We start from the raw sequence: 909506 nt of genomic DNA, 5'->3' as shown, positions 1-909506 counted from the left end.
GTGCCAGCGACTTGAACCGTCGGTCGGTCGGTCGCATTCGGCAGAACGCCTCTCGGCAATCCGTCCTCACTTTCAGGCAGCACGGTAGGACTTTCGCTTCCCGCGCCTGCGGCTTCACCTGCACGGGAGTTGCACCCGGTCGCCGCTCGTGGAGACGTTTTCGCTCCACAGCACCTTGCAAGTCAAGAAAAATGTAGCGCCTTTCGCTACAATCATGTTGACCGATGTAGCGATAAGCGCTACACACGTTCTCATCAAGCCAACACGAAGAAGCCCGCCGGGCCGATCTGCTGGCAGAGGGAACCGAGATGAACAGCCTTCTCCCCAAGACCAAGCCGACGCTCCTCAAGGATGCACTCCGCATGAAGCGTGAGCGCGGCGACGTTGACGCCGACGGTTTCAAGACAATCGCGATCAACGATTTCGCCTACGGCCTGAACGCCACCATTGAAGGCGCTGAATGGGCAATGGCCCAGTGGGTCGCCAAGCGCACCAACAATCCGAGCGAAGCCTATCAGGCCCGCCGCGTGGCATTCCTCGCTGATCTGCGCGCGATCCTCGCCGGCACCTTCGGCCAGAGGGAGGCGGCGTAATGGCCTACCGCGAACCACTGACGGAAGACCTGGACCGCAAGGCTGGCGCCCGCGCGTACGCTGGCATGAGCCACAGCCCGGAACGTCGGGCCGACAGCGACATCGCCTCCTATGTGCAGGCCGTGAATTCCCTCTGGGCACTTCTGGCACAGAAGGCTGACAGCCCCGAGAAAGTAACGTTCGCCGAGGAGCGCACAGAGCAATACCGCCTCGGCTACGTCCGGTGGCAGAACATCGTCTGGGCCGCGTACTCGCGTTGCATGTCGCCGATGATCGTCGGCCCTGCTCGCTTCCCGGTCGATCGCAACCGCAAGCGCATGGACACCTACGATCGCCGCACCAATGAAATGTGGGCATGGTCGACGAAGTTCGCCGCTCAGGCTCTCAAGGCCATCCAGAAGATCGGAGAACCGGAGCCGGTGCGCGACCCAAACGCGCCGGCAGGCTGCGAGACAGTCGAGCTCAACGGAGTTCAGATCGTCAAGAACTACGACCTCGACCGCGTGCAAATCCTGTTCGGCGGCAAACCTGACCCTGACACCATCAAAGCCCTAATGGGCTCTGCCTGGAACTGGTCGCCGCGGAACTCGGCGTGGCAGCGCAAGCTTACGCCTGCCGCCTTCAACTCGGCTCGCCTGATCGTAGAGGCAGCGTGATGGCCGCTCAAGCGAACACCGACGCCCGCATCATCCGCGAGAACCTGAACGACCTCGGCGCCTGGATCGGTATTTGGAAGGACGACGCGGCTCATGGGCTGCCCTGCACCCAATCCAGCCTGATCCTCGCCCAGTCCCACGTCGACAACGCCCTAGCGGTTCTTGACCGCATGCAGGCCGATCAGAGGGCGGCGGCGTGACCAAGCTCATCAACAACCTTCACCCATCGGACCTCGTCTGGCTCGCTTTGGCCTTCGCGATCCTCATGGGTCACGTCGCAGAGGTTTTGCCATGAACAGCCGTACTCCGACTATCGAAACCGATATCGACGGTGTTGTCACCGCCGGCCAGGCCGCGCTGAACGTGATGGGCAACTTGCGCCGCGACATCCGTTGGGATGGCGGCAAGATCACCAAGTCCGGCATCTACTCCGGCTTGCCGATCGAGGTCTACCACAGCGATTGCTGCGACGGCCCGTCCATCTCGTCGAGCGGCCTGCGTGAGATCGCGCCTCCCGATGGTTGCCCGCTCAAGTACTGGGACAACAGCTATCTCAACCCAGACCGTGCCGACAAAGAGCCGAAGGACCATTTCAGCCTTGGCCATGCCGTGCATACCCTGCTGCTCGGCGAGAGCGGCTTCTGGGAGAAGTTCGCGATCCTCCCTGACGAGTTCCCCGACTTCAAGACGAAGGCGGCCCGCGAGTGGCGAGACGAGACCGTCAAGGCCGGCAAGATGGTTCTGCGCCGCGATGCGGTTGAACAGATCGAAGGCATGGCCAACCGCGTCGCCAATGACCGGACGTTCCGTGACCATCTGGACGGTCGTGTCGAGCGCAGCATCATCTACCGCGACCGCACTGGCGTCTGGGTAAAGGCGCGGCCCGATTGCATCCCGACGGATACCGTCGTCGCCGACCTCAAGACCACGGCGGACGCCAGCGAGCGCGGCTGCCTGACGGCGATCAAGAAGTACGGCTACCACATGCAGATGGGGCTGATCAGCTCGGCCCTGGAAGAGATCACGAAGGTACGGGTCACGGACCACGTGCTGCTCTTCATCGAGCCGAAGCGCCCCTATGCCTACAACATCAAGCCGCTGGACAATCAGTACGTCTGGCTCGGCCAGCGGCAGAACCGCGCCGCCCTGAACATCTTCGCCGAGTGCATGCAGCGCGGCGAGTGGCCGACCTATTACGGCTCCGGGCTCACGGCCTCGCCGTCCGACTTCCTCGAAAAGCAGATCGACAACGAGCCGTCCATTCCGGCCGAGGCAGCATAATCATGAAAATCGAACGCGCAGTCCGCGAGAAGACCTTCACCTTGACGTCGATCGCCGGCCCGTCCGGCTCGGGCAAGACCTACAGTGCCCTGCTCTATGCTCGTGGCCTGGTCGGCCCGGAAGGCAAGATCGGGTTCATCGACACCGAGAACAAACGGTCCCGCTTCTATGCGGACGTGGCTGGCGGCTTCGACGTCATCGACTTGGATCCGCCTTTCAGCTCGCAGCGCTACGTCGAGGCGATCCGGGCGTTCGAGGACGCTGGTTACACGGCGATCATCGTCGACAGCATTTCTCATGAGTGGGAAGGCACCGGCGGCGTGCTGGAGCAGGCCGAGGCCATTGAGCAGTCAACCAAGCGAGCCGGCCTGCACTGCTGGCAGAAGCCAAAGGCCGGCCACAAGAAGCTGATGAACGGCCTTCTGCAGACCAGGGCGCACCTCATCTTCTGCTGCCGCGTCAAAGAGAAGGTCGTGCAGGTCAAGGGCCAGAACGGCAAGACCGAGATCGTCAACGAGGGCTTCGTCGTCGTTCAGGAGAAGTCGTTCATCTACGAGATGACCGTCTCGATGATGCTGGCCGAAGGCACCCACGTCCCACTGATCCAGAAATGCCCGGGAGATTTGCTGTTCGCATTCGCCGAGGGACGGCGGATCACGACCGATGCCGGCGGTTCCGTTCGTCAGTGGAGCGACCAAGGCGTGGTGCTTGACGAGGCGCTTGAAGGCGCCAAGCGCGAAGGGCTGCTCGCCGCCAACAACGGCATGGCCTCGCTGATGAATTGGTGGAAGGGCCTGGGCCCGCGCCAGGCATCGCTTGAAGGCATGAAGGAAACCTTCAAGTCGATCGCCCGCGCCACCGACCAACTGAAGACCGACATCAACGATGCCGGCGGTGGCGATCCGTCCGACAGGCTGGCCGCTGCAAAGGCGGCGAATGGCGACCGCGCCGCGGACAGCCAAGAAGGTTTCAGCATGGGGCATGTCACCGACACGCTCGGTCGCAAGCCTTCGACCAATCAAGAACCGTCCGACGCTTCCCCCCCGTCGTCGGACGCTGGCAGCGGAGCCGCTATCCCCCTCGACGGCTCCGCTGCCGACCAGACCGCCGGAGACGGCGAAGCGGAGGCCGGCGACAGTGAAGCGCAGGATCGGCCTGACGCGTCGCCGGCCTCCGATCTCACTCAGGAGGATCGCGACTGGCTGAAGCAGACCGCCAAGATGCTGTGGGCGGCAACCGGGCCAGGCGAAGCCGAGGTGCTGAAGAACCCGTTCAGCGGCATCCGTGACAACCCCACCCCGCCGACGGTTACGAAGGCTGCTCGAGACAAGGGCATGTCGATCCTGCGGAACTGCTCGGCAGTCTGCGACGGCACCCAGGACATGGCCGACACCCTCGAACTGATCGCCGGCATTGCCGGTGTCGAGCCGCGGGAGATCGTCTAATGCGCGGCTTCTATCTCGTTGGTACTGGCTGTGGGTCTGGCGTTGGGTCCGGCCCTGGCGGTGTCGGTGGTAACGGATCTGGATCGGGGAACGGCTTCGGCGGTGTTGCTGCATGCAAAGGCGGCATTGGGTTTTCGTCGGGGTTTGGAAGCGGTTCCTCGTCCGGCAGGCGATCCGGGTCCGGCTCGTCGATCGGCGGCGGGTCGCGTCCCGGCTGCTGGTTAGGCGGCTCTTCGCCGGGCATGGGTCTTCTTGGTCCAGGCATCGCGCGTGCTCCTCGTTGGTCCATAACCAAACTGGGCACAGCCGGCATCGTTCCCTGCGAACTGGTCGAGGTGGCGTAATGTTCCAGATCGCCCGCCCCGCAACGGCCTTCTCGCTGGACAAATCGTCCAAGGCCACCAAGCGCATGGAAGACCCTGCGCATCTGGCTTTCATCCGGAAGCTGCCGAGCGTGCTGTCAGGTCAGTTCGGATGTGAAGCCTGCCACATCAGGATCGGCAGCGCCGTGCATCGCAAGAAGCACACCGGCATGCAGCAGAAGCCCGACGACAGTTGGACGCTTCCCCTGACGACGGCAGAGCACAAGCAACAGCATTCGGAAAACGAACTGCTGTTCTGGCGCTCCTACGGGATCGACCCGTTCGAATTGGCAATCAAGCTCTATGAAATCAGCGGAGACATTGAGGCTGGCAAGCGCATCGTTCTCGCCTCGCGCCGCTCCCCGGCTGTGGGGGAGAGCGACCGATGAGCACTCTTGCCAATCGATTGGACGAGGCACGTGCAGTGGTCGCCCGCTTAGAGCGAGAAGCCGCACGTGCAACCTGCCGGGAGCTCGGTCGGCATACATGGGTTTCGATAGGTGGTTGCAACGCCGGCTGCAGTCCCGATTGCGGCTGTTCCGTCCCCGTCCTCCAATGCCACGTTTGCGGAGACTGCGACTACGGCGACAACAAGGAGGCCGATGAAACCAGACGCCGCTGTGCCGCCCTCGCCGCCCCTAGTGCCAGCGCGCAAGGGGGAAACGCAGAATGAGCGGGCTTCGTGTTCTCGACGTGTTCAGCGCGGCAGCCGGTGGCTGGTCGCTCGGTCTTCACCGTGCCGGTTTCAAGACCGTTGCCGCCTGCGAGAGCGTGGCCTGGCGCCGCGTGCTCTACGCCCAGAACAACCCCGGAGTGCTGATCTACGATGACGTTTGCACCCTCACGGCAGATCGACTTGTTCGAGACATCGGATATCTTCCAGACGTTGTCGTCGGAAGCCCCCCTTGCCAGGACATCAGCAGCGCCAACACCAAGGGCAAAGGCGTCGAAGGTGAGCGAAGCGGCCTCTACTTCGAAGCCATCCGCATCATCGGAGAAGTCCGACCTCGTTGGTTCGCTCTTGAGAACAGCTCTAATCTCCGAACTCGGGGCGCTGACGCAGTCCTCGCTGCGCTGGAAGCGATCGGCTACGCCTGCTGGTCGTATGTGGTCCGTGCTGGTCATGGACGAGGCGGCGCCGGCATCGGAGCAAACCACGAGCGACCACGCTCTTGGCTCATCGGATGCGACCTTTCCCAAGTTGCCAACGCCAGTAGCTGGGAACAGCGGCAGCAACCGCGGCGGGGGAATGGGCAGGACTGGTCCGGTTCGACACTCGACGGCGACCATGATCCGGCAATCGATGCTGCCGACGCCAATGGCCACGGACGGGATGCAGGGCGGCAAAGGTGGCGGCGCGGGTTCGACCTATCCGTTTCGAATGATCCTATCGGCCCCGGCCACGTCTGCAAACACGGGATCCGCTGGCCTTGGGCTTGTGACGAATGCGACGCGGCTGCCGACGCCCTTGGCGATCGACGCTACCCGTGGCCCGGACTACCGGGACAGGACGAACGGAACCAACCTACGCACGATGCTGGCCACGCCGCGGAAGACGGATGCGGACAGGGGCGGCAGGGGCGACGTGTTGAGCCAATTGAGAGGCTATCCGTCGAAGCATGCCGGGATGATGCCAACACCGCTCAAGAGCGATCGGAAGGGCAGTCTGGGAGTGCATGGCGGGGGCGGGAAGGTGAAAAGCCCGAACATTCCGTCGATGATGTCGCTGACGCCGACGGCCACGGGCAACCTGACAGCGCCGTCTATGCTGAAGTGGGCGGGTGCGCGGGCACTGGCTTCGTTGCTCCAGAGCCATGGGCTGAGTGGAACAGCGGCCTTGCCGGTCACCTACGGGTGGATGATGGGCTTTCCGCCTGGGTGGCTGGCACGCGCATTGCAGTCGGCGGTCCACTCGGGACTTCTGCCGCAAGCCTCATCGTCGAAGCGTTCGGCGACGCGGTCGTCCCGCAAATCCCAGAAGCCATAGGACGAGCAATCCTGCGCACTGAGCAGGCGCTGGCGGCCGTTTACGCGAGGTCCGCAGCATGACCAGTGACCAGCCCGTGCGCGTCCAACTTTCCCGTCGCAAGGGCTGGAAGCTGCCCGAGAACACCGTGAAGGTGGATCGTTCTACCCGGTGGGGAAACCCGTTCAAGGCGGAGGCATTCTGGGATGCGGGCTATAAAGGCTCGGTCGAAGTCGCCAACCGCAATTGCGTGGGCGCTTTCAAGGCTTGGATGTTAGGCGAGCGCCACTGGGCACATGGCAGCGCGCTGCCACCGCTCCCGGACATTAGCGTCCTTCGCGGCAAGAGCGTGGCTTGTTGGTGCAAGCTCGATCAGCCATGCCATGCTGACGTTCTGCTCCAACTCGCCAACGCACCCCTCCCCACACGCAAGGAACAGGCGGAATGACGCGGGCGCTGGCACTCAAGCAGAAGCAGGTCACGGCCATCTGTAAGGGGGCCGCGAAGGCTGGGCACATCGCCGTTGTCCACATCGGTGACGTGGTGGTGCAGCTTGTCCCCGAAGATCACGATATCCTCAAAGGCGCAGCCAAGGACAAAATTGACGAGGACGAGGATTTTCGGCTTTGATCGACAATATGCCGAAAAAGCTCCCGCAATACGTCTTCCGCGAAATCAACCGCCACAAGAAGGCGGTTTACTATTTTCGGATTGGCAAGGGTAAGCGCTCCCGCCTCCCCGACTTTGGCGCTCCGAATTTCAACGAAGAGTATCAGACGCTGCTCGCCGGCCTGGAGCCAACGAAGAAGCGGCTCCTCGGCGTTGGAAGCCTTGAGTGGCTGATCAAGCGCTATCGCGATTCCTCCGCCTATTTAGGCCTGTCGGACGCCACCCGCAGGCAGCGTGACAACATCTTCAAGGGCGTGATCGATAAGGCTGGACACGTCTCCTACAAGGCTGTCAGCCGCAAGAAAATCCTACAAGGGCGGGAAGATCGCGCCGCTACCCCTGCCCAGGCGCGCAATTTCCTTGACGCCATGCGGGGACTATTCCGGTGGGCTCTCGAGGCGGAGCACGTCGCAGTCGATCCGACCGCGGGCGTTAAGAACCCGTCCCGCCCCAAGGGTGGCGATGGCTTCGCCGCTTGGACGGATGATGATGTCGTTGCGTATGAGGCGCGTTGGGCTGCAGGCACCAAGGAACGTGTATGGTTTCACGTCCTGCTTTACACCGGCCTGAGGCGTGGTGATGCGGTGACGATCGGCCGGCAGCATGTGCGCGACGGCGTAGCGACACTGAAAACCGAAAAGACCGGTATGGAGGTCAACATCCCCATTCTCCCGGCACTTGCGGACACGCTGGCAATCGGTCCTACAGGCGATCTGGCTTTCATCGTCGGGGATAATGGCCAGCCGCTGACGAAGGAAACGTTCGGCAACTATTTCCGATCGGCCTGCAACGCAGCTGGCGTCAAGAAATCAGCGCATGGAGTTCGAAAGATTGGAGCGACCCGCGCTGCCAATGCCGGGGCGACTGTCGCGGAACTCGAAGCTCTATTCGGATGGACCGGGGGAACGATGGCCAGCCACTACACAAAGACGGCTGACAGGAAGCGCTTGGCTAAGCAGGCTTCGGAAAAGATCGTGAACGCCCAACGCCCGCACCTACCGAAGGAAACTCCCCGCACCTCGAAAAAGAGCTAGGGAAATCAAGGCATTGGTAAGCCCTGATATTGTGATGGTGCGGTCGAGAAGACTCGAACTTCCACGGGTTGCCCCACAGCGACCTCAACGCTGCGCGTCTACCAATTCCGCCACGACCGCACTGTCACGAAGGGCCGGTCCGAACCGGCTCGCGGCATGTAGCAAATCGTTTCCGGGGAAACAAGCGCCCTGTGCGATATTCGTCCATCATTCTTGCATGCCCCAGGGGAAGTCGCTTGCTGCGGGCACCAATAGCCGGCTTTCCGGACCTGACCACTGGACGTTTTATGCTCAAGCCGCCATATCAGGTCGACGAACGGACCCCAAGAATGACCGAACGCAGCCTGATCGCCACGTCGTTTCTCGCCCTTCCCGGTTCAGCGCCGGTCGAATGGCGAATCGAACCCGGTCTCACGCCCTATGATCAGGCGCTCGCCTACATGGAACAGCGCGCCGACGCGATTCGCCAGGGCACATCAGGTGAAATGGTCTGGCTGGTCGAGCACCCGCCAATATACACCGCCGGCACCAGCGCCCAGGAACAGGACCTGGTCGAGCCCGACCGGTTTCCCGTCTTCAAGACCGGGCGTGGTGGCGAATACACCTATCACGGGCCCGGCCAGCGCGTGGCCTATGTCATGCTCGACCTCAAGCGTCGGCGCGAGGACGTCCGCGCCTTCGTCGCCGCACTCGAAGCCTGGATCATTTCGGCACTTGCCGCCTTCAATGTGAAGGGTGAACGCCGTGAAGACCGCGTCGGCGTCTGGGTGGTGCGTCCGGACCGCCCGGCCCTGCCCGACGGTTCGCCCGCGGAAGACAAGATCGCCGCCATCGGCATTCGCTTGCGCCGCTGGGTAAGCTTCCATGGCATCGCCATCAACGTCGAACCGGAGCTCGGTCATTTCTCCGGCATCGTGCCCTGCGGCGTCACCGACCACGGCGTCACCAGCCTAGTCGACCTCGGCCTGCCGGTGACGATCGACGATCTCGATGTCGCGCTGAAGACTGCCTTCGAAGAAATATTCGGGCCGGCCGAAACCGCCGCGCCCCCCGTCCGGAAGACGGCCTGAGGCCGCCTTCCCGCGCGGCAGCTGAGCTCCGCGCCTGCTTCCATTCATTTGCGCCAAGCGGCGCTCGCTCAGCCTTTTCCGTCGTGGCGATTGCAGCCCGCACGGTGTCGGCATCGGGTCAACCCGGTGCCATGTTTCAGGTTGGGATCCAGCGAGCGCTGCCCAACAGGCACTCAAATCAGAGTGCGCCGATCCACACCGCCATTGTGACGAGGAAGGTGCTCATGCAGACCATCGAAATGACATCCTGTACCAGCTCGGTCATCTGTTTGCTCCTGTTTTTAATATGTTCTCAATTTGTTCTATTTTTGTTCAAATGTCAACGCGAGCCATTGCATCCGGATACCAACCAGTTGCCGCAAGCGATTCGACAGTAAATGAAGGGTTTATGCAGGCGAACGGGGGCCTTCGCCCATTAACGATTGGGTCGCGGCACCGTCAGTGTCAGCAATGGTGACAGCGATTCGCCCGGTACAAGGCAGGCGCATCCGCAGCGACCGGACTAGCGCAGCGGGACGATCTTGCCTTCGGCGAGCGTGACGCGGCGATCCATACGCCCGGCCAGCTCGTGGTTGTGGGTGGCGATCAGCGCTGCCAGGCCCGATTGCCGCACCAGCGCCGACAGCGCGTCGAATACATAGCTTGCCGTCACCGGATCGAGATTGCCGGTCGGCTCGTCGGCCAGCAGAACCAGCGGCGCATTGGCCACGGCGCGCGCGATCGCCACGCGCTGCTGTTCGCCGCCAGAGAGCTCGGACGGCCGGTGCTGGGCGCGCTTGCCGATCTTCATGTAGTCGAGCAGCTGTGCCGCCCGCTCGCTTGCCTGCTTGGGGCTCAGGCCCTTCACCAGCTGCGGCATCATCACATTCTCCAGCGCGGAGAACTCGGGCAGCAGGTGATGGAACTGATAGACGAAACCGACGTCGTTGCGACGGATCGCGGTGCGCTCGTCGTCGGACAGCCGCCCGCAGGCGCGGCCGTTCAGGATGACGTCGCCGGCATCGGGGCGCTCGAGCAGCCCAGCCGTATGCAGCAGCGTCGACTTGCCGGCACCCGAGGGCGCCACCAGCGCCACCATCTCGCCCGGCTTCAGCGAGAAGTTGGCGTTGTTGAGGATCGTCAGCTTGCGCGAACCCTGCTCATAGTGGCGCTCGACGCCCTTGAGCTCGATGACATGCTCGATGCCCATCATTCATACCTCAGGGCTTCGACCGGATCGAGCGCGGCCGCCCGCCATGCCGGAAACAACGTCGCCAGGAACGACAGCACCAGCGCCATCAGCACCACCGAGACAGTTTCGCTGACATCCATCTTGGCCGGCAGCTGGGACAGGAAATAGAGCTCGGGATTGAACAGCACGGTCCCCGACAGCCACGAGAAGAACTGCCTGATGCGCTCGACATTGAGGCAGATGACGACGCCGAGCAGCACGCCGGCGAGCGTCCCGGTCATGCCGATGGCCGCCCCGGTCATCAGGAAGATGCGCATGATGGCCCCGCGCGTCGCGCCCATCGTACGCAGGATGGCGATGTCGTGGCCCTTGTCCTTCACCAGCATGATCAGGCCGGAGATGATGTTCAGCGCCGCCACCAGCACGATCAGCGTCAGGATCATGAACATGACGTTGCGCTGGACCTGCAGCGCCGAGAAGAAGGTCTGGTTGCGCTGGCGCCAGTCGGTCAGGAAGATCGGCCGCTGCGCCGCCTCCTCGACCTTGGGCTTCAGCGCGTCGACATCGTCGGGGTTGTCGACATAGATCTCGAGGCTCTGCGCCTTGCCTTCCGAATTGAAATACGTCTGCGCTTCAGAGAACGGCATGAAGACGATCGATGCGTCATATTCCGACATGCCGACCTCGAAGATCGCCGTCACCGGATAACCTTTCTGGCGTGCTGTCGTGCCAAGCGAGCTGACATCGCCGTCAGGCGAGGTCAGCGCGATGGTGTCACCCGGCGCCAGGCCGAGATTTGCCGCCATGCGGCTGCCGATTGCGACGCCGCCGGCCGTATCGAAACCGGCGGTGGACCCCTGTTTGATGTTGCTGGCAAGCAGGGTGAGCTTGCCAAGATCCTCGCCCCTAATGCCGCGCACCAGCGCGCCGGAGCCGGCGCCGACATTGCCCTGGGCCAGCACCTGGCCCTCGACAAGCGGGATCGCGTATTTGACGCCCGCCACACCATTGATCCGCTTGGCAAGCTCGGCATAATCCTCCAGCGGCAGATCGACCCGCGTGACGATGAGATGGCCGTTGATGCCAAGGATCCGAGACAGCAGCTCCGCTCGGAAACCGTTCAACACCGCCATCACCACGATCAGCGTGGCAACGCCCAGCATGATGCCGAGAAAAGAGATCGACGCGATGACGGAAATCATCGTTTCGTTGCGGCGCGAGCGCAGATAGCGCCACGCCACCATGCGTTCGAACACCGAGAAGGGCCTGGCTCCCACCGGCTTCGCCGTCACCACCTGGTTCATGCGGCAACGCTCCGGCGCTGGAGGGCACAGGGCAGCGCCATGGTTTCACCTCCGCCGCACTTGCGATTCTTGATCTCGACATCGCCGGCGGCGGCGCCGCGCGGTCCGACGATCACCTGGCAAGGCAGGAAACAGCGCAACAAACCCATCGACTGGTCCAAGAATGAGGAAGGCCGCGCCTGACACGGCGAACAGGGGCTTCAATGCAAAGGCTTCATTGCCATTTCATGGCGGATTGAAAATCCGCGCGCAAGCACGCGTTGCATCCGGTTATGCCGGCGATCCACAGCATGTGTTCCTTTGCCTGCGAGAAGGGCCGCGAACCGCGGCCTGCAATCGGCTCAGCAGATGATGTGGCGAACGGCAGCGGGCCTCTAAAAAACCGTTGAGGGAAGAAAGGCAGCCCTACAGCGGGACGATCTTGCCTTCGGCGAGCGTGACGCGGCGATCCATACGCCCGGCCAGCTCGTGGTTGTGGGTGGCGATCAGCGCTGCCAGGCCCGATTGCCGCACCAGCGCCGACAGCGCGTCGAATACATAGCTTGCCGTCACCGGATCGAGATTGCCGGTCGGCTCGTCGGCCAGCAGAACCAGCGGCGCATTGGCCACGGCGCGCGCGATCGCCACGCGCTGCTGTTCGCCGCCGGAGAGCTCGGACGGCCGGTGCTGGGCGCGCTTGCCGATCTTCATGTAGTCGAGCAGCTGTGCCGCCCGCTCGCTTGCCTGCTTGGGGCTCAGGCCCTTCACCAGCTGCGGCATCATCACATTCTCCAGCGCGGAGAACTCGGGCAGCAGGTGATGGAACTGATAGACGAAACCGACGTCGTTGCGACGGATCGCGGTGCGCTCGTCGTCGGACAGCCGCCCGCAGGCGCGGCCGTTCAGGATGACGTCGCCGGCATCGGGGCGCTCGAGCAGCCCAGCCGTATGCAGCAGCGTCGACTTGCCGGCACCCGAGGGCGCCACCAGCGCCACCATCTCGCCCGGCTTCAGCGAGAAGTTGGCGTTGTTGAGGATCGTCAGCTTGCGCGAACCCTGCTCATAGTGGCGCTCGACGCCCTTGAGCTCGATGACATGCTCGATGCCCATCATTCATACCTCAGGGCTTCGACCGGATCGAGCGCGGCCGCCCGCCATGCCGGAAACAACGTCGCCAGGAACGACAGCACCAGCGCCATCAGCACCACCGAGACAGTTTCGCTGACATCCATCTTGGCCGGCAGCTGGGACAGGAAATAGAGCTCGGGATTGAACAGCACGGTCCCCGACAGCCACGAGAAGAACTGCCTGATGCGCTCGACATTGAGGCAGATGACGACGCCGAGCAGCACGCCGGCGAGCGTCCCGGTCATGCCGATGGCCGCCCCGGTCATCAGGAAGATGCGCATGATGGCCCCGCGCGTCGCGCCCATCGTGCGCAGGATGGCGATGTCGTGGCCCTTGTCCTTCACCAGCATGATCAGGCCGGAGATGATGTTCAGCGCCGCCACCAGCACGATCAGCGTCAGGATCATGAACATGACGTTACGCTCGACCTGCAGCGCCGAGAAGAAGGTCTGGTTGCGCTGGCGCCAGTCGGTCAGGAAGATCGGCCGCTGCGCCGCCTCCTCGACCTTGGGCTTCAGCGCGTCGACATCGTCGGGGTTGTCGACATAGACCTCGATGGAGCCGACCTTGCCTTCCGAATTGAAATAGAGCTGGGCCTCGTTGAGCGGCATGAAGATGATCGAAGAATCGTACTCCGACATACCGACTTCGAAGATGCCCGTGATCGGATAGGCTTTTGCGCGTGGCGTGGTTCCCATCGGCGTCACGTCACCGTCGGGCGAAATCAGCCGGATGGAATCGCCGAGCACAAGCCCCATGTTTTCGGCCATGCGCTTGCCGATCACCACGCCCTCGCCCTCGTCGAAACCGACGATCGAGCCCTGCCTGATGTTGTTGGCAACCAAGGTCACCTTGCCGAGATCGCTGCCCCTGATGCCGCGCACCAGCGCGCCGGAACCGGCGCCGACATTGCCCTGGGCCAGCACCTGGCCCTCGACAAGCGGGATCGCGTATTTGACGCCCGCCACACCGTTGATGCGGTCGGCAACGGCACCGTAGTCCTCGAGCGGCGTGTCGGTCGCGGTCACGACCAGATGACCGTTGACGCCGAGGATGCGGGTCAGAAGCTCGGCGCGAAAGCCGTTCATCACCGCCATCACCACGATCAGCGTGGCGACACCCAGCATGATGCCGAGAAAAGAGATCGACGCGATGACGGAAATCACCGTCTCCTTGCGCTTCGAACGCAGGTAGCGCCACGCCACCATGCGCTCGAACACCGAGAAAGGCCCAGCGCCCGCCGGTTTCGCCGTCACCGCCTGGTTCATGCGTTGGCGCCCAGCTTGGCCAGGGCCTCGGCCACCGGCAGCGTCAGGCGCTCACCGGATTTGCGGTTCTTGATCTCGACCTCGCCGGCAGCGGCGCCGCGCGGGCCGACGATCACCTGCCAGGGCAGGCCGATCAGGTCGGCAGTGGCGAACTTGCCGCCCGCGCGCTGGTCGGTGTCGTCATAGAGCACGTCCTTGCCGGCTGCTTCGAAGGCCTTGTAGAGCTCGTCGCAGACGCGGTCGCACTCGGCGTCGCCGACCTTCATGTTGATCAGGCCGATGTCGAACGGTGCCACGGCCTCCGGCCAGATGATGCCGTTCTCGTCGTGGCTTGCCTCGATGATCGCGGCGATCAGGCGGCTCGGGCCGATGCCGTATGAGCCCATCGACACGAAATGCTCCTTGCCGTCGGGGCCCATGACCTTGGCGCCCATCGGCTTGGAGTATTTCTCGCCGAAGTGGAAGATGTGGCCGACCTCGATACCGCGTGCCGACACCTTGTCGGCTTCGGGAACCGCGGCCCAGGCCGCCTCGTCATGCATCTCTTCGGTCGCCGCATAGGGCGTCGTCCACTGCTTGACGATTCCGTCCATCTCGCCGTCATTGGAGAAGTCGGTCGCAGCACCCGGCACCGGCAAAGCGAGGTAATCGCGGTGGCAGAACACCTGGCTTTCTCCCGTCTCGGCCAGGATGATGAATTCGTGGCTCAGGTCGCCGCCGATCGGGCCGGTGTCTGCGCGCATCGGGATCGCCTGCAGGCCCATCCGGGTGAAGGTGCGCAGATAGGAGACGAACATCCTGTTGTAGGCAGCCTTTGCGCCCGCGAAGTCGAGGTCAAAGGAGTAGGCGTCCTTCATCAGGAACTCGCGCGAACGCATCACACCGAAGCGCGGACGCACCTCGTCGCGGAACTTCCACTGGATGTGGTAGAGGTTGAGCGGCAGGTCCTTGTAGGACTTGACGTAGGAGCGGAAGATTTCCGTCACCATCTCTTCATTGGTCGGACCGAACAGCATGTCGCGCTCGTGCCGGTCCTTGATGCGCAGCATCTCCTTGCCGTAGTCGTCGTAGCGGCCGCTTTCGCGCCACAGGTCAGCCGACTGGATGGTCGGCATCAGGATTTCCAGCGCCCCTGCCCGGTCCTGTTCCTCGCGCACGATGCGGCAGATCTTGTCGAGCACGCGCTTGCCCAGCGGCAGCCATGAGAAGCTGCCGGCCGCCTGCTGCCTGATCATGCCCGCACGCAGCATCAGCCGGTGGGAAATGATGTCCGCCTCGCGGGGATTCTCTTTCAGGATAGGAAGGAAATAGCGCGACAGACGCATCGAATGTTCCATGAAAACGGTGATGCCGGAATCGGCATGACATGAGGCTTGCTTGAACGGGCTTCATAGCCATTTCAAGGCGGAATGAAAACCCGCGCACGCCGTTCGACGCAGCGTCACAATGCGCGTTGTGGTGATCAACGGCATCTGCCAATCAATTGTGCAATGCAGCACAGGATTGCCCGCCTGGAAGCAAAATTCCGCGTGACATTTCATTTCGGCTTGGTCTAATGTGCCCCGATAACCGAGAGGGCGGAGAAAAATTCGCTCTCCTACGCGGTCAAAGTCTTGGGAGGATGCGATCTAGGCGCGATAACTCGCTGCCGCCGGCAACGGAAAGCAGATCGGACGCGTTTAAATTGCAAGGCTTCGTGCCTTGCATTTTTTTTGAGCAATCATCAGCTTATGACGCTTCGCTAAGAAGCGACACTAACCTTGTTCTAACCCTTGGCCCCGGCTCTTGGAATGCGTCAATTGATCTCGGGGATGAACTGCGGGAAGTCGTCGAAGCTGTAGCCCAGCCCCTTGGTGACGAAATAGAACGCCCCGATCACCACAGCAGTGACCACCGTCGTCCACAACATGGCTCGCAGCATATGCGGTCCGCGCGGCGCGCTCGCCTCGGTGCCGAGCGTCACGTCACGGTCTTCGTCCTGGGTCTTCAGGCCAAAAGGCAGGATGGCGAACAAGGTCAGCCACCAGAAGACGAAATACATCGCAGCGAGTGATACCCAGGTCATACCTGCTCCAGTTCTACAAGCGTGCCCTGGAAATCCTTGGGGTGGAGAAACAGCACCGGCTTGCCGTGCGCCCCGATCTTCGGGTTGCCGTCGCCGAGCACCCTGGCGCCGGTCGCCTTGAGATGGTCGCGCGCCGCCAGGATGTCGTCAACTTCGTAGCAGACGTGATGCATGCCGCCCGACGGGCTCTTCGCCAGGAACGCCGCGATCGGCGAGCCCTCGCCCAGCGGCTCGAGCAGCTCGATCTTGGTGTTGCCGACGTCGATGAAGACCACGGTCACGCCGTGCTCCGGCAGCGGCTGTGGCGCGCCGACATTGGCGCCGAGCGTATCGCGATAGATCGCACTTGCCGCTGCCAGGTCGGGCACGGCGATCGCGACGTGGTTGAGACGTCCAAGCATGGTTCCAAATCCCAGCGAATGGCGAACAGTGAGCATGGAACAGGACGAGACCGCTGCAACAGCAGTCCAGTCGCTGTTCACCACTCCCTGACCGCTCACCTCGTGACGAACACCGTCACCAGCGGTTTCTTGCCCCAGGCTTCGTTGGCAGCACCTCGCACGGCGCGACGCACGGCTTCCTGCACCAGGTCGAGGTCTTTTCGGCGCACACGCGGTATCGAGTCCACAGCGCCTATTGCCGCATCGAGCATCAGCTCCTCGAGATCCTCGCCGCGGGCGTCGGCTTCGGCGACGCCGATCGCCACCAGATCCGGGTCTCCGGCGAGTTCGTACTTGTCGTCGAGCACGACATTGACGGCGACATGGCCGGCAAACGACAGCTTGCGCCGGTCGCGGATGCCCATCGCCTCGTCGGAGCCGATCAGCTTGCCATCCTTGTAGACGCGGCCGAACGGCACCTGGTCGATGATTTCGGCGGCTCCCGGCCACAGCCTGAGCATGTCGCCATCGCGAATCTGCGCCACCTCGGGAATGCCCGACAGCGACATCAGCGAACCCTGGCCGACAAGGTGAGCCGCCTCGCCATGCACCGGCACGCCGATGCGTGGGCGAACCCACTCATACATGCGCTTCAGTTCGGAGCGGCGCGGATGGCCGGAAACGTGGACGAGCGCGTCACCGTCCTCGATGATCTTGATGCCCTGGTCGATGAGCAGGTTCTTGATCTCAAGGATCGCCTTCTCGTTGCCGGGAATGGTGCGCGAGGAAAACACCACGGTGTCGCCAGGCGACAGCGCCACCGACTTCATCTCGTCACGCGCAAGCTTGGCGAGCGCTGCGCGCGGCTCGCCCTGGCTGCCGGTGCAGATGACGACGAGGTTTTCGCGCGGGATGTAGCCATAGTCCTCTTCTGACACGAACTCAGGCAGCCCGTCCATGTAGCCGAGTTCGCTCGACACATCGATGACACGCTTGAGCGAGCGGCCCATGACCAGAACCTGGCGGCCGGCGTCGCGCGCCGCTTCGGCGATCGAGCGGATACGGCCGACATTGGACGAGAAGGTGGTGACCGCGACGCGGCCCTTGGCTTCCTCGATGACCTTGCGCAGCCCCTGCCCGACCTGCTGCTCGGACGGCGAGTCGCCCTCGCGCAGCGCATTGGTCGAATCGCAGACGAGTGCCAGCACGCCCTTGTCGCCATAGGCGCGGAAGCGGGCCTCGTCGGTCATCGGGCCGATTTCGGGTGCGGGATCGATCTTCCAGTCGCCGGTATGGATCACGGTGCCGGCGGGCGATGTGATCGCCAGCGACACAGGCTCCGGGATCGAATGGCTGACAGCGATCGCCTCGATCTCGAACGGACCGACGGTGAACTTTTCGCCGGCGCGATAGACGGTCACCGGGATCTTCGGCGCCCCCTGCTCCGACTGACGCTTGGCTTCCAGCAGGCCGGCAGCGAACGGCGTCATCCATACCGGCGCCTTGAGCTTCGGCCATGTGTCGTGCAGCGCGCCGTAGTGGTCTTCATGCGCATGCGTGATGATGATGCCACGGAGGTTTTCCAGCTGCTCCTCGATGAAGCGCGTGTCGGGCAGCACGAGGTCGACGCCGGGCAGCGTCGCATCGGGGAACGTCACGCCGACGTCGATGATGATCCACTCGCGCTTGTTCGCCGGGCCGAAGCCGTAGAGAGCGAAGTTCATGCCGATCTCGCCGACGCCGCCCAGCGGCACGAATACGAGCTCGGCTTTTTCCGCTTTAGCCATACCAGAAATCCTTTCAGGCCTGTCAGGCCGCGCCGGCCGAAGCGACCGCGCCGAAATGCACGTCGCCGGCGGCGATCTTTACCGTCTCACCTTTAGTGTCACGGATCACGAAGCGGCAATCCTCGTCGATGGTCTCGAAGACGCCGCGCACCACATTTCCCTCGATCCGCACGGCGACTTCGCTGCCGAGGCCGGCTGCGCGCGCAAGCCAGCGCTTGCGGATCGCCGCCAGTCCCCTGCCGCCGGCCCAGACACGTTCGTTCTCGCTCCAGGCATCGGAGAGTGCAAGGAACAGGATCTCGGCATCGACGCCGGCCCCCAGGCTGGCAAGCGACGTCGCGGGATAAGGCACGTCGGTGGGATGGGCCACGACATTGACGCCGATGCCTATGGCGATCGCCAGCCGACCTTGCCCGAGCAATGTCGATTCAAGCAGGATGCCGGCAAGCTTGGCACCGGAGGCCAGAACGTCATTCGGCCATTTCAGCTCGAAACGCTTGACGCCCTGCCCGCTGCCGCCATCGACGCCGACCGAAAAGCGCGCGTTGGGCGCGACCGCATCGAGCGCATCGGCAAGCGCCAGCCCGGCAACGAAGCCGAGCGTCGCCGCATATTGCAGGTCGTGGTCGAGGACCTTGAGCAGGGTCGCTGCGAGATTGCCTTCCGGCGTTGCCCAGGCGCGGCCGCGTCGGCCACGCCCGCTTTCCTGCTTCTTCGAAACGACCCATAGTTTTCCCGGGTCGCCGGCCATCGCCCGTTCCAGCGCCAGCGCGTTGGTCGAACCCACGGCGTCATGGGCTTCGAGGCGGAAACCGTCGGCAGTTGCTGTCGGTGCGAGTTGGAACCCCATACCGTCAGAAGAAGGTCTTGGCAGCAGCTTCCGCCATCTGCCCGATCGGGCCGCCAATCAGCACGTAGAACAGCACGAACGCACCCGACAGGCCAAGCACGAGCCGAAGCTCGCCCGCCATCGGCTGGAAGCCGCCGGCCGGCTCATCGAACCACATGATCTTGATGACGCGCAGGTAGTAGAACGCGCCGACCACCGAAGCCAGGACACCGATGATCGCCAGCGCATAGAGGTTGGCGTTGATCGCGGCGAGGAAGACGTACCACTTCCCCCAGAAGCCCGCGAGCGGCGGAATGCCGGCCAGCGAAAACATCAGGATGGTCAGGATGGTCGCCATGACGGGATTGGTCGAGGACAGGCCGGCGAGATCGGAAATCTGCTCGACATTGCCGTCCTTGCGCCGCATGGCGAGGATGAAGGCGAAGGTGCCGAGCGTCATCACCAGGTAGATCAGCATGTAGATGACCACGCCGCGCACGCCGGCTTCGCTGTTGGCGGCGAGGCCGACAAGCGCGTAGCCCATGTGGCCGATCGACGAATAGGCCATCAGGCGCTTGATGTTCTTCTGGCCGATTGCGGCAAAGGCGCCGAGCGCCATCGAGGCGATCGAGACGAAGACGATAATCTGCTGCCAGTCGGTCCCGATCGGCTCGAACGCGCCCATGGTGACACGCACGATCAGCGCCATCGCCGCCATCTTCGGCGCAGCGGCGAAAAACGCCGTCACCGGTGTCGGCGCGCCTTCATAGACGTCGGGTGTCCACATGTGGAACGGCACTGCCGAGATCTTGAAGCACAGGCCGGCGAGCACGAAGACCAGGCCGAACACCAGGCCGAGCTGGCGCTCGCCGCCGGCCAGTGCAGCGGCAATCGCTTCGAACGAGGTGTGGCCGGTGTAGCCGTAGACGAGGCTGATACCGTAGAGCAGCATGCCCGACGACAGCGCGCCAAGGACGAAATACTTGAGGCCGGCTTCCGTCGAACGCACATTGTCACGGTTGATGGCGGCAATGACGTAGAGCGCCAGCGACTGCAGTTCGAGCCCGAGATAGAGCGCCAGCATGTCGTTGGCTGAAATCATCAGCAGCATGCCGAGCGTCGCCAGCAGCACCAGCACCGGGAACTCGAACTTGTCGAACTTCTCGGCCTTGGCAAAGCCGACCGACATGATCAGCGTCACCGCCGCGCCCAGCAGCGTCAGGAACTTCATGAAACGCGCAAAGGGATCGGAAATGAAGGCCGTGCCGTAGCCCGCGCCATCATGGCCGAACACCAGCATCCAGGCGCCGGCTGCTACCAGCAGCGCCACGGCAAGGCCGGTCACGGTCGAATTGGCGCGCTCGCCGGAAAACACGCCGATCATCAGAAGCGCAAGCGCGCCCAGGGCGATGATCAGCTCCGGCGTGGAGAGCGAGAGGCTCGAAAGGAGTTCGGGCGTCATGTTTCGCAAAACCCCTGTCAGTTCGCCGCCGCGGTCTGCGCGGCGTCGATCGATACGGTTACGTTGTTGATCAGCGCCTTGACCGAAGCGGTCGTGGCGTCGAACACCGGCGCCGGATAGACGCCGTAGAAGATGACCAGGATGACCAGCGGATAGAGCACCACCTTCTCGCGGGCCGACAGGTCGAACAGACCCTTCAGGCTTTCCTTGGTCAGCGCGCCGAACACAACGCGGCGGTAGAGCCACAGCGCGTAGGCCGCCGACAGGATCACACCGGTTGCAGCGATCAGCGCCACCCAGGTGTTGACCTGGAAGATACCGAACAGCGTCAGGAACTCGCCGACGAAACCGGAGGTGCCGGGCAGGCCGACATTGGCCATGGTGAAGATCAGGAAGGCCACCGCATATTTCGGCATGTTGTTGACCAGGCCGCCATAGGCCGCGATCTCGCGGGTATGCATGCGGTCGTAGACGACGCCGACGCAGAGGAACAGCGCGCCCGAGACGAGGCCGTGGCTGAGCATCTGGAAGATCGCGCCCTGCACGCCTGCCTCGTTCATCGCGAAGATGCCCATGGTCACGTAGCCCATGTGGGCGACCGACGAATAGGCGATCAGCTTCTTGATGTCTTCCTGCATCAGCGCCACCAGCGAGGTGTAGACGATGGCGATAGCCGACATCGCAAACACCAGCGGGGCAAAGTCTTCGGAAGCCAGCGGGAACATCGGCAGCGAGAAGCGCAGGAAGCCGTAACCGCCCATCTTCAGCAGAATGCCCGCCAGGATGACCGAACCGGCCGTCGGCGCCTCGACGTGCGCATCAGGCAGCCAGGTATGCACTGGCCACATCGGCATCTTCACCGCGAACGAGGCAAAGAACGCCAGCCATAGCCATGTCTGCATGTTGGCCGGGAAGTCATGCGCCAGCAATGTCGGGATATCGGTCGTGCCCGCCTGCCAGAACATCGCCATGATGGCGAGCAGCATCAGTACCGAGCCGAGCAGCGTGAAGAGGAAGAACTTGAAGCTGGCATAAACACGACGCTTGCCGCCCCAGACGCCGATGATGATGAACATCGGGATCAGGCCGGCTTCGAAGAAGACGTAGAACAGCACGATATCCAGCGCGCAGAACACGCCGATCATCAGCGTTTCCAGGATCAGGAACGCGATCATGTATTCCTTGACGCGCTTCTCCACCGACTCCCAGCTTGCCAGGATGCACAGCGGCATCAGGAAGGTCGTCAGGATGACGAACAGCATCGAAATGCCGTCCACGCCCATGTGGTAGGAGATGCCGGAGTCGAGCCAGGCCGACTTCTCGACGAACTGGAAGCCAGCTTCCGCATTGTCGAAATAGATCCAGATCAGCAGCGACACCGCGAAGGTGAACACCGTCGTCAAAAGCGCGACGTTGCGAATATTGCGGCGCGCAGCGTCACCATCGTCCCTGATCAGCAGGATCAGGAGCGCACCGACCAGCGGCAGAAAGGTGACCAGCGATAGAATGGGAACGCCAGACATCAGAAGGAGCTCCCGAGCATCATCCAGGTAACGAGGGCCGCCACGCCGATCAGCATGGCGAATGCGTAATGGTAGAGGTAACCGGTCTGCAGCTTGACGACGCGGTTGGTGACGTCAACGACGCGCGCCGAGATGCCGTCGGCACCGAAGCCGTCGATCAGCCAGCCGTCGCCCTTCTTCCACAGGAAGCTGCCGAGCCACTTGGCCGGACGCACGAACAGGAAGTCGTACAGCTCGTCGAAGTACCACTTGTTGAGCAGGAAGGCGTAGAGCCCGCGATGGCGTTCGGCCAGGACCTTCGGCATCTCCGGCGAGCGGATGTAGAACAGGTAGGCCATGGCGAACCCGCCGATCATCGCCGCAAACGGTGCCAGCTTCACCCACATCGGCACGCTGTGGAAGTCGTGCAGGATGTGGTTGGTGTCGAGCGTGAACAGCGCACCTTTCCAGAACTCTGCATAGGCTTCGCCAATGAACTGGTCGTGGAAGATGACGCCGGCAAACAGCGCGCCGGCAGCCAGGATGAACAACGGCACCAGCATCACCGGCGGCGATTCATGCACATGGTGCATGACGTCGGCGGTAGCGCGCGGCTTGCCGTGGAAGGTCATGAAAATCAGGCGCCACGAATAGAAGCTGGTGAAGCAGGCCGCGATGACCAGCATGGCGAAGGCAAAGCCGGCGACCGCATTGTGGCCGACAAATGCGCCTTCGATGATGGCGTCCTTGGAGAAGAAGCCGGCCGTGCCGATGATCGTCGCCGGGATACCGACGCCGGTCAGCGCCAGCGTGCCGATGACCATCATCCAGTAGGTGGTCGGGATCAGCTTCCTGAGGCCGCCCATCTTGCGCATGTCCTGCTCGTCGGAGACGGCATGGATCACCGAGCCTGAGCCCAGGAACAGCAGCGCCTTGAAGAAGGCATGCGTGAACAGGTGGAAGATCGCGGCCGAGTAGAAGCCCATGCCGAGCGCCACGAACATGTAGCCGAGCTGCGAACAGGTCGAATAGGCGATCACGCGCTTGATGTCGTTCTGCACCAGTCCGACGGTCGCAGCGAAGAAGGCCGTGATCGCGCCGATGAAGGTGACGACGGTCAGTGCCGTGTGCGACAGCTCGAACACCGGCGACAGGCGCGCCAGCATGAACACGCCGGCGGTGACCATGGTCGCCGCGTGGATCAGCGCCGACACCGGCGTCGGGCCTTCCATGGCGTCCGGCAGCCAGGTGTGCAGCGGCACCTGGGCCGACTTGCCCATGGCACCCATGAACAGCAGCAGGCAGACGACCGTCAGCGCATTGTGCTTGTCGAGCGCGTAGCCGAGGAAGGTCAGTACGGTGTCGCCATGTTCAGCCGCACCTTCAGCCGGCAGGTAGGACGCAGCACCGGCGAAGATGGTGCTGAATTCGACCGAGCCGAACAGGACGAACAGGCCGAAAATGCCAAGCAGGAAACCGAAGTCGCCGACACGGTTGACGACGAAGGCCTTGATCGCTGCAGCGTTCGCCGAGGGCTTCTTGTACCAGAAACCGATCAACAGATACGACGCGAGGCCCACCCCTTCCCAGCCGAAGAACATCTGGACGAGGTTGTCGGACGTCACCAGCATCAGCATGGCGAAGGTGAACAGCGACAGGTAGCCAAAGAAGCGCGGCCGATGCGGGTCGTGGTGCATGTAGCCGATCGAGTAGATGTGGACCAGCGCCGACACCGTGTTGACCACCACCAGCATGACGGTCGTCAGCGTGTCGATGCGCAGCGCCCAGTCGGCCTGGATGCCGCCGACGTCGAGGAAGCGCAGCACCGGCACGGTGAAGGTTTCGACATCGCCGAGCGCCACGGTGAAGAACGCCACCCACGACAGGACGGCCGAAACCACGAGCAGGCCCGAGGTGATGTATTCGGACGCTTTCGCGCCGATCGAGCGGCCCAACAGGCCGGCGATCAGGAAGCCGATAAGCGGAAGGAAGACGATGAAGTGGTACGTCATTGGCCGATCAGCCCTTCATCATGTTCACGTCTTCGACCGCGATCGAGCCGCGGTTGCGGAAGAAGACGACGAGGATTGCAAGTCCGATCGCCGCTTCGGCGGCGGCGACCGTGAGTACGAACAGCGCAAACACCTGGCCAACGAGATCGCCGAGCTGGGCCGAGAACGCCACGAAGTTGATATTGACCGCGAGCAGGATGAGCTCGACCGACATCAGGATGACGATGACGTTCTTGCGGTTCAGGAAGATGCCGAACACGCCGAGCGTGAACAGGACCGCCGAAAGCGTCAGATAATGAGCGATGCCGACAACCATGGTCAGATTCCCTTGCCTGTCTCGACCTTCTTGACCTCGATCGCGGTCGCCGGAGTGCGGGCGACCTGGGCCGAGATGTCCTGGCGCTTGACGTTCGGCTTGTGGCGCAGCGTCAGGACGATGGCACCGATCATGGCGACCAGCAGCACGAGGCCGGCGATCTGGAAGAAGTAGATGTAATCCGTGTAGAGGATGTCGCCGAGCGCTGCCGTGTTGTGGCGCGTCGCGATATCGGGCGTCGGCTGCGCGACCGCGGTCGCGAGCTTCGGCGCGAAGGCGTAGCCGCCGGTCACCACGATCAGCTCCGCCGCGAGGATCAGGCCGACAAGCGCGCCGATCGGCGCATATTGCAGCGCGCCCGACTTGAGTTCGGCGAAGTCGACGTCGAGCATCATGACGACGAACAGGAACAGCACCGCCACCGCGCCGACATAAACGACGAGCAGGATCATCGCCAGGAACTCGGCGCCGGTCAAAAGGAACAGGCCCGCCGCGTTGAAGAACGTCAGGATCAGGTAGAGCACCGAGTGAACCGGGTTGCGCGCCGAAATGACCATGAAGGCCGACGCCACCGCGATGAAGGCGAAGAGGTAGAAAAATACCGCTTCAAGTCCGTTGAGCATGGGTTCCCCCGGGTTTCCTTTCGGGCAGCGCGCCTGTGCGCCCTGCCCTGTTCACGTCCTCGCTCCGCCTCCGAAGCAGGCCGCGCGTTCCTTAGACGAGCCGATTGGGCCCGTCCATTGTTCAGGCATCAGCGATACGGCGAATCCATAGCGATGTTGCGCGCGATCTCGCGCTCCCACCGGTCGCCATTCGCAAGCAGCTTGTCCTTGTCGTAGTACAGCTCCTCGCGCGTTTCCGTCGCGAATTCGAAGTTCGGCCCCTCGACGATGGCGTCGACCGGGCAGGCTTCCTGGCAGAAGCCGCAATAGATGCACTTCACCATGTCGATGTCGTAACGCACCGTGCGGCGGGTGCCGTCGTTGCGGCGCGGGCCGGCCTCGATGGTGATGGCCTGCGCCGGGCAGATCGCCTCGCACAGCTTGCAGGCAATGCAGCGCTCTTCGCCGTTGGGATAGCGGCGCAGCGCATGCTCGCCACGGAAGCGCGGGCTGACCGGGCCCTTTTCATGCGGGTAGTTGAGCGTCGCCTTGGGCGCGAAGAACTGGCGCATCGACAGGAAGAAGGCGCCGACGAAGTCCTGCAGCAGCAGCGATTTGGCGGCTTGTGCGAGAGCGGACATCATGCGGCTCCGGTAAGCTTGAGGACGGCGGCGGTGATGACGACCATCGCCAGCGAGATCGGCAGGAACACCTTCCAGCCCAGGCGCATCAGTTGGTCGTAGCGGTAGCGCGGCACGAAGGACTTCACCATGGCAAACATGAAGAACACCATGCAGACCTTGAGCACGAACCAGATCACGCCGGGAACCCAGGTGAAGGGTGCGAAGTCGAATGGCGGTAGCCATCCGCCGAGGAACAGGATCGTCGTCAGTGCGCACATCAGGACGATGGCGACGTACTCGCCGAGGAAGAACAGCAGGAACGGCGTCGACGAATATTCGATCATGTGACCGGCGACGAGCTCCGACTCGGCTTCGACCAGATCGAAGGGCGGACGGTTGGTCTCGGCCAGCGCCGAGATGAAGAAGATCACGAACATCGGGAACAGGACAAGCCAGTTCCAGTCGAGGAAGGTGTTCGGCAGGCCAAGGCGCGTGCCGATGCCATCGCCCTGCGAAAGCACGATGTCGGTGAGGTTCAGCGAACCGACTGTGAGCAGCACGCAGACGATGACGAAGCCGATCGAGACTTCATAAGACACCATCTGGGCCGCCGAACGCAGCGCGCCGAGGAACGGATATTTCGAGTTCGAGGCCCAGCCGCCCATGATCACGCCATAGACCTCGAGCGAGGAAATGGCGAAGACATAGAGAATGCCGACATTGACGTTGGCAATCGCCCAGCCTTCGCTGACCGGGATCACCGCCCAGGCCGAGATCGCCAGCACCGCCGAGACGACGGGAGCGAGCAGGAAAACGCCCTTGTTGGAGCCCGACGGAATGATCGGCTCCTTGAACACGAACTTCAAAAGATCTGCGAAGGCCTGCAGCAGACCCCAGGGGCCCACGACGTTCGGGCCGCGGCGCAGCTGCACCGCCGCCCAAATCTTGCGGTCGGCGTAGAGGATATAGGCGACGAAGATCAGCAGGACGACGATCAGGACGACCGACTTCAAGAGGATGATCAACGCCGGCAGGACGTAGAAGGAGAAAAAGGTATCCATGACAGCCTTTACTCCGCCGCCTGCTTGAAGCCGTTCTTGGCCAGTGCCGAACATTCAGCCATCACCGCCGACGCGCGTGCGATCGGGTTGGTGAGATAGAAGTCCTTCACCGCAGAGGTGAAGGCGCCCTTGTTCAGCCGGCCGCCGAGCTTGGCGACCTTGGCAATGTCGTCGTTGTCGCCGGCGTCGATCTCGTCGATGCGGCGCAGATGCGGGAAGTCCTGATAGAGCCTGGCGCGCAACTGCTGCAGCGAATCGAAGGGCAGCTTTTGGCCCAGCACGTCGGAAAGCGCACGCAGGATCGCCCAGTCTTCCTTGGCCTCGCCCGGCGCGAAGCCGGCGCGGCTGGTCTGCTGCACCCGGCCTTCGGTATTGACGTAGGTGCCGGACTTTTCAGTGTAGGCGGCAGCCGGCAGGATGACGTCGGCGCGGTGCGCGCCGGTATCGCCATGGGTGCCGATGTAGACGACGAATGCGTTCGCAGCCTTGGCCAGATCGAGTTCGTCGGCGCCGAGCAGGAACAGCACGTCGCTGTCGCCGAGCATGCCGGCAACGTTCTTGCCGCCCTCGCCCGGCACGAAGCCGACGTCGAGGCCGCCAACGCGGGCAGCTGCGGTGTGCAGCACTGCAAAGCCGTTCCAGTCCGGGCGGCTCGCCTTGATTGCTGTCGCGAGCTTCGCGGCCTGGCCGAGCACGGCAGCACCGTCGGCACGCGCGATGGCGCCCTGGCCGACGATGATCAGCGGGTGCGAGGCCTTCTTGAGCACCGAGAAGAACTTGCCGTTGCCTTCGGCCAGATCCTTGAGCGTATCCGGGCCCGAGCCGAGCTGTTCGTAATCGTAGCGCGTGTCGCCGACCTCGCCGATGACGGCAACCGGCACATTGGCCGCACGCCAGTGCTTGCGGATGCGTGCATTGAGCACCGAAGCCTCGAAGCGCGGGTTGGCGCCGATGATCAGGATGGCGTCGGCCTGCTCGATGCCTTCGATGGTCGGGTTGAAGATGTAGCTGGCGCGGCCGAGCGAGGGATCGAGTGCGGCGCCATCCTGGCGGCAGTCGATGTTCTTCGAGCCAAGCGAGGCGATCAGTTGCTTGAGCGCGTACATCTCCTCGACGGTCGCCAGATCGCCGGCAATAGCGCCGATGCGCTCGGCCGAGGTCTTGGCGACGGCATCCTTGATCGCAGCGAACGCCTCCGGCCAGCTCGCCGGAGCGAGCTTTCCGTCCTTGCGGACGTAAGGCCGGTCGAGGCGCTGCGTGCGCAGGCCGTCCCAGATGAAGCGGGTCTTGTCGGAGATCCACTCCTCGTTCACCTGCTCGTTGATGCGCGGCATGATGCGCATCACTTCGCGGCCACGCGTATCGACGCGGATGGCCGAGCCGACGGCGTCCATCACGTCGATGGATTCGGTCTTGGTCAGCTCCCATGGACGGGCCTGGAAGGCGTAGGGCTTGGAGGTCAGCGCGCCGACCGGGCATAGGTCGATGACGTTGCCCTGCAACTCGGAGGTCATCGCCTGCTCGAGATAGGTGGTGATCTCGGCGTCCTCGCCACGGCCAATCAGGCCGAGCTCGGAGATGCCGGCAACTTCGGTGGTGAAGCGGACGCAGCGCGTGCAGTGGATGCAACGCGTCATGATCGTCTTGACCAGCGGGCCAATGTACTTGTCTTCGACCGCGCGCTTGTTCTCATTGTAGCGCGAACCGTCGAGGCCGAAGGCCATCGCCTGGTCCTGCAGGTCGCACTCGCCGCCCTGGTCGCAGATCGGGCAATCCAGCGGATGGTTGATCAGCAGGAATTCCATCACGCCTTCGCGGGCCTTCTTGACCATCGGCGTGTTGGTGAAGATTTCGGGCGTCTCGCCATTCGGGCCGGGACGCAGGTCGCGCACGCCCATGGCGCAGGAAGCCGCCGGCTTGGGCGGTCCGCCCTTCACCTCGACAAGGCACATGCGGCAGTTGCCGGCGATCGACAGCCGCTCGTGGAAGCAGAAGCGCGGCACTTCCGCGCCCGCCTCTTCCGCCGCCTGCAGCAGCGTATAGTGGTCGGGTACCGAAATCTCTTTCCCGTCGACCTTAAGCTTTGCCATAGCGCCTCAAATCCCGCGGATGATCCGCATTCGTCCTGCAAGGGGCGCGGCCTGCGCTGCGCCCCGAAATCCACAATTCAAGCGGCTCAGTTGCCGCCGGCAAGCATTGCCGCCTGCCCTATCCAGTCATCACGACCGATCCGGCCCTTGAAGCCGAGATAGTCGTCGGCCCAGGCCACCTCTTCCGCCGTCCAGCCGGCGATCTGGCCATAGGTCCAGATGCCAAGATCGTTCAGCACCTGCTCCAGCTTCGGACCGATGCGCGAAATAGCCTTGAGATCGTCAGGCGTTTCAGGCCTTTCGATCGATGCGGGCTGCCTGAAATCTTCAGGCTGCAGCCCGACCGGCGCCTCAACCACCGCCTCGAGGACGACCGGCTCGACCGCAACGGCAGCAACCGGCTTCGCTTCGGCCTTCTCCAGCTTGCGCGCCAGGGTCTTGACCTCGGCGATCAGCGACGCCGTCTCTTCGTCCCCCGCCTCGCAGGCTTGGCAGCCGCCGGCGCGAAGCTCGCCGTATCGCCGGCGTAATCAGCAAACGGCGACAGCAGCCGCTGCGCAGCTTCCGATGCCCCTGACACCGCGCCCATCCACACGCCCATGGCGTGACTGGCCAGACCGACGCCGAGAGCCGAAGCAGCTGCGAAACCTGCGGCAGGATGCACCATGAAATTCGCCGTACCGGCAAACTCCTTGGGCAGCATCGCCACGAAGTCCCTGTTCATCTGCTCCAAACGTTCCATTTCAGGCACTGCACTTTTGGGAATGGGAAATGTCGACATTGATAGCTCCTTGTCGCCTTCGCCGTTCGCCTCTGCCTCGTCGTTTCCTATTTCGGACCTTCGGCCCGCACTTTCTGACTTAACCCTTACTCAGCTGCCACCAGCACCGGCTCGCTGCGGTGCGCATTACGCGAGAACTCGTCGATGCGGCGCTCGATCTCCGGGCGGAAGTTGCGGATCAGGCCCTGGATCGGCCATGCCGCCGCATCGCCCAGCGCGCAGATCGTGTGGCCTTCCACCTGCTTGGTGACATCGAGCAGCATGTCGATCTCGCGCTTGTGCGCTTCACCACGCACCAGGCGTTCCATGACGCGCCACATCCAGCCGGTGCCTTCGCGGCACGGCGTGCACTGGCCGCAGCTCTCGTGCTTGAAGAAGTAGCTGAGCCGCGCGATCGCCTTCACGATGTCGGTCGACTTGTCCATGACGATCACGGCAGCCGTGCCGAAGGACGACTTGCGCTCGCGCAGGCCGTCGAAATCCATCGGGCAATCGATGATGTCCTCGGCCTTGACCACCGGACAGGACGCACCGCCGGGAATGACGGCAAGCAGGTTGTCCCAGCCGCCGCGGATACCGCCGCCATGCTTTTCGACCAGCTCGCGGAAGCTGATGCCCATGGCCTCTTCGACCGTGCAGGGCGTGTTGACGTGGCCAACCAGCATGAACAGCTTGGTGCCAACATTGTTCGGACGGCCGATGCCGGAGAACCAGGCCGCACCGCGGCGCAGGATGGTCGGCGCAACGGCGATCGACTCGACGTTGTTGACCGTCGTCGGGCAGCCATAGAGGCCGACATTGGCCGGGAACGGCGGCTTCAGGCGCGGCTGGCCCTTCTTGCCCTCGAGGCTTTCCAGCAGCGCAGTTTCTTCGCCGCAGATATAGGCGCCGGCGCCGTGATGGACGTAGATCTCGAAGTCGTAGCCGTTCTTGTTGTTCTTGCCGATCAGCTTGGCGTCATAGGCCTCGTCGATGGCGCGCTGCAGCGCTTCGCGTTCGCGGATGAACTCGCCGCGCACATAGATGTAGGCGGCCACGGCACCCATGGCGAAACCGGCGAGCAGGCAGCCTTCGACCAGCGTATGCGGGTCATGGCGCAGGATGTCGCGGTCCTTGCAGGTGCCGGGTTCGGATTCGTCGGCGTTGACGACGAGATAGGACGGACGGCCATCCGGGTTGCTCTTGGGCATGAACGACCACTTGAGACCGGTCGGGAAGCCGGCGCCGCCGCGGCCGCGCAGGCCCGACGCCTTCATCTCGTTGATGATCCACTCGCGGCCCTTCTCGATGATGCCGGCAGTGCCGTCCCAGGCGCCACGCGCCATCGCACCGGCCAGCGACTGGTCGAAGCGGCCGTAGATGTTGGTGAAGATGCGATCCTTGTCTTCAAGCATGTTCTTGCTCCTCAGACCGGCTTCTTGCCGAAGACGCGGACGTATTCAGCCACGCCGCCCTTGGCGAGCGCCTTGGCCTGCTTGACCCAGTCGTCGCGCTCGATGCGGCCCTTGAAATTCAGGTAACCGTCGACCCACTCGCGCTCAGCCTTCTTCCAGGAAGCGACCTGGCCGAAGGTGAAGATGCCGAGTTCGTGCAGCGTGCCCTCGATCTTCGGGCCGACGCCCGAGATCAGCTTGAGGTCGTCGACGGCAGCCGGCTTGGCGATGCCGGCCGGACGGTTCTTGTCTTCGAGCGACGGCTTGGCCGCAACTGCTGCCTTGGGCGCTGCAACACTTGCTGCCTTCTCGGCTGCGGGTGCTGCCTTGACCTTCGACGGCGACTTCACAGCCGGGCTGGTCTCGATCGCGTCGGTCTTCGGCTTGGCGGCGTTCGACGGCGGAACGGCCGTTTCTACGGCAGCCGCCTTGGCAGCCTTTGTCGCGGCCTTGGCTTCCTTGTCGCGTGTCGTCTTGAGCACGCCCTTCTCTTCCTTGAGCGAAGTGAAGCCGGTCAGCGGCGCAGCGAACACGCGGCCAGTCTGCGGGCCAGTCTTGACCTTGTCGCCCTTGCCGGCATCGAACTGATCGATGATCTCGGCCAAACGCTCCGGCGTCAGGTCCTCGTAGGTGTCCTTGAAGATCATGACCATCGGTGCGTTGACGCAGGCGCCAAGGCACTCGACCTCTTCCCACGACAAGGTTCCCGCCTCGTTGGTGTGGAACTGGTCGTGATGGATCTTCGAGCGGCACACATCTATCAGCTCTTCCGAGCCGCGCAGCATGCAGGGCGTGGTGCCACACACCTGGATGTGGGCGCGCGTGCCGACCGGCTTGAGCTGGAACTGGGTGTAGAAGGTCGCGACTTCGAGCGCGCGGATGTAGGGCATCGCGAGCATGTCGGCGACATGCTCGATGGCCGCCTTGGTCACCCAGCCGTCCTGTTCCTGCGCCAGCATCAGCAGCGGGATAACGGCCGACTGTTCGCGGCCCTTGGGGTACTTCTTGATCCAGGTCTTGGCCTGCGCCGTAAACGCCTTGTTGAAGGCGAATGACGCTGGCTGGACGCTGGCTTCTGCGAGACGGCGGACTGACATTTAGCGGTCGACCTCACCAAACACGATGTCGAGGGAGCCGAGAACGGCCGAGATATCCGCCAGCATGTGGCCGCGGCACAGGAAATCCATCGCCTGGAGATGGGCGAAACCCGGTGCGCGCAGCTTGCAGCGGTAAGGCTTGTTGGTGCCGTCGGAGACCAGGAAGACGCCGAATTCGCCCTTGGGCGCCTCGACGGCTGCATAAACCTCGCCAGCCGGCACGCGATAGCCTTCGGTGTAGAGCTTGAAGTGATGGATCAGCGATTCCATCGAGCGCTTCATCGCCTGGCGCTTCGGCGGAACCACCTTGCCGTCCATGTTGGACACAGGACCGGTGCTTTCCTTGCCGAGCAGCAGATCGACGCACTGGCGCATGATCTTCGCCGACTGCCGCATCTCTTCCATGCGGATCAGATAGCGGTCGTAGCAATCGCCGTTCTTGCCGATCGGAATGTCGAAATCCATTTCCGAATAGCATTCGTAGGGCTGGCTCTTGCGCAGATCCCAGGCGGCACCCGAACCGCGCACCATGACGCCCGAGAAACCCCAGGCCCATGCGTCGTCGAGCGAGACCACGCCGATGTCGACATTGCGCTGCTTGAAGATGCGGTTCGGCGTCAAAAGGTCGTCGAGATTCTGGACGGTCTGCAGGAACGGATCGATCCACTTGCCGATGTCTTCGACCAGCTTCTGCGGCAGGTCCTGGTGGACGCCGCCCGGCCGGAAATAGGCTGCGTGCATGCGCGCGCCGCAGGCACGCTCATAAAACACCATCAGCTTTTCGCGCTCTTCGAAGCCCCACAGCGGCGGGGTCAGCGCGCCGACGTCCATAGCCTGCGTGGTGACATTGAGCAGGTGCGACAGGATGCGGCCGATCTCGGAATAGAGCACGCGGATGATCTGGCCGCGCTTCGGCACTTCGAGGCCGAGCAGGCGCTCGACCGCGAGCGCAAAGGCATGCTCCTGATTCATCGGCGCGACATAGTCGAGGCGATCGAAATAGGGAACGGCCTGCAGATAGGTCTTCTGCTCGATCAGCTTTTCGGTGCCGCGGTGCAAAAGGCCGATATGCGGATCGACGCGGTCGACGACTTCGCCGTCCAGCTCGAGCACCAGGCGCAAAACGCCGTGCGCCGCCGGATGCTGCGGGCCGAAATTGATGTTGAAGTTGCGGACGGAGGTTTCAGCCATTTCGGCGCCTCAATTCGTCTTGGCTTTTTCGTCACCCGGCAGCACGTATTCGGTGCCTTCCCAGGGAGACAAAAAGTCGAAATTGCGGAATTCCTGCTTCAGCTCGACCGGCTCGTAGACGACGCGCTTCTGCTCGTCGTCGTAGCGAACCTCGACGAAGCCGGTGAGCGGAAAGTCCTTGCGCAGCGGGTGACCTTCGAAACCGTAGTCGGTCAAAAGCCGGCGCAGGTCGGGATGACCCGAAAACAGGATGCCATACATGTCATAGGCTTCGCGCTCGAACCAGTCGGCGCCCGGATAGACCGAGGTGATCGACGGGACCGGCGTGTCCTCGTCAGTGCTGACCTTGACGCGGATGCGCAGGTTCTGGCGCGGCGACATCAGATGGTAGACGACGTCGAAGCGCTTGCGGCGCTGCGGGTAGTCGACGCCGGCGGCATCGATGAACGACACGAACTGGCACTGCACGTCGCTGCGCAGAAAGGTCATCACATCGACGATGTCGGCGGCTTTCACCGTCAGCGTCAGCTCGCCATAGGCGACGACGCTTTCTTCGATGTCCGCATCGAGCTTTTCCGCAATGTACGCGGCAAGGTCGTTCAGGGCTTCACTCATCTGGGATCACCGCTCGATCGTGCCGGTGCGGCGGATCTTCTTCTGGAGAAGAAGGATGCCGTAGAGAAGTGCTTCGGCGGTCGGAGGACAGCCGGGCACGTAGATGTCGACGGGCACGACGCGATCGCAGCCGCGCACCACCGAATAGGAATAGTGATAGTAGCCACCGCCATTGGCGCATGAGCCCATCGAGATGACGTAGCGCGGTTCCGGCATCTGGTCGTAGACCTTGCGCAGTGCCGGCGCCATCTTGTTGGTCAGCGTGCCGGCGACGATCATCACGTCCGACTGGCGCGGTGAGGCGCGCGGCGCGATACCGAAGCGTTCGGCGTCATAGCGCGGCATCGAGATGTGCATCATCTCGACGGCGCAGCAGGCCAGGCCAAAGGTCATCCACATCAACGAACCGGTACGCGCCCAGGTAATCAGCGCCTCGGACGAGGTGACGAGGAACCCCTTGTCGGACAACTCGTTGTTCAGTTCGCCGAAGAAGGCGTCGTCTGAACCGATGGGCTTGCCGGTGTTCGGATCGATGATGCCTTTCGGCTTCGGCGCGATCAGGGTGCCGGAGGCGTCGTTCAATCCCATTCCAGCGCTCCCTTTTTCCACTCATAGACAAAGCCGATGGTCAGCACGGCCAGGAAGATCATCATCGACCAGAAGCCGAGCATGCCGATCTCGCCGAAGGACACCGCCCACGGGAATAGGAACGCCACTTCGAGATCGAAGATGATGAACAGGATGGAGACCAGATAGAAGCGGATGTCGAACTTCATGCGGGCGTCGTCAAACGAGTTGAAGCCGCACTCATAGGCTGAAAGCTTTTCCGGGTCCGGATTGCGGTAGGCGACGAGGAAAGGCGCCACGATAAGCGCAATGCCGACAATAAGCGCCACACCGATAAAAATGACGATGGGCAGATACGAACTCAGGAGAGCGTTCATGCTGCGAATTCCGTTGGTGGCCTATCCACCCAGATTTACAGCACGGGGTCCGTTTCCGGAAGCGCGACAGATTCTCGCCGAGCCGGACGAAACGGTCGTGCTGCAATGCGGCGACGGTTAGCGCAGCCGGTCGGTCGAAGCAAGTCCAACCTTGGCCAAAACGTGGCAAAGCCCACTGCTGGACCAAAATCCTGCGCGTGTGGCTCGTCTTTGATTTCCTTCGCCTTTTACTCAAGTTTACGCTCCTGACAAGACCGGAGCCCCAGTTCTGCTAGCATTTGCAGCAAAGGGCCGATTCTCGTGCCCTTGCGTCACCCCTCAAGAGACTGCGATAGCTTGCCGCAATGAAGGAAAAACTCTCACTCGCCACGGCCCGCCGCATCGCATTGGCGGCCCAGGGATTTGCCGACCCGCGCCCCACTGGCGCGATCACGCGGCGTCACCTGCAGCGCGTGCTCGACCGCACCGGCCTGCTGCAGATCGACTCGGTCAGCGCCGTCGTGCGCGCCCACTACATGCCGCTCTACTCGCGACTCGGCCCCTACCCCATGGCCCTGCTCGACGACGCCATGGCTCCGAAGAAGCGCATGCTGTTCGAGTACTGGGCGCATGAAGCGTCGCTGCTGCCGCTGGAGACCTTTCCGCTGTTGCGCTGGCGCATGGCGCGGGCCGAGGACGGGATGTATGGCGGGCTTGCCAAGTTCGGCCGTGCAAACAGGCCCTATATAGAAGAGATCTTTCGCCAGGTGGTCGACCGCGGTCCGATCGCCGCTTCCGACATCGAGGGCGCCAAGGGTTCCGGCGGCTGGTGGGGCTGGAGCCAGGAAAAGCATGCCTTCGAATGGCTGTTCTGGGCCGGCCGCATCACCACCCATTCGCGGCGTGGCTTCGAACGCCTCTATGATCTGCCCGAGCGCGTGCTGCCGGCCGACATTTATGACCGTCCTGCTCCCCAGGCCGAGGATGCGCATCGCGATCTCTTGCGAATCTCCGCCCGCGCCCATGGCGTCGCAACCGGCATCTGCCTGCGCGACTATTTCCGCCTGTCGCCAGCCGACGTGAAAGGCCGGCTCGAAGAGCTGGTCGAAACCGGCGAACTGATTCCCGTCCGCGTCGAGGGCTGGGACCGGCAGGCCTATCTCCACGCCGATGCGCGCATTCCGCGCAAGATCCAGGCACGCGCCCTGCTTGCGCCCTTCGATCCGCTCGTCTTCGAGCGCACCCGTGCCGAGCAATTGTTCGGCTTCCGCTACCGCATCGAAATCTACACCCCGGCCGAGAAGCGCCAATACGGCTACTACGTCCTGCCCTTCCTTCTGGGCGAGCGCATCGTCGCCCGCATCGACCTGAAGGCCGACCGTCCGGCGGGTATCCTGCGCGTCCACGCCGCCTATGCAGAGCCCTGTGCGCCACCGGAAACCGCAGCCGAACTTTACGAAGAACTCCAGCAGATGTGCGACTGGCTCGGCCTCGAACGCATCGAGGTGACGCCCGCGGGCGATCTTGGATCCGGCCTGATGGATATGGCTACGCGACGCTTTGCGAGTGACAAGAACTCAACCGCGTAGCTCCTCACGCACCTGCATCAGCGCGAAGCCGAGGAGATTGTCGCCACGCCACTGAAGTGGATTGCTGGCGCGGTTGTCGTCTGCGGCAAGACCTATTCCCCAGACATTGTCGACGGGGCTTGCCTCGACCAGAACGGCACTTCCTGTATTGAGCAGAAATTCTCGCAAGGCCGGGTTCTGTCCGAATTTGTGACCGTTGCCTTCTGCGACGACGCCAAACTTCTCATCATCCCATCGGGCTGCATCAAAGCCGCGCACCTCTCTGCCCCACTGCTTTGCCTGCTTCGGGCTCTCGGTCTCCAGGATTCTGGACGCGATTTCATGATCTCCAAACAAGCGAGCCTTCTCGGCCATCATCCAATGCTCGACGGTTGGATAGGAGACAGCATCGACCGCGAAGGGAGCTGGCCACCATTGGCTGAGGCACGACGAGGTGATCTTCCCGTCCCTTGACGGCTGATGACCCCAAAAAAACAGGAACTCTATCTTCGCCTGGGCGAGATACCCTTCCTCAAGCTGCGCGCGATTTCGATACATGCGCGTATTTGAGAACGCCGGCTGCGCTTGTCAATCGACGTCCCATGTGCCGCCAAAAAAGACCGCTGCGACGGCGGCTGTCGCTCCATCACGTTGACTCCACCCCTCACCAAAGCCTAAATCGCCCACAGACGGTCCTTTGCCCGCAACGGCGAAGGCTAAGAGGGAATGCGGTGCGCGCCGGTGGCGTCAAATCCGCGGCTGTCCCCGCAACTGTGAGCGAAGAGCCAAGCTCGAAGACCACTGGGATTTTCCCGGGAAGGCGAGCGAAGGTGACGATCCGCAAGCCAGGAGACCTGCCGTCGTTGACATTGATCCGATCGCCTGGCGGGTGCCCCGGGCAAGGAGCCTGGATTTGGACTTCGACGACAACCTTCCGGTCGCATCAGCCGACGCATCCTGCGATGCAGCCGACGCGCGCTCATGCGACGTCACCATCCTCGTCTGCTCATCCTGCCGCGACGAAACCGGCTCGGACGCCCATCCGCGCGCCGGCGCCCAGCTTGCCGAGCACGCCCGCCTCGCCGCCAATGGCGAGATCGCCGTGCGCAGCGTCGAGTGCCTGGGCAACTGCAAGCGCCGCCTCAGCGCCGCCCTGATACGCGACGGCGCGTGGAGCTACGTCTTCGGCGATCTCAACACCATGTCGGGCGACGATCTCGTCGCCGGCGCAAGACTCTTCGCCACCTCGACCGACGGCCTGATCCCCTGGCGCGGCCGTCCAGATAGCCTCAAGCGCGGCCTCGTCGCGCGCATACCACCACTTGCTCTCATCAAGGAAGACCCATGACCGCCTCCGTCGAACGCGTTCCCTGCACCGTCGTCACCGGCTTTCTCGGCGCCGGCAAGACCACGCTGCTGCGCAACATCCTCGAGAACTCCAAGGGCAAGCGCCTCGCCATCATCGTCAACGAGTTCGGCGATGTCGGCATCGACGGCGAGATTCTCAAGGGCTGCGGCGTCGATGCCTGCCCGGAGGAAAACATCGTCGAACTGGCCAATGGCTGCATCTGCTGCACCGTCGCCGACGACTTTGTCCCTGCCCTCGACCAGATTCTGTCGCTTACTCCGAGAGTTGACCACATCCTGATCGAGACCTCGGGCCTGGCGCTGCCCAAGCCGCTGGTCCAGGCCTTCCAGTGGCCAACGGTCAAGAGCCGCGTGACGGTCGACGGCGTCATCGCCGTGGTCGATGGCCCCGCGCTGGCCGCAGGTAAAGTTGCCTCCGATATGGAAGCGCTCGCCGCCCAGCGCAGTGCGGACGATTCGCTCGACCACGACGACCCGGTCGAGGAAGTGTTCGAGGATCAGGTCGCCTGCGCCGACCTCATCATCCTGTCCAAGAGCGACCTGCTCGACGAAGCCGGTCACGCCCGCGCCACCGCCATCGTGCGCGAGCACCTGGCACGCGCCGTCAAGATCGTGCCGTCGGCGCATGGCAAGGTCGATCCGTCGGTGCTGCTCGGCCTCGGCCTCGCCGTCGAGGACGACATCGAAAACCGCAAGACCCATCACGACGGGGCGTTCGACCACGAGCATGACGACTTCGATACCTTCGTCATCGAGATCCCGTCGATCGCCAACCCCGACGAACTGGCGAAACGCGTCGCCACCGCCGCCGAAGAAGAGAATGTGTTGCGTGTAAAGGGCTTCGTCGACGTCGGCGGCAAGCCGATGCGCCTGCTCGTCCAGGCCGTCGGACCGCGCGTCAACCACTATTATGACCGCGCCTGGACCGCAGAGGACGACCGCCGCTCGCGCCTGGTCGTGATCGGCCTCAAGGGCCTCGACCGCCCGGCCATAGAGCGTATCCTGGTCGGCTGAACCGGACAGCCGGGATGCACATCCTCACCACCACCTCCGCCTCGCTCGATGACCTGATCGAGCCTGTCGACCTCAGGCAGAAGCCTGCGGATGTGGTGGCGCTGTCCTTCACCGACAGCGATCTGGCCGGCCTCGCCGGCGCCTGGAAGGCGGACGCGGAAAACCTGCCATCGATGCGGCTCGCAAGCCTGCGCGACCTCCGCCATCCGATGTCGGTCGATCTCTGGATCGACAGCGTCGCCAGCCACGCCAAGGTCATCCTTGTCCGCATTCTCGGCGGCCACGACTGGTGGCGCTACGGCTGCGACCAGCTTGCCGCGATGGCGCGCGCAAAAGGCATCGCGCTGGCGCTCTTGCCGGGCGAAAGCCACGACGAGGATCTCAGGCTGATCGAGGCCTCGACCCTGCCGCGCACCGAACTCGACGCCCTACTCGGCTATTTCCGCGAGGGCGGCCCGGAGAACATGAAGGCGCTGGTGGCGCGGCTGGCCGGCCTGGCGGATGGCAAGAATGCTATGGCGGCACCCGTCGCAGTGCCGAAGGCGGGTTTTTATGATCCGGCGCGGGGCATCGTCTGTGATTTAGAAGCCTCTTTTGCCGGATGGACCAGCGCCTCTGCGCAGATGTCCGGCAGGACAGAGGGGGGTGCGCAGGATCACGCCATCTCCAGCTCTGCTGCCATCCCCATCCTCTTCTACCGTTCGATGCTGCTCGCCGCCGACGTCGCCCCTATCGACGCGTTGGTCGAGGCACTGAGAACACAGGGCCTCCGCCCCGTCCCGATTTTCGTCTCAAGCCTCAAGGATAAGGCCTCCCTCGCATTCGTCGAAGCAGCCCTGGACCAGCTCGCGCCCACGGCAATCATCACCGCAACCGCCTTCGCCGCCGGCGCCGAACCGGGCACGGAAACGCTGTTCGACCGCGCCGGCGTGCCGGTGTTCCAGGTCATCGTCGCCACCACCCGCCGCGAAGCCTGGGAAGGCAGCCCGCGCGGCCTCGCGCCCGCCGATCTTGCCATGCATGTGGTGATGCCCGAGCTCGACGGTCGTATCCTCGCCGGCGCCATCTCGTTCAAGGCGGAGAGCGAAGTCGACCCAGCCCTCGGTTTCCGCGCCTTCGCCAACCGGCCCGAACCAGACCGTGTCGAACAGGTCTCCCGCCGGATCGCGGCGCATCTCAGCCTGCGCCAGACACCGCCCGAAAAGCGCAAGCTGGCGATTCTCATCCCCGACTATCCCAGCGCGCCCGGTCGCACCGGCTATGCCGTCGGTCTCGACGTGCCATCAAGCGTGCTCGCCATGCTGCACGACCTCAAGGAGGCCGGCTACACGGTTGAATCGATTCCGCAATCGCCGCGCGCATTGCTCGCCCTGATCGAGGCTGACGGGCAAGGGCTGGCGCTCGAAGACTATCTCACGCTTGCCGAAGAACTGCCTGAGGAGGCGAGGAAAGCTGTCGAAGCGGCGTGGGGCTATCCCGAAGCGGAGGCTAAAGGCGGAAGTGCGCGCTCTACGTTGCCCCACTTCGTCTTCCGCGCCGCCACCTTCGGCAACATCACCGTCGCCCTCGCACCTGACCGCGGCCGTTCGGCCGATCGCCGCGCCGACTATCACGACCCGACGCTACCGCCGCGCCACGCGCTGCTCGCCTTCGGCCTCTGGCTGCAGAAGTCGCTCGGCATCCACGCAATCGTCCATGTCGGCGCCCATGGCACGCTCGAATGGCTGCCGGGAAAGGCGGTGGCACTGAGCCGGAACTGCTTTCCTGAAATCGTCACCGGCTCGCTGCCGGTGGTCTATCCCTTCATCGTCTCCAATCCCGGCGAGGCGGCCCAGGCCAAACGTCGCATCGCAGCGATCACGCTTGGCCACCTGCCGCCGCCGCTCGCCGCTGCCGGCCTGGACGAACACCAGCGGAAGCTCGAGCGCCTGGTTGACGAATACGCCCAGGCCGACGGCCTCGACCGTCGGCGCCGCGACCGCCTGGCCAAGCTCATCGTCGAAACGGCGTCGCAGACCGGCCTTGCTGCCGAGGCCGGCGTCGCCGGGACCGACGCGCCCGACGAAGCGCTGCGCCGCATCGACGCCTGGCTCTGCGACCTCAAGGATTTCGCCATCAAGGACGGCCTGCATGTCTATGGCCGCGCCGAAGAGAATGAGCCTGACCCAACGCGCCTTGCCAGCGCAGAAGCCGAGCGGAAAAACCTGATCGCCGCGCTCGACGGCCGCCATATCAAAGCCGGCCCAGCGGGCGCTCCGGCACGTGGCCGTACCGACGTCCTGCCGACCGGGCGCAACCTGTTCACCTCAGACCCGCGCACGATGCCGACGCCGACGGCCTTCGACCTCGGCAAGGCAGCCAGCGACGAGGTCATGCGCAGCTACCTGCAGAGCCATGGCGAATGGCCGCGTGCGCTCGTCATCGACCTGTGGGGCAGCGCTTCCTTGCGCACCGGCGGTGAGGAGATCGCCCAGGGCTTGGCGCTGATGGGCTGTCGGCCGCAATGGGACGCCGCCACCGGTCGCGTCACCGGCATCGAAGTGCTGCCGCCGGCAGCGATCGGCCGCCCGCGCGTCGATGTCACCTGGCGGATTTCTGGCCTGTTTCGCGATATGTTCCCGACCCAGATCGCGCTCATCGACGCCGCCGCCCGCGCCGTTGCCACCCGCGACGAGGACGACCACGACAACCCGCTCGCCGCCAGCACGCGCGCAGCGGGCAAGGTCGAGCCACGCATCTTCGGTTCCTCCCCCGGCACCTATGGTGCCGGCCTCGAGGACCTGCTTTCCAGCGGTGACTGGCAGGCGCGCGAGGACCTCGGCCGGGCTTATCTCGATGCTGCCTCACACGCCTACGGGGGCAGCGACGGCGAAGGCATTTCCGCGCCGGGCGCTTTTGCCGACCGCATTGCCGAGGCCGACCTGCTTGTGCACACCGGCGACGACCCCGGCCGCGACATTCTCGAAGGCTCCGCCGACGTCGCCTTCATCGGCGGCTTCGCAGCAGCGGTCGCAGCCCTCGGCAGGCACGCCGACGTCATCGTGCTCGACACCTCGGATCCGCAGAAGCCGAGGCCGCGCTCGGTCACGGAGGCTGTCGGCCGCGTCGTCAGGGCACGCGCCACCAATGCCCGCTTCATTGCCGGCCAGATGCGCCATGGCCCGCGCGGCGCCTCCGAATTCGCCGAGACGGTCGACAGGCTGATCGGTTTTGCCGAGACCACCAACGCCATCCCGGCAGCGCTGATCGAGGCCGTCCACGACGCCTATGTCGGCAACGAGGACGTGCGCGACTTCATGCTGCGCGAAAACCCTGCGGCAGCAAAATTCATCGCCGAGCGTTTTGCCACCGCCCGTCGGCGCGGCCTGTGGCACCCGCTGCGCAACTCCGTCGACGACGATCTGGCTGCCCTCATCGCCGAGGCTGAAGCGCGCGAGGTTGCGGCATGACCGGCTTTTCCCGCCGCGGCGCCTGTCCGGCCCTTTCGGCACCGATGTCGACCGGCGACGGCCTGTTGGTGAGGCTCAACCCGCTTGCCGGAGAAATCGCGCCCAACGTCTTGATCGGACTCTGTGAATCCGCCGCGCGGCATGGCAACGGCATCGTCGAGGTGACTGCGCGCGGCAGCATCCAGATCAGGGGCCTGACGTCGGAGAGTGCTTGCTTGCTGGCGGAAGAAGTCGAGGCGCTCGGCATTGCTGTGCGCACCGGGGTGCCGGTCGACATCGGCCCACTCGCCGGGATGGATCCGGCGGAAGTTGCCGATCCGAAACCGGTGGCGGCAGCGATCCGGACAGCCATAGCCGAGGTTGACCTTGGGACGCGGCTCGGCCCCAAGGTGTCCGTCGTCGTCGATGGGCGGGGCCAGATCGGGCTCGGCAACATCATCGGCGATGTCAGACTGGTGGCAAAGGATGCCGAACTTTGGCGCTTGTCGGTGGCTGGCGATGAGAGTTCGGCGCGTTTGGTCGGTGAATTCGATCCAGACGCCGCATGCGCGGCCACGCTCGACATTCTCCGGGCAATTGCGGCACTTGGCCGGCAAGGCCGCGCACGTGACCTCAGCTCGGAGGTCGTGCGTGCTGCCATTGCAGGATTTCAAGCCTCTCATTCCTTCGCACCCCCCTCTGTCCTGCCGGACATCTCCCCCGCAAGGGGGGAGATCGGCAACTTCGCTGGCGGCGCTCGTCACGCAGCGTTGCCGATGGACGGAGACGGCGGTGACAGCCAGATCTCCCCCCTTGCGGGGGAGATGTCCGGCAGGACAGAGGGGGGTGGGAAGGATCGCGACGCCGCGAAGGCTGCCGCTCTCGAACCTGAATCGATCCCTGAGCACTCTGCCGCAACCGATTCATCCGCCATCGGAATCCTCTCTCTCAGCGGCAACCAAATCGCCCTTGGCATCGCCCTGCCTTTCGGCAGCATCGAGGCCTCGGCCCTGATCGCTTTCTGCCGGGCAGCAGCAGCCGCCGGCGCCACCTGCATCCGCCCAGCACCAGGCCGCACCCTGCTCGTAATGGGCCTCGATGGCGCCTCCGCCGCCAACCTCACAGCCGCCGCCAGTTCCCTTGGCTTCGTCATGTTCCCCAACGATCCCCGCATCCGAATCGCCGCATGCCCCGGCGCGCCGGCCTGCGCTTCGGGCATGATCGCCGCGCGCGACGTCGCCGCCGAAATTGCCCACGAGATCGGCGAAAGCCTCGACCCGACGCTGTCGCTGCACGTCTCCGGCTGCGCCAAGGGCTGCGCCCATCCGGGACCGGCCACGCTCACCATCGTTGGTGACGAAAAGGGTGCTGTATTTGTCGTCGGCGGAACGGCGAAGGGCCTTCCGGCCGCCTACACCGCAGGATATGAAGCCGCGCGCGGCATGGGCCGCCTCACGAAATTGCTCGCCCAAGAGCGCAAGCCGGACGAAAATGCCGCCGCCTGCCTCGCACGGTTGGGCGCAAAGCGCCTCGCGCAAGCTCTGGCACAGGAATGAACATGGCCGCCTACGACTATATCCATGATGGCACGGCCATCTACGAACGCTCTTTCGCCATCATCCGCTCGGAGGCGGACCTTTCGCGCTTCTCCGAAGACGAGGCCGACGTTGCTGTGCGCATGATCCATGCCTGCGGCCTGGTCGAAGCGGCCGAACATTTCGTCTTCTCCGAAAGCTTCGTCGCTGCTGCGCGCGGTGCGCTGAAGGCCGGCGCGCCGATCTTCTGCGACGCCGAAATGGTGGCGCGCGGCGTCACCCGCGCCCGTTTGCCCGCCGACAACGAAGTGATCTGCACACTGCGCGACCCGCGCACATCAGATATCGCCAGGGAGATCGGCAACACCCGATCGGCCGCCGCAATCGACCTCTGGGTCGACAGGCTCGCAGGCTCGGTCGTCGCCATCGGCAACGCGCCGACAGCACTGTTCTACCTGCTTGAGAGACTGCGCGACGGCGCGCCCAAGCCTGCCGCCATCATCGGCATGCCGGTCGGCTTCGTCGGCGCGGCCGAATCCAAGGACGCCCTGGCAGAGAATTCCTATGGCGTGCCCTACGCCATCGTCCGCGGCCGCCTCGGCGGCAGCGCCATGACGGCCGCTGCCCTCAACTCGCTGGCGAGGCCCGGCGTATGAGCGCCCCCGCTGCAAAGGGCCGCCTCATCGGCGTCGGCACCGGGCCCGGCGATCCCGAACTTTTGACGCTCAAGGCCGTGCGCGCGCTGGCCGAGGCTGACGTGATCGCGCATTTCGCCAAGCGCGGCGCCAATGGCAACGCCCGCACCATCACCGATGCGCACTTCCGCGACGACGTGATCGAGCTGCCGCTGATTTATCCGGTCACCATCGAGATCGACAAGGATCACGACGACTACCGCGCTGCCATTGCGGGCTTCTACGAGGCGTCGGCGCAATCCGTGGCCGCCCATCTCGATCAGGGCCGTACGGTTGCGATCCTGTCGGAGGGCGACCCACTGTTCTACGGCTCCTACATGCACCTGCATGTGCGCCTGTCGCATCTCTACCCGACCGAGGTCATCCCCGGCGTCACCGCCATGTCCGGCTGCTGGTCCCAGACCGGCGTGCCGATCGTTCAGGGCGACGACGTGCTGTCGGTGCTGCCGGGCACTATGAGCGAGTTCGAGCTCACCCGACGCCTCGGCGATACCGACGCCGCTGTCATCATGAAGGTCGGCCGCAACCTGCCGAAGATCCGCAAGGCGCTGGACGCGACCGGCAAGCTCGGCCGCGCGCTTTATGTCGAGCGCGGCACCATGCCTAACACCCAGCACATGAAGCTTATCGACAAGACGGACGACAAGGCGCCCTATTTCGCTATCGTGCTGGTGCCCGGCTGGGCCGGCAAGCCCGGAGCGGACAATTGAGCGGCCGCCTCGTCGTCATCGGCCTCGGCCCCGGCAATCCGGACCAGGTCACGCCGGAAGCCAGCCGCGCGGTCGCGGAAGCCAGCCATTTCTTCGGCTACAAGCCCTATCTCGACCGGCTTGAGCTGCGCCCTGACCAGACCCGCGTCGCCTCCGACAACCGCGAGGAGATCTCGCGCTCCAACGCCGCCCTCGATATGGCGGCAAGCGGTCACCACGTTGCTGTTGTCTCGGGGGGCGACCCCGGCGTCTTTGCTATGGCAGCCGCCGTCTGCGAGGCCATCGAGGCCGGCCCGAGGGCATGGCGCGACATCGAGTTGTCGGTCGTTCCAGGCGTCACCGCCATGCTGGCCGTGGCAGCCCGCGTCGGCGCACCGCTCGGCCACGATTTCTGCGCCATCAATCTGTCGGACAATCTCAAGCCGTGGGATTTGATCGAGCGCCGGCTTGTCGCCGTCGCGCAGGCAGGCTTCGTCATCTCGCTCTACAACCCCATCAGCAAGGCCCGTCCCTGGCAGCTCGGCAGCGCGTTGGAAACCCTGCGCAAGCATCTGCCTGCCACGACGCCCGTCATCTTCGGCCGCGCCGCCGGCCGGCCCGACGAGCGTATCGAGATCTTCACGCTTGGCGAAGCCGATGCGGCGAAGGCCGATATGGCGACCTGCGTCGTCATCGGCTCGCCCGAGACGCGCCTGATCGAACGCGACGGCAAGCCCCCGCTGGTCTACACGCCGCGTTTTTCCGCCGGAGCAGCGAAATGATCGACAAGATCGGCCATGGCAGCGACATCAGGTGCGGACGGCACCTCAGGAAGCTGCGGCCGGCGGAAGAGGATCACCTCGATGCCGAGTTTCCGCGCTGCCGCGATCTTGCCGTAGGTCGCCTGCCCGCCGCTGTTCTTGGCGACGATGACGTCGATCCTGTGTGCCTCGAGCAACGCCCGCTCATCCGCTTCGCGAAACGGCCCGCGCGCCAGAATGTAGGTCGCGGCGGCCACGCCGAGCGGCGGCTCTATCGGATCGACGCTGCGAATGACATAGCCGTGCTGGGGGGCTGTCTCGAAGGCCGCCACCTCCTGCCGACCGAGCGCCAGGAACACGCGGCGCGAGCTTTGGCCCAGCGCGGCGACAGCCTGTTCGGCGTCTTCCACCAGCGTCCAGCTGTCACCTGCGACCGGCTCCCAGCCGGGACGGCGCAGGGCGAAGATCGGCACACCCGATATCCGAGCCGCCTCCGCCGCATTGGCCGAGATGCGCGCCGCATAAGGATGCGTGGCGTCGATCAGGAGATCGGTCTTGTGCCCGGCCAGCCAATCGGCCAGCCCCTGCGCGCCGCCGAAGCCACCGGTTCGTACCGGCACCGGCTGCTCGACCGGGTTTTCGGTCCGGCCCGCCAGCGAAAGCAAGATGTCGAGATCGCCACGGGTGGCGAGCCTGGCCGCCAACTGCCGCGCTTCGGTGGTTCCGCCCAGGATCAGAATACGGTGGGTCATCATGCCTGCTGAATTCGACGCCCCGATGCAAGAATGGCTGACCGTCGTCGGCATCGGCGAGGACGGTGTAGCGGGTCTCGGCGACGAGGCCAAGCGCGCGATATCAGGCGCTGCCTACGTATTCGGCGGCAAGCGTCATCTGGCGCTGGCAGCAACGCTCATCGCCGGCGCGGCTCGCCCATGGCCGACGCCCTTCGACAGCGAAATGCGTGACGTGGTCGCCCTGCGCGGCGAAAACGTCTGCGTGCTGGCTTCGGGCGACCCGTTCCTGCACGGCGTCGGCACAACACTTTCCCGCGTCGTGCCGTCAGCGGAAATGCGGGTCCTTCCGGCCCCATCTGCCTTCTCGTTGGCCGCCTCGCGGCTGGGCTGGGCGCTGCAGGACATCGAAACGGTTTCGCTCCACGGCCACGCCATCGACCTGATCCGCCCGTTGCTGCAGCCGGGCGCGCGCATCATTGCACTCACCTCAGATGGCGAAGCGCCGGCCCAGATCGCAGCCCTTGTCGCCGGCAACGGTTTCGGCGCCTCGCGTTTGACGGTGCTCGAAGCGCTCGGCGCTGAAAGCGAGCGCATCCGCGTCACGACAGCCAGAGGCTTCGACGTCGAAAACATCAATCCGCTCAACGTCCTGGCACTCGAGCTTGAATCCGGATCGCAGGCACGGATCCTGCCGCTTGCCTCAGGTCTAGCCGACGACTTGTTCGAGCATGACGGCCAGATCACCAAGCGCGAGATCCGCGCGGTCACGCTTTCCACGCTCGCGCCCCGCCGCGGGGAGTTGCTCTGGGATATCGGCGCTGGCTCCGGCTCGATATCCGTCGAATGGATGCTGTGTCACACCTCGCTGCGCGCCATCGCCGTCGAGCACAAGGCCGAGCGCGCCGAGCGCATCGAGCGCAATGCCGGCGCCTGCGGCGTGCCCGGCCTCACGGTTGTCAGGGGCGCAGCGCCTGACGCGCTGATCGGCCTGCCGACGCCAGACGTCATCTTCATCGGCGGCGGCGGTTCGGACGCCGGCGTCTTCGATGCGGCAATCGCAGCACTTCGATCAGGCGGTCGCCTCGTCGCCAACGCCGTCACGCTCGAAATGGAAACATTGCTGCTGTCGCACTATGCCGCGCATGGCGGCGATCTTCTGCGCTTTCAAGTCTCCCGCGCCGCCCCTGTTGGCTCGATGACCGGCTGGCGGCCGGCAATGCCGGTCACACAGTGGAGCTGGGTGAAGCCATGATGGTTGCAGGCATTGGCTGCCGCAAAGGCGCAGCACGCGAAGACATCCTCTCTGCAATCGAAACCGCGCTCGAGGCGCACGGTCTGGCGATCACCGCATTGACCGCGCTCGCCACGGCACCGTTCAAACGCGACGAACCGGGCATTCTCGCCGCCGCGCGCCGGCTCGACCTGCCCTTGCTCGTCGTCGACGACGAGGCGCTGGCCGCTGCTGCATCGCGCACGCTCAGTCATTCTCAGGCCTCGCAGGACGCTGCGGCTACACCGTCTGTCTCCGAGGCATCAGCGCTCGCCGCCGCCGGTGGCGATGCCACCCTGCTTGGCCCGCGCACGATCGTCGGCCCCGCCACTTGTGCCATCGCCACCTCTGGAGCCACAGCTTGACCGTTCACTTCATCGGCGCCGGCCCGGGCGCGGCAGACCTCATCACGGTGCGCGGCAGCCGCCTGCTCGGCTCCTGCCCGGTCTGCCTCTATGCCGGTTCCATCGTTGCGCCGGAGCTTCTGACCTATTGCCCCGCCGACGCCCGGCTGGTCGACACGGCACCGATGTCGCTCGACGAGATCGAGGCGGAATATGTCGACGCCCACAAGGCCGGGCATGACGTCGCGCGGCTGCATTCGGGCGACCTGTCGGTGTGGAGTGCGGTCGCCGAACAGATCCGGCGGCTGGAAAAGCACGGCATTCCATACACGCTGACCCCTGGCGTACCGTCCTTCGCGGCGGCAGCGGCGGCGCTGAAGCGCGAGCTGACGATCCCCGAAGTCGCCCAGAGCCTGGTGCTGACCCGCACCTCCGGCCGTGCCTCGAAGATGCCACCGGGCGAAACGCTTGCCGGCTTCGGCCGCACCGGCGCCACGCTTGCCGTCCACCTGTCGATCCACGCCATCGACCACGTCGTGACTGAGCTGACACCGCATTACGGTCCGGATTGCCCCGTGGTGGTCGTCTTCCGCGCCTCCTGGCCGGACGAGCGCATCGTTAGGGCCACGCTGTCGACGATAGCAGCCGAGTTGGCAAAGGACCCTATCGAGCGCACCGCCATCATCTTCATCGGCCAGTCGCTGGCAGCGCAAGATTTCCGCGAAAGCTCGCTCTACGACGCTTATTATCAGCGCCGCTTCAGGGGCCGCGACGGGCTATGACAGGCCGCGAAGGGCGCATGCCCCATCAGCTCTCCCTCGCGGTTGAAGACCAGGATTTCGACCGCGATATCGAGCTTGTCGAACACGCTTGCCGCCGTGCGCCAAGCCGCAGCAGCGACCGCGTCACCTATGCCGATGCCCGCCTTGTTGGCCTCGATGAAGGCCTCGGCGACGGTGTTCGCGCCCTTGATGCGGGCTTCGAGTCCGGTGTCTGCACCGGCCCCGACGGCGATGGCTGCCAGGCCGTCGAGATCGGCCGAACCGCGGCTCGAATGCAGGTCGAGCAGGCCTTGCGCCAGCTTGGTCATCTTGGCGACGCCGCCGGCAATGGTGACCTTCGCCACCGGGTGGGCGCGAATATATTTCAGCATGCCGCCGACGAAGTCGCCCATGTCGATCAACTGCACCTCGTGAAGACCATGGAATTTCTGCACCGCTATCTCGGAAGCACTGCCGGTCGAACCCGCGACATGGTCGAAGCCCATGGCGCGGGCCACGTCGACGCCGCGATGGATGGAGTGGATCCAGGCCGAGCAGGAATAGGGAATGACGATGCCCGTCGTCCCCAGGATCGAGATTCCGCCCAAGATGCCAAGGCGCGGATTGAGCGTCTTGAGCGCAATTTCCTCGCCGCCGGCGACGGAAATCTCGACCTCGACATCGGCGCCTTCGCCCAGCACCTCGGCCACGACACCGGCAATCATCTTGCGCGGCACCGGGTTGATCGAGGCTTCGCCGGGCGGAATCGGCAGGCCCGGCCGCGTCACCGTGCCGACGCCCTTGCCCGCCTTGTAGACAAGACCGCTGCCAGCAGCGCCCGGCCGCACCGTGCTCATGACCAGCGCACCATGCGTGACGTCAGGGTCGTCGCCGGCGTCCTTGACAATACCGGCCATGGCCAGGCCGTCGCCGCGTTCGTTTCTCGCCAGCGCAAAGGCCACGTTCTGCCCGCCCGGCAGCACGATCTCCACCGGATCGGGAAACGCACCCGCCTTCAATGCCACGCACGCCGCCTTGGTGGCGGCAGTGGCGCAGGCGCCGGTGGTCCAGCCGCGCTTGAGCGGACGATCTTCTTCATTCATGACGCGATCTATAGGCTGGCACAGCCTGTGCGTCATCGACGAAAGCGACACGCATGACACTCGAAAGCGCTATCGCGCGTTTGAACTACAAGCAGCACGTGCTCGAGCCGGGGCATGTATGGCTGGCCGGCGCCGGCCCCGGCGATCCCGGCCTGCTGACGCTCGACGTCCTGTCGGCGCTGGCCCAGGCCGATGCGCTGGTGCATGACGCGCTGGTCCCGCCAGAGATCGTTGCGGTTGCCGAACAGGCGGAAAAATTCTTCGTCGGCAAGCGCGGCGGCCGGCTGTCGATCCCGCAGGGCGACATCAATGCGCTGCTGGTCAGGCTGGCGCGCGAAGGTCGCAAGGTCGTGCGGCTCAAGGGCGGCCATCCCTTCGTCTTTGGGCGAGGTGCCGAAGAAGCGCTGGTGCTGACCCGAGAGAACATTCCCTGGCGCGTGCTTTCGGGCATCACCTCGGCCTTCGGCGGCCTCTCCTCCGCCGGCATTCCGGCCACCATGCGCGGCGTCAACGGCGCGATCATTCTCGCCACCGGCTTTGCCGCCGTCAGCGACGACCGGCCAGACTGGGCAGCGCTTGCCCGCACCGGCCAGCCCATCGTCATCTATATGGGCCTGACCCACATGGCCGAGACGGTGACGGAGCTTCTGCGCGGCGGACTGTCGACCGACACGCCTGCAGCCTTTGTCGAGAACGCCTCGACGCCGGAGGAACGCACGGTCACCGCCACGCTCGGCACACTGGTTGCCACCGCCGAGCGCGAAAAGGTCGTCTCGCCGGCCCTCATCGTCGTCGGCGGCATTGTCTCGCTGCGCGCCGAGCTGATTGGACGGAAATGACGGCGCGTGGGCTCATCATCGGCGCCCCACGCTCGGGCTCGGGCAAGACCAGCGTAACGATTGGCCTGCTGCGCGCGCTCGCGCGCCGCGGCATCAAGGTGCGTGGCGCGAAATCGGGACCGGACTACATCGATCCCGGCTTCCACGCTGCCGCAACCGGCCGGCCCGGCGTCAATCTCGACAGCTGGGCCATGGCGCCGTCGCTGCTCAACGCATTGGCCGCCGATGCTTCGGCCGAAGCCGAGATGGTGATCCTCGAAAGCGCCATGGGCCTGTTCGACGGCATCCCCGCGGAGACAGGCCGCTCGGGTGCGGCTGCCGATCTCGCCCGTCTCTACGGCCTGCCGGTGCTTCTGGTGCTCGACGTCTCCGGCCAGTCGCAGACAGCGGCGGCCATCGCCAAGGGTTTTGCCACCTACGACCCCGGCGTCCGGATCGCGGGCGTGGTGCTCAACAGGCTCGGCAGCGACCGTCACCGCAAGCTTGCCGGCGACGCCATCGAGGCGCTCGGTCTGCCCGTCGTCGGCGCCATCCTGCGCGACCCGACCTTGTCCATTCCAGAACGCCATCTCGGCCTCGTCCAGGCCGAAGAGCATGCCGACCTCTTCGCCCACATCGAAAAGCTCGCCGACATGGTGGAGCGCTCGCTCGACCTCGACGCCATCGTCGAACTGGCGACGCCGCTGGCGCCAATGTCTGGCGACCAATCCTTCGCCCTGCCGCCGCCCGGACAGCGCATCGCGCTCGCCCAGGATGCCGCCTTCACCTTCCTTTACCCGCATCTCGCCGCCCACTGGCGCGCCATGGGCGCGGAGCTGGTTCCGTTCTCGCCGCTCGCCGACCAGGCGCCCGACGCCACCTGCGACATCTGCTGGCTGCCGGGCGGCTATCCCGAACTCCATGCCGGCCGCCTCGCCGCAGCCGACACCTTCCTCTCGGGCACCCGCCGTTTTGCCGACACCAAGCCAGTCCATGGCGAGTGCGGTGGCTTCATGGTGCTCGGCCGTTCCATCGAGGACGCCGATGGCGCCACCCACGCGATGCTCGGCCTGCTCGGCCATGCCACCAGCTTCGCCAAGCGCAAGATGAACCTCGGCTACCGCCAGGCCAGACTTTCGGCACCTTGCCCGCTTGGCTCGGAGGGCAGCGTCGTCAGGGGGCACGAGTTCCATTACGCCCAGACGGTTGTTGCAGGCGACGATACGCCGCTCGGGCAACTGGCCGATGGCCTGGGCAAGCCGCTCGGCAGCTTCGGCGGCAGGCGCGGCCATGTTACCGGCACCTTCTTCCACGCGATCGCGCGAGGCTGAGACGATGACGCCGGCGACGATCTTCGACGACATCCGCCTCGGCCTCGTCTTCTTCACGCGCCTGCCGCTGCCGCATTTCGAGGTCAGGGATCGTTCGCTCGCCGACGCCATCTGGACTGCGCCGCTCGTCGGCTTCGTCGTGGCGGTCCTGGCCTGGCTCGTCTTCGCTGCCGGACATGCCCTCGGCCTCGCCGAAGGCCCGGCTGCTGTACTGGCCATCGCCGCCGCCATGCTGGTCACCGGTTGCCTGCATGAGGACGGCCTGTCCGACACATCAGACGGTTTCGGCGGTGGACGTACACGCGAGCGCAAGCTCGAGATCATGCGCGACAGCCGCATCGGCAGCTATGGCGCGGCAGCGCTGGTGCTGTCGATCCTGGCGCGCTGGAGCGCCATCGTCGAAATCGAAGACCCCACCCCTGTTTTCGCCGCCCTCGTCGCCGCTCATGTCGGCTCGCGCGCATTGATCCCCGCCTTCATGCGGAACCTGCCCCAGGCGCGCGTCGACGGTCTTGCCGCCGGCGTCGGCACAGTCGCCGACGGGGCAGTGATCGCCGCTTTCGCCATCGGCGCTACAGGCCTCCTGTTCCTCGGGCTCAGCGGCGCGGTCGTCGCCGCGTTGTGCCTCGCACTCCTCTTTTTCGCCTTCAGCAAGCTCTGCCTCGCCCAGATCGGCGGCCAGAGCGGCGACACCATCGGCGCTCTGCAGCAACTGGCCGAAATCGCCCTGCTGTTTGTCGCATCCGCCATCCTTGCTTGATTCTGTTTTGGAGTATTCACTGCCATGGCCTTCAAATCGCTCAATGAATTGCGCCAAGCTTGCCTCGACCTGCCGGCCGGCAGCAACGCCGCAGCGGATGCCGTCGCCCGCCGCCAGGACACGCTGACCAAGCCGCGCGGCAGCCTCGGCAAGCTTGAACAGATCGCCGCCTGGCTCGGCCACTGGCAGGGCCGCGAGATGCCGAAGCTCGACAAGGTCAAGGTCATCGTCTTCGCCGGCAACCATGGCGTCACCGCCCAGGGCGTGTCGGCCTATCCGTCGGAGGTGACGGTGCAGATGGTCGCCAATTTCGCTGCCGGCGGTGCTGCCATCAACCAGCTCGCCCGCCTTGCCGGCGCCGAACTCGCGGTCATCCCGCTCGAGCTCGATCGCCCCACGGGCGATTTCACCCAGACGGCGGCCATGGACGAAGCCGATTTCCTCGCCGCCGTCTCGACCGGCTATGATGCGGTGACACCGGATCTCGACCTCGTCTGCTTCGGCGAGATGGGGATCGGCAACACCACGCCCGCCGCAGCGATCGCCGCAGGCCTGTTCGGCGGCACCGGCCGGCAGTGGGCCGGTCGTGGCACCGGCGTCGACGACCAGGGCCTGTCCCGCAAGTTCGCCGCCATCGATGCCGGCCTTGCCCGTCATGCCGCCACGCTCGCCGATCCGCTGGCTGTCGCCGCCAACCTCGGCGGCCGCGAACTCGCCGCCATCCTCGGCGCCACGCTGGCCGCGCGCCACCGCAACGTGCCCGTCCTGCTCGACGGCTTCGTCGTCACGGCAGCGGCAGCCCCCTTGGCAAAACTCCACCCGGAAGGCCTTGCCCACACGCTGTCGGCCCATGTCTCCGCCGAAGCAGGCCATCGTCAGCTGCTCGAATCCCTGAAGCTCGCGCCGCTGCTCGACATGGGGATGCGGCTCGGCGAAGGTTCGGGCGCCTGCCTCGCCGTCAATATCGTCCGTTCGGCGCTGGAATGCCACGCCAGAATGGCAAGCTTCGCCGAGGCCGGTGTCACCGACAAATAGTTAGGCATTCCGCAGGAAGCCGGTGCAAATCTCAATCCTAGAAATCGATTCCTTCGTTTGACAAATAGATGGAAGAAAATTCTTCATACAAGCGCAGAGGCAATCCGCCTCTGCCTCTACCTGAAGCAGGCCCGCAGCTATGTTGCGGCAAAGTTTAGCCATTTGCCGCTTGTCTCAGGAGAATGCCCCCATGAAACGTTTCCTTCTCGTCGGCGTGGCACTTGCCGCCATGCTCGCCGGCCCGCTGCAGGCGTCTGCCGCCGACAAGCTGCTCAACGCGTCCTACGACGTCGCCCGCGAACTGTTCGCTGCCGAGAATGCCGCCTTCATCGCCAAGAACCCGGGTGTCACAGTCGACCAGTCGCATGCCGGCACCTCCAAGCAGGCACGCGCCATCGTCGAAGGGCTTGAAGCCGACGTCGTCACCTTCAACCAGGTCACCGACATCGAATTCCTGGTCAAGAACGGCTTTGTATCAGATGACTGGAAGAAGGATTTCGCCAACCAGGCCTCGCCCTTCTATTCGCTGCCGTCCTTCCTCGTCCGCGCCGGCAACCCCAAGAACATCAAGGACTGGTCTGACCTGGTTCGCGACGACGTGAAGGTCGTCTTCCCCAATCCGAAGACCTCGGGCAATGCGCGCTACACCTATCTGGCGGCGACCGCCTACGCCAAGGAAGCGTTCAAGGGCGACGAGGCCAAGGTCAAGGAGTTCGTGACCAAGCTGTTCGACAACGTGCCGGTGTTCGACACCGGCGGCCGCGCCGCCACCACCACCTTCGTCGAGCGCAACATCGGCGACGTGCTGATCACCTTCGAGGCCGAGACCCGCTCGATCGCCAAGGAATACGGTTCCGACAAGGTCGAGAGCGTCATCCCCTCGGTCAGCCTGCTCGCCGAATTCCCGGTCGCCATCGTCGACAAGGTCGTCGACAAGCGCGGCTCGCGCGATCTGGCAAAGTCCTATCTCGATTTCCTCTACACGCCGGAAGGCCAGCGCATCGCCGCCCAGCACGGCAACCGTGTCCACGAGCCTTCGGTCGCCGCCGAATTCAAGGACCAGTTCCCCGATGTTCGCCTGGTCACCGTGGAAGACGTCTTCGGCGGCTGGGACAAGGTCCAGAAGGAACATTTCGGTTCCGGCGGCCTGCTTGAAGAGATTTACGGCGAGCGTTGACCTCAGTGCATGACCCCGAAAATCAATATCGATTTTCGGAAAAGGATCATGCACAACTCAGACTGCTACGGGGTCCGTTGCGCGTCCAACAAGGACGCGCGGCGCCGTCGTCGTTATTGTTGAGAATTGGAGAGCCGGCCATGCCGGCTTTCCGCATTGTTGTATCCGGGAAGGCATTTCAGTGGCGCGCCGCATTCTGCCGGGGTTTCCCCTGGCACTGGGGATAACCCTCGTCTACGTCTCGATCATCGTGGTGCTGCCGCTCGGCGCGCTGGTGTTCAAGGCGGCCAGCCTCGGCTTCGAGGACTACTGGCGCATCGTCTCGTCGCCGCGCGCGGTCGCCAGCTACCGTGTCACGGCACTTTCGGCGCTCGCTGCCACTGCCTTCAACCTCGTCTTCGGCATGGCGCTGGCCTGGGTGCTGGTGCGCTACCGCTTTCCCGGCCGCCGCTTCATAGACGCGCTCGTCGACCTGCCCTTTGCGCTGCCGACGGCGGTAGCCGGCATCGCCTTGACGACATTGTTCGCTGAAAACGGCTGGTTTGGACAGGCGCTTGCCCAGGCCGGCATCAAGGTCGCATACACCCCGCTCGGCATCATGGTCGCCATGGCCTTCACCAGCCTGCCCTTCATCGTGCGCACTGTGCAGCCGGTGCTGGAAGACCTCGACCCAGCACTTGAGGAAGCCGCCCAGACGCTCGGTGGCAGCGACCGCTCGATCTTCCTGCGCGTGATCCTGCCGCTGCTGGCGCCCGCGCTGCTGGCCGGCCTGTCCTTGTCCTTTGCCCGCAGCCTCGGCGAATTCGGCGCCATTATCTTCATCGCCGGCAACCAGCCGATGTCGACCGAGATCACGGCGCTGCTCGCCTTCATCCGGCTCGAGGAATACGACTACCAGGCCGCCGCGGCGATCGCCTCGGTGCTGCTCATCACGGCCTTCCTGATGCTCGCCATCACCAACATCCTGCAGGCGCGTGCCCTGCGCTACACGGCGAGGGGTTGAGATGAGCAATCCCGTCAAGGGCCGCCCGCCCCGCGTCGGCGACGCGCCGGCCTTCCGCCGCGCGCTCATCGGCATCGTGCTGACGCTGGTCGCCATCGTCATCGTCGCGCCGCTGGTCGTCATCGGCTACCAGGCCTTCTCGCAAGGGGTTACGGTCTATGCCGCCGCGATCGCCCATCCCGACACGCTGCACGCCATCGGCCTGACCGTGGTCACCGCGCTCATCGCCGTGCCCATCAACACCGCCTTCGGCGTGGCCGCCGCCTGGGCGATTACAAAGTTCGATTTCCGGGGCCGCCGCTTCCTGCTGGTGGTGATCGAAATCCCGTTCTCCATCTCTCCCATCGTCGCCGGCGTCGCCTATCTCTTCGTCTACGGCCTGCAGGGCCTGTTCGGCCCGGCGCTGGAGCAGGCCGACGTCAAGATCCTGTTCGCCCTGCCCGGTATCGTGCTCGCCTCGATGTTCGTCACCGCTCCCTTCGTCGCCCGCGAGCTGATCCCGCTGATGCAGGCGCAAGGGCGCGATCTGGAAGAAGCCGCGACATCGCTCGGCGCGTCGGGCTGGCGCACCTTCTTCTCGGTCACCCTGCCCAACATCCGCTGGGCGCTGCTCTATGGCGTGGTGCTGTGCAATGCGCGCGTCATGGGCGAGTTCGGCGCCGTGTCGGTGGTGTCAGGCAATATCCGCGGCCAGACCAACACGCTGCCTCTGCATATCGAACTGCTCTACCACGACTACCAGACAGCGGGCGCCTTCGCCGCGGCCTCCATCCTGGCCCTGCTCGCCGTCGTCACCCTCGTTGCCAAGGTGCTGCTCGAGCGCCAGGGTGCCGGCCGCGCCCGTCGTCGCCCCGCACTTGCAGGCCCCATAGCCGCATCCAAGACCGCTTCCGCTGAGGTTTCGTCATGAAAATCCGCCTCGACAACGTCGTGAAGACCTTCGAGACCTTCCGCGCCGTCCATGGCGTCTCGCTCGAAATCGAGAGCGGCGAACTGGTAGCCCTGCTCGGGCCTTCCGGCTCGGGCAAGACCACCATCTTGCGCATGGTCGCCGGCCTCGAATATGCCGATGCCGGCCACATCCATTTCGGCGCCGAGGATGCCACCGACATTCCGGTACGCGACCGTGGCGTCGGTTTCGTCTTCCAGCACTATGCGCTGTTCCCGCATATGACGGTCGCAGAAAATATCGCCTTCGGCATGAAGGTCTCGAAGCAGCGCCGCGACAAGGCTGCCATCAATGCTCGCGTCGCCGATCTGCTGCGCCTCGTCCAGCTCGAAGGCCTGGCCGCACGTTTCCCCGGCCAGATTTCAGGCGGACAGCGCCAGCGCGTCGCCCTTGCCCGGGCGCTCGCCGTCGATCCCAAGGTACTTTTGCTCGACGAACCTTTCGGTGCGCTTGACGCCAATGTCCGCCGCGACCTGCGCCGCTGGCTGCGCGAGATCCATCAGGAGCTCGGCATCACCACGCTGTTCGTCACCCACGACCAGGAGGAAGCGCTCGACCTCGCCGACCGCGTCGTCATCCTCGACAAGGGCCAGATCGTCCAGCAGGGCACGCCCGAAGAGGTCTGCCGCAACCCCGCATCCGCCTTCGTCATGAATTTCCTCGGCGACACCAACCGCATTTCCGCAGCCGTGGCCGGCGGCATAGCCCGCCTTGGCGAGGCACAGATCCCCGCCCCCGGCTTCGCTGACGGCCCGGTCGAAATCTTCCTGCGCCCGAGCGATCTCGGCTGGAGCAGCAGCGGCGCCGGCATCCCCGCGACCGTCGCCCGCGTCATCGACCGGCCTGCCGGACGGCGCATTCTGGCGCTGACGGCAACTGGCGAAGCCGTCGAACTCGACGTCGCGCCTGAAACCCAGGTCAGTGCCCGCGAGCAGGGCATCATCACCATCGAACGGGCCAGGGTCTACGCGGCAGGCTGATTCTGCCGCGAATGAGGGCAAAACCCGCAAAACTTACGGAAAATCAACGCGTTTCGGCTTGTATATCAAGTCTGTGGAATTTATCTCTGGTGAAGGCCGGAATGCGATGGGGACGAATCGTTATCCTCGGCAAGCAACCTCACGCTGCGACAGGCAGCAGGAAGCCGATGACACGCGTTCGCCATGCTGACTAAAAAAGGCAAATACGGCCTCAAGGCCCTCGTTCACCTATCCCAACTGCCCGCCGGCCAGCTCGCTTTCGTCGGCGACATCGCGACCGCCAACAAGATTCCGAAAAAATTCCTCGACGCGATCCTTGGCGAACTCCGCAATGCCGGTTTCGTCCAGAGCCGCAAGGGCAAGGACGGCGGCTACCGCCTCGCCAAACCTGCCGCCGAGATCAAGATCGGCCATGTCGTGCGTGTGCTCGACGGCCCGCTGGCACCGATCCCTTGTGCCAGCCGGACCCAGTACCAGCCCTGCGACGACTGCGACGAGGCGACCTGCCAGATCAGGCACATGATGCTCGAAGTTCGCCAGGCGATTGCCGGCGTGCTCGACAATCGCAGCCTCGCGCAGGTGCGCGACGCCGCCAATGACGACATTCTGAGCGACGCCCTGAATCACGCCTGACCGGGCCGGTCAGACAATGCGGCGCAGCACCACCGGCCGCTTGCGCAAATGGGTCGGCGCGGGATCGTGGCGGCGAAATGCCTTGCGCAACGCCGGTATGACCTGACGCCCGAAGGCCTCGACCGCTTCGGCATCGTCGAGCCCGTGAACGATGAAATCGCTCACCCCGAGTTCGACAAAGCCAGCCAGCACAGAAACGACGTGCTCCGGCTCGCCAGTCAGCTGCCAATCCTGCTGCCCGCCCTCGCCAGCCTGCACCTGCCCGACAAGCACCGGCAACGAGAAGCGGATGCGCTGGGCCCGGCCAAAGGGCTCGGCTGCAACCCTCACGCGCTCGATCAGCCGCAACGTGTCGTCGAAGCCGCCTACCGGCAGCTCGAACCTGTCGGCGTGCCGGCCTGCGATCTTGAGCGCCATGCCGGAAAGTCCGCCGAGCTGCAGCGGGATTGCGGCTCCGTCGGCTGCCTTCATCGGCACGAAGCCGCCATGGATGCGGTAGAACAGACCCTCATGGTCGAAGGGCTGCGCATTGCTCCACAGACGCTTGAGCAGCATCAGATATTCGTCGGTGCGCCCCAACGTGGCGACGAGGCCGCTGTCGTCGTTGGTTTCGCGCAGGTCGCGGCTCGGCGGCACCCGCAATGCCAGCCGGCCTGAGCCGATCTGGTCGAAGGCCGCAAACTGCCGGGCGGCCACCACGGGCGCCACGATTCCGGGCCAATGCGAAACAAGCACACCGATCGACTGCGTGCTGCGCAGCGCAAGCGACGCCAAGTCCATATTGGCAAGCAGGCCGCCCATGTCGTCGATGAGAACGCGGTCGAAACCCGCCCTTTCGAGCTGGCGCAGCCTCTGCACGGCAACCGCCGTGTCGGAAAAGAAGGAAGAGTGAAGTTCGTCCTTGTCGGCAACGCCGCCCGGGCAATGGGTGAAGTCGATCTGCATCGCAAACTCCTTCATCTTGTCAGGAACAGTTATTGGCGCCGCCCGCGCCGGTTCACGCGCTACTCTGGAAAACCTTCTTTGGGTTGAGATGATACTGGCGCGCCCGCCTCCGGGCACGGGAGGTCCTAGTGGACCAGACCGACGACGACGGCCGCGGTAAAACCGAACGACACGGTGAAGAACAGATACGACGCGATCTGCGCAATGCTGGCAGGCCTGCCGGCTGCAGCTGCCGTCTCGCCGACGCGGCTGTTCGAGAGATACTGGGTCTGTGCCATCGCAATCTCCATCATGCCATTAGTCTATAAAATTAATAGACTTTGTCGATTGCTAATTTTGGCGAGATTGTGGAACGGCTTTGCCCTGCCGCGACTAGCTGGAGCAATTTTTCTCTTGTGAGAATGATCTGCCGACGACCGGTTGAGCACTGAGCGCCGCTAAGGCAGGGCGCAAGAACTAAAGAAGATCGTTACAAAACAGATGGATAGTGGAATTCCAGTCGCCAAAAGATTTCGATTTTGGGCCGGTATTGATGACAGGTGGGAGGCGAAAGAATGTCCCGAAGGCACTGTTGGCACCTTCGGGACCGGATGAAATGCGGCTAGCCGGCTCAGTAATAGCCGCGCGGGCATTCTGCCAGATAGGTGCGTCCATAGCGGTCGCGATAGCGGCAGCGGTTCGGCTCGTTTGCCCGGCCGATCAGGGCGCCGGCAACGGCACCGACGGCGCCGCCGACGAGCGCACCTTCGGCCCGGTTTCCGGGTGCGGCAACGGCACTGCCGATCGCCGCGCCGCCAAGACCGCCAATGGCTGCACCCTGTTCGGTCTGCGAGCAGGCTGCCAGCGGCACCAGAAGTGCAAGACTCAATACGAGTTTCATCATCACCAATAACTCCCGAAAATGTGTCCCCACCTCGCCTACAATGCGCGGCGGCGAAAAACGATCCATCGCGCCTCTCCAGCGCGTGGACCACAGAGTCCCTTCAACCATGGAATGCCAAGGCAATCGGGCAGCATTCGGGCAGGCGTTTGCGCATTGGTAACGCCAGATTTGGCAGGCTGGGCCCAAGACTGTCCGATTCGCTTCTTTCAGGGTCCGCCATGAACAAGGCCGCCGCCTCATTTGCCCTCGTTTCCGTACTGGCCGCCGCACTTATGGCGCTCAGCCTTGCTGTCGCGCGCCATGGCTATCCCTTCGGCGTCATCGGCGTCAAGCGCCTTGACGGCATCGCCAGCGCCGACACCTTCATGCCCCTGGCTGCGATCTACTTCTTCGCCGCCATGCTGATGATGATCCTGCCGCTCAAGGCGGCCAGCGTCGTCCTGCTCAGTGCCGCCGATACGATCCATTGGGTCGTCATCGCCCTGTTCGCCACCATAGTCGGCTGCTTGGCTGCCCGCTGGGTCTTCGGTCAGTCAAGCGCCCCCTGGGCCCTGCTCGACTGGCGCTTCCTGTTCGTCGCCGCCATCATCGGCTGCCACCTTGCGATGAACGAACTCCGCCGCAACGTGCTCCTGCGCAGCCTGTTCTTCGCCCTCTTCGGCCTGGCCACGCTTGCCTGCCTGTTCTGGTCGTTCCGGATCTGAGGCAGTGCAGGGCCGACCGGAAATCGGACTCCAAGCAGCTTCAACCGGTTGAAGCAATAGTCACAGAGGTCTGAAATCTTTGGAGAAGAGTGGTGGGTGCGACAGGGATCGAACCTGTGACCCGCTGATTAAGAGTCAGCTGCTCTACCAACTGAGCTACGCACCCACTCGCGACCGGTGAACCGACCGTGGCCGCATATAGCCACACCATCCGTTGCTGTCCACCCATGATCGCCAAGAAAGATGCGGCAATCGGCAGTGGCACGCGATTGCCTGTGCAAAGCCTGGCGGCGTTGATCCGGACAAGGAGATCGACCACCCGCCCGCGCAACGATATGCGCAGCGTTCAGTATCGGCGGGTAAGGGAAAGAAGTGGTGGGTGCGACAGGGATCGAACCTGTGACCCGCTGATTAAGAGTCAGCTGCTCTACCAACTGAGCTACGCACCCACTCGCGACCGGCAAACCGACCGTGGCCGGCATATAGCCAAGGCATTTTCGCCTGTCCACCCCACCGGCCGCTTTTTCTTTCAGTCGGCAAAAATAGCCGGGTCAAACCCGCAGAACGCCCTCGGCCACCCGCACGGCGTGTCCGCCGATACGCGCCGAAGCCAGCTTGCCGCCCGATATCTCGAGCTCCAGCCTGATCCTGGAGGGTCGACCCATCTCGATGCCCTGTTCGATCCAGAATCGCTGCGCCCCGTCGGTCGGCCTGTCGAACTCCATGATCGCCCCCGCAAAGGCGGCGGCCGCCGAACCTGTCGCCGGATCTTCGTAGGACGGGCTACCGGGAACGATCATCCTGGCGTGGAAGGCATTTTCGTGCCCCACCGTCTCGCGGCAATAGACATAGGCGCTGGCCACCGCCGAGTCGTTCTTACGCGGCGAAAAGGTGAACCAGGCCTCGTTGTCGAATCGAATTCTTGCCGCAACCTTGGTGTCCGCCACCGGCACGGTGATGTAGGGCACGCCCGCAGACCACAGCGACACACGATGATTTTCAAAGCCGATCTCGTGTGGCGCAAGTCCAAGCGCTGCGGCAACCGCATCGGTGCTGGCGGCCAGCGGCATCGGTTCGGGGAGTTTCGGCAGGTCGAATTCGGCAAACAGGCTGTCGCCGACCTTGTTCACGGCACAGCGCACCAAGCCGATGTTCTCTTCGAGGACAAAAATGCCGGCAAGATCATCACCTTGCGCCATCTCGGTCAGCGCGATCGCCGTGCCGACGGTCGGGTGACCGGCAAACGGCATCTCGTAGTCAGGTGTGAATATGCGCACCCGTGCCTTATGCTTCGCGCTTTCCGGCGGCAGCACGAAGGAGGTCTCCGACAGGTTGAACTCCCTGGCGATGGCCTGCATCTGCGCCGTGCTCAACCCCTTGGCATCGACGACCACGGCAAGGGGGTTGCCGGCAAGCCTGTTTTCGGTGAAGACGTCATAGACAAAATACTTGCGTCCGCCCGTCATGTTTGCTCCTTCTGCGCCGGCAACATGAGCGAAATTTAATTTGAATTTCGGGACCACTCAGCCGATCTGTGATTCTAAAGCATGATCGTCAAACTGGCATCCCCGGTTTCAGACAAGATCATGCTCGATCAAACCAGCTTAGAGCAGGGTCTAGGCGGATTTTCTGGGACCATCGAAAGGGTCTGGCTTGGACCAGCTTACAAATCGCCCGCAACCGGCGAGCACGCCATCGATAGAGGCAGCCCTTGGCCTCGACAGCAACGGCCGCGCCACGCGCCGCCGCCGGAGCTGGCTGTGGCTGCTGGTGGCGCTGGTCGCTGCGGCCTGCGCCTATGCCGGCTATTCCTGGTTCGCAACGCCTTCCGAGAAGCTGGTCTACACCACCCAGGCCGCCGAGATCGGCGATCTGACCGTCGAGGTGTCGGCGACGGGCAACCTGCAGCCCCTCACCCAGGTCGACATTTCGAGCGAACTGTCGGGTGTCGTCCGCTCGGTCGCGGTGGTCGAAAACCAGCAGGTCAAGAAAGGCGACGTGCTCGCCTCCCTCGACACGACGCGGCTTTCCGCCCAGATCGAGCGTGCCCAGGCGTCCGCCAAGGCTGCCGCCGCCAAGGTCGAAGACACACGCACCACCTTGTCGCAGAATGCCCAGGCGCTCACCCGGGCCCAGGAACTGGCAAAGCGCGGCATGGCCACCACCCAGGCGCTGGAAGCCGCCACCGCCGAACGCGACCGCGCCCAGAGCGCGCTCGACATGGCCGAAGCCAACCTCGCCATCTCGGAAGCCGACCTCAAGCTGCAGCAGGCCGACCTTGCCAAGAGCACGATCTATGCCCCCATCGATGGCGTGTTGCTGACGCGCTCGGTCAATCCGGGCCAGACGGTGGCGTCCTCCATGCAGGCGCCGGTGCTGTTCGTGCTCGCCGCTGACCTGTCCCAGATGGAGCTCAAGGCGGCGGTCGACGAAGCCGACATCGGTTCGGTGGCGAAGGGCCAGAACGCCCGCTTCACCGTCGACGCCTTTCCCGACCGCAGCTTCAAGGCGACGATCCGCGACATCGCCTATGCCGCTGTCACCACAGACGGCGTGGTCACCTACAATGCCTGGCTCGAAGTCGCCAATGACGAGCTCCTGCTGCGTCCGGGCATGACGGCGACGGTGTCGATCGTCACCCGCGAGGCCAAGGCTGTGCTAACAGTGCCGGCCACGGCCTTCCGCTACCGCCCCGTGCCTGTCGCCCGCAGCAGTGGCTTCAGCCTGCAGAACCTTTTCCTAGGCCGCCCCAACCGCGGCCCGACCGACCGCAGCCGACCGGCCTCGACGCCGACCGACGGCTTGCGAACACTCTATGTGCTCAAGAACGGCGCGCCGGTCGCAGTCAGGGTCAAGACCGGCTCCACCGACGGCGACCGTACGGAGATCGTCTCCGGGCTTGCGGCCGGCGATGCGGTCATCACCGCCTCGTCATCCGCCAGGGCCAATTGAGCCGGTCGTGGAAACCCCGGTCATGACCACCGCGCCACTCATCGTCTTCGACAAGGTCTGGAAGACCTACGGCCAGGGCGAAGCCGAGGTTCGCGCGCTCGCCGGCATCGATCTGGCGATCGACCAAGGCGAATTCGTCGCCATCATGGGCCCATCGGGCTCCGGTAAGTCGACGGCGATGAACATTGTCGGCTGCCTCGATACGCCAAGCTCCGGACGCTACGGCTTCATGGGCACCGACGCCGGCCGGCTCGACCGCAACCGCCGCGCCATGCTGCGCAATCTATACATCGGCTTCGTCTTCCAGGGCTACAACCTGCTGCCGCGCACCACCGCTGTGGAGAATGTCGAGCTGCCGTTGATCTATCGCGGCGCAGCCGCGCATGAGCGCCGCGCGCTGGCCATGCAGGCCCTCGCCGAGGTTGGCCTCGAGGGCCGTGAGCACCACACGCCCGCCGAACTGTCCGGCGGTCAGCAGCAGCGCGTGGCGATCGCGCGCGCCATCGTCACCCGGCCCACCCTTCTTGTCGCCGACGAGCCGACCGGCAATCTCGACACCGCCCGCAGTCACGAGATCATGGAGTTGCTGACCCGCCTCAACGAGGATGCCGGCCTCACCATCGTCATGGTCACCCACGAGGCCGATATCGCCGCCTATGCCGGCCGCACCATCGCCTTCCGCGACGGTCACGTCGCATCCGACACCACAAAGCTGGAGGCGGTGTAAGTCATGATCTGGGAGACCGTCCGCCTCGCCCTGCGTTCCGTCCGCCGCAACGCGCTGCGCTCGTTCCTGACGCTGCTCGGCATCGTCATCGGCGTTGCCGCCGTCATTGCCATGCTGACGATCGGCAGTGGCACCACCGAGAAGGTCAAGGCCGACATCTCGCAGCTCGGCAGCAATCTTTTGATCGTCCGTGCCGGCCGCCCGGCCGCTCCCGGCTCGGGCCCGCAGCAGACCATCCGCCAGCTCGGCGACAAGGAGGTCGCAGCCCTCACCGCCGATCTCGAAGGTGTGCGTGCCGTCTCGCCGGCATCGCAGAAGCAGGTGCGCGTCGTCTTCGGCACCGAAAGCCTGACCTCGTCCATCACCGGCACCGACAACGCCTATCTCGATGCCCGCGACTGGAAAGTCGCCTCAGGTCGGCCGTTCAGCGAGTCCGAGGTGCGCGGCGGCGTTAATGTCTGCCTGATCGGCGAGACCGTACGCCAGCAGTTCTTTGGCGCCGGCGATCCCGACGGTGCCGCCATCCGCGTCGGCCGCGTCAGCTGCAAGGTCATCGGCCTGCTCGAGCCGAAGGGTTATTCCGGCTTCGGCCAGGACCAGGACAATGTCGTGCTGATGCCGCTGCAGGCGTTCCAGCGCCGCATCGCCGGCAACCGCGACATCGACAACATCTATGTCGCCGCCGATGACGTGACGCCGACCTCGGTCGTCCAGACGCGGATCGAGGACATCATGCGCGACGTCAGGCGCGTCACCGCCGACCGCGAGGACGATTTTGCGGTCCGCGACATGACCCAGATCGCCGATGCGATGGCCAGCGCCACCGCCACGATGACCGGCATGCTCGGCGCCGTCGCCGGCGTCAGCCTGCTCGTCGGCGGCATCGGTATCATGAACATCATGCTGGTGTCGGTCACCGAACGCACCCGCGAGATCGGCATACGCCTCGCCATCGGCGCGCATGAGAAGCACATCCTGATCCAGTTCCTGGTCGAGGCAACGGTGCTGTCGCTGCTCGGCGGGCTGATCGGCATCGCCATCGGCCTGGCGCTGGCTGGTGCCGCCTCACTGGCGCTGTCGATCCCGTTTGCGCCAAGCCTTGCGGTGGTGCTGCTTGCCGTCGGCTTCTCGGCGCTGATCGGCATGGTGTTCGGCTTCTTCCCGGCGCTGCGCGGCGCGCGCCTCGACCCGATCGAGGCGCTCAGGCACGAATAGTCGGGGCTACTTCTTCAGCAGCGTGTTTGCCGTGCCTTCCTCGACCTGATCGATGACAAGCAGCTTGACCGGCTCGGCACCGACATTTGCGCCCTGATGCCACGCGCCGATCATCTCGACGATGAAATCGCCCTTCTTGTAGCTGGTACTCTTACCGGTCTCGGCATTGGTAACCTGCAGTTCGCCCTCAAGCACATAGGCGTAGCGGGCCGACGGGTGCATGTGCACCGGCAGCGAGGCTCCGGGTGGAATCTCGAAGGAGGACACCAGCACCTGCACGTTCTTCTGCGGCAGCAGGATTGGCTGTCCGTTCGCGGTCACCGTCGTGGACGCCAGCGGCGTCACGACAACCTTGGCGGCAGGCGTGCTGTCGAGAGCATTGGCGCTGCCGCTCTGGAACAGAACCAGCGCAAGGGCGCCCGACAGAATACCCGCACGTGCAAGAAACATGGCCATCGAATCCCCCCGAGACGCCGCAAGAAACTACGGCAACTTGTGACGCAGCGGCATCGGGCAAGCAAGGACTTCCAGCACTGGTTCTGAGGCGCCAGAAGGCGACCTCAGCCCTTGGAAAAATGCCATTCCACCAGCGGGCGCATATGCGGCATCAGCCTGTCTGGCAGATCGTGCATGCCACGGATGATCACCGGCCCTTCGATCTCCGGCTCAGGATCGGTCGCCACGAAGCGCTCGATGCGCGCGGCCACCTCGTCGGCCGTCTCGGCCAGATGGTAGCAGCGCACGATCGCCGTGCCGGTGTCCCCGGACAGCGCATAACAGCGTTCTTCGCCACGGGCCTTGCCAAGCTCGAGCCCGGTCTCCTCGCGCACCTCGCGCGCCATGTTGTAGTCGAGGTCGACGAGCCCATTGTGAAAGTCTTCCGGCTCGAACGAGCCGGCGGCGAAATAGACCTTGCCGGCATTGACCGTATGCGCGCCCATGCGGATCGCCACCAAGGCATTGTCGCTGGAGATCAGCATGGCATGGGCGAAGGAATGTTCGGCGCTGGTGATCGGCTTCAGCTTGCGCCACAGCATGAAGGTCGAGAAGCGGACGGCATGGCAGCGCCCCGTCAGGCGGCTTTCCGCATAGGCAAGCTCGGACAGCAGTACCACCGTACCGTCGAACATCGCCGGCGTCACCGCCTTCTCGGCCGCCCAGTTGGCGGCGATCGCCTCGGCATTGTCGCGCTCGAACGGATGGGGCTCCGGGTCGAGGCGCACGGCGACGAAGTCGACCGGCAGGATCTGGTTGCGCGGAATGTCGAATGCCAAGGAAATCTCTCAGGAGATGCCAAGCGTCACGGCCACCGGGCAGTGATCGGACGCCTTCGGCCGATCCCAGCCGGCGCGCGGATAACGCTCGACCTCCTGCCCGGGCGGGAAGATGGTCCGCCAGGGCTGGCCACGGCGCACGATATCGGGCACCGCCTGCTCGTTTGTCCGCGCCAGCGATGGCGACAGCAGGATGTAGTCGAGCTGACACAGATGCCGCTCGAGCGGTCCGCGCGTGTGATAGAGCGTCCAGCGGTCCATTTCGGGCCGCCGCTCGACGACGTTTTCGGCAAAGCCGTCGGCAAGGAACACATCGAGACAGGATGCCGTCTCCTTCACCGGAGTGAAGCTGTGGCCCTGGTAGGCATCGCCTGAGATCACCAGCCGCTCGCGGTAATCGTTCATGTCGCCGCAGATCACCCAGCGCTTGTCGGCGGAATGATCCTTGCCGAAGCGGTCTTCGATGATCCGTCTCACCGCCTTGGCCTCGGCGATACGCACCGGCATCGTCGCATCGCGGCCGTTCAGCCCGTTGCGCGGCGAACCCATCGACTTGAAGTGCACCGAATAGATGGTCAGCGGCTTGCCGCCGATCTTGACGTCGATCTCCAGGCAGTCACGCCGAAAGATGCGCTCGAACGGCTCCTGGCCAAGCCCCGCAAGCTCGGGCGTGTGCAGCCCGAACTGCTCGAAGGTGACATGGGCATGGCTGGTCATGCGCACGAACTCGATCGGTTCGCCATGCGCGGTTTCCGCCCGCATCATCACCGCGACGTCGATGCCGCGCGAATCATTGCCCGAGGTGGTATATTTGTGCTGGTAACCCTGCCCCACCATCTTGAACAGATAGCCGTACTCGAACGCCTTCAGCGCCTCGATATTGTCGACTTCCTGCAGGCAGATGATGTCGGCACGGGTCTCGGCGATCGCCAGTGCCGTCAGTTGGCGCATGTCGTCGGCATGCGCGATCGCGCGCGCCTGTTCGAGCAGCCGGTATTCCGCCTCGCTGTGGATCTCGAACAGCGCGAGCGTCCGGTCCTCGTTGAGCTGATTGCGATAGCCGGAATAATCGAACCTGTTCATCAGGTTCTCGACATTGAAGGTGGCAAGGCGCAGCGACATGTCGCGAGCATTGCCTTCATGTCGGGGCAAACACAAGAGCCCAGGCGCAAGTCCGCAGGCAACTCAGGCGTTCATTTCCCGTTCAGGCTGAAGGGCGGAATATGCGCCGATCTCCATCGAAATTTGGGGGCATGGAGCCTTTGGGATTCGGACACCAGGAGACGATCATGAACCTCTCATCCCTTGCACGTTCCGGGCTTGTCGCGCTCGGTCTTGTCACCGGCCTGCCGCTGGCAGCATCTGCATCGCCGGCCGGCATCGGCCAGATGCCGTCGGTTGTTCCGCAGGCAACACACAACATCGTTCCGGCCCAGAGCCACTTCTGCCCGCCAGGAAGCGGATGCTACGGTCGGCGCGATGGATCGCGCAGCGACGGCTGGCGCCGGGAAAACTGGCGCCACAACAACTGGCGTGGCGAGCGCTGGCGCGACGACTGGCGCTGGCGGCACCGCCCGCATCGGCGCCATTTCGGCACCGGCATCTACCTGAACTTCGGCATACCGGCCTATCGCAATTACGAGCCGCGCTATGTCCAGCCACGCCGCATCTATCGTGGTGGCGGTTCGGCGCACGTCCAGTGGTGCTATGACCGCTATCGCTCGTATCGGGCCTGGGACAACACGTTCCAGCCCTATAACGGTCCGCGCCGGCAATGCTGGTCGCCCTATAGCTGAGGCGGAAGCGAAATAAAGGAGACGGCGTAGCGCCTGCGGCGCCGTTTTTCTTCAAATATGACTTCAAGCTAATAGAAACGGCAACAAGCTGTTGTTTACGTATCAAGTGTAGAACGAAGGTTACCGGGAGTATTTTCTATTCTGGGTTGAGAATTCATGACGGCCGACAATGCCGAGATTGCCGAAAACGAACTGCGCCGCGAGCGCCGCAACCGCGTCCTCAAGGGCGCCGCGATTCTGACCGGGATCACCAACTCGGAAACCCGCTGTACGATCCGCAACATGCATTCGAACGGCGCCGAGATCAAAATCTCGGCGGAAAGCCGCGTCCCCGACCAGTTCCTGCTTTATGTCCCCGTCGACGGCATTGCCTATCGCTGCGTCGTGCGCTGGCGCAAGGCCGACCGCATCGGCGTCCAGTTCGAAGGCACCGAACCCAAGCCGCACTGGCATTACGGCTGAACCTTCCCTTTCCAGTCGATGAAAAAGGCCGGCGGATTGCTCCACCGGCCTTTTCTTCGTGCCCTGAGGCTAGTCACCGAACTCCGATGGCAATCCGTCCTGCCATGCTGAATGGTGCGGCTATCCCCGCGCCCCCGCAGGCGTAGCCCGAGAACGCGCAAGGAAGAGGCGTGGCTTAGTTCTTGGTCTTGTCGACCAGCTTGTTCTTGGCGATCCACGGCATCATGCCGCGCAGCTTGGCGCCGACTTCCTCGATCTGGTGGCTGTCGTTCATGCGGCGGATGCCCTTGAAGCGGGCGGCGCCGGAACGATACTCCTGCATCCAGTCGGAAGTGAACTTGCCGGTCTGGATGTCCTTGAGGACGCGCTTCATCTCGGCCTTGGTCTCTTCGGTGATGATGCGCGGACCGGTCACATACTCGCCCCACTCGGCAGTGTTCGAGATCGAGTAGTTCATGTTGGCGATGCCGCCTTCATAGATCAGGTCGACGATCAGCTTCACTTCGTGCAGGCACTCGAAATAAGCCATCTCGGGCGCATAGCCGCCCTCGACCAGCGTCTCGAAGCCAGCGCGGATCAGCTCGACCAGACCGCCGCAGAGGACGACCTGTTCACCGAACAGATCGGTTTCGCACTCTTCCTTGAAGTTGGTCTCGATGATGCCCGAACGGCCGCCGCCGACGCCGCATGCATAGGACAGGCCGAGGTCGAGCGCATTGCCCGAAGCGTCCTGGTGAACGGCAACCAGGCACGGTACGCCGCCACCCTTCTGGTATTCGCCGCGCACGGTGTGGCCCGGGCCCTTCGGCGCGACCATCAGCACGTCGACGGTCGCCTTCGGCTCGATCAGGCCGAAATGCACGTTGAGGCCGTGTGCGAAGGCAATCGCAGCACCGTCACGGATATTCGGAGCGATCTCGTCGCGATAGATGTCGGCCTGCAGTTCGTCAGGCGTCGCCATCATCATCAGGTCGGCCCACTTGGCGGCCTCGGCAACGGTCATCACCTTGAGACCGTCGGCCTCGACCTTCTTGGCGGTCGCCGAGCCGGCCTTGAGGCCGATCACCAGTTCCTTGGCGCCCGAATCCTTGAGGTTCAGCGCATGCGCGCGGCCCTGGCTGCCGTAGCCGATGATGGCGACCTTCTTGCCCTTGATCAGGTTGAGATCGGCATCGCGATCGTAATAGACACGCATTGGTGGGTTCCTTCCCGGTTTGTAAGTCAGAGGGCCTTGGGCCCGGTTTTCGCTCGATGAAGAGCAAGAAACTGCTGCGTTGCCCGCACGGCGTCGCCGTCGATCCCCGCCTCAGTCAATTCCAGCCGGTCGCCGAGCAGCAGACGTATCTGCACGTCGCGGGCGACCAGCCCGAAGAATGTCCGGAATGCCGTCTCGGCATCGTCGAATTCGAGCAGACCGGCCTCGCGGCCCGCTTCCAGAACGGGCTTCAACCTGCGGCCGAGCGCAAAGCGGCCACGCTCGAGCACGATGGCGCCGAGATCGCGCTTGTCCGATCCGGCATGCACCACGCCGACCCGATTGAGCGCGATCGACGTGTCGCTCGAGATCACCCGCAGCCAATCGGAAGCAAAGCGTTCGAGGCTGGAGGTCAGCGACGCAAGGTCCAGGCCCTTGCGGTCGACCGGCGGCACGCGCACCTTCGAAGCCTGCCACTGAACCGTCGCGGTCAGAAGGCCGTCGCGGTCGCCGAACCATTTGTAAAGCGTTTCCTTGGAGCAACTGGCGCGGCGCGCAACGGCCGTCATCGTCAGCCTGTCGCCCTCCTCGACGAGCAGGCGCAGCACCGCGTCGAGCACGTCCTGCTGACGTGCTGTCGGTCCCTCGCCTTCCATCATCTCGGTTGTCGTCTGCAACATGTTCCAAGCCTGCCACGTCACGCCAGCTCGCTTCGAACAAGCCGTACCGTACGTTACGGTTCGGTAGATAGCTCATTCAGCACGCGCCCTGCAATCGGATTCTTTTGCCTTGCTGCAATTATCTGCCGACAGTCACGCCTGAGGCCTCCCGCCCAGCGGGACCTTGCCGTCCAGCAACTCAGGAACCACCGAGATCGACGGTTTCGGCCAGGAAATCGAGCAGCGCCCGCACCCGCGCCGGTACTGGGCCGCCGCTGCCCAGAAACACCGCATGTACATCCTCGAGATCGCCGGGATTGGCGTGTTCGAGCACGCTGGCCAATCTGCCTGCCGCCAGATCGTCGCGCACCTGGAACGCGGCAATGCGAGCCAGCCCCAGCCCTGCGAGCGCCAGTTCGCGCAACGCCTCGCCGTCACTGGCCTGCACGTTGCCGGTCGGCACCACGTCCACGACAGCGCCGTCCTGCAACACCGGCCAGGCCGGCATCGTGCGAACGTAAGACGGGCCAAGCAGATTGTGCCGCTTCAGTTCGTCGGCGCTGCGCGGCATCGGCCGTGTCGCGAAATAGGCTGGCGCACCGACGATCATCATCCGGGTCGCGCCGAGCTTGCGTGCGACAAGGCTGGAATTTTTCATCGGTCCGGCCCTGATCGCCACGTCGGCGCGTGCTTCCAGAAGATCGACGACCATATCGGACAGGGCGACATCGACGGAGATCTCGGGATATCGTTCCAGGAAGCGCGGCAACAGCGGCAGCAGGAAATGCTTGCCGAACGGCACGTTGGCGTTGACGCGCAGGCGCCCGCGCGGCGCCTCGCCGGCTGCCGCGCATTGTTCCGCCTCCTTGAGGTCGGCAAGGATGACGACACTGCGTTCGTAGAAGGCGCAGCCTTCCGGCGTCAGCTGCAGGCGGCGCGTCGAGCGGTTGACCAGCCGCGTACCGAGCCGGTTTTCCAGCCGCGAAACCAGCTTGCTGACGGCCGAAGGCGACATCGCCAATGCGCGGGCCCCGGCCGAGAACCCGCCGCTCTCCACAGCCCGGACGAACACTTCCATTTCTCCGAAGCGGTTGACGTCCACGCGCATCATTGTGAATTCACGTCATAGATCCTTCGCTTGATCGACGCCTACTTCATCCTGCTTTCCACGTCCATATCAACGGTCTCACGGAGATCTGAATGATGAAACAGAACACTGCACTGATCGTCGGCGCCCATGGCGTCATCGGCAGCAATCTCGCCAGCCATCTGGCAGCACTCGGCAACTGGAACATTGTCGGTCTGTCCAGGCGCGGCGGCCCGGACCAGGGACAGATCCGCCACATCGCGGTCGATCTGCTCGATATCAAGGACACCAGGGAAAAGCTCGGCGGCCTGCGCGACGTCACCCACATCTTCTACGCCGCCTATCAGGACCGGCCAAGCTGGGCCCAGCTCGTCGAGCCCAATGTCGCCATTCTCCGCAATGTCGTTGACACGGTCGAACCGGTCGCCAGGGATTTGCGCCACATCAGCCTGATGCAGGGCTACAAGGTCTATGGCGCCCATCTCGGGCCGTTCAAGACGCCGGCACGCGAGACCGACGCCAACCACATGCCGCCGGAGTTCAACATCGACCAGCAGGATCTTCTAGAAGACAGGCAGGTGGGCAAGAGCTGGGGCTGGTCGGCGCTGCGCCCCTCGGTGGTCATCGGCCAGGCGCTGGGCAACCCAATGAATCTCGCCATCGCAATTGCCGTCTATGCCTCGATGTCGAGGGAGCTTGGCCTGCCGCTGCGCTTCCCCGGCAAGGCAGGCGCCTATGACAAGATCATCGAGATGACCGACGCCGGATTGCTGGCGCGGGCGAGCATCTGGGCCGCGACGGACGAACGCTGCGCCAACCAGGCGTTCAACATCACCAATGGCGACCTGTTCCGCTGGAACGAGATGTGGCCGAAGATCGCCTCGAGTTTCGGCCTCGACACGGCCCCGCCTTTGCCGATGTCGCTCGACACCATCATGGCCGACAAGCAGCCGCTGTGGGACAAGATGAAAGCCCGGCACGGCCTCGTCGACACGCCCTATGCCGATGTGTCGTCCTGGCGTTTCGCCGACTTCGTCTTCGGCTGGGACTACGACTTCTTCGCCGACGGCACCAAGGCGCGGCGCTCAGGCTTTCACGACTTCATCGACACCGAGGAGATGTTCATGCGCACCTTCGGCGAGCTGCGCCAGCGCCGGATCATTCCCTGATCCGGCCTGACGGCGGCTACTGACCATAGGTTGCGAGATAGGGCGAAGGAATTGTGACCGGAAACAAGCTGCCGGACAGCGCCATGACGATCAGCGCCGCAAAAAGCGCGCCCACTCCTGCAACTCCTCCAAGCAATGCCGCCCCCAGCGCAGGGCGGCTTGCCGGAAAGCCCCAATAGGCCGCGCAACCGACATGAACGAAAAGCGCCAGAACGCCCAGAAAATAGTATGGCGCGAAGAACCAGTGCCAGGGCGGTGCGAAGAAGCCCGCAGCGGCAAATCGAAAGTCGGTGTCGAGGCCAAAGACCGTTCGTCCGGCGATGACAGCTGCGACATGATTGACCAGGAAGAAAGCGAGATAGCCGCCTGATCCTGCCTGCAGCCAGGCAACGGCGCCATTCCGCCTCGCCCAGCCCCGTACAAGCATCACCAGCCCGCTGCCGACCTGCCACAGAAGGAGGCAGACCAGCGCCACTTCGACAAATGGCTGCCGGTAAAACTGCCGCGCCTCGGCCATGAAGGCGATATGATCAGCCTGCCCGCCGCGATGAAAAGCGCCGACGCGCGATGCATGCTGCGCAGCAGTGGTCGCGCCGGTCGATCTTCCATTCATCCCCCTCGCTCGGCCACCCGCATATGGCCGCGGCACCATCGCTTGTCTGATCAGTTCAGCTTGACCAGTGCCACGCGCCGGTTCTTGGCCCGGCCCTCGTCATTGTCGTTGCTGGCGACCGGCGCCATCATGCCGGCACCAGCTGCAGTCAGCCGCCCGCCGTCGATGCCGAATTGCGAGACCAGTGCTGCTTTCACCGCCGCCGCCCGGCGGTTGGACAGGTCGATATTGTAGTCGAACTTGCCCTGATTGTCGGTGTGCCCGACCACGGCGACGGCCAGTGCCGGGTTGTCGCCCAGGAGCTTGGCGATCTCCTTCAGCGTCGGCTCCGACTCCGGCTTGATGTCGGCCTTGTCGGTATCGAAAAAGATGCCGTAGAGCGAAATGCCGCCGCTGGTCGACAGTGTATCAGCCATCTTGGCGGCCTCCACCAGCACCATCTTCTTGTCGCGCGCCTTGGGCTCCAGCACATGAACGATGGCGATGGTGCGGGCATTCAGCGCCTTGCAGTAAAGGTCGTCGAGCAACTGGAAGGTCTGCACCGTGACAAAGGCGTCGCCGCCGTCGCGCGGCACCCTGGCCGTGAAGTAGCGCTGGTCGGCAACCCCTGACGAGGCCACGCAGGCAGCATTGGAAAACGCCTCGACGCCGAGGTCGCTGTCATAGAAGAAGTTCATCATCAGGCTCATGTCGCCGCCGCCGCTCGAGGCCGAGCGCGAGGCGTCGCCACCGCATTCCTCCTTCTTGCATTCGAAGACGACCTCGCCGCCGGCCGCCTGCACCACGTCCTGGTAGTTGCGCAGCACCTCGAGCGGCGAGCGCCCGTCGGGCAGCACGTAGAACAGGCGGGTGAGCGAACCCTCGACCTCTTCCGCCTTCTCCGGCTTGAACACCCGGTTGTTGTTCTTGTCGCGCTTGTCCGGATCGGGATCGGCCTTCAGCGGCGAAAGCGGGACGCTGAAATCGGTGTAGTCGAGCTTCTGGTGGTAGACGATGAACGAGCCTTCGTAGCGCTTGGCAAGCTCGTTGTCGGCGGAACCTTCGATGTCGGCGGTCGGAACCGTCGCATCGGCAAGCGCCGGCATGCTGCAGAGGGCCAGCAGGGCCAGCCCTGACATGGCCTTTCGAATTCCACGCACCATAAGTCCCCGCATCGCACGCTCCTCGGTTGAATGTGACGCAAGGTAGCCACAACCGCCGCATGGCTCAAGCTGGGATCCGGGCTGGCCTTTCTCAGCCCTGCGCCGTCCAGTCCGCCTCCGTGAGACCGGCCGAGGCGAACGGATCGATCAGCGTGCCGGCAACGATCGAGGCCAGCAACTGCGGTGCCGGCGGCAGCTTGGCCACCGTCGCCACCAACCGGTCACGCAAGACCGGCAGCAGCACCGAATCCGACTGGTAGAACGGCGTGAAGGCCAGCGACAGCATCTGGAACAGCCTGACGTGCCAGCGCCGGGCGCGGACATAAGCCGCAAGTGCTGCATCGACGTCGCTTGCCCGCCGCAATGCATGGGCAAGCGCGGCAGCATCCAGCAGGGCCATGTTGGCGCCCTGCCCCAGTTGCGGGCTGGTCGAATGGGCAGCGTCGCCGATGACGGCAAAGCCCCGCGCCGCCGGCAGCGGTAGCGTGTGGTGACCATAGCGCGCGAGCGTCAGCTGGTCGAAATCCTCGATCTGGTCGAGATAGGTCTGGCACTCCGGCCAAAGCCTTGCCACCTCGGCCTTCCAGGCAGTCAGCCCTTGGCTTTGCACGTGCTCGGCATCGTCCGGCTTCAGGCTCCAGAAGAACGCCGCCATCTGGCGCCCATCCGGCTCGGCGCGGCCGATCGGTAGCACCCCGATCATCACGCTGGCGCGGCGATAGCGCTGGGTCAGCGAAACTTCGTCGAAGCCTGTCCCACGCCAGTCCAGCGAGGCCCAGAACGCGCCATAAGCCAAAGGCTTCGACTCGCCCGCGAGGCCTGCGCTGCGGCGCAACCGGGAGCGCGCGCCGGTCGCATCGACGACGAGGTCGAACGCCCCAAGGGCACGCCCCTGAGCATCGACAAGCCACGTCCTTTCGCCTGGCACCACAGCATCCAGCTCGGCGGCGGTGACGATTTCGATGCCTTCACCCAGCACAGCCCGATAGAGCACGCCGAACAGGGCCGCGCGATGGACCGCCAGGCCGTATCGCCCGCCCGGCCGCGCGTCGTAACGCACGTCGAGCACGGTTCGCCCGCTCTCGGCATCGGTCCCGTGCAGCCGGTCGATCCGGTTTCCAGATTTTGAGATTTCGCCCGACAGGCCGAGATCGGCAAGCACCGAAAGGCCTGTCGGCTGCAGGATCAGCCCCGAGCCCAGCGGCTTCGGTTCGGCGAAGCGATCATAGACGGTGACCCGGTGTCCATCGCGTCTGAGATACAGCGCCGTTGCCAGCCCTGCGGGCCCGGCACCGGCGACTGCGATGTGAAGTTTTCGAACGCTCATCTGCCCTTCCGACCACGACGCAGGTTCATGGACGGAACATGCATTGGCAATGCTACTTTTTGCCCCGCGCGCCGGTCAGATCGACACCTGTGTGCCGACCTCGACGACGCGGCCCGTGGGAATCTGGAAATATTCGGTCGCATCAGCCGCGGTGCGCGCCAGGCCGATGAACAGCCTGTCCTGCCACACCGGCATGCCGGAATTGGGCGAGGCCTTCAACGAGCGCCGAGACAGGAAGAACGAGGTCGTCATGATGTCGAACTTCCAGCCCTGCTTGCGGCAGATGGCCAGCGCCTTGGGGATATTGGGCTGCTCCATGTAGCCGAACTTCAGCTTGACCCGCATGAACAGTTCGTTGACCTGCTCCATCTTGACCCGTTCGCTGTCAGGCACGATCGGCTGCTGCGCCGTTACCACCGAGAGGATGACGTTCTGCTCGTGCAGCACCTTGTAGTGCTTGAGGCTGTGCATCAGCGCAGTTGGTGCGCTGTCGGGGTCGCTGGTCAGGAACACGGCCGTGCCGGACACCAGCTGCGGCTTCTTCTTGATCAGGTTCTCGGCCAGGAAGTTGAGCGGAATCTCATTCTTGCGCGTCTTGTCGAACAGGTAGCGGCTGCCGCGCACCCAGGTCCACATGATGGTGACTATAGTGAAGGCAACCGCCAGCGACGCCCAGCCACCCTCAAATACCTTGACGATGTTGGAAGCGAAGAAGCCGATGTCGATCAGGCCGAAAATCATCGTGGCGACGACAACCGCCGCAACCCGCCAGCGCCATATGCGCAGCATGACCACCGATAGCAGCAGGGTCGTCACCAGCATGTTGCCGGTCACCGAAATGCCGTATGCGGCGGCGAGGCTGCTCGATTCGCCGAAGCCGACGACCAACAGCATCACCACCAGCGCGAGCAGCATGTTGACGCGCGGCATGTAGATCTGGCCCAGCGTCGTCTCCGAGGTGTGCTGGATGACAAGGCGCGGCAGCATGTTGAGCTGCACGGCCTGGCGCGTCAGCGAATAGGCGCCCGTTATGACAGCCTGGCTGGCGATGACGGTAGCGGCCGTTGCCAGAACCACCATCGGGATCAGCATCCAGCCCTCGTTCATCTCGAAGAACGGATGGCCGACGGTGCCGTTGTGGCTGAGCACGAAGGCGCCCTGGCCGACATAGTTGACCAGCAGGCATGGAAAGACGATGCACAGCCAGGCCAGCACGATCGGCCGGCGGCCGAAATGGCCGAGGTCGGCATAAAGCGCTTCGGCGCCCGTCACGGCCAGGAAAATGGCGCCAATAGTGACGAACGACACTTCCGGCTGGTTGACCAGGAATTGGACGATGTAGATCGGATTCACCGCCAGCAGAATCTCGGGGTCATCGGCAATGTGGACGATGCCCGAATAACCAATGGCCAGGAACCAGACCAAAGTGATCGGCCCGAACACGATCGCCACGCCGCCGGTGCCGAAGCGCTGCACCGAAAACAGCGCCGCCAGGATCACCAGCGTCAGCGGCACGACGTAAGGCTCGAATGCCGGTGTCACGACCTTCATGCCTTCGACCGCCGACAGCACCGAGATCGCCGGCGTGATCACCGCGTCGCCATAGAACAACGCGGCGCCGACCATGCCGAGCGCCAGGATGATGCCGGAGCGTTTGGGCAGACTGCGCCGCGCCAGCGCCATCAGCGACAGCGTCCCGCCCTCGCCTCTGTTGTGCGCCCGAAGCACGAACATGACGTATTTGACGGTGACGATGATAGTCAGCGCCCAGATGATAAGCGACAGCACGCCGAGTATGTCCTCGCGCGATGCCACCTGGCCGCCCGCCGATGCCACCAGCGCCTCGCGGAATGCGTAGATCGGGCTCGTGCCGATATCGCCGAAGACGACACCCAGCGCGCCCAGCACGAGAATCCTGATGTCATGGGAATGGCCGTCCGTCTGGACCGCCTGCCCACTTGTTCCCGCCTTGTCAGCGTCGGCATCGGTCATGAACGACTCTCCGTGAAGCCGCGGGGCTCTACGCTTGCGGTGTCGCAAAAGCAACAGCTGTTTTGCGACAGCTAATGTGCAGCCCAGGCAGGTTACGCATGGGTAGCACGGATATTACCACCCGCAAGCCTTGAGATAGCGCCTGATTGTGCCGGCCATGCCATGCTCCAGAGCATCGGCAGTCAGTCCGTGGCCGATCGACACCTCGGCTAGCTTCGGAATGCTCTTCATCAAAGGCGGCAGGTTGTCGACGACGAGGTCGTGCCCGGCATTGACGGCGAGGCCCGCAGCGAGTGCTGCCTCTGCGGATTTTGCCAGCTTTTCCAATTCCTTGGCAGCCTTTGCCGAATCATCGAAGCAAGCGCCGTAGGGTCCGGTGAAGAGTTCGATCCGGTCCGCGCCGGTATCGCGCGCCGCACTCATGCCTGACGGGTCGGCATCCGCAAACAGCGAAACGCGGAATCCACCCTTCTTCAGGCGCGCCACCACCGGCTTGAGCAGGCTCGCCTGTCCGGCGAAGTCCCAGCCATGGTCGGAGGTTGCCTGCGACGGATCGTCCGGCACCAGTGTCACCTGCTCCGGCTGGTGCTTTTCGACCAGTTCGAGGAAATCCTCACTCGGATACCCCTCGATGTTGAATTCGGCCTTGGGAAACTCGTCGTCGATCAGTGCCCTGATTTCAGGCACGTCGGAAAAGCGGATATGGCGCTGGTCCGGACGCGGATGCACGGTCAGTCCGTGCGCTCCGGCGGCAAGTGCGATGCGTCCCAGCCCGGTGACACTCGGCCACGGCAGATCGCGGCGGTTGCGCAGCATGGCGATGGCATTGACGTTCACGGACAGCTTGGCAGGCATCGGCAACTCTCGGCAAAAGCGACACATGCCCCTATCACGGCTTGGCCGGGAACAGAGAGCGCTTTTATGTGTTCCAGTGTCGACGCCGAGTGCATGACCCCGACAATCAGCTTGGGTTGCCGGACATGTCGCAGCCAACAAGGACACACCAATGAAATCCATGGATGCCCCACCGCCCTTCCGGCGCATCGACACCGACAACCCGGAAGTGTTTGCATTCGAGATCGTCGGCCACTTCACCCAGGCCGATATTGAAAACGCCTACGGCCTGCTCGACGCGGCCTATGAGGGTCATGACAAGATCGACGTGCTTTTGCGCGCGACGGGCTACGACGGCTTCGACTGGTCGGCCCTGTTCGATCCGCTCACCTTCAAGGGCAAGTGGGAGGCGTTGCATCATATCCGCCGCTACGCGCTTGTCGGCGGCCCGGCATGGATGGGGCCTGTCGTCGGCCTGTTTGCGCCGCTCACCTCGATCGAAACGAAACACTTCTCCGATGCCGACGAAGCCGAGGCGTGGCAATGGCTCGGCGCGAAGCCGGCCGACCAAGGCTAGGCCATCATCGAGGGTGGTTTCAGGTAGCGTATGTTCTTGCGCAGACGACGCATCTGCTCGGCCATGACGGCCGAAAGCGGTGTCCTGATCCGGAATGCGGTGAGATGCGTCTTCCAGATCTCGTGGTCGCCGGTCCAGTGGTCGTCGTGATCGCCGCGTGGTGCTGCAAGCAGCAGAAACTGCCGCCGGCCTCCTGTCTGTTCGATGAGGCCGGAAATCTCCGCCATCTCGGTCGCAGATGCCGGCCGGCTCAACACGAACAAGGTCGACAGATCGCTTTTCAGCGCCCTCCTGGTGACCGCGCACCATCCGTCATGGCCTTCACGGGCCTTGCCATAGAGCGCGTCGAGCGAGCGTTCGTTTATGTCTTTGGGGAACTCATGCATGTGATTGGTGCCGAAGCGCTTGTTGAAGACGACGCCGTCCACGACGTGGAGATCTTCCCGCTCGAACATGCCGGCAAAATCGCGGCGGATGTACTCGGCGATGGCGGCAACCGGCGTCACCTGCCAGTCGAACACACCCCGCCTCGATATGCGCTCGCCGAAAACCCTCCGGATATGGAATTTCGCGCGGCAATTGGGACCGAGACTGACGACCTGTTGAAAGACTGTCATGGACCAACAAAGGTTCGGTTGCCTGACCTGACAATCTGACACGGACTGTGCAAACTGCAACCATCACACATCTAGCCGCGGTCACACTCCGGTCATCGGCCCGCGCCACATAGCGATCATCATGCCAAACATCCGCATCACCGATTCGATCACCGATCCGGGCTCACCGTCGCGCCCGAACGAAGACAGTGCCGGCGGCAACGCCAGCTGCGCCTTTGTCGTTGACGGCGCCACTGGCCTCGGCGGCACATCTATCGTCGGCCTGCACGGCTCCGATGCCGCCTGGCTGGCCCGTTTTGCCCAGAGCACCTTCGAGGAACTGGTCCGCAACGGCCGCCCGGTCACAGAGGCCGTGCGCGAACTCAACCAGCGCGCCGGAAATGTCGTACACGAGGCTGCCCACGCCTTGCCGATCGAGGCATGGAACCTGCCCATCGCGAGCTTCCAGATGGTGCATGTCGAGGGCGACCGTCTGGTCACGCATGGCCTGGGAGACTGCCGCCTGTTCCTGGTCGACGCGGAGGGCAAGGTGCTGGAAACCAGCGCCATCAAGGCAGCCTACGCCAAGGAGCGCGACGGTGCCCGTCGGGCGATTGCCCAGTCGGGCGGCTTCTCCACCCATCAGGCGCTTGCCGACGAGCCGGTCGTGCGCGACGAGCTGCGCCGCCGCCGCGCCGCCTACAACCAGCCGGGCGGTTCCGTCTGGACGCTCGGCATCGAGCCCGCCGCCGCCGATCATCTCGTTTCCGAGCAGCTCGACATTTCCCTGCCCGCCAGGGGCCTGTTGTGTTCCGATGGTTTTGCCGCCCTTGCCGACCAGTATGGCCGCTATGGCGTGTCGGACCTCGTCCGCGCCGCGGCAGGCACGGGTCTCGCTCCCCTCCTGCAGGAGCTTCGCCACATCGAACGGGTCGAGGACCCCGATGGCCAGCAGTTCCCACGCTTCAAGGTCTCGGACGATGCGACCGCAGTGCTTTTCGAGATCGTGGCCTGAAGGCGGGCAGAGCGGTCCGGCTTCAGGTCAGGCCGCCCCGAAACGGCAGATTTTCCAGAACCGACGGGAACGGATCTCCGCGCGGGGCCAACGACTGAAGCGCAGCCATCGGCCGTTGCCGGCCTGGCCCTAACCCTTAGCGCACGATTGTCAGCCGCTCGGCCGCGCGGGTGATCGCCGTATAGAGCCAGCGCTGGCGCGTGTCCTTGAAGGCCCAGCTCTCGTCGAACAGCACGACATTGTTCCACTGCGAGCCTTGCGCCTTGTGTACCGTCAGCGCGTAGCCGTAGTCGAAATCGTCGTAGCGCTTCTTGGTGCCCCACGGGATCTCTTCGTCGGGGTTCTCGAAGGTCTGCTTCAACAGCTTGATCTTGGCGACGCCGCGGTCGGGATCGTCTTCTTCGGGTGCTACCAGCAGGTTGATGCCCGGCTTCACCGTCTCGCGCGACGACGTCATCACCTTCCACAACGAACCGTTGAGCAGGCCCTTGGCCGGATCGTTGCGCAGGCAGACAAGCTTGTCGCCGGCCTGCGGATAGCCTGCCGTGAAACCCTTGAGCTCGCGCAGCCGCTGGTTGTAGCGCTTGCGCGTCCGGTTGGTGCCGACAAGCACCTGGTCGGCATCGAGCACCAGGTCCTGGGTGACGTCTTCCTTGCCGATCACCTGTGCTGTGCCATAGTCGCCGCGCATGAACTCGCGGCCCTCGCGCACATCGAGCGCCAGCCTCAGGATCGGGTTGTCACGTGCCTGGCGGTGAATCTCGGTCAGCAGGAAATCCGGCTCGTGCTCGGTGAAGAAACCGCCGCCCGAGATCGGCGGCAACTGCGCCGGATCACCCAGCACCAGCACTGGCGTACCGAATGTCAACAGGTCACGCCCGAGCTGCTCGTCGACCATCGAGCATTCGTCGATGACGACGAGCTTGGCCTTGGCGATCGGGCTCTGGCGGTTGAGCGAGAATGTCGGCGACATCGAGGTCTTGCCGGTCGCCTCGTCGGCAACCGCCTCCTCGCCCTTCGGCCGGTAGATCAGCGAGTGGATGGTGCGCGCATTGGTGGCGCCCTTCGAGCGCAGCACCTGCGCTGCCTTGCCGGTGAAGGCGGCGAACTGCACCTGGCCGTCGACATGCTCGGCGAAATAGCGCGCAAGCGTCGTCTTGCCGGTGCCGGCATAACCGAACAACCGGAATATCTGTGGCCTTCCGGTCTTGAGCCACCGCGCCACGGCCTGCAGCGCATCATCTTGCTGAGGTGAAAAATCCATCGTTTTGACTGACAGGATTCGCGCTGCAAGGGCAAGGGATTGCGTCTCGAAGCGCCACATAAGCTGACAAGCTGGCCCAATCGGGTGCCGGCTTGCTCGCAAAGTAAGCCCCTTGTTCATCAGCCGACTGCAAGGAGCCAGGCAAATCGTGGTATCCTGGCGAAAGCATATCCGGGAAGGCGACTGCAGTGACCAGAAGCATGCAAAACGATGAGCCCAGGAGTTGGCCCGCCCTGCTGGCGGCGGCAGAGAGCGGCGACATGGACGTGGTCGAAGCCGAGCTTGCCGCTGGCGCCGACGTCAACCAGTCGGACAATGACGGCTGGTCAGCACTTCACCTTTCGGCCCTCAATGCCCATGCCTCGATGGTCCAAGCCCTGGTCGGGCACCCGGGTATCGATGTGAATTGCAGAAACAAATGGAAGAGCACACCGCTGAGTCTGGCCTCTGCCAAGGGCCACCATGCGTGTATTCTCGCCATCGTCGGACACCCGCAGGCGGACATCGATGCAAGGGCTGAATATTACGGCAGGACAGCCCTCATCGAAGCCGCAAAGAACGGCCATACTGATGTCGTCAAGTTGCTCGTAGACCGCGGCGCCGATGTCAACGCCACCGACAGGAGCGGGCGAAACAACGCCCTCATCGATGCGATCAAGGGCCGTCACTACGCGATCGCGGAGTATCTGCTGGCCACAGGCAAACTGAACTTCCTCAACAAGGACGTCAGGTTGAACGCCCTGATCTGGGCGGGCAGCACTCAAAACCACCAGTTCATAGACAAACTGGAAGCGGCAATTCGCCGGTTCTTTGACGGCAACTAGCCACAGGTTGATCGGTTTCTCACGCCCTCTCGCGCCGGGAAGCCTGTGACTTAACTTTGTCAGCTTGCGTAGCCTTGCCATTGAGTTTCCTTCTGGCTGCCGGTACGCCGTTCAGGATCGAAGAAAGCACATGCCTTGACGCCAAATCCTGACACCCTTCCAGTCCGGTCGCTGATGCCAGCCGACACTTCAGCCGTGCGCGACCTTTACGATCGCGCCGCAGATTTCGTCATGCTGGAATCCGGCATGGCGCCTTCCGACGCGACCGTGGCGGAGTTCTTTTCCGACTGCCCGCCGGGCAGCGACCTCGCGGCATCGTGCAAGCTTGGCATGTTCATGCCTGACGGAACGCTTGTTGCGATCGCGGACATGGCCTTCGGCTATCCTGAAACCGGCGATGCTTATGTCGGGCTTTTGCTGGCCGACCAGAACTGCCGCGGCATGGGCCTCGGCCGCATCTTTCTCGAACAGCTGTCAGGCATCGCCCGCGCCCGCGGCGCGAGTCGGCAGCTCATCGCCGTGCTCGACGAGAATACGCGTGGCCGCGCCTTCTGGGAGCGGGAAGGCTTTCGCCTGCTCCAGAGCATCCCGGACTTCAAGGCGGGGCTAAAAACCCACATCGTGCACCGCATGTGGCGGCCACTCTAGGGCGTCAATGCAGCCAGCTTCGACGCGTGCAAGGCAACGAGGACAGCACTATTTCGCGACCTCGATGGTGATGTTGCTGATCCCAAAACCGCCTTCGATCAGCTTGGTGCGCAGCTTGACCTTGTCCTTGCCGACGAATCCCGGATTTGGCGTGTAGAAGGCCTTAACGCCCGGGACTTGCACCCAGTAACATTTGCTCTTCCGGGTAACGTTCGGAAGTATCTTCATCTTCCGGAATGTGACCTTGCCGTTTGAAGGCCCTGAAACCACCGTGACATCCGGAACACCCTGGGGCGCGCAATTGGCGTCAATCGACGTGGTCTGAAAAATGATCACTGGCTGGGACGGCGCCGTCTTCTCGGTCCAGGCCAGGGTGAAGCCATTCGGCTTTGGCCCATCCATTCCGGGAGTGGACGATCCTGCAGGCGTGTTGGCGACACATCCTGAAATCAAGAGGACCGCAAGTAGAACCGACGACGCAACCGCGCATCTATCCATGAATACATGCCCCATTTGCCCTGAGGGAGCATAATTCGGCAAGCAAGAGATATATAAGGGCTCTAATTCTTGAGCTGACGGCGCAAGCAACTAGCCTGCCTGGACAGCGGCGGCTTCCGGATCGTTCTCCAGCACGATCGGCTGGCCGTGCGGCGTGGCATGCGCGGCCCGCGCCCATGCGGCGGCGACCGCGTCGACCTCGTCATGGCCGGCAAGCCCCTTTTCCGCCAATAGCTTCTCAAGCGCCGCCAGCCAGCGCTCGTAATAGTCGCTGCCGTCGGCTGCTGCCTCCGGCCGCCTCACCTCCGCCGACAGTCGCTCGGCCCATTCCGCCCAGCTGAACAGGCCGCGCTCGTGCAGTGCGACCACCATGGCAAAGGCCTCGGCCTGCCAGGGCTCGACGAAAACAGGCGCATCGGGCGCCCCTGTTCCTAACGGAATCCCTGCCTCATGCCGGCTCAAGGTAGCTCTCCCAGGCGTCGATGCTGACTTCGAGGGTCGGGTCCGCGCCCTCTCCCCATAATTCGCCACCGGAAAAAACCACGGTGTAGACCCGTTGCGGATTTTCGCCATGGCCGGGCGCGTTGCTGTCGGGGAAGACAAACCCGTCATGTACCGCGTCGATCACGCCCTCCTTGCCCCTGGCATAACGCGGCAGCCGGGTATGCCCGGTCGGGTGAAAATTCCTCGTCCGCACGCGCTCGCCGACCGCAAACCGCGCCGGCCCCTCCACCGGCCGATCGCAGGGACCGCCCTTGGCGAGCACAGCAGGCACGTTCTCGGCCTTCAGCACCCGCTTGGGCGTCGCTGCCGGATCTACGGCATCGCCGGCCGCCAGATCATTCGCCGTGACGAAGCCATGCCGCTTGAGCAGCGTCTCCAGCGCCTTGATCCAGATCTCGTAATAGCTCGACGCATAATAATCGGCCGGATGCAGGCATTCACGCGCATGCCTGCTCTCGTCGATGTTCCAGGCGCCCATGGCACCCGCCGTCAGCGTCACGCCAAGGGCGCGCTTTTCCCATTCGGCATGGAAGTGGGGCTCATCCTTTTCGGGCGCCACCGGCCCGAAACCCATCTGCCCGCCGAGATCGTGCGGCCCGTTCATGCGGCCTCCCGCGCGAGCGCCGTGCCGATCATCGAATCGCGCGTCACCAGCTCGGCAAGCTGCTCCTCGCTCCAGCCGTCGGTGCCTGATGGCCGCTGCGGCACGACGAGATAGCGCAGCTCGGCGGTCGAATCCCAGACCCTGATCTTGCTGTCGCCGGCCAGCGTTACCCCGAACTCTTCCAGCACGCCGCGCGGGTCGATTACCGCCCTGCTGCGATAGGGCGGCGCCTTGTACCAGACAGGCGGCAACCCCAGCACCGACCACGGATAACAGGAGCACAAAGTGCAGACGACGAGGTTGTGCGTCTCGTCGCTGTTGAACACCGCCTGCATGTGCTCGCCCTGCCGCCCGGTGTAGCCGAGCGAGGCGATCGCGGCGGTGGCATCACGCTTCAGCCACCCGGCGAATTCGGGATCGGACCACGCCTTAGCCACGACGCGCGCACCGTTTCGCGGACCAACCTTGGTTTCGTAGGTATCGACGATGACGTCGATCGCCGTCGGATCGATCAGGCCCTTCCTGGTCAGGATGGTCTCCAGCGCGCGCACGCGCGCGGCCATCGGATCGAGCTCGTTGTCGTGATGGTGGTCGTGGTCATGATCGTGTGACATTTCAGGAGGCTATGCGCGCGCACCCTGCCACGCAAGCATCCTCGCCTTGGGCCAGCGGAGGTTTGCCGTGCCGCCCCGAAGCTCGCTATCGTCGCGCCATGCGGGTTCTGATTCTCGGCGGCAACGGCTTCATAGGGACGGCGGTGGCAAGGTCGCTTGCCGCGCGTGGGCACTTGGTCGTGGCGCTGGCGCGAAACACCGAAATTGCCGCCCGTCGCCATCCCGATATCGACTGGGTCAAGGCCGACCTTGCGCGACTTTCGCGGCGCGAGGACTGGCTTCCGCTGCTTGAAGGCGTCGATGCCGTCGTCAATTGCGCCGGCGCGCTGCAGGATGGTCCGCGCGACGATGTCACTGCCGTGCAGTTCAGCGCCATGAGCGCGCTTTACCAGACCGCCTCGCCGCGCCTTATCGTCCAGATTTCGGCGCGTACCGACGACGTCGCGGCAAACAGCCCCTTCTTCGCCACCAAGCGACAGGCAGATGCGGCCCTTCGCGACTCGGGACTTGCCTTCGTCATCCTGCGCCCGGCCATTGTCATCGGCCGCGCAGCCCATGGCGGCTCGGCATTGCTGCGGGCGCTCGCGGCATTTCCGCTGATAACGCCGCTGGTCTTTGGCGACAGCCGGATGCAGTTCGTTTCGCTTGAAGACGTCGCCTCTGCCGTGGCCGACGCCTTGTCAGGCGACATCGCCGCCGGCAGCGACCTCGACCTGGCAGCACCTCAGTCAATGACGCTGGCGCAGGCCATCGCCCGCCACCGCCAATGGCTCGGCCTGCCGCCGGCGCGCCCGCTCGCCTTGCCCGGCATCATCGCCAAGATCGTCTCCGGCGCCGCCGATCTGCTTGGCCGGTTCGGCTGGCGTTCGCCCTTGCGCTCGACGGCGCTCGAGATTGCCGCTGGCGGTGTCGGCGGCCATGCGACAGACGCTGGCCGAAACCTCCGTTCCCTCGACCAGACTTTGGCAACAAATCCTGCCGGCGTCCAGGAGCTGTGGTTCGCCCGGCTTTATCTGCTCAAGCCGCTGGTGCTCGGCACGCTTTGCCTGTTCTGGCTGCTTTCAGGACTCGTCGCTCTGCTGCGGTTCGATGCTTCATCGGCGCATCTTGCCGCCGCCGGCGCGCCTGTTGCCCTCGCCCAGGCCATCACTCTGGCGACCAGCCTCGCCGACATCGCGCTCGGCATAGGCCTGGCGATCCGCCGTTGCGCCAAACCGGCACTGAACGGCATGATCGCGCTGTCGCTCGCCTATCTTGCTTCGGCCACTATGCTTGCGCCCGACCTCTGGGCCGATCCGCTTGGCCCATTGGTCAAGGTGCTGCCGTCGATCGTGCTGGCCCTGGTGGCGCTGGCCACACTGGACGAGCGCTGAACGATGGAAGAGCTTCTCCGCCTCGCACACGTCCTTGGCGCCGCCGTGCTGTTCGGGACCGGCGCCGGCATTGCTTTCTTCATGGCCATGGCCCACCGCACCCGCGACCCCGCGACGATCGCCCATGTCGCCGGAACGGTGGTCATCGCCGACACGGTCTTCACCGCCACTGCGGTGATTCTGCAGCCCGTCACCGGCGCCTGGCTGGCGCACGAGGTCGGCTGGCCGCTCACCGAACGCTGGATCGTCCTGTCGCTCGCGCTCTATGTGCTGACCGGGCTGTTCTGGCTGCCGGTCGTCTTCATCCAGATCGAGCTGCGCAATCTCGCCCGCTCCGCCGCCGCCACCGGCAAGGCATTGCCGGGGCGTTACTTCAGGCTCTACCGCATCTGGTTCATCTGCGGTTTCCCGGCCTTCTTCAGCGTCATTGCCATCTTCTGGCTGATGCTGACCCGGCCGGCGATCGAACTGTTCTGACTATCTCAGCATCGGCCACAACGTCGCCGCCAAAAGCACACCCATGCCGATGTTGAACCATTTCAGCCGCACCGGGTCGGCAAGGAAGCCGCGCAGCGCCATGCCGAAGCCGGCCCAGCATGACACGCTCGGCACGTTCACCACGGCGAAGGCGCCTGAAATGATCAGTACCGACAGGAACGGCGCTTCGGTGCTGGTGTAAAGCGCCATTGCGGTGACTGCCATCACCCAGGCCTTCGGATTGATCCATTGGAAGGCGGAGGCTTCGAGAAAGGTCATCGGCTGGCCCTTAATCTCGCCGTCCTTGCCGAGCGAGCGCGACATGGCGATGCGCCAGGCGAGATAGAGCAGATAGGCCCCGCCGGCGATCTTGAGCACTAGGTGCAGCGCCGGAAACGCCGTCAGCACCGCACCCAACCCGAAGCCGACACCGAGCAGCAACGACAGGAAGCCGAAGCCGATGCCAAGCATATGCGGGATCGTGCGCACGAAGCCAAAATTCACGCCCGAGGCCAGCAGCATTAAATTGTTCGGTCCCGGCGTGATCGAGGTCACGAACGCATAGACCAGCAGTGCAAGGAATGCGTCATAGCTCACTTTCCACCTCCGAGGCCTTTATGTCAGTAACACTGACCTTATGTCGCCCTCTCGGCAACTTCCACTTTACCCAGGCTGCTGGGCCAGCAAAGGCATGGAATTCTCCGTTCGGCCGCCTGCGCGGGAAGCCGTGTGTCCTTCAATCGCCGCCGCCACAGCCGCCACCGTCTCCGCCGTCGCTGCTGCTGCCACCGCCGCAGCCGGCGTTGTCGCTGGCCCCCGAGCTGCGCCGGCGTCGGCACCTGATCGGAAGAAGCGAAATCGCGGCGATGAAGCCCGCCACGCACAGGCCGACGGCCGGTGCATCGCCGATCACCCTGTTGCTCCAGAGCAATGAAGCCGTAATCACGATCAGCGCCAAGGCGATCCCGAAGGCGATCTCCGCCGCTGGCAAGACTGCAGAACCAGGTCCAAGCGCTCCGGTCAACAGCGGCCGCTCCCTGACGTCTACACCGGGCCACACGGCCGCAACCGGGTCCTCGCCAAACTCCGCGGACAGCAGTTCAAGGGTCCTGGCATAGGCATCGCGCAAGACGCCCTGGCCCTCGCTTGCCCCACGGCTCGGATAGTGGTGGACCTCCTGAGCCAACGTCTCGTCGCAGAAGCGCTTCCAGTAGTCCTTGGTGTAGGTCAGGTGCAGGTGCCAGACCTTGTCGACGTCCGGCGACGGGCTGAGCATGTCATCCGAAATACAGACCAGGTAGATGAAGCGCCTGTATTGATCGATCGCCGCCTTCGCCCGCCCCGGCGTCCAGCCATTTTCCCGGGCCAGCCGCACCGAGAACGGAGCTTCGGCCTGCGGATCGTCGAAGTCGTAACCGGCGATCTTGTTCCAGAGTTCCGGGTCGGTCAGATCATTCATCTCGGGCCGGGGAGTTGAGCTTGAACGCCCGGAAACTACACAAGCCGGACGTTCCTGCAATCATCTCAAGGCAACCTCAGACTGCCGACGACAGCCCGCACACTGCCCTCACATCCCCTGCGGGCCGCGGTTCATTGCTGCCACGCCGGTGCGGCAGACCTCGACCAGGCCGAGCGGCTTCATGATGGCGATGAACTGCTCGATCTTCGACACCTTGCCGGTCAGCTCGAAAATGAAGTGTTCGGTGTTGGCGTCGATCACCTTGGCGCGGAAGGCGTCGGCCAGGCGCAGCGCCTCGACGCGGGCGTCGCCGGTGCCCGAAACCTTGACCAGCGCCAGCTCACGCTCCAACGCGCCGCCGGTGCCAAGCTCCTGCGCCGTGACCGTCAGGTCGACGACGCGATGCACCGGCACAATGCGCTCGAGCTGGTGCTTGATCTGTTCGAGCACATGCGGCGTGCCGCGCGTCACGATGGTGATGCGCGACAGGTGCTTCTCATGTTCCGTCTCCGAGACGGTCAGGCTTTCGATGTTGTAGCCACGGCCGGAAAACAGGCCGATGACGCGCGCAAGCACGCCCGGTTCGTTGTCGACCAGCACCGATAGCGTGTGGTTTTCCGGTTTCTCGGTTTCCTTGGCGATGAAATAGGCCGAACCGGTGGGCTGTAGCTGTGCGTTCATAAGATGAATCTCGATCTCAGGCGTTTGCGCCAACTCGTTGATTGTGCGGCCTTCCCCGAAGGCCGCACGCGGTCCGTCAGTCCGTCACACCAGTTCGCGGCCCTTGGCGTCGATGGCGTTGGCCACAGCCTCGTCGGTCGCCTCGTCGGGCAGCAGCATCTCGTTATGCGCCTTGCCCGACGGGATCATCGGGAAGCAATTGGCGAGCGTTGCCACGCGGCAATCGAAGATCACCGCCTTCTTCACCGAGATCATCTCCTTGATCGCGTCGTCCAGCTCATCCGGCTTGTCGCAGCGGATGCCGTGGCCGCCATAGGCTTCCGCCAGCTTGACGAAGTCGGGCATCGCCTCGGTGTAGGAATGCGACAGGCGGTTGCCGTGCAGCAGCTGCTGCCACTGGCGCACCATGCCCATATAGGAGTTGTTGAGGATGAACACCTTGATCGGCGCATTGTACTGAAGTGCAGCGCTCATTTCCTGGATGCACATCTGCACCGATGCGTCGCCGGCGATGTCGATGACAAGCGATTCAGGATGCGCGATCTGCACACCCAGTGCCGCCGGCAGGCCGTAGCCCATCGTGCCCAGGCCGCCCGACGTCATCCAGCGGTTCGGCTTCTCGAAGCCGTAATGCTGTGCCGCCCACATCTGGTGCTGGCCGACTTCGGTGGTGATGTAGGTGTCGAGATGCTTGGTCAGTTCGTACAGCCGCTGGATCGCATATTGCGGCATGATCACTTCGTTGTTGTGCTTGTAGGCGTAGCTGTCGCGGGCACGCCATTTGGCGATCTGCTCCCACCACGGATACAGCGTCTTCTTGTCCGCCTTGGCGGTCGCCCGCCACAGCCGCACCATGTCTTCCAGCACGCGGCCGACATCGCCCAGGATCGGCACGTCGGCGCGCACGTTCTTGTTGATCGACGACGGGTCGATGTCGATGTGGATCTTCTTCGAGTTCGGCGAGAAGGCGTTGAGGCGGCCGGTGATGCGGTCGTCGAAGCGCGCGCCGATGCAGATCATGACGTCGCAGTCATGCATCGCCATGTTGGCTTCGTAGCTGCCATGCATACCCAGCATGCCGAGCCAGTTTTTGCCCGACGCCGGATAGGCGCCCAGGCCCATCAGCGTCGAAGTGATCGGGAAGCCGGTCAGGTCGACCAACTCGCGCAGCAGGTGGCTGGCCTCGGGGCCGGAATTGACCACGCCGCCGCCGGAATAGATGATCGGCCGCTTGGCGGTGGCCATCAGCGCAACCGCTTCCTTGACCTTCTCCAGGTCGCCCTGGACCTTGGGCTGGTAGGAGGTGCGCGGCGCGGTCTGCGGCGGCGTGTAGATGCCCTTGGCAAACTGCACGTCCTTGGGGATGTCGACGACCACGGGGCCAGGGCGACCGGTGGTGGCGACATGGAACGCCTCGTGCAGGATGCGGGCCAGTTCGTTGACGTCCTTCACCAACCAGTTGTGCTTGGTGCACGGCCGGGTAATGCCGACAGTGTCGCATTCCTGGAAGGCGTCGGAGCCGATCAGCGACGTCGGCACCTGGCCGGTGATGCACACCAGCGGGATCGAATCCATCAGCGCGTCCTGCAGCGGTGTCACCGCATTGGTGGCGCCCGGGCCGGAGGTGACCAGCATCACGCCGGCCTTGCCGGTCGAACGGGCATAGCCCTCTGCGGCATGGCCCGCGCCCTGCTCATGGCGCACCAATATGTGCTGGACGTCGTCCTGCTGGAACAGCTCGTCATAGATCGGAAGGACGGCGCCGCCGGGATAGCCGAAGAGGTGCTTGACGCCATTGTCTTTCAGCGCCTGCACCACCATTTCGGCGCCGGTCATTTCGCGTCGTCCGCTGTCACTATGTCCGCTCATCGGTCCGTCCCGTCTTTCCTTCGCCGTTCTCGGCGGTTGCTGCTCGTTTAGTCCTGTTTCGGGCAATAAAAAAGGCCCCCGAGGGAGCCTTCACATTTGCGCATGGGGGATTTCGCCCGGCGGTTACACCGCCTTGCCCATGCGCAATCCTACTACGAGAATGAGTGTCTTGTTCATGGGCGCGGACGTTAGTGCCCGAGACGGCGCGCTGTCAACCGGGCCGGAGCAATTTTTCCGCAATGTCACCCGTCCCCCGCGAAAACGCGCATTCGACCGTTTCGCTTAACGATCGCTACACCATCAACCATCACCCGACCTTAACTGCAGAGCGCTATACTCTTGGTCAGATTTGGGGGATTTACTGCGATGTACTTCGAACGTCAGGCCGAGGGCGGAGAAAACACCTCGCAGGAGCGGCGCGATCCGAAACAGGACGACGCCCGCATCCTTGGCCATGTCGTGCAGTGCGACGGCGCCCGTGCCGTAATCAGCGCCTATGCCGAAGGCGGCGCGTCGGGGGCAGTCGGCCTGTGGACCGTCGGCCGCATGATCTGCATCAATCTCGGCGAAACCCGCACCATCGGCCTCGTCTATTCCATCGCCAAGTCCGACCGCTCGTGGAGCAGCGAAGGCGACAACCCCATCGAGGTCAATGTCGAGCTGATCGGCGAGGTTCGTGACGTCGGCACCGACAAGCACCCGGTGTTCGACCGCGGCATCACCGTCTATCCCTATATCGGCGCCATCGCCCACCGCATTCGCAGCCGCGACCTGCAGGCCGTATATGACCTTGCCGGCCGCCGCACCGTCACCATCGGCCAGTTGTCGCAAGACGACAGCATCGACGCCTGCATCGCCATCGACGAGACCCTCGCCCGCCACTTCGCCGTTGTCGGCACGACCGGCGTCGGCAAGTCGACCGCCGTCTCGCTTCTGCTGCGCAAGGCGATCTCGGCGCGGCCAGACCTGCGCGTATTGATCATGGATCCGCACAACGAGTTCGCGGCATCGCTGCCCGAGCATTGCGTCAAGGTCGACACCAATTCGCTCGACCTGCCATTCTGGCTGTTCCGCCTCGAGGAATTCTCCGAAGTGCTGTTTCGCGGCCGCGAAACCGATGCCGACGAGATCGATGTGCTGCGCGACCTCATTCCGGTCGCCAAGAACCTCTACCGCAGCCCGCAAGGCGGCACCTTCCTGCGCCGCGGCGTCGACGCGTTGACCGCCGACACCCCGGTCCCCTATCGCATCGCCGACCTGATCAAGCAGATCGACGAACGCATGGGCCTGCTCGAATCGAAGAACGAACGGCCGATCCTGAAATCGCTGCGCACCCGCATCGAATCTGCTCTCGCCGATCCGCGATACCGCTTCATGTTCCATTCCAGGCTTATCGAGGACACCATCCACGAGACGATCGGCAACATCTTCCGCGTGCCGACGCATGGCCGCCCGGTCACCTGCTTCGAAATGGCCGGCATGCCGTCCGAGGTCGTCAATTCGGTCTGTTCGGTGCTCGCCCGCCTCGCCTTCGACCTGGCGCTATGGAGCGAAGGCCGCCTCAAGCTGCTTCTCTTGTGCGAAGAAGCCCACCGCTACATGCCCGCCGACCATCGCCTCGGCTTTGCGCCGACCCGCCACGCCCTGTCGCGCATCGCCAAGGAAGGCCGCAAATATGGCTGCTACCTCGGCGTCGTCACCCAGCGCCCCGGCGAGCTCGACCCCACCATCCTGTCGCAATGCTCGACGGTTTTCGCCATGCGTCTCGCCAACGAGCAGGACCAGGCGATCATCCGCTCGGCCATCGCCGATTCCTCGGCCTCGACGCTGTCCTTCCTGTCCTCGATGGGCCAGCGCGAAGCCATCGCCTTTGGTGAAGGTGTTGCCACCACCATGCGGCTGAAATTCGAAAAGCTGGCGGACGAACTCATCCCCGGCACCGGCAAGCGGGCTGCCGAGGCGCCGACGGGTAGCGGCGACGATGTCGATCTGGCGGCCGTCGTCGAGCGCCTGCGCAACGTGCCCAAGCCGCAGGCGGCAGCCCTAGGCTTCGCCGAGGTCGTCGATGTCCAGCGCCAGGCCGGCGACAGCGACTACCGCAAGCCTGCGGTCCCCAGGCCGCAGCCGGACGACGATTTCGACACCCGCTTCGGGCTGCGCCCATCGACCTTCGGCGGCCGCCCGCCGCAGGGCTGAACGGGCCCACGCCAGCACACATGACGACACGGCGGACGCATGCGCGTGAACACCAGTCCTCGTCGCGCCGGCAGCAGGCTCATCCTTCAGATGCCGGATCCGTCCAGCTGTTCCTCGTCTTCGCCCTCCCACGGCGTCGGCATCTCGGGCGAATTCTTGCTCAGATTGGCTGTCGGCAGCGGCATCCAGCATTTCAGCTCCGGATCGGCATAGCCGATGATGCAACCCGGATAGGAATCGCCGGCGCGCCAGCCTTCGATGCCAAATGCGTCGGGCCGGGCCCAGTAGGCCACGTCGACCTCCGCCGGCCCCTGCTCGGAAGGCCGCACGGTGACCAGGATCCGGCTGCCGTCCTTTGGCGCGCTCGCCATGTTTCGCCACCGGTCTGAATCGTCCATTCCTCGTCCTCCTCTACCCTGATCCGGCCGCAGCCATTCAGACGACGGCGAGATCAGTGTTGCGTCGTTCGGCTATGACGTCCAGCGGCAAGTTCGAGCCAAGCCCAATGGCATGTGAAATCCGTCGCAGTCTGGCGCAGTTGCCATCCGGCGCTGAGCCATGACATCTGCCGCCGCTGCGGCAACCATGAGAACTTGGCGCATCGCGGAGAACAGCGCATGGGCGATTGGACGCTCTCCGAAACGGTCTCGACGAGCGCCGGCAGCGTCAGCGCCGGCCACGCCGGCGATGGCCCCGACCTCGTGCTCGCGCATGGCTGGCCTTGGTCGTCCTTCTCCTGGCACCGGATCATCCCTTTTCTGGCACAGCGATACCGGGTGTACTGGTACGACATGCCAGGCTACGGGCAATCGGACAAAGCCGCAGCACAAAGAACTTCGCTCGATGTCCAGGGCGAGATTTTCGCCGAGATGCTCGCCCACTGGCGGCTCGTGCGTCCGTCGGTCATCGCCCACGACTTCGGTGGCGCCACCACCTTGCGAGCGCATCTTCTGCTTGGCTGCGACTACGAGCGCTACGTGCTGATGAACGTCGTGGCGATGCGTCCCTGGGGCTCGGCATTCTTCGATCACATGGGCAGGCATGTCGAGGCCTTCCAGGGTCTGCCCGCCCACATCCACCGGGCGCTGGTGGAGGCCTACATCAGAGGCGCACTGGTCGGCGCCGTCGCTGACGACGACATCTACGGCCTGGTCGAGCCATGGTTGACGGACGACGGAGCCGCCAGCTTTTACAGGCAGTTTGCCCAAGCCGACGAGCGTTACACGGCGGAGATAGAACCCCTGTTCGGAAAGCTGCGCTGCCCGGTGAGGATCATCTGGGGAGAAGACGATCCCTGGATTCCGCTTGAGCGGGCGAAGGCCCTTCACGCGCTCATGCCGCAGGCAGGTTTCGAAACGATCCCCGCTGTCGGCCACATGCCACAGCTGGAAGCGCCGAAACGTCTACTGGCGAGCCTGGAAAGCTTTCTCTAACGTCTCCGCCGTGCCTATTCCTGTACGGGAATTAGTCAGGCGGCCGGCATCACGTTTCCAGCGACAGGAATTCACGCGCAGACGCGGTTGCGGCCCTGCCGCTTGGCTTCGTAGAGCTGCTTGTCGGCGCGGCGATAGAACTCTTCGGCGGTTTCCTCGCGGTCCCATAGGGCAAGGCCGAAACTCGAGGTCACGTTGAGCTGGGCGCCACCGGCCTCGATCGCCATGCCGGCGATCGCCTTGCGCATGCGCTCGGCAAAGCGCTGCAGAAGCTCGATATCCATGTTGGGGGCAACGATGGCGAATTCCTCGCCGCCCAGCCGCGCCACCACGTCGTGGTACCGGGTCATGCTCTTGAGGCACTTGGCGACCGAGCGCAGGACCTCGTCACCGGCGTCGTGACCATAGGTGTCGTTGACCTGCTTGAAGTGATCGAGGTCGAGGATCATCAGTCCGACTGGCCTGTCGATACGACGGAACTCGCCGAGATATTCTCTCAGTGCATCGTCGAAATAGCGCCGGTTCTGCATGCCGGTCAGGCCGTCGGTGAGTGCAGCCTGTTCGAGGGTACGCGACCGCTCGCTCAGCGACGCCGTCATCTGGCGCAGCTCGCCGCCTTCCTTCACCTGAGTACGAATCTGCGGGAAGATGAAGAACACGCCATAGACCAGCGTACCACTGAGCAGCAGCGCGATCATGAACAGCAGCCGCTCCACCACCTCGACGCTCTGGACCCAGCCCGGCGTGTAAAGCGCTTCAGCCGATCCCTGAATCTGGCCCCAGGCATAGAAGATCCCCAGCGCCGCCGACAAAATCAGCGCACTGAAGATGAAAAACGCGGTTTCAGCCCGGTGAAAGCGCATGATGATCCTAGTGGAACCCCAGCTGGCGTTATGTCATGTCGCGCCTTACGGACGGTTAATCCAGGCCGGCACTTCCTATGCATCAGACCCCTCGGAAGTCCGACCGGCCTCGCCGCCGATACGTTGCCATTCCGGTCCGAACTGGTTGCGGAACCACGTCGATTGCCGCTTCGAATATTGCCGCGTGGCAATCTTGGCGCGATCGATCGCCTCCTCGAAGCTCATCTCGCCGGCCATGGCCGCCGCCAGCTCGCGCACGCCGATCGCCTTCATCGCCGGCAGCTCCGGCGCAAGCCGCATCGCGGTGATCGCCTTGACCTCGTCCAGCGCGCCGGCCTCGATCATCCGGTCGAAGCGCTGGTCGATGCGCTTGATCAGAAGTTCGCGCTCCGGTTCGATGACGATGAAACGCGCCGTGGCAAGGTCGATCAGCGGATGCCCCTTGTCAGCCTGCCATTTCAGGATCGAGCGTCCCGATGCCTCCAACACCTCCAGCGCCCGCACGATGCGCTGGCCGTCGCTGGCCTTCAACCGCATCGCCACCGCGCTGTCGACGTGCATCAGGACGCGGTGCAGCCGCGGCGCGCCTTCCTCGTTGAGACGCCAGCGCCAGCGATCGCGAATTTCGGTGGGAATGTCGGGCATGTCGGAAATGCCCTCGGCCAGTGCCCGGAAATAGAGCCCGGTGCCGCCGACAAAGATCGGCGGCTTTTCGGCAAACAGCCCGCTGTCGGCGACCACGGCGACGTCGCGCAGCCAACTGCCGGTCGAATAGGCGGTCGCCGGCGAAACATGGCCGTAGAGGAAGTGGCGCACACGCGTCAGATCGTCGGCGCTCGGCCGCGCCGTCAGCACGTCGAGCACGCTATAGACCTGCATCGAATCGGCATTGACGATGACGCCACCGTCGCGCTCGGCGAGCTTGAGCGCCAACGCCGACTTGCCGCTGGCAGTCGGCCCGGCTATCAGGGTCGCGTTCTTGATGCGCCCCTCGCTTGTCCCGGAATTTTCGATGCCGCTGATCGCCACGCTCATTTCCCATCCGGACCGCGCTCTGCTGGCTCCGTCCCTTGCCGATAAGGCCTGTCGCGCCCTCGGCGCAAGCGCCATTGTGTGGCTGGCCGAGGCCGTGGCCTGCGACATCGCGCTGCCACAGGGGCTTTCGGCCGAAGACGCGCATGTTGCGCTCGCCGCAGCCGTCGCCGGCGAAGCCCTCGATTTCGCCATCCAGGACAACACCACACGTAGGAAAAAGATCCTCATCGCCGACATGGATTCGACGATGATCGAGCAGGAATGCATCGACGAGCTCGCCGACGAAATCGGCGTCAAGGATCGCGTCGCCGACATCACCGCGCGCTCGATGAACGGCGAGATCGCCTTCGAACCGGCGCTGCGCGAACGCGTCGCCTTGCTCGCCGGCCTCGACGCCTCGGTCATCGACCGCATCATCGACGCCAGGCTGACGCTCACTTCCGGCGGCAAGACGCTGGTCGCCACCATGAAGGCGCATGGGGCCTACACCGCACTTGTCTCCGGCGGCTTCGACGTCTTCACCTCGCGCATCGCCGCCAGGCTCGGCTTCGACGAAAACCGCGCCAACCACCTGATCGAAGCCGACGGCCGCCTCACCGGCAAGGTCTCGGAGCCGATCCTCGGCCGCGCTGCAAAGGCCGATGCGCTGAATGAGATTGCTGCGCGCCTCGGCCTGACGCCAGCCGATGCGATCGCCGTCGGCGACGGCGCCAACGATCTCGACATGATCCGCCTCGCCGGCTCGGGCGTTGCCCTTCACGCCAAGCCGTCGGTGGCCGCCCAGGCAAGAATCCGCATCGACAATTCCGACCTCACCGCCCTGCTCTACCTCCAGGGCTATCGTTCAACCGATTTCGCCGGATGAGACATTCGCAGAATTCGCTCCGGCCCAGAATTCGCTGCTCCGACGCATATGATGCGGTTGTCGAGAACCGGAGCGCAGCGCACGTTCAGCTCTGTGAGCACCGGAAGCGGAGAGAACCACGCCAGATGACAGCGGGAGTGGAATTATAGGAAGGTCTCGATGAAGCAAATCCGCACCCAACGCCTGATCCTGCGCAACTGGGAAGAGCGCGACCGCGCTCTCTTCCACCGCATCAATTCGGACGATCAGGTGATGGCGTTCTTTGGCATGCGTCGCAGCCGCGCAGAGAGCGACGCGCTCTTCGACAAGCTCCGCGGCAACGCCGAGCGCGACGGCTTCGGCTTCGCCGCCGCCGAGATTGCCGACACAGGCGAGTGCATCGGCTTCGTCGGCCTCCTGCGCACGGACCTCGAGCCCTGCATCCCAAGAGGCACTTTGGAAATCGGCTGGCGGCTGGCACCCGAATTCTGGGGCAAGGGCTATGTCACCGAGGCGGCGGAAGCCTGGCTCACCTTTGCCTTCGACACGATCGGCGACGACGAAGTCGTGTCATTCGCCGTGTGGAACAACCACCGCTCGACGGCTGTCATGCGGCGCCTCGGCATGCAGCCCGATCCGTCGCGTGACTTCGATCACCCGCGCGTCCCCGACACCCATCCCGAACTCAGGCGCCACGTCTTCTACAGCCTCAACCGAAACCAGTGGCACGAACGAAAAAAGGCGGCCAACTAGCCGCCTTTTTCTTGTCCTTCAGGCACTTGCCTGAATTTCCTGAATCAGTCCATCCGGATCGTCACGAAGCGCAACTCGCCGGACTTGGACGCCAGCATCAGAAGCGCATTCTTGCGGCCCTGCTCCTTGAGCGCGGCGATGCGGTCCGTCACCTCTTTCGGCGTCGACACCGATTCCTGGGCGATCTCGGTGATCACCTCGCCGGCGACGATGCCGCGTTCGGCAGCCGCCGAATCCTTGGCAACGGCGGTGACGACCGCACCAGACACCTCAGCGGCGATGCCGAACTTGGCGCGCGCGTCGCTGTCGAGTTCGCCGATGGTCATGCCGAGCACGCTTGCGGTGGCCACCTCAGCGCCCTTGTCGGCACCTTCTTCCGGCTTGGCGGCTTCGCCTTCGGCCAGCTTCTCGCCGTCCTCAAGCCGGCCGAGCGTCACCTTGACAGTCTGCTCGACGCCCTTGCGCACGATCACCACGTCGACGGCCTTGCCAACGGGGCTCTCGGCCACGACACGCGGCAGGTCGCGCATCTCGACCACGTCCCTGCCGTCGAACTTGATCACCACGTCGCCGGGCAGGATCTGACCGTTGTCGACCGGGCCGCCCTTGATGATGCCGGCGATCAGCGCGCCCTTTGCGGTGGCCATGCCGAGGCTCTCGGCAATGTCGTCGGTAACAGGCTGGATGCGCACGCCCAGCCAGCCGCGGCGGGTTTCGCCGAACTCGGACAACTGGTTGACCACGCCGACAGCGATCTCCGCCGGGATCGAGAAGCCGATGCCGATCGAGCCACCCGACGGCGAGATGATCGCCGTGTTGATGCCGATGACCTCGCCCTCCATGTTGAACAGCGGTCCGCCCGAATTGCCGCGGTTGATCGCGGCGTCGGTCTGGATGAAGTCGTCATAGGGGCCGGAATTGATGTCGCGATTGCGCGCCGAGATGATGCCGACCGTCACCGTGCCGCCAAGGCCGAACGGGTTGCCGATCGCCATCACCCAGTCGCCGATGCGCATCTTGTCGGAATCGCCGAACTTCACCGCCGTCAGCTTCTTGGCCTTGGGATCGACCTTCAGCACCGCAATGTCGGTCTTGGTGTCGGTGCCGACCAGCTCGGCCTTCAGCTTGGAGCCGTCGGAGAAATTGACCTCGATCTCGTCGGCATCGGCGATGACGTGGTTGTTGGTGACCACGATGCCCTTCTCGGCATCGATGACGAAGCCGGAGCCAAGCGACTGCACCTTCTGCGAGCCGCCATTGTTCTGGCCTTCGCGGTTCTTGAAGAACTCGTCGAAGAAATCCTGGAACGGCGATCCCTCAGGAAGCTGCGGCATCGGAACCGCGTTCTCGTCTTCTCCGCCTTCGCTGCCCTTGACGGTCTGCGACGTCGAGATGTTGACGACGGCGCCCAGCAGGCCCTCGGCGAGATTGGCAACAGACTCAGGACCCTGCGCCAGCGCGGGCGTAACGAAGGACGGCGCGACCGCGGCACCGATCATCAGCGCCGTGGTGGCGGCCAGAGAGGCCTTTCGCATGGCGCGCAAAAGGGGCGTGGAAATCATAAGGGAAGCCTCCCGGGGCTGTCATGGCATTGATCGCGCCGGGCCGTCCGAACGCGAAGCGTCATGATGGAAACAAATAAGGCCTGTTTGCGACCATTGCTACGGGCACAGGATAAATCGTCCGTTATCCCCTGACGAGCCAGACGATGCCGACACCGATGACGATGGCGGCAAGACCGACTGCCCGGAGCACCGTCTCGGGCATTTCGGCCGCCTGCGCGGCCATCTTCTTGGCCGCGGCAGGAAAGCCGCCATAGACCAGGCCCTCGATGACGAGGACCAGGCCCATGGCGACGATAAAGTCCCGCACTGCTTAGTTGCTGGCTGCGGGAGCGGCCGTACCGGCGGCAGGCGCCGGCGTTGCCTTGTTGCTGTCGGGGTTGCGGAAGTAGCGGAAGAATTCCGATTCCGGCGACAGCACCATTGTCGTGCCGTCGGCATTCAGCGCGGTGCCGTAGGCGCTCATCGAACGGTAGAAGTCGAAGAACTCGGGATCCCGGTTGAACGCATCGGCGAACACGGCGGAGCGCTGGGCTTCGCCTTCACCGCGCAGGATTTCCGATTCCTTCTGCGCTTCGGCGACGATCTCGACCACTTCGCGGTCGGCGCGGGCGCGGATGCGCTGTGCCGCTTCGCGGCCGCGTGCCCTCAGCCTTTCGGCCTCGGCCAGACGTTCGGCCTTCATACGGTCGAAGGTCTGCTGCGACACTTCCTGAGTAAGATCCGTACGACGGATGCGAACGTCCTGGATTTCGAGGCCGAGCGAAGTTGCATCAGGCTGCAGCTGGTCGCGAACCTCGCGCATCATTGCCGCGCGCTCTTCCGAGAGTGCGGATTCGAAGCCGCGCACGCCGTAGACCCGGCGCAAGGCCGCATCGAAGCGGGTGCGCAGGCGCTGTTCGGCCAGTTCCACGCTACCCGACACCGTCGAGCGGAACTTGCGGGCATCGTTGATGCGATAGGCGATGAAGGCATCGACGTCATAGAACTTGCCGCCCGAGACCTGAACGCGGATGTCGTCGAGGTCGAGGCGCATGACGCGATCCTCGATGATCTGGACGTTGTCGGCTTCGAACATCGAGAACGGCGCCTTGAAGTAGATGCCGGGGTCTGTCTTGACGTCGACGATCTCGCCGAAACGCAGCACGATTGCCTGCTGGCGCTCGTTGACCACGAAAATCGACGACCAGATCAGGAACAGGATGATAGCGGCGAGAACGCCGATGAGGGGAAGACGATTGGACATCAGTTGCCTCCCGCCGCCGGAGCGCGCTTCTGCAATTCAGGCAGCGGCAGATAGGGCACGACACCCTGACCGTTGCCTTGCTCGACGATCACCTTGCCGGAGCCCTGAAGCACCTTTTCCATCGTTTCGAGATAGAGGCGCTTGCGGGTCACGTCGGGCGCCTTGGCATATTCATTGTAGACCGAGATGAAGCGCTGGGCTTCACCTTCAGCTTCCTGGACGACACGGTTCTTGTAGGCTGCCGCGTCTTCGCGGACCTGAGCCGCTTCACCGCGCGCCTGACCGAGCTTCTGGTTCGAATACTGGTTGGATTCCTCGACGAAGCGGTCTTCGTCCTGCTCGGCGCGCTGCACCTCGTCGAACGCGTCTGCCACCTCGCGCGGCGGTGCCGCGTCCTCGATCGAAATCGCATTGACCGAAAGGCCCGCGCCGTAGTCGTCGAGCGTCGCCTGGATGATGTCGCGCACGCCGGCTGCAATGCCCTGACGGTCATCGCGGAAGATGTCTTGCGCCGGACGGCGGCCAACCACTTCGCGCATCGCGCTTTCGGCGATCTGACGAACCATGATGTCGGGTTCGGAGACGTTGAACAGATAGGCTTGCGGGTTCGAGACCTGGTAGGCGACGGAGAATTTTACGTCGACGATGTTCTGGTCGCCGGAAAGCATCAAGCCCGACGACGTATTGCCGCGGACTTCGCCGATATCGACCAGCTTTTCAGCCGTATTGACCTTTTCGACCGTCTCGATCGGCCACCAGTGGAAGTGCAGGCCGGGCTGCGACAGTTCCTGCTTCGGCTTGCCGAAACGCAACTCGACCGCCAGCTCGTCGGGCTGCACCGTATAGATCGACTGGAACGCCCAGAAGGCGATCAGGCCGGCCCCGATGAGGCCGAACAACACGCCTGTCGAACCGCCGCCACCGGGCAGCGCCCGCTTCAGCTTGTCCTGGCCCCGGCGAATGATGTCCTCGAGATCGGGAGGCGAACCTTGCGGTCCGCTTGGACGTGGTCCCTGCCCCCAGGGGCCACCGCCGCCATTATTGCCGCCGCCGCCACCCCAAGGGCCACCGCCGCCGCCTCCACTTTGATTGTTCCAGGGCATGAATGTCCTTTCGACTACGAAACCATGACAGCCGCGCCTGAGACGGCCGCGCAATTACTGACACCATCTATAGGGATGCGGGCAAGCGCTTTCAACGCGATGGCCCTGAAGTGCCTAGGATTCCACTACATATGTATGAAACCACTCCCTCAATGCACGTCGTGGCGCTTTTCGTAAACGGTATAGCGTGTCGCATGGCTGTCTTTTTCGCCGGCAGGGAAATCTTCGAAGCGAGTCACGGCCCAGATGTCCGGATCGATCGCGGGAAAGCGCGTGTCGCCGTCGGGCGATGCCATCACATGGGTGACATGCAGCCGGTCGGCCAGCGGCAACGCCTGGCGGTAGATCTCGCCACCGCCGATCACACAGATTTCTGTGACGCCAGGCATACAGCGGCCCTTGGCGGTGCCAAGCGTGATGGCGTCTTCCAGCGAATGCACAACCTCGGCACCTTCGGCGCGAAAGCCCCTGTCGCGGGTAACGATGATGTTCAGCCGCCCCGGCAACGGACGTTTGGGAAAACTCTCATAGGTCTTGCGTCCCATAATGATCGGCTTGCCCATGGTGTCGGCCTTGAAGCGTTTGAGATCGCTCGACAGCTTCCACGGCAGGCCGTTTTCACGGCCGATGACACTGTTTTCGGCTATCGCCACGTAGATCGCCAGATCCATCTGCCGCCGCTTCCTTTCCCTCGACCTTCGACGGAGCGCTCAATCCTCGCGCCCCAAAGGCATCTCAATCTTGTCCGCGAAGAGCAGGCAGGTGGACGCCCGGCCTCACACCGCGATCGGCGCGCGGATCGTGGCGTCGGCGACGTAGTTCTCAAGTCTGAAATCCTCGAAGCGGAAGGCAAACAGGTCCTTCACTTCGGGATTGATCCACATCGTCGGCAGCGTCTTGGGCGTGCGCGTCAGTTGCTCGCGCGCCTGGTCGAAATGGTTGTGATAGATATGCGCGTCGCCAAGCGTGTGGACGAAGTCGCCCGGCTTGAGCCCGGTCACCTGCGCCACCATCATCGTCAGGAGCGCATAGGAGGCGATGTTGAACGGCACGCCGAGAAAGATGTCGGCAGAGCGCTGGTAGAGCTGGCACGACAGCTTGCCGTCGGAGACATAAAACTGGAACAGGCAGTGGCATGGCGGCAGCGCCATTGCATCGACCTCTTCCGGGTTCCATGCCGATACGATCAGCCGGCGCGAATTGGGGTTCTTGCGGATCTGGTTGAGCAGCAGCGCGATCTGGTCGATCTCGCCGCCGTCGCGCGTCGGCCACGAACGCCATTGCTTGCCGTAGACCGGGCCGAGATCGCCATTCTCGTCGGCCCATTCGTCCCAGATCGAAACCCCGTTGTCGTTGAGGTATTTGATGTTGGTGTCGCCGGCGAGGAACCACAACAGCTCGTGGATGATCGACTTCAGATGCAGCTTCTTGGTGGTGACGACAGGAAAGCCGTGCGCCAGGTCGAAGCGCAGCTGATGACCGAAGACCGAGCGCGTACCGGTGCCGGTACGGTCGCCGCGGTCGCTGCCGTTTTCAAGAACATGGCTGAGAAGGTCGAGATACTGGCGCATCGGTGGGGCTCGATTCGGAGGGCCTTCGATCATAGCGGACCAAGGCCATCAGAGCCAACGAAAGCACAGCGTGCCTGCCCGCACCGCACAGCTAATGCCTGAAATACCAACGCCGGGCCTCAGCCCGGCGCGGGGATGATCGAGCTCTACTGGTGTCTAGAGCGCGCCGAGTTTGCCCAGCTCCTTGGCCACCAGGTAATAGAAGGTAACGCGATTCTTGGTGTTGTCGGCCGACATCGCCTTGCAGACCTTCTCCAGCGCCCCGTCCGCCTTCTTCGCGTCCTCGACGCCGAGCTTCTTGGCAATCCAGCCGGCTTTGACGCGATCGAGTTCCTTGGTGTCGGTGCACGAGACCAGCGAAGAATCGCGGTTGCGGAGCGCGATGCCCAGATGCTTGACGATCTTGGTCACCACCTCTTCCTTGGCGCCCGCGTCGTACTTCTTCACGTCTGCAAGATAGTCGGCCATGTGAATTCCCCTCGTCGACGAATTGATCTCATCTCCCGCGGGGGCCCGGCTTAGACCGGTTCAGGTACAATCACGGCATCCCCAGCGGGGCGAAGCTTCGGTTCGCGCATCGCGCGAGTCAACCCTGCCTATTCGCGTGGCCTCATAAATCTGTTGCGAATGGCTGTTAGGACTTGCGGTTCCCGCCTTCCATTTCTCTGCAGGCCTCCCTATATTGGGTTTGTCAGCTTGACTGACTATGGCGATAAACTGCCGATGAAATAAGCCATTCGGACCCGGGGGCGGTACCCGGCGCCTCCACCAAAAGTCGTCGCACGGTCGAAAGACGGTTTTTGCTGGGGGCGAAATAGGATCGACGAGGGTGTAAAGATCGGACTTTTGCCCGGCATTGTACCACCGTTATCGGGCTAGACTTGTAGTTGCAAACGACAACTATGCGGAAGCACGTCTCGCAGCGTAAGCTGTGCGATAGCTTCAAATTAAGCCCTAGAGGTTCGCACTTCTAGGCGGGGTTCGGAGGTACCTGGCAACAGAAACCTCCACTTCTCCCCCTTCCAATATCCCCAAGATATTCCGCCGGCCGCCGCCGGTTTGCCGTTGCCTGGCTTTATGCCCGGAGCGCGTTCATCCGAATGGATGCTTCAACGACGCTCTGGCCAATCCCAGGCATCGTCGACTCGCCGTAGCCGGTCCCGCTTTATCCGGAGACCTCCCATGTCCCACAAATCCAACCGCTTCTTCGTGCTCACCGGCGGCCCCGGTTCAGGCAAGACGACCTTGATTGAATGCCTCTCGGCCGCCGGCTACGCCACCTCGGTCGAGGCCGGGCGCGGCATCATCCGCGATCAGCTGGCGATTTCGGGCACCGCCCTGCCCTGGCACGACCGCGCGCTGTTCGCCGAGCTCATGCTGTCATGGGAAATGCGCTCGCATGCCATTGCTGAAGCCACGCCCGGCTCCGTTTTCTTCGACCGCGGCGTTCCCGATGTCATCGGTTATCTCAGGCTTGCAGGCCTTGAAGTGCCGGCGCATGTCGAACAGGCCGCCCGCGAATTCCGCTACAATCGCAGGGTGTTCATCCTGCCGCATTGGCCCGAGATCTTCGCGCAGGACAGCGAGCGAAGGCAGGACGAAAATGAGGCGCGGCGCACCCATGCCAGCATGGTCGCGACCTACACCGCCTGCGGCTACGATCTCGTCGAGATCCCCAAGGCCTCGGTCAAGGACCGGCTGGCCTTCATTCAAGACAACGCCCGTCAGGCCTGACGAATCACGCCGCATTCGAAAGTTGCAGTCCTTCGGCGAAGGTACGGTTGCGGCCGGCGCGCTTGGCGGCATAAAGGACCTTGTCGGCGCGGCCGATGGCGTCCCAGAGGCTCTCCCCGGCATGCAGCTTGGCGATACCGAAGCTGCACGTCACCGCAAAATCATCGGGCATGCCGGCAAAACGCACGCTCGCGATCTCGCGGCGCAGCGTTTCGACCAGGCCAAAGGCATCGTCGACCGGTGCGTCCTTCAGCACGATGACGAATTCTTCGCCCCCGGTGCGCGCCGCAATGTCGGCCGCCCGCAGCTTCGACCTGATGACCCCGGCAACGCCCGACAGCACGATGTCGCCGGCGGCATGGCCGAAGCTGTCATTGATCGCCTTGAACCGGTCGATGTCGCAGGCAACGATGCTCAAGGGCTTGCCCACGCCCTTTACGAACAGGCGCTGGGTCTTGCCCTGCAAGCCGCGACGATTAAGCAGGCCGGTCAGCGGGTCGCTGTCGCGCTCGGCCTTCAGCGCCAGGATGACATCGGCACAGGCAACGACCACCAAGGCAAGCCCCATCGCCACGCCCAGCACCGACATGGCGAACTGTGCCCAGACCCAGAAAGCCGACTGGAAGAAGGCGTCGACATCGTCGGTCGGAACCGAACCGCCGGTCAGCAAGGTGCGACCGACGAAGGTCGCCCCCAGGCCCAGCAGCAGCCACAACATGACCCGGTCGACGATATTGCCACGTACGAGATGCCTAAGCTTCCATGCGCCGCTCAGCAGAATTCCGCCCATGCCGAAATTGAGGACATAGACGCGAACCGTGAGATCGTTCTGAATGTAGTAGAAGCACGCCAGGATGACGACGATGCCGCCAAACCACGCCGCTTGCTCGGCCCGCGCCATCGATTGCCCCGAGCGTAGCAACACGCCCTGAACAAGCAGCAGCGGTGCCGCCGAATAGAGCGCGGCGCACACGATGGTGTTGTAGCCGATATCAGCCGGCCACAAGGCGAACTGCACCACGGTTGCGGCACTGATCGTCAGGAATGCCAGCGCAAACAACAGCAAGTGCCGGCGACGGCGCTCAAGCAGCCAGATGCAGAGGAATGTCGCCGCAAACAACAGCAGCAAGGCAGATGGAATGAATTGCAAGATTTTCTACAGCCTCGAGCGTTTCGGCTCTACTTCCGGTGATCTTCGCAACGACTTACCGGCCGAGGGTAAACAAACGATATCGAGGCTGTGCGAAGCGACGGCAACCGCCGCCAGGCTTGCGTCGCGATGGCGTGAAACGAGGCCGGACGCATGCCCGGCCTCGGCAAGAACTCATTCAGCCGGCGCTTCGACGGCCACTTCACGCCTGCGGCCAAGCGTCACCTGCGCCAGCACGAAGGCGATGACGGCGGAGATGGTGATGCCGAACACCATCGGCAGCGGCGTGCCGTCGAAGAACAGACCGGCCACGGCCATGGCGACAGCGCCGGTGGCAAAGTGCAGCGTGCCCATCAGTGCCGAGGCGGTTCCCGCGATTTCACCATGCTCTTCCATCGCCAGCACCGAGGTCGTCGGGATGACGAGGCCAAGAAAGCCGTAGCCGATGAAGAGCAGCACGGCCAGCACGTCGAGACGGTCGACGCCGGTGGCGAACACCGCCAGCAGGATGACCATCATCGTGGCATAGCCGACTACCGCCACCCGCACCACCCGCTGCAGCCCGAAGCGCTCGGTCAGCAGTCCGGTCAGCTGCGACATGCCGATGAAGGCCACCGCGTTGATCGAGAAGAACACGCTGTAGACCGACGGCGACAGGCCATAATGGTCGATCAGGATGAACGACGAGTTGGCGAGGTAGACGAAGAAGCTGGCAATGCCGAAGCCGCCGATGAAGGTCAGGCCAAGGAAGTTCCGGTCGCCAAGCAGGAAGCGATAGCCGCTGAGCGCGCTGCCGACCGAGCTTTCGGCGCGATGCTCGGCAGGGCGCGTTTCCTTGAGCGACGTCGACAGCAGCACCAGCGCAAGCACCGCTGCGGCAGTCACCACCCAGAACACGGCGCGCCAGCCGAAGCCTTCGATGACAAGCGAACCGGTCAGCGGCGCAAGAATAGGCGACACCGAAAACACCAGCATCAGGAGCGACATCAGCCGGGCGGCTTCAGTACCGGTATGCAGGTCTCGCACGATGGCGCGCGGTACCACCATGCCGGCCGAGGCACCCAGGCCCTGGACGACGCGGAAGAAGATGAGCCATTCGATGTTGGGCGCGAGTGCCGCCCCCACGCCGCCAATGGCAAACAGCACAAGGCCGATATAGAGCGGCGCCTTGCGGCCGATCATGTCGGAGATCGGGCCGACGACGATCTGCGCCAGACCCATGGCCAGGAAGAAGACGAGCAGGCTCATCTGCACGGCGGCAGTACCGGCATTGAGATCGGCGCCGATCGTCGGCAAAGCGGGAAGATACATGTCGATGGCGAACGGGCCAATGGCCGACAAAAGGCCGAGCACGACCGCTACGCGGAGAAATTGGGGTGTCATGATGTGATTCTTTCGGATCGGGTTTCCGCCGTGCAACCACGGCGACGTGTAATCCAAGGACGTTTGGCAACACGAGATCTCGACTCCTCCCGAACCGAAATCTGTATTGCGTCCACTTTTTTAGACAGGCTTGTCCAAATCGTCAATCACCTGTATATAAAAATTCCATGACACCTGCCATCGCTCCTGACATTGCGGTCGCCCGCAGCCACACCGCCAAGCGCCTCTCGGTCCTCGATGCCGCGGCGCGCGTCTTCTGCCGCGAGGGCTTTGCCGGCGCCAATATCGACCTGATCGCTGCCGAAGCCGGCGTGTCGCGCCAGACCGTATACAATCACCATGGCGATAAGGAGAACCTGCTGGTCGCGGTAGTCCGGGAAATCACCGAACGCATCAACGCGGGCGTGTTCGAAACGCTGGCCACCTTCCCCGACAAGCCGGTCGACCTCGAGGCCGAACTCGTCGAGTTCGCCGTGCGGCTCAACCAGAACTGCATGTGCAACCGCGACGGCAAGTTCCTGCGCAAGCTTTTGCAGACCGAGGGCGAACGCTACCCGGATCTGTTTGCCGGCTGGCGCGAGCATGGCCCGGCCAAGACCTGGGCGGCACTTGCCGCGCGATTCGCCCGCCTCGCCCTCTCCGGCTGGCTCGATCTTGACGATCCCGACGTCGCCGCACGCCAGTTCCTGGCCCTCGTCAATGCCGACCTGCAGATGGCGTTGATCTTCGGCGACACCGTTTCGGAAGCGCAGTTGCGCACCGCCGCAACCAACGCGGTGCGCTGTTTCCTGCGCGCTTATGGCAAGCCTCGCCCGGCATAATTCGGACTGGACGGGCGTCCATTTCAGCCACCGGCTTTCGGCTGTGTGCCGGTTGGAATTCCAATCCTCAAATACGGCGCTATATCCGGTTTACGCCGGCCTCAAGCTTGATTACAGGTAGGGAGACGATTCAATCGGACCCGCATCTACATATGGCCGAAGACCAGATCCGCTACGACATTCTCGCTCAGGAGGCACTGCGTGGCGTCATGCGCAAGGTCCTGGCGGAAGTCGCGCGCACAGGCCTGCCGGGCAACCACCATTTTTTCATCACCTTCATGACCGGCGCGCCGGGCGTGCGCATTTCGTCGCGCCTGCATGAGCGTTATCCCGAGCAGATGACGATCGTGATCCAGTTCCAGTATTGGGACCTCAAGGTCACCGACACCGGCTTCGAGGTTGGCCTTTCCTTTTCCGACGTGCCGGAAAAGCTCGAGATCCCCTTCTCAGCGGTGCGTGGCTTCTACGATCCTTCGGTCAACTTCGAACTCGAATTCGAGGTCAAGGCCGAGGCAGCCGCTGCCCCGGAAGAGGTTGCCGCCAAGCCCGAGCCGATCGCCGTGGTCAAGCCTGCCGAGCGCAAGCCCGCGCCCAAGAAGAAGACCGCCGAGAAGGAAGTCGCGGAAGAACCTGCTCACGGCAAGGGTGCCGACGTCGTCTCGCTCGACGCTTTCCGCAAGAAGTAACCAAGGCGAGGTCGCATGGCCGACATCGTCAATCTTCGCCAGTTCAAGAAGCAGAAGGCGCGGACCGAGCGCGAAGCGCTTGCCGATCGCAACCGTGCCCTGCACGGCCGCAGCAAGGCCGAGAAGCAGCGCGACCAGCTGACGTCGGAACGCGCCGACAAATTCGTCGACGACCATCGCCGTGAGCGCGATCCCGAGAAATCCGACCGGTGAGCCTTGTCGAAAAACGCTCGGTGACGATCCGTGGCCACCGCACCAGCTATTCGCTCGAAAAACCCTTCTACGACGACCTGCTGGCCATATCGGCGGCGCGCGACATGACGCTTGCAGCACTGGTCGCCGAAGTCGATGCGCAGCGACCGCGCGACGCAAATCTCTCTTCGGCACTCAGGCTGTTTGTGCTCGAGCAAGCCAAGCGCACCGCCAACCCTCTCTGAAGCGCGCCTGCTCCATCCGGCTCGACCCCAATGTCCGCGCCAAGCGACTACTGGCTACTGGCTCTGCAGCGACTTGAAGAAATCGTCGAGGCTGAGCGGCTCGAGTTTTTTCTTCACCGGCACCTCGGCGGGTGCGGGTGATACCGGGGTGGCGTCAACGGGCGCTTCCATCGGCCGGACTTCCGGCAACGGCGCCCGCTCAACCTCCGCGGCGGGCTTTGGCTTCGCAGCTTCAGCCTCCAGCCTGGCCTTCTGCTCGGCCTCGAGCCGAACCTTCTCTTCCGCCGCCTGGCGTGCCTTCTCAGCTTCCTGGCGTGCTTTTTCCCGTTCCGCCTCGGATTGGGCCTTCGCAGCGGCTTCGCCGGCGCGTTTTTCTTCCTCGGCGCGCAAGCGTTCCGCTTCGGCCCTTGCCTTGGCTTCCTCTTCGGCTTTCAGCCTTTCGGCCTCGGCTTTCGCCTTGGCCTCCTCCTCGGCCCTGACCCGCGCTTCCTCGGCCAGCCGCGCCTCTTCGGCGATGCGCTCGCGCTCGGCCTGGAGCGCTGCGAAATAACGCGTCTCGCGCCGCAGCCGCTGCTTTTCCAGCAGGACCGCCTGCATCGCCTCGACGCGAGCCTGCTCCTTTTCCAGCGCGCGCTGCGTCAGGAACTGCGCCATCGGCGCGCTGTCGAGCAGCTTGACGGTTGCTCCCGGCTCGCCGTCGATCTGGAAGTTCATCGCCGGCTCCGAGCCGACCAGCTCTTCCTTGCCAGGCGCGTAGGCGATCGAGCCACTGGCAGCGACGACACCGTCATTGAGGTCGGCACGAAGGTCGGCATTCAGCGTCGCCGCAGGGTTCTTCAGTGTCAGCGGCGGCGCCCGCAGGATGCCGCTGGCAATGGTGAAGGCGATGTCCGCCTTCCCTGCGGTGAAGCTGCCCTGGCTGGTCAGGTCGGGCGCGAATTCGGCGACACGCGCCGCATTGATGTCGCGGCCCAGCGCGTCGGCCTTGGCGATCAGCGACGCGAAGGCGTCGGGATTGAGGCCGGGCAAGACAAGCCCGTCGATGTCTGCCGTGCCCGAACCGGACAGCGAGGCGACAAGGCCCTCGACCGATTTACCGCTGCCCGAAAGCGTCGCCGAGAAATTGCCCTTGCCGCCGATCTCGCCGGCCACGGGGATAGCTGTGACATCGGCGCCGTCGAGCTTCAGCTGGCCTGAAATGAAGGCCGTGCCATCGTTGTTCTTGAGCTCGACGAGGCCACCAAGGTCGCCACCGAACAGCTTGGCCTTGATGTTGGAAAGCCTGAGCGCCTGGCTGTCGACCTGCAATGCAAGCACAGCGTCATTGGCGGTCGCCAGCGGTTCGGCCAAAAGCGTGCCGGCAATGATTTCGAGGTCGGCGCTGAAGGGCGCAATCGGTTTTGGCGCAAATGCCGCCGTCGGCCACGCGCCGTTGCCGCCTTCCAGCGCCGCGACGCCCAGGGTCATTTCGGCGAACGGCCTGAGATCGAGCTCGTCGAGCGTCAGCGAACCACTGAGATGCGGCGCGCCCTCACCCATCTCGGCCTTGAGATTACCGACCACAGCCCCTTGATTGACGGTGCCGTCCAGCCTGTCGAGAACAAGAACGCCATCGGCAAGGCTGGCATCGGCGGCAAGTTCCACCTCAGTGCCGGTCCCCATGCCAGGCAGGCTCACGCCCGAGGTCATCAGCCACGGCTCCAGGTCGGCCGCCTGCAGTGTCGCCCGGCCCTTCAGGCTGGCCAAGCCGTCGCGCAAGGCCGCGGTGCCGGTGAAGCCGGCCGACGCCTCCTCGCCCTTCAGCCTCGCTATCACATCGAGGCCGTTCTGCACGGCGCCTTTCGCGGTCAGCGCCAATTCACCCGGACCGGTCATGCCGAGCGGTAGCACCGGCAGGCCGGCCAGCGCCAGCAGGCTGGTGGCATCCTCGTTGCGGGCAGAGAATTCGAGTTTGAGCTGCGAGCTGGCAAGAGCGCCTGATATCGCCTGCGCCGAAAGCGTCGCCAGAAGATCGGAACCGCCGGCCTCGCCCTGCCCGCTGAGAGCAATGCCCGTCGTCTTGTCGCCATTGTCGACGGCACTGGCGACGAAATCGATGCGCGCGTCTGCAAGCAGGCCGGGATAGGCCGCAGCACGGGTTGCCAACCCGTTCAGCAGCTTGTTCTCGGGCGCCTGCTGCGCGGCCAGCGCAATCAGTGGCGCGAGGTCGACTGCGACCACCGAGGCGTCGAGATTTCCCGTCGGCGCCTTGGGAAAATCCTTGATCCGCCCGGTGGCGCTGAGCGAGGCGCCAGCCAGGCCCCCGACCGACAGTTTGTCGATCTCCAGCACGCCCTCGCGCAGCCTGAGCGCGGTGTCGACAGTTTCGGCGTCCAGGCCGGCGAAATTCACCGGCCCGGCCTTCACCGCGAGGTCGAGGTCGGCATCATTGAAGCGGTTGGCGCCCTGGTCGGTGACGAACAGCGAAGCAAAGGCGCGCAAACCATCGAGGTCGAGCTCGCCGCCATCGAGCTTCATCGTGACCGACGCCCGCGCGTCGTCGGGCAGCATGCTGTCCAGTTCGCCGGTGAACTTGGCCTTGCCGAGGATCAGCTCGACAGCGTCGAATGTCTGCTGTTCGCGTGTCAGCCTGACCTTGGCCTTGAAGCCCGCCGCCGGCAGCTTGCGCACCGCCTCGTCGACATCCTTGGCCACCCAGGCGGCGAAGCCCGAAGGCTGGCCCACCGCCAGCAGCATCTGACCATCGAAGCCGAGCGTGTTTTCTGTGCGCAGGAAGCCGTCAGCCTCGAGCCGCGTGCGGCCGGGAAGCGTCGCGGCCATCGACTTCAGCTTCCACCCACCCTCGCCCGGTTCCGCCGAAAGCTTGACGTCGCGAACCGTGGTGTCGCCGGCAACCACCGCCGGCAGGTCGACATCGACGGTGCCCGGGATCGAAGGCCGCGGCAGCTCGACCAGCACTTTTTCGAGTGCGGTCAGGCGCTGCGCGATCGAGAAGCCCGGACCACCCGCCTTTTCGCCGCCCACCGCCTCGTCGAAGCGCACCTGGGCGCCGTTCGCGGTGATCATGAAATGGGGTGCCGTGCCCAGGTCGATCTCGGCGGTGCCGTCAGCTGTATAGGGGTCGTCCAGCGGCCCGCTTTCGAAACGGAACTCCTCGACGCCGAGCTTGGCATGGTTGAGGGCGAATTTGCCCTTCAGGCGAAAGCCCGGCTCGACAGGCTTCGCTGGCGGCTTGGGCTGCTGGCCATCCTTGGCTGTCGGCGCTTCGGTCGCCTCGACGACACTGAAGCCGCCGGAATAGAGCGCCCTACCCTTGTCCATCGAGGCATTGCCGTCGCTTTCCAGCACGAAGCCGTAGCGTTCCGGCGCGGCGCGCACCCTGAGCCGCATCTGGCCGCTAGGATCGACAGAGCCGGTCGAGGCCGACAGCTGCGTCTTCATGCCGTCGATGCGCAGCGAGCCGTCGACCCGCCACGGACCGGACAGCGACCTCGCCGACACCGAGGTATTGATCTCCGACAGCAGGTGGTCGCGTCCGCTCGCCGCATGGCGCAGCCGCACCTGTCCCTCGGTGATGGTCAGCTTTTCGATCGAGATCTGCTTGGCATCGAATGGCGCCGACGGGCGGATGGCCCAGTCGACGACGCCGTCGGCGGCGACGTCGATGATCGCCTTAGGCCGCACCAGCCGCATGTCGTAGATCAGGAACTCGCCGCTCAACAGCGGCGCAAGCTCCGCATCCATCGAGAATGTCTCGACGGTCATCGCATTGTTGCCGCCGGCGCCGCCGCCGACGATCACATCGGAGAAGGTCACCGAGGGAAACGGCAGGATGCGCGCCGTAACCTCGCCCTGCACCGAAACCTTGCGGCCGAGTATGGCGCTGGCTTCGCGCTCGAAGTCGGCCTTATAGCCCGACCAGTCGATAAAATACGGCCCCACCAGCGCCGCACACAGCGCCAGCACGAACAGTCCACCGAATATGACAAACAGGCGAGCGAGCATTGCCTCTGGGCAAATCTTTCATGCGTCCCAGGCGACTAAGCGCAGGAGCGTGGTCATTTGGTGGCATGTTGGGCTGTGCGCTGCAGCACGTCAACGCCACGCGCGCCCTGTCCCGTGAAAAACGGTCACGCCCGTCAGCCCGGTTTTCCTCACCGGTCGCTGCAAGCAACCAGATGAAGGCGCCAAGATTCAGGTCAGGCCGCGCCGAACATGATGGAGAACGAGAACCGGCGCGCAGCGTATGTTCGGCCACGTGCGTTCCGGGAAGCGCAGCTATCCGCCATTGCAGTCGGCCGCACCTGAGCCTGTCTACCTGGCGTCGCGCTTGGCCTGGGCCACAGCCGCCGCCTTGCGCAGGCGCCCCCGCTCCATCGGCCTGGCTAAGCTCTTGACCTTGGCGTTCTCCACAGCGCGCATGCCGAGATGCGCCTGCCGCGTGTTGAAATCGGCGCCGCGTGCCGGCTTCTTTTCCTTGGCGAGCGCCAAGGCATGGCGCGCATTCTCGACAAGATCGATGCGCGCCGCCAGCTGCCGCCTACGCTCATGCTCGCCATTGAGCCTGCGCATGCTCATCGCCAGCACGCCGAGCTTTGCCTTGGTGCCATGATCCTTGGTCGCCGGCTGCACGCCCTTGGCTGCTGCCTTGCCGCGCATCTCGCGGCGCTGGCGATTGGCCTCGCCCTGCGCCCGGTCACGCCGTTCGCGCACCGCCTTCAACAGGTCGCGCAGTTCGGCATCTGAGAGATCCTGCACCGCCGGATGGTGCGAATTCTGCACCAGCTTCCACTCGTCTTCGCTGAGAGCTCGCTCTTCCTGCTTCCTGGAAACCGCCATGTTCTGGTCCTCGCCTGTCACAGTCCGGTTGCCCAAATGCTCGCCAACAAGTCATGGGCGACCGGACTGTCCGCCCGAACCAGGGCGGGGTCAAGCCGGCTATGCCGGACGGCGCATCCGGATCACCTCCTGAGGTCGCCCGTCGTCATCGGCGTCGCGCCTGGACGTCTCGACGAATCCAAGTTTGCGGTAGAAGCCGACAGCCATCTCGTTCTCGGCGTAGACTTCCAGCTCGAGCGTGCCCTTCAGCGCCAAGGCGTGCAGCACCAGCGCCTTGCCTAGCCCGTGGCCATGTGCTGCGGGGGCGACGAACAGGCCACCGATGAAGTCTTCGATCAGGCCGATGAAACCGGCTGGCTCGCCGTCGAGCTCGACCACCCAATTCTCGGCCTGCGGCAGGTAGATCTCGCGGACCCTGCCTTGCTGCTCCAGCAGCTCGGCCTCGGACATGAACGGATGGCCGATGCGCGAAGCCTCGAGCCAGATGTGAGCCAGTCGATCGCAGTCGGCGGCGGAATAGGCGCGGATCGTCGCGCCGTGAGCGTGTGTCATGGGATTGTCCCTGGAATTTTTGCGTATGGAGAAAGGCGCACATGCGCCCACACAGAGCGCCGCGCCTCCGAACGGAGAGGACGCTCTGCAACCAAAAATGTTGACCTTTCGGCCCCGTCAGCACCTTGGCCGACGCTTCAGCGATGGAAGTCTCTACGCATAAAATTCCTGGTTGGACGGCGCCGCAGTAGCAGCGCCGGCCACGCCTCGTCAATGCCTCGACGCCTACTCTGCCGCCGGCAACACCTTGCCAGGATTGAGAATATTCAGCGGGTCGAGTGCGGCCTTGATCGCCCGCATCACCTGGACGCCATGGCCGTGCTCGCGCTCCATCAGCCCCATCTTGCCCTGGCCTATGCCATGCTCGCCGGTCGAGGTGCCATCCATCGCGATCGCCCGTTCGGCCAGCCGCTTGACGAATTCCTCCGCCCTGCCGATGTCGGCGGGGTCGTTCGGGTCCATCAGCACCAGCGTATGGAAATTGCCGTCGCCGACATGGCCGACGATCGGCGCAATCAGCCCCAGCCGCGCGATGTCGGCCTCGGTCTGGGCGATGCATTCGGCCAGACGGGAGATCGGCACGCAGGCATCGGTCGACAGCGCCCGTGCGCCCGGCTTCAGTGTCTGCGACGCCCAATAGGCATCATGGCGCGCCTTCCACAACTTCGCTCGCTCTTCCGCTACCTTGGTCCACAGGAACGGCCCGCCGCCATATTCGGCCGCGATCTCGCCAAAGCTCTCCGCCTGCTCGGCAACACTGGCGTCGGAACCGTGGAACTCGAGAAACAGGCACGGACTCTCGGGATAATCGAGTTTGGAATAGATCTTCATCGCCCGCATCTGCAGCGCGTTGACCAGTTCGATCCGCGCCACCGGAATGCCCATCTGGATGGTGGTGATGACGGCCTGACACGCTGCCTCGACCGTCGGAAACGGGCAGACGCCGCCCGAAATCGCCTGCGGAATGCCCTGCAGCCTCAGCGTCACCTCGGTGATGATGCCGAGCGTGCCTTCCGAACCGACCAGAAGCCGCGTCAGATCATAGCCGGCCGAACTTTTCCTGGCACGGTGCGAGGTCACGACCTCGCTGCCGTCGGCCATGACGGCACGCAACGACAGCACGTTCTCGCGCATCGTGCCGTAGCGCACCGCATTGGTGCCCGAGGCGCGCGTCGCCGCCATCCCGCCAAGGCTGGCGTTGGCCCCGGGATCGATCGGGAAGAACAGGCCGGTGTCGCGCAGATAATTGTTCAGCGCCTCGCGCGTCACACCCGCCTCAACGGTGCAGTCGAGATCGTCGGCATTGACCGACACCACCTTGTCCATGCGCGAGGTATCGAGCGAAATGCCGCCCGCCGGCGCATTCACATGGCCCTCGAGCGAGGTGCCGGTGCCGAAGGCGATGACCGGCACGCGATGCGCGGCACAGACCCGCACCACATCCTGCACATCAGCGGTGCTTTCGGCGAACACCACGCCATCGGGCGCCTGATTGGGTAGATAAGTGGTGGTGTGGCCATGCTGCTCGCGGATCGACTGACCGGTCTGGAAGCGCTCGCCGAACTGCTGTTTGAGGATGCCGAGCGCAGCAGCGATTCCCGCCTCGTTCCGGGCCATCGCCTTCAGGTCGCTCAGAGCCATGTTTTCCTCCGCGTTTGGAACAGCCTGGCGCCTTGCCGGCACCTTATGCTCCGGTAATCTGCCAGCCCTGTCAGTTTGTCCAGCGCCACCGTGCATGACCCCGAAAATCGGGATTTTCGGAAAGGATCATGCACTAACCTAGGTTTAACAGCGTCCTTTGCGCGTCCTGACGGACCCGCGGCGCTTTAAGGTCGAAGAGGATCGTCCATGTCTGCACCGTTCGTCTCGAGCGTCATGGAGGTCGAGAAAGCCTGGCTCGACTATAACGGCCACATGAACATGGCCTATTACAATGTGCTGTTCGACCGCGGTGGTGAAGAAGCGCTCGACCTGCTTGGGCTGGGCGCGGCTTACGCCCGCGACCGCAAGCTCACCACCTACACCGCAGAGATCCATGTCTGTTACGTCAGGGAGCTGCATCTGGGCGACAAGGTCACCGCCACCTTCCACCTGCTCGACCACGACGAAAAGCGTTTCCGCGTCTTCCAGGAACTGCATCATGTCGAAGGCTGGCTGTCGGCAACGTCGGAGACGCTGTCGCTCCATGTCGACATGAACGGCCCGAAGGTCGCTCCCTTCCCCGCAGACATCATGGCAGGCCTCGATGCCATGCGCGCGGCGCACGCCGCATTGCCCATGCCCGAGCGCGCCGGCCGCTCGATCGGCATCAAGCGCAAGCCCACATAGTGGCTTCTGGGCGGGCGCGAGCCCACATAGTGGCTTCCCCCGCGGGCGCAAGCCCGCATAGTGGCATCAGAGCCACAGGCGGTTAACCTTACCTGTTTATAACCTTCGCCTCAGCCTGAGGTTCGTTGATCGCCTCTCTCTGCCCTCCGACAATCCCACCAAGCGAAGTTGAGTCGCGGCGGCGGGCACCGGACGGCTTGAGGCAAGGCATGCACACTGACATCGAAGCAACGGCCAACAAGCTCGCCTGCGACCCTCGCATCAGCGACTATGATTTCTGGCGTTCGCTTCGCAACATCAACAACGAGCTTTTCGAGATCGCCAACAACAACCGGCCGATCCCGATCGAGATGCTGCGCTGGCGCGTCATCCTGCGCCAGGCCCGCTCCAAGCGCGGCGTGGCCTGAAGCCCTACGCCGACCTTTCCCAAATCTTAAATTTTCGTCAGGTGCCGCGGCCTCGATAGTGCCGCCACAATCGGGGCCAAGCTAACCCTCGCTGGCCTCGCCATGCTTGCAGCGTCTTCGCCGAACCGATCGGCGATCCACTGGCGCATTCCGATGCCTCCCATGAGCACGCATCAAGCCGGAACGAGTGGTTCGTTTCGGGAGGGCGTAGCTGTGTCCCAAAAGGAGGACGAGACGATGATCCTGCCCAGACCTGTTCTTGCCCAGGCATTCGGCCTGACCGGGGCCGCCTTGCTGGCGCTGGCCACGCCCGGCTTCGCTGCTAACGCGACAGCGACGCAATCGACGACCAAGGCCTGCAGCCAGCAGTATCAGGCCGCCAAGACGGCCAACACCCTGAACGGCGAGAAGTGGCCGCAATTCCTGTCCAAATGCAGCACAGCGATGAACAACACCGCGACACCGGCAACGGTGCCTGCCGCCAAGGCCAAGCAGGCGTCTGCGCTGGCGCCCGCCAACACCAACTCCAATACGACCAAAAGCACCAGGACCGCGGCCGTCTCAGGCACAACAGTCGGCCACCAGACCACACAGCAGATCTGCAGTTCGCAATATCAGGCGGCAAAGGCAGCCGGCACGCTCAACGGCCAGAAATGGCCGGCCTTCCTTTCGAGCTGCAGCGCCAGCATCAAGAACGACAATGAAGACGCGAGCGCCGCTCCGCCCGAACCGAGCCTCGCCTCGGCCAAACCGGCGATGACGGCGACATCGGCCGATGGCAAGCCGCTGACGGCGGGCGAGGTCGCCTTCCGCCAGCGCATTCATGAGTGCTCGACCGAATGGCAGAGCGAAAAGCAGGCCGGCACCATGCCGTCAGGCGCCAAGTGGCCGCAGTTCTGGAGCCAGTGCAACACCAAGCTGAAGGCCCAGGGTTGAGGAGCGCCGAGCGATGAATGTACAAGACATCGTCAACACCGTCTCGTCGCGGCTGAAGCTCGATCCGGCGGTCGCCGAAAAGGCCGTCGGCACCATCTTCTCGGTGCTCGAGCATGAGTCCGGCGGCGTCGCCAGCGCCGGCATCTTCACCAGGATCGCCGGCGCCGGCGAACTCGCCCACAGCTACGACGTGATGGCCGGCTCGGACGACAGCGGCGGCCTCGTCGGTTCGCTGACCTCGCTGCTCGGCGCCTCGTTCGGCGAAAAGGCCGGCGCCATGGTCAACGGAATCGCGCAACTGCGTTCGCTCGGCCTCGACATGACCCAGATCGAGCAGGCCGGCGAAACGCTGCTGCTCGAAGCCAGGGGTGCAGCCGGCCCCCAAGCCGTCAGCGGACTTGTCGACGCAGTGCCGGCGCTGAAGGGGCATTTCGGGCTTTAGGGGTTGATCCCGAACGGAGCCAGTCGGATCAATGTTCCGGCACCAGGCCGCTCAGCAGAAAAGCCCGCGCCGTCAGGCGCGGGCTTTTCGTAGATCAGATTGCAAGCGTCGTTGTCGCCGCCCTCGGTTCAGGCGAGCTTTTCCTTGAAGAAGCCGACGGTCCGCCCCCAGGCGAGTTCCGCCGCCGCCTTGTCGTAGCGGGCTTCCGAGGTGTCATTGTTGAAGGCGTGCTGGGCGCCGTCATAGATGAACAGCTGGAACTCCTTGCCGGCCTTCTCCAGTGCCGCCTTGTAGGCGTCGATGCCGGCATTGATGCGGTCGTCCTTGCCGGCATAATGCAGCATCAAGGCTGCCTTGATCTTGGCGATATCGGCCTCGTCCTTTGGCTGGGAGCCATAATAGGCAACGCCGGCGGCCAGATCGGGCGCGTTGACGGCAAGTGCGTTGACGGTTCCGCCGCCCCAGCAGAAGCCCATGGCGCCGACCTTGCCATTGCCGCTCTCATTCCCCTTCAGGAACGCCACCGTGGCGACGCCATTTGCGACCGTCTGCGCCACATCGAGTTGGCCGAACATCTCGCGCGCCTTTTCCTCGTCCGCTGGCGTGCCGCCAAGCGGCGACAGATAGTCGGGCGCCAGCGCCACGAAGCCTTCCAGTGCGACCCGCCGCGCCACGTCGCGGATATGCGGGTTGAGGCCGCGGTTCTCATGAATGACGATGACCGTCGGCAGCTTGCCTGTGGCGTCGGCCGGACGGACGAGATAGCCCTTCATGTCTCCCCCGCCGCCGGGATAGGTGATGTCCTCGGTCTTCAGCCGCTTGTCGTCGTCGGCGACGATCGCCGCCCGCGCCTGGTTGGCCGTAAGCAACGGCACGATCGCCGCCGCGGCAGCGCCTGAGCCGGCAAGCCTGGTCAGCTTCTCCATGAAGCCGCGCCGGTCGAGTGTAATGTGGGTGTATTCGTCATAGGCGTCGATCATCGCCTGGGTAATGGCAGGTCGTGTCATCTCTCGCTCCCTGTCTGGTTCCGAGGCCGGGAGTTTAACGTATGCAAATGTAGTTGGTTTCACTGTTGCGTGATCGCCGCGGCCACGAAAAAGCGCCCGCGCGTGGTCGGCGCGGGCGCTTCGACAAGCGCTCAATCCTGGCTTTCCATGAAGCGGATGCGGTTGCCGAACGGGTCGATCACCTGGCACTCCAGCCCCCAGTCCTGCTGCTCCAGGCCCGGGCGGTTGTACTTGTAGTTCTTGGCAATCAGCCCCTTCTGGAAGGCCTCGACGCCCTTCATGTAGCAGACAGCCGTCGCACCCGGGCTGGCGTCGCCCGAATGCTCGGACAGATGCAGCTTCAGCCCACCGCGCGACACCTGGCAATAGAGCGGTGCGCCGGGGTGGAAGCGATGCTCCCAGTCGAAAGTGCAGTCGAGGAACCCCTCGTAAAAGCCCCTCGCCTTGTCCTCGTCGAAGATGCGGAAGATCGGCACCGGCTGGGTGAAACTCACCGCACCGGCTGTCGGATCCTCTGACTTGTCGAGCTTGCTCGACAGGATGTTCCAGGTCTCCAAGCCGAATTGCCTGGCGACGATCTCGAGCGCCTCGCTGTGGCTGAGCTCAAGGTTTTTCTGGGCAAGCGCCTCGCGCATGGCTTTCGCCATCGCCTTTGCGTCACGATAGGTTCGCATGATCTTCCGATCCTCTGGTTGTGGCGAGAAATCCCATCAGTGCCCGCATTGCCGATGCTCTCACCATCCCATGGGATCAGGTGACGGAAGCGTCCGATGTGTTCGCCATACCCCCAGAGGGCGCGGACTGCCGGCCACATCAAGCCGTCAGCCACGCTAGCAAAGCGTCTGTGGCAGGGTCAACACCGATCGCTTTTCCCGCCAAAACCAGAACAAAACAGAGACGCTTCTGGCCTTTCCGCCCCGAATCACTACATTCGGGGCAAATGTCAGACTTTCCGGACGACATGCCCTTTTTCGACGAGCCCGGCGGGATGCCGCCCAGGGCCGCCAGCACGCCTGCGCCCAGCGGTATCGCTGCGCGCGCCATGGCCGCGCGCCAGGCGCCGTCAGCGCCCGATTACCTCAACGGCCTGAACCCCGAGCAGCGCCAGGCTGTAGAGACCACCGAAGGCCCGGTTCTGGTGCTCGCCGGCGCCGGCACCGGCAAGACGCGTGTGCTCACCACCCGCATCGCCCATATCCTCAGCCAGGGCCGCGCCTACCCCAGCCAGATCCTCGCCGTCACTTTTACCAACAAGGCGGCGCGCGAAATGAAGCAGCGCATCGGCCACCTTGTCGGCGAAGCGGTCGAGGGCATGCCGTGGCTCGGCACCTTCCACTCGATCGGCGTCAAGATGCTGCGCCGCCATGCCGAACTGGCAGGGCTGCGCTCCGACTTCACCATCCTCGACACCGACGACGTCATCCGCCTGATCAAGCAGTTGATCCAGGCCGAGGGCCTTGACGACAAGCGCTGGCCGGCGCGCCAGTTCGCCATGATGATCGACGGCTGGAAGAACAAGGGCCTCGGCCCTGCCGAGATCCCCGAGGGCGACGCCCGATCCTTTGCCAACGGCAAGGGCCGTGAGCTCTACAAGGCCTATCAGGACCGGCTGCAGACGCTGAACGCCTGCGACTTCGGCGACCTGTTGTGTCATCCGATCCGCATCTTCCGCGCCTACCCGGATGTGCTCAAGGAATACCACAAGCGCTTCAAATACATCCTGGTCGACGAGTACCAGGATACCAACACCGCGCAATATATGTGGCTGCGGCTCCTGGCCCAGGAAACCGGTGGCCCGGGGCAGAAGAATGTCTGCTGCGTCGGCGACGACGACCAGTCGATCTATGGCTGGCGCGGCGCCGAGGTCGACAACATCCTGCGCTTCGACAAGGATTTCCCCGGTGCCGTCGTCATCCGGCTCGAGCGCAACTACCGCTCTACCGCGCACATACTGGGTGCCGCCGCCCACCTCATCGCCCACAATGAGGGCCGTTTCGGCAAGACGCTGTTCACCGAACGCAACGATCCCGAAGACGGCAAGGTCAATGTCCATGCCGCCTGGGATTCCGAGGAGGAAGCCCGCGCCGTCGGCGAGACCATTGAACAGCTGCAGCGCCAGAAACACAATCTCAACGACATGGCGATCCTGGTGCGCGCCTCGTTCCAGATGCGCGAGTTCGAAGACCGCTTCGTCACGCTTGGCCTCAACTACCGCGTCATCGGCGGCCCGCGCTTCTACGAGCGCCAGGAAATCCGCGACGCCATGGCCTATTTCCGCGTCGTCGCCCAGGGTGCCGACGATCTCGCCTTCGAACGCATCGTCAACGTGCCCAAGCGCGGCCTCGGCGAAGCCGCCATCCGCCAGCTCCACGACACGGCGCGCGCCCTTGGCGTGCCGATGCTGCAGGCAGCCGCCCAGCTCGCCGAGAGCGACGAACTAAAGCCCAAGCCTCGGGCAGCGCTGCGCGAGGTCGCAGCCAATTTCGAGCGCTGGCAGAAGGCACTCGACAACACCCCGCATACCGAACTCGCCGAGATCATTCTCGAAGAGAGCGGCTATACCGATATGTGGAAGAACGACCGCTCGGCCGAAGCGCCGGGCCGGCTCGAAAACCTCAAGGAGCTGATCCGCTCCATGGAGGAATACGAGTCGCTGCGTTCCTTCCTCGAACACGTCGCCCTCGTCATGGACGCCGAGCAGGACGAACAGCTCGATGCCGTCTCGATCATGACGCTGCATTCGGCCAAGGGCCTCGAATTCGAGACCGTCTTCCTGCCCGGCTGGGAGGAAGGCCTGTTCCCGCACCAGCGCGCCCTCGACGAAGGCGGCCGCTCGGGTCTCGAGGAGGAACGCCGCCTCGCCTATGTCGGCCTGACCCGCGCCAAGAAGAACCTGCATCTGTGGTTCGTCTCCAACCGCCGCATCCATGGCCTATGGCAGTCGACCATCCCCTCGCGCTTCCTCGACGAGTTGCCCGAGGCGCATGTCGAGGTGGCCGACGCCGGCAACTCCTATGGCGGTTACGGCGGCGGTCGCCAGAACCCCTATGGCGCTTCGCGTTTCGACAGTGTCGGTGAAAAATCCTTCTCCAACACCTATGCCACGCCGGGCTGGCAGCGCGCGCAGCAGAACCGCACCGAGGCCACCGACCGCAACTGGGGCTCGCGCTCCGGTCACTCGGTCGAACGCATCGGCTATGGCGAAACCGATTCCGGCTTCGGTGCCGGCCGCGGTTCGGTCAAGGGCCGCACCATCGACGGAGAACTTGTCGCCAAGTCGGTCTCCACGGAACCCTCGCGCTTCAATGTCGGCGACCGGGTGTTCCACCAGAAATTCGGCAACGGCAACATCTCAGTCATCGACGGCAACAAGCTGACCATCGACTTCGACAAGGCAGGCCAGAAGAAGGTGCTGGACGGGTTCGTGAACCCTGTCTGATCGGGCCATTCCTGGCGCTGGCTAGATCCGGCGCTGCTCTCTGCACGAAATCTGCACGAAACTCCTGAACATCTCCTCGTTCCGGCCACCATGCGTGCCCGATGCCGGGCCACACATGTCGCATGCAAACGACATCGAGCCGCACGCACCGCACACCCCGCCAGCTGCCCAAACGGCTGCTCACTGAAGCGTGGTGGCTGGTTGATCCAGCGCCACCTCAGGCGATCGCGCCCTTCCCTGGCACATATCGCAGCCCGGCAGGTCTCCCCCGCAAGCCGGAGCGCAGGGCATGAACTTCCGCCATGCCCCGTCCACCATCTCCGCCAAGGTCGGCGCCGCATTGCTGCTGACCCTTGCAGCCGATTTTCTGCTGTTCCGGCAGCCGCTGGACATTTCGCTTTTCATCTTCGCTGCGCTGGCTGCTGGTGCAATGATTGCCTTTCATGCTCGGGGACCCCGTCCCCGCCCGCTCGCGCTCAAAATTGTTCTCGCCGCGCTTGCTCTTGCCCCGCTCGCCGAAAATGTCAGCCCGCTTTCGGTGACGGTCGCGACCCTTTGCCTGGCGGCCTTCGTTCTGTCGGTCTCGGCCCGCCTGCGATCCGGCCCGGTAAACTGCCTCAAGCGCATCGCCGGCTTTCTCTTGACAATCCCCGGCCGGCTGCCATTCGACATCGCGCGGCTACGGAAACTGGCCGGACACCGCAAGATCTGGCGCCTTGGCAGCCTTACCGCTTGGACGCTAGCTGTCGCTCTGGGCATGGTGTTCGTCGCGTTGTTCGGCATCGCCAATCCCGTCATCGGCTACTGGATGTCGCTGATCGACATCCGGGCCATATTCAACCTTCTTGACGTCTGGCGGATTGCCTTCTGGCTCGTCTTGGCCGGCATCGTCTGGAGCTTCCTCAGGCCGAGATTACCGCGTTGGCTACCCAAATGGCGCCTCTTCACACCACGGCCGATCGCCGAAGCACAGGCAAACTTGGAACCGCCCGCCGGCCTGCACCAGTCGATCTTCGGCAAGGCGGCGATCCTGCGCGCGCTTGTCGTGTTCAACGTCATCTTCGCGCTGCAGACCGTTCTCGACGGCGCTTATCTGTGGGGTGGGGTCGATCTGCCCGCAGGGCTCACCTACGCCGCCTATGCCCATCGCGGCGCCTACGCACTCATCGTCACGGCACTGCTTGCCGCGATCTTCGTGTTGCTGGCGCTGCGGCCAGGCAGCGCGACTTCGGCCGACCGACGGGTCCGCGGACTCGTCTATCTCTGGTCGGCACAGAATTTCGTCCTGGTGATTTCCTCCATCCTGCGACTCGACCTCTATGTCGACGCATATTCGCTGACCTACTGGCGCGTTGCCGCCTTCGTCTGGATGGGACTGGTCGCCACCGGCATCGTCCTGATCATGTCCCGCATTGCTCTCGACAAGTCGAACGAATGGCTTTTCGGTGCCAACATGCTGACGCTTTCTGCAGTTCTCTACGTCAGTTGCTTCGTCAACTTCGCCGCAATCATCGCCCACTACAATGTCAGCCACAGCCGCGCGATGGATGGAGGATCGGAATTGGACTGGTATTATCTGCGCTCGCTTGGACCCCAGGCCATCCCGGCAATCGACGTGGTGCTGAACCGCATGGGTGACACCGGCGCGGTCGCGCGCACAAGCCTCGTCTCGCGCCACTATGAGGCGGATCGGTTTCGCGAGCGGCTGCAGAACTGGCGTGCCTGGAGTTTTCGGAACTTCCGGCTGGCAGCGTATCTCGACCAGCCTTCGCCTTTGCTTTCCGGCACAGAGCCGCAGTGACGACGATGCCGCGCCATATCCTCGTCGTCGATGACGACCCTCATATCCGCGACGTGATCTGCTTTGCCCTCGACAAGGCAGGCATGGAGACCGAGCCGGTCGGCGACGGTATGGCAGCGCTGGCGCGCATCGAGCGCCGCATGCCCGACCTGGTCGTGCTCGATGTCGGCATGCCCGAGATGGACGGGCTGGAGCTGTGCCGCAGGCTTCGGCGAACCTCCGACGTGCCCGTGTTGTTCCTGTCTGCCCGCGACGAGGAAATCGACCGCATCCTCGGCCTTGAGATGGGCGGCGACGACTATGTCACCAAGCCGTTCAGCCCGCGAGAGCTGGTGGCGCGCGTCAACGTCATCCTTCGCCGTGCACGGCCGGCTCCGGCGGAACTCGTCCCGGCAAGCCTCAGTCACGGCCTGATTGTGCTCGATCCTTTGCGGCGCGCGGTGAATTACGATGACCAAGACATCGACTTCACCGCGACCGAATTTACCATCGTCAAGGCGCTGATGACGAAACCGATGCATGTGCTCAATCGCAGTCAGCTGATCGATGCCAGCCATGCCGCCAACATTCACGTCTCGGAGCGAACGGTCGACAGCCACATCCGCAACATCCGCGCGAAGTTCGCAACAGTGGGTTGCTCCAACGCGATCGAGACCGTCCATGGCATGGGCTTCCGCCTCGGGCGGTGCGGCGCATGACTGAAAAATGGCGCCCGCCCCTCGGCCTCGTCGTGCTGGCCATCCTTGCCACCGTCATGACGCTGCCGCTACTGGGGCTGTTCTGCTTCCAGCTCTACCAGCAGCGCTTCGAGCCGGCCGCCGAGCCCGCCCTTCTATCGCATGGCGCGGTCGCGGCAGCGGCCCTTGTAACAGGCGTCACGCTGCTGATCGGCTTCGTCTTCATCCGCACCATCACCCGTCCCATGCACGATCTGATGGAAAGAACCGCGCGCATCGCCGAGGGGCAAGCGGACGCCCTCCAGCCACTTGCCCATCACGGCACGCGCGAGATGGCGGAGTTGTCCAAAGCCTTCCTCGAGATGGCGCGCAAGCTGCAGATCCGCAACGAAACGATCCGCACCTTTGCCACCCATGTCTCGCATGAGTTGAAATCGCCGCTGACCGCGATCCAGGGTGCAGCCGAACTGCTGCGCGACGCCAGCGACGACATGGATCCGGCCACACGAACGCGCTTCCTCGACAACATCGTCGCCGACACCGACAGGCTGAACCGCCTGGTGCGCCGCCTGATCGAACTGGCGCGTGCCGACAAGGCAGCGCTGCCGGGCCAGAGCACGTCGCTCACTGAGATTCTCGGCCATCTCGCCCCGGTCGAAGGTGTCGACGTATCGATCTTTTCAGGCGCCGACATCCGCTTCGCCATGTCGCCCGAGAACGGGGCGGCCATCCTGTCCAATCTCGTCGACAACGCGTTGCGCCACGGCGCCGGCCGTTTCGTACTGGAGGCCAGCGGCCTGGACGGCATCGTCATCATCGCTGCCACCGACGATGGCTGCGGCATCTCGCCCAACAACCGCGCCCGCATCTTCGAGCCCTTCTTCACCACACGCCGCGAAACCGGCGGTACCGGCCTTGGCCTCGGCATCGTCTCGACCTTGCTCAATGCCCATGATGGAACGATCCAGCTTGCCGGCGCCGACAAGGGCACGCGCTTCGAGATCAGGCTGCCGGCGGTATAGGTGCCCGGCACGGTCGGTGCCTTATCCGCGCTCTACCTGGCCCCTGCCGACCCAGTAGCGCGGCCCGGTGCCACTTACCGGTTGCCGTCTGGCAGGCGCAGGAATAACATTAGGTTGCGCTAATTTGCTTGTCGCAGGGAGGCGAGGACGATGCGCAGATATATCGACTGCCGAGAGTTCCCAAGCGAAATGAAATGCACCGTGGCGATTGCCGCCGACAATGAGGATGAACTGGTCAACGCCGCCGTCCAGCATGCGGTCGCCGTCCATGGCGAGCACGACACGCCGGATTTCCGGGCCGAGATCAGGAAAGCCATCCATATCGGCTCGCCGCCGGCCTGATTTGCGCTGGTGATTGCAGGGCTCTGTGGCGCAGTGGTGATGCCGCACCGGCTCTATTGCCGGCGTGCAGGCTCTGTGGCGCTGCGCATTGCCTTAAGCCGTTCGGCGGCCGACGCCGCCAACTCGGCGTAACGGTCCTCCAGCGCCTCGGCGGCGACCAGCACCTCCGGCTCGAAGTCATTGGCCTCGAGCACTTGCCTCAGCTTCTCGACAAATTCGGCCTGCTGTTCGAGTGCGGCGAACAGCTTCTTGACCTGGTCACGGCTGATGTCGGGATTGGCGAGCGTCGCCGGAACCTCGCGCGCCATCTCGGCACCGGTCTCGGCCTGCTCTCTGAGAATATCCAGCCAATCGGTCACGCCACGCCATACCCTACCCGTTACAATCTTGTTCCGGACCGGAGCAATCGTCAACCGCCCGGAATCAGCGAACACAATCGCCGGCGTGGACGACACTTCCACGCCCGCTGCAGGAATTGTGCGGGGTGGTTTTTGCTCCAAAATCCTGTGCACCTGCCTGGCGACGCTACAGGATATGCCCCGCCAAGCATCCGACACGCATGGACGTCTCCCGACTGCGAGGAGACGTGGCGCTCACGCCTTCGCTTTCGCCCGGCCATCATGCCGCTTGGCCGCTTCCTCGCATTTCTTGCGGATCTCCTCGACCTCGGTTTCAGTCAGATGCTCGATGCCGATGAAGTGGTTCTGTGCCTTGCCGACGCGGATCAACTCGTCGAGCTTGGCCTGAATCGCAGCGCCATCGCGGTTCTGGGTGTTCTGGATCAGGAACACCATCAGAAAGGTGATGATGGTCGTGCCGGTGTTGATCACCAGCTGCCAGGTATCGGAAAAGCCGAAGACCGGGCCCGAGGCTGCCCAGACCAGAACGATCAGACAGCAGCCGAGAAAGGTCAGCGGCAGGCCGGCGGCATAAGCCACCTTGTTGGCAATCCTGGTGAAAACCCTCTCGAACATCGGAAATTCCCTTCGGCTGGCGAAAGGAAACAATCGGCGCCCGCTTGGGGTTCCGCAGGGTGTGTAAGCAAGGCTAGCCCTCCCGCGTCTCCCAACGGTCGAGAAACGCTTCGATCGGCAGGCTCTGCATGTCGGGGACGGCCTCGAAAAGCCTTTCGCGTGGCCAGTCCCACCAGGCCAGCGCCTCGATACGGGCGGCGATCTCAGGGGCAAACCGCATCCTCAGCTTCCTGGCCGGCACGCCGGCAAAAACCTCGAAGGGCGCGACGTCCCTGGTCACAACCGAGTTCGCCCCGATCACGGCACCATTGCCGACGGTCACGCCGGGCATGATGACCGCGCCGTGGCCGATCCAGACGTCATGCCCGATCGCCACCAGCTTGGCCCTGCGGCGCTCGCGGAAATCGCCGTCGACGCCGAGATAGCGGAAATATTCGTTGGGCCGGTAGCTCACCTTGTGCGTGGTCAGCCGCTCCATCGGATGGTCGAGCGCATTGATGCGCGTGTTGGCGGCGATCGAGCAGAACTTGCCGATGGTGGTGTAGATCGCCTCTGCATGGCGCTCGAAATAGGAATAGTCGCCGACGACGACCTCGCGCAGCACGACGCGCTCGCCAACTGTCACGTGGCGGCCAAGCCGGCAGCCTTTCAGCTCGGAAGTCGGGTGGATGCGCGGCTCGTCATCCTTGAAGCGAAGGTCGGCGGGAGTGTCCATCTGCGGGATTTACGCCCGCGCCATCGACCTCGCAAGCTATTGCGGCTTGCCCTTGGTCCAGATCACGTTCTGGCCGTAGAGCGGCACCGTCGTCATCGACATCTTGGCCGATCCGTCCTGCACCTGGCGCGAATGGGCGAGATAGATCAGCGTCTCGTTCTTCTGGTCGTAGATGCGGTTCACCACCTGCTCCTTCCAGATCAGGCTGATGCCCTGCTTGAACACCTCCTCGCCTTCCTGGCCAAGATCGATCTCGCCTATGCTTATCGGTCCGGTCTGCTGGCAGGAAATGGCGGAATCAGAAGGGTTCTCGAACCAGTTGCCCTTCTGCAGCCGGTCGATCACGCCGCGGTCGAAATAGGAGACGTGGCAGGTTACGCCCTCCACCTTCGGGTCCTTGATCGCCTCGACGATGATGTCGTTGCCAAGCCAGTCGACGCCAACCTCGCCGACCTGCTGGGCCATGGCGGGTGTAACGACACCAAGCGCGACCGTGGTGGCAAGAATGGAAAGGGCACGCCGCATGAAAGCCTCCTGGAATTGTGCAGTCGCCAACACTTGGGTCAGCCGATCGCATGATGCAAGGTAACAACAAGGTATGGCGCTCGCGAAATGGTGTTTCGTGGACGAATGAGAGCGTCAACATGTCCCTTTTGGCAAATCACGCGCCGCGCTATGTAAGGTTGATGAAACAGGCCCTGCCCATATCGCTTTCGGCGACCGCGTGGATCGCGCTCGGCCTGATGGTGTTTGCGGCGGCTTCGGGGCTCGCCTTCGCCTCCTGGCTGGACAAGGACGCCGGCATCTTCATGTCGCTGGTCGAGGCTGGCATGTCCTGGTGCTTCTGAACCGGTCATCAATCACACCATGGAATCACAATCGATGATGCGCACGATCCTTGCCGGCATTCTGATCCTGATGGCCGCCGGCGTCGGCTGGCTGACCTTCGACTGGTACAGCAGCAAGAACAGCGCCCAGGCCTTTGGCGCGCCCTTCGTGCTCGTCGACCAGAAGGGCGCCGAGATCACCGAGGCGGCGTTCCGCGGCCAGCCGAGTGCTGTCTTCTTCGGCTTCACCCATTGCCCCGAGGTCTGCCCGACCACGCTGTTCGAGCTCGACGGCCTGCTCAAGCAGATGGGAGACGAAGGCAAGAACCTCCGCGCCTATTTCGTCTCGGTCGATCCCGAGCGCGACACGCCCGAAGTGATGAACAGCTACGTCAGCAACGTCTCCGACCGCATCACCGGCATCACCGGCTCGGCCGACAAGATCGCCGCCATGGCCAAGGCCTTCGGCATCTATTCGAAGAAGGTTCCGACCGAGGGCGGCGACTACACCATGGATCACACCGCCTCGGTGCTGCTGCTCAAGAGCAATGGTGATTTCTTCGGCACGATCGCCTATGAGGAGAACCCAGAGACCGCACTTGCCAAGCTCAAGCGGCTTGCCAAGGAAGGCTGATCCTCCTCTACCGGACCCGACATGACCCAGACACGGCTGCACATCACCACCGGCCGCGAAGCTGCCAATCGCATCTTCGCTGCCCTCGAAACCGCTTTCGAGGAAGATGGCTGGCCGATCGCGGTGATCGAGATCGACGAGGACCGCGACATTCATGAGGTCTCGCTCTACACAGATGGCGATGTCGACGACATTGCCCGGCGTATGGCCGAAGTTGCATCTGAAGCCGGCCACACGGGCGAGCTTGGCCGCGAAGTGCTGCCTGACGTCGACTGGGTGGCGAAGTCGCTCGAAGGCCTGAAGCCGGTGCAGGCCGGGCGCTTCATCGTCCACGGCAGCCACGACCGCGAGGACGTGCGCCCTGGACAGATCGCCATCGAAATCGAGGCGGGCCTCGCCTTCGGCACCGGTCACCACGGCACCACGGCAGGCTGCCTCGAGATGATCGAAAAGGTGATGGCTGCGGAAAAGCCGGCCAACGCGCTCGATCTCGGCACCGGCAGCGCCGTGCTTGCCATAGCGGTCGCCAAACTGGCGCCGATTCCAGTACTGGCAACCGACATCGACCCGGTCGCGACCGAAGTCGCCGCCGCCAATGTCCGCCTCAATGGCGCGGCCGACCATGTCGAGACGGCAACGGCAGAAGGTTTCGACGATCCCATCTTCGCCGCCCGCGGTCCATTCGACCTGATCGTCGCCAACATCCTGGCGCAGCCGCTGATGCAACTGGCGCCCGAGATGGCGGGACATCTGGCTGCCAACGGCTCCCTGGTGCTGTCCGGCATCCTCGACCGCCAGCACGATGCCGTGGTCGAAGCCTATGTCGCGGCAGGCTTCCGCCACGTCGAGACCTTCCACCGGGAAGGCTGGGTGACCATCCACCTCAAGAACTGAGCCCGCTGGCACAAGCCGGTGGCGTTGCCAGCAACGGCCGGCACGGATAGGTTCGCCCGACATCCAGCTTTCGGGAAACCACCATGTTCCAGTCCTTCGATTCAGCCGGCGATCCCACCGTCGGCAAGCCGCGCACAGCACTCCTCAGGCAATGGCTCAAGGACAACGGGCTCGACGGTTTCGTCGTGCCGCGCGCCGACGAGCACCAGGGCGAATATGTCCCGCCACGTTCGAATCGTTTGAGGTGGCTGACCGGCTTCAGCGGCTCGGCCGGCGTGGCCATCGTGCTCTCCCACAGCGCCTACATCTTCGTCGACGGACGCTACACGCTGCAGGTGCGAGACGAGGTCGATCTCGACATCTTCACCGTCGAAAGCCTGATCGACAACCCGCCCTCGATATGGATCAAGGAAAGCCTGCCCAAGGGGGCAAGGCTCGGCATCGACCCGTGGCTGCACACCATGGGCGAGGTCAAGGCGCTGACAGCGGCGGCCGAGAAGGTCGGCGCCGTGCTGGTCCCCCTCGCCCGCAACCCCATCGATGCTATCTGGGAAGACCAGCCCGACGCGCCGCTGGCCCCGGTCGAGATCCACCCCGAGGCCTTCGCCGGCGAACTGGCCAAAGACAAGCTCAAGCGGCTTGCTTCGGCGATCGAGAATGACGGCGCCACCCATGCGATCCTGACCGACCCGTCGTCGCTCGCCTGGGCGTTCAATATCCGTGGCGGCGATGTACCCCACACCCCCCTCGCCCTTGGCTTCGCCATTCTCGCCGCCGATGGCAGCCACGCCGTGTTCATGGACAAGCGCAAGCTTGGTCGCACCGAAGAGGCCTATCTCACCCAGCTCGCCGACATCAAGGCACCAGGCAAGCTCGATGATGCGGTCGCAGCCCTTGCCAGGTCGGGGGCCAGGATCGCGCTCGACCCGGTGCTTGCCGCCGACAGGCTGCGCGCACTGATCGAGGACAATGGCGGCACGGTGGTGCAAGTGCCGGACCCGGCACGGTTGCCGCGCGCGACCAAGAACGCGGCAGAGATCGCCGGCTCGCGGGCAGCGCACCGCCGCGACGGAGCCGCTGTCGCCAAGCTCTTGTGCTGGCTCGACCGGCAGAAGCCGGGCAGCCTCGACGAGATCGCGGTGGTGAAAAGGCTGGAAGAATGCCGCCGCCAGACCGGCGAGGAAACTCAGATGCCGCTTCGCGACGTCTCGTTCGACACCATCTCAGGTGCCGGCTCGAATGGCGCGATCATGCATTACCGCGTGTCGAAGGCGACCAGCCGCGTGCTTGCCGACGGCGAGCTGTTCCTGCTCGATTCGGGAGCGCAGTATCAGGACGGCACCACCGACATCACCCGCACGATGCCGGTCGGCAGGCCGAGCGAGGAAATGCGCGAACGCTTCACTCTGGTGCTCAAAGGCATGATCGCGATTTCGCTGTCGCGCTTCCCGGCCGGCACGCGCGGCGCCGACATCGATGCGCTTGCCCGCATCGCTCTGTGGAAGCATGGGCTCGACTACGCCCATGGCACAGGTCACGGCGTTGGCTCCTATCTGGCCGTCCACGAAGGCCCGCAGCGCATCGCCAAGACAGGCATGGAAAAGCTGCTCGCCGGCATGATCCTGTCCAACGAACCCGGCTACTACAAGGAAGGCCACTACGGCATCCGGCTGGAAAACCTGATCCTCGTCACGCCAACCGCTGAGCTTCCGGGCGGCGACATCGCCATGCACGGCTTCGAGACGTTGACGCTGGCGCCTTTCGACCAGCGCCTGCTGCGTGCAGACCTGCTGACCCGCGAAGAGCTGGATTGGCTCAATGCCTACCATGCCCGCGTGCTGGCCGAGATCGGACCGATGCTCGACGGCGAAACGCTGGCGTGGCTGGAAAAGGCGACGGCGCAGATAGCCTGATCGGCGTGTCATGAAAACGACAGGCCGCCTTATGCGGCCGGTTTGCGCTCAGCCGATGAAATGCCTAAGCGCGATCAGGACGGCAGCGCCAGCCAGAAACATCGTCATCAGTCCGCCGCGCAGCGAAACAACCGCGGCAACGGCAAGTGCTGCCAGCTCAGCCGGACCGGCCGAGAGTGCAGCGGGCGCCACAAGCGTGGTCAGCACTGCCGCCGGCACGGCGTTCAGCCCGGCCTCGACGCGCGGGTGGATGCGATCGAAGCGCGAAATGACGAGATGCCCGCCGATACGGGTCAGATAGGTGGCAACCGCGCCGGCGATGATGATCCAAAGGGTCGTGCTCACGACACCACCTCCGCCGTTTCTTCGCCGGCAATGCTCTCGTCAGGCCGCACAGGCATCGCCGCGGCAAACAGCACGCCGGCCAGTGCGCCAATGGAAACGTGCCAGGGCGAACCGACGGTCTTGTAGGCGATCATCGAGGCAACGGCACTGGCGACGACGATCGGCAGCCAGCGCGGCCGCTTGCGGAAGCTCATCACCAGCCCGAGAAAGTAAATCGGCAGCAGGAAATCGAGCCCGATTGCATGGGGGTTGGGAATCAGCCGCCCGAACAGCGCGCCGAGCGCGCTTTCGGCAACCCAGAAGACATAGATCGGCAGCGCCATGCCCATGTACCAGGCGAAGGTCACTTCCTCTCCATTCTCACCCTTGCGCTCGGCCTCGGCATATTGCGGATCGACGAGGAAGAAATATCCGATGGCCTGCTTCAGGAATGGCCAATGGTCGATGCGCTTGCCCACGGCGGCCGAATAGAGCACGTGGCGGAAGTTGACGGCGAAGATCGACAGCACGATCAGCCATGGCGCGACATGCTGACCGAACAGCTCGATGCCGACCAGCTGGCTGGCGCCGCCATAAATGCTGGCGCTCATCAGTGTCGCCTCGGCGACGGAAAAACCGTTGTCGACGGCAAGAGCCCCGAACAGGATGGCAAAGGGCGCCGAAGCGACCACCACCGGCACGCTCAGGCGCACGCCTTGCCAGAATTCACCTCGACGATCAGACATTTGGCCTCCGTGGCGCATCGGCCGCAGATCGAACTTTGCCAGATCGATCTTGATTGTTTGAATGCACGATGCAGGTCGACATCGAAACGCAGGGCAGCTCGACCAGGGCTCCATAGCCTGCGCGGAGGTCTGAATAAGTCAGCCGGCTTGTCGTGTCACATCAATTCGGTTGAGCCAATGATCAGCGTTTGCCAACTTTCGGCTGCCGCTTTACCGAGCATGGCGAATTGCCGCCCGCATGCAGCCGGCCCATCGTCATGTCGAGCTTCATCGGCAGGTCACGCAGCGCCGACACATTCAGCTTGCGCGCGACCGCCAACGCCACTTCGCCGCAGGCATGCGCGTCCTCGGCCGCGTTGTGGTGCTTGAACGAGAAGTCGATATGGCGCGACACCTCGTTGAGCCGATGCGAGGCAAGCTCCTGCCACACCTTCTTCGCCATCTTGAGCGTGCAGATGTAGTCGATATCGGGACAGGCGGTGCGATACAGCTGATAGCTCGCCCTGAGCACGCTCATGTCGAAGGACGCGTTGTGGGCGATCACCAGGGTGTCGCCGAGATCCTCTTCGAACTCCTCCATCACCTCGGGAAACGCGGCCGCGTCCTCGACATGTTCGGGCCGGATGCCGTGCACGGCGATGTTGAAGCGCGAAAAGCGCATGTCCCTGGGGCGGATCAGCCGTTCCTCGACGCGGATGACCGCGCCGTCCTCGATCCAGGCAAGGCCTATGGAGCACGGACTGCTGCGCTGCTCATTGGCAGTCTCGAAGTCGATGGCAAGTGCACGCATAAAGTCTGTCAGCCCGCCTGCCCGACACGCTCGAACCACTGGTCCTCTGTGATGACCTCGATGCCAAGGTCAGTCGCGGCCTTGAGCTTCGAGCCCGCACCCGGCCCGGCCACCACCAGGTCGGTCTTCTTGGACACCGATCCAGCCACCTTCGCGCCGAGCTTCTCGGCCATAGCCTTGGCTTCGTCGCGCGACATCTTTTCGAGCGAGCCGGTGAAGACGACAGTCTTTCCCGAGACCGGCGACGACACGTCGCCGATGCGTTCCTCTTCGAGAGGCGTCACCTCGGCGAGCAGCGCGTCGAGCACCTGCCTGTTGTGCTCCTCGGCGAAGAACTCGACCACCGCTTCGGCGACGATGGCGCCGATGCCGTTGACGCCGGTCAGCTCCTGCCAGGCGCCATTGCCCTTGTCGCCCTTGCCTTCCGGCATCACGGCGGCAAGGCCGGCGGCGCGGAACGCCTCGAAATTAATGTAGTGGCGCGCCAGCCGCTTGGCATTGGTCTCGCCGATGTGGCGGATGCCGAGCGCAAACAGGAAGCGCGAGAACTCGACCTGGCGACGGTCGTCGATCGCCGCAAACAGCTTGCGCGTCGATGTCGCACCGAAGCCGTCGATGTTCTCGAGCTTGGTGAGCGACCCCTCCTGCCGCCGCTTCAGCGTGAAGATGTCGGCGGGCGAGCCCACATGCAATGCCGGGTCCTGCGACTGGAAAAAGAACTCGATCTGCTTTTCGCCCAGGCCCTCGATGTCGAAGGCGTTGCGCGAAACGAAATGGCGGAGCCGCTCCACCGCCTGCGCCGGGCAGATCAGGCCGCCGGTGCAGCGGCGCACCACCTCGCCCTCTTCGCGCACGGCATGGCTGTCGCAAGCCGGGCAGCGAGCCGGAAATAGATAGGGCTGCGCGTCCGACGGACGCTTCTCCATGACCACGTCGAGGATCTGCGGGATGACGTCGCCCGCGCGCTGGACGATGACGGTGTCGCCGACGCGGATGTCGTGGCCGTCGTCGCGGATGGCCTGGCCGCTGTTGCCGATGCCCTTGATGTAATCCTCGTTATGCAGCGTGGCGTTGGTCACCACCACACCGCCCACCGTCACCGGTTGCAGCCGCGCCACCGGCGTCAGCGAGCCGGTGCGGCCGACCTGAATGTCGATGCCGAGAAGCGTCGTCGTCGCCTTCTCGGCAGGGAATTTGTGCGCAATGGCCCAGCGCGGCGAACGCGAGACGAAGCCGAGCCGCTGCTGCAGGTCGAGCCGGTCGACCTTGTAGACGACGCCGTCAATGTCGTAGCCGAGCGTGGCGCGATTTGCCTCGATCATCCGGTACTGCGACAGAAGGCCCTCGACGCTGTCGAACACCTTCATCAACGGATTGGTCTTGAAGCCATAGCGGCCGAAGGCGGCGACCATGCCCATCTGCGTGTCGGCAGGCATGTCGCTGACCTCGCCCCAGGCATAGGCGAAAAAGCGCAACGGCCGGCTGGCGGTGATCGAGGTGTCGAGCTGGCGCAGCGAACCGGCGGCCGCATTGCGTGGATTGGCGAATATCTGCTTTCCCGCGTCCGCATTGCGCCGGTTGAGCTCGGCAAAATCGAGGTGGCTCATATAGACCTCGCCACGCACCTCCAGCACTTCAGGGAAGTCGCCCGACAGTACATTCGGAATATCAGCGATGGTGCGGGCGTTCGCCGTGACGTTTTCGCCGACCTGGCCGTCGCCGCGCGTCGCAGCCGTCACCAACCGCCCGTTCTCGTAGCGAATCGACAGCGATAGGCCATCGATCTTGGGCTCGGCCGATATCGCCACCGGCTCGTCCGCCCCAAGGCGGAGGAAGCGCCTGATGCGGCCGACGAATTCGCTGACGTCCTCGTCGGCAAAGGCGTTGTCGAGCGACAGCATCGGCACGGCATGCGTGACCTTGCCGAATTTTTCCGAAACGGCAGCGCCGACAGACTTGGACGGCGAATCCTCGCGCACCAGTTGCGGAAAGCGCTGTTCGATTGCGAGATTGCGGCGGCGCAGCGCGTCATAGTCGGCGTCCGAGATCGTCGGCGCATCGTCGGCGTGATAGCGCAAATCATGGCCGGCGATCTCTCCGGCCAGCCGCGCAAGCTCCGCCGCGGCTTCAGTCTCGCTGAGCGAATCGACTGGCTTGTCGGACATGGTGCGGCTCCGGCTGAAAACGCGGCCACCATAAATCAGGACGCTGCGAAGCGGGAGCCGCCCAGACCGAATTCCACGTCAAATCAGCAGGATCGCGAAGGCTCCTGACAGTCGAGCCGTAGTCGGCGGGTCAGGAGGCGACGGCCGTGTTCTCGCGCAGCAGGCGCTCGGCGGCGGCGCGCGCCTCCTCGGTGATCGAAGCACCGGAAAGCATGCGTGCGATCTCCTCCTGGCGCGCCATGCGGTCCATCTCGTGAATGCCGGTTGCCACCTTGTCGGTGTTGCCCTTCTTGGAGATCAGGAAATGCGTGGCGGCACGTGCCGCGACCTGCGGCGCATGCGTCACCGACAGCACCTGCACCCGCCTGGAAAGCCGCGCCAGACGCTGGCCGATGGCATCGGCAACGGCGCCGCCGACACCGGTATCAATTTCGTCGAACACCAGTGTAGGTGCCGAACCACGGTCGGCAAGCGCCACCTTCAGCGCCAGGAGGAAGCGCGACAGCTCGCCACCCGAGGCAACTTTCATCATCGGGCCGGGCCGGGTGCCAGGATTGGTACGCACCCAGAACTCGACCTGGTCGATGCCTTCCTGCATGCGATTGTCGGTTTCACTCGACATCTCGACCAGGAATTCGGCACGTTCGAGCTTGAGTTCCGGCAGTTCGGCCATGACGGTCTTGCGCAGGCTCTCGGCCGCCGTCTTGCGCAGTTCCGACAGGTTTGCGGCGATGCGGTCATAAGCCTCGCGGCTGGTCCTTGCCTGCGTTTCCAACACCTGCAGGCGCCCTTCGCCGGCATCGAGATCGGCGAGGTCGGCGACCATGGTGTCGCGCAGCCTGGCAAGATCGTCGACGGCGACATTGTGCTTGCGCGCTGCCGCGCGCAGGGCAAACAGCCGCTCCTCGGCCCTCTCCAGCCGCTGTGGATCGTATTCGGTGGCGCGCAGGGCCGCATCGACGCCCGATTGCGCCGCATCGAGCGAGATCATCGCCTCGTCGAGCGACTTGACCACGTCGTCGAGCAGGCCCGGCACTTCGGCGGCCTTGCGCTGCAGCCGGCGCAACAGGCTGGCAAGCTGCGGCAGCGGCGACGACGAGCCGGACAGAACGTCCTGCGCATCCTGGATTTCGGAGGCAATCTTTTCGACACGCATCATCGCGGCGCGCAGTTCGGCCAGTTCGCTCTCCTCCCCCGGCTGGGGGTCGAGCTTGGTCAGTTCGGTCACTGCGGAACGCAGATATTCGGCTTCGCGCGCCGCGGCATCGACGCGGGCGCGATGGCGCGACAGCTCCTGCTCGGCACCTCGCCACAACTTCCACGCGTCGGCGGTGGCCTTGGCTTCGCCGACATGACCGCCAAACGAATCGAGCACGTCGCGATGCGCCCCGGCATCGACGAGCGCGCGATCGTCGTGCTGACCGTGGATTTCGACAAGCGCGCGGCCGATGTCGCGCATCAGCGTGACGCTGGACGGCTGGTCGTTGACGAAGACGCGCGTGCGCCCGTCGGCGGTCTGGACGCGTTTCAGGATGATATCGCCATCGTCGTCGATGGCATTGTCGGCGAGCAGCGTACGCGCAGGATGGTTGCGCGGCACGTCGAAGACAGCGCTTACCTGGCCCTGTGTCGCACCATGGCGGACGAGCGAAGCATCGCCTCGTGCGCCAAGCGCGAGCGACAATGCGTCGAGAAGGATGGATTTGCCCGCGCCGGTTTCACCGGTCAACACGGAAAGGCCAGGCGTGAAATCAATGTCCAGCCGTTCGATCAGGACGATATCGCGGATCGACAGGCGCGAGAGCATCTATTTCTGTTCAGGCGCCGGAGAACATCTTTCCGGCCTTGGAAATCCAGGAGCCGGCATTTTCGCGAGGCTCAAGGCCGCCGGACTGCAGCAGCTTGTACGAATCCTTGTACCACTGGCTGTCAGGATAGTTCTGGCCAAGCACAGCTGCCGCCGTCTGGGCTTCCGAAGTCAGGCCCATCGCGTAGTAGGTCTCGGTCAGGCGAGCCAGCGCTTCTTCGATGTGGCGCGTGTTCGAGTAGTTCTCGACCACGTTGCGGAAGCGCTTTGCCGAGGCGATGAATTCGCGGCGCTCGAGATAGTAGCGGCCAATCTGCATTTCCTTGCCTGCGAGCTGATCGCGAGCGAAACGAATCTTGGCGTTGGCGTCATCGACATATTCCGACGCGGGCCAGCGCTGGACCACTTCGGTCATCGCTTCAATGGTGCGGCGGGCTTCCTTCTGATCCTGCGTCACGTCGCGAATCTGTCGGAAATAGCTGAGGCCGATAATGTACTGAGCGTAAGCCGCGTCATCGGTCGAAGGATAGAGCGCGAGATAGCGCTTGGCCGAATTGATGGCCTCTTCATAGGAGCCCTGACGGTAGCTGGCGAAAGCGCCCATCACCATCGACTTGCGGGCGAACTCCGAATACGGGTGCTGGCGGTCGACAGCCTCGAACTTGCGGCTGGCCTCCTTGAGGCGGCCGGCATTGAGATTGGCGAGGCCCTGATTGTAGAGCACGTCGGCAGGCTCGGTCTGCTCGACATAGGTCGCGAGATCGACGTCGGTTTCGCCGGACATGCAACCGGACAGTGCAAGCGTCGGAGCGATGAGCGAAAGCGCCACAACCAGAGGCTTCACGCGCAATTTCGATCGATCGGCTCGTATCAATGACATCACAGAGTTCCGCCCCTTTGGCGCTGTTTCGCTTTTAGGCAATGGCCATAGATCACAACTGGCTTTGCCGGGCAACGCTATCAGCCGCCAATCGCGCAATTTTGTGGCACGCAATGACGCATGCCATTTCGCCGGCCAAGTGGTGCAACAAGGTCACACCACCTCTAGGCGAATGCCGGCCGTCAGAGCGTCCAGGGCGCGTGGACTGCAGCGCTGACAGCGATGAGTTCGGCCGAACGACCGCGCTCGCGGCGCGACGTCTCGACGACCTCGAAGGCCGAGCGGTCGGAAAGCAGGCGGCGCAGCGCCGCCGCGTTGAGCCGGTGGCCGCCGCGATAGGAGCGGAAGCAGCCGATGAAGCGCGCGCCGGCGAGTGCCAGGTCGCCCATCGCATCCAGCGTCTTGTGGCGCACGAATTCGTTGGAGAAGCGCAGGCCTTCCATGTTGATGATGTGGTTGTCGTCGCCGATGACCACCGAATTCTCAAGCGAAGAGCCCAGCGCGTAGCCGGCAGCCCACAGGCGCTCGACGTCCTTCATGAAGCCGAAAGTGCGAGCACGCGAGATCTCGCGGCGGAAAATATCGTCGTTGATGTCGGAAGCGAAGGACTGGCGCCCGATCGCCGGGCTTTCGAAATCGATCTCGACCTCGAATCGCGTGCCGCCGTAGGGGCGGAACTCGGCCCACGAGGCGCCGCTTTCGATTCGTACCGGCTTGAGAACGCGGATGTAGCGGCGCTTGACGCCCTGCACTTCGATGCCGGCCAGGTCGATGGCCTCGACGAACTGCGCGGCACTGCCGTCCATGATCGGGATTTCGGCGCCTTCGACTTCGATCAGCAGATTGTCGATACCGAGGCCGAACAGAGCGGCCATCAGGTGTTCGATGGTGGCAACGTGCTGGCCGGCGGGATCGCCAAGCAAGGTGCAAAGATCGGTCGCACCCACTTCTGACACAATTGCGCGGAACTCTCGGTCAGCAACCTGAAACACCACGCCCGTATCCGCGTCTGCCGGCGCGAAATGGATGGCTACCGGCTTGCCGCTATGAACGCCAACGCCCGACAGGGTGACACGTGATTTGAGTGTTGTCTGATAGTCCTGCAAGTCGATCCCCATATGCCCGTACTCACTGCGTCCGCTTCGCCACACCACGGCGCACGGCTCTTATGCTCGCCAGACGGGACCTCATCCCCACAATACCCGTCAGCGACCTTAGTCGGCGCGAAGATAGTCTTCCGGGTGAGAGACTCCAAATCACGGTTTCTTACTCTGTGTAACTGCGGGGACGCTTCGACTCACCCCGTCAAGTCAATGATTTGACTTACCTTTTCAGATCAAAAGGCGAGCGTCGAGACGCCCGCCTTTCAAAGAGTGTTACCGGCCGTTCACAGATCAGTTGGCTTGCCGGCGAAGGAACGCCGGAATCTCCAGCTGGTCGTCTTCCTGAGTCCGTGCCTGCGGTGCCAAGCGACCATGCTCGTCGAGCTGTCCGCGGCGCGGTGCGTAGAGCTGCGATTCCTGGCTGGTCATGCGGCGCTGCTCGGGCGCCGGCTGGCGCAGCTTGGGCTCGCGCGGCTGCGCCGGCTGCAGGCGTGCAGGTTCTTCCTCCCGACGGGTCAGACCGCTGGTCAGACGCTTGAGCAGGCCCATCGGACCGCGGTCCTCATGATGCTCGGCCGGCTGTGCCTTGGCTTCCACCTCGGCCTTCACCATCGGCGGGAAGTCCTCGACGCGCGGCATGCGCGGCTGAACCTGGGCTGGCTGCATCATTTCCCGCTGGGGAGCCACCTGTGGCTGGGCCACCGGCTGCGGCGCGGGCTGCTGGAACTGCTGCGGCTGGTACTGCTGTGCCTGCGGCTGAGCGGGCGGAGCTGCAAACAGCTTGCTCTGCGGGCGGAAGTCGTCGCCCTGCGGAGCGGCGGGACGCGGCTGCATCGCTGCTGCATTGGCTTCGGCAAGGCGGATGGCCTCGGCGACCGGGTCGTTGGTGCGCACTTCCATCCGCGGCTGTTCGACAGGAGCAGCTTGCACCACAGGACGCGGTGCCTCGACCTGACGCTGGGCCGGCTTCGGCGCCTGGCGGATGGTCAGCGGCGCAGCAGCCATGTCGGCGGCCGACTTGTCGATGCCGGTGGCGACGACCGACACGCGGATGACACCTTCGAGGTCTTCGTCGAAGGTGGCGCCCAGGATGATGTTGGCGTCCTGATCGACTTCCTCACGGATGCGGGTCGCAGCTTCGTCGACTTCGAACAGGGTCAGGTCGCGGCCGCCGGTGATCGAGATCAGCAGGCCCTTGGCGCCCTTCATCGAGGTCTCGTCGAGCAGCGGGTTGGCGATCGCTGCTTCGGCAGCGGCCATTGCACGGCCCTCGCCCGAAGCTTCGCCGGTACCCATCATGGCCTTGCCCATTTCGCGCATCACCGAACGGACGTCGGCGAAGTCGAGGTTGATTAGGCCTTCCTTCACCATCAGGTCGGTGATGCAGGCGACGCCGGAATACAGCACCTGGTCGGCCATGGCGAAGGCGTCCGCGAAGGTCGTCTTGTCATTGGCCAGACGGAACAGGTTCTGGTTCGGGATGACGATCAGCGTGTCGACGCACTTCTGCAGCTCCTCGATGCCGTAGTCGGCCGTCTTCATGCGGCGCTGGCCTTCGAAGTGGAACGGCTTGGTGACGACGCCGACGGTCAGGATGCCCTTCTCGCGAGCGGCGCGGGCGACGACCGGAGCAGCACCGGTGCCGGTGCCGCCGCCCATGCCGGCGGTGACGAAGCACATGTGCGTGTTCGACAAGTGGTCGATGATCTCGTCGATGCACTCTTCAGCGGCGGCGCGACCGACTTCCGGCTGCGAACCCGCGCCCAGGCCCTCGGTGACATGCGCGCCGAGCTGGATGAGGCGCTCGGCCTTCGACATGGTGAGTGCCTGCGCATCGGTGTTGGCTACGACGAACTCGACGCCGCGCAGACCAGCAGTGATCATGTTGTTGACGGCATTGCCGCCGCCGCCGCCGACACCGAACACGGTGATGCGGGGCTTGAGCTCGGTGATGTCCGGCTTCTGCAGATTGATCGTCATAGTCCTCGTCCTTTTTGCCTTTCGAACCGCTTCGCCGTGCGGCCGTTTATGGGGCTGCCCCCGTCAATTCCTAAAAACTGTCTCTCAACCACTGACTCATGCGATGCAGTTTTCCGCCAGTTCCCGTTGCCCTGTAACGGGAAATCCCTTTCGCAGACTGGCTCTCGATGCCGGCCATCTGCGGGTAGATGAGAAGCCCGACGGCGGTCGCGAAAGCCGGCCCCTTGGCCGCCTCCGGAAGACCTGCCACGCCAAGCGGGCGGCCGATGCGCACATTGCGGCCGAGAATGCGACGAGCGGCCTCGGGCAGGCCGACGAGTTGGCTGGCGCCACCGGTCAGAACGACGCGCTTGCCGACAGCATTGCCGTAGCCCGACTTGTTGAGCCGGTCGCGCAGGAGTTCCAGCGTCTCGTCGATGCGGGCGCGGATGATGCGCGCCATTACCGAACGGGGGATCTGCAGCGGAACTTCGTTGTCATCGACGCCGATTGGCTGGATGCTGATCAGGTCGCGGTCGTCGGTGGTGCCGGGCAGCGCAGAACCGTGCATGACCTTGAGCCGCTCGGCATCGTCGAGACGCGTCGACAGCCCCTTGGCCATGTCCATGGTGACATGATTGCCGCCGACCGGGATGGCGTCGGCATGGACGAAACGGCCCTCGGAGAAGACCGAAAGCGTGGTCGTGCCGCCACCCATGTCGATGCAGGCAGCGCCCATTTCGAGCTCGTCGTCGACGAGTGCTGCAAGGCCGCTAGCATAAGGCGTGGCAACCATGTACTCGACCGAGAGGTGCGAGCGGTTGATACAGAGCTCGAGATTTCGCATCGGCGCCGAATCGCCTGTCAGCACGTGCATGTCGACGCCGAGCGTGTCGCCAACCATGCGGCGCGGATCGCGCACGCCACGCTCGGCATCGAGCGAAAAGGCGACAGGCAGCGAATGTATGACATCGCGCTCGGCCCGGAGCGCCTGCTTGGCGCCGGCGGCAAGCACGCGCTGGACGTCGGATTCGTCGACCTCATGGCCACCAAGATTGATCGTCGCCGAGAACGACTCGCTCTTGATACGGCCGGCGGACAGGTTGACGATCAACGAGTCGGCGGTGAGCCCGGCCATGCGCTCGGCAGCATCGACAGCGAGACGGATGGCGTGCTCGGCGCGGTCGAGATCGACGACCACGCCCGACTTCACACCCTGCGATTTCTGATGACCGATGCCGATGACCTGGGCCTGATGGGTGCGACCCTTGAGCAACTGACTGCCTTCGGCCGGCTTCAGCTTTGCGACCACGCAGCAGACCTTGTTCGAACCGACATCGAGCACCGTGAGGATGCCCGAGCGACGCGAAACCGGATCTTTTTGACCGCCGAGCCAGCTCATATTCTCTTCTCCACCTTCGCCTTGACGGCCTTGGGCTTGGCATTCAGCGCAGTAGCACGACGCTCGGCAGCCTCCGGCGTGAGCTGCACCACCAGCCGGTCGCCAAAGCGCATGTCGACGGCGGAGATGTCGCGCGTCAAAAGCGCATTCTCGCGGTCGAGGTCGGCAAGATCCGCAAGTGCTGCATCGACCTGATTCTCGGGCAGCTTGACGGTGATTCCGTTGTCGAGGCGCAGATCCCAGCGGCGCTCGCCGACGCGGATGTAGCCCTTCACACGGGCGGCCAGCTCGGGGAATGCCTGAACCCTGGCGACGAAGTCGGCAGCCCGGTCGGCGGCGCCAAAGCCGATGACCAGAGGCAGCGTGGCCTGGCGCCCGCCAGCGTAGGGGGCGATGATCTTGCCGTCCTTTTCGACGACGCTGAGCTGGCTGCCATGCTGCCAGATCGCAAAGGCATCGCGCTCGTCGATGCGAACCTCGATGGTGTCGGGATAGACCTTGCGCACGGCAGCATCGCGAACCCAGGGCAGACTGACGATGCGCTCGCGCGCCTCTTCCGGATTGAAACCGACGAGCGAGGTCCAGCCGTCGAGCTCGAGCTTGTCGAGAATATCGATTTCGGAGGTTTCGCGATTGCCCGAAACCTTGATCTGGTCGACGGCGAAACCGCTGCGGGCGGTCACGCCCTGAACCATCGCCGGGAAGTGGCCACCGAGATAGGCACCATAGAGCGAGCTTGCGGCAAGGAACGCAGCCGTCAGCATCGACGCAGCATAGGGCGGAGGAGTGAACTCCCCACGCCCAAAGCGCGACAACATCCGAACCGGCTTGCGCAGCAGCCGCGGCAGCACGAAATGCTCCGCGGACAAGGACAGCCCGAAGACGCGCGGCGCAGCGCCACCCATCCTTCTGTTCTGTCCCGATCTCAACGCAAACACGAAGCGTCCTCCACCATCCAACTCAACAACTCACCAAACGAATGCCCGGCTTGGGCGGCAATCTCAGGCACCAAAGACGTCGGCGTCATGCCGGGTTGCGTGTTAACCTCCAGCCAGACGACCTCTCCATTTTCGGAATGGCGGTCGTCGTACCGGAAGTCCGACCGGGAGACGCCCCGGCACCCGATCGCTTGGTGAGCCTTAAGCGCCAGTGTTTGTATTTTTTGGTAAATATTCGGTGAAACTTTCGCGGGGCATTCGTGCTTTGATCCCCCGGCGACATATTTTGAATCATAATCGTAGAAGGCGTGACCTGTCGGGACGATCTCGCAGACGCCGAGCGCGACGTCACCCATGACCGCGCAGGTCAACTCACGGCCATGGACGTAGCGCTCGACCATCACGGTATCGCCGTAGCGCCATTCCGGCGACGAGATGACCTGCGGCGGATGCGACTGGTCTTCCTTGACGATGACCACGCCGAAGCTCGACCCTTCCGACACCGGCTTGACCACGTAAGGCGGCTTCATCGGATGCTGGTTGCCGATGGCGAAACGGTCGAGAACCCGCGATTCAGCAATCGGAATGCCGGCAGCCTTGGCCACCTTCTTCGACTGCTCCTTGTTCATCGCCAGGGCTGAGGCCAGCACGCCGGAATGGGTATAGTGAATGCCGAGATATTCGAGGATGCCCTGAATGGTGCCGTCTTCGCCAAAAGGGCCATGCAGGGCATTGAACGCGACATCCGGCTCGAGCGCCGAAAGCACCGCGCCGACATCGCGGTCGACATCCACTCGCGTGACCTGATAGCCCACCTGCTCGAGCGCTTCGGCGCAGGCATTGCCAGACGACAGGGACACAGGCCGCTCGGACGAAAACCCGCCCATCAGGACAGCGACGTGCTTTGACTTCATCCCCTGAGATCCCCTCTCGACTCAGACACAACGCCTTGTTTCCAAAGGCTAAATAAGAGCACCCGGAAGTTGGTACCTCCGGCTGGAAACGCGGGCTACGCGTCACGCGACTCAAATCAGGAAACGCTTTAGGTCAGAGAATCAGAGACTTGATTCCGTGGCAAGAGCCGATTGAAATTCGTTGCAATTTCATGACCAATGCGGCCTCCGATGACCTGCAGGATGACCACTGGAAAAGGCGGAATTCAGGTCGCAAAAAGGCCCCGGCGAGGATGCGCCGAGGCCTTTTGACAATCGTCGTTTCAGGTGGTTTTGATGCGCCCGACAGGCCTGCCGGATTGGTCGCCGTTAGAGCAATTGCCCCAAGAATTCCTGCACTTCGTGGCCAGGCTTGAAGTGGCCGAGGCGTTTGATTTCCCACTGCAGGCGTATGCCTGAATTCTCGAGCACGCGGCTGCGCACGGTCTCGCCGAGATACTCCAGATCGTAGCCGGTGGCGTTACCGGTGTTGATCATGAAATTGCAATGCAGCGGCGACATCTGAGCGCCGCCGATCATCAGTCCGCGGCAGCCGGCGTTGTCGATTTCCTTCCAGGCCGAGGTCCCCTCGGGATTCTTGAAGGTCGAGCCGCCCGTTTTTTCACGGATCGGCTGCACCGTTTCGCGATGATGCTGGACCGCATCCATCGCTGCCTTGATTGCGTCCTTGTCCTCGGCATACCCCTCGAAGGTCGCCGAGGTGAAGATCAGCTCGGCAGCCGCCGCCGAATGACGGTAGCTGTAACCCATGTCGCCATTGGACAGCAGGTGCAGATCGCCCTTGCGATCGAGCGCGCGGACCTCGACGACGCGTTCGCGCGTCTCGACGCCATTGGCACCCGCATTCATCCGCAAGGCGCCACCGATGGCACCGGGAATGCCATGGTAGAAATGGAAGCCGCCGATGCCGCTGTCATGCGCAAGGGCAGCCACGCGCTTGTCGGGTGTCGCAGCGCCGGCCTTGATACCGGTCGCCGAAATCGCCTCGGCCTCGCCAAAACCCTTGGCAGACAGGCGAACGACGAAACCCGGAATGCCCCCCTCGCGCACCAGAAGGTTGGAGCCGATGCCGACGACCATCACTGGGATTTCTTCAGGTACCGCCTTCAGAAAGGCAGCGAGATCCTCTTCGTCGGCAGGCTGGAACAGCGCCTGGGCCAAGCCACCGGCGCGAAACCAGGTGATCTTTTCCATCTCCGCGCTGGGCGTGATACGTCCGCGCAGGCCGGCAAGCCGGTCGCCCAGCTTGGCAATGAGCGCCTCGCCTCCGATCACGATCCGCCCCCCGCGAGCTCGCCCGGCAGGGCGTAGGCCCATTGCGTGATGTTGCCAGCGCCGAGATAGACGACGAAGTCGCCCGGCCTAGCCAGTTCGCGCACGATCGGCGCAACAGCGGCAGGGCCATCGATATGGCGGGCGTCACGATGGCCGCCGGCACGAATGCGCGCGACGAGCGTCTCGGAATTGATGCCATCGATCGGATCTTCGCCGGCGGCATAGACAGGCGCCACCATGACGGTGTCGGCGTCATTGAAGCAGGCCGAGAAATCGTCGAACAGGTCACGCAGACGGGTGAAGCGATGCGGCTGGGCAATGGCGATGACGCGGCCGGCGGTGGCCTCGCGCGCGGCGCGCAGCACCGCCTTGATCTCGACCGGGTGGTGGCCGTAGTCGTCGAATACATCGACGCCGTTGCAGGCGCCGGTGTGGGTGAAGCGGCGCTTGACGCCGCCGAACGACAGCAGCCCGCGCTTCACGGCATCGGGCGTGATGCCAAGTTCGGTGGCGACCGCGATGGCAGCGGTGGCATTGGAAACGTTATGGCGGCCCGGCATCGGCAGGCGCAGACCCTCGATGGTGGTCGCGGAAGCCGACTTGCGGTTGCGGATGACCACGTCGAAGACCGAGACGGCGCCTTCCATGCGGTGATTGGTGAAACGCACATCGGCCTGGGCGTTCTCGCCATAGGTGATGACGCGCCGGTCCTCGATATGGCTGACCAGCGCCTGTACCTCGGGGTGGTCGGTGCACATCACGCCAAAGCCATAGAACGGCACGTTCTCGACGAATTGGCGGAACGCCTCGCGCACCTTGTCGAAGGTGCCGTAGTGGTCGAGGTGCTCGGGATCGATGTTGGTGACGACGGCAACGTCGGCCGGCAGTTTCAGGAAGGTGCCGTCGCTCTCGTCAGCCTCGACCACCATCCACTCGCCCTCGCCCATGCGGGCGTTGGTGCCGTAGGCATTGATGATGCCGCCATTGATGACGGTCGGGTCGAGCCCGCCGGCATCAAGCAGCGTCGCCACCATCGAGGTGGTCGTGGTCTTGCCGTGGGTGCCGCCGATGGCGACCGCGTTGCGGAAGCGCATCAGTTCGGCCAGCATCTCGGCACGGCGCACGACCGGCAGCAACTTCTCGCGCGCGGCCATGAGTTCCGGATTGGTTTTCTTGATCGCGGTCGAGACAACGATCACCTCGGCGTCGCCAAGGTTCTCGGCCTTGTGGCCGACGAAACACTCGATGCCCTTTTCGCGCAGGCGCTGGACGTTGGCGCTTTCGGACTGGTCGGAGCCCTGCACCTTGTAGCCGAGATTGTGCAGCACCTCGGCGATGCCGCTCATGCCGATGCCGCCAATGCCTATGAAATGCACGAGGCCGATCGTCTGCGGCATCTTCATGGCCGCACTCCCTTCCTGAATTCCGCAACGGGTATTTTGGACGCAATAGCCTCTGCGAGGTCGGCGAGCAACCGTGTGGCATCCGCTTTGCCGACTGACTTAGCGGCAGCCGCCATGGTGGCCATGCGCGCCGGATCGTCCATCGCGCCGCCGATCAGGTCGGCAATACGCTCCGCCGAAAGTGTTGCCTGCGGGTGCACCTCGCCGCCGCCGGCCGCGGCCAACCGCGCTGCATTGGCTGCCTGGTCGTGGTCGAGCGCGTAGGGATAGGGCACCAGAAATGCCGGACGGCCGATGACCGCGATCTCGGAGACCGTCGAGGCGCCCGAACGCGAAATCACCAGCTGTGCCGCCGCCATGCGCTGCGCCATGTCGCCGAAGAACGGCGACACGTCGGCAGCGATGCCGAGCTTGGCGTAAGCCGCCTTGACCTTGTCGGCGTCCTCGACACGTGCCTGCTGAGTGACGCGAAGGCGCTTGCGCTGCGCTTCGCTCAGCAGTGCTATGGCACCGGGAACCGCATCGGAGAAGAACTGCGCGCCCTGGCTGCCGCCGAAGACGAGAAGGTTGAAGGCATCCGAGCCCGTCGACACCGCATAAGGCGTCTGTGCTGCCTCGATCACCGCCGGCCGCACCGGATTGCCTGTCACGACGACCTTGGCGCTGTTGGCACCCGCATTCTCAGGCAGAAACCCGCCGGCAACCGCATCGACCTTGCTGGCGAGCGCCTTGTTGGCACGGCCCATCACGGCGTTCTGTTCATGGACCATAGACGGCACGCTGCGGCGGGTTGCAGCATAGAGCGGCGGCAGCGTCGGATAGCCGCCGAAGCCTATGACGACCGAAGGCTTGATGGCGGCGATGACCTTCGAGGCCTGGCGTACGCCGCGCCAGATGCTCCAGAAGGCGCGCAGCAGCGCAATCGGGTTCTTAGAGCCGATGGTGGACGACGAAATCGGATGAATGGCCGCAGCGGGGAACTTGCCGGCGAAGCGCTCGGCACGGTCGTCGGTGGCGAGATGCACCTGCCAGCCGCGCGCGGTCAGTTCATGCGCCAGCGCCTCGGCCGGAAAGAGATGGCCGCCGGTCCCTCCGGCGGCAAGCATGATAGTTCCCTTGGCCATGTTATTCGGCCGGAACCGCGTGGCGCGGCATGGCGGAGAACCCGCCCGGCCTGAGCTTCTCGGGCTTCTTGCGGGTCAAGGACAGCACCATGCCCATCGAAATGGCGATGGCGATGAGCGACGAGCCGCCATAGGAAATGAAGGGCAGCGTCATGCCCTTGGCGGGCATCAGCTGCAGGTTCACACCCATATTGATGACCGACTGGAAGCCGAAGACGACGACGAGGCCAGCCACCGCATAACGGGTAAAGTCGTCATGCTCCCTGAGCGCGGTGCGCAGGCCGCGCAGCACGATGAAGGCGAAGATCGCCATGATGATCAAGCACAGGATAATGCCGAACTCCTCGCCGGCGACAGAGAAGACGAAGTCGGCGTGGCTGTCAGGGATGACGCGCTTGACGGTGCCCTCGCCCGGTCCGACGCCGAACCAGCCGCCATTGATGATGGCGTCGCGCCCCATATCGACCTGGAAGGTGTCGCCTTCGCCGGTCAGGAAGCGATCGATACGACCGGCGACGTGGGGAAAGATGGTGTAGGCGGCGAACAGGCCGGTGGCGCCGACCACGCCCAGCGCGATGATCCAGAACCACGACATGCCGGCCATGAAGAACATCACGCCCCAGGTGCCGAGAACCAGCATGGTCTGGCCAAGGTCGGGCTGCGCGACCAGCAAGGCGACGACCAGGCCGAGCAGGATCATGGCAAACAGGTTGCCGGGGATGTCGGGCTGGCGGTCATGCTCGGCAAACAGCCAGGCGCAGATGACAACGAAGGCCGGCTTCAGGAACTCGGAGGGCTGGATCGAGACCCCGGCCAGCGACAGCCAGCGCCGCGCGCCCTTGACCTCGACGCCGATAAACAGCACGGCGACCATCATCACCAGCATGATGCACAGCATCACCAGCGCCATGCGCCTGATCTGCCTGGTTTCGAGGAACGACACGGCGATCATCACCGCCAATGCCGGGATGGTGAAGATGATCTGGCGGGTCGCGAAATGGAACCCGTCGAGGCCGATGCGCTCGGCGACCGCCGGGCTCGCGGCGAATGAAAGCACGATGCCCAGTCCCATCAGCGACAGGAATGCCGCGAGGAACCATCGGTCGACCGTCCACCACCACAAGGCGACGGGACTTCTGTCGAGACGGCTGGCCATTATCTTGCCCCTCCGATAGCGCTGACGCCATCAATAGCATTCACAGCTTGCCTGAAGGCTTCGCCGCGAATTTCGAAATTCTTGAACTGGTCAAAGCTGGCGCATGCTGGCGACAGCAGCACCACCGCCTCGCTCGTATCGTCCTTGGCGGCATCCTCGGCCGCATGCTCGACGGCGGCAGCCAGCGTGCCCGAGATTTCGTAAGGCACCGCTTCGCCAAGCGTCGCGGAAAACGCCGGAGCGGCCTCGCCGATCAGATAGGCCTTGGCGATGCGCGGGAACAGGCTGCGCAGTGGCTCGATGCCGCCTTCCTTGGGCAGGCCGCCCGCTATCCAGTAGATGCGTGGAAAGCTCGACAGTGCGGGTGCCGCGGCGTCGGCGTTTGTCGCCTTGGAATCGTTGATGAACAGGACATGTCCCTTGCGCCCGACCTGCTCCATGCGGTGGGCAAGACCAGGGAAACTTTCAAGACCGGCCTGGATCTCACCGAGGTCGAGCCCGACCTTGAGGCAGGCAGCAACAGCCGCGAGCGCGTTCTGGGCGTTGTGCTGGCCACGCAGCGAGCCGATGCCTTCGAGGAAGGCGATGCGGCTGTAGCGGCCGTCGATTGCTTCCATCAGGTCGCTGCCGTCGGCGAAGTAGCCGTCGGTCAAAGGAAGACGCTTCGAAATGCGCACGACCTCCTTGCCGACGCGTTCGAGCCTGTCGGCGATCTGGGCGCAGTAGATGTCGTCCACCCCGATGATGGCGGTTTCGCTGCCGGCAACCAGGCGCTCCTTGATCGAAGCGTAGTGCTGCATCGTGCCGTGACGGTCGAGATGGTCGGGCGTCAGGTTGAGCAGCACGCCGGCGGTCGGATTGATCGAGGGTGCGAGGTCGATCTGATAGGAAGAGCACTCGACGACATAGTGGCGATCCGGCTGCGGCGCATCGAGCGTCATCACGGCGCGGCCGATATTGCCGCCCATCTGCGTGTCGCGGCCCGCCGAATTCAGGATATGGGCGGTCAGCGCCGTCGTCGTCGACTTGCCGTTGGTGCCGGTGATGGCGATGAACGGTGATGTCCGCGCGGTGGCGATGCGCTCGCGCGCGAACAGCTCGATGTCACCGATGACCTCGACGCCGGCGCCACGCGCCAGTTCGACCGTCCAATGCGGCTTGGGGTGCGTCAAGGGCACACCCGGCGACAGCACGAAGGACGCGATGCCGGCCCAGTCGGCGCCGCGCAGGTCGCCGGTCGCAATGCCCTCCGCGGCAGCTTTCGCCACGCTTTCGGGATTGTCGTCCCAGGCAAGCACGTCCGCCCCGCCTTCCGCGAGCGCACGCGCAGTCGCGATCCCCGAGCCGCCGAGGCCGAAGAGCGCCACTCGCTTTCCCTGAAATGACGTCGCGGGGATCATGGGAGCCTCAGCGCAGCTTGAGGGTGGAAAGACCGATCAGCGCCAGGATAACAGCAATGATCCAGAAGCGGATGACGACCTGGCTCTCGGTCCAGCCGAGTTTTTCGAAATGGTGGTGGATCGGCGCCATGAGGAACACCCGCTTGCCGGTCATCTTGAAGAAGCCGACCTGGATGATGACCGAAAGCGCTTCCATCACGAACAAGCCGCCGACGATGGCCATGACGATCTCGTGCTTGGTGGCAACTGCAACTGTGCCGATCAGGCCGCCAAGCGCCAGCGAGCCGGTGTCGCCCATGAAGATGGCGGCGGGCGGCGCGTTGAACCAGAGAAAGCCGAGGCCGGCGCCGATGACGGCGCCAAGGATGACGGCGAGTTCGCCGGTTCCGGGCACGAAGTGGATCTGCAGGTATTCGGCGAAGACCGCGTTACCCGAGAGATAGGCGATGACGCCGAACGATGCCGCCGCGATCATGATCGGAACGATGGCAAGGCCGTCGAGCCCGTCGGTCAGGTTCACCGCATTGCCGGCGCCGACGACGACGAAGCAGGCGAAGGGAATGAAGAACCAGCCGAGATTGAGCAGGAAATCCTTGATGAAGGGGAAGGTCAGCGACGACGAGAAAGGCGCCTGGCCGTTGCGCATGATGACCCAGGCGGCAATGCCGGCGATAACGAACTCGATGCCGAGGCGCGCCTTGCCGGAGAGGCCGAGATGCGACTGTTTGGTGACCTTGAGATAGTCGTCATAAAAGCCGATGGCGCCAAAGCCGAGCGTGACGAACAGCACCACCCAGACATAGACCGACGTAATGTTGGCCCACAAAAGCGTCGAACCGACGATGCCGCAAAGGATCATCAGGCCGCCCATGGTCGGTGTACCGGCCTTCTTGAAGTGCGTCTGCGGACCGTCGGCGCGGATCGGCTGGCCCTTGCCTTGCCTGAGGCGAAGGGCGTTGATGATCGCCGGCCCGAAGATGAAGACGATCAGCGCCGAGGTGATCAACGCGCCGCCGGTGCGGAAGGTGATGTAGCGGAAGACGTTGAAGAACGACACCTTGTCCGCAAAGTCGACAAGCAAAGTTAGCATGCGTATCGGTCCCCCGAGACCTCGTCAGGTCGGTGTTGTGTTGCCGGCCTCAGCCGGGAATGTCTTGATGAGCGCTTCAACCAGGCGATTGAAGCCGATGCCTTTCGACGACTTGATCATGACCGCGTCGCCGGGCTGCAGTGTCGTCAGCAGCACGGATTTCAGCTCTTCGACACCGCTGCGATACTCAGCCCTGAACCCCGCGGGCAGCGTATCGGCAAGCGCTTTCATTTCCGGCCCCGCCATCAGTACTATGTCGGTCCTGGTCGAACCGATCAGTTCGGCAAGTGCCTGATGCAGCTTGGCCGAATGGCTGCCGAGCTCCAGCATGTCGCCGAGCACGGCGATACGCCGGCCCGCGCCGTGGATCGGCGTCGCGTCGAGCAACTCGATCGCTGCCTTCATCGACGCCGGATTGGCGTTGTAGCTCTCGTCGATCAGTATGATCGGCCCGTTCGGCAGTTGCAGGATGTGGCGCTGGCCACGCCCGCTCTCCGCCGTCATCGAGGCGAGTGCCGTGGCAACCGTTGGAACGTCGGCGCTGCAGAGATGGGCGGCCCCCAGAACGGCGAGCGCGTTCTGGACGATGTGACGTCCGGGCGCGCCGATACGGGCGGGCACGTCGCGGCCGCCGATACGCGCCACGATCATCGAATGATCGGCTTCCAGCGTGCATTTCAACAGCCGGAAGTTGGCGCGGGCGTTTTCGCCATAGCTCATGACATTGTCGATGCCGGCGGCGCGAGCGAACTTTTCCAGCAGCTTGAAGCGGCCGTCGTCGCGGTTGAGCAGGACCGCCCCGCCCGGCTCGACGCCTTCGAAGATCTCGGCCTTGGCCTTGGCGATCTCGTCGAGATTGCGGAAGAAGCCGAGATGGGCAGCAGCGATCAGGGTGACGATGGCGATATGGGGACGAACCATACGGACCAACGGGCTGATCTCGCCTGGGTGGTTCATGCCGATCTCGAAGACCGCGTAGTCGCAATCCTCGGGCATGCGCGCCAAGGTCAGCGGCACGCCCCAGTGGTTGTTGAAGGATGCGGCCGACGCATGCACCTTGCCGACCGACGACAGCGCATGGCGCAGGGCTTCCTTGGTCGAGGTCTTGCCGACCGATCCGGTCACCGCGATGATCCGTGCCCGCGAACGGGCACGCGCCGCGATGCCGAGTTTCTCAAGTGCCACCAGCACGTCTGGCACGACGATCATCGGCGCGGTCAGCCGGCCCAAGGCGGGCAGCTTGCCTTCGGCAACGACAAGCAGGCCGGCACCCGCCTTGATGGCAGCGGTGGCGAAGTCGTGGCCGTCCATCGCGTCGCCCTTGATGGCGAAAAAGGCCTCTCCCGGCTTCAGGCTGCGGCTGTCGATGGAAATTCCCGAGATGCCTTCCGGCATCTGGCCGAGCGGGCGGCCACCTGTCGCCTCAACGAGCGCGTCGGAGGTCCACAACAGGCTCATGCCGCAACTCCGGCAAGCGCGTTGCGGACTTCTTCGTGATCGGAGAAATGCAGCGTTTCGGCGCCGATCGTCTGGCCTTCCTCGTGGCCCTTGCCGGCAACGATCAGCGTGTCGCCGGCATGCAGCATGCCGACGGCTTCGTGGATCGCCTGGCGGCGGTCGGCGATCTCAATGGCACCAGGTGCTGCCGCCATGATCGCCGCGCGAATGGCGGCAGGCACCTCAGAACGCGGATTGTCGTCGGTAACGATGGTGACGTCGGCGAGCCGCGTTGCGATCTCGCCCATGATCGGGCGCTTGCCGCGGTCGCGATCGCCGCCGCAGCCGAACACGACGATGACGCGGCCGGTGGTGAACGGCCGCACCGCCGCCAGCACGTTTTCGAGCGCATCGGGCTTGTGAGCGTAGTCGACATAGATCGGCGCACCTTGCGCCGTGGTGCCGACGAGGTCGAGACGGCCCGGCGCGCCCTCGAGATGTTCGAGCGCAGCCAGTGCCTTGGCGACGTCGGTGCCGGTGGCGATCGCCAGGCCTGCGGCAACGAGCGAGTTGGACACCTGGAAGTCGCCGGCCAGCGGCAGGTCGATTTCGTAGATAGTGCCGCCGCATTCGATTTCGGCGCGCTGACGGTGGCGTTCGTGCTCGACCCGCTTGAGGGCCAGGAACTGGCCGTTGCGGCCGACGGTCAAAACGTCGAGGCCGGCGGCGCGTGCCGCAGCGATTGTCGGCTCGGACCAGGGATCGTCGGCAAAGACGATAGCCGGCGCGCCCTTGGGCAGCAGCGTGTCGAACAGGCGCAGCTTGGCGCGATGATAGTCCTCGACCGTCGGATGGTAATCCATGTGGTCGCGGCCGAGATTGGTGAAGCCGGCGGCGCCAAGGCGCACTCCGTCGAGACGGCGCTGGTCGAGACCGTGGCTGGACGCCTCCATCGAGGCATGGGTCACGCCTGAGGTGGCGAGTTCGGCGAGCAGTTTGTGCAGCGCGACAGGATCGGGCGTTGTCAACTGCCCGTACTCGACGCGTCCGGGCGCAACGACACCTGTCGTGCCGATGCTGGCGGCGGCAAAACCGGCATGCTTCCAGATCTGGCGGGTGAAGGCGGCAACAGACGTCTTGCCGCTGGTGCCGGTAACGGCAACCATTGTTTCTGGCTGGCTGCCGTAGAAACTGGCAGCGGCGAGCGCCAATGCCCGGCGCGGATCGTCCACTGCGATGACAGGCAAGCCGGCGGAGAAGAGGTCGGCGCCCTTGGCCGCAACCACTGCCACAGCGCCGCGCCTGGCCGCATCGCCGGCATAGGTGGCGCCGTCCGCCTTGCTGCCGGAAACGGCAAAGAAAAGGATCCCCGGCGTCACCTGCCGCGAATCCGACGAAACCCCGCTCACCTCGACATCTCTGGGCAGAACTCCGTCGACGGGCAGGATACCAGCAAGGTCTTCTATTTTCATCGAGTTCCGTTCGTCACTAAACAATCGGGGCGCTGCTGCGCGCCCCAGAATCAAGGGTAGGAAGCCACCGTTGCCCCACCTTCTTGGCCGAATTCTGGCTTCACGCCAAGCAGAGGCGCCGAGCGCCGGATAATGTTAGCCACCATTGGCGCGGCATTGAGGCCTGCGGTCGCCGACATGCCCGGCTTTTCCGGCTTGGGTTCATCGACGATGGTCAACACCACATATTGTGGATTGTCCATCGGAAAGGCCGCGAGGAATGCATTGAAGCGTACGTCGGACGAATAGCGACCGTTGATGACCTTCTCGGCGGTGCCGGTCTTGCCGCCGACGCGATAGCCTTCGACCTGCGCGCGCGAGCCCGAACCGCCCGAGCCCTTGGTGGCATTGAGCTTGTAGAGATACCGCATGTCTTCGCTGGTCTTCGGATTGATGACCTGCGTCGAGGCTGCCTCGGCTTCCGCCTCTGTGCGCATCAGGAAAGTCGGCTCGATAAGCTTGCCGCCGTTCATCAAGGCGGCGGCGCCCACGGCCGTTTGCAGCGGCGTCGTCGACATGCCGTGGCCGAAGGAGATCGTGATCGAGTGCACTTTCTTCCAGACCTTGGGCTCGGTCGGGCGGGCAACCTCGGGCAGCTCCGTCTTCATGCGATCGAGAAGCCCCAGGCGCTTCAGGAACTCGCGATGGCCTTCGATGCCGACAACATCGGCTTCGCGTGCCGAGCCGATGTTCGATGAGTAGATGAACACCTCGGGCACGGTCAGCACCCTGCCCTTGCCGTGGAAATCGCGGATGGTCTGGCGCCCGATAGTGATCGGCCGCCGCGCATCGAAGGTGCTGTCGAGCGTCACCTTGCCCGAATCCAGCGCCATGGCGGTGGTAAAGCTCTTGATCGTCGAGCCCATCTCGAACAGGCCGGCCGACATGCGGTTCAGCCGATCCTTGTCCTGGGCGTTGTATGGATTGTTGGGGTCGAAATCGGGCACCGAACCCATGGCCAGAACCTCGCCGGTCCTGACGTCGAGCACGACGGCCCCGGCGGCAACTGCCTTGTACTTCTCCAGCGCGGTGACGAGTTCGTCGCGAACGATGTGCTGGACGCGCAGGTCGATGGAAAGTTTGACCGGCTTGAGGTCCTTGGCGATCGCGAGGCCGGATGCCTGGAGATCAGCGAGCCCCTGGTCGTCGATGTACTTCTCGAGGCCCGATATGCCCTTGTTGTCGATATTGGTCAGGCCGATGATATGCGAGGCCGTCTCGCCGCCAGGATAGAAGCGGCGCTTTTCGGTGCGGAAGCCGATGCCCGGAATGCCGAGCTGCATGATCTCGGCCTGCTGCTTGGGCGTCAGCTGGCGCTTGAGCCAGACAAAGCCGGTGCCGCTCTTGAGCTTGAGATAGGTCTGCTCGACCTCGAGGTCAGGCAGCACCGTCGAAAGCTTCTCGATCGCCTCGTCGGCGTCGACGATGCGGCGCGGCTCGGCGAACAGCGACGCCGTCTTGATGTCGGTGGCAAGCACTTCGCCGTTGCGGTCGACGATGTCGGGACGCGATGCGGTGACGCGCGATTCCGGACCCGTCGACGTCTCGGGGTCCTGCATGCCGAGATAGACAAGGCGTCCGGCGATCGTCGCATAGATGCCGAAGAACACCGCCATGGTCATGACGACGCGGTTGCGCGTGCGTCCACCGGTCGCCTTGCGCGCGCTGTCGACGACGATCGAGGCCTTGCCTTCGCCGTTGCCGCGCTTCCTGCCAAGCACGCCGATCATCGGGCAATCCCTCCGGTCAAGGTCTGGTCGGGCGCTGCTTCGGCAACGCCGCCGAAACGCTCCGCCGTGATGTCTTCGATGGTCAGCTGACGCACCGGCAGGTCGTTGAGGCCAACGATCTGGCGTGCATCCACCGGCTGGAGCTTGAGCTCCGTCTCGTAGACCTGCGACAGCTTCTGCAGGCGCGAGGGCTGGGTGAGCAGGCTCCAGTCGGCCTTCAAGAGGTCTATCGTGTCTTCCTCGAAGCGGATTTGTGCCTCGATCTTGTTGACCGCCTTGAGCTGGTTCTCGGCCTCGTCCTTGGTTTTGTAGGTGAACGCCGCGGCGCCAACCATGACGGCGATCAGCACGATGTCACTGGTGCGGAACATGGTTCACCTTTCTCCCGACTGGCTGACGTCGGGAAGCTTCGGAAGCCCGAAAATGGAAAAGTCTTCCGCGCGTGGCGCAGCCGTGGTGCGAATGGCTGCCCTGAGCTTGGCCGAACGCGAACGCGGATTGATTGCCGTCTCGGCATCGCTCGGCCCGACAGCGCCGCCGGCCTTGTCGAAGGTCGTGGCGATGGTCTCGAGTTCCGGCATGTAGCGCGAGCGCGACGGGCTCGACGAGCGGTCGGTGATGAAGCGCTTGACGATGCGGTCTTCGAGCGAGTGGAACGTGACGACGACCAGCCGCCCGCTCGGCTTGAGCGCGCGCTCAGCGGCAAACAGCGCGCGTGCCAGTTCGCCAAGCTCGTCGTTGACATAGATGCGCAGCGCCTGGAACACGCGTGTCGCCGGATGGATCTTGTCTTTCGGCGCCCGCCCGATATGCGTCTCAATGGCGTCGGCCAGGTCGAGCGTGCGCTCGAACGGGCGGCGCTCGCGGCGGCTTTCGATCATGCGGGCGATACGCCCGGCATGCCGCTCTTCGCCAAGGAAGCCAAAGATACGGGCGAGATCGCCAGCCTTGAAGCGATTGACCACATCGGCGGCACTGGCGCCAGCCTGGGCCATGCGCATGTCGAGCGGACCATCGGCGCGGAAGGAAAAGCCGCGCTGCGCTTGGTCGAGCTGCATCGAGGACACGCCGATGTCGAGCACGACACCGTCGACAAGTTCGACATGCTCGTCGAGGCTGGAGAACGGCGCCTGGACGAGGCGGAGCTTGCCGTTCGACTGCACTTCGAGCTCGCGCCCGGCAGCAATGGCGTCTGGATCGCGGTCGATTGCCACAACCGAAGCGCCGGCCGCGAGAATGGCCTTGGTATAGCCGCCTGCCCCGAAGGTACCGTCGACGACCACGTCGCCCGGCTGCGGATGAAGCGCCTTCAGAACTTCGGCGAGGAGGACCGGAATGTGGCGGGCCGGTCCGCCGACAGCAAGATGGTCATCGCCGTGGCCAGCCGTCATTCCGGTCGCTCCCCAGGCTTCGTCCCCTGCCGAAGCTTCAGCAGCCGGGCACGCACGTCCGCGCCATGGCTGCGCAGCCGCTCCGGCTCCCACATCTGAAAAAACTGTCCGCGCCCGACAAAGGCCACGTCGGTCGTGATCCCCGTATGCTCGCGCAGGAAATCCGAAACGGAAATGCGCCCATCCTGGTCGAGCTTCAGGAAGGTGCTGTCGCCATGAATGAAAAAGGACATGTCGTCCGCCGTCTGCAGGAACGGATCTTCTTGGGCAATGCGCTGCTCGTATCGGTCGAGCAGATCGAGCCCGCCGACATCCAGCGCCGGCACGTCGAGTGCCCTCAGCGCATAGAGCTCGGCATAGCCGCGCTTCTGCAATACGGCACGGAAATGCGCCGGAACGGAGACCCGCCCCTTCGCATCGATCCTGTTCACCGCATTTGACAGAAATCGATCCATCGACTGATCCGGCCACTTCCGTGGCCGTGCCCCCCTTAGTCATGCCGTCCGAACCCCGATGGCCCGGATCAATCCCAAAATGCCTCCGTCGCAGGGCCAGTGCGCTCCGACCTGCAGCCGCCGCTGCTGCCGGATCGGCGAACGCCTTACCCTTTACTGGAACGAAATCATGGTTACCGATTTGGGATAACATGGGGTGATATGGGCGTCAACGGGAACTGGGTACACTTGGCCGTCGCCAGCGCCCTTTCGGACCCTTTCGCGGCTTCCCGATTTTTATGATCCCTTAAGGCTAACGAAGTCTTACGTGGCCCAACGCCCTGGCCCGGTTTCCGTCTTGCCGCGCAAGGACCTAGCCCCTAGCGTTGAGGTGTCGTCTGCATTGCCAGGGAGAGACCTGAGATCATGTCCGAGACCATGAAGGCCCGCGCCGCCACCCTCGCCCATCTGCGCCGCTCCAAGCTTGGCGTCGGCGACCCGATCCCGGTGCCGCTGACCATGGCCTCGATCTATCACGCACCTGGCGACGCCACGGGCTTCAACCAGTATGGCCGCTTCAGCAACGCCAACTGGACGGCCACCGAAGACATGCTCGGCCACCTCGAAGGCGCACCTTGCGTGGCATTTCCCTCAGGCATGGGCGCCATTTCGTCCGCCTTCTTCGCCCTGCTCAAGACCGGCGACCGCATCCTCGTGGCCTCGGACGGCTATCATACGACGCGCATCCTTGCCGATCGCTTCCTCGGCGCCTTCGGCGTCAAGACCGACGTGCGGCCGACGGCAAGTTTCCTCGATGGCGGCTTCCAGAGCTATCGCCTCGTCTTCGTCGAAAGCCCGTCCAACCCGACGCTCGACATCTGCGACATCGCAGCGGTAGCGGAAGCCGTGCACAAGGCCGGCGGACTGCTCATCGTCGACAACACGACGATGACGCCCTTCGGCCAGCGCCCGCTCGACCTCGGCGCCGACATCGTCGTCGCCGCCGACACCAAGGCGCCCAACGGCCATTCCGACGTGCTGTTCGGCCATGTCGCAAGCCGCAACCCTGACATCATCGCCGCCGTCACGGAATGGCGGCAAAATGCCGGCGGCATCCCCGGTCCATTCGAGGCGTGGCTGGTGCATCGCGGTCTGGAAACGCTGGAACTGCGCTTCGACCGCATGTGTTCGTCGGCGGAAATCATCGCTCCGCGCCTGAAAGCCCATCCTGCAATCAGCGGCCTGCGCTATCCCGGCCTTGAAGGCGACCCGTCGCACAATCTCGCCCGCGTCCAGATGGACCGCTTCGGCTTCCTGATCAGCTTCGACCTCGGCTCCGAGGAACGGGCGGAAAACTTCATCAATGGCTGCGAACTTATGCATTCTGCCACCTCATTCGGCGGCGTGCACACAGTTGCCGAACGCCGGCTCCGCCGCGGCGACGCGGTCACGCCCGGCTTCGTTAGGCTGTCGGTCGGTTGCGAGCCGGTGGAGGAGCTGTGGGCCGCGATGAAGGTCTCGCTGGATCGGATTGGAGGTTAGGCGTTTTTCGTCGGAAAACGTCGCCAAGCGTGCAATGGGGCGCATTTCTGGATCGAAATGCGCGCAACGCGTCCGAACGCCTTGATCTGTCAGCAAAGAGGCAAGCGCCAGCTGGCCTGTAAGCCGGGTTCTGTATGGCCCCCGCGCCTTGCGGCACGGGAACGTGGCGACCATTCTTCTTGGACGCATGTTGCCATGCGCCTCACGCAACCTACCCGGGCGGTGAGCCGGAAACAGCCCTGAGGGTTTCCCCTCGCACCACCCCTATTCGGTTTTGCTCCCGGTGGGGTTTACCGTGCCGCTTCTGTTGCCAGTCGCGCGGTGGGCTCTTACCCCACCCTTTCACCCTTACCGCGGAAACCGCGGCGGTTTGCTTTCTGTGGCACTTTCCCTGGGGTCGCCCCCGCCGGCCATTAACCGGCACCGTGTATCCATGGAGCCCGGACTTTCCTCACCCGCTGCCTTTCGACAATTGCGGGTGCGGCCGCCCGGCCAGCTGGCAAGGCGTATAGAATGGTTCACACGGCAAAAGGCAAATGAAAACATTCGCCTCCAGAGCGCCGTGAATCCGAATGAACGCACAAAGAACGCTCCGATTGCTGAAACTGCGCCTCGTGCTTTACGAAAATCGCTTGCGATTTCCGTGCCGATCCACCGGGAACCATTCCTTCGTTGAGCGGTTAGCCGCCGATGCGGGCCTGGACTTTCTTGCAATAGGCGGCGGAAATCGGGTTCATGCGCTTGGCGCCGTGACCGGCATTGTACCTGAGGATCGTGCCGCAGGTGGTGCCGCCCGAAAGCTCATGCGCCTTGGCGAGGTACTTGAGACCGAATTTGATGTTGGTTTCCGGATTGAACAGGCCCTTGGCCGAACCCGAGTAGCCCATCATGCGTGCCGTAGCCGGCTTGATCTGCATCAGGCCGATTTCCCCGGCGCTGCCACGGGCGTTCGGGCGATAATTGCTCTCGACGCTGATCACGGCATGGGCAAGCGACACCGGAACGCCATAAGTCGAGGCATAGCGGGCGACAATTTCACCGTAGGGCGCATTGGCCTTGGCCGCCTTCGCCGTCTTGCCTGCCTGTTCCTTCACGGTCTTGGCACCCTTGGCACCGATCGAAGCAGTCTTGAAGTTGTCGATCGCAGCTTCCTTCTTGGCGCTGCAGCCGAAAAGATAGGGGCAGTCGTCGATCTTGTTCGCCTTGGCCGCGCTGGCTTTCTTGCTGGTTTCGATGATCGCCTTCGAGGCTCTGACGGCGCCGTCCTGGGCGTGAGCGGCAAAAGAGGTCAGGCCGGCGGCAAATGCCACCGTTAAAACGGTCAAATTCTTCATGTTGTCCTTGTTCTCGAAACAGGCCGAACGACAGCCGTAAGCCATCGCGCAGCATCCCTTCCTAAACGCCGGAGGGCCCTCTTACGGGGCATGCAGACTTAGCCGGCGCCTTGCACGGGAATGCATGTGACGGGGGAACTGGCGCGAAAAATGGCCGGACAAGTCACAATAGGTGACAGGTTGTAATCTGGCGAATCACCAACCCTGGGCTAGTCAAGCCCGTCCGGAAGCGCGGCAAGCAGCCGCCGCAGCGTCGAAAGCGTCGATGAATCGACGATGCCATCGACGCATCTGGTGCGGAAATGTCGTTGAAATGCTTGAACAGTTACCGCTGTCTGGGCGTCGAAGCGCCCGGTGATCTCGACACCGTAGCCGTAGAGCGCAAGCATCGATTGCAGCTCTTCGACCGCAGCGCCGGCGTCGCCCGGTTGCAGCAGCGCATGCCCGTTGCGCGGCGAAGGTGCGACCCAATGACCTATGCCAGCCTGTGCCAGCATCCGCCATGAAAACTTCTCGCCGGGGTCGACCTTGCGTCCCAGGGCGACATCGGAATGCGCCAAAACGCGCTCCGGCGCCACATTGTGGCGGTAAACAATGCCGAGGCAGAGCTCGATTACCGCGCGCATCTGGCGCTTGGGAAACGAGCTGTAGCCAAGCGCATGGCCCGGATTGACGATCTCGATTCCGACCGAGCAGGAATTGATGTCGGTCTCGCCGAGCCAGGAGCTCTTGCCGGCATGCCAGGCCCGGTCGCTCTCGCGCACCATCTGAACGATGCGCCCGTCCTCGTGCACCAGATAGTGCGACGACACTTCGCTTGCCGGATTGCACAGCCAGGACTCGGCGCCGTCACCGGTTTCCATGCCGGTGTAGTGCAACACGATCATGTCGGGTTTCATTCCGTCGCGCCGCTGCCCGAAATTGGGCGAAAGCCGTACCTCGGCATGCGGTTGGTCGGGTTGAAAACCGCTCATGCGTGCCGGAGTCCCCTTTCGATCATCTCGTAGGCCGCATTGATCGCGGCGATGCGCGTGGTGGCGATCCTGATGAACTCTTCCGGCAGGCCGCGCGCAATCAGCTTATCGGGATGGTTGCTGGCCACAAGCTTGCGGTAGTGTTTGCGCACATCTTCGAACGGCTTGCCGCGCTCGATGCCGAGCACACGATAGGGATCGGTATCGCCGAGATCGAGGTGCCGCGCCACGATGGTCTGATAGTGCACCTCGTCGATGCGAAAGATCTCGGAGACTCGGTGCAGGAAGCTGCCTTCGCACTGATGCATCATCCCGTCGGCCTTGGCGATGTGGAACAGGCCGTCGAGAATGTCTTCCAGCATGCCGCAATTGCTGTGCCCCGAACCGCACAGCTTGGCCATGCGCTCGGCATAGAACTCGAAGCCGGCGACGTCCTGCTGGGCGATGTCGTAGAGTCGCGCCACATCGCGCGCGTGCTCTGGCGGCACGGCGAATATCTCGTAGAAGGCGCGAACCTCGGCCTGGGAGACGACACCGTCGGCCTTGGCCATCTTGGCCGACAGCGCAATCATCGCCACCGAAAACGCCACCCGACGGCGGGTTTCCGCATCTCCGGAAAAGACGGTGCGCACGGCTTCCACGACGTCCGCGACGCCATTTGCCGCCGACGCAGAGATACGTGCGATGAAGTCGCCGAGACGGTCCCAAATCGACATGGCCGCTTCTTAGGATGAAACATTCGCAAATGCGAGATGCCATTGCGCGCGCGGCATAACTTTGTCGGCAACAATCCGGCATCTGGACCAAGATTCTGGACCAATGGAATTTTCACGACGCAAAAGCCAAGTGTCGGTATCGATCTGCGCCATGGACGCGCGCAACACCACCCAACCGGCACACACAGCTTCCCGCGAAACGATCGGGCTTGCCCTGGGCACGCTCGGCGTCGTCATCTTCGGCGGCACCTTGCCGGCGACGCGCGTTGCGCTGGCAACCTTTTCGCCATGGTTCGTCACCCATGGCCGTGCCGCCATGGCCTCGCTGGCCGCGGCCTTGCTGCTGCTGGTCCTGCGCAAGCGGTTTCCGAAGGACGATGCGCCGGCATTGTTCCTCGCCGGCCTGCTCCTGGTCTTCGGCTTCCCGATCTTCTCCTCCATCGCCATGCAGACGGTGCCGGCCTCGCATGGCGGCGTGGTGCTCGGCGTGCTGCCGCTGACCACCAGCATCTTTGCCGCCGTCATCGGCGGCGAGCGGCCATCGGCCTTCTTCTGGATTTGCGGCGTCGCGGGTGCCGTGCTCGTCGTCACCTTCGCCATCAGCGACAGCGGCATGCAACTTTCATCAGGTGATCTGTTCCTGTTCCTCGCGGCGCTCTCGGCGAGCCTTGGCTACGTCGTGTCCGGCAAGCTGTCTCGCCGCATGCCGGGTTGGGAGGTCATCTGCTGGTCGCTGATCCTGACCGCGCCGATCTCGATTCCCGGAGCATTGTTGAGCTGGCATCCCGAGTTCGCCGCCGCCTCGTCAGCGCAGACATTTGCCTTTTTCTACCTGTGTTTCGGCTCGATGTTCCTCGGCTTCTTCGCCTGGAACGTCGGTCTCGGCATGGGCGGCATTGCCCGCGTCAGCCAGGTTCAGTTGTTGCAGTCCTTCGTCACCCTCGCCATCTCCGCCTTCCTGCTTGGCGAACATGTCGGCGCGAGAACGCTCATATTCGCTCTCGCCGTCATCGCGATCGTGGCGCTTGGCCGCCGCGCCCGGGTGACGCGCTAAGCTCGACACAAAAGAAAAGCCCGGAGCGACTGCTCCGGGCTTGCCTCCTCCCGCAACTTTACTGGGCGGGCGCAGCCGGCTCGACAGGCTTGGGCTGCATCGGTTCGGTGTTCTGCATCTCGCCACTCGTGCCGCTGTCCGGCGTCGGCGTGATGCTCTTGGTCGTGGTGTCATCTGTCGCCGGCGGCGATGCCTCGGGCGTCGCGGGTGTCGGCGTCACAGGTGCCGGCTGCTCGGTCACAGGTGGCTTCACGCTTTCGGTAGTCGTGCTGTCGGTGTTGCTGTCGCTACAGGCGGCAACGCCAAACAGCGCAATGGCGGAAACCGACGCGAGAATGAGCTTCTTCATAATGATCTCCTTTCGAGAACGGCCCGCCGAGCGGGCGTCGGAGATAAAATGCGCAGGTCCCCGCACGGTTTCGTAACGTTCGGAGTCGGTCTGTCACACAAGCACCTGTCGTGCCGCCGTCATCGCCCCGTCACCGCGGTGTCACGCCGGTACGTTACCCGCTGCGCCCAACAACGAAGCGGGGAATCGCATTTCCATGACTGACGTTTCCGGAGAACTTGTCTTTCGTCGCGGCAAGAAAGTTGGAAAGGCGGTCTACCAGAACCGCGCCCTCTCAAAGGAAGGGCTGTCCGAGCGGCTCTTTGCGCTGCTGTTTTCGGGCCTCGTCTATCCACAGATCTGGGAAGACCCCGACGTCGACATGGAAGCGATGCAGCTTGGCGAGGGCCACAAGGTCGTCACCATCGCCTCAGGCGGCTGCAATATCCTTGCCTATCTCACCCGGTCGCCAGCCAGGATCGACGCCGTCGATCTCAACGGCGCCCATATCGCACTGAACCGGATGAAATTGGCTGCCGTACGCCACCTGCCGACGCAGAGCGATCTCTTCCGCTTCTTCGGTGAAGCCGATGTCAAGCACAACTCGCATGCCTATGATCGCTTCATCGCGCCGCATCTCGATGCCTCGAGCCGCGCCTATTGGGAACGCCGCAGCTGGCGCGGCAAGCGCCGCATCGCCACCTTCGACGGCAATTTCTACAAGACCGGCCTGCTCGGCCTGTTCATCGCCGCCGGCCACCGCGTCGCCAAGCTTTACGGCGTCGACCCCGCCGCCATCATGGCGACCGGCAGCCAGCAGGAGCAGCGCCGCTTCTTCGACGAAAAGATCGCGCCGGTGTTCGAACGCCGCATGCTGCGCTTCATCACCGCGCGCAAATCCTCGCTGTTTGGTCTCGGCATTCCGCCGGCGCAATACGACTCGCTGCTGACTTCCGGCGACGGCTCGATGGCCGGCGTGCTCAAGGCCAGGCTCGAGAAACTTGCCTGCGACTTCCCGCTCGAAAACAACTATTTCGCCTGGCAGGCCTTCGCCCGCCGCTACCCGAAACCGGGCGAAGCCGCCCTGCCCGCCTATCTCGAGCAGGACAATTACGCCACGATCCGGGCCAACATCGATCGCGTCGCCGTCCACCATGCCAACTTTACCGAGCTGCTGGCCGGCAAGGATGCCGGCTCGGTCGACCGCTACATCCTGCTCGATGCCCAGGACTGGATGAGCGACGACCAGCTCAACGCGCTGTGGACCGAGATCACACGGACCGCCGCATCCGGCGCCCGGGTCATATTCCGCACTGCGGCCGAACCCAGCCTGCTGCCCGGTCGACTGTCGCCGGCATTGCTCGACCAGTGGAGTTACGAGGAGCTGGCATCGCGCGACTACACCGCCCGCGACCGCTCGGCGATCTATGGCGGCTTCCACCTTTATGTGAAGAAATCCCGATGAGCGCGCCCGAGCTTTCGGCCGGCCATTCCGGGCTGATGGACAGCGTCTACCGGCATCAGCGCCACATCTACGACCTGACGCGCAAATATTACCTGCCCGGCCGCGACCGCATGATCTCCGAGCTCGCTCCGCCCAAGGGCGGCACAGCGCTCGAACTCGGCTGCGGCACCGGGCGCAACCTGATCCTCGCTGCAAGGCGTTTTCCCGACGCCCATTTCTATGGCCTCGACATATCAGCCGAGATGCTGGCGACGGCGAGGGCATCGATCACCCGGGCAGGCCTGTCGGATCGCATATCTCTGGCGCAGGCCGACGCGACCTCGTTCGACGCCGCAGCCCTGTTCGGCCGTGCCGGCTTCGACCGGGTGTTCGTCTCTTATGCCTTGTCAATGATCCCAGGCTGGGAGCGATCGGTGTCGGCGGCGCTGTCGGCTTCAGCTGGATCGGTCCACATCGTCGATTTCGGCCAGCAGGAAGGCTTGCCCGGCTGGTTCGGCAACCTGCTGCGTGGCTGGCTGGCGCGTTTCCACGTCACGCCGCGCGAGACCATGGCAGCCGAAATCGCCGCCCAGGCCCGCGCCGCCGGCAAGAGCTGCCGCTTCATCTCGCTCTACCGTGGTTATGCCTGGCTCATCGTCGTCGGCGGCACCAAGGCATAGCTTGCGTCGCCGCTGATCAGCGTTTTGGCGCGACTGCTTCGAAGCTCAAGCCGAACCGCAGGAGATACTTGCGTAGCCTGTCGGCATCGTTGCCACTGGTCTTCAGCTTGCGTGACTGTGCGAACAATGCGCGGCCAGCGGCGCTGAGTGAACTGCTTTCACGACAGACCTTCAGGACCGCCGCCAGCTGTGCGCGATCGAACAGGTCGAGACCGTCCGCATCATCCGCACCAAGCACCTCCCGCAGCATATCGTCTGATGCATCGATGCCGGAACCGGCACGCCACAAGCCGCTGAGGCCGGCGATCTCGTCGCGGACGGTCTCTTCATTGATCCGACCCTGCGGCGCCAGCGTGGCCATCCGGGTGACGGAAGCCGACAGGTCACGGAAATTCGCCCTCCAAGAAGCTTCTGGCGCCATGGCGAAGGCCAGATACAGCGCGCGGGCCTCCTTGTTGAAAGTCACGTTCTGCCCCTCGCGCTGGCCGAACCGCCGCAGTTCGAAGTCCAGATTGGGTTCGATGTCCTCCTTGCGATCGGCAAGCCCAGGCAACTGGAACGTCCAGAGATTGAGACGGGCGAAGAGATCCTCGCGAAAGCGCCCTTCGCGGACGCCAATCGAAAGATCCCGGTTGGTTCCGGCCAGCAACTGGAAATCGGATGTGGTGTCCCTGTCGGCACCGACCGCCAGGAAGCGCTTTTCCTCGATGGCACGCAGGCACATCGCCTGCTCATCCAGCCCAAGTTCGCCGATCTCGTCGAGAAACAGGACGCCCTTGTCGGCGGACTTCATCAGCCCGGCCCGCTCGTTGTGCGCGCCCGTAAACGCGCCTTTGACATGGCCGAAAAGAGTGGACATAGCCTGATCGCCGCGCAGCGTGGCGCAATTGACCTCGATGAAGGCACCGGAAACTTGCCGTTGCGCCTGCTTCAGCTCGTAGATCCGCCTTGCCAGCTGCGACTTGCCCGCTCCGGTCGGCCCTGTCAGCAAAACCGGCGCGCGCGAACGGATCGTCACCTTCTCGATCCGTTCGATCATCTGGTTGAAGGCGGCATTGCGGGTGGCGATGCCGGATTTCAGAAAGGACGTCGCCTCGTTTCGTTCCGCTTGGAAACGCGTCGCGATCGCATCGTAGCGCGACAGGTCGAGATCGATGATCGAATGGTTGCCGGAGAGATCCGCCTTCGGCTCTCCCCGCCTCGGCGGCGACAATTGCAGCAGCCGCCCCGGAATAAACCGCGCCTCGGTCAAGAGGAACCAGCATATCTGCGCCACATGCGTGCCGGTGGTGATGTTGACGAGATAGTCCTCTCGCTCCGGATCGAACGGATAGGCATGGGCGAATTCACGCAGGCCGGTATAGACCTCGCTGAAATCCCAGGGGTCCTTCATCGCAATCACGTGCTGCCGGACTCCCGTTGCTGGCGACACCTGTCCGATATCGGCAATCACCTGCTTGGCCAGCCCTGCCGAATGGGCATCGTGGACCAGTTCCAGCCGATCGATGAACAGCCCCTGCTGCTGGCACAGCGCCACGGTGGGGCGCCACCGCTGCCAGCGATCCTCGCGGCCGCCGACATCAAGCGTAGTTCCGAGGATTCCGATCGCTACACGACGGCGCATCTCTTATCCATTTGTCTAATCTCTTATCCAAATGCATATCATCATGTCACTGCCTGCAACAACCAATTCTCCTGGCATTCGCCGCGCCAGAAGTTTGTTTTGTTTATTTTCAATTAGTTAGAGAAAATCTTCAGCTAATCCCGCCCCTCTTTTGCAAACTGGCACGCGACTTGAAATGTAGTTTGCGTGAACAGAAGGATGAAAGAGATGGCAAACAAATCCGTGTTTGCGACGATTGCGGGAAAGCTGCTCCCGCGCGCCGACGCCAGGAATCATGAGGGTGCCCAGGCCTATGGTCTGACCCCGCACCAGGCGCTGGCACAGCTGGCATCGACGGGAACGTTCAACGCGACCTTCTATGCCGATGCGCGGGAGCAGCTGGATGAGGTTCTCAAGCTTGCCTGGCAGGTCGAGCCGGACTTTCTGGCCAAGACCGCCGTACATGCTTTCGAACGCGGCTACATGAAAGACATGCCCGTCCTTCTTCTCGCCGTCCTGTCACAGATGCAGGGCAGCGAGTTCGAGCGTGCCTTCGGTCGAGTCGTCAGGAACGGCAAGATGCTGCGCAACTTCGTGCAGGTCATGAGGTCCGGAGCGACGGGGCGCAAATCCTTGGGCACGCGTCCCAAGCGGCTGGTGCAGAAATGGCTGGAGCAGGCCGGCGACGTCGAAATTATGCGTGCGGCCGTCGGCAACGACCCTTCATTGGCAGACGTCATCAAGATGGTTCACCCGAAGCCGGTCTCGGCCTCGCGTGAGGCTCTTTATGGCTACCTCATCGGCAAGCCGTACGATGTCGACGCGTTGCCAGACGTGGCGAAGGCTTTCGAGGCGTTCAAGCGTGATCCGTCGCGCCCCCTGCCGGCTGTGCCGTTCCAGATGCTGACGTCCGTGCGGCTGACCAGGGAGCATTGGGTACAGATCGCCGAAACGGCCGGCTGGCAGATGCTGCGGCAGAACCTCAACACCTTTGCGCGCAACGGCGTGTTCGAGGTGGAAGGGTTCGCGGAAAAGCTGGCCAGGCGCCTGAGCAACGAGGGTGAGGTACGTCGGTCGCGGGTGTTCCCCTACCAGTTGATGGTGGCGTTCAACAATCTCGTCGAAGGCGTGCCGCCGGTGATCAGGGACGCGTTGCAGGATGCGATGGAACTGGCGATTGCCAATGTTCCGAGCTTCGAGGGGAATGTCGTCATCTGCCCGGACGTCTCCGGTTCGATGGGTTCTCCCGTGACTGGATACCGCAGAGGTTCGACGACGGCGGTACGCTGCATCGATGTGGCTGCCCTGGTGGCCGCCTCACTGCTGCGACGCAACCCGAACGCCAGGGTCCTGCCCTTCGAAGGTGATGTGGTGGACATCCACCTCAACGCTCGCGATACGGTGATGACCAACGCACAGAAGCTCGCCGCAATCGGCGGTGGCGCAACAAACTGTTCGGCGCCGCTTGCCAGGCTGGTGAAGCAGCGTGCCAGGGTCGATCTGGTGGTGTTCGTGTCGGACAACGAGTCCTGGCTGGACAATCGGTCACGAACGCGTCACGGCACGGCAACGATGCAGAACTGGCGCAAGCTGAAGCAGGATAATCCGCAGGCCAAGCTGGTCTGCATCGATATCCAGCCGAACACCACGACCCAGGCCTGGGGAGGACCAGACGTGCTCAACATCGGGGGCTTCTCCGACCAGGTCTTTGCGGTGATCGGCACCATGCTGGCATCGAATGGCGATCCGGACCACTGGGTTCGGACGATCGACGCCACCGAACTTTGATCAGGCTCCCGGCGGCAACAGCAGCCGGGAGCAAGCAGGACGAGCATGACGAATGCCGATGGAACTACAGGTCAGCAACCTCCGGGTCGCGGGTTCGAATCCCGTCGGGTCCTCCAACATGGACCCGTAGCTCAGTGGATAGAGCAGGTGTCACCGTAAGGTAATGTTTCATCACTCTTGTCGTCATGCCCAGCGCATCGAGTCGCGAACGGCAACGGGAAAGGAAGAAGACAGACTGTGACGAATGCCTTTGGAACTACATCAGACGCTTCGTGTCGCGGGTTCGATCCCCGCCGGTCCCGACACCATGGGGCCGTAGCTCAGCGGTAGAGCAGAAGCAGGGTTTCAAAATCCGTTGTCGTCACATCTTGAAAACACGGACGCGGCGAATGCCGGATGGAACTACAGCACCAGATCGGGAAATCCGTGAGGTTCGACTCCTCACCAACTGCATGCGCTCTCTGGCACGAGCGGGACCCCGGGGTTTCATCACACTTTGTCGCCGCGTCCGAAACGAATTGGCGAATGCAGGCAGGACTACAGGGATAGAGCGCCCACGTCGAAAGACGTCGGGAGGTCGGGTGTTCAAACCACCCCTTCGATCGCCAGGCAGGTTGACGCCCTGGGAAACGAAAGTAGCTCAGTTTCGTCCTGCCGCTCTTGTCGCCGGTCGAGACACAGCAAGTCGAATGCCTGCCGGACTACATCTGGCGCTGGGTGGTTCGATCCCACCCCGTCTGTCCTTCCCGGACAGGCGGAAGTCCGGCAAATGATTGTCGTCTGCTGTGTTGGCAAATGAGCGAATGAAAGTGAGACCACAAGTAGATGTTGCCCGCCGAGCGGGTGATGGAAGGCTGAATTTTCAAAGCCTTGCTTTCCTGAGCATCCGCGTGTCGTCTTGATGCAATTCGGCCGCGGTCGCGGCCAGTTTGAAAGCAACTGACATGAAAGAAGTATTGAGCGGACAGGATTTGATCGACGCGGGCATGCGCCAGGGAAAGTGGTTCGCGCCCGCGCTCGCCGCAGCCAACGAACTCCTGGATAACGGGGGATCGCATGCCGAAGCCCTCGAGACCGCGCTCGGTTTCGCGCCGCCGCCGACAGTGCCGCTGCACGCGTCCGGCGCGATCCCGTTCCACCTCAACATCGAGGCTGAAACGCCGGATGAGCAAGCAAACATCGACGCTGTCGCCGCCAGCATGCGGGCGCTGATGCGCACCCCTGTGGTTCGCGCCGGCGCGATCATGCCCGATGCTTGTCCGGCAGGTCCGTCTGGTACGATCCCGGTCGGCGGCATTGCCGTATCTGAAGCCATACATCCCGGCATGCACTCGGCCGACATCTGCTGCTCCATGGCCATCTCGGTGTTTCCCGGCGTGGCGCCAGCGGCATTGCTCGACGCGGTGCATGGGGTCACCCATTTCGGACCGGGCGGACGGCCGCGCGGCCAGCAACTGCGTCCAGATGCAGCGCTCCTTGAGCGCTTTGCAGCAAACAGGCTGTTGAGCGACACCACGAGCGCGGCGATCGAACATTTCGGGACGCAGGGTGACGGCAACCATTTCGCCTATGTCGGCACGATCAAGTCGACCGGCGAGACCGCACTGGTGACGCATCACGGTTCGCGTTCGCCGGGCGCCCGTCTCTACACCAAGGGTATGAAGATCGCCGAAGCGGTTCGCAAGGAAAAATCGCCGGAAACCCTGCCGCAGAACGCCTGGATTCCGGCCGACACAGCAGAAGGCGATCTCTACTGGGAAGCTTTGCAGGCCATTCGCGAATGGACCAAGGGCAACCATTTGATCATCCACGACATGGCGGCCGAGAAATTGTCGGCAAGTGTGTCCGACCGGTTCTGGAACGAACACAACTTTGTCTTCCGCCGCTCGGATGGCCTGTTCTACCACGGCAAGGGCGCGACACCGGCCTTTGACGGATGGGCGCGCGATGCCACCGACCTGACGCTGATCCCGCTCAACATGGCGGAGCCAGTGCTGATCGTGCGCGGCAAGAACGCCGAGAACGGGCTCGGCTTCTCGCCTCACGGGGCGGGACGCAACTACTCGCGCACCCAGCACAAGCGACAGCAGGCCGGGCGAAGCGACGCCGAAATCTTTGCTGCGGAGACGAAGGGAATCGACGCCCGTTTCTTCTCCGGAAGAACCGATATTTCGGAGTTGCCAAGCGCCTACAAGAACGCCGCCGCCGTACGGCGCCAGATCGAGCGCTACGGCCTGGCCGAAGTCGTCGACGAGGTGCTGCCGTATGGTTGCATCATGGCCGGCGACTGGCAGTCCGACGCGCCCTGGCGCAAGAAGCGTCAGGCGCGCCAGGAATAGTCCAGCTGCCTTGGATACGACGTCGAATGCGGAATTCGCCAATCCGCATTTGACGATCACCTGATTGCGACTTTGGCCGTAACCTCAGCGCACCGCGTTGACCAAAGCCGACAGCATCGCCTGCGGCTTGTAGCGCAGTTTGGACGGCGTCAGGCCGAGCCGAACAACGACCAGATTGGCCGACGGCACCATTGCCACCGTCTGGCCGTCATGGCCCTGCATCCAGAAACAGTCGTCGGGGAGGCCGAAGCCGACGTCGGGATTTTCGCCTTCCGGCGTGCCGCCCTCCGGCCCCTGCAGCCACAGCTGGCCACGGCCGTACTCGCCACGCACGGCAGCCAGCGCGCTTTCGCGCATCCATGCGACATAGCCTTCGGGCAGGATGCGGGCGCCGTTCCAGACACCGTCCTGCAGCAGGAACTGGCCGAAACGCGCCCAATCATGCGCCGTGGCGTAGAGATAGGACGATCCGGCGAAGGTGCCGCGCGCATCGGCCTCCAGCACCGCACTGGTCATGCCAAGCGGCCCGAACAGTCTTTCGCGCGGCCAGGCCAAGGCCTTGGCCGGGTCGCCGACAGCGTCCTGCCAAAGCCGCGACAGAAGCAGCGTCGTGCCGCTGGAATAGGAGAACGTCTTGCCAACCTCGGCCGCCAGCGGCTTGGCCGCAGCGAAGCTTGCCATGTCGGGTTCGAGATAGAGCATACGGGTGACGTCGGTGACGTCGCCGTAGTCCTCGTTGAATTCCAGCCCGCTCGACATCGCCATCAGGTCGGCCAGGCTGATCGCGGCGCGGCCGTCGGCCTTCCAGGGCTCGAACAGCCCCGTCTTGTCGACCGACATCTTGCCGTCGCCGACGAGCGTGCCGATGATCGCGGCGGTCACCGTCTTTGTCATCGACCAGCCGAGCAGCGGGGTCGAAGCAGCAAACCCGGCGCCATAGCGTTCACCGACGATCCGGCCGTTCTGCACGACGACGATGGCGCGCATGCCGGGACCGGCCAGCGCCGCATCGTCGAGAACGGCTGTGATCGCCGGGTTCTGCGACGCATCGACCTTCTCGCCCTCCGGCCAAAGCGCCTCGGCATTGGCTGCGGGTGCCGCCGGAACGGCGCCGAGTGCGGCGGCAGCGACATCTCCATCCGGAACGTTGCTGCAACCGGCGCCGTCATGGGCAACGGCAAGTCCTCTGCCGAAGACGCCGAACAGGCCGGCGCGCACCGTCCCGGCACTCTGGTCGACGCGCACCGACATCAGCCTGAGCAGCGGATGGCCCGGCGCCTGGACATCGTCGGCCAGCACCTGATTGGCGTCGCGGCCGGCGAGGAAGACATTGGAGCAGACGATCTTGGCGGCATAACCGGAGCCGACGCGGATCAGCGCCGGCGGCGCAAAGTAGAGCCAGGCCGACAAGCCGACGACCGCCAAGACAATGAGGGCGACCAGCCATTTCAGGATCTTGCCGATGATGCGCATTGCTTTCCCCGCCCCCGACGTCATGCGTCCGCCATGGAATTGCCGTCATTCCTCCGCCAAATCTTTGAGGCTGTCGAGCGCGATCAACGGTTTATCAACCATGATCGGCGATCACAGAGGGGGATGTACGGTGTCTCGGGGAAACCGCTGATCCATCGGAATAGTATCCGGGCCGCAGGGCCTGCCCCATAAACGATATACTCTGGCCGGTTCCTGCCGGCCGCAAGGAGAATTAATGCGCCGCGCTTCGGCTCTTGTGCTGCTCGCCTTCCTCGGCGCTTGCTCGACCTCCGACACCATGTCGCTTGGACCTGTCGGCAATGCCGGCAGCATGGCCTCCGTTTCGGTCAAGAACCCGCGCTTCAGCGACAGCGATCCGCACCAGTGGGAAAGCGGCGCGCCCTGGACCTATGCCGTGCACGGCACCGACGTTTCGAAGTACCAGACCTCGATCGACTGGCAGCAGGCCAAGGGCAGCGGCATTTCCTTCGCCTTCATCAAGGCGACCGAGGGCGGCGACCGCGTCGACGACTATTTCGCCGAGCACTGGCGCGAAACCAAGTCCGCCGGCGTGCCGCGCGGCGCCTACCATTTCTACTATTTCTGCCGGCCTGCCGCCGAGCAGGCGCGCTGGTACATCCAGAACGTACCGAATGAGCGCTCGTCGCTGCCGCCGATCCTCGACATGGAATGGAACCCGCAATCACCGAGCTGCAAGCTTCGTCCGCCCGCCGCCACCGTGCGCAGCGAGATGAAGATCTTCCTCGAAATGGTCGAGAGCCACTACGGCAAGAAGCCGATCATCTACACCTCGATCGATTTCTTCGACGACAACAACCTGTCGACGTTCCGCGGTTACCCCTACTGGCTGCGCTCTGTCGCCGGCCACCCGACGTCGCGTTATGGCAGCCACCCCTTCACCTTCTGGCAGTACACCGGCACCGGTGTCGTGCCTGGTATCAGGGGCGACGCCGACATCAACGTCTTCAACGGCAGCGAAGCCCACTGGAAGAAGTGGCTCGCCGCCAACACCAGATAGTCCGGACTGCACCTCCGGGCTGCGCATTTCGCATGGCAGATGCGACAAGAAGAGGGGGTGCGGCCCTCGCCCGGGTTCTGTAGAAGGCACGGCAAGACATTGAGCTGGCCGTCTGCCTGCTTTCGCCGTTACGCGAAGGCCTGACCGGTCAAGCAGGAGAGCTGCCCATGAAGTTGCTGAGCAAGGCGCTGGTCGCCGCCCTTTTCGTCACCGCCGCAATGCCGGCAAACGCGCAGAATACTGCCGCCGTCACTCCGGCCGTGCCGCCCGTGGCGACATCCGAATGCGGCGACGACTTCGCTACTTGGAAGCAGAACCTCGCCAACGAGGCCCGCGCCGCGGGAGTCGGCGAGAAGGGTCTGTCGGCGCTGGCAAACGCTGCCCTTGATCCCAAGGTGCTTGAGCGCGACCGCGCCCAGGGCGTATTCGCCCAGACCTTCACGCAGTTCTCGGAACGCATGATCAGCGACTATCGACTGAAGCACGGTGTCGCCAATCTGCAGAAATACGGCCAGTACTTCACCATGGCCGAGCAGGAATTCGGCGTGCCGGGCCCGGTCATCGCCGCCTTCTGGGCACTGGAAACCGACTTCGGTGCGGTGCAGGGCAACTTCAACTCGCTCAACGCACTGGTCACGCTGGCGCATGACTGCCGCCGCCCCGACCTGTTTCGCCCGCAGGTGCTGCCGCTTCTGACCCTGATCGACCGCAACGTGCTGCCCGCCGACGTCCAGGGTGCCTGGGCCGGCGAGATCGGCCAGACCCAGATCCTGCCCTCCGACTATCTGGCGCGCGGCGTCGATGGCGACGGCGACGGCATCGTCGACCTGCGCAACACCCCTGCCGACGTCATCCTGACCACCGGCAAGAAAATCCAGTCGCGTGGCTGGAAGCGCGGCGAGCCGTGGATCGAAGAGGTCCGAGTGCCTCAGGAAATGGCGTGGGAAGAAACCGGCCGCACCAACAAGCAGCCGCTCTCCCGCTGGGCTGCGATGGGCGTCACCATGCGCGACGGCACGCCGCTCAAGGATATCGGCCTGAAAGCCGGTATCGTCCTGCCCATGGGCCGCAAGGGTCCGGCCTTCCTGACCTACGACAATTACGACGTCTATCTCGAATGGAACCAGTCGGCGACCTATACGCTGACGGCAGCGCACCTCGCCGCCCGTCTCGCCGGCCAGCCGGCCTTCGACCGAGGCAACCCCGACGCCGGTTTGACCGGCGAAGCGATGAAGCAGTTGCAGCAGAAGCTTCACGACAAGGGCTACGACGTCGGTGGCATCGACGGCATCCTCGGCACCAACACCCGCGAGGCCATCCGCCAGGAACAGATGCGCCTCAAGCTGCCTGTCGACGGCTGGCCGACGGACGAGCTGCTGGCCAACCTCTGAGCGAACAGGAAGTGGGGAAGCGCTTTGCCTTTCCCGCTACATCTGCACTATTCGCCACTCGCTATCGTTCAAAACAACGCCGCGGCGCTCGCGTGCCGCGGCTGCCAGCCGAGTTCGGCACGCGCCTTGTCTCCACTCAGCCGCTGGCTGATCGCATAGCCGCGCGCCCACGCACCGAGCCGCTCCGCAGCCTCATCGACGCTGACGACACGCAATTCGGGGCGCTCGACGCCCAGATGATCCGCCACGCCTGAGACGATCGCGCCGACGGCAATGCCTGAAATGGCCGAGCCGTTGTACACGGAGCCGGGCCGCGCCCATTCCATTGTCCTGAGATAAAGGTCCGCCAGATCATCGGCGTGGACCAGCGGCCAGACGATCTCGGGCGAGCCTATGACGTCAACCGCATGGCCTGCGCGCAGAGCGTCGATGAACGACGAAAACACGCCGCCTTCGCCGGAATAGACCATCGCAGGATGGATGACGGCGCCTTCTACTTCCGGCGCCTCCAGCACGCGCCGCATATTGTCGATCATCCAGTCGAAGGCCGGCAGCGGATCAAACGTGCTTCCTTCCGTGGCCACTTGCTCGCCGGTCGCCCCGAACAGCCAGCAGCCGCCGGTGTAGACGAAGCGCGGCCGCTTGGGCATCGCACCGAGCACCGGCAGCAGTGCATCAAGCATCGCCGTCTCGACCTCGCCCATGTCGTCGCCGAAATCAGCGGCAGCGTGGATCACCGCGTCCACCGGCGGAACCCTGGCCGCCCATTCGCCTGGCGCACGCAAGTCGCCGAGCAAAGGCGCAGCGCCTGCTGTCCTCAAGCGTTCGGCCGATGCCTCGGAACGGGCAAGGCCAACCACCTCATGGCCGCCCTCGACCAGGCACTGCAGAATGTGGCGACCGATGAAGCCGGTACCGCCGAGAAGGAAAACATGCATGAAAATGGTCACTTGGCGAAAGTTGAGAAGATCTTGAGTAGCGTAGATCGGAGCAGTTGCGCGGCAATTCAAGCCGCGCCGCTATCCTCTGCCGGCTACGTCCTATCCGCTCGTCCCTCACTCCGCCGCCATCGTCTCCAGACTGGCAAAACCTTGCGGCGCATCGCCCTCGTCGAACGGCGTCGTCACCTCGACGAAAGTGTCGGGATAGAAGCCGTTGAACCGGGTGCGCAGCGACAAGGAGTAGGCCCCGATATGGCCGATCTCGATCCAGTCGCCGGTGTCGATCGTCTCCGGCAGCCAGAACGGCCGGGACAGGATGTCGACGGAATCGCAGGTCGCTCCGCAGACCTTGAACGGCACGATCTTGTCGGCGTCGCCATTGCGGGTGCGGATCGCCGGATCCGGGATGAAGCGCGCCGGCAACGTGATCTTGCCTGTCCAGGAATCCGACAGTGACGCCCAGATGCCGTCATTGATGTAGAGCCGCCTGCCCTTGCGCAAAAGCACCCGCACGATCAGCGACAGACAGCGCGCCACGATCACGCGGCCCGGCTCGGCGACGAGCGGCATCTCGTCGAAATTGTACTCCTTCAGGTCGGCGCGGAAGCGCGACATGATCTGGCCGATCGAGGGCATGACCGGCTTCTTCGAGTTCGGATCATGGCCATACTCGGCCGGGAAGCCGCCGCCGACGTCGAGCCCGGCAAGGTCGAAGCTGATGCGGTTGCGCACCCAGTCGACGGAAGCGAGCGCCCGCTCATAGGTATCGGGGTCCTCGATCTGGCTGCCGACATGGAAGCACAGACCGACCTTGTAGCCATTGCGGTTGAGCCGTTCGCAAAGTTCGACCGCATTGGCCGGCCCGGCACCAAATTTCTTCGACAGCTCGTAAGCGGCCGATCCCTTGGTCTGCACCCGCACAAAGACGGTGATCGCACCTGGATCGATGTCGAGCGCCCTGACCACGCGGTTCAGCTTGTTGATCTCGTCCTCGTGGTCGACCGCGATCACCCTGATGCCATAGGTCTCCAGCGCCAGCCTGATATCGGACTGCGCCTTGACCGGATGCATGTAGATCATCTCGGCTTCGGCAGAGACCTCCCTCACCGCCGCGAACTCGCCGGGCGAAGCCACGTCGAACATCGTCACGCCGGCCTCGACCAACGCCTTGAGCACGATCAGTTCGCCATTGGTCTTGACCGCATAGGCGGTCCGGCCGGGGAACATCTCCATGAAGGCGCGGGCGTCTGTCTTCAAAACCTCCGGCCGGAAGCAATAAACCGGAGCATCGGGGCGAAGAGCGAGGGCTGCCTCGCGTGCATTCTCGAATCGCTGCATGGAAGCTCCTCGTTTGCCGGTCGAAATCTAAACCAAGCGGTCCGCGATGCAACCCGACAGGACTTGGCAGGAGTGTTGCGTCAGCCAATGGAATCGGGTGGCCCTACCCGAGGATCGCGCGTAGCTGTCGAATGTGACGAAGCGAAGAAGGAAGCGGACATGAATGCACGCGACTGGGCCAGGCTGTTGCTTCTGGGCGTTATCTGGGGCGGGTCGTTCTTCTGCGTGCATATTGCGGTCGCCGAGATCGCGCCGCTCAAGCTGGTGCTGTTCCGCGTGCTGATCGCCGGCGCGGCGCTGCACCTCTTCCTGCTTTTGCGCGGCCCTTCCTTCCGCCTCGCTTTACCCCATGCCGGCATCCTGTTCGGCCTCGCCGTGCTGAACAACGTCATCCCGTTTTCGCTGATCTGCCTCGGCCAGACCGAGATAGGCGCCGGCCTCGCCTCGGTGCTCAACGCCACCACGCCGTTCTGGACGCTGGTGATCGCAAATGCCTTCACCAGCGACGAGAAGCTGAACTGGAACAAGCTGGCAGGCATAGGACTGGGCATTGCAGGCACTGCCATCATGGTTGGTCCGGGTATTGTGGCAGGACTGGGCGGCCCGGTCTGGGCCAAATTCGCCCTTGTTGGCGCTTCGCTCTCCTACGCACTGGCCCTGATGGTCGCTCGCCGCCTCCGTGGCGTGCCGCCGACGATCATCGCAACCGGCCAACTGACCGCATCCAGCATCATCATGGTGCCGATCGTGCTGGCCCTCTACGGAACATCTGGCCTGTTTGAAGCCAGCGCCAACGCCTGGCTGGCCACGTTCGGGCTGGCCCTGGTGGCCACCGCCTTCGCCTACATCCTGTTCTTCAAGCTGGTCGCATCGGCCGGTGCCACCAACACCTCGCTGGTCACGTTGATCGTGCCGGCAAGCGCCATGCTTTTGTCTGTGAGTTTCCTCGGCGAACGCCTGGAGCCATTCGAACTGGGCGGCATGGCGCTGATCGCGCTTGGGCTCATCACCATCGACGGACGGTTGTTCAGGCGGCGCCAGCCGGCAGGCGCATGAGCGCAAGATCGCATCGGCGTTCGTGAAGGCGACGCCTGGATAGGGATTGCTGCAGTGCCGAGTTGCGCGGCAGACCGGGCGCGCGTGGCACTGTTGTGGCTAATCGATTAGCCACAATTTCTCCACAACCCTTGCCGGTGTGTTTACCAAGCAAATCCAACGGCTAAGCGCGAAAAACGCGTCGTATTTCCCACAATCTTGTCGCAATGCAGCACATTTTTCGCTTGTGTGTGACCGAAATGACCCTAGATTCCGGCCTGTGGCTTGCAAACAGGAGGCTATGCATGGGACTGACTAGGTCAATCAATGCAGTCATGATTTGCGCTGCCTTTGCCTTCATCGGCGCGCTTATTGTCGGAGTTCTTCCATAGGCCGCTCACGGCGGAAGACGAAAGCACCTCCAAGGTGAAAGCTTCGAAAAGGCCGGGATCACCCTCCCGGCCTTTTTGATTCCGCCTTGTTTGATTCCGCCTTGCCAATTCCGACTTGCCTCAGGCTGCGGCCGAACCCTGCACCACTGGCTGCGGCCGGATGCCGATCATATGGCACACCGCCACCACCAGGTCGGCGCGGTTCATCGTGTAGAAATGGAAGTCGTTGACGCCGCGTTCGACGAGGTCGAGCACCTGCTCCACCGCCACGGCCGACGCCACCAGCGCATGCGTCTGCGGGTCCCTGTCCAATCCCTCGAAGCGTTCGGCCAGCCAGCCCGGCACATGCGCGCCGCAGCGCGAAGCAAAATTGGCAACCTGTGTGAAGCTGTGGATCGGCAGCACACCCGGCACGATCGGGATGTAGATGCCGGCCTTGCGGGCACGCTCGACGTAACGCTCGTAAAGATCGTTGTCGAAGAAGAACTGGGTCACCGCACGCGTCGCGCCATTGTCGACCTTGCGCTTCAGCATGTCGAAATCGGTAGCGAAATCAGGGCTTTCCGGGTGCTTCTCCGGGTAGGCCGAGACCGAGATGTCGAAATCGCCCTGCGCCTTCAGTGCACCGACGAGCTCGGCGCCATTGGCATAGCCGCCAGGATGCGGCTGGTAGGCAGCGCCCACGCCCTCCTTGGGATCGCCGCGCAACGCGACGAAGCGTTTGACACCCATGGCGGCGAACTCTGCGATCACCTGGTCGACCTCCTCGCGGGTCGCGTCGACGCAGGTCATGTGCGCGGCGGGCGTCAGCGTCGATTCCTCAAGGATGCGCTTGACCGTGCGGGCGGTGCGCTCGCGGGTCGAACCGCCGGCGCCATAGGTCACCGAGACGAACTGCGGGCGAAGCGGCTCGAGCCGGGTCACCGTCTCCCAAAGGCGCGCCTCCATGTCATCGTTCTTCGGCGGGAAGAACTCGAAGGAAACGCGAATCTTGTTGCCGATGTCGGAACGCCTGGAGAGCGGAAATTGGTTCATCAGGCGGTTTCCCTTTGGGCTTGCAGTTCAGGATTGGGATCGGCGACCAGCACGCGCTTGTCGCGCGCCAGCCAAAGCTTGACGGTGAGGCTCGCCTTGGTTGACGAGCGTGGTTCGAATTCCTGGGTCTCTTCCAGCTCCAGCCCGGTTTCGGACAACCAATCCTCGATCTGCCGGTCGGAGAAGCCGAGGCGCGCATGCGCATGCTCGGAGCGCAGGAAATCCAGCCCGTGCGGCGCAAAGTCGACGATCACCAGCCGGCCCGAGGGGCGCAACAGCCGCGCCGCCTCCTGGATGGCGCGGGCCGGATCGTCGAGATAGTGCAGCACTTGGTGAATGGTGACGAGGTCGAAGGCGTCGCGCTCGACCGGCGGCGAAAAGATGTCGCCTTGGCGCACCTGCGCGTTGGCCACGCCCGCCTTGTCGAGATTGGCGCGGGCAACGGCCAGCATCTCGCGCGACTGGTCGATGCCGACGCCGCGGCGATAGAGCGAGGCAAATATCTCAAGCAGCCGACCGGTGCCGGTGCCAAGGTCGAGCATTGACTGGAACGGCCGCTTGCCGACCAGCTTGACGAGTGCGGCTTCCACCGCGCGATCAGGTGCATGCAGCGAGCGCAATTCGTCCCAGCTCGCGGCATTGGCGCTGAAATAGCGGGCGGCGCGCTCCTGGCGCTTGTGCTTGACGTCGTCGAGGCGTTCGAAATCGCGCATCACCTGGCTGTCGGTGGTGTCGATGCTTGACACCAGCCCCTGCACGAAACCGCGCGCCTGGTCGGAGTCCGAAAGACGGAAGAAGGCCCAGGAACCTTCCTGGTAGCGGTCGATCAGCCCTGCCTCGAGCAACAGCTTGAGGTGGCGCGAAACGCGCGGCTGCGACTGGCCGAGGATCTCGGTCAGGTCGGAGACCGTCAGGTCGCCACGTGAAAGCAGCGTCAGGATGCGAAGTCGGCTGGATTCGGCTGCCGCCTTCAAGGTATCTACCATGGTGTCGAGCGTCACATGCATCGGCTTTGGTTCTCGCCAAAAGACATAAACATATCTTTATGTGACGCAGTTAGCGATTGCAACGCCCAATGTCGCATGCGGGCAAGAAAATGGCGCGACCGTGGGAGGCGACATGAAGATGTTCGAACAACGCGATGGCGAAATTCCGCTGGCCGGCGATCCGGCGGCGGACGCCGACGACGCCCGCCTCGCCTATATCGGTCGCATCGCTTCGCCCTGGAAGCTGCGCGAGGACTGCCCCAAGAACATGAACGCCGCGCGCGAACGCGGCGATGGCGCGACAATCATCATGGACGCTCCCTACTGCGCGGGACTGGCTGGGCTCGCCGGCTTCAGCCATGTCATCGTGCTCAGTTGGTTCGAACAGGCGCCGCGGAATCTGATTGTCCAGAAACCGCGCCATGCCTCTGACGCCAAAGGCGTTTTCGCCTTGCGCTCGCCTTCTCGACCGAACCCTATCGGCCTTCACGTCGCAGCGATCGTCTCGCTCGACGTCGAAAACGGGGTGATCGAGCTCGACGCCATCGATGCGCTCGACGGAACGCCCGTAATCGACCTGAAACCCTATTTCGCTTCGGTCGACGCCATCCCGGGCGCCACGCGTCCGAGCAAGGACGCCTGAGCATGCCAGCTTCCACCGCCCGTCAACGCGCCATGGCTAAGGCGCTGACCGCGCTGCTGCCGCTCGCGCCTTATGCCGACACGGAAGCGATCCGCGCCGACGCGCTCGCCGTGCATCTGAAGACGCTGCCCCCGTCGATCGCCGTCTGGCTGGCGACAGTCGCCCATGTCCGCCATGCCCACACCGACTACGAGAAGCTGCTGTCGGAGGGCTACGACCGCGATTCCGCCCGTTTCTTCGTCATCGACCACGTCAACGCCACCCTCACCCGCTGGCGCGCCACCCGCCTGCTCGACGCCGACGAGGACATGGAATGACCGAAACGCCGCGCAACGGGCGCAACGCCGTGCCGCTCGACGAGCTCGACCGCAGGATCCTGGCAGTGCTGCAGCAGGACAACCGGCTGTCCTTCGCCGAACTGGCCGAGCGCGTCGCCTCTTCGGCTGCCTCCTGCGTGCGCCGGGTCAGACGCTTGCGCGAGGAAGGCGTAATCTTGGCCGACATCGCGCTCGTCGACCCCGGACGCGCCGGCAAGTCACTGACGGCGGTGGTTAATATAGAGCTTGAAGCCGAGCGCCTCGACCTTGTCGACGCGTTCAAACGCGAAATGCGGGCCGCCCCTGAGGTGAACCAGTGCTACATGGTGACCGGCGACGCCGATTTTGTCGTGATGGTGACCGTCGAGGACATTGCCGCCTTCGAGGCCTTCACGAGGGACAGGCTCTACGCCAATCCCAACATCCGCAAGTTCCGCTCCATGATCATGCTTGACCGCGTCAAGTTCGAGCCACGCGTCGCCATCTAACGGCGTAGGCTGTCGGATAGGCCATCTGTTGCAATTTGGCGCTGATTTTGACCTGCCTGCCTCGTCTGGCCCGGCATTTTGACTGAAATGGCGTATCGCGGGACGGCATAGTCCGACCGATCATCCCTTTAGTGGAGCGCGCGCCTGATGGACCTTAAGCCAAAGCAATTGCCTGCACTCGAAAGCCGTCATCTCGATCCGCATGCCTATCCCTCGGGCGTTGCCTTCCTCGACGGCCAGTATGTGCCGATGTCGGAAGCAAAGATCTCGGTGCTCGACTGGGGGTTCCTGCATTCGGACGCGACCTACGACACCGTCCATGTCTGGAACGGCGCCTTCTTCCGGCTCGACCTGCATATCGAGCGCTTCTTCGGTGGCCTGGAGCGGTTGCGCATGTCGATCCCCTTCGACAGGGCTGGCGTCACCGAAATACTGCACAATTGTGTGGCGCTGTCGGGCCATCGCTCAGCCTATGTCGAGATGCTATGCACCCGCGGCGCCTCGCCAACCTTCAGCCGCGACCCGCGCGACGCCATCAACCGCTTCATGGCCTTCGCCGTGCCATTCGGCTCGGTCGCCAATTCCGAACAGCTCGCCCGCGGCCTGCATGTCTCGATCAGCCAGCGCGTGCGCATCCCGCCGGCCTCGATCGATCCCGCTGTCAAAAACTACCACTGGCTCGATCTCGTGCGTGGCCTCTACGACGCCTATGACAACAACGCCGAGACGGCACTCCTGCTCGACTTCAACGGCAATGTCGCCGAGGGTCCGGGCTTCAACGTCTTTGCCGTGAAAGACGGGCGCCTGGCGACGCCCGCAACCGGCGTCCTGCCCGGCATCACGCGGCGCAGCGTCTTTGACATCTGTACCGAAGCTGGCCTTGTCGCCGAAGCCCTTGACGTCAGCGTCGACGCATTGCTTCGCGCCGACGAGGTGTTCATCACCTCGACCGCCGGCGGCATCATGCCGGTAACCAAGATCGACGGGACTGACATTGCCAACGGCAAGGTTGGCCCGATCACCCTAAGGCTGAAAGATGCCTACTGGGCGAAACACGACGACCCCGACTGGTCGATGCCCGTCGTCTATCCCTGACCGGCAGGGGCTGTGCTCACGCCCTGTAGATCCACTGCTCGGGCACCCGCACCGAGACCTCTTCGCCGGCCGATATTGTGCCGGGCTTCTCGACCCAGCCGACAAGCCCGCGCAGGCGGCGCGACACTTTGGGAAACAGCAGCGAGCCGGCGTCGTGGTCGGCCATTCCGGCATGCTCGGCGATCGAGCGGCCGGCGACGCGGCATGGCGCGTTCTGGCCGTCGATCTTGATCGTCACGCCACCCTTGAAGAACAGCATGGTGCCCGAAGGCAACATCGACAGCATCGGCACGCCGTCGAGCAGGAGATTGGCGCCGATCCATTCCGGTTTGATCTCGGCAAGCCCCATGCGCTCGGCAACGATCGCCATCTCGTCGGCTGCGACGATCGACAATTGCCGCTCGTTGCGCATCTCGGTGCCGCGCGGATACCACGGTTCGCGCCCACCCGAGCGCCTGGTGTGGCCGGCATGGACGTCACCGATGATGCCCTCGAAGGTCAGCGGCAGCGCCTCCACCGCCCGGGTGACGAAATGGTCCGCCGGCGCAAGGTAGACGCCGGCAATGCGCGCGGCGAGCTTGCGGCCCGGCAGGATTTCAGGTTCGCCGTCGCGGTGCATGGTCGGATCGAGCATCTTTGGCCTCTCGGTTTCGGACTGCTGCTTTGAACGGCCTGCCACGCAAAATCCAGACAAAAAGCCTGATCCCAGCGATCATCCGGCCTGATCGATCCCCGGGCGATCGCTTCACATCATGCGGACCAGAGCGCCGCCGATCGAGTAGCCGGCGCCGAAGGCGCAGATCAGCCCGTGGTCACCCGCCTTCATGTCCTCGTGATTTTCCTTAAGCGCGATGACAGCACCTGCCGCCGCCGTGTTGCCCAGCCGCTCCAGCACCATCGGCGCCTTGTCGTGGTCGGCGTCATGGCCGAGCGCCAGCTTCAGGATCATCGCGTTCATGCGCGCATTTGCCTGGTGCAGCCAGTAGCGCCTGATGTCGGACGGTGTCATGCCATGGTCGGCGAGGAAGGCGGTGATAAAGCGATGCGCCGCATGCGTCACTTCCTTGAACACCTTGTTGCCGACCTGCTTGATCATGTTGCCCTCCATCTCGACGACGGAGGTGTTTTCCTGGCCGGCACGCAGCAGGAAGCCGAAATTGGTGCGGATGTTGTTGGAGAACTGCGTCCAGTTGCGCGTGTCGAGCATCTCGAAGCGCCCCGGCCGGGTCTCCTTGGCTCCAATAGCCTCGACGACCATCGCCACCGAGGCGTCGCCGAATATGAAATGCGTCTGGCGGTCGCGGAAATTGAGGTGTCCGGTTATGATCTCGGGCGTCACGATCAGCACGCGCTTCTGCCCGCCCGAGCGGACGAGATTGAAAGCGACATGCAGGGCTGCCGCAGCCGACGAGCAGCCGAGGCTCATGTCGAAGGCGCCGCCCTCGATGCCGAGCTCCTTCTGGATTTCGATCGATATTGCCGGATAGGGCCTCTGCTGGTGCGAGGCAGCACAGATCACCATGTCGATGTCGGCGCCGGAGAGCCCGGCATGGGTCAGCGCCTTGCGCGCGGAGGCGACACCAAACTCCGCTTCGACAGACAGTTCGTCGTCGATCCGCGCAGCGATGCGCGGGGTCATCCGTCCAGGATCGAGGATGCCGTCGAGCGTGTGGACGTGCCGGTTCTTCACCCCGGAGGCATAGACGATGAATTCACTGTCCGATTTCTTGATCGGCTCCTGCCCTGCCGCTTCGCGCCTGATATTCTCGATATCGGCCCAGGCGTTGAAGCTTTCGACGAGTTCGTCGTTGCTGATGGAGGCCTCGGGGATTTCAACGCCGATTCCGCTGATGATGACGCGATGCATAAGACCGTCCATGCCTGAATTTCCGCAGCATGCCCGATAGCAGTTACCGCTTCGGAAAAACCCATGCTCCAGCGACGAAAATGGAGCCATCAGGCCCGGCGCATCCAGCCCCCGTCTCACCGGACTCGCCACCGGGCAGCTTACGTCACATGGAGGCGTTCGAATACGCCCCGCGCGCAACACTTGCGCCGATATCCCGTCCTATCCTCGGCCTAGGCGCGCTGGGCCACCATGAACAGCCGGGGGAAGCGCAGCAGCACCTTGCCGTCGGCGGCGGGCGGATAGGCAGCGGCGATGCGCGCCGTGTAGGCGGCGAGATAGGCTTCGCGCTCGGCCGGGTCGAGCGGATCGACGAAAGGCTTCAGCCCCGTGCCCTTGACCCACTCGACGATCGCGGCGGCATCGGCCAGCGGGTGGTTGTAGACCGTGTGCCAGATGTCGACCCGCGCCGACAGCGGCACGAGCAGGTCATAATATGAAGCGACCGATGGCAATTGCGCGCGGGCGGCGCCTGCGATCCTGGCGGCGAACGGCACTGCGGCTGCGGTCTCGCGCATCGCCATATGCGACGGCTCGCCGATATTGTCGGGCATCTGCACTGCGAGGTACCCGCCCGGGGCGAGCAGCGTCATCAGGCGGGCCAGAACGGCCTGATGGTCCGGCAGCCACTGGAACACGGCATTGGCGAAGATCACGTCGATGGGCTCGTCGGGTGTCCAGTCGCGCGTATTGGCGAGCTTGAACTCGACGCCGGGGAGCCGCTGCCTGGCCTGCTCGATCATGTCCGGCGACGTGTCGAAGCCGGAAACCTCCGAATCCGGCCAACGCTCGACCAGAAGCTCGGTCGAATTGCCGGGCCCACAGCCGATGTCGACCACTCGCCTCGGCCGCTCCAGCGGGATCTGCGCCAGAAGGTCCCGGGACGGCCGCGTCCGCTCGTCCTCGAATTTGAGATACTGCGCGGCGGACCAGTCCTTCATGTCGGAGACTCCAAAAAGCAATTCCAGGAAGTGCGAAGGCGTTTTACGTCCAGCTACGCAAGGCAGCGGGCAGAAAACAAAAACGCCCCGCTTTGGGCGGGGCGTTTTCTTGGTCTGTCAGCGCGTCAGGCGCTTGTGGCTCATCCGGTGCGGGGTGGCCGCATCGGCGCCGAGACGACGGATCTTGTCCTTCTCGTACTCTTCGAAGTTGCCTTCGAACCACTCGACATGCGCGTCGCCTTCATATGCCAGCATGTGGGTGGCCATGCGGTCGAGGAACATACGATCGTGGGAGATGATGACAGCGCAGCCGGCATAAGCTTCCAGCGCGTCTTCGAGCGCGCCCAGCGTCTCGGTGTCGAGATCGTTGGTCGGTTCGTCAAGCAGCAGGACGTTGCCGCCGTTCTTCAGCATCTTGGCGAGATGGACGCGGTTGCGCTGACCACCCGACAGGTTGCCGACCTTCTGCTGCTGGTCGCCGCCACGGAAGTTGAACGACGAGCAATAGGCGCGGCTGTTCACTTCATGCTTGCCGAGCTTGATGACTTCGGCGCCGCCGGAGATCTCTTCCCAGACCGTCTTGGTCGGGTCGAGCGCGTCGCGGCTCTGGTCGACATAACCGAGCTTGACGGTTTCGCCGACGCGGATCGTGCCGCTATCGGGCGTTTCCTGGCCGGTGATCATCCTGAACAGCGTGGTCTTGCCGGCGCCGTTGGGGCCAATGACGCCGACGATGCCGCCGGGCGGCAGCTTGAAGTTCAGGTTTTCGATCAAAAGCTCGTCGCCATAGCCCTTGTTCACGCTATCGACCTCGATCACCACGTTGCCGAGGCGTTCGCCGGCCGGAATGACGATCTGCGTGTCGGTCGGCTTGCGGTTCTGCGACTGCTCGACCAGTTCCTCATAGGCCTTGATACGCGCCTTCGACTTGGTCTGGCGTGCCTTGGGCGAGGATGCGATCCACTCGCGCTCACGCCAGATCGCCTTCTGACGCGAATCGTCTTCGCGGCCTTCCTGGATCAGGCGCTTGGCCTTGGCGTCGAGATACTTGGTGTAGTTGCCTTCATAAGGGATGCCGCGACCACGATCGAGTTCGAGGATCCAGCCGGTGACGTTGTCGAGGAAGTAGCGATCGTGGGTGATGATCAGCACCGAGCCCGGATAGTCGCGCAGGTGCTTTTCCAGCCACGCCGTGGTCTCGGCGTCGAGATGGTTGGTCGGTTCGTCGAGCAGCAGAAGGTCAGGCTGTTCGAGCAGCAAGCGGCACAGCGCGATGCGGCGTCGTTCGCCACCCGACAGCTGGGTCACTTCGGAATCGCCGGGCGGGCACTGCAGTGCGTCCATCGCCATCTCGACCTGCTGTTCCAGGTCCCACAGGTTGAGACGATCCATCTCGTCCTGCAGCTTGGCGCCCTCGTCGGCGGTCTCGTCGGAGTAGTTCATCATCAGCTCGTTGTAGCGCTCGATGATGGCGGTCTTCTTGGCGACACCGTCCATGACGTTCTCGAACACTGTCTTGGCCGGGTCGAGATGCGGCTCCTGCGCCAAGTAGCCAACGGTCGCGCCGTCAGCCAGCCAGGCTTCGCCCGACCATTCCTTGTCGAGGCCGGCCATGATCTTGAGCACTGTCGACTTGCCGGCCCCGTTGGGGCCCAGGATACCGATCTTGGCATCCGGGTAGAACGACAGGTTGAGGTTTTCCAGCACCTTCTTGGTGCCGTAGGACTTGGTCAGTCCCGACATGTGATAGATGAACTGGCGTGCCACGCGCGCGTATCCTGCTTCAGGTGAACGGAGATTTGCGCGCTATGTAGGCCATCCCACCCCAAACGGCAAATGCTTTCGGGGCACATATGGCTGCGATGCGCCGCAAAGGCGGACAGCTTACCGCCGCACCCCGCCCCTGTCCGATGGCGGGCGGGGGAAAGCCTTTACGACAATCCCGCCGACCCAACATCGCTGGTTGCCAATAGCTGCCATGGGTCTAAATTGCCGTGGCTAGAAAGTGCTTTTGGGGGGATGCAATGCTCCGCTTGGGGAATACCTACCAGCACCTTGTCCATGGAACAGCCTGCGGCTGCTTCAGCCCAGAGATCCAGCAAGCATCGCAACGCCTTGAGGTCCTTACGCGACGCGGCTTCATGGCGGGCATGGGAGCATCCTTTACCGCTCTTGCTTCGCCTTCCCTGGCTCAGACATCCAGCCTGTCACCCAAAACCCTCTTCCGCCGGCTCAGGCTGTTCGACGGCACGTCCGATACACTCAAGGCAGGCGTTCAGGTGCTGGTCGAAGGCAACCGTGTCGCAGCCGTAGACACGACTAACAGCGCAGCTCCTTCCGACGCAACTGTCATCGACTGCGGCGATCGCGTGCTCATGCCGGGCCTGATCGACGCCCACTGGCATACGGTCTTTGCGGCGGTGCCGTTGAACGTATTGCTGGCTGGCGATCCGGGTATCATCTTTGCTGCCACTACGGCCGAGGCAGAGCGCACCTTGCTCCGCGGCTTCACCACGGTCCGAGATCTGGGTGGGCCGGTTTTCTCGTTCAAACAGGCCGTCGACAGCGGCATTGTTCCGGGCCCGCGCATCTTTCCCTGCGGAGCGATGATCACCACGACCGGAGGCCATGGCGATTTGCGCATGCCGACGGAGATCCCGCGAAATGGCAACCAGCTCAGCATCGGCGAACTGATGGGAGCCAACGCGATCGTCGACGGCATCCCCGACCTGAAGATGCGCATCCGCGAGCAGTTGATCCAGGGGGCATCGCAGATCAAGCTGGTTGGCGGTGGCGGGGTTTCGTCGCCGCGCAGCCCGCTCGACATGTCGACCTTTGCCGAAGACGAGATACGCGCTGCCGTCTCGGTGGCAAAAGACTGGAATACATACGTCACCGTCCACGCTTATGCCCCGAACACCGTTCAGAGGGCGATCAACGCCGGGGCGGCCTGCGTCGAGCATGCGCACCTGATGGATGAGGAGACGGCAAAGCTCTTTGCCGAAAAAGACGTATGGCTCAGCATGCAGCCATTCCTCACCGTCGAGGATGCGGAGCCCCAGACCGGTCCAAGCGCGGAACGCATCCAGCAGCTGTTCGCCGGCACTCCCAAAGTCTACGAGTTTGTTCGCAAGCATGGCATCAGAACCGCGTGGGGTTCGGATGTGCTGTTTTCACCTGCAATGACCGCGCGCCAGAGCGTCATGTTTACCCATCTCAGCAATTTCTACACCAATGCCGAGGCACTCCGCATGGCAACATCGGGGAATGCGCAGCTGCTGGCGCTGTCCAGTCTGCGCAATCCCTATCCCGGCAAGCTCGGCGTGATCGAACAAGGCGCCCTCGCCGACATGCTCCTTCTGGACGGCAATCCGCTCGAAAATATCGACCTGATCAACGAGCCAGGCAAGAACATGGTCGTGATCATGAAGGACGGCATCATCCATAAGAACACGCTTGGCTGACCTCGATATTCTCTTGCCCAGTTCTCATCTGGACTGACGCCTATACTGGCGTTGGACATGCAGCGCCGTACCGGCGGAGGCCGTTGACGCAGGGTCCGCGGGGCCCGAATGCCGGGCCTGCGATGTTTGGCTCAAACGCAAAGCAAAAATTAACCACATTTGTCCATCCTTTCTCCATCGTTCTGTCGAGTTGGGGACATTCCGGAAATCACGCACTGCGGTCGCTTCGCCGGCCGCACGACGTTGCGGGACAACTGGTCTGCTACGCGTTTGAGTAAAATCGTTCGTCCACGATCCTTGCGCCGTCTGTTGCGCCCATTTGTCATCGCCTGTGCCGGCACGGCTTTCGCCGGTATGGCCGCATGGTCGATGGCTGGCATGGCCGCCATGGGCAATGTCAACGCTTTCGATCCGGCCCACTTCACGCCCAAGCCCTATGCGCAGCCGGCGACCATCAGACAGGCACGGCTCACCGCATATGTCAGCACCGACAAGGCATCGCGGCTGGTCGCCTCAGCCAAGCCCCTGATTTCCGTCAACAATGCCAGACCCGCGGTCACGGCCAGCCTGACCGGCGGCTTGGGCAAGTCCGCCCGTCATACTGCTGTCGCGGCTGCTGTGCCCGCAAACGGCCACGCCGCCCGCTTCGACACCATAGCCAGCCAAGCCGACCTCAGCTCGAAGAAGCTCGCCAGCCTGTTTTCGGCCAGCTCGGTCGAACTGCAGCAGCTTGCCGCCGCCACAACGGACGCCGACCAGCCGGTATTGCCCGCTTCGGTCGCAGAGCGCCCGACCATCCTCGCTTATGCAGATCCGTCACCTGGCGGCACCGCCGACACCGCGCTGTCGACCTTGCTGACCGGCCCTTCCGAGGAAGGCCTCGCCGCGGCACAGGCCGAAGCGGAAGCGGCTGCCCTGCCTGATTATGCCGAAACGCCGACCGCTGGTCCCCGTCCGGAACTTCGCCCCGAAGCGACCGCGCCTAGGCCTGCCGACGCCGGCAAGGCGGATGCCGGCACGCCGGAATCCGAAGCGCCAAGGGTCGCCGAAAAGCCCGAAGCGCAAAAACCTGCGAAGCTCGCCTATGCGCGCCCGGAAATTCCCGAGGACAAGCCGGGCAGCACCCTCGGCCAGTCGCTGCGCAGCCTGTTCGGCGGCAAGACGAGAGCCGGCAACGGCGTCGCCGTCTATGACATCAGCGCCGCCAAGGTCTACATGCCCGACGGCAGCGTGCTCGAAGCACATTCCGGCATCGGCAACATGGCCGACAACCCGCGCTACGTCCACGTCAAGATGAACGGACCGACCCCGCCCCACACCTACAATCTCAAGATGCGCGAGAGCCGCTTCCACGGCGTCGAGGCGATCCGTATGCTGCCGGTCGACGGCAAGAACAAATATGGCCGCGACGGCTTCCTGACGCACAGCTATTTGCTGCGCGGCGGTCGCGAGGAGTCGCATGGATGCGTCGCCTTTGCCGACTACAAGCGCTTCCTCACCGCTTTCAAGCAGGGCAAGGTCAAGCAGATGATCGTGGTGCCGAGCGGCGGCCGCGAAAGCTTCCGCCTGGCGTCGAACGGCAAGAGTATCTGAGACAAAACGACCTCGATCCCGCCGACGGTGGACATCGGCAGGCGGCTATTTCATAGCTGAGGCATGAAAACCGAAACCAATCTGCTTCGGATGTCGATCGCCGTGACGTTTGTCGTCGCGCTGTTCGGCATCGTTTTCGGCGTCCTCAGCGGCTCCTTTTCGATTGCCTTCGACGGCGCCTATTCGCTCGCCGATGCGACGATGACCATTTTGGCGCTGATCGTCGCCCGCCTCATCACCAGCAATGCCACCCACAACCGCCGCCTGCACAAGCGCTTCTCGTTTGGCTTCTGGCATCTCGAGCCCATCGTGCTTGGCCTCAACGGCATCGTCCTGATCAGCGTGTCCTGCTATGCGCTGATCAACGCCGTCGCCAACCTTTTGGCCGGCGGACACCATCTAGAATTCGACTACGCCATCATTTATGCGGCGGTCACGCTTGCCGCCTGCCTGACCATGGCCTTCATCGGCAGCCGTGCCAACCGGACGATCCAGTCCGACTTCGTGCGCCTCGACGTCACCGCCTGGATGATGTCTGGCGGCATCACCGCAGCGTTGCTGATCGCCTTCATCGGCGGTTGGCTGGTCGAAGGCACCGAATTTGCCTGGACAGCGCCCTATGTCGATCCGGCGGTGCTGGCGCTTGTCTGCCTGGTCATCATCCCTATGCCCGTCGGCACCATCCGCCAGGCGTTCTCCGATATTCTGCTGATCACGCCGGAGGCACTCAAGGCGCATGTCGACGAGGTCGCCCGCTCAACGGTGAAGAAGCACGGCTTCGTTTCTTATCGCGCCTATGTCGCCAAGGTCGGCCGCCTGATGCAGGTCGAGCTCTATTTCATCGTCCCGCCCGGCTGGCCTGCCAAGACCATCGAGCAATGGGACGCCCTGCGCAACGAGATCGGCGACGCCCTGGGCGATGAAGGTCCCGACCGCTGGCTGACGATCGCCTTCACCGCCGACAAGGAGTGGGCGGAGTAGAAGGAGTGGGCGGAGCAGCTAGAGCATGATCCCGAAAGGCGGAAACCGGTTTCGGGATCATGCTCCAACAACAAGTCGCCCGCCTACACCTTGATGCGCCAGCCGGTCCTGAAGATCCACCAGACGGCGGCAAGGCAGGCCGCCAGGAACACCAGCGTCATGCCGAGGCTGATGCCGACATTGACGTCGGATACGCCGAAGAAGCTCCAGCGGAAGCCGCTGACCAGATAGACCACCGGATTGAACAGCGACACCGTGCGCCAGAACGGCGGCAGCATGTCGATGGAGTAGAAGCTGCCACCCAGGAAGGTCAGCGGGGTGATGATCAGCAGCGGCACCAGCTGCAGCTGCTCGAAACTGCGCGCCCAGATGCCGATAATGAAGCCGAACAGGCTGAAGGTCACTGCCGTCAGCACCAAAAACAGCAGCATCCAGACCGGATGCTGGACCTGCAGCGGCACGAACAGCGCCGCGGTCGCCAGGATGATCAGGCCGAGGATGATCGACTTCGACGCCGCCGCCCCGACATAGGCAATGACGATCTCCAGATAGGACACCGGCGCCGACAAAAGCTCGTAGATGGTGCCGACGAATTTCGGGAAGTAAATGCCGAACGATGCATTGGAAATGCTCTGGGTCAACAGCGACAGCATGACCAGGCCGGGCACGATGAAAGCGCCGTAGCTGATGCCGTTGATCTCGCTGATGCGCGAGCCGATGGCCGCACCGAAGACGACGAAATAGAGCGAAGTCGAGATGACGGGCGAAACGATGCTCTGCAGCAGCGTGCGCCATGTACGCGCCATTTCGAACAGATAGATTGCGCGGATCGCGTAAAAATTCATCGCCGTTCACTCACCAGATTGACGAAAATCTCTTCCAGCGAACTCTGCTTGGTCTGCAGGTCGCGGAAGCGGATTCCGGCGTCGTTGAGGTCCTTGAGCAGGGCCGTGATGCCCGTCCGCTCGCCTTGCGTGTCGTAGGTGTAGACGAGCTCGTTGCCGTCTTCGGACAATTCGAGCCCGTGGCTCGAAAGCGCCGGCGGCACCTGCTCCAGCGGCTGCTGCAGTTGCAGCGTCAGTTGCTTGCGGCCAAGCTTGCGCATCAGCTCGGCCTTTTCCTCGACCAGGATGATCTCGCCATGGCTTATCACGCCGACACGGTCGGCCATCTGCTCGGCTTCCTCGATGTAGTGCGTGGTCAGGATGATGGTGACGCCGGTTTCGCGCAGCAGGCGCACCACCTCCCACATGTCGCGCCGCAGCTCGACATCGACGCCCGCGGTGGGTTCGTCGAGGAACAGGATCTGCGGCTCGTGCGACAGCGCCTTGGCGATCATCACCCGGCGCTTCATGCCGCCCGACAACGTGATGATCTTGTTGTCCTTCTTGTCCCACAGGGACAAATCCCTGAGGATCTTCTCGATGTGGGCCGGGTTGGCCGGCTTGCCGAACAGGCCGCGGCTGAAGCTTACCGTCGCCCACACCGTCTCGAAGGCATCGGTCGTCAGTTCCTGCGGCACCAGGCCAATCAGTGTGCGCGCCGCGCGATAGTCGCGAACGATGTCGTGGCCATCAGCCAGCACGGTGCCCGAGGTCGGATTGACGATGCCGCATATGACGCTGATCAGCGTCGTCTTGCCGGCGCCGTTGGGTCCGAGCAACGCAAAGATCTCGCCGCGGCGAATGTCCAGATTGATGCCCTTCAGCGCCGAAAAGCCCGACGCATAGGTCTTTGAAAGATTGGAAACGGAAATAATCGGCTGCATGACGATCATCACTTCAGCTGGGAATGGTAAGGAAAGTCGCGAAAAATGCCGGCGGAGCGGCCGGTTCTGGGGTTAGCGCAATATATGGGCTGGCTTCCGCCGAACAAGGCTAGTCGTGACAGCTCCTGACATTGTCCCTGTGCACCGCGGTCAGCCGGCCTTGACGGGCGCACCGCACTTCCCCGACAGTCCGCACAGGGGGAGACAGCGATGCCGTTCGACACCACCACCACGCTTGCCTCTCCGACCGGGGCAAAACTCAATCTTCATGTCAGGCACGCCGACACCTCTGCCCGTGCCGTTGTCCAGATCAACCACGGCCTCGCCGAACACGGCGCACGCTACGCACGTTTTGCCGATTTCCTCGCCGCGCAGGGCTGCCATGTCTACGCGCACGACCATCGCGGCCATGGCGCGACCATGGCCGCTGACGCGCCCAAGGGCCGTTTCGCCGGCAAGAACGGGCTGGACGTCGTTGTCGCCGACATAGTTGCGATCCATGACCGCATCGCCGAACAGCATCCCAGCCTGCCGGTGGTCATCTTCGGCCATTCCATGGGTGGGTTGATCGCGCTCAATTTCGTCCTGCGCCACTCCGAACGCGTTGCTGCAGCCGCGATATGGAACGCCAATTTCTCCGCCGGTATCCTTGGCCGCCTGGCGCAGGCGATCCTCGCCTTGGAGCGCTTCCGGCTGGGCTCGGACGTGCCCTCCCGCATGCTGCCCAAACTTACCTTCGGCGACTGGGCGAAGAAGATCCCCAACCGACGCACCGAATTCGACTGGCTGTCGCGCGACGAAGCCGAGGTCGACGCCTACGTCGCCGATCCGCTCTGCGGTTGGGATGCGTCGGTGTCGATGTGGATCGACGTCTTCGACCTCGTCTTCGCCGGTGCCGACGACAGCAACTTCGCCGGCGTGCGCAGGGATTTGCCGTTCAATCTGGTCGGCGGTCAGCGTGATCCCGCCACCGATGGCGGCAAGGCTGTCGAGGCGCTCGCCGGGCGGTTGCGCCGGATGGGTTTTTCGAATCTCGTTTCAAAGGTTTATCCCGAGACCCGCCACGAAAGCCTGAACGAGATCAACCGCGAACCGATCATGGCCGATTTCGCCGGTTGGCTCGACCGGACGCTTCCCCGGTGAACGGCAGGGCTGGCCCAGTGCAACGCTGTGGCGGCCAATCGGGACTCCTGTTAGAGCCAATTGTGTACAATCTGTTGAAATGACATCTGGTGCCTCATGAGCAATCCGCCTCTTCACGGAATCCGCGTCATCGAACTTGCCCGCATCCTTGCCGGCCCTTGGGCGGGGCAATTGCTGGCGGACCTCGGCGCTGATGTCATCAAGGTTGAAAATCCCGACGGCGGCGACGACACCCGCAAATGGGGCCCGCCTTTCGTCACCTCGCATGACGGCGAAAACCTGTCGGCGGCCTATTATCATTCGTGCAACCGCGGCAAGCGCTCGATCGCACTCGACTTCTCGACACCGGAAGGGGCCGAGATCGTGCGCAAGCTGGTCGCAGATGCCGACGTGCTGATCGAGAACTTCAAGCTCGGCGGCCTGAAGAAATACGACCTCGACTATGACAGCCTGAAGAAGATCAATCCGAAGCTGGTCTATTGCTCGATCACCGGTTTCGGCCAGGACGGACCCTACGCCGCCCGCGCCGGCTACGACTTCATCGTCCAGGGCATGTCCGGCCTGATGTCGATTACCGGCCCCGCCGGCGGCGAGCCGCAGAAGGTCGGCGTCGCCGTCACCGACATCTTCACCGGGCTCTACTCCGTCATCGCCATCCAGGCGGCACTGCGTCACGCCGAGGCCACCGGCCAGGGCCAGCATGTCGACATGGCGCTGTTCGACGCTCAGATGTCGGTGCTCGCCAACCAGAACCTGAACTACCTCGTTTCGGGCACTTCGCCGGTCCAGATGGGCAATGCCCACCCCAACATTTCGCCTTACGAGGTGTTGCCGGTGCGCGACGGGCACTTCATCCTTGCTGTCGGGAATGACGGCCAGTTCCAGAAATTCTGCGCCATCGTCGGGCTCGAAGCCATCGCCACCGACCCGCTCTTCGCCACCAACTCGGCCCGCGTCGGCAACCGCGTCGCGCTGCGCGAAAAGATCGTCGCCGCCCTGGCCAGCTTCGGCCGCGAGGAATTGCTGGCAAAGCTCGAAGCGTCGGGCGTGCCGGCAAGCCCGATCAACACCATCGGCCAGGCTTTCGCCGACCCGCAGGCGATCGCCCGCGGCATGCGCATGGACCTCGACGACGGCCTCGGCAACAGGCTGCCGTCGGTGCGCGCGCCGATGGTCATGTCGGAAACGCCACTTGCCTATGACCGCCCGTCGCCGCGCCTCGGGCAACACACCGCTGAGATCCTTGCCGAACTGGAGAAGACTGCGAAATGAAGACCGGCGGAAAACTGATCGTCGAGGCGCTCGAGGCCAATGGCGTCGACCGCATCTATTGCGTGCCGGGCGAATCCTATCTGGCCGTGCTCGATGCGCTGCATGATTCCAGGATCCAGAGCGTCGTCTGCCGCCAGGAAGGCGGTGCCGCGATGATGGCCGACTGCCATGGCCGCCTCACCGGCAAGCCGGGCATCTGCTTCGTCACCCGCGGTCCCGGCGCCACCAACGCGTCAGCCGGCGTCCACATCGCCATGCAGGATTCGATCCCGATGATCCTTTTCATCGGCCAGGTGGCGAGCCACGCCAAGGAACGCGAGGCCTTCCAGGAGGTCAACTACCGCCGCTTCTTCGGCGACATCGCCAAATGGGTTGTCGAGATCGACGACGCCGCGCGCATTCCCGAGCTGCTCACCCGTGCCTTTTCGGTGGCGACGTCGGGCCGTCCTGGCCCGGTGGTCATCTCGTTGCCAGAGGACATGCTGACCAGCGAAGTCGAGGCACCTGTCGCCTTGCCCGCAATACAAGTCGAAACCCATCCTGGCGAGGCCGAGCTGGACCGGGTCGAGGCTCTGCTCAACGCAGCCAAGCGGCCTTTCGTCATTCTCGGCGGCACGCGCTGGGACCAGCGCCTGGCCTTCGACGACATTCAGGCGATATCAGAGAAATGGTCGCTGCCGGTCGGCGTCTCGTTCCGGCGCCAGATGCTGTTCGACCACCTGCACGCCAACTATGCCGGCGATGTCGGCATCGGCATCAATCCAAAACTTGCGGCACGCATCAAGGAAGCCGACCTTGTACTGCTGATCGGCGGCCGCTTCGGCGAAATGCCGTCATCCGACTATACGCTGCTCAAAAGCCCCTATCCGGACCAGCAGCTCGTCCACGTCCACGCCGACCCGGACGAGCTCGGCCGCGTCTACCGGCCTACGATCGCCATCAACGCGTCACCGGCCGCTTTCGTGCGAGCTTTCGCCAGGCGCAAGGGCCCGGCTGCACCAGGCTGGGCCGAAGAGACGAAGAAGGCGCATGCCGACTACCTCGCCTGGTCGACCCCACCGCTTACCGGCCCGGGGCCAGTCCAGATGGGTCCGATCATGAACTGGCTGGAAAAGACCCTGCCCGAGGATGCGATCCTCACCAATGGCGCCGGCAACTACGCCACCTGGGTGCACCGCTTCCACCGTTTCCGCCGCTACGGCACGCAGGCAGCGCCGACCTCCGGCTCGATGGGCTATGGCACGCCGGCCGCGGTTGCCGCCAAGGGCCTGTTCCCGGAGCGAGAGGTCATCGCCTTCGCCGGCGACGGCTGCTTCATGATGAACGGCCAGGAATTCGCCACCGCCGTGCAGTACGGCTTGCCGATCATCGTGATCGTCGTCAACAACGGCATCTACGGCACCATCCGCATGCATCAGGAGCGCGAATATCCCGGCCGCGTCGAGGCAACCGACCTCAAGAACCCTGACTTCGCCGCCCTTGCCCGTGCCTATGGCGGCCATGGTGAAACGGTGCGCGAGACCGACGAGTTCGCACCCGCTTTTGAGCGCGCACGCGCCAGCGGCAAGCCATCGATCATCGAGATCAAGCTCGATCCCGAGGCGATCACACCGACACGCACGCTGAGCGACATCAGGGACAAGCGCTGAGTCTTGCACCGGACACGGAAAGACCGTGCCCCGGTGAGCATCTCGGAAAAGTGAGACTGCCCCGGCAAGCAACTGGGAACTTGCCCCCCAGGGGACAAGTGCGACTTGCCCCAGGGAAAGGCGCGACCGTCGTGGCAAAGACGTGGCTTTGGTGCTATTGAAGCCGCGAATTTCGCCATCCTGTTGTAACCTTCCCCAGGCAAACTGATGATTTCAATCGTCATTCCGTGCAAGAACGAGGCTGAGAACCTGCCCATCCTGTTAGGCGAGGTTCACGCCGCGATGGCCGGCCGCGACTACGAGATCATCGTCGTCGACGATGGATCGACAGACCGCACATCAGACGTTCTTGCCGAGCTCGCTCGCAGCGCCGGCCGCCTGCGCCACATCAGGCATGACCGTTCCGCCGGCCAGAGTGCTGCCGTTCGTTCAGGCGTTTTCGCCGCCAAAGGCGATATCGTCGTCACCATGGACGGCGATGGCCAGAACGATCCGGCCTATCTGCCCAAGCTCGCCGAAGCACTTGTTGCTGCAGGCCCTTCCGTTGGCATTGCGGCCGGCCAGCGCCTCAAACGCACCGACACCAAGCTCAAGCAGCTGTCCTCACGCTTCGCCAACGGCCTGCGTGAGATGATTCTGCACGACGGCACCCGCGACTCGGGCTGTGGCCTCAAGGCGCTGCATACCGATCTCTTCCGCCAGCTGCCGTTCTTCGACGGCTGGCATCGCTACCTGCCGGCGCTTGCCTTGCGTGAAGGCCGCGGCGTGATCCATGTCGATGTCGTCGACCGCTCGCGCATCCACGGCAAGTCCAATTACGGAATCCTCGATCGCGGCCTGCGCGGCATTCTCGATCTCTTCGGCGTTTGGTGGCTGCGCCGCCGCCGCAAGGTCGTGCCATCAGTCACGGAGCTTGGCCAATGAACCTGATCTCGGAACTCGGCACCTGGCTGCACGACGTCTTCATCGCCCAGTTCGACGGCTGGATCCTGCTCGGCTTCGTTGCCCAGGGCTTCTTCACCATGCGCTTCGTGGTGCAGTGGCTCGCCTCCGAACGCGCCAAGCGCTCGGTCGTGCCGATCGCCTTCTGGTTCTTCTCGCTTGGCGGCGGCGCGCTGCTTCTGATCTACGCCATCAAGCGCCAGGATCCGGTCTTCATCGCCGGCCAAGGGCTTGGCCTGTTCATCTACATCCGCAATCTCTGGCTGATCGCCAATGAGCGGCGCCTGGCCATGTCCAAGACGGACTGACCGCGGCATGTCGACGACCGGAATCAAAACCTCCGCAACGTCCCGCAAGGCGTTGTCGCCACTGACTTATCTTCTCCTGGCACTGCTTGCCCTGTTTGCCTTCGCGCCGGGCACCTCGACCCTGCCGCCGACCGACCGCGACGAGTCGCGCTTCGTCCAGGCGACCAAGCAGATGGTCGAAAGCGGCGACTATGTCGACATCCGTTTCCAGGACGTACCGCGCTACAAGAAGCCCGCCGGCATCTACTGGCTGCAGTCGACGGCCGTGCTGCTGAGCGGCCAGGGCAGCGACGCCCCGATCTGGGTCTACCGGCTGATCTCGGTGCTCGCCGGCACCTTCTCGGTGCTGGCGCTTGCCTTTATCGGTGACCGCATGTTCGGCCGGACCGCGGGCGTCATATCAGGCCTTGGCCTGATGGGCATCCTGATGCTGGGCGTCGAAGCGCGCATCGCCAAGACCGACGCCACGCTTCTGGCCAGCGCACTGCTCGCCCAGGGCGCGCTTGCAACCATCTATCTCGGCCACAAGGCCGGCAGGCCGCAAGGTAACGCCAACTGGCTTTTCTGGGCCGCCCAGGGCCTGGCGCTGCTGATCAAGGGACCTGTGATCCCCTTCCTCAGCCTGCTCACAATCACCGCCCTCGTCATCTTCGACAAGGACCGCGCCTGGTTGCGCAAGCTGAGGCCATTCACCGGCCTGCTGCTGACCCTTGTGGTCGCGGCCCCCTGGCTGGTTCTCATTACGCTCAAGACCGGCGCCGAATTCTGGCAGGAATCGGTCGGCAAGGACCTGCTGAGCAAGGTCGGCTCCGGCCAGGAATCGCATGGTTTCCCGCCCGGCTACTACTTCCTGACCTATTCGCTGTTCATGTGGCCCTTCGCGCTGGTGGCACTCGAAGGCGGCCTCAAGGCGCTCAACAACTTCCGGCAGGACCCGCGCCTGCTGTTCTGCCTCGCCTGGTACTTGCTCTACTGGGTGGCGATCGAGCTGATCCCGACCAAGCTGCCGCACTACGCCCTGCCGGCCTACCCGGCGATGATCCTGCTGATGGCCTGGCTGTTGACCTCCAAGTCGGCGGCCGGCATCGAACTGTCGCGCTGGCAGCTCTGGCTGCGCCGCGCTTGCGCCTTCGGCATGTTCGGCATCAGCATCGGCCTAGCGGCAATCGCCTTCGGGATCACGCCCTTCTTCCTAGGCTATGTCTCCTGGTGGGGGCTGCTGGCCGCAGTGCTGGTCCTGATCGCCGCCCGCTACGGCATGGGCGCGCCGGACGGCATGGATCCGGTCAAGCGCATTGCCTTCGCCGCGGCGGCCGCTGCTGCGGTCTTCGGCGTGCTCACGCTGAAGATCCTGCCGCCGCTCAAGCCCCTCTGGCTCAGCCCTGAGATTGCCGAGCGCTTCGACAAGCTGAAACCCTGCCCGACTTCCGTGCTGGCATCAGCCGGCTATGGCGAGCCGAGCCTCGTCTTCCTCGCCGGCACCAATACCCAGCTGACCGATGGCAAGGGGGCTGCGGCGGCACTCATCGCCGATCCCGCCTGCGCTATCGCCGTCGTCGCAGAAGCCGAGAGCAAGGCCTTCCTCGCCGCCATTCCCGGCGGCGTCGACGCGCTCCGGCAGCGCGGCCTCATCGAAGGCATGAACTATTCCAAGGGCGAGCCGCGCACGCTGACCTTCTACACGCTGGCGAAGTAGCCCCCTGGCGTAGATCCCGAAGTTCAGGCCCTTCTCGACGCGATGCGCAAGTTGGAAAGCCTGCCCGTGGCGAATGGCGGGAAGTTCTGGTCGAGTCGGATTGGACAAGCAGCCGATGCTGTCGCCCGTTCGGACGCCCATGGCCTGTGGCCGTTTCTCGGCTTCTTTGGCGGCATGGGATTGCTGACCGATCTTTTGCTTCAGCGCAACGGCATCCTCCTCCGCAATGAGAACGACAGCCTCGATAGATTGCGGTCGATTGCATGGGCCTTGGCAGACCGGCTCAAGCACGGCACTAGCTGACAACCATATTCGGCCTGCCTTCGTCCTTCGAGGCTCGCTGCGCTCGCACCTCGAGCGCCAGCCTCAAACAAAAAAAGGGGCGGTCGCCCGCCCCTTTCCGATTGCCGATCCCCCAGGAACTTACTTGATCGCCTTGTCCGTGATGACAGAGGTCCAGGCGCCCGAGGGCTCTTTGGTGATGATTTTCTGTGCCAGCAGCGCGTCGGCGGTGCGCTTGTAGGCCGCTTCGATCAGCTTGCCGTCGGCATTGTCGATCAGCTTGGCCACTTCGCCCATCATGCGCTTCTGGTGGTTTTCGTCCTGGCCGCCATTGTCAACGACGATGCCGGCAGCTTCGTCAGGATTGTCGACAGCATATTTCCAGCCCTTCATAGAGGCGCGCACGAAGCGGACCATCTTGTCCTCGAAAGCCGGATCCTTGAGCTTGTCTTCCATCGCATAGAGGCCATCCTCAAGCAGGTCGTTGCCCATGGCGGTGTAGTTGAAGACGGTCAGCTCTTCCGGCTTGAAGCCGGCGTCGATCAACTGCCAGTACTCGTTGTAGGTCATGACCGAGATGCAGTCGGCCTGTTTCTGGATCAGCGGCTGCACGTCGAAGCTCTGCTTCAGCACCGTCACGCCATCGGCGCCGCCATCGGTCTTGAGGCCGAGCTTGTTCATCCAGGCGAAGAACGGATATTCGTTGCCGAAGAACCAGACGCCCAGCGTCTTGCCCTTGAAGTCGGCTTCGGTCTTGACCGGGCCGTCCTTCGGACAGACCAGCTCCATGCCGGCCTTCTTGTAGGGCTGGGCGATGTTGACCAGGCCGACGCCCTTCTCGCGGGCCGCAAGTGCGCCGCCCATCCAGTCGACGATGACGTCGGCGCCACCGCCGGCGATCACCTGCTCGGGCGCAATGTCAGGGCCACCCGGCTTGATGTCGACGTCGAGGTTTTCCTCGCCATAGAAGCCCTTCTCCTTGGCGACGTAGTAACCGGCAAACTGCGACTGCGTCACCCATTTGAGCTGCAGCGTTACCTTGTCGGCGGCCAGTGCCGCTTGTGCTGCGGCCAGCGACATCGCCCCCGCCATCAACGATACCATCAGTCTTTTCATCTTCTTTTTCCCTCTGAAGTTGGACCGCGGCCCCGCCCAAGGAGCTCAGGTCACGCCCGCCCACCACGGACAGACGGATGCCAGAAAGTGGTGGCCCTCTCGATCAGGGCGACCACGCCATAGAAGACGGAACCGGCCAGAGCCGCAACAGCGATCTCCGCCCAGACCATGTCGACATTCATGCGCCCGATCTCGGTCGAGATGCGGAAGCCCATGCCGACGATCGGCGTGCCGAAGAATTCGGCGACGATGGCGCCGATCAGCGCCAGCGTGGAGTTGATCTTCAACGCATTGAAGATGAAGGGCGCGGCTGCAGGCAGGCGCAACTTGAACAGCGTCTGCCAGTAGTTGGACGCATAGGTGCGCATCAGGTCGCGCTCCATGTGGCCCGATGCGGCGAGCCCGGCGACGGTGTTCACCAGCATCGGGAAAAAGGTCATGATGATGACCACGGCGGCCTTCGACTGCCATTCGAAGCCGAACCAGATCACCATGATCGGCGCCACGCCGATGATCGGCAGCGCCGACACCATGTTGCCGATGGGCAGGAGCCCGCGGCGCAGGAACGGCACGCGGTCGGCCAGGATCGCGACGACGAAGCCCGAGGCGCAGCCGACGACGTAGCCGAACAGCACCGCCTTGAAGATCGTCTGGCGCACATCGGCGGCAAGCGTCGGCAGCGATGTGCCGATGCGCGCGGCAATTGCGCTCGGCGGCGGCAACAGGATGAAGGGGATGCCCGCTCCGCGGGTCACCGCCTCCCATATGATCAAAATCCACGCCCCGAAGATTGCCGGGATCAGCAGCCTGAGCAGCGTGCTTGCCTGTTTCGACACCGGGCGGACCGCCGACAGGACGTCAACGCAACGCCAGGCCAGCAGCCAGGCCGCGGCCAGCAGCAGGAAGTATGGCAGGCGCGCCATGCCTTCATTGCCGGCAATGCCCGCGATCAGCAACCAGGCAGCGCCATGCGCGCCGACGAACAGCACGGCGGCACTGGCGATGCCGGAAAACATGGCGAAGGAGGCAACGCCGCTCAACGCGATGAGCCCGATGACAAGTGACGTCGTGCCTCTCGACATCGGTGCGGTAGCCTCGGTGGCGAGCATCGGCATCGTCGCCATTGCCACGGCGCAAAGCAGCACCGCCAGCCCGACCTGCCAGGACGGCTTGGAGTTCATCATGCCGGCCTCCCGCCCATCGAGCGTTCGACAATCTTGCCGACGATCCCCACCAGCACCACCAGCATTGCCGCCACCACCGATCCGGCGACAAGCGCTGCCCACATGTCGATGGTCTGGCTGTAATAGGAGCCCGCGAGCAGTTTTGCGCCGATGCCAGCAACGGCACCCGTCGGCAACTCGCCGACGATGGCGCCGACCAGGCTTGCCGCCACCGCCACCTTCATCGAGGCAAACAGGAACGGCACCGAAGCCGGCACGCGCAGCTTCCAGAAGGTCTGTGACGCACTCGCATTGTAGGTATGCATCAGGTCGAGGTGCATGAGATCGGGCGAACGCAGCCCCTTCACCATGCCCACGGCGACAGGGAAGAACGACAGATAGGTCGAAATCAGAGCCTTGGGGATCAGCCCGGTGATGCCGATTGCCGCCAGAACGACGATGATCATCGGCGCCACCGCAAGGATCGGGATCGTCTGCGAAGCGATGATCCACGGCATCAGGCTGCGGTCAAGCGCGATCACATGCACGATGCCGACGGCGATCAGGATGCCGAGTGCCGTGCCGAAGGTGAAGCCGAGCAGCGTCGAAGACAGCGTCACCCACGAGTGGTAGACGAGACTGCGCGCGCTGGTGACCTTCCTGAGGAACGTGTTTTCAAAGAAGTTCTGCGCCACCTGGTGCGGTGCGGGCATCGTCGGCTTGGGCTGCGACAGCGTCTTGCCGATGAATTCCACCGTGGTCGGCGTCTCGCCCGCCCGTCGGTCGAGATCGCGCTGGAACGGTGCATTCATGAAGACGGCGAAGGCATACCACGCGACGACGATGACCGCGAGGATGGTGATGACGGGCACGACCCGGTCTCCGAGGCGATCCATCAGCAGGCCTCCCACGACTTGAGGCTGCACATGACAGGTTCCTTGACGTTCATGGGCGCGCCCTCTCAAGGCCAAGTCTCTGCCGAAGGGTGTTTACGATGTATTCCCCCTCCCCAGAGTCCACGCCTTTGGCCATTTGGATTGTCTTTGCGCCGTAATCGAAGGCCACTGAAGACGGATCCCCGTGGCGGTTCCATTGCGATCCGTTACCCTCTTTCCAGCGCAGCTTCCTGATGGAGGCAGGATTGAACCTGCGTGTACGCGACCAGAAGAACAGCCGGTAAGAATGAGTCAGCGCAACGCTGGTCGCCCCGATAAGCTCGGCACCGAAAACCTGCCACACGAGTGTGCCGGCGGCACCGATCCAACCCAAAGCCCACGCACATAGCCAGAAGAGCAGAAAACCCTGGGCTCCACCTTGCGCTACGCCGAGCTGATTGAACGCCATCACGCCGCCGGCAGTCCAGCCTCCAAGCCAAACAAACAGAAAAGCCAAGGCGAACGCGTTGCGGCTCGGCGGGACGCGCAGGACAGTTTCCCCATTGACGTTCGAAGCCGTAATCCGCGATGTACGAGGATCCTCGAACCCCATCTCAGTCGTCATAGCTGTGCCCTGCCCTGAGCCCATCGCGGACACGCGCGGCGATCGCCAGGAATTCCGGGCTCTCGCGGATGTCGAGCGGCCGCTCGGTGGGCAGCGTCGACTCGATCACGTCGGTGACCCGGCCGGGGCGCGGCGACATGACGACGATGCGCGTGGAGAGGTAGACGGCCTCGGGGATCGAGTGCGTGACGAAGCAGATCGTCTTGTTGGTCTGCCGCCACAACCGGAGCAGCTGTTCGTTGAGATGGTCACGCACGATCTCGTCGAGCGCGCCGAACGGCTCATCCATCAGCAGAAGGTCGGCATCGAAGGCCAGCGCGCGCGCGATCGAGGCGCGCTGCTGCATGCCGCCGGAAAGCTGCCAGGGATATTTCTTCTCGAAACCAGTGAGATTTACCAGATCCATAGTGCGCTTGATGCGCGCCTGCTGCTCGGCCTTGGACAGGCCGATGATCTCGAGCGGAAGCCCGACATTGTTTTCGATGGTCCGCCACGGAAATAGCGCGGCCGCCTGGAAGACATAGCCATAGGCCCGCGCCTGGCGCGCCTGTTCCGGCGTCATGCCGTTGATCGAGATGGTGCCTTCCGTCGGCTGCTCAAGATCGGCGATGACACGAAGGAAGGTCGTCTTGCCGCAGCCCGAAGGCCCGATGAAGGAGACGAACTCGCCCTTGTTGATGGTCAGATTGACGTCCGAAAGCGCCCGCACCGGGCCGTCATTGGTCTGGAAGGTCAGCCCCAGTTGTCTGGCTTCGACGACTGCGTTTCGCTCGACGCTCGTCGCCGTGGCTTGATTGACTGTCATGAGCATTGCCCGACTTTACCCCACATCATGCCATCCTCTCCGAAGATGAGGAAAGCGTCCACTTGATCGGGATGTTTTTCCTGGCACGCGAGACCGCTCGTCTTCTGCCGCCGTCCTTGCGACCGCAAGGCGCGGCCGCCATCCCTGTTCGCTACATTAGGAATTCGCCCGCGCGTACTCGCGTGGTTGTTGCGGCCACCGCCAAGGACGGCTGCGACCCGCCAGCAAGAGTTGACAGCCACGACGGCTGGCCGCCGCAATCCGTCTACACTCCCGTCGCCGGGATACCTGTGCGTTCGACCTTGCGCGGTGCTGTGATCTCCTTCCACTGCGACAGCGCCCGGTTGACCGCTGCATGCGGCTCGCGGGCGACGAATTCGCCATGGCCGGGCTGCACCTTGATCTCGTGCTCCTGGATCGCCAGTTCGCCGCGGGTGAAGACGAAGCGTGGTAGGCCGGTCAGCTCGATGCCCTCGAAGACATTGTAGTCGATGACCGACTGCTGGCTCTTGGCGGCGATGGTCTTCTTGCGCTTCGGATCCCAGACGATGACGTCGGCGTCCGCTCCTTCGACGATGGCGCCTTTCTTCGGGTACATGTTGAGGATCTTGGCGATGTTGGTCGAGGTCACCGCGACGAACTCGTTCATCGTCAGCCGGCCGGTGTTGACGCCCTTGGTCCACAGGACCGGCATGCGGTCCTCGAGGCCGCCGGTGCCGTTGGGTATCTTGGTGAAATTGCCGACACCGGTGCGCTTCTGCGCCGTGGTGAACGAACAATGGTCCGTCGCCACCACCTGCAGCGAGCCCGCCTGCAGGCCGGCCCACAAGGAATCCTGGTGCAGCTTGTTGCGGAAGGGCGGGCTCATCACCCGGCGCGCCGCATGGTCCCAGTCCTTGTTAAAATATTCGGTCTCGTCGAGCACCAGATGCTGGATCAGCGGCTCGCCATAGACGCGCATGCCCTTCTGCCTGGCACGACGGATCGCCTCATGCGCCTGCTCGCAGGAAGTGTGCACGACATAGAGGGGGCTGCCCACCATGTCGGCGATCATGATGGCGCGGTTGGTCGCCTCGCCCTCGACCTCGGGCGGCCGCGAATAGGCATGCGCCTCGGGGCCGTTATTGCCTTCGGCCAGCAGCTTGGCCGACAGCTGGGCGACGACGTCGCCGTTTTCGGCATGGACCAGCGGCAGCGCGCCGAGCTCGGCGCAACGCTTGAACGACGAGTACATTTCGTCGTCGTCGACCATCAGCGCGCCCTTGTAGGCCATGAAGTGCTTGAACGAGGTGATGCCCTTGTCGACGACCTGAGCCATCTCGTTGAACACCTGCTCGCCCCACCAGGTGATCGCCATGTGGAACGAATAGTCGGAACAGGCCTTGGAGGTCTTGTTGTCCCACATCTGCAGCGCTTCGAGCAGCGACTGGCCGGGCGACGGCAGGCAGAAATCGACGACCATCGTCGTGCCGCCGGAAAGTGCTGCGCGCGTGCCGCTCTCGAAATCGTCGGCCGAATAGGTGCCCATGAACGGCATTTCGAGATGGGTGTGCGGGTCGATGCCACCGGGCATGATGTAGCAGCCGGTGGCATCGAACTCATGGTCGGCATGCAGATTCTCGCCGATGGCGACGATCTTGCCATGCTGGATCAGCACGTCGGCCTTCCACGTCCGGTCGGCCGTGACGATGGTGCCGTTTCGGATGACTTTGGTCATTCTTCAGTTCCCCTATTGTTGCCGCGCTTCTTTGCGAGCGCTTCAGCAAAGTTTCACATCATCTAAGGGCAGACACTCCACGCAAGCCAAGCGCAAGCCGCCCTTCCCCGTGATGGGAAAGGACTGCCCGCGCGGCAATGTCGGCCCAAAAACTCACTCAACGATCTCCGCGGTCTCGACCACGGCGTGGAACAGCACGTCGCAGCCGGCGGCGGCCCATTCCGGATAGATCTCTTCGTCTTCGTTGTGGCTCAGCCCGTCGACACATGGGCAGAACACCATTGCCGTCGGCGCAACGCGGTTGATCCAGCAGGCGTCGTGGCCGGCACCCGAAACGATGTCGCGGTGGCTGTAGCCAAGCCTGTCGGCGGCGTCGCGCACGGCCTTGACGCAATCCTTGTCGAAGGCGACCGGGTCGAAATGGCCGACCTGATCGATCTCGTAGGAGATATCAAGCGCCTCGCAGATCGTGGCGATGCCCTCGCGGATGCGCCCGTCCATGGCGTCGAGCACGTCCTTCTCCGGTGAGCGGATGTCGATGGTGAAGACGGTACGGCCGGCGATGATGTTGCGCGAGTTGGGATAGACCTCCATGTGACCGACGGCGCCGACGGCGTCGGGCTGGTAGTCCATGGCGATCTCGTGCACCAGTTCGGTCACCCGCGCCATACCGAGCCCGGCATTGCGGCGCTTGTACATCGGCGTCGAGCCGGTATGGGCCTCGCGACCCGTCAACGTAACCTGCAGCCACTTCAGGCCCTGGCCGTGGGTGACGACGCCGATTTCGATGTCCTCGTCCTCGAGGATCGGCCCCTGCTCGATATGCAGTTCGAAGAACGCCTTCATCTTGCGGGCGCCGACCTTCTCGGTGCCCTTCCAGCCGATCCGCTCCAGCTCTTCGCCGAAGCTCTTGCCGTGCGCATCCTTGCGGCCGTAAGCCCAGTCCTGCTCCAGGACGCCGGCGAACACACCGGACGCCAGCATCGCCGGCGCAAAACGTGTGCCTTCCTCGTTGGTCCAGTTGGCAACGACGATCGGATGCCTGGTCTTGATGCCGAGATCGTTGAGCGTGCGCATCACTTCCAGGCCGCCGAGCACGCCCAGCACGCCATCGAATTTGCCGCCCGTAGGCTGGGTGTCGAGGTGGCTGCCGACATAGACCGGCAGCGCCTCGGGGTCTGTGCCCTCGCGACGGGCAAACATCGTGCCCATCTCGTCAACGCCCATCTCGAGCCCGGCCGCGTCACACCATTTCTTGAACAGATGGCGGCCCTCGCCGTCCTCGTCGGTCAGGGTCTGGCGATTGTTGCCGCCGGCAACGCCGGGGCCGATCTTCGCCATTTCCATCAGCGAATCCCACAAACGCTCTGAATTGATTCGGAGATTTTCGCCTGGTGCGGACATGGTTCGGACCCTTATGCTTTCAACTCGACTTCAACGAACGACATAGGCTTGTCGCCGGCATTGACCACATTGTGCTCGACGCCCTCGTTGCGCCTATAGGCGACGCCGGCAGCCATGTCGACGCGTCGCGTGCCGCCGCCGGGCTCTTCCAGCAGGAAAGCGCAAGGCGTGATCGTCGTCACGACATAGTCCATGCCATGCCGGTGCCAACGCGTTTCCGCGCCGGGATCGAAATCCCAGCGCGTGACGCGGACCTTGTCGTCGTCGACGAGCACTTCGCTCGTCGCCTGTTGCCGCGCCTGGTAGGTCAATCCACCATCCTCAGCACTTCCCGGACATGATCGATCAGCTCGTTGATCTGGCCCTTGGTGATGATCAGCGGCGGCGACAGGGCGATGATGTCGCCCGTGGTGCGGATCAGCGCGCCGCGCTCGAACGCCTTGACGAAGGCTGAGAAGGCACGCTTGGTCGGCGCGCCTGCCATCGGCTGAAGCTCGATCGCGCCGATCAGGCCAATATTGCGGATGTCGATGACATGCGGCTCGCCCTTGAGCGAATGCAGCGCTTCCTCCCAATAGGAAGCAAGTTCGGCGCCACGGGTCAGCAAGCCCTCTTCCTTGTAGGTGTCGAGCGTGGCGAGTGCCGCGGCCGAGGCGATCGGGTTGCCCGAATAGGTGTAGCCGTGGAAGAACTCGATCATGTGCTCGGGGCCGGTCATGAAGGCGTCATGGATCTCCTTCTTCACGAACACCGCGCCCATCGGGATGACGCCGTTGGAGACGCCCTTGGCGGTGGTGATGATGTCGGGGATGACGCCGAAATAGTCGGCCGCGAACGGCGTGCCGAGACGGCCGAACCCGGTGATGACCTCGTCGAAGATCAACAGGATGCCGTGCTTGGTACAGATGTCGCGCAGCTTCTGCAGATAGCCCTTCGGCGGGATGAGCACGCCGGTGGAGCCGGCGACCGGCTCGACGATGACGGCGGCGATGGTCGAGGCGTCATGCAACGTGACGATGCGCTCGAGTTCGTCGGCGAGCTCTGCGCCATATTCCGGCTCGCCCTTGGTGAAGGCGTTCTTGCCCGGCAAGTGGGTATGCGGCATGTGGTCGACACCGGCCAGAAGCGTGCCGAACATCTTGCGGTTGGTGACGATGCCGCCGACCGAGATGCCGCCGAAATTGACGCCGTGATAGCCGCGCTCGCGGCCGATGAGGCGGGTGCGCGCGCCGTCGCCCTTCACGCGGTGATAGGCCAGCGCCATCTTGAGCGCGGTCTCTACCGATTCCGAACCGGAATTGGTGAAGAAGACGTGGTCCATGCCCTCGGGCGCGATGTCGACGAGGCGGTTCGCCAGTTCGAAGACGATCGGGTGGCCCATCTGGAACGCCGGCGCATAGTCGAGCTCTGCGGCCTGCTTCTGGATCGCCTCGGTGATCTTGGGCCGGCAGTGGCCGGCATTCACGCACCAGAGACCTGCGGTGCCGTCGAGAATCTTGCGGCCGTCGCTCGACGTGTAATGCATGTCCTTGGCCGCAACCATCATGCGCGGCGCCTGCTTGAACTGCCGGTTCGAGGTGAACGGCATCCAGAATGCGCTGAGATCGTTGGGCGTAACTTTGAGCCTGTCCGACATGACCAAGCTTTCCTTTCTTCCCCTGTTTAGGTACGGCCAACGCTTGGTCTTCGGTGCGTTTTCATGCTACGCAATTTTTTGACCGAATGGACAAACGTTAGCACCGCCGCTTTGGCGGTCAAGGGATTACTACCGGAAATGCGGCTTGGGAGGCGCGCTCCACAGGTCAGCAAGAACTGGTCCAGCCGATTGGTCCAGAGACTGCAGCCACCTACTCTCGATTTCGGGACGTCATGACCATGGAAGGCTCGACACCGCGCGGCCGCACCCGCATCCAGAAGGAGAAGCACGAGGTCATCCTCGAAGCCGCCCTAGACGTGTTTTCCACCAACGGCTTCCGTGGCTCGACCATCGACCAGATTGCCGAGGCGGCAGGCATGTCGAAGCCCAATTTGCTCTATTATTTCCGGCGCAAGGAAGACATCCACGAGACGCTGATGCACCGGCTGCTCGACACCTGGCTCGCGCCGCTGAAGGAACTCGACAACGTCGGCGACCCGATGACCGAGCTGCGCAGCTACATCAGGCGCAAGCTCGAAATGGCGCGCGACTATCCGCGCGAGAGCCGGCTCTTCGCCAATGAAATCCTGCAGGGAGCGCCGCGCATAATGCCGATGCTTGAGGGCGAGCTGAAGGAACTGGTCGACGAGAAGGCCGAGGTCATCAAGGGCTGGATGAGGGCGGGCAAGATCGCCAGGACCGATCCCTGGCACCTGATCTTCTCGATCTGGGCGACGACCCAGCATTATGCCGATTTCGACGTCCAGGTCCGCGCGGTGCTCGGCCCGGACCGTGGCGGCGACGGCCGCTTCGAGGATGCCGCCCGGTTTCTCGAACAGCTGTTCCTCGAAGGGCTCAAGCCGAAGGACTGACCGCCGTTTGCGCGTCCATCCGGACGCACGGCGTCACTCGCAGCGGCTGGATTCTCTGGCCTACTCCCTGGGTGCCATGAACTCCTGGCGCGACAGGCTGCCGTCAGCGTCGCGATCGAAGGCAGCGATCGCAGAGGGACGATCGCCATCACCGCCGATCTCGCCAGGCGACAGGAAGCCGTCCTTGTCGGCATCGACGGCGGCAAACGCGCGGTCGACCAGGGCTCGGTGATGCGCCTCGAACTCCTCGAAGCTCAATCTGCCGTCGCCGCCCGCACGGTCCCTTCCGCCCTCGTCAGGCGCGCGTACCGACAGTGACACCGGCTTGTCGCCCGCCTCGGGTGCGGCGCGCATTACGAACATCAGCCCGGGTTGGGCCTTGTCAGGCTTCGGCAGTGCGGTCGCGTCGGCCGCGCCCGCCGGGCCGATCTTGACGGTTCTGGCCAAGGTTCCGCCGAACTCGTCGGGGCTAAGCGCGCCATTGCCGTCGGCATCCGCTTCCTTGAAGGCAGCCTGCAGGTCCGGCAGTGCGGTTGCCGGCGACACGGCGAGCCCGACGACGCCCACGGCGACGAGGGTAGCAAGAAGGGCCATGGATGGCCGTGCGTAGAGGCGAAGTCTGGTTATGTTTCTTTCCCGTGCTGTCGGGCCGAATGTGGGCTGGGTTGAACATGCCGTCTTAGTCAGATAGGCGTCGATGAAACCGCGCACGACCTCGCTGGCCGGTTTCCCCTCGGCCCGACTGCGAGCCATCAGGGCCTGCTTGGTCTCGTGCGGAATCCGGATTTCCAGCGTTTCGCTTTTCTTGGGAGTTCGAGTCATGGCGTGTCTCGTCTTCGCCGTCGGCTTTGCGGCACGCCAATCTGGACAGGCCGCAGCATTCATTGAAACACGAGAGCCGTCCAGATGCAGGCGTTTTCGTGTCCGGACAGCCCGAAATCACCACGATTGAAGACAAAAGCGCCGCCAACCGCAGACCAGCCACCAATCGGGAAAGCACCTGCGCTGGCGTGACTTGGCAACGAAAGTCGATCTTTTCCTTCGCTGCCAGGCGACCTAGCTGCCGGCTGCGATCACCAGCAGAAAACTGCCGGCCAGCGCCACGTTGCTGACGACGCCATTGATTCGCGAGGCGCGGTCCGGGCCCTGATGATCCCAAAAATTGTTGAACATCAGCGTTCCAGCGATCAGGAACACGATCAACACCGCGGCCGCATAGGCGGTGTGAAAGCCGACCACCAGCATCAGGCCGGCGGTGATCTGTAGAATGATCCCGGCCCATAGGACGAGATGCGCCTGCGGTACGCCGCGCGCCGACATCATGCCCGACAAAAGCTTGGTGTTGGCGATGTTGCGCAGGCCGGCAAAGAGGAAGGCGCCGCCGAGCAAAAGACGGCCGACTGCGGTGAGCGCCGAAATATCCGTTTCGAACATGAACAGCTCCTTGCGCGGCCGCCATCGGCGGCCGCTGAAATGCCTTTGATTTTGGGAGAGTTGCTAGGGTCAAGCGGCCTTGGCGGCTTCAACCGGATGGATGGCGTGGAACGTCACGCAGAGCCGGTTCCAGGTGTTGATCATGCCTACCGCCATGGTGAGCTTGACCAGCTCTTCGCCGGAAAAGTGCTTCTGGCCTTCGGCATAAAGCTCGGCCGGAACGCCCGCATCGGCGATTTTGGTGACCGCTTCGGTCCAGGCAAAGGCCATGCGCTCACGCTCGCTGAAAAGCGGCGACTCCTTCCATGCCGCGACGAGCCAGAGGCGCTGCTCGGTCTCTCCATCGTGCTTGGCTTCGCGGCTGTGCATATCGACGCAATAGGAGCAGCCGTTGATCTGCGACGCACGCAGCTTGATCAGGTGCAGCAGGCTATGCTCGAGCCCACATTCATTGATCGCGGTGTTGAGCGAGACCAGAAGCTTGGTCAGTTCCGGTGCAGCGGTGTAGAAATTCATTCTTGGTTTCACGGCATCTTCCTTTCGTTGATGGTTCTTGTCTTTTGCGGCCGCTGGTTCAGCGCCACGAAGGCGCAGCTGGCGGCGACGATGCGTCGATCGGTGTTCTCGGTGAAATCGGTGACGATGTCGGAGAGCCGCGTGCCGGCCAGCGCCATCCGATAGGCACGCTCGGCCTTGAGCATGGCGACATTGATTCCGCAGGGTTTTACATAGGCCGAGGGGTCGAGCGCATAGCTGCCCTTCTGCCTTATCTCGCCGCAGCGGAACGCCGGCTCCCTGCCCTCGATCGCCAGCACGATGTCGAGCAGCGTAATCTGCTCGGCCGGCTTCGCCAGCCTGTAGCCGCCGCTCGGACCAGGCACCGATTCCAGCACCTTAGCCGCCGTCAGCGCCTTCAAGTGCTTGAGCAAATAGCTCGGTGACAGGCCGAAGGCTTCGGCCATGGCATTGCCGGGCAGCGTGCCGTCGCCATCGACGCCGGCCAGCATCGCCGCACAATGGATCGCCGCCTCCACGCCATCACCATGCTTCATCGTGGTCTCCTTATCGTGGATATCTAATATCGTGGATAAATCTTATCCGCAATAGGCGCATGCGAACAATTTGGGAAAAACCGTCTACGGCTCACTTCTTCGGCAGCTGCTCGATGGTGAAGATGCCATCGATCTCCGGTGCCGCGATGTAGGTCACGTCGGGTGTGTAGAAACGCAGGCGCATCTGCCTGACGGCGTCGACGAGGTCGATGGCCCAGCCTTCCTTGAGACGCCAGGAGGCAATCTCGTCCATAACAGGAAAGGCTTTGGCGCAGGCCGGGTCGACATCGATCTGCATGCCGCCGATGGTCATCTCGCGCTCGAGCACGACATCGCAGCTCCTGTCGCCGGCCTCGTTGCGGATCCGCCATTTGCCGAGAAAGCCGTCAACCTCGGCCTTGTCGAGCGCATCGAGGTCGAGCGACTGAAGATCGTCGGCCCACGCCCCACGCGAAAGCAGGCTCGCCGCGACCATCACCCCAGCACCGATCAGACGCATCGCTTGTTCCCTCTCGCTCGCCGCGACGATATCGACACAAGCGCGCCTCTGTCGAGCAGGGCACTCAACCGAGTTGGCCGGAGCGAGAGTCAGTCGATGTCGGCCGGGCCTTGCGCTGCCGGCGTCACTTGGCTGAGCACGCATTTCCAGCCGGTTCCGTCGCGAACGAAGACATCGCTTGTCCATTCGTCGGCAGCAAAACGCTGTCCGCGAATATGACCGTTGTTGATCACCCGGGAGGTGTAGACCGCAGTCGCACTGTAAAACGCGACCCTGGCATCGCCGACCGTACGCATCATGTCGTGGGTGAGATCGCCCGAGGCGACAAGGCCAAGAAAATCCGCCTTGGCGGTCGCGCCGTCGGGGCCGATGATCACCCAGTCGTCGGCCATGAAGGCGCCAATGGCGGCGGCATCGTTGGACACGATCGCCTCCGCCCAGGCAAGGGCGAGTTCAATGATCTCGCCCTTGTTGTCCATGGCTTGCCGCCCTTACTCCGCCGCCACCTTGGCCATCGGGTTGTTGGGATGCGTCGTCCAGTTGGCATAGTGCGGCGACACCGGCTTGCCGGTGCGCTTGTCCATGGAACCGACGGCCAGAGGCTCCATGGTGATGCAGCCGTCGACCGGACAGACATTGACGCAGAGATTGCAGCCGACGCACTCTTCCTCGATCACCTCGAAATGGCGCGCGCCGTCCAGCATGCTGGTGATTGCCTGGTGCGAGGTGTCCTCGCAGGCGATGTGGCAGCGGCCGCACTTGATGCAGGCGTCCTGGTCGATACGCGCCTTGGCGACGTAGTTGAGGTTGAGATATTGCCAGTCGGTGACATTGGGCGTGGCGCGGCCGACGATGTCGTCGAGCGACTTGTGGCCCTTCTCGTCCATCCAGTTTTCGAGACCGGCAATCATCTCCTGCACGATCTTGAAGCCGTAGGTCATGGCAGCGGTGCAGACCTGCACGTTTCCGGCGCCCAGCGCCATGAATTCGGCCGCATCGCGCCATGTGGTGATGCCGCCGATGCCGGAGATCGGCAGCCCGGCGGTCTCAGGGTCACGCGCGATCTCGGCCACCATGTTCATGGCGATCGGCTTGACCGCCGGGCCGCAATAGCCGCCATGCGACCCCTTGCCGTCGATTGTCGGCTCCGGCGCGAAACTGTCGAGGTTGACGCCGGTGATCGAGTTGATGGTGTTGATCAGCGACACCGCGTCGGTACCGCCGGCGAGTGCCGCCCGCGCCGGCTTGCGCACGTCGGTGATGTTCGGCGTCAGCTTGGTGATGACAGGCATGCGGGTGTTTGCCTTGCACCAGCGCACCACCATCTCGATGTATTCGGGCACCTGGCCGACAGCGGCACCCATGCCTCGCTCCGACATGCCGTGCGGACAGCCGAAATTGAGCTCGATGCCATCAGCGCCGGTTTCCTCGACCACCGGCAGGATCGCCTTCCAGGCTTCTTCGACGCAGGGCACCATCAGCGACACGACGATCGCCCGGTCGGGCCACTCCATCTTGGTCTGCTTGATCTCGCGCAGGTTGGTCTGCAGGTCGCGGTCGGTGATCAGCTCGATATTGTTGAGGCCAAGCAGGCGGCGGTCAGCGCCCCAGATCGCGCCATAGCGCGGGCCGTTGACGTTGACGACCGGCGGGCCTTCCTCGCCGAGCGTCTTCCAGACGACGCCGCCCCAGCCCGCCTTGAAGGCGCGCACGACGTTGTAGGCCTTGTCGGTCGGCGGCGCGGAGGCCAACCAGAACGGGTTGGGCGACTTGATGCCGACGAAATTGTTGCGGATATCTGCCATCTTGTCCTCCCTCAGCCAATCAGGGCGCGGTTGATGGATTCAGCCGCGTCACGCCCTTGCGCCACAGCCGAGACGGTCAGGTCGTCGCCTCCCGCAATGCAGTCGCCACCGGCCCAGACCTTGGCGAGCGAGGTGCGCCCCTCGCCATCGACCTTGATGCGGCCGCCTTCCATAGCAACTGATGGGCCGCTGCCGTTGAGTGCTGCCGGCTCGAAACTCTGGCCGATCGCCTTGAACACCTGGTCGGCGGCGAGCCTGACGATCTCGCCGGTGCCGCTAAGCTTGTCGCCCTTCATGGCGGTGTATTCGAGCTCGATGGCAACGACCTTGCCGCCTTCCGCAATGACCTTCTTCGGCTGCAGCCAGTGGCGGATGACGACACCGTTGGCGGCCGCCAGATCCTGCTCGAATTCGGATGCGTTCATGTGCTCCTGGCCGCGGCGATAGCAGATCGTCACCTCCTCGGCGCCGAGCAGCTTGGACTGCACCGCAGCATCGACCGCCGTCATGCCGCCGCCGATGACGACGACACGGCGCCCGACCGGCAGGCCGGCGAGGTCGCTCGACTGGCGCAGGGTGGAGATGAAGTCGACCGCATTGGAGACGCCTGAAGCGTCTTCGCCTTCGGCGCGCAGCGTGTTGACGCCGGCAAGCCCGAGGCCGAGGAACACAGCGTCGTAAGAAGCAGTCAGATCGGCGAGATGGTAGTCGCGCCCGAGCGCCTTGCCGTTTTCGGTCGCAATGCCACCGATCGCGGTGACGTATTCGACTTCGGCCTGGGCGAAATCGTCGGTGCTCTTGTAGGCGGCGATGCCGTATTCGTTGAGGCCGCCGGACTTAGGTCGCGCCTCGAGAATGGTCACGTCATGGCCGTAGCGCGCGAGACGGTGCGCGGCGGCGAGGCCTGCGGGGCCAGCGCCAACAACGGCGATCTTCTTGCCGGTCGGCTCGGCTCGGCTATAGAACTGCTTGCCCTGCTCCATCGCCACATCGGTGGCATAACGCTGCAGTCGGCCAATCTGCACCGGCTTGCCCTCGGCCACCTCACGAACGCAGACCTCCTCGCACAGAGTCTCGGTCGGGCAGACGCGGGCGCACATGCCGCCAAGGATGTTCTGGTCGAAGATCGTCTTGGCCGAGCCGATCGGATTGCCGGTCGAAATCTGGCGGATGAACATCGGGATGTCGATCGATGTCGGGCAAGCCTGCATGCAGGGCGCGTCGTAGCAGAAATAGCACCGATCGGACTCCACCAGCGCCTCGTGATGGTCGAGCGCGGGGTGCAGATCGGAGAAATTATCGGCGTATTGTGCTGGCGCAAGGCGGCCGCCGACGATGCCTTCCTTGAAAAGACCTTCTGCCATTCCAGTTCCCCAATTTATTCTCGTTTTGAGGAAGCCTAGCACGTTCTATTTTTTTATCAATTGGTCAATTTTTGGCGCAAGTATTTGATTTTACATGAAAATAAGATGATTTTTTTGGTCAGGATTTAGCGATTCTGGGGAGTTCGCTTCCGTAGGGATAGGTGGGGCGTTGGCGAGGCCCTCTCCCCTTGCGGGAGAACGCAGGTTGCGCGCGTCAAAGTTGCTGACAAGTGCGTAGCGTGTCCAACGAAGCCAACGTTTGGCGTCGCGATCCTTCGCCCCCCCTCTGGCCTGCCGGCCATCTCCCCCACAAGGAGGGAGATCGCGCCTACGTCGCCACCTTGGCCAATCGCCAACGTGACAGGGCTTATCCTCTCTGACGTCGCAGGACGCGTGCCGGTGGGGACGCGACTAATCTCCCCCCTTGTGGGGGAGATGCCCGGCAAGGCAGAGGGGGGTGTGAAGGATCGCGACCGAGGTTATCTGCAGGAGTTGCGCTTAGCGATTGTTGTTCAAGAAGAATTTCAACGCACAGAGCTTCGCCACGCTCTCACCTGTTCAAGCCAACGCTGTCACCGGCCCTCAAGCCCCCTGCCAAACACCGCTCAAGCCTCCTACACCGCGCTCTCCCCTCACGCCTCCGGCGTGATGTCATGTGCACCTGCCGCCGCACCCTTGCCCAGGCTTATGACCGGTTCCATGGCGTCGAAGGCGCTGGGCGGCAGGTGGCACTTGATCTGGTGGCCATTGCCCATCTCGCGCACCGGCGGCACCTGGGTTTCACACAGATTGCCCGGCACCTGGCTCTTGTAGCGACAGCGGGTCTGGAACGGGCAGCCCGGCGGCGGGTTCATCGCCGAAGGGATGTCGCCGTCGAGCACGATGTGCTTCTTGACCACTGACGTGTCGGCGATCGGGATCGCCGAGAGCAGTGCTTCCGTATAGGGGTGATAGGGAGGGGAAAAAATCTGGTCGGTGGTGCCCTGCTCGACGATGTGGCCGAGATACATGACCACCACGCGGTCGGCGATGTAGCGCACCACTGACAGGTCGTGGCTGATGAACAGCATCGTCGTCTTCGACTTGCGCTGGATGTCCATCAGAAGCTCTGTCACCGCCGCCTGGACGGAGACGTCGAGCGCCGACACCGGCTCGTCGGCGACGACGACCCTGGCTTGGCCGGCAAAAGCGCGGGCGACGCCGATACGCTGCTTCTGCCCGCCCGACAGTTGGCGCGGCATGCGCTCGGCGAAGGCTCTCGGCAGCTTTACCAGGTCGAGCAGTTCCAGCATGCGCTGCTTGCGGTCGCTTGCCGTCTTGCCGACCTTGAATTTTTCCAGCGTGCGGACGATCTGCGAGCCCACCGAATGACTGGGATTGAGCGTGTCGAACGGGTTCTGGAACACCATCTGGATCGACGCGACGGTGGCGACGTCGCGGTCCTCGATGCCGGTCGACTGGATCTCCTTGTTGCCAAGCAATACCTTGCCCGAACTGGCCGTTTCCAACCCGAGCAACACCTTGGCAAGCGTCGACTTCCCGCAGCCGCTTTCGCCGACAATGGCAACGGTTTCGGATTCGCGTGCCTCGAAGCTGATCGTCTCGTTGGCCTTGACGACCCTGCCCTCGCTGGAGCCGAAGACCTCGCTGCCGCCGACGCGATAATATTTCCTGAGGTCGTCGACCTTGAGAACCGTCGCACCAGGCTTGGTCGGCTCGTGTTTCTTTTCAGCGCCCGGCGGCATGGCCGCCCAGTCGATTTCGTTGAAGCGCACGCAACGGCTGAAATGGCCGTCATGGCCGGCCACCGGGATCATCGGGATCTCGTCGGCGTTGCAGACGCCCTCGACGAAATGGTGGCAGCGCGGGCCGAAGTTGCACCCCTTGGGACGCTGGTGCGGCAAAGGCAATTGACCGGGAATGGCAACCAGCGGGCGCGAGTTCTTGTCGGCGCCGGGCAGCGGAATCGAGCGGAACAGACCCTGCGTGTAGGGGTGGCGCATCCGGTCGAAGACGTCCTTGATCGAGCCGGTTTCCACCGCCTCGCCCGAATACATCACCGTGATACGGTCGCAGGTCTCGAGGATCAGGCCGAGATTGTGCGACACGAAGATCATCGAGGTGCCGAACTGCTTGCCGAGCCCCTTGACCAGTTGGACGATGCCGGCCTCGACCGTGACGTCGAGCGCGGTCGTCGGCTCATCGAGCAGAAGCAGCGCCGGATTGGACAGCAGCGCCATGGCAATGACGATGCGCTGCTGCTGGCCGCCGGAGAGCTGGTGCGGGAACGAGCGCATCATGCGCTCGGGGTCGGGCAGCTTGACGGATCGCACCATTTCGAGCGCGCGTTTATAGGCCTCCTCCTTCGACACCTTGTCGTGGATCATAGGCACTTCCATCAGCTGCTGGCCGACCTTCATCGCCGGGTTCAGGCTGGCCATCGGCTCCTGGTAGATCATGGCGATCTTGTTGCCACGGATGGATCGCAGCTCCTCGTCGGACATGTCGCCCATGTCCTTGCCCTGGAACTTGATGCGGCCGCCGACGATCTTTCCGATGTTGGAGAGGTCGCGCATGATGCCGAGCGACACCGTCGACTTGCCGCAGCCGCTCTCGCCGACGATGCCCATCGCCTCGCCCGGCATGACGGTGCAGGAAAAGTCCATCACGGCGGGAATCTCGCCGCGGCGGGTGAAAAAGGAGATGGAGAGGTTTTCGATCTCGATGATCGGTTCCTGGGCGGTGGCGTTTCTGACGGCTTCGTTCATCGACGTCTCTCCTGGTGGAGGTGCCTTGTCGCAGGACGGTCGCCCCCAGCTCCGCCTCGCTGCGCGAGGCACCTCTCCACCTTTCGACGGGAGAGAGGAAAGGGATTTCGTCCTGCACGGTTTGAATTGGTGTCTGAGGCAAGGCGTTGCGGCCGGCCCTTCCTCTCCCCCGTCGAGCGGGGGAGAGGTTGCCCGAAGGGCAGGAGTGGGGGGCGACCTGATATCAAGCGCTCAATCCTTCATCGATTGTTCGCGCAGCGCGTCGGCAAGAAGATTGAGGCCGAGCACGAATGACATCAGCGCGATCGTCGGCGGCAATGCCGGGTGGATGAAGGAGCGCAGCAGGCGGCTGGCGTCCTTGATCGCGGTGCCCCAGTCCGGGCTTTCGGGTGCCAGGCCGAGGCCGAAATAGCCGAGCGTGCCGAGCAGGATGGTGGTGTAGCCGATGCGCAGGCAGGCATCGACGATCAGCGGGCCCCGCGCATTGGGCAGGATCTCCCACAGCATGATGTACCACGGGCTCTCGCCGCGGGTCTGGGCGGCGGAGACGTAGTCCCGCGTCTTGATGTCCATGGTCAGGCCACGCACGATGCGGAACACGCCAGGGCTGGACGCGAAGACGACGGCGACGAAGATGTTGAGCTGGTTGGGATCGATCGAGATGATGCCGAGCGGATCGGCGTTGAAGACCAGGCCGACATAAACCCAGCCGCCGAGCAGCAAGGTGAGCCCGAGCAGCAGGTAGATGCGCTCAGGCCGGCTCTTGAAGCGGGTGTAGAACAGCACCGAAAAGAAGATGATCGGAAACAGGAAGAACACACCCGCCATGGCATAGGGGATCGGCGTGTCCATGATGCCGGGGGTGACCAGCAGGTAGAACAGCAGGATCACCGGGAAGGCGAGCACGAGGTTGGCGAGGAAGGACAGGAACGAGTCGATCCGCCCGCCATAATAGCCGGCCGGCAGGCCGAGCGTGATGCCGACCATCAGCGCGAAGGCGGTGGCCGCCGGTGCGATGATCAGCACGATCTGGCTGCCATAGACCATGCGCGAGAAGACATCGCGGGCGAGCTTGTCGCCGCCGAACAGGTAGACCTGCTTCGACGCCGGCTCGATGGCGCCGGGCAGCGCGTCCTTCATGATCGGAATCTGGGCGAGCGGGTCGAAGGGCGCGACCTTTGCCGCGAAGATCGCCGTGAACAGCCAGAAGAAGCAGATGCCGACGCCAGCGATGCCGACCCCCGAGTCGAAGAGCTGGCCGTAGAGGCCGAGATGCTTGCGGAAATTGAAACTGGCGACCAGCACGATGGCCATGGCCAGCCACACCGGCCAGAAGCGGGCGAGCACGCCGAGGAACGTCTGGAAGGCGCCGATAAATTCGATCTGCATGCGGCCGTCTCCCTACTGAACGCGGATGCGTGGATTGAGGTAGGCGTAGCCGACATCAGAAATCAGCTGGGTGATAAGGACGATGAAGACCGAGACCAGCGAGCAGCCGAGCAACAGGTCGATATCGTTATTCCCTGCGGCTTCGACCAGCGTGTAGCCAAAGCCCTGGTAGCGGAACATCACCTCGACGATGACGACGCCGGTGAGCAGCCAGGGAAACTGCAGCATGATGACGGTGAACGGCGCGATCAGCGCGTTGCGCAGCGCGTGCTTGACCACGACATTGCCGAAGGACAGGCCCTTGAGGCGAGCGGTGCGGATATATTGCTGGGTCATCACCTCGACCATCGAGGCGCGCGTCATGCGGGCGATGTAGCCGATACCGTAGATGGCGAGCGTCATCACCGGCAGAGTGAAGTTGTAGAAGGTGATGCCCTGGCTGGCGGAAGCCGCCGAGCCGTTGAGCCAGCCCAGCCACGAGGCGAAGATGACGGTGAAGATGACGCCCGAGACATATTCAGGCGTCGCAGTCGTTGCGATCGAGGCGACAGACAGCGTCCTGTCGGTGCGCGAGCCCTCGCGCATGCCGGCGAGAATGCCGATCAACAGCGATATCGGCACCATGGTGACCAGCACCCAGAACATCAGGATGCCGGTGGCGCCGAGTGCGGGGAACAGCTTGGTGGCGACGGGTGTCTTGAACTTGGTCGAGCAGCCGAAATCGCCTTGCAGGATGCCGGAATAGGTAGGCTCCGCCGCCTCGTTGCAGAAGCGGAAGCGCGGCACCGCCTGGCCGTTGGCCGGGTCGATGTTGGGCTGCTTCTGGACGACGCCGAGCCACTGGCCGTAGCGGATGAAGAAGTTCTGGCGGTAGCCGTTGCGCTGCAGCCAGCTTTCGAGCTGGTCCGACGTCGTGCGCATTTCGGTCTGGCTGATCGCCAGCTTCTTCAGGTTGGGCTCGAGATTGATGAGAAAGAACACCACAAGGGTCAGGCACAGCATGGTCAATGCCATGGTGCCGAGGCGGCGCGTGATGAAAGATAGCATTGGCGTCCCCTGCCTTTGTGGGTTTGGGGTCCGTGGCGATCAACCCGGTTGCGGAAGGCGGGAGGGGTGCTGGACACCCCTCCCATAACATCGGCTCAGGCTCAGGCCTGGTCGAGCCACACCTTGCCGTAGTCGTGCTCGAAGGTCGGATGCATGCCGCCGCCCTTCACCGCGGCGACCGAGTGGTTGTAGAGCTTGCGCCAGAACGGCTGGATGATGATGCCGGAATCCTGGAGCGTCTGCTCGATGTCCTTCATCATTTCCTTGCGCTTGGCGACGTCGGCGACGGCGAGCGCTGCGTTCAGCTTCTTGTCCCATTCCGGGTTCGACCAGGCGCTTTCGTTCCAGGCCTCACCGGTGCGATAGGCCAGCGCCAGAACCTGCACGCCGAGCGGGCGCATGTTCCAGTTGGTCATCGAGAACGGGTACTTGGTCCAGTCGTTCCAGAAGGTCGAGCCGGGCAGAACGGTACGCTTGACCTTGATTCCGGCCTCGCGCAGCTGGGCGGCGATGGCATCGCCGGTGTTCTTGTGCCAGTCCTCGTCGACGGTGATCAGCTCATGCTCGAAGTCGGCCTGGCCGGCCTCGGCCATCAGCGCCTTGGCCGCTGCCGGATCGCGGGTCTGCTTGGGCAGCTCGAAATATTCCGGATGGATCGGCGCGACGTGATGGTTTTCGGCTGCCGTACCGGCATTGCCGTAGCCGAGCTGCAGCACCACCGCATTGTCGACGGCCTTGTGCAGCGCCTGACGTACCTTCTGGTCGTCGTAAGGCTTGTTGGCAACGTTGGTGCGGGCAACGATCGTGGCCGCGGTGACGACTTCCGACTTGACCAGGCCGAGGCCGTCAAGGATCGAAACATAGTCGGCCGAGGTTTCGAAGTTGGTGTGGACTTCGTTGGCCTCGAAGGCGCTGACCATGGCGGCCGGATCGGTGCCGTAGTCGATCAGCTCGACGCCGTCGAGATAGACCTCGCCGTTCCACCACTTGTTGTCTTCGCGGCGCTTGTAGACCACCTTCTGGCCGACATCGTAGGAGACGAGTTCGAACGGGCCGGTGCCGATCGGGCAAGCCTTGAAGTCGCCGCCCTTCTCGTCGAAGGTCTTATGCACGATGAGGCCGGGATAGTCGGTCAGGTTCGGGATGATGGCGATGTCGGAGGTGGTCAGCTTGAGCTTGACCGTCATGTCGTCGACCTTCTCGACCGAGCCTTCGCGCAGCTTGCCGGTCTTCTCGTCGACCAGCGAGCCGAGGCGGCCGGGCATCGAATTGCCTTCGGCACTCTTGTCGGCCCAGCGTGTGAAGTTGAAGATGACGTCGTCGGCGTTGAACGCATCGCCATTCGACCAGGTCACGCCGGGACGAACGTGCAGCACATATTCGGTGGCGTCGTCGTTCACTTCCCAGCTGGCCAGCAGATAGGGTTCGAAGGTGTATTTGTCGGTGTACTTGACCAGCGGCTCGATGGCCTGGCGCTCGGCATTGGCGATCTCGGACCAATCCGCCTTGCGCGGATCTTTCGGGTCCTTGATCCACTGCGCGACCTTTAGGATGCCGCCCTTCTTGGCTTCCTGTGCCTGGGCCTCAACGGGCATGGCGAGACCGATCATGCCATAGGCCATGGCCGCCGATGCGCCGAAGGTCGTTGCCATCGCGAGGAACTCGCGACGGTCCATCTTGCCGTCGACGACAGCACTGGCCATCTCACGGATGTGGCCGGGAACAAGATCAGAGTTGCTCTTGTAGAATGTCATTTCCGTCTCCCATTGAAGCTGTAACGTTACCATTTCGCATCCGATTGCCGTTGTCAAAACGGTCGGACGTCGTCGTTCCCGTAGGTAAGTCTGCAATTTTGAACGGGGAGCAGTTCGCGTGATAGCGACAGAGTTGGCGCAAAAATGGTAGTGCGCAGCGGATTCGTCGGAATCTTCGCCCCAAGCTAATATGCCTGAGTTCAGACAACCGGCGGCAGTGCCACGACACTTCGCCTGATATGTCAGTGCAGAGGTTGCCGCAGCGGCAGTCCGCTCAGTATTCCTTCTCGTAGAAGATGCCGCCCTTGGCCTCGCCGCTGTCGGTTGCCTGGCCGCGCAGCTTGACGCCACGCCCGACATTGAGGTCGATCGTCGCCTTGCCCGAGCCTGGCTGGTCGCCGGCCTCGATCGACAGATAGGTGCGATCGTTCAGATACTTGCCGACGGCAACCGACGTGTCGCCCTGCTCGTTGGTCTTGATATCGAGATCGTCGACGCCGAGCGTCGCGCGCAGGCTTGAAAGCAGTGAAGTCGAGCCGCCGATGCCGGCCATCTGGGCGGCGGCGTCCGCCAACTGGGCGATCTGCAGCGGCGACAGGTTGGACATCGAACGGCCGAAAATCAGCCGCGCCAGCACTTCGTCCTCAGGCAGCGCCGGCACTGACGAGAAGGCGAATTTCGGATTGTTGGCTTCGCCCGTAATGCCGATCGTCACCGTGGCGTCGCCTGCGGTCGTCTCTGCCGCGAAATTGATCGTCGGCACCAATGAGCCGGAAAAGCCGACCGAACCCGAGGTGAAGTTGAGCCGCTTGCCGAGAATTGAGAGGCGGCCACGGCGCAGCGTGAACTCGCCGACGGCCTGCGGTGAGGCCGACGAGCCCGACAGGCGCAGCGAGCCGCCGAGCTCGGCATCGAGGCCACGCCCCTGGACGAAGATCTGGTTGGGCGCATTGACGGTGACGTCAAGCATCAGCGCGCCGCTGCCGCCGCTCGCCTTCGCCGGCGGGCGCATCGCCTCCTGCTGGGCGACGACCGCCTTGGGCGCGTTCTTGTGCTTGACGTCGACGGCGGTCAGGGCACCGGGGAACTTTTCAGGGATGCTGATGACGGTGCGCGCAAGGTTGATCGTTCCCGAAAGCACCGGTGCTGAAACCAATGGGCCCTTGATGGCGATATCGCCGCCGAGATTGGCAGTGACGACGCGGCCGTCGGTGTAGCGACCGTCGGTCAGCTTGATGGAGATGTCGGCCGGGAACCCCTGGGCAGCATTCGTGCCGACAGTGCCGCTGGCAGTGAGCTGGCCGCCCGTCGACAGCGCGCCGGTCAGGCGGTTGATGCGGGCAACACCGGCGGCGATGCCGACATCGAGATTGATGTCGTTGATGGCGATGCCCGACTGGGCGATCAGAAGCCGCGCACCCGAAGCACGGATGCTGCCGCCAATGACCGGCGACGTCGCGGGGCCGCGGACCTGGACGTTGACGTCGGCAGTGCCGGTCAGGGCCATGCCCTGGGCGGCAAGCGTGCGGCCCAGGAAGGAAAACGGCACCGGCCCGGAAAAACTGAGGTCGAGCGCCACCGGCTTGGCCGTAGTGACAACACTGCCGCCGCCCTTCAGCGCCAGGCCCGACCCTTCGCTGACCGTCGACTGGAAGGTGAGTTTGCCGCCGGCGAAGGTGCCGGTCGAGCCGATGTTCATCGCACCGAAGCCGGCGCCGGTGGTCTGAGAGGTTGCGGCCCCGGCGACCTTGAGGTCGTAGCCGACTGTCGGACTGGCGGCAGCCCCCGAAACCTTGACCGTGCCCGAGATCGAACCAGCGGCACCAAGGCCCGGCGCGAACGCGTTGGCAAGCGAGGCCGGCACGTTGGCCAGCGTAGCGTTGAGATTGAGCGCGGCGCCGGCAGTGCCGGAGATCGTCGCCGTGCCGCCGCCGAGATTGAGCGCGAGCTTGTCGAGGGTCGTCGTGCCGCCTGCAATCGAAATCGTCGTCGGACGCGCAACGGCAGCCTTGATGCCGCGCATGACCGCGTCACCCGAGGCCAGTTCGATGGTCGTGGTACCGCCTGCCAGCTTCACGCGGCCTGTGGCCCTTGCCGGGATGTCGGCGACGGTGGCGCCGCCGGAGAAGCCGGTCCATTCGCCGTCGCGCTTGAGATCGACCGATATGCCCGAGATGACCGTCTTGCCCGAGCTTACCGATGTGGCCTTGATCGTACCCGAGATCGCCGGCGCCTTGAGGTAGTTGAGGATTTCTGCATTGATCGAGACGTTGCTGGCGGCGAGATCGCCGCGCTTTAGCGAAGCCGTGCCCAACTCGAGGCGCGCCTGCGGGACATCGCCGGAACGCGTGAAGTCGATCTTGCCGCGCAAGTCGCCTTCGGCCTTTTCGAGCGCAAGTGCCGCGAGCGGGCCGATGTCGGGCATGTCGATGGTGACGGTGCCGAGCGGCGCAAAGTCCTGGTCGAGCACAAGGTCGCCGGAAAGCTTGTTTTCGCCCAGCGACAGCGACAGGCCCTTGATCTCGCGCTTGCCGTCAGCGGTGGCGAGCACGGCACTGCCCTGAAGCGGCTGGCCGGCGACGATGCCCGACAGCGCGACATTGGCGGCCGGGTTGGCCGGATCGATCTTGCCTGATGCCTTCAGGCTGAGCCCGGTGATTTCGCGCGCCGCCGCCTCGATGCGGTCACTGGTGACGGTCAGCGAAATGTCAGGCGCGGTGCGCGCGCCCTTGGCGGTCAGTGCGAAGTCGACGGAACCCTTGGCGTCCTTGGACAACAACGAGATATCGGCGAAGGAACCCTTGAGATCGGCGTCGACGTCAGTGCCCTTGACCCGAGCCGTGCCACTGGCGGTCAGCGCGCCGGAGGTGAACTCGATGGCATTGGCGGCGAAGCTGCCTTCGGCGTCGCGGCTGGCGGTGGCGGAAAACTGGGTGCGCTCGGCGAGCGCGATGCGGACACCTGATGGCAGCGCGCTGGAAGCGACGTCAGCCTTGACACCAAGTTCGAGCGACAGGTCGACCAGATTAAGCTTGGCGTTCAGCGAGCCGTTAAGCGCGTCGCTGCGGATCGTGCCTTCGTCGACGACGACCTGATCCTTGCCGATGGAGCCTGCCATGTCGACAGCGACGCGGCCGGCGACCAGCGGTGCCAGCGTGGCGACGTCGGTCTTGAGTTCAGCGACGCCGAGCTTGATCGACAGCGGGCCGCTGCGGTTGGCGATGTTGAAGCCATCGGAATGGGCGGAGGCGGCAATGTCGCGCAATTCGGTGTTGCCGGCGATGACCGAAAGCAGCGAGGCGCTGAAATCGACCCCCGGCGCCTTGCCGTCGCCAAGGGCGCGCAGGCTTGCAGCATTGATGGCAACGGTGACAGGCTGGGCATCGCTGCCGAGGCTGAGCACGATAGGCCCTTCATTGGCCTTGACGTCGAGCGAGAGATCAGCGGCACCTTCCGGATCGAGCGAACCGGCGGCGGTGGCGGTCAGCGCGCTACTGGCAACGGTGGCGCGCTCGATGTCGAGACCGCCGGTCGTCGTCCGCGTGCCGGCGACGTCGAAGGTGGTGTTGCCGGCGAGCAGCGGCTTGAGCGCGGCGGGCAGAAAATCCTCGAAGGCGCCATCACCCTTTGCCGAAATGACATTGCCGTTGTCGGTCAACTGGTGGGTGCCGGAAATCCGGGTAACGACATTGCCGTCGACGGCGAAGGTGCCATTGCCGCTCCAGTTGGCGGCAGGCCCCTCGCCTGCAACAACGAGTTCGACCGCCGGTTGATTGGGCAGCTTGAGGATGTTGGCGATGATGCCGCCGGCGGGCTCTGCGGCGCGGATGTTGAGCGCGATGCGGTTGTCGGCTGGCGCAAAGGCGATGTCGGCATCGATTACACCTTCCTTGCCGTCGTTGCGCGAGACGTGGAGCTTTGTCTCGATGCCGAGCGGCGAACGGTCGGCGCGCAGCATGCCCCTGGCGGCAAGCTCTGCGATGCCGGTGCCGGAAAGCGCTTCGCCAAGTGCGATCTCAGGCAGCTCGATCGCCTTGATGTCGACGGAAACCGGCAGCGACAGGCCGCCGCCGCTGCTCTCCTCCTTCGTGCCGGCCTGCGGCAGGCGGGCAAGTTCGATGCGGTCGGCGGCAATCCTGTCGGCGCGAAAGGTGCGCGAGAGTAGCGCCAGCGGCGACCAGTCGACTGAGACGCCGCGCAGGGCGAGCCATGCACCCGTGTTGTCTTCGATCACCACATTGTCGAGCCTGAGATTGCCCGACCAGATACCGCTCAGCCCGCTAAGCCTGATCTTCTGGTCGGGCGTCGAGGCGACGCTGGAGATCAGCCCGGCGAGGTTTTCGCGCCCCTTCGAGGTCAGCGTGAACACAGCCGTGGCGCCGATGACGAAGGCCAGCACGACGAGAACCGCGATGCGGAGGATGCGCAGGATTTTCTTCAGCATAACCATCGCGGTCAGAACGCCTGGCCGACGCCGGCGTAGAAGCCATAGCTGGGATCGCCCGGCCCCGGATTGAGCGGCACGGCGACATCGACGCGCAGCGGGCCGAACGGGGTGAGATAGCGGACGCCGATACCGGCACCGACCTTTACGGTGCCGAAATCGGGGAATTGCTTGGCCGAGACGGTGCCGGCATCGATGAACGGCACGATGCCGATCTTGTCGTTGACGGCATAGCGGATCTCGACCGAGGTTTCGGCATAGGACAGGCCGCCGGTCGGCTTGCCGTTGAGCTCCGGGCCGATGCCCTGATAGGCGTAGCCGCGTACCGAGCCGCCGCCACCGGAATAGAAGCGCCGATCGGCCGGCACGTCGTCGAGGCCGGCGCCGAGGATCGAGCCCATGGCAACGCGGCCGGCGAGAACGAACCGGTTCTGATCGCCGAGCCCGTAATAAGCCGAGCCCTCGCCCTTGAGCTTGACGAAGGTATTGCCGTTCAGCGCGTCATAGGTCGGCTCGATATAAGCGAGCGCACGGAAGCCGCGCGTCGGGTTGAGCTTGTCGTCGCGGTTGTCGAAGGCATATTGCAGCGGCGTCGACACCAGCAGGTAGCGCTTGCCGTCTGGATTGAGAGCGTCCTCGATGTCGGAATAGTCGACCGCGAGCGAGGCCGAGACGGTCTGTTGCCTGGTCAGCTCGTAGGAGACGCCGGCATTTCCCTTGACCGAGAAGATGTCATAGGCGTCGGGGTGCTCATAGGACGCCTTGAGGTTGGCAAAGAACTTCGAAGCAGGCCCGATGACACCTGGCTTCTCGAACATGATGCCGGCATTGTAGTTGAGCTTGCCGAGTTCGGTGGTGTCGCTGATGCGGCCGATCGAACCACTGATGCGCAGCTTTTCGGCACGGCCGAACAGGTTGCGGTGGCCCCAGTAGCCTTCGAGCCCCGCACCTTCGGTGTTGGAATAGGTGGCGCCGGCACCGAAGTAACGCATCTTGCGCTCGCTGACGCGGACATCCATCGGGATGTTGCCGGTCGGATCGAGCGCGAGGGCTTCGTTGATCGACACCGAGCTGAACACTTCGAGCGCCAGAAGGCGGTTGCGCGCCTCCTCGATCTCCTTGGGCGAATATTTCCGGCCGGGCTCGAGCCCGGTCATATAGACGGTGAAGTCGCGGTCGACCGCCTCGGTGCCCTCGACCGTCGTTTCGCCATAACCGGCGATCGGACCGGCTGCGACGTCGAGGGTGACGTCCAGCGTGGTGGTGGCGTGGTCGGCAACGATGGTGCGGCTGGTTACCTTGGCGAGCGGCCTGCCCTCTTCCTTGAGCGCGCGTACGATGCCGGCCTCAGCCTTCAGGATGGCGTCGGAGGCCGCATTGCCGCCAGCGATCAGGCCAAAATCGGCGCCCCTGATGTTGGCGGCATCGCCCTTGAGCACCACATCGCCGAGTGTGAACATCGAACCGGGCTGGACCGTGACGCTGACAGGAACCGGCTGTGGCCCGTCGAAGACTGCGTCGGGAGCGAGATCGTCGAGGTTCTTGCCGGCGATGGAAATTTTGACGACACCGTCATAGCGCGCCTTGGAAAACAGCGCGGCGACGAGGCGTTCGCGGTCGTTGCGCGCCTTGGCGAGCAGGCCGAGCGACCCGGACACCGGCCGATCCTCCTCGCCTTTGAGCAGCGAGGCATTTTCGATCGCCTCCTTGAGGTCGTCGTCCGAGGTGTCGACCTCGAAGGTTACGGCATAGTCGAGTGGGTCGACGACGTCGGCGTCATCCTCCTTCGACGAGCCCCACAGCTTGATTCCGAAGATTTCGAAGGCGGCGGCGCGCTGGGTTTCCACAGCCAGGATGCTGGACGACAACAGCATTGCAACCGCCGCGCGCGGAAGCGCACGGGCGAACGTCGGTCTGTCGAATCCACGCAAACGCCGCACAAACATCAAGCCAAGGTAACTCCCAATCCTAAAATTGGAATGAAGTTTCTGGCATTTCGTAAAGCAGCCACATTCGATATGTCAGAATTCATTGGGCAAATGAACGACAGCCGGGCCAGGGATTCGGGTGTTGTCATCGGAGCGATCCGCATGGGCGGGCAATATCATGCACAGCGTCCAAGACAAGTATTAACGTAGCAGGACAGGCCTGCATGGCTGCAGTATTGACTGGACTGTGGCAAGCTTAACATGTCGTCTCGAGCGACAATCAGGGTGGTGGAGGGATTTGACGATGCGTGCGGTGCGGGCTTTTCCGGTATTCGTTCTTCTCGTTCTGGCGGCGGCATTCGGGCTGGGCAACACATTCGAGGCTGCGGCAGTCGAAGCCCGGCGCGTCGTGACGACCGAAAACTCGGATTATTTCGGTTTCGACCTGCGTTCGGAGCAGAATGTCAGCCTCGACCAGTGCCAGACCTCATGCATGGGTGACCAGTCCTGCCGCGCCTTCACCTACAACACCAAGGCGAAATGGTGCTTCCTGAAATCCGACTTCGCCGTCATCAAGCCTTTCACCGGCGCTGTTGCCGGTAAGGTCGTGCCGGTCAGCGGTGAAGCAGACATCGGCGCACCCGCCGAACTCTCCTTCTTCCCGGCCTCGATGGTCGACGAGGCACGCCAGTACCGCAGCGGGCTGACCAGCAATCCGGTCGTCGATCCCGCGCTCGGCCTCGCCGCGCTGATCGATGCCGGCGAACAGGCGCTGCTGAGCGGCGACGGCCGCACCGCGATGCAGAAATTCCGTGCCGCCGCGATCATCCTGCCCGACGACGCCGCGATCTGGACCCGTCTCGCCCGCGCCACGCCGACCGTGTCGCCGATCAATGGCGAAGAAACGGCATCCCTGCAGCGCGACACGACGTCGACCGCCTACACTGCCTATCTCTTGTCGCGCTCGGCCAGCAATCGCGCCGAGACGCTGGCGCTTCTGGCGCGCGGTCTCGACAAGCGCGATATGTTCCGCCCCTCGCTGCAGGCCTATGAGGCGAGCCTCGCACTCGACAATTCGGCCGCGGTCCGCGCCGAATACGAAGACCTCAAGGCACGAAAAGGCTTCCGCGTCGTCGAGCACACCATCGACGCAGATACCACCTCACCACGCGTCTGCGCCCAATTCTCCGAGGCGCTGGTCAAATCGGGAGTCGACTATGCCCCCTTCGTCACCATCGACGATGCGGCGCCGAAGAGCGTCGAGGCCAAGGACCAGCAAATCTGCGTCGAAGGCCTCCAGCATGGCCAGCACTACCGCGTGACCTTCCGCTCCGGCCTGCCGGCAGCCCTCGGCGAGGTGCTGGAAGCGCCCGTCGTGCTGTCGGTCTATGTCCAGGATCGCGGCCAGTCGGCCCGCTTCACCGGCGACAGCTTCGTTTTGCCGTCGACCGCCCGCCGCGGCATCCCTGTTGTCACAGTCAACATGGAAGCCGCCGACATGAAGCTCTACCGCATCGGCGACCGCTCGCTGGCGCAACTTCTGTCCGGCTACCAGTTCCTGCGCCAGCTCGACGGCTATGACCTTTCTTCCATTGCCGACCAGATGGGCGAGCCGGTGTGGGAAGGCCAGTTGGCGATCACCAACGAGCTCAACAAGGATGTAACGACCTCCTTCCCGGTCGACGAGGCGCTGCCCAACCGCAAGCCAGGCGTCTATGTCCTGACCGCCCAGCCTGTCGACGACAAGAGCGACACCTGGGCGACCAAGGCGACGCAGTGGTTCGTCGTCTCCGATATCGGGCTTTCGACCTATACCGGCCAGGACGGGCTCAACGTGTTCGCCCGATCGCTCGCCTCGGCCAGGCCGATCGCTGATGCGGAGCTGACGCTGCTTGCCCGCAACAATGAGATCCTTGGTACCGGCAAGACCGACGCCGAGGGTCGCGCCACCTTCAACCCGGGCCTGACCCGCGGCAATGGCGGCCTGGCGCCGGCAGTGCTGATGGCCAAGCAGGGCGACGCCGACTTCGTCTTCCTCGACATGACCCGCGCCGGCTTCGACCTGTCCGACCGAGGCGTCACCGGCCGCGCTGCTCCCGGTGCACTGGACGTCTACGCCTGGACCGAGCGCGGAATCTACCGCGTCGGCGAAACCGTGCATGCGGCAGCCCTTGCACGCGACGATGCCGCCAAGGGCGTCGACAATCTGCCGCTGACCTTCATCTTCACCCGTCCCGACGGCGTCGAGGACCGGCGCGTCGTCAGCCAGGACGGCAATGCAGGCGGCCACAGCGTCGACCTGCCGCTCTCCACCGCCGCCATGCGCGGCACCTGGACGCTTGCCATCCACACCGATCCGAAGCAGCCGGCGGTATCGAGCCAGATGTTCCTGGTCGAGGATTTCGTGCCCGACCGCATCGAGTTCACACTGACTTCCGACCGTAGCGAGATCGCCGCTGGCGAAACCGCAGAAGCCACCGTCGACGGCCGCTTCCTCTATGGCGCACCCGCTGCGGGCCTGGCACTCGAAGGCGAGCTGACACTGTCGACCAAGCGCCAGTGGGACAGCTTCAAGGGCTATTATTTCGGCCTCGCCGACGAGCAGGAAGGCGAAGCTACGCGCATTCCGCTGACCGACCTGCCTGTCGTCGGCGATGACGGCAAAGCGACTTTCCCCGTCTCCGTCGACCAGCTGCCGTCGACGACGCGCCTGATCAATGCAGCCCTCAGCGTGCGCATGCGCGAGACGGGCGGACGCGCCGTCGAGGAAAAGCTCGACATCGGCATCCGTCCGCAGGCGACGATGATCGGCATCCGTCCCGACTTTTCGGGCGAGGAAGTGCCGCAGGGCGGCACCGCCAAGTTCAGCCTGATCGCCGCCGAACCCGGCGGCAAGCGTGCAGACCAGAAAGGCGCGCAGTGGTCGCTGGTCAAGGTTGAGCGGAACTATCAGTGGTACCGCTCCGGCAACTCGTGGAACTACGAGCCGGTGACCTTCACCAAGTCTGTGGCCACCGGCCAGGTCGACCTCAGCGCCGGGGCGGAGGCAACGGTTGCGCTGCCCGTCGACTGGGGCCGCTACCGCCTCGAGGTTGAAACAGCCGATCCCGCCGGCCCGGCAACGAGCTATGAATTCGACGCCGGCTGGTATGTCTCGGCGACCTCGACCGAGACGCCCGACGGCCTCGAAGTCGCGCTCGACAAGGAAAGCTATGCCCCCGGCGAGGTCGCAAAACTCCAGGTCTCGCCGCGTTTTGCCGGCGAGCTTTTGGTGACCATCGGCGCCGAAAAGCTGCTCAAGACCGTGACGGCCAGCATTCCCGAAGGCGGCGCCACCGTCGACATCCCCGTCGGTGACGACTGGGGCGCAGGCGCCTATGTGACCGCAACGCTCTACCGCCCCGGCGACGCGCAGGAATCGCGCATGCCGGCCCGCGCCATCGGCCTGAAATGGCTGGCGGTCGATCCCGCCGACAAGAAGCTCAGCGTTACACTTGCGCTGCCCGAGAAGACCGAACCGCGCAAGGCGCTGTCGATCCCGGTTTCGGTGACCGGGGCCGCGGCAGGCGAAAAGGCCTATGTCACGGTCGCGGCCGTCGATGTCGGCATCCTCAACCTGACCAACTACAAGGTGCCGGACCCGGAAGGCTGGTACTTCGGCCAGCGCATGCTGGGGCTTGAACTGCGCGACCTCTATGGCCGCCTGATCGACGGCTCGCTGGGTGCCATGGGCAAGCTGCGCACCGGCGGCGACGGTGCCGCACTGACCTCGCAAGGCAGCCCACCCAAGGAAAAGCTCGTCGCCTTCTTCTCCGGCATCGTCGAGCTCGACGCCGACGGCGAGACGACAGTCGATTTCGACATCCCGCAATTCAACGGCACGGTGCGCGTGATGAGCGTCGCCTGGACCAAGACTGCCGTCGGCCACGCCACCGGCGACGTCATCGTGCGCGATCCGATCGTGCTGACCGCGGGCATGCCACGCTTCATGGCACCGGGCGACTTCGCCGAGATGACCCTCGACATCGCCAACACCGACGCACCGGCGGGCGACTACAGCCTTTCGGTGGCAACGACAGGCGACCTGTCGACCGGCGATGCCGCCTTGCCCGAGAAGCTGACTCTCGAGCCGGGCAAGCGACAAACGATCAGGATCCCGCTGATGCCTGTCACCGCAGGCACCGCCGGGCTGACCATCAAGCTCGCCAATGCCGATGGCCTGGAGGTCGAGCAGGAGCTGTCGCTGCCGGTGCGCCCCGGCCAGTTGCCGGTGACGACCCGTATGGTCGTCGACCTCAAGCCCGCCACCTCGCTGCGCGTCGACAAGGAACTGTTGGCGGCGAGCCTGCTCGACGATGCCCATGTCAGCGTCGGTGTGTCGCTGGCTTCGGCCTTCGACGTACCGTCGCTGCTGATGACGCTCGATCGCTACCCCTATGGTTGCGCCGAGCAGACGACCAGCCGGGCGCTGCCGCTGCTCTATGTCAGCGAACTCAGCGCCGAGAACGGCATGGCCGAAGATCCCGAGTTGCGCGAGCGTATCCAGGGTGCCATCTACCGCGTGCTCAACTACCAGGCCTCGTCGGGCAGCTTCGGCCTGTGGGGGCCGGGCTCGGGCGATCTGTGGCTCGACGCCTATGTCACCGACTTCCTGACCCGGGCGCGCGAAAAGAACTTCGAAGTGCCACAGCAGGCGATGATGCAGGCGCTTAACAACCTGCAGAATTCGGTCGGCTATGACGTCGACGTCGAGGATCGCGGTTCCGAGATTGCCTATGCGCTCTATGTGCTGGCGCGCAACAAGAAGGCTTCGGTCGGCGACCTGCGCTACTTCGCCGACACCAAGCTGGAGGCCTTCTCCAGCGCGATGGCAGTGGCCCAGCTCGGCGCGAGCCTGGCGCTCTATGGCGATGCCCAGCGCTCGGAAAGCCTGTTCGGCACTGCCCTGCAGATCGCCAAGACGACGACCGAGCATAATTGGTACCGCTCCGATTATGGCTCGCGCCTGCGCGATGGCGCCGCCATGCTGGCGCTCGCCGCCGAAAGCAAGCCATTGCCTTCGGTGGTGCCGGCGCTGGTAAAGATGGTGGCGGCCGATCGTGCCGCGGCCCGCTGGACCAGCACCCAGGACGACGCCTGGATGTTGCTTGCGGCGCGCGCGTTGAAAGCCGGCAACGAGGCGATCTCGCTCGACGTCAACGGCACGGCCCACAACGGCGCCTATTCCGAACGCGTCGACGGTGCTGCGCTTCTGACCAACCCGATCGTCATCGCCAACACCGGCAAGGACGCACTGCAGGCCGTGGTGACCACAGTCGCAGCACCTGCCCAGCCGCTGCCCGCCGGCGGCGACGGCTTCACCATCGAGCGCACCTACTACCGGCTCGACGGCAGCGAGGCCAACGTCACTGAGGTCAAGCAGAACGAGCGCTTCGTTGTCGTGCTCAAGATAAACGAGCTGAACGACTGGCCCTCGCGCGTGGTGGTGGCCGACATGCTGCCGGCCGGCTTCGAGATCGACAACCCGGGACTGGTCAACAGCGCCAACCTGTCGAACTTCTCCTGGCTGGAGCAGACGGAAGCCGCCCATCTCGAATTCCGCAACGACCGCTTCGTCGCCGCGATGAACAGCAGCGGAGGCTCGGACCAGGAATTCACGCTGGCCTATGTCGTGCGCGCGGTGACACCCGGCACCTACGCGCATCCGGCTGCAAACGTAGAAGACATGTACCGTCCGCAATATTCGGCACGGACGGCCACTGGCATGATGGAGGTGAAAGCGGAATAGGATGTCTGCTTTCAGCCTGGCAACGACTTCGGCGGCATGCTTCGCGCTGCCCCTCAACCGACTGCCGGCACCTTCTCCCCGTGAGCGGGGAGAAGGGACTAGCGTCGATGCCCCCCTCGCCCCATGCACAGTAAGAGGCCAAGGGTGAGGGACAGAGCAAAGACCACGCGCAGGATCGCCCTCTGGGCAATGGGCGCTGTCAGCCTTGCCGCCCTTGCCTTTGGCGGCCTGGTCGCGCTCGACCAAACCTTTCCGCCGCCTTTGCCGGAAAAACTGACTGTCTCAGCCGAAGTGCTTGACCGCGACGGTCAGCTGTTGCGCGCCTATGCGACGCCATCCGGCCACTGGCGGCTTGGCGTCGGCCTCGACCAGGTCGACCCTCAGCTGGTGAAGATGCTGGTCGCCTATGAGGACAAGCGTTTCTGGGACCATGAGGGCGTCGACATGCTGGCGCTGGGCCGCGCGGCATGGCAGTTCCTCAGCAACGGCCGCATCGTCTCGGGTGGTTCGACGCTGTCGATGCAGCTGGCCCGCCTGATCGAGCCGCGCGAAAGCCGCAGCCTCAGTTCCAAGTTCAAGCAATTGGCCCGCGCCATCCAGATAGAACGGCGGCTGTCAAAGGAAGAAATCCTCGAGCGCTACCTGACGCTCGCGCCCTATGGCGGCAACCTTGAAGGCGTGCGCGCGGCAGCCCTTGCCTATTTCGGCAAGGAGCCGAGGCGGCTGACGGTTTCCGAGGCGGCCCTGCTCGTCGCCCTGCCGCAATTGCCCGAGCGGCGCCGGCCCGACCGCAACCCGGCAAATGCCCAGGCCGCGCGCGACCGCGTGCTCGAGCGTATGGTGACGGCGGGCCTGCTCGGCGAGAACGAGGCGGCACGAGCCTCGCTGGAAATGGTGGCGGCCACCCGGCTCGCCTTGCCGCAGCTTGCGCCGCACGTGTCAGACGCCGCACTTCGCAACCTGCCCGGGCCCGTCCGCCGCCAGTTGACCTTGCGCAGAAACGTGCAGGAAGGACTGGAGGTCGTGGCCCGCGAGGCAGCCATCCGGCTCGGCCCGAAAATCTCGGTTGCCATGGTTCTGGCCGACGCGATGACGGGCGAAATCCTCGGCGAAGTCGGCTCAGCCAACTTCTTCGATGCCTCGCGCTCCGGCTGGATCGACATGACCCGCACCGTGCGTTCGCCCGGCTCGACGCTGAAGCCGTTTATCTACGGCCTCGCCTTTGAACAGGGGCTGGTGGCGCAGGAGACGATGATCGAGGACCGGCCGGCCGATTTCGGCGGCTACCGACCCAAGAATTTCGACATGAGCTACCAGGGTGACGTGTCGGTGCGCCAGGCGCTGCAACTGTCGCTCAACGTGCCGGCGATCCGGCTGCTCGACGCGGTCGGGCCGCAGCGGCTGACGGCGCGTTTCCGCCAAGCCGGTGTCACCCCGCAACTGCCGCCGAATGAGGTGCCGGGCCTCGCCATCGGCCTAGGCGGCGTAGGCGTGAGCCTGCGCGACCTCGTCCAGCTCTACACCGGGCTCGCCAATGGCGGCCGCGCCAAGGTCTTGCGCGACGGAGCGGAGGCGCAGGTCCCTGCCCCGCTTGCCAATGGCACCATTCTTGAAGAGCAGGCCACCTGGCAGATCGCCGACATCCTTGCAGGTGTCAAGCCGCCCGAGGGCGCGGCCAAGCGCGCCATCGCCTACAAGACCGGCACCTCCTACGGCTACCGTGACGCCTGGTCGATCGGCTACGACGGTCGCTACGTTCTCGGCGTTTGGGCCGGCCGCCCCGACGCTGGTGCGGTGCCCGGACTGTCGGGTTATGTCTCGGCTGCCCCCATCCTGTTCGAGGGCTTTGCCCGTTCCGGCCTGCCGTCAATGCCGCTGTCGCGCCCGCCGGCCGGCACGCTGCGCACCGCCCGCGCCGACCTGCCGGTGACGCTGGAGCGCTTTTCGACCGCGACCGAACTGCCGATCGTCGCCGCCGCCATCACCGAACCTGCGCCGCAAATCGTCTTCCCACCCGACGGCGCCCGCGTCGAGCTGGGTGCCGCGACCTCAGCCGCCGCGCCGCTGGTGCTCAAGCTGCAGGGTGGCCGCGCCCCGTTCCGCTGGCTTGCCAACGGCAAGCCGCTTGCCACCCTCGCCCGCCGACGCGAGGCGACCTGGCAGCCCGACGGCGCAGGTTTTTCCACACTGACCGTCATCGATGCGGCAGGACGCGCAGCGAGTGTCAGGGTGTTCGTGGAGTAGATGATTTGATCTCGCGGCTGAACATGTTCGACGTACTTCTGGAAGTCGACCCGACATTCCAGCCGGTCTGGGACGCGTTTCTGGACAAATGGCGTGACCAGATCGAGCTGCCGCTTTACCTGGCCCTGGGGGATCTGGCTCGCCACGCGGTCGGCAAGCTGGAGAGCGGCCGGACCGATGAGCTTCAGCAAATCTTCACGGTCGTCGAGCGTTGGCTCGCCGACGGCGATGAGCTGGTACAGGAAGCGGCGACCATCGGGCTGCTGGAAGACCTCCAGAACCTGAACCTTCACAAATCCACGTCGCCGGATCAGCTGAAACAGTGGCTGGGCCCGCTCGCCGCGCGGCGTTGGATCGAGGCCGAACGATTCTGGTCGGGACAGATCGCCAAGGCCTGACGGCCCCTTGCCGCCCGCTTCGCCTCCCCTAACTCTCATCGTTCGTGTCGAACGTTTCGATCGCGCAGGCGGTGTGGGACTTTTTCAGCGAGCAAAAAAATTTCCGGCGCCCCGGCAGTTCGCACGAAATTTGCCGGTGCGGCGCGAAATTCGGAACATTCGCCGCATCTAATTTCTACCAGTTCGATAGAGTAGAACCATATTCGAACGGAGGCGGAAATGACGACTTCACGCAGAACCATCCTGCTCTCGGCCGTGCTGGCCGGCGCAGTGCAACTCGGTGGCCTGGGCCTTGCCTATGCCGATACGACGCTCCTCAACGTCTCCTATGACCCGACGCGCGAGTTGTACAAGGAGTACAACGAGGCCTTCGCCAAGCACTGGAAGGCGGAGAGCGGCGAGACGGTGACGATCCAGCAGTCGCATGGCGGCTCTGGCAAGCAGGCGCGTGCGGTGATCGACGGTCTCGACGCCGACGTGGTCACGCTGGCACTCGAAAGCGACATCACCGCGATCGTCGAAAAGTCGAAAAAGATCAATCACGACTGGCGCTCGAAGCTGCCCAACAATGCCTCGCCCTACACTTCGACGATCATCTTCCTGGTGCGCAAGGGCAACCCCAAAGGCATCAATGACTGGGGCGACCTGATCAAGGACGGCGTCCAGGTGATCACGCCGAACCCGAAGACTTCGGGCGGCGCACGCTGGAACTACCTCGCGGCCTGGGCCTGGGCCAATGGCCAGTTCGCAGGCGAAGAGACCAAGATCAAGGAATTCGTCGGCAATCTCTACGCCCATGTGCCGATCCTCGACACCGGCGCCCGCGGCTCGACGGTGACCTTCGCCGAGCGTGAACAGGGCGACGTATTGCTCGCCTGGGAGAACGAGGCCTATCTGGCGCTCGACGAGTTCGGTGCGGACAAGTTCGACATCGTCTTCCCGCCGCAGTCGATCCTGGCCGAGCCGCCGGTCGCCGTGGTCGACGCCAATGTCGACGCCAAGGGCACCCGCAAGGTGGCCGAAGCCTACCTCAACTACCTCTACTCGGCGGAAGGCCAGACCATCGCTGCCAAGCATCACTACCGGCCGTCCAAGCCGGAGCTGGTGCCGGCCGGTGACCTGCAGAAGCAGCACGAACTGAAACTGGTTTCTATCGACGACCCGATTTTCGGCGGATGGAAGAAAGCACAGCCCTATCACTTCGGAGATGGTGGTATATTCGACCAGATCTACAAGCCGGCCCAGTAAGCCAAGGTAAGACCAGGACGATATGACCACAGCACCCGCCAAGGCGGGGTGGCGGTTCAGACAGCCGAGCGTCATTCCGGGTTTCGGATTGACGCTCGGCTTCTCGCTTGCCTACCTCACGCTCATCATCCTCATCCCGCTCTCCGGGCTCGTCTGGCGTTCGGCATCGCTTGGCTGGACCGATTTCTGGGCCATCGCCACCGACCGCCGCACCGTCAAGGCGCTGGAAATCAGCTTCGGCACGGCCTTCATTGCAGCAAGCATCAACGTGGTGTTCGGCACCATCGTCGCCTGGGTACTGGTGCGCTACCGCTTTCCCGGCCGCCGCGTCATCGATGCGATGGTCGACCTGCCTTTCGCCCTGCCGACGGCAGTGGCGGGCATCGCGCTGACCACGCTGTACTCGCCGAAAGGCTGGATGGGCGCGCTGTTGGCGCCGCTTGGCATCAAGGTCGCCTACACCCCGCTCGGCATCGTCATCGCGCTGGTCTTCATTGGCCTGCCCTTCGTCGTGCGCACGGTGCAGCCGATCATCGAGGAGATCGACAAGGAGGTCGAGGAAGCCGCCGCGACACTCGGCGCCAACCGCTTCCAGACCATCTTCCTGGTGCTGTTTCCGGGGCTGGCGCCCGCCGTTGTAACCGGCTTCGCGCTCGCCTTCGCGCGTGGCGTCGGCGAATATGGCTCTGTCATCTTCATCGCCGGCAACCTGCCATACATCTCTGAAATCGCACCGCTGCTGATCGTCATCCGGCTCGAGGAATACGACTACGCCGCGGCAACCGCGATCGCCACGATCATGCTGGCGCTGTCGTTTGCGATGCTGCTCGTCATCAACCTCATCCAGTCGTGGACCCGCAAGCGCTATGGCTGATCCAGAGCTTTACCCCGCAGACGTCCATCACGAGCACGCCTCGCTTGCGGTGACTGAACGGCCTTGGGCCCGCGCAGCCTTGATGCTTGTCGCCTTCGGCTTCCTCGCCGTCTTCCTGCTTCTGCCGCTGGTGGTGGTGTTCGAGCAGGCATTTTCACGCGGCATCGGCGCCTTTCTCGAAGCCATCAACGAGCACGACACGATTGCTGCGATCAGGCTTACACTTCTGGTCGCCGTCATCTCGGTGCCGCTCAACCTGGTGTTCGGCGTCGCCGCCGCCTGGGCCGTCGCCAAGTTCGAGTTCAATCGCAAGGCCTTCCTGATCACGTTGATCGACCTGCCCTTCTCGGTCTCGCCGGTCATTTCAGGCCTCGTCTACGTGCTGTTGTTCGGCGCCCAGAGCCTGCTTGGGCCGTGGCTCAAGATGCACGGCATCGTCATCCTGTTTGCCGTCCCCGGCATCGTTCTGGCGACTGTCTTCGTCACCTTCCCCTTCGTTGCCCGCGAACTGATCCCGCTGATGCAGGAACAGGGCACCGGCGACGAGGAAGCAGCCCTTTCGCTCGGCGCCAATGGCTGGCAGACCTTCTGGCATGTCACCTTGCCCAACATCAAATGGGGCCTGCTCTATGGCGTTCTGCTGTGCAACGCGCGTGCCATGGGCGAGTTCGGCGCCGTCTCGGTCGTCTCGGGCCACATCAGGGGCATGACCAACACCATGCCGCTGCATGTCGAGATCCTCTACAACGAATACAATGCCGTCGGCGCCTTTGCCGTGGCGTCCGTGCTCGCCGGCCTCGCGCTTGTGACGCTTGTGCTCAAAACCCTTCTCGAGCTCCGCTATGGCGCCGAGATCGCCGCCACGCGCGGACACTGACAGAGGTCGACTGATGGAAGTTCGCGTTTCAAATGTGCGCAAGGAATTCGACCGGTTTCCGGCGCTGCGCGACGTCTCGCTCGACATCAGGTCGGGCGAGCTGATCGCGCTGCTCGGCCCCTCTGGCTCGGGCAAGACCACGCTTCTTCGCCTCATCGCAGGTCTCGAAAGGCCGACGCGCGGCACGATCTTCTTCGGCGACGAGGATGCCTCGAACCGGACGATCCAGGAGCGCAATGTAGGCTTCGTCTTCCAGCATTACGCCCTGTTCCGCCACATGACGGTGGCCGACAATATCGGCTTCGGCCTGAAGGTCAGGCCCTCGGCCAAACGCCCGACCAGAGCCGAGATCCGCCGCCGCGCCTCGGAACTGCTCGACCTGGTGCAGCTCAGTGGTCTGGAAAAGCGTTACCCGGCACAACTTTCGGGCGGCCAGCGCCAGCGCGTGGCTCTTGCCCGCGCCATGGCGATCGAGCCCAAGGTGCTGCTGCTCGACGAGCCGTTCGGCGCGCTTGACGCCCAGGTCAGGCGCGAGCTCAGGCGCTGGCTGCGCGAGATTCACGACGCCACCGGCCACACCACGATCTTCGTTACCCACGACCAGGAAGAGGCGCTGGAACTCGCCGACCGGGTGGTGGTGATGAGCCAGGGCCGCATCGAGCAGATCGGCACCGCAGACGAGGTCTACGACACGCCCAATTCGCCCTTCGTCTACGGCTTCATCGGCGAATCGAGCTCGCTGCCGGTCAAGATCGAGGATGGCCAAGTCTGGATATCGGACCGCCCGATCGGGCTGGCGACGCCAGAACTGGCCGATGGCGAGGCGACCCTCTATTTCCGCCCGCACGACATCGAGCTGCTTGAAGAGTGCAATGGCTGCATTGCCGGCACGGTGGCGGCGAGCCGGCGCGTTGCCGGCACCCGTCGGGTCGAACTGGAGATCGGTGGCGGCCGCGAACGTATCGAAATCGAGCTGCCAGTAGGCCACCCCGCCATCCAGAAAAGCCGGGTGGCATTCAGGCCGAAGCGCTGGAAGGTGTTTCCCAAACCTGTCGAGGCCTAAACCTGTCGAGGGATGAATATCGGGGCGCTGCCGGTTGCGCGGGTTCGCCCGAACCCTGGAACCGCCCGCCCGTTGAAACGAAGTGCGAGGTGCCACCGCCCGGCGACACCTCGCTAACCTTTGTGCTGGGGCTGCAACTGAACCCCCATCAGGGTCTCTCCATCAGTCCATGATGTAGACGACCTTACGGGTCTGCGGGTCGATGAGAACAGTACGGCCGTCCATCACGACATACTGATACTTGTTGTCGGCAAGGGCGCCTGGCTTGAGAATGTCGGGAATGATGGCTCCAAGGACCAGCTCGAAGTTGGATGGCCGTTCAACGACCACCGGATTGGCCTTGACATATTCCCGGACGACCACTTGTTCTTCAGGTGTCACGACCACAGTCTGAGCGGCCGCAAATGCGGTGCTCGCAAGAACGATAGTTACGGCAAGTGTAGTTCGGAAAGTCATATCACTCTCCTCCTCGGTTGATGGGTTAACAACCGGCAAGGAGCAAAACGGTTCCGTGATTTTTGGGCCGACCGCCGCTGCTGGCGCTGAGCAAGTGGGCGCCAGCCGTGATTGGGGTGTTTGAAAAGCCGGCTTCAAGTCTGGATGATCAGCGCCGAGATGCAGAGGATGGCACCCGGTAGTCGTCAACCATCATTCGGGTAGAATGGGCTATGTCTCGGTGGTCGAAGTCAACCCTGTGGTGGTGGAAGTGCGCGCTAGCAATAGTCGCCTTTGCTGGCATTTGGTGGATTTGGTTGGAAGCGGGCCGAACAAACGACTACATCGACCGATGTTTGGACGACTCTTCGCCTGCATACATCAAAGACGCTGTTGAGCGACATGCAGCATGCCGGGTCGAGCTGGAAGACGGTCAAGGCTATAGCCCGTGAGGTAATGCGAGCCCGTCAGACGAAACGCGTAATCGCAGGCTTTTACCGATACGAAGTATTGAAATGCCGCTCAAGGAACCGGCTGTAGGCGCCCATCAGCGCGCTGAACAGGAAGTAGACCGCAGCGGCAAAGACATACCCCTCAAGCACGGCGATGCCTTGCCAGTCGGGATCTCGCAGGGCGGTACGCACGGTGTCGAGAAAATCCAGCAGGCCGATGATAGTGACCAGCGTGGTGTCCTGGAAGAAGGCGATGAACAGCCCGACCAGCGCCGGGATGACCTTCTTCAGCGCCTGCGGCAAAACGATCTTGAACATGACCTGCCAGTAATGCAGCCCGAGCGCCCGGCCGGCCTCTAACTGGCCCGAAGGCACGTCCTGCAAGCCGCCACGCACGATCTCGGCGATGTAGGCGGCGGCAAACAGGATAATCGCGACCTGGGCGCGCAACAGCTTGTCGATGGTGACGCCATCCGGCATGAACAGCGGCAGCATGACGGCAGCCATGAACAGGATGCTGATCAGCGGCACGCCGCGCACCAGTTCGATGAAGCCGACACCAAGCACGCGGATCGCCAGCAGATGCGAGGCGCGCGCCAGCGCCAGCCCGATGCCGAGCGGAAGCGCGAAAGCCAGGCCGACGAAGGACAGCATGAACGATAGCGGCAGGCCGCCCCATTTCGACGTTGGAACCGCGGTCAGGCCGAAAATGCCGCCCGCCATCAGCACATAGAGCATGGGCAGGATGACGATCGCCCAGGCCAGCAGCAGGCCCCTGCCCCAGACGCGCGGGAGCATCGACACGCCGCAGGCACCGAGGAACAGCAGAAGCGCCACCAGCGGGCGCCATTGCTCCTCGAACGGATAGAAGCCGAACAGCATGTAGCGCAGCTTGTCGGCGAGGAACGGCCAGCAGGCGCCGGAGCTTTGCTTGCAGGCATCGGCGCCGCCGTCGAAGACGGCGTTCATGAACAGCCAGCCGAAGGCGAGCTTGGCAAGGAGCAGGATCAGCGCGCCGCAGACCAGCGTGGTCAGCGCATTGCCGGGGGTGCCGAAATAGGCTGCGCGCCACTCGGAGCGCCGCGCCGGGCGGGCAACGGGATCGATGGATGCGGGAAGGACTTGGGTCTCGCTCATCTCAACGCGCCTTCAGCGCGACACGCGCATTGTACCAGTTCATGAACAGCGAGATCGCCACCGACAGGCCGAGATAGATGCCCATGAATATTGCGATGGTCTCCATCGCCTGGCCGGTCTGGTTCATGATTGTGTTGGACACCATCACGAGGTCGGGATAGCCGATGGCGATGGCCAGCGAGCTATTCTTGAACACGGTGAGATAGGTGTTGGTCAAAGGCGGGATGATGACCCTGAGCGCCTGCGGCAGCACGACGAGCCTGAGCGTGCGCGAGCGCGGCAGGCCAAGCGCCTGAGCGGCTTCCCACTGGCCCCGGCTTACCGCCTGGATGCCGGCGCGGACGATTTCGGCGACGCTGGCCGACAGGTTGAGCATCAGGCCGACGAGCAGTGCCACGAACTCCGGGCGGATCTGCAGCCCGCCGGTGAGGCGGAAACGCCCGGCCTCCGGTGCGCTCCACGACAGCGAAACCGCGCCACTGGCCCAGACGGCGAGCACCGGCAGCACGAGCAGGACGAGCGCAAAAATCAAGCCGGCATTGGCCTTGCCGCTTTGGATGCGCCGGCGCTGGCTGACAGCGCGCACGACGAGTGCCGCGACTATGCCGAACGCCAGCGCTGCGAAGGTCAGCCCGAAACCGCTCTGCCATTCGACCGCAGGCATGGCGAGGCCGCTGTTGGACAGGAAGAAGCCGGGAAACAGCTGGATCGCCTGGCGTACCGGCGGGAACACCAGGATTATCAGGAAATACCACAGGAACAGATAGAGCAGCAGCGGCACGTTGCGCAGCAGCTCGACATAGGCAAGCATCAGCCGGCTGAGCAGCGGGTTTGTCGACATGCGTCCGATGCCGACGAGCACGCCGATGATGGTGCCGAACAATGCAGCGAGGAATGATACCTTGATGGTGTTGATCAGCCCGACGAGAATGGCGCGGGCCACCGTGTCGGTCGGCCCGTAGGCGATCGAGCTTTCGCTGATGGCGATGCCGGCCTGTCTGGAGAGGAAGTCGAAGCCGGTGGCGATGTCCTGCTTGGCCAGGTTCGCGCTCGCGGTCGCGTACATCGCCCAGGCGGCGAGCAGCACCAGCGAAATGGCCAGAAATTGGTAGAAGACCGCGCGAAACCGCGCGTCGTTCAAAAACAGCATGGGCGCGCCGATGTCCGAAAGCCGATGACAGATAGCCGGAGCCAGGAGGACAAGAACAAGGTCCGCGCCAGGTTACGGCGCGGACCTTGCAGTTCTTAGCGGACCGGCGGTGCGTAGAGCAGGCCCCCGGCGTTCCACTGCGTGTTGGGACCACGCGTCATTCCGAGCTTGGTCTTTTCGCCGAGATTGCGGTCGAACACCTCGGCGTAGTTGCCGACGCCCTTGATGATGTTGTAGCCCCACTTGTTGTCGAGGCTGAGCATCTTGCCGAGCTCGTCGGCGCCGCCCAGCATGCGCTGGATCTCGGGATCCTCGCTTTTCGCCATCTCGTCGACATTGGCCTGGGTGATGCCCTTCTCCTCGGCGGCCATCAGCATGTAGACCGACCACGAAACGATGTCGCGCCAGTTGGAATCGTTCTGGCGCACGGCGGGCGCCAGCGGCTCCTTGGAGATGGTTTCGGGCAGCAGCACGTAGTCATCGGGATTGTTGGCGACCGCGCGGATCGAGGCCAAGTCGGAACGGTCGGACGAGATTGCCTCGCAGCGGCCGGAATAGAAGGCGGCACGGTTCTCGTCGGGGCTCTCGAAGACGACCAGCTCGAACTTGCCGCCGACGGTGCGGAAGAAGTCGGTCAGGTTCTGCGAGGTGGTGGTTCCGGGCAAGGTGCAGATCGCGGCATCGGTCAGTTCCTTGGCGGAAGCGACGCCGAGCGACTTGGGCACGAGAAGGCCCTGACCGTCATAGAACACGGTCGGACCGAAATCGATGCCAAGCGAGGCTTCGCGCGAGAAGGTCGCCGTCGTCTGTCGCGACAAGACGTCGATCTCACCGGACTGCAGCGCCTGGAAGCGCGTGTTGATGTTGGTCAGCACGAAGTCGACCTTGTTGGGGTCGCCGAACACCGCAGCCGCGATCGAGCGGCAGATGTCGGCGTCAAAGCCCTGCATGCGGCCCTTGTCGTCGGCCGCGGCAAAGCCAGGCGTGCTGAGCGAGACGCCGCAGATCAACTTGCCGCGCGCCTTGACCGTCTCGAGCGTGGTCGCGGACTGAGCCGCGGTCGCGCCCACCATCAGCGCAGCCGTTGCGGCGCAGAGCGCCAGGAATTTACGTTTCATGCTTTCCCTCCCTTGATGTGACCGCAGGCCGCCATGCCATGTCTCCCCCGGCACGGCGTCACCTCGATCTGTCGCGGGACTATGTATGCATATATTGTGTACGATTTGGAAGATTAATGTTGGCCAATATGTATACAATTATCCGCGGGTCTGGATTGCACTTGGCCTGACCGGCGCAATGAAAGCCGCCTAGCGAACGACAAGGACCGGCGTATCGGCGTATTGGACAACTTTGGCCGTCTGGCTACCCAGGAGCAGACGGCCGACCCCACGACGGCCATGAGAGGCCATCACGATCAGGTCGCATCCAAGCTTCTGAGCCTTCTCCACGATGGCTTCCGCGGCAGAATCGGCCGTAACCTGAACAAGGTCAGGGGCGATGCCGATTTCGTCGGCGACTTGTTTGGCCGACCCCAGGATCGTCTCGGCAAACTCCTTCTGGCTGGCGTCATAGCGGCGAATGTCGTTGTCCCCTGCGACCCAGCCCGTCACCGTCGTGCCCAGCAGCGGGAACGGCTTTGTCACGATGACAATAGTGGTCTTGCTTCCGACGCTCTTGGCCAGCTTGAGGCCGTGCTCGACACCCTTTTGTGAGATGATCGATCCATCGGTCGCAACAAGAATGTGGCTGTACATGCAATTACCCTTTCTCGATGACATCGAGGCAAGGTGTAGCACTCACCGCCGTTTCGATTTTGACATAGGTCAAATAGCAGTGCAGGTCACATGACCAAAGTCTGCTCCGGGCCGCGCTCTTTCCGAGGCGAGCGCGTGCAGCCTTCGACGAAGGCCTCCTTACGGCGTGTTTCCAGTGACGATGGTGTCGCCTGCCGTTGTCAGAACACCGCTGTTGCCTCGCCCGACGAGGCGATTGTCGCGTACGGCCACGCCGGAGGACCAGACATAAACGCCATGCGGACCAGCTGAAGTCACGGTGTTGTTTTCCACCAACCCGTTGTGGCTGTTGAAGCCTATGGACACACCATGCGAATTGTTCGGGTTCGTGGTCGTCAGGGTGTTGCCGCTGACAGTGTTGGAGGCTGACCCCACCACGGCGACGGCCGTTGCGTTCTCGCCGTTAGTCGTCACTGTGTTTCCTGATATGGTGCTGTTGGCGCCGTAGCGCAGAAGGATGCCGGTAGCGCCGCGCGCGCGCGTCGTCACAGAATTGCCGCTCACCGTCAGGTTGTCGCTTCCTTCGGTCATGATGCCGAAGGCCGCCGTGTAGAGCGACAGGTAGGTATCGTTCGTTGTGTTGGTGGCCACGGTGTTGCCGGCAATGGTGGCGCCGCCGCTGTCGACAAGGCGTATCCCGCGGCTCATGTAATTGTTGGTGGTCACCCTGTTGCCGGAAATTGCGATACCGGCGCTACCGGTGACGTTGATGCCGTTGGCCAGTTCGCCATTGATGGTGATGACGTTGTTGGCGATCGTCAGGCCGCCGCTGTTGCTGACCGACAGGCCATGGGCCGGACGCGCCAACGAATGGGCGTCGTTGTAGCCGCTGCCATTGCCATTGGTGGTGATGGTGTTGCCCTCGATACGGCCTGCGACATTATCGGCGACGATGCCGATGCCGCTGGCGCCATTCTGGACGATAGTGGCGCCGCCGATGCTGACCCCGGTGCTGTGGGTGATGGCGATGGCGCTGCCTGTGGCGGCAGTGATGCTGCCGCCCTGAAGGGTGAAGTTCGCTGTGCCGTCGACCCTCACCCCGTTGGCAGCCGAAACGACGGCAACGTCGCGCAGGCTGGCGCCGCTGGCACCTGATATGGCCCAGGAGTTGGCATTCGACGAGGTGTTCTCGACGGAGATCCCGCGCATGGCGCTGTCCGTGGCCATCCTGACCAGGGTGTCGGTGGCCGCACCGGAAATGCGGCCCGCACTGCCCGCTGCAGCATAGTCGACAGCAACACCGCTTGTCGCGCCCTTGAGCTTGAGGACGGTGCCGCCGCCGACGAGCAACTGCTTGTCGTTGAGGGAAACTCCGCCTGTCGCAGCAAGGTTGCCGTTCAACAGAACGATGCCGTCGGCACCGACGCTGTCGAGCGCGGCCTGGAGGGCGGTCTGATCCTGGGTCGTGCCGTCGATCCGCACGACCGAGGTGATGGTCTTGCCGTTCCACGCGTTGACCGCATCTTCGGACGAGGTGAGCGTATCGTTCCTCGACCTGGTTCCGTTGCGGGTGGTCGAGACGATATCGACGTCGCGCACCACCGTGTCGGTCATGCGCCGTTCCATGTAGGACAGCGGCTCGCGCCCGGCGGATGAAGCAGCTTGCAGGGGAATACGCAGCCGCGCCTGGGTGATCCATTGATCGCCGCGGACGTCGTCATACTGGAAGGTCAGCCCGGCGGTCAGCTTCACGCCGGGAAGATCGACGAAGTCTGCGGCGGTGAATTCGAGCCGCGCGCGTGGGCCGGCAATCGCCTCCACGTCGGAGCCGCCGAAATAATAGCCGCCGACAAAGGCGCGCATGTCGAAGCCCGAATCCGGCTCGAACACCGGCAGCCTGATGCCGATCTCGGCGTCGGCGCCCGCCAGCGCCTTCTCGACCCTGTAGCTGGTGGTTGTCGTCTGCACCGCCTGGTGTTGGATCGCCAGCGACGTGCCGGTCAGGACCGCCTGGCTGCTCCAGGGACCAACTGTCGCGGTCGCGCCGAGGTCCATTCGCCGCTCGGTCTCGCCGACCGGCAGGTAGGCGTTGGCGCGCAGGTCGAAGACCTCGCTCAGAGCTTCAGCGCCGAGCGTCACTTGATGGAAAATGTTGCCATAGGCCGAACGGCGGACGTCATAGTAGCCATAGGCACCGAGGTTCCAGCCGGACGGCAGCATGTGCCTGATGCCAAGCCCGAAATTGCCTTCAACGGAATCGTTGTTGTCGAACTTGCCGCGCAGATCGGTGAAGACGAGCGTGTCGCTGTTCTGGAGCACCGGAACGAACAGGTTCATCTCACCGAGTGAACGGCCCTTGCTGAACTGCCCGCCGGTTTCGACCCATGGGCCCCAGCGCTTGGCCAGGATGTCTTCCGCGTGGGCTGATGACGCGGAACAGATCGCCAAAAGCGACGCCGAAAGGGCCCATCTCGAATGCATGAATGGATGTCCAGCAGATGCAAGGAACTGCTGGTTGCCACGCGCCGCAGAGCGCGGCTAGCCGGTTGGAAAGATGGTACCAAAGTTGGTTCGGGAGCGTCGCGTCAGTTGGCAGCGCGAGCAGCGGCCTTGGTGGCATCAGCGCAGCCACGTCGAAGTCGGGAGAATGGAACCGCCCGTTCGAAGCGACGGCTCGCGGCGTTCAAATGACGATAGTGGCCTTGCTTCCGACGCTCTTGGCCAGCTTGAGGGCGTGCTCGACACCCTTTTGTGAGAGGATCGATCCATCGGTCGCAACAAGAGTGTGGCTGTACATGCAATTCCCCTTTCTCGATGCCTTCGAGGCAAGGTGTAGCACTCACAGCCGTTTCGGTTTTGACCAGGTCAAATAGGTGCAGGTCGCATGACCGGTCCCGGCCTTGCGTCGACGGGCCGGCAGCCGTAGGCGAAGGTACCCTACGGCGTGTTTCCGGTGATGACAGTGTCGAATTCCGTTGTGAAAACACCGCTGTTGCCTCGCCCGACGAGGCGATTGTCGCGTACCACCACGCCGGAAGAGGTGTTGACCAGAACTCCGGTTCCACTCGCTGCGGTGACTACATTGTTCTCCACAACCCCGTTGTGGCTCAGGATGCCAAGGTAGACGCCGTATGAACTGCCAACATTGGTGGCTGTCAGGACGTTGCCGCTGACGATGTTGGAGCTTGAGCGCACAGAAGAGATGGCGTGGGCGCTCGTTCCGTGGGTCGTTACCGCGTTGCCGGAAACGACATTGTCGCCACCGTAACGCAGATAAACGCCATTTCCGCCACGCATGCGGGTCGAGATCACGTTGTCGCTGATAGTCAGGTTGCTGCTTCTGTCGGTGATGAGGCCAAACGCGATCGTCAGATACGACCAGTTCCTGTCATCGGTCGTGTTGGTTGCGATGGTGTTGGCGGAAATGAGTGCCCCATTGCTCTCGCGCAAGTGGATGCCACGGCTCATGTAGTTGTTGTGGTGATGGTGTTGCCGGAAATTGCAATACCGGCGCTACCGGCTACGTCGATGCCGTTGGCCTGCTCACCATTGGTGGTGATGGAGTTGTTGGCGATGGTCAGGCCGCCGCTGTTGCTGACCGACAGGCCATGGGCCGGGCGCGCCAACGAATGGGCATCGTCATAGCCGTTGCCATTGCCATTGGTGGTGATGGTGTTGCCCTCGATACGGCCTGCGACATTGTCGACGACGATACCGATGCCGCTGGCGCCATTCTGGACGATGGTGGCGCCGCCGATGCTGACCCCGGTGCTGTTGGTGATGGCGATGGCGCTGCCTGTGGCGGCAGTGATGCTGCCGCCCTGAAGGGTGAAGTTCGCTGTGCCGTCGACCCTAACCCCGTTGGTAGCCGAAACGACGGCAACGTCGCGCAGGCTGGCGCCGCTGGCACCTGATATGGCCCAGGAGTTGGCATTCGACGAGGTGTTCTCGACGGAGATCCCGCGCATCGCGCTGTCCGTGGCCATCCTGACCAGGGTGTCGGTGGCCGCACCGGAAATGCGGCCCGCACTGCCCGCTGCAGCATAGTCGACATCAACACCGCTTGTCGCGCCCTTGAGCTTGAGGACGGTGCCGCCGCCGACGAGCAACTGCTTGTCGTTGAGGGAAATGGCGCCCGTCGCAGCGAGGTTGCCGTTCAAGAGCACGATGCCTTGGGCCCCGACGCTGTCGAGCGCGGCCTGGAGGGCGGCCTGGTCCTGCGTCGTCCCGTCGATCCGCACGACCGATGTGATGGTCTTGCCGTTCCACGTGTTCACAGCGTCTTCGGTGGAGGTGAGCGTATCGTTCCTCGACCTGGCCCCGTTGCGGGTGTTCGACACGATGTCGACATCTCGCACCACGGTATCCGTCATGCGCCGCTCCATGTAGGACAGCGGCTCGCGTTCGGCGGATGAAGCAGCTTGCAGGGGAATACGCAGCCGCGCCTGGGTGATCCATTGATCGCCGCGGACGTCGTCATACTGGAAGGTCAGCCCGGCGGTCAGCTTCACGCCGGGAAGATCGACGAAGTCTGCGGCGGTGAATTCGAGCCGCGCGCGTGGGCCGGCAATCGCCTCCACGTCGGAGCCGCCGAAATAATAGCCGCCGACAAAGGCGCGCATGTCGAAGCCCGAATCCGGCTCGAACACCGGCAGCCTGATGCCGATCTCGGCGTCGGCGCCCGCCAGCGCCTTCTCGACCCTGTAGCTGGTGGTTGTCGTCTGCACCGCCTGGTGTTGGATCGCCAGCGACGTGCCGGTCAGGACCGCCTGGCTGCTCCAGGGACCAACTGTCGCGGTCGCGCCGAGGTCCATTCGCCGCTCGGTCTCGCCGACCGGCAGGTAGGCGTTGGCGCGCAGGTCGAAGACCTCGCCCAGGGCCTCAGCGCCGAGCGTCAGCTGGTGAAACGTGTTGCCATAGGGCGAGCGGCGGATGTCGTAATAGCCATAGGCTCCCAGGTTCCAGCCGGACGGCAGCATGTGCCTGATGCCAAGCCCGAAATTGCCTTCAACGGAATCGTTGTTGTCGAACTTGCCGCGCAGATCGGTGAAGACAAGCGTGTCGCTGTTCTGGAGCAGCGGAACGAACAGGTTCATCTCACCGAGTGAACGGCCCTTGCCGAACTGCCCGCCAGTTTCGACCCATGGCCCCCAGCGCTTGGCCAGGAGGTCTTCCGCGTGAGCTGATGAAACGGCGCAGATCGCCAACAAGGACGCGGAAAGAGCCCATCTCGAATGCATGAATGGATGTCCAGCAGATGCAAGGAACCGCTGGTTGCCACGACCTGCCGAGCGCGGCTAGCTGACCAGAACGATGGTACCAAAGTTGGTTCGGGAGCGTCGCCAGTGGCCAATGTCACCTCACAGGCGTTTGCCAAAGCCCGCCCCCTAAAGCTTCGTCCACGTCGCGTTTTTCTTCGACGACCGCACGCAGGCTTCGACAAAGGCGACGCCTTCGACGCCATCCAGCACTGTCGGGTAGACAACGTCTCTGCCCGGCCTGCCGCCCTTCCTGCGTGCCGCGCGGATGGCTCTGGCGGCTTCCTGGTAGATGTTGGCGAAACCCTCGAGATAGCCTTCCGGGTGGCCGGACGGCACGCGGGTGACGCGGGCCGCAGCTTGGCCAGCGCCGACGCCACCACGGGTGATCAGTTGTTTGGGTTGGCCGAAGGGCGTGTACCAGAGATAGTTCGGATCGGCCTGCACCCATTCGATGCCCCCCTTGGAGCCATAGACGCGCAGCTTGAGCCCGTTCTCATGACCAGGTGCCACCTGGCTTGCCCAGATCATGCCCTTGGCCCCACCCTTGAAGCGCAACATGACGTTGACGTTGTCGTCGAGCAGCCGGCCCGGCACGAAGGCGTCGAGATCCGCCGACAGGCTGTCGAGTTCGAGGCCGGTGACGAAGCGGGCGAGATTGTAGGCATGGGTGCCGATGTCGCCGGTGGCGCCGCCGACTCCCGACTGTTTCGGATCGGCGCGCCAGGAGGCCTGCTTCTGGCCGGTGGCGGCGAGGTCCTCGGTCAGCCAATCCTGCGGGTATTCGGCCTGGACGACCCTGATGTCACCGAGTTGTCCCTTGGCGACCATCTCGCGTGCCTGCCGGATCATCGGATAGCCGGTATAGTTGTGGGTGAGCACGAAGACCTTGCCGGTCTTCTCGACCAGTGCGGCGAGCTTTTTCGCCTCGGCAAGCGTCGCCGTCAGCGGCTTGTCGCAGATGACGTGGATGCCAGCCTCGAGGAAGGCCTTGGCGGCGGGGAAATGGACGTTGTTGGGCGTGACGATGGCCACCGCCTCGATGCCGTCGGGGCGTTTTGCTTCGGCCTTGGCCATCTCGGCATAGGAGGTGTAGCTACGCTCGGGATCGAGGCCGATCTCGGCTGCGGAGGCCTTGGCACGCTCCGGATTAGACGACAGCGCGCCGGCGACGAGCTGGAAATCGCCGTCCATGCGGGCGGCGATGCGGTGTACACCGCCGATGAAGGCGCCTGCCCGCCGCCGACCATGCCGTAGCGGATCGGGCCGCTGCCGTTTCCCGATTTCGATGCACCGACCATGCTTGTGTCCTCCCTTAATACGTTGGCGCTGCGTTCAAATCCCCATCATCTCCCTCAGCATCGCCCGATCCGTCGTGCCGACGGCAAAGTCGTCGAAGGCCTTGTGGTGACACGGATGATGTGGCTTTCGATGAACGGCGCGCCTTCCGCAGCTCCGTCCTCCGGATGCTTGAGGCAGCATTCCCATTCCAGCACCGCCCAGCTGTCATGACGATGCCGTCGTCGGTGATCAGCGCGGTCATGGCCTATCCTTTGAGCAGCGCCTCGGCCGCAAGGCCAGCGGAAAGCAGGCGGCGATCGTGGCCATGGCGCGCCATAAGCATCAGGCCGGAGGGCAGCACAGCGCCGGGCATTGGCAGCGACAGGGCGCAGAGGTCGAACTGGTTGGCGACCTGGGTGTTGCGCAGCAACAGCCCCTCGATACGGTTGGCATGCGCCCCGTCGGCCAAAAGTTCTGATATCGGCTGAGCTGGCACGGGCGTCGTCGGCAAGACGACCAGATCATGCGCCGACATTCGCGCATCCATGGCGGCGACAAGTTCGGCACGGCGGTTCATCGTCCTGATGTAGCTGACCGCCGACACCTGCATGGCCCGGCCAAGCGCGCCGCTGACATTGGGGTCGATGGGCACCGACGCGCCATTGGCCAGCCAGTCGGCGTGGATCGACGCCCCTTCTATCGCCGCAATCGTGCCGGTCCTCGTTGCGGCGCGGAATTCGGCCAAAAGATCGTCGATTTGGCAGTCGCCGATTACGGCGCCAGCTGCCGCGAGCTTGTTCAGCGCGCGCTCGAAGCTGGCAGCCATGCCGGACGCCATCTCGTCGAGCAGGCGGCCACGCGGCACGGCGATGCGCAGTCCGGCAAGTGGCAAGGGCTGCAAGGAAAAATGCTCCTTGCCTGATATGACCGCGTCGGTGGCGATACATTGCGCCACTGTTTTGGCGAGCGGGCCGATCGAATCGAGCGACGGCGACAAGGGAAACGCGCCGTCGAGCGGAATGCGCCGCGCCGTCGGCTTGAAGCCCACGACGCCGTTGAGGGCGGCGGGCACCCTGACCGAACCGCCAGTGTCGGAACCGATCGAAATGCCGGAGCTGCCCTCGGCGGCAGAGACACCGGCGCCCGATGACGAGCCGCCGGGGATAAGCGCCGGATCGGCCGCATTGCCCGGCGTGCCATAATGAGGATTGATGCCGAGCGCGGTGAAGGCGAACTCGGTCATGTGGGTCTTGCCGATGATGACGGCACCGGCGCGGCGCAGGCGCTTGACCACCAGCGCGTCATCGCGCGCCGGTTCGGCGTCGCGCCGCAGCAGCGAGCCGGCCAGCGTCGGCTCACCGGCGACGTCGAACAGGTCCTTGATCGAGACGATTGCGCCATCCAGTGGCCCGAGCGACAGCCCCGCCCGGCGGCGCGCATCAGTGGCATCAGCCGCGGCCCGGGCAGCCTCGACATAGAGCTTGGCAAACACTCGCTCTGCGCCGACGCGCGCTCCAAGCCGCGAAAGGATCGCCTCGAGCCTGTCTCTTGTCGGGGTCATACACGCTCCCAAATCCGCCACGCCGGAAAACACGACGCCGGTTGCGCCGACTGTTAACACGGCGTGGCCCGATGCAACACGGTTGCTGGCAGCTGCAAACATCTTACAGTCGCTTTCCCAGCCCGAGGAGCCGCCCATGACCGTCCATCTGTTTTCGCCGATTACTCTCGGCAAGCTCGACTTCCCCAACCGTATCGCGGTTGCCCCGATGTGCCAGTATTCCGCCGACGACGGCTCGGCGACCGACTGGCACCTGCAGCACTGGATGAACCTGGCAATGTCAGGCGCCGGCATGGTCACAATCGAGATGACTGACGTCGAACGGCGCGGCCGCATCAGCCATGGCTGCATGGGGCTTTATTCCGACGCCAACGAAGCGGCGGCAAGACGCGCCCTCGACGCGGCGCGGCGGGTGGCGACGCCGGGCGCGAAATTCGGCGTGCAACTCGCTCATGCCGGCCGCAAGGCCTCCAACCATCGGCCATGGGAGGGCTCGGGTCCGCTCAAGCCGGAAGAGGATGCCTGGCCGGTGGTTTCATGCTCGGCACTCGCCTATGCCGATGGCTGGCAGGTGCCGCACGCGCTGAGCGAGGACGAGATCGAGCAGACGATCGGCCATTTCGTCGAGGCGGCCCAGCGGGCCGAGCGCGCCGGCTTCGACTTCATCGAACTGCATTCGGCACATGGCTATCTGCTGCACCAGTTCCTGTCGCCACTGTCCAATCACCGTACAGACCGCTGGGGCGGCTCGCTGGAAAACCGCATGCGCTTTGCCATGACGATTGCGCGCCGCGTCACTGATGCGGTGCCAAACCTGATGCTCGGCGCCCGCATGTCGCTGACCGACTGGGTCGACGGCGGCTTCACGCTCGAGGAGGCCATCGAAGTTGCGAAGTCTTATCGCGAGGCTGGCGTCGCCTATATCTGCTGCTCGAGCGGCGGTAACTCTCCGCACCAGAGCCTGCGCACTGGCCCCGGCTATCAGGTCCACCTCGCCGAGGCGGTGAAGAAGGCGACCGGCATTCCCGTCCGCGCCGTCGGCATGATCGATCAACCTGAGCAGGCCGACGCCATTATCCGTGAGGGTCAAGCCGACATGGTGGCGCTCGGCCGCGCTTTGCTCGCCGATCCGCGCTGGCCGTGGCGTGCCGCAGCCAGGCTCGGCCGCGAGTTCCACGCCACGCCTCAGCTTGCCCGATCGGCGGCGCTGATGAAGCAATGGGGCTCAGCCGTCTGAGTATCTTTGGGGCCGGCGCGCTGGCTTGATCGCGCTGGATCGCGACACTTTGCTGCCGCTCTGGTGAATCACCTGCCGAGCAGCTAGGTCTGTCGCCGGAAGCATAAGGGGACATCGGATGAAGAAGTCGGTTGAGACGATCAGGGGCGACAGCGAAGGCATCGCCTACGAGTTTGCACTCTACCGCATCGCGGGCACCACGCCCGACGCCCCTTCGGCCTATATCCAGGCGGCACTGCATGGCGACGAACTGCCCGGCGTCGTCGCCATCGACGCGCTGATGCCGAAGCTGCGCAAGGCCGAAAGCGAAGGCCGCGTGCGCGGCAACCTGACCATCGTTCCGCGCGCCAACCCGATCGGCGCCAACCAGCTGCTGTTCGGGGCGTCGCAAGGCCGCTTCGACCTCGGCACGCGCGTCAACTACAATCGCGATTTCCCGTTGCTCGACAGGCCCGACACCGCGCTGTTGCCGGGTGACGAGGTGCCGATGTCGTCGGACCGGCGGCTGAAGGCGCGCCTGCTCAAGCTGTCGCTTGGCCACGACATCGTGCTCGACCTGCATTGCGATGACGAGGGTGTGGCCTATCTCTACGTGCCCGACGAACTGTGGCCGGCGATGGCCGACTGCGCCGCGAACATGGGCGTCGACGCCGTCATCCTGTGGAGCGGTCAGTCGGGCTCATCCTTCGATGAAGCCTCGCTGCATCCCTATCTCAAGATGCCGCGCAAGGAAGCACGACTCGAAAGCCGCGTCGTCACTACCGTCGAGTATCGCGGCGTCTCGGATGTCTATGCCACCGTTGCCGAAGCCGACGCCCAGGGCCTTTATCGCCTGCTTGTGGCGCGCGGCGTGATCGAGGACACCTGGATCGAAACCCAAAAGACGTTCGCCGGCGTAGTGGCGCCGATCGACCATATCGAGATGGTGCCCGCCCCTTGCGCCGGCGCCATCCTCTATCACGTCAATCCGGGCGACACCGTCAAGGCCGGCGCCCATATCGCCACGATCGTGCGCGCGGCCGGAGAAGACGGCGGCAGGGTCGAAGTGCTGGCACCGCAGGACGGCTACATCCTGACCCGCCGCTCGCACCGCGCCACGCGCGCCGGCGACGACCTCGTCAAGCTGGTCGGTGTGGCTCCCAGCAGCGATGCCAGGTCAGGCGCGCTGGAGGCTTAGGCTGAGCCAAGCCGAAGAACAGAATGCCATCGCAGCTGACCAATCAGGAAATCGCATGCGTATGCGTCCGTCGGCGCGGGTGCTTTTGCTGGATCAGTCGGGAAGCGTTCTGCTTTTCAAATTCGTCCATGCCTCCGACGCGCTGACCGGAAGCAGCTACTGGGCCACGCCAGGTGGTGCCGTTGAAGACGGCGAGACGTTCGAGCAGGCCGCCTTGCGCGAACTGCAAGAGGAAACTGGCCTGTCCGTGAACCAGTTGAGCGGCGAAGTCGGGCGCCGATCTTTCGAGATGCAGTTGGCGAGTGGCGAAAGGGTGTGGGCCGACGAACGGTTCTTCGCCGACGGTTCGGAGTGCGATCTCGTATACAGGCTGGAGCGCCAACGAACGAAGGGTCGTAGCCGATCATCGCTGGTGGTCCATCGAAGACCTCGCGCGAACATCCGACCTGATATTTCCGGAGCGCCTGTTGGACCTGTTGGCAGTCGTCTCGTCGCCAGCTGCGAAGCCTGGCGACGAGATCGGCGACATTACACGCGAATGATGCCTTCAACCGGCCGGCGCGCCAGCGTAGGTCTTGGCTCAGCCGCTCTTTGTCTTCTTCGGCGCACGGGCGGCCTTGGCCGACAAGTTGAGCGCCACCGCGGCTTGAACCAGCGCTTTCAGCGCCTTTTCGTCGAGCGTGTCGCCTTCGCGAATGTCGATGGCGCGCCTGGTGTTGCCGTCGAGGCTGGAGTTGAACAGACCTGACGGGTCCTTGAGCGACGCGCCCTTGGCGAAGGTCAGCTTGACCACGCTCTTGTAGGTCTCGCCGGTGCAGATGATGCCGGCGTGCTCCCAGACGGGAACGCCGCGCCACTTCCACTCTTCGACCACCTCTGACACAGCCTGCTTGATCAGGGCGCGGACGCGAGCGAGTGTCTCGCCGCGCCAGTCACCCAGTTCCTTGATCCGCGCATCGATCAGTTGCGAGGGCGTCGCGCCCGAGCCACTATTGCTGTCCATGGTCATCTCCTCATTGCCATGATCGCTTCAGGTGAGCCGGGTGTCCGCCAACGCCCGGGTCGCGCAGGCCTTAATCGCCTGCCGGCAGGTCCTTGGTCTTTGCCTGGGCCACTGTCATGCCTCCGCTCCATAGACCAGCCTGTCTTGCCTTGCGCGCAGCTCTGCGATCTTCGAACCTGGCGCAACGGCGGCATTGGCTGATGTGATGAGTTCGCCCTTCCTGATCGGGGCCGTCACCGTGCCGCCCTGAAGCAGGCCGCAGGGGATGGCTTTTGCCGCACGCGCTTCACCGGCCGTCATGATCCAGGCGCGGTAGGTGTATTCGCCGATGGCATCGAGCGCGTCGCCGGGCGCAAGGTCCTTCTTGGCAACGGCACAGACATCGGCCACCGGCTTGGCCAGCGGCACCATGTCGGCCTTGCCGTAGAGCACCACGCGCGCGCAGGTCAGCGGCACCTCGAGCGAGGTCAGGTGATAGGGCCGGTGGAAGGTGAAATACGGGCCATGGCCCATCTTCAGGTCTTCCATGCGCTCGCGGATGCGCGGATGCGACATGTCGGCGATGACGAAGACGCCGGGAGCCACACCCTTGCCGATCGAATAGTCGACGACGCCGACCTTCGACAAAACGCCGCCGTCCTTCTCGGGGACCAGCACCTTGTTGAGCTCCGGCAAGGTCGCCGCCGGTCCGTGCATGCCGGCCTTGTCGGGAACAAGCCCCGTCGCATTGGCAATCGCCGCCATCTCGACCATGGTCTTGGAGCCGTCGACGAACTCGACAAGCATGCGCACGTTCATATTGCGGCGGGCCGCTTCCTCGGCATAGTCGTGCGGCACCGCATCGATGTTGAGCGGATTGTTCTTGCCCTTGCCGGCGGCAACGATGGTGTGGCCCATCGCCGAGACGAACTCGATCAGTTCCATGCAGGACGACGGCTCGTCGCCGGCGCCGAGCGAATAGGTGACGCCGAGCCGGTCGGCCTCGCTCTTGAGATAGGCGCCGATGGTGACGTCGGCCTCGACATTCATCATCACCAGATGCTTGCCATGCTCCATGGCGCGCAGGCCGATCTCGGCGCCGACAGCGGGAACACCGGTCGCATCGATGACGACGTCGATCAGGCCGCTGTTGAGGATCAGATCAGCATCGTTGGTGACGGCGACCTTGCCGGCCTCGATCGCCTCGTTCAGCGCCGAGCCGGAGGCGACTTCGCGGGCATGGCCCTTCTCCTGATAGGCAATGTCGACGGCGCGATGCGCATTGGGCAGGTTGAGCTCGGAAATCGCACCGACCTCGATGCCGGGCATGTGCGCCACCCGCGCCACAATGTCGGTGCCCATCTCGCCCGAGCCGATCAGGCCGATGCGGATCGGCTTGCCAGACTTGCCTCGCTCGGCAAGATCCCGCGCCAAGCCGACTGGTGCGACGTTGATGGTCATCCGATGGTTCCTCCCGAGCACGCCGATATGTCTAACCTAAAGCGCGACGGGTATTGAATTATGGCGCCCTGTCAACTCGAATGTCGCCCGCACAGTCTGGGCTGCCGTTTGTCAGGAGCATGGCAGCTCAATCTGGCCCGCATGCCGCTTTGCCGTTATGGTCGGCAGGCTTTGTCAGCATCTGGACCAGTATCTGGATAGTCCGCGGGAGGAGCCGGGATTCCGGGCCGGTATTGCCGAGAAAAGCCAGCGTTTGAAATGCGATAGCAGCCAATCCGGATTCGATTTCTCAAGATCGACGTTGCGGGAGGAGAACATGGCAGAAAAAGTGCTTGTCCTGCTCGGCACCAAGAAAGGTGCCTTTATCGCCGAAAGCAATGCGGCACGGCAGAGCTGGAAACTGCGCGGACCGTTCTGCGAGACCTGGCCGATGAACCATGTCGTCGCTGACCAGGCGACCGGCACCATCTGGGGCGCCGGCGGCAATGAGTGGTTCGGCCCGGCGGTGTGGAAATCGACCGATCTCGGCGAGACCTGGACGCATTCATCGGAGGGGCTCGCATATGCCGAGGGCGATGAGCCGATCAAGGCGGTGTGGAGCCTCGCAAAGGGCAATGGCAGCCTTTATGCCGGCGTGCAGCCGGCCGGCCTGTTCCGCAGCGACGATTCCGGCCAGAGCTGGCAGCACATGGACGGCCTGCAGCAACATCCGTCCCGGCCGCATTGGAACCCCGGCGGCGCCGGCCTCATCCTGCATTCGCTGGTGCTCGATCCCGACGACCACGACCGCATCTGGATCGGCATTTCGGCGGCCGGCGTGTTCTACAGTGGCGATGGCGGCGCGACCTGGGAGCCGCGCAATTTCGGAACCCGCGCCGATTTCATGCCCGAGGGCGAGAATTATCCCGAATTCGGCCAATGCGTGCACAATCTGGTGATGGCGCCCGGCATGCCCGACCGGCTCTACCAGCAGAACCATTGCGGCATGTATCGATCAGACGATGGCGGCAAGCGCTGGGTGAGCATCGAAAAAGGCCTGCCCTCGACCTTCGGCTTTCCGGCCGCGGCGCACCCGCGCGACCCTGAGACCCTCTATCTCGTGCCGCTCAACGGCGACAGCGCCGGCCGCTACGTGCCCGACGCCAAGGCCGCCGTCTGGCGGACGCGAAACGGCGGCCGCGAGTGGCAGGCGATGCGCAACGGCCTGCCGCAGGAAAACGCCTATATCGGCGTGCTGCGCCAGGCGATGGCAACCGACCGGCTCGACCCCGCCGGCGTCTATTTCGGCACCAGTTCGGGCGCGCTGTTTGCCAGTGCCGACGAAGGCGAGAGTTGGGTCAACGTCACCCAGCACCTGCCGGCAATCCTGTCGGTGGAAACGCTCGTCGTCGACTAAGGGGCGCCTCGAGCGATGGACAACAACCCTGCCTCCGAAACCCCACCCACAACGCTTGCCACCGTCGTCGTTCGCCTGCCCGCAGTCCTTGTCGACCTGTTTCCCGGTGCAGTCAGGCGCGTCGACGTGCCCGCTACCACTGTCCGCGACATGGTCGATCAACTCGACAAGCGCTGGCCAGGTATGCGCGACCGCATCTGCGACAGCCGCCCGTCGATCCGCAAACACCTGAACGTCTTCGTCGAAGGCGAACGTGCAACGCTGAAGACGAAGCTCAGGCCCGGCGTCGAAGTCTTCGTATTGACCGCGATCAGCGGCGGTTAGGGCCTCCGTCGAAATTGGATTCCTCTGCGCCGGCACATCGGCTAACATCCCGAAGCTATTGATCAAGCGGGGATACCAGATGCGGAAACTCGGTCTTCTTCTTGCAATGATGCTGGCCTTCGCGCCTGCCGTGCCACACGTCGTGGCAGCCCAGGAGCGCATGGAAACGCTGCGCATGCGCCCGGGTGCCACGCAGACGACGGTGCGCGGCATCGTCTTTGGCCCGATCAGCGCGTCCTATCGGCTCGAAGCGCGCGCCGGCCAGCGTATGAGCCTCGACCTCAACTCACGCAACACCTTCCTCTATTTCAACGTGCTCGACCCGCGCGGCCGCACCATTGCTCGGGAGCAGACGCAATGGGATGGCCGCCTGCCCGCCTCAGGCCTCTACACAATACAGATTTACCTCGTTCGCGCCGAAGCGCGGCGCAATCGGCCGGCACCCTTCTCGCTTAGCGTCTCGATCTCCGGCCGCGGCGGCGAGCCCGGCCCGAACCCGGGTCCTGGCCCCGGGCCCGATCCGCGCTCCTGGCGCGTCGTCGGCGTGACCCCCAACGACGTGCTCAACATGCGCTCGACGCCGTCGCCGCGCGGTTTCCTGGTCGCGGAGATCCCCTTCGATGCCAGCGGCCTGCGTAATCTCGGCTGCCAGGACCGCCAGAGCTGGTGCAAGGTGCGCTATCGCGGCCAGGAAGGCTGGGTCAACGGCCGCTTCCTGCGGCCGGAATAGGATCTGGAACTGCACGGGCCACCGGCGAAACGGTGGCCTTTGCCGGCGTCAGATTTCCGGCACGGGATCGACGAGCAGCGGGCCGCTGTGGAGGTAGCGCGTCGTCTTGCACTTGGAGGCGATATCGGTCCACACGCGGCCGACCTGTTCGGCGGTCAGCCCGGCGGCGCGGCCGACATCCTCGGCGGATATGCCGTTGTTGAGCCCGTAGAGACACAGATCCATGCGGTCATAGGGCAAGGAGAAGTAAAACTCCTCCTGCGTCTGCTGCAACGAATAGGTGTCGGTGGTCGGCGGGCGTCGGCGGATTTCCTCGGGCACACCAAGATGGGCGGCGAGCTGATAGACCTGTGACTTGTAGAGATGGGCGATCGGCTTGACGTCGGCAGCACCGTCACCGTTCTTGACGAAGAAGCCCTGGTCATATTCCAGCCGGTTCGGCGTGCCGATGACGGCATAGTTGAGCCGGTCGGCGTGGAAATATTCGACCTGCTTGCGTGTCCGCTGCTTCATGTTGGTCGATGCGACGATGCCGAGATAGACATGCGGCGGCATGCGCAGCTTGGTCTGTTTGCCCTCGGGGTCCTGCACCACCAGCGACGAGATGTTGTAGCCTTCATTGGTCAGTGCGTTGGCGATCACGATCTTGCACGCCCATCCGGCGCCATATTCGGGCACCAACTCGCGGATGAACGCGTCGCGGCGCTCGTAGCAGCCCATTGCCTTGAGCGTCGGACCGATGTTCTCGACCACCGCCCCTATGCCGAAGGTTTCAGCGACGAGCCGTCCGAGACGCAGGCTTTCGGGGTCGGAGTCATCCTCCGGCATGAACAGCGCAAAGACGTTCTTGGCGCCGACGGCACGCACAGCAAGGGCAGCACTCACGCTCGAATCGACGCCGCCGGACAGGCCGAGCACCAGCCCGCGCCGGCGCAGCGTGCCGGTCAGCTGGCCACGGAGGGCGGCGGCTATTCTCGCAGCTTCGGCTTCAGGATCGATCGTCAGCGTCGCCGCGCCGAAACTACCGGTTTGCGCCAGTGGCATGTTCATTGCGTCGGCTCCATGGATTCGGCGGCGAGACGCCGGCTGACCTTGCCGGTATCGGTCCTGGGCAATTCGGACCGGAACTCGATGATCTTCGGCACCATGAAATCCTCGAGATTGGCCTGGCAGTGGCGGAGGATTTCACGCTGGGTCAGATTGGGATCGGACAGCACGATCAGCGCGCCGATGGCATGGCCGAGAATCGGGTCGGGCACGCCGATCACCACTGCCTCGGCGACGCCAGGACAGGCATGCAGGACGGCCTCGACCTCCTTGGGTGCAACCTTTTCGCCGCGCGTCTTGATGATGTCGTCCTTGCGCCCGACAAAATAGAGGAAACCCTCGGCATCGCGGCGGAAAAGGTCGCCTGTGTAGAGCAGCTTCTCCCACGAGTTGAAGCCTGGGCGGAGCATGCGGTTGGTGGCTTCCGAGTTCTCCCAGTAGCCTTGCATGACATGCGGTCCGCGGATGACCAGTTCGCCTGGCGTGTCGGGCGGCACCGGCTGGCCAAGATCGTCGACGACGAAGGCTTCGGTGTTGGGAATGGCTATGCCGACAGAGCCGGGACGCCTGTCGAGCTCCGCCGGCGGCAGGTAGGTGCAGCGCTTGCACTCGGTCAAGCCATACATGGAATAGAGCCGCACGCCGGTAAACAGCTCGCGTAGCCTGGCGATATGCGCCGGCGGCAGTGCCGCCGCCGTGTTGGTGACGTAACGCAGGCTGGGCATGAAGCCCGGCTTGATGTCGCGCATCTGCAGGATCAGCGCGGCCATGGTCGGCACCAGCGGGAAGCCGGTGACGTTCTCGGCGCGGATGACGTCGAAGATCGCCTGCGGGAACGAGAACGACTTCTCCAGCACCAGCGTCGCGCCCATCTTGACCGACATGATCAGCTGGTAGAGCCCGTAGTCGAAGGCCAGCGGCAGGACGTTGAGAATGATATCGTCCGATGTGTTCTCGAGATAGGTGGTGATCGAGCCGACCGCTGCCTCGATGTTGCGATGGGTCATCATCACGCCCTTGGGGCGGCCGGTCGAACCGGAAGTGTAGATGAGCATGGCAAGGTCGACATCGATGCCGCCATGACGGGGCAGCGCGGACCTGCTTTGCAGACTTTGCTCGAACGAGACGGCACCTTCAGGCGCCTTGCCGCCGGCAGCGGTCGACACGACGATCAGTTCGCCGCCGTCTTTGGCCTCGGCGACCACGGGCAGCAGCCGGGCCTGGGTCAGCACGGCGCGCGCGCGGCAGTTGCCGATGATGAAGTCGAGCTTGTCGGCCTTGGTCGACGGATTGATCGGGCTGAAGACGGCACCGGCCTTGGCGATGGCGAACACCGACACCGCGGCTTCCCAGCAGTTGTCCATGAAGACCAGCACGCGATCGCCGCGGCCGACCCCGAGATCGCCAAGCGCTGCGGCCAGCCGGTCCGACATGCTGTCGAGCTCGGCATAGGTCAGGCGCACGTCGCGGGCAATCAGAGCGGTCTTGTCGCCCCGCAACCCTGCACTGTCGCGTAAGAATTGCTCCAGTCGCATTGCCCCCTCCCGGACGCCTTCAGGCGGCGCCAGCTGCCTGCTTGATCGGCTGCGCCGCCCGCTTAGCCTCGATGAAGGCCGCGATCCGCACCAACGAGTCGAGATTGGCCGGAACGATGTCGGAATCCGCCATTTCGAGCCCGAACTGGTCCTCGATGTAGGTCACCAGTTCCAGCACGCCGGTGGAGTCGATCACGCCGCTTTCGATCAGCGAAACGTCATCGGCGAGCGCGTAGGACGTATCCCCGAACAGGAAGTTGTCGATGATGAAGGCTTTGACTGTGTCTTTGACCTGCTGCGTCATGCTCTCTCCTTTTGCTCCATCGTCAGGCAGCCTCGGTGACATCGGACCTGGATCCGGCAAATGACCGGTTCCACAGCTGCGTCGACAGGATGCCGACGAAGGCAGCGTTGTCCCGGAAGCCCAATACCGCTTGCTGCCGGCACTTTTCGGTCAGCTTCCTTACCGTCGAAACGTCGAAGAATCCTGAATCGGCGATCGCTTCGCTGCTCATCGCCTCGCGCGTCCACGGTTGTTCGCCAGCGCCGACGAAGGATTGCGAATCCGGTGCCCGGTAGGGCTGCTTTGTGCGTTGGCCGATCGACGGGGGCAACAGATCCTTGGTCGCCTCGCGCAATATGTGTTTTTCGACCAGCCCCTTGAGCTTCATGCCAGCCGGCAGCCGGCTGGCGAACTCGACAAGTCGGTGATCAAGGAACGGGAAGCGGCCTTCGATGCCATGCGCCATCGACATGCGATCACCCTGGCTCGAGAGGATGTAGCCCGGCAGCAGGTAACGGCTTTCGAGATACTGCGCCTGGTGCAGCGGGTGCCAGCGGGCGAAACGCTCCGGCAACTGGGAGGCAAGTTCCGCTGCCGCGTCGTAGGCGGCGAGCCTGGCGCGCAGGTCGCCTGAGAAGAACAGCTTGGCTGCGCCGGTGTTGCGCATGCGCGGGCGGTGCGAATAGAGCGGGTCGTCGAGGCTGTCCTTGCCGGCACCGAAGAAGGCGGCGAGATAGGCGGCCGACTGTTTCTGCAGCCCCGGCAGGTAGGGATAGAGCTTGCGGAACAGATGCGGCCGGCTCGCCGAACCCGGTTGGCGGTCGCAGAAGCGCCGAACCAGCGTCTCCTTGAAGATGTCGTAGCCGGCGAAGACCTCGTCGGCGCCTTCGCCCGTCAGCACGACTTTGATGCCCTTGGCGCGCACCAGCCCCGAGAGCTGGTATAGCGGCGCCGGGGCTGTGCGGATGACCGGCCGCTCGGTGGCGTTGATCACCTCAGGGAAGATCGAGGCGATGTCGCCGGGGCCGACATTGACCGCGCTGTGGTGCGAGCCGATGGCCAGCGCCATCTCTTCCTGGAACTCGCTTTCGTCGTGCTCGGCACTGTCGAAGGTCACCGAGAAGGTGCGCAGCCCGCCAGCGGCCATCGGCGCCGCCAGCGCCGAGACGATGGAGGAATCGAGGCCGCCCGAGAGATAGGAGCCGACGGTCACGTCGGCGCGCATGCGGATGCGGGTCGCGTCTGTCAGTAGTTCCCTGAGTTCGTCTGCCGCCTGCCTTTCGTTGCGCGGCGCGCGGCCGGCTTCGGCATCGGGGAAATCGAGCTGCCAATAGGGACGCGTGACCAGTCCGCTTTTGTCGGCGATCATGATGTGACCGGGTTCGAGCTCGTAGACGTTCTTGAACGCGGTCCGCGGCGCGATCGGCGCCCACAGCGTGAATATCTGGTCCAGTGCGATTTCGTCGAGTTCGGCGATGAAGCCCGGCACCCTGGCAAACGCCTTGGCCTCGGAGGCAAAATACAAGGTGCCACTTACTTCGGTGTAGAAGAGCGGCCGCACGCCCATCCGGTCGCGGGCGAAAAACATGCGCTGCCTTGTCGCGTCCCAGATGGCAAAGGCAAAGTCGCCATTCATCAGGTCGACGCAGTCGGGGCCCATGTCCTCGTAGAGATGCAGTATCACCTCGGTATCGCTGCCGGTGCGGAAGCGGCGGCCCCGCGCCTTCAGTTCGTCGCGCAGCTCGACATAGTTGAAAATCTCGCCGTTGAAGGCGATGTGGAGGTCGCCCGAGGCGCTGGCCATCGGCTGCTGGCCGTCGCCAAGCCCGACGACCGACAGGCGTGCATGGCCAAGGCCGGCCGACGGACAGACGAATACGCCCTGCTCGTCGGGCCCCCTGTGGGCGATTTTTCCGGTCATGCGCCGCAGCAGCTGTTCAGCAGCCGCTGGCTCGACATCCCCGAGATACCCGACAAAACCACACATACGCTCAGCTCTGTTCCGCTAGTGCGACAAGCGCACGTGTCTAGCGCAGGTTAACCAATGGTAGGAAAGCACACTTTCGATATCAAAACACATCACAAAGCCGATAGTCTCGGTTTCGCGCTCGGAGATACGATAGTAGATATTGATAGAAGGTTTTTTGTGTAATGAATTGTATGAACAAGTCATGTTGATGACAATCGCGCGCGGCAGAAGCATTGATCGGTTGACGATCCCGGGCACAACGGTTGTCATGGGCAGGGCTAAGGACTTGGCGAGGGCAACAATGCATATTGTTGAGAACAATGGCGGCAAGCCGGGAATTGCGCTGCACAAATTCATGGACATCGAGCTCGAACTAGGGCCCGACGTGCTCGTCCCGCGCGAGGAAACCGAAATTCTCGGCCGTGCCGCCATCCGCATCCTCGGCGACCGCGGCCCGGACGTCCGTGTAGTCGACATGTGCTGCGGCTCCGGAAATCTCGGCCTGGCGATCGCCAGCAAGCTGCCGGGCGCGCGGGTGTGGAGCGCCGACCTGACCGACAGCACCGTCGCCACCGCCCGCCGCAATGCCGACCGCCTCGGTTTGGCCGACAGGGTGACGATCGCCCAAGGCGACCTCTTCGGCGCCTTCGACGGGCTGGGCCTCAGCGGCTCCATTGACCTCATCGTCTGCAATCCGCCCTACATCTCCTCGGCGCGGCTTGAAGGCGACCGCAGCGAATTGTTGACGTCGGAACCGCGGGAAGCCTTCGACGGCGGTCCTTACGGGCTTTCGATCCATCAGCGGCTGATCCGTGATGCGGCAGCTTTCCTCAAGCCGGGCGGCTGGCTCGCTTTCGAATTCGGCGTCGGCCAGGACCGCCAGGTGGCGGCACTGCTTGCCCGGGCACGTCCCTACGCGCCGGTGGAATTCGTGGCCGATGCCGCCAAGACGCCGCGCGTGGCCATTGTCCGCAAACTCGATCCTGCGTGACCGGGAGTCCGACCTTCACCCTTCCTAGATGTTTCCCGCCTAAGCCATTGCTGCCGTGACTTGACCGAGGCTTCGCCCGATGCCCGAAATTCGTCCATTGCAGGCCGCCGATCTCGCGGTCGTCGCAGACATGTTCCAGCGCGTGCTGCGCAAGCGGCGCACGCCGACGCCGGCCTCGCTGCCCGGTTATCTCCACCGCCTATATCTCGACTCCACCGACGGTACGGTTGGATCGCCATCGCTGGTCCATATCGCTGACGATGGCAGGATTTCGGGCTTCATCGGCGTGACGTCAATGCCCATGCGCTTTGGCGACAGGAAGCTGAACGCCTCGATCTGCGGCTCGCTCATGGTCGACGAGGACCAGCGCAACGACCTTTCCGGCGCCAGGCTGCTCAAGGCATTTCTCGCCGGCCCGCAGGACCTCTCGTTCAGCGAGACCGCGAGCGACGTCACCGCCAGCATGTGGACGACTTTGCGCGGCTCCATCCTGCCTGATCATAGCCTCGACTGGATCAAGGTGTTCAGGCCGGCTGCCTTCGCGGTTGCCGGCGCCAGGCAGCGGGTTCCCATGGCACGCCTTGGCGCGCCGCTGGCACGCGCCGTCGATGCCTGCCTCGGCCTTCGCCGCAGCGGCGAGTTTTCGCGTTGGTTCGGTGCCGGCGACGCGATGGCATCGCAAGGCCGCTACACAGTTGCAAACATCGACGCCGACAGCTTCGCCGCACTGCTCGGCAAGTTCACCTCACGCTTCGCCATTCATCCGGACTGGAACGAAAAGGTGCTGTCCCGCATCATGTCGGACGCCTCGACCAAGAAGGATTTTGGCGACGTCATCCGCTGCACCGTGGCGGCGCGCACCGGTGCGGTCATCGGCGCCTTCATCTATTTTGGCCGGCGCGGCGACATCGGCCACATCCTGCAGGTTCTGGCACTTCCCGGCCAGGCAGGTGCCGTGATCGACTGCCTGATCAACCAGGCCGCCACAGCGGGTCTCGCCGGCATCAGGGGCAGGACCCAACCTGCACTGTTGGAGGCGATGCTCGGCCGCCGCATCATCTTCATCAATGTCAACTCGACCGTCGTGCATTCGCGCGATCCCGAACTCGTCCGGCTGTTCCAGACAGGCAACGGCTTCTTCAACGGGTTGGTCGGCGAGCACTGGAGCCGCATCTTCGGCGACCACTTCGACTGACGCCTGACCGGGCCCGGACTAGAACGCGTAGGACAGGACGTCGCCCGCCTGGCTGCTCATCGGTCCGAAACGGCAGGCGTTGGGCACCGACTTAGCCGCGCAGTAACGGCTGACGGCACGCGTGGTCGTGCCACTGAGGACGCCCGTGACAGGTCCGTTGTAATAGCCGGCCTGCTTGAGTTGCTGCTGCGCCAGATAGATGTAGCCGTTGGGGTGCGTGGTCCGCATCATGCGGACCAGCGCCTGGCGCTGCTCGGCGGAAAGTTCGTGCATCCGCGCCACTATCGACTGGTAACCCTTCGTGTCATTGGCCGCAGCCGCAAACAGCATCTCCTCCACGAGGCGGTCACCGCGCGACAGCCATGGCGACACCCCCGCGATCAGTTGCTCGGCACGTTTCGGATCGGCCTTGATGAAGGTCGTACGGCCATAGCGGCGGCCGTCGCGATAATAGCTGATCAGGTGGCGGGCTGCCGCCACGTTGCCGCTGGCCGCGGCCTGTTCGAGCAGTGCTACGGCGGCCTTGGCGTCACGCTTGGTACCCATGCCATAAAGCATGGCATCGGCCAGCGCGATGGTGGCGTCGTCCAGACCCGTCGCTTCGGCCTGGCGCAAGGCGGCGACCCCGTCGGCCGGTTTGCCGGCATTGCGCAACAGGCTCTCCGACAGCGCAGAGCCGAGGATGAGCAGCCCATAGGCGTCACCTGCCGCCGCCGCCTGGCGATAGTAGCCGGCTGCTTTCTTGCCGTTGCTCTGCAGCAGCTTGCCTTCGCGATAGAGATCGCCGAGCCGGATCAGCCCTTGCGTCCGCCCAAGCGCCGCCGCTTCGCCATATTCACGCATTGCCGCCTGGACGTCGGGCGGGCCGGCGTCGCCCCTGGTCAGCAGGTCGCCCATCACGACATGCGCCTCGGCCTCGCCGCTCGCCGTCGCAGCCTTGACCATGGCCCGGCCAGCCGCGACATCCTGTGCCGTGCCTTGCCCGCGCGCCAGCATGGCACCGGCACGGACGGATCCGATGACGTCGCCGAGCCCGGCAGCCCGGCGGTAGTAGTCGAGCGCCTTGGGCAGATCGACCGCGACGCTCATTCCGTCGCTGTAGAAGTCGCCCAGGCGCACCAGCGCCTCCGGTTCGTTCAGGTTTGCGGCGCGTTCATAGGCAGCGACTGCGCCGTCTCCGTCGACCGCACCCGACTCCGGTTCGCGCAGCAGGTCGCCGAGGCTGATCAAAGCAGACGGGTTACCCGCGTCGGCGATGCGGCGAACCATGTCGCGCCCACCTGAGACGTCACGCGCCGTGCCCAGCCCATGCGCCGTCATCTCACCGACCCTCAGGGCCGCCGGGATGTTGCCGGTCTCGGCAGCCCGCCGATAGTAGGCAAATGCAATGGCGAGGTCCCTTGCGACAGGTGACGGGCTGGTTCCGCTGTAGACATCGCCAAGGAAGGTCAGCGCTTCGACGTCGCCGGCGTCGGCCAGCCCCTTGATCGACGACAGCCCGCCCTCGACGTCCTGACGCGTACCCTGGCCACGGAATGTCAGCTCAGCCACACGTAGCTTGCCGAGCTGTTGTCCCGCCTCCGCAGCCTTTTCATAGAAGCCGAATGCCTTGGCATAATCGGGCTTGCCGGCGCGGCCGCTGCCATAGAGATCGCCGAGGCGCAGCAGCGCGTCGGGATGTCCGCGCGCGGCTGCCTTGGCATAGGCCGCCTCCGCCCCAGACACGTCGGGCACGCCGGCATCCGCGTCACTCATCAGGTCGCCCTGCGAAACCAGCGCGTAGATGTTGCCGCGATCGGCAAGCGACCGCACCAGCGCCAGCCCGGCTGCGCTGTCCTTGGCGATGCCTTGGCCGCGCGCCAGCATCTCGCCGCTACGCAGGATGCCTGTTTCATTGCCGGTCGCCGCAGCGCGGCGGTAATAGTCATAGGCGCGCGGCAGGTCGAGCGGGATCGCCCGGCTGTCGGCGTGGCTGTAGAGCCCGCCAAGCGAGGCGAGTGCAGCACCATCGCCGGCCGATGCCACCTCCTCGATGGCCGACAGACCGGCGCTGATATCCCGTTCAGTGCCTTCGCCGAGCACACGCATCTCGCCGACCCGCAGCCGTGCCGCGGCGCTGCCGGCCTCCGCCGCCTGGCGATAATAATCGAACGCCTTCGCCGGATCGCGGTTGGCGTTGTCGGCGTTGCTGTAGAGATCGCCGAGCCGCAGCAATGCGTCGGCATTGACGGCGCGCTCCTGGGCTGCGGCGCCTGACGTGGCCGGCGCGCCGGCATCGGCGACGGTTTCCGCCGACAACGCGATGCCCGCCGAAAGTGCGGCGAACACCGTCATCAGCACCACATGGCAGATACGCGACAATGCCAACTCCATAACCACCGTCGGACAAGCGACGCCGCTCAGTTTTCTCCCACCGAAGCTGCCGGATTCTCCGCGTCGACCGCCTTCAGATAATATTCGGCCGCCTTGCCGCCGTCGGCCGGAACCCCCTTGCCGTCGCGATAGAGATCGCCGAGCCTGAGCAAGGCATCGGCACGTCCCTGCCGGGCAGCATTCTCGTAGGCCGCGACCGCCGCATGACCGTCTATCGGCCCGACCGCGCCGGACAGATGGAGATCGCCGAGCACGACATAGGCATAAGGATCACCTGAAATTCCGACCTGCCTGACGAGTTCGAGACCTGCAGCAATGTCCTGGCGCGTGCCTTCGCCCCTGGCGGTCATCTCGCCCTGGCGCAACCTGCCGGTTTCGTCGCCGGCCATGCCGGCGCGGCGATAATAGTCGAACGCCTTCGCCAGGTCGGCCGGTATCGTCCCGCCAAGCCGGTAGATGTCGCCGATGCGCACCAGCGCATCCGGACGCCCCAGCGCCGCGGCTTTCTCATAGGCCTGCACCGCCTGCGTCGCGTCAACCTTGCCGGTCGAGCCATCTGCCATAAGGGCTGCAAGCGACATCAGGGCATCGCTGTTGCCGGCGTCGGCTGCGGCCTTGACCATCTGGAGGCCACCAGCGACGTCCTTGGCCGTGCCTTGGCCGCGCACCTTCATTTCGCCGGCATGCACGGCGCCCATCACGCTGCCGGCTTCGGCGGACTTGCTGAAATAACCGAATGCCGTTGCCGGATTGGGCGGCAGCAGGCCGCCAATGCCGCGTTGGTAGAGCCCACCGAGCAGGTTCATCGCGTCGGCATCGCCGTCATCGGCGAGCGAATTCATCTGTGCCAGGCCGGCGGCGACGTTGCGATCGGTGCCTTGGCCGAGCACCGTCATTTCGCCGACCCGCAGCTTGCCGGCCAGATTACCGGCCTGCGACGCCCTGACATAATAGGCGAAGGCCTTGGGCGGATCGGACGTTATCGCACCGTTGCGGCTGTAGAGGTCACCGAGTCTGACCAGCGCATCGCTATGACCGAGCGACGCCGCCTTTTCATAGGATGTGACGGCAGCGGCTAGGTCGACGGGGGCGACGGCCGCGTCGCTGAGCAGGTCGCCGAGCGCGATCAGCGCAAAGGTGTCGCCATGATCGGCAAGGCCGGCCAGCATCGCCCGCCCGGCCTGGTAGGACTGGCTCGTGCCGCGCCCCCGCGCCAGCATCTCGCCAGCGCGCAGGATGCCGGTCTCGTCGCCGCTTTCGGCGGCACGGCGGAAATAGCTGAATGCCTTGCCGAGATCGATGGCGATGACGCCGCCATCGGCGCGACTGTAAAGCGAACCGAGCAGAACGAGCCCGGCGGGATTGCGCGTGCGCGCCACCACCTCTTCGATCATTGCCAGCCCTGCCTCGACGTCCTGTGTTGTGCCCTGGCCGGTGGCGGTCATCTCGCCGACGCGCAGCTTGCCGACGTCATAGCCGAGGCTTGCGGCCTTGCGGTAATAGCCCAGCGCCCTTTCCGGCTCCATCGCCACCATGCCCTGACCGCCTGGACGATACAGATCACCAAGCAGCACCAGCGCTTCGGGATTGCCGGCATCGGCGAGCGCGCCGATCATCGCCAGGCCTTTGCCGGTGTCACGCCCAACGCCTTGCCCGCGCGCCAGCATTTCGCCGACACGCAGTTTGCCGTCAGCGTTGCCAGCCTTGGCGGCCTGGTCGTAGAACAGGTAGGCGCGCTTGGCGTCGGCGGCGACGACCCTGCCCTCGCGGTACAGGTCGCCGAGCCGCATCAGGGCTTCGGAACTGCCCATGCTCGCCGCCTGCAGGTAAAGCTCGGATGCTGCGAACGGGTCGGCCGGCGCGTCCTTGAGGACGCCGATCAGGTCGGACGGCGAGATGACCGCGTAGATGGCGGCGGGCCGGCCCGGATTGTCCAGGCCGCGATAATAGGCGAGTGCCGCTTGCGCCGCGGCCGCAGTCGTCTTGCCGTCGCGATAGAGGTCGCCGAGGGCGATGTACGACGCCGCCAGCGCCTGCACGAAGCCGTCCTGGCTGTCTTCATCGGGTTTGGTGGCCTGGATTGCGCGGGGCTTGGCAGGAGACGCCAAGCCTAGCGCCGGCGACATTGGAGCCTGTCCGGCGGGACTGGCTTCAGCTATTCCCGACACAACAACGCTGGCAACCAACAACCAGCCGATACGCATGGGCCCAAGCTCCCAACAGCGGGGCGCATCCAGGATGCGCCGCAGCTAATATGAAACAGTCATTGCATTTTTCCGGCAAGAGCATTCTTGAACGGAGCCGTTCACGAAGCCGTATTCTCCGGTAAGTCCGTCCGCTTCTTCATCCCTATGCTTCGGCGCGACTACTTGATCCATTCCCCCATCCCGATCCCCTGGTCGTTTGGCGCGAAGACGCTGGCATCGGCCGTGGCACGCACCAGCCGGAACCGCGCCGAACTGCGCAGGGCCTTCTCGATCGCGTCGAGCGAGCCTTTCGGCATGACCCCGAGATCGTCGATATAGGCCTTTTGGCTGCGCGTGATGATAATGAAGGCAGAACCTGCCGGCACCGCTCGCAGCCAGTCCCCGAGCTCGGCTGCCGGATCGGCGAGAACCGCCGAAATGGACTGCTTGCTCTCGTTGGAGATCGGCACGTAGGTGAAGTTCTCGTAGTTCATGAACTGCTCGGGATAGTTGGGAGCGCCTTCGACAAGCACCGAACCGGCCGGCGCGTTGCGGTAGAGCCATTCGGAGGCCTGCACTTCGGCTTGCGAGAAGGTGTACTGGCGATCCTTGCCGTTGTTGGCGAGAACGAAGGCGACCGAAAGCACCGCGCTAAACGCGCCGATCGCAAAGCGCGCGATGGCGTCGCGCTGGGTGCCGGACCACGGGAAAAACAGTGCCGCGGCGAAGAATGCGAGGAACGGCAGCGCGAAGAGATACACCCGGAACACGATCTCGCCCCCATAGGAGGTCGCGACAACCATGAATGCGGGGGCCAGCGTCAGCACAATGGCCGGGCCATCGCGAAATCCCGCCACGAGCCGCCGCAGGCCGCCCAAAACGGCTGCCAGCGCAACAGCACCGGTCAGCGCCCGCGACGCCCAGGACACCAACACCTGTCCTTCGCTGACGATCGAGGTATCCACCAGACGCTCACTGATTTCGTTCGAGGTGTCGCCGAAGCGCTGGACCAGTTCGGGCAGGACCGAGGCCATGTAACCGTCGGCGTAGAACAGGAGCCACGCGACTTCGACGAGGCCGGCAAAGACAAGGTAGCCGAGGCTCAACTGACCGATGACCCAAAGGCCGCCAAGCGCCATCAACACGACGATCGGCGTCAGCGGATGGGTTGCGGTAATCATCACGATCAGCGCCATTGCCGCCAGCGAGGCAGCGACACGCAGATATGGCTGGACCGCCAGCGTGACCGGTGGCTGGCCGTGGGAGACGAAAGCGAAGTAGCGGTCACAAAGCCTGGACAGGCCACGCCCTTTGGGGTCTGCCCAGGCTGGCGAGATACGCAGCGGACCGACGCAAAGCGCGATCAGCATGAGATAGAACAGGAAGGCGACGCCCTGCGGTGAGAAATAATCCTGGCCGATCCAGTTGCCGATGACGAACAGCCAGACCCCGCCCCAGACCAGCCGAGGGTCGGCGGTGAAGCGGCGATAAATCTGCGGCAGCACCAGCACATAGAGCAGGTTGAGCACCGGCGGCGAAAAGCGTGTGATATCGGCAAGCTGGATCGGCTTGATGTCGAACAGGTTGGCAATTGCAGCACTGACGACGAACAGGCCAGGCCAATTGGCATAGGCGGCGAGGAACGGCGCCTTGGGGTCGATCTGGCCGTGTCGCTGGACGTAATCGACGACACCGACATGCTTCCAGGCCCAGGCGTAACGCAACTCGTGGTAGACGATGGCCGGCGTGCCATGAAGCAACAAAACCAGCATGACGATCATCAACAACGGCATGCGGGTGTCGCAGACGCCCCGCTTGAGGCTGAAGGCGAAGCCGAGGCCGACGGCGGCGTAGGCCGCCCAGATCATGCCTGGCAGGACCGAGATCAGGCCGTAGTCGTCGACACCGGCGGGATCGGTGATGAACAGGACAACCAGCCACAGGGCAAAGGCGAGGCAAAGACAGATCGACGCGAGGCCCAGCGACAATGTCGAGACGCGGCCGACATCGGCCACAGGCGGCGAGTTCAGCGCCGGCGACAACGAAAGACTGGATTCCCGCGTCATCACATTCATACCGCGCCTCCATCGGTGGAGACGATCCTGAGAACGCGATCGACGTTGGACGCAATCCAGAGCCGGCCGACGCCGGCCTGCCCAGGGCGCCGCGCCCGCTCGCTGACCTGATGAAGCCAGACGAGGCCGACCATGGCACGGATAGCCGTGCCATCGTCACTCCAATCGTCCTCGCCGTCCGAGCCGTTTCCCAGCCACTGCCGTTCGTCGTCACCCCATTGCGATGCCCACAACAGATCGGCAATGACCGCGCCGAGCGGCTCGGTGCTTGTCATCATGCGCATGGCAACCGCCAACACGCAGCCATCGAAGCCGCGCGGCGCGTTGGATCGGGCATTGCCCCATTCCAGCAGGCAGGCCAGCCGGGCGGCATGACCCTCCCCCGTGGCGAAGTTGAGGTTTTGCGGCCAGAGGTCGCCATGGCACCAACCGAGGCGCACCTGCCGGCCAAGCCAGTAGCGGCGCTGCTGGGCAACGAAACGCTCGATCGCCCGCCGCCGTGCCCCAGCCGACATCGTCGATCCGCCGAGATGCGCGAGCTTTGCGGCCGGGCGCTCGACCCATTCGTGGAACCAGACGTCGTCGATGGTGCGCATCACCGCCGTCTGGCCATGCAAGGTGGCTATGGCCTTCGCGGCAACTTCGAGGCCCGCTTGCCGCTCGGAAGCGCCACGCAGAAGCACGCGCCCGTCTATCCCTGATACCACGGTCTCGATGCAATCGACGGCGCCCTCGATGCGAGTCAGGTTCAGCCTCGTCGGCAGCATCGGCCACAGTTCCTGAAGACGCGCATCCGCGTGTAGCAGATCCAGGTTGTCGATCAGGCGTTCGAGATAGGCTGCGGCGATCGGATCGCGCGCGCTGCGGAGAACGGCATATGTGCCTTGCGACCGTACCGGCTCGTGCCACGTCGCATCATCCAGCGCCGGGTCGCCGAGATAGACGATCTCGGTTCCCTCGGGTCCGTGCTCGGATCTCAGCGCATGCCAGCCTGAGGAGACGGAGCTTCCCGTCTTCGCAAGCAGCGGCCGAAGCTCTGCGTCATCAGGAACGAGGAGCCCCTTGTTGCGGCCGAAGGGCAGGAACTGGGCCGAGAGCGTTTTCAGCGAGGCGGCAACCGCAAGCCCCCAGTCATGGATGCTATGACGGCGGTTGGTGACAAGGGCGAGTGCACCGACGCCTAAGGTGACCACCAGCATTGCCAGCAGCCAGGCATGCGCCATCCCGATCGGGCCTTCACTGCGCACCAGAATCGCACCCGCACCGAGTGCGATGACCAATGTGGCAAATTCGGCGGCCGCCACCGAACGCATCCAGCCCTTGGTGCGGGCGATCGACAGGTAGATGGAGAGCACGGCGGAAACGACGCTGGCAAGGGTGAACACCCGGAGGATCGATGCACCTTCGGTGGCATAGGCCGCACCGAACACCGACATGATCGGATGGGCAAACACCAGCATCAGCACGACGAGACCGAGCAGCGGCAGCACCGACATGACCGCCGCATCCGCCGCCAGCGAGCGCAGCCGGCCCGCGTCGCTCGCGCCCTCGGCCAGCAGCGACAGCCCCATCGAGCCGCCCACATAATAGAGCGAGGTGAAGATCGTCCAGGCGACGAAGAAGCTGGCGCTTTCAGCCGCGCCGACGAAGTTGAGCACGACCAGCGGCGTCGCCGTCCAGGCTACCATCATCGACACCGAGCCGATGTAGTCCCAGCCAAAGAAGCGCGCCATGGCGCGGCGGTCGATCAGATGGGCGTGGCCGGTTCCAGCCTGCGCGCTCGGCACGAGACGCTTGAAAATCAACAGGTTGACGGCAATTACGAAGACCAGCACAGGTGCTGTCCATGACAGCGCGATGGCTTCCCAGCCGAGCCCGGCAAGCGCCAGCGGAATGAGCATGGCGATCTTGACGATCTGGTAGATGGTCTTCGAGACCGGCACCCAGATCGACTGGCGCAGGCCCGAAAGCGCGCTGTCTTGCAGCGCAAACACCGACCAGACGGCGACGGTTGCCACGAACCACAATATGACGCCCGCACTCTCGGTCAGCACGTCGAGCTTGGGCATGAAGGCGCCGACTACCAGCAGGAAGACGACGGCGACGATGACCGAGGCGATGAAGGATGTGGCGTAGGCGAACAGGATCAGCCGGGCAGCGCGTCCGCCGACCGTCGGCACGAAGCGGACCAGCAGGTTACCGAAATTGAGTTGGGCAGCATTGGACAGGTTGACGATGGTGGCGGTGATCGCGCCGCCGAGACCGATCGCCTCCTGCGAACAGTAGCGTGCCGCGAGGAACCAGAACGCCAGTCCCAGCACTGCACTCAGGCCGCTGTTGGCGATCAGCGCATAGCCGTTGCGCATCAACGACGAACCCATCAGCGCCGACGGGATGAACGACCTCCAGCCACGTCCGCGCCTTGTCCCCGCCTGTGCCGCCGCGGGCTCTCGGTGCCGCAGGGTGGGCGGGTGCGCGGTCATGGTCCGGAACGCCGCCAGACACGAACATAGTCGATCAGGAAATCGGCCGGAAACTTGGTCTTGGCATCAGGCGAACCGGGCCAGTTGCCACCGACGGCCAGATTGATGAGCAGATACATCGGCTCCTGCGAGATACCCGCGGGCTTGGTGTAGCGCCACATCTCCTTGCCATCGAGATACCAGACGACGGCATCTTTGCTCCATTCCAGACCATAGGCATGCCAATCGGCGGAAAGGTCGACGGTCTTGGCGTTCTTGCCCTCGCTCTTCCAGTCCTTCTTCTTGTCGAGATAGTGAAGGTGCATTTCGTAAGTGTCGGGTGCGTGGCCCAGGACTTCGAGGATGTCGATCTCCGGGCGCGGCTCCTGTGTCGACGGCAACAGCCAGATCGCCGGCCAAAGCCCCTTGCCCTTGGGTATCTTGGCACGGATTTCGAAATAGCCGTATTTGGTCGCGAACCGGTCTGGCTTGGCACGCTCGAGGTAATCGCGGCCCGTCGTCACCATGCCCGAGGTGTAGTCGAAGGTTCGCCCTTCATGGCCGGTCACCGTCTCCGGCCTGGCTGTCAGCCGTAGCACGCCATCGGCGACGCTGACATTGTCAGGCATGTACCACTGCAGTTCCTTGTTGGCGAGATTGGTACAGCCGTCCTTGTCCCACCAATAACAGCGGGTCCACTTGCTGCGGTCGAGCCTGGGCTGGTCGAACTCCTCGGTGAAGATCCGTTCCCATTGCCCTTTTATCAGTGGCGGCTCGACGCCTTGCGCCAAGGCGCCCGTATGCCCGAACCACCAGACGCCCGCCAGCGCCACGCCCCACAACCCCTTACCCATGCACCAACCCGATAGGCCTGATTACTCTGGCTCGTCGCTTCAGAAGGTAGCCGGCCGTTGCCTGCGTGGTTCCGCAAAGTGGCGGTTCGCGCGCATTTGCCGGTTTGCCCGGAAATCTGTCGCTTACGATCTGTTAACTAGGACGGTTGCCCGATGCCGCGTCAAGCTGTTTTGCCTGCTTGGGTAAATGACACGGCCCATTCCGGCTCTAATCCAAGGTCATGTCTTAGGATTTGCAACGCATCGACTTAGTTGTCGAAATAGCGGCTATCTGCCAGAAATGCTTTATTTAAATGAGTTAGACTTTGACTGGCTTTTCGGAGATAATTTTCCATCACGAAGCAATAACAAAATTGTGATGCACAATATCTTTACGGCAGTGCGGTAACCATTTCTGAACAAACGCAAAATTGAAAAGCAACTCCACCACTCCAAAGGTAGTGATATCTCAAAAAATCTGCGACATTAGGTGGAAAGTGGGAGGCTTCGGACGGATACCGATCCGACAGATTTCGGGAACGTACGGGACGTGAACGCCATGGCGCGCACGCTGGCGGCGTTCGACGTGCAAAGCCCGGCGCCGCGCGACCTCTGGCATCGCCTCATGCTCGCCGATCCCGAAGCTCTGCCCTACCAATCTCCAGCCTGGCTCGACAGCCTTTGCGCGCTGGGCAAGTACCAGGACGCGAGCCGAGCCTATCGCTTCGCCGACGGGCACCACTACGTGCTGCCGATGGTGCGCAACAGGCATCTGCCAGCCAGATTTTCGGTCGCCGAGTCGATGCCCTATGCCTGGGGCCGTGGCGGCGTGCTCTCGTCGCTCATGCCGAAGGTCGAGCATCTCAGCGCGATTTTCGAAGACCTGGCCGACCTGCCCTATCTCAGGATCTCGGTCAGACCCAATCCGCGGCACGCCCATTTGTGGGCCGCCGCGGCACCTCCCCACGTTACCTCAGTGCCCGGCCTTGCCCACATTCTCGACCTCGACGGAGGCTTCGACGCGGTGTGGGCGACACGCTTCAAGAAGACGACGCGGACACGGGTGCGCAAGGCCGAACGCAGCGGCATCGTCGTCGAACGCGACACCACCGGCAAGCTGGTGCCGGTGTTCCATCAGCTTTTGCGCACATCCTTCGACCGCTGGGCCGACAAGCAACACGAGCCACGCATGCTCGCGCATTTACGTGGCAGGCGGCGCGATCCGATGGCGAAATTCAGTTCCATCGCCAGGCATTTCGGCGACGCCTGCCGCATCTGGGTCGCCTGGGTCGACGGCAAGCCGGCGGCTGCCGCCTTCGTGCTGCAATATGGCAATGTCAACGACGCACGCGGGGCGATCGACCGCCAGGCGCTGGGAAGCTCGGGCGCCAACGACCTGATCCAGAAACTCGCCATAGAAGAGGCCTGCCACAGCGGCTGCCGCTACTACCACTTCGGCGAAACCGGCGCCTCGGCTTCGCTCGCGCACTACAAGCAGCGATTTGGCGCGACCCCGCACGCCCATGCCGAATACTTCCTGGAGAAGCTGCCCATCACTGCAGTCGATGCCCGCGTGCGGCACGCAGCGAAATGGACCATAGGGTTCAAGGATACTTAGAGGGTATCTGCTGTCCGGCCCTCAGCCGGGGAACGCCAGAAGCAGCATTCTTTGCGCGATCAGGTAGAATGCGGCGGCAAGCAGCAGCACCGGTACCACCTCGAGCCAGAGCGGCCAGCGTGAACGGCCCGGACGCAGGCTGGCGACCGAAACCTGCCTGATCGCCAGTGCTGCGATCGCAGAAACAGCGGCGACGAGGCCGGTCCGATAGGAGCCGGCCGCGCCATCGGCGCGGAGCTGTTCTTCCTCAAGTTCGGCGCGTAGCTGCAGTTGGCCGTTGGCGTCCACCGCATCAGGCAACCGCAGCCTGACATTCTTGACCGACGGATGCGCAAGCAATGCCACGCGAAAACTGTCGAGCGCCTCGGGATCGTAGGGATCACCCTGCTTGAAAGGCTGCAGGCGGTTCAGCTCTTCTTCCTTGAGGCCGACAAGGCCGCTATAGGAGACGGCGCCAAACCGTGCCGACGCTCCTGGCTCGACGACGATGCGGACAGTCGCCAGCGCCTGCCCCGGCATCGGCAACAACACGCGATCGGCGACGCGGACAAACGGATGGGATGCAGTGCGCAGCCGCCACAGCACCTCGTCCTCAAGGGTTGCCAGGAGATCGCCACGCGCCGGCTTGCCGACTGCCTCCATCATCTGTCGTGAAACATCATCGCGAACCGCATCGGTGGCAACGCTGTCGAGACCATCGACCTCGACCATGCCAACCCGGAAAAGCGGCCCGATCACAGGCTTGAGCTGCACTTTGGCAGGAGCGCCTGCGCCGGGGCCAGCATCAGGCATTTCGACCCGCGCCTCAAGATAGCCCTGGCCGCGCATCAGCGCTTCCAGCCGGTGGCGTTCGGCTTCGACGGCAGCCTGCCAGTCTTTCGCGGCACCTCCCTCGGCAGCGCGCTCGAGCTCGGGAACGTTCAATGCGGCGCGCAACACGCCGTCAAGAGTGGCGTTGGACGTCGTCTCGATTTCGATTGCGGGAAAGTCTGCGGCAACAGCCGGACCAGCGAACAGCAACAGCACCGCCGCGCAAGCCAGTGTCGCCACAATGGCCGGCAAGAAACTTGCGCTTCGCTGGGCGTCTCGCGTTCTCACCCGTTTTTCATACACCGCAACCGCGTGGGCTGGAAATAGCCCGTGCCAAGCCAGCGCCGGTGGAGGCTGGGCACATGATCACAATGACCCGGGAGCGGATCACCTGGTGGCAGTGCGGGTCGCAGCTACTTCTTGTCGGGATCGTCGTCCGACCTGTGCGGGGTTTCGGCATCACCATACTCGATCGTACCGACGACGATGGAGCCGCCAAGCGGTCGGCGCCGTTGCCGCGTCTCGGCCACCACCTTGTCCATCTCTGCCTTGATCTCGACCAAGGTGACCAGCGCCTCGTCCTCGCTTCGTTTCAACCCAGGGTCGGGTGCTCCGGACGCCGCTTCGGCAGCGGTCCGCGCATCTCGTGCCGCCAGATAGTCCCTGTAGGCCGCATCCCACCTGTTCGTCAGGACAACCCAATCGTCGAAAGCATCGGGAGCGGCAGGAGTTACGGGGCGCTGTGGGCTAGGCAAATTAAATCCTCGAACAATCGGGCGCACGGAACATATCACAGGCGCTGTGCCGAACGCCGCTGATGGTGCTGGTGGCCCCCGCCTCCTGATTTCATGCCAACCTAGCATGAACGCCATCAGCCGTCATTCGAACAGAGGCCTTATCTGCACACTTGCTAACAAACATCTGCGTGCATGTTGCGCTTGCGCCGCACTGCCTGAAATGGCGGATTGACGCCGAAAACACCGCATTTTGGGCCGATCACAATGTTGCGACCGGCCGGTGTTGTGCGTTTCAGGCTGCAACCATCACGGGTTTTGATCAGCATCGCTGCTTCACGAGCCAGGGTTCGCCTAGGTTTCGAGCCAAAAGAATTAACACTAAAGCGCGACCTAATATGCTGGACATGAATTGATGTATGCCCCTCGTCGAGCGCGGACCGTTGCCGTTGGCATAGTTAAATTTAGATAAACATCTATTTATCTAGTAGAAATCATAAATCCAACAGGTTCATACAAATCCACATCTATGAATCAGCACTAATGGTAAGCTAACTACATGCGGATGCTACATATGGTTTACAACAAGTAAATGCATGGTATAGTTCTGATCGGCGAGTGGGGCTAACAAGACACTTGCGTCCAGATTTTATTCGGAAACAAACTTCCTGCGAAGTTGTGTTCGGCAGGCTGCTGTTTTGCATCCGGTGTGTTTGGTTCGCGTAGTCATTGGGTGCCGCCACCTTTGGGTTGGAGTAACCATAATGACGGCGGCAGCATTCCCGCATCGGCCTGCTATGGAAATTTTCAAACTGGCAGGAATGCCCGTTGGCGGCACACCTCGCATATCAGTCGTGGTTCCCGCTAAGAACGAGGCCAAGAACCTTCCACATGTCCTGCCCCATATCCCTGCATGGGTGGACGAAATCATCCTCGTCGACGGAAATTCGACCGATGACACCATCGCGGTCGCAAAGTCGCTGTTGCCCGACATCGTCGTGCTGCAACAGGACAGGCGCGGCAAGGGCGCAGCATTGCGCACCGGATTCAACGCCGCCAAGGGCGACATCATCGTCACCCTAGACGCCGACGGCTCAGCCGATCCCGGCGAGATTCCGGCTTTTGTCGGTGCGCTTCTGGCAGGTGCCGATTTCGTCAAGGGCTCGCGCTTCATGCAGGGCGGCAACACCACCGACATGGAATGGTATCGCCGGCTCGGCAACTGGGGCCTGCTGACGCTGGTGCGCATTCGCTTCGGAGGCAAGTTCACCGACCTTTGCTACGGCTACAACGCCTTCTGGCGGGACGTGCTGCCCTATCTCAACATCGAGGACGCGACAGGTTTCGAAATCGAGACCGAAATGAACGTCCAGGCGCTGCGCGCGAACCTCAACGTGTTCGAGGTGGCGAGCAAGGAGTTCCCGCGGATCCATGGCGTCAGCAATCTGCGCACCATCCCCGATGGCTGGCGGGTGCTGAAGACGATCGTCCGCCTCGGCGTCTCCCGTCCGGCAAGACCGGCGGTCCCGCCCCGCAGCGCAACCGGACAACACCAACCCAGCGTCTAAGCGAGCGATCATGACGGCGTCGGCGACTTCGGTATCAGTCATCATCTGCGCCTACGCCGACAACCGTCGCGAGCAGCTGCAGCGCGCCATCGCCTCGGTGCTCGCCCAGCGCAGCAAGGCGACCGAGATCATCTTGGTGATCGACCACAACATGCCGCTGTGGGCATATTTCTTCGCAACTTATCCGGCCGTCACGGTCATTGTGAACGAGGGCGCACGAGGCCTGTCGGGTGCCCGCAACACCGGCGTCAGGCGAGCAAGCAGCGAAATACTGGCCTTCCTCGACGACGACGCGGTCGCCGCCTCCGACTGGCTGGAGAAGATGCTGCCGCACTATCGCAATCCCTCGGTCATCGGCCTGGGCGGCCGCGTGCAGCCGATGTGGCAAGTCGATCGTCCGCGCTGGTTTCCCGAGGAGTTTCAGTGGGTTGTCGGCTGCAGCTATCGCGGTCAGCCCGAAAAGGTCGAGCCGGTACGCAATCCCATCGGCTGCAACATGTCGTTCCGCCGCAGCATCTTCGATCTGACCGGGGGGTTCCGCGAGGGCATCGGCCGCACGGCGGCCGATGCTGCCGGTTGCGAGGAGACGGAGCTTTGCATCCGTGCACTGCAGGCCATTCCCGGATCGCTCATCCTCTACGATCCGGCGATGAGCGTGCATCACCAGGTTACCGCCGAGCGTGCTGGCTGGCGCTATTTCCGCAAGCGCTGCCTCGCGGAGGGCCGCTCCAAGACGCAGGTCGTCAACGCCGTGGGCGCGCTGGACGGGCTGTCCAGCGAACAACGCTATGTCATGCGTGTCCTGCCGGCGGGCGTGCTGCGCGGCGTTGGCGATGCCGTGCTGAAACTCGACATGTGGGGGCTGGCTCGCGCCGCCGGCATCTTCTTCGGGCTCGGCTTTACGACGATGGGCTATGTAAGCGCCCGGCTGAGCCGCGCACGGAGGCATGCATGAGCGCGGCCGAGTTCCTCCCGATCAAGATCCTCGACGTCGACGTCTGCCGGCCGATGAACGACGTGCCTATGCTCGACGCGGCAACCGGCCAGCGCTACGGCGGCGTCTTTTGCCTCGTCCGCCGCCAGGGCCGTCCGGTGACGATCATGGAGTTCGACTTCGACGAAGACGTGCTGACGACATTCGAACTTCGCCGCCGTATCGCCGAAAACCAGGCTGTCCAGGACAGTACGTTCCAGCACGACGCGCCCTTGCCGAAAAAGGACGGTCCGTTCGCCAGCGTCGTCATCGCCACGCGCGACCGCGCCGAAAGTCTGGCGCGATGCCTCGATTCATTGCTGCTCCAGACCTACCAGCCATTCGACATCGTTGTCGTCGACAACGCGCCGTCCTCGTCGCAGACCGCTGACCTCATCGCCCGCCGCTACGGCGGCGCGCGCGCGGTCCGTTATGTCAGGGAAAACGTGCCGGGCCTCGGCCGCGCCCACAATGCCGGGCTCGCCAACCTGTCGTCCGAGCTGGTGCTGTTCACCGACGACGACGTCGTGGTCGACCCCAACTGGGTGGCGGCAATGGCCGCAAATTTCGACCGTGACGGCAGGGTCGGCTGCGTCACCGGCCTGATCCTGCCGGCAGAGCTCGACACGCGCGCGCAGTTCTGGACCGAACGTCATGGCGGCTTCGGCAAGGGTTTTGCGCGCAAGGTCTTCGATCTCGCCGGCAACAGGCCGGCGGGGTCGCTTTTTCCCTTCACAGCCGGACAGTTCGGCTCGGGCGCCAACATGGCGTTCAGGACTGAGGCGCTGCGCCAGATCGGCGGCTTTGATTCAGCGCTGGGTGCTGGCACGCTGGCACGCGGCGGCGACGACCTCGCCTCGTTCTATGCCGTGGTCCAGGCTGGCTTCCAACTCGTCTACGAGCCGCGCGCCTTGCTCTGGCACCATCACCGCCGCGGCGAAGACGGCATGCGCCGCCAGGCCTTCGGTTACGGCATGGGCCTAGGCGCCTATCTCACCAAGGTCGTGATCGACGAACCGGCAGCAGCCTTGCGCCTTGCCCGCGCCATGCCGGCCGGCATCGCCCACATGGCCGGGCCGACATCGCCCAAGAGCCAGCGCCTGCCGGGCGACTATCCCAGCAACCTGATCTGGCGCGAGAGGCTGGGCATCGCCGCTGGCGTTCCGGGCTACCTGCGCAGCCGCTATGCCGCAGCACGCAGCCCGTCATCCGGCATCGCCCCATCGGCTAACGGGCACGAGGTCGCCTTCAAGGGAGGATCGACAGCCATGCGCCCATCCGTGCCTATCCTTGTTTACCACAGCATCGACACCAGCTGTGCTGCGCCCTACCGGCGCTGGATGATGCTGCCCGACGAGTTCGAACGCCACATGCAGGTGCTGGCCGAAGGCGGCTTCCGCCCGGTGACGATCTCTGCGCTGGCAACTATCTTCCGCGAAAAGCGGCCCCTGCCCCCACGCACGGTTTGCATCACCTTCGATGACGGGCTGCAGGACTTCCTCATCGGCGCCATGCCCGTGTTGGAACGCCACGGCTTTGTCGCGACCCTCTACGTCGTCTCGGGCCTCGTCGGCAAAACCAGCCAGTGGCTCGCCACTTCAGGCGAAGGCGACCGCCCGATGCTCGGCTGGGGCGACCTGCGGGCGCTGGCCTGCGAAGGCATCGAAATCGGGGCCCATACCGTCAGCCACCCGCAGTTGGATATCTTGTCGGCAAGCGACGCGGCGCGCGAGATCCATGACAGCAAGCTTGCCCTCGAACACGGCTTGAAGCGGCCGGTGCACAGCTTCGCTTACCCGCATGGCTACTCGAGCCGCACCACGCGCGCGCTGGTTCGCGGCGCCGGCTTCACCTCGGCGTGCCGCGTCAGGCATGCCATGACCTCGACGACGGAGGATCCGTACACCTTGTCGCGTATCGTCATGACCAGCGAGGTCGGGCCAGCCGAATTGCGCCGCATTCTGACCCAGCCGGTGCTGCCGGTGGCACCGCCTGCCGACAGGCTGGTCGCTTCGGGATGGCGCATGGTTCGCCGCTTCCAGCATCTGGCTCATGCCGGCGGCTAGGTCCGGGTGCAGAACAGACCGAAAGGTCTGCTCAGGCAGCAGCCAGCTTGCCGTCGGTATTGACGATGCGGTCGCGGCCGTTGGCCTTGGCGAGGTAGAGGTTCCGGTCGGCAGCCAGCAGCAGCGCATCGAGGCTCTGGCGGGGCTGATGTTTCGACACGCCGATGCTGACTGTGACCTCGCGGCCGCTCATGCCGACGACGGCAGCAATTCCCTTCACCTTCCGCCGCAGACGTTCGCACACCAGCGTCGCCTTGTCAGGGTTGGCACCGCGCAATAGGACGACGAACTCCTCGCCACCCAGCCGCCCGGCAATGTCCTGTTCGCCAATGCTCGATGTGAGCGCAGCACCGATTTCCTGCAACACCGCATCGCCCATGGCATGGCCGTGGCGGTCGTTGATCGCCTTGAAATGATCCGCATCTATGAAGAGCAGCATTCCGGCGCCGTCGTCGCCGTCGTGGGCGCTGAGAACCTGTCGGGATTGAAGCAGGAAGGTTTTTCTGTTCAGCAGCGCAGTCAGGTCGTCGAGACGATTGGCCCGGTCGAGCTCGGCCGCAAGCTCGACAAGCTTGGCGCTGCGGCTCATGAAGAAATACGATAGCGGAAACGCCACCGCGACGACGATCAGGCTTGTCAGCACGAGGTCGAGCAGCAGCCGGTCCGAAAAGAAGATGGCGTAGAAGATCAGCGTCAGAAGGTCGGCACCGACAGTCGCGGCTGCCACGATCGCGCAGGACTGCCCCAGCACCGACAGGCCGTTGAACCGTTCAGCGATGCGACTTGCCACAACCATTCCTGGCCGCCCTCCCGAATTTCGGCTTGGGATAGCAGCAAATGGTAAAGGCCAGGCTGACCGGCTTTATTATTTGTTTGTTTCAACGGGCCTCGCCTCAAGACACCGATTTTGCGCTGATTGTCAGCCAAAGCGCTCCAGTGCGTAAGGGGTCGGATCGGTGAATGCCGGCTCGCCCGTCATCATTTCTGCCAGCAGGCGTCCGGTGATCGGGCCGAGCGTCAGGCCATGATGGTTGTGGCCAAAGGCAAACCACAGCCCCTTGTGTCGGTAACCCCGGCCAATCACCGGCCGCATGTCGGGCAGGCACGGCCGAGACCCCATCCAGGGTTTTGGTTCGATACGCTGCCTGAGCGGGAAGATCTGGCGCGCCAGCGGCTCCGTCCTGTCGAGCTGGACCGGATTTGGCCGGCTGCCCCGCGACGCGAATTCCACGCCGGTGGTCAGCCTGATGCCCTTGGCCATCGACGCCAGCACGAAGCCGCCGTCGACATCGACGACGGGATGGATGAGCTGAACGTCTCCATCGGTTTCGAAATGGACATGGTAGCCGCGCTTCATCGCCAACGGGATCTTGTAGCCGAGCGAACGCGAGATCGTGTCCGTCCACGGACCCAGTGCGACCACAGCCTCCGGCGCCTCGACGCGCCCGCTGTCGGTGGCGATGCTCCAGCCCGTTTCCTCCTGCCGCAGTTGCTGGGCATCGCCTTGCAGAAACAGCCCGCCGCGATCGACAAAATGTGTGGCATAGGCCTTTACCAGCGCACCCGGATCGGCGACGGTGGCTGGATCGAGCCAATGCACGGCGCCGACCAGCGCGTCGGAGAGATGCGGTTCGCGCTGTTGCAGCGCCTTTCGGTCGAGCACTTCGTAATTCAGTCCGAATTGGTGCAGGGCCGTGGCGGCACCCCGCGCGTGTTCGAACGTCTTTTCGCTTCGGTAAGCCTCGAGCCAGCCGGCACGACGCAGCTGCGGCAAGACGCCTGCCTCAGACATCAGCGCCTCATGCTCACTTACCGAACGTTCGATCAGCGGTTGCATGTCGGCTGCGGCGCGCGCCAGTGGCTTGGGCGCCGACTCGCGCCAGAACCGCCACAGCCACGGCGCGATGCGCGGCATCTGCAGCCAGTCGAAACGCACGTCCGCCGACCGGTTGAACGCATAGCGCAGCAGCTTCGCAAGCTCGCGCGGCGCACCATAAGGCACGACGCTGGAGCGTTCGATCAGGCCGGCATTGCCGTAGCTCGTTTCCTCACCGGCGCCACGACGGTCGACGAGGACAACGGAGCGGCCGCGCCGCTGCAGTTGCAGTGCGACCGAAACGCCGATGATCCCGGCACCGAGTACGACGACGTCGGCCTGCTGGATATGTGGCTGCGCCATCGATTTTCTTATTGTCATGGCCATGCGCTTAAAGTGTCATGTCGCGGTCAAGCGGGAAGATCGGCCGCGCGACGTTGCGATAGGGCATCCTGGAATAGTCCATGGTGCACAGCGCGCCGCTGTCGCAAACGATGACCTTGCCGGCGATGGGTTCGAAGGCAGCACGGAAATGCTGCATCGACTTGAGCCCGACCACGCGATGCCGCGCCGGATCGATGCCAAAGGCGCGGAATTGCTGGAGATCGCGCATCTGCGACGGCTCGGTGACGACGAGCACGGCGATGCCGTCGATCTGCACCACGGCCGTTGGACCGAACGAGAACTCCAGTCCGCCCAGTTGCTCGCCGTCGCCGATCAGCTTGCCGTCGCTGATGACCAGCAGCTTGCCCGTCACCTCGAGCGGATCGCCGCCGAAACGTGGATCGGTCTTGCCGCCGAGCCTGAGCTGGACGGTATCGCCTACGCTGGCGCGATGAAGCTGGTTGGCCGTCTCCGGATCGACGATCGGACCAAAACAGGCATCGCTGATGCCCACTTCGAGCATGGCACCAAGCAACGCCGTTGCGTCGCCATAACCGCCGGCACCGGGATTGTCGGCATAGTCGGCAATGATCAACGGGCGGTCGCCGCGATAGTCGTGCGCGATCTCGGCAGCCTGCATCACCGTGTAGAAAGTGTTCAGCACGTTGAAGCGGTTGTCCCAGATCTCGTCGGCGATGCTTTCGGCGAAGCTCTGGTGTCGTGTTTGATCGCCGTCATAGGTGACGAGCACCGTCGGCCCGACTTCGGGGATATCGGCGTTGGGAAAGGCGCCGTTGATGCTGACCGCGAGCGCGCCTGGGGTCTCTTCATAGGCGCGAGCCCTGGCGATCCATTCGACCATCGGCCCGATGTCGGTGCGGCCGGCATTGGCCTCCTCCAGCATCGGCCGTCGCGCCAGAAGCGTTTTTGGGCGGATCTCACCGGCCATCGTCTTCTGCAGCAGCTCGCCGGCGTGATGGGCGATCTCGCGCATGTCGATATGCGGATAGGTCTTGAACGAGATCAGGATGTCGGCGAGTTCGCACATCTTCGCCGTGACGTTGGCATGCGGGTCGAGCGTCACGGCAATCGGCAGGTCCGGCCCGACCACGGCGCGCAGTCGCTCCAGCAGTTCGCCTTCGCCATCGGGCGAAAAGTCAGTGACCATAGCGCCGTGCAGGCCGAGCAGGATGCCGTCGAGCTCGCCCTTACGTGCCGCCGCTGCCTTGACGATGGCGCCGCCGATCCGGTCGAAGGCATCGCGCGTCACCGGCCCCGCCGGCTCGGCCCCGGTGCTCAGCACATGCTCGATGGCCCAGCCATATTTGCGCCCGACGTCGAGGAAACCGGCGATTTCGGTGTTGGCCTCGCCGCGGGCGCGAATGGCGTCGTTGCCAAAAAGCACGCCTTCGACGGTGAAGGCGTCATAATCGGTCTTGCGGACGCTGAAGGTGTTGGTCTCATGCGAGAATTCAGCGGTCAGAACACGAAAGCTCATTGTCGGTCTCCAGATGTTCGTTAGGCGTTTCAGATCGATCAGGCGCGCCTTGCCGTTGCGTCCCTCGTCGAGGGAAGCGCGCACCTGATCGGGCAAGTTGTTTTGGCCAGTTTGGAATGGTGGTCGCGCCTACGGGGCAGCGGCCTCCCCAAATCAGGTGCGGTTATTCCATGTGGAAGCGCATTTCGCTCACCCGGTCTTCAGCGTCGCGGCTGATCGTCCAATGCAGGTGGTAGCCGCCCATCTCCAGTCGGTAGCGCCTGGCGGCGCCGTCTCCTTCTTGATGGGTAAGCTCGAGCGGCACGCCAGCCACCGCAACGCCGCTGGCAGCGATCTGTTCGAACCAGCCATTGCTCCACAAGCGCCAGGCCTCTTCGGCAAAGCCCTCGCGCGGCGCGCGACGATCGACGATTGCCTGAAGCAGCTCATGGTCGCGTCCGGTCTGAGCGGTGTTGCCATCGGCGATCGGCTCGTACGGCGCCAGCGCCGGATCAACGATGCCGGCGATCTTCTGGCCAATCCGGGCGACCTGGGCCTCGTCCATATTGGCGAGCACGCAGACCGACAGCTTGCGCGTGGGAAACCGGGCGATCTCGGCACGGAAGCCATCCCAGGTGCCGCCATGCCGGATCTTGCGATGGCCGCGGGTCACGGAATTCTGCCAGCCCAAGGCATAATTGTTGAACGACGGCTGACCGTTCTTCATCAATACCGGCTCGGACATCAGCGCGATGGTATCCGGACGCAGCACCGTCGGATTGTCCAGTTCGAGCAGCCAACGGGCGATGTCGCGCGGCGAGAAATAGAGCCCGCCATCACCGGTGCGCTGCAGCGTCGGCGCCGCCCAGTAGCGGTTCTCCAGCTTGCCGTCGCGAATGCAGTGGCCGGCGGCGCGGTTCGGCACGATGTCGAACCATGAGGCCTCGCGCGCCGTGGCCATACCGATCGGCTCGAACAGCCGCTCGCGCAGCAGCTCGTAATAAGGCTTGCCCGAGACGCAGGCTACGACCAACCCGGCCAGGATGTAGCCGGTATTGCTGTATTGATAGCCCGCGCCGGGCTGGTACATGAACGGCGAACGGCGGGCCAGATCGATCAATTGCTCGTCGCTGTGATCCTGCCACAGATTGAGCGGAACGGCACCGCCCTCCCCGCCTTCTGTCCCCGCGAAGACGATGTCGAAATTGCCGAAGCCAGCCATCATCGACAGCAGGTTGCGTATGGTGATTCCGCCCCAGCTCTCAGGGCCCTCCGGGATGTAGCGGTTCAACGGGTCGTCGAGCTTGATGAGGCCGTCCTGCATCAGGAACATCACCGACGCCGAGGTGAACATCTTGCCGGTCGAACCGGAATGGAAAACCGTATCCGGCGTAACCGGTGTCAGGTTTTCGAGATTGGCAAGCCCATAACCCGCGAGATGAACGACATCGCCATCCTGGACAATAGCGACGCCAAGGCCGGGAACCTGGCTGTTGTCTACTTCCGCCTGTAGATAGCGGTCGAGTTTTTCAGTGAAGGTCATGCTGATTTCCTGGTCTTCAAAGCCGTGGCGAGGCTGCAAGGCACGTGCGCTAGTGTCTGTGGATGAATTCATGCGACCGACCTCTGGTCGACTGCCACCTCGGGCACGGTGGCGAGCGGATGATGGCAGGCCGCCTGATGCCCGCTGCCTTGCGACGCCAGCGTCGGCAGCACACGGCGGCAGAGATCTGTAACGCGCGGGCAGCGATTGGCGAAGGCGCAACCGGCGGGTAGGTCGTAGCCGCTCGGAATTTCGCCGGCGAGCCGCGTCACCAGGCGGCGGCGCTTCGGATCGGGCTCGAAAGTGCTGTCGAGCAGCGCCTGCGTGTAGGGATGCGCAGGCGCAGCATCACTCGGCAACACCTCCACGATGCGGCCGAGATACATGACCAGGATCTGGTCGCAGAAATAGCGCACCAGCCCGAGGTCGTGCGAGATGAACAGATATGTCAGCCCGAGTTCCTGGCGCAGCCGCTCCAAGAGCGCAACGATCTGCGCCTGCACCGAGACGTCGAGCGAGGCAGTCGGCTCGTCGAGCACCACCAAGGACGGATTGAGCGCAAGCGCCCGCGCGATGCCGACACGCTGCTTCTGGCCGCCCGACAGCTGATGCGGATAGCTTGCCGCCAGCGCACTGTTCAGACCGACCATGTCGAGCAGCGATGCGACTGTCTCATCTGTGGATTTCGGCTTCACGCCTTGCACGCGGTAAGGTTCGAGCAACGCGTCCCTGATCGAATAGCGCGGATCAATCGCCGAATAGGGGTCCTGGAAGACCAGCTGCATGCGCTGGCGCAGGCGGCGCATGTCTGTGCGCGACAACGACGCCATGTCGACGCCGTCGAACTGCACCTTCCCATGGGTCGGATTGATCAGGCGCAGCACCAGCCGCGCCAGCGTGGACTTGCCGCATCCGGATTCGCCGACGACGCCGAGGATCTGGCCCCGCTTCAAGGCGAAGGAAACATCGCTGACGGCGTGGAACACCTTCCGCTTGCGAAACAGCCCGCCATCGCTGAAACGGCGGCTGAGCCCATTGACGGTAAGAATGTCGCTCATGCTGCCTCCGCCACGTGGCAGGCCACGCCATTGCCGCTGGCGCCAACGCGCAGCTCTGGGATTTCGATACGGCAGCGGTCCGCGACGCGGGCGCAGCGCGGATTGAACCTGCAGCCCGCCGGCTGCGCTGCGGCACTCGGGACCACGCCGGGGATGGCACTCATCGTCCCGCGCACCATGTCGTGGCGGGGAATGCAGCGGATCAGCGCCTGCGTGTAGGGATGACGCGGCTGCGCGAACAGCGCGTCGACCTCGGCGAGTTCGACCACTCGACCGCAATACATCACTGCCACGCGGTCGCAGGCCTGGGCAACGACGCCCATGTCGTGGGTGATCAGGATCAGACCGAGCCCGCGCTGCCGCACGAGGTCGACGAGAATCTGTACGATCTGGGCCTGCACCGTGACGTCGAGAGCCGTGGTCGGTTCGTCGGCGATCAACAGTTCAGGGTCACCGGCAAGCGCCATGGCAATGACGATGCGCTGTTTCATGCCGCCTGAGAGCTGGTGCGGGAACAGGTCGTAGACCGAGGCGGGATCGGGGATGCGCAGATCGGCCATCAGCTCCAGGCTTCTTGCCCGCGCGGCACTTCGGCTAAGACCGAGATGCAGGCGTGCGGCCTGGTCGATCTGCGGCCCGATCCGCATCATGGAATCGAGCGAGGTCATCGGATTCTGCGTGATCAGTGCGATGCGCCCGCCGCGCAGCCGACGCATGTGCCGCTCCGGCAGCCCGACGAGGTCGGTGCCGTCAAAGCGGATGGTGCCGCCGGAGACCTGGCCGCCGATACGCGGCAAAAGCCCCATGATCGCGGTTGCGGTCAACGACTTGCCTGAACCGGATTCACCGACGATGCCGAGGATTTGGCCGCGATCGACGCTTAGCGTGACCTGGTCGACCGGCGAGAAGGCGCCGAACCTGATGCGCAGCATTTCCAAATCCAGCAGCATCTTACGCCTCCCTGAACTTGGCGCGGACATCGAGCGCAGCGATCACCGCGTCGCCGAACAGGTTGATGAAGACGACCGTCAGCGCCACAGCGAGACCGGGGAGCAGGATCACCCATGGCGCGATGAACAGCTGGGCCGTGCCGGAGCTCATCATCGCCCCCCAGCTTGGCGTCGGTGGCTGCGCGCCCAGCCCGAAAAAGCCGAGCGTCGCCTCGAGGATGATGGCGTCACCCGTCGCCAGCATCGCCGCGACCAGCACCGGTGCCAGGGCGTTGGGCAGCAGGTGCGAAAACAGGACATGGCCGTGCCCGGCGCCAAGGCTGATCGTCGCCTCGACATAGGTCTCGCTCTTCAGCGACATGATCTGGGTTCGCGTCAGCCGGGTGAACTGCGCCAGGTAAGCGATGGCAATGGCGATCACCACGCCTTCCAGCCCCGGCCCGATGATGGCGACCAGCATCAATGCGATCAGGATCTCGGGAAACGACCATGTCAGGTCGATCACCGTCATGACGACACGGTCGAACGTGCCGCCGAAATAGCCGCAAGTGGCGCCCAGGACCAGGCCGAGAGCCACGGAGATGCCAATCGCCGTGACGCTGACCGACAGCGATGTGCGCGCGCCAGTGATCATCCGCGACAGCACATCGCGTCCGAACTCGTCGGTGCCGAACAGATGCGTCAGCGACGGCGCCTGGTTCATGATGCCCAGGTCCTGCTGGTCATACGGGTACGGCGAGAGCCACGGCGCAAACAGCGCGCCGATCACCAGAAGCAGCAGAAACGCCCCAGATATGCCGCCCTTGAAGGTCGAGACAGCCTTGAGCAGTGCCAATGCGCGATGCTTGATCATGGACGTGCCTCGCGCTGGCGTGGATCCATCGCCGCCTGGACGATGTCGCCGATCAGGGCGCCGATGATGACGGCCATGGCCAGCATGAGAAGGCAGCCCTGTACCAGCGGATAGTCGCGCTGGTTGAGCGCACGGATGAGCAGTGAGCCCAGGCCGGGACGGGCGAAGACATATTCGATCGTCACGGCACCACCGAGCACCCAGCCGATGCGCAGGCTGAGGATGGTGACGACCGGAACCATGGCGTGGCGCAACACATGGCGCAGATGGATGACAAGAGGCGGCAGGCCCTTGGCGTGCAGCAGCGTCACGAAATCCTGCCTGGAGGTCTCGATCATGGCGATCCGCGTGACGCGGGCCACAAGTGCTATGCCACCGAGACCGGCAGCGATCACTGGCAGGATGAGCGAACTCCAGCCACGCGCGCCCGACACCGGCACCCAGCCGAGCCACACCGCGAAGACCAGGATCAGCAGCAGGCCGAGCCAGAAGCTTGGCACCGTGGAGCCAAGCAGGATGAAGCCGGTGATCGTGTCGTCGACGCGGGTGCCCTGGTAGCTCGCCGCAATCACGCCGGCGGTAATGCCCGTCAGCGTCGAAAATAGCAGTGCTGCGATGCCCAGTTCGAGGCTGAAGGGCAGATTCCGGGCGATCAATGCGCTGACCGGGCGCCCCTGGATGATCGAGGTGCCAAGATCGCCGCTCAGCAGCCGCCCCATCCAGGTGAAGTACTGTTCGACCAGGCTGCGGTCGAGACCATACTTCGCCGCAATCAGCAGTCGCTGCTCCGGCGTCGAGCCGGCGCGCATGAGATTGTCGATGGGGTCGCCCGGCACGAGGTGGATGATGAAGAACACCACCAGCGAGACGACGAAGAAGACGGGCAGCAGCAAGACGAGCCGCCTCAATGTGAAGCCGATCATGACGTTCTGTCGACCCGCTTAACCAACGACCTTGATGTCGACGGTCGTTGCCTGCACCAGCTGGGTGCCGCGCAGCTTTTCCGGCACTTCGAGCATTGTCTTGTTGAAGGCGTAGTTCTGCACCGGCTCGTGGATCGGCACGAACAGGAAGTTGCCGATCAGGTTCTCCTGATACTTCTTGAAATTGGCCACCCGCTCGTCCTGGGTCTTCGACTGCTGCATGGCGACGTTGCGAAGCTCCTGCGATTTCTCGTCCTGCCAGCCGGAGGAGTTCGGATAAGGAATGTTGGTGGTGCTGAAGAACCAGTCGAGAATGTCGGCGTTGTTCCAGCCATACTGACGCACCGCGAGCTGATGCTGGCCCTTCTTGAGCTGATCGACGACCGTCGTACTGTCGAAGATGTCGATCTCGACAACCATGCCGATTGCCTTGAGCTGTGCCTGGACGATCTCGGCAGTACGTTTGATCGCTGTCTCCGACTGCGCCGTCAGCTTGATCTTCAGCGGCTTGCCGTCCTTGACCCGAATGCCGTCATCACCACGCTGCCACCCCGCCTTGTCGAGAAGCTCGTTGGCCTTGGCCAGATCGTGGTGGATTTCCAGCTTGGGATCGATCTTCGATTCCACCAGCGTGCTGATCAGGAATTGGTGCGCTTCGAGGCCGACGCCATTGAAGACGCTCTTGAGGATGGCGCCCTGGTCGACCGCTAGCGCGGTTGCCTGGCGCACGGCGGCATCGCCGAAGGGCTCGGCTCGAGTGTTGAACGCGAGGTACGTGATCCCGAAGCCAGGCAGGCTCCGGAAGTCCAACATCTCTTCCGCCTGAAGTTGCGGCAAAAACTGGTCCGGCACCCCAAGCAGCAAGCCGACACCGCCTGTCTTCAGTTCGAGGAAGGCCGTCGAGGCGTCGGGAATCTCGCGCAGGGTCAGCCTCTTGATATGCGGTGCTGCCTTGTTGTCCGAAAGTTCGCTGCCCCAGTTGTAATCCTCATTGGCGACCAGCACGGTCTCCTGGCCGACGGCAAAGCTCTCGAACTTGAAGGGCCCGGTTCCGACGGCCTCGGTCACGCCAAAATTGTCGCCGGCCGCCTCATAGGCCTTCGGCGACGGGATACCCATGAAGGACGATGCCAGATTGTAGATCAGATTCGGCTCTGCCCGTTTCATGACGAAGCGAACAGTGTAGTCGTCGACAACCTCGACACGATCGACGGCGTCGACAAGATACTCGTTGGGGCTGCCTTTGAACTTGGGGATCCACCACGCTATGGTCGCGGCATTGAACGGTTCACCATCATGAAAGCGAACGCCTTGCCGCAACTTGAAGGTCCAGTTCATGCCGTCGGGGCTGTTCTCCCAGGAGTCTGCAAGATGGGGATGATAGCTCTGGTCGACATCTTGCTCGATCAGCCGGTCGTAGATCAGGACGGCTACGGTGCTCAGCAAGGTGGCGCGAATTGGATCGTGATGAGGGGCGCCGATTTCGGCACTGCCGAGAGCAAATACGGCCTCCGGTTCTGATGCCCGCGCTGGATATCCTCCAGCCAGGCCGAGGCCCGCGGCCAGCGTGACCACCGATACCGAAGCCAGAAACCCACGTCGATTCATGTTCAACCTCCCCTTGAAAAATTGGCAAAAGCCCGCCGTGCCGCGGAAGCAGCATTTGTTAGACAACAGACAAGAATTCGCGAGCTGACGCGGTCAGATGACCTGTCCCAGCTATGCGCCGTTTACTCCCGGTTGCTGTGTGACGCTGGCTCCAGCCAGCATCTCAGCAACATTTTGCTTCCCCGCTCCTCAACGAGGGTGCGTTCAAGCTATTTTGAAAAAAAACAAACGTCAATCGATTCTGTGATAGAATTCTTGCAGGAAATCCTACCCCAGCCACGGAGAGCAAAATGACGGAATCGGTTCGCCGGCGGCTGGTCGAGAGCCTCACCACCGCCACCAATGCCGAAAAGGCGCTGGCCAACTACATGCTGGCAAATCTGAACGGGGTGCCGTTCGAGACGTCGGCAACCCTGGCCGCCAAGGTCGGCGTCAGCGAACCGACGGTCGGGCGATTCTGCCGGACGCTGGGTTATGCCCGCTTCAAGGACCTCAAGGAGGACCTCAGGGACAACATCGGCACCCAGCCCTGGCTGGCCGGAGACCGGCTCAAGGAATTCCGCGACCGCAGCCAGAACGGTGATGCCCTGGCGCGCAGCCTGGAGCTGGAGATTGCAGCACTGCTCAGGATCTACGAGATCGCCAACACCAAGGAGTGGGCCCGCGCCGTCAAGCGCCTGGCCAACACGCCCCAGCTGTTCGTCGCCGGCTTCCAGACCGAGCGCGGCATCGCCCAGTACTTCGCCAACCAGCTGCAATACCTGCGCCCCGGCGTCCAGCTCGCCGACATCGCCGGCGGCAATTTCAGCGAGATCCTGCTCAACCCGCCCAAATCCACCTGCCTGGTAATCTTCGAGGCCCGCCGCTATTCGCGTCTGAACCTGCTTCTGGCGCAGGAAGCCAGGAAGGCGAAAATCCCGATCACGCTGGTCACCGACGCCTTCTGCGACTGGGGCCGCGACCTTGCCGACGAAATGTTCGTCGTGCCGACCGAATTCGGCATGTTCTGGGAATCGACGGCACATATGGCCAGCCTCGGCAACCTGCTGATCAACGGCATCTTCAACGAACTGGGCGTCGCCATCGAAGGGCGCATGAACAGGGTCTCGGAACTGCACGGCAAGATCACCGGCTATGTCGGCGATTAACCGGTTTCTTGCCTGAAAGCCCAGGCGTTCGCACACGGAACGCACGGGCCGGGACGGCGCCTGCCGTGCAGCCTCACGCCTGGGGCGTCACCTGACCGACGATCCAGTCGAACAGCTGGTTGGTCAGCGCCCCGGCCGCCTTTCGTTCGGGAACCACGAAGTAGTAGCTCTTTTCGGTCTGCAGCGGCATGTCGAGCACGACCTGCAGCTTGCCGTCGCGCAGTTCGCTTTCGACGAGATAGAGCGGCAGAAGCGCCACCCCCAAACCGGCGACAGCAGCTTCGATCAGCATGGTGAACTGATCGAAGCGATGGCCCTGATAAGCGCCTTGGGCCTCGATGCCCGCGACCTGGAACCAGTTCGCCCACGCCTTGGGACGGGTGGCCATGTTCAGCAGCGGCGCATGCGCCAGTGCTTCCGGCGAGCCGATATCGCGGTCGGCGAGAAAAGCTGGGCTTGCAGCCGGCACGATGACTTCTCGGCAAATGTAGCGGCACACGGCGTTTGCCCAGACCGGCTGGCCATAGTGGATCGCCGCGTCAAACCCCTGCTCCTCGAGGTCGAACTGCTCCGAACGCGACACCACATTCAGCGCGATCCCGGGATGGGTTTTCAGGAATCCCGGCAGCCGAGGCACCAGCCAGCGGCTGCCGAAGGTCGGCAAGGTGGCGAGGCTGAGCAGCGACACACCTGAGCTTGCCATCGCCCTCAGCATCGCCGCCTCGCCCTGTTCGAGCAGCTTGCGGGCGTCGGGCAGGAATTTCTGGCCGGCCGCCGACAGCACCACGCGCTGACGCACCCGTTCGAACAGAAGCAGACCGAGCTGGGCCTCGAGGTCGCGGATCTGCCGGCTGACGGCACTTTGCGAGAGATTGAGCTCGCGCCCGGCCAGCGTAACGTTGCCATGGCGGGCGGCGGCCTCGAAGGCCTGCAGCTTACCCAGATCAGGAAGGAGCGTACGCGCAGCAGTCATTCTGTTTTCGCATCAACTTAGATGGATTCAGCACAATTCAGCGCCGATAGAACCGGATATAACATTACCGAAGCATGAAGTCGCTCATGCCGAAGGTGAAAACAGAGGGTTCGAATGTCTCCGTCTCCATTCATGTCGCCAGACGCCATACGCGCCGCCTTCTCGGCGGCCATGTCGGCCATGTACCGCGATGAAGTGCCGGCCTATGGCACGCTGATGACCCTGGTCGCCGACGTCAACGCAGCGACCCTCGCCGGAGAGCCGAACCTCCGCGCCAGCCTGGAGGCGACGGAGACGCTCGACCGCATCAGCGAGGAGCGCCATGGCGCCATCCGCCTCGGCACCGAAGCCGAGCTTGCCATGATGCGTCGTGTGTTCGCCGTGATGGGCATGTTCCCGGTCGGCTACTACGATCTCAGCGAAGCCGGCGTGCCGGTGCATTCGACCGCCTTTCGGCCCGTCGGCGAAGCCTCGCTCAAGTTCAACCCGTTCCGGGTGTTCACCTCGCTTTTGCGGCTCGACCTGATCGCCGACAAAGGCCTGCGCGCGACGGCCGAAAAGACGCTTGCCCGCAGGCAGATCTTTTCCGACGCGGCCGCAGCGCTCGTCGGCAAGGCCGAGCGTGACGGCGGCCTTTCCCATGAAGATGCCGGCCTGTTCGTCACTGAAGTGCTCGACACGTTCCGCTGGCACAGTGAAGCAAGCGTCGACCGGGCGCTCTATGCCAGGCTGCACGATACGCATCGCCTCATCGCCGACGTCGTCTCGTTCAAGGGTCCGCACATCAACCATTTGACGCCGCGCACGCTGGATATCGACGCCGTGCAGGCCCAGATGCCGATGCGCGGCATCGTGCCCAAGGCCATTGTCGAAGGCCCGCCGAGCCGTGATTGCCCCATCCTTTTGCGCCAGACCTCGTTCAAGGCAGTCGAGGAGCGCGTTTCATTTCCTGACGAAAACGGCAGCCTCCAGACCGGCTCGCACACGGCGCGGTTCGGCGAGATCGAGCAGCGTGGCATAGCACTGACCCCGAAAGGGCGCGCGCTCTACGACAAGCTGCTGAACCAGGCTCGCGCCACGGTTCGCCCTGCTCCGGACGGCTCGAATGCGGATGCCTACCGCGCAGCGCTCGCCCAGAGCTTCGCCGCTTTCCCCGACGACTGGAATGCCATGCGCAAGGCCGGGCTCGGCTACTTCCTCTACACCGTCGACGACGCAGTCGCCGGTGCGCGCGGCAGCGACATCGAAACCCTGATTGCCGCCGGTGCGGTGCGTTTCGACGCAATTGTCTACGAGGACTTCCTGCCTGTCTCGGCCGCCGGTATCTTCCAGTCCAATCTGGGTGACGACGCTGTGCAGGAGTTCGCCGCCAGCCCCAACCAGCGCCTGTTCGAAAAAGCGCTGGGTGCTGCCGTTCTCAACGAGTTTGAGCACTATGCCGGCATCGAGCGGGCATCGATCGAGCGCTGTCTTGCCACGCTGAAGGCGTTTTCGGACGCGGCCTGACCAAGCATGCTGGCGCGCGAACACATCGACAAGCTCGGTGCCCTGCTCGGCCCAGGTGGGCTTTTGACCGACGAAGCCGACATGGCCCGCTACGAGAAAGGCGCCCGCTATGACAGCGGGCGCGCTGCCTTCGTCGCGCGGCCGGGGTCAACCGAGGTCGTCTCGACCGTTGTCGCCTATTGCGCGCGCCATGCGATACCGCTGGTGCCGCAGTCCGGCAACACCGGCCTCGTCGCCGGCTCGACACCGGATGCGAGCGGCACCCAGGGCGTGCTGAGCCTGGAGCGCCTGCGCTCCACCTTCGAACTCGATCTCGACAACCGCAGCTTGCGCGTCGATGCCGGCTTCCGCCTGTCCGAGATCAATGCCCGGCTCGAGCCATACGGCCTGTTCTTTCCGATCGACCTGGGCGCTGATCCGATGGCTGGCGGCATGGTCGCGACCAACACCGGAGGCGCGCGCTTCCTGCGTTTCGGCGACGTGCGCCGCAACACGCTCGCGCTGAGGGTGGTTCTCGGCGACGCAGCGGGTACCGTGGTGGATCTGGGCGCCGGACTGCGCAAGGACAATACCGGCGTCGACTGGAAGCAGCATTTCGTCGGCACGTCAGGTGCCTTCGGCGTTGTCACCGAATGCACATTCAACCTGGAAAGGCTGCCGCAGCAGGCAGCGACCGCCTATCTGGTGCCACGCTCGCCCGGACATGTGACCGTCCTGCTCAACGCGATGGAAGAGCAGCTCGGCACCTATCTCAGCGCCTTCGAAGGCATGTCGGGCGCAGCCATCGGCCGCACGCTCGCCCATGTCGAAGCGCTGCGCAATCCGTTCCCGGGCGGCGCGGTGCCAGACTACGTCATCCTCGCCGAAGTGTCGCGGTCCTGGCCGCGGCGCGCCAGCGAGCAGCCGCTGGAGGCCGTGCTCGAAGAGGTGCTGGCCGAGATCTGGAACATGGCAGACGAACCTCTGGCCGATGCCTTTATGGGCCCGCCGCAGGAGATGTGGGCGCTCCGGCATGCCCTCTCTGAAGGCGTGAAATCGGCCGGCTACGTCGTCGGCCTCGATCTCTCCTTCGCCCGTGGCGGCGTGATGCCGTTTCGCGCCCGGATGCGCGAAATCCTGGTGAGCGAATTCCCTGACGTCGAGATCTGTGACTTCGGCCATGTCGGCGACGGCGGCGTGCATTTCAATCTCGTCGTTCCACGCCAAGCCGACGGCTCGGTCGATGCGACGCGGGTCGATGCGTTGCGCGACCGGGTGATCTCGATATCTGTCGAGGAACACGCTGCAAGCTTCAGCGCCGAGCACGGCCTCGGCCGCCGCAACCAGCATTTCTACGATCGCTACACGCCGGAGAAACTGAAATCGATGGCCGCCCAGCTCAAGCAGGCGACAGCGCCGGGCCCGCTTGGCTCGACGCGGCTTGACTGATCCCTGGCGCAAAGCGCCTGAACGAATGCGACAAATGGAAGGATAAAATCATGACGTTAGCAAAGGAAACCGCCGCTCTTCTGGAACGGCTGGGTGTTGCGGCTGCTGCTTTCGGCGGCGGCGACCTGATCGTGCGCAGCCCGGTGACGGGTGATCAGATCGGCGCGCTGAAGTCGATCTCGACTGAAGAAGCCGGTGCTGTCATCGGCCGCGCCGATGCCGCCTTCAAGACCTGGCGCAACGTGCCGGCGCCGAAGCGCGGCGAACTGGTACGCCTGCTCGGCGAAGAGCTGCGTGCGGCCAAGGCCGATCTCGGCCGCCTGGTCTCGATCGAGGTCGGCAAGATCCCGTCGGAAGGCCTCGGCGAAGTCCAGGAAATGATCGACATCTGCGACTTCGCCGTCGGCCTGTCGCGCCAGCTCTATGGTCTGACCATCGCCACCGAGCGTCCGGGCCATCGCATGATGGAAACCTGGCATCCGCTCGGCGTCGTCGGCGTCATCTCGGCCTTCAACTTCCCCGTCGCGGTGTGGTCGTGGAATGCGGCCCTTGCCTTTGTCTGCGGCAATTCGGTGGTCTGGAAGCCGTCGGAAAAGACGCCGCTGACGGCCCTTGCCTGCCAGGCGATCTTCGAACGCGCCGCCAAGCGCTTCGGCGCTGATGCGCCCGAAGGCCTGTCGCAGCTGCTGATCGGCGACCGCGCCATCGGCGAGGTGCTTGTCGACCACCCCAAGGTGCCGCTTGTCTCGGCCACAGGCTCGACCCGCATGGGCCGCGACGTCGGCCCCCGCCTTGCCAAGCGTTTTGCCCGCGCCATCCTCGAGCTCGGCGGCAACAATGCCGGCATCGTCTGCCCCTCGGCCAATCTCGACATGGCGCTGCGCGCCATCGCCTTCGGCGCCATGGGCACCGCCGGCCAGCGCTGCACCACCATGCGCCGCCTGTTCGTCCATGACAGCGTCTACGACCAGCTCGTGCCGCGGCTGAAGAAGGCCTATGACAGCGTCTCGGTCGGCAGCCCGCTGGAAAGCTCGGCCCTCGTCGGTCCGCTGATCGACAAGGCGGCCTTCGACGGCATGCAGAAGGCGCTCAAGCACGCCGCCGAAAGCGGCGGCGCCATCACCGGCGGCATGCGCGTCGACCAGGGTCATGACGGCGCCTATTACGTCAAGCCGGCACTTGTCGAGATGCCCGGCCAGACAGGCCCGGTGCTGGAAGAGACATTCGCGCCGATCCTCTATGCCATGAAGTACTCCGACTTCGACCAGGTGCTCGAACTGCACAATGCTGTCGGCGCCGGCCTGTCGTCGTCGATCTTCACGCTTGACCTGCAGGAAGCCGAGCGCTTCCTCTCGGTCGAGGGTTCGGACTGCGGCATCGCCAATGTCAACATCGGCACCTCGGGCGCCGAGATCGGCGGCGCGTTCGGCGGCGAGAAGGAGACCGGCGGCGGCCGCGAGAGCGGTTCGGACGCCTGGCGCGCCTACATGCGCCGCGCCACCAACACGGTGAACTACTCCAAGGCGCTGCCGCTCGCCCAGGGCGTCAGCTTCGACATCGACTAAGATGTGAAATCATCGGCGGCGGCATCAACCACATGACTTCAAGCGCCGTCCGCAAACGCGGGCGGCGCTGTCCGAAGAACGGCCCTGGCTCAGGCTTCAACGTTCCGAGCCGGGCCAATCTCTTCCCAGCAACCTGCAGCCACGGACCCCTGCCGATGCTCAGCACCCGTAAGCCACATTCCCATGGGCCGCGCTCGCATGGGCTCTGGGAAGCAACGGCACCAGTGGCACCGGCAACGTCGGCGCTCAGCAGGCACCTATCGACCGATATCGTCATTGTCGGCGGCGGCTACACCGGCATGTCCTGCGCGCTGCACCTTGCTGAGGCCGGCCGACGGGTCGTGGTGCTGGAAGGCAGGGAGATCGGCTTTGGCGGCGCCGGCCGCAATGTCGGCCTGATCAATGCCGGCCTGTGGCTCGCACCCGACGACGTCGCCGCGGCGCTCGGGACCGATCACGGCGAGCGGCTGCTCGAATTGCTCGGCGAAGGACCGGCGCAGGTCATGGCGCTGATCGACAAGCACGGCATCGACTGCGAGCTGGAGCGCAATGGCACGCTGCACTGCGCCGTCGGCGCTTCAGGCCTCGCCGAGATCAAGGAACGCGAGGCGCAATGGCAAAAACGCGGGGCGCCGGTCAAGCTGCTCGACGCCACGGAAACGGCAGTACGGCTCGGCACCTCGGCCTATCTCGGCGCCCTGCATGATGCGCGGGCGGGAACGCTGCAGCCGCTGGCCTATGCGCGCGGATTGGCCATGGCCGTCATGAATGCGGGCGCAACTCTGCACACATCAAGCCCCGTCACCTCGGCCGAGCGGCAGGGCGAACGCTGGCGCATTACGACGCCCGGGGGCACGGTCGATGCCGACTGGGTCGTTGTCGCGACCGATGCCTACAGCACCGGCCCGTGGCAGATGGTGCGCACCGAGCAGGTCCACCTGCCCTATTTCAACCTGGCAACCCAACCGCTCTCGCCAGAGCTGCTGCGCAAGATCCTGCCTCGGCGGGAAGGCGTGTGGGACACCAAGACCATCCTGTCCTCCTTCAGACTGGATCACGCCGGGCGACTGGTGTTCGGTAGCGTCGGCGCGCTGCGCAATTCCGGCACCGCCATTCACAAGGCCTGGGCCCGGCGCGCCTTGTCCAGGCTCTATCCCGAACTTGGCGACATTGCCTTCGAGCACGAATGGTACGGGCAGATCGGCATGACCGGCGATGCCTTGCCGAGGTTCCACACATTCGGCCCCTATGCCGTCGGTTTCTCCGGCTACAACGGCCGCGGCATCGCCCCCGGCACGGTGTTCGGCCGCGAACTCGCGCTGCTTATCACGGGCGAGAAGACATACGCCGACCTGCCCCTGCCGATCTCCGAGGTGACGCCCGCTCCGTTCCGCCGGAGCCGCGAAGCCTGGTACGAAGCCGGAGCCCAGCTCGCCCATCTGGTCTGACGGCAGTCAGGCAAACTTCAGCCCCGACGAAGCGCACGCCGAGAGCGTGCACGACGCGCAACGGCAGGTCGGTGCCGAGCTTCATCCTGACGTTGGGTGAGGTTGCCTGTCGGCGTCTGTTGCTCTTCAAGGGGAGTTCTGCGGCCGCCGTCGATCGTCTAGCCGCGGTTCGCCAGTCTTTCGCTGACCAGCGTCGTCCAGTAGTTGATGCCATGGACGATTGCGCCATCATTGAAGTCATAGGCCGGATTGTGTAGTCCGGCGGAGTCGCCGTTGCCCAGCCAGATGATTGCGCCGGGGCGCTTTTCGAGCATGTAGGAGAAGTCCTCCGCGCCCATCGTGCACTGGCAGTTGCCGTTGACCTTGTCGGCGCCGGCGACATCAGAGGCGACTGAAATCGCTGCCTTGGTCATCTCCGGGTCGTTGACGGTCACTGGGTAGCCGGGGCGCCAATCGATCTCGGCCTGGGCTTCGAACAGGCGCGCGGTGTTGGCGACGATGTCCTTGAAACGCTGCTCGACGGCCTTGCGCGTCTGCGGATTGATCGTTCGGATCGTGCCGCCGACGACGGCCTGCTCAGGGATAACGTTGAGTGCGGCCTCGCTGCCGCCGGTGAGATAGGTGACCGAGACGACTACGGGATCGAAGGGATCGACGTTGCGCGAGGCGATCGATTGCAGCGCCGTCACCAGATGCGCAGCGGTCAGCACGGGATCACGCGATTCATGCGGCGAAGCAGCATGCGAACCCTTGCCGTTCAGCTTGACGACGAAGCGATCGGCGGCGGCCAGCATCGGGCCCGGCCGGATGGCAAAGGAACCGACAGGCAGGCCCGGTTCGTTGTGCATGCCGAACACCTCCTCGATGCCGAATCGCTCAAGCAGCCCCTCCTCGAGCATGACGCGACCGCCGGCGCCGCCCTCCTCGGCCGGTTGGAAGATGAGCACTGCCGTGCCGGCAAAATCCCTCGTCGAGGCAAGGTGGCGTGCAGCACCGAGCAGCATCGCCGTGTGACCGTCATGACCGCAGGCATGCATCTTGCCCGGGTTCTTCGACGCATGGGCCAGGTTGGTCTGCTCGGCGATCGGCAGCGCATCCATGTCGGCGCGCAGGCCGATTGCGCGACCGGCGCCCAGCTTTCCCTTCACCACAGCGACGACGCCCGACGTGGCAATGCCGGTGACCACCTCGTCACAGCCGAACGACCTCAGCTTGTCGGCGACAAAGGCTGACGTCGCCGGCAGATCGAAAAGAAGCTCGGGATTCTGGTGGAGGTGGCGGCGCCACCGCCCGGCTTCTTCGGCAATCGTCTCGATCGTCTGTACTGACATCTTTTCCTCTTTCCGGCGGCTCAACCTGGAGTGTCGGCGCCGTTGGTCGGTCGACCCGCGCCGGCTTTCACATCTTCGAGGCCTAGGACGAAACGCTTGCCTTCACAAGACGCCAGTGCCACTGACGGGCCAAAGCCACGAAAGACGGTTCGCCATGCCTGTAATTGAACAGATTGCCCAGTTCGCCGACGATCTCACCGCGATACGCCAGGATTTTCACCAGCATCCTGAACTCGGCTTCGAGGAGCATCGCACCTCGCAGCGCGTGGCGGATCTGCTTGCCAGTTGGGGCGTCACCGTCGAGCGCGGCATCGGCGGCACCGGCCTTGTGGGCGTCATAGACGGTGCACGGCCGGGGCGCAGCATCGGCTTACGCGCCGATATGGACGCCCTGCCGATGGATGAGCTGACCAACCTGCCCTACGCCTCGGAGAATCCCGGCGTGTTCCATGGCTGCGGACATGACGGGCATACCACCATGCTGCTTGGTGCTGCGCGCTACCTAGCCGGCAATCGCGATTTCTCAGGTCGCGCCGTGCTGATCTTCCAGCCGGCGGAGGAAGGTCTCGGCGGTGCGCGCGCCATGCTCCGCGACGGCCTGTTCGACCGCTTCCCCTGCGACGAGCTCTACGGAATGCACAATTCGCCTTACCAGGGACACTCCCAACTGACGATCCGGCCGGGCAAGGCTCAAGCCGGCGCCAGCTTCTTCGACATCACGATCCATGGGCGCGGCAGCCACGGGGCCATGCCCCAGGCCAGCCGCGATCCCATCACCATCGGCTCCGGCCTGATCAAGGAGATGCAGGAGATCGTGTCGCGCAACACCGACCCGACGCATCCCGCCGTCGTTTCGGTCACGCAGTTCCATGCCGGCTCCGCCTACAACGTCATTCCGGAAACGGCGGTGCTGCGCGGCACCTTCCGCTATTTCGACGACGCCGACGGTGTGATGATCGAAAACCGCATCCGGAAGCTCTGCGCCGGCTTCGCGCTCGCCCATGAGATTGAGATCGTCGCCGATATCCGCAACATCTTCGACGTGCTGTCCAACGATCCGGAGCGGGTCGGCAACCTCATCGAGGTGGCCCAGCAGATCGTCGGCGACAAGGCACAGCCAAACGCCGAACTGACCATGGGATCGGAGGACATGGCCGACCTCCTGCGCGTGGTTCCGGGTGCCTTCTTCAATCTGGGGCATGGCGGAACCGTTCCGCTGCATAATTCCGGATTCATTTTCGACGACACGATCCTGCCCGTCGGCGCCAGCCTGCTGGCCCGACTCGTCGAAGTGCGCGGCGCCGCCTGAGGCGACTGCGCCAATAAAATCAACTTCTTGATCTGAGGACTTCGCTCGATCCCGGCATAGCTGCCGGGATGGGCGGAGCATTGCCTTTGCGATCCGTGATGCCGCCTGCGCGCCGGCATCGGAAAGTCGGCTCATTTTTGAGCTTGACCCAATGAGCAGGCGAAGGCATTAGTTGCATAAAGTGGAACTTGAGTTCCATTTAATGGAACGACTCGGAGGAGCAATGTCGGTCCTGAACAATGCCGCGGATGTGCTGAGGTGCTTCGGCAACGACTGTCCCGACCTCACGGTTTCGGACGTCGTAAGGCTGCTCGGCATGCCGAAGGCCAATGCGTCGCGCCTGTTGAAGGCGATGCGCGAGGCGAACATGCTGGAGACGATCGGCGACAGCCACCGGCATCGCCCGGGCCGTCTGATGCTCGACCTTGCCGCGGCCTACCGTCGTTCCTCGCTGCTGATCGGCCGCGCCAGCGAAGTGGTCGCCGAAGCCAGCGCAACTTATGGCCACACCGGCTACATCTCCGTCCGCGATGGCAAGGAAGTCACCGCTGTGGCCGACTTCCAGGGCACCAACGCGCTGCGCGTCGTCAGCAACATCGGCCGGCGCCTGCCCGCCCATCTCAGTGCCACCGGACGCTCGCTGCTGGCGCGGCTAGGCGAGGAAGCTGTGCATACACTCTACGCCGGGCACAGCGCACTGCATGATCTGAGCGAGCAGCTCTCGAAAGTGCGGCACCAGGGCTTCGCCTATTCGAGCCAGGAGGCCACGCCCGGCGTCGACGCCATCGCCATTTCGGTCGCCGACCCGCGCACCGACGAAGCCGTCAGCCTCTGCATCGTCTACCCCCACGCACTCGTGGACATCAAAGGCCGCGACGAGATGATCGCTGCCCTCGCCAAGGGAGCGGCCCGCATCGCCGAGGACCTGGGCGACAGCGCCTTCGTCGCCCCCAGGATTTGAAGAAAAAGGACATCAGTAATGAGTGATCTGCCCAACCGCTGGCGCGTCGGGTTCGACATTGGTGGAACCTTCACCGACTTCGTGCTCTATGACAGCCAGAACCATTCCGTCACGCTGCACAAGCGGCTGACCACGCCGCACGATCCGTCCCAGGCCGCGCTCCTTGGCCTGCAGGAACTGCTGGACCTGCAGAGCATCAAGCACAGCGACGTCAGCGAGATCGTCCACGGCACCACGCTGGTCACCAATGCGGTCATCGAACGCAAGGGCGCGCCTGTCGGTCTGATCACGACGCGCGGCTTCCGCGACCTGCTCGAAATGGGAACTGAGCAGCGTTACGACATCTATGACCTGTTCGTCTCCTTCCCCGATCCGATGGTCAGCCGCGACCTGCGCCTCGAGGTCGACGAGCGCATGAACGCTTCGGGTGAGGTGGAAACCGCGCTCGACGAAGCACAGGTCCTGCAGGCCGCCAAGGCGCTTGTCGCGCAGGGCTGCGAGGCGGTGGCCATCGCCTTCATGCATTCCTATGCCAATTCGGCGCATGAGCGCCGCGCCGCCGATATCATCCGCGCCGCCTTCCCCGAGCTGTCGATCTCGATCTCGAGCGAGGTCGTCGCCGAAATGGGCGAGTACCAGCGCATTGTCACGACCTGCGCGAACGCCTTCGTGCAGCCTTTGATGCACCGCTACCTGACCAAGCTCGAGAAGTCGCTGCGCGGCGCGGGCTTTGCCGGCGCGCTGCGTCTGATGCATTCCGCCGGCGGCCTGATGTCGCTGGAAACTGCACGCGACTTCCCGATCCGTTTGCTGGAAAGCGGCCCGGCGGGCGGCGGTCTCGCCACTGCGCTGTTCGGCAAGGCGGCCGGCCTGTCCGACGTCATTTCCTTCGACATGGGCGGCACCACTGCCAAGGCCTGCATGATCGAGGACGGCCGCGCCGAGATCTCGCCGATGATGGAGGCCGCGCGCGTCCACCGCTTTGTCAAGGGCTCCGGCCTGCCGATCAAGGCCCCCGTCATCGAGATGATCGAGATCGGCGCCGGCGGCGGTTCGATCGCCGCCATCGACGATGTCGGCCTGTTGAAAGTCGGGCCTCATTCCGCGAGCTCCGACCCAGGCCCGGCCTGCTACGGCATGGGCGGCAAGCAGCCGACGGTGACCGACGCCAATCTCACGCTTGGCTACTACGATCCCAACTTCTTCCTCGGCGGTCGCATGAAGCTCGACCTCGAGGCCGCACGCGCTGCCATTGCGCGCGTGGCTGAGCCGCTGAACCTGACCATCGAGGAAGCAGCACTCGGCATCCACAAGGTCGTCGTCGAGAGCATGGCTTCGGCGGCGCGCGTCCACCTTGTCGAGCGCGGCAAGGATCCGCGCGAATACTCCATGGTCGGTTTCGGTGGCGCCGGTCCGGCACACGCTGTCGACGTGGCGCGTGCCATGGGCATCAGCTCCGTGCTGATCCCGCCGGCATCGGGTGCCGCATCTGCGCTCGGCTTCCTCGCAGCCCCCCTGTCCTTCGAAGGCGTGCGGTCGCTGCGTGTCGAGCTGAAATCAGGTTTTGACACGGACGCCGTCAATGGTGTTTTGACGGCCCTCGAAGACGAGGGTCGCCACCAGCTCACCCGCTCCGGCATTGCAGCAGCCGACATCGTGGTCGAACGCAGCGCCGACATGCGCCTCGTCGGCCAGATGCACGACATCAGCGTGCAGCTCCCCACATCGACACTCGGCGAAGCCGACCTGCCCGCCATTCGCGAGGCCTTTGTTCGCGCCTATTCCGCCCGCTATGCCGAGCCTTTCGAGGGCGCGCGCTTCGAATCCGTCAATTTCCGCGTTCGCGTCGCCGGCCCCACGCCGCAGCTGTCGCTCACCGGCGCCACGGGCGGCGGCGATACTGCAGCCCGGATCAAGGGTCACCGCATCTGCTGGTTCGACGAAGGCAAGTTCGAGACGGCCGTCTACGACCGCTACGCCCTGCGGAGCGGCGACACCATCCCCGGTCCGGCAATCATCGAGGAGCGTGAGTCCACAACCGTCGTCGGCCCGTCCGACAGCGTCACCATCGACGCCGGCCAGAACCTCTGCGTGCAGGTGGGCGCACTCAAGGCAGCCGATGCCTTCGTCACCGACGACATGACGCGCGCCGAGGCAGTCGCTCGCATCAAGGGCGACCCGATCGGCCTCGAGATCATGTGGTCGCGTCTCGTCAACGTCGTCGAGGAGATGTGGCTCACCGTCTGCCGCACCGCCTTCTCGCTCGTCATCGCCGAGGCGCAGGACTTTGCCTGCGAACTGCTCGACAAGGACGGCGAGACGTTGGCCCACAGCCCGCGCGCCATGCCGGTGTTCAATCTGACGCTGCCGCGTGCAGTCAAGGCGCTGCTGGCGCGCTACCCGGCAGAGACGCTCAAGCCGGGCGACGTGCTGATCACCAACGATCCGTGGCTCTGCGCCGGCCATCTCTTCGACATCGCCATCGTCACGCCGGCCTTCCGAAACGGCAAGCTCGTCGGGCTGATGGGCACCGTCGGCCACGTCTCAGACATCGGTGGCACCAAGGACTCGCTGCATGCCCGCGAGATCTACGAGGAGGGCCTGCAAATCCCGCCGATGAAGATCTTCGAGGAGGGAAGGCCCAACGAGACGCTGATCCAGCTCATCCGCCAGAACGTCCGCAATGGCGAGCAGGTACTGGGCGACATCTTCTCCTTCGTCGCAGCCAACAAGCTCGGCGCAGAGCGGCTCGACGCCTTCATGCACGACTATGGCATGCATGACCTCGGTGCCCTTGCCGAAGTGGTGCAGGGTCTGTCGGAAAAGGCCATGCGCGACGCAATCCGCGCACTGCCCGATGGCGAGTATCGCTCGGTCATCACCAACAACCCGCTCGGCGAGACCATCACCTACCCGGTTCTGGTCAAGGTCGAAGGCGACAGCATCACGGTCGATTTCGACGGCGCCCCGCCGCAGCTGCCGCAGGGTGGTCTCAACTCGACGCTTAACTACACGGCAGCCCATGCGACCTACCCGCTGAAGTGCATGCTGACGCCTGCGGTGCGCGGCAATGCCGGTTGCTATCGTCCGTTCACGGTGACGGCGCCAGAAGGTTCTATCCTGAACCCAACCTACCCGGCGGCCGTGAACCTGCGTACCCGCACCGGCTGGTATCTCGCGCCGAACATCTTCGCGGCACTCGCCTCGGCCTCACCCGAAATGGTGCAGTCCTTCACCGGCCTCGCGGTTGCTGCGAATGTCTACGGCCAGACCAAGGACGGGCAGTTCTATTCGGACATGCTCTTCTGTGGCGGCGGTCAGGGTGGCTCCGAGCGCGGCGACGGCCATTCCTCGCTGCTCTGGCCGACTTCGGCGGCAAACACCTCCATCGAGCTGATGGAAAGCCGCGTGCCCGTGCTGGTGCTGGAGAAGGCGTTCCGCGCCGACAGCGGCGGCGCCGGCAAGATGCGCGGCGGTCTCGGCCAGGTCGTGCGCTTCCGAAAGCGCGACGAGGATGGTCTGGAGATGCTCGTCTCGGTCTACCCCGAAGGCGTCGACAACCCGATCGACGGCCTGTTCGGCGGCCAGGCCGGCGGCGGCGCCCGCGGTCGCGTGCTCTCCACCGACGGCCGCGTGCTGCGCGACTGCGGCACCGGCGAGCTGGTGTCGCTGCACCGGACCGATCAGGTGGTGGAGCTCGTGCTCGCCGGCGGCTCCGGCTACGGCAACTCCGCGGAGCGTGCTCCGGCTGCAATCTCTCGCGACCTCGCGCTTGGCTTCGTCACGCCCGACCACGTTGCGCTCAACTACCGCCACGAACCGGGAACCTCCGGCACCGTGGCGCCGCAGGAGAACGTGGCCTGGGCCTGACCGCCCCACCGAGATCCGGCGGCGCCCGTCCAACAAGCGCCGCCCATCTGTAATGACGACCAGACATCCGACAGGAGCAATGCAATGACCTCTGACCAGTTCAACATCTCGCGGCGCGGCCTTCTGGCCCTCGCCGGCGTGGGTCTCGCCACCACGGTTTTCCCGCGCCAGCTCTTCGCCCAGTCGGGCGGCGTCCTGATCATCGCCGCCGGCCAGGACATCCCCAATTTCGACCCGCATACCGCGACGGGCTACTCCGCCTCGTTCTTCATGCGCAACGTCTATGATCCGCTGGTGCGGATCTCGGGCAATCCGCCGGTGCCAGCCCCCGGCATCGCCGCGAGCTGGACCGTTAGCGCCGACGGCACCGAGTATACCTTCGTCCTCGACAAGGCCGCCAAGTTCCACTCCGGCAATGCCGTTACATCAGACGACGTCGTCTACTCCTTCACCCGCGCGCTGAAGCTCGCCAAGGGCAACTCCTGGATGATCCGCGACATCGTCACCCCGGAAGGCGTGACCGCCGTCGACGCCGGCACGGTCAAGTTCAAGCTCGCAACGCCGTTCGCGCCGTTCCTGCAGGTGCTGCCGTGGATCTTCATCGTCGAGAAGGCGGTGGTCGAGGCCAATCTCGGCAGTGATTCAGGCGAAACCTACCTCATGACCAACGCGGCCGGCTCGGGTCCGTTCGCCGTCGCGCGCTTCGAGGTCGGCACGCTCTACCAGCTGGCTCGCGCGCCCGAAGCCTGGCAGGCCGGCGGCGGCAACCTCGAGGGCGTGATCTGGCAGATCGTGCGTGAAACGGCCACCCAGCGCCTGATGATCCAGCGCGGCGAGGCCCATATCGCCACCGACCTCACCAGCGAGGACATGGACTCACTCAAAAACGCGCCCGGCGTCGTCAGCGTCATCGAGCCGGAATACCGCACCTTCTCGATCAAGATGAACACGCAGTACGGCCCCTGCGCCGACATCAACCTGCGCAAGGCGATCTCCTACGCCACGAACTACACGGCGATCCTCGATGCTGCGGGTTATGCCGACTTGATGACCGGCCCGCTGGCGAACGGCCTCCTCGGCTTCAACCCCGATCTCGCCGTATATCGTAACGACCTCGCCAAGGCGAAGGAGTACATGGCGAAGTCGGCCAAGCCGGAAGGCGGCTTCAAGCTCAAGATGTACCACGTCTCCGGTCTTGAGCAGCAGCGCCGCTGGGCACTCATCATGCTCGACAGCCTCAAGCAACTCAACATCGAGCTCGAGATCGTGCCGATGAACTGGCCCGACATGGTCACCGCCTGCAAGTCGCCCGACACTTTCCCCGACCTGTTTCCTATGTACCAGACTGCGAATTACGGCGACCCCGACAATCTTGCCTACGCCGGGTACCATTCGTCGCGCAATGGCGGTTGGCAGAACGCCGTCTACAAAAACCCGGAAGTCGACGCCCTCATCGAGGCCGGGCGCAAGGAGAACGACCCGGCCAAGCGGGCCGCTATCTACGGCCAATTCCAGAAGAGGATTGTCGAAGACGCGCCGGACATCTTCGGCGTGCTGGAGCGTCGCAAGCTCGCCATGCGCGACAACGTGAAGGACTACCACTTCACGCCGGTCGCCTCCAACGCGATCGAGGCCTGGGGCCTGTCGCTCGGCTAAGTCGAACATTTGGCGGGCTTTCGGGCCCGCCAAAGCTTCAAACAGAGGACATCGGCAATGCTGCATTTCATCCTGCGGCGGCTTCTGCTGCTCATTCCGGTCATCGTCGGACTGACGATCATCATGTTCGCCATCGCGCGCCTTCTACCGGGCGATCCGGTGGCGCTCGCCGCAGGTCCGAACGCAACGCAAGCCGAAATTGCTGCACTCGCCGTCGAGTACGGACTGGATAAGCCGATCTGGGTGCAATACGGCACCTATGTCTCCGGACTGGTCCATGGCGACCTCGGCACATCGCTGCTGACCCGCCGCCCCGTCGCCGCCGATATCAAGGCCTATCTTCCCGCGACCCTCGAACTCGTCTTCGCGGCGATGTTCATCGCAGTCGCGGTCGGCATCCCGCTTGGCCTCGTCACCGCCGTCTGGCGCAACCGCTGGCCAGACTACCTCGCCCAGGTTGGCGCCATCGGCGCGATCTCGATGCCGCGCTTCTTCCTCGGTCTGCTTCTGCAGCTTTGCTTTGCCATGTGGCTGATGTGGCTGCCGCTCGGCGGCCGCCTGCCGATCATCGTCATGCCGCCACGCTTCGTCACCGGTTTCCTGACCATCGATTCGTTGATAGCAGGCAACTGGAATGCCTTCTTCATGTCGCTCCGCCATCTTGCGTTGCCGGCCATCGCCATGTCGCTGTCGCCGCTTGCCACGATCATGCGCATGATGCGTGCCTCGACGATCGAGGTGATGCAGCAGGACTATGTGATGACGGCACGCGCGCTGGGCCTGCCCGGGCGCAAGATCATCACCAAATACGTCGCCCGCAACGCCGTCTCGGCGACACTGACCGTGATCGGCCTCTACTTCGGCTGGCTGCTCGGTGGCACCGTGCTGGTCGAGACAGTGTTCGACTGGCCCGGCCTCGGCCTCTACGCCACCAAGGCCATCGTCTCGCAGGACATGATGCCGGTGATCGGCGTCGCCCTGGTCATCGGCCTGCTCTTCGTCTTCGCCAATCTCGTCATCGACCTGCTCTACGGCGTCATCAACCCCAAGGTCCGCTATTCATGACCACGACCGAGCACAACACCGCGGACGATTTCGCCACGCCGCGCCGCGATAGGCTGCGCCGCGCCTTGTTCCGCTTTTCGCAGAGCAAGCTGTCGATGCTCGGTGCGGCCATCGTTGCCGTGGTGATCTTCTTCACCGCCTTCGGCACCGTGCTAGCTCCCTATCCCGAGCACGCCGCCGGCGGTGTCGACACCGCCGCGCGCTTCATCCCACCGTCGGCGGCGCATCCCTTCGGCACCAACGAACTCGGCCAGGACGTACTGTCCTTGGTCATGGCCGGCACCACCGTGTCCGTGCTCGCCGGCTTCGGCGTCGTGCTTATCGGTTCGGTGATCGGCACGCTGATAGGCGCTGTCGCCGGCTTCGCCCGCGGCTGGGTCGACGAGGTGCTCATGCGCCTGACCGACCTGACGCTGACCATTCCCGGCCTGATCCTCGCCATGGCGATTGCCGCGGCCCTCGGCTCGGGTTTCGGCAACATGGTGATCGCCATAGCCCTGTCATGGTGGCCTGGCTACGCGCGGCTGGTGCGCGGCGAGGTGCTGGCGGCGCGAGAGGAGGTCTATGTCACCGCTGCCCGAGCGCTTGGGGCCACGCCCAAGCGCATCCTCTTCCGCCATATCCTGCCCAACGTCGTTTCGCCGATCATCGTCAAGATGTCGCTCGACATGGGCTTTGCAATCCTGACCGTTGCGGGGCTCGGCTTCATCGGCATCGGCGTTCGTCCGCCGACGCCCGAATGGGGCACGCTGCTGTCCGTATCGCGCTCCTACATGCCCGACTACTGGTGGACGGCGATGGCGCCTGGCATGGCGATGTTCCTTGCGGTGTTCGGCTTCAACCTTCTGGGTGACGGCCTGCGTGACATCCTCGATCCGAAGGCGAGGCGTTGAGATGACCCAGCCTCTCCTCTCGATCCGCGACCTGCACCTCAGGATGTCCAGCTTCGACGGCCGGGCGCATGTGCTGAACGGCATCAACCTCACCGTCAACCGGGGCGAGATCTGGGGTCTCGTCGGCGAGAGCGGCTGCGGCAAGTCGCTCACCGGCCTGTCGGTGTCACGCCTGCAGCCGACGCCGCCGGCGCACTACACCGCCGGTGAAATCCTGCTCGAAGGCCAGGACCTGCTCAAGCTCAACCAGGCCCAGATGCAGCGCCTGCGCGGCAAGCGCATCGGCATGATTTTCCAGGATCCGACGACCAACCTCAATCCGGCATTCCGCATCGGCGAGCAACTCGTCGACGTGGCGCTGGCCGCGGCCGATCGCGACCCTGACGTGATCGGCTGTTCGCCCAGTGCCGGCCGGCGCGAACGCCGCCAGGCCGCGCACAAGCTGGCCGGCGAGATGCTAACCCGCGTTGGCATCCCCAACGCACTGGCGCGGCTCGATGATTATCCGCACCAGTTCTCCGGCGGCATGCGCCAGCGCGTCCTCATCGCCATGGCCCTGATCGGCCGCCCCGACCTGCTGATCGCCGACGAGCCGACGACGGCGCTCGACGTCTCGGTCCAGGCGCAGATCCTCGAGCTCATCAAGAACAGCGTCAAAGACTTCGACATGGGCGTCGTGCTGATCACCCACAATCTCGGCGTCGTCGCCCAGACATGCAGCCATGTGGCAGTCATGTATGCTGGAAACATCGTTGAAAGCGGGCCAGTAGCTGCCGTCATCGGCAATCCCGTCCATCCCTACACACGTGCCCTGATGTCGGCGATCCCGACGCGCGAAACCCGGCGCGGCGAGCTTCGCGGCCTTGCAGGCTCGGTGCCGAACCTGATCACACCGCCGCCGGGCTGCCGCTTCGCGCCGCGCTGCCGGTTCGCCCTCGCTGCCTGCACCACGGCCATGCCGGCGCCCGTCTCGGTCGGCGAAAACCATGCTGCCGCCTGCATCCGCGTCAATGAAATGGAGGCGCTCGTCGATGACTGAGATCATGCTTGAGATCGACAACGTCTCGAAGATCTACCCCGGGCGTCGCGGCATCTTCGGCACGTCGCCGGAAGTCCATGCGCTGAAGAACGTGTCGCTCAGCGTGCGCAAGGGCGAGAGCTTCGGTCTCGTCGGCGAAAGCGGTTCGGGCAAGACGACGCTGACCCGCTCCGTCCTGCATCTGGACACGCCGACATCGGGCAGCATCCGCGTGCAGGGCCAGGACCTGGGCAAGCTCTCCGACGCCGAACTGCGCCGCCTGCGCTCGCGCGTCCAGATCGTTTTCCAGGATCCTTACGCTTCGCTCAACCCGCGCATGTCGGTCTATGACATCGTGACCGAACCGCTCGTCATCCACCATGAGACACTCGGCCTGACCAACAGACAGCGCAGCGACCGCGCCGCCGAACTGCTTTCGCTCGTCGGCATGGGCCCTCAGCACCTGCACCGACATCCACACGAGTTCTCCGGCGGCCAGCGCCAGCGCATCTGCATCGCACGCGCCCTCGCCTCAGGCCCGGAGCTTCTGCTGCTCGACGAGCCGACCTCGGCGCTCGACGTCTCGGTGCAGGCGCAGGTTCTTAATCTCCTTTGCGAACTGCAGGATCGCCTCGGGCTGACTTACTTCTTCATCAGCCACGATCTCGCCGTGGTGCGTTATCTTTGCGACCGGGTGGCGCTGATCAACCGCGGCGAGATCGTCGAACAAGGCGACTGCGCTGAAATTTTCGACGCCCCAAAAAGCGAATATGCCCGCATGCTGATCGGCGCGATGCCGGAAGTGAAGGTGCCGGCTAGGTCGCAGCACGGCGCAATGTAGGCCCTTCCAAACATTTTTGGCCCCGGAGATGGTGGATGGTGGATTTCAATTTTCCCGGAAGAGTCGAGGCGGTAAGCGTAGCTCTGCCGCAGGATATCGTGATGAATGGGAGATTAGTGCGAACCTCCATTCTCCGTGAGGCCGTCAATCAACCCATTTTCTTTGATCAGAAAGGGCCGAAGAACAACCGCACGGCAGTTCATTCCGAACATGTGTTGGCAACACCCCTGGAGCACTATAGCATCTGGCCTCAACAACTCGGTCTCGACGCTTCCGATTGGAAGCTCGGATACTGGGGCGAGAACCTCACGATCTCAGGTATTCTCGACGAAAACAGGCTGCCGATCGGCACGACAATGAAGTTTGGAAACGATGCCTTGCTTCAGGTCGTTGGACCGCGCTTACCTTGCTACAAACTCATGTGGCGGATGGGGCAACCAGATTCCTTCATTCCTGAAATGATGCTCACCGGGCAGGTTGGCATTTACTTCAGGGTTATCGAGACAGGATGGATCAAACCAGGCGACCGCATTGAGATCATCGATGCTCCTGACAGGACCATTACTGTCGGCGAGCTCGCCAGACAACTGTCAAAGAAATCTCCAGGAGATGCGGATAAGCTTCTAGGCGCGCTGGCTATCCCATGCATCGGCGGGCAATCCGCTGCCGCGATCCGCAGAAAGCTCAACCAAGTCCTCGATGGGGCACGTGCGGCTGCTGGGCAGTGGAAGGGCTGGCGCCGTTTCAGAATATCGCGGATCGAGGAGGCGGGAACAGGCGTGAAGTCGTTCATTCTCGCCCCGAACGACAATCTGCCAATTGCTGGATATCTTGCCGGTCAGCACTTGCCAGTTCGACTGCGTGCCGGCTTGATTAGGAACTGGAGCATTTCCGATTATGACGAGGATTCAAACAACTATCGTATTACGGTGAAGCGTCACGACAAAGGGCGAGCGTCCCCCCTACTACATCACCTCTGCGAAGGCGATGCGGTTGAACTCAGAAACCCGCAAGGCACCTTTACCCTGGATCGCAGCAGCTTGTATCGTCCCGTCCTGATCAGCGCGGGAATAGGGCTAACCCCATTGCTCAGTATGTTGAAAGCTCACGCGAAGCGCCCCAACCCGCCCCCTGCTGTCTGGGTCCACTCGACCAGGAACGGCGCCTCCCACGCCCATCGAGAAGAGGTCAATGACATTCTGGCCCGCTACCCGGACTTCAGATCGATCATAGCTTACTCCAGCCCACGCCAAGAGGATCGTCTTGGCCAAGACTTCGACATAGCAGGACGTTTGAACAAGGCATCATTCCACCCTTTTTTGGAATCGTATCCCCTGATGTACGCAGGAAACGAAATCCAAGTGTCGGGACTGGAAAGCCCTTTCTATATCTGCGGCCCCGCCGATTTCGAAGCCCACGTAAGGAACATCCTCATCGAGGCTGGGGTTTCTCCGGAAAAGATCCATTCCGAGCGGTTCAGCGCTCAGTTGACCTTTGGTCAACCGGCTGAAGGAAGGCACGCAGAAGTGACCTTCAGCCTGTCTGGGAAGCAGGCAGAATGGTCCACGGACGTTCCGATTTCTCTCCTCGAACTGGCCGAAGAGAATGGCGTTGAACCAGACTTCGAGTGCCGATCAGGCACATGTCACCGCTGTGAAACACGCCTCATCAGCGGCGACGTCGCATATCTGCATGCACCCGCGGTAGCGCCGCGTGAAGGGTATGCGTTGCTCTGTTGTTCAACACCATCAGGCACTCATGTCGAACTTGAACTATGAACCAAATACGTAAAAGCGGAGCTGGCTTCAGGCCAGCTTGTCGCCGAACACTTCAGGCGTAAAGCGCTACATTACGTGCATTGCATAGGCCGAGGTAGCAACTGCCATGGTGCTCAAGGTCATCCAGTAGGCATGTCTGACGAGAGGTGAAAGGGCCTGCCGCCGTCGCACTCTGAGCGTGCATTATCCAAAGTTCAAAAGAAATGTTGGTGAATCGGCCTGCCAAGGTTCCCGGCTAATGCACACCAGCGGTGGCCCGCGGCCGCCAATAGGCACCAAATCGATCTTATCTTTTGTTACAGGTTCACAGCGCTGGCGAGCGGCGGGAGGCTTCCGTCGGCGACAGGCCCGTCATCTTGCGGAACACCCGGCTGAAGTGCCCGGCATTGACGAAGCCGGACTGGAACGCCACCTCGCCGACCGGGTTCTTGCCCGAGCTCAGCAGGCGCGTCGCCAGGCTGATGCGCAGTTTCAGATAGGCGCGCGCGGGACTGGTGCCGAGCTGCGTTGCGAAGTCACGGTCCAGTTGCCGGGTGGACACGCCGACAGACCGGGCGATGTCGACGATCGCCAGCGGCTCCTGCAGATTGCTTTCCATGACCAGCAACGCCCGGCGCACCGACAACGTTTTCGCCTCAGGGAAAAGCTCGAGATTGGGCTGCACGGCGTCGGCATCCCTGACCCTGTCGAGCAGGAGAATCCGCGACGCCTTGGACGCCGACTGCTCGCCTATGACACCCGAGACGAGATGCGCCGCCAGGTCAGCGGCACCTGCCCCACCCGAGCATGTCGCCCTATTGCCGTCGACAATGAAAAGCCGGTCGCATGATGCGTCGACGTCGGGGAAACGGGAGCGAAAATCCTCGATATGAAACCAGCTTACGGAAGCCCTGTGACCGTCGAGCAATCCCATCTCGGCAAGCACGAAGCTGCCGGTACAAAGGGCGCCGACGGGCACGTCCTTCCTTGCGGCATTCTCGACGAACCGCTCCGCCGACGCCGGCAGCGAATTCTTCCGGCCGAGCAGCCCGCCGACGACGAGGACGTTGTCGTAATCCTCGGGGCGGAGAGCTGGCGCGGTCGGCATCAGCTCGATGCCGGAGCTCGCCCGGATGGGCAGCCCCAGCTCTCCGATGATCTGCCAGTCGAAGGCAGCTCGACGGCTGCGATCGCCTTCATCCCCGGCGAGCCGGAGCGTGTCGACGAACAACGACAGCGGCGACAGCGTAAAATCGCGGGCGAGGACGAATGCGAAGCGCTTCATGCCGGCATAGTCGAACGAAATGTTCGACTTTTCAAACTTCGATCGCAGGCCGCCTCGGCTTGTCTGCGACACGCCAGGCTGCGATCAGGCTGGCGGCAACGGCAAGCGTTGTCAGGATGGTGCCTGTCCAGGGCAAGACCGCTGTCGAACCATGTTCGAGCACGAGCCCGCCGATCGCGGTGCCGAGGGCCACGCCGACATGCATGGCCGACAGGTTGAGGCTGACACCGGCCTCCGCGGTGTCAGGTCCCGCGCTGATGAGGAAGCTCTGCACCACCGGCGAGATCATCCAGCTGATGCAGGCCCAGACCATCATCAGGCCCAGGAACACCAATGGCATGGAAGACGCCGCCGGAATGGCGAGCAGGACAACGAGATAGGCAAGAGGGACAACGACGATTGTGGTGCGCGGCGCAAGCACATCGGTCAGCCAGCCGCCGAGATAACCGCCGCTGACACCGGCGATACCGAAGGCCATGAAGATCGGAGCGAGCTTCTCGTCGTCGAAGCCGACCACGTCGACGACATAGGGCGCGAGATAGGCGAACAATACGAAGTGGCCGCCTATCATCATGATCGACGCCAACTGGCCGGATACCAGCCGCAGCGACCCGACATGTCGGCGATAGCCCGCCACGCCCAGCGGCCTGCTGGCTGAAATCGGCAGCAACAGCTGGCAGACCGCAAGGACCAGAAAGGCCAGCAACGCGAGCGCCACGAACACGCTGCGCCAGCCAAGCAGGTTGTTGACCAGCATTCCGGCGGGAACGCCCAGCACCATCGATCCGCTGATCCCAACGAAGATCAGACCGATTGCCCGCCCGCGCCGTTCGGGCCCGGCGAGTTCGGTCGCCAGCATGGTGGCCACTAGGCACACAGCGGCACTGGCCGCCGCCATGGCGATGCGCGCGGCAAACAGCACTGCGATACCAGGGCTGAGAGCCGCGACCAGATTGCTCAGGATGAACAATGCCAAGGCGAGAGCGAGGATCGACTTGCGCTCCATGCGCCCTGTCAGCACCAGCGCTGCCGGAGCCGCCAAAGCAAAGGCCAGCGAAAAGGCGGTGGTCAACTGACCGGCCAGGCCGAGCGAAACGCCAAGGCTGGCGGCAACATCGGGAAGGATGCCGATGACGATGTTCTCCGCCGTGCCGGTGGCAAACGTCGCCAGGGCGAAGAGAAAAATACGAGGGTCCATATGCTGCCTTCCGAGACATGGTCGCGCCATGCCGGGAAGAAAGAAACACCCCCCGACACAGCACAACTGGCTTGCCGGGTTTCGAGGCTGAGCTTCGGTTATCCCTCTCCAAGCCTGATATCACGCAAAGGCGCTGGAGCGGAAGAGTGGCGACGCGGTTGGACCGCAGATCAGGATCCCTTGGGCAAACTGCTAGTTGTTTGCAGGCAGGCCCAGGCGCGCCCACTCTTCGGGTGGGATCTTGGCTCCGACACGGAAGGACAGGGACCGGATTTCCGTCGCCTCGGTGTCGACCTCGCATCTAAAGCTCAGCGCGTGCCAAGCAGTCCGCGTACGGAAGGCGGCCTCCGGGACGTCAAGGACATTGCCCCGCTTCAGCGGAATGAGTGGCACCAGGTCGGGGGAGTAAGAGGCGTCGACCAATTTCTTCTGCAACGCACTGGCACAGAGGTTGGCGGCCCGCTTGTCGCGCGGCACGCCGGCCATCGAGGTCATGGTCAACGCATCGCCGGTAGCGCCTTGCGATCGGGGGTTTCTGACACCTGGCAATCCCGAAAAGGGCTGCGATGAGGCAACGCCGGCATTCCTTGAGTTTGGTGCCCGGGCGCTGCCGCTTGCGGATTTCGGAATCCTCGCGAGGCTGGGCTTCGACGCATTCGCCGGTCGGGGCTCCGGCGCCTTGGCCATGGCGGGCAGCGCGATCTCACCGTCATTGACGGCAGCGCCCAATGGCGCTGGTGCCGTGATTGCCGGCTTGTCGGCACCGTCCGCCAAGCCCTCCTGTTTGTCGGCCTCCTGCTTGCCCGTGTCCTGGTTCGAGGCCGCTTCGTTCTCCGCATCCTGGGCGGGTTCGGCGTCCTTTGCCGCCGCTGCCTGCGTCGCGGCGTCTTTGGCCGCATCCGGTTTCTCAGCAGGCGGCGTCGCTTCGGCGTCCTTCGTCGACGACGGCGCGGCGTTCTGAACGCTGCCTTCCTCCGGCGATTTTCCGGATCCGGCATCCTTGTCCCCGAACCGGAAAACAGGCTTCAGCACCTCGATTTGCGCCGGCCTGGGCGGCTGGCTGGCCGGCACCGGCTGTTGCTTCGGCGCCGCAGGCTTTTCGGGTTCGGCAGCCTTGGCGGGCGGTTGCGGCGCAGGTTGCGGCTTTGGCCGTTCCGGCGGAGGCACCAGAGTGACGTTTACCGTCTCCTCCTGCTGTTCAGGCAGCCGCGGCTGGCTGTATGCCACCAGGACAGCGACGAGGAGCCCATGCAGGATCAGCGATGTGGGCCAAGCCCACAGCAAATCCCGACGTCGGTTGCTTGTCTCATCCGCCATGCCGAGCGATGTGCAGTGAAATACTGGCCGTATCAAGCAAGATCGTCGGCATCGCGCAAAATAGCCTCTGGAGGCCGCGAGCAACGGAGCCGGTTGCAGAGCGCGTCGAATTCGCCGGTCGTTGGACCCAGGGCATGACCGTCTGCAATGCGAGAAGATGGGCGGCATGCGCCATTTCGGCGGAACCGCCGGCGAGCAGGTCAACTTCCGCCACAGCGTGGCGATGCGACCACCTCAAAATTCTGCAACCTGGTCGTCGACGCGCTGGAGCGTCTCGCAAGCCAAAAGGGGTGACCGGTCTGCAGGGCCAGCTTGGATCTGTCTGCTGGGGCCGTCGCCGGAGGTCTGCATCTAACGATTGCGCGGCTCGGCCGGCATTGCTCGGCGTGGGCCGCACGCTTCCGGCGCCGCCATGCGGCTCCAGCAGGATTCATGAGCCGACAAGCCTGGCGAGTGCGGAACAGTATTGTCGTTTGGCAGTTTTTGACCTGACACCTCTGAACCATTGGCACTGAATTCGATGCCATCTATAAGCCTCCCTCCATTGGGATGTTGGAATGACGCTTGAAGACATTTGTGAAGATTCCTCGCTGAGCCCGCAGCGCAAGCTCGAGCGGCTGCGCGCAATTGCGCGAGCTGGAACGATGCAGCGTTTTCAAGGGCCAGGATCAATCATCGACGTGGCAGGACGATCTTTCCCGGCTCTGCGTAATCATGCGAGATATCGAGAGACAGATCGCAAGCGTCAGCTCATAGCCCGACATTCACGCGAATCAATGCCCAGTGCGGCAGCCATCGTCGAACATCTGCGGCAGGTGTTCGAACAGGCCAACATTGGCCCGCGTCTCAAGCGAGGTCTGGGCGAAGTTCTTTCGCGCTACGCATGATCTTGTGAAGGAGGCGCGTGCTCCAGTGTGCACCTGCTGGTGCACACTCAAAAACGCAAAAGCAGAAAGAAAATGGTTTGGTGGGCCCGGAGGGACTCGAACCCCCAACCAAGCGGTTATGAGCCGCCGGCTCTAACCATTGAGCTACAGGCCCCACACGCGGGCTGGATAGTCAGTTTTGCGCGCTGGCACAAGCCATCTTCGCGCATCTGTTGCGCGCTGCCGCAATCCACCCATAATCCGCCCCTATCTGACACTCCCGAAGGGCTCAGGACAACGGAGATTATATTATGAATCGCAAATACATGGCGCTTGCACTTGCAGCAGCGCTGACGCTTCCTGCGGCTGCCGCCCGCGCCGACAACGAACCGTCGCCGCGCATCGTCGTGACGGGCGAAGGCGAAGCCTCGGTGGCGCCGGATTTGGCGCTCTTGTCGCTGTCGGTTATGCGCGAGGCCAAGACCGCGCGCGAGGCACTCGACGCCAACAACGACGCCATGGCCGCGGTGATCGCCGCGATGAAGGCAGCCGGCGTCGCCGACCGCGACCTGCAGACGGCCGGAATTCAGATCCAACCCCGCTATAACTACACCAACAAGCCGGACGGCTCGCAGGATGCCGAACTCGTCGCCTACCAGGTGATCAACACCCTGTCGGTGCGCGTTCGCGACATCGCCAAGACCGGCGAGATCCTCGACAAGGCCGTCTCTCTCGGCGTCAACCAGGGCGGCGGCATCAGCTTTACCAACGAGAAGCCGGAAGGTGTCATCACCGAGGCGCGCAAGCTTGCGGTTGCCGACGCTATCGCCAAGGCAAAGGTCCTGGCCGAGGCGGCAGGCGTCAAGGTCGGCAAGGTGCTCGAAATCACCGACCAGTCCTATGCCCCGCCGCCCATGCCGATGCAGGCCAAGTCGTTCGACCGCGCAGCCGGTGCCGCGCCTGTCGAGGCGGGCGAGAACGCCTACCGCGTCCAGGTCAACGTCACTTTTGAACTGAAGAACTGACGGGCGACCAAATCCGGAATAGCTCTGTCGCGGATGAAACGGCGCGGCAGAGCCCATCCAGATCGCGGGCAAGGCAGTTCGACAACGATCAGCCACTCAAGACAATGAAAAACCCCGGAGGCCAAGCCTCCGGGGTTTTGTTTGGAGCCACCGCCCTTCCCCGAGGGGAAAGGGGCTCCCGCTACTGCGATCGGACGTGTCCGACGCCTTTGAAGTTACCGGCGGACGACCGGGCAATTCGGGGCGCGGGCGAAGGTGATCGCGACGCGCTCGCCGTACTTGCGTCCGCTCACCGTGATCGAACGGCGGTTGACGTCGACGATTCGGGCGCGGCGCAGGCCCATGCGCTCGGCCTTGTCGACAGCGCGGTCAGGCGAGCAGGCGCGGTCCCAACGGCCGCCCGGGCGGCCCCAGCGGTTGTCGTGGCGATTGTCCCAGCGGCCGCCATTATCCCAGTTGCCGTTACGATTGTCGCGGTCCTGGACGTAGACGCCGACATTTGGCGAACCTTGGCCGAGATTGAGATAGAGGCCGTCGGCCTGGGCGGTCGCCGGAATGGCGGCCAGCGTGCTGAAACCGATGACGGCTGAAAGGGCCGCAGTCTTGATCTTGTCGAACATTGGGTCTTCTCCTTTGAACTCAGGGCGACAGGCCATTTCTGCCTGAGCGATGGGCAGACAATGCGCCTCCCAAGCTGAACCGTTTTCGAACCACGCATTCATTTTCGGTTCATGTATCAAATATTTGATTCTGCTAAGTATTTTTTACACACCGCAACACTGCGTGAGCCGTCGAGCAGATGGAAGACAGCCACCTGAAGGGCCTTGGCCGTCCACCTGAATGGCATTGAGCGTATTGTGTCGGGCGAGTTTGGCGCTTACGGCTCTTCGTCCAGCATGTGGTCGAAATAGTCTTCCGGCTCGGCCATATCGTCCTCGGAGGCGGTTAGCTTGCCGCGCACCGATACGCCGGCCTCGTGCACCGTCTCGCGGCTGCCCGAAACAAGATGGTGCCACCAATAGAGATCATGGCCCTCACCGACGAGGCGATAGGCGCATGTGCTGGGAAGCCAGGAAATCGTGCGCACGTTCTCAGGCGTCAGCCCGACACAGTCCGGCACGCGCGCAAGGCGATTGGCATAGTCGGCGCAGCGGCAGGTCGCGCCGTCGAACAGTCGGCAGCCGACGCTGGTCCAATAGATCTCGCCGGTATCCTCGTCCTCGAGCTTGGACAGGCAGCATTTGCCGCATCCGTCGCAGAGCTGTTCCCACTGGCTCGGACTCATCGCCTCCAGCGGCGTCGTTTTCCAATAGGCATCGTCCATGGCTGGCATTTGGCCCCGAAAGGGGGGCGCGTCAAGCCGCCCTTCTCATTCATCGCCAGTTCAGCGAAACCACGATATTGCCATGTTGCCGTCGGGCAATCGCCCCGATGCGATGCGACTGGCACGACAAGCGGAACCATTGACGGTTCCATCTGTTTGGGCCGGGACGGGACCGAACTTCACTTCGAGGAGATTTCCAACGATGAAACGCCAACCACGGATTCTCGCAGGCACGGCTATCGGCCTGTTCATGGCATCCGCGCCGTTGGGCGCCATGCCGTTGCCGAACGGCGCGCTGAACGAAGCGGGGGCTACGCTGCCGCTGATCCGCGTCCAGTCGGACTGCCAGGAAGGCGAATCGGCGGAAGCTTGTGCAGCGCGCCAGGGTGGTGGCCAGCAGGCCCCTGCCCCGGAGGCGCAGACGGAACCGGCCCCGCAGCCTGAGCCTCAGCCCGAACCGCAGCCACAGGCGGAACCCGCGCCGCAGCCGCAGCCAGCGCCGCAGGCCGAAGAACCAGCGCCCGAGCCACGCCGCAAGAAGCGCGAGGCGCCGGCGGAAGAACCTGCACCTCAGCAAGAGGTCGCACCGCAGGCTGAACCCGAGCCGCCGGCAGAGCCTCAGCCGCAGGCGGAAGAACCCACCCCCAAGCGCAAGAAGCGCGAGCCCGCTGCCGAACAGCAGCAGCCCCAGGCAGAACAGCCTGCCGCCGAACCGGAGGCAGCGCCTCAACCGGAACCACAGGCCGAAGAGCCGGCACCGAAGCGCAAGCCTAGGGACAAGGCCCCGGCTGCCGAAGAGCCGGCCCAGACGCCTGAGGTAGCACCGCAGCCCGAGGCCCAGCCCGAGCAGACGCCCCAGGCCGAAAAGCCTGCCGAGCAACCGGCGGAGAAGCCTGCAGAAGCGACCCCGGAACAGGTTCCCACCCCTGCTCCGGCGCCCGAAACCACCGCACCCGCAGGCGAAGCGCCAGCGCAGGGCGAACAGCCTGCCGCGCAGCAGCCTTCGACCGAGCAGCCCGCGACCGGCGAGCAACCGGCAACTGGTGAACAGCCGCAACAGCCCGCCCAACAGGGCGAAGCGCCTGCAAACCAGCCGCCGGTGAACCCCAACGAGGCGCCGATGCTTGACAGCCAGAAGGAAGCGCCACCCGCCGAGGCTGGTGGCCGGCAGCCGGCTGCCGAAGGCCAGCCCGCTCAGCCCGCACCCGAAGGCCAGACTGGCGAGCAGGCGGCACAGCCGGTACCGGTGCCCGTCGATCCGGGGCCGCCGCCGGTTGACGACAAGACGGCCACCGAGGCAGCCCAGCCTGTCGAGATCCAGGCCGTCACTGCCGAAAAGGGCACCCGCATCGAAAAGATGCCCGAGGTCGACCTGCGCCGCAGGCCGCGACCTGAAGGCAGTGAGTTCCTGCGCGAGATCGGCGATCGGGTGATCATCCAGATCAACAACCAGATCATCGTCGAGAGCAACGACCGGCCGCGTATCACGCGTGATGCGCAGGACGTCTATTACGAGGAACTGCCGCGCGGCCGTACTCGCGAGGTCATCGTTCGCGACAATGGCAACCAGATCATCACCATCCGCAACCGATATGGCGACATCGTGCAGCGCTCGCGCATCACCCCCGATGGCCGCGAATATGTGCTGAGCTATGTCGACGACCAGTATTACGAGGGTATGGACGAATGGCGCGATCCGGGTCTCGACCTGCCGCCGCTGCAGCTCAATATTCCGCGCAACGAGTACATTCTCGACGCGCAATATGTCGAGGATGACGACGCCTATTACGACTTCCTCGAGCGTCCTCCGGTGGAGCGCGTCAAGCGCCTCTACTCAGTCGACGAGGTCAAGCGTTCGGCCCGTGTCCGCGACATCGCCCGGCGCGTCGACCTCGACACACTGAGCTTCGAGTTCGGCTCAGCCTCGATCCCCGAGAGCGAAATCGCCAAGCTCGAGGGCGTCGCCAATGCGATGGAGAAGCTGCTCAAGAAGAACCCGGCCGAAACCTTCCTGATCGAAGGACACACCGACGCCGTGGGTTCCGATGTCGCCAACCTGGCGCTCTCGGATCGCCGCGCCGAGGCTGTGGCGGATGCGCTGACCAATGTCTTCGGCATCCAGCCGGAGAACCTGTCGACACAGGGCTATGGCGAGCGCTACCTCAAGGTGAAGTCGCAGAAGCCCGAGCGAGAAAACCGCCGAGTCGCGATCCGCCGGATCACCCCGCTGGTGGCGCCGATCGCCAGCGCCAACTAACATCTGAAGACGCTGAAACAAGGCCCGCCCCGCGTATTGCGGGGCGGGTTTTTGCTTGATCCCACGCCCTTTTTGGCCACGGAATCGCCGGTAACAATCACGCGATCACCCGGCTTTGGCCATTGAATCGCTGGATTTTGATGCCACTTTGTGGGTGACGTGGTTCCCTGCCCCGTCTCATCTCCGGCGTTTCAGGAGATCAGGCCCGGCCGAATCCCCCCTCCAGCGGCCGGGCCTTGTTTTATCCCCGAAGCTGTTGCATTCGTCGGCACCGCCTCAGTTTCCAATCGCAAATTTCGGACGTCTCATGAAACGCCTCGAACACGCTGTCGAATCCATCATCCTCGCCTCACGCTGGCTGCTCGTGGTGTTCTACCTCGGCCTCGCCGTGGCGCTCGGCATCTACGCGCTGTCCTTCGTCAAGAAGCTCTACGAATTCGTCATGAAGGTGATGGTGCTCGACGACACCGACACCATCCTCAAGGTGCTCGGCCTGATCGACGCGGCCCTTGTCGCCTCTCTGGTGGTGATGGTGATCATCTCCGGCTATGAGAACTTCGTCAGCCGCTTCGACAACCATGACGGCGAGGTCCACTGGCTCGGCACCATCGACATCAGCTCGCTCAAGATCAAGGTTGCCTCGACCATCGTCGCGATCTCGTCGATCCACCTGCTGCAGGTGTTCCTCAACGCCCAGCAATACACCTCCGACCAGCTGATGTGGCTGACCATCATCCATCTGGCATTCGTCCTGTCGGCGCTGCTGCTCGCCTATATCGACCGCCTGACCGGCCTCTCCAAGGGCGACAAGAAGGCCGCAGGCGAGGACGGACCCAGCCTCTAGAACGGAAAGCCGGCCGGAATCATTTTCTCAACGGCGCCGGCCAAGCCGCTGGATTGACTGCGTTTCGGCTACCGCCGATTGACAAGGCTGAACCGAGGTGCTGCACAAGCACCTCGGTTTTTCCATTTCGCGGGAGGCTCTGCTGCGCCTGTTGGGATACGCACTGCTCGTCCTGGGCGTACTGGTCTGCCTGGCGACCATTGGCGGCTGGGTCTGGCTGAACGCCTATGGCTGCGGCACCGGCTGCAATGATTTCCGGCTGCGGTGGAAGGACACCGAGGCGCTGGCCGTATTCATACCGCCCTTCATTGCCGGCTCCGTGCTGACACTGGCCGGCGCCGGCACGATCCTTTCCCATCGCAGGAAGTAGCCGGACAATACCGGCGCCGCGCGGGACGGCAGTTACAGGCCTGCAATCATCTTTGCCCCTGGCACCATCGAACAACCGACCATGGCAGTACTGCACATCTGGCACGGTTCTTAATCTTGTCTCCGAAGCGAGGACCATCTCCCCCATCTGGGACGCTTTTTTCGGAACGGGCCGAAATCCCACGGGGCTAATATGCGCACCACTCTTGATCGTGTTCGCCACGCCATCAGCTTCGAACTGATCGGGCTGGCGCTCGTCACGCCGCTTGGCGCCTGGGCTTTCCATATGCCCATGGGCGACATCGGCGCCGTCGCCATCGTCAGCGCGACGATCGCAACGATCTGGAACTACCTGTTCAATCTCGGCTTCGACCACCTGCTTCTGGCGATAAGAGGCAGCGTCAAGAAATCGCTTAAGGTGCGTGTCGCTCACGCCGTCCTGTTCGAGGTCGGGCTTCTCGCTGTCCTGATGCCGTTCATCGCCTGGTATCTCGGCGTCAGCCTCCTCCAGGCGCTGCTGATGGATGCCTCTTTTGCGCTGTTCTACATGGCCTACGCGTTCGTCTTCAACCTGGCCTACGACCGCGTCTATCCGGTTCAGGAGCGTCCGGGCGCGCTGCCATCGTGGTCTCAGCCGGGGCAATAGAACCAGAATGCTCGAGCAAGCTGAACCCCCAGCTGTACGGGTCCGCCTCAAATGGCTTGCCGAAGGCCCACAACCAACGAGTGGGATCTATTCGACCCCCGCAAAGTTTGAGGAAGACTTGGACTGGCCATCAGGAGTGACTTGGAGTGTCGTCCTGGAGTTCGACAGGGGCAATGTGAGCGCACATTTCTTATCTCCGGAGGCGCCGCACCAGCGGCTTCACGCCGGGCGCCGGTTCGAAATATACGAGGGTATCAAGCGAACGGCGCTGGTAGAGGTATTGGCACAACCTTAGTCATTGCTGAGCAGTGTTTGCATCCACTGCTCGCCACAGCCCGCTGGCGGAGGCAGGCAATCGCCGGCAGCAGCTTCGAGCACTTAGAGACATTTGCTTGCCCCAAGGTCATCTTGTCTGACCCAGACACGGAAACTTTCTTCAAATCGCCGCATTCATCTTGCGTTCAAGCCATGCCCGCTAAGGTCGAGGCCTCCAACGATTCGAGGACATCTATCGTGTCAATCGCCCAAACCCTTACGATGCGGACTGCCTTCGCATCGATCTGCATCGCCGGACTGGCGGCAACCGTGTCTGCATTCACCCCCACCCCCGCAGAGGCTCAACGGCTGACCCGCTGCGCATCGGAAGGCGGCACCTGCCGCCTGCCTTATCCCGCCGAAGTCGTCTACGGCGCGCAAGGCAGGACCACCTCGCGCTTCATCGATGCTCCCGCTGTCCGCTGCTCGAACCGCAGCTTCGGCGACCCGGCGCCCGGCATGCGCAAGGAATGCTACATCGTCGAGCGAGGCCGCCGCGGCGGCGACTATGGCAACGGCGGCTACGGCGAACCGCGCCGCAAGCGCTGGGTGGCCTGCGCCAACGAGAACGAGTATTGCGACTTCTACGGCCGCAAGCGGGTGCGCTACGGCACGATGACGCAGTTCGAGGAAGGTGTGTTCCGTGACGGCGTCGACTGTGACAACGAGAACTTCGGCGATCCGGCGCCAGGCGTCCGCAAGCGCTGCTACATCCAGGACTGACCTGCCGACCGGGTTTGAAGCCGATATCGGTAAAATGACGGAGGCGCCTCGCGGCGCCTCCGTTTTCGTTTGCGTCAGGTTTCGTTTGCGTCAGGCGCCAACCGTATCCGGCACATACAGTGCCAGAAACTCGGGGCTCGGCGGGATCGGGGTGATGACGTCGATCAGCACGCCATTGGGGTCCCTGGTGATGAAGTGGCGCTGCCCGAAGTCTTCGTCGCGCAGCGAACGCAGGATCGGTAGCCCTTCCGCGACGAGCCGCGCATGCACGGCGTCGACATCCTTGACCTCGAAATTGATCAGCAGGCCAGCGACCTGCCCGCGCCCCTCTTCGGGGATCGTCTCGTGGTCGCCCTGGACGATGGCGAGATTGACGTCCCTGTCTTCTGCCGACCGCAGATGGACATACCAGCCGGCGTCAAACTGTGACTCGAAGCGGAAGTGCTTGACGTAGAAAGCGGCGGTGCCGGCGACGTCGCCGGTCATGATCACGGGATAGTAGCTGGTCGTTTTCATGGCTTTCCTTCTTTCCTCAATCAACATACAGTCTGCATGTAAATGCGAATTAACATACAGGCTGCATGTATGCAAGTGAAAAACGAGCGCCGTTCCAACCGTGACCGCACCGAGGCGACGCGCGGCGACCTGATCGCTGCCGCGCGCAGGCTGTTCACCGAAAAATCCTATGCCGAAACCGGCACGCCGGAGATCGTGGCTGCGGCCGGCGTCACGCGCGGCGCGCTCTATCACCACTTCAGCGACAAACAGGCGCTGTTTGCGGCGGTCGTCGAGCAGGAGGCGCATGCGGTTGCCGAAGAGATCGAACGCGCGGCACCCGTCTCCCTTGGCGCCCGCGAAGCGCTTCTTGTCGGTACCGAAGCCTATCTCCGGGCGATGCAGATGCCGGGACGGACGCGGCTTTTGCTGCTCGACGGACCCGCGGTGCTCGGCCGTCCCGGCATGGACGCCATCGATGATCGCCACGGCAACCGCACGCTGCGCGAGGGCCTGGCAGCGACGATGCGTGCCGGCGCCATGCGCAAGCTGCCGCTCGCACCGCTTACCAGCCTGCTCGCCGCCACCTTCGACCGCGCCGCACTGGCGATCGATGCGGGTGCCGCCTTTGCCGACCAGGTCGAGGTCATCTCTGCCCTGATCGACGGCCTGATGACGCCTGACCAGCGCTCCTGACGCTCACGCCATGCCGGTCGTTGTCCGGCGATGCGGCTCGAACTCGTTGAAACAGCCGAGCTCGCGCTTGAACTGCTCGATCAGCCAGGCCGCAGCCGGCTTTGGTGCGCGGTCGGCGCGGTGCATGGCAAACAGTGGCGAGCGCTGCTCGCTGCAGGGCTCGAGGTTGAGCTCCACCAGGCGGCCCGTTGCCAGATCGTCGGCGATCAGCCAGCGGGGCAGACCGCCCCAGCCGAGCCCCTCACGCATAAGGGCGTGTTTGGTACGCATGTCGGTCAGCCGCCAGGTGCGATAGGCGAACACGCCGAAATCGCGTCCGCGCGTCCGCTCCGACTGGTCTGACACAACGAGCTGGATGTGCTCACGCATCTCTTCCAGCGGCACCGGACCGGAAAACTGTGCCAGCGGATGATCGGGGGCGGCTGCCGGCACCATGGACATGAAGCCAAGGGGAACGAGCTGCACCTCGGCCTCGCCCGTTATGCTGCCAACCCCGAGATCGGCCTGCCCGGTCATGACCTGATCGATGATCAGCCCGAGCGAACCGACGTGCAGGCGCAGCGCTACGGTCGGAAACCGCTCCTCTAGTGCCTTCAGCACCGGGACCAGCACCGGCGACGGCAAGGCAACTTCAACCGACATCGCGACTTCCGCCTCAAGCCCTTGCTGGTGGCCGCTGGCCCGCGAGCGTATCCGCTGCAGCACGCCGATCATGCGCCGGGCGTCTTCCAGCATCGTCTTGCCGACGTCGGTCAGCTGCGGCTCGCGGGTACCTTCGCGCTCGAACAGCTTGAGGCCCAACTGTGCCTCGAGATTGGCGATGGCATAGCTGATGACCGACTGCGCGCGATTGAGCTTGCGGCCGGCGGCGGAAAAACTTCCGGTTTCAGCCACGACAACAAAGACCTGGAGTTGGTCGAGAGTGGGATTGGGCTGCATCTATCCATCCATATTATGGATGGATCGTATAGATAATATGCCAGTTTTTCAAATGGGTCGACCAGGCCATATTCATTGCACCGAACACCCCCACCCCCCGGAGAAACCGCAATGTCCGTCCTGCTTGTCACGTCCAGCCCGCGCGGTGCCGCCTCGCATTCCACCCGCATCGCCACCGAATTCGCCCAGAAGTTGGTCGCCGCCGATCCCAGAGCTCGTCGTCCGCGACCTCGTCGTCAACCCGCTGCCGCATATTGATGCCGACTATGCCACCGGCATCTACACGCCTGCCGAAGACCGGACCCAGCGCCAGGCCGAGGTGGTCGGGGTTTCCGACGCCGTGCTCGACGAGCTTTTCGCCGCCAACACCGTCATCCTCGCCACCGGCTTCATCAACTTCAACATCTCGTCGACGCTGAAGTCCTGGGTCGATCACGTCGCCCGCTCTGGCAAGACCTTCGCCTATGGCGAAAATGGCCCCGCGGGCCTTGTCACCGGCAAGAAGGTTTACATCGTGCTCGCCTCGGGCGGCATCTATTCCGAAGGTGCAGCAGTCCAGATGGACCATGCCATCCCCTATCTGCGCAGCGTGCTCGGCTTCATCGGCATGACCGATGTGGAGGTTATCCGCATCGAGGGCGTCGGCATGGGCCCGGACGCGGTCACAGCGGCACTCGCCAAGGCAACGGCGAAGGTCGACGCGCTGGTTGCAGCTAGCGTTCAGACGGCCATTGCCGCATAGCGCCGCCACGATCGCCACGACTGTCATTGGGGGACGCCGCCAGACGTCCCCCAATTGATTCTCTGATGGGGGCAGCGCCATTTCCACGCGCCCCTTTGAGCCAGTTGTCTTTTGATGCCGGACCAGCATCCGTCGTCACTGCCGAGGGCACGGCACGAAGCATGCCGCAGCAGCAGAAAACAACGCCGCTGCAGGCCCGGATGACATGACATGTCCTCGCTCCCGTCTCCTTCTCACCTTAGGTAAGCACCCTCTCAATTATATAAACTTACTTGAGTTATTTTATCTTGCTGGCCATAGTCTGCATTGCTGACCCCATTGGCCAGCGGAGGCGCCCACGGGAGGGGAGCTGCCACCTCTAGGCGCCGCCTGATTACGAGAGGAGATTTCCATGTCCACGATGACCCGGCGATTGTTCATCGCCTCGCTGCCGCCCGCCCTTCTGGCCATGCGCACTGCCGCACACGCCGCGCCCGCCACCGACCTCGAGCTGATCGCCCGACAGAAGCTGGAGCCGGCAATCGTGACCTTGCACCGCCGCCTCGAGCGACTGACCTCGACGCTCACTTTCATGACGACAGGCGCCCATCCGGACGACGAGCCGAGCGGCCTGCTTGCCGCCCTGCGCCACGTCTACGGCATCCGCCCCGTGCTCTATTGCATCACCCGCGGCGAAGGCGGCCAGAACAACATCGGTGCCGAGCGCGGCTCGGTGCTCGGCGTGCTGCGCACCCGCGAGATGCAGGAAGCCTCACGCTCGCTCGACGCCTCGCTCGCCTTCGGTGGCCGCGGCCATTCCGATTCGGTGCACGATTTCGGCTTCTCCAAGGACCCTAACGCCACCATCGATCGCTGGGGTCGTGATCGTGTCGTCGAGCGCATGACCTGGGCTTTCCGCCAGTACAAGCCCGACATCGTCATGAACTGCTTCCTCGACGTGCCGGGCCAGCACGGCCAGCACCGCGCCGCCGTGGTTGCCACCTTCGTCACCGCCGACATTTCGGGCGACGCCAAGGAATATCCGGACCAGATCGCCTCCGGCCTGGACCCGTGGAACGTGCCCAAGATCTATTCGCCGGCCTATGGCGGCGGCGGCGGCGTCTATGACGACGAAACACCTCCGCCGCCCACCACGCTGACGGTCACCGCACCCGAACGCGACAAGATCTCCGGCGCCACTTTCCCGCAGATGGGCGAGTGGTCGCGCTCCTGCCACCTGACCCAGGGCATGGGCAAGTGGCGCGTGGAGCCGCAGACCGAATGGCAGCTGCATCTTGCCCGTGTCGCCAAGGGCGAGCCGGCCAAAAGCGAAAACGACATCCGCGAGGGCCTGATCGCCACCGTCGGCGACATTGCCAGGCTCGACGGCATGCCGGCCTCTTCGGCCGACGCGCTGCGCAACGCGCAGGGTCTGATCGACGAGGCCATCGCCGACTATGGCGATCCGGTCGTGGTGGTCTCCAAGGCGGTCGAAATCGCCAAGGCCATCGCCGAAGCGCGCAAGCAGCTGCCGCAGGAGCTGCGCGCTCAGGTTGCCCACCGTCTCGAACGCAAGGCGCGCGAAATCGACCTCGTTCTGGCAACCGCCGCCGGCATGCATGTCAGAGCCTTCACCGATGGCGAAGACCTCAAGCCAGGCGACAGCATCACCATCAAGACCTTGGTAGAAGCGCCTGAAAACGTTGTCGTCGAATCGGCGGAGATCATTGCCCGCAAAGGCCTGACGGCGAGCAACGACCAGCTCTTGGTGGCAGCCGACGCAGAGCTCACCAACCCGCTGACCGAGCAGTTCGACCCGCTCGGCGGCAATGGCGATGCCTTCGTGCGCCTCACCGCTAAGATCGGCGGCCATTCGGCGGTGCTCGACGTCGATCTCGAAGACGCACTCAGGGTCGTACCTGCGGCATCCCTGGAGCTCAAGCCCGATGCAGTGGTGTTCAACACCGCAGCTGACCTGGCGCCTGTCGCCATGACCGCCACCGTCACCAACGCCAAGGTTGGGGACCTCAAGATCGACCTGCCCGAGGGCTGGGCGCTGAACCCGTCGGGCGAAGCGTCTGATGTGTCAGGCACGTTCGAACTGCAGCCACCGGCAAAGCCCGGCGAAACGCGCTTTGCCATCGAGCCTCAGCTGCTCGGCAAGGACGCCTATGCCATCAACACCTTCACCTACCCGCATATCGGCCGCTCGGTCGTGCCGACCAGGGTCTCGGTGCCGGTGCAGACGGTCGGCGCCGAACTGACCGGTCTGAAGGTCGGCTACATCAGCGGCGGCAACGACAAGGTCGGGCTCTGGATGAAGCGGCTCGGTATCGACGTCGTCGAACTCAGCCCTGCCGATGTCGAACAGGGCAGCTATCGCGACCTCAAGACCATCGTTGTCGGCATCTTCGCTTTCGGCAAGCGCAAGGATTTGGTCAAGGCCGTGCCCGAACTGCACAAATGGGTGCAGGATGGCGGCCATCTCGTCACGCTCTACCACCGCCCCAGCGATGGCTGGGATGCAGAGAAGGTGCCGCCGCTGTTCCTCAAGATCGGCTCGCCCTCGATCCGCTACCGTGTCACCGACGCAGCATCCGAGGTCGATATCCTCGAGCCACAACACCCGCTGCTCAACAAGCCGAACAAGATCGGGCCGGACGACTGGGCCAACTGGGACAAGGAGCGCGGCCTCTACTTCGCCTCCGAATGGGACCAGGCCTACAAGCCGCTGCTGGCGATGAGCGACAAGGGCGAGGACAAGCTGCAAGGTTCGCTGCTGTCGGCCGAGATCGGCAAGGGTCGCCACACCCACACCTCGCTCGTGTTGCATCACCAGCTCGACAAGCTGGTGCCGGGCGCCTTCCGCCTGCTGGCCAATCTGGTCCAGCCAGCCTGACCCACGCAAGAGGCCCCGGCGACAGCCGGGGCCTTTTCTCCATTGCCGGCATTCCGGCTAGAGCGGCATTTCCGATGTCTGCTTGATCGTCTGGCTCGGCACGTCCGTCTTGACGTTTTGCACGCCCTTGATGCGGCTGAGATGCTCGGACTGGAAGCGCCGATAGGCATCGATGTTGGCCGCAACGACCCGCACCATCGCGTCGCAGTCGCCGAGCATCAGGTAGCATTCCAGCACCTCCGGCAGCTTCACCACCTCGGCCGCGAAATGCTCGATCGTGTCCTCGTCCTGTGCCTTCAGCCAGATCCGCGTGAAAAAGGTCTGCCCCTTGCCGATCTTGGCCGGATTGAGCATCGCGACGTAGCGGTCGATGACGCCGGCCTCCTCCAGAAGCTTGACACGCCTGAGACAGGGCGACGGCGACAGCCCGACTTCGCGTGCCAGATCGTTGTTCGCCATCCGGCCATCGCGCTGCAACGCGCGCAGGATGCGTTTGTCGATGTCATCAAGCTTCATTGGCTCAGGATTCCAATTTTTCTCTCACATGACGCATCGGATGCCATCCAGATGTCATAATCAACAATCTTCGCAAGAAAATTGCGCCTGCGCTGGACTAAGCTGCGGTTCGACACCATCAGTTCGAACCATTTGGGAAAGCGCGCACCTCAGGGCACGCGAGGATGATTTCATGAGTATTTCGCAGGAAGCACTGTCCGACCGGACCGAAGGCGGCATCGGCTCCGAGTTCTGGCGCGGCATGCGCTCATGCACACCGGTGCTGCTCGGCATCGTGCCCTACGCGTTGGTGCTTGGCGCCCAGGCGGCGCAGAAGGGGCTGAGCCCAGTCGAGGTACCGTTGATGACCGGGCTGAACTTCGCCGGCGGCTCGGAATTCGCCGCGATCCAACTGTGGACATCGCCGCCGCATGTACTGCTCATCGCCGCCATCACCTTGCTGGTCAACAGCCGTCATCTTTTGATGGGAGCAGCCCTTGCACCGTTCCTGCGTCACCTCCCCAGGCGCAAGGTTTTTCCGGCACTCTTCCTGATGTGCGACGAGAGCTGGGCGCTCGGTCTCGCCGACGCCAGGAGGCGGGCGTCGGAAGGCATCGGCCCGGCCTTCAGCCTGCCCTACTACGCCGGCGCCTCGATCCCCTTCTACCTCGCCTGGGTCATCTTCACTGGCCTTGGCGGTGCACTCGGCCCGGTACTCGGCGACGTCGAGGCCTATGGCTTCGACATGGCCTTCCCGGCCGTGTTCCTGGTGCTGCTTGCCGGCATGTGGAATGGCGTTGCCGCTGCGAGACCTTGGCTTGTCAGCCTGGTCGTTGCCGCACTCTCCCATCTGCTCGTCCCTGGTGCCTGGTATGTAGCTGCCGGTGCATTATCCGGCCTCGTCGCGGCCTATTTCGTTGCAGGTGATGCATGATCGACCCGATCAACCTTCTCGCCATCGTGCTCATGGCCTCAGCTACCTACCTCACCCGCATCGGCGGTTATGTCATGCTGCGCAACCGGACGCTCAGCCCGCGCGCCACAGCCGTGATGGAGGCAGCGCCCGGCTGCGTGCTGATCTCGGTCATCGCGCCCGATTTCGTCTCTGACAATCCGGCCGACCTTGCGGCACTCGCGATCACCGTGCTTGCGGCGACGCGGCTGTCGATGCTGCCGACCGTCATCGTCGGCATCGCGTCGGCCGGCGTGCTGCGCCACCTGCTCGGCTAGGATGGCGGGTTTTATCTTTGCGCCGCCGATGCCTGTGACATCGGCGGCCCTTGCGCGCCAAGGTGCGGAATGCTTTACGGGCGGTCTCTTTACGGGCGCAACCGCTGGCGTGGTGACCCGACCAATCTTCTGGGTCCTACAAAACATGATTCGTCTCGAAAACATCGGTAAGCAGAACGGCAAGCAGCTCGTCTTTATCGAGGCCTCGGCGGCCCTGCAGAAGGGCGAGAAAGTCGGCCTCGTCGGCCCCAATGGCGCCGGCAAGACGACCCTGTTCCGCATGATCACCGGGCAGGAACAACCCGACGAGGGTCAGGTCTCGGTCGACCGCGGCGTCACCATCGGCTACTTCAGCCAGGATGTCGGCGACATGGCGGGCCGCAGCCCCGTTACCGAGGTGATGGACGGCGCCGGTCCGATCAGCGAACTGATCGCCGAGATGCGCGAGCTGGAAGCAGCGATGGTCGATCCCGATCGCGCCGACGAGATGGACCAGGTCATCGAGCGCTACGGCGAAGTGCAGGGCCGCTTCGAAGAACTCGACGGCTATTCGCTCGACGGCCGCGCCCGCGAGGTGCTCGACGGTCTCGGTTTCTCCCAGGAGATGATGGACGGTGACGTCGGCGCCCTTTCCGGCGGCTGGAAGATGCGCGTGGCGCTCGCCAAGATCCTGCTGATGCGTCCCGACGCGCTTTTGCTCGACGAGCCGAGCAACCATCTCGACCTGGAAAGCTTGATCTGGCTGGAAGCCTTCCTCAAGAACTATGACGGCGCGCTTTTGATGACCTCGCACGACCGCGAGTTCATGAACCGCATCGTCAACAAGGTCGTCGAAATCGACGGCGGTTCGCTGACTGCCTATTCTGGCGACTACGAATTCTACCAGCAGCAGCGTGCATTGGCCGACAAGCAGCAGCAGGCCCAGTTCGAACGCCAGCAGGCGATGCTGGCCAAGGAAATCGCCTTCATCGAACGCTTCAAGGCGCGCGCCTCGCACGCCGCCCAGGTCCAGAGCCGGGTCAAGAAGCTCGACAAGATCGACAAGGTCGAGCCGCCCAAGCGCCGCCAGACCGTGTCGTTCGAATTCCAGCCGGCGCCGCGCTCGGGCGAAGACGTGGTCACGCTCAAGAACGTGCACAAGAGCTATGGCTCGAAGACCATCTATGAAGGCCTCGACTTCCAGGTCCGCCGCAGGGAACGGTGGTGCATCATGGGCATCAATGGCGCCGGCAAGTCGACGCTGCTGAAGCTTGTCGCCGGTGCCTCCACCCCCGACAACGGCACCGTGGCGCGCGGCCCGAGCGTCAAGATGGGCTATTTCGCCCAGCACGCCATGGACCTGCTCGACGGCGACCGCACCGTGTTCCAGCAGCTCGAAGACACCTTCCCCCAGGCTGGCCAGGCGCCGCTGCGCGCGCTCGCCGGCTGCTTCGGTTTTTCCGGCGACGAGATCGAGAAGAAGTGCCGCGTTCTGTCAGGTGGCGAAAAGGCTCGCCTGGTCATGGCGATCATGCTGTTTGATCCGCCCAATCTGCTGGTGCTCGACGAGCCGACCAACCATCTGGATATCGCCACTAAGGAAATGCTCATCACCGCCCTGTCGCAGTATGAGGGCACCATGCTGTTCGTCTCGCACGACCGCCACTTCCTCGCCGCCCTCTCCAACCGCGTGCTCGAGCTCACCCCCGACGGCATTCACACCTATGGCGGCGGCTACACCGAGTATGTCGAGCGCACCGGCCAGGAAGCCCCCGGCCTCCGCAGCTGACCAGCCACCTGCCATCAGGGCATCGGACCGGCGCGACACCGGTCCGGGCAATCCTCTCGATCTATTGCTTGTGACCGGGCTTGTGCGACACTGCTGCCAACGGAGGATGGCACATGCGAAAACTCCAGGCACAAGGCGTACACCACATCACCCTTGTCGGCGCTGATCGGAACAGCTCGATCGACTTCTGGGAAGGCCTGCTCGGCATGCCTTTCATCTTCGAGCAGCCCAATCTCGACAAGGCCAGCGAGAGCCACCTTTATTTCGATCCCGGCGACGGTCGCCTCATCACCATCTTCACCGACGAGAACCGCAAGCCCGACCCGAAGCGGACGCCGACAGACATCGGCTGCGTGCATCACATTGCCTTCGCAGTCTCCAGAGTGACATTCCTGCAGGCCGTCGAACGCCTCGACGAGCGCGCCATCGAGCACAGCGGCGTCAAGGATCGCGGCTTCATGGATTCGATCTATTTCGAAGATCCGCTCGGGCTGCTGATCGAACTCGCCTCTTACCGGTTCGAGCCGCCGGCGGGCCACACCCATGCCGACGTGCTGATGGAGGCTCACAAGGTCAGGGTCGCCCGCGGCGACTACAACATCGCCGAAGTTCATTTGGCGGACGCTATCGAGGCGCTCACCGAGCGCAGCCGTGCGACCTTATCGGCCGGGCGCGAACCCAAGGACCCTTATCGCAACAACTGAAGCTGGGAGAAGCTGATATGGCCGACATCAAGCTCAACGTCATCAAGCCAAGCGTCAACAACATGAGCGCGCGCGTGTTCCTGCGTGCCTCGGGTCTCGGCTTCACCGAAAACGACGTCTACGGCCAGACCCGGACGCCCGAGTATCTTGCAGCATGCCCAGCCCATCTCACGCCGATGATCGAAACCTCCGAATTGCCCAACGGCGTGTTGTGGGAGAGCTGCGCCATCATGCAATATCTCTCCAACAAGCACGGGCTGGAGAACCTCTACCCCAGGGATCCGATGATCGACAGCGCCATGTTCTATCTCATCGGCACGTTCTATCCGTATCTGGCGCGCGCCACCTACCCGGCCCTCAACTTCCCGCAATATCCGGGTGAGGTCGGCCACAGCGACGCCGATGCGCCGACCAAGGAAAAGGCGCGCCAGGCCGCCGTCGAAGCTCTCGCCGAGCCCCTCGACGTGTTCCGCTCCTTCTACATTAAGGACAGGCCCTTCATTGGCGGCGACCGGCCGTCCATCGCCGACATCAGGCTTGCCGCGACCCTGGAGTTCCTCGCCGTCATCGACTATCCGCTGCCGAGCTGGGCAAAGGACTATGTCGCGGCAATGGAGAAATCGCTCGGCGATGCCTACACCGAACCCGCCAACGACGTGCGTGGCTACATCGGCTATGTCAGGTCGCTTGGCTAGGCTTGACGACACCCAAGAACAAGTAACCCCGGCACAAGGCCGGGGTTTCTGATGGTGAAGCAATGACGCCTCAGAACTTGTAGTTCAGGCCGATCTTGATCGCGTGCACGTCGAAATCGCCTTCGTAGGTGCGGAAGGCCACGGGATCGTTCACGGCAACGTCGCCCGAGAAGCGATAGAACTGATACTCGCCCTTGACCGACCACTTGTCGTTCAGGGCATGCTCGACACCACCGCCGATCGTCCAGCCGGTCAGCGTCTCGGATCCGCGTGCGTTGAAAATGGCCGGATCATCATAGTCATTCATTTCAAGCCTGGTGAAGCCAATGCCGCCCTTGGCATAGAGCAACGTACGGTCAAATGCATAGCCTGCACGGCCGGTAATGCTGGCGAGATATGTAAACTCGGTTTCATTGTAGCCGCCGTTATCCGTGCCAGCGGGGAAGATGTTGATCCTGGAACTACCGTCGGCCCAGGAATAGGACAGATCGCCCTCGAGGCCGAGGACGAACGAGCCCCACTGGTAATTGTAGCCGATCTGGGCGCCCAGCAGTCCGCCTTGCGCTTCAGGATAGGCTGTCTCGAACCGAACCCCCGCTGCATCCGGATAGGGACCATCGCCGCTGCCCCAGGCATAGCCGCCATGGACGCCGGCGTAGAAACCGGTCCAACTGTAGGCCGAAACCACAGGATCGGAGGCCACCGCGTCAGCCGCCAGGCCGGCGCCGGTTGCGGCGAGGAGAATGGTCGATGCGAGAAGAACGGATTTCATGAGCGTCCCCAGAATCTGATGTGAACACCCTAGGGTTTCATGAAAATGATGCGCAAGGCAGGATCGCGATTACCTGGCATGCATTGCGACAGCAAGTTGCATTAGGGCAACATGATGGAACGACATCGAGGCGAACGAAACCTGGTCGAAGACACCCGGCCTCAGCCGAACATGCGCTCGCCCTGCTCGTCGACGAGCTGGCGCCCCTTGGTCAACGACACTTCCACGGCATCATCGAGGGCTGCGAAACGGTCGGCACGGATGAACTTGTGTTCCTTGACGACACCATTGACATCCTTGGAAACGATGCCGCAGGTCTGGAACTGGCCGCCTTCCTTGTAGGGCATCGCCTTGATGGCAAAACCCTTGTATTCGATCTCCTTGGCCACCGCTGGCGCCTGCGTCTCGGCCGCCCCGCCGCCACCGCCAAATAGCCTCTTCAGAAACGACATCTGGTTCTTCCCGTTGTTTTTCCGAAGCTTAGACGCTTGTCCTGATTCAGTCGAGGCGTTTCGGCCTGGGCGCAGGCGCCATGCCTGCGCCCGGCACCAGGCAGCTAGCCCATCGAGGCAATGATCTCGCGATAGGCCAGTTCGGGGAAGGCTTTCAGCGTGCGCGTCCTGATGTTGCCGCCCTGTCCGAGGATCAGCGCAAAGCGCGCCACCACCGCATCGTCGGGGGCTTCGGCAACCGCCACCATGTCGTATTCGCCCATGGTCAGGTAGAACTGCTTGAACGATCCGCCCATGTCGCCGAGCAGCTTCTTGGCCGCATCGAGCCGTTTGGGCGATGACCGCACGTCGCGTACGCCCTGGTCGGTCCAGTTGATCAGCATGATGTATGTCGTCAAGGCACACCTCCCTCCGGTGCCACGGAGCACGGCGTACTGCCGGGGCGGGCATCCGGGTCCATCGCCCTCAAATGCATCCACGGAGAGGCAGTATCCTCCCCTGTCGGGCTTCCGGCAAGGCTGGGCGCGATCAGCTCGGCTGCACTGGCCGGCGCAGCCGGACTTGCGCGGGAGAAGCGCCATAGACCGCCTGGAAGCGGCGGGCGAAATGCGACCTGGAGGCATAGCCGGCGGCATCGGCCGCATCGGTGATATTGCCTTCGCCGCGGACCAGCATCTCATGCGCCAGCTGCATCCTGGCCGATGCCTGGACGCGGCGCAGCGAAGTGCCTGCCTCGACGAGCTTGCGCCGCAGCGTCGAGGCGCCGACACCGAGTTCGCGCCCGATCTCTTCCGCCGTCCAGCGCTTCGCCGGCGCACGCGCGACCAGCCATGCCGCGCGTTCGGCCAGCGACTGCGCAAACAGCGGCTGCGCCACAGGCATCTTCCTGAGCAGAATGAGCACTTCGGCCAGGCGATGCTCGGCCAGCGTCGCCGCATGATCGGAACCACTGAGCGAAATTGCGGCATGGCCGAGCGCATCGACGAGTTCCTGAGACAGCGGCACACGCAGGTCGAAGCCGGCACCAGGACGGGCAGCGCCCGGTATCTCCTGCAGCCATTTCGGCACCTGGGTGATCTCGACCAGCAGCGACTCGTAGAGGCCGCTCGTCTCAGAAGGAATGTTGACCGCGTCGAACGGCGTACCCGCCGGCAGCACGAACACATCGCCTGCCACGAAACGCTGGCCGGCATCGCCGAGCCAGAACTCCTTTTCGCCGCTCAGCACGATGCCGATCCTCGGCATTTCCGAAACCACGCTGGCGAGCCGCTCGCGTTCGATGCAGCAATAGCTGAACAGCTGGCGGGCGAATGTGTGCAGGCCGGGGCCCCGCGCCGTGCGGCTCGACATCGCCAGCGGCCGCAACAGCTGCAGCAGCCGTTGCGATAATGAGCTTTGGGCGTCTTCGACAGGATTGAGCATGCCGGCACTGTAGCGCCTGCCATTGCGCTGTCGACTTCACTTTGAGCGTTTCGGGCACATATGCCGCCATTTTCAGGCACGCCTCCGCCGTGCCCATAGATCATTTTGGTGCGGCGCCGGCACTCGACGCCGCAGCCGCATTCAAGGAGATCCACCGTGAAAACAGGACAGTATCTGCTGGTCGCAATGCTGGCACTGCCGGCAATCGGCGCCGCACAGGCCGCAGACACCGAACTCTGGCGTCTCGATTGCGGATCGATCAAGATCAGCGATCTCTCCGCATTTTCCGACACGCTGCGCTATCAGGGCGAAGAACGCACGCTGACCGACAGCTGCTACCTGATCCGCCACGACGCATCCTACATGCTGTGGGACGCCGGCCTGCCGGCAGCGCTCCTCGGGGCATCGCAAGTCGGCGGCGGCATGAAGCCAAGCCTTGCGACGACGATCAAGGACCAACTGTCCAGGATCGGCGTAGCGCCTGAGAAAATCGAAACCATAGGCATCAGCCACAACCACTTCGACCATGTCGGCCAGGCAACCGATTTCCCGCAGGCCAGGCTGCTGATCGGCAAGGCCGACCTGGATGGCTTTCGGGCCGAGCCGCCGGCTTTCGCCGTCGACCCGTCGCTGGTCAGCCCATGGATCGACGGCAAGGCGCCGGTCGAAGCAGTCGAAGGCGACAAGGACGTGTTCGGCGACGGTTCCGTTGTCATGCTGTCGACACCCGGCCACACCCATGGCAGCCATTCGCTGCTTGTCAGGCTCGCCAGCAAGGGATCCGTGCTGCTGAGCGGCGACACCGTGCATTTCGAAGAGCAGTTCGACAATAACGGCGTGCCGCCCTTCAACGCCGATCGGGCGCAGTCGCTGGCGTCGATGGACAGGATTCAGGACATGGCCAAGGCACTCAACGCGACGCTCGTCGTCCAGCACGACGCCAATGACATCGCCAAGCTGCCCGCCTTCCCGGCCAGCGCGAACTAGAAGAAAGCGGCGCTGCTTCCCCTGATCCGCTCAGGCGGAAGCAGCGGCCACGCGCAGCTGCTTTTCCATGAACACGCTGAGCGGGTCCTCGCGGTAGTCGCCGAAGGGACCGCGACGGACGAAGCCCTTGCGCTCGTAGAGCGCGAGCGCCTCGTGATTGTCGATGCCGGTTTCCAGACGCAAGAGCGAATGGCCGGCATCGAGCACCCGAGCCTCGAGGTCGGCGAGAACCGCTTTCGAAATGCCCTTGCCTCTGGCTTCGGGCACCACCCACATGCGCTTCAACTCGGCAAAGCCGTCCGCCAACGCGATGGCCCCGGTTGCAAGCGCCGTGCCCAGCTCATCGCGAGCGACGACGAAGCGGACATTTGCGGCGCGTAACGCATCCAGCGGCAGGAAGTGGTTGCTTTCCGCCGGATAGAGCGACGCACCATAGGCATCGCCCGCTTCCAGCAGCGCGATCACATCTGGCTTGGCGGGATCTTCCAGGGCAATGCGCAACTGCATGTCGTCAGGCTCGGCTCCAAATCTCGTCGAGCCCGACTAAAGCGCAGCCGCAGCAGCCGGGCAACCCGGCCGACAGGGCCAATTTCAGCGTTCCGTCAGGGCCAGCTTGGCGCCGAGCATGACAAAGGCAGCGGCGAAGGTGCGCCGCATCCAGGTCATGACACGCGGGCTGCCCGTGACCTTGTCGCGCACGGCGGCGGCGCACAGGCCATAAATGGCGAAGATGACGAAGGTCGCCAGCATGAACACGCCGGACAGTTCCAGCATGCGCCCAAGCACATTCGCTTCGTTCGGCGCGATGAACTGCGGCAGGAAGGCGACGAAGAAGATCGACAGCTTCGGGTTCAGGACATTGATCAGGATGCCGTCGACCAGCACTTGCCAGGCGCTGCGCGGGTCGGCATTCGCCTCGACCTTGAGCGCGCCATGCTCACGCAGGCTCTGCCAGGCCATGTAGAGCAGGTATGCGACGCCGGCATATTTGACGATCTCGAACAGCAGCGCGCTGGTATGCAGCAGCGCGGCAAGGCCGGTCAGAGCAGCAATCAGATGCGGCACGATGCCGAGCGTGCAGGCAAAGGCCGCAAGCACGCTCGCCTTGCCGCCGCGCGACAGTCCCGCCGCCAGCGTGTAGACGACACCCGTGCCCGGCGATGCGACGATGATCAACGTGGTCAGCAGGAATTCGATCGACACTGGCGTCCTCCCTCAAGGCATAGCGACCATAGTGCAAGACGACATCAGGCAAAAGCCACCCGAAAAGCTACAGCTGACACCGTTGCATTCTGATGCAGCTGAAGCTATCCAGGAAGCGTTGCGCCCAGCGCATGCCGTAAGCGTCTCACGTCAAGCAACGCATTCAACCGGTCGTGACCGGGAGGAATGCCGTGACTTGCACCCTCGTGATCGACCGCTTCCAAAGAGTAATCTTATGAGCTTACGTTCCAACCCCCGCGCGCGCAGCAAACTGCCCGCGCGCTACGCCGCCATTATCATGCCGCTGGTCCTGTCGGTGCTGATGTCGTCGGTCGTTTCCGCCATCTCGACGCTGAAGAGCCTCGGGCCGACACCGGCCTTCCTGTCGACTTGGCCCGCCGCCTGGGCGCTGTCCTGGCTGGTCGCGTTTCCGACGCTGCTTCTGGTCCTGCCGCTGGTCAGGCGTATCGTGGCACTTGTCGTTGCGGCACCGCCGGCCAGTTAGCTGCGAACCGCACCGGACGGCATAAGCTGCTGCCCGGCGCGCCTGACTGGCCCAATGGAAAGCCAATTTGCCGCAGCACGCGACGACAACCGGCTTGGCCGCTGCTGCGGCCGGCAGCTGCCCCAACGTCCACAGCCGTTTCCAACAGACGCACGCCCGCGACGACCTAAATTAGCTTCAACGCATTGGAAAAAAAGGAAAAATGTCGTCAACAGATGGCACCGTGGAATCTCCAATATAATCTGGACTCTTTTATTCAGGTATAATAGCTCACCGGTGTTCAATCGGAAATTTGAAGTACCTGCCATGAAATTCCCAAGCCTGTTTGCAGTGACGCTGGCCTCCGGCACCGCCCTCTCGACCTGCGCCTTTGCGCAAGCCCAGCAGCCGATCCTCGAGCTTGAAGGCAACCTCGCCTACGGCCACGGCAATGGCGGCATCGGCATCTTCATGCCGTTCCTGCTCGACAGCGGCAACGGTGTCTTCTTCGACGCCAGCGGCCATTTCGTCGAAGGCTCGGCACGGCAGGCCTCGTTCGGCATGGGGTACCGCCACCGCCTCGAAGGTGGCTGGCTGCTCGGCGGCTATGGCTATCTCGACGTCTTCAACAGCGAACATGGCAACACCTTCAGTCAGCTGTCCTTCGGCGTCGAAGCACTCGGCCCGGTCTATGAAGCGCGCGCCAACGTCTATCTGCCGCTCGGCGACGACAAGGTTGCAGCAGGCCTGAGCCACGCCTTCATTTCCGGCAGCGAGCTCAAGTTCCAGGCCGGCCGCGAATTCGCCCGCACCGGTGCCGACACGGAAGTCGGCATGCGCCTACCCGTGTTCCCCGAAGGCATGAATGCCGAGATGAAGATCTTTGGCAGTGCCTATTGGTATGACGGCGCACGCCGCCTCGACGACACGCTGGGCGTCAAGGCACGCACCGAGGTCAGCTTCTCCGGCCTGCCCGGTGTCGCAGGCTCGACGTTGGCGCTCGGCGCGTCGGTTTCCTACGACAACGAGGACCGCACAGAATTCGGCCTCACCGCGCGGCTGCGCGTGCCACTGGGCGGATCGAGCCGCGCCGGCAAGGCCGCTTTCGATCCGATGTTCCAGCGTGTCGAACGCTCGGACTTCGTCCGCACACATGCCGACGGTCACGGCGTCATCGAGGCGGCCGAGTTCGTCCATGGTGGCCAGGCGGTCGGCAAGGTCGTTTCGATCTCATCGGCTACGGGCGACGCCGCAGCCATCAACGCGGCACTCACCACCGCCGGCACCAACGCGCTGGTGCTGGCCAATGGCGGCATGTCGGTTACCCAGACACTGCAGCTCGGCGCCGGCCAGCATATGGTCGGCGGTGGCGGATCTATCGCCGTGCGTGGCGCGAACAGCCGCATCCAGGCGGCGTTCCGCAACAGCGGCGCGATCGCTGCTCTGAACGGTGCCAACCCGGCCGTCAACGTCGTCAGCATGGGTACCGGCAGCGAAATCGCAAGACTGGCAATCACCGGCGGCCTTGCCGGCATAGCCTCCGACGGAGCATCGGACATCGCGATCAGCGGCGTCGACATCTCCCGTACCGCCGGCGACGGCATCCGCCTAGACAACGTGACCGGCGCCACGATATCGGGCGCCAACATCCACGACCTCTACATCTGTAACAGCAACACCAATTGCGAGTTCGCGGTCGGCCGGCCTAATCGCGCGCCGCACGCCGCCATCGCCGCGCTCGGCACCAACGGGCTGACCGTCCGCGATACGGTGATCGACAGCGTCACCTATGGCATCTTCGCCGGTAGCCGCATCGACCAGAGCGACTGGCCCGAGGTGATCACCCATGCCGCCAGCGACATCACAATCGACAACGTCAAGATCAGCAAGTCACGGCGCGAAGGCATCCTGCTCGTCGCCGCCAACGACGTGACCATGAACAAGGTCACCGTCGACAATTCCGAACAGGGCCTAGACATGGACCTGGTGGTGCTCCAGGGCACCTCCAACGTCTCCATTACCGACATGACCTTGAAGGGCGGCATCAACGGGCTGATGCTCGTCACCGCCTCGACCCTGCCTGAGAATGCGGTGACGGCCAACGTCAGTGTTCGCGGGCTGACCATCGACGGCACCCGCAACGCCGGCATCTTCCTGAACCCGGTCTCCGGCATCAGCTTCAAGGATGTCACCATCACCAATGCCGGCACCTATGGCGCCTACATCTATGGCAGCGAGTGGGACTTCCTTGGCGGCCCGGTCAAGAACATCGACTTCGGCAACATGCGCGTCGAAGGCGCAAGCAGGGCAGGTCTCTACTTCTCCGGCCCTGCCGAAAACATCCGCGGCGATATCACCGTCGTCGGCACACCGCTCAACTGCCTTGCCGATCAGGGCGCATGGTCGGGCACGTCGCTGACCCAGAACGGCGGCTCGGTGCTCAAGCTCAACGGCACGGCGCTTGAAGCCAGCAAGCTGAAGACCACGTGCAAGTGACCCATTCGACCCGCGCGGCATCAGTCGCGCGGGTCTCCTCCCGTCAGCCGCTTGTCTGCTGTCTGAGGCCAGCGACGAAGGTCGTCACCAGAAGCGTGACCTGCTCCGACACGTCCCCTCGCCTGCCCTCGATGTCTTCCGTCGCATAACCGACTGTCACGATGCCATGCACGCTTGACCACAGGGCATGAGCCGCCGTTCCTCTCCGTCGCGGATCGGTTATCAGCCCACTCCTTTCCAGTATATCGGCGATCAGCATGAAGCTGCTCGAAAGCCGCTCCTCATATGCCCTGGTGTCCTCAGAGGGCGGTCCGGCAAGGCCTGTGGCCAGAAGTGACTGCCAACTGCCGGGATTGTCGCCGACGAAACGCTGATAGACCCCGGCGAGTGCCAGCAGCAGCCGGACCGGATCTGTCGCGCCCTGGCGCTCCAGATCGCCGAGCACCTGCTTGCCGGCCGTATCAAGCCTTTCCAGCAGCCGCGTATTGACCGCCCGCAGGATGGCGGTCATGTCGCCAAACAGATTGTAGATCGAGCCGACCGCGATCCCCGCCTCGCTGGCGATCGTGCGCGCCTGCAGCTTGGCAGCTCCCCCCTCGTTGAGCAGCCGCTCGGCAATGCCGAGCACCCGCTCCTTCGTCTCGTTGCGATCCAGCGCCATCTCGTTTCCCGCCTGTGTTGAAGGCCCGCCTTGCCATCCAGATAGCACGACACCGCCAAAATGAACATCGTTCAAAATACCGCTTGAACAATGTTCATTTTGTGGTAGTCTTCAAATATGAACAATGTTCAAGGGAGGAAAGCATGATAAGAAATGTCTTCAAGTCGTTGCTGGCGGTGGCCGGAGCCAAGGCTGAAGCCGGCCTTGAAAACCGCTTTGCCATCGACCTGCTCGAACAGCATATCAGGAATGCCCAGTCCGGCCTGAGCGCCGCCAAGCAGACCCTGGCGACGATCGTCATCAGGCATAGGGGAGAACAGGCGGCCCTCTCGCGCCTTGCCCAGCGCCTCAGTGACCTCGAACAGCGCACTGCCAGCGCCCTTCATGCCGGCGCCAATGAATTGGCGCATGACGGCGCGACCGTCATCGCCGAACTGGAGAACGAACGCGCGGTTCGCCAGGCGACGCTCTCAGCGCTGGAGCAACGGATCACCCGCATGCGGCTCTCCATCGAAAAGGCCCATGCCAAGATCATCGACCTCAACCAGGGCCTGATTTCGGCCAGGGCGCTCGACGCGGAGCATAGCGCCCAGCGCGGCCTCAACCGCTCGCTCGGTGGCTCTAAAGGCTTCAAGGAGGCGGAGGCTCTCATTGCCCGCATCCATGACCGCAGCGATCCGCTGGAGGAAGCCTTCGTCATCGATGCCATCGACGACGAGCTGAGCGGTGATGCTGTCCGCACGAGACTGGCGAATGCCGGCCACGGCCTGCCCGTCAGGGTCGACGCGACCCAGATTCTTCAGCGTCTCGCAGCCACGACAGAAATCTCGCCGACCAATTGATCCCGCAATCTCTTCAACCCCGTAGTCGCACCAACCAAGGAGGAACACCATCATGAGCCCGAACCAGACCTACATCCTGTTCAACGCTGCTTCCGTCGCCGTCGCCTACTTCATGCTCGCCCTGTCCCTTTGGCTGGCGCCGGTCGATCTCTCCACCAAGGGCTACTGGGGCATGGGCGTACTGCTGCTTACCGGCGCCCTCGTCAACCTGGTCAAGTACCGCATGGACGACCGCCTCGCCGCCGAACTGACAGCCAAGATCGAAAAGGCCCGCAACGAAAAGCTGCTCAGCGAATATGTCGGCAAGGAATGACCTTCTACCGGACCCGCGGCATATGTCGCGCGGACCGGAAGCTTGAACCTCCCTAGCACGGTCCGCGCGGCGCATGTCGCACGGACCGCACTTGCATTCGGCTTGGCACTTCCCGCAAAAGTTAGAGAGGATTGCACCTGGGACATCGAAAACAATGCCCTGTTTCAAAAATGCTCATCCTTGGCGTGGCCGGCGCGGCTGTCAGCCTCGGGCTCGCGATCCTCGGCGCGGGTGGCTTCGCGGCCTTCTTCTCAAATCACGCCCGCACCGAACCGCAGTTCTGACCGTCGTCCTGATGACAGCAGCCCTGGTTAGCGGCGCCAATCTCAGCTCGGGCTAGCAGGAGGACCGCGCCAATCACTGGGTGTTGCCGGCGCTCGTCATCGTCGGCCATCTCAGTGCCTTCCTGCCTGCTCGCAGCGACCGCTTTGGCATCTGGACCATGGCGGCGAAACGATCCGCTGGTTCGGCGTCTTACTGTTTGCCGCCGGCGGCGTGCTCAGGCTGTGGCCGTTCTTCGTCCTCGGCAGCCGTTCAGCGGTCTGGTCGCCATCCAAGCCGGGCACAGGCTGTTCACCTCGGGCATCTATGCGCTCCTCCGCCATCCCACCCATCTCGGCCTGCTGGTCAATGCGCTCGGCGGGGCACTTGTCTTCCGCTCGGGCGTGGGTGTCGTCCTGGTTTGCCTCACCCTGGTGCCGCTGGTCGCCCGCATCCTGTCCGAGGAGCGGCTTCTGCGTGGCCACTTCGATGCAGAATACGCCGACTACGCCAGCCGCACCTGGCGGTTCGTGCCGGGCCTGTATTGAGATCTAGTCCTTCGGCGCCACGCATTTCTTGTCACGGAACAGCGCCCATTCCTCGCAGATGCTGCCGTCGGGCATGCGACAATAGCCGGTCTCGTTGCCGGCGGCGTCCTTGCGGATCTCGAGCTTGCCGCCGATGTTGCCGCAATGAACAGAGGCCGGGTTGGCCACCCCGATTGGCTTCTGCGCCGGTGCGGCCGCCGCGCCCATCACGACAAGCGAAATGGCCGCAAGTCCAACAAAGCTGGCCACAAGCCGCCGCATCGCACCCTCCTCAAGTTTGCTATCCAATCGCAACTAGAGTTGCGCCAGCCAAAGGCAATTGCCAAATGAAAAAGCCCGGGATGCTGCCCGGGCCTTTCGGAATTGCCGGCAACCGCCGCTTCAGGCCGGCATCGGCCCGGTATAGACCGAGGCCGGCCGCAGCAGGCGGCCGGTGCGCTGCTGTTCCAGCGCATGTGCGACCCAGCCAGCCGTGCGGCCGACAGCAAAGACCGGCGTGAAGGCTTCGCGCGGGATGTTGAGCGCGCCGAGCAGGATCGCGGTGTAGAACTCGACATTGGTGTCGAGACGCCGGCCCGGCTTGGCGCGGGCGAGCGCCTCGCGGGCATAACCTTCGACCTCGGCGGCGAGGCCAAGATCCATGCCTTCGGAGCCCAGCGTGCCCACCGAGCGCTTCAGCACATCGGCGCGTGGATCGCGCACCTTGTAGATGCGGTGGCCAAAACCCATCAGGCGCTCGCCGCGCGCCAGTGCCGCGTCGATCCACGGTGCGATGTTGTCGGCCTTGCCGATCGCTTCCAGCATGTCGAGCACCGGCGCGGGCGCGCCGCCATGCAGCGGGCCCGAAAGCGCACAATAGCCTGCAGTCACCGCCATGAAGAGATCGGCCTGGGTCGAGGCGACGACACGCGCGGCAAAGGTGGAAGCGTTCATGCCGTGGTCACTGACAGTGACGAGATAAGCGTCGAGCGCTGCCGCCTCCGCGTCGCTCGCCGCCTTGCCGCGCATCATCCGCAACATGTCGGCGGCTTGGCCGAGGCTGGCGTCCGGCGCCACGGGCGCGAGGCCTTCGGCGCTGCGCGCAAGAGCGGCCGCCAGAACTGGCATTGCGCCCAGAAGCGCCACCTCGTCGTCGAGCCCCTCCTCCTTGTCGATCGCGGCGATCGCCGCGCGGAAGCCGGCGCCGAGCACCAGGCCTTGGGTTGCGGGCAGAATCTTGTCGAGTCGCGCAAAGGCACGGACACGTGCGTGGCCAAGCTTCGCCCTCAATTCATCAGCGGCCGTTTCCTTGCCGGCTGCCGAAAGCAGACGGGCGGCGGCACCTTCGAAATCGGTCTCGGCGGCCAGTTGCGCGACGCGGCTGCCGGCGATGATCAGTTCGCCACCCTCGCCGTCGACATGGGAAAGTGCCGTCATGGCCGCGGTCACGCCGTCCAGTCCGGCGGTGGTCTGATGAAGTGTCATGGGGCTTGCTCCTTGCTGCACTGCAGAAGGATGCCGCTCTTTTCATATTGATCAATCTTGATTAGCTTGATCAATATGAAAAAAGCCTCCGAACCGCTCTATCTCTCCGCCCGCGAGGCCGCAGGCGAGCTCGCCGTCTCGCCGGCTACACTTTATGCCTATGTCAGCCGCGGCCTGATCCGCTCCGAACCATCCGATGACGCCCGCGCCCGGCGCTACCGCGCCGACGACGTCCGCGCCCTTCTGGCACGGCGCGCTCCGGCAGGCCTCGCCAGCGCCGGCGAGACCGAGGCGCCGGTTCTCGATTCCGCCATCTCGACGATAACAAGCGAAGGCTCTGTCTATCGCGGCGTCCAGGCGGTGGCGTTGGCCGAACATGCGACGCTGGAACAGGCGGCGACGCTTTTGTGGGACATGAACGACGCCGATCCGTTCGTCGCCACCAACATGCCTGTCGTCAGCGACACCATGCGCGCGGTGGCATCGGTCACCACGGGTGAGGCGCCCATCCCTCGCGCCATCGCCATGCTGGCGCTGGCCGGCGGCAACGATTCACGCGCCTTCAACCGCTCGCGCCAGGGCCGCGTCGAGGTCGGCGCCCGTGCCGTTCGTCTGCTCACCTCAGGCATCCTCGGCACCACGCCATCGCCCGCGCCGATCCATCTGCAGGTGGCGAACGCCTGGGCGCCGGGCAATCCGCATGCCCAGGCGATTTTCCGCCGCGCGCTGGTACTGCTTGCCGACCACGAGCTCAACCCTTCGACATGGACGGTGCGTTGCGCAGCTTCGACCGGGATCAACCTTTACGACGCGTTGATATCAGGCCTGGTCGCGCTGAAAGGCCCCAGGCATGGCGGGGCCGGACCGCTGGCCGCGCATATGGTGGCCGATTTCGCCGCCACCGACGTCGCCGCCAACATCCGCGAGCGCGTCGCAATCGGCGACCGCATCCCCGGCTTCGGCCACACCGTATACCGCGACGGCGACCCGCGGGCCGACAGCCTGCTATCGGCCCTGGCCGAGGCGGGCGCCGACAGGCGCCTCGCCGTCGAGGCGCCGACGCTGATCACCGAAGCCACCGGCCTGCATCCCAACATCGACTATGCGTTGGCAGTGATGGTGCGCATGTTCGGGCTGCCTATCGGCTACGAGACGGCGTTCTTCGCCATCGCCCGCTCCACCGGCTGGGTCGCGCACGCCATCGAGCAGCTGACGTCAGGCGTGCTGATCCGCCCCCGCGCCCGCTATGTCGGGCCGGCACTTGGGCGTGGCGGCAGCTAGCCTGAACGTGGCACACCATATGGCGCAGCCAGCACGTTCGGGATAGCGTCGCGGCCTGGGGGAGAACAGCCAGATGATGCGCAAGGAAGTGCCGGTGGAGAGCCCCGAGGCCTATGTCGCGGCCTTAAGCGGCTGGCGCCGTGACATCGTCGAGGCCTTGCGGACTGCCGCCCGCGCCGCTGGCGATCCCGACGCGCGCATCAAATGGGGACACATCGTCTGCTTTTCCAACGGACCCGTGCTCCTCATCCGCGCCGAGGAAGCTCGCGTGCTGTTCGGCTTCTGGCGCGGCAAGCGGCTGCGCGGCACCGAGCCAGGGCTGAAAGCCGGCGGCAAATATGAGCTTGCCACCATGGAGTATCGCGAGAGCGACACGGTCGACACAGCACTCGCCGAAAAGCTGATCCGGGAAGCCGTGCGACTGAATGCCGAGCTTGGCGACCCGACGAAGGGCAGCTAGAAGAATTCCAGGAAACCTGCGCAGCGGTATTCCGTCCGGAACTGGGCAAACAATTTAGCCAGCGATGCCGAGGTAGCCTGCAACCGCCCGGCGCAACCGCGCCTGCAGATCGTCGAAATCGCGCCGGTCCGGACAGCCGCGTCGACGATGCCTCACGACAGCGACATCAGGTCGAACGCCGTCCGCTCCGGCTGGTAGATGCCGTGCTTGCGCTGGACGCCGACGACGAGTTCGCGCATGTCCGCCTTCAGCGCCAGCGTCTCCTCGTCCAGCTTGAGTTCGAGTTCCTCGCACTCCAGCGCCTGCGCCAGCGCCGGTCACCTGAGATGATCGACAGCGTGCGCGATCCCCATGCCTGCGGCACCGACGAAATCCGCCAGCATCTCCTGCCGCATCTGCCGCACCAACTCGGCCAGTATCGCCTCCTTCGCCGGGAAGTATTGGTAGAGCGTGCCGACAGAAACACCCGCCAAGGCAGCGACATGATTGGTGGTGAGTCCCTTGCTGCCCGACGTCTCCAAAATGCGAGCAGCCGCCTCCAGGATCGCAGCACAAGTGACCGCACTACGCTCTTGCCGCGGCGTCTTGCGAGGCACCCGCTCGTTGCGCGAACAGTGCCGCGCGGCAAAGCTGCCGATCCAGGTCAGCGAAGCCGTCATGACGCTGGTCGACACCACGCTGTCGCGCGCCGGCCCGCGCCGCCGCCGACGTCATCGCAGGCGTCGAACGCGGCCTCGACGAGATCTGGATCGAAAAGACGACGTTTTTGCGCCTCGTCCATCGGCTTTCGCCCGAGCTTTCCTGCTGCATCATGCGCGACCGCTGACCACTTACGCCAAAAGCCGGGACCCGCAAGAATGACCGAATTCAACGCATTCGCTGCCCAGCTGTTACGCAGGCCCCGTCAGGTGTCTGCGCTTGCCCCCTCGTCGCCGACGTTGTGCCAGCTCATGGCCGGCCAGCTCCCGCGTTGGGCACGGCGGGCCGCCGAATCGGCAACATCACCCGTGAGATCCTGAGGCTCGGCATCGCCCCCACCGACCTCTACGAGGTCAACCCGGTCTTCTGCCGGATGCTGCTCGACCGCCATCTCGATGTGACGGTCTTCGACGAGCCCGCCGAGAAGCTGGCAGCGTCCGGCCCCCAGCACGTTGATGCCGTCGTCTCGGGCTTGCCGCTGCTGTCGATGACGGCCAGCCAGCAGCAGGCGATCGTGTCCGCTGCCTTTTCGCGGCTCGGGCCCGACGGTGTCCACATCCAGTTCACCTATGGCCTGTTCTCGCCGCTGCGCCGCGGCGTAGCCGAAAGCCTCGGCCTGGAGTTCACGCGCTCGCCCCGTGTCTGGCGCAACGTGCCGCCGGCGGTCGTCTACGTCTACCGGCGCAAGCGCAACTAGGCAGTCATGCCCCAAGGAAGCCCGGGACACGCCCGGGCTTTTTCGTTTCTCGGCTATCGAGGAGAACGCGCCGCCCGCAACCGATGCCCGGCGCGCCGCAATGGCGCCATAGTGACAGGCGAACCAACCGGCTCCATCAGAAAGCCGGTCGCATGATGCCTGCCGCAAAACTGGATCCCAGCTGGCCCGTCTCCGTGGCGCTACATGCCCTGCTGCTGGCGGTCATCGTGCTGTTGCCCCGGCCACAGCCATTCAGGGTGCCAGCTGATGAGGCGGTGCCGGTCGAACTGGTCACGCCGACGCCCGAGCCAGTCCAGCTGCAGCGCCAGCCGGAGGCTCCCGTCACCCCGCTTGCGCCGGCCACCACGGTCACGCCAAGGCCCGAGGCTCCCGCAGCGCAGCGCCCTGCCATGGTCACTGCGCACAGCTTCTACGCAGCAAAGCTGCTCGCCGACCCGCGCAGCCGCCGCGCCAGGCAGGCCCTCGCCACCTTTGCCCCCGACGAACGCACCATCCAGCTCTGTAACATCGAAGCCATGGAGCAGATCCATCGCTGGAGGGCCGAGCTCCGCCCCGATCTCGTCGTCCCCTATGCAACGAGCAATCTCAGGATCGATGGCGGCTCGATTCATGCAGAGGGTGGGGCATTCCGCGCCAGCGGCCGCTGGTACGGCGTGACGTTCTCTTGCGACGTCGCCGAAGGTACAGTCTCTGCCTTCGCATTCAGCGTCGGCGAGGCAATTCCCGAGGCCAGATGGGCCGAATACAATCTCGTAACAGGTACCCCGGAAGATTAGCCTCTGAACGAAAAAGCCCGGCCGGAGCCGGGCTTTTTTAACAATGCCGATGCGGTCAGATGTCGAGGAACGACCGCAGCTTGCTGTTTTGCTTAGCTGTCCAGGAAGCTTCTCAGCTTCCTGGAGCGGCTCGGGTGCTTGAGCTTGCGCAGCGCCTTGGCCTCGATCTGACGGATACGTTCGCGGGTGACCGAGAACTGCTGGCCAACCTCTTCGAGCGTGTGGTCCGTGTTCATGCCGATGCCGAAGCGCATGCGCAGCACGCGTTCCTCGCGCGGGGTCAGCGAGGCGAGCACACGCGTGGTGGTCTCGCGCAGGTTCGCCTGGATCGCCGCGTCGATCGGCAGGATCGCCATCTTGTCTTCGATGAAATCGCCGAGGTGCGAATCTTCCTCGTCGCCGACAGGCGTTTCGAGCGAGATCGGCTCCTTGGCGATCTTCAGCACCTTGCGTACCTTCTCGAGCGGCATGGCGAGCTTTTCGGCCAGTTCTTCCGGCGTCGGCTCGCGGCCGATCTCGTGCAACATCTGGCGCGAGGTACGGACAATCTTGTTGATCGTCTCGATCATGTGCACCGGAATACGGATGGTGCGGGCCTGGTCGGCGATCGAACGCGTGATCGCCTGCCGGATCCACCATGTCGCATAGGTCGAGAACTTGTAGCCGCGGCGGTACTCGAACTTGTCGACGGCCTTCATCAGGCCGATGTTGCCTTCCTGGATCAGATCCAGGAACTGCAGGCCGCGGTTGGTGTACTTCTTGGCGATCGAGATGACGAGACGCAGGTTGGCCTCGACCATTTCCTTCTTGGCGATCGCTGCCTCGCGCTCACCCTTCTGGACCTGGTTGACGATCTTGCGGAATTCCAGGATCGAGATCGCCGTTTCGGTTGCGAGGTTCTGGATCTCGGCGCGTAGGTCTCGGATCGCGTCCTTCTCGTTCTTGGTGAACTCCTTCCAGCCGCGGCTGGACAGGTTGGCGATCGAACGGGTCCAGTTCGGGTCGAGCTCGGAACCCTGATATTCCTTCAGGAACTCGTCGCGGCGTACGCCGTAGCTTTCGGCGAGGCGCAGCAGCTTGCCTTCGTTCTGCACCAAGCGCTTGTTGATGTCGTAGAGCTGCTCGACAAGCGCCTCGATGCGGGCGTTGTTGAGCGACAACGACTTCACGGCCTTGACGAGCTGGTCCTTCAGCTCCTTCAGGCGGCGGTCCTGGCTCGGCGAAAGCGTACCGGCAGCAGCGAGACGGTTCTCGACCTGCTGGTCCTGCAGCTTGCGCAGCTTCTTGTAGGTGTCGGCGATGACGTCGAGGGTTTCCATGACCTGCGGACGCAGTTCCGCTTCCATGGCCGCCAGCGACAGGCTGGCCTCGTCTTCGTCTTCCTCGTCATCCTCGCCACGGGTGTCGCCACCCACATTGGTGATGTCGTCTTCTTCGTCGCCGCCGCGGCGGCGCCCGGCCTTCGGTTCGTCCTTGGGCTTGGCGTCTTCCTCGACGCGCTCGACGATCGGCGCCTGCTTGGCCTCAGGACCGGCATAGGTCGCCTCGAGATCGATGATCTCGCGCAGCAGGATTTTGGCTTCGTTGAGTTCGTCGCGCCAGATGATGATGGCCTGGAAGGTCAACGGGCTTTCGCACAGGCCGGCGATCATCGTCTCGCGGCCGGCCTCGATGCGCTTGGCGATGGCGATTTCGCCTTCGCGCGACAAAAGCTCCACCGAGCCCATCTCGCGCAGATACATGCGCACCGGATCGTCGGTACGATCCGTCGGCTCTTTCTTGGTCGTGGTGGCGGCAACGGCCGTGCCGGTCTGCTCGGCAAGCTCGTTGGCATCTTCTTCGGCATCGCCTTCGGAAGCTTCGGCCTCTTCGCCCTGCTCGTCGTCCTCGACCACGTTGATGCCCATGTCGGAGAGCATCGCCATGGTGTCCTCGATCTGCTCGGAGGTCACTTCCTCCGAGGGCAGCACCGAATTCAGCTCGTCCATGGTGACATAGCCGCGCTTCTTCGCGACCTTGATCATCTTCTTGACAGCGTCATCGGAAAGGTCGAGCAAAGGTCCGTCAGGGGCGCCTTCGCGTTCGGTCTCGACCTCTTCCTTTTCTTTTGTCGCCATTCTTCGCTTTCTCCAGGCGGCCCGTCAGCCGCTTAAACTCTTGGACAGTGCAAATCAGATGCGCTCATCGAACCTGCGCCTGAACTGCCAGTAGCTGCACCTGTGTTAAGTCCAGATTAACCGTGATATCTGTGGCGGAATATCTTCCTGTCCAGTGACAAGTGCCCCAATCCGCATTTTCAGGCCATCGACACGACTGGCGACCTGGCCGCCGGTTAACTTTTTCGAATCGACCTGATTCCGTCATTCCGGCGGAAGGTCAAGCGCCTCTCGCATGATTCGCGCCAAAAAAGCGAATCAATTGCGGGATAATCGGTCCGCAGCGTCAGTTACGACCGCCCCGACCCGAAGACACCCCGAAGCCTTCGATAAGCGCTTCGGTGGCCTGCACGTCGTGAAACTGCGCCTGAACTTCCACCAGATGTCGGTAGTTTTCGTCGGTAGGATCTGTAGCCAGCGCAGCTTCGGCCTGTTTCAGCTCCTTATGTAAGGTGCGGGCGCTGCGGTGCAAGTGCAACGCCTGCGCGAAGGCGTCGCGGGCGTCCTCGATCGCCGCATCCTCCAGTGCCGTCCACTGCCGGGCACGCCGCGCCAGCGTCACCGCCCGTCCCCACATCTCGGCGCAGGAAGCGCGCTCGATCGCCGCCACCACCGCCTCGCGTGTGTTGGCCTCGCCGTGCGCCATCGCATCGATCAGCACCGAATGCAGTTGCTTGAGCTCGCCATGGCTCAAGTCGAGCCGCTCGACATGCTCGAAATTCTCGTCGATCAGCGAGGGGTGGTTGACCAGCGCCACCACAAGAGCCGCCTCGCGCAGCGGCATGCCAGCGGTGCGCTTGACCATTGCCGAGCGCGCCAGGCTTTCCGACACGGCGAGCCGGCCAGCCTGGACACCCGCGCCACCCTTGTTCCACTGGCTGCGCTCGCCGCCACCCTTGTTGAACGAGCCCTTGTTGTACGAGCCCTTGCCGCCGCCCTGCCCTTGCTGGCGGCCGCGCTGGTTGCCGAAGAAACTCAGCACCCTTTCGCGCATTTCCTGCTGGTAGTGATAACGGACGCTCTCGTCCTTGATCCTGCTGGTCAGCTCGCGCAACGTCTTTTCAAGCTCGGCGCGACGCTCCGGCGTGTCGAACACCCCGCCCGACGTCTCACGCATCCAGATCAGCTCGGACAGCGGTCGCGCCGCGTTGAGCACGGTGCGGAACGCCTCCGGCCCTTCCGCCTTGACCAGGTCGTCGGGGTCCTTGCCCTCCGGAAGCAGGGCGAAGCGGGTCGTATGGCCCGGGGCCACCAGCGGCAGCGCCAGGTCGGCAGCGCGATACGCTGCCTTCAGGCCCGCCTTGTCGCCGTCGAAGCACAGCACCGGCTCGCCCGACATGCGCCACAACAGCCCGAGCTGGTTTTCGGTAAGTGCCGTGCCGAGCGGCGCCACGACATTTTCGAAACCGGCCTGGGCCAGCGCGATCACGTCCATGTAGCCTTCGACGGCGATTACCGTCCCGCCCTTCTGCAGCGCCTTGCGGGCACGGGCGAAATTGTAGAGCACGTTGCCCTTGTGGAAGAGCTCGGTCTCCGGCGAGTTCAGGTATTTGGCGGAGATCTCAGCCGACATCGCGCGTCCGCCAAAGGCGATGATACGACCGCGAGAATCCGGAATCGGAAACATGATGCGGTCGCGGAAGCGGTCGTAGGAAACCGGAACGTCCTCGAAGACCGTCAGCCCGCAGGCCTCCATCTGCGCCTTCTCGATGCCTTTGGAGGCGAGGAACTCCTTGAGCGCGTTGCGGCTGTCGGGCGCGAAGCCAAGCCGGAACTGCTGTTGCGTCGTCTGCGATAACCCGCGATCGCGCAGATAGGCGCGCGCCCTCGCCCCATCCGACGTCTGCAGGCGGTCCTCGAAGAATGTGGTCGCCAGCTCCATGACGTCGTGCAGCGAAGAACGTTCGCGTTCACGTCGCTCTTCCTGCGCATCGCGCGCCGGCATCGGTATGCCGGCCATCTCGGCGATGCGCTCGACCGCCTCGGGAAAACTCAGCCCGTCCATCTCGGTCAGGAAGCGGAAATGATCGCCCGTCACGCCACAGCCGAAGCAGTGGTAACGACCCTTGCGGTCCTCGCAATGAAACGACGGCGACTTCTCGCCATGGAACGGGCAGCACGCCCAGAAATCGCCGCGCTGCGTGTTGGTCTTCTTGCGATCCCAGGTCACGCGCTGGCCGATCACGGCCGAAATCGGCACGCGGTCACGTATCTCGCTCAAAAATCCGTCGGAAAAGCGCATCGGGTCCTGCTTGTTTCAAACTGATATAGGCGCTCGCCTCGCCGGACACGACTCCTATTCGTTGCTTGCCCGCGGACATTGCCCGCTGTTCACAGTCTCTCGCCGGCAAGCATCGCTCCAAACATCCGGATTGCGCCGCCCGGCGGTCGCTGTGGAACCTGAATCGAGGCCCCGCGCAACACAATATGGATGATCGCATCTTGCGATCCAGTGCACACGTGTGCAGTATGGACGAAAAATATTATCCGGCTAATCTAAATGGCATGTTCATGACAGTGATTCGCATCCGCGCGCGAACCATCGCGACCGCCTCCCCGACAGCCCCCGGCTGCATGCCCATCGGGTGCTTCCGATGAGCGGTTCCGTTGTCCTTTTGCACCTCGCAGGTGCCGTCGCCCTGCTGTTGTTTGCCACGCGCATGGTGCGCACCGGCGTCGAGCGCGCCTATGGCGACGTGCTGCGCCACAAGCTGCGCAACACCATGCGCAACCCGATCCTCGCCGTGCTTGCCGGCACTGCCTTGGCAATCGCCTTCCAGAGCTCCACTGCGGTCACACTGCTGGTCGGTTCCTTCGCCGGCGCCGGCATCGTCAGCGGCATCGCCGGCCAGCTCGCCGTGCGCGGCGCCGAAATCGGCTCGGCATTGGTCATCAAGATCCTGAGCTTCGACCTGTCGCTGCTGGTGCCATTATGCCTCGTCGCCGGCACGACGATGTTCCTGGCCACCGACAGGCGCAGCTGGCAGCAGACCGGGCGGATCCTTGTCGGCATCGGCCTGCTCGTCTTGTCGCTCGAAATGGTCGGTCAGGCCTCCGAGCCGCTGCGTGAAAGCAAGCTTTTGCCGGTCATCATCGATTACTTCGCCGGCGACCCCATCACCGCCTATCTGCTTGCGGCCATCGTCACCTGGCTGTTCCATTCTTCGATCGCCGCCGTGCTGTTGATCGTCACCCTTGCCGGCCGCGGTTTCGTCCCGCCCGAACTCGGCATTGTGCTGGTGCTTGGCGTCAATCTCGGCAGTTCGATCATTGCCCCCCTGCTCACCCGCAACGCTGAACCCGGCGTGCGTGTCGTGCCAATCGGTAATCTCCTGATGCGCGGCGCCGGCTCGCTGGTCATGCTGGTGGCGTTCCTCTGGATCAAACCCTCGACCGCCTTCCTCGGCTCGACCGGCCCCGACCAGATCATCAACGCCCACATCCTGTTCAACTGCATCATCCTGGTCGCCGGCATTCCACTCGCCAAACTCGTCTACAGCGCCTCGGAAAAGATCGTGGCGCTCGGCACCAAGTCCGATCCCGCCAAGGAGATGGCGGTCGCCGAACTCAGTGCGCTCAACGAAGCCGCCCTCGACGCACCCTCGCAGGCACTCGCCAACGCTACGCGCGAGACCGTACGCGTCTGCGAGACCGTCGAGATCATGCTCCAGCGCATCATCGAGCTCTACGAGAAGCCCGACGCCGACAAGATCAAGGCACTCGCTTCGCTCGACGACCGCGTCGACCGCAAGCATGCCGCGATCAAGCTTTACCTCGCCAAGGCGACGATCCGGCCGATGACCGAAGATGAGGCGCTGCGCTGCCAGGAACTGCTCGGCGCCTGCGTCAAGCTCGAACAGGTCGGCGACATCATCGTCCGCAACATGCTGGCCCATGTGCAGAAGAAACTCGACCGCGGCCTCGAATTCACTCCCGAGGGCTGGCGCGAGCTGACATCCTTCCACGCCTCGGTCATGGCCAACGCCCGCCTTGCCTTCAACGTGCTGGTGTCGCGCGACGCCAACACCGCGCGTCAGCTCGTGCTTGAGAAGGACCGCCTCCGCGACGTCGAGAAGCAGACCAGTCAGAGCCATTTCCTGCGCCTGCGCGACGGCACCATCAAGAGCGTCGAGACGAGCTCGATCCACCTCGATACCATCCGCGACCTCAAGCAGATCAACTCCCTGCTCGCCTCGATGGCCTACCCTGTGCTCGAGGAACAAGGCCTGCTCCGCGGCTCACGCCTCAAGGCAAGCTGAGCGTACGCCTCAATCAGATCGTCATGCCGGAAGCCGAAGCGCAGCGCAGGTTCCGGACCCCGATCAGTGGGCTGCCTGCCGTTAGATGCCCCGTCTCCGTCACGGCGTCGTCATAGCGACTGGCCCCACCAACCGCTCTTGCCTGCCACCGCCAATCCGGCGACGCTGCACCGTCCAGTCCAGGGGATTTGCACAATGGCCACGCTCGACCAGAAAAGCCTCGTCGCCGAGATGACCGTCTGGCGGCGTGACCTGCACGCCCATCCCGAGTTTGGTTTCGAGGAGAAGCGCACCAGCGCGTTCGTTGCTACCCAACTCCGGGCATTCGGCCTCGAAGTCGTCGAAGGCATCGGCGGAACCGGCGTCGTCGGAACGTTGCGACGTGGCAGCGGCAACCGATCAATTGCGCTCCGCGCCGACATGGACGCATTGCGCATCGCCGAGCAGGCCAGCCACGACCATCCCTCGCAGAATCCCGGCGTCATGCATGCCTGCGGCCATGACGGCCACACCGCCATGCTGCTGGGCGCGGCAAAGCTGCTCGCCAGCGACGGCGGCTTCGACGGCACCGTGCGCTTCATCTTCCAGCCGGCGGAGGAATGGGGCAAGGGCGCGCTCGCCATGCTCGACGACGGCCTGATGGCACGTTTTCCCTTCGACGAGATCTATGGTCTGCACAACATGCCCGGCCTGCCGGTCGGCCATTTCGAGACCCGTCCCGGGCCGATCATGTCGGCGGAGGACAATTTCGAGATCCTGCTGCGCGGCCTTGGCGGCCACGCCGCCCGCCCGCATCTTGGCCGCGAAGTGCTGGTTGCCGCCTGCGCGGTCGTCACCAACCTGCAGACCATCGTTTCGCGCCGGCTGAGCCCGGCTGACATTTCGGTGGTTTCGGTCACCGAACTCATCACCGACGGCACCCGCAACGCCCTGCCCGGTTTCGCCTGCATCCTCGGCGATGCCCGAAGCTTCCGCCCTGAAGTGAGCGCCGAGATCGAAAGGCAGATGCGCATCATCGCCGAAGGCACCGCACTCACCCACAACTGCACGGCCGAAGTGACCTACAGCAGAGAGTTCGTGCCGCTGATCAACGACATTGAGGCCACGGCCGCCGCGGTTGAAGCCGCCGCTTCGGTGTTCGCCACGGGCGCGGTCAACGGCAAGGGCGAGATCGTCACCGCCTCTGAGGATTTCGCGCGCTTCCTCGATCACGTGCCCGGCTGCTTCGCCTATATCGGCAATGGCGAGGCCTCGGCGCCGCTGCACAATCCGTCCTTCGATTTCAACGACGATGCCCTCATCCACGGCGTACGCTTCCACGCCGCCATTGCACGCCAGCGCCTGCCGATGACGTGATCTTTCCCAAGTAACGCCGCCGCCCTAGCGGCCCCAGGTGACCTTGTCCGAATCGCGTTCATTGGCGACACTCGACCCAGGCTGTGCAGCCTGCCGCTCGCTCCCCAGGGATTGGCGAACGCACCATAACCTGGTTTTACCCTTGAGGTGACCGTCGGCAATGCGAGCACTGACGCAGTCAGTCACCCTCTTCAAGGGAGCATCCCATGTCATCGCTTGATCGCGTGAAATCCATGGCCAGGGAGCTGCGCGCCTGCCTGGCTGCGCGAGACATCCACCTTGCCCACAGCGCCTGTCTCGAGATCGTCGCCCGCCAGCTCGGCCACGACAATTGGAACACCCTCAAGGCCACCTCCGACGCCAAGGCCGAGCTTGCCATTTCGATCATCGTTGAACATGGCCGCGAGGAAGAAGCGGCCAGCTTCTACCAGCGTGCCTTCGGCGCCACTCGCGGCGGGGCCTATCTGTTCGAGGGCGCTCCGATCTCGATCGAACTGCGGATCGGCAATGTCGCCTTGCAGGTGGGCGGGGCCAACCCGCGGCGCGAACTGGAGCCGCAGCGCGGCGGGCCATTCTTTCCCAAGGCCCGTGGCGCAGTCAGCACCGTCTTCATCCTTGATGTCGCCAACGCCGGGACGGCCCTCCAGCGGGCGATCGGTGCCGGAGCAACGCTTAGGGGGGAGCTTGCGTTAGCGACCGACGGCCGCCGTGGCGCCACGGTGTTCGACCCATTCGGCCACATCTGGGGTCTGCGCGACAACGCGTCTGTCAAGCTCCGCCGCGCCGCCTGAGTCTCTCTCCTGTTCCGCGCCGCCGATCCACCTTCTCCCAAGGGGGCGGAGGAAAGCTGCCATCTCCCCAAAAGAAAACGCCCCGACCGCATCGCAGCCGGGGCGTTCTTGTCCTCATCGCCTGAGCAGGCAATTGCCTACTGCAGCAGTTCCTTGACGATGCCGCTGGCCTTGCCGAAATCCATCTGGCCAGGGTAGCGCTCCTTGAGCGCGTTCATGCAACGGCCCATGTCGCGCAAGCCGTCGGCGCCGACCTCGGAGATCACCTGCTGTGCCGCACTGCGCACCGCCCCCTCCTCCATCTGCTTGGGCAGGAAGTCGGAAATGATGGCGATTTCGTCGCGCTCCTGGGCGGCGAGTTCCAACCGCGAACCTTCTTCGAAAGCCTTGGCCGATTCCTGGCGTTGCTTGACCATCTTGGTCAGGATTTGCAGGATTTCCTCGTCGGTGACAGGATCCTTGCCGGCACCGCGATGGGCAATATCGCGGTCCTGGATGGCCGCCTGGATCAGCCGGAGCGTCGAGGTGCGGCGCTTGTCGCCAGTCTTCAATGCAGTCTTCAGTGCCTCGGCGAGTGTCTCGCGCATGGCCATTACTCCTGAACGTGTCGCAAACAATAGCGCCGACCTGCCACAGTGGCAAACCGAATGACAATGGCCAACTTCCTGTTTTTGCTAGGAAAAATATTTAGCCACGAATCCCGACCCGGTCATTGACCATATGCCGGCCTTCGCCTATTGTCCGCGCCTTGCAAGGACTTGTTTGTTTTGTGCACGGGGCCCGCCTGACGGTGGTCGTCCGTGCTTTTCGCTGCGCGATATGGCCCCTTGCGAGCCATTTTTCAAGTCGCGGCCTAGTTACGCAGGAGCATCGCCATGGCCGCAGAGACCGCCCCCTGGGCAACCGAAGTGCCGACCGCCGTTCTGGTTCTGGCCGACGGGACGGTGATTACCGGCCGAGGCCTCGGCGCCACCGGCAGTGCTGTCGCCGAAGTCTGCTTCAACACAGCGCTGACCGGCTATCAGGAGGTCCTCACCGACCCTTCCTACGCCAGCCAGATCGTCACCTTCACCTTCCCGCATATCGGCAACATCGGCACCAACGATGAAGACATTGAGGACCTGAACCCGGCGGCCCGCTTCGGCGCGGTCGGTGCGGTGTTCAAGGCCGACGTCACCAACCCGTCGAGCTATCGCGCCGCCGGTCATCTCGACCAGTGGCTGAAGCGGCGCGGCATCGTCGCCATGTCCGGCGTCGACACCCGTGCGCTGACAGCACTTATCCGCGAAAAGGGCATGCCCAACGCCGTCATCGCGCATGCGCCCGACGGCAAGTTCGACATCGACAAGCTCAAGGCCCAGGCCCGCGCCTGGTCCGGCCTCGTCGGCCTCGACCTCGCCAAGGAAGTCACCTCGGGCCAATCCTCGTCCTGGACCGAGACGCCCTGGGTCTGGAACGAGGGTTATGGCGAGCGTGCTGAGGAAACCATGCACGTCGTTGCCATCGACTACGGCGTCAAGCGAAACATCCTGCGCCTGCTCGCCGGCCTCGGGGCCAAGGTGACGGTCGTTCCGGCCAAGACCTCGGCCGAAGACATCCTGGCAATGAAGCCCGATGGCATCTTCCTGTCCAACGGCCCCGGCGATCCGGCGGCAACGGGCGAATACTCGGTGCCTGTCATCAAGGACCTGCTCAAGACCGAGCTACCGGTGTTCGGCATCTGCCTCGGCCACCAGATGCTGGCGCTGGCCCTTGGCGGCAAGACGGCAAAGATGCATCAGGGCCACCATGGCGCCAACCACCCGGTCAAGGACCACACCACAGGCAAGGTCGAGATCGTGTCGATGAACCACGGCTTCGCCGTCGACGCCGAGTCGTTGCCCGAAGGCGTCGAGGAGACCCATGTCTCACTGTTCGACGGCACCAACTGCGGCATCGCACTGACCGGCCGCCCCGTGTTTTCGGTCCAGCACCATCCAGAGGCGTCGCCCGGCCCTCAGGACTCGCACTACCTTTTCCGCCGTTTCGCCAATTTGATCCGCGAGCGGCAGGGCGAGCCGGCGCTCGCGGAACGCTGAGCCACTCGGCAGACAACAATGCAAAGAGGCCCCGCCAAACGGGGCCTCTTTTTCTTTGCCGATACGAGTAGCTTGGGACCGCCAGCGCCAAAAATCCTTCCCTATTTCGGCGCCGGCGCGTTCAGGAAGGCATTGGCGGCAGCCGCAACCTGCTGCGCTTTTGCCGGGTCGGCGAGGATGCCCATATGCGTCGTGCCGGACAGCACCAGCAACTGGCTGCGGGACGGGCCGTTGACGTCGCCATTGGCGTGACCACCGAGCGCCACATGCATGTCGGCAAGATGCCCGAGCGTCACCACATCGGCGTCGCCGGCGACCAGCAGCACCGGTGCCTTGACCTTGGCGAGCTCCGCTGTCCAGTCGAACGGCTTCAGCTCCAGCTGCTTGATCTTGTCGACAAGTGCTGGGAAATCCGGTTTGGGCGAGAGCTTCTGGTACTCCGCGACCATCGGCGCGCCGGTGAACATATCTGCCCTCAGGCGCTGCACCATTTCCTTGTGCCCCGGCGCCAAACCCTTGTCGCTGGCGGCGGCCGACACGGCGACGATGCGATCGACACGACCGGGATGGCGCAACGCCATCTGGAGGGCGACATTGCCGCCCATCGAATAACCCATCACGGACGCCTTCTCGATTCCGAGCTTGTCGAGCAGGCCGGCGACGTCGTCGGCCATAGTCTCGTAGGCAAGTTCACCGGTGCGGTCGGCCGTGCGGCCGTGGCCCTGCAGCTCGACCGCGATGACCTTGTTGTATTTGGCCAGCTCGCCAAGGCTTGTCGCCCAGTTGTTCTCAATGGTCATGAAGGCGCCGTGCAGGAGAACCAGCGGTGGCCCCTGCCCGTGGATCTGGCGATGCAGTTCGAGCGGTGCGGGCTCCTGTGCCGAAAGAACAGCCGGGGCGATGGCGGAAAAAAGCGCGAGCAAGGCCGCGCCCGCGATGGATAGCGGTTTCATGGTCGTTTCCTTGTTTTGTGAGGATGAGCGATCCCGCCCGGCCGCCTCGCAGCCGGTTGGGTCGTAGCTGACGATGGTGGGAAAGCCGGTCCTGCGACCGGCGGAAGATCAGGCGGAGACGAGTTCGCCGAGCAGCTCTTCGAGCTGGTTCATGCTGTCCTGGGCGCCGGCTTCCATGCCCGAGGCGACCATGCCGTCGCGATCCTCGATACTATCGAAGCGGGTGACCCCGCTATAGTGGGTCTTGCCGTCCTTCTCCTCGAAACGGTGGGACTCGATGACATTCTTGTCGTCGAACATGCCTTCCAGCGCGAAAGTGTTGACCAGCTTCTCCGGCTCGTCGACCTCGATGTATTTGCCGATAAAGGCAAATACAGTGCCGTCGGGCGTGGTCTGTTCGAAGCGCCACTCGCCGCCAGGGCGGACATCGAGCTTGACCACCTTGGTCGCGCCCATGGCACGCGAACCCCACCAGCGCGCCACATGTTCGGGCTTGGTCCAGGCTCGCCACACCAATGTGCGCGGCGCATCGAAAGTGCGGCTCATGAGGATGATGGGTTCGCCTTCCGGCGTCTCGACGAGCATCTTGTTCATGTCATTATTCCTTTCGTCCAATCACTGCTTGTTGGTGTCGTCGCCGCGCTGCATGTCGGCAAGATAGGCTTCCAGCTGGTCGAGATTGTCGCGCCACAATTCGCGATAGGCCCCAACCCAACCGTCGATGTCCTGAAGCGGGCCGGCCTGGAGTTTGCAGTAGCGGTACTGCGCGTCTTTCTCGCGGGCGATCAGGCCGGCGTTTTCCAGCACCTTGATGTGCTTGGACACCGCAGCCAGACTCATGTCGTAGGGTGCCGCCAGTTCGCCGACGCTCGCCTGCCCCTGGGCAAGCCGTGCCAGGATGGCGCGCCTCGTTGGATCCGCCAGGGCGGAGAAGGTAAGGGAAAGAGGATCGGGCATGCCACTATTCAACCATATAGTTATTAACTAAATGGTTGAATACAATTTATCTCGCTGGTTGTCAACCAGCTGGTTTAGAACATTTGGAAGGATTTCATCGAGCCTTGATGCCCTCGGCGCAGCAGCACCGCCGGCAAGACGTCCTCCCACCATGGCAGATGCGCCAGCTGCGAACCTTGACAGCGCATCGCCAAGCAGGCTGTGAGTGGGACCGTTCAGCCAGGGTGCCCAGCCGACATGACCGCCCCGACAGCGACGCGAAGCGCCATTCCCGCCGGAATCTGGGTCCTGGGGTTCGTCTCCATGCTGATGGACATCTCGTCTGAAATGATCCACGCCCTGCTTCCCGTCTACATGGTGACGATCCTCGGCACCTCGGCGCTCACCGTCGGCATCATCGAGGGCATCGCCGAAGCAACGGCCTCGATCACCAAGGTCTTCTCGGGGGCCTTGAGCGACTGGCTCGGCAAGCGCAAGTTCCTGGCCGCGCTCGGCTATGGCCTGGCCGCATTCACCAAGCCGATCTTTCCGCTCGCGCCTACGGTCGGCGGGCTGGTCGCCGCGCGTTTCGTCGATCGCATCGGCAAGGGCATCAGGGGTGCGCCGCGCGACGCCCTTGTCGCCGACATCGCCCCGGCGCATCTGCGCGGCGCGAGCTTTGGCCTGCGCCAGTCGCTCGGAACCGACAAAGGCCCAAAACACGGGCTCTTCCCTTACGCCATGCCACACCGCCCAATTGCTGCCGCCGCGTCAAATGAACCAGCCGGGGGCTATCTGCCGCAAACTCAATCCCCTCGCCGCGTTGCTTTTGAAATCCTCTCGCTCTTCAATATCTACAAATTCCGTAGAGTTAATAGGTATAGACCGCTGATGAGGATCCGCACATGCCAAGACAACTCGTGGTGGGAATTTCGGGTAACCTGACCCGTCCGTCGAAGACCAGACTGTTCATCGAGCACATTGCGGGCGAGGTCGCCAGGAATACCGGAGCAGCGGCCGTCACCTACGATATCGAGGATCTCGGCCCGTCCTTCGCCCAGGCACGGCGCGTCAGCGATCTCGCCCCGGCGGCCCGCGCGATCGTCGACCAACTGTCGAGTGCAGCCATACTTGTCGTCGGCTCGCCCACCTTCAAAGGCAGCTACACCGGCCTGTTCAAGCATTTCTTCGACCTGCTCGATCCCAATTCGCTGAAGGGCAAGCCGGTGATCCTGGCGGCAACCGGCGGCGGTGAGCGCCATTCGCTCATCGTCGAACACCAGTTGCGCCCGCTGTTCGGCTTCTTCGAGGCGCTGACCATCCCGACCGCGATCTATGCTTCCGACAGGGATTTCGCCGACGGCGCGCTCGTCTCCGAAGCCATCCGCGCCCGCGCCCAGCAGGCCGTTGCCGAGGCCTGTCGTGTTGCCCAGGCGCGCGACAGCGTCGACCTGGCCGCCTGACCTCAGGCACTAGCTTTCCATTCCCTGACACGACCGAGCTGCGGCACGCGCCGCGGGATCGACCCTTGTCGTCTTCTCCAGGAGATACTCATGACCAGACAGATCAAGCTTGGCGCCTTCCTGCCCGGTGGCGGCCAACATATCGCCGCTTGGCGCCACCCCGGCTCGCCCGCCGACGGCGCGACCAATTTCGCCTTCCACACCGAGCTCGCCCAGACAGCCGAACGCGGCCTGTTCGACGCCTATTTTCTCGCCGACAATCTGTCGGTCGGCCTCGGCGGTCGTGAAGGCGGCAACGCCAAGATCGCCGGCTTCGAGCCGGTCACACTGTTTGCAGCGCTCGCTCCGCTGACCACGCATCTCGGCTTCATCGCCACGGCGTCCACCACCTACGAGGAGCCCTACACCCTCGCCCGCAAGTTCGCCTCGCTCGATCACCTGTCGAATGGCCGTGCCGGCTGGAATGTCGTGACGTCGGCCGGCGACGACACCGCGCGCAACTTCAACCTGGACAAACAGCCCGACCATGCCGACCGCTACGCCCGCGCCAGGGAACATGTCGACACCGTCAAGGCGCTGTGGGACAGCTGGGAGGACGACGCCTTCATCCGCGACAAGCAGACCGGGCGCTTCTACGATCCCGCCAAGGTCCACGATATCGACCACAAGGGCGCGCATTTCGCCGTCAAGGGACCGCTCAACGTACCCCGCCCCGTCCAGGGTCACCCTGTCGTCGTCCAGGCCGGCCAGTCGGAAGACGGGCGCAGGCTTGCGGCGCTGTCCGCCGAGGTCATCTTCACCGCGCACCAGAACCTTGCTTCGGCGCAGGAATTCTATCGCGACATCAAGGCCCGTGTGCTGGCCGAGGGCCGTGTCCCTGATCACGTCCTGATCATGCCAGGCGTCGCGCCCTTCGTCGGCCGCACCGAGGCCGAAGCGCGCGCCAAATACGACAAGCTCAACGAACTGATCCTGCCCGAGGATGGTGTTGCCCTGCTCAATGGGCTTGCCGGCGGCACGCTCGACCTCAGGGGCTACCCGCTCGACGGGCCGCTGCCGAGGAGTGACGAGACCGAGGGCATGAAGAGCCGCCAGGCTCTTATCCGCCAGATCGCCGACGAGCACGATTTCACCATCCGCGAGCTCTACCAGTGGGTCGCCACCGCGCGCGGCCACTACACAATCGTCGGCAGCGCCACCCAGGTCGCCGACCAGTTGGAGGAATGGTTCGCCAACGAGGCCGCCGACGGTTTCAACATCCTGCCGCCATGGCTGCCCGGCGCGCTTGACGACTTTGTCGATCTGGTCGTGCCCGAGTTGCAGCGCCGCGGCCTGTTTCGCACCGCCTATGAGGGCCGCACGCTGCGCGAGAACCTTGGTCTGCCCCGCCCGCAAAATCCCTGGACCTTGAGCCGCAGCTCACTGCAGGCGGCCGAATAACCGAGAGCGAAGGGCAAGATCATGAGTTTGCAACACATTGAACAGCCGAGCGTGCTTGGTGCCGGTATCGGCGACAACAGCTTCGGCCACGAGCTGGTGCAGCGCGGTGGTCGCGCTGCGGCACGCTTCCTCTCGCGCTACGGCGTGCTCGCCGGCTTCGTCGCGCTCTGGCAGGTGGCCAGCCACGCCGGCTGGGTCAACCCGGCGGTCATTCCGCCACCCGATGCCATCATTTCCGCCCTCTGGGACGGTATTTCGGGAGGCACGCTACTCGACGACATCGCCATTTCGCTGCAGCGCTCGGGCACGGCTTTCGCCGCCGCCGTCTTCGTCGCAATCCCGCTCGGCCTGTTCATGGGCCAGGTTCGATCGGTCGAACGCGCGCTCGACCCGATCCTGCAGGTCTTCCGCCAGACCTCGGCGCTCGCGCTGTACCCCGTATTCATCCTGTTGCTCGGCCTGGGTGAGGCCTCCAAGGTCTTCGTCATCTTCTGGGCGACGCTGTTTCCACTGCTGCTCAACACCATCGGCGGCGTCAAGGAGGTCGATCCCAAGCTGATCGAGATGGCGCGTGTCTATGGCGCGAGCCGCCTCACCGTGTTCCGTCGCGTCGTGCTGCCCGGTGCCGTGCCATCGATCTTCGTCGGCCTCAGGCTGTCGGCGACGACGGCGCTTCTGCTGCTCATCGCCTCAGAGATGATCGGCGCCAACAAGGGCGTCGGCTTCCAGGTGATGAACGCCCAGTACAATTTCCAGATCCCGCTGATGTTCGCGGCCATCGTCCTGCTCGCCGGCCTCGGCCTCGTCTCCAACTACGCGCTCGTCCTGCTGCAACGCCGGCTTTGCCGGTGGAGCAATGCCACAGCCTGACGCATTCCCTTTCGCCCCCAATCAAGGACACCGACAATGACATTCAGATTCCGCACGCTTCATATCAGCACGCTCGTCGCCGGCAGCCTGTTTGCCGCCGGCCTCGCCGGCACTGCCTTTGCCCAGTCGCCCGAAACGGTGAAGATCCGCTACCTCGCCAGTCAGGGCAGCATTTCGCCGCACGAGCTGGCCGACGAGCTCGGCTATTTCAACGGGCTCGGCATCGAGTTCGAGAATGTCGGCTATGCCCAGGGCGGCCCGGCCTCGCTGTTCGCACTCGCCGCCGGCAGCGTCGACCTCGGTTCCGCCGCGACTTCGGCGGTCGTCAACTCGATCGCCGGCGGCAATGATTTCATCGCCGCCTACCCCAGCAACGGTATCAACGACAAGGTCCAGAGCGTCTTCTACGTGCTCGAGGACAGTCCGATCAAATCGATCGCCGACATCGCCGGCAAGTCGATCGCCGTCAACACGCTGGGCGCTCATCTCGACTACACGGTGCGCGAGGCATTGCACCAGGCAAACCTGCCGCAGAATGCCGCCAACCTCGTCGTGGTGCCGGGACCGCAACTCGAGCAGACCTTGCGCTCCGGTCAGGTCGACATCGCCGCACTAGGCTATTGGCAGGCCACCTTCGAGGGCCTGCTGAAGGAACATGGCGGCGTCCGCGCCATCTTCGACGACACCGACGTGTTGGGCGAAATCGCCGGCGGCTTCGTCGTGCTGCGCCGCGACTTCGTCAAGGCCCATCCCGACGCTGCCCGCAACTTCGTCGAGCAGTCGACCCGTGCCGCCGAATGGTCGCGCCAGAACCCCGATGAGGCGCGCAAGGTGCTGGCATCCATTCTGTCGAAGCGCGGCGAGAACGCCGAGCTGGCCAAGTACTGGACCGGCTTCGGTCTCCGCGAAGGCGCGCAGGCGGTTCCCCGCGACCTCGATTTCTGGATCGCCGTGCTCGAACGCGAAGGATCGCTGCCCAAGGGTAAGCTCAAGGCCGCCGACCTGCTGTTCCAGCCCAACGCCGAAGCCAAATCGAACTGAGCCCGAAACGGCGAGGCCAAACTTCGGGACCCAAAATTCAGGGATTAAACAATGACCAGCATCGACAGCAGCCGCCGCGGTGAGGTTTCGATCCGCGACCTTTCGAAATCCTTCGCCATCAACGGCCGCCCGCTATCGGTGCTTAAGGGCCTTAACCTCGACATCCGATCAGGCGAATGCCTCGTCATCGTCGGCGCTTCGGGATCGGGCAAGACCACGCTGCTGCGTGTGCTGGCCGGTCTGGAAGTGGCCGATGGCGGCCGGGTACTGATCGACGGCAAGCCGGTGCATGGTGTCGGTTCCGACCGCGCCGTGATCTTCCAGGAGCCGCGGCTCCTGCCGTGGCTGACCGTGCTCGGCAATGTCGCCTTCGGCCTCGAGGTGCGCGGCGAGCAGCGCGCCCGGGCCGAAGAGCGGGCCCGCGACTATATCGGGCTCGTCGGTCTCAGTGACTTCACCGATGCCTATCTCAGGCAACTCTCGGGCGGCATGGCCCAGCGCGTCGGCATCGCCCGGGCGCTGACCGTGCAGCCCGAAATCCTGCTGCTCGACGAGCCACTCGGCGCGCTCGACGCCATGACCAAGATCACCATGCAGGAAGAGCTCGCCCGCATCTGGAGCGAGGAGAACGTCACCATGGTCATGGTCACCCACGACCTCGAGGAAGCGGTCTATCTCGCTGACCGGGTGCTGGTGCTGCCCAAGGAAAAGGGCGCCGCCGCGCGCCTGATCGAAGTCGACCTGCCCCGCCCGCGTGACCGCAGCGAACCCCGTTTCGTCCGTTACCGCGAGGAACTGCTGCGCGAGTTCGGCCTGCATTGAGCGAGGCTGAGCGTGTCGAGCATTGCTCCCTCCCCGCTCACTTCTTGCCTTGCGGGTAGATCGTTTCGCCACGCTTCAGCATGGCGACAAAGGTCTCGATCTTCTTCCTGCGCCCGGCTTCGGTCTTCATGTTGTGGGTGCGGAAAGCCAGCGCGAAGCGGTTCTGCTCGCTGAGCTTGCCGAGCATTGCTTTCGCCTCCGGCTCGGCGTCGATCGCCGCCTGGAGGTCGTCGGGGATCAGCATATCCTTGCCGCTCTTGTAGGCGCGGCCCCAACGACCATCGGCCTTGGCCGCCTCCACCTGCCTGAGCCCATGCTCGGTCATCCGGCCTTCGGTGATCAGGCGCGCCACGCTGTCGACATTGATCTGGCTCCAAGTGCCCTTCTTGCCGCGCGGCGAGTAGCGCTGCAGGAAACTCTTGTCGTCGAGCCCCTTGCGCACGCCGTCGATCCAGCCCCAGCATAAGACGACTTCGATCGCTTCTTTCGGCGTGATCGACTGCAGCCCCGATCCGACCTTGTGGATCTTGATCCAGACCTCGTCCTTGCTATCGTGGTTCCTGCCCAGCCAGGCATAAAAGCTCGCTGCATCGGCGAATTGGTGAACTTTGCCGGGGTCGACAAAAACCGGTGCCATCAGTTGATCTGCTCCATTTCGTTGGCGGCGACTTTCCTGGTTGCCGGCCGTTCGACCTTGAAAATGAACACCATCAGCGCCAAGGCGATGAAGACCCCGCCGACGGCATAGGGTGCGCCGGCAAACGTCAGTGGCGCGCTCGGCCCGGTGAACCAGGCGAAAATGCCGGTGTAGAGCAGCGGCGTGATGATGCTGGTGATCGAAAACAGGCTGGTCATCGCGCCCTGCAATTCGCCCTGCGCATCCGGCGGCACCTTGGCTGCGGCCAGACTCCTCAGCGGCGGGTCGGCGAGTGCTTCCAGGCAGGTCACCACGATAACCGCATAGATCATCCAGCCCTGCCATGCCGCGGCATAGCCGAAGGCGGCGATGGCGGTGAAGCCAAGGCCGATGGCTGCCGTACGCCATTCGCCCAGCCTGGGGATGATCCGCGGCAGCACCAGCGCCATGACAAGCGCGCCGCCAAGGCCGAACACGCCAAGCGAAAAGCCGATCTGCCGTTCGCTCCAGCCATAGCGGTAGCTGCTGACGAACGACCAGACCGCCGGATACATCATGTGGCCGAGCGCCATCAGGAAGAACACCAGCCCGATCCAGCCGATGCCCTTGTATTTGCGCATCTGCTTGAGCGCGCCGAGCGGGTTGGCGCGGCGCCATTCGAAGGCACGCCGGTTATGCCGCGCCAGCGTCTCGGGCAGGAAGAACAGCGCCACCAAGAAATTGATGAAGGCGAGCGCTGCCGCCCCCCAGAACGGCACGCGCGGCCCGAATTCTCCCAGGAAGCCGCCGAGCACCGGCCCGATGATGAAGCCGACACCGAAGGCGATGCCGAGCAGTCCGAAATTCTTGGCCCTGTTGTCGTCGTTCGAGACGTCGGCGATAAAGGCCGCGGCGGTCGAGTAGCTCGCGCCGCTGATGCCGGCGAGCACACGACCGACGAACAGCATCGGATAGGACCAGGCGAGCGCGCAGATGGCGTTGTCGATGGCAAAGGTCAGCACCGAGGCGAGCAGGATCGGCCGGCGCCCGAAACGGTCGCTGAGATTGCCCATCAGCGGCGCAAACAGGAACTGCATCGCCGCATAGACGAAGAACAGCCAGCCACCCTCGATCGCCGCCTCGCCAACGCCGACGCCGCTCAGCTCCTGCAGGAAGGCCGGCAGCACCGGCATGATGATGCCGAAGCCGATGATGTCGAGCAGCAATGTGACGAAGACGAGCGCAAGGCCTCGCTTCGCGGTCTTCTCATCAACCATGTCGAACCCACAGGCGCCGCTTGGAGGCCGCGAAGATCAGTGGAGATGCGCCGACGCGGATATCCGGAAAGGATGCTTGAGCGCCAGCTTCGAACCGCCGGGGGCATGCGGAAAACCGCTTATAAGCGAAGCAACCATCAAGAACAATACAAGAACATATCAATTTTGTTCATGGCCGGACGGCTTCTTGCGGAACATTACGGGACCGCTTGGCCCTCGCTCGCTTCTAGAATGGCAAACCACTGCTGGCGGTCGAGCTCGAGGTCGAGCGCCTTGACCAGCCCGGCCAGCCGCTCCGGCTTCATCGTGCCGAGCACAGGCAACAGCCGTGCCGGGTGCCTGAGCAGCCAGGCAATGGCAATGGTCGAGATGTCGGCGACACCGGCCTCGGCCGCGACCGCACTCAGCGTTGCCCGCACCCTCTGCTCGCGCGCGCCCTCGCCGGTGAACAGCGAACCGCCGCCCAGCGGCGACCAGATCATCGGCGCGTAGCGCAACCTCTGGGCATGGTCGAGCCGCCCGTCAGTCAGCGCCGAGGTCTCCAGCACCGAATGCTCGATCTGGTTGGTGACAAGCGGGAACGGCAGCCGCGAGGCCAAAAGATCGAATTGCGCCGGCGTAAAGTTGGACACGCCCACCGCCCGCACCTTGCCCGCCGCCACCAGCCGCTCGAAAGCGCGCGCCGTGTCGTCGGCGTCCATCAGTGGATCGGGGCGATGAATCAGGAGCAGGTCGAGATAGTCGGTACCGAGGTTCTTCAGCGAGCGCTCGACCGAGGCCCCGATATGGGCGGCGCAGGTGTCGTAGTGCTTCAGTCGGTTCTGCGGCCGGTTGGGCGAGGCCAGCATGATTCCGCATTTGGAGATCAGTTCGATGCCGGCGCGCCGGCCTTTCAAGCGCGCCAGCCCGGCGCCGAAGGCCTCCTCGACCGCGTATCCGCCATAGATGTCGGCATGGTCAAAGCTGGTCAGACCGAGATCGATGGCTGCATCGATCAGCCGTGCAACCTCCTCGGCGCCAGGGTTCTGCCGGTCGAGCAACCGCCAGGCGCCGAAGACCAGCCGCGACAGCGACAGGCCGCCGGCCACCAGTTCGATGCGTTTCGGCGTGGCCATCAGATCGGATTGTTGAAGGTGTCACACTCCGACAGCTTGCCGCTCTTGAAGCCGGCGGCAAACCAGCGCTGGCGCTGCTTCGAGGTACCGTGGTTGAAGCTTTCGGGCACGACATAACCCTGCATGCGCTTCTGCAGCGTGTCGTCGCCGATCTGCTGAGCAGCGTTCAGCGCCTCTTCGATGTCGCCCTGTTCGAGCAGGCCCTTCTGGTCGGTATAGTGGCCCCAGACGCCGGCGAAACAGTCGGCCTGCAGTTCGACACGCATCGACATCTGGTTGGCGTCGGCCTCGCTCATCTGCTGCCGCATCTGGTTGAACTTGGGCAGAATGCCGGTCAGGTTCTGGACGTGGTGGCCGACTTCATGGGCAATTACATAGGCTTGGGCGAAATCGCCGGCGGCGCCGAACTGCTTGGCCAGCTGACCGAAGAAGGCGGTGTCGAGATAAACCTTCTGGTCGCCGGGGCAATAGAACGGCCCGGATGCCGAGGAGGCAAACCCGCAGGCCGAGCGCACCTGCCCGGAGAACAGCACGAGCTTCGGTTCCTGGTATTTCAGCCCTTCGGCCTGGAAGATGCCGTTCCAGGTGTCTTCGGTCTCGGCCAGCACGGTCGAGACGAACTGGGTCATTTCGTCATTGGCCGGAGCACCGCCCTCGCTCACCTGACCGCCACCGGAGACCGGGCCGCCATCGCCGCCGGCCAGGATCTGCATCGGGTCGATGCCGCAGGCGCGCAACGCAAAGAACAGGATCACCAGGATGATGATGCCGGACAGTCCGCCGCCGCCCGTCGACATGCGCGGGCCCATCGGCAGGCGTCCGCCACCGAGACCTCCACCAAGCCCTCCACCGCCGCCTTGTCCGCGCGTATCCTGGACGTTGTCACTCTGGCGGCGGCCTCTCCAGCGCATATGCGTATCCCTCGATGTTGTCGCAGCGTGAGCCGCTCAATGCAGACAATTAGCTTAACCCCTGCGGCAAGTCACAGGGTTTTTGCTTGGGCCACCCGTGGCCGGGAACCGCCAATTCAGCTTTTCTGCTTGCTCCCCGCACTCTTGCCATCGGAGCTTTTGGAGCGTTCCTCAAAGCGCTTTTCGCCCTTCTTGAAGTCACGGCCGGTCTTTGCCTCGACCTTGCGCTCTTCCCTCGCCGCTGCCTTGCGCAGACCCTTGGCGGCTTCTTTTCCCTTGGTCGTGGGTGCTTGCGTGATCGCCATTTTCGCTTCCTCCGGTACACGCCGCCACTGTGCGACGCTCAGGCTAACGCGAACTGGCGGCACTCGTTCCCTGCTTGCGCCCGCTCGGCACGCCGCTTGTGACTGGCGGACGCTATTCCGCCGGCGCTGCGTGTATCCCGAGCGCAGCACCACGGCCGCGCCGGCTGGCCAGCCATGCCGTCAGTGCCTTCTGCGCGTGGAACGCAGCGACGCCGGAGAGGATACCGGCGGCGACACTCAGCGTGATCATGACAGGCCACGGCAGCTTGAGCTGCGTCAGCAGCAGTTCCGGCACCAGGCGATGAAACAGGTAGATGTGATATCCGGCCGCCGCCACCGGCAGGGCCAGTGCCGCGACCTGCCTCGGCACGGTGACACGCGGGGCGTAGAGCAACGTGGCGACGCAGGCCAGCTGCAGCATGAATTTGACCCACGAGACGATCCAGTTGCCGCCCCAGTAGGCCATGAACGGAAAGGCCATGATAGCGACACCGAGCACCAGAAGGCGCTGACGCGCTGTACGAGCGTGAAAGACGTACCAGCCGAAGACGGCGAGGTAAAACACGTCCGAGACGGTGAAAATCTGCACCGCGCCCACCGCCCAGACCTGCGGCGCCAGGAACTTGACTGCGACGGTGACGACGAGGGCCGCGATGCCTGTTGCGAACGGCTTGGCGGCCACGTGCTTGCGTACAGCAGGCGAGAACAGCGCCGCGACAATCAGCATCACCTGAGCATAGGCTTCGACGAACCAGTAGACATAGGGCAGCATGTGTTTTGGATCGAAAATGCCGAGGTTGCCGACCAGGAAAACCGAGGGCCACGGCACCTCGCCGCGCGCGATCGAATAGCCCGCGACCAGCGGCGCATAGACAGCAAGATTCGTCGCCACGGCCCGCAGCAGCCTCGACGTCTCGCCGCGCATCAGCGCCGTGCCGTGAAACCGCGCCAGACCGTAGCCGACCAGCATCACCAGCGCCGCTGCCCCGCCTGGGATCGGCCACAGCGTCGCGTGGTGCAAGACCACCAGAAGAATCGCCAGTACCCGCATCAGCATGTCGGTGTCGACGACGCGACGGTTTCCCTTCTGGCTTCCCAGCCGGGCCAGCGCGCCGACCGGTATCTTCTCCCAGCCCTCGGGGATGCGGCCGAGCTTGCGCTCCAAGGTCAGCGACAACTGCACATACAGAAGCGAATCGCCGCCGAGTGTCTCGAAACTGTCCGCCGGCGTCACCCGCCGGGGATAGAAGGCCCGGCCGAACGCCTCGATGATCCCGGCATCGGCCTGCTGGATTCGCCGGGCAAGTTGCGCCACCGCCTGGCAGTCGACCTTGCCCGAAGCCAGCCGCGGCAAGGCATCGACAGCCGCCGCTTCGACATGCAGTGCAGTCAGGCCGCTCACCGCAATCATCAGCTTGCAGACGTCCTCAGGCGCCTCACCCGACGAATAGGCCGCGATCAGTCGCCGGTCGTCGCCGGTCACCGCCGCCACGATGCCCCGGCTTGCCAGAGCGTGCTCCACCGCCTCGTGACTGATCCGCAAGCCTGCGATCTTCGACATACGCTTGAGGCGACCGACGACGCGGAAGAAGCCGCGTTCGCAGCGCTCGGCCAAGTCGCCGGTGCTGAGGTCGCCAATCTCGGCACCGCGAGCTAGGTCGTTGCGGTCGAGGGCATAGCCCATCATCATATTCTGCCCGCGATAGACGAACTCGCCAGCCTCGGCGCGGCCGTCGATCAGGCTTCCGTCCTCGCGGGAAAGCTTCAGCTCGCCTCCCGGAATGGCTATGCCTGCGCCGGTAGGTCTCGGCGAGCCCGGCAGGCATTCGCCCGCCCGCCACCGTCATGAAGCGCAGCGACGGCAATTCCTCGGCGCGCAGCCCGGTCTTGTCCATCAGCTCGTAGGAATAGGGTACGCCGCTGTTGTTGCTGACACCGGCCGCGCGCAGATCGTCAGCGAAGTCTGTGTCGGCCACGCCCTTGGCTGAGACGAACACACTGGCGCCGACCGCCAGATGCGAATTGAGCACCGACAGGCCGTAGGAATAGTGGAACGGCAGGATAAGCGCCGCGCGATCGGCGGATGTCAGACCGAGATAGCAGGCGATCGCCTCGGCATTGCTCTCGACATTGGTCCGCGACAGCCGGACAAAACGGCTCCTGCCGGTGCTGCCCGACGTCGCCAGCAGCACGGCGAGGTCGGGATGCAGCGCCTCCCCTGCTGAAGTGCGCTCAACAATACGCCAGCGTCCGTCGAACGCCGCACGCACAGCTCGGGGCGAAAATCCTCTTCGAATGCGTCAAACGCCTGTGCATCCCCCGGAGCGATCAGCGCCACCGCGTGCCCGCCGGCGCGCGCAGCCAGATAGGCGACAATGGCATGCTCGGAATTGGACGCTTCCAAGGCCACGAGCTTGCGGCCCGCGCCAAACTCCGCCGCCATGGCTGTTACGCGGCGCGCCAGTTCGGCATAGCTGATGACGGAACGGCCAGTCTCTGCAAGTAATCCATTCTTCGCCCCGCCGCTTCGATTGCAGCCACATGAACGCGCGAGCCGATAGCGTTATTCCTGATAGTTTGCATCAAGAAAATTCAGGACAGCTAATGTAAGCCGGCAGGGCGGAACGACCCGACGGCCGGGGTGGCATTTCAAGCCAGGATGCGTGCCTTGAGCCAGAGGAAAAGCGGCACGCGGGCCCATTTGCGCAGTAGGTCCGAATCGACCCGATCCGGGATCGGCTCGCGCAATGCCGTGATTGCCAGCCCCGCGTCCTCCAGCACCGACACATAGTCCTCGAGCGGCTGCGGCCAACCGGCAAAATGCATCGTCAGGCCGTCACGTTCTTCTTCGCCATCGAAACGCTCGCGGCCAAAGTAGCTGCCGTCGAGCACGAATGGCGCGTCGGCCGCTTCCCCGGCGAAGCGTCCGCGATCCCTGAACGGATGGACCAGCGAAATGAACAGCGTGCCGCCGGGCTTCATCACGCGTCGGATTTCCCTGATCGCCGCAGGCACGTCGTCGACGTACATCAGCACGTTGTAGGCCATGACAAGGTCGAAGCTGCCGTCGTCAAAGGGCAGATCGTCGACACCGGCAACGGCATAGTCGTCGGCAGAGCTGGCTTGCCGTGCGGCTTCTACCATCTCGGCCACCACGTCAGTCACGGTCACGCGGTAACCCAGCGCCTTCAGGTCGCGCGCCACGCGACCCTCGCCGCAGCCCACCTCGAGCGCGCGGCCGGAGCCCTTGCCGATGAACCGTGTCAGCCCTTGGCGATAGACCCAGAACGCATCATGCGCGGGCGAGCGCGCCCAGGCGATCCATTGATCGGCAACACGCGTCCAATGCTCCTTGTCGCCCTTCATCTCACCCATCCCGGCCAGCCAGATGTCGCATCTAGGACAGTTCGACCGCCCGGAAAAGCCGGGATGTGTTGGGCCAGCTTACCGGGCGGCGGCGAGCCGGATCGACCTGCCGCTGGCCACCAGCACTGCGAGCGCCACCAACGGAAAGGCTGCCGCGACCAGGCCGAGATCGGAAGGCCGGGCAAACTCCAGCACCCGGCCGCCGATAACCGTACCGAAGGCGATGCCGAAATAGAGCGCGGAGGCGTTGAGCGACAGCGTCAGATGCGCGATCTCCGGGCCGAAGCCGACGATGCGGCTTGCCTGCGCCGGTGGGAATGCCCAGCCGATGATGCCCCACGGCACCATCAACGCGATCAGCACCGGGCCGGCGACATGGTGCGGCAAGAGCTTCAAGGTCAGCGCAATGGCGATGCAGAAGCCCGACGACATCAACAGCGAAATCACCACCATGCGCGTCGCGCCGATACGGTCGGCGAGATAACCGCTCGACAGATTGCCTACAACGGCGCCGACGCCGAAGGCCAGCAGCATGCCCGGAAGAGCGATCTCCGGCAGCCCCGCACCTTCCAGGGCCAGCGGCGCGATGTAGGAGATCACCGTGAAGCCGCCGGCGAGATAGAGCAACGTCACCAACAGCGACGGCAGGATGCCCGGCCGGGCAATGGCGGTGAAGCGCTCGGCAAGCGTCAGTTTGATGCCGCGCGAGCCGCGGGGCAGCCGCACCCACAGGATCGCCGCACAGGAGATGCCGAGCAGGGCTATGGCGACGAAAGTGCCGCGCCAGCCCCACATTGTGGCGATCAGCGAACCAATAGGCGCCCCCAGCGCCACGGCGAATGTCGTGCCGCCGACGACGACCGCAATCGCCCGCGCTCGGTGCTCGGGCCCGGCCAGCGACACGGCAGTCGCCTGCGCGGTGGCGGCATAAAGCCCGGCCGACATGCCCATTACGACCTGCGCGGCCAGAAGCCCGGCAAAGGAGCTGCTCATCGCGGCGATGATGTTGCCGGCGACGAACACCAGCATGGTTGCAGCAAGCACGCGACGGCGATCGATCTCGCCGGCCAGCGCCGACAATACGGGCGCGCCGATCGCATAAGCGAGCGAGAACGCCATGATCAGGTAACCCGCGACCGGTATCGAAACATGCGCGTCGCCGGCAATCGCCGGCAGCAGGCTGGAAAACACAAAGCCGACGGTGCTCATCGCGAACGAGCCGATCGCCAGCCAGATAAGGCGCTTGTCCATGACAGGGTCCTTAGTTCAAAATATATTGAACTATTGAACTTCCCGTCACGGCATGTCAATCTGCAACTCGTCGGCTCCTGCCAGCCTGGTGTCAGCAGCTGGCACCGAGCCTTGAACCGCCGCAACCGCACAGCTACCTTCCGACCATGTCCTTGCCACATCCCAATCTCGATCAGATCAGCCTCGCCAACGTGCTGTCAGTGCTTGGCGACCAGACCCGCCTTGCCGTCGTCGGCTATCTCGCCCGCAACGAGGGTGTGGCGATGAGCTGCGGCCAGTTTTCCGAGTTCGGTTCCAAGACCAACCTGTCCTACCACCTCGCCAAGCTGCGCGAGGCCGGCATTACCCGCACCGAGGTCTCCGGCACCAGCCGGCTGATCTCGCTACGCCGCGACGACCTCGACAGCCGCTTCCCAGGCCTGCTCGATTCGATCATCACGGCGGCAAAGGAACTGCCTGCGCTCGAGCGCCTCCGCGACGAGGCCTGAGGATGCGCATTGCCGTCCTCGCCGACATCCACGGCAACATCCTTGCGCTCGAAGCGGTGCTCGCCGACCTCGCCCGCCGTGGCGGCGCCGATCTCGTCGTCAATCTCGGCGACCTCGTCTCCGGTCCGCTCTGGCCCGGCGAAACGGCAGAGACGCTGCAGGCCCTTGGCTGGCCGACGGTGCGCGGCAACCATGACCGCCGCGTCGCCACCGACCCGCTCGCCGACATGGGCCCGTCCGACCGCTTCGCCCATGATCGCCTGACGCCGGCCCAGCGCGATTGGCTGGCCGCGCTGCCGCTGAGGCTGGAAATCGCCCCATCGGTGCTCGCCTTCCACGCCCGCCCCGATCACGACGAGCGCTACCTCTCCGAGGTTATCGACGAAGGCCAGCTCATCCGCGCGCCGCTGAAAGTCATCGAAAGCCGCCTCAGGCGGATCGATCCGAAGTATCGGCTGCTGCTCGCCGGCCACAGTCACCGCGCCGATCTCGTCAGGCTTTCCGACGGGCGCCTGCTGTTCAATCCGGGCAGCGTCGGCATTCCGGCCTACGGTGACGACACCGCCCCCGCTCATGTCTCCGAGCAGGGCTCGCCGCTGGCGCGCTACGGCCTCGCCGAGATCGACGCGGAAGGCGCGGTCGTCGGCATCGATGCCCTCGCCGTAACCTACGACCATGAAGCCGCGGCCAATCGCGCCGCCGAGGGCGACCGTCCGGAATGGGCGCATGCCTTGCGCACCGGCTTCATGCCAGACTGACCCGGCTGTTCGCCGCCTCTGGCTCGCGGCTGACTGGCCTACTTCCTCTGCCGGCCCGGCTTCGACGCCTGCTTGACGCCACCCGAGCGCGCCGGCTTCGCCGCCGGTTTGCGCGTGCCATCCCTTGCCAGATCCTTCGGCTCCAGTGTCAGCGCCGGCCTGCCGATCGCCTCTTGCCCGGCGCGGACGTCGGCATCGCGCAGCGTGTCGCCGAAATCAAGCCCGGTAAGGCTTTCGATATGAGCGACGGTCGTCAGGAACTCCGACACCCGCGCCAGTTCCTCGGAATCGCCAAACGCCTCCGCCATGCCTTCGGGCATCACCTCGATCAGCGGCCCCTGGTCGGCGAGCAGCGCAATCGAGCGCAGGTCGGTGCCGTCGTTCCACGCCGCGATCTTCCAGAATTTCAGCGGCACCTTGCTTTCGAAGCGATAGGGCGGGTCGCCGTCGGCGAACACAGGCCCGGCAAACACAGTCACTCTTTGGCGCATGGTCACAGCGTTACGCAGCACATAGGTCTCGACCGCCCGCCAGCGCAGCTTGCCCTTCGAGCCCGGCCGGTTGAGCGCACTGCCCTGGTTGAAGAAGCCGAGCTGAGGTGCGGCATTGGTGTAGAAGAACGTGTCGCGCTCGGCGGCAACAGCCTCCGCATCGGTGCCCCAGGCCGGGTCGCCGCGCAGCGTGATGTGGCCTTTCTGGAAGATCCGCGCCTTGCGTTCGTTCGACATGGCAATCGGGAAGCCCGCCACTTTCTGTGCGTCGTAGAAGGGCTTGTTCATCTGCTCTTCCAGCAACACGCGGCGGTCCGGCCGGAAGTCGTCGCTGGCTTCCGCTCCCCCGATCGCCTCGATTCCGAGTTCGCTCAGGCTCGGATCCTCGGTCACCGTCTTGTCGTCGCGGTTGACCGCCTTGATGCGGGAGCCGTCGATGTTGCAGGCGGTGTAGTAGGCAAGCCGCCTCTCGGCGTTCATGACGACGGAAAAATGGTGGTAAGGTAGTTCGAACGGGTCGTCGCCCGGCTTGGCCAGCAGGTTCCTGGCAGCCCGCCCCGGCGCGCCGTCGTGTTTCGGCAGCGGCAGCACAAAGCCCGGCACGAAGCCCGGCTCATAGCCGCCACGGTCGTCGAAATTCTCGGTCTTCCAGCTCGCCGCCTCGGCCCTTGAGCCGCCTGTCCTGACCGCGTTGGACTTGGGTGCGGCGCCAGTCGATGCCTGTGCCATCAACGGCGCGCGCACGCTGATCTCGATCGGAAACGTCCATGTCACCGAGCCATCGTCGCCCAGCCGGGCCTTGGGTTCGCGGTCGCCGCCCGGCGTCACGGCCTGCGCCTTGCCGGCTTTGATCACCGTCCCGTCCGGTTCGCCAGCGCCCTCCCGCACCGGTTGCAGCTTCAGCCGCCCGGCTTCGTCCCAGACGTCGAGCAGCTGAGTCACCGCAGCCCGGCTGCGGGCATCCATGCCGGCGAGCCGCGCCTCCAGGTCGTTGACGATGGCGCTGATGCGGATGCCTTCGTTGATCTCCTTGGCCAGCGGCTTGCCGTCGGTGCCCATCACCTCGTGCCAAGGCCCGCCCCAGTGATGCAGGGCGATCGGTTCCCATTCGTTGTTGAACACCGGTGACCCCGACGAACCCTGCTCGGTATCGGCAACATAGTGCAGCACATGCAGGGTCTCGTCGCGCGCCACCAGATGATTCTCGCGCAGCACCAGCTCCTTGTGCCGGCCGTCGGGGTGCTGGACGACGTTGGCAATTTCGCCAAGCATATGCTTGTCGCCGGCACTGGACAGCACCAGGAAGCCAAATTCGTCGAGCTCGCGCAGTCCACGCCGGCGCTGGCCGATCCCGATCAACGTGTAGTCGAGCCCGTCTATGCCGTCGGTGACGAAGCACAGATCCGGGTCGAGGAAGAACGACGTCGGCTGCCTGAGCTCGTTGAACTTGTCGCGTTCATAATCGAACTGCACCTGGAACCGCGCGGCGTCGGCTGCCGTCTGGATGACATGGTGGTTGGTCAAAAACAGGTTCGGCCCGACCAGGAAGCCCGAGCCTTGCGGCATCTCATTGAGAAAAGCGACCCGGCCGACCGCATCGGCCGCGCGGCGCCCGCGTTCGAGAAATGCAACACCGACAAAATCCAGCGTCGACCCCTGGATCGCCTCTGGCCCCATCGGCTTTGACGCTGCCCTGGCAGGCTTTCGTGCTGCTTTGGCGGGCTCCGCCACGCCCTCGATCGCCGTCGAGATCATCTCGGCCTGTTCGCGGGTCAGGTCGGCCTTGACCTGCAACCGCTCGACACGGCGACGGCGCTCCGGCTCCGCCGCAAGCGGATTGCCCTCGGCAATTCGCGCCAGCGATGTGTCTATTTCAGGTCTATTTTTCTTCAACCTTTCACGAACGACACGTTCAACTTCACCGAAGGTCTGGATATCAACCATGCCCGCCCCCTTGTTGAAGACCTCAAGTATAACTTGATAGGCTATGCGGAGGTAGCGACGTTTTGTTGACAGCCTTGGCGGGCAATACGCCTGAAATCAGCGGCGAAACCGCTCCAGCGTCGCGGTGAACAACTCGGTCAACGCTGAAACGGCGTCGTCATATGAAATGCGGCCCGCCGCCGTATCACGCGACACGGCCTCGGCCGCCCCGAGAAGCCCCGACAAAACAGGTTCGCCGATATATTCGGGCAGATCGACGAAGCGCGAAACCGCATCACGATACTCGGCGAGATAGCCGTTGCGCAGCGTCTGGCGAAACTCGTCCATCTCTTCCGTACCCGAAAGTGCCGCAAATACCGCTCCCGCTTCGGGGCCGGCCCGGCTGGCACAGCGCACATAGGCTTCGCCCAGAATGCCGGCGACGTCGCGCAGCGTCTTGCCGCAGCTGGCAAGCGCCTCGCGCTGCGTCTTCAGCTGCAGGTCGTTGTAGGATGAGAACAGTGCCATCAGCAGCCCCGCCCTTGTGCCGAAATGCTCGTAGGCTATCGGCTTGCTCACCCCTGCCCGTTCGGCGACCCGGGCGAGCGTCAACGCGTCGGTGCCTTCCTCGCGCACCATCTCCTGGGCTGCTTCCAGCAACTGCGCGCGCCGTTCGGCTTTCGGCAGTTTTTTCGTCGAACTCGCAGTCGTCATCGCCTTCGCATCCGGCCCGTATTTTTTCGGCCCGTGGCTTGAACATCACCACGCGCCACATATGTTACCACTAGTAACTTACAAAGAGTAAGCTACGCCTGGTAGATGACTACACATATAGGGAAATTCAATGTCCATTGCAGCCCGTGAAATCCACCTGAAGAGCCGCCCGACCGGCTTGCCCGGCCAGGACAACTTCCAGCTTGTCGAACGCAACTTGCCGGCTCCCGCTGAAGGGCAAATGCTGGTCAAGACGCTGTTCATGTCGGTCGATCCTTACATGCGTGGCCGTATGACCGACCGGCCGAGCTACATCGCTCCCTTCGAGATCGGGAAGCCGCTTGAAGGCTCCGCCGTCGGCATCGTCGAGCAGTCCGCCCACCCCGACTTCACGGCCGGCGACCTGGTCAGCCACTTCTCCGGTTGGCGCGACCATGTGCTTGTCGATGCCGCAACCGCAAACAAGATCGACGCCTCCAAGGCGCCGGCCGAAGCCTGGCTCGGCCCGTTGGGCATCCCCGGCCATACCGCCTATGTCGGACTGCTCCGGATCGCCGGGCTCAAGGCTGGCGAAACCGTCTTCATCTCGGCTGCCGCCGGTGCTGTCGGTTCGATGGCCGTACAGATCGCCAAGCTCAAGGGCGCCCGGGTGGTCGCCTCCGTCGGATCGGAAGAGAAGGCTCGCTGGGTCGAGGAACTCGGCGCCGACGCCGTCATCAACTACCGCACGGCGCCCGACCTGACCGAGGCGCTGAAAAAGGCCGCCCCCGAAGGCATCGACGTTTATTTCGACAATGTGGGCGGCGATCATCTCAGGGCAGCGCTCGAAGTCGCCAAGCCGCGCGCTCGCTTCGCCATTTGCGGCATGATCTCCGGCTACAACGACGAGAAGCCCGTTCCCGGCCCCGACAATCTCGCTGCGATGGTCATCAAGAGCATCAGCATGCGCGGCTTTCTGGTGCTCGACCACTTCGACATCCTGCCAGAGTTCATCGCCGACATGGCCGGCTGGCTGGCCGATGGCCGCGTGACCTACCGCGACACTGTCGTTTCGGGGCTTGAAAACGCGCCCCAGGCCTTCATCGGGCTCTTCTCCGGCGACAACCTCGGCAAGATGCTGGTCAAGCTCGACTGACCTCGGGCGGCGAGTTCGCTCGCCGCCTGTTCCAATCCAGACGTTAGAGCCCCGGCTTCGCGCGGCCACGGAGGAGTATTGCCCAAATGACCACGCATAAGCCCGTCCTAATCATCGGCGGCTCCGGTTTCGTAGGGCTCTTGCCGCCCGCACGCTGCGCAAATTGCACCCCACACTCCCGATCACCATCGGCGGCCGCAGTCATGAGAAGGCCGAAGCCGTCGCCAGAGAGATCGGCAATGCCGAGGCTGTTGTCATCGACCTCGACCACAAGAACCTCGGCTTAGCGGCGAACAAAGGCTTCAGCGCCATTGCCATGTTCGTCTATGACGACACGCTCAATGCCCTCCACTAAGCCCAGACCAACGCGGTGCCCTATCTCAGCGTCTCGACCGGCATCCAGGAGATCGGACCGGAGATAGCGCTTTACGCCCACAAGGCGACCGCCCCATTCCTGTTGGGCAGCAGCTGGCTCGGCGGCGCCGCGAGCCTCGCCGTCGTACATTTTGCCAGACAGTTCGAGACGGTGGATTCGGTCGAAATCACTGCCCTTCTCGACGAACACGACATGGGCGGCCCCGCCGCCCAAGCCGACTTCAACCGCCTCACCATGATGTCCAGCACCCTGGGTCTCGAAAGCGGCAAATGGCAGTGGAAACCCTCTGGCGAGCAGGGCCGAAGCGTGACGAGTGTCGACGGCAGGCAGATCCCCGGTCTCTCCTACGCGCCATTCGACGTCTTCAGCCTGCCGGTCACCACCGGCGCCGAGACAGTCCTGTTTGATTTCGCGCTCGGCGAAACTGCGAGCCACCGTCGCGGCGAGCATTTCTCGACCGAGATCACCATCGCTATCTCGGGCCGGAAGAAAGACGGAACCACGGGCCGCAGCCATTATGAATTCGTCCATCCCGCGGGACAGGCCCCGGTCACCGCACTTGCCGTTGCCTTGGCGGTCGAGCGGCTGACCGGCCTCGACGGCAAGGCACCAACGGCGCCGGGCCTCTACTTCGCCGAAATGCTCGTCGAAGCGGACTATGCGATCAAGCGCTTCAAGGAATTCGGCGCCAGCATCACGCAGGCAGCATAGGCCAATACCGTTCCAAGTGGGCAGTCGCGGACCTCAGTGGCTGCCCTTCTGTTTGTCCTGGCATGACGTGCGCGCAACCGACGCGCCTGAAACCCGCATCCCGGTACAGGAAAAGCGTTTTTTTGGGGTTCCCCCCTCCCCATCCTTCCCCTATAAGGCCCGCCTAGCCTCTAGTTGACTCTTCTTGCGCACCGGCCGGGATTCTCCCGTCCCGGTTCTTCGCGCAGGCATATTTTACGGACCGTACACATGGCAAAACGCACCGACATCAAGTCCATCCTGATCATCGGCGCCGGTCCCATTGTCATCGGCCAGGCCTGCGAATTCGACTACTCCGGCACCCAGGCCTGCAAGGCGCTGAAGGAAGAGGGTTACCGGGTCATCCTGGTCAACTCCAACCCGGCGACGATCATGACCGATCCGGAGCTGGCCGACGCCACCTACATCGAGCCGATCACGCCCGAAGTCGTCGCCAAGATCATCGCCAAGGAGCGCCCCGACGCGCTGCTGCCCACCATGGGCGGCCAGACCGCGCTCAACACCGCTCTCTCGTTGCGCCGCATGGGTGTGCTTGAGCGCTACAATGTCGAGATGATCGGCGCCGACGCGCATGCCATCGACAAAGCCGAGGATCGCTCGCTGTTCCGCGAGGCCATGGCCAAGATCGGCCTGGAAACGCCGCGCTCGATGCTGGCCAACGCCTCCGACGTCAAGGACGCCGACCGCAAGAAGCACGAGGCCGAGCGCGCCGCGCTGAAGGCGGAAAACCCAGCCAATCTCGACGCAGCGCTCGACGCGCTCGAAACCCAGTGGAACCTCGGCGAAGGCGACCGCAAGCAGCGCTACATCAATCACGGCATGGCGATCGGTGCCCAGGCGCTCGACCATGTCGGCCTGCCGGCCATCATCCGCCCGTCCTTCACCATGGGCGGCACCGGCGGCGGCATCGCCTTCAACCGCCAGGAGTTCTTCGACATCGTCCAGAGCGGTCTCGACGCCTCCCCCACCACCGAAGTCCTGATCGAGGAATCGGTGCTCGGCTGGAAGGAATACGAGATGGAAGTGGTGCGTGACCGCGCCGACAACTGCATCATCATCTGCTCGATCGAGAACATCGACCCGATGGGCGTGCACACCGGCGACTCGATCACCGTTGCGCCCGCGCTGACGCTGACCGACAAAGAATACCAGATCATGCGCAACGCCTCGATCGCTGTGCTGCGCGAGATCGGCGTCGAAACAGGCGGCTCCAACGTCCAGTTCGCCGTCAACCCGGCCGACGGGCGCCTTGTCGTCATCGAGATGAACCCGCGTGTCTCGCGCTCCTCGGCACTGGCCTCCAAGGCAACCGGTTTCCCGATTGCCAAGATCGCGGCCAAGCTTGCCGTCGGCTACACGCTCGACGAGCTCGAAAACGACATCACCGGCGGCGCCACGCCCGCCTCGTTCGAGCCGTCGATCGACTACGTCGTCACCAAGATCCCGCGCTTTGCCTTCGAGAAATTCCCGGGCGCCTCGCCCGTGCTGACCACCGCCATGAAGTCGGTCGGCGAAGTCATGGCCATCGGCCGCACCTTCCAGGAATCGCTGCAGAAGGCTCTGCGCGGCCTCGAAACCGGCCTCACCGGCCTCGACGAGATCGAGATCCCCGGCATCGGCACTGACGGCGACAGCGGCGACGACCGCAACGCCATCCGTGCTGCCTTGGGCACGCCGACGCCCGATCGCCTGCGCATGGTCGCCCAGGCGATCCGCATGGGCACGTCGCTCGAAGACGTGCACGCCATGTGCAAGATCGACCCATGGTTCCTCGAGCAGATCGCCGGCATCATTGCGATGGAAGCGCGCGTGCGTGAGCATGGCCTGCCGCAGGATGCCGAAAACCTGCGCATGCTGAAGTCGATGGGCTTCTCCGATGCCCGCCTCGCGTCCTTGACGAAGACCGAAGCCGAAGCCGTTCAGAAGACTCGTCAAAAGCTCGGCGTCCACCCGGTCTACAAGCGCATCGACACCTGCGCCGCCGAGTTCGCTTCGCCAACGGCCTACATGTACTCGTCCTACGAGCTGCCTTTCGCCGGTGCCGTGGCCGACGAAGCCCAGGTCTCGGATCGCAAGAAGGTCGTCATCCTCGGCGGCGGCCCCAACCGCATCGGCCAGGGCATCGAGTTCGACTATTGCTGCGTGCATGCCGCCTATGCGCTGCGCGAGGCAGGCTACGAGTCGATCATGATCAACTGCAACCCCGAGACCGTGTCGACCGACTACGACACCTCTGATCGGCTTTACTTCGAGCCGCTGACGGCCGAAGACGTGCTGGAGATCCTGCGCGCCGAACAGGCCGCCGGCACATTGCATGGCGTCATCGTCCAGTTTGGCGGCCAGACGCCGCTCAAGCTCGCGGATGCGCTCGAAAAGGCCGGCATCCCGATCCTCGGCACCTCGCCCGACGCCATCGACCTGGCCGAAGATCGCGACCGCTTCCAGAAGCTCTTGCACAAGCTCGACCTGAAGCAACCCAAGAACGGCATCGCCTACTCGGTCGAGCAGGCCCGCACGGTTGCCGGCGAGCTCGGCTTCCCGCTGGTGGTGCGCCCATCCTACGTGCTCGGCGGCCGCGCCATGCAGATCATCCACAATGAGGGCATGCTGCAATCCTATCTGCTCGACACCGTGCCGGGCCTGGTGCCCGAAGACATCAAGCAGAAGTACCCCAACGACAAGACGGGCCAGATCAACACCCTGCTCGGCAAGAACCCGCTTCTCTTCGACACCTATCTCTCCGGTGCCATCGAGGTCGACGTCGACTGCCTCTGCGACGGCAAGGCGACGTACGTCTCCGGCATCATGGAACACATCGAGGAAGCCGGCATCCACTCGGGCGACTCGGCCTGCTCGCTGCCAGTCCATTCGCTTTCCACCGAGCTCGTCGACGAACTCGAGCGCCAGACCTCGGCTATGGCCCGCGCGCTCAATGTCGGTGGCCTGATGAACGTGCAGTACGCCATCAAGGATGGCACCATCTACGTGCTGGAGGTCAACCCGCGTGCCAGCCGCACCGTTCCGTTCGTGGCGAAAACCGTCGGCAAGCCGATCGCTAAGATCGCTGCCCGCATCATGTCGGGCGAGAGCCTCGACGAGGCATTTGCCCACTATGGCGCCAAGCCCGATGCCCGCAATCCAGGCCACATCGCGGTCAAGGAAGCGGTGTTCCCCTTCGCGCGCTTCCCCGGCGTCGACATCCTGCTTGGACCCGAGATGAAGTCGACCGGCGAGGTCATGGGCCTCGACCGCGACTATGCGCTCGCCTTCGCCAAGGCCCAGCTCGGCGCCGGCGTCGACCTGCCGCGATCGGGCACGCTGTTCGTCTCGGTCCGTGACGAGGACAAGGCCGGCATTCTCGGCGCCGTCCAGCGCCTCTCCGGCCTCGGCTTCAAAGTGCTGGCAACGTCAGGCACCGCGCGTTTCCTCGTCGAGAACGGCGTTCCGGCCGAAAAGATCAACAAGGTGCTCGAAGGCCGTCCGCACATCGAGGACGCCATCCGCAACCGCCAGATCCAGATCGTCTTCAACACCACCGACGGCCAGAAGGCCGTTTCGGACTCCAAGTCGATCCGCCGCGCCACTCTGATGCAGAAGGTGCCCTACTACACCACTCTCTCGGGTGCGGCGGCCGTCGCCGAAGCCATCGCCGCACTGAAGGCCGGCTCGCTCGAAGTGCGTCCACTGCAGGATTACTTCAAGTAAAAGCCAGGACGTCGCCACAGCTTCTCTTCTCCCCGTTTACGGGGAGAAGATGCCGGCTGGCAGATGAGGGGCAGCGCAAACGCTGGCATACTTGCCACGGGCGCATTCATCTGCAGGGCAGAAGAAGAGCTTCACAAGCGCATAACCAGTCCGGGGCGTCTTGCGGCTTTCTGCCGGCAAAGCACTACGGCACAACTGAAATATGCAGGCGTCGTCTTAACGAAACTGCATGATTTGCCTCGCCCCACCTTCCCACCCGCATAGATTGCAGCTAACTCTTCACCATCAGGTGGGGAGTAGTTGCGAATGAAACTGAAAACTATGCGGCTGGCACTGGCACCGGTGCTGGCGGGACTTCTGGTTGCGGCCGTACCGGTCGCGGCAATGGCCAAGGACAAGGGCTCGCTGGCCGGCAACGAAGGCAAGAAGCGCTACGCGGCGCAGTTCGGCCAAACCACCGGCCCGTGTAAGGACGCCTATAAGAAATACGTCGCCGCACCTGGCCACTCGGCCTATGCGCAAACGCACGTGAACTTCAACGTCGAAGCCTTTTACTGCGCCGACTCCCTCAACGCCCCGTCCCAGGCCGCAGCCGAAAAACAGGCGCTTGAGCGTTGCAACTCGGTCGGCAAGAAATACAAGCTCAAGACCACAGGCAAGTGCGCCATCTACGCCTCGAAGTGAGGTTCGCTCTGAGCTTACCCTCCCCCTGTGGGGAGGGTCATCCGCAACGCGGATCGGGGAGTGGGGGTGGTCCATGCCGCACACCGCGCCTTGGTCGCTTTTGAATGGCCCACAGCCTCCCTGTTGGCAGCTTCAGGAGCGCAAGACGGAGTTCGTCTGCCGGAGACCATCGCCTCCTCTCGCCGATCTGCACCCTCGTCATCCCGCCCCCATCCGGCTACCCTGCCTCCTCACTACAGCCCCGCGCATCCTTTTGGGCGCAGAGGACGCTGCAGCACTTTGAATTTGTGCATGATCTTTCCGAAAATCGATTCCCATTTTCGGGATCATGCCTAGCAGGAATCGCCGCATGCCCATCGCCTACGACCCGTTCGACGAGATCCGCCGCGAGGCATCCGGTGTCAGTCTGGTCCCGCCGCAGGTCGTCGCCGACAACGCCGCCAAGGGGCTTGCGCTCAGAAAACAGTTCGGCCGCGGCGGCACCGAGATCGGCGTCGCCCGCGCCGAGGAGCTCGTCGTGCGCACTGAACTTACGCCGCACACCATCAAGCGCATGGTCAGCTACTTCGCCCGCCACGAAGTCGACAAGCGCGGCAAGAACTACGGCAACGAGCAGAACCCCTCAGCCGGCTACATCGCCTGGCTGCTCTGGGGTGGAGATGAGGGTCGGAAGTGGGCTCTGGAGATGAAACGCGCTATCGCTGATCAGGCGTAATGCTGTTCGATTATCTGAATAGCCCAAAATCGAAAACAGCCATTATTGCTGCTATTCTTAAGTGCAGAACCTACCCACCCCAGTCCACCTCGGTCATGCCGAGCCTGAGATAGAGCCGAACAGCAGCCGAGTTGTCGACCAGGTTGGTCTTGAGGTCGATATGGCTCGCGCCCCGCGCGGCGAAGGTGGCAAAGACGTGCCACAGCAGCGCCTCGGCGATACCCTTGCCGCGACTGTCGGGGCGTACGGCAAGGTCTTTCAGGAAGCCGCTGGTCCAGCTGAGGGCAGCCCCGGTCAACCGGCCCTCGTTATCGAAGACCAGGAAACAAAGTTCACGGTCAAATTCCGAGTCGGCCTCAAGTCGTGGCCACCACTGGTCGAACGGCCCGTTCATGCCGTCGTCGAAGACGAGCTCAAGCAGATCGTAAAGTGCAACCGCGTCGGAGGCCTGGAACGCCCGCATCGAAAATCCGGCGGGCCAGTGTGGAGGCTTCAATTCGCCCGGCAGAACCCTGCGCAGGCGGACGTCGTTTTCGCCCTGCGGCGATGGCATCGGCAAGACTAGCCGCGATGACGGGCGCGGTCGCGGCCGAGCCCGGTTTCGTCGAGCAGGCCCTTGCGCTTGGCGTGGTAATAATAGCCGCTCTGATAGAGCTTGTCGGCCTGGTCCTCGTCGCCGTCGGCCACCATCCAGGCGCCACGCAGATATTTGACCGCGTATTTCAGGTTGGTCTCGGCGTCGAACAAGCCACGTGCCGGTCCGTCATAACCCATGCCGCGCGCTGTCGCGTGCTTGATCTGCATTAGTCCCCAATGGCCCCGGTTGTAGGCCAGCGGATTGAAGGTGCTCTCGCGGTTGACCACGCGCCGCACCAGCCGTTCCGGCACCTCGTAGAGGGCCGCGTATTTCGAGATCAGCTCGTCGATCTTGCCGCGCGAGGCAAGCGTCGGGCTGTCGGGTGCGGCATAAGACGAGGTGGCGAAGCTTTCGGGCGCGACATTGCCCAGCGACGCGACCTGGTAGCTGCGCGGCAGCGGCGCGCTGGCCGGCAGGGCATAGTCGGCGATCGTCGGAGCTGACGGGAATTCGCCGGTCAGCTTGGGCGCGCCGGCAACAACGACGACATCGCCACCGGCCATCGGCACCGACATCGGGTCGACCGGGCCCTTGGCCAAGGCCGGAGCTACGGGAGCGGCGTCTGCAACGGCCACAGTCTTGGCGGCATCCGCGGCAGGCACAGCCGGCGCAGCGGCAACGGTCTTTTCGGCACCACCGGCAGGCGCCGGCTGCACGGCGGCAACGGCCACGGTAGCGGCTTCGGCTGCGCTCGGCGTCGAAGCGTCAGCGGCAACATCCGAAGCATCGGCTGGCGCCGCGGCAGCCAGAACGGCCGTAGCCGACGACGTTTCGGCGGAAGCGTATGATGTGGTCGGGATCACCGCCACGGTTTCGGGCAGCGCCAGATCGGCAACCTCGGACGAGGCCGGTGCAATCTCGGCGTTCAGGGCCACGTCGGCGCCCGTCGAAAGATCGGTGCTGAGGGCCGCTGTGTTGGTCTGGCAGCCCGACAGCAGTGCCGTCGCCAATGCCGCCGAGATCAGCAGGTGGGTCTTTATCGCCGGCAAATGCACACTCTGTTAATGATTTCGTCCCGCCGCACCTCTCTACAACAACGTATGAGCCCGGGCAATCCACAGGCCGATGTGGTTTTCGGGTGGCCTGCGGTGGCAGATCATGGCAGATTGTTCCCTCTTTGTACCGAATTCACTCCCGCCGAACGGACGAAAGGAACGGTCATGGACACCAGCATTTTCTCCCCCCTGCCCGGCCACGCCGTCTTCGAAACGGCCCTAGGTTTCATGGCCCTGGCGTGGAGCGACACCGGACTGACCAGGCTTTGCCTGCCCGAGAAAACCCACGACGCAGCCGAACGCCGGCTATTGCGCCTAGCCGGCCATGGCACAGCCGCAGGCGACGGCACGCCTCCATTATGGATCGCCATCCTGATCGCCGACATCAGGCGCTACGCCGAGGGCGCCGACATCGACTTCTCTGAAGTGCCGGTCGATCTTGCCGGCGTCGACGACTTCCGCCTCGACATCTATACCGCCGCCAGAAACCTTCATTATGGCGAGACCACCACCTATGGCGGGCTAGCGGAAAAGGCTGGCCGCAAGGGGTTTTCCCGCGAAACCGGCTCTGCGCTGGGCGCCAATCCTATTCCCCTCGTCATCCCTTGCCATCGCATCTTGGCCGCTGGCGGCAAGATCGGCGGCTTCTCGGCGACGGGCGGGTCGAACATGAAGGAAAAGATGCTGGTACTCGAAGGCGTGCGTGTAGGCCCACCGCCGACCACTCAAGCATCATTCGGGTTCTGACCGGCGATTGAAAAGCGGCTGACGCCGCAGCCGCGCAGCTACGCGCCCAACGCCCCGCCAAGTGCGCAAAAGACGTCCACCTCTCGGGAAAAGTAGCCTGAGTGCGTTCAATGGCGAAGCGGAAACAGCCGGCGTTTGAAGAAGTCGCGCTCGATTCGCTTGCAGTTGTAGACCGGGCAGGACCGCGCATCGGCGGTCGGCACATATGCCCGGCGCGCCTCTTCGCCGGCCGAGCAGAAGTGGTCGTTGGCGACATAACGATCATAGCGCGGCACGCCAGATGTCGGCGACGTCCAGCGCAGGATCACGGCCCCCTGGTTGCGCACCACGCTCTGCGCCTGAGCGCAGCTCATTTTCGTTGACACATACCGCGAAACGGCCTGCGCTTCGGCGGCCAGCAGTGTCAGGCACGCGGCAAGCAAAATGGTTTTCATGACGACCTCCCTGGATTTCAAAAGGCGGCGGCCCACCTGCCGATTGTACATCAAAGCGCCGCATGCGCGCCTCAAAGCGTCTGCGATGCTACAGCGCCACTCAATATAACACCCTGCGCCCGCCATGGTTGCATGCCAATTGGGGCCGGTTTCAGGCATCCACTATTTGGAAGGGCTTGCACTTGGCGCCAATTGCCCTTATATCCGGCACGTTGATATTTCGGCCGACAGATCCGTGCCCCGCGACACTCTCGCGTTTGCAGACGTCTCTCCCCAAAATCTCGATACAACGACTAGGCATGCTCGCTTGGTCAAGAATAACTGCAAACGACAAGGATATTCAAAATGGCAACTGGCACCGTTAAGTGGTTTAACGCAACCAAGGGCTTCGGCTTCATTCAGCCCGACGCCGGTGGCGCGGACGTTTTCGTCCACATCTCCGCTGTTGAGCGTTCGGGCATGGGCTCGCTGGCCGACGGCCAGAAGGTCAGCTTCGAAATCGAGCAGGACCGTCGCACGGGCCGTTCGTCGGCTGGCGCTCTGAAGGCAGTCTGATTTAAGGCGCGCAGGAGCGAAAGCTCCGATTGCGTTGCAAGTCACGGATGTACTGGCGGCTGCGCGACAAGCGCGCCGGAACCGGGACCGGGAAGGACGATGCGGCAGATTGCCGTGCGCCTCGGGTCTGTGGAACCAGGATCAGCTGCTGACAGCGGAAGGCGGGGTTACACCCCGCCTTTTTCTTTTCCGCAAACAGGTTCGCGGCCCGGAATGCCCATGCTTACACCTGTCCGCGACATAGAAGATGCCCGAAGATCAGATCTTCGGGCCTTTTGCATTTCAGGATCGGGCGTTCAAGGCAGCCAGGTGAGCGGCACATGACCCTCATCTGCCGCCACGCGGAGAAGCCAGGCCTTGACGGCTGGAAACGCGTCCAGATCGTAGCCGCCGACGGTCGCGTCATGGCTGTAGGCATAGAGAGCTATGTCGGCGACACTGATCGCTTCGCCTGCCAGGAACGGCGTCTTCTCGAGTTGCGTCTGCATCACGCCGAGCGCCTTGTTGCCGCCATCGAGCAACGCCTGCATGCGTTCCGGGGTCGCCTGGGCGGCGCGCTCCGGGTAGAGAAACATCGTCCGCCTGACAGCAACGAAGGGTTCGTGGCTGTACTGCTCGAAAAACAGCCATTGATAGACCAACGCCCGCTGGTAGGCATCTGTCGGCAGCAGCCGGGTGCCTTCGGCCATATGCAGCAGGATCGCATTGGACTCGGCAAGGAAACGGCCATCCTCGAGCTCGAGTAGCGGCACCTTGCCGTTGGCGTTCTTTGCGAGGTAGGCGGGCGTGCGTGTCGAGCCGTCGCGCGAACTGGTTTCGACATGTCGGAACGGCCTACCGAGCTTGGCCATCAGAAGCCGCGGCTTGTAGCTGTTGCCGCTGTCACTCATTCCATAGATCGTGATCATCGCACTCACCTCGTTTGGCCAGCGATTATCGCCCCAGGGATGAGTCTATCCAGCGAATTGTTGTGCTGCCAGGCATCAGCTTTGGTGATGCTTCGCGCGGATGTCAGCCGAACAGTGGCACCACCACGCATTGACCGCGGCGATATTGCGACGCGTCGCGTGGCCCCTCGGCAAAGATACTGCCGACCAGCTTTGCCGGTTCCAGCAGGTCGCCCTGCAAAAGCTCGACACCGGCGCCAAGCGCGATTTCGAGGCGGTTCTCATTGTCGATGCCCTCAACGAGCACCTCGGCGCCAAGCGTCTTGAGTTCCGAAACCACAGGGCGCAGCAGCCGCCCGGTCGCCGCATCGGCGCAGAAGCGCTCAAACGAAGCGCGATCGAGCCTGACGATGTCGGGTAGCACGCGCTTGACGGCATCGCCGTCAGGCTCCGCCGATCCATGATGGCCAATGGCGACACGCATGCCGAGCGCGCGCAGCGCGCAGGCGAGCTGTTCGTCGCCGCCGATCTCGCAGATCAACTGCGACGCCTCGAAACCTTCGCCTTTAAGGCGCCGAACCATGAAATCCAGATCATCGAGGGCAAGCGCCTGGCCTTCGATGTCCTGCCTGAACAGCACCGCTATGCCCTTGAGGCCCATGTTGTGGACGTTGGCCAGCGGCAACACCGCCCAGACGCGCCCGACGATTGCGCGCTCTTCGACAGCAACTTCAGCGAGGAACTCGCCGATCGCCGCCGGTCGGCCCTCGCGGTAAGGCACCACCTGGGCTTCGGCAGCGACCGGCGTCAGGCGGCCGTCCTCATGCCGGAAGATCGGCTGGATCGCACAACGCAGGCGAAATTCGCCGTGGACGCCGAATTCCAGGCCAATTTCGTCGGCGGCAATCCTTGCCACCAGATCCGGAGGCAGCTCGCCAAACCCGAAAACCGCGTCACTCATGCACTGTCCTCTTGCCGAAGCTTCGGCTTGATCGCGGCGCGCGAACGGCAACCGCATCGGCAATTCCGGCGGGCAAAAGCTCCGTCCGGTGATCTCCGGCGGCTCCGGGCGCCACCGGTTCGAAGTGGGAAAAATTCGCCGGCACGATTTCGGGCAGAGCCAGAACGAAGCCCTGCACCATCGAGGCGCCGGAACGCTCGGCAAGTTGCAGCTGCCAGCTTTCCTCGAGCCCCTCGAAAACGGTGCGGATGCCCTTGTCCTCGAAATTCGCCACCATCTCTTTGAGCAGCGCGAAGCCGGCCCCCGATTCCATCAGCCGGCTGATCCAGTGCGCATCGAACTTGACGATGTCGGGCTTGATGTCGCGGATGCGCTTGATGTCGGATTCGTCCGACCCGAAATCGTCGACGGCGATGCGCAGGCCGCTGTCCTTCAGTGCCCTGACGAATTCGAACAGCGCCTCTTCCGAGGCCGGTTTCTTCTCGGTGACCTCGCAGACGATGCGGCGCGGATCGATGCCGGTTTCATTGAGCACCTGGCGCATGTCGCGCAGCGCGTGTTCCGAGATCGAGCGGTCGAGAAACACCGAGGGATCGAAATTGATGAAGATCGACGCATCCTTGGGCAGGAACACGGCGGCGTTCAGCAGGTGCAGCGTGCGGGTCAGCGTTTCGACATGCAGCCGTTCGATGCCTTCCACGGCAGCGAAGAAAATGCCCGGCGGCACGGCTTCGGTACCGCGAAACGGCCTGATTAGCCCTTCGAAGGCTGTGACCAGCAAGCGGCCCGACTGAAAGGCGAAAATCGGCTGAAACGCGCTGCGCAGGGCATGCACGCCCCAGACGCCTGACGCAGATCCGTCGTCGTGCCGGATGATTTGGGCGAGCCCGATGCTCTTCGACACGGTCCGTCCTATTTCCGGAAAGCTGCGAAATTGCCCCGCTAAAATCTCATCGAAGATTTGATCGGCGGTTAACGCAATGGCTCAAACTTGAACGAACGCCGCCCAGCCGACTGTTTATGCACAGCTTCCGCCAGCGTCTGGACCATCACATCCAGGCCCCCGGAAACGTCAATTCGCTTGCGATTCCCTGCGTCATGCGACATTACAGCGCCGCGCATTCCGTTGGATGCGCAAAGGCGGTCGAGCGACCGCGTCCTTTCCGAACCGGAGACCTGAAGTCATGGCCTTTCTTGCCGATGCCCTTTCCCGCGTTAAGCCTTCCGCGACTATCGCGGTCACGCAGAAAGCGCGCGAGCTGAAAAATGCCGGTCGCGACGTCATCGGCCTGGGCGCAGGCGAGCCGGATTTCGACACACCAGACAATATCAAGAACGCGGCGATCGAAGCGATCCGCCGCGGCGAGACCAAGTACCCGCCGGTCTCGGGCATTGCACCGCTGCGCGAGGCCATTGCCGCCAAGTTCAAGCGCGAAAACAATCTCGACTACAAGCCCGAGCAGACGATCGTCGGCACTGGCGGCAAGCAGATCCTGTTCAACGCCTTCATGGCAACGCTGAACCCCGGGGACGAGGTCATCATCCCCCGCCCCTACTGGGTCAGCTACCCCGAAATGGTGGCGATCTGCGGCGGCACCTCGGTGTTCGCCGAGACGTCGATCGACAACGGCTTCAAGCTGACGGCGGCAGAGCTCGAAAAGGCGATTACGCCGAAGACCAAGTGGCTGTTGATGAACTCGCCGTCGAACCCGTCGGGCGCCGCCTACACGGAGGCGGAACTGCGCGCCATTGCCGACGTGCTGCTCAAGCATCCGCATGTCTGGACGCTGACCGACGATATGTATGAGCACCTGACCTATGGCGACTTCGTCTTCAAGACTATCGCCCAGGTCGAGCCCAGGCTCTATGACCGCACGCTGACGATGAACGGTGTGTCGAAAGCCTACGCCATGACCGGCTGGCGCATCGGCTATGCCGCCGGCCCCGTCGCGCTGATCAAGGCGATGGACATGATCCAGGGCCAACAGACCTCGGGCGCCTGCACCATAGCCCAGTGGGCGTCGGTCGAAGCGCTCAACGGCCCGCAGGACTTCATCGCCAAGAACAAGGCGATCTTCCAGAATCGTCGTGACCTCGTCGTGTCGATGCTTAACCAGGCGCGCGGCATCTCTTGCCCGTCGCCGGAAGGCGCCTTCTACGTCTACCCGTCCTGCGCCGGCCTGATCGGCAAGAAAACGCAAGGCGGCAAGGTCATCGATGGCGACGAGACATTCTGCTCTGAGTTGCTCGAAGCCGAAGGCGTGGCCGTGGTGTTCGGTTCGGCCTTCGGCCTCGGTCCGAACTTCCGCATCTCCTACGCCACCTCCGAGAAGCTGCTTGAGGAAGCCTGCACGCGCATCCAGCGCTTCACCGCGTCGCTCGTCTGAGCCATGCACTGAGGCAGAACGGGAACCCGGCTTCGCGGCCGGGTTTCCTTTGCCAGTTGCATAAAGCAACCCTTAATTGTATGCAGATGCCAACAGAAACCTTCTGAATCTCATACGCTATCATACATTTGCATATTGCCGTGCCGGTACAATCTGTTACTCTAAAGTAACTATATCCGCCCTCGTCGGCGGAAGCGTGCAGAGGCAGTCAGAGGCAGCAATTGTATCAGCGCAGACAGCAGCAGCAGGGGCGAAGGAGCGGAAGTCTGCTCTCACGCCTGTTGTTGCTGTTGCTACCGCTTTTTGCTGCCCTCAGCGTCTCGGTTGCATCGACCCACGCGCATGCGGCAGGCTATCATCCTGAAGCAAATCTGTCGGCCAGCGAAGGCACCTACCGGGTCACCGATGATCCCGGCGCGCTTCCTGACTGCATCGATTCGTGCCTTGCCCTTGCCGAACTGAACGGCGACGGCAGCGACGACAGCGCCCTGCTGCGCGTCACCAATGCCATTCCGGCTGTCGACCTGACCAGAGGTTCGCTGGCCATCGACCCACTTTTCAGTTTCCTGCGCTACCGAACCAGCGAGCCGCGCGCGCCTCCTGCTCGCGCCTGAACGGCGTAACGCGCCCCACCTGCGCCGCATGAGTGGTCGGCAGCGGCTATAAGCATCACGCTCGCCGCCATGGCTGTTCATCATTGCCCCCGGGACATTTCCCGAAACAGTCTCAGGAATTATCATGTCTAAGACTCATCCGCTCGGATTCCGTATCGAACGCGACCTCAAGGAAGCGCTCGTCAAGGCAGCCAAGGACGACCACCGCTCAGTGTCGTCGATGGTTGAAATCATCATCGCAAGGTGGCTGCGCGATCGCGGCTACCTCGTCGAGAAGGAAGAACGGGCCGCCTGAGCCCGCTTCCCCCCGCTACCCTGCCCGGCGCGCAATTTGGCGCCGGGCAGCATCGGCCAGATATCGCGTCCATCTCAGGCTGTCTTTACTGCCAAACTGGCAAGTTCCGCTTTCAGCATGTTCTCGACGTGCCCCCGCCTCGTCGTTTGCAACGCAGCAAAAAAGCCGCGACGACTTCGCGCTTGCTTCTACGACCAAAGTCATAATCCCAAAGCAGCGATGGATAACGCCCATCTTGCGGCGTTATCAATTCGGCGTCGTTAGGTCAGGCGGATTCGCGCGGAGATTGCTCTCCAGGCTCTTGCCGCCGGCACTCTGGGAGGAGACATCTATGGCAATTTCGGCAACAGCCGACGCCCGCGGGCGCGGCATGACGCGAGAAGAGAAGAAGGTCATCTTCGCTTCCTCGCTCGGCACAGTTTTCGAATGGTATGATTTTTATCTCTACGGTTCACTCGCAGCCTTCATCGGCGCGACCTTCTTTGCCTCGTATCCCGAGGCCACGCGCAACATCTTCGCGCTGCTCGCTTTCGCCGCCGGCTTCCTGGTCCGCCCGTTCGGCGCGCTGGTCTTCGGCCGCATCGGCGATCTCGTCGGCCGCAAATACACCTTCCTCGTCACCATCCTGATCATGGGCCTGTCGACCTTCTTCGTCGGCCTGCTGCCCGGCTCGGCCACCATCGGCATCGCCGCTCCGATCATCCTGATCGCGCTGCGCATGCTGCAGGGCCTGGCGCTCGGCGGTGAATATGGCGGTGCCGCGACCTATGTCGCCGAGCATGCCCCCGACGATCGTCGTGGCTACTACACCTCGTGGATCCAGACCACCGCAACGCTCGGCCTGTTCCTGTCGCTGGTCGTCATCCTGGTGGTGCAGACCTGGCTCGGCAAGGAAGCCTTCGCCGCCTGGGGCTGGCGCGTTCCGTTCCTGCTATCCTTCATCCTTCTCGGCATCTCGGTTTGGATCCGTCTGTCGCTGTCGGAATCGCCGACCTTCCAGCGCATGAAGGAAGAGGGCAAGGGCTCCAAGGCCCCGCTTTCGGAAGCCTTCGGCCAGTGGAAGAACGCCAAGATCGCCCTGCTCGCTCTGTTCGGCCTCACCGCCGGCCAGGCTGTGGTGTGGTACTCGGGCCAGTTCTATGCCCTGTTCTTCCTGCAGAACGTGCTCAAGGTCGACGCCCAGGCGGTCAACATCATGATCGCGATCTCGCTGCTGCTCGGCACCGGCTTCTTCGTGCTGTTCGGCTGGCTGTCCGACAAGATCGGCCGCAAGCCGATTATCATGGCCGGCCTGGCACTCGCCATCGTCACCTACTTCCCGCTGTTCAAGGCGCTGACCTGGGCCGCAAACCCGGCACTGGCCACTGCCCAGCAGAACGTTCGTGCCACCGTCACTGCCGCTCCTGGCGACTGCAAGTTCCAGTTCAACCCGGTGGGCACCGCGAAGTTCACGACCTCTTGCGATATCGCAACTTCGTTCCTGACCAAGAACTCGGTTCCTTATGACGTCGTCACCACGGCGGCTCCAGGCACCGCAGCCAGCGTCAAGATCGGCAACGAGACCGTCACCTCCTATGACGCCATCGCCGCTGGCGATGCTGCAAAGGCGAATGACGCAGCCTTCGTCAAGGCGGTCAACATCGCCCTCCACGCCGGCGGTTATCCGCTTGTCCGCGGCGCGGCCAAGGTTGCCGACCAGAAGCTCGACGCCTTCATCGCCGCCAACCCCGAGCTCAAGCTCGACGCCGCCGCCATCCGCGCCGGTGAAAAGGTAACGGTGCCTGCCGCTCAGGCGATCAAGGACAAAATCGTCACCGCCGAAGAGGCAGCCAGTGCTCCGGAAATCGGCTTCTTCAACATCCCGGCCGGCGGTTCCTTCACCATGGTCGCCGATCCGGCCGCAGTGAGCTGGCCGGGCGTCATCGCCATCCTCACCGTGCTGGTCATCTACGTGACCATGGTCTACGGCCCGATCGCCGCGATCCTGGTCGAAATGTTCCCGACCCGGATCCGCTACACCGGCATGTCGCTGCCCTACCACATCGGCAACGGCTGGTTCGGCGGCCTGCTGCCGGCAACTGCCTTCGCCATGAGTGCCGCGGCCGGCGATATCTACTACGGCCTCTGGTACCCGATCGCGATTGCCGCCATGACGCTGATCATCGGCACGCTGTTCGTCAAGGACACGCTCGGAACCAACCTCAACGCCAAGGACTGATTGCGGTCATTCCTGACAACAAGAAGCCCGGCAGGATCGCTCCTGCCGGGCTTTTTCTTTGGGCGCATAGCGTTCAGTCGGCCTCGAACATCAGCGAGCGATGCGTGGCCACCCCTGCCATGGCGCCGTCGCCGACCGACAGCGCCACCGAGCCGGCAGCCCGCGCAATGTCGCCGCAGGCGAACACGCCCCTCGCCGTTGTCTGCTTCATCGCGTCGGTCCTGATGAAAGCCCCCATCGGCCCGGCATCCAGCTCGCAGCCCAGTTGTTCGACCCAAGGGATCTGGAGCGAGGTCCTGGGCATGGTGAACAGCCCATCCAGTGCGACCACCCGGCCGTCTTCCAGAACGACATCGGCGCTTTCGCCCCTGATCTCGCGGACCAGTGCCGGGTCCACCGTCGTGCCGCGCGCCGCAAGTTGTCGTAACTGCTCGGCATCAGGAACGAAGACGCCATTGGTGAACAGCGTCGTCGTGCCCCAGTCCGGCAGCATCAGCCCGTGGTGGATGGAGTGCTCCGACACGGCGAGCACCCCGATGCGGCCCTGCTCCAATTCGTAGCCGTGGCAATAGGGACAGTGGAAGACGGAACGGCCCCAGCGCTCACGCAGGCCGGGGATATCAGGCAGGCTGTCGGAGACCCCAGCCGCCAGCACCAGCCGCCGGGCTGTTTTCACGCGGCCGTTGCCGAGATCGACGGCGAAGCCACCCTCGATCCGCCGCGCGCCCTCCGCCCTGCCCTCGACCCACGCCACGCTGGGATAGCGCTCGAGCTGCACCCGCGCCTCGGCGGCAATCGCCCCAGGCTCGCGCCCATCCTGGCCAAGGAAGCCATGTGATTGCGCAGCGAAGCGGTTGCGGCGCTCGCCGGCGTCGACCACCAGGATATTCCGCCGGGCACGGGCAAGCTGCAGCCCCGCAGAAATCCCCGCATAACTGCCCCCGACAATGACGACGTCGAAATTCATGGTTTCGTTTCCTTGATGCGTTGCGCCTGCCCGACAGGCCTGATGGCCTTCCCGGAGCATCACGCCACTTATTATGTTACATGATCGACGTCGTCAAGTTCACGCAACTCCTGTTGTTGCGTGACTGCTTATCTGTTAGGTCTGCTCAGCCGCCGAAGGCGACCGAACCGTGCCGAAAGAACAGATGATGAGACCCGACACCCGCCTCTCCCGCATGCTGCATGTGCTGATCCACATGCAGCACCACGAGGGCACCGCCACCTCGGACGCCATCGCAACCATGCTCGGCACCAACCCTGTCGTCGTGCGCCGGACCATGGCCGGACTGCGCGACCAGGGTTATGTCCGCTCCGAGAAAGGCCATGGCGGCGGCTGGCTCCTGGCGCGGCCGCTGGAGGAGATCACATTGCTCGACATCCACAAAGCGCTCGGCGCGCCACAACTTTTCGCCATCGGCCTCGCAGGCGACAACCCCAGCTGCACCGTCGAACAGGCGGTCAACGTCTCGCTCGCCGAGGCGATGAACGAGGCCGAGAGGATCCTGCTGGCAAAATTCGGCAAGGTCACGCTGGCGGAGCTGGCCGAAGGTGCTGCAAAGGCCTCCACGCGCAAGCTCACGATGGAGCACGTCTAGGGACGCGCCCGGGCTCGGGCAAGTACGCCGCTCAGGCGGCCCTAAGCTATCGATGCGCGAGGTTTGGTGCGGACCAAAACCGACGACATCAAGTGCCCGTCACCTTCCATTGGCAAGGCCGCACTCACAGCAGGTCTATTTGCCGGGGCCTTCCTGGATCGTGATGATCTTTGCGTCGAATTCCTTGCAGGCATTGTCGCGGCAGATACCGTTGATCCAGACCTGCCCGTCGCCGAACATGATGCCTTTGTAGTTGACGAACAGGTCGTCGTACTTCTGGTCGGTGACCGCCTTGGCGATTGTCGGCGTGAAGATCGCGTCATAGTTTTCGGCAAACGCCTTGGCCGACTTGATATGGGTTTCTTTGCCGTTGACGCGCACGCCGATCGGGTAGCTCACAAGTTCGGCCACGCCCGCCGCGTCATGTGCCGCAACCGCCGTCTGCAGCGCCTTGATCACCGCCTCGTATTTGGTGTGATCGCCTAGTTGTTGGTCAATGGTCTGGTTGGTCGTTTCACTCTGCGCGCCAGCGGGGGCGACCAAGACCAGGGCGAAGGTGGTAGCAAGAAGTACGTGCCGCATCCAATCTCGCATGTCCGCAGTCCTTTCAGGTGCCATTGCAGTTTCAATCTGTTGGATCGCAGTTCTAAGGCTGGCCTCTACAGGGGGCGTCCATACGATTTCACAGTCGACACATCAGGGCAACGCAGGAACACTTGAACCAACTGCCGCCATTGCCGGCAATTTCATTTATGGTGAATGAGGCACCGCCGACATACGGAGCAAAAGCCGGCAGGCGCGAGCCTGCCGGCTTCTCATGTGCTGCGTACGATACCCCGCACCCACGTCTCAGGTGCCTTGCATTTCGGTCTGCAGGCCGTCGCGGTTGCGGATGATCAAGGTCAGCGCAGCGCCGCAGATGGCGATGGCGCTGCACAGATAGGCCGCCATCTCGATCGCTTGGCCCAAAGCATGGCGCGCCGCCTCCAATTGCGCGCCCGAACTGTCCGGCCCCAGCGCCGCGCTCATTGGCATATCAGCGAGCAGTGGGTAGTCGACGAGCGCCAGCCGATAGACGAGCGTCAGCAGGCTGCCGAGCACGGCAATGCCAAAGGCGCCGCCGAGCTCCGTGCTCGCCTCGGACAAGCCGGCGGCAGCACCGGCATGCGACGACGGCACGGAGCCCACGATGACATCGGTCGTCATGGTGAAAACAGGGGCGAGCCCGAGTGAGAACATGCAGTAGGCGCCGATCATCAGCGCGAGGTCGCCGCTTGAGGCGGCGGCACCAGCCAGCGCGAAGCCGCCGGCGGCAACGAGGAAGCCCACGGCCATGAGTCCGGCCGTGCCGAGGCGCGGCGCAATCGCCGGCGCGGCAAGCGCGCCGACAATGAAGGCAATGCCCGACGGCGCCGCAGCAAGGCCTGCCTGCAACTGTGTCAGGCCGATCCCGAACTGCAAGTACAGCGCCACCAGAAGAAACATGCCGAAGGCGACGAAGAAGCCCAAAATGTTGATCGTCAGCGCTGCCGAGAAGCGCGGCGAGGCAAACATCTTGAGATCGAGGAACGGAACTGCCAGCCGCTGCTGCCGACGGCAAAACAGTACAGCGGCAACGATGCTCAGCGTCAGCGCAATGCCGGCCTCGCCGCTCCAGCCGTCCGTCGCCACCTTCTTGATCGCATAGACGAGGCCAAGCACCGCCACGAGCAGGCCGAATGCGCTCGCCATATCGGGGCGAGGCGCGGAGATGTCGCGCGCTTCCGGCAGCAACCTCGGACCGCAGACCAGCAAGAGCGCCATGACAGGCAGGTTGATCAGAAACACCGAACCCCACCAGAAATATTCGAGCAACAGGCCGCCGATCAACGGGCCGATGGCGCCGCCGGCGGAGAAGCTGGCGATCCAGACACCGATCGCCTTGCTACGGTCTTCGGGATGCGGAAACAGGTTGCTGACCATCGACAGCGTCGAAGGCGCAAGCGCCGCCGCCGCAAGCCCCATCAGCGCCCGCGCTGCGATCATCATCGGCGCGGAACTGGAAAAAGCAGCGATCAGCGACGCGGCGCCGAACGCGAAGGCGCCCCACAGGAGCAGCCGCCGGCGGCCGATGCGGTCGCCGAAGACACCCATGGGGATCAGCGCCGCTGCCAGGATGAAGCCGTAAATGTCCACCATCCACAACAGCTGGGCCGGGCTTGGATCGAGGTCGGCGGCGAGTTCGGGCACGGCGAGGTTCAACACCGTCAGGTCCATCGAATACAGCAGGCAAGGCAGGGCGAGGATCGCCATCGCAAGCCATTCGCGCCGCCCTGCCCGCGGCAAATCACCCAGCTTGTCCATCATCGCCTCCCTGGCGCGCTTGATCGTCACTTGTCGGCGTGACAATGTGAACATAAGTGAACTTCTTAGTCCTAAAAAGCAACCATAGAGTTTTTAATGAGAACCATCAAGAGCCGCAGCTACGACGACGGCTGCGCGACAGCCCATGCCCTGGACCTGATCGGCGAGCGCTGGGCGCTGCTTGTCGTGCGCGAGCTGCTCTTCGGACCGAAACGCTTCACCGACCTGCGCACCGACTTGCGCACCATCAGCCCCAACGTGCTGACGCAGCGCCTGGAAACGCTGGAGGAGACAGGCATCGTACGCCGGCGCAAGCTGCCGCCGCCGGCCGCCTCGTGGATCTATGAGCTGACCGAATGGGGCAGCGATCTTGAGGACACCATCGTGACGCTGGGCAAATGGGCGGCGCGCTCACCGTTTCTGGAACAAGGCCTGCCGATCAGTCGGGCCGGTCTGCTTCTGGCCATGCGGGCGATGTATGCGCCGAGCAAAGATGACGGATTCTGCGTGCGCCTCGACATGCCCGATGGCACCGCGACCGTCGTCGGCACGCCGGATGGCTTCGAAATCCATACCGGAGACAACGCCTCAAAGACCGCGCAGGCCATATTCTCCGGCACGTCGGCCGTGCTCGATAGTATCCTGTTCGGCAATATGACCATCGAGGCGGCAGTGACGGCTGGAGACGCGAAGATCGCCGGCGACAGGATCGCCATCGACAGGTTTCTGCGCGCTTTCCCCATGCCGGCCGCCATGCCCGGCATCGCCTCATGAGCGGTGCGCTACGCGGTGCGGTACACCCTCCTGCCCTGCTGGCGCCGGCTTTGGAATTGTCGCATAAGCACCTGACATCTCTTCCACAGGTCGGATCCACATGGCCCTGCACATCAACACGCCGCTGCTCGAATCCCGCCCACTGAGCATGGCAGCCGGGCGCTCGATCTGGCTGAAGATGGATGCGCTGCAGCCACCGGGCTCGTTCAAGATACGCGGCATCGGTGCTGCCTGCGAGCATCATGCCAAGGCTGGCAAGCGCCGCTTTGTCTCGTCCTCCGGCGGCAACGCCGGCATTGCCGTTGCCTATGCCGGCCGCCGGCTGTCGATCCCGGTCTCGGTGTTCGTTCCCGAAACGGCCACCGACAAGGCCAAGGCGCTGATCCGCCAGGAAGGCGCCGAGGTCATCGTCCATGGCGCTTCGTGGCAGGAGGCGAATGAGCGCGCCATGTCGGCACTGGACGCCGATACTGCCTTGATCCACCCCTTCGACGACCCGCTGCTCTGGACCGGCCATGCGACGATGATCGACGAGGTCGTCGCGGAAGGGCAGTCCTTCGATGCGGTCGTCCTCTCGGTCGGCGGTGGCGGACTCATGTCGGGCGTCGTCGAGGGCCTTGTGCGCAACGGCCTCGCCCATATCCCCGTCATCGCCGTTGAAACAGAGGGGGCTGCCTCACTGGCTGCCTCGATGTCCGCAGGAGCGCGGGTGCAGTTACCGGCCATCACCAGCATCGCCACCTCGCTCGGCGCCCGCATGGTCAGCGAGCACGCCTTCGAAGTGACCCAGAACAGGCCCGTCGACAGCGTGGTGGTCAGCGACCAAAGCGCCGTCGAGGCCTGCCTGCGCTTCCTCGACGATCACCGCGTGCTGGTCGAGCCGGCCTGCGGTGCAACACTTGCCCTCGCCTACGCCCATTCCGCAGCGCTTGCCCGTTACGAGCGCGTGCTGATGATCGCCTGCGGCGGGGCGACCGCTTCGCTTGCCCAGTTGCAGGCCTGGCACGCCGCCTGAAATCTGCGGCGGATTTGCCGATGCCCGCGAGACCCCTACGAGGATGAGCGCGCGGCCAGCCGGCCAATGGCGGCAAAGATCGCCAGTGCCGTCACGCCAAGCAGTACCGTGAAGGATAGCGCCCAGGAAATGCAGATTGTGGCCATGGCAAATGCCAGCGCAAACGGCGCGACCGCCGGGACGATCAGCCGGGCCGACATGGCACGGCCCTCCAGCCGGCCGTAGCCGTCGCTGCCGAACAGTGCCAACGGCAGCGCACCGGTGACGATGCTGAACAGGCCGTCGCCCATGCCGAAGATGACGGCGAACGACATCGCACCCGCAATCGACGGGGCGGTGGCCAGCAACACGCCCACACCTGAAGTCATCAGTGCCGCCGATATGATTGCCAGCGTCAGCGGCGCGAGGCTGATGCCGGCCACCATGTTGATGAAGCGGCTGAGCACCTGGGCGGGTCCGAACAACGTGCCGACCACCGCAGCCGCGGCGCCGAGCAGAGACCGGCGAGCAGCGGCACCATGTGGACCAGAACAGCAGGCTGTCCGATCTCAACGACGCCTGCTCCGGCACCACCGGAGCAGGCAAAGAGCGGCTTGCCTATGCGTTGACCCAGCACTTGGTCAGCGCATGGCCGCCCATCAGTTCGCCATTGGGATCGTCGACCCAGCCACCGACCTTGGTGCCGGTCGCGTCGATATAGTTGTTGAACATCGGCACGATCACGCCGCCTTCGTCGCGCAGGATCACCGCCGCCTGGCGGTAGAGCTCCTTGCGTTTGCCCTGGTCGAGCTCGCCGCGCGCCGACAGGATCAGCTTGTCGAAATCGTCGCGGAAGAAGCGGGTGTCGTTCCATTCGGCCTTGGACAGATAGGCGATGGAATAAACCTGGTCCTGCGTCGGCCGCCCGGTCCAGTAGGACATCGAGAACGGCTGCTTGTTCCACACCTCAGACCAGTAGCCGTCGCCCGGCTCGCGTTTGACCTCGAGCGTAATGCCCGCCTTGGCAGCGCTCTGCTGGTAGAGTTGGGCGGCATCGACCGCGCCCGGGAACGCGACGTCGGAGGTGCGCAGCAGCACCGGTCCGCTGTGGCCAGATTTCTTGTAGTGGAAAGCCGCCTTGTCGGGGTCATACGCGCGCTGCTCGATGTCGTCTGAAAACATCGCATAGGCCTTGGTCACCGGCATGTCGTTGCCGATCGAGCCGTAGCCGCTCAGCACCTTCTTGACCATCTCCTCGCGGTCAACGGCATATTTTAAAGCCAGCCTGAGATCGTTGTTGTCGAAGGGTGCTGTGTTGCAATGGGCGATGAAGACATAATGGCCCTTGCCCGGCACGTTGCGGATTTCGACGCCCGGCACGCGCTTGATCAGGTCGACGATCTTCGGTTCGACGCGATTGATCAGGTCGACCTGACCGCCCTGCAGCGCCGAGGTGCGGGCGGTGGCATCGTTGATCACCACGATCTCGATCTGGTCGGCGTGACCGCGCTTGTCGGTGCCCCAGTAGTTCTTGCTCAACTCGCCGACATGGCGCACGCCCGGTTCGTTGACCACCACCTTGTACGGGCCCGTGCCGATGCCTTCGGTCGGATTGTCCTTGCCGCCGTTCGGCTGGATCATCAGGTGGTAGTCGCTGACGACGTATGGCAGGTCGGCATTGGCCTCCTTGAGCTGGATGACGACATAGTCGCCATCGACCTTCATGCTTTCGAGCTGGCTGACGAAGGCCAGTGCTGCCGATTTCGAATTGGCGTCGGCATGGCGTTCGAGCGTCGCCATCACGTCGGCCGGCGTCAGGTCCTTGCCATTGTGGAAGGTCACACCCTTGCGGATCTTGAAGTGCCAGGTCTTGGCGTCGTCCGAGGCTTCGTAGGACTCTGCCAGACGCGGTTCGATCTCGCCCGCAGGTGACACTTCCAGCATCTGTTCACCCCAGCTGCGCCCCAGCGTATAGGGCACCTGGCTTGCCCAGGTCGCAGGATCAAGGCTGTCGGTGGCGGCACCGCCGACCATGCCGGCCTTCAACACGCCGCCCTTGGCCGGCGCTTGCGCGCGTGCGGCAACGGCGAGCAGCGTGTTGGCCGAAAGTGCCGTCACGCCAAGGGCTGCGGCGCGGCCGAGAAAGTCGCGGCGCGATATCAGGCCACCGACAACGAGACGGCTGAGATTGTCGAGTTCACGGGACATTGGACTGCGTTCCTCCAGATGGGCGCGACTTGATGTCGTCATGGTTCCCCGGCGTAATATTGAGTGGCGGCACGTCCTGCCCATCCGGCAGGACGCGACATCTGATGCCGCTTATGGAACACTCGACATTTCGCCTGCCGCCGCGTCAGCCCTTGCCTTGCGAGGCTCTTGCCCTCCTTTCAAAGCCGTGTGACGATGTCGCCAACGGGGAGGAAGTTCTTAGACGGATTTGCCCGCGACGGCCGAACAGGCCGGCCGCCGCATTCAGGGAAAAATGCCTGAGTGGAGGTCAGCTCTCATGGGTAGTCGCGCCGGAGGAAGACGCACGGGACCGAAGTGCATCGCCATCGTCGGTCCCTTCGCAAGCGGTAAAACCACACTTCTCGAAGCCCTTCTCGCCCGCACGGGCGCCATTTCCAAGCAGCATACTGTCGCCTCCGGCAACACGGTCTCCGACCACTCCGCCGAGGCCAAGGCGCATGCTATGAGTGTCGAGGCGGTCTTCGCCACCACCCAGTTCATGGGCGAGAGCATCACCTTCGTCGACTGTCCCGGCTCGGTCGAGTTCGCCTTCGAGGCCGACCCAATCCTTGCCGCTTGCGACCTCGCAGTGGTCGTCGCCGAGCCCGACGAGAAGAAGATTCCCGCTCTGCAGCTGATCATCCGCAAGCTCGACGATCTCGGCGTGCCGCGCATCCTCTTCCTCAACAAGATCGACAAGGCTGCTGCTGGCGTGCGCGACACGCTGAAGCTGTTGCAGCCGGTCAGCCGTACGCCCCTGCTCTTGCGCCAGATCCCGCTGCGCAAGGACGGCGTCGTCGTCGGCTCGATCGACCTCGCGCTGGAGCGCGCCTACATCTACCGCGAACATGCAGAGAGCGAGATTGCCGAGATCCCCGGCGACGACAAGGCGCGCGAACTCGAGGCCCGCTTCGCCATGCTGGAAACCCTCGCCGACCACGACGACCAGTTGATGGAGCATCTGCTTGAGGAGATCGAACCGCCCAAGGACGAAATCTTCGATGACCTCGCCGCTGACCTGCGCGACGGCGCCGTTACCCCGGTGCTGATCGGCTCGGCTGAAAAGGGCAATGGCGCGCTGCGCCTGCTCAAGGCAATCCGCCACGACGCCCCCGACATCGAGGCGACCCGCAAACGGCTCGGTATCACCGATGGCAACGCAGCTGTCGTGCAGGTGATGAAGACAATCCACACCTCGCATGCCGGCAAGCTGTCGGTGTCGCGCATCCTGTCTGGCCAGGTCGCTGACGGCACCGAACTCTGGCTCAACGCCACCGACACGTCGAAGATCTCGGGCATCTACCGCATGCTCGGCAAGGACCAGTCAAAACTGGCGGCCGCCATGGCCGGCGACACTGTTGCGCTCGGCAAGCTCGAACATGCCGCGACCGGCCAGACGTTGACCACGGCCAAGGGCGGCATCAAGCCGCTGTTCAAGCTCGAGCCGCCCAAGCCGGTCTACGCCTTTGCGCTGCGTCCGAAGGAACGCAAGGACGAGGTCAAGATGTCGGCGGCGATCCAGCGGCTGGCCGAGGAAGATCCCTCGCTCACCTTGCACCACAATCAGGACTCTGCCGAAACCGTGCTGTCGGGCCATGGCGAGATGCATCTCAGGGTCGTGCGCGAGCGCCTCGAAGGTCGCAACCAGATCGCAGTTGAAGGCCACGCACCCGCGGTGCCCTATCGCGAGACGATCCGCAAATCGGTCCAGCAGCGCGGCCGCCACAAGAAGCAGTCTGGCGGCCACGGCCAGTTCGGCGATGTCGTCATCGAGATCAAGCCGCTGCCGCGCGGCGCCGGTTTCCAGTTCACCGACACCATCGCAGGCGGTGTCGTGCCCAAGCAGTACATTCAGTCGGTTGAAGCCGGCGCACGCGACTTCCTCAAGACAGGCCCGCTCGGCTTCCCCGTCGTCGACATCGCCATCAACCTGTCGGACGGTTCGTATCACTCGGTCGATTCTTCAGACATGGCGTTCCAGATGGCAGCCAAGATCGCGATGAAGGAAGGCATGCCGAATTGCTCGCCGGTGCTGCTGGAACCGGTCATGAAGGTCGAGATATTCACCCCGTCCGATGCCACCGCCCGCATCATCGCGCTGGTGCCTCAGCGGCGAGGCCAGATCCTCGGCTACGATGCCCGCGCCGACTGGCCCGGCTGGGACGTCGTCGAGGCGACGATGCCGCAATCGGAGATCGGTGACCTGATCATCGAGCTGCGCTCGGCAACCGCCGGTGCTGCCACCTACCGCGCCGAGTTCGACCACATGGCCGAACTCACCGGCCGCCTGGCCGACGAAGCTATGCAGTCGGGCGGCAAGGCTGCGTGAGACACGCTGCCGGGCGATCCACTCGGGTCGCCCGGCCCTTCTCCTCACGCTCTCTTGATCTCCAATTCTGGACGGCACTGTAACACGACGACGTTTCCACGCGTATGTGAACGTGACAGCGTTGATTTCACGGACGGCAAGGGCGACCTTGCGGCCGGCCTATTGGAGAGCAAGCATGGCATTCATTCACCGCCGCCCGTCCTGGGTGATCCCGGAAGCCCTGGCTACGCCCGAACACGTCTTCCTCAACCGCCGCAGCATTCTTGCCGGCATGGGGCTGGGCCTGGCAGCGGCGGCCCTGCCCCGTGGCGCGCGCGCCGAGGAGGCGGACCCGACCGCTGATCTCTATCCGGCCAAGCCGAATGCCGCCTACAAGCTCGATCGCGCGCTGACGCCGGAAGAGATCAACGCCAACTACAACAACTTCTACGAATACGGCACCTACAAGGAGATCGCGGCGAACGCCCAGCAGCTCAAGACGCGTCCGTGGGAAGTCCAGATCGGCGGTCTGGTCGACAAGCCGATGACGCTCGGCATCGACGACCTGATCCGGAAATTCCCGCTCGAGACTCGGCTCTACCGCCACCGCTGCGTCGAGGCCTGGTCGATGACCATCCCGTGGAGCGGCTTTCCGCTGAAGGCGCTTGTCGCCATGGCGAGCCCCAAGGCAGACGCCAACTTCATCCGCTTCGAAACCTTCCTCGACCCTGTCATGGCGCCGGGCCAGAACGACTTCGTCTACCCCTGGCCCTATGTCGAGGGCGTAACCATCGAGGAGGCGGCGCTCGACCTGCCCTTCCTGGTCACCGGCGCCTATGACAAGCCGCTGGCCAAGCAGTTCGGTGCGCCGCTGCGCCTCGCCTTGCCGTGGAAGTATGGTTTCAAGTCAATCAAGTCGATCCGCAAGATCGACTTCGTCGCCGAACAGCCGGTCGGCCTGTGGGAGGCGATTCAGCCGAGCGAATATGGCTTCTGGGCGAATGTGAACCCCGACGTGCCGCACCCGCGCTGGAGCCAGGCCAAGGAGCGAGTGCTGGGCACTGGCGAACAGGTGCCGACACAACTGTTCAACGGCTATGCCGCCGAAGTCGGCCAGCTCTATTCCGGCAAGGACCCCGCCAAGCTCTATATTTGATCGCTGGTGTGAGCCCCGAAAATTGGAACCGATTTTCGGGAAGGCAACGTGTAGGGCAACGTGTAGCGTGCGCGCGTCGGGTTGGGGGCGCAGCGACTACCCGGCCTTCGCTTCGACATGCCACCATTTCGGCCGACCGCTCTTGAACGAATGGCTCTTCGGCATGAGCTCTATCGCAGCGGGCTTGTCGAAGGCGCCGAGCAGCAGTGCCACCACAGGCGCGTCGTCGATCGCGCCGAAGGAGCTGCCGCAGGCCGGGCAGAAGGCGCGGCTGGAATAGTCCGACGAGCGATAGACCGACGGCGCGCCACCCGATCCGGTCCACGTCACCCCGTCGCGTGGAAACTCGACCCACGAAGCAGTCAGCGCGCCGGTGTGGCGCTGGCACATGCGGCAGGAGCACGTATGCGGCTTGCCGGCCGGGCCAACGGCCGCGAAGCGAACCGCGCCACACAGGCAGCCGCCGCTGTAGACCTTGGCCTTGGCAGCATTCGCCTTGTCTGCGCCTGCCTTGGCCACACCTGTCTTGCTCATGAATGTCCCCCAAGAGATCGTTGCGGCCGGTTTGACGAAACATGGATTCGCAGCAAAGTCGCTGACCTTGACCGGCCGTCGACAAAATAAAAGCGGCGTCCGAGGATATCCTCGGACACCGCTTTTTGCGGACCGTTCCGCGGGAGGCGGGACGGCAGGTCCGCCGCTACGTGGCCAACGTCTTGGGTCGTTGGCAATCTGCTGGACGCGGCGCGTTGCCTGAGCCCGGTACGTTCGGGTGATGCCCCCATCCCCCGACGCACCATCACCGCGTCCATGTAAAAACTAGGCGCGTCATGGGTCGTGGGGAATGTTACCGGGGGTTACATGTCACTGTTACGCGGGAGATTTGGCCTGTTTCAGGCAACAAAAAAGCCGGATCCAAGAAGATCCGGCTGAGTTTGTTTGGAAGTGCCGATTAAGGCTAACCTCCAGAGGGGAACACTCGAGGGCGCTAATGGGAGGAGGAACGCGCCCTGGAGATGATCAATATATGTGCTCTCCTTGCCCAACAAACAAGCATCTATTTTGCAATGCACGCATGCAAAAACATAGAGGCTGTGGTCCAACAATGTTAGAAGGCCGATAGGACCAGTTTTCGCCGCGAAAATCGCACCTTGCGCATGATGCAATGCACAATAGACGGCCATGCCGCCGCCAAAACAGGCCCGAAATGTCGGTCCCCGGGCAATGCTGGCAAATCGGGCACGACACGGTCATTGTTGCGGCGGAAGCCCAGCAGGTAGGCAACATGCCCGGATTTCGACCTGAGAGGTCAAGAGGAGTGCAGCTTGCGAAAACCATTCGCAATCCTCGGCAGCGTCGCCTTCTTCATCGCAGCACCGGGTGTCGTCGCCGGTCTCATGCCCTGGCTGCTGAGCGGACAATATGGCCTGCCGCCCGCCCCCTTGCCGCTCGTCATTGTCGGTGCAGCCTTGGCCGCAGTCGGCCTCGGTGTGCTGCTGCATGCCTTCGGCCGTTTCGCTGTGGAAGGCCTCGGCACCCCTGCCCCGATCGCGCCGACCGACAGGCTGGTGGTCGGCGGCGTCTACCGCCATGTCCGCAATCCGATGTATGTCGCCGTGCTGTCGATCATCCTCGGCCAGGCGCTGATCTTCGCGACTTGGCAGCTTGCCGCTTATGCCGCAACCATGGGCGCTGTGATGGCAACCTTCGTCCGGCTCTACGAGGAGCCGGTGCTCCTGCGGCAGCATGGCGCCGATTACGAAACCTACCGGCAAAACGTTCCCGGCTGGCTGCCCCGGCTCACGCCCTGGCGCCGAGCCTAGGTACGAGCAAGGTCAGCCAGCCGGAGACAATGGCAAGCAGACGGTTGAGCGTTCAGCGGTGCGGCATGCCTTCGAAGGACACAAGGTCCGGATCTATCCTGTCCCAGGCATGGCCGCGGGCACTGTAGGTCAGCACCTGCGGCTTGAACTGGCCCGGATCGTCCAGGCTGGCGGCGTGGACTGCGATCGCCTCTGGCGCGGCGGCGAATGTCACGAAGACAGGCGTGCCGCAATTGGGGCAGAAGGCATGAACCTTTTCCTTGCCGCTGTCGCTGGTAACCCGCCAGCTCCTGGTTTCGCCGGTGGTCGCCATCTCGGCGCGCCTGGGGAAGGTCAGGTACGAGCCATGCCCGGTACCGCTGCGTTTCTGGCAATCCAGGCACTGGCAGTGGTTTTGGAAGATCGGCTCGCAGGTCGTCTCATAGCGGATCGCGCCGCAGGCGCAGCCGCCGGCATAGACATTGGTCGTCATGGGGGTTCTCCGGGTGGCGGACAGCCGATCAGGCCGTTTTTGGCTTGGCGAAAACGTCGATCGGGCGGCCCGTTTCGAGGAAGGATTTCAGGCTGGACAGAACGATCGGCCAGCCCTTGCTGATGCCTTTCGCCATGCCGCTGCCGGCTTCGAGTTCGTCATGGGTAACTGTCAGCCGAACCATGTTGTCGTATTCATCGATGTCGAACGTCACCCGGCTGTAGCTTGCAGGATTTGCAGTCTCGGACGGGTCTGCCCAGGTGACCACGAGGCGGCTCGGCGGTACGGTCTCTACGACCTTGCCGACAACTTTGACGGCCCGCTCGCCATTGGCCTGGACATGTTCCCACTTCGAACCCGGAATCCAGTCGGAAACATTTTCGTGGCCCCAATAGCGCCTTGCGACATCAGGTTTGGTGATTGCCTCAAACACCTTATCCGGTGTCGAGACGATGTAGGTCACGTAGACGAAGGTCGTCTTTTCCTGGCTGGTCATTGTCATTCTCCTTCGAGTTCTTTCTTCAGGTCGTGCAGCAGGCTGAGCCGCTGGACCTCGAACTTGCGCACCCACCGCTCGTAGACCTCGTGGATCGGAACGGGGTTGATGAAATGCAGCTTCTCGCGGCCGCGCCGGACCGATGTGACCAGGTTGGCCGCCTCCAGTATCCCGAGATGCTGGGTGGCCGATTGCCGGGCCATATCGAGGTTTGCGCACAACTCACCAAGCGTCTGTCCATTCTTCTCGAAGAGAAGGTCGAGCAGCTTCCTGCGGGTCGGGTCGCCCAAGGCCTTGAATACGTCGTCGGCGTCCATCGTCCTCACTCACTTACCGCTGCAATTATGCAGGTAACTACCTGCATGTCAAGTCATGCAGGTACTTGCCTGCATAATTGCGTGAATACCTTCGACCGCTCGGGTTGTCGAGCGGTGCAGCCAGCCCGGTCCGCGCGCAGGTGTCAGGGATGTTGCCGGGAATGGGCCGATCGACGCAGCCGCATTCTCGCTTGGAACGGAAATCGATTGTCGGGGCGCGCCTGTGTCCCACGCATGGGAGGCCTGCCCTCGCCGAAGCGAGGGCATTTCGCTGCAGGCGTGATCGGAGTGCGAGCCTAGTAGGCCCAGCTCCTGGCCTTGGCGATGACGAAGTCGCGGAAGACGTGCAGCTTGGCCTGCTCGCGCATGGCATCGGGATAGGCGAAATATGTGTCGAAGGAGGGCACTTCGGTTTCGGGCAGCAGCTGAACCAGCCCGGCGTCCTTACCGATGACGTAGTCGGGCAGCATGGCGATGCCGGCGCCGGTCTGCACGGCCTTCTTGATCGACAGGATGTCGTTGATCTGCAGCGTCGGCACGCGCTGGCCGCCTTCGAAGTCGCCAACGGTTTCCAGCCAGTTGAGCTCGCTCAGATGCGTCGGCACCGGCACGCCGAAGGTGACGATACGGTGGTTCTTGAGGTCGGCGATCGAGGACGGCTTGCCGTATTTGTTGACATAGGCCGGTGAGGCATAGAGGTGGAAATGCACGGTGAACAGCCGGCGCTGGATAAGGTCGGGCTGCTGTGGCTGGCGCAGGCGGATCGCACAGTCGGCCTGGCGCATGGTCAGGTCCAGTTCCTCGTTGGCGAGGATCAGCTGGATCTGGATGTCGGGATAGAGCTCGAGGAACTCCTGGATGCGCTCGGTCAGCCAGCCGGCGCCGAGGCCGACCGTCGTCGTCACCTTGAGGACGCCAGACGGCCGGTCCTTGGTCTCGGTCAGGCGCGTCTTGATCGTCTCGAGCTTCATCAGCACGTCATGTGCCGTGCGGAACAGCATTTCGCCCTGCTCGGTCAGCACCAGGCCACGCGCATGCCGGTGAAACAGCGGCACGCCGATGTCGTGTTCGAGCGCGCTCACCTGGCGCGAGATCGCCGACTGCGACAGCCTCAGCGTCTCCGCCGCATGCGTAAAAGAGCCAGCCTCCGCCGCGGCGTGAAACACGCGCAACTTATCCCAATCCAACGCCATTGTTCCCCTCGTTTTATAAGGCGTTTGGTCGGCCTATTCGGCCGCTTCGCGATGCACTTCAACTCCCGCCAGATACTTCTCGGCTTCAAGCGCTGCCATGCAGCCAAGACCTGCCGCCGTCACCGCCTGGCGATAGATGTCGTCGGTTACGTCGCCGGCGGCGAACACGCCCGCAACATTTGTCCGCGTCGAATTCGGCTCGGTCCAGAGATAGCCGTTCGGCTTCTGCTTGAGCTTGCCGACGAACAGCTCGACTGCTGGCGCATGGCCGATTGCCACGAACACGCCATGTGTCGCCATCTCGGTGATTTCACCGGTGTGAACGTTCCTGAGCCTGACGCCGTCGACCGATGGCGGCAGCGGCTTCTGCGCAGGCACTCCGACGATCTCCTCGACGGCGTGATCCCAGATCACCTTGATGTTGTCCTTGGCGAACAGCCGATCCTGCAGGATGCGTTCGGCGCGGAAATGGTCGCGCCGGTGCACGACAGTCACCGTCTTGGCCAGGTTGGAAAGGTAGAGCGCCTCCTCGACGGCAGAATTGCCGCCGCCGACAACCACCACGTCCTTGCCACGGTAGAAGAAGCCGTCGCAGGTGGCGCAAGCCGAAACGCCGAAACCCTGGAACACCTGCTCGGAGGGCAGGCCCAGCCACTTGGCCTGGGCACCGGTGGCAATGATCAGCGCGTCGGCGGTGTAGACGGTGCCGGAATCGCCCTTGGCGCGGAATGGCCTGACGTCGAGATCGACCTCGGTGATGATGTCGTGGATCATCTCGGTGCCGACATGCTCGGCCTGCGCCCGCATCTGCTCCATCAGCCAGGGCCCCTGGATAGGCTCAGCAAAGCCGGGATAGTTTTCGACGTCGGTGGTGATCATCAGCTGGCCGCCCTGCTGCATGCCGGCGACGAGCACCGGTTTCAGCATGGCGCGCGCCGCGTAGATCGCCGCCGTGTATCCGGCGGGACCCGAACCGATGATGAGAACTGGCGCATGTTTGGCGGTCATCGAAGGGCCTTCGTGGTCTATGGAAATAGCAGCACCCGTCAAAACGGGCTGCGGATCGTCCCTAATCTAGGTGTTCACCCATACCGCGCGCAAGGCGGCAAGATGTTACTCCCCCGAAAGCTTGACTGCCGCGCCGGCGACACCTTGCCGGACCCAGCGTGATTTGCATTTGGCCCCGGCTCGGGTTCCCCAACCGAAGCGAGTAGTTTAATTACGAGAATGCGCAAGATTCTTGCGCGAGTCCCGGAGCGCACATGCCCATCAAGGCCGATCTCGACGCTATCGATTGGAAGATCCTGCGCGAGCTTCAGGACGACGGCCGCATGACCAACGTCGAATTATCGCGCCGCGTCGGCATTTCGGCGCCGCCCTGCCTGCGCCGCGTCAAGCGGCTGGAGGACGAAGGTATCATCCAGCGCTACCGCGCCTTGCTCAACGCCCCCGCCCTCGGCATGGACGTCGTGGCCTTCTGCCTCGTCGGCCTCAACCGCCAGTCGGAAGTCGACCTCAAGGCCTTCGCCGACCGCACCCGCGGCTGGCCGATCGTCCGCAGCGCCTGGATGGTTTCAGGCGAATCCGACTTCATGCTGCATTGCCTGGCGCCCGACCTCGGCACCTTCCAGGGCTTCGTCATTGAGGAACTGACATCCTCGCCCAATGTCGACACCGTTCGCACTGCGCTGACCATCCGCCAGGTCAAGGACGACGGCCTGGTGGCCATCTGAGGGAACTTCGGCGCCGACCCTAGCCGAACGGCACCCGCAGCCGCTGCAGGCCGCGCATCCGCGAATCCACGAACCACCATGCCTTCTGCAACGGCCTGATCAGCTCGCGCAGCGGCTTGCTCAACTTCTTCTTTGCGTTTCTCAGTTCGGGTCGTTCGTTGTCGAGGGTACTGGCGATCCGCTCGGCCGCACCACCGGCTTCATAGAACATATCCTGGATACAAATGGCGGGTGCCAGTTGGTAGGTCGTCAGATGAGCCCAACCGGCGCAGGCCGGATTGAACATGAACTGGTCGACCGGGTCGGCGAAGTCCTTGCTCAAGTCAAAAAGCTTGCGTGCTGCGGCCCTGGAGATGATGTAGCCGCTGGTGCCGGTGTGAGCCGCCCTCAATCTTTTGAGCGACCGCCCAGCAGGCGCCTGCAGACGCTTGCGCTCGATCAAGGTATGCACCCTGGTCGTCTCAAGCTTCACCACGCAGGCATCGCTAGGTATCCAGGCGTCGCTGCTCAGCAGTTCGGCGAGACCTGATCCGAAATGGACGTCGTCCTCGAAGACCGCCGCGTGATCGTGTTCGGCGCTCGCGATCGCCTGCCAGCACGCCCGATGGCTGAGAAAGCAGCCGGTTTCCCCTGGTCCGAGCTGATAGATCAGCCCTGCCCGCTCCGGCTGACGCAGCTTGCCCTCGGCGATGAGCTTCGCGCCATCGACGGCCGGAATCCTCGTGAAGTCCAGGCCAAGACCGCCGAAGATCGCGGCCATGCGAGCCAAGCGCTCAGGCGAGCGATCCAGATTGATCAGGTAGATGTTCATTGGACGATTGCTCACGTCTTGCTCGGTAAGCCGCCGGTGCCGGTCAACGAAACCGCACCTTGCCCCATCGCTGCCCGCGGAGAGTTGCCCCGATGGAAGCAGCAAGGCGTCCCAGCGGCCTGGCAATCTCCTTCATCAGCTTTTCTGAGCCGCGCGCTTTTTCCTGCACGGGCCGCTCGTGTTTCAGCCCGCTGGCCAGCGCATCGACGGAGCCGTTCTTGTCGACGACCACCTCCTGTACGCAGATCGCCGGATCGACCTGATAGATAGTCAGCGCATTCCAGGCAACGGAGACCGGATTGAACATGAACTGGTCGACCGGGTCGGCGAAATCCGTGCTCAGTTCGAGCAGCTTGCGCGCGCCCTTGCGCGAAACAATGTAGGCACCCGTCCCCGGATGCGTGTCGCGCAACCGCCGCACCGAGCGGTCGCCTGCGCGGGCGGTGCTGCCCCGGTCTACCAACGTGCGCACGAGTGTCGTTTCGAGCTTCACCACGTCGGCATCCACGGGAATCCAGCCGGTGTCCGCAAGCAACTCTCGCGCCCCGGCCCCGAAGTGGACGTCATCCTCGAAGATCGCGTTATATTCGGCTTCTTCCTTCTCGGCAGCTTGCCAGCACTCGATGTGGCTGAGAAAGCAACCGATCTCGCCGCTGCCGAGGTCGTAATACATGCCTTTCCGGGAATGACTCGCCTTCCGGTCCGCCAGATCGCGGCCGTCGACGGCCGGCACCCTGGTAAAGTCGAGGTGCAGTTCGCCAAACAGCGACGCCATGCGCTCGAGGCGCTGCGGTGCGCGGTCCAGATTGATGACGAAAATCCTCATCCGCTCCTACGCTTATCCTGCACGCTGTGTGTCTGATTGCGCCGTCAAGTCGATGGACACCTTTTTGAAGACCGACTGCCTGGCAGTCGCCAGCACGGCCATGCGGAAGGGGGTCGCCAGTTGCCGCCCGACTCGCCAGAATTCATGGGTGAGCTTTGCCATCCCACGCCGCCGTGCAGAACGAGGGTCGCTACGATGAAAATGGCGTCGGTCCTGGGCAATCTGGCTCGTCAGTGAGCCACCGACGGTGGCGTTCAGCGCCCACATGTCCTGAATGCAGAATGCCGGCATCAGCTGCAGCACCACGAGCTCTTCAAGGATGCCACGCTCCGGCGAGTAGAGAATGACGTCGGCCGGCTCGCAGTAGCGCTCGGTGTAATCGAGCAGACGGCGCGCAGCACGCCTCGATACAAAGTAGCCTGCCGATCCCAATTGCGCTGATTTCAGCCTGCGCAGCTCATGCCCGGCGGGCTCACCCCAGGTCTTGTGAGACAATTCGGCCCAAGCCAGATCCGTTTCAGCCCTGACGATATCCACGCCCGCCGGGATCCAGCGGTCGGATCTCAGAAAGCTCGCGGCATCGGCCGAGAAATGGATGTCGTCTTCAGCGACGAAAGCCCAGTCGTCCTCGCCGTCGGCCACCAGTGTCCATGCCTTGCGGTGGCTGAGCAGGCAGGCCATCTCGGCGGGCGACATCGAATTGACGCCGGATGATAGGCGGCGCAACCGCTCGAACTCATGTTCGGGCAGTTGCCTGGCATCGACGGCCGGCACACGTACCGTCAAAACGTCCATGCCGGCGACCTGCGCCATGAACCAATCGAGCCGGCCTGGCGACCGGTCGAGATTGATGAAATAGATTCTCAAAGCACGATCTCTACCATAATCGTGCCCCCGGCCCGTGGTTGCCATAAGGCAAGCGAGGGCGGGCAGCAAGCCGGGGGCGCATGTCGGCGCAATATAGTGCAGCCTCGCCTAAGAATTGAGCATTATTTCAAACGGCCAAGTGTTTTTCCGCATGAATCATTCTTCTGCAGCCTCCGGTGGAGAAGCGGAAATAACAATGACCTTAATGCGAGAAATTCAAAGTACTTAAGTGAGATTTACATTAGGATCAGCAGAGATGATCAGGGCTTTGCCGCAAGCCAGGCGCGTCTCAGCCCTTCGCCCACACCTGATCATAGACCTCGCGCAAGCCAGCGGCCTCGTTTTCAAGCCGAAATCGCCTCGACACGTCTTCGAGCCCGGCAGCACCATGCGCCTCGGCAAGTGCCGGATCAGCGAGATACAGCCTGATTGCTTCGCGCAACGCCGCGCCGTCATTGGCGACAACGAAGTCGCCCGTCACGCCGCGTGTCACGATCTCGGAATAGGAGCCGGCGTCGCTGGCAACCACAGCCGTACGCGAAGCCATTGCCTCCAGCGGCGTCAGCCCGAAACCTTCGTTGCGCGACGGCGCGACATAGAGTGTCACGCGGCGGTACCACACGGCAACGTCGGCGACCTCACCGAGCAGCAGGATGCGCTCCGACAGCCCGGCAGCCGCGATGCGTTGCCTGAGCTCGTCGCCGAAACCCTTGTGCTCCGCCGTGATCCGCCCGGTGATGACGGCCGTCCACTCGGGATAACGAGGCAGCAATGCGATCATCGCATCGACAAACAGGTCGGTGCCCTTCGAATACCTGATGCGACCGAAGCAGCCTATGGCATATCTGCCGGGGAGACCCGAGGCTGCGAGTGTGTCTTCATTGGTGCGCGGCGGATGAAACTTCTCGAGGTCGACCCCGTGCATCACCACCTTGTGCGGCACTTCGAGGAAACGCCCTGACAGCCGGCTGGTCGCGATCACCCCATCCATCCAGCGGATCAGCCATTTGGTGAACGGCCTGTGATCGCGCTGTGCCGCGGAGGTGAACACCAGCCTGATCTGCGCCCGGAAGATGTGGCGCAGGACAAGCCCGGCCACCATTTCGGTGTTGCGCCTGGCATGCCAGATTCGCGGCCGCCCGGAGGCAGGCCGCCCGAGCAGCGACGGCAGTTGCCACCAGCGCATCTTGGGCAGGCTGTCCGGCAGGCCCGGCCCGAACACGGCAATTCCGAGGTCGCGCGCCTGCACTGGCACCAGTTGCACGATGGTGCTGGTGACGCCGGATAGCCGCTGCTTGAGATTGGGCGCGATCACTTCGACGCGCGCCATGTCGACCGCGCCGGCAGTTTCGGCGCGGTTGTCTGCTTTGTTCATCGTGTCTGATCCGGCATCGCCAGAGCCAATGCCGCCTGTTGCCTCAGATGAACTGGACCTGGACGATCTCATAGCCGCGTGCACCACCCGGTGCGTTGACCTCGATGGCGTCGCCCACTTCCTTGCCGATCAACGCGCGCGCGATTGGCGAGGAGATCGAGATGCGGCCCGACTTCACGTCGGCCTCCTGGTCGCCGACGATCTGGTAGGTCTTTTCCTCTTCGGTATCCTCGTCGAGCAGCACGACGGTGGCACCGAACTTGATCTTGTCGCCATTGAGCTTGCTGACGTCGATCACCTCGGCCCGCGCGATCAGGTCCTCGAGTTCGTTGATCCGGCCCTCATTGAGGCTCTGGGCTTCCTTGGCGGAATGATACTCGGCATTTTCCGAGAGGTCGCCGTGCGAACGTGCCTCGGCAATGGCTTCGATGATGCGCGGGCGCTCTTCCTGCTGGCGCCAGCGCAACTCTTCCTTCAGCGCAGCGAAACCACCCGCAGTCATCGGAACCTTGTTCATAATCGACCTCTCCTGGCCTTTGCCGCGCGGCCTTATGCTGCCGCGAGGCACAAAAAAAGAAAACGGTCCGGCAGCCTCGGCTAACGGAACCGTCTCACCTCTATCTCCGCTGAATATAGCAATCCTGTCGCAGAATTCACGTCAAAAAATTCGTTTGCCACCACAGACCTGTTGGCACTGAGAACCTGACGCCATTGCCATTCACCCGCTTGTGATTGAACCGCCAAGGCTTTGATGCTCTGTCATGGTTGCCGCGCCAGCGATTGCACCTATGTCGGACAGATGAGCACCAACACACCGCTACTCGCATTCATGCTCGCCTGGGCAGCCTCACCTGCCCTTGCCCAAACCCAGAGCTTCAACACCGAAGCCGTCACTCTGCGCGCCGACGTCATCGCCGGTGGGCTCGACCATCCCTGGGGCCTCGATTTCCTGCCCGGCAACGAAGCGATCGTCACCGAGCGCTCGGGCAACATCCGCATTCTGTCAGAGGGCGGACTGTCGGAACCGGTGTCGGGCGTACCCAAGGTTGCCGCGCGCGGCCAAGGTGGCCTGCTCGACATCGCGGTCGCCCGTGATTTCGCGACGTCCGGTACGATCTTCTTCAGCTTTTCCGAACCCGGGCGCGGCGGCACGGGCACTGCGCTTGCCCGTGCCAAGCTGATCCGCGACGGTGCTGAGGCGCGGCTCGACGACGTCAAGGTCATCTTCTCGATGAACCGCAAGACCGGCACCAGCCACCATTTCGGCTCGCGCATCGTCGTCAACGATGACGGCACGCTGTTCGTCACCACCGGCGACCGCGGCCAGGGCGACCGCGCTCAGGACATGCAGGACCACGCCGGCGCGGTCATCCGCATCAACGCCGACGGCTCCATCCCCGCCGACAATCCCGCGCCCGACGGCAAGGCCATGGCGGCCGAAATCTGGTCGAAGGGCCACCGCAACCTCCAGGGCGCGACTTTCGATCCCGTACTGGGTGGGCTGATCACGGTCGAGCATGGCGCGCAGGGCGGCGACGAGCTGAACCGCCCGCAAGCTGGCAAGAACTACGGCTGGCCCGTCATCACCTATGGCCGCGACTATTCCGGCGAGAAGATCGGCGTCGGCACGTCGGCCAAGGGCTATGAGCAGCCGCTCTATTACTGGGATCCGTCGATCGCCCCTTCCGGCCTCGCCAGCTATCAGGGCGAGATGTTCCCGGAATGGAAGGGAGACCTCCTGGTCGGCTCGCTGAAGTTCGAACTTCTCAGCCGTCTCGACCGCGACGCCAAGGGCAACATCCTCGACGAGGAACGCATCCTTGACGGCGCCTTCGGCCGCATCCGCGACGTCAATGTCGCCCCGGATGGCTCGATCTGGCTGCTGACCGACGAAGGCGACGGCATGATCGTCAGGTTGTCGCGAGGCGACTAGTCCAACGAAAAATGGGACCGGGCGCTGCCCGGTCCCTTCGTGATCAGTGCCGGCGAACCTGCATCAGGCAGCGTTTCGGCGCGGAAGTTTCCAGCCCGGGCGAACGAAGTGGCAGGTATAGCCGTTCGGGAAACGCTCGAGATAATCCTGATGCTCCGGCTCCGCCTCCCAGAAATCGCCGGCGGGGGCCAGTTCGGTTACCACCCTGCCTGGCCAGAGGCCCGAGGCATCGACGTCCTTGATCGTCTCCTCGGCCACCTGCCGCTGCTCGTCGGAAGTGTAAAAGATCGCCGATCGATAGCTCGTGCCGCGGTCATTGCCCTGGCGATCCTTGGTCGTCGGATCGTGGATCTGGAAAAAGAACTCCAGAATGTTGCGGAAATCGGTCTTCGATGTATCGAAATCGATCTCGATCGCCTCGGCGTGGCTGCCGTGATTGCGGTACGTCGCGTTCTTCACGTCGCCGCCGGAATAGCCCACCCGGGTCGAGACGACCCCGGGAAGGCGCCGGATCAAATCCTGCATTCCCCAGAAACACCCGCCAGCCAGAATTGCCTGCTCGGTCTTCATGCCGCTTCTCCTTTTTTGGTGACGGGCCTTAGATAGTGATCATGGGGGCGGTTTTCGAGTTCGCCGATCAAACGATGGCGTGAGCGAACACCCCCGCATCCCCGCTCCCAGTCTGAACATGACAAGGGCCGGGCAACGCGCCCGGCCCTTGCTCGATATTGGCAGGCTCAGCCGGCGCGCAGATAGGCGTCGATGTGTTCTTCCAGCATGCCGTATTCGCGGCAACCCTTGCCGCAGCGCTTTTCGATCTCCGACAGCTGCACACGGGCAGCCGCGACATCGCCGAGCATCAGATGCGCCTCGCCCATGTATTCACGCACCAGCGTGTAGTCGGGGTTGTTGCGCAGCGCCTCCTGGTAGTAACCGAGGCCGACGAGCACGCGGCCGGCCTTGCGGTGGGAATAGCCGAGATAATTGAGGATGCGCGGGTCGGTCTTGTCCTGGGCCAGCGTCAGAACCTTGATCGCATCGTCATACTTGCCGTCCATGGCAAGCGCGCGACCGGCCGAATAGAGGCTGTCGTCGTCGATCATGCCGGCCTTGGGCGGTTCGCATTTCTTGGTCTTCTTGTTGTAGACTAGGCCATTGTCGCATTTCACCTCGTCGCCGCTGCTGCTTCCGCCGCTATCGGCCGAGAATACCGGCGCTGCCAGCAACGGCAGCGACACCACAACGCCTGCAAGCACTTTCGCAAATCGGGTCTGCATCGCTACCTCCTAAAATGCGCCCATCGACAGACTAACGCAGATCGAGGGGCTTTTCATCCCGCATGACGGTATCAATCCGTTCATGCCCGGCTGGTAGCGATTCACGCGCGGAGAGTTGCGGCATGGACGAGATCGACGGTGACGGGTTGCGGCGGCACTATACTTCCGCCCACCCTGCCCAGCGCGCCGGCCTTGTCGCCATCGGCACCTTCGTCGTCGTCATCGCGACTTGGGGCTTTACCCACGCGTCTGGCCACCCATGCCACGATTCGGTTCTTCCTGTTCCTCATTGTCGGCGCCTGGTCCGTCGGCATGCCGGTGCTCTGGGGCAGCCTGACAGGGCCGGCAGTCCACTGGACCGTCGCTCCCGGTCGAATCGAGATCGTCCAGATGCGTCCGTTCAGGCAGGCGAGGCAGGACGTCTCCGCCCACCAGATCGAACGTTTCGAAACCCGCGAATGTCCATCAATGGAGGGCGGCAGCACCTGGGGCGTCACCGTGATCGGCCGCGATGGCCGGCGCTTCGACACGCGCGACTTCGGCAGCAGCAGGACCGCAGATATCTTTCGCCAACGCATCGAAGGCTTGTTCAACAGCTGATCGCCAGGCACGCGCCTGCAACTTCGCTCGGGCAAAGTTGCCTTGCTCAGCCCTTCAGATAGCCCTCGATCTGCTCCCTCAGCAGCCCATACTCGCGGCAACCGGTGCCGCAGCGCTTTTCGATCTCCGACAGTTGCAGCCTGGCTCCGGCGACGTCGCCGAGCGTCAGCTGCGCCTCGCCCAAATATTCGCGCACAGGCATGTAGTCGGGATCATTGAGGATCGCCTCCTGGTAGTAGCCGAGGCCGACGAGGATGCGCCCAGCCTTGCGGTGCGAATAGCCGAGATAATTGAGGATGCGGGGATCGGTCTTGTCGCGGGCCAGCGTCAGCACCTTGATCGCATCGGCGTATCTGCCGTCCATGGCCAGCGCCCGCCCGGCGAGATAGAGGCTATTATCGTCGATCATGCCAGCCTTGGGCGGCTCGCATTTCTTGGTCTTCTTGTTGCAGACGAGGCCGGTGCGGCATTTCACCGGGTCGCCCCGCCTCCGCCGCCACTGCCACCACCCATTCCTCCCCCGCCTCCGTCAGCGTAAATCACGGGAATGCATAGAGCGGCAGCGCCACCAGTGCGCCGGCCAGAAGCTTCAGAGATCGGCTATGCATGGCTATCTCCACCGATGCGGCCCCCGCCGAGTGGCAAACGCATCGGAGCAGGCCTTCCGTCCTCAGCCGCGGAAAATCAGTGCCGCACCGCCGGCGATCAGGGCAAAACCCATGGCGTGGTTCCAGGTGATGCCTTCCTTGAGGTAGAACACCGAGAAGATCACGAAGACGCTGAGTGTGATCACCTCCTGCATCGTCTTCAGTTCTGCCGCCGTATAGACCTCATGGCCGATACGGTTGGCCGGCACCGCCAGCCAGTACTCGAAGAAGGCGATCAGCCAGGAGAAGATGACCGCCGCATAGAGGGGGGCCGCCTTGAACTTCAGGTGCCCGTACCAGGCGAACGTCATGAACACGTTGGACGCGATCAGCATCAGCACAGGAAGAACCTTGGGCGAAAGCAGAGTAGCCATGGGGAGAATACCGTGTGGTGGAAGGAAGGCCGGCTATTTCTGCCTCGCGCTGCGCCGTGTCAACCACGGCAACCTCACCGGCGAATATCGAGGCAGTGACGTTGCCGCCAAATGCGCTATCATCAGTTGGGGGGAAGGCAACAGGAGCACGCTCGTGCAGCAGCGGCGCGAAAAAGAGTGGGACCTGACCATTGGCCCGGACACCGTCCGGTTGTTCATCCTGAAGGCCAAGGCGATCAGCGCCGGCGTCAACGAAGATTACGAAGACGGCGCCGAGCACGAGATCGAATATGACGGCGACACCCACGACAACCATCGCCATGACGGCCTCGCCGAAGAAGAGGCGGAAAACCTCACCGAAAAAGAGCTGCGCGGGCTGATCGCCGACCTCAATGTCGACCAGGCGGCCGAACTGGTGGCGCTCGCCTGGGTCGGGCGTGGCGACTACGACGCCGCGGAATGGGCGGACGCGGTCGCCGAGGCGCGGCAGCGCGGCAACCGCCGCACCGCCAAATATCTGCTCGGCATGCCGATGCTGGGTGACTGGCTCGAAGAGGGCCTCGAGGCTCTGGGCGCCTGAAGCATCGCCTGCCACTTCAGCCAGATGACAGCGCCGTCACCTAATTTGATCGCGCAAGCTTAGCCCCTTCTGCAACCGTCGAGCGTCAACGACGTTGATCGGCGATGCATACAGCGAAGTCCCGCCTGCTTTCCCTGATCTTTGTCCTGCCGCTGGCGTCTTTCGCAGTGATCACGCATGGCTTTGCCGAAGCGAGCAATGCGCCGCTGCCCGATCGCGCTCCGGTGCCGCAGGCCGCCCCCACACCAGACCACCCCGAACCGCAGCCTGTCGCGCCGGCGCAGCTGGGGCAGGCTTCGATCCCCAAACCAGAGCCGCGCCCTGCAGTTCCTAAGCACCAACGGCACGAGCGGGAAATGTTCGGCCCGCCAATGCCGGACGCCCCGACGGACGCTGAAGCCGTCCCCGCCTCCGTCCCGATCCCGCCATCCCGCCCAGATGGTGAACCGAGCGACCGGGAGATGTTTGGCCCGCCGGCACCAAAGATGTTGCCCGACAAGCGCTCCAACGTCGCGCATCCGGCGACAATGCCGATCGAGGAGACTGCCTGCCGTACGCGCCTGAAGGTGCTCGGCGCGGAGTTCGAGGAGCATGCCAAGCAAAGCGATGCCGACGGTTGCGCTCTGCCCTTTCCGCTCAAGCTGAAGCGGCTCTCGCGTTCCATCGACATCAAGCCCGACGCGATCATCAACTGTGCCACCGCCGAGACCTCCGCCCGCTTCGCCGCAAACGTCATCTCGCCGGCCGCCAAGACCGCGTTCGGCGAGGCGCTGACCGTCGTCAACCAGGCATCGGCCTATGTCTGCCGACCACGCAACGGCACGAGAAAATTGTCCGAGCATGCCTTTGGCAATGCCCTCGACATCGCTCGCTTCACCCTGTCGGGCGGCACCGCGATCGATGTCGAGCCGGCTCCGCCGGACAAGAACGCCAAGTTCCTTGACGCCGTACGCAAGGCCGCCTGCGGGCCGTTCAAGACCGTGCTCGGTCCTGGCAGCGATGCCGACCACGCCCAGCACCTGCATTTCGACCTTGCCCCGCGCAAGAATGGCGGCACCTTCTGCCAGTAGTCGACCGCCCTATGGCCCGACGCCGCAATTCGGCCCCAGCCGTAAACACTGTCGCTGATCTTTCCTTTACCCTTGGCGGCTAGGCTCATTCCCTCAAGGGGACAGGAGCCTTCGCATGGCCGCAGATTCGCGCGCCACCAGCCCGGTCGGATCGCCGCGTGCCGCGCGCCAGCGCGCGCTGCTGCTCGCCACGGCTTTGGTTGCAGCAAGCCTCGGCCTCAGCTCATGTACGTCAGGCGATGTCTTCGCGCTCCAGCCCGCGGTCGATGTCGGCTCGCAGACAGCGTCCTTGGGACCCGTCGCGGCAGCCCCTGTCATGGTCGATTCGCAGTCCGACCCGGCACTGGTCGCCCAGGCCGCGCCCTCGATCGAACCATCGCTCGATGCCCAGGCGGCACAGTTCGAGGAGATACAGCCCGAGGCGCCGCAGCCGGTGCAGACCGCCGCGCTCGCGCCGGCGCAGGGGCGTGGCATGCAGACGCTGGTGCCATCCAACCCCTACATGGTGGCCTATCCCAAACTCGACGATCCCTCAGAGATGCCGCAGAGCGCGCCGATGCGGCCCGCCGTCATGCCGGCCGACGAGGTCGACTGCCGCAGCGATCTGAAGAAGCTCGACGTCATCTATCGCGACCTGCCGCCGATCCGCGATGGTGCGGCCTGCGGTATCGACTATCCGGTCAAGGTCTCGGCCATTGGCTCGGTGCAGATGAAGCCGGCGGCCACAGTTACCTGCCAGATGGCAGCGAGTTTCGCCGCCTGGACCAAGCGCGACCTCGTGCCTGCCGCGCGCCTGCGCTACTTCTCCGGCGTCAAGACCATCCACCAGGGCTCAAGTTACTCCTGCCGCAAGATCGCCGGCTCGCGCACGCTGTCCGAGCACGGCAAGGGCAATGCGCTCGACATCATGCGCATCGAACTCAACAGCGGCCGCGACATCGACGTCGAAAAGCCCGGCCTGTTCGCCTTCCGGACGCGCGGCTTCCTCAACACCATCCGCGCCGACGGCTGCAGCTATTTCAACACCGTGCTTGGTCCCGGTTACAATTACGACCACCGCAACCATTTCCACTTCGACATCAAGCAGCGCCGCAACGGTTATCGCGCCTGCCGCTAGCACACCCGCACGGCAAGAAGGCACTGCCTGCCACGTGCACAATGTCGAAAGCAGGATGCGCTTTACAAAAGGCAGAACTAATACTTAATCTGCTAATGCAACCCATGATTTGTCCCGAACTCCAGATCGCGCCACGTGTTTGGCCTGATCAATCGGCAGCGGGGTTTGATGTTACGTGGCAAACTGCACCGACAGGCAACCCTATGGTTCATCGCGCTCTGCGTGAGCTATCTCGCGCTCGCCTACTTCGCGGCACCGGAATTCTGGTCGCTCCGCTTCCTGCGTGACGGCCCCCGGCCTGAAACGCTGCTGACCACGACAGAACAAGGCATTCCCGGTGACCCCATCAATGTCGGCCTCGTCGGCACGGAGCAGGATGTCACGGCAGCCTTCGTTGCTGCCGGCTGGGACCGCGCCGACAAGCTGTCGGTGAGGTCCGCCGTGGAGATCGGCGAAAGCGTGCTGCTCGACCGTCCTTATGTCGACGCACCCGTCAGCACCCTTTTGTTCAACGGCCGGCGACAGGACCTCGCTTTCGAAAAGCCCGTCGGCGACAGCCCCGACACCCGACACCACGTGCGCCTGTGGCTGACATTCACGCCCGGCCGTGACGGGCGGCCGACCTGGTATGGTGCCGCAAGCTTCGACCGCGGCGTCGGCGTCAGCCACGACACCGGCGCGATCACCCACCACATCGCCCCGGACATCGATGCCGAGCGCGATTCGCTGATCGGCGACCTGACATCTGCCGGACGGATCGTCGAGGTGAAGACCATCCCCGGCATCGGCCTGACCAAGGCTGGCCGCAATGGCGAGGGCGATCCCTATTTTACTGACGGAAAGGTGCTGATGGCGGTGCTGGTGCCGGACAAATAGCGCCGGTCTCAACCCTTCATGTGCCGCAAGGTGACAGTATTTTTGCTGCCGTCTTTCCGAAGGGCCTTAAGCAATGCTATGCAGCGACCATCATGTTATACGCTGAAATCGCTATCGTGGTCGTCCTCATCTGTGTGAACGGCCTTCTGGCAATGTCCGAACTTGCCATCGTTTCTTCTCGCCCCGCCCGCCTCAAGGCGATGATCGACCGCAACGTCAAGGGCGCCGCCCGCGCGCTCGAACTGGGCGCAAACCCGGGCAAATTCCTGTCGTCTGTGCAGATTGGCATCACGCTCGTCGGCGTTCTCTCCGGCGCATTCTCGGGCGCCACGCTCGGCGAACGACTGAGCGGCTATCTCGCCGCCCAAGGCGTGAGCGCTGGCGCGTCGAATGCGCTGGGCGTCGGCATCGTCGTCGCCATCATCACCTACGGCTCGCTGATCATCGGCGAACTGGTGCCCAAGCAGATCGCCCTGCGCGACCCCGAAGGCGTTGCCTCTCGCGTCGCCCCGGCCATGTCGCTGCTTGCCAAGGTGGCGCTGCCGCTGGTCTGGCTGCTCGACATTTCCGGCCGCTCGGTGCTCTGGCTTCTCGGCCAGCGCGGCGAGAGCGAGGAAAAGGTCACCGACGAGGAGATCAAGATGCTTGTCGCCGAGGCCGAACATCATGGCACCATCGAATCCGACGAACGCCGCATGATCGCTGGCGTCATGCGCCTGGGTGACCGTGCCGTGCGGGCCGTCATGACCCCGCGCACCGAAGTCGACTGGATCAACCTGCAGGCCGAAGAGCCTGCCACCCGCAAGCTCCTGATGGAAACCCAGCACTCTCGCCTGCCCGCAGGCGAAGGCTCCGTCGATGCCATGGTCGGCGTCATCCAGACCCGCGAACTGCTCGCCTCGCTGCTTGCCGGCCGCGCTTTCGACCCGCGTAAGCATGTGCGCACAGCACCGATCGTGCACGATCAGGCCGACGCGCTCGACGTGCTCGCCACCCTCAAGCAGTCCGACGTGCCGATGGCGCTGGTCCATGACGAATATGGCCATTTCGAAGGCGTCGTTTCGCCCGCCGACATCCTCGAAGCCATCACCGGCGTGTTCCGCTCCGACCTCGACGAGGACGACGTCGACAATGCCGTCCAGCGTGAGGACGGCTCGTGGCTGCTCGCCGGCTACATGCAGGCCGACGAGATGGCCGACCAACTTGGCATCGACCTGCCGGAGAACCGCGACTACGAAACCGTCGCCGGCTACCTGCTGTCGCATATGCATCACCTGCCCGCGACCGGCGAATGCGTCGACGCGCAAGGCTGGCGCTTCGAAGTCGTCGACCTCGATGGCCGCCGCATCGACAAGGTGCTGGCGTCGAAGCTGCCTGGCTGACAAAAAAGGCGGCTCGAGGCCGCCCTGAGAGTCATTGGAGGGAAGCTGAGATTGCCGCTCAGGCAGCCTTGGCTTCTTCGGCAAGCACGTCAGCCTCGCGCGCGATCTTCAGCGCCTTGGCCCACCAGGCGATCTCGCCGACCAGCCCGTTCGCCGACTGGTTGAGGTGTTCGAAGTCGGACAGCTGCTTTTCGCCCTGTCGCACGGCCAGGAAATCTGCCCAGACGATGTGCACGGCAGCCTTGGTCGGCGCCATCTGCAGTTCAACCGCATGCATGCGCAACTGCTCGACGGCACGGGCGCCACCGACACCGCCATAGCCGACAAAACCGGCCGGCTTCTTGTTCCATTCCGTGGCGGCGTAGTCGAGTGCATTCTTCAGCACGGCGGTCGGGCCGTGATTGTATTCGGCGGCGGTAAAGATATAGCCATCGAACTCGGCGACCTTCTTCTGCCAGCGCTGAGCGACCTCGTTTTGTGACGGCACCCACGCGGACGAGGCGACCTCATCGAAGAAGGGCAGCGGGAAATCCCGGAGGTCGACAATTTCGACCTCGATATCGGCGTGAGATTTTGCGATCTTGGCAATCCACTCCACCGGCGTGTCGGCGAAGCGTGCGGCGCGCGTCGAGCCGACGACGATAGCGATCTTGGGTTTGGACATGACAGGAACCTTTCGGGCGTTAGTATCTGATCTATACTGGTAACAAATGGATACCCACGCTATATAGGTGACTGAAAAACAGCCGCACAAGGAGGCACTTTTTTGATACCGAGGCACCCGCACCGCACCGAGGATTGCCGCGCCGTCAGCGATATCCTGCAGCGCGTCGGCGACAAATGGACGGTGCTCGTGGTCGGCAAGCTCGGCGCTGGCGCCATGCGCTTCAACGAGTTGCGCCACGCCGTCGGCGGCATTTCGCAGAAGATGCTGACCACCACCTTGCGGGGGCTGGAGCGCGACGGCTTCGTCACCCGCACCGTCTTCCCGACAATCCCGCCGCGGGTCGACTACGAGCTCACCGACCTCGGCCGCGAGTTGCTGGTCCCGGTGTTCGCGCTCGGCGAATGGGCCCGCCTCAACCAGGCCCGCGTCGCCGAAGCACGGATGAAGTTCGATGCGACGGCGGAGTGACGCAGGCGGCGGCATCTTCGCTGACCTGCGAGGCTCGTCGCCCGCGCAGCGCCAGTTCACATAAGCCCTGCTGGCTCGCACCTCAGGATGAGAATCGTGGCAGCGCCGGAAATCAGAGCCAGCGCATCGCATCTATGGGCCTGTGAGGTAATGACACCGCCTACGCACGCGGCTCTCATTCTGAGGTGCGAGCCCGCAGGGTGAGCCTCGAAGGAGACCTACTCCGCCGGCACCGGCTTCGGCTTGCCCTGCCCGTCCAGCGCCACCATGACGAAGTCGGCGTCGGTCACCTTCTCCATCAGATCGGAGAGATAGCGCTGCGCCCAGGCTTCGACCTTGAGGGTCATTGAGGTGCGGCCGACACGGTCGACATGGGTGTAGATACACAATGTGTCACCGATCTTCATCGGCTTGGCGAAGGCCATTTCCTTGACCGCCGCCGTCACCACGCGGCCGCGTGCACGCTCGGCAGCGCGGATGCCGCAGGCAAGGTCCATCTGTGCCATGACCCAGCCGCCGAAGATGTCGCCGGCGGCATTCGCGTCGGCAGGCATCGCCAGCGTCCTCAGCGTAAGCTCGCCCGTCGGCTGGCCATCGGCATACTGAACCATCGTCATTCTCCTCAGGATTTCCTCCGTTCACCCGTATCGTCGTGGCATTCGCCGCGTCAACGCCGTATCTCTTGCATCGCCCGGTCGTATTTTTCACAGCCCATGCCGTAACCGACGCCGAAGCCTGTCGCCGAGGCGATAGTCTGGCCGCATCGTGGAATTCCGACAGGCCGCCATCAGCATGCAGACGTTCGACTTCATTGTTGTCGGTTCAGGCTCCGCCGGGTCGGTGGTGGCGGAGCGGCTGTCGGCAAGCGGGCGATTCTCGGTGCTGGTGCTCGAGGCCGGCGGCACCGACCGCCGCTTCTTCGTCCAGATGCCGCTCGGCTACGGCAAGACTTTCTTCGACCCTGCGGTGAACTGGAACTACGCCGCCGAAGCCGACCCCGGCCTTGCCGGCAACAAGGATCACTGGCCGCGTGGCAAGATCCTCGGTGGATCAAGCTCGATCAACGCCATGGTCTGGATTCGAGGTGCCGCCGAAGATTTCGATGCCTGGCGCGACGCCGGCAATCCCGGCTGGGGTTTCCAAGACCTTCTGCCCGCCTTCAAGGCAATCGAGGATAACCAGGCAGGTAGCACCGACCTGCGCGGCACGGGCGGCCCAATACACGTCACCGACAACAGGAACAACGTCCATCCGCTGACCCACCGCTTCCTGGCTGCCGCGCAAGCGGCCGGCCTACCGTTGAATCAGGACTTCAACGGCTCGGTCCAAGAGGGCGTCGGTGTTTATCAAATCACCACCAAAGGTGGCCGCCGCATGTCGGCGGCGCGCGGCTTCCTGCGCCCGGCGATGAAGCGTGCCAACGTCACCGTCGAGACCAATGCGCTGGTCACCAGGGTGCTGTTCGAGGGCAAGCGCGCCTGCGGCGTCGAATATCTGCAGAACGGTGCCAAGCAGACGGCCCGCGCCGGCCGCGAGGTGATCCTGTCGGGCGGTTCGGTGAACACGCCGCAGTTGCTGCAACTCTCCGGCATCGGCCCTGCAGCACTGCTCGCCGATCTCGGCATCGATGTGCTGCACGCCAACGAGCATGTCGGCCGTAACCTGCAGGACCACCAGGGCATCAACTACACATGGAAGGCCAAGGTGCCGACGCTCAACCAGTTGCTGCGCCCATGGTGGGGCAAAGGGCTGGCCGGCATGCAGTACCTTCTGCTGCGCTCGGGCCCGCTGTCGATGAGCATGAACCAGGGCGGCGGCTTCTTCCGCACCGACGGCAACCGTACCCGCCCCAACATGCAGCTTTATTTCCAGGTTTTTTCCACCGTGCTGCCCAAGGCCGGTGAGCGCCCGATCCTGACGCCCGATCCCTTCCCCGGCTTCTCCATCGGCCTGTCCAACTGCCGCCCATCGAGCCGCGGCGAGATCATGATCCGCTCCGCCGAGCCGACCGCCCACCCGCGCATCACGGTCAATGCCTATTCGACCGAGAGCGACGTCTCGGAGATGCTCGACGCGGTCAGGTTCCTCCGCCGGATCGCCGCGCAGTCGCCGATGTCGGACATCGTTGCCGAAGAGGTTTTGCCAGGCCCGTCAATCACTTCCGACGCCGACTTGATTCAGGATTTCCGCAAGCGCTCCGGCACCGTCTACCACCCTGTGTCAACCTGCCGCATGGGCCCTGACCCCAAGACCTCGGTGGTCGACCCGCGCCTGCGCGTCCACGGCCTCGCCGGCCTGCGCGTCATCGACGCCTCGATCTTTCCCGACAACATCACCGGCAACACCAACGCCGCCACGATCATGACCGGCTGGAAGGGCGCGGAGTTGATGCTGGAGGATGCAGGGTGAACAGCTCCGAGAGCTCTCGCAGCCCCTCACCCTTACCCTCTCCCCATGAAGGACGGGGAGATGGGTCGCCAGCGTCGCGGCCAGCCTCGTGCTCCCCGTTCTCGAAGGGAGAAGGTCCGGCAGGGGATGAGGGGCAGAGCCTGACGTCAACGATTTCACGCCACCGGGAGGAGCATCGATGAAGATCACCGACGTCAAGACCTTTGTGGTAAACAACCCGCCGCCCGGCATCGGCGGCAAGTACTTCATCTTCGTCAAGCTCACGTCGGACGACGGCGTGGTTGGTTACGGCGAGGCCTATAACGCGACTTTCTCCGCCCATGTCACGGCCCGGATGATCGAGGACATGGCCGAGCGCTATCTTGTTGGACAGGACCCACACGACATCGAAAACCTGTTCCGCCGCTGCTATTCCTCCGGCTTCACCCAGCGCCCCGACGTTTCGGCCATGGGCTGCTTCTCGGCGCTGGAAATGGCCTGCTGGGACATCATCGGCAAGGAGGCAGGAAAACCGGTCTACAAGCTGCTCGGCGGCCAGGTGCACGAGACGTTGCGCTCCTACACTTATCTCTACCCGCATACAGGCAGCGTCCACACCGAGGACGTTGCACCCAAGAACGTCTACAACGACCCCGACATGGCAGCCGAATGCGCGGCTCTCTACGTCGACCAGGGCTTCGACGCGGTGAAGCTCGACCCGGCCGGTCCTTGGACCGCTTATGACGGCCACCAGCCCCGCCTCATCGATATCGACCTGTCGGTGCGCATGCTGAAGGCCATCCGCGAGGCAGTCGGCACCCGTGCCGACATCCTGTTCGGCACGCACGGCCAGTTCACCGCCTCCGGCGCCCTTCGTATGGCGCGTGCCATCGAGCCCTACGACCCCCTGTGGTTCGAGGAACCGGTGCCACCCGACATGCCGGAGGTGATGGCCCAGGTCGCGCGCGGCACCTCGGTCCCGATCGCGACCGGCGAGCGGCTGACCACAAAATTCGAGTTCGCCCGCGTCATCGAAAACCGCGCGGCCACCATCCTGCAGCCCGATCTCGGCCGCTCCGGCGGCATTCTCGAGACCAAGAAGATCGCCGCCATGGCCGAGGCCTACCATATCCAGATCGCACCGCATTGTTATTGCGGCCCGATCGTTGGCGCCGCAAACATCCAGCTCGCCGTCACCTTGCCCAATTTCCTCATCCTCGAATCGCTCAAGCAATGGGACGGCTTCCACGCAACGCTGCTGAAAAAGAAGATCGAATGGCAGGACGGCCATGTCATCCCTTCGAAGGAACCTGGTCTTGGCGTCGAGCTCGACGAGGCGGTGTGCGAAGCCAACCCTTATGACGGTCCCCACCTGCACTTGCAGATGGTGCAGACCCCGCTGATGCCGTGAGGCGCGGCGTGACCCAGCCCCTCGCCTATGCCTTCGTCGGCCTCGGCCATCTCGGCGCCAACCTCGCGGCATGCCTTGTGCGCGGCGGTTTCGAGGTCGTCGTCTATGACCGCAATGCCGAGGCCGTCGAGCGCCTTGTCGCGTTGGGCGCCTTCGCGGCATCGAGCCCGGTCAGCGCCGCCGCCCGCGCCGGCAACGCCATCACTTGCCTGCCCTCGCCCAAGATCAGCGAGGCGGTGCTGGCAGGGCCGGACGGGTTGCTTGCCGGCCTGCCCAAGGGCGGCACCTGGATCGAGATGTCGACAAACGGCCGCGACGAAATCCTGCGCCTTGCCGACCTTGCCGTCGAAGCCGGCGTCTACACGCTGGAGTGTCCTGTGACAGGCGGCGTGCATCTCGCCGCCGAAGGCCGGATTACCGCACTTGTCGGCGGCGACACGGCACTCTACGAGCGCCATCGCGCAGCCATCGAGGCGATGTGCGCCCGCGCCTTCCTGATGGGCCCGATCGGCTCGGCAGCCGTGATCAAGGTGATCACCAACATGCTGGCCTTCATCCATCTCGTCGCCGCCGGCGAGGCGCTGATGCTGGCAAAGAAGGGCGGCCTCGACCTCGCCCAGGCCTATCACGCCATATCGGCCTCCTCAGGCAACAGCTTCGTCCATGAAACCGAGAGCCAGCTGGTGCTCAACGGTTCCTACGACATTGGCTTCACCATGGACCTCGCGCTCAAGGACTTAGGCTTTGCGCTCGCCATGGCGCAGGAGGGCGGCGTCCCGCTCGACCTCGCCGCGCGCGTCAACACCATCTTCCAGCAAGGCAAGGAGGCCTATGGCGGCGACGCCTGGTCGACGATGATCGTCAAGCTCCTGGAGGACGCAACGGCTACCGAACTGCGCGCACCGGGTTTTCCCGCGAAGCTATGAAGCGCCGCCTCTTTACCCTCCGCCTTTTGGGCAGGGTCGGCGCGAAGCGCCGGGGTGGGCGACGGCAGGCGCAGCGCCTGGGATTACCCCACCCCGCCTCGCGAACGTCACTTCATTCCGGTCACTCGCCGACCCTCCCCACAAGGGGGAGGGTAAACGCACCAAGCACGCCGCCCCCAACCTTTGACTTCGCCCTCAGCTCGCCTTACCTCTCGCCACCCCCAGACAAGGAACCTCTGATGCGGCCCAGCTTGCGTGCCAATATCCTCGACGTCTGCGCGCGCAAGATCGCCGCCAAGGGCCCCAATGTCGGACTGTCCTTTTACGCGTTCTTCGCCAACAGGAACGACGATCCGGAGCTTCTGATGGAAGCCGCCGAATGGTGGATCCGCACCCACAAGCTCGACCACTTCGAAAAAGCCGCCAAGATCGAGGCGCTGGTCGGAGCGATGGACGCCTAGCTTCCATCCATTCAAATTCAGCGACTTACGCCAATTCCCTGACTCGAATTCCGAACCCCTTGAATCAACACCTCACCTTCAGCGCCTTCGTCACCATCTCGTAGGTGGCTGGGATATGCCCGGGCGACTCGCCGTCGATGTCGACGAGCGCGGCATTGGCGAGCGGATCGCCCAGCGGTTCGACCGTCACCTTGCGTCCGCGCAGAATGGTGATGGCGGGATGGTTACGGTGGCGGCCGCCATAAAGCAGGCGCAGGTCGAGGATCAGCTTGAGCTTGCTCGCCGCGCGCAGGATGACGATGTCGAACTGTCCGTCGTCAGGCACGGCATCGGGCGCGATCATCATGCCGCCGCCGAAAAAGCGTTCATTGGCTACCGCCACAAGCGCCACCCTGGCCTCGACCGGTTCGCCATCGTCGACGGTGATGCGCACGTCCTGGAAGCGGTAGCGTACGAACTCGATCACCGTACGCCAGAAAAACAGCGCCTTGGCCGGCACCCAGCGCTTGCGCCGATCGTTGTTGACTGCCCGCACCGTCGCTCCTGACATGCCGAGGCTGGCGATGTTGACGAAATGCCGGCTCGCCAGACGGCCATGGTCCTCGACGAAAGAGATGCGCCCGGCGTCGATCAGCCGGTCGCTGCCATCCGCAATGCGCGCGATCGCCGATGGTATCTCGACGGGAATGCCCATACCGCGGGCGAAGTCAGAGCCGGTGCCACAGGGCAGAACGCCAAGAATGACTGCTTCGCCAGTTTCGGCCTGCATCTGCAGAAGCCCGTCGGCAACCTCGCTGATCGTGCCGTCGCCGCCAGCGGCAACCACCAATCCGCAGCCAAGCGCCACAAGGTCGCGAGCAAGCACCGCGCCGTCGCCCGGTTCGGTCGTCTCGCGAAACTCGACCTCGCCAAAGCGTGCGGCAAGTGCTGCCGCAACCTCGGTCCAGTGGGTGTCCAACCTGCCGCCGCCGGCCACCGGATTCCTGACGACGCCGACTTTCACGAACGCACCCTCCCCGGCAGCCTACGCGCCACCGCCTCCGCCCTTATTGTTCGCCGCAGAGGCAAATGCGCAAGGGAAAGGTTGCGAAGTTCACATGCTGTCGACCGCTTTGCCGGGAGGAGCTGTCACCGCATGGCTACAACGCTGCCGCGAACGCACAACGCCACCGTCATGCCACGATTGCGGCCAACTGGCGCCGCGATCGGAGCGGAGAAATCGCAGCGTCAACTATCCCTGAGGATTCGGACCGTGATCAAGTCTGCCCTTGTCGCCATGACCATCGTCGGCTGCGACTGCGACGCCAAGCTTTGCGAATATATCGGCGAGACGCCGGCACAGTGGACCTCTGTCGCCGACTGCGAGGCAGCGATGAAGAGCCGTATCCTGCGCGAGGGCAACCACGCCTATCCGCTGGTGACGGGCATTTGCCGCACCACGGTATTTGCCGAGCCGCAGCTGGCATCGGCGCCGACCGAAATCATCGCGGCCGAGCCAGCCGAACGGACCACCGTTGCCGGGATCGTCGAAGGCGGGCGCTCGGTGCTCTATCGCACCGCCAATGGCTATGCGCTGGCGCGCAACGGCATCAGCGATGCCGCCGCCGGCACGGTCGCCGCCGCCAAGCGCTCGTCGAGCTGGCTTGCGGCAAGCATCGGCTTCTGAGCGAACCATCCGGCGGCACGAAAGATAGCCGACCTCAAGAAGAGGCCGGCCATGGTTGCGTCCTGGAAGGTATCAAGAACGTCATCCGCTCCGCCGGGCGCATGGGCAGTGCCGGCGGGCGCAAGCGGCTGTTACGAGGCCGCTTCGACCGCGGTCACCGCGCCGGTCGTGTCATCCACTGTCACCTTGACCTTGGCGCCCGTGGCCAAACCGTCGACCTTGATGGTTTCGGGGATGACATAGGTCTTGCCGTCGTCGAGCGTGATCGAGCGCGTCGCCGGGTCGACCGACTGGACTGTGCCCTGGACTTCGGCGGCATAGGCGGCACCGATGAAGGCGAGCGAGGCGACGGTCGTTGCAAGGGTCTTGTTCATGTCTGGTACTCCCGTTCTGGTCTGTCCCGTCCGGCCCTGCCCTTGTAGCAAGGCCCGCCGAACGAGATGGAGACTGGCCGCCGAAACGCTGTGACGCAAATCACGTTGCGTGAAATTATCCAATGTAATCATAGGCTTATTTCTGCCTCATTTGACCGCAACCGCCCCATCTCCATTTGCTTCGGCATCGCCGCGATCTCGCCTCAACCCTTGGCGGCCATGCACTGGCAGGCGTCACACCACTGTCATCGCCTCGCCACCCCATGGCCGGATTCCGCAATGGCCGATCACGAAACGCCTTTCGACGCCGATCCGGAGAGTTTTTTTCTGCTTGGGCCGCCACCCTCCCGCGACGTTTAGCACCGTCGTTTCGTTGGGCCAGCCCGCTCGGTCCGCTTCACAGTCGCCAGTGATTCTGGCATAGCTCGCGCCGCACGATTTGTGCTTTTGGGAAGCTCCCGCATTGAACCCCCTGTTTGAAATCGTCGGCGCCGTCGCCGCCATCCTGACCACGCTGTGCTGGCTGCCGCAGATCGCCAAGATCCTGCGCGAGCGCAAGACCAGTGACATCTCGCTCGGCACCAATGCAGCGCTTGCCACCGGCATCTCGCTGTGGATCGTCTATGGCGTGGCGCTGGGATCGCTGCCGGTCATCGTGTCCAACGTCGTCACGCTGGTTTTCATCCTCGCCATCGTCGGGCTCAAGCTGCGCTTCGGCTAGCGTATCGGCCCGAAAACCGGAATCGGTCTTCGCAAAGCACGATATTGAGCTTCAAGGAATTGGAACGTCCGTTTGCGCGTGCGAATGGACGCGCGGCGCTCCAACCGCGTCTCACGAGCCGATCTTGCGCACCAGCGCGGCCGTTGCCAGGATCGTCGCCATGTCGGCGATCATCGGCTCGATATGCGCCTTGTAGTCGAGCGCCACATCCGACGCCGGCAGCTCGAAAAAATTCTTCTGGTGCGGCAACAGCAGAAAGCCGCTCGTGCCCGACATCGCAATGCGCGCCGGCTCGCCCGGCCACGCATCCTTGAGCCAGGTCAGCGCCTGCGCCATCTGGCCCGATACCAGCGGCTGGGCTGCGTCAACATTGTCGCTGCGGAATTCATAGGCCATATCAAGTTCCTGCACCCCCGACCGCAGCTCCTTCAGGCCACCGCCGAAGAGTTCGCCGAAGAAGCTCAGGACCGCATTGGTCCGGATTGTTGCAATCAGCGTGCCTGCAAACGGCTTCTTCAGCCCAAACGCCACGATGACGCCCTGGAAGGTTGTGGAGTCGTGCTTTTCTGCCCGTTGCTTCAGCAGCGCTTCGTACAGCTCGAAATCGAAACCATCGTAGTTGCCGGAAATAAAATCATCGATTTCGAGGACGTTGTACTTGCCAACAGTGGATTCCGGCAGGTTCACAAAGGACGGCGGCGTCGCACCTCGTTCATGTTGCATATTCTTGATGAAGCCGAAGACGATCGGCAGCAGCATGTTGCGAAACGATGCATTGGCAGCTTCCAGCGGTCGCATCGCACGGAAATAGGCGAAGAAGGCCGCGATGAAGCTCAACACATAAAGATAGACATGCGGTGTCGACAGCCACTGCTCGTTGACATCCGCAATGAAGTTGAAGATCAGCGCCAGCACCAGAACCGCAACGATCAGGCCGCCGATGTAGAGGGGCACCCGCCACACGGTCGAAAGCCTGATTGCATTGCGCTCGGCCTGATAGGTCTCGAGATCTCTCTTGATACCCGCGAGCGTCGCCTCGTCGGGCATGAAACCAGCTGCGCTCATATGTGCCCCCATGGCGCGCCGATTTGACGCCGCACGCTGACCGGATGATAGCCGCTTTTCGCCAAATGTCGCGGCGTAAACAAGGAGATGCAACGATATCCGGACTCAGCTCGTGAGACCTCGGGGAGCGGCTCCATAAACCGCTTGCCAGCGCGCCAACGCCTTCGTTCCGAGATCGCCGTCGACCTTTTCGAGCGGCATCATCCTCTCGCACTCACCGTCGCGCTGGCGCATGAACGGCACCAACCGGTAGCTTGCGATCTCGCCACGCGTCGCAGCGTCGGCGCTGACATCGACGGCAAGGATCGCGCTGATACGCCCTGGCCAGGGTTGCCGCGCCAGCGCGGTGCCAAGGAAATCACCAAGCCCGTAGGCTACCAACGTGTCGTCGACGCGCGCGATCGGCTGCACGACATGGGCGTGATGCCCGACAACCAGCCCGGCGCCCAGCCGAGCCAACCTTTGCGCCCAGGCACGCGTACCCGCACGTGGAAAATGACGAAACTCCCAGTCCCAGTGCGGCACGGCGCAGACAAGATCGGCGCCTTCCGCACCCACCAGTCCGTTGCCGGAAGTGTCAAAGAAATCTTGGGCCATGGCAACGCGCCCGGAGAAGGCCTCAGCGGGCGCATTGCGCCATTGCGTGAATGCCGCGAGCCCGAGCGTCAGCGGGCCCACAGACAGCTTGCTCACCACCGTTGTGGTGCCGATCGTCGCAATGCCAAGTCTGTCCAGCGCCGCAAGCGTCGCCTCGAAACCTTCGGCTCCCTGGTCCAGCACGTGGTTGTTGGCGAGAGACAGCACCAGCCGCCCGGCAGAGATCCCCGCCGCAGCCAGCACCCCCTGAAGAAACGCCTCGGTCATCGCATGATGCGTACCAAGCCGCGTCCCCATCCGCGCGCTCGGCCGGTCCACCACCGGGCTCTCGCAATTGCCGATCACCAGATCTGCGGATGCCAGAAGCGCGGAGAGCTCACGGTCAAAGACCGGCGGCCGCTTGTTGGCGACGGCGGAAATGTCGCCGACGAACGCCAGGCGCACGCTCTGCCCAGGCTTGGGCAGGAACCGCACCCGATCGGGCAGACGGCCCGGGGTATTGCCCCGCAGCGACGGCCTGACGAAGCGCACCGGCCAGGTGATCTTGTAGGAGAAAGGATAGTTGGACACGCAACGCCTGAATTTGACTATGCCCACCCTAGCAGCTTTTCATTGCGTACAACTGGCGCTTTCGGCCAGCCGTTACTTTTGCCGACGTTTCTTGCTCGAGCGGTCGATGGCCAGGCGGTAGATTCTGTCGATCTCGCCGACGATGCGTTTGGGGTCGAGCTGGCGCGCGATCTCCTGCCGCCCCGCCTGCCCGATGGCCCGGCGTTGCGCCTCGTCGCGCAGGCCTAACGCCGCCGCGGCCATGCCGTCGACGTCGCCTATGGCAAAGCCCTGTTCGCGGGGCAAGAGATCGGCCATGTTGCCGACCCGCGTCGACAGCACCGGCAGCTCGGCTGCCATCGCCTCCAGCGGTGCGATCGGCGCCTGCTCGTCGTGCGAGGTCATCAGAAACACGTCAAAGGCGGGCAACAGCTCGAGCGCGTCGCTGCGCAGCCCCGGCAGATGGATTCGACCCTGCAGTTCTGGCGCAGCGATCGCCGCGTCCCACTCTGCCATGATGTCATTGCCCTGATTGGTCGAGCCGATCACCAGGAGCTCGGCATCGATACCTTTGTCCAGCAGCTTGCGCAGCACGCGCACCATATCGATCTGGTTCTTGCGCCCGCCGAGCTGGCCGATAGAGCCGATCAGGAACGCCTCGTCGCGAATGCCAAGGGTCGCGCGTGCCTTGGCTCGCGAAGCGGCCGACGCCGGCTCGATTCTGCCGACATCGAACATGTTGGGCAGCAGGTGGATGTGCCGGCGCGAAACCAGCCAGTGCTTGACGTAATAGTCCACCGTCCACTGGCTGAGCCCAATCACCTCATGGGCGAACAGCCATGGCAGCTGGTACTGGCGCGCATGCGCCGTCATCACGATCGGCGTGCCGGCGGCGCAGCGGAACACCAGCCCGAACTTGTTGCCACGACTGCCATGGCAGTGCACCACGTCCTCGCCCCAGTCTCGGATGGCATATCCGACGCGACGGATTTCCTTCGGCGTCGTAGCGAAGTTCGATCCCATCATCTGGATCGGGCCGTCGAAATGCTGGTGCTCGATCCACGAACCCAGCGAATGTACGAGCATCACTTCGTGCCCGGCATCGAGCTGAGCCTGGATCAGAATCCTGGAACTGGTGGCGACGCCGTTCAGCGCGCCGTGGCCAACGAGATGCGCGATCTTCATTGCGCTGGTGTCTGCAACAAATGGTTGGTCGGCAAGGTCATCTGGCGTCCGGGTCAGGAACTGAGTGGACGCTCTCTAACATCCCCCGACGATCAGGCATACACGGCTTGCGCACGCCACATCGCCGCGCCCGCAGCATTTGCCGCCCTGTTACCCAGGCATAAAGGATAATCCCTGCAGGACACTGGCGCGCGCAACAATAGCCAGTAATCTCAAGCAGTTCGCAATGAACGGGGTCTGGAGGGACTGCCCATGATGCTTCGAAGACTTGCCACCGCTGCGGCCTTGCTGGCCGGGTTGATGGCGTTGCCTGCCGGTGCGCTCGCCGCCGAAGCCTACACCACCGGCAACGTCAACGTCCGCAGCGGCCCCGGTACCGGTTATCCCAAGCTTGGCATGCTCTACGAGGGCACACGTGTCGACTTGCGCGGCTGCGAAGGCAACTGGTGCAACGTCTACGGCCCACGCCTGCGCGGCTGGGTCTCGGCCAACTATCTCGACGAATATGTCGGCCGTCCGCCGGCGGTGGTCGTCGCGCCCACCATCATCGTGCGGCCCCCGCATTTTCGCCCGCCGCACTGGAACCGCCCTCCTCACTGGAATCGCCCGCCCAAGCCACGGCCGCCGAGGCCACGTCCGCCCGGCGCCAACTGCAAGATCGCGCCCGGATTCCCCTGCCCAAGGTGACAACCTCCTGACAGCCTGATGTCAGGAGCCGAATTACCTCTCCATGCGGGTGCCGGCTTTCCGGCATCCGCGCCCTTTCCATTTTTGCCGAGACCGCCCATATTTCGCCCATGGCCAAATCTCCTGACAAGAAATCGCCCGCTTCGGGAAGCGACAACCGTGCCGCACAGCGCAAGCGCGGCGGCAATGGCGTAACCGACTTCCTCGACGCCTCCGAGCCTCTGCACCGCCCGGGCTTCGGCGAGGCGGCGCAGGCTGAGTTCACCGGCGCGCCCTTATCCGGCTCGATCGCCGACTGGGCCGACCAGATCGCCAGGGAGGCCGAGAAGCCACAGCCCAAGCCGAAAAAGATCCCCGAAAAGAGCTCTGCGCCGACGCGTTCGTCGCGCGGCACCTCGATGGGTGGCGCTGCCTCGGCCAAGGATCGTGCCGCCGCCGGCCTCAACCCAGTCGCCGGCCTCGACATCTCGCTCGAAGACGCCGCCTCGCTGTCCAATTCCGGCGTCACTGCAACGGTGGCAGCGCTGTCGGCGCTGATCGAGAGCGGCAACCCGTTGCACAAGAACGGCGAGATCTGGGTTCCCCATCGCCCTGCTCGGCCCGAAAAGTCCGAAGGCGGCATCCAGATTGTCATGCAGTCGGAATTCGAGCCGGCGGGCGATCAGCCGACCGCCATCAAGGACCTCGTCGAGGGCGTCGGCAATCACGACCGCACCCAGGTGCTGCTCGGCGTCACCGGTTCCGGCAAGACCTTCACCATGGCCAAGGTGATCGAGCAGACACAACGCCCAGCGCTGATCCTCGCACCTAACAAGACGCTTGCCGCCCAGCTCTACAGCGAGTTCAAGAAGTTCTTCCCCGACAACGCGGTCGAATATTTCGTCTCGTATTACGACTACTACCAGCCCGAGGCCTACGTCCCGCGCACCGACACCTATATCGAGAAGGAATCGACCATCAACGAGCAGATCGACCGCATGCGCCACTCGGCGACGCGCTCGTTGCTCGAACGCGACGACGTCATCATCGTCGCCTCGGTTTCCTGCATCTACGGTATCGGATCGGTCGAGACCTATACGGCGATGACCTTCCAGATGGCAGTGGGCGACCGGCTCGACCAGCGCCAGCTTCTCGCCGATCTCGTCGCCCAACAGTACAAGCGCCAGGACATCAATTTCGTCCGCGGCTCGTTCCGTGTCCGCGGCGACACCATCGAGATTTTCCCCGCTCACTTGGAAGACAGCGCCTGGCGCGTCTCGCTGTTCGGCGACGAGATCGACGCCATCACCGAGTTCGATCCGCTCACCGGCCAGAAGACCGGCGACCTCAAGTCGGTCAAGATCTACGCCAACTCACACTATGTGACGCCGCGTCCGACCTTGAATCAGGCTATCAAGTCGATCAAGGAAGAACTGCAGCACCGTCTGCAAGAGCTTGAAAAGGCTGGCCGTCTGCTCGAAGCCCAGCGCCTGGAGCAGCGCACCCGCTTCGACCTGGAAATGCTGGAAGCCACCGGGTCCTGCGCCGGCATCGAGAACTATTCGCGTTATCTCACCGGTCGTCGCCCTGGCGATCCGCCGCCGACCTTGTTCGAATACATCCCCGACAATGCGCTGGTCTTCATCGACGAAAGCCACGTCACGGTGCCGCAGATCGGCGGCATGTACCGGGGCGACTTCCGGCGCAAGGCGACGCTGGCCGAGTACGGCTTCCGCCTGCCGTCCTGCATGGACAACCGTCCCCTGCGCTTCGAGGAGTGGGACGCCATGCGCCCGCTCTCGGTCGCAGTGTCGGCTACCCCCGGCAACTGGGAAATGGAAGAGGCCGGCGGCGTGTTTGCCGAGCAGGTCATCCGCCCGACAGGCCTGATCGACCCGCCGGTCGAAGTGCGTCCGGCAAAGAACCAGGTCGACGACGTCGTTGGCGAAATCCGCGAGACAACCAAGGCCGGCTATCGCACCCTGGTCACCGTTCTGACCAAGCGCATGGCCGAGGACCTGACCGAGTATCTGCATGAGAACGGCGTCCGCGTCCGCTACATGCACTCCGACATCGATACGCTGGAGCGCATCGAGATTTTACGTGACCTGCGCCTCGGCGCCTTCGACGTGCTGGTCGGCATCAACCTGCTGCGTGAGGGCCTCGACATTCCGGAATGCGGTTTCGTCGCCATCCTCGATGCCGACAAAGAAGGTTTCTTGCGTTCGGAAACCTCGCTGATCCAGACCATCGGCCGCGCGGCACGTAACGTCGACGGCAAGGTGATCCTCTACGCCGATCAGATCACCGGCTCGATGGAGCGCGCGATGGCCGAGACCTCGCGCCGCCGCGAGAAGCAGATGGTGTGGAACGAGGCCAACGGCATTACGCCGGAGAGCGTCAAGTCACGCATCTCCGACATCCTCGACTCGGTCTACGAGAAGGATCACGTCCGCGCCGACATCTCGCAGTTCACAGACGAAGCCGGTGCGATGATGGGCAACAACCTGAAGGCCCATCTCGAGGCGCTCGACAAGCAGATGCGCAACGCCGCCACCGACCTCGATTTCGAGAAGGCCGCCCGCATCCGCGACGAGATCAAGCGCCTGCGCGACATGGAACTTGCCATCTCCGACGACCCGCTGGCGCGCGAGGTCGAGGGCCAAAGCCCGGCTTCCGGCCGCGAGAAAGGCAAGCACAACAAGGGCGTCGCCAAGCATCGCACGGTCGAGGAACAGGAGCGTTTCCGCAAGCTGGACGAGGCCCGTGCCGCCGAGGAAGCGGCCAAGGCTGCCCGTCCGAACCTGTTCCGCAAGCCGAAGCTCGACGAGATGGGCGCCGACGGCACGGTTCCCGCAGGCAAGTCGCTGTTCACCAAGCCTCATATCGACGACATGGGACCGGGCACCGACATGACCACGCCCGCCGGCGCAGTCTCGCGCTCGCTGTTCAAGAAGCAGTCTGCCGCCGAGGCCCACGGCTCCGATTACGGCGTCCCTGACGACGGCAAGTCCCTGTTCCGGAAGAACGACCTCGACGAAATGACCGTCCGGCGCACCGAAAAACCGATCGAAGGCGTCAAGCCGATCAAGCGCGCCAAGATCGGTGCCGGCTCCTACGAGGATCCGGCCGAAGCCGCGCGTGCGAAAAAGAAGCCGGGCAAATCAGGACGGCCGGGGAAGTAAGCGAAGCCTGGCTTCACGGACGGCGGCAAGAACAGTCGCTAGCACGGACCCGCATTGTCCTGCTGCCCATTCGGTCGATGCCGCACACGCCACTCGATATTTCCGCGCGAGATGCAGAGATCCTTCAATGCGGCATCGTCCAGGCGCGATAGTCTCCACGCAGCAAGCCATTCGCTTAGGGCTGACGTCGCCGAACTGATTGATACCAGCATAGCGCGGTCTTAGGCAGTTCGACCAGACTTGACCGCGCGTGCGGGTGTCGTTGATTTGCGACACAAGCCAGCGCCTGCTTGAAAAGCTCGATGGTGGCGAGGTCGACTTGACCTTCGCGGTAGAGAAATGCGGCCACAATGGCGAGACACTTCTTTCTGACCCGCTGGCCTGGGTCGGCGCCAAAGGTGGCCAGGCCTTTGAACGCGATCCCCTGCCCATATCGACAGACGACGAAACCTGCTTCCTGCGGCCCTTCGCGCTCAAGGCACTGGCAGACCATGGACGCGTCTGGCGCTGGGTCTGCGAAGACAGCAATTTCGATCCCATCCTGGCGACACTCGACGCCGACATTGCTGTAGCACCGTTGCTGGCCTCGGCACCCGTTCGCAGTTGGTTGCGTGATCCAAGGTCGTTGTTTGCGGCAGCCCAACCTCACGCCTTCAGCCTGCTTCGGCTCCGGCAGAAAAAATGTTCACAGACCATGTCGGGTCTGACCTGCGTCGTTCGTCCTAGGAGCGAGGCATCGGCAGACGAAGCCTACGATGCCCTGAAAAGCGCCGCCACAAGTGGCGATTGACTCAAGCGAGGAACGGAGACAACTGATGTCGGAAGCTCAAGCATACCCCGCCCCGAAGGTCCTTGGCGGCCTGATCGCCTACCTGCAGGTCGACGGCGCCTTCAAGGCGGCCGAGTTCTACAAGCGTGCCTTCGGCGCCGAGCAGGTCTTCGCCTACCCCGCCGACGAGCAGGGCCGGACCATGCACGTCCATCTCTATGTCAACGGCTCGTCGATGATGCTGTGCGACGCCTATCCCGAGCACGGCCATGCGCACGAGAAGGCGCAGGGTTACACCATGCAGCTCATCCTCGGCGACGACATCGACGCCTGGTGGGAGCGCGCCGTCGACGCCGGTTGCGAGGTGGTTGTGCCGCTCGAAATCATGTTCTGGGGAGACCGCTGGGGCCAGCTGCGCGATCCATTCGGCGTCGCTTGGGCGATGAACGCGCCGGTCAAGCCGGCCTGACAGTCTTCAGTACCCGCTGCGCGCCTCCGGGCGCGCGGCGATCTACCGATCATGAGTCTCGCCCGACAAGGGCGTCGCCAGCATCGACGGACGTTGCTCGAACGCGTCGAACCAGGCCGTCAGCCGCGCCCGGCCGCGAAACGACGGAAGCTCGCGAAACGCCATCCACGACAGCGCCGTCGCCACAGCAATGTGCCCGACGTTAAGTGGCGCCTCGGCAATCGCACCTTCGAGCCAGTCATAGGTCGCCTCGATCTTGTCGTTGTAGCCCTCGGCAAGCGCCGGATAGCGCAGTTGTTCGGGCCGCCGCTCCCTCTCCCAGCGCAGGCCGATGCCCGCCTGCGCCAGCCCCTGCGCCACGGCCTGCAACCGGAGCGCCCGCCAGCGAGCCTCACCCTCTCCAGGGATCATTTTCACACCATCATGCAGCGTGTCGAGATAGGCGCAGATGACGTCCGAATCGAAGATAGGCTCGCCCGCGTCGCGCAAAAGCACCGGCACTTTCCCGAGGGGGTTCTCGGCAAAAACGCGCGCATTGCGCAGTGTCGGGCTGGTCTCTTGGTGGATCACCTCCAGCCGCTCGGCGATGCCGGCCTCATGGGCGAACACCAGCGTCTTGCGGGCGAAGGGGGAGTGGGTCTGGTAATAGAGGATCATCGTTTCCCTATGCGGACTGGCGGCAAATAGCTCAGCCGGTTCTAGCCCTTGGCCGGCGAGAATTGCGCTCTCATTGGCGCCATCAGGCGCAAGTTCGTTGCGCGCCGGCCTGCCCTTCCGATGCGTTTCCATGTCACTACGCCGCGGCCCGTCCCTATGCGATTCATATAAAGCAGCCCGCGTCCCTCTCTCGAATTCACACGCGCCGGGGGACTATCTGTTCCTCATCATGAAGCCGGAAAACATCGCAGCGCTGGTCGATCGCGTCGCCGACATCAGGATCCTGCGCGAGCACCATGTCTGGGCCGCCGCCGACCTGCTTGGCCTTGACGGCCTAGACGACGAAAGGTCGCGCCGAACGCGCCGAAAATTCCGGGAGCTGATGGAAGCTGATGCGTTGATCGACGCGTTGCTGTTGCTTGCCGCCAGCGCCGAACCGTCGAGGTCGGTCGAAAACATCAGCAACCACGCCGGACACTGGGTCTGTTCCATGCGCTACACCACGGCCGGCACCAGCCGATCCTGCACGGCCGAACATGCCGACCTTGCCGCCGCGGTCCTCGCTTCGCTGCTGGCAAGCTTCCAGCAGACGTCCACGGCGCGCCGCCGCCGCGTCACCCCTTTCCTCCAGCACGAACGGGCCAACCGCCATGACACCCAAATCCGTGACCACTGAGCAGACTCATCCGCGCTTTATCGGCGCGATGTCAGCACTCCCCACGCCGTTCAGTAACGGCGAAGTCGACCTGAGAAGCCTTGCCGCGCTTGTCGAATGGCAGATCGCGGAAGGCATCAACGGCCTGGTTGCCTGCGGCACTACGGGCGAAGCCCCGACCCTGTCCTGGCATGAGCGTATCATGGTCATCCGAAAGACGGTGGCTTCCTCCAACGGGCGCGTGCCGGTCATTGCCGGCACCGGCACCAACAGCACGGAATCGACTATCGCCTTCACCGCGGCGGCGCGCGATTTCGGCGCCGACGCCGCGCTGATCGTCACGCCCTACTACAACAAGCCGAGCCAGGCCGGCATCGTCAGACATTTCGAGACGATCGCGGCCAAGGTCGACATCCCCATCATCGTCTACAACGTTCCGGCCCGCACCGGCGTCGACCTGACACCAGCCACCATCGAGCATTTGGCGGCGATCCCCAGCATCGTCGGCTTCAAGGATGCGACGGGCGACCTGTCGCGCCCGATGGCGTTCGCCCAGAGGTTCGCCGACCGCTTCACCTGGCTGTCCGGCCACGACGCCACCGCTTTCGGCTTCAACACCATGGGCGGCAGCGGCACCATTTCGGTGGTTTCCAATGTTGCGCCGCGCCTTTGCGTGGCGATGCACGACGCCTGCCGGCGGGGTGATCCGCACGCGGCGCGCGAAATCCACAACCGCCTGCGCCCGCTCATCGCAGCGCTCGAACTCGAAACCAACCCTGTGCCGGTCAAGCACGCGCTTTACCTGATGGGCAAGATGGCATCGGACGTCCGGCTGCCCCTGGTCGAGGTCGAGCCGAATACTGCATCCGCTATCAGCGACAACCTGTCGGTGCTCGACGCGCAGGCCCGCCCCTCGCGCGCGCTCCATTCCGTCCGGATGGCCGCCCGCGCGGCCTCGAACGCCAGGCATTTATGAGATCTGAATTTCTTCGTCCCGCGCCGCCAATCGAATTCATATGGCGAGGGCATCACATCGTGAAATGCAACGAACCTCTCGAGAGACGGCAGCACCGTTCCCGGGAACTTCAGGAAAGGCACGACATCATGGGTACTCTTGCTCGCGACATCCATCCGGCGCTTCACGCCCACCGCTTCATGGTCGGCCGCGACCCGCAGGGGCGCTGGGTCGTCAGCGACGAACTGGGCATGGTCGGCGGCATCTTTGCCGACAAGGATTCGGCGGTCCGCTTCGCCCTGGCCGAAAGCGACCACATGCCGGGCGCGGTTTTCTGCGCGCCTTGCGAGGTCACGCTCAACATCGAGCCGATCTCGGCTCACGAAACCGCACCCGCCACCGGCCACCACTAGCCCTGGAGCAGTAGCTCCAATGTGCGAATTCACGCCTCCCGCCTAAACGTGTTCAATGACCTTCATGGCTGCCCCCTCCGGGGCTGCCGGCGGGAAAGGAGCACGGCGCCATGGCAGGTCTCAGCACATTCGCCTTCGCAGCAAGCATCCTCGGAACAGTAGTGGCATTCTCGGTCGCCGATGCGGCACCGAAGGTGTCAGCCCCAGGTGACCCGGCAGGCCTGTCCCGCAACGATGACCTCATTCTGATCGGCAGCAGGTCGGTCACCGTCTCGAAGTCGACAAGCAAATCCAGCTCGCGCTCGAAAAGCTGCTCCAACGGCAGTTGCACCACCGACAGCGACTCCCAGAGCAATACGGGTACCAGTTCCTCGACAAGCACCTCGACGAGTGCCAGCTCTTCGAGCAACTCGAACACCAATTCGAATTGATCCGATATCGCTCCATTCAGTTTTCAATGCCGATCCCCAACACCTCACAGACCCGCTCCGGCGGGTCTCTTTTTTCGCCCATCGGGGCCGTTGGGATTCAGATCAAGTCGGCCACATCGGAGTATCAAGCACCCAGCGGTACCGTCAGCCCGGCCTTGACCCGGTCCATCGCCACCAGTGTGCGGAACTTCTTGATGTTGGGATTGGCGAAAAACAGGCGCCGGGTCAGCGCCTCATACTCGGCCATGCTGGCCACCGTCACCACCAGCACGAAATCCGCCTCGCCGGTGACGTAGTAGCACTGCTGCACTTCGGGTGCCGCGCCAAAACTCGCCTTGGTGGCGTCGAGCAGCCCGATCTGCTCGCTCTCGATGGATATCTCGACGATGATGGTGATCGGCCGCCCGACCTTGTCGGGATCGACCACCGCGACATTGGCGGCGATGACGCCGCCCTCCTCCATGCGCTTGATGCGCCGCTGCACAGCTGGCGCCGACAGATGCACCGCCTCGCCGATCTCGCGCTGCGGCGTTGCATTGTCGCCCTGCAGGATATCGAGGATCTTCAGGTCGAATTCGTCGAGCTCGACAGCTTTGCCGGCATTCCTCAAGACATCGTCCCCGCGATACAAACTTGCACAAACTCGGCCGGATAAGAGCGCATTTCTCATGTCGGGTGCAATATGATTGCGCCGAGGAGAAATCGCCCATGCTTATCCGCAACCAGCACGCCGACTATCGCAAGACGCTCGACGCGGTCGATGCGGAAACGCTTGGAATCGAAGCCGCCGAGACGGTCGAACGCTTCCTGTCGCACCGGCCCAACCATCGCCCGACTCCGCTGCGCTCGTTGCCGGCGCTGGCCCAGAATCTGGGCATCGGTGCCGTCCATCTGAAGGACGAGGGTTTTCGCCTCGGCCTCGGCAGCTTCAAGGCGCTCGGCGGCGCCTATGCGGTCATTCGCCTCGTGCTGGAGGCGGCGGAAGCGCGGCTCGGCCGTCCGGTCGCCATCGCCGAACTGCACAGCCCCGAAGTGGCAAAAATCTCCGCCGCCATGACTTTCGGCTGCGCCACCGACGGCAATCACGGCCGCTCGGTCGCGCAAGGGGCGCAGCTCGTCGGCGCCCGTTCGGTAATCTTCGTCCATGCCGGGGTCAGCGACGCGCGCGTCGCTGCCATCGCCCGCTACGGCGCGGTGATGGAGCGCGTCGCCGGCACCTATGACGACTCCGTCGCCGAGGCGGCGCGGGTCTGCGAGGCCAATGGCTGGACCGTCGTCTCCGACACCTCCTGGCCCGGCTACGAGCGCATCCCAAGGCTCGTCATGCAGGGTTACACGGCGATCTTCCGCGAGGCGCTCGAAAGGCTACCGCAGCCGCCCACCCATGTCTTCATCCAGTCCGGCGTCGGCGGCATTGCCGCTGCCGCCTCGGGCTACCTCGCCTGCCGCTTCGGCAAGGCGCGGCCGATCTTTGTCGTCGTCGATCCGGCCCGCGCCGCCTGCATCTTCGAGACGGCGCGGCAAGGCAAACCGGTCAAGATCGCCCATGGGGAACCGACCGTCATGGCGATGCTCGAATGCTACGAGCCGTCGCAGGTCGCCTGGCGCGTGCTGTCGCGCGTCGCCGACGCCTTCATGACCGTCGAAGACGAGACTGCCGTCGAAGCCATGAACCTACTCGCCCGCCCCTTCGGCCATGACCCGGTGGTGGTATCAGGCGAAAGCGGCGGTGCCGGCCTCGCCGGCCTGCTCGTCGCCACCCGCGATCCCGACATGCGCGCCGCCATCGGCCTCGATGCCAACGCACGCGTCCTGCTCGTTATCACTGAAGGTGCCACCGACCCCGACCGCTACCGCGACCTCGTCGGCCTGACACCGGGAGATCTTGCCATCGCGGGGAAGTGACGGGCAGCGATGCCCCTTTCGTTGGGAGAAGGCCAAGCCGCGCGTCATCGCGCCATGCTAGTGCAATGTCCGCCGCCTATCAGCCATCATCCAAGTCTGATATGAGGGCACTCCGAGATGACCTTTTCTGCCGCGGCAGTTTCCTCCAGCTCGCACTTTCCATCCCCAGCCGAGATCAAGCGTATCCTCGTCGAGCGCATCGACGTACAGCGCCATAGCGTCGGCATCGTGATCGGCACATTCGGCCCAGAAGGCCGTGTCGTCGTCTCGCACGGCAAATTCGGCGCCTACTACGCCCGTCCTGTCGATGCGGACACCGGCTTCGAGATCGGCTCGATCACGAAGGTTTTCACCACGCTCCTGCTCGCCGAGATGGCCGGGCGCGGTGAGGTCGGGCTCGACAACCCGGTCGCCATGCATCTGCCCGCCACCGTCCATATGCCGACGCGCGACGGCCGCGAAATCACCCTGACCGACCTCGCCACCCACACCTCCGGCCTGCCGCGCCTGCCCGAAAACATGGCGCCGTCAGACGACGACAACCCGTATGCCGACTACAGCGTCGAGCAGATGTACGCGTTCCTGTCTGCCTACGAGCTGCCGCGCGACATCGGCAGCCAGTACGAATATTCCAACCTCGGCATGGGCCTGCTCGGCCATGCGTTGTCCCGCCGTGCAGGCCTGAGCTATGGCGCGCTGGTCCGCGAGCGCATCCTCGCGCCGCTCAATATGCACTCCACCGCCGACACACCGGCCGTCTACAGGAAGTCGCGCCTGGCCAATGGCCACGACGCCCAGCTGATGCCGGTGCTGAACTGGGACCTGCCGACGCTCGCCGGTGCCGGCGCCCTGCTGTCGACTGTCGACGACATGCTGAAATTCGTGGAGATGCTGGTCGACCAGCGCACTTCACCGCTTAGGAAAGCACTTGCCACCACGCTTTCGATCCGCCGCCCTGCCGGCGTGGGAGACGACGAGACCGGTCTCGGCTGGGTCATCTCGGGCAGCGGCGTCGACCAGATCGTCTGGCACAATGGCGGCACGGGCGGCTATCGCTCTTATCTCGGCTTCATGCCGGCCAAGGGTGTCGGCATCGTTGCACTTTCCAACACCTCGACCGAAGTTGGCGTCGATGACATCGGGCGGCACCTGCTCGACAGCAGGAACCCGCTGGCCGAGCCACCAAGGGAACGTATCGCCATCACCCTCGATCCAACGATCTGCGACCGTTATGTCGGCGTCTACAGGCTGGCCCCGGAGTTCGAAATCGCCATCACCCGCGAAGGCGCGAGCCTCTTCGCCCAGGCAACCGGCCAGGGCCGCCACGAGATCTTTGCCGAGAACGACAGCCAGTTCTTCCTCAAGGTCGTCGACGCCCAGCTCAGCTTCGATGTCGGTGCCGACGGCCGTGCCACTGGCATGACGCTGCACCAGAACGGTATCGACCAGCAGGCACCGAAGGTGGTGCCCTAGCCACCTCGGCCTGCCCAAACGAACACCGGCCCCTGCTTGAGGCAGGGGCCGGTTGAAAGCTCAGCGCTTGGCGGGCGACTATTCCGCCGCCAGCGCCGGGTGCTGAATGAGCGCAGCGGTGTTTTCGCCCTTCTCCGCATGCGGTTCGGCCGGCTTGGTCTTCGGCTCACGGCCAAAGAACAGCGCATAGCCGGCCGGCAGCACCAGGATGGTCAGCACGGTGGCGACCAGGATGCCGCCCATCATCGAATAGGCGAGCGGGCCCCAGAACACGCCCCAGGAAATCGGGATCAGCGCCAGCACCGCCGTCATCGCCGTCAGAACGATCGGACGGAAGCGGCGCACGGCGGCGCCAATGATCGCCTCTGAGCGCTCCATGCCCGCCGCGATGTCCTGGTCGATCTGGTCGACGAGGATGATCGAGTTGCGGATGATGATGCCGAGCAGCGCGATGACGCCGAGGATCGCCACGAAGCCGAACGGCGCGCCTGAGATCAACAATGCCGCAGCGGCCCCGATGATGCCGAGCGGACCTGTCGCCAGCACCAGCATTGCCTTGCCGAAGTGCTGCAATTGCACCATCAACAAAAGCACGATGACGAGCAACATCACCGGCGCCTTGGCGGCGATCGAGGCCTGGCTTTCGGCCGCGTCCTCGGCACCGCCCTGGATCTCGACCTTGTAGCCGGGAGCCAGGCCGTCGCGCAGCGGCTTGAGATCGGCATAGAGCTTCATCGCCACGTCGTTGGCCTGGATGTGGTCGGGCAGCGTCGCACGGACCGTGATCGTCGGCAGGCGGTCGCGGCGCCATTCGATGCCCTGCTCCATGACAGGCACCACCTTGGCCACCTGCGACAGCGGCACGAACCCACCAAAGTCGGTCGGAATATAGACCGAGTTGACCGCCGTCAGAAGGTGACGGTTGGCCTCCGGCTCGCGGGCGACGATCGATACCGTCTCCTCGCCGTCGCGGAAATTGTCGAGCGGCGCGCCCTGCATCGTTGCCTGCAGCATCTGGCGGATGCGTTGCGACGAGACGCCGAGCGCCCGCGCCCTGTCCTGATCGACCACCAGCTTCATCGCCGGCACCTGTTCCAGCCAGTCGTCATGGATGGCGCCGAGTTCCGGCGTCGCCGCGAACTTGGCCTTCACCTCGTCGGCGATGCGGCGCACTTCGGCCCGGTCCGGCCCCATGACGCGCAGTTGCACCGGCCAGCCTGTCGGCGGTCCGAGGAACAGGCGATCGACCTTGCCGCGGATCGACGGGAAATCCTCGGCCAGGATACCGCGCAGCTTGGTGATCAGTCGTTCGCGCGCCGGCTCGTCATTGGCCATGATCAGAAGCTGGGCATAGTTCGGGTTGCGCAGCTGCTGGTCCAGCGGCAGGAAGAAGCGCGGCGCGCCCTCACCGACATAGGTGGCGATGAACTTCTTGTCGGGGTCGTCCATCATGCGCTTTTCCAGCGCCTGGGCCTGCTTTTCGACCTCCTTGATGCTGGTGCCCTCGGGCAGCCACAGGTCGACGAGGATTTCAGGCCGCGACGACTGCGGGAAGAAGTTCTGCGGGATGAACTGGAAGGCAAACAGCGAGCCGAAGAAGGCCACCAGCGTCAGCACCAGAACGATGATGCGGTGGCGCACGGCCCAGCTCACCGTCGCGCGCAGGCGGCGGTAGAAGTTGGTATCGAAGGCATCGTGATGACTGCCGGCATGCTTGCGCTGCTTCAGGATCATGTTGCCGAGCCATGGCGTGAAATAGACGGCCACGAACCACGAGATGACGAGGGCGATACCGACGACATAGAACAGAGAGCGCACATATTCACCCGCCGTGGATTCGGCGAAGCCGACGGGAATGAAGCCTGCCGTGGTGATCAGCGTGCCCGTCAGCATCGGGAACGCCGTCGAGGAATAGGCAAATGACGCCGCCTCGACCTTGACCAGCCCCTCCTCGAGCTTTCGCTCCATCATCTCGACGACGATCATCGCATCGTCGACGAGCAGGCCAAGCGCAATGATCAGTGCGCCGAGCGAGATGCGCTGCAGGTCGATGCCCAGCTGGTACATGACAGCGAAGGTGGCGGCGAGCACCAGCGGGATGGTGATCGCGATGACCAGGCCCGAGCGCCAGCCAATCGACAGGAACGACACCACCAGCACGATCAGCAGCGCCTCGATCAGTGCCTTCATGAACTCGCCGATGGCTTCCGTCACCACTTCCGGCTGATTGGAGATCTGGTCGACCGACACGCCATAAGGCAGCGATTCCTTGAAACGCTTGTAGGTCTCCTCGACAGCCTTGCCGACGTCGGTGACCTTGAAGCCCTTGGCCATCACCACGCCGACCTGGACGCTGTCCTGGCCGTTGTAGCGGAACTTGCGCTGGTAGGGATCCTCAAGACCCGATGTCACCGTGGCGATGTCGCCGAGCCGGGTAACCTGGTTGCCGGCGCGCAGGCGCAGCTCGCGGATATCGGCCGTCTTGGACAGGTCGCCCTCGACCGAGATGCGCACCGAATGCGTGCCGGTGTCGACAGCACCCGCCGGGTCGATGTTGTTCTGCCCGGCGATGGTGTTGCGTACGTCGTTCAGCGTCAGGCCGCGTTCGGCCAATGCCTTGGACGAGACGTCGATATAGATGCGCTGCGGCTGGTCGCCGAGGATGACGGCCTTTTCGACGCCGGGCGTCGTCAGCAGCATGTCGCGCGCCTTGATCGCCAGCGCCTTCAGTTCGGGATAGCTGTAGCCCTCTCCCGCGATCGAGTGCAGCGTGATGAAGGTATCGCCGAACTCGTCGTTGAAATAGGGTCCGAGCAGGCCTTGCGGCAGCTCGCTCGAGATGTCGCCGACCTTCTTGCGCACCTGATAGAAGGCGTCCTTCACCTCGGCGGTGTCGGTGTCGCCCTTGACCTGCACGGTGATGATGGCGCTGCCGGCGCGCGTGTAGGACTTGACCCAGTCGAGATGCGGCGTTTCCTGCAGCTTGCGCTCGATCTTGTTGACGACCTGGTCCTGCATCTCCTCGATCGAGGCGCCCGGCCACACTGCCTGCACCACCATGACGCGGAAGGTGAATTCCGGATCTTCACTCTGGCCCATGCGCATCAGGCCGAGCGCACCGGTGATGATGATCAGCCCAAACAAGAAGCGTGCGATGCTCGGATGTCCTATCGCCCAACGTGACAGGTTGAAGGGCTGTTTGTCCTGGCTGGAATTGTCCATGGCCGTGGTTCCGATAAGGCGCAAGCCGCCGGTATCCGGCACAGCAGATGCGCAGGTTCAAATGTGAATGGCGTTCGCGGCGGCCCTCGGCCGCCGCCTCATGCTGTCTTAGCGAATTGCCGCCGTGGCCTCTTTCGATGCCGCGCGCTGCTCCGGCGTCGGCACCTTGACCGTCAAATTCTCCGCCATGAACTGCGTTCCTGCCGCCACCACGAGGTCGCCCGGCTTCAAGCCGTCGGCAACCTGGACACCGGCATCGGCAAAGCTCGCCACCTTGATGTCGCGGGCATGGACCTGTTCGCCATTGACCACCCAGACGATGTCTTTGTCGCCTTGCTTGGCCAGCGCGCTGAGCGGTATCGAGACGAACTCCTTGCCGTTCTCGACCGACGCCTCGATGGTCGCGCTCATACCAAGGAGCACCCTGTTGTCGTCGGGCAGGCTGACGCGCACCGAAAACGTCCTGGACTGCGGGTCGGCACTGCCGGCGACCTCGCGCACCTTGCCGTCGAGCACCAGCCCGGCGTCGGACCAGAAGCTGACCTTGACCGGCTTGCCCTGCTGGAACTGGGCAATCTCCAGCTCGGGCACGGCGATCTGCACTTCCTTGTCGCCATCGACGGCGACCGCGACAACAGGCGTTCCGGCCCCGACCACCTGACCGGTATCGGCGCTGACCGATGTGACGATGCCGTTCTGGTCGGCGCGCAGCTCAGCATAACCGACCTGGTTCCTCGCCTGCTTCAGCGACGAGGCAGCAGCATCGCGCTGCGACGACGCCTGCCTGTAGGCAAGCGCCGCCTGCTCGCGCTGCGCTTCGGAGGCGAACTTCTTGGCATAAAGCTGTGCTGCCCGCTCATCGGCCAGCTTAGCCGTCTCGACCTGCTTTTCCGCTGCGTGAAGGTTGGCTTCCGCCGTGCTGACACCCAGCTGGTAGTCGGTCGCGTCGATGCGAGCGAGCAGGTCTCCCGTCTTCACCTTGTCGCCGATATTGACCACCCTTTCGGTGATCTTGCCGGCGACGCGGAAGCCGAGATTCACCTCGGTGCGCGCCTTCACCGAACCCGAATAGTCGAGCTCGCGGGTCGTGCCCGTGCTGGCGATCTCGACCACCTTGACCGGGCGGACCGCTTCGACCGTCTCGGTCTTGGCTTCGGAGCAGGCAGAAAGGCCAACGCCAAGCAGCGACACCAGTGCCAGGCTGGCAAGAGGACGCAGGTTCGCATTGAAGGTCTTGAACGAAATCATCGTTCGCACTCCTGGTTGTCTATTGATCTGGATGTCGGCCCGAGGGCCCCGGCTATTTCTTCAGCGCCCTGAGCGCGTAATCAGTAAGTTCCTCGAACGTCGCCCGATTGGGCTTGTTGACGCACTGCGAGACCATCTGCGGATGGCACAAAGTAGCTGTTGCGGCACCGAAGCAGCGCGCGGCGATCCGCGGATCCTGCTCGGCGAATTCGCCGGCGGCGATGCCCTGGGCGATGACTTCAGCCATCAGATCATGCAGTCGGTCGATATGCTTTTCGATGACGTGCCAGTCGCGCTCCAACGCCACGATCACCATCTCATGCACTTTCTCCTGGTCGAGCATCGTCTCGACGGTCAGGTTGTGCTGGGCATAGATGAAACTGCGCAGGCGCTCGGTGGCGCTGCCTTCGGCACGCAGGATCTGGCAGGCCATCTGATAGACGGCGCCGAGCATGCGGCCGCAGATCGCTTGGTGGATTTCCACCTTTGAGGCGAAGAAACGATAGATATTGGCCGGCGACATGCCGAGGTCGCGGGCGATGTCGGCGACATTGGTCTTGGTGTAGCCGTAGTGCCGGAACAGCCGCTCGGCTGAATCGAGAATGCGCCCGACAGTCTCCTGTCGCGCCAGATCCAAGGGGCTTTCAGCAATGTCGTTCATTTCGGCCGCTCGATTTTACGACTGACGATTTTTGAATTTCGTCATTCGTAAAGCGTAAATCGCCCGACGTCAATCCGTTGCAGTGCAAAAAGGCAATCGCTCCTGACAGGACCAAGCCCTCCCTGACAGGATTTTCGGCCCCAGCTTTGTAAGCCGGCGCCTTAAAGCAGCTTGTACATCACGGTCGTCGCGTCGAGCCTCTCGCTGCCGAAAGGATCGCGGGCGTAGGCCGGGATCACGCCCGCCGTCTGGTAGCCCAGGGCGGTGTAAAGCGGCTCGGCATTGTCGCCGGTGCGCGTGTCGAGTGTCAGCAGGGCGCGTCCCAGCTCCCGCGCCCGCCCCTCCAGTTCCCGCATCAGCAATTGCGCGACGCCCTGGCGTCGGAAACATGGATGCACCATCAGCTTGTTGACGTCGGCACGGTGCGGCTGGTTTGGCATGGTATCGCAGCCGAGTTGCACCGTTCCGGCGATGCGCCCGTCCTTGCGCGCCACCAGCATTGTCCGCGTTCCCTCGCGAACGCCAGGCAGCACCTTGTCGGACCAGAACGCCTCGGCCTCGCCCTGGGCATAAGGCAGCACGAAGCCGATGCTCGCGCCGTCATGCACACAGGCGTGCAGCAGCGCGCCAAGTTCGGCGAGATGGTCCGAGATGTCCTCAGCCGAAAAGACCGAAACGGTTACGCTCATGCTGCCTCACACGACAAAGAGAAAATACTTCGCACCCGCCTCGGCCGATGTGGTGAAGGCGCTTGGGCCGAAAAGCTGGTAGCGCAGGCAGTCGCCGGGCCCGAGCTCATGCGCTCTCCCCTCGACCGTTACGCTGAGCTTTCCCTCGACCAGCACCAGATGATGCTCGAGCCCCGGCCGGGGCGGCGCGTCATAGGTGATGGCGACATTCGCATCGAGCTCGCATTCCAGCGCCTCGCCGGCCAACATCTGCGCCGGCGGCGAGATCGCACGGCGGCGAAAACCGACTTCCGGGTCGGACCACACCGCTTGCGCCTCGCGCCGCACCAGCGGCGCGAACGCGCCTTCCACCATGAGCATCAGCCGCGACATGGTCAGCCCATAGGCGGCGCACAGCTTGCCGAGCACGCTCGCCGTCGGGCTGACCTCAGCGTTTTCCAGCCGCGACAGCGTCGCCCGGCTGACGGTGCTGCGCTTGGCCAACTCATCGAGCGACCAGCCACGCTCAGCCCGGAGCGACCGCAACCGCTGGGCAATACGCCGATCGATGCTATCCCGGCTCGAAGGCTCATCCATATGAGGGAAATATTCTCATATATGGGAATGAGTCAAGATACCAATACGGCCGTCATCCTAAGAACCGGATGCTGAGCGCGAGCGGTCGTCATTCCGGAAACCGAAGCGAAGGCGCAGCTTATCCGGGACTCATTGACTGGATCATCGTTGGCACGGCCGAGACCTCGTCTTGGTGGCCTTCACAAATGGGCCTGCGAACCAGCACCCGGCTGCTCCGGTCAATGGGTCCGGGGGACGCACTAACCGGATGACGATCGCGGTGTCTACCCGAACGAATACACCGCGCTCGGCTTTGTCGTCGCGGCATGGCCAGTGCCCACATCCGCCACCGCATGTTCGGCGACCAGTCGAAGCCGTGCATGCGGCAGGTGCGCCCGGCCGGGATCGCCGATGAGCACCTCGATGCCTTTCGCGACGCAGCGGTCGAGAAAGCCGCTCACCCGCTCAGCCAGTTCGGCATCGTAGAACAGGTCGCCGACGGCAACGACATCCACCTCGGGCACCGGGCCGCCGGTCACGTCACCACTGACAGCAACAATGTCGACCCCGTTCAGGGCCGCATTGAGCCCGATAGCGGCGACCCCGTTGCTGTCGACCTCGGCCGCCAGTACGGCACGTGCGCCCGCCATGCCGGCGGCAATGCCGACAAGCCCCGAACCGGCGCCAAGGTCGAGCACGCGACGTCCCCTCACCGTCTCGGGTCTGTCAAGGAAATGCCGCGCCAAGACCAGCCCGCCGGCCCATTGATAGGCCCAGTAGGGCGGCGGCGCTTCATCGCCGGCGTCATCGGGCGCGAGCCGCCAAAGCCCGCTGGCCGGGTGCGCGGCATAGAGCCTTATTTCGGGAACCGAGGGCGCTGCCAAGACATGCATGTTTGCCACGATGAAATCGGCGATGTCAGACTGCTGCTTCATGTCTTGATGCTTCAATGTCCGGCCCTGGACCGCGGCTTTTGGTGCCCCGACGTTTACCACGCAGCCGCCCATGCGCACCGCTGAAATTCGTAGATCCACGTCCGCCCTTTGCACGGCCGGCAATGACAGGCTACCGATATGACCGGAGAGAGCATTGGGGAAACAGGCGCAACGATGCTGAAGGCAGCAAGCAAAAGGCGTGGCGCCCCTGGCATGATCATCCTCTGTTTCCTGGCCACCTTCGTGCTGGCCTCCTGGCCGGCGCAGGCAGCGGACCGCACGATCTACCTCACCTTCGACGACGGTCCGCTTGACGGCACCGGCAACATTCTCGACGTCCTGAAGGCGGAAAACGTGCCCGCCACCATGTTCATGGTCGGCCTTCACGCCAAATCCAGCCCGGAAAGCAAGGCGCTGGTTGCCCGCGCCAAAAGCATGCCGTTGGTCACGGTCGGCAACCACAGCTACAGCCATGCCTACGACAGATACCGCAAGTTCTACGCCGACACCGAGGCTGTCGTCGCCGACATGGTGCGCGCCAATGCGGTCCTCGGGCTCGCGGCGCCGACCCATGCCCGGCTGCCCGGCCGCAATGTCTTTCGCCTGCCCAACATCTCGACCAACGACCTATCGATCGACCGCACCGAGATCGGCATCGAGCAACCGGACTACGAGTTCGTTGCGGCCACCGGCTTCTGGCTCTACGGCTGGGATCACGAATGGGTCCACGACGCTACTGGCAAACCGGTGCAAAGCGTCACCAGGCTCATCAGCGAGATCGACCACATGTTCAGCGGCAAGGTCCGCTTTGTCCGGCCGAACAAGCTGATCCTGCTGATGCACGACGAGATGTTCCGGGACACCTTCGACGGCACAGCCAACCTCACCGTCCTCATCCAGGGGCTCAGGCAGCGCGGCTACAGCTTCGGACACATCACCGATTATGATCCGTTGAACTAGAGCAGTTCCAGGAAAAGTGCACAGCGTTTCCGTCCGGAATTACGTAAATAAGAGAGAGATTCCGCGTTTCGAAGAAAGATGGAAACGCTCTGTTGCGGGGCAGAAGCTGGAGACTGGGAAGATAAAGGCTCCCGCCCCGCGACGGGAGAAAATCAGGCCATCTTGGCCAGGATCTTGTTCATATCAGCAGCATCAAACGCTTTGAGTGTCTGTGTCTTGACGTTGCCGAGCACGGCAATGGACAGGCTGAGCGCCGTTGCCGTCAGGTCGTCGGGTGCCTCGACAATGGCGACCACGTCGTGCTTGCCGAGTGTCCACAACAGCGTGTGCACCTTGGCGCCACCCTTGTCGGCCATTGCCCTGAAAGCGTCGGCGCGTTTGGTCGTCTCCCGTACCGACTTGACGCCTTGATCAGTGAAGTTCGTCAGGAAAACATAATATGCCATGCTGACCTCCCTGAGTTGAGGAGGCGTGCGGGCGCATCAGGCGTTGCCGCCGTTTCTCCCACCCGCACCCTATCACGGGTCACCTTGGCTGGATGCAGGCAGGGCGTAGGCTTTACGAGCTAGGGCCGACCACCGGGGCCGGCCCCAATGCCTTCGAGGAATGCGGCTCAGGCCCTCAGCACGCCTGACTTCTTCGCCACCCAGGTGGCGATGTAATCCATCAATCCGGGCGACAGGCAGTCATAAGGTTCGAGCCCGAGTTCCCTGAGCCGGCCGCGCACGCCGTCCATTTCGGAGGGATCGACGCCCGCCTCGATGATCGACGACACGAAGGCGGCAAAGCCCGGCTCGGCCCAACCCGCTTCCTGAAAACGCTCGGGATGGACGAAGTCGAGGCCCTTGAAGGCGTGGTCGCGCTCGACCGGGCCATACATGTGCACACCGCAGCCCTTGCAGGCGTGGCGCTGAATCAGCGCCGAGGGATCGACGACCGCGAGCTTGTCGCCATTCTCCAGAACCGTCACGTTTTCATGCGCGGTAACCGCCACGACCGAAAACTTCGCCCCTTCCGGCTTCCAGCATTTGGTGCAGCCGCAAGCGTGGTTGTGGGCCACCTGGCCCTTGATCGCCACCTTGACCGGTTTGTCGGCGCAGGCGCAGACGAGCGTGCCGCCGGTGAAGCCAGCACTACCGGGTTTGACTCCGCCGTCGAGTGCCGGATGTATCGAAACTGAAGCCATGTCCTGTTCCTCCCTGTTCTGGCGTCCGGCCGGACACCAATAAAAGCTATGCGGTAAAGAACTCTATTAGGCTGGTCCCATACGATACATGTCGCGGCGGCATTTGTGCATATCCGCCGTTCAGATTGCCGTGAGTTGACGCGAACGGCTTAGTCGGCCGGGCCGGCAAACAGGATCAGATTGCCGTCGGGATCGAGCACGGTGAAGTTCCTGGCGCCCCAGGGCTGTTTCCTCAGCGTCTGATGGAAGCACACGCCGGAAGCCTGGAAGTCGAGGAACAGTTGCTTGATCTCGCCAGCCGTATCTACGGTGATCGCCGCCGACAGCAACTGCTCGCGTTGGCGGATGTCGCCTGAGAATGCCGGCTCGCACACCAGCCGCAGTGCCAATTGGGCCCTGTCCCTGACGACCTGACCGTAAAATGGCGGCTCGCCATAGACGAAGTCGACGGCGAAGCCGAGCTTTTCGGTGAAGAACGCGCACGATGCCATGACATCGGCGACGAACAGCTGCGCTGCCGTCGAACTGAGCACGGGCCGGGTGGCCTGCCTGGTTTGGTCGCTCATTCCACGGGCTCCTGATTTGAGGGCCTGCCAGCTTTCGAAACCCTGCTGCCGCGCAACCAGTTCCTGCGCGTCGGCGAGCTTGAAGGCAGTCTGCATCACCCTGCTGTCGTCGAGATGCCGGAAGCGCGGCAAAGCCGCCCTGATCTCGGCTGCCACAGGATGATAGCCTTCGCGATGCCAGCGCAGATACTGCTTGGCCTGCTTCTTGAGGTTTTCGAGGTTCGGCATGGGCGCAACTGTTGGACTTGGTCTGACAGTAGGCGGGCATTGCCCTTTCGGCCTTGACCGATGCGCCCTACGCAGCGAAGAAATCCTGCCTCGCCCGGCTCGCTTTTGTCAATTGCCGCGCAAGATGCGCTGTCCAACGTTCAGGCGAGAGATCTTCCGATCCGGCAGGCACGTCTCAGCCCAGCGCCATATCCACCGCCGCTTCGGCGTGAATGCCGGTGGTGTCGAACAGCGGCACGCCGCTGTCCTCCGGTCCGACCAGCAGCATGATCTCGGTACAGCCGAGGATCACCGCCTCGGCGCCACGCGCGACAAGCCGCGCGATCACTTCGCGATAAGCCTGTCGCGACGAAGCCACGACCAGGCCCTGCACCAACTCGTCATAGATGACACGATGCACCACCGCCCGGTCCTCGGCCTCGGGCACCAGCACCTCAAGCCCATGGCGCTCGGCGAGCCGCCCCTTGTAGAAATCCTGCTCCATGGTGAATGCGGTGCCAAGAAGGCCGACACGGCTGAACCCGGCGGCGCGGATGCGTTCGGCGGTCGGGTCGGCGATATGCAGCAACGGAATGCCGATCGCCGCCTGCACCTCATCAGCCATGCGGTGCATGGTGTTGGAGCAGATGACGACGAAGTCAGCCCCGCCGCGCTCCAGCCGCCGCGCCGCGTCGATCATCTCCAGCGTCGCCTCCTGCCAGCGGCCGGCGGCCTGCAGCGCCTCGATCTCGGCAAAATCGAACGACCACATCAGCATGCGCGCCGAATGCAGGCCACCGCCCAAGACGCGCACCCGCTGGTTGATGATGCGGTAATATTCCGCCGAGCTCTCCCAGCTCAACCCGCCGATCAGACCAATGACCTTCTGCGCCATGTCGCCTCTGCCTCTGCTCGCTCGACCGAAGTTTCCAACCCAGCCGGTCTATCGCGCCATCCCTGGAGGGAACAAGCGCGCAGGAACGACTACCGGGATGACCACGCGTCAGTGCAATCCGCCGTGGCAATTGAAGCGTTGCCGGGCCATCTTCACGATGTAGCCGGCATCGGCATCGCCAGCTTCCAGCTCGAGGCCGAAAGGATCTCCGAGCTCATCCCTGATGCCCAGAATGTCGACGAGCGCGCCGCGCGCCGACCGCTGATCCTGATCAGACGGGTTGCAGAATATTGCAACGAGCTCGCAGCCCAACTCATCGTCGCGGAAGCCCTTGAAGTAGTGCTTGACGAGATGGATCGCCGACATACGGCTGTCCATCCAACCCAGATCGGTCGGAGACATGATCAGCTTCCGTAAAAGCGAACGGTAGCGATCTACGAGGCCCAGGTAACGGACCAATGCCTTGAGTGCTGTTTCGCCATGGACGTCACGTTCCGGACCGCGAAGATAGGGCTCGATCAACAAGGCATCGTCGGCGGCTCCGCAAAGTCCGACGACAATCAAGGCTGATCTGATGTCACCCCGATGCGCTCGGAGGATGCCGCGCGCGTAATCCAGCTCAAGCGAGCTGACGGTGCCCGCTTTCACCCCTTGCGCCCGTTTTCGAATATCGCCGATGTTCACAGTAGCCTCACACATTGAAGTTCGCGGATTTTTGCCGGCGCCTCGAAACGGCGCAAGAAATGGTAGCCAGGAGTTTGATGTCCGCAGCGTCTCTCCCTAACACTGCCCGCCTCTGCCCAGTGTCCGTTCGACCTCGGCCAGGATCCACTCGCGAAAGACCTTGATCTTGGGCACGTTGCGGCGCTCCTCGGGATAGACCAGCCAGAAGCCTGAGCCGTCCGAGCCGACATGCTCGAAGGGCTGGATCAGCGTGCCATTGGCAAGTTCGTCGCGGTAGAAGATCGGCGTCAGCATCGCCACGCCATGGCCGGCGATGGCGGCGATCGCCTCATAGGCCTGCGAACCCATCTTCGGCGCCGGGCGCTGCGGCAGCATGTCGGCGGGCAGGCCGGCACCCACGAACCAATCGCCCCACCACAGGTCGCCGGGGTCTATCTGCGGCAGCCTGAGCAGATCGGCCGGCTCCTTGACCCCGCCGATCGTCGCCGCGAGCTTCGGGCTCAGCATCGGCGCGAAATCAGTCGGCACGATCAGGTGCCCTGCCAGCCCAGGCGAAAGGTTTCCGTCATCCCGGCGGATAACGACATCGACCTGCTCGGTCCTGAAGTCGGTATTACGGGTCGTGGTCTCGAGCCGCACTGCAAGATCCGGCTGCACCATCTGGAACGCGCCGAGGTGCCGCGCCAGCCAACTCGCGGCGAATGTCGGCAGCGTCGAGACGACCAGCACGCCGCGCGCCCCGCCGCGGGTTTCGCCCCACGCCTCGCCCAGCATCTCGAAGGCGGCACTGACCTTCGGCGCCAGCGCCCGACCTGCTTCGGTCAGCTCGGTCTGCTTGGGTCGCCTGAAAAACAGCGGCGTGCCGGCACGCTCCTCCAGGAGCTTGATCTGGTAGCTCACCGCGGCTTGCGTCGTGCCGAGCTCTTCCGCAGCCCTGGTGAAGTTGCCGAGGCGTGCCGCCGCCTCGAAGGCGCGGATCGCCGTCAGCGGCGGCAGCTGATTGATAGCCATAAGTTTTCCTTATGCATCCATTCTCACGTTCAGTTGGATTCATAGCAAAAACAGGAGGAAGGAGGAGGCACTTCCTCAACAGAATTTGACCATTGAAAGCCAAGCCATGACCCACCTTACCCTGGCCGCCACACTCGGCCCGCTCCAGACATGGCTGACACAGCTCGCAACGAGCACGCACCATGGTCGTCGCCGCGCCAGGTTCGATCCGCGCGAGCTGTCGCTCCACCTCAATCGCGACCTCGGCTTCCTTGACGGCCGCGACCCGGCCGGCACGATCAGATAGCCTTGCCCCATACTTGGCTTACTCCACGGCAGGCTGTAGCCTCGAAGGCAGGCCACATATGGAGGAGCAGGCGCATGCAGCTGTCCGCAAGGTCGTTCGTCCGTTGCCTGGCATGGCTTCTCCCCGCCGTCACGCTTGCGCCGGTGTCCTCATCCGCCCAGACCGCAACCGCCAAGCAGGTCACCGCAGCGCTGGCGAAACTTGAACAGCTGGCGAACGCCGCTATCGCCGACGGCAGCGTTCCGGGGCTCGCCATCGGCGTCGTGCACCACGACAAGGTCGTCTTCCTCAAGGGCTTTGGTGCGCGCGAGGCAGGCGGACCGGAAAAGGTCGACGCCGACACGGTGTTCCAGATCGCATCGATGTCCAAGCCGATCTCGGCAACGGTTGTTGCGGCGTTGGTCAGTGACGGTGTCGTTTCCTGGGATTCGAAGATATCCGACCTCGACCCCGCATTTCGCCTGGCTGACGCTTATCCGACAAGCCAACTCACCGTTCGCGACCTGTTTTCCCACCACAGCGGACTGCCTGGCACCGCCGGCGACGATCTCGAGGACATCGGTTACGACCGCGCCGAAATCCTGCGGCGCCTGCGCTTCGTATCGCCCTCTTCGAGCTTCCGGGCCGGCTATTCCTACAGCAATTTCGGCCTGACGGCGGGTGCGGTAGCGGCAGCTAAACCGACGGGCAAGCCTTGGGAAGCGATCGCCGAGGAAAAACTCTACCGCCCGCTCGGTATGACCTCGACCAGCTCTCGCCATGCCGATTTCGTCACGCACGCCAATCGCGCCGCACTCCACGTCAAGGCCGATGGCGCCTGGGCAGCAAGGGTCGAGCGACAGCCTGACGCGCAGGCACCGGCCGGCGGCGTCAGCTCGACAGTACGCGATCTCGCCCAATGGCTCCGCCTCGAACTCGCCAATGGTAGCCATGACGGCAAGCAACTCATCGCGGCCGCGGCCCTGGACCAGACCCATATGCCGCTGATGACGCGCGGCAAGAACCCCGTCAGCGGCGGCCAGTCCTTCTACGGCCTCGGCTGGAATGTCGAGTTCGGACGCCACGGTCTGAGTTGGGGCCATGCCGGCGCCTTCAGCGTCGGCGCCCGCAGCATCGTCACCTTGTTTCCTGAAAGGCGGCTCGGCATCGTTATCCTTGCCAACGCCTTCCCGACCGGCGTGCCCGAAGGCCTGTCGGACAGCTTCGCTGACCTGGTATTCCAGGGCAAGGTCGGCAAGGATTGGCTGACGGACTGGAATGCCATCTATGCAGGCATGTTTGGCCCGGCCGTCGCGACCGCCAAGGCGACCTACGCCACCTCGCCCGTGCCTGCCACGCCGGCACTTTCTACTGCCGCCTATGCCGGTCGCTACGCCAACGACTTCGTTGGCGAGGCCGTCATCGCAGCCACTGGAGACGGCCTCGTCCTCAAGCTCGGCCCGGACGGAGCAAAGTCCTATCCGCTCAGCCATTTCGACCGCGACCTGTTCCTAAGCTTTCCGTCGCCTGAACTGCCCGACATGCCCTCGGCGGTCAGCTTCGTGATCGGCCCCGACGGCAAGGCATCGTCACTGACAATCGAAGCGCTCGACGGCAACGGGCTTGGCACGCTGCGGCGCACGGCGGAGTGAACCGGTCGAACCTTCGTTCTGCGGCTTGCAGCCTCAAAGGCTTGGCGTCAAAATCACCCGCAACCGTACCTCCCCCACGCCGTCGAGACCAGCCCGACATGACCACATCGCTCCGCTTCCTCGGCCTTCCCGATCGCCTCGCTGATGGCAGGAACCCTCGCGTGGTTGTTTACGGCGCCGGCCACGGCACCACCTATCGCGGCAAGGACAGCAGCGGCTATGCGCTTGCCGCCGATGCCATCCGCTCCGCCAGCCAGGACGACGCCACACTCGTCGGCAACTGGGATTTCGACCTCGGCGGCCCGCTGTTCGACAGCAAGCCTGTCTGCTGCGTCGACGCCGGCAACATCGCGACCATCATGCACGACAATGCGGCCAACCGCGCCCGCATCGAAGCCAAGACGCGCGAGATCCTGGCGCTTGGCGCCGTGCCGATCCTGCTCGGCGGTGACGATTCCGTGCCCATCCCCTTCCTCGCCGGCTTTGCCGATCACGGCCCGGTCTGGGTCCTGCAGATCGATGCCATATCGACTGGCGCGACGAGGTGCTCGGCGAACGCTACGGCTATTCGAACCCGATGCGCCGGGCCAGCGAGATGCCGCATGTCGCCGGCATCGTCCAGGTCGGCATGCGCAGCGTCGGCAGCGCCCGCGTCGCAGAGATCGAGGCGGCTCAGCGCTACGGCAGCCGCCTCGTCACAGCCCGCGAGGTTCATGCCCAAGGCGTCGAAGCAGCGCTCCGGCACATCCCCGACGGCGCCCGGGTCGTCGTTACGCTGGACTGCGACGGTCTCGATCCCGGCATCATGCCTGGCGTCGCGGCGCGAACCCCGGGCGGCCTCACCTATTCGCAAACGATCGATCTGATTGCCGGCCTGGGCAAGCGCGCGCGGATAGCAGGCTTCGACCTCGTCGAGTATTATCCACCCGCAGACATAGACGGCCTGACGGCAGAGACGGCGTCCCGCCTGATCGTCAACGCGATCGGCGCGATCGTCCGCCAGGACTGATCCGGGCCAGGGATCGAGACAAACGACCTCCAGGGCAAGCTCGCCTCGCTTGACGACCCCTTGTCGCCAACCTCAGATCAAGCAGTGGCGGCGCGTATCGCAGAGGGGGAAATGCCATAGGGCAGGCGCCGGAATGTGGCCCGCTCCACTGCGAACCGGAAGCGTCGGCAAGGTTCGAATCCTTCACCGCCATCCCCCCTCAAACCGCATCGGCTGGCTTGGTTGTCCCGACAACGCGCTTTGATCGCTGCCTCGAGCGAAATCGTGCCGCCGCTGTTCGCGGCCGTTGGCTCTGCCCCGGCGGCGCGATTTTCCATGGCACATGCATGGAGCGGTGCTGTGGTGTCCTTCTCAGGCAAATCGCCAGGTCGGCTGCCGCTGCACAGAAGCGAAGTCGGAGGTTCGTCGGTCGGAGACTGACGCCACCTGAATATACCTCCCGGCGTCGGCCGCCGGGAGGCGTCTGAGATGAGTTCAGCAGGGACCCTGGTCGTCGACGACGCGGTAGCCGGCGGAATCGGCCTCGCAGGCGTTCGGGAAGGTCCTGAGCGCGCCGCCGCGGCGGCCGCAGACCGGGCGATATTCCCTTGTGCAGAACTGGTCTCCACGGCCCCCGCCGCCGCCACCCCAACCGTCGTCACCGCCGCCGCGGCATTCACCGCCACGGATAATGCGGTAGCCCGCAGCTTCGGCCATGCAGGAATTGGCGAAGGTCTGGCGGTCGCCGCCGCGGCGCGCGCAGACCGGGTCATACTCGCGTGTGCAGAATTGCGGGCCCGGATCTGGGCGCGGCGGGCGCGGGCCGGGGCCGGGGCCGTCCTCGACCACGACGCAGGAGGCCAGCATCAGCGACAGCAACGAGGCAACAGTTGCTTTTCGCGCAAAGGTCTTTGCCGAAAAAACCATGGAAATAGCTCCCTCTCGTTCCCGCCCGTGCGGGAATTGTTCCAGCCCCTGCCCCGATCCTGGCGATTCTGTCAACGAATGCAATCGGCATCAGCGCATCTGCCCCCAACAGGCGCGGCAATCTGGCCAATGGCGTTTCTAGAAATGTCGTATATTTATGCGACGCTGCGAAGTGCCTACCACGCTTGCCGCGACATCTTGCAACCTACGCGTTTCCATGCAATATCAGTCTCAGTTCGGGCGTTTGCTGACCCGGAGACTGGAACGTTTTGCACGACCCTTTCCCCGCTACTGTGAATCTCTGACGACCCCGTGACTCGGCGGGGGGTTTAATCGTGCGCAAATGCATGACCGCCAAGCAAAACCACCGACGTGCCGCCGACGCCAGGCGGTCGGCATGTCCAGACCACTGAACGGGTGAAGGAGTTCTCCCAATGACCCAGACCGGTACCGTAAAGTTCTTCAACGCAACCAAAGGCTTCGGCTTCATTACGCCAGATGGCGGCGCGAAGGACGTTTTCGTCCACATCTCCGCCATCGAAGCTTCGGGCCTGCGCACGCTCGTCGACGGCCAGAAGGTCAGCTTCGACGTCGAGCCAGACCGTATGGGCAAGGGTCCTAAGGCGGTCAACCTCCGCGCCGGCTAAGCCGCGTAAGGTTTTTTGCTTTGAAGAGGGCGCGGTGGATCACCATCGCGCCCTTCTTCTTGGCGGGTGGCTTGGCAATTATCCCTCGCAAAATCAACCAGATAGTCTCCGCGTCTAGCCCGCATCACTCTGGCGAGCCACAGCCAGCCATGGCATAGTCTTGCTGCGGAAGCAGTATCTGCTTCCCATGCAGAGGAGGCAGACCATGAAGTTGCTGAAGTCTCTGGGCGCAATGCTCCTGGCCGCGGGGCTTGGATATGGCGGGCCGGCGGAGGCCATGTCGGCAGGCAATGCGCCGCAGGCCTATGGCGGGCTGGTGATCCAGGTCCGCGGCTGCCACGGCGACCCCCAGCGCCATTTCGTTCCGCAGTTCGGCAGTACCGAATGGCATGTACACCGCCGCCCCGACTGCCGACCGATCCGGGTCCGCCCGCCGGTCCAGGTGCGTGACTGCCACCGCGAGGTGCGCCGCCACTTCCTGCCTCGCTACGGCAACGTGCCTCACCGACATGTCGGCCCCAATTGCCGCGTGCGCGTCTTCTCGCGGTACGACCCGAATCGTCCGCGGCCGCCGTCCTGCATCCAGATCGGCCCGATCCGCTACTGCGAATACTAAGCCGCGAAACGCTTTGCGAGTGGCCACTTAGGCCCGGCATTCGCCGGGCTTGAGTGGCGTTTCAGGCGCTACAGTGGCGCAAAACTTTTGCTTGCCGATGACCCAAAAATGAACGACAAATTTCCACTTCGGGCATTTGCCGGCCCGAAGACTGGAATTGATGGGATCAGAGGAGTTTCCCATGCCGCAGACCGGCACCGTCAAGTTCTTCAATCATGCCAAAGGCTTCGGCTTCATCACGCCGGACGACGGAGCGAAGGATGTCTTCGTTCACATTTCGGCCGTGCAGGCGTCGGGTCTTCCCGGTCTTGAGGATGGGCAGAAGGTTTCTTTCGACACCGAGCCGGACAAGCGCGGCAAGGGTCCGAAGGCCGTCAATCTGACCGTCGGCTGAGAACCTCCGAGGCGGCCGGAGTTGACCGCTCCGGCCTTGCGACTGCTCTATTCGCCGCAACGCATATGGGCGGTTGTCGGCGGTAGTTTCTTTGCCCCCCTTGGCGTCTGAAAATCCGTTCAGGCTGCGTTCAGGCTCGCTCCCCTAGACATATTGTCGACGCTAAATTCTGGCCTTGATACGGGCCAGACGGCGAAGGAGACCGACATGAACCCCATATTCAAGACCCTCGTCCTTTCGGCAGCCGTTGCCGCCACCACCTTGACCGCCTTGCCAGCAGCCGAGGCCGGCGAGCGCTGGCGCCGCCACAACCGCCACGACAATACCGGTGCGATTGTCGCTGCGGGTGCCCTCGGCCTGATCGCCGGTGCGGTGATCGCCGGCAATGCCAATCGTTCGCAGCCGGTCTATGACGACTACTACGAGCCGCAGCCGCGCCGCGTCTACCGCCAGGACTATTATGGCCAGGATTACTACCGCCCTGCCCCGGTGCAGCGCCGCGTGGTCTATCGCGACAGCTATGCGATCGAGCCGTGGACGCCCGAATGGTACAGCTACTGTTTGGACCGCTACCGCAGCTTCAAGCCGCGCAGTGGCACCTTCACCGGCTATGACGGCCTGGAGCACTTCTGCACTGCCAATTAGGGTGCCTGCGTCCGAATGGGCGCGCAAAACGATACTCTAACTCATTGAACCTGCGCATCGTGCTTTCCGAAAACAGATACCGGTTTTCGGACCGATGCACCGACCGCAGCCACAGGTTCCAGCCGAAGCGGCCTTCCCTGCCCGTCCGCCCCAGCGAAATCTGAAGCAACGACAAAAAGCGGCGTCAACCCTTGGGTTGGCGCCGTATTTCATTGTCGCCTTCATCAAATGGCGAGTAGCCGACGTCAGACCAGATAAGGATTGCTGCGGCGCTCGTCGCCAAAGCGGCTGCCCGGGCCGTGGCCGCAGATGAAGCCGATGTCGTCGCCGAGCGGCAAAAGCTTCTCCTTGATCGAGCGAATCAAGGTGGCGTGGTCTCCGCCATAGAGGTCGGTACGGCCGACGGAGCCCTGGAACAGCACGTCGCCGACATGGGCGAATTTCGCGTCGCGGTTGTAGTAGACGACATGGCCGGGCGCATGGCCAGGGCAGTGCAACACCTCGAAGACATGGGCGCCGAACGACACGGTCTCGCCCTCAGTCAGGAACCGGTCCGGCACGCAATTCCGCACGGAACCGTCCATGCCGAATTTCTGGGCCTGGGTCACCAGATTGTCGAGCAGCGGCTTGTCGGCCTCGTGCGGGCCAACGATCTCGACGCCAATCGCCTCCTTGAGCTCCATGGCGCCGCCGGCATGGTCGATATGGCCATGCGTCAGCCAGATCGCCGTGATTGTGATGCCGTTTTGCCTGAGCACCGACAGGATAGTGTCGACATCGCCACCGGGATCCACCACGACGCCGGTCTTGTCGTCAGTATCGAAGAGGATGGTGCAGTTCTGCTGGAAGGGCGTAACCGGCACGATGCCGGCATTAAGCTGTCCCATGGCGGGTCCTTTCCTTCGGGCGCCAGCGCCCGAAGGGACGCACAAAGGACGCTCCAACTCTGTGAATCTGCGCATCGTGCTCCGAAAATCGATGCCAATTTTCGAGCCGATGCGCTGAGTTGGCACCGACATACGGACTGGCGCGCGGTTCGTCCATGCACATTCTGGTGGGCGGTCAATCGCCCATATTCCAGAAATGAAATGGGCGGCCGTAGCCGCCCAATCCGAATTCCAATCTGCAGCGGGATTACTTCTTCATGGCGCCCATGATCGCGCCGACGATGGCCGTCACGATGGCGCCGCCGCCAGCACCACCAACCACGTCGCCGAGAATGCCGCTGAGCGCACCTGCCGTTGCCGGATCGGCCGCACCGCCAAGCAGGCTGCCGAGGATCTGTCCGCCTGCGAGACCGCCGACGCCGCCGGCGAGCAATTTCGTCAACTGCCCCATCGCCGCCGTCTTGATCGCCGCGCCGACGGCCTGTCCACCGATAACGCCGGTTACAATTTGTATGATGATAGGAAGAAGCGATTCCATGACAATTCCCTCCAAATTGCATGCCGGCCCTCAGTATGCCGACAGCAACATCAGACCCCGAAATCGGGGAATGTCAAATTAGGCTGGCAACAAGCAAAAAGGGCGGCTCGAAAACCGCCCTTCCGCAACGTTAATATATTGATACTGCTTGTTATTCCGCAGCAATCGCGTGCTTGGGCTGAACCGCAGCGGAATAGTCGTTCATCAAGGTCCTGGCGATTTCGCCGACCTCGAATCGGTACTGGCCGATCTCGGAAACCGGCGTCACTTCAGCCGCCGTGCCGGTCAGGAAGCACTGCTCGAAGCCTTCCAGTTCCTCCGGCATGATAACGCGCTCGACGACCTCGAGACCACGATCCTTGGCGAGGCCGATAACCGTGCGGCGGGTAATGCCGTCGAGGAAGCAGTCGGCCTTCGGCGTGTGCACCTTGCCGTCCTTGACGAAGAAGATGTTGGCGCCGGTCGCCTCGGCAACCTGGCCGCGCCAGTCGAGCATCATCGCATCGGCATAACCCTTGGCCTCGGCTGCATGCTTGGACAGGGTGCAGATCATGTAGAGGCCGGCAGCCTTGGACTTCGATGGTGCCGTGCGTGGGTCTGGGCGGCGCCATTCGGCAATGTCGAGGCGGATGCCCTTCAGCTTCTGTGCCGGATCGAAATAGCTCGGCCACTGCCAGATGGCGACGGCAACGTTGATGCGGTTCTTGTGGGCGGCAACGCCCATTTCTTCGCTGCCGCGCCAGGCGATCGGGCGCACATAGGCGTCCTGGAAACCCTGCTTCTTCAAGAGCTCGCGGCAGGCATCGTCGATCGCTTCGACAGAATAAGGAATGGTGAAGCCAAGGATCCGGGCCGATTCATGCAGACGCTCGGTGTGCTCGGTGAGCTTGAAGATCTCGCCGCCATAGGCGCGCTCGCCCTCGAACACCGCGCTTGCATAGTGCAGACCATGGGTTAGTACGTGAATCTTGGCGTCGGCCCACTGGACGAACTCGCCGTTCATCCAGATGAATCCATCGAGCTGGTCGAAAGGAACGGATGCCATGGTAAACCTTCCCGCAGGCGGGAGCCTGCCTATCGTTTCGTATCGTTCTTGATGGCCCGCGAGGGGCCTGATGGATAAAGCGTAGGCGGGCCAGAACACGGCGGCAAACTCACGATGTTTCGGAAAAAACCACCGCACCTTGCCTTTTCGTTCGCAATCCGCCGAAAAGCTTGGCAAAAATTACCATCGCACCTAATTTATGTCAACAGTGCTGACATAAATTGACGAACAGGAATTCCATGGCACAACGCAGCGGCGCAACCGCCCAACCGATCCGCACCGCCGTGACGGCAGACGAAGGCATCGATTTCTCGATCATCGAGCTGATGTATTTCGCCTATCGCGACTTCACCTCCGACCCCGACCAGATCCTCGCCGAATACGGTTTCGGCCGCGCCCATCACCGCGTGCTGCACTTCGTCAACCGCCTGCCCGGGCTGACGGTTGCCGAACTGCTCGACGTGCTCAAGATCACCAAGCAGAGCCTGGCGCGCGTGCTCAAGCAACTCATCGACGCTGGCTACATCGTCCAGGTCCAGGGGCCGCGTGACAGGCGCCAGCGCGAGCTCTATCCGACGCCCAAGGGACGCACATTGACACTGGCGCTGGCGCGGCCACAGTCACGCCGCATCCATGCGGCACTGGAGGGCGCGGGAGAGACCGAGCGGGCCTGGATCGAAAGATTCCTTAAGGCGATGGTCAATCCCGAATTAAGGGCGCAGATTGATCATCTGCCCGGAAACACGCCGGGGAAAGACCATGGAGAATAACGAAAAGACGGCCAGCCAGGCCACGTTGGGCGACGATGCTCCGCATCTGCTCGTCGTCGACGACGATACGCGCATCCGCAACCTGCTCAAGCAGTATCTGACCGAAAACGGCTTTCGCGTTACTGTCGCGGGCAATGCCGACGAAGCGCGGCGCAAGCTTGCCGGCCTCGACTTCGACCTTCTCATCCTCGACGTGATGATGCCGGGCGAAAACGGCATCGAGCTGACGAAGTCGCTGCGCGACCAGAAGGACGTGCCGATCCTGATGCTGACGGCATTGTCGGAGACCGACAGCCGCATCACCGGCCTCGAAGCCGGCGCCGACGACTATCTGCCCAAGCCGTTCGACCCGCGCGAACTGATCCTCAGGATCAACAACATCCTGCGCCGTGGCGGCCCGGCGGCGACGCCGAAGGTCGAGCAGCTGGTGTTCGGCCCCTACACCTTCCAGATCGCGCGGCGCGAACTGAAGCGCGGCGGCGAAGCCCTCAAGCTTACCGACCGCGAACAGGAGATTCTCGCCATCTTTGCCGCGCGCGCCGGCGAGACCATCCCGCGCCACGAACTGGTGACGGGTGATTCCGAGGTCGGCGAGCGCACCATCGACGTGCAGATCAACCGCCTGCGACGCAAGATCGAGCGCGATCCGGCGAATCCCGTCTGGCTGCAGACGGTGCGCGGCATCGGCTACCGACTTAGCGTGGAATAGCCAGCAGCAGCGGAGGCCTCCCGGACGGCCGGTTGTTGAAGCCGGCCGCTCCGATGTGACATTGCGCGCCGGCGACGAGACCGCATCAAGCGAGCCGGCGTGGGAGAAACGGCGATGTTACCATCACGCTTGCATTTGCCATCTCTGTCTTTCCAGCCACCGCATTCGCCCATTCCTGCCCGACCATCATGGCGGCGACCGACGCTGCTTTGCCCACTTCCCCGCTCGCGGACGCGGACATGACGAAGGTCAAGGAGCTGCGCGCCAAGGGCGAGCAACTGCATGCTTCAGGCGATCACACGGGGTCGAAAGCGGCCCTCAACGAAGCCAAGAAACTGCCTGGCATCCGATCGCCAGACCAGTTCGGGCTGAACTTCGCAGCCTGAACTTTGTCTCACCCTGCAGTCCCGCTGCGGGCAACAGCTTTGCGAACTTGCTCTCGGCTTGCAGCAGCGTTCCTACCTGCACCCGGGCCCGGTGAAGCCCAGTCACCGGCCTTGCAATTGCCGACACAGTCTCGGCACAGTTGCAGGCAATCTTGCCCGCGGGCTGCGTAATGCCTCGCGACAATTGGATTTACGGCAAAAAGCCCTATGTTTTCAGCATTGGGCAAGATGGAGTTTGACAAGGTAAGCTGTTGAACTTCAAAGACAGTTTCGGAACGATCTGGTGTGGAATAGGATCGATGCGAGCCCGCCGGAGCAGTCCGGCGAGCAGCAAATGGAAGGGCGGATGGCAACCACCGACATGGAACGGACCGGCGGAGGCGGTCTTGGCACACGCAGCTGGCGTGCGCTGACGGCAGTGCCGCGCAGTTGGAACCGCTTCTGGCGGCGCGTGTCGCTCTACATGCCCAAGCGGCTCTATGCCCGCTCGCTGCTTATCGTCATCACGCCAATGATCCTGCTGCAGTCGGTCGTCGCCTTCGTCTTCATGGAGCGGCATTGGCAGACGGTCACTGTTCGCCTGTCGCAGGCGGTGACGCGCGACATCGCAGGCATCATCGACCTGCTCGACACTTTTCCGCAGCCTGAGAGCTACGCACAGATCATCCGCATCGCCCAGGAGCGCATGTCGCTGAAGATCGACCTGCTGCCAGCCGAGCCCCTGCCGCCCCCCGGCCCGAAACCATTCTTCTCGATCCTCGACCAGGCGCTGTCGACCGAAATCCGCAAGCAGATCAACAAGCCGTTCTGGCTCGACACCGTCGGCAACTCCAACATCGTCGAGGTGCGCGTGCAGCTCGACGACAAGGTGCTTAGAGTCTTCGTCCGCCGAAGCCAGGCTTACGCCTCGAACACCCACATCTTCCTGTTGTGGATGGTCGGCACCTCGCTGGTGCTGCTGACGATCGCCATTCCGTTCCTGCGCAACCAGATCCGCCCGATCCTGCAGCTGACCGAAGCCGCCGAAAGCTTCGGCAAGGGCCGGCCGATGCCGCCCAACTTCCGGCCGCGCGGCGCCGAGGAGGTGCGGCGCGCCGGCTTCGCCTTCATCCAGATGCGCGAACGCATCGAACGCCAGATCGACCAGCGCACGGCGATGCTGACCGGCGTCAGCCACGACCTGCGCACCATTTTGACCCGCTTCAAGCTGCAGCTCGCGCTGTCGGGCAGCAAGGTCGACACCGAGGCGCTGAGCCAGGATGTCGACGACATGCAGTCTATGCTCGAGGCCTATCTCGCCTTTGCCCGCGGCGAGGCGTCGGAGGACCCAGGCCGCTTCGACCTCACCAGCTATCTCGACAAGATCGGCGAGGAAGCCCGGCTGCGCAAGCGCAAGCTCAAGGTGACGCTTGTCGGCGAGCCGGAAGTGCACGTCCGCCCGAACGCCTTTGCCCGCCTGCTGCAGAACGTCGTCGGCAACGCCTTCCGCTACGCCAAGGAGGTCGAGGTCAAGGCCGTCCACGATCGCGGCATGCTGGTGGTCATGGTCGACGACAACGGCCCCGGCATTCCCGAGGAAAAGCGCGAAGAGGTGTTCAAGCCGTTCTTCCGGCTCGACGAGGCACGCAATCTAGATTCGACCGGTACAGGCCTCGGCCTGGCTGTAGCCCGCGACATTGCGCGCAGCCATGGCGGCGACATCAAGTTGAGCGACAGCCCGCTGGGCGGCCTGCGCGCGATGATCCGCGTACCGGCCTGATCAGGCGCGGCGGTCGAGCCGCGTCACCAGCCTGTCGCCGATCCACTGGATGCCGCAGACGAGCACGATCAGCACTGCCACCACAGCAACCATGACAGCCGTCTCGAAACGCTGGTAGCCGTAGCGTATGGCGAGGTCGCCGAGCCCGCCCGCGCCGATGGCACCCGCCATGGCCGAGGCGCCGACCAGCGTCACCAGCGTCACTGTGAAGCCCGCGACGATACCCGGCAGCGCCTCGGGCACCAGCACCTCGCGGATGATCGCCCAGCGGCCACCGCCCATCGCCCGCACCGCCTCGATAAGGCCGCGATCGACCTCGCGCAGCGACACTTCGGCAATGCGCGCATAATACGGCGTGGCGGCAATCGCCAGCGGCACGATCGCCGCCCAGGTGCCGATCGAGGTGCCGACGATCAGCCGAGTCAGCGGGATCAGCGCCACCAAAAGGATGATGAACGGCACCGAGCGGAAGCCGTTGACGAGAGCGCCGAGGACCCCGTTGATCCAGCGATTGGAGGCGATGCCGCCACGGTCGGTGGCAACAAGTGCCAGGCCCAGCGGCAAGCCGAAGACGAGCGAGATCAGCCCCGATGCCGCCGTCATCAACACCGTCTCCCACAGCGAGCGCAACAGCAGTTCAAACATTATCTGTGACATAACCAAGCACCTCGACCCGGGCATCGCGGGCATTCAGGAATTCGACAATCTCGGCTATTCCGCGCGATGCGGCTTCGACACCGAGGAACAGCGTGCCCACCGGCTCGCCCTGGATGGTGTCGATGCCGCCATGAACGAGCCGGAATCGGCTGGATGCTGCGCATGCCAGCTCCTGCAGCAACGGGCGGCGCGCTGCTTCGCCTGAAATGTCGACACGCAGGATCGCTTCGCGTCCGGCACCTGCAAGGCGGGCGGTGATTGCCTGAGGCAGTTGCGGCCGGATGCCTGCGAGCAGGCTGCGAGTCACTTCGGTGCGCGGATCGGCGAAGGTCGACCATACTGGCCCCTCCTCGACGATGCGCCCTGCGTCGATGACGGCGACGCGGTCGGCAATGCTGCGGATGACCTCCATCTCGTGGGTGATCAGCAGGATTGTCAGGCCGAGCTTGCGGTTGATGTCCTTCAGAAGCGCGAGGATCGAGCGGGTCGTCTCGGGGTCCAGCGCCGAGGTCGCTTCGTCGGAGAGCAGCACTACCGGGCGCGCGGCGAGCGCGCGCGCGATGCCGACACGCTGCTTCTGCCCGCCTGACAGCGAGGCCGGATAGGCCTTGGCTTTGTCTGCGAGGCCGACGAGTTCGAGCAGTTCGGCCGCGCGCTTGAGCCGCTCGGCTTTCGGCAGGCCTTCGATCTTGAGCGGCAGGGCGACATTTTCCTCGACTGTCTTGGCCGACAAAAGGTTGAAGTGCTGGAAGATCATGCCGATGCGCCGGCGCAGCGGTTGCAGCTCGCGCTCACTGAGGCCAGTGATTTCGCGGCCCTCGACGAAGATCTGGCCGCTATCAGGCTGTTCCAGCCCGTTCAGGCAGCGGATCAGCGTCGACTTGCCGGCGCCGCTGCGGCCGATGATACCAAGCACCTCGCCCTTGCGCACGGTAAGCGAAACGCCGTCGACGGCGGGCGTCTGGCCGAACCGCCGCTTGAGGTCGACGATGCGCACGACAATATCCGACAGCGCGGCATCGAAAGGCGGCGACACCCCTCCGATGGTTGCAAAATGCTGGGTCATGAAATCCCCTCGGGAAAGCGGAAGGCGGCCCGCCACCGCTGGCGGGCCGCCTCCGTTGTTATCAGTCGTCAGGCTCAGTAGGCGGCGACGCCGGTGCCCTTGTAGACGCGGTCGAACTCGGCCTTGACGGTCTCGTTCTGGTAAGCGGCGACGAGTTTCTTGACCCAGCCCTCGTTCTCGCTGCCCGTCTTGACGGCGATGAAGTTGCGGTACGGATTGTCGGCAACCGGCTCTTGGGCGATGCGGTTCTCGGGCTTGAGGCCACTCTTCAGCGCCCAATCGGTATTGACAACCGCTGCGTCGAGGTCCTCGACCGAACGGCCGACGATGCCGGCGTCGAGCTCCTTGATCTCGAACTTCTTCGGGTTTTCAACGATGTCGGCGACGGTCGCCAGGATGCCGGTGCCGTCCTTCAGCTTGATCAGGCCGGCGTCAGCGAGCACGCGAAGTGCGCGACCTTCGTTGGACGGATCGTTGGGCACGCCGATGACGGCGGCCTCAGGCAGCGCCTCGAGCTTGGCGTGCTTCTTGGAATAGAGGCCGATCGGCCACAGGCCGGTATAGCCGACGGGGGTGATGTGGTAGCCCTGCGTCTTGATCTGGTTGTCGAGATAGGGCTGGTGCTGGAAGGCGTTGGCGTCGATCTCGCCGCGCTCCAGCGCCTCGTTGGGCTGGGTGTAGTCATTGAACACGACAGTCTCGATCTCGAGGCCCTGCTTGGCGGCTTCGGCCTTGACCACGCGCCAGACATCCTCGTCCTCGCCCGAGATGATGCCTACCTTGATCGCGGCCTTGTCTTCGGCAAGCGCGTGGTGCGGAACGGTGAAGCTGATGACGGTGACGACGGAGGCGAGCAGCGCGGCAAGTGCCGAGCGCCGGCTGATCGTGTTGCGGTTGGAAACGGATTTGGTGATCTCGGTCATTTCGAATTCTCGCTGAGAGCCGTTGGGAGGATGGCTCGCTCCGCCGATCGCGAAGCTTGCCCTTATCCTCGGCAAACGACCCTCTCTCGGCAAAGGATCGGATTTCACACCACGCCCTGCCTTGGGAAAAATCGTCACAAAGAAAATGCCGGTTCGGGCAGAACCGACCCAGCCCTTCGCAGTTGCGAACAAAAGCCATCGTCATTCCAGCGTCATGCAATCCTGCTCAAAGGCGCCTCGCAACGAATGGAGGACCGCTGATTCCCGGCAGGCCGGGACGCGGACAACGGGGAAGACGCCTTTGCGCATCCTGATGGTCACCGACGCCTGGCGTCCGCAGATCAACGGCGTCGTCCACACGCTCGAACGGCTCGCCGAAACCCTGACCGCCTTCGACGCCGAAGCCGACTTCCTGACCCCGAACATCTTCCGCACCTTGCCGATGCCGACCTATCCCGACATCAGGCTGGCGCTGACGACACCTGGCAACGTCGCCCGGATCATCGACGAGCGCAGGCCCGACCACATCCATCTCGTCACCGAAGGCCCGCTCGGCATGATGGCGCGGCGCTATTGCCTCGCCCGCAACCGCCCCTTCACCACCAGCTACCACACCCGCTTTCCCGAATATGTCAGTGCCCGCCTGCCGCTGCCGGAGAGCTGGACCTACGGCCTGCTGCGCAATTTCCACAATTCCGGCCAGGGTTGCATGGTCGCAACCCAGTCGCTTGCCGACGACCTCGCATCGCGCGGCTTCGAGAAGCTCAGGCCATGGACGCGTGGCGTCGACATCAAGCACTTCCATCCCGACAAGAAGGTCGAGATGGACCTGCCTCGGCCGATCTTCCTGTGTGTCGGCCGCATTGCGGTAGAGAAGAACCTGCCGGCCTTCCTCGACCTCGACCTGCCCGGCACCAAGGTGCTTGTCGGCGACGGGCCGGAACTCGAAAGGCTGAAGGCAAGATATCCGGAGGCGCATTTCCTCGGGCGCCGGCCGAGCGACGAACTGGCCGAGATCTACGCCTCATCCGACGTCTTCGTCTTCCCGAGCCGCACCGACACCTTCGGCAATGTCATCATCGAGGCGCTGGCCAGTGGCACGCCGGTCGCCGCCTATCCGGTGACGGGGCCGATCGACATCGTCGGCGACGGCATTGGCGGGGTGGTATCGGAAGACCTGCGCGAGGCTGCGCTGGGGGCGCTCAAAATCGACCGCACCGAGGCCCGCGAGCGGGCCATGCGCTACACCTGGAATGCCTGCGCGGAAATGTTCCTGTACAATGTGAGGGCGGCCTACACGACCTAGCCGCGAAAACAGGGAGCCCATGCAGGCTGCCCCTCTCGGCCTCGCTACGCTCGGCAGCTCTCCCCAAAGGGACGAGGAAGCCGAGCCGGAGAAGCCGCAGCGTTGTTGCAGTGGTTTCCTCGCCCCCTTGGGGAGAGGTGTCGAGGCATAGCCGAGACGGAGAGGGGTTCCTCGCTGACAGACGATCGATGTTTCGAACGCGTGGCGGGCCTTGCACCCTCTCCCAACTCGGATCCTAGAATAGTCTTCCGCCGTCCGGCACCTTGCGTTCTATGGCGCCGAGCACGACGTCGCCATCCTGATCCGGGAAACCGAGCGTCAGCACTTCCGACATGAACGGGCCGATCTGGCGCGGCGGGAAGTTGACGACGGCAAACACCTGCCGACCCAGCAGGGTCGCGGGCGTGTAGTATTTGGTGATCTGCGCCGACGACTTCTTGACGCCGATCTCGGCGCCAAAATCGATCTTCAGCTTGAAAGCCGGCTTGCGCGCCTCCGGAAACGGCTCGACCTCGACGACCGTGCCGGTGCGTATATCAACCTTGTCGAAGTCGGCAAAGCTGATCTCGGGCTTGCGCGCCTTGTGCGAACTCATGCGGCGTTCTCAAGCGTTACCGTGCGTCTCGAACAGCACGCTTGCCAGCGCATCCTTGGCCGAGGTGCCCGACCAGACGACGAACTGGAACGCCTGGAAATAGCATTCGCAGGCTTCGAGCGCCGACGACAGCAGCACTTCGACCTGCTGGCTGGTCGGCTCGACGCCACCGGCAAGCAGCAGCGACTGGCGGAACATGATCGCGCCTTCGGTTTCCCAAAGGTCGAAATGCCCGAACAGCATCTGCTCGTTGATCAGCGACAAGAGCCTGAGGATCTCAAGCGTACGGCTTTCCGGTACCTTGACGTCGAATGCGCATGCCAGGTGCAGGGCCTCGAAGTCTTCCATCCAGGAAAACGAAACCTGGTATTCGGTCCAGTTGCCGACAACCGAAATCGAAATCTCGTCGTCGCCGGCACGTTCGAACGCCCAGTCGTTGTTATGAGCCACCTGCTCGATGACATCCACCGGATGGATTTCGCGGGAGAACTCGAGTTCGAGAAGTTCCATAAATGCTTCCTGTCGTTCCGGGCGCGTCATCGCGCTCCGCGCGGGGGACACACACGACGAACTTATTCTTGAACTCGGACGACCAGCGCTGCCGGACTCAATACCCCCCAGCCGGACCGCGCCATCCGGTGCACGACGCTGTTTCGAATCGTGCAGTAAATTCAGTGTATTGATCGTGACTCTCGTGAACAGCCCAATTTTTCGCAACGTCCCATTCGGATGTGGAAACAGGCTGCGGCGCAGATTCACAAAGCGCCGGTAAGCGATTCACGACAAAGCACTTTTTCGGATGGCGCTTTGTGGAAAAGTTAACGAATTATTTCTTTGTACGGGGCTTCGGCGAGGCCGCCGGTGAGGCCTTGTCGGCATCTTCGCCGGCGCGGCCGGCGAGTTGAGCCTCGAGCGCCTCGATACGGGCAACCAGCGCCTTGTTTTCGGCACGTGCCTTGATCGCCATGTCGCGAACCGCCTCGAACTCCTCGCGCTGGACCAGCTCGAGCGAATTCATCGCCCGCTCGGCCTGCGAACGGAACGCGGTTTCGACCTCGCGCCTGACACCTTGCGCGGCACCCGCGGCATCGGTCATCAACTTGGCGAATTCATCCAGAATGCGGTTCGGTCCGGTCGTCATGGCTAACCCTCGCGTTGTCCATTCGACGTAGTGGGGCAAAGCGGCGAATGCAAGGATATCGTGCCCGCAACGAGGTGCCAAATGCTGCGGCAAAGATGCCCGCCTGCACGCAATGACTTCTCGGTTACTGCGGGTTTGCCTGCCTTGACCGTGCCAAAACCCTGCCGCATGGTCCGCCGCGATTGCCTGCCCTGGAGACTGATTTGAGAGAATACCTTGCCTTGCCGCTGGCCGCCCTGCCCTTTCCGAACATCGATCCCGTGATCGTGCAGCTCGGGCCACTGGCCATTCACTGGTACGGCCTGGGCTACATCATTGGCATCCTGTTTGCCTGGTGGTACGCCAAGCGGCTGGTGACCGACGCACGCCTGTGGCCGAACGGCGTGCTGCCGATGAAACCCGAAGCCCTGGACGATTTCCTGGTCTGGGCAGCGGCAGGCGTCGTGCTCGGCGGCCGCATCGGCTACATCCTGTTCTACGACCTCGCCCGATACATCTCCAATCCGCTCGACATCTTCGCGGTATGGCAGGGCGGCATGTCGTTCCATGGCGGTTTGCTCGGCGTCACCCTGGCCATGGTGCTGTTCGCCCGCAAGAACGGCATCCTCGTCTGGTCGCTGATCGACGTCGTCGCCGCCGGCGTGCCGGTCGGCCTCGGGCTGGTGCGTCTCGCAAACTTCATCAATTCGGAGCTCTGGGGCCGGGTGACCGACGTGCCATGGGCCGTCGAATTCCCGACCGGCGGACCGTTCCTGCGCCATCCGAGCCAGATCTACGAAGCCCTGCTCGAAGGCCTGGTGCTTTTCTTCGTGCTGTATTTCCTTACCCATTCCAGGCTCAAGCTCAAGACGCCGCGTTTCATCGCCGGCGCCTTCGTCTGCGGCTATGGCTTGTCGCGCATCTTCGTCGAGTTCTTCCGCGAGCCGGACCAGCAGATCGGCTATCTCCTAGGCGGTTGGCTGACCATGGGCATGGTGCTGTCGGTACCGATGCTGCTGATCGGCCTGTGGGCGATGCTGTCGGCCAGGCCGGTCACCCAGATCGCAAGGCCGGCATGACAGCGCTCAAGACGCGCATCGCAGGCCTGATCGCGGCATCGGGCCCGATCAGCGTCGCCGACTACATGGCGTTGTGCCTGTTCGACCCGTCCGACGGCTACTACACGACACGCGAGCCATTCGGTGCCGAGGGCGACTTCACCACGGCGCCCGAGGTCAGCCAGATGTTCGGCGAGCTCGTCGCCGTCTGGCTCTATGCCGTCTGGCAGGCATCGGGGCGTCCGACAGGCGCGACGCTGGCCGAAATAGGCCCCGGACGCGGCACCCTGATGAAGGACGTCCTCAGGGTGCTGAGCAGGCTCGATGCCGCCTTTGTCGCCAGCGTCTCGGTGGCGCTGGTCGAGACCAGCCCAAGGCTGCGCGAGGTACAGAAACAGACCCTCGCCGACCGAAACGTCCGGATCGATTGGCACCACACCGTGGCGACGCTGCCCAATGCGCCGCTGTTCATCGTCGGCAACGAATTGTTCGACGCCATCCCGACGCGCCAGTTCGTCAAGCTCGGCGCCGCCTGGCATGAGCGCGCCGTAGGCCTCGATGAGGCAGGCGACCTTGCCTTCGTCGCCGGTCCGGCAACCGTAGGCTCCGCACTTTTGCCAGCAGATGCCGCAACCGCGCCCGAGGGCGCGATCTTCGAGTTCGCGCCGGCGCGCAGCGGCACTATGGAGGCCATTTCGGAGCACATCGCCGCGTCTGGCGGGGCCGGGCTGTTCTTCGACTACGGCCATCTCACGTCAGGCATCGGCGACACGCTGCAGGCGTTGCGCAAGCACCACTATGACGACGTGCTCGCGCATCCCGGCGAGGCTGATCTGACCTCGCATGTCGACTTCGCAGCCCTTGCCATGGCTGCTCGAGCCCACGGGCTCGATGCGCAACTGGCAACCCAGGGCGAGTTCCTGCTCGCCATGGGGCTGCTCGAACGCGCCGGCAAGCTCGGTGCCGATGCGGACGCCACCGGGCGTGAAAAGATCCGCGGCGAGGTCGAACGGCTCGCCGGCCCGGACGCCATGGGAAAGCTGTTCAAGGTGCTTGGCGTCGCTCCGCGTGGCACAAGATTTCCCTTCCCCGCCGTCAGTTGACAGCACGCTTGCGCCTGCCCCACTGTCCGGCCTCGAAATGGCGAGGCGACCTGTGGCGGCGGGCCCGGCCTTGACGAAATCGCTGACGAGGATGACAAGGCGGCAATGCTGAACGACTCGAAACCGGATCCGATCCGGTCCAACTTGCTCGCCAGCGCGGAAGCCAACGGCATCCGCCACGGTTACTTTACCCGCATCGGCGGGGTCTCCGAAGGCATCTACCAGGGCCTTAACATCGGCGTTGGCTCGGACGACGACCAGTCGCGCGTCACCGAGAATCGTCGCCGCGTCGCGAGATGGATGGGTGTACCCGCAGACCACCTGCTCAGCCTTTACCAGGTCCACTCGCCCGATGTCGTCATTGCCACCGGCCCCTTTGCCAACGGCCGCCCCAAGGCCGACGCACTGGTAACCGACAGGCCCGGCATTGCGCTCGGCGCCTCGTCGGCCGATTGCGGCCCGGTGCTGTTTGCCGACCCGCAAGCGCGGATCATCGGTGCGGCCCATGCCGGCTGGAAGGGCGCCTTCACTGGCGTGCTCGAAAACACCATCGCTGCCATGGAAAGCCTCGGCGCCAGACGCGAGCGCGTCCTCGCAGTGCTCGGCCCTTCGATCAGCGTCGCCAATTACGAGGTCGGCCCCGAATTCGTCGCCCGCTTTGTCGAGGGGGATGGCGACAACGTCAGGTATTTCGCACCCTCTGCGAATGCCGGCCATCACATGTTCGACCTCAACCTCTACACGGTGGACCGCCTGCGCAAGGCAGGTGTGAAGGCCGAAGCCCTGAACCGCTGCACCTATGCGGAAGAGGACCTCTTTTATTCCTACCGGCGCACCACGCACCGCAAGGAAGCTGACTACGGGCGGCAGATTTCGGCAATTGCATTGGAGGACTGACAGCATGGCGCTGCATTTCGAACGAACCGAATTCGACGCCCGGCGCGACCGGCTGATGATCGAGATGGCCGAAAAGAAGCTCGATGCCGTTGTCCTGTTCGCGCAGGAGAGCATGTACTGGCTGACCGGCTACGACACGTTCGGCTTCTGCTTCTTCCAGTCGCTGGTGGTCATGGCCGACGGCTCGATGACGCTTTTGACCCGTTCGGCGGACCTGCGCCAGGCGCGCCACACCTCGATCATCGAAAACATCGTCTTGTGGACCGACCGCGACAACGCCAATCCGACGCTCGACCTGCGTAATCTGCTCAATGACCTCGGCCTGCTCGGTGCACGCGTCGGCGTCGAATACGACACCCACGGCCTGACCGCCTTCAACGGCCGCCGCCTTGACGAGCAGTTGCAGACCTTTGGCCAGATCGTCGACGCCTCCGGCATCGTCGGGCGTCTGCGCCTGTTCAAGAGCCCGGCCGAGATCGAAAAGGCGGAGAAGGCAGCGAGCCTTGCCGACGACGCGCTCGACGCGGCGCTGCCGCTGATCAAGCAGGGCGGCGACGAAGCCAAGATCCTCGCCGCCATGCAGGGCGCAATCTTCACCGGCGGCGGTGATTACCCCGCCAACGAGTTCATCATCGGCTCCGGTGCCGACGCCTTGCTCTGCCGCTATAAGTCCGGCCGCCGCAAGCTCAACAAGAACGACCAGCTGACGCTCGAATGGGCCGGCGTGTTCAACCACTATCATGCGCCGATGATGCGCACAGTCCTGACCGGCAAGGCCTCGAGACGCCACCAGGAACTCTACGACGCCTCGCTTGCCGCCCTGCTTGCGGCCGAAAAGGCGATGACGCCGGGCAATACATTCGGCGATGTCTTCGACGCGCACGCCCGCACGCTCGAGGCGCATGACCTGACCAAGCACCGGCTCAATGCTTGCGGTTACTCGGTCGGCGCACGCTTCACACCGTCGTGGATGGACATGCCGATGTTCTACCAGGGCAATCCCGAGCCGATCGCGCCCAACATGACTTTGTTCGCCCACATGATCATCATGGATTCGGAAACCGAGACCGCGATGACGTTGGGTCGTACCTATCTGACCACTGAATCCGCACCCAAGCCGCTTTCCCGCCATGATCTCGACTTGATCGTACGATGATTGCGCAGGGCGCTGAGGGGCGTTTGCCAGGGAGTTCGGGCAAATGAGACGTTGGATTTTTGCGGCAGCCTGCCTGTCCGCCTGTGTCGCCCTGTCCGCTTGCAACAGCGCCAAGGACGTCCTTGAACCGTCGGCCGTGGCACCCACCGAGCAGTCGGCGGCGCTCGCCAGGTCCGAAGGGACCGACGTGGCCGCACCCGCGGTGACGGGCACGGCAACCACCGCGGCAGCCGCGGCCGTCCCGGCACAGACGGCAGCAGTAGTTAGCAAGGCGCGCGTACAATTCGCCCCGATCGTCGGCGCAACCGTCGAGGCAGCGACGCCGCTCACCCAGCGCCTCGGCACCCGCGCCCGCGAACGCGGCATCACGCTCGCCGGCAGCACCGACACCGCCCCGCCCGGCATCATCATGCGTGGCTACTTCTCGGCGATGACCGAAGGCAAGGACACGACGGTCGTTTATGTCTGGGACGTCTATGATCCGGCAGGCACGAGGCTGCACCGGATCAATGGCCAGCAGACGGCGGCTTCGGCCGGCAGCGGCGAAGGCTGGCCAGCGGTAGCGCCCGCCACCATGCAGGCGATAGCCGACAGCACCATCGATCAATTGGCCCTGTGGCTCGCCGCAAAACCAGGCTAGACCGCGACATTCCGTTCCACAATGTCGCTTTTTTGGGATTCGTCGGCGAGTCCGCTTGCAATAGCGGCAAGGACCGCTAAAAGCCCGCTCATAATCTCTACCAGGATCGGTACATGAAACTCTTCGCGGGCAATTCCAATCGGGTGCTAGCAGAAGCGGTCGCGCGCTATCTCAACATCCCCCTGGGCAAGGCCAGCGTCAGGCGCTTCGCTGACCAGGAAATCTTCGTCGAGATCCAGGAGAACGTGCGCGGCGAGGACGTCTTCATCCTCCAGTCGACCGCCTATCCGACCAACGATCACCTGATGGAACTGCTCATCATGATCGATGCCTTCATGCGTTCGTCGGCACGGCGCATCACGGCGGTCATTCCTTACTTTGGATACGCCAGGCAGGATCGCCGCGCTTCGGGTCGTACGCCGATCTCGGCCAAGCTCGTCGCCAACATGATCGCCCGCGCCGGCGCCAACCGCGTGCTGACACTCGACCTGCATGCCGGCCAGATCCAGGGCTTCTTCGACATACCGACCGACAATCTGTTCTCGGTTCCTGTCATGGCCCGCGACGTCAAGGCCAAGTACAAGCAGTTGAACAACGTCATGGTGGTTTCGCCCGACGTCGGCGGCGTGGTTCGCGCCCGTGCGCTAGCCAAGCGCATCGACGCCCAGCTCGCCATCGTCGACAAGCGCCGCGAGCGTCCCGGTGAATCCGAGGTGATGAACGTCATCGGCGAAGTCCACGGCAAGGACTGCCTGCTCATCGACGACATCGTCGATTCCGGCGGCACGCTGTGCAACGCGGCCGACGCGCTGCTCGCCAAGGGCGCCACCTCAGTCACCGCCTACATCACCCATGGCGTGCTTTCGGGCGGAGCTGCCGCCCGCATCGCCGGCTCGCAGCTGCAGGAACTCGTCATCACCGACTCGATCCAGCCGACCCAGGCAGTGATGGATGCCCACAACATCCGCGTCGTCTCGATCGGCGACCTGATCGGCGAAGCGATCTCGCGCACGGCGACCGAAGAATCGGTATCGAGCCTGTTCGATTGAGCTTTCTGCCCCGGCAGAGCCTTTCAAAGCCCCGCCCGGCATCCGCTGCGGGGCTTTTTCATACGCGCGATAGAACCGGCACTCTTCAGGACAGCTGCCACGCCATGCCGGCAAGCGCCGAGGCGGCGAGGACTGCCATCATGTTGGCGTGGAAGCGGATCAGCGCCACGCCTGCGGCGACGGCGATGGTTGCCGCCAGCCAGTCAAAACTGCCGAAATCGAGTACCGGCAGCGCGAACGGCCCCCAATTGACCTCCCCGACATTGCCGAACAGCACATGCAGCGCAAACCACACTGCGAGGTTGGCGATGATGCCGACGACCGCGGCGGTGACGGCGGACAAGGCGCTGGCCAGCCAGCGCACATTGCGGACCGTCTCGACATAAGGCGCACCGACGAAGATCCACAAGAAGCACGGCACGAAGGTGAACCACAGCGTCACCACAGCCCCGGCGATGCCGCCGGCCAGTGGAGCCAGCGCCGAAAGGCGGGCACCGCCGAGGAAACCAACGAAGGCCAGCACCAGGATCAGCGGCCCAGGTGTCGTCTCGGCAAGGCCGAGGCCGGTCAGCATCTCGTCCGGCTTCAGCCAACCATGCACCTCGACCGCCTGCTGCGCGACATAGGCGAGCACCGCATAGGCACCGCCGAAGGTTACCGCCGCCATCTTGGAGAAGAACGTCGCTTCCGCCGTGAAGACATGCGCCGGACCGAGAAGTTGCCACAAGACAATCAGCGGCCCGAACCAGATCGCCAGCCAGACAGCGAGCGTGGAGAAGAAACGCCGGGCGGTTGGCTGCGTCCACTCGGGCATGGCATAGGCGATCTCGGGCTCCGCATTGGCGGAGGCCCTGCTTTCCGTGGTCCCGGCCAGATGAACCATCGCGCCAATGATCGCCGCAGCCGCGATGATCAGCGGGAACGGCAGCTTGAGAAAGGCGATGGCGACGAAGGCGGCGATGGCAAGAATGACCATACTAACGTTCTTCAGCGCCCGCTTGGACACCTTGATCAGCGCCTCGAGCACGACGGCAAGGACCGCCGCCTTGAGTCCGAACAGCAGCCCCTGCACCAGTGTGACATGCCCGACGGTCATGTAGATCGCCGACAATGCGATGATGACCAAAGCACCGGGGAGAACGAACAGCAGCCCGGCCATCAGCCCGCCCCTGATGCCGTGCATCAGCCAGCCGGCGTAAGTCGCAAGCTGCATCGCCTCCGGCCCGGGCAACAACATGCAGTAGTTGAGCGCATGCAGGAAACGCGGCTCGTCGAGCCAGCGCTTCTCATCGACCAGGATCTTGTGCATCAGCGCGATCTGGCCTGCTGGTCCGCCGAACGACAGCAGGCCGATCCTGGCGAAGGTCCGCGTCGCCTCTCCGAACGAAGGAGGGCTGGCCCCGAAAGGCGTCGTGTCCATGTCAGATCGCCTTTGCCGGCCAGTTGTGGGTCTCCGACGTAGCGTAACGGCACCAGCCATACAACGCGTCGTAGATCGTCATGCCCTTTTCCAGTTGCGCGAGGTCGTCTTCCTCGATCGCCGACAGGCCGAGCGACATGGCAAGCAATCCCGCCGCTTGCTGCTCCAGGTCGAGCCGAGCTGTGTCAGCGCCGCGTACGATGCGGGCAAGATGCAGAAGCGCCGGATCGGTCAGCCCAAATTCCGACATCAGCGTGTCGAAGGTGCACTCCTCGCCACGATGCGAATAATGCACGTCCTTGATGTCGTATGGGATGGCGCCGATCTCGTCGGAGACGTCCTTGGCCCATTCGGCCGAGACGAAATGGAAGGTCGCCAGCGGGTCGATGAAACGCCTGATCAACCAGGGACAGGCGATGCGGTCGACTTTGGGCCGCGACCGCGTCACCCAAACGCTTGATGCCGGCAATCCGGGATCAAGTCCGGGCGCATAGCGGGCAACGAGCGGCCCACCGGTCGCAATCCACGCGTCGATGCCGCCTTCGAGCATCGAAACTGAGGCGCCGGCAGCGGTCAGACGAGCTGCGGCGATCTCGCTGACATTGTGGCCATGGGAGCAATAGACGACCAGTTCGCGTCCCGTCGGCAATTGTGGCAGCCATTCGTCTGTCTTCATGTGATGGCGCCAGAGGCTGCCGGCGATACGTATCGGCGACGCCGCAAAGGCTTCGGCCCTGCGCGCGTCGATGATCAGCGGGCAACGATCGGTACCGACCAGTGGCAGTAGATTTTGGGATGTAATCATCCTGGGCATGGTTTTCCTCCGCACAAGGTGAGCGAAGGCGGAACTTGGGCCACCGGGCCTCACGGGGAGTCCACCATGCCCCCGATATGTGAAGTCTATTTGAAAGCGCCGACCGGTTCAATCATCGGAGCACGCCGTCAAGTGCCGGCAGGCCGATGATCGCCGCCGTCGCGATCAGACCGTAGCAGATGCGCCGGAAGGTCGCCTCGTTGGCGCGGCTGAACAGGCGCGAGCCGATATAGAGGCCGATCGCGAAGGTCGGCCCGATCGTCAGCGACAGCCCTACGGTCTCCCAGGTCAGCAGGCCGGCCACCAGGTAGCTGGTGATCGACAGCACGCTCGAAATGGCGAAATAGAGCACGATGTTGGCCCGCACCGTCAGTGGAGGGATCGCCCCGCCGAGCCAATAGGCGACGACAGGCGGACCGCCGACCTGGGCGGCGCCCGAAAACAACCCGGAGGTCACGCCAACGGCCGCCGTCAGCGAGGCGTGCGGGCGACCGTGATAACGCCAGCCAGACATCAGAAGCGCCAGCAGTCCGGCAACGATCGCGACGATCGCCCAGCGGATCATGACGCCGTCGACATGAGTCAGCAGGTAGGTGCCGCTGGGCACGCCGATCGTCGCCCCCAGCGCCATCACGCCGACATTGGCGCGGTCGGCACTGCGCCAGGCCTTGGGGATCAGCCCCGGTGTCAGCACCAGGTCGACGATCAGCAGCAGCGGCACGGCAAGCTTGGCGCCGATCAGCGCGCTTGCCACCGGCACGAAGATCAGCGCCCCGCCAAAACCCGAGAAACCGCGCGCGCAGCCGGCGACGAAAGCGGCAACGACCAGCACCACGATGGTGGCGGTCGAAAGCTGGAGGGGGAGAATTTCGTACATGTCTGACTTGCCGGCTTCATCAGTTGAGCCCGGCCTGATACAGGCTCGGCAGCATCAGTGCGAGCAGCCACAGCTGTATCAACGGCGAGCCAGCCGAAAAACGGCGCGGCGGTTGCACTTTTTGCCACCTTCCGATATAGACCCGCCACCCGCGTAGACACCCTTGGAGGCAACGCGGCGGAAGGCCGCCTCACCCGGCGGCTTTCGACGTTTACGGATCAGGCTTCATGCCCACCGTAGGCGCTCCATACAACCGAAAGGAAATGCCATGAGCGAAACATACGAGCTCAAGGCCGAAGCACGCGAACTGGTCGGTAAGGGGTCCGCCCGTGAAGTTCGTCGCAACGGTAAAGTGCCTGCAGTCATTTACGGCGACAAGCAGCCTCCCCTGGCGATCGCCCTGTCCTACAAGGACATCTTCTACAAGATCCATGGCGGCGGCTTCCTGACCACGGTCGCCACGATCGACGTCGGCGGCAAGAAGATCCAGGTTCTGCCCAAGGACTACCAGCTCGACCCGGTCCGCGACTTCCCGATGCACGTCGACTTCCTGCGCGTTGGCGCAAACACCGAAGTCAACGTCCAGGTTCCGGTTCACTTCATCAATGAAGAGAAGTCGCCCGGCATCAAGCGCGGCGGCACGCTGAACATCGTCCGTCACGAAGTCGAGTTCCACTGCCCGGCCAACGCGATCCCCGAGTTCATCACCGTCGACCTCGACGGCACCGACATCGGCGATTCGATCCACATCTCGGCCGTCAAGCTGCCGAAGGGCGTGAAGCCCGTCATCTCTGACCGCGATTTCACCATCGCAACGATCGCCGGCACCTCGGCATCGAAGTCGGAAGAAGGCGCAACCGAGGCTGCCCCAGAGGCATAATCGGCGCATACCCGGAGGCCCCGAAACATGCTGCTCTTTGCAGGTCTCGGCAATCCGGGTACGCAATATCAGAACAACCGGCACAATGTCGGCTTCATGGCGGCGGACGCAATTGCCCGCCGCCATTCGTTTTCGCCCTGGACGAAGAAGTTCAAGGGTTTGATCGCTGAAGGCAACATCGGCGGCGAGAAGGTCATCCTTCTCAAGCCGCAGACCTTCATGAACCTGTCCGGCCAGTCGGTCGGCGAGGCCATGCGCTTCTACAAGCTCGTCCCGGCCGATCTCACTGTCTTTTATGACGAGCTCGACCTCGTCGCCGGCAAGGTACGGGTCAAGGTCGGCGGCGGCGCCGGCGGCCACAACGGCATCCGCTCCATCGACCAGCACATCGCCAGAGACTATCGCCGTGTCCGCATCGGCATCGGCCATCCCGGCGTCAAGGAAATGGTCCACGGTCACGTGCTGGGTGATTTCGCCAAGGCTGACAAGGAGTGGCTCGACGTTCTACTCGACCTGATGTCCGACAGCGCCGATTTGCTGACCAAGGGCGACGACAACGGTTTCATGAACAAGGTCACCGTCGGCCTGCGCGACAAGCTCCAGCCGACCGGCGCGAACGACGCCCCGCCGCCTAAGGCCCCCAAGCCGCAGGCGCCGAAGGCCCAGAGCCACATCCGCCAGGCCCGCCCGAACCAGCCTGTGGTCAAGCTTCCCGAGACCGGCCCGATGGCCGCGATGCTGAAGAAGCTGCTCGGCAAGGACTGAGGGGCCACCGGATTCGCCCGGCCATTGAAAGTCTCCTGACACAAGGCGACCAGCCGCAATGATAGAACCCGTCCCTGACAACAGGGAGCGGATCATGGCGACAACAGGCATTGACGACGTCATCTACATGTTCGCGATGTCGCTTGACGGCTTCATTGCCCGCGAGGACGGCACGTTCGACTGGCTCGACAACTTTCCACCTGATGACGATTACGACTTTTCCGGCTTCATGGCGTCACTGAGCGGCATCGTCATGGGCCGCGCCACTTATGATGTCGTCCGCCGTGAACCCGAATGGGCCTACGCCAAATACCCTTGCCTCGTTGCCACCTCGCGCCCGCTCGACAATCTGCCCGAGAACGCAGAGGCCATGGCCTGCACGCCAGCGGAAATGCTTGCCAATCTTCGCGCGCGGAGCGCCAAAGGCCGCATCTGGCTGCTTGGCGGCGGCGACCTGACCCGCCAGTTCATGGATGCCGGCCTGCTCGACACGATCGAGATCGGCACCATCCCCATAATCCTCGGCTCGGGCCTGCAGGCTTTCGGCGGCAAACAGGCCGATCGCTGGCTCGATCTCGCCTTTGCCAAGCCCTTGGCCAACGGTGCAGTGCATGCGCAGTACCGCGTGCGACGCTGAAAGACTTGACGATCTTAGGCCCTATCGCCCATAGCCCTCAGCAAATTCCGATTTCCCGATAGGACCAGAAGACCATGGGTTTCAAATGCGGCATCGTCGGCCTGCCCAACGTTGGCAAATCGACGCTTTTCAACGCGCTTACGCGCACAGCCGCCGCACAGGCGGCGAACTATCCGTTCTGCACCATCGAGCCGAACACCGGCGAGGTCGCGGTTCCCGATCCGCGCCTCAAGCAACTGGCCAACATCGCCAAGTCGAAAGAGATCATTCCGACCCGCATCTCCTTCGTCGACATTGCCGGCCTGGTGCGCGGCGCCTCGAAGGGTGAAGGCTTGGGCAACCAGTTCCTCGCCAACATCCGTGAAGTCGACGCCATCGTGCACGTCCTGCGCTGCTTCGAAGACGACGACATCACCCATGTCGAAGGGCGCATCGATCCCGTCGCCGACGCCGAGACTGTCGAGACCGAGTTGATGCTCGCCGATCTCGAAAGCCTCGAGCGCCGCATCGTGCAGTTCCGCAAGCGCGCGGCCAGCAAGGACAAGGAAGCGACGACGATCCTGCCGATGATGGAGCAGGCCTTGGCGCTGCTGCAGGACGGCAAGCCGGCACGCCTGCTGCTCAAGGGCATTGCTGCCGAGGATCTCGAGATCCTGCAGGGCCTCAACCTTCTGACCTCGCATCCGGTGCTCTATGTCTGCAACGTCGCCGAAAGCGACGCTGCCACCGGCAATGAGCACACTCGGGCCGTCCAGAAGATGGCCGAGGCACAGGGCGCCGGCGTTGTTGTCATCTCCGCTGCGATCGAAGCCGAAGTGGCACAGCTGCCCGACGAAGAGGCGCAGGAATTCCTCGCCGATCTCGGCCTCGACGAGCCGGGCCTCGATAAGCTCATCCGCGCCGGCTATGAGCTCCTGCACCTGATCACCTACTTCACCGTGGGCCCGAAGGAGACGCGGGCCTGGACCGTGCACAAGGGCGCCAAGGCACCCCAGGCTGCCGGTGTCATCCACACCGACTTCGAACGCGGCTTCATCCGCGCCCAGACCATCGCCTTCAACGACTTCGTCACCCTTGGCGGCGAAGTCCCGGCCAAGGAAGCCGGCAAGGCACGCGACGAAGGCAAGGAATATGTCGTCCAGGACGGCGACGTGATGCTGTTCAAGTTCAACACCTGATCGCTTGGCACCATCATGCCCGCGTACGAAAGCCCCGCTCCGCGGGGCTTTTCTTTTGGGAATGAGCCAGTCGGTCGCCCGGCCTTGGCGAGTCCGGCTTTTTGTCCATGCAGCGTTAACCTTTTGCTAACCAAGCCTGGCTACGGTTGCCTGGAGTTTTGCAGATCGTCTCCAGCTTTGACCACGGATGTACTGGCACTGGATGTTGAGACGCTAGAGAAAGGTCGGGGTCACCCCGGCCTTTTTTGTTCATGCAGCTAAATCCAGCACACGAAACGTCGACCGACTTACGCACGATCAACCGGATTGTTCTCGACGGCCCAACTTCGAATACCTATCTGGCCCCCACGAGGGACGACAGTGATGCTACCCCGCGCCAAAAGCGACCGCTTTGAGGGACTGGATGAAACAGCACGCACATTCCGAGATGGATATTCCCGCGTCGCTGCGTGAAGCCCTGGCGGGCTACAGCTGGGACCGGCAGACAATCGGTCATTCGGATGCCGGGGTGTTCAAGCTGACGGCCAACGGCAAGCCTGTGCTGTTCCTCAAGACCGAGCTGTCAGGCAAATTCGCCGAGTTGCCTGACGAGGTGGCCCGACTGCGCTGGCTGGGCAACCAGGGCATTCCCTGCCCTGAGGTCTTCGTCTTCGAAACGCATGCCGGTCACCACTGGCTGTTGATGACTGCAGTTGCCGGACGGGATCTCGTTTCGCAAGAAATGGCGCCCGACAAGGCCATCGCCATCATGGCCGACGCGCTGCGACGGTTGCATGCACTCGACGTCGCCACCTGCCCGTTCGATCACCGCCTCGGGCAACGCATCGCCGTCGCCAAGGCCCGCGCCGAGGCCGGCGAGGTCGATGAATACGATTTCGACGATGAACGGCTCGGCCAGACCGCACAGCAGGTGTTCGGCGAGCTTCTGGCGCGACGGCCGGCATCCGAGACCCTCGTCGTGACACATGGCGACGCCTCGATGCCGAATTTCGTGGCCGATGGCGGCCGCTTCACCGGCTTTGTCGATTGCAGCCGGCTTGGTGTTGCCGACCTGCACCAGGACCTCGCGCTTGCCTGCTGGAGCATCCACTTCAATCTCGGCGAAGAGTGGATCGAACCTTTCCTCGCGCTCTACGGCCTGCCCGAGGCGGACGCGGCCAAGCTGTCCTACTACCAGTTGCTCGACGAGTTCTTCTGAGCGGCTGCCGGCCCGGCATCACCTTATCGATTTGCAACTTGACGTCGCAGGCGCGCAGGTCTATCGCGCCTAGGCGCTTGCCCGGCCATTCGTGATCCTGCGGCGCAATCCTATAACCCCGCCCAAGATCGGGCACGATATCAGCTCCAATATGGGAGACCGACGATGATCAAGGCATTCGTCGTGGAAAACGATCGTCTGCGCCTTGCAGGCTCCATCACGGCCGAAAAGGACAGCATTGTCTGGGCCGACCTGTTCAATCCGACCAAGCAGGAAGAAGCCGACGTCGAGCAGTGGCTCGGCGTTGGCGTTCCGACGCGCGAGGAAATGGAGGAGATCGAGATCTCGTCCCGCCTCTATGTCGAGGACGGCGCCTACTTCATGACCGCCACGCTGCCGTCGCAATCTGACAGTGACGACCCTGTGATGTCGCCGGTGACGTTCGTGTTGCGACGCAACTTGCTGGTCACTATCCGCTATCACGAACCGAAGGCGTTCCTCGCGTTCCCGCTGCGCGCCGAAAAGGCGGCGATCGGCTGCACCTCGGGCGAAACGATCCTTGTCGGGCTGCTGGAGGCGCTTGTCGACCGCCTTGCAGACGTGCTGGAGCGCGTGTCCCGCGATATCGAACTGTTGTCGAAAGACATCTTCAACCCGACCGGAACCAAGGCCTCCAGCCGCGACCGGGGCTTTCAGCAGATCCTCAAGGATCTCGGCCGCAAGGAGTCGCTGACGTCGAACATCCGCGACAGCCTGACCTCGCTGCAGCGCCTGTCGGGCTTCCTCGCCAATGCACTGGCCCAGGGCAAGAACGGCAAGGATGCCAAGGCACGGGTGAAGACGCTGTCGCGCGACGTGCTGTCGCTCACCGACCACGCCTCGTTCCTGTCGCAGAAGATCACGTTCCTGCTCGACGCCACGCTCGGCATGATCAACATCGAGCAGAACGGCATCATCAAGATCGTCTCGGTGGCGGCAGTGGTGTTCCTGCCGCCGACGCTGGTCGCCTCGATCTACGGCATGAATTTCGACCTGATGCCGGAGCTGAAATGGATGTTCGGCTATCCCATGGCGATCGGGCTGATGGTGGTATCGGCCATCCTGCCGTTCTGGTGGTTCCGCCGCCGCGGCTGGCTCTGAGCCAACGATTGCCCTGTGGCCGGCCTTGCGTGACCCGCGGGGTCGGTCCAAGGTTATCGTACAAGCTTGAACAGGATTGCCGATGAGCAGCAGCAAGACATGGGCATATGAGGAACTCGCCGAGGGCGTCGTCATCGACCTCGGTTCCAAGGTCGTAGTCGCCGAGGAGATCATCGAATTCGCCTCGGAATTCGATGCCCAGCCCTTCCACCTCGATGAGGAGGCCGGCAAGGCGAGCATTCTCGGTGGGCTGTCGGCATCTGGCTGGCACACCTGCTCGATGTTCATGCGCATGCTGTGCGATGCCCTGCTGCTCGACTCGACCTCGCAAGGCGCGCCAGGCATCGACTACGCCAAGTGGAAAAAGCCGGTGCTGGCCGGCGACGTGCTGGGTGGCAAGCTGACCATCCTGTCCAGCCGCCTGTCGCGCTCCAAGCCTGGGCTCGGCTTCGTCAGCTGGCGCGCCGAACTGGTCAACCAGAAGGGTGAGCCCGTCTTCGAACTGGTCAACACCTGTATGTTCCTGACCCGCGAGGCAGCTCAATGACCCTCGACGAGTATCTCGGCATCGGTGTCACCACAACGCTCGGCAGCCATCATTTCAGCGCCGAGGCGATCAAGGATTTCGCCAGCAAGTACGACCCGCAGCCCTTCCACACCGATGAGGAAGCTGCCAAGGCAAGCGTCTTCGGCGGCCTGTGCGCCTCGGGCTGGCACACCACGGCGGCGTGGATGAAGCTCAACCTGGCGCATCGCGGCCGGACCTGGGACGGTCCCGGACCGAAGCCCGAATTCGGTCCATCGCCCGGTTTCAAGAACCTGAAATGGCTGAAGCCGGTTTTCGCCGGCGAGACGGTGACCTTCACCCGGCGCGGCATAGACCACCGCCCGCTCGCCACGCGCCCTGGTTGGCGGATGATGACACTGCACTCCGAAGGTTTCGACTCGACCGGCGACAAGGTCATCGAGTTCGACAGCGCCGTGCTGGTGAAGGTGGATTAGCGCTGGACATTCCCCTCACCCCGTCTTCTGGGAGAGGGTGGTCCCGAAGGGCCGGATGAGGGGCAGAGCCAAGATCTCTCAGTTATGATCTGCCCCTAATCTCCCCTGGCTCGGAGGGTGCCGCACGAAGCCAATCTTCCACCTCTCGATCCTTCGCACCCCCCTCTGGCCTGCCGGCCATCTCCTCCACAAGGAGGGAGATCAGGCCTTCATAGACGCCTCGCCTAGTCACCGACGTAGCTGCTTGCCCCTTGCGGCCTCTCAGAAAAGGCGCCGACGGCGACGCGACTGATCTCCCTCCTTGTGGAGGAGATGGCCGGCAGGCCAGAGGGGTGCGACCGATCACGACGCTGGCGACTAGTATCGGGCGCGCGCAGCAAAAAGAAACGGCCACCAGTGGAGAAGTTTCCCACGGATGGCAGAATGTTCGTCGCAGGCGCCGGCTTACGGCCGGATGTTGTGGTTGACGCGGAAGAGGTTTGCCGGGTCGTAGCGGCGCTTGACGGCAACCAGGCGCTGGTAGTTGCCGCCATAGGCGGCGCGCACGCGCGCCTCGCCCTCGTCGTCCATCATGAAGTTGATGTAGGCACCGCCATGCCCATTGTGCTTGTGCACCGCGGCCCAGTAGGCACTTGCCCAGTGCTTCAGCGCCGGCGCCTTCGCCGGGTCGGGGTCGATGCCCGCGATGACCATCGACCAGCGGGCGCGACGTGCGCCCCAGGCGGTAGCATCGTGGGCCACGTCGTGGACCGCGCCGTCGATGGGGTAGAGATGCATCAGCGACAGTTCGCTCGGGCTCTTGGAGCCGTGCTCGACATGGGCCGCGATGGCGCTATCGGACAGTTCGTCGACATAGTCGCCCTTCCAGTACCAATGCAGCCCCTTGGGCAGCAGCGGGTCGAACAGCCCCTGCAGGTCGGCAAAACCTATCTTCATCATGCCGTCCATCAGTGGCTTGGGAAGCGCGTCACGCATCGGCTCCATGGCCCGGATGCCGTCCTCCTCGGGGCCGTTGTAGCAACTGATCAGCGCACAGATGCGCCGCCCCCAGATCTCGCGTGGGAACGGATCGCAGGAAGGCACCGTCTTCATGCCGAAGAACATGCCGAGTTCACGTGGCGCCTCTGGCAGGAAGTCGCGGTACCAGCGCATGATCTCGGCCGCATGGGCGATGTCGTAGAAGATCGGCCCGGCATAGACGTCTTTCGCCGGATGCGCCTGGAAGGTGAAGCGGGTGACGACGCCGAAATTGCCACCGCCGCCGCGCAGCGCCCAGAACAGCTCGGGATGCTCATCAGCACTTGCGGTGACGACGCTGCCATCGGCCAGAACGATATCGGTGGCGAGCAGATTGTCGATGGTGAGGCCGTGCTTGCGGGTCAGATAGCCAGTGCCGCCGCCAAGCGTCAGCCCTGCGATACCCGTGCTCGACACGATGCCAGCCGGCACCGCCAGCCCGTGCACGCTGGTCGCCCGGTCGACGTCGCCCTGGGTGCAGCCTGCCTCGACGCGAACGGTGCGCGTAACCGGGTCGATGTCGATGCGCTTCATCGGCGACATGTCGATGACCATGCCACCGTCGCAGCTGCCCAGGCCAGGACCGTTGTGGCCACCGCCGCGAATGGCGACAAGCAGCTGGCGGTCGCGGGCATGATTGACCGCCGCAACCACGTCGCCGACGTCGGCGCAGGGCACGATCCAGCGCGGCCGCTTGTCGATCATGGCGTTGTAAAGGCTGCGCGCCGCCTCATAGCCGGGATGGTCCTGGCCGATGAGGCGCGCGCGGAGCCGCTCGGGAAACTCGTGCGAAGCAGTTGACTTCAGCATTGTCGAACACTCGTGTTGGGAACAAGACGCACCCGCGCCTCTGCCGCGATCTTGGGTTCGGGCAATGGAGGGCCGCGCTTGGCCGGTTGAACCTGCCGCACTCGCGGCATGTCCAGTCCTACGCCGCGTCGATTTCAGCTGTTTTTCTGAACCGCCACGAGAGTGTTTCGATTGTTTCAGCGGCAAGCGGCCTGCGAGACCGCAAATGGCGCAAGGAACCGAGCGAGCGTCTTAGGCTTTCGAGCCTGGCTGGACATCCGGTCGAGCGGAGGCAAGCGACATCAGGGTCGCGTTCCTGCAACCATGCAAATGCGCAACGAACCGATCAGAAAAGCGCAGAAGCGTGGAGAAGTTCTCCACGCTGCAATGGGCAGTACGCCCCTCAATGTCCGTCGAAGGCGATCAGGGTGCGAACGTCGACGTCAAGTGCTTCAAGTTTCTTGCGGCCGCCGAGTTCGGGGAGGTCGACGATGAAGCAGGCGGCGACGATGTCGGCGCCGATCTGGCGCAGCAACTTGACGGCGGCCTCTGCCGTGCCGCCGGTGGCGATGAGGTCGTCGACGAGGATGACCTTCTCGCCCGTCTTGACCGCGTCCTTGTGCATCTCCATCTCGTCGAGACCGTATTCGAGGCTGTAGGCGATGCGCACGGTCTCGTGCGGCAGCTTGCCCTTCTTGCGGATCGGCACGAAGCCGGCAGACATCTGGTGGGCGATGGCGCCGCCGAGGATGAAGCCGCGTGCTTCGATGCCGGCGACCTGGTCGATCTTGGCACCGGCATAGGGATGGACGAGCTCGTCGATGGTGCGGCGGAAGGCGCGGGCATTGCCGAGCAGCGTGGTGATGTCGCGGAACATCACGCCGGGGCGCGGATAGTCTGGGATCGTCCTGATGGCGCCAAGCAGCGTCTGTTCGAGCGAGGTGTTCATCGGCGGGGGCTCCGTTGCCGGCGGCGCCGCGGGGGCCTCCCCGCAATCAACGCCCTGGCGCTGTGGTTCGCGCACCATCCCGGTTCGGCACCGGGGATGCAGCGGAAGTTGTGACGGTTTGGACGGCAAAAGAAAAGGGCGCCTTGCGAGCGCCCTTCACTATCGTTCTGCGGTGCGGCTTAGTGGGCGACGTTGGCCCAGACCTTGCGCTTGGTGGCGTAGACGAGGCCAGCAAACAGCACCAGGAAGATCATGACGGCAAAGCCGGTCTGCTTGCGTGCCTCAAGGTGCGGCTCGGCAGCCCACATCAGGAACGCCGATACGTCGCGCGAATATTGCTCGACCGTCTCTGGCGAACCGTCCTCGTAGGTCACCTGGCCGTCCGAAAGCGGCTTGGCCATGGCCAGCGACTTGCCGGCGATGAAGAACGGATTGTAGTGCGTACCCTCGGCGATTTCCATGCCGGCCGGCGGCTGTTCGTCATAGCCGGTGAGCAGCGCGTGGATGTAGTCGGGGCCGTTCGACGCGTACATCGTGAAGATGTCGAAGACGAAGGTCGGGAAGCCGCGTTCGACGCCGCGCGCCTTGGCGATCAGCGAGAAGTCGGGCGGAGCAGCGCCACCATTGGCGGCAGCGGCGGCAGCCGTGTTCGGGAAGGGCGACGGGAAGTGATCGCCCGGCAGCGCCTTGCGGGTGAACATCTCGCCTTCGCCGTTCGGACCGTCCTGCACTTCATATTCGGCGGCGAAAGCCTTGACCTGCGCTTCGGAGTAGCCGAGGTCCTCGAGCGTGCGGAACGCCACCAGGTTCATCGAGTGGCAGGCCGAGCACACTTCCTTGTAGATCTTGAGGCCGCGCTGGAGCTGGCCTTTGTCGAAGGTGCCGAACGGTCCGGCGAAGGTCCAGTCCATTTCCTTCGGCTTGTGGATCGGGAAGTGTGTCGGCTCGGCAGCGTGGTTCGCTTCCTCGGCGGCGACCGCCGCGCCGGCGGTGCCGGCGAGAAGGAAGCCGATGGCCGCCAGACCGTTGAGAATCTTTTTCATTCCAAAATCCCTTTCAGATTCTCGTTGGTTCAGCCGCGGGTTTCGGGCGCAGCGGTTGCACCGGCCGGATGAGCCGAGCCGCTCTTGTTCTTCTCGAGCACGGCTTCGGTGATCGAGTTGGGCAAGCGGCGCGGAGTCTCGATCAGGCCAAGAACCGGCATGATGACCAGGAAGAATGCGAAGTAGTAGAGCGTGGCCAGCTGCGACATGATCACATAGGCACCTTCAGCGGGGCGCGAACCGAGCCAGCCGAGGAAGATCGCGTTGATGACGAAGAGCCAGAAGAACAGCTTGTACCACGGACGGTACACGGCCGAACGGACCTTCGAGGTGTCGAGCCACGGCACGACGAACAGCACGGCGATCGAACCGAACATGGCGAGCACGCCACCGAGCTTGGAGTCGATCGGCCCGATGTTGAAGGTGACGGCGCGCAGGATCGCGTAGAACGGCAGGTAGTACCATTCCGGAACGATGTGCGCAGGCGTCTTCAGCGAGTCGGCCTGGATGTAGTTGTCGGGGTGGCCGAGGAAGTTCGGGATGTAGAAGATGAAGTAGGCGAACACGGCCAGGAACACGACCATGGCGAAACCATCCTTGATGGTCGCATAGGGCGTGAAGGCAACGGTGTCGGTCTTCGACTTCACTTCGATGCCGGTCGGGTTCGTCTGGCCGGTGACGTGCAGGGCCCAGACGTGCAGCACGACGACGCCGGCGATCATGAACGGCAGCAGGTAGTGCAGCGCAAAGAAGCGGTTCAGCGTCGGATTGTCGACGGCGAAGCCGCCGAGCAGCAGCTGCTGGACCCACTCGCCGACAAGCGGAATGGCAGTGAAGAAGCCGGTAATGACGGTCGCGCCCCAGAAGGACATCTGACCCCAGGGCAGAACGTAGCCCATGAAGCCGGTCGCCATCATCAGCAGATAGATGATGCAGCCGAGGATCCACAGCAGTTCACGCGGCGCCTTGTAGGAGCCGTAGTAGAGACCGCGCATGATGTGGATGTAGACGGCGATGAAGAAGAACGACGCACCGTTGGAGTGCATGTAGCGCAAGAGCCAGCCGGAGTTGACGTCGCGCATGATCTTTTCGACCGACTGGAAGGCGAGCGTCGTGTCGTTGGCATAGTGCATGGCCAGCACGACGCCGGTGATGATCTGCGCCACCAGCATGATCGAGAGAATGCCGCCAAAGGTGTAGGCGTAGTTCAGGTTGCGCGGAACCGGGTAGGAGACGAACGAGTCGTGCACCAGCCGCGGCAGCGGCATGCGTGCATCGATCCAGCGGCCGATGCCGGTTTTGGGCGAATAGGTCGAGTGTCCACCGCTCATGGAATTATGTCCCCCTGCCTCAGCCTATCCGGATCGTCGTGTCGGAAAGAAACTGGAAATTCGGTATGTGAAGGTTTTCCGGCGCCGGTCCTTTGCGGATGCGGCCCGCCGTGTCGTAGTGGGAGCCGTGGCACGGGCAGAACCAGCCACCGAAATCACCCTGCTGGCCGAGCGGCACGCAGCCCAGATGGGTGCAGACGCCAACCATGACCAGCCAGTTTTCCTTGCCTTCGCCGGCGGTGCGATCGATGTCGGTCGCCTGGGCGTCGCTGGAAATGTTGGCATTGCGCGCGACCGGATCCTTGAGGTCGGCCATCGGCACTTCCTGTGCCGCCTTGATCTCTTCGGGGGTGCGGTTGCGGATGAACACCGGCTTGCCGCGCCACTTGACCGTCAGCGACATGCCCGGCGTGAGCGACGAGACGTCAACCTCGACCGACGAAGCGGCGAGCGTCGAGGCGTCCGGGCGCATCTGGTCGATGAAGGGCCAAGCCACGGCGGCGGCGCCGACTGCACCGGCCATGCCGGTAGCGACATAGAGAAAATCGCGGCGATTTGGCTCGCTCGTATCGGTTGCGCTCACGGGACTGATCCTTTTGCCTCAATTCCAACCGGAGGCTGAGCAATTGTCCCCGCTCAACGATGCACGCCCGACAGCGCATGGCAACCAGGCTAGCGAATTCCTCCGGCATTTGGACTTCGGTTTATGCGTGAAGGCCCTTTTTGTCCAGACGGCACACGGCACATGGGCAGATTGTCGCGGGGACGATGCAAAGCAGTGGAAAACCCCTGCCAAAGCGCCGGTGGCGGCGGGTTTGCGGGTTGTTCAGCAGCCCCTGACATAAGCGCGCTTTGGCATCGACAAGGGCGCCCTGCCCTTGCACCGGAAAAGCGTCGCCAAAGGTTTAGCTCGCGCCGAGTCGCACCAACACCTCGCGCGGGATGGCATAGTCGCGAATGGCGTCGTCATGCTTGCGCAGGCCGCACAGCTCGCGCTGGATGAAATAGACATAGACCGCGTCCGCCGCAGCCTTGACGAGCGCACGGCGCTGCTCGGCGTCGCCCTGGTGCAGGTTGAGCTTGCCGAGCGCTTCGCCGACCCGCTCCCCGGCGCGGCCGAGTGCAGCCGCCTTTTCGGCGAGGAACTCGTATTCGAGCACATTGAGCGTCTGTTCGGAGCGGTTCGAGAGGATCGAGGGCGGACGAACGGAGGACATCGCTAGCTCCCCTGAGATGACTGAGCGAATATCAGGCGATGGCTGGCGAACTTCTCACCCTCCACCGGCTTGAACCCCAGGGCTTCGTAGAACGCATGCGCTGTGTCGGGGGCACGCAGGTTCAGCACAGCAAATTCCGGGCGGGCACGGGCGATGATGGCCTCGACCAGCAATCGGCCGACGCCATGGCGCCGAAACCGGGGGCCGACATAGACATGTCGAACGCGACCTGAACCGCCGCCAGCGAGATAGGGATCGATGTTGAGTCCGCCGGCACCGACCAGAGATGCGCCGACGAAGACGCCGAGCAGCGCCTCGCCGGGCTTCGAAAAAGTGTTGCTGCCGTCGCGCCAATGTTCCTGGAGACGCTGCAGCATGCTGAAGCCCTCCTCAAGGCTCGTCTCCCGCAACCCCTGGAAAGCAGCTGAATCGGGCACCAAAGGCTCCAGACTGAAGACCGGCATGGCGCGATCCTACTCCGCCGCGAGCCGGTCGGCGAGGAAGCCGCCGGACTGGCGCTTCCACAATTGCGCGTAGAGCCCGCCCTTGGCGATCAGCGCGTCGTGGCTGCCCTCCTCGACGATGCGGCCCTCGTCGAGCACGATCAGCCGGTCGAGGGCAGCGATGGTCGACAGGCGGTGGGCTATGGCGATGACGGTCTTGCCCTCCATCAGCCGGTCGAGATTGTCCTGGATCGCCGCCTCGACTTCGCTGTCGAGAGCCGACGTCGCCTCGTCGAGGATCAGGATCGGCGCGTCCTTCAGCATCATGCGGGCAATGGCCACGCGCTGGCGCTGACCGCCAGACAGCTTGACGCCGCGCTCGCCGACATGGGCGTCGTAGCCGCGACGGCCGCGCGGGTCGGCGACATCGACGATGAAGTCGTGGGCCGCGGCTCGGCGGGCGGCGTCGACGATCTCGGCCTGTGATGCCCCTGCCCGGCCATAGCCGATATTGTCCGAGATCGAGCGGTGCATCAGCATCGCATCCTGGCTGACGACGCCGAACTGGGCCCGCAGCGACGCCTGGGTAATGTCGCGCACGTCGCGACCGTCGATCATGATGCGGCCCTGTTCGACGTCGAACAGGCGCAGCGCGAGGTTGACGATAGTGGTCTTGCCCGCACCCGATGGGCCGACAAGTGCCACGCGCTCGCCCGGCCGGATGTGCAAATTGAGGTTTTCGATGACGCCGCTGCCCTTGCCGTAGTGGAAGGAGACGTTGTCGAACAGGATGTCGCCGGAGGCGCGCGGCAGCACGGCGGCGTTCTCGGCATCGCGGATCGCCGGGCGCACCGAGATGGTGCGGGTGGCGTCCTGGATGGTGGCGTAGTTGCGGACGAGCCCATTGATGTTGAACATCATCCAGCCCGACATCTGGTTGAGCCGGAAGACGAGGCCTAGTGCCGCAGCAATGGCGCCGGTGGAGATTTCGCCGCGCGACCAGCTCAAGATGCAGATCGCCGCCACCGCCGACATCATCACACCGTTGATGAGCGCCACCGCCGAACGCACTGTCGTGATCGAGCGGGTTAACCTGAACACCGCGCCGAGATAGCTTTCGAGCCCGTCACGGACGTAGGCGTGCTCGCGCCTCCCGCTGTCGAACAGCTTGACCGCCATGATGTTGGTGAAGGCATCGACGAGGCGGCCATTGAAGATCGAGCGCTGGTCGGCAGTAGCGCGACCGGCGCGGCGCATCTCCGGCAACAGGAAATAGACGATCGCGGCGTAGCCGGCGAACCAGGCGAGCACCACGCCTCCCATCAGCGGGTCGAGCGAGACCAGGATGGTCAGCGACAGGAGCACGAAGGTGAGGAACGCCCACATCGTCTGCAGCACGTTGACGATGAAGTCGCCGACCGCCTCGCCACCTTGCACGATCTTGGTGGCGATGCGGCCGGCGAAATCGTTCTGATAGAAATCATAGGGCTGCTCGATGACACGCCGGAACGCCTGCCAGCGCACCATGGAGAAGAAGCCGGGGACGACGACCTGCTGCTCGACGACGGCCGAGCCGATGATGATGACGGCGCGAACGACGAGGATCAGCACGAGCAGGCCAACGAGCTCGGGCCAGTGGTCGGCAAACAGCCGCTGCGGGGTGGTGGCGTCGAGCAGGTCGATGAGCCAGCCGACCGACCAGTACAACGCCGCATCAATGGCACCCGCGAGGAAGCCGCTTATCAAAAGCAAGGTGAACGGCCCCTTCGCCTGGCGGGCGAAGTAGAGGATGAAGGCCCACGCACTTTCCGGCAGCACCTCGCGTTCGGTGTCCTGGAACGGATCAATCGCGCCTTCGAAGCGCCGCCAGAATTTCTGCTGGAAAGGATCGGGGGTCATGGCGTGCTCCGCGCGGGCTGGCGGAAGGTGTTCAGCACGGGGTAGCGCGAGGCGCTTCGCGTAGATTGGCACCAGATGTTCAGTTGAGGTTGGCATGAGGCACTATGCCGAGGTCGGTGCGAGGCCTGTCGCATACGTGAGGCACCCTCTGGCCTGCCGGCCATCTCCCCCGTATGGGGGGAGATTAGTCTCGTCGGCTGCAGCTCTCGTCCTGCAACGATGGTGATTGAAGCAGGCTGCGATGACAGCTGATCTCCCCCCTTGCGGGGGAGAAGGCCGGCAGGCCAGAGGGGGGTGCTTCGCACGACAGTAACCATCACGCCGGCCTCGATTCGTCGAGGACGCCATCCTCGTTGAACAGGAAGCCGCCGGACTGGCGCTTCCACAGGCGGGCGTAGAGGCCGTCGAGCGCGAGCAGCTCGTCATGCGTTCCCTGTTCGGCAATGCCGCCCTTGTCGAGCACGACCAGCCGGTCGAGAGCGGCGATGGTCGACAGCCGGTGCGCGATGGCGAGCACGGTCTTGTTCTGCATCAGGGCGTGCAGGTTTTCCTGGATCGCCGCCTCGATGTCGCTGTCGAGCGCCGACGTCGCCTCGTCGAGGATCAGGATCGGCGCATCCTTGAGGAAGACGCGCGCGATCGCCACGCGCTGGCGCTGGCCGCCCGACAGCTTGACACCGCGCTCGCCGACGAAGGCATCATAGCCCTGGCGGCCGCGATTGTCGGCAAGCGTCTGGATGAAGTCGTCCGCTTCGGCCTTGCGCGCGGCAGCAACGACCTCTTCATCCGATGCGTCGGGCTTGCCGAGCTTGATGTTGTCGCGCAGCGAACGATGGAACAGCGCCGTGTCCTGGCTGACGACGCCGATCTGTCCGCGCAGGGAGTTCTGCGTGACGGTGGCGATGTCCTGGCCGTCGATAAGGATGCGCCCGCCTTCCAGGTCGTAGAGGCGCAGGATGAGATTGGCCAGCGTGGTCTTGCCGGCGCCCGATGGGCCGACGATGCCGACCTTCTCGCCGGGCTTGACGGTCAACTCGATGCCGTCGAGGACGCCGCCACCCTTGCCGTAGTGGAAAACGACCTTGTCGGCACGGATCTCGCCGCCCTTGACCACCAGGTCACCCGCGTCGGGACTGTCGACCAGGCCGAGCGGCTGGCTGATCAGCGCCTTGGAGTTTTCCAGCACGCCAAGGTTCCTCAGGATACCGTTGAGCTGCATCATCAGGCGGCCGAGCAGCATGTTGAGGCGCAGCACGAGGCTGAGTGTGAAGGCAACGGCGCCCACACTGATCGTGCCCTCGATCCACAGATGGATCGAATACCAGGCGATTGCCGTGATCATGACGCCCGAAAGTGCCGTCAGCGCCAGGCGCACACCGGTCAGCCGGCGGGTGAATGGCCTGAGCGCGTCGAGATAGATGTCGAAGCCGGAACGGATGTAACGGTCGTCACCATCGGCGGCGAACAGCTTTAGCGTCTGCACGTTGGAATAGGAATCGACGATGCGGCCATTGATCATCGAGCCGGCCTCGGCGGTCGCCTCGGCATGCTTGCGAATCGAGGGCAGGTAATGATTGGCGAGGAAGCCGAAGGCAACGATCCACACGACCACCAGTGCAGCGAGCCGCCAGTCGAGGCCGGCTACCACCGCAAGCGTGGTGACGGTGTAGACCAGCATGAACCAGACGACCTCGATGAAGCTTTCCATCAGGTCGCCGGTCGCCTGCCCCGCCTGCCAGACCTTTGTCGCAATGCGGCCGGCAAAGTCGTTCTGGAAGAAGGAGTAGGACTGCCGCGAGACATGTCGGTGCGCCTGCCAGCGCACAAGATTGTAGAAGCCGGGCGTGATCGTCTGTTCGTCGACAAGCGCCGACAACCCGACCACGAGGGTACGGATGACCAGCACCACAAGCGCCATGAACAGCACTTCTGGGCCGGCGACATCCCACAGCGCTGCCCAGCTGCGGTCCGCGGGCAAGCCGTCAAGGATGTCGACGAGGCGGCCGACGAAATAGAACAGCCCTGCTTCGACAAGGGGAGCGATGCCTCCGATGACCAGCATGGCGAAGAAGGCGAATTTTGCCTGTCCAACATAATGCCAGAGGAAGCCCCAGACGGTTGCTGGCGGCCTGAGATCCTTCGGCTCCCGGAAGGGATAGACCCAGCTTTCGAACCATTTGTAGATTCTGTTCATCAGCACTCTGGGCTATCTGGCGGCAACGACTCACTATTTTCGGCCCAAACAGGTTGCGGAGGCAACCACAGCTTGGCAGGAGAAACGTGCCGCCAAGCCGGGCGAATGTTGGGCGGTGCGTTCACATTACGATGAGGGCCGGTCTGGCCCTTGGAATGAAGAGGCCCTCCACTCCGGCGGAAGGCCTCGATCTTTACCTGTCCTACTCCGCCGCCTGGCCCTTGGCTTCAGCGTCGTTGGCCGCGTCGGCGGCGACGTCGTCAAGCAGGAAGCCGCCGGATTGGCGCTGCCAGAGCGAGGCATAGATGCCACCCCTGGCCACCAGTTCGTCATGGCTGCCCTGTTCGACGATACGGCCCTTGTCCATGACCACAAGCCGGTCCATCGCCGCGATCGTCGACAGCCTATGTGCGATGGCGATGACGGTCTTGCCCTCCATCAGACGGTAGAGGTTTTCCTGGATCGCGGCTTCGACTTCAGAATCGAGCGCCGAGGTCGCTTCGTCGAGGATCAGGATCGGCGCGTCCTTGAGCATGACGCGGGCAATGGCGATGCGCTGGCGCTGGCCACCGGACAGCTTGACGCCACGCTCGCCGACATGCGCCTCGAAGCCCTTGCGGCCCTTGGGGTCGGCAAGGGTGGCGACGAAGTCGAGCGCTTCGGCGCGGCGTGCCGCTTCGATCATCATCTCTTCGGTGGCGTCGGGACGGCCATAGAGGATGTTGTCGGCGACCGAGCGGTGCAGCAGCGAGGTGTCCTGCGTCACCATGCCGATCCGTGCGCGCAGGCTGTCCTGCTGGACGGCCGAGATGTCCTGCCCGTCGATCAGGATGCGGCCGCCCTCGATGTCGTAGAAGCGCAGCAACAGGTTGACCAGGGTCGACTTGCCGGCACCCGAGCGGCCGACGATGCCGACCTTCTCGCCTGGCCTCACGGTCAGGCTGAGATCCTCGATGACGCCTTTCTTCTTGCCATAGTGAAAGCGCACATTGTCGAAGGCGATCGCGCCCTTGTCGACGACGATCTCCTTGGCGTTGGGCCTGTCTTCGACCAGGCGCGGCATCGAGATCGAGGTGATGCCGTCCTGGACGGTGCCGATGCTCTCGAACAGGCCCGAGACCTCCCACATGATCCACTGCGACATGCCCCAGAGGCGCAGCACGAGGCCGAGTACGACGGCAACCGCGCCGATGGAGACCGCACCATTGAGCCACAGCGAGATCGACAGGGCGCCCACCGACAGAAGCAGCGTCGAGTTGAGTAGGTAGAGCGCGCCATAGAGCGAGGTCACCAGCCGCATCGATCGGTAGACCGTGTCCATGAACAGCGACATGCCTTCGCGGGCGAACGACGCTTCGCGGCGCGAATGGGAAAACAACTTGACGGTCTGGATGTTGGTGTAGCTGTCGACGACGCGGCCGGTCATTGTCGAGCGTGCGTCGGCCTGCTCCTCGGCGAGCTTGCCCAAGCGCGGCACGAAATAGCGCAGCAACAGCACGTAGCAGCAGAGCCAGACGATCAAGGGTGCTGCCAGCCTGATGTCAGCGGAGCCGACGATGAACAGCACGCCGAGGAAATAGACGATGACGTAGTTGAGTACGTCGATCAGCTTGACCACGCATTCGCGCACGGCGAGCGCTGTCTGCATCAGCTTGGTGGCGATGCGGCCGGCGAACTCGTCCTGGTAGAAGCTCATCGACTGCTTGAGCAGGTAGCGGTGGACCTGCCAGCGGATGCGCATGGGATAATTGCCCATCAGCGTCTGCTGGTTGACCAGCGACTGCAGCACCACCATGCCCGGCAGGATGACCATGACGATGAAGGCCATGCCGGCAAGCTTCCAGCCTTCGTTCTGCAGGAAGGTCTCGCGGTTCTGGTTCGACAGCCAGTCGACGATGTTGCCGAGGAAGCCGAACATCCACACTTCGGCGAGCGCGATCAGCGACGTCAGCACGGCGGCAATGACGATATAGGTCCAGGCGCCCTTGGTGTAATGCAGGCAGAAGGCGACAAGCGTCTTCGGCGGTTCGACCGGTTCCTCCACGGGGAACGGATTCAGTCTGTTTTCAAACCAGCGGAACATCTCAGTCTCTCAGTTCGGTATGCGGCACGTGGCGAATTCCGCGTGGGACGTATCTTGGAGAGCCACTGGCACGGCCATTATGCGCCGGATCATCTTAACCACGGCGGGGGCCCTCGGAATGTAGAAGACCGCTGAGGATTCGGCGAATCCTCAGCGGTTGCCTCCTGACACCGGCCTGGCAGCAGGCCGGGCCGCACCCGAGCGGCCGACAAGCCGGCCGATCAGGGCTTTGATGCGGCCGAACAGCGGCCGGTAGCTGGGGTCGACGACGACATTGCTCATGTCGACGTCGGGCAGCATGCCGCGATGCGGTCGCTGGCGAACCGGAGGGTTCGCCTTTGGCTGATGCGCGCCGAGCGCCAGCATCATGGCACGATGCCTGGCTTCGGCTATCTCGTTGCGGTGGGCAGAAAATGCAGAGTCGTGTTCGTTACGGGCATTGTGCCCGTTGGGGATGTTGGCAAACATCGGAATTGTCCTTCGAAAACCGGATAAGGGCTTCTGCGGACCGCGATGCGAAAATACCTGGAATTGTCAGGAAAAGTCGTCGAACCGGTCCGCCCTCAGGCAGTACGTCGCCCACAGTCGGGGCGGTGTGTGTCAAGCAACATCATGTACCCCTCCATCGGTTCGGGTTGACAATGCAGGCCGTATACTCCCCTTCGCGGCAGAACGCCACAGCATCATCGTCACTTTTTGCTTGGGCACGACTTGCTGTGGCCTTGCCGCCACAGATTAGGACATCGACATGAACGGCAAATTCCGCATCGCCCTCTACCAGCCCGACATCGCCGGCAACACCGGCACGATCCTGCGCATGGCGGCCTGCCTCGGCATCGCCGTCGACCTGATCGAACCCGCCGGCTTCGACATCTCCGACCGATCGCTGAAACGCGCCGGCATGGATTATCTCGAAATGGCGACCTTGACCCGGCATGTCGACTTCGACCGCTTCGAGGACTGGCGTAAGCATGAAGGCCGTCGCCTGGTGCTGCTGTCGACGAAAGCCACCGTGGCCTACACGGATTTCCGCTTCGAACCGGGCGACATCGTCATGGTCGGCCGCGAATCGGCCGGGGTGCCCGACCACGTCCACGATCTCGCCTTCGAGCGGCTGCTGATCCCGATGCCCGGCGGCGGTCGCAGCCTCAACGTCGCGTTGAGTGCGGCGATGGTGACCGGCGAGGCGATGCGCCAGCTCGGCTGACAAGGCGGCCGCCATACGCTGCACTGCCGCAGTGAAACAGCCTCCCGGCGCACTGTCGTTCCAGTTGTCTGAAGCCGGTCTCGCCATATCGTTATCCTTCCTTGCACGGTGAAGGATATCCTCGTACAACCTCAACTAATATTGAGGTCAAGCAGGAATTTCGATGGCAAGCGAATTGACTGTCGGCGAGGTCGCCAAGCGCAGCGGAGTCGCCGTCTCGGCGCTACACTTCTATGAGACGCGCGGGCTGATCCACAGCCACAGGACTTCAGGCAACCAGCGGCGATATGCGCGTGATGTGCTGCGGCGGGTGGCGGTGATCAGGATCGCCCAGGATGTCGGCATATCGCTGGCAGACATTGCCGCAGCCTTCGCCGCCCTGCCCGACGGACGCACGCCGACACGCGAGGACTGGAGTCTGCTTTCAACGGGTTGGCGCCACGACCTCGACCACCGCATCGAACAATTGAAGAAGCTGCGTGACGGCCTGACCGACTGCATCGGCTGTGGCTGCATGTCGATCGACAAATGCCCGCTGCGGAACCGCGAGGACCGGCTGGCGCGCCAGGGCCCAGGGCCGCGGCGGCTGCTGGTGGAGTGAAAACGGCCGATCCGGGGCGTTGCCGTCCCGGATCGGTGGTATTCGATGCGTCAGCGCAGGATAGCCAGGTCGCGCAAGCCGGCATCGAGGCCCTCGCCCGCCTTTTCAGCAGCACCGCTCTCCATGTTGACCTTGTAGAGCATGCCGCCTGTGGCCAGCCACGCGGTGTTGGCGCCATCTTCCGACGTCTGGATATCGAAGCCGACGGCGTCGCCTGGCTCGATGCCGAGCTTGCCGATCGTCTTCAGCGTACCGTCATTCGGTTTGGTCTGCTGCAGGAACATCCCGCCGGCATGGATGTCGTACATTGCCGTTTTTTCGGGCTTGCCGAAGGAATTGGTATAGGCGGTGGCAATGATTTCGGTCGGCATCTCGGCGCTCGCATCGCCTGCCTCGAAGGCGAGCTTGCCGTCTTCGGTCACCGCGCCGGTCGCGGGATCGACACGCAGATTGGTGCCGTCGGACGCAATAACGCGCAGCTTGTCGGCTGCCGGATTGAAGTCGACGCTGACCTTGGCGCCCTCGGGCGGCAGCTTGGACAGCTTCGACACCGCCGCAGCCGCACCGGTGTCGAGGTTGATGGTGACCAGCGAGCCGTCGCCGGCCAGGCCATAGACCATGTTATCGGACGATCGCAGGTCGATTCCATGGAGCTTGTCGACCCCGGTCACCTCGATCTTCCTGGCCTCGCCCGGCTTGTCGGTGTCGAACCAGATCAAGGTCTTGTCGCCGGAAAGGCCAAGCGCCGGAGCAGCCACTGCCGCTGCGGAAAAGCCGGCGAGCATTGTGCCGGCAAGGGCGATATGCAGTGCGATGCGGTTCATGTCGATCTCCTTCTCGTTGGTCGGTGAGCGCTGGCGATTTTGCGTCGCTCGCCGGCCTTACCCACGGGATCGGGTTCTGGATGCAGGAACGCGGCAAATTTCTCAAAAGGGCTTGCATCCCCAGATGCATCCGGCGTGTATCATTGCAAACGGGCGAGAAGGGACCGCATGTCGGCTGTCGAACGAAGCGACCAATTCTGTGACGGCCTGATGCTTCGGGTCGCAAGCGGCGACCGCGAGGCGCTCGGCGACCTTTTCGCCAGCGAGGCCGGCAGGCTGATCGCCATCGCCCGCCGCATCCTGCGCCGCAAGGATCTCGCCGAGGAAGCAGTGCAGGAAGGCTTCATCGCCGCCTGGAAGCATGCGCCGCGCTTCGACCCGGCGCGCGGCAGTGCCCGCGCCTGGTTGACCACCATCGTCCGCAACCGCGCGCTCAACATGCTGCGTGACGGCCAGCGCCTGCATCTGACAGGCGACGACATGGCCAGGCACGGCGAAAGCGACAGCAGCGCCGACGCGGCCTTCGAGGCTCTCGACGAGGCCGACGCGCTCAAGCATTGCCTGAGGCAACTGGACGAACCACGGCGCAGGTCGATCCTGCTGGCCTATGTGCTGGGCTACACGCATGGCGAGATCGCAGCGAAACTGAACGCGCCGCTGGGCACAGTCAAAGCCTGGATTCGCCGTGGCGTCATCGCCTTGCAGGAGTGCCTGTCATGAGCAGCGACAGCGAACGCCTTGCCCACGCCGGCGACTATGTGCTCGGTCTGCTGGATGACGACGCACGCGCCGAAGCGGAGCGCAAGATGGAGCGCGACCCGGAATTTGCCGAGACCGTGCGACGGCTCGCCGAACGCATGTCCAGCCTCGACCACACGGCGAAGCCCACTGAGGTGCCTGCCGGCATGTGGGACGAAATCCTGGGCAAGATTGCAACCTTGCCGCAGGACCACGGCGCTTCGCCGCCGGAACAAAGCGCTGCCAATCAAAACAGCGCGACGCAGGCGCCCCCCTGGCGCAAACTCGCCCTGGCAGCGTCGCTCGCGGCCGCGTTCGGCCTCGGCTATGCCGGCGGCTTCGTCATGAAGACGACGCCGGAGCCGGTTGTGCTCGTGGTGCTGCAGACGCCCGACAACACCACGGGAGCGGTGTTCGAGGCCTTTGCCGACAACAGCCTCAAGATCATCCCGCTTGCCGATTTCGAGGTGCCGCAGGACAAGATCATGCAGGTGTGGACGCTCTACGACGCCTCGGTCGGCCCGGTTTCGCTGGGCACGCTGTCCAGCGCCGAGGTGACCACGCTCAAGGGCCAGACGCTGCCTGTGCCCGCGGCCGACCAGCTCTACGAGATCACGCTCGAACCACGCCCGGGCTCGCCGACCGGCAAGCCGACGGGACCGATCCTGGTCAAGGGATTTGCGAAACGGCCGGCTGGTTAGCCAGGGCACCGAAAGCTGTTTTGAATCCCGCACCAATGGCTTGCAGCCATCAGCTGCGGTTGCGCGGCAGCCCGACTCAGTCTCGGTTAGAGAAGATCAGTCCGATGTCGGCAGGCGGCGGATAGTGAACTCGATGACGTCGCCGGGGCGCTCGAACCAGCTTTCGATCTCGGTCCAGTAAGCCTGCTTCGGCCAGCGCGAGAACCACTCCTGCGCCTTGAGCCGTGCGTCGTTGCGCGGCAACACGAAGGTCTCGCGCAGGAACCCGTCGCGCGGCCTGCGCTCACGTTCGGCCCGGCTGCGCTGGAGCCTCTTGGCGAGATCCCCCAGCGGCGGTCTGGTCGGTGTGCCCATAAAGAACTCCTTGACCCTTGCGAGAAGGAGATTAGGGATCGCGCCGGACAATTACGAGTCATTTGTGCGGAGCCTAAATTGCAGCGTCCTGAAATCCCGGCGGGACTGCCGGCCGACATCGAAGACAGGAAGGCGCGCGCCCGCGCCTGGTTCGAGGAGCTGCGCGACCGCATATGTCTCGCCTTCGAGGCGCTGGAGGATCAGGTCGAAGGACCGCTGGCGTCGTGGGCGCCCGGCCGCTTCGAGCGCACGCCCTGGCAGCGCGATGAAGGCAAGGGCGGCGGCGGCATCATGTCGATGATGCATGGCCGCGTCTTCGAGAAGGTCGGCGTGCACACCTCGACCGTGCATGGCGAGTTCTCGCCAGAGTTCCGCAAGCAGATGCCGGGCGCCGAGGAAGACCCGCGCTTCTGGGCCTCGGGCATTTCGCTGATCGCCCATCCGCAGAACCCGAACGTGCCGGCAGTCCACATGAACACGCGCATGGTGGCAACCTCGCGCTGGTGGTTCGGCGGCGGTGCTGACCTTACGCCGGTGCTCGACCGCCGCCGCACGCAGGACGACGCCGATACTGTCGCTTTCCACAAGGCGATGCAGTTTGCCTGCTCCAAGCACGCTGCTGTCGCCGACCACCAGAAATACAAGGATTGGTGCGACGAGTACTTCTTCCTGCCGCATCGGAACGAGCCTCGCGGCACCGGCGGCATCTTCTTCGACTGGCAGCATTCGCCTGAGGAGAAGGGCGGCTGGGATGCAGACTTCCGCTTCGTCCAGGACGTCGGCCGCGCCTTCCTCGTCACCTACCAGCATCTGGTGCGGCAGAACTTCAACACCAACTGGACCGATGGCGACCGTGACGAACAACTGGTGCGCCGCGGCCGTTATGTCGAATTCAACCTGCTTTACGATCGCGGTACGATCTTCGGGCTGAAGACCGGCGGCAACATCGCCTCGATCCTGTCGAGCATGCCGCCCGAAGTCAGGTGGCCGTGAGCCCGACGCATGGCTGCCCTGCCCGCCGTTGCATTGACGTGCGGGCAGCAAAGCTTTAGAGAGCCCGCTTTCCTTGGCCCTCGTCCTCATGTGACGGGCCTTGCTCTCATTGGAAGATTTTCGTGACGATTTTCGACAACATGGTTCCGGCGCTGGCCGGGGCGCTCGCCGCGCGTGGCTACGAAACGCTCACCCCCGTGCAGTCCTCGGTGCTGGCACCGGAGGCCGACGGCGTCGACCTTCTGGTCTCGGCGCAGACCGGCTCGGGCAAGACGGTGGCCTTCGGCATCGCCATCGCGCCGACGCTGCTTGACGGCCGCGAGCGCTTCGACCGTGCCGGCGCCCCAAGTGCCGTCATCATTGCACCGACCCGCGAGCTCGCCATCCAGGTGCGCCGCGAGTTCGAATGGCTCTATGCCGGGACCGGCGCGCGCATCGCCTCCTGCGTCGGCGGCATGGACATGAGCAAGGAACGCCGCACGCTCAACGACGGCGTCGACATCGTCGTCGGCACGCCGGGCCGCCTGCGCGACCACATCACCCGCGGCTCGCTCGACATCTCCGGCCTGCGCGCCGTGGTCCTCGACGAAGCCGACGAGATGCTCGACCTCGGCTTCCGCGAAGACCTGGAATTCATTCTGGCGGCAGCACCGCAGGAACGCCGCACGCTGTTGTTTTCGGCAACCGTGCCGCCGCAGATCGCCCAGATGGCCAAGCGCTTCCAGCGCAACGCGTTGCGCATCACCGCAGCCGGCGAAAGCCGCCAGCACGACGACATCGAATACCGCATGGTTCTTGTCGCGCCGCCGGAGCGCGAGAACGCCATCATCAACACTCTGCTGTATTTCGATGCCCAGAGCACCATGGTGTTCTGTGCGACTCGTGAAGCGGTCAAGCATTTCTCGGCCCGGCTTGCCAATCGCGGCTTTGCCGTGGTGGCACTGTCGGGTGAACTGAGCCAGGCCGAGCGCAACAACGCGCTGCAGGCGATGCGCGATGGCCGTGCCCGCGTCTGCGTTGCTACCGACGTTGCCGCCCGCGGCATCGACCTGCCCAATCTCGACCTGGTCATCCATGCCGACCTGCCAACCAACCCGGACACGCTGTTGCACCGCTCGGGCCGTACCGGCCGTGCCGGCCGCAAGGGCGTGTGCGTGCTGATCGTGCCGTTCCATCGCCGTGGCAGCGCGACGCGCCTGCTCAAGCTGGCCAAGCTTGAGGCAACGACGCAGTCGGCACCCGGACCAGCCGAGATCGACGCGCGCAACCGCGAGCGCATGCTGGCCGAACTCAACGATATCGAGGCGGCGGGTGAGGACGAGGCGGCCATCGTCGCCGAGGTCCTGGCAGCACACTCGCCCGAGACACTAGCTCTCGCCTGGCTGCGCCAGCAGATGGCATCGCGCCCGGCGGCTGAAGAGCTTTCCGATCGCCCGATCCCGGCTTTCGATGCAGCAAAGGCCGAGCGTCCCGACAACCGCTTCACCGACGGCGTGTGGTTCTCGGTCTCGGTCGGCCGCAAGCAGCGCGCCGAGCCGCGCTGGCTGCTGCCGCTGCTGTGCAAGGCGGGTCACGTGACCAAGACCGAGATCGGCTCGATCCGCATCTTCGACACCGAATCACATTTCGAAATCGTGGCCAACCGCGCCGACAACTACGCCCGCACCGTCGAACAGAACGGGTCAGGCGAAAAAGGTGTCGACATCAAGCGGCTCGCGGGCGCACCCGGCGGCGGCGACAGTGCCGGCAAGCCGAAGAAGCAGCATCGCAAGGGCCAGTACGACCCTTCCGACAAGCCGCCCTTCAAGAAGAAGGCCTTCGAGAAGAAGCCTTACGAGAAAAAGCCGTACGAAAAGAAGCCGTACGAAAAGAAGCCGTACGAAAACCGTGCAGGCGACAAGCCCGCCTACGACAAGCCAGCGGGCGCTGCCAAGAAGTACAAGCCGAAGAAGAAGTTCGGCGAATAACGACGCCTGCCGGCTGCGGCTTTTGGCTGCACCGGCGTGTGCCACAATCGATGCCACAAAGCGAAAATCTGGCGTCGAATGTGGCTAAGTCGCCGTTTCTAAATATGTTTTTCGTCTAATATGCCTCCGGCGAGACAGGTCTATCTCTGTCGACGGGGCCGGGAAACGCCGGCGGTTCGACCTCCTCGACCGCGACGCGACGTGACCGGACGGCCCTTCAAAAGGCGGGTTAGCCCCGTTCGGGCGCCCGCATTCGTCGGAGAGCATGCCATGCGCAAGCTTCTTGTTCCGGCAGCCGCTGCTGCCATTTTTGCAACCTCTGCCGTAGCCTTCGCCGCCGTCCAGCATACGGACGGGACGATCAAGACATTCGACGCCAAGGCGATGAGCCTGACGCTCAACGACGGCACCGCCTTCGTGCTGTCGAAGAAGTTCAAGGATCCTGGCCTGAAGGCAGGCGAAAAGGTTTCGGTCATGTGGGACATGAGCGGCGCAAACAAGGTGGCGGAATCCGTCAAGATCGTGAAGTAGCGCCAAAGCCGCGCGCTGCAAAAAGGGCGGAGCACGAGGTTCCGCCCTTTTTCATTGATCCCCACCGCAGGCCGGCGGAATCATTTTTTCAACGCGCTGCGGCAACGCACTGATAAGGTGGGTCTTTTGCGCGGATGCGCAGGCGACCCATCTCAAACTGTCGGCTGGCCCACCACCAAGCGCAACCAATCGCCCGATTGCGTGTTATAGTGCACCCCCGAAACGGACGAGGAAGGAGACATCCGATGAAGGAATTTCAATGCGGGTCGCTTGTCCCCGGCTGCCAGTGGCACACCCGCCACGAGGATGAAGCTGAAATTATTCGCCGCGTGGCCGAGCATATGCGCGAGACTCACGGCGAAACCATCATCCGCGAGACGATGATCGAAGCGATTCGCTCGCGTATCGAGAAGGTCCGCGACGCGGCCTGACTCCTGAATCTTGCATATGGTGCTTTCGGAACATCGAAACCGATTTTCGGGCCTATGCGCTAGGCTTTCAGCCTTTCGGCGGCGCGCTCGAGCAGCGCGTCGCGCCCGAGTGTAAAGCCACTGTCGACCCACTCCCGCTCCACAGCCTTGAGCAACGAACCGAGTGCCGCTCCCTCGACGCCGAGCGGTGCCAGGTCGCCGCCGCGCAGAGGGAAGTCGGGTTTTTGCCATTTGTCGCTAAAGGACAGCAGGCGGAAGTAGCCGCCCGCCTCGATCAACGCCTTGTCGTCCTGTTCGGCGCGACCGCGCGCCGAGGCGAGATCGAGACGCAGCCTGTCTGCAAGGGCCTCGACATTGCCGCGATAGAGACGCTTCGCCAGTTCGCCCTCGGTGGCGACAGGCTCGACCTTGGCGGTTGCCGCCCACTGGACCAACCTGTCGGTTTCGACATTGGCGAGCCTCAGCCGGTCGCCAAGCGTTTTCATGCGCGCCGCATCTGGCGGCACGATCGATTCGAGCCGCAGCAGCGGGTCGGCTTTCCAGCCAAGATCGTGTTCCGCCCGGACCAGTGCGTGGATGGCATCGATGCCCCACTTCTCGCTTTCGGGCAGAGCCGCGGTCAGAACGCCAGCCTGGCGCATCCACAACAGCGCGCGCGACGGATCGGGCGCGCCAAGCAGCCGCTTCAGCTCCGACCATACGCGCTCGGCGGACAGCCGCGCGATCCCGTCCTTGAGCCGAGCGCAGGCCTTGAGCCCTTCGGCATCAGGACGGCCTTTGCCATACCAGGCAAAGAAGCGGAAAAAGCGCAGGATCCGCAGATAGTCCTCGCGGATGCGTGTCTCGGCATCGCCGATGAAGCGCAGCGTGCGGCTTTCGAGATCGGTCAGCCCGCCGACAAGGTCGATCACGCTGCCGTCGGCCAGCGCGTAAAGCGCGTTGATGGTGAAATCGCGCCGCTCGGCGTCCGCCGTCCAGTCGTTGCCGAAAACGACCTTGGCCCGGCGGCCATCGGTCTCGACATCGGCGCGCAAGGTGGTGACCTCGAACGGCTTGCCGCCGGCAATAACGGTGATGGTGCCATGCTCGGCGCCGGTGGGTGCGGTCCTGAAGCCGGCCGCTTCGGCGCGGCGGACGGTCTCGTCAGGCAAGTTGGTGGTCGCGATGTCGACATCTGCGACGGGCTCACCGAGCAGCGTATTGCGCACGGCACCACCGGCGATGCGCGCCTCGCCGTCATCGGCGTTGAGGACGGCGAGCAGTTTCTGCAGCTGCGGATCGTTCAGCCAGGAGGCGCCGGCGATAGTTGCGCTCATGTGTAGAGCCTTTCATAGAGCGCGCGGATGATGCCGGCGGTGACGCCCCAGATGTAACGCTCCTCATAGGGCATGGCATAGAAGAAACGCTCCTGGTCCTGCCAGGTGCGGCTGGCGCGGCCATGATTGGCCGGATCCATCAGGAAGCCGAGCGGCACCTCGAAGACGTCGTCCACTTCACCCTCGTTGACTGTCAGGCGGAAGCCGGGACGCACGATGCCAAGCACCGGCGCGATGCGGTAACCGCTGCCGGTGACATAATCCGGCAAGCGCCCGATGATTTCGATGTAGTCGGAGGTTATGCCGATCTCCTCGACTGTTTCCCGCAGCGCCGCCGCCTCGGGCGAGACGTCGGTCGGGTCGATGCGTCCGCCGGGGAAGGCGATCTGGCCCGAGTGGCTCTTCAGCTTCTCGGCGCGCTTGGTCAGGATGATTGTCGAGGCGTCGCCATGGTCGACGACCGGGATCAGTACGGCGGCGTCGCGCAACCGGTCATGTACGAACAGTTCGCGCATGTCCGGATTGAGCACGTGGTCGCCATAGTCGGCAACGGCATCGTTGAGATGCTCCTGTGCGGCGCGCTGGCGAAAATCCTGCGCCGAATAATGCGCTGTCGGGGCATCAACCATCACGCGCTCAGCCGCTCCAGCCTGTCCCAGGGCATTATGGGGTAGACCTCACCCTTCGAACGTACGGCAAACATGTCCTTGCGTGATATTTTGACCCGTTCGCCATATTCGACCAGCTCATACATGACAGGACGGGCGACAAGCGCCTCGAGCCGGCCACGCACAAGCAGGTAGGGCTTGAGGCCGCCGGTCTCGGGCTCGTCGACGAAACGCAGCGGATGCTCGGGCCCGGCTTCGACGACATCGCCGACATTGGTGCGAAAGGTCAGGACCTGGTCGGCGCCTTCGCCCGTGACGTTCATCTCGACGGCGACGAAATGCGCGTCGACGACGCGGATGCCGACCTTTTCCACCGGGGTGATCAGGTAGGTCTTGCCATCCTCGTCCTTGCGCAGAACGGTCGAAAACAGCTGCACCAGCGGCATACGACCGATCGGCGTGCCCAAATAGAACCAGGTCCCGTCGGGCTTGATCTCCATGTCGAGATCGCCGCAGAAAGCGGGGTTCCAGCGCTCGACCGGCGGCAGACCCTTGCCGGCGCGGGCGGCGCGCGAGATCAGCGCCTCGAGGCCGGCCGCATCGCCGGCGCGGGCCAGTCCAAGGTCGGTTGCCGCCTCGCGGCTATGGTCGAGGTCACCAGTCATGGTCACGAAATAGTCACTGTTGTTGCGCTTGTCAGCATAGGCAAGTGATTTAAGTTCAATGCCATGACCACGCAAAGGTGCGGGCCAAGGAGATCGCGACGCCCGGGATCGTTTGACCTCTGGGGATTGGGCGGCAGGCACGACGTCCGCACGGACGACGCACCGGACCAAGAGGCAAATAATCCTTGTAGATTGACGAAGCGGCTCCCTGTTCTGATGGACGAGAGAGGCACGCTGTAGCATTTTGAGTGAGCGCATCGGCGGTCCGGGAATCGCTTTCGATTTCAAGACCCCGCGCCAGAAGAAGGATCCGGCCCGTATGAGCGTGATGATCAAGGAAACGGCGATGAGCGAGAGCGAGATGATCGCCGCAGCCGAACGTGCGCTTGCCGACATCGCCAAGATCCGCGCCGGCGTCGGACGCGTCATCTTCGGCCAGGAAAGCGTCGTCGAACGCACTCTGGTGGCGCTGTTGGCCGGCGGCCATGCGCTGCTTGTCGGCGTGCCCGGCCTTGCCAAGACCAAGCTGGTCGAGACGCTCGGCATCGTGCTCGGCCTCGATTCGCGGCGCATCCAGTTCACGCCCGACCTGATGCCATCAGATATCCTCGGCTCCGAGGTGATGGAGCAGGACGACCAGGGCAAGCGCTCCTTCCGCTTCATATCAGGGCCGATCTTCGCGCAATTGCTGATGGCCGACGAGATCAACCGCGCTAGCCCCCGCACCCAGTCGGCGCTGCTGCAGGCGATGCAGGAGTACCACGTGACGGTGGCCGGCGAGCGCCACGACCTTCCCACTCCTTTCCATGTGCTGGCAACCCAGAACCCGCTCGAGCAGGAAGGCACCTATCCGCTGCCGGAAGCCCAGCTCGACCGCTTCCTGATGCAGGTCGACATCCTTTATCCCGAGATCGAGGCCGAGCGTCGCATTTTGCTGGAAACCACCGGCATCGAGGACGCCAGGGCACAGAATGTGCTCGACCCCGAGCGGCTGAAGGACGTCCAGCACCTGATCCGGCGCATGCCGGTGTCCGAAACCGTAGTCGAGGCGATCCTCAAGCTTGTGCGCTCGGCGCGCCCAGGCCAGGGCAATGCCGAGACCGACAAGCACGTCTCCTGGGGCCCCGGCCCGCGCGCCAGCCAGGCGCTGACGCTGTGCGCCAGGGCCCGCGCGCTCTATGACGGGCGCCTTGCACCGTCGATCGACGACATCCGCGCGCTGGCGGAGCCTGTGCTTCAGCACCGCATGGCGCTGACCTTCGCCGCCCGTGCCGAAGGCATGACGGTCCGCGACGTGGTGGCGCGGCTGGTCAAAGACATCTGATGGCGCGCATCGGCGAGGCATCGGCACCGGTTGCGACCAGCGATGCGCTTGCCCGTGGCAGGTTGCGCGCCTCGCTTGTGCCTGACCTGCTGGTCGAGGCCCGCCGCATCGTCAATACTGTCATCGCCGGCTGGCATGGCCGCAAGAAGCGCGGCATCGGCGAGAATTTCTGGCAGTTCCGGCCCTATGTGCAGGGTGAGGCTATGGCGCGCATCGACTGGCGCCGCTCGGCCCGAGACGACCATACCTATGTGCGCGACCGCGAATGGGAAGCGGCGCACACCGTCTGGCTGTGGGCGGACCTGTCGCACTCGATGCTGTACAAGTCGAAGACGGCGACCGTGTCGAAGGAATCGCGCGCGCTGGTCCTGGTCTTTGCGCTGGCCGAGCTTCTGTCGCGCAGCGGCGAGCGCATCGCCTGGCCGGGACTGACCGACCCGTTCAGCGCCCGCAACGGCGCCGAACGCCTGGCCTCGCATCTCGCGCAGGCGGTTTCGCTGCCGGCGAAGCCTGACCTTTCCAGCATCCGCCGCTTCTCCGATATCGTCATCATCAGTGACTTCCTCGACCCGGTCGAAGAGACGATGACCTGGCTGGACACCCTGGCCCGCCACGGCGCGCGCGCGCATCTGATCGAGGTCGCCGACCCTGCGGAAGAGAGTTTCCCCTATGCCGGCCGCACCGAATTCACCGATCCTGAAACGGGCGAAAAGCTGACCGCCGGACGCGCCGAGCAATTGTCGGAAGCCTATCGCAACCTGTACGCCGCTCGGCGCGAGGAATTGGCCGCCTGGTGCAAGCGGCTTGGCTGGAGCTACACGGTCAACCACACAGACCGCCTTGCCTCGGACGCGCTGGTGCACGTGCATATGGCACTGACCGCCGAAGGCCACGGTCCCGGAGGGCGCCGATGAACTGGCTGCCGCTATCGTTCGGATTTCCTCTTGTGCTGTGGGGCCTGCTCGCCCTGCCCGTCATCTGGTGGCTGCTCAGGCTGACTCCGCCAAAGCCACAGGCCGAAATCTTTCCGCCGCTGAAGATCTTGGCACGGGTGTTCAAGAAGGAAGAGACGCCGCATCAGAGCCCGTGGTGGCTCACCCTGCTACGCCTGCTGATGGCGGCACTGGTGGTGCTGGCACTGGCCGAGCCGATCTTCAATCCGCGCGAGAAGCTGCCGACGGGTGGTGCTGCCCTTGCACTTGTGGTCGACAATGGCTGGTCGAGCGCACCGGACTGGAAACGACGCGTTGCCACGGCCGAACGGCTGATCGCCGATGCCGGTGCCGCCGGACAGCCGGTCGTGCTGGCCTTCACTGCCGAAAAACCCAATGCCGAGATCGGTCCGTTCGACGCGCAGGCAGCGCTCGATCGCCTGCGCGCCGCCGAACCGCGGCCGGTGCCGACCGACAGGGGACCGGTTTACGCACGCGTCGCCACCGTCCTGGCAACTTTGCCCGGCACGAGCATAGCCGTTCTCGACGACGGGCTGGCGGGTGAAGGCGACGAACAAGCGTTTTCGACGCTGCTTGGCCAGAGCCCAGCCAATGTGCTGTGGGCGTCGCCCGAACGGCTCGACGCCAAGGGCCTGACATCAGCCGAAAACGAGATGGACGGCTTTGCGCTGACGGCGATCCGCGCCCCGGGCGACCCCGCTCCGGGGGCCGTGACGGCAGGTGCCTTCGACGACAAGGGCCGCCGCATCGCCGACGCCACGCTGACCTTCGCGCCGGGCGAGACGGTGGCGACCGGCACGCTGACCGTGCCTTTCGAACTGCGCAACGATTTTGCTTCGATCGCGCTCGACGGCCAGGGCCAGGCGGGCGCGGTGCGAGTGCTCGACGATAGCTCCAAACGTCGCCGCGTCGGGCTGCTCTCGCAGTCGGACGCCGACGACTCGCAGCCGCTGCTGGCGCCGCTCTATTACATTCGCCGCGCCCTCGAACCCTTTGCTGACCTGAGCGAGCCGACGAGTTCGGATCTCGCCGAGGCGATCCCGCAAATGCTGGAGCAGAAGCCGGCAATGATTGTCATGGCCGACGTCGGCACCATCCCGCCGCAGGCGCGCGAAAAATTGCTGACCTGGCTCAAGGAGGGCGGCACGCTGGTGCGTTTTGCCGGCTCCCGCCTCGCTGCGGCCGGCAATGACGAGGAATTGCTGCCGGTGCGGCTCAGGCTCGGCGAACGCTCGCTCGGCGGCGCTCTATCATGGACGGCACCGCAACCGGTCAGCGACTTCCCCAACGCCGGCCCGTTTGCCGACCTGTCGCCGCCCAACGAGGTGACTGTAAGCAAGCAGGTGCTGGCAGAGCCGACGCCTGACCTTGCCGCCAGCACCTGGGCCAATCTCGCCGACGGTACCCCGCTGGTAACTGGCGCCCGCCGCGGCAAGGGAACGCTGGTGCTGTTCCACATCGCGCCACAGGCGACATGGTCGAACCTGCCGATATCGGGCAGCTTCGTCGAGATGCTGCGCCGGATCGTGCAGCTGTCGCGCAACCAGGGCGCGGCAACCGCGGGCGTCGAGGGCAAGCCGGCGTCGCTGGCGCCGTACCGGATGATTTCGGCCGACGGACGTATCGTTCCGCCGACGCCGGATGCCCGGCCTCTGCTCGCAAGCGCCGGCGTCCTGCCCGTCACGCTCGAAAACCCGCCCGGCCTCTATGGCAGCGAAGAAGGTGTGCTCGCCCACAATCTGCTGAAATCCGACAGCACGCTGTCGCCGCTGGTGCGACCCCAGCTTTCTGCGCCGGTGACCGAAATACGTTACGCTTTCGACGAATCGCGCGATCTGAAAGGCTCGCTTGTGGCAGCAGCTCTGGCATTGATGGCGCTCGACACGCTCGCCGTGCTTTGGATGGGCGGCATGTTCTCGCGGCGTGGCGCGAGACGCGGGCGAACGGCCGGCACGACCGCGGCAGTGTTGCTATGCCTCGGCGCGCTGATGGCGCAGCCGGATCTGGCGCGTGCCGACGACGCCAAGCCGGGCGACGTCGAGGCGGTCGAGGCAATCTCGAAGACCCGCGTCGCCTATGTTCTGACCGGCGAAGCCTCGGTCGACGCCATCAGCCGTGCCGGCATCGCCGGGCTGACAAAATTCCTGATCGAGAAGACCGCGCTCGAACCGGGCGAACCGGCCGGCGTCGACATCGCCAAGGACGAACTTGCCTTCTACCCGTTGATCTACTGGCCGATCGACCCGGCCGCCGCGATGCCGAGCGAAGCGGCGATCGCCCGCGTCGACGCCTACATGAAGCAGGGCGGCACCGTGCTTTTCGATACCCGCGACCAGTTCGCCAATGGCATTGGCGCCGATGCAGCGAGCCCGGCGACCGAGCGGCTGCGCGATATCCTTTCCAGTCTCAACGTGCCACCACTGGAGCCGGTGCCGGCCGATCATGTGCTGACCAAGGCGTTCTTCATCCTTCCGGAGTTCCCAGGCCGCTTCAACGGCAGCCCACTCTGGGTCGAGGCGTCGCTTGAGGCTTCGAACGCGGAGGGCCGGCCGGTGCGCACCGGTGACGGCGTGACCCCGATCATGATCACCGCCAATGATTTCGCCGGGGCCTGGGCAATCGACGAGAACGGGGACCCGATGCTGCCGACGGTGCCCTCGGATCCGATGCAGCGAATCTACGCGCTGCGCGCCGGCGTCAACATCATGATGTACATGCTGACCGGCAACTACAAATCCGACCAGGTACACGTACCCGTGCTGCTCGAACGGCTGGGGCAATGACATGAACTGGTCCGTCGCTTTCGAGCCCCTGTTGTCGTGGTCGTTGCTGGCCGTCCTGCTCGTGCCGCTTGCCCTGCTCGCGCTTGTCGGCCTGTGGTTCCGCCAGCGCGGCGCCTGGCTGCGGCTGGTGGCGCTTGGCGCGCTGGGGCTGGCGCTGGCAAACCCGGTCATCCTCGACGAGGAACGCGAACCGCTGAAAAGTGTCGTCGCCATCGTCGTCGACCGCAGCCAGAGCCAAGACATCGGCGACCGTACCGCCCAGACCAATGCCGCAGTCGAGGGCCTCAAGGAACGGCTGGCGCGCTTCAAGCAGTTCGAGGTGCGTGTGATCGAGGCCGGCCGCGCCGACGCCGCCGACGACCGCACGGAAACGCGGCTGTTTGCGGCACTCGAAGGTGCGTTCCGCGATGTGCCGCCGTCGCGCATCGGCGGTGCCGTCATGGTGACTGATGGCCAGGTGCACGACGTGCCCGGCACAGCGGCGATGAGCGCGCCGTTGCACGCCCTCATCACCGGCGAGGAGAACGAGCGCGACCGCCGCATCCGCTTCGAGAACGCTCCCCGCTTTGGCATCGTCGGCAAGCCGCTCGACATGACCTATCGGGTGATCGACACCGGAGGCGAGGCCGGGTCGGTCGACGTGCGGGTCTCGATCAACGGCAACCAGGTGTCGGTGCAGCGCGCCTTTGTCGGCCAGGAAATGCCGCTGCAGATCACCGTTCCGAGTGCCGGGCGCAACATCGTCGAATTGTCGATCGACCGTGTTCCGGGCGAGCTTACCGACACAAACAACCGTGCCATAGCCCTCGTCGACGGCATCCGCGAGAATTTGCGCGTGCTTCTGGTCTCGGGCGAACCGCATGCCGGCGAGCGCACCTGGCGCAACCTGCTCAAGTCCGACGCCTCGGTCGACCTCGTTCATTTCACCATTCTGCGGCCGCCTGAAAAGCAGGACGGCACGCCGATCAACGAACTGTCGCTGATCGCATTTCCGACGCGCGAACTGTTTGTCGAGCGCATCAACGACTTCGACCTGATCATCTTCGACCGCTACCAGCACCGCGACGTGCTGCCGATCCTCTATTACGACTACATCGCCGAATACGTTGAAAAAGGCGGCGCGCTGCTGATAGCCGCCGGCCCCGAATATGCCGGCGAGCAGTCGATCGCCAACACGCCGCTGATTTCGGCGCTGCCGGCGATGCCCAATGGTGACGTCATCGAGAAGGCGTTTTATCCGCGCCTGACCGAGCTCGGCCAGCGCCACCCGGTGACGCGCGGGCTAGAGGGTTCGGCGCTGGAGCCGCCGCGCTGGAGCCGCTGGTTCCGCCAGATCGGCATCGAACAACCGGAGGGCGAAGTGGTGATGAAGGGTGCCGATGACAGGCCCCTGCTCCTGCTCGACCGCAAGGGCGAAGGCCGGGTCGGCATGTTCCTGTCCGACCAGGGCTGGCTGTGGGCACGCGGCTTCGAGGGTGGCGGCCCGCATGTCTCGCTCTACCGCCGCATCGCGCATTGGCTGATGAAGGAGCCCGAGCTGGAGGAAGAGCGCCTGACCGCCGACGGCCGCGGCATGGTGCTCGATATCCGCCGCCAGACGATGCGCGACGAAGCTGGTCCGGCCCGCGTCATCACGCCGTCCGGCAAGACGCTCGATGTCCAGCTCGTCAAGAGCGACCCTGGCATCTTCACCGGCAGTGTCGAGGTCGGCGAGATCGGCCTCTACCAGGTCGGCAATGGCGACCTGACCGCCCTCGCCCATGTCGGTCCGGTCAACGCACCTGAATTCGCCGACGTGGTGTCGACCGAGAATGTGCTGCGTCCGGCGGCTGAGGCAACCGGCGGCGATGTGCGCCGCCTTGCCGCGACCGGCATATCGGCCCTGTCCAACGGCATCTCGCTGCCAAGCGTCGTGCCGGTGCGCGGCAACGCCGACGCCTCCGGCCGCGATTGGCTTGGCTTCCGCACCACCGACGACAGTGTGTTGAAATCGGTGTCGCGGGTGCCGCTCTTCGGCGGCTTCCTCGGCCTTGGTTTGCTGCTGCTGGCGCTCGGCGGAATGTGGTACCGCGAGGGGCGGTAGCCCCTCGAAATCTGTCAGCGCAGGCGGTTGTCTTCCATCATTTGCAGATCGCGACGTCGCGAGCCATCGCTGTCGGCGAGCCGCAGACGCGCGATTTCGTCCTTGCGCGCGGTCAGCTTGACCGGCTTGGCCAGCGGCGCAGAAACTTTGACGACCGAGGTCTTCGGCCTTTTCGTGAACATCATGGCTTTGTCCTCGCATGGGGGAATGCAGTCCGCCGCGAAGGACCGACGGTCCTGCGGGAAAGCAACTGCCAATTGTCTGCTAGTGCTGAGACGGTATCAGCATTCCACGACCGCTGCTAGACGGACACGATCCGAAATAAATTTTGAAATAGAACCAAGTCGGCAAAAAACACCTTACATAAACCGCAATTAAGGCCTAGAAATAACAAATCGTTTTTTGGGCCAGCTTGGCTATCGCGGCGTCAGAGGTTCTCGACCCGCCAAACTCTTTCCAAATCGTCGATCTGTTGATGCGCGGCAATACTTGCCGCGCGACGGCTTTTATCATTCGAAAGTTACTCACATGAACTCTGGAACCGTGAAGTTTTACAATGGCCAGAAGGGCTTTGGCTTTATCGAGCAGGCCGGCGGCGGCAAGGACGTTTTCGTCCATGTCAGCGCGCTCGAGCGCGCCGGCTTCTCCGGCCTGGCCGAAGGCCAGAAGCTGAATTTCGAGCTGGAGCGCGACAGCAAGGGCCGCGAGTCGGCCACGAATCTTCAGCTGCTCTAGTTTCATTTTATCGGATCGAGGACGCTGACCACGGATGTACTGGCAGCGTCGATCCGATCCAGGCACGCTTGAAGCGGCAAAAGCGGGGCATAGCTCCGCTTTTCGTTCATTTCGGGAGATATCGATGACCGGGCGCACCAAACGTTCAACCGTCCATTTCGACAGGCCGTTCGCCTTGCGCGGGATCGAGGAGGTCCAGCCGGCAGGCGACTACGACATCGACCAGGACGAAGAGCTGATCGACGGCATCTCGTGGATCGCCTACCGGCGCGTCGCCACCTACATGCACCTGCCCGCGCGGTCATCCAACCTGCTGACCAGCCAGGTTCTCGCCATCGACCATGCCGAACTCGAAGCCGCGTTGCGGCGGGACCAGGAAAAGGCAGCATGATCAGGTTCACAAAGGGACCGGCTTCAGCTTCGCGCGTGGAAAAGCCGTCGCATCGCTTCACCGTCGGCCAGATGGTGCGGATAAAGAGCCGAATCGGCATCGCGGTGAAGGACGCCGAGACCTTCCACGTCAAGGCGACGCTGCCGGCCAAGGACGGCTCGCCGCAATACCGCATCCGCAGCGACCGCGAAAACCACGAGCGGGTCACCACTGAAGACAATCTCGAGGGAGTCGAAGCGGTCGCCGAATAGGCCCGCTTCGCAACAGGAAGGACACGACCATGGCCAAAGGCCAACAACGCAGCAACCGCGAAACCAGAAAGCCCAAGAAGGAAAAGGTCGAAGTCAAAGCCGCGTCCACCTTCGGTTCGCAGGTCAAGCAGGCAGAGACCACATCCTACAAAGGCAAGCCGAAAGGCTGACCTATCCGCAAAGGCGGCTGGAGGCAGATGTGAATTTCGTCATCGAGTTCTATCGCCTGCGCGACGAAGACGGCGCCCACGCAACGCTCGACCGGGTTTCGCTTGAAGCGCCGGATATCGACGCGGCCGTCGATGTCGCCAGCTCGCTTTTCCATACGCTCGCCATGCCGCAGGTGCCAGACCAGGTCCGCATCTGCGACTGGGGCGGACGCCAACTCTATGTCGGCCCCGCCTCGGGTACGGAACCGACAACGTCGTAGCTGATCGGCGGCGGCTTGCCTGCGGCCACCTTGCCCCCTGCTTTGGCTCCGGGCCTTCGACGTTTGAAAGCCAATTTTAGGCTTCTCGTCTGCTGCGCGGACGCTCCTCACTCCTCGGGTTCTGTCGTGAACTGCAGCGGATAGCCCTTGGCCTTGCCAGCTTCCGTCGCCCGCGTCGCCTTGGTCTCGGCGACATCCCTGGTGAACACGGCAACGACGCAGACGCCACGCTGATGGGCGGTGATCATCACCCGGTATGCCTGGTCTTCAGACATGTGAAACTCGCCCTTCAGCACGGTGACGACGAAGTCGCGCGGGGTGAAGTCGTCATTGACGAGAATGACCTTGTGCAGCTTCGGCCGCTCGGTCTTGGGACGGAGTTTCGTGCGTCGAGCCGTGGTGGTTTCGGGCATGGCAATCGCGCCTCATGCTCACCTCGCCATAGTATGGGGTTGATCGCAGCGCGCCGCAACGGTTTCGGAACCCGGCGCTATACCCGCCCATTATGCGCTGGAGAACGCCTGCAAGAAGTTTTGGCCGGTATTGTAGGATCGGCCGGCAGTCATTCGTCCTTGCAACGTCACAACACGAGGAGAAGAAACATGTCTTATGTCGATGGGTTCCTGCTCGCGGTGCCGAAAGGCAATATAGAGGCCTACAAGGAAATGGCGCGCCTCGGGAGCGAGGTCTGGAAGGACCACGGCGCAATCGCCTATGTCGAGTGCCTGGCCGACGACGTGCCCTATGGCGAAGTCACCTCCTTTCCCCGGGCGGTGCAGGCCACGGACGACGAGATTGTCGTCTTCTCATGGATCGTCTACCGCTCGCGTGAGGAACGCGACCAGATCATGAAGAAGGTGATGGCCGACCCGCGCTTGGAGGGCGATCCGGCGTCATGGCCGTTCGACGGCAAGCGCATGATCTATGGCGGCTTCAAGCCGTTCATCGAAAGCTGATCCCGCTCGACGCAATGGCGGTTGCCGGCAGCAGTCGGCGGCCGCCGGCTTGACCGCACCAACCGTTCCGTGAATAACAGCGACCCGCATAGGCTGAATACGCAACAACTTTCGCGTATAGGTAGTTGATGCAAGCTGGGATGGAACCGTTCGATGCAGCGCCTTTCGACCTTTGATGTTCCCGCGCGCGACCGCCTCGCCTACCTGCACGACTTTGTCGCCCGCCATGTCGCCGGCCTGCGCTTTCGGCCGCAAGATGCCGACAACTTTGCCTTCGACGTTTCCGCGTACTTTCTCGACGCCGGCACGACGGTCGGTACTGCCTGCTATTCGGCCGTGCTCGGCGAGCGCCCAAAAGACCTGATGGCGGCCGACGGCCGCCAGGACTATTTGATGACCATCCACACCACCGACTACGAGGTGGCGGTCGCAGGCAAGCCCCCCTTGTCGATCAAGGCCGGCGACATCACGCTGCTCAACGAGGCCACGTCCATGGCCTTCGCCTTGCCCAACACACTGCTGAAGGTCGTGTCCTTGAACGAGGCGAGGCTGGCAGCGCTTGCGCCGCGCATACGTCAGAAGGCGTTTCATCATATCCGTGCCGACGCTGCCGGCGCCGGGCTGCTGACGGGTTATGCCGACTTGTTGCGGTCGCAGGCACCCGAGGGCGAGGCCGGCCGCCGGCTTGCCGGCAATCACATCTACGATCTCGCCGCCCTCGTCGTGCAAGGCGCGACCTCAGCCAACGCCGAACCGGTGCGCGCCAGCCTTGGCGCCGCGCGGCTGGAACTGATCAAGGCCGAGATGTTGCGCCAGCTGACCGATCCAGAGCTTACAGTCACCGCGATTGCGCGGCGCCAGGGCGTGACCCCGCGCTACATCCAGCGACTGTTCGAGCAGGAAGGAATCACCTTCTCCGAGTTCCTGCGCGATGCTCGGCTCGACCTCGCCTACAACGCGCTCGACCTTGCCGGCGCCAGTACGGTGTCGGCGATCGCCTTCGATGCCGGCTTCAACGACCTGTCGCATTTCAACCGTGCCTTCAGGCAGCGCTTCGGCGTGACACCGTCGGAAATCAAGGCGGCAGCGCTGCGCCGCTGTCAATAAAGCGCCGTGCCTCCCGACGCATGAAAGACGCTCAACCTCATTGAGGCTTCGCATCGGCTTGCCGAAAATCGGTTCGGGTTCTCGGCCGATGCGTTAGGCGCAGCGCCCTGTTCGCTCCAGACCGCACCTGTTCGCCACACGCCAAGACGACATTTGTGCTGCTGTCGTAAATCGGCGCCGTGGCGGACCGATGCATCCGACGGGCGGGGGCGCTCTTCGAACGTATGCGAGGCCGGCCATCGCCGGACCGTCGACTGGGCAGAGTCGACGGTCCGCGCATGGCCCGCCCACGGAGTTCGCGCCTTCTCCAGCGAAATCGAGAGATCCATGAAAAGAGCGATTGCATTGATGATGTGCGGCGTGCTTGCCGCCTGCAGCCAGACGACATCGACAACCAGCACCACGACAACGGCAGGCGCGCCCAAGACGGCGGCGCAGCTGGCCACCAAGGGCAAGAACCAGACGGCAGCACAGCGCTGCGACGAAGCCATGCGCAAGGCGACCCAGGCGCAGACGAATGCCGCCATGCTCGGCGGCGCGCTGTCGATGGTCGGCGGCTTCGGCGGACTTGGCCGCGGCGGCGCGATCGCGGGCTCGGTGGCCTCGGTTGGCGGCTCGCTGGTTCAGGCCAAAGCGCAGAACGACGCCGACAAGGCACTCGATGCGGAGTGCATGGGATGAGCGCCATACTCGGACGCCGCATCGCCACGGGCCTGTTGGCGGCGAGCCTGGCGCTTGGCGCCCTGGTGCTGCCAGCCCGCGCGTTGACGCTCGAAGAGGCCGGCAAGGTGGTGCAGCTATTGGGTGAACTTGAGCCCGAGCTTGGTCGCTTCGCCTATGACGAGGAGGAGGCCGACCGTTGGTTCGACGACGATGCCGGGCTCGACGGCCGCATTGCCAAGGCCGGCTTCGACAGGGAAAGCTGGAAGGAAGCGGTCGGCGCCACCTTCCGCGGCTATCTCGCGACGATCGCCGCCGAACGCTTCGAAGCGACCTTCTCTGGCCTTACGGAAAAGGTCGATGCCAGCGACCTGAATGCCGAGCAGAAAACCGAAATGCGCAGCTTCGTCGAGGAAAAGATCGCCGAGACGCGGGCCCTGCGCGCCGAAGGCGCGCAATATATCAACGCCGTACAACCTTATGCGGCCAGGCTGGACGAGCTTCTGGGTGATGAACAAGAGTGAAAGGCTTTCCTTCTCCCCGTTCACAGGAGAGAAGGTGGCCCGAAGGGCAGTGCGAACTCTGAGACGCTAGCGCTGCCCCTCATCTGCGTGCCGGCGTCGGATGATCGAAAAGCCAAGCAGCCGGCTTTTCGTCGGCTACGCGAAACTCATCTCACCTCCCCATTCACGGGGAGAAGAGAGCTGTCATCGGCGCAGCACCGCGCTCAGCACGTCGCGGATACCGATGGCGCCGACGAAGCGGGACTGGTCGTCGAACAGCGCCACGGGCGATGTCTGCGAGCGGTGCATGGCGAGCATCACCAGCTTGAGCGATGTGCCCGGCTTCGCCCAGAAGACGTGCGAGGCCTCGTCGGCCGACTTGTCGATGTCGTCGACCGAAACCCAGACAGCCGGCTGGCCGTTGCGCTCGGCGGCGGCAACCAGGCCCTGCGCGTCGATCTTGAAGCGCGTGGTCTTGCGCCGATCGAGCCAGAGCCAGCCTTCGCCCGCATCTTCCAGATCGCGGCGGTCGCGCATGACGTTCCAGGCAGTCAGCACCGACAGCGGATTCACATTGGCGATGAAGTCGCGGACATAGTCGTTGGCCGGCCTGAGCACGATGTCCTCCGGCGGACCGGACTGGACGATGCGCCCCCCCTCCATGATGGTGATGGTGTTGCCGATCTTGAGTGCTTCCTCAAGATCATGGCTGACGAAGATGATGGTCTTCTTCAGCGTCTTCTGCAGCTGCAACAGCTCGTCCTGCAGCTTGGTGCGGATCAGCGGGTCGAGTGCCGAAAACGGCTCGTCCATCAACAGGATCGGCGCTTCCGTTGCGAAGGCGCGGGCCAGGCCGACACGCTGCTGCATGCCGCCGGACAGCTCGTGAGCGTACTTCTTGGCCCAGGGCGTCAGGTTGACGAGGTCGAGCTGCTTGCCGACCTTTGCCTTGCGCTCGGCGTCGGGCATGCCGGCCAGTTCGAGGCCGAGGCCGACATTCTCCTCGACCGTGCGCCAGGGCAGCAGGCCGAACTGCTGGAACACCATGGCGACCTGGTGCTGGCGCAGGCGGCGCAAGGTCGCCTCGTCGCAGGAGACGACGTCGACCATCTTGTCGCCGTCCTTGACCATGACCGACCCGCGCGAGACGATGTTCAGCCGGTTGACGGCGCGCAGCAGCGTCGACTTGCCCGATCCCGACAGGCCCATCAGGACGGAGATCTCGCCCTCGTTGATCGTCAGATTGGCGCCGGCGCAACCCAGCACGTTGCCAGTTTTCTCGAGAATCTCGGCGCGGGTGGCACCCTTGTCGAGCATGGCGAGCGAAGCGTTGGTGTCGGCACCGAAGACGATGTCGACATTCTTGAAATCGACGGCAACGTTCATTTCTTGCCTCCCACGCCGATGCGCGTCATGCGGTCCAGAACGATGGCGAGCACGACGATGGCCAGGCCCGCCTCAAGTCCGAGGTCGATCTTGCGCGAACCGAGCGCGCGGTTGATTTCGGTGCCGAGGCCACCCGCGCCGATGAGGGCGGCGAACACCACCATCGACAGCGACAGCATGATGCACTGGGTGAGCCCCGCCATGATGGTTGGCAGTGCCGCAGGCAATTCGACCTTCCACAGCAGCTGGCGCTTGGTGGCGCCAAAGGCCTGGCCGGCCTCGATGATCGCGGTCGGCACCGAGGTGACGCCGAGATGGGTCAGGCGCACCGCCGTCGGGATGACGAAGATGATGGTGACGATCAGGCCGGGCGCGTTGCCAAGGCCGAACAAGGTGAGCACAGGGATCAGGTAGACGAAGGTCGGCAGTGTCTGCATCAGGTCGAGCACCGGCAACATGAAGCGGTAGACCTTGGGCTTGTGGGCAGCCCAGATGCCGAGCGGCACGCCGATGGCCATCGAGGCGGCAGCAGCGGCAACGACCAGCACCAGCGTCTCGACGGTCTGCTTCCAAAGGCCCTGGTTGATGATGAACAGCAGGCCGAGCGCCACACCGATAGCCAGTGCCCGCGAACGCTGAAGATACCAGGCGAGAGCCGCGACTAGCGCCACCACCACAACCGGAGGCAGCAGCAGCAGCCCGTCGACGAGCCCGTCGAGCAACAGGTTGAGCCCGTTGGAAAAGCCGCGGAAGATGGCGTTGAAATTGTCGGTCAGGAAGGTGAAGAACGCCTTGCCCCACAGGCCGATCGGAATCTTGTAGGCAGCCAGCAAGTTCGATACCGGATCCATCTGTCCCCTCTCTATTGCTTTCGCAGGCGCCGGTCGCGCCGGCGCTTCTCGCTTAACTTGATACGAAAAAGGGCAGCTGTCTCGCTTCGCTGCCCTTCATCATGTCATTTGCAGGCAGGACGCCGGCTTTAGCTCGCCAGAGCAGCCTTCACCGCTGCCGAAGCGTCGCCGCCGTCGAAAGTGGTGATGCCGTTGAGCCAGGGCGTTGCTGCATCCGGATTGGCCTTGAGCCAGTCCTTGGCTACGTCATTGGCGTTACCACCCTTGAGGATGGCATCCATCATGGTGCCTTCCATCTCCAGGTTGAACTTCAGATTGCCAAGGAACTTGCCGACGTTCGGGCACTCGGCGACATAGCCCTTGCGCACGTTGGTGCTGACGGTAGCTGCGCCAAAGCCCGAATCGCCCATGCCATCGAGATAGGCGATCTTCATCGCACCCATGACCGGATGCGGCGTCCAGCCGAGGAAGGCGATCCACTCGTTCGACTTCATCGACTGCTCGGCCTGGGTCAGCATGCCGGCTTCCGATGATTCGACCAGCTCGAAGCCGGTGAGATTGTTTTCGGGCTTGGAGATCATGTCGAGGATGATGCGGTTGCCGTCATTGCCGGCTTCGATGCCATAGATCTTGCCGCCGAACTTGTCCTTGAACTTGCCGAGATCGGTCAGCGTCTTGACCCCGCCTTCGGCGACATAGCTCGGCACAACGATGCCGTAGCCGGCGCCGGACAGGTTTTCGCCGATGGTCTCGACCGAGCCGTCGGCGACATATTCCTTGATGTCGGCGGTCATCGACGGCATCCAGTTACCGAGGAATACATCGAGATCCTTGTTCTTCAGCGAGGCGTAGGTGACCGGCACCGACAGCTGGATGACCTCCGGTTCGTAGCCGAGTGCGGTCAGAAGCACCGAAGCGACACCGGTTGTGGCCTGGATGTCGGTCCAGCCGACATCGGACAGGCGCACCTTCTTGCAGCTTTCGGCATCGCCCGCAAAGGCGGCACCGGCGGTCATGACCGCCGACACACCGAATGCGGCGGCGAGTAGTTTCATGCGCGACATATGGAATCTCCCATTCGTATTTTTGACGGCAACGCGGTATTGTTGTTGTTCGTCTTTGTCGCGAGCCAAACACCATTTTCCTTTGGATTCAAGTGACATGACGCAGCGACAGACGCCGCCGACTGATCCATCAGCGACATCGCAGAGGTTTTTTGCGGTGGATGGTAGGAGCTGGCCCCTCCCCGCGTCCAGCGGCTTCTGATTAGAAGAACCATGGCCAAGCTCTATTTTCATTACGCCACGATGAATGCCGGCAAGACGACGATGCTGCTGCAGGCGTCATACAACTATCGCGAGCGCGGCATGACGACGATGCTGTTCGTCGCCGGTCACTACCGCAAGGGCGACACCGGCTACATCTCCTCGCGCATCGGGCTGGAAGCCGGTGCCGAGATGTTCCGTGGCGGCGACGACCTTTATGCCCGCATCGCCGAGCATCACCAGCACACGACCGTTCACTGCGTCTTCGTCGACGAGGCGCAGTTCCTGGAAGAAGAACAGGTCTGGCAGCTGGCGCGCGTCGCCGACAGGCTTGGCATTCCCGTCATGTGTTATGGCCTGCGCACCGACTTTCAGGGCAACCTGTTCCCAGGCTCGCGCGCGCTTCTCGCCATCGCCGACGACCTGCGCGAGGTGCGCACCATCTGCCGCTGCGGCCGCAAGGCGACCATGGTGGTAAGGCTCGGCCCCGACGGCAAGGTCGCCCGCCAGGGCGAACAGGTGGCGATCGGCAAGGACGTCTATGTCTCGCTGTGCCGGCGCCACTGGGAGGAGGAAATGGGCCGCGCCCAGCCCGACGACTTCATCGGATTTGCGACGCCAGGCTAAGTAGCCTCGCCTTAATTGCTTTCGCCTGCCGCTCCGTGTCTTTCAATCGCAAGATGCGCCACATATATTCGGCGCCACTGTCCCGCATTCGACACCGGAGGAACGTATGGCAACGCTGCAGAATTTCGATGCCGAGATCGCCAAGACAAAGCAGGTCGTGGACGACATGCGGAGCAAGATCGAGCAATCGGGCACCGTGCTCGACAAGATTGCCGCGACCGACGCCAAGATCGGCGCCTCCGACTTCGACATCGAGAATGCGCGCATCCAGGACGTGCTCAAGCAGCAGAAGGTGATGGAGGGCAACATCGCCGACCTCATCATCGGCCTGGAAGACGCCACCAACGTCTTCGGCTCGGAATTCGAGAGCATGAAGAGCTTCACCGGCTGGGAAACCTTCGTCGGCATCTTCTCCGACGCCAGCAAGCAGCGCATGCGCACCGACCGCGTTCGCAACATGTCGCTGGCCGGCAATCTGCAGGAACTGCTGGTCAAGTCGGACACCATCGTCGGCATCCTGAAGGCCCAGAAGCAGGTGCTCGACGAGCGCTATAAGACCTCGGAAGCCAGCCTTTCCCAGGTGATCGAGCGCCGCAAGGTGACGATGTCCAACCTCGAAGCGACCCAGAAGCGCATTGAGGAACTGAACCCGCTGCTGCTCGACATCGAAAACAAGATCGCGGCGTCGACCAGCCAGAAGGAACGCACCGAGCTCGAATCCGAGCGCTCCAAGCTCGCCACCGAATATAACGAGAAGCAGGCGAAGGAACAGGAGATCCTGGCCGAGAGCCAGACGCTCGAACGCTATACCTCGATGTTCCAGACCTTCGTCGATTCGCTGAACAACCAGATCGCTGCCCAGGCAACGCTGATCAACAAGCTGACCATCGATACCGAGCAACGCATCGTGCTCTACAAGGCGCTGGAAGACTCGCTGAAGACGGCAGCGCAGCAGGACGTTGCCCACAAGATCAACACGCTGGGCTCGAAGGTCGATAACACCGCCGAAGAGACCATGGCCGGTATCGGCGCCGCCGCGCAGAAGCACATCGGCGACCTGCTCGAACTGCACGAGAAGAACATGGTGGCCACAGCGGACATCCAGCGCCGCAAGAAGCTGGCCGACGACGCCTTCGCCCGCCGCTTCGACGAGGTGCTGAAGAAGCACAACGCTTCGGACTACGTGCAGTCGTAAACCGACCAGCATCTGCAAATGTTGCGCCCTGTCGCGGCCCCCTCTGGCCTGCCGGCCATCTCCCCCAGAAAGGGGGGGATCAGCTGTCGGGTCCATCGCCGCCCAAACTTCTTCGTCGCTGCTTGGCGACACCCTCGCCAGCGCCTAATCTCTCCCCTTGAGGGGAAGATGGCCGGCAGGCCGGACGGCGGCAACGTCGAGTGCCTGCGTCGGAGACTTTGTTCATGACCCCCACCGACGATCCCGCTGTCCGCTACTTCGACGCGATTGCGGCGGCACTCAGCGGGCTTGAAATCTTCATGCGCGACGACCGCTCGCCGCTCTATCGACACGGCATCGTGGCGAAGGTGGCGGCTGCCTACATCTCGCGGCTGGAGCGGTCCTTCGCCTGCTGGCGCAACCGTCTCGGTTTCATGGAGACGTTCAAGATTTCGCGTGCCGAAAGCGGCTTCCCGGTGTTCCAGAACGTGCTCGAGCTGGAAAACGACCGCAAGACGGCGGCGCAGCGGCTGGCCAGCATCCCACCGCCGGGCGAACTGCGCGAGGAGATGGCCGACTTCATCCTCCGCCACAAGGAGTTTCCCGAGGCGCTGCAGCGCTCGATGGCCGAGCGGCTCTATCTCGAGGACGTCAAGGACGGCTCGACCTTCTCGCCCTTCATCCTGGCGCAAACAGCCAAGGTATCGGTCAATCCCAAGTCGATGCGGCCCTATTATCTCGTCCACTGGGGTAGCTTCGACGGCACCGCCAACCTGCCCTTGATCTATATGGCGACCGTCGAGGATTCATCGGAGGCGATGGTCGAGCAGCTTGTCGACACCGCAAGCGGCAAGCTCAACGAGAGGATCGAGATTCCGCTGCCGGTCGACGGCCTGCTCAACCCCGATCTCGCCCACCGCTTCGACGACTTCACCGAGAAGAACTCGGCCTATTCGCTGTCGCCGCTGACGGTCGCAACCAACCTCGACAAGGATTTTCCCGACCTGCACCCAAAGCAGCTCAGGCGCATGGTGCTGGGACCGTTCTATTCGGCCGGCATCACCGAGCATAATTCAACGGTCAGCGAGGTGCTGTCCAAGGTGCGCAAGGCCGAAAACGCCTGGCTTTTGACCTGGACCATCCAGGAGGTCTACTCCAAGGCCGAAAAGCCCGGCCGCAAGGGCTTGTGGTCGAGCGAGCCGTCGAGCGAGGAATTCTTCATCAACACCGACGACCTCGAAGCCGCGCGCCAGGGCGTGTCGAGCTACGAGAGGCACGCACTGATCCCGCACGAGGCCTACCAGGCGCTCTATGCCGCCGGCGAGGCCGAGAAGATTTTTGCGGGCTACAAGGTGCACATCCTGTCGAAGGGACAGGTGATCAGCGATGTTTGAGGGCAAAGGCATTGCCCCCCACTCCATCTCGGCTTCGCCTCGACACCTCTCCCCCGTTCGATGGAGGAGAGAGAATGCCGACACCCAGCGCCGCGCCTTTCCTCTCCCTCCGAAGGGGAGAGAGGTGCTCAGCGGAGCGAGGCGGAGTGGGAGAAGCCCTTGCAGGATTAACGCACCGATAGCGGGAAAGATCTGATGGACACCGGCCTGACCACGATTTCCGAAGCCGATATCGAAAAGCACCGCGCCACCGCGCAAAGCTTCATCACCCGCATCGTCGTGCTGGAGGATTCCTCTGGCCAGTCGGGCACGGCACTTGCCGGCACCAACAGGCGCTTCGTTTCGACGGTGTCGGCCGGCTCGATCCGCAAGACACGCGAAGTCGAGTTGCAGAAGACCGTCACGGCCATACGCCCCGACGACCAGCTGATGTCGATCCCGCAGCACACGCTTCTGTTCCGCGCCCGACGCGGCATATCGGTGGCGCTTGCCGTTTCGGACGTGTTTTCGCGCTCGACCGATCTCGAGGCGCTGCAGGCCAAGAACGCGCGCAGCCCGCTGGAGGGCGACGAAGCCGGCCATTTCAAGAAGCTGCTTTCGGCCTCGGCCTATGTCGCGGGCTTTACCCTTGCCTCCTACCTCGCACAGCTGATCGACAGCGACGGGGAGGCGCCCAATGACGTAAGCGAACCCGACTTCCTGTTCGACACGCCGCAGGATGCGGTGAAGTCGATCGTTTCAGGTCTCGACCGGGCACTGTCGGGCGCCAAGGACGACGCCGATCTTTTGACACGCGGCCGCGCCTTCGGCCGTGTCGCGATCGAAGGGCTGCTCCAGCGCAAGGGCCGCTTCGACGGCATTGGCGCCTTCGAGAACGCCCATATCCGCATCGATGCCGACGACTTCACCCTCGACGGCTTCGACGTGGCGCCAGGCAAGAAGTCGAAGCCGCTGGTGATGACCTTCAAGAAGCCGCAGGAGGTCGTCGGCAACCACATCGCCAAGTTCCAGTCGGTCCGGCTGGCCAAGATGCTGATGGCCTATGATTTCGACCGCGAACTGAACCCGTTCGTCGAGCTCGGCGGCTTCCTGTTCACCTTCATCGGTGACGGCGCGCCGGGCACCGGCAAGACGACGCTGATCCAGATGATCGCAGGCCTGGTCAACAATTACTGCCAGGTCGCCGGCTACCCCTTCGCCTATGAGAATTTCGGCGTCGATCAGATTTCATCCTACCAGGGCAAGTCGGGCCAGAACTGCCGCCAGTTTATCAACAACGTGCTCAACCCGCGCGCCATCGGCTTTGGCACCATCGACGACATCGACCAGGTCGCGGCCAAGCGCTCCGACGACCGCGCCTCTGCCGGCCAGCAGGAAATTACCGGCGTATTGATGGACGCCTTCGCCGGCGCCGGCACCGTGGTGCGCGGCAACTGCTCGTTCGGCATGTTCTCCAACTATCCCGAGAATGTCGACGATGCGCTTCGCCAGCGCGCCGGCGCTCGCTGGCTGGTCGATGGACCGCAGACCCGCGACGACTACATCGACATTTTCGTCCTTCTCGCCGGCAAGAACCACAAGATCCCGCTCGGCGAGCACGAGCTCTACGCCGCGCAGGAGATCCAGCGCGCCGTGACCGAGGCCTATGAGGAACACGCCAAGCCGCAGGAAGAGGGGCTCGAAAAGGTCTATGACCGCTTCATGAAGGACAATGGCGCGCCCAAGACGCTGGCCGACGTCGGCACCTACCTGCACATGATCAAGGAAGCCGAGCCGCGCTTCACCGGTCGCGCCATCAAGAACGTCACCGACGCGATCAAGATGCGCGCCATGGACATCGAGCTGCCTGACGAGTGGTTCGAGAAGCAGGAGGCCTTCATGCACAAGGGTTACGACGAGAAGAAGGCGATGATCGAAGAACTGCGCGGCCCGTTCTCGATGGACATGGTGATGCAGGAGATCAACCGCTACGCCGATAGCGAGTTCCGCTACTCCGATAAATCAGACGATGCCGCAGTGTCGAAGCTGCTCCGTGATGCGCGTCTGCGCGAACGCGCAGCGAAGGAGATGGAGGAGCTGAAGGCGAAGGGGCTGTGGAATGCTTGAGGCGTCACTGACCGAACTAAGCACTTCTCAGCTTATCGAGAACGCAATCTCTCTTTTGACCTCCATCTATTTGTTCGCTCTGGCGGCACGTGTTTGGAATAGAGAAGCAGCGGAAGACATTAAGCTTCTCCAAACGCTTCATCCTGGACACCCCGCCAACAGTGAAATGCAGCGGTTAAAGAGGCGAACAAAATCCATGATGATGGAACTTTGGCCATATGTAATTGGCGCTTCTGTTTTATTGATTTTTGTCCACCTGATCTTGCCTCAAAGGCTGGACCGCATGCGTCCGCTGGAAGGAATGTTCTGACATGGACCTCCTCCGCGACAACGAGCTCATCTACGGTCGCCTCCTGCCGGTCGATGAACCGCATCTGGTCGATCGCTACAACAAGGCGCTGAAGGCGTTCGGGCTGGAGCCGACGAAGCTGAAAAGCTTCGAGATCGATCGCACCGGATTCTCGCCCGAAATCGCCGAGGAACTGGGCGACTACCAGTATCTCGACCCCAACGAGGTCAACCGCCGTTTCATCATCCTGACGCCGTCGCAGATCGACTTGCCGGTCGTGCACACGGCATTCTCCAACACCTCGCAGCTGCTTTTCGAATTCATGTCGAAGAACCAGCGCGCCATCGACGCGCTGACGATCAAGGACGTGATCTACGGCGAGATCGAGGATTCGGTGTCCAAGGTCGAGGACATCGAAGACCTGTTGTCCATCAGCCAGGTCGAGTTCCGCGTGCTGTCGGCCGAGGATGTGCTTGGCAAGGCGGCCGAGCTCGGCAAGCTTGTCGACAAGCTCAGGCAGGAGCCCGAAGCCTGGCGCGACGACACCATGCTCCAACGCATGGTCGAGCTCGCCAAGGTCTGCGGCGACATCCGCGAGAACGCGCTGGTGCCCGACCAGGTGATCTTCCGTCACAACGCCTTCTGGACCAGCCATTTCGGCGGGCTCTACGTCTTCGTCGATCCCGATGTGACAACCGTCATTTCCGACCCGTCGGCGCCCGGCTTCCGCCGTTCGCGGCCGTGGCAGGTGAGCTACCTCTCGATCAAGGACGCCGACAAGGTGTTCAAGTTCCTGGCCTCGACCGGCCGGCTCGACCTGCCCCGCGCCTCGTGGGTCGAAAGCTCCGGCTATCTCGAACACCGCGCCGAAATGGCGGTGCGCGCGCTGATCCGCGAAGCTGAGCCGAAGCGCGACATCGGCAAGGTCGACAAGGTATGGCTGCAGACCTGGATTCACAGCCATGCCGATGCCATCAACCGCGACGGCACTTTTCCCTTCCTAAACGGCGCCAAGCGCGAAATAGCCCAGTTGGGCCAGTTGCGGCTGGAAGAAGTGTTTCCGCTGCACCGCTTCCTCGTGGTGCGCGCCAAGACCGACCATCCCGACGCCTGGCTGACCAACCGGTTGATCTCCGAATTCGTGCCGTCGGATTTCGTCTCGCGCTACGTCTTCAACAAGCAGGGTTTCTACAAGGACTATGAAGAGCTCAACGAGACGTGGCGATCCAATGTTGTGGACACGCTGAAAAGCACATATCTGAAAGACAAGGCGGCGTTCCGCGCACAGCTCTACGGCCTGACCGACTGAGGGGGTTCCATATGCTTGATCCGATCGTGAATTTCTTCACCCGGATATTCCAGCTGATCGGCCGCGGCCTCGGCTTCGTCATCGGTCTGTTGCTGTGGCCGTTCATGTGGCTTGGCCGCTGGTACCTGCAGCGCGGCTTCATCCTCAAGACCGTCGTTGGTGCATCGATCGCCGGACTGGTTGCGCTCTACGGCTACTTCATCTGGAACACGCAAGCCTGGACGAATTTCGATCCCGACTATGTCGCCAAGCATAATTTCGAGAACCGCAACGTCTCGGCCGGCGAGCAGATCGTCGCTGGCGGCGGCACCGACACGGCCAAGACCTGCGGCCGCTCGGCGATCGCCGACATCTCCGCCGAACTGACCAATTTCAACGTCAACGAGAACGCCTGGATCTCGTCGATGATCCTCTACAAGACCGGCCTGTTCGGCCTGCCATGGGATCACACGCCGTTCCTCGACAACAAGGCCTCGTTCCAGCGCGGCATCAACCAAGCAATCCGCCGCACGACGACCGAACTCGCCGACAATCTCGGTCGCGTGCGCGGTACCAGCCAGGTCGATTCCGACCTGCAGGATGCCCGCGGCAACATGCAGTTCGATGAATACACCTGGTATTTCGGCCTGACGCCATTCGGCCCGAAAACGCCGACGCCGAGCTATTACCGTTCGGCCATCAAGAGCCTCAACAATTTCAACGCCCGACTGGAGAAGTGCCAGGCGGTGTTCGACGCCCGCGCCGACAATCTGATCCAGTTCATCGACCGCATCTCCAACGACATCGGCGCGACATCTGCGATCCTCAAGGATCGGGCCGAGAACTTCAACAATGGCTGGTTCGACCCGCGCGCCGACGACCGCTTCTGGTTCGCCTATGGCCAGCTCTACGGCTATTACGGCCTGCTTAAGGCAACGCATGCCGACTTCGAGGACGTGCTGCGCACCCGCAATCTCGACAATCTGTGGGACACGATGGAGCAGCAGACGCGCTCGGCGCTGAACATCCAGCCCTTCATCGTCTCCAACGGCGCTGAGGATGGCTGGTTCATGCCCTCGCACCTGATCACCATGGGCTTCTACATCCTGCGCGTCCGCTCGAACCTCGTCGAGATCAGCAACGTGCTCAGCAGGTAAGCGAGCTGTAACCAGCGCATAGGCGGCAGTGGCCAGCGCGGCACGCCCTGCGTGCCGCGGCTCCTTCTTACTCACTGTTCGCTATTTCGTGCTCCCTGTTCGCTCGTCCCGCCCCTGTCGCAATCCGTGCATTGGGCGGCTGTTTTGAGACGGCAAGCGAGAGCGATGTCGCGCTTCTATGGCGACGACTGCGATGGCCGTGGCGCCGTCGGGACAATCACGCGGAGGAGCCATCATGGCCGAATTCAAGACCGACATCGAGATCGCCCGCGCGGCGAAGAAGAAGCAGATCCAGGAGGTCGGCGCCAAGATCGGCATTCCGACCGAGCATTTGCTGCCTTATGGCCACGACAAGGCGAAGATCTCGGCCGAGTTCATTGCCAATGCGCGCAAGAACAAGGACGGCAAGCTGATCCTGGTCACCGCGATCAACCCGACGCCGGCCGGCGAAGGCAAGACCACCACCACGGTCGGCCTCGGTGACGGCCTCAACCGCATCGGCAAGAAGGCGATCGTCTGTATCCGTGAAGCGTCGCTTGGGCCGAACTTCGGCGTCAAGGGCGGTGCCGCCGGTGGCGGTTATGCCCAGGTCGTGCCGATGGAGGACATGAACCTCCACTTCACCGGCGACTTCCACGCCATCACCACCGCGCACAACCTTTTGTCGGCGCTGATCGACAACCACATCTACTGGGGCAACGAACTCGGCATCGACACCCGCCGCGTCGTCTGGCGCCGGGTGATGGACATGAACGACCGGGCGCTGCGCCAGATCAACTGCTCGCTCGGCGGCGTTGCCAACGGCTTTCCGCGTGAAGCCGGCTTCGACATCACGGTCGCTTCCGAAGTCATGGCGATCCTGTGCCTGGCCACCGATCTGAAAGATCTCGAAAAGCGCCTGGGCGACATCATCGTTGCCTATCGCCGCGACAAGACGGCCGTCTATGCCCGCGACCTCAAGGCCGATGGCGCCATGGCCGTGCTGCTCAAGGACGCGGTCCAGCCGAACCTGGTGCAGACGCTGGAAAACAACCCGGCCTTCGTCCATGGCGGCCCGTTCGCCAACATCGCCCATGGCTGCAACTCGGTGGTCGCCACCACCACCGCACTGAAGCTCGCCGACTATGTCGTCACCGAAGCCGGTTTCGGCGCTGATCTCGGTGCCGAGAAGTTCTTCGACATCAAGTGCCGCAAGGCGGGCCTCAAGCCGGCAGCCGCCGTCATCGTCGCCACCGTGCGCGCCATGAAGATGAATGGCGGCGTCAAGAAGGAAGAGCTCGGCAAGGAGAATGTCGATGCGGTGAAGAAGGGCTGCGCCAACCTTGGCCGCCACATCGAGAACGTCAAGCAGTTCGGCGTGCCGGTCGTGGTGGCGATGAACCACTTCGTCTCCGACACCGACGCCGAGATCGCGGCGATGAAGGACTATGTCGCTTCGATGGGTGCGGAAGCGATCCTGTGCAAGCACTGGGCCAAGGGTTCGGCCGGCATCGAGGAACTCGCCCACAAGGTGGTGCAGCTCGCCGAAAGCGGCGCCTCGCAGTTCTCGCCGCTCTACCCCGACGAGATGAAGCTGTTCGACAAGATCGACACCATCGTCAAGCGCATCTACCGCGGCTCGGAGGCGATCGCCGACAAGTCGGTGCGCGACCAGCTGCATGCCTGGGAACAGGCGGGCTACGGTCATCTGCCGGTGTGCATGGCCAAGACGCAGTACTCGTTCTCGACCGACCCCAACCTCAGGGGCGCACCTGTCGACCACGTCGTGCCGGTGCGTGAAGTGCGCCTGGCAGCAGGTGCCGGCTTCATCGTCGCCATCTGCGGTGAGATCATGACAATGCCCGGACTGCCCAAGGCACCGTCATCCGAGAAGATCTTCCTCAACGAACACGGCCAGATCGAAGGACTGTTCTGAGAACGGACAGGAATTCGCAGCAGTCCAAAGGGGCAAGGCCGAAAGGCCCTGCCCCTTTCCGTTCAGACGGCTTGCCGCCGTGCCAAGGCCTCATCGCCATGGGCAGCCAGCGGGCGAAGCACGGCGCAATCGTCTCGTAGCGCCGGGCGAAGTCAGGGTGGTCGTAGATGTCGGCGAGACCTGAATAGGCATCCATCGTGCAAGGCTGCGGCCACATGCGGCTGACCCAGCGGTGGTGGCGCTCGACCAGAATGTCGAGTTCGCGCGCCTCCGGCACGACGCCCTTTTCCATTGCGGCGGGCAGCGACTGCTCGATGTCGCGCAACTCGGCCATCGCGGCCTTGGACTGCTTTTCAACCAGCTTGGGCGCCTGCCCGATTGTCCTGCGCATCGGCTCGCCATAACACTCGAACAGCCAGTCCTCATACTCAGCCTGCTTTTCGGAAAAGCCCCTATACAAGTCCGGCATGATTCATCACGCGATCTCCTTCGAGTTTGGCGATCGTGTGGTCGATCGTATTGACAAGCCGGCGGTAGCGGCTCGCCTCGGCTTCCAGCCGGCCGCGCTGCTGCCTGGGTGCGGCAAGCCGGTCGAAGCCAGGGGCATTGAGAATTGCAGCGATCTCGCCGAGCGGGATGCCGAGTTCGCGATGGATGAGCACCTGCTGCAGCCGCAGCAACTCCTCTTCGCCATAGCAGCGATAGCCGTTTGTACCGACACAGCAGAGCTTGAGCAGACCGATGTCGTGATAATGATGCAGCGTCCGGATCGTCACGCCGGCAAGCCGCGCCCGGTCACCCACGGGAAAGCTTTTATCCGACCACGCCTCCGCAGGACCGAATGAGTAATCCCTCACGCCGCGTGAGGATCAAGCCATGTAGAAACCGCGTTGAAAGAATGAAATCGGCCGCCGCGATGTCTCGCGGCGGCCGATTGTCCTGGGAGTGGTGCTCAGAAGATAGTGTCGACCGGCAGCCCCAGCGCCATGGCGCCGGCATACTGTGCCTGTGGGCCAGCCTGGAGCGGGTGGAAGCGCGCGGCCTGCATGTCGCGGAAGCGGCGTTCGAGCCCCTTGTCGCGGTAGAAGGACGAGCCACCGGCGAGTTCCATGGCAAGTTCGACAACCTCGAGCCCGTGGCTCGCAACCAGCGCGCGGCCGATCATCACCTCATTGACGCTTTCCGCCGACGGGCTGTTGCGCCCGACCTCCTCGATCATCGCGCGATGCGCCATCTGGGCGGCGCGCAGGGCGATGTCCATGCGGCCGGCAAGGTTGAGCACCGTCTCGCTCGTTGGCTTCTTCTTTGCGACCTCCAGCGCGATATCGCGGGCGCTTTCGGCGACGCCTAGATAGACGGCGTAGATCAGCGGGAAAGCAACGGTTGCGATGATCTGGAACACCGGGTGCCAGTGCCCCGCCGCGCGCGAAAAGGCGACCGACGCGTCGGGCACGAACAGCCCATCGATGACGACGTCGTTCGAGCCGGTGCCGCGCATGCCGAGCGTGCGCCAGTTGTCCATGACGCTCACCTCGGGGGCCCGCATCGGCACGCCGAAATGGATGACCTTTTCACTGCCGTCGTCGGCACAGGCGATCGCCCCGGTCATCAGGATGTCGCCCGCGGCAGCACCTGAGGTGAAGACCTTGCGGGCGGTGATGCGGTAGCCGCCCTCGACCTTCTCGGCCTTGCCCGAACCGCCGATCCAGTCGGAGCCGCCTGATGACAGCAGGATCAGGTTTTCGGCGGCGACACGTTTGAGCAACGGTTCGACGGCGGCGACCTTCTGGTGGCGCCAGCGCCAGGCGGGAATGGCCACCTGATGGGTGTGCATGGCAAAGGCGAGCGCGGTCGAGCCACAGGCCCGCGCCATGATGCGCAGCATTTCCGCAAGCTCGGCGATGTCGGCGCCGCCGCCACCGAGTTCGAGCGGCACGCCGGCACTGGCGAGGCCGGCCTTTTTCAAGAGGGCATAATTATCGGCGACGAAGATATCGCCCTCGTCAAACTGCCGTGCCCGCTCGGAAAGGGCCGGAACCAGATCGTGAGCCGCAGCGACTACATCTATCGGCATTGCACCTGTCACGCCGGCAGGTGCCAGCGCAGCGTTATCAAGACTTCTCATCAAGTCGTCTCCTGTTGACCGGCAGGTCAGGCCCAAGGATCGCGCCAACCGCTGCTCCGGTCCAGTTCAGGAACTGAATCGCCAACCGCGCCTGTCGTCCCTATGGGCTAGGTGCGAGCATGCGGCTTTTGCGCTATAAGACGCAGGTCTCCTGCGAATGGTGCGAGATGAGCGATCGCGGCGGTTACGGCCAGTTTTGTCCGGTTTCGATGGCGTCGGAAGTGTTGTGCACGCGCTGGACGACACTGGTCGTGCGCGAAATGCTGATGGGATCGAGCCGTTTCAACGACTTGCGTCGCGGCGTGCCACGCATGTCGCCGGCGCTGTTGTCCAAGCGGCTGAAGGAACTTGAGCGCGCTGGCGTGATCCAGGCCGAGCGTGGTGGCGCGGGCAGTGTCGAATACCGGCTGACCGAGGCCGGAGAGGATTTGCGGCCGATCATCCTAGGCCTTGGCGACTGGGGCCATCGCTGGGTGGAATCCCAGCTAACCCTCAGGAATCTCGACCCTTCGCTCCTGATGTGGGACATGCGCCGCAACCTCAATCCGCAGCCCCTGCCGCCAAAACGCTGCACGATTCACTTTCTGTACCCCGAAGTGGCGAAAGCGCAGCAAAATTGGTGGCTGGTGGTCGCCGACGGGACAGTCGACCTTTGCAATTCCGACCCCGGCTTCGACATCGACCTCGAGGTCAGGGGATCCCTGCGCAGCATGACATCGGTTTGGATGGGTCTGTCCAAACTCAACCAGGAACTCGATTCCGGCCGGTTGGAGCTCGATGGCGACGACAAGATCGCCCGCGCCATGCAGGCCTGGCTCGGCCTGAGCAGCTTCGCGCCGCTGACGCGCCGGGTATCTTAGCTCTCGCCCGCTTCCGCCCAGGCGAGATAGGCGTGCATCAACGGCTCAAGTTCCTCCATTTCGGGGAATTCCTCGAAGCTCCTGACCGCACCCGTTACGGCGAAGGGCATTCGGGTCTTGGTAAAGGTTTCCATGAACGGGCGGAACCACGCGGTGTCGTCCAGCATGGTCGGCCGCACATTGACGAACCAGTCGACACCGACGACGTGGGTGAACATCCACGTCTTGCAGTGATCGCAGAACTGATGGTGCAACTGCTCGCCATACGCTCCGCCGACGACTGTCTCGCCTTTGGTGACGGCAAAGCCGTCTGCCGGCACCATCGCCGTCAGCGAATAGGCCGAGGACGACATCTTCTGGCAGCCGGGGCAATGGCAGGCGGCGGTGCAGATCGGTGCCTTGGACACTTCGATCTCGACACGGCCACAACGGCAGGAACCCTTGAGCGGCAGTGGAATGGACGACATGGCAGCCCCTTGCATGATGCTTCGCGCATCCTGCAGCCCCAGCATTCAAAAGCATAGGCCCAGCCTATCGCTTTTGGTGCGACGAGCCATCGCGGGGGGCCTCGGCTCTCCTCCAGAGAGGAGAGCCGGATCGGTGCGATCGCGTCAGGCGGCGATCATGGCGCGCGCCTTGAGGATCTCGACACAGGCATTGGCGGCTTCCTTGCCCTTGACCTTGAAGTGGTCGAAGAAGAAGCGGTGATGCTCGGCGCTGTCATGGTAGTTGTGCGGGGTAAGCACAGCCGACAGCACCGGCACGCCGGCCTGAAGCTGCACGTTCATCATGCCGTCGAGCACCGCATGCGCGACGAAGTCGTGACGGTAGATGCCGCCATTGACGACGAAGGCCGTGCCGAGGATCGCGGAATAGCGACCGGTCTCGGCCAGCGTCTTGGCAAACAGCGGGATTTCATAGGCGCCGGGCACGTCATAGACGTCGACGGCGATGCGGCCGTCTGCCAGCTTCTCGATCTCGGCGTTGAAGGCCTTGACGCATTCGTCGACGATGTCGGCGTGCCAGCGCGCGCGGATCACAGCGACTCGGGTCGTATCGAAGTCTTTCGGGGATTGCTGATTCATGGGTCCATCCTTCCGTTTCGAACCAGAATCAGGACGCACGAGACGGAATCCCGGCGGCTTGCGCCTCCGCTTTCCCGTTCGTTCTCTTCCATCCGGACTATGACCGTCGGCTCCGGAATTACACCGGATCTGCTGACCCTCCCGTTGCCGGGAAGCGCTCGCGGGCTTGGGTTCGAAAACCCTTACCGCCGGTGGGGACTTTCACCCCGCCCTGAGAACATTAACGCCATCCGATATGGCGGCGCGCAACGGCCCTGTCAATGACAGGAATAATAGTTTCTCTATCCACTGATCGGCCGCGCCGGATTGCCGACGACGGTCGCACCCGCCGCAACACTTTTCGTCACCACCGAGCCCGCGCCGACGATGGCGTCATCGCCAATCTCGATGCCGCCAAGCAGGATGGCGCTGCCGCCGATCCAGACATTGCGGCCGATGGTGACCGGCCGGCCGATCTCCAGCCCGGCACGGCGCAGGGCCGCGTCACGGTGATGCTCTGGACAATAGACCTGCACGCCGGGGCCGAACATCGTGCCTTCACCGATCTTTACAGGCGCGGTGTCGAGGATGGTGCAGCCGGCATTGAGGAACACGCCCTCGCCCAGATGGATGTTGAAACCATAGGCGCAGTGGAACGGCGCTTCGATGCGTGCGCCCTCACCCGCCGAGCCGAGCAACGTTCGTAACCGGGGCGCGATATCGCCGCGCTCCACGGGTGGTAGCGAGCGGTGCTGGAAGACGGCCTCGGCCGCCGCTGCGCGGAGTGCGTCGAGTTCGGCATCGACGCAGTTGTACCAGGCGCCGGCCGCCATCTTTTCGCGTTCGCTCTGAGCCATTTCAATGTCCTTCCTGCTTGTTCAGCCAAACCACACAACCGGCCATGCTGCAAAGGTCGAAGCCTCGCGGCTCTGGCGAAACCAGATGGCTGTGCTAGCCTCCTGACAAAGTGCATTTCCAGACCAGACACATCCACGGGGGACAAAGGATGATCTACCTGCTCGCGCTTCTCATCGGTATTGTTGCCGGCCTCAGGGCCATGACCGCGCCGGCGGCAGTCGCCTGGGGCGCCTGGCTCGGCTGGCTGCCGTTGGCCGGCACCTGGGCCGGCTTCATGGGCCACTGGATAGCGGTCGCCATATTCACCGTGCTGGCCATCGTCGAATTGGTCACCGATCAGTTGCCGTCGACACCGAGCCGCAAGGTGCCGGTCCAGTTCGGCACCCGCATCGTCATGGGCGCGCTGACCGGCGCCGTCATCGGCACCGCTGGCGGCATCGTCGTTGGCGGGCTGGCTGCGGGGATCATCGGCGCGATCCTCGGCACGCTCGGGGGAGCGGCCGCGCGGGGAAGCCTCGCAAAATCGTTCGGCAAGGACCTGCCTGCAGCGTTGATCGAGGATGCGGTGGCGATCCTCGCAGCACTCTGGATCGTGAGCATGGTTGCATGAGCACGGCGCAAAAGTTCGATGCAATCATCATCGGTTGCGGCCAGGCCGGGCCACCGCTGGCCGGGCGGCTGACGGCGGCGGGGAAGACAGTGGCATTGCTCGAGCGCAAGCTTGTCGGCGGCACCTGCGTCAACACCGGCTGCAAGCCGACCAAGACGATGGTGGCAAGCGCCTATGCCGCCCATCTGGCACGCACCGGCGCCGACTATGGCGTTTCGACAGGCAGCGTCTCGGTCGACATGAAAGCTGTCAAGGCACGCAAGGACAAGGTAACAGTCGATTCCCGCAGCGGGCTGGAGGACTGGATCGGCGGCATGAAAGGCTGCGCGCTCTATCGCGGCCATGCCAGCTTCGAGGGACCGCACGAGGTGCGTGTCGGCAACGAACTGCTCCATGGCGAGCGGATCTTCATCAATGTCGGCGGCCGCGCCAACATCCCCGACATGCCAGGTGTCAATGACATCAGCTATCTCACCAACACATCGATGATGGAGGTGGATTTCCTGCCCCGCCATCTCGTGGTCGTCGGCGGCAGCTACATCGGGCTGGAATTCGCCCAGATGTTCCGACGCTTCGGCGCGCAAGTGACCGTGGTGGAAAAGGGCCCGCGGCTGATCTCGCGCGAGGACGAGGATGTTTCGGAGGCAGTGAAGGGCATTCTCGAGCATGAGGGCATTGGGCTCAGGCTGAACGCCGAATGCATCAGCTTTGCGCCCCATCCTGACGGCGTGACAGTAGGCGTCGACTGCACATCTGGCGACCGCGCGGTGACAGGCTCGCATGTGCTTCTCGCCATCGGCCGCAAGCCGAATACCGACGATCTCGGCCTCGACAAGGCGGGCGTAGCGATGGACAAGCGTGGTTATATCGAGGTCGACGACCAACTGCGGACCAATGTCCCGCATATCTGGGCGATGGGCGACTGCAACGGCAAGGGCGCCTTCACCCACACTGCCTACAACGACTTCGAGATCGTTGCCGCCAACCTTCTGGATAACGACCCACGCAAGGTCAGCGACCGTATCGAGGCCTATGCGCTCTATGTCGACCCGCCGCTCGGCCGCGCCGGCATGACGGAGACCGCCGCGCGCAAGTCGGGCCGCAAGGTGTTGGCAGGCCACCGGCCGATGACACGCGTCGGCCGCGCGGTCGAAAAAGGCGAGACGCAGGGTTTCATGAAGATCCTAGTCGACGCCGACACCAGGCAGATCCTCGGCGCTTCGGTGCTCGGCACCGGCGGCGACGAGACCATCCATGCGGTGCTCGACCTCATGTACGCCAAGGCGCCGATCGAGACGTTGCAGCGCGCGGTCCACATTCACCCCACGGTATCGGAGCTTCTGCCGACGATTGCCATCGAGCTGAAGCCGCTGGCATAGGATCGGCCCGCCCCCTCGACAGGGACGAGCTCCTGCTGTTCGGCCTATTCGAAGGCTGCGCGCGCCTTCTCCTCCAGCCACTCGGCCATCTGGCGGTATGGCACCGGACCGTAGCTGATGCGACCGACGCCGAGCTCGGCCAGCTTTGCCTTTGGCGGCACATGGGCGAGCGCGATGATGTTGACGGGCAGCGATACCGCCTTGCAGAGCTTGCCGATCAGCACCTCGTTGCCAAGGCCCGGCGCGAAGAAGCCGTGCGCGCCGGCCTTTGCGTAGGCCACGGCGCGTTCGATCGCTGCGTCGACCAGCGCGTCATTGTGCTCATCGGGCTTGGCCTTCAGGAAGATGTCGGTGCGGGCGTTGATGAAGGCCGGGATGCCGGATGCCCTGACGGCATCGGCCGCCGCCGCGATGCGCTTCGCCTGGATGGCGATGTCGTGCAGACCGCCGGCACCGACGACCTGGTCCTCGAAGTTGAAGCCTATGACACCTTCGGCCAGCGCGCGCGTCACCGTTGCAGCGACCGCTTCGGGCTCGACGCCATAGCCGCCCTCGAGGTCCATCGTGACCGGCAGGTCGACTGCGGCGACGATACGGCGGATGTTGGAGAGCGCCAGGTCGAGCGGGATCTTTTCGCCATCGGCAAAACCGAAGGCGGCAGCAACCGGCCAGCTGCCCGTGGCAATAGCCTTGGCGCCGGCCTTGGCGACGATGTTGGCGCTACCCGGATCCCAGATGTTGTACAGAACCACCGGGTCGCCCTTCACATGCAGGGCATGAAAGGCTTTGGCCTTGTCGATTTGGCTGGTCATGGAATTTCGCCTCCTGGATGAGTGAGGGCCGGAACCTATCAGCGTGAGACGTCTTGGCCATGGCGCAGAATGCGATAAGTGGGTGGCCAAGGGTGGAGGCTGTTTGGTCAGGACCATCGCGGCAGTTTCCATGCCGTGACGGACGAGCAGCGGTTGCGGTCCAGATCAGCCGGACGATGCCACGCCGTCAACCATCGGGGGCGGCAGCAAGCAGGCGTTGTTCGAGACGCGTGAGCACGCCGAGTGCAGTCTTCAGTTCCGCTGTATCCTCGGCGGCCAGAAGATCGGTGCGCAGGCGTTCGAGGATCCGCTCGATCTCCTCGACCCGGCTGCGGCCGGCATCGGTCAGCGACAGAATCTTGGCGCGGCGGTCGCCGGGGTCGCCGCTGCGCGTGATCAGGCCGTCGGCTGCAAGCAGATCGACGATGCGCACCAGCGACGGACCCTCGAAACCAAGATGGTCGGCGATCACGCCCTGCCGGATGTTGTCACCCAGCCGCGACAGCGTCAGCAACGGCATGGCGGTGGCATGCGACAGGCCACAATCGTCAAGCGCGCGATCCGCGGCATGGCGCCAAAGCCGCGCCACGGAGAGCAGGCTCCTGCCGAAACCGGCGCGATCGGAAGCGTCATTGGACATTCGAGAAAGATAACATATTATCTATTAGGATGCGATCAGATTCTCGGCCGAAGCCCGGCCGCGACGTCTGTGCGGAGATAGAGGCGAGGAGATCTCCGTAAAGCGCCGGCATGACGATCGCGTCCGACGCCGCCCGCCCGGGCGGCTGGTTTTCGGTTCAATCTTCGCGAGACATCGACATGGCAGAACAACAGACACCCAGAGGCAGCGGCGGCTGGCTTCTGGTTCTTTTCGGCCTGCTCATGGTCATCATCGGGGCACCGCTCGTCTATGGCGGCGTCCAGCTGATTGGCCTGGGCGGGTCCTGGTATTACGCGCTCGCCGGTCTCGGCGTCATCGCCTCCGGCATTCTCTACGTCATGCGCCGCAAGGCGGGCCTCTGGCTCTACGGCGTGGTGTTTTTGGCAACGATTGCCTGGGCGCTGTGGGAATCCGGCCTCGAATTCTGGCCTTTGATCCCGCGCCTCGTAGCACCTGCCGTCATCGCCATCCCGGCGCTTCTGCTCGCCCCGCTCTTCCCGACGAGCACCGGCAAACGGGCGCCGTTCGCGCTTGCCGGCCTGCTTGTCGCGGCACTTGCGGCGACCGCCTTCTACGGCTTCACCCCGCATGGCGTCATCAGCAATACGCTCGCCTCGACCGAGCCCAAGCCGACCGTTCCTCCGGCAGCCGCGAGCGCCACCGACTGGCGCCACTACGGCCGCACGCCGGCAGGCACGCGCTACGCGCCGATCGACCAGATCAACCGCGACAACGTCGACAAGCTTGAGGTCGCATGGACCTTCCAATCGGGTGATGTCCCCGCGGGCACCGCGCAGGACCAGAGCACCCCGCTTTTTGTCAACGATACGCTCTACACCTGCTCGCCCAACAACATCGTCCATGCGCTGAACCCGGATACGGGCGAAGTGAAGTGGAAATTCGACCCCAAGGCCAAGTCGCCGCTGTGGCAGCGCTGCCGGGGCGTCAGCTACTATGAGCCGACTGCGGCGCCGGTCGAGGCCAACGCAGCCCCCGCCGATCCGCTGGCGCCGGAGAGCGTCATTGCCCCGACGCCCGACATGCCGGACGCTGCGCCCAATGTCTGTGCTGCCCGTATCGTCATGACCACCATCGACGCCCGCCTGATCCAGCTCGACGCCAAGACCGGCGAGCTGTGCCAGGATTTCGGCAATGGCGGCATCGTCGATCTCAAGAGCGGCATGGGCGAGATCAAGGACGGCTTCTACTTCCAGACCTCGGCCCCCACCGTGGCGCGTGACCTGATCATGGTCGGCGGCTGGGTTTGGGACAATGTCGAGACGGGCGAGCCCTCGGGCGCCGTGCGCGCTTTTTCGGCCCGCACCGGCGAACTGGTCTGGGCCTGGGATCTCGGCAATCCTGCCATCACCAAGCTGCCGCCGGAAGGCGAAAGCTACACACGCGGCACGCCCAACGTCTGGTCGACGCCGGCCTATGACGAGGCGCTTGGCCTGGTCTACCTGCCGACCGGCAACGCCACGCCCGACTTCTTCGGTGCACATCGCTCGAAGGCCGCCGAGGACTACACCGCCTCGGTCGTCGCCCTCGACATCGCAACCGGCCGTGAGCGCTGGAAATTCCAGACCGTGCATCACGACATCTGGGACTACGACGTTCCCGCCCAGCCGGCGCTCTTCGACGTGCCCGATGGCAAGGGCGGCACCGTTCCGGCGCTGATCCAGATCACCAAACGCGGGCAGATCTTCATGCTCGACCGCCGCGACGGCAAGCCGATCGCCGAGGTCGAGGAGCGCCCGGTGCCGCAGGCCGGCGGCGTGCCGGAGGACTTCCTGTCGCCGACGCAGCCCTATTCGGTCGGCATGCCGGCGATCGGTGCAGAGCCGTTCACCGAGGCCAAGATGTGGGGTGCAACGCCCTACGACCAGCTCTACTGCCGCATCGAGTTCAAGAAGATGCGCTACGAGGGTGAATTCACGCCTCCCGGCCTGACCCGCTCGATCATCTATCCCGGCTATTACGGCGGCATGAACTGGGGCAGTGCGGCGATCGACGAGGCCCGTGGCCTTCTGATCGTCAACGATATCCGCATGCCGCAGTTTGCGCAGTTGATGCCGCGCGAGGAGACCGACAACTATGGCGGCTCGGCAGCCCATGACGGCCTGTCACAGCAGAAAGGCACGCCTTATGGCGCCATGAAGAACGGCTTCATGTCGCCGCTCGGCGTTCCCTGCCACCAGCCGCCCTACGGTACCTTCACCGGCATCGACCTTAAGACGCGCCAGATCGTCTGGCAGGTTCCGGCCGGCACACTGGAGGACACCGGCCCACTCGGCATGAAGACCGGCCTGCAGATCCCGATCGGCATGCCAACGCTGGGTGGCCCGATCGCCACTTCCGGCGGCGTCGTCTTCTACGCCGGCACGCAGGACTACTATCTGCGTGCGCTCGACGTCGAGACCGGCAAGGAACTGTGGAAAGGCCGCCTGCCGGTCGGCGCACAGGCCACGCCGATGACCTTCGTCTCGCCCGAAAGCGGAGCGCAGCTTGTCGTCATCTCCGCCGGCGGGGCGCGCCAGTCGCCCGACCGCGGCGACTACATCGTCGCCTACAGGCTGCCGAAGCAGAACTAGGTCTCAAGTCATCGATATCGGAAGGGGCGCCTCAGGCGCCCCTTTCATTTCTGGCGGCCAAGGCTGTGCCCGTCCGACGAACGGAAACGCGCCAGCCAAGCCGTACGCCGAGTGTGGCGATTGCAATCAGGACCATGCCAATGCCCTGGGCGATGCCGATCGGGTGGCCGTAGACCGTCCAGTCGATGATGATGGCGACGACGGGGTAGATGAAGGTGAGCACGCCGATGACAGGCGTCGTCAGCCTCGGATAGGACGAGAACATCATCACATAGGCGATGCCTGTGTGCAAAACGCCGATGCCGACCAGCCAGCCCCAGGACGTCAACGCAATTGGATCGGAAAAGTTGGCGAATGGTGCCAGCATGGCCACGCCGACCGCCGTCTGGCATAGCACCGTGACCTCGGGCCGTTGCTCGCCCAGGCCCTTGGCCAGGATCGTCACCACTGCGTAGAGGGAGGCGCCGCCGAGCGCCATGGCGATGCCGATCATCCAGGTGGTCGTGACCGGATTGTCGGAGACGACGAGGCCGCTGGCCAGCACGACGCCAAAAAAGGCAGCGGCCATCCAGGCGATCTGGTCTTTGGTAACGCGCTCCTTGAGGAACAGAACGCCGATCAGCACCACGAAGAACGGCTGGATGTGATAGACGATGGTCATCACCGCAATCGAGGTCTTGGCGAAACCGGCGAAGAAGGCCGTCCAGCTCAGCACCATGCAGACGCCGCAAAGTGCCGCGCGTGCCAGACGGCCCCGCGACAACGACCGGTCGGGAAGATAGCCGCGTACAAGGCACCAGGCGCCGAGGAACATCGAGCCGAACAGGCAGCGCCAGAACACCGTTGTGACAGGGTCGACGCCTGCTTCTGTGACGAAGGCGCCGACAGTGCCAGCAATCGCCATGGCGATTGCGAGGTTCAGGGCGGGAAATCGGGAAGCGTTGGTCATGAGCGTCGTCCGGTGGCGATGGCCAAGCAAGCCCAGATTGACGAATTCATTCAAACGAATAGATTTGGCGAACCCTATTCGAAATGCTGATAGCGCCATGGCGATGCCGCTCGACCTCGACCTGCTCAGGACCTTCGTCGCCGTTGCCGACAGCGGCAGCTTCTCCCATGCCGCGGCGCGGGTCGGGCGCAGCCAGTCGGCCATCAGCATGCAGATGCAGCGGTTGGAACAGTCGGTCGGCAAGAAACTTCTGGTGCGCGGCCCCCGCGCGGTGCTGCCCAACGCCATCGGCGAGGAGCTTCTGGTCTACTCCAGGCGGCTGCTGAAACTGTCCGACGAAGCCTGGGCCAGCGTTACCCGGCCCGAGGAAGCCGGCAGCGTACGCCTCGGCGTGCCGGACGACTATGCTGCTTTCCTGCTGCCGACGGTGCTGTCGCGCTTCGCCGCCGCCCACCCGCTGGTGACGGTGGAGTTGATCTGCGAACAATCGACATCGCTGGTAAAGACCTTCGCCGACGGCAAGCTGGACCTCGCCATCATCACCCGTGGTCCGGAGCAGGCGATCGAGGTGCTGCAGCGCGAGCGCCTGGTCTGGGTCGCCTCGCCCAACCATGTCGCCTGGGAGATCGATCCGCTGCCTGTTGCGCTGTTCGAGCCCGGTTGCGTCGCGCGAAAGAGCGTGCTGCAGGTGCTGGGTGCCGCCGACCGATCGTTCCGCTGCACCTATTCCAGCGCCAGCCTGCTAGGTCTGATCGCCGTGGTTCAGGCGGGTCTCGCCGTGGCCGGGCTCGCCCAGCGCAGCGTGCCCCCCGGCCTGCGCGTCATTGGCGAAAACGAGGGCCTGCCGCCGCTGCCCGAGATGGAAATCGGCATATTGCGCAACCCGCAAGCCGCCAATTCGGCAGTCGACCGGCTCTACGAATTTCTCCGACGCGACCTCACCCAGCAAACCTGATCGTCGTAGCTTGCGCCTTGCGTATGTCTGCCATGCGCCGGATGCATTGCTGCAATGCGACAACGTCGCTTGTGCCGCGACGGACATGAGGAAATTGTAGGCCTAAATCGTTTCAGTTCCCCCGAGTCCGCCCATGCCCTTGCCGATCCTCGCTCTGGCCGTTGCATCTTTTTGCATCGGCACCACCGAATTCGTGATCATGGGCCTGTTGCCTGAGGTCGCCGCCGACCTCGGCGTGTCGATCCCCGCCGCAGGTCTTCTGGTCACCGGCTATGCGCTAGGCGTCGTCATCGGCGCACCCATCATCGCGGTGGGCACGGCGAAACTGCCGCGCAAACCGGTGCTGATCGGGCTCGCCATGATGTTCGTCCTCGGCAACCTGCTCTGCGCCATCGCCCCCACCTACTGGACGCTGATGATCGCCCGCGTCATCACCGCCTTTGGTCACGGCGCCTTCTTCGGCATCGGCTCGGTGGTGGCGGCGAGCCTCGTTCCTGCCAACAAGCGCGCCAGCGCGATTGCCCTGATGTTTGCCGGCCTGACGCTCGCCAACATTCTCGGCGTCCCCGGCGGCACGGCACTCGGCGAAGCCTATGGCTGGCGCGCAACCTTCTTTGCCGTCGTCGTCATCGGCCTGCTCTCGGTGGCGGCCATCGCCTGGCTGGTCCCTGCGGGCGTCGCCCCTCCCGGCAAGGGTGGCGTCGCCGGCGAGGTCAAGGTGCTGGGCAAGCTCCAGGTGTGGCTCGCCATGATCATCTCGGCGCTCGCCTCGGGCAGCCTGTTTGCGGTCTTCACCTACATCAAGCCGATCCTGACCGACGTCAGCGGCCTCTCTGTTGAATCGGTCACCTGGGTGTTGTTGCTGTTCGGCGGTGGCATGACGATCGGCAACATCATCGGCGGCAAGCTGGCCGACTGGAAGCTGATGCCCACAGCCATCGGCGCGCTGGTGGTGATGGCGGCGATCCACGTCGCCTTCGCCGAACTCAGCTCTTCGGCGCCCGCCGCGATCCTGCTCGTCTTCATGTGGGGCGTTATCACCTTCGTCATCGTGCCACCGATGCAGATGCGCGTCGTCGAAACCGCTTCGGAGGCACCGAACCTCGCGGCCACCCTCAACCAGGGCGCCTTCAACGCCGGCAACGCCGCCGGCGCCTGGGCCGGTGGTGCGGCGATTTCGATGGGCGTGAGCTATGCCGACCTGCCCTTCGTCGGCGCGGCCATCGCACTGTCTGCCTTCGGCGTCGCGCTCATTTCCTTCGCGCTCGACCGGCGTGACGCAATTCAGCAGCCGGCATGACGCTTTAGCCCCCGCATGACGCTTTAGCGCCCGGCATGACGCTTTAGCGATTGTCAGCAACCCGTCGCTGCTGTAGCCACGACAGCGATGGTTCCTGCTATCCGGTTCGGGCAGCAGGTTAAATGGGAACACGGTGAGACGTCCCTGACGCGAAACCGTGGCTGCCCCCGCAACTGTGAGCGGATAGCAATTCGGAAACATGCCACTGGCCGAAAGGCCGGGAAGGCTCCGAGGCGCGATCACCCGCAAGCCAGGAGACCTGCCATCATCCGATTAACTCAACCGGCCGGGGTGTGCCGCGGAGATGATGATGGTTGCGACTGCCTTTTTCAGTACCGGCGCGCTCACCGGATCGTTCTGCCACCTCCGCCCGATCGCGGAGACAGGGCATGCTCGATCGCGTCCACGCCGCTAGCCACCTCGTAGGCACCACCCCGGCACTGCTCGAACTAGACGGCGTCAGCTGGGGACCACGCGTCTCGCAGCCTATTCTCGAACCGGTCAGCCTTGCAGTTGCTCCTGGCGAATTGCTTGCCATCGTCGGCCCCAACGGCGCTGGCAAGTCGAGCCTGTTGCGCTGCCTCTACCGCTATCACAAGCCGACGACGGGCACTGTCCGCCTCGACGGCACCGACATCTGGAAGATGAAGCCGCGCGACTGCGCCCGCCGTATCGCAACAGTGCTTCAGGAGAGCGCTTCCGACTTCGGCCTGACGGTCGCCGAGATCATCGAGCTTGGCCTGACCCCGCATGTCACGAGCTTCGGCACCAGCGACGACGACTACATCAAGGTCGAGGCAGCCCTCGCCCTACTCGGTCTCACCGCGCTGGCGGCGCGCGATTTCGGATCGCTGTCCGGCGGCGAAAAGCAGCGCGTAATGATTGCGCGGGCGCTTGTACAGAAGCCAGACCTTCTTGTCCTCGACGAGCCGACCAACCATCTCGACATCCGCCACCAGCTCGAGGTGCTGGAACTGCTCGGCAATCTCGGCTGCACGGTCGTCGTCTCCCTGCATGACCTGGCGCTCGCCTCCGCTCATGCCGACCGCGTGCTGGTGATGGACGCCGGCCGCGCGGTGGCCTGTGGTGCGCCGGCCGACATACTGACGCCAGAGCGCATCCGTGACAGCTTTTCCGTCGGTGCCACCCTCGACGACCATCCGGTCACCGGGCGCCCGCGCTTTTCCTTCCACCTCGAACGCTGAACATCAAAAGGAGCCTTCATGCGCCTGCCCATCATCGCCGCCGCTCTGCTCGCCACCTGCGCCTCGTCATTGGCCAGCGGCTTCCCCGTAACCGTCAAGAGCTGCAATCGTGACGTGACCTTCGAGGCAGCCCCCAAGCGTGCCGTCTCGCATGACGTCAACCTGACCGAGATGATGCTGGTGCTCGGCCTTGCCGACCATATGGTCGGCTATTCCGGCATCTCGGGCTGGAAGACCTTGGACGAGAACCTGCGCAAGGGCGTCGGCGAATTGCCCGAACTCGCGCCGAAATATGTCACCAAGGAAGTGCTGCTCGGCGTCGACACCGACCTGTTCTTCGCCGGCTGGAACTACGGCATGAAGGTCGGCGGCGACGTCACGCCCGACACGCTCGCGCCCTTCAACATCGCGGTCTACGAACTGACCGAGAGTTGCATCCACATCATGAAGAAGGACAAGTCGTCGCTTCAGGACGTCTATGCCGACCTGCTCAATCTCGGCGCCATCTTCGGCGTGCGGGAGAAGGCGGCAGCACTGGTAACGGGCTACGAGAAGGAACTCGCCGACTTCCAGGCGTCGCTGCCCAAGCTCGACAAGCCGGTCAACGTGTTCCTCTACGATTCCGGCGAGCAGAAGCCCTTCACCGCCGGCCGCTACGCCATGCCGACTGCGATCATCGAGGCTGCAGGCGGCAAGAACATCACCGACGACGTCGAGTCGAGCTGGGTCGAGATCGGCTGGGAACCGGTCATCGAGCGCAACCCCGACATGGTGGTGATCGTCAACTACGGCGAGGTGACAGCCGAGCAGAAGATCGAGTTCATGCGCACCAACCCGGCCTTCAAGGATATCGAGGCGGTCAAGAACAACCGCTTCTTCGTGCTCGAATACAACGAGGCGACGCCGGGACCGCGCAACATCGCGGCGATCAAGCGGCTGGCCGCCGCGATGCGGGCCGACTGACACATGTCGCACCGCCACCTCGTCGCCGGGCCGCGGCACGTCCTCATCCACGCCATGCCGGCCCTGATTCCGGGGCTCGCAGTGGTGCTCGTCGCAAGCATGGTCATCGCCGTCGGCATCGGCCCGGTGGCGATCCCGCTGGAGACGGTGTGGGGCGTCATCGCCAACAAGGTGATGGCGGGAAGCGTCGAGGTGGCGTGGTCGAGCGGCCGCGAGAACATCGTCTGGGACGTGCGCGCGCCCCGCGTCATCCTCGGTGCCGTCGTCGGCGCCTCGCTGGCGCTGGTCGGCGCGTCGTTACAGTCGGTGACACGCAATCCGCTCGCCGATCCGCATCTGCTCGGCATTTCGTCGGGCGCAGCCTTCGGCGCGATCATGGCACTGATTCATGCCGGCATGGTGTTTGGCGCCATCACCGTGCCGGTCTTCGCTTTTGCCGGTGCGCTGGCGGCGACGGCAATGGTGCTTGCCATCGCCAATCTGGCGCGGGTTCGGTCGGCCGGCCAGTTGATCCTCGCCGGTGTGGCGGTGAGCTTCATAATTTCGGCCGCCGGCAACCTTCTGATCTTCATCGGCGACCCGAAGGCAGCGCATGTCGCCATCTTCTGGATGCTAGGCGGCCTCGGCCTCGCGCAATGGAGCCACCTGCCCTACCCGCTGATCGCGCTCGTGCTGGGCGGTGCCTGGTTGATGACGCAAACCCGCAACCTCAACGCCATGACGCTGGGCGACGAGAGCGCCACCGCACTCGGTATCCCGGCACAGGCCTTTCGGCTCAAGGTCTTCGTCGTCTGCGCGCTGTTGACCGGTTGTGCCGTCGCCTACTCAGGCGTCATCGCCTTCGTCGGCCTGATGATCCCGCACATTGTGCGCTTCTTCGTCGGCGGTGATTATCGCCGGGTCTTGCCGCTGTCGGCGCTGGTCGGCGCCATCTTCCTGATCGCCGCCGACATGGCGGCGCGGACCGTCGTGCCGCCCCAGGACATGCCGCTCGGCATCGTCACCGGGCTGATCGGCGGCATCGCTTTTGTCATCCTGATGCGGCGGCGGACAACAAATTGAGGGTCAGTTGGTAATGCAATGCAAGACGACGCAAATCCGGTTGCGCGGCCCGGAATTCGTCGCTATTCATTCCGCCATGAACACGACTTCGCTCCAGAATGTTTGGTGGCGGGCCAGCTGACAGCGGCCTCTTGAAGCGCGTGCGCGTGAAAATTGTGATGGCCGCAACGGGATTTCCGGGCGGCCATTTGCTTTTTTCGAACCAGGCTCCGGACGCTCCCACTGCAAGAGATGGAGACGGGAATGACGTTGGAATTGCTTGAAAACGGCGCTGAGCGCTACGTGACGTCAGGCGGGGTGTCGATCACCCGGCAACGCCACGAAACCGCCTATTCCGGGGCGATCGAGACCTATCTCGACGGGCTCAACAGCCGGCGCGGCGCGGTGTTCTCCTCCAACTACGAATATCCCGGCCGCTATACGCGATGGGACACCGCCATCATCGACCCACCGGTGGTGATCTCGGCACGTGGACGCTCGATGAAGATCGAAGCGCTGAACGGCCGCGGCGAAGTGCTGCTGCCGGTGATCCGCGCCACACTCGCACCGCTCGAAGAGCTGACGATCACGGAGACGACCAAGCGCCTGATCGCGCTGGAAGTGCCGACGCCCGGTCGCGTCTTCACCGAGGAAGAACGCTCGCGCGTGCCTTCGGTGTTCACCGTGCTGCGCGCGATCACAGCTTTGTTCAAGTCGGACGAAGACAGCAATCTCGGCCTCTACGGCGCCTTCGGTTACGACCTCGCCTTCCAGTTCGACCCGGTCGAGCACACGCTGGAGCGCAAGCAGAGCCAGCGCGACCTGGTGCTGTTCCTGCCCGACGAAATTCTCGTCGTCGACCATTACTCGGCCAAGGCCTGGCATGACCGCTACGACTATGCCGGCGCAGGCTTCTCGACCGTAGGCATCGCCCGCGACAGCGTCGTGGAACCGTTCAAGCCGTCCGACCGCATTCCGCCGCGCGCCGACCATGAGCCGGGCGAATATGCCCAATTGGTGCGCCGGGCGATGGACAGCTTCAAGCGCGGCGACCTGTTCGAGGTCGTACCCGGCCAGATGTTCTACGAGCGCTGCGAGACGGTGCCGTCGGAGATTTCGCGCCGGCTGAAAGCGATCAACCCCTCGCCCTACTCGTTCTTCATCAATCTCGGCGAAGGCGAGTATCTCATCGGCGCTTCGCCGGAGATGTTCGTCCGCGTCAACGGCCGCCGCGTCGAGACCTGCCCGATCTCGGGCACCATCAAGCGTGGCGACGACGCCATCTCCGACTCTGAGCAGATCCTGAAGCTGCTCAATTCGAAGAAGGACGAATCCGAGCTTACCATGTGCTCGGACGTCGACCGCAACGACAAGTCCAGGGTTTGCGAGCCAGGCACGGTACGCGTCATCGGCCGCCGCCAGATCGAGATGTATTCGCGGCTGATCCACACCGTCGATCACATCGAGGGCCGTCTGCGCGAGGGCATGGATGCCTTCGACGCCTTCCTCAGCCACGCCTGGGCGGTGACGGTCACCGGCGCGCCCAAATTGTGGGCCATGCGTTTCATCGAACAGAACGAGAAGAGCCCGCGCGCCTGGTATGGCGGGGCGATCGGCATGGTGCATTTCAACGGTGACCTGAACACCGGCATGACGCTGCGCACCATCCGCATCCAGGACGGTATCGGCGAGGTGCGCGCAGGCGCCACCCTGCTCTACGATTCCGTTCCCGAGGAAGAAGAAGCCGAAACCGAACTGAAGGCCTCAGCCATGCTTTCCGCCATCCGCGACGCCAAGACCGGCAACGCTCCCGGCACCGAACGCGCCACCGCGCGCGTCGGCGAAGGGGTCAAGATCCTGCTCGTCGACCACGAGGACTCCTTCGTCCACACGCTGGCCAACTATTTCCGCCAGACCGGCGCCGACGTCTCGACCGTGCGTTCGCCGGTGCCCGAGGAGATCTTCGACCGGATCAAGCCGGATCTCGTGGTGCTCTCGCCCGGCCCTGGCACGCCGAAGGATTTCGACACGGCGGCCACCATCAAGAAGGCACGGGCGCGCGACCTGCCGATCTTCGGCGTCTGCCTGGGCCTGCAGGCGCTGGCCGAAGCCTATGGCGGCGAGCTCCGGCAACTGGCCGTGCCGATGCACGGCAAGCCGTCGCGCATCCGCATCTCCAAGCCGGGCATCGTCTTCTCCGGCCTGCCCAAGGAAGTGACAGTCGGCCGCTATCACTCGATCTTCGCCGATCCGGTCCGCCTGCCAAGCGACTTCGTCGTCACTGCAGAAACCGAGGACGGCGTCATCATGGCGTTTGAACACAAGAAAGAACCGATAGCGGCGGTGCAGTTCCACCCCGAATCGATCATGACGCTCGGCCACGACGCCGGCATGCGCATGATCGAGAACGTGGTTGCCCATATGCCGCGCAAGGCCAAGGACAAGGCGGCCTAGCCACATCGAAAACCTTCCCTCTCGCGGTCTCCCGGCCGCGGGCGGCACCAGTCATCAAAGCGAGATCATGGTCCAGACCGAAACGCAGCGATCGTCAGCTAGCGGCAGCCAGCCGACATCGGCCAAGAAGCGCGTCGCAAGACTGGCCTTTTGGTCGATCATCATCGGCGCCGCCGTGATGGGGCTGAAATTCGTCGCCTGGTGGCTGACGGGTTCTGTCGCGCTTTACTCGGACGCCCTGGAATCGATCGTCAACGTCGTCGCCGCCATGGCCGCCTTCTGGGCGATCAAGGTCAGCCACAAACCGGCCGACATCGACCACCAGCATGGCCACCACAAGGCCGAGTATTTCTCTGCCGTGCTCGAAGGCGTGCTGATCATCGTCGCGGCACTTCTGATCCTGTTCGAGGTCTGGCGCAGCTGGGGCGTGCCGATGAATGCGGACGAGCCCTGGCTCGGCCTCGGCATCAACGGTGTTGCCGCCGTCATCAACGCCTTCTGGGCCACCATGCTGATCCGCGTCGGCCGTGCCGAACGCTCGCCAGCCATGGTCGCCGACGGCCATCACATCATGACCGACGTGGTGACGTCGGCTGGCGTGCTGCTTGGCCTTGTCGGCGCCATCGCCACCGGCTGGACGATCCTCGACCCGGTGCTCGCCGTCATCGTCGCACTCAACATCCTGTGGCAGGGCTGGCACGTGATGAGTTCGTCGATGAACGGCCTGATGGACCGCGCCGTCGAGCTTGAAGAGCACATGCGCATCCGCGACATCATCTCGGCCAACTCCAAGGGCGCGATCGAGGTGCACGACCTCAAGACCCGTATTGCCGGCCGCGCCACCTTCATCGAATTCCACCTCGTCGTCGACGCAGACATGAGCGTCGGCGAAAGCCACGTCATCTGCGACCGCATCGAGGATGCGCTGAGGGAGGAAATTCCCTCCGTGCGTATCATCATTCATGTCGAGCCCGATGACGAAGCCAAGTTGCCCAAGGGCACAGTGGCGGTCCCCTTCGCCTGAACTTCGACCCGTTTGTCAGGATGATGTCGGCTTGAACAGTCGGCGTGCGCTGTCGCGGCTGGACAAGCACGGCCGCGCAAGCTCTATCGGGGCTACGAGGCGATGCGAGGTCCTGATATGTACGGATTGATCGGAAAGATGCGGGCGCGGACAGGCAAGCGCGACGAGCTTCTCGGCATTCTGCTCGACAGCTCCGGCGCCATGCCGGGCTGCCTGAGCTATGTCATTGCCAAGGATCCCGCCGACGCCGACGCGATTTGGATCTCCGAGGTGTGGGACAGCAGCGCCAGCCACAAGGCCTCGCTGCAACTGCCCGAGGTGCAGGCCGCGATCAGCCGGGCAATGCCGATCATCGCCGGCTTCGAAACCAGCATCGAGACCGAGCCGGTCGGCGGCCTCGGGCTGGGGCGCTAGATCTTCACCAGCATCGCGGTGAGGTACATGAAGCCGGCGCCGGCGGCGAGGCCGCTCATGATGGCCGGGCTGAACAGGCCATTGCCGTCTGGCCCTTGGCGGCGACGCATCATCGCCGTGACCTCGACGATGACCTGAAGGATCGCGCCGGCACCGATGGCAAGCGCCAACGCCGACCATTGCGGTGCGAACGCCAGGCTGCCGATCCACAGGCCCAGCACCGCCGGCCCGCCGGCCAGCAGCGTCAACCAGGCAAAGGTCCAAAGCGCGATGCGTTCGCGGAGGATCGGTGCTGCAATGCCGATGCCCTCGGTGACGTTGTGCAAGGTGAAGCCAATCACCAGGAAGGTGCCCAAGCCTGCAGCACCTGCCGCAAAGGCAGCGCCGATCGCCAGACCTTCACCGAAATTGTGCAGGCCGATGCCGATGGCGATGTAGGTGGCAAGCGCCAGGCCCTTTGGCGCGCCATTGCGCCGGCCGATGCCCATCAGGATCAGGAAGCTCGCCGCCGCGGCCAGCACAACCATGGCGTTGCCCTGGAAGATGGCTGCCGATTCTGCTGCAAGCTCGAAGGCGTCGCCCATGGCATCGATCATCAGGAAGGCCAGCAGCCCAACGGTGACGGCAAGCAGAAAGTTCATGCCGTTGCGGCCGACGCTGCGCAGCGCCGGATAGAACATGAGGCCGATCGCCACCGGCACGATGCCGACGAAGATGCCGAGAATAGCTTGCGACAGCAGGCTGGAACGGCTGGCGACGGGTGTCGCCACCGCAACCGGGATGTCGTGGGCGAATGTGGCACCGGTATTGGTCACCAGGTTGACCGCGTGCGCTTCGCCGAGCACCCAGGGGAACGGCACCTCGATCCAGGCCGAGCTGCCGCGCGCCAGCGGTCCGGGCGGGTCCTGGGTGAATTGCCAGTAGGCGTCGTCGACCTGGACCTGGGCGATCGTCATCGGCTCCGAACCGCCGGCACGCACCAGGACACGAATGCCGTCGCTGCCGAGGATCACGCGCTCGAAGGCGATGTCCTCGACGGGCGGCGTGCCATTGTTGAAGCGTGCCAGCGGATTTGTCGCAACAAGGACCGCAATCGCCGCAGCGAAGGCGAGCAACGGCAGAATGATCCACCAGAGCACGCGGCGCGGAGGCGTTGTGCCCGGCAGTTCGGCTTCGGTCCCGGAGATCGGAGCGTCCCTCATGCCACGTCCTCCACGACGTCGAACATGCCGACCCAGCCCAATTCGGTGAACTCCGACTGATGCGGGTGGAACATGTACAGGCCGGCCTCATGCTCGGCGAAGGTGAACTCGATGATACCGCGCTGGGCTTGGCACTGGGTGATCAGGTCGACCGTCTTGAGCGTCGGGGTCAGCGTCGTGCCCTGGTCGAAATAATCGAAGAAATTGGCATGCAGGTGAAACGAGTTGATTGGATCGAACTCGACGACGTTGATCAGGTAGATCCGCACCGGCCTGTTCTTGGCGATCCGGATCGGCGTGTTCATGTAGGTGTGTGCCACCGTGTTGACGGCGTAGAACTCGTTCTCGCCGTCGAAATTGGTGTCGAAGGCATTCATCACCATGACGAACTCCTGCCACTGCGCATTTTCGGGCGAGCCGTAGAGCCGCGAACGGGCGACATCGGCCTGCTCAGGGTGGCGCGCCGGATCGGGATCGATGACAAAGGCGCCGTACATGCCCTTGTGGATGTGCCGCTTCAGCGGCAGCGCGTGACAATGATAGAGATGGCAGCCGAAGGGCTTGGCGTCGAACTCGTAGACGAACTCATCGCCAGGATTGATCAGGCCGGCACCCGGCACGCCGTCCATGCGCGCAGCGTGGATGCCGTGGAAGTGCATCGAATGCGGATGCGAGCCGTAGTTCTTGAACACGATGCGTAGGCGCTCGCCTTCGGTGGCGCGCAGGGCCGGGCCGGGAACGCGGCCGTTGTAAGTCCAGGCCGGAAACATCACGCCAGGCGCGATCTCGATTTCCTTGTCCTCGGCAACGACCTCGAAGGTCCGCAGCGTGCGCCCGTCAGGAAGCTTCGATGTCGTGCCGACATCCCAGTCGGTCAGCATCTTGGCCGGGTCGAAGCCGTTGCGGGCACTGTCGACTTCGCCGACGGTGACCATCGCGCCATGCGCGCCGCTGTGCCCTGCCGAAGCCGGATACGCATCGGCGCCAGAAGGCGATTGAGCTGCAGCAGCGCCATGCCCCTCATGCGACGCCTGCCCGACCACGGCGGTGACGCCCGCAGCGCTGGCTCCAGCGGTGCAGATGCCGCCGGCCAGCAACAGCCTGCGGCTAAGCCGCTCGCCTAACATTGTCGCCACTTCGACCATCCCGAGTCATGATGCAAATGCGAATGATTTGCATCATGCTCTCGCAAACACGCGCGCACAAGCTGAATCTGATTGGCAGCCGAAGGGTCTAAGCAGGTGTGGTGAACAGACAATCCGATGGTTGGGCGTTGGGCGGACGCCAAAGAACACACGAGAGCGATGCTCGAGACTTGAGATGCTGCCAGCTTGGCAAGGTCAAGAGCGGAGGAATTGCCATCGCGCACGGGCGAGATGCACGCCATCACGCAATATTGCGGTGACTCTGCACCACAGAAATTTCATGCAAGCCGCTGACCGATTTAGCTATTCGGGGAAAGGCATCCTCATCGGAGCGATGCCGGCAGACGGTCGCGCCCGGCCCCGCACTGCCGACGCTGGATTGCGCCAATTCGGGATCGCCAACTGGTAGGGCGCCGAGTTGCAATGGCGCCTCCTGCCGTCGCCCTGCCCCGGACCGTGGCCTGGCGAGGACGGCCTGGCTTCAGCCAGTCCGCTCGATGGTCGCCACGGAAGCGTACAGAGCAATCGGGCGGCGCATCGCTGAAAACGGCGCGCCGCCCGCGCTCTGTCAGTCCATCTGAATCTTGGCATCCTTGACGACAGGGCCCCACTTGGCCAGCTCGGCCTTGACGTGGGCAGCCAATTCATCCGGCGTCGAGCCGACGATCTTGGCGCTGAAGCCGTTCATCTTCTCGATGACGGCCGGGTCGGTCATCGCCTTGTTGGCCGACCCGTTCAGGCGATCGATGACCTCCTTCGGCGTGCCGGTGGGGGCAAACAGCGCATTCCAGGTGTAGGTCTCATAGCCCGGCACGCCCGCTTCGGCGATCGTCGGCACGTCGGGGAACGACGGCGCCCGCTCAGCCGTGGTGACGCCCAGCGCCTTGAGCGTGCCGCCCTTGATGTGCGAGGACGAGGACGGCAGATTGTCGAACATGATCGGCACCTGGTTGCCGACGACGTCGTTCAGCGCCGGGCCGGCGCCCTTGTAGGGAATGTGCTGGATGCTGACGCCGGCCATCGCCTTGAACAGTTCGCCCGAGAGGTGCAGCGGCGTACCGTTGCCCGACGAGGCATAGGCATATTTGTCGGGCTCGGCCTTCAAAAGCGCGATCAGCTCCTGCACGTTGTTGACCGGTAGCTGCGGGTTGACGACCAGCACGTTGGGCACGACGACAAGCAGCGAAACCGGGGCGAAATCTTTCTCCGGATCGTAGGGCTTGGTCTTGAGGATGAGTGGGTTGAGCGCGTGCGTGGCGACCGTGCCCATCAGGATGGTGTAGCCATCCGGTTCGGCGCGGGCGACGCGATCGGCGCCGATGTTGCCGCCGGCACCGGCAACGTTTTCGACAATGACCTGCTGGCCGAGATCGTCCGACATCTTCTGCGCGATGATGCGGGCCACGACGTCGGTCGAGCCGCCGGCGGCAAAGGGCACCACCAACGTCACGGTCCGGTCGGGAAATTGCTGGGCAACCGCCTCGGGTGCCAGCGCCAAAAGCGACGCAGCCGAAAGCCCAAGCGCCAATGTCATGCGGCGGGTGAATTTCATCATCAGTACGCACCTCCCGGTTAGCGGCGGCACCTCGTTGCCGTCCGCGTGGAGCGGCGAGCGTATGAACTTTACCTACGCTGTCAATGCAACGTTGGAGGTATGGTGACGTTCGGCGAGGAAACCGAGGAACATGCCGGCACTGAATCTTGCAGACAACACGGGCTGACACATCCGCCCGAATAGGTCTAAGACGGCGGCATGAAGCCTGCCCCGCAACCTGCCGCTCCGCTCACAGACAAGAAGCCCGTGGTGCAGTGGGCCTTGCTGCTTGTCTGCTCGGTTCTGCTTGCCGGGCTGTTCGAGCTCGTGCACCTGCCCGCAGCCCTGCTTGTCGGTCCGATGCTGGTCGCCATCATGCTCGGCAGCAACGGCGCCACGGTACGGGTGCCGCGACCGCTTTTCGTTTCGGCACAGGCGCTGATCGGTTGCCTCGTCGCAAGTTCTATTTCGGCCGGCATCTTCGTCACCTTCGCCGCCGAATGGCCACTGTTCCTGAGTGCTGCCATTGCCACTGTTGCGGCGAGCAGCTTCCTCGGCTGGTTCATCTCGCGGCTCAAGGTGCTGCCCGGCACCACAGCCGTCTGGGGTTCGGCACCGGGGGCCGCCACCGCCATGGTGCTGATGGCCGACGCCTTCGGCGCCGACGCGCGGCTGGTCGCCTTCATGCAATATCTGCGCGTCATCATGGTCTCGATCGCAGCCGCGGTCATCGCCCGGCTCTGGGTCGACACGGCGGGGGTCGAAGCGCCTGGCATCGCCTGGTTTCCATCGATCGTCTGGCCGGCCTTTGGCGCCATGATCGGCGTTGCCATCGTCGGCGGAACACTCGGCTACCTCCTGCGCATCCCCTCGCCCTATTTCGTCGGCGCGATGCTGGTCGGAGCCGTCGTCCATCTCGGCTTCGGCATCGAACTGCAGCTGCCGGAATGGCTGCTGGCCATCGGTTATACGCTGGTCGGCTGGTCGATCGGGCTCAACTTCACCCGACCCATCCTTCGCCACGCAGCGCGCGCCTTGCCGCAGGTGGTAGGCTCCATCGCGGCATTGATGGCCTTTTGCGGCGCACTGGCCTTTGGCCTGCACATGATCCTCGGCGTCGATCCGCTGACAGCCTATCTCGCGACCAGCCCTGGCGGCATGGATTCCATCGCCATCATCGCCGCCGCCTCCAAGGACGTCGACCTGTCCTTCGTGCTGACGCTGCAGATGCTGCGTTTCCTGATCGTGCTGCTGTTTGGCCCGGCCTTGGCCCGGCTGGTAGCACGCGCGATCAAGGACTGAGGACGCGAAAAAAGACCTTGCCTCTGTAGGATCGTGCCATTCGCTTTCGTCCTTTGATCGTCACACGAGGAAGGAAAGCAGAAATGGCATCTCAAGCTTTAGCGAAAATCGAACTCGAGAACGTCAACTATCCGGGTCAGGCAAAGCCGGCCGATGCCGCCATGTACCAGGCGATGAAGCAGGCAATCCTTGAGGTCCTGCCCGCGAAGTCGCCGGGACTGACCTTTGCCGAGATGCAGGAACGTGTCCGCGGTCATCTGCCCGAGCAGCTCTATCCCGGCGGCGCCAAGGCAGGCTGGTGGACAAAGGCGGTACAGCTCGACCTCGAGGCAAAAGGCATCATCGCACGCGAGAAAGTCAGCCCGCTGCGCCTGCACAAGGCATAGGCTGCGCGACAAAAGGTCTAACCCGACAACCCCACGGTGCCGGTCAGCCAGCTCTTGCGCGGCACATGCGCCTCCTGTAAGAGAGCGCCATGTCGTCGCGCAAGATCAACGAAATCTCCCGTCCGGCCGCTTTTGCGGGCGAGACGCTGCGCGCCCTTTCCTCGGCTCTCCTTCTTCTCGGCCTTATCGGCGATCGCCGGGCTCGTTAAGGGAGCGTCCGGCGGTCGAAATTGCCGCCGAGGCATCTGCTCCTTTGCTCTTCACAACAGAACCGAATTTCTGATTTAAGACCGCTGAAGCATGCGCGCCCTGTCGTGCATGGCGGCCAAGAGAACGAGACCGACAATGAGCAAGACCATCCTCGCTTCCGGCCGAAGCGCCGGCATGCCGACAGCCGCAGTCAAGTACCAGGCCTACCACAAGATCGACCTGCCCGACCGGACCTGGCCGTCCAGGACCATCGACAAGGCGCCGATCTGGTGCTCGGTCGACCTGCGCGACGGCAACCAGTCGCTCGTCGATCCGATGGGCCACGACCGCAAGGCGCGCATGTTCCAGCTCTTGCTCGATATGGGTTTCAAGGAGATCGAGATCGGATTTCCCTCGGCATCGCAGACCGACTTCGATTTTGCCCGCTGGTGTATCGAGGAAGGCAACGTCGCCGACGACGTATCGCTGCAGGTCCTCGTCCAGTGCCGCCCGGAGCTGATCACCCGCACCTTCGAGGCGCTGAGCGGCGCGCGCAAGCCGATCGTGCATTTCTACAACTCGACCAGCGAGTTGCAGCGCCGCGTGGTGTTCGCCAAGGACGTCGCCGGTATCAAGCAGATCGCCACAGACGCCGCCAAGATGATCACCGACATGGCGGCCAAGGCCGGCGGCGGCTACCGTTTCCAGTACTCGCCCGAAAGCTTCACCGGCACCGAGCTCGAAGTCGCACTCGAGATCTGCAACGCGGTTGCCGAGATCGTCAAGCCGACGCCCGACAACAAGCTGATCATCAACCTGCCCTCGACCGTCGAGATGGCGACGCCCAACATCTATGCCGACCAGATCGAGTGGATGTGCCGCAACCTCGACAACCGCGAAAACCTGATCATCTCGCTGCACCCGCACAATGATCGCGGCACCGGCATCGCCGCCACCGAGCTCGGCCTGATGGCCGGTGCCGACCGTGTCGAAGGCACGTTGTTCGGCAATGGCGAGCGCACCGGCAACGTCGACGTGGTGACGCTGGCGCTCAACATGTTCACCCAAGGCGTCGACCCGATGCTCGATTGCTCGGACATCGAGCGGATCAAGCAGGTCTACGAATATTCCAACCAGATGATCATTCCGGAGCGCCACCCTTATGTCGGCGAGCTGGTCTACACCGCGTTCTCCGGCTCACACCAGGATGCCATCAACAAGGGCATGAAGGCGATCAAGGTCGCCAACAAGCCGTTGTGGGAAGTGCCCTACCTGCCGATCGACCCGCAGGATGTCGGCCGCAGCTATGAGGCGATCATTCGCATCAACTCGCAGTCGGGCAAGGGCGGCATCGCCTATGTGCTTCAGGCCGATTACGGCCTCAACCTGCCGCGATCGCTGCAGGTTGAGTTCAGCCAGGACATTCAGCAGATCACCGACAGCGAAGGCAAGGAAGTGTCGCCCAAGCGCATCCATGAGCGCTTCCTCGAACGCTATGTCGACCAGCCGGGCGCCCGGCTGAAATTCATCGATCACCAGACCTTCCCCGACACCGAGGTCAAGGGCCGCCGGGTTGTCGAGGCGACCATCCTCGACAATGGCAGGGAGATTGTGATCAAGGGCACCGGTAACGGCCCGATCGACGGCTTCGTCGACGCTCTCTCCCGCCACATTGGCATTGACCTCTCGGTGCTCGACTATTCCGAGCATTCGATTCAGCGCGGATCGAACGCCTCGGCCATCTGCTACATGGAAGTCGAGCACCCGGCCGGCCGCCTGTTCGGCGCAGGCATCAACACCAATATCGTCGCCGCTTCACTTGAGGCTGTGGTTTCCGCAGCCAACCGGATCGTGTCGCGGTAGTTTAACTCCAGTCCGCAGATGCCTCGCCCGTGGATAACGGGTGGGGCATTTGTGCATCGTTGCTGAGCGCGCTTGTACACTGACGCCAGCCGACTATGATCAGGCCGTTCGTACCGGTTGGAAAAGGGTCGACACTTGGTTGCCTCCACGCCTGCTGCCCCCGCAGTGCGCGAAGCGCTTGAGCGGCTTGTTGCCAGCGAGACCTTTGGCCGGTCCGACCGGGCACGCAAGCTGCTGCGCTATATTGTCGAACGCGAACTCGCCGGCGAGGCCGAGAGGCTGAAGGGTTTTGCCATCGCGGTCGACGTTTTCGGCAAGGACGCCGAGTTCGATTCGGCGACCGATGCCGTCGTCCGCGTCCAGGCCGGGCGCCTGCGCGAACTTCTGGCGCATTATTATGCCGCCGAGGGTAGCAACGATCCGATCCGGATCGGCATCCCGCGCGGCAGCTATGTGCCGACCTATGAGACGCTTGCCGAGCTGCCACCGGCATCCCCTCGCTCTGCCGAAGCGCAGCATAACGGTTCGGTAGCGGTGCTGGCCAGGGCCGAAACAGGCCTTGCCGAGAACGAGCCGCATCACGGCGAAGAGGTTCAAGTCGATCCGGGCTACTCCGGCACCAGCGTCAAGCGGCAGCTTCGCTACTTCTGGGCGGCGATGGCGCTGGTCATCGTCATGCTTGGCATCCTGGTCTTCCGCAACATCGGCGGCCCGATCGGGTTCGAGGTTGCGGGCCTCGGCAGCTCTCGTGGCTCCGCGGCAAGCGTCAACGACTCCGTCGACCAGTTGCCCGCCATGCACATCCACTCGAGCTCCGAAGGCGGGGAGACGGCACGCGTGGCGACAGTCTTGCGCACGGCACTGTCGGGTTTCGACACCATCGATCTCATTGCCCGCGAGCGATCCGATACGGTCAGGCGCGCCGACGCCACCGACTTCGACTTCACTGTCGAGACCGGCCCCAGCGCCGGGTCGGTGCTGGTCGAACTTCAGCACATGGCCAGCGGCCGCATCCTATTGTCTCGCGTGCTCTCGCCGCAGGAGATCAGCCCCGAGGTCATCGACGACCGCATCGCCGACATCGTCTCGTCGGCCATCCCGGCGTCAGGCATGATCTACAGCTTCATCGAGCAGAACGGGCTGCAACGTGGACTGACCGCCTGCCTGCTGCTCAGCGGCGCCTATTACATGGACCAGAACGCCACCAAGCACCGCGCCGCCTATCAATGCATGGAGGATCTCTCCAAGCGCAGCGCCAAGTCGCCTGTCGTCTACGCCGAACTGGCCTCGCTGCAGTTGGAAGCGGTCACCGACAACTATCCCTACCCCACCAATGCGACGACCGAGGGTGCCTACGCACTGGCCCACAGCGCGGTGCAGATGGGGTCGACCAGCCCATATGCCCATCGCGCATTCGGCTATCTGCAGTCGCGTGCCGGTGATCGCACCGAGGCCATCAGATGGATACGCAAGGCCTATGAGCTCAACACCTACGACCTGACCATGGCGGCATCCTACGGCTATGCGCTCATTCTCGGCGGCAGCTACAGCGATGGCGTGCCGATCATGAAGCGTGCCGTCGAAAGCGCCAGCGCGCATCCGGGTTGGTGGGATTACGGCCTGTTCCTGGGCGAGTTCATGCTCGGCAACCGCTATGCCGCGGCCCGCGCCGCAAGCGCGCTCGCGACCAACAAGAAGCCACACTACGTGGCTGCGCGCCTGATCGCTGCAAGTTTCGTCGGCGATTCCAAGCAGGCTTCCGAACTGTCCAAGGAGATCGCGAACCGGTACCCGGCATTCGCCAACGACCCGGCAGCAACCTTCACCAAGGGCAAATATCCTGCGGAACTGACGAAGGCGCTGACAAAGGCGCTGCGCGCCGCCGGCCTCGGCCACCAGACCTGAGCCTCACTGGCTTTCCAGACGTATTTCTTGCATAACTAAATTTGCCCCCTTGGGGCTCATACGTTGTTTTACATTTTGCGACTTTGAATTTACAACTTTTCGTGAATTTCTGTCCGGCCATTTGAGCAAAAATGAATTACCCTATCCATGCCGCCCTGCGGGGAAGCGGCAAGAATGTAGTGGTCCTGCTGCACGGATTCGGCGGAATTGGCGGTGTCTGGGAAGACGTCGTCGATCACCTGGATGGAACATTCACCACGATCGCCTACGACTTGCCCGGCCATGGTCTTTCGCTCGACTATCCCAAGGCCGGCTCGGCCAAGGTGGCGGCAACTGCCGTGCTGGCCGATCTTGCGGCGCGTGGCATTGGCCGGGCCCATTTCGTCGGCCATTCGATGGGTGGGGCGGTTGCGACGCTGGCCGCGCTGTTCGATCCCGAACGTGTCGCCTCGCTGACGCTGCTTGCGCCGGGCGGTTATGGCCCTGAGATCAACGGCCCGCTCCTCAGGCGCTATGCGGCTGCCGCTTGTGCAGAAGAAATCCGTGCCTGCCTCGCCGAAATGTCGAGCCCCGACAGTACCGTTCCCGAGGCGGCCGTCCGCGCTCTGGCAGAGATGCGCAGCCGACCCGGCCAGACTGAAAAACTGATTGCCTTTGCCGCAGCGATGACCGCCGAAGACAAGCAAGGCGTCATCCCGCGAGAAAGCCTGGCGACACTGACGATGCCGGTAATGGTGGTGTGGGGCACCGACGATGCAGTGCTGCCTTACAGCCATGCCGACGCCCTGCCTGCGGGCTTTCTCATCCACCACGTGCTGGAGATCGGTCACATGCTGCCGGAGGAGACGCCGGCGCTCGTCGCCGACATCGTCAGCCGGATGGTTCGCCGGCGCCAGCGCCGCCAACCGGCACCTGCCGCCTGCGACAGCTGATGAATCAAGTCATGCGCAACAACGTCTAACCGGCTGTGAGGCATACCTTTTTCGGCCCCTGCGGCGGCGATGGAAAATCAGTTCACGCAAGTTACAATTCCGCCGCGATCGTGACTATGTTAACGGTTGCTTAAACATGATCCGGGGCAAAAGGCGATGAGCGACGACAGGGTGACCGCACTGAAACCGGCACACCCGCTGGCGGACGCCATCCGCGACGTCAAGAACGCCAATGCCGACCGCAGCGACGTGGTGGTCGATCTCCGCGATGCGCACCGCATGCGGCTCGAACTGCTTGCCACCGAGCTTGAGCCTGTTTTCGCCGACGTACCCAAGGACATCGACAATTTCGATTTCGCGATCTCGTCCGGGCTGCAGCCCAGGCTGTGGATCGACGCGGTGAGCCATGTCGGCCTGGGTCGCGACCGCCGCACCTTCCGATTCGTCCGCGACACCCGCATCGGCCGGATCGTACTGGCCGAATCGACCGACGCCAAGCGCATCGCCGACCAGGTGACGCGCTACATCGCCGAGCGCATCGTCGAACGCCAGCAGATGATGGAGGGCGGTGCGGAACCAGCGTTTGCAGGTTTCGCGAGACAACCTGTGGCGGACGCCGAGCCGCCCTTGCAGCGCAGCCCTGCCCTGCCAGGAATCTTGGCCGGTTTTGGGCTGCTGGTTGCCGGCGCTGCTATCGGCATCGCTGTCATGGCGGTGCTCTACTGGCTGCGTCTCGCCGCTACCGGCGTCATTCCCTGACCAGCGCCGCCGAGCGCGGCACGGCTGCGCTCAGATCGAACGTTCCGATCTCCGCCGCAGGCATCGCCGGTCCCGACAGGCCGCGACGGGTGAGCTTCACATTCCAGCTTCCCGCCTGGCCGGAGATGTCGAGCAGGTTGAACTGCGCCGCCGGCTTGTGGCCTCCCGGCGCCTGGCCGGCAGCGGCCACCCCCACCACCGGCACAGCCCCATCGTGCCCATCGATCCAGTGCAGCGTCGGCAGGTGCGAATGGCCATGCAGCACCAGCTCGGCGCCGTGGCGCCTGACCAGTTTCTGGAACTTGCCGATGCCGAACAGGCGCTTGTGCTGGCCGACGGCGCCGCGCACTGGCGGATGATGAATCATGATCGCCCGGAACAGACCGCGCTTGCCAGTTTCCTCGAGGAGCCGGCCCAACCGTTCGGCCTGGCCTTCGCGGAAGAATCCGCTGGCCATGAAGGGCGCCGTCGCGCGCGCCGTCGACACGCCGATCAGCGCAACGTTGCCGCGAACGCGAAGATAGGGAAAGCTGGTCGAACTGAGCGCGCCGTTCACACCATCGCCCTGCATCCAGGGCGCCCATACGTGGCAGGCCTTGTCGAAGGCACCGGGCACATAGGCATCGTGATTGCCTGGCACGACCGAGACGTCGGCTGCTGCGCCGAGCGTTTCGAGCCACAGCCGAGCAAGCGCGATTTCGCCATCGAGTGCCAGATTGACCAGGTCGCCGGTGACAGCCAGATGGTCGGGCGCCTGCGCCTTCAGGTCGGTGACAATCGCATCGACGATGCCGTCATGATGATAGCGGCGGCGGTTCCGCTGCCAGTTGACGTAGCCGACCATGCGCTTGGAGGCGAGGTCGCGATAGGTTACATCCGGAAGCGGACCAAGATGGACGTCGGAAATATGCGCAAGCCTGAACATTGTTTCCTTTTAGGTCACGCATACGCAGCTTTCCACCCATGGCGGCATGTCTGATGAGCAGTGCCCCCAATCCGCTTCGCCAAAAACCCTGGGCACGGCTGCGCGGCAGCCTCTTCCACCTTTATTTCCTGCTGCGGCGGCCGATGACGCTCGGCGTGCGCGGCCTCGTCCACGACACTGCCAACAACTCCATCTTCCTCATCCGCCACACCTATGTGCCCGGCTGGCAATTGCCCGGCGGCGGCGTCGAAACCGGCGAGACCTTTGTCGAGTCGCTGGCGCGCGAACTGGAAGAGGAAGGCAACATCATCCTCACCGCCCCACCGATCCTCAAGTCGATCCACCTCAATAGGCAGGCGACCAAGCGCGATCATGTCGGCTTCTACCTGGTCGAGGCCTTCAGGCAGGAAACGCCAAAGCAACCCGACCATGAAATCGCCGAGGCTGGATTTTTCCCGCTCGACGCGTTGCCGGAGGGCACGACGCCAGCGACGCGGCGAAGGATCGCCGAGGTGTTCGACGGCAAGGAAGCGTCGCCCTATTGGTGAGGCGCACAAGTTCAGCTGCGTCCTTCGAGGCTCGCTTCGCCTCTGCGGGATGTCGACCGGAAAGCACATCGCCCGGTTCGACGGGGGAGAGGTGGCGCATAGCACGCCGGAGTGGGGGCTCATACCGCGGCGAAATTGCCCTCAAGCCGCCTTCAGCAGCTTCCCCCGGTTGTGCGGCGCGCTGAGATCCATCTCCGGTCCCACCGGCACGATGCCGGTCGGGTTGATGCCGGTGTGGCTGCCGTAATAATGCGCCTTGACGTGCAGCATGTTCACGGTCTCGGCCACGCCCTGCACCTGATAAAGCTCACGCAGGTAGTTCGACAGGTTCGGGTAGTCTGCGATCCGGCGCAGATTGGTCTTGAAGTGGCCGACATAGACGGGGTCGAAGCGCACCAGCGTCGTGAACAGCCGCCAATCTGCCTCCGTCAGGGTGTTGCCGACGAGATAGCGCTGGCGCGACAGGCGGTCTTCAAGCGTGTCGAGCGCGGCGAACAGTTCGTTGAAGGCCTCCTCATATGCGGCCTGGGTGGTGGCGAAGCCGGCGCGGTAGACGCCGTTGTTGATCGACGCATAGACAAGCTCGTTGACCGCATCGATCTCGCCGCGCAGCGCTTCGGGGTGAAAGTCGACCGAGGCGTCGCCCCATGCGTCGAAAGCCGAGTTCAGCATCCGGATGATCTCGGACGACTCGTTGGAGACGATCGTCTTTTCCTTCTTGTCCCACAGCACCGGCACGGTGACGCGGCCCGAATAGGTCGGATCGGCCATGGTGTAGATCTGATGCAGGTAGTCGAGGCCGTAGAGCGTGTCGCCGGTGGCGCCATCGTCAGTGCGGAAGGTCCAGCCATTCTCGCCCATGTAGTGATGGACGACCGACACCGAGATGATGTCCTTGAGCCTCTTCAGTGCTCGGAAGATCAGCGTTCGGTGCGCCCAGGGACAGGCGAGCGAAACATACAGGTGATAGCGCCCCGGCTCGGCCTTGAAGCCACGCGTCCGGCCTGCCGCCGGCATGCCGTCGACGGTGACGAAATCGCGCCATTGCGAATGCGAGCGCACGAATTTGCCGCCTGTCGACTTGGTGTCGTACCAGCGATCCTGCCATTTGCCTTCAACCAGCAATCCCATCGTGAAATCCTTTCGTTTGCCACGATGTAGGAGCTCGGCGACTGCAGCCGAAGGGCTACTCGCTGAACGGATTGTCAACGCCGGACGCACATCGGCCAAATGCACGATGGACGGGCGCTTCAAATGATGGTAGCGGGCATTTCGATGTCACATTGTTTTGCAAATATCCGGGTCGACCGACGACGAATGAGCGCACGCGCTTGAAGCGCTGACTTGCGACTGCTGCGGCATGCCCGCGGCACCTCATCCCACGGTACCGGATTGCAAAGAATATGACCCTCGCCGACGTCACCTACATGCCGGAAGCTCCGGCGCACGATCTCGAAATCGATGAAATCAACGCCGAGGCCTTTGGCCCGGGTCGGTTCACACGCGCAGCCTACAAGATCCGCGAAGGCGGTCCGCACGACCGTTCGCTGTCCTTCGTCGCCATGCATGGTGGCCAGGTCATCGCCTCGGTCAGGATGACGCCGATCGCCGCCGGCGCCGGCCGGGCACAGATGCTGGGCCCGCTTGCCGTGCGGCCCGACTTCAAGAATATGGGCATCGGCCGCAAGCTGGTCGCCATGGCTCTTGCCGCTGCGGAAAAATCGAACGAACCCGCCGTCATCCTCGTCGGCGATGAGCCCTATTACGGCCCGCTCGGCTTTGCCCGCATCCCACGTGGCCAGATCGAAATGCCGCGGCCTGTCGACCTCAATCGCCTGCTGGCGCACGAGATCGTGCCCGGCGCGGTTGCCGAACTGGCCGGCGAGGTCTGCCACGCCAATCTGGCCAAGACACCACAACGCACGACCGAGCCGGCCTAGCCGCCGATGACTTGCCCGTGCCGCCCATCTTGCTAATTCAGTAACAGCAGAAGAGGACAGGCTGACATGAATCCAAACGGGCAGATTGCAGTGGTCACCGGTGCCGGCTCCGGCCTTGGCGAAGCCACCGCGCGCGCACTCGCAGCCAAGGGCGCCAAGGTCGCAATCTTCGACCTCAGCCTCGAACGTGCCGAGAAAGTTGCCGCCGACATCGGCGGTGTCGCCGTGCGTTGCGATGTCAGCAATGAAGAAAGCGCTGTCGCTGCATTTGCCGAAGTGGAAGCCAAGCTCGGCACGGCCCGTATCCTGGTCAACTGCGCCGGCATCGCCGTCGGCGTCAAGACTGTCGGCAAGGACGGCCCGCATCCGCTCAGCGTCTTCCGCCAGGTGATCGAGGTCAACCTGATCGGCTCCTTCAACATGATTCGGCTGTTTGCCGATGCTGCCGCCAAGCTCGAACCGCTGGCCGGTGGCGAGCGTGGCGTCATCATCAACACCGCCTCCGTCGCCGCCTATGACGGCCAGATCGGCCAGGCTGCCTACTCCGCTTCCAAGGGCGGCGTCGTCGGCATGACCTTGCCGGTCGCGCGCGACCTTTCGCGTTCGGGCATCCGCGTCGCCACCATCGCGCCCGGCATCTTCAAGACGCCGATGATGGCGGCGATGCCGCAGGAAGTGCAGGATTCGCTGGGTGCCGCCGTGCCGTTCCCGCCACGCCTCGGCGAGCCGTCGGAGTATGGCGCGCTGGCATTGCATATCGTCGAAAACCAGATGATCAACGGCGAGACAATCCGCCTCGACGGCGCCATCCGTATGGCGCCGAAATAGGCGCCAGTCAGCACAGGATCGGTTATCCTGCAGCCCCGGCAGCGTCAGCTTCCGGGGCTGTTTTGCTTGTGGCGAAACGACACCCTTGCCAAAGCCCGGCAACGTTAGATAAGTAGATTAAATTAGTCATATTTGATGGTGAAGCAGTGGAAGAGCGCAAGAAGGACGTCTTTCTGGAGACCACCACGGAAGCGACCGCGCTCGCGCGTTCGCTGATGCGCAAGGCCCGATATGGCGCGCTTGCCGTCATCGAGCCGGAAACCGGTTCGCCGCTTGCCAGCCGGGTCGGCACGGCAACCGATGTCGATGGCACGCCGCTGATCCTGATCTCCGGCTTGTCCGCCCACACCAAGGGCATCGTCGCCAATCCCGTCTGTTCGCTTTTGGTCGGCGAAGTCGGCAAGGGCGACCCCCTCGCCCATCCGCGCATCACGCTGTTCTGTCGTGCGCGCAAGCTGGAACGCGGCACGGCGGAATACGCCCGCGCCGAACGCCGCTACGTCAACCGCAATCCCAAGGCCAAGCTCTATATCGGCCTCACCGACTTCACCGTCTTCCGGCTGGAGTTGGAGCGTGCCAACCTCAATGGCGGTTTCGGGAAGGCATACCTGCTAAGCCGCGACGACCTGCTGCTGCAGGGACCGGCGGTGGAAGCGATTGCCGGAGCCGAGCAGTCAGCGCTCGACCACATGAATTCCGATCACACCGAAGCGACGGCAATCTATGCCACACATTTCGGCCGTCTCGACGACAAGGGCTGGGTGGTCAGCGGATTCGACCCCGAAGGCATGGACCTGGCCGCCGGCGACGAGACCGGACGCGTGCTTTTCCCTACGTTACTTGCCGAGGCCGCCGATCTCAGGCGAAGCCTTGTCGAAATGGCAAAAGAAGGTCGCGCAGCAAAGTCTTGATTTTTTGAGCGAAAGCTGATTTGTCATATATTAGCCAGATTGGTCAGTGATTCCATTGATGATCTAGTTGGTAATTCGGTGTTGTTGCCCCATGACACCGAAAAGGACTACGGATACACGGGGTACCCATGAAACAGAAAAAACTGTCGGCCAACGCGGAAGCTGCTGCGTCCTTGCTCACTCTCATGGGCAACGAAAAGCGGTTGATGATCATGAGCCACCTTCTCGACACCGAGATGTCGGTGGGCGCGATCGCCGAAAAGGTCTCGCTGAGCCAGTCGGCTTTGTCGCAGCACTTGGCGCGCCTGCGCAATGAAGAACTGGTCGAAACACGTCGCGACCGGCAAATGATCTATTACACCTGCAAGTCCGAAGCCGTGCGCAAGCTGCTCGGCACGCTGGAAGGCATCTTCGAGGACGCCTGATCTTCAAAGCGGACAAAGCCTTTCCAGGCTCCCATAGCGGACTGCCCTCCGCTATGAAGCAACCATGAACATCATCCGCATCGACGACCCTGCCGACCCCCGCGTCGCGCCCTATATCGATATCCGCGAGCGCGATCTGGTCGGCCGCGAAGGGCGCTTCATCGCCGAAGGCAAGGTCGTTCTGAACGTGCTGTTCGCAGCACGGCGCTTCGAGGCGGAGTCGGTGCTGGTTCTCGAAAACCGGCTCGCCGGCGTGAGCGAGACGCTTGGTCTCGCCCCTGAAGCCATGCCGGTCTATGTCGCCTCGGGCGCGGTCCTGGACGCGATTGCCGGCTTCCACATGCATCGCGGCATCCTGGCCATCGGCCGCAAGGGCGTACCAGCTTCAGTAGACGATGTGCTTGCCTGCCTGCCTGAGCACGCGCTGGTGGCGGTGCCGGTCGGCATCTCCAATCATGACAATATCGGCTCGATCTTCCGCAACGCGGCAGCCTTCGGCGCCGATGCGGTGCTGCTCGACCAGACCTGCTGTGACCCGCTCTACCGCAAGGCAATAAGGGTGTCGGTCGGCGCAGCGCTCAAGGTGCCATTCGCCGCTGGCGGAACAGCCGGCGAGCTTGCCGACGCCCTCACTCGCCATGGCTTCGAACAACTGGCACTATCACCCGCGGGCAAGGCCGATATCAGGGACATCAGGCGTCCCGCGCGGCTGGCGCTCTATCTCGGCACCGAAGGCGAAGGACTGCCCGAGCCCCTGCTGAAAAGGCTGACGACGGCAAGAATCCGCATGGCGCCAGGTTTCGACAGCCTCAATGTCGCGGCCGCCTCGGCGATCGCGCTGCATCACTTCACCGAAACGTCGGATTAGCCCTATTCCGCAGGAACAGGCTTCTGCAGCGCCCGGACGCGGTCGGCCAGGCTGATCACAGCGGGTGCGTCACCATTGACCGGCGCGCGGACTTCGCCTGAACCGGAAAGCGCCTTGGCGATCGGCGAGTCAGCGCCTTCGAGCCTGGCTGTAAGCGCCACGACCTCGGCCGCCAATTCGTGCATCTGCTCGCGCAGCTGGGAATCCTCGCCGGGAGACGACGTGCTGCGTCCTGCCTTGGACAACTCGCCCTTCAGCCGCTTGTTCTCACGCGTCAGCGTGGTCAGCCGTCCTTCTAGCCGCTCCCGCTCCATCGCCTGCGCGGTACCATTGACCGCAGCGATCTCCGTCGCACCTTGCGGCACCTTCAGTTGCTCGCGCACCCGCGCGAGTTCGCTTTCACGCAACCGTCCAAGCTCGGCCTCGCGCCGCTCCAGCTTGTCGTCGCGGTCGCTGAGTGACGACACCATCTGCTGCAATTTCCTGTCGAGTTCGCCGGCACGCTTGGTTTCGGCCTTCAGCGCTTCGCGCACCGCCTTGTTGTCGGCTTCGAGCTCGGCGAGGCGAAGGTCGCTGCTCTTGTGCTGGTTACGCAGCGTCGACATGTCGTCGGAAAGCTTGCCGATCTGGCTTTCGCGGCTCACCAATTCGATCTGGCGGTTGCTCGAGGAAAGGCTGGCCTCGTCATAGAGCCTGCCAATCTCCTCGATCTCCTGTGCCCGCTTCTCCAGCATGCTTTCGGCTTCGACGAGTTGGGCGGCAAGGGCCTTGATCTGTTCGTCGCGCTTGGCGATGTCCTCGCTCATGCTGCCGCGCGCGGCTTCCAGTTCGCTCAGGGTGCGATCCTTGTCGGCATGGTCGGTGACGTGGGCCTTTTGCGCCTCACGGCTCCGGCTGAGCTCGACGGCCTGCGTCAGGAGCTTTTCCTGCGCTGACTTGAGCTGAACCTCGACCTTGCGCAGCGCCATGGCGTGCTCGGCGCGCAGACTGTCCTTGTCGGCGCGGATTTCATCGAGGGTCATCGGAAGCTTGGCTTCGACCCGCTGGCGGGTGACCGAAACGGCACGCCGCCAGACCGACGGCGCAATCAGCAGCACCACAAAGCCGGCGGTCAGGAAGCCAAGAACGAAAAACAGGATCGACTGGACCAAGGCACTTTACCCGTTACGGACAGGCGCGAGTTTGCCATGTTCCCATGGCAGGAATCCAGCACCGCCGCAACAAAATGGCGTCCAATCGACCCCGTTCTTCACACAATCAGAACGGATTCCAGGTCGGCTGCTGGGTCAACTTCAGGTAGCCGAGATTGACGCCCAGTCGCGCGCCGACACCGGTACGGACAGGCACAAGCAGGATGTTGCCACGCTTGAGGACATTGAAGCCGACGCCGGCCACGACATAGGCCGAACCGGCAACGCCGCCATAACGATCATAGAGATTGTTCACGTCATCCAGATTGTAGACCAGGATCATCGTACGCGAGCCCTGCCCGCCGAAATCCCAGCCGAGCGAAGGACCCTGCCAGAACACCTTATGGTCGCCGGCATTCTTGGTATAGAGCGTGCCTTCGCCATAGGTCAGGCCGCCGACAAAGGCACCCGATCCCTCTTCGCCGAGCACATAGCCGTTCGGCAGGCCATAGGACGCGAAAACCTTCTCGACCACGCTGGCAAGACCGCCAGACGTCGAGCCAAAGAAGCGATGGCCGGAATCAAGGATCTCCTGCGAGGTATATTGCTGCGCGCGAGACGCAGATGTCGAAAATGCCAGAACGCCGACAAGGACGAACATCGCGGCAACAAGCCGGGCAAACGTCCGGCCATAGAATCGGGAAATCATGCTTCCAAATCTCCGTCAGGGAGCACACTTTCTCGACGCCCCGGACCCGCTGCTGCTCTTGCTGGCGGCTGGCTGGTCCAACTCCGGCAAACTATGCCGTAATCCTTTTTCAACCATTAAACTGGCCTACGAAGATGGCGGATCGAAGGCACGAATGGCTGTTAAAAACCCCGGAATTGCGCAGAAAAGCCACCATTTCGCGCAAGCGTTACCGGCAGTTTCTTGCCGCGTGAGGCGGCGCTGTGTAACCAAGAGTACTGTAAGGCCAGCCCTGATTCGTACTGCCGGGTCCATGGCCGCCAGATCGTGGTTCAAGCCATTTTTACCCGAGGGATGCCGTTCATGGCCGAGTTGTTGACGCTTTCCGCCCCTGACCTCGCAGCGCTGCTGTGCAGCCGTGTCTGCCACGACATCATCTCGCCGGTCGGCGCCATCAACAATGGCCTCGAACTGCTTGATGAGGGCGGCGCCGACGAGGACGCGATGCGGCTGATCCGCACCAGCGCCCGCAACGCCTCGGCGCGGCTGCAATTCGCCCGCATCGCCTTCGGTGCTGCCGGCTCAGCCGGCATGCTGATCGACACCGGCGACGCCGAATCAGTTGCGACCGCATTCCTCAAGAACGAGAAGCCGGAACTGTCCTGGAGCGGCGGGCGCGCACTGCTGCCCAAGAACAAGGTCAAGCTTCTGCTCAACCTGCTGCTCGTCGCCCATGCTGCGATCCCGCGCGGCGGCAAGCTGAGCGTGACGCTCGAAAACGTCGACACGGTGCCCAAATTCATCCTGTCGGCAAGCGGCCCGATGCTGCGCGTGCCGCCGAAGTTCCTCGAACTGCACTCCGGCCACAAGCCCGACGAGCCGATCGACGCCCATTCGGTGCAGCCTTACTATACTTTGCTCCTGGCGCGTGAGGCGGGCATGACGATCTCGATCCACGCCACGCCCGAGGAGATCCTGCTCACCGCCGAGTAATCGGCACAGCGCATTCAGTATTATCAAAGCATCTTTGTCATTGCCCGCGCGGCAACGATTTGGCTCTGTGCTGGAAGCAGCGCTGCCTGCCCGCAAGCACGCTCGAAGACACACGCCGCATTCGCCAAATTTATCGCGCGTCGGCATGAACGTCTTGCGGCAGTGCGCACCGGCGCAGACGAGCCGCTGATGTTTCCAAGAATTTTACCATTCGGGTTTTCGGCTTCTTTACGCACCCCGGCTATGGTCGCGTTGCATCCGGCGCGGCTGACGCGTTCGGTTCCCGCAAAAAGGACCGGGATATGAAGCGCTGCCTGTTCGTCGATGATTCGAGTGTCATCCGCAAAGTCGCCAAACGCATTCTCAACAGCCCGGAAATGGTCGTCGTCGAGGCGGCAACCGGCGCCGAGGGGCTGGACATGTGCGCCTACGACATGCCCGACATCATCGTCGTCGATGGCGGGCTCGAGGACATGGGCACCACCGACTTCATCCGCCGGGTCCGCGCCATCGAAGGCCGCGTCAAGCCGCAGATCGCGATCTGCCTGACCGAGGTCGACATCGGTGCCATCATGCGCGCCAAGCGCGCCGGCGCGCAGGGCTACCTTTTGAAGCCCTTCACCAGGCCGCAACTGCTCGACCGTTTCCGCGCCTTCGACGTCGCCGCCTGATTCGGCCCTGTTTTATCGCCCAAGCAATTCTTACGGGCGCGCAGACAGCCTATCCGTGCTCGGAATAAAGAAAACCCGGCACGAAGGCCGGGTTTTGACTGAAGTCATCAGAAGAAATCAGGCGATTTCGCGAAGCTCTTCCGGCTCGCGCAGCACATAGCCGCGGCCCCAGACAGTTTCGATGAAGTTCTGGCCGCCGGACGCCGCATCAAGCTTCTTGCGCAGCTTGCAGATGAAGACGTCGATGATTTTCAGTTCCGGCTCGTCCATGCCACCATAGAGGTGGTTGAGGAACATTTCCTTGGTCAGCGTGGTGCCCTTGCGCAGCGAGAGCAGCTCCAGCATCTGATATTCCTTGCCGGTCAGGTGTACGCGCTGGCCACCGACCTCGACCGTCTTGGCGTCGAGATTGACGATCAGGTCACCGGTGATGATGACCGATTGGGCGTGGCCCTTCGAACGGCGGACGATGGCGTGGATGCGCGCCACCAGCTCGTCCTTGTGGAACGGCTTGGTCATGTAGTCGTCGGCACCGAAGCCCAGGCCGCGCACCTTGTCCTCGATACCGGCCATGCCGGAAAGGATCAGGATCGGCGTCTTGACCTTGGACAGGCGCAAAGTGCGCAGAACCTCATAGCCCGACATGTCGGGCAGGTTCAGGTCGAGAAGGATGATATCGTAGTCATAAAGCTTGCCAAGATCGACGCCTTCTTCGCCGAGATCGGTCGTGTAGACGTTGAAGCTTTCCGATTTGAGCATCAGTTCGATGCTCTGTGCGGTTGCACTGTCGTCTTCTATCAGCAGAACGCGCATTCAAATCCCCTTTTCTGCTGCCGGAACGTCTTCGCGGTCCAAACCTTGCCGGCCCAGTGCTTACCTGAATCGGAGGCTGCCATCGAATGGTTAACAAAACCTAATTTCGTATGGAAGACCATATCAGAAATTTTAACCGGCGCATACACCCTCTTGAATCCAATCATGAATCACACGGTCAACATCTTAACGCGCTGCATTAACAAGGCTGACTAAGCGACTCCGGACGCGACCCGATCACATTCACAGCGAAAACCAGAATCTTTACCGGGCTTTAAGTCTCGATGGGTATGATTAACGATGCCCGTAAACGAATGGTTACCGACGGACAAAAACTTTAAAAGTTTGTTTTCCATAGTCGGCAGTTCAGAACCGGTTCCGGCGCGGCACGGTCCCTTGGGGCCGAGATAGGCGAGTAGAAGTGCGTTTTTCGGTGTTCGGGAGTATCGGGTCATGAAGTCACGTGAGAACCTGGTCAGGCTCAAGCAGTTTCAGGTGAACGAAAAGCGCCGTCAGCTGATGCAGCTCGATTCGATGATCGCCGAATTCGACCGCATGGCCAGCGAGCTCGAATTGCAGATCGTCGCCGAAGAAAAGAAGGCGGGGATCACCGATCTCAATCATTTCGCCTATCCGACCTTTGCCAAGGCCGCGCGGCAACGACGTGACAACCTGAAAAACTCCCAGCATGACATGGCGCAACAGCGCGCCGCTGCCGAATCCTTACTCGCCGAAGCTGAAGCGGAGCTTTCCAAGGCGGAGGCGCTGGAGTCACGCGACCGTACCACCCGCGACGCCGACAACACCGGCCGCAGCGCGATGATCGGATAGAAAGTATATTCTTTTCAATAGTTTATTGCCGCAGTCGCGGCTTCGTGCCGTTTGGCGGCCCGGCTATCGGCTCCGCCCGCACACGCCGCTAGGCCCTGAATTCAGTCGGCTCGCCTTCGACAGCCAATGACTGGGCACGCGAATCACGAATTTCGGGCGCATGGCGCTCCGCCCAGACCCTGATCTGGTTGAGCAAGTCGGACAGGTTGCGACCGAGATCGGTCAGCTCATACTCGACGCGCGGCGGGATGACCGGAAAGATCTCGCGCCGCACCAGCCCGTCACGCTCAAGAATCCGCAGCGTCTGCGTCAGCATCTTGGGCGTGATGCCCTCGACCTTGCGCTGCAGTTCGCCATAGCGCCGCCTACCCGGCTTCAAAGCACCAACGACCAGATAGACCCACTTGCTCGCCAGCATCTCGAGCACGGTGTGGGACATGCACTCGCGCCGGAAGGCGTCATATCCGAAAGGAGTGTCAGGGGCGCATTCACTATCCATGAGGTACCTATATATCATCAAGGTACATTCTAGACAATCGAATTATACTATCCAAATGATAGTGGCACATGCATCCATCCCAAGGAGGACATTCCCATGCGTGCCATTACCCAGAACACCGTTGGCGGACCGGAAGTGCTCGAAATCGCCGAACAGCCGGCACCGCAGCCCAAGCCCGGCGAAGTGCTGATCCGCATCAAGGCCGCAGGCGTCAATCCGGTTGATGCCGCCGTTCGCGGCGGCTTCTACCCATTGCTTGGCGAGCCGCCCTTCGTGCTTGGATGGGACCTGTCGGGAACCGTCGAGGCGGTTGGCATCGGCACCAACGGCTTTGCGCCCGGCGACGAGGTCTTCGGCATGCCACGTTTTCCCGCCCAGGCCGGCACCTATGCCGAACTGGCAGCGGCACCGGCAAGCGAGATCGCACGCAAGCCCGATGCACTCGGTCATGAAGCGGCAGCAGCCCTCCCCCTTGCCGGGCTGACGGCTTGGCAAGGCCTGGTGACAGCAGGCAAGCTCAAGGCCGACGACCGCGTCCTGATCCAGGCCGCCGCCGGCGGCGTCGGCCATCTTGCCGTGCAGATCGCCAAGGCGCGTGGCGCTTATGTCATCGCCACGGCCAGCCCGGGCAAAGTCGATTTCGTCCGCTCACTCGGCGCCGACGAGGTGATCGACTATACCTCGGGCGATTTCGTCGCCAAGGCCGGCCCGGTCGATCTCGTCTTTGAGGCGCTCGGCGGCGATCATCCCGAGAAATCGCTGAACGCGCTGAAGGACGGCGGCACGCTCGTAGTCCTGCTCGGCCTCAGCGACAAGGCCGCGGCAGAGGCTGCATCACGTGGCATCAGGGTCGAACGCATCTCGGTACGGCCGGATGGCGAGGGCCTGAAGGCGCTGGCTAAACTGACGGAAACCGGCAAACTCAAGGTCCATGTCGCCAGGAGCTTCCCGCTCGACCAGGCCGGTGCCGCGCATGCCTTCCTGGCAACCAAACCCAAGGGCAAGGTCGTTCTGGCACTTTGAGAGCGACGCCGGGATTTTTGCAACAACGAGCCGGGCAGCGTGCATGCTGCCCGGCTTCTCCATTATCCCGACTTTCGCTATAGCTTGCCCATGCGCTCGCTTTTACCACTGATCCTGTTTGCGGCTTCGGTCTGCTTCGCGCTCGGCATCGTGTTGCCGCTGATCCATGTCGATCGACTGTATTTCTTCTCCGATGAACCTTCGCTGATCGGCATGATCGCAGCGCTGTGGAGTGGTGGTGATTGGCCGCTGGCGATTGTCGTCGCCATGTTTTCGGTGGTCTTTCCCGCGATGAAGCTCGGCCTGCTCCACAATGCGGCCTATGGCCAGGCAGCCGGCACCGCCAGCATTCCCGGCTGGTTTCGCGCCCTGTCCAACTGGTCGATGCTCGATGTGGTTCTCGTCGCGCTGGTGGTCTTCGCCGCCAAGACATCAGGCCTCGCCAAGGCCTTCACCAAACCCGGCCTATGGTTCTTCGCAGCATCGGTGGTTCTGACGGCGATGGCCTCGGCCGTTCTCAAGCGCAGGCCGCTGGACAGCGCGCAGGCTGCCCATTGAGGCAAGGCGTTTCAGGTAGCGACTGCGGGCAAAAACTGGACGGCGTATCTCAAAAAACAAAGAGGGTGCGGCAAGCCGCACCCTCTTCTGTTGGTTGGCCGCAACGGCCGGTGTGTCAGTGGCGGTATTGCTGGATGCGCGTGGTGCGCAGGCCGGCAAGGCCGTATTCGTCAATGGAAGCCTGCCAGGACAGGAACTCCTCGGTCGTCAACTTGTAGCGTTGGCACGCTTCGTCGAGACTGAGCAGCCCTCCCCTGACCGCAGCGACCACTTCCGCCTTGCGGCGGATAACCCACCGGCGCGTGTTGGTCGGGGGCAGATCGGCAATCGTAAGCGGGCTGCCGTCCGGCCCGATAACATATTTGACACGCGGTCTAACCAGATCGGTCATCGTACTCTCTACTAAAAACTCAAAGACCCAATCACCTGTCACACTAGCGCCACAGCTTTAAAAATTGCCTAAGCGTATACTAAGAGCTAAGTAACGAACGTGAACAGAACGTTAGACTCTCAATCCGCAATTTAACCACCTGCCCAGTTGGCTGGTTTCTCGCCGAAAAAGGTGGGCCAGCGCGCTCCGGGTGGCACTGCGATGAGGCTTGACCTATATTGCAGCCATTGGCATGCAGCCGACCTATAGACAGCGGAACGCAATCCCGATGAACAGCCTGGACCTGCCCGGACGCCCCGAAGACACCCGCGTGGTTGTTGCCATGTCGGGCGGTGTCGATTCTTCAGTCGTGGCCGGCCTGCTGAAACAGGAAGGCTATGACGTCGTCGGCGTCACGCTGCAGCTCTACGACCATGGTGCCGCAACCCACCGCGCCGGCTCGTGCTGCGCCGGTCAGGACATCGCCGACGCCCGCCGCGTCTCCGAAACGCTCGGCATTCCGCATTACGTGCTCGACTATGAGGAGCGCTTCCGCAAGGCCGTCATCGATCCGTTTGCCGAAAGCTATGTCGCCGGCGAGACGCCGATCCCTTGCGTCTCCTGCAATCAGACCGTCAAGTTCGCCGATCTGCTTGCCACCGCGCGCGAGCTCGGCGCCGATGCGCTCGCCACCGGCCACTACATCCGCTCCAAGCAGAACGGCGCCCATCGCGCGCTGTACCGCCCGGTCGACGCCGACCGCGACCAGAGCTATTTCCTGTTCGCCACCACCCAGGAGCAGATCGACTATCTGCGCTTTCCCCTCGGTGGCATGTCCAAGCCCGACGTTCGCGCCGCTGCCGAGCGCATGGGCCTGACGGTTGCCGCCAAGCAGGACAGCCAGGACATCTGCTTCGTGCCGCAAGGCAAGTATTCCGACATCATCGCCAAGCTCAGGCCCTCGGCCGCCAATCCCGGCGACATCGTCCATATCGACGGCCGCGTGCTTGGCCGCCATGAAGGCATCCTGCGCTATACCATCGGCCAGCGCCGCGGCATCGGCATCGCCTCGGGCGAGCCGCTTTACGTCGTCCATATCGACGCCGAGCGCGCGCGCGTCGTCGTCGGCCCGCGCGAGGCGCTGGAGACGCACAAGATCTTTCTGCGCGGCATGAACTGGCTCGGCGACGGCGCCCTCTCGGCGGTGCCGGCTGGCGGACTCGAGCTTTATGCCAAGGTGCGCTCGTCGCGCCCGCCCCGCCCCGTCGTACTGCATCACAAGGGCGGCGCCACCTGGGTCGAGCTTGTCGACGGCGAGTCGGGCATAGCACCGGGCCAGGCCTGCGTGCTCTATTCCGACGAAGGCAACGAGGCGCGCGTCTTCGGCGGCGGCTTCATCGAGCGCTCCGAGCGCCATGCCGATGCCGAAGCGATGCTGTCGCGGCTTGCGGCAACGCCGGGGACGATTGCTGCGGAATAAGCCAGGCTCGATGGACCCCACCTTGATAAAGCGGTGGGGCATGTGGCTTACCAATAGCGTGATCGCCGCATATCTAGCGTTCTTAAGCCGAGATGTTCCTTGGCTTCCCAAGCTGGCCGTGATCGCCATCATCATGGGTGCATCGCTCGCAGGCTGGATGGTGAGCGAAACGGCCTCCCTGATCGTGAGTTTCTCCGGCATCAGCGGCGCGATCGCCACAATGCATAAGCTGACACCTCCCAGCCTGATGAGCGGCTTCCGTTCTCGCGCCGACGGACCGGTCATCCAGTCGTATGTCTCCGCCTACTTTGAGTGCCTCGCCGTGATCGCCGTGCTTTCCATCTTGTTTGTTACGTGGTGGGCGGTCACAGAATGACCATTCAGTCCGGCAACCAGCCCGGCGGCATGCTGGAAGCAGCCAAGCGCTGGGCGCGGCTTCTGAAGCGCGATGTCGTGGCGCTCTATCTTGCGGCGCGCAGCCCCCTGACGCCATGGTTTGCCCGCGTGGCGGCTGCCTGCGTCGCCGCCTATGCACTCAGCCCTGTCGATCTCATTCCCGACTTCGTGCCGGTGCTCGGCTATCTCGACGACCTGCTGATCGTGCCCCTGGGCATCTGGCTGGTGATCCGCATGATTCCGGCCGAACTGATGGCTCGCTTCCGTGCCGAGGCAACCGAAATCACCGCCAGGCCGCGCAGCATGGCCGGCCTCGCCTTCGTCATCGTGGTGTGGCTGGCAGCGCTTGCGCTTGTCGGCTGGTGGCTGCTGCGAAGGGAATAAGGGACAGACTGCGCCAATGGCGCGCAACCCTTTGTTGGCCTACTCCATTACTCCCACAAAGGTCAGTCGTGCGTGACCGTGCCTGCCGTGAGAATCCTGAGCACGCCAAGCGCTTCCTCGGCGCCGGTGCGCGGCTCTTCGCGCGTCTGGATGCAGTGGATGAAGTGCTCGAGCTCGCGCGTCAGCGGCATGGCGTTCTCGATCGGAATGTAGGTCGGCTCGTTCATCGTCGACGTCCACTGCCCCTCGTCCTGCCACACCGCATGGCGATAGAGCGCAAGCTTGCGCTCCTGCGGCTCGACGTCGTCGAACACCGCCATGCCCTTGGTGCCGACGACGGTCAGCCGGCGCTCCCGGTAAGGGTTGAGCCGCGAGGCAAACAGGTGCCCGCGCAGGCCGTTGGGGAAACGCATGTGCAGATGGGCGAAATCGCTGAGGTGGTTGAGCACGGCAGCACCCTCGCCGCGCACTTCGATCGGCGCCGTGCCGGTGATCGCCAGGATCATCGACAAATCATGCGGCGCGAGATCCCACAGCGCGTCGTTCTCGGCGTGGAACTTGCCGAGACCCAGACGGTGCGAGTGGATGTAGCCGACGTCGCCGAGTTCGCCCTTGTCGACAAGTGCCTTGAGCCCTTCGAAGGCCGGGTGGAAACGCAGCACGTGGCCGGTCATGAACACGCGGCCGTTGTCGCGCGCCGCCTTTACGGCGCGCTCGGCGTCCGGCACCGTCAGCGCGATCGGCTTTTCGACCAGCACGTCCTTGCCGGCTTGCACAGCACGCACGGCAAAGTCGGCGTGAAACTGCGGCGGCAGCGCCATGACAATCGCATCGACATCGGCGCGGGCGAACAATTCGTCGGGCGTCAGCGCGATGCAGCCATGTTCGCCGGCAAAACGCTCGGCGCGGGCCGAATCGACATCGGAGACGGCATGGAGGGCGCCAAGCGACTTCAGGGTGCGGATGTGATTACCGCCCCAATAGCCACATCCAAGGACTGCAATACGCGGTTTCATCAGGCTCTTTCCAAGGAGAATTATGCCGGCAGACATAGTCCCGGCACCTCGCCAACTCAACCCCGCGCGTTGCGCCATAAGCGCCCGGCGCGTCCGCGAAGGCGGTGGAATGGCGCTTTCCGCGAGCTGCCCAAGGGTCAGCCGATGCGTCAGACATTTATCCTGAAACGCCCGATCTCACTGCTTGACAGGCTCGCCATCGAGACATTATATCCGCCCAACCTTGGCGAACGCATCGACGCCTGCCTCTCACAGAGACAGTGATTTCGAGCCTTCTCCACCCTGGCGGGATAGCTCAGTTGGTTAGAGCACGGGAATCATAATCCTGGGGTCGGTGGTTCGAATCCACTTCCCGCTACCACTTCTCCACATCAAGATCGCATGCCGCCGGCGAAGCGGATTTCTGCTGGCCCGACATCTGCTTGATGATCCACTGTCTGAAGGCGATCACGCCTGAACTTCGCCGCTGTGCCGGCGACGTCACCAGATGGTACTGCAAATCCGAAAGAATGATCTCGTCGAAGCACTTGACCAGCCGCCCTGCGGCGAGATCGTCGGCGACCAGCGAGGACCGCACCAGTGCCAGCCCGGCATCCTGCCGGCAGGCTGCGATCATGTCGGAAAAGGTCGGAAAGCTCGGACCGGCCTGGAAATCGAAAGGGGCGTCCGAGCCATCGACCGCGGGCAGCCTTTCCTTGCGGTCATAGATCTGGCCATACCAGCGCTCCCAGTCGAGCACGGTGTGCCTGGCGCCCTCGTAACGCAGCAACGGGGCCGCGCGCAGTGCCTGCCGGCTGGGCAGCGCCCGCGCAACGGCCGGCGACGAGACGGCGAACTCGTAGTCGCCGGTGAGGCGGTACGCGTCGGTGCCCGGCAACGTCCCTGCCAGCCAGATGGCAACGCCGACCTTGTCGATGTCGAAGCGGGCGCGCCGGTATTCGATGGTCACGCTGACATCGATCTCGGGATGCTCGGCGCAGAAGCCGCCGAGCCGCGGCTGTAGCCACTGGCTGGCAAACTCCGGCGTCGTCGAGATGCTGAGTTGCTCGCTCCTGAGGCTAGGGCGCGCGTTTTCCAGCACGACCTCAAGCGCCGACAGCGCCTCGATGATCTCCGGTACAGCCGTCTCGGCCAGGACGGTCAGTTCCACGCCCTTCCGGCTGCGCACGAACAATGGCGTGCCGAGCCAGGCTTCAAGCTGCGCGATCTGATGACTGACCGCCGTCTGGGTCAGGCCAAGCTCTTCGCCCGCCCGCGTAAAGCTGCGCGTACGCGCCACCACCGCCATGGCGCGGAGGGTCTGCAAGGGTGGAAGTCGTGAGCCTGACTGCATGAAATTCTCTCATGCGCTGAGTGATGCCGATTCATTGTACCCGATGCGAAATTCCCTGCAAATCATAACGACCCATGAAAAAACTGCCGCTCATTTACATGACAAGAATCTTTGGATTACTCCGTCGCGTGTTGCGAAGACTCCATCGCCATGGTCGCCCGCCTGCGCCGCCGAGCTACCTCCAGCACGATATCGGCCGGCCGCGCAGCCCTGATCGGCCGCGCCATTGGAAGGACTTTCTTTGACGCCAATCCCCCGCTTGGCTGACTGGCCGGGCGACCTTAATGCGTGATCAAGAGCGGCGAGATCGAGTTGGCGATGGTCTGGAACGCCGCCTTCAACTCGGCGATGTTCTTGGTCGGGAAGTAGTGCGCAGAACTTGTCGCGCAGGTGCTGTAGAGGTCGCGGTTGGCCTGGGTGTCGGCACCCAGCACCACCGTGTAGATGATGACGTCCCGATCCTTCAGCTTGGTGCAGACTGTCTTCGTCGCCTCATTGACCTTCTTGAGCGCGCCGCCACGGTCATATGCGCCCATGCGGCCTGTATCGAGGTAGCTATAGGAACCATAGTCCGACTTGTTGATGGCTTCCTTGGAAGCGCCGAAGACGTTGTTTTCGCCATCGGTGAAGACAACGACAACCTTCGAAGTGTCCGGCGCCTTGAAGGTATCGCCTTGGGTGAACGGCGCGCCTGGGGAAAGGACGCGATAGCCCCAGGCCAGGCCTTCGGAAACGTTGGTTCCCGAGCCGTACCAGAAGTTCATGTTGTCGAGTTCGCCCTTGATTTTCTTGGAAGGATCGCCCCCTATCTTGACCAAGTCCTCGGTCAGCGGAACGACAGGCGTCGCACAACCGTAGTTCGGTCCAGTGGTGTCGTTGGGCGTATCTTTTAACTTGGCATTGGCACGCGTCGCCGGGTCGAAATACTTCTTCTGGGATTTCTGCTTCTCGGCATTAGTTCCGCTGACCACATCGTCCAGGTAGCTGTTGTTGAAATAGTCAGGACTGTTGGGTGACTTGATCGGCCCGCCCGGCTCGTCCGGTGCGAAATAGGGCACGAACAAGGTGTCCGGCTTTGTGATGTCAGGGGCATCATCCGTCAGCGCGTAGATATCGCGGCGCGCTTCGACGCAGCCTTTCCATTCGCCCTTGGGTCCGGTTTTCCAATTCTTCTCCAGCTCTTTGAAGAGCTTCCAGTGGCCGACACGGCTCTTGTCCTTGCCCTTCTCGTCCAGGTTGGGTTCAAAGTTCTTGCCGTTCCAAGACTTGTCGTCCAACGGTATGTCTTCCCGGGTATCAACCCAGGACTGATCGAACCCTTCGGCACTCTTGATGTTCACGGCTGTCACGAACGGTACCAGTGCTGCGCGAATCTGGCGTTCGGGACGGTCGTCCTTGACCTTCTGCAACGCTTTGATGATTTCCTTGGAACCTTCGATCAGGGCCGCCATGTTGGCCGAGCCCATCGAGCCGGTATTGTCCAGCACCAGCGCAACTTCGAGTTTGGCGTTCGATTCGAAGGCATTGGCCTGGGCAGCGACCTTCGCACTCTTGCCGAAGATGAAGGCGAAGTTCAGTGCGACGTCGGCATCGGCGGCTGCTGTCGTCTTGATGTGATTGACGCTTTGCTCGACGACCAGCTTGGCCTTGGCGTTGACCAGCGCCGGCTTGTTGGCAACGTTGGTGGCGAAGAACGCATTGAAGGTGTCGTTGCGGGTGCCGGCCTTGTCGCTCAGCCGCGACGCCGCCAATACCGCCGAGTCGAGTGCGTTCTGCAGGTCGGATCTGGCCTTCATCAGATTGGCGACGTCGAGCGCAAAACCGACGGCGGCCAACAACACTGGCAGCATGATCGCGAACATCATCGCGAAATTGCCGCTTCTCGATTGCCAGAAGCGTTTGAGCACCACAGCCCCCCGAAATTTCCGAAGAGGCTATTTGCATGCAAACAATTTAAATTGAGTTTAGCAGAATTCCTGCAATCACAAGATGATCCGGATCGACCGTCAAAGCTCTCCGCCGGCGTCACGTTCACCATCTTCGCGATAGGCGGTTCCGGCAAACCGCGGCTCCAGGCCGAGCATCGGCAGAATGCGTCGGAGGATGGCGCCCCCGAGGGGGACGGCATTCCACCCTGAAGTCCTGAAGCCGTATGTCTCGGGCAGACCCTTGGGTTCGTCCAGGATCGTCAGCAAAAGGTATCTCGGCTTGTCGGCCGGAACCACGGCCATGAACGAGGTCATCACCAGGTCCTCGACGTAGCGGCCGTTGACGACCTTCTCCGCCGTGCCCGTCTTGCCGCCGACGAGATAGCCGGCAACGGCACCGTTCCTGGCCGAACCAGCCTCGGCATTGTAGCGCAGCAGGTAACGCATGGCATCCGCCGTGGCAGGCGAGACGAGCCCCGAGCCGACGACGCGGCCAGCAACTGGCGCGCCTTTGATGAAGGTCGGCGTGATCAGGCGTCCGCCATTGACCAGCGCTGCGATGCCCATGCTCGCCTGCAACGGTGTCACCGCGATGCCATGGCCGAACGAGACCGTTGCCGTCGTCACCTCGCCCCAGCTTCGCGGCAGGATCGGCGCTGCGCTCTCCGGCAGTTCGGTGCGTAGTCGCGACATCAGGCCAAAGCGCATGAGGTAGGCCCGCTGCGCTTCGCCGCCCAAGGTCATGGCAATCCTCGCCGTCGATATGTTTGAGGAGTAGATGAAGACCTCCGGGATGGTCAGCATGCGGTACTTGCCGCGATAGTCGTGGATCATCTGCCGCCCAAACTGCAGCGGCTTGCGCGCATCGATGACCGACTTCAGCGTGAACTGTCCGGAATCGAGCGCCATCGCAGTTGACAGCGCCTTGAATGTCGAGCCCATTTCGAACGCGCCGGCACTGATGCGGTTGAGCCGCTCGGGCTTCAGCGCATCGATGGGCACGCTGGGGTCGAAATCGGGAAACGATGCCAGCGCCAGCACCTCGCCATTGTCGACGTCGAGCAGCAGACCGGCGCCTGCCTTGGCCTTGAAGCGTGCCATCGCCTTGAGCGTTTCGTCGGCAAGGGCGTGCTGGACGCGGACATCGATCGTCAGTGCCACCGGCTGCAATTGCCTGGCATCGCTGGTCATACCGGCGAGATTGAGCTCCTGCAGGCCCTGGCCATCGATCCACTTCTCGATGCCAGATATGCCGACATTGTCGAGATCGACCGCGCCGAGCACATGGGCGGCCAGCGAACCGTTGGGATAGATGCGGCGCTTCTCCGGCCGTAGCCCGATGGCCGGAAGCCCGGCGTTCCACATCGCCTGCTTCTGCGCCGGCGTGACCTGGCGCTTGAGCCAGGCGAATGCAGCGTCGCTCTTCAGCCGTTGATGCAACTGGCGCGCGTCGAGATCCGGAAAGATGGCCACCAGTTTCTCGACCGTCTCGTCGACGTCTGGCACGTAGCGCGGTTCAGCATAGACGGACGCGCTCGGCAGGTCGGTTGCCAAAAGCACGCCATTGCGGTCCAGGATCTGCGGCCTGGCATTGGCCACCTCCCTGAAGGCGTATGCCGGACGTTCGCTGCCAGTTAGGCCAAGTTGCACCAGCCGCCCGCCGATGGCAGTGAACAAAAGGGCAAACGCCGCCATGACAAGCCGGATGCGGATACCGGCATTTCTCGCGCCACGCCTTTGCATCTCAGTAGAGCCCGCCAGTGCTGTTGAGAAGCTTATCGCGCAAGGCAGGCGAGATGCCGCCTGCAGCCGGGATCGTTGACGTGACGATATCGGACGCTTCAAAGCCGTCGATGACAGGGCAGTCGGCGATGCAGGGCGAGGTGCCCGGCTTGAAGGCCTCCCGGATCGAGCCCGGACTGCCGGCCTCGACGCGCTTTCCGGTACGCCGATCGACGCTTTCGAAAATCATCCCTTCAGGCACAGGAAACTCGGCAACCGGGTTGCCCTTGAGGGCAACCTTCATGAAGTCGATGAAGACAGGTGCCGCCAGCCCGCCACCGGATTCGCCGTAGCCCATCGGCTTCGGGGTGTCGTAGCCCAGGAACACGCCGGTCACGACATTGGGCGTATAGCCTATGAACCAGACGTCCTTTTCGTCGTTGGTAGTGCCGGTCTTGCCGGCGACCGGAACGCCGAGGGTCGAGACGCTGGTAGCGGTGCCGCGCTCGACAACCCCACGCATCATCGAGGTGACCTGATAGGCGGTCATCGGGTCGAGCACGTACTCCCGATCGTCCTGCAGCACCGGCTCCGGCTGGTTCCGCCACTCCTCGGCATTGCAGGCGTCGCAGTTACGCCCGTCATGGCGGAAGATGGTTTTCCCGTGGCGATCCTGGACCCGGTCGATCATCGACGGCTGAACCGACTTGCCGCCATTGGCGATGACGGCATAGGCCGAAACCAGCCGCATCAACGTGGTCTCGCCGGCACCCAGCGACATCGGCAGATAGGGTTTGAGATTGTCGTAGATGCCGAAACTCTGGCCGTACTGCGCCACCACCTCCATCCCGACATGCCGCGCGAGGCGCACCGTCATCAGGTTGCGGCTTCGTTCGAGGCCGGTGCGCAAGGTCGAGGGACCGCTGAAGCGACCGTCATAGTTCTTCGGCTTCCAGATTCGGCCCGCACCATCAGGCAGTGCGATCGGCTGGTCCATCACCAATGCTGCCGGCGTGTAGCCGATGTCGAGGGCCGCAGCATAGACGAAGGGCTTGAACGCCGATCCCGGCTGGCGATAGGCCTGGGTCGCCCGGTTGAATTCCGACTGGGCAAAGGAGAAGCCGCCGACACTCGCCAGAACGCGGCCGGTATGCGGATCCATCGAGACGAGCGCGCCCTGCACTTCCGGCACTTGCCGCAGCACGTAGCCGTCGTCTCGCTTTTCGACATAGACGACATCGCCGGCCGCGAGCACGCCCGCCTGTACCTTGCCCGCTTTGGCACCGCCGCTTCGCTTCAGCGCCCAGCGCATCGACTTGGCGCTGATGCGGGCAATCTCTCGTTCCCGCCGGCCGCCTGAAGCGTGGCGAAGGCCGATCTCGAAGCCCTCGTCGGTCGTGCCGAGCACCGCCGCCAGGCGCCATTCCGGCACGTCGGCCAAAGGCACGATACTATCAATCGCCTGTTGCCAATCGCCGTCGGCAGCGATGCGTGTCACCGGTCCGCGATAGCCCCTGCCCTGGTCATAACTGACGAGCCCGCGGCGCAGCGCCCTGACCGCCGCCGCCTGCAGCTTGGGATCAAGCGTCGTGCGCACTGCGAGGCCGGCGGTGTAGAGCGCGGCTTCGCCATATTGCTCGGCGATCTGCCTGCGCACTGCCTCGGTGAAGTAGTTGGCGTCGGCCACGAGCAGGTTCGGCGGACGCTTCTTCGTGCCCAGCGGCAAGTCCATCGCCGCGCGCGCCTCGCCCGGGGCGACGAATCCGTTGCGCAACATCTGGCCGATCACCCAGTTGCGTCGTGCGACGGCCCGCTCGGCATTGAGATCGGGATTGTAGTTGTTCGGCCCCTTGGGCAGCGCGGCGAGATAGGCGGCCTCGGCAAGCGAGAGTTCGCCGACCGGCTTGTCGAAATAGGTCAGCGCCGCTTCGGCAATGCCATAGGCGCCGAGCCCGAAATAGACGTCATTGAAGTATAGCTCGAGGATCTCGTCCTTGGTGAAGGCGCGCTCGATGCGGACCGACAGTACCGCCTCGCGGATCTTGCGCTCCAGCGTGCGGTCCGACGAGAGCAGAAGATTCTTGGCGATCTGCTGGGTGATCGTCGACCCACCGATCATGCGCTGACCAGAGCCTAAATTGGCCATATTGGCCAAGACCGCGTTGACGAGCCCGGACAGGTCGATGCCGGGATGGCTGTAGAAGCCCTTGTCTTCCGCCGACAGGAATGCCTGCCGGACACGATCGGGCACGGCGGCGATCGGCAGGAAAAGCCGCCGCTCGCGCGCATACTCGGCAAGCAGCGCGCCATCATAGGCATAGACCCGGGTCATGACCGCCGGCTCCCAATCCGCCAGTTCACGGTAGTCGGGCAGGCCTCTGGTGATGTCGGCGACCAGCAATGCCACGCCGCAGGCGGCCGCAAGGCCAGTCAGGACGAGGAGCGAGAACAGATGGCTGATGAACTTCATGATGACTCGGGCAGCTTGTCCATTGGAGCAGGCCCCAAGAAAAATGGGCGAACGATCTCAGCCCGCAGGCTCCACCCAGGCCCACGAACAGGTCATAACCTGCAGGTTTTGTTCGATATCGGCCGCAAACTGGCAAAATCCGGCGGCCTCGACAAACGCTCAATATTTTGGTTACCCATGAGAAAAATATGGGCATAGGGCCAAGATCAAATGGAAACGTCGCAACTGCCGCTGAACGCGCTGCGGGCCTTCGAGGCTTCGGCGCGCCATTGCAGCTTCACCCGGGCCGGCATGGAACTGTTCGTGTCGCAGACCGCAGTCAGCCATCACGTGAAGTCGCTCGAGGACCTGCTCGGGGTGAAGCTTTTCCGCCGCCTGCCGAGAGGACTGGCGCTGACCGACGAGGGAGCGGCGCTGGCGCCTGTGCTGACCGACGCCTTCAGGCGGGTCACCGCGACGATGAGCAGGTTCGAGGAAGGGCACTTCCATGAAGTGGTGACCGTCGGCGTGGTCGCGACCTTCGCCGTCGGCTGGCTGATGGAACGGCTGCCGGGCTTCCACGAGGCCCACCCCTATCTCGATCTCAGGATCATGACCAACAACAACCGAGTAGACCTTGCCGGCGACGGCCTCGATCTCGCGATCCGCTTCGGTGACGGCTCATGGCGCGGCACGAAGGCGATGCACCTGATCGCCTCGCCATTGTCGCCGGTTTGCTCGCCCGTGATGGCGACAAAGCTTGTGCAGCCGACGGACCTCGCACGGGTCGAGCTCCTGCGCTCCTATCGCGCCGACGAATGGATGCGCTGGTTCGAGGCGGCTGGCGCGCCAGCGCCGGTGCTGCGCGGCATGATGTTCGATTCGTCGCTGGCCCTTGCCGAGGCAGCAGCCCGCGGCGTCGGCGTAGCCCTGGTGCCGATCAACATGTTCGAGCGCAATCTCGACGACGGACGCCTTGTCCAGCCGTTCGAGACAACGGTTTCAACCGGTGACTACTGGCTCACCCGGCTCAAATCCCATCCGGTGACAGCTGGAATGCAGGCATTCGAGAACTGGCTGCTGCAACAGTTCGGCGCGCCAGGCGAGGCTTGACCACGCCTGGCAGCAACGGCCTGCTGCGCGCCCAAGAGGAAAAATGCGGCGCGGCGGTCCGCCAGGAGCGCCGCGCCTGCGGTATCCAGACCTTAAGCTACCGCATATCCGTCACGGCACAGGCCGTTGAGCTCTGCCAGCGACATCGCGTCGAGGTCGAGCGCGGTCAGCAGGTCGTTCTCGGCGGTGAAGTCGCGGCCATACATGGCCGAGAAGATGCGCACGCCAGCTTCGTGCAGCTCGGCGGGATAGCCGGCGAGACGACCGATCTTGGCGGTCATGACCAGGCCGAAGGGCACGTCCTCGGTAACGTAGCGGCTGTCGGCCGTGGTCGGGCCCTGTCCGCCGTTGCCGGCCTCGTGCATCTCCTGGTTCATCTGCGAGATCGAGTTCATCGGCACGTGGAACGACAGGTGGAAGTGCTGGAAGATGTTGCGCACTTCGAGGCCGAGCTTGGTGGCAATGGCGATGCGTTCTTCGTCAAGCTGCTCGAGCAGGCGGCCCACATTCGGCGTCACGTTCTGGCCCTGGCTCCAGGTCTCGCCGCGCTCCATGCGCGTCATGTTGCCGAGCGCGATGCCCATGTGGTTCTGCGGGTTGAGGTTGGACAGCGCGATCGCCATCAGGCTGCCGCGGTCAACGAAGCGGTCGCCGAACAGCGTCTGGCAGACGGCAAGGCCGTCGGCGCTGCGCGATGCCGGAACGGTAGCGAGATCGACCTTCTTGCGCACGGTGTTGACGTTGACCAGCGTCGGGCTGAGCTGGCGGCCTGAGACCACTGTCGTGCCCCAGCCGACAACAGGGGCAACGATGCCGCGCTCGGCCAGCAGGCGCGACAGATAAAGCGCGCCGAACGAGGCGTGCGAGCTGATGATGACGGTCTGGTCGGCCCTGACATAAGGCGCGATGGCGTCCAGTACGGCCTTGTGGCCATAGGCAGGCAGCGCGATCACGATCGCCTCGGCACCGGCGACAAGCGCTTCTGCACTTGCGGCCGCTGCCGGATGGAAGGTGCCTTCGACGGCGCCCTGGGCGACAAGAGCTTCGCCCTTGGCCAGCGCCTTGGTGCGCTCGCCCGATGGCGACCACAACGTCGCGTGATGCCCCTGCTGTTCGAGGAACACTGCCGTTCCGAAAGCGATCGAACCCGCGCCGACAATACCTACCTGCATTCCAACATTCCTTTTCAATATCATTTCAGGCCCGGGGACCGGCATGCGCCAGTGTCGCCGGGATCGTTCACTTCGGGCGTATCAAGGCCCGCGTCGTGCTGCTGCCGACCTCGCCTGAGGCCACCACCAGGAAAGCACGTGCGCCGACCGGACCAACGCTGGTCAGCGCGTGCGCCACGTCGCCCGCATAGCGCGCCGTCTCGCCGGCTCGGACGATCATCTCGTTGCCTGCGCTGCGCACGACGATCTCGCCTTCGGTGCAGTGCAGATGCTCGATGGTGCCCGAGCCGTGAGGATCGCTGATCAGCTTGCCCTTGAGCTCGAAGCTCAACAGGTACCATTCGATCAGCGGCACCATGCCGGCAGGCGACAGGATCTGCAGCGTGCAGCTGCCGTCCGCACTGCGGATGGTCGGCGTCAAATTCTCCGGCTGCAGGTCGATGCGGTCGCCGCGCTCCTCGCTGGCGCCGCTGATCAGGCTGTTGAGGTCGATGTTCAGCGCGCGGGTGAGATGCCACAGCGTGCCATAGGTCGGGTTGGCGTTGCCGCGCTCGATCTCGGACAGCATCGAACGGGACACGCCCGATTTCGTCGCAAGGTCGGCAAGCGTCAGCTTCTGCTGCTTGCGGTACGCCTGCAGGCGTGGCCCGATTTCCGGCGGATTGACCGAATGTATGTTCATTTCGATTCTCCATTCCGACGCCACGGGCAACTATTCGGCGAGCGGCTCTCCAAGCGTGTGCATGAGCCGGTTGGCCCAGCCGAACAGCGACGACGACAGGATCAGGTCGAGGATCTCGTCCTTGCCGAGACCGGCATCGACCAGTGCCTGCATGTCCGAGGCTTCGGCATCGGAAGGGCATTTCGACAGCTTGACCGAAAAGTCGAGGATGGCCTTCAGCCGCGGTGAAATCTCGGCGGCGACGCCGTCGGCGAAGATCGCAGCGATGACGGTCTCGTCCTTGGCCAGTTGGTTGTAGCGGCTGGCATGTACCGCCGCGCAATAGATGCAGCGGTTGACGATCGAGGCACCGACGGCGCCGATCTCGCGCTCGGCACGTGACAGGCCGCCCTTGTTGTACATCACCCCGTTGAACAGCGGCGAACGGTGAGTCAGCGTCTCGACGTCATGCGCCAGCACCAGCACATAGTCCGACACCTTGGTGTTGGACGGCGTGATCTTCAGCGCCTCGAGTTGGGCCGGGGTTGCATCGGCCAGATCCAGCGGCTTGACGTATGGCTTCCACTCGGGGATCGCGGTGGTGAATTCGTGAACGACCTTGCTCATGCCAATCCCCGCATCAGCCGCAGCCCTGCGGCAACCCTGATCTGATAACTGACGAAAGCGACGAGCTCGGACAGCCGTACGATGTCGGCATCGCCGAGCCCGGCCTCCCGCAGCAGTTCGATGTCGCGGCGTGTCGCGTCCTTGGGCGCATGCGCCACCAGGTCGACATGGCGGATCAAGGCCTTGAGCCTGATGTCGCTGCCGCCGTCGAACCATATGTCGGCAATGCGCGCGGTGTCACCGGTGCCATATGCGCGGTCGAGCAGGGCTTCGAAATGCTCCTCGAAATCCCTGGCGTCGTTGATCTTGGCGATGCGGCAGGCAAGTGCGGCGCGCTCGGCATGCGAGAGTCCGCCCGGCTCGGCTGGCACAAGGGCAGCATCATGCGTCTGCTGGGTCAATGCCATGATGTCGGCACGGGCGGCGACAACCGCTGCCAGTTCGCTGCCCGGCTCGATGCCGACGATCGCGGCAATTATGTCCTTGGTCTCGGCCATGCCGTCCTCCTATGCCTGCTTGCGGGCAGCAGCCGGCGTTTCGTCCGGCAAGGGCGATGCCGTCCACTCGTCACCGCGTAGCTCGGGCGTGTCGTAATCGAGCAGGCGTTGCCAGTACTGGCCGAAATTCTCGGTGTAGAGCTTGGCGGCGATCTCGCGCGCCAGCCATGCCGCACCTTCGCTGATGCCGGGGATGTCGCCGCTCATCTTGCCGAGGCTTGCAGCCGCCCCGGAGTTGAAGCTGTGGATGTTGGCCAGCCACGGTGCCTGTCCCGGCTCTCGCTCGAGGAAGGTGAAGTCGTTGGCAAGATAGGGGTAGTTGCCAAGCTCGGTGTTTTCCTGGCCTTCAGGTGGCGTGAAGCGGTCCTGCCACAACAGAATCCTGTCGGCGTAGCCGTCGAGCTCCTTGCGGGCCAGCGGATCGACGCCGAAGCCGGTGCCGAGGATCAGGAAGTCGCAGCGAACCGCCTTGCCCTGCGAAGTCGAGATGACGATCTCGTCGCCGTCGAGCTCGGTTTTCTCGATCGCCGCATCGAAGTGGAAATAGGCGTTCGGATGCCGGCTGACGCGCATCGTCGAGCCGCGTGGCGCCGGCGTCTGGGTACGCAGCGAATAGTTCATGATCAGCCAGCGCTTGGCATCGCCGAGCTGCGGGAAGGCAGCGGTGAAGCCGAACGAGCCGATGCCCATCAGCTTGTTGATACAGGGCATCTGCTTGCGGCGGATGAGGTGGCGGACTTCCGCCGCCCCTGCCTCGAGCGCCTCGGCAGCATTGTCGACGGCGGACGCACCGACACCGACAACCACCACGCGCTTGCCGCGCAGGGCGGCGAAATCGATGGCGTCGGAAGAATGCGCCCAGAACTTCTTGGGCAGCTTATCGACGAAGCCGGGAATGCTGGGATGACCCATGCCGTCGCGGCCGGTGGCCATCACCACCTTTCGGGCCAGCACCGACTTCTCGCGCGTCCCGGCAAGCGTCAGCCGCATAAGCTCGCCTTCCGGCACGATCGTCTTGACCTCGACGCCGTTCTCGACCGGCAGGTCGAGCACCTTGCGGTACCAGCGCAGATAATCCATCCACATCGGCCGCGGGATCTTGTCGAGTTCAGCCCAGGTCTCGTTGCCGAACTGGGCGACATACCAGGCACGAAAGGTCAGCGACGCCATGCCATAGGCCGGACCGGTCAACTGCTTGGGCGAACGCAACGTCTCCATGCGGGCATAGGTCAGCCACGGACCTTCGAAGCCTGTCGGGCTCCGGTCGAAGATGCGGATGTTTTGGATACCGGCGCCGATCAGCGCGAAGCTGGCGACAAGGCCGCACATGCCGCCGCCGATGACGACGACGTCATGAACCTTTTCCTCGCCCTCGGTGGCGGTCGACACCACCCAATTCGACGGCGGGTAGCACAGGCAGGCCAGTTCGTCGCGAACACGCTGTTCAAGCTCGGCGAGGCCGGTGGCGGCCGCTTGCAACGGCGCTTGCACGTCAAACGTCATGGGTCGCCCCCGATGTTCGGTCGAATTCGTCATGTCGCATGTCCTGCCCTGCCTGCTGTCGGCCCGCATCGGTTCCCGGCGCGAGCCGCCCTTGTCGCCTAATTTGTCGTCTCAGTTGTGCGCGTGGCGGTCGGGGATGACCGTCGTCGTCTCCGGCTTCCAGCCGACCCAGATTTCCTCGCCATTGAGCTGGCTGACGTCGGCTGGATGAACCAGCGCATTGAGTATGGTGCCGTCGCCGACCTCGACCGAAAGCGAGGTGTGGTTGCCCTTGAACACGCGCTGGCGGATCTTGCCCTTGATGCGGTTGCCGCTCTCCGGTTCGGCGGCCGAGCAGTGGATCGCCTCGGGGCGCAGCACGACATAGAGGTGGTCACCGGCCTTTGGCGCAAGCCCGCCCTGTGCCGCCTTGATGGTGATGCCGTTCCAGTTCAGCGCTGCCTGGTCGCCTTCGGTGCCGACGACTGTGCTGCGCAGCAGATTGGTCTCGCCGATGAAGTTGGCGACGAACACCGAGCCTGGACGGCCATAGAGCGTGTTCGGGTCGCCCATCTGCTCGATGCGGCCCTTGTTCATGACCACGATGGTGTCGGACATAGTCAGCGCCTCTTCCTGGTCGTGGGTCACGAACATGAAGGTCTTGCCGGTCTTTTCCTGGATCGACTTGAGCTCGATCTGCATCTGCTGGCGCAGCTTTGCGTCAAGTGCCGACAGTGGCTCGTCGAGCAGCAACACCTCCGGATCGGGCGCCAGGGCACGCATCAGCGCGACGCGCTGGCGCTGGCCGCCTGAAAGCTCCGACGGCAGCCGCTTTGCGTAGTCCTGGAGCTGGACCAGTTCGAGCAGCTCCGAGACACGGCGGTGGATGTGCTGGTTGTCAAAACCCTTGAGCTCGAGGCCGAAGGCAATGTTCTTGGCGACACTCATATGCGGGAACAACGCATAGTCCTGGAACACGATGTTGACGTTGCGCTTGTTGGGCGGAACGCGCGTCACGTCCTTGCCCCCGAGCAGGATGCGGCCGGAGTTCGGCGTCTCGAAGCCGCCGAGCATGCGCAGCGAGGTCGACTTGCCGCAGCCGGAGGGCCCGAGCAGCGTGACGAACTTGCCGGCCTCGATGCTGAGGTTAAGGTTCTCGACGGCAACATGCTTGCCGTAGCTCTTGGTGACATTGTCGAACTGGACGACGGGTTCCATCAGCGGGTCCTCGCGCGGCGGGTCATGTATTCGGCGTAAAGTCCGACGGCGGCGGTAACCACCAGGACGAGTGTCGCCATTGCGTTGATTTCGGGAGACATGCCGCCCTGCACCTTGGCGAAGATCAGCATGGGAAGGGTCGGGCGATATCCGCCCAGGAAGAAGGTGCGGACGAAGTCATCGATCGACAGAAGCACGCAGAAGATCATGCCTCCGACAAGCGCCGGCCCGAGATAGGGCAGCGTCACGCGGAAGAAGGCGACGATGCTATCGGCACCGAGGTCACGCGCGGCATCAACCAGATTGCCCGGCATCGAGCGCAGCCGGGTCAGCGCCATCACCACCACGAAGGGCACCGCATGCACCGTGTGGCCGAGGATGATGGCCGCGGTTCCCGTCGGCATGTCGATTGTCGAGATGAAGATGCGCAGCGAGATGGCCGAGATCATGCCTGGTACGACCGCCGGAAGGCAAGCAAGCGCGAAGATGATGACCTGGCCCTTGATGCCTTCGGCGACGATCAGCATGGCGATCCAGGTGCCGAGTGTCGTTGCAGCGAGCGTCGAGGCGGCGGCAATCATCACCGAGTACAGGCAGGCTTCCAGGAACTGCTTGTCCTGCATCACCTTGGCATACCAGTCGAGGGTCCAATCGCCGATCGGGAAGGCGACGAAGTTGGCGTCCTTGAAGCTCATTGCCATCATCAGCGTGAGCGGCAGAAGCAGGTAAAGCAGGAAGGCCCAGTAGATCGCTGTCAGCGACGTGCGCGGAGCGTCCGCAAACATGTTGCGCATCAGAATGCACTCCTTTTCTTGCCGCCGACGAGGCGCATGAAGATGCCTGCGGTGATCAAAGCGGTAACCAGCATGATCAGCGCGAAGGCAGCGCCGACGGGCCACTTGTCGCTGGCGCCATGGAAGAAGCCGCTGATGGTTTCGGGAAACAGCACGGTGTTGGGTCCGCCGAGCAGCATCGGGGTCGCGAAGACGCCGATGCAGGTCAGGAACACAAGCGAGCAGCCCGACACGATGCCGTCCTTGGACAGGGGCAGGATGATCCGGCGGAAGCGGGTGAACGGACCGGCGCCAAGATCAGCAGCCGCATCCAGGTATTGTCCCGGGATCTTCTCGATCGCCGAGTAGAGCGGCAAAAGCATGTAGAGGCAGATCAGGTAGACCAGGCCGAAGCCGAGCGAAAACGAGGTGTAGAGCATCGGGATCGGCCGGTCGATCAGGCCGATCTCGCGCAGCAACACGTTGACCGCGCCGCGATTGGCAAGAAGCATGATCACCGAGAAGGTGCGGATCAACTCACCGGCCCAGAACGGCACCAGCAGCAACAGCAGCGCTTTGGAGCGGCCTTCCGGCTTGACGACTTTGGCGACGTAATAGGCCACCGGGTAGACCACAACCAGCGTCACCGCCGTCGCTGCCGTGGCGAAGATGAAGCTCTTGATCAGCGGCGTGAAGTAGAGCGATTCCTTGAAGAAAATCGCGTAGTTGTCCAGGGTGAAGTGCGATTCCACGCCCGGCAGCACCGGGTAGTGAGACATCAGGCTGATCTTCAGCATCTGATAGATCGGCCCGACATGCAGCATGATCAGCCAGACCAGCGGCACCCCGGCCAGAAGGATGATCCGGCCGATCCGGGACTCGACCGCGGCCCCCAGCGTATGCCGGTAGAGCGCGGAATTGACCACTTTGGCTATACCGGTCGAATATTTGGGCACCGGCGCATCGCCGCGCCCTGCCGCATACCCGGCTGTCGTGTTGCTACTCACCATCAATCAATCTCGGTTGGCGCAGCCCAACTTGTACCGCCAGGCACTGCCGGCAGGTCAGTCATCGCGCGTTGTGGGATTACAGCGCCTCGCTCAGGACGCTGTAACTCTCTGAACCGGTGCATGACCCCGAAAATCGAGCCCGATTTTCGGGTCATGCACATGACAGGCCGGCAGCCTGTCCCGGAGATCGTCGCAGCGCTCCGGGACAGGTGATGGGCCGTGCGAGGCTTTCGCCCCGTCAGGCCGCTTTGACCTCTGCGGTCGCGCGGTCGATCATCTCGTTCTTCATGTCGCGATTGACCGACGAGAAGAAGACGATGCGCTCAAGCTCTTCCTGCGGCAGCGTCGAGGCAAGCTTTTCACGGTCGTTGAGCAGGTCGGCTACGCCGTTGATCGTCGAGCTGTAGCCCGACTGGCGGGTCATCGCAGCACCCACTTCCGGGCTTGCCAGCACGGCGTCGAGCAGCTTGTAGGCGTTCTCGGCGTTTGGCGCGTTGTTGACGACGTTGAGCGTATAGCAGAAGCCGAACGTGCCTTCCTTCGGCACCGACAGCTGGATCGGATGACCGTCCATGATCAGCTTGGCAGCCGGACCCGACCACGAATGGCCGAGATAGATGTCCTCGTTGATGAACATCTGCTGCACTTCCGAGCCTGCGTCATAGTACTTGCGCACCATGTCCTTGTGCTTGATCAGGAAGTCGCGCGCTTCGTTGGTCGCCTTCTGCGCCACGTCGGCCTTGTCGACATAGCTGACGAAGTCGCCGTCATGGCCGAGATACTGCATGACGATGGTCATGAAATCGCTGACGATATAGGAGGTCTGCCCCTTGTACTGCGGGTCGAACATGATCTCCCAGCTCGGCGCTTCCTTCACATAGTCGACATTGCGGGCGAGGCCCTCATAGCCGGCGAGGATAGGCAGGCCCCAGAGATTGTCGTCGACGCGGGCCCAGGCAGCGTTCTGGTAGGCTGGGTTAAGGTTCTTCCAGTTCGGAATCTTGCCGGTGTCGAGCGGCTGCAAAAGCTTCGAGCTGATGAACTGCGAATAACGGTGGCCGGCAACGGTAACGATGTCGGTCGAAGGATTGGCGCCCTCGGCGGTGAGCAGATTGTACTGCTTGCCCTGGTCGTCGGTCAGGCGGATGTTGACCTGAATTCCACTGTCCTTCTGGAACTTGTCGAGGAACTCCTGCGGCAGGAACTTGTCGTAGGTGGTGATGTTCAGCACGCCATTCGCTGCCCAGCCGGGGGTCGGGCGGATCACGGCGGGCATGGCAAGAGCGGCGGCGCCGCCACCAAGCATCTTCAGCGCGGTACGGCGGTTTGGTACCAGAATATTGTTCATTATGTTCCCCATTTGGATAATATCGATCACGCGCACGGCTTGCGCCGCGCAATAAAACCCGCCCTCACGCAGTCGAAAGGACTGCGTGACCGACAAGCCGGCGAAGAGGTATTCTCAGTGGTATTTTATAGACTACTAATGAACTGGCACAAAGTCCTCCACCAAGCCAGTTCTGAATTCCGACATTCCGTCCGTAAATTCCACTAAACTGGAATTTTTCTCTAAACCGGACAAATGTCAAGCATTGTTAGAAAGAATCTTGTTTGCCCACCAACATCTGTCGGCGGGCAGCACACACTGCCCAGCGTGCGCATCCCACAGCCGAACGAGTGGCGACCAATCGGATCCGATCTTCGCGGATCCGCGATACGCGGTATGGCAGCTACATCTGGGCCCAAGGGCTAAGCCACAGCGGAGTAGCGCTCCTGCGCCTCAGCCGAAACGCTGACTTCGACTCAGTCACCGGCAAAGCATGGACTGAAGAAATAAGGTTGAGGCGGCGTGGAGGAGCGTCAATCCCTCACAGGTCCGGGAACCGTCCTGGTTAAACTTGCTCACGCCTGCCACGAACATGATACATGTATGCGCCGGCTTCAACCGGGAACCCGTCCGTTCAACCTGCCGCTGTCGCTACGTCTCGGTCGAGACGCTGAGTTCGACCCTGTCGGCGACAAAGCGGGTTTCAGCGTACTGGACCGGCACGCCTGCGGTGTCGACATTGATCGCCCTGGCGACGAGCACGATGGCGCCAGCGGACAGCTTGAGATCGGCCAGATCGGCGGCATCGGCGTGGCGCGCCGAAACCAGCGTCGACTTGCGGAAATAGTCATCGATTCCAAAATGCTGGAAACCGAGCGTGATCGACCCGGTCTCGGCGTAGACCCGCGCGAAGTCGGGGAAGCGCTCGGCGTCGAACCAGCTCGTCGCGCGCGACACCGGCCGGCCGTCGGCCTCGCTCAGCGTTTCCAGCCGGAGCACCGGCGCATCGGGCGCAAGCCCCAGGGCTTCGGCGACACGGCTGACGGCAGGCTCGATGGCATCCGCCAGCAGGATGCTGCGGCGCTCGCGTGTCTGCTCGCGCAGCCCTGTGGAAAAGCGCGTCCTCGCCGAGATCGGATAGGACAGCCTCTGGCGGCTCTCGACGAAAGTGCCGCGCCCCTGCTCGGCGCGCAGCACGCCTTCCTGGACAAGCGCGGCAATGGCGCTGCGCAAGGTATGACGATTGACGCCGAAGCGTTCGGACAGGATCATTTCGGGCGGCAGCTTGCCATCGGCGCCCAAGGTTCCTGCAGATATGCCCTGCCTGATCTGGTCGGCGATCTGGCGCCATAACGCCACCCCGCTCTTGCGTGTCACCGCCTGCTCTCGTCCTTGCCCGCTCAAATCCACCGTCCCAGCTTTACGACTTGTCATGCGTCCGTCACGGAGCCTCGCTACAAGCCCATTGTAAGTTGTTCGATTGTATAGAACAATAGACAAATGTGAAGTGGAGCAGCGAAAGCGATGGACCGACGGCAGGAAAGAGAACTGGAGACGGCGCGCAAGACGGCCATGGCGGCGCTTTCGCTAGCACCAGTGGACGAGTTGAAGCGGCTGTGCGCGGCGGCAGGCATTTCTGGCGAAGCCGAGATGCTGCGCGGACCGGAGACCGGCCTAGTGTCGGTTCGTGGCCGTATCGGCGGCGGCGGCGCGCCCTTCAACTTCGGCGAGGCGACGGTGACCCGCGCCACGGTGCGTTTGCCGAGCGGCGAGATCGGCCATTCCTATGCGCTCGGCCGCGACAAGGACAAGGCCCGCCTTTCGGCCATCACTGATGCCCTTTGGCAGAATGCCGACCGCCGCGCCGACATCGAAGAGAAGGTCATCGCACCGCTGCGTGCCGCACAAGCCGAAGCCGATGCGACCAGTCGTGCCGAAACAGCAGCGACCAAGGTCGACTTTTTCACCATGGTGCGCGGAGAGGACTGATGGATCAGATGGATGTAATTGACGGCGGCTTTGCCGCCCCGGTTTTTAATGCCCAGACGGTTTTCCGCGCCGTCATGGACGCCATGGCGCGTCCCGGCACAGTCCAGCAGGTAGCTGGCCTGGCACAGCCGCCTGCACCGCTTGCGGCAACCGCAGGCGCGGTGGCATTGACCTTGTGCGACCACGACACTCCGCTCTGGCTCGATGCCGGGCTGCAGGTCTCGGCGGCAAAGTCCTGGCTCGGCTTCCACACCGGCGCGCCGCTGGCCGCGACACCGGCCGACGCGCATTTCGCCCTTGTCGCCAACCCGGCCAACCTGATCTCCCTCGAAAACTTTGCGCAAGGAACGCAGGAATATCCCGATCGCTCGACGACACTGATCCTGCAGGTCGACAGCCTGACCGATGGTGCGCCGCTGCATCTTGAGGGCCCCGGCATCGAGACGACTGATAGCATCGCGCCGACGCCTCTGCCGCGCCATTTCGTCGAGCAGTGGAAGCAGAACGGCGCCCGCTTCCCGCGCGGCGTCGATGTGATCCTGGCGGCGCCCGGAGCGGTCGCCTGCCTGCCCCGCACTGTCCGCATCAAGACGATGGAGGCCTGATATGTATGTTGCTGTCAAAGGCGGCGAAGCCGCCATCGCCAACGCCCATCGCCTTCTCGCCGACCGCCGCCGCGGTGACCGCTCGGTGCCGTCGCTGCGCATCGAGCAGATCGTCGAACAGTTGGCGCTCGGCGTCGACCGCGTCATGTCGGAAGGCTCGCTCTATGACCGTGAGCTTGCCGCACTCGCCATCATGCAGTCGCGCGGCGACCTGATCGAGGCGATCTTCCTCGTCCGCGCGTACCGCACCACCTTGCCGCGCCTCGGCTACACGAGGCCGATTGACACAGCCACCATGAAGGTCGAACGCCGCGTTTCGGCGACCTACAAGGACCTCCCCGGCGGCCAGTTGCTCGGCGCGACCTTCGACTACACCCACCGCCTGCTCGACCCGGAACTCGCCACTGATGCCGAAGTCGCGACGCCCGAGCAGCGCGAAGGCGACGGCCAGCGCATGGCGCGCGTGTCCGAAATCCTGGCCCATGAAGGGCTGATCGAGGCTGACGGCGAGCTGCCCGAGGACCACCTCACGGGTGATATCACCCGCGAACCGCTCGAGTTTCCGATGGAGCGCGACATCCGCCTGCAGGCGCTGTCGCGCGGCGACGAGGGTTTTCTTTTGGCGCTCGGATACTCGACGCAGCGCGGCTATGGCCGCAGCCATCCTTTCGTCGGCGAGGTCCGCATCGGCGAAGTCGAGCTCGAGCTCGACGTGCCGGAACTGCCCTTTCCCATAAGCCTCGGCCGCATCCGCGTCACCGAATGCCAGATGGTCAACCAGTTCAAGGGCTCGGCCAAGGCGCCGCCGCAGTTCACTCGCGGCTACGGGCTGGTCTTCGGCCAGTCGGAGCGCAAGGCCATGGCCATGTCGCTATGTGACCGGGCGCTGCGCGCCGGCGAACTGGGCGAGGACATCACCGCACCGGCACAGGACGAGGAGTTCGTCATTTCGCATTCCGACAACGTCCAGGCGACCGGCTTCGTCGAACACCTGAAGCTGCCGCATTATGTCGACTTCCAGGCTGAGCTCGACCTCGTCCGCCGCATGCGCGGCGAGCACGAGAAGCGTCAAGCTACACATCAGACCGAGACAAGGGAGGCATCCGAATGAGCTCTCCCAACTCAATCGCCCAACTGTCAGGAGCCGAGGTCGCGTTGCGGAGCACTATCATTGTCCCAGGCTCGCTTAGTCGGCTTTGGCTTGCGCCGCACGAAAAACGCCACAGCGGCTACAGCCAGAGCCACCAGAACCAAGACACGAATCCACCCCGAAGAATCCATGCGGCTCCCCCTCGTTGCAATGGTCAACGCGGCAAAGAGTTAGCGCAAATCGGATCTGCCTGCCATGTCTGACATCGCAACCTACAACTTCGCTTATCTCGACGAGCAGACCAAGCGGATGATCCGCCGGGCGATCCTCAAGGGCATTGCCATTCCCGGCTACCAGGTGCCGTTCGCCAGCCGCGAAATGCCGATGCCCTATGGTTGGGGCACCGGCGGCGTGCAGGTGACCGCCGCGATCATCGGCCCTGAAGACGTGCTCAAGGTCATCGACCAGGGCGCCGACGACACGACCAACGCCGTCTCGATCCGTGCCTTCTTCCAGAAGGTCGCCGATGTCGCGGTGACCACCGAGACGGCGAGGGCAACGATCATCCAGACCCGTCACCGTATCCCGGAACATCCGCTGACCGAGGGCCAGACGCTGGTCTACCAGGTTCCGATCCCCGAGCCGTTGCGCTTCCTCGAACCGCGCGAGACCGAGACGCGGAAGATGCACGCGCTCGAGGAATATGGACTGATGCACGTCAAGCTCTACGAGGACATCGCCAAGCACGGCCGCATCGCCACGACTTATGCCTATCCGGTCAAGGTCGAGGGCCGCTACGTAATGGACCCCTCGCCGACACCGAAGTTCGACAATCCCAAGATGCACATGTCGCCCGCGCTCCAGCTGTTCGGCGCCGGCCGCGAGAAGCGCATCTATGCCGTGCCGCCCTTCACCAGGGTGGTTAGCCTCGATTTCGAGGACCATCCCTTCGAGATCCAGACTTTCGACCAACCCTGCGCCCTGTGCGGTGCCGAGCAGGTCTATCTCGACGAAGTCATCCTCGATGACAAGGGCGGGCACATGTTCGTCTGTTCCGACACCGACCATTGCGAGACGCGCCAGGCCTGCGGCCATCGCGGCCACCTCTCGCCAGACATTCTGGAGCCTGCCCAATCATGACCGACGAACCGCTTCTGCGCGTTACGGCGCTGTCCAAGTACTATGGCTCGCGCATCGGCTGCGAGGACATCTCCTTCGATCTATGGCCCGGCGAAGTGCTGGCCATCGTCGGTGAATCCGGCTCGGGCAAGACAACCTTGCTCAACTGCCTGTCGACCCGACTGCTGCCGACCTCTGGGACCGCCAGCTACCGCATGCGCGACGGCCAGTGGCGCGACCTCTACCGCATGAGCGAGGCCGAGCGCCGCTTCCTGATGCGCACCGACTGGGGTTTTGTTCACCAGAACCCGGCCGACGGGCTGCGCATGACGGTGTCGGCCGGCGCCAATGTCGGCGAACGACTGATGGCCATCGGCGACCGTCACTATGGCAACATCCGCGCTACCGCAGTCGACTGGCTCGGCCGCGTAGAGATCGACGAGGAGCGCATCGACGACGAACCCCGCGCTTTCTCGGGCGGCATGCGCCAGCGCCTGCAGATCGCCCGCAACCTCGTTACCGGCCCGCGGCTGGTGTTCATGGACGAACCGACCGGCGGCCTCGACGTGTCGGTGCAGGCACGCCTGCTCGACCTGTTGCGCGGACTGGTCACCGACCTCGGCCTCGCGGCCATCGTCGTCACCCACGACCTCGCCGTCGCACGGCTCCTGTCGCAGCGCATGATGGTGATGAAGGACGGCCATGTCGTCGAATCCGGTCTCACCGACCGTGTGCTCGACGATCCGCGCGCGCCCTACACCCAGCTCCTCGTCTCCTCCATCCTGCAGGTCTGAGCATGATCCCGAAAAGTGGTTCCCGGTTTTCGGGCAAGATCATGCTCATCAAGGAAAGACTCTAACATGGCCACTCCCCTCATCGTCTCGGAGGTCTCCAAGGCCTTCACCATGCATCTGCGAGGCGGCATCCGCCTGCCGGTGGTCGCCAATGTCTCGTTCTCGGTCAGGACTGGCGAATGCGCCGTGCTCGGTGGCCCCTCTGGCGCCGGCAAGAGCTCGATCCTGAAGATGGTCTACGGTAACTACGGGGTCGACCAGGGCCAGATCATCGTCGATCACCATGGCCAGCTTGTCGATCTTGCCACTGCCAATCCGCGCACCGTACTTTCGGTGCGCCGCGACACCATCGGCTATGTCAGCCAGTTCCTGCGCACCGTTCCGCGCGTATCGGCGCTCGACGTCGTCGCCGAGCCGCTGGTCGCCCGCGGTTCCGAACGTTCCGAGGCTCATGCCCGCGCCTCGGAACTGCTCGGCCGGCTGAACCTGCCGGAACGTCTTTGGAGCCTGCCGCCCGCCACCTTCTCCGGCGGCGAGCAGCAGCGCGTCAACATCGCCCGTGGCTTCATCACCGACCATCCGGTGCTCCTGCTCGACGAGCCGACGGCCTCGCTCGACGCCACCAACCGCGAAGTGGTGATCGGACTGATTGAGGAGAAGAAGCTGAAGGGTGTGGCCCTGCTCGGCATCTTCCACGACGCCGACGTTCGCGAGGCGGTCGCCGACCGCATCGTCGACGTCACCACATTTGCCGCCGGAAAGGTCGCAGCATGAGCCGCAAGCTTTCCGAGCAGCCCTGGATTCACCCAAGCGCCGAGGTGACGCAGTCGACGCTCGGCCGCTGGACCGAAGTCTCCGAGCGCACCCGCATCAGCGAAAGTTCGCTCGGCGACTATTCCTACGTCATGCAGGACTGCAGCCTATGGTGCACGACGGTCGGCAAATTCTCCAACATCGCAGCCGCCGTGCGCTGCAACGCCACTAACCATCCGACCTGGCGGCCGACGTTGCATCACTTCACCTACCGCGCCTCGGACTATTGGGAAGATGCCAGCCACGAGACCGAGTTCTTCGAATGGCGCCGGTCGAACGCGGTGACCATCGGCCACGACACCTGGCTCGGCCACGGCTCGACGGTGCTGCCGGGCGTTACCGTCGGCGACGGTGCAGCGGTCGGCTCGGGCGCGGTCGTCACCAAGAATGTCGCGCCCTACACCATTGTCGCCGGCGTGCCCGCCAAGCCGCTGCGCGAGCGCTTCGACCGCAAGACAGCGGATCGCTTCCAGGCGCTGGCCTGGTGGGACTGGGACCACGCCAGGCTGCGCGTTGCCCTCGACGATTTCCGCAACCTCTCGGCGGAAGAGTTCCTGGAAAAGCACGGCGGCTGAGGAGCCCTTACCCCGCCAGGAAGAACTGGATCGCGATCATGTTGACCAGGTCGACGAAGAACGCGGAAACCAGCGGCAGGATGATGAAGGCGTTCGGTGACGGGCCATAATGCTTGGTCACCGCCGTCATCGACGCGATGGCGGTAGGCGTGGCGCCGAGCGAAAGGCCGGTAAAGCCCGCGCTCAGCACTGCCGCCTGGTAGTCCCTGCCCAGAAGCGGGAAAAGCACCACCAGGATGAAAGCCACAGCGAGCAGCGCCTGCATGGCGACGACGACCAGCAGCGGGCCGGCAACCCCGGCAAGCGTCCAGAGTTGCATGCTCATCAGCGACATGGCGAGGAAGGTCGAGAGCGAATAGTCAGAGATCAGCGACATTGCCGGCGAGCGCGACGGCCATGGCATGCGCGGAAAGATGTAGGGGATCGTGTTCGACAGGACGACCCCCATGATCAGGCAGGGCACGAACAGCGGCAGCTTCACGCCCATCGCCGTGACCGGGCCGTGAACCACATAGCCGAGCACCACGGCGACGTTGACCAGCAAAAGCGCCTGCATGAAGTTCGACTTGTCGATCGGTGCGCCCTCCGCCCGGGCGACAGCCGATTCCCCGTCGGGGCCGCTCGCGTTGGCGGTCAGCTTGCCACGCTCGATGAGGAACTTTGCCACCGGCCCGCCGAGGACGCTGGCGACGATCAGCCCAAGCGTCGCCGCAGCGGTGCCGACTTCAAGGGCGGTCGGAAAACCGTGCTCGGCCGCGATCGCCGGGGCCCAGGCAATCGTCGTGCCATGGCCGCCGACAAAGGCGATCGACCCCATGATGACGCCTGCAGCAGAGGGCAGGCCGAACAGCCAGGCTCCAAGCGTGCCGACGCCATTCTGCAGGAAGACGAAAAGTACCGTCAGCACGCACAACACCGCCAGCGCCCGCCCACCGACCAGCAGGTCGGCCAGCCGCGCATTGACGCCGACGGTGGCAAAGAAGATGACCAGCAGCCTGTCCCGCGTGGTCATCTCGAAGACGATCTCCGTGCCTGACAATTGGTAGAACGCCCAAACGGCCACGGCCGCGAGAAATCCGCCGGTGACCGGCTCTGGGATGTTGTAGTTGCGCAGGAACGCAATGTGACGGTTGAGCAGCACGCCGACGAAATAGACGACGATGCCAAGCGTGAGCGTCAGGAAATCTGGCGAAACGAGAACATTGTCGGCCATGGCCATCCGAGCTTCGCGTGCACACCCCAACGTAGGTGCCGGGTCGGATGATCCCGATCTCCCGAGCGCTCAACCTTGCCCAGAATAATTTCGAGAGCAATTGGATTTGCGACGCAACCGATAAGGCACCGCCCGAAACGGAAACGCCCGCGGGAAGACCGCGGGCGTTGTAATCAGCCTGAAACGGTTCAGGCGTCCTGGATCGCCGAGAGCTGCCAGTCGCCGCCATTCTGGCGCACGAAGGTCCACAGCTCGGTCGTCTCGGTCGGCTCGTTTTCGTCGCCGTCCACCACTTCGCCGGTCGTGCGGTTGCGGGTTACGTCGATCGACGAATAGTTCATCGCCGCCGTGGCGTAGTCGCGGTCGCCTTCGTTCCAGCTTTCGGCAATGTCGGCTTGCAGAAGCTGAACGTTGGTCACATCGTTGCGGACGCCGTTCTGCGCGTTGTCGGCTAGCTCTTCCGAGAGATACGACACCATTTCCGGCGTCACCAGACGGCGCAGCGCCTTGTGGTCCTCACGGCCGAACGCCTCCTGGACCTCGGTCAGCATGCGCTGGAAAGTATCGAGATCTTCGCCGGACACGGTGATGTCCTGGCTGACCGGCTGTTGCGGCGCGGCATTGGCGCGGCTGCCGCCGATGCTCGGAATGCTGAACGAACGGCTGACGCCATTGACCTTGCCGCCTTCGTCAGACGGGGCGGCATCGCGGTAGTTGAAGTTGCCGCCGCCCGAATTGAAGTTGCCGCCACCGGCGCCTGCGCCCGCCATAGCCGGACCGGCGTTGGACGCCTGCCGCGAGCGGAAGAAGCGCAGAGCGAGCCAGATAGCGCCGCCGATCAAAAGTATCTGCATCAGCATGCCGAACATGCCGGCTAGGCCGCCAAAGCCCTGGCCCATCATCATGCCGAGCAGGCCACCCATCAACAGGCCGCCGATCATCGCGCCGCCGAAGCCGCCGAAGAGGCCGGGGCGCTGCTGCATGGCAGCACCGGGGCGTGCGGCGCTGGTTGCGGCCGGATTGGCCGCCTGGCCGGTATTCGGGGTCATCGAGCGCTCGACCGGCGCGGTCGGCTGCGGTGCGGTGCGGGTCGGCGGTGCCGACTGAAAGGTGCGCGCTCCCCTGCTGCCGAAGCTGCCGCCGCGCCGTGCGTCGGCGTGGTCGACGGCCACCATCGAGAAGGCAAGAAACAGGCCCGCGAAGAGCGTGGCGAAGCGGGTCGTTCGGGACAATTTCATCAGCGGATCCTCAAAATGACGTCTGTCGTCATATAATGACTAACAACTGTAGTGTCAGGGTTTGGAGGTCAAGTTTTGGCAGAATCTTGCCAGATTCTGTCAAATCCTTGATTCGGCATGATTTTAGTCACCGGTAGACGGTCCATAGCCTTCCCGCGTCAGGGCCTAAGGCACGGCGAGGGGCACTTGAACAAAGCGTACCCCTGCGAATACCTGGTATCGAGATGCCGTTTCGCAACCGCTTCTCAGGCAGAGTCTGCTTCGCACACACCTTCCGCTGAGGCGGTCAGCGGCTGCCACCGTCGAACGGGATGCGCTTGAGCGTCGTCAGATCGATCTGTTCGATGCAGCGTACATTGATCGCCGCCGTCTTCTCGCCGCTCGGGCTGACACCCATGCCGAACGGAGCACAGCAGCAGTTCAAGCAAAGCATGTGGTCGACGACGTGCCTGTTGAAGCCGTAGGTCGCAAGACGCTCCGGCGGCGTGGTGACGGTCAGCTTGTCACGCGGCACGAACCACAACAGATAGCCATCGCACTTGCCGGCTCGTCCTCGACCTCGAACGAAACATTTACGCAGTGGCAGCTTCCCGCGGCCATAAGCCCTCTCGTCCTCGAGACTTGGGCGACTTAACGCCCCTCCTCCACCATCGTCAAACGAGCCGCAACAGCAGCTCGCGCTACGCTGGTTGAAGAGTGGGGATTCCGGAAAAGAGTGATATTTGCCCGCAAAAGCTGCATTTTCTGCATTCCGGCCTGTGCATCGTAACAAAACTGACATGGTCCCGACATTGCAGCTTCACGTCCCGGGTCTAGGCCGGTCCCAGACAAGGGCGAAAAAGCCCGCCGGGACAGGGAAGCCAAGATGCTCGAAATCCGCAACGTGACGCGCCGCTTCGGCAAGAATGTCGCCGTCAACGGCGTCAACCTCCAGATTCAGCAGGGCCAGATGGTCGGCATCATCGGCCGCTCCGGCGCCGGCAAGTCGACCCTGCTCAAGACCATTAATCGCCTGATCGATCCGAGCCAGGGCTCGATCGTCTTCGACGGCACCGAAGTATCGTCCCTGCGTGGCACCCAACTGCGCCGATGGCAGCGCGATTGCGCCATGATCTTCCAGCAGTTCAACCTGGTCCCGCGCCTCGACGTCTTGACCAACGTCCTGCTCGGCCGCCTCAACCATCGTTCGACAGCGCTCAACCTGCTTTCGATCTTCTCGCGTGAAGAACGCATCCGGGCGATCGCCGCCCTCGAGCGTCTCGACATCGCCCGCACCGCGCTCCAGCCAGCCGGTACGCTGTCGGGCGGCCAGCAGCAGCGCGTCGCCATCGCCCGTGCGCTGATGCAGGAGCCGAAGCTGATCCTCGCCGACGAGCCGATCGCCTCGCTCGACCCCCTCAATGCCAAGGTGGTGATGGATGCGCTGCGCGACATCAACCTGCGCGAAGGCATCACCGTCATCACCAACCTGCACACGCTCGACACCGCCCGCACCTACTGCAACCGCATCATCGGCATGCAGGGCGGCGCGGTGGTCTTCGACGGCGCGCCCGAAGACCTCACCATCGAGGCCGTCCGCCTCGTCTACGGTGCCGACGCGGATGGCGCCGAGATTTCCGAAGCCATCACTTCGACCAGCATCCGTCCGGTCAAGGTCAGGGTTCCCGTATCCGCCGCACATCTCGAACCGGCCTACGCCCCGGCCTGAGGCTGCTCGCGTTCGTCTCGCCCGCGTCAAGGGCCTGCAATCAGCAACCGCAATGACCCGGCATGCAGCCGGGCCGAACTGGAGACATGTCATGTTCAAGAAAGCACTTCTCAGTGCCGCCTCGCTCGCCGTGCTGGCGATCGGTTCGGCCAATGCAGCCGACCTCAAGGAATTCCGCATCGGCCTGATCGGCGGCGAGAACGAAGCCGACCGCCTGCGCAACTTCCAGTGCCTCGTCGACCAGCTGCCCAAGGCCATCGGCGTCGAGAAGGTCGCGCTGTTCCCCGCCGCCGACTATGACGGCACCATCCAGGGCCTGCTCGGCGGCACGCTCGACTACGCCGAGCTCGGCGCATCGGGCTACGCCAAGATCTACCTGCAGAACAAGGACGCGGTCGAGCCGATCCTGACCACCGTCCAGACCGACGGCGCCACCGGCTACTACACGATCATGGTCGCCAAGAAGGATTCGGGCATCACCAAGCTCGAAGACCTCAAGGGCAAGAAGCTCGGCTTCGCCGACCCAGACTCGACCTCGGGCTACCTGATCCCGGTCACCTCGCTGCCCAAGGATCTCGGCGGCGTTGCCGTCAAGGACTTCGTTGCCGAGACCGGCTTCGGCGGCGGCCATGAGAACCTCGTCCTCGAAGTGCTCAAGGGCACCTTCGACGCCGGCACGACCTTCGGTTCGGGCGTCGGCGAGTTCAAGGACGGCTACACCTCGGGCAACCTGAAGAAGATGGTCGACAAGGGCATCCTCGACATGGACGACCTGGTCGAAGTCTGGAAGTCGCCGCTGATCCCGAACGGCCCGATCGTCGTGCGCACCTCGCTCGACGCCGACATCAAGAGCAAGTTCAAGGACTACATGGTCAAGCTGCCGCAGACCGATCCGGCCTGCTTCGCAGCCATCCAGGGCGGCGACTTCAAGGGCTACACCGAAGTCACCCCGGAATTCTACCAGCCTGTGATCGACGCCCGTAAGGCGCAGATCGGCAGCTAAGCCCCGAAGGCAACACGGACGCGCCGCGCAGCAATCGCGGCGCGTCCCTTTTATCCGGGATCGGACGAAACCCCAATGACAATGCCCCTCTCGGAAGCCGGCCTCGCGGTCGAGCAGCACTGGCGTGAGCTCGCCAGCCGCCGCCGCCTCTATACGGCGGGTAGCCTGTTCTTCCTCTTCATCGCGCTGTCCGGATCGCTCTGGTTCGCCAATGACAGCAATGCCGGCAAGTTCTTCGACCGGTTGCCGCACGTCTTCGATTTCGTCGACCAGCTGATCCCGCGCGACGGCCTTGAGGTCTGGCGCGCCATGTTCGACCTGCCCTCGCCCTATGCCGACGGCAGCCTGAAATTCGATTATCCCGAAGGTCGGATGTATCTGTTCGGCTCGTTCTATTTGCCCGAATACGTCTACAAGATGCTGGAGACGATCAACATCGCGCTCGTCTCGACGCTGATCGGTTTTGCCTTCGGCTTCCTGCTCTGCTTCCTCGCGGCCTCCAACCTGGTAACCCAGCGCTGGCTGCGCTTCTTCGTCCGTCGCTTCCTCGAAATCCTGCGTGCCTTCCCCGAGATCGTCATCGCCGGCTTCTTCCTGGCGGTGCTCTCGATGGGCGCCATCCCGGCGATCATCGCCGTGTCGCTGCACACCGTCGGCGCACTCGGAAAACTGTTCTTCGAAGTGGTCGAGAACGCCGACATGAAGTCCGACGAAGGCCTTCGCGCCGTGGGCGGCAACTGGCCCGAGCGCGTCTGGTTCGGCATCGTGCCGCAGGTGATGCCCAACTTCCTGAGCTACGGCCTGCTGCGACTCGAAATCAACGTCCGCGCCTCGACCATCATCGGCGCAGTCGGCGGCGGCGGCATCGGCGAGGCGCTGCGCCTGTCGATCAGCCGCAACCACGAAGCCAAGACCATCGCCATCATCGTCCTCCTGTTCTGCACCATCGTTGCGGTCGACCAGTTCTCGGCCTGGCTGCGCAAGAAGCTGGTCGGCGAACAGGCTTTCGCCTTCGGTCGCGGGGAATAATCATGACCACACTTTCCATGGCCGACATGCAGGCTATCGCCGACCGCCACCCCGGCGTCGTCAGCGGCTCCTGGCGCAAGAGCCTGATCGGCTGGGCCGTCAGCGCCGGCATCGTCGCCTATCTCGCCTTCGCATGGTGGTTCTTCGCCGTGGGCGCTGTGCTTGCCGCCGGCAACTGGGGCATCGCCGGAACCTATCTCGCCGACTGGGTCAGCTACGAGATACGTCCGCAGATCGAGTTCGAGAATGGCCGCCTCGACGTCAGCTACGCACGCTTCTCGTCCTATCGCGCCGACCGCCATCCAGACTGGCTCGACATCACCCAGCCGGCCGGCGCCGCCATCGCCGGCAACAAGGCGCCTGCCGATCGCGTCGTTGCCCATATCGGAACCGCCACGACGATCGACATCGCGCCTGATCGCGTGATGGTCGCCCATGGCGGCGAAACTCTTGAAGTGACCATCGTGCCGGGCCAGAGCCTTTCGGTCACTGGTTCCCTGCCCACCTGGGCGACGCAGAAAGCGCCGGGCCAGAAGATCCTTGCCGATTTCGGCTTTGCCGGCGGACTGCAGATCGATGAGGACGACGTCAAGATCCGCCACCGCTTCTTCGGTTGGGAGAACTTCGTCTTCGACGCCAACTCGCCCTTCTGGGGTAAGTCGACGAGCGAAGTGCTGTCACTGATCTCCTCTGGTGAACGTCTAGACCCCAACAGGTCCAACGCCGCCCTTGCCTGGGACAATATCGTCAACAACTCGGAATGGCAGCACGGCGACGTCTGGCTCAAGCTCGCCCAGACCATCGTCATGGCCTTCGTCGGCACGCTCTTCGCCAGCCTGCTCGCCTTCCCGCTGGCATTCCTTGCGGCGCGCAACATCACCCGTAACCGCCTCGTCAACCAGGTCGCCAAACGCTTCTTCGACTTCCTGCGCTCGGTCGACATGCTGATCTGGGCACTGTTCTTCACCCGCGCCTTCGGGCCCGGCCCGATCGCCGGCATCTCGGCAATCTTCTTCACCGACACCGGCACCTTCGGCAAGCTCTACTCCGAGGCGCTGGAAAACATCGACGACAAGCAGCGCGAAGGCATGCGCTCTCTCGGCGCCTCGCCCGCCTCGGTCCAGCGTTATGGCGTCGTGCCGCAGGTGCTGCCAGTGCTGATCAGCCAGTCGCTCTATTTCTGGGAATCGAACACCCGTTCGGCCACCATCATCGGCGCCGTGGGCGCCGGCGGCATCGGCCTCAAGCTGTGGGAAGCGATGCGCACCAATTCCGACTGGGAAAACGTCGCCTATATGGTGCTGCTGATCCTGATCGTGGTGTTCATTTTCGACAACATCTCGACTGCATTGCGCCAACGCCTGATCGGCAACAAGGCCAGTCACTGAACAAATGTGGCCGGCCCTTGCAAAGGCAGCAAAGTCGGCCACTACTTCGTCAAACTGTCACGCAAATCATCTATCGCACGGCCTTCCAGGAACCTCTCCATGCGCTACGCCATCTATTTCACGCCCGAGCACGATGATCCGCTGTGCCGCATCGCGGCCGGCTGGCTCGGGCGCGACGCGTTTGGCGGCGCAGTCACGGCGACAAAGGCGTTTGGCGCGCTGTCGGCCGCGGAGGTTGCGTTCCATACCGCAGCCGCCCGCCGCTACGGCTTCCACGCCACGCTCAAGGCGCCGTTCCGTCTCGCCGACGGCATGTCCGAGGCTGCACTCATCGATGCGCTCGACGCCTTTGCAAATTCCACCGTGCCGTTCGACATACCGCGCCTGAAGCTCGCCCAGATCGATGGCTTCTTTGCGCTGGTTCCTGCCGAACCGCTGTCTGAACTCGACAGTTTTGCCGGCGATGTGGTGACGGCGTTCGAGCCGTTCCGCGCTCAATTGAGCGACGCCGAGATCGCCCGCCGCAACCCCGACGCGCTGTCGCCGCGCGAATGCCGCAACCTCAGCCAGTGGGGCTATCCTTACGTCTTCCATACCTTCCGTTTCCACATGACCCTGACCGGCCGCATCGCTGCCGACGAAGCCGCGCGCGTCCGCACCGCAATTGAGGAATGCCTTGGCGACACGCTCGACAAGCCGGTACCGGTGGACGGCCTGGCCTTGTTCGTCGAGCCGTCTCCGGGTGCGCCGTTCGAGGTGCGGACCTATCGCGCACTGGGCAAGCAAGCTGAAAGAAAGACCGCCTGAGATGACCGACCTTGTCCTGAAGAATGCCCGTATCGTCCTGGCGGACGACGTGATCGACGGCTCGATCGTCGTCCGTGACGGCAGGATAACAGAGATTTCGACCGGCCCGAGCGCCATCGGCGAAGACATGGGCGGCGACTACGTCATTCCCGGCCTCGTCGAACTTCACACCGACCATCTCGAAGGCCATTACGCGCCGCGACCGCGCGTGCGCTGGAATCCGATCGCCGCCGTGCTTGCCCATGACGCGCAGGTGGCGTCGGCCGGCATCACCACCGTGTTCGACGCGCTACGCGTCGGCATGGACGAGGATGCCGACATGACCTCAGCCGACATGCGCCTGCTTGCCGATGCGATCGAGGACAGCGTGCGCGCCGACCGCGTCCGCGCCGATCACTTCATCCATCTGCGCTGCGAAGTCTCGGCCGGCGACTGCCAGGACAGTTTTGCCGTGTTCGACGGCGATGACCGCGTCAAGCTGGCCTCGCTGATGGACCACGCGCCAGGCCAGCGCCAGTTCGTCAACCTTGATACCTATGCCTACTACTACCAGCGCAAGCTGAAGCTGAACGACGTCGAATTCCAGACATTCTGCGACAAGCGCATGGGCGATTCCGCCCGCAATTCGGCCCCCAACCGTGCGGCGATCTCGGCTGCCTGCCACGCGCGCGGCATCGTCTTGGCGAGCCATGACGACGCCACAACGGCACATGTCGACGAAGCAATCGCGCAAGGCATTCGCGTCGCCGAATTCCCGACCACGCTCGAAGCCGCCAACGCCTCGAAAGATGCCGGCCTCGGCGTGCTGATGGGCGCGCCCAACGTCATGCGGGGAGCCTCGCATTCCGGCAACGTCTCGGCCCGCGCCCTTGCCGAACATGGCCTGCTCGACATCCTGTCGTCGGACTACATCCCCTTCAGCCTGATCCAGTCGGCCTTCTTCCTCGGTGAAGTCGTCGACGGCATCTCGTTGCCGCAAGCGATGGCGATGGTGTCGAAGAACCCGGCCGACGCCGTCGGCCTCACCGACCGCGGCGTAATCGAGGCCGGGCGCCGCGGCGATCTGGTGCGGGTGCGGGTCGACGAGCATGTGCCGGTCGTGCGTACGGTCTGGCGCGAAGGCCGCCGGGTCGCCTGACATAAATCAAGAAACTGGAGCGTTTTCGCAATTCGAAGCGAAAATGCTTTAGGCCCCGATCTTCTCTTCCTCCCCGACCTTCTCTTCCTCATTGAGGCCGATCAGGGTCTGCTCCATGTCGGGCTCGTCGCCGGAGCAGACGCACAGCATCTCAGCATCACCCTCGCCTACAGAGAGGTAGGCATGACCCATGGTGCTGTCGATGTAGACGCTTTCGCCTTCCTTAAGCCGCACCGGCGCATACTGGTCGGTGTGGACCTCGATCTCGCCCTTCAGCACGATCAGAAATTCCTCACCGGCATGACTGGTCAGCGGGCCGAACTGCTCGAGCGTGCGCGCCCGGGCATTGGCCAGGATCGGAACCATTCGCTTTCGCACCAGGTCGGTGGCGAGGTAGAAATAGTCGTAGTTGCGCGTCAACTGGCGCAGCGTCGTCGTCTTTGACGTGACCGACCGGCGCGTGCGCGCGGTAGGCTTGTTGGAGTCACCACTCAACAGTTCGGTGACATGAATGCCGAGTCCACCGCAGATCTGCAGCAACTTGTCATAGGTCAGCGACATCTGGTCGTTCTCGACCTTCGACAGCGTCGACACCGCCACGCCGGTGAGATGGCTGACGTCCTGGAGGGTCCAGCCATGTTGCCGTCTCAGGTTGCGCAGGCAGTCGCCGAGATTCGGCTGTTCGGACATGCTCATCTCCATCACCCTTCCATGTTAGCTAGTCCAACTCCTCTCTTGTCGCAAGATTCACCTATATTTTTCCTATACGCTAAATATTGACCGCATCAGAAAATGATTTTACGAATGGCCATGCATTCCAAGTCCCACACCCCAAAAGTTTTCGTCATCGGTGGCGGCATTGCCGGCCTTTCGCTCGCCGCCAGCGTCCAGCAATGGGCCGAGGTGACGGTGATCGAACGCGAATCCCAGCTCGGCTATCATGCCAGCGGACGCTCCGCCGCCCTGTTCACCGAGACCTACGGCAACGCCCTTGTGCGCGCTTTGTCGGTGGCGAGCCGGCAGGCCATCATCGACGGCGGCTTCATCGAGCATGTGCGTGGCGCCCTGCATTTCGGCGGTCCGGACGATGACGACGCCATCGACAAGCTCGCCGCCGAGTACCAGGCTCTGGTTCCATCCGTGCGGCGGCTGTCACCCGGGGAAGTCACCGAACTGGTGCCGCTGATCGCGCCGGAGCGAACCTGCGGCGCCGTCTATGAGCCGGGCGCCGTCGACATCGACACCGGCAAGATGGTCCAGGCCCAGGCCTCCGCGCTGAAGGCTGCCGGCGGCAAGATCGTGACCGGCGCCGACGTGCTCGAAATCAAGCGCACGCCGCAAGGCTACCGCATCGTCACGGCATTAGGCGTTCACGAGGGCGACATCGTCGTCAACGCCGCAGGCGCCTGGGTCGACGTCATTGCCGGCCGTGCCGGCCTGTCCGGCCTCGGCTTCGCGCCCAAACGGCGCACCGCCTTCCTGTTCGACCCGCCTGCCGGCGTCGACGTCCGCAAATGGCCGCTCGTCGTCGACCTGCACGAGCGCTTCTATTTCAAGCCGGATGCAAGCCGTCTGATCGGCTCGCTCGCCGACGAGGCCGACACCGAACCCTGCGATGCCTATCCCGAGGATATCGACGTCGCCACTGCCGCCTACAACATCGAGGAAGCGACCGGCCTTGATGTCGGCCGGCCATCGACACCCTGGGCCGGCTTGCGCACCTTTGCGCCCGACCGCACGCCGGTTGTCGGTTTCGATCCGCGCCTGCCTGGCTTCTTCTGGCTCGGAGGCCAAGGCGGCTACGGGTTCCAAGTATCGCTGACGCTTGCCAGGCTTGGCTCGGCGTTGATGCGCGGCGAGCCGTTGCCGGACGATCTCGTCCAACTCGGCGTGACCTATGGCGCGCTCGCGCCGGACCGTTTCGTGCAGTCAGACAGCAGATAGACCGCACAGCAGGAATGTTGGCGCGACGGGAGGAGAACCGCTGCGCGCCCTCATCGAAAACAAAAAAAGGGAGCGATACCAATGATTTCTTCAGGCATATTTCTGCGTTCGGCGCTTGTCGCCTCGACCATGCTTCTCGGCGGCCAGGCCTACGCCAAGACGCTTGTCTACTGCTCGGAGGCAAGCCCCGAGACCTTCAACCCGATGCTGACGGTTGCCGACTCCACCATGGACGCGGCAGCCAAGACGATCTTCAACCGCCTCGTCGAGTTCAAGCCAGGCACAACAGAGGTCGGGCCAGCCCTGGCCGAAAAGTGGGACGTGTCGGAGGACGGCAAGGTCTACACCTTCCATCTTCGCAAGGGCGTGAAGTTCCACTCCAACGAGACTTTCACGCCGTCGCGCGAGTTCAACGCGGACGACGTCCTCTACACCTTCAATCGCCAGCGCGACTCCAGCAACCCCTATAATAAGCTCGCCAACGCCTCGTACGAGTATTTCAACGGCCTCGGCATGGCTTCGATGATCGCCAACATCGAAAAGGTCGACGACTACACGGTACGCTTCACGCTGCCGACGGCAAACGTCACCTTCCTTCCCGGCATAGCACTCGACTATCTCTCGATCCTGTCGCTCGAGCAGACCGAAAAAATGGTCGCCGCCGGCACGCCTGAGGTCATCGACCAGCGCCCCGTCGGCACCGGCCCGTTCGTCCTGCAGGCCTACCAGCAGGACGCCCAGATCCGCTACGCCGCCAACAAGGACTACTGGAACGGCGCGCCCAAGATCGACACGCTGATCTTTGCGATCACGCCGGAACCGGTGGTCCGTGTCACCCGCGTCAAGGCCAACGAATGCCAGGTCGCCGCCCCGCCGCCGGCGGCAGCCCTCGCCGAACTCAAGGACAATCCGGACGTCGATATCCTCAGCCAGCCCGGCCAGAATATCGGCTCGGTCGGTTTCAACACCCAGCACGCGCCGCTCGGCGACGTGCGTGTCCGCACCGCGCTGGCCAAGGCGATCAACCGCCAGGCCATCGTCGAGGCCGTCTACCAGGGCGCAGGTAGCCTTGCCGGCAGCGTCGTGCCGCCGATGCAGCTGGGCGCGGTCACCGATGCGGCAATCGACTACGATCCGGAAGGCGCCAAGAAGCTGCTTCAGGAAGCAGGCCTCGATGCCGGCACCAACATCAAGCTCTGGGCCATGCCGGTGTCGCGCCCCTACAACCCCAACGCCCGTCGCATGGCCGAGATGATCCAGGCTGACTGGGCGGCGGTCGGCGTCAAGTCTGAGGTCGTTACCTTCGAATGGGGCGAGTATCTGACCCGCACCGGCAAGGGCGAACACGACGCCTATCTGCTCGGCGGTTCGAGCGACAATGGCGATCCCGACAACATGCTCTCCTTCTCCTTTGCCTGCGACGGCGTGAAGGGCGGTTCGAACCGGTCGCGCTGGTGCAACGAGGCGTTTGACAAGTTGCTTGAAGCAGGTCGCGTCACCGCCGATCCGGAGAAACGCGCCGAGATTTATCGCCAGGCTCAGGCGATCCTGAAGGCCGAGGTGCCGGAGGCGCCGATCGCCCACTCGGTGGTCTCGATCCCGGTGCGCAAGAGCGTGCTCAATTATGTGATGGACCCGTTTGGCCGGCAGAATTTCGCCGCCGTCGACATCGCCGAATAAGGCCAAACAGCGAAGAGGGCAGACAGTCATGCTCCAAGATCTGAACCGTCTGCTTGAAACCTACCGCGTCGAAGGCGCGGTAGGCGCCTCGCTGGCCTTCGCGCTCGGTGACGGCGAGGTCGTTGCCGTCACCACTGGCGTGTCGGACAGGCCGCGCAGCCTGCCCGTCACGCCGGACCAGCTGTTCAAGATCGGCAGTTGCACAAAGACCTTCGTTGCCGCGGCCCTGATGAAGCTCGTCGATGAAGGCAAGGTCGATCTCGGCGCTCCGATTTCGACCTGGTTCCCCGACCTGCCGCGCGCCGGCGAGGTGTCGGTACGCCAGCTGATCAACCATCGCGGCGGCCTGCCCGAATTCGAATACGACATTCCGATGGACCCGAGCCTGGTGTGGACGCCGGCAAGACTCGTCGACCTCGCCTTCAGCGTCGGCAACCAGTCCGCTCCGGGCGGTCCCGCGGTCTACAACAACACCGGTTATGTGCTGGCCGGCATGCTGATCGAGGCGGTCTCAAGGCTTTCGCTGGGAGCCTATGTTCGTCAAAAGGTGCTCGAACCGCTCGGCCTCAAGGACAGCTGGTCGCCGGCAACCGAGAGTTTTCCATCCGAGCGCATGGTGCGCGGCTACTACCACCGCCCGAAACCTGCCTTGGATGCCGCGACCGGCATCGCCGAGGGTGGCGAGATGTGGCGCATGGACGGCGTGCTGCCCTACTCCGACGAGTTGCAGGATTCTTCCGACTGCTTCCCTTTCTCCGGCGCCTATGGCTGTGGCGACATGGTGTCGACGCCGAGCGACATGGTCGTTTTCATGCGCGCGCTGTTTACCGGCAATCTGTTGCCGCCACCGCTGTTTCGCGAAATGAGCGAAAACCGCGCAGCAGTCAGCTTCCCCGGAACCCGCATGCGCGAGACAGGCGCCGGACTGTTCCAGAGCAGCTACGCCGACCGGCTGCTCTACGGCCATCAGGGCGGCATTCCAGGCTACGTCACCGTCATGCAGCACGAGCCGATGTCGGGCCTGACGGTCGCCATGACCTGCAATGCCGGTTCGGGCAACCGCCTGTCGTTCTACGCCAGCAGCATGCACCCGGTGTTCGACCAGGCGATCAGGATGATCCTGCGGGGTTAGTGCATCGACCGGAAAAATCGGAACCGATTTTCGGAAAGCACGAAGCGCAGATTCACGAAACGCAGATTAATGAGTTCAGACGCCCAGGCCGGCGGCCATCTGGCGAAGGTCAATGCCGAGTTCGGACGTCACCTCCAGCGCGCGGTCATCGCGCGCTGGAGCACCATTCGCCTGTTGATGCGCAGCCAGCACGCGCTCGCGCTCGCGGATCAGCGCCCTGATCTCGTCTGCATAGAGCGCCAGCACCGCACTCAGCCAGCGATTGACCAGGTAGGATGGTCGGGCGAAATGCAGGTCGAAGCGCGGCAAGAGCGTGATCGTCGCCTCCGCTTCCAGCCAGTTGTCACCGACGACCCATTGGTTGACGGTGAACAGGCGCATCAGCCGACCATAAGGATCGACGCCGACCGCCACGATGTGGTGGATCGGCCCTTTCGCGCCGTCAGGCCGCACGAAACAATGGAAATGGCCGTGCTCGCCCTGCCCCTCCTGCGGCGGGTGGCTGTGGTAGTACCACTGCGCGCCTGTCTCGGGATCGAACACGTCGCCTGCCGGAAAATGCTCCCAGTTTGCTACCGACGTGGCCTCGCGCAGCGTCTCCAGCAGCACGTTGCTGCCTGATTTCGCCAGCACGTGTTCGCAAAACAGCGCCTGCCGTGCCGCCTCGGCTTTCGTCTCGTCCATCATTTGTCTCCAAGCATCAGCTTGGCCTATTGCGGCTGCGCCGCGCAAGGTGAAGCCGCGGGCGCCGCCGCACATGGAGACGCTGCAGGTGCGGGAGCAGCCGCGCACGGAGAGGCGGCGGCGCAAGGGGCTGTGGCCGCCGCCGGAGCGGGTGCAGCCAAGCACGGCGACGCTGCCGAACACGGAGACGCTGCCGCGCAAGGGGATGCCGCAGCACAGGGAGCCGCAGCAGAACATGGCGAAGCGGCCGAGCACGGCGAGGCTGCGGCACAAGGCGAACCTGCGGCGCAAGGCGAACCTGCGGCGCAAGGATTGCCGGCGGCACAAGGCGTCGCCGGTGCGGCGGCTGCGGGTGCTGCGTTGGGCGCGGCAAAGCGGTAGTGGTCGACTGCTACAGCCGATGTGGCGGCGAGGAAAGCCGTGCCGAACAGCAGGGTGTTGCGCGCGCTCATTTCTTGAACCCATCGAGGCCGAACAGAGGACGCAGTGCGACGCCGCCAATGCTGCCGACAAAGGCCGAAGCGAACCACAGCCAGCCATGCACGCTGCCCGAGGCGATGCCCGAGAACAGCGCGCCGACATTGCAGCCGAACGACAGCCGCGCGCCATAGCCCATCAGCACACCGCCGATCGCGGCCGCCAGGAACGAGGCGAACGGCAAGTGCACCTTGGGCGCGAACTTGCCGGCAAGCCCTGCGGCGAGTGCGGCGCCTAGAATGATGCCGAAATTCATCACCGAGGTGACGTCGGCGAGAACGCTCGAGCCCAGCGCCTTGGCCGGCCCGGGCCAGTTCCAGAACGGCCAGGTCTCGACGGATACCCCGACCGCCTGCGCCACCTTGGCGCCCCACAGGCCGAAACCGAAGGTCACCGACCAGGGATGGCCGGCAGTGACCAGCGTCGCAACGTTGAGCCCAGCGAGCAGAAGCCCTGCGCCCACCAGCGGCCATGGGCCGTGCAGCAGTCGGGTGACACCCTGGCGCGGCGCTGGTTTTGCTGTCTCGATGGCGCCATGGGCACGACGCTCGACCAGAACGGTAAGGCCGGCTACAGCGCCGAGGCCGACAAGCGTGACGATCACTCCGCCCGTCACGCCAAGCGTTTTGCCGAGGCTGATCTCGGGCAGCGCTGGCAGCGCCAGCCACCAGGGCAGCTGCGCCGTGCCGATGACAGCTCCGACGATGAAGAAGATCAACGTCACCAGCATGCGCAAGCTGCCGCCGCCGACGGTGAACAGCGTGCCGGAGCCACAGCCGCCACCAAGCTGCATGCCGAGGCCGAACATCGCGGCCCCCACCAAAACCGACACGCCGACCGGCGCGAAGGCACCGACAAGTGCCTGGCCGTTGAAGCTGCCAAGCGACAGAAGCGGAATGAAGACGACAGCCGCGGCGGCAATCATCAGCATCTGGGCGCGGATGGCGTTGCCGCGCTTCTCGACGACGAAACGGCGCCAGCCGCCGGTGAATCCGAAGGAGGCGTGGTAGAGCGTCAGGCCGAGCAGGCCGCCGATGGCAAACAGCACCGCCTGGCGCGTGTCGATCGCCTGGCCGATGGCGAGCGCGCCAAAGATCAAGGCAAGCCCGACGAAGACAACAGGTCCCTTGTCGAGATTGACGCCAACGACAGGCGCCGGCGCGGTGGCATTTAACTCGGTCATTTCAGATAGTCCGGGAAAATCTGGAAGTTAAGCGTGGCGGCTTCAAACGACGATGTCCAGGATCGCTCCTGGACATCGTCATGTTGGGCCTGCCCTTTGGCTATCAGTTGCCGGGCTGCACGGGGCGCGCCGGATCGGCGGCCCATTCGGCCATCGAGCCGTCATACATCTTGGTGTTCTTGTTGCCTTCGATCTCGCTCAGGCCGAACCACACGACGGATGCCCAATGACCGGTGTTGCAGAAGGCGATGTTCTGCTCGTCCTTGGCAAGGCCGACGGACTGCGACAGGCTGCCGACGGTTTCCTTCGAGGCGAACGATGCCTTGTCGGCATCGTAGAGCTTGCTGTTTTCGAGGTTCTTCGAGCCTGGTATGGTGCCGGCAACGCGGACGACCGGGCTTTTCGCCTCGCCCTTGAACTGCGCGGCCGGGCGGCCGTCGATCAGCTTGATGCCTTCGGCGCGGGCCTTCTCGACATCGGCGGTGGTGGCCAGAAGCGCCTGCTTGAGCTCGCCCTTGAAGGCGACGGCAGCGGGCTTTGCCACGTCGGTGGCGAGTTCGCCGCCGGCTGCCTCCCAGGCACGTGCTCCGCCGTCGAGGATCGACACGGCGTCATGGCCGAGCACCTTGAAGGTCCAGTAGACGCGGGTGGCGCCGCCGAATTCGGAGGAGTCCGTGCCGTTCGGCACGATCACGACGTGGCTGTCGTTGCTGACGCCGAGGTCGCCGATGGTCTTGGTGATGGTCTCCAGCGGCGGCAGCATGCCGGGAACGCCGTTTACTTCGGCGCGCCAGCCGGCCGTGGCATAAGGGGCGCTGACGGCGCCCGGCACATGCCCCTTGGCATAAGGATTGGCGCCGTCCTTTGCGGCGTCGCGAACGTCGATCACAACGAGGCTCTTGTTGCCGAGGTTGGACTTGAGCCAGGCCGCGTCGACAAGCGGCTTATCTGTCAGGCGCTCGGCCTGCGCGCCGGTGGCAAAAGCCAAGCCGGCAGTAATGACGGCAGCCAACAGAGAAAAGCGCATCGGACAAACTCCAGGGAAAAAGATTCTAAAAACGAGCGTTACGAACATTAGTAATCCGGAATCGAGCCGCCAACACGGCATCAAAGACCCAAATCGGTCGCAATCACGAAACGAATTACGAAAAATGGAGAGAAAAATGGAATCTCATTCCTTACATCAAGTCGCATGTTCATATGCGGAATAAAGAATATAACCCCTTCACAAATCGGTCTATTACGACGACTTTCTGATCGACGCCGCCGAGCCGATGATTTGGGCCGCAGCAAAGGCTCATGAGGGGACAGAGGCATGCGTTTGCTCAAGGCAATGGTTGCAGCGATGTTCGGGATGGCTCTCGCCGTCTCCGTTGCGTTTGCCCATACGCCTGACGATACGCTCGTCGTTGCCGATGCCATTGACGACGTCGTAACCCTGGACCCGGGCGAGGTCGGCGAGGTCGGTGGCGTGCTGACGAGCAGCCAGATCTACCAGTCGCTGCTCACCTTCGACGTCGACGACCCGACCCGCATCAAGGGCCTGCTCGCCGAAAGCTGGACTATTTCACCCGACGGCAAGACGTTCACGTTCAAGATGAACCCGAAGGCACGTTTTGCCTCTGGCAATCCGGTGACTGCATGGGACGCCGAGTTCTCGCTCAGGCGGGTCATCCACCTCAAGTCGCGCTCGGCCTTCATTATCGGTCAGTTCGGTTTTTCGCCTGACAATGTCGACGACCGCATCAAGGCGCTCGATGACCAGACCCTGGTCATCAAGATCGCCGACACCTATTCGCCGAGTTTCCTGTTTTACTGCCTGTCGTCCTACATGGGCGCCATCGTCGACAGCAAGATCGTCAAAGCACACGAAGTCGACGGCGACTATGGCAATGGTTGGCTGAAGGCACAGAACTCCGCTGGATCAGGTCCATTTGTGCTCAGCAAGTGGCAGCCCAGGGAGTCGATCCTGCTGACGCGCAACGACAATTACTGGGGCGAGCCGGCCAAGGTCGAGCACGTCCTGATCCGCCATGTTGCCGAAAGCTCGGCCCAGCGCTGGCTGCTCGAATCCGACGAGATCGACATCGCCAACCGGCTCGGGCCCAACGATTTCGACACCCTCACCAACAACCCGAAGCTGGCCATCGTCCACGGCCGCTCGGGCAACATCTATTACATGGGCCTCAACGTCCGGAACCAGTATCTCGCCAATCCCAAGGTGGTCGAGGCGATGAAATATCTGGTCGACTACCAGGGTATCGTCGACACCATTTCGCGCGGCGCCATGGAAGTGCACCAGACGCTGGTGCCGAATGGGTTTCTCGGCGCCATCGCCTACAAGCCGTTCAGCTTCGATATCGATAAGGCCAAGGCGCTTCTGGCCGAAGGCGGGGTCAGCGGCGAGTTCTCGCTCGACATGGTGGTTTGGGATACCCAACCCTTCACCGATTTTGCCAAGGCGATCCAGGCAACCATGGCTAAGTCGGGTGTCCAGCTCAATCTGCAGATCGTCGGTGGCCGCGAGTGGCTCGACCGCTACCGCAACCACGATCTCGACATCTGGCTCGGCCTGTGGGGCCCCGACTACCCCGATCCGCACTCCAACGCCAAGGCCTTCGCCGTCAACAAGCAGGACGCGCCCGACGGCTCCGACAGCCTGGCCGACCGCTTCGGCTGGAACGCGGGCGCGCTTTCGCCCGATGCCATGGCCGCCGTGCGCGAACAGGACACCGCCAAGCGTAAGGCCATGTACGAGGCGATCCAGAAGGTGCACACCGACAGCTCGCCCTTCATCATGATGTTCCAGGAAGTGCGCAAGCTTGGCATCAGCGCGCGGGTCAAGGGTCTGATGATGGGCACGACCTTCGCCGACGACCGCTATTGGGCGGTCTCGAAGTAAACTGTTAAGCCTGGGCAATTCTCCGCTGCATCCAACAAAAACCGGGCGGCTGTCGCCGCCCGGTATCTCTAGCGTGTTGCCCGGTCAGGTTCGGTCAGTCTCAGCCACCGGCGCCGCCGCCCGAGCCGCCACCAGCGCCACCGGCGCCGCCACCCGAGCCACCACCGCCACCGCCAGCGCCGCCACCATCGGAATCGCCGTCGTCGCCATCATCGCCGCCGCCGCCGCCGCCACCGCCGCCACCGCCACCGCCGCCGCCGCCACCGCCGCCACCGCCGCCGCCGCCACCACCGCCACCGCCGCCGCCGCCACCGCCACCGCCACCGCCGCCACCGCCGCCACCGCCGCCACCGCCGCCACCGCCGCCATCACCATCGCCGTCGCCGTCGCCGTCGCCATCACCGTCGCCGTCGCCATCACCGTCGCCGTCGCCGTCGCCATCACCACCGCCGTCACCGTCGCTTCCGGTGCCGCCGTCATCGCCGTCATTCTCGCTACCGGCCAATACGGCCGCGATCAGCGACGTGGTCAGTGGAGGGCACTGTGCCAATTCGTCAGCCGACATGATGCTGCTGCGATTGAGCGCGATGCAGCACATTTCATAGTTGCTTTGGGAGAGCGGCTGGCATTGCGCTGCCGCCATGCGTGGCCGAACGTTGCTCTGGGCCGATGCGGGGAAAACAAAGCTGACTGCCGCAAGAGCTGAGGAAACCAGCAGAATCGCGTGAATCCTACGCACGCAGGTTGGGAACGTCGTCATTTCTTCCTCCTGAGGGAAAAAACGCGCCCGTCCCCAAACTGGCGCTATGATCACGTGTTCCGATCATCGGAAACACTTTGTTAAGCATACAACCTTTTGAAATCAGTGCAAAGGTCGCTCGCATGGGTTGATTTATCTAGATCTAATATGCTGTCTGCTAGTACCCATTGAGAGGGGGGAACAGCACATGCATAAGTTCGCGGCACTCGTTGCGATCGCCTTGATTCCGGCTGGCTGTAGCCAGTCTACCACCTCCGGATCCAGCATGAGCACTGTCGGCTACGCCTTTGCCCCGCCGGCGGCAAACACCTTTTGTGCTAGACAACCAGGACTATGCAGCTCTGCCGGCAAGACCAAGGTGATGGCGCTCACCGAGGCGCGCATGCGCGACCTCAAGAAGGTCAATGCCTCGGTCAACCAGCGCATTCGGCAACGCGAGGATATCGCCACGACCGGACGTGACGACGACTGGCGACTGCCGACATCGGTGGGTGATTGCGAAGACATCGCCATCCTCAAGAAAAACGAGCTGCGAAAGCTCGGTTGGCCGGCATCGACCCTGCTGCTGACGGTTGCCACCTATGGCGGCACAGGGCACACCGTGCTGACGGTACGCACCGACAGCGGCGATCTCATCCTGGACAACCGCACCGGCGCAATCAGGAACTGGAAGAGCACGCCCTACCGCTACTTCGCACGGCAGTCGCAGTCGGAAAGCGGAAGGTGGACGCGTATCGGCGCTTGAGTATCCCGAACCCGCTCAGTGCGGAAACGCATTGTCCTCGACGATCTTCCAGATCTGCCGGTTGATGTCCCTGATCGCCTCGATCGAGGCCGAGATGCGGTGCATCTCATTGTCGTCGAGCTCTTCGTTCTTGCCGTAGCGGACACTGTCCTTGCTGTCGAAGATGCGCATCAGCTGAGTGCTGGCGCGCGTGCCAGTCTCGTCGAACGAATAGATGCAATGGCTGTACTTGTTGCGCAGCTTGCCCTGATGCGTCAACTGGTCGGCCACCGACAGCACGGCGTCCCGGCAAGCCTGCGGTGTCTTCGCCATCTTGGCGAGCCGCTCGACGAGGTCGAGGCGCGCGCGCGTCGTATTTAATGTCAGGAAGATGATGATCGCCGTTTCCTTGTCGACCTTGGCGAGACCGGCGATCAGATAGATGAGCAGGCTTTCGGTGTTGGTCCAGGTGTAGTTGAGCTGGCCAACAGTAAGCAGCACGTCCTGGAAACGCGGCATCTTGCTCTCATGACAACGTTTGCTGTGCATGGAGCACAGCGACATCGCCGACACGTCGCTCGCCACCGCTCTCCCGCCGCTTGTGATAGACAGCAGCGGCTTCGGTGCGGTTATGGGCGCCGAGCTTGGTGATGATGTTGTGCAGATGGATCTTCACCGTGTGCTCGGAAAGCCCGAGGGCCGCGGCGATCAGCTTGTTCTGCAGGCCACGTGCAACCATCGCCAGGATCTGCAATTCGCGCTCGGTGAGCTCGTCGAAGTCGTCGGTCTCGTTGTCCTGTGGCGCTTGCGGCTTCTGCGGGGCGTCGAAACTGACGGCTGGCCCGGTGGAGCCGGCACGCCGACGCTCGATGATCGGCTCGAACAGCGACAGCGGGAAATATTCGCCGCCGCGCAACACCAGGCGGACGACCGACAGCCAGACGTCGAGTTTGAGGTTCATCGGCAGCACGCCACGCACATTGCGCGCCGTGACCACGTCGCGGATCGAAACTTCCTGCCGTCCGTCTTCCTGGATCAGCATGATCTGCGCCGAGGGATGCAGCAGCGACAGCCGTTCGGACTGGGCCTCCACCTGGGGCAGTTGCTTGGCCTCGACCAGGATCAGCGACACGGGGGCATCAAAGCCAACGCAGGCATCGGCGAGCGTCGGCACCTGATCGACTGTGATCCAGTGGAACTCGCGTTCGATCGCAAAGATAAGGCTCTCCGACACAAAATCGGCAGGAGCAACAATCAGCAATGTCTTGCAGGTCTTCTGCGCAGAGCCGTCAGCTCCGTTGGCGCGGCGTGCGCTGGGAATTGCCACTCGGTACATTAGTTCACCCACCCAATGTTCACAAATGCGCGTCTTTTTTTCCCCCAGGTGCCGCCTCATGGGGAGCATTATTTAGGTACCATATACCGCTTGTTAACGGTTCGGTATATGCAAGATGAGCTAGCGAAAGCCGTCGTGTAGCCCTTCCGGGCAATTTGGCGCCCAAGCGAGCTAGCCCTTCGGTCTATTTCGGCTAGCCCAACCATACGATCATCGGCACTGCCTTTTCGCCCGCTGCAAGCAGCCGGGACTTGGGCAATTCTGCAGAAAATGACTCTCAATTGTAGAATTGTGGCAAGAGACCAATATTTCTGACCGATCATCGGCTGCAATAGCTAGATCAGCGCCGCGACTTCTTCGCGGGCTGACCCAAACAGCCTAGCGCGAACTGTCAGCTTACAATTTCAGGGTCACGGCCACAAACTTTGTTGGTTCAAGCAACATGGGCGTGGGTGCTTGAGATTCAGCAATCAGTCGCGATTTGGGCCATCTGCAACGGTCTTGCGTTCACGACATTGTGAGAATCCGAGCCCCCCACCCGCCAACAACGGGGAGGTCTTCAGCCATCCAGAGTTCAGGGGTACCCGGCTATCAGTCCCCTCAGCCAGGCAACCCATCGTTTCTCCATCGAAATCTCAACCGACCGCGTGAACCCAAGACCGTGTGAAAGATGAGAACGGTCAAGTGAATGCGGTCCCAACCGAGGACAACACGATGTCATCTGATCGTAACAGCAACAATCTCAACGCGTTTGGCCTGCAATTCGTCGGCAACGACATTGATTTGGGCGGCGACAGCGAGAACGAAAACAAGAACGAAAACGAAAACAAGAACGAAAACGAGTCCGACAACGAGAACAAGAACGAAAACGAGTCCGAGAATAAGAACGAGAACGAATCCAAGAACGAAAACGAGAACGAATCCAAGAACGAGAACGAAAACAAGAACGAGTCCGAGAACAAGAACGAAAACGAGAACAAGAACGAATCCAAGAACGAGAACACCAACGAGAACAAGAACGAGACCAAGGTCGAGGTAGACGTCGACGTTGATGTCGAGCTCGACGGCCGTCTCGGCGACTACAAGGAAGACAATGATTTCGCCGACATCGACGGCAACGTTAAGGGCGACGTGCTCTTCAGCAAGGACGGCGACGTCAACTACAATCCGGGCGACGATATCAGCTTCAAGGACGTCTTGACCGGCGCGATGGGCGCCAACAGCAACGCATTCGTCATCACCCAGACCGCCGACATGGTCGACAACGACAAGCTTGAAGAAGCTACCGTCAAGAACGACGGCGATTTCAAGCAGGAGTTCGACGCCAAGGGCGGACATGCATCCGCTGAAGAAGGCATCAATGCCGATGGCGGCGGCGGTGGTGGCGGCGACGCCAAGGCTGGCGAAGCCGATGGCGGCGACTCCGGCGATGCCAAGGGCGGCGAAGCGGATGGTGGCAAGGGCGAAGGCGGACTGGCGCTTAGCGCAGCCTTGGGCGGCGACGCCAAGGGCGACACCAAGGCTGAAGGCGGCGACAGCAAGGGCGGCAGCGCCGACACCGACGCTGATGGCGGCAAGGGCGACGGCGGTCGCGGTGGCGATGGCGGCACCGGCCTAGGTCTCGGCCTCGGTCTCGGCCTCGGCGCCGGACTTGGTCTTGGCGCTGGAGAAGGTGACTCGGGTGATGCCAAGGGCGACGGCGGCAATGCCAAGGCCGACAGCGGCGACGCTGATGCCGATTCCGGCAAGGCCGATGCCGGCAGTGGTGGCGACAATGGCGATACCGAAGGCGGCGACGCCAAGGGCGACGCTGGCGACGGCATCGACGCATTCGTGCCGATCCTTCCGATCCTGAACTTTGGTGAAGGTGGCGATGCCAAGGGCGACGGCGGCAATGCCAAGTCCGACACCGGCAGCGGCGGCGACGCCGATTCCGGCAACGCTGACGCCGACAGCGGCGATGCCAAGGCGAACGCCGGCGATGCCAATGGCGATACCGGCGATGCTCTCGGCTTCGGCCTCGGCGCTGGCATCGGCTACGGCGACGGTGACGGCAGCGGCGAAGGCAGCGGCGGCGGCGGCGGCGGCGGCGGCGCAGGGACCGGTGGTTCTGCGACTGCAGGCGCGGCAACTGGCGGCGCAAGCACGAGCGGCAGCGCCTGGGCTTATGGCGACGGCGATGGCGGCAATGCGCTGAGCGGTGCATGGGCTGACGGCACTGGCGGCAACGCCACTGGCGGCGGCGCATGGAGCGGCGGCGGCGGCGGCGGCGGCACGGTCGGCGCAGCAACTGGTGGAGCCGGTGGCGCAGGTGGCGCGGGCGGCAACTGGGGCTCGGGCAATTCCGACGACGGCTATGTCACTGGTGAAAGCTTCGCCAGCGCCGACGCCATCATCGACACCAGTGCCTTCAACCAGCAGATCGTGATGGGTGCCAACCTGCAAGGCAATACGGTCGACATGACCGTTGTCGGCGGCAACTTCACCGAGACGCTGACAGGCGAAGACGACAACGCCTGATCGCCTGGCGCCGGTCGAATGATTTGCGACCAACAGCCAAACGAAACGGACTGCGCGGAGTTTTCCGCGCAGTCCTCAAACGTGACCGGCGGCAGCGCCTAGGCGCTGCTGCTCCGTTCACAAAGGGCGGAGGCTAGGCAGATGAATTCCGTTTATTTGGACAAGGTCTCTGACGCGATAGCCCACTTCGTCGGGCTCTTCGATATGAACGTCGAGGCAGCACGTCAAAAGCAGGCCTATGATGGGTTCAAGGCGACCCAAGAGGCTGAAAAGCAGCTTCCGGACCCTGAAACCGTCGCCATCAAGGTCGACGCCTCCCACACACTCAAGGATTTTGATCCGCATGTGCCGTATCTGGCGATGCGGCCGGAGATCGAGCAAGTCACAGTCTGGTCGAAGGTTGCCTTCGCTCCTCCTGAAGTACCCATCCCCGACGGGCCATTCCTGCACGATTTCACCCGCATTCCCGATGGCACGACGGTCGGGTCGGGTGGCGTCGTGCTGCCACAGATCGACCCGCCAGGGGACCTGGCCGCCATCATCAATCAGGAAATCCGCCTCTCCGACAACGACTATGTCGGCTTCGGCGGCAGCGGCTTGAAGTTCACTCCGGCAGCGCCGGACAACAGCGCGCTGGACGATCTGCAACAGGCCGCGGCCGACCTGTCGCCGATCGACGACCTGACACTTCCAGGCACGACCGAGGAGATGGCGACGTTCGTGACCACCGCCGTGGACCGGTTCGACGCATTCGATGCGGCCGACCATGGCAACGCCGACGTCTTCAGCGTGAAGGGCGAGACCATCGAAGGCACATACCTCAACGGCCAGCTGGTCGACGAGGCCGGTGTTCCCAAGATGGAGGACTACGTCAACTTCCTGAAGGAACAGGACGACGACGAGGACGTGGCTGGACCGGACGGCCCGCTCGACATGGACACACCTCCTGATTCCGGCAACTTCATGGACGGCTGGGGTGACGGCACGGTGAACCCGAGCGTCGACATCAGCACAGGCGGCAACTCCGTCATCAACAGCGCGGTTGTGGTCAACGAGTGGGTCTCGGCAGAGGTCATAGCCGTCATGGGCGACCACTTCTCGTTGAACGCGATCGTCCAGATCAACGGCACATGCGATGTCGACAGCGTCGGCTCGGCGGTGGGCGGCTGGCCTTTCGATCCTGGCGGTGAAAACCAGAGCTTCAACATCGCCATGTTCAAGCACATAGACCCTTCCGCCGAAACCGATGGCGAGGCCGCGCCTCCACCTGCCGGTTTCCCGGCCTACTACGTGGTCACCGAGATTTCGGGCGACCTGCTCATGATGAACTGGATCGAGCAATATGCGTACGTCATGGACAATGACGTCGTCATCGCTTCCTCGTCCGGCGTTCAGTCGGTCGTTTCGACCGGCGAAAATACCGCCTTCAACGGCCTCAGCCTGTACGAGCTCGGCAGCTACTACGACCTCATCATCGTCGGAGGCAACGTCTACGACGCCAGCATCATCTGTCAGCTCAACCTGCTGCTCGACAACGACATGATCGGCGCCGTCGACGGCTTCGAGACGACGGGCGAAGGCTCCGCCTCGACGGGCGGAAACCTGCTGTGGAACCAGGCGAGCATCGTCAATGTCGGTGCGGGCACCTGCGAGCCGCTGCCCGATGGCTACGACACCGCAGCCGCCGATCTCGCGGCCGGCAACAAGGAGTTGCCGAACTCAATCCTCCAGGACGCAGCCTTCGCCGGCATCGGCGTATTGCGCGTGCTCTATATCTCCGGCGACATCTACAATCTGCAGTACATCAAGCAGACCACGGTGGTGGGCGATAGCGACCAGGTGGCGCTTGCCATGAACCAGATGGTCGCCAATCCCGATGCGGAATGGACCATCACCACCGGCGGCAACCAGTTGGTCAACGATGCCACCATCGTCGACGTAGATGGTGCGTCCAAGATCTATGTCGGCGGCGACAGCTACTCCGACGAGATCCTGATTCAGGCCAACCTCGTGTCGAGCGAGCCGGATCTGGGCGGGCAGGATCCGGACACACTCGTCAACGAAGCCGTGGCTTTCCTCGATGACAGCAATGGCGACGACACCGGCGACGCTTCTCAAGGCACCAACATCGCACCGCAAGCCGCCGATTCCGGATCGGCCGACGTCATGCAGCACATGCTGGGCTGAGCAGAATGAGAGGGGCACAAGATGACTGACGACCGTGAAGGCTGGAGTGGTTTTCATAACGCGCCTGATGAAGGCGACAACCAGGACAGTTCGCCGGCAGTTCTGCGGACATCGGAGCCCAAGCCCTTGCCTCAGGCGCGGTTGTCGAGTGCAGTAGCTCCCCAGGAGCAAGCACTCGACAGGCTGGAACGCTACATCGACAACGTGGTGGGCGAGTTGCACGACGCAGTCGGCGACAAGAAGACGGCTGCCGCAGAACGCGGACCCGCTAGTGCTCCGGCTCCCATTCCTCCATCTCCCGCTGCAGCTTTGACGGCGCAAGCCCAACAGCTGTTCGGAAGGCCGCAATCTGCCCAGGCCTCGATCAGACCTCCGGAGCGGAGCGCTACGGTTCAACGCCCCCAAGCGTCTGCCCCCACCGAAACAGCGCCCGGCACGCCACCTCAACCGGCTCGGCGTGCAGCTCCGGAGGAACCCATTGCGGCAACCCAACCCCAGGCTGCGTCTGCTCAACCCAGTCCGGCGCCAAAGGAAGCGCCACATCAGGCTGCCAAGGCGGCATCGCCCCCCCCTCGCCCCGACATGCGGGCAAGTGAACCGCAGGGACCGGCAAAGCCTGAAATGAAAGATACGTCGATGCCGGTCGGCAAGGTGATCGACGCCGACAACGGCCCGATCAAGGCAAGGGAAAAACTGCCTGAAGCCAAAGGTCCGAACGGTGGCGACATCGACAGCGGCGGCGGCGGTGGTGGCGGTGGCGGCGGCGTCTTCCACAAGCGCCTTGGCCCGATCGACTTCTCCGCCTCGCTCAAGACCGGCCTCAACGTCGTCAAGCGCAACCTGCTGATCGTCATGCTGTTCACGCTGGCCAGCAACGTGCTCGTGCTCGCAATCCCGCTCTATCTGTTCCAAATCTCCGATCGCGTGCTGACCAGCCGCTCGGTCGACACTCTGGTCATGCTGACGATCGTGATCGTCGGCGCCGTGATCCTTCAGGCTATGTTCGACGCGATCCGTCGCTTCATCCTGATGCGTACCGCCGTCGAAGTAGCCGCGCAACTCGGCGCGCCTATTCTGAGTGCCGCGGCTCGCGCCGCGCTCCACAGCAACGGTCGTGAATACCAGACGCTCAGCGACCTCGGGCAACTGCGCTCATTCCTCGTTTCGGGCACCTTGCTGTCCCTGCTGGATGCCCCACTCGCCCCATTGTTCGTGCTTGCCGTGTTTCTTGTGCATCCGCATCTCGGCTTCATCGTCGTCACATCGGCATTGCTGCTGCTCCTGATTACCATCATCAACCAGCGCTCGACGGCCGCCTCCTTCAGCGAAGCCAATTCGTTCCAGAGCAAGGCCAACCTGCATCTCGACTCGATGTCGCGGAATTCGCAGATCATCAACGCTCTGGCCATGATCCCGGAAGCCGTACGCATCTGGGGCAAGGACACGGCAGGCTCGCTCAGGGCGCAAGTCCTCGCACAGGACCGCAACATCGCCTTCGCCGCGACGTCCAAGGCCGTCCGGTTGCTGACGCAAGTCGCCATGCTCGGCTGGGGCGCGCATCTCGCCCTGGATGGCCATCTCAGCGGCGGCATGGTCATCGCCGCGTCGATCATCGCCGGCCGCGCGCTCGGCCCGATTGAAGGCGCCATCGAAGGCTGGAACCAGGTCGTGCAGTCACGTGCTGCCTACGGCCGCATTGCCAGCCTGCTGCAAAGCTCGCCGCTCAATTTCGAACGGCTGAACCTGCCGCGTCCGGAAGGCCGCCTCGACGTCGAACGCCTGCTGTTCGTGCCTCAGGGCACCAAGCGGGTCGTGCTCAACGGCATCACCTTTGCCCTCGCTCCGGGCGACTCACTTGCGATCATCGGCAACTCGGGCGCAGGCAAGACCACGCTCGGCAAGATGCTCGTCGGCTCGATCCTGCCGACTTCAGGCAATGTGCGCCTCGACCTGATGGACCTGCGCAACTGGGACCAGCGGCAATTCGGCGAGAACATCGGCTATCTGCCGCAGGATGTTCAACTGTTCCCGGCCACGATCAAGGCCAACATCGCCCGCATGCGCGACGATGCCAGCGATGCCGATATCTACCAGGCGGCACAACTCGCCGACGTCCATGAGATGATCGCCACCTTGCCACATGGGTACGAAACCTTCGTCGCCGCCGACGGCGCGCCTCTTTCCGGCGGCCAGAAGCAGCGCATCGCGCTCGCTCGCGCCTTCTTCGGCAACCCTCGCATGGTCGTTCTCGACGAGCCGAACTCCAACCTCGACGCCGCCGGCGACGTGGCGCTCGCTCGCGCGCTCCAGCATGCCAAGGAAAACAAGATCACCGTCATCACCATAACGCAGCGGCCGGCACTGCTGCACAGCGTCGACAAGATTCTGCTGTTGGTCAACGGCACCGTCGCACTGTTTGGTCAGCGGCAAGACGTGCTCCAGGCACTTGCCCAGCGCGGGTTGAGCATCGAGGGCGGTTCGTTCGGCCATCAGATTCCGTAAGGGGACAAAGTCATGAGCGATACGGCAATCATCAAGGTCCATGACCTCGAATGGTACGCCGACGTACCGCGCTCGATCGGCAAGCAGACCAAGATCGGCCTCCTGCTCATAGCGCTCACTTTTGGCGGCTTCGGCACTTGGGCTCTCACGGCTCCGCTCGCTGCCGCCATCATCGCCCAGGGTTCGTTCGTCGCCGCCGGCCAGAACAAGATCGTGCAGCATCTGGAAGGCGGTATCATCAAGGAACTGCTGGTTAGCGAAGGCGATGTCGTCACCTACGACCAGCCTCTCGTCCGCCTCGATGAAACAGCAGCCGAAGCCAGCGAGCGTCAGCTCTTCCTGCGTCAGGTTCGCCTCGATGCCATCGCCGCACGGCTGAATGCCGAAATAAGCGGCGCAGCAAGCATCGCTTTCCCCAAGAATGTCACCGACAACCTCGACGACCCTGAGATCAAGCCGATTGTCGATGGTCAGCAGCTGGCTTTTGGAGCGGCGCGCGGCAAACTGCAGAGCGAGATCGGCCTGCTGAAGCAGAACATTGCCGCCTATGTCTATCGATCGGGCGGCTACGACGAACAACTGGCTGCCGTGCGTCGACAACTGACGCTCATGCAGGAAGAATATGCAGGCAAGAAGAAGTTGCTCGACAAGGGTCTGCTCCGGGCTACCGAAATCAAGGCGATCCAGCGCGCCATGGCCGATGCCGAGGGGCAGATCGGCCGCCTTGCCGCTCAGGTTTCCGAGATCGGCGCCGAGGTCATCAAGCTCGACCAGCAGATCAAACAGGCAGAAGAAGCCTACAAGCAGGCTGCACTCGAGCAGTTGCAGAACCTGGAGGGCGACCTCGATACAATCCGCGAGCAGCTTCGCCAGGCCAAGAGCATACTCAGCCGCGTGACCATCAACGCACCGGTCGCCGGCACCATCGTGCGCATGTATTACCACACATCAGGCGGCGTCATCGAAAGCGGCAAGCCGATCGTCGAGATCCTGCCGTCGGACGTGCCGCTCGTCATCGAGACGCTGATCTCCCGTACCGACATTGACAGTGTCCGTGTCGGCCAGAAGGCAACGGTACAGCTTACCGCGCTTAACCGGCGCACCACGCCGGTGCTCGAAGGCCAGGTGATCTACGTCTCCGCCGACGCGCTGCCGGACACGTCGGGTCCCGTCGCACGCGAAGTCTACGTCGCCCGCGTCAGCCTGTCGGCGGACCAGATCTCGCGCGTCCATGGCTTCTCGCCGACGCCCGGCATGCCTGCCGAGGTGCTGGTCCAAACTGAGGAGCGGACTTTCTTCAGGTATCTGACCAAGCCGATCGCCGACAGCATGTCGCGCGCATTCATGGAGCGTTGAGCGAGGGAGACACCATGCCGTCTAGGGGGACAGAGATGCAGGTTGACGTCATCACCGATGTTGAAACGCTGGCAAAGCTGCAGCAGGACTGGGAGCGGCTGTACAAGGCCGATCCGGAGGCGCAGTTCTTCGTCTCGTGGGCGTGGCTGGTGCCCTACATGCGCTTCTACAAGGGCGCCTGGTTCGTGCTTGCCGCGCGGCTTGGCAGTCCTGGATCGCCCTATGTCGCGCTCATGCCGTTGCGCATGCGCACCCGCATGAGCGCCAAGACCGGCCTGTTCTTCAACGAGATCAGCATGGCCGGCAACAATGCCGCCGACTACACCGGCGCCATCTGCGATCCCGTCCACGCGGAAAAGGCGCTCCAGGCCTTCGGTCGCCACGTCGCCCGCATGGGTTGGGCGCGGCTCAATCTCGAAAACCTGCGCATGTCGCACGAACGCGTCTTTGCATTCATCGGCCAGTTCTCGCGCGATATCTTTGCGATGCGCGAATTCAGCCGCGTCAATGCGGCCGACAATGTCGACAACTGCCGCTGCTTCGCGGCCGCTCTGCCAGACACATTCGACGGCTATCTCGACAATGTGCTCAGCACCAACACCAGGCAGAAGCTGCGACGCTTCCTGCGCAAGGTCGATGCGGGAGAATTGCGCATCACCCGCGCCGATGCCGAAACCTACGAGCGCGACATCGACACGCTGCTTGAACTCTGGCGGGTGAAGTGGGGCGCCCGCAAGGGCGATCGACTAGCCTCCATCCTGCACAACAATCGCCGCGTGCTGCGCGACAGCTTCCGCAATGGCACGCTGTTCCTGCCCGTCCTGTGGCAGGGCGACCGACCGCTGGGCGCGCTCGCCATCTTCGTCGACCCGGTCAAGAAGGCGTTGCTTTTCTTCATGGCCGGCCGCGATGAGGGCGTGACCTCCATTCCAGCCGGCCTGATACTGCACGGCCACTGCATCAAGCTGGCGATCGAGAACGGCTTCACCACCTATGATTTCCTGCGCGGTGACGAGCCCTACAAATTCGCCTTCGGCGTGACCGAAAGCAAGATCAACTGCGCGCAGATCTACACCAAGAGTGGGCGCAATGTCGGTGACCGTCTTGATCCCCGGTCGGTCAACGGCATCTTCGCCGAGGTCACGCGTTTCCATCAGCAGGGGCAGCTGGCACGGGCCGAAAACGGCTACCGCCAGATCCTTGCCACCGACGCCACCCATGCCCGTACACTCTATGGCATCGGCCAGTTGCTGTCGGCCAAGGGCGAACACCGCGAGGCGTTGGCGCATTACCAGACACTCGCCAATTCGGTACCGACATCGGCCAAGGCCTGGCTCAGACTGGGCATGGAACTGCAGCATCTGTCCCGACACATCGAGGCGACGGATGCGTTCTGCAAGGTTCTGTCGCTCGCGCCCGATTTTGCCGGGGCGGAATTCTCGCTCGCCAAGAGCCTGGCGGCACTCGACCGCAGCGAGGACGCCATCGAAACGCTGGAAGCATTGGAGCACAAGCTCGAGGCCGCGTCGCGCGACGACACGCTGCTGGCCAAGACCAGGATCATGCTCAATCGGCTGAAACTGGAAACCCGGCCGAGCTACATCATGCTCAATCCGGATCGGAAGTCGGTGACGCGAGTTCTGAGTACGGCGCTTTAGACGCCGGTATGCGAACCGAATTCCGGAGCGGGCAGGCTTAGGCCTGCCCGCTCAGAAATTCCTCGAACTTGCGCAACTCCCCAGCGTCGATGCCAACCATATGGCTTTCCGCCGGATAGGCCCCGCTGGCAATGTCGTCAGCATACTCCCTGAACGCAGCGATCCGCTCCTGCTGGATGCGATCATATTCCACGGCAAGGTTGCGATAGACCTTGGTGTGGCGCGGGTAGTGGCCTCGGTTGAGCCCAAGTACATCCTCGGCGAACAGATACTGCGCATCGCACCCCGCACCCGCGCCCATCGAGATCAGCACAAGCGAGGTCCGCCTCGAGATCGCGCTCGCCACCTCGGCCGGCACCACCTCGATCTCGGCAGCGAAGGCGCCGGCGTGCTCGAGGTCCTTGACCTGCTTCCACACCAGCGCCGCCATCTCAGCCGTCTTGCCGACGGCCCTGAAGCCGCCGGTCCAGGTCGAATGCGTCGGGATCAGCCCGACATGGCCACAGACAGGAATATGCTCGTCGCGCAAGCGCCGGATCGTCTTGTGGCTGGCCGAGCAATAGACTGCATCTGCGCTCGCCGCCTTGAGCTTTACCGCCGTCCGCAGGATCTCGCCTGTTGTCGCCCCCATCATGCCGTAGTCGTCGCCGGGCACGGCAAAGCATGTCGGCGCGGCATCGCGGAAGCGCGGATCAAGCATCAGCCTATAGGTGACGGACAGGAGGTCGATGCCGGCGCGCTCGGCGGCCTCAGCCTCCTCCAGCGTCGTCACCCGCAGCTTCGAGAGCTGCCTCTTGCCTTTCGACGCGCGCAGATCTGCTACCGTTGGCCTGTTGCGTGCCATCGTTTCGTCCTCGCTCTTGGAGTTTTGTCAGCCTCGGCTATCAGGCTTTCAGCAGCCACTCATGCTCTTTGGCGTTGTGGAACTTCCAGGTCCGCTTCGGACCCGCCATGACATTGAGATAATAGAGGTCGTAGCCATGGCAGGCTGCGCACGGGTGATAGCCCTTGGGAACCAGCGTCACGTCGCCGTCCTCCACCGCCATCGCCTCGTCGAGCTCGCGATGGCCGGCATCGTTGAACTCGGTGTAGACGCGCTGGAAGGCAAAACCCTGCGGCGGATTGAGCCGATGATAGTAGGTCTCCTCCAGCAGCGATTCAGCAGGAAGGTTGTCCTCGTCGTGCTTGTGCGGCGGATAGCTCGACGTGTGGCCACCCGGCGTGATGACCTCGACCACCAAAAGCGAATCCGCCGGCTCGCCTTCGGGCAGGATATTAGTGACGTAGCGCGTATTGGTGCCCTTGCCGCGCGTCTCCTGCTTGACGTCTTCAGGACCGATCACCCGTACCGGCAGGTTGCCGCCGAGGCCCGGAGCCGTGCAAACGGCGAGTTCGACATTTGTTTCAGCCCTGACCGACCAGTCGCCGCCGGCAGGTACATAGACCGACCACGGCTTGCCGTCGAAGGGCGACATGCGCTCGCCCAACGTGCCGAGATCGTCTTCGCCGACGCGGACATGCGCCTTGCCCGAAACCAGCACCAGGCAGCTCTCGCGGTCGGCAGTCCAGTCGCCGAAGGTGTCACCGGGCTCGAGCTTGTGCAGGTCGAAGCCGACATAGGTCCAGCCGGCGATCTCGGGCGTCACGTGGGTGACACGCCCGGTGCCGTGCTTGGGCTTGATCAGAAGTCTGGACATGGTCTCACTCCTTGCCGGCTTCGGTGTCATCGCCAGGCTTGTAGGCGATGATGAACTGGTATGCGCCAATTGCCGCCATGCCACCCGCGAGCGTGCCCCAGAATGCAGATCCGGTGACGAACTCGAAGATCGACCAGGCAGCACAGAAGCCGACCAGCGCTATGCGCCTCCACAACGGGCGAAGGAACGGATGGTTCTGGTCCTGCATCAAATGCTCGCTGCCTCGCCGATCAACATCTTCGGATCGTAGCCGGCAAGAACGTCACGCTCAAGCAATACGGCGCCGCGCGTCGGCGACGCGCCGCAATGCGGTGAGCCACCGCATGATCCCCAGCGAAAATCGATTGCGATTTTCGGGGTCATGCGCTGGGGAAGCCTTGAGTCTCCACGGTGTAACCTGCCGCCGTCATCACGCGCATCAGTTCGGCGTGGCCGACCTGAGCCATCTTCAGCGGCGGGCTCTTCCTCGGGTCCTGCTCGGCCTCGACGACAAACCAGCCCTCATAGCCGTGGTCGGCGAACCTCTGCACGATGGCGCCGAAATCGAGCGAACCGTCGCCGGGCACGGTGAAGGCGCCGAGCGCCACCGCATCGAGGAACGACTGCCTGGTCCAGTCGAGGCTCTTGATGACATCCATGCGCACATCCTTCACATGCACATGGTTGATGCGCGTGTGATGATTGTCGATGGCGCGCAGCACGTCGCCGCCGGCAAAAGCGAGATGGCCTGCGTCGAGCAATAGCGGGATACCCTCGCCCGAATGCTTCATGAAGGCATCGAGCTCATGCTCGAACTGCACCACTGCCGCCATGTGATGATGGTAGGACAAGGGCATGCCCTGCTCGGCGCACCATTCGCCGAACACGGTCAGCTTGCGGGCGTATGTCTTCATCTCGTCGTCAGAAAGCACGGCCTTGCCGGCAAGCGGCCTCGAGCGGTCGCCCTGGATCGAGCGGCCGACCTCGCCATAGACGATACAGGGCGCATCGACCGCCTTGAACAGCTCGATCATCGGCCGGATGCGGTCCTTGTTTACAGCAAGCTCCTCATTGACCAGCGTGCCCGAGAACCAGCCGCCGCACAAAGTCACGTCGGCGCTTTTCAGGATCGGCAACATCTCCTCGGGCGTGCTCGGAAAGCGACGCCCCTGCTCCATGCCGGTGAAGCCGGCCGAGCGCGACTGCCGAAGGCATTCCTCCAGCGAAACGTCGTCGCTCAGTTCGGCAAGATCGTCATTCCACCACGCGATGGGGGACATGCCCAGTTTGGCTTTCACTTTTTCACTCCAGTCTCAATTCTGTTCCAGCGGCCCACCTTGGCAGGCATCGCATATCCGTCCATCGCTGGTGCTGTCCCTTACTGCCGGCAGGACAGTAAGGGGCACAGCACCAAACTCACCGGCACTGGCCCCTAGTCACCCACGCGCTGCAGCTTGAGCTTGTCCTCGTACCCCTTGCGTGCGGCATTCACCTCCGCACGCGCACTCACCTCGGGCACAGCGACATCCCACCAGTGTCCGCCCTCGCCGGTCGAGATCAACGGGTCGGTGTCGATCAGCACCACCGTCGTGCGGTCGCTCTTGCGCGCCCGGTCAAGCGCCGCCTCGAAATCGGCGATGGACGAAGTCTTCTCGGCATTGGCGCCCAGGCTCTTGGCATGCGCGACAAAGTCGATATCGGGGAGCATCTCATGTCGGCTGTCGCGCAGCAGGTTGTTGAAGTTCGCACCACCGGTAGCCATCTGGAGCCGGTTGATGCAGCCGTAGCCTCGGTTGTCGAGCAGCACGATGGTGAGCTTGAGACCAAGCATCACCGACGTCGCGATCTCCGAGTTGAGCATCAGATAGGAGCCGTCGCCGATCATGATGACGACCTCCTTGTCCGGTCGCGCCATCTTCGCGCCCAGGCCCCCGGCGATTTCATAGCCCATGCAGGAGAAGCCATATTCGGAATGGTAGGAGCCGGGTCCGCCGGCCTGCCACAGCTTGTGCATCTCGCCCGGCAGACCGCCTGCCGCGTGCAGCACAATGACGTCGCTGCCCAGAGTCCGCTGCACCGCACCGATCACCTGTGCATCCGAAGGAAGCGCCGCATTGGTTGCCGCCGTCACCTTGGCCGCAGCCTTGTGCCACTCGGCCTTGCCTGCTTTGGCGTTTCCGGTCCACGATGCTGGCGCCTTGTAGCCGGCGATCGCGGCGCCCAACTCGGCGAGCCCTTCCCTCGCGTCCGCCACCAGCGGCAGCGCCCGGTGCTTGCCCGCATCAAAGGGCTGGACGTTGAGACCGATGATGGTCTTTCCCGAATTCTTGAACAGCGACCACGACCCCGTGGTGAAATCCTGCAGGCGCGTGCCGACCGCCAGCACCACGTCTGCCTCTTCCGCCAGCCGATTTGCCGCCGCAGTGCCGGTGACGCCGACCGCCGCCATGTTGAGCCCATGCTCGTCGGTCAGGGCCGACTTGCCGCCCTGCGTCTCGCAGACGGGAATGCCGGTGGCCTCGACGAACCGATCGAGTTCCTCCGAAGCGCGGGAATAGAGCACGCCGCCGCCGGCAACGATCAGCGGCTTCTTCGCCACCTTCAGCACCTCGGCCGCGGTTGCGAGTTCGTCACGGTCCGGGCGCGGCCGGCGTTGTGTCCACACGCGCTCGGCAAAGAAGCTCTCGGGGTAATCATAGGCCTCGGCCTGCACGTCCTGGCACAAGGAAAGCGTCACCGGTCCGCACTCGGCCGGATCGGTCAGAACCTGCATGGCCCGCGCCAGCGCCAGAATGATCTGCTCGGGGCGGGTGATGCGGTCGAAATAGCGCGACACCGGACGGAAGCAGTCATTGGCTGATACCGTGCCGTCGCCGAAATCCTCGACCTGCTGCAGGACCGGGTCTGGCACGCGGTTGGCGAACACGTCGCCGGGCAAAAGCAGCACCGGCAATCGGTTGACATGGGCGAGTGCCGCCGCCGTCACCATGTTGACCGCTCCCGGCCCGATGGAGCTCGTCGCCGCCATCACGCGCTGCCGGAAGTTGGCCTTGGCAAAAGCGATCGCCGCATGCGCCATTGCCTGCTCATTGTGGGCACGATAGGTCGGCAGTTCCTCGCGCACCTGGTAGAGCGCCTCGCCGAGGCCGGCGACGTTGCCATGGCCGAAGATCGCCCAGACGCCACCGAACAGCGGCACCATCTTGCCGTCGATCACGGTCATCTGGCGCGTCAGGTAGCGCGTCAGCGCCTGCGCCATGGTCAGGCGAACGGTCTTGGTCATCGTCAACTCCTCCCGCTGCCGCAGTGCATCCAAGGGATGCCGCCTTCAGCTGTCTTTCGATTTATGCCGCCCGACGGTCCCGCGCCGCAAGCCATGCCTTGGTCAGCTGTTCGAAACGCTGGGCCATGTCGTCGACCGCCGCCTGGTCGTCCATGCGTCCGGACATCCACTCTTCAGCCGCATAGGCAAAGATGCTGCGGCCAACCGCGAAACCCTTGACGACAGATGCGTCCGAAGTCGCGGCGAAGGCTACCTCGAGGTCGGCGAGAGGCGCCTCGAGCCCGAGCAGAACGACGCCGCGGCAATAGGGGTCGTTGGTGTTGATGACCGCCTCGATCTTCTTCCACGCAGCGGCCGACGCTTGTGGTTCGAGCTTCCACCAATCCGGCTTGATGCCGAGCGCGTAGAGTTCCTCCAGCGCGCGCGGAATGGTGTTTTCGTCGAGCTTGCCGTGCTTGCCGGCGATGATCTCGATCAACAATTCGCGGCCAACCTTGCGCGCCGCCTCGAACAGCGCGCGCAGCTTCTGCTGCTGCTCGGCCTTGAGTTCCGCCGGATCGTCGGGGTGATAGAAGCACAGGCACTTGATGGTGTGATCGAGCGGCCATTCGACCAGTTGCGAGCCCATGTCCTGCGAGAATTCGAAACGCAGCGGCCGCGAGCCCGGCAGTTCCACCGGCCGCCCCATCCACGAGAAGGGATGGCGGGCGAACTCGAACATCGCCTCGCGGCCGAACTTCTCGTCGATCAGCATGCCATAGCCGTCGCGGCCATCGGCCACCTTGGCCGCCGCCTTCACCGCCAGCACCTTGAAATCGCGGATGCGTGCAGCATCTGCACCTGTACGCGCCGCGATATCCTCCAACTGGAGACGGTGATCGCAGGCCAGCGCCATCATGGAGGGGATCTGGTTGCGCCGCGTTGTCGCCCAATGCACGTGGTTGATCGCCTCATCCTTGCGCAGCGCCCGTTCCTTGCTGCCATACTTGAGGAAGAACTGCAGCTCGTCGAAGGTCGGAATTTCGGGCGAGCAGAGCAGCCGCGACACGGCAAACGCGCCGCAGGCATTTGCCCAGGTCGCCGAGGTGGCAAGGCTCTCGCCGCCGAGCCACCCGCGCAGGAAGCCCGACATGAAGGCGTCACCCGCGCCGAGCACGTTGTAGACCTCGATCGGAAAGCCCTTGCCGACGATGCCGGATTCGAGATCATCCGAAATCGTCCCGTCATAGACGATGCAGCCCATCGGCCCGCGCTTGAGCACGATTGTCGCCTTGGACAGCGAGCGGATGGTCTTCAGCGCGGAGAGCAGTTCGCCCTCGCCGGAGGCGATCATCACCTCTTCCTCGGTACCGACGATCAGGTCGCAATCCGCCAGCACCCCCTTGATGTGGTTCGACACCTTGTCGGAGGCGATGTAACGGCTTTCGCCCGCCGCATGCCCGGCCAAACCCCACAAGTTCGGGCGGTAGTCGATGTCGAACACCACCTTGCCGCCGGCTTCCTTGATCAGCTTCATTGCCTTGCGCTGGGCAGCATCGGTGTTGGGTCGTGAGAAATGCGTACCGGTGACGACGATAGCCCGCGCCGACTTGATGAAAGCGTGGTCGATGTCGGCTTCCGACAGCGCCATGTCGGCGCAGTTTTCGCGGTAGAAGATCAGTGGAAACGTCTTATCGTTTTCGACCGACAAAAGCACCAGCGCCGTCAGCCGCTCCTTGTCTGTGACGATGCCGCCGTCAGATACACCCTCGCGCAGCATCTGCTCGCGGATGTAGCGGCCCATGTGTTCGTCGCCGACACGGGTCAGTAGCGCGGAGCGCAGGCCGAGCCGTGCCGTACCGATGGCAATGTTGGCGGGACAGCCGCCGACAGACTTGGCAAAGGACGCCACGTCTTCCAGCCGCGATCCGGTCTGCTGGCCATAGAGATCGACCGACGCGCGCCCTATGGTGATGACGTCGAGGTTAGGCTGGTTCTTGGGGTCGGTCATTCTGTCCTCCCGGTCGCTCCGCCGCGCCGGCCTGCCCGCAGAGTCACAAGCAGGCCATACAATGAAATTTCAATTCCAATAATCAGTCAACCGGAACTTTCATTCCATAGACAGATTATGCCTGTCCAGCCTGGGGCACGAGGCACGACCCGAAGACCATGCCGGCCAGCGCCCCAAGGCGGCCGAGCGCCAAGCGCTCAAAGGCGGATCGTCTTGCCTTCCTTGGCAGACTTCAGCGCCGCATCGGCCAGCTTCAGCGCCATCAGGCCGTCCTTGCCGTCGGGCGAAATCTTGGCACCCTTGGTCACTGACGCGACAAATGCCGCGATCTCGGCGGCGTAGGCTTCGGTGTAGCGGGTCATGAAGAAGTCGTGTAGCGGCGGGCGGGTGTAGCCTTCGCCGTTGGCGACCTCGATCGACACGGCGCGCTGGTTCTCCGCCGCCACCATGCCGTCCGAACCATGAACCTCGATGCGCTGGTCATAGCCATAGGTGGCGCGGCGTGAATTGGTGATGACGCATTGTTGGCCGGTCGCGGTCTCCAGGATGACGCTGACGCTGTCGAAATCGCCAAGCTCGCCGATCTTCTTGTCGACCAGCACCGACGCCGTTGCCGTCACAGCCACCGGTTCGGCGCCGAGCAGGAACCGCGCCATGTCGAAGTCATGGATGGTCATGTCGCGGAAGATGCCGCCCGAACGCGTGATGTATTCCGCCGGCGGCGGGCCGGGATCGCGCGATGTGATCACCACCTGCTCGACCTTGCCGATGGCGCCGTCGTCTATCGCCTTGCGCACGGCTGCGAAATGCGGATCGAAGCGCCTGTTGAAGCCGACCATCAAAGTCCCGCCGGCCTTCTCGACCACGGCAAGGCACTGCTCGACACGCTTCGCGTCGAGATCGATCGGCTTCTCGCAGAACACCGCCTTGCCGGCGAGCACGAAGCGCTCGATCAGGTCGGCATGGGTGTCCGTCGGCGTGCAGATCACCACCGCGTCGATGTCGGTTGCTTCCTCGATCTGCTCGATCGTGCGCACGTCGCAGCCATAGGCCCCGGCGAGATCGTTCGCCGCCTTTTCGAAGGCGTCGGCGACAGCAACGAGCTTAGCCGAAGCGTTGGAGGCCACTGCCTTGGCGTGGACCTTGCCGATGCGGCCTGCGCCCAGAACACCGAACCGAACTGTCATGACAAACCTCATTTCCTTGGCCCGCACCGTCCGGGCCCGCAATCTTGATCTTTGGGGAGGGACCGCCCGCCGACGGGATGCCGGGCGGCCCGATTCTGACATGATCCCGAAAAGCGGGTACCGGTTTTCGGATTTGATCATTTCCGAAGGACTCTTTAAGCCTTCTTGCGCTTGTTCTGGCGGTGCTGGTCGATGATCACGGCCGCCACGATGATGATTCCCTTGATGATTTCCTGATAGTAGGCGCCGACCTTGAGGAAGGTGAAGCCCGACGTCAGCACACCTAGGATGATCGTGCCGATCACGGTGCCGGTGATGCGGCCGACGCCGCCGGACAGCGACGTGCCGCCGATGACCGCCGCAGCAATGGCGTCGAGTTCATAGGCGACGCCCATGCCCGGCTGGCCTGAAGCCGCACGCGCTGCCGTCATCACCCCTGCCAGGCCCGACAGCAGGCCGGCAATGGCGTAGACTTTGATCAGGTGCCCACCGATATTGATACCCGAGACGCGTGCGGCCTGCGGGTTGGCACCGATGGCATAGGTGAACTTGCCGTAGCGGGTGTAACCCAAAGCGATGTGGAAGATGACGGCCACCAGCAGGAACACGATGACCGGCAGCGGCAACGGAAAGCCCAGAATGTTGAAGCTCTTGCCGAACCAGGTGAAGCTGTCGTCAAGCAGCGCCACCGGCTGGCCGAGCGTATACCATTTGGCCAGGCCGCGCGCCGACACCATCATGCCGAGCGTTGCAATGAAGGGCGGAATCTTGGTTCGGGCGATCAGCGAGCCGTTGACGATGCCGGCGAGCAGGCCGACGCCGAGGCCAGCCAGGATCGCCCAGATCGGCGACATGTCGGTCAGCGCGGGATAGACGGCGCGTGGATTGGCCGATGTCTGCGCCAGGCTTGCCGCCACCATGGCGGCGAGGCCTACGACCGAGCCCGAAGACAGATCGACGCCGGCGGTGATGATCACCTGCGTCACGCCGACCGCGATAATGCCGATCACCGACACCTGCAGGATGATGATCGACAAGCGCTGCTTGTTGGCGAGGAAGCTGTCGCCGACGAAGATCCAGCCGAGAATCTCGAAGACGATGGCGATGCCGATCAGCACGCCGAGGATGGAAACCTCCGGCGGCAAGCGCTTCTTGCTTCCGATGACGTTCGCGGGACCCGCAATCTCGTTGGTCGACATGGTTCTTCCACCCTTGATCTCGTTGGCGCCGTCAGTGCGACGCGAGTTCCATGATTTTCACCTGGTTGGCCTCGGACCGGTCGAGGAAGCCAGTGACCCTACCCTCATGCACCACCATGATGCGGTCGCTCATGCCCAGCACCTCGGGCATCTCCGACGAGATCATGATGACCGCCACCCCCTGCCCAGCGAGCTTCGAGATCAGCCTGTGGATCTCGGCCTTGGCCCCGACATCGATGCCGCGAGTCGGCTCGTCGAGGATGAGGATTTTCGGCTTGGTCAAGAGCCAGCGCGCGATCAGCACCTTCTGCTGGTTACCGCCGGACAGATTGATGATCGGCTCAGCCATGTCGGGCGTCTTGACCCTGAGTGCCTGGCTGATCTCGACCGAATCCTTGCCAAGCTGCTTCTGTTGCACGAAACCGTTCTTGACGTATCCGGCCTGCAGCACGGCCATCTGGGTGTTTTCCTGGATGTCGAGCAGGAGGAAGCAACCTGTTTCCTTGCGATCCTCGGTCAGGAAAGCCATGCCGTGCTTCATGGCCGTGGCCGGGCTGTCGATGCGCACCGTCTTGCCGAACAGCTCGATCGTGCCGGCGTCGGCGGGCGTCACGCCGAAGATCGTCTCGGCGATATTCGAGCGGCCGGAGCCGACGAGGCCGGCGATGCCGAGGATTTCACCCGAGCGCACGTCGAAGGACACGTCGGAGAATACGCCCTTGAGCGTCAGTCCCTTCGCCGACAGCACCACGTCGCCGATGGGCACCTCTTGCTTGGGGAACATCTGGGTGATCTCGCGGCCCACCATCATGCGGATGATGTCGTCGCGGGTCACCTCGGTCGATGCCTTGGTTGCGATGTACTTGCCGTCGCGGAACACCGAAAACTCGTCTGCGATTTCGAACAGCTCGTTCATCTTGTGGGTGATGTAGATGATGCCTTTGCCCTGTTCGCGCAGGGCACGGATGATGGTGAACAGATGGTCGACCTCGCGCTCGGTCAGCGCCGACGTCGGCTCGTCCATGATCAGCACATCGGATTCGTAGGACACCGCCTTGGCGATCTCGACCATCTGGCGGCTGGCGACGCTGAGCGTGCCGACCTGGATGTCAGGATCGATGTCAATGTTGAGGCGCTTGAACAGCGCTGCCGTCTTGCGCCGCATCTCGCCATGGTCGATGAAACCGAACCGGCTTGTCGGCTCGCGCCTGATCCATATGTTCTCGGCCACCGTCATCGGCGCCATCAGGTTCAGTTCCTGATGGATCATGGCGATGCCATGTTCGAGCGCATCGAGCGGCCCACGTAGCTTGATGTCTTCGCCACGCAACTTGAAGCTGCCGGAATCGGGCGTGTAGATACCGGCCACGATCTTCATCAGCGTCGACTTGCCGGCGCCGTTCTCGCCCATCAGCGCATGCACGCTGCCGCGCTTGAGGCGAAGCTGGACATTGTCGAGGGCGACGACACCAGGAAATTCCTTGCGGACGTTCTCGACCTCGAGAAGATAGCCGCCATCCATCGCGGCACCGCCCGCAGGCGCCGCTTCCATCGTACCAGTGCTTTGCATGATTGGTCCTCCCAGGCCGGCCCGGCTTTCGTGCGGGGCGTGGTCCTTGTGGGGAAATGCGCCGCCGTTGGCCGACGGCGCATTGGTCAGATCATATCAGTTCTTGGTCGTGTACTGGTCCATGTTCGCCGGGGTCACCAGTTCGAACGGTACCCACACAGGCGACGTTACTGCTTCGCCCTTGGCAAGTTTCATCGCCGTTTCGACTGCACCGCCGCCTTGTGCCGCAGCGTTCTGGAAGACGGTCACGTCGAGGTCGCCGGCCTTCATGTAGGCGAGCGCTTCCTGGGTGGCGTCAACGCCGGCCACGATCACGCTCTTCATGTCCCAACCGGCCGCCTTCATGGCGTTGATGGCGCCGATCGCCATGTTGTCGTTGTTGGAAATGACTGCGTCCGGCTTGTGGCCGGCGGCGATCCAGTTGGTCATCAGGTCCTGTGCCTTGACCGGATCCCAGCCGGCGGTCTGCTCGTCGATGACGTTCAGCTTGACGCCGCATTCGCTGCCGGCATTCACGTCATGGATGTCCTTGGTGCGCATCACGGCTGCCTGGTTGGCGAGGTCGCCGACCATGATCAGGATGCCCGCTTCGGTCTTGCCGGCTTCCTTCAGGATGCGGCAAACCTCCTTGGTTTCCAGCGTGCCGGAATCGACTTCGTTGGAGCCGACGAAAGCGCCCTTCGCACCCAGCGCGCCGACGTCGATCGGCTCGCGGTTGACATAGACGATCGGAATGCCGGCGTCGTTGGCAAGCTTGGTCATCGGCCCGGTAGCCGAGGTGTCGACGGGGTTGACGATGATGGCATCGACCTTGGCGGCGATGAAGTTCTGGACCTGGCTGAGCTGCTTGTTGACGTCGTCATCGGCGATTTCGATGACGACCGGCTGGCTGGCATCGGCCGCCGACTTCTCGATGCCCTTGCGCAGGACAGTCAGGAAGGTGTCCGAATTGGCCATGCTGACGCCGATGTCGCCGGCGAACGCAGAACCGGCCATCAGTGCGGAAATGGCAACGCCGAGCAAATACTTCTTCATGATTACTCTCCTCCACGAATGGTGCCCGGCTGCACCCCGTTGTGCCGGAAGCCTGCGGCCACGCCTTAGGCTCATATCCACGGGCGCCACCATCGCTCCTCTGCGATGTCGATGCCGCCCGCCTCCCGATGGTGCCGACCCTGATTTCAGAATATTCGGGCCGTGTTTTTTCTATATGAAATGCTTATTCCATATTAAGGCCGAACGTCAAGAGACATTCCATCGCGCGCCGATCAATCTTGAGAAAACAACGAAGCGCGCCGCCCGGTCGCCCGGACGGCGCTGGATCGGATAACGATTTTGGCTGCGAGACTTCGATGTCAGACCCGCGAGCGGATGAACTCGATGCTCTCGGCGAGTGCTGCGCGCGGCACGGCGAGCTTCTGCACGACAGGCGAAAACGGCTCGAAGGAGAGCAATCCCTGATAGCCGCCCGAGACCAGCGCGCGGATCTGACCGACATTGTCGAGCCGGTCGCCCGCATCGACCAAAACGCGATGCGGGTCGCGCATGTCGGATACCGTGACAGTGGGATCGTCGACGCCCGAAATGTGCACCAGCCCGGTCATCCCCGGGAAGATGTCGGCCTCGCCGGCGAGATGGTGATGGAACGTGTCATGCACCATGCGGAACGTGGCCGCACCGTCGACATCCTCGATGGCTTCGGCCGCCTCACGCTTGGAGCGTAGCGAGCAGATCTCGAAGCCGAGCGGCTCGACGAGGCCACGCAGGCCACGGTCGCCGAAGATCGATTTCAACGCCGTCAACGCCACCCTGAGATTGCGTTGGCGCTCGCCATCGGCCTGGCCTGTACCGTCATTGACCGGCACCAGAACCAGCGCCATCGCCCCCACGTCACGGGCATAGTCGGCGAGTTCGATCGCCTCGGCCTCGCGCACGGCATTCCATTCGTTGAATCGCTGCAACGCGTTGATGGTCGCAATGGACATTCCATTTTCCGCAGCCTGCGCCTTGATGACCGCGGCCGGCGTGCCGTCGATGATGGCGTTGCCGGCAAGGTCATTGCGGATTTCGACGTCGCTCAGACCGAGTTCGCCGCACAATGCGAAGAACGCTGCCGGCTTCAAACCGGGAGCCACCATGTGGTTCAGCGCAAAAGTGAGCTTGCTGGTCATGCCGAATTTCTCCTCCGGGAGCGCGGGCGACGAGTTTCGATATTTCCATTCCAATCTACCTGCGAAATGGAATAGTCAATCCGAATCATGGTGAAAATCTATCATTTGCTGATAGAATCGTGTGGCCGAGCAACCAGTCGGCGCCGTGCGCTCAGATATTTTCCGGCAAGAAGATATCGAACGGCAGGAAGGTCTGCCCGGGAGCATTGGCCGCTCCCTCCTCGATCGCATGTACCATCAACCCGACAAGCTCGCGGCACAACGACGCCAGCGGCGTTGCGATCACCATCACTGCAAGATTGTCGGCGAGGGCCGCGCGCGTGTCCAAGGTGATCTCGTTGCAGATCAGTGCCGGCAGCGGATCGGGTCTTGCGTGCCGCAGCGCCGAGATCGCGCCTTCGATGCCGCCGCCAGCGACATAGCACCCGACGAGGTCGTCATGGCGCTGGAGCAGGTCTCCGACGACCTCATGAGTGATCTCATGCGACTCGTGATTGACGATCGTTTCGAGCAGCGTGAACGCGGGGGCGTGTTCACGAAAGAAGGCGCGAAAACCGATCTCCCGCAGTTCGTGACCGTGGAAGCGGTGGCTGCCGACGAACAGCGCCACCTTGCCCGGCCTGCGCGCACATTTCGAGATCATCCAGGCAGCGCTGCGCCCGACCTTGAGGTTGTCGATGCCGACGTAACCCTCACGAATGCCCGAAGCGAAATCCGACAGCAACGAGAAGACGGGAATACCGCGCTCCTTGAGTTCGGCGACCGCCGCCGTCACGGTCGGATGGTCAGGACTGACCAGTGCCACCGCATCGCAGTTCGCCGCCAGCCGCCGCAGCCGGTCCAGAATCTCTTCCGGCGCAAACGTATCGGCGAACTCGATGGCACCAGTGCCGCGAAAGCCGGTTGCCTGGGCGATCGCCTTTTCGAGCTCGCCGGCGAAGGCGCGATAGAACACATCCTTCGGCCGCAGCAGCACGAAGCCCAGCCGATACACCGGCAGCTCTTTGCGCATGCGCTGCGCGATCAGGCCGGCGGCGTGGTAGCCGATCGATGTCGCGGCCTCGTAGACGCGGCGCTGCGTTTCCTCACGTACCGGGAGGCGCCCGTTCAGCACGCGGTCGACGGTGGCGACGCTGACTCCTGAGGCCTGGGCGAGATCGGTGATGGTCGGGCGCTTGCTCATGTCCAATGCCTGGTTTTGCGTCCAGCTTAACTCAAGATGATGGAAAATGATAGAAACCATCATCACGTGATTGAAAATATCGCATCATGAGTTACCATTCTTCCAGTGAACGATATCCGGCGCCCGTCACGGATCCGTTTCCGACTTCCAGGGAGAGAGCCATGACCGTGACGCTTTCGGCGCGCGACTACAGCTTTGTGGGAGAAAGCGCGCGCCGCGCCGTCGAAAGCGGCCTCGCCGCTGCCGAGTGGTACCACACCGACATTCCGCGCAAGCAGATGAAGGAGCTGATGCAGCGCTCCGACGGCCCGGCCATCCGCGACACGGCGATCTGGCTCGGCCTGCTCGTCGCCTTCGGCGCTGCCGGTGCGGCGCTCTGGGGCAGTTGGTGGTGCGTGCCCTTCTTCCTCTGCTATGGCGTGCTCTACGGCTCGGCCACCGACTCGCGTTGGCACGAATGCGGCCACGGCACAGCCTTCAAGACGCCGTGGATGAACGACGCCGTTTACCAGATCGCCTGCTTCATGATCATGCGCAATCCGGTGACCTGGCGCTGGAGCCACACCCGCCACCACACCGACACCGTCATCGTCGGTCGCGATCCGGAAATCGCCGTCATGCGCCCGCCGGATCTTTTGCGCGTCGTGCTCAATTTCTTCGGGCTGCTCGATGCGTGGCACGCCATGGTCGACATGGTGCGCAACGCTGCAGGCGTGATCGGCAAGGAAGAGAAGTCCTTCATTCCCGAGAGCGAACAGCCAAAAGCCATTCGTATCGCCCGCATCTGGCTCGCCATCTATGTGGTCACCGTTACGCTCGCGCTCTATCGCGGCTCATGGCTGCCGCTGATGCTTGTCGGACTGCCCCGCCTCTATGGCGCCTGGCATCACGTGCTGACCGGCCTGCTGCAGCATGGCGGCCTCGCCGACAACGTCATCGACCACCGTCTCAACAGCCGCACCGTGCTGATGAACCCCATCAGCCGCTTCATCTATTGGAACATGAACTATCACGTCGAACATCACATGTTCCCGATGGTGCCGTATCACGCGCTGCCAAAGCTGCACGAGATGATCAAGCACGACCTACCGGCGCCTAGCTCCTCCATATGGCAAGGCTACCGCGAGATGCTGCCGGCCTTCGTCCGCCAGCTCCGCAATGAGGACTACTTCGTCAAGCGCGAGCTGCCGCCTACGGCACGGCCCTACCGCGAGGAATTCCATAGCGAGACGGCGCTGGCTGCCGAATAGCCGTTCAAAACCGAGGAGAGAGACATGAGCGACTGGATCGAGGCCTGCGCGGCCGACGACATCGACGAGGAAGACGTGATCCGCTTCGACCATGCCGGGCGCACCTTCGCGCTGTACCGTAGCCCGGAGGACGAATTCTTCGCCACTGACGGCTTGTGCACCCACGAGCAGATCCACCTGTCGCAGGGCCTGGTCATGGGCGACATCATCGAATGCCCCAAGCACAATGGCCGCTTCAACTACAAGACCGGTGCCGCGCGCGGCGCACCCGTCTGCGTCAACCTCAGGACCTATCCGGTGAAAATCGACGCCGGCAAGGTCTTCATCCAGCTGGGCTGACTGACATGACGGCGGGAATGATCATCATCGGCGCTGGCGAATGCGGTACACGCGCAGCCTTCGCCCTGCGGGAAACCGGCTATGACGGCGCCATCACGCTTGTCGGCGCGGAAACGCATCTGCCTTATGAACGGCCGCCGCTATCCAAGGAAGCGATGACGTCAACCGATGCGCCCGCCCTCAAGGTGATCGCCGACGCCGCCCGCCTAACCGAACATCGAATTGAATTGCTCGGCGCCACCTCGGCAACATCGATCGACCGCGCCAACCACTCCGTCCGCCTCACCAACGGCTCCGATCTCGATTACGACAAGCTTTTGATCGCCACCGGCGCCGTCCCTCGAAGGCTGCCGCTTGCCGGGCTCGGCTCGCATTGTGTCTATCTCCGAACATTCGACGATGCGCTCGCCATCCGATCACATCTCGGCCCCGGCCGCCGGATGGCTATCGTCGGCGGTGGCTTCATCGGCCTTGAGCTCGCCGCATCCGCCCGCAAGCTCGGTGCAGACGTCACCGTCATTGAAGCGCAGCCGCGCATCCTGATGCGCAGCGTGCCGGAAGAAATCGCAACCGTCGTCCACGAGGCGCATGAGGCCGAAGGTGTCGACATCATCTGCGGCGACGGCATCGCGACCATCGACGACGGGGCCGGCGGCGTCCTTATCACGCTTGCCAGCGGTCTGCAGGTTACGGCCGATCTCGCCATCATCGGTATCGGCGCCGTGCCCGTCACGACACTGGCCGAAACCGCCGGCCTCACCCTCAACAACGGCATCGCCGTCGACGCGCAGCTACGCACCAGCGACCCTGACATCTTCGCAGCCGGCGACTGCTGCTCTTTCCCCCTGGCCGTCTATGGCGGCCGCCGCGTCCGGCTGGAGGCCTGGCGCAACGCCCAGGAGCATGGCGCGCTTGCCGCGCGCAACATGCTGGGTGCAGAGGACGTTCATGCCTGTGTTCCCTGGTTCTGGTCCGACCAGCTCGGACTCAGCCTGCAGATCGCCGGCCTGCCCGACGAAAGTGAACGCACAGTGCGCCGCGACCTCGACGACGCCGCCTTCATCCTGTTCCATCTCAAGCAGGACGGCCGGCTGGTCGCGGCCAGCGGCATCGGTCAGGGCAATGCGGTGGCGCGCGATATCCGCCTCGCCGAGATGTTGATCGCAAGGTCGGCCTACCCCGACATCGACGCACTGGCCGCCCCCTCGGTCAAGCTCAAGAGCCTGCTCGCCGCCTAAGACCAGGACGCGCGAGCGGCGTGGCAAAAGCCGCTTGAGAATCGCGCCGGTTTGCAGGACTCTGCGCTCAGCGCGAGAGCCGCGCGGAGCAAACGACAATGCCGATCAAAGAATTCGGTCAGTTGGCCGACGGCACGGTGGTGCAGGCGATCGACATCGCCGCCGAGGGCATCGCTGCGAGGGTCCTCACCTTCGGCGCGACGCTTGCCGATCTCGTCGTCACGACGACCGACGGCCCACGCTCGGTCATCCTCGGCTTCGACGATCTCGACGGTTATCTCAGCCATGGCGGATATTTCGGCGCCATCGCCGGGCGCTGCGCCAACCGCATCGCCGGCGGCAGCTTCGAGCTCGATGGCAACATGTTCCAGCTCGATCTCAACGAGGCCGGCCGCACACATCTCCATGGCGGCAGCGACGGGTTCTTCCGCCGCAACTGGCTCGTCGTCGACGCAAACGACAGTTCGGTGTTGCTGGCGCTGATCTCGCAGGCAGGCGATCAGGGTTATCCTGGCAAGGTCATCGCCACGTGCCGTTATGCGCTCAACGCCAGTCGCCTCACCATTGCGCTCGGGGCCCGTGCCGATGCTCCCACATTGGTCAATCTGGCCACCCACGCTTACTTCAATCTCGACGGTGGCGGCTCGATCCTCGACCATCGTCTGAAGATCGCCGCCGAGGCTTACACACCTGTCGACGCGAACAACATCCCGACCGGCGAGGTGCCAGCCGTCGACGGCACGCCGTTCGATTTCCGTCAGCTTCGCCCGGTCCGTAACGGAGTGGACGAGGCGCACAGCCCTTATGACCACAACTGGGTACTTGCCATGCAGCCGGCGCCCGAGCCGTGGCATGCGGCGCGGCTCGAAGGCCCGCTTTCCGGTATCCGGCTCGACCTCTGGACGACCGAGCCCGGGCTACAGTTCTATGACGGTGCCTTCCTCCCGGTTGCCCCGCCTTTGCGCGGCGGCATCGCATCCGTGCGTCACGGTGCGCTGTGCCTTGAGCCACAGCGCTTCCCCGACGCCATCCACCACCCGCACTTTCCAAGCGCGGTGCTGCGGCCTGACGAGATATATTCGCAGGTCACCGAGTATCGCTTCTCGATGGTGGAATAGGCTCCTAGACCCAGCCACCATCGACGACAAAGTTCTGCGCCGTGCACATGCTGGAATCGTCTGCCGCGAGGAACAACGCCATGCGCGCAATGTCGTCGGGCATGACGCGCCCAGCCAGGCACTGGCTCTTGTCGATCTCGGCATTGGCGGCATCGTCGACCCAGAGCTCGAGCTGGCGTTTGGTCATCACCCAGCCCGGCACCAGCGTATTCACCCGGATACCATGTTTGCCCAGATCGCGGGCGAAGGATCGCGTCATGCCGTGCACGGCAGCTTTGGAAGCGGCATAGGCAGGATAGCCGCCCGATGCCTTCATCCAGCCGATCGAACCGAGATTGACGATTGCGCCGCCGCCGGCGGCAATCATGCCCGGCGCCACCGCCTGGATGGCGAAGAACGAGTGCCGCAGATTGACCGCGACACGGGCATCGAAGTACTCGGGCGTCACATCGCGCCAATCGTGCCGAGTGTCATTGGCCGCGTTGTTGACCAGCGCTAAGGTCGGGCCGTGCAATGCCTCGATCCCGGCGATAGCCGCGCGATAGGCCGCGATGTCGGTGATGTCGCAGGCGCGGAAGGCAATCGAGGCGCCGAGGCTCGCCAGTTCTTCGGCAAGCGCCCTGCCCTCTGTTTCGGCGAGATCGACGAACCCGACCTTCGCGCCCTGGGCAACGAAGCTGCGCACCAGTGCCTCGCCGATCCCTGTCGCACCGCCGGAGACAAGCACCGCCCGGCCGACCAGGCTCGGATATGTCGCCATTGTGATGTCATTCATCGCCATCACCTCACAATGTCCTGACCGCAACCGGCGCCGCAGCGCGCGCCTGCTTCAGCGGATTGCGCAGCGCCAGTCCGAACTCTGCCGCTTCGATCTCGAACACGTCGCCCGGTTCGGCCTTCACGCCGTCGGCGAAGGACAGGGTGGCGGTGCCGAACATGTGCACATGCACGTCGCCAGGCTGGCGGAACACGCCATATTTGAAATGGTGGTGCTCGAGATTGGCTATGGTGTGGGACATGTTGGCTTCGCCCGACAGGAATGGCTTTTCCCAGATCGTCTTGCCGGCGCGGATGATGCGCGACGTGCCTTTGATGTCGGCAGGCAGTTCACCGACCAGTATCTCCGGGCCGAACGAGGCGTTCCTCAGCTTCGAATGGGCGAGATAAAGATAGTTGATCCGCTCGGTCACGTGGTCGGAGAACTCGTTGGCGAGCGCAAAACCGATGCGGTAGGGCGTGCCATCGTCACCGATGAGATAGATCCCGGCAATCTCCGGCTCCTCGCCGGCATCGAGCGCGAAATGCGGCGACACCAGCGGCTTGCCGGGATCGACAACCATGTTGCCGTTGCCCTTGTAGAACCATTCCGGCTGCACGCCTGCCTGGCCTCGCGCTGGCCTGCCGCTCTCCAGCCCCATTCGGAACATCTTCATGGAATCGGTCAGCGCGTCCTCGCCGCTGGCGTCCAGCTTCTTGTGCATGCTGTCACGCGTCGCCGCCGAGCCGAGATGGGTAAGCCCGGTGCCGGTCAGATGCAGATGCGCCGGATCGGGATGCCTGACCGGCGATAGCACCTGGCCGGCGCGAATTGCTGCCTCCAGATCGACTGCCTCGCCAAGGCCGCGGTCGGCGACGATGGTCGCAAGCGTCGTTCCGGCACGGACTGCCTCCAGCGCCAGCGCGTAGATCGATTTGGCGTCGTTGACCAGCCGCGCGGTCCCGCCCTCCCTCATGGCCACCCGGCTCTTGCCGTCGGCCAGGACTATCTGGGACATCAACATTCCTGCACTCCTTTCGTCTCGCCCCGGGCCGGCCTCTTTTCCGGCGCCCGGCAAAACCTTCCCATCGCGCCACGCAGTTGCGCCGCGCGCCTGACTTGTTGTCTTCGAGATTGCGGGCCCGCTCCTCCGGGTGCCGCAGCCGGTCGCTCCCCGCGGCCTAGGCCTTCTTCTTGTTGTAGAGGTCGAAGGCGACAGCCCCGAGCAGCACCAGGCCCTTGATCACCTGCTGCCAGTCGATGTTGATGCCCATGATCGACATGCCGTTGTTCATCACGCCCATGATGAAGGCGCCGATGACCGCGCCCGCCACCTGGCCGACGCCACCCAACGCAGAAGCACCGCCGATAAACACCGCAGCAATGACGTCGAGTTCCATGCCGGCACCTGCCTTTGGCGTCGCCATGTTGAGGCGGGCAGCAAAGATCAGGCCGGCAAGGGCTGCCAACGCGCCCATGATGGCGAAGATGTAGAATGTCAGTCGCTCGGTGTGGATACCCGAGAGTGCAGCCGCCTTGACATTGCCACCCATCGCATAGATGCGCCGGCCAAAGGTCATGCGCTTGGTCACGAAAACGAACGCGGCGATGAGCACGCCCATGACGACAAGCACGTTGGGCAGGCCGCGATAGGATGCCAGCATGTAGAGAAGGAAGAGCACGATACCGGCCATGACGGCGTTCTTCAGCACGAAGAAACCGAACGGCTCGGCGTCATAACCGTGGCTCTCGCGGTTGCGCCGGCTCTTGAGCGCGGCATAGAGCATGCCCGCCACGATCAGCAGGGCGATGACGATGGTGGTCGCATGCAGTTTGACCCCGCCAATGGTCCACGGGCCGATCGGGTCGGGAATGAAACCGGCCGACAACATCTGGAATTCCGGCTGGAACGGTCCGACCGAGCGTCCGCCGAGCAGCCACAGTGCCAGCCCCTTGAACACCAGCATGCCGGCAAGCGTGACAATGAAGGACGGGATCTTCATGTAGGCGATGAAGTAGCCCTGCACACCACCGATGACGGCGCCGACGCATATGCACATCAGCCCGGCAAGAAACGGGTTGATGCCGAAATCCACCATCAGCACCGCGGCCACCGCGCCGATAAACCCAGCCACAGAGCCGACCGACAGGTCGATGTGCCCAGCGACGATCACCAGCAGCATGCCGAGCGCCATGACGATGATGTAGGAGTTCTGCAGGATCAGGTTGGTCAGGTTGACCGGCTTGAACAGCACGCCGTTGGTGGTGAACTGGAAGAAGATCATGATGGCGATAAGCGCCAGCACCAGCCCGTATTCGCGCAGATTGGCCTTGATCGCGTCCTGCGCCGTAGCCTTTGCGGAATTGACCGTGGGAACAGCTGTCTCCGTGCTCATGCTGCTTTCTCCTCACCGCGGACGATCGCCCGCATAATCTTTTCCTGGCTCGCCTCGCTGGCCTTCATCTCGCCGACGATCCGCCCCTCGTTGAGCACATAGATGCGGTCGCAGATGCCGAGCAGTTCCGGCATCTCCGACGAGATTACCAATATGCCTTTGCCCTCGTCGGCGAGCTTGTTGATGATCGTGTAGATTTCATATTTGGCTCCGACATCGATGCCGCGCGTCGGCTCGTCGAGGATCAGCACGTCTGGATTGGCAAACAGCCACTTTGACAGCACCACCTTCTGCTGGTTGCCGCCGGAAAGGTTGCCGGTGATCTGGTATACGCTGGACGAGCGGATGTTCGTCTTCTTTCGGTATTCGTTGGCGGCCCGGACTTCGACATTGTCGTCGATCACACCCGATCGTGACGACACGGCCGGCAGGTTGGCGACGGTCACGTTGTGCTTGATGTGGTCGATCAGGTTGAGCCCGTAGACCTTGCGGTCCTCGGTGGCGTAAGCGAGGCCTGCCTTGACCGCCTTGCCGACCGTCGAGGTATCGGCCGGCTTGCCATGCAACAGCACGTCGCCGGTGATGTTTGTGCCATAGGACCTGCCGAAGACGCTCATCGCCAACTCGGTACGCCCCGCCCCCATCAATCCGGCGATGCCGACGACTTCGCCCTTGCGCACCGAGAGGTTGACGTTCTTGATGATCTGCCGCTCCGGATGCAGCGGATGATGGACCGACCAGTTCTTCACCTCGAAGATGGTCTCGCCGATCACAGGCTCGCGGTGCGGGTAACGGTTCTCGAGGCTGCGGCCGACCATGGAGGTGACGATGCGGTCCTCGGTGATGTCGGCCTTGTCCATCGTCTCGATCGACTGGCCGTCGCGGATGATGGTGATCTGATCGGCGATGCGCTTGATCTCGTTGAGCTTGTGCGAAATCATGATCGAGGTCATGCCTTGCGCCTTGAACTCGACCAGCAGGTCGAGCAGCGACTGGCTGTCCTTCTCCGACAGCGAGGCGGTCGGCTCGTCGAGGATCAACAGCCGAACGTCCTTGGCCAGCGCCTTGGCGATTTCCACCAGTTGCTGCTTGCCGGTGCCGATGTTGGTGATCAGCGTATCGGGGTCCTCGCGCAGGCCGACCTTCTTCAGCAGCTCGGCAGCGCGGCGGCGGACCTTGTCCCAGTTGATGATGCCATTGGTCGCCTGCTCGTTGCCCAGGAACATGTTCTCGGCGATCGACAGCATCGGCACCAGCGCAAGCTCCTGGTGGATGATGACGATGCCGCGTTTTTCGGAATCATGGATGCCGTTGAAGCGGCATTCGTTGCCTTCGTAGCGGATGTCGCCGGAATAGCTGCCGAACGGGTAAACGCCCGAGAGGACCTTCATCAGCGTCGACTTGCCGGCACCGTTCTCGCCGCAGATGGCGTGAATGTCGCCGCGCCTCACCTTGAGATTGACGTTCTCGAGCGCCTTGACGCCTGGGAAGGTCTTGGTGATGTCGCGCATTTCCAGAATGATGTCGTCACTCATGGTCCCTCGCTCGAAGTGGCGCCCCGCCTCTCCAGGAAAATGCACCCGGATACGGAGGTAGCGTACTCTCTTTGGAACGGAGCTCCACCCCCTCCTTGCGCGCGTTGCGACACGCGCCCGCGCCCGGCATTGGCTGCCTTCGGCGTTGAGGCCGGAAGCCCGCCAAGCGGGTATCCGGTGCCTTGAACCGCTCCCCGCAATTGCACAGGGAGCGGCAAAGCGGGAGGCTTACTTGATGTCTTCGGCCTTGATGTAGCCGGAGTCGACCAGGACCTTCTGGATGTCGTCCTTGACCACCGACACCGGCACCAGCAGGTAGGACGGGACCACCTTGACGCCGTTGTTGTAGGTCTTCTCGTCGTTGATCTCGGGCTTGCCGCCGGAGAGCGCCGCATCGACAAGGTTCGCGGTCACCTTGGCAAGCTCGCGCGTGTCCTTGAACACCGTCGAGTACTGCTCGCCGGCGATCATTGCCTTGACCGAAGGCACTTCGGCATCCTGACCGGAAATGATCGGCCAAGGCTGTTCTGCCGTGCCGTAGCCGACGCCGCGGAGCGACGAGATGATGCCGCGCGACAGGCCGTCATAGGGCGCAAGCACTGCGTCGACACGGCTGCCGTCGGAGTAGTTGGCCGACAGGATGTTGTCCATGCGGGCCTGCGCAACCGCCGCATCCCAGCGCAGCGTGCCGACCTTTTCCATGCCCATCTGGCCCGACTTGACGACCAGCGTGCCCTTGTCGATCAGCGGCTGCAGCACCGACATGGCGCCGTCATAGAAGAAGAAGGCGTTGTTATCGTCGGGCGAACCGCCGAACAGCTCGATGTTGAACGGACCCGGCTTCTCGGGATAGCCGAGGCCCTTGAGCAGAGAGTCTGCCTGGAGGACGCCGACCTTGAAATTGTCGAAGGTGGTATAGTAGTCGACATTGCCGCTGTCGCGGATCAGGCGGTCATAGGCGATGACCTTGACGCCCTTGTCGGCGGCCTGCTGCAGCACCGCCGAAAGCGTGGTTCCGTCGATCGAGGCGATGATCAGGGCCTTGGCGTCCTTGGTCACCATGTTCTCGATCTGGGCGAGCTGGTTCGGGATATCGTCTTCGGCATACTGCATGTCGATGGTATAGCCCTTGGCTTCCAGGGCCGCCTTGAGCGCGTCGCCGTCGTTGATCCAGCGCAGTGACGACTTGGTCGGCATGGCAATACCAATCGTCCCCTTGTCCTGGGCGTGGGCCTGATAGGACATTGCGGCGAGGCCGACCGCGAGGGCGGCTACGAACGTCTTGATGATCTTCACCTTCTCTCTCCCTTGTGAAGTGCCGGCGCGCGGACGCAAGCGCTCGCGCGTGGCCCCGCCATGAACGGCGCGGCAAAGCCAGATTATGCGTATTCCTCCCAAAAGGACGCGAGCCCTGCGTTTCCTCCGCTCGATGCTCCAGCGCCCGGCTGGCTGACATCGAACTCGCGACGGTTTCAGCGTCGGGGAATGTGGCATAACAGTCAAATGCAAAATCGGCTGTACAGCATATCATTTCTGATATGCTTTAGAGCCAGCTTCCAAAGCTGCGCGGGAGGGAAGACGCGATGGCCGACATTCGGAACGACGCCAGGATAAGCGGCACTAGCCTGCGCATCAACGACAACGAGACCTTGCTGCGCAGCGGCCTCAAGCTCCGCCACATGCGCATGGTGGTGGCTCTTGAAGATCACGGCCAGATCAGCGCCGCGGCCCAGGTCATGAACATCTCCCAGCCTGCCGCATCGCGCATGATCTCAGAGGTCGAAGATATACTGGGCGTGCAGATCTGCGAGAGGCTGCCGCGCGGCATCAGGCTTACACCTTATGGCGCAGCCCTCGCCCGCCGTGGGCGCGCCATCCTGCTCGAGATGCAGCAGGTCGACCGTGAGATCTCCGACCTCAAATCCGGCAAGGGCGGCTCGGTCGCCATGGGCGCGGTGACCGCACCGGCAATCGAACTGGCGGTGCCGGCCATCCGCAAGATCCGCGAACGTTATCCACGCATCGAGATCAGCGTGCAGATCGAGACCAGCGCCGTCCTGGCACGCGAGCTTTTGGCCTCGCGCCACGATTTCATCGTTGCCCGTGTGCCCGACGATCTCGACCCACGCCTGTTCGAAAGCCGCATCATCGGAATCGAAAAGGCCTGCCTCATCGTCCGCCGCGACCATCCGCTGGCCGGCTCCGGCACTGTTCCGCTGGAACGCCTCGCCGAGTTCGATTGGGTGTTCCAGCCCGGCGGTTCGCTGCTGCGCCAGACCGTGCAGGGCATCTTCATGAGCCGCAACGTCCGCATGCCCGACCGCATCCTCAACACCAGCTCGCTGCTGCTGACGCTGGTGATGGTGGCGCAGTCGGATGCCATCGCCCCGATCGCCATCGACGTCGCCAAATTCGTCAACAGCAAGAGCGGGCTTGACGGCACGATCGAGATCCTGCCGATCGCCTTCGACATCAACGTCCAGCCCTACAGCCTGATCACCGTGCGCGGCCGCACACTGTCACCGACAGCGCAGTTGCTGCACGACCACATCCTGCGTGAGATCGCATAGGCGACCTTACGCGACCGCAGTTCCGCGCCCTCACGAAGTGAGGAGAGTTGGCCCGGCGAAGCCGTGACGGATAGATACTCGAAAGCTCAGCCTTCAAACCCTGGCGCAGATTGCCTCGAAGAACGCGACATTGTCGAGGTCGAGCGGATCGTCGACCGGCAGCGCCTGCGACGACATCTTGGAGATCACCACTTCGGCCTTGGGATCGACATAGAGCCACTGGCCATGAATGCCGATGCCGCAATAGGCCTGGGCAGAGTTGTCGCTCTGGTACCACTTGTTGCGATAGCGCCCATGAGCAAACAGGTTGGTCATCGTGCCACGCTGCCAGGCTGCAGCGTCGCCGCCATGGATCGTGTCCTCAACCCAGGCCTGAGGTACGATCCGCCCGCCTTGCGCAATGCCGCCCTGCCGCATCATTTCGCCGACACGCGCAAGATCGCGCACCGCTACCGACACGCCGCCGGCGGCGCGCGCCGAGCCTTCCGCATCGACGCTGACGAAGGCGTCGCGCACCGCGCCCAGCGGCTGCCACAGCTTCTCCGACATCAGATCGGCATAGCGCTGGCGCGAGGCGCGTTCGACGATGATGCCGAGCAGGTCGGAATTGGGCGAACGGTAACGGAAGGTCTGTCCGTGCGGCTCGGCCAGTTGTTGCAGGGAGACGAGGAACTCGCGCAGCGTCTCCGTTCCGCCGCCCGGGTTCCACATCGTGGCGCGGCGATAACGTGCGAAGAGGCTTTCAGGGTCGAGATAGGCCTCCTCAAAGTCGAGACTGACGGTCATGTCGAGCACATGCCGCACGCTGGCACTGGCGTAGACCGAGCCCGCCGCCTCGGGCACGTAGTCGGTCACGGGCGCATTCGGGTCGAGCTTGCCTTCGCCTTCGAGGCTGCCGGCAAGGATCGCCGTCAGCGACTTCGAGATCGAAAAGATGATGTGCCGTGCCTCGGGGCGCATCTCGGGCGCGAACCAGTCGCCGACGAAGCGTCCTTTCTTCATCACCGCAAGCGCATCCGTCGACGAGCGCTGGAGGAAACCGGCCACGGTCTCGTTTCGGCCATTGATCGCGACGGTTTCCCTTAGAAGCCCGCCGAGATCGACCGGCGCGTTCTCGACCTTGCCCTCCCCGGCCGGGATTCGCGCGCTGCGCACCATCTCGCCGACATTCTGGAAGGCCCAGCGATTGAACGGCTGCTCGCGCCAATTGCCGAGCGTCACGTCCTTGCGCGCAAAACCGAATGCCTGCTCGAAGGCGTTTGATGACGTCATGATATGTCCTTGCTGCATATGTTCCGGTCAGGCCAGTGCGGCTGATATCGCGTGCACGGCTTTCAGCGTCGCCACTGAATAGGGCACCGAGGTGAAGTCCGGCCATGTCGACAGTTTCACCGTCACCATGCCGGCGTCGAAGTCGATATGGATCAGTTGCCCGAACACGCCGCGGCACATCAATGCCCGCGAGCGTGGATCCTCGATCCAGAACTGGTTGCGGTAGCTGGCCTCCGGCATCGAGGTACTGAAATGAGGTCCGTGCGTGCCCCGACGCGTCTCGGCGATCCAGTCGGCGGGTACGATACCGGCGCCGTCCTCGAGGATCGTTTGGCCGAAGCGGGCATAATCGCGCAGCGTGGCGTTGAAGCCGCCATCGGCAATCGCGTAGCCGGCGCTGTCGACGGTGAAACAGGCGCTCTCCTCGGCGCCGATCTTCTGCCACAGCTCTTCCGAAACCAGCTGCGGCAGCCGCTTGCCGGTCGCCCGCTCCATGATGAAGGCGAGCACGTCTGTTTCAATCGAGCGGTATTCGAAGGCCGCGCCATGAGGCCGCGTCGTTTCGGTCAGTCGCTGGATCAGCTCGAACATGTGTTGCGGCCAGTGGAAGTCACGGTCCGTATCAGCGGGGACCGGCTTCCAGCCGCCGGCGACGTCGACCTGGCCGATGTCGGAATAGGGATCGGTATAGGCCTCGCTGAAGCGCACGCCCGTGGTCATGTCGAGCACCTGCTGGACGGTAGCCCCCTTCCAGCCGGTTGTTGCCAGTTCCGGCAGATAGTCGGTCACCAGCTTCTTCGGATCGACGATGCCGCGCCCCGCCAGAATACCGAACGTCGCTCCCGTCACCGACTTCGCCACCGATTGCGACAGATGCGGCGTGCGCTGTGTCATGCCGTTGAAGTAGCGCTCATAGGCAATCTTGCCGTCCTTGAGCACGAGGAAGCCGTCGGTATAGGTCTCGTCGAGCAGGCCGGAAAGCGACGTCGGCTTGCCCTCGCTGTCAACGACATCAAGCCCGTCGAGATCCGTCTCCAGGCGTGGCAATGCACGCACCGGACCTTCACCGCGCCACACCTCCGCCGTCGGCACGATCTCGCGCACATGCTGGAACGCCCAGCGGTTCCATGGCGGCATATCCCAAGCTGTCTTCGGCACAGGCATTGCGGGCGGCGAGCCCCGCATGATGGGGGGCGGCACGTCGCTGTTGCGGTAGGAACTCATCGCATCACCTCAGGCTTCAGGCGAGCATGGGGTCAGGCGCGGACGCCGAACCCCGCTATCGAACGTTCACTTCTGCAGGTCGGTCCAGATCCTGGTATAGATCGCATCGACCTCCGGCGGGCACATCATGGCCATCGTACCATGCGCCTTGCTGGCCTCCGGAATGACGATCTCGGGTGCATCCTTCATCTCTGCCGGCATGAACGTTTCCGAGCCGGCGATGCCGTTGGCATAGCGGTGATAAGCGGAAAGCCCGGCCGCGATCTCGGGATCCATGATGAAGTTCTGGAACAGCTTGGCGTTCTCGACGTTCTTGGCGTCCTTCAGCACCACGACATTGTCGCTCCAGTAGGTGAAGCCTTCCTTCGGATAACCGAAGTTCACGTCTGGACGTGCCAGTCGGATGCGCAGCGCAGCCCCATTCCAGGTCGTCGAGGCCTGGAAGTCACCTGCCTTCATCTTGTCGATGGCGCCATATTCCATGGCCACCCAGTTGGGCTTGGCCGCCACCAGCAGGTCGCGCGCCTTCTTCAGCACCTCCTTGTCGGCAGTGCACTGTTCGCCGCCGACATAGCGGATCGCCGCTGTCACCACGTCCTTCATCTCAGGGACGACATTGACCTTGCCCTTCAGCTCGTCAGGCGTCTCAAAGATGATCTTCCAGGTGTTGATGTCGCCCTTGTAGGTGCTGGTGTTGACCACCGTGCCGACGGTCCCCCAGGCCCACGGCACCGAAAATTTGCGGCCGGGGTCGAACTCGGGATTGGCCCAGTCGGGCGACACGTTCTTGAAGTTCTCCATGCCGCCCGGATTGGTCTCGAGCAGCAGTCCCTCCTTGATCCAGATCGGCAGGTGCGTCTGGGAGGGAACGGCAATGTCGAAACCGCTGCCGCCCTGACGCACCTTGGCGAGTGCCGTGTCGTTCGAGTCGTAGTCGGTGATCGTCACCTTGACCTTGTACTTGTCCTCGAACTTCTTGATGACCTCGGGATTGGTGTAGTTGCCCCAGTTGTAGATGTTGAGCTGGCCTTCGGCGCGGGCGAGGCCAGTTGCAGCCAGCAGCGCCAGGACCGCGGTGGTCGCGGACAATCTCGAGTTCATGGCAGAGCTCCTTTTCATTGCATGTGATGTTTTCTGCCGGCGGCAGGTAGACGCCGGTGACAACCGGGATCGATTTTCGTCGACCCCGGTCGCATTGGTCCGCACAGAGCTTACTTCTGCAGTTCGGTCCAGATCTTGGTGTAGAGCGCCGTCACTTCAGGCGCGCAGGTCTGCAGAATCTCGCCGTTCTTCTTGAACTCTTCCGGCACCACGACCTCAGGCGCCGAGGTCATGTCGGCCGGCATGAACTTCTCCGAGCCGGCGATGCCGTTGGCATAGCGGTGGAAGGCCGAATTCATCGCCGCGTTCTCCGGATCCATCATGAAGTTCTGGAACAGCTTGGCGTTCTCGACATTCTTGGCTTCCTTCAGCACCACGACGTTGTCGGACCAGTACTGGAAACCCTCCACCGGATAGCCATAGTGGATGGCCGGGTTCTTCAGCCGCTGGCGAAGCGCCGAGCCGTTCCAGTCGCTGGTTGCCTTGAAGTCGCCGGCGCCCATCTTCTCGATGGTGTTGTACTCCATGGCGATCCAGTTCGGCTTGGCGGCCACGAGCACGTCGCGCACCTTCTTCAGCACTTCCTTGTCACCCGTGCACTGCTCGCCGCCGACATACTTGATCGCGGCATGCATGACGTCGTTCATCTCGGGAACGACGTTGACCTTGCCCTTCAACTCTTCAGGCGTGTCGAAGACGATCTTCCAGGTGTTGATGTCGCCCTTGTAGACGTCGGTGTTGACGACGACGCCGACAGTGCCCCAGGCCCACGGCACGGTGTATTTGCGACCCGGATCAAAGGCTGGATTGGCCCATTCGGGCGCCACGTTCTTGAAATTCTCCATGCCGCCCGGATTGGTCTCGAGTACCAGTCCTTCACTGATCCAGATCGGCACATAGGTCTGCGATGGCATGGCGACGTCGAAGCCGTGGCCGCCCTGACGCACCTTGGCGAGTGCAGTGTCGTTCGAGTCGTAGTCGGTCACCGTGACCTTGACGCTGTATTTCTCTTCGAACTTCTTGATCATGTCGGGGCTGATGTAGTTGCCCCAGTTGTAGATGTTCAGCGCGCCTTCGGCAGAGGCGAGGCTGGTCGATGCCAGCAGCGCCAGGCCGACTGCCATAGACATGGCTTTCAGGTTCATCATATCACTCCCGTTGATTAATCCCGTTTCCTGCTCAAGAAGAAGAACAGCGTGACGATGACGACCGACAAGAGCAGGAAGACGGTCGAGATCGCATTGACCTCCGGCGTGATGCCGCGGCGAATCTGCCCCAGCATGTAGGTTGGCAGCGTGTCCTGCCCGCCCGACTTGACGAACTCGGTGATGACCACGTCGTCGAGCGAGATGACGAAAGCCAGCATCAGGCCGGCGATGATTCCCGGCCACAAAAGCGGCAGCGTCACCCGGCGGAACGCCTTCCACGGCGTGGCGTAGAGATCGGCAGCAGCGCGTTCGAGTGTCAGGTCCATGTTCTCGAGCCGCGCCCGGATCGGCAGATAAGCAAAGGGGATACAGAACGCCGTATGCGCGGCAATCAGGTAGCCCAGGCCGTTGTAGCCGCTGGCGATCTTGATCTGCGCGAAGAAGATCAGCAGCGCCACGCCGGTGACGATCTCGGGCACCATCAGCGGCTGGTTGATGAAAGCGTATTTGAAGGTCAGCCCGCGATAGGCTCGCGTCCGCGTCGTCGCCAGCGCTGCCATGGTTGCCGCGATGGTGGCGATGATAGCCGCCGACGAAGCGATCTGCAGCGAGCGCAGCGATGCGTCGATCACCTGCACGTTAGACCAGGCGGCCACGAACCAGCGCAGCGAGAAGCCACCCCAGTCGGAGACCGAACTCGACTCGTTGAAGGCGTAGATCACCAGCACGGCGATCGGCAAATAGAGCAGGAAGAAACAGGCGCAGGCAATGGTCGTGAAGCCGGTCTGCTGCCTGATCGAGAAACGCTTAGCCATGACGCACCTCCGAGCCCGAGGTGTTGCGGACATAGACCAGCAGCGCCACCATGACGATTGCCATGACGGTGATCGAAAGTGCTGCCCCCAACGGCCAGTTGCGCCCCTGCCCGAACTGCAGCTCGATCAGGTTGGCGAACATCATGTTCTTGCCGCCGCCCAAAACGCTCGGCGTCACATAGGCGCCTATAGCCGGGATGAAGACCAGAATCGAGCCTGCGACGACACCAGGCCTGACCAGCGGGAAGATGATCCGCTTCAGCACCTGCCAGCGCGTCGCATAGAGGTCATAGCCGGCCTCGACCAGGCGGAAGTCCAGCTTTTCCATGCTGGCATAAAGTGGCAGCACCATCAGCGGCAGGTAGACATAGACCATGCCCACCATGATAGCGAAGTCGGTGTAGAGCATCTGGATAGGCTGATCGATAACGCCGAGATTGATCAGCACCGTGTTGATCAGGCCTTCGTTGCGGATCACCTGCAGCACGGCAAAGGTGCGGATCAGAAGGTTGGTCCAGAACGGAATGGTGATCAAAAACAGCCAGATGTCGCGCGTCCGCTCCGGCCGCGTGGCGATGAAATAGGCGGTCGGAAAGCCGAAGATCAGCGTCGCCACCGTCGCCATGATGGCAAGCTTCAGCGAGCGCCAGAAAATGGTGAGATGGGCGCTGGCAAAGGACAGTGTATCGTCGAAGATGTCGCGCTCGAGGAAGACCGAGACCCAGCCTTCGGTCGAGAATTTCCACACCACGTCGCCATAAGGCCCGGGCGTCAGGAAGGAATAGAGGAGCACGATCAAAAGCGGGCCGGATGCGGCCAGAAGGATGATGATCAGCGCCGGCGCCGAGAGAAACCAACGGTTCCTGACCTCCCGCGCCTCCGCCTGTTTTTCGATTTCAGCTGCGGTCGCCATGGCTCAGTCCTTCAGGATCTGGGCCGCATCGTCGCCGATGACGATGCCGACGCGCTCGCCGCGCTCGAATTCCACCATCGCGCCGCGCGTGTTCTGCTGGCGCACGGTAAAGGTCTCTCCGTCGTCCAGCTTCACATGCACATGCGTATCGGTGCCGAAATAGACGACGTTCTCTACCAAACCCGAGATGTCGCCCTTGCCCTTCACCGCCTTGGCGTGCTCGGGCCGGATGACGACGGTGGCGTCACCGTCAGGCTTGAATCCGTCGGCCACCGTTGCTGAAATCTTGGCGCCCGACTTCAGCGTCACCTTGGCCTTGCCACCGTCGATGCTGTCGATGCTGGCGTCGAGGAAGTTGGTCTCGCCGATGAAGTCGGCGACGAAGCGAACCGCCGGCCGGTCGTAGATATCGCGCGCTGATGCGACCTGCAGAATCTTGCCAGACGACATCACCGCGATGCGGTCAGACATGGTCAGCGCTTCTTCCTGGTCGTGGGTGACGAAAATGAAGGTGATGCCGGTCTCATGCTGCAGGCGCTTGAGCTCGATCTGCATCTCCTTGCGCAGCTTGTAGTCGAGCGCCGACAACGGCTCGTCGAGCAGCAGCACCTTGGGCTGCGGAGCCAATGCCCGGGCTAGCGCCACGCGCTGCTGCTGGCCGCCGGAGATCTGGCTGGTGCGGCGCTTGGCAAGCTTTTCCATGCGCACGAGCTTCAGCATCTCGGCGACGCGGGCATCGATTTCGGCGCGCGGCTTGCCCAGCATCTCGAGCCCGAAGCCGATGTTCTCGGCCACCGTCATATGCGGGAACAGCGCGTAGGACTGGAACACCGTGTTGACCGGACGCTTGAACGGAGGCAACGGCGCGATATCGCTGCCATAGAGCAGGATTTCACCTTCCGAAGGAAAATCGAAGCCGGCGATCAGGCGAAGCAGCGTGGTCTTGCCGCAGCCGGAAGGTCCAAGCAATGTGAAGAACTCGTTTTCCCTGATCGAAACCGAAACGGTATCCAGCGCTGCGACCTGCGCCTCCCCCGTCCCGAATACTTTACGAACCCCACGAACCTCGATCGCATTCTTACCCGGTGTATCCGGCACGCAAACGCCCCATTGTTTCGCCCACCTTCACAGTGGAACTTTTTTCCCCGTTCAATTGTCACCACACGCCGTCAGGCTTGGCAACAACGGCTCGCAGTCATGTCGTCAGGCGCTTGCCGTGCGGCTCACGCCTGATAGGTCACCCGTCCCCCGCAGACCGTCGTCACCGGCCGCACCTCGTGCAGGACGGCCGGATCGGTTGCCTCGATGTCGGCAGAGAGCACCACCAGATCGCCGAAATAACCCGGCTTCAGCTTGCCCTTTCGGTCTTCCATGAACTCGGCATAGGCGCCCTCGACGGTGTAGCCCGCCAGCGCCTGGTGGAGCGAAACGCTCTGGTCTGGCATGTCGTCCGCCCATGGCTTGCGCAGCATCGCCGCCTGCATGCCCTCGATCGGATCGATCGGCGCCACCGGCCAGTCGGAGGCAAACACCACATGCGCGCCGGCCTCGATCAGGGTCCGGGTCGGATAGGCAAAAGGCCAGCGCTCGCAGCCGATGCGCGACACCGTCGGCTCGAGCGGGAAGCTCATCGCACCCGGCGGGTGCGGAGGCTGCATAGAGGCGATCACGCCGAGGTCGACGAAACGCTGGATGTCGCGGGCAGTGGTCAGCTCGACATGCTCCACGCGGTGGCGGCTGTCGCGCTTGCCATTGGTCTGCGCGGCGGCTTCGTAGCCGTCGAGCACGGCGCGTGTCGCGCCGTCGCCGATCGAATGCACGGCGATCTGCAGCCCGCGCCTGTCTATCTCGACCGCAATGCGCTTGAACTCCTCGGGCGAAAACAGCGGCTCGCCGACCCAGTCCGGACGGTCGGCATAAGGCTCGATCATGACGGCCGTCCAGGAGTCGAGCACGCCGTCATAGAACAGCTTGACGAGGCCCGACGACAGCCAGTCGCCGTCATAGCGCGCGGCCATGGCGGACGCCTTGTCCAGCGCGTCGAGCGTCATGAAGTTCTTGTAGTGGAACGGGATCTGCACCCGGCAGAGCAGGCCACCCTCAGCCTCGATTTCCGACAAAAGTTCGAGCTGGTAGAAATTGCCGTCCATGTTCTGGACGGACGTGATGCCGTGGCGCGCACACCAGTCGAGGCCGCGGCGCATGATGGCACGGTCGCCGGCGCGCTCCTCGGCATCGGGCATGGGGTCGGGTTCGCCGCCGGTCGACAGGCCGAGCCGCACGCGCTCTTCGCCGGCAAGCTTGAGCACCGGGTTGAACGCCTCGTTCTCGCGCAGCTCACCTTCGGCCAGGCCGTCGGCGCCCATGACGATCTCGTTGCCGGCCGTCAGTTCGCGCCCGTGCAGCACGTCGGCCATCTCCAGCGCTTTGGTGTTTGCCCAATAGGTGTGATGGTCGGGTGCCGCCATCAGGAAAGCCCGGTCAGGCAGGATGGCGTCGAGGTGATGTCGCGTCACGCGCTCGCTGCCCAGGATGGTGTAGTCGGCGCCCTGGCCGACGAGCATGCGCTGGCTCGGACGTTCCGCCGCATAGGCCAGAACCGCCTCGCGCAAGGCCTCGAAGCCGTGCACGCCGGCAAGCTGCAAATGCGCAAGTTCGGCAGCGCCGGAGAAAAGATGCATATGTGCTTCAATGAAGCCCGGAACCACCGAGCCGCCGCGCGCATCGATGATTTTTGTGTCGGGGCCGCGCAGAGCGTCGACAGCGACGCTGTCGCCCACGGCTGCGATCAGGCCGTCCGTGACGGCCACCGCTTCGGCAGCAGGCTGGGTCGGGTCCATGGTCAGCACGCGGCCGTTGATGACGATCAGATCGGCATGGCGAACCGTTTGGACAGACATCGCGACTCCGCGCACTTGACTGACTGAGACCGTTCACACCTGTGCCGGCTGCCCCTTCCCAAGGAGTGGCGCAACCAGACAGCAAGGCTGAGGCCGGTTCGCTGTCCCCGGGGAATTCCTCTTGTTTCCCTAAAGACAGCGTCGAGAAAAAATGCGACTAATTATTCGCGTTTGTCAATATGCGGGTTTCCCCGGGGATGCGTTGTGGAGGACGCCTCCCGTGTATGACGACAAAGAGCAGGGAGCGAGAAGTTCAGTCCGTGAATCGCAGTCTTACAAAGAAGGCCAGGACCGCGCTTAGCCCGCGCAAGCTGCCGCGTCAGGAACGGTCGAGCAAGGTCGTAGACAGGATCCTCGATGCCGCCCTGACCCTGACCAGGGAACAGGGAACCAAGACGCCGACGACGCTTGCCATCGCCCAGCGCGCCGGCCTGTCGGTCGGTTCGGTCTATCAATACTTCCCCAACAAGGAAGCGATCCTGCTGGACCTGGCCCGGCGTTGGCTCGGCGCCTTTCCCGAAGTGATCGCCAAGCGAATCGCTGCTCCCCGCCCGACCAACCGCGACGAATTCCAGCAGGAGGTGGACAAGCTCTTTGTCGATACCTCCCGGCTCTATCTCGATAACGCCACCTTGATGCCGGTCATCGAGGCCATCACCGGCAATCCTGACCTCAGGCCGATCCAGAACGAGTATGACGACCAGATCATCGCCCTCTATGCCGCTTGGCTGCAGCATGTGAACCCGGCTCTTGAGGACGGCATCGCCAGCCGGCTCGGCGTGGTGATGATGGAAGTCGGCCACGTCTGCCGGCTCGTCGGACTCAAGCGCGACCGCAAGGCTTTCGATCTCATCCAGGACGACGTCAAGACCATGTGGCTTGCCCTCGTCGACCCCTATCTCGACCTCAACTAGACCCAGGAAGGATTTTCATGAAGACAGTCTTTTCGCCGCTTCACGCCGGCCACAGCGGCCAGATGGAGCTTGTCGCCGGTGCCATCGTGCCCGGCTTCGAAAAACCCTCGCGGGCCGAGATCATCAAGGCACGGATCGAAAATCAAAAGCTGGGAGATATTCTGGCGCCTGCGGTCCACGACCTCACCGCCGCCAAGCGCGTGCACACCGCCGACTACATCGACTTCCTGCCGACCGTCTGGCCGCAATGGGAAGCCGCCGGCAAGACCGGTTCGGCCATCCCCTTCGCCTGGCCGACACGCGGCTTGCGCGGCGACGTGCTCCCCAAGACCATCGAGGCGCTGCTCGGCTACTATTCCTTCGACGGCGGCGCGAGCTTCGTGCAGGGCACCTGGGACGCCGTCAAGTCGTCCTATGACGTGGCGCTGACCGCAGCTGAGCTCATCAAGGCTGGCGAACGCGCCGCCTTTGCGCTCTGCCGTCCGCCGGGTCACCATGCCGGGGCCGCCTTCATGGGCGGCTACTGCTTCATCAACAACGCTGCAGTTGCCGCCCAATGGTTCCGCGACCAAGGCGCCAAGCGCGTCGCCGTCCTCGACGTCGACTACCACCACGGCAACGGCACGCAGGAGATCTTCTACGACCGCCCCGATATTCAGGTCATCAACCTGCATGGCGACCCGCTGACCGAGTATCCGTTCTTCCTCGGCCATGCTGACGAGCGCGGTTCGGGCGAAGGCGAAGGCTTCAACCTCAACTACCCGATGCCCTTCGGCACCTCGTGGGAAAAGTGGAACGATGCACTCGAGGACGCCTGCCGTAAGCTCGCCGCCTATGCGCCCGACGTGGTTGTCGTCTCGCTCGGCGTCGACACCTTCGAGAAGGACCCGATCAGCCACTTCAAGCTGACCAGCGCCGACTACCCGAAGATCGGCGCCCGCATCGCCAAGCTCGGCCTGCCGACCCTCTTCGTCATGGAAGGCGGCTACGCCGTCGACGAGATCGGCGTCAATGCCGTCGGGGTTCTGACCGGCTTCGAAGGGCGGTAATCGTCAAGCTCCTTCTCCCCGCCTGCGGGGAGAAGGTCCCGGCCATAGACAAGCTCGGGGTTACATGAAGAGGGCAGCGCCGACGGCTGCCCAGCCATCTCCAGTCACTGCGCTGAAACCGTGCCGGCAGCCACTGTGACGGCCGCCTTCCTGCGCCCGAACCTCGTCAGCAGATAAGCGACCGCAAGCCCGCCGACCACTATGCCTATCGCCAGGAGCGGCCGGTACCAGAACCAGGCGACCGCGATCGTCGCCGTGCCCACCAGCAAGGCCAGCACGAAGGCGACAAGCCCGGTGCCCATGCGCACGATCGAGCCAATGAAGGGGATCACATCGGCAACCACGCCGAGTGGCGCCAGCAGCAGCCCGAAGCCGATTGCCAGCAACAGCAGGCAGCCGACGCGCACCAGCCAGGTGATGATAGTGTTGGCGCTGACTGCGTCGGCAAACATCTTTTCAGCCGGCACCCTGCCGCTGTCGACAAGCAGCAGTTCGTCGCCGGCGACAGTCTGGTAGGGCGAAAACCGCTCGCCCGTCTGGCGGCCGATAACGCTGATGGCGCCGAGCGGCACCAACCGGTATTCGACGCGGTAGTCACCGATGGCCGGAGAGGCCGGGTTTGCGCCGAGATAGATGCGCCCGTCCAGGACGTTGACGCGCTCGGTGCCCGGATAGGCGGCGGCAATGTCCGGCAGTTGGCTCGGCGTGATGGTCAGCGGATTGCTATCGCCGATGCGGTCGAACACCGGTTCGTCGAGCGTAAAGGCGCCGAGCTTGCCCTCATGAATCTGGAAGGTACGCGAGCCGAGCGCCATCGATGGGTTCTGATGGTTGGCCGGCTGCTTGAATTCGCCCGAGTCGATCGGCCGGTCCTGCCACTCCTTGGCGTAGCTGTAGGTGGTGACCGTTTCCTCGCCGCCGCCGAGCTTGGTATTGGTCTCCGACTTGGAGTTCTCCACCCACTGGAACATCTCCACCGTGCGCACCAGGCGCACGCCCTTGGCCTCGATGGCAAAGTCGGGATCGCTGACCTCGTCCGAGGTCGTCACGGGACCCGTTGTGTGCACCAACTCGCCTTCGTTGGCGGCGTCGATCTTGTCGACAGGAACCGACACCACGGCGCCGGCGCCCTCGGCCAGCGAGCGCGCCGTCGTCACCGCCCGGCCCTCGTTCCAGAACAGCACGGCGACCATGGCAAGGACGAGGATGAGCCCGACCAGCACGCCGCCGACCGAGCGCCTGATGCGCCGGAACCACGACACGCCGGTCACTTCACGAAACTGATCGCTCATCGCATTCCCCTGCCCCAGGCGACGCAGCGTTAAGCCGAATGGGCCAAGCGATCAATGGCGATTCTTGCGAAGCTTACCCCAAGGTTTCCAGGCGTTTCTGCCTGCCTTGAGTCTGTCGAAGGACTCTGAATTAACTTTTTGTCAATTCTGTTTGCGGAGCGATTCGCGAGGGGTTAAATTGAACCCGAATCAGCCGGTCCACGGGGGGCGCGGCGAACCACCAACTCTCTGAAATACCGGGCTTTTCCTCGGTTGAGAGCGCGTCAGGCTTCGCGCGACCCGCACGGATTCGGCCGATGGATGCCCCAGGCGTCCGCGTCGCGTTTCTAGCGTCATAGTCACGAGTTTTACAACCGGTTCGGGCGCCGCCCAGACCAGGTACCCTTATGGATTCCGGCAGAAGTTTCTGAAATGACCGCCCTCGCCGCTCGCAACGAACAGACCACCGTCGCAGCAAGGCTCGCATCCAGAAGCGATCTCACTGCTTTTTTCATGAACCTGACCGACGAGATCGGCGCCGACGGCTACATGCTGGTCGCCATCGCCCAGGATCAGGAGCGCGACAATCTCCAGATCATCGCCTCGAACTGGATCTACGACGCCATCCAGCTCGCCGGCCATGCGCTGATCGCCGGCCTCGCCCAGGGTCCGTTCGCCAGTGCGCCGGGTGCACGCCCGCAGAGCCTGCTGGCCTCTCAGGCCCCGGCCATCCTCGGCGGCGAGGAAGCCCGCCTGCTCGATGTGCTCGGCCATGCCGAAATCTTCGCGCTTCGCCTGCATGTCGGACGTCAGCGCCTGTTCGTCCTGTTCTCGGCTGCCGAGGCCGGCCGCATCGATCCGAACGTCATGCCGCGCACCCAGCTCGAATGCTGCTATGCCCTCTCGCAGGCGCCCAGCGTCCTCGCCGCTGCGACGATGCAGGACCCGCTGTCGGACCGCGAGCGCGAATGCCTGTTCTGGGTTTCCGAAGGCAAGACCACCGACGACGTGGCGCTGATCCTTGGCGTGTCGTCCAACACCGTCAACAGCTACATCACCCACGCGATCCAGAAACTGTCGGCCTCCAATCGCGCAATGGCGATTGCGACCGCAATCAGGAGCGGCATCATTTGAGCTACGCCCAGGCAAAGCAATTGAGCCGCGCACGCGATCATGAACAGGATGTTCCGTCCGCCCTTCACCCGATCGGCCTGCACGCCGTAACACTCACGGATGCCGCCAGGCGCTGCCGCTGGATTTCAGTCGATCTCGGCGCCCGTGATTTCGCGCTGTGCCTGGCAGGCCCGTCCGCCGACACCGGCCGGCTGACGCCATGCTTTGATTCCGACTATCCGGGCACTATGTCGGCAGCGCGCCTGCTTGGCGGCGGCATTGGCGAACATCTGATGCGTCATGCGCGCCAGTCGACGGCGCCGTGCTGGTGGGCGGACGACGCCGAAGCCTCGCAGATCTTTTCGGCACTCACCTGGACCAGCCGCATCGAACCGCTCGCCCAGAGCGGCCGCGGCATCGCCTTCCCGGTCTACACCGATCGCGGCCAGGTCGGCCTCTTCGTCTTCGGCGGCCCGGAGCTTTCACCCAATCCGCAGACGCTGCATGACCTGCATGGCCGCTGCTTTGCGCTGTTCGACGCGGTGTCGCGCATCATCTCGACCCAGTCTCGCGACCTGCCGTCGATGTCGCGCCGCGAGATCGAGTGCCTGAAGCTGACCTCGCGTGGCTACACCAGTGAAGAGATCGCCAAGCTGCTTAAGCTTTCGGTGCACACCGCCAACCAGTATCTCACCCAGACCACGCAGAAGCTCAACGCCGTCAACCGCATGCATGCGGTCGCCAAGGCGTTGCGGCTGGGCCTGATCGACTAACCTTCATTGAGTTTCAGGTCAGGCCGGCATCACTCGAATTCAGGCCGCTTCCGCCTGCGGTGCCTCGGACTGCCTTATCATCGCGTGCTGGATCGCGGCGGCGAGATATTCGGTATTCTTCTCAGGCTCCGGATCCGGCTTCTCGAACGACACGTAGTGGACTTCCACCGACGCGTTGGTGGCGGTCATCGACAGCTGGAAATAGACCACGGCCCCTTCCGGCCTGAGCTCGAGATCGAGAACGATGCGCGGACTGCCGGTCCAGCTGACATGTGCCTCGCCGCCCAGCCCGAGACGCAGCGCGCCCGGCATGAAATAGAGCTCCGCCGCTGAATCGACCAGATCAGCCACGTTGGCGAAATGCTCGAGCCTGATGAAGGCGATATAGTCGGCCAAGTCGACGAGGCGCAATTCGCGCACCACCGGCTGGATCGCCGTTGCAACAAGTACTTCACGGGTCGAAGCGTACTGCTGATTTTTCATGACGGATTGCGCTGAGCCTTGTTTCCGTAAACGATCCGCACCAGTTCGGCGACGGCCTGGTAGAACTGCGATGGAATGACACTATCCACCGAAACTTGCTTGTACATGGAGCGAGCGAGAGCCACGTCCTCGAATACCGGAATGCCGTTCTGCTCGGCGATTTCGCGAATCTTCAACGCCACAAGGTCCTGTCCCTTGGCGAGCACGACGGGAGCTGCATCCTCGTTGCGCACATAGCGCAGCGCAATGGCGAAGTGGGTCGGATTGGCGATCACCAGCGTCGCCTTGGGCACCGCCGTCATCATGCGCTGGCGGGCGCGGTCACGAGCGATCGAGCGCAGGCGGGCCTTGACGATCGGATCGCCTTCCGACTGCTTCATCTCGTCCTTGACCTCCTGCTTGGTCATGCGCTGCTCCTGGAACCAGTGGAAGCGCGACCACAAGATGTCGGCGACGCCGATCGCCCCCATGACGAAAACGATCGCCACCAGGATGTCGACGATGATGCCGCGAATGACGTCGCCGAAAGCAATGGGATTGGTGATCATGCCGGCCAGCAACCGGCGATGGTCATCAGACAAGACGAAGTAGAGCACGATCATCACGAAGCCGAGCTTGCACAGCGACTTCAGGAACTCGACCAGGCCCTGCGCACCGAACATCCGCTTCCAGCCCTTGAACAGCGATATGCGGTCAAGTTGCGGGCGGATGCGCTCGCCGACAAACTGCGGCACGTTCTGGATCAGCGACGCGCCGACACCGGCAACGATCAGCATCAGGAACAGGCTAGCGACAGCGCGACCGATTTCGACCACGACGGCCTGGTAGAGCTCTGTGACATCGCGCTCGGTGCCCAGTGGCCAGGCTTCCGGCTTTTCGAGGAAGTTGGCGAGGAAGACGCCGAGCTCGGCCACCGACGAGCTGGCAAAGAACACGGCATAGACCATGATCGCCAGGAACGAGGTGAAGATCGCGACTTCCTTGGAGACAGGCAACTTGCCCTTCTCCATCGTGTCACGAATTTTCTTCTCTGTCGGCTCTTCTGTTTTGGAGTCTTTGTCCTCGTCCGACATCGCTCAGCAGACCGCGTTTCGGAAAAAGTCAGGCGGCGTTCTGCGCCGATGGCAATTCGAGGAGACCCTCGTTCGCCATGCGCAAAGCGGTGGAGGCAATGGTCTTGCGTGCACGCAGGATGTCGGCCGGCTGGATCCCCTCCGAACCTTGGCTCAGTTCGGATTCGATCATGCGGCGTGAGCGCGCGCTGATCGACGACAGCACGGCCTCGGCAAGCGGTAGTGGCGTGCCGCGCAAGGCCATGGTGATGAGCTCGGTCGACAGCCCGTCGAACAGCGCCACGCGCGCCTTTTGCGACATCGACGGAATGTCCTCGAAGGAGAACAGCCGGGCGCGGATGGCATCGAGATCGGCCATGCCGACTTCCCTGAGGTCGCTCATCACTTCTTCGAGCTGCGACTTGTCCAGTTCGTTGAGGACACTGGCGACGCGCGTCTGCCCGACCGAGGTATCCTTCTGGGCGCCTTCGGTCAGCACGTGGTTGCGCAGCTGCTGCTCGACCAGCTTGGTTGCCGCCTCTGGAACGTTCGCCAGTTCCATCATGCGCTTGATGATCTCGCTGCGCGCCGGCTTCTCCAGCGACAGCACCACGCGCGCGGCATAAGTCGGTGCTAGGTTGGACAGGATCATCGCCGCGGTCTGCGGATGTTCGTTGGCGAGGAAGGCGCCGATCTGCGTTGCTTCGAGCCTCTCGATCTGCGGCCACACCGGCGGCAGGTTGTCCTTGATCGCCAGGGGCTCGCCATTGCCCATCAGCGCATTCATTTCTTCCGCCGACAGCGACTCATTGAGGATCGTGTCCATCTTGTCGGCCGAGTCGAGCAGACCGGCACCTTCGGTGAACTCGGCCTCGAACTCGGCGACAATCCGTTCGAGATCAGCCTGCGGAATGGTGCGCAGGAGCCGCGCACCTTCGATCAACGCCTTGAGCTCCTCCTGCTTGAAGAACTTCAGCAGACGGCTGGCCGAGGGCTTGCCCATCGCCACCAAAATGGCCGCGGCCTTCTGTGGCCGCGTCAGCGACGCCAGCGACGTGGTCATGCGGAGGCCTCTCTGGAAGCAGGGGTAAGCACAGTCAACAGTCCTCAGGCGCTCTTCGTCGCCGCTACGATTTCGGTGAGACGGATGCCGAAGCGCGACGGATCGCTTTCGAGTACCGTGATTTCACCGCGCGCGATACGCCTGCCGTTGACCACGACATCGACAGGTTCGCCGATGCGCCGGTCGAGGGCAACCGTCGAGCCTTTCTGCAGCGCCATCAGTTCGGAAACCGGCATTTCGGTGCTGCCGAGCACGATCTGCACCTCGACCGGAATGCCGAAGATCACGCTGTTGTTGCCGGGCGCTGCAGCTGCTGCGCTCGGGCGCTTTTCCTCTTCGCTCAGCACGCCACGCAGTTCTTCGATGGCGCGGTTGAGCTGATCGTCCTCGACCTCTTCGATTTCGGGCTTTTCGACCTCGGGCTTGGACTGCGCCTTGCTCATCGGTGTTCTCCAGTTGTGTCGTTCGTCGTGGCTGCCAGGCAGCAGCTCACCCCGCGACGATCCCTTCAATTGTATCTTCGGTAGTGTCGAACGGACGCCGGATGCGTACAGTGTAATTCTGGCCCAGCTTGCCGAACTCGCAGGCAAACAATGTCTTGCCGCGAGCGGCGATAACCGCGTTGGACTGGGTGTTTTCGGCGAGCTCGATGACCTGCCCAACCTCGAGCCCGGTAAGTTCGCCGAGCGTCATGCGCCCGATCGGCATCGAGGCTTCCAGCTTCACCGTCGAGCGCATCAGCTCGTCGGAGAAGCGCGAACGCCATTCGGCGGTCGGGGCTGCATCCGTCTCGACCTCGGCCGGGCGGCGATCCGACACCAGCACACGCTGCGGCAACGTCAGCGTCAGCGTGCCGCGCGAAGCCGTCGTCGAGACGGTCAGCACGATGCGCGCCGAAGGCCCGTCACGGAAGACATGCTTCTTCATCATCGCGCCGGTGATCGCCTCGGGCGCCGGCAGTTTGACGCCGAGCCCACCGTCCGGGCCTTGTGCGTTTATCGCGCGCGCCACGTCCTGGATAAGCATCGAGACCACACCGAGCTCGATCGACGACAGATCGCGATCGATCGCGGCGATATCGCGGGTCGGTTCGCCGCCGAACATCAGGTTGACGAGGATGGCCACAGCCTGCGGATCGAACGTCATCACCAGGCCGTCGGGCGAAAGCTTGGTCGGGGCGACGGTCATCGCCTGGTTGCTCTTGCCCGCTTTGGCATCCGTCATGCGGCCGAGTTTGATATCGCCGACCTCGACAAAGACGGACGTCGGCAGCGCCTGGTTGATAGCTTCGGCAACTGCGGTCGCCGCACGCTCGGCAAGGCGGCGCGCAGCGGCAAGCACTTTCTCCGGCTCGCCTGTATCGCCCAGCAGGCGTTCGATGACGACATCCCGCGGTTCCGCCGGGCTTGCGGTGGTATTCATGACTTGCGATGCCCTTTATCAGCGTCCCGCATTGGCTCAGGCCGCTTTCTTTTCGACGATGGCCGTATTCAGCGTGCTCTGTTCCACCGAATCGATCGACGGACGATCATAAGACGAGATCGTCTTGCGGCCGAATTCGATTGCAACCTGCGGCAGCGAGCCGTTCATGTAGGCAAGCAGCGTCTGCTTGACGACGATGTAGAGGCGGTTCTTCTTCTCGCGCACCGTCTTGATCTTGGTGGCGATCGGCGCAACCACTGCATAAGACAGGAAGATTCCGAGGAAGGTGCCGACGAGTGCAGCGCCGATCAGGCCGCCAAGGATTTCGGGAGACTGGTCCAGTGCGCCCATGGCCTTGACCACGCCGAGCACCGCGGCGACGATGCCCAACGCCGGCAGGCCATCACCGACGGCGATCAGCGCGTGATAGGACTTGAGCTTGTCGGCGCGAATGGTCTGGATTTCTTCGTCCATCAGCGCTTCGATCTCGTGCGAGCGGGCATTGCCGATGATGATGATGCGGCAATAGTCGCAGATGAAATGCGTCAAGTCGTAGTTCTTGAGCACCAGCGGATAGGCCTGGAAGATCGGCGAGTCGTCAGGGTTGTCGATATGCGCCTCGACCTCGGAGCGGGTTTTGGTGCGCAGCTCGCGCATCAGCGAATGCAGCACGCCCAACGTCTCGAGATAGTCCTGCTCTTTCGGCACTGCCTGCTTGAGCGCTTCGACGATCGCCTTGCCGGTATCCTTGACGGTGGCCATCGGGTTGGCAACCAGGAACGTACCGAGGGCCGCACCGCCGATGATGACAAGCTCCCAAGGCTGCATCAGGACGTCCAGGTGTCCGCCCATCGCCATGAAGCCGCCGAGCACACAGCCCAGCGTCACGACGAGTCCGATCAGAATGCCCACAGCAGGTCCTTCCGCACATTCAAAGCAACATACAGGCACAGATAGCGTCCGTGCCTTGTGTGAGGCTTGAAGGATCATCGCAAAACCATTCAGCCTCGCGCAAGCAATCGGGCGTAGCCTCCCCCGTCTATGCTGCGGCGGAAGGGCTGTTGTCGTGCTCAATACCTATACAAGCTACCACCTGATCACGCGGGATCTCGGCAAGGCTCTGGATCGCGTCGAGAACCAGCCGACGGTCGAGCGCGACACCGAGTACTACCTCAAGAACATCACCAAGGTGAAAAGCATCGACGAGTTCGTCAAGAACGACCGTCTTTTCAGATACGCCATGAAGGCGCACGGCCTGGAAAACATGGCCTACGCCAAGGCCTTCATGGTCAAGGCACTGAAGGAAGGCGTGGCCAAGGAAGACAGCTTCGCCAACAAGCTGACCGACAAACGCTACGCCGAGTTCGTCAAGAGCTTCAACTTCGCAGAGCTCGGCGACAAGGCCACCGTCTACACCAAGGCGCAACAGGGCGCGGTCGACAAATACCTGATCCGGGTCAAGCTGGATGGTGTCGACCCCAACTCCGAAGCGGTCAAGAAAGAGGTCAAGTATTACCTCGACAACATCGTCAAGGTGACGTCGGCCAAGGACCTGATGGCCGATAACAGGCTCTACACCTTTGCCATGAAATCTTTCGGCATCGAAGGATCGATCCCGAACAAGGAGATGATGGAAAAGGTCTTGGCTGGCGGCGTTCGTGATCCGAAGAGCTACGCCAATCAGATGACGGACAAACGCTACGCCGCGTTTGCCAGCACCTACAATTTCGAAGCGTTGGGCAAGGATGCGACGACCTACAATGCCGCGCAGCGTCCATCGGTCGACAAATACGTCCGCCAGACGCTGGAAGAGAATGCCGGCAAGGACAATGAGGGCGTGCGCCTCGCGCTCTATTTCGAGCGCAAGGCTTCATCGATTACCAGCTTCTACGAGGTGCTCGCCGACCCCGCCTTGGCAAAGGTCGTACGCACGGCGCTCGGCCTGCCTGAGACCTTCGCCTCGGCCAACATCGACCGGCAGGTCAAGCTGTTCGAGGACAAGCTCAAGATCGAAACCTTCTCCAATCCCAAGAAGCTCGACGAGTTCCTCAAGCGCTTCACCAGCCTCTGGGAAATCAACAATCCGTCCTCCCCTGTGCAGGCTTCCGTCGGCACCCTGTTCGGCTCGTCGTCGCCGGCCTATGGCGTTTCGACCGATGTGCTGTTTGCCATGCAGAAACTGAGGTTCTGAGAACATCATGCAGAACGGTCTTTACGTCGCCCTTTCCGCCCAGGTCGCGCTGGAAAGGCGCCTCAACACCATCGCCGACAATGTTGCCAACGCTTCGACCGTCGGCTTCCGCGCCACCGGCGTGAAGTTCGAGGATGTGGTTTCCGGGCTCGGGCCACAGTCGGTCTCCTTCACCTCGCCAGGTGACACCTATCTGTCGACCCAGCATGGCAGCATGCGCGAGACAGGTAATCCGTTCGACTTCGCTGTTCGTGGCGACGCCTGGTTCGGCATCGAGACGCCGGCCGGAGTGGTGATGACGCGTGACGGCCGCTTTTCGATGACTGCAGAAGGCCAGCTCGTCACCGTCGAGGGTCATCCTGTGCTCGATGCCGGCGGCGCGCCGATGCAGCTCGATCCGCGTGCCGGACCGCCGACTGCCGGCTCCGACGGCTCACTGCGCCAGGACGGGCGCCTCGTCGGCGCCATCGGCCTTTACGAGTTCAACCCAGGCACCAATTTCGTCCGCTATGGCAACTCAGGCGTCATCCCGCCAACGGCGCCCGAGCCCGTGGTCGACCGTATGGATGCCGGCATTGTCCAGGGTTTCGTCGAGGAATCCAACGTCAATCCTATCAAGGAGATGACCAAGCTCATCATGGTGCAGCGCGCCTTCGAGAACACCGCCGCCCTGATGCGCCAGACCGAAGCCTCTTTCTCCGAAGCCATCAAGACCCTCGGCTCGAAGTAAGTGAGCACCTCACTGGCCAACATCCGCAACGAGCCCCAGGCGGTCCACGACAATCGCCTCGAAGCGCTCGAGCGGATCCAGCACCGCTTCGCCGACGACCGCCTGCTGGTCAGGCGCGGCGGACAAGTGACAGAAATCGCGCCGACCCACTACAAGGTCGGAGGCCTGTCCTTGAGCGCGCGCCTCGGCGACATCGTCGAGCACCGTGGCCATGGCCGCAACCGGCGCGGCGAGATCGTGCAGATCGGCCGCGACGAGGTGCTGGTGGCACCCTATGAAAGCAGCGGTGAGGTAGGCGTCGGCGACGCCGTCTTTACCCGTGGACCGATCGCCATCACGCCGCACCCGAGCTGGCGCGGCCGTGCCATCGACGCGCTCGGCCGCCCGATCGACGGCGGCGCACCGTTGCTGCGCAGCGCCAAGGATGATGCTACCGAAGCCATCCCGCCGGCTGCACTGGCCCGCCAGCGCGTCGAGACGGGCTTCCTGACGGGCGTCCGCGTCATCGATATCTTTACACCACTCTGCTTCGGCCAGCGCATGGGCATCTTCGCCGGCTCCGGCGTCGGCAAGTCGACGCTGCTTGCCATGCTTGCCGGCGCAGACGCCTTCGACACCGTCGTCGTCGCCCTGATTGGCGAACGCGGCCGCGAAGTGCGCGAATTCCTCGAAGACACCATCGGTGCGGCCTCCATGGCCAAAACAGTCGCGGTCGTCGCCACCTCGGACGAGAGCGCGATGATGCGCCGCCGCGCGCCTGATACCGCGATGCGCGTCGCAGAGCATTTCCGCGACAAGGGCCACCGCGTCCTGCTCGTGCTCGATTCCATCACCCGCTTTGCCCACGCCTTGCGCGAGGTCGCCATCGGCGCCGGCGAGCCGCCGGTGGCGCGCGGCTACCCCGCCTCCGTCTTCACCGAACTGCCCAAGTTGCTCGAACGCGCCGGCCCCGGCATGGAGGGCACCGGCTCGATCACCGCCATCATCTCGGTGCTCATCGACGGCGACGACCACAACGATCCCGTCGCCGATTCCGTCCGCGGCATTCTCGACGGCCACGTCGTGCTCGACCGTTCCATCGCCGAGCAGGGCCGCTATCCCCCGGTCAATCCGCTGGCATCGATCTCGCGTCTCGCTTCCAAGGCCTGGACGCCGGAGCAGCGCCAGCTCGTCAGCAAGCTCAAGGCGCTGATCTCGCGTTTCGAGGACACGCGCGACATCCGCCTGCTCGGCGCCTACCAGCCCGGCGCCGATCCTGACCTTGATCTCGCCGTGAAGCAGGTCCCGGTGATCTACGAAGCGCTCGGCCAGTCACCTGCCGACGGGCCGTCGCTCGATCCGTTCTCCGACCTCGCACGCCATCTGAAATCCAAGGATAGAGCCCATGTTCAGGCGGAATGACCCGGCAAGCGAATTCCTGGAGATGATCGGCTCCAGGGACCAGCCGCGCACGCTGCTGCAGCGGCTTGGCCTGAAGCGCTCGCCTTTGACGATCGCGCCAAGGCGGGAAAAACGCGATCACCGCAGCGACTTCATCATCGCCGCCCTCGGTATCGCGCTCGGCCTCACCTGCGCGCTGTTTCCCTGGTACATCTTCTTCAACCAGGACAAGTTCGGCATCCGCGCGATGAAGTTCTCCGGCGGCGGGCAGAACGACCAGGCGGTCCCGCTGGTCATGGGCCAGCAGGTCGAACGTGTCGGCGCGCCGATGACGGCCGAAGACATTCCGCCGATGAAGCTCGACCTGTTCGCCACCGGTTCACTGCGCCCAAACAAGGACGAAGAAGGTCTCGCCGGCGTCGCCGAACAGCCTTTCCCCGGACCGAAGATCGAATTCAAGCTCGTCCACATCGCCAACGGCCGCGCCATGGTCGAGGACGATGCCGGCGTCTGGGTGGTGCAACGCGGCTCAGTCCTGCCCGATTCGAGCCGTGTCGCCTCGATCGAACAGCGCGACGGCAAATGGGTTCTCGTCACCTCGCGTGAAGAAGTCTTCCGGGTCGCGCAGTAGCGGCGCTGGCCCCCGCGCAAGGCCCGCGCAAGACTGAGGCCATAGTGTTTGGAAATCTGCTCGGAGATTTCCATGGACCCCGTCAACCTGTTCGATCTGGCCGCCCAGCAGGCACGCTGGCTCTCAGTGCGCCAGAACGCCATCGCCGGTAACGTCGCCAACGCCAACACACCCGGCTATCGAACCAACGACATCGAACCGTTCGAGCGCGTGCTCGACCGTTCGCGTGTCGCCATCGCGTCGACCCAGACCGGTCACCTTAGCGGCGGTGCCACCGAAGCCGGTTATGCCATCAGGCCCGAGGATCCCAAGCACGCGGTCCTGCCTTCCGACAACACGGTCGCGGTCGAAGACGAGCTCATGAAAGCCGGCGAAGTCCGCCGCTCGTTCGAGCTCAATACGGCCATCGTCAAGGCCTTCCACCGCATGATCATGCTGAGCACGAAGGCCTGACCGGGATGGATCCGCTCGTCGCCGCTCTCAAGGTCGCCGGTTCCGGTCTCGGAGCCCAGTCCGAACGCCTGCGCATCGTTTCGGAAAACCTCGCCAACGCCCAGTCGACCGGCAACACGCCGGGCGCCGATCCCTATCGCCGCAAGACCGTCAGCTTCGCCGCCGAGCTCGACCGCGCCACTGGCGCCTCGACTGTCGAGATCGCCTCGATCGGCCATGACCAGACCGCCTTCCCGCTGGAATTCCAGCCCGGCAACGAGGCCGCCAACGCCGCCGGTTTCGTCAAGATGCCCAACGTCAATGTCATCATTGAAATGGCCGACATGACCGAGGCCAACCGCTCCTATGAAGCCAACCTGCAAGTCGTCAAGCAGGCCCGCGAACTCATTTCCATGACGATTGATCTTATGAGGAATCAGTAATGATCGGCAGCATCAGCCCAGTCGGCACTCAGCTACTGTCCAAGCCGACAAGCATTGCGCCCGAGGCTGGCGCAGCCGCCGCAGGCGCCGGTGTTGCCTCATCCTTCGCTGCGGCCCTTGCTGACGCAGCAGCCCAGACGCAGGCGACATTGCGCCAGGCCGAGCAGCTGTCGCTCGCCGGCCTCCAGGGCAAGGCCGACACGCGTGAGGTCGTCGATGCTGTGATGAGCGCGGAACAGGCCCTGCAGGCCGCCGTCGCCATCCGCGACAAGATCGTCACGGCCTATCTTGAAGTCAGCCGCATGGGCATCTGAGGAAAATCCTGATGAAAGCACTTGCCATCGCCGCCACGGGCATGAATGCCCAACAGACAAATCTCGAGGTGATCGCGAACAACATCGCGAACATCAATACCACAGGCTACAAGCGCGCACGCGCCGAGTTCTCCGACCTGCTCTACCAGGTCGACCGTACCCAGGGCGTACCCAACCGAGCCAACGCGGCGATCGTGCCGGAAGGCGTCTCGATCGGCCTGGGCGTCAAGACGTCGGCGGTGCGCAACGTCCACATCCAGGGCGTGCCGACCAACACCGGCAACGAGTTCGATCTCGCGCTGACCGGCAAGGGCTGGTTCCAGATCGAGGGCGCCGACGGCCAGACGCTCTACACCCGCGCCGGCTCCTTCAACAAGAATGCCACCGGCCAGCTCGTCACCGTCGATGGTTTCAACGTTATCCCGGCGATCAACGTGCCGCAGGACGCCGTCGAGGTGATCGTCAACAATTCCGGCCAGGTCTTCGCCCGGCTCGACAACCAGACGGCCCTACAGCCGCTCGGCCAGCTGACACTCGCCAATTTCGCCAACGAGGCAGGCCTTGCGCCGCTCGGCGACAATCTCTTCGCCGAAACCGAGGCGTCGGGTGCGGCAAATGTCGGCATCCCTGGCGATCCCGGCTACGCAACCATCCGCCAGGGTTACCTCGAAAGCTCCAACGTCGATCCGGTCAAGGAAATCACCGAGCTGATCTCGGCGCAGCGCGCCTACGAGATGAACTCCAAGGTCATCCAGGCGGCCGACGAAATGGCCGCCGTCGTCTCCAAGAACATCCGGTGAAGATTATGCGGAGACGACACGCCCTCCTCCACATCCGCTCGGCAGTCCTTGCGTTCGCCTTGCTTGGCGGCGCAGCGCAGGCTGCCGACCAGGAGGTCGTGCTCGTCCCCAACCGCGTCATCTATCCGGGCGAGACGATTGCCTTGTCGTCGCTCAAGGAAGTCACGCTCAAGCCGGGCAAGGTGCGCCCCGATGCGGTTGCCACTCTCGCCGACGAGCTCGACGGCCGCATCGCCAAGCGCACGCTGTTGCCAGGCCGTTATGTTCCTATCACCGCGCTGCGCGAGGCCTGGCTGGTCGACCGCGGCGCCTCCGTTCAGGTCGTCTTCGCCTCCGGCCCGCTGATGATCTCGGCCGCGGCCGTGACGCTAGAGCCAGGTGCGGCCGGCGACGTCGTCAAGGTCCGCAACCTGGACAGCGGCAAGGTCTTCACGGGCACGGTCATGGCCGACGGCTCGATCCGCGTGGGTGCCATATGATCCGTAGACTGTTGCTCGCCGCAATCGCCGTATTCGGCCTGCAAACCGCTTATGCAGACGGTCCCGACGGAGTTCCGGCCGGCCAGATGAAGGCCGGCGGCAAGACCGGTGCCGGCGGATATGCCGCAACGGATATCGGCAGCGACGATGGCAACTTTATCTCGACATCGGGTGACGGCGGCCGCCAGACGACACTCAATTCAGGCACCGGCGCCAATCTCGTCAACGTCCGCATCAAGGATGTCGCCTCACTCCAGGAAGCCCGCGACAACCAGGTCGTCGGCTACGGACTTGTCATCGGCCTGAACGGCTCGGGCGACAGCCTGCGCAACTCGCCCTTCACCGAGCAGTCGATCCGCGCCATGCTCGAAAATCTCGGCATCGCCTCCGAGGACGGCCGGGCCCGTGTCCGCAACGTCGCTGCCGTGATCGTCACCGCCAACCTGCCTGCTTTCGTCCAGGCCGGCGCACGTATTGACATCAACGTCTCCTCGCTTGGCGATGCCTCGTCGCTCGCCGGTGGCACGCTTGTGATGACCCCGCTCAAGGCGCCTGACGGTGAAATCTATGCCGTTGCGCAAGGGTCGGTGCTGGTCTCCGGTTTCAACGCGCAGGGCAAGGCCGAGCAGGTCACGCAAGGCGTTCCGACCTCGGGCCGTGTGCCCAACGGCGCCATCGTCGAGCGCGAAGTCAAGGCGCGCTTCGCCGACGAGAACGTGCTCACCCTGCAGCTGTTCAATCCCGACTTCTCGACCTCGGTGCGTATCGCTGATGCCATCAACGACTACGCCCGCCACCGTTTCGGCAAGCGTGTCGCCGGCGAACAGGATTCGCGCGTCGTCGTCATCCGCAAGCCCGAGGGCGTTTCGACCGCACGCTTCTACGCCGAACTCGAAAACCTGATGATCATGTCGGACGTCCCCGCCCGGGTCGTCGTCGACGAGCGCACGGGCACCATCGTCATTGGCAACGAGGTCAAGATCTCGCGCGTCGCCATCAGTCACGGCACGCTCACGGTGCGCATCACCGAGCAGCCCCGAGTGGTCCAGCCCGAGCCGTTCTCGCGCGGCGAGACAGCGGTCGAGGATGCCACCGTCATCGAGACCGAGCGGGCCGATTCTAAGCTTGCCCTGCTCGACGGTCCTGACCTGCAGACGCTGGTCGCCGGCCTCAACCGCCTCGGCGTCAAGCCGGATGGCATCATCGCAATCCTCCAGGGCATCAAGTCGGCAGGCGCGCTGCAGGCCGACCTGGTGGTCCAGTAAGCCATGGCCATGACCAACCCGCTTTCCAACCTCCCTCGCCGCGCACTTGCCGCGGCAGCGCTTGGCATCGTGTTCGCCAACACCGCTTATGCCGAGCAGGCCGCGCCGAAGACGCCGCTGGTGCAGGGCACCCCGACGCGGGTCATCGAGCGCGAGATGCCGAAAGAACCCATCGAGGCAGCCGTGCCCCCGGTCGAGCAGAGTGAGGTTGAGCGCTTCTGCTCCAACATCGCCGACGCTGCCCGCGACCGCCGCTACCAGCTGCAGGCCGAGGAGCTGAAGAAGTTGCAGGCCGAGGTCGACAAGCGCATCGCCCTGCTCGAGGAGCGCAAGACCGAATACGAGACCTGGCTGAAGCGTCGCGAGGTCTTCCTCGCCCGCGCCGAAGAGGGTGTCGTACAGATTTATTCGCGCATGAAGCCCGATGCAGCCGCTGAACGCCTGGCGGTGATGAATGTCGATCTGGCGGCGGCCATAATGATGAAGCTCGACGCACGCAAGGCCAGCGTCATCCTCAATGAAATGGAAAGCAAGGTCGCGGCGGAACTGACCCGCATCATCGCGAGCGCCGCACGCCGGGAAGACCCCACATGATCAGAAAAGCCCTCGTCGCCGCAGCCCTGGCCAGCCTTGCCGGCTGCGGCTCCAACCTCAAGGAAATCGGCAAAGAGCCGACAATGTCGGCCGTCGGCTCCGGCATCGAGGACGGCAGCTCGTCGATGTACCGCTATCCTGAATCGCCCGCCGCACCGCCGAAGCGCTTCTCGCTGTGGCAGGACAAGCAGAGCCGCATGTTCACCGACCCGCGCGCACTGCAGCCGGGCGACATCCTGACCGTCAAGATCGAGATCGACGACAGGGCGCGCTTCCAGAACGAGTCCGAGCGCAACCGCGTCACCAACCGGACCATTGCGGCCGGCCTCAACGTCGAGTGGGATGGCGCCAAGACTGGCGGAAAGGGCGACGGCAGTGCCGGCTCTAAGTCGATCTACTCCGGCGACGGCGCCACCACGCGTTCCGAAAAGCTCAACCTGCTGCTCGCCGCCGTCGTCACCGACGTGCTGCCCAACGGCAACATGATGATCCGGGGTTCGCAGGAAGTGCGCGTCAATGCCGAGCTGCGCGTGCTGACCATCGCCGGCATCGTGCGTCCGTCCGACATCGGTCCGGAAAACACCATCCCCTACGAGCGCATCGCCGAAGCCCGCATCTCCTATGGCGGCCGCGGCCGCATCACCGAGGTCCAACAGCCGCCCTACGGCCAGCAGTTCCTCGACCAAGTCCTCCCCTTCTAGGTCCGGGACATGTCAAACATAGAACAGTTCCTCCCCCAAAAGCCCGGCCCGTCGCTGGTCGTCCAGCTCGGCATCCTGGCGGTGATGACATCAGCCGCCATCGGCATGGGCTGGCTTTCGGGCAGCTACCTCAAGAGCGAAAGCACGCCGGTCGAGCAAGCGGAAGCCGAAGCGCCAAAGGCGCACGGCGCCAAGGAAGTGGCGGCCGAGCACGGTCCGGCCAGCGAAGCCGCCGGCACGCTGGTCCAGCTGCCCGCCATCACGGCCAATCTCGCCGCGCCCGACACCATGTGGATCCGCCTCGAGGTGTCGCTTGTGCTCGACGCGCCGCAATCCGTGGATCTCGCCGAGCGCGTCCACCAGGACCTGCTCGCATTCGTGCGCACGCTTAGGATCCACCAGGTCCAGGGCGCCAGCGCTTTCCGCCATCTCAAGACCGACCTCGACGAACGCGCCGCCATCCGCAGCGACGGCCACGTCAAGGAAGTGCTGATCAGAACGTTGCTTTTCGAATGAAAAAATTCCTGGCCACCGCAGCCATCCTCGCTGGCGCTATCGCGCCTGCGAGCGCGCAGCAGCTCGACCTGAGCCAGCTCGGCAACACCGATGGCGCCACCATCGGCTACATCATCCAGATGTTTGGCCTGCTTACGGTTCTTTCGGTGGCCCCGGGCCTGCTGATCATGGTGACGAGCTTCACCCGCTTCGTCATTGCCTTTTCGATCCTGCGCACCGGCATCGGCCTGCAGTCGACGCCGGCCAATCTGATCCTGATCTCGCTGTCCCTGTTCATGACCTTCTACGTCATGGCGCCGACCTTCGATCAGGCCTGGCAGAACGGCGTCAAGCCGCTGATGGACAACCAGATCACCCAGGCGCAGGCCGTCGACCGCATTTCCGATCCGTTCCGCACCTTCATGATGCGCAACGTCCGCGACAAGGACTTCAACCTGTTCGCCGACCTTGCCCGCGAGCGTGGCCAGACAGTGTCGGAAGACAAGGTCGACCTGCGCATCCTGGTTCCGGCCTTCATGATCTCCGAAATCCGCCGCGGCTTCGAGATCGGCTTTCTGATCGTGCTGCCCTTCCTTGTCATCGACCTGATCGTCGCCACCATCACCATGGCCATGGGCATGATGATGCTGCCGCCCACGGTCGTGTCGCTGCCTTTCAAGATATTGTTCTTCGTGCTCATCGACGGCTGGAACCTGCTCGTCGGCAGCCTCGTTCGATCCTTCACCTAGATCACCGCGCGTCCGCTTGCGGGCGCGCTATTGCCGCTGTCCCTTGTTCTGGCCGCAGCCCGCCTCGCGCGCGCCGCGGCCAAACGTCTTGCGAGCATACAAAACCGGGGAAAATCAGCAGGTTAATGCATGTTAACCATACTGCTTAGACCTTTGGTAGCTTCTATCGTTGAGATTGCCCGGCATGGCGGGTGATCCTCACGGAGAGATCATGGGCATGATGCCGCTCCGCCATACCGGTCGGTCCGGTATGTCCCTGTACCATCGCATATCCTAGGGGCGTATTTCCCATGTCCAGCATCAACACCAACGCGTCAGCAATGACCGCGCTGCAGACCCTCGCAGCCACCAACAAGTCGCTCAACGTCACCCAGGGCCGTATCGCCACGGGTCTCCGCGTCGCAGAAGCTTCCGACAACGCCGCCTACTGGTCGATCGCCACCACGATGCGCTCGGACAACAAGGCCCTCTCGACAGTCCAGGACTCGCTCGGCCTCGGCGCTTCCAAGGTCGACACCGCCTACACCGGCATGAACAAGGCCATCGACACGCTCAACGACATCAAGGTCAAGCTGGTCGCTGCCAACGGCGCTTCGGCCGCCGACAAGGAGAAGATCGACACCGAGATCAAGGCGCTGCAGAGCCAGCTGAAGGCCTATGCCGACGGCGCCACCTTCTCGGGCTCGAACATGCTTTCGGTCGACACGACGACCGGCCATGCCGTCGCCGGCACCGCCGACGACGTCAAGATCGTTTCGGCCTTCAACCGCGATGCATCGGGCACGGCCTCGATCTCGACCATCGACGTCAAGGTTCAGGACATCAAGCTCTATGACGCCTCGGCTGCCTCCACCGGCCTGACCGACGGTATCCTCGATGCACACCGCCTCGGCACCGGCGCGCGCGTCGCTGCCGCCTCGAACCCGACGGCCGGCGCTGCCGCTGTCGGCACCGACACTTACACCGTGGCGACGCTTTCGGTTAAGGGCTTCAGCGATACCCAGATCGGCGCCATGCTCGGCGTTGTCGAAGGCGCGCTGAAGGAAATGACGACTGCCGCCACCAACCTCGGCGCCGCCAAGAGCCGCATCGAGCTGCAGAAGGCCTTCACGTCCAGCCTGATGGACTCGATCGACCGCGGCGTCGGCCAGCTCGTCGATGCCGACATGAACAAGGAATCGACCCGCCTGCAGGCCCTCCAGGTCCAGCAGCAGCTCGGCATCCAGGCGCTGTCGATTGCCAATGGCAACTCGCAGTCGATCATGTCGCTGTTCCGCGGCTGACCGAACCGTCTCAGGCATTCCGTATCAGGACGGGCCGCACCTCAGGTGCGGCCCGTTTTGCGTCTGCCCGGAGCATTCAAAATAAATCCCAAGATTATCCGCAATGTTTCTAACGCTTAGCGATTTGGTAGGGAGTATCGGAGAGATTACCCGGCATGGCGGGTGATCCCTCGGGGATCATGGGCATGATGCCGCTCCGCCATACCGGTCGGTCCGGTATGTCCCTGTACCTTTGCATTTCCTAGGGGCGTAATTCCCATGTCCAGCATCAATACCAACGCGTCAGCAATGACGGCGCTGCAGACGCTTGCAGCCACCAACAAGTCGCTCAACGTCACCCAGGGCCGTATCGCCACGGGTCTCCGCGTTGCAGAAGCCTCCGACAACGCCGCCTACTGGTCGATCGCCACCACCATGCGTTCCGACAACAAGGCGCTTTCCACCGTTCAGGATTCGCTCGGTCTCGGCGCTTCGAAGGTCGACACCGCCTACACCGGCATGAACAAGGCCATCGACACGCTCAATGACATCAAGGTCAAGCTGGTCGCCGCCAACGGCGCGTCTGCCGCCGACAAGGCCAAGATCCAGACCGAAATCAAGGCGCTGCAGGGCCAGCTGAAGGCCTATGCCGTCGGCGCGACCTTCTCGGGTGCCAACTACCTTTCGGTTGCCTCCGACAAGAACGCCGCGGGCGCCGCAGCAGCCGCCGACACCGGTGTCCAGCAGGATGCCAAGATCGTTTCGGCCTTCAACCGCGACGCGTCGGGCACCGCCTCGATCTCGACCATCGACGTCAACGTCGAAGGCATCAAGCTCTATGATTCGGGCGCCGGCACCCCGGCCAACGTCAAGAACGCCGGTATCCTCGACCGCCAGACCGCAATCTGGAGCTCAAAGGCTGCCCAGACTGCCTACGACAGCGCCTATGCTGCCTCGGTGGCAGGTGGCGGCACCGACACCGCATCGGCGACGGCTGCCGCAACCGCGGCCGCAGCAGCTGACGGCACGGCTACGTCCATCACCGGCGTCTCCGTCGCCAACCTCGACATCACCGCTGCCGGCGTCACCGACGCCTTCATCGGCTCGATGCTGAGCAAGGTTGAAGGCGCGCTCAAGTCGATGACGACGGCTGCCACCAATCTCGGTGCCGCCAAGAGCCGCATCGAACTGCAGAAGGCCTTCACTTCGAGCCTGATGGACTCCATCGATCGCGGTGTCGGCCAGCTCGTCGACGCCGACATGAACAAGGAATCGACCCGTCTGCAGGCTCTCCAGGTCCAGCAGCAGCTCGGTATCCAGGCGCTGTCGATTGCCAACGGCAACTCGCAGTCGATCATGTCGCTGTTCCGCGGCTGATCGGACCGTCTCAGGCACATCTCGGAGAACGGGCCGCACTTCGGTGCGGCCCGTTTTTACTTGGGACCTTCTTCCGCCCAGGCGATTAGGTCATCGTCCGACCAGTTGATTATTCTACAAATCTGCATTGGTTGACCGATTATTTCCTGGAAAGTTAGAGTTTTAGAAATGTCTATATGAGAATGATGCGTCATGGCGGGTGATCGACAGCGATCATGGGCATGATGCCGCTCCGCCATACCGGTCGGCCCGGTATGTCCCTGTTTTTTGTCTTTTTTCGGGGCGTATTTTCCCATGTCCAGCATCAATACCAATGCGTCGGCAATGACCGCGCTGCAGACCCTGTCTGCAACCAACAAAGCTCTCAACACCACCCAGGGCCGTATCGCCACCGGTCTCCGCGTCGCGGAAGCTTCCGACAACGCCGCCTACTGGTCGATCGCCACCACCATGCGTTCGGACAACAAGGCCCTGTCGACGGTCCAGGACTCGCTCGGCCTCGGCGCTTCGAAGGTCGACACCGCGTACACCGGCATGAACAAGGCCATCGACACCCTCAACGAGATCAAGGTCAAGCTCGTCGCCGCCAACGGCGCGTCGAACGCCGACAAGGCCAAGATCCAGACCGAAGTGAAGGCCCTGCAGGACCAGCTCAAGGCTTATGCCGACGGCGCCACCTTCTCGGGCACCAACATGCTGTCGGTGAACAGCGGCGCCGCCGTGGCTGCTGACGTCAAGGTCGTCTCGGCCTTCAACCGCGACGCTTCGGGCACCGCCTCGATCTCGACCATCGACATCAAGGTCGAGGGCATCAAGCTGTACGAAGCCGGCGCTGGCGTTGCTACGACCGGCAAGGGCATCCTCGACTCCGAACGCACCGCCGCTGGCGTCGAAGGCGCGGCCAACGCAGTCACCCTCGGCACCTACGATGCCGCGGACACCTTCCAGGTCGCCACCATGAAGCTGACCGACGGCACGCTGTTTGCCAACGACCAGCAGCTCAGCCAGATGCTCGGCGTCGTCGAAAGCGCGCTCAAGGACATGAACACGGCTGCCACCGACCTCGGCGCCGCCAAGAGCCGCATCGAGCTGCAGAAGACCTTCACCGCGAGCCTGATGGACTCCATTGATCGCGGCGTTGGCCAGCTCGTCGATGCCGACATGAACAAGGAATCGACTCGCCTGCAGGCCCTCCAGGTCCAGCAGCAGCTCGGCATCCAGGCACTGTCGATTGCCAACGGCAACTCGCAGTCGATCATGTCGCTCTTCCGCGGCTGATCGAACCGTCTCAAGCATCTTGTACCAGGACGGGCCGAACCTCAGGTGCGGCCCGTTTGCGTTTGGGCCCGCACCGGCGCAGCGATGCTCTAAGGCCGAGGAAACTCTATATATTTCAACCGCCTAACAAATGAACCTCATAGAGTTGTTAGCAGTTCGGTAAGGTTAAGATGCGATGGTCATTTCCATGGCGGGTGACCCCTTCTGGCGTTCATTGGCATGATGCCGCGCCGCCATACCGGTCGACCCGGCATGTCCCGTAAGTTGCTTATTCGAGGGGCGTATTTCCCATGTCCAGCATCAACACCAACGCGTCGGCAATGACCGCGCTACAGACGCTGACTGCCACCAACAAGTCGCTCAGCATCACTCAGGGCCGTATCGCCACGGGTCTCCGCGTCGCCGAAGCCTCCGACAACGCCGCCTACTGGTCGATCGCCACAACCATGCGTTCGGACAACAAGGCGCTGTCCACCGTTCAGGATTCGCTCGGTCTCGGCGCATCGAAGGTCGATACCGCCTACACCGGCATGAACAAGGCCATCGACACGCTCAACGACATCAAGGTCAAGCTGGTCGCCGCCAATGGCGCTTCGGCTGCCGACAAGGAAAAGATCGACACCGAAATCAAGGCGCTCCAGGGCCAGCTCAAAGCCTATGCCGACGGCGCGACCTTTTCCGGCACCAACATGCTCTCGGTCAAGAGCGGCGCTGCGGCCACCGTTGCCGACGACGTCAAGATCGTCTCCGCCTTCAACCGCGATGCCTCCGGTGCCGCTTCGGTGTCGACCATCGATGTCAAGGTCGACGACATCAAGCTCTTCGAAACCGGAGGTGCTGCCGCCATCAAGACCGGTATACTGGATGGCCAGCGTCTGGGCACGACCGGTGTCCGCGCCGCGCTGTCTGCCCCTACCCCCGGCACCGACGCCGCCACCGACACCTACTCGGTCATGACGGTCGCGGTTAAGGGCTACTCCGACGCCCAGTTGACCAAGCAGCTTGGCATCGTCGAAGCAGCTCTGAAGGAAATGACGACGGCCGCCACCAATCTCGGCGCCGCCAAGAGCCGTATCGAGCTGCAGAAGACCTTCACCTCGAGCCTGATGGACTCCATCGACCGTGGTGTCGGCCAGCTCGTCGATGCCGACATGAACAAGGAATCGACCCGCCTGCAGGCCCTCCAGGTCCAGCAGCAGCTCGGAATCCAGGCGCTGTCGATCGCCAACGGCAACTCGCAGTCGATCCTGTCGCTGTTCAAGGGCTGACGCGTCTGTGTCAGGACATCTCCAGTCGTGAAATCGGGCCGTACCCCAAGGGTGCGGCCCGATTTCATTTCCCCACCGCCTTTCCACTCGCCTGGCATCGCGGGTTAGCCTCGCGCAAGTTACGGCGAGCATAGATTCCGCCACGTAACGGTAAATTCGAAGACCTGTCGGCGTGCGGTCTTTAATCTGCCGTTAACCATAAGTTCGTAGTTATGGTTAACCAATTGCTATGACGGTTCGGCTGCCGCAGGCAGAACGTACGGCATCCGCAACCGGTTCGCGGCGGCAGAACGCGCGGCTCTGACAGAGGGGTTTATTTCGATGTCCAGTATCATGACCAATGCTTCGGCGTTGACGGCGCTTCAGAGCCTCAACACCACCAACAAGGCTTTGAATACCACCCAGGCCCGCATCTCGACCGGCTACCGCGTCGCAGAGGCCTCCGACAACGCCGCCTACTGGTCGATCGCAACCACCATGCGTTCGGACAACAGGGCGCTTTCCACTGTCCAGGATGCGCTCGGCCTCGGCGCGTCGAAGGTCGACACCGCCTACACGGCCATGCACAAGTCGATCGACACCCTCAACGACATCAAGGTCAAGCTTGTTGCCGCAGCCAACGGCTCGGATGCTGACAAGAACAAGATCGACGTCGAGATCAAGGCCTTGCAGGCGCAGCTCAAGAGCTATGCCGACAGCGCCAGCTTCTCCGGCGCCAACTGGCTTTCCGTCAACTCGACCACGGCCGCCGGCCATTCGGCGGCCGGCGTCCACAACGACGCCAAGATCGTATCGGGCTTCATCCGTGACAATTCAGGCACCGTCACGCTGGCAACCATCGACATCAAGGTCCAGGGCGTAAAGCTCTATGATGCCGCCGCCACCAACAACGTCAACAAGGGCATCCTCGAAGGCCTGCGCCTCGGCACCTCGGGTGCCCGTGACAACACGGCCGTCAATCCCACGACCCCCGGTGCTGCCGTCGCCGCCACTGACGGCTACGCTGTTGCAACCCTTTCGGTGAAGGGCTTCAGCTACGACCAGATCCTGCAGATGGTCAAGGTCGCCGAAGTCACTTTGGCCGAAATGACCGACGCCGCCACCACGCTCGGCGCTGCCAAGAGCCAGATCGACCTGCAGAAGACCTTCACCACCAGCCTGATGGACTCCATCGACCGCGGCGTCGGCCAGTTGGTCGATGCCGACATGAACAAGGAATCGACCCGCCTGCAGGCCCTCCAGGTCCAGCAGCAGCTTGGTATCCAGGCCTTGTCGATCGCCAACTCGAACTCGCAGAACATCCTGTCGCTGTTTAAGAGCTGATGTTTGACTTGGTCTCGGCTTTCGAAGGCCGCGCCGCCTGAAACCAGGCGGCGGTTCAGCGAGAACAATCCGACGAAATGTCATGGGCCGCGCATCTTGCGCGGCCCATAACATTTTCGCACAAGCTTCGCGGGCTAGGGTCTCTCCGGAAAGTATTGCGGGGAACTTACGCACGTGCCCGAACAGCTACAGAGCATCGTCGCCAATCTCAGGAGTTTCGGCCCACGCCGTCTCGCCATGCTGGGTGGTATCGCAGCGCTGGTGATCGCCATCGTCGGCGTGGCCTCCGTCTATCTCAACCGGCCTGCCTACGAGACGCTTTATGTCGGGCTCGAACGCTCCGACGTTAACCAGATCGGCATGGTGCTGGGCGAAGCCGGCATCGGCTTCGACGTCGCCTCCGACGGCACCACGGTGCTGGTGCCCGCCGGCAGCACCGCGCAAGCCCGCATGCTGCTCGCCGAAAAGGGCCTGCCCACCAGCGCCAATGCCGGCTACGAGTTGTTTGACAATGTCGGCTCGCTCGGCCTCACCTCCTTCATGCAGCAGGTCACCCGCGTCCGTGCATTGGAAGGCGAGATCGCCCGCACCATCCAGTCGATTTCGGGCATCAAGGCAGCGCGCGTCCACATCGTCATGTCCGAACGCGCCAACTTCCGCCGCGACGAGCAGAAGCCCTCGGCCTCGGTCGTCATCCGCGCTGCGAGCATAGATGCCGACAAGAGCGCCATGTCGATCCGCCATCTTGTCGCCGCCGCCGTGCCCGGCCTTGACGCCGAGCGCGTCACCGTTCTCGATTCGAGCGGCAATCTGCTCGCTGCCGGCGACGACCCCAACAATTCGAGTGCTGCCCGCTCCATCGGCGTCGAGCGCACCGTTGAAACCCAGATCGAAGACAACATCCGCCGCGCGCTGGCCGCTTATCTCGGACCCGACAATTTCCGCGCCAGCGTCAAGGCCGACGTCAACACCGATTCGCGCCAGACCGAAGAGACCATCTTCGATCCGGAATCGCGCGTCGAACGCTCGGTCCAGGTCGTCCGCGCCAACGAGAATTCGAACCAGAAGCAGTCGTCGACGCCCGCCACCGTCGAGCAGAACCTGCCCGACGCCGAGGCTGCCGCCACCGACGGCCCGCAATCGACCTCGGCCAGCGACCGCAAGGAAGAGATCACCAATTACGAGATGAACTCCAAGCGCATCGCCACCGTCTCGAACGGCTATTCGGTGACCAAGATGTCGATCGCCGTCGTCGTCAACCAGCAGCGCCTCGCCGCCATCCTCGGCAAGGACGCAACACCAGAGGCAATCGCCGCCCGCGTCGCCGACATCCAGAAGATGGTGACCTCGGCTACCGGCTTCGACGAAAAGCGCGGCGACCTGATCAACGTCTCGGCGGTCGAGTTCATCGACGGCCTCGACGGCGAAGTCATCGAGAGCCCCGGCATGCTCGCCTCCGTCGGCCAGCACGCCGGCACGCTGATCAATGCAGCCGCCTTCATCGTCGTCGTCTTCCTCGTCGCCTTCTTCGGCCTGAGGCCGATGGCGGCAGCGCTGTCGGGTTCGTCCGCAGCGCCTGCCCTGCCGACCTTCGCCGGCCCGAGCTTCGAGGAGATGCAGCGTGCCTTGCCCAACGCCGACGGCATGGCCTCCTTCGAGGAGGAACCTGTCGCCCTTTCCGACCAGCGGCCGCATGCCATGGACGATCTGCGTAACAAGCTGCGCCCTGCCCCGCAGGACCGCCTCGCCCGCATGGTCGACATCAATGAAGAGCGCACCGCGCTGATCCTGCGCAAATGGGCCGGCAACGAGGTCGCCGCCTGATGTCGATCGCAGCGCTTTTCGAACGGCTGACCGACTTCGCGCCGCTCGCCCCTCATAGGACCGAGCCCGAAGCACCTGTTGCGGAATATCCCAAGGCCGTCCCTGACCTGGATATCCCGGCGATCGTCGCCGAAGCCGTCGCCCGGGCCGAAGCCGACCTGACCACGCGACTCAGCGAGGAGTATGAGCTGGTGCTCGAGGCCGAGCGCCAGCGCCACGCCGAAGAAATCGCGGCCCTTGGCGCCCGCTTCGGCGCCGAGGCAGGCGACGTCATCGCCACGCGTATCGCCGAGATGGAAACGCGCGTCGTCCATCTCACCACCGACGCCGCCGCCCGCGTTGTCGCGACGCTCGTCAGCGACGACATCCGCCAGCGCTCCATCGACGCGCTGTCCAGCGCCATCCTCGCCGCCTGTGCCGACCGCGAAGCGGTACGCATCAAAGTCAGCGGCCCTCAGTTCCTGTTCGACGCACTCGCCGCCGCTATTGGCAAACGCATCGACAATGTCGACTTCGTCGAGGCCGTCGGCTTCGATCTCAGCGTCGCGATTGACGACAATCTGTTCGAAACCCGCCTCGGCGAATGGTCTTCGGCGCTTTCCGAGACCTTGCCATGAACGGTCCTGACGGCCCCGAGCCACGCCACGAGATCGTCATCGTCAGGCGTGCCCATTCCGACCATGACGACGGCCACCATGGCGGCGCCTGGAAGATCGCCTTCGCCGACTTCATGACGGCAATGATGTGCTTCTTCCTTGTCATGTGGCTGATCAGTGCCGCCAACGAGCAGACCAAGGCGGCTGTGGCGAGCTATTTCAACCCGGTCAAGCTGGTCGACCGCAACGCCAGCCGCAAGGGCCTCGAAGAGCTCGGCGATGGGCCCAACGCGGTCGGCCTGACCGCAGAGAACCCACAGGAGGCCAGCGCCAAGGCTGGCTCCGATGGCCGCGGCAATGCCGGTCCGTCGACGCAGAAGAACTCCGCCGATGCCATGGAAGCCGTCAACCGCTCCGACGCGCACCTGTTTGCCGACCCTTACGCCGTGCTCGCCGAAATCGCCCAGGACACCGGCGCCAAGGCCAATATCTCGGAACGCAACGATGGCGGCGCCCAGAACGCCGGCCCGGCCAGTGGCGCCTCGGGCGGCGAAGCCTATCGCGACCCGTTCGCGCCCGACTTCTGGACCGAGCAGGTCGCAACTCCGGCCGCCGAGGCAAGCGCCGAGCGGGCCGCGATCGAAGGCGAACCGGCAAAGCCCGGCGACAAGACCGAGCGTTCGGCCAAGACCGACCCGGTGAAGGCGCAGGAACAGCAAGCCAAGCTCGCCGAGCAGGCACCACCCGTTCAGCTGACGCCCGTTCCCACGGCGCGCGAGACCGCCGCCAAGCCGGGCGACGCACCCAAGAGCGATACCAACGAAGCCGAAGCTATGGCCGAGGCGCCAAAGCCCAAGAACGAAGCGCCGGCGCGCGAAACCATCAACGACGCCGATGCCATCAGGCGCGAACTCGCCGAGGCGATCAAGTCGGGCGGCGGCGCCTTGCCCGACGGTCTCTCGGTCGTCGCCACAGACAAGGGCGTCGTTATCTCGGTCACCGAGCAGTTCGACTTCGGCATGTTCGAGATCGGCTCCGCCGTGCCGCGCAAGCAGCTCGTGCTCGCCATGGAAAAGATCGCCAAGACACTTGCCACCCACGAAGGTAACATCTCAATCAACGGCCACACCGATGCGCGCCCGTTCCGCGGCGGCGGTTATGACAACTGGCGGCTGTCCACGTCGCGTGCCCATTCCGCCTACTACATGCTGGCCCGGGCCGGGCTCGACGAAAAGCGTATCGTCGAGGTTGCCGGTTTCGCCGACCGCAAGCTGAGGGACAAGACCGAGCCGTTCTCGGCCACCAACCGGCGCATCGAAATTCTGCTGGAGCGCACTGAATGAGGCTCGCGGCGACCTTTTCCGGTGCCGCCCTTATCGCCCTGCTGGTTGCGGGCGTGCCCGGCCGCGCTGTCGCAAGCGAAGCGCCGGCGCTCGCGCCCTACCAGCTCGTGCGTTGTCTGCAGCTTTTGCAGGACCGCATCGCCTCCGGCGACCAGGCCTCGCTCCCGCTGCAGCGCCGGTTGCTCGAAATGACCGACGAACGCATGCGCACCGCCGAAGTCGATACGTTCAAGGATGCCAAGAATTTCCGTGCCCTGCTGATCTACGCGATGAGCGGCGGCAACCCGTTGACGATCGAGCAGGTGGTGTCGCGGCTCGAGCTTGAAGAAGCCGATCAGAAGCTGGCGCAAGGTGTCATCGACTATCTCCGAGGCAAACCCAAGGGCACGGCCGAGGCGCTCGCCTCGATCGACCCGCTGACGCAGATCTCCGAACTCGGCGCCTTCCTGGCGCTGGTCAAGGGTTCGGTCAGCATAGCCGACCAGCCCGAGCAGGCGATGAAGCTGTTCGACCAGGCCAGGCTGCTCAGCCCCGGCACGCTCGTAGAGGAAGCCGCTCTGCGCCGTTCGGTGGCACTTGCAAGCAGGCTCGACGACGGCGCTCGCTTCATGCGCAACTCGACGCAATATGTCCGCAACTACCTGCGCTCGCCCTATGCCAGCCAGTTCGCCGACGCATTCGTCGCCGGTGTCGTTACCCTGCACAAGTCGATCAATCTCGACACGCTCGCCGACATGACGGCGATGATGGAGGCCGAGCAGGAAAAGGTCGTTTACCTCCGCATTGCCCGCCGTGCCGCCATCGACGGCTTGACCGAGCTCTCGGCTTTTGCCTCCGCCAAGGCGGACAAGGGCCGCGATGGAGCACCTGGTCCCGTCGACCCGCGCGCCCAGCTCTATTCCGGCCTGTCTTCGGTCACCTCCGGCACCGCGGTCGACATGCTGGGCAAGCTCGGCGGCATCGATCGCGACAAGCTGTCCAAGGGCGACCGCGCCTTGCTGGACGCCGTCGAGGCGGTCGCCTCCGAACTTACTTCGGCCGTGCCGGCAACATCTGCCAGTGCGTCACAACCCATCGATATCAGCGACCTGCCGCCGGCGCCGATCGACATCGCGCCGCCGCCAGCGGATCCGATGATCCCCGACTCCGTCGAGGCGCCAAGCCCTGCGCCCTCTGCGCCCGCCGAAGCGGCTGCACCCACCGCTCCGGCTGCTGAGTTGCCGGCGGGCGCGGCAGCGCCCAGGGTCGTGCCACTGACCGCGCAACAGCCGGAACCAGCGGAACCGGAAGACCCCAAGATTACCGAAGCGCGCCGCACGCTTGAATCCATTGACGAACTGCTAGGAGGCTCCCCCAAATGACCGACGCAATCAGCGCGGCACTGGCGAGCCCGCTCACCCGCCATTCATCGGGCCACGAGCGCAACGCCCTCGCCAACGACGACCAGCCCGATTTCGGCCAGGCCCTCGCTTCGCCCCACAAGGGTGATCCGAAATCGAAGGGCCATGCGGCCGACCATGATGCCCCGCGTCCCAAGGGCCTGAACAAGCTTGCCGAGCGCCTTGCCGCGCGCAACGCACTTGCCGAAACCGAGGGCGACACGCCCAGGACCGGCAAAACCGCAGAGGGCGAGACGCCTGAACTATCCGAGCCGCAGCAACCCGATACGACGGCACAGGAAGTCAAGGCAGAGAAGACCGACGAGCCTGCGTTGCCGCTGGTGCTTGCGCTGAGCGAGCTGCGCAAGGCGGGCGCTCAGCCGGCGAAAGCAGGTACCGCCGACACAACCGATGTCGAAGCCGCCGATGCCGGCAAACAGCCGGACGCACCGGGCGAAGTGGCCGAGACGGAACTCGCGGCACTCGTCGCCAGCGGCAAGTCAGCACGCTCGGCCGCTACCGGCTCCGCGCCACAAGCAGCGGCACCTGCTACGACACCCGCGGTGGCCTCCGCGTCGGATGCACAGCAGAAGTCACAGCCTGGAGTGCCGGAAGCGGGAGCTGCCGGCGACACCGCTGCAAGCGCCGACAAACAAGCGCGGCCTACGCCCGTCAGACAGGCCGAACAGCCTGCCGTCGGCAACATTGTCACCGTCATGTCGGAGCAGTCGATCCCGGCTCCGGCAGGCAATGGCGCCACCGGCACCGCGGGCGCACTGGCTCTCGACATCGCCTCCGGTGCTCCGCGCCATGTCGCAGCCGCGTCCTCGGTCCAGCAGCTCCAGAACAGCTCCGCCAGCACCCCCGGCGCACAGGTTCTCAAGATCCAGTTGCGCCCCGTCGAACTGGGCATGGTCACGGCTAATCTCCATCTCGTCGGAGAGCAACTATCGGTTGAGATCGAGGTTGAGAACGCGGAGGCCTATAACAGGCTTTCGTCTGACCGGGACGCGATCAACAGCGCCCTGCGCGGCCTCGGCTTCGATGTCGATCGCGTCACCATCCTGCAGCCCCAGTCGACGACCGCGCGCGGCGACGGCGGTCCCTCCTCCGGCTTCGCAAGCCGCGACCAGGCGTCCGCCCAGTCGGACGGATCGGGTGGTGAAGGGGCAAATTCCGGCAATGGACGTCAGAGTGGGAGAGCGGCAAATGATGACGGCAATTCACGCAACATCTCGTCGTCTAACGCTGATCGCCCTGGCAGCAGCCGCTATATCTAGCGTCGCCACTGGCATGGCCACGGCTGCGGCCAATCCGTGCGAGCCCGAGATCCTGCGTGCCGCCGACCGTTATGGCGTGCCTGTCGGCATTCTTTATGCCGTTGGCCTGACCGAGACCGGAAAGAAAGGCAGCCTGCAGCCTAACGCCTTGAACATAGAGGGAAAAGCTGTCTTCGCTCGAAGCGAGGCCGAAGCCATTGCCGCCTTCGAGACGGCCCGTGGCGAAGGCAAGACGCTGATCGACCTCGGCTGCATGCAGATCAATCACCGCTACCACGCCGCCGAGTTTCGCTCGGTGCGCGACATGCTCAACCCACGCCTCAATGTCGACTATGCCGCGCGCTTCCTCGTCAGCCTGCACTCACGCCACGAGTCCTGGTCGATGGCGGTTGCCCGTTACCATGCCGGCCCCAACAACGACCCCGCCCAGAAGCGCTACGTCTGTCGCGTCATCGCCAACATGGTCGCCACCGGCTTCGGCCGCTGGACTGAAAACGCCCGGACCTTCTGCAACCCATAGGCGTCTTCAGCCGAACGAAACCGGACACGGGCCGCCCTCCCCTCATTAACGACAGGCTTGGACAAGGATGCACGCATATCGTGCAACCCGCTCAACCCATGCGATTCCGGACTCCCTAAAAAATAGCGGCAAGAATTCACGATTGGTCGCCTTGGTCCCGACCCATTACCGAATGGTTAACAGGGCATTTTTACTGATTCGGGGGCGGGATCATGATCGTAATCGTGGATGAGCGAGAGCTCGTCACCAACGGATATAATTCACTCTTCGACAGGGAAGGCGTGGCGTGCGCGGGCTTCCGTTCGACCGAATTCGGCGAATGGGTCACCAGCGCTCCCGACGAGGACTTGCGCTCGGTTCGCGCCTTCCTCATCGGTGACTGCAACGAGGGCTCGATCTCGCCGCGCCAGCTGCGTGACCGCTCCAAGGCACCGGTGATCGCGCTCAGCGAACAGAACAATCTCGAAAACACGCTCAAGCTTTTCGAGTCGGGCGTGGACGACGTCATCCGCAAGCCGGTCCACATCCGCGAGATCCTCGCCCGCATCTCGGCCATCCGCCGCCGCGCCCAGGAAGACACCGGCTTCACCCAGATCGGTGCGATGCGCATCTTCATGGATGGACGCGACCCCGAGATCGACGGTCAACCGATGCCCTTGCCGCGCCGCGAGCGACGCATCCTTGAGTATTTGGCAAGCAACAGCGGCCGCCGGGTCACCAAGACCCAGGTCTTCAACGCGATTTACGGCGTCTTCGATGAAGAAGTCGAAGAAAACGTCGTCGAAAGCCACATCTCCAAGCTGCGCAAGAAGCTGCGCGAGCGTCTTGGCCACGACCCGATCGATTCGAAGCGTTTCCTCGGCTACCGGCTGATCGTCTGACCAGCCTCGCGCAAGACATGCCACGTAACTTCACTAACGTGGCATGAGATTTGAGGAGACCACCGATGAGCCTTTACGGAATGATGCGAACCGGCGTTTCGGGCATGAATGCCCAGGCGAACCGGCTGTCGACGGTCGCCGACAACATCGCTAACTCGAGCACGACCGGCTACAAGCGCGCCTATACCGAATTCTCGTCGCTGGTCCTGCCCAGCACGCCCGGCGCCTACAATTCCGGCGGCGTCACCACCAAGGTGCTGAACGCCATCGCCAAGGACGGCACGCTTCAGTACACGACTTCGGGCACCGATCTCGCGGTCCAGGGCAACGGCTTCTTCGTCGTCCAGGATGCTTCCGGATCGCCCTACCTGACTCGGGCCGGCTCGTTCGTGCCCGACGGCCAGGGTCGCCTCATCAATGCCGCCGGCTACCAGCTGATGGGCTACAGCTACGCCAACGGCGTGCCTGCCGCTACCGCCAACGGCTTCGACGGTCTCGTTCCGGTCCAGATCTCAAGCTCCGAGCTCACGGCGCTGCCGACCAAGAACGCCACCTTCACGGCCAACCTGCAGAGCGACGCGGCCGTCGTAACCGGCCCGCTACCGAGCGGCAACGCCGCCGGCGCGACCTACACGTCCAAGTCGTCGATGGTCATGTATGACAATCTCGGCGCCAAGAAGATCGTCGACATCTACTACACCAAGACCGGTGCCAACACCTGGGACGTCGCCGTGTTCGACCAGTCCAAGGCGGCGCCCGGAACATCGTTCCCTTATGCCGCGGGCGGCCTGCTGACCAGCGGCTCCATGACTTTCGACGGTACCACCGGCAAGCTGACCAGCGCGGGCAGCCTCAACTTTACCGTACCAAACGGTGCGGCGGTGAGCCTCGACATCTCCAAGATGACGCAGCTTGCCTCGCCCTACACCGTGACCAAGGCTGTCGCCGACGGCAATGGCCCGAGCACCATCGAGCGCGTCGAGATCGACACCGACGGCACCATGTACGCCCAGTACGCTGACGGCTCGATGAAGCCCCTATACAAGATCCCGCTGGCCGACGTTGCGAGCCCCGATCGTCTGAACAGCCTTTCAGGCAACGTGTTCCGCGAAAGCGCCGACTCCGGACCGGTCCAGATCGGCTTTGCCGACTCCGGCGGCCTCGGCAAGATGATTTCGGGCGCGCTCGAAAACTCCAACGTCGACATCGCCGAGGAACTCACCGCGATGATCGAGTCCCAGCGTAATTACACTGCCAATTCCAAGGTCTTCCAAACCGGAGCGGACCTGATGGATATCCTCGTCAACCTGAAGAGATAGGACTGACGGGCTTATCGCCCGCTGGAAAAACATAGCATGTCGCTGTCGTCTGCCATTAGCATAGCCCAATCTGCGCTTCGCAACACGTCGCGCCAGACAAGCACTGTTTCCCGCAACGTCGCGGATGCATCAAATCCTGACTACGTGCGTCGCACGGCGGTGCTCGCCAGCACCGGCCCCGGGGCGCGCGTGGTCGAAATCCAGCGTGCAACCAACGAACTGCTGTTCCGCCAGAACCTCTCTGCTCTGGCCGACTTTACCGGCCAGAACACGCTTCTCGAAGGGCTGCAGAAGCTGTCGCTGGACGTCAACGGCTCGGAAAACAAGACTTCAGTCGCGACAGTGCTCGGCAAGTTCCAGCAGGCGCTGCAGCTATATGCGGCAGCCCCTTCGAACCAGAACCTCGGCACTGCGGCGATCGACGCCGCCCGCCAGGTGGTGCGTTCGCTCAACGACGGCAGCGACGCCATCCAGCGCATCCGTACCGAGACCGACGGCGAAATCGCCACCACCGTTGACGACCTCAACCGGCTGCTCGCCGATTTCGAGCAGGCCAACAAGGCGATCATCCAGGGCACCCGCGCCGGACGCGATGTCAACGATTCCCTCGACCAGCGCGATGCCATCCTGAAGAAGATCTCCGAGATCGTGCCGATCTCGACCTTCAGGCGAGGCGACAACGACATGGTCATCACCACAGGTGATGGCACGACCTTGTTCGAGACCATCCCGCGCACGGTCAGCTTCGCTCCGCTCGCCGGCTACTCCGCCGGTGTCACCGGCAACAAGATCCTGATCGACGGCGTGCCGCTCCAGCCCGGCATCGGCGCCAACACCGACGCCGGCGGCAAGCTCGCCGCCCTGATCCAGGTCCGCGACAGCGTTGCCACCACGATGCAGGCGCAGCTCGACGAGATGGCGCGTGGACTGATCACCGCCTTCTCCGAAACCGCGCCCGCGCTCGCCGACCAGGCCGGCTTGTTCACCTGGTCGGGTGGCCCGGCTGTTCCGCCGGCCGGCGTGCTGGTCGACGGCCTGGCGCGCTCGATCAAGATCAATCCCGCGGTCGACCCGGAAGTCGGCGGCAACCCCAAGCTGCTGCGCGACGGGGGCATCAATGGTGCCGCCTATGTCAAGAACCCCGCCGGCAACGCCTCCTATGCCGACCTGCTGATCTCCTACGGCAACCGCATCGACCAGACGATGGCCTTTGATCCGGCCGCCGGCATCGCCACCAATTCGAGCCTCAGCACCTTCACCACCAACTCGATCGGCTGGTTCGAGGCCATGCGCAAGCAAGCCTCCACTGCTGCCGAGACCAAGGAAGCGCTGGCCGTCCGGACGGCGGAAGCGCTTTCCAACGAAACCGCTGTCAACGTCGACGTCGAGATGTCGCTGATGCTCGAACTCGAACACGCCTACCAGGCCTCGGCACGGCTCATGAAAGCCGTCGACGACATGCTGGCGGCACTCCTGGCAGCGGTGAGATAGCGCGATGAAAGCAACATTCGTCTCCTCCTCCGCGGTCACCAACGCCCTGCGCTACTCGATGATGCGCCAGCAGTCGGAGCTCATCAAGGCGCAGAAGGAAGCGACCACCGGCTTCGTCGCCGACATCGGCCTGTCCCTTGGCGCCCGCGCCGCTCAGTCGGCCACGCTCCACCGCGACCACTCGCGGCTGGAAGGCATCGTCGATTCGAACGGCCTGGTGTCGTCGCGCCTGTCGGCGACGCAGAAGTCGCTCAACGAGGTCGGCAAGGCAGCCCAGACCTTCCTCGCCAGCCTGACCAGCAGCTCTTCCGGCGATGCCGCCTATGCGCTGACGCAGAAGGCTGCGCGCGGCACGCTCGACACGCTGACCTCGGTGCTCAACACCAGCCTCAACGGCGAATACCTGTTCGCCGGAACCAACACCGACGTCAAGCCGATCAACGAATTCAAGGCCGGCTCGCCGGCCAAGGCGGCCTTCGACGCCGCCTTCCAGACGCATTTCGGCTTCACCCAGAACGATCCGGCGGCGCAGTCCATCTCGGCCACCCAGATGAATACCTTCATGACCTCGGTCGTCGAACCGATGTTCCTCGGCGCCGGCTGGCAGGCAAACTTCTCCAACGCCACCGACCAAGGCATCACCAGCCGCATCACGCTCAACGAGACCACCGAATCCTCGGTCAGCGCCAACAATGTCGGCATTCGCAAGGTTGCCATGGCTGCCGCAATGGTCAGCGACCTGCTCGATTCAAATGTCGGTGCTGCTGCGCGCGGCGCGCTCGTCACCCGCGCGGTCTCGATCATCGGCACCGCCATCAGCGACATCGGCCAGCTTGAATCGCAGACCGGCATCATCGAGCAGCGCGTCACCAACGCCACCGACCGCATCAAGATGCAGATGGACCTGTTCGAGCGCCACATTATCAACACCGAGGGCGTCAACCCCGAGAAGGCGGCGACGCGCGTCAGCGACCTGATCTCGATGATCGAGAAATCCTACGCATTGACGGCACGCATCCAGAAGCTCAGCCTGATGAACTACCTCTGACCTGAACGGCAACAAACGGGACGCATATGTATCAATTCTCCTATGCCGACATTCAGACCGACTCCGTCGCCGATGCGCGGGATCGCGAACGTCAGCTTCTCAGCCGCTCGATCGACATGCTGACCAAGGCCAGCGAAGCCGGAGCCAACTCCAACGAGGCGATCGCCGCGCTGAACTTCACCAACCGCGTCTGGACCTCGCTGATGGACGATCTCGGCAATCCCGAGAACGCACTGCCCAAGGAACTGCGAGCCAATCTCATCTCGATCGGCCTGTGGCTGCTGCGTGAATCCGAAGACATCCGCCAGGGCCGCGCCGACAGTTTCGAAGGCCTGATCGAGGTTTCGCAGATCATCCGCGACGGCATCCAATGAAAAACACCCTGAAGATATCGCTGAAGGCCAACGAGAAAATCTACATCAATGGTGCCGTCGTGCGTGCCGACCGCAAGGTCTCGCTCGAGCTGCTCAACGATGTGCAATTCCTGCTCGAAAGCCACGTGCTGCAGCCAGAGCAGGCTTCGACGCCGCTGCGCCAGCTCTACTTCATCCTGCAGGTGATGCTGGTCGACCCGATCGGCGCAGTCCAGGCGCGCGACATGTTCCGCCGCTCGCTGCCGCTGCTGCTCGCGACCTTCGACAATGCCGAGATCCTGTCGAGCCTCAAGCATGTCGACCGCCTCGTTGCCGAAGACCACGTCTACGAAGCACTGAAGACCATCCGTTCTCTCTACCCACTCGAGCAGCGCATCATCGCCGGCAACGATTCCCAGCCCGTCGAACGCGCCGTCGCAGCCGGAGGCAAATTCTGATGGCCATTGATTTCACCGCGCCAGTCAACGCAAATACCAGCACCAACAAGTCGACCGGCTCCAAGACCCAGGTCGACTACCAGTCCTTCCTCAAGCTGCTCATGGCGCAGATGAAGAACCAGGACCCGACCAAGCCGATGGAATCGACCGAGTATGTGGCCCAGCTCGCCACCTTCTCGCAGGTCGAGCAGTCGGTGCAGATGAATGCGCGCCTCGATCAGATTCTGCAGTCGTCTGCACTCGCCCAGGCGGATGCATTGATCGGCCGCAACATCACCTCGGCCGACGGCAAGACGTCCGGCACCGTCACCGAGGTCCGCCTCGCCAAGGACGGCGTCACCGCCGTGCTGTCCGACGGCAAGACGGTTGCAGTCGTTGCGGGCGTCAAGGTCAAGGCCGCCGCGTGAACGAAGCCGATGCCCTCGACCTTGTCCAGTTCGCCATCTGGACCGTGTTGACCGCCTCCGCGCCCGCGGTGGCGGCAGCCATGCTTGTCGGCGTCGGCATCGCCCTGATCCAGGCCCTGACCCAGATCCAGGAAATCACGCTTACATTCGTGCCCAAGATCGTTGCCATTTTCCTGGTGGTGGCTTTGACCGGCCCGTTCATCGGCGCCCAGATTTCCAGCTTCACCAACGTCATCTTCGAGCGCATCGAAAACGGCTTCTGACGGCATCCATTGTCCCGTTTGCAGAGGTGCCTGGATTCGGGCCAAGCCGCGCCGAAAATGTCGGCTTTCGCGAACCGGAGCGGAGCTTCCATCTGGTACGTGAGCACCGGAAGCCGAGATGCCGCCATTTGCCGGCCGGCCTCACCTCAATCCCCTGTGGACCTTAGCCGCGCCGCCACTGGCCCATGCCGGTTTCATACAAATGGGTTCACCCCGCCCGCCGATCATGGTCTAGTCGTAGCGGCAGGATCGGAACCGATTCCCAATCCTGCATACACATGAGGGCCACGGCGTCCTTTGCGCCTCCCGAAGGACGCGTGGCGCTGTAGCGGCAAATCACACGAGGGCACCCGGCTCAGCCGGCTTGGCGCATGGAAGACGACCACCAGTACGAGCAAGGTTCGGCACTCGCGCCCTTCAAGCATGGCATCTTCCGTTCCGTCTGGTTCGCCAGTCTGGCGTCGAATTTCGGCAGCCTGATCCAGTCGGTCGGCGCCGCCTGGCTGATGACCTCGATCGCCACATCATCCGACATGGTGGCGCTGGTCCAGGCCTCGATCTCGCTGCCGATCATGCTGTTCTCGCTCGCCTCCGGCGCGCTCGCCGACAGCTATGACCGCCGCCGCGTCATGCTGACTGCGCAGTGCTTCATGTTCGCAGTCTCGGCAGCGCTGACGCTGTTTGCCTATCTCGGCCTGATCACGCCCTGGCTGCTCCTCACCTTCACCTTCCTCATCGGCTGCGGCACAGCGCTGAACAACCCCTCCTGGCAGGCCTCCGTCGGCGACATGGTGCCCCGCGCCGTCATGCCGGCGGCGGTCGCGCTCAATTCGATGGGCTTCAACATGACGCGCAGCGTCGGCCCCGCCATCGGCGGCATCATCGTCGCCGCCGCCGGTGCGGCGGCAGCCTTCGCCGTCAACACGCTGAGCTACTTCGCCATCATCTTCGTGCTTTTCCGCTGGCGCCCCGAATATCCGGCAAACCCGCTGCCGCGTGAAACGCTCGGCCAGGCCATGGGGGCCGGCCTGCGCTACGTCGCCATGTCGCCCAACATCGGCAAGGTGCTGCTGCGCAGCTTCGCCTTCGGCTTCACCGCCGTCGTCATCCAGGCGCTCTTGCCGCTGGTCGCCCGCGACCTTGTCGCCGGCGGCCCGCTCACCTACGGCATCATGCTCGGCGCCTTTGGCGTCGGCGCGGTCGGTGGCGCGTTGATCAGCGGCCGTATCCGCAGCAGCCTGTCGAGCGAGTCCATCGTGCGTTCGGCCTTCCTCGGCTTCGCCTTGTGCAGCTGGATCGCCGCTTTCAGCTCCAACGCCTGGCTGACCAGCGCCGGCCTGCTCATCGGCGGCGCCTGCTGGGTGCTGGCGCTGTCGCACTTCAACATCACCGTGCAGATGTCGACCCCGCGCTGGGTCGTCGGCCGGGCGCTGTCGATCTACCAGATGGCAACTTTCGGCGGCATGGCGCTTGGCAGCTGGATCTGGGGCCTCGTCGCCGAAAGCAACGGTGCCGCAACCGCTCTTGTCGCCGCTGGCATCGTCATGCTGGTGGGTGCCGCGATCGGCTTCCTGCTGCCACTGCCGGAACACACGGCGCTCAACCTCGACCCGCTCAACCGCTTCCGCGAGCCGCATCTGGCGCTCGATGTCCGGCCACGCTCAGGCCCCATCGTCATCTCAATCGAGTTCATCATCCGCGAGCAGGACGTGCCCGCCTTCCTCGACGCCATGACCGAGCGTCGCCGTGTCCGCCGTCGCGACGGCGCCCGCAACTGGGTACTGGCGCGAGACCTCGAGAACCCCGAGATATGGGTCGAGACCTACCACACGCCCACTTGGCTCGAATACATCCGCCACAACCAGCGTGCCACCCATGCCGACGCTGTCATCGGTGACAAGCTGCGCGCCCTGCACAGCGGCCCCCAGCCACCCCGCGTCCACCGCCTCATCGAACGCCCAACCAGCCTTGCGGCCGCCCTGGGCAGCCACAAGGGACATATCGAGTTGCATTGACGGGTTCCCCCGCAAACGGGGCGAGGAAGATGCATGCTTCCCTCCCACCTTCGCGCAAGCTTGAGGCAATAGGGTCAGGCAGCCGTGGCATTGGCGCGCGGCGGGATTCGATCGGAAGCATCAATGGCGATCAGCGAAACCATTTCAGGCGCAGGCGCTGCACCCAAGAACGGGCGCGACGTCTTCTTCGCCGTCGGCATCGTCATCATTCTTGCCGTACTGTTCCTGCCGATCCCGGCTTTCCTGATCGACGTCGGGCTTGCCTTCTCGATCGCCATTTCGGTGCTGATCCTGATGGTCGCGCTGTGGATCCAGCGGCCGCTCGACTTCTCGTCGTTCCCGACGATCCTGCTGATCGCCACGATGCTGCGCCTGTCGCTCAACATCGCCACCACGCGCATGATCCTGTCGCATGGCAACGAAGGCACGCATGCCGCCGGCTACGTCATCTCCGGCTTCTCGAACCTCGTCATGTCCGGCGATTTCGTCATCGGCCTGATCGTGTTCCTGATCCTGATCGTGGTGAACTTCATCGTCATCACCAAGGGTGCGACGCGTATCGCTGAAGTCGGCGCCCGCTTCACTCTCGACGCCATCCCGGGCAAGCAGATGTCGATCGACGCCGACCTCTCAGCCGGCATGATCGACGACAAGACAGCGCAATTGCGTCGGCGCGAACTGGAAGAGGAAAGCTCGTTCTTCGGCTCCATGGACGGTGCCTCGAAATTCGTCCGCGGCGACGCCATCGCCGGTCTGATGATCACCGCCATCAACATCGTCGGCGGCATCGCCATCGGCTACTTCCGACACGACATGGGCATGGGCGAAGCCGCCGACGTGTTCATCAAGCTGTCGGTCGGCGACGGCCTCGTCACCCAGATCCCGGCACTCATCGTTTCGCTCGCCGCCGGCCTGCTGGTCTCCAAGGGCGGCACCCGCGGCTCTGCCGACCAGGCGGTGTTCGGCCAGCTCGGCGCCTATCCACGCGCGCTCTACGTCGCCGCCGGCCTGCTGCTTCTGCTCTCGCTCGTGCCCGGACTGCCGATGTTGCCGTTCCTCTCGCTTGCGGTTGCCATGGCAGCACTCGGCTACTTCATCCCGATGCAGCACAAGCGCCGCATGGCCGAGGTCGACGCTGAAAGGGAGCAGGTCGAGGCCGACAAGGTCGAAGAGGAAAAGAACTCGGTCAAGGCATCGCTCGCCACCGCCGAGATCGAGCTGCTGATCGGCAAGCAACTCTCGACGCGCCTGCTCGCCACGCATCAGGAACTCGCCTTCCGCATGTCGAAGATGCGCAAGAAGTTCGCCACCCAATACGGCTTCGTCGTGCCGGAAGTCCGCATGACCGACGACTTCTCGATCCCGCCCAAGAGCTACCAGATCAAGGTCCACGGCACGGTCGTCGCCGAGTACCAGATGCGCGTCGGCGAGATCATGGTGCTGCTCGGCTCGCGCGATCTGCCCGACATTCCGGGCGAGGAAGTGCGCGAGCCGGCCTTCGGCATGCGCGCATTCTCGGTGCTCGATTCCTTCGCCGAGGACCTGAAGCGCGAGCAGTTCACTTTCGCCGACAACATGTCGGTGCTGCTCACCCATCTCTCCGAGGTGATCCGCAACAATCTGCCGCAGCTTCTGTCCTACAAGGACATGAAGGCTCTGCTCGAGCGCCAGGATCCCGAATACCGCAAGCTCGCCGACGAGATCTGCACCTCGCACATCACCTATCCGGGCCTGCAGGCAGTGCTGAAATTGTTGCTCGCCGAGCGTGTCTCGATCCGCAACCTCCACCTCATCATCGAGGCCATCGCCGAGATCTCGCCGCATGTGCGCCGCACCGAGCAGATCGTCGAGCATGTCCGCATCCGCATGGCCCAACAGATCTGCGGCGATCTCAGCGAAGCCGGCGTGCTCAAGGTGCTGCGTCTCGGCAACCGCTGGGACCTTGCTTTCCACCAGAGCCTCAAGCGCGACGCCAAGGGCGAAGTGCGCGAGTTCGACATCGACCCGCGCCAGCTCGAGGAATTCGGCCAGGACGCCTCGAAGACGATCCGCACCCATCTCGAAACCGGCGAGCGCTTCGTCATCGTCACGGCTCCAGACGCACGTCCTTATGTTCGCATGATTATCGAAAGGCTGTTCCCGACCCTGCCGGTGCTCAGCCATGTCGAGATCGCAAAGGGCGTCGAACTGCGCGTGCTCGGTACGGTCTCATGAATGCCGCCGCGCAAGGCATGGTCCTTGCGGCATTCCTCGCCTTCTGTCGCATCGGCGGCTGCTTCATGCTGATGCCTGGAATATCGAGCGTGCGCGTGCCTATGCATGTCCGGCTGTTCGTCGCGGTAGCCGCCACCGGCGGGCTGCTGGTCCACCTCTGGGACCAGATATTTCCCTTCGTCGACCCCCGTCCTGGCGTGCTGATGCCGATGATCGCGTCCGAGCTGCTGATCGGCGGCCTGATCGGCCTGATGGCCAGGCTCTACATTCTGGCGCTGATGTTCATGGGCTCGGCAATCGCCATGCTGATCGGTTTTGGCGGCGTTGGCGGTCACGCCATCGAGGAAAACGAGCCGCAGGCGGCGCTGGCCTCGATCATCTCGATCGCAGCACTGCTGCTGCTGTTTACCTTCAATTTCCACCACGAGATCATCCGCGCGCTCGTCGCCTCCTATGAGGTCGCGCCGGTCAACATGTTCTTCAATCCGCAGGCGGCCCTCGTTGACGTTACCGACACCCTTTCGGAGAGCTTCATGGTCGTGCTGAGGCTCGGCAGCCCGTTCGTCGCCTATGCCATCCTGATCAACCTGACGATCGGCTTCGTCAACAAGCTGACGCCGCAAATCCCGGTCTACTTCATCTCGCTGCCTTTCGTCGTCGCCGGTGGCCTGGTGCTGATGTATTTCGGCATCGCCACCATGCTCAGCCTGTTTGCCGACGGCTTCGTAGACATCACTGTGGGGAGATAGGGAATGGCAATGTCGCGTAGGGACCGTCTGAAGAAGCTGGTGGTCGTGCAGGAACAGCTGAAGGCGCTGCACGAGACCCGCCACGCTGGCTTTGTCGCCAAGGCCATCGCCGCCGAAGCCGAGGCGCATTCGCTGGCGGACAGCTTCGACAACGCCGGTGGCATCTCGCAACTGTTCCCCGAGCTCTACCATCGCCGCATCAAGGAGGCGATCGACAAGAAGCAGCTCAATCTCGGTCTCGCCAATGTCGAGGTCGGCAAGATCGCCACGGCCACCGCCCGCACCAACATGGTCGAGCGCGCCTACCGCGACGTCCGCCGCCAGGACGAGCGTGACAGCGCCGATCGCGAACGTCTCGAAATCATTGAAAGAAAGTCGGCTGAAGACAAGTAAGGTTGCCGCAAGCTTGACCCTCCACAATCAGCAGTAACGTAAACCCGGAAAGGCGAGCCAGCTTTGGCCATCTCCCCACCTAGCGACATCATTCTGGACGTAGCCAAGGCGGTCGAGCCGGCAGGCATCCAGGCTGCGCGCGCGGCGCTCGCCAACCGGACAGCCAATGTTGCCCCGGCCGGAACCTTCTCGCTCACCGAGGCCGACGTGACCGGCGGTGTCGGACGCCAGCCGGACAGAACATCGGCCGACGCCTCGATGAAGAAGTTCGAGGCGATGGTGCTGCAGACCTTCATCGGCAACATGATGCCGAAGAACACCGAGAGCGTGTACGGCAAGGGCATGGCCGGCGACATGTGGAAGTCGATGATGGCCGAGCATCTCGCCAAGCAGACCGCCGAAGCCGGTGGCATCGGCATCGCCAAGACGGTGATGCGCGACCACTACATCAAGGACGAGCAAGTGGTGCCGGTAAGTGGCGTCTCCGGCGGACCCGAAAAGTCCGCGCTCGATGAACAAATGAGCCAGGCGACCGCGCTCATCCAGGAATTGCAGCGGAAGATGGTACGCTCGCTTGGAAGCGATGATGCCGCCTCCGTCACTGACACAAAATCGTAGAGGATAGGATATGTCGGATCTCTCCGAATTCAGGACGAACCTGCCGGCGACGGCCGATTTCATCGACGTTGCCCGTCCCGGCAACGTCGCGGCCATCATTAGCCGGATCGAGGATGCAGTCGAAGAAGAGACCGCTGCGATCCGCACCGACATCCATTTCGACATCAAGGCATCGAACGCCCGCAAGAGCCGCTATCTCTACGAACTGACCCGTGCCACCAAGGGCCTGGTCGAGGGCGACTACCCGAGCGAGCTCAAGGTCGGTGTCGAACGCCTGCGCGATAAGCTCGTCGCCAATGAGCGTGCGATCCTCGCTCATCTCAGCGCGGTCAGTGAAGTCGCCTCCCTGCTCCGCGACGCCATCCAGCGCTCCGAAGCGGACGGCACCTATTCGGCCAACGAATTCGGGTGGGCGCGGTGATCAAGTTCATCGCGGCGGCGCTGTGGATTGTCGCCGTGACCCTCGGCGCGGTCTTCTATTCGTTCCAGGCCGCCGCCAACCTGCCGGCAACCGAAGAGCAGAAACCGTTGCTCGGCGGTCTCGACTACGTCAAGACCGACGTCATCTCGGTGCCGCTGCTCAAGGGCGAACGCGTGCATGGCTATTTCCTGACCCGGCTCGTCTACACGGTCGAGCCCAAGGAAGTCTCCAAGCTGTCGGTGCCAATGGCGTCCCTGCTCGTCGACCAGGTCTACTCCTATCTCTACGGCAATCCGCAGATCGACTTCACCGCATATGAGAAGCTTGATCTCGACGGCTTTCGCAATGGCATCCGCGACGCCATCAATACCCGTGTCGGCTCGAAGCTGATCCACGAGGTGATGGTCGAGCAGATCGATTTCCTGACCCCCGACGACGTTCGCGACAACGCCGTTCGCCAGCGTGAATCGGCCGCTGCCACAGCAGCCGCCGAGGCGGCGAAGCCGGCGGAAGCAGCTCCGGCCAAGGCGCATTGAACCCTGCAGGCAGCCAGCTTGGCTGCCTGCAGGGACGATTCATGCGAGTACCCTCAGCTAGTTCTACGTTGACGTAAACGTAAGATGCCAGCTATAGGCAATGCAGTCCTGTGACATGGCCGGCTCGTCCGGATTGGTCCGGGGAGGCCGGGCGCAAAGCGCCTTTCAGGAAAAGACCAGGAGAGAGCCATGAGCATTCAGGCAGTCGCAGACAAGATCAAGTCGAAGGTGGAGAGCGCCGGCTTTGGGCGCTCGATCAAGTTCGACACCGGCAGCGACGGCGTCATCGTGATCGACGGCACCACCCTTTCGACGACCGACGGACCGGCCGACTGCACCATCAAGCTGTCACTCGACGACCTCGAGTCGCTGATCGCTGGCGATCTCAACCCGACGATGGCGTTCATGACCGGCAAGATCAAGGTCGAGGGTGACATGTCGGTGGCCATGAGCCTGAGCCAGCTGCTCTAGGCACTTCCAGCCTATCGGAATGAGGCAGCCCGGCGGTGACGCCGGGCTTTTCTATGCACAGCTCACACGCAGCCGCCACTCACGCAATGCAACCGCAATGAAGTGGGTCCACATCGCTCGCAGGGACGATTTGCGATGTGGAGCTTCATATGACCCGAAATCGACTGGCCGCATTGGCTGCGACCCTGTGCGTTGTGGCCCTCGCAGGCTGCGTCGACGACCGCTATGGCCGCGACTGGGACGGCCCCAGGCATGGTCCTCGCAGTTGGGACGGCCCACGAGGTGGCCCCCGCAACTGGGACGGGCCACGCGGGCCGCGCAACTGGGATGGCCCGCGCGAATACCCCCGGCATGGCCCGCCACCGCGTCCTCGCGGGGAACCGCTCGACTGCCGAGGCGGACCGGCGACGACGCCGTCGCCCGACTGCATCGACCAGCCAAGACCACGACGCTTCGCCGATGACTGACCCCAAAGGCCGGGCTCGCCCGGCCTTTTCGCTTCGTGAGGGACAGCGATCCAGCCAGCCCGGTGCGGTAATGTCCCCACAACAATTGAAGCCCACACCGCCCCGATCAAAATCCATCCGGAGTGTCAGGTGAAGCGACTTCGACTGATTGCCTTGGCCGCGACCCCGTGCGCGGTAACGCTCGCAGGCTGCGTGGACTATCGCTAAGGCCCGCCAAGCTGGGACGACACGCGCTATCCGCCGCGGCACGGCGACAGCTAAACACACTACCCGCCACTTCATGGCGGAGATTACCCGCGCTATGTCCCGCGTCCACCGGCGCCACCAATACCGCCGCGCCTGCCCCGCGCACCAGGCCCATCGGTGTCGGAACCAATATTCTGCACCCGGAGTATGGCAGGCGACGACATCCGGGTTGCGGCGACAGGCGGCCGCCGCGTCATGGCGGCGACCGCTACTACACCACCGAGCAGTGACGGATGGCGACGGGGGGGCGCAGCGCCTTTCGCAGCAATTCCGTAGCCGACGTGGAGTCGAAGGTGAAACGCCTTGCAGGACTGGTAATGTCAATGGCTTGCGCAATGCCGCTGTCGGGTTGCGGCTACATTGGCTCGGCAGTCGGGTTGGACGACGATTACGCCACCGGGCAGCAGAGGCCTTCAAGCCTGCCGCTGTCGCCGCAGCCTTCAAACACTTGCGTCAAGGAGAGGACACCGTCTCCGACCTGCTTTCCGGCACCTCCAAGCCGGATGTCGGCTTGGAGGTGACTTGAGCTGATCGTCGGCCAGGCGGAGGCTTCGGCTAGAGCGCCACACGTCCCGTTGGACGCGCCAACGACGCCCCGACGCTTTCGCCTCGCGCACCGCCCTCCGACTTGCGAGCCGAGGCGCCGAGCTTGCGACCGGAGGCCTTGAGCACGCCCCTGGCGCCTTCCAGCGCACCGGGCACGAGTTCCAGCGCCAGGAAGCGGTCGCGCTCATAGGGTCCGGGCATCGAAAGCTGCCCGGTTTTCCCGGCAGTGAAGCCGAAGCGCGCATAATAGGGCGCGTCGCCGACGAGCAGGATGGCACGGTGGCCAAGGCGCGCGGCCTCGGCGATCGCCTGGCGCATCAGCGCTGAGCCGATGCCGGCACCCTTGGCCGCCGGATCGACAGCGAGCGGGCCGAGCAGCAGCGCTGCCGGGCCGCCCTCGCCCAGGCGCACGTCCCACAGTCGCACGGTGCCGATGGCCAACCCCTCGGCATTGCGCGCGATCAGCGCCAGGCCCTCAGACGGGCGGCGGCCACGCCGCAGCTTCTCCGACGACTTCTTGCGCCGCTTCGGGCCCATGGCACGGTCGAGCAGCGCTTCGCGCGCAGCGACGTCGGCAAGGTTTTCAGCCACGATCACGATGTCGGCTGAGGTCTCGATGGCTTCTTTTTCGGTATGCATGTCCGCGATCCTTCACGAGCGGAGAACTGTTCCACAAGCGAACCCGTGCGGGCGCCGATGCGCCCGCTCCGGGGTGATCTGATCGGCTCTCAGCGCATTTTCAGGCGAAGTGGATACCGGTTCGCCGTTCGAAAATGCGCCAAAACGAGCGCCGTCAGATCACGTAGGATCGGAGAGGCTCGAAGCCGTTGAAGGCGACCGAAGAGTAGGTCGTCGTGTAGGCGCCGGTGCCCTCGATCAGCACCTCGTCGCCGATGGTCAGCGACAGGGGCAGCGGGTACGGCGTCTTTTCGTACATCACGTCGGCCGAGTCACAGGTCGGGCCGGCGAGCACGCAAGGCGACTTCTCGTCTGCGTCACGCGCGGTCACGATCGGATAGCGGATCGCCTCGTCCATCGTCTCGGCGAGACCGCCGAACTTGCCGATGTCGAGGAACACCCAGCGCACATTGTCGTTGTCGGCCTTCTTGGAGATCAGCACGACTTCCGACTTGATGACGCCGGCATTGCCGACCATGCCGCGACCAGGCTCGATGATGGTCTCCGGGATGCTGTTGCCGAAGTGCTTGGACAGCGCCTCGAAGATCGCCTGGCCATAGGCCTGGGCCGCCGGCACGTCACGCAGGTAACGCGTCGGGAAGCCGCCGCCCATGTTGACCATGCCGAGCATGATGCCTTCTTCGGCAAGCTTGGCGAACACCTTCTTGGCGTCGGCCAGCGCACGATCCCAGGCGGTCAGGTCAGTCTGCTGCGAGCCGACATGGAACGACACGCCATAGGCGTCGAGGCCAAGCGACTTGGCAACGCGCAGCACGTCGACGGCCATGGCAGGCACGCAGCCGAACTTGCGCGACAGCGGCCATTCGGCGCCTTCGCCATCGGTCAGCACGCGGCAGAACACGCGGGAGCCGGGAGCGGCGCGTGCGACCTTTTCGACTTCTTCGACGCTGTCGACGGCGAACAGGCGGATGCCGAGCTCGAAGGCGCGTGCGATGTCGCGCTCCTTCTTGATGGTGTTGCCGAAGGAGATGCGCTCGGCCGGGGCACCGGCATCCATGGCCATCTCGATTTCGGCAACCGAAGCGGTATCGAAGGACGATCCCATGCCGGCGAGCAGGCGCAGGATCTCAGGTGCCGGGTTTGCCTTCACCGCGTAATAGACCTTGGACTCCGGCATCGCCTTCTCGAAGGCGCGGAAATTGTCGCGCACGACATCGAGGTCGACGACCAGGCAAGGGCCGGACGGGCGTCGGGTGGCAAGGAAGTCGAGGATGCGCTGAGTGGCCATAGGTCTCTCCATCGCGCGGTCCTGCCGCGCAAAAATCATCAAGCTGCGGGACGGCCGTTCCCGGCCGCGGAATCCCGCGGTGGACAAAGACATGACCGCTATTTGATGGATCCAGCCTGTGGAGACCCTGGAACCATAAATGCGCTTCACGCGGCGGTGAACCTAAGCCAGCCCGGCTTCGGTTCGCTTTGTCTGCCTTGGCTTGGAAATGGGAAGACCCGTTCCGCACTGCCGGCAATGAAGGTGTGCCTCTTCAGTAACCCCGGCTTTTGGACAGCCGGAAGAGAACCAGAAAGGCCCGCACCGTCGTTGCTTCAAGGTGTCCTCGATTTTGCGGTTGGCCGCTAAATCGACTGGAGGGGTTAGCTCCAGTTACCTTACCGATTTCCTCGCCATTCGAGGGATCGGCGGACACCCACAGGCACGTGCGACTTTGGGCAAGCGCGGATATATGGCTCGTCACCGTCACAATCAATTAAAATCTCATGGCGGGTTGAAAAAATTCAAACATCGAACAATGTTGGAGACATCGTAAACAGGCTTCGAACGATGACCGGCACATCCGACCGCTTCAACGCTTTTCTCGATGTGCCGCAAGCACCTGTTTTAAATGCAGAAACCGGGTCTTTGGCGAGGCTTCGGCTGGCGGTCAAGGATATCTATGACGTCGCCGGCTACAAAACCGGCTGCGGCAACCCGGCAAAGGCTGCAAGCGCCGAAACAGCCACAAGAACCGCGCCTGCGATACAGATCCTGCTCGATGCCGGTGCGCGATTCGCCGGCAAGACCCAAACCGACGAACTCGCCTTCTCGCTGATGGGCCAGAACGCGCATTTTCCGCACCCGATCAATTCCGCCGCACCGAACCGCGTCACCGGCGGCTCGTCGTCGGGCTCGGCGGCGGCGGTCGCCGGCAAGCTTGCCGACATCGCCATCGGTTCCGACACCGGCGGCTCGATCAGGGCGCCGGCGAGCTTCTGCGGGCTTATCGGTCTGCGCACCACCCATGGACTGATTTCGCTCGACGGCGCGATGAGACTGGCGCCCAGCCTCGATACCTTCGGCTGGTTCGCGCGCGACATCGACGCCTATGAAACGGTGGCGAAATTGCTCATTGGCGAAGACGCCCATGGCTGCGAGCTGACAAGGCCCGTGGCGCTCGACTGGCTCGACGGCTTGCCGACCGGCCCGGACGAAGCGGCAGAATACCAGCGGATGCGTCGGCACACCGAGGCGGCCCTTGGCCCGGTCGTCAAGACTGCCCCTCTCTCCTTTTCATCAGACGAGCTCTATTGGTGCTTCCGTAAGGTCCAGGCCTTCGAGGCATGGCAAGAGCATGGAGCATGGATCGCTTCCGGAGATCGCGGCCTCGGACCCGGCGTCAAGGAGCGTTTTGAGTTCGGCGCCACCATTTCCGCGTCAGACTATGCCGCCGAGATCGAAAGGCGCGATGCATTTCGCCACGAGCTCGGCGTGCTGCTCGACGCTGACGGCATCCTGGTCCTGCCGACGGTTCCGGGAGCCGCTCCCCTGGCCAGCGGCAGCCACGACGAACTTCTCGCCTATCGCGAGCGCGCTTTGATGCTGCTCTGCCTGTCCGGCCTGTCGGGCTTCCCGCAAGTCACGCTGCCGATCGGCACGGTCGACGGCGCGCCATTCGGGCTCTCGCTGCTCGGCCCCGCCGGCAGCGATTTGGCGCTGATCCATTTGGGACGCCGCGTGCTCGACGCCGCAGGCACAAAGGGCTGATATCATGGACACACTGACCCGGATGCGCGCTTTTATCGACGTGGTCGAGGCCGAAGGTTTTTCGGCGGCGGCGCGCAAGATTGGCCGCTCCAAGGCGCTGCTGTCCAAGTATGTGCGCGAACTCGAGGATGAGCTCGGCGCGCTCCTGCTCAACCGCACGACCAGGCAATTTTCGCTGACCGAGGCCGGCCACACCTATTACAGGCGTGCCTCGGAGATCATCCGCGAGGTCGACAGCCTGGCCGATGCGGTGCGCGAATCCTCCGGCGACGTGCGTGGACGGGTCAAGCTGTCGGCGCCGCGGACCTTCGCCGATGCGCCGATCGGGCGCTCGCTGATCGACTTCGCCAAGGCACACCCCGACATCGTACTCGAAATCCATCTCGACGACCGCTTCGTCGATCTTGTCGAGGAAGGCTTCGACCTCGCCATCCGAATCTCCAGGCTCGAGAACTCGTCGCTGATCGCCCGACGCCTGGCGCCGTTCGGCATCCGGGTCTGCGCCTCACCCGAACTGATTGAAAAATACGGCATGCCGAAAAAACCGGCGGATCTCGCCAACGTTCCCTGCATCATCGACACCAACGGCCGCTACATGTCGAACTGGCCATTCTCGGGCGAGACCGGCGATATCATGACCGTGTCGGTGTCAGGCCCGATGGAAGTCAACAGCCCGATGGCGGCACGTGCTGCAGCAGTTGCCGGTCTCGGCTTTGCCATCCTGCCCGATTTCATCGCCGCCCCTGATCTCGATTCCGGCCGATTGGTGCCGGTGTTGGACGACCGCCGCCTCGGCGGCGGCGGCATCTTCGCGGTCTACCCGCACCGGCGCTATCTGCCTGCGAAGATCCGGGTCTTCGTCGACTTCCTGGTGCAGTGGTTCAAGACGAATCCTTGCGACCATGCCGTTTAGTTGAACCGCAGCCGTCCCACTTTTGCCCGGTTTCTGATAATTGTCGGCATCACCCAACAGGTCGGGCCGCCGGAGCAATGATTCTGAAAACTTCCAAGACGATGCTGTTCACGGCGGCCGTGGCCTTGCTGGCCATGACAGCGCCGGCGAGCGTTCATCCGCACGTCTTCGCCGAAGCGCGGCTCGACGTCATGCTCAATCCCGACCAGACGGTGAAGTCGCTCAGGCATCTGTGGCGCTTCGACGACCTGTTTTCCAGCACGGTGCTGATGGAGTTCGACAAGAACTCGGACCTCAAGCTCGACGACAGCGAACTGGCCGAGGTGTCCAAGACGGTTTTCGAATCGATCGGCGAATACAATTATTTCCAGGTCGTGACCTTGGACGGCAAGGACATCGCCATGAAGCCGCCGGCAAACCTCGTCGCCAATTTCGAGGACCAGCAGCTCATCATCCTGTTCGAGACCGAGCCAAAGGAACCACTGAAGCTTGCCGGCAAGATCGACTTCGGCGTCTACGACCCGACCTTCTACACCGCGATCGACTTCACCGAGGATTCCAACCTGAACGTCGCCGGCCTGCCTTCAAGCTGCAAGCAGAGCGTCATCCGTCCCGACCCTGACGAAGCGATCGCGCAGAACCAGTCGAAGCTGACCGATGCGTTCTTCAACGATCCGTCGGGCACCGACATGAGCAAGATTTTTGCCACGCGCCTGGAATTGAACTGCCAAGCCAAGGGGTGATGCAGTGAAGAAGACGACCATCCGAGTGATCTTCGCGCTCCTGGCGCTCAGCTACGTGCTCAGCCATTTCGCGGTGCGGGCTCATGCCCAGAGTTCGCTCGGCATCGGCACCAACGAAGCGATGGTGCCTTCAACCGGATTGTTCTCAGAGCTGCTCAACTGGATCAACGTACATCAGCAGCAGTTCTACCGCTCGCTGACCGGCTCGTTGAAGGCGATGCGCGACGGCGACAGCGGTGGCATCTGGCTGCTTGTCGGCCTTTCCTTTGCCTACGGTATCTTTCACGCCGCCGGCCCCGGCCACGGCAAGGCCGTCATCTCGTCGTATATGCTCGCCAACGAAGTGGCGCTGCGCCGCGGCGTCATGCTGTCCATCGTCTCTGCCTTCCTCCAGGGGGCGACGGCGGTCGTGCTGATGACGCTGGTGTTCCTCGTCCTTCGTGGCACCTCGGTCTCGATGACCAATGCGACCTGGTTCCTGGAAACGGTGAGTTACGCGCTGATCGCAGCCTTCGGCGCCTGGCTATTGTGGAAGAAGCTCAAGCCGATGGCCTTCCTGACCGGTGCGGCCCCGGTGCACAGCCTGTCGGCCGCCCATGTCCACACGCATGATCATGTTGATCACGACCACGCCACCTGCGGCCATGACCACTCACACGATCACCATGACCACGCGCACGGTCACGGCCATGGGCACGGGCACGATCACCAGATTGACGATCATGGCCATGCCCATCACGCTCATGCCGTGGGCGAAGTCTGCTCGACCTGCGGCCACTCCCATGCGCCTGATCCCAGGATGCTCGAAGGCAAGCATTTCGACTGGCGCACAGCCTGGTCGGCGGTTGCCGCCGTCGGCATCCGCCCCTGCTCCGGCGCGCTGATCGTGCTGAGCTTCGCTTTCCTCAACGGCCTGTGGGCCGGCGGTATCCTGTCGGTCTTCGCCATGGCGCTCGGAACCGCCATCACCGTATCGACGCTCGCCGTCATGGCCGTGACGGCCAAGAACTGGGCTGTGGCTATTGCCGGCGACGGCCGCGCCGGCAACCGCGTCCACAATGTCATCGAGATCGGCGGTGCAGCGCTCGTCATGATGCTGGGCCTGGTGTTGCTGGCGGCCAGCCTGAAGGCCTAGCGATTGAATCTCCAGCGTCCGGTGCCATTGGCTTGCTGCTGCGATGATCCTGTGACTCGAACCTATGCGCCACGTTGCGCAGCCATGAGTTTGATGCCCATGGCTGGACAGCTCCCAAGCGCTCTAGGAGGATAGAACCCGGGCGAACGGCCTTTAAGCGAATAGCCGCGAATGGGCATCCCAGGGAGACCGCCATGAGGAGCGATACCGAATATCTGCGTCTTGCCGTGGCGATCGCCACCGAGAGCCGTGCCAGCGGCAATCATCCCTTCGGGGCACTCCTGGTCGGGCCGCAGGGCGACGTGCTCCTATCCTCTGGCAACACCTACTCGACAGATCGCGGCGTTGGCCACGCAGAGGCAAACGTGGCCGGCGCGGCCGCGCGGCAATACGAGCCGGCCTTCCTGGAGCGATGCACCCTGGTGACTTCGGTCGAGCCGTGCTGCATGTGCGCCGGAGCCAGCTACTGGGCTGGCATAGGCACAGTGGTCTACGGCCTGAGCGAAAGGCGGCTGGCCGAGCTGACCGGAGACAACCCGGAGAATCTGACCCTCGACCTGAGCTGTCAGCAAGTCTTCGCAGCCGGACGGCGCCAAGTGGCGGTCCGTGGTCCATTCCCTGAACTCGAGGAAGAGATCGTCCACGACCACAAGGACTTCTGGTGACTGCGGGCCGTTGCGCTCCGCAATGATGGCTTCCAGCCCCACCGGACCCGATCCGTCAAGACAGGTTCACGGCCACACCACTCGGACCTGCGACCGGCCAAAGCTGTTTGCGCACAAAAGAAATCCGCCCTGGAGTTGCGGCTGCCAGGGCGGAATTGGTTGAGCCACGTCCTGCGTGGCGTTGAGTGCTTACATCGTGGTCTTCTTGGTCGTGACGGGCGCAGCAGCGTGCTTCTTGTGCTTCTTGACCTTCTTGTGGTGCACCGGCTTCTTGGCCGCGACCTTCTTCACCAGCGGCGTGGCCGCCTTGGTGGTCGTCGTCGCGGCTGCGGCGGGGGCTGACGTGTAGCCGGCGGCACTGGCGGAGCTGGCAGTCAGGACCGGGGCCGAGAAGGCCATGGCGACGGTCAGGCCGAGAGCGGTCAGCAGGGTCTTGTTGACGTTCATGATCAGTTTCCTTTGCACGAGTGCATTGTTGAGGGGGCTTTGTTCGAGCTTGCCGGTCACGGTTCGATCGGTTGCACTCCAAGCATCTTCAGTGCTGTCGCATAGGCGCGGATGCCCTGGGCCTGCTGGTTGCCGGCACAGAATTTCATCGCCTTTTTCTGAAGAGCCTTCGCTTCGGCGGCCCGTTTCGCCTCTGCGTGTTCAGTGATCTCGTCGGTGAATTGCTGCTGCAGCCTGTTGCAGCGTTCGGTCCTCGTAACTGTTTCCTTGGCCTGCGGCTGGGTGCTGGCTGCGCCAATTGAAAGTGCAGCGAGCATTACGATCATCGAACTGGTCACTAACTTTCGCATGTCGGTTACAGCACCCATGGTTGAAGCAGCACGGTTGTTATCGCCGACCGACTTGTCGGGCTTCTTTCCGGTTTGCAGTGTTTTGTTTCTGGATTGTAACTGTCGTCCCAGGCGCTCAAGTTCTCGTGTTTTCTGGTCAAAACCTTAGTTTGACCTCATTTCGCCAAGGTCCGCGCCGATCCCCTTCGGATCGAGCCGAGGTGCGAAAAAGTGAAAACCGATGCCCATGTCCTGATCGTCGACGACGACAGGGAAATCCGCGACCTGCTGCAGGAATTCTTCGTCAAGCACGGCATGCGTGTTTCGGGCGCACGCGACGATGACGAGATGCAGGCAGCCCTGCGCCGCGCCCCTGTCGACCTGATCATCCTCGACGTCATGCTACCCGGCAAAAGCGGTCTCGACATCTGTCGCGACCTGCGCACGCACTCCAGAATCCCGATCATCATGCTGACGGCGGTCACCGAAACCATCGACCGCGTCGTTGGGCTGGAGATGGGCGCCGACGACTACGTGCCCAAACCCTTCGACCCACGCGAACTACTGGCGCGGGCGCGCGCGGTGTTGCGCCGACCGAGCACTGCCGGAACGACGCACCGGCCCGTGCCCCAGGTCTACAAATTTGCCGGCTGGACGCTCGATGTCGCCCGTCGCAGGCTGCTCAGGCCGGACGATATCAGGGTCGAACTGACGACCGCCGAGTTCAACCTGCTACATACTCTGGTGCGCAGCGCCCAGCGCGTGCTCAGCCGCGAGCAGTTGGTCGAACTCTCAAACCAGAACGGCGACTACAGCTATGACCGCAGCGTCGACATCCTGGTGAGCCGCCTGCGCCGCAAGATGGAGGACAATCCGCGCACGCCGAAGCTGGTCCTCACCGTGCGCGGCGGCGGCTACCAGTTCGTGCCGGAGGTCCTTGCCGAATGAGATGGCTCCTGCCACGGTCGCTGCCGGCGTGGGTGCTTTTGATCGTCATCGCCGGGCTGCTTTCGATTCAGGTCTCGACACTCTCCATCGTTTCGCGCGAGCGCGTCGCCTCCAACAACATCCTCGACCTGTTCCGTCTCAACGACCGGGCGCTGTCGCTGGCAAAGCTGATGTACGCCGAACAGCCGCTCGATCGCACCCGGATCGCCGCCGGCCTGTCGGTGCCGCCGCACGTGCTGACCACCTCGGACGTACCCGCCGTAAGCTCGGTCATCCCGGCGGATGACGAGATGGCCGAACTCGAGGACATCATTGTCGGCCGGCTGTCGAAATACGGCATTCAGGAAGCCCGCGTGCGCCGCGAAATGCCAAAGGCAAGGCCGAGCCAGAATTCGGCGGAACCTGTCGAGAGCGTGGGCAGCGTCGAACGCGAGTTGCTCGACCTGTCATCCGACATCACCAACAGCGACACGCTGGTGGCTTCGATCGAGTTCAAGGACGGCCAGTGGCTTAACTTCACCATGAAGGCGACGCCGCCCAGTCCCGTTCTCAACAGCGACAGCCTGCCGCTTTACGGTTCGGTGGCGGCACTCGTGGTGGCGTTGTCGATGTGGTCGCTGCGTCGGTTGACCGCACCTTATCGCGCGCTCGAAAGTGCCGTCCGGCGCATTGGGGAGGACTTGAAAAGCCCGCCTTTGGATGAACGCGGCAGCAGCGATTACAAGTCCGCGGCAAAGGCGGTAAACACCATGCAGGCGCGGCTGAAAGAGTATGTCGAGGACCGTGAGCTGCTGGCGGCCGCTTTGGCACATGATCTCCGGACGCCACTGACGCGTATTCGCCTGCGTCTCGAGCTGCTGCGCAACTCGCCGCTTCGCACCGCGCTGATGCACAACCTTGCCGACATAGAGGCAATCTCGGCATCCGTGCTCGACTTCGCCACCTACGAGGCCAAGGACGAAGCCTCGGAAAGGATCGACTTCTGGTCGCTCGTCGATTCGATCGCCGACGGCAATCCGCACGTCGTCTTCGACGGCGCTCGCCAGCATGCCCGTGGACTGGTGTGCTACGGCCAGGCGATCGCGCTGCGCCGATGCGTGACCAATCTCGTCGACAATGCGGTGAAGTATGGTGGCAAGGCACGCTTGGCCCTGTCACAGAACGACGGATGGCTGCTGCTCACCATTGACGATTCCGGTCCAGGCATTCCGGAGGCAAAGATCGAAACGATCTTCCGGCCGTTCATCCGCATCGAAGGTTCACGCAACCGCCAGACCGGGGGCTTCGGGCTAGGCCTGACGATCGCCCGCAACATTGCCCGCCGTTTTGGCGGTGACGTCACGCTCAAGAACCGTAGCAGCGTCGGCTTGCGCGCCGAGCTCAAGATACCGCTGGCCGGGACCGTGAATGCCGCAGCGGCCGGATAGGATCAACTTGTTTCAGTTGCCGTTCTTGCGCTGGCTGCGCCCGCGCAGCCAGAACACGCCAAAGAAGGCAAGCACAAAGAACACCGCAATCACGCCGGCGGCAGCAGTCGAGTAATTGCCGACTGCCAGCATGACCTTAGGCAGGAAGAACGCCGAGACGCCGAAGATGATCATGATCCATGCAGCGGCGACGGCGGCGTGGCGGGTCTTGGTGTCCATCGGCGTGGCCCTAACATCTCGTTGCGTCCGGACCGCGCCCGGCAAGCTTCAGCTACATAGCGCCCGTTGGCGTTTCAGCCAACGCGCCAACACAGGTTCGATTGTCGCATGCCTTGCCGTTGAAGCCTAAAACCCGTCCCCTGCGAACGTCAGGCGCCGAACTCGGCACGGAAGTCTTCGAGCTTGCGCTTCTGAAGGCCTGCCGCGTCGAAATTGGCCGGATCGAGCCAGGCGTCGTAGGATCTGAGCAAGGCCGGCCACTCCTTGTCGATGATCGAATACCAGGCAGTGTCTCGATTTTCGCCCTTGGTCACCATGTGCTGGCGGAAGATGCCCTCGAATTTGAAGCCGAAACGTTCAGCCGCCCGCTTGGAGGGATCGTTGCGGTTGTTGCATTTCCACTCGTAGCGGCGATAACCGAGTTCGAAGATGTAGCGCGCAAACAGGAACTGCGCCTCGGTCGCGGCCGGTTTGCGCGAGACGATGTCGCTCCAGTAGATGTTGCCGATCTCGATGACGCCGAAATTCGGGTCGATGCGCATCAAGGTCTGGCGCCCGGCCATCTTGCCGCTCGCCTTGTCGATGACGACGAAGAACAACGGATCGTCACTCGCCGCCGACTTTTCAAGCCAGGGCTGGAAGTCGGCGCGGGTCTGCGGCTTGGTGTCGAAGAGCCAGCGGAAGCGGCCTTCAGCATCGTCGGCGGTCGCCATTTCATACAGGCGTTCGCCGTGTTTTGCGGCATCGAGCGGCTCCAGGCGAACATAGCGCCCCTCGAGATCGATGCGCTCAGGGCGCGGCCGCGGCTTCCAGTCCTGCAGGTTCTCGGACAAGGACATCTCCAATTCGTTTGACATGGTCGCCCCAAGTCTCGCAAAAATCGGGTGCCCCCAACAGAACCAGACGGATAGCCGGAATGCTCCACACGATTGCCGCCTTCGACCGCCTCGGCGAGGAAAATGCCTTTGCCGTGTTGGCCCGTGCCACGGCCCTGCTCCATGAGGGGCGCGATATCGTCAATCTGGGTATCGGACAGCCCGACTTCCGCACGCCGGAGCATATCGTCGAGGCCGCCATCAAGGCGCTGCGCGATGGCCATCACGGCTACACGCCGGCCAACGGCCTGCTGGCGACGCGCGAAGCGGTGGTGCGACGCACGCTTGCCACGACAGGCGTCGAGGTGTCGCCGGACAGCGTGATGATCATGCCCGGCGGCAAGCCGACGATGTTCGCCGCGATCCTGATGTTCGGCGAACCGGGCGCCGAGATCCTCTATCCGGATCCGGGTTTCCCGATCTATCGCTCGATGATCGAATTCACCGGGGCGACACCGGTGCCGGTGCCTATGCGCGAGGCCAACGGCTTTGCCTTCTCGGCCGAGGAGACGCTTGCGCTGATCACGCCGAAGACGCGGCTGCTGATCCTCAATTCTCCGGCCAATCCGACAGGTGGGGTGACGCCGCGCGTCGAAATCGCCAAGCTGGTCAAGGGCCTCGAGGCCCATCCACATGTCGCAATCATGTCGGACGAGATCTACGACGTCATGACCTATGATGGCGAAAGCCACGTCTCGTTGCTGACCTTCCCCGAGATCCGCGACCGGCTGATCGTGCTTAACGGCTGGTCCAAGACCTGGGCGATGACCGGCTGGCGCATGGGCTGGTCGATCTGGCCGAATGCGACCGAAGGCGGCCGCCTCTACGATAAGGTGCGGAAGCTCGCCGTCAATTGCTGGTCCTGCGTCAACGCACCGAGCCAGTTCGCCGGCATTGCTGCTATCGACGGCCCGCAGGACGACGTTGAGCGCATGATGCGCGCGTTCGACAACAGGCGCCGGATCGTTGTCGAAGGGCTGAACGCCATCCCAGGCGTTTCCTGCGTCACGCCAAAGGGCGCTTTCTATGCGTTTCCCAACATCAGCCAGACCGGTTGGAAGGCCAAGAAGCTGGCCTCGGCCTTGCTCGAGGACGCCGGGGTCGCCCTGATCGGCGGGCCCGACTTCGGCATATTGGGCGAGGGCTACATCAGGTTGTCCTACGCCAACTCGGAAGAGAACATCCTGCGCGCGTTGGAGCGCATCGAGGCGTTCCTGGCGAAATAGCCGATGGCCTCGATCCGCGCATTCTATTCGGCCGGCAGCGTACCAGTCGCTGCCGCACCGCCGGGCTGGTATGGCGTCAGCGTCGGGACGACCATCGGGACGTGGCGGGCATAGTCTTCATATTCGGGGAACGTCGCACGGAGGATTTGCTCTTCGTTGAGCATGCGGCGGTACTGCAATGCCCACCACAGGACAAAGAACAGGGCAGACCAGATCGACCAGCCGGCGATCACCGCGCCAAGCGTCGTGACGGCCTCGGCGGCATAAAGGGGATGCCGTACGATCGCATATGGTCCCTGGACGACCAGTTGACGTGCGGCGGCCATGATCGAGAACGACCTGCCGAGATAGATAACGCACCAGATCGACAACACCGTGCCGACCACCATCAGGCAGGAAGCGAAGATGCGCAGGCCGATCCCGGGACTGCCCGTCGGCAACACGACGAGGAACATCAGGCAGAACGTGCCGGCGATCGCCGTCAGGCGCGGTTCGATGCCCGACGACACGTTCTTTGGCGCATGCCGGATGACGGTGAGGAACACGATCAGCGCAAGAAAGACCAGACCGGCGACGCGCGATGCGAGCACGAAGCCCCACAGGTCGATCTGCTCCCGCATCTGGACGGTCGCTATGATGGACGCGGCCTGCATGATCGCCAGATACAGAAAGATCGAGATCATCAGGCCCTTGCCGACCACATCTTCCAGGCGACTGTTCATTTCGGGGTCTCTCCGATTGCGGAAGGCAGGCTGACATCGTCGAGCGGCTTTCCGGCCGTGAACGGATAGGCCAGTTGCTCGTGATAGAGATGGGGCACCGGGTCGTCGGTGCCGTATATCAACGGCATGCGGTCGGGCATGTAGAGCGTGCCGCCGATGACATCGAGGAACGGCAACTGGCCGGCAAAGTTCTTGTCATAGGCTTGGCGCTCGTTGGCGTGGTGCCAATGATGGAACTTGGGCGATGCGAAGATCCACTTCAACGGACCAAAGCCGATACGGGTGTTGGAATGCACCAGCACCGACTGCCACTGGTAGATCACCGCATAGATGACGATGGCCGCAGGCGAGAAGCCGAGCGCGAACAGCGGCAGATAGGACGCCGACTTGGTGAGGATCTGGTCGACGGGATGGACCCGGTGTCCCGCTAGCCAATCCATCTCCTCGATGCTGTGATGGACGGCATGAAACCGCCACAGGAACGGCACGGCGTGGAAGGTGCGATGAGCGAGATAGAAGCCGATGTCGGCGAGGACGATCACCTCGATTGTCTGGAGCCATATCGGCTGGCTACGGACGGCCGCGCCGACACGCTCCGGCATGATGTAGTCAAGACCGACCATCATGGCGCCAACCACGGCCAGCAACCCGATCTTGATGACGATGCCGTTGAACAGGAGGTAGAAGACGTCGTTCAGCCAATGGCGGCGCAGCGTCTTCTGCTCGTCGTGATGCGGGATCAGTTGCTCGAGGGGGATGAAGATGAGCGCGATGATGAGAAGCGCCTTGATATCCACCAGATCGCTCAATTGCATGCCAAAACCCGCCTTCCAGAAGCCACTTCGACGCGTAAGCACCGTTGTGTACTACTTCTGGGTTAACGGCTGTTTGCCACGGAATGTGAGATTTGCTGGATTTCGGTGGATGCCTCAGCCGCGTCCGACATAGGGCATCTTCGTGGCCATGACGGTCATGAACAGCACGTTCGCATCGAGCGGCAGGCCGGCCATGTAGACCACCGCCTCGGCGACGCGGGCGACGTCCATCACCGCTTCGGCTGAAATCGAACCGTCGGCCTGCTGGACGCCGACGGTCATCGGCACGGCCATGTCGGTCAGCGCATTGCCGATGTCGATCTGGCCGCAGGCGATGTCGAACGGCCGTCCGTCCAGCGCCAGCGTCTTGGTCAGCCCCGTGATGGCGTGCTTGGTCGCTGTGTAGGGCACAGAACCCGGGCGCGGCGCATGAGCCGAGACGGAACCGTTGTTGATGATGCGCCCTCCCATCGGCTCCTGCCGGCGCATCGCCGCGAAGGCAGCCCGAGAACACAGGAATGTCCCGGTGAGATTGACCGACACGACGTCGTTCCAGGCCTCGACGGGGATCTCGTCGATTGTCGACGCCTTGTAGCCCATGCCGGCATTGTTGAAGAGCAGATCGACGCGGCCGAAGGCCTCGGTGATGGTCTCGAACATGTCGTCGACCTGGTCGGGCCTGGTCACGTCGCAGACGATGGCAAGCGCCTTGGCGTCGGTCTTGCCGGCCTCGCGGATCGCCTCATCGATCGCATGCTTGCTGCGACCGCAGAAGACGGTGTTCCAGCCATCCTTGAGCAGCGCGGTTGCCACCGCCTTGCCGATGCCCTTGCCGGCACCCGTGACCACTGCAACCCTGTTGCTTGCCATGAAGAAGCTCCCCTCCCTGCGCATGACCGATCGCCGGTGGCAGATCATTGGTAGCTCGGGCAGTCTAAAGCACAGCCCCGGAAATCGAAATAGCACGGCGCATCGTTGACAAACGGCCGGAGTTTGGAGGGCCGTAATCACACAAAAAGGGCGGTCATTGGCGACCGCCCAGTCTTTGATCGAACCGTGCTTGGGAGGAGGAGAGCCGATCCGAGTAAGAAAATGATGCGCCTGGGCGGTTAACAAATCCTTAACGCGAAAAATCGCCTTTTAGGCACCGCCCGGCACATCCTGGTCGCCTACCAGCGCGGGTTGACCTGCGGATTGGCGGATGACTCGACGACCGGCACCTTGACGCTCGAAACGGTCGCCTCGATGTGGTCGACAAGCGCATCCGGCAGTTGCAGGCGGCCGGCAAGCAGATCGAGATAGCCACGCTCGGCGCGGGTGTCGGGATCGATCGCCAGGCGCGAGGCGGTGTAGAGCTCGACCTTCTGCGCCTCGGTCTGGGCGGCAGCGACGATCGCGTCGAGATCGAGCGGCGAATTGAGCTCTTCCATCAGGAACTGCTCGGCGTCGGAGCCGATGCCCGACAGGCTGAGCTTGTCACCGATCTTCTTGCGCTCGTCTTCATCGATATGGCCATCGGCCTTGGCGGCGGCGATCATGGCGCGGATCAGCGTCAGCACAAACTCGGTTTCGCCCTGCGGTGCCTGCGACGGGTGGAAGGAATTGTCGGACGGCGGCGGCAGGAGCTGCGGCTCGGCATCGGGGGCAGCCGCGGTCTGCTCGGGGGCATTGCCGGCCTTGTAGTTCTGGTAGGCCTTGTATGCGAGACCACCAATGGCAGCGAGACCACCAACCTTCAGCGCCGTACCCGCCACCTGACGGCCGGCACCGGTGCCGAGCAGCACGGCGACCAAAGCGCCGGCAGCAAGCGGGTTGTCCTTGGCCATTTGGGTCGCCTGCCCGGCCTTGTCGCGCACGGTGGAGCCGGTTCCCGGGATCTTGGAGCCGAGGAGATCGTCGAGCAGCTTCTTGGGGTCGAACATGGATGCCTCCGGTTGGAATGTCGGTCGCCGAGAGGTAGGCGGACGATCAAGACATTACAATGACGCCGGCCAATTTGGCGAGGCTGGCCGGCGGCGGAGGGTCAACTGCCGATATGTGGGTTCGAGCCACGTTGTTCCGCCAGTTCGACCTGGCGGTGGCGCTCGGCGTAGCGGGCGCGATCCTCGTCGGTGCGAGCGTCATGGCAATGCGGGCAGGACACGCCAGCCTCGAACTTCGGCGACAAGAGCTCGTCAGGCATCAGCGGATGCCGGCAGGCACGGCACAGTTCGGCCGCGCCCACGGCAAGCCCGTGCGACACCGACACGCGCTCGTCGAAGACGAAGCACTCGCCTTGCCATAGGCTCTCTTCAGCGGGCACATCTTCGAGATATTTGAGGATGCCGCCCTTGAGATGGAAGACATCGTCGATGCCGATCGACTTCACGTAAGCCGTGGCCTTCTCGCAGCGAATGCCACCGGTGCAGAACATCGCTACCTTCCTGCCTTCAAGTTCGCTGCGGTGGTTTTCGACCCAGGCCGGAAACTCACGGAAACTCTTGGTCTGCGGATCGACAGCGCCAGAGAACGTACCGATCGACACTTCATAATCATTGCGGGTGTCGACGACGATGGTGTCGGGATCGGAGATCAGCGCGTTCCAGTCACCAGCCTCGACATAGGCGCCGACGCTTGCAAGCGGGTCGATGCCCTCGACGCCCATGGTGACGATTTCACTTTTGAGCCGCACCTTCATGCGATGGAACGGCATCTCTTCGGCAGTGCTGTACTTGACCTCGAGGCCGACGAACTCCGGCATGGCTTCGAGATGGGCGATAAGTTCGGCAATCGCCTCTGCGGTGCCGGCGACGGTACCGTTGATGCCCTCGCGCGCGAGCAGCAGCGTTCCCTTGATGCCGCGGCCGCAGCAGAAGGCGGCGAGCGACGCGCGCAGCGCCTCGTAACCTTCGAGCCGACAGAAGCGGTAGAGGGCGGCAACGCGGAAGAATGGCTGGGGTGTCGACGGTTTCATGGCGTGACGCACTAGCGCCTTGGTCGTTTTTTTTCAACGTGCAGCTGAAAGCAGAACGATTACAGTCTTTTGTCGAATCGACCTGTGGCCAGCGGCTTCTCACCGGACGCCTGGATATGGAGAATGTCGCGCATGTTCAGCAGGCAGACGGCAACGGAAATCGAAAAAGCGGCCCAGGAGTTCGGGCTCGAACCGGCAGCACTGCTCGCCATTGCCGAGATCGAGAGTGCCGGCCAGGTATTCGCCAAGGTTGAAGGCCGCAACGAGCCGCTGATCCGCTTCGAGGGGCATTATTTCGACCGCAGGCTTTCCGGCGCAGCACGGGATCGCGCCCGCGCCGAAGGCCTGGCCTCGCCGAATGCGGGCGCAGTCGCCAACCCGCGTGCCCAGGCGGCGCGGTGGCAGCTTCTCGACAGGGCGGCCGCTATCGACCATCAGGCCGCCTATGAATCGACCTCCTGGGGTCTGGGCCAGGTGATGGGCGCGCATTGGCAGTGGCTCGGCTTCAACGATGTCGATGCACTTGTGACCGAGGCGCGTTCCGGAGCTGCCGGCCAGGCGCGGCTGATGGCGCGATATCTCGACAAGGCAGGACTCACCGGCGCACTGAACGGGCACGACTGGGAAGCCGTCGGCCACGGCTACAACGGACCCGGTTTCCGCAAGAACGGCTACCACCTCAAGCTGTCGGAGGCTTACACGAGGCAGTTCGACGGCCCTGCCCCCGGCGACCGCACGATGACGGTCGGATCGCGCGGCGAGCTTGTGACCGAGTTGCAGGAAGCGCTGGTTGCCCTGGGATATCCCATGGATACGGACGGCATCTACGGGCCGGGCACGGCAACTGCGGTCAAGCGGTTTCAGGCCGATCATGGCCTTGCTGCAGATGGCATTGCCGGAGAACGTACCCAGGCAGCCATCGCCAGTGCCCTACCCTTCAGTGGCAGTGGTATGTGGTCGAAGCTCAAGGTCTGGTTCGCCGGGCTTGTCGGCAGGGCATAGACGGCAAGCCCGGCAAGGCGTAGGGCCTCGGTGGACGCAGCGGCCCCGCCTTTTGGGCGCAACACCATGTCGCGACCGGCTTCGTGGACTCAGAATGGCGGGTCTGTTAAATCGGTTGAAAATTCACAGCGGAGCGAATGCCATGACCAGCAAAACCCAGCAACTGCTTGCATTGCTCGATGGCCAGCCAGTCATTCCGGTGCTGAAGATCGAGCGTGCGGCCGACGCCGTGCCGCTGGCCCGCGCGCTGGCGCGTGGCGGCCTCAAGGCGATCGAGATCACGCTCAGGACCGACGAAGCGCTGGAATGCATCCGCCGTGTCGCCGCCGAGGTAGAGGATTGCATCGTCGGTGCCGGCACCATCCTGAATGCGCGGCAGTTCGACGAGGCTGTCGCCGCCGGTTCGAAATTCATCGTCAGCCCCGGCCTGACGCGCGAACTGGCTGCCCACGCCGCCCAGAGCGACGTGCCGCTGCTGCCGGGCACCATTACGCCAGGCGAGATCATGGGCGCGCTTGAAGCCGGCCTCGACTTCCTGAAGTTCTTCCCCGCCGAGCAGGCCGGTGGCGCGTCCTTCCTCAAGGCCTTGGCATCGCCGATCGCCGGCGTGAAATTCTGCCCGACCGGCGGCGTCTCGGCCAAGAACGCGATGGATTATCTCAGCCTGCCGAATGTCGTCTGCGTCGGTGGCTCGTGGGTCGCCCCCGACGACATGGTCAAGGCAGCCGATTGGACCGGCATCGAGGCACTCGCTGCCGAGGCAAACAAGCTGCGCAAGAACTGAGGTTTCTTCCCTCCGCCCCCTGCGGGAGAAGGGAATCAAAAGGCCGCGCTGGTTGCCCAGCGCGGCCTTTTCATTTGTCTGGATGGCGATCAGTTCGTCGAGAACCGGGCCACCGAGAGGAACTTCACGGCGCTGCCCGAGAATTTGTGGGCATTTGCCGACTGGTCATCCTGCTGGAAGCCCGACGTGTAGACTTCGGTCGGTGCGGTGCGGACCATGTTGTAGGCAAAACCGGGCGCTTTGGTATTGGTCGTAACCGTCGTAACCTGAGTGCCGCTGCGCAGTGCCCATCGTGCAGCGTCGGGCGCTGCGGCAACGACCACGGCCTTTGGATCGGGCTTGGCTTCCTGGGCCGAAGGCCGGGCCGACTTGCGCGTCGTCTTGACGTTACCACCGACGGCCGCGGCGGGATCGCTACCGGACGAAGCCGTGACGATCGCGTTCTTGGGCGTGGCAGTTGCGACCGTCTCAGGTTGATCGAAAACGGAACGCGGCTCCGGCTGCGGTGCAAGAGACGCGATTTCGAGTTCGTCCTGGGTCGACTCATCTTCGGCGGGAATGTCGTTTGCAGCGGCCAGGGCTGCTTCAACAGTCATGTCCTGTGGACGGGCCGACGGCAGCGGCGCGGAAACGTCTCTGGCCGTGGCAGGCGCGTCATCGGTCGACGCCAGCGCCATCAGCACGGTCTGGTCCTCGGGCTTGAGCTCCGCCGGCGGGTTGTAATTCGGGCGCCAGGTCGGCAGCGGTACATTGGCTGCGATCTGCTGCTCGACTGCAGTCGGCTGCTCGCCTTCGGCAAGCGGCACTGAGGCAGCACCGAACGGCACATTCTCGGCAGTCGCCATGCCAACCTCGGCCTGCGGCCGCGGCGCTACGCCAGGCAATGGCACGCTGCGCGCCGGAAGCGCGGCGATAATGGTCTCGGGTGCCTGCTGGTCAGGTGCCTCGTCGGCCACCTGCGGCAGTTCGGCACGCTGAGCATTCTCTGGCGCCACGATCTGAATGCCGGGCAGCGGCTTGGCTGCGGCCGGAGCTTCGGCGGTGGCCTTGGTTGGCGCCTTCTTCGGCTGAACGGCGGCCACAGCGATTTCGCCGGTATCCTCTTCCTCGTCGGCGCCACCGCCGAACAGCGCGGCAAACAGGCCGCCGCTGCGCTTGGCAGGTGCGGCACTTGCAAGCACGAAGTCACCGCTCGCCTTGCGCGACTGATAGGATGCCAATGCCTGCTCGAAGCCGGGCAGCGGCTTACCGTCGCTCGGGACGTGCAGGGTCTTGCCCGATGGGAACACGGCAACGAGTTCCTTGCGGCTCATGCGCGGCCAGTGGCGCACATTGCCGACATCCATGTGGACGAAGGGCGAACCGGAGCGCGGATAATAGCCGACGCCGCCGGCCTGGACACGCAGGCCCGCGTCACGCAGCTTCTTCAGCGGCACGCCGGGGATGAAAAAGTCCATCGCCTTGCCGAGCATGTGCTGGCTTTTTTCCGCAACGCCGCTGGAGCGGCTGCGCAGCAGCGAATTGGTTGCCGGCGAGCGATAGGCAGAGACGACGTGGATGTAGTCGCGGCCGCCGGCCGAGCGATAGGCCTCCCAGACGACGTCGAACAGACGTGGGTCCATCCTGGTCGGCTCGTTGCGGCGCCAGTCGCGCAGGAACTGATTGAGCTTCTTGAGGCCGGCCTGGTCGTAGCGGCCGTTACGCTTGAACGTGATTTCCGCCCGCTCACCCGTATGGGTGTAATACAGCTTGAGTGTCCGCGTTTCGGCGGAGGCGGTTGCCTGCGAGGCTGTCAGGAAACCGAACGTTAGCATCGCGGCTGTAAGCCACTTCTGCCAACCATTCGATTTCGAGCGACGCCCTTCGGTGTTCTCGATCCTATTCAAATCAAAAGGCCCTGTTAGGCTGCCATCTGTCCCCGGATTTGAAGCCCGGACACGCTTACGGATTCGCGTCCGAATATCGATCCTAATGGTTAATCACTGCTTATTGAAGGCGAAATGCGGTAACACCATGGCGATATCCCAGCAAAAAGGAATCGCGCCTTTTCATGGTAAACTACTGGTTTAAACCACAAAAACTCCACTGAACAAATACGCACGAAACTGTACAGCGCTGCGTCCCGCAAGCGACACGCAAGCTTTAAATCAAAATGAGCGGCAACAAAACATCAAGATGCGAGTCGCTCGCTGCGACCAGTCTCGGGATCGATGCCGTATTCCTTGAGCTTACGATACAGCGTCGAGCGGCCGATTCCCAGTCGCCTGGCGACCTCGCTCATCTGACCGTTGTAGTGGTCGATGGCGAGCCGGATCATCTCGAACTCAACGTCGGCAAGCGCCCTGACATTGCCGCGCTCGTCTAGCGCACGCAGCATTCCCGGCCGGACGCGCTCCGATGCCGGCGGCTGGAGGGCCGTGGGCGGCGCCTGCCTTTCGATGACGACGCCGGCCTTGGCCGGCGTGGCATCGCCGCCGAGATCGACGACGCCTTCGACCTGGGCGCGGATCTGAGGAAACTCGTCCTCGGTAAGCACGTCGCCCTCTGACAGCACGCAGGCACGGAATACCGCGTTTTCGAGCTGCCTGATGTTGCCCGGCCAATCATAGGCCCGCAGCAGTGCAAGCGCACCTTCCGAGATCATCGGGATTCGGCCGTGCGGACTGGCAGGTGCAACGCGCGAGATGAAATGGCTGACCAACAGCGGAATGTCGTCGCGGCGGTCGCGCAGCGGCGGCACGAAGATCGGATAGACGTTGAGGCGGTAGAACAGATCCTCGCGGAACTTGCTGTCCTTGACCTGCTGCAGGAGGTTGCGATGCGTCGCCGAGATCAGCCGGATGTCGACCTTGACCGTCGCGCGGCCACCGACCGGATCGACCTCACCCTCCTGCACCGCGCGCAACAGCTTGACCTGCACGTCGAGTGGCAGGTCGCCGATCTCGTCGAGGAACAGCGTGCCGTGGTTGGCCTCGACGAACTTGCCAGGATGTTTTTCGGTCGCACCGGTGAACGAGCCTTTCTCGTGGCCGAACAGGATGCTTTCGACAAGGTTTTCGGGAATGGCGCCGCAATTGACGGTGACGAACGGTTTCGACCGGCGGTCGCCGGAGCCTTGTATGGCGCGGGCAACAAGCTCCTTGCCGACACCCGATTCGCCCTCGATCAGGATCGGGATGTTGGATGCGGCTGCCTTCTGGCCGAGACGGATGACACGGTCCATCGCCGGGCTACGGGTGACCATGTCGCGGAAGGTCAGCAAGCCGCTGCCGCGGCGGGCGGTGCGCCGCACCTGGTCCTCGACCGCCTCCACCTTGAGCGCATTGACGATTGCCGCCGCCAACCTGTCCGGCGAGGCCGGCTTGACGACGAAGTCGAAGGCGCCGTTGCGCATCGCCGAAACCACGGTTTCGATGCCGCCTTGCGCCGTCTGGACGATGACCGGAAGACCGATGCCACGTTCGCGCATCGCCTTGAGCACGCCGATGCCGTCGAGCCCGGGCATCGACAGGTCGAGAATGATCACGCCGATCTCGCCGGCGCGCGGTCCATCGAGCATCCGAAGCGCCGCTTCGCCGCCGTCGACAGCAATTGCGGTGTGGCCGAATTTCGTCACCGCGGCGTCGACGAGGCGACGTTGTACGGGATCGTCATCGACTATGAGAATCGAACCTGCCATGAATGTCCGCAATATGCCCGCAGCTGCTGATTGGATGTGGATCATCCTGGCACAGGGTTCTAAATAAGGTTTCAAGAAAGCCGGTGAACGAATCCCTTAGGATTGAATCTAACCGGCCCAGGATAGTGAAAAGGAAGACGCAATGCGTTGGAATTCCGGGCAACAGATGTCGGCCACTGCCTCCGCCGGGAGCGCGGCAGGGCTGGGCGACCTGCCCGAATGGAACCTCGCCGACCTCTATTCCAGCATGGACGCGCCCGAACTCGCCCGCGATCTCGATAAGGCCTCGGCTGATGCCGTCGCCTTCGAGGCACGCTGGAAAGGCACCCTTGCCATCGAGGCCGGACGCGGCGGCGCAGGCAAGCTCGGCGAGGCAATGCGTACTTATGAGGCACTGGAAGAGCTGGTTGGCCGCGTCGTCTCCTATGCCGGCCTCGTCTATGCCGGCGACACATCCGACCCCAAGCGCTCGAAGCTCTATGGCGACGTGCAGGAGAAGATGACAGATGCCAGCGCGCATCTGTTGTTCTTCGCGCTCGAACTGAACCTGGTCGACGACGAGCTCATCCTCAAGGCGCTCGATACAGATCCGGCGTTCGGCCACTACCGCCCCTGGGTGCTCGACCTCCGCAAGGACAAACCCTACCAGCTCGAAGACCGGGTCGAGCAGCTGTTCCACGAAAAGTCGATCACCGGGCGCGGCGCCTGGAACCGGCTGTTCGACGAGACCATGACCGACTTGCGCTTCAACATCGGCGGCGAGGAGCTGGCGCTGGAACCGGCGCTGAACATGCTGCAGGACCCTGACGGCGAGGTCCGCAAGGCGGCATCCGACGCCCTCGCAGCGACCTTCCGCAAGAACCAGCGCGTCTTCACGCTGATCACCAACACCCTGTCCAAGGACAAGGAAATCTCTGACCGTTGGCGCGGCTTCGAGGACATCGCCGACTCGCGCCACCTCGCCAACCGCGTCGAGCGCGAGGTTGTCGACGCGCTTGCCGCCGCCGTCCGCGAGGCCTACCCGCGCCTGTCGCATCGCTACTACAAGATGAAGGCCAAGTGGCTCGGCATGGAGGTGATGAACCACTGGGACCGCAATGCGCCGCTGCCGGAGACGCCGCAGGCGACGATCGGCTGGGACGACGCCAAGGATACGGTGCTGACCGCCTACCAGCGTTTCTCGCCCGAGATGGCCGAGATCGCGCGCGATTTCTTCGACCGCCGCTGGATCGACGCGCCGGTGCGCCCCGGCAAGGCGCCGGGTGCCTTTGCCCATCCGACGGTGCCGTCGGCGCACCCCTACGTGCTGCTCAACTACATGGGCAAGCCGCGCGACGTCATGACACTTGCCCATGAACTCGGCCATGGCGTGCACCAGGTCCTGGCCGCCGGCCAGGGAGCGCTGATGGCCTCGACGCCGCTGACGCTGGCCGAGACGGCAAGCGTTTTCGGCGAGATGCTGACTTTCCGCTCGCTGCTCGACCGCACCACAGACAAGCGCGAGCGCAAGGCGATGCTGGCGCAGAAGGTCGAAGACATGATCAACACAGTCGTGCGCCAGATCGCCTTCTACGAGTTCGAGCGCAAGGTGCATTCCGAGCGCAAGAACGGCGAGCTGACCTCGGACCAGCTCGGCCAGTTCTGGCTTGAGGTGCAGGCCGAGAGCCTGGGACCCGCGATCAAGCTGCGCGAAGGCTACGAGGTGTTCTGGTCGTATATCCCGCACTTCATCCACTCGCCCTTCTACGTCTATGCCTATGCCTTCGGCGATTGTCTGGTGAACTCGCTCTATGCCGTCTACCAGAATGCCGAGGGTGGCTTTCAGGAGAAGTATTTCGAGATGCTGCGCGCCGGCGGCACCAAGCATCATTCGGAGCTTCTGAAGCCGTTCGGGCTCGACGCCACCGATCCGGCTTTCTGGCAGAAGGGGCTTGCTGTCGTTGGCAGCCTCATCGACGAACTGGAAGCGCTGGACTGATCGCCGGCGCATTCCCAGGCAACTGAAGTCATGACTGGTCCCCAATCCCCCTTCGTCCTGTTCCGGGACGACCCAGCCGGCCGCGAGGTGTTGTTCGAGGCACCGCGCGAGATCATCGTTGCGCATGATGCGGCGGACTTTTTCCCGGCTCTGCAGGCAGCGCAGAAGGCCCACGAACAGGGCAAGTGGCTCGTCGGCTACTTCTCTTACGAGGCCGGCTACCTGCTCGAACCGAAGTTGCGACCGCTGCTGCCCGAGGGCCGGCGCACGCCGCTGGTCTGTCTCGGCGTCTTCGACCAGCCATCTGACAACGACCGTCCGGCGTCGCGCGCGGCGGTCACCAATGGACCGATCTTCGATGCGCGGGCGACATGGTCGGAGGCGGACTATGAACGCCGCTTCAACAAGCTGCATCAGCATCTGCGCCAGGGCGACTGCTACCAGGCCAACCTCACCTTTCCGGTCCAGGCGCAATGGTCTGGCACCCCGCTCGACGCCTTTGACGCCTTGATTGCCAGGCAGCCCGTGAAGTACGGCTCGCTCGTCTCGCTCGGCGGCCCAACGGTGCTGTCGCGTTCGCCCGAACTGTTTTTTGAGATCGACGGCGACGGCTGGATCGAGACCCATCCGATGAAAGGCACAGCCCCACGCGGCAAGACGCCGGAGGAGGATGCTGCCCTCAAGGATTTCCTGCGCAACGACGAGAAGAACCAAGCGGAAAACCGCATGATCGTCGACCTGTTGCGCAACGACATCTCGCTGATTACCGAAGTCGGCACACTCGATGTGCCCGAGCTGTTCCGCATCGAGAGCTATCCGACCGTGCACCAGATGGTCAGCACCGTGCGGGCGAAGCTGCTGCCCGGGCTCAGCATCGAAAAGATCTTTGCAGCGCTGTTTCCCTGCGGCTCGATTACAGGTGCGCCGAAGATCCGCGCCATGGAGATCCTCCGCGAACTGGAGAGCACCCCGCGCGACGTCTATTGTGGCGCCATCGGCTGGATTGCGCCCGGCGGCACGATGCGCTTTTCGGTGGCGATCCGCACCATCACGCTGCACGAGGATGGCGAGGCCGTCTACAATGTCGGCGGCGGCGTGGTGTTCGATTCGACTGCGGCAGCGGAGTATGCGGAATGTCTTCTGAAAGCGCGCTTCGCCACGGGCACGGTACCGACTTCGAGCTGATCGAGACCATGCGATGGGAGCCGGTCGGCGGCTTTCTCCGCGGCGATCTCCACCTCGCCCGGCTCGAAGCTTCAGCGAAAGCACTGGGCTTCGGCTGTGAACCCGAAATCGTCGGAAAGAGCCTTCGACGTGCGGCTGTTGGCGACGCTGCCCTGCGGGTTCGCCTCGCTCTTGCGGCAGATGGCGGCGTGGATGTCACCACCCAGCCGTTTTCGCCGCTTGCGCCCGATGCCGTTTGGACGATTCGCATCGCCAGGACGCGTCTCGACAGCTCAAATCGGCTGTTGCGTCACAAAACCACGCGCCGCGACGCCTATGACCGCGCCCGCGCCGAGTTTTCCCGCGAAGAAGCCGAGGAGATGATCCTGCTCAATCAGGCAGGAAACGTCTGCGAAGGCACCATCACCAGCATCTTTGTTGACGCTGGCGACACCAGACCGCTCAGGACGCCGGCACTTGCTTGCGGCCTGCTTGCGGGGATATTGCGCGGCGAAATGCTTGCGCGCGGCGAAGCCGTCGAGACGATGTTGAGCTTAGATGACCTCATCGGGGCATCAAGACTGTGGGTGGGAAATTCGCTACGCGGGTTGATCGCGGCAAAGCTGGTGCGAGGTTAGGTTTGACTCACCGTCATAGTCGACTACATTGTCTCCAGATGCATTTGTAGAGCCTGAACATGGCCAGCGAATCCAAATTCTCTATCAGCCTGCCCGACGATCTGCGCAGCGAAGTAGACGATTATGCGACGCTGACGAGACGTTCGCGCGCCTTCATAATCAAGGAAGCCGTGGCCGCTTATGTCGGCGACCAGCAGGCTTATCTTGCCAGCGTTCGCGAGGCCGAACGCGAGGCCGATGAAGGCACTTTCGTGCTTGGAGAAACCGTGACGGATTGGCTGGCGTCATGGGGATCCGACAGAGAACTGCCAGCCCCCGAAGCAGGTGCCGCCGAGACATGACGCTACGCATCCTTCCCCGCGCCGTCCGTTATCTCGCCGAGCTTCGTACCACTATTGCCGCTGATGATCCTGCAATGGCGCAGAAGGTTGGCGACCGCATTATCAAGGCGCTGCGGCTGATCGAGGAACGGCCAGACATCGGTCGCCCGACGGCCGGGCGTGAATCAGTCCGCGAATGCGCCGTGCCCGACCTGCCCTACTTCATTCCGTATCGGGTCAAGGACGGCAACGTCGAAGTTCTGCGCGTCTACCACACACGGCGCAACCGCCCGCCGCAGTGGCCGACCACCCTGTGATCCCTACGCATACGCCTTACGACGGCAGCTCCAAACCTTTCGCCATCGGACTGAAGCAGGCGCAGCCACGCGACTGGATCGAGTTGGATGAGCATCTCGAAGCCTATCTCGCGGAAAAGGACCGTCTATACACGACGATCTCCGACAAGGTATTCGTCGCCGAGCCTGAGACGCGCGCTGCCCAGCAGGAAGTGCTCGATCTTATGGTCGCGCATTTGGTCGAGCGCTATCCGGAGACCTATCGTCTCGAAGGCGGGCGATGCGTCATCTCGGGCTCCGGCCGCTCCGTCGACATCGCCGATGCGGGCGACAATCCACTCGTCGCGGCCTCGAAGCTTGTCCAGGAAGACCTGATCCTGATGCGTCAGGGCGAAAATGGCTGGCGGCTCGCGGCCGGTTCGCTGTGCTTCCCGTCGTCATGGCGGCTGAGCGAGAAATTCGGCAAGGCGATCCACGACATCCACGGCCCAGTGCCGGGCTTCGGCCCGGGCACACGCATGGCCGACTTGATTGCACGCATGTTCGACAAGCTCGCGGTGCTGGTCGAGCGCTTCAACTGGTCGATCCAGGCCGATGGCTCGCTCTATCACCCGCTCTCCGACCGCCAGCGCCTGGCCCGTTCGGCCGAAGCGGATTCGACCTTTCCGGGCGCTGATATCGCTGCCCACGCCTTCATCCGCGTCGAGCGCCAGACCCTGCGCAAGCTGCCCGTTACAGGCGATATCCTGTTCACCATCCGCATCTATCTCGACCCGCTGGCGGTACTCGCGCGCACCCCTGACAGGGCGCAACTGGCCGCCTCCTTCGCCGGACAATTGATGTCTCTCGACCGCGACCAGCTCGACTATAAGGGCCTTGCCGCCGACCGCCACAGGCTGGTCGGCTTCCTCAACGGCATCGCCTCCACCAGCTAAGAATAGCGGCATAACGTCCGGTTCCTACAGCATATGGGAACGCGGATTCGCTTTATTGTGACAAGCATGTATGGTTTAGCCGTTGAAGCCGGGTCAATCGTGGCCCGGCTCTTTTAGTGTGAGAAGGAGTGCCATAAAAAATGGCGAATGAAAAATGGCCCGTTTACGGTGAGATTACTGGTCCTGTTGTGATGATCGGCTTTGGCTCGATCGGTCGCGGAACGCTCCCCCTCATTGAACGCCATTTCAAGTTCGACAAGTCGCGCATGGTGATTATCGATCCCAGCGACGAAAACCGAAAACTCGCGGATGAGCGTGGCATCAAATTCATCCAGGAGGCGGTAACCAAGGACAATTTCAAGGAGCTCTTGACGCCCCTGCTGACCAACGGCAGCGGCCAGGGCTTCTGCGTCAACCTCTCGGTCGACACCGGTTCCGTGGAGCTCATGCATCTGTGCCGCAAGCTCGGCACGCTCTACGTCGACACCGTCATCGAACCCTGGCTCGGCTTCTACTTCAACAACAGCGCCGACAATAGCGAGCGCACCAACTACGCGCTGCGCGAGACCCTGCTTGAAGAACGGCGCAAGCACCCCGGCGGCACCACTGCCGTTTCGACCTGCGGCGCCAATCCGGGCATGGTCTCGTGGTTCGTCAAGCAGGCGCTGGTCAACCTTTCCAAGGATCTGGGCCTTGAGTTCGAGATCCCCGCGACCAACGACCGCGAGGGTTGGGCCGCGCTGATGAAGAAGGCTGGCGTCAAGGGCATCCACATCGCCGAGCGCGACACCCAGCGCACCAAGAACCCCAAGCCGATGAACGTGTTCTGGAACACCTGGTCGGTCGAGGGCTTCATCTCTGAAGGCCTGCAGCCGGCCGAGCTCGGCTGGGGCACGCACGAAACCTGGAAGCCCAAGAACGCCAAGAAGTTCAAGAAGGGCAACAAGGCGGCGATCTATCTCGAGCAGCCGGGCGCCAACACGCGCGTTCGCACCTGGTGCCCGACACCTGGCCCGCAATACGGCTTCCTGGTCACCCACAACGAGGCGATTTCGATCTCCGACTTCTTCACCGTGCGCTCGAAGAAGGGCAAGGTGACCTACCGCCCGACCTGCCACTACGCCTACCATCCCTGCAACGACGCGGTGCTGTCGCTGCACGAGATGTTCGGTGCCGCCGGCAAGGCACAGCCCGTCCATCACGTGCTTGACGAGAACGAACTCGTCGACGGATCGGACGAACTCGGCGTGCTGCTCTATGGCCACGACAAGAATGCCTACTGGTTTGGCTCGCAGCTGACGCTCGAACAGGCGCGCAAGCTTGCGCCTTACCAGAACGCCACTGGTCTGCAGGTGTCTTCCGCCGTGCTCGCCGGCATGGTCTGGGCTCTTGAGAATCCCGAGGCCGGCATAGTCGAAGCCGACGAGGTCGACTACAGGCGCTGCCTTGAAGTGCAAAAGCAGTATCTCGGGCCGGTCAACGGCTACTACACCGACTGGACGCCGCTCGAAGGCCGCCCCGGCCTGTTCGAGGAGGATCTCGACAAGGACGATCCATGGCAGTTCCGCAACATCCTGGTGCGCTGAGTGCCCAGGATTTGAAAACGAAAAGGGCGCCAAACGGCGCCCTTTTTGTTTGATGGATTGGAAGCTGAGGCTACTTGCGCAGCTCGGCCTCGATATCGTCGAGCGCCTTGTCCTTGCCGATGCCGGTCAAGAAAGCGAGCCCCTTGATCACCGGAACCGTCACCGATGCCGAGATCGGCGTCGTCGAAACGATGAGATCGACATTGTCGGCGAGGCTTGGCACTTCGGTTGCCTTGCATTGCATGGCGTTGAAGGTCAACCCGCGCGACTTCATGGCTTCGGTGACGGCGGCGTTGACCGCCGTCGACGTGGCGACGCCGGTGCCGCAGGCAAAGAGAACGGTCTTCTGTTTGGCCATCTGATATATCCCTTGCTGCGGCTAGCCGATTACCGAGGCGATGTCTTCGAACGTCTTGGCGTTGCTGAGGCTGGAAAGCGCTGCCTCGCTCTGGATCGTGTCCATGATTTCCTGAAGCATGTCTATCTGCTTGTCCTTGTCATTGATGGCAAGGAGAAACACGAAGCCAACCGGTACCGCCTCGTCGGGGTCTTCCATATTGGCGAAATCGACCGGCTGCCGCAGCACCGCCAGCGCGATGCCTGGCTTCAGCACATGTTCCGGATCGGTATGCGGGATGGCGACGTTGAGCGCATAGCCGAGCGGCAGGCCGGTCGGCATCGTCGTCTCGCGCTTCACCACCGCATCCGCGTAGGATGCCTTCACATAGCCGAGCGCCTCGAGCTTGCCGGCAAGCAGGCGGATGACCGCTTCGTTGTCGTGCGCCTCGACCCCCAGGGCAATGGCTTGGGGGTCGAGAAAATTCATCAAGGCTCGCGCCATTCAATTACTCCAGTGTCCGAGACCGGCGACCGCGCCGCCGGTCCGGGTTTTCGATATCAGGCGTTGGCCGTAGCCTTGGCGCGGATGGCAGGGGTTGCCTCCTCGGCTTCATCCTCGGCACCTGCCGCGCGCTCCCATGCCGCGCTGTTGCGGCGATAGAGGACGAACAGCAGGGCGATCGCGGCTGCGAGCAGCACCAGGCCGGCGATGGCGAGGCCCTGGATCGCTTCGATGATCACGTAGGGGATCCACAGGAAGCCGTCGACGACCGAGGTGATCTGCACCGCGTTGGCCGGCATCTGGAAGCCCGACGAGACGGCAGCGCTGGTGAACAGCGGCGCCAGTGCGTTGGCGACGTAGAAGCCGAGCGCCAGCGTGACGGTACCGACGATGACCATGCGGAAGACGTTGCCTTTGAGCAGCGGTGCCGTCATGGCGACGATGAACGGAATGACCGCGAGGTCGGCGAACAGGATGACGCGGTTGCCGGGCAGGATGACCGACAGCACGATGGCGATCGGTACCAGGATCAGCGACGAAGAGATCGCCGCGGGGTGACCGATCAGGATCGCCGAGTCGAGGCCGACCAGCAGTTCGCGGTCGCCGGTGCGCTTGCGGACGAACTCCTGGGCCGCATCCGACACAGGCAGCAGGCCTTCCATCAGCACCTTCACCATGCGCGGCAGAAGCAGCATCACGGCGGCCAGCGTCATGCCTGTCGTCAACACCTTGGAAAGCACCGTGCCGAAGTCGCCGGCGTTGTAGTAGGCGATCAGACCGAGCACGAGGCCGATGATCAGGCCTAGCACGACTGGCTCGCCGAAGACACCGAAGCGCTTCTCGATGGTCTCGGTCGAGATGTTGATCTTGTTGATGCCGGGAATGCGGTCCATGACCCAGTTCAGCACGATGGCGATCGGCAGGATCTGCGCCGACGCCAGATGCGGCACCGACACGCCGGGAATGCCATAGAACTGCTGCACGGCGCGTGCCGACCAGTCGGCGAACAGCAACGCAAGGGCTGCGACCAGTGCTGCAACCACCAGGCCGTAGCCCAGGCTGCCGGTGGCGGCGGTGGCCAGCGAGCCGACGAAGGCGAAATGCCAGAAATTCCAGACGTCGACGTTCAGCGTGCGCGTCCAGCGCAGCAGGAGCAGCGCGATGTTGACTGCGATGCCGATCGGAATGACCCACAGGCCGACAGACGAGCCGAAGGCGATGGCCGCGGCCGAAGGCCAGCCGACATCGACGATGTCACGTTGGATGCCGGTATTGGTGACGATCGCCTTGGCGACGTCGCCGATCGAGCCCAGCATCAGGCCAAGCACCAGATTGATGCCGATGAAAGCGACGCCGATGGTGATGGCGGCGCGGAACGCCTTGCCCACCTTGGCGCCAAGAACCACAGCGATGATGAAAATGACGATGGGCAACAGTACCGTTGCACCAAGCGTATCCACGGCCGCTTTCAGGCCGGTCAAGAACGAATCCATTTTGCCTCCCCAAGGCGTCTAAGCTGCTCCAGGCACATCCCTAGCCTAGAACTTTTGTGTTTGACGATATACGAAAGTTGCATCGTTTACGAAAACTGTCAATCTGCCCATACGGTCCTGGCGGACCGACGGGCGGGCAAATCGGCCACAGTGACGGCCAATTCGCAATTGCCTGGCTGACGATGCCGGCCGGCAAAGCCTTGCCTTGAAAGCAAAATCGGGCGATTGAAGGCTGCGGACTGAGGAGAGGATTCTTTCATGACGACTTCGCGCAAAATTGCTTCGGCCGGAGTGCTTGCCCTGCTTGCGGCCGCCATTGCCGGCTGCTCGACAAGCGGCGGCGGATCATCTGGCGGCGGCGGCATGCGACCCGCTCCCTCCGGTGTCGAGGGTGCATGGCTCGACGCCAAGGGCACCGGGCTCTCCACCTTTGCCGGTGGTTCGTTCCAGACTGTAGCTACCGACACCGGCCAGAAGCTCTCTGACGGAACCTACATCCTGACCGGCGCCAATTCGGTTCAGATCAACGGCACCTCGCTGATCCGCCAGTCGCCAATCAGCTTCAACTGCCTGCTGATCTCTGCCAACCAGTTGAACTGCACCAGCTCAGCTGGCCAGCAATTCACCCTGACCAGGCGCACCGCCTGAGCCAAATCAGTGCCCGCTTCGGCGGGCACATCGGTGCCTTGACGTCATCGGCGGGGTCGCCGGTTTCAGTGCTGGCAAGGCTATCGCTGGCCGACAAGTAAGGCGGCTACAAACTGCCGATTCTCCCTTGCATCCGAAAATTCGGAATGTGAACATGGCGCCAAGGAATGTGTAACATTCCGGTCAAGCGAAGACGCTAAACGTCTCGTCGGGGTCATTCGGGAGATTTCATCATGAAGAGATTGGCTGCCATTGCGGCTTTGTCGGCTTCGGCATTCGGCTATTCCGCCGCGCCGTCATTCGCCGACTATACATTGACCATCATGCATATCAATGACTGGCACAGCCGCATTGAAAGCAACAACAAGTTCGAATCGACCTGTTCCGCCGAAGAGGAGGGCAAGGGTGAGTGCATCGGCGGTGCCGCGCGGCTTGTTACCGCAATCGCCGAACAGCGCAAGAAGCTCGAAGGCCAGAATGTTCTGCTGCTCAATGGCGGCGACAACTTCCAGGGCTCTTTGTTCTACACCACCTACAAGGGCGCGGTTGAAGCCGAATTCCTCAACCAGATGAAATTCGACGCGATGACCGTGGGCAACCACGAGTTCGACGACGGCGAAGAAGCGCTGGTACCGTTCCTGGAGAAGATCCAGTTCCCGGTACTCTCCGCCAACGTGCACCCCAATGCCCAGTCCAAGGTCGGTGACCGCATCAAGCCGTCGCTGGTGCTCGAGGTCGGCGGCCAGAAGATAGGCATCGTCGGCGCCGTCACCAACGACACCCCGGAAGTCGCTTCGCCCGGCCCGAACATCGCCATCGAGGACGACATCAAGACGATTACCGCCGAAGTCGAGAAGCTGAAGGCCGAGGGCGTCAACAAGATCATCGCCCTGACCCATGTCGGCTACCCCCGTGACAAGGAGCTGATCGCCAAGATCCCTGGCGTCGACGTGGTCGTGGGCGGCCACTCGCATTCGCTTTTGTCGAACACCGACGCCAAGGCCGAAGGGCCCTATCCGACGATGATCGACAACCCCGAAGGCTACAAGGTTCCGGTCACCCAGGCCGCGTCCTACTCCAAGTATCTCGGCGAATTCACCGTCACCTTCGACGACAATGGCGTGGTCAAGGAAGCCAAGGGCGACCCGATCTATCTCGACAATTCGATCAAGCCCGACGAGGCCGTGCTCGCCCGCATCAAGGAACTTGGCGCGCCTATCGAGGAGCTGAAGAACAAGGAAGTCGCCGAGACCACGGCACTCATCGACGGCAGCCGCGAGAGCTGCCGGGCGCGCGAATGCGAGATGGGCAATTTGATCTCCGACGCCATCCTCGACCGGGTCAAGGACCAGGGCGTAACCATCGTCTTCCAGAACGGCGGCGGCATCCGCGCCTCGATCGACCAGGGCGTGGTCACCATGGGCGAAGTGCTGACTGTGCTTCCGTTCCAGAACACGCTCGCCACCTTCCAGCTTTCCGGCAAGGACATCGTCGCCTCGCTCGAGGCAGGCGTCAGCGAGATCGAGGAGGGCAAAGGCAAGTTCCCGCAGGTCGCAGGCCTGAAATACGCCTTCGACAAGTCGGTCGCCGCCAACGCCGGTCGCGTCAAGTCGGTCGAGGTGATGGAGGGCGGCGCCTGGAAGCCGATCGACGAAGCCAAGGTGTACACGGTGGCTACGAACAACTACGTCCGCCAGGGCGGCGACGGCTACAAGCTGTTCGCCTCCAATGCCACCAACGCCTACGACTACGGTCCGAGCCTCGAACAGGTGGTCGCCGACTATCTCGGCAAGAACCGTCCGTTCACGCCGAAGCTCGACGGCCGCATCACCGAGATCGCGGCAACCGTTGCCGCTGCACCAGCCGCAGCAGAGCCGGCGAAGCCGGCAGCAGCGCCCGCAGCAACGACCGAAGCCGCAACGGCAACGCCGGCACTGCCGAGCGCCTCTGGCGAGATCGCCGGCACGCCACCGACCGTCGAACCGACCAAGCCTGCCGAGGCGGCTGCACCCGCAGCAGCTGAACCGGCAGCAGCGCCGGCAGCCGGCGGCAAGTCGCACACCATTGCCCGCGGCGACACCTTCTGGGATCTCGCCAAGACATATCTCGGTGACGCGACCAAGTGGCAGGCAATCGCTGCGGCCAATCCGGATGCCAAGGCCGAGGATCTGCATATCGGCGGAACACTTTCGATCCCATCGGCAAACTGATAGGGCTCTTCGGCCGCAACCAGCCCGCCCGGCCAACCGGGCGGGCTTTGTTTTTGGGTGCGGCCAGACGCGACATTGAATGGCAGCCCCATTCAATTAGGTATCCCGCATTACGGAGACACCGAATGAACCTGACGACCACAATCGACGAGAAATCGGCCAAGTCGCTCGGCCCGTTCCCCACTGGTCACCCGGCAGTACGCAAAGGTAAGGTCGGCGTCCTCCTGGTCAATCTCGGCACGCCCGACGGCACCGATCAGAAGTCGATGTGGCGTTATCTTCGCGAATTCCTGTCCGACCCGCGCGTCATCGAGTTGCCGAAGCTGCTTTGGTACCCGATCCTCTACGGTATCGTGCTCAACACACGACCGAAGAAGTCGGGCGAGAACTACAAGAAGATCTGGAACACGGAGCGCGACGAGTCGCCGCTGCGCACCTACACCCGCGCCCAGAGCGAGAAGCTCGCCGAAGCGCTGCGCGACCTGCCCGACGTCGTCGTCGACTGGGCCATGCGCTACGGCAATCCCTCGACAGAAAGTGTGACCAAGAAGCTGATCGCCCAGGGCTGCGACCGCATCGTGCTGTTCCCGCTCTACCCGCAATATTCGGCGACGACGACGGCAACCGCCAACGACCAGCTGTTCCGCGCGCTGATGAAGCTTCGCGCCCAGCCATCGATCCGCAGCGTGCCCGCCTATTACGACGAGCCGGTCTACATCGAAGCGCTGGCCCGCTCGATCGAGCAGCATCTGGCCAAGCTCGACTTCGAACCGGAGGTGATCCTCGCCTCCTATCACGGCATCCCGAAGCCCTATTTCGAGAAGGGCGACCCCTATCATTGCCATTGCGTGAAGACGACGCGTCTGCTGCGCGAGCGGCTTGGGATGAGCGACAAGAAGCTGATGACCACCTTCCAGTCGCGCTTTGGCGCGCAGGAATGGCTGCAGCCCTATACCGACAAGACCGTCGAGCGGCTGGCAAAGGAAGGGGTCAAGTCGATCGCCATCGTCAATCCGGGTTTTTCGGCCGACTGCATCGAGACGCTGGAGGAGATCGCCGGAGAAAACGCCGAGATCTTCCACCATGCCGGCGGTAACAACTTCTCCCACATCCCTTGCCTCAACGACAGCCCGGAAGGCATGGCGGTGATCGAGACCATCGCCCGCCGCGAGTTGATGGGCTGGGTCTAGCCGCCGCGGGCGGAACCTCCACCGGCGCGCGGCGTTGAACGCGGGCCAGGGAGGCTCACCCGACGATGACCCGCAAGCTCGACCTCAGGACCGGACGGCCCGTCTGGTACGCCTACCGCGCGCCGTCCGTTCCGGCAGGCAGGCTCACCCGCGACATCAAGACCGACGTCGCCATCATCGGCATGGGCATCAGCGGCGCGTTGATCGCCGAAGCCCTTGTCGACGCCGGCCATGCTGTCGTCTGCATCGACAGGCGCGGACCACTCCTCGGCTCGACTGCGGCGACCACCGCCCTCGTCCAGTTCGAAATCGATCAACCGCTTTCAAAGCTTAGCCACCTCATCGGCCGTGAACGGGCCGAACGCGCCTGGCGGCGTTCGCGTCTCGCAGTCATGAACCTCAGGGCGCGTATCGGCGAGCTCGGCATCCGCTGCAACATAGAGAGCAGGTCTTCGCTCTACCTTGCCGGCGATGTTCTGGATGCCCCTGCGCTGCGCGACGAGGCTGAGGCAAGGCGCCTTGCCGGCATTCACGCCACCTATCTTTCCACATCCGAAGTGCAAGACCAGTCCGGTATCCGGCGCCAGGGCGCCATCATCAGCCACGACAATCTGGCGCTCGACCCGCGAAAGCTGACAGCCGGATTGTTGCGCAAGGCGCTGGAGCGCAAGGCGCGCTTCTATGCCCCGGTCGAGGCAGTCTCCGTCAAGGCCGGACGCGAAGAAGCGGTTGTGACGACGGCAGACGGCCCGACCATCACCGCCGACCATGTCGTCCTCGCCACAGGCTACGAGCTCGTCGCCGACCTGATCCCCGCCACCGACCACAAGATCATCTCGACCTGGGCAATCGCAACAAAGCCGCAGAAACAGGCGCTTTGGCCCGGCAAGCATCTGATCTGGGAAGCCTCCGACCCTTATCTCTATTTGCGCGCCACTGTGGACGGCCGCGTGATCTGCGGCGGCGAGGACGAGGACTTTACCGACGAAGTGCGGCGCGACGCACTGATAGCCGAAAAGTCGGATCGCATTTCGGCAAAGCTGAAGCGGCTTTTCCCGCGGCTCGATACCAAACCGGCATTCGCCTGGGCCGGTTCGTTCGGCACGACGCCGACCGGCCTGCCCTATATCGGCACGGTTCCCGGGCACCCGCGCATCCATGCGGCCATGGGTTATGGCGGCAACGGCATCACCTATTCGCGTATCGCCGCAGAGATCGTCAGCGCCGCCATTTCCGGCCACCGGGATGCCGACACCGACCTGTTCGCCTTCCCACGCTGAACCGGATGACATTTCCGGCTTGCTGTGTTGTATCGCCGCCGAAACGCCCTTAAGTCTTCAGCGCATATGGCGCGACTTGTGAATCGCGCGCTCAACTTGCGGGGGATTTTCGCATGGGCTTCAGCGGCTTCGATATCGTCATCCCAGTACTTGTCGTGCTCGTGCTCCTGGTGCTGTTCGCAGGCATCAAGACTATTCCCCAAGGCTATAACTATACTGTCGAGCGTTTCGGCCGCTACACCAGGACGCTGACGCCCGGCCTCAACCTGATCATCCCCTTCATCGACCGCATCGGCGCCAAGATGAACATGATGGAGCAGGTTCTGGATGTCCCGACGCAAGAGATCATCACCAAGGACAACGCGATGGTCGCGGTCGACGGCGTCGCCTTCTATCAGGTGTTGAACGCGCCGCAGGCCGCCTATCAGGTCGCAGGCCTGCAGAACGCCATTCTCAACCTGACCATGACCAACATCCGCACCGTGATGGGATCGATGGATCTAGACGAGTTGCTGTCCAATCGCGACGCCATCAACGAGCGCCTGCTGCGCGTCGTCGACGAAGCGGCCCACCCCTGGGGAATCAAGATCACCCGCGTCGAGATCAAGGACATCAATCCACCGGCGAACCTCATCGAATCGATGGGCCGGCAGATGATGGCGGAACGCAACAAGCGTGCCCAGATCCTCGAAGCGGAGGGCATGAAGCAGGCGCAGGTGCTGGAAGCAGAAGGCCGCAAGGAAGCCGCCTTCCGCGACGCCGAGGCGCGTGAACGTTCTGCCGAGGCCGAGGCACGCGCCACCCAGGTGGTTTCGGAAGCCATCGCCAAGGGCGACGTCCAGGCGATCAACTACTTCGTCGCACTGAAGTACACCGAAGCGCTGGCCAAGGTTGGAACAGCCAACAACAGCAAGCTTGTCCTGATGCCGATGGAGGCGTCGTCACTGATCGGCACGCTAGGCGGTATCGGCGAGATCGCCAAGGAAGTCTTCCGCGATGGTGGCACGGCAGGCGGGCAGCGCCAGGCCTCGCGGCCGCCGAGAATCCCGCCCGAGCAGGGCTGAGCCTCCGCTGACCGGACGAGGTGAATTGAGGAAACGCACATGATCGCCAGCATCGTTGCCGAACTCGGTCCCTGGAACTGGATGCTGCTCGGCTTCATCCTGCTGTGTCTGGAAATCTTTGCGCCGGGCGTTTTCCTGCTGTGGATCGGCATCGCCGCACTGATCGTCGGATCTGCGTCGCTGCTGCTCTGGGAAGCCGCGTTCTGGACCTGGCAGGTACAGGTTCTGGTCTTCCTCGTGCTCTCGCTCGCCTCCGCCTATGTCGGCAAGAAGATCGTCCGCGACCGCGAGACGGCGTCCGATCAGCCCTTGCTCAACAAGCGTGGCGCCCAGATGATCGGCCGCACGGCGACGCTGGCCGAGCCGATCAAGGAAGGCCGTGGCCGCATCAAGCTGGGTGACACGACATGGCGCGTCTCCGGCCCCGATTTGCCTGCAGGCGCGCAGGTTCGCGTCGTTGGCGCGCAGGACACGGATCTTGAGCTGGTGGTGGAGCCAGTCTGAGACAAGCTGTCCGGTGGTTCGCCGGCAGATCAATAACCCTTCGCCCATCGCATCTCGGTTGACTTGACCGGATGGTCGCGTTCAATTATTAGACTGAACAATCTAATAATAAACAGAGCGTGCAGATGCGCAAGGTCGACCCTGAAAAGTTCGAGGCGCGGAAGCAGCAGATCCTCGACGCGGCAATCATCTGCTTCACCAGAAAGGGCTTTCACGGCACCTCGACGGCGGAAATCTGCGCCGAAGCGGGGATGAGCCCCGGCAACCTGTTCCACTATTTTCCGACCAAGCAGGCCATCATCGCAGCGATCGTCGAGCAGGACCGCCGCGAGACGGCAGCCTATTTCGCGCAGATCGACCAGAGCCTGGATCTGTTTGACGAGATCCTCAAATTCATGGACATCGTGCTCGAACTGGCCGCCGATCCAGCCTATTCGAGCCTCGCGCTCGAAATCGCCGCCGAGGCGATGCGCGACAAGCACATCGCAGCGCTGGTGAGCGCCCACGATGCCGAGATGCAGGCGGCACTCAGCGTCATGCTGCGCAATGCCGCCCTGCGCGGACAGATCGACCCTGCCCTCGATCCCGTCGAGACCGCGCGCTGGATCGGGGCCTTGATTGACGGCGTGTTCGGCCGCATCGCCGTCGACCCCGGCTTCCATCCGCTTGAACAGAAGAAGTCGCTGCATCTCCTTCTGACCCGCTATCTCAGGCCGATCGAGCTTCCCGCCTCAGCCGCTGCCCTGGACCGGTTCACCAGGGCCTGAAGCAACACCATGAGCACCTTGCGCATCGCCAGAACGAGTGGGCCTTTTGCCGGCCTGCAATTGGCCAGCATCGTCTTCAATCTCGGCAATGCGATCACAGCGATTGTCTATCCCTGGCTGGTTTACGACCTCACCGGCAGCGCCAGTTGGATGGGCGTCATTGCCTTCATGACGCTGACGCCGGCAATCGTCGGCAGCGCCTTCGGCGGGCTTGTCGCCGAGCGTTTGGGCATTCGCCGCACGGCCAACCTCGCTGCCTGCCTCGGCACCGCTGCCGCCGTCATGGCCGCGCTGCTCTACAGCCTGGATACGCTCACGATCGGCCTGCTGGTGGCGCTTGCATTGTGCGGCGCCATCCTCGACGGCCCCGGCGGCGTGGCGATCGAGTCTCGCGTTCCTGAGATTGCACGGCTGGCGCGGATGCCGTTGCTGCGCGCCAACGCGATCGACGACCTCGTCGACAGCGGTGCGGCCATTGTCGGTCCGGCGATCGCCGCCGTCCTGGTGGCTGTCGTCGATACCCAGACCTTGCTCTGGATCATCGCGGCGATCAATGCCGCAGCCGCGGTGCTGGTGATGCTGAGCCTGCCCCAATTCCGACTGCGGCAAGCGTCTTCCACCGCGAAGGCCGAATTCACTGCTGCCCTGCGCATCATCTTCGGATCGGTCCGGCTGCGGACGGCATTGGTGCTGGCAAGCCTCGGCACCGGCACCTTCGTGGCAATCGAAACAGTGGCCCTGCCCGCCACATTGCGCGCCGAAGGTCAGCCGGCGACCGCGCTGGGGATTTATCTCACCGCGGCCGCGGCAGGTGCGATCGCGGTCAATCTTGGCCTGGCCGCAATAGGCAAAAGCCCGAGCCTTCGCAACGTCTTCGTTGCAGCCTTTATCGGCCTTGCCGCAGGCGTCATCCTGCTCGCCATCGACCGCTCGATACCGATGCTCATTGCCTCAGGTGCTGTGCTGGGCATTGCCGCCGGACCGCTGTCACCTGTCTTCACCACCCTGCTGCAGACCAGCGCGCCGAAGAGCCTGCGCGCCCATGTGATCGGCGCATCGATAAGCCTGATCCTGGTTGCGGCGCCGGTTACAGTCCTGCTCGTCGGCACGGCCCTCGACCTGTTCGGCGCAGCGCCGGTGCTGTTTGCATGCGCAGGCTTGCTCGCCGCCTGCGCGGCGATTGCTGCGCTCGCGCTGAGGCGAGACGAAGCGGCCGATACGACGGCCTTGTAGAGTAACGCCGGCCGGCGTCGTTCAGGCAGCGCCGACCCTGAGCAGATCGTGGAAGTGGATGATGCCGACCGGCTTGTCGCCTTCGACCACGGGGATGGCGCTGATGTTATGCTCGTTGAGCATTGCCGTCGCAGTGCCCGCCAGCATCTGCGGCGGCACCGTCTTGGGCTGTCGGGTCATGATGTCCTCGACATTGGTCTCGGCGAGATTTCGATCGAGATTGCGCGCCAAGTCGCCGTCAGTGACGATACCGGCCAGCCGGCCCTGTTCGTCGACGACAACGACGCAGCCGAAACGCTTCCTGGACAGCGTCTTCACCGCTTCCGGCATCTTGGTGCCGATGGCGACGATCGGCATTTCCTCGCCCTTGTGCATCAGGTCGCCGACCGGCATCAGGCTCGCGCCGAGCTGGCCGCCGGGGTGGAAGGTGCGGAAGTGATCGGCGGTGAAGCCGCGGGCTTCGAGCAGAGCCACTGCCAGCGCATCGCCCACCACGAGTTGGAGCAGGGTCGAGGTCGTCGGCGCAAGTCCGTGCGGACAGGCCTCCGGCGCGCGCGGCAATGACAGCACGACATCCGCCTGGCGCGCCAAGGCCGAGGAATCGCCGGCGGTAAGCGCAATCAGCGGGATCGAAAAGCGTCTGGAATAGGCGACGATGCCCTTGAGTTCGGCAGTCTCGCCAGACCAGGAGAGTGCTACGATCGCATCTTCCTTGGCGATCATGCCGAGGTCGCCGTGGATGGCTTCCGAAGGATGGACGAAATAGGCCGGCGTGCCGGTCGATGCGAAGGTCGCCGCCAGCTTGGAGCCGATATGCCCGCTCTTGCCGACGCCGGTGATGATCGCCCGGCCGCTGAGCTGACCCAGGATCGAAACAGCTTTGGCGAATGGCTCGGCGAGCGGGCCTTCGAGCGCTGCGACAAGCGCGGCGATGCCGGCTTGCTCGATGGTGACGGTGCGGAGCGCGGAGGCGATCGACGCCTGCCCGTCCGGCTCTTTCTTCAGCGATCCAGCGTGCATGGCGCATGCGTTAGCGCGTCGGCGTGCGGCTGTCCATGATTATCCGCCCAAAACCAGGCGTCGCAGGGCGTGCGGGAAACGCTCCGTTAACCATGGCCATTTACCAGTTGGTAAGTGCGACGCCCTTGCGTCGGCGAAGCAGTGGGAAAGATGGCGCAGATCAGGCCGGAGCAACGGATACGGAATACTGCACGTCGCGTCTTGCTGGCGACAGCAAGCGTGGCGACACTGCTGTGTGCTGCCCCGCTCCATGCCCAGGAAACCGGGCTGCGCGGACCGGTCAGCGAAGACGACATCAACAACACCCTGCTGCTTCACAAAAGACGCTCCGCTGCCGAACCGGTACAGGACCAGGCACCGGCCTACCAGCCGGTCAGCCCCGGCGCGATCCCCACCCAGGCAGACGCGGCCCCCACCGATCTGTTCAGCGAGCCACCCAACGCCGAAAACGCGACAGGCTCCTCCTCGTTATCCGCTCGTCCGCCCACCACGGCACGCCAGCGTGCCCGCGAAGCGCGCGAGCGGCAGGCCGGCACCACCACGCCGTCGACTGCCGAGAGGCCGGCCGCGCCGGCGACCGACGAAGAGCTGACCACGGGCACCGTGCGCCAGGGAACCGTCGATTCCGAAACCGAGATAGAGAACGGCCCTGAAGCCGAGCGCCAGCGCGCCATCGAAGGCCGCAGGCCGCAGCCGGACGCAAACCCGTTCGAGCCGACCGGCATCCGTTTCGGCACCTTCGTGCTCAAGCCGAGCCTCGAACAGGGCGTCACCGCGACCTCGAACGCCGATTCCAGCTTCGGCGGAAAGTCGGCTGTTCTCTCCGAGACGACGCTCAGGCTGAATGCCGCGTCCGACTGGGAGAGCCATTCCGCCACCATCGACACCTATGGCAACTACCGCAAATCCATCTCCGGCCAGGAGGTCAAGGATCTCAGCGGCGGCATCGATGGGCGCCTGCAGCTTGACCTCGCCAATGACATGCGCGCCTTGGCGCGGCTCGGTTACAGCATGCGCCCGGAATCGACATCGTCGCCGGTGGTCATCTCCGGCACCGCCGAACGGCCGACCCTGCATACACTCAACGGGGCGCTGGGTATCGAAAAGGACGTCGGCAAGCTCCGCTTCGGCGTCACCGGCGAAGTTGTCGACGAAAGCTACAGCGACGCCGAGCTCACTGACGGCACCACGCTGTCGCAAAAGGACCGTGACTCCAGCCTCTACACCGGTAAGGTCCGGCTCGGTTACGAGGTCTCGCCTGCCTTCACGCCATTCGGCGAGATCGAATTCGGGCGCCGGGTCTATGACCTGCGCTTCGACACCGCCGGCTTCGAGCGCTCGTCCAAGCGCACTGGTGCCCGCGCCGGCGTCGAAATCGACATGGGCGAGAAGTTCGGCGGCGAAATATCTGCCGGCTGGATCTCGGAGGACTTCGACGACGACCGGCTGAAGACGGTTTCCGCCGCAACCATTGCCGCCGACCTCAAATGGTCGCCGATGCGCGGCACCATCGTTGGCCTGACCGGCGAAACCCTGGTCGAAGGATCGACCACCGCTGGCGATAGCGGCTCGGTGCTCTACAACGGCCGCCTCAGCGTCGAGCGGCAGATCCGCTCCAACCTGACCGGCTTCCTCGCCGGCGGCGTCGGCTACCGCGACTATGCCAGCTCAAACGACCACGAACTCAGGCTGAGCGCCGAGGCGGGCCTGACCTGGTGGCTCAACCGCTATGCCGGCCTTACCGGCAAACTGCGCCACGAGACCTTCGACAGCACCTTGCCGTCCCGCGACGCCAAGACCAACAGCGTCTTCGTCGGGCTGAAAATCCAACGCTAACCCGATGCAGGCAGGCCGCTGATGCGGGTTGCGGCGGCCTTCAGAGCCTCCTCTCCTTGCCCCGAATACACCTCGCTCATGATCAGATCGGCAAGCGGCAGACGGCGGCCCCAGCCATGCCGCTCGAGGTCGGGCTTGTCGGCAAATTCACTGACATGGCCGACGCAGAGATAGGCCACCGGCACGACGTGATCGGGAATGCCGAGCAACCGCTTCAGCGCCTGGCGCTCGAGGATACTGACCCAGCCGACGCCGACGCCTTCGGAGCGTGCGGCGAGCCAGAAATTCTGCACCGCGCAGACGGTACTGAAGAGATCCATCTCAGGATTGTGCCATCGCCCGAGCGGGGAGCTTTCCGAACGGCTGCGGTCGCAGGTGACGACCAGATTGAGCGGACTTTCGCAGATGCCTTCGAGCTTGAGCTTGCGATAGAGCTCGCGCCGCTCCTCGGCGACCTCAGGCAGTTCCTGCTCACGTGCGGCGACGAACAGATCGCGGACGCGCTCACGCCGTTCGCAATCGCGGATGACGATGAAATCCCATGGCTGCATGAAGCCGACCGATGGCGCATGATGGGCCGCAAGCAGGAGACGCGCCAACACATCGTCGTCGATCGGATCGGGCAGAAAATGGCTGCGCACGTCGCGGCGCGTGAAGATAGCGCGGTAGACGGCATCCTGGGCAGCAAGGTCGAAACGGCCTGAAATGGCATTCAACTGGTCAGCAAGCATCGCATGTCCCCTGGCGAGCATATCGGCTTCCTCCGCCTGACCATGCGGAGGTCGATGTCTGCCGGGCCGGTCTTCTGGCTCGAGTTCAACCCGTCATCGGCGCCTTCCCGTTCGACAAGAACAGTGGCTTTTTGCCGCTACGGTCCCTCTTACAGCGTTGGGCACGCCACGGTCTTGCACCGTGTTCCCGATTCTCCCGCATCGCTGCGGGCACCCGGCAGGATGTTTCTAGCGACAGTGGCCACCGAAAGCCATCGCACTGTGCGTCCAATCCTGACACAGGCGCGACATGCAGCTACTTGCCCTGCTTCATCTCGCCGAGAAGGCCTTCGATGACGCCGGCCATGCTCTTGCTGAGATCGGAGCGCGACAGGGCAAAGGCGACATTGGCCTCGACGAAACCTTCCGGCGAGCCGCAGTCGAAGGTACGACCGCGATAGTGGTAGCCGTAGAAGGATTGCATCTTCTCGAGCTTGAGCATGGCGTCGGTGAGCTGGATTTCGTCGCCGGCACCACGCTCCTGGTTTGCCAGGATGTTGAAGATCTCCGGCTGCAGTATGTAGCGGCCATTGATGAACAGGTTCGACGGTGCGGTGCCCTGCTTGGGCTTCTCCACCATGCCTTCGATCTCGAAGCCGGTGTGGACGGACTTGCCCTTGCCGACGATGCCGTATTTGTGCGCTTCGGCCGGGTCGCATTCCTGGACGGCGATGATGTTGTTGCCGGTCTCGGCATAAAGCTCGACCATCTCGCGCATGCAGCTCTTTTCCGACTGCATGATCATGTCGGGCAGCAGCAGCGCGAAGGGTTCGTCGCCGACAAGTTCGCGTGCGCACCAGACAGCGTGGCCGAGACCGAGCGGCACCTGCTGGCGCGTGAACGAGGTCTGTCCCGGTCCCGGCTGCAGCCGCTGCAGGCGTTCGAGCTGCTCGGTCTTGCCGCGCTGGGCGAGCGTGTCATAGAGCTCGAACTGGACGTCGAAATGGTCTTCGATGACCGCCTTGTTACGCCCCGTGACAAAGATGAAATGTTCGATGCCCGCTTCGCGCGCCTCGTCGACCACGTACTGGATGACAGGGCGATCGACGACAGTCAGCATTTCCTTGGGGATAGACTTGGTGGCAGGCAAAAAACGCGTGCCGAGGCCGGCGACCGGAAAAACTGCCTTGCGAACTCTTTTCATTGCGTGGGCGTCCGATAGAGGGATGTATCGGACGCCAGCTTTGCCACGCCCGAATTGAAGAATACTGAATGCGTTCACATATTCGGTGACAGCGGGCAAGACCATTGATCACGCGATCTTGATTGTCCGAACAGCTAGGTGGACAATCCCTCAAACCGCTTTTCGTTCCCCAAGGGGTCTATGGTAAACTGATTGATAACCGGCATCGGCGATGAATCGTGTTTCTGATCTCTCCAAGGAGGAAAGAATGCCCCTTCGCAAGACCGCCAAACGCCTGGCAAGCGCCGCTGCAATCGCTGGCCTTTCGCTGGCATTGATGCTGCCGGCCGGCCCGGCGGCCGCCGAAGCCGGTTTCCAGCGCTGGGTGGCGAGCTTCCGCTCCGTCGCCGCAGACAACGGAATTTCGGGTTCGACCTATGACCGCGCCTTTCGTGGCGTGACCTCGGCCGACCCGGAAGTGCTCGAAAAGGCCCGCTTCCAGCCAGAATTCACCGCGCCCGTCTGGGATTATTTCGACAACCGCGTCCACGACCAGTCGATCGCAGTTGGCCGCGAGATGGCGCGCAAGTGGAAGCCCTGGCTCGACCGCATCGAGGCCAAGTTCGGCGTCGACCGCTACATCCTGCTCGCGATCTGGTCGATGGAATCGAACTACGGCGAGATTCTCAAGAACGACAAGGTGATGCGCAATGTCGTTCGCTCGCTGGCGACGCTCGCCTATGGCGACCAGCGCCGGGCGAAATTTGCCCGCACCCAGCTGATCGCCGCCCTCAAGATCCTGCAGCGTGGCGACATCGACGAAAGCCATCTCGTCGGTTCCTGGGCGGGTGCGATGGGCCACACCCAGTTCATCCCGACCAGTTACCAGGCCTATGCCGTCGACGCCGACGGCAATGGCAAGCGCGACATCTGGAACTCTGTGCCCGACGCGCTGGCAACCGCCGCCAACCTCCTGAAAAAGAACGGCTGGCAGGCCGGCAAGACCTGGGGCTACGAAGTAGTGCTGCCCGCGGGCCAGAAGTTCCCCACAGGGTCGCTGACGCTGGACAAATGGGCATCGCTCGGCATCGAACGCGCCAATGGCAAAGCCTTCAAGCGCGGTTCCGACGTGGCCACGCTCAAGGTGCCTGACGGCCGTGGCGGACCAGCCTTCCTGATGACCAAGAACTTCTCGGTCATCAAGCGCTACAACAACGCCGACAAATACGCGCTTGCCGTCGGCCTTCTTGCCGACGAGATCGCCGGCTACGGTGGCCTTGTGCAGGACTGGAAGCGGCCGTTCACCAAGCTCAGCTTCGAGGAAAAGCAGGAGTTGCAGAAGCGGCTGTCGGCACATGGCTATTATGACGGCAAGAGCGACGGCAAGATCGGCGAAGGTTCGCGCTCGGCAATCAAGGCATTCCAGGCACAGCTGGGCTTGACGCCGGACGGTCATCCGAGCATGGAAGTGCTGAAGTTCCTGCGGCGTAACTAGCAACCGGAGGCTGTATTGGCATCGACGCGTCGTCCGAGGTTTTCGCTGTTGCGCCTGACGACGCCACTGGTCGCGGTGGCGGTCGCCTTGACTGCCATTTCGTCGACGATGCCAACGCCTGCCGTGGCGCAGGAAGGCATCCTGCGCAAATGGTCCCTGCGCGACCTGTTCATGCCGCGCCGCGAACCGCGCGTCGATCCCTTCATCATGGACGAGCCGCAGCCGCGCAAGAAGATCCGCAAGACGCCGCGCAAGCCGAAGGCTACCGCCGGCAACGTCGGCCGGGCAGCCGATCCCGCCGTGCCGGTGGTCGAGAAGCAGCCTGACGCGCGTGTCGTTCTGGTCATCGGCGATTTCCTCGGTGGTGGTATTGCCGAAGGGTTGGGCACGGTCTTTGCCGAGAATGCCAAGATCCGGGTCGTCGACAAGACCAACGGTTCTTCGGGCCTCGTCCGCGAGGACTATTACAACTGGCCCGAGAAGGCCAAGGCGCTGATCGAACACGAAAAACCGGCCGCCGTCATCATCATGATGGGCTCCAACGACCGCCAGCAGATGCGCGTCGCCGACAACCGCGAGCCGCCGATGAGCACCGCCTGGACCAAGGAGTATGCCGGACGCGCGGAGAAACTGGCCAAGGCCATCGCCGAGACCAAGGTGCCGTTCCTGTGGGTCGGCATGCCTGCCTTCAAGTCGTCGAAGATGAACACCGACATGCTCGCCTTCAACGACATCTATCGCGCCGCCACGGAAGCTGCCGGCAGCGAATTCGTCGATGTCTGGGACGGCTTTGTCGACGAGGCTGGCGCCTTCGTGACCAGCGGTCCCGATATCAACGGCCAGCCGGTGCGCCTGCGTTCGGACGACGGCATCAACGTCACCCGCGCCGGTAAGCGCAAGCTCGCCTTCTTCGCCGAAAAACCGCTGAACAAGTTGCTCGGCATCACGCCGCAGGGAACCGAAACCGTGGTGCCGGCGAGCCTGCCGCAGGCCACGCCTGGCGAGCTCAACGTCCCTGTCAACATCGATCGGACGGTGCCTGTGTCGCTCTCCGATCCGGAGCTCGACGGCGGCACGGAGCTCCTCGGCGGGCAAACCGCCGCCAAGACCGACCCGCGTTCGCCCGGCGAAAAGCTTGCCGTGCAAGGCATCGCTCCTGCAGCGCCTGCAGGCCGCATTGACGACTTCTCCTGGCCGCCGAAGCCGCTGCCTGCAGCGCAGGGTACAGAAACGACGACCGCCATCATCAGGCGGTAAGTCGCGCATCCTTCGAGGCTCGCCCGCGACAACATCGATCCATTCTCCAGACAAGGCGAAGGGCTCGCACCTCAGGATGAGACCGTTTACGCTACGGTCCTCATCCTGAGGTGCGAGCCCTCATAGATCATTGCAGGCCAGGGCTACGTCAGTAGGCGAGCCTCGAAGAACGCGCCCACAATGCCTCAGCGCGGCAGAACGCTAGAGCCCATCAGGTCGACATCGATCGACTGCGCCGCCTGACGGCCTTCGCGGATCGCCCAGACCACCAGCGACTGGCCGCGGCGTACGTCGCCGGCAACATAGAGCTTGTCGACAGTAGTCTTGTAGTCGCGGTCGTTGGCCGCGACGTTGGTCGAGCGACGGCTGTCGGTCGTGATTTCGAGCTTGCCCTCGAGCTCCTTGACCATGCCGTCGGCGAGCGGGCCGGCAAAGCCGATGGCGATGAAGGCGAGATCGGCGCGGATGACGAATTCGGTACCCGGAATAGGCTTGCGCTTGTCGTCGACTTCGCAGCACTTCACACCGGTCAGCTGGCCTTCCTCGCCGATGAACTCCAGCGTCGCAACCTGGAATTCGCGCTGTGCGCCTTCGGCCTGCGAGGACGAGGTGCGCATCTTGGTCGCCCAGTAGGGCCACACGGCGAGCTTGTTTTCACGTTCCGGCGGCTGCGGGCGGATGTCGAGCTGGGTGACGCGAACGGCACCCTGGCGGAATGCGGTGCCGACGCAGTCGGACGCGGTGTCGCCACCGCCGACGACCACGACATGCAGGCCACCGGCAACGATCGGTTCCGACTGCCAGGCCACCGACTGGATGTCTTCGCCGCCGACGCGCTTGTTCTGCTGGACCAGATAAGGCATCGCGTCATGCACGCCCTGAAGGTCGTCGCCGGGAATGCCGGCTGGGCGCGGCGTCTCGGAGCCGCCGCAATAGAGAACGGCATCGTGTTCGGCCAGAAGCTCGGTGACCGGCTTGTCGACGCCGACATTGACGCCGCAATGGAAAGTCACGCCCTCGCCCGTCATCTGCTCGATGCGGCGGTCGATATAGTGCTTTTCCATCTTGAAGTCGGGAATGCCGAAGCGCAGCAGGCCGCCGGGACGGCTCTCGCGCTCATAGACGTGCACGTCATGACCTGCCCGGCCGAGCTGCTGGGCCGCCGCCATGCCGGCAGGACCGGAGCCGATGACGGCAACCTTCTTGCCGGTCTTCTTCTCCGGCGGATAAGGCCTGATGTAGCCGGTCTCGTAGGCCTTGTCGGCGATCGCCTGCTCGACGGTCTTGATGGCGACCGGAATGTCCTCGAGGTTCAGCGTGCAGGCTTCCTCGCAAGGTGCGGGGCAGATGCGGCCGGTGAATTCGGGGAAGTTGTTGGTCGAATGCAGGTTGCGGATCGCATTGTCCCAATCGCCATTGTAGACGAGGTCGTTCCAGTCCGGAATCTGGTTGTGCACCGGACAGCCGGTCGGGCCGTGGCAGAACGGGATACCGCAATCCATGCAGCGCGCGGCCTGCTTTTCGACTTCCTTGTTGGACATCGGCAGCGTGAATTCGCGGAAATGCCGGATGCGGTCGGAAGCTGGCTGGTACTTGTGCACCTGCCTGTCGATTTCAAGAAAACCTGTAACCTTGCCCATCGTAACTCTCGTCGGTCATGCCCAGCAACTCGGCGCGGGCGTAGAATTCCACCACTTCAAATGAAGCATGCGATGGCGTGCGCCCGGTTCGGGCGCCGCCGGAAGAACGGTCGCGGCTACTCCGCCGCGACGCCCATCCTCATGCGCTCCATCTCGATCAACGCGCGGCGGTACTCCACCGGCATGACCTTGCGGAATTTGGGTCGGTAGCTCGCCCAGTCGTCCAGGATCTGCTTGGCACGGGTCGAACCGGTGTAGTGCATGTGGTTCGAGATCAACTGAACCAGGCGCTCCTCGTCGTGGCGGGTCATGTCGCCCGACACGTCGACGCGGCCCTTGTGGGCGATGTCGCCACCGTGATGGTGCAGCTTCTCCAGCATGTCGTCTTCTTCGGGGACCGGCTCGAGCTCGACCATCGCCATGTTGCAGCGCTCGGCGAAATCGCCTTCCTCGTCCAGCACATAAGCAACGCCGCCCGACATGCCCGCCGCGAAGTTGCGGCCCGTCTTGCCGATCACCACGACCACGCCGCCGGTCATGTACTCGCAGCCGTGGTCGCCCACGCCTTCGACGACGGTGACGGCGCCCGAGTTGCGGACGGCGAAACGCTCGCCGGCCACGCCGCGGAAGTAGCATTCGCCCTCGGTCGCACCGTAGAGCACGGTGTTGCCGACGATGATCGAGTCCTCGGCAACGATCCTGGCGTCATCCGACGGGCGGATGACGATGCGGCCGCCCGACAGGCCCTTGCCGACATAATCGTTGCCGTCGCCGACCAGCTCGAACGAGATGCCGCGTGCCAGGAAGGCACCGAAGGACTGTCCGGCGGTGCCGGTCAGCTTCACCGAAATGGTGTCCTCGCGCAGGCCCTTGTGCCTGAAGCGCTTGGCGACTTCGCCCGACAGCATCGCGCCGGTGGAACGGTCGACGTTGCGGATGGTCGCCTCGATCTTCACCGGCTGGCGGGTTTCGAGCGCAGCCTTCGCCTCGGCGATCAGCTTGCGGTCGAGAACGTCGTCGATCGGATGCTTCTGGCGTTCGGTCCAGTGCATCGCTTCGCGCGGCGCATCGGGCTTGTAGAACACCTTGGAGAAGTCGAGACCGCGCGACTTCCAGTGGTTGATCAGCTCGCGCTTTTCCAGGAGGTCGGCGTCGCCGATGATCTGGTCGAGGTGGGTGTAGCCCATTTCCGCCAGCAGCTCGCGCACCTCTTCGGCGACGTAGAAGAAGTAGTTGATGACGTGCTCGGGCGTGCCCTTGAAGCGCTTGCGCAGCACCGGGTCCTGGGTGGCGACGCCAACCGGGCAGGTGTTGAGATGGCACTTGCGCATCATGATGCAGCCTGCCGCGATCAACGGCGCGGTCGAGAAGCCGAACTCGTCGGCGCCCAGAAGCGCGCCGATGACGACGTCGCGGCCGGTCCTCAAGCCGCCGTCCACCTGGAGCGCGACACGCGAACGCAGGCCGTTCAGCACCAGCGTCTGGTGCGTCTCGGCAAGGCCCATTTCCCAAGGACTGCCGGCATGCTTGAGCGAGGTCAGCGGCGAAGCGCCGGTGCCACCGTCATAGCCCGAGATCGTGATGTGGTCGGCGCGTGCCTTGGCGACACCCGCCGCGACCGTGCCGACGCCCACTTCAGACACCAGCTTGACCGACACGTCGGCAGCCGGGTTGACGTTCTTCAGGTCGTAGATCAGCTGCGCCAGATCTTCGATCGAGTAGATGTCATGGTGCGGAGGCGGCGAAATCAGGCCCACCCCTTGCGTCGAATGCCGGGTCTTGGCAATCGTCGCGTCGACCTTGTGGCCGGGCAGCTGACCGCCCTCGCCTGGCTTGGCACCCTGCGCCACCTTGATCTGCATCATGTCGGAGTTGACGAGATACTCCGTCGTCACGCCAAAGCGGCCGGAAGCCACCTGCTTGATCGCCGAACGCTCGGGGTTCACCCCGCCGCCGGGCAGCGGCAGGTAGCGATCAGGCTCCTCGCCGCCCTCGCCGGTGTTCGACTTGCCGCCGATCCGGTTCATCGCAACTGCAAGCGTGGTGTGTGCCTCGCGGCTGATCGAACCGAATGACATCGCACCCGTCGAGAAGCGCTTGACGATCTCGGCGGCGGGCATGACGTCGTCGAGCGCGACCTTCTTGCGGCCATTCTCGCCAGCCAGCTTGATGTGGAACAGGCCACGGATGCTCTGGGCACGCGCAGTTTCGCTGTCGATCTGGGCCGAGAACTCCTTGAAGGTCGACCACGAACCCGAACGCACCGCGTGCTGCAGCGAGGCCACGGCATCCGGCGTCCACATATGGGCTTCGCCGCGCATGCGGTACATGTATTCGCCGCCGACTTCGAGTGCGTTGCGCAGCACCGGGTCTTCGCCGAACGCCGACTCGTGACGGCTGACGGTTTCGGTCGCCACCTCGTCCAGCCCGACGCCCTCGATGTTGGTCGCGGTACCGGTGAAGTACTTTTCGACGAAGTCGGTCTTCAGGCCGATGGCGTCGAAGATCTGGGCGCCGCAATAGGACTGGTAGGTCGAGATGCCCATCTTGGACATCACCTTGAGGATGCCCTTGCCGATCGACTTGATGTAGCGCGTGACGACCTCGGAGGCATCGACTTCTTCCGGCAGCTCGCCACGCTTGTGCATGTCGAGCAGCGTGTCGAAGGCGAGATAGGGGTTGATCGCCTCCGCGCCGTAGCCGGCGAGGCAGCAGAAGTGATGCACTTCGCGCGGTTCGCCCGATTCGACGACGAGACCGACCGAGGTGCGCAGGCCCTTGCGGACCAGATGATGGTGCACGGCGGCCGTCGCCAGGAGCGAAGGAATGGCGATGCGGTCCGGCCCAAGCTGTCGGTCGGACAGGATGATGATGTTGTAGCGACCCGCAACCGCAGCCTCGGCGCGTTCGCACAGACGCTCGATTGCACCTTGCATGCCGGCAGCGCCTTCTGACGCCGCATAGGTGACGTCGATCGTCTTGGTGTCGAAGCTTTCCTCAGTGTGGCCGATGGAACGGATCTTCTCCAGGTCGGCATTGGTGAGGATCGGCTGGCGCACTTCCAGGCGCTTGCGGCGCGACGTGCCGACCAGATCGAGGATGTTCGGGCGCGGGCCGATGAACGACACCAGGCTCATCACCAGCTCTTCGCGGATCGGGTCGATCGGCGGGTTGGTGACCTGGGCGAAGTTCTGCTTGAAGTAGGTGTAGAGCAGCTTCGACTTGTCCGACATCGCCGAGATCGGCGTATCGGTGCCCATCGAGCCGACGGCTTCCTGGCCGGTCGTCGCCATCGGCGACATCAAGAGCTTGGTGTCTTCCTGGGTGTAGCCGAAGGCCTGCTGGCGATCGAGCAGCGAGACGTCCTTGCGCAGCGCGCGCGGCTCGACCGGCTTCAGCTCCTCGAGGATCAGCTGGGTATTGGACAGCCACTTCTTGTAGGGGTGCTTGGTCGCGATCTCGGACTTGATCTCCTCGTCCGAGATGATGCGGCCCTTGACCAGGTCGATCAGCAGCATCTTGCCCGGCTGCAGGCGCCACTTCTTGATGATGCTCTTTTCGTCGACAGGCAGAACACCTGCCTCGGACGCCAGGATGACCCGGTCATCGTCTGTGACCATGTAGCGGGCTGGACGCAGGCCGTTGCGGTCGAGTGTGGCACCGATCTGGCGACCGTCGGTAAAGCAAACCGCAGCCGGACCGTCCCACGGCTCCATCAGGGCCGCGTGATACTCGTAGAACGCCTTGCGTTCGCTATCCATCAGCTTGTTGCCGGCCCAGGCCTCCGGGATAAGCATCATCATGGCATGCGCCAGCGTGTAGCCGCCCTGGAACAGGAACTCGAGCGCATTGTCGAAGCACGCCGTATCCGACTGGCCCTCATAGGAGATCGGCCAGAGCTTGGAGATGTTGTTGCCGAACAGCTCGCTGTCGACCGAAGCCTGGCGCGCCGCCATCCAGTTGTTGTTGCCACGCACCGTGTTGATTTCGCCGTTGTGAGCGACCATGCGGTAGGGGTGCGCCAGCTTCCACGACGGGAAGGTGTTGGTCGAGAAACGCTGGTGGACGAGGATCAGCGCCGTCTCGAAGCGCGGATCGGAAAGGTCCTTGTAATAAGCGCCAACCTGGAAGGCCAGGAACATGCCCTTGTAGACGATGGTCCGCGCCGACAGCGACACGCAATAGGCCCCGATGTCCTTGTTGTTGTGCTCGGCATAGATGCGACCGGAGATCACCTTGCGCAGCAGGTAGAGGCGGGCCTCGTATTCCTCATCGTCATCGATCTCGGGCGTACGCCCGATGAACACCTGGCAATGGAACGGCTCGGAAGCAGCGATATCTGGCGCCTTCGACAGCGAGGAGTTGTCGACCGGCACGTCGCGGAAGCCTATCAGCGGCAGGCCTTCCGACTGCGCCGACTCGCGGATGATGTCCATGACATGTTCGCGCGTCGCAGCGTCCTGCGGCATGAACCAGTGGCCGACGCCATACTGGCCGGGAGCCGGCAGCTCGATGCCCTGCTTGGCCATCTCCTCGCGGAAGAACCCGTCGGGAATCTGCACCAGGACACCCGCGCCATCGCCCATCAACGGGTCGGCGCCGACGGCGCCGCGATGCGTCAGGTTTTCGAGCATGAACAGCCCGTCCTTGACGATCTGGTGCGACTTTATGCCCTTCATCTGGGCAATGAAGCCGACACCGCAGGCATCATGTTCGTTGCGCGGATCATACAGGCCATGCGGAGCAAAGCCGGTGGGGGTTCGGAGATGATCGGTTTTATTGTTGGCCGCTTTCGTCTGCGCGGCCGGTGCAAAATCCGTCGTCACAGATGGCGTCAACTCCGTCATCGTCCTGTCTCCATTCCCGCCCGATCCGGGCAATTTGCTTTGGGACGGCAATATGCCGATCCATTCACCTTCAGATATGCTCGATATGCAGCGGCGCAGTGCCGTTCGCCGGCACTAAACCGCAGTCGGGACAGACGTGAACGGATTGCTCCGGCCTCAGCCCCTGACCCTAGCTCGCGGCGGAAGCCGGACGCGGCGTCATCATACGCCAAATCCGGTTCGCTTTGGGCAGATAAATAAGACAGCACTGCTGTCCTAAATTTTGTATGACAGAATTCTTGAATACGCACAAGACCGATTCACGAATTTTCCGCCTCCGCGAAGACCGAAAATTACGCCGGACCATCATTCGGCGCAATTTTTGAACAAGCGGTCAAAACAGCCCTCTCCCTGTCTCGATCGTTTTCCAGAGCCGGCACTTGCCGAAGATCGACAAATCCGGTCTAGCTCGCGCCTATCCTGCCACGCAGCCTCCCGCAGCCATATTACGGACGGACGAAATGTTCTTCGCATCAGACAATTGGGCCGGCGCTCACCCCAAGGTCGCAGAGCGTTTGCACGCCAATGCCGGGGGCTTCAGCCGCGCCTATGGCGACGGCGAGCTCGACAAGGCGGTCTATGCAAAGTTCTCCGAAATTTTCGAGCGCGAGGTGGCTGTATTCTTCGTCGCCACCGGCACGGCGGCGAATTCGCTGTCGCTCGCAGCTTACGGCAAGCCGGGCGGAATTTCCTTCGCCCACCGTGAGGCGCATATCCTCGAGGATGAATGCGGCGCGCCGGAGTATTTTTCCCATGGTTCGCGGCTCCACCCGGTCGATGGCCCGCTCGGGCGCATGAACATCGGTAATCTCGAGCGTGCGGTCGGTCGCTATGCCTCGGAGAATGTGCATGGCGGACGCCCGGCGGCGATCTCCATCACCCAGGCGACCGAGGTCGGCACAATCTATGGTCTCGACGATATTGCCTCCGTCTCCGCCGTCGCCCGCAAGCATGCCCTGCCGCTGCACATGGATGGCGCCCGCTTCGCCAATGCGCTTGTGTCGCTCGACGTCTCCCCGGCCGAGATGACATGGAAGCGTGGCGTCGACATCGTCTCCTTCGGCGGCACCAAGAACGGCTGCTGGTGCGCCGAGGCGATCGTCATGTTCGATCTCGACCGCGCCAAGGAAATGGCCTTCCTGCGCAAGCGTTCGGCCCAGCTTTTCTCCAAGGCGCGTTTTATCTCGGCGCAGTTCGCAGCCTATTTCGATGGCGGCCTTTGGCTCGAGACCGCACGTCACGCCAATGCGATGTCATCCAGGCTGGCGCAGGCAATCGAAAGCGCGTCCGTCGCACGCCTCGGTTGGCGGCCCGAAGCCAACGAGGTCTTTGCCATCATCAGGAAGGACGTTGCGCAGAAAGCCCAGGCGGCCGGCGCTGCCTTCTACGCATGGCCGACCCCGACATCGCTCGCCGGCCAGATCAGCGACGACGAGGCACTCTATCGCTTCGTCACTTCGTTTGCGACGACATCAGACGACGTCGGCCGGTTCAGTGAGTTGCTGCGTTAGATCACGTTTCCCGACACCCTGACAACAAAAAGGCGGCGCTGGTGGCGCCGCCTTCGCTGCTTGGGAGGAGCAGTCTTAGTTCACCGTGTTGGCCTCGATCTGCTTGGCCTGTGCCGGAGCAGCCGAGATCTCGATCTTGCGAGGCTTGTGTTCTTCGGGAATGTTGCGCTTGAGATCGATGTGAAGCAGGCCGTTCTTGAGGTTCGCGCCTACGACCTCCACATGGTCGGCAAGCTGGAATCGGCGCTCGAAGGCGCGCGAGGCGATGCCGCGATAGAGCAATTCCGAACCTTCGCCGGCGCTTTCATTGCCGCGCTCGCCCTTGACCGTCAGTACATTGCGATGGGCTTCGATCGAAATCTCGGTTTCCGAGAAGCCAGCGACCGCCATGCTGATGCGGTAGGCGTCTTCGCCGGTACGCTCGATGTTGTAGGGCGGATAGGTGGTGCCGCCGTCAGGCTGGCCAAGGCCATCAAGCATGTTGAACAGGCGGTCGAAGCCGACGGTCGAGCGGTGGAGCGACGAAAAATCAACGTGACGCATGGGTGTTCTCCAGTGAGCAACAAGGTTTGCGTATGACCTTTGCCGAAACCCATTCTGGCGTCCCGGCGGTGATCAGCGGCCCCGATATTGGGCGCCGCAGGAGACATTTGGGGGGCGCCCAAAGCCATTTCAAGACATCTTCACCACAGGTTTTTTGATGACCGCCAGGATGAACCGAAGATGAACCGACCCTTCGGTATCCGTTCAGGTGGCCCAGGCTAGAGTGCACCCAAGTTAACGAACAGGCGGCACCACAGAATGCCGCCGACGAAGCCGAACCGGGTTGCAACGTCCCTTCCTCCCGGAACGACAGAGGCCGAAGGCAACCCGCAAGCTGCCTTCGGCCTCATTCGATTCCCATTCGCGATTCCCATTGGCGATTCCGCTTCGCACGGATTTCCTTTGATTTTCTCGATGCGGCTTTCTATCACCGTGGCATCGCCAGATCCCACTGTAGCGAGTGCCAAGCCGAGCGCTGATGACGGACGTGTTCCACGAAATCCCCGGCAATCCAGTACCCGAACGGGCAACCGTCGGCAGCTTCAGCGCGCATGATGGCAAACAGCTGCGTTATGGACTGTTTCCCGCGACCTCGCACCCGTTCAAGGGCACGGTGATTCTGCTGCCGGGGCGCAACGAGTGCATCGAGAAGTATTTCGAGACCATTCGCGACCTGTCGGTGCGCGGCCATGCCGTTGCCACCTTCGACTGGCGCGGCCAGGGCGCTTCCGAGCGGCTGCTGCGCGACCGTCATCGCGGCCACGTCAAGACCTTCGACCACTACGTCAAGGATCTCGAGGCCTTCTTTGAGCAGATCGTACTGCCCGACTGCCGCGGCCCATTTTTCATCCTCGCCCATTCGAGCGGGGCGCTGATCGCGCTGCTTGCCGCCCCCGCGATGATCAATCGCGTCCAGCGCATGGTGCTGGTAGCGCCTTTCATGTCGGTTGTCGGCGCTCCGTTTTCGATGAAGGCGATCCGGCGCATCACGACGCTCATGTACTGGCTCGGCCTCGGCGGGCTATATGCCGCCTGGGGACCGCGGCCGCGCCAAGGCACGCCCTTCGCCGTCAACAAGCTGACCAGCGACGAACGCCGCTACCGCCGCAATATCCTGCTCTACGAGACCTATCCCGAACTGTCCGTCGGCGGGCCGACGATCGCCTGGCTGCGGGCGGCAGCAGCGGCATCGGAAGCCGTGCGCGAGCCCGCCTTCATGGCCTCGCTCAAGGTGCCCATGCTTGTTGTCACCGCCGGCGCCGACGAGGTGGTGTCGACGCGCGACGTCGAGCAATATGTCCACCAGTGCCGTGTCGCCTCGCTTCTGACCATCGACGGCGCCCGCCACGAGATTCTGCAGGAAGTGGATATCTACCGCGAGCAGCTGCTCGCGGCGTTCAGCGCCTTCGTGCCGGGAACGCCTGCGACGGTCGAATAGGCTCAGCCCATCAGCACCTTCAACGCCGCGGCATGCAGCTCGGGTGTTGCTGCCGCGATGATGTCGCCGCCATTTTCCGCCGGGCCGCCTTCGAAAGTCGTGACGATGCCGCCAGCCTGCTCGATGATGGGGATCAGCGCCACAATGTCGTAGGGCTTGAGCCCCGGATCAACGACGATGTCGACCTGGCCTGCAGCAACCATGGCGAAGGCATAACAATCTGTACCATAGCGCGCGAGCTGGACCTGGGTTTCCAGATGGTCGTAGCGTTTGCGCATCTCGCCCTTGAACAGGCTCGGCGTGGTGGTGAACATGGTTGCATTGGCCAGCGATGTGGTCTTGCGGACTGCAAGCTTGCGCGGCCCGCCCGGCCCCTGGTAATGCGAGCCCTTGCCATCTGCATAGAACAGCTCGCCGGTGAAAGGCTGCGACATCAGGCCGGCGACAGCATCGCCATCGACGGTCAGCCCAACCAGCGTGCCCCATACCGGCAGGCCGGAAATGAAGGCGCGTGTACCGTCGATCGGATCGATCACCCAGACATGGCTGTTGCCGAGGTTTTCGCTGCCATGCTCCTCGCCGAGGATGCCATGATCGGGGAATTCGGCGTTGATCAGCGCCCGGATGGCGCGCTCGGCCTCCTGGTCGGCCTCGGTGACCGGGTCAAAACCACCGGCCAGCTTGTTTTCCACCGCCTCGAGACGGCGAAACCGCGGCAGCGTCTCGGCTGCCGCGGCACTCGCGATCCGTCGCATGAACTCGGCATCGACCATCATTCACCCCATCTCCAACTGTGGCGTGGATGACACGCCACGACCCCGCTCGGCAATAACCACATCACCGTGAATTAAAAAGCCCAAAGGCGCCTTGACTTTTGTGCAGCGCACAATAATCTCGACTTCGGACAGTTCTCCTGTCCATGCCCTCCTTGGGCGTTTCCTCCCTAGACTTCGACCGCTCTCCGGAGCGGTCTTTTTTTAGCCGCCGCCTGTCGCTGCTACTCCGCGGCCAATGGCAGGTCCAGGAAATGATAGTCCGGCATCGCCATCAGATCGGCGGAAAACCGGGCCAGATCGTCGGCAAGCGCATGAAAGCCCGCCGATTTCTTGAACGTCCGTTCGTCCATGTACAGTCCGCGATTGATCTCGATCTGCAGCGCGTGAAGCTTCCGCGCCGGGCGACCGTAATGCTCGGTGATGAAGCCGCCGGCATAGGGTTTGTTGTGCGCCACAGCATAACCCATGGCCGCCAACAGCCCGATCGCCCGCTCCGACAGAGCAGCTGCGGCAGAAGTTCCGAAGCGGTCGCCGACGATGAAATCGGGCCGCGCGCCATTGTCGCCGAGGCGGACAGACGCCGGCATCGAATGGCAGTCGACCAGCACGGCATAACCAAACCGGGCATGGGTCCGTGTCACCAGCCGTTTCAGCGTCTCGTGATAGGGCTTGTAGACGCATTCGATCCGCCCGATCGCTTCGGCGAGCGGCAGCCGGCCGGAATAGATGTCGAGCCCCTCGCCCACCAGCTTCGGCACCGTGCCGAGCCCTCCAGCGACGCGCGCCGAGCGGACATTGGCGAAGGGCGGCACCGGCTCGGCAAACATCCTGGGATCGAGCTCCCACGGCTCGCGGTTCACGTCGAGATAGGCACGCGGGAAGTGTGCAGTCAGCATCGGCGCGCCAAGTGCAACCGCCGCGCCGAACAACTCGTCGACGTAACAGTCTTCCGAGCGCCTGATGGCCATGGCGTCGAGCCTGGACATGGCCAGGAACCGGTCGGGATAACAGCGTCCGCTATGCGGTGAACTGAACACGAACGGCACACGCTGCTCGGCACTCGTCCGGACTTCGAACGGCGGCAGCTCCGAGAAATCTTCAGCTGGCGTCATCTTTGCTGATGGACCTGCGAAATGCACTCACTCATCCATCGAAAGTGCCACCTGCCGCTGTCGGTGTCCAGCAGTTCGAACTGTGGAAAGTCGGCCCTTATCGTGCCTTTGCGTCACTCTGCTGACAGGGCATTCACTTGATGTTTACCGTCCAGGACTCATATACAAGATGGTTAACGAAGCCCCTGCTGGGGGGCGGCTTCGACCGCTGATTCGGACGGGAAACTGATGGCACGCATTCTTCTGGCAGAAGACGACGACGATATGCGTCGCTTCCTGGTCAAGGCGCTGGAACGCGCCGGTTACCAGGTAAGCGACTTCGACAATGGCGCAAGCGCTTACGAGCGGCTGCGCGAGGAACCCTTTTCGCTGCTTCTGACCGACATCGTCATGCCGGAGATGGACGGCATCGAACTGGCGCGCCGCGCAACCGAGATCGACCCCGATCTCAAGGTGATGTTCATCACCGGCTTTGCGGCAGTCGCGCTGAACCCTGATTCGAAGGCTCCGCGCGACGCAAAAGTGCTGTCGAAGCCCTTCCATCTGCGCGACCTCGTCAACGAGGTCGAGAAGATGCTCCACGCCGCATAGGCGTTTCCCCAGCGTCGCCACGGGAATTGGTGGCGCTGCCAAAGGAATTGATGATCCGGCGCATTTTTCCGCCAAACACGCTATTGACGCGCCGGATCAAAAATGGTGTATCCGCCCCCATCGGATGGGCGTGTAGCTCAGCGGGAGAGCACTGCATTGACATTGCAGGGGTCACAGGTTCAATCCCTGTCACGCCCACCATCCGAACTCCCTGATATCGCAAGATAAAATCCTTTGGCGACGTTGTGTCGATGGCCAAGACCAACGCTCATCTGCGCTAGGCGGCACCAAGGATTTGCCGGCAAGACCAGCCGGGAAACAACAGACTCCCCTACCTGTAGATCATCGCCATGTTGATGACGTCGAAATACCGGCCGTCGACAAATACGGCGTCGCGGGATGCGCCTTCCCTCAGGAACCCCACCCTTTCATAAAGGGCAATCGCTCGAGCATTATCCGCGGGCACAACAAACTCAATCCGAACAAAACCAAGTTCGCGAGCCTGTTTGAGGGCGGCAGTGATCAGTTGAAGACCCAAGCCTCGTTCGCGGTACGGCCGAATGATTCCCATCCCCAAACTTCCACGGTGGGCGTGGGTTGGGAAAAAATGCCGCCGTATGTCGCACCAGCCAACTCCTCGTCCACCACCGCCACGAACTGCGGATTTCCTTCCTCGGCCATGCTCAGCACAAACTGGCCAAACTCCTCCAAAGGTGGGGCCTCTAGAAAGGTGAGATACTTCCGCTCACGAGAGACAGAATCGAGCGCTCGGTGAAAACCATCGATGTCTTCAGGCGTAACTGCTCTGACAACGGCTCCAGCGGACTTGCTCATTGCGTTTCGCCTCCCAACAGATGACCAGGAGGAGGGTGAGTTGCCTGATTGACGCAACTGCCTGGCAAACGGCTCATCCACTGGGGAACTGGCTACGCCGCGCGATAGTCCGGCGCGCTCTTGAGGTAGCCGGCATAGGCATCGGCGTTCGGCGGCGCGAAATTCTCGGCCAAGGCATTGCGCCGCCGTTTCGTTGCGCCGATGTCGGCCAGAAGTTCGTCGAAATGCTTGAAGTGATAAGGCGCGACGCAGAGCCCGCCATAAACGCCGGCCGCAGGCCGTTCGTCGCGTTTCCAGCGCAGCATCATCTCGATATTGTCGGTCATCTCCTGGTGCGTCGGCTGCCGCCCCAGCTTGCCGTCGGCGTAGCGCACCAGCCAGTTGGCGGCGAGTTCGGCACTCAGCACCGTGCAGAATGACGAGTTGAAGCCGACGAAGCCCATGTCGGGCAGATCGGGGTTGGCAATCACCCGGTAGAGCCGGTACTGCCCGTCCGGCTCGACAAGCTTGCGTCGGTATTCCTCCGGCAGAAACGGCACGCCGGATTTCCAGCCGACCGCCAGAATGGCCATATCGGCCTTGACCCGCTCGCCGCCTGACAGGATCACCGTGTCCTTCTCGTAGGCAGCAATGGTGCCCTGGATCGCCTTTATGCGGCCGTCGGCGACCATGTCGAAGAAACCGGGCGTAACGATCGGCACCGAGCAATTGATGCTGGTCTCGATCGGTACCTTTGGCCTCAGGCCGGTCTTCTTCAGCTTGAGCTGGAGCGAAAGCAGGCTTTCCAGCCCGCGCCAGTTGGCCCAGACGAACGGTTTGGCGACCGCATGCGCCAGCCGCGCCAGCAGCGGCTGGTTCCAGCTTGGGAACATCACCTCCTGGGCGCGGACATAGAGGATGCGCTTGAAGTTGATCAGACCGCCGATGAAGTAGGGAATGCGCCAGACCGGCTCGAGATAGACGATGGTGACGGCGGCAGCGCCCGAATTGATCGCGTTGACCGCGATGTCGGTCGCCGACTTGGAGAAGCCGAGCACCACGACACGCCTGCCCCGCACCGTCGCCGGGTCGGTGTATTCCGACGAATGCAACACCTGGCCACCGGCAGCGACGAACTCGTCCTGGCCTGGATGCACGAGTTCGCGTTTCTCGCTGAAATTTCCGGTGCAGACGGCGACGAAATCAAAATCCTCAGTGGTCGTCGTGCCGTCGCCGAACTCCAGCTCGACAGTCCAGCCTTTGGCGCCATTGCGCCGCTGCATGGAAACAACCTTGGTGCAATAGCGGATCAGCGGCACGAGCCCGTTTTGTTCGGCATAGCTCTTGAGATAGGCCTGGACCTGCGTGCCTTTCGGCCATTCCGGATAATTCTCCGGCATCGGCATCGAAGTGTAGCGATAGAGATCCTTCGGGCTTTGCGTCTGCACATCGGGATAGGATCGCGATGGTTCCCAGACACCGCCCAGATCGTTGCCACGCTCGACGATCTCGACGTCATGACCGCGTTGCCTGAAGGCGTGTGCTGCCGCAAGCCCGCTCACGCCGGCGCCAATGACGCAGACTTTCTTCTTCTCGACCATGTCGTTGTTCCTTGTTCGCCAGGATTCCGGTTCATCAGGACATGTGCCTGCCGTCGCACGCGATGCTTGTCGCGTGCGTCAGGCAGATGCCCTGGTTGGGATCTGGCAGCCTTAGTCGTTGGCTTCGGGCGGCAGGAAGTTGACTTCGTGCTGGGCCGAGACCTTTACCACCTCGGCCGGGTCGGCGAGATTGTCGAGCCGGTTGAACAGCTCTTCCAGCATGCCTGCCGGCGACACCCAGAACAGGGCCTTGGTCGGCTTGTCCGACTTGTTGAAGTAGCCATGCGGAATGCCTCGGGGCATGCGCACCAGGTCGCCCGCCTTGGCCTTGACCCATTCACCGTCAAGCTTGAGGTCCAGTTCGCCTTCCTGCACCAGGATGAACTCTTCCTGGTTCGGATGGATGTGCACCGGCACGAACTGGCCCGGTTCGCTGTTGGTCTCGAAGGCGAAGGTGGCGTCGCACACCGCCTTCGGGAAGTAGACCTGACCAAGGATGTTCCAGGTCTTGCCGGCATAGCCGGTGCCCTGGCGCGTGATGCCCTTGGCGAGTTCATTGCTCATGTGATGCTCCCTTTGCTTTCGAAGGGCCTGCCCGAGGCGACCCTTTCATTTGTTCCACGCAGATATTGCTGCGGGTATCCCCAAAGCACTAGCCGGAATGCGCGATGACTATCCAGAAAGCGCAAAAATGCTGCCGGCGCGACCTACTGCCGCTCATTTTCATTGGCAGCTGGAGGATCGGTGCTAGTCTGCCAGAATGCTGATGGAAGAGGCGTCCGTCCTTAGGGTACCGCTTTCAGACCATGTCTTGTTTCAGTCGAACGATCTCGACTGCGCCAGGGAGCGGGTCGCCCAGAAGTTTTGCAATCACCGACTGGACATCATCGGTGAACGGAAAGCTTTTCGCGTCACGCATAATCATGCGCCCGGCGAGATGATCTCGTTGAACTACATCAGCTATGGCGCCGATGTGCTGATCGATCCGGGCGAACTCGGCGACTTCTACCTGATCCAGATGCCGATCTCCGGTGCAGCCACCGTCCGCAACGGCACACGCGAGTTTCTGACCGACCGCAGCGTCGCCTCCGTCCTCAACGCCGACCTGGCGACAAGGATGAAATGGTGGCAGGGCTGCGCCCAGTTGCTCGTCCAGGTGCGAAAGGCGCCGCTGCATGCCTTTGCCATGCGCGTGCTCGACCGCGACATATCGGGTCCGCTGATCTTCGATCCTCTGATCGATTTTTCCCGACCCGAGATGCAGGCATGGCGGCGCCTTGCCAACTCGCTGTTCCATGCTGCCGACGCAAAGACCCCGCTGCACGGCCCGGGCCTGCACAACGTGCTGCATGAGCAGCACCTGCTCGAACTGTTTCTGCGCAACCAGCCCAACAATATGAGCCTGTTCTTCAATGAGCACAGGCCGGGTGCGGCCCCTCGCCACCTGAAGCGGGCAGAAGAATTCATCCGCGCCAATGTCGCGGCACCCATCGGTCTGCATGAGATCGCCGAAGCCGCCGGCGTCGCCCCCAGGACACTGCAACTGGCCTATCGCAACGCCTTCGGCATCTCGCCCATCCGCGCGCTGACACGCGAGCGCATGCGCCGTGCCCGTTTCGACCTCGTGGCGGGCGAAGCGAGCGTTACCGACGTCGCGCTGAAATGGGGCTTCACCCATTTCGGCCGCTTCGCCGCCGAGTACCGGCACGAGTTCGGCGAACTCCCACGCGAGACGAGAAAAGCCAGCGCCTTGCCGCAGTAGCTTGCAGGCGCTTGCTTGAACGCACTACCTTCCCGACGCGCCAACTTGCCGGCTAGCATTCGGCCGGTCAACGTCATCCGGCAATCTGTGGAGCCCACCGATGCCCGACCTGCCACAAATGGCGCCGCCGTTGCAGGCAATCCTGTTGTCGGAGCTATCAAGGGGAAACAGCATTCTCTCGGTCGGCGACTGGCCGCCTGACTGCCGCCTGTTCGTCATGCTGGCGCGGCCATTCAGGAAGAAATACGTCATGACGACGGATGTCGAATACGCCGTCGTCAACGACCCGCACTATTGGAAGGCCGAATATCTCTACAGGAACGGCCTCGAATGCCTTGCCTGCGGTTTCTAGCTCTGTTCTCGCCCGAAGCTGCAATTTTAGATATGTATACAATTAAGACAGCTTCCTGATGCGCTAGCCGCTCCGGAAAACCATGCAATAACTGGCTGTCAGATGCAGCCCACTGCAGTGAAAGCAAAATCCCAAATCCTTCAAATGCTTGTGCCGCCAACTGCGGCAGTCCGCGCGTCCGGGCGCAAACCAGCTGCCTTCAGTCCTGCGACGGGCGGCCACTCGTTTTCATCTATCCCTCAGAATAGCCTGATACCGTGTTGACAATAGCAAATTACATCCAATACGAATACATGATAGTATACAATTCAAAACCGGGAATTACCGGCACCCGGCGAGGCCAGCGGCTTCAGAGGATCGCATGAGAATTAAGCTCATCAATCCCAACACCACCCAGTCGATGACCGATCTCATCGGTGATGCGGCGCGGGCGGTTGCAGCACCGGCAACCGAGATCCTGGCGGTGACCTCCCGCTCCGGCGCCGCCTCGATCGAAGGTCACTACGACGAAGCGATGAGCATCATCGGCCTTGTCGACGAGATCATGGATGGGCCGGCCGCCGACGCCTACATCATTGCCTGCTTTGGCGATCCCGGCCTGCTTGCGGCGCGCGAGATCACGGGTGCGCCGGTGTTCGGCATTGCAGAAGCCGCCATGCACGCGGCAAGCTTCGTCGCCACCGGCTTTTCAGTGGTGACGACGCTCGAACGCACCCGCATCATTGCCGAACAGCTGGTCCGCAACTATGGCATGCAGCATCATTGCCGCCGCGTGCGCGCCACCGACGTTCCGGTGCTGGAGCTGGAAAAGCCGGAATCGAACGCCCGCGCGATCATCCTTGCCGAGTGCGAGAGGGCTCTATCCGAAGACCGTTCCGAAGCAATCGTGCTCGGCTGCGCCGGCATGGCTGATCTCGCGCATTATCTCGAAGAACGGCTGCAGGTGCCCGTCATCGACGGCGTCGTGGCCGGCGTCAAGTTCGCCGAGGCCATCGTCGGCATGGGCCTGAAGACGTCCAAGCGCGGCGACCTTGCCTATCCACTGCCCAAGACCTATCGCGGCAAGCTCGCCGGATATGCACCCGATACGCGTCTCGCAAGCACTGAAAAATCGAGAAAGGTCAGTTAGGCCAAGGGTTTGAACAGCGTCTTGAAGTCGACGCGCACGGGGTGGTCGGACAGGTCGATCTGAGCCTCGATATGACGGAGATGGTGGTCCATGTACTGCGCAGCTTTCTTGCCGTCCCGCCGCTTCAAGGCGTCCACGATCTCCTTGTGCTCGCTGTACGAGCACGGCACAGCACCCGGCGACTCGTACAGCGCAATGATCAGCGACGTCCGCGACACCAGCTCGTGGACGAAGTCGCGCAGCACCTCGTTTCCGGCAAGCGAGGCGAGTTCACGATGAAAATCCCCGGAGAGCTGCAGCCGCCTATGTTTGCTGTCTTGCTCGACTGCCTCCGCCTCGGCGCTCACCATGGCCGTCAGCCGATCGACATCTTCCTTGGTGATCGTCGAGGCGAGCTTTTCTGCGAGAATGCATTCCACGCCGCGCCGCGCCTCGAACACCTGTCGTGCCTCCTCGATCGAGGGCTTGGCGACGAAGGCACCCTTGTTGGGAATCAGGTCGACGAGCTTCTCGTGCGACAGCCGCTGCAGCACCTTGCGGATGATGGTGCGGCTGACGCCGAAGGCAGTCGCCAGCGCATCTTCCTGCAGCGGCGTCGCCGGACGGATCTGGTGATTGATGATCGCCGCGTAGATTTCGCCGTGAATGTGCTCGTCGGTTGGTCCACCGCGCTTCCTGGTCTTGCCGATCTGGCTCGGCGAAACGGCGGTCTTCGAAGCGCGGGGCTCGCGTAGCATGTCACGATCCTGGTGAATTGGGCATAGGGAGGACTTGGTATGTATTCTATCCTCTGCCGTTCCCGCTTGGAACATGCCTTTTCCCTTGGCACAACCCTTGAACGGACGGCGGTGTTCCAATGACTGGACTGGCCTTTGAGCCGAGACCGGCGGCGCAAACTGGAGCCGTTCTTGATGTACACAATCTGCGCATCGAGTTTCCACTGCGCCACCGCTCGCTTGTCGCGGTCGACGACGTCTCCTTCAGCATCGGCCAGGGCGAAATCCTCGGCGTCGTCGGCGAATCCGGCGCCGGCAAGTCGTTGACCGGAAGCGCCCTGATCGGGCTTTTGCAGCCGCCCGGACGGATTGCCGGCGGCACCGTCCATCTCTCCGGTCAGCGCATCGACGACCTGCCGCAGGCCGAACAGCGCAAGCTGCGCGGCCGCCATATCGGCGCGATCTTCCAGGATCCGCTGACCAGCCTCGACCCACTCTTCACCGTCGGGCGCCAGCTGACCGAAACCATCCGGGCGCATCATCCAGGCAATGCCCAGACGGCACGCGCCAAGGCGCTGCAATTGCTGCGCGAGGTCGGCATCGCCGATCCGGAGAACCGCTTCAGCCAATATCCGCACCAGTTTTCGGGCGGCATGCGCCAGCGCATCGTCATAGCGCTGGCACTTGCCGGCGAGCCCGAGCTGATCATCGCCGATGAGCCGACCACAGCCCTCGACGTCTCGGTCCAGGCCCAGATCATTGGCTTGTTGAAACGGCTTGCGGCGACACGCGGAACGGCGATCATGCTCGTCACCCACGACATGGGTGTCATTGCCGAGACCGCCGACCGGGTGGCGGTGATGTATGCCGGCCGTGTCGTCGAGATCGGGCCGGTCGACGAGGTCATCCATCGGCCGCGCCATCCCTACACGGCGGGCCTGATGGCCTCGATCCCCTCGCTCAACCGCAAGGCCGACCGCCTTGCCCAGATCGATGGCTCGATGCCGCGCCTCGGCAACTGGCCCGATGGCTGCGCCTTCAATCCGCGCTGCCCCAAGGCCGGAGACCGCTGCCGCAGCGAACTTCCGAGGCTCGCCGAAGCAGGCGGCACATCCGCCGCCTGTTTCATTCACCAGGGTGGCACCACGCTCTGACGACAGGACGGCCGCCCCCGAAAGGCGCTGCCGCGGTCTGACCATGGCCGTCGATTTCGATAGCGTCGCCCGTTGCGAGCGGCGCTGGCTTCGCCACGCCCATGCCGCTGCCGTGCCGCTCAAATTTCAGGCATAATTTGTATACAATTGATGCCATTTTACGCATACAACACTGTAGACGAAGCGTATTCGATGTGAAATCATCCCTCCTGTCGGCTCCCAACAGGCTGGGCTCCAAGTGACAAGTGCTCGAGATCAGAACGGATCGAAATGGGCATTCCCCGAACCTCGGGGGATGAGAGGATCGCAGTTTCGTTCCTGCCACGCCGGCCACGCAGCCCTGTTGAACCAGCTCTCGAACCCGATGGATGCGGCGGCTTTCGGCACGCTCGACGCCCTGGCCATCGGCATGCCGACGCCCGAACGAGACAACGGAAGTCCAACAATCAAGAACTGTGTGGGAACAGCCTATGAACCGTTATCTGAAACTACTTCTCCTCGCCTCGTGCGCCGGCCTCGCCGTCAGCACGGCTGAAGCCAAGACGCTGCGGTTCGCTGAATCGCAGGAAATCAGTTCGATGGACCCTCACGCGGCGCGCGAGGACTTCACGCTCAGCCTGATCGGCAACGTCTATGAAGGCCTTGTCCGCTGGAACAAGGAACTCAAGATCGAGCCGGCGTTGGCAGAAAGCTGGGAAACGCTGTCCGACACAAAATGGCGCTTCCACCTGCGCAAGGGCGTGGAGTTCCACAACGGCAACCCGTTCACCGCCGACGACGTAATCTTCTCCTATGAACGCGCCGGCTCGCCGGGCTCGCCCTTCGCTGGCCTGCTCGAGCCGATCGCCGAGATCGCCAAGGTCGACGACCACACCATCGACATCACGCTCAAACGTAAATACGCGCTGCTGCTCAATGATTTCGCCGGATGGTACATCCTCGACAAGGAGTTCCAGGAATCGATCGGCGCCCAAAAGCCGCTCGATCTGTCGACCAACACCGGCGGCGCGATGATCACGCAAGGCGTCGGCACCGGACCGTTCAAGGTCGCAAGCCGCGAGCCCGATGTGAAAACCGTGTTCGCCGCCAACGAGAAATGGTGGGACAAGCGCGAGCACAATATCGACGAGATCGTCTACACGCCGATCGCCAACAACGCGACGCGCGTCGCGGCCCTGCTCTCCGGCGAAGTCGACTTCATTCGCAACGCACCGCCGCAGGACGTCGCGCGCATCGAGGCGACATCAGGCATGCAGATCATGCGCGCCCCGCATCTGCGCAACATCTTCTACGGCATGGACCAGCAGTCGAAGACCTTGCCCGGGCTCGATTCCAACCCGCTCGCCGACGTCCGCGTGCGCAAGGCGATCTACCAGGCCATCGACATCGACGGTATCAAGCGCTCGATCATGCGCGACAACAGCCGCCCGTCGGCAATCATGATGGCGCCGCAGTTGCCGTTCTACGACGCCAGCCTCGACGTCCGCTTCCCCTTTGATATCGAGGCGTCCAAGGCGCTGCTCAAGGAAGCGGGCTACGCCGACGGCTTCACCTTGCCGATGGATTGCCCGGCCGGTTCGTTCATCAATGACGAGCAGATCTGCCAGGCAACGGTCGGCATGCTGGCCAAGGTCGGCATCAAGGCGCAGCTGACGATGCACCCCCCTGTGCAGTTCGACACCGAGCTGCCCGCGGGCAAATACTCCTTCTACATGCTCGGCTGGGCCGGCCTGCCGACGCTGGACGCCTACAACATCATCTCGGCGACCTTCCACACGCCAACCGGCGACCTCGGCGCCTGGAACCCCAAGGGCTATTCCAACGCCCGCGTCGATGAACTGACCCCGCAGATCGGCACTGAATACGACACCGAGAAGCGCCAGGAGATGATCTCCGAGGTGATGAAGCTGCATCGCGACGAGGTCGGCAAGATCATGCTGCACCAGCAGTTCCTGACCTGGGGCATGAGCGACAAGGTCCACGCCATCGTACCGGCCGACGAATACACGCGGTTCTGGTACTACACGATGGACTGACGATTGACCGGAGGCTGGGCGCGTGCGCGCCCGGCCTCTTCTCCATTTCAGAGGCTGAGATGATTTCCTTGCTCGCCACGCGACTGACCAGCGTCATCCTCGTGATGCTGGTGGTGTCGGCGCTTTCGTTCTCGATCTTCAACTTCCTCGGCGACCCGGTGAACAATATCCTCGGCGTCAACGCCACGCTTGCCCAGCGCGAGGAATTGCGGGTCGCGCTCGGTCTCGACCAGTCGACATTCGTCCAATTCTGGCGCTTCGTCGAACGCGCCGTGGTCGGCGATTTCGGCGTCTCCTACCGCAACCGCCAGCCGGTGGTCGACCTGATACTTGCGCGCCTGCCAGCGACGCTGGAGCTGGTCCTGTGCGCCACCGTCATTGCCCTTGCCGTGGGCATCCCGATGGGTGTCTACACCGCACTCAAGCCGCGCGGCCTGTTGAGCCGCAGCCTTCAGTTCGGCTCGCTGCTCGGCATCTCGATGCCGCAGTTCCTGATCGGCATGCTGCTGATCCTGGTCTTTTCGGTCGAACTGCGCTGGCTCTCGGCCTTCGGCCGTGGCGAGGTCGTCAAGCTCGGATGGTGGACGACGGGCATGCTCACCACATCGGGTCTCAAGGCGCTGATCATGCCGACCATCACGCTTGCCGTGTTCCAGGTGTCGATGATCATGCGCCTGGTGCGCGGCGAGATGCTTGAGGTGGTACGCACCGATTTCGTCAAGTTCGCCCGTGCCCGCGGCCTGTCTGACCGCGCCGTCTATCTGACGCACGCACTGCGTAACAGCCTGCTGCCTGTCATCACCATCACCGGGCTGCAGATCGGCTCGCTGATCGCCTTCGCCATCGTCGTCGAGGCGGTGTTCCAGTGGCCGGGCATGGGCATGCTGATCCTGCAGGCCATCGAATTCGCCGACTTCCCCGTCATGGCGGCCTATCTCGCCTTCGTCGGTTTCAGCTTCGTCACGATCAACCTGATCGTCGACCTGATCTATCTCGCCGTTGATCCAAGGTTGCGCGCAAAATGAGCCAGCTCGTCCTCAGACTGAAAGCCTTCGGCAACAGCGAACTGGCCTGGCGCTTCAGGAACTCGCCGCCGGTCATCTTCGCCGCTGTCGTGCTCATCGTGCTGGTGTTCTGCGCCGCCGCCGCAAGCCTGATCGCCCCACACAATCCGTTTGATCCGGCCACCCTCAACATCATGGACGCCCGCTTGCCGCCGGCATGGATCGAAGGCGGCTCCTCGACCTATCTGCTGGGTACCGACGAGCAGGGTCGCGACATCCTCTCCACCATCTTCTACGGCATGCGCGTGTCGATCCTTGTCGGCATCGCCGCCGTCGCCTTCTCGATGACCATCGGCGTCGCACTCGGCCTGATCGCCGGTTATCTCGGCGGCTGGGTCGACACCGTCATCATGCGGCTCGGCGACATCCAGCTCAGCTTCCCCACCATCATGATCGCCTTCTTCATCGATGGCGTCGCCAAGATCGTCATGCCGATCGGCATGCGCGAGGAGATGCGCTTCTATGTCGTCATCCTGGCGATCGGCGTCGCCGACTGGGTGCAGTTCGCCCGCACCGTGCGCGCCGCCACCATGATCGAGCGCCGCAAGGACTATGTCGCGGCTGCCCGCATCAGCGAGGTCAGCGGTGTCCGCATCCTGCTCGCCCACATCCTGCCCAACACCATTGGCCCGGTGCTGGTGCTGGCCACACTGGGTCTCGGCGTCGCAATCCTCACCGAGGCGATCCTGTCCTTCCTCGGCCTCGGCATGCCACCGTCGCAGCCCTCGCTCGGAACCTTGATCCGCGCCGGCAACGACCTGCTGCTGTCAGGCGAATGGTGGATCTCGCTGTTCCCCGGCGCCGCACTCGTGTTGCTGGTGCTGGCCGTCAACATCGTCGGCGACTGGCTTCGCGACGTCCTCAATCCTCGCCTTCGCTAAGACCACGGAACAGCAATCATGACCGACCTTCTGCTCACCAATGTCCGCCCCGATGCCGGGACAACGGGCAACATCCTGATCGAGAACGGCCGCATCGCGGCGATTGGCAGCAATGTGACGGGCCCTGACGGCATCACGGTCGTCGACGGCAAGGGCGCGATCGCCATCGCCCCTTTCGTCGAGGCTCATGTCCATCTCGACAAGATCCTGTGGGGCCTGCCCTGGCACAGCATCAACGTGCCGGACTCGCTCCGCGCCATGATCGACAACGAGGTCGAGATCCGCCGCAGCCTGCCCTGGTCTGTCGCTGAGCGTGCCGGCAATCTGATGCGCCAATGCGTCGCCAACGGCTCGACCCATATCCGCAGCCATGTCGACATCTCGCCCGAATACAAGCTCGACAATCTGCATGGCGTACTCGCGGCCTGGGAAAAGACCAAGCACGCCGTCGACCTCGAAATCGTCGCCTTCCCGCAGCTCGGCATGCTTATCGAGCCGGGCACGGCAGAGCTTATGGAAGCAGCCCTTGACGAAGGCGCCTCTGTTATCGGCGGCATCGACCCGGCCAGCGTCGATGGCGACGCAAAGGGCCATCTCGACACCATTTTCGGCATCGCCCACCGCAAGCAGGCCAAGATCGACATTCACCTGCATGAGCGCGGTGAGCTCGGCCTCTACGAGCTCGGCCTGATCGCCGAACGCGCCAAGGCGCTGGGCATGCAGGACAAGGTCATCGTCAGCCATGCCTTCTGCCTCGGCACCGCATCGCGCGACGAGCTTGCCCGCATGATGGACCTGCTCGCCGAGGCCGGCATCGGCATCATCTCGGCGGTGCCCGGCGACATCCCCTTCCCGCCGATGTTCGAGCTTGCCGACTATGGCGTGCGTTGTGCTGTCGCTTCGGATTCGCTGCGCGACACCTGGAACCCGCATGGCAATGGCGACATGCTGGAGCGCTGCTGGCTCTTGTCCTGGCGCAGCAACTGCCGCACCGACGCCGAGCTGACGGCCGCTCTCGACATGGGTACGAAGCGCGGCGCCGACCTGCTCGATCTCGCCGGCCATGGGCTGGATGTCGGCTGCGACGGCAGCCTCGTGCTGATCGAGGGCGAAAACCTGGCCCAGATCGTCGTCGACCGGCCCAAGCGCGCGCTGGTGGTCAAGCGCGGCCGTATCGTCGCCCGCGACGGCAGCTGGATCGATGGTGGCGGCGCATGAACGCAATCGTCACCGAACAGCCCTTGCTCAAGGTCGCCAATCTCGGCCGCACCTTCGACGTCTCCGCACCCTTCCTGCAACGGCTGGTGACACGCGCGCCACGCCGCAGCGTCAAGGCCGTCGACGGTGTCAGCTTCGCCATCCGCCCAGGCACGACCTTCTCGCTGGTCGGCGAATCCGGCTGCGGCAAGTCGACAGTCGCACGCCTCGTCGCCGGATTGGAAAAGCCAACTGCGGGCGCTGTCGAGATCCGCAAGCCGGGCGGCGAGCGCGTCCGCCTGCAGATGGTGTTCCAGGACCCCGTCGGCAGCCTCAACCCGCGCTGGCGCATCGGCCAGAGCATCGCCGAGCCCATGGCGCAAAAACATGGCCGCACTGAGCGCCGCAAGCGCATTGGCGAGCTGCTGGTCACTGTCGGTCTGGCGCCCAGTGACGCCGACAAATATCCGCACGAATTCTCCGGCGGCCAGCGCCAACGCATCTCGATTGCCCGCGCGCTTGCCGCCGAAGCCGAATTGCTCTTGCTCGACGAGCCGACATCCGCGCTCGACGTGTCGGTGCAGGCGCAGGTGCTCAACCTGCTCAAGGATCTGCAGCAGAAGCTGGGCCTGACTTACCTGTTCATCAGCCACAATCTGTCGGTCGTGCGTTTCCTCACCGATCGCATCGGCGTCATGTATCTCGGCCGCCTGGTCGAGGAGGGACCAGGTGAGGTTATCCTCGAGAACCCGCAGCACCCCTACACCAGGCTGCTGCTCGAAACCGTGCCCGACCTGGAAGCACCAAAGCGCGACCGTGCTCCTTTGGGCGGCGACATTCCGAGCCCGCTCAACCCGCCGAGCGGCTGCACCTTCCACCCGCGCTGCCCGCTGGCGATGGACATCTGTAAGAAGGAACGGCCGGAACTGAAACACTCCGCCGCCGGCGCCAACGTCGCCTGCCATGCGGCGGACTGACGGCCAATGGCACGTCAAGGAATTCAACTAGGAAACCCGCGTCATCATGCTTGAAGATGGTACGAGCTATACCATCCCCGCCAAAGTCGCCATTCCGCCGGAGGTCAAAGCCGGGGCAAGGTCTCGGTGCAGACCGACAAGAACGACAACACCAAGATCACCGGCGTTCTCATGAACCCGTAACCAAGACAGTTGCGGCCACGGGTGCCTTGCGCCCGTGGCTTTCGTCTGGCCGTGTTTCAACACGATTCGGCACAAAGTGACGCCGGGCAGGCTTCAAAGGCTCCGTGAACTTCAACAACGACTTTCGCGGGCTCAGGCGACGGTGCCCCGATCAGGCGCAGGATGAATTCGCAGCTGTTACCGGAACCGATCCTTGCACCGGGGGTTTAGCTACCCTGGGGGTGGAGCAAATCCCTGCAGAACTGGGCATTTTGCCAACACCAAGGAGCACTTTGATTAAAAGATTCATTCTCGCCGTAGCCGCCGCAAGCTTCATGCTTTTCCCCGCCTTCGCCGCCGATGGCGTCGTCAAGGAATACAACGCGGAAACGCATGTCCTCATGCTTGAAGATAGCACGAGCTTCACCATTCCCACCGATCTCGCGGTTCCGCCGGAGGTGAAGCTTGGTGCCAAGGTTACGATTGAGATGGACAAGAGCGACAGCACCAAGGTGTCAAGCGTCCTCGTCAATCCATAACGGGCCCTAACGGATTGCCCTCTCAAAAACAGTTCAGGCCAGGGGCGCGCCATGCGCCCGTGGCCTTTCATGTGCGTAGAGCGGGTGACTGCGGATGCGCCCCGCCCTTCGGTTGACAGGCCTCGCTGCGCACGTCACAAGGTAGTTGCACCGCGCAGCATGGTCTTCTGGTCGCTCGCCAACACCTTTTCCGATTGGTCATATGCTGAGTACATCCAGTCTTGGGCCTGGAGCTTCTCGCATGATGAAAATTCCCAAGAAACTCAGCCATATCTGGATAGGCCCGAAACAGCAGCCGTCGCAATGGATGCAGAGCTGGACCGACCGTCACCCGGATTGGGAATACACGCTCTACGACAACGACTTCCTCCGCAAAGGCACATTCAGGACACGTGCTCAAATCGACGAGTACATGAAGCGTGGCGCTTATGCGGGTGCCGCAGACCTGCTGCGCTTCGAAATTCTGTACGCACAAGGCGGATACATGGCCGGTGCGGACAGTATATGCGTTCACCCGGTCGATGAACTGTTTGACGATGGCGGAACGCTCTACACCGTCTATGAAAACGAGTTCCTGCGCGGCCAGCTGGTGGCCCCGATCGTGGCTGCGGCACCAGGCCATCCATTTCTGGATCTGATCCTCACCATTCTGGAGAGGACGCCCCCGGCCGAACTGGACCAACCGTGGCGGACGACGGGCAATCTGTTCATTGCCGAACTGATCGAAACCCACCGACCGGATATCGTCATCTGGCCCTCGCACGTCCTCATTCCCGAGCATTTCATCGGGCGAAAATACTCGGGGACCGGCAAGATCTATGCGCACCAGATGTTCGGAGAAACGACCGGTGCTTATCAATTCAGCTCGATCTTTTCCAACATGCTCGAATATCGTCGGCGTATCTATGCTTCGATGGCGCGCAAACGTTTGAGAGCGATCAAGAAGAAGAAAACGGCACAATGAACGTGCAACGCGCATTGGAAATGCATGGCAGGAATCCAGCTACCACTGGAGCACGGCATTGATGTACCAGGGCTTCAAAAATGCCACGCGGTCTTTCCGCCGGAAGCATGGACCGCGGGCAATCATGGCTCGGCTCGGCAACGGCCTCAGACTGAAACTGGCGCAACTGAAACGTGGCCGATCCGAGGCGCTGCATATCGGCATAACGGGTAGTTCGGCGAAATCGACGACCACCGCTCTGCTTGCCCACATTCTGGAGGGCCAGGGCAGCGTACACGCGCAGATCTACGAGAACACGATCCCCCAACTGGCAAGGACGTTGTGCAGCGCGCCTTTGCAGGCAGACTACATCGTCGCCGAGGTTGGCGCGACCGTCAAAGGGTCGATAATGCCGATGGCTCGCCTGCTCCGTCCTGACGTCGCCATCATCACGAAGGTCGGCCTGGAACACTATTCGGCCTTTCGCGGCAAGGACGCCGTGGCTCGAGAAAAGGGAGAGCTTGTCGCAGCCTTGAGACCGTCGGGACTTGCTATTCTCAATGCGGACGATCCGCATGTCATGGCAATGGCAAAACGTACGCAGGCCAGGATCGTCACCTTTGGCCGGTCGGAAAACGCCGACTACAGACTGGACGCCGCCGAGGCTTCTTTCCCACAACTCCTCAAGGTCACGGTGTCCTGCCGGAAGGGAAGCTTCGAGCTGCAGACGGCTTTTGTGGGTGAAGAGTTCTGGATCGCGACCCTGGGCGCATTCGCCACCGCTGTAGAACTCGGCGTAGCACCAACTTTGGCGGCATCTCGTATTGCCAGCTTTCCGGCGCCATGGAACCGCTGTGGTGTCCTCGCCACCTCCGGGGGCCCCACCTTCATCATCGATACGGTGAAGGCACCCAACGACAGCATTCCGGCTGCCATCGCCATTCTCCGCAAGAGCCGAGCCGCCAACAAGCGCGCGATTATCGGCTTCATTTCCGACTACACCGGCGGCACGCGGAAAGGCACCGCACTTGCATACGACCTCGCCTACCCATGCTCGGACCAATTCATCTTCGTCGGCGAAAACGGGCATCGAGCCCGCCCTTCTGAAGACGACAAGAAGAGCGGCAAGTTCATCGACTTCCTCCTGCCAAGGGAAGCATCGGACTATGTCAGGGCAACTTCCCGACCAGACGAACTTATCCTCCTGAAAGGATCGCAAACCCAGCATCTCGAACGGATCGCACTTAGCTGGACACACGATGTCAGATGCTGGGAAACCAATTGCGGCAAGTACATTGACTGCCTTCAATGCGGGATGGTCGAAGTCCCCTACAATGAGCATCGCCAGGCCCGCAAAGCTCGTGCGCGGGTCTGGCGGAGCAAGGGCTTCTCTCCCTCGGGCTAAGATGTCTCGCTTCAGCGAACGTGAGCCCGATCTCGGATTCTTGACCCGGAGCTGCTAGCTCACCTCGGCCCGCGCCCTTGGCCTGCTATCGTTGCGCTCATGGGCGAAGATCGCAGGCGGCAGGGGGTCGCGGTTGCGGATGATGTCGGCTCCCTTTTCGCCCATCATGATCGTCGGGCCGTTGGTATTGCAGGACGGCACGCGCGGCATGACAGAGCTGTCGCAGACGCGCAGACCGTCTATACCATGCACCTTGAGTTCCAAGTCGACGACGGCCATGTCGTCGGTACCCATCTTGCAGGTGCCGACAGGATGATGGTCGGTCTTGGCGTTGGCACAGCCATATTCGAACAGGTCCTCGTCCGAAACCTTGCTCGGTCCCGGCAACCGCTCGGCCAGCACGAAAGGTTTGAGTGCTGCCTGCTGCATGATCTCACGCGCGACCCGCAAGCCTTCGATCGACATCTTGCGGTCGTGCGGATCAGCCCAGTAGTTCGGATCGATCAGCGGAGCGGCGGCAGGGTCACTGGAAGCCAGCCGCACAGTGCCGCGCGAGCGCGGGTGCAGATAGGCGGAGTTCAGCGTCACACCGGCATTCTTGAGCCGGGCGACACCGGCCTCGATGCCCGAACCGAGGCCGAGATGAAACTGGATGTCGGGCGAGCGCGCATCCGGATCGGCATACCAGAAGCCGCCCGTCTCGAAGAGGCTCGACGTCACCGGCCCGGTGCGGAACAGCACATATTGGAGCCCGGCCCACAGCGTCCGATGCAGCTTGGCAACATTGTCGTAGGTGTGATCGCCGGTGCATTCTGAAATGACAAACAGGTCGAGGTGATCCTGCATGTTTTCGCCGACCCCCTTGAGGTCGTGGACGACAGGCACGCCCACGCTTTTCAGGTGATCTGCCGAGCCGATGCCCGACTGCAGCAGAAGCTTGGGCGAGCCGATGGCGCCCGAGGACACCAGCACCTCGCGTTCAGCGCGGATCATTTCGGTGCCGTTGCCGATGGCGATCTCGACACCGACCGCCCTGCCCCTTTCGACCACGATGCGCGTCACCCGCGCGCCCAGGCGGATGGTCAGGTTGCGTCGGTCCTTGATCGGATTGAGATAGGCCATCGAAGCTGACGAGCGGCGCTTGTTGCGCTGGGTCAACTGATAGAATCCGACGCCAGCCTGCTGCCTGCCGTTGAAGTCGTGGTTGTAGGGAATGCCAAGCTCCTGGCCGGCGCGGATATAGGCATCGCAGATCGGCAGGGCTGCCGACGGCATCGACACGCCGAGCGGCCCGCCATAGCCATGATAATCATCAGCGAAACGCTGGTTGTCTTCCGAGCGCTTGAAATATGGCAACACCGAGCGGTAGTCCCAGCCGGTGCAGCCGTCCTCGCTAGCCCACAGATCGTAGTCGGCGGCGTTGCCGCGAGTGTAGAGCTGGGCGTTGATGCTGGAGCCGCCGCCGATCACCTTGGCCTGGGTATAACGCAGCACGCGGTTCTTCATGTGCTTCTGCGGCACGGTTTCCCAGCCCCAGCTCGCCACGCCCTTGGTCATCTTGGCAAAGCCCGCCGGCATGTGAAACAGCGGGTTCCAGTCGCCGCCACCCGCCTCCAGAAGCAGCACCCTGACGTCAGGGTCTTCGCTCAGCCGGTTGGCGAGCACGCAACCGGCAGGACCCGCACCTGTGATGATGTAGTCGTAGGTCATCTCTGATCTCAAAGTCGCGCGACCGACAGCGCACCGTCAGCCCTGATGATGGAACCGGTGGCGAAGCCGAAGCCGCCGCCGGCAAGTGCCGCCGCGATGCGGCCAATGTCATCTGGCTCGCCCCAGCGTTTGACCGGAACGAGGCCGTCGGCGATCAGCCGGTCGTATTTTTCCGAGGCTTTCGCCGTCATGTCGGAGCGGATGATGCCGGGCCGGATCTCGAACACGTCGATGCCGGTGCCGGCGAGGCGCAACGTCAGCCCCTGCGTGAAGGCAGCGAGCCCAGCCTTCGACATGCAGTAGTCGAGCCTGTCGGGCGACGTCATCTCGGCCGAGATCGAGGTGATGTTGATCACCGAGCGCGGATGCAATGTGGGTGGTGCCACGAGCATGGCGCGCAGCACCGCCTGGGTGAAGAACACCGTGCCGCGCAGGTTGACCGCCATGATGGCATTGAAGTTCTCGGGCGTGAGCTCGAGAAAGTCGCCGCGCACCCTGGATGCCACGCCGGCATTGTTGACCAGGCAGTCGATCTGCCCGAAGTGCCCGACGATCTTGTCGACGGTGCCTGCATGGCCATCAAGGTCAGCGAGATCGGAGGCGACGAAGAGCACGCGCGCGCCATGCTTCTCCAGGCCAGAAACCGCCTCAGCAGAGGCCGCATCTTCCTCACGGTCGGTGATGGCGAGGTCGAAGCCCGCCCTGGCGAGCGCCTCGGCGGTAGCAAGGCCGATGCCGCGACGCGCGCCGGTCACCAACGCCACAGGTTTTACCGGCGCTTTCATGCCGCGAGATCCTTTTCAGCGATATGGTCGGCAACCCGCAGCGCCTGTGCCGCAATGGTCAGCGCCGGGTTTACCGCTGCCGATGTCGGCAGGAAGCTCGCGTCGACGACGAAAAGGTTCGGGTGGTCGAAAGCCCGGCAGAAGACGTCGAGCGGCGCATCCTCGGGGTCGTTGCCCATCCGCACCGTGCCGCACTGGTGCGATGGCGTGCGCTTGTCGAAGGCGCGTGACACCACGAGCGGAAAGCCCGCGCTGCGCAGCACCTGCTTGAGCTTGGCCACCAGCCGCTCATGCGCCTCCCAGTTGCTGCGCACCCATTTCAGCACGATGCGCTCGCCGTCGACCATGACTCGGCTTTCCGGCGACGGCAGATCCTCGCTCATGGCGTAGAAGTCGATCGAATGCGCCGTTACGCGGTTGAGCAGCCATTCCGGCACGGCAGGCATCGCGCCCTTGAGGATCGGTCCCGAGATGCGCCCGAGCAGTTGCACGTTGCCGAGTGGCGGCCCGCCATTGCCATCCGAGAGGTAAAAATCGTTGAAGCCGAAGGTCTTCTGGTAAACCGAGTCGTTGCGGAACCACGGGCTCATGGCGATAACCGCCGTCGAGTTGTGATTCATGAAGTTGCGGCCGACCTGGTCGGAGCGATTGGCGAGCCCGTTAGGGTTGCTGTCATTGGCCGAGCGCAGCAGAAGCACCGCCGACTGGACAGCGCCCGCCGACAGGATCACCAGCTTCGGTCTCAGCACCGCCGCCTCACCGTTGCTGACATAGTGAACTGCAACGATCCGGCCGTCAGGGCTGCTCTCCAGCCGCGTCACGCGCGAGCCGGTCTGAAGCTTCACGTTCTCATGCCTCAGCGCGGCAGCCAGTGCCGTCGTCTCGGCATCCATCTTGCCGTCGAAGCTGTTGGGATGCGCGTCCCACGGCGTCTTGCCCTTGGCCAGCCAGCGCTCGACATCGACACCGAGCGGCAGCGAGAAGGGGTGCACGCCCTTGGCCTTGAGACGCGCCCGCACCTTCGAGACCGCCGGCTCGTCGGCAACGGGCTTCAAGCCATAGGGCTGCGAATGCACGGGCTCGGTCGGGTCTTCGCCGAGCGTACCGCGCACCTGATAAAGCGCTTCGGCCCTGCCATACCAAGGCTCGAGGTCGTCATAGGCAATCGGCCATGCCGGCGAGACACCGTCGAGATGCTGCATCTCGTCAAAATCCTCGCGGCGGTAGCGTGTCAGCACGGCGCCGTAGAACTTCGAATTGCCGCCGACATTGTAGTAATTGCCCGGATTGAAACCGGTGCCGTCGGCTTCGTACCAGGTCTCGTCGGGCCGGAAGTGGCCGCGCTGGAAGATCGCGCGCGGGTCGCGGTTCTCCGGCCGGTCGGCGATATGGCAGCCAGCCTCGAGCACGAGAATGTTCGCGCCGGTCGCGGCGAGGCCGGCGGCGACAGTCGCGCCGCCGACACCCGAGCCGATGATGACGATGTCAGGCTGTCCAGACATGTCAGGCGATGCGCAGCTGGCTCTTCGGGTCGAAGAACACCGCCTTGTCGAGATTGAAGGCGAGCTTCGTCTTCTGGCCGGCATGGATGGCGGCATCGGCTCGCAGCCGCGCCACCACTTCCTTGCCGCCGAGCTTGGTCACTGCGAATGTATCCGAGCCCGCCGGCTCGACCACCTCGATCAGGCATTCGCCCTCGGCAATCGACTTGGCGTTGCGGTCGGCACCGTCAGGGTCGGTAAGGGCCTCGGGGCGGACGCCAAAGATGATGTCCTTGCCCGAATAGGCACTGAGCGCACCATTGGCCAGCTTGATCGGCAGCGCCAGCGGCTGATCGCCCGGACGATCCAGGATGACGCTGAGCCCGCCTGACCCGCCTTCGAGACGGCAGTTGAGCAGGTTCATCGCGGGCGAGCCCATGAAGTCGGCCACGAACATGTTGGCCGGGCTGTTGTAGATCTCGGCCGGCGTGCCGAACTGCTGCAGCATGCCGTCCTTGAGAACGGCGATCTTGGAGGCCAGCGTCATCGCCTCGATCTGGTCGTGGGTGACATAGACGATGGTCGTCTTCATGCGCTGGTGCAGGCGCTTGATCTCTGTGCGCATGTCGACGCGCAGTTTGGCGTCCAAGTTGGACAGCGGCTCGTCGAACAGGAAGACCTGCGGATTGCGCACCAACGCCCGGCCCATGGCGACACGCTGGCGCTGGCCGCCGGAGAGCTGGCTCGGCTTGCGGTCGAGCAGATGGCCGATCTGCAGGATGTCGGACACCTGCTTGATCGCCTTTTCGCGCTCGTCCTTGGGTACGCCGCGGATCTCCATGCCGAACGCGATGTTTCCGGCCACCGTCATGTTCGGGTAGAGCGCGTAGGACTGGAACACCATGGCGATGTCACGCTTGGACGGATGCAGCCCGGCCACCGAATTGCCGTTGATGGAGATCTCGCCCGAGGTGATCGGCTCAAGCCCGGCAATGGTATTGAGCAGCGTGGACTTGCCGCAGCCGGACGGCCCCACGAGCACCAGGAAACCGCCCTTGTCGATCTCGATGTTGATGTCCTTGAGGATCTCGACCTGGCCGTAGTTCTTGTAGAGATTGCTGATCTTGAGAAACGACATGGGCTTACCCCTTGACCGCGCCGGCCATCAGGCCGCGCACGAAATAGCGTCCGGAGACGATGTAAACGATGAGGGTGGGCAGCGCGGCGAGGATCGCGCCGGCGAAATGCACGTTGTATTCCTTCACGCCGGTCGATGAATTGACGAGGTTGTTCAGCGCCACCGTCAGCGGGATCGAATTGAAGCCCGAAAAGGACGAACCGAACAGGAAGTCGTTCCAGATGTTGGTGAACTGCCAGATGACGGTGACGACGATGATCGGACCCGACGACGGCAACAGGATGCGCCGGAAGATCTGGAAGAAGCTGGCGCCGTCGATCTGCGCCGCCCGGATCAGTTCGGTCGGGAACGCCTCGTAATAATTGCGGAAAAACAGCGTGGTGAAGCCGAGGCCATAGATGGCATGGATCAGCACCAGCCCGGTGATGGTGCCGGCAAGCCCGGTCATGCCGAGGATGCGCGCCGACGGGATCAACACGATCTGGAACGGGATGAAGCAGGCGAGCAGCATCAGGCCAAAGACGATGTTGTCGCCCTTGAAGCGCCACTTGGTCAGCACGTAGCCATTGAGCGCGCCGAGCATGGTCGAAATGGCGACCGCGGGCACCACCATCATCATCGAATTGATAAAGTAGGGCTTCAATCCGACCGGCTGCACGCCGATCTGCGCCGTCGACCAGGCCGACAGCCACGGCGCTATCGTCCATTGCTGCGGCAGCGCCAGCATGTTGCCTTGGCGGATTTCGTCGAGCGGCTTCAGCGAGTTCACCACCATGACGTAGAGCGGCAGGAGGTAGTAGATCGCAAACAGGATCAGCACGACATAGATGATGGCGCGGGTGAAGATGCTGTTGCGGGTGGCGACGTCTTGGGAAACGGCACTCATTTCTTCTTCCCCCCGAGCTCGGAGTATAGATAGGGCACGATGATGGTGAAGATCATCATCATCATGATGATCGCCGAGGCGGCACCCATGCCCATTTCGTTGCGGCCGAACGTGAATTTCTGCATGAACAGCGCCGGCGTCCAGGTCGCGGTGCCCGGCCCGCCGTCGGTCATCGCCACGACAAGGTCGTAGGACTTGATGGCAAGGTGGGCGAGCACGACGAAGGCCGACAGGAACACCGGCCGCATCAGTGGGATGATGATCCGGCGGTAGATCGTCAGCGTCGAGGCGCCGTCGATCTGGGCTGCCTTGATGATCTCGTTGTCGACGCCGCGCAGTCCAGCGAGAAACATCGCCATGACGAAGCCCGACGACTGCCAGACCGCGGCAATGACGATGGTGTAGATCGCCATCTGGCCTTCCTTGATCCAGCGGAACGAGAAGCTCTCCCAGCCCCAGGTCTGCATCACATGCTCAAGGCCGATGCCGGGATCGAGGAACCATTTCCAGGCGACGCCGGTGACGATAAAGGACAGCGCCATCGGGTAGAGATAGATCGGCCGCAGCACGCCCTCGCCGCGGATCTTCTGGTCGAGGAAGATGGCAAGCGCCAGGCCGATGAAACTGCAGATGACGATGTAGAGCACCGAGAAGATCGCGAGGTTCTTCAGCGCGGTGATCCAGTTGGGATGATTGAACAGCCTGACATAGTTGCCGAAGCCGACCCAGGTCGAAAAATCGGGCAACAGCTTCGAGCCGGAAAACGACAGGAAGGCCGTAAAGATGATGAAGCCGTAAACGAAGATCAGGATCACCGCGAAGCTTGGCGCCAGCACGAGTTTCGGTAGAAGGTCCTGCAACGTCGCGCGCGGGTTCGTTACCGCGCGGGGTGCGGTCGTCGTGATGTCGGCCATGAGTTCAGCCTCTGGGGTTGTCAGGTCAGGGGTGCCCCGGCTGGAGCCGGGGCATGAAGTTCAGTGAAGGGCCTGTCGTGGCCCCGCTGCTATACAGCTCCCCGGCGTTCGCCGCCTTCCATCGCGCCACCGGCACGATGGATTTGCAGCGCAAACCGGCGTCTCACCCCTTGGCGGCAGCGACGGCCTCGACCAGCGCCTTGGCGGCGGCCTTGGAGTCGATCTCGCCGTTGAAGTGGCGCGTCACCACGTCATAGAGCGCGTTCTTCACAGCAGCTGGCGCGGCATAACCATGGGCCATCGAACCGAACAGCTTGCCACCTGAGCTGGCTTCCGCCAGATCCTTGATGCCCTTCTTGCCGCAATCGTCGAAGGCGGTATCCGGCACGTCGGTACGAGCAGGAACCGAGCCCTTGACCACGTTGAACGAGGACTGGAACGCCGGATCCTCGATATCGGCCGCCATCTGCATCTGGGCCTTCTTCTTGTCATCGCCGACCTTGAACATCATGAACATGTCGGAGTTGAAGGTCACGGCACCCTGCGTACCGGGAAAGCGGATACAGACGAAGTCGGTGCCCGGCTTCTGGCCGGCCTTGAGGAATTCGCCCTTGGCCCAGTCACCCATCATCTGCATGCCGGCCTTGCCCTCGATGACCATCGCCGAAGCAAGGTTCCAGTCGCGGCCGGAGAAGTCCTTGTCGACATAGGTCTTGAGCTTGGCCATGCGGTCGAAGGCTTCGACCATCTTGTCGCCACCCAGTGTCGCTGGGTCGAGATCGATCATCGACGACTTGTAGAAGTCGGTGCCGAGCGAAAGCACGACGGCGTCGAAGATGGTCGCATCCTGCCAGGCCTGACCTCCATGGCCGAGTGGGGTGATGCCGTTGGCCTGCATCTTGTCGAGAACCGCGACCAGTTCGTCCCAGGTCTCCGGTGCCTTGCCGCCAGCAGCATCAAGCGCCTTCTTGGAGATCCAGACCCAGTTGGTCGAGTGCACGTTGACAGGGGCTGCGATCCACTTGCCGTCATGCTTGGCAAAGCCCTGCAGTGCTGCCGGAATGACCTTGTCCCAGCCTTCCTTGTCGGCGACTTCGCCGAGATCGCCGACGACGCCCTGGTTGGCCCAGTCGGTGATGTCGAAGCCAAGCGCCTGCACGGCGGTGGGCGGATCGCCTGCGGTGACGCGGGCGCGCAGCGCGGTCATCGCCGCTTCGCCGCCGCCACCGGCAACCGGCATGTCTTTCCAGGTCACGCCCTGGCCTTCCAGGTTCTTCTTCAGCACGTCGAGCGCGGCTGCTTCACCGCCCGACGTCCACCAGTGCAGCACTTCGACGCTGTCTTCGGCATGTGCCATCGGCATCGGCGCGGCAAACAGTGCCGCAACAGCTGCCGTACTCATCAAAAACTTACGCATTCCAGTTCCTCCCGGGTTGCAAGTTCCTCACGCATCATTGCGTGACATAAGTTCCCCTTGGCCCCGCCTCGGGGAATTCCTCCTCAGGCCCGCGCCTCCTTCGGCATCCAGTGGCCGGTGCGCGGTCCGATATGCATGTTGAGCGTCTTGGTCTCGGTGTAGTCCTCGACCGCATGGCGGCCGAGCTCGCGGCCGATGCCCGACTGGCGGTAGCCGCCGAACGGCAGTTCCGAAGCGCCGTCCATGAAGGTGTTCATCCAGATGGTGCCGGCGCGGACGCGACGGCCCACCGTCAGGCAGGTGTCGAAGTCGCGGCTCCACACACCGGCCGACAGGCCATAGTCGATCGAATTGGCGATGCGGATCGCCTCGTCAGTGGTCTCGAAGGCAAGCACCGAAAGCACCGGTCCGAACACCTCCTCGCGCGCCACCGCCATGTCGGGGGCGACCGACGACAGGATCGTCGGTTCCATGAACTGGCCGAGGCCGAGATCGGCGGTAGACCCGCCGATGGCGACGTCAGCGCCATTGTCGCTCGCACCTTTCACGTAAGTGACGATCTTCGCAAGATGCTGCGGCGTGATGATAGCACCAACCTGCGTTGCGGGGTCGAGCGGATCGCCAAGCTTGACCTTGGCTGCAAGGGCTGCGACACGCCCCGTCACGTCGTCAACGATGTCGCGATGGACGATCAGCCGCGAGCCGGCATTGCAGCATTCGCCGGCGTTGAAATAGGCGCCGAACACCGCCGCGTCGATGAAATCGTCGAGATTGGCGTCAGGGAAGACGATCTGCGGGTTCTTGCCGCCGAGTTCCAGCGACACCTTCTTCAACGTCTGCGCGGCATTCGCCATGGTCAGACGGCCGATGCCGGTCGAGCCGGTGAACGACACCATGTCGATGTCGGGGTGGCTGGTCAGCGGCGCGCCGGCTTCAGGGCCGGTGCCGACGATGATGTTGACCACACCAGCGGGTACGCCGGCGGCTTCCAGGATTTCGCCCAGCACCAGCGTCGAGCCTGAGGTCAGCTCCGACGGTTTGACCACGGCCGTGCAGCCGGCGGCGAGCGCGAAGGGCAGCTTCTGGCTGACGATCAGGAACGGGAAATTCCACGGTGTGATAATCGAAACGACCCCCACCGCCTCACGCAGCACCACGCCCAGCGTGCCGTCGCCCAGCGTGTTGTAGCTCTCGCCATGCAGGTCACGCGCAAGTGCTGCCGCATAGCGCCAGATGTCGGCGGCGCCACCCAATTCACCCTTGGCCTGCGAGATCGGCTTGCCCGACTCGATGCAGTCGAGGAAGGCCAGTTCGTCTGCCCTGGCGGCGATCATGTCGGCACAGCGCAACAGGATCAGCGAACGTTCGGCACCGGTCATGCGCGGCCAATGGCCCTCGTCGAAGGCCTTGCGGGCCGAGGCAATTGCTCGGTTCGCATCGACCGCGGTTGCGGCCTGATAGCGGCTGACCACAGTGCCATGTCCTGGGCTTGAGCGCTCGATCGTCTTGCCTTCGGCGCCGGCGGTCCATTTGCCGTCGATCAGCATCTTGAACTCGCGAACCTTGAAGCCGTCGAGCGGCTTGGGACGCATCAGGACCGTCATCACCATTCTCCTGCAAATTTGGCCGCACGCTTCTCGCTGAAGGCGGCAAGCCCCTCCTTGAGGTCCCCGGTCTTGGCGACGAGAATCGAGCCCAGCGCCTCGACGGCAGTGCCATTGTCTTCGCCGCTCGCCGTCGCGATCATCAGTTTTGCGACCTCGACTGCCGCCGGCCCTCTAGCGGCGATCCGGGCGGCGTAGTCGCGCGCGGCTGCGACCGCCTCGCCAGTCTCGACAACCTTGTCGACCAGCCCGAGCACAGCTGCTTCGTCGGCGGAAAAGATCTCGCCGCCCAGCGCCATACGCCGTACCACCTGTGCTCCGGCACGACGCACCAGCCGCTGCGTGCCCGACCAGCCCGGCACCATGCCGAGCCCGGTCTCGGGCAGGCCGATCTTCACATGGCGTTCGGCGATGCGGATGTCGGCGGCAATCGCCAGTTCCAGCCCGCCGCCCAGCGCATGGCCATTGATGGCAGCAACCAGCGGCACGCGCAAAGTCGCCAGCCGCTCGAACACGCGGTGGCCGAAGCGTACCCAGGCGTGGCCAAATTCGTTCGGCGTCATGCCGCCCCAGGCCTTGATGTCGCCGCCGGCCGAAAACGCCTTGCCCTCGCCGGTCAGGATCGCAACGCGAACATCCGCATTGGCCTCGACCTCGTCACAGGCCACCGACAACGCCTTCAGCATCTCAATGTCGAAGGCGTTGAGCTTGTCGGGCCGGGCTGCCGTGATGACGGCGATGTGGCCTGAGAATTCGACCTTGATGCGCTGGTCAGCCATGAGCGCCCTCCAGCTTTCGCAACGGCTTGCGCGGCAGTTTGAGGCCGATCGGAGCGTCGGCAAACAGGGCCGCATCCATCTGCTTGAGCTTGTCGGAAACAATCAGCGGGAACTCCGACTGGTCGAGGATATGCGCCTGCAGTTCGACGCCAGGCGCGATCTCGGTCAGCACGATGCCTTGAGGCGTAAGCTTCATCACGCAACGCTCGGTGACGTAAGTGATGTCCTGGCCCTGCTCGACGCCGCACCGGCCCGAGAAGGTGACATGCTCAACCTCGTTGACCAGTTTCTTGAGCTTGCCTTCCTTGTCGATGACCAGCTTGCCATTGACGATCTCGAGCTTGGCGCCCGCATTGAACATGCCGGAAAAGACGATCTTTTTCGCCCGCGCCGTAATGTCGACGAAACCGCCCGCACCCGCCGTCACATGCGGCCGGAAGCTGAGCTTGGAAACGTTGACTGAACCGCTGCGATCGATCTCGAGGAACGACAAAAGTGAAGCGTCAAAACCAGCGCCCTGGAAATAGGTGAACTGGTAGGGCGAAGGCATGAAGGCGTCGGCGTTCGACGCGCAGCCGAAGGCGAAGTCGAGCAGCGGCACGCCGCCGACGGCACCTTGTTCGATCACCCAGGTGACCTCGCCATGCAGGCCTTCCTCCAGCAGGATGCGCGGCACGTTGGCCGAGATGCCGAAGCCGAGATTGACCGCACTGCCGGCTTCGAGTTCCTGCGCCACGCGGCGCGCGATCACCTTCTGGATGTTGAATTCGGGTACGCGGAAGCTGTCGAGCGGGCGCATGATCTCGCCCGAGATTGCCGGGTCGTAGGCCGTCTGCGTCGTTTGCTTCTGTTCGGGGTCGACGACGATGTAGTCGACCAGCATACCCGGCACGCGCACGTCATGCGGCCGGAGCGAACCGTCTTTGGTGATGCGCTTGACCTGGGCGATGACGATGCCGCCATTGTTGCGCGCTGCCAGCGCCTGGTCGAGCCCGCCGAGATAGGCACCTTCGTGCTCGTAAGTCAGGTTGCCACGCTCGTCAGCGGTCGTCGCCCGGATGATCGCCACCTCAGGGTTGATCGCGGGGAAAAACAGCCAGTCTTCGCCTTCGAAGCTGACCTTCTTGACCAGCGGCTCGGCCGCGGCGCGGACATTCATCGCACAGCCCTGGCGCTCCGGGTCGACGAAGGTGTCGAGCCCGACCTTGGTCATCACGCCCGGCCGCTTGGCCGCCGCCTCGCGATGCAGGTCGAACATGATGCCCGACGGCACGTTATAGGCAGCCACCTCCTCATTGCTGATCATCTGCCAGATCAGCGGCGGTTCGGCGCTCGACGGCCCCGACGGATAGGAACCGCCGATGATCTTCTTCAGCAGGCCCTTCTTGGCGATGTGGTCGACGCCCTTGATGCCGCTCATGTCGCCTGCGGCGATCGGATGCAGCGTCGTCAGCTCGCGCGGATGGCCAGTCGCCTCGAAGCGCTCGCCGATCGCCTTCAGCATCAGGTCGGGGCAGCCGAGCCCGCTCGACGACGACACCGACACGATTGCTCCGTCGGGAATAAGTGCTGCGGCTTGATCAGGGGTGATGTGCTTGCCCATGGTCACAACCCAGCCTCGATGGCGACCGCCTTGCCGGTCGCAGCCGACTTGACCACCGCGAGCCCTGTCGCCAGCGACCACACGCCGTCCTCGCCCGTCGCCGAAGGCTTGCACTTGCCTGATATGGCGTCATGGAACGCCTGGAGCCCAGTCTCGTAGAGATTGCGCTGGTCGAGCTTGAGCTCGTGTTCGCCCTCGGCGTTGCGCAGCACGACCGAGCCGATCGGCTTCTGCGTCATCACATTTCGAGCGATCAACGAACCCTCGGTGCCGTGCACCTCCAGACCCGTCTCGGCAAATTTCGCGGTAAATGCATCATGGAACTGGGCGACCAGGCCCGACTTGAAGCGCAGCACGCCCATCACGGCGTCTTCCAGTCCCGCCTGCCCCATGCCACCCGCCTGACTGAGGGCGATGGCTTCGACCGGATCGTCATTAAGCACGAAGCGCAACGTGTCGACGTCATGCACCGTGATGTCGAGGATCACCCCGCCGCCGGCTTCCCGCTTGTCAAGGCGCCAGCCCTGCAGATGCGGCGGCAGATAGACGGCGTGAAACACGCGCGCCGCCAGCGGCTTGCCGATGCGGCCTGCGGCAATCGCGTCGCGCATCGCGCGGTGGCTTGCTGCATTGCGCAGATGGTGGTTCGTCGCCAGGACGACCCCGGCATCCTCCGCCGCATGCACCATTGCCCGGGCGTCCGAAACGGTTAGCGCCAGCGGCTTCTCGCACAGCACATGCTTGCCGGCCTTGGCTGCGGCAATCGCCTGTTCCACATGTAATTCGTTGGTGGTCGAGATGTAGACGGCGTCGATACCGGAATCGCCGACGATTTCCTCGAGCGACGTGACAGATTTCGCGATGCCGTTCGCATCGGCATAGTCTCGTCCGCGCTCGGCATTGGCGCTCATGACAGACACCACTTCGCCGCCGGTCGCCTTGATGGCGCCGATGACCCACTCCCTGGCGATGGTGCTCGCCCCGATCAGACCCCAGCGCGTCATGCCGTAAGCTCCCTAACCCGTTGCGGCGCACCGCAGCTTTCGCGCACCACCAGCCGCACCGTCGCCACCAGCGCCTCGGCATCGAAATCGCCGGCATTGATCTGCTTGAGCAGCAACTGGGCAGCGCGGCGGCCCATGCCTTGCGGATCGACCGAAACGGTGGTCAGCGCCGGCACCGCGGTCTTGGCCTCGATCACGTCGTCGAAGCCGATGACGCCGAAGTCGACGCCTGGCTCGATACGGGCGCTACGCAGGCCGTCGCAGGCGCCGAACGCCACCGCATCGTTGAAGCAAAGGGCGGCTGTGGGGCGATCGCGCATGGCGAGCATGCGCTCGACCGCCGCTACACCGCCCGCACGCGACGGTGCCGAACTGATGACCAATTCATCCGAAGCGTCGAGACCGGCTTCCAGCAGCGCGTCACGGAAGCCGCGCATGCGCTCGTCGAACACGGCCGTATCGTTAAAGCCGCCGAGAAAGGCGATGCGGCGATGACCCAGCTCGATCAGGTGCCGCACGGCAGCAGCCGCCCCCGCATGCCCGTCGGATACGACGGAGGAAACCTTGAGCCCGGGGACGTTGCGCGCCACCAGCACCACCGGAATGCCGCTGTCGACTAGCGGCCTGAGGTCGGCGGCAGTGGTGCCGCGCGCCGGCGACAGGATCAGCCCGGCCATGCCGTGCTCGCGCATCGAGGCGATCACCTCGCCCTGGCGGTCGGCATTCTCCGAGGTGTTGGCCATGAACTGGATGTAGCCGGCCGACTGCACCACCATGTCCATACCGACGGCAAGTTCAGCGAAGAAGCTGTTGGTCAGGTCGTTGACGACGATGCCGACGATCTTCGATTTCGACTGCCGGAGGTTGGCGGCACCCCGGTTGTAGACATAGCCGAGTTCGCGAATGACCGCGCCCACCCTGGCCCGTGTCGCCTCGTTCACCAGCGAACTGCCCTGGAGCACCAGCGACACAGTCGACTTCGACACGCCGGCAGCATGCGCAACATCGACAACTGTCACCTTCGGCTGTTTCAAAACGATCCTCCCGGGGAAGCGTCTTTGGCTCCCTTTTCCGAGTCAAATAATTGGAACGTTCCAAACTGTCAAGCATGGAAGCAGGCGGACGCCATCGATTTCGCGACGGCTGCACTCCGCGATGCAGGTCTTCGGAATGCTTGTTTTGTACACAATGTAACATTTCAAACGATTTACTACACTTCTCAACGTCTGAGTGCTCCGGCACGACGCGCCACCGGCAAATCCAGCACCAGCGTCCATGACGTCATGAAATTCCATCTTGAAATTTGGAACGATCTAAATTACGAGATGCAGCCGATCAGGGGAGGAACCCATGGCCAAGGCAGTGAAGCTTCCGCGGGTTGACCGCAGCGTCGAGACCTACGCCCTTGTCGGCACGCCAACCGAACGGCCTGAAGCCACCCCGGTTTTCAACCGCATCGCCTATGCCGCGGCCCATGTCGTCGCCGATCCGTGGGCCGACGCGAACCCATGGAACAGCCCGGCCATCGACTGGGATGCGACGATGGCCTTCCGCCACCATCTTTGGTCGCTCGGCTTCAAGATCGCCGAGGCGATGGACACTTCGCAGCGCGGCATGGGGCTCGACTGGGCGGGCGCACGGGAGCTGATCCGCCGTTCGCTGGCTGAAGCGCGCACAATTGCGGGCGCCGACCTCGCCTGCGGTGCCGGCACTGATCAATTGCTCAGACAGGATGCCAGATCGCTCGACGACGTGATCGCGGCTTACGAGGAGCAGTTCGACTTCATCGAAAAGCATGGTGGCCGCACCATCATGATGGCGAGCCGCGCGCTTGCCCATGTCGCCAGGTCCCCGGACGACTATCGCAAGGTTTATGGCCGCATCCTCGGCCAGGCCAATGACAAGGTGGTCCTCCACTGGCTCGGCGACATGTTCGATCCCGAACTCAGGGGCTATTGGGGCAGCGAGCGCTTCGAAGACGCGCTGGAAACGGTGCTTTCGATCATCGCCGAGCACAAGGACAAGGTCGAAGGCATCAAGATCTCGCTGCTCGACCAAGCCTGTGAAATCGAGCTGCGCCGCCGCCTGCCCGAGGGCGTGATCTGCTTCACCGGCGACGATTTCAACTATGCCGCCCTGATCGAGGGCGACGGCACCCAACACAGCCACGCTTTGCTCGGCATCTTCGATGCCGTCGCGCCGCAGGCATCAAAGGCACTGGCGGCATTGGCGAAAGGCGATCTCGCCACCTTCCGTGGCACCATCGAGCCGACAGTGCCGTTGTCGCGCAAGATCTTCGAGACCCCGACGCAGTACTACAAGGCAGGCGTCGTCTTCCTGGCCTGGCTCAACGGCCACCAAAGCCACTTCACCATGCCTGCGGGCATGCAGTCGGCGCGAGGTGCGGTGCACTACGCTGACGTCTTCCGCCTCGCCGACCAGGCCAATGTGCTCGACAGGCCCGAGTTGGCCGCAACGCGCATGGCTGCGCTGATGACGCAATACGGGGTGGGCTGACCGGCGACCTCTTCCTTTTCCCCGTTCATGGGGAGAAGGTGGCCCGAAGGGACGGGGCTGCAGTCTGCAAGCTTTGCTCCCTCATCTGCCTGCCCGTCCAGCCGGGTCCCGCTGCCTGCGGCAGCGTTCCGGCGTTCGCAGGCCTGCCATGTTGCCACCGGCATCATGGCTTTCGCGCTGCGCGCGAAACCGCCCGCTCACCCATGCGCGATCATGACATGGCGTACGGCGGTGTAGTCCTCCAGCGCATAGACCGACATGTCCTTGCCGTAGCCGGATTGCTTGAGGCCGCCATGCGGCATCTCGTTGGTGAGCATGAAGTGCGTGTTGATCCAGGTGCAGCCATATTGCAGCCGAGCCGCCGTCGACATACCGCGCGAGATGTCCTTGGTCCACACCGACGACGCCAGGCCGTAGTCGCTGTCATTGGCCCAGTTGACCGCCTCGTCGACGTCGGAGAAGCGCGTCACCGACACCACCGGACCGAACACCTCGCGGCGCACGATCTCGTCTTCTTGCAGCGCACCGGCAACGACCGTCGGCTGATAGTAAAAGCCGCCGCCCTCGCCCTGCTTGCCGCCGGTGGTGATCTCGATGTGCTTGAGCTCTGAGGCACGCTCGACGAAGGAAGCTACGCGGTCGCGTTGGCGCCGCGAGATCAACGGCCCGATCTCGTTTTCGGTGTCGTCGGCCTGGCCGAAACGAATGGTCGACACCGCCGACGACAGGTCGGCGACGAGCTTGTCGTAGACCTTCTTACCGGCATAGATGCGACAGGCCGCGGTGCAGTCCTGGCCGGCATTGTAGTAGCCGAAGGCGCGCAGGCCACCGACCACGGCGTCGATATCAGCATCATCGAAGACGATGACCGGCGCCTTGCCGCCGAGTTCAAGATGCGTGCGCTTGACCGACTTGGCCGCCGCCTGCAGCACTTTCTTGCCGGTGGCGACGTCGCCGGTAATCGAGATCATGCTGACTGCCGCATGGTTGATCAGCGTGTTGCCGACGCTTTCGCCGCGGCCAAGCACGACATTGACCACGCCCTCTGGCAGCACGTCGGCGAGAATTCTTGCAAGCTTTAGCGCCGTCAGCGGCGTCTGCTCGGACGGCTTGAAGACAACTGTGTTGCCACCGGCGATTGCCGGCGCCAGTTTCCACGCCATCATCATCAGCGGATAGTTCCACGGCGCGATCGAGGCAACGATGCCGACCGGGTCGCGGCGGATCATCGAGGTGTGGCCGGGCAGATACTCGCCGGCCACCAGCCCGGGCATCGAGCGCACTGCACCGGCAAAGAAGCGGTAGCAGTCGACGATCGCCGGGATCTCGTCGTTGAGCACGGCGTTGATCGGCTTGCCACAATTGAGCGCCTCGAGCCTGGCAAAGCCTTCCGCCTCGGCCTCGATGCGGTCGGCGATCTTGAGTAGATAGCCCGAGCGCTGCGCCGGCGTGGTCTTCGACCAGGTCACGAAGGCCTTCTGGGCTGCCGCGACAGCCGCCTCGATCTGCGCCGGCGAGGCCTCAGGCAGGCTGAGGATCGTCTCGCCGGTGCGCGGATTGAGGATCGCCTCCTCCGTCTCGGTTCCTTTTTCGAACGTCGAGCCGATAAGCATCTGGGTGTCCATGACTTCTCCCTTTCGAGTCTTATTTTCCGGCACCGGCGATCTGGTCGCCTTCGCGGGTCAGGTAATAGGCGGCAAGGATGGGTAGCAGGGTCGCGAGCACGACGACCATGGCCACGACATTGGTGACCGGGCGCTGGCGCGGGCGCACCAGTTCTTCCAGCATCCAGATCGGCAGCGTCTGCTGCTGTCCGGCGGTGAAGGTGGTGACGATGACCTCGTCGAATGACAGCGCAAAGGCGAGCATCCCACCGGCCAGGAGTGCCGTACCGATATTGGGCAGGATCACATGCCTGAACGTCTGGAAGCCGTCGGCGCCGAGATCCATCGATGCTTCGATGAGCGAGCCCGAGGTGCGGCGGAACCGTGCCACCGCGTTGTTGTAGACGACCACGACGCAGAAGGTGGCGTGGCCGAGCACGATCGTCCAGAACGAGAACGGGATTTCGGCCAGGCTGAAGGCCGAGCGCAAGGCGATGCCGGTGATGATACCGGGCAAGGCGATCGGCAGGATGACCAGCAGCGAGATCGCCTCGCGGCCGAAGAACCGGGTCTGGCTTACCGCAGCGGCGCAGAGTGTTCCAAGCACCAGCGCAATCGCTGTAGAGATCGCCGCGACCTGGACTGAAAGGCCAAGCGCCTGCCAGACATCAGGCCGTGCCCAGGTGGCGGCGAACCACTGCGTCGTCAGGCCGGGTGGCGGCCACTGGTAGCTCTTTTCTTCCGTCGTGAAGGCGTAGACGAAGATCAGCAGGATCGGCAGATGCAGGAAGGCGAGGCCCGCGGCAGCCGCGATTTTGATGCCGAGGGGCGCCGATTGCGAGCGGTCAGAGCGCATCGAATGCTCCCATGCGTTTGGCGCCCCAGAGGTAGAAGCCCATGATGACGATCGGCACGACGGTGAAGGCGGCGGCGAGCGGGATGTTGCCGGCAGTGCCTTGCTGTGCATAGACGGCCTGGCCGATGAACAGCCTGGACGTACCGATGATCTGCGGGATGATGTAGTCGCCGAGTGTCAGCGAGAAGGTGAAGATCGAACCAGCGACGATGCCTGGCAGTGCCAATGGGAACAGCACGTTGCGGAACGTCTGACCCGGTGACGCGCCGAGGTCGGAGGAGGCTTCGACCAGATTGCCGGGGACGCGCTCGAGTGCCGCCTGGATCGGCAGGATCATGAACGGTAGCCAGACATAGACGAAGACGATGAAGGTGCCGGTGAACGAGACCGACAGCGAGTTGCCGCCGACGACGGGCAATGACAGCCAACTGTCGAGCAGCCACGACAGATGCAGCTTGGCAAACACCCAGGTCAGGATGCCTTCCTTGGCGAGGATCAGCTTCCAGGCATAGATCTTGACGAGGTAGCTCGACCACAAGGGCAGCATCACACCGAGATAGAACAGCGCCTTCCACGTGCCGCGGGCATAACGCGCCGCGTAGTAGGCGATGGGAAACGCGACGACCGCCGAGACGAGTGTCACCAGTGCGGCCATCGTCACCGTGCGCACGATGATGTCGAGATTGGCCGGCTGGAACAGGTCGCCATAGGTCTTGAGCGTAAGCTCGCGGCTGATCAGGCCGGAGAATTCGTCGATCGAAAAGAAGCTCTGCGCCAAAAGCGCAATCAGCGAGCCGATGTAGACGACGCCAAGCCAGAGCAGCGGCGGTGCCAGCATCAAGAACAACAGCAGCCCCGGCTTGCGCCACAACAGGTCCGACAGCGAGCCGGCGAAGCCGCCACGCCTGGGCAGGATCGCGGCAGCCACGTCGGACGCGCCTGACACAGCCTGGACGCTCATGCCTGCTCCTCCATCAAATGGAGCTGGTCGCGGTTGAAGGTCAGCATGACATGGGCGCCATCTTCGGGGATGGCGGCGCCCGACGGCACAGTCGCATGCAGCCTGAGGCCATCGGCGTCGAGCGACAGCTTGGTCGCAGCACCCAGATAGTGGCGCGAGACGACGCGCGCGGCGACGCCGTCGCCTGAGGTGTCGCGGCGAATGCGGATCTGCTCGGGTCGGAGACTGCCCCAGCGCCGCTCGCCGGCGTAGCGCTGGACAAAGTCGGGCGGCAGCACGTTGGACGAGCCGACGAAATCGGCAACGAAGCGCGATGCCGGACGCTGATAGATATCCTCCGGCGCGCCGACCTGCATGATGCGGCCGTCGTTGAACACCGCGACCCGGTCGGCCATCGACAGCGCCTCGCCCTGGTCATGGGTGACGAAGACGAAGGTGATGCCGAGCGCCTTTTGCAGTTGCTTGAGCTCTTCCTGCATGCTCTCGCGCAGCTTGAGGTCGAGCGCCCCGAGCGGCTCGTCCAGCAGCAGCACCTTGGGCTTGTTGACCAGAGCGCGCGCCAGCGCCACGCGCTGTCGCTGGCCGCCGGACAGTTGGCCCGGCTTGCGGCCGCCATAGCCCGGCAGTTGCACCAGCTTGAGCGCATCCTCGGCGGCGCGGTGGCGTTCATCCCGGCTGATGCCCTTGACCATCAGCCCGTAAGCGACATTGTCGAGCACGTTGAGATGGGGGAACAGCGCGTAGTCCTGGAACACCGTGTTGACGTTGCGCCGATAGGGCGGCACGCCCTCGGCGCGTTCGCCGAAGATCGAGATGCTGCCCAAGGTCGGCTGTTCGAAGCCGGCGATCAGCCTGAGGCAGGTGGTCTTGCCCGAGCCCGACGGACCCAGCATGGCGAAGAATTCGCCGGGCTTGATCTCGAGGTCGACGGCATCGACCGCGCGCACCGCACCGAAGTGGCGCGAGGTCTTTTGAAAGGCGACTGCAGGGGTCATCGTCTTTAGCTTCCGATGTCTGGGGCCATATGCGTCCGGGGCGAAATGCCCGGGCCATGGCTGCGCATCCGGCCGACCCGCGGCCGCCGATGCCTTCATGCCGCGCTGTCAGGCGGTCGTCTCAAAGGGTCGGTTGAAGCCCTCCGCCCCCTCTCCCCTGAGGGAGAGGGCGGCCGCAAAGCGGCCTGGCGAGGGGGGCATCGTTTGTTGCCGGCCTCAGCGGCCGCCGATCACGCCGATATAATCCGACACCCAGCGATAATAGGGCACGCACTGGTCGTTCTGGCTGGCACATTTCGACACCGGCGTCTTCCAGAACTTGATCCTGGCGAACTCCTCGAAGCCGTTGGTCTTGCAGCCTTCGTCGGTGAGCAGAGCGTTGCCCTTGCAGGCGGCGGGCACTGCCGGGTTGGAGCCGAACCAGGCGGCGAGGTCGCCCTGCAGCTTGGGATTCAGTGAATGCTCGAGCCACATATAGGCGCAGTTCGGATTGGCGGCGTCGACATGCATCATCGTCGTGTCGGCCCAGCCCGTGGCGCCCTCTTCCGGGATGGTCGAAGCGACAGGCTGCTTTTCGGAGCCGAGCAGGTTGACCTGGAACGGCCACGAACCCGAGGCGACGACGCCTTCGTTCTTGAAGTCGTCGATCTGGATCATGGCGTCGTGCCAGTAGCGGCCGACAAGCGTGCGCTGGACGCGCAGCAGATCGAGCGCTGCCTTGTACTGATCCTCATTGAGTTCGTAGGGATCCTTGATGCCGAGTTCGGGCTTGTGCGCCATCAGGTAGTTGGCGGCGTCGGCGACGTGGATCGGGCCGTCATAGGCCTGGACACGGCCCTTGTTGGGCTTGCCGTCTGGCAGGTCCATCGCCTCGAAGACGACGTTCCAGCTCTTCGGTGCTTCCTTGAACACACTGGTGTTGTACATCAGCACGTTCGGGCCCCACTGATAGGGCACGCCATAATGCTGGCCATCGACGGTGAACCACGGTGCGTCCTTGAGGCGCTCGTCGACGGTCGACCAGCTCTTGACGAGATCCGTATTGATCGGCTGCACGCGCTTGCCGGCAACGAGCCGCAGCGAGGCATCGCCCGAAGCGGTGACGAGGTCGAAGCCCCCCTCGTTCATCAGCGCCACCATTTCGTCGGAGGTGGCAGCCGTCTTGACGTTGACCTTGCAGCCCGACGCCTTTTCGAAATCCGTCACCCAGTCATAGTTCTTGTCGGTCTCGCCGCGCTCGATGTAGCCCGGCCAGGCGATGATGTTGACCTGGCCTTCGCCGGCGCCGATTTCTTTGACCTGCGCCACCGCCTGGCCGGAAAAGCTGCAAGCCAAGGCGATTGCCGTGCAGGATTTCAGAAATGCCTTCATCTCGATCCTCCCATGTGCAGGAACCGCTCTCTTATTGGCGGTGTTGCCCTGAAACGAAAGGTGCTGTGAAAGCGCAGGTTTCGCAAATTCATTCGAAAGAAGGGTGATATCGGTTTTTCCGATACCGAGAGCGCGCCGTGTCCGGCAGGACGCGCAAAGTACGCTCTGGCATCCTAAAGCTGCGTATCGTGCTTCCGACACCAATTTTCAGGCGCCACGTCAAAGCTTCTGGCGAACGGTCCGCTGCGCTTGCGCGATGCCGATGAAATCGCGCGCCGCCGCCGGCAGCGACGAGCCGCGCCGCCACACCATGCCGACCTGCACCACAGGCAGCGAGCCCGAGACGTCGCGGGACTCGATGCGGTCCCCTTCGAGCGACCAAGGCCGGTAGACGAGGTCGGGCAGCAGCGCCACCCCTGCCCCTGTCGCGACCAGCGAGCGTACCGCCTCGACCGAGCGCGTACGGAAGGCGACATGCGGTTTGGCACCGATCGCCGAAAGCAGTTTGCCGGTGTTCTCCTCGATCTCGTCGACGGACAGCATGATCAGTGGCTCGGATGCGATGTCGCCCACGCTGATGATTTCGGCCGAGGCGAGCGGATGGCCGAGCGGCAGCCAGAGACGATAGGCAGAGACCTCGAGGATTTCCGATTGCAGCGCCATGCGGTCGCGCAGGTTGGAGGTCACCATGACGGCGAGATCGAGCTTGCCGCCGACAAGCAGGTGCTCGAGATAGTCTCCATTGTCCTCGATCGCCGAGATCTCTACGGCCGGATGGGCGCGGCGATAGCGGGCTAGCAGATCGGACAAGACGTAGCCGGCGACCAGCGAGGTGACGCCGAGCTTGAGCTGGCCGGTGGCGGTGGCCTGGCCGCCAAAGAAGGTGCGGCGCGCGTCCGACACGTCGGCGAGGATCTTGGTGGCGTGGCGCAGGAACTGGTGACCCTTGTGGGTGATGTTGAGGCCGCGCGGATGGCGCTCGAACAACTCGACGCCGAGATCGCCCTCCAGTTCCTTGATCGCTTCGGTGACCGACGACTGCGAGATCGACAGGTTCTGCGCCGCGCGCGAAATCGTGCCCTGCTCGGCAACGGCGACGAAGAACTGAAGCTGGCGAAGCGTGAAAGCCATGGCGGGATTAGACAAGGCGGTAAGGTGTTTGGGAAGGGGCCTCGGGGCCGTCATCGCGCAACCGTCATTGCGGGGCGAGGCAAGCGAGACCAGGGCTTGCGGGCCCATCACCCAGCAGGAGAACCGACCGCCTGCCAGCCCGGCACCGGCACGTCACCCCGAGCCCAGACGCCGGGGCCCCGTGGAAGATCGCGAGGTCTCTGATACGGGAGATGGAGAGGGCGTGGAGAAACGGCGGCGGTTATCCACGCTGGATGCTGACAGAGGTCACATGCGCTTGTGCCTAATGAGGCAAAATGAGGCAAATCTCGCAGGTCGCGATCCTCCCCCCTCTGGCCTGCCGGCCATCTCCCCCACAAGGCGGGAGATCACGCCGTCATCGACCTCTCGGCCAATCGCCAACATCGCTGGGCTAATCCCTGCGATGTTCCAGGGTGAGCCCTGCCGGCGACGAGACTAATCTCCCTCCTTGTGGGGGAGATGGCCGGCAGGCCAGAGGGGGGTGCGAAGGAACGAGGCGCATGGCGATCTGCGCAGAAACTGCCGGGCTGCGGCGAAAGCCCAAGGCAGCGGCTGCCAAAAAAGCAAAGCGGGGAAAGCCTTCCCCGCTTTGCTCAGGATTTGTTCGATACAAAGCCCCCTAGTGCAGCACCAGCACGTCTCCGGAGGAGAAGCTGATTTCGGTCTTTTGGCCAACGACCGGCGGTGGGCTGCTTGGGCTGTTGAAGGTGTCGAGCGACACCACATTCTGGCCGACGCCGACGCGGACGCGGATGACCGAGCCCAGGAAATGCACGTCGGCGATCTGGCCGGTCAAGTTGGAGTCGTTGCCGGCCTTGCGGCCGAGCGAGATCGCCTCGGGCCGCAGCGCCAGCGACAGCGTGTCGCCTGATTTGGAGCCGTTGAGCTTGCCCTTGAGGCCGATCTCCTCGGCGTTGATCTTGACGGTGCCGGAAGCCGCATCGCTGATCGTGCCTTCGAGCACGTTGAGCGTGCCGACGAAATTGGCGACGAACTTGGTCGACGGGCGGTTGTATATCTCGAACGGCGTGCCGGTCTGGTCGGCCCGTCCTTCGTTCATCACCACGATGCGGTCGGACATCGACAGCGCCTCTTCCTGGTCGTGGGTGACGAAGATGGTGGTGATGCCGAGCTTCTTCTGGATCGAGCGGATTTCCTCGCGCAGCGAAATACGCACCTTTGCATCGAGCGCCGACAGCGGCTCGTCGAGCAGCAAGAGCTTTGGCTTGGGCGCGAGCGCGCGAGCAAGTGCGATGCGCTGCTGCTGGCCGCCGGAGAGCTGGTAGGGATAGCGGTCGCCGAAGTCAGGCAGCTTGATGATGGCGAGCATCTCGTCGATGCGCTGCTGCGCCTGCGCCTTGGGCATGCCGGCAACCTTGAGGCCGAAGCCGATGTTCTGCGCCACCGTCAGGTTGGGAAAAAGCGCATAGGCCTGGAACACCATGCCGATGTTGCGCTGGTTGGGCTTGAGGCCGGTGACGTCCTTGCCGCCGATCAGCACCTTGCCGGCCGAAGGCTCCTCGAAGCCGGCGACGATACGCAGCATCGTGGTCTTGCCGCAGCCCGATGGTCCGAGGAACGAGACGAACTCGCCGGCACCGACGTCGAGGTTGAAGTCCTTGACCACGGCGACGTTGCCGAAGGACTTCTTGACGCTCTGGATGGAAAGGAAGGGATCGGCCATTGGCTTGTGCTCTTCTTGTTCAGTTCGGGCGGTTTGCCGACTTCGGCGCGAAACGGGCGAGAATCTGGATCACCGACATGCAGCCCCAGGTGATGGCAAAGGCGATGACCGCAAGCGCTGCCGGCTCATAAGCGCGGTTGGCGCCGATGTTCTGCAGATAAGGACCGAAGGCCGGGCGGTTGAGCAGGCTCGCCAGCGTGAACTCGCCGATGACGATGGCAAAGGTCAGGAAGGCGCCCGACAGCACGGCTATCAGCACATTGGGCAGGATGACGCGGGCGATGATCGTCGTCCAGCCAGCGCCGAGAATCTGTGCAGCCTCGGTCAGCGTGCGCACGTCGATAGTGCGCAGGCCGGTGTCGACGGCGCGGTACATGTAGGGCAGCGCCAGCGTGGCATAGCCGATGACCAAGAGCGCATCGGTGCCGCGGGCCGAGCCGAGGAACGGCAGCGGCGAGTTCGAGCCATACATCCTGATGTAGCCGAAGACGATCACGATCGCCGGGATGACCAGCGGCAACAGCGTGATGAACTCGACGATTGGCCTCAGCTGCGGCATGCGCAGCCGGATCCAGTAGGCGGTTGGCACGACGAGGAACACGCCGAGCAGGATGGTGAACACGGCGACAGTCACCGAATAGGCGAAGGTTTCCTGGAAACGTGCATCGCCGAGCACCACGCGATAGGCGTCGAAGGAATATTCGCCGCGCCGCATGCGCAGCGAGAACTCGAAGGTGGCGATCAGCGGGATGAAGAAATAGGCGGCGCCGACGATAAAGACGAGCCAGGCCCAGAAGCGACCGGTCTTCATTTCAGCCACCTCTCGCTGCGGGTGCGGAACCAGATGTAGAAGATATTGGCGAGGCCGGTGACGACGATCATGCCGAAGGCCAGCGCATAGCCGAGATGCGGATTGTGCAGCACGTCGCCGCGGATTTGCGCATAGAGCTTGATCGGCACGATGTTGAGCGACGAGCCGGTGAAGGCATAGGCGGTGGCGATGGCGCCAAAGGAATTGGCAAACAGCAGGATCACCGTACCGAGGAAGCTCGGCCACAGCACCGGGATGACGACCATTCGCCAATACTGCCAGGTTGTGGCGCCAAGCGTGGCCGCCGCCTCGCCCCACTCGCGCTTAAGCCCGTCGATCGCCGGCGTGATGATGACGATCATCAGCGGGATCTGGAAGAACAGGTAGACGATGATCAGCCCGAACGACGTCAGGACATTGAAGCCCATCGCGTAGATGTCGATGCCGATGTTGCGCAGGAGCACTGTCACCAGGCCGAGACGGCCGAGCGTGGCAAGGAAGGCGAAGGCCAGTGGCACGCCGGCGAAATTGGAGGCAACGCCCGAAAACGTCATCGTCGACGAGCGCACCCAGGCAGGCAGGCCGCCGCGCACGATGGCGATCGCCATGGCCAAGCCGATGAAGGCGCCGATGGTGGCCGACCAGAAGCTGATCTTGATCGACACCCAGTAGGCATCGCGGATCGACTTGTCGATGAAGAGCTGACGGATGTTGTCGAGCGTGTACTGGCCCTGGTCGTTCTGGAAGGCGCCGATGACGAGGTAGAGCGTCGGCAGGATCAAAAACATCAGGGCGAAGATGAAGAACGGCGCGACGCCGAGCCAATGGGTCGGCAAGCGGAAACCGCTGCGAGCGTCCGGCGGAGCGGAGCGTGTGGCGATGGCCGTGTCGGATATGCTGGCTTGGGTCATCGGGGCGCCGTCTTGAGAGAAAATGCGGGCGGCCGCGAAGCCGCCCGCGATAGCAGATGCTCAGTTACTGAACGTTGGCGCCGACAACGGCATCCCACTGCTTGGTGATAGCTTCCTTGCCCTTGGCCTGGTCTTCAAGCGTTGGGAACACGGCCTTCTCATAGGCAGCGGCCGGCGGCAGCTTGTCGAGCATGTCCTGCGGGATCTTGCCGTTCTTGGCGAGATCGTTGAAGCGGATCGGGTGGCAGTAGCCCTTGAGCCAGCCGAGCTGACCTTCGTCGGAATAGAGATACTCCATCCACAGCTTGGCAGCGTTCGGGTGCGGCGCATAGGCGCTGATCGCCTGGACATAGACGCCGGCAACGACGCCCGAGGCCGGGACGACGACGTCGACCGGCGGGTTGCCGTTCAGCGTGTCGCGACCAGCAAGGGCGTTGTAGTCCCAGGTGATCAGGATCGGAGTCTGGCCCTGTGCGAGGGTGGCCGACTTGCCGATGACCGGCACGAAGTTGCCCTTGGCGTTCAGCTCCTTGAAGAAGGCGAGGCCCTTCTCGGCAGCCGAAGCCGCGTCGGTGGCACCTGAGCCGAGACCGGCGGCATAGACGCCCTGGATCGCCTGGTTGGACGCGCGCGGGTCACCGGCGAGCGCAACCGAGTTCTTGTACTCGTCCTTGAGCAGATCGGCCCAGTCGGCCGGCGCATTCTTGACGAGGTCCTTGTTCACTTCGAAGGACAGCACGCCGTAATAGTCGCCGTACCAGTAGCCTTCGGCGTCCTTGGCGGTATCGGGGATCGAATCCCAGGTCGCGACCTTGTAGGGCTGGATCAGGCCGTCGGCCTTGGCCTGCGGGCCGTAGGAGAGACCGACGTCGATGACGTCAGGCGCCTGCGGGCCCTTGTTGTCCTTGTTTGCCTTGATCGCCTCGATCTCGTCGCTGGAGCCCGCGTCGGGGTTCAGCTCGTTGACAGTGATCTCGGGGTACTTCTTCTTGAAACCTTCGATGACGGCGCCATAGCCGCACCAGTCATGCGGCAGCGCGATCGTGGTCAGCTGGCCCTCCGCCTTCGCGGCGGCTTCGAGTGCGGCCATATCCTGGGCCGACACAAAAGCCGTCGTCACCATCAGCGACGCCGCGCTTAGGGAAAGCACTTTCCCTGCAAACTTGAACATGTTGTTCTCTCCGTTGAACTGACGCCATGAGACGCCTGCGATGCGGTAATTGCTTCATGTGACAGTCACATGAAAGTTCCATGAAGCCAGCGCCCGCAGTGGGAAAAAGTTAACTACTTTTAATCGGTTGTCGCAATCGTCGCCGTTGTTTACCGGCTAATTAAATTCCGGATGCCTCCCAAACCCCTCCCCTTTGTTTTGCCGACTATACAATTCGGGATCACGTCTCGACACTAGTCTCAAACCGTCCCTTCGATGGCGTTTTCAAGCAAGCCGAGCGCGGCCTTCTTGGTGAGCTTGACCGGGTTGCCGCCGGCGGTCGGATCGACCACCGCCATGTCGGCGATCAGGGTCTTGCGCTTCTTGTCCATGTCGAGGCCCTTGATCAGGCTGGGCAGCGCGTGCGGCACCTTGAGCTCCTTGCGCAGCTTGATGACCGCCTTGGCGAAACCGTCGAAACCGCCCTTGATTCCGCAATAGGCCGAGAGGCGGGCGATCTTCGCTTCGATGGCATCGCGGTTGAAGGCGAGCACATAAGGCATGAACACGGCGTTGGTCATGCCGTGATGGGTGTCATAGAGCGCGCCGATCGGATGTGACAGCGAATGGATGGCGCCGAGGCCCTTCTGGAAGGCGGCAGCCCCCATGGCGGCGGCACTCATCATGTGGGCGCGGGCTGTCAGATCCTTGCCGTTGGCATAGGCCTTGGGCAGGTTCTCGAACACCAGGCGGATGCCTTCGACAGCGATGCCGTCGGCCATCGGATGGTAGCCAGGGGCGCAATAGGCTTCGAGGCAGTGGGCGAAGGCGTCCATGCCGGTACCGGCAGTGATGAAGGACGGCATGCCGACCGAAAGCTCGGGGTCGGCGATGACGATCGCCGGCAGAAGCTTGGGATGGAAGATGACCTTCTTTGTGTGGGTCTCTTCATTGGTGATGACACCCGCACGGCCGACCTCGGAGCCCGTGCCGGCGGTGGTTGGCACGGCGATGATCGGCGCGATGGCGTCGGAATTGGCGCGGGTCCACCAGTCGCCGACGTCCTCGAAATCCCACACTGGCAGCGTCTGGCCGGCCTGGAAGGCGATCAGCTTACCCAGATCGAGCGCCGAGCCGCCGCCGAAGGCGATGACACCGTCATGCTTGCCCTTCTTGAACACGGCGATGCCGGCGGTGAGGTTCGATTCGACCGGGTTCGGCTTGACGTCGGAGAAGACGCCATAGGGCACCTTGGCGTCGTCGAGGATCTTCAGCGTGGATGCCACGACCGGCAGCTTGGCGAGTCCGGGATCGGTGACGAACAGCGGCTTCTTGATGCCGGTGGCGGCAAGCACGTCGGGCAGCTCGGATATGCGGCCGGCGCCGAAGCGGACGGTGGTCGGGTAATTCCACTTGGAAACGAGTTTGGACATTTTTTGCTTTCAGAATCAGATTGGCGTTCGGGAAATCAGATCTTCTCGCGCAGGTGATACGACTTCGGCCGGGTCAAATTGTCGTAGCCGATCTGCGACAGCGCAGCACCCTTGCCGGTGTCCTTGACGCCGGTCCAGACAAGCGCCGGATCGAGATAATCGCAGCGGTTCATGAACACGGTGCCTGTCTCGACACGGTCGCCGACCGAAATGGCGTGCTCGGTATCAGCGGTCCAGATCGAAGCGGTGAGGCCGTAGGGGCTGTCGTTCATCAGCGCGATCGCCTCGTCGTCGTTGCGCACCTTCATGATGCCGACGATCGGGCCAAAACTTTCGTCGCGCATGACCGACATCTGGTGGTCGACATTGGTCAGCACCTCGGCCGGCAGGTAGGGCGAACCCGCCTTGTCCTGGTCGTCTTTGGTGTTCATGTGGGCGACCGCACCCTTGCGCAGGGCCTCGGCCTTCTGCTCGCGGATGAAGTCGGCGAAGCGCGCCTGGGCCATCGGCCCCATCGTCGTTGCCTGCTCGAGCGGATTGCCGAGCACATAGCTCTTGGTCTCGGCGATGAAGCCCTCGACGAACTGGTCGTAGATCTTCTCGTGGACATAGACGCGCTCGATGCCGCAGCAGCACTGGCCCGAATTGAAGAATGCGCCCTCGACGAGATTGGCAACCGCATGGTCGAGCTTGGCGTCGGGCAGCACATAAGCCGGATCCTTGCCGCCGAGCTCGAGGCCGAGCGTCATGAAGGTGCCCGCCGCTGCCTTTTCGATGGCGCGGCCGCCAGCGACCGAGCCGGTGAAGTTGACGTGGTCGACCTTGCCCGAGGCGAGCAGCTTCTCGGTCTGGGCGTGGTTGAGCACCAGGTTCTGGAAGACGTATTTCGGCAGCCCGGCGGCCTCGAAGGCCTTGGCGAAACGCTCGCCGACGAGCAGGGTCTGAGCGGCGTGTTTGAGGATGACGGTCGAACCGGCGATCAGCGCGGGCACGATGGTGTTGACGGCGGTGAGGTAGGGATAGTTCCACGGCGCGATGACCATCACCACGCCGAGCGGGTCCTTCTTCACGTAGCGAAGGAAGCCGTCCTTGGGGTTGGATGCCGGCACCGGCGCGAGCGCGCGCTCGGCGATCTCGACCATGTATTGGGTACGTTCCCTGACGCCGCCGAACTCGCCGCCATAGCGGGTCGGCCGGCCCATCTGCCAGGCCAGTTCGGGCACGATCTCGTCGCTCATCGCAACCAGCGCCTCGAGCATCTTGAGCATATAGGCGGCGCGCTCGGCGACCGGCACACGGGCCCAGTCGGCCTGCGCTGTGCGGGCGCGTTCGACTGCTGCATTGATCGCCTGGTCGGAAGCGACCGGCCGCTCGACAAAGATCGAGCCATTGATGGGGGATTTGAGTTTGACCGTCTCGGTCATGTCTATTGTCCTTCCAAGTTCAACACCCTCCCCTGGCCGGCAGGCCAAAGGAGGGTCACGCAATGAGGGTGACTTTAGTACCGCTCGAAGCCTCTGTGCAGCTCCCAGTCGGTGATGCGGCGGTCGTATTCGAACTGTTCCCAGCGCGCGGTGTGGACGTAGTGGTCGACGACCTCCTCGCCGAGCGCCTCCCTGAGCATCTTCGACGATGCAAGCGTCTCGGTGGCATCGCGCAGGGTCTTCGGAATTTCGGGCAGGCTGGCAGCCTGGTAGGCGTCGCCGACAAACGGCTTTTGCAGTTCGAGCTTCTCGTCAATGCCGGCAAGACCGGCAGCGATCAGCGCCGCGAAAGCGAGATATGGATTGAGGTCGGCGCCGCCGATACGGCACTCCATGCGGATGCCCTTGGTGCCCTCGCCGCAGAGGCGGAAGCCGGCGGTGCGGTTGTCCTCGCTCCACATGATCTTGGTCGGCGCAAACGTCCCCGACTGGAAGCGCTTGTAGGAGTTGATGTAGGGCGCCAGGAACCAGGTGAACTCCTTGGCGTATTTGAGCTGGCCGGCAGACCACTGCTGGCCGAGCTTGGACAGGGTCCATTCGGCACCCTTGTCATAGAACAGCGGTGTCTTGCCGTCGGCACTCCACAGCGAATTATGGATGTGGCTGGAGTTGCCGGCGAGCCCGTAATTGTATTTGGACATGAACGAGATCGCCTTGCCTTCGGAGGCGGCAATCTCCTTGGCGCCGTTCTTCAGGATGACGTGGCGATCAGCCATCTCGAGGACTTCGGCGTAGCGGACGTTGATCTCTTCCTGACCCGGGCCCCACTCGCCCTTGGAGTTTTCGATCGGAATGCCGGCGGCTTCCATCTCGTTGCGAAGCCGGCGCATGACGCCTTCTTCCTTGGTGGTAATACCGATCAGATAGTCGCCGATATAGGGCGAGGCGGTGTCGAGGTTCTGCCAGTGCTTGGCGCGGGCCGAATCGTAGGTTTCTGAAAACAGGTAGAATTCGAGCTCGGAGGCGAAATAGGCGAGATAGCCGCGCTCCTGGAGGCGCTTGACCTGCTTGCGCAGGATGCCGCGCGGCGAGTGCGCCAGATCCTCATGTGTGTGGTGATCCTTGAGGTCGCAGAGCAGCAGCGCCGTCTTTTCGAGCCAAGGCACGTTACGGATGGTGTTGAGATCGGGCTTCATGACGAAATCGCCATAACCTTTCGACCAGCTTGCCGCCTTGTAGCCGGGCACCGGCTCCATATCGATGTCGTTGGCCAGCAGGTAATTGCAGCCATGGGTCTCGTCATAGGCGGATTCGACGAAGTACTTGGCGAGAAACCGCTTGCCGACCAGACGGCCCTGCATGTCGACGGCGCAGGCGAGCACCGTGTCGATCTCGCCTGCGGCGACAGCCTTCTTCAACTGATCGAATGAGAGATTTCCAGCCATTTTTGTTCCGCTCCGGGCAATGCCACTTTCAGGTTTTGGAAGATCGTTCTGAGGGTTGAAACAAGACGTGGCCGGCGCATGGCCGGCCACGGCCATTTTGAGAAGTGTCAGTGTCCCGTTTCGCCGACGGCGCGTTCTGCCGCTGCGATCTCGGCGGCGCGCTTGGCGACCTCCTCGCCGATCGGCGGCCCCTGGAAGCGCTTGGCTTCAAAGGCAAACCAGACGATGCCGGTGACAACCAGGAAGCCAACGGTGATGTAGAGCGCCCAGTCGTTCGGCGGTTGGATGCCGATCACGAAGATCAGGATCATGGCGATGATCGACAGCACGGCGAACAGCTTGAAGACACCTTCACCGAGATTCCATGGACCCATCTTGTCCCACTTCGAAGTGCCCCAGGCCATCAAGCCGAGCGCGATCGGAATGGTGAATGAGAAGAACAGGAAGATGACGGTGCAGGCCACGACGATGGTGTAGACTGGCGTTTCGCCGATCGAGACCAGCGAAGAACCCCAGACGAACAGGACGGCGAGGATCGAACCGGTCCAGATTGCGGCCACCGGCGTACGGTAGGTCGGGCTGACCTTGGCCAGCGCCTTGGAGCCCGGCAGGCCGCCGTCACGCGAGAAGGCGAAGATCATGCGCGACACCGACGTCACCGTTGCCAGGCCGCAGAGCCACTGGGCGAGGAAGATGGCGAGGTAGAGCAGATCCTTGACGACCGGGTTGACCTGTTGGTCCATGCCCCAGAAGAACACGTTCCAGCCCTGCTTGGCGGCTTCGTCCATATTCGGCAGCATCAGCACGAACGAGCACAGCATGATGTAGCCGAACAGAGCCGACCACAGCACCGAGCCGACCATGGCGCGGGGCACCGAGTGGGCCGCCTTCAGTGTCTCTTCCGAGGTATGCGCCGAGGCGTCGTAGCCGGTGATGGTGTAGATCGGCAGCAATAGACCGAGCAGAAACACCCAGGTTGCAGAGTTGGTTGGCCAGACGTTGCCTCCCGCTTCGCCCGAATAGTTCGAGAAGGTGAACAGGCGGCTGATTTCATAGCTGTCGGCTGCGGCCAGGCAAACGACGGCAAGTGCGATCGCGGTCGCGAAGATCAGGTAGCCGGAGAAGTCGGTAAGCTTGGCGGTCAGGCCGATGCCCATGTGGTTCACCAGCGCCTGCAACCCGGTGATGATCGCCAGGAAGATGATGCGGGTGGTGGTGGTATCCTCGAGCCCGAGATAGGTCGTGCCGAAGGCGCCCATGAAGAAGTAGTAGGTGCCGACGTTGATTGCGCCCAGCACGGTGACCAGACCGAGCAGGTTGAACCAGGCGGTCAGCCAGCCGGTGAAGCGGTTGCCGAGGATCGAGCCCCAGTGATAGAGGCCGCCGGCGGTCGGATAGGCCGAGCTGATCTGGGCCATGGCGACGGCGAAGACCAGCGACACGAAGCAGCCGAGCGGCCAGCCGATGCCGATGGCGGCACCGCCGGCGCCAGACGTTGCCTGGGCGAGCGAATTGATGCCGCCCGACAGGATGCAGATGATGGAGAACGAGACGGCGAAGTTGGAGAACTGGCTCATTCTCCGTTCGAGTTCCTGGGCATAGCCCATGCTGTGGAGGACTTTAACGTCCTCGCTCTTGTCGTGTTCGGAATAACCAGGCGATGTCATTTTGCATGTCCCCTTATTGTTATGCCTTCGATTGAGCTGCGCGTCCGTTGCCCGCCTGGAAACCGGGCGCTTCGCCCGCCTCCGGTTCGAGCCCTTCAAAGATGCCCGTGAGCAGATCCGCCCATCTCCGCTGCCCGGTCTGCGCCGAGATTTCGTCGTTACGGATTTCGATCATCGCGCACGGCAGGCCGCGCGACCTGCCGTGGTGTTCCAGGGTAAAATAGACGCGGTCGGCCGGCGCATAGGGCTCGTTGATGCCGACAGTTATGCCGTCGAGGGTCTCCAGCGCGGCGATCAGCGGCGCGGCGAGCCGGGCGTCTTCGTCATGGATGATGCCGATGTGCCAAGGGCGCGAGACGCCCTTGTAAACCGGAGTGAAGGAATGGACAGACACCAGTCTCGTCTCCCGCCCTTCGCGGAGCCGTTCCGAAACGACCTCGTCGATCGCATCGTGGAACGGGCGCCACGATAGCGCGATTCGCGCCTCACGCTGAGAGGCGGTCAAAGCGGCGTTGCCCGGAATGGCTGTTGTCTCGCTGATCTCCGGGATCAGGTCATGGGCGGCGAGTGGCCGGTTGCAATCGATGGCGAGCCGCGACACGCAGGATTCGACAAGCGTCGCATCGAGGCCCTCGGCCATACGCCGCGATACCGGCAAGGCGCCCGGGTCCCAGGCGATGTGGCGCTGCATCTCTGACGCGTCCAGACCGAGCGTGCCGTAACTTGTGGGAAGATGATTTGAAGCGTGGTCGCACAGGATGACAAAGGGGCTGCGCCCGGCCCGGTTGGTCACCCGGACGGCATTCGACATTGCTCGCGCAGCGGCCTGGCCCGTTCCCATTCAGTCATCCCCGGGGCCGTATCGTATGTTACGTATTTTTGTTCATTGCGCCCCTATGGATGATTTCATACACATTGTAAGAGTTTGTCAAATGTCATTTCGGGCCTGAGCCGGACTGTGCGCTGGGCCAGGCGGCAGCCAATGCAGCAGGGGATGCGGATGGTTTCGAGCGTTGCCGAACTGATCACTGAGAAGATCGACACAATGCCGGCAGGCGAGCGCCGGGCGGCGCAGACGCTGATCGCCTCCTATCCACTCATCGGGCTGAAGACGGTGGCCGAATTCTCGCAGCAGGCCGGCGTCTCCTCGCCCACCATCCTGCGTTTCGTGGCCAGGCTCGGCTTCCAGAATTATCCGGAATTCCAGTCGGCACTCCAGGACGAGCTGGCCGCCCAGTTGCAATCGCCGGCGTCGCGCACGGCGACGACGCCGTCGCTGCTGCCCGCCTCGACGGCGCCCATCCTCGAAGCCGTGCTCGAAAATATCCGCGAGACGTTCCGGCACATCTCCGACCGGCAGCTCGCCGACATTGTCACCCAGCTGGCCGGCCCGAAAGGGCACGTCTACCTCGTCGGCGGACGCTTCACCGACCCGCTGGCGCGCTACATGGCAGCGCACCTCAACCTGATTCGGCCCGACGTCACCCATCTCGTCGGCCAGGAAAGCCTGTGGCGCGACAAGCTCATCGACATGAGCAAGCGCGACACGCTGCTGATCTTCGACATAAGGCGCTACCAGGACAGCCTGATCCGCTTCGCCGAAAAAGCCCATGCCAGGGGCGCCACCATCATCCTGTTCACCGACCAGTGGCTGTCGCCGATCGCACGCTTCGCCCGCCACGTGATATCAGGGCGCACGGCGGTGCCATCGGCATGGGACTCTTCCTCGGCCCTGTTCGTCGCCGTCGAAACGGTCATCGGCGCACTGACCAGCAAGCTTGAGACAGAAGCGGCAAGACGCATCCGCGCGATCGAGGACCTGCGCTGAGCGCGCGGCCAATCCTGCAAATATTACGCAGATTTAATGTGCTAGGCGCCGAGAATTGCCCTAAGCCTCGGCTGACGAACTAGGTTATACTGGCGTGCCCTTACGAGCTTGCGCCCGGTTGCCGACGAACGATCACTTGGCGAGGTGCAGCGACGGCACAGTGCTTTGCCAGCGATGAGAAGCCACGTGTTCCCGAGCGGAACGAAAACGCAGCAGACCGGAGTACGCATGGCCGCCTGGAAGCAGATTGTCTTGGCAATTGTCATTGTACTTGCGGCAGCCGCCGGATGGGTGCTGCTGGTGCCGAGCTCGCGCACCGTACTGGCCAGTTGGGGCATCGACTGGGCCGAGGCCAAGACGGAACAGCCGCAGGCGGCGCGCGGCGGCAGCGGCGGCAACCGCCAGGGCGGCAATCGCGGCGGCAGCCAGCCACAGACACCCGTCGTCACGCAGACGGTGACATCCGGCACGATCAACGACCGGCTGTCGGCGATCGGCACCGGACGGGCGCTCAACTCGGTCGTCATCAACCCCTACGCCTCCGGACGGCTGACCGAAATCTCGGTCGCGGCCGGCGAGAAGGTCACGGCGGGCACCGTCATTGCCCGGCTCGATTCGGATTCGGAAGAGATCGCGCTCGAGCGCGCCCGCATCGCCCAGGGCGACGCCGAAGCCTCGCTGGAACGCATCAAGGCGCTGCGTGCCACCAACACGGCGACGACGGTGCAGCTCAAGGAAGCGGAACTCGCCGTCGAGAACGCACGCCTTGCCGTGCGCGACGCAGCGCTTGCACTCGACCGCCGCACCATCACGGCGCCCATTGCCGGTATCGTCGGCATTCTGCCGGTCGAGGCCGGCAACTACGTCACCAGCCAGACCGCCATCGCCACCATCGACGACCGCTCCAGGATCATCGTCGACATCTGGGTGCCGGAACGCTTCACCGGGCTCATTTCGGTCGGCGCGCCGCTGACGGCAAGCTCGGTCGCCCGCCCCGGCCGGGTGTTCGAAGGCGAAGTCAGCGCCATCGACAACCGTCTCGACGAACAGAGCCGCACGCTGCGCATCCAGGCCCGCATCGACAATGACGACGACGCCCTGCGCGCCGGCATGTCGTTCCAGGTCGCGATGCAGTTTCCCGGCGACACCTATCCCTCAGTCGACCCGCTGGCGATTCAGTGGGGTGGCGACGGCGCCTTCGTCTGGGCGCTCGACAACGGCAAGGCCAAGCGCGTGCCGGTGCGCATCATCCAGCGCAACACCGACAGCGTGCTGGTGCAGGCAGCGCTGACATCAGGCGACAAGGTGGTGACCGAAGGCATCCACACGGTGCGGGAAGGCGCCGAGCTGCTGATCGCCGGCCGCGAAGCCGCCGGCAGCGGCTCCTGAGCGGGAGCGCCGACATGAGCACGATGCAGAACGACAACGCCGAAAAAGGTATCACCGCACTTTTCGTGCGCCGGCCGGTCCTGGCCTTCGTCATCAACACGCTGATCGTGGTTGCCGGCCTCGCTGCCTTCTACGGCGTCGAGGTGCGTGAGTTGCCCGACGTCGACCGGCCGGTCATCACGGTGTCGACGACCTATTCCGATGCGGCTGCCGAAATCGTCGACCGCGAGGTGACGGCGGTGGTCGAAGGTGCGGTGGCGCGCGTCACCGGCGTCAAGTCGATCTCGTCGAGCTCGTCCTACGGCAACAGCCGCGTCACGGTGGAATTCAACGACGGCGTCGACCTCAACGTCGCCGCCTCCGATATGCGCGACGCAGTCGGCCGGGTGACCAATTCGCTGCCTGACGACGCGGATGCGCCGCGCATCGTCAAGGCCGACGCCAATGCCGATGCGGTGATGCGCCTGGCGGTGACCTCCGACACCATGCCGGTCGAGGACATGACCATCCTGGTCGAAGACCAGATCGTCGACACGCTGGCCGCCGTCGACGGCGTCGCCGACGTGCAGACCTTTGGCGACCGTGCCAAGATATTCCGCGTCGACATCGACCAGGCCAAGGTGGCGAGCCTCGGTCTGACGCTGGCCGACATCTCGAACGCGTTGGCGAGCGTGTCGTTCGACGCACCTGCAGGTTCGCTGACCGTCGGCAATCAGGACCTGATCGTCCGCGCCAGTGCCGCCGTGACCACGCCCGAGGCCTTCGAGAGCATCATCATCAACGGCAAGACCAAGCTCGGCGACGTCGCCACCGTCACGCTCGGCGGTGACCCCGGCTCGACCTCATTGCGCTCCGACGGCAAGACCGGCATCGGCATCGGCATCGTGCGCCAGGCGCAGTCGAGCACGCTCGACATCTCCAAGGGCGTGCGCGCGGCGGCCGAGAAGATCCAGACCACCCTGCCCGCCGGCATGACCATCCGCGTCACCTCTGACGATGCGACCTTCGTCCAGGGCGCCATCCACGAGGTCGAAATCGCGCTGATCCTGTCGGTGACGATCGTGCTGATCGTCATCTACGCCTTCCTGCAGGACTGGCGCGCGACGCTGATCCCCGGTTTTGCCATGCCGGTGGCAATGATCGGCACCATCGCCGGCATCTATCTTGCCGGCTTCTCGGTCAACATCCTGACGCTTCTGGCGCTGGTTCTGGCGACAGGCCTCGTCGTCGACGACGCCATCGTCGTGCTCGAAAACATCGTGCGCCGCCGCAACGAGGGCATGGGCCCGCGGGCAGCTGCCGTACTCGGCACGCAGGAGGTGTTTTTCGCGGTGGTGGCAACGACGGCGACGCTAGCCGCGGTGTTCATCCCGATCTCGTTCCTTCCCGGCCAGACCGGCGGCCTGTTTCGCGAGTTCGGCTTCGTGCTGGCGATCTCCGTGCTTTTGTCATCGATCGTGGCGCTGTCACTGTGCCCGATGCTGGCCTCGCGCATGCTGACCGAAAAGAGCATCGAGCACAGCCATGGCGGCGTGCTCGGCAAGATCGGCACGAAGCTCGCCGCGCTCTACAAGCGCTGCCTGCATGCCTGCCTCAATGCGCCCGCCATCGTCATCCTGGTGTCGCTGCTGTTTGCCGGCGCCGCTTATGTCGCCTTCGGCGCCGTGCGCCAGGAACTGACGCCGACCGAGGACCGCTCGCTGGTGATGCTGCGCGTCTCCGCCCCGCAAGGCGTCAGCCTCGACTACACCGCCTCGCAGTTGCGCCGCATCGAGGGCCTGATCGAACCGCTGCGCAAGTCGGGAGAGATCGAGAGCACCTTCGTCAGCGCAGGCATGGGCAACAACAACAACAGCGGCTTCATGGTGCTGTCGCTGGCGCCGTGGAGCGAGCGCAGCCGCACCCAGCAGGAGATTGCTGCCGACATCCTGGCCCGCACCAGCCAGGTGCCCGGGGTGCGCACCACTGTCGGCCAGCCCAACAGTCTGGGCATCCGCGGCGCCGGCAACGGCCTTCAGTTCGCGCTGATCGGCAACAGCTATGCCGACCTCGGCACCGCCGCCACCAAGGTGCTGGCCGAGATGGAGAAGGATCCGCGCTTCCGCCAGCCCCGGCTTTCGACCGACGCCAACCAGCCGCAGTTGTTCGTCACCGTCGACCGGGAGCGCGCCTCCGACCTTGGCATCGACATCAAGGGGCTGTCGCCAGCCTTGCAGGCGATGCTCGACGGCCGCAAGATCACCAGCGTCTTCATCGAGGACCGCAGCTATGACGTGAAGCTGGTCTCGACCACCAACCCGATCAACGATTCGACCGACCTCGAGAACATCTTTATCAGGACGACCGACGGCCGCTTCGTGCCGGTATCGACGATCGCCACGCTCAGCGAACGTGCAGTGCCGCCGTCGCTGTCGCGCGAGCAGCAGCAGCGCTCGGTCGCCATCACCGCCGGACTTGCCGACGACTTCGCGCTCGGCGAAGCGCTGAAGCAGGCCGATCAGATCGCAGCACCCGTGCTGCCCGCGGGCAGTCGCCTGTTGCCGCTCGCCGAGGCGGCGACGCTGAACGAGACCAGCGGCAGCATGTTGACGATCTTCGGCTTTGCCATCGTCATCATTCTTCTGGTGTTGGCAGCGCAATTCGAGAGCTTCGTCTCGGCGGTCATCATCATGGCGACCGTGCCGCTCGGTCTCGCCTGCGCCGTCTTCGCGCTGATCCTGACCGGCACCTCGCTCAACGCCTACAGCCAGATCGGGCTTGTGCTGCTTGTCGGCGTCATGGCCAAGAACGGCATCCTTGTGGTCGAGTTCGCCAACCAGTTGCGCGACCGCGGCATGGGCGTGCGCCAGGCGATCGAGGAAGCGGCGACCATCCGGCTGCGGCCTGTGATGATGACGATGATCTGTACCGTGCTCGGCGGCCTGCCATTGGTGCTGGCGCAAGGTGCCGGCGCGGAGGCCCGCATCGCGCTCGGCTGGGTGATCGTCGGCGGCCTCGGGCTTGCGACGATCTCGACGCTGTTCCTGACGCCGGTGGCCTATCTGCTGCTCGGCCGCTTCATCACGCCGAAGGTTGCCGAGGAGAGCCGCCTCAAGCGCGAGCTCGAAGAAGCCGCCTACACCGGCGTCGAGCCGGCCGAGTAGCAAAATCATCTGCTGAAACTGGCCCGTCTGCGACTGTTTTGGCGCCGCAAGCGATGACATGGCGTGTCTGATTCTGTATCAGTCCTCGCAGTTACAGCGCCGCATGACTTTTTCTTATGCAGGACAGGATGCAATGAGCCTGAAATCGATCACCCTCGACGAACTTCAGGCCAACCTCGGCAAGGAGGTTGGCGTTTCGCCATGGCGTATCGTCACCCAGCGCATGATCGACCAATTCGCCGACGCGACCGACGACCATCAGTTCATCCATTGCGACCCCGACCGTGCTGCGGCCGAAACGCCTTTCGGCGGCACCATCGCGCACGGCTTCCTGACCTTGTCCCTGCTTTCGGCGATGACCTTCGACACGCTGCCTTCGGTCGAAGGCGGCAGCATGGGCATTAACCAGGGTTTCGAGGAGCTGAAATTCGTCGCCCCTGTGAAAACCGGCTCGCGCATCCGCACCCGCTTCGTCCTTTCTGGCCTGAAGATCCGCCCGTCCGGCTGGATCCAGGCGACGCATGATGTGACGATCGAGATCGAGGACCAGAAGAAGCCGGCATTGACGGCGCGCTGGCTGACCATGACGTTCGTCGAGCCCAAGCGCGAAACCGCCTGACCCCTGGCCGCCCCTCAGCCGGCCTTAGTCCCGATGAGCTACGTCGTTGATCGCCTTGCCGCATCATTGGCCGGCGTATAGACTCGGCCAATCTGATCAAGGGAAGTAGTAGGGCGGGTTCTTGTCCAGCAGTGCAGCACAGCGACGCGAACTCCAGAAGGCCGAACTCAGGGCCGAACTGGTGGCGGCAGCCCACGCGCTGGTGCGGGAAGAGGGCTACGAAGGCCTGACGATCCGCAAGCTCGCGACGAGGGTCGGCTATGCGCCGATGTCGGTCTATTCCTATTTCGCCGACAAACAGGAAATCCTGATGGCGCTGGCCGAGGATGCCTTTGCCGACTTGGCACGGCGGATGCGGCAGAACCAACCCGAGGATCCCGTCGAGGCGATGCGGGCAGCACTCAGCGAATATGCGGAATTCGGCCTCGGCAATCCGAACGAATACCGCACCGTGTTCATGACCGAGAAGCTGAAGCATCCGCCTGAAGAGACGTTCGACGAGATGGAACGGGAGAACCCGGCTTTCCAGATCATCATCGAGCGGGTGCATGCCTGCCTTGCCGGCGGCGTGCTGAAAGGCGACGCCCGCGCCATCGCGACGGCGCTGTGGACCGTAGCACACGGCTCGGTTTCACTGCTGATCACCTTCCCCTTCTACCCCTTCGGTGATCCGAAGGCCTATGTGATGCGGATGGGCGACCTGGCCATGGCGGGTCTTGCCGCCAGCGAGACGCCGCCGCTCACCGACGAACCCGGAAAGTGCCCTGGGTAGCAGTGCAGTCAGTGCATCCTAGATAATTTCGTACGCGTACGGTTTACCCCTTGCAAAACGCAAGGTGCGGCCGTATCTGTAAGTTGTACCGTACATGTACGGCAAAAGTTTACGGAGATGACAATGCGACGGACTATTCTGGCGCTCGCGGCTCTCGCCGCGACGAGCGGCTTTGCAATGGCAAACGACACCCACAAGACGACGCACGAGCCCACTGTGTGCAGCCAAACCGTATCCGGCAAGAAGCTGGACTGCGGTTCGACGGGCTCGGTCAGCAACGATCGCGGCCCGGCAACCACCAACTCGATCAGCGCGGAGAAGCCGCGCGTCGGCATCGACGTCAATCCCTGGATTGTGCCGAGCTTCAACTGAACCCAGGTTCAGGAATGAGAAAAGCCGCCCATGGGCGGCTTTTTCGTTGCTGGGCTCTCGTCGGCATGTCCGGATTGGCAAGCAGACGAGGGCTAGTGCTTGCCGGCCCCGCCCTTGGCAGCGCCGGTTGGCGAACCGGAAATCGTCGTCGAGGTTACCGACACCGGGTCACTGGCCGGGAAACTGTCCTCCAGCCCCTCGTCCAGTTCTTCCTGCAGGACGTCCTGGTCCTTGGGCCTGGCGTCGCTGCGACGCGCGCGCCTTTCGCGCTTCGGCCGGATGTTGCCGGGGCTTTGCACTGGCGTGGATGGCATCGCGTTGTCCTCTCTTCAATGTCGAGAACAAACGCCTGCCCTGCCCCCGAGGTTCCCTTGGCACAGGGCATCCGCCCTGCGCTGGACTAGCCGTCTTGATGGAGCATGATCTTACAGAAAAGCGGCACCCACTTTTCGGGATCATGCTCTAGGCGTCGCGCGCGGCCTCGGACAGGAAACCCCAGACATAGTCGGAGAACGAGCGCCAGCATTCCAGACGGAAAGCGTCCTCGCCGGTCCTGAGCAGCACTATCTCGACCTTGCCGAGCACCGTGCGCGAGGCAGCACCCACCGGGAAAGCCTGAAGCGACAGATCCTGCGGGCAGCCGGCATTGATGGTAGCGGCTGCATTGGGGCCGACGATCGCGATGCCGACATTGCGATGCGACACGTCGACAGCCGAGTGCAGCCCCTTGACCGAGCCGCAGTCGGCGACAGGGTCGCCGGCCTCATCGATGACCAGCCATTCGTCCGGACCGAGCCAGAGCACGGTGCGTCCAGCCTTGGCGGCCGAGCTCTTGGGCTTCTCAGGCAGGACGATTCCGAGCGCCTTGGACAGCGCCGCGATGGCAGCCGGGCGGGCACGCAGCGACATGCGGCTGGCCGGCTCCAGCACCTTCAGCGAAACGCCGTGCCCACCGAGGCTCTTGCCGGCATGCGCCGGATGTCGGGTGGCGATTGCGACCTTAGCCATTGAGGCGGTCTCCCTTCTCGTCGAAGAACACGGTTCCGGTAACTTCCACCTCGATGACGCCGTCGGGCATCGGCACATAGAGCGTTTCGCCGATACGGTCGCGACCACCCAGGACGAGGCCCATGGCGATCGAGCGGTCGCAATTGGCCGACCAGTAGCTCGACGTGACGTGGCCGATCATCTTCATCGGGATCGCCTGCTTGGGGTTCTCGACAATCTGGGCACCCTCTTCGAGCACGGTGCGTGGATCCTTGGTCTTGAGGCCAACCAGTTGCTTGCGGCCCTTGGCCAGAAGATCGGGGCGCGTCATGCCGCGAATACCGACGAAATCGGTCTTCTTCTTGCCGACGGCCCAGTCGAGGCCGGCGTCATTGGGCGTGACGGTGCCGTCAGTGTCCTGGCCGACGATGATGTAGCCCTTCTCGGCGCGGAGCACGTGCATCGCCTCTGTGCCATAGGCGCAGGCGCCGTGCTTCTGGCCCTCGGCCCACAAAGCTTCCCACACCGCACGGCCATAGTCGGCCGGCACGTTGACCTCGAAGCCGCGGTCGCCGGTGAACGACATGCGGAACAGCCTCGTCGGCACACCACAAATCTTGCCCTCGCGCACCGACATGTGCGGCATGGTTTCATCGGACATGTCGATGCCCTCGACCAGCGGCGCGATGATGTCACGCGAGTTCGGACCCTGGACGGCGATGACCGCCCACTGCTCGGAAACGGAGGTCAACCAGACGTCGAGATTGGGGAACTCGGTCTGGAGATAGTCTTCCATGTGGTTCATGACGCGGGCAGCGCCGCCTGTCGTCGTGGTGACGTGGAAGCGGTCGGCGGCAAGACGGCCGACGACGCCGTCGTCATAAATGAAGCCATCCTCGCGCAGCATGATGCCATAGCGGCAGCGGCCGACTTCGAGCTTTTCCCACGGGTTGGTGTAGAGCAGTTCCATGAACTTGGCGGCATCCGGGCCGACGACCTCGATCTTGCCGAGGGTGGAGGCGTCGAACAGGCCGGCGGTCTTGCGTACGGTTACGCATTCGCGGTCGACGGCGGCATGCATGTCCTCGCCGGCGCGTGGAAAATACCAGGCACGCTTCCACTGGCCGACATCCTCGAAGACCGCGCCATGGCTCTCGGCCCAGTTGTGGGTCGGGGTCTTGCGCGTCGGATCGAACAGGCCGTGACGGGCATGGTTGACGATGGCGCCAAAGGTGACAGGCGTGTAGGGGGCGCGGAAGGTGGTGAGGCCGACGGCTGGGATGTCCTTGTTCAACGCCTCGGCCGCGATGGCGAGGCCGTGCATGTTGGACGTCTTGCCCTGGTCGGTGGCCATGCCGTTGGTGGTGAAGCGCTTGACGTGCTCGATCGAGCGCATGCCTTCATGCACTGCCTGGCGGATATCCTTGGCGGTGACGTCGTTCTGGAAGTCGACGAAGGCCTTGACCGTGGTACCGGCACCGGCGCCCGGGCCGGAACCGAGCATGCCGCCGGTCCAGCCTTCGGAAGCCTCGACCTTGAGCGTGACACCCTTGGTTGACTTGGCCCCGGCATCGCGGGCGGCGTTGGCGCCGGCCTCAAGCGCCTGCGCGACGGTGTCTTCGAGCGAGTCGGAGCCGTTGCAGGCGCCGACCGAGACGCAATCCTGGGCATAGGTGCCGGGCAGGAAACGCTTGGTGGCGTCGTCGAAAGCAACCTTGCCGCGCGACTGCGAGAACATGTGCACCGATGGCGTCCAGCCGGCTGACATCAGCAACGCGTCGACGGCAATGGTGCGCTCGGCGCCCCCGCCCTTGGCCTGGACGGTCATCGACTTGATGCGCTGGTTGCCATTGGCACTGGTCACCGCACGGCCATGATTGACCTCGATGCCGAGCGCGCGGGCCTCATCGACAAGCGGGCCGGACGGGTTGTCGCGCAGGTCGACGATGGCGGCGACGCCGACCCCGGCCTTCTTGAGGTCGATGGCTGCAGCATAGGCGCTGTCATTGGCGGTGTAGACGCCAACCTGTCTGCCGACGACGACACCGTAGTGGTTAAGGAACGTGCGCGCGGCAGATGCCAGCATCACGCCGGGCCGGTCGTTGTTGGCGAACACCATGTGGCGTTCGATGGCGCCGGTGGCGATGACGACGCGCCTGGCGCGCACTTGCCACAGCCGCTCGCGCGGTTCGTCGCGGCCCGGACGCGCGAGATGATCGGTGACGCGCTCGACGAGGCCGACGAAGTTCTGCGCGTAGTAGCCGAAGGCCGTGGTGCGCGACAGCACGGTGACGTTGTCCATGGCGGCCAGCTTCGCCACCGTTGCCTGGGCCCAGCTCCAGCCATCCTGGCCATCGATGACGGCACCCTTTTCATAACGCAGCGCGCCGCCGAAATCGGCCTGCTCGTCACAGATGATGACGCGCGCCCCGGTTTCCGCCGCTGCGAGAGCCGCAGCCAGGCCGGCAGCACCACCACCGAGCACCAGCACCTCGCAATGGGCGTAGCGGGCCGAATAGTGGTCGGGATCGGGCTGGTCGGGTGCGACACCGAGGCCGGCCGCAGCGCGGATGTTGGGCTCGTAGAACTTGTGCCAGGCCGCCTTCGGCCACATGAAGGTCTTGTAGTAGAAGCCGGCCGAGAACATCGGCGACGCCAGGTCGTTGACAGCGCCGACGTCGAAGGAAAGCGACGGCCAGCGGTTCTGCGAACTGACGGTAAGCCCATCATAAAGCTCCTGCACCGTGGCCCGCACGTTGGGAGTCTTGCGGGCGGCATCGCGTTCGACAGTGACCAGTGCGTTGGGTTCTTCGGCGCCGGCAGACAGAATGCCGCGCGGACGGTGATACTTGAACGAGCGGCCGACGAGGTGGACGCCATTGGCAAGCAGCGCCGACGCCACGGTGTCGCCGGCAAGACCGGTCATCGCCTTGCCGTCGAAGGTGAAGCGCGCGGTCTTGGCCGGCGTCAGGCGGCCCTGGCCGGAAATGCGGTACGAACCGGCCATCATGCCTCTCCCTTGTTCGAGCGTTTTGCCTTGGGCTTTTCGTTGAGCTGGTCAGGCGGGCGGTTGGCCCAGGCGGCCGGGCCGGCCTCGGCCGCGATTTTTTCGAGGTCCGGCTTGGGCTCGCCGGCCTTGTAGGTCAGAAGGAAACGGTCGGTGATGGTGTCGCGGGCGGCGTTGAAGAAACGCGCGCAGCCATGGATATGGCGCCAACGCTCGAAGATGACGCCCTTCGGGTTCGAGCGGATGAAAAAGAACTTCTCGAAGTCCTCGTCGCTCTCCGCAGCGATGTTGCTCGAGCGCGCTATATGCGCCTCGCCGGCGTTGCGGAACTCGAGCTCGGGACGCTCTTCCTCGCAATAGGGGCAGTGAATGAGAAGCATCTTGATGATCCCTAGAGTTCGCCGGGGCCGACAATGGTGCCTTGCGGCTGGTCGCAAAGCCGCTGCCCCAAGGCCTCGAACGGGGCGACGCGCTTGATCAGCGTCTCGACGTTGTCGGCCGGCAGGAACAGGTCGCGGCTTGAGATATTGAGAAAGGTGAGCTCGAACGGGTTGGCCGAGACGATGACGTGCCGACCGGGCGCAGCGTCGTGCTCGTCGTCGGGATCGTCGGGCGTTTCGATAAAGGAAACGACCCGGCGCCCGCCACTCCAGACGCAGGCGAGCAGGCCTGAAGCGACCGAGAACGGCCACTCCGCTTCGTTGTCGCTGCGGCTGATCGTCTGGAGCCGGACCTCGCCGGCATCAGGTACGTGCAGCATGCCCTTTTCGTCGGCAAGGACGAAGGGCGCGGCCACGGCCGCTATGGTGGCGGCGAGCGCTGTCATCAGTGGGCGACGGCCGCCGCTGCCGCTTCGTCGATGAGGCGGCCGGTGCGGAAGCGCTCGATCGTGAAAGGCGCATTGATCGGGTGCGGCTCGTCACGCGCGATGGTGTGGGCGAAGACGTTGCCCGAACCTGGCGTCGCCTTGAAGCCGCCCGTGCCCCAGCCGCAATTGACGTAGAGTCCCGGCACCGGCGTCTTGGCCAGGATCGGCGAACGATCCGGCGTGACGTCGACGATGCCGCCCCATGAGCGCAGCATCTTCATGCGCGTGAACATCGGAAACATCTCGCAGATGGCGTCGAGCGTATGGTTGATGATGTGCAGGCCGCCGGTCTGCGAATAAGAGATGTACTGGTCAGTGCCGGCGCCGATGACCAGTTCGCCCTTGTCGGACTGCGAGATGTAGGCGTGCACGGTGTTTGACATCACCACGCAAGGGAATACCGGCTTGACCGGCTCCGACACCAGCGCCTGCAGCGGATAGCTTTCGAGCGGCATGCGCACGCCGGCCATGTTCATGATCACCGAGGTGTGGCCGGCGGCAACGACGCCGACCTTCTTGGCGCCGATGAAGCCCTTCGAGGTCTCGACGCCCGAGACACGGCCGTCGGGCGTACGGCGCACGCCTGTCACTTCGCAATTCTGGATGATGTGTACGCCGCGATCGGAGGCGCCGCGGGCATAGCCCCAGGCAACCGCGTCGTGGCGGGCGGTGCCACCGCGGCGCTGCAAGGCAGCGCCAACAACGGGATAGCGTGCCGAGGCCGAGATGTTGAGCGGCGGGCAGAACTCCCGCGCCTGCTCGGGCGTCAACCATTCATTGTCGATGCCGTTCAGCCGGTTGGCGTGCACGTGACGCTTCAGCACCTGCACGTCGTGGACGTTGTGCGCCAGCATCATCACGCCGCGCGCCGAATACATGACGTTGTAGTTGAGGTCCTGGCTGAGCCCGTCCCACAGCTTCAGGGCGTGGTCGTAGATGCCGGCCGATTCGTCATAGAGGTAGTTGGAGCGGATGATGGTGGTGTTGCGGCCAGTGTTGCCACCACCAAGCCAGCCCTTTTCCAGCACCGCGACATTGGTGATGCCGTGCTCCTTGGCGAGATAATAGGCGGTCGCCAGGCCATGGCCACCGGCGCCGACAATGACGACGTCGTATTCGCTTTTCGGCTCAGGTGAGGACCACTGTTCCTCCCAGCCCTTGTGTCCCCGCATCGCCTCACGGGCTATGGCAAAAACCGAATATTTCCGCATTTTTCAGGGCCTCGCTGATGCCGGAAGCTTGGGAGCGCGAGGTGTAGCACTAGCGAAATCCGACGACCAGCCTTAGACTGTTTGCGACGGGGCCTGCCGTTTTGCGCCACCTGTTTGCGACAACCGTTTCACCGCGGATTCCCGCCGCACGTATCGGGTGGCCCGGCGAGCAACGAATTGCGACCTCTGGGTCAGAGCCGGTTGCCTCCGGCCGAAACGCCCACAGGAGCAGATATGTTCGATCTGAATGGAAAAACTGCAATCGTCACCGGAGCAAGCTCGGGTATCGGCCGCGCGACGGCGACGCTGTTTGCGCGGCAAGGCGCGCGCCTGGTGCTTGCAGCGCGTGGCGCCGCCGCATTGGAAGCGCTCGCCAGGGAAATCCGCGCCGACGGCGGCCAGGCTGCAGCATTTGCCGGCGACGTCAGGGACGAGGCCTTTGCCCGGGCCCTTGTCGAGAAGGCAGAGGCGCAGTTCGGCGGCCTCGACATCGCCTTCAACAATGTCGGCCTCGTCGGCGAGATGGGCCCGATCACCGGGCTGGAACTGGCAAGCTGGACCGAGGTGATGGAGACCAACCTGACCAGCGCCTATCTCGGCGCGAAATACCAGATCCCGGCAATGCTGGAGCGTGGTGGCGGCTCACTGATCTTCACGTCGACCTTCGTCGGCCACACAGTCGGCATGCCAGGCATGGCAGCCTACGCCGCAAGCAAGGCCGGGTTGATCGGCCTGACGCAGGTTCTGGCTGCCGAATACGGCGCGCAAGGCATCCGCGTCAATGCGCTGCTGCCAGGCGGCACCGACACTCCGATGGCAACCTTCAAGACCGCCGACGAGCGTGCCTTCGTCGAGGGGCTGCATGCGCTGAAGCGCATTGCCCAGCCCGAGGAGATCGCCCGCTCGGCGCTCTATCTCGCCTCGGAAGCCTCGAGCTTCACCACGGGTGCCGCCCTGCTTGCCGATGGCGGGGTGTCGATCAACCGGCTCTGAGTACCCGCCCGAAAAAAGCCGCGCCGGGAGGCGCGGCTTAGGAGAGTTCAGCGGGCATGTCACTTTCTGCGATGCTGTCTTGTCATGACTTCTGTAACAACATCAGCACAGGACCTGACCATGGACAACATTGCGGCCGCCCGCGGCTCGACGCGCATCGTAATCGTCTATCACAGTGGCTACGGCCATACGCGGCGTCAGGCGGAGGCAGTCAAAGCGGGGGCCCTCGACGTCGCCGGGGTCGAGGCATTTCTGCTGCCGGTTGAAGCAGTCGACCGGCATTGGGACGATCTCAACAGCGCGCAAGCCATCATCTTTGGCGCGCCGACCTATATGGGCGCCGCGTCCGCGCCATTCAAAACCTTCTCGGAAGCGACATCGAGGACAGTGATGGCCAAAGGCTATCTGTGGAAAGACAAGCTCGCGGCAGGCTTCACCAACTCAGGCGCGCGCTCCGGCGACAAGCTGTCCACATTGATCCAGTTCGCGCTGTTTGCGGCACAGCACGGCATGCACTGGATCAATCTCGACCTGCCGCCGTCCAACAGCTCCTCGACAGGATCGGAAGCCGAACTGAACAGGCTAGGCTTCTGGCTGGGAGCCGCAGCACAGTCCAACACCGATGAAGGCCCTGAAACAGCACCACCCGAATCCGATCTCGCCACCGCCCGCCATCTGGGAAAGCGGGTCGCCAATACAGCACTTCAGTTTGCACGTGGGCGTGACGTCGTTTCGGCGTCAGCTTAGTCTGGAGCGCAGATGAGCGAGATTTCGTTGACCACAGCATTCGCCGATCTGCGTCCGGGCCTTGTCCGGCTCGCCTATCGGATGTTGGGATCCGTCGCCGATGCGGAGGATGTCGTTCATGACGCCTGGCTGCGCTGGCTCGCCGCCGACCGTAACATGGTGGACGAGCCGGCCGCCTACCTGCGGACCATAGTCACGCGCCTGTGCCTCAACGAACTCAAGTCGACCCGGCGTCTGCGCGAGACCTATATCGGCCCCTGGCTGCCGGATCCGATCTTCGACCCTGAAGACGAGGAACCGGCAGATGACATCACGCTTCCGCTGATGATCGCGCTGGAACGCCTGTCACCTTTGGAGCGTGCGGCCTTTCTTTTGCACGACGTGTTCGGGTTGAAATTCGAGGCGGTGGCCGAGGCGATCGGGCGCGAAGCCGCCAACTGCCGCAAGCTCGCCAGCCGGGCACGCACGCATATTCATGACGCCCGGCCGCGCTTCGCCGTACCGAAAGAAGAAGGCCTGCGTTTCGCCACAGCCTTCTTCAACGCATCGAGAACAGGCGATCTCGCGGCATTGCGCACCATGCTCGCCGAGGATGTCGTCACTTATGCCGATGGTGGCGGCCAGGTGGCGGCGCCGTCCCGACCCTTGGTCGGGATCGAAGCCGTGATGGCGCGGCATGCCGGCCTGGCGCGGCTGTTTGCCGTGCGTCCCTCGCAACTGGTTCGCTACGTGATGATCGACGGCTTGCCGGGCTTCATCACCGTCGAAGAGGCAACCACGGTCCAGACGACAGCCCTGAACGTCGAACACGGAAAGGTCGTCGCGATCTATGTGACGCGCAATCCCGACAAGCTGCGCAACGTCGTGGATTTCGGGGCAACAGCCGCCGGAGCATAAGCCAAGGCCGGTTCCCGCCAAGCGGGTCTCCGGGATCATGCTCCAGCTGTTACTTTCCTCAGTCCACGCCGAGGCGCGCGGCTTTCATATTGGGCAGGAACACCGTCAGCAGGCCCAGCATCGGCAGGAACGAGCAGAGCTTGAAGACATATTCGATGCCACGTGAGTCGGCGATCACGCCGAGGACCGCGGCAGCGATGCCACCGATGCCGAAGGCGAAACCAAAGAAGATCCCGGCGATGAGACCGACGCGGCCGGGCACGAGTTCCTGCGCGAAGACGACGATGGCCGAGAAGGCCGACGCCAGGATCAGGCCGATGAGCACCGTCAGCACCTTGGTCCAGAACAGGTCGGCATAAGGCAGCATCAGCGTAAAGGGCAGCACGCCGAGGATCGAGAACCAGATCACCGTCTTGGCGCCGAAGCGGTCGCCGATCGGACCGCCGAGGAAGGTGCCGAGTGCTGCCGAACCGAGGAACAGGAACAGCAGGTACTGCGATTCCTGCACCGACACGCCGAAACGCTCGATGACATAGAAGGTGTAGTAGCTCGACAGGCTGGCGGTGTAGGCCTGCTTGGAGCAGACCAGGATGGCGAGCACGACCAGCGCCGATATGACCTTGTTGCGCGGCAGCGGGTTGAACAAGGTCGGTGCGGCGCGCTTGGCGGCGCTGACGATGTGGCGGCTGTACCAGACGCTGACGCGGATCAAGACGACGATGCCGACCATCGCGGCGATGGAGAACCAGGCGATGCCGCCCTGCCCCAAAGGCACGACGATGAGCGCAGCGAGCAGCGGCCCGAGCGCCGAGCCGAAATTGCCGCCGACCTGGAACAGCGACTGGGCAAGACCGAAACGGCCACCGGAAGCGAGGCGCGCCACACGCGAGGACTCAGGATGGAAGATCGCCGAGCCGAGGCCGACAAAGGCCGAGCCGACAAGCAGCATCTCGTAGCTATGCGCGAAGGCGAGCGTCAGGAGGCCGATCAGCGTCAGGCACATGCCGACGGGCAACGAGAACGGCAGTGGCTTCTTGTCGGTGTACATGCCGATGACCGGCTGCAGCAGCGAGGCGGTGACCTGGAAGGTCGTGGTCAGAAGGCCGATTTGCCAGAAGTCGAGATGATAGTCGTTCTTCAGCATCGGATAGAGCGACGAGATCAGCGACTGCATCACGTCGTTAAGGAAATGGCTGAAGCTGACCGCGAGAAGAATTGCCATCACCGTGCCATCGGCGGACGACGATCGGTTTGATATGGCTGTATCGGTCACGGCAAAACTCCGGGCGCATTTCAAGGGACAGGCTGACATAGACCCGGAGGCCGCGCCTTTCATGGTGCACGCTGCGGTACTGTACAGTCCAGTCGTCAGGAATGGCCTGTCCCCGCCAGGGCAGCGAAGCGGCCCGGCGTAATGCCGAAACGGGCACGGAAATGACGCGTCATGTGGCTCTGGTCGGCGAAGCCCGATGCGGCAGCGGCCTCGGCCAACCCTTCGCCCGCAGCCATGCAGGATCGGGCGTGAGCGAGCCTGCGCCCCAGAAGATAACGGTGCGGCGAAGTTCCGAGAAGCCGGCGGAAAGCACGGGAAAGCTCGAAGCGGTCGAGACCGGTGATACGTTCGAGATCGCCTGAGGTCACCTGCTGGTCGAACGCCTCGGTGAGGAACTCCCGCGCCGTGGCAATCTTTTCGACTGGCAAAGCGTTCGCGCGCTGCGGCTTGGCGCCGTCGCTGCGCCGGGAAAGTTGCGCGGCGACGTCTGCTATGAAGGCGTCGGCCTGCAGCGGCTCCATCGGATTGGGGAAATCGGCGAAAGCGTCGTCGATCAGTGCGACAAGCTCAGTGTCGCGCTCGACCACGCCAGGTACGAAAGGCAGGAGACTGTCGCGGCCGAGCGCCCGGCAGACGAGCCAGGGCTCGACATAGAGCATGCGGTAGGAAAACCCGTCAGGCACTCCGGCATGGCCGTCATGCACCTCGTCGGGATGGATGACCATGCACTCATCCTGGACGCTTATCCTGTCGCTGCCGCGATAGCGGAAGGCCTGCGCACCCGACAGCGTGTGGCCGACGGCATAGGTTTCGTGTCGGTGTGGATCATAGGCATGACCGCCGAAGCGCGCGACCAGACGCTGCAGCCCGTGGACCGGTTCGTCAGTGGCGATGAAGTCTTCGGTCCTCAGGACTCGGGTCATCAAGCGGGTCCGCGCTGGCTCAAACCGCAATGTCGTCATCCCTGCACAAACGTTCAAGACCCTGACGTTGGACACCGCTAGCCTTGGCGCCATGATCTATCCGACCAAAACCGCTCTCATCCTCCTCTACGAACTCGCCGAATGGCAGAAGGTGAATGTCTCAGCCTTCCTGACCGGCGGCCTTATGCACGGCTATCCCGAAATGGCCGGTGAACCTTATAAGGACAATGACGACAACTTCTATCTCGCGATGATCCGCGAGCCGGTCTTCGTCTATGGCGCGGATTCCCAGACGATAAGGCGGACCTTCGAGCGGGCGCGTTCGCGTGGCATGGCGTTTTCGATCTACACCCGGCCGCTGTTTGCGACCAGCAACGACGCCGACAACCGCGCCTCGGTGGCGGCGACGCCGGCGGCCGAGCTCGACATTGTCGGTCTCGGCCTGCACGGCGAACGCAAGCTCGTCGACAAGATCGTCAACGGGCTGAAGTTCCTAGCCTAACCCAAATCCAGGAAAACTGTGACGCGGTCTCCGTCCGGAAAAGCGACTACTTGCTGGTCACCAGGCGCTTGGAGATTGGCTCGAACTCTGATGTCGACCTGCGCTTGACCGGATCGGGCTCGTTCTTTTCCTGGGCTTCCCAGTATTTCCAGTTCACCTTTTCCGCGCCGAGCTCGTAGTCCATGCCGTCCCAGGCGTCCTCGCGGAAGCTGTAGAAAGCCCAGTGCAGCTTGTCCTCGTCGAGGTTGGTAAGCACGTCCTCGAGATACTGCTTGCAGAACGGCAGGCGGCGCATGCAGCCGAACTCACCGGCAACGACGCGGTTGCGGGCGATGCCGCGGCTGTCGGCCCAGTCGACGGGCTGGTCGAGATAGGCGCGGACGCGATCGGCGTCCCATTTCACCTCGCCTTCGCCGTAAGGCACCTTGCCCGGATAGGCATAGGGCTTCTCTCGCTTCATGTTAGGCGCACTGGTGGCGGCGTAGGGCTCGTACATGTGGAATGAATAGAGCACGCGCTGGTCGGCGAGACCCGCCGGCCAATAGGAGAAGGCGTCGGCCGCGGCATACCAGCCGGCGTCGGCCATGACGGGGGTCGTCGGATCGACTTCGCGGATCGCCGCGATGACCGTCTCGTAGAAGGCCTTGAGATCGCGCGAGCTGCCGGCACTCCTGGTATACCAGGCGCGCATCTCCGCGACGTTTGCGTGCTCGGCGAGCCCGCCTTCCTTTTCCGGCGCCGGCTCGTTGACGATGTTGTAGGCGGCAACTGCCGGATGATCCTTGAGTTCGGCTGCCAGGTCGCGCCAGAAGGTGGCGGCCTGGGTCCAGTAGGCCTTGTCGGCCCACAGACGCCCGTCAAACTTCTTGTCGTTGTTCTGGGCCCAGCGCATGCCCGGCAGCGACAGCGGCGCGATCACCACCTTGAGACCTGCCTTGTCGGCACGGTCGAGTACGTCCTTGAGCGTCTTCACATCCGAGGCGACGAGCCCATCATATTTGTCGGCGTTGCCGATCAGGAAGTCCCGCTTCTCCGGCTTCCACTTGTCATAGGACAGCCGCACCCAAGTGGCCCCATAGCCTCGCAACGCATCGAAATAGGCCTGGTCCGGCGGCAGGCGATTGAAGCTGTTGCCGCCATGCTGCGGCTTGTCCCAGAAGCCGATGAGATCGGCCGCCTGGGCGTGCGGAATGGCGGCGGCGAGCGCCAGGGCGAAGATCAGTGAGCGCATGGAATGCCTTGCATATGGAGCCGGAAGATGGGAGAGGCTTCCTCGGCGACGAATGCGGCGGAAGTGCGCATCGCCCACTGCCCGTTTCCCACAGTTCTCAGGAAACACGGCCTTTGCAGTGGACAAGCAGACCTGATTCTGCTATCAGCCGCCCACAATTCGCGGTGGAACCCATCGCGGAGGCATCGTGGCTATTGCCGCTAGCCTTAGGATTTCGAACCCGAAAGACAGGATCACACGTGCAGGTACTCGTCCGCGATAACAATGTTGACCAGGCGCTTCGCGCGCTGAAGAAGAAAATGCAGCGCGAAGGCATCTTCCGTGAAATGAAGATGCGCGGTCACTACGAGAAGCCTTCGGAAAAGCGTGCTCGCGAAAAGGCCGAAGCCGTTCGCCGCGCCCGCAAGCTGGCCCGCAAGCGCGCTCAGCGCGAAGGCCTGCTGCCCAGCACCCCGCGTCCGGCAGCTGCTGCTGGTGCAGGCGCTGGCGCGCGTCCGGCACGTTGATCTGCCAATCTTTGGTCCTTTTCGAAGGATAACGACAAGGTGGGGCGACCAAAAATCGCCGCCACCTTTTTGTTTTGTCCGGATTATACCGGATGCGGCGCTCAAGCCGTAGAGGCGCAAGCGAGGGACACGCAGCGATGAATGCAGTCATGAGCAACCGCAACTCCCTGCTGCGCGGCGGCGCCATGACAGCTCTCGTGCTGGTCGCCATGGCCGTTGCCGGCTGCCAGTCGTCCGGTCCGGCCGGCGAGCTGACGCGCATCGACACCATGCAGGGCTCGAGCGAGAACATTTCGTCGCTGAGCGCCGTCATCTCGAGCAATCCCAACGATCCCGAAGCCTACAACGTGCGCGGCTCAGCCTATGGCCGTGGCGGCAAGTACCGCGAGGCCTTGCAGGATTTCGACCGGGCGCTGCAGCTCAACCCGAACTTCTACCAGGCCTATTCGAACCGGGCACTGATCTACCGCTTCATGGGCAACCAAGCCTCGGCGCTGGCCGACTACAACAAGGCGATCCAGCTCAACGCCTCCTATGACGCCGCCTATATCGGCCGCGGCAATCTCTACCGCAAGGCCGGCCGCACCCAGGACGCCTTCGCCGATTTCCAGAAGGCGATCGAGCTCGATACGACCGATCCGCGCGCCTACCACAATCGCGGCCTGATCTATCAGCAGCAGGGCCAGCACGCCTTTGCCATCGAGGATTTCTCGAAGGCGATCTCGCTGTCGCCGGATGCCGCCGAACCCTATAACGGCCGCGGCCTGTCCTACCTTGCCACCGGCGACGACGACAACGCTTTCGCCGACTTCAACATGGCGATCAAGCTCGACGGCAAGATTGCCGAGAGCTGGGCCAACCAGGCGCTGATCTATGAGCGCCGCGGCGACAAGGCCAAGGCCGCCAAGGCCTATGCTGAAGCGGTCCGCCTCGACCCCAACTACAAGCCGGCGACGGACGGCCTCGCCCGCACCCGCGGCGGCGCCTGATCGTTGCTGACGAGGCATTGTCGTGAACTGTCTCGTCGTCCTGTCGCATCCGCTGCCTGACAGCCTGAACCGGCATTTCGCCGATACGGCAATCGCCGAACTCACCAATGCCGGCCACAAGGTCGAGCTGCTGGACCTCTATCGCAGCGAATTCGACCCGCGCCTGACGCCCGCCGAGCGTGGCTCCTATTATGGCGATCGCTTCGACGCAGCCGAACTCGAGGCTCATGCCGAAGCCCTGCGTCAGGCCGAAATGCTGGTGCTGGTGTTCCCGACCTGGTGGTTCGGTCTGCCGGCTATACTGAAGGGCTGGGTCGACCGAGTGTTCGCTCCCGGCATCGCCTTCGATCACGGCAGCGACTTCGGCCCGATAAAGCCGCTGCTCGGCAAGCTCCGCCATATCGTAGCCATCACCACACTTGGCAGCCCGTGGTGGATCGACCGGCTGGTCATGCATCGCCCGGTGCGCCGCATCCTGAAATGGGGTGTGTTCAAGGCATGCGCGCCCAAGGCCCGCTTCGCCATGCTGTCGTTTTATGCCGCAGAAAAGCCTCAGCCCGAGCGCGTGATGCGTTTCGCCGACGCGATTCGTCGGCGATTGCGTGAGATCGCCTAGCCGCGTCCGCTGCCTGCGGGAACCTTTCAGCGGCTATGCGGTTGATATCGCTTCATGCCTGAAAGGATTCCCCCATGAAAAAGCTCGCCATTCTCGCCCTTGCCCTTGTGCCGTTCGCGGCACCTGCCCACGCGCAGTTCGGCGCCAAGCTCGGCATGCTCAGCTGCACCGTGAACGGCGGCACCGGCTTCGTCATCGGCTCGAGCAAGGACATGCAGTGCACGTTTACGCCGGCCTTCGGCAACCGCGCGCAGGAGATTTATTCCGGCCGCATCAACAAATATGGCGTCGATATCGGCACCACGACAGGTGGCGCGCTGGAGTGGCTGGTGCTGGCTCCGAGCCGCGACGTCTATGACCCGGGCGGGCTCGCCGGTAACTATCTCGGCGCGACGGCCGAAGCGACAGTCGCCGTCGGCCTCGGCGCCAATGTGCTTGTCGGCGGCTCCAGCCGTTCGATCGCGCTCCAGCCCGTCAGCCTGACCAATCAGACCGGCCTCAACGCTGCCGTCGCGATCGGCGCGCTGCAGCTGACAGCTCCGCTGAAGTAGTTGCGTCACCATTTTCAATGTGCCGGGGCGCGAACAGCGCTCCGGCATCCTTCGTCTGTATAAACCGGCATCTGCCGCAATCGTTCTACCGCACCTGCCCTCTTCCCCGGCTCGAGATTTCCGGGCACTTCTGCGCCCAGCTGGAGGTCCAGCGCGGAGAGAATGCGCATGCCCGAGACAGCCAGCCTGATCGCATTTGCAGCCATTGCCCTTGGCATGGTGCTGACACCGGGCCCCAACATGATCTACCTGGTATCGCGCTCGCTAAGCCAGGGACCCAAGGCCGGCCTGATCTCGCTATGCGGAGTGGCGCTCGGCTTCGTCGTCTACATGCTGTGCGCGGCCTTCGGCATCACGGCGCTGATTTTCGCCGTTCCCTACGCCTATGACGCAATCCGCTTCGCCGGTGCCGCCTATCTGCTCTGGCTCGCCTGGCAGGCGCTACGCCCAGGCGGACACTCGCCCTTTCATGTGCGGCAGTTGCCCAAGGATACGCCGCGGAAGCTGTTTGCAATGGGCTTTCTGACCAATCTGCTGAACCCCAAGGTAGCAGTGCTCTATCTGTCGCTGCTGCCGCAGTTCATCGATCCGGCCGACGGCAGCGTGCTGACACAGCTTCTCGTGCTCGGCACGATCCAGATCTCGATCAGCGTCACCGTCAACGCACTCATCGCCATCTCTGCCGGCTCGATCTCGACCTTCCTCGCCAGCAACCCGGGTTGGGTCGCAGTGCAACGCTGGTTGATGGGCACGGTACTCGCCGGCATGGCCGTAAAGATGGCGACCGAAGCCCAGCGTTAGACTGTCGAGCCAGCCGGCTTCATGCGCCGTCGAATTGCCGGTGTTGGCGCCGGCGGCAGCGGATCGGACGTGCGGCCGAGGTCGACGGCGTCGCGCAACACGTCGAGATGACTGCGCGGACCACGTTCGCCCGATGGCAGCACCTCCCAGCCCTGGGCTGCCGTCGACCAATAATTGGTGTGGGTGAAGATACGCCCGAGCGCCCAGCTCAGGCTGACCTGGATGTTGAGGATGCCGGGGCCGAAATTCTCGACCAGCGGCCCGGAGATCGGATCACCGGTCAGCCAGCCATTGCCCTTGTCGTGTATGTTGGTCCAGCGCGTGGCGGAAAAGACGGCCGCGTGGTGCGGGTATCTAGGCGACCGAGAGGGATAGAGGATATTAGGGCTCTTGCCCTCCGACACCGGCGGGCAGGTCGACAGCAGCCGTTCGTCGACCGCCTTGGCGAAGTCGGCGGCATTGTGCGTGACCAGGAATTCGGCATGGGTCAGCGGACTGCCGAAGGTGACGAAATCGCTGACCTTCCAGCTGCCGAGCTTGTCCGACGGGGCGGTGCGCAGTTGTCGGTAGAGTTGCCATTGCAGCAGGCGATACTCGTCGAGCTGTGCAGCATCCATCGTGACCTTGGCACGCGCGGTGCTGTCGATCGGCAACGCCTTCTTGCCCACGGCGCGGAATGCCTTGAGCAATTCCGGCTCGGTGCGCCGATTGCGGCCGCTCGGCGCACGCTCGGCCCACAACAGCTGCAATATGTCGTAGGCAACGATAGTACCGAGGCTGTGGGCTGCCACGACAATGCGGTCATAGGTCGGGTCGTCATTCAACCCACGCAGCAGCGCAAGCCCCCTCTCCCGGACCTCGGTGCGCTTGGCGATGGTGTCGGGTTCGGCCCTGACATAGATGGCGACATCGCCGAAATAGGGCACCAGGAACTGGCTGACCAGCCAGCCGACAAAGACGGCGGCGATGCTCCACACCCAACCGGGGAAGAGCACCTTGCCCAACCCGAACCACTCGATCAGATTTGGCACGACCAGCAGCGTGGCAATCATTGCGGTGACCGCCCAGGCAGCGATGTAAAGCGGCCGCGCGTCCCCGGGCACATCAGACCATTTGCGCAGCAACAGGCCCTTCACCCAGGCCACGAGGCGCTGGACGGTGGTACCCTGAGTGATGTCGGACCAGTAGAGTTCATAGAACTCGGTCCGCAGCCCTTTGATGTCGTGAGGAGTGGTGATACGGCGCAGTTCGTAGGAGCGCGCGCGGCTGTCGGGGTGAACCCAGCTTTTGTTAATTTCGCCTGTGCCATCCGGATCAGGCTTGCGCACTCGTTCTCGCATGCCCTCGGTACGGCTGAGGTCGGAACTCCAGACAGCACCGACGAAGCCGCGGATGGTGTCCATAGGGCGCTGCTCGCCCATGCCGTGGACAATCACCACCGCCTGGCGCTTGGTTTCCGAGGCCGGCGGGCGGATAGACTGAGGGCTGACGTTCATTCGCAAATCCCCCTGATAAAGCGAAGACTATTCAGCAAGCGCATGCAGCCTATGTCAGTTCCAGCCAACAAAAAAGCCCGGGCTCTGCCGGGCTTTTGTTTGTCGCGGTGGATGGCTGAACCTTTGGCTCAGTGATCCATGGCCTTGACGATTTCTTCGGTCATCTTCTTTGCGTCGCCGAGCAGCATCATGGTGCCGTCCTTGTAGAACAGCGTGTTGTCGATGCCGGCATAGCCGGAGCCGAGTGAGCGCTTGACGAACAGGCAGGTGCGGGCCTTGTCGACGTCGAGGATCGGCATGCCATAGATCGGCGAGCTCTTGTCGTCACGCGCCGACGGGTTGGTGACGTCGTTGGCGCCGATGACATAAGCGACGTCGGCCTGCGAGAACTCCGAGTTGATGTCTTCGAGTTCGAAGACCTCGTCATAAGGCACATTGGCCTCGGCAAGCAGCACGTTCATGTGACCGGGCATGCGGCCGGCAACCGGGTGGATGGCGTATTTGACTTCCACGCCATTGGCCTTGAGCTTGTCGGCCATCTCGCGCAGCGCGTGCTGGGCCTGGGCCACAGCCATGCCGTAGCCCGGCACGATGATGACCTTCTGGGCGTTCATCATCAGATAGGCCGCGTCGTCGGCAGCACCTGTCTTAACCGTGCGCTGGATGCCGTCGTCGACAGCTGCCGCCGTCTCGCCGCCGAAGCCGCCCAATATGACCGAGATGAACGAGCGGTTCATGCCCTTGCACATGATGTAGGACAGGATCGCACCCGAGGAGCCGACCAGCGCACCGGTGATGATCAGCGCGAGATTGCCCAGCGTGAAGCCGAGTGCCGCTGCCGCCCAGCCCGAATAGGAGTTGAGCATCGACACCACGACAGGCATGTCGGCGCCGCCGATCGGGATGATCAAGAGCACGCCCAGCGCAAGCGACAGTGCCACGATCAGCCAGAAGATGGTGGTCGACTGGGTGGTGACCAACAGCACGATCAGGACGACCAGGCCGATGCCGAGGGCAGCGTTGATCAGGTGGCGGGCCGGCAGCATGATCGGCTTGCCCGACATGCGGCCATCGAGCTTGAGGAAGGCGATGACCGAGCCGGTAAACGTGATGGCGCCGATGGCAACGCCAAGGCTCATCTCGACAAGCGCCTGGCCGTGGATGGCGCCGACGGCACCGATGCCGAAGCTTTCCGGTGCATAGATGGCTGCGGCTGCGACCATCACGGCGGCCATGCCGACGAGGCTGTGGAAGGCAGCGACAAGCTGCGGCATCGAGGTCATGGCGATGCGTCGGGCGGTGACAGCACCGACACCGCCGCCGATGGCGAGGCCGAGCACGATCAGGCCGAGGCCGGTGGCAGAGGGCTTGGCCAGCGCCAGCGTGGTCACGATGGCGATGCCCATGCCGACCATGCCGTAGGTGTTGCCCTTGCGGCTGGTGGTCGGATGCGACAGGCCGCGCAGCGCCAGGATGAACAGGATGCCGGAGACGAGATAGAGGAAGGAAGCAAGGTTCAGGGTCACGTCACTTGTCCTTCTTCTTGTACATCGCCAGCATGCGCTGGGTGACGAGGAAGCCGCCGAAGATGTTGACCGAGGCCAGCACCAGGGCGACGAAGCCGAAGCCGGTGGCAAGGCCGGAGGCGGCGATGCCGACGGCCAGCAGCGCACCGACGACGATGACCGAGGAGATCGCGTTGGTCACGGCCATCAAAGGCGTGTGCAGCGCAGGCGTCACCGACCAGACGACGTAGTAGCCGACGAAGATCGCCAAAACGAAGATGGCGAAGCGGAACACGAACGGGTCGACCGCACCGCCAGTGACGGCATGTGCCGCATTGCCGGCGGCTTCCGCCGCACCTTCTGATGTGGCGAGATCCTGGACACCGAGCCGGACGGCGGCGACCGCCTGGTCGAGCTGGTCGAGGGCTTTCTGAAGACCTTCCATCATGCGTCTCCCTGCTTGGACGACTTCTTGGCCGCGGCCTTCTCGACCGGTTTCTTCTCGACCGATTTCTTGGCGGCTGGTTTCTTGGCGGCCGGTTTGTCCGCGTTGGCGGCGGCCGGCTTCTTCGGCTCAGCCTTGGCAGGTGCTGCGCTATCGGTCGCCGGGTCGTCGCCACGGTTCTGGCCCGCAACGATCGGCTTTGGCTTTTCCACTGCAGCTGCAGCCGCCGCATTGGCGAAGTTGGGGTGAACGATCTTGCCGCCGTCGGTCAGCATGGTGGCCTTGACCAGCTCGTCGTCGCGATTGATGACGATCTGCTTTGCTGCCTTGTCGACCATGGTCTCGAGGAAGGCGAACAGGTTCTTGGCGTAAAGCAGCGAGGCGGACGCAGCGACCCGGCCCGGCACGTTGAGATGGCCGACGATCTTCACGCCATTGGCGGTCGTCACCACCTTGCCGGCTTGCGCACCCTCGACATTGCCGCCGCGCTCGACAGCGAGGTCGACAAGCACCGAACCCGGCTTCATCGAGGCGACCATAGCCGCCGACACCAGCTTCGGCGCCGGACGGCCCGGGATCAGGGCGGTGGTGATGACGATGTCCTGCTTGGCGATGTGCTCGGCGGTCAGCGCCGCCTGCTTGGCCTGATACTCCTTGGACATCTCCTTGGCGTAGCCGCCGGCGGTCTCCGCTGCCTTGAACTCCTCGTCCTCGACGGCGAGGAACTTTGCGCCGAGCGAGGCGACCTGTTCCTTGACCGCCGGACGCACGTCGGTGGCGGTGACGATCGCGCCCATGCGGCGTGCGGTGGCGATCGCCTGCAGGCCGGCAACGCCGACGCCCATGATGAACACCTTGGCCGCAGGAACAGTACCGGCTGCCGTCATCATCATCGGCAGCGCCCGGTCATATTCCGAAGCACCGTCGATGACCGCCTGATAGCCGGCGAGATTTGCCTGCGACGACAGAACGTCCATCACCTGGGCTCGGGTGATGCGCGGCATGAACTCCATGGCAAACGCCGTCACCCCGGCCTTGGCCATCGCCGCCACACCGGCCTCGTTGCCATAAGGATCCATGGTGGCAAGCACCGCAGCCCCTGGCTTGTAGCCCTTGACCTCGGCCTCCGAGGGACGGCGCACCTTCAGCACGACATCGGCTTTCGAGGCATCGCCGGCTTTGCCGATGACAGCCCCCACCGCCGCATAATCGGCATCGGGAATGCGCGACAAGGTGCCGGCACCCGTCTCCACAACAACCGCAAAACCAAGACCCACAAGGCGTTTCACCGTATCCGGTGAAGCCCCCACACGGCTCTCAATCTCATCAAGCTCTCTGGGTATGAATATCGTCTGGCCCACCGTGACGTCCTTTCGGCTGGAACCTTACCAAACGTAAAGTGCCGGACGCACACAGACGCGTCGGCGCCTTACCAACGAAATCTAATGGGTAGTGACGAAGAGACCGCCGACGCACCCGTACCAAAAACTTATCAGGACCATGCCTTGCCGGGCGCTTCGCCGGCAAGGTTATTGCGTGCAGCCGCGTTCGGTCCACGTTCTTCGTATGAAGATCGCCCGTTCAGCCTCGACCGGAAATTGGCCGTGACACGAACCGGCGCGGGAACCCCGGCGACTGCCAGGAAATCAATCAGCGAATGTGGGTAGGCACGTCGCGCAGCAGGTAGCCGCCGACGCCGCAGATGATCAGGAACAGCACGACGCTGGAAAAGAACCCGGCCGGCGTGAAGAAGCCGAAGGCCATGGAAATCATCAGCGCGACGCAGACCAGGGTGCCGTATTTGGACAGCATAATGAACATCGAATAGGTTTTCTCGTGCTCGGCATAGTCCATCTGGGCGCCAAGTTCGATCGGGCCGGTCGGCGTGTTATCAGCCATGAGAGTCCCCTCCGGAAAACGAGTTCAAGGGCACATACCTAAATGCGCGCTGCAGGGCAATGGAAAGATTGCCCCTTTGGCTGCGACAAGATTATCAATCCCCAACGGGGAAATAACTGCTCATTTGATCAAACGCAAGCCGTTTGTGGTCAAAGCGATGACTGATATCGCAGTGCCGGGATGGCGATGGCTGCGAAATGGCGACCGGCCCGTTGCTCAAGGGCATGCCGGACGCCTGGCGAAAGGCCGGTTTGGCCTCAATTCGGGGCCGTTTGGCCCGGAGCCGTGGGCTTTCCGATTGCACGACGCGTGGCTTCGGCCGTCGGGATAGTGGCGGACCGGGGACACGTCACCCAATCGGACTTGGGACGCAGCCATGGCGAACGCCGATCACCGCGCCCTGGAAGAAAGCTACTCCTTGCAGGCGTCGTTGAGCGGCCATGGCGCGTGTGCAGTCGCGAACTTGCCGGCCTCCTGATCGACCAGCGGCGCGATCATCTCACGGTCGGCGGTCAGCGCCTGTGATGCCTTGACGAAGCGGCTGCCGTCCCACTGCACCAGCCAGGCGCTGCCATTTCCGGAATGGCTGGCGCAGGAGGTGGCGAACGGGCCGACCATGCCGGTCATACCAAGGGCCGCCAGCCTGGCGTCGTCGATCTTGAGGTTCTCCAGCCCCCAGCGCATCTGTTCGCTGCTGATCAGCCTTTTGTCGAAATGCTCCTGGGCTGCCTTGATCGCCTCGGCCGACAACATCGAGACAAGCACGCCGCGCTGGTAGTAGTGCTTGTCGAGCGCTTCGACCGGCGTCTGCGACTTGCCCGCGTCGATGACGTATTTGCGAATGTCCTTGATCGCCTCGGCATCCGGTACGGGCAGGTTCCACGACAGGGCGCGATAGCCCTTCGCGGCTTCGCCCGCCAGCTTGAGGTCATCGTCGTTGGCCGACCACCAGATGCCAACCAGCCTATCCATCGCAAAGCCGGATTTTTCCGCCTCGGCCAAGGCGCCGGCATTCATCGCGCCCCAGCCCCACAACAGCACGAAATCGGGACGCTCGGCCTTGATCTTCGCCCATTGCGCCGACTGGCTCTGCATCTCCTTGGCCGCCACCGGCACGGGCAGCAGCGTGAAGTCAAAACTGTCGGCATAGGCCTGGAGCAGCGCGATCGGCTCCTCGCCATAAGCACCGTCGAGATGCAGTAGCACGATCTTCTTGCCGCGCAGACTGTCCAGGTCGTCGCCCGATATGCCCTTGAGCATCATCGAGGCGCCGTCCCAGTAGCTGACCGGTGGATTGAAGGCCCAGGGAAAACGCTTGCCGTCTGATATCGCCGAGAAGCCGTATCCAGGCGCGAGCAGCGGCACCTTGTCGGCGCTGGCCTTCGGTAGCAGTTCGAGCGTGATGGCGGGCGACCAGGGCTGGATGACCAGGCTCGACCCCTTGGCCTTGTCGTAGCACTCGGCGGCCTTGTCGACGCTGAAGCCGGTCTCGCACTCGTCGTAGTTCAGCTTGATGCCGTTGATGCCGCCGTCGCGCTCGTTGAGCATCAGCATGTAGTCGCGCTGTCCGTCCATCAGCGGCGTGCCGGCTTCGGCGAACGGGCCGGTGCGGAAGGTCATGTTGGCGATTGCGAGCGTGTCTTCCGCGGCCCGCACGGGCGCGGGCAGGGTCAGCCCGAGCAGCAGTGCCGCCCGTAAAAGGTGCTTGATCACAGGCGTCGTCATTGTTCCCGCAGAGTCCGGACTACAGCGCCGCCGACCTTACGCCAAGCTCAGGCGGCTTCGCGAAAATATTTTGCCGTCGGCAGGATGGTCAATGGCGCTAGCTCGCCCATCGGCTGCCGGCCGAACATCAGCCGCTGTTCCATCGGCGTCGACTTGAAAAACGGGAACCGCTGGAACGAGCGCTCGCGGATGCTGTTGACGTCGGCGCGGTAGAGCACGACCCGATAGTTGAGGCCGGGATAGTCGCGCAACTCGCCGATCTGCTCCGATTTGTAGATGCGGCGGTAGAAGCCAGCATGCTCGGGACGAATGGTCGACAGGCAGTATGGCGCGTCGAAATAGAAGCAGGCCATGCCGGCCAGGCGCAAGGTGAGATAGGGTATCTGCGGATAGACGCGCGACCAGTCCGGATCGGCCGCGAAGCGGCTGGGGTCGACGAAATTGGCGCCGGCTGCCAGCTGGGGACGCAGGATGTCGCCATAGACAGTCGTCGACGGGGATGCTGGCGTTTCGCGGCAGGCATGATGGATGCGCAGGGTGCTGACGAGGTGGCCATCGATGTAGATGCCGAATTTGTAGCAGTTCTCGGCATCATCGAGATCGTCATGGATGATATGGTCGGGGTTTTCCGAGACCATGTCGCTCAGCCGGTATGACTTGTAGCGGAGGCGGTAGATGTCTTCGAGGTCCTCGCCCTTGTCGCAGCGCCGGTATTCGGCCCGCTCGAGCAGACTTGAAACATGGCTCGCAAAACTCGAGCCGCCACCGGACACACTGCCACTCTTGACGTCGGCGTCACCGCCGGACGTCGCTTGATGGATCGTCATGGTATTCCCCGTACTTCCGCCCAGTCGAAGGGTAGCGGAGGACGAGGTTATGTAAAGATGAAATTCAAACTGTCTCTATTTACCTTCCGTTAAGGTTAACAATCGACGGATAATGAAGCGCTTTTGGCGTTTGGGCGAGCTGCCCTCCTGCTTACTTCAACGACGGGCTGAAATGCGTGCGAGACCAATGTCCTTGGCGAAGGGCCAGACAGTGTTGGACATGGTCTCGATACCGGACGACGACAGCGCCGAGCCAAACAGGAAGCCCTGTACGAGATCGGGATGAACCTCGACGGCGAGGATCTTGAGTTGCTCGAAGGTCTCGACGCCTTCGACGGTGACCGACAGGCCGAGCGGGCGCGACAGGTCGACAATGCCCTTCAGCAGCTTCAGCGAACGTGGGTTCTGGGCGACATCGGCCAGGAAACTGCGGTCGATCTTGACCTTGTCGAGCGGCAGCTTGTGCAGGTAGCTCAAGCTGGAGTAGCCGGTGCCGAAATCGTCGAGCGCTATGCGCACGCCGAGCGCCTTGAGTTCCTCGATATAGCTGCGCGTCGACGACTTGTCGTCGAGCAGCGCTGTCTCCGTGACCTCGATTTCGAGGCGGTGCGGCGCCAGGCCCGAAGCCATAAGCGCCTCCCGCACCTTCTCGACCACATCGCGGTCGCGGAAATCCTTGGCGGACAGGTTGACCGACACGCCGATCGGCGCAGGCCATTTGGCGCATTCGGCGCAAGCCGCCTGCAACACGAAGGTGCTGATGTCGGAGATGATGCCCATCTCTTCAGCAAGCGGAATGAAGGTCGCGGGGGAAACCGGACCAAGCTCGGGGTGATCCCAGCGGCACAGCGCCTCGCAACTGGCGATGCGCATCGTGCTCATCGAAACGATCGGCTGGTAGACGACGCGCAAGGCACGCGCTTCCACGGCATTGCGCAGGTCGGCTTTCATCAGCTGGCGATTGCGGAATGCGGCATCCATCACCGCCTCGAACAGCTGCCAGCTGTTCTTGCCGGATTCCTTGGCCTTGTAGAGCGCAAGGTCAGCCTTGACGATCATCGCGTCGACGTCGGATTCGCGCGCCCTGCCGAGTACCGCGCCACCGCTGGCCTGAATGCGCAACACATGGCCGGCGACATCGACCTCGCCCTGCATCTCGGCGAAGATCCGGTCGAGCATCAGCTTGAGATGGCTCTCGTCGTCGACCTTGTCGAAATAGATCATGAACTCGTCGCCGCCAAAGCGGCTGACCTTGACGGTGTCGGAGGCGAACGCCGCCAAGCGTTCCGCAACCGCATAGATGAGCCCGTCGCCGACGGGATGGCCAAGCGTGTCGTTGACACTCTTGAAGTCGTCGAGGTCGAGCACGGCAAGCGCGCACAGCCGCTCGCGGTCGCCGGAGAGAACGCACTCAGCCGCGACCTCATGGAAGTAGGCGCGGTTGGGCAGCCCGGTGAGGCCGTCATAACGGGCCATGAAACGGATCTTCTCTTCGGCCGCGACACGGGCCGTCACGTCCTCGAAGGTGATGACGCCGAGTTCCTGGCTGCCTTCGCGTGCGGAGAACTCCAGGCACTGGCCGTTGGCGAGCGAGACAAGCACCTTGCGGTCCCTGCCCTCGCGCAGCGCGCGGGTCAGTTGCGCCTCGATGTAGCGGCAGTCCTTGAGCGCAAGCTGGCCACCGGCGACGCCACGCATCAGCAGGCCGTGGATCGAACGGCCGAGCAGCGCCTCAGGCGACTTCACCGACATCAGATGCGCAGCTTCGGCATTGGCGACCGCCACCCGGCCGTCGGGCCCGAGCATGACCAGGCCGTGCGACATGGTGTTGAGTGCGCGATTGAAGCGCTGGGCAAGGCGGTTGGATTTCTTCTCTTCCGACACGGCGGTGAACAGAACGTCGCGCACCGTGTCGGCGAACTTGCGGATCGCATAGAGGAACGGCGCCGAAAGCAGCCCCAGGAAGACGTGGTAGAAATCACCGCGCAGCAGGAAGCCGAGTGAGATCGCCCAGGTCATGGTGACTGTGAAGATCATCACCATGCGCGGCGAGCCGTAGTTGCGGCCGGCAATCGAGGTGGCCGATGCCAATGTCACGCAGACGGAGGCGATTTCGGCAAAAGGATCATGCGCGAAATAGATGCCGGCGAGGCAGAACGAGCCCAGCGCCAGGCCATGCAAAGTGCCATACAGGATGTAGTCGTTTTCGCGCTTGTGCGCTTCCTCCCACGTCGTGGCAGCCGGCAAGCTGTTGTATTTGCGGAAGTTTCGCATGCGCAACGTGGCGACCAGCACCATGAACAGCGCAACGACGAGATAGAGCGGGTGAGCGGTTTTCCACCACACGACGCCAATCAGCAGAGTCTGCGCAACCATACCAACAGCCAGCGTCGCGCCATCGCGGAAAAGCGTTTCCACGAAGGGGATGTAGACGTCGACCGGTATCTCGTTGTTTCTTCTGCGCATCCGAGGCCTGCCTGGGAGGCCAAGGACTGCCACATCCACCTTAAGAAAGGCTTAGAAAGCGCGCACTTATGTGCTTGAAACGCTACTCAATCGCGCGCCACAACTTCTAATTTAGGTTCAGGTAAACAAGTCGTATCGCCTACTCGGCAGCCTGCAGGGTGGGAGTTGCCGGCGTAGAATTCAACCTTTTGACCAGCCGCTCCCGTTCCTCCGATGCCTTTTTGACGCTCGCATGCTTGACGTGACCATAGCCGCGGATCAATTGCGGCACCGATGCCAGAGCTGCCGCAGCGTCAAGATTGTCGCTCGACAGTGATCCGCGGATCAGCTCGAGGTCGGCCTCGTAGCGGCCGAGCAATGCGCGCTCCATGCGCCGCTCGGCGGTGTAGCCGAAGACGTCGAGAGCACCGCCCCGCAAACCCTTCATCGCCGCAAGCAGCTTGAAGCTCTTCATCATCCACGGACCGAAACTCGACTTTCGCGCAACGCCATCGGCGCCCTTGCGACCGAGGATCGGCGGCGCGAGATGGAATTCGAGCTTGTCGTAACCCTGGAACTGCTTTGCCAACTCGCGCTGGAACGAGCCGTCGGTGTAGAGCCGGGCGACCTCATACTCGTCCTTGATCGCCATCAGCTTGAACAGCGAACGTGCAGCCGCCTCGGCGACGATGGTCGAACCGGGTTTTGCCGTCTGCTCAGCGGCGCGAAGCGAGGCAATGCGGTCGATGTAGCGCCCGGCATAGGCAGCGTTCTGGTAGGCTTTCAGGAATTCGGCGCGCCGCGCGATCATCTCGTCGAGTGTCTGTGCGACCGCAGGCTCGTCGCCACGGCTGGTCCGGTCGATCATGGAGCGGACGAATTCCGGCTCGTGGGCCGCGCGACGACCCCAGCGGAAGGCAGCGACGTTCATCGCAACGGCTTCACCATTGAGCGCGATCGCCTTTTCGACCGCTTCAGTCGACAGCGGCAAGCCGCCATGCTGGAATGCAAAGCCGAGCATGAACATGTTGGCGCCGAGCGAACTGCCGAACAGGGCGGATGCTGTGCGGGTGGCGTCGAAGAAATGCGTGTTGGTCTCGCCTGCCGCCTCGCGGATGGTCTTCTTCAACCGCTCCGTCGGCAGCGAGAAATCGGCCGAGCGCGTAAACTCGCCGGGCATGATCTCGGCGGTATTGGCCACGAAGATTGTATGATTTTCGCGAACCGCCGCCAGCACCTTCTTGGCGCCGGACACGACGAGGTCGCAGCCGAGGATCAGGTCGGCTTTGCCGGCCGAAACGCGAATGGCATTGATATCGTCAGGCGAGCGGGCGATGCGGACATGGGTGAACACCGAGCCGCCCTTCTGGGCGAGGCCTGCCATGTCGATCATGCCGCAGCCCTTGCCCTCAAGGTGGGCGGCCATGCCAAGCACCGCGCCGACGGTGACGACACCGGTGCCGCCGACGCCGTCGATGATCGCCGCCCAGCCATCGCGGTCAAGCGCAAACGGCTTGGGCTCGGGCACACCCTGCAAAGCGTCGCTGGTGCCGGCAATGCCTTCCGCCTTGCGGATCCTGGCACCATGCACGGTGACGAAGGACGGGCAGAAGCCGTTAATGCAGGAAAAATCCTTGTTGCAGCTCGACTGGTCGATCTTGCGTTTGCGACCGAACTCGGTTTCGACAGGCTGGATCGAGACGCAGTTCGACTTGACGCCGCAGTCGCCACAGCCTTCGCAGACCAGTTCATTGATGAACACGCGCTTGTCAGGATCGGGGAAGGTGCCACGCTTGCGGCGGCGGCGCTTCTCGGCAGCGCAGGTCTGGTCGTAGAGCAGGACGGTGACGCCCTTGATGTCGCGCAGCTCACGCTGGACGAGGTCGAGATCGTCGCGGTGGTGAAAGGTGGCGCCGGCAGGAAACTGCGAACGGCCGCCATATTTGTCCGGCTCGTCGGTGACGACGGCGATACGCTCGACGCCCTCGGCACGAACCTGGCGGGCGATCATGTCGACGGTCAGACTTCCTTCATGCGGCTGGCCGCCGGTCATCGCAACCGCGTCGTTGTAGAGGATCTTGTAGGTGATGTTGGCATCCGAGGCGAGCGCGAAGCGGAGCGCCAGCGTGCCGGAGTGATTGTAGGTACCATCGCCGAGATTCTGGAAGATATGATCGCGCTTGGTGAACGGCGCCTGGCCGACCCATTGCGCGCCCTCTCCGCCCATGGCGGTGAAGCCGAGCGTGCTGCGGTCCATCCACAACGACATGAAGTGGCAGCCGATGCCGGCGCCGGCGATCGAGCCCTCAGGCACCTTGGTTGAGGAATTGTGCGGGCAGCCGGAGCAGAAAAACGGCGTGCGCGAGGCCACGTCCTTTGTGTCGGCCAGCATCGCCTGGTACTGGCGCAAGCGGCTGACCCGGGCGGCGATCTCTTCCGACGGGCCGATGACCTTGAGCACGCGCTCGCCGATGGCGATGGCGATGTCGTTGGGGTCGAGCGCGCCCTTGGCCGGAAACAGCCAGTCACCGCGTTCGTCCTTCTTGCCGACGACCTTCGGCTGCATTGCGGTGCCGTAAAGCTCCTCGCGCACCTGTACCTCGAGCAGCGAGCGCTTTTCCTCGACGACGACGATCATCTCGAGGTCGCGGGCAAAATCCCTGATGTGCTCGATGTCGAGCGGCCACGGGCAGCCGACCTTGAACAGGCGGATGCCGAGCTGGTTGGCGCGGCTCTCGTCGATGCCGAGATCATCGAGCGCCTGGCGCACGTCGAGGAAACTCTTGCCGACGGTAATGATGCCGATCTTCGGCTTGCGGCCGCCTGAATAGATGATGCGGTTGATGTTGTTGGCGCGGATGAAGGCGGACGCAGCGGCGCGCTTGTATTCGTGCAGCCGCGCCTCCTGGCCGAGCTGGTCGAGCTCATGGCGGATGCTGAGCCCGCCTGGCGGCATGTCGAACTCAGGGGTGACGATGTTGAGCCGGCCGAGCGAGGCATCGACGGACGCCGTGGACTCGATGTTGTCCTTGACGCATTTGATCGCCGCCCAGGTGCCGGCGAAGCGCGACAGGGCAAAGCCGTAGAGACCGTAGTCGATCAACTCCTGCACCCCGCCCGGATTGAGGATCGGGATCATCGTGTCGACGAACAGGAACTCGGTGGCATGCGCGTTGGTTGAGGATTCGGCGGTATGGTCATCGCCCATCAGCGCTAGCACACCGCCCTTCTTCGAGGAGCCGGCGAGATTGGCATGGCGGAAGACGTCGCCCGAGCGGTCGACGCCCGGACCCTTGCCGTACCAGACTGAAAAGACGCCGTCATGCTTGCCTTCGCCGAGAAGCTCCGCCTGTTGCGAGCCCCAGCAGGCGGTGGCAGCGAGTTCCTCGTTGAGGCCGGGCTGGAAGACGATATTGGACTGTGCCAGCTGCTTCTTGGCCTTCCACAGCTGCAGGTCGAGACCGCCGAGCGGCGAGCCGCGATAGCCCGAAACGAAACCTGCGGTATCAAGGCCAGCGAGCCGATCACGCTCGCGCTGCATCAGCAGCATGCGGATGACGGCCTGGGCGCCGGAGAGGAAAATCCGCTCCTTGCCCAGATCGAACTTGTCGTCGAGAGCGACGTCGTGAAGCGTCATCAGCATTTCCTGTGCCCCAACCACCCTCGATTCGGGCAGCTGACCTTGGGTAGCCTAGCGATAGCTTTTCCGGGCGCGACTGTCGCGTCAAACGAATTTCTTTGTTTGGGGAAAAGAACAATCGAAAGCTCGTATGGCCGTCTGCTGCGCACGAAACCGCAAGCGAAAGACTTCCCTGCGCATGAAAATTGCCGTCGGAGAGAAGCTCAGGCGGCGGGCGGACAGGTCACGCCGCGACCTCCGGGGAGATGCCCATCCGGATGGCCCTTCAGCTCGGGATTTGGATCGTAGAACGGGCCGACGACGAGCGGCTTGTCGGGAAGCACCGACTGATCCTGAGACGAGGCCATCGTCGTCTCCAGCGCCTGCATCAGCGCGCCCTGTGCATTCTCGATGCGGATCGACACCTTGTAGGGCTTGTCCTTGACCACGCATTCGAGCGGCGGGCTGTTGATCGTCACCTTGTCGTTGAGCGGCCATATCTTCTGGCGTACCATGATCGCCTCGCCCCCGGCAGGGTTCTCGAAAGTGGCGACCGCGAATTCGCCCTCGCCGATCGGCTTCAGCGGTCTCAGGGTGACAAGATACTGTACGGTCGCCACCCGATAGTTGAAGACGAACAGCCGGCCTGACAGTTCGAAATACTCACCCTCGCGCCCGCTTTCGCGACAGCCGGCAAATACCAGCAATGCAGCCGTCAAAAAGGCAAAGGTGGCGCGCAAAAATCTACGGTCAACCATTCACCACCTCTTCCTTCCGCCTGCTGTAATGGCGCCGCGCCTTCTGGCGGTTGCCGCAGACGGCCATGTCGCACCACAGCCGGCTGCCGTTGCGGCTGCGATCGACGAACAGCCAGTTGCAGTTCGGACAAATGCGCAGCCGGGACATGATGCCGGCCGATAAAAGCGACAGCGCCGACACGGCGAGTGCTGCCTCGAAGGCCAGCGGCTCCGACTCGACACCGAAGGGTGCCTCAGCGCTCAGCCTTTCGCGCGAAGCGGTGAGCCCGTCGGCGCAGGCGTTGAGAAAATGGGGCATGTCGACGGTTGCCAGCACGCCCTCGACAACGCTGCGGCGCATCAGGCGGTCGGTGGCTTCGCGAATGGCAAGCACCCTGCCTGCAATCGCCTTCGGGTCAGGTGCGGCAAGCACCCTGCCCCTGAGCTCGTCGGCGCGAAAACCGCTGGCGGCCGCAGCGAAACGGGCAATCTCTGCCGGGTCGTCGAAACGGTCGAAGCTGCGCCCTGCATCGCCCCGCAACACCACCGTGTTGGTGGTGTCGAGGGCGAGCATGCCGCCGGAGAAACGATGCCGGGTCCAGGAAACTGCCATGCCTCAATCTAACTGGTAAACGCGATTTGACAAGTTAGTATGGTCGGCGCAGTCTTGTGGATGGCACGACAGTGCAGCGCCGCCGGACAACGCATGCTCTATTTCCTCCAACAGCTTCTCAATGGCGTGCATTCGGCTGCAATCTACGGCCTGCTGGCCTTTGGCTATGCGTTGGGTAACGGCCTGCTTCAGCGCACCAATCTCGCCTATGGCGGCATCTTCGCCTTCTCAGGTCAGACGATGATCCTGGCTGCCGTCTATGGCTATCAGGCACTGTGGCTGACGCTGCCGGCAACGATCGCTTTCGGCGTCGCCGTGGCGCTCGCTTATGCGGCGCTTCTGAGCCGAGTCCTGTCCAAGACCGTCTTCGCCCCGTTGGCCAACCGCTCGCCCAACGCGATCGTCGCCGCCACACTCGGCGTGATGATCGTTTTGATGGAACTGAGCCGCATTGCCGCCGACACGCACGACTACTGGCTGCCACCGATGCTGGCGACGCCGGTGGTCTTCGCTTCGGGTGTCAACTTCGTCGCGACGCTGACTGTGATCCAGCTGATCAACACGGCAATGGCAGTCGCCGTCATCATGTGGGGAACGGCAAAGCTGTCGCGCTCGAATTTCGGGCGGAACTGGAAGGCCGTCGCCGACGATCCGTGCGCTGCAAGACTCTGCGGCATCGACACGGCAAAGGTGTTTCACCGTGCCTTGCTGTTCGGCGGCCTGTGCGCCGCCCTGGCGGGTGTACTGGCGGCGCTTTATTACGGCAATCTCGGCTTCGGCGCCGGCGTGGTCTATGGCCTGAAGATTCTGTTTATCACCGCGGTCGGCGGCTACTACGCGCCTGGAAGGGCAGCTCTCGGTGCCGCCGCCTTCGGCATCGCCGAGTCGCTCTGGGCCGGCTACTTCCCGATCGAATGGCGCGACGCCTGGATGTACGGCCTGCTCGCAGCGATGCTGGTGTTGACCGGCGACCGCAGCGACGCGCCAAGCCGGGTCTGAAAGACCCGCTTTGCGGGTGCGACTTTGGTTGTATGCCGCAGCGTCACAGCAGCTTTTTCCCCAGAATTGCGACCTTCGCAGCAATTGACGCCGTAAGGCTGTCGTGTTGACGCGACACCCTTGACCGGCATACCCATGAACATCGGGGAATGCTGGAAAAAGAACGTCGGGGAACACCAGCTGCCCCACTACATAGGGAGGAATGCATGGCAGGGCTTCTCGCTCTATCCAGGTTCATTGACCGCATCAACGAGGCAATCGGCAAGACGGTATCCTGGGCAATCCTGGTTGCCATCCTGGTGAGTGCCGGAAACGCCATCATCCGCAAGACGTTCAACATGTCGTCCAACGCCTGGCTGGAGCTGCAGTGGTACCTGTTCGGTGCTGCCTTCATGCTGGCGGCCGCCTACACGCTGAAGCAGAACGAGCATATCCGCATCGACATCGTCTACGGCATGTTCTCGCGCCGGGTGCAGCATTGGATCGACCTGCTCGGGCACCTGCTGTTTTTGATGCCCTTCGTCATCCTGATGATCTTTTACTTCGTCCCTTATGTCGGCCTGTCGTTCCGCTCGGGCGAAATGTCGTCCAGCTCCGGCGGCCTGATCCTGTGGCCGGCCAAGGCGTTGCTGCTGTGCGGTTTCGTGCAGCTCGGCTGCCAGGGCGTCTCCGAGATCATCAAGAAGATCGCCATCATGCGCGGCGACATGGACGACCCCACGCCCTTCATCTCGGCCCACGAGCAAGCCGAACTTGAAGGCAAGGCGCTGGCCGACGAGGTCCGCCCATGATCGAGTTCATCGCCCAGAACATGGCACCGATCATGTTCTTCTCGCTCATCGTCTTCATGCTGCTCGGCTATCCCGTCGCATTTTCGCTCGCCGCCAACGGCCTGCTGTTCTTCTTCATCGGCGTCGAGTTGGCACCCTACTCCAACGGCTCGATCAACCTGTCCTGGCCTTTGCTCTATGCGTTGCCCGAACGTTTCTGGGGGGTGATGTCGAACGAGACGCTGCTGGCGATCCCGTTCTTCACCTTCATGGGCATCGTGCTCGAACGCTCCGGCATGGCCGAAGACCTGCTCGACACCATCGGCCAGTTGTTCGGCCCGATCCGCGGCGGCCTCGCCTATGCCGTGATCTTCGTCGGTGCGCTGCTCGCGGCGACCACGGGCGTGGTTGCCGCCTCGGTCATCGCCATGGGCCTGATCTCGCTGCCGATCATGCTGCGCTACGGCTACGACCGGCGGCTTGCTTCGGGTGTCATCGCTGCATCCGGCACCCTCGCCCAGATCATACCGCCTTCGCTCGTGCTCATCGTGCTCGCCGACCAACTCGGCCGCTCGGTTGGCGACATGTACAAGGGCGCGCTGATCCCCGGACTGGTGCTGACCGGTCTGTACATGGGCTACATCTTCCTGATGTCGATCTTCCGGCCGAAATCGATGCCGGCGCTGCCGCTCGAGGCGCGCACGCTCGGCCATGGCGTGACCTCGCTGTTTGCGGCATTGCTGCTGGCAGCGGTGATCGCCTATGCCGCGCATGTCTACCTGTCGCCGACCCACGGCGCCAACGCCGATATCCTCGGCGCCTGCGTCGGCGTCGTCGTCATCTACATCGCTGCAATCCTCGACCGCGGCCTCAAGTTCAACATGATGTCGCGACTGGCACAGCAGGTCATCATCGTGCTGATCCCGCCGCTCGCGCTGATCTTCCTCGTGCTCGGCACTATCTTCCTCGGCATCGCCACGCCGACCGAAGGCGGAGCGATGGGCGCGGTGGGCGCCCTGATCATGGCCGCGATCAAGGGACGGCTTTCGCTTGACGTCATTCGCCAGGCGCTGGCCTCGACGACGAGGCTGTCGTCCTTCGTGCTGTTCATCCTGATCGGTGCGCGGGTGTTTTCGTTGACCTTCTA

864 protein-coding genes, 6 tRNA genes, 2 other RNA genes, 9 pseudogenes and 4 riboswitches (1 of these 885 running past the window's edge) are annotated in these 909506 nt (G+C 63.5%); of the genes and pseudogenes, 432 read left to right on the top strand and 449 right to left on the bottom strand.

Annotated features, from left to right (window positions below; translation table 11 throughout):
• Nucleotides 1–308 precede the first annotated feature (308 nt).
• From DY201_RS12945 to DY201_RS12900, 10 genes are all read left to right on the top strand, one after another.
• Nucleotides 309–593, top strand: a complete 285-nt coding sequence (locus tag DY201_RS12945; protein WP_115731547.1) for a hypothetical protein — start codon at nucleotides 309–311, stop codon at nucleotides 591–593.
• Nucleotides 593–1249, top strand: a complete 657-nt coding sequence (locus DY201_RS12940; protein ID WP_115731546.1) for a hypothetical protein — start codon at nucleotides 593–595, stop codon at nucleotides 1247–1249. The genes DY201_RS12945 and DY201_RS12940 overlap by 1 nt, the downstream gene beginning before the upstream one ends.
• Nucleotides 1249–1449, top strand: a complete 201-nt coding sequence (locus tag DY201_RS12935; protein ID WP_115731545.1) for a hypothetical protein — start codon at nucleotides 1249–1251, stop codon at nucleotides 1447–1449. Before DY201_RS12940 ends, DY201_RS12935 begins: the two co-directional genes overlap by 1 nt.
• 91 nt (nucleotides 1450–1540) lie before the next feature.
• Entirely contained in the window at nucleotides 1541–2530 is a 990-nt protein-coding gene (locus tag DY201_RS12930; protein ID WP_245431983.1) for a PD-(D/E)XK nuclease-like domain-containing protein, read from the top strand.
• Nucleotides 2531–2532: 2 nt separating this feature from the next.
• Nucleotides 2533–3975, top strand: a complete 1443-nt coding sequence (locus DY201_RS12925) for an AAA family ATPase (protein WP_207904332.1) — start codon at nucleotides 2533–2535, stop codon at nucleotides 3973–3975.
• 343 nt (nucleotides 3976–4318) lie between these two features.
• Nucleotides 4319–4726 carry a hypothetical protein gene (locus DY201_RS12920; protein ID WP_245431982.1) on the top strand — a complete coding sequence of 136 codons (408 nt, stop codon included), beginning with the start codon at nucleotides 4319–4321 and terminating at the stop codon, nucleotides 4724–4726.
• Between the two features lie 280 nt (nucleotides 4727–5006).
• On the top strand, nucleotides 5007–6386 hold the full coding sequence (locus tag DY201_RS12915) for a DNA cytosine methyltransferase (RefSeq protein WP_115731544.1): 1380 nt from the start codon (nucleotides 5007–5009) through the stop codon (nucleotides 6384–6386).
• Nucleotides 6383–6751 (top strand): DUF4326 domain-containing protein, encoded by a 369-nt coding sequence (locus DY201_RS12910; RefSeq protein WP_115731543.1) that lies wholly within the window; start codon nucleotides 6383–6385, stop codon nucleotides 6749–6751. The genes DY201_RS12915 and DY201_RS12910 overlap by 4 nt, the downstream gene beginning before the upstream one ends.
• The gene (locus DY201_RS12905; RefSeq protein ID WP_115731542.1) at nucleotides 6748–6933 is read left to right on the top strand and encodes a hypothetical protein; all 186 of its coding nucleotides are present in this window, start codon (nucleotides 6748–6750) and stop codon (nucleotides 6931–6933) included. The genes DY201_RS12910 and DY201_RS12905 overlap by 4 nt, the downstream gene beginning before the upstream one ends.
• Entirely contained in the window at nucleotides 6930–8006 is a 1077-nt protein-coding gene (locus DY201_RS12900; protein ID WP_245431981.1) for a tyrosine-type recombinase/integrase, read from the top strand. Before DY201_RS12905 ends, DY201_RS12900 begins: the two co-directional genes overlap by 4 nt.
• Before the next feature lie 35 nt (nucleotides 8007–8041).
• Here DY201_RS12900 and DY201_RS12895 read toward each other — a convergent pair.
• Nucleotides 8042–8126 (bottom strand) — tRNA-Leu (locus DY201_RS12895).
• A 209-nt stretch (nucleotides 8127–8335) separates the two neighbouring features.
• Here DY201_RS12895 and lipB point away from each other — a divergent pair.
• On the top strand, nucleotides 8336–9076 hold the full coding sequence (lipB, locus tag DY201_RS12890; protein ID WP_115733762.1) for a lipoyl(octanoyl) transferase LipB: 741 nt from the start codon (nucleotides 8336–8338) through the stop codon (nucleotides 9074–9076).
• Nucleotides 9077–9578: 502 nt separating this feature from the next.
• On the opposite strand, the gene DY201_RS12885 is transcribed toward lipB, so the two are convergent.
• The 25 genes from DY201_RS12885 to DY201_RS12770 form a co-directional block, all read right to left on the bottom strand.
• Nucleotides 9579–10265 (bottom strand): ABC transporter ATP-binding protein, encoded by a 687-nt coding sequence (locus tag DY201_RS12885; RefSeq protein ID WP_115731541.1) that lies wholly within the window; start codon nucleotides 10263–10265, stop codon nucleotides 9579–9581.
• Nucleotides 10265–11551 (bottom strand): lipoprotein-releasing ABC transporter permease subunit, encoded by a 1287-nt coding sequence (locus DY201_RS12880; RefSeq protein ID WP_115731540.1) that lies wholly within the window; start codon nucleotides 11549–11551, stop codon nucleotides 10265–10267. The genes DY201_RS12885 and DY201_RS12880 overlap by 1 nt, the downstream gene beginning before the upstream one ends.
• Before the next feature lie 405 nt (nucleotides 11552–11956).
• On the bottom strand, nucleotides 11957–12640 hold the full coding sequence (locus DY201_RS12875; RefSeq protein ID WP_115731539.1) for an ABC transporter ATP-binding protein: 684 nt from the start codon (nucleotides 12638–12640) through the stop codon (nucleotides 11957–11959).
• Nucleotides 12640–13926 (bottom strand): lipoprotein-releasing ABC transporter permease subunit, encoded by a 1287-nt coding sequence (locus DY201_RS12870; protein WP_115731538.1) that lies wholly within the window; start codon nucleotides 13924–13926, stop codon nucleotides 12640–12642. The genes DY201_RS12875 and DY201_RS12870 overlap by 1 nt, the downstream gene beginning before the upstream one ends.
• A complete protein-coding gene (proS, locus tag DY201_RS12865) occupies nucleotides 13923–15251 on the bottom strand; it encodes a proline--tRNA ligase (protein WP_115733761.1) in 1329 nt (442 codons plus the stop codon). The genes DY201_RS12870 and proS overlap by 4 nt, the downstream gene beginning before the upstream one ends.
• A 470-nt stretch (nucleotides 15252–15721) precedes the next feature.
• Complete coding sequence (locus tag DY201_RS12860; RefSeq protein WP_115731537.1) at nucleotides 15722–15991, bottom strand: DUF1467 family protein; 270 nt, start codon at nucleotides 15989–15991, stop codon at nucleotides 15722–15724.
• Nucleotides 15988–16392, bottom strand: coding sequence for a methylmalonyl-CoA epimerase (mce, locus tag DY201_RS12855; protein ID WP_115731536.1), 405 nt, complete (start codon nucleotides 16390–16392; stop codon nucleotides 15988–15990). The genes DY201_RS12860 and mce overlap by 4 nt, the downstream gene beginning before the upstream one ends.
• 95 nt (nucleotides 16393–16487) lie before the next feature.
• Nucleotides 16488–18158, bottom strand: a complete 1671-nt coding sequence (locus tag DY201_RS12850) for a ribonuclease J (RefSeq protein ID WP_115731535.1) — start codon at nucleotides 18156–18158, stop codon at nucleotides 16488–16490.
• A gap of 22 nt (nucleotides 18159–18180) precedes the next feature.
• Nucleotides 18181–19008 carry a biotin--[acetyl-CoA-carboxylase] ligase gene (locus DY201_RS12845; protein ID WP_115731534.1) on the bottom strand — a complete coding sequence of 276 codons (828 nt, stop codon included), beginning with the start codon at nucleotides 19006–19008 and terminating at the stop codon, nucleotides 18181–18183.
• A gap of 4 nt (nucleotides 19009–19012) precedes the next feature.
• Nucleotides 19013–20449 carry an NADH-quinone oxidoreductase subunit NuoN gene (nuoN, locus tag DY201_RS12840; protein ID WP_115731533.1) on the bottom strand — a complete coding sequence of 479 codons (1437 nt, stop codon included), beginning with the start codon at nucleotides 20447–20449 and terminating at the stop codon, nucleotides 19013–19015.
• A 17-nt stretch (nucleotides 20450–20466) separates the two neighbouring features.
• Nucleotides 20467–21972, bottom strand: coding sequence for an NADH-quinone oxidoreductase subunit M (locus DY201_RS12835; RefSeq protein ID WP_115731532.1), 1506 nt, complete (start codon nucleotides 21970–21972; stop codon nucleotides 20467–20469).
• Nucleotides 21972–23963, bottom strand: a complete 1992-nt coding sequence (nuoL, locus tag DY201_RS12830; protein WP_115731531.1) for an NADH-quinone oxidoreductase subunit L — start codon at nucleotides 23961–23963, stop codon at nucleotides 21972–21974. The genes DY201_RS12835 and nuoL overlap by 1 nt, the downstream gene beginning before the upstream one ends.
• Nucleotides 23964–23970: 7 nt before the next feature.
• Nucleotides 23971–24279, bottom strand: a complete 309-nt coding sequence (gene nuoK / locus DY201_RS12825; protein WP_067960754.1) for an NADH-quinone oxidoreductase subunit NuoK — start codon at nucleotides 24277–24279, stop codon at nucleotides 23971–23973.
• A gap of 2 nt (nucleotides 24280–24281) precedes the next feature.
• Nucleotides 24282–24902: an NADH-quinone oxidoreductase subunit J gene (locus tag DY201_RS12820; RefSeq protein ID WP_067960751.1), complete on the bottom strand. Its 621-nt coding sequence runs from the start codon at nucleotides 24900–24902 to the stop codon at nucleotides 24282–24284.
• A gap of 128 nt (nucleotides 24903–25030) precedes the next feature.
• The gene (nuoI, locus tag DY201_RS12815) at nucleotides 25031–25522 is read right to left on the bottom strand and encodes an NADH-quinone oxidoreductase subunit NuoI (RefSeq protein ID WP_055970601.1); all 492 of its coding nucleotides are present in this window, start codon (nucleotides 25520–25522) and stop codon (nucleotides 25031–25033) included.
• Nucleotides 25522–26565, bottom strand: coding sequence for an NADH-quinone oxidoreductase subunit NuoH (gene nuoH, locus DY201_RS12810; RefSeq protein WP_067960748.1), 1044 nt, complete (start codon nucleotides 26563–26565; stop codon nucleotides 25522–25524). The genes nuoI and nuoH overlap by 1 nt, the downstream gene beginning before the upstream one ends.
• A gap of 8 nt (nucleotides 26566–26573) precedes the next feature.
• Entirely contained in the window at nucleotides 26574–28655 is a 2082-nt protein-coding gene (gene nuoG, locus DY201_RS12805) for an NADH-quinone oxidoreductase subunit NuoG (RefSeq protein ID WP_115731530.1), read from the bottom strand.
• Nucleotides 28656–28741: 86 nt separating this feature from the next.
• Nucleotides 28742–29014: an NADH-quinone oxidoreductase subunit E gene (locus DY201_RS29470; protein WP_245431980.1), complete on the bottom strand. Its 273-nt coding sequence runs from the start codon at nucleotides 29012–29014 to the stop codon at nucleotides 28742–28744.
• Between the two features lie 92 nt (nucleotides 29015–29106).
• The gene (locus DY201_RS29465) at nucleotides 29107–29436 is read right to left on the bottom strand and encodes a hypothetical protein (RefSeq protein ID WP_245431979.1); all 330 of its coding nucleotides are present in this window, start codon (nucleotides 29434–29436) and stop codon (nucleotides 29107–29109) included.
• An 86-nt stretch (nucleotides 29437–29522) separates the two neighbouring features.
• Nucleotides 29523–30830: an NADH-quinone oxidoreductase subunit NuoF gene (nuoF, locus tag DY201_RS12795; protein ID WP_115731529.1), complete on the bottom strand. Its 1308-nt coding sequence runs from the start codon at nucleotides 30828–30830 to the stop codon at nucleotides 29523–29525.
• 11 nt (nucleotides 30831–30841) lie between these two features.
• Nucleotides 30842–31966, bottom strand: coding sequence for an NADH-quinone oxidoreductase subunit E (locus DY201_RS12790; protein ID WP_115731528.1), 1125 nt, complete (start codon nucleotides 31964–31966; stop codon nucleotides 30842–30844).
• Nucleotides 31967–33157, bottom strand: coding sequence for an NADH-quinone oxidoreductase subunit D (locus DY201_RS12785; RefSeq protein WP_115731527.1), 1191 nt, complete (start codon nucleotides 33155–33157; stop codon nucleotides 31967–31969).
• A 9-nt stretch (nucleotides 33158–33166) separates the two neighbouring features.
• Nucleotides 33167–33772: an NADH-quinone oxidoreductase subunit C gene (locus DY201_RS12780; RefSeq protein ID WP_115731526.1), complete on the bottom strand. Its 606-nt coding sequence runs from the start codon at nucleotides 33770–33772 to the stop codon at nucleotides 33167–33169.
• 6 nt (nucleotides 33773–33778) lie between these two features.
• A complete protein-coding gene (locus DY201_RS12775) occupies nucleotides 33779–34360 on the bottom strand; it encodes a NuoB/complex I 20 kDa subunit family protein (RefSeq protein WP_067960703.1) in 582 nt (193 codons plus the stop codon).
• Nucleotides 34351–34716: an NADH-quinone oxidoreductase subunit A gene (locus DY201_RS12770; protein ID WP_115731525.1), complete on the bottom strand. Its 366-nt coding sequence runs from the start codon at nucleotides 34714–34716 to the stop codon at nucleotides 34351–34353. The genes DY201_RS12775 and DY201_RS12770 overlap by 10 nt, the downstream gene beginning before the upstream one ends.
• 344 nt (nucleotides 34717–35060) lie before the next feature.
• Here DY201_RS12770 and DY201_RS12765 point away from each other — a divergent pair, with 344 nt between their 5' ends.
• Nucleotides 35061–36284, top strand: coding sequence for a winged helix-turn-helix domain-containing protein (locus DY201_RS12765; RefSeq protein ID WP_115731524.1), 1224 nt, complete (start codon nucleotides 35061–35063; stop codon nucleotides 36282–36284).
• Here DY201_RS12765 and DY201_RS12760 read toward each other — a convergent pair.
• Entirely contained in the window at nucleotides 36273–36821 is a 549-nt protein-coding gene (locus tag DY201_RS12760) for a riboflavin biosynthesis intermediates N-glycosidase (RefSeq protein ID WP_115731523.1), read from the bottom strand. The two genes, DY201_RS12765 and DY201_RS12760, sit on opposite strands and share 12 nt — an antisense overlap.
• Nucleotides 36822–36936: 115 nt before the next feature.
• Nucleotides 36937–37139: riboswitch (cobalamin riboswitch) on the top strand.
• Between the two features lie 37 nt (nucleotides 37140–37176).
• Here DY201_RS12760 and DY201_RS12755 point away from each other — a divergent pair.
• Genes DY201_RS12755 through DY201_RS12725 form a run of 7 tightly spaced genes read left to right on the top strand, consistent with a single transcriptional unit; the run spans nucleotide 37177 to nucleotide 45774 of the window.
• Nucleotides 37177–37611 carry a DUF1636 family protein gene (locus tag DY201_RS12755; RefSeq protein WP_115731522.1) on the top strand — a complete coding sequence of 145 codons (435 nt, stop codon included), beginning with the start codon at nucleotides 37177–37179 and terminating at the stop codon, nucleotides 37609–37611.
• Nucleotides 37608–38645: a cobalamin biosynthesis protein CobW gene (gene cobW, locus DY201_RS12750; protein WP_115731521.1), complete on the top strand. Its 1038-nt coding sequence runs from the start codon at nucleotides 37608–37610 to the stop codon at nucleotides 38643–38645. Before DY201_RS12755 ends, cobW begins: the two co-directional genes overlap by 4 nt.
• Nucleotides 38646–38659: 14 nt before the next feature.
• Complete coding sequence (gene cobN / locus DY201_RS12745) at nucleotides 38660–42094, top strand: cobaltochelatase subunit CobN (protein WP_115731520.1); 3435 nt, start codon at nucleotides 38660–38662, stop codon at nucleotides 42092–42094.
• Nucleotides 42091–43629, top strand: coding sequence for a precorrin-3B synthase (cobG, locus tag DY201_RS12740; protein ID WP_115731519.1), 1539 nt, complete (start codon nucleotides 42091–42093; stop codon nucleotides 43627–43629). Before cobN ends, cobG begins: the two co-directional genes overlap by 4 nt.
• A 2-nt stretch (nucleotides 43630–43631) precedes the next feature.
• On the top strand, nucleotides 43632–44264 hold the full coding sequence (locus DY201_RS12735; RefSeq protein ID WP_115731518.1) for a precorrin-8X methylmutase: 633 nt from the start codon (nucleotides 43632–43634) through the stop codon (nucleotides 44262–44264).
• On the top strand, nucleotides 44261–45013 hold the full coding sequence (locus DY201_RS12730; protein ID WP_115731517.1) for a precorrin-2 C(20)-methyltransferase: 753 nt from the start codon (nucleotides 44261–44263) through the stop codon (nucleotides 45011–45013). The genes DY201_RS12735 and DY201_RS12730 overlap by 4 nt, the downstream gene beginning before the upstream one ends.
• Nucleotides 45010–45774 (top strand): precorrin-3B C(17)-methyltransferase, encoded by a 765-nt coding sequence (locus tag DY201_RS12725; RefSeq protein ID WP_115731516.1) that lies wholly within the window; start codon nucleotides 45010–45012, stop codon nucleotides 45772–45774. The genes DY201_RS12730 and DY201_RS12725 overlap by 4 nt, the downstream gene beginning before the upstream one ends.
• On the opposite strand, the gene DY201_RS12720 is transcribed toward DY201_RS12725, so the two are convergent.
• Entirely contained in the window at nucleotides 45738–46505 is a 768-nt protein-coding gene (locus DY201_RS12720; RefSeq protein WP_165916040.1) for a cobalt-precorrin-6A reductase, read from the bottom strand. The genes DY201_RS12725 and DY201_RS12720 overlap by 37 nt on opposite strands.
• Before the next feature lies 1 nt (nucleotide 46506).
• Between DY201_RS12720 and cbiE the strand changes: the two genes are divergently transcribed.
• From cbiE to cobM, 3 genes are read left to right on the top strand one after another with little or no spacing between them, the layout of a single operon-like run.
• Entirely contained in the window at nucleotides 46507–47739 is a 1233-nt protein-coding gene (gene cbiE, locus DY201_RS12715; protein WP_115731514.1) for a precorrin-6y C5,15-methyltransferase (decarboxylating) subunit CbiE, read from the top strand.
• Nucleotides 47736–48122 (top strand): cobalamin biosynthesis protein, encoded by a 387-nt coding sequence (locus DY201_RS12710; protein ID WP_115731513.1) that lies wholly within the window; start codon nucleotides 47736–47738, stop codon nucleotides 48120–48122. The genes cbiE and DY201_RS12710 overlap by 4 nt, the downstream gene beginning before the upstream one ends.
• Nucleotides 48119–48883, top strand: coding sequence for a precorrin-4 C(11)-methyltransferase (gene cobM, locus DY201_RS12705; protein WP_115731512.1), 765 nt, complete (start codon nucleotides 48119–48121; stop codon nucleotides 48881–48883). Before DY201_RS12710 ends, cobM begins: the two co-directional genes overlap by 4 nt.
• Here the strand turns inward: cobM and DY201_RS12700 are convergent.
• A complete protein-coding gene (locus tag DY201_RS12700; protein ID WP_115731511.1) occupies nucleotides 48850–49965 on the bottom strand; it encodes a cobalt-precorrin-5B (C(1))-methyltransferase in 1116 nt (371 codons plus the stop codon). The two genes, cobM and DY201_RS12700, sit on opposite strands and share 34 nt — an antisense overlap.
• 53 nt (nucleotides 49966–50018) lie before the next feature.
• On the opposite strand from DY201_RS12700, the gene cobA reads away from it, so the two are divergent.
• From cobA to DY201_RS12655, 9 genes are all read left to right on the top strand, one after another.
• Nucleotides 50019–50804 (top strand): uroporphyrinogen-III C-methyltransferase, encoded by a 786-nt coding sequence (cobA, locus tag DY201_RS12695; protein WP_115731510.1) that lies wholly within the window; start codon nucleotides 50019–50021, stop codon nucleotides 50802–50804.
• Nucleotides 50801–52114: a cobyrinic acid a,c-diamide synthase CobB gene (locus DY201_RS12690; RefSeq protein ID WP_115731509.1), complete on the top strand. Its 1314-nt coding sequence runs from the start codon at nucleotides 50801–50803 to the stop codon at nucleotides 52112–52114. Before cobA ends, DY201_RS12690 begins: the two co-directional genes overlap by 4 nt.
• 4 nt (nucleotides 52115–52118) lie before the next feature.
• Nucleotides 52119–52874, top strand: a complete 756-nt coding sequence (locus DY201_RS12685) for an adenosylcobinamide-GDP ribazoletransferase (RefSeq protein WP_115731508.1) — start codon at nucleotides 52119–52121, stop codon at nucleotides 52872–52874.
• A gap of 24 nt (nucleotides 52875–52898) precedes the next feature.
• The gene (cobT, locus tag DY201_RS12680; protein ID WP_115731507.1) at nucleotides 52899–53909 is read left to right on the top strand and encodes a nicotinate-nucleotide--dimethylbenzimidazole phosphoribosyltransferase; all 1011 of its coding nucleotides are present in this window, start codon (nucleotides 52899–52901) and stop codon (nucleotides 53907–53909) included.
• 190 nt (nucleotides 53910–54099) lie between these two features.
• Nucleotides 54100–55086, top strand: coding sequence for a thiosulfate ABC transporter substrate-binding protein CysP (gene cysP / locus DY201_RS12675; protein WP_115731506.1), 987 nt, complete (start codon nucleotides 54100–54102; stop codon nucleotides 55084–55086).
• A 181-nt stretch (nucleotides 55087–55267) separates the two neighbouring features.
• Nucleotides 55268–56089, top strand: a complete 822-nt coding sequence (cysT, locus tag DY201_RS12670) for a sulfate ABC transporter permease subunit CysT (protein WP_115731505.1) — start codon at nucleotides 55268–55270, stop codon at nucleotides 56087–56089.
• 1 nt (nucleotide 56090) lies between these two features.
• Nucleotides 56091–56999, top strand: a complete 909-nt coding sequence (gene cysW / locus DY201_RS12665; RefSeq protein ID WP_115731504.1) for a sulfate ABC transporter permease subunit CysW — start codon at nucleotides 56091–56093, stop codon at nucleotides 56997–56999.
• Nucleotides 56996–58018 carry a sulfate/molybdate ABC transporter ATP-binding protein gene (locus DY201_RS12660; protein WP_115731503.1) on the top strand — a complete coding sequence of 341 codons (1023 nt, stop codon included), beginning with the start codon at nucleotides 56996–56998 and terminating at the stop codon, nucleotides 58016–58018. Before cysW (DY201_RS12665) ends, DY201_RS12660 begins: the two co-directional genes overlap by 4 nt.
• A gap of 183 nt (nucleotides 58019–58201) precedes the next feature.
• On the top strand, nucleotides 58202–58651 hold the full coding sequence (locus DY201_RS12655; RefSeq protein ID WP_115731502.1) for an RrF2 family transcriptional regulator: 450 nt from the start codon (nucleotides 58202–58204) through the stop codon (nucleotides 58649–58651).
• A gap of 9 nt (nucleotides 58652–58660) precedes the next feature.
• Here the strand turns inward: DY201_RS12655 and DY201_RS12650 are convergent, their stop codons facing one another.
• The 3 genes from DY201_RS12650 to DY201_RS12645 all read right to left on the bottom strand — a co-directional run bounded on the left by DY201_RS12650 (nucleotide 58661) and on the right by DY201_RS12645 (nucleotide 60479).
• Complete coding sequence (locus DY201_RS12650) at nucleotides 58661–59596, bottom strand: LLM class flavin-dependent oxidoreductase (RefSeq protein WP_165916041.1); 936 nt, start codon at nucleotides 59594–59596, stop codon at nucleotides 58661–58663.
• Nucleotides 59597–59721: 125 nt separating this feature from the next.
• Nucleotides 59722–59874: a hypothetical protein gene (locus DY201_RS29025; RefSeq protein WP_157097064.1), complete on the bottom strand. Its 153-nt coding sequence runs from the start codon at nucleotides 59872–59874 to the stop codon at nucleotides 59722–59724.
• Between the two features lie 332 nt (nucleotides 59875–60206).
• Entirely contained in the window at nucleotides 60207–60479 is a 273-nt protein-coding gene (locus tag DY201_RS12645; protein ID WP_067960641.1) for a glycine zipper domain-containing protein, read from the bottom strand.
• 218 nt (nucleotides 60480–60697) lie between these two features.
• On the opposite strand from DY201_RS12645, the gene DY201_RS12640 reads away from it, so the two are divergent.
• Nucleotides 60698–61183: a hypothetical protein gene (locus tag DY201_RS12640; RefSeq protein ID WP_115731500.1), complete on the top strand. Its 486-nt coding sequence runs from the start codon at nucleotides 60698–60700 to the stop codon at nucleotides 61181–61183.
• Between the two features lie 90 nt (nucleotides 61184–61273).
• On the opposite strand, the gene DY201_RS12635 is transcribed toward DY201_RS12640, so the two are convergent.
• From DY201_RS12635 to DY201_RS12625, 3 genes are all read right to left on the bottom strand, one after another.
• A tRNA-Lys gene (locus DY201_RS12635) sits at nucleotides 61274–61349 on the bottom strand.
• A gap of 207 nt (nucleotides 61350–61556) precedes the next feature.
• A tRNA-Lys gene (locus DY201_RS12630) sits at nucleotides 61557–61632 on the bottom strand.
• A gap of 102 nt (nucleotides 61633–61734) precedes the next feature.
• Nucleotides 61735–62649, bottom strand: coding sequence for a PhzF family phenazine biosynthesis protein (locus DY201_RS12625; RefSeq protein ID WP_115731499.1), 915 nt, complete (start codon nucleotides 62647–62649; stop codon nucleotides 61735–61737).
• 187 nt (nucleotides 62650–62836) lie between these two features.
• On the opposite strand from DY201_RS12625, the gene DY201_RS12620 reads away from it, so the two are divergent.
• The 3 genes from DY201_RS12620 to DY201_RS12610 are packed head-to-tail and all read left to right on the top strand — an operon-like array spanning nucleotide 62837 to nucleotide 66077.
• Nucleotides 62837–64135, top strand: coding sequence for an efflux RND transporter periplasmic adaptor subunit (locus DY201_RS12620; protein ID WP_115731498.1), 1299 nt, complete (start codon nucleotides 62837–62839; stop codon nucleotides 64133–64135).
• 22 nt (nucleotides 64136–64157) lie between these two features.
• Nucleotides 64158–64862 (top strand): ABC transporter ATP-binding protein, encoded by a 705-nt coding sequence (locus DY201_RS12615; protein WP_115731497.1) that lies wholly within the window; start codon nucleotides 64158–64160, stop codon nucleotides 64860–64862.
• Between the two features lie 3 nt (nucleotides 64863–64865).
• Complete coding sequence (locus DY201_RS12610; protein ID WP_115731496.1) at nucleotides 64866–66077, top strand: ABC transporter permease; 1212 nt, start codon at nucleotides 64866–64868, stop codon at nucleotides 66075–66077.
• A 6-nt stretch (nucleotides 66078–66083) separates the two neighbouring features.
• Here DY201_RS12610 and DY201_RS12605 read toward each other — a convergent pair whose 3' ends face one another.
• From DY201_RS12605 to DY201_RS12595, 3 genes are all read right to left on the bottom strand, one after another.
• On the bottom strand, nucleotides 66084–66533 hold the full coding sequence (locus DY201_RS12605; protein ID WP_425358725.1) for a cupin domain-containing protein: 450 nt from the start codon (nucleotides 66531–66533) through the stop codon (nucleotides 66084–66086).
• A 104-nt stretch (nucleotides 66534–66637) separates the two neighbouring features.
• Nucleotides 66638–67351 (bottom strand): hypothetical protein, encoded by a 714-nt coding sequence (locus tag DY201_RS12600; RefSeq protein ID WP_115731495.1) that lies wholly within the window; start codon nucleotides 67349–67351, stop codon nucleotides 66638–66640.
• Nucleotides 67352–67360: 9 nt separating this feature from the next.
• Entirely contained in the window at nucleotides 67361–68473 is a 1113-nt protein-coding gene (locus DY201_RS12595) for an endonuclease/exonuclease/phosphatase family protein (RefSeq protein WP_115731494.1), read from the bottom strand.
• 167 nt (nucleotides 68474–68640) lie between these two features.
• On the opposite strand from DY201_RS12595, the gene DY201_RS12590 reads away from it, so the two are divergent.
• Nucleotides 68641–69147 carry a BA14K family protein gene (locus DY201_RS12590; RefSeq protein ID WP_115733759.1) on the top strand — a complete coding sequence of 169 codons (507 nt, stop codon included), beginning with the start codon at nucleotides 68641–68643 and terminating at the stop codon, nucleotides 69145–69147.
• Between the two features lie 156 nt (nucleotides 69148–69303).
• Nucleotides 69304–69609 (top strand): PilZ domain-containing protein, encoded by a 306-nt coding sequence (locus tag DY201_RS12585; protein WP_115731493.1) that lies wholly within the window; start codon nucleotides 69304–69306, stop codon nucleotides 69607–69609.
• A gap of 175 nt (nucleotides 69610–69784) precedes the next feature.
• Here the strand turns inward: DY201_RS12585 and ilvC are convergent, their stop codons facing one another.
• The 3 genes from ilvC to DY201_RS12570 form a co-directional block, all read right to left on the bottom strand.
• Nucleotides 69785–70804, bottom strand: a complete 1020-nt coding sequence (gene ilvC / locus DY201_RS12580) for a ketol-acid reductoisomerase (protein WP_115731492.1) — start codon at nucleotides 70802–70804, stop codon at nucleotides 69785–69787.
• A gap of 26 nt (nucleotides 70805–70830) precedes the next feature.
• Entirely contained in the window at nucleotides 70831–71484 is a 654-nt protein-coding gene (locus DY201_RS12575) for a TetR/AcrR family transcriptional regulator (protein ID WP_115731491.1), read from the bottom strand.
• Between the two features lie 178 nt (nucleotides 71485–71662).
• Nucleotides 71663–72574 (bottom strand): LysR family transcriptional regulator, encoded by a 912-nt coding sequence (locus DY201_RS12570; RefSeq protein ID WP_115731490.1) that lies wholly within the window; start codon nucleotides 72572–72574, stop codon nucleotides 71663–71665.
• An 89-nt stretch (nucleotides 72575–72663) separates the two neighbouring features.
• Between DY201_RS12570 and DY201_RS12565 the strand changes: the two genes are divergently transcribed.
• Complete coding sequence (locus DY201_RS12565; RefSeq protein ID WP_115731489.1) at nucleotides 72664–73719, top strand: SDR family oxidoreductase; 1056 nt, start codon at nucleotides 72664–72666, stop codon at nucleotides 73717–73719.
• 16 nt (nucleotides 73720–73735) lie between these two features.
• On the opposite strand, the gene DY201_RS12560 is transcribed toward DY201_RS12565, so the two are convergent.
• From DY201_RS12560 to DY201_RS12540, 5 genes are all read right to left on the bottom strand, one after another.
• Entirely contained in the window at nucleotides 73736–74332 is a 597-nt protein-coding gene (locus DY201_RS12560; RefSeq protein ID WP_115731488.1) for a hypothetical protein, read from the bottom strand.
• 50 nt (nucleotides 74333–74382) lie between these two features.
• Entirely contained in the window at nucleotides 74383–75486 is a 1104-nt protein-coding gene (locus DY201_RS12555) for an OmpA family protein (protein WP_245431978.1), read from the bottom strand.
• A gap of 79 nt (nucleotides 75487–75565) precedes the next feature.
• Nucleotides 75566–76801: an FAD-dependent oxidoreductase gene (locus DY201_RS12550; protein WP_115731487.1), complete on the bottom strand. Its 1236-nt coding sequence runs from the start codon at nucleotides 76799–76801 to the stop codon at nucleotides 75566–75568.
• A 75-nt stretch (nucleotides 76802–76876) separates the two neighbouring features.
• Nucleotides 76877–78793, bottom strand: a complete 1917-nt coding sequence (locus DY201_RS12545; RefSeq protein ID WP_115731486.1) for a potassium transporter Kup — start codon at nucleotides 78791–78793, stop codon at nucleotides 76877–76879.
• A 114-nt stretch (nucleotides 78794–78907) separates the two neighbouring features.
• Nucleotides 78908–79648 (bottom strand): pyridoxine 5'-phosphate synthase, encoded by a 741-nt coding sequence (locus tag DY201_RS12540; RefSeq protein ID WP_115731485.1) that lies wholly within the window; start codon nucleotides 79646–79648, stop codon nucleotides 78908–78910.
• 151 nt (nucleotides 79649–79799) lie between these two features.
• On the opposite strand from DY201_RS12540, the gene DY201_RS12535 reads away from it, so the two are divergent.
• Nucleotides 79800–80204, top strand: a complete 405-nt coding sequence (locus DY201_RS12535) for a SpoIIAA family protein (RefSeq protein ID WP_165916043.1) — start codon at nucleotides 79800–79802, stop codon at nucleotides 80202–80204.
• Here DY201_RS12535 and DY201_RS12530 read toward each other — a convergent pair.
• Nucleotides 80201–80725, bottom strand: a complete 525-nt coding sequence (locus tag DY201_RS12530) for a hypothetical protein (protein WP_115731483.1) — start codon at nucleotides 80723–80725, stop codon at nucleotides 80201–80203. The genes DY201_RS12535 and DY201_RS12530 overlap by 4 nt on opposite strands.
• 217 nt (nucleotides 80726–80942) lie before the next feature.
• Between DY201_RS12530 and DY201_RS12525 the strand changes: the two genes are divergently transcribed.
• Nucleotides 80943–81815: a hypothetical protein gene (locus tag DY201_RS12525; protein WP_115731482.1), complete on the top strand. Its 873-nt coding sequence runs from the start codon at nucleotides 80943–80945 to the stop codon at nucleotides 81813–81815.
• A gap of 136 nt (nucleotides 81816–81951) precedes the next feature.
• Here the strand turns inward: DY201_RS12525 and DY201_RS12520 are convergent, their stop codons facing one another.
• The gene (locus DY201_RS12520; protein WP_115733757.1) at nucleotides 81952–83079 is read right to left on the bottom strand and encodes an ATP-dependent DNA helicase; all 1128 of its coding nucleotides are present in this window, start codon (nucleotides 83077–83079) and stop codon (nucleotides 81952–81954) included.
• 188 nt (nucleotides 83080–83267) lie between these two features.
• Between DY201_RS12520 and DY201_RS12515 the strand changes: the two genes are divergently transcribed.
• Both DY201_RS12515 and DY201_RS12510 read left to right on the top strand, forming a co-directional pair.
• On the top strand, nucleotides 83268–83903 hold the full coding sequence (locus DY201_RS12515) for an ankyrin repeat domain-containing protein (RefSeq protein ID WP_115731481.1): 636 nt from the start codon (nucleotides 83268–83270) through the stop codon (nucleotides 83901–83903).
• 174 nt (nucleotides 83904–84077) lie between these two features.
• A complete protein-coding gene (locus DY201_RS12510) occupies nucleotides 84078–84551 on the top strand; it encodes a GNAT family N-acetyltransferase (RefSeq protein ID WP_115731480.1) in 474 nt (157 codons plus the stop codon).
• 48 nt (nucleotides 84552–84599) lie between these two features.
• Here DY201_RS12510 and DY201_RS12505 read toward each other — a convergent pair whose 3' ends face one another.
• The 4 genes from DY201_RS12505 to nthA all read right to left on the bottom strand — a co-directional run bounded on the left by DY201_RS12505 (nucleotide 84600) and on the right by nthA (nucleotide 86771).
• Complete coding sequence (locus DY201_RS12505) at nucleotides 84600–84953, bottom strand: hypothetical protein (protein ID WP_115731479.1); 354 nt, start codon at nucleotides 84951–84953, stop codon at nucleotides 84600–84602.
• A 186-nt stretch (nucleotides 84954–85139) separates the two neighbouring features.
• Nucleotides 85140–85511: a nitrile hydratase accessory protein gene (locus DY201_RS12500; RefSeq protein ID WP_165916044.1), complete on the bottom strand. Its 372-nt coding sequence runs from the start codon at nucleotides 85509–85511 to the stop codon at nucleotides 85140–85142.
• Nucleotides 85498–86157, bottom strand: coding sequence for a nitrile hydratase subunit beta (nthB, locus tag DY201_RS12495; RefSeq protein WP_115731478.1), 660 nt, complete (start codon nucleotides 86155–86157; stop codon nucleotides 85498–85500). Before nthB ends, DY201_RS12500 begins: the two co-directional genes overlap by 14 nt.
• On the bottom strand, nucleotides 86154–86771 hold the full coding sequence (nthA, locus tag DY201_RS12490) for a nitrile hydratase subunit alpha (RefSeq protein WP_115731477.1): 618 nt from the start codon (nucleotides 86769–86771) through the stop codon (nucleotides 86154–86156). Before nthA ends, nthB begins: the two co-directional genes overlap by 4 nt.
• Before the next feature lie 98 nt (nucleotides 86772–86869).
• Between nthA and DY201_RS12485 the strand changes: the two genes are divergently transcribed.
• Both DY201_RS12485 and DY201_RS12480 read left to right on the top strand, forming a co-directional pair.
• Entirely contained in the window at nucleotides 86870–88144 is a 1275-nt protein-coding gene (locus DY201_RS12485; protein ID WP_115731476.1) for an SDR family oxidoreductase, read from the top strand.
• Between the two features lie 3 nt (nucleotides 88145–88147).
• A complete protein-coding gene (locus DY201_RS12480; protein WP_115731475.1) occupies nucleotides 88148–88621 on the top strand; it encodes a DUF2269 family protein in 474 nt (157 codons plus the stop codon).
• Here DY201_RS12480 and DY201_RS12475 read toward each other — a convergent pair whose 3' ends face one another.
• The 4 genes from DY201_RS12475 to DY201_RS12460 form a co-directional block, all read right to left on the bottom strand.
• Entirely contained in the window at nucleotides 88622–89218 is a 597-nt protein-coding gene (locus DY201_RS12475) for a LysE family translocator (protein ID WP_115731474.1), read from the bottom strand.
• A gap of 139 nt (nucleotides 89219–89357) precedes the next feature.
• Nucleotides 89358–90080 carry a glycine-rich domain-containing protein gene (locus DY201_RS12470; protein WP_115731473.1) on the bottom strand — a complete coding sequence of 241 codons (723 nt, stop codon included), beginning with the start codon at nucleotides 90078–90080 and terminating at the stop codon, nucleotides 89358–89360.
• Between the two features lie 108 nt (nucleotides 90081–90188).
• Nucleotides 90189–90761 (bottom strand): acetolactate synthase small subunit, encoded by a 573-nt coding sequence (ilvN, locus tag DY201_RS12465; protein WP_115731472.1) that lies wholly within the window; start codon nucleotides 90759–90761, stop codon nucleotides 90189–90191.
• 84 nt (nucleotides 90762–90845) lie between these two features.
• Nucleotides 90846–92630: an acetolactate synthase 3 large subunit gene (locus DY201_RS12460; RefSeq protein ID WP_280959926.1), complete on the bottom strand. Its 1785-nt coding sequence runs from the start codon at nucleotides 92628–92630 to the stop codon at nucleotides 90846–90848.
• Nucleotides 92631–92996: 366 nt separating this feature from the next.
• On the opposite strand from DY201_RS12460, the gene DY201_RS12455 reads away from it, so the two are divergent.
• Entirely contained in the window at nucleotides 92997–94826 is a 1830-nt protein-coding gene (locus DY201_RS12455; RefSeq protein WP_115731470.1) for an ATP-binding protein, read from the top strand.
• 86 nt (nucleotides 94827–94912) lie between these two features.
• Here DY201_RS12455 and DY201_RS12450 read toward each other — a convergent pair whose 3' ends face one another.
• On the bottom strand, nucleotides 94913–95224 hold the full coding sequence (locus DY201_RS12450) for a hypothetical protein (RefSeq protein ID WP_115731469.1): 312 nt from the start codon (nucleotides 95222–95224) through the stop codon (nucleotides 94913–94915).
• A gap of 219 nt (nucleotides 95225–95443) precedes the next feature.
• Here DY201_RS12450 and DY201_RS12445 point away from each other — a divergent pair, with 219 nt between their 5' ends.
• Nucleotides 95444–96259 carry an alpha/beta fold hydrolase gene (locus tag DY201_RS12445; protein ID WP_115733755.1) on the top strand — a complete coding sequence of 272 codons (816 nt, stop codon included), beginning with the start codon at nucleotides 95444–95446 and terminating at the stop codon, nucleotides 96257–96259.
• A gap of 71 nt (nucleotides 96260–96330) precedes the next feature.
• On the opposite strand, the gene DY201_RS12440 is transcribed toward DY201_RS12445, so the two are convergent.
• Complete coding sequence (locus DY201_RS12440; RefSeq protein ID WP_115731468.1) at nucleotides 96331–97122, bottom strand: GGDEF domain-containing protein; 792 nt, start codon at nucleotides 97120–97122, stop codon at nucleotides 96331–96333.
• A gap of 75 nt (nucleotides 97123–97197) precedes the next feature.
• On the bottom strand, nucleotides 97198–98145 hold the full coding sequence (gene miaA, locus DY201_RS12435; RefSeq protein ID WP_165916048.1) for a tRNA (adenosine(37)-N6)-dimethylallyltransferase MiaA: 948 nt from the start codon (nucleotides 98143–98145) through the stop codon (nucleotides 97198–97200).
• Here miaA and serB point away from each other — a divergent pair.
• Nucleotides 98135–99022 (top strand): phosphoserine phosphatase SerB, encoded by an 888-nt coding sequence (gene serB / locus DY201_RS12430; RefSeq protein WP_115733753.1) that lies wholly within the window; start codon nucleotides 98135–98137, stop codon nucleotides 99020–99022. The genes miaA and serB overlap by 11 nt on opposite strands.
• A 159-nt stretch (nucleotides 99023–99181) precedes the next feature.
• Nucleotides 99182–99754: a GNAT family N-acetyltransferase gene (locus DY201_RS12425; RefSeq protein ID WP_115731467.1), complete on the top strand. Its 573-nt coding sequence runs from the start codon at nucleotides 99182–99184 to the stop codon at nucleotides 99752–99754.
• Nucleotides 99755–99798: 44 nt separating this feature from the next.
• On the opposite strand, the gene DY201_RS12420 is transcribed toward DY201_RS12425, so the two are convergent.
• The 7 genes from DY201_RS12420 to DY201_RS12390 all read right to left on the bottom strand — a co-directional run bounded on the left by DY201_RS12420 (nucleotide 99799) and on the right by DY201_RS12390 (nucleotide 105704).
• The gene (locus tag DY201_RS12420) at nucleotides 99799–101316 is read right to left on the bottom strand and encodes a DegQ family serine endoprotease (protein WP_115731466.1); all 1518 of its coding nucleotides are present in this window, start codon (nucleotides 101314–101316) and stop codon (nucleotides 99799–99801) included.
• Between the two features lie 124 nt (nucleotides 101317–101440).
• A complete protein-coding gene (locus DY201_RS12415) occupies nucleotides 101441–101626 on the bottom strand; it encodes a DUF2065 domain-containing protein (RefSeq protein WP_115731465.1) in 186 nt (61 codons plus the stop codon).
• Between the two features lie 3 nt (nucleotides 101627–101629).
• Entirely contained in the window at nucleotides 101630–102562 is a 933-nt protein-coding gene (gene hflC / locus DY201_RS12410; RefSeq protein WP_115731464.1) for a protease modulator HflC, read from the bottom strand.
• Nucleotides 102562–103665 (bottom strand): FtsH protease activity modulator HflK, encoded by a 1104-nt coding sequence (gene hflK / locus DY201_RS12405; RefSeq protein WP_115731463.1) that lies wholly within the window; start codon nucleotides 103663–103665, stop codon nucleotides 102562–102564. The genes hflC and hflK overlap by 1 nt, the downstream gene beginning before the upstream one ends.
• A 149-nt stretch (nucleotides 103666–103814) precedes the next feature.
• Entirely contained in the window at nucleotides 103815–104336 is a 522-nt protein-coding gene (locus DY201_RS12400; protein WP_115731462.1) for a dihydrofolate reductase, read from the bottom strand.
• A gap of 105 nt (nucleotides 104337–104441) precedes the next feature.
• On the bottom strand, nucleotides 104442–105236 hold the full coding sequence (locus DY201_RS12395; protein ID WP_115731461.1) for a thymidylate synthase: 795 nt from the start codon (nucleotides 105234–105236) through the stop codon (nucleotides 104442–104444).
• A 156-nt stretch (nucleotides 105237–105392) separates the two neighbouring features.
• Complete coding sequence (locus DY201_RS12390; protein WP_115731460.1) at nucleotides 105393–105704, bottom strand: DUF2853 family protein; 312 nt, start codon at nucleotides 105702–105704, stop codon at nucleotides 105393–105395.
• 183 nt (nucleotides 105705–105887) lie between these two features.
• Here DY201_RS12390 and ssrA point away from each other — a divergent pair.
• Nucleotides 105888–106248, top strand: a transfer-messenger RNA (tmRNA) gene (ssrA, locus tag DY201_RS12385).
• A gap of 170 nt (nucleotides 106249–106418) precedes the next feature.
• Entirely contained in the window at nucleotides 106419–106970 is a 552-nt protein-coding gene (locus tag DY201_RS12380; RefSeq protein WP_115731459.1) for an AAA family ATPase, read from the top strand.
• 4 nt (nucleotides 106971–106974) lie between these two features.
• Here the strand turns inward: DY201_RS12380 and DY201_RS12375 are convergent, their stop codons facing one another.
• Both DY201_RS12375 and DY201_RS12370 read right to left on the bottom strand, forming a co-directional pair.
• Nucleotides 106975–108120 (bottom strand): GGDEF domain-containing protein, encoded by a 1146-nt coding sequence (locus tag DY201_RS12375; RefSeq protein ID WP_131922430.1) that lies wholly within the window; start codon nucleotides 108118–108120, stop codon nucleotides 106975–106977.
• A 174-nt stretch (nucleotides 108121–108294) separates the two neighbouring features.
• Nucleotides 108295–109503 (bottom strand): multidrug effflux MFS transporter, encoded by a 1209-nt coding sequence (locus DY201_RS12370; protein ID WP_115731457.1) that lies wholly within the window; start codon nucleotides 109501–109503, stop codon nucleotides 108295–108297.
• Nucleotides 109504–109670: 167 nt separating this feature from the next.
• Here DY201_RS12370 and DY201_RS12365 point away from each other — a divergent pair, with 167 nt between their 5' ends.
• The 4 genes from DY201_RS12365 to DY201_RS12350 all read left to right on the top strand — a co-directional run bounded on the left by DY201_RS12365 (nucleotide 109671) and on the right by DY201_RS12350 (nucleotide 111447).
• On the top strand, nucleotides 109671–110324 hold the full coding sequence (locus DY201_RS12365) for a TetR/AcrR family transcriptional regulator (RefSeq protein WP_115731456.1): 654 nt from the start codon (nucleotides 109671–109673) through the stop codon (nucleotides 110322–110324).
• Between the two features lie 152 nt (nucleotides 110325–110476).
• A complete protein-coding gene (locus DY201_RS12360) occupies nucleotides 110477–111010 on the top strand; it encodes an SspB family protein (RefSeq protein ID WP_115731455.1) in 534 nt (177 codons plus the stop codon).
• 15 nt (nucleotides 111011–111025) lie between these two features.
• Complete coding sequence (locus DY201_RS12355) at nucleotides 111026–111223, top strand: DUF4169 family protein (RefSeq protein ID WP_115731454.1); 198 nt, start codon at nucleotides 111026–111028, stop codon at nucleotides 111221–111223.
• A complete protein-coding gene (locus tag DY201_RS12350) occupies nucleotides 111220–111447 on the top strand; it encodes a ribbon-helix-helix domain-containing protein (RefSeq protein ID WP_115731453.1) in 228 nt (75 codons plus the stop codon). Before DY201_RS12355 ends, DY201_RS12350 begins: the two co-directional genes overlap by 4 nt.
• A gap of 54 nt (nucleotides 111448–111501) precedes the next feature.
• Here the strand turns inward: DY201_RS12350 and DY201_RS12345 are convergent, their stop codons facing one another.
• The 4 genes from DY201_RS12345 to DY201_RS12330 all read right to left on the bottom strand — a co-directional run bounded on the left by DY201_RS12345 (nucleotide 111502) and on the right by DY201_RS12330 (nucleotide 118479).
• Nucleotides 111502–115452, bottom strand: a complete 3951-nt coding sequence (locus DY201_RS12345) for an AsmA family protein (RefSeq protein WP_115731452.1) — start codon at nucleotides 115450–115452, stop codon at nucleotides 111502–111504.
• Nucleotides 115453–115761: 309 nt separating this feature from the next.
• Entirely contained in the window at nucleotides 115762–116286 is a 525-nt protein-coding gene (locus DY201_RS12340; RefSeq protein ID WP_115733752.1) for a hypothetical protein, read from the bottom strand.
• A 99-nt stretch (nucleotides 116287–116385) separates the two neighbouring features.
• A complete protein-coding gene (locus DY201_RS12335) occupies nucleotides 116386–116838 on the bottom strand; it encodes a GNAT family N-acetyltransferase (protein WP_115731451.1) in 453 nt (150 codons plus the stop codon).
• 225 nt (nucleotides 116839–117063) lie between these two features.
• Nucleotides 117064–118479: an FAD-binding oxidoreductase gene (locus DY201_RS12330; RefSeq protein ID WP_115731450.1), complete on the bottom strand. Its 1416-nt coding sequence runs from the start codon at nucleotides 118477–118479 to the stop codon at nucleotides 117064–117066.
• 207 nt (nucleotides 118480–118686) lie between these two features.
• On the opposite strand from DY201_RS12330, the gene DY201_RS12325 reads away from it, so the two are divergent.
• The 4 genes from DY201_RS12325 to DY201_RS12310 all read left to right on the top strand — a co-directional run bounded on the left by DY201_RS12325 (nucleotide 118687) and on the right by DY201_RS12310 (nucleotide 120951).
• Nucleotides 118687–119166 (top strand): thioesterase family protein, encoded by a 480-nt coding sequence (locus tag DY201_RS12325; RefSeq protein WP_165916045.1) that lies wholly within the window; start codon nucleotides 118687–118689, stop codon nucleotides 119164–119166.
• Nucleotides 119167–119375: 209 nt separating this feature from the next.
• Entirely contained in the window at nucleotides 119376–119573 is a 198-nt protein-coding gene (locus DY201_RS12320) for a hypothetical protein (RefSeq protein ID WP_067960475.1), read from the top strand.
• Between the two features lie 213 nt (nucleotides 119574–119786).
• Nucleotides 119787–120509, top strand: a complete 723-nt coding sequence (locus DY201_RS12315; RefSeq protein ID WP_131922432.1) for a hypothetical protein — start codon at nucleotides 119787–119789, stop codon at nucleotides 120507–120509.
• A 13-nt stretch (nucleotides 120510–120522) separates the two neighbouring features.
• Entirely contained in the window at nucleotides 120523–120951 is a 429-nt protein-coding gene (locus DY201_RS12310) for a hypothetical protein (RefSeq protein ID WP_115731448.1), read from the top strand.
• A gap of 128 nt (nucleotides 120952–121079) precedes the next feature.
• Here DY201_RS12310 and DY201_RS12305 read toward each other — a convergent pair whose 3' ends face one another.
• Both DY201_RS12305 and DY201_RS12300 read right to left on the bottom strand, forming a co-directional pair.
• Nucleotides 121080–121958, bottom strand: a complete 879-nt coding sequence (locus tag DY201_RS12305) for a dienelactone hydrolase family protein (RefSeq protein WP_115731447.1) — start codon at nucleotides 121956–121958, stop codon at nucleotides 121080–121082.
• 131 nt (nucleotides 121959–122089) lie between these two features.
• On the bottom strand, nucleotides 122090–122632 hold the full coding sequence (locus DY201_RS12300) for a glyoxalase superfamily protein (protein ID WP_115731446.1): 543 nt from the start codon (nucleotides 122630–122632) through the stop codon (nucleotides 122090–122092).
• Between the two features lie 266 nt (nucleotides 122633–122898).
• On the opposite strand from DY201_RS12300, the gene DY201_RS12295 reads away from it, so the two are divergent.
• The 5 genes from DY201_RS12295 (at nucleotide 122899) to DY201_RS12275 (ending at nucleotide 129239) form a co-directional block, all read left to right on the top strand.
• On the top strand, nucleotides 122899–125397 hold the full coding sequence (locus DY201_RS12295; RefSeq protein ID WP_115731445.1) for an ATP-dependent helicase: 2499 nt from the start codon (nucleotides 122899–122901) through the stop codon (nucleotides 125395–125397).
• A 289-nt stretch (nucleotides 125398–125686) separates the two neighbouring features.
• A complete protein-coding gene (locus tag DY201_RS12290; protein ID WP_115731444.1) occupies nucleotides 125687–127198 on the top strand; it encodes a DUF4153 domain-containing protein in 1512 nt (503 codons plus the stop codon).
• A gap of 5 nt (nucleotides 127199–127203) precedes the next feature.
• Nucleotides 127204–127896, top strand: coding sequence for a response regulator transcription factor (locus tag DY201_RS12285; RefSeq protein ID WP_115733750.1), 693 nt, complete (start codon nucleotides 127204–127206; stop codon nucleotides 127894–127896).
• Nucleotides 127893–128897, top strand: a complete 1005-nt coding sequence (locus tag DY201_RS12280; RefSeq protein ID WP_115731443.1) for a HAMP domain-containing sensor histidine kinase — start codon at nucleotides 127893–127895, stop codon at nucleotides 128895–128897. Before DY201_RS12285 ends, DY201_RS12280 begins: the two co-directional genes overlap by 4 nt.
• 150 nt (nucleotides 128898–129047) lie before the next feature.
• Nucleotides 129048–129239, top strand: coding sequence for a DUF1059 domain-containing protein (locus DY201_RS12275; RefSeq protein WP_067960456.1), 192 nt, complete (start codon nucleotides 129048–129050; stop codon nucleotides 129237–129239).
• Between the two features lie 53 nt (nucleotides 129240–129292).
• Here DY201_RS12275 and DY201_RS12270 read toward each other — a convergent pair whose 3' ends face one another.
• From DY201_RS12270 to DY201_RS12255, 4 genes are all read right to left on the bottom strand, one after another.
• A complete protein-coding gene (locus DY201_RS12270; RefSeq protein WP_115731442.1) occupies nucleotides 129293–129598 on the bottom strand; it encodes a hypothetical protein in 306 nt (101 codons plus the stop codon).
• 234 nt (nucleotides 129599–129832) lie between these two features.
• Nucleotides 129833–130213 (bottom strand): low affinity iron permease family protein, encoded by a 381-nt coding sequence (locus DY201_RS12265; RefSeq protein WP_067960450.1) that lies wholly within the window; start codon nucleotides 130211–130213, stop codon nucleotides 129833–129835.
• A 73-nt stretch (nucleotides 130214–130286) separates the two neighbouring features.
• The gene (locus tag DY201_RS12260) at nucleotides 130287–130928 is read right to left on the bottom strand and encodes a DapH/DapD/GlmU-related protein (RefSeq protein ID WP_115731441.1); all 642 of its coding nucleotides are present in this window, start codon (nucleotides 130926–130928) and stop codon (nucleotides 130287–130289) included.
• A gap of 36 nt (nucleotides 130929–130964) precedes the next feature.
• Nucleotides 130965–131453 carry a CreA family protein gene (locus DY201_RS12255; protein ID WP_115731440.1) on the bottom strand — a complete coding sequence of 163 codons (489 nt, stop codon included), beginning with the start codon at nucleotides 131451–131453 and terminating at the stop codon, nucleotides 130965–130967.
• Between the two features lie 119 nt (nucleotides 131454–131572).
• Between DY201_RS12255 and DY201_RS28720 the strand changes: the two genes are divergently transcribed.
• From DY201_RS28720 to DY201_RS12240, 4 genes are all read left to right on the top strand, one after another.
• Nucleotides 131573–131776: a hypothetical protein gene (locus DY201_RS28720; protein ID WP_131922436.1), complete on the top strand. Its 204-nt coding sequence runs from the start codon at nucleotides 131573–131575 to the stop codon at nucleotides 131774–131776.
• Between the two features lie 34 nt (nucleotides 131777–131810).
• Entirely contained in the window at nucleotides 131811–132389 is a 579-nt protein-coding gene (locus DY201_RS12250) for an SCO family protein (RefSeq protein ID WP_115731439.1), read from the top strand.
• Nucleotides 132390–132410: 21 nt separating this feature from the next.
• Nucleotides 132411–133283: a 50S ribosomal protein L11 methyltransferase gene (locus DY201_RS12245; protein WP_115731438.1), complete on the top strand. Its 873-nt coding sequence runs from the start codon at nucleotides 132411–132413 to the stop codon at nucleotides 133281–133283.
• Nucleotides 133284–133366: 83 nt separating this feature from the next.
• Nucleotides 133367–135196, top strand: a complete 1830-nt coding sequence (locus tag DY201_RS12240; RefSeq protein ID WP_115731437.1) for an aminopeptidase P family protein — start codon at nucleotides 133367–133369, stop codon at nucleotides 135194–135196.
• A gap of 48 nt (nucleotides 135197–135244) precedes the next feature.
• On the opposite strand, the gene DY201_RS12235 is transcribed toward DY201_RS12240, so the two are convergent.
• From DY201_RS12235 to mraZ, 23 genes are all read right to left on the bottom strand, one after another.
• Nucleotides 135245–135541 (bottom strand): AzlD family protein, encoded by a 297-nt coding sequence (locus DY201_RS12235; RefSeq protein ID WP_067960432.1) that lies wholly within the window; start codon nucleotides 135539–135541, stop codon nucleotides 135245–135247.
• Nucleotides 135538–136266: an AzlC family ABC transporter permease gene (locus tag DY201_RS12230; protein ID WP_245431977.1), complete on the bottom strand. Its 729-nt coding sequence runs from the start codon at nucleotides 136264–136266 to the stop codon at nucleotides 135538–135540. Before DY201_RS12230 ends, DY201_RS12235 begins: the two co-directional genes overlap by 4 nt.
• A 181-nt stretch (nucleotides 136267–136447) precedes the next feature.
• Complete coding sequence (locus tag DY201_RS12225; RefSeq protein WP_115731436.1) at nucleotides 136448–137056, bottom strand: 3'-5' exonuclease; 609 nt, start codon at nucleotides 137054–137056, stop codon at nucleotides 136448–136450.
• An 8-nt stretch (nucleotides 137057–137064) separates the two neighbouring features.
• A complete protein-coding gene (ligA, locus tag DY201_RS12220; protein WP_115731435.1) occupies nucleotides 137065–139221 on the bottom strand; it encodes an NAD-dependent DNA ligase LigA in 2157 nt (718 codons plus the stop codon).
• 130 nt (nucleotides 139222–139351) lie between these two features.
• On the bottom strand, nucleotides 139352–141028 hold the full coding sequence (recN, locus tag DY201_RS12215; protein WP_115731434.1) for a DNA repair protein RecN: 1677 nt from the start codon (nucleotides 141026–141028) through the stop codon (nucleotides 139352–139354).
• Nucleotides 141029–141038: 10 nt separating this feature from the next.
• Nucleotides 141039–141908 carry an outer membrane protein assembly factor BamD gene (locus tag DY201_RS12210; protein ID WP_115731433.1) on the bottom strand — a complete coding sequence of 290 codons (870 nt, stop codon included), beginning with the start codon at nucleotides 141906–141908 and terminating at the stop codon, nucleotides 141039–141041.
• 182 nt (nucleotides 141909–142090) lie between these two features.
• On the bottom strand, nucleotides 142091–143026 hold the full coding sequence (gene lpxC / locus DY201_RS12205; protein WP_115731432.1) for a UDP-3-O-acyl-N-acetylglucosamine deacetylase: 936 nt from the start codon (nucleotides 143024–143026) through the stop codon (nucleotides 142091–142093).
• A gap of 276 nt (nucleotides 143027–143302) precedes the next feature.
• Nucleotides 143303–144991, bottom strand: coding sequence for a cell division protein FtsZ (gene ftsZ / locus DY201_RS12200; RefSeq protein WP_115731431.1), 1689 nt, complete (start codon nucleotides 144989–144991; stop codon nucleotides 143303–143305).
• Nucleotides 144992–145061: 70 nt separating this feature from the next.
• Entirely contained in the window at nucleotides 145062–146372 is a 1311-nt protein-coding gene (gene ftsA / locus DY201_RS12195; RefSeq protein WP_115731430.1) for a cell division protein FtsA, read from the bottom strand.
• Nucleotides 146369–147310 carry a cell division protein FtsQ/DivIB gene (locus DY201_RS12190; protein ID WP_115731429.1) on the bottom strand — a complete coding sequence of 314 codons (942 nt, stop codon included), beginning with the start codon at nucleotides 147308–147310 and terminating at the stop codon, nucleotides 146369–146371. The genes ftsA and DY201_RS12190 overlap by 4 nt, the downstream gene beginning before the upstream one ends.
• Complete coding sequence (locus DY201_RS12185) at nucleotides 147298–148224, bottom strand: D-alanine--D-alanine ligase (RefSeq protein ID WP_115731428.1); 927 nt, start codon at nucleotides 148222–148224, stop codon at nucleotides 147298–147300. The genes DY201_RS12190 and DY201_RS12185 overlap by 13 nt, the downstream gene beginning before the upstream one ends.
• Before the next feature lie 348 nt (nucleotides 148225–148572).
• Nucleotides 148573–149538, bottom strand: a complete 966-nt coding sequence (murB, locus tag DY201_RS12180) for a UDP-N-acetylmuramate dehydrogenase (protein ID WP_115731427.1) — start codon at nucleotides 149536–149538, stop codon at nucleotides 148573–148575.
• A complete protein-coding gene (gene murC / locus DY201_RS12175; RefSeq protein ID WP_115731426.1) occupies nucleotides 149535–150941 on the bottom strand; it encodes a UDP-N-acetylmuramate--L-alanine ligase in 1407 nt (468 codons plus the stop codon). Before murC ends, murB begins: the two co-directional genes overlap by 4 nt.
• A complete protein-coding gene (gene murG / locus DY201_RS12170; protein ID WP_115731425.1) occupies nucleotides 150938–152065 on the bottom strand; it encodes an undecaprenyldiphospho-muramoylpentapeptide beta-N-acetylglucosaminyltransferase in 1128 nt (375 codons plus the stop codon). Before murG ends, murC begins: the two co-directional genes overlap by 4 nt.
• 1 nt (nucleotide 152066) lies before the next feature.
• A complete protein-coding gene (ftsW, locus tag DY201_RS12165) occupies nucleotides 152067–153221 on the bottom strand; it encodes a putative lipid II flippase FtsW (RefSeq protein WP_115731424.1) in 1155 nt (384 codons plus the stop codon).
• Nucleotides 153221–154621 carry a UDP-N-acetylmuramoyl-L-alanine--D-glutamate ligase gene (gene murD / locus DY201_RS12160; protein WP_115731423.1) on the bottom strand — a complete coding sequence of 467 codons (1401 nt, stop codon included), beginning with the start codon at nucleotides 154619–154621 and terminating at the stop codon, nucleotides 153221–153223. Before murD ends, ftsW begins: the two co-directional genes overlap by 1 nt.
• A gap of 7 nt (nucleotides 154622–154628) precedes the next feature.
• Nucleotides 154629–155711, bottom strand: a complete 1083-nt coding sequence (mraY, locus tag DY201_RS12155; RefSeq protein WP_115731422.1) for a phospho-N-acetylmuramoyl-pentapeptide-transferase — start codon at nucleotides 155709–155711, stop codon at nucleotides 154629–154631.
• A gap of 24 nt (nucleotides 155712–155735) precedes the next feature.
• Nucleotides 155736–157169, bottom strand: coding sequence for a UDP-N-acetylmuramoylalanyl-D-glutamyl-2,6-diaminopimelate--D-alanyl-D-alanine ligase (locus DY201_RS12150; protein WP_115731421.1), 1434 nt, complete (start codon nucleotides 157167–157169; stop codon nucleotides 155736–155738).
• A complete protein-coding gene (locus tag DY201_RS12145; protein ID WP_115731420.1) occupies nucleotides 157166–158620 on the bottom strand; it encodes a UDP-N-acetylmuramoyl-L-alanyl-D-glutamate--2,6-diaminopimelate ligase in 1455 nt (484 codons plus the stop codon). Before DY201_RS12145 ends, DY201_RS12150 begins: the two co-directional genes overlap by 4 nt.
• Before the next feature lie 50 nt (nucleotides 158621–158670).
• Nucleotides 158671–160389 (bottom strand): peptidoglycan D,D-transpeptidase FtsI family protein, encoded by a 1719-nt coding sequence (locus DY201_RS12140; protein WP_115731419.1) that lies wholly within the window; start codon nucleotides 160387–160389, stop codon nucleotides 158671–158673.
• Nucleotides 160386–160760 (bottom strand): cell division protein FtsL, encoded by a 375-nt coding sequence (ftsL, locus tag DY201_RS12135; protein ID WP_115731418.1) that lies wholly within the window; start codon nucleotides 160758–160760, stop codon nucleotides 160386–160388. The genes DY201_RS12140 and ftsL overlap by 4 nt, the downstream gene beginning before the upstream one ends.
• A 3-nt stretch (nucleotides 160761–160763) precedes the next feature.
• The gene (gene rsmH, locus DY201_RS12130) at nucleotides 160764–161780 is read right to left on the bottom strand and encodes a 16S rRNA (cytosine(1402)-N(4))-methyltransferase RsmH (protein ID WP_115731417.1); all 1017 of its coding nucleotides are present in this window, start codon (nucleotides 161778–161780) and stop codon (nucleotides 160764–160766) included.
• Nucleotides 161777–162235: a division/cell wall cluster transcriptional repressor MraZ gene (gene mraZ, locus DY201_RS12125; protein ID WP_055969736.1), complete on the bottom strand. Its 459-nt coding sequence runs from the start codon at nucleotides 162233–162235 to the stop codon at nucleotides 161777–161779. Before mraZ ends, rsmH begins: the two co-directional genes overlap by 4 nt.
• 405 nt (nucleotides 162236–162640) lie before the next feature.
• On the opposite strand from mraZ, the gene DY201_RS12120 reads away from it, so the two are divergent.
• Complete coding sequence (locus tag DY201_RS12120) at nucleotides 162641–163756, top strand: cystathionine gamma-lyase (RefSeq protein WP_115731416.1); 1116 nt, start codon at nucleotides 162641–162643, stop codon at nucleotides 163754–163756.
• Nucleotides 163757–163859: 103 nt separating this feature from the next.
• On the opposite strand, the gene rnpB is transcribed toward DY201_RS12120, so the two are convergent.
• From rnpB to DY201_RS12100, 4 genes are all read right to left on the bottom strand, one after another.
• Nucleotides 163860–164256, bottom strand: an RNA gene (gene rnpB, locus DY201_RS12115) — RNase P RNA component class A.
• Nucleotides 164257–164436: 180 nt separating this feature from the next.
• Complete coding sequence (locus DY201_RS12110; protein WP_245431976.1) at nucleotides 164437–165135, bottom strand: lytic transglycosylase domain-containing protein; 699 nt, start codon at nucleotides 165133–165135, stop codon at nucleotides 164437–164439.
• Nucleotides 165136–165299: 164 nt separating this feature from the next.
• Nucleotides 165300–166064, bottom strand: a complete 765-nt coding sequence (locus DY201_RS12105; RefSeq protein ID WP_115731415.1) for a peptidoglycan recognition protein family protein — start codon at nucleotides 166062–166064, stop codon at nucleotides 165300–165302.
• A complete protein-coding gene (locus DY201_RS12100; protein WP_115731414.1) occupies nucleotides 166061–166780 on the bottom strand; it encodes a J domain-containing protein in 720 nt (239 codons plus the stop codon). Before DY201_RS12100 ends, DY201_RS12105 begins: the two co-directional genes overlap by 4 nt.
• 151 nt (nucleotides 166781–166931) lie before the next feature.
• Here DY201_RS12100 and DY201_RS12095 point away from each other — a divergent pair, with 151 nt between their 5' ends.
• Nucleotides 166932–167834, top strand: a complete 903-nt coding sequence (locus DY201_RS12095; protein ID WP_115733748.1) for a DMT family transporter — start codon at nucleotides 166932–166934, stop codon at nucleotides 167832–167834.
• A 58-nt stretch (nucleotides 167835–167892) separates the two neighbouring features.
• On the opposite strand, the gene DY201_RS12090 is transcribed toward DY201_RS12095, so the two are convergent.
• Nucleotides 167893–168183 carry a hypothetical protein gene (locus DY201_RS12090; RefSeq protein ID WP_115731413.1) on the bottom strand — a complete coding sequence of 97 codons (291 nt, stop codon included), beginning with the start codon at nucleotides 168181–168183 and terminating at the stop codon, nucleotides 167893–167895.
• A 196-nt stretch (nucleotides 168184–168379) separates the two neighbouring features.
• On the opposite strand from DY201_RS12090, the gene DY201_RS12085 reads away from it, so the two are divergent.
• On the top strand, nucleotides 168380–169627 hold the full coding sequence (locus DY201_RS12085) for a BtaA family protein (protein ID WP_115731412.1): 1248 nt from the start codon (nucleotides 168380–168382) through the stop codon (nucleotides 169625–169627).
• A complete protein-coding gene (locus tag DY201_RS12080; RefSeq protein WP_115731411.1) occupies nucleotides 169624–170286 on the top strand; it encodes a class I SAM-dependent methyltransferase in 663 nt (220 codons plus the stop codon). Before DY201_RS12085 ends, DY201_RS12080 begins: the two co-directional genes overlap by 4 nt.
• A gap of 16 nt (nucleotides 170287–170302) precedes the next feature.
• Here DY201_RS12080 and rtcR read toward each other — a convergent pair whose 3' ends face one another.
• Nucleotides 170303–171910: an RNA repair transcriptional activator RtcR gene (gene rtcR / locus DY201_RS12075; protein ID WP_115731410.1), complete on the bottom strand. Its 1608-nt coding sequence runs from the start codon at nucleotides 171908–171910 to the stop codon at nucleotides 170303–170305.
• 207 nt (nucleotides 171911–172117) lie between these two features.
• On the opposite strand from rtcR, the gene DY201_RS12070 reads away from it, so the two are divergent.
• On the top strand, nucleotides 172118–173677 hold the full coding sequence (locus DY201_RS12070; protein WP_115733747.1) for a vWA domain-containing protein: 1560 nt from the start codon (nucleotides 172118–172120) through the stop codon (nucleotides 173675–173677).
• A 944-nt stretch (nucleotides 173678–174621) separates the two neighbouring features.
• Nucleotides 174622–176016, top strand: coding sequence for an RtcB family protein (locus DY201_RS12065; protein ID WP_172582927.1), 1395 nt, complete (start codon nucleotides 174622–174624; stop codon nucleotides 176014–176016).
• An 84-nt stretch (nucleotides 176017–176100) separates the two neighbouring features.
• Here DY201_RS12065 and DY201_RS12060 read toward each other — a convergent pair whose 3' ends face one another.
• Nucleotides 176101–177489 (bottom strand): serine hydrolase domain-containing protein, encoded by a 1389-nt coding sequence (locus tag DY201_RS12060; RefSeq protein ID WP_115731408.1) that lies wholly within the window; start codon nucleotides 177487–177489, stop codon nucleotides 176101–176103.
• A gap of 235 nt (nucleotides 177490–177724) precedes the next feature.
• Here DY201_RS12060 and DY201_RS12055 point away from each other — a divergent pair, with 235 nt between their 5' ends.
• Nucleotides 177725–178528 carry a glycoside hydrolase family 25 protein gene (locus DY201_RS12055; RefSeq protein ID WP_115731407.1) on the top strand — a complete coding sequence of 268 codons (804 nt, stop codon included), beginning with the start codon at nucleotides 177725–177727 and terminating at the stop codon, nucleotides 178526–178528.
• Nucleotides 178529–178695: 167 nt separating this feature from the next.
• Nucleotides 178696–179919, top strand: a complete 1224-nt coding sequence (locus tag DY201_RS12050) for a lytic murein transglycosylase (RefSeq protein WP_115731406.1) — start codon at nucleotides 178696–178698, stop codon at nucleotides 179917–179919.
• A 68-nt stretch (nucleotides 179920–179987) separates the two neighbouring features.
• Here the strand turns inward: DY201_RS12050 and DY201_RS12045 are convergent, their stop codons facing one another.
• The gene (locus DY201_RS12045; protein ID WP_131922438.1) at nucleotides 179988–180857 is read right to left on the bottom strand and encodes an NAD-dependent epimerase/dehydratase family protein; all 870 of its coding nucleotides are present in this window, start codon (nucleotides 180855–180857) and stop codon (nucleotides 179988–179990) included.
• A gap of 117 nt (nucleotides 180858–180974) precedes the next feature.
• Nucleotides 180975–182198, bottom strand: coding sequence for an alanine racemase (locus DY201_RS12040; RefSeq protein WP_115731404.1), 1224 nt, complete (start codon nucleotides 182196–182198; stop codon nucleotides 180975–180977).
• Nucleotides 182199–182357: 159 nt separating this feature from the next.
• On the opposite strand from DY201_RS12040, the gene DY201_RS12035 reads away from it, so the two are divergent.
• Nucleotides 182358–183254 carry a DMT family transporter gene (locus DY201_RS12035; protein WP_115731403.1) on the top strand — a complete coding sequence of 299 codons (897 nt, stop codon included), beginning with the start codon at nucleotides 182358–182360 and terminating at the stop codon, nucleotides 183252–183254.
• 491 nt (nucleotides 183255–183745) lie between these two features.
• On the opposite strand, the gene metF is transcribed toward DY201_RS12035, so the two are convergent.
• Together metF and DY201_RS12025 are read right to left on the bottom strand one after the other, a co-directional pair.
• On the bottom strand, nucleotides 183746–184660 hold the full coding sequence (gene metF, locus DY201_RS12030; protein WP_115731402.1) for a methylenetetrahydrofolate reductase [NAD(P)H]: 915 nt from the start codon (nucleotides 184658–184660) through the stop codon (nucleotides 183746–183748).
• Nucleotides 184660–185667, bottom strand: a complete 1008-nt coding sequence (locus tag DY201_RS12025) for an ArsR/SmtB family transcription factor (protein WP_115731401.1) — start codon at nucleotides 185665–185667, stop codon at nucleotides 184660–184662. The genes metF and DY201_RS12025 overlap by 1 nt, the downstream gene beginning before the upstream one ends.
• Nucleotides 185668–185785: 118 nt before the next feature.
• Here DY201_RS12025 and tsaA point away from each other — a divergent pair, with 118 nt between their 5' ends.
• The 4 genes from tsaA (at nucleotide 185786) to DY201_RS12005 (ending at nucleotide 188189) form a co-directional block, all read left to right on the top strand.
• Nucleotides 185786–186289 carry a tRNA (N6-threonylcarbamoyladenosine(37)-N6)-methyltransferase TrmO gene (gene tsaA / locus DY201_RS12020; protein ID WP_115733746.1) on the top strand — a complete coding sequence of 168 codons (504 nt, stop codon included), beginning with the start codon at nucleotides 185786–185788 and terminating at the stop codon, nucleotides 186287–186289.
• A 2-nt stretch (nucleotides 186290–186291) separates the two neighbouring features.
• Nucleotides 186292–186606, top strand: a complete 315-nt coding sequence (locus tag DY201_RS12015) for a DUF2293 domain-containing protein (protein WP_115731400.1) — start codon at nucleotides 186292–186294, stop codon at nucleotides 186604–186606.
• On the top strand, nucleotides 186603–187094 hold the full coding sequence (locus tag DY201_RS12010; protein ID WP_115731399.1) for an Lrp/AsnC family transcriptional regulator: 492 nt from the start codon (nucleotides 186603–186605) through the stop codon (nucleotides 187092–187094). The genes DY201_RS12015 and DY201_RS12010 overlap by 4 nt, the downstream gene beginning before the upstream one ends.
• Before the next feature lie 147 nt (nucleotides 187095–187241).
• On the top strand, nucleotides 187242–188189 hold the full coding sequence (locus DY201_RS12005; protein ID WP_115731398.1) for an aminotransferase class IV: 948 nt from the start codon (nucleotides 187242–187244) through the stop codon (nucleotides 188187–188189).
• Nucleotides 188190–188205: 16 nt separating this feature from the next.
• On the opposite strand, the gene DY201_RS12000 is transcribed toward DY201_RS12005, so the two are convergent.
• From DY201_RS12000 to ettA, 4 genes are all read right to left on the bottom strand, one after another.
• Nucleotides 188206–188823 (bottom strand): MOSC domain-containing protein, encoded by a 618-nt coding sequence (locus tag DY201_RS12000; RefSeq protein WP_115733745.1) that lies wholly within the window; start codon nucleotides 188821–188823, stop codon nucleotides 188206–188208.
• Nucleotides 188824–188934: 111 nt separating this feature from the next.
• On the bottom strand, nucleotides 188935–190056 hold the full coding sequence (locus DY201_RS11995; protein ID WP_115731397.1) for a beta-ketoacyl-ACP synthase III: 1122 nt from the start codon (nucleotides 190054–190056) through the stop codon (nucleotides 188935–188937).
• Nucleotides 190057–190268: 212 nt separating this feature from the next.
• On the bottom strand, nucleotides 190269–191036 hold the full coding sequence (gene tam, locus DY201_RS11990) for a trans-aconitate 2-methyltransferase (RefSeq protein WP_115731396.1): 768 nt from the start codon (nucleotides 191034–191036) through the stop codon (nucleotides 190269–190271).
• A gap of 117 nt (nucleotides 191037–191153) precedes the next feature.
• A complete protein-coding gene (gene ettA / locus DY201_RS11985; RefSeq protein ID WP_115731395.1) occupies nucleotides 191154–192803 on the bottom strand; it encodes an energy-dependent translational throttle protein EttA in 1650 nt (549 codons plus the stop codon).
• Between the two features lie 257 nt (nucleotides 192804–193060).
• Here ettA and DY201_RS11980 point away from each other — a divergent pair, with 257 nt between their 5' ends.
• The 3 genes from DY201_RS11980 to DY201_RS11970 all read left to right on the top strand — a co-directional run bounded on the left by DY201_RS11980 (nucleotide 193061) and on the right by DY201_RS11970 (nucleotide 197074).
• Nucleotides 193061–194500, top strand: a complete 1440-nt coding sequence (locus DY201_RS11980) for a metal-dependent hydrolase family protein (RefSeq protein WP_115731394.1) — start codon at nucleotides 193061–193063, stop codon at nucleotides 194498–194500.
• Nucleotides 194501–194809: 309 nt separating this feature from the next.
• The gene (locus tag DY201_RS11975; protein WP_245431975.1) at nucleotides 194810–196093 is read left to right on the top strand and encodes a DUF2778 domain-containing protein; all 1284 of its coding nucleotides are present in this window, start codon (nucleotides 194810–194812) and stop codon (nucleotides 196091–196093) included.
• A gap of 63 nt (nucleotides 196094–196156) precedes the next feature.
• Complete coding sequence (locus tag DY201_RS11970; RefSeq protein ID WP_115731393.1) at nucleotides 196157–197074, top strand: cation diffusion facilitator family transporter; 918 nt, start codon at nucleotides 196157–196159, stop codon at nucleotides 197072–197074.
• Between the two features lie 83 nt (nucleotides 197075–197157).
• Here DY201_RS11970 and DY201_RS11965 read toward each other — a convergent pair whose 3' ends face one another.
• Together DY201_RS11965 and DY201_RS11960 are read right to left on the bottom strand one after the other, a co-directional pair.
• Nucleotides 197158–197919 carry an ABC transporter permease gene (locus DY201_RS11965; RefSeq protein WP_115731392.1) on the bottom strand — a complete coding sequence of 254 codons (762 nt, stop codon included), beginning with the start codon at nucleotides 197917–197919 and terminating at the stop codon, nucleotides 197158–197160.
• Complete coding sequence (locus DY201_RS11960) at nucleotides 197916–198842, bottom strand: ABC transporter ATP-binding protein (protein ID WP_115733743.1); 927 nt, start codon at nucleotides 198840–198842, stop codon at nucleotides 197916–197918. The genes DY201_RS11965 and DY201_RS11960 overlap by 4 nt, the downstream gene beginning before the upstream one ends.
• A gap of 210 nt (nucleotides 198843–199052) precedes the next feature.
• On the opposite strand from DY201_RS11960, the gene DY201_RS11955 reads away from it, so the two are divergent.
• The 7 genes from DY201_RS11955 to DY201_RS11925 all read left to right on the top strand — a co-directional run bounded on the left by DY201_RS11955 (nucleotide 199053) and on the right by DY201_RS11925 (nucleotide 206155).
• A complete protein-coding gene (locus DY201_RS11955) occupies nucleotides 199053–199985 on the top strand; it encodes an alpha/beta fold hydrolase (RefSeq protein WP_115731391.1) in 933 nt (310 codons plus the stop codon).
• A 96-nt stretch (nucleotides 199986–200081) separates the two neighbouring features.
• Nucleotides 200082–201257 carry a CaiB/BaiF CoA transferase family protein gene (locus tag DY201_RS11950; protein WP_115731390.1) on the top strand — a complete coding sequence of 392 codons (1176 nt, stop codon included), beginning with the start codon at nucleotides 200082–200084 and terminating at the stop codon, nucleotides 201255–201257.
• Nucleotides 201254–202906: a thiamine pyrophosphate-binding protein gene (locus tag DY201_RS11945; protein ID WP_115731389.1), complete on the top strand. Its 1653-nt coding sequence runs from the start codon at nucleotides 201254–201256 to the stop codon at nucleotides 202904–202906. Before DY201_RS11950 ends, DY201_RS11945 begins: the two co-directional genes overlap by 4 nt.
• 207 nt (nucleotides 202907–203113) lie before the next feature.
• Nucleotides 203114–203830 (top strand): glycosyltransferase family 2 protein, encoded by a 717-nt coding sequence (locus DY201_RS11940; RefSeq protein ID WP_115731388.1) that lies wholly within the window; start codon nucleotides 203114–203116, stop codon nucleotides 203828–203830.
• On the top strand, nucleotides 203827–204156 hold the full coding sequence (locus tag DY201_RS11935) for a lipid-A-disaccharide synthase N-terminal domain-containing protein (RefSeq protein ID WP_067960293.1): 330 nt from the start codon (nucleotides 203827–203829) through the stop codon (nucleotides 204154–204156). The genes DY201_RS11940 and DY201_RS11935 overlap by 4 nt, the downstream gene beginning before the upstream one ends.
• Before the next feature lie 7 nt (nucleotides 204157–204163).
• The gene (locus DY201_RS11930) at nucleotides 204164–205852 is read left to right on the top strand and encodes an ArnT family glycosyltransferase (protein ID WP_115731387.1); all 1689 of its coding nucleotides are present in this window, start codon (nucleotides 204164–204166) and stop codon (nucleotides 205850–205852) included.
• Between the two features lie 42 nt (nucleotides 205853–205894).
• The gene (locus DY201_RS11925) at nucleotides 205895–206155 is read left to right on the top strand and encodes a DUF6966 domain-containing protein (protein WP_115731386.1); all 261 of its coding nucleotides are present in this window, start codon (nucleotides 205895–205897) and stop codon (nucleotides 206153–206155) included.
• A gap of 120 nt (nucleotides 206156–206275) precedes the next feature.
• On the opposite strand, the gene DY201_RS11920 is transcribed toward DY201_RS11925, so the two are convergent.
• The 9 genes from DY201_RS11920 to aptA all read right to left on the bottom strand — a co-directional run bounded on the left by DY201_RS11920 (nucleotide 206276) and on the right by aptA (nucleotide 215475).
• Nucleotides 206276–207250 carry an ABC transporter substrate-binding protein gene (locus tag DY201_RS11920; RefSeq protein ID WP_115731385.1) on the bottom strand — a complete coding sequence of 325 codons (975 nt, stop codon included), beginning with the start codon at nucleotides 207248–207250 and terminating at the stop codon, nucleotides 206276–206278.
• 50 nt (nucleotides 207251–207300) lie between these two features.
• Nucleotides 207301–208434, bottom strand: a complete 1134-nt coding sequence (locus DY201_RS11915) for an ABC transporter permease (protein ID WP_425358724.1) — start codon at nucleotides 208432–208434, stop codon at nucleotides 207301–207303.
• Nucleotides 208431–209309: an ABC transporter permease gene (locus DY201_RS11910; protein ID WP_115731383.1), complete on the bottom strand. Its 879-nt coding sequence runs from the start codon at nucleotides 209307–209309 to the stop codon at nucleotides 208431–208433. Before DY201_RS11910 ends, DY201_RS11915 begins: the two co-directional genes overlap by 4 nt.
• Nucleotides 209310–209358: 49 nt before the next feature.
• Nucleotides 209359–209913 (bottom strand): hypothetical protein, encoded by a 555-nt coding sequence (locus tag DY201_RS11905; RefSeq protein ID WP_131922440.1) that lies wholly within the window; start codon nucleotides 209911–209913, stop codon nucleotides 209359–209361.
• Nucleotides 209903–210724, bottom strand: a complete 822-nt coding sequence (locus DY201_RS11900) for an ABC transporter ATP-binding protein (protein WP_172582926.1) — start codon at nucleotides 210722–210724, stop codon at nucleotides 209903–209905. The genes DY201_RS11905 and DY201_RS11900 overlap by 11 nt, the downstream gene beginning before the upstream one ends.
• A gap of 259 nt (nucleotides 210725–210983) precedes the next feature.
• Nucleotides 210984–212435 carry a dihydropyrimidinase gene (hydA, locus tag DY201_RS11895; RefSeq protein WP_115731381.1) on the bottom strand — a complete coding sequence of 484 codons (1452 nt, stop codon included), beginning with the start codon at nucleotides 212433–212435 and terminating at the stop codon, nucleotides 210984–210986.
• A gap of 153 nt (nucleotides 212436–212588) precedes the next feature.
• Nucleotides 212589–213839 (bottom strand): Zn-dependent hydrolase, encoded by a 1251-nt coding sequence (locus tag DY201_RS11890; RefSeq protein WP_115731380.1) that lies wholly within the window; start codon nucleotides 213837–213839, stop codon nucleotides 212589–212591.
• Nucleotides 213840–213850: 11 nt separating this feature from the next.
• Entirely contained in the window at nucleotides 213851–214150 is a 300-nt protein-coding gene (locus DY201_RS11885) for a cupin domain-containing protein (protein ID WP_115731379.1), read from the bottom strand.
• Nucleotides 214147–215475: an omega-aminotransferase AptA gene (gene aptA / locus DY201_RS11880; RefSeq protein WP_115731378.1), complete on the bottom strand. Its 1329-nt coding sequence runs from the start codon at nucleotides 215473–215475 to the stop codon at nucleotides 214147–214149. Before aptA ends, DY201_RS11885 begins: the two co-directional genes overlap by 4 nt.
• A 239-nt stretch (nucleotides 215476–215714) precedes the next feature.
• On the opposite strand from aptA, the gene DY201_RS11875 reads away from it, so the two are divergent.
• Nucleotides 215715–216347, top strand: coding sequence for a TetR family transcriptional regulator C-terminal domain-containing protein (locus DY201_RS11875; protein ID WP_115733741.1), 633 nt, complete (start codon nucleotides 215715–215717; stop codon nucleotides 216345–216347).
• A gap of 60 nt (nucleotides 216348–216407) precedes the next feature.
• On the opposite strand, the gene DY201_RS11870 is transcribed toward DY201_RS11875, so the two are convergent.
• The 14 genes from DY201_RS11870 to DY201_RS11805 all read right to left on the bottom strand — a co-directional run bounded on the left by DY201_RS11870 (nucleotide 216408) and on the right by DY201_RS11805 (nucleotide 235849).
• Nucleotides 216408–216941, bottom strand: a complete 534-nt coding sequence (locus DY201_RS11870) for an EF-hand domain-containing protein (protein ID WP_207904359.1) — start codon at nucleotides 216939–216941, stop codon at nucleotides 216408–216410.
• 462 nt (nucleotides 216942–217403) lie between these two features.
• Nucleotides 217404–217781 carry a DoxX family protein gene (locus tag DY201_RS11865; RefSeq protein ID WP_115731376.1) on the bottom strand — a complete coding sequence of 126 codons (378 nt, stop codon included), beginning with the start codon at nucleotides 217779–217781 and terminating at the stop codon, nucleotides 217404–217406.
• Between the two features lie 69 nt (nucleotides 217782–217850).
• On the bottom strand, nucleotides 217851–218309 hold the full coding sequence (locus DY201_RS11860; protein ID WP_115731375.1) for a carboxymuconolactone decarboxylase family protein: 459 nt from the start codon (nucleotides 218307–218309) through the stop codon (nucleotides 217851–217853).
• Nucleotides 218306–218833 (bottom strand): RrF2 family transcriptional regulator, encoded by a 528-nt coding sequence (locus DY201_RS11855; protein ID WP_115731374.1) that lies wholly within the window; start codon nucleotides 218831–218833, stop codon nucleotides 218306–218308. Before DY201_RS11855 ends, DY201_RS11860 begins: the two co-directional genes overlap by 4 nt.
• 91 nt (nucleotides 218834–218924) lie before the next feature.
• Nucleotides 218925–219332 carry an AprI/Inh family metalloprotease inhibitor gene (locus tag DY201_RS11850; RefSeq protein WP_165916046.1) on the bottom strand — a complete coding sequence of 136 codons (408 nt, stop codon included), beginning with the start codon at nucleotides 219330–219332 and terminating at the stop codon, nucleotides 218925–218927.
• An 89-nt stretch (nucleotides 219333–219421) separates the two neighbouring features.
• Complete coding sequence (locus DY201_RS11845) at nucleotides 219422–219811, bottom strand: nuclear transport factor 2 family protein (RefSeq protein ID WP_115731372.1); 390 nt, start codon at nucleotides 219809–219811, stop codon at nucleotides 219422–219424.
• Nucleotides 219812–219823: 12 nt separating this feature from the next.
• On the bottom strand, nucleotides 219824–221137 hold the full coding sequence (gene preA, locus DY201_RS11840; protein WP_115731371.1) for an NAD-dependent dihydropyrimidine dehydrogenase subunit PreA: 1314 nt from the start codon (nucleotides 221135–221137) through the stop codon (nucleotides 219824–219826).
• Between the two features lie 11 nt (nucleotides 221138–221148).
• Nucleotides 221149–222501, bottom strand: a complete 1353-nt coding sequence (locus DY201_RS11835) for an NAD(P)-dependent oxidoreductase (RefSeq protein ID WP_115731370.1) — start codon at nucleotides 222499–222501, stop codon at nucleotides 221149–221151.
• Between the two features lie 632 nt (nucleotides 222502–223133).
• On the bottom strand, nucleotides 223134–225269 hold the full coding sequence (locus DY201_RS11830; protein WP_115731369.1) for a dipeptide ABC transporter ATP-binding protein: 2136 nt from the start codon (nucleotides 225267–225269) through the stop codon (nucleotides 223134–223136).
• Between the two features lie 231 nt (nucleotides 225270–225500).
• A complete protein-coding gene (locus tag DY201_RS11825; RefSeq protein WP_115731368.1) occupies nucleotides 225501–226658 on the bottom strand; it encodes an ABC transporter permease in 1158 nt (385 codons plus the stop codon).
• A gap of 12 nt (nucleotides 226659–226670) precedes the next feature.
• The gene (locus tag DY201_RS11820) at nucleotides 226671–227705 is read right to left on the bottom strand and encodes an ABC transporter permease (protein WP_115731367.1); all 1035 of its coding nucleotides are present in this window, start codon (nucleotides 227703–227705) and stop codon (nucleotides 226671–226673) included.
• A gap of 101 nt (nucleotides 227706–227806) precedes the next feature.
• Entirely contained in the window at nucleotides 227807–229459 is a 1653-nt protein-coding gene (locus DY201_RS11815; RefSeq protein ID WP_115731366.1) for an ABC transporter substrate-binding protein, read from the bottom strand.
• 274 nt (nucleotides 229460–229733) lie between these two features.
• Complete coding sequence (locus tag DY201_RS11810; protein ID WP_342635188.1) at nucleotides 229734–233903, bottom strand: translocation/assembly module TamB domain-containing protein; 4170 nt, start codon at nucleotides 233901–233903, stop codon at nucleotides 229734–229736.
• A gap of 11 nt (nucleotides 233904–233914) precedes the next feature.
• Nucleotides 233915–235849, bottom strand: coding sequence for an autotransporter assembly complex protein TamA (locus tag DY201_RS11805; protein ID WP_115731364.1), 1935 nt, complete (start codon nucleotides 235847–235849; stop codon nucleotides 233915–233917).
• Between the two features lie 286 nt (nucleotides 235850–236135).
• Between DY201_RS11805 and DY201_RS11800 the strand changes: the two genes are divergently transcribed.
• The 7 genes from DY201_RS11800 (at nucleotide 236136) to DY201_RS11770 (ending at nucleotide 248323) form a co-directional block, all read left to right on the top strand.
• Nucleotides 236136–241619, top strand: coding sequence for an alpha-2-macroglobulin family protein (locus tag DY201_RS11800; protein WP_425358723.1), 5484 nt, complete (start codon nucleotides 236136–236138; stop codon nucleotides 241617–241619).
• Between the two features lie 189 nt (nucleotides 241620–241808).
• On the top strand, nucleotides 241809–243863 hold the full coding sequence (gene pbpC, locus DY201_RS11795) for a penicillin-binding protein 1C (protein WP_165916051.1): 2055 nt from the start codon (nucleotides 241809–241811) through the stop codon (nucleotides 243861–243863).
• A gap of 23 nt (nucleotides 243864–243886) precedes the next feature.
• Nucleotides 243887–244261 carry a DUF7674 family protein gene (locus DY201_RS11790; protein ID WP_115731361.1) on the top strand — a complete coding sequence of 125 codons (375 nt, stop codon included), beginning with the start codon at nucleotides 243887–243889 and terminating at the stop codon, nucleotides 244259–244261.
• A gap of 219 nt (nucleotides 244262–244480) precedes the next feature.
• Nucleotides 244481–245509: a sulfate ABC transporter substrate-binding protein gene (locus tag DY201_RS11785; RefSeq protein WP_115731360.1), complete on the top strand. Its 1029-nt coding sequence runs from the start codon at nucleotides 244481–244483 to the stop codon at nucleotides 245507–245509.
• A gap of 22 nt (nucleotides 245510–245531) precedes the next feature.
• A complete protein-coding gene (gene cysT / locus DY201_RS11780; protein WP_115731359.1) occupies nucleotides 245532–246383 on the top strand; it encodes a sulfate ABC transporter permease subunit CysT in 852 nt (283 codons plus the stop codon).
• Nucleotides 246376–247260, top strand: a complete 885-nt coding sequence (gene cysW, locus DY201_RS11775; protein ID WP_115731358.1) for a sulfate ABC transporter permease subunit CysW — start codon at nucleotides 246376–246378, stop codon at nucleotides 247258–247260. Before cysT (DY201_RS11780) ends, cysW (DY201_RS11775) begins: the two co-directional genes overlap by 8 nt.
• A 13-nt stretch (nucleotides 247261–247273) precedes the next feature.
• Complete coding sequence (locus tag DY201_RS11770; protein ID WP_115731357.1) at nucleotides 247274–248323, top strand: sulfate/molybdate ABC transporter ATP-binding protein; 1050 nt, start codon at nucleotides 247274–247276, stop codon at nucleotides 248321–248323.
• 162 nt (nucleotides 248324–248485) lie between these two features.
• Here the strand turns inward: DY201_RS11770 and DY201_RS11765 are convergent, their stop codons facing one another.
• From DY201_RS11765 to DY201_RS11710, 12 genes and pseudogenes are all read right to left on the bottom strand, one after another.
• Nucleotides 248486–248779, bottom strand: a complete 294-nt coding sequence (locus tag DY201_RS11765) for a DUF1236 domain-containing protein (protein WP_115733740.1) — start codon at nucleotides 248777–248779, stop codon at nucleotides 248486–248488.
• A 473-nt stretch (nucleotides 248780–249252) separates the two neighbouring features.
• The gene (locus tag DY201_RS11760) at nucleotides 249253–250347 is read right to left on the bottom strand and encodes an amino acid ABC transporter permease (protein WP_115731356.1); all 1095 of its coding nucleotides are present in this window, start codon (nucleotides 250345–250347) and stop codon (nucleotides 249253–249255) included.
• A 1-nt stretch (nucleotide 250348) separates the two neighbouring features.
• Nucleotides 250349–251497 carry an amino acid ABC transporter permease gene (locus DY201_RS11755; protein WP_115731355.1) on the bottom strand — a complete coding sequence of 383 codons (1149 nt, stop codon included), beginning with the start codon at nucleotides 251495–251497 and terminating at the stop codon, nucleotides 250349–250351.
• A 95-nt stretch (nucleotides 251498–251592) separates the two neighbouring features.
• Entirely contained in the window at nucleotides 251593–252615 is a 1023-nt protein-coding gene (locus DY201_RS11750; RefSeq protein ID WP_115731354.1) for an amino acid ABC transporter substrate-binding protein, read from the bottom strand.
• 189 nt (nucleotides 252616–252804) lie between these two features.
• The gene (locus tag DY201_RS11745; protein WP_115731353.1) at nucleotides 252805–253251 is read right to left on the bottom strand and encodes a universal stress protein; all 447 of its coding nucleotides are present in this window, start codon (nucleotides 253249–253251) and stop codon (nucleotides 252805–252807) included.
• A 159-nt stretch (nucleotides 253252–253410) separates the two neighbouring features.
• The gene (locus tag DY201_RS11740; RefSeq protein ID WP_115731352.1) at nucleotides 253411–255711 is read right to left on the bottom strand and encodes a right-handed parallel beta-helix repeat-containing protein; all 2301 of its coding nucleotides are present in this window, start codon (nucleotides 255709–255711) and stop codon (nucleotides 253411–253413) included.
• 202 nt (nucleotides 255712–255913) lie between these two features.
• Nucleotides 255914–256027 (bottom strand): universal stress protein, encoded by a 114-nt coding sequence (locus DY201_RS11735; protein ID WP_115731351.1) that lies wholly within the window; start codon nucleotides 256025–256027, stop codon nucleotides 255914–255916.
• Nucleotides 256028–256167: 140 nt separating this feature from the next.
• The gene (locus tag DY201_RS11730; protein ID WP_115731350.1) at nucleotides 256168–256698 is read right to left on the bottom strand and encodes a right-handed parallel beta-helix repeat-containing protein; all 531 of its coding nucleotides are present in this window, start codon (nucleotides 256696–256698) and stop codon (nucleotides 256168–256170) included.
• Complete coding sequence (locus tag DY201_RS11725) at nucleotides 256695–258470, bottom strand: inverse autotransporter beta domain-containing protein (RefSeq protein ID WP_115731349.1); 1776 nt, start codon at nucleotides 258468–258470, stop codon at nucleotides 256695–256697. The genes DY201_RS11730 and DY201_RS11725 overlap by 4 nt, the downstream gene beginning before the upstream one ends.
• 147 nt (nucleotides 258471–258617) lie before the next feature.
• Nucleotides 258618–259789, bottom strand: a pseudogene (locus DY201_RS11720) (Gfo/Idh/MocA family protein).
• Between the two features lie 34 nt (nucleotides 259790–259823).
• A pseudogene (locus DY201_RS11715) lies at nucleotides 259824–260008 on the bottom strand (sugar phosphate isomerase/epimerase); the annotation flags it as partial.
• A gap of 26 nt (nucleotides 260009–260034) precedes the next feature.
• Nucleotides 260035–261330, bottom strand: a complete 1296-nt coding sequence (locus DY201_RS11710) for an amidase (RefSeq protein ID WP_115731348.1) — start codon at nucleotides 261328–261330, stop codon at nucleotides 260035–260037.
• A gap of 136 nt (nucleotides 261331–261466) precedes the next feature.
• On the opposite strand from DY201_RS11710, the gene DY201_RS11705 reads away from it, so the two are divergent.
• The 3 genes and pseudogenes from DY201_RS11705 to DY201_RS29730 form a co-directional block, all read left to right on the top strand.
• A complete protein-coding gene (locus tag DY201_RS11705) occupies nucleotides 261467–262567 on the top strand; it encodes an NADH:flavin oxidoreductase/NADH oxidase (RefSeq protein WP_115731347.1) in 1101 nt (366 codons plus the stop codon).
• Between the two features lie 118 nt (nucleotides 262568–262685).
• Nucleotides 262686–263744: a M14 family metallopeptidase gene (locus DY201_RS11700; protein ID WP_115731346.1), complete on the top strand. Its 1059-nt coding sequence runs from the start codon at nucleotides 262686–262688 to the stop codon at nucleotides 263742–263744.
• Nucleotides 263716–263943: pseudogene (locus tag DY201_RS29730) on the top strand (hypothetical protein); the annotation flags it as partial. The gene DY201_RS11700 and the pseudogene DY201_RS29730, both read left to right, overlap by 29 nt.
• A gap of 381 nt (nucleotides 263944–264324) precedes the next feature.
• Here DY201_RS29730 and DY201_RS11690 read toward each other — a convergent pair.
• Both DY201_RS11690 and DY201_RS11685 read right to left on the bottom strand, forming a co-directional pair.
• Entirely contained in the window at nucleotides 264325–264753 is a 429-nt protein-coding gene (locus DY201_RS11690; RefSeq protein ID WP_115731345.1) for a DUF1801 domain-containing protein, read from the bottom strand.
• Between the two features lie 108 nt (nucleotides 264754–264861).
• Nucleotides 264862–266187, bottom strand: a complete 1326-nt coding sequence (locus DY201_RS11685; RefSeq protein WP_115731344.1) for an NAD(P)H-dependent oxidoreductase — start codon at nucleotides 266185–266187, stop codon at nucleotides 264862–264864.
• 316 nt (nucleotides 266188–266503) lie between these two features.
• Here DY201_RS11685 and DY201_RS11680 point away from each other — a divergent pair, with 316 nt between their 5' ends.
• From DY201_RS11680 to DY201_RS11670, 3 genes are all read left to right on the top strand, one after another.
• Complete coding sequence (locus DY201_RS11680) at nucleotides 266504–267583, top strand: WD40/YVTN/BNR-like repeat-containing protein (protein WP_115731343.1); 1080 nt, start codon at nucleotides 266504–266506, stop codon at nucleotides 267581–267583.
• 15 nt (nucleotides 267584–267598) lie between these two features.
• Complete coding sequence (locus DY201_RS11675) at nucleotides 267599–267907, top strand: MoaD/ThiS family protein (RefSeq protein ID WP_115731342.1); 309 nt, start codon at nucleotides 267599–267601, stop codon at nucleotides 267905–267907.
• 79 nt (nucleotides 267908–267986) lie between these two features.
• Nucleotides 267987–268637 carry an SH3 domain-containing protein gene (locus DY201_RS11670; protein WP_165916142.1) on the top strand — a complete coding sequence of 217 codons (651 nt, stop codon included), beginning with the start codon at nucleotides 267987–267989 and terminating at the stop codon, nucleotides 268635–268637.
• A gap of 48 nt (nucleotides 268638–268685) precedes the next feature.
• On the opposite strand, the gene nadE is transcribed toward DY201_RS11670, so the two are convergent.
• Genes nadE through asnB form a run of 4 tightly spaced genes read right to left on the bottom strand, consistent with a single transcriptional unit; the run spans nucleotide 268686 to nucleotide 273489 of the window.
• On the bottom strand, nucleotides 268686–269687 hold the full coding sequence (gene nadE / locus DY201_RS11665; RefSeq protein WP_115731341.1) for an NAD(+) synthase: 1002 nt from the start codon (nucleotides 269685–269687) through the stop codon (nucleotides 268686–268688).
• Nucleotides 269684–271219: a class I adenylate-forming enzyme family protein gene (locus tag DY201_RS11660; RefSeq protein ID WP_115731340.1), complete on the bottom strand. Its 1536-nt coding sequence runs from the start codon at nucleotides 271217–271219 to the stop codon at nucleotides 269684–269686. The genes nadE and DY201_RS11660 overlap by 4 nt, the downstream gene beginning before the upstream one ends.
• A gap of 19 nt (nucleotides 271220–271238) precedes the next feature.
• Nucleotides 271239–271523 carry an acyl carrier protein gene (locus DY201_RS11655; protein WP_115731339.1) on the bottom strand — a complete coding sequence of 95 codons (285 nt, stop codon included), beginning with the start codon at nucleotides 271521–271523 and terminating at the stop codon, nucleotides 271239–271241.
• A gap of 22 nt (nucleotides 271524–271545) precedes the next feature.
• A complete protein-coding gene (gene asnB, locus DY201_RS11650) occupies nucleotides 271546–273489 on the bottom strand; it encodes an asparagine synthase (glutamine-hydrolyzing) (protein ID WP_115731338.1) in 1944 nt (647 codons plus the stop codon).
• Nucleotides 273490–273772: 283 nt separating this feature from the next.
• Here asnB and DY201_RS11645 point away from each other — a divergent pair, with 283 nt between their 5' ends.
• Together DY201_RS11645 and DY201_RS11640 are read left to right on the top strand one after the other, a co-directional pair.
• Nucleotides 273773–274462 carry a N5-glutamine methyltransferase family protein gene (locus DY201_RS11645; protein ID WP_115731337.1) on the top strand — a complete coding sequence of 230 codons (690 nt, stop codon included), beginning with the start codon at nucleotides 273773–273775 and terminating at the stop codon, nucleotides 274460–274462.
• A 79-nt stretch (nucleotides 274463–274541) separates the two neighbouring features.
• A complete protein-coding gene (locus tag DY201_RS11640) occupies nucleotides 274542–275657 on the top strand; it encodes a hypothetical protein (RefSeq protein WP_115731336.1) in 1116 nt (371 codons plus the stop codon).
• An 18-nt stretch (nucleotides 275658–275675) separates the two neighbouring features.
• On the opposite strand, the gene DY201_RS11635 is transcribed toward DY201_RS11640, so the two are convergent.
• The 5 genes from DY201_RS11635 to DY201_RS11615 form a co-directional block, all read right to left on the bottom strand.
• Nucleotides 275676–278018 (bottom strand): SEL1-like repeat protein, encoded by a 2343-nt coding sequence (locus tag DY201_RS11635; protein ID WP_165916141.1) that lies wholly within the window; start codon nucleotides 278016–278018, stop codon nucleotides 275676–275678.
• Nucleotides 278019–278056: 38 nt separating this feature from the next.
• Nucleotides 278057–280156 (bottom strand): tetratricopeptide repeat protein, encoded by a 2100-nt coding sequence (locus DY201_RS11630; RefSeq protein WP_165916140.1) that lies wholly within the window; start codon nucleotides 280154–280156, stop codon nucleotides 278057–278059.
• 239 nt (nucleotides 280157–280395) lie between these two features.
• Nucleotides 280396–282291: a hypothetical protein gene (locus tag DY201_RS11625; RefSeq protein ID WP_115731333.1), complete on the bottom strand. Its 1896-nt coding sequence runs from the start codon at nucleotides 282289–282291 to the stop codon at nucleotides 280396–280398.
• Complete coding sequence (locus DY201_RS11620; protein ID WP_115731332.1) at nucleotides 282288–284774, bottom strand: phosphotransferase; 2487 nt, start codon at nucleotides 284772–284774, stop codon at nucleotides 282288–282290. Before DY201_RS11620 ends, DY201_RS11625 begins: the two co-directional genes overlap by 4 nt.
• Nucleotides 284771–285607 (bottom strand): glycoside hydrolase family 16 protein, encoded by an 837-nt coding sequence (locus DY201_RS11615; RefSeq protein WP_115731331.1) that lies wholly within the window; start codon nucleotides 285605–285607, stop codon nucleotides 284771–284773. Before DY201_RS11615 ends, DY201_RS11620 begins: the two co-directional genes overlap by 4 nt.
• Nucleotides 285608–286145: 538 nt before the next feature.
• Here DY201_RS11615 and DY201_RS11610 point away from each other — a divergent pair.
• Nucleotides 286146–287204 carry a GNAT family N-acetyltransferase gene (locus tag DY201_RS11610; RefSeq protein WP_115731330.1) on the top strand — a complete coding sequence of 353 codons (1059 nt, stop codon included), beginning with the start codon at nucleotides 286146–286148 and terminating at the stop codon, nucleotides 287202–287204.
• A gap of 21 nt (nucleotides 287205–287225) precedes the next feature.
• Here DY201_RS11610 and DY201_RS11605 read toward each other — a convergent pair whose 3' ends face one another.
• The 3 genes from DY201_RS11605 to DY201_RS29020 all read right to left on the bottom strand — a co-directional run bounded on the left by DY201_RS11605 (nucleotide 287226) and on the right by DY201_RS29020 (nucleotide 289077).
• On the bottom strand, nucleotides 287226–288266 hold the full coding sequence (locus tag DY201_RS11605; protein WP_131922524.1) for a BamA/TamA family outer membrane protein: 1041 nt from the start codon (nucleotides 288264–288266) through the stop codon (nucleotides 287226–287228).
• Nucleotides 288267–288427: 161 nt separating this feature from the next.
• Nucleotides 288428–288610, bottom strand: a complete 183-nt coding sequence (locus DY201_RS11600) for a hypothetical protein (RefSeq protein ID WP_115731328.1) — start codon at nucleotides 288608–288610, stop codon at nucleotides 288428–288430.
• A gap of 314 nt (nucleotides 288611–288924) precedes the next feature.
• Nucleotides 288925–289077 carry a hypothetical protein gene (locus DY201_RS29020; RefSeq protein ID WP_165916139.1) on the bottom strand — a complete coding sequence of 51 codons (153 nt, stop codon included), beginning with the start codon at nucleotides 289075–289077 and terminating at the stop codon, nucleotides 288925–288927.
• Between the two features lie 525 nt (nucleotides 289078–289602).
• Between DY201_RS29020 and DY201_RS11595 the strand changes: the two genes are divergently transcribed.
• From DY201_RS11595 to DY201_RS11585, 3 genes are read left to right on the top strand one after another with little or no spacing between them, the layout of a single operon-like run.
• Nucleotides 289603–290316 carry a glycosyltransferase family 2 protein gene (locus DY201_RS11595; RefSeq protein WP_245431972.1) on the top strand — a complete coding sequence of 238 codons (714 nt, stop codon included), beginning with the start codon at nucleotides 289603–289605 and terminating at the stop codon, nucleotides 290314–290316.
• A 10-nt stretch (nucleotides 290317–290326) separates the two neighbouring features.
• Nucleotides 290327–291271, top strand: coding sequence for a glycosyltransferase family 2 protein (locus DY201_RS11590; protein ID WP_115731326.1), 945 nt, complete (start codon nucleotides 290327–290329; stop codon nucleotides 291269–291271).
• Nucleotides 291268–293355, top strand: a complete 2088-nt coding sequence (locus DY201_RS11585) for a glycosyltransferase (protein WP_115731325.1) — start codon at nucleotides 291268–291270, stop codon at nucleotides 293353–293355. The genes DY201_RS11590 and DY201_RS11585 overlap by 4 nt, the downstream gene beginning before the upstream one ends.
• A 31-nt stretch (nucleotides 293356–293386) precedes the next feature.
• On the opposite strand, the gene DY201_RS11580 is transcribed toward DY201_RS11585, so the two are convergent.
• From DY201_RS11580 to DY201_RS11540, 9 genes are all read right to left on the bottom strand, one after another.
• A complete protein-coding gene (locus DY201_RS11580) occupies nucleotides 293387–294151 on the bottom strand; it encodes a GGDEF domain-containing protein (RefSeq protein WP_115731324.1) in 765 nt (254 codons plus the stop codon).
• Between the two features lie 123 nt (nucleotides 294152–294274).
• Nucleotides 294275–295534, bottom strand: a complete 1260-nt coding sequence (locus DY201_RS11575; RefSeq protein ID WP_115731323.1) for an NAD(P)/FAD-dependent oxidoreductase — start codon at nucleotides 295532–295534, stop codon at nucleotides 294275–294277.
• A 28-nt stretch (nucleotides 295535–295562) separates the two neighbouring features.
• Nucleotides 295563–297053, bottom strand: a complete 1491-nt coding sequence (locus DY201_RS11570; protein WP_115733738.1) for a M81 family metallopeptidase — start codon at nucleotides 297051–297053, stop codon at nucleotides 295563–295565.
• A 163-nt stretch (nucleotides 297054–297216) separates the two neighbouring features.
• Complete coding sequence (locus DY201_RS11565) at nucleotides 297217–298575, bottom strand: serine hydrolase domain-containing protein (RefSeq protein ID WP_115733737.1); 1359 nt, start codon at nucleotides 298573–298575, stop codon at nucleotides 297217–297219.
• 68 nt (nucleotides 298576–298643) lie between these two features.
• A complete protein-coding gene (locus DY201_RS11560; RefSeq protein ID WP_115731322.1) occupies nucleotides 298644–299633 on the bottom strand; it encodes an ABC transporter ATP-binding protein in 990 nt (329 codons plus the stop codon).
• A complete protein-coding gene (locus DY201_RS11555) occupies nucleotides 299630–300583 on the bottom strand; it encodes an ABC transporter ATP-binding protein (RefSeq protein WP_115731321.1) in 954 nt (317 codons plus the stop codon). The genes DY201_RS11560 and DY201_RS11555 overlap by 4 nt, the downstream gene beginning before the upstream one ends.
• A 1-nt stretch (nucleotide 300584) precedes the next feature.
• Nucleotides 300585–301436, bottom strand: a complete 852-nt coding sequence (locus DY201_RS11550; protein ID WP_115731320.1) for an ABC transporter permease — start codon at nucleotides 301434–301436, stop codon at nucleotides 300585–300587.
• Nucleotides 301433–302359: an ABC transporter permease gene (locus DY201_RS11545; RefSeq protein WP_115731319.1), complete on the bottom strand. Its 927-nt coding sequence runs from the start codon at nucleotides 302357–302359 to the stop codon at nucleotides 301433–301435. Before DY201_RS11545 ends, DY201_RS11550 begins: the two co-directional genes overlap by 4 nt.
• Before the next feature lie 18 nt (nucleotides 302360–302377).
• The gene (locus DY201_RS11540) at nucleotides 302378–303967 is read right to left on the bottom strand and encodes an ABC transporter substrate-binding protein (protein ID WP_115731318.1); all 1590 of its coding nucleotides are present in this window, start codon (nucleotides 303965–303967) and stop codon (nucleotides 302378–302380) included.
• A gap of 290 nt (nucleotides 303968–304257) precedes the next feature.
• Between DY201_RS11540 and DY201_RS11535 the strand changes: the two genes are divergently transcribed.
• The gene (locus DY201_RS11535; protein WP_115731317.1) at nucleotides 304258–305115 is read left to right on the top strand and encodes a MurR/RpiR family transcriptional regulator; all 858 of its coding nucleotides are present in this window, start codon (nucleotides 304258–304260) and stop codon (nucleotides 305113–305115) included.
• Between the two features lie 73 nt (nucleotides 305116–305188).
• Here the strand turns inward: DY201_RS11535 and DY201_RS11530 are convergent, their stop codons facing one another.
• Entirely contained in the window at nucleotides 305189–306088 is a 900-nt protein-coding gene (locus DY201_RS11530) for a LysR family transcriptional regulator (protein ID WP_115731316.1), read from the bottom strand.
• 114 nt (nucleotides 306089–306202) lie between these two features.
• On the opposite strand from DY201_RS11530, the gene hglS reads away from it, so the two are divergent.
• The 4 genes from hglS (at nucleotide 306203) to DY201_RS11510 (ending at nucleotide 312035) form a co-directional block, all read left to right on the top strand.
• A complete protein-coding gene (hglS, locus tag DY201_RS11525) occupies nucleotides 306203–307594 on the top strand; it encodes a 2-oxoadipate dioxygenase/decarboxylase HglS (RefSeq protein ID WP_115731315.1) in 1392 nt (463 codons plus the stop codon).
• A 6-nt stretch (nucleotides 307595–307600) separates the two neighbouring features.
• Complete coding sequence (locus DY201_RS11520) at nucleotides 307601–309022, top strand: FAD-binding oxidoreductase (protein WP_115731314.1); 1422 nt, start codon at nucleotides 307601–307603, stop codon at nucleotides 309020–309022.
• 50 nt (nucleotides 309023–309072) lie between these two features.
• Nucleotides 309073–310587 (top strand): L-piperidine-6-carboxylate dehydrogenase, encoded by a 1515-nt coding sequence (gene amaB / locus DY201_RS11515; RefSeq protein WP_115731313.1) that lies wholly within the window; start codon nucleotides 309073–309075, stop codon nucleotides 310585–310587.
• Nucleotides 310588–310742: 155 nt separating this feature from the next.
• Nucleotides 310743–312035 carry an NAD(P)/FAD-dependent oxidoreductase gene (locus tag DY201_RS11510; RefSeq protein ID WP_115733736.1) on the top strand — a complete coding sequence of 431 codons (1293 nt, stop codon included), beginning with the start codon at nucleotides 310743–310745 and terminating at the stop codon, nucleotides 312033–312035.
• 158 nt (nucleotides 312036–312193) lie between these two features.
• Here the strand turns inward: DY201_RS11510 and DY201_RS11505 are convergent, their stop codons facing one another.
• Nucleotides 312194–313366: a M20 aminoacylase family protein gene (locus DY201_RS11505; protein ID WP_115731312.1), complete on the bottom strand. Its 1173-nt coding sequence runs from the start codon at nucleotides 313364–313366 to the stop codon at nucleotides 312194–312196.
• A gap of 154 nt (nucleotides 313367–313520) precedes the next feature.
• On the opposite strand from DY201_RS11505, the gene DY201_RS11500 reads away from it, so the two are divergent.
• From DY201_RS11500 to DY201_RS11460, 9 genes are all read left to right on the top strand, one after another.
• A complete protein-coding gene (locus tag DY201_RS11500; protein ID WP_115731311.1) occupies nucleotides 313521–314675 on the top strand; it encodes a M20 aminoacylase family protein in 1155 nt (384 codons plus the stop codon).
• A gap of 223 nt (nucleotides 314676–314898) precedes the next feature.
• Entirely contained in the window at nucleotides 314899–315636 is a 738-nt protein-coding gene (locus DY201_RS11495) for an IclR family transcriptional regulator (RefSeq protein WP_115731310.1), read from the top strand.
• A gap of 18 nt (nucleotides 315637–315654) precedes the next feature.
• Nucleotides 315655–319506 carry a hydantoinase B/oxoprolinase family protein gene (locus DY201_RS11490; protein ID WP_115731309.1) on the top strand — a complete coding sequence of 1284 codons (3852 nt, stop codon included), beginning with the start codon at nucleotides 315655–315657 and terminating at the stop codon, nucleotides 319504–319506.
• Nucleotides 319507–319590: 84 nt separating this feature from the next.
• Nucleotides 319591–321162 (top strand): ABC transporter substrate-binding protein, encoded by a 1572-nt coding sequence (locus DY201_RS11485; protein WP_115731308.1) that lies wholly within the window; start codon nucleotides 319591–319593, stop codon nucleotides 321160–321162.
• Between the two features lie 57 nt (nucleotides 321163–321219).
• A complete protein-coding gene (locus tag DY201_RS11480; protein WP_115731307.1) occupies nucleotides 321220–322227 on the top strand; it encodes an ABC transporter permease in 1008 nt (335 codons plus the stop codon).
• Nucleotides 322224–323120 (top strand): ABC transporter permease, encoded by an 897-nt coding sequence (locus DY201_RS11475; protein WP_115731306.1) that lies wholly within the window; start codon nucleotides 322224–322226, stop codon nucleotides 323118–323120. The genes DY201_RS11480 and DY201_RS11475 overlap by 4 nt, the downstream gene beginning before the upstream one ends.
• A gap of 1 nt (nucleotide 323121) precedes the next feature.
• Nucleotides 323122–324159, top strand: a complete 1038-nt coding sequence (locus DY201_RS11470) for an ABC transporter ATP-binding protein (RefSeq protein WP_115731305.1) — start codon at nucleotides 323122–323124, stop codon at nucleotides 324157–324159.
• On the top strand, nucleotides 324152–324979 hold the full coding sequence (locus DY201_RS11465) for an ATP-binding cassette domain-containing protein (RefSeq protein ID WP_115731304.1): 828 nt from the start codon (nucleotides 324152–324154) through the stop codon (nucleotides 324977–324979). The genes DY201_RS11470 and DY201_RS11465 overlap by 8 nt, the downstream gene beginning before the upstream one ends.
• 35 nt (nucleotides 324980–325014) lie before the next feature.
• Complete coding sequence (locus DY201_RS11460; protein ID WP_115731303.1) at nucleotides 325015–326757, top strand: MOSC domain-containing protein; 1743 nt, start codon at nucleotides 325015–325017, stop codon at nucleotides 326755–326757.
• A 304-nt stretch (nucleotides 326758–327061) separates the two neighbouring features.
• Here the strand turns inward: DY201_RS11460 and DY201_RS11455 are convergent, their stop codons facing one another.
• The 3 genes from DY201_RS11455 to DY201_RS11445 all read right to left on the bottom strand — a co-directional run bounded on the left by DY201_RS11455 (nucleotide 327062) and on the right by DY201_RS11445 (nucleotide 330536).
• Nucleotides 327062–328021, bottom strand: coding sequence for a GlxA family transcriptional regulator (locus DY201_RS11455; protein ID WP_115733735.1), 960 nt, complete (start codon nucleotides 328019–328021; stop codon nucleotides 327062–327064).
• Between the two features lie 31 nt (nucleotides 328022–328052).
• Nucleotides 328053–329219, bottom strand: a complete 1167-nt coding sequence (locus DY201_RS11450) for an MFS transporter (RefSeq protein ID WP_115731302.1) — start codon at nucleotides 329217–329219, stop codon at nucleotides 328053–328055.
• 192 nt (nucleotides 329220–329411) lie between these two features.
• The gene (locus tag DY201_RS11445) at nucleotides 329412–330536 is read right to left on the bottom strand and encodes a DUF930 domain-containing protein (RefSeq protein WP_115731301.1); all 1125 of its coding nucleotides are present in this window, start codon (nucleotides 330534–330536) and stop codon (nucleotides 329412–329414) included.
• A 557-nt stretch (nucleotides 330537–331093) separates the two neighbouring features.
• Between DY201_RS11445 and DY201_RS28715 the strand changes: the two genes are divergently transcribed.
• A complete protein-coding gene (locus tag DY201_RS28715) occupies nucleotides 331094–331423 on the top strand; it encodes a hypothetical protein (RefSeq protein WP_131922261.1) in 330 nt (109 codons plus the stop codon).
• A gap of 78 nt (nucleotides 331424–331501) precedes the next feature.
• Here DY201_RS28715 and DY201_RS11435 read toward each other — a convergent pair.
• Nucleotides 331502–331577: transfer RNA gene (locus DY201_RS11435), tRNA-Ile, on the bottom strand.
• 136 nt (nucleotides 331578–331713) lie between these two features.
• Between DY201_RS11435 and DY201_RS11430 the strand changes: the two genes are divergently transcribed.
• A complete protein-coding gene (locus DY201_RS11430) occupies nucleotides 331714–332427 on the top strand; it encodes an SIMPL domain-containing protein (protein WP_115731300.1) in 714 nt (237 codons plus the stop codon).
• Between the two features lie 215 nt (nucleotides 332428–332642).
• On the opposite strand, the gene DY201_RS11425 is transcribed toward DY201_RS11430, so the two are convergent.
• Both DY201_RS11425 and DY201_RS11420 read right to left on the bottom strand, forming a co-directional pair.
• Nucleotides 332643–333047 (bottom strand): hypothetical protein, encoded by a 405-nt coding sequence (locus DY201_RS11425; protein ID WP_115731299.1) that lies wholly within the window; start codon nucleotides 333045–333047, stop codon nucleotides 332643–332645.
• A gap of 257 nt (nucleotides 333048–333304) precedes the next feature.
• Nucleotides 333305–333751: a YcgN family cysteine cluster protein gene (locus DY201_RS11420; protein WP_067959912.1), complete on the bottom strand. Its 447-nt coding sequence runs from the start codon at nucleotides 333749–333751 to the stop codon at nucleotides 333305–333307.
• A 202-nt stretch (nucleotides 333752–333953) separates the two neighbouring features.
• Between DY201_RS11420 and DY201_RS11415 the strand changes: the two genes are divergently transcribed.
• The 5 genes from DY201_RS11415 (at nucleotide 333954) to DY201_RS11395 (ending at nucleotide 338905) form a co-directional block, all read left to right on the top strand.
• The gene (locus DY201_RS11415; protein ID WP_115731298.1) at nucleotides 333954–336008 is read left to right on the top strand and encodes an OmpA family protein; all 2055 of its coding nucleotides are present in this window, start codon (nucleotides 333954–333956) and stop codon (nucleotides 336006–336008) included.
• A 307-nt stretch (nucleotides 336009–336315) separates the two neighbouring features.
• Complete coding sequence (locus DY201_RS11410; RefSeq protein ID WP_067959907.1) at nucleotides 336316–336852, top strand: TIGR00645 family protein; 537 nt, start codon at nucleotides 336316–336318, stop codon at nucleotides 336850–336852.
• 97 nt (nucleotides 336853–336949) lie between these two features.
• Nucleotides 336950–337222, top strand: a complete 273-nt coding sequence (locus DY201_RS11405) for a hypothetical protein (RefSeq protein ID WP_115731297.1) — start codon at nucleotides 336950–336952, stop codon at nucleotides 337220–337222.
• 192 nt (nucleotides 337223–337414) lie between these two features.
• Nucleotides 337415–337867, top strand: coding sequence for a PACE efflux transporter (locus tag DY201_RS11400; RefSeq protein ID WP_115731296.1), 453 nt, complete (start codon nucleotides 337415–337417; stop codon nucleotides 337865–337867).
• Nucleotides 337868–338380: 513 nt separating this feature from the next.
• Nucleotides 338381–338905: a hypothetical protein gene (locus DY201_RS11395; RefSeq protein WP_245431971.1), complete on the top strand. Its 525-nt coding sequence runs from the start codon at nucleotides 338381–338383 to the stop codon at nucleotides 338903–338905.
• Nucleotides 338906–338995: 90 nt separating this feature from the next.
• Here DY201_RS11395 and DY201_RS11390 read toward each other — a convergent pair whose 3' ends face one another.
• Nucleotides 338996–339421 carry a VOC family protein gene (locus tag DY201_RS11390; protein WP_115731294.1) on the bottom strand — a complete coding sequence of 142 codons (426 nt, stop codon included), beginning with the start codon at nucleotides 339419–339421 and terminating at the stop codon, nucleotides 338996–338998.
• A 69-nt stretch (nucleotides 339422–339490) separates the two neighbouring features.
• Here DY201_RS11390 and DY201_RS11385 point away from each other — a divergent pair, with 69 nt between their 5' ends.
• Nucleotides 339491–340096, top strand: coding sequence for a TetR/AcrR family transcriptional regulator (locus DY201_RS11385; RefSeq protein ID WP_115731293.1), 606 nt, complete (start codon nucleotides 339491–339493; stop codon nucleotides 340094–340096).
• A gap of 3 nt (nucleotides 340097–340099) precedes the next feature.
• Here the strand turns inward: DY201_RS11385 and DY201_RS11380 are convergent, their stop codons facing one another.
• Entirely contained in the window at nucleotides 340100–341035 is a 936-nt protein-coding gene (locus DY201_RS11380) for a LysR family transcriptional regulator (RefSeq protein ID WP_115731292.1), read from the bottom strand.
• 111 nt (nucleotides 341036–341146) lie between these two features.
• Between DY201_RS11380 and DY201_RS11375 the strand changes: the two are divergent.
• Nucleotides 341147–341777: pseudogene (locus DY201_RS11375) on the top strand (FMN-dependent NADH-azoreductase).
• A gap of 391 nt (nucleotides 341778–342168) precedes the next feature.
• On the top strand, nucleotides 342169–344655 hold the full coding sequence (locus tag DY201_RS11370) for a PIG-L family deacetylase (protein ID WP_115731291.1): 2487 nt from the start codon (nucleotides 342169–342171) through the stop codon (nucleotides 344653–344655).
• 57 nt (nucleotides 344656–344712) lie between these two features.
• On the opposite strand, the gene DY201_RS11365 is transcribed toward DY201_RS11370, so the two are convergent.
• A complete protein-coding gene (locus tag DY201_RS11365; protein WP_115731290.1) occupies nucleotides 344713–345171 on the bottom strand; it encodes an Lrp/AsnC family transcriptional regulator in 459 nt (152 codons plus the stop codon).
• 172 nt (nucleotides 345172–345343) lie between these two features.
• Between DY201_RS11365 and DY201_RS11360 the strand changes: the two genes are divergently transcribed.
• From DY201_RS11360 to DY201_RS11340, 5 genes are all read left to right on the top strand, one after another.
• Nucleotides 345344–346084: an AzlC family ABC transporter permease gene (locus tag DY201_RS11360; RefSeq protein WP_115731289.1), complete on the top strand. Its 741-nt coding sequence runs from the start codon at nucleotides 345344–345346 to the stop codon at nucleotides 346082–346084.
• Nucleotides 346081–346380, top strand: coding sequence for an AzlD family protein (locus DY201_RS11355; RefSeq protein ID WP_115731288.1), 300 nt, complete (start codon nucleotides 346081–346083; stop codon nucleotides 346378–346380). The genes DY201_RS11360 and DY201_RS11355 overlap by 4 nt, the downstream gene beginning before the upstream one ends.
• A 145-nt stretch (nucleotides 346381–346525) precedes the next feature.
• Nucleotides 346526–348148, top strand: a complete 1623-nt coding sequence (locus DY201_RS11350) for an ABC-F family ATP-binding cassette domain-containing protein (protein WP_115731287.1) — start codon at nucleotides 346526–346528, stop codon at nucleotides 348146–348148.
• Nucleotides 348149–348261: 113 nt separating this feature from the next.
• Nucleotides 348262–348852 carry a VOC family protein gene (locus DY201_RS11345; protein WP_115731286.1) on the top strand — a complete coding sequence of 197 codons (591 nt, stop codon included), beginning with the start codon at nucleotides 348262–348264 and terminating at the stop codon, nucleotides 348850–348852.
• A 17-nt stretch (nucleotides 348853–348869) separates the two neighbouring features.
• A complete protein-coding gene (locus DY201_RS11340) occupies nucleotides 348870–349547 on the top strand; it encodes a glutathione S-transferase family protein (protein WP_115731285.1) in 678 nt (225 codons plus the stop codon).
• 70 nt (nucleotides 349548–349617) lie between these two features.
• Here DY201_RS11340 and DY201_RS11335 read toward each other — a convergent pair whose 3' ends face one another.
• The 4 genes from DY201_RS11335 to DY201_RS11320 form a co-directional block, all read right to left on the bottom strand.
• A complete protein-coding gene (locus tag DY201_RS11335) occupies nucleotides 349618–350319 on the bottom strand; it encodes an outer membrane protein (protein ID WP_115731284.1) in 702 nt (233 codons plus the stop codon).
• Nucleotides 350320–350480: 161 nt separating this feature from the next.
• The gene (locus DY201_RS11330) at nucleotides 350481–350771 is read right to left on the bottom strand and encodes an HlyU family transcriptional regulator (protein ID WP_115731283.1); all 291 of its coding nucleotides are present in this window, start codon (nucleotides 350769–350771) and stop codon (nucleotides 350481–350483) included.
• 104 nt (nucleotides 350772–350875) lie between these two features.
• Nucleotides 350876–351169: a GYD domain-containing protein gene (locus DY201_RS11325; protein WP_115731282.1), complete on the bottom strand. Its 294-nt coding sequence runs from the start codon at nucleotides 351167–351169 to the stop codon at nucleotides 350876–350878.
• A 130-nt stretch (nucleotides 351170–351299) separates the two neighbouring features.
• Nucleotides 351300–352193 carry an AraC family transcriptional regulator gene (locus tag DY201_RS11320; RefSeq protein WP_115731281.1) on the bottom strand — a complete coding sequence of 298 codons (894 nt, stop codon included), beginning with the start codon at nucleotides 352191–352193 and terminating at the stop codon, nucleotides 351300–351302.
• A gap of 156 nt (nucleotides 352194–352349) precedes the next feature.
• On the opposite strand from DY201_RS11320, the gene DY201_RS11315 reads away from it, so the two are divergent.
• Entirely contained in the window at nucleotides 352350–353180 is an 831-nt protein-coding gene (locus DY201_RS11315) for an N-acyl homoserine lactonase family protein (RefSeq protein WP_245431970.1), read from the top strand.
• A 30-nt stretch (nucleotides 353181–353210) separates the two neighbouring features.
• Here the strand turns inward: DY201_RS11315 and DY201_RS11310 are convergent, their stop codons facing one another.
• Both DY201_RS11310 and DY201_RS11305 read right to left on the bottom strand, forming a co-directional pair.
• Complete coding sequence (locus DY201_RS11310) at nucleotides 353211–353687, bottom strand: GNAT family N-acetyltransferase (RefSeq protein WP_172582924.1); 477 nt, start codon at nucleotides 353685–353687, stop codon at nucleotides 353211–353213.
• Nucleotides 353688–353771: 84 nt separating this feature from the next.
• Nucleotides 353772–354383, bottom strand: coding sequence for a LysE family translocator (locus tag DY201_RS11305; protein ID WP_115731279.1), 612 nt, complete (start codon nucleotides 354381–354383; stop codon nucleotides 353772–353774).
• A 235-nt stretch (nucleotides 354384–354618) separates the two neighbouring features.
• Between DY201_RS11305 and DY201_RS11300 the strand changes: the two genes are divergently transcribed.
• Both DY201_RS11300 and DY201_RS11295 read left to right on the top strand, forming a co-directional pair.
• A complete protein-coding gene (locus tag DY201_RS11300) occupies nucleotides 354619–354888 on the top strand; it encodes a DUF2798 domain-containing protein (RefSeq protein WP_115731278.1) in 270 nt (89 codons plus the stop codon).
• 306 nt (nucleotides 354889–355194) lie between these two features.
• Nucleotides 355195–357363, top strand: coding sequence for a right-handed parallel beta-helix repeat-containing protein (locus DY201_RS11295; protein WP_165915843.1), 2169 nt, complete (start codon nucleotides 355195–355197; stop codon nucleotides 357361–357363).
• 43 nt (nucleotides 357364–357406) lie between these two features.
• On the opposite strand, the gene DY201_RS11290 is transcribed toward DY201_RS11295, so the two are convergent.
• Nucleotides 357407–358024 carry a TetR/AcrR family transcriptional regulator gene (locus DY201_RS11290; RefSeq protein WP_115731276.1) on the bottom strand — a complete coding sequence of 206 codons (618 nt, stop codon included), beginning with the start codon at nucleotides 358022–358024 and terminating at the stop codon, nucleotides 357407–357409.
• Between the two features lie 143 nt (nucleotides 358025–358167).
• On the opposite strand from DY201_RS11290, the gene DY201_RS11285 reads away from it, so the two are divergent.
• From DY201_RS11285 to DY201_RS29455, 3 genes are all read left to right on the top strand, one after another.
• Nucleotides 358168–358866 (top strand): PspA/IM30 family protein, encoded by a 699-nt coding sequence (locus tag DY201_RS11285; RefSeq protein ID WP_115731275.1) that lies wholly within the window; start codon nucleotides 358168–358170, stop codon nucleotides 358864–358866.
• Nucleotides 358867–358918: 52 nt separating this feature from the next.
• A complete protein-coding gene (locus tag DY201_RS11280) occupies nucleotides 358919–359179 on the top strand; it encodes a YiaA/YiaB family inner membrane protein (RefSeq protein ID WP_115731274.1) in 261 nt (86 codons plus the stop codon).
• 506 nt (nucleotides 359180–359685) lie between these two features.
• Nucleotides 359686–359988: a methyltransferase family protein gene (locus DY201_RS29455; protein WP_245431969.1), complete on the top strand. Its 303-nt coding sequence runs from the start codon at nucleotides 359686–359688 to the stop codon at nucleotides 359986–359988.
• Nucleotides 359989–359991: 3 nt separating this feature from the next.
• On the opposite strand, the gene DY201_RS11270 is transcribed toward DY201_RS29455, so the two are convergent.
• Together DY201_RS11270 and DY201_RS11265 are read right to left on the bottom strand one after the other, a co-directional pair.
• Nucleotides 359992–360249: a putative hemolysin gene (locus DY201_RS11270; protein ID WP_115731273.1), complete on the bottom strand. Its 258-nt coding sequence runs from the start codon at nucleotides 360247–360249 to the stop codon at nucleotides 359992–359994.
• A 120-nt stretch (nucleotides 360250–360369) separates the two neighbouring features.
• Complete coding sequence (locus DY201_RS11265) at nucleotides 360370–361452, bottom strand: citrate synthase (protein ID WP_115731272.1); 1083 nt, start codon at nucleotides 361450–361452, stop codon at nucleotides 360370–360372.
• 75 nt (nucleotides 361453–361527) lie between these two features.
• Here DY201_RS11265 and DY201_RS11260 point away from each other — a divergent pair, with 75 nt between their 5' ends.
• Nucleotides 361528–362733 (top strand): citrate synthase family protein, encoded by a 1206-nt coding sequence (locus DY201_RS11260; RefSeq protein ID WP_115731271.1) that lies wholly within the window; start codon nucleotides 361528–361530, stop codon nucleotides 362731–362733.
• A gap of 73 nt (nucleotides 362734–362806) precedes the next feature.
• Entirely contained in the window at nucleotides 362807–363193 is a 387-nt protein-coding gene (locus DY201_RS11255; RefSeq protein WP_115731270.1) for a DUF1801 domain-containing protein, read from the top strand.
• Between the two features lie 317 nt (nucleotides 363194–363510).
• Here the strand turns inward: DY201_RS11255 and DY201_RS11250 are convergent, their stop codons facing one another.
• On the bottom strand, nucleotides 363511–363852 hold the full coding sequence (locus DY201_RS11250) for a TetR/AcrR family transcriptional regulator (protein WP_115731269.1): 342 nt from the start codon (nucleotides 363850–363852) through the stop codon (nucleotides 363511–363513).
• A 281-nt stretch (nucleotides 363853–364133) separates the two neighbouring features.
• On the opposite strand from DY201_RS11250, the gene DY201_RS11245 reads away from it, so the two are divergent.
• Nucleotides 364134–364589, top strand: coding sequence for a class I SAM-dependent methyltransferase (locus tag DY201_RS11245; RefSeq protein WP_131922258.1), 456 nt, complete (start codon nucleotides 364134–364136; stop codon nucleotides 364587–364589).
• Between the two features lie 152 nt (nucleotides 364590–364741).
• Entirely contained in the window at nucleotides 364742–365386 is a 645-nt protein-coding gene (locus DY201_RS11240) for a DUF930 domain-containing protein (RefSeq protein ID WP_115731267.1), read from the top strand.
• Between the two features lie 92 nt (nucleotides 365387–365478).
• Here the strand turns inward: DY201_RS11240 and rpoD are convergent, their stop codons facing one another.
• Both rpoD and dnaG read right to left on the bottom strand, forming a co-directional pair.
• Nucleotides 365479–367503, bottom strand: coding sequence for an RNA polymerase sigma factor RpoD (rpoD, locus tag DY201_RS11235; protein ID WP_115731266.1), 2025 nt, complete (start codon nucleotides 367501–367503; stop codon nucleotides 365479–365481).
• Between the two features lie 325 nt (nucleotides 367504–367828).
• The gene (gene dnaG, locus DY201_RS11230; protein ID WP_115731265.1) at nucleotides 367829–369784 is read right to left on the bottom strand and encodes a DNA primase; all 1956 of its coding nucleotides are present in this window, start codon (nucleotides 369782–369784) and stop codon (nucleotides 367829–367831) included.
• Nucleotides 369785–370136: 352 nt separating this feature from the next.
• Between dnaG and DY201_RS11225 the strand changes: the two genes are divergently transcribed.
• From DY201_RS11225 to DY201_RS11215, 3 genes are all read left to right on the top strand, one after another.
• Nucleotides 370137–371801 carry a Na/Pi cotransporter family protein gene (locus DY201_RS11225; RefSeq protein WP_115731264.1) on the top strand — a complete coding sequence of 555 codons (1665 nt, stop codon included), beginning with the start codon at nucleotides 370137–370139 and terminating at the stop codon, nucleotides 371799–371801.
• A gap of 195 nt (nucleotides 371802–371996) precedes the next feature.
• Nucleotides 371997–373157 carry an amidohydrolase gene (locus DY201_RS11220; protein WP_115731263.1) on the top strand — a complete coding sequence of 387 codons (1161 nt, stop codon included), beginning with the start codon at nucleotides 371997–371999 and terminating at the stop codon, nucleotides 373155–373157.
• 206 nt (nucleotides 373158–373363) lie between these two features.
• Nucleotides 373364–373948: a glyoxalase superfamily protein gene (locus DY201_RS11215; protein ID WP_245431968.1), complete on the top strand. Its 585-nt coding sequence runs from the start codon at nucleotides 373364–373366 to the stop codon at nucleotides 373946–373948.
• A 137-nt stretch (nucleotides 373949–374085) separates the two neighbouring features.
• On the opposite strand, the gene DY201_RS11210 is transcribed toward DY201_RS11215, so the two are convergent.
• Nucleotides 374086–374535, bottom strand: a complete 450-nt coding sequence (locus DY201_RS11210; protein WP_115733732.1) for a GatB/YqeY domain-containing protein — start codon at nucleotides 374533–374535, stop codon at nucleotides 374086–374088.
• 288 nt (nucleotides 374536–374823) lie between these two features.
• On the opposite strand from DY201_RS11210, the gene carA reads away from it, so the two are divergent.
• Complete coding sequence (gene carA / locus DY201_RS11205; RefSeq protein ID WP_115731262.1) at nucleotides 374824–376026, top strand: glutamine-hydrolyzing carbamoyl-phosphate synthase small subunit; 1203 nt, start codon at nucleotides 374824–374826, stop codon at nucleotides 376024–376026.
• Nucleotides 376027–376127: 101 nt separating this feature from the next.
• Here the strand turns inward: carA and DY201_RS11200 are convergent, their stop codons facing one another.
• From DY201_RS11200 to DY201_RS11190, 3 genes are all read right to left on the bottom strand, one after another.
• Nucleotides 376128–376979, bottom strand: a complete 852-nt coding sequence (locus DY201_RS11200) for an alpha/beta fold hydrolase (RefSeq protein WP_115731261.1) — start codon at nucleotides 376977–376979, stop codon at nucleotides 376128–376130.
• Between the two features lie 108 nt (nucleotides 376980–377087).
• On the bottom strand, nucleotides 377088–377573 hold the full coding sequence (locus DY201_RS11195) for an SRPBCC family protein (protein ID WP_115733731.1): 486 nt from the start codon (nucleotides 377571–377573) through the stop codon (nucleotides 377088–377090).
• Between the two features lie 21 nt (nucleotides 377574–377594).
• A complete protein-coding gene (locus tag DY201_RS11190) occupies nucleotides 377595–377936 on the bottom strand; it encodes an ArsR/SmtB family transcription factor (protein ID WP_115731260.1) in 342 nt (113 codons plus the stop codon).
• 237 nt (nucleotides 377937–378173) lie between these two features.
• Between DY201_RS11190 and DY201_RS11185 the strand changes: the two are divergent.
• The 6 genes and pseudogenes from DY201_RS11185 to DY201_RS11160 form a co-directional block, all read left to right on the top strand.
• A pseudogene (locus tag DY201_RS11185) lies at nucleotides 378174–378620 on the top strand (MFS transporter); the annotation flags it as partial.
• Nucleotides 378621–378820: 200 nt separating this feature from the next.
• The gene (gene msuE / locus DY201_RS11180; protein WP_115731259.1) at nucleotides 378821–379378 is read left to right on the top strand and encodes an FMN reductase; all 558 of its coding nucleotides are present in this window, start codon (nucleotides 378821–378823) and stop codon (nucleotides 379376–379378) included.
• A gap of 90 nt (nucleotides 379379–379468) precedes the next feature.
• Nucleotides 379469–380818 carry an LLM class flavin-dependent oxidoreductase gene (locus DY201_RS11175; RefSeq protein ID WP_115731258.1) on the top strand — a complete coding sequence of 450 codons (1350 nt, stop codon included), beginning with the start codon at nucleotides 379469–379471 and terminating at the stop codon, nucleotides 380816–380818.
• 21 nt (nucleotides 380819–380839) lie between these two features.
• Nucleotides 380840–381688: an ABC transporter permease gene (locus DY201_RS11170; protein WP_115731257.1), complete on the top strand. Its 849-nt coding sequence runs from the start codon at nucleotides 380840–380842 to the stop codon at nucleotides 381686–381688.
• A 36-nt stretch (nucleotides 381689–381724) separates the two neighbouring features.
• Complete coding sequence (locus DY201_RS11165; protein WP_115731256.1) at nucleotides 381725–382729, top strand: ABC transporter substrate-binding protein; 1005 nt, start codon at nucleotides 381725–381727, stop codon at nucleotides 382727–382729.
• Nucleotides 382730–382780: 51 nt separating this feature from the next.
• Nucleotides 382781–383551 (top strand): ABC transporter ATP-binding protein, encoded by a 771-nt coding sequence (locus DY201_RS11160; protein WP_115731255.1) that lies wholly within the window; start codon nucleotides 382781–382783, stop codon nucleotides 383549–383551.
• A 37-nt stretch (nucleotides 383552–383588) separates the two neighbouring features.
• On the opposite strand, the gene DY201_RS11155 is transcribed toward DY201_RS11160, so the two are convergent.
• The 9 genes and pseudogenes from DY201_RS11155 to DY201_RS11115 form a co-directional block, all read right to left on the bottom strand.
• Nucleotides 383589–384188 (bottom strand): YdeI/OmpD-associated family protein, encoded by a 600-nt coding sequence (locus tag DY201_RS11155; RefSeq protein ID WP_115731254.1) that lies wholly within the window; start codon nucleotides 384186–384188, stop codon nucleotides 383589–383591.
• Complete coding sequence (locus DY201_RS11150; RefSeq protein WP_115731253.1) at nucleotides 384188–385444, bottom strand: TCR/Tet family MFS transporter; 1257 nt, start codon at nucleotides 385442–385444, stop codon at nucleotides 384188–384190. The genes DY201_RS11155 and DY201_RS11150 overlap by 1 nt, the downstream gene beginning before the upstream one ends.
• Nucleotides 385445–385641: 197 nt before the next feature.
• Nucleotides 385642–386559 carry an aldo/keto reductase gene (locus DY201_RS11145; protein ID WP_115731252.1) on the bottom strand — a complete coding sequence of 306 codons (918 nt, stop codon included), beginning with the start codon at nucleotides 386557–386559 and terminating at the stop codon, nucleotides 385642–385644.
• Entirely contained in the window at nucleotides 386559–387470 is a 912-nt protein-coding gene (gene ypfJ / locus DY201_RS11140) for a KPN_02809 family neutral zinc metallopeptidase (RefSeq protein ID WP_115731251.1), read from the bottom strand. The genes DY201_RS11145 and ypfJ overlap by 1 nt, the downstream gene beginning before the upstream one ends.
• Nucleotides 387471–387586: 116 nt before the next feature.
• Nucleotides 387587–387775: a hypothetical protein gene (locus DY201_RS11135; RefSeq protein WP_115731250.1), complete on the bottom strand. Its 189-nt coding sequence runs from the start codon at nucleotides 387773–387775 to the stop codon at nucleotides 387587–387589.
• Nucleotides 387776–387887: 112 nt separating this feature from the next.
• On the bottom strand, nucleotides 387888–389462 hold the full coding sequence (locus tag DY201_RS29015) for a hypothetical protein (protein WP_342635183.1): 1575 nt from the start codon (nucleotides 389460–389462) through the stop codon (nucleotides 387888–387890).
• Between the two features lie 112 nt (nucleotides 389463–389574).
• Nucleotides 389575–390045, bottom strand: a pseudogene (locus DY201_RS29835) (AMP-binding protein); the annotation flags it as partial.
• A 379-nt stretch (nucleotides 390046–390424) separates the two neighbouring features.
• Nucleotides 390425–391141 (bottom strand): class I SAM-dependent methyltransferase, encoded by a 717-nt coding sequence (locus tag DY201_RS11120; RefSeq protein WP_245431967.1) that lies wholly within the window; start codon nucleotides 391139–391141, stop codon nucleotides 390425–390427.
• A gap of 78 nt (nucleotides 391142–391219) precedes the next feature.
• A complete protein-coding gene (locus DY201_RS11115) occupies nucleotides 391220–392392 on the bottom strand; it encodes an MFS transporter (protein ID WP_115731246.1) in 1173 nt (390 codons plus the stop codon).
• A gap of 146 nt (nucleotides 392393–392538) precedes the next feature.
• On the opposite strand from DY201_RS11115, the gene DY201_RS11110 reads away from it, so the two are divergent.
• Both DY201_RS11110 and DY201_RS11105 read left to right on the top strand, forming a co-directional pair.
• On the top strand, nucleotides 392539–392880 hold the full coding sequence (locus DY201_RS11110) for an ArsR/SmtB family transcription factor (protein WP_115731245.1): 342 nt from the start codon (nucleotides 392539–392541) through the stop codon (nucleotides 392878–392880).
• Nucleotides 392881–392882: 2 nt separating this feature from the next.
• Nucleotides 392883–393638, top strand: coding sequence for a metallophosphoesterase family protein (locus DY201_RS11105; protein WP_115731244.1), 756 nt, complete (start codon nucleotides 392883–392885; stop codon nucleotides 393636–393638).
• Between the two features lie 38 nt (nucleotides 393639–393676).
• On the opposite strand, the gene DY201_RS11100 is transcribed toward DY201_RS11105, so the two are convergent.
• Complete coding sequence (locus DY201_RS11100) at nucleotides 393677–396073, bottom strand: DNA/RNA non-specific endonuclease (protein ID WP_115731243.1); 2397 nt, start codon at nucleotides 396071–396073, stop codon at nucleotides 393677–393679.
• A 96-nt stretch (nucleotides 396074–396169) separates the two neighbouring features.
• The gene (locus DY201_RS11095) at nucleotides 396170–396766 is read right to left on the bottom strand and encodes a TetR/AcrR family transcriptional regulator (RefSeq protein WP_115731242.1); all 597 of its coding nucleotides are present in this window, start codon (nucleotides 396764–396766) and stop codon (nucleotides 396170–396172) included.
• A 130-nt stretch (nucleotides 396767–396896) separates the two neighbouring features.
• Here DY201_RS11095 and DY201_RS11090 point away from each other — a divergent pair, with 130 nt between their 5' ends.
• The 6 genes from DY201_RS11090 to DY201_RS11070 all read left to right on the top strand — a co-directional run bounded on the left by DY201_RS11090 (nucleotide 396897) and on the right by DY201_RS11070 (nucleotide 404131).
• Nucleotides 396897–397901: an NADP-dependent oxidoreductase gene (locus DY201_RS11090; RefSeq protein ID WP_115731241.1), complete on the top strand. Its 1005-nt coding sequence runs from the start codon at nucleotides 396897–396899 to the stop codon at nucleotides 397899–397901.
• A 163-nt stretch (nucleotides 397902–398064) separates the two neighbouring features.
• The gene (locus DY201_RS29450) at nucleotides 398065–398256 is read left to right on the top strand and encodes a hypothetical protein (protein WP_245431966.1); all 192 of its coding nucleotides are present in this window, start codon (nucleotides 398065–398067) and stop codon (nucleotides 398254–398256) included.
• A gap of 15 nt (nucleotides 398257–398271) precedes the next feature.
• On the top strand, nucleotides 398272–398988 hold the full coding sequence (locus DY201_RS11085) for an NAD(P)-dependent oxidoreductase (protein ID WP_245431965.1): 717 nt from the start codon (nucleotides 398272–398274) through the stop codon (nucleotides 398986–398988).
• Between the two features lie 249 nt (nucleotides 398989–399237).
• Entirely contained in the window at nucleotides 399238–402732 is a 3495-nt protein-coding gene (gene carB / locus DY201_RS11080; protein ID WP_115731240.1) for a carbamoyl-phosphate synthase large subunit, read from the top strand.
• 306 nt (nucleotides 402733–403038) lie between these two features.
• The gene (locus DY201_RS11075; RefSeq protein WP_131922256.1) at nucleotides 403039–403416 is read left to right on the top strand and encodes a hypothetical protein; all 378 of its coding nucleotides are present in this window, start codon (nucleotides 403039–403041) and stop codon (nucleotides 403414–403416) included.
• Between the two features lie 349 nt (nucleotides 403417–403765).
• Nucleotides 403766–404131, top strand: a complete 366-nt coding sequence (locus DY201_RS11070; protein WP_245431964.1) for a hypothetical protein — start codon at nucleotides 403766–403768, stop codon at nucleotides 404129–404131.
• A gap of 70 nt (nucleotides 404132–404201) precedes the next feature.
• Here the strand turns inward: DY201_RS11070 and DY201_RS11065 are convergent, their stop codons facing one another.
• Both DY201_RS11065 and DY201_RS29010 read right to left on the bottom strand, forming a co-directional pair.
• Nucleotides 404202–404690, bottom strand: coding sequence for a GNAT family N-acetyltransferase (locus tag DY201_RS11065; RefSeq protein WP_425358722.1), 489 nt, complete (start codon nucleotides 404688–404690; stop codon nucleotides 404202–404204).
• Nucleotides 404691–404692: 2 nt separating this feature from the next.
• Nucleotides 404693–405757, bottom strand: a complete 1065-nt coding sequence (locus tag DY201_RS29010) for a lytic transglycosylase domain-containing protein (RefSeq protein ID WP_165915840.1) — start codon at nucleotides 405755–405757, stop codon at nucleotides 404693–404695.
• A 171-nt stretch (nucleotides 405758–405928) separates the two neighbouring features.
• On the opposite strand from DY201_RS29010, the gene DY201_RS11055 reads away from it, so the two are divergent.
• Entirely contained in the window at nucleotides 405929–406510 is a 582-nt protein-coding gene (locus tag DY201_RS11055; protein WP_115731238.1) for a methylated-DNA--[protein]-cysteine S-methyltransferase, read from the top strand.
• Nucleotides 406511–406617: 107 nt separating this feature from the next.
• On the opposite strand, the gene DY201_RS11050 is transcribed toward DY201_RS11055, so the two are convergent.
• The gene (locus DY201_RS11050) at nucleotides 406618–406944 is read right to left on the bottom strand and encodes a hypothetical protein (protein ID WP_115731237.1); all 327 of its coding nucleotides are present in this window, start codon (nucleotides 406942–406944) and stop codon (nucleotides 406618–406620) included.
• Nucleotides 406945–407289: 345 nt separating this feature from the next.
• On the opposite strand from DY201_RS11050, the gene DY201_RS11045 reads away from it, so the two are divergent.
• Nucleotides 407290–407499 carry a cold-shock protein gene (locus DY201_RS11045; RefSeq protein WP_109575191.1) on the top strand — a complete coding sequence of 70 codons (210 nt, stop codon included), beginning with the start codon at nucleotides 407290–407292 and terminating at the stop codon, nucleotides 407497–407499.
• A gap of 296 nt (nucleotides 407500–407795) precedes the next feature.
• Here DY201_RS11045 and DY201_RS11040 read toward each other — a convergent pair whose 3' ends face one another.
• From DY201_RS11040 to DY201_RS11030, 3 genes are all read right to left on the bottom strand, one after another.
• A complete protein-coding gene (locus tag DY201_RS11040) occupies nucleotides 407796–408407 on the bottom strand; it encodes a glutathione S-transferase family protein (protein ID WP_115731236.1) in 612 nt (203 codons plus the stop codon).
• A gap of 103 nt (nucleotides 408408–408510) precedes the next feature.
• Nucleotides 408511–409347 carry an EAL domain-containing protein gene (locus DY201_RS11035; protein WP_165915839.1) on the bottom strand — a complete coding sequence of 279 codons (837 nt, stop codon included), beginning with the start codon at nucleotides 409345–409347 and terminating at the stop codon, nucleotides 408511–408513.
• Nucleotides 409340–410251: an EAL domain-containing protein gene (locus DY201_RS11030; protein WP_115731234.1), complete on the bottom strand. Its 912-nt coding sequence runs from the start codon at nucleotides 410249–410251 to the stop codon at nucleotides 409340–409342. The genes DY201_RS11035 and DY201_RS11030 overlap by 8 nt, the downstream gene beginning before the upstream one ends.
• Nucleotides 410252–410531: 280 nt before the next feature.
• Between DY201_RS11030 and DY201_RS11025 the strand changes: the two genes are divergently transcribed.
• The 4 genes from DY201_RS11025 (at nucleotide 410532) to DY201_RS11015 (ending at nucleotide 414861) form a co-directional block, all read left to right on the top strand.
• Entirely contained in the window at nucleotides 410532–411734 is a 1203-nt protein-coding gene (locus tag DY201_RS11025; RefSeq protein ID WP_115731233.1) for a pyridoxal phosphate-dependent aminotransferase, read from the top strand.
• Between the two features lie 290 nt (nucleotides 411735–412024).
• Nucleotides 412025–412348 carry a hypothetical protein gene (locus tag DY201_RS11020; protein ID WP_131922254.1) on the top strand — a complete coding sequence of 108 codons (324 nt, stop codon included), beginning with the start codon at nucleotides 412025–412027 and terminating at the stop codon, nucleotides 412346–412348.
• 124 nt (nucleotides 412349–412472) lie between these two features.
• Complete coding sequence (locus DY201_RS29005) at nucleotides 412473–412643, top strand: type II toxin-antitoxin system antitoxin (RefSeq protein ID WP_018428911.1); 171 nt, start codon at nucleotides 412473–412475, stop codon at nucleotides 412641–412643.
• A gap of 331 nt (nucleotides 412644–412974) precedes the next feature.
• Nucleotides 412975–414861 carry an MFS transporter gene (locus tag DY201_RS11015; RefSeq protein ID WP_115731231.1) on the top strand — a complete coding sequence of 629 codons (1887 nt, stop codon included), beginning with the start codon at nucleotides 412975–412977 and terminating at the stop codon, nucleotides 414859–414861.
• Nucleotides 414862–414934: 73 nt separating this feature from the next.
• Here the strand turns inward: DY201_RS11015 and DY201_RS11010 are convergent, their stop codons facing one another.
• The gene (locus DY201_RS11010) at nucleotides 414935–415828 is read right to left on the bottom strand and encodes an NAD(P)/FAD-dependent oxidoreductase (RefSeq protein ID WP_115733727.1); all 894 of its coding nucleotides are present in this window, start codon (nucleotides 415826–415828) and stop codon (nucleotides 414935–414937) included.
• 187 nt (nucleotides 415829–416015) lie between these two features.
• On the opposite strand from DY201_RS11010, the gene DY201_RS11005 reads away from it, so the two are divergent.
• Nucleotides 416016–416462: an Rrf2 family transcriptional regulator gene (locus DY201_RS11005; RefSeq protein WP_115733726.1), complete on the top strand. Its 447-nt coding sequence runs from the start codon at nucleotides 416016–416018 to the stop codon at nucleotides 416460–416462.
• Nucleotides 416463–416597: 135 nt separating this feature from the next.
• Here DY201_RS11005 and DY201_RS11000 read toward each other — a convergent pair whose 3' ends face one another.
• A complete protein-coding gene (locus tag DY201_RS11000; RefSeq protein WP_115731230.1) occupies nucleotides 416598–417044 on the bottom strand; it encodes a hypothetical protein in 447 nt (148 codons plus the stop codon).
• A 267-nt stretch (nucleotides 417045–417311) separates the two neighbouring features.
• Nucleotides 417312–418859: an MFS transporter gene (locus DY201_RS10995; RefSeq protein WP_245431963.1), complete on the bottom strand. Its 1548-nt coding sequence runs from the start codon at nucleotides 418857–418859 to the stop codon at nucleotides 417312–417314.
• A gap of 42 nt (nucleotides 418860–418901) precedes the next feature.
• On the opposite strand from DY201_RS10995, the gene DY201_RS10990 reads away from it, so the two are divergent.
• Both DY201_RS10990 and DY201_RS10985 read left to right on the top strand, forming a co-directional pair.
• A complete protein-coding gene (locus DY201_RS10990) occupies nucleotides 418902–419579 on the top strand; it encodes a winged helix-turn-helix transcriptional regulator (RefSeq protein ID WP_115731229.1) in 678 nt (225 codons plus the stop codon).
• Between the two features lie 100 nt (nucleotides 419580–419679).
• Complete coding sequence (locus DY201_RS10985; RefSeq protein WP_115731228.1) at nucleotides 419680–420594, top strand: pyridoxal-phosphate dependent enzyme; 915 nt, start codon at nucleotides 419680–419682, stop codon at nucleotides 420592–420594.
• Nucleotides 420595–420629: 35 nt separating this feature from the next.
• Here DY201_RS10985 and DY201_RS10980 read toward each other — a convergent pair whose 3' ends face one another.
• Nucleotides 420630–421058, bottom strand: coding sequence for an MFS transporter (locus DY201_RS10980; protein WP_174969003.1), 429 nt, complete (start codon nucleotides 421056–421058; stop codon nucleotides 420630–420632).
• A 133-nt stretch (nucleotides 421059–421191) separates the two neighbouring features.
• The gene (locus tag DY201_RS10975; RefSeq protein ID WP_165915838.1) at nucleotides 421192–422781 is read right to left on the bottom strand and encodes an ABC transporter substrate-binding protein; all 1590 of its coding nucleotides are present in this window, start codon (nucleotides 422779–422781) and stop codon (nucleotides 421192–421194) included.
• A gap of 298 nt (nucleotides 422782–423079) precedes the next feature.
• Between DY201_RS10975 and DY201_RS10970 the strand changes: the two genes are divergently transcribed.
• Both DY201_RS10970 and msrP read left to right on the top strand, forming a co-directional pair.
• Entirely contained in the window at nucleotides 423080–425131 is a 2052-nt protein-coding gene (locus DY201_RS10970; protein ID WP_115731227.1) for an elongation factor G, read from the top strand.
• Nucleotides 425132–425306: 175 nt separating this feature from the next.
• On the top strand, nucleotides 425307–426266 hold the full coding sequence (msrP, locus tag DY201_RS10965; RefSeq protein WP_115731226.1) for a protein-methionine-sulfoxide reductase catalytic subunit MsrP: 960 nt from the start codon (nucleotides 425307–425309) through the stop codon (nucleotides 426264–426266).
• A gap of 96 nt (nucleotides 426267–426362) precedes the next feature.
• Here msrP and DY201_RS10960 read toward each other — a convergent pair whose 3' ends face one another.
• Nucleotides 426363–426800, bottom strand: coding sequence for a GFA family protein (locus DY201_RS10960; RefSeq protein ID WP_115731225.1), 438 nt, complete (start codon nucleotides 426798–426800; stop codon nucleotides 426363–426365).
• A 791-nt stretch (nucleotides 426801–427591) separates the two neighbouring features.
• Here DY201_RS10960 and DY201_RS10955 point away from each other — a divergent pair.
• On the top strand, nucleotides 427592–428089 hold the full coding sequence (locus DY201_RS10955) for a methyltransferase family protein (protein ID WP_115731224.1): 498 nt from the start codon (nucleotides 427592–427594) through the stop codon (nucleotides 428087–428089).
• 52 nt (nucleotides 428090–428141) lie between these two features.
• Here the strand turns inward: DY201_RS10955 and DY201_RS10950 are convergent, their stop codons facing one another.
• The 5 genes from DY201_RS10950 to trxB form a co-directional block, all read right to left on the bottom strand.
• Nucleotides 428142–428561 carry a GFA family protein gene (locus DY201_RS10950; RefSeq protein ID WP_115731223.1) on the bottom strand — a complete coding sequence of 140 codons (420 nt, stop codon included), beginning with the start codon at nucleotides 428559–428561 and terminating at the stop codon, nucleotides 428142–428144.
• 28 nt (nucleotides 428562–428589) lie between these two features.
• A complete protein-coding gene (locus tag DY201_RS10945) occupies nucleotides 428590–429057 on the bottom strand; it encodes an SRPBCC family protein (RefSeq protein WP_115731222.1) in 468 nt (155 codons plus the stop codon).
• Between the two features lie 2 nt (nucleotides 429058–429059).
• On the bottom strand, nucleotides 429060–429374 hold the full coding sequence (locus tag DY201_RS10940; RefSeq protein WP_115731221.1) for an ArsR/SmtB family transcription factor: 315 nt from the start codon (nucleotides 429372–429374) through the stop codon (nucleotides 429060–429062).
• Between the two features lie 296 nt (nucleotides 429375–429670).
• Nucleotides 429671–430567, bottom strand: coding sequence for a LysR family transcriptional regulator (locus DY201_RS10935; protein ID WP_115731220.1), 897 nt, complete (start codon nucleotides 430565–430567; stop codon nucleotides 429671–429673).
• A gap of 33 nt (nucleotides 430568–430600) precedes the next feature.
• Nucleotides 430601–431575, bottom strand: coding sequence for a thioredoxin-disulfide reductase (trxB, locus tag DY201_RS10930; protein ID WP_115731219.1), 975 nt, complete (start codon nucleotides 431573–431575; stop codon nucleotides 430601–430603).
• 254 nt (nucleotides 431576–431829) lie between these two features.
• Here trxB and DY201_RS10925 point away from each other — a divergent pair, with 254 nt between their 5' ends.
• Nucleotides 431830–432300, top strand: a complete 471-nt coding sequence (locus DY201_RS10925) for an Lrp/AsnC family transcriptional regulator (protein ID WP_115731218.1) — start codon at nucleotides 431830–431832, stop codon at nucleotides 432298–432300.
• Nucleotides 432301–432319: 19 nt separating this feature from the next.
• On the opposite strand, the gene DY201_RS10920 is transcribed toward DY201_RS10925, so the two are convergent.
• The 5 genes from DY201_RS10920 to greA form a co-directional block, all read right to left on the bottom strand.
• The gene (locus DY201_RS10920) at nucleotides 432320–433111 is read right to left on the bottom strand and encodes a glycosyltransferase family 25 protein (RefSeq protein WP_115731217.1); all 792 of its coding nucleotides are present in this window, start codon (nucleotides 433109–433111) and stop codon (nucleotides 432320–432322) included.
• Between the two features lie 43 nt (nucleotides 433112–433154).
• Nucleotides 433155–433937, bottom strand: a complete 783-nt coding sequence (locus tag DY201_RS10915; protein WP_115731216.1) for a glycosyltransferase family 25 protein — start codon at nucleotides 433935–433937, stop codon at nucleotides 433155–433157.
• Between the two features lie 12 nt (nucleotides 433938–433949).
• Nucleotides 433950–434849 (bottom strand): glycosyltransferase family 25 protein, encoded by a 900-nt coding sequence (locus DY201_RS10910; RefSeq protein ID WP_115731215.1) that lies wholly within the window; start codon nucleotides 434847–434849, stop codon nucleotides 433950–433952.
• Between the two features lie 244 nt (nucleotides 434850–435093).
• Nucleotides 435094–436179: a glycosyltransferase family 4 protein gene (locus DY201_RS10905; RefSeq protein WP_245431961.1), complete on the bottom strand. Its 1086-nt coding sequence runs from the start codon at nucleotides 436177–436179 to the stop codon at nucleotides 435094–435096.
• Nucleotides 436180–436222: 43 nt separating this feature from the next.
• Entirely contained in the window at nucleotides 436223–436696 is a 474-nt protein-coding gene (gene greA / locus DY201_RS10900; RefSeq protein ID WP_115731214.1) for a transcription elongation factor GreA, read from the bottom strand.
• A 282-nt stretch (nucleotides 436697–436978) separates the two neighbouring features.
• Here greA and DY201_RS10895 point away from each other — a divergent pair, with 282 nt between their 5' ends.
• Entirely contained in the window at nucleotides 436979–438112 is a 1134-nt protein-coding gene (locus tag DY201_RS10895; protein WP_115733722.1) for a PQQ-dependent sugar dehydrogenase, read from the top strand.
• 63 nt (nucleotides 438113–438175) lie between these two features.
• Here the strand turns inward: DY201_RS10895 and msrA are convergent, their stop codons facing one another.
• Both msrA and DY201_RS10885 read right to left on the bottom strand, forming a co-directional pair.
• On the bottom strand, nucleotides 438176–438682 hold the full coding sequence (gene msrA / locus DY201_RS10890) for a peptide-methionine (S)-S-oxide reductase MsrA (protein ID WP_115731213.1): 507 nt from the start codon (nucleotides 438680–438682) through the stop codon (nucleotides 438176–438178).
• A gap of 167 nt (nucleotides 438683–438849) precedes the next feature.
• Nucleotides 438850–439389, bottom strand: a complete 540-nt coding sequence (locus tag DY201_RS10885; RefSeq protein ID WP_115731212.1) for a tetratricopeptide repeat protein — start codon at nucleotides 439387–439389, stop codon at nucleotides 438850–438852.
• 312 nt (nucleotides 439390–439701) lie between these two features.
• Between DY201_RS10885 and DY201_RS10875 the strand changes: the two genes are divergently transcribed.
• Complete coding sequence (locus tag DY201_RS10875) at nucleotides 439702–439989, top strand: hypothetical protein (RefSeq protein WP_115731210.1); 288 nt, start codon at nucleotides 439702–439704, stop codon at nucleotides 439987–439989.
• A 46-nt stretch (nucleotides 439990–440035) separates the two neighbouring features.
• On the opposite strand, the gene DY201_RS10870 is transcribed toward DY201_RS10875, so the two are convergent.
• Together DY201_RS10870 and DY201_RS10865 are read right to left on the bottom strand one after the other, a co-directional pair.
• Nucleotides 440036–440464, bottom strand: a complete 429-nt coding sequence (locus DY201_RS10870; protein WP_245431960.1) for a tetratricopeptide repeat protein — start codon at nucleotides 440462–440464, stop codon at nucleotides 440036–440038.
• A 195-nt stretch (nucleotides 440465–440659) separates the two neighbouring features.
• Nucleotides 440660–441010 carry a DMT family protein gene (locus tag DY201_RS10865; protein WP_115731209.1) on the bottom strand — a complete coding sequence of 117 codons (351 nt, stop codon included), beginning with the start codon at nucleotides 441008–441010 and terminating at the stop codon, nucleotides 440660–440662.
• A gap of 154 nt (nucleotides 441011–441164) precedes the next feature.
• Here DY201_RS10865 and DY201_RS10860 point away from each other — a divergent pair, with 154 nt between their 5' ends.
• The 5 genes from DY201_RS10860 to DY201_RS10840 all read left to right on the top strand — a co-directional run bounded on the left by DY201_RS10860 (nucleotide 441165) and on the right by DY201_RS10840 (nucleotide 446035).
• Nucleotides 441165–441590: a DUF3775 domain-containing protein gene (locus DY201_RS10860; RefSeq protein WP_115733721.1), complete on the top strand. Its 426-nt coding sequence runs from the start codon at nucleotides 441165–441167 to the stop codon at nucleotides 441588–441590.
• A 485-nt stretch (nucleotides 441591–442075) separates the two neighbouring features.
• A complete protein-coding gene (locus DY201_RS29445) occupies nucleotides 442076–442660 on the top strand; it encodes an extensin-like domain-containing protein (RefSeq protein WP_245431959.1) in 585 nt (194 codons plus the stop codon).
• Nucleotides 442661–442775: 115 nt separating this feature from the next.
• Nucleotides 442776–443777, top strand: a complete 1002-nt coding sequence (locus DY201_RS10850; RefSeq protein ID WP_245431958.1) for an extensin-like domain-containing protein — start codon at nucleotides 442776–442778, stop codon at nucleotides 443775–443777.
• Nucleotides 443778–443945: 168 nt separating this feature from the next.
• On the top strand, nucleotides 443946–444653 hold the full coding sequence (locus tag DY201_RS10845; RefSeq protein WP_115733719.1) for an LssY C-terminal domain-containing protein: 708 nt from the start codon (nucleotides 443946–443948) through the stop codon (nucleotides 444651–444653).
• Nucleotides 444654–444745: 92 nt separating this feature from the next.
• Nucleotides 444746–446035, top strand: a complete 1290-nt coding sequence (locus DY201_RS10840; RefSeq protein ID WP_115731207.1) for a hemolysin family protein — start codon at nucleotides 444746–444748, stop codon at nucleotides 446033–446035.
• Nucleotides 446036–446093: 58 nt separating this feature from the next.
• Here DY201_RS10840 and DY201_RS10835 read toward each other — a convergent pair whose 3' ends face one another.
• Nucleotides 446094–446699: an NADPH-dependent FMN reductase gene (locus tag DY201_RS10835; protein ID WP_115731206.1), complete on the bottom strand. Its 606-nt coding sequence runs from the start codon at nucleotides 446697–446699 to the stop codon at nucleotides 446094–446096.
• Nucleotides 446700–446801: 102 nt separating this feature from the next.
• Between DY201_RS10835 and DY201_RS10830 the strand changes: the two genes are divergently transcribed.
• On the top strand, nucleotides 446802–447170 hold the full coding sequence (locus DY201_RS10830; protein ID WP_115731205.1) for a winged helix-turn-helix transcriptional regulator: 369 nt from the start codon (nucleotides 446802–446804) through the stop codon (nucleotides 447168–447170).
• Nucleotides 447171–447388: 218 nt separating this feature from the next.
• Here DY201_RS10830 and DY201_RS10825 read toward each other — a convergent pair whose 3' ends face one another.
• On the bottom strand, nucleotides 447389–447781 hold the full coding sequence (locus DY201_RS10825) for an acyl-CoA thioesterase (protein ID WP_115733718.1): 393 nt from the start codon (nucleotides 447779–447781) through the stop codon (nucleotides 447389–447391).
• A 181-nt stretch (nucleotides 447782–447962) separates the two neighbouring features.
• Here DY201_RS10825 and DY201_RS10820 point away from each other — a divergent pair, with 181 nt between their 5' ends.
• The 4 genes from DY201_RS10820 to DY201_RS10805 all read left to right on the top strand — a co-directional run bounded on the left by DY201_RS10820 (nucleotide 447963) and on the right by DY201_RS10805 (nucleotide 452356).
• Nucleotides 447963–449579, top strand: coding sequence for a GMC family oxidoreductase (locus tag DY201_RS10820; RefSeq protein WP_115731204.1), 1617 nt, complete (start codon nucleotides 447963–447965; stop codon nucleotides 449577–449579).
• 178 nt (nucleotides 449580–449757) lie between these two features.
• Complete coding sequence (locus tag DY201_RS10815) at nucleotides 449758–450969, top strand: mandelate racemase/muconate lactonizing enzyme family protein (protein WP_115731203.1); 1212 nt, start codon at nucleotides 449758–449760, stop codon at nucleotides 450967–450969.
• An 8-nt stretch (nucleotides 450970–450977) separates the two neighbouring features.
• Nucleotides 450978–451895 (top strand): NAD(P)-dependent oxidoreductase, encoded by a 918-nt coding sequence (locus DY201_RS10810; protein WP_115733717.1) that lies wholly within the window; start codon nucleotides 450978–450980, stop codon nucleotides 451893–451895.
• A 239-nt stretch (nucleotides 451896–452134) separates the two neighbouring features.
• The gene (locus DY201_RS10805) at nucleotides 452135–452356 is read left to right on the top strand and encodes a DUF6500 family protein (protein ID WP_115731202.1); all 222 of its coding nucleotides are present in this window, start codon (nucleotides 452135–452137) and stop codon (nucleotides 452354–452356) included.
• Nucleotides 452357–452420: 64 nt separating this feature from the next.
• On the opposite strand, the gene DY201_RS10800 is transcribed toward DY201_RS10805, so the two are convergent.
• Nucleotides 452421–453359 (bottom strand): diacylglycerol/lipid kinase family protein, encoded by a 939-nt coding sequence (locus DY201_RS10800; protein WP_115731201.1) that lies wholly within the window; start codon nucleotides 453357–453359, stop codon nucleotides 452421–452423.
• Between the two features lie 249 nt (nucleotides 453360–453608).
• Here DY201_RS10800 and DY201_RS10795 point away from each other — a divergent pair, with 249 nt between their 5' ends.
• Entirely contained in the window at nucleotides 453609–454022 is a 414-nt protein-coding gene (locus DY201_RS10795; protein ID WP_115731200.1) for a hypothetical protein, read from the top strand.
• Nucleotides 454023–454153: 131 nt separating this feature from the next.
• Here DY201_RS10795 and DY201_RS10790 read toward each other — a convergent pair whose 3' ends face one another.
• Nucleotides 454154–454396: a DUF1344 domain-containing protein gene (locus DY201_RS10790; RefSeq protein ID WP_115731199.1), complete on the bottom strand. Its 243-nt coding sequence runs from the start codon at nucleotides 454394–454396 to the stop codon at nucleotides 454154–454156.
• A 463-nt stretch (nucleotides 454397–454859) separates the two neighbouring features.
• On the opposite strand from DY201_RS10790, the gene DY201_RS10785 reads away from it, so the two are divergent.
• On the top strand, nucleotides 454860–455117 hold the full coding sequence (locus tag DY201_RS10785) for a SemiSWEET family sugar transporter (protein ID WP_115731198.1): 258 nt from the start codon (nucleotides 454860–454862) through the stop codon (nucleotides 455115–455117).
• Nucleotides 455118–455228: 111 nt separating this feature from the next.
• On the opposite strand, the gene DY201_RS10780 is transcribed toward DY201_RS10785, so the two are convergent.
• The 3 genes from DY201_RS10780 to DY201_RS10770 form a co-directional block, all read right to left on the bottom strand.
• Nucleotides 455229–456032: a hypothetical protein gene (locus tag DY201_RS10780; RefSeq protein ID WP_342635182.1), complete on the bottom strand. Its 804-nt coding sequence runs from the start codon at nucleotides 456030–456032 to the stop codon at nucleotides 455229–455231.
• 255 nt (nucleotides 456033–456287) lie between these two features.
• Nucleotides 456288–457349 (bottom strand): CapA family protein, encoded by a 1062-nt coding sequence (locus tag DY201_RS10775; protein ID WP_115731196.1) that lies wholly within the window; start codon nucleotides 457347–457349, stop codon nucleotides 456288–456290.
• 72 nt (nucleotides 457350–457421) lie between these two features.
• The gene (locus DY201_RS10770) at nucleotides 457422–458513 is read right to left on the bottom strand and encodes a glycosyltransferase family 4 protein (RefSeq protein ID WP_115731195.1); all 1092 of its coding nucleotides are present in this window, start codon (nucleotides 458511–458513) and stop codon (nucleotides 457422–457424) included.
• 252 nt (nucleotides 458514–458765) lie between these two features.
• Here DY201_RS10770 and DY201_RS10765 point away from each other — a divergent pair, with 252 nt between their 5' ends.
• From DY201_RS10765 to DY201_RS10750, 4 genes are all read left to right on the top strand, one after another.
• A complete protein-coding gene (locus DY201_RS10765; protein ID WP_115731194.1) occupies nucleotides 458766–459200 on the top strand; it encodes an SH3 domain-containing protein in 435 nt (144 codons plus the stop codon).
• A gap of 110 nt (nucleotides 459201–459310) precedes the next feature.
• Nucleotides 459311–462364 carry an excinuclease ABC subunit UvrB gene (uvrB, locus tag DY201_RS10760; protein WP_115731193.1) on the top strand — a complete coding sequence of 1018 codons (3054 nt, stop codon included), beginning with the start codon at nucleotides 459311–459313 and terminating at the stop codon, nucleotides 462362–462364.
• A gap of 250 nt (nucleotides 462365–462614) precedes the next feature.
• The gene (locus tag DY201_RS10755; RefSeq protein ID WP_115731192.1) at nucleotides 462615–463154 is read left to right on the top strand and encodes a type 2 periplasmic-binding domain-containing protein; all 540 of its coding nucleotides are present in this window, start codon (nucleotides 462615–462617) and stop codon (nucleotides 463152–463154) included.
• Between the two features lie 25 nt (nucleotides 463155–463179).
• Nucleotides 463180–463602 (top strand): VOC family protein, encoded by a 423-nt coding sequence (locus DY201_RS10750; RefSeq protein ID WP_115731191.1) that lies wholly within the window; start codon nucleotides 463180–463182, stop codon nucleotides 463600–463602.
• 42 nt (nucleotides 463603–463644) lie between these two features.
• On the opposite strand, the gene DY201_RS10745 is transcribed toward DY201_RS10750, so the two are convergent.
• Complete coding sequence (locus DY201_RS10745; RefSeq protein ID WP_115731190.1) at nucleotides 463645–464259, bottom strand: glutathione S-transferase family protein; 615 nt, start codon at nucleotides 464257–464259, stop codon at nucleotides 463645–463647.
• A 229-nt stretch (nucleotides 464260–464488) separates the two neighbouring features.
• Between DY201_RS10745 and DY201_RS10740 the strand changes: the two genes are divergently transcribed.
• The 3 genes from DY201_RS10740 to DY201_RS10730 all read left to right on the top strand — a co-directional run bounded on the left by DY201_RS10740 (nucleotide 464489) and on the right by DY201_RS10730 (nucleotide 466282).
• Nucleotides 464489–464935, top strand: a complete 447-nt coding sequence (locus tag DY201_RS10740) for a hypothetical protein (RefSeq protein ID WP_115731189.1) — start codon at nucleotides 464489–464491, stop codon at nucleotides 464933–464935.
• Complete coding sequence (gene dapA / locus DY201_RS10735) at nucleotides 464910–465890, top strand: 4-hydroxy-tetrahydrodipicolinate synthase (RefSeq protein ID WP_245431957.1); 981 nt, start codon at nucleotides 464910–464912, stop codon at nucleotides 465888–465890. The genes DY201_RS10740 and dapA overlap by 26 nt, the downstream gene beginning before the upstream one ends.
• Before the next feature lie 128 nt (nucleotides 465891–466018).
• A complete protein-coding gene (locus DY201_RS10730; RefSeq protein ID WP_115731187.1) occupies nucleotides 466019–466282 on the top strand; it encodes a hypothetical protein in 264 nt (87 codons plus the stop codon).
• A 52-nt stretch (nucleotides 466283–466334) separates the two neighbouring features.
• Here the strand turns inward: DY201_RS10730 and DY201_RS10725 are convergent, their stop codons facing one another.
• Both DY201_RS10725 and DY201_RS10720 read right to left on the bottom strand, forming a co-directional pair.
• The gene (locus DY201_RS10725) at nucleotides 466335–466700 is read right to left on the bottom strand and encodes a hypothetical protein (RefSeq protein WP_131922252.1); all 366 of its coding nucleotides are present in this window, start codon (nucleotides 466698–466700) and stop codon (nucleotides 466335–466337) included.
• A gap of 137 nt (nucleotides 466701–466837) precedes the next feature.
• Nucleotides 466838–467323, bottom strand: a complete 486-nt coding sequence (locus DY201_RS10720) for an Lrp/AsnC family transcriptional regulator (RefSeq protein WP_245431956.1) — start codon at nucleotides 467321–467323, stop codon at nucleotides 466838–466840.
• A 98-nt stretch (nucleotides 467324–467421) separates the two neighbouring features.
• Between DY201_RS10720 and DY201_RS10715 the strand changes: the two genes are divergently transcribed.
• Both DY201_RS10715 and DY201_RS10710 read left to right on the top strand, forming a co-directional pair.
• A complete protein-coding gene (locus tag DY201_RS10715; protein ID WP_115731184.1) occupies nucleotides 467422–468618 on the top strand; it encodes a diaminopropionate ammonia-lyase in 1197 nt (398 codons plus the stop codon).
• A 117-nt stretch (nucleotides 468619–468735) separates the two neighbouring features.
• Nucleotides 468736–470091 (top strand): serine hydrolase, encoded by a 1356-nt coding sequence (locus DY201_RS10710; protein WP_115731183.1) that lies wholly within the window; start codon nucleotides 468736–468738, stop codon nucleotides 470089–470091.
• Nucleotides 470092–470169: 78 nt separating this feature from the next.
• Here the strand turns inward: DY201_RS10710 and DY201_RS10705 are convergent, their stop codons facing one another.
• From DY201_RS10705 to DY201_RS10680, 6 genes are all read right to left on the bottom strand, one after another.
• Nucleotides 470170–473313, bottom strand: coding sequence for an efflux RND transporter permease subunit (locus DY201_RS10705; RefSeq protein ID WP_115733716.1), 3144 nt, complete (start codon nucleotides 473311–473313; stop codon nucleotides 470170–470172).
• Between the two features lie 108 nt (nucleotides 473314–473421).
• Complete coding sequence (locus DY201_RS10700) at nucleotides 473422–474561, bottom strand: efflux RND transporter periplasmic adaptor subunit (RefSeq protein ID WP_115731182.1); 1140 nt, start codon at nucleotides 474559–474561, stop codon at nucleotides 473422–473424.
• A 52-nt stretch (nucleotides 474562–474613) separates the two neighbouring features.
• Complete coding sequence (locus DY201_RS10695; RefSeq protein WP_115731181.1) at nucleotides 474614–475222, bottom strand: TetR/AcrR family transcriptional regulator; 609 nt, start codon at nucleotides 475220–475222, stop codon at nucleotides 474614–474616.
• Nucleotides 475223–475383: 161 nt separating this feature from the next.
• Nucleotides 475384–475911: a GNAT family N-acetyltransferase gene (locus tag DY201_RS10690; protein ID WP_115731180.1), complete on the bottom strand. Its 528-nt coding sequence runs from the start codon at nucleotides 475909–475911 to the stop codon at nucleotides 475384–475386.
• Nucleotides 475912–475917: 6 nt separating this feature from the next.
• The gene (locus DY201_RS10685) at nucleotides 475918–476487 is read right to left on the bottom strand and encodes a helix-turn-helix domain-containing protein (protein ID WP_115731179.1); all 570 of its coding nucleotides are present in this window, start codon (nucleotides 476485–476487) and stop codon (nucleotides 475918–475920) included.
• A 263-nt stretch (nucleotides 476488–476750) separates the two neighbouring features.
• Nucleotides 476751–477401 (bottom strand): class I SAM-dependent methyltransferase, encoded by a 651-nt coding sequence (locus tag DY201_RS10680; protein WP_115731178.1) that lies wholly within the window; start codon nucleotides 477399–477401, stop codon nucleotides 476751–476753.
• Nucleotides 477402–477614: 213 nt separating this feature from the next.
• Between DY201_RS10680 and DY201_RS10675 the strand changes: the two genes are divergently transcribed.
• Nucleotides 477615–478361 carry a polysaccharide deacetylase family protein gene (locus tag DY201_RS10675; RefSeq protein WP_115733715.1) on the top strand — a complete coding sequence of 249 codons (747 nt, stop codon included), beginning with the start codon at nucleotides 477615–477617 and terminating at the stop codon, nucleotides 478359–478361.
• A gap of 152 nt (nucleotides 478362–478513) precedes the next feature.
• On the opposite strand, the gene DY201_RS10670 is transcribed toward DY201_RS10675, so the two are convergent.
• The 6 genes from DY201_RS10670 to DY201_RS10645 all read right to left on the bottom strand — a co-directional run bounded on the left by DY201_RS10670 (nucleotide 478514) and on the right by DY201_RS10645 (nucleotide 482910).
• Entirely contained in the window at nucleotides 478514–478807 is a 294-nt protein-coding gene (locus DY201_RS10670; RefSeq protein WP_115731177.1) for a GYD domain-containing protein, read from the bottom strand.
• Nucleotides 478808–478974: 167 nt separating this feature from the next.
• Complete coding sequence (gene gfa / locus DY201_RS10665) at nucleotides 478975–479547, bottom strand: S-(hydroxymethyl)glutathione synthase (protein ID WP_115731176.1); 573 nt, start codon at nucleotides 479545–479547, stop codon at nucleotides 478975–478977.
• A 149-nt stretch (nucleotides 479548–479696) separates the two neighbouring features.
• Nucleotides 479697–480341: a VOC family protein gene (locus tag DY201_RS10660; protein ID WP_115731175.1), complete on the bottom strand. Its 645-nt coding sequence runs from the start codon at nucleotides 480339–480341 to the stop codon at nucleotides 479697–479699.
• A 175-nt stretch (nucleotides 480342–480516) separates the two neighbouring features.
• Nucleotides 480517–481215 (bottom strand): aspartate/glutamate racemase family protein, encoded by a 699-nt coding sequence (locus DY201_RS10655; protein ID WP_115731174.1) that lies wholly within the window; start codon nucleotides 481213–481215, stop codon nucleotides 480517–480519.
• Between the two features lie 108 nt (nucleotides 481216–481323).
• Complete coding sequence (locus DY201_RS10650; RefSeq protein WP_131922250.1) at nucleotides 481324–481899, bottom strand: hypothetical protein; 576 nt, start codon at nucleotides 481897–481899, stop codon at nucleotides 481324–481326.
• Between the two features lie 96 nt (nucleotides 481900–481995).
• Nucleotides 481996–482910 carry a LysR substrate-binding domain-containing protein gene (locus tag DY201_RS10645; protein WP_115731172.1) on the bottom strand — a complete coding sequence of 305 codons (915 nt, stop codon included), beginning with the start codon at nucleotides 482908–482910 and terminating at the stop codon, nucleotides 481996–481998.
• Nucleotides 482911–483016: 106 nt separating this feature from the next.
• Between DY201_RS10645 and DY201_RS10640 the strand changes: the two genes are divergently transcribed.
• The 3 genes and pseudogenes from DY201_RS10640 to DY201_RS10630 all read left to right on the top strand — a co-directional run bounded on the left by DY201_RS10640 (nucleotide 483017) and on the right by DY201_RS10630 (nucleotide 485836).
• The gene (locus DY201_RS10640; RefSeq protein ID WP_067959488.1) at nucleotides 483017–483196 is read left to right on the top strand and encodes a hypothetical protein; all 180 of its coding nucleotides are present in this window, start codon (nucleotides 483017–483019) and stop codon (nucleotides 483194–483196) included.
• A gap of 74 nt (nucleotides 483197–483270) precedes the next feature.
• Nucleotides 483271–484827, top strand: a complete 1557-nt coding sequence (locus DY201_RS10635) for a serine hydrolase (RefSeq protein ID WP_115731171.1) — start codon at nucleotides 483271–483273, stop codon at nucleotides 484825–484827.
• 98 nt (nucleotides 484828–484925) lie between these two features.
• A pseudogene (locus tag DY201_RS10630) lies at nucleotides 484926–485836 on the top strand (agmatinase).
• 474 nt (nucleotides 485837–486310) lie between these two features.
• On the opposite strand, the gene DY201_RS10625 reads toward DY201_RS10630, so the two are convergent.
• Entirely contained in the window at nucleotides 486311–486742 is a 432-nt protein-coding gene (locus DY201_RS10625; protein ID WP_115731170.1) for a Kazal-type serine protease inhibitor family protein, read from the bottom strand.
• A gap of 434 nt (nucleotides 486743–487176) precedes the next feature.
• Here DY201_RS10625 and DY201_RS10620 point away from each other — a divergent pair, with 434 nt between their 5' ends.
• The 4 genes from DY201_RS10620 (at nucleotide 487177) to DY201_RS10605 (ending at nucleotide 489044) form a co-directional block, all read left to right on the top strand.
• Nucleotides 487177–487389 carry a cold-shock protein gene (locus DY201_RS10620; RefSeq protein ID WP_067959476.1) on the top strand — a complete coding sequence of 71 codons (213 nt, stop codon included), beginning with the start codon at nucleotides 487177–487179 and terminating at the stop codon, nucleotides 487387–487389.
• Nucleotides 487390–487594: 205 nt separating this feature from the next.
• The gene (locus DY201_RS10615; protein ID WP_115731169.1) at nucleotides 487595–488005 is read left to right on the top strand and encodes a hypothetical protein; all 411 of its coding nucleotides are present in this window, start codon (nucleotides 487595–487597) and stop codon (nucleotides 488003–488005) included.
• A gap of 181 nt (nucleotides 488006–488186) precedes the next feature.
• Nucleotides 488187–488399 carry a cold-shock protein gene (locus tag DY201_RS10610; protein WP_018428999.1) on the top strand — a complete coding sequence of 71 codons (213 nt, stop codon included), beginning with the start codon at nucleotides 488187–488189 and terminating at the stop codon, nucleotides 488397–488399.
• A gap of 207 nt (nucleotides 488400–488606) precedes the next feature.
• Nucleotides 488607–489044, top strand: coding sequence for a BA14K family protein (locus DY201_RS10605; protein WP_115731168.1), 438 nt, complete (start codon nucleotides 488607–488609; stop codon nucleotides 489042–489044).
• Between the two features lie 245 nt (nucleotides 489045–489289).
• On the opposite strand, the gene DY201_RS10600 is transcribed toward DY201_RS10605, so the two are convergent.
• The 3 genes from DY201_RS10600 to DY201_RS10590 all read right to left on the bottom strand — a co-directional run bounded on the left by DY201_RS10600 (nucleotide 489290) and on the right by DY201_RS10590 (nucleotide 491514).
• The gene (locus DY201_RS10600; protein ID WP_115731167.1) at nucleotides 489290–489931 is read right to left on the bottom strand and encodes an MBL fold metallo-hydrolase; all 642 of its coding nucleotides are present in this window, start codon (nucleotides 489929–489931) and stop codon (nucleotides 489290–489292) included.
• Nucleotides 489932–490178: 247 nt separating this feature from the next.
• Nucleotides 490179–490469, bottom strand: coding sequence for a hypothetical protein (locus DY201_RS10595; RefSeq protein WP_115731166.1), 291 nt, complete (start codon nucleotides 490467–490469; stop codon nucleotides 490179–490181).
• Nucleotides 490470–490620: 151 nt separating this feature from the next.
• Nucleotides 490621–491514: a branched-chain amino acid aminotransferase gene (locus DY201_RS10590; RefSeq protein WP_115731165.1), complete on the bottom strand. Its 894-nt coding sequence runs from the start codon at nucleotides 491512–491514 to the stop codon at nucleotides 490621–490623.
• Between the two features lie 239 nt (nucleotides 491515–491753).
• Here DY201_RS10590 and DY201_RS10585 point away from each other — a divergent pair, with 239 nt between their 5' ends.
• The 4 genes from DY201_RS10585 (at nucleotide 491754) to DY201_RS10570 (ending at nucleotide 495138) form a co-directional block, all read left to right on the top strand.
• Nucleotides 491754–492284: a MarR family winged helix-turn-helix transcriptional regulator gene (locus DY201_RS10585; RefSeq protein ID WP_067959459.1), complete on the top strand. Its 531-nt coding sequence runs from the start codon at nucleotides 491754–491756 to the stop codon at nucleotides 492282–492284.
• On the top strand, nucleotides 492274–492993 hold the full coding sequence (locus DY201_RS10580; protein ID WP_115731164.1) for a response regulator: 720 nt from the start codon (nucleotides 492274–492276) through the stop codon (nucleotides 492991–492993). Before DY201_RS10585 ends, DY201_RS10580 begins: the two co-directional genes overlap by 11 nt.
• A gap of 239 nt (nucleotides 492994–493232) precedes the next feature.
• Complete coding sequence (locus DY201_RS29440; RefSeq protein ID WP_245431955.1) at nucleotides 493233–493379, top strand: hypothetical protein; 147 nt, start codon at nucleotides 493233–493235, stop codon at nucleotides 493377–493379.
• Between the two features lie 346 nt (nucleotides 493380–493725).
• Entirely contained in the window at nucleotides 493726–495138 is a 1413-nt protein-coding gene (locus DY201_RS10570; protein WP_115731162.1) for an ATP-binding protein, read from the top strand.
• Here DY201_RS10570 and DY201_RS10565 read toward each other — a convergent pair whose 3' ends face one another.
• The 3 genes from DY201_RS10565 to DY201_RS10555 form a co-directional block, all read right to left on the bottom strand.
• Entirely contained in the window at nucleotides 495139–495795 is a 657-nt protein-coding gene (locus DY201_RS10565; RefSeq protein ID WP_115733714.1) for a methionine ABC transporter permease, read from the bottom strand.
• A complete protein-coding gene (locus tag DY201_RS10560) occupies nucleotides 495776–496861 on the bottom strand; it encodes a methionine ABC transporter ATP-binding protein (RefSeq protein ID WP_115731161.1) in 1086 nt (361 codons plus the stop codon). Before DY201_RS10560 ends, DY201_RS10565 begins: the two co-directional genes overlap by 20 nt.
• Before the next feature lie 74 nt (nucleotides 496862–496935).
• Nucleotides 496936–497784 (bottom strand): MetQ/NlpA family ABC transporter substrate-binding protein, encoded by an 849-nt coding sequence (locus DY201_RS10555; RefSeq protein WP_115731160.1) that lies wholly within the window; start codon nucleotides 497782–497784, stop codon nucleotides 496936–496938.
• Between the two features lie 301 nt (nucleotides 497785–498085).
• On the opposite strand from DY201_RS10555, the gene DY201_RS10550 reads away from it, so the two are divergent.
• Entirely contained in the window at nucleotides 498086–499090 is a 1005-nt protein-coding gene (locus tag DY201_RS10550) for a glycosyltransferase family 4 protein (protein WP_115731159.1), read from the top strand.
• A gap of 235 nt (nucleotides 499091–499325) precedes the next feature.
• On the opposite strand, the gene DY201_RS10545 is transcribed toward DY201_RS10550, so the two are convergent.
• The 3 genes from DY201_RS10545 to DY201_RS10535 all read right to left on the bottom strand — a co-directional run bounded on the left by DY201_RS10545 (nucleotide 499326) and on the right by DY201_RS10535 (nucleotide 500826).
• Nucleotides 499326–499685, bottom strand: a complete 360-nt coding sequence (locus DY201_RS10545) for a tRNA-binding protein (RefSeq protein WP_115731158.1) — start codon at nucleotides 499683–499685, stop codon at nucleotides 499326–499328.
• Between the two features lie 9 nt (nucleotides 499686–499694).
• Entirely contained in the window at nucleotides 499695–500195 is a 501-nt protein-coding gene (locus DY201_RS10540; protein ID WP_067959436.1) for a type III secretion system chaperone family protein, read from the bottom strand.
• A 316-nt stretch (nucleotides 500196–500511) separates the two neighbouring features.
• Nucleotides 500512–500826, bottom strand: a complete 315-nt coding sequence (locus DY201_RS10535) for an accessory factor UbiK family protein (protein WP_115731157.1) — start codon at nucleotides 500824–500826, stop codon at nucleotides 500512–500514.
• 203 nt (nucleotides 500827–501029) lie between these two features.
• Between DY201_RS10535 and lgt the strand changes: the two genes are divergently transcribed.
• The 6 genes from lgt to DY201_RS10505 all read left to right on the top strand — a co-directional run bounded on the left by lgt (nucleotide 501030) and on the right by DY201_RS10505 (nucleotide 506708).
• Nucleotides 501030–501884, top strand: a complete 855-nt coding sequence (lgt, locus tag DY201_RS10530; RefSeq protein ID WP_115731156.1) for a prolipoprotein diacylglyceryl transferase — start codon at nucleotides 501030–501032, stop codon at nucleotides 501882–501884.
• Nucleotides 501881–502966: a class I SAM-dependent methyltransferase gene (locus DY201_RS10525; protein WP_115733713.1), complete on the top strand. Its 1086-nt coding sequence runs from the start codon at nucleotides 501881–501883 to the stop codon at nucleotides 502964–502966. The genes lgt and DY201_RS10525 overlap by 4 nt, the downstream gene beginning before the upstream one ends.
• A gap of 105 nt (nucleotides 502967–503071) precedes the next feature.
• A complete protein-coding gene (pgeF, locus tag DY201_RS10520) occupies nucleotides 503072–503863 on the top strand; it encodes a peptidoglycan editing factor PgeF (protein WP_115731155.1) in 792 nt (263 codons plus the stop codon).
• A 4-nt stretch (nucleotides 503864–503867) separates the two neighbouring features.
• Nucleotides 503868–505019, top strand: a complete 1152-nt coding sequence (locus tag DY201_RS10515; protein ID WP_115731154.1) for a M24 family metallopeptidase — start codon at nucleotides 503868–503870, stop codon at nucleotides 505017–505019.
• A 43-nt stretch (nucleotides 505020–505062) separates the two neighbouring features.
• Nucleotides 505063–505659 carry a hypothetical protein gene (locus DY201_RS10510; RefSeq protein ID WP_115731153.1) on the top strand — a complete coding sequence of 199 codons (597 nt, stop codon included), beginning with the start codon at nucleotides 505063–505065 and terminating at the stop codon, nucleotides 505657–505659.
• Nucleotides 505660–505772: 113 nt separating this feature from the next.
• The gene (locus DY201_RS10505) at nucleotides 505773–506708 is read left to right on the top strand and encodes a ribose-phosphate pyrophosphokinase (RefSeq protein WP_115731152.1); all 936 of its coding nucleotides are present in this window, start codon (nucleotides 505773–505775) and stop codon (nucleotides 506706–506708) included.
• A gap of 85 nt (nucleotides 506709–506793) precedes the next feature.
• Here DY201_RS10505 and chrA read toward each other — a convergent pair whose 3' ends face one another.
• From chrA to DY201_RS10490, 3 genes are all read right to left on the bottom strand, one after another.
• The gene (gene chrA, locus DY201_RS10500) at nucleotides 506794–508128 is read right to left on the bottom strand and encodes a chromate efflux transporter (protein ID WP_115731151.1); all 1335 of its coding nucleotides are present in this window, start codon (nucleotides 508126–508128) and stop codon (nucleotides 506794–506796) included.
• A gap of 1 nt (nucleotide 508129) precedes the next feature.
• Nucleotides 508130–508933, bottom strand: coding sequence for a chromate resistance protein ChrB domain-containing protein (locus DY201_RS10495; protein ID WP_115731150.1), 804 nt, complete (start codon nucleotides 508931–508933; stop codon nucleotides 508130–508132).
• A gap of 121 nt (nucleotides 508934–509054) precedes the next feature.
• Nucleotides 509055–509819 (bottom strand): sulfite exporter TauE/SafE family protein, encoded by a 765-nt coding sequence (locus tag DY201_RS10490; RefSeq protein WP_115731149.1) that lies wholly within the window; start codon nucleotides 509817–509819, stop codon nucleotides 509055–509057.
• A gap of 268 nt (nucleotides 509820–510087) precedes the next feature.
• Between DY201_RS10490 and DY201_RS10485 the strand changes: the two genes are divergently transcribed.
• From DY201_RS10485 to DY201_RS10450, 8 genes are all read left to right on the top strand, one after another.
• Entirely contained in the window at nucleotides 510088–510699 is a 612-nt protein-coding gene (locus DY201_RS10485; RefSeq protein WP_115731148.1) for a 50S ribosomal protein L25/general stress protein Ctc, read from the top strand.
• A 27-nt stretch (nucleotides 510700–510726) separates the two neighbouring features.
• Nucleotides 510727–511464, top strand: a complete 738-nt coding sequence (pth, locus tag DY201_RS10480; RefSeq protein WP_115731147.1) for an aminoacyl-tRNA hydrolase — start codon at nucleotides 510727–510729, stop codon at nucleotides 511462–511464.
• Between the two features lie 94 nt (nucleotides 511465–511558).
• Complete coding sequence (locus DY201_RS10475) at nucleotides 511559–512101, top strand: dihydrofolate reductase family protein (RefSeq protein WP_115731146.1); 543 nt, start codon at nucleotides 511559–511561, stop codon at nucleotides 512099–512101.
• A gap of 74 nt (nucleotides 512102–512175) precedes the next feature.
• On the top strand, nucleotides 512176–513279 hold the full coding sequence (gene ychF, locus DY201_RS10470) for a redox-regulated ATPase YchF (RefSeq protein WP_115731145.1): 1104 nt from the start codon (nucleotides 512176–512178) through the stop codon (nucleotides 513277–513279).
• Between the two features lie 403 nt (nucleotides 513280–513682).
• Nucleotides 513683–514477 carry an APH(3')-II family aminoglycoside O-phosphotransferase gene (locus tag DY201_RS10465; protein WP_115731144.1) on the top strand — a complete coding sequence of 265 codons (795 nt, stop codon included), beginning with the start codon at nucleotides 513683–513685 and terminating at the stop codon, nucleotides 514475–514477.
• 165 nt (nucleotides 514478–514642) lie between these two features.
• The gene (gene corA / locus DY201_RS10460; RefSeq protein WP_115731143.1) at nucleotides 514643–515617 is read left to right on the top strand and encodes a magnesium/cobalt transporter CorA; all 975 of its coding nucleotides are present in this window, start codon (nucleotides 514643–514645) and stop codon (nucleotides 515615–515617) included.
• A gap of 82 nt (nucleotides 515618–515699) precedes the next feature.
• Nucleotides 515700–516164 carry a MaoC family dehydratase gene (locus DY201_RS10455; RefSeq protein WP_115731142.1) on the top strand — a complete coding sequence of 155 codons (465 nt, stop codon included), beginning with the start codon at nucleotides 515700–515702 and terminating at the stop codon, nucleotides 516162–516164.
• Complete coding sequence (locus DY201_RS10450) at nucleotides 516161–516619, top strand: MaoC family dehydratase (protein WP_115731141.1); 459 nt, start codon at nucleotides 516161–516163, stop codon at nucleotides 516617–516619. The genes DY201_RS10455 and DY201_RS10450 overlap by 4 nt, the downstream gene beginning before the upstream one ends.
• Before the next feature lie 444 nt (nucleotides 516620–517063).
• Here the strand turns inward: DY201_RS10450 and DY201_RS10445 are convergent, their stop codons facing one another.
• From DY201_RS10445 to DY201_RS10390, 11 genes are all read right to left on the bottom strand, one after another.
• Nucleotides 517064–518446 (bottom strand): FAD-binding oxidoreductase, encoded by a 1383-nt coding sequence (locus DY201_RS10445; protein WP_115731140.1) that lies wholly within the window; start codon nucleotides 518444–518446, stop codon nucleotides 517064–517066.
• Nucleotides 518447–518828: 382 nt separating this feature from the next.
• A complete protein-coding gene (locus DY201_RS10440; RefSeq protein ID WP_115733712.1) occupies nucleotides 518829–519374 on the bottom strand; it encodes an adenine phosphoribosyltransferase in 546 nt (181 codons plus the stop codon).
• A gap of 179 nt (nucleotides 519375–519553) precedes the next feature.
• Nucleotides 519554–520417, bottom strand: coding sequence for a cytochrome c1 (locus DY201_RS10435; protein WP_115731139.1), 864 nt, complete (start codon nucleotides 520415–520417; stop codon nucleotides 519554–519556).
• A 29-nt stretch (nucleotides 520418–520446) separates the two neighbouring features.
• A complete protein-coding gene (locus DY201_RS10430) occupies nucleotides 520447–521748 on the bottom strand; it encodes a cytochrome b (protein WP_115731138.1) in 1302 nt (433 codons plus the stop codon).
• A gap of 19 nt (nucleotides 521749–521767) precedes the next feature.
• On the bottom strand, nucleotides 521768–522331 hold the full coding sequence (gene petA / locus DY201_RS10425; protein ID WP_115731137.1) for a ubiquinol-cytochrome c reductase iron-sulfur subunit: 564 nt from the start codon (nucleotides 522329–522331) through the stop codon (nucleotides 521768–521770).
• A gap of 322 nt (nucleotides 522332–522653) precedes the next feature.
• On the bottom strand, nucleotides 522654–522965 hold the full coding sequence (locus tag DY201_RS10420; RefSeq protein WP_115731136.1) for a DUF6665 family protein: 312 nt from the start codon (nucleotides 522963–522965) through the stop codon (nucleotides 522654–522656).
• Nucleotides 522966–522967: 2 nt separating this feature from the next.
• The gene (locus DY201_RS10415) at nucleotides 522968–523342 is read right to left on the bottom strand and encodes a GNAT family N-acetyltransferase (protein ID WP_245431954.1); all 375 of its coding nucleotides are present in this window, start codon (nucleotides 523340–523342) and stop codon (nucleotides 522968–522970) included.
• A 96-nt stretch (nucleotides 523343–523438) separates the two neighbouring features.
• Nucleotides 523439–525307, bottom strand: coding sequence for an ABC transporter ATP-binding protein (locus tag DY201_RS10410; RefSeq protein ID WP_115731134.1), 1869 nt, complete (start codon nucleotides 525305–525307; stop codon nucleotides 523439–523441).
• A gap of 316 nt (nucleotides 525308–525623) precedes the next feature.
• Nucleotides 525624–527501 carry an ABC transporter ATP-binding protein gene (locus DY201_RS10400; protein ID WP_172582922.1) on the bottom strand — a complete coding sequence of 626 codons (1878 nt, stop codon included), beginning with the start codon at nucleotides 527499–527501 and terminating at the stop codon, nucleotides 525624–525626.
• A 202-nt stretch (nucleotides 527502–527703) separates the two neighbouring features.
• On the bottom strand, nucleotides 527704–529584 hold the full coding sequence (locus DY201_RS10395; RefSeq protein ID WP_115731133.1) for an ABC transporter ATP-binding protein: 1881 nt from the start codon (nucleotides 529582–529584) through the stop codon (nucleotides 527704–527706).
• Nucleotides 529585–529734: 150 nt separating this feature from the next.
• Complete coding sequence (locus DY201_RS10390) at nucleotides 529735–530052, bottom strand: hypothetical protein (protein WP_115731132.1); 318 nt, start codon at nucleotides 530050–530052, stop codon at nucleotides 529735–529737.
• 280 nt (nucleotides 530053–530332) lie between these two features.
• Here DY201_RS10390 and DY201_RS10385 point away from each other — a divergent pair, with 280 nt between their 5' ends.
• Both DY201_RS10385 and soxR read left to right on the top strand, forming a co-directional pair.
• The gene (locus tag DY201_RS10385; RefSeq protein ID WP_115731131.1) at nucleotides 530333–530791 is read left to right on the top strand and encodes a tRNA (cytidine(34)-2'-O)-methyltransferase; all 459 of its coding nucleotides are present in this window, start codon (nucleotides 530333–530335) and stop codon (nucleotides 530789–530791) included.
• Nucleotides 530792–530954: 163 nt separating this feature from the next.
• Nucleotides 530955–531392 (top strand): redox-sensitive transcriptional activator SoxR, encoded by a 438-nt coding sequence (gene soxR, locus DY201_RS10380; RefSeq protein ID WP_172582921.1) that lies wholly within the window; start codon nucleotides 530955–530957, stop codon nucleotides 531390–531392.
• A gap of 50 nt (nucleotides 531393–531442) precedes the next feature.
• Here soxR and DY201_RS10375 read toward each other — a convergent pair whose 3' ends face one another.
• The gene (locus DY201_RS10375) at nucleotides 531443–532216 is read right to left on the bottom strand and encodes a DUF4394 domain-containing protein (protein WP_245431953.1); all 774 of its coding nucleotides are present in this window, start codon (nucleotides 532214–532216) and stop codon (nucleotides 531443–531445) included.
• Between the two features lie 168 nt (nucleotides 532217–532384).
• Between DY201_RS10375 and DY201_RS10370 the strand changes: the two genes are divergently transcribed.
• A complete protein-coding gene (locus DY201_RS10370; protein ID WP_115731129.1) occupies nucleotides 532385–532936 on the top strand; it encodes a sigma-70 family RNA polymerase sigma factor in 552 nt (183 codons plus the stop codon).
• A complete protein-coding gene (locus DY201_RS10365) occupies nucleotides 532933–533655 on the top strand; it encodes an anti-sigma factor (protein ID WP_115731128.1) in 723 nt (240 codons plus the stop codon). Before DY201_RS10370 ends, DY201_RS10365 begins: the two co-directional genes overlap by 4 nt.
• 96 nt (nucleotides 533656–533751) lie before the next feature.
• On the opposite strand, the gene DY201_RS10360 is transcribed toward DY201_RS10365, so the two are convergent.
• Nucleotides 533752–534009, bottom strand: coding sequence for a hypothetical protein (locus DY201_RS10360; protein ID WP_115731127.1), 258 nt, complete (start codon nucleotides 534007–534009; stop codon nucleotides 533752–533754).
• Between the two features lie 78 nt (nucleotides 534010–534087).
• Between DY201_RS10360 and hemF the strand changes: the two genes are divergently transcribed.
• The 4 genes from hemF (at nucleotide 534088) to DY201_RS10340 (ending at nucleotide 537931) form a co-directional block, all read left to right on the top strand.
• Nucleotides 534088–535002, top strand: a complete 915-nt coding sequence (gene hemF / locus DY201_RS10355) for an oxygen-dependent coproporphyrinogen oxidase (protein ID WP_115731126.1) — start codon at nucleotides 534088–534090, stop codon at nucleotides 535000–535002.
• A 122-nt stretch (nucleotides 535003–535124) separates the two neighbouring features.
• Nucleotides 535125–536969 carry a DEAD/DEAH box helicase gene (locus tag DY201_RS10350; protein ID WP_115731125.1) on the top strand — a complete coding sequence of 615 codons (1845 nt, stop codon included), beginning with the start codon at nucleotides 535125–535127 and terminating at the stop codon, nucleotides 536967–536969.
• Between the two features lie 270 nt (nucleotides 536970–537239).
• On the top strand, nucleotides 537240–537500 hold the full coding sequence (locus tag DY201_RS10345) for a DUF1344 domain-containing protein (RefSeq protein ID WP_115731124.1): 261 nt from the start codon (nucleotides 537240–537242) through the stop codon (nucleotides 537498–537500).
• Nucleotides 537501–537745: 245 nt separating this feature from the next.
• Complete coding sequence (locus DY201_RS10340) at nucleotides 537746–537931, top strand: DUF1059 domain-containing protein (protein WP_115731123.1); 186 nt, start codon at nucleotides 537746–537748, stop codon at nucleotides 537929–537931.
• 59 nt (nucleotides 537932–537990) lie between these two features.
• Here DY201_RS10340 and DY201_RS10335 read toward each other — a convergent pair whose 3' ends face one another.
• The 3 genes from DY201_RS10335 to DY201_RS10325 are packed head-to-tail and all read right to left on the bottom strand — an operon-like array spanning nucleotide 537991 to nucleotide 540520.
• A complete protein-coding gene (locus DY201_RS10335; protein ID WP_115731122.1) occupies nucleotides 537991–539247 on the bottom strand; it encodes a CCA tRNA nucleotidyltransferase in 1257 nt (418 codons plus the stop codon).
• Nucleotides 539244–539876, bottom strand: a complete 633-nt coding sequence (locus DY201_RS10330; protein WP_115731121.1) for a CoA pyrophosphatase — start codon at nucleotides 539874–539876, stop codon at nucleotides 539244–539246. The genes DY201_RS10335 and DY201_RS10330 overlap by 4 nt, the downstream gene beginning before the upstream one ends.
• Nucleotides 539876–540520, bottom strand: a complete 645-nt coding sequence (locus DY201_RS10325; protein ID WP_115733709.1) for a DUF1285 domain-containing protein — start codon at nucleotides 540518–540520, stop codon at nucleotides 539876–539878. The genes DY201_RS10330 and DY201_RS10325 overlap by 1 nt, the downstream gene beginning before the upstream one ends.
• Before the next feature lie 319 nt (nucleotides 540521–540839).
• On the opposite strand from DY201_RS10325, the gene DY201_RS10320 reads away from it, so the two are divergent.
• The 4 genes from DY201_RS10320 to DY201_RS10305 are packed head-to-tail and all read left to right on the top strand — an operon-like array spanning nucleotide 540840 to nucleotide 547663.
• A complete protein-coding gene (locus tag DY201_RS10320) occupies nucleotides 540840–541844 on the top strand; it encodes an AAA family ATPase (protein WP_115733708.1) in 1005 nt (334 codons plus the stop codon).
• On the top strand, nucleotides 541844–542758 hold the full coding sequence (locus DY201_RS10315; protein WP_115731120.1) for a DUF58 domain-containing protein: 915 nt from the start codon (nucleotides 541844–541846) through the stop codon (nucleotides 542756–542758). Before DY201_RS10320 ends, DY201_RS10315 begins: the two co-directional genes overlap by 1 nt.
• Complete coding sequence (locus DY201_RS10310) at nucleotides 542755–545580, top strand: DUF4159 domain-containing protein (RefSeq protein WP_115731119.1); 2826 nt, start codon at nucleotides 542755–542757, stop codon at nucleotides 545578–545580. Before DY201_RS10315 ends, DY201_RS10310 begins: the two co-directional genes overlap by 4 nt.
• A 1-nt stretch (nucleotide 545581) precedes the next feature.
• A complete protein-coding gene (locus DY201_RS10305) occupies nucleotides 545582–547663 on the top strand; it encodes a hypothetical protein (RefSeq protein ID WP_115731118.1) in 2082 nt (693 codons plus the stop codon).
• A 14-nt stretch (nucleotides 547664–547677) separates the two neighbouring features.
• Here DY201_RS10305 and DY201_RS29000 read toward each other — a convergent pair whose 3' ends face one another.
• Nucleotides 547678–547848, bottom strand: coding sequence for a hypothetical protein (locus DY201_RS29000; protein WP_165915834.1), 171 nt, complete (start codon nucleotides 547846–547848; stop codon nucleotides 547678–547680).
• A gap of 343 nt (nucleotides 547849–548191) precedes the next feature.
• On the opposite strand from DY201_RS29000, the gene DY201_RS10300 reads away from it, so the two are divergent.
• The 5 genes from DY201_RS10300 (at nucleotide 548192) to DY201_RS10285 (ending at nucleotide 549470) form a co-directional block, all read left to right on the top strand.
• Entirely contained in the window at nucleotides 548192–548398 is a 207-nt protein-coding gene (locus tag DY201_RS10300; protein ID WP_115731117.1) for a cold-shock protein, read from the top strand.
• Nucleotides 548399–548522: 124 nt separating this feature from the next.
• A complete protein-coding gene (locus DY201_RS10295) occupies nucleotides 548523–548789 on the top strand; it encodes a hypothetical protein (RefSeq protein ID WP_115731116.1) in 267 nt (88 codons plus the stop codon).
• Nucleotides 548786–549040: a hypothetical protein gene (locus DY201_RS10290; protein ID WP_115731115.1), complete on the top strand. Its 255-nt coding sequence runs from the start codon at nucleotides 548786–548788 to the stop codon at nucleotides 549038–549040. Before DY201_RS10295 ends, DY201_RS10290 begins: the two co-directional genes overlap by 4 nt.
• A gap of 29 nt (nucleotides 549041–549069) precedes the next feature.
• A complete protein-coding gene (locus DY201_RS28995; RefSeq protein ID WP_165915833.1) occupies nucleotides 549070–549210 on the top strand; it encodes a hypothetical protein in 141 nt (46 codons plus the stop codon).
• 29 nt (nucleotides 549211–549239) lie between these two features.
• A complete protein-coding gene (locus tag DY201_RS10285; RefSeq protein WP_115731114.1) occupies nucleotides 549240–549470 on the top strand; it encodes a hypothetical protein in 231 nt (76 codons plus the stop codon).
• A gap of 107 nt (nucleotides 549471–549577) precedes the next feature.
• Here the strand turns inward: DY201_RS10285 and clpS are convergent, their stop codons facing one another.
• On the bottom strand, nucleotides 549578–549883 hold the full coding sequence (gene clpS, locus DY201_RS10280) for an ATP-dependent Clp protease adapter ClpS (RefSeq protein WP_115731113.1): 306 nt from the start codon (nucleotides 549881–549883) through the stop codon (nucleotides 549578–549580).
• Nucleotides 549884–550072: 189 nt separating this feature from the next.
• Here clpS and DY201_RS10275 point away from each other — a divergent pair, with 189 nt between their 5' ends.
• The 4 genes from DY201_RS10275 (at nucleotide 550073) to DY201_RS10260 (ending at nucleotide 552717) form a co-directional block, all read left to right on the top strand.
• Nucleotides 550073–550426, top strand: coding sequence for a DUF1428 domain-containing protein (locus DY201_RS10275; RefSeq protein ID WP_115731112.1), 354 nt, complete (start codon nucleotides 550073–550075; stop codon nucleotides 550424–550426).
• A 153-nt stretch (nucleotides 550427–550579) separates the two neighbouring features.
• Nucleotides 550580–551533, top strand: coding sequence for a helix-turn-helix transcriptional regulator (locus DY201_RS10270; protein ID WP_115731111.1), 954 nt, complete (start codon nucleotides 550580–550582; stop codon nucleotides 551531–551533).
• A gap of 327 nt (nucleotides 551534–551860) precedes the next feature.
• Nucleotides 551861–552214, top strand: coding sequence for a hypothetical protein (locus DY201_RS10265; RefSeq protein ID WP_131922248.1), 354 nt, complete (start codon nucleotides 551861–551863; stop codon nucleotides 552212–552214).
• The gene (locus DY201_RS10260; protein WP_115731109.1) at nucleotides 552211–552717 is read left to right on the top strand and encodes a hypothetical protein; all 507 of its coding nucleotides are present in this window, start codon (nucleotides 552211–552213) and stop codon (nucleotides 552715–552717) included. The genes DY201_RS10265 and DY201_RS10260 overlap by 4 nt, the downstream gene beginning before the upstream one ends.
• A 183-nt stretch (nucleotides 552718–552900) precedes the next feature.
• On the opposite strand, the gene choV is transcribed toward DY201_RS10260, so the two are convergent.
• The 3 genes from choV to choX form a co-directional block, all read right to left on the bottom strand.
• Complete coding sequence (gene choV / locus DY201_RS10255; protein WP_115731108.1) at nucleotides 552901–554082, bottom strand: choline ABC transporter ATP-binding protein; 1182 nt, start codon at nucleotides 554080–554082, stop codon at nucleotides 552901–552903.
• Nucleotides 554079–554933, bottom strand: coding sequence for a choline ABC transporter permease subunit (choW, locus tag DY201_RS10250; protein WP_067959292.1), 855 nt, complete (start codon nucleotides 554931–554933; stop codon nucleotides 554079–554081). Before choW ends, choV begins: the two co-directional genes overlap by 4 nt.
• A 128-nt stretch (nucleotides 554934–555061) precedes the next feature.
• Nucleotides 555062–555997 carry a choline ABC transporter substrate-binding protein gene (choX, locus tag DY201_RS10245; RefSeq protein WP_115731107.1) on the bottom strand — a complete coding sequence of 312 codons (936 nt, stop codon included), beginning with the start codon at nucleotides 555995–555997 and terminating at the stop codon, nucleotides 555062–555064.
• Nucleotides 555998–556210: 213 nt separating this feature from the next.
• On the opposite strand from choX, the gene DY201_RS10240 reads away from it, so the two are divergent.
• From DY201_RS10240 to DY201_RS10200, 8 genes are all read left to right on the top strand, one after another.
• Nucleotides 556211–556825 carry a thymidine kinase gene (locus tag DY201_RS10240; protein ID WP_115731106.1) on the top strand — a complete coding sequence of 205 codons (615 nt, stop codon included), beginning with the start codon at nucleotides 556211–556213 and terminating at the stop codon, nucleotides 556823–556825.
• A gap of 106 nt (nucleotides 556826–556931) precedes the next feature.
• Entirely contained in the window at nucleotides 556932–558020 is a 1089-nt protein-coding gene (locus tag DY201_RS10235) for a hypothetical protein (protein WP_115731105.1), read from the top strand.
• A 224-nt stretch (nucleotides 558021–558244) separates the two neighbouring features.
• Complete coding sequence (locus DY201_RS10225) at nucleotides 558245–559393, top strand: hypothetical protein (protein WP_115731103.1); 1149 nt, start codon at nucleotides 558245–558247, stop codon at nucleotides 559391–559393.
• A gap of 195 nt (nucleotides 559394–559588) precedes the next feature.
• Complete coding sequence (locus DY201_RS10220; protein ID WP_115731102.1) at nucleotides 559589–561499, top strand: AAA family ATPase; 1911 nt, start codon at nucleotides 559589–559591, stop codon at nucleotides 561497–561499.
• Entirely contained in the window at nucleotides 561492–561809 is a 318-nt protein-coding gene (locus DY201_RS10215) for a hypothetical protein (protein WP_115731101.1), read from the top strand. Before DY201_RS10220 ends, DY201_RS10215 begins: the two co-directional genes overlap by 8 nt.
• A 1-nt stretch (nucleotide 561810) precedes the next feature.
• A complete protein-coding gene (locus tag DY201_RS10210; protein WP_115731100.1) occupies nucleotides 561811–563097 on the top strand; it encodes a DUF6638 family protein in 1287 nt (428 codons plus the stop codon).
• An 11-nt stretch (nucleotides 563098–563108) separates the two neighbouring features.
• Nucleotides 563109–564233: a DUF2333 family protein gene (locus DY201_RS10205; RefSeq protein WP_115731099.1), complete on the top strand. Its 1125-nt coding sequence runs from the start codon at nucleotides 563109–563111 to the stop codon at nucleotides 564231–564233.
• 235 nt (nucleotides 564234–564468) lie between these two features.
• On the top strand, nucleotides 564469–566148 hold the full coding sequence (locus DY201_RS10200; RefSeq protein WP_115731098.1) for a formate--tetrahydrofolate ligase: 1680 nt from the start codon (nucleotides 564469–564471) through the stop codon (nucleotides 566146–566148).
• Here DY201_RS10200 and DY201_RS29435 read toward each other — a convergent pair.
• From DY201_RS29435 to DY201_RS10190, 3 genes are all read right to left on the bottom strand, one after another.
• Complete coding sequence (locus tag DY201_RS29435; protein ID WP_245431952.1) at nucleotides 566114–566617, bottom strand: TipAS antibiotic-recognition domain-containing protein; 504 nt, start codon at nucleotides 566615–566617, stop codon at nucleotides 566114–566116. The genes DY201_RS10200 and DY201_RS29435 overlap by 35 nt on opposite strands.
• Entirely contained in the window at nucleotides 566601–566951 is a 351-nt protein-coding gene (locus DY201_RS29430) for a MerR family transcriptional regulator (RefSeq protein WP_245431951.1), read from the bottom strand. Before DY201_RS29430 ends, DY201_RS29435 begins: the two co-directional genes overlap by 17 nt.
• A gap of 149 nt (nucleotides 566952–567100) precedes the next feature.
• Nucleotides 567101–568222: an acyl-CoA dehydrogenase family protein gene (locus DY201_RS10190; protein WP_115731097.1), complete on the bottom strand. Its 1122-nt coding sequence runs from the start codon at nucleotides 568220–568222 to the stop codon at nucleotides 567101–567103.
• 218 nt (nucleotides 568223–568440) lie between these two features.
• On the opposite strand from DY201_RS10190, the gene DY201_RS10185 reads away from it, so the two are divergent.
• Nucleotides 568441–569133: a winged helix-turn-helix transcriptional regulator gene (locus DY201_RS10185; RefSeq protein WP_115733707.1), complete on the top strand. Its 693-nt coding sequence runs from the start codon at nucleotides 568441–568443 to the stop codon at nucleotides 569131–569133.
• Here DY201_RS10185 and DY201_RS10180 read toward each other — a convergent pair.
• From DY201_RS10180 to DY201_RS10170, 3 genes are all read right to left on the bottom strand, one after another.
• Nucleotides 569130–569600, bottom strand: a complete 471-nt coding sequence (locus tag DY201_RS10180) for a GFA family protein (protein ID WP_115733706.1) — start codon at nucleotides 569598–569600, stop codon at nucleotides 569130–569132. The genes DY201_RS10185 and DY201_RS10180 overlap by 4 nt on opposite strands.
• 144 nt (nucleotides 569601–569744) lie before the next feature.
• A complete protein-coding gene (locus tag DY201_RS10175) occupies nucleotides 569745–570218 on the bottom strand; it encodes a 6,7-dimethyl-8-ribityllumazine synthase (RefSeq protein WP_115731096.1) in 474 nt (157 codons plus the stop codon).
• 76 nt (nucleotides 570219–570294) lie between these two features.
• A riboswitch (FMN riboswitch) is annotated at nucleotides 570295–570441 on the bottom strand.
• A 58-nt stretch (nucleotides 570442–570499) separates the two neighbouring features.
• Nucleotides 570500–571054, bottom strand: a complete 555-nt coding sequence (locus DY201_RS10170) for a sugar O-acetyltransferase (RefSeq protein WP_115731095.1) — start codon at nucleotides 571052–571054, stop codon at nucleotides 570500–570502.
• Between the two features lie 149 nt (nucleotides 571055–571203).
• Between DY201_RS10170 and DY201_RS10165 the strand changes: the two genes are divergently transcribed.
• Nucleotides 571204–571665 carry a DUF4126 domain-containing protein gene (locus DY201_RS10165; protein WP_115731094.1) on the top strand — a complete coding sequence of 154 codons (462 nt, stop codon included), beginning with the start codon at nucleotides 571204–571206 and terminating at the stop codon, nucleotides 571663–571665.
• On the top strand, nucleotides 571662–573044 hold the full coding sequence (locus DY201_RS10160; protein ID WP_115731093.1) for an FAD-containing oxidoreductase: 1383 nt from the start codon (nucleotides 571662–571664) through the stop codon (nucleotides 573042–573044). Before DY201_RS10165 ends, DY201_RS10160 begins: the two co-directional genes overlap by 4 nt.
• Before the next feature lie 44 nt (nucleotides 573045–573088).
• On the opposite strand, the gene DY201_RS10155 is transcribed toward DY201_RS10160, so the two are convergent.
• Nucleotides 573089–573856, bottom strand: a complete 768-nt coding sequence (locus tag DY201_RS10155; RefSeq protein WP_115731092.1) for an isocitrate lyase/PEP mutase family protein — start codon at nucleotides 573854–573856, stop codon at nucleotides 573089–573091.
• 187 nt (nucleotides 573857–574043) lie between these two features.
• The gene (locus DY201_RS10150; protein WP_115731091.1) at nucleotides 574044–574496 is read right to left on the bottom strand and encodes a MarR family winged helix-turn-helix transcriptional regulator; all 453 of its coding nucleotides are present in this window, start codon (nucleotides 574494–574496) and stop codon (nucleotides 574044–574046) included.
• 179 nt (nucleotides 574497–574675) lie between these two features.
• On the opposite strand from DY201_RS10150, the gene DY201_RS10145 reads away from it, so the two are divergent.
• The gene (locus DY201_RS10145) at nucleotides 574676–577108 is read left to right on the top strand and encodes a membrane-bound PQQ-dependent dehydrogenase, glucose/quinate/shikimate family (RefSeq protein WP_115733705.1); all 2433 of its coding nucleotides are present in this window, start codon (nucleotides 574676–574678) and stop codon (nucleotides 577106–577108) included.
• 31 nt (nucleotides 577109–577139) lie between these two features.
• On the opposite strand, the gene DY201_RS10140 is transcribed toward DY201_RS10145, so the two are convergent.
• Nucleotides 577140–578057, bottom strand: a complete 918-nt coding sequence (locus DY201_RS10140; RefSeq protein ID WP_115733704.1) for a DMT family transporter — start codon at nucleotides 578055–578057, stop codon at nucleotides 577140–577142.
• A gap of 97 nt (nucleotides 578058–578154) precedes the next feature.
• Here DY201_RS10140 and DY201_RS10135 point away from each other — a divergent pair, with 97 nt between their 5' ends.
• The 8 genes from DY201_RS10135 (at nucleotide 578155) to DY201_RS10100 (ending at nucleotide 587413) form a co-directional block, all read left to right on the top strand.
• Complete coding sequence (locus tag DY201_RS10135; protein ID WP_115731090.1) at nucleotides 578155–579012, top strand: LysR substrate-binding domain-containing protein; 858 nt, start codon at nucleotides 578155–578157, stop codon at nucleotides 579010–579012.
• 133 nt (nucleotides 579013–579145) lie between these two features.
• Nucleotides 579146–580312: an MFS transporter gene (locus DY201_RS10130; protein ID WP_115731089.1), complete on the top strand. Its 1167-nt coding sequence runs from the start codon at nucleotides 579146–579148 to the stop codon at nucleotides 580310–580312.
• 71 nt (nucleotides 580313–580383) lie between these two features.
• Nucleotides 580384–580593: riboswitch (cobalamin riboswitch) on the top strand.
• Between the two features lie 108 nt (nucleotides 580594–580701).
• Nucleotides 580702–581517: an ABC transporter ATP-binding protein gene (locus DY201_RS10125; RefSeq protein ID WP_115731088.1), complete on the top strand. Its 816-nt coding sequence runs from the start codon at nucleotides 580702–580704 to the stop codon at nucleotides 581515–581517.
• An 18-nt stretch (nucleotides 581518–581535) separates the two neighbouring features.
• A complete protein-coding gene (locus DY201_RS10120; protein WP_115731087.1) occupies nucleotides 581536–582480 on the top strand; it encodes an ABC transporter substrate-binding protein in 945 nt (314 codons plus the stop codon).
• A gap of 54 nt (nucleotides 582481–582534) precedes the next feature.
• A complete protein-coding gene (locus DY201_RS10115) occupies nucleotides 582535–583542 on the top strand; it encodes a FecCD family ABC transporter permease (protein ID WP_115733703.1) in 1008 nt (335 codons plus the stop codon).
• 243 nt (nucleotides 583543–583785) lie between these two features.
• Nucleotides 583786–585975 carry an anthranilate synthase gene (locus tag DY201_RS10110; RefSeq protein WP_115731086.1) on the top strand — a complete coding sequence of 730 codons (2190 nt, stop codon included), beginning with the start codon at nucleotides 583786–583788 and terminating at the stop codon, nucleotides 585973–585975.
• A gap of 67 nt (nucleotides 585976–586042) precedes the next feature.
• Complete coding sequence (locus DY201_RS10105) at nucleotides 586043–586999, top strand: cation diffusion facilitator family transporter (RefSeq protein ID WP_115731085.1); 957 nt, start codon at nucleotides 586043–586045, stop codon at nucleotides 586997–586999.
• 117 nt (nucleotides 587000–587116) lie between these two features.
• Nucleotides 587117–587413 (top strand): putative quinol monooxygenase, encoded by a 297-nt coding sequence (locus DY201_RS10100; RefSeq protein ID WP_115731084.1) that lies wholly within the window; start codon nucleotides 587117–587119, stop codon nucleotides 587411–587413.
• On the opposite strand, the gene DY201_RS10095 is transcribed toward DY201_RS10100, so the two are convergent.
• The 4 genes from DY201_RS10095 to DY201_RS10085 all read right to left on the bottom strand — a co-directional run bounded on the left by DY201_RS10095 (nucleotide 587410) and on the right by DY201_RS10085 (nucleotide 591315).
• Entirely contained in the window at nucleotides 587410–588615 is a 1206-nt protein-coding gene (locus DY201_RS10095) for a ZIP family metal transporter (RefSeq protein ID WP_245431949.1), read from the bottom strand. The genes DY201_RS10100 and DY201_RS10095 overlap by 4 nt on opposite strands.
• Nucleotides 588612–589742 (bottom strand): multicopper oxidase domain-containing protein, encoded by a 1131-nt coding sequence (locus DY201_RS10090; RefSeq protein WP_425358758.1) that lies wholly within the window; start codon nucleotides 589740–589742, stop codon nucleotides 588612–588614. The genes DY201_RS10095 and DY201_RS10090 overlap by 4 nt, the downstream gene beginning before the upstream one ends.
• A gap of 259 nt (nucleotides 589743–590001) precedes the next feature.
• Nucleotides 590002–590184, bottom strand: coding sequence for a hypothetical protein (locus DY201_RS28710; RefSeq protein WP_131922246.1), 183 nt, complete (start codon nucleotides 590182–590184; stop codon nucleotides 590002–590004).
• A 144-nt stretch (nucleotides 590185–590328) separates the two neighbouring features.
• Nucleotides 590329–591315: a Bug family tripartite tricarboxylate transporter substrate binding protein gene (locus DY201_RS10085; protein ID WP_115731082.1), complete on the bottom strand. Its 987-nt coding sequence runs from the start codon at nucleotides 591313–591315 to the stop codon at nucleotides 590329–590331.
• 198 nt (nucleotides 591316–591513) lie between these two features.
• On the opposite strand from DY201_RS10085, the gene DY201_RS10080 reads away from it, so the two are divergent.
• The 6 genes from DY201_RS10080 to DY201_RS10055 all read left to right on the top strand — a co-directional run bounded on the left by DY201_RS10080 (nucleotide 591514) and on the right by DY201_RS10055 (nucleotide 598630).
• Nucleotides 591514–592596: an AbrB family transcriptional regulator gene (locus DY201_RS10080; protein ID WP_115731081.1), complete on the top strand. Its 1083-nt coding sequence runs from the start codon at nucleotides 591514–591516 to the stop codon at nucleotides 592594–592596.
• 83 nt (nucleotides 592597–592679) lie between these two features.
• Nucleotides 592680–592982: a DUF6958 family protein gene (locus tag DY201_RS10075; protein ID WP_115731080.1), complete on the top strand. Its 303-nt coding sequence runs from the start codon at nucleotides 592680–592682 to the stop codon at nucleotides 592980–592982.
• Nucleotides 592983–593366: 384 nt separating this feature from the next.
• Complete coding sequence (gene leuA, locus DY201_RS10070) at nucleotides 593367–595034, top strand: 2-isopropylmalate synthase (RefSeq protein ID WP_165915851.1); 1668 nt, start codon at nucleotides 593367–593369, stop codon at nucleotides 595032–595034.
• 135 nt (nucleotides 595035–595169) lie between these two features.
• On the top strand, nucleotides 595170–596939 hold the full coding sequence (locus tag DY201_RS10065) for a tetratricopeptide repeat protein (protein ID WP_165915832.1): 1770 nt from the start codon (nucleotides 595170–595172) through the stop codon (nucleotides 596937–596939).
• Nucleotides 596940–597070: 131 nt separating this feature from the next.
• Nucleotides 597071–597871 carry an alpha/beta fold hydrolase gene (locus DY201_RS10060; RefSeq protein WP_115731077.1) on the top strand — a complete coding sequence of 267 codons (801 nt, stop codon included), beginning with the start codon at nucleotides 597071–597073 and terminating at the stop codon, nucleotides 597869–597871.
• A 156-nt stretch (nucleotides 597872–598027) separates the two neighbouring features.
• Nucleotides 598028–598630, top strand: coding sequence for a hypothetical protein (locus DY201_RS10055; protein WP_115731076.1), 603 nt, complete (start codon nucleotides 598028–598030; stop codon nucleotides 598628–598630).
• On the opposite strand, the gene DY201_RS10050 is transcribed toward DY201_RS10055, so the two are convergent.
• Nucleotides 598620–599555 carry a metallophosphoesterase family protein gene (locus tag DY201_RS10050; RefSeq protein ID WP_115731075.1) on the bottom strand — a complete coding sequence of 312 codons (936 nt, stop codon included), beginning with the start codon at nucleotides 599553–599555 and terminating at the stop codon, nucleotides 598620–598622. The two genes, DY201_RS10055 and DY201_RS10050, sit on opposite strands and share 11 nt — an antisense overlap.
• Nucleotides 599556–599608: 53 nt before the next feature.
• On the opposite strand from DY201_RS10050, the gene DY201_RS10045 reads away from it, so the two are divergent.
• Nucleotides 599609–600103 carry an NUDIX domain-containing protein gene (locus tag DY201_RS10045; protein WP_115731074.1) on the top strand — a complete coding sequence of 165 codons (495 nt, stop codon included), beginning with the start codon at nucleotides 599609–599611 and terminating at the stop codon, nucleotides 600101–600103.
• Between the two features lie 141 nt (nucleotides 600104–600244).
• Here the strand turns inward: DY201_RS10045 and DY201_RS10040 are convergent, their stop codons facing one another.
• A complete protein-coding gene (locus DY201_RS10040) occupies nucleotides 600245–601234 on the bottom strand; it encodes a glutathione S-transferase family protein (protein ID WP_115731073.1) in 990 nt (329 codons plus the stop codon).
• Between the two features lie 272 nt (nucleotides 601235–601506).
• Between DY201_RS10040 and DY201_RS10035 the strand changes: the two genes are divergently transcribed.
• The 5 genes from DY201_RS10035 (at nucleotide 601507) to DY201_RS10015 (ending at nucleotide 605075) form a co-directional block, all read left to right on the top strand.
• The gene (locus tag DY201_RS10035; RefSeq protein WP_115731072.1) at nucleotides 601507–602043 is read left to right on the top strand and encodes a GNAT family N-acetyltransferase; all 537 of its coding nucleotides are present in this window, start codon (nucleotides 601507–601509) and stop codon (nucleotides 602041–602043) included.
• 66 nt (nucleotides 602044–602109) lie between these two features.
• Nucleotides 602110–602871: a 3-hydroxyacyl-CoA dehydrogenase gene (locus DY201_RS10030; protein WP_115731071.1), complete on the top strand. Its 762-nt coding sequence runs from the start codon at nucleotides 602110–602112 to the stop codon at nucleotides 602869–602871.
• A gap of 146 nt (nucleotides 602872–603017) precedes the next feature.
• On the top strand, nucleotides 603018–603782 hold the full coding sequence (locus tag DY201_RS10025) for a HugZ family pyridoxamine 5'-phosphate oxidase (protein ID WP_115731070.1): 765 nt from the start codon (nucleotides 603018–603020) through the stop codon (nucleotides 603780–603782).
• Nucleotides 603783–603910: 128 nt separating this feature from the next.
• On the top strand, nucleotides 603911–604207 hold the full coding sequence (locus DY201_RS10020) for an ArsR/SmtB family transcription factor (protein WP_115731069.1): 297 nt from the start codon (nucleotides 603911–603913) through the stop codon (nucleotides 604205–604207).
• A 64-nt stretch (nucleotides 604208–604271) separates the two neighbouring features.
• Complete coding sequence (locus DY201_RS10015; protein ID WP_115731068.1) at nucleotides 604272–605075, top strand: TrmH family RNA methyltransferase; 804 nt, start codon at nucleotides 604272–604274, stop codon at nucleotides 605073–605075.
• Between the two features lie 2 nt (nucleotides 605076–605077).
• Here the strand turns inward: DY201_RS10015 and DY201_RS10010 are convergent, their stop codons facing one another.
• A complete protein-coding gene (locus DY201_RS10010; RefSeq protein ID WP_115731067.1) occupies nucleotides 605078–606226 on the bottom strand; it encodes a coiled-coil domain-containing protein in 1149 nt (382 codons plus the stop codon).
• Nucleotides 606227–606332: 106 nt separating this feature from the next.
• Nucleotides 606333–606914: a DUF1134 domain-containing protein gene (locus DY201_RS10005; protein ID WP_067959164.1), complete on the bottom strand. Its 582-nt coding sequence runs from the start codon at nucleotides 606912–606914 to the stop codon at nucleotides 606333–606335.
• A 342-nt stretch (nucleotides 606915–607256) separates the two neighbouring features.
• On the opposite strand from DY201_RS10005, the gene chpT reads away from it, so the two are divergent.
• Together chpT and DY201_RS09995 are read left to right on the top strand one after the other, a co-directional pair.
• Complete coding sequence (chpT, locus tag DY201_RS10000; protein ID WP_115733701.1) at nucleotides 607257–607886, top strand: histidine phosphotransferase ChpT; 630 nt, start codon at nucleotides 607257–607259, stop codon at nucleotides 607884–607886.
• A gap of 302 nt (nucleotides 607887–608188) precedes the next feature.
• On the top strand, nucleotides 608189–608557 hold the full coding sequence (locus tag DY201_RS09995; protein WP_115731066.1) for a response regulator: 369 nt from the start codon (nucleotides 608189–608191) through the stop codon (nucleotides 608555–608557).
• Nucleotides 608558–608674: 117 nt separating this feature from the next.
• Here DY201_RS09995 and ctrA read toward each other — a convergent pair whose 3' ends face one another.
• Nucleotides 608675–609370, bottom strand: coding sequence for a response regulator transcription factor CtrA (gene ctrA / locus DY201_RS09990; protein ID WP_067959158.1), 696 nt, complete (start codon nucleotides 609368–609370; stop codon nucleotides 608675–608677).
• A 453-nt stretch (nucleotides 609371–609823) separates the two neighbouring features.
• On the opposite strand from ctrA, the gene DY201_RS09985 reads away from it, so the two are divergent.
• The gene (locus DY201_RS09985; RefSeq protein WP_115731065.1) at nucleotides 609824–610201 is read left to right on the top strand and encodes a flagellar export protein FliJ; all 378 of its coding nucleotides are present in this window, start codon (nucleotides 609824–609826) and stop codon (nucleotides 610199–610201) included.
• A gap of 88 nt (nucleotides 610202–610289) precedes the next feature.
• On the opposite strand, the gene DY201_RS09980 is transcribed toward DY201_RS09985, so the two are convergent.
• Nucleotides 610290–610640 (bottom strand): winged helix-turn-helix transcriptional regulator, encoded by a 351-nt coding sequence (locus DY201_RS09980; protein WP_425358721.1) that lies wholly within the window; start codon nucleotides 610638–610640, stop codon nucleotides 610290–610292.
• A gap of 156 nt (nucleotides 610641–610796) precedes the next feature.
• Between DY201_RS09980 and DY201_RS09975 the strand changes: the two genes are divergently transcribed.
• Together DY201_RS09975 and DY201_RS09970 are read left to right on the top strand one after the other, a co-directional pair.
• Nucleotides 610797–611723 (top strand): NADP-dependent oxidoreductase, encoded by a 927-nt coding sequence (locus DY201_RS09975; RefSeq protein WP_115731063.1) that lies wholly within the window; start codon nucleotides 610797–610799, stop codon nucleotides 611721–611723.
• A gap of 90 nt (nucleotides 611724–611813) precedes the next feature.
• Nucleotides 611814–612281 (top strand): paraquat-inducible protein A, encoded by a 468-nt coding sequence (locus DY201_RS09970; RefSeq protein ID WP_115731062.1) that lies wholly within the window; start codon nucleotides 611814–611816, stop codon nucleotides 612279–612281.
• A gap of 115 nt (nucleotides 612282–612396) precedes the next feature.
• Here the strand turns inward: DY201_RS09970 and sciP are convergent, their stop codons facing one another.
• Nucleotides 612397–612672 (bottom strand): CtrA inhibitor SciP, encoded by a 276-nt coding sequence (gene sciP / locus DY201_RS09965; protein ID WP_013529904.1) that lies wholly within the window; start codon nucleotides 612670–612672, stop codon nucleotides 612397–612399.
• A gap of 268 nt (nucleotides 612673–612940) precedes the next feature.
• Here sciP and mnmA point away from each other — a divergent pair, with 268 nt between their 5' ends.
• Genes mnmA through DY201_RS09950 form a run of 3 tightly spaced genes read left to right on the top strand, consistent with a single transcriptional unit; the run spans nucleotide 612941 to nucleotide 614911 of the window.
• Nucleotides 612941–614131: a tRNA 2-thiouridine(34) synthase MnmA gene (gene mnmA / locus DY201_RS09960; RefSeq protein WP_115731061.1), complete on the top strand. Its 1191-nt coding sequence runs from the start codon at nucleotides 612941–612943 to the stop codon at nucleotides 614129–614131.
• Nucleotides 614132–614171: 40 nt separating this feature from the next.
• A complete protein-coding gene (locus tag DY201_RS09955; RefSeq protein ID WP_131922244.1) occupies nucleotides 614172–614507 on the top strand; it encodes a hypothetical protein in 336 nt (111 codons plus the stop codon).
• Nucleotides 614504–614911 (top strand): YkvA family protein, encoded by a 408-nt coding sequence (locus DY201_RS09950; protein ID WP_245431948.1) that lies wholly within the window; start codon nucleotides 614504–614506, stop codon nucleotides 614909–614911. Before DY201_RS09955 ends, DY201_RS09950 begins: the two co-directional genes overlap by 4 nt.
• Before the next feature lie 62 nt (nucleotides 614912–614973).
• Here DY201_RS09950 and DY201_RS09945 read toward each other — a convergent pair whose 3' ends face one another.
• Complete coding sequence (locus DY201_RS09945) at nucleotides 614974–615927, bottom strand: Gfo/Idh/MocA family protein (protein WP_115731059.1); 954 nt, start codon at nucleotides 615925–615927, stop codon at nucleotides 614974–614976.
• A gap of 284 nt (nucleotides 615928–616211) precedes the next feature.
• Between DY201_RS09945 and DY201_RS09940 the strand changes: the two genes are divergently transcribed.
• Nucleotides 616212–616288 (top strand) — tRNA-Met (locus DY201_RS09940).
• Here DY201_RS09940 and DY201_RS09935 read toward each other — a convergent pair.
• The 4 genes from DY201_RS09935 to DY201_RS09920 all read right to left on the bottom strand — a co-directional run bounded on the left by DY201_RS09935 (nucleotide 616283) and on the right by DY201_RS09920 (nucleotide 623380).
• The gene (locus DY201_RS09935) at nucleotides 616283–617233 is read right to left on the bottom strand and encodes a LysR family transcriptional regulator (protein WP_165915831.1); all 951 of its coding nucleotides are present in this window, start codon (nucleotides 617231–617233) and stop codon (nucleotides 616283–616285) included. The genes DY201_RS09940 and DY201_RS09935 overlap by 6 nt on opposite strands.
• Before the next feature lie 308 nt (nucleotides 617234–617541).
• Entirely contained in the window at nucleotides 617542–619125 is a 1584-nt protein-coding gene (locus tag DY201_RS09930; protein ID WP_245431947.1) for a TadE/TadG family type IV pilus assembly protein, read from the bottom strand.
• 141 nt (nucleotides 619126–619266) lie between these two features.
• Nucleotides 619267–620931 carry a peptidoglycan D,D-transpeptidase FtsI family protein gene (locus tag DY201_RS09925; RefSeq protein WP_245431946.1) on the bottom strand — a complete coding sequence of 555 codons (1665 nt, stop codon included), beginning with the start codon at nucleotides 620929–620931 and terminating at the stop codon, nucleotides 619267–619269.
• A 1-nt stretch (nucleotide 620932) separates the two neighbouring features.
• Entirely contained in the window at nucleotides 620933–623380 is a 2448-nt protein-coding gene (locus DY201_RS09920) for a penicillin-binding protein 1A (protein WP_115731055.1), read from the bottom strand.
• Here DY201_RS09920 and DY201_RS28705 point away from each other — a divergent pair.
• Nucleotides 623363–623578, top strand: a complete 216-nt coding sequence (locus tag DY201_RS28705; protein ID WP_131922242.1) for a hypothetical protein — start codon at nucleotides 623363–623365, stop codon at nucleotides 623576–623578. The two genes, DY201_RS09920 and DY201_RS28705, sit on opposite strands and share 18 nt — an antisense overlap.
• A 12-nt stretch (nucleotides 623579–623590) precedes the next feature.
• Complete coding sequence (locus DY201_RS09915; RefSeq protein WP_115731054.1) at nucleotides 623591–624472, top strand: LysR family transcriptional regulator; 882 nt, start codon at nucleotides 623591–623593, stop codon at nucleotides 624470–624472.
• A gap of 92 nt (nucleotides 624473–624564) precedes the next feature.
• Here DY201_RS09915 and DY201_RS09910 read toward each other — a convergent pair whose 3' ends face one another.
• The 10 genes from DY201_RS09910 to phnF form a co-directional block, all read right to left on the bottom strand.
• Nucleotides 624565–625644, bottom strand: coding sequence for an NAD/NADP-dependent octopine/nopaline dehydrogenase family protein (locus DY201_RS09910; RefSeq protein ID WP_115731053.1), 1080 nt, complete (start codon nucleotides 625642–625644; stop codon nucleotides 624565–624567).
• Nucleotides 625645–625711: 67 nt separating this feature from the next.
• Entirely contained in the window at nucleotides 625712–626326 is a 615-nt protein-coding gene (locus tag DY201_RS09905) for a helix-turn-helix domain-containing protein (RefSeq protein ID WP_115731052.1), read from the bottom strand.
• A 30-nt stretch (nucleotides 626327–626356) separates the two neighbouring features.
• A complete protein-coding gene (locus DY201_RS09900; RefSeq protein WP_115731051.1) occupies nucleotides 626357–626932 on the bottom strand; it encodes a peroxidase-related enzyme in 576 nt (191 codons plus the stop codon).
• Nucleotides 626929–627429 (bottom strand): CMD domain-containing protein, encoded by a 501-nt coding sequence (locus DY201_RS09895; RefSeq protein WP_115731050.1) that lies wholly within the window; start codon nucleotides 627427–627429, stop codon nucleotides 626929–626931. The genes DY201_RS09900 and DY201_RS09895 overlap by 4 nt, the downstream gene beginning before the upstream one ends.
• Before the next feature lie 9 nt (nucleotides 627430–627438).
• Entirely contained in the window at nucleotides 627439–628932 is a 1494-nt protein-coding gene (locus DY201_RS09890; RefSeq protein WP_115731049.1) for an NAD(P)-binding domain-containing protein, read from the bottom strand.
• A 111-nt stretch (nucleotides 628933–629043) separates the two neighbouring features.
• Nucleotides 629044–630129, bottom strand: a complete 1086-nt coding sequence (locus DY201_RS09885; protein WP_115731048.1) for an ABC transporter ATP-binding protein — start codon at nucleotides 630127–630129, stop codon at nucleotides 629044–629046.
• Nucleotides 630129–630923: an ABC transporter permease gene (locus DY201_RS09880; RefSeq protein WP_067958813.1), complete on the bottom strand. Its 795-nt coding sequence runs from the start codon at nucleotides 630921–630923 to the stop codon at nucleotides 630129–630131. Before DY201_RS09880 ends, DY201_RS09885 begins: the two co-directional genes overlap by 1 nt.
• A complete protein-coding gene (locus DY201_RS09875) occupies nucleotides 630923–631912 on the bottom strand; it encodes an ABC transporter permease (protein ID WP_115731047.1) in 990 nt (329 codons plus the stop codon). Before DY201_RS09875 ends, DY201_RS09880 begins: the two co-directional genes overlap by 1 nt.
• Before the next feature lie 238 nt (nucleotides 631913–632150).
• The gene (locus tag DY201_RS09870) at nucleotides 632151–633260 is read right to left on the bottom strand and encodes an extracellular solute-binding protein (protein WP_115731046.1); all 1110 of its coding nucleotides are present in this window, start codon (nucleotides 633258–633260) and stop codon (nucleotides 632151–632153) included.
• Nucleotides 633261–633890: 630 nt separating this feature from the next.
• Entirely contained in the window at nucleotides 633891–634673 is a 783-nt protein-coding gene (gene phnF / locus DY201_RS09865; protein WP_115731045.1) for a phosphonate metabolism transcriptional regulator PhnF, read from the bottom strand.
• 90 nt (nucleotides 634674–634763) lie between these two features.
• Here phnF and phnG point away from each other — a divergent pair, with 90 nt between their 5' ends.
• The 7 genes from phnG (at nucleotide 634764) to DY201_RS09830 (ending at nucleotide 640224) form a co-directional block, all read left to right on the top strand.
• Nucleotides 634764–635228, top strand: a complete 465-nt coding sequence (gene phnG / locus DY201_RS09860) for a phosphonate C-P lyase system protein PhnG (protein ID WP_067958793.1) — start codon at nucleotides 634764–634766, stop codon at nucleotides 635226–635228.
• Complete coding sequence (gene phnH / locus DY201_RS09855; RefSeq protein ID WP_115731044.1) at nucleotides 635228–635833, top strand: phosphonate C-P lyase system protein PhnH; 606 nt, start codon at nucleotides 635228–635230, stop codon at nucleotides 635831–635833. The genes phnG and phnH overlap by 1 nt, the downstream gene beginning before the upstream one ends.
• A 1-nt stretch (nucleotide 635834) precedes the next feature.
• Complete coding sequence (locus tag DY201_RS09850; RefSeq protein ID WP_115731043.1) at nucleotides 635835–636944, top strand: carbon-phosphorus lyase complex subunit; 1110 nt, start codon at nucleotides 635835–635837, stop codon at nucleotides 636942–636944.
• Nucleotides 636945–637178: 234 nt separating this feature from the next.
• Entirely contained in the window at nucleotides 637179–638063 is an 885-nt protein-coding gene (locus tag DY201_RS09845; RefSeq protein ID WP_115731042.1) for an alpha-D-ribose 1-methylphosphonate 5-phosphate C-P-lyase PhnJ, read from the top strand.
• Nucleotides 638060–638836: a phosphonate C-P lyase system protein PhnK gene (gene phnK / locus DY201_RS09840; protein ID WP_115731041.1), complete on the top strand. Its 777-nt coding sequence runs from the start codon at nucleotides 638060–638062 to the stop codon at nucleotides 638834–638836. Before DY201_RS09845 ends, phnK begins: the two co-directional genes overlap by 4 nt.
• Nucleotides 638837–638902: 66 nt before the next feature.
• Complete coding sequence (gene phnL / locus DY201_RS09835; RefSeq protein ID WP_115731040.1) at nucleotides 638903–639610, top strand: phosphonate C-P lyase system protein PhnL; 708 nt, start codon at nucleotides 638903–638905, stop codon at nucleotides 639608–639610.
• Nucleotides 639607–640224 (top strand): DapH/DapD/GlmU-related protein, encoded by a 618-nt coding sequence (locus DY201_RS09830; RefSeq protein ID WP_115731039.1) that lies wholly within the window; start codon nucleotides 639607–639609, stop codon nucleotides 640222–640224. Before phnL ends, DY201_RS09830 begins: the two co-directional genes overlap by 4 nt.
• Nucleotides 640225–640231: 7 nt before the next feature.
• Here DY201_RS09830 and gltS read toward each other — a convergent pair whose 3' ends face one another.
• The 3 genes from gltS to DY201_RS09815 all read right to left on the bottom strand — a co-directional run bounded on the left by gltS (nucleotide 640232) and on the right by DY201_RS09815 (nucleotide 643198).
• Nucleotides 640232–641437 carry a sodium/glutamate symporter gene (gene gltS / locus DY201_RS09825; RefSeq protein WP_342635180.1) on the bottom strand — a complete coding sequence of 402 codons (1206 nt, stop codon included), beginning with the start codon at nucleotides 641435–641437 and terminating at the stop codon, nucleotides 640232–640234.
• Nucleotides 641438–641625: 188 nt separating this feature from the next.
• Nucleotides 641626–642675 carry a Tim44 domain-containing protein gene (locus DY201_RS09820; RefSeq protein WP_115731037.1) on the bottom strand — a complete coding sequence of 350 codons (1050 nt, stop codon included), beginning with the start codon at nucleotides 642673–642675 and terminating at the stop codon, nucleotides 641626–641628.
• A gap of 286 nt (nucleotides 642676–642961) precedes the next feature.
• A complete protein-coding gene (locus DY201_RS09815; protein ID WP_425358720.1) occupies nucleotides 642962–643198 on the bottom strand; it encodes a hypothetical protein in 237 nt (78 codons plus the stop codon).
• Between the two features lie 342 nt (nucleotides 643199–643540).
• Between DY201_RS09815 and phnC the strand changes: the two genes are divergently transcribed.
• The 6 genes from phnC to DY201_RS09785 all read left to right on the top strand — a co-directional run bounded on the left by phnC (nucleotide 643541) and on the right by DY201_RS09785 (nucleotide 649748).
• Nucleotides 643541–644383, top strand: coding sequence for a phosphonate ABC transporter ATP-binding protein (gene phnC / locus DY201_RS09810; protein ID WP_115731036.1), 843 nt, complete (start codon nucleotides 643541–643543; stop codon nucleotides 644381–644383).
• 91 nt (nucleotides 644384–644474) lie between these two features.
• Nucleotides 644475–645386: a phosphonate ABC transporter substrate-binding protein gene (phnD, locus tag DY201_RS09805; protein ID WP_115731035.1), complete on the top strand. Its 912-nt coding sequence runs from the start codon at nucleotides 644475–644477 to the stop codon at nucleotides 645384–645386.
• A 75-nt stretch (nucleotides 645387–645461) separates the two neighbouring features.
• On the top strand, nucleotides 645462–646415 hold the full coding sequence (phnE, locus tag DY201_RS09800; RefSeq protein WP_165915829.1) for a phosphonate ABC transporter, permease protein PhnE: 954 nt from the start codon (nucleotides 645462–645464) through the stop codon (nucleotides 646413–646415).
• A gap of 2 nt (nucleotides 646416–646417) precedes the next feature.
• Nucleotides 646418–647803, top strand: a complete 1386-nt coding sequence (gene phnE, locus DY201_RS09795; RefSeq protein ID WP_115731033.1) for a phosphonate ABC transporter, permease protein PhnE — start codon at nucleotides 646418–646420, stop codon at nucleotides 647801–647803.
• A 99-nt stretch (nucleotides 647804–647902) separates the two neighbouring features.
• Nucleotides 647903–648610 carry a DUF1045 domain-containing protein gene (locus tag DY201_RS09790; protein ID WP_115731032.1) on the top strand — a complete coding sequence of 236 codons (708 nt, stop codon included), beginning with the start codon at nucleotides 647903–647905 and terminating at the stop codon, nucleotides 648608–648610.
• A 1-nt stretch (nucleotide 648611) separates the two neighbouring features.
• The gene (locus DY201_RS09785; RefSeq protein ID WP_115731031.1) at nucleotides 648612–649748 is read left to right on the top strand and encodes an alpha-D-ribose 1-methylphosphonate 5-triphosphate diphosphatase; all 1137 of its coding nucleotides are present in this window, start codon (nucleotides 648612–648614) and stop codon (nucleotides 649746–649748) included.
• A gap of 48 nt (nucleotides 649749–649796) precedes the next feature.
• Here DY201_RS09785 and DY201_RS09780 read toward each other — a convergent pair whose 3' ends face one another.
• Nucleotides 649797–650438 (bottom strand): helix-turn-helix domain-containing protein, encoded by a 642-nt coding sequence (locus tag DY201_RS09780; protein ID WP_115733699.1) that lies wholly within the window; start codon nucleotides 650436–650438, stop codon nucleotides 649797–649799.
• A 114-nt stretch (nucleotides 650439–650552) separates the two neighbouring features.
• Here DY201_RS09780 and DY201_RS09775 point away from each other — a divergent pair, with 114 nt between their 5' ends.
• The 3 genes from DY201_RS09775 (at nucleotide 650553) to DY201_RS09765 (ending at nucleotide 654504) form a co-directional block, all read left to right on the top strand.
• Nucleotides 650553–651692: an NAD(P)/FAD-dependent oxidoreductase gene (locus DY201_RS09775; protein WP_245431945.1), complete on the top strand. Its 1140-nt coding sequence runs from the start codon at nucleotides 650553–650555 to the stop codon at nucleotides 651690–651692.
• Between the two features lie 81 nt (nucleotides 651693–651773).
• Nucleotides 651774–653372, top strand: coding sequence for an ABC transporter substrate-binding protein (locus DY201_RS09770; RefSeq protein WP_165915828.1), 1599 nt, complete (start codon nucleotides 651774–651776; stop codon nucleotides 653370–653372).
• A 28-nt stretch (nucleotides 653373–653400) separates the two neighbouring features.
• Nucleotides 653401–654504 carry a serine hydrolase domain-containing protein gene (locus DY201_RS09765; RefSeq protein ID WP_115731030.1) on the top strand — a complete coding sequence of 368 codons (1104 nt, stop codon included), beginning with the start codon at nucleotides 653401–653403 and terminating at the stop codon, nucleotides 654502–654504.
• Nucleotides 654505–654579: 75 nt separating this feature from the next.
• Here DY201_RS09765 and DY201_RS09760 read toward each other — a convergent pair whose 3' ends face one another.
• The gene (locus DY201_RS09760) at nucleotides 654580–655191 is read right to left on the bottom strand and encodes a DUF6969 family protein (RefSeq protein ID WP_115731029.1); all 612 of its coding nucleotides are present in this window, start codon (nucleotides 655189–655191) and stop codon (nucleotides 654580–654582) included.
• 129 nt (nucleotides 655192–655320) lie between these two features.
• Here DY201_RS09760 and DY201_RS29270 point away from each other — a divergent pair, with 129 nt between their 5' ends.
• A complete protein-coding gene (locus tag DY201_RS29270) occupies nucleotides 655321–655569 on the top strand; it encodes a hypothetical protein (RefSeq protein WP_210210433.1) in 249 nt (82 codons plus the stop codon).
• A gap of 67 nt (nucleotides 655570–655636) precedes the next feature.
• Here DY201_RS29270 and DY201_RS09750 read toward each other — a convergent pair whose 3' ends face one another.
• Nucleotides 655637–656848 carry a YeeE/YedE family protein gene (locus tag DY201_RS09750; protein ID WP_115731028.1) on the bottom strand — a complete coding sequence of 404 codons (1212 nt, stop codon included), beginning with the start codon at nucleotides 656846–656848 and terminating at the stop codon, nucleotides 655637–655639.
• Nucleotides 656849–656951: 103 nt separating this feature from the next.
• Nucleotides 656952–657875 (bottom strand): sulfurtransferase, encoded by a 924-nt coding sequence (locus DY201_RS09745; RefSeq protein WP_115731027.1) that lies wholly within the window; start codon nucleotides 657873–657875, stop codon nucleotides 656952–656954.
• 288 nt (nucleotides 657876–658163) lie between these two features.
• Between DY201_RS09745 and DY201_RS09740 the strand changes: the two genes are divergently transcribed.
• Nucleotides 658164–659750: an ABC transporter substrate-binding protein gene (locus DY201_RS09740; protein ID WP_115731026.1), complete on the top strand. Its 1587-nt coding sequence runs from the start codon at nucleotides 658164–658166 to the stop codon at nucleotides 659748–659750.
• Between the two features lie 100 nt (nucleotides 659751–659850).
• Here the strand turns inward: DY201_RS09740 and DY201_RS29260 are convergent, their stop codons facing one another.
• Complete coding sequence (locus DY201_RS29260) at nucleotides 659851–660315, bottom strand: hypothetical protein (RefSeq protein ID WP_177583855.1); 465 nt, start codon at nucleotides 660313–660315, stop codon at nucleotides 659851–659853.
• 382 nt (nucleotides 660316–660697) lie between these two features.
• On the opposite strand from DY201_RS29260, the gene DY201_RS09730 reads away from it, so the two are divergent.
• Entirely contained in the window at nucleotides 660698–661255 is a 558-nt protein-coding gene (locus DY201_RS09730) for a transglutaminase-like cysteine peptidase (protein WP_115731025.1), read from the top strand.
• 15 nt (nucleotides 661256–661270) lie between these two features.
• On the opposite strand, the gene DY201_RS09725 is transcribed toward DY201_RS09730, so the two are convergent.
• Nucleotides 661271–661753, bottom strand: coding sequence for a hypothetical protein (locus tag DY201_RS09725; RefSeq protein ID WP_115731024.1), 483 nt, complete (start codon nucleotides 661751–661753; stop codon nucleotides 661271–661273).
• Between the two features lie 7 nt (nucleotides 661754–661760).
• Nucleotides 661761–662570, bottom strand: a complete 810-nt coding sequence (locus DY201_RS09720) for a helix-turn-helix transcriptional regulator (RefSeq protein ID WP_115731023.1) — start codon at nucleotides 662568–662570, stop codon at nucleotides 661761–661763.
• 714 nt (nucleotides 662571–663284) lie between these two features.
• Here DY201_RS09720 and DY201_RS28990 point away from each other — a divergent pair.
• From DY201_RS28990 to DY201_RS09680, 5 genes are all read left to right on the top strand, one after another.
• Nucleotides 663285–665090, top strand: a complete 1806-nt coding sequence (locus DY201_RS28990) for a hypothetical protein (RefSeq protein ID WP_165915827.1) — start codon at nucleotides 663285–663287, stop codon at nucleotides 665088–665090.
• 141 nt (nucleotides 665091–665231) lie between these two features.
• Nucleotides 665232–667277 (top strand): type I secretion protein, encoded by a 2046-nt coding sequence (locus DY201_RS09695; RefSeq protein WP_131922238.1) that lies wholly within the window; start codon nucleotides 665232–665234, stop codon nucleotides 667275–667277.
• A gap of 21 nt (nucleotides 667278–667298) precedes the next feature.
• On the top strand, nucleotides 667299–669779 hold the full coding sequence (locus DY201_RS09690) for a type I secretion system permease/ATPase (RefSeq protein WP_115731020.1): 2481 nt from the start codon (nucleotides 667299–667301) through the stop codon (nucleotides 669777–669779).
• Nucleotides 669780–669791: 12 nt separating this feature from the next.
• Nucleotides 669792–671135, top strand: a complete 1344-nt coding sequence (locus DY201_RS09685) for an HlyD family type I secretion periplasmic adaptor subunit (protein ID WP_115731019.1) — start codon at nucleotides 669792–669794, stop codon at nucleotides 671133–671135.
• 35 nt (nucleotides 671136–671170) lie between these two features.
• A complete protein-coding gene (locus DY201_RS09680) occupies nucleotides 671171–672793 on the top strand; it encodes a GNAT family N-acetyltransferase (RefSeq protein WP_115731018.1) in 1623 nt (540 codons plus the stop codon).
• 37 nt (nucleotides 672794–672830) lie between these two features.
• Here the strand turns inward: DY201_RS09680 and DY201_RS09675 are convergent, their stop codons facing one another.
• From DY201_RS09675 to DY201_RS09620, 13 genes are all read right to left on the bottom strand, one after another.
• The gene (locus DY201_RS09675; RefSeq protein ID WP_115731017.1) at nucleotides 672831–673637 is read right to left on the bottom strand and encodes a 3-methyl-2-oxobutanoate hydroxymethyltransferase; all 807 of its coding nucleotides are present in this window, start codon (nucleotides 673635–673637) and stop codon (nucleotides 672831–672833) included.
• A gap of 40 nt (nucleotides 673638–673677) precedes the next feature.
• The gene (gene iolB, locus DY201_RS09670; RefSeq protein WP_115731016.1) at nucleotides 673678–674490 is read right to left on the bottom strand and encodes a 5-deoxy-glucuronate isomerase; all 813 of its coding nucleotides are present in this window, start codon (nucleotides 674488–674490) and stop codon (nucleotides 673678–673680) included.
• A 4-nt stretch (nucleotides 674491–674494) separates the two neighbouring features.
• Nucleotides 674495–674698 carry a DUF3329 domain-containing protein gene (locus DY201_RS09665; RefSeq protein ID WP_115731015.1) on the bottom strand — a complete coding sequence of 68 codons (204 nt, stop codon included), beginning with the start codon at nucleotides 674696–674698 and terminating at the stop codon, nucleotides 674495–674497.
• Nucleotides 674698–674853: a hypothetical protein gene (locus DY201_RS28985; RefSeq protein WP_165915826.1), complete on the bottom strand. Its 156-nt coding sequence runs from the start codon at nucleotides 674851–674853 to the stop codon at nucleotides 674698–674700. The genes DY201_RS09665 and DY201_RS28985 overlap by 1 nt, the downstream gene beginning before the upstream one ends.
• Nucleotides 674850–675767: a myo-inosose-2 dehydratase gene (gene iolE, locus DY201_RS09660; RefSeq protein ID WP_115731014.1), complete on the bottom strand. Its 918-nt coding sequence runs from the start codon at nucleotides 675765–675767 to the stop codon at nucleotides 674850–674852. The genes DY201_RS28985 and iolE overlap by 4 nt, the downstream gene beginning before the upstream one ends.
• Nucleotides 675768–675901: 134 nt before the next feature.
• Nucleotides 675902–677752: a 3D-(3,5/4)-trihydroxycyclohexane-1,2-dione acylhydrolase (decyclizing) gene (gene iolD, locus DY201_RS09655; RefSeq protein WP_115733696.1), complete on the bottom strand. Its 1851-nt coding sequence runs from the start codon at nucleotides 677750–677752 to the stop codon at nucleotides 675902–675904.
• Nucleotides 677753–677813: 61 nt separating this feature from the next.
• On the bottom strand, nucleotides 677814–679742 hold the full coding sequence (locus tag DY201_RS09650) for a bifunctional 5-dehydro-2-deoxygluconokinase/5-dehydro-2-deoxyphosphogluconate aldolase (RefSeq protein WP_115731013.1): 1929 nt from the start codon (nucleotides 679740–679742) through the stop codon (nucleotides 677814–677816).
• Between the two features lie 197 nt (nucleotides 679743–679939).
• Nucleotides 679940–680929: an inositol 2-dehydrogenase gene (gene iolG, locus DY201_RS09645; RefSeq protein WP_115731012.1), complete on the bottom strand. Its 990-nt coding sequence runs from the start codon at nucleotides 680927–680929 to the stop codon at nucleotides 679940–679942.
• Nucleotides 680930–681084: 155 nt separating this feature from the next.
• Complete coding sequence (locus DY201_RS09640; RefSeq protein ID WP_115731011.1) at nucleotides 681085–682128, bottom strand: ABC transporter permease; 1044 nt, start codon at nucleotides 682126–682128, stop codon at nucleotides 681085–681087.
• 31 nt (nucleotides 682129–682159) lie between these two features.
• Nucleotides 682160–683698 carry a sugar ABC transporter ATP-binding protein gene (locus DY201_RS09635; RefSeq protein ID WP_245431944.1) on the bottom strand — a complete coding sequence of 513 codons (1539 nt, stop codon included), beginning with the start codon at nucleotides 683696–683698 and terminating at the stop codon, nucleotides 682160–682162.
• A gap of 96 nt (nucleotides 683699–683794) precedes the next feature.
• Nucleotides 683795–684733: a substrate-binding domain-containing protein gene (locus DY201_RS09630; protein ID WP_115731009.1), complete on the bottom strand. Its 939-nt coding sequence runs from the start codon at nucleotides 684731–684733 to the stop codon at nucleotides 683795–683797.
• A gap of 320 nt (nucleotides 684734–685053) precedes the next feature.
• A complete protein-coding gene (locus DY201_RS09625; protein WP_115731008.1) occupies nucleotides 685054–685869 on the bottom strand; it encodes a TIM barrel protein in 816 nt (271 codons plus the stop codon).
• A 151-nt stretch (nucleotides 685870–686020) separates the two neighbouring features.
• Nucleotides 686021–687052, bottom strand: coding sequence for a LacI family DNA-binding transcriptional regulator (locus DY201_RS09620; RefSeq protein ID WP_115731007.1), 1032 nt, complete (start codon nucleotides 687050–687052; stop codon nucleotides 686021–686023).
• A 161-nt stretch (nucleotides 687053–687213) separates the two neighbouring features.
• On the opposite strand from DY201_RS09620, the gene DY201_RS09615 reads away from it, so the two are divergent.
• The 4 genes from DY201_RS09615 (at nucleotide 687214) to DY201_RS09600 (ending at nucleotide 690997) form a co-directional block, all read left to right on the top strand.
• Nucleotides 687214–688302 carry a fatty acid desaturase family protein gene (locus DY201_RS09615; protein WP_115731006.1) on the top strand — a complete coding sequence of 363 codons (1089 nt, stop codon included), beginning with the start codon at nucleotides 687214–687216 and terminating at the stop codon, nucleotides 688300–688302.
• A 24-nt stretch (nucleotides 688303–688326) separates the two neighbouring features.
• Entirely contained in the window at nucleotides 688327–688641 is a 315-nt protein-coding gene (locus tag DY201_RS09610) for a MocE family 2Fe-2S type ferredoxin (protein WP_067958664.1), read from the top strand.
• Between the two features lie 5 nt (nucleotides 688642–688646).
• Nucleotides 688647–689879 carry an NAD(P)/FAD-dependent oxidoreductase gene (locus DY201_RS09605; RefSeq protein WP_115731005.1) on the top strand — a complete coding sequence of 411 codons (1233 nt, stop codon included), beginning with the start codon at nucleotides 688647–688649 and terminating at the stop codon, nucleotides 689877–689879.
• Nucleotides 689880–689977: 98 nt separating this feature from the next.
• Nucleotides 689978–690997, top strand: coding sequence for an aldose epimerase family protein (locus DY201_RS09600; RefSeq protein ID WP_115731004.1), 1020 nt, complete (start codon nucleotides 689978–689980; stop codon nucleotides 690995–690997).
• A 4-nt stretch (nucleotides 690998–691001) separates the two neighbouring features.
• Here DY201_RS09600 and DY201_RS09595 read toward each other — a convergent pair whose 3' ends face one another.
• The 5 genes from DY201_RS09595 to chvE all read right to left on the bottom strand — a co-directional run bounded on the left by DY201_RS09595 (nucleotide 691002) and on the right by chvE (nucleotide 696930).
• On the bottom strand, nucleotides 691002–691772 hold the full coding sequence (locus DY201_RS09595) for an SDR family NAD(P)-dependent oxidoreductase (RefSeq protein ID WP_115733695.1): 771 nt from the start codon (nucleotides 691770–691772) through the stop codon (nucleotides 691002–691004).
• A gap of 10 nt (nucleotides 691773–691782) precedes the next feature.
• The gene (gene araD1 / locus DY201_RS09590) at nucleotides 691783–692778 is read right to left on the bottom strand and encodes an AraD1 family protein (protein ID WP_115731003.1); all 996 of its coding nucleotides are present in this window, start codon (nucleotides 692776–692778) and stop codon (nucleotides 691783–691785) included.
• Nucleotides 692779–692935: 157 nt separating this feature from the next.
• Nucleotides 692936–694150, bottom strand: coding sequence for a multiple monosaccharide ABC transporter permease (gene mmsB, locus DY201_RS09585; RefSeq protein ID WP_115731002.1), 1215 nt, complete (start codon nucleotides 694148–694150; stop codon nucleotides 692936–692938).
• Nucleotides 694147–695685 (bottom strand): multiple monosaccharide ABC transporter ATP-binding protein, encoded by a 1539-nt coding sequence (mmsA, locus tag DY201_RS09580; RefSeq protein WP_115731001.1) that lies wholly within the window; start codon nucleotides 695683–695685, stop codon nucleotides 694147–694149. Before mmsA ends, mmsB begins: the two co-directional genes overlap by 4 nt.
• Nucleotides 695686–695913: 228 nt before the next feature.
• Nucleotides 695914–696930 (bottom strand): multiple monosaccharide ABC transporter substrate-binding protein, encoded by a 1017-nt coding sequence (gene chvE / locus DY201_RS09575; protein WP_425358757.1) that lies wholly within the window; start codon nucleotides 696928–696930, stop codon nucleotides 695914–695916.
• Nucleotides 696931–697268: 338 nt separating this feature from the next.
• Between chvE and DY201_RS09570 the strand changes: the two genes are divergently transcribed.
• A complete protein-coding gene (locus DY201_RS09570) occupies nucleotides 697269–698255 on the top strand; it encodes a LysR family transcriptional regulator (RefSeq protein WP_115730999.1) in 987 nt (328 codons plus the stop codon).
• Between the two features lie 93 nt (nucleotides 698256–698348).
• On the opposite strand, the gene DY201_RS09565 is transcribed toward DY201_RS09570, so the two are convergent.
• From DY201_RS09565 to DY201_RS09530, 8 genes are all read right to left on the bottom strand, one after another.
• Nucleotides 698349–699527: a serine hydrolase domain-containing protein gene (locus DY201_RS09565; protein WP_115733694.1), complete on the bottom strand. Its 1179-nt coding sequence runs from the start codon at nucleotides 699525–699527 to the stop codon at nucleotides 698349–698351.
• A gap of 27 nt (nucleotides 699528–699554) precedes the next feature.
• Nucleotides 699555–700751 (bottom strand): serine hydrolase domain-containing protein, encoded by a 1197-nt coding sequence (locus DY201_RS09560; protein WP_115730998.1) that lies wholly within the window; start codon nucleotides 700749–700751, stop codon nucleotides 699555–699557.
• A gap of 66 nt (nucleotides 700752–700817) precedes the next feature.
• Entirely contained in the window at nucleotides 700818–701852 is a 1035-nt protein-coding gene (locus DY201_RS09555; protein ID WP_115730997.1) for an extracellular solute-binding protein, read from the bottom strand.
• A 110-nt stretch (nucleotides 701853–701962) separates the two neighbouring features.
• Entirely contained in the window at nucleotides 701963–702997 is a 1035-nt protein-coding gene (locus DY201_RS09550; protein ID WP_115730996.1) for an ABC transporter substrate-binding protein, read from the bottom strand.
• Nucleotides 702998–703014: 17 nt separating this feature from the next.
• Nucleotides 703015–703815, bottom strand: coding sequence for an ABC transporter permease (locus DY201_RS09545; protein ID WP_115730995.1), 801 nt, complete (start codon nucleotides 703813–703815; stop codon nucleotides 703015–703017).
• The gene (locus DY201_RS09540) at nucleotides 703808–704728 is read right to left on the bottom strand and encodes an ABC transporter permease (protein ID WP_115730994.1); all 921 of its coding nucleotides are present in this window, start codon (nucleotides 704726–704728) and stop codon (nucleotides 703808–703810) included. The genes DY201_RS09545 and DY201_RS09540 overlap by 8 nt, the downstream gene beginning before the upstream one ends.
• Nucleotides 704729–704731: 3 nt before the next feature.
• Nucleotides 704732–705826, bottom strand: a complete 1095-nt coding sequence (locus tag DY201_RS09535) for an ABC transporter ATP-binding protein (RefSeq protein WP_115730993.1) — start codon at nucleotides 705824–705826, stop codon at nucleotides 704732–704734.
• A gap of 125 nt (nucleotides 705827–705951) precedes the next feature.
• On the bottom strand, nucleotides 705952–707628 hold the full coding sequence (locus DY201_RS09530; protein ID WP_115730992.1) for an amidohydrolase: 1677 nt from the start codon (nucleotides 707626–707628) through the stop codon (nucleotides 705952–705954).
• Between the two features lie 260 nt (nucleotides 707629–707888).
• Between DY201_RS09530 and DY201_RS09525 the strand changes: the two genes are divergently transcribed.
• Both DY201_RS09525 and DY201_RS09520 read left to right on the top strand, forming a co-directional pair.
• Nucleotides 707889–708542 carry a TetR/AcrR family transcriptional regulator gene (locus DY201_RS09525; protein WP_115730991.1) on the top strand — a complete coding sequence of 218 codons (654 nt, stop codon included), beginning with the start codon at nucleotides 707889–707891 and terminating at the stop codon, nucleotides 708540–708542.
• Between the two features lie 17 nt (nucleotides 708543–708559).
• Nucleotides 708560–709591, top strand: a complete 1032-nt coding sequence (locus DY201_RS09520; RefSeq protein WP_115730990.1) for a histone deacetylase family protein — start codon at nucleotides 708560–708562, stop codon at nucleotides 709589–709591.
• Between the two features lie 104 nt (nucleotides 709592–709695).
• On the opposite strand, the gene DY201_RS09515 is transcribed toward DY201_RS09520, so the two are convergent.
• Nucleotides 709696–710883 carry a TMEM43 family protein gene (locus DY201_RS09515; RefSeq protein WP_115730989.1) on the bottom strand — a complete coding sequence of 396 codons (1188 nt, stop codon included), beginning with the start codon at nucleotides 710881–710883 and terminating at the stop codon, nucleotides 709696–709698.
• Between the two features lie 411 nt (nucleotides 710884–711294).
• Between DY201_RS09515 and DY201_RS09510 the strand changes: the two genes are divergently transcribed.
• Together DY201_RS09510 and DY201_RS09505 are read left to right on the top strand one after the other, a co-directional pair.
• Complete coding sequence (locus DY201_RS09510; protein WP_115730988.1) at nucleotides 711295–711996, top strand: helix-turn-helix transcriptional regulator; 702 nt, start codon at nucleotides 711295–711297, stop codon at nucleotides 711994–711996.
• The gene (locus DY201_RS09505) at nucleotides 711993–712748 is read left to right on the top strand and encodes a helix-turn-helix transcriptional regulator (protein WP_115730987.1); all 756 of its coding nucleotides are present in this window, start codon (nucleotides 711993–711995) and stop codon (nucleotides 712746–712748) included. Before DY201_RS09510 ends, DY201_RS09505 begins: the two co-directional genes overlap by 4 nt.
• A gap of 39 nt (nucleotides 712749–712787) precedes the next feature.
• Here the strand turns inward: DY201_RS09505 and DY201_RS09500 are convergent, their stop codons facing one another.
• Genes DY201_RS09500 through motA form a run of 6 tightly spaced genes read right to left on the bottom strand, consistent with a single transcriptional unit; the run spans nucleotide 712788 to nucleotide 717680 of the window.
• Nucleotides 712788–713231, bottom strand: a complete 444-nt coding sequence (locus tag DY201_RS09500; protein ID WP_115730986.1) for a hypothetical protein — start codon at nucleotides 713229–713231, stop codon at nucleotides 712788–712790.
• Nucleotides 713228–714304, bottom strand: coding sequence for a flagellar biosynthesis protein FlhB (gene flhB / locus DY201_RS09495; protein WP_115730985.1), 1077 nt, complete (start codon nucleotides 714302–714304; stop codon nucleotides 713228–713230). The genes DY201_RS09500 and flhB overlap by 4 nt, the downstream gene beginning before the upstream one ends.
• Before the next feature lie 28 nt (nucleotides 714305–714332).
• Complete coding sequence (locus DY201_RS09490) at nucleotides 714333–715346, bottom strand: flagellar motor switch protein FliG (RefSeq protein ID WP_115730984.1); 1014 nt, start codon at nucleotides 715344–715346, stop codon at nucleotides 714333–714335.
• Between the two features lie 44 nt (nucleotides 715347–715390).
• Nucleotides 715391–715789, bottom strand: a complete 399-nt coding sequence (fliN, locus tag DY201_RS09485; protein ID WP_115730983.1) for a flagellar motor switch protein FliN — start codon at nucleotides 715787–715789, stop codon at nucleotides 715391–715393.
• Nucleotides 715790–715835: 46 nt separating this feature from the next.
• A complete protein-coding gene (locus tag DY201_RS09480; RefSeq protein WP_115730982.1) occupies nucleotides 715836–716768 on the bottom strand; it encodes a FliM/FliN family flagellar motor switch protein in 933 nt (310 codons plus the stop codon).
• Between the two features lie 36 nt (nucleotides 716769–716804).
• Nucleotides 716805–717680, bottom strand: a complete 876-nt coding sequence (gene motA / locus DY201_RS09475) for a flagellar motor stator protein MotA (protein WP_067958601.1) — start codon at nucleotides 717678–717680, stop codon at nucleotides 716805–716807.
• Nucleotides 717681–717834: 154 nt separating this feature from the next.
• Here motA and DY201_RS09470 point away from each other — a divergent pair, with 154 nt between their 5' ends.
• The 41 genes from DY201_RS09470 to DY201_RS09270 all read left to right on the top strand — a co-directional run bounded on the left by DY201_RS09470 (nucleotide 717835) and on the right by DY201_RS09270 (nucleotide 755059).
• Nucleotides 717835–718959 (top strand): DUF1217 domain-containing protein, encoded by a 1125-nt coding sequence (locus tag DY201_RS09470; RefSeq protein WP_115730981.1) that lies wholly within the window; start codon nucleotides 717835–717837, stop codon nucleotides 718957–718959.
• A gap of 7 nt (nucleotides 718960–718966) precedes the next feature.
• A complete protein-coding gene (gene flgF, locus DY201_RS09465) occupies nucleotides 718967–719689 on the top strand; it encodes a flagellar basal-body rod protein FlgF (protein WP_115730980.1) in 723 nt (240 codons plus the stop codon).
• The gene (gene fliI / locus DY201_RS09460; RefSeq protein ID WP_115730979.1) at nucleotides 719690–721090 is read left to right on the top strand and encodes a flagellar protein export ATPase FliI; all 1401 of its coding nucleotides are present in this window, start codon (nucleotides 719690–719692) and stop codon (nucleotides 721088–721090) included. It begins immediately after the preceding gene.
• Nucleotides 721074–721700, top strand: a complete 627-nt coding sequence (locus DY201_RS09455) for a hypothetical protein (protein ID WP_115730978.1) — start codon at nucleotides 721074–721076, stop codon at nucleotides 721698–721700. The genes fliI and DY201_RS09455 overlap by 17 nt, the downstream gene beginning before the upstream one ends.
• Nucleotides 721701–721772: 72 nt before the next feature.
• Nucleotides 721773–722153 (top strand): flagellar basal body rod protein FlgB, encoded by a 381-nt coding sequence (gene flgB / locus DY201_RS09450; protein WP_115730977.1) that lies wholly within the window; start codon nucleotides 721773–721775, stop codon nucleotides 722151–722153.
• A gap of 5 nt (nucleotides 722154–722158) precedes the next feature.
• Complete coding sequence (flgC, locus tag DY201_RS09445) at nucleotides 722159–722575, top strand: flagellar basal body rod protein FlgC (RefSeq protein ID WP_115730976.1); 417 nt, start codon at nucleotides 722159–722161, stop codon at nucleotides 722573–722575.
• Complete coding sequence (gene fliE, locus DY201_RS09440; RefSeq protein ID WP_115730975.1) at nucleotides 722575–722889, top strand: flagellar hook-basal body complex protein FliE; 315 nt, start codon at nucleotides 722575–722577, stop codon at nucleotides 722887–722889. The genes flgC and fliE overlap by 1 nt, the downstream gene beginning before the upstream one ends.
• A gap of 11 nt (nucleotides 722890–722900) precedes the next feature.
• Nucleotides 722901–723689 carry a flagellar basal-body rod protein FlgG gene (gene flgG, locus DY201_RS09435; protein WP_115730974.1) on the top strand — a complete coding sequence of 263 codons (789 nt, stop codon included), beginning with the start codon at nucleotides 722901–722903 and terminating at the stop codon, nucleotides 723687–723689.
• A 5-nt stretch (nucleotides 723690–723694) separates the two neighbouring features.
• A complete protein-coding gene (gene flgA, locus DY201_RS09430; RefSeq protein ID WP_115733693.1) occupies nucleotides 723695–724168 on the top strand; it encodes a flagellar basal body P-ring formation chaperone FlgA in 474 nt (157 codons plus the stop codon).
• Entirely contained in the window at nucleotides 724165–725433 is a 1269-nt protein-coding gene (locus DY201_RS09425) for a flagellar basal body P-ring protein FlgI (RefSeq protein WP_115730973.1), read from the top strand. Before flgA ends, DY201_RS09425 begins: the two co-directional genes overlap by 4 nt.
• A gap of 3 nt (nucleotides 725434–725436) precedes the next feature.
• On the top strand, nucleotides 725437–726027 hold the full coding sequence (locus DY201_RS09420; RefSeq protein WP_115730972.1) for a MotE family protein: 591 nt from the start codon (nucleotides 725437–725439) through the stop codon (nucleotides 726025–726027).
• Nucleotides 726024–726728 (top strand): flagellar basal body L-ring protein FlgH, encoded by a 705-nt coding sequence (flgH, locus tag DY201_RS09415; RefSeq protein WP_115730971.1) that lies wholly within the window; start codon nucleotides 726024–726026, stop codon nucleotides 726726–726728. The genes DY201_RS09420 and flgH overlap by 4 nt, the downstream gene beginning before the upstream one ends.
• A 9-nt stretch (nucleotides 726729–726737) precedes the next feature.
• Nucleotides 726738–727244, top strand: a complete 507-nt coding sequence (locus DY201_RS09410; RefSeq protein ID WP_115730970.1) for a flagellar basal body-associated FliL family protein — start codon at nucleotides 726738–726740, stop codon at nucleotides 727242–727244.
• Complete coding sequence (gene fliP / locus DY201_RS09405; protein WP_115730969.1) at nucleotides 727241–727972, top strand: flagellar type III secretion system pore protein FliP; 732 nt, start codon at nucleotides 727241–727243, stop codon at nucleotides 727970–727972. The genes DY201_RS09410 and fliP overlap by 4 nt, the downstream gene beginning before the upstream one ends.
• 290 nt (nucleotides 727973–728262) lie before the next feature.
• Nucleotides 728263–729255 (top strand): flagellin N-terminal helical domain-containing protein, encoded by a 993-nt coding sequence (locus DY201_RS09400; RefSeq protein ID WP_067958545.1) that lies wholly within the window; start codon nucleotides 728263–728265, stop codon nucleotides 729253–729255.
• A gap of 258 nt (nucleotides 729256–729513) precedes the next feature.
• A complete protein-coding gene (locus tag DY201_RS09395) occupies nucleotides 729514–730611 on the top strand; it encodes a flagellin N-terminal helical domain-containing protein (RefSeq protein ID WP_115730968.1) in 1098 nt (365 codons plus the stop codon).
• Nucleotides 730612–730905: 294 nt separating this feature from the next.
• The gene (locus tag DY201_RS09390) at nucleotides 730906–731889 is read left to right on the top strand and encodes a flagellin N-terminal helical domain-containing protein (protein ID WP_115730967.1); all 984 of its coding nucleotides are present in this window, start codon (nucleotides 730906–730908) and stop codon (nucleotides 731887–731889) included.
• Between the two features lie 290 nt (nucleotides 731890–732179).
• Nucleotides 732180–733157: a flagellin N-terminal helical domain-containing protein gene (locus tag DY201_RS09385; protein WP_115730966.1), complete on the top strand. Its 978-nt coding sequence runs from the start codon at nucleotides 732180–732182 to the stop codon at nucleotides 733155–733157.
• Nucleotides 733158–733478: 321 nt separating this feature from the next.
• Entirely contained in the window at nucleotides 733479–734480 is a 1002-nt protein-coding gene (locus tag DY201_RS09380) for a flagellin N-terminal helical domain-containing protein (RefSeq protein ID WP_115730965.1), read from the top strand.
• Nucleotides 734481–734654: 174 nt separating this feature from the next.
• A complete protein-coding gene (gene fliF, locus DY201_RS09375; protein ID WP_115730964.1) occupies nucleotides 734655–736304 on the top strand; it encodes a flagellar basal-body MS-ring/collar protein FliF in 1650 nt (549 codons plus the stop codon).
• A complete protein-coding gene (locus DY201_RS09370) occupies nucleotides 736304–736921 on the top strand; it encodes a hypothetical protein (RefSeq protein ID WP_115730963.1) in 618 nt (205 codons plus the stop codon). The genes fliF and DY201_RS09370 overlap by 1 nt, the downstream gene beginning before the upstream one ends.
• Nucleotides 736918–738243, top strand: a complete 1326-nt coding sequence (locus tag DY201_RS09365) for a MotB family protein (RefSeq protein ID WP_245431943.1) — start codon at nucleotides 736918–736920, stop codon at nucleotides 738241–738243. Before DY201_RS09370 ends, DY201_RS09365 begins: the two co-directional genes overlap by 4 nt.
• Nucleotides 738240–739604, top strand: a complete 1365-nt coding sequence (locus tag DY201_RS09360; protein WP_115730961.1) for a chemotaxis protein MotC — start codon at nucleotides 738240–738242, stop codon at nucleotides 739602–739604. The genes DY201_RS09365 and DY201_RS09360 overlap by 4 nt, the downstream gene beginning before the upstream one ends.
• On the top strand, nucleotides 739601–740902 hold the full coding sequence (gene fliK / locus DY201_RS09355) for a flagellar hook-length control protein FliK (protein ID WP_115730960.1): 1302 nt from the start codon (nucleotides 739601–739603) through the stop codon (nucleotides 740900–740902). Before DY201_RS09360 ends, fliK begins: the two co-directional genes overlap by 4 nt.
• 13 nt (nucleotides 740903–740915) lie before the next feature.
• Nucleotides 740916–741422, top strand: coding sequence for a transglycosylase SLT domain-containing protein (locus DY201_RS09350; protein ID WP_115730959.1), 507 nt, complete (start codon nucleotides 740916–740918; stop codon nucleotides 741420–741422).
• Between the two features lie 212 nt (nucleotides 741423–741634).
• Entirely contained in the window at nucleotides 741635–742303 is a 669-nt protein-coding gene (locus DY201_RS09345) for a response regulator transcription factor (RefSeq protein WP_115730958.1), read from the top strand.
• A gap of 65 nt (nucleotides 742304–742368) precedes the next feature.
• Nucleotides 742369–743622, top strand: a complete 1254-nt coding sequence (locus DY201_RS09340) for a flagellar hook protein FlgE (RefSeq protein ID WP_115730957.1) — start codon at nucleotides 742369–742371, stop codon at nucleotides 743620–743622.
• 36 nt (nucleotides 743623–743658) lie between these two features.
• Nucleotides 743659–745113 carry a flagellar hook-associated protein FlgK gene (flgK, locus tag DY201_RS09335; RefSeq protein ID WP_115730956.1) on the top strand — a complete coding sequence of 485 codons (1455 nt, stop codon included), beginning with the start codon at nucleotides 743659–743661 and terminating at the stop codon, nucleotides 745111–745113.
• A 4-nt stretch (nucleotides 745114–745117) separates the two neighbouring features.
• Nucleotides 745118–746161, top strand: a complete 1044-nt coding sequence (locus DY201_RS09330; RefSeq protein ID WP_115730955.1) for a flagellar hook-associated family protein — start codon at nucleotides 745118–745120, stop codon at nucleotides 746159–746161.
• Nucleotides 746162–746187: 26 nt separating this feature from the next.
• The gene (flaF, locus tag DY201_RS09325) at nucleotides 746188–746535 is read left to right on the top strand and encodes a flagellar biosynthesis regulator FlaF (RefSeq protein WP_115730954.1); all 348 of its coding nucleotides are present in this window, start codon (nucleotides 746188–746190) and stop codon (nucleotides 746533–746535) included.
• Complete coding sequence (gene flbT / locus DY201_RS09320; protein WP_115730953.1) at nucleotides 746532–746972, top strand: flagellar biosynthesis repressor FlbT; 441 nt, start codon at nucleotides 746532–746534, stop codon at nucleotides 746970–746972. The genes flaF and flbT overlap by 4 nt, the downstream gene beginning before the upstream one ends.
• Complete coding sequence (gene flgD, locus DY201_RS09315; RefSeq protein ID WP_115730952.1) at nucleotides 746972–747379, top strand: flagellar hook assembly protein FlgD; 408 nt, start codon at nucleotides 746972–746974, stop codon at nucleotides 747377–747379. The genes flbT and flgD overlap by 1 nt, the downstream gene beginning before the upstream one ends.
• Nucleotides 747376–747642 carry a flagellar biosynthesis protein FliQ gene (gene fliQ / locus DY201_RS09310; RefSeq protein WP_067958500.1) on the top strand — a complete coding sequence of 89 codons (267 nt, stop codon included), beginning with the start codon at nucleotides 747376–747378 and terminating at the stop codon, nucleotides 747640–747642. Before flgD ends, fliQ begins: the two co-directional genes overlap by 4 nt.
• Before the next feature lie 371 nt (nucleotides 747643–748013).
• Complete coding sequence (locus DY201_RS09305; protein ID WP_115730951.1) at nucleotides 748014–749657, top strand: MFS transporter; 1644 nt, start codon at nucleotides 748014–748016, stop codon at nucleotides 749655–749657.
• A 123-nt stretch (nucleotides 749658–749780) separates the two neighbouring features.
• Nucleotides 749781–751871: a flagellar biosynthesis protein FlhA gene (flhA, locus tag DY201_RS09300; RefSeq protein WP_115730950.1), complete on the top strand. Its 2091-nt coding sequence runs from the start codon at nucleotides 749781–749783 to the stop codon at nucleotides 751869–751871.
• Nucleotides 751868–752620 (top strand): flagellar biosynthetic protein FliR, encoded by a 753-nt coding sequence (gene fliR, locus DY201_RS09295; protein ID WP_115730949.1) that lies wholly within the window; start codon nucleotides 751868–751870, stop codon nucleotides 752618–752620. The genes flhA and fliR overlap by 4 nt, the downstream gene beginning before the upstream one ends.
• Before the next feature lie 3 nt (nucleotides 752621–752623).
• On the top strand, nucleotides 752624–753013 hold the full coding sequence (locus tag DY201_RS09290; RefSeq protein ID WP_245431942.1) for a hypothetical protein: 390 nt from the start codon (nucleotides 752624–752626) through the stop codon (nucleotides 753011–753013).
• A 63-nt stretch (nucleotides 753014–753076) separates the two neighbouring features.
• A complete protein-coding gene (locus DY201_RS09285) occupies nucleotides 753077–753631 on the top strand; it encodes a rod-binding protein (RefSeq protein WP_115730948.1) in 555 nt (184 codons plus the stop codon).
• 10 nt (nucleotides 753632–753641) lie between these two features.
• The gene (locus DY201_RS09280; protein ID WP_115730947.1) at nucleotides 753642–754052 is read left to right on the top strand and encodes a hypothetical protein; all 411 of its coding nucleotides are present in this window, start codon (nucleotides 753642–753644) and stop codon (nucleotides 754050–754052) included.
• Entirely contained in the window at nucleotides 754049–754588 is a 540-nt protein-coding gene (locus DY201_RS09275) for a hypothetical protein (protein ID WP_165915825.1), read from the top strand. The genes DY201_RS09280 and DY201_RS09275 overlap by 4 nt, the downstream gene beginning before the upstream one ends.
• A 132-nt stretch (nucleotides 754589–754720) precedes the next feature.
• Nucleotides 754721–755059, top strand: a complete 339-nt coding sequence (locus DY201_RS09270; RefSeq protein WP_280959940.1) for an SCP2 sterol-binding domain-containing protein — start codon at nucleotides 754721–754723, stop codon at nucleotides 755057–755059.
• Nucleotides 755060–756327: 1268 nt separating this feature from the next.
• Here the strand turns inward: DY201_RS09270 and DY201_RS09265 are convergent.
• Together DY201_RS09265 and odc2 are read right to left on the bottom strand one after the other, a co-directional pair.
• Nucleotides 756328–756957 carry a GNAT family N-acetyltransferase gene (locus DY201_RS09265; RefSeq protein ID WP_115730944.1) on the bottom strand — a complete coding sequence of 210 codons (630 nt, stop codon included), beginning with the start codon at nucleotides 756955–756957 and terminating at the stop codon, nucleotides 756328–756330.
• Between the two features lie 154 nt (nucleotides 756958–757111).
• A complete protein-coding gene (odc2, locus tag DY201_RS09260) occupies nucleotides 757112–758245 on the bottom strand; it encodes an ornithine/lysine decarboxylase (RefSeq protein WP_115730943.1) in 1134 nt (377 codons plus the stop codon).
• A 549-nt stretch (nucleotides 758246–758794) separates the two neighbouring features.
• Here odc2 and DY201_RS09255 point away from each other — a divergent pair.
• The 5 genes from DY201_RS09255 (at nucleotide 758795) to DY201_RS09235 (ending at nucleotide 763450) form a co-directional block, all read left to right on the top strand.
• Nucleotides 758795–759994 carry an amidase gene (locus tag DY201_RS09255; RefSeq protein WP_115730942.1) on the top strand — a complete coding sequence of 400 codons (1200 nt, stop codon included), beginning with the start codon at nucleotides 758795–758797 and terminating at the stop codon, nucleotides 759992–759994.
• A gap of 4 nt (nucleotides 759995–759998) precedes the next feature.
• Nucleotides 759999–760907: a LysR family transcriptional regulator gene (locus tag DY201_RS09250; RefSeq protein WP_115730941.1), complete on the top strand. Its 909-nt coding sequence runs from the start codon at nucleotides 759999–760001 to the stop codon at nucleotides 760905–760907.
• A gap of 77 nt (nucleotides 760908–760984) precedes the next feature.
• Nucleotides 760985–761650, top strand: coding sequence for a DUF1007 family protein (locus DY201_RS09245; protein ID WP_115730940.1), 666 nt, complete (start codon nucleotides 760985–760987; stop codon nucleotides 761648–761650).
• A gap of 4 nt (nucleotides 761651–761654) precedes the next feature.
• Nucleotides 761655–762785 (top strand): nickel/cobalt transporter, encoded by a 1131-nt coding sequence (locus tag DY201_RS09240; RefSeq protein ID WP_115730939.1) that lies wholly within the window; start codon nucleotides 761655–761657, stop codon nucleotides 762783–762785.
• A 194-nt stretch (nucleotides 762786–762979) separates the two neighbouring features.
• Nucleotides 762980–763450 (top strand): nucleoside deaminase, encoded by a 471-nt coding sequence (locus tag DY201_RS09235; protein ID WP_115730938.1) that lies wholly within the window; start codon nucleotides 762980–762982, stop codon nucleotides 763448–763450.
• A 189-nt stretch (nucleotides 763451–763639) separates the two neighbouring features.
• Here the strand turns inward: DY201_RS09235 and DY201_RS09230 are convergent, their stop codons facing one another.
• Both DY201_RS09230 and DY201_RS09225 read right to left on the bottom strand, forming a co-directional pair.
• Nucleotides 763640–763897, bottom strand: coding sequence for a hypothetical protein (locus DY201_RS09230; protein ID WP_115733691.1), 258 nt, complete (start codon nucleotides 763895–763897; stop codon nucleotides 763640–763642).
• A gap of 56 nt (nucleotides 763898–763953) precedes the next feature.
• Nucleotides 763954–764265 carry a hypothetical protein gene (locus tag DY201_RS09225; RefSeq protein WP_245431941.1) on the bottom strand — a complete coding sequence of 104 codons (312 nt, stop codon included), beginning with the start codon at nucleotides 764263–764265 and terminating at the stop codon, nucleotides 763954–763956.
• A gap of 192 nt (nucleotides 764266–764457) precedes the next feature.
• On the opposite strand from DY201_RS09225, the gene DY201_RS09220 reads away from it, so the two are divergent.
• Nucleotides 764458–765174 carry a response regulator gene (locus DY201_RS09220; protein WP_115730936.1) on the top strand — a complete coding sequence of 239 codons (717 nt, stop codon included), beginning with the start codon at nucleotides 764458–764460 and terminating at the stop codon, nucleotides 765172–765174.
• Nucleotides 765171–766601: an ATP-binding protein gene (locus tag DY201_RS09215; RefSeq protein ID WP_115730935.1), complete on the top strand. Its 1431-nt coding sequence runs from the start codon at nucleotides 765171–765173 to the stop codon at nucleotides 766599–766601. Before DY201_RS09220 ends, DY201_RS09215 begins: the two co-directional genes overlap by 4 nt.
• 12 nt (nucleotides 766602–766613) lie before the next feature.
• On the opposite strand, the gene DY201_RS09210 is transcribed toward DY201_RS09215, so the two are convergent.
• Nucleotides 766614–766820: a hypothetical protein gene (locus DY201_RS09210; RefSeq protein ID WP_115730934.1), complete on the bottom strand. Its 207-nt coding sequence runs from the start codon at nucleotides 766818–766820 to the stop codon at nucleotides 766614–766616.
• A 149-nt stretch (nucleotides 766821–766969) separates the two neighbouring features.
• Nucleotides 766970–767677: a GNAT family N-acetyltransferase gene (locus DY201_RS09205; RefSeq protein WP_245431940.1), complete on the bottom strand. Its 708-nt coding sequence runs from the start codon at nucleotides 767675–767677 to the stop codon at nucleotides 766970–766972.
• A 59-nt stretch (nucleotides 767678–767736) separates the two neighbouring features.
• Here DY201_RS09205 and DY201_RS09200 point away from each other — a divergent pair, with 59 nt between their 5' ends.
• Nucleotides 767737–768921: a pyridoxal phosphate-dependent aminotransferase gene (locus DY201_RS09200; RefSeq protein ID WP_115730933.1), complete on the top strand. Its 1185-nt coding sequence runs from the start codon at nucleotides 767737–767739 to the stop codon at nucleotides 768919–768921.
• 23 nt (nucleotides 768922–768944) lie between these two features.
• On the opposite strand, the gene DY201_RS09195 is transcribed toward DY201_RS09200, so the two are convergent.
• The 5 genes from DY201_RS09195 to trhO form a co-directional block, all read right to left on the bottom strand.
• A complete protein-coding gene (locus DY201_RS09195; RefSeq protein WP_115730932.1) occupies nucleotides 768945–769643 on the bottom strand; it encodes a methyltransferase family protein in 699 nt (232 codons plus the stop codon).
• Nucleotides 769640–770458 carry a sterol desaturase family protein gene (locus tag DY201_RS09190; protein WP_245431939.1) on the bottom strand — a complete coding sequence of 273 codons (819 nt, stop codon included), beginning with the start codon at nucleotides 770456–770458 and terminating at the stop codon, nucleotides 769640–769642. The genes DY201_RS09195 and DY201_RS09190 overlap by 4 nt, the downstream gene beginning before the upstream one ends.
• Before the next feature lie 114 nt (nucleotides 770459–770572).
• Nucleotides 770573–771328: an SDR family oxidoreductase gene (locus DY201_RS09185; RefSeq protein ID WP_115733688.1), complete on the bottom strand. Its 756-nt coding sequence runs from the start codon at nucleotides 771326–771328 to the stop codon at nucleotides 770573–770575.
• 299 nt (nucleotides 771329–771627) lie between these two features.
• Entirely contained in the window at nucleotides 771628–772380 is a 753-nt protein-coding gene (locus tag DY201_RS09180) for a tellurite resistance TerB family protein (RefSeq protein ID WP_115730931.1), read from the bottom strand.
• A gap of 101 nt (nucleotides 772381–772481) precedes the next feature.
• Nucleotides 772482–773411 carry an oxygen-dependent tRNA uridine(34) hydroxylase TrhO gene (trhO, locus tag DY201_RS09175; RefSeq protein WP_115730930.1) on the bottom strand — a complete coding sequence of 310 codons (930 nt, stop codon included), beginning with the start codon at nucleotides 773409–773411 and terminating at the stop codon, nucleotides 772482–772484.
• Nucleotides 773412–773534: 123 nt separating this feature from the next.
• Here trhO and DY201_RS09170 point away from each other — a divergent pair, with 123 nt between their 5' ends.
• Both DY201_RS09170 and DY201_RS09165 read left to right on the top strand, forming a co-directional pair.
• Complete coding sequence (locus DY201_RS09170) at nucleotides 773535–774413, top strand: N-acetylmuramidase domain-containing protein (protein WP_280959925.1); 879 nt, start codon at nucleotides 773535–773537, stop codon at nucleotides 774411–774413.
• A 142-nt stretch (nucleotides 774414–774555) separates the two neighbouring features.
• Nucleotides 774556–775197: a 2-dehydro-3-deoxy-phosphogluconate aldolase gene (locus tag DY201_RS09165; RefSeq protein ID WP_115730929.1), complete on the top strand. Its 642-nt coding sequence runs from the start codon at nucleotides 774556–774558 to the stop codon at nucleotides 775195–775197.
• An 89-nt stretch (nucleotides 775198–775286) separates the two neighbouring features.
• Here the strand turns inward: DY201_RS09165 and mepK are convergent, their stop codons facing one another.
• Nucleotides 775287–777011 carry a peptidoglycan L,D-endopeptidase MepK gene (gene mepK / locus DY201_RS09160; RefSeq protein WP_115730928.1) on the bottom strand — a complete coding sequence of 575 codons (1725 nt, stop codon included), beginning with the start codon at nucleotides 777009–777011 and terminating at the stop codon, nucleotides 775287–775289.
• A 356-nt stretch (nucleotides 777012–777367) separates the two neighbouring features.
• Entirely contained in the window at nucleotides 777368–778876 is a 1509-nt protein-coding gene (locus tag DY201_RS09155; protein ID WP_115730927.1) for a sigma-54-dependent transcriptional regulator, read from the bottom strand.
• Between the two features lie 142 nt (nucleotides 778877–779018).
• Between DY201_RS09155 and DY201_RS09150 the strand changes: the two genes are divergently transcribed.
• The 7 genes from DY201_RS09150 (at nucleotide 779019) to DY201_RS09120 (ending at nucleotide 785793) form a co-directional block, all read left to right on the top strand.
• Entirely contained in the window at nucleotides 779019–780854 is a 1836-nt protein-coding gene (locus DY201_RS09150) for a M3 family oligoendopeptidase (protein WP_115730926.1), read from the top strand.
• Nucleotides 780855–780884: 30 nt separating this feature from the next.
• Nucleotides 780885–782039 carry an aminodeoxychorismate synthase component I gene (locus tag DY201_RS09145; protein ID WP_115730925.1) on the top strand — a complete coding sequence of 385 codons (1155 nt, stop codon included), beginning with the start codon at nucleotides 780885–780887 and terminating at the stop codon, nucleotides 782037–782039.
• Nucleotides 781988–782656: an aminotransferase class IV family protein gene (locus DY201_RS09140; RefSeq protein WP_115730924.1), complete on the top strand. Its 669-nt coding sequence runs from the start codon at nucleotides 781988–781990 to the stop codon at nucleotides 782654–782656. The genes DY201_RS09145 and DY201_RS09140 overlap by 52 nt, the downstream gene beginning before the upstream one ends.
• Before the next feature lie 59 nt (nucleotides 782657–782715).
• Nucleotides 782716–782997, top strand: coding sequence for a CopG family ribbon-helix-helix protein (locus DY201_RS09135; RefSeq protein WP_115730923.1), 282 nt, complete (start codon nucleotides 782716–782718; stop codon nucleotides 782995–782997).
• On the top strand, nucleotides 782994–783293 hold the full coding sequence (locus tag DY201_RS29425) for a type II toxin-antitoxin system RelE/ParE family toxin (protein WP_245431938.1): 300 nt from the start codon (nucleotides 782994–782996) through the stop codon (nucleotides 783291–783293). Before DY201_RS09135 ends, DY201_RS29425 begins: the two co-directional genes overlap by 4 nt.
• Nucleotides 783290–784207, top strand: a complete 918-nt coding sequence (locus DY201_RS09125; RefSeq protein WP_245431937.1) for a heme-dependent oxidative N-demethylase family protein — start codon at nucleotides 783290–783292, stop codon at nucleotides 784205–784207. The genes DY201_RS29425 and DY201_RS09125 overlap by 4 nt, the downstream gene beginning before the upstream one ends.
• 140 nt (nucleotides 784208–784347) lie before the next feature.
• Nucleotides 784348–785793, top strand: coding sequence for a homospermidine synthase (locus DY201_RS09120; RefSeq protein ID WP_115730920.1), 1446 nt, complete (start codon nucleotides 784348–784350; stop codon nucleotides 785791–785793).
• A gap of 70 nt (nucleotides 785794–785863) precedes the next feature.
• Here DY201_RS09120 and DY201_RS09115 read toward each other — a convergent pair whose 3' ends face one another.
• The 3 genes from DY201_RS09115 to DY201_RS09105 are packed head-to-tail and all read right to left on the bottom strand — an operon-like array spanning nucleotide 785864 to nucleotide 788127.
• Nucleotides 785864–786151, bottom strand: coding sequence for a PTS sugar transporter subunit IIB (locus DY201_RS09115; protein ID WP_115730919.1), 288 nt, complete (start codon nucleotides 786149–786151; stop codon nucleotides 785864–785866).
• A 21-nt stretch (nucleotides 786152–786172) separates the two neighbouring features.
• Nucleotides 786173–786634, bottom strand: a complete 462-nt coding sequence (locus tag DY201_RS09110) for a PTS sugar transporter subunit IIA (protein WP_115730918.1) — start codon at nucleotides 786632–786634, stop codon at nucleotides 786173–786175.
• 56 nt (nucleotides 786635–786690) lie between these two features.
• Nucleotides 786691–788127: a PTS galactitol transporter subunit IIC gene (locus tag DY201_RS09105; protein WP_115730917.1), complete on the bottom strand. Its 1437-nt coding sequence runs from the start codon at nucleotides 788125–788127 to the stop codon at nucleotides 786691–786693.
• A 258-nt stretch (nucleotides 788128–788385) separates the two neighbouring features.
• Here DY201_RS09105 and omp10 point away from each other — a divergent pair, with 258 nt between their 5' ends.
• From omp10 to DY201_RS09065, 8 genes are all read left to right on the top strand, one after another.
• A complete protein-coding gene (omp10, locus tag DY201_RS09100; protein ID WP_115730916.1) occupies nucleotides 788386–788775 on the top strand; it encodes an outer membrane lipoprotein Omp10 in 390 nt (129 codons plus the stop codon).
• 233 nt (nucleotides 788776–789008) lie between these two features.
• Nucleotides 789009–790985 (top strand): 5'-nucleotidase C-terminal domain-containing protein, encoded by a 1977-nt coding sequence (locus DY201_RS09095; RefSeq protein ID WP_115730915.1) that lies wholly within the window; start codon nucleotides 789009–789011, stop codon nucleotides 790983–790985.
• A 125-nt stretch (nucleotides 790986–791110) separates the two neighbouring features.
• Nucleotides 791111–792175, top strand: a complete 1065-nt coding sequence (hemH, locus tag DY201_RS09090) for a ferrochelatase (protein WP_115730914.1) — start codon at nucleotides 791111–791113, stop codon at nucleotides 792173–792175.
• Nucleotides 792176–792240: 65 nt separating this feature from the next.
• Nucleotides 792241–793455, top strand: coding sequence for an NAD(P)/FAD-dependent oxidoreductase (locus DY201_RS09085; protein ID WP_115730913.1), 1215 nt, complete (start codon nucleotides 792241–792243; stop codon nucleotides 793453–793455).
• Nucleotides 793456–793568: 113 nt separating this feature from the next.
• Nucleotides 793569–794519, top strand: coding sequence for an SPFH domain-containing protein (locus DY201_RS09080; RefSeq protein WP_067958370.1), 951 nt, complete (start codon nucleotides 793569–793571; stop codon nucleotides 794517–794519).
• Nucleotides 794520–794558: 39 nt separating this feature from the next.
• Nucleotides 794559–795023, top strand: a complete 465-nt coding sequence (locus DY201_RS09075) for an NfeD family protein (RefSeq protein ID WP_115730912.1) — start codon at nucleotides 794559–794561, stop codon at nucleotides 795021–795023.
• A gap of 125 nt (nucleotides 795024–795148) precedes the next feature.
• Nucleotides 795149–795790, top strand: coding sequence for a TetR/AcrR family transcriptional regulator (locus DY201_RS09070; RefSeq protein WP_115730911.1), 642 nt, complete (start codon nucleotides 795149–795151; stop codon nucleotides 795788–795790).
• 9 nt (nucleotides 795791–795799) lie between these two features.
• Entirely contained in the window at nucleotides 795800–797023 is a 1224-nt protein-coding gene (locus DY201_RS09065) for an MFS transporter (protein ID WP_115730910.1), read from the top strand.
• A 21-nt stretch (nucleotides 797024–797044) separates the two neighbouring features.
• Here DY201_RS09065 and DY201_RS09060 read toward each other — a convergent pair whose 3' ends face one another.
• Nucleotides 797045–798043: a KpsF/GutQ family sugar-phosphate isomerase gene (locus DY201_RS09060; RefSeq protein ID WP_115730909.1), complete on the bottom strand. Its 999-nt coding sequence runs from the start codon at nucleotides 798041–798043 to the stop codon at nucleotides 797045–797047.
• Nucleotides 798044–798262: 219 nt separating this feature from the next.
• Here DY201_RS09060 and DY201_RS09055 point away from each other — a divergent pair, with 219 nt between their 5' ends.
• A complete protein-coding gene (locus tag DY201_RS09055; RefSeq protein WP_342635177.1) occupies nucleotides 798263–799879 on the top strand; it encodes an outer membrane beta-barrel protein in 1617 nt (538 codons plus the stop codon).
• Here DY201_RS09055 and bluB read toward each other — a convergent pair.
• Together bluB and galU are read right to left on the bottom strand one after the other, a co-directional pair.
• Entirely contained in the window at nucleotides 799876–800610 is a 735-nt protein-coding gene (gene bluB / locus DY201_RS09050; RefSeq protein WP_115733686.1) for a 5,6-dimethylbenzimidazole synthase, read from the bottom strand. The genes DY201_RS09055 and bluB overlap by 4 nt on opposite strands.
• A gap of 47 nt (nucleotides 800611–800657) precedes the next feature.
• Nucleotides 800658–800843, bottom strand: a riboswitch (cobalamin riboswitch).
• 62 nt (nucleotides 800844–800905) lie between these two features.
• Complete coding sequence (gene galU / locus DY201_RS09045; RefSeq protein WP_115730907.1) at nucleotides 800906–801793, bottom strand: UTP--glucose-1-phosphate uridylyltransferase GalU; 888 nt, start codon at nucleotides 801791–801793, stop codon at nucleotides 800906–800908.
• Between the two features lie 247 nt (nucleotides 801794–802040).
• Here galU and DY201_RS09040 point away from each other — a divergent pair, with 247 nt between their 5' ends.
• On the top strand, nucleotides 802041–803267 hold the full coding sequence (locus DY201_RS09040; RefSeq protein ID WP_115733685.1) for a lytic murein transglycosylase: 1227 nt from the start codon (nucleotides 802041–802043) through the stop codon (nucleotides 803265–803267).
• A 15-nt stretch (nucleotides 803268–803282) separates the two neighbouring features.
• Nucleotides 803283–804524 (top strand): SGNH/GDSL hydrolase family protein, encoded by a 1242-nt coding sequence (locus tag DY201_RS09035; RefSeq protein ID WP_115730906.1) that lies wholly within the window; start codon nucleotides 803283–803285, stop codon nucleotides 804522–804524.
• A 185-nt stretch (nucleotides 804525–804709) separates the two neighbouring features.
• Here DY201_RS09035 and DY201_RS09030 read toward each other — a convergent pair whose 3' ends face one another.
• Together DY201_RS09030 and gltB are read right to left on the bottom strand one after the other, a co-directional pair.
• Nucleotides 804710–806164, bottom strand: a complete 1455-nt coding sequence (locus DY201_RS09030; RefSeq protein ID WP_115730905.1) for a glutamate synthase subunit beta — start codon at nucleotides 806162–806164, stop codon at nucleotides 804710–804712.
• Nucleotides 806165–806280: 116 nt separating this feature from the next.
• On the bottom strand, nucleotides 806281–811011 hold the full coding sequence (gltB, locus tag DY201_RS09025) for a glutamate synthase large subunit (RefSeq protein ID WP_115730904.1): 4731 nt from the start codon (nucleotides 811009–811011) through the stop codon (nucleotides 806281–806283).
• A 500-nt stretch (nucleotides 811012–811511) separates the two neighbouring features.
• Here gltB and DY201_RS09020 point away from each other — a divergent pair, with 500 nt between their 5' ends.
• Nucleotides 811512–812561: a threonine aldolase family protein gene (locus tag DY201_RS09020; protein WP_115730903.1), complete on the top strand. Its 1050-nt coding sequence runs from the start codon at nucleotides 811512–811514 to the stop codon at nucleotides 812559–812561.
• 75 nt (nucleotides 812562–812636) lie between these two features.
• Here DY201_RS09020 and DY201_RS09015 read toward each other — a convergent pair whose 3' ends face one another.
• Nucleotides 812637–813104: an Hsp20 family protein gene (locus tag DY201_RS09015; protein ID WP_115730902.1), complete on the bottom strand. Its 468-nt coding sequence runs from the start codon at nucleotides 813102–813104 to the stop codon at nucleotides 812637–812639.
• Between the two features lie 478 nt (nucleotides 813105–813582).
• Between DY201_RS09015 and DY201_RS09010 the strand changes: the two genes are divergently transcribed.
• Nucleotides 813583–814542: an alpha/beta fold hydrolase gene (locus DY201_RS09010; protein ID WP_115730901.1), complete on the top strand. Its 960-nt coding sequence runs from the start codon at nucleotides 813583–813585 to the stop codon at nucleotides 814540–814542.
• Between the two features lie 2 nt (nucleotides 814543–814544).
• Here DY201_RS09010 and hisN read toward each other — a convergent pair whose 3' ends face one another.
• Together hisN and DY201_RS09000 are read right to left on the bottom strand one after the other, a co-directional pair.
• Entirely contained in the window at nucleotides 814545–815318 is a 774-nt protein-coding gene (gene hisN / locus DY201_RS09005; protein ID WP_115730900.1) for a histidinol-phosphatase, read from the bottom strand.
• A gap of 221 nt (nucleotides 815319–815539) precedes the next feature.
• Nucleotides 815540–816430 (bottom strand): N-formylglutamate amidohydrolase, encoded by an 891-nt coding sequence (locus DY201_RS09000; protein ID WP_115730899.1) that lies wholly within the window; start codon nucleotides 816428–816430, stop codon nucleotides 815540–815542.
• Between the two features lie 228 nt (nucleotides 816431–816658).
• Here DY201_RS09000 and cpdR point away from each other — a divergent pair, with 228 nt between their 5' ends.
• Both cpdR and DY201_RS08990 read left to right on the top strand, forming a co-directional pair.
• Nucleotides 816659–817021: a cell cycle two-component system response regulator CpdR gene (cpdR, locus tag DY201_RS08995; protein ID WP_018429348.1), complete on the top strand. Its 363-nt coding sequence runs from the start codon at nucleotides 816659–816661 to the stop codon at nucleotides 817019–817021.
• Nucleotides 817022–817147: 126 nt separating this feature from the next.
• Nucleotides 817148–817222, top strand: a tRNA-Val gene (locus tag DY201_RS08990).
• A gap of 130 nt (nucleotides 817223–817352) precedes the next feature.
• Here DY201_RS08990 and DY201_RS08985 read toward each other — a convergent pair.
• From DY201_RS08985 to DY201_RS08975, 3 genes and pseudogenes are all read right to left on the bottom strand, one after another.
• Nucleotides 817353–817855: pseudogene (locus DY201_RS08985) on the bottom strand (GNAT family N-acetyltransferase).
• A gap of 92 nt (nucleotides 817856–817947) precedes the next feature.
• Nucleotides 817948–819435, bottom strand: coding sequence for a flavin-containing monooxygenase (locus DY201_RS08980; protein WP_115730898.1), 1488 nt, complete (start codon nucleotides 819433–819435; stop codon nucleotides 817948–817950).
• A 111-nt stretch (nucleotides 819436–819546) separates the two neighbouring features.
• Nucleotides 819547–819999 (bottom strand): cupin domain-containing protein, encoded by a 453-nt coding sequence (locus tag DY201_RS08975; RefSeq protein WP_067958320.1) that lies wholly within the window; start codon nucleotides 819997–819999, stop codon nucleotides 819547–819549.
• Nucleotides 820000–820195: 196 nt separating this feature from the next.
• On the opposite strand from DY201_RS08975, the gene DY201_RS08970 reads away from it, so the two are divergent.
• From DY201_RS08970 to DY201_RS08960, 3 genes are all read left to right on the top strand, one after another.
• Nucleotides 820196–821197: an AraC family transcriptional regulator gene (locus DY201_RS08970; protein ID WP_342635176.1), complete on the top strand. Its 1002-nt coding sequence runs from the start codon at nucleotides 820196–820198 to the stop codon at nucleotides 821195–821197.
• Nucleotides 821198–821297: 100 nt separating this feature from the next.
• Entirely contained in the window at nucleotides 821298–821549 is a 252-nt protein-coding gene (locus DY201_RS08965; protein WP_131922236.1) for a hypothetical protein, read from the top strand.
• A 361-nt stretch (nucleotides 821550–821910) separates the two neighbouring features.
• Nucleotides 821911–822678: an aspartate/glutamate racemase family protein gene (locus DY201_RS08960; protein WP_115730895.1), complete on the top strand. Its 768-nt coding sequence runs from the start codon at nucleotides 821911–821913 to the stop codon at nucleotides 822676–822678.
• On the opposite strand, the gene DY201_RS08955 is transcribed toward DY201_RS08960, so the two are convergent.
• Nucleotides 822675–823415: a GntR family transcriptional regulator gene (locus DY201_RS08955; RefSeq protein WP_165915824.1), complete on the bottom strand. Its 741-nt coding sequence runs from the start codon at nucleotides 823413–823415 to the stop codon at nucleotides 822675–822677. The two genes, DY201_RS08960 and DY201_RS08955, sit on opposite strands and share 4 nt — an antisense overlap.
• A 119-nt stretch (nucleotides 823416–823534) precedes the next feature.
• Here DY201_RS08955 and DY201_RS08950 point away from each other — a divergent pair, with 119 nt between their 5' ends.
• The 10 genes and pseudogenes from DY201_RS08950 (at nucleotide 823535) to DY201_RS08910 (ending at nucleotide 833752) form a co-directional block, all read left to right on the top strand.
• Entirely contained in the window at nucleotides 823535–824548 is a 1014-nt protein-coding gene (locus tag DY201_RS08950; protein ID WP_115730893.1) for an ABC transporter ATP-binding protein, read from the top strand.
• Nucleotides 824549–825018: 470 nt separating this feature from the next.
• Nucleotides 825019–826584 (top strand): ABC transporter substrate-binding protein, encoded by a 1566-nt coding sequence (locus DY201_RS08945; protein ID WP_165915823.1) that lies wholly within the window; start codon nucleotides 825019–825021, stop codon nucleotides 826582–826584.
• Nucleotides 826585–826643: 59 nt separating this feature from the next.
• Nucleotides 826644–827609 carry an ABC transporter permease gene (locus DY201_RS08940; protein WP_115730891.1) on the top strand — a complete coding sequence of 322 codons (966 nt, stop codon included), beginning with the start codon at nucleotides 826644–826646 and terminating at the stop codon, nucleotides 827607–827609.
• The gene (locus tag DY201_RS08935) at nucleotides 827606–828529 is read left to right on the top strand and encodes an ABC transporter permease (protein WP_115730890.1); all 924 of its coding nucleotides are present in this window, start codon (nucleotides 827606–827608) and stop codon (nucleotides 828527–828529) included. The genes DY201_RS08940 and DY201_RS08935 overlap by 4 nt, the downstream gene beginning before the upstream one ends.
• 18 nt (nucleotides 828530–828547) lie before the next feature.
• Nucleotides 828548–829747, top strand: a complete 1200-nt coding sequence (locus DY201_RS08930; RefSeq protein WP_115730889.1) for an amidohydrolase family protein — start codon at nucleotides 828548–828550, stop codon at nucleotides 829745–829747.
• 106 nt (nucleotides 829748–829853) lie between these two features.
• A pseudogene (locus DY201_RS29830) lies at nucleotides 829854–830229 on the top strand (ATP-binding cassette domain-containing protein); the annotation flags it as partial.
• Nucleotides 830230–830421: 192 nt separating this feature from the next.
• Complete coding sequence (locus DY201_RS29825; protein WP_425358756.1) at nucleotides 830422–830703, top strand: oligopeptide/dipeptide ABC transporter ATP-binding protein; 282 nt, start codon at nucleotides 830422–830424, stop codon at nucleotides 830701–830703.
• A 287-nt stretch (nucleotides 830704–830990) separates the two neighbouring features.
• The gene (locus tag DY201_RS28695; RefSeq protein ID WP_131922234.1) at nucleotides 830991–831404 is read left to right on the top strand and encodes a hypothetical protein; all 414 of its coding nucleotides are present in this window, start codon (nucleotides 830991–830993) and stop codon (nucleotides 831402–831404) included.
• Nucleotides 831405–831645: 241 nt separating this feature from the next.
• A complete protein-coding gene (locus DY201_RS08915; RefSeq protein ID WP_245431936.1) occupies nucleotides 831646–832368 on the top strand; it encodes a glycosyltransferase family 32 protein in 723 nt (240 codons plus the stop codon).
• A 61-nt stretch (nucleotides 832369–832429) separates the two neighbouring features.
• Complete coding sequence (locus DY201_RS08910; protein ID WP_115730886.1) at nucleotides 832430–833752, top strand: Mur ligase family protein; 1323 nt, start codon at nucleotides 832430–832432, stop codon at nucleotides 833750–833752.
• Between the two features lie 54 nt (nucleotides 833753–833806).
• Here DY201_RS08910 and DY201_RS08905 read toward each other — a convergent pair whose 3' ends face one another.
• From DY201_RS08905 to DY201_RS08850, 12 genes are all read right to left on the bottom strand, one after another.
• A complete protein-coding gene (locus DY201_RS08905) occupies nucleotides 833807–835462 on the bottom strand; it encodes a GMC family oxidoreductase (RefSeq protein ID WP_115730885.1) in 1656 nt (551 codons plus the stop codon).
• 8 nt (nucleotides 835463–835470) lie between these two features.
• Nucleotides 835471–836247, bottom strand: a complete 777-nt coding sequence (locus DY201_RS08900) for a 3-ketoacyl-ACP reductase (protein ID WP_115730884.1) — start codon at nucleotides 836245–836247, stop codon at nucleotides 835471–835473.
• Nucleotides 836244–837749 (bottom strand): GMC oxidoreductase, encoded by a 1506-nt coding sequence (locus DY201_RS08895; protein ID WP_115730883.1) that lies wholly within the window; start codon nucleotides 837747–837749, stop codon nucleotides 836244–836246. Before DY201_RS08895 ends, DY201_RS08900 begins: the two co-directional genes overlap by 4 nt.
• Nucleotide 837750: 1 nt before the next feature.
• Nucleotides 837751–838866 carry an ABC transporter ATP-binding protein gene (locus DY201_RS08890; RefSeq protein WP_115730882.1) on the bottom strand — a complete coding sequence of 372 codons (1116 nt, stop codon included), beginning with the start codon at nucleotides 838864–838866 and terminating at the stop codon, nucleotides 837751–837753.
• A 4-nt stretch (nucleotides 838867–838870) separates the two neighbouring features.
• Nucleotides 838871–839752, bottom strand: coding sequence for a carbohydrate ABC transporter permease (locus tag DY201_RS08885; RefSeq protein ID WP_115730881.1), 882 nt, complete (start codon nucleotides 839750–839752; stop codon nucleotides 838871–838873).
• A complete protein-coding gene (locus tag DY201_RS08880) occupies nucleotides 839749–840666 on the bottom strand; it encodes a carbohydrate ABC transporter permease (RefSeq protein ID WP_115730880.1) in 918 nt (305 codons plus the stop codon). The genes DY201_RS08885 and DY201_RS08880 overlap by 4 nt, the downstream gene beginning before the upstream one ends.
• A gap of 163 nt (nucleotides 840667–840829) precedes the next feature.
• On the bottom strand, nucleotides 840830–842083 hold the full coding sequence (locus tag DY201_RS08875; RefSeq protein ID WP_115730879.1) for an ABC transporter substrate-binding protein: 1254 nt from the start codon (nucleotides 842081–842083) through the stop codon (nucleotides 840830–840832).
• 83 nt (nucleotides 842084–842166) lie between these two features.
• The gene (locus tag DY201_RS08870) at nucleotides 842167–843687 is read right to left on the bottom strand and encodes an aldehyde dehydrogenase family protein (protein WP_115733683.1); all 1521 of its coding nucleotides are present in this window, start codon (nucleotides 843685–843687) and stop codon (nucleotides 842167–842169) included.
• Nucleotides 843687–844466 carry an enoyl-CoA hydratase/isomerase family protein gene (locus DY201_RS08865; protein ID WP_115730878.1) on the bottom strand — a complete coding sequence of 260 codons (780 nt, stop codon included), beginning with the start codon at nucleotides 844464–844466 and terminating at the stop codon, nucleotides 843687–843689. Before DY201_RS08865 ends, DY201_RS08870 begins: the two co-directional genes overlap by 1 nt.
• On the bottom strand, nucleotides 844459–846069 hold the full coding sequence (locus DY201_RS08860; RefSeq protein ID WP_165915822.1) for an acyl CoA:acetate/3-ketoacid CoA transferase: 1611 nt from the start codon (nucleotides 846067–846069) through the stop codon (nucleotides 844459–844461). The genes DY201_RS08865 and DY201_RS08860 overlap by 8 nt, the downstream gene beginning before the upstream one ends.
• A gap of 2 nt (nucleotides 846070–846071) precedes the next feature.
• A complete protein-coding gene (locus DY201_RS08855) occupies nucleotides 846072–847073 on the bottom strand; it encodes a Gfo/Idh/MocA family protein (RefSeq protein WP_115730876.1) in 1002 nt (333 codons plus the stop codon).
• Entirely contained in the window at nucleotides 847070–848107 is a 1038-nt protein-coding gene (locus DY201_RS08850) for a LacI family DNA-binding transcriptional regulator (RefSeq protein ID WP_115730875.1), read from the bottom strand. Before DY201_RS08850 ends, DY201_RS08855 begins: the two co-directional genes overlap by 4 nt.
• Before the next feature lie 316 nt (nucleotides 848108–848423).
• Between DY201_RS08850 and DY201_RS08845 the strand changes: the two genes are divergently transcribed.
• Nucleotides 848424–849590: a dihydrodipicolinate synthase family protein gene (locus tag DY201_RS08845; RefSeq protein ID WP_115730874.1), complete on the top strand. Its 1167-nt coding sequence runs from the start codon at nucleotides 848424–848426 to the stop codon at nucleotides 849588–849590.
• 197 nt (nucleotides 849591–849787) lie between these two features.
• Here the strand turns inward: DY201_RS08845 and DY201_RS08840 are convergent, their stop codons facing one another.
• The 15 genes from DY201_RS08840 to DY201_RS08770 all read right to left on the bottom strand — a co-directional run bounded on the left by DY201_RS08840 (nucleotide 849788) and on the right by DY201_RS08770 (nucleotide 867895).
• A complete protein-coding gene (locus DY201_RS08840; protein ID WP_115730873.1) occupies nucleotides 849788–851215 on the bottom strand; it encodes a gamma-aminobutyraldehyde dehydrogenase in 1428 nt (475 codons plus the stop codon).
• A gap of 19 nt (nucleotides 851216–851234) precedes the next feature.
• On the bottom strand, nucleotides 851235–852050 hold the full coding sequence (locus DY201_RS08835) for an ABC transporter permease (RefSeq protein WP_115730872.1): 816 nt from the start codon (nucleotides 852048–852050) through the stop codon (nucleotides 851235–851237).
• A complete protein-coding gene (locus DY201_RS08830; protein ID WP_115730871.1) occupies nucleotides 852040–853011 on the bottom strand; it encodes an ABC transporter permease in 972 nt (323 codons plus the stop codon). Before DY201_RS08830 ends, DY201_RS08835 begins: the two co-directional genes overlap by 11 nt.
• Nucleotides 853008–854006 carry an ABC transporter ATP-binding protein gene (locus DY201_RS08825; protein ID WP_115730870.1) on the bottom strand — a complete coding sequence of 333 codons (999 nt, stop codon included), beginning with the start codon at nucleotides 854004–854006 and terminating at the stop codon, nucleotides 853008–853010. The genes DY201_RS08830 and DY201_RS08825 overlap by 4 nt, the downstream gene beginning before the upstream one ends.
• 216 nt (nucleotides 854007–854222) lie before the next feature.
• Complete coding sequence (locus DY201_RS08820) at nucleotides 854223–855377, bottom strand: ABC transporter substrate-binding protein (RefSeq protein ID WP_115730869.1); 1155 nt, start codon at nucleotides 855375–855377, stop codon at nucleotides 854223–854225.
• A 219-nt stretch (nucleotides 855378–855596) separates the two neighbouring features.
• The gene (locus DY201_RS08815) at nucleotides 855597–856508 is read right to left on the bottom strand and encodes a LysR family transcriptional regulator (protein WP_108607052.1); all 912 of its coding nucleotides are present in this window, start codon (nucleotides 856506–856508) and stop codon (nucleotides 855597–855599) included.
• Between the two features lie 640 nt (nucleotides 856509–857148).
• Complete coding sequence (locus DY201_RS08810; protein ID WP_115730868.1) at nucleotides 857149–858213, bottom strand: ABC transporter ATP-binding protein; 1065 nt, start codon at nucleotides 858211–858213, stop codon at nucleotides 857149–857151.
• A gap of 19 nt (nucleotides 858214–858232) precedes the next feature.
• Nucleotides 858233–859024: an ABC transporter permease gene (locus DY201_RS08805; RefSeq protein ID WP_115730867.1), complete on the bottom strand. Its 792-nt coding sequence runs from the start codon at nucleotides 859022–859024 to the stop codon at nucleotides 858233–858235.
• Nucleotides 859021–859935 carry an ABC transporter permease gene (locus tag DY201_RS08800; RefSeq protein ID WP_115730866.1) on the bottom strand — a complete coding sequence of 305 codons (915 nt, stop codon included), beginning with the start codon at nucleotides 859933–859935 and terminating at the stop codon, nucleotides 859021–859023. Before DY201_RS08800 ends, DY201_RS08805 begins: the two co-directional genes overlap by 4 nt.
• 64 nt (nucleotides 859936–859999) lie before the next feature.
• Nucleotides 860000–861106, bottom strand: a complete 1107-nt coding sequence (locus DY201_RS08795; RefSeq protein ID WP_115730865.1) for an ABC transporter substrate-binding protein — start codon at nucleotides 861104–861106, stop codon at nucleotides 860000–860002.
• 239 nt (nucleotides 861107–861345) lie between these two features.
• Complete coding sequence (locus DY201_RS08790; protein WP_115730864.1) at nucleotides 861346–862518, bottom strand: iron-containing alcohol dehydrogenase; 1173 nt, start codon at nucleotides 862516–862518, stop codon at nucleotides 861346–861348.
• Nucleotides 862519–862553: 35 nt separating this feature from the next.
• The gene (locus DY201_RS08785) at nucleotides 862554–863942 is read right to left on the bottom strand and encodes an aldehyde dehydrogenase family protein (RefSeq protein ID WP_115730863.1); all 1389 of its coding nucleotides are present in this window, start codon (nucleotides 863940–863942) and stop codon (nucleotides 862554–862556) included.
• A 74-nt stretch (nucleotides 863943–864016) separates the two neighbouring features.
• Nucleotides 864017–865387, bottom strand: a complete 1371-nt coding sequence (locus DY201_RS08780; protein WP_115730862.1) for a glutamine synthetase family protein — start codon at nucleotides 865385–865387, stop codon at nucleotides 864017–864019.
• Between the two features lie 107 nt (nucleotides 865388–865494).
• Entirely contained in the window at nucleotides 865495–867054 is a 1560-nt protein-coding gene (locus DY201_RS08775; protein WP_115730861.1) for an amino acid permease, read from the bottom strand.
• Between the two features lie 19 nt (nucleotides 867055–867073).
• Nucleotides 867074–867895, bottom strand: a complete 822-nt coding sequence (locus DY201_RS08770) for an N-formylglutamate amidohydrolase (protein WP_115730860.1) — start codon at nucleotides 867893–867895, stop codon at nucleotides 867074–867076.
• 159 nt (nucleotides 867896–868054) lie between these two features.
• Between DY201_RS08770 and DY201_RS08765 the strand changes: the two genes are divergently transcribed.
• The 6 genes from DY201_RS08765 (at nucleotide 868055) to DY201_RS08740 (ending at nucleotide 875177) form a co-directional block, all read left to right on the top strand.
• Complete coding sequence (locus tag DY201_RS08765) at nucleotides 868055–868882, top strand: MurR/RpiR family transcriptional regulator (protein ID WP_115730859.1); 828 nt, start codon at nucleotides 868055–868057, stop codon at nucleotides 868880–868882.
• Between the two features lie 228 nt (nucleotides 868883–869110).
• Complete coding sequence (locus DY201_RS08760) at nucleotides 869111–870271, top strand: efflux RND transporter periplasmic adaptor subunit (RefSeq protein WP_115730858.1); 1161 nt, start codon at nucleotides 869111–869113, stop codon at nucleotides 870269–870271.
• Between the two features lie 14 nt (nucleotides 870272–870285).
• Nucleotides 870286–873414, top strand: a complete 3129-nt coding sequence (locus DY201_RS08755; RefSeq protein WP_115730857.1) for an efflux RND transporter permease subunit — start codon at nucleotides 870286–870288, stop codon at nucleotides 873412–873414.
• 133 nt (nucleotides 873415–873547) lie between these two features.
• Nucleotides 873548–874033, top strand: coding sequence for a MaoC family dehydratase (locus DY201_RS08750; RefSeq protein ID WP_115730856.1), 486 nt, complete (start codon nucleotides 873548–873550; stop codon nucleotides 874031–874033).
• A 121-nt stretch (nucleotides 874034–874154) separates the two neighbouring features.
• Nucleotides 874155–874805, top strand: a complete 651-nt coding sequence (locus DY201_RS08745; RefSeq protein WP_115730855.1) for a TetR/AcrR family transcriptional regulator — start codon at nucleotides 874155–874157, stop codon at nucleotides 874803–874805.
• A 123-nt stretch (nucleotides 874806–874928) separates the two neighbouring features.
• The gene (locus DY201_RS08740) at nucleotides 874929–875177 is read left to right on the top strand and encodes a DUF680 domain-containing protein (RefSeq protein ID WP_115730854.1); all 249 of its coding nucleotides are present in this window, start codon (nucleotides 874929–874931) and stop codon (nucleotides 875175–875177) included.
• Nucleotides 875178–875269: 92 nt separating this feature from the next.
• Here DY201_RS08740 and DY201_RS08735 read toward each other — a convergent pair whose 3' ends face one another.
• From DY201_RS08735 to DY201_RS08710, 6 genes are all read right to left on the bottom strand, one after another.
• Complete coding sequence (locus tag DY201_RS08735) at nucleotides 875270–875491, bottom strand: hypothetical protein (protein ID WP_115730853.1); 222 nt, start codon at nucleotides 875489–875491, stop codon at nucleotides 875270–875272.
• A 148-nt stretch (nucleotides 875492–875639) separates the two neighbouring features.
• Nucleotides 875640–876185 (bottom strand): sarcosine oxidase subunit gamma, encoded by a 546-nt coding sequence (locus DY201_RS08730; RefSeq protein WP_115730852.1) that lies wholly within the window; start codon nucleotides 876183–876185, stop codon nucleotides 875640–875642.
• The gene (locus DY201_RS08725) at nucleotides 876178–879171 is read right to left on the bottom strand and encodes a sarcosine oxidase subunit alpha (RefSeq protein WP_165915821.1); all 2994 of its coding nucleotides are present in this window, start codon (nucleotides 879169–879171) and stop codon (nucleotides 876178–876180) included. Before DY201_RS08725 ends, DY201_RS08730 begins: the two co-directional genes overlap by 8 nt.
• A complete protein-coding gene (locus DY201_RS08720; RefSeq protein WP_067958183.1) occupies nucleotides 879171–879551 on the bottom strand; it encodes a sarcosine oxidase subunit delta in 381 nt (126 codons plus the stop codon). The genes DY201_RS08725 and DY201_RS08720 overlap by 1 nt, the downstream gene beginning before the upstream one ends.
• Before the next feature lie 11 nt (nucleotides 879552–879562).
• Nucleotides 879563–879997: a hypothetical protein gene (locus DY201_RS08715; protein ID WP_067958181.1), complete on the bottom strand. Its 435-nt coding sequence runs from the start codon at nucleotides 879995–879997 to the stop codon at nucleotides 879563–879565.
• Entirely contained in the window at nucleotides 879997–881250 is a 1254-nt protein-coding gene (locus DY201_RS08710; protein WP_115730850.1) for a sarcosine oxidase subunit beta, read from the bottom strand. Before DY201_RS08710 ends, DY201_RS08715 begins: the two co-directional genes overlap by 1 nt.
• Nucleotides 881251–881484: 234 nt before the next feature.
• On the opposite strand from DY201_RS08710, the gene DY201_RS08705 reads away from it, so the two are divergent.
• The 3 genes from DY201_RS08705 (at nucleotide 881485) to DY201_RS08695 (ending at nucleotide 883887) form a co-directional block, all read left to right on the top strand.
• A complete protein-coding gene (locus DY201_RS08705) occupies nucleotides 881485–882243 on the top strand; it encodes an SDR family oxidoreductase (protein ID WP_115730849.1) in 759 nt (252 codons plus the stop codon).
• A 120-nt stretch (nucleotides 882244–882363) separates the two neighbouring features.
• On the top strand, nucleotides 882364–882990 hold the full coding sequence (locus tag DY201_RS08700; protein WP_245431934.1) for a flavodoxin family protein: 627 nt from the start codon (nucleotides 882364–882366) through the stop codon (nucleotides 882988–882990).
• A gap of 12 nt (nucleotides 882991–883002) precedes the next feature.
• Nucleotides 883003–883887: a sigma-70 family RNA polymerase sigma factor gene (locus DY201_RS08695; protein WP_115730847.1), complete on the top strand. Its 885-nt coding sequence runs from the start codon at nucleotides 883003–883005 to the stop codon at nucleotides 883885–883887.
• Nucleotides 883888–883945: 58 nt separating this feature from the next.
• Here the strand turns inward: DY201_RS08695 and DY201_RS08690 are convergent, their stop codons facing one another.
• Together DY201_RS08690 and DY201_RS08685 are read right to left on the bottom strand one after the other, a co-directional pair.
• Complete coding sequence (locus tag DY201_RS08690) at nucleotides 883946–885160, bottom strand: MFS transporter (RefSeq protein WP_483458036.1); 1215 nt, start codon at nucleotides 885158–885160, stop codon at nucleotides 883946–883948.
• A gap of 95 nt (nucleotides 885161–885255) precedes the next feature.
• Nucleotides 885256–886083, bottom strand: coding sequence for an AraC family transcriptional regulator (locus DY201_RS08685; RefSeq protein WP_165915820.1), 828 nt, complete (start codon nucleotides 886081–886083; stop codon nucleotides 885256–885258).
• Nucleotides 886084–886150: 67 nt separating this feature from the next.
• On the opposite strand from DY201_RS08685, the gene DY201_RS08680 reads away from it, so the two are divergent.
• Nucleotides 886151–886585: a DUF2000 domain-containing protein gene (locus DY201_RS08680; RefSeq protein WP_245431933.1), complete on the top strand. Its 435-nt coding sequence runs from the start codon at nucleotides 886151–886153 to the stop codon at nucleotides 886583–886585.
• Between the two features lie 46 nt (nucleotides 886586–886631).
• Here DY201_RS08680 and DY201_RS08675 read toward each other — a convergent pair whose 3' ends face one another.
• Nucleotides 886632–887816 (bottom strand): glycoside hydrolase family 5 protein, encoded by a 1185-nt coding sequence (locus DY201_RS08675; protein ID WP_115730844.1) that lies wholly within the window; start codon nucleotides 887814–887816, stop codon nucleotides 886632–886634.
• Between the two features lie 239 nt (nucleotides 887817–888055).
• On the opposite strand from DY201_RS08675, the gene rpsU reads away from it, so the two are divergent.
• The 5 genes from rpsU (at nucleotide 888056) to DY201_RS08650 (ending at nucleotide 891279) form a co-directional block, all read left to right on the top strand.
• Nucleotides 888056–888322 carry a 30S ribosomal protein S21 gene (gene rpsU, locus DY201_RS08670; protein ID WP_067958156.1) on the top strand — a complete coding sequence of 89 codons (267 nt, stop codon included), beginning with the start codon at nucleotides 888056–888058 and terminating at the stop codon, nucleotides 888320–888322.
• A 149-nt stretch (nucleotides 888323–888471) separates the two neighbouring features.
• Nucleotides 888472–889311: a tetratricopeptide repeat protein gene (locus tag DY201_RS08665; RefSeq protein ID WP_425358719.1), complete on the top strand. Its 840-nt coding sequence runs from the start codon at nucleotides 888472–888474 to the stop codon at nucleotides 889309–889311.
• A 22-nt stretch (nucleotides 889312–889333) separates the two neighbouring features.
• Entirely contained in the window at nucleotides 889334–889927 is a 594-nt protein-coding gene (locus DY201_RS08660) for an NAD(P)H-dependent oxidoreductase (protein WP_115730842.1), read from the top strand.
• Between the two features lie 74 nt (nucleotides 889928–890001).
• On the top strand, nucleotides 890002–890478 hold the full coding sequence (locus DY201_RS08655) for a DUF992 domain-containing protein (protein WP_115730841.1): 477 nt from the start codon (nucleotides 890002–890004) through the stop codon (nucleotides 890476–890478).
• A gap of 168 nt (nucleotides 890479–890646) precedes the next feature.
• Nucleotides 890647–891279 (top strand): LysE family translocator, encoded by a 633-nt coding sequence (locus DY201_RS08650; protein WP_115733681.1) that lies wholly within the window; start codon nucleotides 890647–890649, stop codon nucleotides 891277–891279.
• Here the strand turns inward: DY201_RS08650 and DY201_RS08645 are convergent.
• The 11 genes from DY201_RS08645 to DY201_RS08595 form a co-directional block, all read right to left on the bottom strand.
• The gene (locus DY201_RS08645) at nucleotides 891276–892775 is read right to left on the bottom strand and encodes a hypothetical protein (protein WP_174969000.1); all 1500 of its coding nucleotides are present in this window, start codon (nucleotides 892773–892775) and stop codon (nucleotides 891276–891278) included. The genes DY201_RS08650 and DY201_RS08645 overlap by 4 nt on opposite strands.
• Nucleotides 892776–892903: 128 nt before the next feature.
• Nucleotides 892904–894301, bottom strand: a complete 1398-nt coding sequence (locus tag DY201_RS08640; protein WP_115730840.1) for an NAD(P)(+) transhydrogenase (Re/Si-specific) subunit beta — start codon at nucleotides 894299–894301, stop codon at nucleotides 892904–892906.
• Nucleotide 894302: 1 nt separating this feature from the next.
• A complete protein-coding gene (locus DY201_RS08635) occupies nucleotides 894303–894728 on the bottom strand; it encodes a proton-translocating transhydrogenase family protein (RefSeq protein ID WP_115730839.1) in 426 nt (141 codons plus the stop codon).
• Complete coding sequence (locus DY201_RS08630; protein ID WP_115730838.1) at nucleotides 894725–896086, bottom strand: Re/Si-specific NAD(P)(+) transhydrogenase subunit alpha; 1362 nt, start codon at nucleotides 896084–896086, stop codon at nucleotides 894725–894727. The genes DY201_RS08635 and DY201_RS08630 overlap by 4 nt, the downstream gene beginning before the upstream one ends.
• A 289-nt stretch (nucleotides 896087–896375) precedes the next feature.
• A complete protein-coding gene (locus DY201_RS08625) occupies nucleotides 896376–896624 on the bottom strand; it encodes an aa3-type cytochrome c oxidase subunit IV (RefSeq protein ID WP_115730837.1) in 249 nt (82 codons plus the stop codon).
• Between the two features lie 411 nt (nucleotides 896625–897035).
• Nucleotides 897036–898349, bottom strand: a complete 1314-nt coding sequence (locus tag DY201_RS08620; protein ID WP_115730836.1) for an ABC transporter substrate-binding protein — start codon at nucleotides 898347–898349, stop codon at nucleotides 897036–897038.
• 47 nt (nucleotides 898350–898396) lie between these two features.
• A complete protein-coding gene (locus tag DY201_RS08615; RefSeq protein WP_165915819.1) occupies nucleotides 898397–899176 on the bottom strand; it encodes an N-acyl amino acid synthase FeeM domain-containing protein in 780 nt (259 codons plus the stop codon).
• A 156-nt stretch (nucleotides 899177–899332) separates the two neighbouring features.
• The gene (locus DY201_RS08610) at nucleotides 899333–901642 is read right to left on the bottom strand and encodes a putative bifunctional diguanylate cyclase/phosphodiesterase (RefSeq protein ID WP_115730835.1); all 2310 of its coding nucleotides are present in this window, start codon (nucleotides 901640–901642) and stop codon (nucleotides 899333–899335) included.
• 139 nt (nucleotides 901643–901781) lie between these two features.
• A complete protein-coding gene (locus DY201_RS08605) occupies nucleotides 901782–905258 on the bottom strand; it encodes an indolepyruvate ferredoxin oxidoreductase family protein (RefSeq protein ID WP_115730834.1) in 3477 nt (1158 codons plus the stop codon).
• 206 nt (nucleotides 905259–905464) lie between these two features.
• On the bottom strand, nucleotides 905465–905998 hold the full coding sequence (locus DY201_RS08600) for a hypothetical protein (RefSeq protein ID WP_245431932.1): 534 nt from the start codon (nucleotides 905996–905998) through the stop codon (nucleotides 905465–905467).
• Nucleotides 905991–906590 (bottom strand): CGNR zinc finger domain-containing protein, encoded by a 600-nt coding sequence (locus DY201_RS08595; protein ID WP_115730833.1) that lies wholly within the window; start codon nucleotides 906588–906590, stop codon nucleotides 905991–905993. Before DY201_RS08595 ends, DY201_RS08600 begins: the two co-directional genes overlap by 8 nt.
• 93 nt (nucleotides 906591–906683) lie before the next feature.
• On the opposite strand from DY201_RS08595, the gene DY201_RS08590 reads away from it, so the two are divergent.
• The 3 genes from DY201_RS08590 to DY201_RS08580 all read left to right on the top strand — a co-directional run.
• Nucleotides 906684–907589 (top strand): branched-chain amino acid ABC transporter permease, encoded by a 906-nt coding sequence (locus tag DY201_RS08590; RefSeq protein WP_115730832.1) that lies wholly within the window; start codon nucleotides 906684–906686, stop codon nucleotides 907587–907589.
• Nucleotides 907590–907795: 206 nt separating this feature from the next.
• A complete protein-coding gene (locus DY201_RS08585) occupies nucleotides 907796–908380 on the top strand; it encodes a TRAP transporter small permease subunit (RefSeq protein ID WP_115730831.1) in 585 nt (194 codons plus the stop codon).
• Nucleotides 908377–909506, top strand: the 5' portion of a protein-coding gene (locus DY201_RS08580) for a TRAP transporter large permease (RefSeq protein WP_165915818.1). Its footprint extends 604 nt past the window's final position; only the first 1130 of its 1734 coding nucleotides appear in the window; the start codon lies at nucleotides 908377–908379; its stop codon lies beyond the right edge, outside the window. The genes DY201_RS08585 and DY201_RS08580 overlap by 4 nt, the downstream gene beginning before the upstream one ends.

The sequence above is a fragment of the Aminobacter aminovorans genome (genome assembly GCF_900445235.1).
Taxonomy (GTDB): Bacteria; Pseudomonadota; Alphaproteobacteria; order Rhizobiales; family Rhizobiaceae; genus Aminobacter; species Aminobacter aminovorans.
The sequence above is the reverse complement of the archived record's forward strand: the minus strand, read 5'-3'. Positions and strand labels throughout refer to the sequence as shown.

Bases quoted from the DNA above. Each gene is read 5' to 3' on its own strand.
- DY201_RS12945 (WP_115731547.1), top strand. From the start codon at position 309: ATGAACAGCCTTCTCCCCAAGACCAAGCCGACGCTCCTCAAGGATGCA.
- DY201_RS12940 (WP_115731546.1), top strand. From the start codon at position 593: ATGGCCTACCGCGAACCACTGACGGAAGACCTGGACCGCAAGGCTGGC.
- DY201_RS12935 (WP_115731545.1), top strand. From the start codon at position 1,249: ATGGCCGCTCAAGCGAACACCGACGCCCGCATCATCCGCGAGAACCTG.
- DY201_RS12930 (WP_245431983.1), top strand. From the start codon at position 1,541: ATGAACAGCCGTACTCCGACTATCGAAACCGATATCGACGGTGTTGTC.
- DY201_RS12925 (WP_207904332.1), top strand. From the start codon at position 2,533: ATGAAAATCGAACGCGCAGTCCGCGAGAAGACCTTCACCTTGACGTCG.
- DY201_RS12920 (WP_245431982.1), top strand. From the start codon at position 4,319: ATGTTCCAGATCGCCCGCCCCGCAACGGCCTTCTCGCTGGACAAATCG.
- DY201_RS12915 (WP_115731544.1), top strand. From the start codon at position 5,007: ATGAGCGGGCTTCGTGTTCTCGACGTGTTCAGCGCGGCAGCCGGTGGC.
- DY201_RS12910 (WP_115731543.1), top strand. From the start codon at position 6,383: ATGACCAGTGACCAGCCCGTGCGCGTCCAACTTTCCCGTCGCAAGGGC.
- DY201_RS12905 (WP_115731542.1), top strand. From the start codon at position 6,748: ATGACGCGGGCGCTGGCACTCAAGCAGAAGCAGGTCACGGCCATCTGT.
- lipB (WP_115733762.1), top strand. From the start codon at position 8,336: ATGACCGAACGCAGCCTGATCGCCACGTCGTTTCTCGCCCTTCCCGGT.
- DY201_RS12885 (WP_115731541.1), bottom strand. From the start codon at position 10,265: ATGGGCATCGAGCATGTCATCGAGCTCAAGGGCGTCGAGCGCCACTAT.
- DY201_RS12880 (WP_115731540.1), bottom strand. From the start codon at position 11,551: ATGAACCAGGTGGTGACGGCGAAGCCGGTGGGAGCCAGGCCCTTCTCG.
- DY201_RS12875 (WP_115731539.1), bottom strand. From the start codon at position 12,640: ATGGGCATCGAGCATGTCATCGAGCTCAAGGGCGTCGAGCGCCACTAT.
- DY201_RS12870 (WP_115731538.1), bottom strand. From the start codon at position 13,926: ATGAACCAGGCGGTGACGGCGAAACCGGCGGGCGCTGGGCCTTTCTCG.
- proS (WP_115733761.1), bottom strand. From the start codon at position 15,251: ATGCGTCTGTCGCGCTATTTCCTTCCTATCCTGAAAGAGAATCCCCGC.
- DY201_RS12860 (WP_115731537.1), bottom strand. From the start codon at position 15,991: ATGACCTGGGTATCACTCGCTGCGATGTATTTCGTCTTCTGGTGGCTG.
- mce (WP_115731536.1), bottom strand. From the start codon at position 16,392: ATGCTTGGACGTCTCAACCACGTCGCGATCGCCGTGCCCGACCTGGCA.
- DY201_RS12850 (WP_115731535.1), bottom strand. From the start codon at position 18,158: ATGGCTAAAGCGGAAAAAGCCGAGCTCGTATTCGTGCCGCTGGGCGGC.
- DY201_RS12845 (WP_115731534.1), bottom strand. From the start codon at position 19,008: ATGGGGTTCCAACTCGCACCGACAGCAACTGCCGACGGTTTCCGCCTC.
- nuoN (WP_115731533.1), bottom strand. From the start codon at position 20,449: ATGACGCCCGAACTCCTTTCGAGCCTCTCGCTCTCCACGCCGGAGCTG.
- DY201_RS12835 (WP_115731532.1), bottom strand. From the start codon at position 21,972: ATGTCTGGCGTTCCCATTCTATCGCTGGTCACCTTTCTGCCGCTGGTC.
- nuoL (WP_115731531.1), bottom strand. From the start codon at position 23,963: ATGACGTACCACTTCATCGTCTTCCTTCCGCTTATCGGCTTCCTGATC.
- nuoK (WP_067960754.1), bottom strand. From the start codon at position 24,279: ATGGTTGTCGGCATCGCTCATTATCTGACGCTTTCGGCGGTCCTGTTC.
- DY201_RS12820 (WP_067960751.1), bottom strand. From the start codon at position 24,902: ATGCTCAACGGACTTGAAGCGGTATTTTTCTACCTCTTCGCCTTCATC.
- nuoI (WP_055970601.1), bottom strand. From the start codon at position 25,522: ATGTCCGCTCTCGCACAAGCCGCCAAATCGCTGCTGCTGCAGGACTTC.
- nuoH (WP_067960748.1), bottom strand. From the start codon at position 26,565: ATGGATACCTTTTTCTCCTTCTACGTCCTGCCGGCGTTGATCATCCTC.
- nuoG (WP_115731530.1), bottom strand. From the start codon at position 28,655: ATGGCAAAGCTTAAGGTCGACGGGAAAGAGATTTCGGTACCCGACCAC.
- DY201_RS29465 (WP_245431979.1), bottom strand. From the start codon at position 29,436: ATGTCGACATTTCCCATTCCCAAAAGTGCAGTGCCTGAAATGGAACGT.
- nuoF (WP_115731529.1), bottom strand. From the start codon at position 30,830: ATGCTTGAAGACAAGGATCGCATCTTCACCAACATCTACGGCCGCTTC.
- DY201_RS12790 (WP_115731528.1), bottom strand. From the start codon at position 31,966: ATGTCAGTCCGCCGTCTCGCAGAAGCCAGCGTCCAGCCAGCGTCATTC.
- DY201_RS12785 (WP_115731527.1), bottom strand. From the start codon at position 33,157: ATGGCTGAAACCTCCGTCCGCAACTTCAACATCAATTTCGGCCCGCAG.
- DY201_RS12780 (WP_115731526.1), bottom strand. From the start codon at position 33,772: ATGAGTGAAGCCCTGAACGACCTTGCCGCGTACATTGCGGAAAAGCTC.
- DY201_RS12775 (WP_067960703.1), bottom strand. From the start codon at position 34,360: ATGGGATTGAACGACGCCTCCGGCACCCTGATCGCGCCGAAGCCGAAA.
- DY201_RS12770 (WP_115731525.1), bottom strand. From the start codon at position 34,716: ATGAACGCTCTCCTGAGTTCGTATCTGCCCATCGTCATTTTTATCGGT.
- DY201_RS12765 (WP_115731524.1), top strand. From the start codon at position 35,061: ATGAAGGAAAAACTCTCACTCGCCACGGCCCGCCGCATCGCATTGGCG.
- DY201_RS12760 (WP_115731523.1), bottom strand. From the start codon at position 36,821: ATGTATCGAAATCGCGCGCAGCTTGAGGAAGGGTATCTCGCCCAGGCG.
- cobW (WP_115731521.1), top strand. From the start codon at position 37,608: ATGACCGCCTCCGTCGAACGCGTTCCCTGCACCGTCGTCACCGGCTTT.
- cobN (WP_115731520.1), top strand. From the start codon at position 38,660: ATGCACATCCTCACCACCACCTCCGCCTCGCTCGATGACCTGATCGAG.
- cobG (WP_115731519.1), top strand. From the start codon at position 42,091: ATGACCGGCTTTTCCCGCCGCGGCGCCTGTCCGGCCCTTTCGGCACCG.
- DY201_RS12735 (WP_115731518.1), top strand. From the start codon at position 43,632: ATGGCCGCCTACGACTATATCCATGATGGCACGGCCATCTACGAACGC.
- DY201_RS12730 (WP_115731517.1), top strand. From the start codon at position 44,261: ATGAGCGCCCCCGCTGCAAAGGGCCGCCTCATCGGCGTCGGCACCGGG.
- DY201_RS12720 (WP_165916040.1), bottom strand. From the start codon at position 46,505: ATGACCCACCGTATTCTGATCCTGGGCGGAACCACCGAAGCGCGGCAG.
- cbiE (WP_115731514.1), top strand. From the start codon at position 46,507: ATGCCTGCTGAATTCGACGCCCCGATGCAAGAATGGCTGACCGTCGTC.
- DY201_RS12710 (WP_115731513.1), top strand. From the start codon at position 47,736: ATGATGGTTGCAGGCATTGGCTGCCGCAAAGGCGCAGCACGCGAAGAC.
- DY201_RS12700 (WP_115731511.1), bottom strand. From the start codon at position 49,965: ATGAATGAAGAAGATCGTCCGCTCAAGCGCGGCTGGACCACCGGCGCC.
- cobA (WP_115731510.1), top strand. From the start codon at position 50,019: ATGACACTCGAAAGCGCTATCGCGCGTTTGAACTACAAGCAGCACGTG.
- DY201_RS12690 (WP_115731509.1), top strand. From the start codon at position 50,801: ATGACGGCGCGTGGGCTCATCATCGGCGCCCCACGCTCGGGCTCGGGC.
- DY201_RS12685 (WP_115731508.1), top strand. From the start codon at position 52,119: ATGACGCCGGCGACGATCTTCGACGACATCCGCCTCGGCCTCGTCTTC.
- cobT (WP_115731507.1), top strand. From the start codon at position 52,899: ATGGCCTTCAAATCGCTCAATGAATTGCGCCAAGCTTGCCTCGACCTG.
- cysP (WP_115731506.1), top strand. From the start codon at position 54,100: ATGAAACGTTTCCTTCTCGTCGGCGTGGCACTTGCCGCCATGCTCGCC.
- cysW (WP_115731504.1), top strand. From the start codon at position 56,091: ATGAGCAATCCCGTCAAGGGCCGCCCGCCCCGCGTCGGCGACGCGCCG.
- DY201_RS12660 (WP_115731503.1), top strand. From the start codon at position 56,996: ATGAAAATCCGCCTCGACAACGTCGTGAAGACCTTCGAGACCTTCCGC.
- DY201_RS12655 (WP_115731502.1), top strand. From the start codon at position 58,202: ATGCTGACTAAAAAAGGCAAATACGGCCTCAAGGCCCTCGTTCACCTA.
- DY201_RS12650 (WP_165916041.1), bottom strand. From the start codon at position 59,596: ATGCAGATCGACTTCACCCATTGCCCGGGCGGCGTTGCCGACAAGGAC.
- DY201_RS29025 (WP_157097064.1), bottom strand. From the start codon at position 59,874: ATGGCACAGACCCAGTATCTCTCGAACAGCCGCGTCGGCGAGACGGCA.
- DY201_RS12645 (WP_067960641.1), bottom strand. From the start codon at position 60,479: ATGATGAAACTCGTATTGAGTCTTGCACTTCTGGTGCCGCTGGCAGCC.
- DY201_RS12640 (WP_115731500.1), top strand. From the start codon at position 60,698: ATGAACAAGGCCGCCGCCTCATTTGCCCTCGTTTCCGTACTGGCCGCC.
- DY201_RS12625 (WP_115731499.1), bottom strand. From the start codon at position 62,649: ATGACGGGCGGACGCAAGTATTTTGTCTATGACGTCTTCACCGAAAAC.
- DY201_RS12615 (WP_115731497.1), top strand. From the start codon at position 64,158: ATGACCACCGCGCCACTCATCGTCTTCGACAAGGTCTGGAAGACCTAC.
- DY201_RS12610 (WP_115731496.1), top strand. From the start codon at position 64,866: ATGATCTGGGAGACCGTCCGCCTCGCCCTGCGTTCCGTCCGCCGCAAC.
- DY201_RS12605 (WP_425358725.1), bottom strand. From the start codon at position 66,533: ATGGCCATGTTTCTTGCACGTGCGGGTATTCTGTCGGGCGCCCTTGCG.
- DY201_RS12595 (WP_115731494.1), bottom strand. From the start codon at position 68,473: ATGTCGCTGCGCCTTGCCACCTTCAATGTCGAGAACCTGATGAACAGG.
- DY201_RS12590 (WP_115733759.1), top strand. From the start codon at position 68,641: ATGAACCTCTCATCCCTTGCACGTTCCGGGCTTGTCGCGCTCGGTCTT.
- DY201_RS12585 (WP_115731493.1), top strand. From the start codon at position 69,304: ATGACGGCCGACAATGCCGAGATTGCCGAAAACGAACTGCGCCGCGAG.
- ilvC (WP_115731492.1), bottom strand. From the start codon at position 70,804: ATGCGTGTCTATTACGATCGCGATGCCGATCTCAACCTGATCAAGGGC.
- DY201_RS12575 (WP_115731491.1), bottom strand. From the start codon at position 71,484: ATGTTGCAGACGACAACCGAGATGATGGAAGGCGAGGGACCGACAGCA.
- DY201_RS12570 (WP_115731490.1), bottom strand. From the start codon at position 72,574: ATGATGCGCGTGGACGTCAACCGCTTCGGAGAAATGGAAGTGTTCGTC.
- DY201_RS12565 (WP_115731489.1), top strand. From the start codon at position 72,664: ATGATGAAACAGAACACTGCACTGATCGTCGGCGCCCATGGCGTCATC.
- DY201_RS12560 (WP_115731488.1), bottom strand. From the start codon at position 74,332: ATGAATGGAAGATCGACCGGCGCGACCACTGCTGCGCAGCATGCATCG.
- DY201_RS12555 (WP_245431978.1), bottom strand. From the start codon at position 75,486: ATGCGGGGACTTATGGTGCGTGGAATTCGAAAGGCCATGTCAGGGCTG.
- DY201_RS12550 (WP_115731487.1), bottom strand. From the start codon at position 76,801: ATGAGCGTTCGAAAACTTCACATCGCAGTCGCCGGTGCCGGGCCCGCA.
- DY201_RS12545 (WP_115731486.1), bottom strand. From the start codon at position 78,793: ATGACCGATGCCGACGCTGACAAGGCGGGAACAAGTGGGCAGGCGGTC.
- DY201_RS12540 (WP_115731485.1), bottom strand. From the start codon at position 79,648: ATGCCTGCCAAGCTGTCCGTGAACGTCAATGCCATCGCCATGCTGCGC.
- DY201_RS12535 (WP_165916043.1), top strand. From the start codon at position 79,800: ATGAAATCCATGGATGCCCCACCGCCCTTCCGGCGCATCGACACCGAC.
- DY201_RS12525 (WP_115731482.1), top strand. From the start codon at position 80,943: ATGCCAAACATCCGCATCACCGATTCGATCACCGATCCGGGCTCACCG.
- DY201_RS12520 (WP_115733757.1), bottom strand. From the start codon at position 83,079: ATGGATTTTTCACCTCAGCAAGATGATGCGCTGCAGGCCGTGGCGCGG.
- DY201_RS12510 (WP_115731480.1), top strand. From the start codon at position 84,078: ATGCCAGCCGACACTTCAGCCGTGCGCGACCTTTACGATCGCGCCGCA.
- DY201_RS12505 (WP_115731479.1), bottom strand. From the start codon at position 84,953: ATGGATGGGCCAAAGCCGAATGGCTTCACCCTGGCCTGGACCGAGAAG.
- nthB (WP_115731478.1), bottom strand. From the start codon at position 86,157: ATGAACGGGCCGCACGATCTCGGCGGGCAGATGGGTTTCGGGCCGGTG.
- nthA (WP_115731477.1), bottom strand. From the start codon at position 86,771: ATGTCACACGATCATGACCACGACCACCATCACGACAACGAGCTCGAT.
- DY201_RS12485 (WP_115731476.1), top strand. From the start codon at position 86,870: ATGCGGGTTCTGATTCTCGGCGGCAACGGCTTCATAGGGACGGCGGTG.
- DY201_RS12480 (WP_115731475.1), top strand. From the start codon at position 88,148: ATGGAAGAGCTTCTCCGCCTCGCACACGTCCTTGGCGCCGCCGTGCTG.
- DY201_RS12470 (WP_115731473.1), bottom strand. From the start codon at position 90,080: ATGAATGATCTGACCGACCCGGAACTCTGGAACAAGATCGCCGGTTAC.
- ilvN (WP_115731472.1), bottom strand. From the start codon at position 90,761: ATGAACGCACAGCTACAGCCCACCGGTTCGGCCTATTTCATCGCCAAG.
- DY201_RS12460 (WP_280959926.1), bottom strand. From the start codon at position 92,630: ATGAGCGGACATAGTGACAGCGGACGACGCGAAATGACCGGCGCCGAA.
- DY201_RS12455 (WP_115731470.1), top strand. From the start codon at position 92,997: ATGTACTTCGAACGTCAGGCCGAGGGCGGAGAAAACACCTCGCAGGAG.
- DY201_RS12450 (WP_115731469.1), bottom strand. From the start codon at position 95,224: ATGGACGATTCAGACCGGTGGCGAAACATGGCGAGCGCGCCAAAGGAC.
- DY201_RS12445 (WP_115733755.1), top strand. From the start codon at position 95,444: ATGGGCGATTGGACGCTCTCCGAAACGGTCTCGACGAGCGCCGGCAGC.
- DY201_RS12440 (WP_115731468.1), bottom strand. From the start codon at position 97,122: ATGCGCTTTCACCGGGCTGAAACCGCGTTTTTCATCTTCAGTGCGCTG.
- serB (WP_115733753.1), top strand. From the start codon at position 98,135: ATGCCGCTGATCGCCACGCTCATTTCCCATCCGGACCGCGCTCTGCTG.
- DY201_RS12425 (WP_115731467.1), top strand. From the start codon at position 99,182: ATGAAGCAAATCCGCACCCAACGCCTGATCCTGCGCAACTGGGAAGAG.
- DY201_RS12420 (WP_115731466.1), bottom strand. From the start codon at position 101,316: ATGATTTCCACGCCCCTTTTGCGCGCCATGCGAAAGGCCTCTCTGGCC.
- hflC (WP_115731464.1), bottom strand. From the start codon at position 102,562: ATGTCCAATCGTCTTCCCCTCATCGGCGTTCTCGCCGCTATCATCCTG.
- hflK (WP_115731463.1), bottom strand. From the start codon at position 103,665: ATGCCCTGGAACAATCAAAGTGGAGGCGGCGGCGGTGGCCCTTGGGGT.
- DY201_RS12400 (WP_115731462.1), bottom strand. From the start codon at position 104,336: ATGGATCTGGCGATCTACGTGGCGATAGCCGAAAACAGTGTCATCGGC.
- DY201_RS12395 (WP_115731461.1), bottom strand. From the start codon at position 105,236: ATGCGCCAGTATCTCGACCTTCTCAGCCATGTTCTTGAAAACGGCAGC.
- DY201_RS12390 (WP_115731460.1), bottom strand. From the start codon at position 105,704: ATGGCCGACTATCTTGCAGACGTGAAGAAGTACGACGCGGGCGCCAAG.
- DY201_RS12380 (WP_115731459.1), top strand. From the start codon at position 106,419: ATGTCCCACAAATCCAACCGCTTCTTCGTGCTCACCGGCGGCCCCGGT.
- DY201_RS12370 (WP_115731457.1), bottom strand. From the start codon at position 109,503: ATGACACCCCAATTTCTCCGCGTAGCGGTCGTGCTCGGCCTTTTGTCG.
- DY201_RS12365 (WP_115731456.1), top strand. From the start codon at position 109,671: ATGACACCTGCCATCGCTCCTGACATTGCGGTCGCCCGCAGCCACACC.
- DY201_RS12360 (WP_115731455.1), top strand. From the start codon at position 110,477: ATGGCCGAAGACCAGATCCGCTACGACATTCTCGCTCAGGAGGCACTG.
- DY201_RS12355 (WP_115731454.1), top strand. From the start codon at position 111,026: ATGGCCGACATCGTCAATCTTCGCCAGTTCAAGAAGCAGAAGGCGCGG.
- DY201_RS12345 (WP_115731452.1), bottom strand. From the start codon at position 115,452: ATGCTCGCTCGCCTGTTTGTCATATTCGGTGGACTGTTCGTGCTGGCG.
- DY201_RS12340 (WP_115733752.1), bottom strand. From the start codon at position 116,286: ATGGCGGTTTCCAGGAAGCAGGAAGAGCGAGCTCTCAGCGAAGACGAG.
- DY201_RS12335 (WP_115731451.1), bottom strand. From the start codon at position 116,838: ATGACACACGCTCACGGCGCGACGATCCGCGCCTATTCCGCCGCCGAC.
- DY201_RS12330 (WP_115731450.1), bottom strand. From the start codon at position 118,479: ATGGCTCTGAGCGACCTGAAGGCGATGGCCCGGAACGAGGCGGGAATC.
- DY201_RS12325 (WP_165916045.1), top strand. From the start codon at position 118,687: ATGTCTGCACCGTTCGTCTCGAGCGTCATGGAGGTCGAGAAAGCCTGG.
- DY201_RS12320 (WP_067960475.1), top strand. From the start codon at position 119,376: ATGCACACTGACATCGAAGCAACGGCCAACAAGCTCGCCTGCGACCCT.
- DY201_RS12310 (WP_115731448.1), top strand. From the start codon at position 120,523: ATGAATGTACAAGACATCGTCAACACCGTCTCGTCGCGGCTGAAGCTC.
- DY201_RS12305 (WP_115731447.1), bottom strand. From the start codon at position 121,958: ATGACACGACCTGCCATTACCCAGGCGATGATCGACGCCTATGACGAA.
- DY201_RS12300 (WP_115731446.1), bottom strand. From the start codon at position 122,632: ATGCGAACCTATCGTGACGCAAAGGCGATGGCGAAAGCCATGCGCGAG.
- DY201_RS12295 (WP_115731445.1), top strand. From the start codon at position 122,899: ATGTCAGACTTTCCGGACGACATGCCCTTTTTCGACGAGCCCGGCGGG.
- DY201_RS12290 (WP_115731444.1), top strand. From the start codon at position 125,687: ATGAACTTCCGCCATGCCCCGTCCACCATCTCCGCCAAGGTCGGCGCC.
- DY201_RS12285 (WP_115733750.1), top strand. From the start codon at position 127,204: ATGCCGCGCCATATCCTCGTCGTCGATGACGACCCTCATATCCGCGAC.
- DY201_RS12280 (WP_115731443.1), top strand. From the start codon at position 127,893: ATGACTGAAAAATGGCGCCCGCCCCTCGGCCTCGTCGTGCTGGCCATC.
- DY201_RS12275 (WP_067960456.1), top strand. From the start codon at position 129,048: ATGCGCAGATATATCGACTGCCGAGAGTTCCCAAGCGAAATGAAATGC.
- DY201_RS12265 (WP_067960450.1), bottom strand. From the start codon at position 130,213: ATGTTCGAGAGGGTTTTCACCAGGATTGCCAACAAGGTGGCTTATGCC.
- DY201_RS12260 (WP_115731441.1), bottom strand. From the start codon at position 130,928: ATGGACACTCCCGCCGACCTTCGCTTCAAGGATGACGAGCCGCGCATC.
- DY201_RS12255 (WP_115731440.1), bottom strand. From the start codon at position 131,453: ATGCGGCGTGCCCTTTCCATTCTTGCCACCACGGTCGCGCTTGGTGTC.
- DY201_RS28720 (WP_131922436.1), top strand. From the start codon at position 131,573: ATGTCCCTTTTGGCAAATCACGCGCCGCGCTATGTAAGGTTGATGAAA.
- DY201_RS12250 (WP_115731439.1), top strand. From the start codon at position 131,811: ATGATGCGCACGATCCTTGCCGGCATTCTGATCCTGATGGCCGCCGGC.
- DY201_RS12245 (WP_115731438.1), top strand. From the start codon at position 132,411: ATGACCCAGACACGGCTGCACATCACCACCGGCCGCGAAGCTGCCAAT.
- DY201_RS12240 (WP_115731437.1), top strand. From the start codon at position 133,367: ATGTTCCAGTCCTTCGATTCAGCCGGCGATCCCACCGTCGGCAAGCCG.
- DY201_RS12230 (WP_245431977.1), bottom strand. From the start codon at position 136,266: ATGTCTGATCGTCGAGGTGAATTCTGGCAAGGCGTGCGCCTGAGCGTG.
- DY201_RS12225 (WP_115731436.1), bottom strand. From the start codon at position 137,056: ATGCGTGCACTTGCCATCGACTTCGAGACTGCCAATGAGCAGCGCAGC.
- ligA (WP_115731435.1), bottom strand. From the start codon at position 139,221: ATGTCCGACAAGCCAGTCGATTCGCTCAGCGAGACTGAAGCCGCGGCG.
- recN (WP_115731434.1), bottom strand. From the start codon at position 141,028: ATGCTCTCGCGCCTGTCGATCCGCGATATCGTCCTGATCGAACGGCTG.
- DY201_RS12210 (WP_115731433.1), bottom strand. From the start codon at position 141,908: ATGTCATTGATACGAGCCGATCGATCGAAATTGCGCGTGAAGCCTCTG.
- lpxC (WP_115731432.1), bottom strand. From the start codon at position 143,026: ATGGGGATCGACTTGCAGGACTATCAGACAACACTCAAATCACGTGTC.
- ftsZ (WP_115731431.1), bottom strand. From the start codon at position 144,991: ATGACGATCAATCTGCAGAAGCCGGACATCACCGAGCTCAAGCCCCGC.
- ftsA (WP_115731430.1), bottom strand. From the start codon at position 146,372: ATGAGCTGGCTCGGCGGTCAAAAAGATCCGGTTTCGCGTCGCTCGGGC.
- DY201_RS12185 (WP_115731428.1), bottom strand. From the start codon at position 148,224: ATGAAGTCAAAGCACGTCGCTGTCCTGATGGGCGGGTTTTCGTCCGAG.
- murC (WP_115731426.1), bottom strand. From the start codon at position 150,941: ATGAAGATGCCGCAGACGATCGGCCTCGTGCATTTCATAGGCATTGGC.
- murG (WP_115731425.1), bottom strand. From the start codon at position 152,065: ATGGCCAAGGGAACTATCATGCTTGCCGCCGGAGGGACCGGCGGCCAT.
- ftsW (WP_115731424.1), bottom strand. From the start codon at position 153,221: ATGGCCAGCCGTCTCGACAGAAGTCCCGTCGCCTTGTGGTGGTGGACG.
- murD (WP_115731423.1), bottom strand. From the start codon at position 154,621: ATGATCCCCGCGACGTCATTTCAGGGAAAGCGAGTGGCGCTCTTCGGC.
- mraY (WP_115731422.1), bottom strand. From the start codon at position 155,711: ATGCTAACTTTGCTTGTCGACTTTGCGGACAAGGTGTCGTTCTTCAAC.
- DY201_RS12150 (WP_115731421.1), bottom strand. From the start codon at position 157,169: ATGAGCCTGTTGTGGACCTCCGACGCGCTCGTTGAGGCGACAGGTGGC.
- DY201_RS12145 (WP_115731420.1), bottom strand. From the start codon at position 158,620: ATGAAAATAGAAGACCTTGCTGGTATCCTGCCCGTCGACGGAGTTCTG.
- DY201_RS12140 (WP_115731419.1), bottom strand. From the start codon at position 160,389: ATGATCGGCGTGCTTGGCAGGAAGCGCGGCAACGGCGAAGGCAAGGCC.
- ftsL (WP_115731418.1), bottom strand. From the start codon at position 160,760: ATGTTCCGCACCAGTGACATCGTGCTGATCGCCGTCATGGTTGGCGCC.
- rsmH (WP_115731417.1), bottom strand. From the start codon at position 161,780: ATGACGGCTGGCCACGGCGATGACCATCTTGCTGTCGGCGGACCGGCC.
- mraZ (WP_055969736.1), bottom strand. From the start codon at position 162,235: ATGGATCGATTTCTGTCAAATGCGGTGAACAGGATCGATGCGAAGGGG.
- DY201_RS12120 (WP_115731416.1), top strand. From the start codon at position 162,641: ATGTCCGAGACCATGAAGGCCCGCGCCGCCACCCTCGCCCATCTGCGC.
- DY201_RS12110 (WP_245431976.1), bottom strand. From the start codon at position 165,135: ATGGCTTACGGCTGTCGTTCGGCCTGTTTCGAGAACAAGGACAACATG.
- DY201_RS12105 (WP_115731415.1), bottom strand. From the start codon at position 166,064: ATGAGCGGTTTTCAACCCGACCAACCGCATGCCGAGGTACGGCTTTCG.
- DY201_RS12100 (WP_115731414.1), bottom strand. From the start codon at position 166,780: ATGTCGATTTGGGACCGTCTCGGCGACTTCATCGCACGTATCTCTGCG.
- DY201_RS12095 (WP_115733748.1), top strand. From the start codon at position 166,932: ATGGACGCGCGCAACACCACCCAACCGGCACACACAGCTTCCCGCGAA.
- DY201_RS12090 (WP_115731413.1), bottom strand. From the start codon at position 168,183: ATGAAGAAGCTCATTCTCGCGTCGGTTTCCGCCATTGCGCTGTTTGGC.
- DY201_RS12085 (WP_115731412.1), top strand. From the start codon at position 168,380: ATGACTGACGTTTCCGGAGAACTTGTCTTTCGTCGCGGCAAGAAAGTT.
- DY201_RS12080 (WP_115731411.1), top strand. From the start codon at position 169,624: ATGAGCGCGCCCGAGCTTTCGGCCGGCCATTCCGGGCTGATGGACAGC.
- rtcR (WP_115731410.1), bottom strand. From the start codon at position 171,910: ATGCGCCGTCGTGTAGCGATCGGAATCCTCGGAACTACGCTTGATGTC.
- DY201_RS12070 (WP_115733747.1), top strand. From the start codon at position 172,118: ATGGCAAACAAATCCGTGTTTGCGACGATTGCGGGAAAGCTGCTCCCG.
- DY201_RS12065 (WP_172582927.1), top strand. From the start codon at position 174,622: ATGAAAGAAGTATTGAGCGGACAGGATTTGATCGACGCGGGCATGCGC.
- DY201_RS12060 (WP_115731408.1), bottom strand. From the start codon at position 177,489: ATGCGCATCATCGGCAAGATCCTGAAATGGCTGGTCGCCCTCATTGTC.
- DY201_RS12055 (WP_115731407.1), top strand. From the start codon at position 177,725: ATGCGCCGCGCTTCGGCTCTTGTGCTGCTCGCCTTCCTCGGCGCTTGC.
- DY201_RS12050 (WP_115731406.1), top strand. From the start codon at position 178,696: ATGAAGTTGCTGAGCAAGGCGCTGGTCGCCGCCCTTTTCGTCACCGCC.
- DY201_RS12045 (WP_131922438.1), bottom strand. From the start codon at position 180,857: ATGCATGTTTTCCTTCTCGGCGGTACCGGCTTCATCGGTCGCCACATT.
- DY201_RS12040 (WP_115731404.1), bottom strand. From the start codon at position 182,198: ATGCAGCGATTCGAGAATGCACGCGAGGCAGCCCTCGCTCTTCGCCCC.
- DY201_RS12035 (WP_115731403.1), top strand. From the start codon at position 182,358: ATGAATGCACGCGACTGGGCCAGGCTGTTGCTTCTGGGCGTTATCTGG.
- metF (WP_115731402.1), bottom strand. From the start codon at position 184,660: ATGAACCAATTTCCGCTCTCCAGGCGTTCCGACATCGGCAACAAGATT.
- DY201_RS12025 (WP_115731401.1), bottom strand. From the start codon at position 185,667: ATGCATGTGACGCTCGACACCATGGTAGATACCTTGAAGGCGGCAGCC.
- tsaA (WP_115733746.1), top strand. From the start codon at position 185,786: ATGTTCGAACAACGCGATGGCGAAATTCCGCTGGCCGGCGATCCGGCG.
- DY201_RS12015 (WP_115731400.1), top strand. From the start codon at position 186,292: ATGCCAGCTTCCACCGCCCGTCAACGCGCCATGGCTAAGGCGCTGACC.
- DY201_RS12010 (WP_115731399.1), top strand. From the start codon at position 186,603: ATGACCGAAACGCCGCGCAACGGGCGCAACGCCGTGCCGCTCGACGAG.
- DY201_RS12005 (WP_115731398.1), top strand. From the start codon at position 187,242: ATGGACCTTAAGCCAAAGCAATTGCCTGCACTCGAAAGCCGTCATCTC.
- DY201_RS12000 (WP_115733745.1), bottom strand. From the start codon at position 188,823: ATGCTCGATCCGACCATGCACCGCGACGGCGAACCTGAAATCCTGCCG.
- DY201_RS11995 (WP_115731397.1), bottom strand. From the start codon at position 190,056: ATGCATCGCGTCATCATCAGCGGAATCGGCGTTGAAATCCCCGAGGCC.
- tam (WP_115731396.1), bottom strand. From the start codon at position 191,036: ATGAAGGACTGGTCCGCCGCGCAGTATCTCAAATTCGAGGACGAGCGG.
- DY201_RS11980 (WP_115731394.1), top strand. From the start codon at position 193,061: ATGCTCCGCTTGGGGAATACCTACCAGCACCTTGTCCATGGAACAGCC.
- DY201_RS11970 (WP_115731393.1), top strand. From the start codon at position 196,157: ATGAAAACCGAAACCAATCTGCTTCGGATGTCGATCGCCGTGACGTTT.
- DY201_RS11965 (WP_115731392.1), bottom strand. From the start codon at position 197,919: ATGAATTTTTACGCGATCCGCGCAATCTATCTGTTCGAAATGGCGCGT.
- DY201_RS11960 (WP_115733743.1), bottom strand. From the start codon at position 198,842: ATGCAGCCGATTATTTCCGTTTCCAATCTTTCAAAGACCTATGCGTCG.
- DY201_RS11955 (WP_115731391.1), top strand. From the start codon at position 199,053: ATGCCGTTCGACACCACCACCACGCTTGCCTCTCCGACCGGGGCAAAA.
- DY201_RS11950 (WP_115731390.1), top strand. From the start codon at position 200,082: ATGAGCAATCCGCCTCTTCACGGAATCCGCGTCATCGAACTTGCCCGC.
- DY201_RS11945 (WP_115731389.1), top strand. From the start codon at position 201,254: ATGAAGACCGGCGGAAAACTGATCGTCGAGGCGCTCGAGGCCAATGGC.
- DY201_RS11940 (WP_115731388.1), top strand. From the start codon at position 203,114: ATGATTTCAATCGTCATTCCGTGCAAGAACGAGGCTGAGAACCTGCCC.
- DY201_RS11935 (WP_067960293.1), top strand. From the start codon at position 203,827: ATGAACCTGATCTCGGAACTCGGCACCTGGCTGCACGACGTCTTCATC.
- DY201_RS11930 (WP_115731387.1), top strand. From the start codon at position 204,164: ATGTCGACGACCGGAATCAAAACCTCCGCAACGTCCCGCAAGGCGTTG.
- DY201_RS11925 (WP_115731386.1), top strand. From the start codon at position 205,895: ATGCGCAAGTTGGAAAGCCTGCCCGTGGCGAATGGCGGGAAGTTCTGG.
- DY201_RS11920 (WP_115731385.1), bottom strand. From the start codon at position 207,250: ATGAAAAGACTGATGGTATCGTTGATGGCGGGGGCGATGTCGCTGGCC.
- DY201_RS11915 (WP_425358724.1), bottom strand. From the start codon at position 208,434: ATGATGAACTCCAAGCCGTCCTGGCAGGTCGGGCTGGCGGTGCTGCTT.
- DY201_RS11910 (WP_115731383.1), bottom strand. From the start codon at position 209,309: ATGGATCGCCTCGGAGACCGGGTCGTGCCCGTCATCACCATCCTCGCG.
- DY201_RS11905 (WP_131922440.1), bottom strand. From the start codon at position 209,913: ATGACGACTGAGATGGGGTTCGAGGATCCTCGTACATCGCGGATTACG.
- DY201_RS11900 (WP_172582926.1), bottom strand. From the start codon at position 210,724: ATGCTCATGACAGTCAATCAAGCCACGGCGACGAGCGTCGAGCGAAAC.
- hydA (WP_115731381.1), bottom strand. From the start codon at position 212,435: ATGACCAAAGTCATCCGAAACGGCACCATCGTCACGGCCGACCGGACG.
- DY201_RS11890 (WP_115731380.1), bottom strand. From the start codon at position 213,839: ATGTCCGCACCAGGCGAAAATCTCCGAATCAATTCAGAGCGTTTGTGG.
- aptA (WP_115731378.1), bottom strand. From the start codon at position 215,475: ATGTCGGACAGGCTCAAAGTTACGCCCAACGATCTCAGCGCATTCTGG.
- DY201_RS11875 (WP_115733741.1), top strand. From the start codon at position 215,715: ATGGAAGGCTCGACACCGCGCGGCCGCACCCGCATCCAGAAGGAGAAG.
- DY201_RS11870 (WP_207904359.1), bottom strand. From the start codon at position 216,941: ATGGCCCTTCTTGCTACCCTCGTCGCCGTGGGCGTCGTCGGGCTCGCC.
- DY201_RS11865 (WP_115731376.1), bottom strand. From the start codon at position 217,781: ATGTTCGAAACGGATATTTCGGCGCTCACCGCAGTCGGCCGTCTTTTG.
- DY201_RS11855 (WP_115731374.1), bottom strand. From the start codon at position 218,833: ATGAAGCATGGTGATGGCGTGGAGGCGGCGATCCATTGTGCGGCGATG.
- DY201_RS11850 (WP_165916046.1), bottom strand. From the start codon at position 219,332: ATGCGTCTGATCGGTGCTGGGGTGATGGTCGCGGCGAGCCTGCTTTCG.
- DY201_RS11845 (WP_115731372.1), bottom strand. From the start codon at position 219,811: ATGGACAACAAGGGCGAGATCATTGAACTCGCCCTTGCCTGGGCGGAG.
- preA (WP_115731371.1), bottom strand. From the start codon at position 221,137: ATGGCAGATATCCGCAACAATTTCGTCGGCATCAAGTCGCCCAACCCG.
- DY201_RS11835 (WP_115731370.1), bottom strand. From the start codon at position 222,501: ATGGCAGAAGGTCTTTTCAAGGAAGGCATCGTCGGCGGCCGCCTTGCG.
- DY201_RS11830 (WP_115731369.1), bottom strand. From the start codon at position 225,269: ATGAACGAAGCCGTCAGAAACGCCACCGCCCAGGAACCGATCATCGAG.
- DY201_RS11825 (WP_115731368.1), bottom strand. From the start codon at position 226,658: ATGCAGATCGAATTTATCGGCGCCTTCCAGACGTTCCTCGGCGTGCTC.
- DY201_RS11820 (WP_115731367.1), bottom strand. From the start codon at position 227,705: ATGCTATCTTTCATCACGCGCCGCCTCGGCACCATGGCATTGACCATG.
- DY201_RS11815 (WP_115731366.1), bottom strand. From the start codon at position 229,459: ATGACATTCTACAAGAGCAACTCTGATCTTGTTCCCGGCCACATCCGT.
- DY201_RS11810 (WP_342635188.1), bottom strand. From the start codon at position 233,903: ATGCTGAAGAAAATCCTGCGCATCCTCCGCATCGCGGTTCTCGTCGTG.
- DY201_RS11805 (WP_115731364.1), bottom strand. From the start codon at position 235,849: ATGTTTGTGCGGCGTTTGCGTGGATTCGACAGACCGACGTTCGCCCGT.
- DY201_RS11800 (WP_425358723.1), top strand. From the start codon at position 236,136: ATGCGTGCGGTGCGGGCTTTTCCGGTATTCGTTCTTCTCGTTCTGGCG.
- pbpC (WP_165916051.1), top strand. From the start codon at position 241,809: ATGGGCGCTGTCAGCCTTGCCGCCCTTGCCTTTGGCGGCCTGGTCGCG.
- DY201_RS11790 (WP_115731361.1), top strand. From the start codon at position 243,887: ATGTTCGACGTACTTCTGGAAGTCGACCCGACATTCCAGCCGGTCTGG.
- DY201_RS11785 (WP_115731360.1), top strand. From the start codon at position 244,481: ATGACGACTTCACGCAGAACCATCCTGCTCTCGGCCGTGCTGGCCGGC.
- cysT (WP_115731359.1), top strand. From the start codon at position 245,532: ATGACCACAGCACCCGCCAAGGCGGGGTGGCGGTTCAGACAGCCGAGC.
- cysW (WP_115731358.1), top strand. From the start codon at position 246,376: ATGGCTGATCCAGAGCTTTACCCCGCAGACGTCCATCACGAGCACGCC.
- DY201_RS11770 (WP_115731357.1), top strand. From the start codon at position 247,274: ATGGAAGTTCGCGTTTCAAATGTGCGCAAGGAATTCGACCGGTTTCCG.
- DY201_RS11765 (WP_115733740.1), bottom strand. From the start codon at position 248,779: ATGACTTTCCGAACTACACTTGCCGTAACTATCGTTCTTGCGAGCACC.
- DY201_RS11760 (WP_115731356.1), bottom strand. From the start codon at position 250,347: ATGAGCGAGACCCAAGTCCTTCCCGCATCCATCGATCCCGTTGCCCGC.
- DY201_RS11755 (WP_115731355.1), bottom strand. From the start codon at position 251,497: ATGCTGTTTTTGAACGACGCGCGGTTTCGCGCGGTCTTCTACCAATTT.
- DY201_RS11750 (WP_115731354.1), bottom strand. From the start codon at position 252,615: ATGAAACGTAAATTCCTGGCGCTCTGCGCCGCAACGGCTGCGCTGATG.
- DY201_RS11745 (WP_115731353.1), bottom strand. From the start codon at position 253,251: ATGTACAGCCACATTCTTGTTGCGACCGATGGATCGATCATCTCACAA.
- DY201_RS11740 (WP_115731352.1), bottom strand. From the start codon at position 255,711: ATGCATTCGAGATGGGCCCTTTCGGCGTCGCTTTTGGCGATCTGTTCC.
- DY201_RS11735 (WP_115731351.1), bottom strand. From the start codon at position 256,027: ATGTACAGCCACACTCTTGTTGCGACCGATGGATCGATCCTCTCACAA.
- DY201_RS11730 (WP_115731350.1), bottom strand. From the start codon at position 256,698: ATGAGCCGTGGCATCCACTTGCGCGAGAGCAATGGGGCACTCATTTCC.
- DY201_RS11725 (WP_115731349.1), bottom strand. From the start codon at position 258,470: ATGCATTCGAGATGGGCTCTTTCCGCGTCCTTGTTGGCGATCTGCGCC.
- DY201_RS11710 (WP_115731348.1), bottom strand. From the start codon at position 261,330: ATGACCCCGACAAGAGACAGGCTCGAGGCGATCCTTTCGCGGCTTGGA.
- DY201_RS11705 (WP_115731347.1), top strand. From the start codon at position 261,467: ATGACCGTCCATCTGTTTTCGCCGATTACTCTCGGCAAGCTCGACTTC.
- DY201_RS11700 (WP_115731346.1), top strand. From the start codon at position 262,686: ATGAAGAAGTCGGTTGAGACGATCAGGGGCGACAGCGAAGGCATCGCC.
- DY201_RS11690 (WP_115731345.1), bottom strand. From the start codon at position 264,753: ATGACCATGGACAGCAATAGTGGCTCGGGCGCGACGCCCTCGCAACTG.
- DY201_RS11685 (WP_115731344.1), bottom strand. From the start codon at position 266,187: ATGACCATCAACGTCGCACCAGTCGGCTTGGCGCGGGATCTTGCCGAG.
- DY201_RS11680 (WP_115731343.1), top strand. From the start codon at position 266,504: ATGGCAGAAAAAGTGCTTGTCCTGCTCGGCACCAAGAAAGGTGCCTTT.
- DY201_RS11675 (WP_115731342.1), top strand. From the start codon at position 267,599: ATGGACAACAACCCTGCCTCCGAAACCCCACCCACAACGCTTGCCACC.
- DY201_RS11670 (WP_165916142.1), top strand. From the start codon at position 267,987: ATGCGGAAACTCGGTCTTCTTCTTGCAATGATGCTGGCCTTCGCGCCT.
- nadE (WP_115731341.1), bottom strand. From the start codon at position 269,687: ATGAACATGCCACTGGCGCAAACCGGTAGTTTCGGCGCGGCGACGCTG.
- DY201_RS11660 (WP_115731340.1), bottom strand. From the start codon at position 271,219: ATGCGACTGGAGCAATTCTTACGCGACAGTGCAGGGTTGCGGGGCGAC.
- DY201_RS11655 (WP_115731339.1), bottom strand. From the start codon at position 271,523: ATGACGCAGCAGGTCAAAGACACAGTCAAAGCCTTCATCATCGACAAC.
- asnB (WP_115731338.1), bottom strand. From the start codon at position 273,489: ATGTGTGGTTTTGTCGGGTATCTCGGGGATGTCGAGCCAGCGGCTGCT.
- DY201_RS11645 (WP_115731337.1), top strand. From the start codon at position 273,773: ATGCATATTGTTGAGAACAATGGCGGCAAGCCGGGAATTGCGCTGCAC.
- DY201_RS11640 (WP_115731336.1), top strand. From the start codon at position 274,542: ATGCCCGAAATTCGTCCATTGCAGGCCGCCGATCTCGCGGTCGTCGCA.
- DY201_RS11630 (WP_165916140.1), bottom strand. From the start codon at position 280,156: ATGTCGCCGGCGCTAGGCTTGGCGTCTCCTGCCAAGCCCCGCGCAATC.
- DY201_RS11625 (WP_115731333.1), bottom strand. From the start codon at position 282,291: ATGAATGTGATGACGCGGGAATCCAGTCTTTCGTTGTCGCCGGCGCTG.
- DY201_RS11620 (WP_115731332.1), bottom strand. From the start codon at position 284,774: ATGACCGCGCACCCGCCCACCCTGCGGCACCGAGAGCCCGCGGCGGCA.
- DY201_RS11615 (WP_115731331.1), bottom strand. From the start codon at position 285,607: ATGGGTAAGGGGTTGTGGGGCGTGGCGCTGGCGGGCGTCTGGTGGTTC.
- DY201_RS11610 (WP_115731330.1), top strand. From the start codon at position 286,146: ATGGCGCGCACGCTGGCGGCGTTCGACGTGCAAAGCCCGGCGCCGCGC.
- DY201_RS29020 (WP_165916139.1), bottom strand. From the start codon at position 289,077: ATGCTGATCAAAACCCGTGATGGTTGCAGCCTGAAACGCACAACACCG.
- DY201_RS11590 (WP_115731326.1), top strand. From the start codon at position 290,327: ATGACGGCGTCGGCGACTTCGGTATCAGTCATCATCTGCGCCTACGCC.
- DY201_RS11585 (WP_115731325.1), top strand. From the start codon at position 291,268: ATGAGCGCGGCCGAGTTCCTCCCGATCAAGATCCTCGACGTCGACGTC.
- DY201_RS11580 (WP_115731324.1), bottom strand. From the start codon at position 294,151: ATGGTTGTGGCAAGTCGCATCGCTGAACGGTTCAACGGCCTGTCGGTG.
- DY201_RS11575 (WP_115731323.1), bottom strand. From the start codon at position 295,534: ATGGCGCAGCCACATATCCAGCAGGCCGACGTCGTCGTACTCGGTGCC.
- DY201_RS11570 (WP_115733738.1), bottom strand. From the start codon at position 297,053: ATGAGCTTTCGTGTTCTGACCGCTGAATTCTCGCATGAGACCAACACC.
- DY201_RS11565 (WP_115733737.1), bottom strand. From the start codon at position 298,575: ATGACCTTCACTGAAAAACTCGACCGCTATCTACAGGCGGAAGTAGAC.
- DY201_RS11560 (WP_115731322.1), bottom strand. From the start codon at position 299,633: ATGAGCGACATTCTTACCGTCAATGGGCTCAGCCGCCGTTTCAGCGAT.
- DY201_RS11555 (WP_115731321.1), bottom strand. From the start codon at position 300,583: ATGCTGCTGGATTTGGAAATGCTGCGCATCAGGTTCGGCGCCTTCTCG.
- DY201_RS11550 (WP_115731320.1), bottom strand. From the start codon at position 301,436: ATGATCAAGCATCGCGCATTGGCACTGCTCAAGGCTGTCTCGACCTTC.
- DY201_RS11545 (WP_115731319.1), bottom strand. From the start codon at position 302,359: ATGATCGGCTTCACATTGAGGCGGCTCGTCTTGCTGCTGCCCGTCTTC.
- DY201_RS11540 (WP_115731318.1), bottom strand. From the start codon at position 303,967: ATGAATCGACGTGGGTTTCTGGCTTCGGTATCGGTGGTCACGCTGGCC.
- DY201_RS11535 (WP_115731317.1), top strand. From the start codon at position 304,258: ATGACGGAATCGGTTCGCCGGCGGCTGGTCGAGAGCCTCACCACCGCC.
- DY201_RS11530 (WP_115731316.1), bottom strand. From the start codon at position 306,088: ATGACTGCTGCGCGTACGCTCCTTCCTGATCTGGGTAAGCTGCAGGCC.
- hglS (WP_115731315.1), top strand. From the start codon at position 306,203: ATGTCTCCGTCTCCATTCATGTCGCCAGACGCCATACGCGCCGCCTTC.
- DY201_RS11520 (WP_115731314.1), top strand. From the start codon at position 307,601: ATGCTGGCGCGCGAACACATCGACAAGCTCGGTGCCCTGCTCGGCCCA.
- amaB (WP_115731313.1), top strand. From the start codon at position 309,073: ATGACGTTAGCAAAGGAAACCGCCGCTCTTCTGGAACGGCTGGGTGTT.
- DY201_RS11510 (WP_115733736.1), top strand. From the start codon at position 310,743: ATGCTCAGCACCCGTAAGCCACATTCCCATGGGCCGCGCTCGCATGGG.
- DY201_RS11505 (WP_115731312.1), bottom strand. From the start codon at position 313,366: ATGTCAGTACAGACGATCGAGACGATTGCCGAAGAAGCCGGGCGGTGG.
- DY201_RS11500 (WP_115731311.1), top strand. From the start codon at position 313,521: ATGCCTGTAATTGAACAGATTGCCCAGTTCGCCGACGATCTCACCGCG.
- DY201_RS11495 (WP_115731310.1), top strand. From the start codon at position 314,899: ATGTCGGTCCTGAACAATGCCGCGGATGTGCTGAGGTGCTTCGGCAAC.
- DY201_RS11490 (WP_115731309.1), top strand. From the start codon at position 315,655: ATGAGTGATCTGCCCAACCGCTGGCGCGTCGGGTTCGACATTGGTGGA.
- DY201_RS11485 (WP_115731308.1), top strand. From the start codon at position 319,591: ATGACCTCTGACCAGTTCAACATCTCGCGGCGCGGCCTTCTGGCCCTC.
- DY201_RS11480 (WP_115731307.1), top strand. From the start codon at position 321,220: ATGCTGCATTTCATCCTGCGGCGGCTTCTGCTGCTCATTCCGGTCATC.
- DY201_RS11475 (WP_115731306.1), top strand. From the start codon at position 322,224: ATGACCACGACCGAGCACAACACCGCGGACGATTTCGCCACGCCGCGC.
- DY201_RS11470 (WP_115731305.1), top strand. From the start codon at position 323,122: ATGACCCAGCCTCTCCTCTCGATCCGCGACCTGCACCTCAGGATGTCC.
- DY201_RS11465 (WP_115731304.1), top strand. From the start codon at position 324,152: ATGACTGAGATCATGCTTGAGATCGACAACGTCTCGAAGATCTACCCC.
- DY201_RS11460 (WP_115731303.1), top strand. From the start codon at position 325,015: ATGGTGGATTTCAATTTTCCCGGAAGAGTCGAGGCGGTAAGCGTAGCT.
- DY201_RS11455 (WP_115733735.1), bottom strand. From the start codon at position 328,021: ATGAAGCGCTTCGCATTCGTCCTCGCCCGCGATTTTACGCTGTCGCCG.
- DY201_RS11450 (WP_115731302.1), bottom strand. From the start codon at position 329,219: ATGGACCCTCGTATTTTTCTCTTCGCCCTGGCGACGTTTGCCACCGGC.
- DY201_RS11445 (WP_115731301.1), bottom strand. From the start codon at position 330,536: ATGGCGGATGAGACAAGCAACCGACGTCGGGATTTGCTGTGGGCTTGG.
- DY201_RS28715 (WP_131922261.1), top strand. From the start codon at position 331,094: ATGACGCTTGAAGACATTTGTGAAGATTCCTCGCTGAGCCCGCAGCGC.
- DY201_RS11430 (WP_115731300.1), top strand. From the start codon at position 331,714: ATGAATCGCAAATACATGGCGCTTGCACTTGCAGCAGCGCTGACGCTT.
- DY201_RS11425 (WP_115731299.1), bottom strand. From the start codon at position 333,047: ATGTTCGACAAGATCAAGACTGCGGCCCTTTCAGCCGTCATCGGTTTC.
- DY201_RS11420 (WP_067959912.1), bottom strand. From the start codon at position 333,751: ATGGACGATGCCTATTGGAAAACGACGCCGCTGGAGGCGATGAGTCCG.
- DY201_RS11415 (WP_115731298.1), top strand. From the start codon at position 333,954: ATGAAACGCCAACCACGGATTCTCGCAGGCACGGCTATCGGCCTGTTC.
- DY201_RS11410 (WP_067959907.1), top strand. From the start codon at position 336,316: ATGAAACGCCTCGAACACGCTGTCGAATCCATCATCCTCGCCTCACGC.
- DY201_RS11400 (WP_115731296.1), top strand. From the start codon at position 337,415: ATGCGCACCACTCTTGATCGTGTTCGCCACGCCATCAGCTTCGAACTG.
- DY201_RS11390 (WP_115731294.1), bottom strand. From the start codon at position 339,421: ATGAAAACGACCAGCTACTATCCCGTGATCATGACCGGCGACGTCGCC.
- DY201_RS11385 (WP_115731293.1), top strand. From the start codon at position 339,491: ATGCAAGTGAAAAACGAGCGCCGTTCCAACCGTGACCGCACCGAGGCG.
- DY201_RS11380 (WP_115731292.1), bottom strand. From the start codon at position 341,035: ATGCAGCCCAATCCCACTCTCGACCAACTCCAGGTCTTTGTTGTCGTG.
- DY201_RS11370 (WP_115731291.1), top strand. From the start codon at position 342,169: ATGTCCACGATGACCCGGCGATTGTTCATCGCCTCGCTGCCGCCCGCC.
- DY201_RS11365 (WP_115731290.1), bottom strand. From the start codon at position 345,171: ATGAAGCTTGATGACATCGACAAACGCATCCTGCGCGCGTTGCAGCGC.
- DY201_RS11360 (WP_115731289.1), top strand. From the start codon at position 345,344: ATGAGTATTTCGCAGGAAGCACTGTCCGACCGGACCGAAGGCGGCATC.
- DY201_RS11355 (WP_115731288.1), top strand. From the start codon at position 346,081: ATGATCGACCCGATCAACCTTCTCGCCATCGTGCTCATGGCCTCAGCT.
- DY201_RS11350 (WP_115731287.1), top strand. From the start codon at position 346,526: ATGATTCGTCTCGAAAACATCGGTAAGCAGAACGGCAAGCAGCTCGTC.
- DY201_RS11345 (WP_115731286.1), top strand. From the start codon at position 348,262: ATGCGAAAACTCCAGGCACAAGGCGTACACCACATCACCCTTGTCGGC.
- DY201_RS11340 (WP_115731285.1), top strand. From the start codon at position 348,870: ATGGCCGACATCAAGCTCAACGTCATCAAGCCAAGCGTCAACAACATG.
- DY201_RS11335 (WP_115731284.1), bottom strand. From the start codon at position 350,319: ATGAAATCCGTTCTTCTCGCATCGACCATTCTCCTCGCCGCAACCGGC.
- DY201_RS11330 (WP_115731283.1), bottom strand. From the start codon at position 350,771: ATGTCGTTTCTGAAGAGGCTATTTGGCGGTGGCGGCGGGGCGGCCGAG.
- DY201_RS11320 (WP_115731281.1), bottom strand. From the start codon at position 352,193: ATGCTCAATCCTGTCGAAGACGCCCAAAGCTCATTATCGCAACGGCTG.
- DY201_RS11310 (WP_172582924.1), bottom strand. From the start codon at position 353,687: ATGCAGTTGCGCATTGCCCTGGAAGATCCCGCCAAGCCAGATGTGATC.
- DY201_RS11300 (WP_115731278.1), top strand. From the start codon at position 354,619: ATGAGCTTACGTTCCAACCCCCGCGCGCGCAGCAAACTGCCCGCGCGC.
- DY201_RS11295 (WP_165915843.1), top strand. From the start codon at position 355,195: ATGAAATTCCCAAGCCTGTTTGCAGTGACGCTGGCCTCCGGCACCGCC.
- DY201_RS11290 (WP_115731276.1), bottom strand. From the start codon at position 358,024: ATGGCGCTGGATCGCAACGAGACGAAGGAGCGGGTGCTCGGCATTGCC.
- DY201_RS11285 (WP_115731275.1), top strand. From the start codon at position 358,168: ATGATAAGAAATGTCTTCAAGTCGTTGCTGGCGGTGGCCGGAGCCAAG.
- DY201_RS11280 (WP_115731274.1), top strand. From the start codon at position 358,919: ATGAGCCCGAACCAGACCTACATCCTGTTCAACGCTGCTTCCGTCGCC.
- DY201_RS11270 (WP_115731273.1), bottom strand. From the start codon at position 360,249: ATGCGGCGGCTTGTGGCCAGCTTTGTTGGACTTGCGGCCATTTCGCTT.
- DY201_RS11265 (WP_115731272.1), bottom strand. From the start codon at position 361,452: ATGACACTTCATCAGACCACCGCCGGACTGGACGGCGTGACCGCGGCC.
- DY201_RS11260 (WP_115731271.1), top strand. From the start codon at position 361,528: ATGAAAAAAGCCTCCGAACCGCTCTATCTCTCCGCCCGCGAGGCCGCA.
- DY201_RS11255 (WP_115731270.1), top strand. From the start codon at position 362,807: ATGATGCGCAAGGAAGTGCCGGTGGAGAGCCCCGAGGCCTATGTCGCG.
- DY201_RS11250 (WP_115731269.1), bottom strand. From the start codon at position 363,852: ATGACGGCTTCGCTGACCTGGATCGGCAGCTTTGCCGCGCGGCACTGT.
- DY201_RS11240 (WP_115731267.1), top strand. From the start codon at position 364,742: ATGATGCCTGCCGCAAAACTGGATCCCAGCTGGCCCGTCTCCGTGGCG.
- rpoD (WP_115731266.1), bottom strand. From the start codon at position 367,503: ATGGCGACAAAAGAAAAGGAAGAGGTCGAGACCGAACGCGAAGGCGCC.
- dnaG (WP_115731265.1), bottom strand. From the start codon at position 369,784: ATGCGCTTTTCCGACGGATTTTTGAGCGAGATACGTGACCGCGTGCCG.
- DY201_RS11225 (WP_115731264.1), top strand. From the start codon at position 370,137: ATGAGCGGTTCCGTTGTCCTTTTGCACCTCGCAGGTGCCGTCGCCCTG.
- DY201_RS11220 (WP_115731263.1), top strand. From the start codon at position 371,997: ATGGCCACGCTCGACCAGAAAAGCCTCGTCGCCGAGATGACCGTCTGG.
- DY201_RS11215 (WP_245431968.1), top strand. From the start codon at position 373,364: ATGTCATCGCTTGATCGCGTGAAATCCATGGCCAGGGAGCTGCGCGCC.
- DY201_RS11210 (WP_115733732.1), bottom strand. From the start codon at position 374,535: ATGCGCGAGACACTCGCCGAGGCACTGAAGACTGCATTGAAGACTGGC.
- carA (WP_115731262.1), top strand. From the start codon at position 374,824: ATGGCCGCAGAGACCGCCCCCTGGGCAACCGAAGTGCCGACCGCCGTT.
- DY201_RS11200 (WP_115731261.1), bottom strand. From the start codon at position 376,979: ATGAAACCGCTATCCATCGCGGGCGCGGCCTTGCTCGCGCTTTTTTCC.
- DY201_RS11195 (WP_115733731.1), bottom strand. From the start codon at position 377,573: ATGAACAAGATGCTCGTCGAGACGCCGGAAGGCGAACCCATCATCCTC.
- DY201_RS11190 (WP_115731260.1), bottom strand. From the start codon at position 377,936: ATGCCCGATCCTCTTTCCCTTACCTTCTCCGCCCTGGCGGATCCAACG.
- msuE (WP_115731259.1), top strand. From the start codon at position 378,821: ATGCCAAGACAACTCGTGGTGGGAATTTCGGGTAACCTGACCCGTCCG.
- DY201_RS11175 (WP_115731258.1), top strand. From the start codon at position 379,469: ATGACCAGACAGATCAAGCTTGGCGCCTTCCTGCCCGGTGGCGGCCAA.
- DY201_RS11170 (WP_115731257.1), top strand. From the start codon at position 380,840: ATGAGTTTGCAACACATTGAACAGCCGAGCGTGCTTGGTGCCGGTATC.
- DY201_RS11165 (WP_115731256.1), top strand. From the start codon at position 381,725: ATGACATTCAGATTCCGCACGCTTCATATCAGCACGCTCGTCGCCGGC.
- DY201_RS11160 (WP_115731255.1), top strand. From the start codon at position 382,781: ATGACCAGCATCGACAGCAGCCGCCGCGGTGAGGTTTCGATCCGCGAC.
- DY201_RS11155 (WP_115731254.1), bottom strand. From the start codon at position 384,188: ATGGCACCGGTTTTTGTCGACCCCGGCAAAGTTCACCAATTCGCCGAT.
- DY201_RS11150 (WP_115731253.1), bottom strand. From the start codon at position 385,444: ATGGTTGATGAGAAGACCGCGAAGCGAGGCCTTGCGCTCGTCTTCGTC.
- DY201_RS11145 (WP_115731252.1), bottom strand. From the start codon at position 386,559: ATGGCCACGCCGAAACGCATCGAACTGGTGGCCGGCGGCCTGTCGCTG.
- ypfJ (WP_115731251.1), bottom strand. From the start codon at position 387,470: ATGCGCTGGAGAGGCCGCCGCCAGAGTGACAACGTCCAGGATACGCGC.
- DY201_RS11135 (WP_115731250.1), bottom strand. From the start codon at position 387,775: ATGGCGATCACGCAAGCACCCACGACCAAGGGAAAAGAAGCCGCCAAG.
- DY201_RS29015 (WP_342635183.1), bottom strand. From the start codon at position 389,462: ATGATGGGCTATGCCCTCGACCGCAACGACCTAGCTCGCGGTGCCGAG.
- DY201_RS11120 (WP_245431967.1), bottom strand. From the start codon at position 391,141: ATGAAGGGCGACAAGGAGCATTGGACGCGTGTTGCCGATCAATGGATC.
- DY201_RS11115 (WP_115731246.1), bottom strand. From the start codon at position 392,392: ATGGACAAGCGCCTTATCTGGCTGGCGATCGGCTCGTTCGCGATGAGC.
- DY201_RS11110 (WP_115731245.1), top strand. From the start codon at position 392,539: ATGTCCTTGCCACATCCCAATCTCGATCAGATCAGCCTCGCCAACGTG.
- DY201_RS11105 (WP_115731244.1), top strand. From the start codon at position 392,883: ATGCGCATTGCCGTCCTCGCCGACATCCACGGCAACATCCTTGCGCTC.
- DY201_RS11100 (WP_115731243.1), bottom strand. From the start codon at position 396,073: ATGGTTGATATCCAGACCTTCGGTGAAGTTGAACGTGTCGTTCGTGAA.
- DY201_RS11095 (WP_115731242.1), bottom strand. From the start codon at position 396,766: ATGACGACTGCGAGTTCGACGAAAAAACTGCCGAAAGCCGAACGGCGC.
- DY201_RS11090 (WP_115731241.1), top strand. From the start codon at position 396,897: ATGTCCATTGCAGCCCGTGAAATCCACCTGAAGAGCCGCCCGACCGGC.
- carB (WP_115731240.1), top strand. From the start codon at position 399,238: ATGGCAAAACGCACCGACATCAAGTCCATCCTGATCATCGGCGCCGGT.
- DY201_RS11075 (WP_131922256.1), top strand. From the start codon at position 403,039: ATGAAACTGAAAACTATGCGGCTGGCACTGGCACCGGTGCTGGCGGGA.
- DY201_RS11070 (WP_245431964.1), top strand. From the start codon at position 403,766: ATGCCCATCGCCTACGACCCGTTCGACGAGATCCGCCGCGAGGCATCC.
- DY201_RS11055 (WP_115731238.1), top strand. From the start codon at position 405,929: ATGGACACCAGCATTTTCTCCCCCCTGCCCGGCCACGCCGTCTTCGAA.
- DY201_RS11050 (WP_115731237.1), bottom strand. From the start codon at position 406,944: ATGAAAACCATTTTGCTTGCCGCGTGCCTGACACTGCTGGCCGCCGAA.
- DY201_RS11045 (WP_109575191.1), top strand. From the start codon at position 407,290: ATGGCAACTGGCACCGTTAAGTGGTTTAACGCAACCAAGGGCTTCGGC.
- DY201_RS11040 (WP_115731236.1), bottom strand. From the start codon at position 408,407: ATGATCACGATCTATGGAATGAGTGACAGCGGCAACAGCTACAAGCCG.
- DY201_RS11035 (WP_165915839.1), bottom strand. From the start codon at position 409,347: ATGAGTGACGCGGTTTTCGGGTTTGGCGAGCTGCCTCCGGATCTGGTG.
- DY201_RS11025 (WP_115731233.1), top strand. From the start codon at position 410,532: ATGGCCTTTCTTGCCGATGCCCTTTCCCGCGTTAAGCCTTCCGCGACT.
- DY201_RS29005 (WP_018428911.1), top strand. From the start codon at position 412,473: ATGTCTAAGACTCATCCGCTCGGATTCCGTATCGAACGCGACCTCAAG.
- DY201_RS11015 (WP_115731231.1), top strand. From the start codon at position 412,975: ATGGCAATTTCGGCAACAGCCGACGCCCGCGGGCGCGGCATGACGCGA.
- DY201_RS11010 (WP_115733727.1), bottom strand. From the start codon at position 415,828: ATGAATTTCGACGTCGTCATTGTCGGGGGCAGTTATGCGGGGATTTCT.
- DY201_RS11005 (WP_115733726.1), top strand. From the start codon at position 416,016: ATGAGACCCGACACCCGCCTCTCCCGCATGCTGCATGTGCTGATCCAC.
- DY201_RS11000 (WP_115731230.1), bottom strand. From the start codon at position 417,044: ATGCGGCACGTACTTCTTGCTACCACCTTCGCCCTGGTCTTGGTCGCC.
- DY201_RS10995 (WP_245431963.1), bottom strand. From the start codon at position 418,859: ATGTTCACATTGTCACGCCGACAAGTGACGATCAAGCGCGCCAGGGAG.
- DY201_RS10990 (WP_115731229.1), top strand. From the start codon at position 418,902: ATGAGAACCATCAAGAGCCGCAGCTACGACGACGGCTGCGCGACAGCC.
- DY201_RS10985 (WP_115731228.1), top strand. From the start codon at position 419,680: ATGGCCCTGCACATCAACACGCCGCTGCTCGAATCCCGCCCACTGAGC.
- DY201_RS10975 (WP_165915838.1), bottom strand. From the start codon at position 422,781: ATGTCCCGTGAACTCGACAATCTCAGCCGTCTCGTTGTCGGTGGCCTG.
- DY201_RS10970 (WP_115731227.1), top strand. From the start codon at position 423,080: ATGGGTAGTCGCGCCGGAGGAAGACGCACGGGACCGAAGTGCATCGCC.
- msrP (WP_115731226.1), top strand. From the start codon at position 425,307: ATGGCATTCATTCACCGCCGCCCGTCCTGGGTGATCCCGGAAGCCCTG.
- DY201_RS10960 (WP_115731225.1), bottom strand. From the start codon at position 426,800: ATGAGCAAGACAGGTGTGGCCAAGGCAGGCGCAGACAAGGCGAATGCT.
- DY201_RS10950 (WP_115731223.1), bottom strand. From the start codon at position 428,561: ATGACGACCAATGTCTATGCCGGCGGCTGCGCCTGCGGCGCGATCCGC.
- DY201_RS10945 (WP_115731222.1), bottom strand. From the start codon at position 429,057: ATGACCAGCCAGGAAAAGACGACCTTCGTCTACGTGACCTACATCGTC.
- DY201_RS10940 (WP_115731221.1), bottom strand. From the start codon at position 429,374: ATGGACGCCGACGACGTATTCAAGGCCTTGGGCGACCCGACCCGCAGG.
- DY201_RS10935 (WP_115731220.1), bottom strand. From the start codon at position 430,567: ATGGCGTTGGATTGGGATAAGTTGCGCGTGTTTCACGCCGCGGCGGAG.
- trxB (WP_115731219.1), bottom strand. From the start codon at position 431,575: ATGACCGCCAAACATGCGCCAGTTCTCATCATCGGTTCGGGTCCCGCC.
- DY201_RS10925 (WP_115731218.1), top strand. From the start codon at position 431,830: ATGCCCATCAAGGCCGATCTCGACGCTATCGATTGGAAGATCCTGCGC.
- DY201_RS10920 (WP_115731217.1), bottom strand. From the start codon at position 433,111: ATGAACATCTACCTGATCAATCTGGATCGCTCGCCTGAGCGCTTGGCT.
- DY201_RS10915 (WP_115731216.1), bottom strand. From the start codon at position 433,937: ATGAGGATTTTCGTCATCAATCTGGACCGCGCACCGCAGCGCCTCGAG.
- DY201_RS10910 (WP_115731215.1), bottom strand. From the start codon at position 434,849: ATGGCAACCACGGGCCGGGGGCACGATTATGGTAGAGATCGTGCTTTG.
- DY201_RS10905 (WP_245431961.1), bottom strand. From the start codon at position 436,179: ATGAACAAAGCAGACAACCGCGCCGAAACTGCCGGCGCGGTCGACATG.
- greA (WP_115731214.1), bottom strand. From the start codon at position 436,696: ATGAACAAGGTTCCGATGACTGCGGGTGGTTTCGCTGCGCTGAAGGAA.
- DY201_RS10895 (WP_115733722.1), top strand. From the start codon at position 436,979: ATGAGCACCAACACACCGCTACTCGCATTCATGCTCGCCTGGGCAGCC.
- msrA (WP_115731213.1), bottom strand. From the start codon at position 438,682: ATGAAGACCGAGCAGGCAATTCTGGCTGGCGGGTGTTTCTGGGGAATG.
- DY201_RS10885 (WP_115731212.1), bottom strand. From the start codon at position 439,389: ATGCAGACCCGATTTGCGAAAGTGCTTGCAGGCGTTGTGGTGTCGCTG.
- DY201_RS10875 (WP_115731210.1), top strand. From the start codon at position 439,702: ATGCCGGTGCTCTGGGGCAGCCTGACAGGGCCGGCAGTCCACTGGACC.
- DY201_RS10865 (WP_115731209.1), bottom strand. From the start codon at position 441,010: ATGGCTACTCTGCTTTCGCCCAAGGTTCTTCCTGTGCTGATGCTGATC.
- DY201_RS29445 (WP_245431959.1), top strand. From the start codon at position 442,076: ATGTTGCCCGACAAGCGCTCCAACGTCGCGCATCCGGCGACAATGCCG.
- DY201_RS10850 (WP_245431958.1), top strand. From the start codon at position 442,776: ATGGCCGCAGATTCGCGCGCCACCAGCCCGGTCGGATCGCCGCGTGCC.
- DY201_RS10845 (WP_115733719.1), top strand. From the start codon at position 443,946: ATGTTACGTGGCAAACTGCACCGACAGGCAACCCTATGGTTCATCGCG.
- DY201_RS10840 (WP_115731207.1), top strand. From the start codon at position 444,746: ATGTTATACGCTGAAATCGCTATCGTGGTCGTCCTCATCTGTGTGAAC.
- DY201_RS10835 (WP_115731206.1), bottom strand. From the start codon at position 446,699: ATGTCCAAACCCAAGATCGCTATCGTCGTCGGCTCGACGCGCGCCGCA.
- DY201_RS10825 (WP_115733718.1), bottom strand. From the start codon at position 447,781: ATGGTTCAGTATGCCGATGGCCAGCCGACGGGCGAGCTTACGCTGAGG.
- DY201_RS10820 (WP_115731204.1), top strand. From the start codon at position 447,963: ATGCAGACGTTCGACTTCATTGTTGTCGGTTCAGGCTCCGCCGGGTCG.
- DY201_RS10815 (WP_115731203.1), top strand. From the start codon at position 449,758: ATGAAGATCACCGACGTCAAGACCTTTGTGGTAAACAACCCGCCGCCC.
- DY201_RS10805 (WP_115731202.1), top strand. From the start codon at position 452,135: ATGCGGCCCAGCTTGCGTGCCAATATCCTCGACGTCTGCGCGCGCAAG.
- DY201_RS10790 (WP_115731199.1), bottom strand. From the start codon at position 454,396: ATGAACAAGACCCTTGCAACGACCGTCGCCTCGCTCGCCTTCATCGGT.
- DY201_RS10770 (WP_115731195.1), bottom strand. From the start codon at position 458,513: ATGAAGATCGCGCATCTCGTTGGCCACGGCGCGCTGAACGGCGTCGCC.
- DY201_RS10765 (WP_115731194.1), top strand. From the start codon at position 458,766: ATGATGCTTCGAAGACTTGCCACCGCTGCGGCCTTGCTGGCCGGGTTG.
- uvrB (WP_115731193.1), top strand. From the start codon at position 459,311: ATGGCCAAATCTCCTGACAAGAAATCGCCCGCTTCGGGAAGCGACAAC.
- DY201_RS10750 (WP_115731191.1), top strand. From the start codon at position 463,180: ATGTCGGAAGCTCAAGCATACCCCGCCCCGAAGGTCCTTGGCGGCCTG.
- DY201_RS10745 (WP_115731190.1), bottom strand. From the start codon at position 464,259: ATGATCCTCTATTACCAGACCCACTCCCCCTTCGCCCGCAAGACGCTG.
- DY201_RS10740 (WP_115731189.1), top strand. From the start codon at position 464,489: ATGAAGCCGGAAAACATCGCAGCGCTGGTCGATCGCGTCGCCGACATC.
- dapA (WP_245431957.1), top strand. From the start codon at position 464,910: ATGACACCCAAATCCGTGACCACTGAGCAGACTCATCCGCGCTTTATC.
- DY201_RS10730 (WP_115731187.1), top strand. From the start codon at position 466,019: ATGGGTACTCTTGCTCGCGACATCCATCCGGCGCTTCACGCCCACCGC.
- DY201_RS10715 (WP_115731184.1), top strand. From the start codon at position 467,422: ATGCTTATCCGCAACCAGCACGCCGACTATCGCAAGACGCTCGACGCG.
- DY201_RS10710 (WP_115731183.1), top strand. From the start codon at position 468,736: ATGACCTTTTCTGCCGCGGCAGTTTCCTCCAGCTCGCACTTTCCATCC.
- DY201_RS10705 (WP_115733716.1), bottom strand. From the start codon at position 473,313: ATGGACAATTCCAGCCAGGACAAACAGCCCTTCAACCTGTCACGTTGG.
- DY201_RS10700 (WP_115731182.1), bottom strand. From the start codon at position 474,561: ATGATTTCGTTCAAGACCTTCAATGCGAACCTGCGTCCTCTTGCCAGC.
- DY201_RS10695 (WP_115731181.1), bottom strand. From the start codon at position 475,222: ATGAACGACATTGCTGAAAGCCCCTTGGATCTGGCGCGACAGGAGACT.
- DY201_RS10690 (WP_115731180.1), bottom strand. From the start codon at position 475,911: ATGAGCGTAACCGTTTCGGTCTTTTCGGCTGAGGACATCTCGGACCAT.
- DY201_RS10685 (WP_115731179.1), bottom strand. From the start codon at position 476,487: ATGGATGAGCCTTCGAGCCGGGATAGCATCGATCGGCGTATTGCCCAG.
- DY201_RS10680 (WP_115731178.1), bottom strand. From the start codon at position 477,401: ATGAAGCAGCAGTCTGACATCGCCGATTTCATCGTGGCAAACATGCAT.
- DY201_RS10675 (WP_115733715.1), top strand. From the start codon at position 477,615: ATGATCATCCTCTGTTTCCTGGCCACCTTCGTGCTGGCCTCCTGGCCG.
- DY201_RS10670 (WP_115731177.1), bottom strand. From the start codon at position 478,807: ATGGCATATTATGTTTTCCTGACGAACTTCACTGATCAAGGCGTCAAG.
- gfa (WP_115731176.1), bottom strand. From the start codon at position 479,547: ATGGCTTCAGTTTCGATACATCCGGCACTCGACGGCGGAGTCAAACCC.
- DY201_RS10660 (WP_115731175.1), bottom strand. From the start codon at position 480,341: ATGCCGAACCTCGAAAACCTCAAGAAGCAGGCCAAGCAGTATCTGCGC.
- DY201_RS10655 (WP_115731174.1), bottom strand. From the start codon at position 481,215: ATGGCGCAGAAGGTCATTGGTCTGATCGGCGGGTTGAGCTGGGAGAGC.
- DY201_RS10645 (WP_115731172.1), bottom strand. From the start codon at position 482,910: ATGGCTATCAATCAGCTGCCGCCGCTGACGGCGATCCGCGCCTTCGAG.
- DY201_RS10640 (WP_067959488.1), top strand. From the start codon at position 483,017: ATGACCCACCTTACCCTGGCCGCCACACTCGGCCCGCTCCAGACATGG.
- DY201_RS10635 (WP_115731171.1), top strand. From the start codon at position 483,271: ATGCAGCTGTCCGCAAGGTCGTTCGTCCGTTGCCTGGCATGGCTTCTC.
- DY201_RS10625 (WP_115731170.1), bottom strand. From the start codon at position 486,742: ATGGTTTTTTCGGCAAAGACCTTTGCGCGAAAAGCAACTGTTGCCTCG.
- DY201_RS10620 (WP_067959476.1), top strand. From the start codon at position 487,177: ATGACCCAGACCGGTACCGTAAAGTTCTTCAACGCAACCAAAGGCTTC.
- DY201_RS10615 (WP_115731169.1), top strand. From the start codon at position 487,595: ATGAAGTTGCTGAAGTCTCTGGGCGCAATGCTCCTGGCCGCGGGGCTT.
- DY201_RS10610 (WP_018428999.1), top strand. From the start codon at position 488,187: ATGCCGCAGACCGGCACCGTCAAGTTCTTCAATCATGCCAAAGGCTTC.
- DY201_RS10605 (WP_115731168.1), top strand. From the start codon at position 488,607: ATGAACCCCATATTCAAGACCCTCGTCCTTTCGGCAGCCGTTGCCGCC.
- DY201_RS10600 (WP_115731167.1), bottom strand. From the start codon at position 489,931: ATGGGACAGCTTAATGCCGGCATCGTGCCGGTTACGCCCTTCCAGCAG.
- DY201_RS10595 (WP_115731166.1), bottom strand. From the start codon at position 490,469: ATGGAATCGCTTCTTCCTATCATCATACAAATTGTAACCGGCGTTATC.
- DY201_RS10590 (WP_115731165.1), bottom strand. From the start codon at position 491,514: ATGGCATCCGTTCCTTTCGACCAGCTCGATGGATTCATCTGGATGAAC.
- DY201_RS10585 (WP_067959459.1), top strand. From the start codon at position 491,754: ATGGCACAACGCAGCGGCGCAACCGCCCAACCGATCCGCACCGCCGTG.
- DY201_RS10580 (WP_115731164.1), top strand. From the start codon at position 492,274: ATGGAGAATAACGAAAAGACGGCCAGCCAGGCCACGTTGGGCGACGAT.
- DY201_RS29440 (WP_245431955.1), top strand. From the start codon at position 493,233: ATGACGAAGGTCAAGGAGCTGCGCGCCAAGGGCGAGCAACTGCATGCT.
- DY201_RS10570 (WP_115731162.1), top strand. From the start codon at position 493,726: ATGGCAACCACCGACATGGAACGGACCGGCGGAGGCGGTCTTGGCACA.
- DY201_RS10565 (WP_115733714.1), bottom strand. From the start codon at position 495,795: ATGTCACAGATAATGTTTGAACTGCTGTTGCGCTCGCTGTGGGAGACG.
- DY201_RS10560 (WP_115731161.1), bottom strand. From the start codon at position 496,861: ATGACCCAGCATTTTGCAACCATCGGAGGGGTGTCGCCGCCTTTCGAT.
- DY201_RS10555 (WP_115731160.1), bottom strand. From the start codon at position 497,784: ATGACCGAGATCACCAAATCCGTTTCCAACCGCAACACGATCAGCCGG.
- DY201_RS10545 (WP_115731158.1), bottom strand. From the start codon at position 499,685: ATGAGTTCGCACAAGGCGCGCAAGCCCGAGATCAGCTTTGCCGACTTC.
- DY201_RS10540 (WP_067959436.1), bottom strand. From the start codon at position 500,195: ATGGAACTTCTCGAACTCGAGTTCTCCCGCGAAATCCATCCGGTGGAT.
- DY201_RS10535 (WP_115731157.1), bottom strand. From the start codon at position 500,826: ATGACGACCGGACCGAACCGCATTCTGGATGAATTCGCCAAGTTGATG.
- DY201_RS10525 (WP_115733713.1), top strand. From the start codon at position 501,881: ATGACAGCGCTCAAGACGCGCATCGCAGGCCTGATCGCGGCATCGGGC.
- pgeF (WP_115731155.1), top strand. From the start codon at position 503,072: ATGCTGAACGACTCGAAACCGGATCCGATCCGGTCCAACTTGCTCGCC.
- DY201_RS10515 (WP_115731154.1), top strand. From the start codon at position 503,868: ATGGCGCTGCATTTCGAACGAACCGAATTCGACGCCCGGCGCGACCGG.
- DY201_RS10510 (WP_115731153.1), top strand. From the start codon at position 505,063: ATGAGACGTTGGATTTTTGCGGCAGCCTGCCTGTCCGCCTGTGTCGCC.
- DY201_RS10505 (WP_115731152.1), top strand. From the start codon at position 505,773: ATGAAACTCTTCGCGGGCAATTCCAATCGGGTGCTAGCAGAAGCGGTC.
- chrA (WP_115731151.1), bottom strand. From the start codon at position 508,128: ATGGACACGACGCCTTTCGGGGCCAGCCCTCCTTCGTTCGGAGAGGCG.
- DY201_RS10495 (WP_115731150.1), bottom strand. From the start codon at position 508,933: ATGATTACATCCCAAAATCTACTGCCACTGGTCGGTACCGATCGTTGC.
- DY201_RS10490 (WP_115731149.1), bottom strand. From the start codon at position 509,819: ATGTACGAAATTCTCCCCCTCCAGCTTTCGACCGCCACCATCGTGGTG.
- DY201_RS10485 (WP_115731148.1), top strand. From the start codon at position 510,088: ATGAGCGAAACATACGAGCTCAAGGCCGAAGCACGCGAACTGGTCGGT.
- pth (WP_115731147.1), top strand. From the start codon at position 510,727: ATGCTGCTCTTTGCAGGTCTCGGCAATCCGGGTACGCAATATCAGAAC.
- DY201_RS10475 (WP_115731146.1), top strand. From the start codon at position 511,559: ATGGCGACAACAGGCATTGACGACGTCATCTACATGTTCGCGATGTCG.
- ychF (WP_115731145.1), top strand. From the start codon at position 512,176: ATGGGTTTCAAATGCGGCATCGTCGGCCTGCCCAACGTTGGCAAATCG.
- DY201_RS10465 (WP_115731144.1), top strand. From the start codon at position 513,683: ATGAAACAGCACGCACATTCCGAGATGGATATTCCCGCGTCGCTGCGT.
- corA (WP_115731143.1), top strand. From the start codon at position 514,643: ATGATCAAGGCATTCGTCGTGGAAAACGATCGTCTGCGCCTTGCAGGC.
- DY201_RS10455 (WP_115731142.1), top strand. From the start codon at position 515,700: ATGAGCAGCAGCAAGACATGGGCATATGAGGAACTCGCCGAGGGCGTC.
- DY201_RS10450 (WP_115731141.1), top strand. From the start codon at position 516,161: ATGACCCTCGACGAGTATCTCGGCATCGGTGTCACCACAACGCTCGGC.
- DY201_RS10445 (WP_115731140.1), bottom strand. From the start codon at position 518,446: ATGCTGAAGTCAACTGCTTCGCACGAGTTTCCCGAGCGGCTCCGCGCG.
- DY201_RS10440 (WP_115733712.1), bottom strand. From the start codon at position 519,374: ATGAACACCTCGCTCGAACAGACGCTGCTTGGCGCCATCAGGACGATC.
- DY201_RS10435 (WP_115731139.1), bottom strand. From the start codon at position 520,417: ATGAAAAAGATTCTCAACGGTCTGGCGGCCATCGGCTTCCTTCTCGCC.
- DY201_RS10430 (WP_115731138.1), bottom strand. From the start codon at position 521,748: ATGAGCGGTGGACACTCGACCTATTCGCCCAAAACCGGCATCGGCCGC.
- DY201_RS10420 (WP_115731136.1), bottom strand. From the start codon at position 522,965: ATGTCCTCCGTTCGTCCGCCCTCGATCCTCTCGAACCGCTCCGAACAG.
- DY201_RS10415 (WP_245431954.1), bottom strand. From the start codon at position 523,342: ATGCTGCAGCGTCTCCAGGAACATTGGCGCGACGGCAGCAACACTTTT.
- DY201_RS10410 (WP_115731134.1), bottom strand. From the start codon at position 525,307: ATGACCCCCGATCCTTTCCAGCAGAAATTCTGGCGGCGCTTCGAAGGC.
- DY201_RS10400 (WP_172582922.1), bottom strand. From the start codon at position 527,501: ATGAACAGAATCTACAAATGGTTCGAAAGCTGGGTCTATCCCTTCCGG.
- DY201_RS10395 (WP_115731133.1), bottom strand. From the start codon at position 529,584: ATGTTCCGCTGGTTTGAAAACAGACTGAATCCGTTCCCCGTGGAGGAA.
- DY201_RS10390 (WP_115731132.1), bottom strand. From the start codon at position 530,052: ATGTTTGCCAACATCCCCAACGGGCACAATGCCCGTAACGAACACGAC.
- DY201_RS10385 (WP_115731131.1), top strand. From the start codon at position 530,333: ATGAACGGCAAATTCCGCATCGCCCTCTACCAGCCCGACATCGCCGGC.
- soxR (WP_172582921.1), top strand. From the start codon at position 530,955: ATGGCAAGCGAATTGACTGTCGGCGAGGTCGCCAAGCGCAGCGGAGTC.
- DY201_RS10375 (WP_245431953.1), bottom strand. From the start codon at position 532,216: ATGAACCGCATCGCACTGCATATCGCCCTTGCCGGCACAATGCTCGCC.
- DY201_RS10370 (WP_115731129.1), top strand. From the start codon at position 532,385: ATGTCGGCTGTCGAACGAAGCGACCAATTCTGTGACGGCCTGATGCTT.
- DY201_RS10365 (WP_115731128.1), top strand. From the start codon at position 532,933: ATGAGCAGCGACAGCGAACGCCTTGCCCACGCCGGCGACTATGTGCTC.
- DY201_RS10360 (WP_115731127.1), bottom strand. From the start codon at position 534,009: ATGGGCACACCGACCAGACCGCCGCTGGGGGATCTCGCCAAGAGGCTC.
- DY201_RS10345 (WP_115731124.1), top strand. From the start codon at position 537,240: ATGCGCAAGCTTCTTGTTCCGGCAGCCGCTGCTGCCATTTTTGCAACC.
- DY201_RS10340 (WP_115731123.1), top strand. From the start codon at position 537,746: ATGAAGGAATTTCAATGCGGGTCGCTTGTCCCCGGCTGCCAGTGGCAC.
- DY201_RS10335 (WP_115731122.1), bottom strand. From the start codon at position 539,247: ATGAGCGCAACTATCGCCGGCGCCTCCTGGCTGAACGATCCGCAGCTG.
- DY201_RS10330 (WP_115731121.1), bottom strand. From the start codon at position 539,876: ATGGTTGATGCCCCGACAGCGCATTATTCGGCGCAGGATTTTCGCCAG.
- DY201_RS10325 (WP_115733709.1), bottom strand. From the start codon at position 540,520: ATGACTGGTGACCTCGACCATAGCCGCGAGGCGGCAACCGACCTTGGA.
- DY201_RS10320 (WP_115733708.1), top strand. From the start codon at position 540,840: ATGAGCGTGATGATCAAGGAAACGGCGATGAGCGAGAGCGAGATGATC.
- DY201_RS10315 (WP_115731120.1), top strand. From the start codon at position 541,844: ATGGCGCGCATCGGCGAGGCATCGGCACCGGTTGCGACCAGCGATGCG.
- DY201_RS10310 (WP_115731119.1), top strand. From the start codon at position 542,755: ATGAACTGGCTGCCGCTATCGTTCGGATTTCCTCTTGTGCTGTGGGGC.
- DY201_RS10305 (WP_115731118.1), top strand. From the start codon at position 545,582: ATGAACTGGTCCGTCGCTTTCGAGCCCCTGTTGTCGTGGTCGTTGCTG.
- DY201_RS29000 (WP_165915834.1), bottom strand. From the start codon at position 547,848: ATGATGTTCACGAAAAGGCCGAAGACCTCGGTCGTCAAAGTTTCTGCG.
- DY201_RS10300 (WP_115731117.1), top strand. From the start codon at position 548,192: ATGAACTCTGGAACCGTGAAGTTTTACAATGGCCAGAAGGGCTTTGGC.
- DY201_RS10295 (WP_115731116.1), top strand. From the start codon at position 548,523: ATGACCGGGCGCACCAAACGTTCAACCGTCCATTTCGACAGGCCGTTC.
- DY201_RS10290 (WP_115731115.1), top strand. From the start codon at position 548,786: ATGATCAGGTTCACAAAGGGACCGGCTTCAGCTTCGCGCGTGGAAAAG.
- DY201_RS28995 (WP_165915833.1), top strand. From the start codon at position 549,070: ATGGCCAAAGGCCAACAACGCAGCAACCGCGAAACCAGAAAGCCCAAG.
- clpS (WP_115731113.1), bottom strand. From the start codon at position 549,883: ATGCCCGAAACCACCACGGCTCGACGCACGAAACTCCGTCCCAAGACC.
- DY201_RS10275 (WP_115731112.1), top strand. From the start codon at position 550,073: ATGTCTTATGTCGATGGGTTCCTGCTCGCGGTGCCGAAAGGCAATATA.
- DY201_RS10270 (WP_115731111.1), top strand. From the start codon at position 550,580: ATGCAGCGCCTTTCGACCTTTGATGTTCCCGCGCGCGACCGCCTCGCC.
- DY201_RS10265 (WP_131922248.1), top strand. From the start codon at position 551,861: ATGAAAAGAGCGATTGCATTGATGATGTGCGGCGTGCTTGCCGCCTGC.
- DY201_RS10260 (WP_115731109.1), top strand. From the start codon at position 552,211: ATGAGCGCCATACTCGGACGCCGCATCGCCACGGGCCTGTTGGCGGCG.
- choV (WP_115731108.1), bottom strand. From the start codon at position 554,082: ATGAACGTTGCCGTCGATTTCAAGAATGTCGACATCGTCTTCGGTGCC.
- choW (WP_067959292.1), bottom strand. From the start codon at position 554,933: ATGGATCCGGTATCGAACTTGCTGGCTGCCTACAAGATTCCGATCGGC.
- choX (WP_115731107.1), bottom strand. From the start codon at position 555,997: ATGTCGCGCATGAAACTACTCGCCGCCGCATTCGGTGTGTCGGCGGTC.
- DY201_RS10240 (WP_115731106.1), top strand. From the start codon at position 556,211: ATGGCCAAGCTCTATTTTCATTACGCCACGATGAATGCCGGCAAGACG.
- DY201_RS10235 (WP_115731105.1), top strand. From the start codon at position 556,932: ATGGCAACGCTGCAGAATTTCGATGCCGAGATCGCCAAGACAAAGCAG.
- DY201_RS10225 (WP_115731103.1), top strand. From the start codon at position 558,245: ATGACCCCCACCGACGATCCCGCTGTCCGCTACTTCGACGCGATTGCG.
- DY201_RS10220 (WP_115731102.1), top strand. From the start codon at position 559,589: ATGGACACCGGCCTGACCACGATTTCCGAAGCCGATATCGAAAAGCAC.
- DY201_RS10215 (WP_115731101.1), top strand. From the start codon at position 561,492: ATGCTTGAGGCGTCACTGACCGAACTAAGCACTTCTCAGCTTATCGAG.
- DY201_RS10210 (WP_115731100.1), top strand. From the start codon at position 561,811: ATGGACCTCCTCCGCGACAACGAGCTCATCTACGGTCGCCTCCTGCCG.
- DY201_RS10205 (WP_115731099.1), top strand. From the start codon at position 563,109: ATGCTTGATCCGATCGTGAATTTCTTCACCCGGATATTCCAGCTGATC.
- DY201_RS10200 (WP_115731098.1), top strand. From the start codon at position 564,469: ATGGCCGAATTCAAGACCGACATCGAGATCGCCCGCGCGGCGAAGAAG.
- DY201_RS29435 (WP_245431952.1), bottom strand. From the start codon at position 566,617: ATGCCGGACTTGTATAGGGGCTTTTCCGAAAAGCAGGCTGAGTATGAG.
- DY201_RS10190 (WP_115731097.1), bottom strand. From the start codon at position 568,222: ATGCCGATAGATGTAGTCGCTGCGGCTCACGATCTGGTTCCGGCCCTT.
- DY201_RS10185 (WP_115733707.1), top strand. From the start codon at position 568,441: ATGAGCGATCGCGGCGGTTACGGCCAGTTTTGTCCGGTTTCGATGGCG.
- DY201_RS10180 (WP_115733706.1), bottom strand. From the start codon at position 569,600: ATGTCGTCCATTCCACTGCCGCTCAAGGGTTCCTGCCGTTGTGGCCGT.
- DY201_RS10175 (WP_115731096.1), bottom strand. From the start codon at position 570,218: ATGAATCAGCAATCCCCGAAAGACTTCGATACGACCCGAGTCGCTGTG.
- DY201_RS10170 (WP_115731095.1), bottom strand. From the start codon at position 571,054: ATGGCTCAGAGCGAACGCGAAAAGATGGCGGCCGGCGCCTGGTACAAC.
- DY201_RS10165 (WP_115731094.1), top strand. From the start codon at position 571,204: ATGATCTACCTGCTCGCGCTTCTCATCGGTATTGTTGCCGGCCTCAGG.
- DY201_RS10160 (WP_115731093.1), top strand. From the start codon at position 571,662: ATGAGCACGGCGCAAAAGTTCGATGCAATCATCATCGGTTGCGGCCAG.
- DY201_RS10155 (WP_115731092.1), bottom strand. From the start codon at position 573,856: ATGACCAGCCAAATCGACAAGGCCAAAGCCTTTCATGCCCTGCATGTG.
- DY201_RS10150 (WP_115731091.1), bottom strand. From the start codon at position 574,496: ATGTCCAATGACGCTTCCGATCGCGCCGGTTTCGGCAGGAGCCTGCTC.
- DY201_RS10145 (WP_115733705.1), top strand. From the start codon at position 574,676: ATGGCAGAACAACAGACACCCAGAGGCAGCGGCGGCTGGCTTCTGGTT.
- DY201_RS10140 (WP_115733704.1), bottom strand. From the start codon at position 578,057: ATGACCAACGCTTCCCGATTTCCCGCCCTGAACCTCGCAATCGCCATG.
- DY201_RS10135 (WP_115731090.1), top strand. From the start codon at position 578,155: ATGGCGATGCCGCTCGACCTCGACCTGCTCAGGACCTTCGTCGCCGTT.
- DY201_RS10130 (WP_115731089.1), top strand. From the start codon at position 579,146: ATGCCCTTGCCGATCCTCGCTCTGGCCGTTGCATCTTTTTGCATCGGC.
- DY201_RS10125 (WP_115731088.1), top strand. From the start codon at position 580,702: ATGCTCGATCGCGTCCACGCCGCTAGCCACCTCGTAGGCACCACCCCG.
- DY201_RS10120 (WP_115731087.1), top strand. From the start codon at position 581,536: ATGCGCCTGCCCATCATCGCCGCCGCTCTGCTCGCCACCTGCGCCTCG.
- DY201_RS10115 (WP_115733703.1), top strand. From the start codon at position 582,535: ATGCCGGCCCTGATTCCGGGGCTCGCAGTGGTGCTCGTCGCAAGCATG.
- DY201_RS10110 (WP_115731086.1), top strand. From the start codon at position 583,786: ATGACGTTGGAATTGCTTGAAAACGGCGCTGAGCGCTACGTGACGTCA.
- DY201_RS10105 (WP_115731085.1), top strand. From the start codon at position 586,043: ATGGTCCAGACCGAAACGCAGCGATCGTCAGCTAGCGGCAGCCAGCCG.
- DY201_RS10100 (WP_115731084.1), top strand. From the start codon at position 587,117: ATGTACGGATTGATCGGAAAGATGCGGGCGCGGACAGGCAAGCGCGAC.
- DY201_RS10095 (WP_245431949.1), bottom strand. From the start codon at position 588,615: ATGAGGGACGCTCCGATCTCCGGGACCGAAGCCGAACTGCCGGGCACA.
- DY201_RS10090 (WP_425358758.1), bottom strand. From the start codon at position 589,742: ATGTTAGGCGAGCGGCTTAGCCGCAGGCTGTTGCTGGCCGGCGGCATC.
- DY201_RS10085 (WP_115731082.1), bottom strand. From the start codon at position 591,315: ATGATGAAATTCACCCGCCGCATGACATTGGCGCTTGGGCTTTCGGCT.
- DY201_RS10080 (WP_115731081.1), top strand. From the start codon at position 591,514: ATGAAGCCTGCCCCGCAACCTGCCGCTCCGCTCACAGACAAGAAGCCC.
- DY201_RS10075 (WP_115731080.1), top strand. From the start codon at position 592,680: ATGGCATCTCAAGCTTTAGCGAAAATCGAACTCGAGAACGTCAACTAT.
- leuA (WP_165915851.1), top strand. From the start codon at position 593,367: ATGCCGACAGCCGCAGTCAAGTACCAGGCCTACCACAAGATCGACCTG.
- DY201_RS10060 (WP_115731077.1), top strand. From the start codon at position 597,071: ATGAATTACCCTATCCATGCCGCCCTGCGGGGAAGCGGCAAGAATGTA.
- DY201_RS10055 (WP_115731076.1), top strand. From the start codon at position 598,028: ATGAGCGACGACAGGGTGACCGCACTGAAACCGGCACACCCGCTGGCG.
- DY201_RS10050 (WP_115731075.1), bottom strand. From the start codon at position 599,555: ATGTTCAGGCTTGCGCATATTTCCGACGTCCATCTTGGTCCGCTTCCG.
- DY201_RS10045 (WP_115731074.1), top strand. From the start codon at position 599,609: ATGAGCAGTGCCCCCAATCCGCTTCGCCAAAAACCCTGGGCACGGCTG.
- DY201_RS10040 (WP_115731073.1), bottom strand. From the start codon at position 601,234: ATGGGATTGCTGGTTGAAGGCAAATGGCAGGATCGCTGGTACGACACC.
- DY201_RS10035 (WP_115731072.1), top strand. From the start codon at position 601,507: ATGACCCTCGCCGACGTCACCTACATGCCGGAAGCTCCGGCGCACGAT.
- DY201_RS10030 (WP_115731071.1), top strand. From the start codon at position 602,110: ATGAATCCAAACGGGCAGATTGCAGTGGTCACCGGTGCCGGCTCCGGC.
- DY201_RS10020 (WP_115731069.1), top strand. From the start codon at position 603,911: ATGAAACAGAAAAAACTGTCGGCCAACGCGGAAGCTGCTGCGTCCTTG.
- DY201_RS10015 (WP_115731068.1), top strand. From the start codon at position 604,272: ATGAACATCATCCGCATCGACGACCCTGCCGACCCCCGCGTCGCGCCC.
- DY201_RS10005 (WP_067959164.1), bottom strand. From the start codon at position 606,914: ATGATTTCCCGATTCTATGGCCGGACGTTTGCCCGGCTTGTTGCCGCG.
- chpT (WP_115733701.1), top strand. From the start codon at position 607,257: ATGGCCGAGTTGTTGACGCTTTCCGCCCCTGACCTCGCAGCGCTGCTG.
- DY201_RS09995 (WP_115731066.1), top strand. From the start codon at position 608,189: ATGAAGCGCTGCCTGTTCGTCGATGATTCGAGTGTCATCCGCAAAGTC.
- ctrA (WP_067959158.1), bottom strand. From the start codon at position 609,370: ATGCGCGTTCTGCTGATAGAAGACGACAGTGCAACCGCACAGAGCATC.
- DY201_RS09985 (WP_115731065.1), top strand. From the start codon at position 609,824: ATGAAGTCACGTGAGAACCTGGTCAGGCTCAAGCAGTTTCAGGTGAAC.
- DY201_RS09980 (WP_425358721.1), bottom strand. From the start codon at position 610,640: ATGTCCCACACCGTGCTCGAGATGCTGGCGAGCAAGTGGGTCTATCTG.
- DY201_RS09975 (WP_115731063.1), top strand. From the start codon at position 610,797: ATGCGTGCCATTACCCAGAACACCGTTGGCGGACCGGAAGTGCTCGAA.
- DY201_RS09970 (WP_115731062.1), top strand. From the start codon at position 611,814: ATGCGCTCGCTTTTACCACTGATCCTGTTTGCGGCTTCGGTCTGCTTC.
- sciP (WP_013529904.1), bottom strand. From the start codon at position 612,672: ATGACCGATCTGGTTAGACCGCGTGTCAAATATGTTATCGGGCCGGAC.
- mnmA (WP_115731061.1), top strand. From the start codon at position 612,941: ATGAACAGCCTGGACCTGCCCGGACGCCCCGAAGACACCCGCGTGGTT.
- DY201_RS09955 (WP_131922244.1), top strand. From the start codon at position 614,172: ATGTGGCTTACCAATAGCGTGATCGCCGCATATCTAGCGTTCTTAAGC.
- DY201_RS09950 (WP_245431948.1), top strand. From the start codon at position 614,504: ATGACCATTCAGTCCGGCAACCAGCCCGGCGGCATGCTGGAAGCAGCC.
- DY201_RS09945 (WP_115731059.1), bottom strand. From the start codon at position 615,927: ATGAAACCGCGTATTGCAGTCCTTGGATGTGGCTATTGGGGCGGTAAT.
- DY201_RS09930 (WP_245431947.1), bottom strand. From the start codon at position 619,125: ATGATGTTCGCGATCATGCTGCCAGTGTTGTTGGCCGCCGTCGGTTTT.
- DY201_RS09925 (WP_245431946.1), bottom strand. From the start codon at position 620,931: ATGCAAAGGCGTGGCGCGAGAAATGCCGGTATCCGCATCCGGCTTGTC.
- DY201_RS28705 (WP_131922242.1), top strand. From the start codon at position 623,363: ATGGCTGATGAACTTCATGATGACTCGGGCAGCTTGTCCATTGGAGCA.
- DY201_RS09920 (WP_115731055.1), bottom strand. From the start codon at position 623,380: ATGAAGTTCATCAGCCATCTGTTCTCGCTCCTCGTCCTGACTGGCCTT.
- DY201_RS09915 (WP_115731054.1), top strand. From the start codon at position 623,591: ATGGAAACGTCGCAACTGCCGCTGAACGCGCTGCGGGCCTTCGAGGCT.
- DY201_RS09910 (WP_115731053.1), bottom strand. From the start codon at position 625,644: ATGCAGGTAGGTATTGTCGGCGCGGGTTCGATCGCTTTCGGAACGGCA.
- DY201_RS09905 (WP_115731052.1), bottom strand. From the start codon at position 626,326: ATGAACATACATTCGGTCAATCCGCCGGAAATCGGGCCACGCCTGCAG.
- DY201_RS09900 (WP_115731051.1), bottom strand. From the start codon at position 626,932: ATGAGCAAGGTCGTTCACGAATTCACCACCGCGATCCCCGAGTGGAAG.
- DY201_RS09895 (WP_115731050.1), bottom strand. From the start codon at position 627,429: ATGGCCGAGACCAAGGACATAATTGCCGCGATCGTCGGCATCGAGCCG.
- DY201_RS09890 (WP_115731049.1), bottom strand. From the start codon at position 628,932: ATGACGTTTGACGTGCAAGCGCCGTTGCAAGCGGCCGCCACCGGCCTC.
- DY201_RS09885 (WP_115731048.1), bottom strand. From the start codon at position 630,129: ATGGAACCCGTCGTCCAGTTCGACAATGTCACCAAGAGCTACGGCAAG.
- DY201_RS09880 (WP_067958813.1), bottom strand. From the start codon at position 630,923: ATGCGCAACATGTTTGCGGACGCTCCGCGCACGTCGCTGACAGCGATC.
- DY201_RS09875 (WP_115731047.1), bottom strand. From the start codon at position 631,912: ATGGTGAGTAGCAACACGACAGCCGGGTATGCGGCAGGGCGCGGCGAT.
- DY201_RS09870 (WP_115731046.1), bottom strand. From the start codon at position 633,260: ATGAACAATATTCTGGTACCAAACCGCCGTACCGCGCTGAAGATGCTT.
- phnF (WP_115731045.1), bottom strand. From the start codon at position 634,673: ATGACAAGTCGTAAAGCTGGGACGGTGGATTTGAGCGGGCAAGGACGA.
- phnG (WP_067958793.1), top strand. From the start codon at position 634,764: ATGGACCGACGGCAGGAAAGAGAACTGGAGACGGCGCGCAAGACGGCC.
- phnH (WP_115731044.1), top strand. From the start codon at position 635,228: ATGGATCAGATGGATGTAATTGACGGCGGCTTTGCCGCCCCGGTTTTT.
- DY201_RS09850 (WP_115731043.1), top strand. From the start codon at position 635,835: ATGTATGTTGCTGTCAAAGGCGGCGAAGCCGCCATCGCCAACGCCCAT.
- DY201_RS09845 (WP_115731042.1), top strand. From the start codon at position 637,179: ATGTCTGACATCGCAACCTACAACTTCGCTTATCTCGACGAGCAGACC.
- phnK (WP_115731041.1), top strand. From the start codon at position 638,060: ATGACCGACGAACCGCTTCTGCGCGTTACGGCGCTGTCCAAGTACTAT.
- phnL (WP_115731040.1), top strand. From the start codon at position 638,903: ATGGCCACTCCCCTCATCGTCTCGGAGGTCTCCAAGGCCTTCACCATG.
- DY201_RS09830 (WP_115731039.1), top strand. From the start codon at position 639,607: ATGAGCCGCAAGCTTTCCGAGCAGCCCTGGATTCACCCAAGCGCCGAG.
- gltS (WP_342635180.1), bottom strand. From the start codon at position 641,437: ATGGCCGACAATGTTCTCGTTTCGCCAGATTTCCTGACGCTCACGCTT.
- DY201_RS09820 (WP_115731037.1), bottom strand. From the start codon at position 642,675: ATGAAATTGTCCCGAACGACCCGCTTCGCCACGCTCTTCGCGGGCCTG.
- phnC (WP_115731036.1), top strand. From the start codon at position 643,541: ATGCTCGAAATCCGCAACGTGACGCGCCGCTTCGGCAAGAATGTCGCC.
- phnD (WP_115731035.1), top strand. From the start codon at position 644,475: ATGTTCAAGAAAGCACTTCTCAGTGCCGCCTCGCTCGCCGTGCTGGCG.
- phnE (WP_165915829.1), top strand. From the start codon at position 645,462: ATGACAATGCCCCTCTCGGAAGCCGGCCTCGCGGTCGAGCAGCACTGG.
- phnE (WP_115731033.1), top strand. From the start codon at position 646,418: ATGACCACACTTTCCATGGCCGACATGCAGGCTATCGCCGACCGCCAC.
- DY201_RS09790 (WP_115731032.1), top strand. From the start codon at position 647,903: ATGCGCTACGCCATCTATTTCACGCCCGAGCACGATGATCCGCTGTGC.
- DY201_RS09785 (WP_115731031.1), top strand. From the start codon at position 648,612: ATGACCGACCTTGTCCTGAAGAATGCCCGTATCGTCCTGGCGGACGAC.
- DY201_RS09780 (WP_115733699.1), bottom strand. From the start codon at position 650,438: ATGTCCGAACAGCCGAATCTCGGCGACTGCCTGCGCAACCTGAGACGG.
- DY201_RS09775 (WP_245431945.1), top strand. From the start codon at position 650,553: ATGGCCATGCATTCCAAGTCCCACACCCCAAAAGTTTTCGTCATCGGT.
- DY201_RS09770 (WP_165915828.1), top strand. From the start codon at position 651,774: ATGATTTCTTCAGGCATATTTCTGCGTTCGGCGCTTGTCGCCTCGACC.
- DY201_RS09765 (WP_115731030.1), top strand. From the start codon at position 653,401: ATGCTCCAAGATCTGAACCGTCTGCTTGAAACCTACCGCGTCGAAGGC.
- DY201_RS09760 (WP_115731029.1), bottom strand. From the start codon at position 655,191: ATGATGGACGAGACGAAAGCCGAGGCGGCACGGCAGGCGCTGTTTTGC.
- DY201_RS09750 (WP_115731028.1), bottom strand. From the start codon at position 656,848: ATGACCGAGTTAAATGCCACCGCGCCGGCGCCTGTCGTTGGCGTCAAT.
- DY201_RS09745 (WP_115731027.1), bottom strand. From the start codon at position 657,875: ATGCGCTTTTCTCTGTTGGCTGCCGTCATTACTGCCGGCTTGGCTTTT.
- DY201_RS09740 (WP_115731026.1), top strand. From the start codon at position 658,164: ATGCGTTTGCTCAAGGCAATGGTTGCAGCGATGTTCGGGATGGCTCTC.
- DY201_RS29260 (WP_177583855.1), bottom strand. From the start codon at position 660,315: ATGTCGGCTGACGAATTGGCACAGTGCCCTCCACTGACCACGTCGCTG.
- DY201_RS09730 (WP_115731025.1), top strand. From the start codon at position 660,698: ATGCATAAGTTCGCGGCACTCGTTGCGATCGCCTTGATTCCGGCTGGC.
- DY201_RS09725 (WP_115731024.1), bottom strand. From the start codon at position 661,753: ATGCCGCGTTTCCAGGACGTGCTGCTTACTGTTGGCCAGCTCAACTAC.
- DY201_RS09720 (WP_115731023.1), bottom strand. From the start codon at position 662,570: ATGTACCGAGTGGCAATTCCCAGCGCACGCCGCGCCAACGGAGCTGAC.
- DY201_RS28990 (WP_165915827.1), top strand. From the start codon at position 663,285: ATGTCATCTGATCGTAACAGCAACAATCTCAACGCGTTTGGCCTGCAA.
- DY201_RS09695 (WP_131922238.1), top strand. From the start codon at position 665,232: ATGAATTCCGTTTATTTGGACAAGGTCTCTGACGCGATAGCCCACTTC.
- DY201_RS09690 (WP_115731020.1), top strand. From the start codon at position 667,299: ATGACTGACGACCGTGAAGGCTGGAGTGGTTTTCATAACGCGCCTGAT.
- DY201_RS09685 (WP_115731019.1), top strand. From the start codon at position 669,792: ATGAGCGATACGGCAATCATCAAGGTCCATGACCTCGAATGGTACGCC.
- DY201_RS09680 (WP_115731018.1), top strand. From the start codon at position 671,171: ATGCAGGTTGACGTCATCACCGATGTTGAAACGCTGGCAAAGCTGCAG.
- DY201_RS09675 (WP_115731017.1), bottom strand. From the start codon at position 673,637: ATGGCACGCAACAGGCCAACGGTAGCAGATCTGCGCGCGTCGAAAGGC.
- iolB (WP_115731016.1), bottom strand. From the start codon at position 674,490: ATGTCCAGACTTCTGATCAAGCCCAAGCACGGCACCGGGCGTGTCACC.
- DY201_RS09665 (WP_115731015.1), bottom strand. From the start codon at position 674,698: ATGCAGGACCAGAACCATCCGTTCCTTCGCCCGTTGTGGAGGCGCATA.
- DY201_RS28985 (WP_165915826.1), bottom strand. From the start codon at position 674,853: ATGACCCCGAAAATCGCAATCGATTTTCGCTGGGGATCATGCGGTGGC.
- iolD (WP_115733696.1), bottom strand. From the start codon at position 677,752: ATGACCAAGACCGTTCGCCTGACCATGGCGCAGGCGCTGACGCGCTAC.
- DY201_RS09650 (WP_115731013.1), bottom strand. From the start codon at position 679,742: ATGACCGACCCCAAGAACCAGCCTAACCTCGACGTCATCACCATAGGG.
- iolG (WP_115731012.1), bottom strand. From the start codon at position 680,929: ATGACAGTTCGGTTCGGTGTTCTGGGCGCAGGCCGCATCGGCAAGGTC.
- DY201_RS09640 (WP_115731011.1), bottom strand. From the start codon at position 682,128: ATGTCGACCAACGAGATTGCGGGTCCCGCGAACGTCATCGGAAGCAAG.
- DY201_RS09635 (WP_245431944.1), bottom strand. From the start codon at position 683,698: ATGCAAAGCACTGGTACGATGGAAGCGGCGCCTGCGGGCGGTGCCGCG.
- DY201_RS09630 (WP_115731009.1), bottom strand. From the start codon at position 684,733: ATGAAGAAGTATTTGCTCGGCGTTGCCATTTCCGCACTGATGGCCGGT.
- DY201_RS09625 (WP_115731008.1), bottom strand. From the start codon at position 685,869: ATGACCAGCAAGCTCACTTTTGCGCTGAACCACATGGTGGCTCCCGGT.
- DY201_RS09620 (WP_115731007.1), bottom strand. From the start codon at position 687,052: ATGAGCAAGCGCCCGACCATCACCGATCTCGCCCAGGCCTCAGGAGTC.
- DY201_RS09615 (WP_115731006.1), top strand. From the start codon at position 687,214: ATGACCGTGACGCTTTCGGCGCGCGACTACAGCTTTGTGGGAGAAAGC.
- DY201_RS09610 (WP_067958664.1), top strand. From the start codon at position 688,327: ATGAGCGACTGGATCGAGGCCTGCGCGGCCGACGACATCGACGAGGAA.
- DY201_RS09605 (WP_115731005.1), top strand. From the start codon at position 688,647: ATGACGGCGGGAATGATCATCATCGGCGCTGGCGAATGCGGTACACGC.
- DY201_RS09600 (WP_115731004.1), top strand. From the start codon at position 689,978: ATGCCGATCAAAGAATTCGGTCAGTTGGCCGACGGCACGGTGGTGCAG.
- DY201_RS09595 (WP_115733695.1), bottom strand. From the start codon at position 691,772: ATGAATGACATCACAATGGCGACATATCCGAGCCTGGTCGGCCGGGCG.
- araD1 (WP_115731003.1), bottom strand. From the start codon at position 692,778: ATGTTGATGTCCCAGATAGTCCTGGCCGACGGCAAGAGCCGGGTGGCC.
- mmsB (WP_115731002.1), bottom strand. From the start codon at position 694,150: ATGAGCACGGAGACAGCTGTTCCCACGGTCAATTCCGCAAAGGCTACG.
- mmsA (WP_115731001.1), bottom strand. From the start codon at position 695,685: ATGAGTGACGACATCATTCTGGAAATGCGCGACATCACCAAGACCTTC.
- chvE (WP_425358757.1), bottom strand. From the start codon at position 696,930: ATGTCCTATCAGGCCCACGCCCAGGACAAGGGGACGATTGGTATTGCC.
- DY201_RS09570 (WP_115730999.1), top strand. From the start codon at position 697,269: ATGGCCGACATTCGGAACGACGCCAGGATAAGCGGCACTAGCCTGCGC.
- DY201_RS09565 (WP_115733694.1), bottom strand. From the start codon at position 699,527: ATGACGTCATCAAACGCCTTCGAGCAGGCATTCGGTTTTGCGCGCAAG.
- DY201_RS09560 (WP_115730998.1), bottom strand. From the start codon at position 700,751: ATGAGTTCCTACCGCAACAGCGACGTGCCGCCCCCCATCATGCGGGGC.
- DY201_RS09555 (WP_115730997.1), bottom strand. From the start codon at position 701,852: ATGAACTCGAGATTGTCCGCGACCACCGCGGTCCTGGCGCTGCTGGCT.
- DY201_RS09550 (WP_115730996.1), bottom strand. From the start codon at position 702,997: ATGAACCTGAAAGCCATGTCTATGGCAGTCGGCCTGGCGCTGCTGGCA.
- DY201_RS09545 (WP_115730995.1), bottom strand. From the start codon at position 703,815: ATGGCTAAGCGTTTCTCGATCAGGCAGCAGACCGGCTTCACGACCATT.
- DY201_RS09540 (WP_115730994.1), bottom strand. From the start codon at position 704,728: ATGGCGACCGCAGCTGAAATCGAAAAACAGGCGGAGGCGCGGGAGGTC.
- DY201_RS09530 (WP_115730992.1), bottom strand. From the start codon at position 707,628: ATGTCTGTCCAAACGGTTCGCCATGCCGATCTGATCGTCATCAACGGC.
- DY201_RS09520 (WP_115730990.1), top strand. From the start codon at position 708,560: ATGAAGACAGTCTTTTCGCCGCTTCACGCCGGCCACAGCGGCCAGATG.
- DY201_RS09515 (WP_115730989.1), bottom strand. From the start codon at position 710,883: ATGAGCGATCAGTTTCGTGAAGTGACCGGCGTGTCGTGGTTCCGGCGC.
- DY201_RS09510 (WP_115730988.1), top strand. From the start codon at position 711,295: ATGACCGCCCTCGCCGCTCGCAACGAACAGACCACCGTCGCAGCAAGG.
- DY201_RS09500 (WP_115730986.1), bottom strand. From the start codon at position 713,231: ATGAAAAATCAGCAGTACGCTTCGACCCGTGAAGTACTTGTTGCAACG.
- flhB (WP_115730985.1), bottom strand. From the start codon at position 714,304: ATGTCGGACGAGGACAAAGACTCCAAAACAGAAGAGCCGACAGAGAAG.
- DY201_RS09490 (WP_115730984.1), bottom strand. From the start codon at position 715,346: ATGACCACGTCGCTGGCGTCGCTGACGCGGCCACAGAAGGCCGCGGCC.
- fliN (WP_115730983.1), bottom strand. From the start codon at position 715,789: ATGAGCAAGGCGCAGTCCAAGCCCGAGGTCGAAAAGCCCGAAATCGAA.
- DY201_RS09480 (WP_115730982.1), bottom strand. From the start codon at position 716,768: ATGAATACCACCGCAAGCCCGGCGGAACCGCGGGATGTCGTCATCGAA.
- flgF (WP_115730980.1), top strand. From the start codon at position 718,967: ATGCAGAACGGTCTTTACGTCGCCCTTTCCGCCCAGGTCGCGCTGGAA.
- DY201_RS09455 (WP_115730978.1), top strand. From the start codon at position 721,074: ATGTTCAGGCGGAATGACCCGGCAAGCGAATTCCTGGAGATGATCGGC.
- flgB (WP_115730977.1), top strand. From the start codon at position 721,773: ATGGACCCCGTCAACCTGTTCGATCTGGCCGCCCAGCAGGCACGCTGG.
- flgC (WP_115730976.1), top strand. From the start codon at position 722,159: ATGGATCCGCTCGTCGCCGCTCTCAAGGTCGCCGGTTCCGGTCTCGGA.
- fliE (WP_115730975.1), top strand. From the start codon at position 722,575: ATGATCGGCAGCATCAGCCCAGTCGGCACTCAGCTACTGTCCAAGCCG.
- flgG (WP_115730974.1), top strand. From the start codon at position 722,901: ATGAAAGCACTTGCCATCGCCGCCACGGGCATGAATGCCCAACAGACA.
- flgA (WP_115733693.1), top strand. From the start codon at position 723,695: ATGCGGAGACGACACGCCCTCCTCCACATCCGCTCGGCAGTCCTTGCG.
- DY201_RS09425 (WP_115730973.1), top strand. From the start codon at position 724,165: ATGATCCGTAGACTGTTGCTCGCCGCAATCGCCGTATTCGGCCTGCAA.
- DY201_RS09420 (WP_115730972.1), top strand. From the start codon at position 725,437: ATGGCCATGACCAACCCGCTTTCCAACCTCCCTCGCCGCGCACTTGCC.
- flgH (WP_115730971.1), top strand. From the start codon at position 726,024: ATGATCAGAAAAGCCCTCGTCGCCGCAGCCCTGGCCAGCCTTGCCGGC.
- DY201_RS09410 (WP_115730970.1), top strand. From the start codon at position 726,738: ATGTCAAACATAGAACAGTTCCTCCCCCAAAAGCCCGGCCCGTCGCTG.
- fliP (WP_115730969.1), top strand. From the start codon at position 727,241: ATGAAAAAATTCCTGGCCACCGCAGCCATCCTCGCTGGCGCTATCGCG.
- DY201_RS09400 (WP_067958545.1), top strand. From the start codon at position 728,263: ATGTCCAGCATCAACACCAACGCGTCAGCAATGACCGCGCTGCAGACC.
- DY201_RS09395 (WP_115730968.1), top strand. From the start codon at position 729,514: ATGTCCAGCATCAATACCAACGCGTCAGCAATGACGGCGCTGCAGACG.
- DY201_RS09390 (WP_115730967.1), top strand. From the start codon at position 730,906: ATGTCCAGCATCAATACCAATGCGTCGGCAATGACCGCGCTGCAGACC.
- DY201_RS09385 (WP_115730966.1), top strand. From the start codon at position 732,180: ATGTCCAGCATCAACACCAACGCGTCGGCAATGACCGCGCTACAGACG.
- DY201_RS09380 (WP_115730965.1), top strand. From the start codon at position 733,479: ATGTCCAGTATCATGACCAATGCTTCGGCGTTGACGGCGCTTCAGAGC.
- DY201_RS09370 (WP_115730963.1), top strand. From the start codon at position 736,304: ATGTCGATCGCAGCGCTTTTCGAACGGCTGACCGACTTCGCGCCGCTC.
- DY201_RS09365 (WP_245431943.1), top strand. From the start codon at position 736,918: ATGAACGGTCCTGACGGCCCCGAGCCACGCCACGAGATCGTCATCGTC.
- DY201_RS09360 (WP_115730961.1), top strand. From the start codon at position 738,240: ATGAGGCTCGCGGCGACCTTTTCCGGTGCCGCCCTTATCGCCCTGCTG.
- fliK (WP_115730960.1), top strand. From the start codon at position 739,601: ATGACCGACGCAATCAGCGCGGCACTGGCGAGCCCGCTCACCCGCCAT.
- DY201_RS09350 (WP_115730959.1), top strand. From the start codon at position 740,916: ATGGCCACGGCTGCGGCCAATCCGTGCGAGCCCGAGATCCTGCGTGCC.
- DY201_RS09345 (WP_115730958.1), top strand. From the start codon at position 741,635: ATGATCGTAATCGTGGATGAGCGAGAGCTCGTCACCAACGGATATAAT.
- DY201_RS09340 (WP_115730957.1), top strand. From the start codon at position 742,369: ATGAGCCTTTACGGAATGATGCGAACCGGCGTTTCGGGCATGAATGCC.
- flgK (WP_115730956.1), top strand. From the start codon at position 743,659: ATGTCGCTGTCGTCTGCCATTAGCATAGCCCAATCTGCGCTTCGCAAC.
- DY201_RS09330 (WP_115730955.1), top strand. From the start codon at position 745,118: ATGAAAGCAACATTCGTCTCCTCCTCCGCGGTCACCAACGCCCTGCGC.
- flaF (WP_115730954.1), top strand. From the start codon at position 746,188: ATGTATCAATTCTCCTATGCCGACATTCAGACCGACTCCGTCGCCGAT.
- flbT (WP_115730953.1), top strand. From the start codon at position 746,532: ATGAAAAACACCCTGAAGATATCGCTGAAGGCCAACGAGAAAATCTAC.
- flgD (WP_115730952.1), top strand. From the start codon at position 746,972: ATGGCCATTGATTTCACCGCGCCAGTCAACGCAAATACCAGCACCAAC.
- DY201_RS09305 (WP_115730951.1), top strand. From the start codon at position 748,014: ATGGAAGACGACCACCAGTACGAGCAAGGTTCGGCACTCGCGCCCTTC.
- flhA (WP_115730950.1), top strand. From the start codon at position 749,781: ATGGCGATCAGCGAAACCATTTCAGGCGCAGGCGCTGCACCCAAGAAC.
- fliR (WP_115730949.1), top strand. From the start codon at position 751,868: ATGAATGCCGCCGCGCAAGGCATGGTCCTTGCGGCATTCCTCGCCTTC.
- DY201_RS09290 (WP_245431942.1), top strand. From the start codon at position 752,624: ATGGCAATGTCGCGTAGGGACCGTCTGAAGAAGCTGGTGGTCGTGCAG.
- DY201_RS09280 (WP_115730947.1), top strand. From the start codon at position 753,642: ATGTCGGATCTCTCCGAATTCAGGACGAACCTGCCGGCGACGGCCGAT.
- DY201_RS09265 (WP_115730944.1), bottom strand. From the start codon at position 756,957: ATGCATACCGAAAAAGAAGCCATCGAGACCTCAGCCGACATCGTGATC.
- odc2 (WP_115730943.1), bottom strand. From the start codon at position 758,245: ATGGCCACTCAGCGCATCCTCGACTTCCTTGCCACCCGACGCCCGTCC.
- DY201_RS09255 (WP_115730942.1), top strand. From the start codon at position 758,795: ATGACCGGCACATCCGACCGCTTCAACGCTTTTCTCGATGTGCCGCAA.
- DY201_RS09250 (WP_115730941.1), top strand. From the start codon at position 759,999: ATGGACACACTGACCCGGATGCGCGCTTTTATCGACGTGGTCGAGGCC.
- DY201_RS09245 (WP_115730940.1), top strand. From the start codon at position 760,985: ATGATTCTGAAAACTTCCAAGACGATGCTGTTCACGGCGGCCGTGGCC.
- DY201_RS09235 (WP_115730938.1), top strand. From the start codon at position 762,980: ATGAGGAGCGATACCGAATATCTGCGTCTTGCCGTGGCGATCGCCACC.
- DY201_RS09230 (WP_115733691.1), bottom strand. From the start codon at position 763,897: ATGAACGTCAACAAGACCCTGCTGACCGCTCTCGGCCTGACCGTCGCC.
- DY201_RS09225 (WP_245431941.1), bottom strand. From the start codon at position 764,265: ATGGGTGCTGTAACCGACATGCGAAAGTTAGTGACCAGTTCGATGATC.
- DY201_RS09215 (WP_115730935.1), top strand. From the start codon at position 765,171: ATGAGATGGCTCCTGCCACGGTCGCTGCCGGCGTGGGTGCTTTTGATC.
- DY201_RS09210 (WP_115730934.1), bottom strand. From the start codon at position 766,820: ATGGACACCAAGACCCGCCACGCCGCCGTCGCCGCTGCATGGATCATG.
- DY201_RS09205 (WP_245431940.1), bottom strand. From the start codon at position 767,677: ATGTCAAACGAATTGGAGATGTCCTTGTCCGAGAACCTGCAGGACTGG.
- DY201_RS09200 (WP_115730933.1), top strand. From the start codon at position 767,737: ATGCTCCACACGATTGCCGCCTTCGACCGCCTCGGCGAGGAAAATGCC.
- DY201_RS09195 (WP_115730932.1), bottom strand. From the start codon at position 769,643: ATGAACAGTCGCCTGGAAGATGTGGTCGGCAAGGGCCTGATGATCTCG.
- DY201_RS09190 (WP_245431939.1), bottom strand. From the start codon at position 770,458: ATGCAATTGAGCGATCTGGTGGATATCAAGGCGCTTCTCATCATCGCG.
- DY201_RS09185 (WP_115733688.1), bottom strand. From the start codon at position 771,328: ATGGCAAGCAACAGGGTTGCAGTGGTCACGGGTGCCGGCAAGGGCATC.
- DY201_RS09180 (WP_115730931.1), bottom strand. From the start codon at position 772,380: ATGTTCGACCCCAAGAAGCTGCTCGACGATCTCCTCGGCTCCAAGATC.
- trhO (WP_115730930.1), bottom strand. From the start codon at position 773,411: ATGAAACCGTCGACACCCCAGCCATTCTTCCGCGTTGCCGCCCTCTAC.
- DY201_RS09170 (WP_280959925.1), top strand. From the start codon at position 773,535: ATGTCGCGCATGTTCAGCAGGCAGACGGCAACGGAAATCGAAAAAGCG.
- DY201_RS09165 (WP_115730929.1), top strand. From the start codon at position 774,556: ATGACCAGCAAAACCCAGCAACTGCTTGCATTGCTCGATGGCCAGCCA.
- mepK (WP_115730928.1), bottom strand. From the start codon at position 777,011: ATGCTAACGTTCGGTTTCCTGACAGCCTCGCAGGCAACCGCCTCCGCC.
- DY201_RS09155 (WP_115730927.1), bottom strand. From the start codon at position 778,876: ATGGCAGGTTCGATTCTCATAGTCGATGACGATCCCGTACAACGTCGC.
- DY201_RS09150 (WP_115730926.1), top strand. From the start codon at position 779,019: ATGCGTTGGAATTCCGGGCAACAGATGTCGGCCACTGCCTCCGCCGGG.
- DY201_RS09145 (WP_115730925.1), top strand. From the start codon at position 780,885: ATGACTGGTCCCCAATCCCCCTTCGTCCTGTTCCGGGACGACCCAGCC.
- DY201_RS09140 (WP_115730924.1), top strand. From the start codon at position 781,988: ATGTCTTCTGAAAGCGCGCTTCGCCACGGGCACGGTACCGACTTCGAG.
- DY201_RS09135 (WP_115730923.1), top strand. From the start codon at position 782,716: ATGGCCAGCGAATCCAAATTCTCTATCAGCCTGCCCGACGATCTGCGC.
- DY201_RS29425 (WP_245431938.1), top strand. From the start codon at position 782,994: ATGACGCTACGCATCCTTCCCCGCGCCGTCCGTTATCTCGCCGAGCTT.
- DY201_RS09120 (WP_115730920.1), top strand. From the start codon at position 784,348: ATGGCGAATGAAAAATGGCCCGTTTACGGTGAGATTACTGGTCCTGTT.
- DY201_RS09115 (WP_115730919.1), bottom strand. From the start codon at position 786,151: ATGGCCAAACAGAAGACCGTTCTCTTTGCCTGCGGCACCGGCGTCGCC.
- DY201_RS09110 (WP_115730918.1), bottom strand. From the start codon at position 786,634: ATGGCGCGAGCCTTGATGAATTTTCTCGACCCCCAAGCCATTGCCCTG.
- DY201_RS09105 (WP_115730917.1), bottom strand. From the start codon at position 788,127: ATGGATTCGTTCTTGACCGGCCTGAAAGCGGCCGTGGATACGCTTGGT.
- omp10 (WP_115730916.1), top strand. From the start codon at position 788,386: ATGACGACTTCGCGCAAAATTGCTTCGGCCGGAGTGCTTGCCCTGCTT.
- DY201_RS09095 (WP_115730915.1), top strand. From the start codon at position 789,009: ATGAAGAGATTGGCTGCCATTGCGGCTTTGTCGGCTTCGGCATTCGGC.
- hemH (WP_115730914.1), top strand. From the start codon at position 791,111: ATGAACCTGACGACCACAATCGACGAGAAATCGGCCAAGTCGCTCGGC.
- DY201_RS09085 (WP_115730913.1), top strand. From the start codon at position 792,241: ATGACCCGCAAGCTCGACCTCAGGACCGGACGGCCCGTCTGGTACGCC.
- DY201_RS09080 (WP_067958370.1), top strand. From the start codon at position 793,569: ATGGGCTTCAGCGGCTTCGATATCGTCATCCCAGTACTTGTCGTGCTC.
- DY201_RS09075 (WP_115730912.1), top strand. From the start codon at position 794,559: ATGATCGCCAGCATCGTTGCCGAACTCGGTCCCTGGAACTGGATGCTG.
- DY201_RS09070 (WP_115730911.1), top strand. From the start codon at position 795,149: ATGCGCAAGGTCGACCCTGAAAAGTTCGAGGCGCGGAAGCAGCAGATC.
- DY201_RS09065 (WP_115730910.1), top strand. From the start codon at position 795,800: ATGAGCACCTTGCGCATCGCCAGAACGAGTGGGCCTTTTGCCGGCCTG.
- DY201_RS09060 (WP_115730909.1), bottom strand. From the start codon at position 798,043: ATGCACGCTGGATCGCTGAAGAAAGAGCCGGACGGGCAGGCGTCGATC.
- bluB (WP_115733686.1), bottom strand. From the start codon at position 800,610: ATGCTTGCTGACCAGTTGAATGCCATTTCAGGCCGTTTCGACCTTGCT.
- galU (WP_115730907.1), bottom strand. From the start codon at position 801,793: ATGAAAAGAGTTCGCAAGGCAGTTTTTCCGGTCGCCGGCCTCGGCACG.
- DY201_RS09040 (WP_115733685.1), top strand. From the start codon at position 802,041: ATGCCCCTTCGCAAGACCGCCAAACGCCTGGCAAGCGCCGCTGCAATC.
- DY201_RS09030 (WP_115730905.1), bottom strand. From the start codon at position 806,164: ATGGGCAAGGTTACAGGTTTTCTTGAAATCGACAGGCAGGTGCACAAG.
- gltB (WP_115730904.1), bottom strand. From the start codon at position 811,011: ATGACGGAGTTGACGCCATCTGTGACGACGGATTTTGCACCGGCCGCG.
- DY201_RS09020 (WP_115730903.1), top strand. From the start codon at position 811,512: ATGTTCTTCGCATCAGACAATTGGGCCGGCGCTCACCCCAAGGTCGCA.
- DY201_RS09015 (WP_115730902.1), bottom strand. From the start codon at position 813,104: ATGCGTCACGTTGATTTTTCGTCGCTCCACCGCTCGACCGTCGGCTTC.
- DY201_RS09010 (WP_115730901.1), top strand. From the start codon at position 813,583: ATGACGGACGTGTTCCACGAAATCCCCGGCAATCCAGTACCCGAACGG.
- hisN (WP_115730900.1), bottom strand. From the start codon at position 815,318: ATGATGGTCGATGCCGAGTTCATGCGACGGATCGCGAGTGCCGCGGCA.
- DY201_RS09000 (WP_115730899.1), bottom strand. From the start codon at position 816,430: ATGACGCCAGCTGAAGATTTCTCGGAGCTGCCGCCGTTCGAAGTCCGG.
- cpdR (WP_018429348.1), top strand. From the start codon at position 816,659: ATGGCACGCATTCTTCTGGCAGAAGACGACGACGATATGCGTCGCTTC.
- DY201_RS08980 (WP_115730898.1), bottom strand. From the start codon at position 819,435: ATGGTCGAGAAGAAGAAAGTCTGCGTCATTGGCGCCGGCGTGAGCGGG.
- DY201_RS08975 (WP_067958320.1), bottom strand. From the start codon at position 819,999: ATGAGCAATGAACTCGCCAAGGGCATCACGCGCCAGGGCACCGGCTAT.
- DY201_RS08970 (WP_342635176.1), top strand. From the start codon at position 820,196: ATGCTGATGGAAGAGGCGTCCGTCCTTAGGGTACCGCTTTCAGACCAT.
- DY201_RS08965 (WP_131922236.1), top strand. From the start codon at position 821,298: ATGCCCGACCTGCCACAAATGGCGCCGCCGTTGCAGGCAATCCTGTTG.
- DY201_RS08960 (WP_115730895.1), top strand. From the start codon at position 821,911: ATGAGAATTAAGCTCATCAATCCCAACACCACCCAGTCGATGACCGAT.
- DY201_RS08955 (WP_165915824.1), bottom strand. From the start codon at position 823,415: ATGCTACGCGAGCCCCGCGCTTCGAAGACCGCCGTTTCGCCGAGCCAG.
- DY201_RS08950 (WP_115730893.1), top strand. From the start codon at position 823,535: ATGACTGGACTGGCCTTTGAGCCGAGACCGGCGGCGCAAACTGGAGCC.
- DY201_RS08945 (WP_165915823.1), top strand. From the start codon at position 825,019: ATGAACCGTTATCTGAAACTACTTCTCCTCGCCTCGTGCGCCGGCCTC.
- DY201_RS08940 (WP_115730891.1), top strand. From the start codon at position 826,644: ATGATTTCCTTGCTCGCCACGCGACTGACCAGCGTCATCCTCGTGATG.
- DY201_RS08935 (WP_115730890.1), top strand. From the start codon at position 827,606: ATGAGCCAGCTCGTCCTCAGACTGAAAGCCTTCGGCAACAGCGAACTG.
- DY201_RS08930 (WP_115730889.1), top strand. From the start codon at position 828,548: ATGACCGACCTTCTGCTCACCAATGTCCGCCCCGATGCCGGGACAACG.
- DY201_RS29825 (WP_425358756.1), top strand. From the start codon at position 830,422: ATGTATCTCGGCCGCCTGGTCGAGGAGGGACCAGGTGAGGTTATCCTC.
- DY201_RS08915 (WP_245431936.1), top strand. From the start codon at position 831,646: ATGATGAAAATTCCCAAGAAACTCAGCCATATCTGGATAGGCCCGAAA.
- DY201_RS08910 (WP_115730886.1), top strand. From the start codon at position 832,430: ATGTACCAGGGCTTCAAAAATGCCACGCGGTCTTTCCGCCGGAAGCAT.
- DY201_RS08905 (WP_115730885.1), bottom strand. From the start codon at position 835,462: ATGACCTACGACTACATCATCACAGGTGCGGGTCCTGCCGGTTGCGTG.
- DY201_RS08900 (WP_115730884.1), bottom strand. From the start codon at position 836,247: ATGAAAGCGCCGGTAAAACCTGTGGCGTTGGTGACCGGCGCGCGTCGC.
- DY201_RS08895 (WP_115730883.1), bottom strand. From the start codon at position 837,749: ATGTCTGGACAGCCTGACATCGTCATCATCGGCTCGGGTGTCGGCGGC.
- DY201_RS08890 (WP_115730882.1), bottom strand. From the start codon at position 838,866: ATGTCGTTTCTCAAGATCAGCAATCTCTACAAGAACTACGGCCAGGTC.
- DY201_RS08885 (WP_115730881.1), bottom strand. From the start codon at position 839,752: ATGAGTGCCGTTTCCCAAGACGTCGCCACCCGCAACAGCATCTTCACC.
- DY201_RS08880 (WP_115730880.1), bottom strand. From the start codon at position 840,666: ATGGCCGACATCACGACGACCGCACCCCGCGCGGTAACGAACCCGCGC.
- DY201_RS08875 (WP_115730879.1), bottom strand. From the start codon at position 842,083: ATGCGTAAGTTTTTGATGAGTACGGCAGCTGTTGCGGCACTGTTTGCC.
- DY201_RS08870 (WP_115733683.1), bottom strand. From the start codon at position 843,687: ATGACGGTCCTGATGCGTCCCAAGCCGCTCGACGGCTTCAAGGTTCGC.
- DY201_RS08865 (WP_115730878.1), bottom strand. From the start codon at position 844,466: ATGGCTGACCAGCGCATCAAGGTCGAATTCTCAGGCCACATCGCCGTC.
- DY201_RS08860 (WP_165915822.1), bottom strand. From the start codon at position 846,069: ATGGGCAAGCACATCACCCCTGATCAAGCCGCAGCACTTATTCCCGAC.
- DY201_RS08855 (WP_115730876.1), bottom strand. From the start codon at position 847,073: ATGACGCGCTGGGGTCTGATCGGGGCGAGCACCATCGCCAGGGAGTGG.
- DY201_RS08845 (WP_115730874.1), top strand. From the start codon at position 848,424: ATGGCCAAGGCAGTGAAGCTTCCGCGGGTTGACCGCAGCGTCGAGACC.
- DY201_RS08840 (WP_115730873.1), bottom strand. From the start codon at position 851,215: ATGGACACCCAGATGCTTATCGGCTCGACGTTCGAAAAAGGAACCGAG.
- DY201_RS08835 (WP_115730872.1), bottom strand. From the start codon at position 852,050: ATGCGCTCTGACCGCTCGCAATCGGCGCCCCTCGGCATCAAAATCGCG.
- DY201_RS08830 (WP_115730871.1), bottom strand. From the start codon at position 853,011: ATGAGCGTCCAGGCTGTGTCAGGCGCGTCCGACGTGGCTGCCGCGATC.
- DY201_RS08825 (WP_115730870.1), bottom strand. From the start codon at position 854,006: ATGACCCCTGCAGTCGCCTTTCAAAAGACCTCGCGCCACTTCGGTGCG.
- DY201_RS08820 (WP_115730869.1), bottom strand. From the start codon at position 855,377: ATGAAGGCATTTCTGAAATCCTGCACGGCAATCGCCTTGGCTTGCAGC.
- DY201_RS08815 (WP_108607052.1), bottom strand. From the start codon at position 856,508: ATGGCTTTCACGCTTCGCCAGCTTCAGTTCTTCGTCGCCGTTGCCGAG.
- DY201_RS08810 (WP_115730868.1), bottom strand. From the start codon at position 858,213: ATGGCCGATCCCTTCCTTTCCATCCAGAGCGTCAAGAAGTCCTTCGGC.
- DY201_RS08805 (WP_115730867.1), bottom strand. From the start codon at position 859,024: ATGAAGACCGGTCGCTTCTGGGCCTGGCTCGTCTTTATCGTCGGCGCC.
- DY201_RS08800 (WP_115730866.1), bottom strand. From the start codon at position 859,935: ATGACCCAAGCCAGCATATCCGACACGGCCATCGCCACACGCTCCGCT.
- DY201_RS08795 (WP_115730865.1), bottom strand. From the start codon at position 861,106: ATGTTCAAGTTTGCAGGGAAAGTGCTTTCCCTAAGCGCGGCGTCGCTG.
- DY201_RS08790 (WP_115730864.1), bottom strand. From the start codon at position 862,518: ATGTCCAAACTCGTTTCCAAGTGGAATTACCCGACCACCGTCCGCTTC.
- DY201_RS08785 (WP_115730863.1), bottom strand. From the start codon at position 863,942: ATGACCGAGACGGTCAAACTCAAATCCCCCATCAATGGCTCGATCTTT.
- DY201_RS08780 (WP_115730862.1), bottom strand. From the start codon at position 865,387: ATGGCTGGAAATCTCTCATTCGATCAGTTGAAGAAGGCTGTCGCCGCA.
- DY201_RS08775 (WP_115730861.1), bottom strand. From the start codon at position 867,054: ATGACATCGCCTGGTTATTCCGAACACGACAAGAGCGAGGACGTTAAA.
- DY201_RS08770 (WP_115730860.1), bottom strand. From the start codon at position 867,895: ATGGGAACGGGCCAGGCCGCTGCGCGAGCAATGTCGAATGCCGTCCGG.
- DY201_RS08765 (WP_115730859.1), top strand. From the start codon at position 868,055: ATGGTTTCGAGCGTTGCCGAACTGATCACTGAGAAGATCGACACAATG.
- DY201_RS08760 (WP_115730858.1), top strand. From the start codon at position 869,111: ATGGCCGCCTGGAAGCAGATTGTCTTGGCAATTGTCATTGTACTTGCG.
- DY201_RS08755 (WP_115730857.1), top strand. From the start codon at position 870,286: ATGAGCACGATGCAGAACGACAACGCCGAAAAAGGTATCACCGCACTT.
- DY201_RS08750 (WP_115730856.1), top strand. From the start codon at position 873,548: ATGAGCCTGAAATCGATCACCCTCGACGAACTTCAGGCCAACCTCGGC.
- DY201_RS08740 (WP_115730854.1), top strand. From the start codon at position 874,929: ATGCGACGGACTATTCTGGCGCTCGCGGCTCTCGCCGCGACGAGCGGC.
- DY201_RS08735 (WP_115730853.1), bottom strand. From the start codon at position 875,491: ATGCCATCCACGCCAGTGCAAAGCCCCGGCAACATCCGGCCGAAGCGC.
- DY201_RS08730 (WP_115730852.1), bottom strand. From the start codon at position 876,185: ATGGCTAAGGTCGCAATCGCCACCCGACATCCGGCGCATGCCGGCAAG.
- DY201_RS08725 (WP_165915821.1), bottom strand. From the start codon at position 879,171: ATGGCCGGTTCGTACCGCATTTCCGGCCAGGGCCGCCTGACGCCGGCC.
- DY201_RS08720 (WP_067958183.1), bottom strand. From the start codon at position 879,551: ATGCTTCTCATTCACTGCCCCTATTGCGAGGAAGAGCGTCCCGAGCTC.
- DY201_RS08715 (WP_067958181.1), bottom strand. From the start codon at position 879,997: ATGACAGCGCTCGCCGCCACCATAGCGGCCGTGGCCGCGCCCTTCGTC.
- DY201_RS08710 (WP_115730850.1), bottom strand. From the start codon at position 881,250: ATGCGGAAATATTCGGTTTTTGCCATAGCCCGTGAGGCGATGCGGGGA.
- DY201_RS08705 (WP_115730849.1), top strand. From the start codon at position 881,485: ATGTTCGATCTGAATGGAAAAACTGCAATCGTCACCGGAGCAAGCTCG.
- DY201_RS08700 (WP_245431934.1), top strand. From the start codon at position 882,364: ATGGACAACATTGCGGCCGCCCGCGGCTCGACGCGCATCGTAATCGTC.
- DY201_RS08695 (WP_115730847.1), top strand. From the start codon at position 883,003: ATGAGCGAGATTTCGTTGACCACAGCATTCGCCGATCTGCGTCCGGGC.
- DY201_RS08685 (WP_165915820.1), bottom strand. From the start codon at position 886,083: ATGACCCGAGTCCTGAGGACCGAAGACTTCATCGCCACTGACGAACCG.
- DY201_RS08675 (WP_115730844.1), bottom strand. From the start codon at position 887,816: ATGCGCTCACTGATCTTCGCCCTGGCGCTCGCCGCCGCCATTCCGCAC.
- DY201_RS08665 (WP_425358719.1), top strand. From the start codon at position 888,472: ATGAGCAACCGCAACTCCCTGCTGCGCGGCGGCGCCATGACAGCTCTC.
- DY201_RS08655 (WP_115730841.1), top strand. From the start codon at position 890,002: ATGAAAAAGCTCGCCATTCTCGCCCTTGCCCTTGTGCCGTTCGCGGCA.
- DY201_RS08650 (WP_115733681.1), top strand. From the start codon at position 890,647: ATGCCCGAGACAGCCAGCCTGATCGCATTTGCAGCCATTGCCCTTGGC.
- DY201_RS08645 (WP_174969000.1), bottom strand. From the start codon at position 892,775: ATGAACGTCAGCCCTCAGTCTATCCGCCCGCCGGCCTCGGAAACCAAG.
- DY201_RS08635 (WP_115730839.1), bottom strand. From the start codon at position 894,728: ATGATGGAAGGTCTTCAGAAAGCCCTCGACCAGCTCGACCAGGCGGTC.
- DY201_RS08625 (WP_115730837.1), bottom strand. From the start codon at position 896,624: ATGGCTGATAACACGCCGACCGGCCCGATCGAACTTGGCGCCCAGATG.
- DY201_RS08620 (WP_115730836.1), bottom strand. From the start codon at position 898,349: ATGACGACGCCTGTGATCAAGCACCTTTTACGGGCGGCACTGCTGCTC.
- DY201_RS08615 (WP_165915819.1), bottom strand. From the start codon at position 899,176: ATGACGATCCATCAAGCGACGTCCGGCGGTGACGCCGACGTCAAGAGT.
- DY201_RS08610 (WP_115730835.1), bottom strand. From the start codon at position 901,642: ATGCGCAGAAGAAACAACGAGATACCGGTCGACGTCTACATCCCCTTC.
- DY201_RS08605 (WP_115730834.1), bottom strand. From the start codon at position 905,258: ATGACGCTTCACGACGTCGCTCTCGACGACAAGTTCGATCTGGGCAAG.
- DY201_RS08600 (WP_245431932.1), bottom strand. From the start codon at position 905,998: ATGGTTGACCGTAGATTTTTGCGCGCCACCTTTGCCTTTTTGACGGCT.
- DY201_RS08595 (WP_115730833.1), bottom strand. From the start codon at position 906,590: ATGGCAGTTTCCTGGACCCGGCATCGTTTCTCCGGCGGCATGCTCGCC.
- DY201_RS08590 (WP_115730832.1), top strand. From the start codon at position 906,684: ATGCTCTATTTCCTCCAACAGCTTCTCAATGGCGTGCATTCGGCTGCA.
- DY201_RS08585 (WP_115730831.1), top strand. From the start codon at position 907,796: ATGGCAGGGCTTCTCGCTCTATCCAGGTTCATTGACCGCATCAACGAG.